This is a genomic window from Streptomyces sp. NA04227, assembly GCF_013364195.1.
Classification (GTDB): Bacteria; Actinomycetota; Actinomycetes; order Streptomycetales; family Streptomycetaceae; genus Streptomyces.
Genome location: NZ_CP054918.1, coordinates 3,104,919 through 4,027,664 on the forward strand (window position 1 = coordinate 3,104,919; position 922,746 = coordinate 4,027,664).

General features: G+C 70.5%; 767 protein-coding genes, 6 tRNA genes, 17 pseudogenes, 2 CRISPR repeat arrays and 1 riboswitch (1 of these 793 cut by a window edge). Of the genes and pseudogenes, 360 read left to right on the forward strand and 430 right to left on the reverse strand.

All coding sequences use genetic code 11. The annotated features are described in order from the left end of the window. Positions 1-41: 41 nt before the first annotated feature. Positions 42-1,484, forward strand: coding sequence for a streptophobe family protein (locus HUT18_RS13185; RefSeq protein ID WP_217710482.1), 1,443 nt, complete (start codon positions 42-44; stop codon positions 1,482-1,484). Here the strand turns inward: HUT18_RS13185 and HUT18_RS13190 are convergent. Then, positions 1,478-2,797, reverse strand: a complete 1,320-nt coding sequence (locus tag HUT18_RS13190; protein ID WP_176100675.1) for an MFS transporter — start codon at positions 2,795-2,797, stop codon at positions 1,478-1,480. The two genes, HUT18_RS13185 and HUT18_RS13190, sit on opposite strands and share 7 nt — an antisense overlap. Positions 2,798-2,896: 99 nt before the next feature. Here HUT18_RS13190 and HUT18_RS13195 point away from each other — a divergent pair, with 99 nt between their 5' ends. Further along, on the forward strand, positions 2,897-3,991 hold the full coding sequence (locus tag HUT18_RS13195) for a helix-turn-helix domain-containing protein (RefSeq protein WP_176100677.1): 1,095 nt from the start codon (positions 2,897-2,899) through the stop codon (positions 3,989-3,991). Positions 3,992-4,061: 70 nt separating this feature from the next. On the opposite strand, the gene HUT18_RS13200 is transcribed toward HUT18_RS13195, so the two are convergent. The 4 genes from HUT18_RS13200 to HUT18_RS13215 all read right to left on the reverse strand — a co-directional run bounded on the left by HUT18_RS13200 (position 4,062) and on the right by HUT18_RS13215 (position 9,350). Next, positions 4,062-5,090: a serine/threonine-protein kinase gene (locus HUT18_RS13200; protein ID WP_176104484.1), complete on the reverse strand. Its 1,029-nt coding sequence runs from the start codon at positions 5,088-5,090 to the stop codon at positions 4,062-4,064. Positions 5,091-5,101: 11 nt separating this feature from the next. Further along, the gene (locus HUT18_RS13205; protein WP_176100679.1) at positions 5,102-5,614 is read right to left on the reverse strand and encodes a hypothetical protein; all 513 of its coding nucleotides are present in this window, start codon (positions 5,612-5,614) and stop codon (positions 5,102-5,104) included. A gap of 104 nt (positions 5,615-5,718) precedes the next feature. Beyond that, complete coding sequence (locus tag HUT18_RS13210) at positions 5,719-8,076, reverse strand: FHA domain-containing protein (protein ID WP_176100681.1); 2,358 nt, start codon at positions 8,074-8,076, stop codon at positions 5,719-5,721. 89 nt (positions 8,077-8,165) lie between these two features. After that, positions 8,166-9,350: a WD40 repeat domain-containing protein gene (locus HUT18_RS13215; RefSeq protein WP_254878574.1), complete on the reverse strand. Its 1,185-nt coding sequence runs from the start codon at positions 9,348-9,350 to the stop codon at positions 8,166-8,168. Between the two features lie 108 nt (positions 9,351-9,458). Here HUT18_RS13215 and HUT18_RS13220 point away from each other — a divergent pair, with 108 nt between their 5' ends. Continuing rightward, positions 9,459-10,154, forward strand: a complete 696-nt coding sequence (locus HUT18_RS13220) for a GDSL-type esterase/lipase family protein (protein ID WP_176100683.1) — start codon at positions 9,459-9,461, stop codon at positions 10,152-10,154. Between the two features lie 77 nt (positions 10,155-10,231). On the opposite strand, the gene HUT18_RS13225 is transcribed toward HUT18_RS13220, so the two are convergent. Beyond that, entirely contained in the window at positions 10,232-10,777 is a 546-nt protein-coding gene (locus HUT18_RS13225) for a carboxymuconolactone decarboxylase family protein (protein WP_176100684.1), read from the reverse strand. Positions 10,778-10,828: 51 nt separating this feature from the next. On the opposite strand from HUT18_RS13225, the gene HUT18_RS13230 reads away from it, so the two are divergent. From HUT18_RS13230 to HUT18_RS13245, 4 genes are all read left to right on the forward strand, one after another. Then, complete coding sequence (locus tag HUT18_RS13230; protein ID WP_176100686.1) at positions 10,829-11,371, forward strand: MarR family winged helix-turn-helix transcriptional regulator; 543 nt, start codon at positions 10,829-10,831, stop codon at positions 11,369-11,371. 114 nt (positions 11,372-11,485) lie between these two features. Further along, positions 11,486-12,076 carry a Uma2 family endonuclease gene (locus tag HUT18_RS13235; protein ID WP_176100688.1) on the forward strand — a complete coding sequence of 197 codons (591 nt, stop codon included), beginning with the start codon at positions 11,486-11,488 and terminating at the stop codon, positions 12,074-12,076. A gap of 199 nt (positions 12,077-12,275) precedes the next feature. Further along, entirely contained in the window at positions 12,276-12,869 is a 594-nt protein-coding gene (locus HUT18_RS13240) for a Uma2 family endonuclease (protein ID WP_176100690.1), read from the forward strand. A gap of 51 nt (positions 12,870-12,920) precedes the next feature. Continuing rightward, the gene (locus HUT18_RS13245; protein WP_176100692.1) at positions 12,921-13,910 is read left to right on the forward strand and encodes an aldo/keto reductase; all 990 of its coding nucleotides are present in this window, start codon (positions 12,921-12,923) and stop codon (positions 13,908-13,910) included. Between the two features lie 230 nt (positions 13,911-14,140). Here the strand turns inward: HUT18_RS13245 and thpR are convergent, their stop codons facing one another. From thpR to HUT18_RS13260, 3 genes are all read right to left on the reverse strand, one after another. Further along, complete coding sequence (gene thpR, locus HUT18_RS13250) at positions 14,141-14,698, reverse strand: RNA 2',3'-cyclic phosphodiesterase (RefSeq protein ID WP_176100694.1); 558 nt, start codon at positions 14,696-14,698, stop codon at positions 14,141-14,143. Positions 14,699-14,831: 133 nt separating this feature from the next. Next, a complete protein-coding gene (locus HUT18_RS13255) occupies positions 14,832-16,430 on the reverse strand; it encodes an MFS transporter (protein ID WP_254878575.1) in 1,599 nt (532 codons plus the stop codon). A 57-nt stretch (positions 16,431-16,487) separates the two neighbouring features. Beyond that, positions 16,488-16,955: a MarR family winged helix-turn-helix transcriptional regulator gene (locus HUT18_RS13260; RefSeq protein ID WP_176100696.1), complete on the reverse strand. Its 468-nt coding sequence runs from the start codon at positions 16,953-16,955 to the stop codon at positions 16,488-16,490. Positions 16,956-17,096: 141 nt separating this feature from the next. Between HUT18_RS13260 and HUT18_RS13265 the strand changes: the two genes are divergently transcribed. Continuing rightward, positions 17,097-17,282 carry a ribbon-helix-helix protein, CopG family gene (locus tag HUT18_RS13265; protein WP_176100697.1) on the forward strand — a complete coding sequence of 62 codons (186 nt, stop codon included), beginning with the start codon at positions 17,097-17,099 and terminating at the stop codon, positions 17,280-17,282. Positions 17,283-17,468: 186 nt separating this feature from the next. On the opposite strand, the gene HUT18_RS13270 is transcribed toward HUT18_RS13265, so the two are convergent. Next, positions 17,469-18,917, reverse strand: a complete 1,449-nt coding sequence (locus HUT18_RS13270; protein WP_176100699.1) for an NCS2 family permease — start codon at positions 18,915-18,917, stop codon at positions 17,469-17,471. 419 nt (positions 18,918-19,336) lie between these two features. On the opposite strand from HUT18_RS13270, the gene HUT18_RS13275 reads away from it, so the two are divergent. From HUT18_RS13275 to HUT18_RS13285, 3 genes are all read left to right on the forward strand, one after another. Further along, positions 19,337-19,648, forward strand: a complete 312-nt coding sequence (locus tag HUT18_RS13275) for a DUF2530 domain-containing protein (RefSeq protein WP_176100701.1) — start codon at positions 19,337-19,339, stop codon at positions 19,646-19,648. 165 nt (positions 19,649-19,813) lie between these two features. After that, positions 19,814-22,447 carry a cation-translocating P-type ATPase gene (locus tag HUT18_RS13280; RefSeq protein ID WP_254878576.1) on the forward strand — a complete coding sequence of 878 codons (2,634 nt, stop codon included), beginning with the start codon at positions 19,814-19,816 and terminating at the stop codon, positions 22,445-22,447. A 227-nt stretch (positions 22,448-22,674) separates the two neighbouring features. Continuing rightward, positions 22,675-23,409: a 1,4-alpha-glucan branching protein gene (locus HUT18_RS13285; RefSeq protein WP_176100703.1), complete on the forward strand. Its 735-nt coding sequence runs from the start codon at positions 22,675-22,677 to the stop codon at positions 23,407-23,409. A 143-nt stretch (positions 23,410-23,552) separates the two neighbouring features. On the opposite strand, the gene HUT18_RS13290 is transcribed toward HUT18_RS13285, so the two are convergent. Continuing rightward, a complete protein-coding gene (locus HUT18_RS13290) occupies positions 23,553-24,062 on the reverse strand; it encodes a GNAT family N-acetyltransferase (protein WP_176100705.1) in 510 nt (169 codons plus the stop codon). Between the two features lie 428 nt (positions 24,063-24,490). On the opposite strand from HUT18_RS13290, the gene HUT18_RS13295 reads away from it, so the two are divergent. Both HUT18_RS13295 and HUT18_RS13300 read left to right on the forward strand, forming a co-directional pair. Next, entirely contained in the window at positions 24,491-24,769 is a 279-nt protein-coding gene (locus HUT18_RS13295) for a type II toxin-antitoxin system Phd/YefM family antitoxin (protein ID WP_176100707.1), read from the forward strand. Further along, positions 24,766-25,017: a type II toxin-antitoxin system RelE/ParE family toxin gene (locus HUT18_RS13300; RefSeq protein ID WP_176100709.1), complete on the forward strand. Its 252-nt coding sequence runs from the start codon at positions 24,766-24,768 to the stop codon at positions 25,015-25,017. The genes HUT18_RS13295 and HUT18_RS13300 overlap by 4 nt, the downstream gene beginning before the upstream one ends. 37 nt (positions 25,018-25,054) lie before the next feature. Here HUT18_RS13300 and HUT18_RS13305 read toward each other — a convergent pair whose 3' ends face one another. Together HUT18_RS13305 and HUT18_RS13310 are read right to left on the reverse strand one after the other, a co-directional pair. Then, positions 25,055-28,546: a sacsin N-terminal ATP-binding-like domain-containing protein gene (locus tag HUT18_RS13305; RefSeq protein ID WP_176100711.1), complete on the reverse strand. Its 3,492-nt coding sequence runs from the start codon at positions 28,544-28,546 to the stop codon at positions 25,055-25,057. A 242-nt stretch (positions 28,547-28,788) separates the two neighbouring features. Continuing rightward, entirely contained in the window at positions 28,789-29,823 is a 1,035-nt protein-coding gene (locus HUT18_RS13310; RefSeq protein WP_176100712.1) for a DUF3027 domain-containing protein, read from the reverse strand. A gap of 351 nt (positions 29,824-30,174) precedes the next feature. Between HUT18_RS13310 and HUT18_RS13315 the strand changes: the two genes are divergently transcribed. The 4 genes from HUT18_RS13315 to HUT18_RS13330 all read left to right on the forward strand — a co-directional run bounded on the left by HUT18_RS13315 (position 30,175) and on the right by HUT18_RS13330 (position 33,943). Beyond that, positions 30,175-31,569, forward strand: coding sequence for an MFS transporter (locus tag HUT18_RS13315; RefSeq protein WP_303246541.1), 1,395 nt, complete (start codon positions 30,175-30,177; stop codon positions 31,567-31,569). 83 nt (positions 31,570-31,652) lie between these two features. Next, positions 31,653-32,156 (forward strand): DUF2771 domain-containing protein, encoded by a 504-nt coding sequence (locus HUT18_RS13320; protein ID WP_176100714.1) that lies wholly within the window; start codon positions 31,653-31,655, stop codon positions 32,154-32,156. Continuing rightward, positions 32,126-32,959: a futalosine hydrolase gene (locus tag HUT18_RS13325; protein ID WP_254878577.1), complete on the forward strand. Its 834-nt coding sequence runs from the start codon at positions 32,126-32,128 to the stop codon at positions 32,957-32,959. Before HUT18_RS13320 ends, HUT18_RS13325 begins: the two co-directional genes overlap by 31 nt. Positions 32,960-33,109: 150 nt before the next feature. Further along, positions 33,110-33,943: a 1,4-dihydroxy-6-naphthoate synthase gene (locus HUT18_RS13330; protein WP_254878998.1), complete on the forward strand. Its 834-nt coding sequence runs from the start codon at positions 33,110-33,112 to the stop codon at positions 33,941-33,943. Between the two features lie 64 nt (positions 33,944-34,007). Here HUT18_RS13330 and HUT18_RS13335 read toward each other — a convergent pair whose 3' ends face one another. Continuing rightward, on the reverse strand, positions 34,008-34,937 hold the full coding sequence (locus HUT18_RS13335) for an aminoglycoside phosphotransferase family protein (protein ID WP_176100716.1): 930 nt from the start codon (positions 34,935-34,937) through the stop codon (positions 34,008-34,010). 226 nt (positions 34,938-35,163) lie between these two features. Continuing rightward, entirely contained in the window at positions 35,164-35,547 is a 384-nt protein-coding gene (locus HUT18_RS34185) for a cold-shock protein (protein ID WP_176100718.1), read from the reverse strand. Between the two features lie 270 nt (positions 35,548-35,817). Between HUT18_RS34185 and HUT18_RS13345 the strand changes: the two genes are divergently transcribed. Further along, positions 35,818-36,039, forward strand: coding sequence for a hypothetical protein (locus tag HUT18_RS13345; RefSeq protein ID WP_176104491.1), 222 nt, complete (start codon positions 35,818-35,820; stop codon positions 36,037-36,039). A gap of 128 nt (positions 36,040-36,167) precedes the next feature. Here the strand turns inward: HUT18_RS13345 and HUT18_RS13350 are convergent, their stop codons facing one another. From HUT18_RS13350 to HUT18_RS33740, 3 genes and pseudogenes are all read right to left on the reverse strand, one after another. Then, positions 36,168-36,806 (reverse strand): HAD family hydrolase, encoded by a 639-nt coding sequence (locus HUT18_RS13350; protein WP_176100720.1) that lies wholly within the window; start codon positions 36,804-36,806, stop codon positions 36,168-36,170. A 175-nt stretch (positions 36,807-36,981) separates the two neighbouring features. Further along, positions 36,982-38,037 (reverse strand): hypothetical protein, encoded by a 1,056-nt coding sequence (locus HUT18_RS13355; RefSeq protein WP_176100722.1) that lies wholly within the window; start codon positions 38,035-38,037, stop codon positions 36,982-36,984. 249 nt (positions 38,038-38,286) lie between these two features. After that, a pseudogene (locus HUT18_RS33740) lies at positions 38,287-38,511 on the reverse strand (hypothetical protein); the annotation flags it as partial. Positions 38,512-38,799: 288 nt separating this feature from the next. On the opposite strand from HUT18_RS33740, the gene HUT18_RS13360 reads away from it, so the two are divergent. From HUT18_RS13360 to HUT18_RS13375, 4 genes are all read left to right on the forward strand, one after another. Further along, positions 38,800-41,379: a helicase C-terminal domain-containing protein gene (locus HUT18_RS13360; RefSeq protein ID WP_254879000.1), complete on the forward strand. Its 2,580-nt coding sequence runs from the start codon at positions 38,800-38,802 to the stop codon at positions 41,377-41,379. A 374-nt stretch (positions 41,380-41,753) separates the two neighbouring features. Next, a complete protein-coding gene (locus HUT18_RS13365) occupies positions 41,754-42,788 on the forward strand; it encodes an ABC transporter ATP-binding protein (protein ID WP_176104492.1) in 1,035 nt (344 codons plus the stop codon). A 2-nt stretch (positions 42,789-42,790) separates the two neighbouring features. Then, positions 42,791-43,558: an ABC transporter permease gene (locus HUT18_RS13370; RefSeq protein WP_176100726.1), complete on the forward strand. Its 768-nt coding sequence runs from the start codon at positions 42,791-42,793 to the stop codon at positions 43,556-43,558. Positions 43,559-43,683: 125 nt separating this feature from the next. Further along, a complete protein-coding gene (locus HUT18_RS13375) occupies positions 43,684-45,648 on the forward strand; it encodes a DUF4328 domain-containing protein (RefSeq protein ID WP_176100727.1) in 1,965 nt (654 codons plus the stop codon). Here HUT18_RS13375 and HUT18_RS13380 read toward each other — a convergent pair. The 4 genes from HUT18_RS13380 to HUT18_RS13395 form a co-directional block, all read right to left on the reverse strand. Further along, positions 45,636-46,655 (reverse strand): DUF5954 family protein, encoded by a 1,020-nt coding sequence (locus tag HUT18_RS13380; protein ID WP_176100729.1) that lies wholly within the window; start codon positions 46,653-46,655, stop codon positions 45,636-45,638. The genes HUT18_RS13375 and HUT18_RS13380 overlap by 13 nt on opposite strands. 44 nt (positions 46,656-46,699) lie before the next feature. Then, positions 46,700-46,912, reverse strand: coding sequence for a DUF397 domain-containing protein (locus HUT18_RS13385; RefSeq protein ID WP_176100731.1), 213 nt, complete (start codon positions 46,910-46,912; stop codon positions 46,700-46,702). 68 nt (positions 46,913-46,980) lie between these two features. Continuing rightward, the gene (locus HUT18_RS13390; RefSeq protein WP_176100732.1) at positions 46,981-47,199 is read right to left on the reverse strand and encodes a DUF397 domain-containing protein; all 219 of its coding nucleotides are present in this window, start codon (positions 47,197-47,199) and stop codon (positions 46,981-46,983) included. Next, on the reverse strand, positions 47,175-48,023 hold the full coding sequence (locus HUT18_RS13395) for a helix-turn-helix transcriptional regulator (RefSeq protein WP_176100734.1): 849 nt from the start codon (positions 48,021-48,023) through the stop codon (positions 47,175-47,177). The genes HUT18_RS13390 and HUT18_RS13395 overlap by 25 nt, the downstream gene beginning before the upstream one ends. Positions 48,024-48,176: 153 nt before the next feature. Here HUT18_RS13395 and HUT18_RS13400 point away from each other — a divergent pair, with 153 nt between their 5' ends. Together HUT18_RS13400 and HUT18_RS13405 are read left to right on the forward strand one after the other, a co-directional pair. Continuing rightward, positions 48,177-48,404 carry a hypothetical protein gene (locus HUT18_RS13400; protein WP_176100736.1) on the forward strand — a complete coding sequence of 76 codons (228 nt, stop codon included), beginning with the start codon at positions 48,177-48,179 and terminating at the stop codon, positions 48,402-48,404. Next, the gene (locus HUT18_RS13405; protein WP_176100738.1) at positions 48,401-48,997 is read left to right on the forward strand and encodes an ATP-binding protein; all 597 of its coding nucleotides are present in this window, start codon (positions 48,401-48,403) and stop codon (positions 48,995-48,997) included. The genes HUT18_RS13400 and HUT18_RS13405 overlap by 4 nt, the downstream gene beginning before the upstream one ends. On the opposite strand, the gene HUT18_RS13410 is transcribed toward HUT18_RS13405, so the two are convergent. The 3 genes from HUT18_RS13410 to HUT18_RS13420 are packed head-to-tail and all read right to left on the reverse strand — an operon-like array spanning position 48,966 to position 53,180. Then, positions 48,966-50,108 carry a carbon-nitrogen hydrolase family protein gene (locus HUT18_RS13410; RefSeq protein ID WP_176100740.1) on the reverse strand — a complete coding sequence of 381 codons (1,143 nt, stop codon included), beginning with the start codon at positions 50,106-50,108 and terminating at the stop codon, positions 48,966-48,968. The genes HUT18_RS13405 and HUT18_RS13410 overlap by 32 nt on opposite strands. Position 50,109: 1 nt before the next feature. Further along, complete coding sequence (locus tag HUT18_RS13415; RefSeq protein WP_176100742.1) at positions 50,110-52,557, reverse strand: FAD-dependent monooxygenase; 2,448 nt, start codon at positions 52,555-52,557, stop codon at positions 50,110-50,112. Further along, complete coding sequence (locus tag HUT18_RS13420) at positions 52,557-53,180, reverse strand: thioesterase family protein (protein WP_176100744.1); 624 nt, start codon at positions 53,178-53,180, stop codon at positions 52,557-52,559. The genes HUT18_RS13415 and HUT18_RS13420 overlap by 1 nt, the downstream gene beginning before the upstream one ends. A gap of 153 nt (positions 53,181-53,333) precedes the next feature. On the opposite strand from HUT18_RS13420, the gene HUT18_RS13425 reads away from it, so the two are divergent. The 6 genes from HUT18_RS13425 (at position 53,334) to HUT18_RS13450 (ending at position 59,630) form a co-directional block, all read left to right on the forward strand. Further along, entirely contained in the window at positions 53,334-54,473 is a 1,140-nt protein-coding gene (locus HUT18_RS13425; RefSeq protein ID WP_176100746.1) for a cupin domain-containing protein, read from the forward strand. A gap of 79 nt (positions 54,474-54,552) precedes the next feature. Continuing rightward, complete coding sequence (locus HUT18_RS13430) at positions 54,553-55,464, forward strand: fumarylacetoacetate hydrolase family protein (RefSeq protein ID WP_176100748.1); 912 nt, start codon at positions 54,553-54,555, stop codon at positions 55,462-55,464. After that, entirely contained in the window at positions 55,461-56,249 is a 789-nt protein-coding gene (locus tag HUT18_RS13435; RefSeq protein WP_303246542.1) for an Asp/Glu racemase, read from the forward strand. The genes HUT18_RS13430 and HUT18_RS13435 overlap by 4 nt, the downstream gene beginning before the upstream one ends. A 71-nt stretch (positions 56,250-56,320) precedes the next feature. Then, the gene (locus HUT18_RS13440; RefSeq protein ID WP_176100750.1) at positions 56,321-57,952 is read left to right on the forward strand and encodes an AMP-binding protein; all 1,632 of its coding nucleotides are present in this window, start codon (positions 56,321-56,323) and stop codon (positions 57,950-57,952) included. Positions 57,953-57,990: 38 nt separating this feature from the next. Next, positions 57,991-58,923 (forward strand): PaaX family transcriptional regulator C-terminal domain-containing protein, encoded by a 933-nt coding sequence (locus tag HUT18_RS13445; protein WP_217710483.1) that lies wholly within the window; start codon positions 57,991-57,993, stop codon positions 58,921-58,923. A gap of 194 nt (positions 58,924-59,117) precedes the next feature. Then, positions 59,118-59,630 carry a GNAT family N-acetyltransferase gene (locus HUT18_RS13450; protein ID WP_176100752.1) on the forward strand — a complete coding sequence of 171 codons (513 nt, stop codon included), beginning with the start codon at positions 59,118-59,120 and terminating at the stop codon, positions 59,628-59,630. A 113-nt stretch (positions 59,631-59,743) separates the two neighbouring features. Here HUT18_RS13450 and HUT18_RS13455 read toward each other — a convergent pair whose 3' ends face one another. After that, positions 59,744-60,322, reverse strand: a complete 579-nt coding sequence (locus HUT18_RS13455) for a Uma2 family endonuclease (protein WP_254878578.1) — start codon at positions 60,320-60,322, stop codon at positions 59,744-59,746. A 246-nt stretch (positions 60,323-60,568) separates the two neighbouring features. Here HUT18_RS13455 and HUT18_RS13460 point away from each other — a divergent pair, with 246 nt between their 5' ends. After that, positions 60,569-62,209 (forward strand): DNA repair helicase XPB, encoded by a 1,641-nt coding sequence (locus HUT18_RS13460; RefSeq protein WP_176100754.1) that lies wholly within the window; start codon positions 60,569-60,571, stop codon positions 62,207-62,209. Between the two features lie 114 nt (positions 62,210-62,323). Here HUT18_RS13460 and HUT18_RS13465 read toward each other — a convergent pair whose 3' ends face one another. After that, complete coding sequence (locus HUT18_RS13465; protein ID WP_176100755.1) at positions 62,324-64,855, reverse strand: ATP-dependent Clp protease ATP-binding subunit; 2,532 nt, start codon at positions 64,853-64,855, stop codon at positions 62,324-62,326. Positions 64,856-65,306: 451 nt separating this feature from the next. Between HUT18_RS13465 and HUT18_RS13470 the strand changes: the two genes are divergently transcribed. After that, complete coding sequence (locus tag HUT18_RS13470) at positions 65,307-65,978, forward strand: SCO3374 family protein (RefSeq protein WP_254878579.1); 672 nt, start codon at positions 65,307-65,309, stop codon at positions 65,976-65,978. Here the strand turns inward: HUT18_RS13470 and HUT18_RS13475 are convergent. The 10 genes from HUT18_RS13475 to HUT18_RS13520 form a co-directional block, all read right to left on the reverse strand. Then, the gene (locus HUT18_RS13475; protein WP_176100759.1) at positions 65,957-66,298 is read right to left on the reverse strand and encodes an Lsr2 family protein; all 342 of its coding nucleotides are present in this window, start codon (positions 66,296-66,298) and stop codon (positions 65,957-65,959) included. The two genes, HUT18_RS13470 and HUT18_RS13475, sit on opposite strands and share 22 nt — an antisense overlap. 227 nt (positions 66,299-66,525) lie before the next feature. Beyond that, positions 66,526-67,065, reverse strand: a complete 540-nt coding sequence (locus HUT18_RS13480) for an amino-acid N-acetyltransferase (protein WP_176100761.1) — start codon at positions 67,063-67,065, stop codon at positions 66,526-66,528. Between the two features lie 9 nt (positions 67,066-67,074). Next, the gene (locus HUT18_RS13485) at positions 67,075-67,590 is read right to left on the reverse strand and encodes a BlaI/MecI/CopY family transcriptional regulator (protein WP_176100763.1); all 516 of its coding nucleotides are present in this window, start codon (positions 67,588-67,590) and stop codon (positions 67,075-67,077) included. A gap of 245 nt (positions 67,591-67,835) precedes the next feature. After that, the gene (locus HUT18_RS13490) at positions 67,836-68,015 is read right to left on the reverse strand and encodes a hypothetical protein (protein WP_176100765.1); all 180 of its coding nucleotides are present in this window, start codon (positions 68,013-68,015) and stop codon (positions 67,836-67,838) included. Positions 68,016-68,109: 94 nt separating this feature from the next. After that, positions 68,110-68,799, reverse strand: coding sequence for a hypothetical protein (locus HUT18_RS13495; RefSeq protein ID WP_254878580.1), 690 nt, complete (start codon positions 68,797-68,799; stop codon positions 68,110-68,112). A 245-nt stretch (positions 68,800-69,044) separates the two neighbouring features. Beyond that, positions 69,045-69,842: a type III pantothenate kinase gene (locus tag HUT18_RS13500; RefSeq protein ID WP_176100767.1), complete on the reverse strand. Its 798-nt coding sequence runs from the start codon at positions 69,840-69,842 to the stop codon at positions 69,045-69,047. 109 nt (positions 69,843-69,951) lie between these two features. Further along, positions 69,952-71,010: a carboxylating nicotinate-nucleotide diphosphorylase gene (nadC, locus tag HUT18_RS13505; RefSeq protein ID WP_176100768.1), complete on the reverse strand. Its 1,059-nt coding sequence runs from the start codon at positions 71,008-71,010 to the stop codon at positions 69,952-69,954. Positions 71,011-71,014: 4 nt separating this feature from the next. Beyond that, positions 71,015-72,853: an L-aspartate oxidase gene (locus HUT18_RS13510; RefSeq protein WP_176100770.1), complete on the reverse strand. Its 1,839-nt coding sequence runs from the start codon at positions 72,851-72,853 to the stop codon at positions 71,015-71,017. 109 nt (positions 72,854-72,962) lie between these two features. Next, positions 72,963-74,069 carry a pantoate--beta-alanine ligase gene (gene panC / locus HUT18_RS13515; protein WP_176100772.1) on the reverse strand — a complete coding sequence of 369 codons (1,107 nt, stop codon included), beginning with the start codon at positions 74,067-74,069 and terminating at the stop codon, positions 72,963-72,965. Beyond that, positions 74,066-75,109, reverse strand: coding sequence for a Rossmann-like and DUF2520 domain-containing protein (locus tag HUT18_RS13520; RefSeq protein WP_176100774.1), 1,044 nt, complete (start codon positions 75,107-75,109; stop codon positions 74,066-74,068). The genes panC and HUT18_RS13520 overlap by 4 nt, the downstream gene beginning before the upstream one ends. A gap of 397 nt (positions 75,110-75,506) precedes the next feature. Here HUT18_RS13520 and HUT18_RS13525 point away from each other — a divergent pair, with 397 nt between their 5' ends. Further along, positions 75,507-76,751, forward strand: a complete 1,245-nt coding sequence (locus HUT18_RS13525) for a low specificity L-threonine aldolase (protein WP_368661522.1) — start codon at positions 75,507-75,509, stop codon at positions 76,749-76,751. 916 nt (positions 76,752-77,667) lie between these two features. On the opposite strand, the gene HUT18_RS13530 is transcribed toward HUT18_RS13525, so the two are convergent. The 3 genes from HUT18_RS13530 to HUT18_RS13540 form a co-directional block, all read right to left on the reverse strand. Then, positions 77,668-78,300, reverse strand: a complete 633-nt coding sequence (locus tag HUT18_RS13530; RefSeq protein WP_176100775.1) for an ATP-binding protein — start codon at positions 78,298-78,300, stop codon at positions 77,668-77,670. A 122-nt stretch (positions 78,301-78,422) separates the two neighbouring features. Further along, positions 78,423-79,091, reverse strand: coding sequence for a response regulator transcription factor (locus HUT18_RS13535; RefSeq protein ID WP_176104498.1), 669 nt, complete (start codon positions 79,089-79,091; stop codon positions 78,423-78,425). 137 nt (positions 79,092-79,228) lie between these two features. Continuing rightward, positions 79,229-80,440, reverse strand: coding sequence for a sensor histidine kinase (locus HUT18_RS13540; RefSeq protein WP_176100777.1), 1,212 nt, complete (start codon positions 80,438-80,440; stop codon positions 79,229-79,231). Positions 80,441-80,860: 420 nt separating this feature from the next. Between HUT18_RS13540 and HUT18_RS13545 the strand changes: the two genes are divergently transcribed. Beyond that, a complete protein-coding gene (locus HUT18_RS13545) occupies positions 80,861-81,835 on the forward strand; it encodes an SAM-dependent methyltransferase (RefSeq protein WP_176104499.1) in 975 nt (324 codons plus the stop codon). Positions 81,836-81,972: 137 nt separating this feature from the next. On the opposite strand, the gene HUT18_RS13550 is transcribed toward HUT18_RS13545, so the two are convergent. Continuing rightward, on the reverse strand, positions 81,973-83,124 hold the full coding sequence (locus HUT18_RS13550; RefSeq protein ID WP_176100779.1) for an NADH-quinone oxidoreductase subunit D: 1,152 nt from the start codon (positions 83,122-83,124) through the stop codon (positions 81,973-81,975). A 343-nt stretch (positions 83,125-83,467) separates the two neighbouring features. On the opposite strand from HUT18_RS13550, the pseudogene HUT18_RS13555 reads away from it, so the two are divergent. Together HUT18_RS13555 and HUT18_RS13560 are read left to right on the forward strand one after the other, a co-directional pair. Further along, a pseudogene (locus tag HUT18_RS13555) lies at positions 83,468-83,956 on the forward strand (PH domain-containing protein); the annotation flags it as partial. 278 nt (positions 83,957-84,234) lie between these two features. Then, positions 84,235-85,521 (forward strand): PH domain-containing protein, encoded by a 1,287-nt coding sequence (locus HUT18_RS13560; protein ID WP_254879002.1) that lies wholly within the window; start codon positions 84,235-84,237, stop codon positions 85,519-85,521. Between the two features lie 323 nt (positions 85,522-85,844). On the opposite strand, the gene HUT18_RS13565 is transcribed toward HUT18_RS13560, so the two are convergent. From HUT18_RS13565 to HUT18_RS13580, 4 genes are all read right to left on the reverse strand, one after another. Then, on the reverse strand, positions 85,845-87,011 hold the full coding sequence (locus HUT18_RS13565; protein ID WP_254878581.1) for a hypothetical protein: 1,167 nt from the start codon (positions 87,009-87,011) through the stop codon (positions 85,845-85,847). A gap of 695 nt (positions 87,012-87,706) precedes the next feature. Further along, entirely contained in the window at positions 87,707-88,696 is a 990-nt protein-coding gene (locus HUT18_RS13570) for an ABC transporter substrate-binding protein (protein ID WP_176100782.1), read from the reverse strand. Positions 88,697-88,790: 94 nt separating this feature from the next. After that, complete coding sequence (locus HUT18_RS13575; RefSeq protein ID WP_176100784.1) at positions 88,791-89,468, reverse strand: ABC transporter permease; 678 nt, start codon at positions 89,466-89,468, stop codon at positions 88,791-88,793. Next, positions 89,465-90,274, reverse strand: a complete 810-nt coding sequence (locus tag HUT18_RS13580) for an ABC transporter permease (protein WP_176100786.1) — start codon at positions 90,272-90,274, stop codon at positions 89,465-89,467. The genes HUT18_RS13575 and HUT18_RS13580 overlap by 4 nt, the downstream gene beginning before the upstream one ends. 227 nt (positions 90,275-90,501) lie before the next feature. Between HUT18_RS13580 and HUT18_RS13585 the strand changes: the two genes are divergently transcribed. Further along, positions 90,502-91,656, forward strand: a complete 1,155-nt coding sequence (locus tag HUT18_RS13585) for an ABC transporter ATP-binding protein (RefSeq protein WP_176100788.1) — start codon at positions 90,502-90,504, stop codon at positions 91,654-91,656. A gap of 196 nt (positions 91,657-91,852) precedes the next feature. Next, positions 91,853-92,242 (forward strand): VOC family protein, encoded by a 390-nt coding sequence (locus tag HUT18_RS13590; RefSeq protein WP_176100790.1) that lies wholly within the window; start codon positions 91,853-91,855, stop codon positions 92,240-92,242. A 105-nt stretch (positions 92,243-92,347) separates the two neighbouring features. On the opposite strand, the gene HUT18_RS13595 is transcribed toward HUT18_RS13590, so the two are convergent. Beyond that, on the reverse strand, positions 92,348-93,475 hold the full coding sequence (locus HUT18_RS13595; protein WP_176100792.1) for an esterase family protein: 1,128 nt from the start codon (positions 93,473-93,475) through the stop codon (positions 92,348-92,350). Positions 93,476-94,010: 535 nt separating this feature from the next. Between HUT18_RS13595 and HUT18_RS13600 the strand changes: the two genes are divergently transcribed. The 11 genes from HUT18_RS13600 to HUT18_RS13650 all read left to right on the forward strand — a co-directional run bounded on the left by HUT18_RS13600 (position 94,011) and on the right by HUT18_RS13650 (position 103,197). Continuing rightward, the gene (locus HUT18_RS13600) at positions 94,011-95,900 is read left to right on the forward strand and encodes a phosphatidylglycerol lysyltransferase domain-containing protein (protein ID WP_176100794.1); all 1,890 of its coding nucleotides are present in this window, start codon (positions 94,011-94,013) and stop codon (positions 95,898-95,900) included. A 54-nt stretch (positions 95,901-95,954) separates the two neighbouring features. Beyond that, a complete protein-coding gene (locus tag HUT18_RS13605; RefSeq protein WP_176100796.1) occupies positions 95,955-96,317 on the forward strand; it encodes a hypothetical protein in 363 nt (120 codons plus the stop codon). Between the two features lie 77 nt (positions 96,318-96,394). Then, positions 96,395-97,144 carry an ATP-binding cassette domain-containing protein gene (locus HUT18_RS13610; RefSeq protein ID WP_176100805.1) on the forward strand — a complete coding sequence of 250 codons (750 nt, stop codon included), beginning with the start codon at positions 96,395-96,397 and terminating at the stop codon, positions 97,142-97,144. Positions 97,145-97,149: 5 nt separating this feature from the next. Next, positions 97,150-98,400, forward strand: a complete 1,251-nt coding sequence (locus HUT18_RS13615; protein WP_176100807.1) for a hypothetical protein — start codon at positions 97,150-97,152, stop codon at positions 98,398-98,400. Then, on the forward strand, positions 98,397-98,999 hold the full coding sequence (locus HUT18_RS13620; RefSeq protein ID WP_176100809.1) for a hypothetical protein: 603 nt from the start codon (positions 98,397-98,399) through the stop codon (positions 98,997-98,999). The genes HUT18_RS13615 and HUT18_RS13620 overlap by 4 nt, the downstream gene beginning before the upstream one ends. Before the next feature lie 65 nt (positions 99,000-99,064). Next, positions 99,065-100,093, forward strand: coding sequence for a dihydropteroate synthase (gene folP / locus HUT18_RS13625; protein WP_254878582.1), 1,029 nt, complete (start codon positions 99,065-99,067; stop codon positions 100,091-100,093). Then, positions 100,090-100,620 (forward strand): nuclear transport factor 2 family protein, encoded by a 531-nt coding sequence (locus HUT18_RS13630; RefSeq protein WP_176100811.1) that lies wholly within the window; start codon positions 100,090-100,092, stop codon positions 100,618-100,620. Before folP ends, HUT18_RS13630 begins: the two co-directional genes overlap by 4 nt. Before the next feature lie 182 nt (positions 100,621-100,802). Continuing rightward, positions 100,803-101,162, forward strand: a complete 360-nt coding sequence (gene folB, locus HUT18_RS13635) for a dihydroneopterin aldolase (protein ID WP_254878583.1) — start codon at positions 100,803-100,805, stop codon at positions 101,160-101,162. Next, a complete protein-coding gene (folK, locus tag HUT18_RS13640) occupies positions 101,159-101,788 on the forward strand; it encodes a 2-amino-4-hydroxy-6-hydroxymethyldihydropteridine diphosphokinase (RefSeq protein ID WP_176100814.1) in 630 nt (209 codons plus the stop codon). The genes folB and folK overlap by 4 nt, the downstream gene beginning before the upstream one ends. 130 nt (positions 101,789-101,918) lie before the next feature. Further along, positions 101,919-102,413, forward strand: a complete 495-nt coding sequence (locus HUT18_RS13645) for a DUF3180 domain-containing protein (protein ID WP_176100816.1) — start codon at positions 101,919-101,921, stop codon at positions 102,411-102,413. 436 nt (positions 102,414-102,849) lie between these two features. Continuing rightward, entirely contained in the window at positions 102,850-103,197 is a 348-nt protein-coding gene (locus HUT18_RS13650) for a hypothetical protein (RefSeq protein WP_176100818.1), read from the forward strand. A 67-nt stretch (positions 103,198-103,264) separates the two neighbouring features. Here the strand turns inward: HUT18_RS13650 and folE are convergent, their stop codons facing one another. The 6 genes from folE to dacB all read right to left on the reverse strand — a co-directional run bounded on the left by folE (position 103,265) and on the right by dacB (position 111,011). Beyond that, entirely contained in the window at positions 103,265-103,870 is a 606-nt protein-coding gene (gene folE / locus HUT18_RS13655) for a GTP cyclohydrolase I FolE (RefSeq protein WP_176100820.1), read from the reverse strand. A gap of 163 nt (positions 103,871-104,033) precedes the next feature. Beyond that, entirely contained in the window at positions 104,034-106,088 is a 2,055-nt protein-coding gene (gene ftsH, locus HUT18_RS13660; protein ID WP_176104503.1) for an ATP-dependent zinc metalloprotease FtsH, read from the reverse strand. A 255-nt stretch (positions 106,089-106,343) separates the two neighbouring features. After that, a complete protein-coding gene (gene hpt, locus HUT18_RS13665) occupies positions 106,344-106,904 on the reverse strand; it encodes a hypoxanthine phosphoribosyltransferase (protein ID WP_176100822.1) in 561 nt (186 codons plus the stop codon). 56 nt (positions 106,905-106,960) lie between these two features. Beyond that, positions 106,961-108,061: a tRNA lysidine(34) synthetase TilS gene (gene tilS, locus HUT18_RS13670; protein WP_176100831.1), complete on the reverse strand. Its 1,101-nt coding sequence runs from the start codon at positions 108,059-108,061 to the stop codon at positions 106,961-106,963. A 220-nt stretch (positions 108,062-108,281) separates the two neighbouring features. Continuing rightward, positions 108,282-109,412 carry a zinc-dependent metalloprotease gene (locus HUT18_RS13675; RefSeq protein ID WP_176100833.1) on the reverse strand — a complete coding sequence of 377 codons (1,131 nt, stop codon included), beginning with the start codon at positions 109,410-109,412 and terminating at the stop codon, positions 108,282-108,284. A gap of 150 nt (positions 109,413-109,562) precedes the next feature. Continuing rightward, complete coding sequence (dacB, locus tag HUT18_RS13680) at positions 109,563-111,011, reverse strand: D-alanyl-D-alanine carboxypeptidase/D-alanyl-D-alanine-endopeptidase (RefSeq protein ID WP_176100835.1); 1,449 nt, start codon at positions 111,009-111,011, stop codon at positions 109,563-109,565. Positions 111,012-111,150: 139 nt separating this feature from the next. On the opposite strand from dacB, the gene HUT18_RS13685 reads away from it, so the two are divergent. Further along, positions 111,151-111,642 (forward strand): inorganic diphosphatase, encoded by a 492-nt coding sequence (locus HUT18_RS13685; protein ID WP_176104504.1) that lies wholly within the window; start codon positions 111,151-111,153, stop codon positions 111,640-111,642. Positions 111,643-111,823: 181 nt separating this feature from the next. Continuing rightward, positions 111,824-113,461 carry a threonine/serine exporter ThrE family protein gene (locus HUT18_RS13690; protein WP_176100837.1) on the forward strand — a complete coding sequence of 546 codons (1,638 nt, stop codon included), beginning with the start codon at positions 111,824-111,826 and terminating at the stop codon, positions 113,459-113,461. A gap of 51 nt (positions 113,462-113,512) precedes the next feature. On the opposite strand, the gene HUT18_RS13695 is transcribed toward HUT18_RS13690, so the two are convergent. Beyond that, positions 113,513-114,292: a DedA family protein gene (locus HUT18_RS13695; RefSeq protein WP_176100839.1), complete on the reverse strand. Its 780-nt coding sequence runs from the start codon at positions 114,290-114,292 to the stop codon at positions 113,513-113,515. 258 nt (positions 114,293-114,550) lie between these two features. Next, a complete protein-coding gene (locus tag HUT18_RS13700; RefSeq protein ID WP_176100841.1) occupies positions 114,551-115,309 on the reverse strand; it encodes a MerR family transcriptional regulator in 759 nt (252 codons plus the stop codon). A gap of 125 nt (positions 115,310-115,434) precedes the next feature. Between HUT18_RS13700 and HUT18_RS13705 the strand changes: the two genes are divergently transcribed. Next, entirely contained in the window at positions 115,435-116,847 is a 1,413-nt protein-coding gene (locus HUT18_RS13705) for a glutamate decarboxylase (protein WP_176100843.1), read from the forward strand. Positions 116,848-116,963: 116 nt separating this feature from the next. Here HUT18_RS13705 and HUT18_RS13710 read toward each other — a convergent pair whose 3' ends face one another. From HUT18_RS13710 to HUT18_RS13720, 3 genes are all read right to left on the reverse strand, one after another. Beyond that, on the reverse strand, positions 116,964-117,746 hold the full coding sequence (locus tag HUT18_RS13710) for an ABC transporter permease (protein WP_176100845.1): 783 nt from the start codon (positions 117,744-117,746) through the stop codon (positions 116,964-116,966). Then, positions 117,743-118,711: an ATP-binding cassette domain-containing protein gene (locus HUT18_RS13715; protein ID WP_176100852.1), complete on the reverse strand. Its 969-nt coding sequence runs from the start codon at positions 118,709-118,711 to the stop codon at positions 117,743-117,745. The genes HUT18_RS13710 and HUT18_RS13715 overlap by 4 nt, the downstream gene beginning before the upstream one ends. Before the next feature lie 185 nt (positions 118,712-118,896). Beyond that, positions 118,897-119,538, reverse strand: coding sequence for a PadR family transcriptional regulator (locus HUT18_RS13720; RefSeq protein ID WP_176100854.1), 642 nt, complete (start codon positions 119,536-119,538; stop codon positions 118,897-118,899). Between the two features lie 200 nt (positions 119,539-119,738). Between HUT18_RS13720 and HUT18_RS13725 the strand changes: the two genes are divergently transcribed. Continuing rightward, on the forward strand, positions 119,739-121,196 hold the full coding sequence (locus HUT18_RS13725) for an adenosylmethionine--8-amino-7-oxononanoate transaminase (RefSeq protein ID WP_176100855.1): 1,458 nt from the start codon (positions 119,739-119,741) through the stop codon (positions 121,194-121,196). 106 nt (positions 121,197-121,302) lie between these two features. On the opposite strand, the gene HUT18_RS13730 is transcribed toward HUT18_RS13725, so the two are convergent. Together HUT18_RS13730 and HUT18_RS13735 are read right to left on the reverse strand one after the other, a co-directional pair. After that, positions 121,303-122,760, reverse strand: a complete 1,458-nt coding sequence (locus HUT18_RS13730) for an aldehyde dehydrogenase family protein (protein ID WP_176100857.1) — start codon at positions 122,758-122,760, stop codon at positions 121,303-121,305. Positions 122,761-122,893: 133 nt separating this feature from the next. Further along, positions 122,894-123,760 (reverse strand): helix-turn-helix transcriptional regulator, encoded by an 867-nt coding sequence (locus HUT18_RS13735; RefSeq protein WP_176104505.1) that lies wholly within the window; start codon positions 123,758-123,760, stop codon positions 122,894-122,896. A gap of 305 nt (positions 123,761-124,065) precedes the next feature. Between HUT18_RS13735 and HUT18_RS13740 the strand changes: the two genes are divergently transcribed. Next, positions 124,066-124,554, forward strand: a complete 489-nt coding sequence (locus tag HUT18_RS13740; protein ID WP_176100859.1) for an ATP-binding protein — start codon at positions 124,066-124,068, stop codon at positions 124,552-124,554. Between the two features lie 237 nt (positions 124,555-124,791). On the opposite strand, the gene HUT18_RS13745 is transcribed toward HUT18_RS13740, so the two are convergent. Beyond that, a complete protein-coding gene (locus tag HUT18_RS13745) occupies positions 124,792-125,034 on the reverse strand; it encodes a DUF397 domain-containing protein (protein ID WP_176100861.1) in 243 nt (80 codons plus the stop codon). A gap of 566 nt (positions 125,035-125,600) precedes the next feature. Here HUT18_RS13745 and HUT18_RS13750 point away from each other — a divergent pair. Next, positions 125,601-126,014: a hypothetical protein gene (locus HUT18_RS13750; RefSeq protein WP_176100863.1), complete on the forward strand. Its 414-nt coding sequence runs from the start codon at positions 125,601-125,603 to the stop codon at positions 126,012-126,014. 77 nt (positions 126,015-126,091) lie between these two features. Here HUT18_RS13750 and HUT18_RS13755 read toward each other — a convergent pair whose 3' ends face one another. From HUT18_RS13755 to rpmB, 3 genes are all read right to left on the reverse strand, one after another. Continuing rightward, positions 126,092-126,613, reverse strand: coding sequence for a hypothetical protein (locus HUT18_RS13755; RefSeq protein WP_176100865.1), 522 nt, complete (start codon positions 126,611-126,613; stop codon positions 126,092-126,094). 81 nt (positions 126,614-126,694) lie between these two features. Then, positions 126,695-127,000, reverse strand: a complete 306-nt coding sequence (rpsN, locus tag HUT18_RS13760; protein WP_176100876.1) for a 30S ribosomal protein S14 — start codon at positions 126,998-127,000, stop codon at positions 126,695-126,697. Further along, positions 127,000-127,236, reverse strand: a complete 237-nt coding sequence (gene rpmB, locus HUT18_RS13765) for a 50S ribosomal protein L28 (protein WP_176100878.1) — start codon at positions 127,234-127,236, stop codon at positions 127,000-127,002. The genes rpsN and rpmB overlap by 1 nt, the downstream gene beginning before the upstream one ends. A 113-nt stretch (positions 127,237-127,349) precedes the next feature. On the opposite strand from rpmB, the gene rpmG reads away from it, so the two are divergent. The 4 genes from rpmG to rpsR (HUT18_RS13785) all read left to right on the forward strand — a co-directional run bounded on the left by rpmG (position 127,350) and on the right by rpsR (HUT18_RS13785) (position 129,258). Continuing rightward, positions 127,350-127,514 carry a 50S ribosomal protein L33 gene (rpmG, locus tag HUT18_RS13770; protein WP_176100880.1) on the forward strand — a complete coding sequence of 55 codons (165 nt, stop codon included), beginning with the start codon at positions 127,350-127,352 and terminating at the stop codon, positions 127,512-127,514. A 64-nt stretch (positions 127,515-127,578) separates the two neighbouring features. Next, a complete protein-coding gene (locus HUT18_RS13775) occupies positions 127,579-127,839 on the forward strand; it encodes a type B 50S ribosomal protein L31 (protein ID WP_176100890.1) in 261 nt (86 codons plus the stop codon). Positions 127,840-127,846: 7 nt separating this feature from the next. After that, on the forward strand, positions 127,847-129,022 hold the full coding sequence (locus HUT18_RS13780; RefSeq protein ID WP_176100892.1) for a GTP-binding protein: 1,176 nt from the start codon (positions 127,847-127,849) through the stop codon (positions 129,020-129,022). Further along, positions 129,019-129,258, forward strand: coding sequence for a 30S ribosomal protein S18 (gene rpsR, locus HUT18_RS13785; protein ID WP_176104506.1), 240 nt, complete (start codon positions 129,019-129,021; stop codon positions 129,256-129,258). Before HUT18_RS13780 ends, rpsR (HUT18_RS13785) begins: the two co-directional genes overlap by 4 nt. Before the next feature lie 331 nt (positions 129,259-129,589). Here rpsR (HUT18_RS13785) and HUT18_RS13790 read toward each other — a convergent pair whose 3' ends face one another. The 3 genes from HUT18_RS13790 to HUT18_RS13800 all read right to left on the reverse strand — a co-directional run bounded on the left by HUT18_RS13790 (position 129,590) and on the right by HUT18_RS13800 (position 131,026). Next, positions 129,590-129,862, reverse strand: coding sequence for a DUF397 domain-containing protein (locus HUT18_RS13790; RefSeq protein ID WP_254878584.1), 273 nt, complete (start codon positions 129,860-129,862; stop codon positions 129,590-129,592). A gap of 116 nt (positions 129,863-129,978) precedes the next feature. Further along, positions 129,979-130,194, reverse strand: coding sequence for a DUF397 domain-containing protein (locus HUT18_RS13795; RefSeq protein WP_176100896.1), 216 nt, complete (start codon positions 130,192-130,194; stop codon positions 129,979-129,981). Further along, positions 130,175-131,026 (reverse strand): helix-turn-helix transcriptional regulator, encoded by an 852-nt coding sequence (locus tag HUT18_RS13800; protein WP_176100897.1) that lies wholly within the window; start codon positions 131,024-131,026, stop codon positions 130,175-130,177. Before HUT18_RS13800 ends, HUT18_RS13795 begins: the two co-directional genes overlap by 20 nt. A 111-nt stretch (positions 131,027-131,137) precedes the next feature. Between HUT18_RS13800 and HUT18_RS13805 the strand changes: the two genes are divergently transcribed. From HUT18_RS13805 to HUT18_RS13815, 3 genes are all read left to right on the forward strand, one after another. Beyond that, complete coding sequence (locus tag HUT18_RS13805) at positions 131,138-131,404, forward strand: hypothetical protein (RefSeq protein ID WP_254878585.1); 267 nt, start codon at positions 131,138-131,140, stop codon at positions 131,402-131,404. Continuing rightward, positions 131,404-131,901, forward strand: coding sequence for an ATP-binding protein (locus tag HUT18_RS13810; protein ID WP_176100899.1), 498 nt, complete (start codon positions 131,404-131,406; stop codon positions 131,899-131,901). Before HUT18_RS13805 ends, HUT18_RS13810 begins: the two co-directional genes overlap by 1 nt. A 325-nt stretch (positions 131,902-132,226) precedes the next feature. After that, entirely contained in the window at positions 132,227-133,201 is a 975-nt protein-coding gene (locus tag HUT18_RS13815; RefSeq protein ID WP_176100901.1) for an endo-beta-N-acetylglucosaminidase, read from the forward strand. Between the two features lie 121 nt (positions 133,202-133,322). Here the strand turns inward: HUT18_RS13815 and HUT18_RS13820 are convergent, their stop codons facing one another. Next, positions 133,323-134,699 (reverse strand): DUF2786 domain-containing protein, encoded by a 1,377-nt coding sequence (locus HUT18_RS13820; protein WP_254878586.1) that lies wholly within the window; start codon positions 134,697-134,699, stop codon positions 133,323-133,325. A 544-nt stretch (positions 134,700-135,243) separates the two neighbouring features. Between HUT18_RS13820 and HUT18_RS13825 the strand changes: the two genes are divergently transcribed. After that, the gene (locus HUT18_RS13825; protein WP_176100903.1) at positions 135,244-136,758 is read left to right on the forward strand and encodes an MFS transporter; all 1,515 of its coding nucleotides are present in this window, start codon (positions 135,244-135,246) and stop codon (positions 136,756-136,758) included. Positions 136,759-136,875: 117 nt separating this feature from the next. On the opposite strand, the gene HUT18_RS13830 is transcribed toward HUT18_RS13825, so the two are convergent. Both HUT18_RS13830 and HUT18_RS13835 read right to left on the reverse strand, forming a co-directional pair. Continuing rightward, the gene (locus HUT18_RS13830) at positions 136,876-137,550 is read right to left on the reverse strand and encodes a TetR/AcrR family transcriptional regulator (RefSeq protein WP_176100905.1); all 675 of its coding nucleotides are present in this window, start codon (positions 137,548-137,550) and stop codon (positions 136,876-136,878) included. Positions 137,551-137,745: 195 nt separating this feature from the next. Continuing rightward, positions 137,746-138,369, reverse strand: coding sequence for a GNAT family N-acetyltransferase (locus HUT18_RS13835; RefSeq protein ID WP_176100907.1), 624 nt, complete (start codon positions 138,367-138,369; stop codon positions 137,746-137,748). Positions 138,370-138,422: 53 nt separating this feature from the next. Between HUT18_RS13835 and HUT18_RS13840 the strand changes: the two genes are divergently transcribed. Further along, positions 138,423-139,097, forward strand: a complete 675-nt coding sequence (locus tag HUT18_RS13840; RefSeq protein ID WP_176100909.1) for a TetR/AcrR family transcriptional regulator — start codon at positions 138,423-138,425, stop codon at positions 139,095-139,097. Between the two features lie 48 nt (positions 139,098-139,145). Here HUT18_RS13840 and HUT18_RS13845 read toward each other — a convergent pair whose 3' ends face one another. Further along, a complete protein-coding gene (locus HUT18_RS13845; protein ID WP_176100911.1) occupies positions 139,146-141,173 on the reverse strand; it encodes a phosphocholine-specific phospholipase C in 2,028 nt (675 codons plus the stop codon). Positions 141,174-141,673: 500 nt separating this feature from the next. On the opposite strand from HUT18_RS13845, the gene HUT18_RS13850 reads away from it, so the two are divergent. The 5 genes from HUT18_RS13850 (at position 141,674) to HUT18_RS13870 (ending at position 145,140) form a co-directional block, all read left to right on the forward strand. Further along, positions 141,674-141,922 (forward strand): hypothetical protein, encoded by a 249-nt coding sequence (locus tag HUT18_RS13850; RefSeq protein ID WP_176100913.1) that lies wholly within the window; start codon positions 141,674-141,676, stop codon positions 141,920-141,922. A 158-nt stretch (positions 141,923-142,080) separates the two neighbouring features. After that, positions 142,081-142,719: a hypothetical protein gene (locus HUT18_RS13855; protein WP_176100915.1), complete on the forward strand. Its 639-nt coding sequence runs from the start codon at positions 142,081-142,083 to the stop codon at positions 142,717-142,719. Positions 142,720-142,763: 44 nt separating this feature from the next. Then, positions 142,764-143,426: a maleylpyruvate isomerase N-terminal domain-containing protein gene (locus HUT18_RS13860; RefSeq protein WP_176100916.1), complete on the forward strand. Its 663-nt coding sequence runs from the start codon at positions 142,764-142,766 to the stop codon at positions 143,424-143,426. A 122-nt stretch (positions 143,427-143,548) separates the two neighbouring features. Next, the gene (locus HUT18_RS13865) at positions 143,549-144,493 is read left to right on the forward strand and encodes an alpha/beta fold hydrolase (RefSeq protein ID WP_176100918.1); all 945 of its coding nucleotides are present in this window, start codon (positions 143,549-143,551) and stop codon (positions 144,491-144,493) included. A 176-nt stretch (positions 144,494-144,669) separates the two neighbouring features. Further along, positions 144,670-145,140: a cupin domain-containing protein gene (locus HUT18_RS13870; protein ID WP_176100920.1), complete on the forward strand. Its 471-nt coding sequence runs from the start codon at positions 144,670-144,672 to the stop codon at positions 145,138-145,140. A gap of 18 nt (positions 145,141-145,158) precedes the next feature. Here the strand turns inward: HUT18_RS13870 and HUT18_RS13875 are convergent, their stop codons facing one another. Continuing rightward, a complete protein-coding gene (locus tag HUT18_RS13875) occupies positions 145,159-146,094 on the reverse strand; it encodes an aminoglycoside phosphotransferase family protein (protein ID WP_176100921.1) in 936 nt (311 codons plus the stop codon). Between the two features lie 230 nt (positions 146,095-146,324). Here HUT18_RS13875 and HUT18_RS13880 point away from each other — a divergent pair, with 230 nt between their 5' ends. The 3 genes from HUT18_RS13880 to HUT18_RS13890 all read left to right on the forward strand — a co-directional run bounded on the left by HUT18_RS13880 (position 146,325) and on the right by HUT18_RS13890 (position 151,552). Then, positions 146,325-148,175 (forward strand): bifunctional 3'-5' exonuclease/DNA polymerase, encoded by a 1,851-nt coding sequence (locus tag HUT18_RS13880; RefSeq protein WP_254878587.1) that lies wholly within the window; start codon positions 146,325-146,327, stop codon positions 148,173-148,175. A 232-nt stretch (positions 148,176-148,407) separates the two neighbouring features. Next, a complete protein-coding gene (locus HUT18_RS13885; RefSeq protein ID WP_254878588.1) occupies positions 148,408-149,160 on the forward strand; it encodes a D-Ala-D-Ala carboxypeptidase family metallohydrolase in 753 nt (250 codons plus the stop codon). A 694-nt stretch (positions 149,161-149,854) separates the two neighbouring features. Further along, a complete protein-coding gene (locus tag HUT18_RS13890) occupies positions 149,855-151,552 on the forward strand; it encodes an FAD-dependent oxidoreductase (RefSeq protein WP_176100925.1) in 1,698 nt (565 codons plus the stop codon). Between the two features lie 112 nt (positions 151,553-151,664). On the opposite strand, the gene HUT18_RS13895 is transcribed toward HUT18_RS13890, so the two are convergent. The 10 genes and pseudogenes from HUT18_RS13895 to HUT18_RS33750 all read right to left on the reverse strand — a co-directional run. Continuing rightward, positions 151,665-152,258 carry a superoxide dismutase family protein gene (locus HUT18_RS13895; protein ID WP_176100926.1) on the reverse strand — a complete coding sequence of 198 codons (594 nt, stop codon included), beginning with the start codon at positions 152,256-152,258 and terminating at the stop codon, positions 151,665-151,667. Positions 152,259-152,533: 275 nt separating this feature from the next. Next, positions 152,534-152,992 carry an Rrf2 family transcriptional regulator gene (locus HUT18_RS13900; protein ID WP_176100928.1) on the reverse strand — a complete coding sequence of 153 codons (459 nt, stop codon included), beginning with the start codon at positions 152,990-152,992 and terminating at the stop codon, positions 152,534-152,536. A gap of 30 nt (positions 152,993-153,022) precedes the next feature. Next, positions 153,023-154,204, reverse strand: coding sequence for an acyl-CoA dehydrogenase family protein (locus HUT18_RS13905; protein ID WP_254879006.1), 1,182 nt, complete (start codon positions 154,202-154,204; stop codon positions 153,023-153,025). 361 nt (positions 154,205-154,565) lie between these two features. After that, positions 154,566-155,699: an LLM class flavin-dependent oxidoreductase gene (locus HUT18_RS13910; RefSeq protein ID WP_176100932.1), complete on the reverse strand. Its 1,134-nt coding sequence runs from the start codon at positions 155,697-155,699 to the stop codon at positions 154,566-154,568. A gap of 40 nt (positions 155,700-155,739) precedes the next feature. Beyond that, complete coding sequence (locus HUT18_RS13915; RefSeq protein ID WP_176100940.1) at positions 155,740-157,119, reverse strand: NtaA/DmoA family FMN-dependent monooxygenase; 1,380 nt, start codon at positions 157,117-157,119, stop codon at positions 155,740-155,742. A gap of 157 nt (positions 157,120-157,276) precedes the next feature. After that, positions 157,277-158,626 carry an LLM class flavin-dependent oxidoreductase gene (locus tag HUT18_RS13920; RefSeq protein ID WP_176100942.1) on the reverse strand — a complete coding sequence of 450 codons (1,350 nt, stop codon included), beginning with the start codon at positions 158,624-158,626 and terminating at the stop codon, positions 157,277-157,279. 70 nt (positions 158,627-158,696) lie between these two features. After that, positions 158,697-159,707 carry an ABC transporter substrate-binding protein gene (locus HUT18_RS13925; RefSeq protein WP_176104510.1) on the reverse strand — a complete coding sequence of 337 codons (1,011 nt, stop codon included), beginning with the start codon at positions 159,705-159,707 and terminating at the stop codon, positions 158,697-158,699. Positions 159,708-159,858: 151 nt separating this feature from the next. After that, a complete protein-coding gene (locus tag HUT18_RS13930; RefSeq protein WP_176104512.1) occupies positions 159,859-160,611 on the reverse strand; it encodes an amino acid ABC transporter ATP-binding protein in 753 nt (250 codons plus the stop codon). Positions 160,612-160,718: 107 nt separating this feature from the next. Beyond that, positions 160,719-161,702, reverse strand: a pseudogene (locus HUT18_RS33745) (amino acid ABC transporter permease); the annotation flags it as partial. Positions 161,703-161,867: 165 nt separating this feature from the next. Beyond that, positions 161,868-162,323, reverse strand: a pseudogene (locus tag HUT18_RS33750) (GNAT family N-acetyltransferase); the annotation flags it as partial. A 730-nt stretch (positions 162,324-163,053) separates the two neighbouring features. Between HUT18_RS33750 and HUT18_RS13945 the strand changes: the two are divergent. Continuing rightward, the gene (locus HUT18_RS13945) at positions 163,054-164,214 is read left to right on the forward strand and encodes an esterase-like activity of phytase family protein (RefSeq protein ID WP_176100944.1); all 1,161 of its coding nucleotides are present in this window, start codon (positions 163,054-163,056) and stop codon (positions 164,212-164,214) included. Positions 164,215-164,304: 90 nt separating this feature from the next. On the opposite strand, the gene HUT18_RS13950 is transcribed toward HUT18_RS13945, so the two are convergent. Continuing rightward, on the reverse strand, positions 164,305-165,516 hold the full coding sequence (locus HUT18_RS13950) for an MFS transporter (protein ID WP_176104513.1): 1,212 nt from the start codon (positions 165,514-165,516) through the stop codon (positions 164,305-164,307). A gap of 278 nt (positions 165,517-165,794) precedes the next feature. On the opposite strand from HUT18_RS13950, the gene HUT18_RS13955 reads away from it, so the two are divergent. Continuing rightward, on the forward strand, positions 165,795-166,235 hold the full coding sequence (locus tag HUT18_RS13955; RefSeq protein WP_176100946.1) for a MerR family transcriptional regulator: 441 nt from the start codon (positions 165,795-165,797) through the stop codon (positions 166,233-166,235). A 93-nt stretch (positions 166,236-166,328) separates the two neighbouring features. On the opposite strand, the gene HUT18_RS13960 is transcribed toward HUT18_RS13955, so the two are convergent. Further along, the gene (locus HUT18_RS13960) at positions 166,329-166,949 is read right to left on the reverse strand and encodes a dihydrofolate reductase family protein (protein ID WP_176100947.1); all 621 of its coding nucleotides are present in this window, start codon (positions 166,947-166,949) and stop codon (positions 166,329-166,331) included. 444 nt (positions 166,950-167,393) lie between these two features. Between HUT18_RS13960 and HUT18_RS13965 the strand changes: the two genes are divergently transcribed. Beyond that, positions 167,394-167,470 (forward strand) — tRNA-Thr (locus HUT18_RS13965). Positions 167,471-167,558: 88 nt separating this feature from the next. Here the strand turns inward: HUT18_RS13965 and HUT18_RS13970 are convergent. Next, positions 167,559-168,761, reverse strand: coding sequence for a site-specific integrase (locus tag HUT18_RS13970; protein WP_176100949.1), 1,203 nt, complete (start codon positions 168,759-168,761; stop codon positions 167,559-167,561). Beyond that, on the reverse strand, positions 168,754-169,305 hold the full coding sequence (locus HUT18_RS13975; RefSeq protein WP_176100951.1) for a helix-turn-helix domain-containing protein: 552 nt from the start codon (positions 169,303-169,305) through the stop codon (positions 168,754-168,756). The genes HUT18_RS13970 and HUT18_RS13975 overlap by 8 nt, the downstream gene beginning before the upstream one ends. 100 nt (positions 169,306-169,405) lie before the next feature. On the opposite strand from HUT18_RS13975, the gene HUT18_RS13980 reads away from it, so the two are divergent. The 5 genes from HUT18_RS13980 to HUT18_RS14000 are packed head-to-tail and all read left to right on the forward strand — an operon-like array spanning position 169,406 to position 173,657. Then, positions 169,406-169,651: a helix-turn-helix domain-containing protein gene (locus HUT18_RS13980; RefSeq protein ID WP_254878589.1), complete on the forward strand. Its 246-nt coding sequence runs from the start codon at positions 169,406-169,408 to the stop codon at positions 169,649-169,651. After that, positions 169,648-170,616, forward strand: a complete 969-nt coding sequence (locus HUT18_RS13985) for a bifunctional DNA primase/polymerase (protein WP_176100953.1) — start codon at positions 169,648-169,650, stop codon at positions 170,614-170,616. Before HUT18_RS13980 ends, HUT18_RS13985 begins: the two co-directional genes overlap by 4 nt. Further along, entirely contained in the window at positions 170,613-172,466 is a 1,854-nt protein-coding gene (locus tag HUT18_RS13990) for an ATP-binding protein (RefSeq protein WP_217710485.1), read from the forward strand. Before HUT18_RS13985 ends, HUT18_RS13990 begins: the two co-directional genes overlap by 4 nt. Positions 172,467-172,483: 17 nt before the next feature. Continuing rightward, a complete protein-coding gene (locus tag HUT18_RS13995) occupies positions 172,484-173,410 on the forward strand; it encodes a hypothetical protein (RefSeq protein ID WP_176100954.1) in 927 nt (308 codons plus the stop codon). Positions 173,411-173,423: 13 nt separating this feature from the next. Continuing rightward, positions 173,424-173,657 carry a hypothetical protein gene (locus HUT18_RS14000; RefSeq protein WP_176100956.1) on the forward strand — a complete coding sequence of 78 codons (234 nt, stop codon included), beginning with the start codon at positions 173,424-173,426 and terminating at the stop codon, positions 173,655-173,657. A 378-nt stretch (positions 173,658-174,035) separates the two neighbouring features. Here the strand turns inward: HUT18_RS14000 and HUT18_RS14005 are convergent, their stop codons facing one another. Both HUT18_RS14005 and HUT18_RS14010 read right to left on the reverse strand, forming a co-directional pair. Then, positions 174,036-174,248 carry a hypothetical protein gene (locus HUT18_RS14005; protein ID WP_254878590.1) on the reverse strand — a complete coding sequence of 71 codons (213 nt, stop codon included), beginning with the start codon at positions 174,246-174,248 and terminating at the stop codon, positions 174,036-174,038. Beyond that, positions 174,245-174,667 carry a hypothetical protein gene (locus HUT18_RS14010; protein ID WP_254878591.1) on the reverse strand — a complete coding sequence of 141 codons (423 nt, stop codon included), beginning with the start codon at positions 174,665-174,667 and terminating at the stop codon, positions 174,245-174,247. Before HUT18_RS14010 ends, HUT18_RS14005 begins: the two co-directional genes overlap by 4 nt. A gap of 59 nt (positions 174,668-174,726) precedes the next feature. Here HUT18_RS14010 and HUT18_RS14015 point away from each other — a divergent pair, with 59 nt between their 5' ends. After that, the gene (locus HUT18_RS14015) at positions 174,727-175,500 is read left to right on the forward strand and encodes a GntR family transcriptional regulator (RefSeq protein WP_176100958.1); all 774 of its coding nucleotides are present in this window, start codon (positions 174,727-174,729) and stop codon (positions 175,498-175,500) included. A gap of 42 nt (positions 175,501-175,542) precedes the next feature. Here the strand turns inward: HUT18_RS14015 and HUT18_RS14020 are convergent, their stop codons facing one another. From HUT18_RS14020 to bldG, 15 genes are all read right to left on the reverse strand, one after another. Then, positions 175,543-175,755, reverse strand: coding sequence for a hypothetical protein (locus HUT18_RS14020; protein WP_368661523.1), 213 nt, complete (start codon positions 175,753-175,755; stop codon positions 175,543-175,545). A gap of 161 nt (positions 175,756-175,916) precedes the next feature. Beyond that, positions 175,917-177,998, reverse strand: a complete 2,082-nt coding sequence (locus HUT18_RS14025) for an FtsK/SpoIIIE domain-containing protein (RefSeq protein WP_176100961.1) — start codon at positions 177,996-177,998, stop codon at positions 175,917-175,919. An 81-nt stretch (positions 177,999-178,079) separates the two neighbouring features. Continuing rightward, positions 178,080-178,391, reverse strand: coding sequence for a hypothetical protein (locus HUT18_RS14030; RefSeq protein ID WP_176100963.1), 312 nt, complete (start codon positions 178,389-178,391; stop codon positions 178,080-178,082). Further along, complete coding sequence (locus HUT18_RS14035; protein ID WP_176100965.1) at positions 178,388-178,561, reverse strand: hypothetical protein; 174 nt, start codon at positions 178,559-178,561, stop codon at positions 178,388-178,390. The genes HUT18_RS14030 and HUT18_RS14035 overlap by 4 nt, the downstream gene beginning before the upstream one ends. Next, positions 178,558-179,352, reverse strand: coding sequence for a hypothetical protein (locus tag HUT18_RS14040; protein WP_176100967.1), 795 nt, complete (start codon positions 179,350-179,352; stop codon positions 178,558-178,560). Before HUT18_RS14040 ends, HUT18_RS14035 begins: the two co-directional genes overlap by 4 nt. After that, positions 179,349-179,942, reverse strand: coding sequence for a hypothetical protein (locus HUT18_RS14045; protein ID WP_176100969.1), 594 nt, complete (start codon positions 179,940-179,942; stop codon positions 179,349-179,351). Before HUT18_RS14045 ends, HUT18_RS14040 begins: the two co-directional genes overlap by 4 nt. Before the next feature lie 466 nt (positions 179,943-180,408). Continuing rightward, positions 180,409-182,118 carry an alpha/beta hydrolase gene (locus HUT18_RS14050; protein WP_176100970.1) on the reverse strand — a complete coding sequence of 570 codons (1,710 nt, stop codon included), beginning with the start codon at positions 182,116-182,118 and terminating at the stop codon, positions 180,409-180,411. 309 nt (positions 182,119-182,427) lie between these two features. Continuing rightward, complete coding sequence (locus HUT18_RS14055) at positions 182,428-183,633, reverse strand: DNA polymerase III subunit delta' (RefSeq protein ID WP_176100972.1); 1,206 nt, start codon at positions 183,631-183,633, stop codon at positions 182,428-182,430. A gap of 593 nt (positions 183,634-184,226) precedes the next feature. Further along, positions 184,227-187,721, reverse strand: a complete 3,495-nt coding sequence (gene tmk / locus HUT18_RS14060) for a dTMP kinase (RefSeq protein WP_176100974.1) — start codon at positions 187,719-187,721, stop codon at positions 184,227-184,229. 348 nt (positions 187,722-188,069) lie between these two features. Further along, positions 188,070-190,934, reverse strand: a complete 2,865-nt coding sequence (topA, locus tag HUT18_RS14065; RefSeq protein ID WP_176100976.1) for a type I DNA topoisomerase — start codon at positions 190,932-190,934, stop codon at positions 188,070-188,072. A gap of 372 nt (positions 190,935-191,306) precedes the next feature. Further along, positions 191,307-192,848, reverse strand: coding sequence for a methyltransferase (locus HUT18_RS14070; protein WP_176100977.1), 1,542 nt, complete (start codon positions 192,846-192,848; stop codon positions 191,307-191,309). Between the two features lie 223 nt (positions 192,849-193,071). Further along, positions 193,072-193,656 (reverse strand): small secreted protein, encoded by a 585-nt coding sequence (locus tag HUT18_RS14075; protein ID WP_176100979.1) that lies wholly within the window; start codon positions 193,654-193,656, stop codon positions 193,072-193,074. 210 nt (positions 193,657-193,866) lie between these two features. Then, positions 193,867-196,290, reverse strand: coding sequence for a sodium-translocating pyrophosphatase (locus tag HUT18_RS14080; RefSeq protein WP_254878592.1), 2,424 nt, complete (start codon positions 196,288-196,290; stop codon positions 193,867-193,869). A 630-nt stretch (positions 196,291-196,920) separates the two neighbouring features. Then, the gene (locus tag HUT18_RS14085; protein WP_176100981.1) at positions 196,921-197,337 is read right to left on the reverse strand and encodes an ATP-binding protein; all 417 of its coding nucleotides are present in this window, start codon (positions 197,335-197,337) and stop codon (positions 196,921-196,923) included. A gap of 101 nt (positions 197,338-197,438) precedes the next feature. Continuing rightward, positions 197,439-197,780, reverse strand: a complete 342-nt coding sequence (bldG, locus tag HUT18_RS14090) for an anti-sigma factor antagonist BldG (RefSeq protein WP_003975386.1) — start codon at positions 197,778-197,780, stop codon at positions 197,439-197,441. Positions 197,781-197,941: 161 nt separating this feature from the next. Between bldG and HUT18_RS14095 the strand changes: the two genes are divergently transcribed. After that, the gene (locus HUT18_RS14095; RefSeq protein ID WP_176100983.1) at positions 197,942-200,311 is read left to right on the forward strand and encodes a DEAD/DEAH box helicase; all 2,370 of its coding nucleotides are present in this window, start codon (positions 197,942-197,944) and stop codon (positions 200,309-200,311) included. 131 nt (positions 200,312-200,442) lie between these two features. Here the strand turns inward: HUT18_RS14095 and HUT18_RS14100 are convergent, their stop codons facing one another. The 7 genes from HUT18_RS14100 to ssd form a co-directional block, all read right to left on the reverse strand. After that, on the reverse strand, positions 200,443-200,880 hold the full coding sequence (locus HUT18_RS14100; RefSeq protein WP_254878593.1) for an Rv3654c family TadE-like protein: 438 nt from the start codon (positions 200,878-200,880) through the stop codon (positions 200,443-200,445). Between the two features lie 164 nt (positions 200,881-201,044). Continuing rightward, positions 201,045-201,566, reverse strand: a complete 522-nt coding sequence (locus HUT18_RS34315) for a TadE family type IV pilus minor pilin (protein ID WP_368661524.1) — start codon at positions 201,564-201,566, stop codon at positions 201,045-201,047. 112 nt (positions 201,567-201,678) lie between these two features. Next, the gene (locus HUT18_RS14110; protein WP_254879007.1) at positions 201,679-201,840 is read right to left on the reverse strand and encodes a DUF4244 domain-containing protein; all 162 of its coding nucleotides are present in this window, start codon (positions 201,838-201,840) and stop codon (positions 201,679-201,681) included. Between the two features lie 287 nt (positions 201,841-202,127). Further along, entirely contained in the window at positions 202,128-202,640 is a 513-nt protein-coding gene (locus HUT18_RS34320) for a type II secretion system F family protein (RefSeq protein ID WP_368661525.1), read from the reverse strand. A 433-nt stretch (positions 202,641-203,073) separates the two neighbouring features. Continuing rightward, positions 203,074-203,826, reverse strand: coding sequence for a type II secretion system F family protein (locus HUT18_RS14120; protein ID WP_254879008.1), 753 nt, complete (start codon positions 203,824-203,826; stop codon positions 203,074-203,076). 128 nt (positions 203,827-203,954) lie between these two features. Then, positions 203,955-205,115, reverse strand: a complete 1,161-nt coding sequence (locus HUT18_RS14125) for a TadA family conjugal transfer-associated ATPase (protein ID WP_217710486.1) — start codon at positions 205,113-205,115, stop codon at positions 203,955-203,957. Then, positions 205,112-206,233, reverse strand: coding sequence for a septum site-determining protein Ssd (gene ssd, locus HUT18_RS14130; RefSeq protein ID WP_176100986.1), 1,122 nt, complete (start codon positions 206,231-206,233; stop codon positions 205,112-205,114). The genes HUT18_RS14125 and ssd overlap by 4 nt, the downstream gene beginning before the upstream one ends. A gap of 563 nt (positions 206,234-206,796) precedes the next feature. Between ssd and HUT18_RS14135 the strand changes: the two genes are divergently transcribed. Then, complete coding sequence (locus HUT18_RS14135; protein ID WP_176100988.1) at positions 206,797-207,630, forward strand: HAD family phosphatase; 834 nt, start codon at positions 206,797-206,799, stop codon at positions 207,628-207,630. Positions 207,631-208,016: 386 nt separating this feature from the next. On the opposite strand, the gene HUT18_RS14140 is transcribed toward HUT18_RS14135, so the two are convergent. Further along, positions 208,017-208,829 carry a Fic family protein gene (locus tag HUT18_RS14140; RefSeq protein ID WP_176100990.1) on the reverse strand — a complete coding sequence of 271 codons (813 nt, stop codon included), beginning with the start codon at positions 208,827-208,829 and terminating at the stop codon, positions 208,017-208,019. Positions 208,830-208,923: 94 nt separating this feature from the next. Here HUT18_RS14140 and HUT18_RS14145 point away from each other — a divergent pair, with 94 nt between their 5' ends. The 7 genes from HUT18_RS14145 (at position 208,924) to HUT18_RS33755 (ending at position 218,642) form a co-directional block, all read left to right on the forward strand. After that, entirely contained in the window at positions 208,924-209,919 is a 996-nt protein-coding gene (locus HUT18_RS14145) for an ATP-binding protein (protein WP_176100992.1), read from the forward strand. Between the two features lie 324 nt (positions 209,920-210,243). Continuing rightward, positions 210,244-212,643 carry a SulP family inorganic anion transporter gene (locus HUT18_RS14150; RefSeq protein ID WP_176100994.1) on the forward strand — a complete coding sequence of 800 codons (2,400 nt, stop codon included), beginning with the start codon at positions 210,244-210,246 and terminating at the stop codon, positions 212,641-212,643. A 225-nt stretch (positions 212,644-212,868) separates the two neighbouring features. After that, entirely contained in the window at positions 212,869-214,827 is a 1,959-nt protein-coding gene (gene acs / locus HUT18_RS14155; RefSeq protein WP_176100995.1) for an acetate--CoA ligase, read from the forward strand. Positions 214,828-215,248: 421 nt separating this feature from the next. Continuing rightward, positions 215,249-216,646 carry a Na+/H+ antiporter NhaA gene (gene nhaA, locus HUT18_RS14160; RefSeq protein ID WP_176100997.1) on the forward strand — a complete coding sequence of 466 codons (1,398 nt, stop codon included), beginning with the start codon at positions 215,249-215,251 and terminating at the stop codon, positions 216,644-216,646. A 136-nt stretch (positions 216,647-216,782) separates the two neighbouring features. Next, positions 216,783-217,280 carry a phage holin family protein gene (locus HUT18_RS14165; RefSeq protein ID WP_176100999.1) on the forward strand — a complete coding sequence of 166 codons (498 nt, stop codon included), beginning with the start codon at positions 216,783-216,785 and terminating at the stop codon, positions 217,278-217,280. Further along, positions 217,277-218,215 (forward strand): alpha/beta fold hydrolase, encoded by a 939-nt coding sequence (locus tag HUT18_RS14170; protein WP_176101000.1) that lies wholly within the window; start codon positions 217,277-217,279, stop codon positions 218,213-218,215. Before HUT18_RS14165 ends, HUT18_RS14170 begins: the two co-directional genes overlap by 4 nt. A 238-nt stretch (positions 218,216-218,453) precedes the next feature. Further along, entirely contained in the window at positions 218,454-218,642 is a 189-nt protein-coding gene (locus HUT18_RS33755; protein ID WP_254878594.1) for a hypothetical protein, read from the forward strand. A 111-nt stretch (positions 218,643-218,753) separates the two neighbouring features. Here HUT18_RS33755 and HUT18_RS14175 read toward each other — a convergent pair whose 3' ends face one another. The 3 genes from HUT18_RS14175 to nth all read right to left on the reverse strand — a co-directional run bounded on the left by HUT18_RS14175 (position 218,754) and on the right by nth (position 221,906). Continuing rightward, the gene (locus HUT18_RS14175) at positions 218,754-219,953 is read right to left on the reverse strand and encodes a MarP family serine protease (protein ID WP_176101010.1); all 1,200 of its coding nucleotides are present in this window, start codon (positions 219,951-219,953) and stop codon (positions 218,754-218,756) included. 123 nt (positions 219,954-220,076) lie between these two features. Then, the gene (locus tag HUT18_RS14180; protein WP_176101012.1) at positions 220,077-220,823 is read right to left on the reverse strand and encodes a CoA pyrophosphatase; all 747 of its coding nucleotides are present in this window, start codon (positions 220,821-220,823) and stop codon (positions 220,077-220,079) included. Between the two features lie 57 nt (positions 220,824-220,880). Further along, the gene (gene nth / locus HUT18_RS14185; protein WP_176101014.1) at positions 220,881-221,906 is read right to left on the reverse strand and encodes an endonuclease III; all 1,026 of its coding nucleotides are present in this window, start codon (positions 221,904-221,906) and stop codon (positions 220,881-220,883) included. Between the two features lie 408 nt (positions 221,907-222,314). On the opposite strand from nth, the gene HUT18_RS14190 reads away from it, so the two are divergent. Then, positions 222,315-222,989 (forward strand): Crp/Fnr family transcriptional regulator, encoded by a 675-nt coding sequence (locus tag HUT18_RS14190; RefSeq protein ID WP_040250176.1) that lies wholly within the window; start codon positions 222,315-222,317, stop codon positions 222,987-222,989. 128 nt (positions 222,990-223,117) lie between these two features. Here HUT18_RS14190 and HUT18_RS14195 read toward each other — a convergent pair whose 3' ends face one another. The 4 genes from HUT18_RS14195 to HUT18_RS14210 all read right to left on the reverse strand — a co-directional run bounded on the left by HUT18_RS14195 (position 223,118) and on the right by HUT18_RS14210 (position 225,754). Continuing rightward, positions 223,118-223,960 (reverse strand): MBL fold metallo-hydrolase, encoded by an 843-nt coding sequence (locus tag HUT18_RS14195; protein ID WP_176101016.1) that lies wholly within the window; start codon positions 223,958-223,960, stop codon positions 223,118-223,120. A 164-nt stretch (positions 223,961-224,124) separates the two neighbouring features. Then, on the reverse strand, positions 224,125-225,009 hold the full coding sequence (locus HUT18_RS14200; protein WP_176101018.1) for an NUDIX hydrolase: 885 nt from the start codon (positions 225,007-225,009) through the stop codon (positions 224,125-224,127). A gap of 119 nt (positions 225,010-225,128) precedes the next feature. After that, on the reverse strand, positions 225,129-225,599 hold the full coding sequence (locus HUT18_RS14205) for a RidA family protein (RefSeq protein WP_176101020.1): 471 nt from the start codon (positions 225,597-225,599) through the stop codon (positions 225,129-225,131). After that, the gene (locus HUT18_RS14210) at positions 225,599-225,754 is read right to left on the reverse strand and encodes a DUF4177 domain-containing protein (protein ID WP_176101022.1); all 156 of its coding nucleotides are present in this window, start codon (positions 225,752-225,754) and stop codon (positions 225,599-225,601) included. Before HUT18_RS14210 ends, HUT18_RS14205 begins: the two co-directional genes overlap by 1 nt. A gap of 381 nt (positions 225,755-226,135) precedes the next feature. Between HUT18_RS14210 and HUT18_RS14215 the strand changes: the two genes are divergently transcribed. Next, complete coding sequence (locus tag HUT18_RS14215; protein ID WP_176101024.1) at positions 226,136-227,125, forward strand: ArsA-related P-loop ATPase; 990 nt, start codon at positions 226,136-226,138, stop codon at positions 227,123-227,125. Between the two features lie 184 nt (positions 227,126-227,309). Further along, complete coding sequence (locus tag HUT18_RS14220) at positions 227,310-228,641, forward strand: ArsA family ATPase (RefSeq protein WP_254879009.1); 1,332 nt, start codon at positions 227,310-227,312, stop codon at positions 228,639-228,641. A 369-nt stretch (positions 228,642-229,010) separates the two neighbouring features. Here the strand turns inward: HUT18_RS14220 and HUT18_RS14225 are convergent, their stop codons facing one another. Beyond that, positions 229,011-229,349, reverse strand: coding sequence for a WhiB family transcriptional regulator (locus tag HUT18_RS14225; protein WP_176104521.1), 339 nt, complete (start codon positions 229,347-229,349; stop codon positions 229,011-229,013). Positions 229,350-229,731: 382 nt separating this feature from the next. On the opposite strand from HUT18_RS14225, the gene HUT18_RS14230 reads away from it, so the two are divergent. Continuing rightward, positions 229,732-232,023, forward strand: a complete 2,292-nt coding sequence (locus HUT18_RS14230) for a transglycosylase domain-containing protein (RefSeq protein ID WP_176101027.1) — start codon at positions 229,732-229,734, stop codon at positions 232,021-232,023. Positions 232,024-232,261: 238 nt separating this feature from the next. On the opposite strand, the gene HUT18_RS14235 is transcribed toward HUT18_RS14230, so the two are convergent. Further along, the gene (locus HUT18_RS14235) at positions 232,262-232,729 is read right to left on the reverse strand and encodes a GatB/YqeY domain-containing protein (RefSeq protein ID WP_176101029.1); all 468 of its coding nucleotides are present in this window, start codon (positions 232,727-232,729) and stop codon (positions 232,262-232,264) included. 465 nt (positions 232,730-233,194) lie between these two features. Between HUT18_RS14235 and mptB the strand changes: the two genes are divergently transcribed. The 4 genes from mptB to HUT18_RS14255 all read left to right on the forward strand — a co-directional run bounded on the left by mptB (position 233,195) and on the right by HUT18_RS14255 (position 237,865). Further along, a complete protein-coding gene (gene mptB / locus HUT18_RS14240; RefSeq protein ID WP_176101031.1) occupies positions 233,195-234,958 on the forward strand; it encodes a polyprenol phosphomannose-dependent alpha 1,6 mannosyltransferase MptB in 1,764 nt (587 codons plus the stop codon). A gap of 295 nt (positions 234,959-235,253) precedes the next feature. Further along, a complete protein-coding gene (locus tag HUT18_RS14245) occupies positions 235,254-236,537 on the forward strand; it encodes a glycosyltransferase 87 family protein (RefSeq protein WP_254879010.1) in 1,284 nt (427 codons plus the stop codon). A 118-nt stretch (positions 236,538-236,655) separates the two neighbouring features. Then, the gene (locus tag HUT18_RS14250) at positions 236,656-237,582 is read left to right on the forward strand and encodes a metallophosphoesterase (RefSeq protein ID WP_176101033.1); all 927 of its coding nucleotides are present in this window, start codon (positions 236,656-236,658) and stop codon (positions 237,580-237,582) included. Positions 237,583-237,791: 209 nt separating this feature from the next. Continuing rightward, positions 237,792-237,865, forward strand: a tRNA-Pro gene (locus HUT18_RS14255). A gap of 132 nt (positions 237,866-237,997) precedes the next feature. Here HUT18_RS14255 and HUT18_RS14260 read toward each other — a convergent pair. From HUT18_RS14260 to HUT18_RS14315, 12 genes are all read right to left on the reverse strand, one after another. Continuing rightward, positions 237,998-239,515, reverse strand: a complete 1,518-nt coding sequence (locus tag HUT18_RS14260) for a LacI family DNA-binding transcriptional regulator (RefSeq protein ID WP_176101035.1) — start codon at positions 239,513-239,515, stop codon at positions 237,998-238,000. Positions 239,516-239,533: 18 nt separating this feature from the next. Next, complete coding sequence (locus tag HUT18_RS14265) at positions 239,534-239,887, reverse strand: helix-turn-helix domain-containing protein (protein WP_176101036.1); 354 nt, start codon at positions 239,885-239,887, stop codon at positions 239,534-239,536. Then, positions 239,884-240,903 (reverse strand): AAA family ATPase, encoded by a 1,020-nt coding sequence (locus HUT18_RS14270; protein WP_176101038.1) that lies wholly within the window; start codon positions 240,901-240,903, stop codon positions 239,884-239,886. Before HUT18_RS14270 ends, HUT18_RS14265 begins: the two co-directional genes overlap by 4 nt. Next, entirely contained in the window at positions 240,900-241,799 is a 900-nt protein-coding gene (locus HUT18_RS14275) for a bifunctional DNA primase/polymerase (protein ID WP_176101040.1), read from the reverse strand. The genes HUT18_RS14270 and HUT18_RS14275 overlap by 4 nt, the downstream gene beginning before the upstream one ends. Before the next feature lie 91 nt (positions 241,800-241,890). Next, positions 241,891-242,190 (reverse strand): hypothetical protein, encoded by a 300-nt coding sequence (locus HUT18_RS14280; RefSeq protein ID WP_176101042.1) that lies wholly within the window; start codon positions 242,188-242,190, stop codon positions 241,891-241,893. 147 nt (positions 242,191-242,337) lie between these two features. Beyond that, the gene (locus tag HUT18_RS14285; RefSeq protein WP_176101043.1) at positions 242,338-242,589 is read right to left on the reverse strand and encodes a hypothetical protein; all 252 of its coding nucleotides are present in this window, start codon (positions 242,587-242,589) and stop codon (positions 242,338-242,340) included. Between the two features lie 15 nt (positions 242,590-242,604). After that, positions 242,605-242,799, reverse strand: coding sequence for a hypothetical protein (locus tag HUT18_RS14290; protein WP_176101045.1), 195 nt, complete (start codon positions 242,797-242,799; stop codon positions 242,605-242,607). Positions 242,800-242,823: 24 nt separating this feature from the next. Beyond that, entirely contained in the window at positions 242,824-243,078 is a 255-nt protein-coding gene (locus HUT18_RS14295; protein ID WP_368661526.1) for a hypothetical protein, read from the reverse strand. 151 nt (positions 243,079-243,229) lie between these two features. Further along, on the reverse strand, positions 243,230-245,377 hold the full coding sequence (locus tag HUT18_RS14300) for a cell division protein FtsK (RefSeq protein WP_176104524.1): 2,148 nt from the start codon (positions 245,375-245,377) through the stop codon (positions 243,230-243,232). A gap of 162 nt (positions 245,378-245,539) precedes the next feature. Next, entirely contained in the window at positions 245,540-246,820 is a 1,281-nt protein-coding gene (locus tag HUT18_RS33760; RefSeq protein WP_254878595.1) for a hypothetical protein, read from the reverse strand. Then, entirely contained in the window at positions 246,820-247,125 is a 306-nt protein-coding gene (locus HUT18_RS14310) for a hypothetical protein (protein WP_176101047.1), read from the reverse strand. Before HUT18_RS14310 ends, HUT18_RS33760 begins: the two co-directional genes overlap by 1 nt. A gap of 102 nt (positions 247,126-247,227) precedes the next feature. Further along, the gene (locus tag HUT18_RS14315; RefSeq protein WP_176101048.1) at positions 247,228-247,602 is read right to left on the reverse strand and encodes a hypothetical protein; all 375 of its coding nucleotides are present in this window, start codon (positions 247,600-247,602) and stop codon (positions 247,228-247,230) included. Positions 247,603-247,805: 203 nt separating this feature from the next. Here HUT18_RS14315 and HUT18_RS14320 point away from each other — a divergent pair, with 203 nt between their 5' ends. Next, the gene (locus HUT18_RS14320; protein WP_176101049.1) at positions 247,806-248,594 is read left to right on the forward strand and encodes a GntR family transcriptional regulator; all 789 of its coding nucleotides are present in this window, start codon (positions 247,806-247,808) and stop codon (positions 248,592-248,594) included. A gap of 5 nt (positions 248,595-248,599) precedes the next feature. Continuing rightward, entirely contained in the window at positions 248,600-249,373 is a 774-nt protein-coding gene (locus tag HUT18_RS14325; protein WP_176101050.1) for a glycosyltransferase family 2 protein, read from the forward strand. Here the strand turns inward: HUT18_RS14325 and HUT18_RS14330 are convergent. Further along, the gene (locus HUT18_RS14330; protein ID WP_176101051.1) at positions 249,363-250,118 is read right to left on the reverse strand and encodes a GntR family transcriptional regulator; all 756 of its coding nucleotides are present in this window, start codon (positions 250,116-250,118) and stop codon (positions 249,363-249,365) included. The genes HUT18_RS14325 and HUT18_RS14330 overlap by 11 nt on opposite strands. A 108-nt stretch (positions 250,119-250,226) precedes the next feature. On the opposite strand from HUT18_RS14330, the gene HUT18_RS14335 reads away from it, so the two are divergent. From HUT18_RS14335 to HUT18_RS14350, 4 genes are all read left to right on the forward strand, one after another. Further along, positions 250,227-250,481, forward strand: a complete 255-nt coding sequence (locus HUT18_RS14335) for a hypothetical protein (RefSeq protein ID WP_176101052.1) — start codon at positions 250,227-250,229, stop codon at positions 250,479-250,481. A 597-nt stretch (positions 250,482-251,078) separates the two neighbouring features. Continuing rightward, entirely contained in the window at positions 251,079-251,822 is a 744-nt protein-coding gene (locus HUT18_RS14340) for a GntR family transcriptional regulator (protein ID WP_176101053.1), read from the forward strand. Then, positions 251,819-252,160, forward strand: coding sequence for a hypothetical protein (locus HUT18_RS14345; RefSeq protein WP_176101054.1), 342 nt, complete (start codon positions 251,819-251,821; stop codon positions 252,158-252,160). The genes HUT18_RS14340 and HUT18_RS14345 overlap by 4 nt, the downstream gene beginning before the upstream one ends. 377 nt (positions 252,161-252,537) lie before the next feature. After that, positions 252,538-253,116 (forward strand): hypothetical protein, encoded by a 579-nt coding sequence (locus HUT18_RS14350; protein WP_176101055.1) that lies wholly within the window; start codon positions 252,538-252,540, stop codon positions 253,114-253,116. Positions 253,117-253,156: 40 nt separating this feature from the next. Here the strand turns inward: HUT18_RS14350 and HUT18_RS14355 are convergent, their stop codons facing one another. Next, complete coding sequence (locus HUT18_RS14355) at positions 253,157-254,080, reverse strand: FkbM family methyltransferase (protein WP_176104525.1); 924 nt, start codon at positions 254,078-254,080, stop codon at positions 253,157-253,159. A 231-nt stretch (positions 254,081-254,311) separates the two neighbouring features. On the opposite strand from HUT18_RS14355, the gene HUT18_RS14360 reads away from it, so the two are divergent. Then, positions 254,312-254,872 (forward strand): hypothetical protein, encoded by a 561-nt coding sequence (locus HUT18_RS14360; protein WP_176101056.1) that lies wholly within the window; start codon positions 254,312-254,314, stop codon positions 254,870-254,872. An 86-nt stretch (positions 254,873-254,958) separates the two neighbouring features. Here the strand turns inward: HUT18_RS14360 and HUT18_RS14365 are convergent, their stop codons facing one another. Both HUT18_RS14365 and HUT18_RS14370 read right to left on the reverse strand, forming a co-directional pair. Then, positions 254,959-255,774, reverse strand: coding sequence for a DUF4231 domain-containing protein (locus tag HUT18_RS14365; protein ID WP_217710488.1), 816 nt, complete (start codon positions 255,772-255,774; stop codon positions 254,959-254,961). 2,081 nt (positions 255,775-257,855) lie between these two features. Beyond that, positions 257,856-258,428 carry a hypothetical protein gene (locus tag HUT18_RS14370; protein ID WP_176101058.1) on the reverse strand — a complete coding sequence of 191 codons (573 nt, stop codon included), beginning with the start codon at positions 258,426-258,428 and terminating at the stop codon, positions 257,856-257,858. A gap of 552 nt (positions 258,429-258,980) precedes the next feature. On the opposite strand from HUT18_RS14370, the gene HUT18_RS14375 reads away from it, so the two are divergent. The 11 genes from HUT18_RS14375 (at position 258,981) to HUT18_RS14425 (ending at position 277,248) form a co-directional block, all read left to right on the forward strand. Further along, on the forward strand, positions 258,981-261,560 hold the full coding sequence (locus HUT18_RS14375) for a DUF262 domain-containing protein (RefSeq protein ID WP_176101059.1): 2,580 nt from the start codon (positions 258,981-258,983) through the stop codon (positions 261,558-261,560). A 785-nt stretch (positions 261,561-262,345) separates the two neighbouring features. Continuing rightward, entirely contained in the window at positions 262,346-262,909 is a 564-nt protein-coding gene (locus tag HUT18_RS14380; protein WP_254878596.1) for a hypothetical protein, read from the forward strand. A gap of 26 nt (positions 262,910-262,935) precedes the next feature. Then, the gene (locus tag HUT18_RS14385) at positions 262,936-263,826 is read left to right on the forward strand and encodes a hypothetical protein (RefSeq protein WP_176101060.1); all 891 of its coding nucleotides are present in this window, start codon (positions 262,936-262,938) and stop codon (positions 263,824-263,826) included. Between the two features lie 202 nt (positions 263,827-264,028). Further along, on the forward strand, positions 264,029-267,979 hold the full coding sequence (locus HUT18_RS14390; protein WP_176101061.1) for an SGNH/GDSL hydrolase family protein: 3,951 nt from the start codon (positions 264,029-264,031) through the stop codon (positions 267,977-267,979). Positions 267,980-267,985: 6 nt separating this feature from the next. Next, positions 267,986-268,498: a hypothetical protein gene (locus tag HUT18_RS14395; RefSeq protein WP_176101062.1), complete on the forward strand. Its 513-nt coding sequence runs from the start codon at positions 267,986-267,988 to the stop codon at positions 268,496-268,498. Between the two features lie 1,126 nt (positions 268,499-269,624). Next, entirely contained in the window at positions 269,625-270,587 is a 963-nt protein-coding gene (locus tag HUT18_RS14400) for a sugar ABC transporter permease (protein WP_254878597.1), read from the forward strand. A gap of 11 nt (positions 270,588-270,598) precedes the next feature. Next, the gene (locus tag HUT18_RS14405) at positions 270,599-271,510 is read left to right on the forward strand and encodes a carbohydrate ABC transporter permease (protein WP_254878598.1); all 912 of its coding nucleotides are present in this window, start codon (positions 270,599-270,601) and stop codon (positions 271,508-271,510) included. Between the two features lie 29 nt (positions 271,511-271,539). Then, entirely contained in the window at positions 271,540-273,192 is a 1,653-nt protein-coding gene (locus HUT18_RS14410; RefSeq protein ID WP_176101064.1) for a hypothetical protein, read from the forward strand. 29 nt (positions 273,193-273,221) lie between these two features. Then, a complete protein-coding gene (locus HUT18_RS14415; RefSeq protein ID WP_176101065.1) occupies positions 273,222-274,409 on the forward strand; it encodes a Gfo/Idh/MocA family protein in 1,188 nt (395 codons plus the stop codon). 590 nt (positions 274,410-274,999) lie between these two features. Continuing rightward, entirely contained in the window at positions 275,000-276,514 is a 1,515-nt protein-coding gene (locus HUT18_RS14420) for a molybdopterin-dependent oxidoreductase (RefSeq protein WP_254879011.1), read from the forward strand. Between the two features lie 77 nt (positions 276,515-276,591). Continuing rightward, the gene (locus HUT18_RS14425) at positions 276,592-277,248 is read left to right on the forward strand and encodes a fasciclin domain-containing protein (RefSeq protein ID WP_176101066.1); all 657 of its coding nucleotides are present in this window, start codon (positions 276,592-276,594) and stop codon (positions 277,246-277,248) included. Between the two features lie 125 nt (positions 277,249-277,373). Here the strand turns inward: HUT18_RS14425 and HUT18_RS14430 are convergent, their stop codons facing one another. Beyond that, on the reverse strand, positions 277,374-277,832 hold the full coding sequence (locus HUT18_RS14430; RefSeq protein ID WP_176101067.1) for a hypothetical protein: 459 nt from the start codon (positions 277,830-277,832) through the stop codon (positions 277,374-277,376). Between the two features lie 109 nt (positions 277,833-277,941). Between HUT18_RS14430 and HUT18_RS14435 the strand changes: the two genes are divergently transcribed. The 3 genes from HUT18_RS14435 (at position 277,942) to HUT18_RS14445 (ending at position 280,450) form a co-directional block, all read left to right on the forward strand. Continuing rightward, positions 277,942-278,427, forward strand: a complete 486-nt coding sequence (locus HUT18_RS14435) for a cation:proton antiporter regulatory subunit (protein ID WP_176101068.1) — start codon at positions 277,942-277,944, stop codon at positions 278,425-278,427. Between the two features lie 6 nt (positions 278,428-278,433). Next, the gene (locus tag HUT18_RS14440; RefSeq protein WP_176101069.1) at positions 278,434-279,741 is read left to right on the forward strand and encodes a cation:proton antiporter; all 1,308 of its coding nucleotides are present in this window, start codon (positions 278,434-278,436) and stop codon (positions 279,739-279,741) included. 274 nt (positions 279,742-280,015) lie between these two features. Continuing rightward, positions 280,016-280,450 (forward strand): DUF3592 domain-containing protein, encoded by a 435-nt coding sequence (locus HUT18_RS14445; RefSeq protein ID WP_176101070.1) that lies wholly within the window; start codon positions 280,016-280,018, stop codon positions 280,448-280,450. A 58-nt stretch (positions 280,451-280,508) separates the two neighbouring features. On the opposite strand, the gene HUT18_RS14450 is transcribed toward HUT18_RS14445, so the two are convergent. Both HUT18_RS14450 and HUT18_RS14455 read right to left on the reverse strand, forming a co-directional pair. Then, positions 280,509-281,147, reverse strand: coding sequence for an RNA polymerase sigma factor (locus HUT18_RS14450; protein WP_176101071.1), 639 nt, complete (start codon positions 281,145-281,147; stop codon positions 280,509-280,511). Continuing rightward, positions 281,144-281,875, reverse strand: a complete 732-nt coding sequence (locus HUT18_RS14455; RefSeq protein WP_176101072.1) for a hypothetical protein — start codon at positions 281,873-281,875, stop codon at positions 281,144-281,146. The genes HUT18_RS14450 and HUT18_RS14455 overlap by 4 nt, the downstream gene beginning before the upstream one ends. 78 nt (positions 281,876-281,953) lie before the next feature. On the opposite strand from HUT18_RS14455, the gene HUT18_RS14460 reads away from it, so the two are divergent. From HUT18_RS14460 to HUT18_RS14470, 3 genes are all read left to right on the forward strand, one after another. Beyond that, positions 281,954-283,141: a serine/threonine-protein kinase gene (locus HUT18_RS14460; protein WP_176101073.1), complete on the forward strand. Its 1,188-nt coding sequence runs from the start codon at positions 281,954-281,956 to the stop codon at positions 283,139-283,141. Between the two features lie 155 nt (positions 283,142-283,296). Next, complete coding sequence (locus HUT18_RS14465; RefSeq protein WP_176101074.1) at positions 283,297-283,908, forward strand: hypothetical protein; 612 nt, start codon at positions 283,297-283,299, stop codon at positions 283,906-283,908. A 381-nt stretch (positions 283,909-284,289) separates the two neighbouring features. Continuing rightward, positions 284,290-286,113 carry an RICIN domain-containing protein gene (locus HUT18_RS14470; RefSeq protein ID WP_254878599.1) on the forward strand — a complete coding sequence of 608 codons (1,824 nt, stop codon included), beginning with the start codon at positions 284,290-284,292 and terminating at the stop codon, positions 286,111-286,113. A 177-nt stretch (positions 286,114-286,290) separates the two neighbouring features. Here HUT18_RS14470 and HUT18_RS14475 read toward each other — a convergent pair whose 3' ends face one another. After that, complete coding sequence (locus HUT18_RS14475; protein WP_254878600.1) at positions 286,291-288,435, reverse strand: family 20 glycosylhydrolase; 2,145 nt, start codon at positions 288,433-288,435, stop codon at positions 286,291-286,293. A gap of 497 nt (positions 288,436-288,932) precedes the next feature. Here HUT18_RS14475 and HUT18_RS14480 point away from each other — a divergent pair, with 497 nt between their 5' ends. From HUT18_RS14480 to HUT18_RS14500, 5 genes are all read left to right on the forward strand, one after another. Then, positions 288,933-291,248: a right-handed parallel beta-helix repeat-containing protein gene (locus HUT18_RS14480; protein WP_254878601.1), complete on the forward strand. Its 2,316-nt coding sequence runs from the start codon at positions 288,933-288,935 to the stop codon at positions 291,246-291,248. 261 nt (positions 291,249-291,509) lie between these two features. Beyond that, positions 291,510-293,525 carry a protein-arginine deiminase domain-containing protein gene (locus HUT18_RS14485; protein WP_176101077.1) on the forward strand — a complete coding sequence of 672 codons (2,016 nt, stop codon included), beginning with the start codon at positions 291,510-291,512 and terminating at the stop codon, positions 293,523-293,525. Positions 293,526-293,859: 334 nt separating this feature from the next. Continuing rightward, positions 293,860-294,972 carry a phytanoyl-CoA dioxygenase family protein gene (locus HUT18_RS14490; protein ID WP_176101078.1) on the forward strand — a complete coding sequence of 371 codons (1,113 nt, stop codon included), beginning with the start codon at positions 293,860-293,862 and terminating at the stop codon, positions 294,970-294,972. A 187-nt stretch (positions 294,973-295,159) separates the two neighbouring features. Next, the gene (locus HUT18_RS14495) at positions 295,160-296,503 is read left to right on the forward strand and encodes an FAD-dependent monooxygenase (protein ID WP_176101079.1); all 1,344 of its coding nucleotides are present in this window, start codon (positions 295,160-295,162) and stop codon (positions 296,501-296,503) included. Between the two features lie 107 nt (positions 296,504-296,610). Next, positions 296,611-298,740, forward strand: a complete 2,130-nt coding sequence (locus HUT18_RS14500; RefSeq protein WP_176104530.1) for an ABC transporter ATP-binding protein — start codon at positions 296,611-296,613, stop codon at positions 298,738-298,740. Positions 298,741-298,856: 116 nt separating this feature from the next. Here HUT18_RS14500 and HUT18_RS14505 read toward each other — a convergent pair whose 3' ends face one another. After that, on the reverse strand, positions 298,857-299,903 hold the full coding sequence (locus tag HUT18_RS14505; RefSeq protein WP_217710489.1) for a LacI family DNA-binding transcriptional regulator: 1,047 nt from the start codon (positions 299,901-299,903) through the stop codon (positions 298,857-298,859). Positions 299,904-300,226: 323 nt separating this feature from the next. Between HUT18_RS14505 and HUT18_RS14510 the strand changes: the two genes are divergently transcribed. Both HUT18_RS14510 and HUT18_RS14515 read left to right on the forward strand, forming a co-directional pair. After that, complete coding sequence (locus HUT18_RS14510; protein ID WP_176101080.1) at positions 300,227-300,583, forward strand: hypothetical protein; 357 nt, start codon at positions 300,227-300,229, stop codon at positions 300,581-300,583. 232 nt (positions 300,584-300,815) lie between these two features. Beyond that, positions 300,816-301,088 carry a chaplin gene (locus HUT18_RS14515; RefSeq protein WP_176101081.1) on the forward strand — a complete coding sequence of 91 codons (273 nt, stop codon included), beginning with the start codon at positions 300,816-300,818 and terminating at the stop codon, positions 301,086-301,088. Between the two features lie 123 nt (positions 301,089-301,211). Here HUT18_RS14515 and HUT18_RS14520 read toward each other — a convergent pair whose 3' ends face one another. The 6 genes from HUT18_RS14520 to HUT18_RS14545 all read right to left on the reverse strand — a co-directional run bounded on the left by HUT18_RS14520 (position 301,212) and on the right by HUT18_RS14545 (position 305,518). Continuing rightward, positions 301,212-302,078, reverse strand: coding sequence for a tyrosinase family protein (locus HUT18_RS14520; protein ID WP_176101082.1), 867 nt, complete (start codon positions 302,076-302,078; stop codon positions 301,212-301,214). Between the two features lie 256 nt (positions 302,079-302,334). Further along, positions 302,335-302,871: a tyrosinase family oxidase copper chaperone gene (locus HUT18_RS14525; protein ID WP_176101083.1), complete on the reverse strand. Its 537-nt coding sequence runs from the start codon at positions 302,869-302,871 to the stop codon at positions 302,335-302,337. Between the two features lie 76 nt (positions 302,872-302,947). Beyond that, positions 302,948-303,613 carry a vitamin K epoxide reductase family protein gene (locus tag HUT18_RS14530; RefSeq protein ID WP_176101084.1) on the reverse strand — a complete coding sequence of 222 codons (666 nt, stop codon included), beginning with the start codon at positions 303,611-303,613 and terminating at the stop codon, positions 302,948-302,950. Positions 303,614-303,912: 299 nt separating this feature from the next. Continuing rightward, positions 303,913-304,200 carry a hypothetical protein gene (locus HUT18_RS14535; RefSeq protein ID WP_368661527.1) on the reverse strand — a complete coding sequence of 96 codons (288 nt, stop codon included), beginning with the start codon at positions 304,198-304,200 and terminating at the stop codon, positions 303,913-303,915. Between the two features lie 305 nt (positions 304,201-304,505). Next, positions 304,506-305,108 carry a hypothetical protein gene (locus HUT18_RS14540; RefSeq protein ID WP_176101085.1) on the reverse strand — a complete coding sequence of 201 codons (603 nt, stop codon included), beginning with the start codon at positions 305,106-305,108 and terminating at the stop codon, positions 304,506-304,508. A 170-nt stretch (positions 305,109-305,278) separates the two neighbouring features. Continuing rightward, complete coding sequence (locus HUT18_RS14545; RefSeq protein WP_176101086.1) at positions 305,279-305,518, reverse strand: chaplin; 240 nt, start codon at positions 305,516-305,518, stop codon at positions 305,279-305,281. Between the two features lie 670 nt (positions 305,519-306,188). On the opposite strand from HUT18_RS14545, the gene HUT18_RS14550 reads away from it, so the two are divergent. The 8 genes and pseudogenes from HUT18_RS14550 (at position 306,189) to HUT18_RS33770 (ending at position 318,110) form a co-directional block, all read left to right on the forward strand. Next, positions 306,189-307,415, forward strand: a complete 1,227-nt coding sequence (locus HUT18_RS14550; protein ID WP_176101087.1) for a glycosyltransferase family 4 protein — start codon at positions 306,189-306,191, stop codon at positions 307,413-307,415. Beyond that, positions 307,412-308,908: an exopolysaccharide biosynthesis polyprenyl glycosylphosphotransferase gene (locus tag HUT18_RS14555; protein ID WP_254878602.1), complete on the forward strand. Its 1,497-nt coding sequence runs from the start codon at positions 307,412-307,414 to the stop codon at positions 308,906-308,908. Before HUT18_RS14550 ends, HUT18_RS14555 begins: the two co-directional genes overlap by 4 nt. Before the next feature lie 257 nt (positions 308,909-309,165). After that, positions 309,166-310,500 carry an O-antigen ligase gene (locus HUT18_RS14560; RefSeq protein ID WP_176104534.1) on the forward strand — a complete coding sequence of 445 codons (1,335 nt, stop codon included), beginning with the start codon at positions 309,166-309,168 and terminating at the stop codon, positions 310,498-310,500. Next, positions 310,497-312,620: a lipid II flippase MurJ gene (locus HUT18_RS14565; protein ID WP_176101088.1), complete on the forward strand. Its 2,124-nt coding sequence runs from the start codon at positions 310,497-310,499 to the stop codon at positions 312,618-312,620. The genes HUT18_RS14560 and HUT18_RS14565 overlap by 4 nt, the downstream gene beginning before the upstream one ends. Positions 312,621-312,762: 142 nt before the next feature. Next, the gene (locus tag HUT18_RS14570) at positions 312,763-313,464 is read left to right on the forward strand and encodes a polysaccharide deacetylase family protein (protein ID WP_254879012.1); all 702 of its coding nucleotides are present in this window, start codon (positions 312,763-312,765) and stop codon (positions 313,462-313,464) included. Continuing rightward, a complete protein-coding gene (locus HUT18_RS14575; protein ID WP_176101090.1) occupies positions 313,461-314,867 on the forward strand; it encodes a glycosyltransferase in 1,407 nt (468 codons plus the stop codon). The genes HUT18_RS14570 and HUT18_RS14575 overlap by 4 nt, the downstream gene beginning before the upstream one ends. A gap of 643 nt (positions 314,868-315,510) precedes the next feature. Further along, positions 315,511-316,035 (forward strand): annotated as a pseudogene (locus HUT18_RS33765) (lipopolysaccharide biosynthesis protein); the annotation flags it as partial. A gap of 539 nt (positions 316,036-316,574) precedes the next feature. After that, the gene (locus tag HUT18_RS33770) at positions 316,575-318,110 is read left to right on the forward strand and encodes a GNAT family N-acetyltransferase (RefSeq protein WP_254878603.1); all 1,536 of its coding nucleotides are present in this window, start codon (positions 316,575-316,577) and stop codon (positions 318,108-318,110) included. Positions 318,111-318,190: 80 nt separating this feature from the next. Here HUT18_RS33770 and HUT18_RS14595 read toward each other — a convergent pair whose 3' ends face one another. Then, positions 318,191-319,303 carry a glycoside hydrolase family 26 protein gene (locus HUT18_RS14595; RefSeq protein ID WP_254879013.1) on the reverse strand — a complete coding sequence of 371 codons (1,113 nt, stop codon included), beginning with the start codon at positions 319,301-319,303 and terminating at the stop codon, positions 318,191-318,193. Positions 319,304-319,954: 651 nt separating this feature from the next. Between HUT18_RS14595 and HUT18_RS14600 the strand changes: the two genes are divergently transcribed. Then, complete coding sequence (locus tag HUT18_RS14600) at positions 319,955-321,442, forward strand: ATP-grasp domain-containing protein (protein WP_176101092.1); 1,488 nt, start codon at positions 319,955-319,957, stop codon at positions 321,440-321,442. Next, entirely contained in the window at positions 321,442-322,806 is a 1,365-nt protein-coding gene (locus HUT18_RS14605) for an NAD(P)-binding domain-containing protein (protein ID WP_176104536.1), read from the forward strand. Before HUT18_RS14600 ends, HUT18_RS14605 begins: the two co-directional genes overlap by 1 nt. A gap of 255 nt (positions 322,807-323,061) precedes the next feature. On the opposite strand, the gene HUT18_RS14610 is transcribed toward HUT18_RS14605, so the two are convergent. The 4 genes and pseudogenes from HUT18_RS14610 to HUT18_RS14625 all read right to left on the reverse strand — a co-directional run bounded on the left by HUT18_RS14610 (position 323,062) and on the right by HUT18_RS14625 (position 324,905). Then, complete coding sequence (locus HUT18_RS14610) at positions 323,062-323,514, reverse strand: chaplin (protein ID WP_254878604.1); 453 nt, start codon at positions 323,512-323,514, stop codon at positions 323,062-323,064. A gap of 202 nt (positions 323,515-323,716) precedes the next feature. After that, the gene (locus HUT18_RS14615) at positions 323,717-323,947 is read right to left on the reverse strand and encodes a chaplin (protein WP_176101094.1); all 231 of its coding nucleotides are present in this window, start codon (positions 323,945-323,947) and stop codon (positions 323,717-323,719) included. A gap of 618 nt (positions 323,948-324,565) precedes the next feature. Beyond that, positions 324,566-324,664, reverse strand: a pseudogene (locus HUT18_RS34325) (PT domain-containing protein); the annotation flags it as partial. A 46-nt stretch (positions 324,665-324,710) separates the two neighbouring features. Then, on the reverse strand, positions 324,711-324,905 hold the full coding sequence (locus tag HUT18_RS14625; RefSeq protein ID WP_176101095.1) for a hypothetical protein: 195 nt from the start codon (positions 324,903-324,905) through the stop codon (positions 324,711-324,713). A gap of 546 nt (positions 324,906-325,451) precedes the next feature. Here HUT18_RS14625 and HUT18_RS14630 point away from each other — a divergent pair. Together HUT18_RS14630 and HUT18_RS14635 are read left to right on the forward strand one after the other, a co-directional pair. Continuing rightward, complete coding sequence (locus HUT18_RS14630; RefSeq protein ID WP_254879014.1) at positions 325,452-327,266, forward strand: prolyl oligopeptidase family serine peptidase; 1,815 nt, start codon at positions 325,452-325,454, stop codon at positions 327,264-327,266. Positions 327,267-327,667: 401 nt separating this feature from the next. Beyond that, on the forward strand, positions 327,668-328,576 hold the full coding sequence (locus HUT18_RS14635; RefSeq protein ID WP_176101097.1) for an SURF1 family protein: 909 nt from the start codon (positions 327,668-327,670) through the stop codon (positions 328,574-328,576). Between the two features lie 260 nt (positions 328,577-328,836). Here the strand turns inward: HUT18_RS14635 and HUT18_RS14640 are convergent, their stop codons facing one another. From HUT18_RS14640 to HUT18_RS14660, 5 genes are all read right to left on the reverse strand, one after another. After that, positions 328,837-330,003 (reverse strand): hypothetical protein, encoded by a 1,167-nt coding sequence (locus HUT18_RS14640; protein WP_254878605.1) that lies wholly within the window; start codon positions 330,001-330,003, stop codon positions 328,837-328,839. Between the two features lie 296 nt (positions 330,004-330,299). Then, positions 330,300-330,953, reverse strand: a complete 654-nt coding sequence (locus tag HUT18_RS14645) for a SigE family RNA polymerase sigma factor (RefSeq protein ID WP_176101098.1) — start codon at positions 330,951-330,953, stop codon at positions 330,300-330,302. A gap of 509 nt (positions 330,954-331,462) precedes the next feature. Then, on the reverse strand, positions 331,463-332,521 hold the full coding sequence (locus HUT18_RS14650) for an aspartate-semialdehyde dehydrogenase (protein ID WP_176101099.1): 1,059 nt from the start codon (positions 332,519-332,521) through the stop codon (positions 331,463-331,465). A gap of 149 nt (positions 332,522-332,670) precedes the next feature. Beyond that, positions 332,671-333,951, reverse strand: coding sequence for an aspartate kinase (locus HUT18_RS14655; protein ID WP_176101100.1), 1,281 nt, complete (start codon positions 333,949-333,951; stop codon positions 332,671-332,673). A 466-nt stretch (positions 333,952-334,417) separates the two neighbouring features. Next, the gene (locus HUT18_RS14660; RefSeq protein WP_217710490.1) at positions 334,418-335,158 is read right to left on the reverse strand and encodes a class I SAM-dependent methyltransferase; all 741 of its coding nucleotides are present in this window, start codon (positions 335,156-335,158) and stop codon (positions 334,418-334,420) included. A gap of 437 nt (positions 335,159-335,595) precedes the next feature. On the opposite strand from HUT18_RS14660, the gene HUT18_RS14665 reads away from it, so the two are divergent. Beyond that, positions 335,596-336,471 carry a hypothetical protein gene (locus tag HUT18_RS14665; protein ID WP_176101102.1) on the forward strand — a complete coding sequence of 292 codons (876 nt, stop codon included), beginning with the start codon at positions 335,596-335,598 and terminating at the stop codon, positions 336,469-336,471. 63 nt (positions 336,472-336,534) lie between these two features. On the opposite strand, the gene HUT18_RS14670 is transcribed toward HUT18_RS14665, so the two are convergent. From HUT18_RS14670 to HUT18_RS14680, 3 genes are all read right to left on the reverse strand, one after another. Further along, positions 336,535-337,215, reverse strand: coding sequence for a DUF5063 domain-containing protein (locus tag HUT18_RS14670; protein ID WP_254878606.1), 681 nt, complete (start codon positions 337,213-337,215; stop codon positions 336,535-336,537). After that, a complete protein-coding gene (gene recR, locus HUT18_RS14675; RefSeq protein ID WP_176101103.1) occupies positions 337,208-337,807 on the reverse strand; it encodes a recombination mediator RecR in 600 nt (199 codons plus the stop codon). Before recR ends, HUT18_RS14670 begins: the two co-directional genes overlap by 8 nt. Before the next feature lie 120 nt (positions 337,808-337,927). After that, positions 337,928-338,266: a YbaB/EbfC family nucleoid-associated protein gene (locus HUT18_RS14680; protein ID WP_176104539.1), complete on the reverse strand. Its 339-nt coding sequence runs from the start codon at positions 338,264-338,266 to the stop codon at positions 337,928-337,930. A 537-nt stretch (positions 338,267-338,803) separates the two neighbouring features. Here HUT18_RS14680 and HUT18_RS14685 point away from each other — a divergent pair. Continuing rightward, on the forward strand, positions 338,804-339,577 hold the full coding sequence (locus HUT18_RS14685) for an SLATT domain-containing protein (RefSeq protein WP_176101104.1): 774 nt from the start codon (positions 338,804-338,806) through the stop codon (positions 339,575-339,577). Between the two features lie 37 nt (positions 339,578-339,614). Here the strand turns inward: HUT18_RS14685 and HUT18_RS14690 are convergent, their stop codons facing one another. The 3 genes from HUT18_RS14690 to HUT18_RS14700 form a co-directional block, all read right to left on the reverse strand. Continuing rightward, the gene (locus tag HUT18_RS14690; RefSeq protein WP_176101105.1) at positions 339,615-340,265 is read right to left on the reverse strand and encodes a hypothetical protein; all 651 of its coding nucleotides are present in this window, start codon (positions 340,263-340,265) and stop codon (positions 339,615-339,617) included. Between the two features lie 194 nt (positions 340,266-340,459). Beyond that, on the reverse strand, positions 340,460-341,419 hold the full coding sequence (locus tag HUT18_RS14695; protein ID WP_176101106.1) for a GntR family transcriptional regulator: 960 nt from the start codon (positions 341,417-341,419) through the stop codon (positions 340,460-340,462). Positions 341,420-341,767: 348 nt separating this feature from the next. After that, a complete protein-coding gene (locus HUT18_RS14700) occupies positions 341,768-343,138 on the reverse strand; it encodes an aspartate aminotransferase family protein (RefSeq protein ID WP_176101107.1) in 1,371 nt (456 codons plus the stop codon). Between the two features lie 204 nt (positions 343,139-343,342). On the opposite strand from HUT18_RS14700, the gene HUT18_RS14705 reads away from it, so the two are divergent. The 4 genes from HUT18_RS14705 to HUT18_RS14720 all read left to right on the forward strand — a co-directional run bounded on the left by HUT18_RS14705 (position 343,343) and on the right by HUT18_RS14720 (position 348,706). Continuing rightward, complete coding sequence (locus HUT18_RS14705) at positions 343,343-343,960, forward strand: type 1 glutamine amidotransferase family protein (protein WP_176101108.1); 618 nt, start codon at positions 343,343-343,345, stop codon at positions 343,958-343,960. Then, positions 343,957-344,487 carry a MarR family winged helix-turn-helix transcriptional regulator gene (locus tag HUT18_RS14710; protein ID WP_176101109.1) on the forward strand — a complete coding sequence of 177 codons (531 nt, stop codon included), beginning with the start codon at positions 343,957-343,959 and terminating at the stop codon, positions 344,485-344,487. Before HUT18_RS14705 ends, HUT18_RS14710 begins: the two co-directional genes overlap by 4 nt. 437 nt (positions 344,488-344,924) lie before the next feature. Then, positions 344,925-346,889 (forward strand): serine/threonine-protein kinase, encoded by a 1,965-nt coding sequence (locus HUT18_RS14715; RefSeq protein ID WP_176101110.1) that lies wholly within the window; start codon positions 344,925-344,927, stop codon positions 346,887-346,889. Between the two features lie 188 nt (positions 346,890-347,077). Beyond that, positions 347,078-348,706, forward strand: coding sequence for a PstS family phosphate ABC transporter substrate-binding protein (locus HUT18_RS14720; RefSeq protein WP_176101111.1), 1,629 nt, complete (start codon positions 347,078-347,080; stop codon positions 348,704-348,706). Between the two features lie 197 nt (positions 348,707-348,903). Here the strand turns inward: HUT18_RS14720 and HUT18_RS14725 are convergent, their stop codons facing one another. From HUT18_RS14725 to HUT18_RS14735, 3 genes are all read right to left on the reverse strand, one after another. Then, positions 348,904-351,543 carry an ABC transporter substrate-binding protein gene (locus HUT18_RS14725; RefSeq protein ID WP_217710491.1) on the reverse strand — a complete coding sequence of 880 codons (2,640 nt, stop codon included), beginning with the start codon at positions 351,541-351,543 and terminating at the stop codon, positions 348,904-348,906. 303 nt (positions 351,544-351,846) lie between these two features. Then, positions 351,847-352,431 carry a Uma2 family endonuclease gene (locus tag HUT18_RS14730; protein ID WP_176101113.1) on the reverse strand — a complete coding sequence of 195 codons (585 nt, stop codon included), beginning with the start codon at positions 352,429-352,431 and terminating at the stop codon, positions 351,847-351,849. A 150-nt stretch (positions 352,432-352,581) separates the two neighbouring features. Next, entirely contained in the window at positions 352,582-353,865 is a 1,284-nt protein-coding gene (locus HUT18_RS14735) for an adenylosuccinate synthase (RefSeq protein WP_176101114.1), read from the reverse strand. Positions 353,866-354,047: 182 nt separating this feature from the next. Between HUT18_RS14735 and HUT18_RS14740 the strand changes: the two genes are divergently transcribed. After that, entirely contained in the window at positions 354,048-354,920 is an 873-nt protein-coding gene (locus tag HUT18_RS14740; protein WP_176101115.1) for a diacylglycerol kinase family protein, read from the forward strand. 72 nt (positions 354,921-354,992) lie between these two features. Here the strand turns inward: HUT18_RS14740 and HUT18_RS14745 are convergent, their stop codons facing one another. Further along, complete coding sequence (locus HUT18_RS14745) at positions 354,993-355,526, reverse strand: GbsR/MarR family transcriptional regulator (protein WP_254879015.1); 534 nt, start codon at positions 355,524-355,526, stop codon at positions 354,993-354,995. Positions 355,527-355,766: 240 nt separating this feature from the next. On the opposite strand from HUT18_RS14745, the gene HUT18_RS14750 reads away from it, so the two are divergent. Together HUT18_RS14750 and HUT18_RS14755 are read left to right on the forward strand one after the other, a co-directional pair. Continuing rightward, positions 355,767-356,690, forward strand: coding sequence for an ABC transporter ATP-binding protein (locus HUT18_RS14750; protein WP_176101116.1), 924 nt, complete (start codon positions 355,767-355,769; stop codon positions 356,688-356,690). Beyond that, the gene (locus HUT18_RS14755; RefSeq protein WP_176101117.1) at positions 356,687-358,300 is read left to right on the forward strand and encodes an ABC transporter permease; all 1,614 of its coding nucleotides are present in this window, start codon (positions 356,687-356,689) and stop codon (positions 358,298-358,300) included. The genes HUT18_RS14750 and HUT18_RS14755 overlap by 4 nt, the downstream gene beginning before the upstream one ends. A 230-nt stretch (positions 358,301-358,530) precedes the next feature. On the opposite strand, the gene HUT18_RS14760 is transcribed toward HUT18_RS14755, so the two are convergent. The 12 genes and pseudogenes from HUT18_RS14760 to HUT18_RS14815 all read right to left on the reverse strand — a co-directional run bounded on the left by HUT18_RS14760 (position 358,531) and on the right by HUT18_RS14815 (position 371,986). Then, positions 358,531-359,406, reverse strand: coding sequence for a S9 family peptidase (locus tag HUT18_RS14760; RefSeq protein WP_176101118.1), 876 nt, complete (start codon positions 359,404-359,406; stop codon positions 358,531-358,533). 741 nt (positions 359,407-360,147) lie between these two features. Beyond that, the gene (gene kynU / locus HUT18_RS14765; protein ID WP_176101119.1) at positions 360,148-361,512 is read right to left on the reverse strand and encodes a kynureninase; all 1,365 of its coding nucleotides are present in this window, start codon (positions 361,510-361,512) and stop codon (positions 360,148-360,150) included. Between the two features lie 50 nt (positions 361,513-361,562). Continuing rightward, positions 361,563-362,444, reverse strand: coding sequence for a tryptophan 2,3-dioxygenase family protein (locus tag HUT18_RS14770; RefSeq protein WP_176101120.1), 882 nt, complete (start codon positions 362,442-362,444; stop codon positions 361,563-361,565). A gap of 318 nt (positions 362,445-362,762) precedes the next feature. Next, on the reverse strand, positions 362,763-363,176 hold the full coding sequence (locus tag HUT18_RS14775; protein ID WP_176101121.1) for a DUF3151 domain-containing protein: 414 nt from the start codon (positions 363,174-363,176) through the stop codon (positions 362,763-362,765). Positions 363,177-363,482: 306 nt separating this feature from the next. Then, a complete protein-coding gene (gene fbaA / locus HUT18_RS14780; protein WP_176101122.1) occupies positions 363,483-364,514 on the reverse strand; it encodes a class II fructose-bisphosphate aldolase in 1,032 nt (343 codons plus the stop codon). Positions 364,515-364,845: 331 nt separating this feature from the next. After that, a complete protein-coding gene (gene pyrE / locus HUT18_RS14785; RefSeq protein ID WP_176101123.1) occupies positions 364,846-365,394 on the reverse strand; it encodes an orotate phosphoribosyltransferase in 549 nt (182 codons plus the stop codon). A gap of 65 nt (positions 365,395-365,459) precedes the next feature. After that, positions 365,460-366,275 carry an aldose 1-epimerase gene (locus HUT18_RS14790; protein ID WP_176101124.1) on the reverse strand — a complete coding sequence of 272 codons (816 nt, stop codon included), beginning with the start codon at positions 366,273-366,275 and terminating at the stop codon, positions 365,460-365,462. A gap of 89 nt (positions 366,276-366,364) precedes the next feature. Beyond that, positions 366,365-367,615: a CoxG family protein gene (locus HUT18_RS14795; RefSeq protein WP_176101125.1), complete on the reverse strand. Its 1,251-nt coding sequence runs from the start codon at positions 367,613-367,615 to the stop codon at positions 366,365-366,367. Between the two features lie 683 nt (positions 367,616-368,298). Beyond that, a pseudogene (locus HUT18_RS14800) lies at positions 368,299-369,789 on the reverse strand (polyamine aminopropyltransferase); the annotation flags it as partial. A gap of 116 nt (positions 369,790-369,905) precedes the next feature. Further along, a complete protein-coding gene (locus HUT18_RS14805) occupies positions 369,906-370,424 on the reverse strand; it encodes a DUF2617 family protein (protein ID WP_176101127.1) in 519 nt (172 codons plus the stop codon). Between the two features lie 806 nt (positions 370,425-371,230). Beyond that, entirely contained in the window at positions 371,231-371,488 is a 258-nt protein-coding gene (locus tag HUT18_RS14810; protein WP_176101128.1) for a hypothetical protein, read from the reverse strand. A 222-nt stretch (positions 371,489-371,710) separates the two neighbouring features. Continuing rightward, positions 371,711-371,986 (reverse strand): hypothetical protein, encoded by a 276-nt coding sequence (locus HUT18_RS14815; protein WP_176101129.1) that lies wholly within the window; start codon positions 371,984-371,986, stop codon positions 371,711-371,713. 309 nt (positions 371,987-372,295) lie between these two features. Between HUT18_RS14815 and HUT18_RS14820 the strand changes: the two genes are divergently transcribed. Further along, positions 372,296-373,480: a pyridoxal phosphate-dependent aminotransferase gene (locus HUT18_RS14820; protein ID WP_176101130.1), complete on the forward strand. Its 1,185-nt coding sequence runs from the start codon at positions 372,296-372,298 to the stop codon at positions 373,478-373,480. Positions 373,481-373,513: 33 nt separating this feature from the next. On the opposite strand, the gene HUT18_RS14825 is transcribed toward HUT18_RS14820, so the two are convergent. Together HUT18_RS14825 and HUT18_RS14830 are read right to left on the reverse strand one after the other, a co-directional pair. Further along, positions 373,514-373,864, reverse strand: coding sequence for a hypothetical protein (locus HUT18_RS14825; protein WP_176101131.1), 351 nt, complete (start codon positions 373,862-373,864; stop codon positions 373,514-373,516). Next, on the reverse strand, positions 373,861-374,346 hold the full coding sequence (locus tag HUT18_RS14830; protein ID WP_176101132.1) for a prevent-host-death family protein: 486 nt from the start codon (positions 374,344-374,346) through the stop codon (positions 373,861-373,863). Before HUT18_RS14830 ends, HUT18_RS14825 begins: the two co-directional genes overlap by 4 nt. 389 nt (positions 374,347-374,735) lie before the next feature. On the opposite strand from HUT18_RS14830, the gene HUT18_RS14835 reads away from it, so the two are divergent. Next, positions 374,736-375,704 carry a triacylglycerol lipase gene (locus HUT18_RS14835; protein WP_176101133.1) on the forward strand — a complete coding sequence of 323 codons (969 nt, stop codon included), beginning with the start codon at positions 374,736-374,738 and terminating at the stop codon, positions 375,702-375,704. Positions 375,705-375,831: 127 nt separating this feature from the next. On the opposite strand, the gene HUT18_RS14840 is transcribed toward HUT18_RS14835, so the two are convergent. Beyond that, complete coding sequence (locus tag HUT18_RS14840) at positions 375,832-376,392, reverse strand: YbjN domain-containing protein (protein ID WP_176101134.1); 561 nt, start codon at positions 376,390-376,392, stop codon at positions 375,832-375,834. A gap of 509 nt (positions 376,393-376,901) precedes the next feature. On the opposite strand from HUT18_RS14840, the gene HUT18_RS14845 reads away from it, so the two are divergent. From HUT18_RS14845 to HUT18_RS14860, 4 genes are all read left to right on the forward strand, one after another. Next, positions 376,902-377,417, forward strand: a complete 516-nt coding sequence (locus HUT18_RS14845) for a toxin-antitoxin system HicB family antitoxin (RefSeq protein ID WP_176101135.1) — start codon at positions 376,902-376,904, stop codon at positions 377,415-377,417. A 140-nt stretch (positions 377,418-377,557) separates the two neighbouring features. After that, entirely contained in the window at positions 377,558-378,403 is an 846-nt protein-coding gene (locus HUT18_RS14850; protein ID WP_176101136.1) for a DUF4097 family beta strand repeat-containing protein, read from the forward strand. Between the two features lie 187 nt (positions 378,404-378,590). After that, positions 378,591-379,595 carry an ATP-binding cassette domain-containing protein gene (locus HUT18_RS14855; protein ID WP_254878607.1) on the forward strand — a complete coding sequence of 335 codons (1,005 nt, stop codon included), beginning with the start codon at positions 378,591-378,593 and terminating at the stop codon, positions 379,593-379,595. Continuing rightward, positions 379,592-380,383 (forward strand): ABC transporter permease, encoded by a 792-nt coding sequence (locus tag HUT18_RS14860; protein ID WP_176101137.1) that lies wholly within the window; start codon positions 379,592-379,594, stop codon positions 380,381-380,383. Before HUT18_RS14855 ends, HUT18_RS14860 begins: the two co-directional genes overlap by 4 nt. Before the next feature lie 221 nt (positions 380,384-380,604). Here HUT18_RS14860 and clpB read toward each other — a convergent pair. Then, positions 380,605-383,202: pseudogene (clpB, locus tag HUT18_RS14865) on the reverse strand (ATP-dependent chaperone ClpB); the annotation flags it as partial. 282 nt (positions 383,203-383,484) lie between these two features. Between clpB and HUT18_RS14870 the strand changes: the two are divergent. Next, positions 383,485-383,898, forward strand: coding sequence for a pyridoxamine 5'-phosphate oxidase family protein (locus HUT18_RS14870; RefSeq protein WP_176101138.1), 414 nt, complete (start codon positions 383,485-383,487; stop codon positions 383,896-383,898). A gap of 112 nt (positions 383,899-384,010) precedes the next feature. Here HUT18_RS14870 and HUT18_RS14875 read toward each other — a convergent pair whose 3' ends face one another. Continuing rightward, positions 384,011-384,349: a hypothetical protein gene (locus tag HUT18_RS14875; protein ID WP_176101139.1), complete on the reverse strand. Its 339-nt coding sequence runs from the start codon at positions 384,347-384,349 to the stop codon at positions 384,011-384,013. Positions 384,350-384,652: 303 nt separating this feature from the next. Here HUT18_RS14875 and HUT18_RS14880 point away from each other — a divergent pair, with 303 nt between their 5' ends. From HUT18_RS14880 to HUT18_RS14895, 4 genes are all read left to right on the forward strand, one after another. Next, positions 384,653-385,630, forward strand: coding sequence for a helix-turn-helix transcriptional regulator (locus HUT18_RS14880; protein ID WP_176101140.1), 978 nt, complete (start codon positions 384,653-384,655; stop codon positions 385,628-385,630). A 155-nt stretch (positions 385,631-385,785) separates the two neighbouring features. After that, positions 385,786-386,757: a helix-turn-helix transcriptional regulator gene (locus tag HUT18_RS14885; protein ID WP_176101141.1), complete on the forward strand. Its 972-nt coding sequence runs from the start codon at positions 385,786-385,788 to the stop codon at positions 386,755-386,757. A 240-nt stretch (positions 386,758-386,997) separates the two neighbouring features. Continuing rightward, the gene (locus tag HUT18_RS14890; protein WP_176101142.1) at positions 386,998-387,969 is read left to right on the forward strand and encodes a helix-turn-helix transcriptional regulator; all 972 of its coding nucleotides are present in this window, start codon (positions 386,998-387,000) and stop codon (positions 387,967-387,969) included. Positions 387,970-387,991: 22 nt separating this feature from the next. Beyond that, the gene (locus HUT18_RS14895; protein WP_176101143.1) at positions 387,992-388,975 is read left to right on the forward strand and encodes a LuxR C-terminal-related transcriptional regulator; all 984 of its coding nucleotides are present in this window, start codon (positions 387,992-387,994) and stop codon (positions 388,973-388,975) included. Positions 388,976-389,404: 429 nt separating this feature from the next. Here the strand turns inward: HUT18_RS14895 and HUT18_RS14900 are convergent, their stop codons facing one another. The 14 genes from HUT18_RS14900 to HUT18_RS14965 all read right to left on the reverse strand — a co-directional run bounded on the left by HUT18_RS14900 (position 389,405) and on the right by HUT18_RS14965 (position 408,274). Next, entirely contained in the window at positions 389,405-390,889 is a 1,485-nt protein-coding gene (locus tag HUT18_RS14900; RefSeq protein WP_176101144.1) for an MFS transporter, read from the reverse strand. Between the two features lie 869 nt (positions 390,890-391,758). Continuing rightward, positions 391,759-392,496, reverse strand: a complete 738-nt coding sequence (locus HUT18_RS14905) for a VOC family protein (RefSeq protein ID WP_254879016.1) — start codon at positions 392,494-392,496, stop codon at positions 391,759-391,761. Between the two features lie 74 nt (positions 392,497-392,570). Next, positions 392,571-393,908 carry a cytochrome P450 gene (locus HUT18_RS14910; protein WP_176101146.1) on the reverse strand — a complete coding sequence of 446 codons (1,338 nt, stop codon included), beginning with the start codon at positions 393,906-393,908 and terminating at the stop codon, positions 392,571-392,573. 394 nt (positions 393,909-394,302) lie between these two features. After that, positions 394,303-395,454 carry a flavodoxin-dependent (E)-4-hydroxy-3-methylbut-2-enyl-diphosphate synthase gene (gene ispG / locus HUT18_RS14915; protein ID WP_176101147.1) on the reverse strand — a complete coding sequence of 384 codons (1,152 nt, stop codon included), beginning with the start codon at positions 395,452-395,454 and terminating at the stop codon, positions 394,303-394,305. A gap of 131 nt (positions 395,455-395,585) precedes the next feature. Further along, complete coding sequence (gene dxs, locus HUT18_RS14920) at positions 395,586-397,514, reverse strand: 1-deoxy-D-xylulose-5-phosphate synthase (protein ID WP_176101148.1); 1,929 nt, start codon at positions 397,512-397,514, stop codon at positions 395,586-395,588. A gap of 202 nt (positions 397,515-397,716) precedes the next feature. Next, positions 397,717-398,841: a polyprenyl synthetase family protein gene (locus HUT18_RS14925; protein ID WP_176101149.1), complete on the reverse strand. Its 1,125-nt coding sequence runs from the start codon at positions 398,839-398,841 to the stop codon at positions 397,717-397,719. Positions 398,842-399,016: 175 nt separating this feature from the next. Continuing rightward, a complete protein-coding gene (locus tag HUT18_RS14930; RefSeq protein WP_176101150.1) occupies positions 399,017-399,778 on the reverse strand; it encodes a thioesterase II family protein in 762 nt (253 codons plus the stop codon). Then, on the reverse strand, positions 399,775-401,331 hold the full coding sequence (locus HUT18_RS14935) for an AMP-binding protein (RefSeq protein WP_176101151.1): 1,557 nt from the start codon (positions 401,329-401,331) through the stop codon (positions 399,775-399,777). Before HUT18_RS14935 ends, HUT18_RS14930 begins: the two co-directional genes overlap by 4 nt. Continuing rightward, a complete protein-coding gene (locus HUT18_RS14940; protein ID WP_176101152.1) occupies positions 401,328-402,614 on the reverse strand; it encodes a beta-ketoacyl synthase N-terminal-like domain-containing protein in 1,287 nt (428 codons plus the stop codon). The genes HUT18_RS14935 and HUT18_RS14940 overlap by 4 nt, the downstream gene beginning before the upstream one ends. 88 nt (positions 402,615-402,702) lie before the next feature. Next, the gene (locus tag HUT18_RS14945; protein WP_176101153.1) at positions 402,703-403,920 is read right to left on the reverse strand and encodes a beta-ketoacyl synthase; all 1,218 of its coding nucleotides are present in this window, start codon (positions 403,918-403,920) and stop codon (positions 402,703-402,705) included. Continuing rightward, positions 403,910-404,149 carry an acyl carrier protein gene (locus tag HUT18_RS14950; RefSeq protein WP_176101154.1) on the reverse strand — a complete coding sequence of 80 codons (240 nt, stop codon included), beginning with the start codon at positions 404,147-404,149 and terminating at the stop codon, positions 403,910-403,912. Before HUT18_RS14950 ends, HUT18_RS14945 begins: the two co-directional genes overlap by 11 nt. Positions 404,150-404,252: 103 nt before the next feature. Beyond that, positions 404,253-405,311 carry a UbiA family prenyltransferase gene (locus HUT18_RS14955; RefSeq protein ID WP_176101155.1) on the reverse strand — a complete coding sequence of 353 codons (1,059 nt, stop codon included), beginning with the start codon at positions 405,309-405,311 and terminating at the stop codon, positions 404,253-404,255. Continuing rightward, positions 405,311-406,597: a cytochrome P450 gene (locus HUT18_RS14960; protein WP_176101156.1), complete on the reverse strand. Its 1,287-nt coding sequence runs from the start codon at positions 406,595-406,597 to the stop codon at positions 405,311-405,313. The genes HUT18_RS14955 and HUT18_RS14960 overlap by 1 nt, the downstream gene beginning before the upstream one ends. Before the next feature lie 573 nt (positions 406,598-407,170). Continuing rightward, positions 407,171-408,274: a ParB/RepB/Spo0J family partition protein gene (locus HUT18_RS14965; protein ID WP_254878608.1), complete on the reverse strand. Its 1,104-nt coding sequence runs from the start codon at positions 408,272-408,274 to the stop codon at positions 407,171-407,173. 924 nt (positions 408,275-409,198) lie between these two features. On the opposite strand from HUT18_RS14965, the gene HUT18_RS14970 reads away from it, so the two are divergent. Then, the gene (locus HUT18_RS14970) at positions 409,199-409,636 is read left to right on the forward strand and encodes a hypothetical protein (protein ID WP_176101157.1); all 438 of its coding nucleotides are present in this window, start codon (positions 409,199-409,201) and stop codon (positions 409,634-409,636) included. A 240-nt stretch (positions 409,637-409,876) separates the two neighbouring features. Here the strand turns inward: HUT18_RS14970 and HUT18_RS14975 are convergent, their stop codons facing one another. The 5 genes from HUT18_RS14975 to dnaK form a co-directional block, all read right to left on the reverse strand. Further along, positions 409,877-410,824, reverse strand: a complete 948-nt coding sequence (locus tag HUT18_RS14975; RefSeq protein ID WP_176101158.1) for a hypothetical protein — start codon at positions 410,822-410,824, stop codon at positions 409,877-409,879. Between the two features lie 211 nt (positions 410,825-411,035). Next, the gene (locus tag HUT18_RS14980; protein WP_176101159.1) at positions 411,036-411,485 is read right to left on the reverse strand and encodes a heat shock protein transcriptional repressor HspR; all 450 of its coding nucleotides are present in this window, start codon (positions 411,483-411,485) and stop codon (positions 411,036-411,038) included. 2 nt (positions 411,486-411,487) lie between these two features. Then, entirely contained in the window at positions 411,488-412,672 is a 1,185-nt protein-coding gene (dnaJ, locus tag HUT18_RS14985; protein ID WP_176101160.1) for a molecular chaperone DnaJ, read from the reverse strand. Positions 412,673-412,732: 60 nt separating this feature from the next. Then, positions 412,733-413,464, reverse strand: coding sequence for a nucleotide exchange factor GrpE (gene grpE / locus HUT18_RS14990; RefSeq protein ID WP_176101161.1), 732 nt, complete (start codon positions 413,462-413,464; stop codon positions 412,733-412,735). Then, complete coding sequence (dnaK, locus tag HUT18_RS14995; protein ID WP_176101162.1) at positions 413,461-415,317, reverse strand: molecular chaperone DnaK; 1,857 nt, start codon at positions 415,315-415,317, stop codon at positions 413,461-413,463. Before dnaK ends, grpE begins: the two co-directional genes overlap by 4 nt. 360 nt (positions 415,318-415,677) lie before the next feature. Here dnaK and HUT18_RS15000 point away from each other — a divergent pair, with 360 nt between their 5' ends. Then, the gene (locus HUT18_RS15000) at positions 415,678-417,981 is read left to right on the forward strand and encodes a (Fe-S)-binding protein (protein ID WP_176101163.1); all 2,304 of its coding nucleotides are present in this window, start codon (positions 415,678-415,680) and stop codon (positions 417,979-417,981) included. 65 nt (positions 417,982-418,046) lie between these two features. Here HUT18_RS15000 and HUT18_RS15005 read toward each other — a convergent pair whose 3' ends face one another. Continuing rightward, the gene (locus HUT18_RS15005) at positions 418,047-418,697 is read right to left on the reverse strand and encodes a DUF4241 domain-containing protein (protein WP_176101164.1); all 651 of its coding nucleotides are present in this window, start codon (positions 418,695-418,697) and stop codon (positions 418,047-418,049) included. A 327-nt stretch (positions 418,698-419,024) separates the two neighbouring features. On the opposite strand from HUT18_RS15005, the gene HUT18_RS15010 reads away from it, so the two are divergent. The 3 genes from HUT18_RS15010 to HUT18_RS15020 all read left to right on the forward strand — a co-directional run bounded on the left by HUT18_RS15010 (position 419,025) and on the right by HUT18_RS15020 (position 422,844). After that, the gene (locus HUT18_RS15010) at positions 419,025-420,116 is read left to right on the forward strand and encodes an ABC transporter substrate-binding protein (RefSeq protein ID WP_176104543.1); all 1,092 of its coding nucleotides are present in this window, start codon (positions 419,025-419,027) and stop codon (positions 420,114-420,116) included. 355 nt (positions 420,117-420,471) lie between these two features. Beyond that, positions 420,472-420,630 (forward strand): hypothetical protein, encoded by a 159-nt coding sequence (locus HUT18_RS15015; protein ID WP_176101165.1) that lies wholly within the window; start codon positions 420,472-420,474, stop codon positions 420,628-420,630. A 30-nt stretch (positions 420,631-420,660) separates the two neighbouring features. Then, positions 420,661-422,844 (forward strand): NACHT domain-containing protein, encoded by a 2,184-nt coding sequence (locus HUT18_RS15020; protein ID WP_254878609.1) that lies wholly within the window; start codon positions 420,661-420,663, stop codon positions 422,842-422,844. 18 nt (positions 422,845-422,862) lie between these two features. Here HUT18_RS15020 and HUT18_RS15025 read toward each other — a convergent pair whose 3' ends face one another. Further along, on the reverse strand, positions 422,863-423,330 hold the full coding sequence (locus HUT18_RS15025) for an ATP-binding protein (RefSeq protein ID WP_176101166.1): 468 nt from the start codon (positions 423,328-423,330) through the stop codon (positions 422,863-422,865). A 167-nt stretch (positions 423,331-423,497) separates the two neighbouring features. Here HUT18_RS15025 and HUT18_RS15030 point away from each other — a divergent pair, with 167 nt between their 5' ends. Genes HUT18_RS15030 through HUT18_RS15040 form a run of 3 tightly spaced genes read left to right on the forward strand, consistent with a single transcriptional unit; the run spans position 423,498 to position 426,103 of the window. Then, the gene (locus HUT18_RS15030) at positions 423,498-424,382 is read left to right on the forward strand and encodes a helix-turn-helix transcriptional regulator (RefSeq protein ID WP_176101167.1); all 885 of its coding nucleotides are present in this window, start codon (positions 423,498-423,500) and stop codon (positions 424,380-424,382) included. Beyond that, complete coding sequence (locus tag HUT18_RS15035; RefSeq protein WP_176101168.1) at positions 424,379-424,630, forward strand: DUF397 domain-containing protein; 252 nt, start codon at positions 424,379-424,381, stop codon at positions 424,628-424,630. Before HUT18_RS15030 ends, HUT18_RS15035 begins: the two co-directional genes overlap by 4 nt. A gap of 39 nt (positions 424,631-424,669) precedes the next feature. Next, the gene (locus tag HUT18_RS15040) at positions 424,670-426,103 is read left to right on the forward strand and encodes a VCBS repeat-containing protein (RefSeq protein ID WP_254878610.1); all 1,434 of its coding nucleotides are present in this window, start codon (positions 424,670-424,672) and stop codon (positions 426,101-426,103) included. A 63-nt stretch (positions 426,104-426,166) separates the two neighbouring features. On the opposite strand, the gene HUT18_RS15045 is transcribed toward HUT18_RS15040, so the two are convergent. Together HUT18_RS15045 and HUT18_RS15050 are read right to left on the reverse strand one after the other, a co-directional pair. After that, positions 426,167-426,661 carry a hypothetical protein gene (locus HUT18_RS15045; RefSeq protein WP_176101169.1) on the reverse strand — a complete coding sequence of 165 codons (495 nt, stop codon included), beginning with the start codon at positions 426,659-426,661 and terminating at the stop codon, positions 426,167-426,169. 66 nt (positions 426,662-426,727) lie between these two features. Continuing rightward, positions 426,728-427,873 (reverse strand): questin oxidase family protein, encoded by a 1,146-nt coding sequence (locus HUT18_RS15050; RefSeq protein ID WP_176101170.1) that lies wholly within the window; start codon positions 427,871-427,873, stop codon positions 426,728-426,730. A gap of 441 nt (positions 427,874-428,314) precedes the next feature. On the opposite strand from HUT18_RS15050, the gene HUT18_RS15055 reads away from it, so the two are divergent. Further along, positions 428,315-429,160, forward strand: coding sequence for a Yip1 family protein (locus HUT18_RS15055; protein WP_368661528.1), 846 nt, complete (start codon positions 428,315-428,317; stop codon positions 429,158-429,160). A 284-nt stretch (positions 429,161-429,444) separates the two neighbouring features. Continuing rightward, complete coding sequence (locus tag HUT18_RS15060) at positions 429,445-430,788, forward strand: M14 family metallopeptidase (protein ID WP_176104546.1); 1,344 nt, start codon at positions 429,445-429,447, stop codon at positions 430,786-430,788. A 303-nt stretch (positions 430,789-431,091) separates the two neighbouring features. On the opposite strand, the gene HUT18_RS15065 is transcribed toward HUT18_RS15060, so the two are convergent. From HUT18_RS15065 to HUT18_RS33775, 5 genes are all read right to left on the reverse strand, one after another. Further along, positions 431,092-431,952, reverse strand: a complete 861-nt coding sequence (locus tag HUT18_RS15065) for a hypothetical protein (protein WP_254878611.1) — start codon at positions 431,950-431,952, stop codon at positions 431,092-431,094. A 126-nt stretch (positions 431,953-432,078) separates the two neighbouring features. Further along, a complete protein-coding gene (gene sph / locus HUT18_RS15070) occupies positions 432,079-433,059 on the reverse strand; it encodes a sphingomyelin phosphodiesterase (protein WP_176104548.1) in 981 nt (326 codons plus the stop codon). A gap of 444 nt (positions 433,060-433,503) precedes the next feature. Next, entirely contained in the window at positions 433,504-434,577 is a 1,074-nt protein-coding gene (locus HUT18_RS15075; RefSeq protein ID WP_176101172.1) for an SAM-dependent methyltransferase, read from the reverse strand. 295 nt (positions 434,578-434,872) lie between these two features. Next, positions 434,873-435,448, reverse strand: a complete 576-nt coding sequence (dcd, locus tag HUT18_RS15080) for a dCTP deaminase (protein WP_176101173.1) — start codon at positions 435,446-435,448, stop codon at positions 434,873-434,875. Between the two features lie 181 nt (positions 435,449-435,629). Next, positions 435,630-435,857, reverse strand: a complete 228-nt coding sequence (locus HUT18_RS33775; protein ID WP_254878612.1) for a hypothetical protein — start codon at positions 435,855-435,857, stop codon at positions 435,630-435,632. A gap of 533 nt (positions 435,858-436,390) precedes the next feature. Here HUT18_RS33775 and HUT18_RS15085 point away from each other — a divergent pair. After that, positions 436,391-436,464, forward strand: a tRNA-Gly gene (locus HUT18_RS15085). 485 nt (positions 436,465-436,949) lie between these two features. Here the strand turns inward: HUT18_RS15085 and HUT18_RS15090 are convergent. The 4 genes and pseudogenes from HUT18_RS15090 to HUT18_RS15105 all read right to left on the reverse strand — a co-directional run. Continuing rightward, positions 436,950-437,696 carry a hypothetical protein gene (locus tag HUT18_RS15090; protein ID WP_176101174.1) on the reverse strand — a complete coding sequence of 249 codons (747 nt, stop codon included), beginning with the start codon at positions 437,694-437,696 and terminating at the stop codon, positions 436,950-436,952. Positions 437,697-437,704: 8 nt separating this feature from the next. Then, a complete protein-coding gene (locus tag HUT18_RS15095) occupies positions 437,705-440,074 on the reverse strand; it encodes a hypothetical protein (RefSeq protein ID WP_176101175.1) in 2,370 nt (789 codons plus the stop codon). Between the two features lie 41 nt (positions 440,075-440,115). Next, complete coding sequence (locus tag HUT18_RS15100; RefSeq protein WP_176101176.1) at positions 440,116-440,661, reverse strand: hypothetical protein; 546 nt, start codon at positions 440,659-440,661, stop codon at positions 440,116-440,118. A 371-nt stretch (positions 440,662-441,032) separates the two neighbouring features. Continuing rightward, positions 441,033-441,302: pseudogene (locus HUT18_RS15105) on the reverse strand (site-specific integrase); the annotation flags it as partial. Positions 441,303-442,269: 967 nt separating this feature from the next. On the opposite strand from HUT18_RS15105, the gene HUT18_RS15115 reads away from it, so the two are divergent. The 4 genes from HUT18_RS15115 to HUT18_RS15130 all read left to right on the forward strand — a co-directional run bounded on the left by HUT18_RS15115 (position 442,270) and on the right by HUT18_RS15130 (position 446,827). Further along, positions 442,270-444,546, forward strand: a complete 2,277-nt coding sequence (locus tag HUT18_RS15115; protein WP_176101177.1) for a fibronectin type III domain-containing protein — start codon at positions 442,270-442,272, stop codon at positions 444,544-444,546. A gap of 147 nt (positions 444,547-444,693) precedes the next feature. Then, positions 444,694-445,119, forward strand: coding sequence for a hypothetical protein (locus tag HUT18_RS15120; protein ID WP_176101178.1), 426 nt, complete (start codon positions 444,694-444,696; stop codon positions 445,117-445,119). Positions 445,120-445,157: 38 nt separating this feature from the next. Beyond that, entirely contained in the window at positions 445,158-445,625 is a 468-nt protein-coding gene (locus HUT18_RS15125) for a DUF5990 family protein (RefSeq protein ID WP_176101179.1), read from the forward strand. A 374-nt stretch (positions 445,626-445,999) separates the two neighbouring features. Further along, on the forward strand, positions 446,000-446,827 hold the full coding sequence (locus tag HUT18_RS15130) for a hypothetical protein (RefSeq protein WP_254878613.1): 828 nt from the start codon (positions 446,000-446,002) through the stop codon (positions 446,825-446,827). Between the two features lie 187 nt (positions 446,828-447,014). Here the strand turns inward: HUT18_RS15130 and HUT18_RS15135 are convergent, their stop codons facing one another. The 7 genes from HUT18_RS15135 to HUT18_RS15165 form a co-directional block, all read right to left on the reverse strand. Then, positions 447,015-449,543 carry an RICIN domain-containing protein gene (locus HUT18_RS15135; RefSeq protein ID WP_176101181.1) on the reverse strand — a complete coding sequence of 843 codons (2,529 nt, stop codon included), beginning with the start codon at positions 449,541-449,543 and terminating at the stop codon, positions 447,015-447,017. A 532-nt stretch (positions 449,544-450,075) separates the two neighbouring features. Continuing rightward, positions 450,076-450,756, reverse strand: coding sequence for a DUF4232 domain-containing protein (locus HUT18_RS15140; RefSeq protein ID WP_176101182.1), 681 nt, complete (start codon positions 450,754-450,756; stop codon positions 450,076-450,078). A gap of 323 nt (positions 450,757-451,079) precedes the next feature. Continuing rightward, complete coding sequence (locus HUT18_RS15145; RefSeq protein WP_176101183.1) at positions 451,080-453,317, reverse strand: alpha-N-acetylglucosaminidase TIM-barrel domain-containing protein; 2,238 nt, start codon at positions 453,315-453,317, stop codon at positions 451,080-451,082. A 235-nt stretch (positions 453,318-453,552) separates the two neighbouring features. Continuing rightward, positions 453,553-454,803, reverse strand: coding sequence for a Gfo/Idh/MocA family protein (locus HUT18_RS15150; RefSeq protein ID WP_176101184.1), 1,251 nt, complete (start codon positions 454,801-454,803; stop codon positions 453,553-453,555). 11 nt (positions 454,804-454,814) lie between these two features. Continuing rightward, complete coding sequence (locus HUT18_RS15155) at positions 454,815-455,624, reverse strand: carbohydrate ABC transporter permease (RefSeq protein WP_176101185.1); 810 nt, start codon at positions 455,622-455,624, stop codon at positions 454,815-454,817. Next, positions 455,625-456,584 carry a carbohydrate ABC transporter permease gene (locus HUT18_RS15160; RefSeq protein ID WP_176101186.1) on the reverse strand — a complete coding sequence of 320 codons (960 nt, stop codon included), beginning with the start codon at positions 456,582-456,584 and terminating at the stop codon, positions 455,625-455,627. Next, a complete protein-coding gene (locus HUT18_RS15165; protein ID WP_176101187.1) occupies positions 456,577-457,878 on the reverse strand; it encodes an ABC transporter substrate-binding protein in 1,302 nt (433 codons plus the stop codon). The genes HUT18_RS15160 and HUT18_RS15165 overlap by 8 nt, the downstream gene beginning before the upstream one ends. A gap of 137 nt (positions 457,879-458,015) precedes the next feature. Here HUT18_RS15165 and HUT18_RS15170 point away from each other — a divergent pair, with 137 nt between their 5' ends. From HUT18_RS15170 to HUT18_RS15195, 6 genes are all read left to right on the forward strand, one after another. Continuing rightward, positions 458,016-459,167, forward strand: coding sequence for an ROK family transcriptional regulator (locus tag HUT18_RS15170; RefSeq protein ID WP_176101188.1), 1,152 nt, complete (start codon positions 458,016-458,018; stop codon positions 459,165-459,167). A gap of 330 nt (positions 459,168-459,497) precedes the next feature. Then, positions 459,498-460,769, forward strand: coding sequence for a glycoside hydrolase family 16 protein (locus HUT18_RS15175; protein ID WP_217710492.1), 1,272 nt, complete (start codon positions 459,498-459,500; stop codon positions 460,767-460,769). Between the two features lie 122 nt (positions 460,770-460,891). Then, positions 460,892-461,560 carry a hypothetical protein gene (locus HUT18_RS15180; RefSeq protein WP_176101189.1) on the forward strand — a complete coding sequence of 223 codons (669 nt, stop codon included), beginning with the start codon at positions 460,892-460,894 and terminating at the stop codon, positions 461,558-461,560. A 533-nt stretch (positions 461,561-462,093) separates the two neighbouring features. Next, entirely contained in the window at positions 462,094-462,297 is a 204-nt protein-coding gene (locus HUT18_RS15185) for a cold-shock protein (protein ID WP_176101190.1), read from the forward strand. 180 nt (positions 462,298-462,477) lie between these two features. Continuing rightward, positions 462,478-464,064 carry a DEAD/DEAH box helicase gene (locus HUT18_RS15190; RefSeq protein WP_176101191.1) on the forward strand — a complete coding sequence of 529 codons (1,587 nt, stop codon included), beginning with the start codon at positions 462,478-462,480 and terminating at the stop codon, positions 464,062-464,064. 273 nt (positions 464,065-464,337) lie between these two features. Further along, positions 464,338-464,712, forward strand: coding sequence for a helix-turn-helix domain-containing protein (locus HUT18_RS15195; RefSeq protein WP_176101192.1), 375 nt, complete (start codon positions 464,338-464,340; stop codon positions 464,710-464,712). Between the two features lie 78 nt (positions 464,713-464,790). Here HUT18_RS15195 and HUT18_RS15200 read toward each other — a convergent pair whose 3' ends face one another. Beyond that, positions 464,791-465,495, reverse strand: coding sequence for a hypothetical protein (locus tag HUT18_RS15200; protein WP_176101193.1), 705 nt, complete (start codon positions 465,493-465,495; stop codon positions 464,791-464,793). Positions 465,496-465,740: 245 nt separating this feature from the next. Here HUT18_RS15200 and HUT18_RS15205 point away from each other — a divergent pair. The 10 genes and pseudogenes from HUT18_RS15205 to HUT18_RS15250 all read left to right on the forward strand — a co-directional run. After that, positions 465,741-466,982, forward strand: a pseudogene (locus HUT18_RS15205) (adenosine deaminase); the annotation flags it as partial. A gap of 333 nt (positions 466,983-467,315) precedes the next feature. Continuing rightward, a complete protein-coding gene (locus HUT18_RS15210) occupies positions 467,316-469,688 on the forward strand; it encodes an alpha-L-fucosidase (RefSeq protein ID WP_176101194.1) in 2,373 nt (790 codons plus the stop codon). A 471-nt stretch (positions 469,689-470,159) separates the two neighbouring features. Continuing rightward, positions 470,160-472,706, forward strand: a complete 2,547-nt coding sequence (locus HUT18_RS33780; protein ID WP_254878614.1) for an RICIN domain-containing protein — start codon at positions 470,160-470,162, stop codon at positions 472,704-472,706. 336 nt (positions 472,707-473,042) lie between these two features. Then, on the forward strand, positions 473,043-473,909 hold the full coding sequence (gene modA / locus HUT18_RS15220; protein WP_176101195.1) for a molybdate ABC transporter substrate-binding protein: 867 nt from the start codon (positions 473,043-473,045) through the stop codon (positions 473,907-473,909). After that, the gene (gene modB / locus HUT18_RS15225) at positions 473,906-474,796 is read left to right on the forward strand and encodes a molybdate ABC transporter permease subunit (RefSeq protein ID WP_176101196.1); all 891 of its coding nucleotides are present in this window, start codon (positions 473,906-473,908) and stop codon (positions 474,794-474,796) included. Before modA ends, modB begins: the two co-directional genes overlap by 4 nt. 14 nt (positions 474,797-474,810) lie before the next feature. Continuing rightward, a complete protein-coding gene (locus HUT18_RS15230) occupies positions 474,811-475,917 on the forward strand; it encodes an ABC transporter ATP-binding protein (protein WP_254878615.1) in 1,107 nt (368 codons plus the stop codon). A gap of 153 nt (positions 475,918-476,070) precedes the next feature. Continuing rightward, the gene (locus tag HUT18_RS15235) at positions 476,071-476,490 is read left to right on the forward strand and encodes a molybdopterin-binding protein (RefSeq protein ID WP_176101198.1); all 420 of its coding nucleotides are present in this window, start codon (positions 476,071-476,073) and stop codon (positions 476,488-476,490) included. Between the two features lie 207 nt (positions 476,491-476,697). Continuing rightward, the gene (locus HUT18_RS15240; RefSeq protein WP_176101199.1) at positions 476,698-480,258 is read left to right on the forward strand and encodes an alpha-N-acetylglucosaminidase TIM-barrel domain-containing protein; all 3,561 of its coding nucleotides are present in this window, start codon (positions 476,698-476,700) and stop codon (positions 480,256-480,258) included. 127 nt (positions 480,259-480,385) lie between these two features. Then, a complete protein-coding gene (locus HUT18_RS15245; protein ID WP_176101200.1) occupies positions 480,386-481,603 on the forward strand; it encodes an ROK family protein in 1,218 nt (405 codons plus the stop codon). A gap of 111 nt (positions 481,604-481,714) precedes the next feature. Next, positions 481,715-482,041 carry a plasmid stabilization protein gene (locus HUT18_RS15250; protein ID WP_176101201.1) on the forward strand — a complete coding sequence of 109 codons (327 nt, stop codon included), beginning with the start codon at positions 481,715-481,717 and terminating at the stop codon, positions 482,039-482,041. Positions 482,042-482,089: 48 nt separating this feature from the next. Here the strand turns inward: HUT18_RS15250 and HUT18_RS15255 are convergent, their stop codons facing one another. From HUT18_RS15255 to HUT18_RS15265, 3 genes are all read right to left on the reverse strand, one after another. Then, positions 482,090-482,953 (reverse strand): alpha/beta fold hydrolase, encoded by an 864-nt coding sequence (locus tag HUT18_RS15255; RefSeq protein WP_176101202.1) that lies wholly within the window; start codon positions 482,951-482,953, stop codon positions 482,090-482,092. Between the two features lie 75 nt (positions 482,954-483,028). Next, entirely contained in the window at positions 483,029-483,841 is an 813-nt protein-coding gene (locus tag HUT18_RS15260) for an SDR family oxidoreductase (RefSeq protein ID WP_176101203.1), read from the reverse strand. A gap of 83 nt (positions 483,842-483,924) precedes the next feature. Continuing rightward, entirely contained in the window at positions 483,925-485,400 is a 1,476-nt protein-coding gene (locus HUT18_RS15265; RefSeq protein WP_176101204.1) for an NAD(P)/FAD-dependent oxidoreductase, read from the reverse strand. Positions 485,401-485,683: 283 nt separating this feature from the next. On the opposite strand from HUT18_RS15265, the gene HUT18_RS15270 reads away from it, so the two are divergent. Further along, positions 485,684-486,727, forward strand: coding sequence for an AraC family transcriptional regulator (locus HUT18_RS15270; RefSeq protein WP_176101205.1), 1,044 nt, complete (start codon positions 485,684-485,686; stop codon positions 486,725-486,727). A gap of 10 nt (positions 486,728-486,737) precedes the next feature. Here HUT18_RS15270 and helR read toward each other — a convergent pair whose 3' ends face one another. Both helR and HUT18_RS15280 read right to left on the reverse strand, forming a co-directional pair. Continuing rightward, entirely contained in the window at positions 486,738-488,999 is a 2,262-nt protein-coding gene (gene helR / locus HUT18_RS15275) for an RNA polymerase recycling motor ATPase HelR (protein WP_176101206.1), read from the reverse strand. Between the two features lie 360 nt (positions 489,000-489,359). Beyond that, complete coding sequence (locus HUT18_RS15280) at positions 489,360-492,059, reverse strand: alpha-N-acetylglucosaminidase TIM-barrel domain-containing protein (protein WP_176101207.1); 2,700 nt, start codon at positions 492,057-492,059, stop codon at positions 489,360-489,362. 270 nt (positions 492,060-492,329) lie between these two features. On the opposite strand from HUT18_RS15280, the gene HUT18_RS15285 reads away from it, so the two are divergent. Continuing rightward, positions 492,330-493,652, forward strand: a complete 1,323-nt coding sequence (locus tag HUT18_RS15285; RefSeq protein WP_176101208.1) for an ROK family transcriptional regulator — start codon at positions 492,330-492,332, stop codon at positions 493,650-493,652. A 334-nt stretch (positions 493,653-493,986) separates the two neighbouring features. Next, positions 493,987-494,937, forward strand: coding sequence for a hypothetical protein (locus tag HUT18_RS15290; RefSeq protein WP_176101209.1), 951 nt, complete (start codon positions 493,987-493,989; stop codon positions 494,935-494,937). A gap of 269 nt (positions 494,938-495,206) precedes the next feature. On the opposite strand, the gene HUT18_RS15295 is transcribed toward HUT18_RS15290, so the two are convergent. The 3 genes from HUT18_RS15295 to HUT18_RS15305 all read right to left on the reverse strand — a co-directional run bounded on the left by HUT18_RS15295 (position 495,207) and on the right by HUT18_RS15305 (position 496,688). After that, positions 495,207-495,431 carry a hypothetical protein gene (locus HUT18_RS15295; RefSeq protein ID WP_176101210.1) on the reverse strand — a complete coding sequence of 75 codons (225 nt, stop codon included), beginning with the start codon at positions 495,429-495,431 and terminating at the stop codon, positions 495,207-495,209. 163 nt (positions 495,432-495,594) lie between these two features. Further along, on the reverse strand, positions 495,595-495,927 hold the full coding sequence (locus HUT18_RS15300) for a hypothetical protein (protein ID WP_176101211.1): 333 nt from the start codon (positions 495,925-495,927) through the stop codon (positions 495,595-495,597). A gap of 170 nt (positions 495,928-496,097) precedes the next feature. Beyond that, entirely contained in the window at positions 496,098-496,688 is a 591-nt protein-coding gene (locus tag HUT18_RS15305; protein WP_254878616.1) for a hypothetical protein, read from the reverse strand. Positions 496,689-497,139: 451 nt separating this feature from the next. On the opposite strand from HUT18_RS15305, the gene HUT18_RS15310 reads away from it, so the two are divergent. Next, positions 497,140-497,712: a GNAT family N-acetyltransferase gene (locus HUT18_RS15310; protein ID WP_176101212.1), complete on the forward strand. Its 573-nt coding sequence runs from the start codon at positions 497,140-497,142 to the stop codon at positions 497,710-497,712. A 166-nt stretch (positions 497,713-497,878) separates the two neighbouring features. Here HUT18_RS15310 and HUT18_RS15315 read toward each other — a convergent pair whose 3' ends face one another. Then, positions 497,879-498,865 carry a triacylglycerol lipase gene (locus HUT18_RS15315; protein WP_217710493.1) on the reverse strand — a complete coding sequence of 329 codons (987 nt, stop codon included), beginning with the start codon at positions 498,863-498,865 and terminating at the stop codon, positions 497,879-497,881. 446 nt (positions 498,866-499,311) lie between these two features. On the opposite strand from HUT18_RS15315, the gene HUT18_RS33785 reads away from it, so the two are divergent. Beyond that, the gene (locus HUT18_RS33785; RefSeq protein ID WP_254878617.1) at positions 499,312-500,688 is read left to right on the forward strand and encodes a helix-turn-helix domain-containing protein; all 1,377 of its coding nucleotides are present in this window, start codon (positions 499,312-499,314) and stop codon (positions 500,686-500,688) included. 52 nt (positions 500,689-500,740) lie between these two features. Here the strand turns inward: HUT18_RS33785 and HUT18_RS15325 are convergent, their stop codons facing one another. Beyond that, positions 500,741-501,586, reverse strand: coding sequence for an NAD(P)H-binding protein (locus HUT18_RS15325; RefSeq protein WP_176101213.1), 846 nt, complete (start codon positions 501,584-501,586; stop codon positions 500,741-500,743). Between the two features lie 247 nt (positions 501,587-501,833). Between HUT18_RS15325 and HUT18_RS15330 the strand changes: the two genes are divergently transcribed. Beyond that, the gene (locus HUT18_RS15330; protein ID WP_176104555.1) at positions 501,834-502,373 is read left to right on the forward strand and encodes a TetR/AcrR family transcriptional regulator; all 540 of its coding nucleotides are present in this window, start codon (positions 501,834-501,836) and stop codon (positions 502,371-502,373) included. Between the two features lie 56 nt (positions 502,374-502,429). On the opposite strand, the gene HUT18_RS15335 is transcribed toward HUT18_RS15330, so the two are convergent. The 5 genes and pseudogenes from HUT18_RS15335 to HUT18_RS15355 all read right to left on the reverse strand — a co-directional run bounded on the left by HUT18_RS15335 (position 502,430) and on the right by HUT18_RS15355 (position 505,636). After that, positions 502,430-503,434, reverse strand: a complete 1,005-nt coding sequence (locus HUT18_RS15335) for a universal stress protein (protein ID WP_254878618.1) — start codon at positions 503,432-503,434, stop codon at positions 502,430-502,432. Positions 503,435-503,580: 146 nt separating this feature from the next. Next, a pseudogene (locus HUT18_RS15340) lies at positions 503,581-503,769 on the reverse strand (VapC toxin family PIN domain ribonuclease); the annotation flags it as partial. Continuing rightward, entirely contained in the window at positions 503,733-503,999 is a 267-nt protein-coding gene (locus HUT18_RS15345) for a CopG family transcriptional regulator (RefSeq protein ID WP_176101214.1), read from the reverse strand. The gene HUT18_RS15345 and the pseudogene HUT18_RS15340, both read right to left, overlap by 37 nt. An 88-nt stretch (positions 504,000-504,087) precedes the next feature. Further along, a complete protein-coding gene (locus tag HUT18_RS15350) occupies positions 504,088-504,951 on the reverse strand; it encodes a hypothetical protein (RefSeq protein WP_254878619.1) in 864 nt (287 codons plus the stop codon). 259 nt (positions 504,952-505,210) lie between these two features. Then, entirely contained in the window at positions 505,211-505,636 is a 426-nt protein-coding gene (locus tag HUT18_RS15355; protein WP_176101215.1) for a Fur family transcriptional regulator, read from the reverse strand. A 413-nt stretch (positions 505,637-506,049) separates the two neighbouring features. Between HUT18_RS15355 and katG the strand changes: the two genes are divergently transcribed. After that, positions 506,050-508,308 carry a catalase/peroxidase HPI gene (gene katG / locus HUT18_RS15360; protein ID WP_176101216.1) on the forward strand — a complete coding sequence of 753 codons (2,259 nt, stop codon included), beginning with the start codon at positions 506,050-506,052 and terminating at the stop codon, positions 508,306-508,308. A gap of 183 nt (positions 508,309-508,491) precedes the next feature. Here the strand turns inward: katG and HUT18_RS15365 are convergent, their stop codons facing one another. Next, the gene (locus HUT18_RS15365) at positions 508,492-509,022 is read right to left on the reverse strand and encodes a TerD family protein (RefSeq protein WP_176101217.1); all 531 of its coding nucleotides are present in this window, start codon (positions 509,020-509,022) and stop codon (positions 508,492-508,494) included. A gap of 912 nt (positions 509,023-509,934) precedes the next feature. Between HUT18_RS15365 and HUT18_RS15370 the strand changes: the two genes are divergently transcribed. Beyond that, entirely contained in the window at positions 509,935-513,309 is a 3,375-nt protein-coding gene (locus HUT18_RS15370) for a pyruvate carboxylase (RefSeq protein ID WP_176101218.1), read from the forward strand. A 232-nt stretch (positions 513,310-513,541) separates the two neighbouring features. On the opposite strand, the gene HUT18_RS15375 is transcribed toward HUT18_RS15370, so the two are convergent. Next, the gene (locus HUT18_RS15375; RefSeq protein ID WP_176096581.1) at positions 513,542-513,865 is read right to left on the reverse strand and encodes a DUF6480 family protein; all 324 of its coding nucleotides are present in this window, start codon (positions 513,863-513,865) and stop codon (positions 513,542-513,544) included. 218 nt (positions 513,866-514,083) lie between these two features. Here HUT18_RS15375 and HUT18_RS15380 point away from each other — a divergent pair, with 218 nt between their 5' ends. The 3 genes from HUT18_RS15380 (at position 514,084) to HUT18_RS15390 (ending at position 518,063) form a co-directional block, all read left to right on the forward strand. Further along, complete coding sequence (locus HUT18_RS15380; RefSeq protein ID WP_176101219.1) at positions 514,084-515,130, forward strand: aminoglycoside phosphotransferase family protein; 1,047 nt, start codon at positions 514,084-514,086, stop codon at positions 515,128-515,130. A 119-nt stretch (positions 515,131-515,249) separates the two neighbouring features. Next, the gene (locus tag HUT18_RS15385) at positions 515,250-516,224 is read left to right on the forward strand and encodes a DUF4331 family protein (RefSeq protein ID WP_176101220.1); all 975 of its coding nucleotides are present in this window, start codon (positions 515,250-515,252) and stop codon (positions 516,222-516,224) included. Between the two features lie 318 nt (positions 516,225-516,542). Continuing rightward, positions 516,543-518,063, forward strand: coding sequence for an FAD-binding oxidoreductase (locus HUT18_RS15390; RefSeq protein WP_217710494.1), 1,521 nt, complete (start codon positions 516,543-516,545; stop codon positions 518,061-518,063). An 88-nt stretch (positions 518,064-518,151) separates the two neighbouring features. On the opposite strand, the gene HUT18_RS15395 is transcribed toward HUT18_RS15390, so the two are convergent. After that, positions 518,152-518,475, reverse strand: coding sequence for an SCO4225 family membrane protein (locus HUT18_RS15395; protein ID WP_176101222.1), 324 nt, complete (start codon positions 518,473-518,475; stop codon positions 518,152-518,154). Between the two features lie 217 nt (positions 518,476-518,692). Beyond that, positions 518,693-519,559: a hypothetical protein gene (locus HUT18_RS15400; protein WP_176101223.1), complete on the reverse strand. Its 867-nt coding sequence runs from the start codon at positions 519,557-519,559 to the stop codon at positions 518,693-518,695. 490 nt (positions 519,560-520,049) lie between these two features. Between HUT18_RS15400 and HUT18_RS15405 the strand changes: the two genes are divergently transcribed. Both HUT18_RS15405 and HUT18_RS15410 read left to right on the forward strand, forming a co-directional pair. Continuing rightward, positions 520,050-521,273: a metalloprotease gene (locus HUT18_RS15405; protein WP_254878620.1), complete on the forward strand. Its 1,224-nt coding sequence runs from the start codon at positions 520,050-520,052 to the stop codon at positions 521,271-521,273. A gap of 256 nt (positions 521,274-521,529) precedes the next feature. Continuing rightward, entirely contained in the window at positions 521,530-523,506 is a 1,977-nt protein-coding gene (locus HUT18_RS15410) for a hypothetical protein (protein WP_176101224.1), read from the forward strand. 861 nt (positions 523,507-524,367) lie between these two features. Here the strand turns inward: HUT18_RS15410 and HUT18_RS15415 are convergent. Genes HUT18_RS15415 through HUT18_RS15425 form a run of 3 tightly spaced genes read right to left on the reverse strand, consistent with a single transcriptional unit; the run spans position 524,368 to position 525,702 of the window. Continuing rightward, the gene (locus tag HUT18_RS15415; RefSeq protein WP_176101225.1) at positions 524,368-524,643 is read right to left on the reverse strand and encodes a hypothetical protein; all 276 of its coding nucleotides are present in this window, start codon (positions 524,641-524,643) and stop codon (positions 524,368-524,370) included. Between the two features lie 19 nt (positions 524,644-524,662). Beyond that, the gene (locus HUT18_RS15420) at positions 524,663-525,334 is read right to left on the reverse strand and encodes a nucleotidyl transferase AbiEii/AbiGii toxin family protein (RefSeq protein ID WP_176101226.1); all 672 of its coding nucleotides are present in this window, start codon (positions 525,332-525,334) and stop codon (positions 524,663-524,665) included. Then, positions 525,331-525,702 (reverse strand): hypothetical protein, encoded by a 372-nt coding sequence (locus HUT18_RS15425; RefSeq protein WP_176101227.1) that lies wholly within the window; start codon positions 525,700-525,702, stop codon positions 525,331-525,333. Before HUT18_RS15425 ends, HUT18_RS15420 begins: the two co-directional genes overlap by 4 nt. Before the next feature lie 188 nt (positions 525,703-525,890). On the opposite strand from HUT18_RS15425, the gene HUT18_RS15430 reads away from it, so the two are divergent. Then, the gene (locus HUT18_RS15430) at positions 525,891-526,340 is read left to right on the forward strand and encodes a hypothetical protein (RefSeq protein WP_176101228.1); all 450 of its coding nucleotides are present in this window, start codon (positions 525,891-525,893) and stop codon (positions 526,338-526,340) included. 217 nt (positions 526,341-526,557) lie between these two features. On the opposite strand, the gene HUT18_RS15435 is transcribed toward HUT18_RS15430, so the two are convergent. Beyond that, positions 526,558-527,598, reverse strand: a complete 1,041-nt coding sequence (locus tag HUT18_RS15435; protein ID WP_176101229.1) for a methyltransferase — start codon at positions 527,596-527,598, stop codon at positions 526,558-526,560. A 909-nt stretch (positions 527,599-528,507) separates the two neighbouring features. Continuing rightward, on the reverse strand, positions 528,508-529,920 hold the full coding sequence (locus tag HUT18_RS15440; RefSeq protein ID WP_176101230.1) for a WD40 repeat domain-containing protein: 1,413 nt from the start codon (positions 529,918-529,920) through the stop codon (positions 528,508-528,510). A 326-nt stretch (positions 529,921-530,246) separates the two neighbouring features. Here HUT18_RS15440 and HUT18_RS15445 point away from each other — a divergent pair, with 326 nt between their 5' ends. After that, positions 530,247-530,906 carry a hypothetical protein gene (locus HUT18_RS15445; protein WP_176101231.1) on the forward strand — a complete coding sequence of 220 codons (660 nt, stop codon included), beginning with the start codon at positions 530,247-530,249 and terminating at the stop codon, positions 530,904-530,906. A gap of 386 nt (positions 530,907-531,292) precedes the next feature. Then, positions 531,293-532,057 carry a GNAT family N-acetyltransferase gene (locus HUT18_RS15450; protein ID WP_176104559.1) on the forward strand — a complete coding sequence of 255 codons (765 nt, stop codon included), beginning with the start codon at positions 531,293-531,295 and terminating at the stop codon, positions 532,055-532,057. A 45-nt stretch (positions 532,058-532,102) separates the two neighbouring features. Here HUT18_RS15450 and HUT18_RS15455 read toward each other — a convergent pair whose 3' ends face one another. Together HUT18_RS15455 and HUT18_RS15460 are read right to left on the reverse strand one after the other, a co-directional pair. Continuing rightward, complete coding sequence (locus HUT18_RS15455) at positions 532,103-532,492, reverse strand: cupin domain-containing protein (RefSeq protein WP_176101232.1); 390 nt, start codon at positions 532,490-532,492, stop codon at positions 532,103-532,105. A gap of 235 nt (positions 532,493-532,727) precedes the next feature. After that, positions 532,728-533,063, reverse strand: coding sequence for an antibiotic biosynthesis monooxygenase (locus tag HUT18_RS15460; RefSeq protein ID WP_176101233.1), 336 nt, complete (start codon positions 533,061-533,063; stop codon positions 532,728-532,730). Between the two features lie 153 nt (positions 533,064-533,216). Between HUT18_RS15460 and HUT18_RS15465 the strand changes: the two genes are divergently transcribed. Together HUT18_RS15465 and HUT18_RS15470 are read left to right on the forward strand one after the other, a co-directional pair. After that, positions 533,217-534,173, forward strand: coding sequence for a helix-turn-helix domain-containing protein (locus tag HUT18_RS15465; RefSeq protein WP_176101234.1), 957 nt, complete (start codon positions 533,217-533,219; stop codon positions 534,171-534,173). Positions 534,174-534,255: 82 nt separating this feature from the next. Next, positions 534,256-534,672, forward strand: coding sequence for a DUF4259 domain-containing protein (locus tag HUT18_RS15470; RefSeq protein WP_176101235.1), 417 nt, complete (start codon positions 534,256-534,258; stop codon positions 534,670-534,672). Between the two features lie 96 nt (positions 534,673-534,768). Here the strand turns inward: HUT18_RS15470 and HUT18_RS15475 are convergent, their stop codons facing one another. The 9 genes from HUT18_RS15475 to HUT18_RS15515 all read right to left on the reverse strand — a co-directional run bounded on the left by HUT18_RS15475 (position 534,769) and on the right by HUT18_RS15515 (position 540,049). Beyond that, entirely contained in the window at positions 534,769-535,296 is a 528-nt protein-coding gene (locus tag HUT18_RS15475) for a DUF6879 family protein (RefSeq protein ID WP_176101236.1), read from the reverse strand. A 152-nt stretch (positions 535,297-535,448) separates the two neighbouring features. Beyond that, a complete protein-coding gene (locus HUT18_RS15480) occupies positions 535,449-536,204 on the reverse strand; it encodes a hypothetical protein (RefSeq protein ID WP_176101237.1) in 756 nt (251 codons plus the stop codon). A 99-nt stretch (positions 536,205-536,303) separates the two neighbouring features. Beyond that, positions 536,304-536,441, reverse strand: coding sequence for a hypothetical protein (locus HUT18_RS15485; RefSeq protein WP_176101238.1), 138 nt, complete (start codon positions 536,439-536,441; stop codon positions 536,304-536,306). Positions 536,442-536,595: 154 nt separating this feature from the next. Then, positions 536,596-536,883, reverse strand: a complete 288-nt coding sequence (locus tag HUT18_RS15490) for a hypothetical protein (protein ID WP_176101239.1) — start codon at positions 536,881-536,883, stop codon at positions 536,596-536,598. Positions 536,884-537,175: 292 nt separating this feature from the next. After that, a complete protein-coding gene (locus tag HUT18_RS15495; protein ID WP_176101240.1) occupies positions 537,176-538,024 on the reverse strand; it encodes a helix-turn-helix transcriptional regulator in 849 nt (282 codons plus the stop codon). Between the two features lie 14 nt (positions 538,025-538,038). Beyond that, on the reverse strand, positions 538,039-538,551 hold the full coding sequence (locus HUT18_RS15500; protein WP_176101241.1) for a DUF6879 family protein: 513 nt from the start codon (positions 538,549-538,551) through the stop codon (positions 538,039-538,041). After that, entirely contained in the window at positions 538,548-538,799 is a 252-nt protein-coding gene (locus HUT18_RS15505) for a hypothetical protein (RefSeq protein WP_176104560.1), read from the reverse strand. Before HUT18_RS15505 ends, HUT18_RS15500 begins: the two co-directional genes overlap by 4 nt. Positions 538,800-538,976: 177 nt before the next feature. Continuing rightward, entirely contained in the window at positions 538,977-539,225 is a 249-nt protein-coding gene (locus HUT18_RS15510) for a DUF397 domain-containing protein (protein WP_176101242.1), read from the reverse strand. Continuing rightward, the gene (locus HUT18_RS15515) at positions 539,225-540,049 is read right to left on the reverse strand and encodes a helix-turn-helix transcriptional regulator (protein ID WP_176104561.1); all 825 of its coding nucleotides are present in this window, start codon (positions 540,047-540,049) and stop codon (positions 539,225-539,227) included. Before HUT18_RS15515 ends, HUT18_RS15510 begins: the two co-directional genes overlap by 1 nt. Before the next feature lie 193 nt (positions 540,050-540,242). On the opposite strand from HUT18_RS15515, the gene HUT18_RS15520 reads away from it, so the two are divergent. The 4 genes from HUT18_RS15520 (at position 540,243) to HUT18_RS15535 (ending at position 544,073) form a co-directional block, all read left to right on the forward strand. Next, positions 540,243-540,722, forward strand: a complete 480-nt coding sequence (locus HUT18_RS15520) for an ATP-binding protein (protein ID WP_176101243.1) — start codon at positions 540,243-540,245, stop codon at positions 540,720-540,722. A gap of 328 nt (positions 540,723-541,050) precedes the next feature. After that, entirely contained in the window at positions 541,051-541,416 is a 366-nt protein-coding gene (locus tag HUT18_RS15525) for a hypothetical protein (RefSeq protein WP_176101244.1), read from the forward strand. A gap of 570 nt (positions 541,417-541,986) precedes the next feature. After that, positions 541,987-542,571, forward strand: coding sequence for a carbonic anhydrase (locus tag HUT18_RS15530; RefSeq protein ID WP_176101245.1), 585 nt, complete (start codon positions 541,987-541,989; stop codon positions 542,569-542,571). Between the two features lie 14 nt (positions 542,572-542,585). Further along, on the forward strand, positions 542,586-544,073 hold the full coding sequence (locus HUT18_RS15535) for a SulP family inorganic anion transporter (RefSeq protein ID WP_254878623.1): 1,488 nt from the start codon (positions 542,586-542,588) through the stop codon (positions 544,071-544,073). Between the two features lie 210 nt (positions 544,074-544,283). Here HUT18_RS15535 and HUT18_RS15540 read toward each other — a convergent pair whose 3' ends face one another. Continuing rightward, positions 544,284-544,934, reverse strand: a complete 651-nt coding sequence (locus HUT18_RS15540) for an FMN-dependent NADH-azoreductase (protein WP_176101246.1) — start codon at positions 544,932-544,934, stop codon at positions 544,284-544,286. 270 nt (positions 544,935-545,204) lie between these two features. Here HUT18_RS15540 and HUT18_RS15545 point away from each other — a divergent pair, with 270 nt between their 5' ends. Continuing rightward, entirely contained in the window at positions 545,205-545,579 is a 375-nt protein-coding gene (locus HUT18_RS15545) for a helix-turn-helix domain-containing protein (protein ID WP_254878624.1), read from the forward strand. An 18-nt stretch (positions 545,580-545,597) separates the two neighbouring features. Here HUT18_RS15545 and HUT18_RS15550 read toward each other — a convergent pair whose 3' ends face one another. The 3 genes from HUT18_RS15550 to HUT18_RS15560 form a co-directional block, all read right to left on the reverse strand. After that, entirely contained in the window at positions 545,598-546,158 is a 561-nt protein-coding gene (locus HUT18_RS15550) for a hypothetical protein (protein ID WP_176101247.1), read from the reverse strand. Beyond that, a complete protein-coding gene (locus tag HUT18_RS15555) occupies positions 546,155-547,411 on the reverse strand; it encodes a hypothetical protein (protein WP_176101248.1) in 1,257 nt (418 codons plus the stop codon). The genes HUT18_RS15550 and HUT18_RS15555 overlap by 4 nt, the downstream gene beginning before the upstream one ends. A gap of 923 nt (positions 547,412-548,334) precedes the next feature. Beyond that, positions 548,335-551,670: a BTAD domain-containing putative transcriptional regulator gene (locus tag HUT18_RS15560; protein ID WP_176101249.1), complete on the reverse strand. Its 3,336-nt coding sequence runs from the start codon at positions 551,668-551,670 to the stop codon at positions 548,335-548,337. A gap of 361 nt (positions 551,671-552,031) precedes the next feature. On the opposite strand from HUT18_RS15560, the gene HUT18_RS15565 reads away from it, so the two are divergent. The 4 genes from HUT18_RS15565 to HUT18_RS15580 all read left to right on the forward strand — a co-directional run bounded on the left by HUT18_RS15565 (position 552,032) and on the right by HUT18_RS15580 (position 558,704). Then, the gene (locus tag HUT18_RS15565) at positions 552,032-554,734 is read left to right on the forward strand and encodes a tetratricopeptide repeat protein (protein WP_254878625.1); all 2,703 of its coding nucleotides are present in this window, start codon (positions 552,032-552,034) and stop codon (positions 554,732-554,734) included. Positions 554,735-555,058: 324 nt separating this feature from the next. Next, positions 555,059-555,763: a TetR/AcrR family transcriptional regulator gene (locus HUT18_RS15570; protein WP_176101250.1), complete on the forward strand. Its 705-nt coding sequence runs from the start codon at positions 555,059-555,061 to the stop codon at positions 555,761-555,763. After that, positions 555,760-556,803 (forward strand): DUF2993 domain-containing protein, encoded by a 1,044-nt coding sequence (locus HUT18_RS15575; protein WP_176101251.1) that lies wholly within the window; start codon positions 555,760-555,762, stop codon positions 556,801-556,803. Before HUT18_RS15570 ends, HUT18_RS15575 begins: the two co-directional genes overlap by 4 nt. Before the next feature lie 293 nt (positions 556,804-557,096). After that, positions 557,097-558,704, forward strand: a complete 1,608-nt coding sequence (locus HUT18_RS15580; RefSeq protein ID WP_176101252.1) for a PQQ-binding-like beta-propeller repeat protein — start codon at positions 557,097-557,099, stop codon at positions 558,702-558,704. A gap of 206 nt (positions 558,705-558,910) precedes the next feature. Here the strand turns inward: HUT18_RS15580 and HUT18_RS15585 are convergent, their stop codons facing one another. Then, on the reverse strand, positions 558,911-559,561 hold the full coding sequence (locus tag HUT18_RS15585; protein WP_254879017.1) for a TetR family transcriptional regulator: 651 nt from the start codon (positions 559,559-559,561) through the stop codon (positions 558,911-558,913). A gap of 357 nt (positions 559,562-559,918) precedes the next feature. On the opposite strand from HUT18_RS15585, the gene HUT18_RS15590 reads away from it, so the two are divergent. The 4 genes from HUT18_RS15590 (at position 559,919) to HUT18_RS15605 (ending at position 563,679) form a co-directional block, all read left to right on the forward strand. After that, complete coding sequence (locus HUT18_RS15590) at positions 559,919-561,094, forward strand: acyl-CoA dehydrogenase family protein (RefSeq protein ID WP_176101254.1); 1,176 nt, start codon at positions 559,919-559,921, stop codon at positions 561,092-561,094. Beyond that, entirely contained in the window at positions 561,091-561,972 is an 882-nt protein-coding gene (locus tag HUT18_RS15595) for a 3-hydroxybutyryl-CoA dehydrogenase (RefSeq protein ID WP_176101255.1), read from the forward strand. Before HUT18_RS15590 ends, HUT18_RS15595 begins: the two co-directional genes overlap by 4 nt. A gap of 240 nt (positions 561,973-562,212) precedes the next feature. After that, a complete protein-coding gene (rarD, locus tag HUT18_RS15600; RefSeq protein WP_176101256.1) occupies positions 562,213-563,238 on the forward strand; it encodes an EamA family transporter RarD in 1,026 nt (341 codons plus the stop codon). Between the two features lie 75 nt (positions 563,239-563,313). After that, positions 563,314-563,679, forward strand: coding sequence for a PH domain-containing protein (locus HUT18_RS15605; RefSeq protein WP_176101257.1), 366 nt, complete (start codon positions 563,314-563,316; stop codon positions 563,677-563,679). Positions 563,680-563,689: 10 nt separating this feature from the next. On the opposite strand, the gene HUT18_RS33795 is transcribed toward HUT18_RS15605, so the two are convergent. Together HUT18_RS33795 and HUT18_RS15615 are read right to left on the reverse strand one after the other, a co-directional pair. Continuing rightward, positions 563,690-564,037 (reverse strand): sterol desaturase family protein, encoded by a 348-nt coding sequence (locus HUT18_RS33795; protein WP_254878626.1) that lies wholly within the window; start codon positions 564,035-564,037, stop codon positions 563,690-563,692. Next, entirely contained in the window at positions 564,038-565,360 is a 1,323-nt protein-coding gene (locus tag HUT18_RS15615) for an RNA-guided endonuclease TnpB family protein (RefSeq protein ID WP_176101258.1), read from the reverse strand. 14 nt (positions 565,361-565,374) lie between these two features. On the opposite strand from HUT18_RS15615, the pseudogene HUT18_RS15620 reads away from it, so the two are divergent. Continuing rightward, positions 565,375-565,479: pseudogene (locus HUT18_RS15620) on the forward strand (transposase); the annotation flags it as partial. Positions 565,480-565,837: 358 nt separating this feature from the next. Here HUT18_RS15620 and HUT18_RS15625 read toward each other — a convergent pair. The 3 genes from HUT18_RS15625 to HUT18_RS15635 all read right to left on the reverse strand — a co-directional run bounded on the left by HUT18_RS15625 (position 565,838) and on the right by HUT18_RS15635 (position 568,327). Further along, a complete protein-coding gene (locus HUT18_RS15625; RefSeq protein ID WP_176101259.1) occupies positions 565,838-566,050 on the reverse strand; it encodes a DUF5988 family protein in 213 nt (70 codons plus the stop codon). Between the two features lie 77 nt (positions 566,051-566,127). After that, positions 566,128-566,724: a TetR/AcrR family transcriptional regulator gene (locus HUT18_RS15630; RefSeq protein ID WP_176101260.1), complete on the reverse strand. Its 597-nt coding sequence runs from the start codon at positions 566,722-566,724 to the stop codon at positions 566,128-566,130. Between the two features lie 265 nt (positions 566,725-566,989). Then, positions 566,990-568,327 carry an amino acid deaminase/aldolase gene (locus HUT18_RS15635; protein ID WP_176101261.1) on the reverse strand — a complete coding sequence of 446 codons (1,338 nt, stop codon included), beginning with the start codon at positions 568,325-568,327 and terminating at the stop codon, positions 566,990-566,992. A 201-nt stretch (positions 568,328-568,528) separates the two neighbouring features. Here HUT18_RS15635 and HUT18_RS15640 point away from each other — a divergent pair, with 201 nt between their 5' ends. Then, entirely contained in the window at positions 568,529-569,914 is a 1,386-nt protein-coding gene (locus tag HUT18_RS15640; RefSeq protein WP_254878627.1) for a D-arabinono-1,4-lactone oxidase, read from the forward strand. A 78-nt stretch (positions 569,915-569,992) separates the two neighbouring features. On the opposite strand, the pseudogene HUT18_RS15645 reads toward HUT18_RS15640, so the two are convergent. Further along, positions 569,993-571,609 (reverse strand): annotated as a pseudogene (locus HUT18_RS15645) (hypothetical protein); the annotation flags it as partial. Between the two features lie 782 nt (positions 571,610-572,391). On the opposite strand from HUT18_RS15645, the gene HUT18_RS15650 reads away from it, so the two are divergent. Further along, a complete protein-coding gene (locus tag HUT18_RS15650; protein WP_176101263.1) occupies positions 572,392-573,603 on the forward strand; it encodes a S8 family peptidase in 1,212 nt (403 codons plus the stop codon). Between the two features lie 337 nt (positions 573,604-573,940). Further along, positions 573,941-574,474, forward strand: coding sequence for a hypothetical protein (locus HUT18_RS15655; RefSeq protein ID WP_176101264.1), 534 nt, complete (start codon positions 573,941-573,943; stop codon positions 574,472-574,474). Between the two features lie 106 nt (positions 574,475-574,580). On the opposite strand, the gene HUT18_RS15660 is transcribed toward HUT18_RS15655, so the two are convergent. After that, the gene (locus HUT18_RS15660) at positions 574,581-575,177 is read right to left on the reverse strand and encodes a tetratricopeptide repeat protein (RefSeq protein ID WP_176101265.1); all 597 of its coding nucleotides are present in this window, start codon (positions 575,175-575,177) and stop codon (positions 574,581-574,583) included. 181 nt (positions 575,178-575,358) lie between these two features. Continuing rightward, complete coding sequence (locus HUT18_RS15665) at positions 575,359-575,910, reverse strand: hypothetical protein (RefSeq protein ID WP_176101266.1); 552 nt, start codon at positions 575,908-575,910, stop codon at positions 575,359-575,361. 404 nt (positions 575,911-576,314) lie between these two features. Here HUT18_RS15665 and HUT18_RS15670 point away from each other — a divergent pair, with 404 nt between their 5' ends. Further along, positions 576,315-577,790, forward strand: coding sequence for a hypothetical protein (locus tag HUT18_RS15670; RefSeq protein ID WP_176101267.1), 1,476 nt, complete (start codon positions 576,315-576,317; stop codon positions 577,788-577,790). 87 nt (positions 577,791-577,877) lie between these two features. Here HUT18_RS15670 and HUT18_RS15675 read toward each other — a convergent pair whose 3' ends face one another. Beyond that, positions 577,878-579,053, reverse strand: coding sequence for a hypothetical protein (locus tag HUT18_RS15675; RefSeq protein ID WP_176101268.1), 1,176 nt, complete (start codon positions 579,051-579,053; stop codon positions 577,878-577,880). A 221-nt stretch (positions 579,054-579,274) separates the two neighbouring features. On the opposite strand from HUT18_RS15675, the gene HUT18_RS15680 reads away from it, so the two are divergent. Then, a complete protein-coding gene (locus tag HUT18_RS15680; protein ID WP_176101269.1) occupies positions 579,275-579,637 on the forward strand; it encodes a hypothetical protein in 363 nt (120 codons plus the stop codon). A 125-nt stretch (positions 579,638-579,762) separates the two neighbouring features. Here HUT18_RS15680 and HUT18_RS15685 read toward each other — a convergent pair whose 3' ends face one another. After that, positions 579,763-581,367 (reverse strand): VWA domain-containing protein, encoded by a 1,605-nt coding sequence (locus HUT18_RS15685; RefSeq protein WP_176101270.1) that lies wholly within the window; start codon positions 581,365-581,367, stop codon positions 579,763-579,765. Beyond that, positions 581,364-582,284, reverse strand: a complete 921-nt coding sequence (locus HUT18_RS15690; protein WP_176101271.1) for a MoxR family ATPase — start codon at positions 582,282-582,284, stop codon at positions 581,364-581,366. Before HUT18_RS15690 ends, HUT18_RS15685 begins: the two co-directional genes overlap by 4 nt. A gap of 386 nt (positions 582,285-582,670) precedes the next feature. On the opposite strand from HUT18_RS15690, the gene HUT18_RS15695 reads away from it, so the two are divergent. Further along, positions 582,671-583,288 (forward strand): snapalysin family zinc-dependent metalloprotease, encoded by a 618-nt coding sequence (locus tag HUT18_RS15695; RefSeq protein WP_176101272.1) that lies wholly within the window; start codon positions 582,671-582,673, stop codon positions 583,286-583,288. A gap of 90 nt (positions 583,289-583,378) precedes the next feature. Here HUT18_RS15695 and HUT18_RS15700 read toward each other — a convergent pair whose 3' ends face one another. Together HUT18_RS15700 and HUT18_RS15705 are read right to left on the reverse strand one after the other, a co-directional pair. Further along, on the reverse strand, positions 583,379-586,525 hold the full coding sequence (locus HUT18_RS15700; RefSeq protein ID WP_176101273.1) for a LuxR family transcriptional regulator: 3,147 nt from the start codon (positions 586,523-586,525) through the stop codon (positions 583,379-583,381). Positions 586,526-586,751: 226 nt separating this feature from the next. Then, entirely contained in the window at positions 586,752-588,329 is a 1,578-nt protein-coding gene (locus HUT18_RS15705) for a S8 family peptidase (RefSeq protein ID WP_254878628.1), read from the reverse strand. Positions 588,330-588,685: 356 nt separating this feature from the next. Between HUT18_RS15705 and HUT18_RS15710 the strand changes: the two genes are divergently transcribed. Further along, complete coding sequence (locus HUT18_RS15710; protein WP_176101275.1) at positions 588,686-589,096, forward strand: RidA family protein; 411 nt, start codon at positions 588,686-588,688, stop codon at positions 589,094-589,096. A 253-nt stretch (positions 589,097-589,349) separates the two neighbouring features. Here the strand turns inward: HUT18_RS15710 and HUT18_RS15715 are convergent, their stop codons facing one another. Both HUT18_RS15715 and HUT18_RS15720 read right to left on the reverse strand, forming a co-directional pair. Then, complete coding sequence (locus HUT18_RS15715) at positions 589,350-589,898, reverse strand: ATP-binding protein (RefSeq protein ID WP_176101276.1); 549 nt, start codon at positions 589,896-589,898, stop codon at positions 589,350-589,352. Between the two features lie 220 nt (positions 589,899-590,118). Continuing rightward, a complete protein-coding gene (locus tag HUT18_RS15720) occupies positions 590,119-591,822 on the reverse strand; it encodes an alpha/beta hydrolase (protein WP_176101277.1) in 1,704 nt (567 codons plus the stop codon). Positions 591,823-592,202: 380 nt separating this feature from the next. Here HUT18_RS15720 and HUT18_RS15725 point away from each other — a divergent pair, with 380 nt between their 5' ends. Together HUT18_RS15725 and HUT18_RS15730 are read left to right on the forward strand one after the other, a co-directional pair. Next, on the forward strand, positions 592,203-595,019 hold the full coding sequence (locus tag HUT18_RS15725) for a helix-turn-helix transcriptional regulator (protein ID WP_176101278.1): 2,817 nt from the start codon (positions 592,203-592,205) through the stop codon (positions 595,017-595,019). Positions 595,020-595,268: 249 nt separating this feature from the next. Continuing rightward, complete coding sequence (locus HUT18_RS15730; protein WP_176101279.1) at positions 595,269-595,793, forward strand: hypothetical protein; 525 nt, start codon at positions 595,269-595,271, stop codon at positions 595,791-595,793. A gap of 103 nt (positions 595,794-595,896) precedes the next feature. Here HUT18_RS15730 and HUT18_RS15735 read toward each other — a convergent pair whose 3' ends face one another. From HUT18_RS15735 to HUT18_RS15745, 3 genes are read right to left on the reverse strand one after another with little or no spacing between them, the layout of a single operon-like run. Then, the gene (locus HUT18_RS15735; protein WP_217710495.1) at positions 595,897-596,763 is read right to left on the reverse strand and encodes a carbohydrate ABC transporter permease; all 867 of its coding nucleotides are present in this window, start codon (positions 596,761-596,763) and stop codon (positions 595,897-595,899) included. After that, entirely contained in the window at positions 596,763-597,758 is a 996-nt protein-coding gene (locus HUT18_RS15740; protein ID WP_176101280.1) for a carbohydrate ABC transporter permease, read from the reverse strand. The genes HUT18_RS15735 and HUT18_RS15740 overlap by 1 nt, the downstream gene beginning before the upstream one ends. Continuing rightward, positions 597,758-599,053, reverse strand: coding sequence for an ABC transporter substrate-binding protein (locus tag HUT18_RS15745; RefSeq protein WP_176101281.1), 1,296 nt, complete (start codon positions 599,051-599,053; stop codon positions 597,758-597,760). Before HUT18_RS15745 ends, HUT18_RS15740 begins: the two co-directional genes overlap by 1 nt. Positions 599,054-599,198: 145 nt before the next feature. Here HUT18_RS15745 and HUT18_RS15750 point away from each other — a divergent pair, with 145 nt between their 5' ends. From HUT18_RS15750 to HUT18_RS15760, 3 genes are all read left to right on the forward strand, one after another. After that, positions 599,199-600,290, forward strand: a complete 1,092-nt coding sequence (locus tag HUT18_RS15750) for a substrate-binding domain-containing protein (protein ID WP_176101282.1) — start codon at positions 599,199-599,201, stop codon at positions 600,288-600,290. 100 nt (positions 600,291-600,390) lie between these two features. Further along, entirely contained in the window at positions 600,391-601,458 is a 1,068-nt protein-coding gene (locus HUT18_RS15755) for a Gfo/Idh/MocA family protein (protein WP_176101283.1), read from the forward strand. A gap of 94 nt (positions 601,459-601,552) precedes the next feature. Then, entirely contained in the window at positions 601,553-605,383 is a 3,831-nt protein-coding gene (locus tag HUT18_RS15760; RefSeq protein WP_176101284.1) for an endo-alpha-N-acetylgalactosaminidase family protein, read from the forward strand. A gap of 78 nt (positions 605,384-605,461) precedes the next feature. Here the strand turns inward: HUT18_RS15760 and HUT18_RS15765 are convergent, their stop codons facing one another. The 3 genes from HUT18_RS15765 to HUT18_RS15775 all read right to left on the reverse strand — a co-directional run bounded on the left by HUT18_RS15765 (position 605,462) and on the right by HUT18_RS15775 (position 608,375). Continuing rightward, positions 605,462-607,522, reverse strand: coding sequence for a DUF2264 domain-containing protein (locus HUT18_RS15765; RefSeq protein WP_176101285.1), 2,061 nt, complete (start codon positions 607,520-607,522; stop codon positions 605,462-605,464). Between the two features lie 162 nt (positions 607,523-607,684). Then, positions 607,685-608,056: a hypothetical protein gene (locus HUT18_RS15770; RefSeq protein WP_176104566.1), complete on the reverse strand. Its 372-nt coding sequence runs from the start codon at positions 608,054-608,056 to the stop codon at positions 607,685-607,687. 64 nt (positions 608,057-608,120) lie between these two features. After that, positions 608,121-608,375 carry a hypothetical protein gene (locus tag HUT18_RS15775; RefSeq protein WP_176101286.1) on the reverse strand — a complete coding sequence of 85 codons (255 nt, stop codon included), beginning with the start codon at positions 608,373-608,375 and terminating at the stop codon, positions 608,121-608,123. A gap of 418 nt (positions 608,376-608,793) precedes the next feature. On the opposite strand from HUT18_RS15775, the gene HUT18_RS15780 reads away from it, so the two are divergent. After that, on the forward strand, positions 608,794-609,519 hold the full coding sequence (locus HUT18_RS15780; protein ID WP_176101287.1) for a DUF6879 family protein: 726 nt from the start codon (positions 608,794-608,796) through the stop codon (positions 609,517-609,519). An 18-nt stretch (positions 609,520-609,537) separates the two neighbouring features. Further along, positions 609,538-610,386 (forward strand): helix-turn-helix transcriptional regulator, encoded by an 849-nt coding sequence (locus tag HUT18_RS15785; RefSeq protein ID WP_176101288.1) that lies wholly within the window; start codon positions 609,538-609,540, stop codon positions 610,384-610,386. Between the two features lie 476 nt (positions 610,387-610,862). Here HUT18_RS15785 and HUT18_RS15790 read toward each other — a convergent pair whose 3' ends face one another. Continuing rightward, a complete protein-coding gene (locus HUT18_RS15790; protein WP_176101289.1) occupies positions 610,863-613,076 on the reverse strand; it encodes an MMPL family transporter in 2,214 nt (737 codons plus the stop codon). Positions 613,077-613,228: 152 nt separating this feature from the next. Here HUT18_RS15790 and HUT18_RS15795 point away from each other — a divergent pair, with 152 nt between their 5' ends. Continuing rightward, entirely contained in the window at positions 613,229-614,008 is a 780-nt protein-coding gene (locus HUT18_RS15795) for a TetR/AcrR family transcriptional regulator (protein ID WP_176101290.1), read from the forward strand. Positions 614,009-614,038: 30 nt separating this feature from the next. Here the strand turns inward: HUT18_RS15795 and HUT18_RS15800 are convergent, their stop codons facing one another. The 3 genes from HUT18_RS15800 to HUT18_RS15810 all read right to left on the reverse strand — a co-directional run bounded on the left by HUT18_RS15800 (position 614,039) and on the right by HUT18_RS15810 (position 617,698). After that, positions 614,039-614,935, reverse strand: a complete 897-nt coding sequence (locus HUT18_RS15800; protein WP_176101291.1) for a dienelactone hydrolase family protein — start codon at positions 614,933-614,935, stop codon at positions 614,039-614,041. 221 nt (positions 614,936-615,156) lie between these two features. Further along, entirely contained in the window at positions 615,157-616,221 is a 1,065-nt protein-coding gene (locus HUT18_RS15805) for an Lrp/AsnC family transcriptional regulator (protein ID WP_176101292.1), read from the reverse strand. Between the two features lie 508 nt (positions 616,222-616,729). Further along, positions 616,730-617,698, reverse strand: coding sequence for a trypsin-like serine protease (locus HUT18_RS15810; RefSeq protein ID WP_176101293.1), 969 nt, complete (start codon positions 617,696-617,698; stop codon positions 616,730-616,732). 707 nt (positions 617,699-618,405) lie between these two features. Between HUT18_RS15810 and HUT18_RS15815 the strand changes: the two are divergent. Together HUT18_RS15815 and HUT18_RS15820 are read left to right on the forward strand one after the other, a co-directional pair. Continuing rightward, positions 618,406-618,939, forward strand: a pseudogene (locus HUT18_RS15815) (RNA polymerase sigma factor); the annotation flags it as partial. Between the two features lie 182 nt (positions 618,940-619,121). Beyond that, positions 619,122-619,397 (forward strand): hypothetical protein, encoded by a 276-nt coding sequence (locus tag HUT18_RS15820; protein WP_254879019.1) that lies wholly within the window; start codon positions 619,122-619,124, stop codon positions 619,395-619,397. 117 nt (positions 619,398-619,514) lie between these two features. Here HUT18_RS15820 and HUT18_RS15825 read toward each other — a convergent pair whose 3' ends face one another. The 3 genes from HUT18_RS15825 to HUT18_RS15835 all read right to left on the reverse strand — a co-directional run bounded on the left by HUT18_RS15825 (position 619,515) and on the right by HUT18_RS15835 (position 622,556). Further along, on the reverse strand, positions 619,515-621,050 hold the full coding sequence (locus HUT18_RS15825) for an MFS transporter (protein ID WP_176101295.1): 1,536 nt from the start codon (positions 621,048-621,050) through the stop codon (positions 619,515-619,517). Positions 621,051-621,322: 272 nt separating this feature from the next. Then, entirely contained in the window at positions 621,323-621,925 is a 603-nt protein-coding gene (locus HUT18_RS15830; RefSeq protein WP_176101296.1) for a TetR/AcrR family transcriptional regulator, read from the reverse strand. Between the two features lie 160 nt (positions 621,926-622,085). Further along, entirely contained in the window at positions 622,086-622,556 is a 471-nt protein-coding gene (locus HUT18_RS15835) for a hypothetical protein (protein ID WP_176101297.1), read from the reverse strand. A gap of 352 nt (positions 622,557-622,908) precedes the next feature. Between HUT18_RS15835 and HUT18_RS15840 the strand changes: the two genes are divergently transcribed. Together HUT18_RS15840 and HUT18_RS15845 are read left to right on the forward strand one after the other, a co-directional pair. Then, positions 622,909-623,757, forward strand: coding sequence for a helix-turn-helix transcriptional regulator (locus tag HUT18_RS15840; RefSeq protein ID WP_176104568.1), 849 nt, complete (start codon positions 622,909-622,911; stop codon positions 623,755-623,757). Further along, positions 623,717-624,070 carry a DUF397 domain-containing protein gene (locus HUT18_RS15845; RefSeq protein WP_176101298.1) on the forward strand — a complete coding sequence of 118 codons (354 nt, stop codon included), beginning with the start codon at positions 623,717-623,719 and terminating at the stop codon, positions 624,068-624,070. Before HUT18_RS15840 ends, HUT18_RS15845 begins: the two co-directional genes overlap by 41 nt. A gap of 8 nt (positions 624,071-624,078) precedes the next feature. On the opposite strand, the gene HUT18_RS15850 is transcribed toward HUT18_RS15845, so the two are convergent. Continuing rightward, a complete protein-coding gene (locus HUT18_RS15850; RefSeq protein WP_176101299.1) occupies positions 624,079-625,071 on the reverse strand; it encodes a BtrH N-terminal domain-containing protein in 993 nt (330 codons plus the stop codon). A 163-nt stretch (positions 625,072-625,234) separates the two neighbouring features. Between HUT18_RS15850 and HUT18_RS15855 the strand changes: the two genes are divergently transcribed. Next, positions 625,235-626,179, forward strand: coding sequence for an arylamine N-acetyltransferase (locus tag HUT18_RS15855; RefSeq protein ID WP_254878629.1), 945 nt, complete (start codon positions 625,235-625,237; stop codon positions 626,177-626,179). Positions 626,180-626,268: 89 nt separating this feature from the next. Here HUT18_RS15855 and HUT18_RS15860 read toward each other — a convergent pair whose 3' ends face one another. Further along, complete coding sequence (locus tag HUT18_RS15860; RefSeq protein WP_254878630.1) at positions 626,269-627,234, reverse strand: AraC family transcriptional regulator; 966 nt, start codon at positions 627,232-627,234, stop codon at positions 626,269-626,271. A gap of 142 nt (positions 627,235-627,376) precedes the next feature. On the opposite strand from HUT18_RS15860, the gene HUT18_RS15865 reads away from it, so the two are divergent. Together HUT18_RS15865 and HUT18_RS15870 are read left to right on the forward strand one after the other, a co-directional pair. Beyond that, positions 627,377-628,954, forward strand: a complete 1,578-nt coding sequence (locus HUT18_RS15865; protein WP_176101301.1) for an NAD(P)/FAD-dependent oxidoreductase — start codon at positions 627,377-627,379, stop codon at positions 628,952-628,954. Between the two features lie 389 nt (positions 628,955-629,343). Then, positions 629,344-630,927 (forward strand): ABC transporter substrate-binding protein, encoded by a 1,584-nt coding sequence (locus tag HUT18_RS15870; RefSeq protein WP_176101302.1) that lies wholly within the window; start codon positions 629,344-629,346, stop codon positions 630,925-630,927. A gap of 139 nt (positions 630,928-631,066) precedes the next feature. Here HUT18_RS15870 and HUT18_RS15875 read toward each other — a convergent pair whose 3' ends face one another. Continuing rightward, entirely contained in the window at positions 631,067-631,972 is a 906-nt protein-coding gene (locus HUT18_RS15875) for an MOSC domain-containing protein (protein WP_176101303.1), read from the reverse strand. 193 nt (positions 631,973-632,165) lie between these two features. Next, a complete protein-coding gene (locus HUT18_RS15880) occupies positions 632,166-632,807 on the reverse strand; it encodes an HAD family acid phosphatase (protein ID WP_176101304.1) in 642 nt (213 codons plus the stop codon). A gap of 513 nt (positions 632,808-633,320) precedes the next feature. Between HUT18_RS15880 and HUT18_RS15885 the strand changes: the two genes are divergently transcribed. Both HUT18_RS15885 and HUT18_RS15890 read left to right on the forward strand, forming a co-directional pair. Further along, the gene (locus HUT18_RS15885; RefSeq protein WP_176101305.1) at positions 633,321-634,208 is read left to right on the forward strand and encodes an SGNH/GDSL hydrolase family protein; all 888 of its coding nucleotides are present in this window, start codon (positions 633,321-633,323) and stop codon (positions 634,206-634,208) included. A gap of 266 nt (positions 634,209-634,474) precedes the next feature. Then, entirely contained in the window at positions 634,475-635,302 is an 828-nt protein-coding gene (locus HUT18_RS15890) for an alpha/beta hydrolase (RefSeq protein WP_176101306.1), read from the forward strand. A gap of 15 nt (positions 635,303-635,317) precedes the next feature. On the opposite strand, the gene HUT18_RS15895 is transcribed toward HUT18_RS15890, so the two are convergent. Then, positions 635,318-637,099, reverse strand: coding sequence for an AMP-binding protein (locus HUT18_RS15895; protein WP_176101307.1), 1,782 nt, complete (start codon positions 637,097-637,099; stop codon positions 635,318-635,320). A 407-nt stretch (positions 637,100-637,506) separates the two neighbouring features. Between HUT18_RS15895 and HUT18_RS15900 the strand changes: the two genes are divergently transcribed. Beyond that, positions 637,507-638,301 carry an SDR family NAD(P)-dependent oxidoreductase gene (locus HUT18_RS15900; protein ID WP_176101308.1) on the forward strand — a complete coding sequence of 265 codons (795 nt, stop codon included), beginning with the start codon at positions 637,507-637,509 and terminating at the stop codon, positions 638,299-638,301. Positions 638,302-638,335: 34 nt separating this feature from the next. On the opposite strand, the gene HUT18_RS15905 is transcribed toward HUT18_RS15900, so the two are convergent. Further along, a complete protein-coding gene (locus tag HUT18_RS15905) occupies positions 638,336-638,974 on the reverse strand; it encodes a TetR/AcrR family transcriptional regulator (RefSeq protein WP_176101309.1) in 639 nt (212 codons plus the stop codon). A 374-nt stretch (positions 638,975-639,348) separates the two neighbouring features. Here HUT18_RS15905 and HUT18_RS15910 point away from each other — a divergent pair, with 374 nt between their 5' ends. Beyond that, the gene (locus tag HUT18_RS15910) at positions 639,349-640,425 is read left to right on the forward strand and encodes an aldo/keto reductase (RefSeq protein ID WP_176104570.1); all 1,077 of its coding nucleotides are present in this window, start codon (positions 639,349-639,351) and stop codon (positions 640,423-640,425) included. Positions 640,426-640,469: 44 nt separating this feature from the next. Here the strand turns inward: HUT18_RS15910 and HUT18_RS15915 are convergent, their stop codons facing one another. Together HUT18_RS15915 and HUT18_RS15920 are read right to left on the reverse strand one after the other, a co-directional pair. Beyond that, on the reverse strand, positions 640,470-641,615 hold the full coding sequence (locus HUT18_RS15915) for an RNA polymerase sigma factor (protein ID WP_176104571.1): 1,146 nt from the start codon (positions 641,613-641,615) through the stop codon (positions 640,470-640,472). An 8-nt stretch (positions 641,616-641,623) separates the two neighbouring features. Beyond that, positions 641,624-642,031: a YciI family protein gene (locus tag HUT18_RS15920; RefSeq protein ID WP_176101310.1), complete on the reverse strand. Its 408-nt coding sequence runs from the start codon at positions 642,029-642,031 to the stop codon at positions 641,624-641,626. Positions 642,032-642,304: 273 nt separating this feature from the next. Here HUT18_RS15920 and HUT18_RS15925 point away from each other — a divergent pair, with 273 nt between their 5' ends. Beyond that, positions 642,305-643,819 carry an O-antigen ligase gene (locus HUT18_RS15925; protein WP_176101311.1) on the forward strand — a complete coding sequence of 505 codons (1,515 nt, stop codon included), beginning with the start codon at positions 642,305-642,307 and terminating at the stop codon, positions 643,817-643,819. A gap of 178 nt (positions 643,820-643,997) precedes the next feature. After that, positions 643,998-644,582, forward strand: coding sequence for a hypothetical protein (locus HUT18_RS15930; RefSeq protein WP_176101312.1), 585 nt, complete (start codon positions 643,998-644,000; stop codon positions 644,580-644,582). 148 nt (positions 644,583-644,730) lie between these two features. On the opposite strand, the gene HUT18_RS15935 is transcribed toward HUT18_RS15930, so the two are convergent. The 6 genes from HUT18_RS15935 to HUT18_RS15960 form a co-directional block, all read right to left on the reverse strand. After that, a complete protein-coding gene (locus HUT18_RS15935) occupies positions 644,731-645,630 on the reverse strand; it encodes a serine protease (RefSeq protein WP_254879020.1) in 900 nt (299 codons plus the stop codon). A 396-nt stretch (positions 645,631-646,026) separates the two neighbouring features. Continuing rightward, positions 646,027-647,469 carry an MFS transporter gene (locus HUT18_RS15940; protein ID WP_254878631.1) on the reverse strand — a complete coding sequence of 481 codons (1,443 nt, stop codon included), beginning with the start codon at positions 647,467-647,469 and terminating at the stop codon, positions 646,027-646,029. Continuing rightward, complete coding sequence (gene crcB / locus HUT18_RS15945; RefSeq protein WP_176101314.1) at positions 647,466-647,840, reverse strand: fluoride efflux transporter CrcB; 375 nt, start codon at positions 647,838-647,840, stop codon at positions 647,466-647,468. The genes HUT18_RS15940 and crcB overlap by 4 nt, the downstream gene beginning before the upstream one ends. Beyond that, positions 647,837-648,280, reverse strand: a complete 444-nt coding sequence (locus HUT18_RS15950; protein ID WP_254879021.1) for a DUF190 domain-containing protein — start codon at positions 648,278-648,280, stop codon at positions 647,837-647,839. The genes crcB and HUT18_RS15950 overlap by 4 nt, the downstream gene beginning before the upstream one ends. A gap of 168 nt (positions 648,281-648,448) precedes the next feature. Next, positions 648,449-648,934: a CrcB family protein gene (locus tag HUT18_RS15955; RefSeq protein WP_176101316.1), complete on the reverse strand. Its 486-nt coding sequence runs from the start codon at positions 648,932-648,934 to the stop codon at positions 648,449-648,451. Positions 648,935-649,128: 194 nt separating this feature from the next. Continuing rightward, complete coding sequence (locus HUT18_RS15960) at positions 649,129-650,172, reverse strand: hypothetical protein (protein WP_176101317.1); 1,044 nt, start codon at positions 650,170-650,172, stop codon at positions 649,129-649,131. A gap of 125 nt (positions 650,173-650,297) precedes the next feature. Here HUT18_RS15960 and HUT18_RS15965 point away from each other — a divergent pair, with 125 nt between their 5' ends. After that, positions 650,298-650,753, forward strand: a complete 456-nt coding sequence (locus HUT18_RS15965; RefSeq protein WP_176101318.1) for a hypothetical protein — start codon at positions 650,298-650,300, stop codon at positions 650,751-650,753. 44 nt (positions 650,754-650,797) lie between these two features. Here HUT18_RS15965 and HUT18_RS15970 read toward each other — a convergent pair whose 3' ends face one another. Beyond that, complete coding sequence (locus tag HUT18_RS15970; protein WP_176101319.1) at positions 650,798-651,277, reverse strand: RidA family protein; 480 nt, start codon at positions 651,275-651,277, stop codon at positions 650,798-650,800. Between the two features lie 290 nt (positions 651,278-651,567). On the opposite strand from HUT18_RS15970, the gene HUT18_RS15975 reads away from it, so the two are divergent. Both HUT18_RS15975 and HUT18_RS15980 read left to right on the forward strand, forming a co-directional pair. Then, on the forward strand, positions 651,568-652,176 hold the full coding sequence (locus HUT18_RS15975; RefSeq protein WP_254878632.1) for a hypothetical protein: 609 nt from the start codon (positions 651,568-651,570) through the stop codon (positions 652,174-652,176). Positions 652,177-652,252: 76 nt separating this feature from the next. Next, complete coding sequence (locus tag HUT18_RS15980; RefSeq protein ID WP_176101320.1) at positions 652,253-652,822, forward strand: hypothetical protein; 570 nt, start codon at positions 652,253-652,255, stop codon at positions 652,820-652,822. Between the two features lie 143 nt (positions 652,823-652,965). On the opposite strand, the gene HUT18_RS15985 is transcribed toward HUT18_RS15980, so the two are convergent. From HUT18_RS15985 to HUT18_RS15995, 3 genes are all read right to left on the reverse strand, one after another. Continuing rightward, positions 652,966-654,243: a pyroglutamyl peptidase gene (locus tag HUT18_RS15985; RefSeq protein WP_176104574.1), complete on the reverse strand. Its 1,278-nt coding sequence runs from the start codon at positions 654,241-654,243 to the stop codon at positions 652,966-652,968. A 244-nt stretch (positions 654,244-654,487) separates the two neighbouring features. Further along, positions 654,488-655,054: a S1 RNA-binding domain-containing protein gene (locus HUT18_RS15990; protein ID WP_217710496.1), complete on the reverse strand. Its 567-nt coding sequence runs from the start codon at positions 655,052-655,054 to the stop codon at positions 654,488-654,490. Positions 655,055-655,103: 49 nt separating this feature from the next. Then, entirely contained in the window at positions 655,104-655,556 is a 453-nt protein-coding gene (locus tag HUT18_RS15995; protein ID WP_254878633.1) for an ATP-binding protein, read from the reverse strand. Between the two features lie 378 nt (positions 655,557-655,934). Here HUT18_RS15995 and HUT18_RS16000 point away from each other — a divergent pair, with 378 nt between their 5' ends. Continuing rightward, positions 655,935-656,774, forward strand: coding sequence for a helix-turn-helix domain-containing protein (locus HUT18_RS16000; RefSeq protein ID WP_368661529.1), 840 nt, complete (start codon positions 655,935-655,937; stop codon positions 656,772-656,774). Between the two features lie 20 nt (positions 656,775-656,794). After that, positions 656,795-656,968, forward strand: a complete 174-nt coding sequence (locus tag HUT18_RS16005) for a DUF397 domain-containing protein (RefSeq protein WP_303246543.1) — start codon at positions 656,795-656,797, stop codon at positions 656,966-656,968. Here the strand turns inward: HUT18_RS16005 and HUT18_RS16010 are convergent. Further along, positions 656,965-658,125 carry a Vms1/Ankzf1 family peptidyl-tRNA hydrolase gene (locus HUT18_RS16010; protein WP_176101325.1) on the reverse strand — a complete coding sequence of 387 codons (1,161 nt, stop codon included), beginning with the start codon at positions 658,123-658,125 and terminating at the stop codon, positions 656,965-656,967. The genes HUT18_RS16005 and HUT18_RS16010 overlap by 4 nt on opposite strands. A 561-nt stretch (positions 658,126-658,686) precedes the next feature. Here HUT18_RS16010 and HUT18_RS16015 point away from each other — a divergent pair. Continuing rightward, on the forward strand, positions 658,687-659,100 hold the full coding sequence (locus tag HUT18_RS16015; protein ID WP_176101326.1) for a hypothetical protein: 414 nt from the start codon (positions 658,687-658,689) through the stop codon (positions 659,098-659,100). 171 nt (positions 659,101-659,271) lie between these two features. Here HUT18_RS16015 and HUT18_RS16020 read toward each other — a convergent pair whose 3' ends face one another. After that, positions 659,272-660,402: a serine hydrolase gene (locus HUT18_RS16020; protein ID WP_176101327.1), complete on the reverse strand. Its 1,131-nt coding sequence runs from the start codon at positions 660,400-660,402 to the stop codon at positions 659,272-659,274. Positions 660,403-660,474: 72 nt separating this feature from the next. Next, complete coding sequence (locus HUT18_RS16025; RefSeq protein WP_176101328.1) at positions 660,475-661,149, reverse strand: DUF4097 family beta strand repeat-containing protein; 675 nt, start codon at positions 661,147-661,149, stop codon at positions 660,475-660,477. Positions 661,150-661,371: 222 nt separating this feature from the next. Here HUT18_RS16025 and HUT18_RS16030 point away from each other — a divergent pair, with 222 nt between their 5' ends. Next, entirely contained in the window at positions 661,372-662,109 is a 738-nt protein-coding gene (locus HUT18_RS16030) for a helix-turn-helix domain-containing protein (protein ID WP_176101329.1), read from the forward strand. Positions 662,110-662,215: 106 nt separating this feature from the next. On the opposite strand, the gene HUT18_RS33285 is transcribed toward HUT18_RS16030, so the two are convergent. Together HUT18_RS33285 and HUT18_RS16050 are read right to left on the reverse strand one after the other, a co-directional pair. Continuing rightward, on the reverse strand, positions 662,216-665,374 hold the full coding sequence (locus HUT18_RS33285) for an ABC transporter substrate-binding protein (RefSeq protein WP_217710497.1): 3,159 nt from the start codon (positions 665,372-665,374) through the stop codon (positions 662,216-662,218). 277 nt (positions 665,375-665,651) lie between these two features. Beyond that, positions 665,652-667,937, reverse strand: coding sequence for an alpha-N-acetylglucosaminidase (locus tag HUT18_RS16050; RefSeq protein WP_176101331.1), 2,286 nt, complete (start codon positions 667,935-667,937; stop codon positions 665,652-665,654). 857 nt (positions 667,938-668,794) lie between these two features. Between HUT18_RS16050 and HUT18_RS16055 the strand changes: the two genes are divergently transcribed. Then, positions 668,795-670,138 carry a hypothetical protein gene (locus HUT18_RS16055; protein WP_176101332.1) on the forward strand — a complete coding sequence of 448 codons (1,344 nt, stop codon included), beginning with the start codon at positions 668,795-668,797 and terminating at the stop codon, positions 670,136-670,138. Positions 670,139-671,275: 1,137 nt separating this feature from the next. Here HUT18_RS16055 and HUT18_RS16060 read toward each other — a convergent pair. After that, a complete protein-coding gene (locus HUT18_RS16060; protein ID WP_176101333.1) occupies positions 671,276-672,640 on the reverse strand; it encodes a PLP-dependent aminotransferase family protein in 1,365 nt (454 codons plus the stop codon). Between the two features lie 114 nt (positions 672,641-672,754). Here HUT18_RS16060 and HUT18_RS16065 point away from each other — a divergent pair, with 114 nt between their 5' ends. Continuing rightward, entirely contained in the window at positions 672,755-673,528 is a 774-nt protein-coding gene (locus HUT18_RS16065) for an alpha/beta fold hydrolase (RefSeq protein ID WP_176101334.1), read from the forward strand. Between the two features lie 111 nt (positions 673,529-673,639). Here HUT18_RS16065 and snpA read toward each other — a convergent pair whose 3' ends face one another. After that, positions 673,640-674,299, reverse strand: coding sequence for a snapalysin (gene snpA, locus HUT18_RS16070; protein WP_176101335.1), 660 nt, complete (start codon positions 674,297-674,299; stop codon positions 673,640-673,642). A gap of 524 nt (positions 674,300-674,823) precedes the next feature. Here snpA and HUT18_RS16075 point away from each other — a divergent pair. Further along, complete coding sequence (locus tag HUT18_RS16075; protein ID WP_176101336.1) at positions 674,824-675,849, forward strand: LysR family transcriptional regulator; 1,026 nt, start codon at positions 674,824-674,826, stop codon at positions 675,847-675,849. 215 nt (positions 675,850-676,064) lie between these two features. Here the strand turns inward: HUT18_RS16075 and HUT18_RS16080 are convergent, their stop codons facing one another. After that, a complete protein-coding gene (locus HUT18_RS16080) occupies positions 676,065-678,158 on the reverse strand; it encodes a PhoX family phosphatase (RefSeq protein ID WP_176101337.1) in 2,094 nt (697 codons plus the stop codon). A 341-nt stretch (positions 678,159-678,499) separates the two neighbouring features. Continuing rightward, complete coding sequence (locus HUT18_RS33800; protein ID WP_254878634.1) at positions 678,500-678,907, reverse strand: hypothetical protein; 408 nt, start codon at positions 678,905-678,907, stop codon at positions 678,500-678,502. A 46-nt stretch (positions 678,908-678,953) separates the two neighbouring features. On the opposite strand from HUT18_RS33800, the gene HUT18_RS16085 reads away from it, so the two are divergent. Continuing rightward, positions 678,954-680,267 (forward strand): VWA domain-containing protein, encoded by a 1,314-nt coding sequence (locus HUT18_RS16085; protein ID WP_254878635.1) that lies wholly within the window; start codon positions 678,954-678,956, stop codon positions 680,265-680,267. 196 nt (positions 680,268-680,463) lie between these two features. Further along, the gene (gene metG / locus HUT18_RS16090) at positions 680,464-682,191 is read left to right on the forward strand and encodes a methionine--tRNA ligase (protein ID WP_176101339.1); all 1,728 of its coding nucleotides are present in this window, start codon (positions 680,464-680,466) and stop codon (positions 682,189-682,191) included. Positions 682,192-682,244: 53 nt separating this feature from the next. Here metG and HUT18_RS16095 read toward each other — a convergent pair whose 3' ends face one another. The 3 genes from HUT18_RS16095 to aspS form a co-directional block, all read right to left on the reverse strand. Continuing rightward, positions 682,245-682,637 carry a type II toxin-antitoxin system VapC family toxin gene (locus HUT18_RS16095; RefSeq protein ID WP_176101340.1) on the reverse strand — a complete coding sequence of 131 codons (393 nt, stop codon included), beginning with the start codon at positions 682,635-682,637 and terminating at the stop codon, positions 682,245-682,247. Next, on the reverse strand, positions 682,634-682,861 hold the full coding sequence (locus tag HUT18_RS16100; RefSeq protein ID WP_176101341.1) for a hypothetical protein: 228 nt from the start codon (positions 682,859-682,861) through the stop codon (positions 682,634-682,636). The genes HUT18_RS16095 and HUT18_RS16100 overlap by 4 nt, the downstream gene beginning before the upstream one ends. 232 nt (positions 682,862-683,093) lie before the next feature. Next, positions 683,094-684,857: an aspartate--tRNA ligase gene (gene aspS / locus HUT18_RS16105; RefSeq protein WP_176101342.1), complete on the reverse strand. Its 1,764-nt coding sequence runs from the start codon at positions 684,855-684,857 to the stop codon at positions 683,094-683,096. A gap of 258 nt (positions 684,858-685,115) precedes the next feature. Here aspS and HUT18_RS16110 point away from each other — a divergent pair, with 258 nt between their 5' ends. Continuing rightward, the gene (locus HUT18_RS16110; protein ID WP_176101343.1) at positions 685,116-687,488 is read left to right on the forward strand and encodes a SpoIIE family protein phosphatase; all 2,373 of its coding nucleotides are present in this window, start codon (positions 685,116-685,118) and stop codon (positions 687,486-687,488) included. Here the strand turns inward: HUT18_RS16110 and HUT18_RS16115 are convergent. From HUT18_RS16115 to HUT18_RS16130, 4 genes are all read right to left on the reverse strand, one after another. After that, entirely contained in the window at positions 687,374-688,531 is a 1,158-nt protein-coding gene (locus tag HUT18_RS16115; RefSeq protein ID WP_176101344.1) for an AI-2E family transporter, read from the reverse strand. The genes HUT18_RS16110 and HUT18_RS16115 overlap by 115 nt on opposite strands. A gap of 168 nt (positions 688,532-688,699) precedes the next feature. Beyond that, positions 688,700-689,656, reverse strand: a complete 957-nt coding sequence (locus HUT18_RS16120) for a pirin family protein (protein ID WP_176101345.1) — start codon at positions 689,654-689,656, stop codon at positions 688,700-688,702. A gap of 147 nt (positions 689,657-689,803) precedes the next feature. Beyond that, entirely contained in the window at positions 689,804-690,337 is a 534-nt protein-coding gene (locus HUT18_RS16125) for a hypothetical protein (protein WP_176101346.1), read from the reverse strand. 289 nt (positions 690,338-690,626) lie between these two features. Then, the gene (locus HUT18_RS16130) at positions 690,627-691,112 is read right to left on the reverse strand and encodes an SseB family protein (protein WP_176101347.1); all 486 of its coding nucleotides are present in this window, start codon (positions 691,110-691,112) and stop codon (positions 690,627-690,629) included. Between the two features lie 392 nt (positions 691,113-691,504). Here HUT18_RS16130 and HUT18_RS16135 point away from each other — a divergent pair, with 392 nt between their 5' ends. From HUT18_RS16135 to HUT18_RS16160, 6 genes are all read left to right on the forward strand, one after another. Then, positions 691,505-693,331 (forward strand): acyl-CoA dehydrogenase, encoded by a 1,827-nt coding sequence (locus HUT18_RS16135; protein WP_176101348.1) that lies wholly within the window; start codon positions 691,505-691,507, stop codon positions 693,329-693,331. A 179-nt stretch (positions 693,332-693,510) separates the two neighbouring features. Beyond that, on the forward strand, positions 693,511-694,854 hold the full coding sequence (locus tag HUT18_RS16140; RefSeq protein WP_176101349.1) for a M18 family aminopeptidase: 1,344 nt from the start codon (positions 693,511-693,513) through the stop codon (positions 694,852-694,854). A gap of 386 nt (positions 694,855-695,240) precedes the next feature. After that, entirely contained in the window at positions 695,241-696,197 is a 957-nt protein-coding gene (locus HUT18_RS16145) for a hypothetical protein (RefSeq protein WP_176101350.1), read from the forward strand. Between the two features lie 244 nt (positions 696,198-696,441). Further along, entirely contained in the window at positions 696,442-697,407 is a 966-nt protein-coding gene (locus HUT18_RS16150; protein ID WP_176101351.1) for a helix-turn-helix transcriptional regulator, read from the forward strand. Positions 697,408-697,612: 205 nt separating this feature from the next. Next, entirely contained in the window at positions 697,613-697,834 is a 222-nt protein-coding gene (locus HUT18_RS16155; RefSeq protein ID WP_176104575.1) for a DUF6458 family protein, read from the forward strand. Positions 697,835-697,986: 152 nt separating this feature from the next. Further along, on the forward strand, positions 697,987-698,754 hold the full coding sequence (locus HUT18_RS16160; RefSeq protein WP_176101352.1) for an SDR family NAD(P)-dependent oxidoreductase: 768 nt from the start codon (positions 697,987-697,989) through the stop codon (positions 698,752-698,754). Between the two features lie 49 nt (positions 698,755-698,803). On the opposite strand, the gene HUT18_RS16165 is transcribed toward HUT18_RS16160, so the two are convergent. Both HUT18_RS16165 and HUT18_RS16170 read right to left on the reverse strand, forming a co-directional pair. Continuing rightward, positions 698,804-700,684 (reverse strand): NHL domain-containing thioredoxin family protein, encoded by a 1,881-nt coding sequence (locus tag HUT18_RS16165; RefSeq protein WP_176101353.1) that lies wholly within the window; start codon positions 700,682-700,684, stop codon positions 698,804-698,806. A 55-nt stretch (positions 700,685-700,739) separates the two neighbouring features. Continuing rightward, on the reverse strand, positions 700,740-701,303 hold the full coding sequence (locus HUT18_RS16170) for a GNAT family N-acetyltransferase (protein WP_176101354.1): 564 nt from the start codon (positions 701,301-701,303) through the stop codon (positions 700,740-700,742). 171 nt (positions 701,304-701,474) lie between these two features. Between HUT18_RS16170 and HUT18_RS16175 the strand changes: the two genes are divergently transcribed. Continuing rightward, positions 701,475-702,068, forward strand: a complete 594-nt coding sequence (locus HUT18_RS16175) for an LURP-one-related/scramblase family protein (protein ID WP_254878636.1) — start codon at positions 701,475-701,477, stop codon at positions 702,066-702,068. A gap of 31 nt (positions 702,069-702,099) precedes the next feature. Here the strand turns inward: HUT18_RS16175 and HUT18_RS16180 are convergent, their stop codons facing one another. From HUT18_RS16180 to HUT18_RS16190, 3 genes are all read right to left on the reverse strand, one after another. Beyond that, positions 702,100-702,852, reverse strand: a complete 753-nt coding sequence (locus tag HUT18_RS16180; protein ID WP_176101355.1) for a hypothetical protein — start codon at positions 702,850-702,852, stop codon at positions 702,100-702,102. A gap of 18 nt (positions 702,853-702,870) precedes the next feature. Then, positions 702,871-703,146 (reverse strand): hypothetical protein, encoded by a 276-nt coding sequence (locus tag HUT18_RS16185; RefSeq protein WP_176101356.1) that lies wholly within the window; start codon positions 703,144-703,146, stop codon positions 702,871-702,873. Positions 703,147-703,243: 97 nt separating this feature from the next. Further along, the gene (locus HUT18_RS16190; RefSeq protein ID WP_176101357.1) at positions 703,244-704,029 is read right to left on the reverse strand and encodes a carbon-nitrogen family hydrolase; all 786 of its coding nucleotides are present in this window, start codon (positions 704,027-704,029) and stop codon (positions 703,244-703,246) included. A 208-nt stretch (positions 704,030-704,237) separates the two neighbouring features. Between HUT18_RS16190 and HUT18_RS16195 the strand changes: the two genes are divergently transcribed. Next, entirely contained in the window at positions 704,238-705,062 is an 825-nt protein-coding gene (locus tag HUT18_RS16195) for a maleylpyruvate isomerase family mycothiol-dependent enzyme (RefSeq protein ID WP_176101358.1), read from the forward strand. 130 nt (positions 705,063-705,192) lie between these two features. Here HUT18_RS16195 and HUT18_RS16200 read toward each other — a convergent pair whose 3' ends face one another. Both HUT18_RS16200 and HUT18_RS16205 read right to left on the reverse strand, forming a co-directional pair. Next, positions 705,193-706,509, reverse strand: a complete 1,317-nt coding sequence (locus HUT18_RS16200; RefSeq protein ID WP_176101359.1) for a nitrate/nitrite transporter — start codon at positions 706,507-706,509, stop codon at positions 705,193-705,195. Beyond that, positions 706,506-707,210: a GntR family transcriptional regulator gene (locus HUT18_RS16205; RefSeq protein ID WP_176101360.1), complete on the reverse strand. Its 705-nt coding sequence runs from the start codon at positions 707,208-707,210 to the stop codon at positions 706,506-706,508. Before HUT18_RS16205 ends, HUT18_RS16200 begins: the two co-directional genes overlap by 4 nt. A 474-nt stretch (positions 707,211-707,684) precedes the next feature. Here HUT18_RS16205 and HUT18_RS16210 point away from each other — a divergent pair, with 474 nt between their 5' ends. Further along, positions 707,685-708,560 (forward strand): D-alanyl-D-alanine carboxypeptidase family protein, encoded by an 876-nt coding sequence (locus HUT18_RS16210; RefSeq protein ID WP_368661567.1) that lies wholly within the window; start codon positions 707,685-707,687, stop codon positions 708,558-708,560. A gap of 305 nt (positions 708,561-708,865) precedes the next feature. On the opposite strand, the gene HUT18_RS16215 is transcribed toward HUT18_RS16210, so the two are convergent. Beyond that, positions 708,866-711,031, reverse strand: coding sequence for a tetratricopeptide repeat protein (locus HUT18_RS16215; protein WP_254878637.1), 2,166 nt, complete (start codon positions 711,029-711,031; stop codon positions 708,866-708,868). A 373-nt stretch (positions 711,032-711,404) separates the two neighbouring features. Here HUT18_RS16215 and HUT18_RS16220 point away from each other — a divergent pair, with 373 nt between their 5' ends. The 3 genes from HUT18_RS16220 (at position 711,405) to HUT18_RS16230 (ending at position 713,192) form a co-directional block, all read left to right on the forward strand. Beyond that, positions 711,405-711,674, forward strand: a complete 270-nt coding sequence (locus HUT18_RS16220) for a hypothetical protein (protein ID WP_176101362.1) — start codon at positions 711,405-711,407, stop codon at positions 711,672-711,674. Continuing rightward, a complete protein-coding gene (locus HUT18_RS16225; RefSeq protein WP_176101363.1) occupies positions 711,667-712,308 on the forward strand; it encodes a DUF6879 family protein in 642 nt (213 codons plus the stop codon). The genes HUT18_RS16220 and HUT18_RS16225 overlap by 8 nt, the downstream gene beginning before the upstream one ends. 164 nt (positions 712,309-712,472) lie before the next feature. After that, entirely contained in the window at positions 712,473-713,192 is a 720-nt protein-coding gene (locus tag HUT18_RS16230; RefSeq protein WP_176101364.1) for a DUF6215 domain-containing protein, read from the forward strand. 23 nt (positions 713,193-713,215) lie between these two features. Here HUT18_RS16230 and HUT18_RS16235 read toward each other — a convergent pair whose 3' ends face one another. The 5 genes from HUT18_RS16235 to pdhA (HUT18_RS16255) form a co-directional block, all read right to left on the reverse strand. Next, positions 713,216-714,100 (reverse strand): IS5 family transposase, encoded by an 885-nt coding sequence (locus tag HUT18_RS16235; RefSeq protein ID WP_176101365.1) that lies wholly within the window; start codon positions 714,098-714,100, stop codon positions 713,216-713,218. Positions 714,101-714,248: 148 nt separating this feature from the next. Continuing rightward, the gene (locus HUT18_RS16240; protein WP_176101366.1) at positions 714,249-714,872 is read right to left on the reverse strand and encodes a hypothetical protein; all 624 of its coding nucleotides are present in this window, start codon (positions 714,870-714,872) and stop codon (positions 714,249-714,251) included. A gap of 185 nt (positions 714,873-715,057) precedes the next feature. Continuing rightward, on the reverse strand, positions 715,058-716,521 hold the full coding sequence (locus tag HUT18_RS16245) for a dihydrolipoamide acetyltransferase family protein (protein ID WP_176101367.1): 1,464 nt from the start codon (positions 716,519-716,521) through the stop codon (positions 715,058-715,060). An 8-nt stretch (positions 716,522-716,529) separates the two neighbouring features. Further along, positions 716,530-717,510, reverse strand: coding sequence for an alpha-ketoacid dehydrogenase subunit beta (locus HUT18_RS16250; protein WP_176104578.1), 981 nt, complete (start codon positions 717,508-717,510; stop codon positions 716,530-716,532). A 2-nt stretch (positions 717,511-717,512) separates the two neighbouring features. Further along, positions 717,513-718,724 (reverse strand): pyruvate dehydrogenase (acetyl-transferring) E1 component subunit alpha, encoded by a 1,212-nt coding sequence (pdhA, locus tag HUT18_RS16255; protein ID WP_176101368.1) that lies wholly within the window; start codon positions 718,722-718,724, stop codon positions 717,513-717,515. Positions 718,725-719,288: 564 nt separating this feature from the next. Between pdhA (HUT18_RS16255) and HUT18_RS16260 the strand changes: the two are divergent. Both HUT18_RS16260 and HUT18_RS16265 read left to right on the forward strand, forming a co-directional pair. After that, positions 719,289-719,924, forward strand: a pseudogene (locus tag HUT18_RS16260) (response regulator); the annotation flags it as partial. Positions 719,925-720,435: 511 nt separating this feature from the next. Beyond that, positions 720,436-720,924 (forward strand): pyridoxamine 5'-phosphate oxidase family protein, encoded by a 489-nt coding sequence (locus HUT18_RS16265; RefSeq protein ID WP_176101369.1) that lies wholly within the window; start codon positions 720,436-720,438, stop codon positions 720,922-720,924. A gap of 115 nt (positions 720,925-721,039) precedes the next feature. Here HUT18_RS16265 and HUT18_RS16270 read toward each other — a convergent pair whose 3' ends face one another. After that, positions 721,040-722,629, reverse strand: coding sequence for a protein kinase (locus tag HUT18_RS16270; protein ID WP_176101370.1), 1,590 nt, complete (start codon positions 722,627-722,629; stop codon positions 721,040-721,042). A gap of 392 nt (positions 722,630-723,021) precedes the next feature. Between HUT18_RS16270 and HUT18_RS16275 the strand changes: the two genes are divergently transcribed. Then, complete coding sequence (locus HUT18_RS16275; protein WP_176101371.1) at positions 723,022-724,644, forward strand: protein kinase; 1,623 nt, start codon at positions 723,022-723,024, stop codon at positions 724,642-724,644. A gap of 90 nt (positions 724,645-724,734) precedes the next feature. On the opposite strand, the gene HUT18_RS16280 is transcribed toward HUT18_RS16275, so the two are convergent. From HUT18_RS16280 to HUT18_RS16310, 7 genes are all read right to left on the reverse strand, one after another. Next, positions 724,735-725,253 (reverse strand): nuclear transport factor 2 family protein, encoded by a 519-nt coding sequence (locus tag HUT18_RS16280; RefSeq protein WP_176101372.1) that lies wholly within the window; start codon positions 725,251-725,253, stop codon positions 724,735-724,737. Between the two features lie 424 nt (positions 725,254-725,677). Next, positions 725,678-726,220, reverse strand: coding sequence for a bacterial proteasome activator family protein (locus HUT18_RS16285; protein WP_176101373.1), 543 nt, complete (start codon positions 726,218-726,220; stop codon positions 725,678-725,680). Positions 726,221-726,397: 177 nt separating this feature from the next. Continuing rightward, a complete protein-coding gene (locus tag HUT18_RS16290; protein ID WP_176101374.1) occupies positions 726,398-726,832 on the reverse strand; it encodes a hypothetical protein in 435 nt (144 codons plus the stop codon). An 859-nt stretch (positions 726,833-727,691) separates the two neighbouring features. After that, positions 727,692-728,669, reverse strand: a complete 978-nt coding sequence (locus HUT18_RS16295) for an NAD(P)H-quinone oxidoreductase (RefSeq protein WP_176101375.1) — start codon at positions 728,667-728,669, stop codon at positions 727,692-727,694. Positions 728,670-728,751: 82 nt separating this feature from the next. Then, positions 728,752-729,876 carry a TrkA family potassium uptake protein gene (locus tag HUT18_RS16300; protein ID WP_176101376.1) on the reverse strand — a complete coding sequence of 375 codons (1,125 nt, stop codon included), beginning with the start codon at positions 729,874-729,876 and terminating at the stop codon, positions 728,752-728,754. Next, complete coding sequence (locus tag HUT18_RS16305) at positions 729,864-731,564, reverse strand: molybdopterin-binding protein (protein ID WP_254878638.1); 1,701 nt, start codon at positions 731,562-731,564, stop codon at positions 729,864-729,866. Before HUT18_RS16305 ends, HUT18_RS16300 begins: the two co-directional genes overlap by 13 nt. Before the next feature lie 6 nt (positions 731,565-731,570). Then, positions 731,571-732,713 carry a DUF6457 domain-containing protein gene (locus HUT18_RS16310; RefSeq protein WP_176101377.1) on the reverse strand — a complete coding sequence of 381 codons (1,143 nt, stop codon included), beginning with the start codon at positions 732,711-732,713 and terminating at the stop codon, positions 731,571-731,573. 178 nt (positions 732,714-732,891) lie between these two features. Between HUT18_RS16310 and HUT18_RS16315 the strand changes: the two genes are divergently transcribed. Next, complete coding sequence (locus HUT18_RS16315) at positions 732,892-733,830, forward strand: GNAT family N-acetyltransferase (protein ID WP_176101378.1); 939 nt, start codon at positions 732,892-732,894, stop codon at positions 733,828-733,830. A gap of 320 nt (positions 733,831-734,150) precedes the next feature. Here the strand turns inward: HUT18_RS16315 and HUT18_RS16320 are convergent, their stop codons facing one another. From HUT18_RS16320 to pdhA (HUT18_RS16330), 3 genes are read right to left on the reverse strand one after another with little or no spacing between them, the layout of a single operon-like run. Continuing rightward, on the reverse strand, positions 734,151-735,779 hold the full coding sequence (locus HUT18_RS16320) for a dihydrolipoamide acetyltransferase family protein (protein ID WP_176101379.1): 1,629 nt from the start codon (positions 735,777-735,779) through the stop codon (positions 734,151-734,153). After that, entirely contained in the window at positions 735,779-736,783 is a 1,005-nt protein-coding gene (locus tag HUT18_RS16325; protein ID WP_176101380.1) for an alpha-ketoacid dehydrogenase subunit beta, read from the reverse strand. The genes HUT18_RS16320 and HUT18_RS16325 overlap by 1 nt, the downstream gene beginning before the upstream one ends. Next, on the reverse strand, positions 736,780-737,958 hold the full coding sequence (pdhA, locus tag HUT18_RS16330; protein ID WP_176101381.1) for a pyruvate dehydrogenase (acetyl-transferring) E1 component subunit alpha: 1,179 nt from the start codon (positions 737,956-737,958) through the stop codon (positions 736,780-736,782). The genes HUT18_RS16325 and pdhA (HUT18_RS16330) overlap by 4 nt, the downstream gene beginning before the upstream one ends. A gap of 182 nt (positions 737,959-738,140) precedes the next feature. Here pdhA (HUT18_RS16330) and HUT18_RS16335 point away from each other — a divergent pair, with 182 nt between their 5' ends. After that, complete coding sequence (locus HUT18_RS16335; RefSeq protein WP_176101382.1) at positions 738,141-738,671, forward strand: Lrp/AsnC family transcriptional regulator; 531 nt, start codon at positions 738,141-738,143, stop codon at positions 738,669-738,671. A 210-nt stretch (positions 738,672-738,881) separates the two neighbouring features. On the opposite strand, the gene HUT18_RS16340 is transcribed toward HUT18_RS16335, so the two are convergent. Continuing rightward, entirely contained in the window at positions 738,882-739,478 is a 597-nt protein-coding gene (locus HUT18_RS16340; RefSeq protein ID WP_176101383.1) for a TetR/AcrR family transcriptional regulator, read from the reverse strand. Then, complete coding sequence (locus HUT18_RS16345; RefSeq protein WP_176101384.1) at positions 739,475-741,001, reverse strand: 3-hydroxyacyl-CoA dehydrogenase; 1,527 nt, start codon at positions 740,999-741,001, stop codon at positions 739,475-739,477. Before HUT18_RS16345 ends, HUT18_RS16340 begins: the two co-directional genes overlap by 4 nt. A gap of 149 nt (positions 741,002-741,150) precedes the next feature. On the opposite strand from HUT18_RS16345, the gene paaN reads away from it, so the two are divergent. Further along, positions 741,151-742,845 (forward strand): phenylacetic acid degradation protein PaaN, encoded by a 1,695-nt coding sequence (gene paaN, locus HUT18_RS16350; protein WP_176101385.1) that lies wholly within the window; start codon positions 741,151-741,153, stop codon positions 742,843-742,845. 232 nt (positions 742,846-743,077) lie between these two features. Here the strand turns inward: paaN and HUT18_RS16355 are convergent, their stop codons facing one another. From HUT18_RS16355 to HUT18_RS16370, 4 genes are all read right to left on the reverse strand, one after another. Continuing rightward, entirely contained in the window at positions 743,078-744,415 is a 1,338-nt protein-coding gene (locus HUT18_RS16355) for a Bro-N domain-containing protein (RefSeq protein ID WP_176101386.1), read from the reverse strand. A 307-nt stretch (positions 744,416-744,722) separates the two neighbouring features. Further along, a complete protein-coding gene (locus HUT18_RS16360; RefSeq protein WP_368661530.1) occupies positions 744,723-745,670 on the reverse strand; it encodes a TrmH family RNA methyltransferase in 948 nt (315 codons plus the stop codon). A gap of 10 nt (positions 745,671-745,680) precedes the next feature. After that, a complete protein-coding gene (locus HUT18_RS16365; protein ID WP_254879026.1) occupies positions 745,681-746,868 on the reverse strand; it encodes an HTTM domain-containing protein in 1,188 nt (395 codons plus the stop codon). 371 nt (positions 746,869-747,239) lie between these two features. Next, positions 747,240-748,073, reverse strand: coding sequence for a DUF5819 family protein (locus HUT18_RS16370; protein WP_176101387.1), 834 nt, complete (start codon positions 748,071-748,073; stop codon positions 747,240-747,242). 434 nt (positions 748,074-748,507) lie between these two features. Here HUT18_RS16370 and paaA point away from each other — a divergent pair, with 434 nt between their 5' ends. The 5 genes from paaA to HUT18_RS16395 are packed head-to-tail and all read left to right on the forward strand — an operon-like array spanning position 748,508 to position 752,115. Continuing rightward, complete coding sequence (paaA, locus tag HUT18_RS16375; RefSeq protein ID WP_176101388.1) at positions 748,508-749,524, forward strand: 1,2-phenylacetyl-CoA epoxidase subunit PaaA; 1,017 nt, start codon at positions 748,508-748,510, stop codon at positions 749,522-749,524. Further along, a complete protein-coding gene (gene paaB, locus HUT18_RS16380; RefSeq protein WP_176101389.1) occupies positions 749,521-749,811 on the forward strand; it encodes a 1,2-phenylacetyl-CoA epoxidase subunit PaaB in 291 nt (96 codons plus the stop codon). Before paaA ends, paaB begins: the two co-directional genes overlap by 4 nt. Then, positions 749,808-750,524 carry a 1,2-phenylacetyl-CoA epoxidase subunit PaaC gene (gene paaC, locus HUT18_RS16385; RefSeq protein WP_176101390.1) on the forward strand — a complete coding sequence of 239 codons (717 nt, stop codon included), beginning with the start codon at positions 749,808-749,810 and terminating at the stop codon, positions 750,522-750,524. The genes paaB and paaC overlap by 4 nt, the downstream gene beginning before the upstream one ends. Continuing rightward, positions 750,518-751,057 (forward strand): 1,2-phenylacetyl-CoA epoxidase subunit PaaD, encoded by a 540-nt coding sequence (paaD, locus tag HUT18_RS16390; RefSeq protein ID WP_176101391.1) that lies wholly within the window; start codon positions 750,518-750,520, stop codon positions 751,055-751,057. Before paaC ends, paaD begins: the two co-directional genes overlap by 7 nt. Then, positions 751,057-752,115 carry a 2Fe-2S iron-sulfur cluster-binding protein gene (locus HUT18_RS16395; protein ID WP_176101392.1) on the forward strand — a complete coding sequence of 353 codons (1,059 nt, stop codon included), beginning with the start codon at positions 751,057-751,059 and terminating at the stop codon, positions 752,113-752,115. Before paaD ends, HUT18_RS16395 begins: the two co-directional genes overlap by 1 nt. Positions 752,116-752,259: 144 nt before the next feature. On the opposite strand, the gene HUT18_RS16400 is transcribed toward HUT18_RS16395, so the two are convergent. From HUT18_RS16400 to HUT18_RS16410, 3 genes are all read right to left on the reverse strand, one after another. Continuing rightward, a complete protein-coding gene (locus HUT18_RS16400) occupies positions 752,260-752,589 on the reverse strand; it encodes a rhodanese-like domain-containing protein (RefSeq protein WP_176104581.1) in 330 nt (109 codons plus the stop codon). Positions 752,590-752,779: 190 nt separating this feature from the next. Continuing rightward, positions 752,780-753,724: a J domain-containing protein gene (locus HUT18_RS16405; protein WP_176101393.1), complete on the reverse strand. Its 945-nt coding sequence runs from the start codon at positions 753,722-753,724 to the stop codon at positions 752,780-752,782. A 477-nt stretch (positions 753,725-754,201) separates the two neighbouring features. Beyond that, positions 754,202-755,572: a DUF2252 domain-containing protein gene (locus tag HUT18_RS16410; protein ID WP_254878639.1), complete on the reverse strand. Its 1,371-nt coding sequence runs from the start codon at positions 755,570-755,572 to the stop codon at positions 754,202-754,204. 576 nt (positions 755,573-756,148) lie between these two features. Here HUT18_RS16410 and HUT18_RS16415 point away from each other — a divergent pair. Then, positions 756,149-756,736, forward strand: coding sequence for a hypothetical protein (locus HUT18_RS16415; RefSeq protein ID WP_176101395.1), 588 nt, complete (start codon positions 756,149-756,151; stop codon positions 756,734-756,736). A 3-nt stretch (positions 756,737-756,739) separates the two neighbouring features. Here HUT18_RS16415 and HUT18_RS16420 read toward each other — a convergent pair whose 3' ends face one another. Then, positions 756,740-760,918 (reverse strand): WD40 repeat domain-containing protein, encoded by a 4,179-nt coding sequence (locus HUT18_RS16420; protein WP_176101396.1) that lies wholly within the window; start codon positions 760,916-760,918, stop codon positions 756,740-756,742. Between the two features lie 404 nt (positions 760,919-761,322). Between HUT18_RS16420 and HUT18_RS16425 the strand changes: the two genes are divergently transcribed. The 9 genes from HUT18_RS16425 to HUT18_RS16465 all read left to right on the forward strand — a co-directional run bounded on the left by HUT18_RS16425 (position 761,323) and on the right by HUT18_RS16465 (position 770,940). Next, positions 761,323-762,423, forward strand: a complete 1,101-nt coding sequence (locus HUT18_RS16425) for a glycoside hydrolase family 16 protein (RefSeq protein ID WP_176101397.1) — start codon at positions 761,323-761,325, stop codon at positions 762,421-762,423. Between the two features lie 211 nt (positions 762,424-762,634). Continuing rightward, complete coding sequence (locus HUT18_RS16430) at positions 762,635-764,116, forward strand: hypothetical protein (RefSeq protein WP_176101398.1); 1,482 nt, start codon at positions 762,635-762,637, stop codon at positions 764,114-764,116. 502 nt (positions 764,117-764,618) lie between these two features. After that, positions 764,619-764,933: a Dabb family protein gene (locus tag HUT18_RS16435; RefSeq protein WP_176101399.1), complete on the forward strand. Its 315-nt coding sequence runs from the start codon at positions 764,619-764,621 to the stop codon at positions 764,931-764,933. 29 nt (positions 764,934-764,962) lie between these two features. After that, on the forward strand, positions 764,963-766,048 hold the full coding sequence (locus tag HUT18_RS16440) for a DMT family transporter (RefSeq protein ID WP_176101400.1): 1,086 nt from the start codon (positions 764,963-764,965) through the stop codon (positions 766,046-766,048). Then, positions 766,045-766,467: a DUF2000 domain-containing protein gene (locus tag HUT18_RS16445; RefSeq protein ID WP_176101401.1), complete on the forward strand. Its 423-nt coding sequence runs from the start codon at positions 766,045-766,047 to the stop codon at positions 766,465-766,467. The genes HUT18_RS16440 and HUT18_RS16445 overlap by 4 nt, the downstream gene beginning before the upstream one ends. A gap of 193 nt (positions 766,468-766,660) precedes the next feature. Beyond that, a complete protein-coding gene (locus HUT18_RS16450; protein WP_176101402.1) occupies positions 766,661-768,082 on the forward strand; it encodes a phenylacetate--CoA ligase family protein in 1,422 nt (473 codons plus the stop codon). Then, positions 768,079-769,056, forward strand: coding sequence for a branched-chain amino acid transaminase (locus HUT18_RS16455; protein ID WP_176101403.1), 978 nt, complete (start codon positions 768,079-768,081; stop codon positions 769,054-769,056). Before HUT18_RS16450 ends, HUT18_RS16455 begins: the two co-directional genes overlap by 4 nt. Before the next feature lie 187 nt (positions 769,057-769,243). Further along, positions 769,244-769,924 (forward strand): prephenate dehydratase domain-containing protein, encoded by a 681-nt coding sequence (locus tag HUT18_RS16460; RefSeq protein WP_176101404.1) that lies wholly within the window; start codon positions 769,244-769,246, stop codon positions 769,922-769,924. Next, positions 769,918-770,940 (forward strand): ornithine cyclodeaminase family protein, encoded by a 1,023-nt coding sequence (locus tag HUT18_RS16465; protein WP_176101405.1) that lies wholly within the window; start codon positions 769,918-769,920, stop codon positions 770,938-770,940. The genes HUT18_RS16460 and HUT18_RS16465 overlap by 7 nt, the downstream gene beginning before the upstream one ends. 104 nt (positions 770,941-771,044) lie before the next feature. Here the strand turns inward: HUT18_RS16465 and HUT18_RS16470 are convergent, their stop codons facing one another. Together HUT18_RS16470 and HUT18_RS16475 are read right to left on the reverse strand one after the other, a co-directional pair. Continuing rightward, on the reverse strand, positions 771,045-772,277 hold the full coding sequence (locus tag HUT18_RS16470; RefSeq protein ID WP_176101406.1) for an FAD-binding oxidoreductase: 1,233 nt from the start codon (positions 772,275-772,277) through the stop codon (positions 771,045-771,047). 388 nt (positions 772,278-772,665) lie between these two features. After that, positions 772,666-772,752, reverse strand: a tRNA-Leu gene (locus tag HUT18_RS16475). A gap of 1,008 nt (positions 772,753-773,760) precedes the next feature. Here HUT18_RS16475 and HUT18_RS16480 point away from each other — a divergent pair. From HUT18_RS16480 to pknB, 6 genes are all read left to right on the forward strand, one after another. Beyond that, on the forward strand, positions 773,761-774,615 hold the full coding sequence (locus HUT18_RS16480) for a DUF3662 and FHA domain-containing protein (RefSeq protein ID WP_176101407.1): 855 nt from the start codon (positions 773,761-773,763) through the stop codon (positions 774,613-774,615). A 10-nt stretch (positions 774,616-774,625) separates the two neighbouring features. Next, a complete protein-coding gene (locus HUT18_RS16485; protein WP_176101408.1) occupies positions 774,626-775,144 on the forward strand; it encodes an FHA domain-containing protein in 519 nt (172 codons plus the stop codon). Positions 775,145-775,282: 138 nt separating this feature from the next. Then, on the forward strand, positions 775,283-776,800 hold the full coding sequence (locus HUT18_RS16490; protein ID WP_176104582.1) for a Stp1/IreP family PP2C-type Ser/Thr phosphatase: 1,518 nt from the start codon (positions 775,283-775,285) through the stop codon (positions 776,798-776,800). A 25-nt stretch (positions 776,801-776,825) separates the two neighbouring features. Further along, complete coding sequence (locus HUT18_RS16495) at positions 776,826-778,265, forward strand: FtsW/RodA/SpoVE family cell cycle protein (protein ID WP_176101409.1); 1,440 nt, start codon at positions 776,826-776,828, stop codon at positions 778,263-778,265. Continuing rightward, the gene (locus HUT18_RS16500; RefSeq protein WP_176101410.1) at positions 778,262-779,722 is read left to right on the forward strand and encodes a penicillin-binding protein 2; all 1,461 of its coding nucleotides are present in this window, start codon (positions 778,262-778,264) and stop codon (positions 779,720-779,722) included. Before HUT18_RS16495 ends, HUT18_RS16500 begins: the two co-directional genes overlap by 4 nt. A 171-nt stretch (positions 779,723-779,893) precedes the next feature. Further along, positions 779,894-781,879: a Stk1 family PASTA domain-containing Ser/Thr kinase gene (gene pknB / locus HUT18_RS16505; protein WP_176101411.1), complete on the forward strand. Its 1,986-nt coding sequence runs from the start codon at positions 779,894-779,896 to the stop codon at positions 781,877-781,879. A gap of 277 nt (positions 781,880-782,156) precedes the next feature. Here the strand turns inward: pknB and HUT18_RS16510 are convergent, their stop codons facing one another. From HUT18_RS16510 to HUT18_RS16530, 5 genes are all read right to left on the reverse strand, one after another. Next, positions 782,157-783,032 carry a class E sortase gene (locus tag HUT18_RS16510; RefSeq protein WP_176104583.1) on the reverse strand — a complete coding sequence of 292 codons (876 nt, stop codon included), beginning with the start codon at positions 783,030-783,032 and terminating at the stop codon, positions 782,157-782,159. Between the two features lie 249 nt (positions 783,033-783,281). After that, the gene (locus HUT18_RS16515) at positions 783,282-784,646 is read right to left on the reverse strand and encodes a class E sortase (RefSeq protein ID WP_254879027.1); all 1,365 of its coding nucleotides are present in this window, start codon (positions 784,644-784,646) and stop codon (positions 783,282-783,284) included. A 182-nt stretch (positions 784,647-784,828) separates the two neighbouring features. Further along, positions 784,829-785,584: an aminodeoxychorismate/anthranilate synthase component II gene (locus HUT18_RS16520; protein WP_254878640.1), complete on the reverse strand. Its 756-nt coding sequence runs from the start codon at positions 785,582-785,584 to the stop codon at positions 784,829-784,831. Then, positions 785,584-785,772 carry a hypothetical protein gene (locus HUT18_RS16525; RefSeq protein ID WP_176101413.1) on the reverse strand — a complete coding sequence of 63 codons (189 nt, stop codon included), beginning with the start codon at positions 785,770-785,772 and terminating at the stop codon, positions 785,584-785,586. Before HUT18_RS16525 ends, HUT18_RS16520 begins: the two co-directional genes overlap by 1 nt. A gap of 381 nt (positions 785,773-786,153) precedes the next feature. After that, the gene (locus HUT18_RS16530) at positions 786,154-786,981 is read right to left on the reverse strand and encodes a DUF881 domain-containing protein (RefSeq protein WP_176101414.1); all 828 of its coding nucleotides are present in this window, start codon (positions 786,979-786,981) and stop codon (positions 786,154-786,156) included. A 160-nt stretch (positions 786,982-787,141) separates the two neighbouring features. On the opposite strand from HUT18_RS16530, the gene crgA reads away from it, so the two are divergent. Next, positions 787,142-787,405 carry a cell division protein CrgA gene (gene crgA, locus HUT18_RS16535; protein ID WP_176101415.1) on the forward strand — a complete coding sequence of 88 codons (264 nt, stop codon included), beginning with the start codon at positions 787,142-787,144 and terminating at the stop codon, positions 787,403-787,405. A gap of 636 nt (positions 787,406-788,041) precedes the next feature. Here the strand turns inward: crgA and HUT18_RS16540 are convergent. Both HUT18_RS16540 and HUT18_RS16545 read right to left on the reverse strand, forming a co-directional pair. Then, positions 788,042-788,956 carry a rhomboid family intramembrane serine protease gene (locus HUT18_RS16540; RefSeq protein WP_176101416.1) on the reverse strand — a complete coding sequence of 305 codons (915 nt, stop codon included), beginning with the start codon at positions 788,954-788,956 and terminating at the stop codon, positions 788,042-788,044. A gap of 206 nt (positions 788,957-789,162) precedes the next feature. Beyond that, on the reverse strand, positions 789,163-789,690 hold the full coding sequence (locus HUT18_RS16545) for a peptidylprolyl isomerase (RefSeq protein ID WP_176101417.1): 528 nt from the start codon (positions 789,688-789,690) through the stop codon (positions 789,163-789,165). Positions 789,691-790,041: 351 nt separating this feature from the next. Between HUT18_RS16545 and HUT18_RS16550 the strand changes: the two genes are divergently transcribed. Continuing rightward, positions 790,042-790,782: a DUF5324 family protein gene (locus HUT18_RS16550; protein ID WP_176101418.1), complete on the forward strand. Its 741-nt coding sequence runs from the start codon at positions 790,042-790,044 to the stop codon at positions 790,780-790,782. Positions 790,783-791,018: 236 nt separating this feature from the next. Here HUT18_RS16550 and HUT18_RS16555 read toward each other — a convergent pair whose 3' ends face one another. Further along, positions 791,019-791,531: a hypothetical protein gene (locus tag HUT18_RS16555; protein ID WP_176101419.1), complete on the reverse strand. Its 513-nt coding sequence runs from the start codon at positions 791,529-791,531 to the stop codon at positions 791,019-791,021. Beyond that, complete coding sequence (locus HUT18_RS16560) at positions 791,528-792,004, reverse strand: RNA polymerase sigma factor (protein WP_368661531.1); 477 nt, start codon at positions 792,002-792,004, stop codon at positions 791,528-791,530. Before HUT18_RS16560 ends, HUT18_RS16555 begins: the two co-directional genes overlap by 4 nt. Positions 792,005-792,420: 416 nt before the next feature. Between HUT18_RS16560 and HUT18_RS16565 the strand changes: the two genes are divergently transcribed. Together HUT18_RS16565 and HUT18_RS16570 are read left to right on the forward strand one after the other, a co-directional pair. Beyond that, positions 792,421-793,956 carry a carboxylesterase/lipase family protein gene (locus HUT18_RS16565; RefSeq protein WP_176101421.1) on the forward strand — a complete coding sequence of 512 codons (1,536 nt, stop codon included), beginning with the start codon at positions 792,421-792,423 and terminating at the stop codon, positions 793,954-793,956. A gap of 284 nt (positions 793,957-794,240) precedes the next feature. Further along, on the forward strand, positions 794,241-794,774 hold the full coding sequence (locus tag HUT18_RS16570) for an RNA polymerase sigma factor (protein ID WP_254878641.1): 534 nt from the start codon (positions 794,241-794,243) through the stop codon (positions 794,772-794,774). Here the strand turns inward: HUT18_RS16570 and HUT18_RS16575 are convergent. Further along, complete coding sequence (locus HUT18_RS16575; protein WP_176101422.1) at positions 794,751-795,254, reverse strand: hypothetical protein; 504 nt, start codon at positions 795,252-795,254, stop codon at positions 794,751-794,753. The two genes, HUT18_RS16570 and HUT18_RS16575, sit on opposite strands and share 24 nt — an antisense overlap. 507 nt (positions 795,255-795,761) lie before the next feature. Between HUT18_RS16575 and HUT18_RS16580 the strand changes: the two genes are divergently transcribed. Together HUT18_RS16580 and HUT18_RS16585 are read left to right on the forward strand one after the other, a co-directional pair. Continuing rightward, on the forward strand, positions 795,762-796,358 hold the full coding sequence (locus HUT18_RS16580; RefSeq protein WP_176101423.1) for a 4'-phosphopantetheinyl transferase superfamily protein: 597 nt from the start codon (positions 795,762-795,764) through the stop codon (positions 796,356-796,358). A 244-nt stretch (positions 796,359-796,602) separates the two neighbouring features. Continuing rightward, entirely contained in the window at positions 796,603-797,868 is a 1,266-nt protein-coding gene (locus tag HUT18_RS16585) for a 3-deoxy-7-phosphoheptulonate synthase (RefSeq protein WP_254878642.1), read from the forward strand. A gap of 155 nt (positions 797,869-798,023) precedes the next feature. Here the strand turns inward: HUT18_RS16585 and HUT18_RS16590 are convergent, their stop codons facing one another. After that, positions 798,024-800,309, reverse strand: a complete 2,286-nt coding sequence (locus HUT18_RS16590) for an MMPL family transporter (RefSeq protein WP_176101424.1) — start codon at positions 800,307-800,309, stop codon at positions 798,024-798,026. A gap of 218 nt (positions 800,310-800,527) precedes the next feature. Between HUT18_RS16590 and HUT18_RS16595 the strand changes: the two genes are divergently transcribed. The 12 genes from HUT18_RS16595 (at position 800,528) to HUT18_RS16655 (ending at position 815,340) form a co-directional block, all read left to right on the forward strand. Continuing rightward, complete coding sequence (locus HUT18_RS16595; protein WP_176101425.1) at positions 800,528-801,421, forward strand: alpha/beta fold hydrolase; 894 nt, start codon at positions 800,528-800,530, stop codon at positions 801,419-801,421. 369 nt (positions 801,422-801,790) lie between these two features. Further along, positions 801,791-803,389 carry a class I adenylate-forming enzyme family protein gene (locus HUT18_RS16600; RefSeq protein WP_176101426.1) on the forward strand — a complete coding sequence of 533 codons (1,599 nt, stop codon included), beginning with the start codon at positions 801,791-801,793 and terminating at the stop codon, positions 803,387-803,389. Positions 803,390-803,393: 4 nt separating this feature from the next. Then, complete coding sequence (locus HUT18_RS16605; RefSeq protein WP_176101427.1) at positions 803,394-805,088, forward strand: AMP-binding protein; 1,695 nt, start codon at positions 803,394-803,396, stop codon at positions 805,086-805,088. After that, positions 805,085-805,342: an acyl carrier protein gene (locus HUT18_RS16610; protein ID WP_176101428.1), complete on the forward strand. Its 258-nt coding sequence runs from the start codon at positions 805,085-805,087 to the stop codon at positions 805,340-805,342. Before HUT18_RS16605 ends, HUT18_RS16610 begins: the two co-directional genes overlap by 4 nt. Next, entirely contained in the window at positions 805,339-806,358 is a 1,020-nt protein-coding gene (locus tag HUT18_RS16615) for a transglutaminase domain-containing protein (RefSeq protein ID WP_176101429.1), read from the forward strand. Before HUT18_RS16610 ends, HUT18_RS16615 begins: the two co-directional genes overlap by 4 nt. Continuing rightward, positions 806,355-806,603, forward strand: coding sequence for an acyl carrier protein (locus HUT18_RS16620; protein WP_176101430.1), 249 nt, complete (start codon positions 806,355-806,357; stop codon positions 806,601-806,603). Before HUT18_RS16615 ends, HUT18_RS16620 begins: the two co-directional genes overlap by 4 nt. A 1-nt stretch (position 806,604) precedes the next feature. Continuing rightward, positions 806,605-808,116 carry a class I adenylate-forming enzyme family protein gene (locus tag HUT18_RS16625; protein ID WP_176101431.1) on the forward strand — a complete coding sequence of 504 codons (1,512 nt, stop codon included), beginning with the start codon at positions 806,605-806,607 and terminating at the stop codon, positions 808,114-808,116. Positions 808,117-808,118: 2 nt separating this feature from the next. Continuing rightward, positions 808,119-809,255: a ferritin-like domain-containing protein gene (locus HUT18_RS16630; RefSeq protein WP_176101432.1), complete on the forward strand. Its 1,137-nt coding sequence runs from the start codon at positions 808,119-808,121 to the stop codon at positions 809,253-809,255. A 184-nt stretch (positions 809,256-809,439) separates the two neighbouring features. Continuing rightward, positions 809,440-809,979, forward strand: a complete 540-nt coding sequence (locus HUT18_RS16635; RefSeq protein WP_176101433.1) for a PaaI family thioesterase — start codon at positions 809,440-809,442, stop codon at positions 809,977-809,979. Beyond that, a complete protein-coding gene (locus tag HUT18_RS16640; RefSeq protein WP_176101434.1) occupies positions 809,972-811,114 on the forward strand; it encodes an acyl-CoA dehydrogenase family protein in 1,143 nt (380 codons plus the stop codon). Before HUT18_RS16635 ends, HUT18_RS16640 begins: the two co-directional genes overlap by 8 nt. A gap of 162 nt (positions 811,115-811,276) precedes the next feature. Then, positions 811,277-813,688 (forward strand): anthranilate synthase component I, encoded by a 2,412-nt coding sequence (locus HUT18_RS33290; RefSeq protein ID WP_217710498.1) that lies wholly within the window; start codon positions 811,277-811,279, stop codon positions 813,686-813,688. A gap of 98 nt (positions 813,689-813,786) precedes the next feature. Then, positions 813,787-815,340, forward strand: coding sequence for an AarF/ABC1/UbiB kinase family protein (locus HUT18_RS16655; RefSeq protein WP_176101435.1), 1,554 nt, complete (start codon positions 813,787-813,789; stop codon positions 815,338-815,340). A gap of 218 nt (positions 815,341-815,558) precedes the next feature. Here HUT18_RS16655 and HUT18_RS16660 read toward each other — a convergent pair. Continuing rightward, positions 815,559-815,631: transfer RNA gene (locus HUT18_RS16660), tRNA-Ala, on the reverse strand. Between the two features lie 181 nt (positions 815,632-815,812). On the opposite strand from HUT18_RS16660, the gene HUT18_RS16665 reads away from it, so the two are divergent. Both HUT18_RS16665 and HUT18_RS16670 read left to right on the forward strand, forming a co-directional pair. After that, complete coding sequence (locus tag HUT18_RS16665; protein WP_176101436.1) at positions 815,813-816,361, forward strand: DNA-binding protein; 549 nt, start codon at positions 815,813-815,815, stop codon at positions 816,359-816,361. 49 nt (positions 816,362-816,410) lie between these two features. Next, complete coding sequence (locus tag HUT18_RS16670; RefSeq protein ID WP_176101437.1) at positions 816,411-818,000, forward strand: serine/threonine-protein kinase; 1,590 nt, start codon at positions 816,411-816,413, stop codon at positions 817,998-818,000. Between the two features lie 1,073 nt (positions 818,001-819,073). Here HUT18_RS16670 and HUT18_RS16675 read toward each other — a convergent pair. After that, complete coding sequence (locus tag HUT18_RS16675; protein WP_176101438.1) at positions 819,074-819,811, reverse strand: DUF6344 domain-containing protein; 738 nt, start codon at positions 819,809-819,811, stop codon at positions 819,074-819,076. A gap of 366 nt (positions 819,812-820,177) precedes the next feature. Between HUT18_RS16675 and HUT18_RS33295 the strand changes: the two genes are divergently transcribed. Both HUT18_RS33295 and HUT18_RS16685 read left to right on the forward strand, forming a co-directional pair. Next, on the forward strand, positions 820,178-820,306 hold the full coding sequence (locus HUT18_RS33295) for a DLW-39 family protein (protein WP_217710499.1): 129 nt from the start codon (positions 820,178-820,180) through the stop codon (positions 820,304-820,306). Positions 820,307-820,639: 333 nt separating this feature from the next. Continuing rightward, positions 820,640-822,265, forward strand: coding sequence for a hypothetical protein (locus HUT18_RS16685; RefSeq protein ID WP_176101440.1), 1,626 nt, complete (start codon positions 820,640-820,642; stop codon positions 822,263-822,265). A 51-nt stretch (positions 822,266-822,316) separates the two neighbouring features. On the opposite strand, the gene HUT18_RS16690 is transcribed toward HUT18_RS16685, so the two are convergent. The 21 genes and pseudogenes from HUT18_RS16690 to dnaA all read right to left on the reverse strand — a co-directional run bounded on the left by HUT18_RS16690 (position 822,317) and on the right by dnaA (position 851,352). After that, the gene (locus tag HUT18_RS16690; RefSeq protein WP_176101441.1) at positions 822,317-823,060 is read right to left on the reverse strand and encodes a class I SAM-dependent methyltransferase; all 744 of its coding nucleotides are present in this window, start codon (positions 823,058-823,060) and stop codon (positions 822,317-822,319) included. 132 nt (positions 823,061-823,192) lie between these two features. Continuing rightward, positions 823,193-824,458 (reverse strand): serine hydrolase, encoded by a 1,266-nt coding sequence (locus HUT18_RS16695; protein ID WP_176101442.1) that lies wholly within the window; start codon positions 824,456-824,458, stop codon positions 823,193-823,195. 390 nt (positions 824,459-824,848) lie between these two features. Beyond that, positions 824,849-825,220, reverse strand: coding sequence for a hypothetical protein (locus tag HUT18_RS16700; protein ID WP_176101443.1), 372 nt, complete (start codon positions 825,218-825,220; stop codon positions 824,849-824,851). A 979-nt stretch (positions 825,221-826,199) separates the two neighbouring features. Beyond that, positions 826,200-826,457: pseudogene (locus HUT18_RS16705) on the reverse strand (YdcF family protein); the annotation flags it as partial. A 363-nt stretch (positions 826,458-826,820) separates the two neighbouring features. Beyond that, a CRISPR array of direct repeats spans positions 826,821-827,096; the repeat unit is 29 nt; unit sequence CGGTTCACCTCCGCTCGCGCGGAGACCAC. Positions 827,097-827,111: 15 nt separating this feature from the next. After that, complete coding sequence (gene cas2e, locus HUT18_RS16710) at positions 827,112-827,423, reverse strand: type I-E CRISPR-associated endoribonuclease Cas2e (protein ID WP_176101444.1); 312 nt, start codon at positions 827,421-827,423, stop codon at positions 827,112-827,114. A gap of 27 nt (positions 827,424-827,450) precedes the next feature. Next, positions 827,451-828,419, reverse strand: coding sequence for a type I-E CRISPR-associated endonuclease Cas1e (gene cas1e / locus HUT18_RS16715; protein WP_254878643.1), 969 nt, complete (start codon positions 828,417-828,419; stop codon positions 827,451-827,453). Beyond that, positions 828,416-829,084 carry a type I-E CRISPR-associated protein Cas6/Cse3/CasE gene (cas6e, locus tag HUT18_RS16720; protein ID WP_176101445.1) on the reverse strand — a complete coding sequence of 223 codons (669 nt, stop codon included), beginning with the start codon at positions 829,082-829,084 and terminating at the stop codon, positions 828,416-828,418. The genes cas1e and cas6e overlap by 4 nt, the downstream gene beginning before the upstream one ends. After that, positions 829,081-829,950: a type I-E CRISPR-associated protein Cas5/CasD gene (gene cas5e / locus HUT18_RS16725; protein ID WP_254878644.1), complete on the reverse strand. Its 870-nt coding sequence runs from the start codon at positions 829,948-829,950 to the stop codon at positions 829,081-829,083. Before cas5e ends, cas6e begins: the two co-directional genes overlap by 4 nt. Further along, complete coding sequence (gene cas7e, locus HUT18_RS16730) at positions 829,947-831,128, reverse strand: type I-E CRISPR-associated protein Cas7/Cse4/CasC (RefSeq protein WP_176101446.1); 1,182 nt, start codon at positions 831,126-831,128, stop codon at positions 829,947-829,949. Before cas7e ends, cas5e begins: the two co-directional genes overlap by 4 nt. 115 nt (positions 831,129-831,243) lie before the next feature. After that, positions 831,244-831,987, reverse strand: a complete 744-nt coding sequence (casB, locus tag HUT18_RS16735; RefSeq protein WP_368661532.1) for a type I-E CRISPR-associated protein Cse2/CasB — start codon at positions 831,985-831,987, stop codon at positions 831,244-831,246. After that, the gene (gene casA / locus HUT18_RS16740; protein WP_176101447.1) at positions 831,984-833,585 is read right to left on the reverse strand and encodes a type I-E CRISPR-associated protein Cse1/CasA; all 1,602 of its coding nucleotides are present in this window, start codon (positions 833,583-833,585) and stop codon (positions 831,984-831,986) included. The genes casB and casA overlap by 4 nt, the downstream gene beginning before the upstream one ends. A 196-nt stretch (positions 833,586-833,781) precedes the next feature. Further along, positions 833,782-836,622 (reverse strand): CRISPR-associated endonuclease Cas3'', encoded by a 2,841-nt coding sequence (locus tag HUT18_RS16745; RefSeq protein WP_176101448.1) that lies wholly within the window; start codon positions 836,620-836,622, stop codon positions 833,782-833,784. A gap of 170 nt (positions 836,623-836,792) precedes the next feature. Then, positions 836,793-837,370: direct repeats of the CRISPR family, unit length 29 nt; unit sequence GTGTTCTCCGCGCGAGCGGAGGTGAGCCG. Positions 837,371-837,784: 414 nt separating this feature from the next. Beyond that, positions 837,785-837,858 (reverse strand) — tRNA-Ile (locus HUT18_RS16750). 213 nt (positions 837,859-838,071) lie between these two features. Then, positions 838,072-838,611 carry a DUF3566 domain-containing protein gene (locus HUT18_RS16755; protein ID WP_176101449.1) on the reverse strand — a complete coding sequence of 180 codons (540 nt, stop codon included), beginning with the start codon at positions 838,609-838,611 and terminating at the stop codon, positions 838,072-838,074. 168 nt (positions 838,612-838,779) lie between these two features. Then, positions 838,780-841,401: a DNA gyrase subunit A gene (gyrA, locus tag HUT18_RS16760; protein ID WP_176101450.1), complete on the reverse strand. Its 2,622-nt coding sequence runs from the start codon at positions 841,399-841,401 to the stop codon at positions 838,780-838,782. A 56-nt stretch (positions 841,402-841,457) separates the two neighbouring features. After that, on the reverse strand, positions 841,458-843,548 hold the full coding sequence (gyrB, locus tag HUT18_RS16765) for a DNA topoisomerase (ATP-hydrolyzing) subunit B (RefSeq protein ID WP_176101451.1): 2,091 nt from the start codon (positions 843,546-843,548) through the stop codon (positions 841,458-841,460). A 301-nt stretch (positions 843,549-843,849) separates the two neighbouring features. After that, positions 843,850-844,359 carry a DUF721 domain-containing protein gene (locus tag HUT18_RS16770; RefSeq protein WP_254879031.1) on the reverse strand — a complete coding sequence of 170 codons (510 nt, stop codon included), beginning with the start codon at positions 844,357-844,359 and terminating at the stop codon, positions 843,850-843,852. 110 nt (positions 844,360-844,469) lie between these two features. Beyond that, positions 844,470-845,636: a DNA replication/repair protein RecF gene (gene recF / locus HUT18_RS16775; RefSeq protein WP_176101453.1), complete on the reverse strand. Its 1,167-nt coding sequence runs from the start codon at positions 845,634-845,636 to the stop codon at positions 844,470-844,472. Positions 845,637-845,756: 120 nt separating this feature from the next. After that, on the reverse strand, positions 845,757-846,647 hold the full coding sequence (gnd, locus tag HUT18_RS16780; RefSeq protein WP_176101454.1) for a phosphogluconate dehydrogenase (NAD(+)-dependent, decarboxylating): 891 nt from the start codon (positions 846,645-846,647) through the stop codon (positions 845,757-845,759). 138 nt (positions 846,648-846,785) lie between these two features. Further along, a complete protein-coding gene (gene dnaN / locus HUT18_RS16785; protein WP_176101455.1) occupies positions 846,786-847,916 on the reverse strand; it encodes a DNA polymerase III subunit beta in 1,131 nt (376 codons plus the stop codon). 1,105 nt (positions 847,917-849,021) lie between these two features. Further along, positions 849,022-851,352: a chromosomal replication initiator protein DnaA gene (gene dnaA, locus HUT18_RS16790; RefSeq protein ID WP_176101456.1), complete on the reverse strand. Its 2,331-nt coding sequence runs from the start codon at positions 851,350-851,352 to the stop codon at positions 849,022-849,024. 448 nt (positions 851,353-851,800) lie between these two features. On the opposite strand from dnaA, the gene rpmH reads away from it, so the two are divergent. From rpmH to HUT18_RS16835, 9 genes are all read left to right on the forward strand, one after another. Further along, positions 851,801-851,938, forward strand: coding sequence for a 50S ribosomal protein L34 (rpmH, locus tag HUT18_RS16795; protein ID WP_003949374.1), 138 nt, complete (start codon positions 851,801-851,803; stop codon positions 851,936-851,938). Positions 851,939-851,959: 21 nt separating this feature from the next. Then, complete coding sequence (gene rnpA, locus HUT18_RS16800) at positions 851,960-852,343, forward strand: ribonuclease P protein component (RefSeq protein WP_176101457.1); 384 nt, start codon at positions 851,960-851,962, stop codon at positions 852,341-852,343. Beyond that, positions 852,340-852,696: a membrane protein insertion efficiency factor YidD gene (gene yidD / locus HUT18_RS16805; protein ID WP_176101458.1), complete on the forward strand. Its 357-nt coding sequence runs from the start codon at positions 852,340-852,342 to the stop codon at positions 852,694-852,696. The genes rnpA and yidD overlap by 4 nt, the downstream gene beginning before the upstream one ends. A gap of 3 nt (positions 852,697-852,699) precedes the next feature. Continuing rightward, positions 852,700-854,016: a membrane protein insertase YidC gene (gene yidC, locus HUT18_RS16810; protein ID WP_176101459.1), complete on the forward strand. Its 1,317-nt coding sequence runs from the start codon at positions 852,700-852,702 to the stop codon at positions 854,014-854,016. 14 nt (positions 854,017-854,030) lie between these two features. Beyond that, positions 854,031-854,537 (forward strand): R3H domain-containing nucleic acid-binding protein, encoded by a 507-nt coding sequence (locus HUT18_RS16815; RefSeq protein WP_176101460.1) that lies wholly within the window; start codon positions 854,031-854,033, stop codon positions 854,535-854,537. A gap of 106 nt (positions 854,538-854,643) precedes the next feature. Continuing rightward, on the forward strand, positions 854,644-855,360 hold the full coding sequence (gene rsmG / locus HUT18_RS16820; protein ID WP_176101461.1) for a 16S rRNA (guanine(527)-N(7))-methyltransferase RsmG: 717 nt from the start codon (positions 854,644-854,646) through the stop codon (positions 855,358-855,360). A 329-nt stretch (positions 855,361-855,689) separates the two neighbouring features. Continuing rightward, the gene (locus tag HUT18_RS16825; protein ID WP_176104591.1) at positions 855,690-856,766 is read left to right on the forward strand and encodes a ParA family protein; all 1,077 of its coding nucleotides are present in this window, start codon (positions 855,690-855,692) and stop codon (positions 856,764-856,766) included. Beyond that, a complete protein-coding gene (locus HUT18_RS16830; RefSeq protein WP_176101462.1) occupies positions 856,763-857,893 on the forward strand; it encodes a ParB/RepB/Spo0J family partition protein in 1,131 nt (376 codons plus the stop codon). Before HUT18_RS16825 ends, HUT18_RS16830 begins: the two co-directional genes overlap by 4 nt. A 315-nt stretch (positions 857,894-858,208) precedes the next feature. After that, positions 858,209-858,826, forward strand: coding sequence for a GNAT family N-acetyltransferase (locus HUT18_RS16835; RefSeq protein ID WP_176101463.1), 618 nt, complete (start codon positions 858,209-858,211; stop codon positions 858,824-858,826). 103 nt (positions 858,827-858,929) lie between these two features. Here HUT18_RS16835 and trxA read toward each other — a convergent pair whose 3' ends face one another. The 7 genes from trxA to HUT18_RS16870 all read right to left on the reverse strand — a co-directional run bounded on the left by trxA (position 858,930) and on the right by HUT18_RS16870 (position 869,323). Next, positions 858,930-859,256: a thioredoxin gene (gene trxA, locus HUT18_RS16840; protein ID WP_176101464.1), complete on the reverse strand. Its 327-nt coding sequence runs from the start codon at positions 859,254-859,256 to the stop codon at positions 858,930-858,932. Between the two features lie 39 nt (positions 859,257-859,295). Continuing rightward, positions 859,296-860,255 (reverse strand): thioredoxin-disulfide reductase, encoded by a 960-nt coding sequence (gene trxB, locus HUT18_RS16845; RefSeq protein WP_176101465.1) that lies wholly within the window; start codon positions 860,253-860,255, stop codon positions 859,296-859,298. A 346-nt stretch (positions 860,256-860,601) separates the two neighbouring features. Then, the gene (locus HUT18_RS16850; RefSeq protein WP_176101466.1) at positions 860,602-861,576 is read right to left on the reverse strand and encodes an anti-sigma factor; all 975 of its coding nucleotides are present in this window, start codon (positions 861,574-861,576) and stop codon (positions 860,602-860,604) included. Continuing rightward, the gene (gene sigM, locus HUT18_RS16855) at positions 861,573-862,286 is read right to left on the reverse strand and encodes an RNA polymerase sigma factor SigM (RefSeq protein WP_176101467.1); all 714 of its coding nucleotides are present in this window, start codon (positions 862,284-862,286) and stop codon (positions 861,573-861,575) included. Before sigM ends, HUT18_RS16850 begins: the two co-directional genes overlap by 4 nt. 23 nt (positions 862,287-862,309) lie before the next feature. Further along, on the reverse strand, positions 862,310-864,034 hold the full coding sequence (locus HUT18_RS16860) for a protein kinase family protein (protein ID WP_176101468.1): 1,725 nt from the start codon (positions 864,032-864,034) through the stop codon (positions 862,310-862,312). A gap of 119 nt (positions 864,035-864,153) precedes the next feature. Beyond that, positions 864,154-866,874: a murein biosynthesis integral membrane protein MurJ gene (gene murJ / locus HUT18_RS16865; RefSeq protein ID WP_176101469.1), complete on the reverse strand. Its 2,721-nt coding sequence runs from the start codon at positions 866,872-866,874 to the stop codon at positions 864,154-864,156. Positions 866,875-866,917: 43 nt separating this feature from the next. Next, positions 866,918-869,323: a DUF6049 family protein gene (locus HUT18_RS16870; RefSeq protein WP_176101470.1), complete on the reverse strand. Its 2,406-nt coding sequence runs from the start codon at positions 869,321-869,323 to the stop codon at positions 866,918-866,920. Between the two features lie 178 nt (positions 869,324-869,501). Here HUT18_RS16870 and HUT18_RS16875 point away from each other — a divergent pair, with 178 nt between their 5' ends. Further along, entirely contained in the window at positions 869,502-870,974 is a 1,473-nt protein-coding gene (locus tag HUT18_RS16875; protein ID WP_176101471.1) for a CCA tRNA nucleotidyltransferase, read from the forward strand. Between the two features lie 165 nt (positions 870,975-871,139). Here HUT18_RS16875 and HUT18_RS16880 read toward each other — a convergent pair whose 3' ends face one another. The 4 genes from HUT18_RS16880 to HUT18_RS16895 form a co-directional block, all read right to left on the reverse strand. Further along, on the reverse strand, positions 871,140-871,643 hold the full coding sequence (locus tag HUT18_RS16880; RefSeq protein ID WP_176101472.1) for a hypothetical protein: 504 nt from the start codon (positions 871,641-871,643) through the stop codon (positions 871,140-871,142). Between the two features lie 137 nt (positions 871,644-871,780). After that, positions 871,781-873,073, reverse strand: coding sequence for an MFS transporter (locus tag HUT18_RS16885; protein ID WP_176101473.1), 1,293 nt, complete (start codon positions 873,071-873,073; stop codon positions 871,781-871,783). Positions 873,074-873,265: 192 nt separating this feature from the next. Next, positions 873,266-874,348 (reverse strand): inositol-3-phosphate synthase, encoded by a 1,083-nt coding sequence (locus tag HUT18_RS16890; RefSeq protein ID WP_176101474.1) that lies wholly within the window; start codon positions 874,346-874,348, stop codon positions 873,266-873,268. A 59-nt stretch (positions 874,349-874,407) separates the two neighbouring features. Continuing rightward, complete coding sequence (locus HUT18_RS16895; RefSeq protein WP_176101475.1) at positions 874,408-875,088, reverse strand: PadR family transcriptional regulator; 681 nt, start codon at positions 875,086-875,088, stop codon at positions 874,408-874,410. A gap of 387 nt (positions 875,089-875,475) precedes the next feature. On the opposite strand from HUT18_RS16895, the gene HUT18_RS16900 reads away from it, so the two are divergent. Continuing rightward, complete coding sequence (locus tag HUT18_RS16900; RefSeq protein ID WP_176101476.1) at positions 875,476-878,163, forward strand: transglycosylase domain-containing protein; 2,688 nt, start codon at positions 875,476-875,478, stop codon at positions 878,161-878,163. A gap of 127 nt (positions 878,164-878,290) precedes the next feature. Next, positions 878,291-879,793, forward strand: coding sequence for a glycosyltransferase family 87 protein (locus HUT18_RS16905; protein ID WP_176101477.1), 1,503 nt, complete (start codon positions 878,291-878,293; stop codon positions 879,791-879,793). A 114-nt stretch (positions 879,794-879,907) separates the two neighbouring features. On the opposite strand, the gene HUT18_RS16910 is transcribed toward HUT18_RS16905, so the two are convergent. The 3 genes from HUT18_RS16910 to HUT18_RS16920 all read right to left on the reverse strand — a co-directional run bounded on the left by HUT18_RS16910 (position 879,908) and on the right by HUT18_RS16920 (position 882,663). Then, positions 879,908-880,939 carry an alanine racemase gene (locus HUT18_RS16910; protein ID WP_176101478.1) on the reverse strand — a complete coding sequence of 344 codons (1,032 nt, stop codon included), beginning with the start codon at positions 880,937-880,939 and terminating at the stop codon, positions 879,908-879,910. A gap of 113 nt (positions 880,940-881,052) precedes the next feature. Continuing rightward, positions 881,053-882,174, reverse strand: coding sequence for a peptidoglycan bridge formation glycyltransferase FemA/FemB family protein (locus tag HUT18_RS16915; protein WP_176101479.1), 1,122 nt, complete (start codon positions 882,172-882,174; stop codon positions 881,053-881,055). A 174-nt stretch (positions 882,175-882,348) separates the two neighbouring features. After that, a complete protein-coding gene (locus tag HUT18_RS16920) occupies positions 882,349-882,663 on the reverse strand; it encodes a hypothetical protein (RefSeq protein ID WP_176101480.1) in 315 nt (104 codons plus the stop codon). Positions 882,664-882,959: 296 nt separating this feature from the next. Between HUT18_RS16920 and rpsF the strand changes: the two genes are divergently transcribed. From rpsF to rplI, 4 genes are all read left to right on the forward strand, one after another. Further along, a complete protein-coding gene (gene rpsF, locus HUT18_RS16925; RefSeq protein WP_073787253.1) occupies positions 882,960-883,250 on the forward strand; it encodes a 30S ribosomal protein S6 in 291 nt (96 codons plus the stop codon). Between the two features lie 73 nt (positions 883,251-883,323). Further along, positions 883,324-883,917 carry a single-stranded DNA-binding protein gene (locus HUT18_RS16930; protein ID WP_176101481.1) on the forward strand — a complete coding sequence of 198 codons (594 nt, stop codon included), beginning with the start codon at positions 883,324-883,326 and terminating at the stop codon, positions 883,915-883,917. A gap of 45 nt (positions 883,918-883,962) precedes the next feature. Continuing rightward, entirely contained in the window at positions 883,963-884,199 is a 237-nt protein-coding gene (gene rpsR / locus HUT18_RS16935) for a 30S ribosomal protein S18 (protein ID WP_003949403.1), read from the forward strand. 18 nt (positions 884,200-884,217) lie between these two features. Continuing rightward, positions 884,218-884,664 (forward strand): 50S ribosomal protein L9, encoded by a 447-nt coding sequence (gene rplI, locus HUT18_RS16940; RefSeq protein ID WP_176101482.1) that lies wholly within the window; start codon positions 884,218-884,220, stop codon positions 884,662-884,664. Positions 884,665-884,865: 201 nt separating this feature from the next. Here the strand turns inward: rplI and HUT18_RS16945 are convergent, their stop codons facing one another. Then, the gene (locus HUT18_RS16945) at positions 884,866-886,203 is read right to left on the reverse strand and encodes an MATE family efflux transporter (RefSeq protein WP_176101483.1); all 1,338 of its coding nucleotides are present in this window, start codon (positions 886,201-886,203) and stop codon (positions 884,866-884,868) included. Positions 886,204-886,664: 461 nt separating this feature from the next. Here HUT18_RS16945 and dnaB point away from each other — a divergent pair, with 461 nt between their 5' ends. Continuing rightward, a complete protein-coding gene (dnaB, locus tag HUT18_RS16950; protein WP_303246544.1) occupies positions 886,665-889,139 on the forward strand; it encodes a replicative DNA helicase in 2,475 nt (824 codons plus the stop codon). Positions 889,140-889,432: 293 nt separating this feature from the next. On the opposite strand, the gene HUT18_RS16955 is transcribed toward dnaB, so the two are convergent. Then, positions 889,433-889,807, reverse strand: coding sequence for a hypothetical protein (locus HUT18_RS16955; protein WP_176101484.1), 375 nt, complete (start codon positions 889,805-889,807; stop codon positions 889,433-889,435). Positions 889,808-889,895: 88 nt separating this feature from the next. Here HUT18_RS16955 and HUT18_RS16960 point away from each other — a divergent pair, with 88 nt between their 5' ends. From HUT18_RS16960 to HUT18_RS16970, 3 genes are all read left to right on the forward strand, one after another. Continuing rightward, positions 889,896-890,249, forward strand: coding sequence for a hypothetical protein (locus HUT18_RS16960; RefSeq protein ID WP_176101485.1), 354 nt, complete (start codon positions 889,896-889,898; stop codon positions 890,247-890,249). Next, positions 890,246-890,641 (forward strand): hypothetical protein, encoded by a 396-nt coding sequence (locus HUT18_RS16965; protein WP_176101486.1) that lies wholly within the window; start codon positions 890,246-890,248, stop codon positions 890,639-890,641. Before HUT18_RS16960 ends, HUT18_RS16965 begins: the two co-directional genes overlap by 4 nt. Positions 890,642-891,101: 460 nt before the next feature. Beyond that, positions 891,102-891,935, forward strand: coding sequence for a PIG-L family deacetylase (locus HUT18_RS16970; RefSeq protein ID WP_176101487.1), 834 nt, complete (start codon positions 891,102-891,104; stop codon positions 891,933-891,935). A 64-nt stretch (positions 891,936-891,999) separates the two neighbouring features. Here HUT18_RS16970 and HUT18_RS16975 read toward each other — a convergent pair whose 3' ends face one another. After that, positions 892,000-893,103: a trans-acting enoyl reductase family protein gene (locus HUT18_RS16975; protein WP_176101488.1), complete on the reverse strand. Its 1,104-nt coding sequence runs from the start codon at positions 893,101-893,103 to the stop codon at positions 892,000-892,002. 202 nt (positions 893,104-893,305) lie between these two features. On the opposite strand from HUT18_RS16975, the gene HUT18_RS16980 reads away from it, so the two are divergent. The 3 genes from HUT18_RS16980 (at position 893,306) to HUT18_RS16990 (ending at position 895,989) form a co-directional block, all read left to right on the forward strand. After that, complete coding sequence (locus HUT18_RS16980; protein WP_176101489.1) at positions 893,306-894,301, forward strand: helix-turn-helix domain-containing protein; 996 nt, start codon at positions 893,306-893,308, stop codon at positions 894,299-894,301. Positions 894,302-894,475: 174 nt separating this feature from the next. Beyond that, positions 894,476-895,066: a TetR/AcrR family transcriptional regulator gene (locus tag HUT18_RS16985; protein ID WP_176101490.1), complete on the forward strand. Its 591-nt coding sequence runs from the start codon at positions 894,476-894,478 to the stop codon at positions 895,064-895,066. Further along, a complete protein-coding gene (locus tag HUT18_RS16990; protein WP_176101491.1) occupies positions 895,063-895,989 on the forward strand; it encodes an alpha/beta fold hydrolase in 927 nt (308 codons plus the stop codon). The genes HUT18_RS16985 and HUT18_RS16990 overlap by 4 nt, the downstream gene beginning before the upstream one ends. On the opposite strand, the gene HUT18_RS16995 is transcribed toward HUT18_RS16990, so the two are convergent. After that, positions 895,971-897,236: a phosphatase PAP2 family protein gene (locus HUT18_RS16995; RefSeq protein WP_176101492.1), complete on the reverse strand. Its 1,266-nt coding sequence runs from the start codon at positions 897,234-897,236 to the stop codon at positions 895,971-895,973. The two genes, HUT18_RS16990 and HUT18_RS16995, sit on opposite strands and share 19 nt — an antisense overlap. Positions 897,237-897,589: 353 nt before the next feature. Beyond that, on the reverse strand, positions 897,590-897,961 hold the full coding sequence (locus HUT18_RS17000; protein ID WP_176101493.1) for a VOC family protein: 372 nt from the start codon (positions 897,959-897,961) through the stop codon (positions 897,590-897,592). 237 nt (positions 897,962-898,198) lie between these two features. Here HUT18_RS17000 and HUT18_RS17005 point away from each other — a divergent pair, with 237 nt between their 5' ends. After that, complete coding sequence (locus HUT18_RS17005) at positions 898,199-898,993, forward strand: class I SAM-dependent methyltransferase (protein ID WP_176101494.1); 795 nt, start codon at positions 898,199-898,201, stop codon at positions 898,991-898,993. A gap of 74 nt (positions 898,994-899,067) precedes the next feature. Here the strand turns inward: HUT18_RS17005 and HUT18_RS17010 are convergent, their stop codons facing one another. Continuing rightward, positions 899,068-900,366 (reverse strand): nuclear transport factor 2 family protein, encoded by a 1,299-nt coding sequence (locus tag HUT18_RS17010; protein WP_176104593.1) that lies wholly within the window; start codon positions 900,364-900,366, stop codon positions 899,068-899,070. A gap of 118 nt (positions 900,367-900,484) precedes the next feature. On the opposite strand from HUT18_RS17010, the pseudogene HUT18_RS17015 reads away from it, so the two are divergent. Beyond that, a pseudogene (locus HUT18_RS17015) lies at positions 900,485-901,366 on the forward strand (LysR family transcriptional regulator); the annotation flags it as partial. Here the strand turns inward: HUT18_RS17015 and HUT18_RS33805 are convergent. Next, positions 901,366-902,010, reverse strand: coding sequence for a hypothetical protein (locus HUT18_RS33805; protein ID WP_254878646.1), 645 nt, complete (start codon positions 902,008-902,010; stop codon positions 901,366-901,368). The pseudogene HUT18_RS17015 and the gene HUT18_RS33805 overlap by 1 nt on opposite strands. 152 nt (positions 902,011-902,162) lie before the next feature. On the opposite strand from HUT18_RS33805, the gene HUT18_RS17020 reads away from it, so the two are divergent. Further along, positions 902,163-902,528: a hypothetical protein gene (locus HUT18_RS17020; protein ID WP_176101496.1), complete on the forward strand. Its 366-nt coding sequence runs from the start codon at positions 902,163-902,165 to the stop codon at positions 902,526-902,528. A gap of 106 nt (positions 902,529-902,634) precedes the next feature. Here HUT18_RS17020 and HUT18_RS17025 read toward each other — a convergent pair whose 3' ends face one another. The 3 genes from HUT18_RS17025 to HUT18_RS17035 all read right to left on the reverse strand — a co-directional run bounded on the left by HUT18_RS17025 (position 902,635) and on the right by HUT18_RS17035 (position 905,221). Beyond that, positions 902,635-902,964, reverse strand: coding sequence for a YbjQ family protein (locus tag HUT18_RS17025; protein WP_176101497.1), 330 nt, complete (start codon positions 902,962-902,964; stop codon positions 902,635-902,637). A gap of 152 nt (positions 902,965-903,116) precedes the next feature. Beyond that, positions 903,117-904,421: an abortive phage infection protein gene (locus tag HUT18_RS17030; RefSeq protein WP_254878647.1), complete on the reverse strand. Its 1,305-nt coding sequence runs from the start codon at positions 904,419-904,421 to the stop codon at positions 903,117-903,119. 293 nt (positions 904,422-904,714) lie between these two features. Continuing rightward, positions 904,715-905,221, reverse strand: a complete 507-nt coding sequence (locus HUT18_RS17035; protein WP_176101498.1) for a DinB family protein — start codon at positions 905,219-905,221, stop codon at positions 904,715-904,717. A gap of 269 nt (positions 905,222-905,490) precedes the next feature. Between HUT18_RS17035 and HUT18_RS17040 the strand changes: the two genes are divergently transcribed. Further along, positions 905,491-906,879: a serine hydrolase gene (locus HUT18_RS17040; RefSeq protein ID WP_176101499.1), complete on the forward strand. Its 1,389-nt coding sequence runs from the start codon at positions 905,491-905,493 to the stop codon at positions 906,877-906,879. Between the two features lie 163 nt (positions 906,880-907,042). On the opposite strand, the gene HUT18_RS17045 is transcribed toward HUT18_RS17040, so the two are convergent. Both HUT18_RS17045 and HUT18_RS17050 read right to left on the reverse strand, forming a co-directional pair. Next, positions 907,043-907,492: a GNAT family N-acetyltransferase gene (locus tag HUT18_RS17045; RefSeq protein WP_176101500.1), complete on the reverse strand. Its 450-nt coding sequence runs from the start codon at positions 907,490-907,492 to the stop codon at positions 907,043-907,045. Between the two features lie 57 nt (positions 907,493-907,549). Continuing rightward, positions 907,550-908,029, reverse strand: a complete 480-nt coding sequence (locus HUT18_RS17050; protein ID WP_176101501.1) for a MarR family winged helix-turn-helix transcriptional regulator — start codon at positions 908,027-908,029, stop codon at positions 907,550-907,552. 161 nt (positions 908,030-908,190) lie between these two features. Between HUT18_RS17050 and HUT18_RS17055 the strand changes: the two genes are divergently transcribed. Further along, complete coding sequence (locus HUT18_RS17055) at positions 908,191-909,429, forward strand: MFS transporter (protein WP_176101502.1); 1,239 nt, start codon at positions 908,191-908,193, stop codon at positions 909,427-909,429. 40 nt (positions 909,430-909,469) lie between these two features. On the opposite strand, the gene HUT18_RS17060 is transcribed toward HUT18_RS17055, so the two are convergent. The 6 genes from HUT18_RS17060 to HUT18_RS17085 all read right to left on the reverse strand — a co-directional run bounded on the left by HUT18_RS17060 (position 909,470) and on the right by HUT18_RS17085 (position 913,617). Further along, positions 909,470-910,339, reverse strand: a complete 870-nt coding sequence (locus HUT18_RS17060) for a GNAT family N-acetyltransferase (RefSeq protein WP_176101503.1) — start codon at positions 910,337-910,339, stop codon at positions 909,470-909,472. A 5-nt stretch (positions 910,340-910,344) separates the two neighbouring features. Further along, a complete protein-coding gene (locus tag HUT18_RS17065) occupies positions 910,345-910,899 on the reverse strand; it encodes a DUF2269 domain-containing protein (protein WP_176101504.1) in 555 nt (184 codons plus the stop codon). Between the two features lie 109 nt (positions 910,900-911,008). After that, a complete protein-coding gene (locus tag HUT18_RS17070) occupies positions 911,009-911,491 on the reverse strand; it encodes an NUDIX domain-containing protein (RefSeq protein WP_176101505.1) in 483 nt (160 codons plus the stop codon). A 94-nt stretch (positions 911,492-911,585) separates the two neighbouring features. Then, positions 911,586-912,749, reverse strand: coding sequence for a cystathionine gamma-lyase (locus tag HUT18_RS17075; RefSeq protein WP_176101506.1), 1,164 nt, complete (start codon positions 912,747-912,749; stop codon positions 911,586-911,588). After that, a complete protein-coding gene (locus HUT18_RS17080) occupies positions 912,746-913,234 on the reverse strand; it encodes a low molecular weight protein-tyrosine-phosphatase (protein WP_176101507.1) in 489 nt (162 codons plus the stop codon). Before HUT18_RS17080 ends, HUT18_RS17075 begins: the two co-directional genes overlap by 4 nt. A 5-nt stretch (positions 913,235-913,239) precedes the next feature. Further along, the gene (locus HUT18_RS17085) at positions 913,240-913,617 is read right to left on the reverse strand and encodes a phage holin family protein (protein WP_176101508.1); all 378 of its coding nucleotides are present in this window, start codon (positions 913,615-913,617) and stop codon (positions 913,240-913,242) included. Between the two features lie 109 nt (positions 913,618-913,726). Here HUT18_RS17085 and HUT18_RS17090 point away from each other — a divergent pair, with 109 nt between their 5' ends. The 4 genes from HUT18_RS17090 to HUT18_RS17105 all read left to right on the forward strand — a co-directional run bounded on the left by HUT18_RS17090 (position 913,727) and on the right by HUT18_RS17105 (position 916,191). After that, entirely contained in the window at positions 913,727-914,044 is a 318-nt protein-coding gene (locus tag HUT18_RS17090; protein WP_176104595.1) for a cupin domain-containing protein, read from the forward strand. A 173-nt stretch (positions 914,045-914,217) separates the two neighbouring features. Beyond that, positions 914,218-914,436: a DUF5326 family protein gene (locus tag HUT18_RS17095; protein WP_176101509.1), complete on the forward strand. Its 219-nt coding sequence runs from the start codon at positions 914,218-914,220 to the stop codon at positions 914,434-914,436. A 464-nt stretch (positions 914,437-914,900) separates the two neighbouring features. Next, positions 914,901-915,614, forward strand: coding sequence for an IclR family transcriptional regulator (locus tag HUT18_RS17100; protein ID WP_176104596.1), 714 nt, complete (start codon positions 914,901-914,903; stop codon positions 915,612-915,614). Positions 915,615-915,753: 139 nt separating this feature from the next. Next, the gene (locus tag HUT18_RS17105) at positions 915,754-916,191 is read left to right on the forward strand and encodes an SsgA family sporulation/cell division regulator (protein ID WP_176101510.1); all 438 of its coding nucleotides are present in this window, start codon (positions 915,754-915,756) and stop codon (positions 916,189-916,191) included. 109 nt (positions 916,192-916,300) lie between these two features. On the opposite strand, the gene HUT18_RS17110 is transcribed toward HUT18_RS17105, so the two are convergent. After that, the gene (locus tag HUT18_RS17110; RefSeq protein WP_176101511.1) at positions 916,301-917,833 is read right to left on the reverse strand and encodes a YibE/F family protein; all 1,533 of its coding nucleotides are present in this window, start codon (positions 917,831-917,833) and stop codon (positions 916,301-916,303) included. Positions 917,834-917,905: 72 nt separating this feature from the next. Further along, positions 917,906-918,076, forward strand: a riboswitch (TPP riboswitch). Here HUT18_RS17110 and thiC point away from each other — a divergent pair. Beyond that, positions 918,070-919,842 (forward strand): phosphomethylpyrimidine synthase ThiC, encoded by a 1,773-nt coding sequence (gene thiC / locus HUT18_RS17115; protein ID WP_176101512.1) that lies wholly within the window; start codon positions 918,070-918,072, stop codon positions 919,840-919,842. It overlaps the preceding riboswitch by 7 nt. A 147-nt stretch (positions 919,843-919,989) precedes the next feature. Here the strand turns inward: thiC and HUT18_RS17120 are convergent, their stop codons facing one another. Together HUT18_RS17120 and HUT18_RS17125 are read right to left on the reverse strand one after the other, a co-directional pair. Then, complete coding sequence (locus tag HUT18_RS17120) at positions 919,990-920,736, reverse strand: hypothetical protein (RefSeq protein WP_176101513.1); 747 nt, start codon at positions 920,734-920,736, stop codon at positions 919,990-919,992. 144 nt (positions 920,737-920,880) lie between these two features. Beyond that, complete coding sequence (locus tag HUT18_RS17125; RefSeq protein ID WP_254878648.1) at positions 920,881-922,014, reverse strand: hypothetical protein; 1,134 nt, start codon at positions 922,012-922,014, stop codon at positions 920,881-920,883. Positions 922,015-922,279: 265 nt separating this feature from the next. On the opposite strand from HUT18_RS17125, the gene HUT18_RS17130 reads away from it, so the two are divergent. Then, positions 922,280-922,746, forward strand: the 5' portion of a protein-coding gene (locus HUT18_RS17130; RefSeq protein WP_176101514.1) for a hypothetical protein. The gene runs 85 nt beyond the window's last position; only the first 467 of its 552 coding nucleotides appear in the window; it begins with the start codon at positions 922,280-922,282; its stop codon lies off the right edge, out of view.

The following is a 922,746-nucleotide window of genomic DNA, read 5'->3' on the forward strand; positions in this document are numbered from 1 at the left end:
GCGACACAAACCGGGACAGGCGGCGGGAGGTACGGCGGGCGATGAGCCACGGTGGTGGTGCGGCGAAGCCGGGGGGCCCGGGCGGTCGCTCGGGTGGCGGCTCGGGCGGTGGCTCGGGCGGTGGCTCGCGCCTTGGCCCGGGCGGCGGAGTGCCGCTGTCCGCGCGGATCTGCGGTGAGACGCTGGCGGCCGCGACCGCCGGAGTGGTGGCCATGGTGGTGGTCGCCGCGCTCGGGCTGTGGGCCGCGGGTGCCGGGGAGTTGCCGGGCGGCGGGTTCCACCGGGTGACGGCCGCCGTGGTGGTCATGGCCGCCGGTGGAAAGGTCGAGGTCAGCGGGGACGCCGGGGTGTTCGCGAAGGCGGAGGCCGCCGTCGACGTGGTCCCGCTGTCGGTGACCCTCGCGGGCGCGCTCGCCCTCGCCTTCGTCTTCCTGTGGCCGCTGCGGCACCGTGCCGTCGCCGAACCGGCCGAACTGCTCGCCCGCATCGCCCTGACGGCCGCGTTCTGGCTGGTGTACCTGGGTGTACTCGTGGGCCTGGCACGGCACGAGTTCGAGATCACCGTCGGCAACGACATCGCCGACGAGATCGGCCGCGCACTCGGCGCCACCCCCCGGGTCGGCTTCCGCGCCGACCTGCCCGCGACCCTCGGCGTCGGCCTGCTCTGGGTGCTCGCCGTCCTCGCCCTGGCCTTCCTGGTGCCGCGCGGCACCCCGCTCTCCTCCCGGCTGCTGCGCTTCCAGCGGTGGGTACGCCCGCCCGCCTTCGCGATGCTCTACGTACTGCTCGCGTACGTGGGCCTCGGACTGGTCGCCGGACTGGTCACGCTGATCACCCAGGACCACCGGACCGAGACCTTCGCCGTCCTGTGCCTCGGGCTGCCCAACCTCGCCTGGATGGCGCTGGGTGTCGGCATCGGCGGCGCCTGGACCGGACACGTGGACGACAGCCTCGGACTGCCCATGCCGCATGCGCTGGACAAGATCCTGCACACCCGCGACGGCACCCGGACGGTGGACCTGGGCGCCATCGGCGACCACGACGACCGGGCCTGGGTCCTGGTGGCGGTCGCCGTCCTGATCCTGTTCACCGCGGCCCTCGCCGCCGCGGTACGCGCGCCCGCCCGGCTCCCCGCCTGGCGGCACGCCCTGCAACTCGCTCTGGCCCTCGCCGTGACCCTGTTCGTGGTCGGCCTGCTCACCCGGGTCTCCTCGCACCAGGGCCTCTCACTGGTCGGCGTGGGCGGACTCGAAGGCCTCGGCGGACTGGGCGGCGAGGTCCAACTCGATCCGCATGTCGGCCGGTTGGTCGGTGCGGGGGCGCTGTGGGGGCTGGTCATGGGCTTCTTCGGCAGCTTGCTCGCGCGACGGCTGCGGCATCCGGGGGAGGCCGGGGAGGGTGGGGAAGCCAGGGAGGGTGAGGGCGGCGGGGAGGGCGGGGACAGCGGGGGTGCGAAGGGTCGAGGGGCGGGGCCCCGTCAGTAGACGACGGCGGTGGCGGCGGCGAGTGTCGCCGCGGCGAGGCTGCCCCAGAGGGCGGTCGCGCCGTACGGGGCGAGGGTGGTGATGACCACCGGGGAGACGGCCAGGCCCAGGCCCGTGGAGAGTTCGAAGCGGGCGAGGACGCGTCCCAGGGCATGGGCCGGGGCGAGGGTGGTGACGAGCGCGGTGGCGGTGCCCGCGTAGACGATCTCACCGAGGGTGCAGACCACGGCCACCGCGGCGACGGCCGGTGCGCCCCAGCCGTCGCCCAGCGAGACGGCCGCGAGGAAGCCGAGGTAGGACACGGCCAGTACGACACCGGCGGCCGCGAGGACGTTCCGGCGAGGGAAGCGGGACAGCGCGACGGTGACCGGGACCTGGAGGGTGACCACGAGCACCGTGTTGGTCACGAAGATCGCGGCCGACCACACGGGGGACGCGTGCAGTTGGGTCACCAGGATGAGCGGGAGCGCGATCTCGGGGACGTTGAGGCAGAAGGCGTAGATGACGTTGGCGGTCAGCAGGGCGCGCATTCGGGGGGCGGGTTCGGCCCCGCCGCCGTCGCCGACCCCGCCCTTGCCGCCGTCGCCGCTCTTGCTGCCGTTGTCGCTGTGGTGGCCCTCGGCTTCGTTCCTGGTGAGGGTGGCGGGGTCCGCGTACAGGCGGACCGTCCAGGCCAGGACCGCCGCGACGAGATAGGCGAGTCCGGTGGCGACGGCGAGGGCTCGCAGGGCGGTGGCGCCGCCCGCGAGGCAGACGGTGGCGATGAGCGCGCCCGCGCCGAGGCCCGCGTTGCGCAGGGCACGGCCCGCCGCGAGGGCGGCGTCGCGTTCCCGGCCGTGGGCGACCGTGGCCACCACGGCGGCGTGGGCGGCGGGCCATGCCTGGTTGCCGATACCGAGGAAGAGCGCCGCCGTCGCGAACAGCCAGAGGTGTCCGGCCGGGGCGGCAAGGAGCAGTGCCACACCAAGGACCCGTACCAGCATCGACGCGGCCACGACCGTGCTGCGTGCGCCCCGGTCCAGCCACCGGCCCACCGCGGGCATACACACCAGCCCGGCGACGACCGCGACCGTCATCGCGGTGCCGGTCACCGGTGCGGACAGCCGCAGCACCATCACCCCGTAGAGGAGCAGGAAGGGCCGCAACAGGCCGGTGCCGAGCGCGTCCACGGCCAGGGCGACGGCGTATCGGGGGCCGCCGGAGGCGCGGATGAGGGCGGTGGGGCGGATCTTGGGCTTACGGGTGGCCGTGCTTGTACGGGTAGCCGTAGCCGTGCTGGTGGCCGAGCTGTCGGCCGAGGGCGGGGTTGCCATGGCGCCCACCGTGCCGACAAGTGGCGGGCGGCCCTGGTCGGTTGACGGAAGCCGTCAACCGACGGGCTCGCAGCTCGCCCGGCCGGTGATGATGGGGCGGTGACGTTGAGGATCGACATCGGCGGGCTGCCGTCCGGGGGGCTGCGGTTCGCCGCGTCTCCGCTGGCCGAGCTGACCGCGATGCTGCATGTGCTGGCCGAACCCGGGCACCACCCGCGGTTCGCCGCCCGGGCCGCGGGCATCTGGGCCGGGCTGGCGCCGGAGCTGGCCGAGCGGCTGCGGGAGGCGGAGTTCCTCTGGCGTTCCTCGCAGGCCGACTTCCTGATCCCGGCCCGACCCCGGCCGACCCTCGCTGAGGAACTGGACGACGTGGACCGGATCGACGACGAGAGGTACGTGACCGCCGCGCTCGTCACCACGTGCGGGGGCAACCCGGACCGCCTCGCCGCCCCGTCGTCGCCGCTCACCGACGCGGCCGCGCGCGTACGCGCGCTCGACCTGGCCCAGGCCCGCGGCGCGCGACAGGAGGCCTTCGCGGAACGGCTGTTGGCGGACCCGGCGGCCGTACGAGCACGGGTGCGCCGCACCCTCGAACTGTGTGCCGAGGCCTTCTTCGACGCCGCCTGGGCCGACGTCGCCGTACAGCTCGCCACCGACCTGCGCCTCAAGAACGACCTGTTGAAGCACCAGGGCCTCGGGGCGGCGCTCGCCTCGGTGTCCGGCGCGGTCGCGCTGGCACCGGAGGGGGACCGCATCGTCGTCGACAAACTCCAGGACAAGGCGACCACCGCCCGGGACACCGGGGTCACCTTCATCCCCAGCGTCTTCGGCAGCCCGCACCTGGTGGTGGTGCACGCGCCGGGGTGGCAGCCGGTGGTGCAGTACCCCGTCGCCGAGCCGAACCCGTCCCCGGCAGTGCCGGTACCGCTGGAGACGGTCACCCTCCGGCTTGAGGCACTCGCCCATCCGGTACGGCTACGGCTGTTGCGCACCCTGGCCCGCGGCCCGCACACCACCGGCGAGCTGGCCCACATCTGGGAACTCTCGCCCCCGGAGGTCTCCCGCCACCTCGCCGTCCTGCGCCGGGCGGACCTGCTCACCGCCCGGCGACACGGCCGCTACGTCCGCTACACCCTCAACCTGCCCGATCTGACCGCACTGGGCACGGACTTGCTGGCCGCCGTACTGCGGTGAGGCTCGCCACGGGCCGAACCACTCGCCAACCGGCCGCCTCTCGCCAACCGGCCTCTCACCAAACCGCCCCTCACCAAGCGGCGGGAAACACCGGCGCCGCCCACCGCGGCGGCTCGGGCGGGCGCCGGTCCACCGGTGCGGTACGTGCCTCGGCGGCACCTACCGCAGGACGTACCGCTCCCCTCCCCGCCCCCGTCCGCCCCGCAGCCCTCAACTCCCGTACGAACGCGCGGCAGCTGTCCTGTCGGTCGGCCGGTGACTTGGCGAGCGCGCGGGCGAACGGCTCGTCGACGGCGGGCGGCAGGTCGGGGCGCAGGGTGGTCGGCGGTGGGGCGGGGTCGAACTGGTGGGCCCAGAGCAGGGCCATGTCGTCGTCGCGACGGAACGGCGGGGCACCGGTCAGCATTTCGAAGGTGACGCAGGCGAGGCTGTAGACGTCGCAGCGGCCGTCCACCGGGCGGCCCGCGATCTGCTCGGGTGCGACGTAGTCGAGAGTGCCGACGAACTGGCCCACCCTGGTGAACCCGGTCAGCGAGAGCGAGCGTTTGGTGAGGCCGAAGTCGGTGAGGTAGGCGTACTCGCCGCCCTCGGAGGCTTCGTGGTCGGGGCCGTGGCCGGAGCCGGAGCCGCCCGGGGCGTCGGCGTGGTCGAGGTCGCCGGTGTCGTCCGGGTCGTCGGCGATGAGGACGTTGCCGGGCTTGACGTCGCGGTGGACCAGTTGGTGCGCGTGCGCGGCGTCCAGCGCGGAGGCCACCTGGAGGGCGATCCGGCAGGCCGTCTCCAGCGGGAGCCGGCCGGTGCGGTCGAGCAGGGCCCGCAGGTCGCTGCCCCGTACGTAGCGCATGGCGATGTACAGGACGCCGTCCGCCTCGCCCGCCTCGAAGACCGGCACGATGTGCGGATGGTCGATCGCGGCGGCCACCCGCGACTCCTGGACGAAACGGCCGCGGAAGGTGTCGTTGCGGGCCAGTTCGGGGGCGAGCAGTTTGACCGCGACGGTGCGGCCGAGGCGCAGGTCGCGGGCCCGGTAGACGACCGCCATCCCGCCGTGCCCGATCTCCTCCTCCAAGCGGTACCCGGCGATCCGGTGCCCGCTCATCCCGCCGCTGGTCACGAGGGCCCGTCCGTACCGGTCCGGCGCGGGCCGTGCTCCACCGCGAAGACGGACAGCGCGGCGCCGTCGCAGTAGCACCAGCGCTCGTGGCGTACGTCGTACACCCACAGCGCGTCGCCGTCGACCACGACTCCGACGCGCAGCCCCCGGGTCCGCTCGGCGAAGGTTCCGGAGTCCACGCGGCCCGCGGCGAGATCCTCCGCGAGGGTGCGGTAGCGGTCCAGGGACTCGGCCGCCTCGGCGAGCAGCGGGCGTGGGTCCGCGGTACGGGCCGGGGGCGCGCCTGGCGCCGGGGGTCCCTGCGGCAGCGGCAGCAGGAGGCGCCCGTCGACCCAGGCCGACCAGCCGTTGGAACACAGCGCGTGGGCCCAGTCACCCCGCCGGTCGACGACCACCACGGGCAGCAGCGGGTCCAGCGGCGGCAGCGGCTGGGCACCGTCGGGCGCCGCCCAGGTCGGCAGACCCTGCGGTGGTACGACATGGCTGGGCAGGAAGTCGGCTGTGGTCACGGGCGGCTCCTGGCCGGTGGCGGCCGTGCGCGCGAGGGCCGCGGGGCGGTCCTCGCCTGCTGCTTGCTGCTTGCTGCTTGCTGCTTGCTGCTTGCTGCTGCGGGCTACTTACGCATGATCTCCGGTTCGCGCCGTTTCAGCAGCTTGGTGACCAGGAAGCCGAGGACGAGGCTCAGTGCGACGAGCATGCCCATGTCGAGGAGCCAGATCTCCGCCGAGTGCTGGAGGAGCGGGTCGTCGGTGATGTCCTGCTTGACGATCCGGTTGAGGTCGATGGTGCCCGCCATGGCCCCGAGCGCCCAGCGGGAGGGCACCAGCCAGGCGAGCTGTTCCAGGCCCGGCACCCCGTCCAGTTTCAGCAGCGCACCACAGAAGACGACCTGCACGATCGCGACCAGGACCAGCAGCGGCATGGTCACCTCCTCCTTGCGCACCAGGGAGGAGACGAACAGGCCGAGCATCATCGCGGTGAACGCCAACAGGGCCACCGCCAGCGTGATTTCGAGCAGCGGCGGCAACAAAACCCCCTTGCCGCGCGGGGCGTTCAGGTCCACGCCGAACAGCGCCACCATGGTCAGGACCACCGCCTGCACCACCGTGATCGCGCCGAGCACGAGCACCTTGGACATCAGATACGCCGATCTGGACAGGCCGACGGCTCTCTCGCGCTGGTAGATCGTGCGTTCCTTGACCAGTTCGCGCACCGCGTTCGCGGCACCGGTGAGCACCGCGCCGACGCACAGGATGAGCAGGGCGTTCAGCGCGGAGTCCCGGGTCAGAGCGCTGCCCGCGAGCGCGTGCGCCATGGCGCCCATGACGAACGGCAGGGCGACCATGATCACCAGGAAGGTGCGGTCCGACATCAGCGCCGCCGCGTACCGGCGTACGAGCGTACGGAGCTGGGCGCCCCAGCGCTGGCCGCGCGGCGGGGCCACCGAGGTGTCCCGGGCTCGCGGCTCGCTTCTGGGCTGGAGCGATTCGCCGCTCACATAGCGGCGGTGCAGCGGCGAGGCGCGGAACTCGGCGGCCCAGTCGCGGCCGGTGTCGTTCTCGAACGCCTCGAAGGCCTCGGGCCACTCGGTGTAGCCGAAGTACGCGAGCGCCTGGCCGGGCGGCCCGTAGTAGGCGGTGCGCCCGCCCGGGGCGAGCACCAGGAGCCGGTCGCAGACGTCGAGGCTGAGCACGCTGTGGGTGACGACGATGACCGTGCGTCCGTCGTCGGCGAGCGCGCGCAGCATGTGCATCACGGAGCGGTCCATGCCCGGGTCGAGGCCGGAGGTCGGCTCGTCGAGGAAGAGCAGGGACGGCTTGGTGAGCAGTTCCAGGGCGACGCTGACGCGTTTGCGCTGGCCGCCGGAGAGGGAGTGGATGTGCTGGTCGGCCCGCTCCGTCAGGCCGAGTTCGGCCATCACCTCGTCGACCCTGGCCTGCCGTTCGGACTTCGCGGTGTCCTCGGGGAAACGCAGCCGGGCCGCGTAGCCGAGGGCGTGGCGCACGGTGAGCTGTGCGTGCAGGATGTCGTCCTGCGGAACGAGCCCGATGCGCTGGCGCAGCTCCGCGTAGTCGCGGTAGAGGTCGCGGCCGTCGTACAGGACGGTGCCCTCGTCGGCGGGCCGCAGCCCGGTCAGCGCGTTCAGGAGCGTGGACTTGCCCGCGCCGCTCGGCCCGACCACCGCGAGCAGCGAACGCTCGCCGACCGGGAAGGACATCCCGCCGAGCAGCGTCCTGCGCCCCTTGTCCACGTGCACCGCGAGGTCCTGTACGTCCAGCGAGACCTCGCCGGTGTCGATGTACTCCTGGAGTTCCTCGCCCACCAGGGCGAACGCCGAGTGCCCCACACCGACGATGTCGCCGGGCACCACCGGCGAACGGGTCACCGGCTGGCCGTTGAGGTACGTACCGTTCTGGCTGCCGAGGTCGACGATCTCGTAGCCCTGCGGCCCGGCCCGCAGTTCGGCGTGCCGGCGCGAGACCGCGAGGTCCTCCACCACCAGGTCGTTCTCGGGCGCCCTGCCGATCCGGGTGGTCCGCGCGGTGGGCAGCGGGCGTACCGAACTGGGCTGCCGGAAGGTGTGGGTGGCGGCCGGGTGGGCCACCGCGGAGGGCCGCTCGGGCGCGTGGGCGGATGGTCGCGGGGCGGGCGGCGGGGTCGGGGTCAGCACCGCGCGCGGCCCGTCGGCGGGGTTGCCGAAGCGCACGACGGTGCCCGGGCCGACCCGGGAGCGCGAGACCCGCTGCCCGTCGGCGTACGTCCCGTTGGTGCTGTGCTCGTCCTCGATCAGCCAGCCGCCGGAGGCGGAGCGCAGCAGGGCGTGGTGCCAGGAGACGCGGGAGTCCTCCAGGACCAGATCACTGTCCGGGTCGCGCCCCACGTGGTAGACGCGGGACGGACTGAGGACCCGGGAGCCGTCGTCGGCCTCGACGAGCAGCTCCGGCGCGGGGATTTCCGGCCTTTTGGCCATGTTCAGATTTTACGGCGGGGGTCGGGGCACCGCCTGTTGCCCGTCCGGGCGGCCCGCCCGGTCCGTGCGGCCCGCTCAGTCCTCCGTGCTCAGTCCTTGCGCCGTACGAAGATCCGCTTCAGCCCGAACAGGAGCAGCAGCGAGGCGACCAGCGCGCCGAGGCCCATCTTGTAGTCGCCCTCGAAACCGGGGGTGTCGCCGGAGTCCGGCCCGGCGGCGGTGCTGCCGTCCTGCGAAGGCGCGCCGTTCTTGCCGCCCCCACGGCCGCCGAGCTGCTGGGCCACCACGCTGCTGTGCGTGCCCTCGCTGCCGTACATCAGCGCGGAGCCGTCCGCCGTGTACGTGACCGATTCGCCCTGGCCCTGCATGGGCACGTCCAGCCTGCCCTTGCTCCTCGGGTGCCCGTCGTTCCACGCGTACGAGCGGCCGCCGAAGTAGCCGCGCAGCGCGAGCCACTTGCCGTCCGGGGAGAAGGCGCCGTCGGTGGCCCACAGATCGGTGGTAGCGATCGGCTTGAAAACGTTGGTGCCGGTGGCCGACAGCTTGGCCGGCCCCTCGTACAGCGAGCCGCCCGCCTCCTTCTTGTCGGCGATGTACACCCGGCCCGTCTTCGGGTGGACCATCAGCGCCTCGGCGTCGCGGGCCCCGTCGGAGTACTTCACGACGTACTGCGTGGCCCGCACCGTCTGGTCCCGCAACTGCTTCGGCTCGGGCAGCTTGTAGATCCACACGTACGACCAGCCGCCGTCGAGGTTGTCCCCGATGTCGCCGACGTAGAGGCTGCCGTCCGGCCCCGTCGAGATCGCCTCGACGTCACGGGGGCTGCCGACGCCCTTCATGGTGACGGTGGCGACGGTCTTGCCGGTACGGGAGTCGACGGCGTACAGGTACGGCCCGTCGTCGCTGTCGTTGTGCGTCCAGTAGACGCCCGGGTGGGCCCGGCTGGCGGCCAGCCCGCTGGACTCGGTGATCCGGCTGTCGGCGAGGGTGAAGCTCTTGGCTTCGTCGGCGTCCTTGCCAGCTGCTGCCTTGCCTTCGCCGTCACCGACCGCCTTGCCTTCGCCGTCACCGGCCGCCTCGCCGTCGCCGGGCGCCTGCGGCCGGGCCGCCGTGGCAGCGGGTGGCGCGGCACGGGTCGCCGCGACCGGGGTGGCTCGGGCCGACGCCGCGGGAGCGGCATGAGCCGGGGACGAGGTCAGGACAAGGCCCGGGACGAGGACCGAGGCGAGGGCCACAAAGGCACCGGCTGCCGACGGCAGCGAACGCGCACGCATGCCCACAGCCTGCCATCCCCGCCCGTGCGGCGGCGCGCGTGGCCAGCCTCACATCTCCGCGCACCCGGCGGCGTTCCCGTCCCGGCACCTCTCCGGGATGATGAACGGATGCTCAGGTTCATGTTCGTCGGCGACTCCATGACGATCGGCAGCGCCGGCGAGTACACCTGGCGCTACCGGATGTGGCAGCACCTGTGCGCCACGCACGGCGGCCCCTTCCAGATCGTCGGCCCGCGGGACACCCTGTTCGACAAGGCGGCGGGCGAACCGGTCTCGCAGGACTACGCGGACCCGGACTTCCCGGCCCGCCACCGGCGCCACCTCGCGGGCTGGGGCGAGGGCTGGCTGCACATGGCGCCGGTGATCGAGGACACGGTCCGCAAGCACCGGGCCGACGTCCTGCTGGTCTCGCTCGGCCTGATCGACCTCGGCTTCTACACCGACGCCGAGCAGACCGCCGAGAACGTGCACCGCTTCGTCGCCGGTGCCCGCGCGGGCAACCCGCGCATCCGCCTGGCCCTGCTGCCGGTCATCCCCAACGTCCGCGCCGAGAACGACCCGCCCTTCGCCGCCCAGGTCGCCCACTTCAACGTGCTGCTCGCCAAGGCGGCCGCCGACCTCGCCCAGCCGCGCTCCCCGATCCTGCTCGCCACCCCGCCCGAGGACTACCTCCTCGACACGGACACCTACGACGGCACCCACCCGAGCGCCCCCGGCGAGCACAAACTCGCCGCCGCCTTCGCCTCGGCGATGCACCAGGGGTGGGGGGTCGGCGAGGAGTACGCGGCCGTGGGCGTCGGGTAGCGGGGCGGACGGCTTCCCGCGTTACGGCATTGCCGCGATGCCGGGTTGCCGGGTTGCTGGGTTGCCGGGCTGCTGGGCTACGACGCGAGGAGTGGCGCGCGCACCAGGCGGTTGGCGAAGGTCGACATCGTGTACGTGCCGATGCCGAGGACGACCTCCAGCGCCTGCTCGCGGGTGAACCCGGCGTCCAGGAAGGCCCGCAGTTCACCGTCGGCGACCCCACCCGCCGAGGCGAGTACGGCAAGGGTGAACTGCCGTACCGCCTCCAGCCGTTGATCCTCCTGCGGGCCCATCTCCTGGGCGGCGGCGACGAGTTCGTTGGCGGCCCCGAGCTCCCGCAGCCGCGCGGTGTGCAGTTGGACACACAGACCGCAGCCGTTGCGCGCCGCGACGGTCATGATGACGATCTCCCGGGCCAGCGGTTCGAGCGTGCTCTGCTCGAAGGCGGCGCTGAGCCGGAGGAACCCGCCCAGCAGTGCGGGCGACTCGGCCAGCCGCCCCACCGCGACGGGCAGACTGCCACGCGCCCGCGCCACGGCCTCCATGGCGGGCCTCGCGGCAGCGGGCGCGGATTCGAGAGTGTGCGTCGTGAACGCGGAAGTGGTCGGCGCGGTGTTGGTCATGACTCCCCCTGGTTCCTGCTTCTGGGTCCCGTTGTCCCTAAAGTGGTCAACATGGTTGACGAAAAGAAAGTAAACCAGGTTGACGAATTCCGCAACGGCGGCGCCCCCGGCCCCGGTGCGGCGGGCCCTGACCCCACCCCCGGCTGGGAGCTCCCGATCCTCCTCTTCGCCGGGTTCCGCACCCTCATCGACCGCACCCACGCCACCCTCGCCGAACAGGGCCACCCGGACCTGCGCCCGGCGTACGGCTACGCCCTTCAGGCCGTGGGGATGCACGGGGCCACGTCCACCGAGATCGGCAAGCGGCTCGGCGTCTCCAAGCAGGCGGCGGGCAAGACCGTCGACCGCCTCGTCGCCCTCGGCTACGCCACCCGCTCCGCCGACCCCGCCGACGCCCGCCGCAAACTCGTCCGCCTCACACCGCACGGCCTCGACGCACTCGCCCGCTCCGCCGCCGTCTTCGAGCGCCTGCGCACCGAGTGGGCGGCCGACCTCGGCATCGAACGGGTACGGGACCTGGAGGCCGCGCTGCGCCGGGTGGCGGCGCCGGAGTCCTTCCGCCTGGACGCGGCGGGCTGGTTCGGCGGGGCATGAGAACTCCTGTACCCACCGGGGCAGTTCGTTCGGATTTACGCGTTACCGGGCGCCCCTACCTATCGTTGAACACGGCGGCTGCATGCACTCAGGCGGCAGCGGGGAGGAGCCACCATGACCGTCGTAGCGAACGACAGGATCGAGATGGCCGACAGCGGTGAAGAGCTCACCTTGGACCGGATGTTCGAGGTGCTCGAAACGATGCCCGTCCCCGAGGGAACCAAGGCCGAGATCGTCGGGGGAAACATCTTCATGTCGCCGCAGCGGGACACCCACTGGGAGATCATCGCGGACGTCTACGAGCAGTTGCGGGCCAAGTACCCCCGCAACCGCCTGAAGTCCGACGTACGCGTCGACTACCCGGGCTTCCTCAACGGCTTCGCCAGCGACATCACGGTCCTGGCCGAAGGAGCGACGAAAACCGCGCAGGGCCGCTGGCGGCACCAGGACGTGGTCTGCGTGGTCGAGGTGATCTCCAAGGGCACCGCCCACAACGACTACGACCCCAAGAAGACGGCATACGCACTGGCCGGAATCCCGGTCTACCTGATCGCCGACCCGTACCAGGGCAGGTGCCACGTCCACACCTCCCCCAAGGGCGACGACTACGCGACCGAGACCAGGGCGACGTTCGGCCAGGACCTCGACCTGCGGGACACGGAGATCGGCCTCGTCCTGCACACCGGTGACTTCCCCCGCGACTGACCGCCAACGCCCTTTGCCTGGAAGGCACTCGGCTACGCATCGGTATGACGCAGCGCTGCCCTGACAACTCCAGCGCATCGAGTGAGGAACTCCCGTTCGACTTGGGTTGGTCAGTTCGGAAAAGACCGTGACCCGGCGGCCGTACGTATCGTTGAACCCGGCGGCTGCATGCACTCACGCGGCAGCGGGGAGGAGCCACATGACCGTCGTAGCGAACGACAGGATCGAGATGGCCGACAGCGACGACGAACGGGACCTCGACGAGATGTTCGCGGCCCTCGAGCGGATGCCTGTGCCCCCGGGATACAAGGCGGAGATCGTCGAGGGGGCCATCCACATGACGCCGCAGCGCGACGTCCACTGGAACATCATCCGCAGGATCGTCCGAGCCGTGGAGGACACCTTCGGCATGGACGTTCTGGTGTTCTCGGACGTCCGGATCGACTTTCCGGGCGGCATGAACGGCTTCGCCCCGGACGTGGCGAAGCTTCGCTCGGGCGCCGTGAAGAGCGAACGGGGGCGCTGGCGGCACGAGGACGTCGAGTTCGTCGCGGAGGTGATCTCCCGGAACACGGCGTCCAGTGACTACGGCCCGAAGCTCGCGACGTACGCGGCGGCGGGTGTGCCGGTCTACCTGATCGCCGATCCGTATCTGGGCCGCTGCCACCTGTTCACCGAGCCGAAGGACGACGGGTACACGCAGGAGCTGCGGGTGCCCTTCGGTACGGATCTGGACCTGAGCCGTACGGCCCTCGGACTCGTCCTGCACACCGGTGACTTCCCCCGCGACTGACCGCCTCGCGCCCTTGCCTAGAGCGCACTCCACGCCGTTGGCTTGAGGACCATGAAGTACACGCAGCTTGGACGTACGGGACTCAAGGTCAGCCGGATCGTGCTCGGGACGATGAACTTCGGGCCGCAGACCGACGAGGCGAGCAGCCACTCGATCATGGACGCGGCGCTCGCCGCGGGGGTCAACTTCTTCGACACCGCCAATGTGTACGGCTGGGGCGAGAACAAGGGCCGCACCGAGGAGATCCTCGGCACCTGGTTCGCCAAGGGCGGCGGCCGCCGCGACAAGACGGTGCTCGCCACCAAGGTCTACGGGAACATGGGCGCCGACGGCGCCGCCTGGCCCAACCACGACAAACTCTCCGCCGCGAACATCCGGCGCGCGGTGGACGCCAGCCTCAAGCGGCTGCAGACCGACCACATCGATCTGTACCAGTTCCACCACGTGGACCGGCGCACCCCGTTCGAGGAGATCTGGCAGGCCATCGAGGTCCTGATCCAGCAGGGCAAGATCCTCTACGCGGGCTCCTCCAACTTCCCCGGCTACAAGATCGCCCAGGCCAACGAGACCGCCGCCCGCCACGGCCGCCTCGGCCTGGTCAGCGAACAGTGCCTCTACAACCTCGCCGAACGCCGCGCCGAGATGGAGGTGATCCCCGCCGCCGAGGAGTACGGACTCGGCGTCATCCCCTGGTCCCCCCTGCACGGCGGGCTGCTAGGCGGCGTCATCAAGAAGGAGAGCGAGGGCTCCCGGCGGGCCTCCGGCCGCAGCGCGGACGCGCTCGCCAACACCGCGGTGCGCGCCCAGGTCCAGGCGTACGAGGATCTGCTCGACAAGCACGGCCTGGAGCCCGGCGAGACGGCGCTCGCCTGGCTGCTCACCCGCCCCGGGGTGACCGGACCGATCGTCGGCCCGCGCACCGAGGAGCAGCTCACCTCCGCCCTGCGCGCGGTGGAGGTCGAACTGTCGCAGGAGGTCCTGGACGGTCTCGACGAGATCTTCCCGGGGCCGGGGGCATCGCCGGAGGCGTTCGCCTGGTAGGGCGTACGGGAGTGTTTCGCCTGGTGGTGGGGTTGCCGGAAACGCGCGGCGGCCCGTGCGGGCGGGACATCCTCCCGTGCACACGTGGTGGCGGGCGGCGGGGGGGGGCGGGCTGCGGGCTGCGGACCGGCTAGCGTCCGGCCGCCGCCGCCACGGCGACCACGACGAACATCAGCACGAGCACCGAGGCCATGATCCGGTTACGGGTCTTCGTCTTCACGTACCCGAGATTAACGTGCCGCTCCGAGGCGCCATCCGCCGACCTTCTCGTAACGCAGGCGGGCGCCGTCCGCGCCGCCCGGCAGATTGCTGCGGACCAGGGCCACCTCCTCGACCTGCCAGGTGGTGCCGCGGAAGTCGTCGAGCAGGGCGGCGTACGCCGCGAAGTCGGCGTGACCGCCGCTGCGGGCCAGGGTCAGGTGGGGGCGGTAGCCGCGGTGCTCGCGCCTGTCCTCGGGCAGCGCCTGCTGGGTGCGCCCGGCGAGCCGGGTCAGGGCGGCGGTGTCGCCGCTCGCCCCGGCCCACAGTGCCCGCCCGCCGAAGTGGCCGCCGCCGGCCACGGCGAGCGGGAACGGCTCGGACTCGGCCGCGGCCCCCGCGAGGAACCGGGACAGGCTCCGCACCTCCTTGTAGGGCACCTCGCCGTAGAACGCGAGCGTGAAGTGCCAGCCCTCCTCGGACATCCAGCGCAGCCGATCGGCCCCCGGCAGATCGCGCAACGGGGCTGCGGCGCGGGCGAGTTCGGCGACCACGTCGGGCGGCGGCAGGACCGCGGCGAAGAGTCTCATGCCGGTACTCTGCCGTGCCCCGCCGCTACCGTCCGCACCGGGTCCGTATCGGGTCCGCAGGGGCTACGTACTCGCGCCCAACCCGCTCAGGCCCGGGCCGCTGAGGACCCGGGCCGCGCGGAACCCGTCCCGCTCAAGCCGCCGTAGCCAACTCTCGGCGCGGCACCAGGCACACCTGCGGATGGTGGTGGTGCCAGCGCACGGTGACGCGCATGCCGCCCGCGCGGGCGAGGGCGAGGCCGACGCCCGCCGAGGCGAGGGCCGAGACCAGGCCCGCGACGGCGAAGCTGATCCGGGCGCCGTAGGTGTCGGTGACCCAGCCGAACAAGGGCGCCCCGAGCGGCGTACCGCCCACGAAGACCATCATGAACAGGCTCATCACGCGGCCCCGCATGGCCGGTTCCACGGCTGTCTGCACCAGCGAGTTGGCGGTGACGTTGACCGTCAGGCCGAGCATGCCGAGCGGCACGAGCAGCGCGGCGAACAGCCAGAAGGCCGGGGCGAAGGCCGCCAGGATCTCCAGCAGGCCGAAGGCCACCGCGGCCAGGACGAGCAGCCGCAGCCTGCTCGCGCCGCGCCGGGCGGCGAGCAGCGCACCGGCCAGCGAGCCCGCGGCCATCAGGGTGTTGAGCATGCCGTACGTACCGGCGCCCGCGTGGAAGACGTCGTCGGCGAAGGCCGAGAGCCAGATCGGAAAGTTGAAGCCGAGGGTGCCGATGAAGCCGACCAGGACGATCGGCCACAGCAGTTCGGGCCGCCCGGCCACATAGCTGAGGCCCTCCCGGAGCTGGCCCTTGGCGCGCGGGGCACGTTCGACCTTGTGCAGTTCGGCGGGCCGGATCAGGAGCAGGCCGATGATCGGGGCGATGAAGGACAGACCGTTGGCGAGGAAGGCGTAGCCGGAGCCGACGGCGGTGATCATGACACCGGCGACGGCCGGGCCGATGAGCCGGGCGGACTGGAAGTTCGCGGAGTTCAGGCTGACCGCGTTGGCGAGCTGCCCCGGTCCGACCATCTCGGAGACGAAGGTCTGCCGCGCCGGGTTGTCCACCACGGTGGCCATACCGAGCAGGAAGGCCGTCGTGTACACGTGCCACACCTCGACCCGTCCGCTCAGCGTGAGCGCGGCGAGCGCGAGTCCGGTCAGCCCCATCGCGGCCTGGGTGACAAGCAGCAGCCGCCGCTTGGGCAGCCGGTCGACGAGCAGGCCGCCGTACAGGCCGAACAACAGCATCGGCAGGAACTGCAGCGCCGTGGTGATACCGACGGCCGCGGAAGAGCCGGTGAGGCTGAGCACCAGCCAGTCCTGGGCGATGCGCTGCATCCAGGTGCCGGTGTTGGAGACAACCTGCCCGGTGAAGAAGAGCCGGTAGTTACGGACCTTCAGCGAGCTGAACATGCCCGTACGGGCGGACTTGTCGTCGCGGTGGCTCGCACGGACGGTCTTGTCGTCGCCGTGACTGGTACGCGCGGTCTTGTCGTCGCCGTGGCTCGCACGGACGGTCTTGTCGAGGCTCGTACGGGCGGTGTTGCCACGGCTCGTACGGCCGGTCTTGTCATGCGGGGTGGAGCTGGAGTCACGCGGGGTGGATACGGAGTCGTGCGAGGTGGATATGGCGTCGTGCGGGGTGGAGCTGGAGTCAGGCGGGGTGGATATGGAGTCATGGGGGGTGGACAGGGAGTCGTGGGCGGCTGATGCGGGGTCGGAGTCTGCTCCGGATCCCGTACTCAAGGTGGTGCCTCCTGGTATGTGCGTGGTGTGCGTGGTCCTCCGCGCCGCGGTCCGGCGTCAGAGGTGGGCGAGCTTCTCCAGTACGGGGGCGGCGGCACGGAGCTTGTCCCACTCGTCCTCGTCGAGGCCCTCCACCAGCGTGGCCAGCCAGGCGTTCCGCTTGCGGCGGCTCTGTTCGAGCATGGCCTCGGCCTGCTCGGTCTGGGTGACGACCTTCTGACGGCGGTCCTCGGGGTGCGGCTCGAGATGGACCAGTCCCTTGGCTTCGAGCAGGGCCACGATGCGGGTCATCGACGGCGGCTGTACGTGCTCCTTGCGCGCCAGCTCGCCGGGGGTGGCCGAGCCGCAGCGGGCCAGGGTGCCGAGCACCGACATCTCGGTCGGGCTCAGCGACTCGTCGACCCGCTGGTGCTTGAGCCGCCGCGACAGCCGCATGACGGCGGAGCGCAGGGCGTTGACAGCGGCTGGGTCCTCGGTGGCCCGCGGGGTACGGCCCGCGTCCTGGCCGTGGGAAAGGTCCGGCATGTTGTTAGGGTAGCTCATTAGCCTGCCTAAGGACCACTCGTTTCCCGCCGCTGTGGCACACCCATCACATCCTCACTCGTACGAGTGAGACGGTTGCGGAAAGTGAGTCCGCGCGCGCCGGGTGCCCGGGACGCTGGAGGCATGGCATCGACAGTGCTCAGCCTGCGACTGGACAGTGAGCTGCTCGACCGGCTCAAGGGACATGCGGCCAAGCGCGGCATGAGCGTGCAGGACTACGTGGTCCGCACGCTCGTACGCGACGACTTCGACGAGCGTTTCCACGCCGCCGTGGACGAGACGGAGAGGTTCTACCGCTCGGTTGGTTGACCGCGGTGGGTTGAACGCGGGTGATTGACCGCGGTGGTTGACCGCAGTGGTTGACGACCGCAGGTCGAAGGCGGCGGATTGACGGCGGCGGGTTGACCCCCGCCGCCCCCGCTGCCTCCGCCGCCTCCGCCGCCACCTCAGGCCCATCAGGTGTTCAGGCCCCTCAGGCCCCGCAGCCCCCTCGGCTCAGGTCAGATCCAGCGCGGGCATCAGGTAGTAGAAGGCGAACACCGCCGAGACGACGTACATGGCAATCGGCACCTCCCGGCCGCGACCGGCGACCAGCCGCAGCACCGTGAAGCTGATGAAGCCCATGCCGATGCCGTTCGTGATCGAGTACGTGAACGGCATCATCACCATCGTCAGGAACGCCGGGATCGCGATCGTCGCGTCGCTCCAGTCGATGTCGCCGATGGAGCCCGCCAGGATCAGGAAGCCCACCGCGACCAGTGCGGGGGTCGCCGCCTGGGACGGCACCATCGTCGCCAGCGGCGTGAGGAACAGTGCCACGGCGAACAGGCCGCCGGTGACGATGTTCGCGAAGCCCGTGCGCGCACCCTCCCCCACGCCTGCCGTCGACTCCACGAAGCAGGTGGTGGCCGAGGAGGAGGACGCGCCGCCCGCGGCGACCGCGATGCCGTCCACGAACAGCACCCGGTTCATGCCGGGCATGCCGCCGGTCTCGTCGGTCAGGCCCGCCTCGTCACCGACGCCCATGATCGTGCCCATGGCGTCGAAGAAGCAGGACAGCAGCACCGTGAACACGAACAGCAGGCCGGTGAGCAGTCCCACCTTGTCGAAGCCGCCGAACAGACTGACCTCGCCGACCAGACCGAAGTCCGGGGAGGAGACCGGGTTTCCGGGCCACTTCGGGGTGGTGAGCCCCCAGGAGGGCACGTCGGCGACGGCCTCGATGACGATCGCGAGCAGCGTCATCGCGACGATGCCGATCAGGATCGCGCCCGGCACCCGCCGCACGATGAGACCGAGCGTCAGCAGCACACCGAGCACGAAGACGAGCAGCGGCCAGCCGTTGAGGTGCCCGTCGCCGCCGAGCTGGAGCGGCACGGTCGTCCCGGCCGCGTCCGGGATGCGGCTGACGAACCCGGCGTCGACCAGGCCGATCAGCATGATGAACAGGCCGATGCCGATGGCGATGCCCTTGCGCAGCCCCACCGGGACGGCCGCCATCACCCGCTCCCGCAGCCCGGTGGCCACGAGCAGCATGACCACGAAGCCCGCAAGTACCACCATGCCCATCGCGTCCGGCCAGCTCATCCGCGGCGCGAGCTGGAGCGCGACCACGGTGTTCACACCGAGCCCGGCCGCCAGCGCGATGGGCACATTGCCGATGACGCCCATCAGGAGTGTGGTGAAGGCGGCGGTCAGCGCGGTCGCGGTGACGAGCTGGCCGTTGTCGAGCTGATGCCCGTGCATGTCCTTGGCGCCGGACAGGATGATCGGGTTCAGGACCAGGATGTAGGCCATCGCGAAGAAGGTCGCGAAGCCGCCGCGGATCTCCCGCCCGAACGTCGACCCCCGCGCGGAGACCCTGAAGAAGCGGTCCAGCGGACCGTGCGTCACGACGGACGCCCCGTGCGGGGCGTCCGACTTGTTGGTGGCCTGGCCGGTCATACGGGCAACCTCGGGCGGTGCGGCGGTCGTACGGGGGCGTACGCGCGGGCGGTCGTACAAGGGGACTCGACCGGGCCGCCCGGGCAAGCGGCGGATGACACGAGCCACTTCGCCCGAGTCACTTCGTCCGGTCCGCTTCGTGCACTCCAGCGTTCACACGCTTTCGTACGCTCCAGCGTTCACACGCTCCACTGTTCGTACGATCCGCTGAAGGAAACCGGCCAGGTCGAGATGGTTTCAGTATGAATGAATAAGTCTGACGAAATCCAATCCGCCCGGCAGTGGCGTTCCCGGCGGCGGGAAGGCGGGGGCAGGACCCCGCGCACGAGCCGGGAGATCGCCGGAGAGCGAGCCAGGAGAACGTCGGGAGAACGCCGGGAGGGAGGACCTCCCCGACCGCCCCCTCGTAAGCTGTGCGCATGACCCGTGAGACCGCTCGCCGCCCGCTGCGCGAGGCACCCGCACCGCTCGAGGGCCCGGTCGTCGGGACCGTCACGGGCGGCACGATCCTCTGGTTCCTGCTCTTCCTGGCGCAGTTGCCGTTCTACGGCTGGTTCGACGACCACGGGCACCTGTGGTGGGTGTGGACCCCGCTGGCCGGGGCCGGGCTCGGGCTGATCGGCATCTGGTACGTGCGGGGGCGCGAGGCGGCGCTCAAGCGCGCGGAGTCCGCCGCGGAGACGCCCGACGGAGAGACACCCACTGGAGAGACACCCGCCGACGAGGCCTGAAGCGCCCCGGGCCACCAGTGGCTGAATTCGCGTGTACCGGCGGCTGAACCCCTTTCTCGCCGCCTACACCCTGAGGATGTGACGCCCGGCGAGCCGGTCCTCCCCAGGTCGGAATTCGGCTCTCCCGAGCGGTGAAGCGGGCCCGGCGCCCGTACCGTCGAACACATGACGCAGCGGGCACGGACCGGCGCGGACGACTGCGGAGCACAGCACGCCCCCGTCGGCGGTGCCACGGACGCGGACACCGAAGCCACCGGCACAGCGACCACTACCGGCACGACGCCGAGCACGACGACGACCGGCGCAACGACGACCACGACCTCGACCGGCGCTCCCGGTCCGACGTACAAAGCGGCGGGACTCACCACCGCCGAAGTCGCCGAGCGGGTGGCGCGCGGCGAGGTCAACGACATCCCGGTGCGCAGCAGCCGCTCCACCGCCGACATCGTGCGCGGCAACATCTTCACCCGCTTCAACGCGATCATCGGCGTGCTCTGGGTGATCACCCTCTTCGTCGCCCCGGTACAGGACGCCCTGTTCGGCTTCGTGATCCTCGCCAACACCGGTATCGGCATCGTGCAGGAGCTGCGCGCGAAGAAGACCCTCGACTCGCTCGCCGTGATCGGCGAGGCCCGCCCGGTCGTCCGCAGGGACGGCGTCGCCGCCGAGGTGGCGACCTCCGCGATCGTGCTCGACGACCTGGTGGAGACGGGCCCCGGCGACAAGATCGTGGTGGACGGCGTGGTCGCCGAGGCGGCGGGCCTGGAGGTGGACGAGTCGCTGCTCACCGGCGAGGCCGACTCCGTGGTCAAACGCCCCGGCGACCCGGTGCTCTCCGGCAGTTTCGTGGTGGCGGGCGCCGGTGCCTACACCGCGACCCGCGTCGGCCGGGAGGCGTACGCCGCCCAACTGGCAGAGGAGGCCGCCCGGTTCACCCTCGTCCACTCCGAACTGCGCACCGGCATCTCCACGATCCTCAAGTACGTGACGTGGATGATGGTGCCGACCGCGCTCGGTCTGGTCGTCAGCCAGCTCTTCCTGGAACACGACAGCGTCAAGGACGCCACCGCGCGCACCATCGGCGGAATCGTGCCGATGATCCCCGAGGGCCTGGTGCTGCTCACCTCGGTGGCCTTCGCGATCGGCGTGATCCGCCTCGGCCGCCGCCAGTGCCTGGTACAGGAACTCCCCGCGATCGAGGGCCTGGCCCGGGTCGACGTGGTCTGCCTCGACAAGACGGGCACCCTCACCGAGGGGGGCATGGACCTCGCCGAGTTGCGGGTACTCGACGGCGCCGGGGGCACCGACGGCGGGGACGGTTCGGGGCGTACGGAGGGCACGGGACGTACGGAAGCGGCTGAAGGAACTGGAGGGGCTGAGGCGGCTGAAGGAGCTGTAGGGGCTGCACCGGCGGACCGCATCCGCGCCGTACTCGGCGCCCTCGCCGCCGCCGACCCCCGGCCCAACGCCAGTCTGCGGGCGGTGGCCGAGTCCTGTCCCCCGGTGGCCTCGGTGCGGTGTACGCGGGCGGTGCCGTTCTCCTCGGCGCGCAAATACAGCGGTGGCCGCATAGAGGAGGCGGGCGGGCGCTTCGGCGACTGGCTGCTCGGCGCGCCCGACGTCCTGCTCGCGCCCGGCGACCCGCTGCTCGACGAGATCGGCGGGCTCGACCGGCAGGGCCTGCGGGTGCTGCTGCTCGCCCGGGCCGGGCACGGACTCGACGGCCCCGACCCGACCCGGGACACCGCCCCGGCCGCCCTGGTCGTCCTCGAACAGCGGCTGCGCCCCGACGCCGCCGACACCCTGCGCTACTTCGCCGAGCAGGGCGTCGCGGTGAAGGTGATCTCCGGCGACAACGCGGTCTCCGTCGGCGCGGTCGCGGCCAAGCTCTCGCTGCCCGGCGCCGAACACACCGTCGACGCGCGCACGCTGCCCGAGGACCGGGACGAGATGGCCGAAGTCCTGGAGAAGAACACGGTGTTCGGGCGGGTGAGCCCGCAGCAGAAACGCACCATGGTGGCGGCGCTGCGCTCGCGCGGGCACACGGTGGCGATGACCGGGGACGGCGTCAACGACGTGCTCGCCCTCAAGGACGCCGACATCGGGGTGGCCATGGGCGCGGGCTCCGAGGCGACCCGGGCGGTGGCGCAGATCGTGCTGCTCAACAACAGCTTCGCCACCCTGCCCTCGGTGGTCGCCGAGGGCCGCCGGGTCATCGGCAACATCACCCGCGTCGCCACGCTCTTCCTGGTCAAGACGGTCTACTCGGTCCTGATGGCCCTGCTCGTGGTCTGCTCCCAGGTCGAATACCCGTTCCTGCCACGGCACTTGACCCTGCTCGCCACCCTCGTCATCGGCCTGCCCGCGTTCTTCCTGGCCCTCGCCCCCAACAAGGAACGCGCCCAGCCCGGCTTCGTACGCCGCGTCATGCGCTACGCGCTGCCCGCCGGACTCATCGCGGGCATCGCCACCTTCACCACCTACCTCCTCGCCCGCGCCCACTATCACGGCCCCGGCGAACTGGACGCGGAGACCAGCGCGGCGACGACCACCCTGTTCCTGATCTCGCTGTGGGTACTCGCCATCGTCGCCCGCCCCTACACCTGGTGGCGGATCCTGCTGGTGGCCACGATGGGCGCGGCCTTCGTGATCGTCCTCGTCGTGCCCTGGCTCCAGGACTTCTTCGCACTGCGCCTGGAAGGCACCGTCATGCCCTGGACAGCGGTGGGCATCGGCCTCGCGGCGGGCGCTCTGCTCGAACCGGTGTGGGTGTGGGCGGGGCGGCGCTTCCCGGCCTGAGCGGTGGCTCGCCGGCAAGAGGACCGGCGACAGGGACCCATGAGGCGGCCGGGCTGGCAGGCTGGCTGGCTGGCTGGCTGGCGGAACAATCCATCCCCCGGGGCGTGTTGAGCGGTCAGGCACCTGTTCTCGGGGACGTGCGCGGATACGTACGTGCGCGGCCCCGACCGGTCGCACACGTCCGACCGGTGCGTACGTCCACGGCAACCCGAAGGGACCCGACCTCGATGGCGGTCATCCACCACACCACCATGTCGCCCACCAAGCTGGAGCTGCTGACGTCCTGGCTGCCCACCCGGAGCTGGTACGCGGGCACCTCCCCCGAGCCGGTGAAGGCGGGCGGCTTCCGGCTGGACGACCCGACGGACGAGGTCGGCATCGAGTTCATGGTGGTCCGCGACGCCGCCGCCCCGGGCGCGCCCGCCCTCTTGGTCCCGTTCACCTACCGCAGCGCCCCACTGGAGGGCGCCGACACCGCGCTGATCGGCACCTCCGAGCACGGCGTCCTCGGCACCCGCTGGATCTACGACGGCGCCCACGACCCGGTCCTGCTCGGCCAGTTGCTGGCCTTCGCCCTCGGCCGCGTCCCCGCCCAGGCCCAGAGCGTGAGCGACACCCTCGACCCCACCGTCCACGCCCACTGGATGGGCCCCACCCTCACCACCGGCACCGACGACAAGCCGCCGCTGCCCACGGTGCTCTCGGTCACGGACTCCACCGACGGCACGGACGCGGTGATCCGCACGGTCCCCGACCCTGCTGAACCGGGCGAACCGGACGCCGAAGCAAGTGAGTTGACGCTGCACTTCGCCCGCGTCCTGCACGCCGGTACGGATGGGGCTCCGGCCACCGAGTCCGCGACTCCCGCGGCCGGTTCGGCACTGCTCGGAGTCGTCACCGCGGGCTGGGAGCTGGCGGACGGGGCGACGGTGCGGGGGCGGTACGCGGAGGTGCGGGGGTAGTCACTGACCGGTCGGCTGTACGGACAACAGTCGTACGGTCGTGGGGAGTTGATTCACCACGACCGTACGACCGCCACAGCCCTGAAGCCCAAGGCCTCAACCCGAAAGCCTCAAGGCCCTACAGCGCTACCGGTTCGCCCCGCTCAGACCCCGAACGGCGCCGCATACCGCACCGTCCCGCCCGGCAGCGGATACCGCTTGTCCAGGGCGAGGGCCATCAGCGCCTCGTCGGGGACGTCGATGGTCAGGCCGATGCCGTACCGCGAGGCGCGGGTGAAGCCGAACCGGGGGTAGTACGGCGGGTGACCGAGGACGACGACGTATCGCTCGCCCTGCTCGGTGGCCGCGGCGAGGGCGGCGCGGACGGCGGCCGAACCGGCGCCCGTGCGCTGGTACTCGGGGAGTACCGCGCAGGGGCCCAGGCACAGTGCCGGGGTGCTGCCGATGTGGCAGCGGGTGAGCAGGGCGTAGCCGACGGGTCGGCCGTTCTCGTCGGTGCTGACGAGGGAGAGTCCGTCGATCCAGGCGGGGTCGGTCCGCAGGGTGTCGACGAGGTCCGCCTCCAGCGGGGTCTCGAAGGCCCCGAGGTTGATCTCACGGACGGCGGGGATGTCGGCGCCGGTCTCGGCGCGGGTGTGCCACGTGATGGTCATCGCGACAGTGATCCGTTTCTGGTGTGCGTGATGGGTGCCGGACACCGCCGGCGAGCGGGCGCACGAGCGCGCCGCTCCAGCGGGCGGAATTCAGAACGGAGTCAGGCCACGGCCCGTTACGGGCGAACGCCTCCGGAGCCGAGAGGGGTCCGGGCGTCGCCTGCGGCAGCGGCCCTGCGCGCGGTCATCAACCCCACCTCCTCCATGGCTTCCACTCGGGTGTCCTCGGCAGGACACGAACAGGGGTCACGGTAGCGCGGACAGTCCTCCGGTGTCGCGCGGGAATGGCTCGGCGGCTTCCGGAGCCGACGCCTCACCGGTCCGAAAGCCGCACGGCGGTCAACCCGGAACCCGCCGGGACACCCCTGTGGGTGACCGCTTCACCGCAGCAACGATCAGGCAAAAGGGGCGCTGAATACACTTCTTTCATGACTGACATCTTGGGGATCGCCGAAGCCCGGGAAAGACTGGACAGCCTGTGCCGCAAAGCCGCTACCAGCCTGGAGCGCACGGCGATCACCGATGAGGGCACGGTGGTGGCCATCCTGATCAGTCCGCAGGAGCTGGCCGATCTCGAGGACGACTTGGCCATTGCCCAAAATCGCCTCAACGAGGCACTGGGACAACCGGAACCGGTACTCACCCAGGAGGAGTTCCTGAACGAGCTCGCCGCCCAGGATGTCGACGGTCAGCAGGGAGCGGCGTGAGCGCGGAGGTCGTATTCCAAGCCCCTGCCCGGCAGAAGTTGAGGGAGTACCGGAAGAACGACCGCGCCGGAGTTGATCAAGTACTGGACTCGATCAACCTGCTGCGCGGTGACCCCCGGCCTCCGGGGTCGGCCCCGTACGGAAGTGGGTACTTCCGCATCCACGTAGGCGTCTACCGCGTCCTCTACCAGGTCCGGAACGGCACGCCCGTGGTGATCTCGATCGAGCACGTGGGCAAGGTCCCCTGAGCGGCCACCCCGATTCGGCGCACGGCCCTCGCCTCTCTCAGTCGAACCACCGATCCCGCGCCAACTCCCCCGTACGCGACGGGTCCTCAAGCAGGGCCGCCACCTCGAAGCGGCGCGGCCACTGGCCGGCCGCCCAGGCCAGGCCCGCCGCGACGCCCTCCAGGGTGGCCGCGTGGACGGTGCCGTCGGGGGTGCGGCGCCAGTCCAACTCGGTGCCGTCGACGAGGAGTTCCTCGTACTCGGTGTACGTCTCGGGGGTCGCCGGGCCCAGCAGCGTACGGACCGACTCGGGCACCGGATGGACCACGCCGCCGTCCGGCACCGTGGTGGGGGCGGATTCGCCGAGGCGGGGGACCTGGAACAGCTCGGCGAGTTCGGCGGCGCGGTCGGGGCGGACCGGGAGCAGGGGGCGGCCGGTGGCGAAGGGCAGCAGGTCGGGGGCGTCGGCCACCTGGGCGTCGGCGGCGTCGACCACGATCACCTCGCCGTCGCGTACCGCGCGCAGTTCGTCGGGCAGCGTGACCTGCTCCGGGTCGAGCTCGGCCAACTCGCTGTAGAGCGCGTGCAGTTGGGAAGCGGTGACCGGGCGGTCGGGGTCGGCGAGGCGGTCCAGGAGTTCGGCGGCGCCGCCCGGTTCGGAGAGCAGGGCGGGCACCGAGGTGCGTACGCCGAGGGCGCGCAGGACCTGGGCGTCGTCGAAGCCGGTGGCGTCGGCGGGGTCGTACAGACCGGCGAGGAGCGGGTCGGAGCCCTCGGCGCGCAGCCCGGCGGGGCGGCGGCCGTCGAGCACCGGATGACCGCGCAGCCACCAGGCCGTGTACGGGCGCACCGTCTCGGTGGTGCCGTCCGGGAGCAGCACCGTGACCTGCTGGGTGAGCGCGTCGCGCAGCGGCGGGCGGGAGAGCAGGGCGAGGGCCTCGGGCCAGCGGTCGTCGTCGACCACGTCGAGGTCGCGTACCGCGATCAGTTCGGTGGCCACCGGGGGTACCGGCGTCTCGGGCAGTTGGTCGAGCACGTCCTCGCACCAGACGTCCACGACGTCGAGCAGTCCGGCGTCGTCGGATTCGGCGAAGTCGCCCTCGCGGGGCTCCAGTTCGTCCGGGTCGAGCACCACATCGGTGGCGCGTACCAGGACGAAGTCGGCCAGTACGCCGACACCGGCCAGCGGCTGCTCGCCCCAGCGCCCGGCCCATTCGGCGTCCACCAGGGCCAGTTCGCCCTCGCGCATCACGCGCGCGAACGGGCTGTCGGGCAGGACGAGTTCACCGGCGGGGGCCAGTTCGCCGTCCTCGTCGGGCAGGGCCAGCGCGCCCAGCCAGGGTTCGGCGCCCGGTTCCAGTTCGGCGTCCCGGACCAGGCCGAGGACGATCTCGGCGAGTTCCTCGGCGCCGAGGGCGGTGTCGTCGTCCCAGCCGATGCCGGCACCCACACCCACACCGTCGTCGTCGAGCGAGGCGGCGACGGCGGCCCGTACCTGCGGCGTCGTCAGGACCGCTCGCGGCGAGGCGGGCAGCGCGCCGAGCTTCTCCAGGAGCGGGTGCGCGGCGTCCGGGTGGGCGACCTTGAGACCGAGCCGCGACAGCGCCCCGGCGGTGACGGTGCCCACCGTGTCGGCGGGCAGCAGGATGTGGCGGGGCCCGATCGCGGTACGGCGACGGGCGGGCGGGCCGAAGTCCAACGGGGCGGCGGCGCCCGGGAGTTCGGCACCGGGAACGTCGGCTCCCGGCTCTCCGGCTCCCGGCTCGATGCGCTGCGCGCCCGGCTCGGCTCCCGCGCCCGGCTCGTACGCACCACGGCCGTCGTCGGCGAGCGGCACCGGAAGACCGGTGAGCCGGTCCGGGTCCACCCCGGCGAGGCTGTCGTACAGGCGCCACCACCACGACGGGTCGCGGTCCACACCGGTCAGCCGGTCGATGGCCTCGGTCAGCGGCACCCGGCTCACACCGAGCGCCCGCAGCTCGCCGCGCCGTTCGAGACCGGCGGGCAGCAGATTGGGCAGCACCTCGGCGAGCACCCGTACCGTCTCGGCGCCCGCGCCCTCCACCACCTCGGCGTCGCGCGGACGCAGCGCCTCGGGGGACGCCTGCGCGGAGGCGTCGGAGGTCTCGGAGAGAGCGGAGAGCACGGACATCGCGGAGGTGTCGGCGGCGGGCTCCGCCTCTCCGGCCGTCCGGGTCGTGAACTCCAGGGCGGGCGGCAGGAACGCGGTACGCGGGAGACGGTCGAGGATGCCCTGTCGCAGCGCGCCGTCGAGGGCGCTGCGGCCCAGCGGGCCGGGCACCAGGTCGATGAGGCCGGGGCCCACCGGGCGCCAGGCGGCGAGGAGTTCGGCGTAGGCGTCGGCGGCGCGCTCCACGAGGAAGTCGGTGAGCGGGCCGGGGGCGGCGTGGCGGCGGGTCGGGTCGAGCGGGAGCGAGGCGATCAACAGGGCGGGGACGCCGAGCGGTTCGTCGCTGGGCGTCGGCGCGTGCACCACCGGCGCCGTACGCGGCGGCAGCGGCGCGCCCTCCTCGTCCACCGGCACCGCCCAGGTCAACGACCAGTACGGGCGCAGCCGTTCCTCCACCGGCCGGTCCGCGAGCAGCGCGACGTCCAGCGCGCCGCCACGGCTGAGGTACCGCCAGCGGCTGGTGCCGTCACGGGTGTCCTCGACGGTGACCAGTGAGCCCGAGGCGTCGGTGGTGACCTGCGAGCCGGAGCCGTCGGCGGGCGCGGCGGCGGTCGCTTCGGCGGCCGGTTCGGTGGGCGCTTGGGTGGTCGCTGCGGCGGCCGTCGTACCGGCGGGCGGCACGCGCCGCAGTGTCCGTACGCCCTCGTCGGTCTCGACGACCACCTCGTCCAGGCCGGGCAGGGTGAGCAGCAGGGCCGCGTCCACGCCGTCGAGCAGTCGCTGGACGAGGTCCTCGGCTGCGGCGTCGCGCAGCGGCAGTACCACCACGGTCTCGTACGACTCCGGGGCGCTGCCCTCGGCCGCGAACGGCAGCCGCAGGAGCGGGAGATGGCCGTCGCGGCGGCGGAGTTCGTCGGCGAGGGCGGGGCTCGCGGTCGCGGCCTCGGCGGCGAGTTCGCGGGCCTCGGACAGGGACCAGCGCACACCGCCGTGACGGCCGAGGACGGCCGGTTCGTCGCTGACCGCGAGCACCGCGGCGAAGCCGACGCCGAAGCGGCCGACCGTACGGCCCGCGGCATCGTCCTCCTCGCGCTTGGCGGAGGCCCTCAGGGTGGACAGCGACTCGGCGCCCGCGGCGTCCAGGGGCGCCCCGGTGTTGGCGACGGCCAGCACCTTCTCGCGCAGGGTCAGGCGCAGCCGGCCGGGCACACCCGCGCGCGCGGCGGCGTCGGCGGCGTTCTGGGCGAGTTCGACGACGAGCCGGTCGCGGTAGCCGCCGAGGGCCAGGTCCTCCTCGGCGTTGGCGTCCTCACGCAGCCGGGCGGCGCTGGCCACCCACGCGTCGAGCACCCCGCGCCGCAACCGCGCGGTACCGAACGGGTCCGCCCCTTCGGGGGCCGGCCGCACGAACCTGTTCACGGGTCTCTCCATCCTTCGGCGCCACCGCCGCACACGACCGCTTGCCGCGCACAGGGCCGAAGGTACCGCGCGCCGCGGACATCCCCGTACGCGGCCGGGGTGAGCGGGGGGAAGGACGGCTGGCGTGGAGTTGAATCCTCGGGTGGTGAGGAGAAGTTGGGGGCCCTGGAGGGCCCGACCGCCCACTGCCTCAGGCGTGCCCGAACTCCTCGGGGTTTCAGGAGTGCCCGAACTTCGAGGGCTCAGGAGTGCCCGAACTCCTCCGTCGGCTCCTCCGTCAGCACCGAGCCCGAATCCGGGGCGGGGCGCAGCGGCAGGGGATCGACGCGGGTCTCGTCGATGACCGGCGGGGCGGGGCGCAGGGGTTTGGGCATGACGGCGGCCTCGGAGTGGCCGCCACAGCCGTAGGAAAGGGAGACCACACGGCCGTCGGCCGGGGAGAACTCGTTGGAGCAGACGCCGAAGGCCTGCCGCAGCGAACCGGCCACCGGTACCAGGAAGCCGCAGGAGATACAGGCCGCCGGTGCCGCCTGTGCCATCGCGGACGCGGGGCCGTAGGACTCCTCCCAGCGGTCGGCGGCGGTGTGCAGCCCGTACCGGGAGAGCACCCGGGCCCGGCCCATGCCGAGTTCCTGGGCGACCTCGCTGATGGCGCCGCGCGTGGTGCCGCCGGCGGCGCCGAGACCGGCCGCCGGCCCCGGGGTGACGTCGGCGTCCTCCGCCTCCGCGAGCTCCGCCATCTCCTCGGAGACAGCCGCTTCGGAGGCAGCGGCCTTGGAGGCAGCGGCTTCGGACACAGCCACTACGGTCTCGGGGGCCCGCGCCGCACCCGCCGCGCGGTCGACGGACTCCTCCGCCAGTACCGAGTTCGGCGGCGGGCTGTCCTCGTCGCTCCAGCCCGGCTCCAGGCGGAGGTCGTCGGCCTCGGTGGGGAGCAGGTCGCCGGGGCCGAGGTCGCCGGGGCGCAGGCGCTCGCTCCAGGGCACCCACTGCGGGGCGAGCAGGGCGTCCGGGCCCGGCAGCAGGACGGTTTCGTCGAGGGTGACCAGCTTGGCGCGGGAGGCGCGGGCGACGGTGACGGCCCAGCGCCAGCCGCGGTAGCCGAACTCGGTGCACTCGAAGAGGTGGGTGACCACCCGGTCGCCCTCGGACAAGGCCTCGACGTGCTCGCCGACCGTGCCCGGTGCCGCCGCCTCCTCGGCCGCCGCCCTGGCCATGTCGACGGCCTCGGCGCAGAGGCGGTCGGGGGTGCGGCTTCGCATTGTCGCTGCGCTCACAGGTATCGCTTCTCTCCTACGCCGTCTTTCGGGTGCGCCCGGCGGAGGCGGGATCGAACGGAGCGGACCGGTGGGCCGCGTCGACGTCCGGACCCAGGCCACGGGCGCGCCTACGTTCTCCATTCTGCGGGAGAGCGTCGGGGCGCGCGGCCGGAGGGAACCGCCACGAGCACATGAACGAGTGGGTCATGACGAGTGGGTCACGCGGGTCGGCGGACTCACTCATCAGGGCACGCTACCCTCTCGGCGGCTTGACGCGCACCAGCCCACCTCGGCGGCGCCCTCGCCAGGAGCGGTGAAAGCACGGCGCGGGCGGCTGTCGGCGGCTCGGGGACAGTGCACTATTGCCGAGTGGCAGCTGCCAGGACGACCGAGGCACTCGGCGGACCGGGACCCGTGCGACGGGCCCTCCGCGCGGTGGGCCGTGCCCTGCACCGGCCCTTCACCGGTACGGCGCGGCAGATCCGCCGGGCCACGCACGCGCACGGGGCCGGCGAGTCGGGGCTCGGCAAGCTGATCGAGCTGCACGCGGTGAACGGCGCCGGGGACGTCATGGTCACCGTGGCCCTCGCCTCGACCGTGTTCTTCTCGGTGCCCACCGACGAGGCGCGCGGCCGGGTCGCCCTCTATCTCGCGATCACCATGGCGCCGTTCACCCTGCTCGCCCCGGTGATCGGCCCGCTGCTCGACCGGCTCCCGCACGGTCGCCGGGCCGCGATGGCCGGTTCCATGCTGGCCCGCGCGCTGCTCGCGCTGTTGCTCTCCGGCGCGGTGGCGACCGGCGGCCTGGAGTTGTATCCGGCGGCGCTCGGCGTGCTGGTGTCCTCCAAGGCGTACGGGGTGGTGCGCAGTGCCGTCGTACCGCGTCTGCTGCCGCCGAACTTCTCGCTGGTCAAAGCCAATTCACGGGTGACGCTCGGCGGGCTGCTCGCGACCGCGGTGGCGGCTCCGGCCGCGGCGGGGCTGCACCAGATCGGGCCGCAGTGGCCGTTGTACGGGGCGTTCGTCCTGTTCGTCACGGGCATGTTCCTCTCGCTGTCGATGCCGCCGAAGGTCGACTCGGCCCGCGGAGAGGCCAAGGCCCTGCTCGCGGCCGACGAGGAGCATCTGCACCGGCCGAGGACGAAGAAGGAGCGCAAGGACCGCAAGCCGGGACTGCGTACCGTCGGACCGTCCGTCACCCACGCGCTCGGCGCGAACGCCTCGCTGCGCGGCCTGTCCGGATTCCTCATCTTCTTCCTGGCGTTCCTGCTGCGCGAGGAGCCGCTGGCGGGGCAGAGCGCCGCGGTCTCGCTGGGGATAGTGGGCGTCGCGGCGGGCACCGGCAACGCCCTGGGTACGGCGGTGGGTGCCTGGCTGAAGGCGCGCGGGCCGGAGATCATCATCGTGACCGTGGTCGGGGTCGTGTGCGGGATCGCCGTCTGCGCGGCGGTGTTCTTCGGCGCGGTCGGGGTGGCCGCCCTCGGCGCCTGCGCCGGTTTCGCGCAGGCGCTCGCCAAGCTGTCGCTGGACGCGCTGATCCAGCGGGACGTCCCCGAGCAGGTGCGCACCTCGGCCTTCGCACGTTCCGAGACCCTGCTCCAGGTGTCCTGGGTGCTCGGCGGCGCGATCGGTATCGCCCTGCCGCTGGTCGGTTCGCTGGGCATGTCGGTGGCCGCCTCGATCGTCGCCCTTGGCTGGCTGACGACCCTGCGCGGACTGCTCACCGCCGCACGGCACGGACCGAAACGCGCCCGCCTGGCCTGATTTGGGCCACGCCCGCGATACCGGAGGGCGGCACGCCGCACCCCACGTGGCTCCGGAGGTTGGCGCGAAGATAGCCTTCGCGCATGACCTCCCTGCCCGCGGCCGAGCCGCACGTCACCTCTGCCCCGGCCCACCGCCGTCGCGCGGTCGCCGTCCTCGGCGCTGTGAGCGCCGGGCTGCTCGCCCTGTCGGCGTGCGACAAGCCGACGCCGGTCGTCACCATCACGGTGGGGACCGACTCGGTCAACTCCGAGGCGTCCTGCTACGACGAGGACAAGCCCCTCAAGGCGACCGAGATCCAGGACTGCCTTCAGGACGACAAGGACATCGAGTCGATCAGCGTCGACCCCGACGAGACCGTGCGCTTCGGGGTGGACAAGAAGATCGCGGACGAGGGCTGGGTCATCCTGCTGAACGGTCAGCCCGCGACCAACCCCAGCAAGAAGACGTACATGACCCTTCCGGGCAGCGCGTTCTTCAACCCGCAGCTCGGCATCAAGGGCGACGACATCACCATCAGCATCGCCGAGGGCAGCGGCAAGGACGTCCACGGCCTGTGGTCCTTCAAGCTCAAGAAGGACTCCTGACCTCCGCCGCCCGGCGCGTACTGATCGCCACCGCCGTCCCGCAGGAGCGGGACGCGGTGGCGCGCGCGTTCCCGGCCACCGACCGCCCCCGGCAGGTACGTCTGCCCGGGGCGCAGTTGCATCGGATGGTTGTCGGCACGACGGATGTGCATCGGGTGGTGGCCGCTACGACGGATGCGGCGGCTCCCGCCGCCACCTGCTTCGATCTGCTCGCCGCCGGGGTCGGCCCGGCCCGGGCGGCCGCCGCCACGGCGACCGCGCTGACGGCCGCGACGCTGGCGGGTGAGCCGTACGACCTGGTGGTCAGTACGGGCATCGGCGGCGGCTTCGCGCCCGGGGCGCCGGTCGGTGCGCTGGTGGTCGCCGACCGGATCACCGTGGCCGACCTGGGTGCCGAGGCCCCCGGCAGCGCGGACGGTTTCCTGCCGGTCACCGCGCTCGGCTTCGGCACGGTGACCCACCACTGCCCCGAGTCCCTCGCGGGAGCCCTCGCCGCGGCCCTGGACTGTGTCACCGGCGAAGTGCTCACCGTCTCCACGGTGACCGGATCCGCCGCCCGCACCGCCGAGCTGCGGGCCCGGCACCCGCGGGCGGTGGCCGAGGCGATGGAGGGCTTCGGGGTGGCCGAGGCGGCCGCCGCGCACGGCTGTCCCGTACTGGAGGTCCGGGCCGTGTCCAACCCGGTCGGGCCGCGCGACCGGGAGGCCTGGCGGCTCGGGGAGGCGTTCGCGGCACTGACCGCCGGATTCCGGAAATTCCCGCAGGTGCTGGAGAGTTGGCAAGGAGAGGGCTCGGAGGCGTGAGCGGGCGGCGTGGGCTCGGGGACGATCAGGGCTCGGGGACTCGGGTCAGGGCTCGGGGAAACGGGACGACGGGAAGGCAAGGCCGTGAGTGAGGTGGCGCGGGTGGACGTGACGCAGCGCGGCGAGGCGGAGCGGCCGGGCGGTGAGCCCCTGCGGATCGCCTACTCGCCCTGTCCGAACGACACCTTCGTGTTCGACGCCTGGGCGCACGGCAGGCTGATCGGCGCGCCCGCGCTCGATGTCACCTTCGCGGACATCGACATCACCAACGGTATGGCCGAGCGCGGCGAACTCGACGTACTGAAGGTCTCGTACGCCGTCCTGCCGTACGTACTCGACACCTACGCGCTGCTGCCCTGCGGCGGCGCGCTCGGTCGCGGGTGCGGTCCGCTGGTGCTCACGAGCGAGCCGGGGGTGTCCCTGACGGGGCGGCGGATCGCGGTGCCGAGCGAGCGGTCGACGGCGTATCTGCTGTTCCGGCTGTGGGCCGCGGAGCAGGTGCCGGGCGGGGTCGGCGAGATCGTCGTGATGCCCTTCGACCGGATCATGCCCGCGGTGCGGAGCGGAGAGGTCGACGCCGGTCTGGTCATCCACGAGGCCCGCTTCACCTACCGGAACTACGGACTGCACCGGCTCGCCGACATGGGCGAGCACTGGGAGTCCACGACCCGGCTGCCCATCCCGCTCGGCGCCATCATCGCCAAGCGCTCCCTCGGCGCCGAACGCCTGCGGCTGCTCGCCGACGCGGCCCGCCGCTCGGTACGCGCCGCCTGGGACGACCCCGAGGCCTCCCGCCCGTATGTGCGCGCCCACGCCCAGGAGATGGACCCGGCCGTGGCGGACCAGCACATCGGCCTGTACGTCAACGAGTTCACCGCCGGGCTCGGCGAGGACGGGTACGCCGCCGTGCGCGGGCTGCTGACCCGCGCGGCGGCCGAGGGTCTGGTTCCGGCGCTGGCTCCGGGGGCACTGGACTTTCCCTGAGCTGGGCGGGCTTGCGGGCGCACGGGCGTGTAGGCAGGCGGGCCCGCGGCGGACCCGGCGCGGATCAGCCGTCGGCCGCCGCGAACCAGGTGTCGGCCAGGGCGGTCAGGGTCTGCCGCGGCGGTGCGGGCAGTTCGCGGAGGTACCAGGGCAGATTGCTGTACACGTGCAGCAGGGTGTACGCGAGAAGGTGCGCGGGCTCGAAGCCGCGGCCGTAGGCGCGGCAGAGGCGGGCGAGCAGGGCCGGGTCGCCGCGGGTGACGAAGAGGCCGACGGCGACGAAGTCGTAGGCCCGGTCGCCGATCATGGCGGGCTCGAAGTCGAAGAGGCCGGTCAGACGGCGGTCCGCCGGGTCGATCAGCAGATGCTGGCTCATGAACTCGGTGTGCAGCAGACAGGGCCGCGTCTCCACCGGCAGTTCGACGCCGTCCAGGAACGCGGGGATCTGCTCCACCCAGGACTCCGGCAGTTTCCGCTCCCGCTGCTGTGCGACGGCGCCCGCCCGCTGCCGCGCCACGAAACCGCCCCAGTCCCCCGGGCCGAGGAGGTCGGCGAGCGGGGCGGGATCCAGAGCGTGCAACGCGGCGAGGGTCTGACCGGCCTCGGTCACGACCCGCTCGCGTGCGGCGCGCCCGAGTCCGTCCCAGGCGGTGGCCAGGCCCTCGCCGCGCAGCCGGGACATCCATACGTAACGCCAGCCGTTCTCGTACGTACCCGCGCCCCGCAGTTCGGGTGTCGCGACGGGCAGCCTGCCCCCGAGGTGGCCGAGCATCGAGGCCTCGGCCACGCCGTCCTGCGCCGCCGCGGCCGGGAAGAGCTTCAGTACGTCGTCGTCGCCCACCGCGTAGACCGGCTGGGAGCCCTCCGGGAACCGCACCAGCGGTCGGCCGCCGAGCCCGAGCCGGGCACAGAGGTCCGCGACGCCGGGGCGCATCACGGCTTCGTCCGGGACGACGGTGTCCCGCTGTTCGTCGGTCTCCACCAGGGGCAGCATGCGCGCACGCTAGAGCGCCGCACGTCACAGCGGCAACGGAGATTCTCCGCACGGGCCGCCTCGTACGCGGGCATGTGGGCGCCCGTGTACGGGACTTGAGCCGCGACATCGCGACGAGAACGGTCAACAGGTCGTTCTCTGAACCCTGTTGACCGCTCTCGTACGCCGGAGCCGAAGTGAGCGGACGTCTGTAGCGCCTCGCGCCGTAGCGCCGGAAGTCCGTGGGTCAGACGTCCAGTTGGTCGGCGACCGCGCGCAGCAGACCGGCGATCTGTTTTCCGGCGGCCTTGTCCGGGTAGCGGCCCTTCTCGAGCGAGGGAGTGATGTTCTCGAGGAGGGTGGTCAAGTCCTGCACGATGGAGGCGAGTTCGTCGGGCTTACGGCGCTGGGCCGCGGCGACCGAGGGCGCCGGGTCGAGCAGCGTCACCGAAAGCGCCTGGTCCCCGCGCTGGCCCGCGACCACACCGAACTCGACGCGCTGGCCCGGCTTCAGGCTGTCTACGTCGTCGGGGAGTACGGAGGAGTGCACGAAGACGTCGCCGCCGTCGTCGCGGGAGAGAAAGCCGAAGCCCTTCTCGCTGTTGAACCATTTGACCTTGCCGGTGGGCATGAAGTCAGTCCTCGTCTTCGTACTCGATGTTCGTCTGTGCCGTTGTCGGCCGTGCAAAAGGTGCCCGGAGAGCAGGAGAGCGGGCCACGGGGCCCGCCGGGAACCGGAAAACAATGATCCCCGAGCCGACGGCGGGACGCCGCCGGTTTCTTCCTCCGGGCTGGGAACTACCCTGGTCCGGTGCGAGACAAAACCACGGACACATCCCCGGACAACTCCACGGGCGGCCCAGGCGACGCCACGGACGGCGACGTCGGCCCCGGCGAGAAGCTGGTACGCATCGGAGCGGCCGTCTTCGCCGTGGGCATGATCGCCACTGTCGTCACCGTGGTCCCCCTGCTCCTGGACACCACACCGTTCCCCACGTTCATGTTCCTGCTCAGCATGCTCATGGGCGTCGGCTTCCTGATCTCCGGCATCGGCCTGATCCAGTCGATCTCCGCCCAGCGCCGCGCGGCCCGCACCGCGCGGGAGGCGCGCGCCGGACGGTAGGGCGACGGACAGCAGGGCGGCGGGGACGGCTGGAAGTCGTGCAGTAGGCGGCTGACAGTAAGGACGCCGCCGGGCAGGCAGTCGTCGGGCGGCGGGCAGCAGCGGAACCAGCGCGGCGGCGGGGCGGCTCAGCCCGTGTACCCGGCGAACCACTGCGGGAAGCCGGTCAGGTCGTCGAGCAGTACGTCGGCGCCCTCGGCCCGCAGCTCCGCGGGGCTGCACGGCCCCGTCGGCACCGAGACGGCCAGCGCGCCCGCGGTGTGCGCGCCGCGTACGTCGGCGGTGTGATCGCCCACGTACACCGTGGCCCCGTGCTCGCGCAGCGCCACCGACTTCGCCTCCGCCCACAGCCAGCCGATCAGCGCGTCGGGCTCCAGGCCGAGGTGGGTCAGGTGCAGCTCGGCGAGCGGCTGGGACTTGGCGGTCACCACGATCGCGCGCCCGCCCCGCTCTCGTACGGCGGCCAACGCCTCCTGCGCGCCCGGCAGCGCCTTGCTGGTGGCGATCGCGGTCTCCGGGTAGATCGCGCGGTAGCGGTCGGCGGTCTCCTTGATGGCCTCGTCGGGGAACCAGTGCGCGAGTTCCTGTTCCAGCGGCGGGCCGAGGCGGCTGACCGCGAGGTCGGCGTCGATGTAGGTGCCGGTCTCCGCGGAGAGGGCACGGTAGGTCGCGTGGATGCCCGGCCGGGTGTCGACCAGGGTCATGTCGAGGTCGAAGCCGACAGTGGGGGCGACGGAAGAGGCAGCGGCGTAGCTGGGGGTAGCCATGGGGCCGATTCTGCCGAGCGGGGACGGGGGCGGATCGACCGGGGGGCCGCAGCCACCCGCCGGTACGGGACGCGTCTGCCGGGGTTCATCTTCCGCTTGCTTGCTGCTTGCGCTCGCTTGCGGGTTCCGGTGGGTCGTGAGTACCGGTGGCTCGCCCCACCCCCGCCCCTCCCGCTCACTTCCCGCGCTGCGACCGCCACACGACGAAGAGTGCGGAGGTGATCGCGGCGGCCCGCAGCACCCACGGCCAGGTCTCGGCGATCGCGTCGCTCATCTGGCCTTCCGCGATGGCCTCGCCCCAGCGGCCCCGGGACCGGCCCCACAGCCAGACGCAGCCGCCCGCGAGGCTGAGGCCGGGCAGGACGAGGACCGCGGCCTTCGCCTCGGCCCGGGTCAGCTTCCGCGAGAGCCAGACAAGGAGCCAGCCCACGCCGAGGGCGACGGGCTCACCGGCCACCGCGCCCGCGAACAGCGTGGCGGCGGCGAGCAGCAGCAGCGGGTTGCGCCAGCCGCCCACCGGCAGCCGCATCCGGCGCCGGGAGCCTGCCTCCTCACCGTCGTCCGCGTCGGCCTCGTCGTCCGCGGCCTCGTCCTCGACGGGCGCCGACCCGGCGGCCTTGCCCGCGTCGCCCTTGGACAGGTCGGCCTTCTGCGGCGGCGGCTTCAGTATCTCGGGGATCTCGATCCCGCCGACGAAGCCGGGCACCCGCTCCCCCGGCCCGAGGGGGTTGCCGTCGACCCGCCACCAGTCGGGCTCGGGCCCGCCGCGACCGATCTCGTCGAGGCCCGCCAGATGCGGCGGCGAGGGCACGTCCGAGAGTGGCTGGGCAATGTGGACACCGTCGTCGGAGCCGGTACGCGGACGGGGCGCACGACGGCGCAGTCCGCGCGGCAGCAACCCGTGCGGTTCCTGCGGTTCCTGTGCTCCGTGCGAGCCGTGCGGCCCCTGTGAGGAGTCCTCGTCCGGCCGCCCGTCGCCGCCCCGGTCCCTGCCCTTGCCTTTGCCCTTGCCGCCCGGCCCGGTCCCGTCCTCGTCGTTGCCCCGCACCCGGCCCAGCGCACCGAGTCCGCTCAGCCCGCCGAGCCCGTTCTTGCCGCCGAGCCCGGCCAGCCCGCTCAGCCCGTCGAGCAGCGAGCGCCGGGGGCTCGACGTCTCGGTGAATCCGCTGCGACCTCCGCCGCCTACGCCGCCTCCGCCTCCGCCCCCGTCACCCACGCGCTGCACGGGCACGGCGGCACCCGCCGACACACCACCGCGCCCACCCCGCCCAGAACCGGAACCGGAACCGGATCCAGAACCCGAACCGGAGCCAGTTCCGGAGCCCCTTCCGGAACCCGAGCCATCACCATCCTCGTAAGCACTACCAGCACCGCCCCCGGAATCCCGCCCAAAACCAGAACCGTAATCAGCCCCCGAACCGGAACCAGACCCGGAACCGAACCCGGAGTCGGAACCGGAACCGGAACCGGACCCGCCCCCACCCCCCGCCGCCGAAACCAGATCATCCGGATCACCAAGCCGGGCCAACAACCGGCGGACCGCCGCCGGGTTGTCCTCGGAGGTTCTCGCGCGGCTGCGTTCGATCTCGGTGCGCAGGCCGGAGACCAGCCGCATCCGGTCGGCCGACGGCAGTTGCCGCTGCTGGGCCAGGTCGCCGACCCGGCTCAGATAGTCGAAGACGAGCTGATCGCTCTCGATCCCCACGAAGTCCCTCCGATCCCCACGAAGTCCCTCCGGGCCCCTCGAAGTCCCCTTGGGGGCGCGTGCGTTGGCATTCCCCGCCGACCGACGGTACCGCGCCGGAGCCGGGCTCCGTGCGTACCGCGCCCGCACGTGGGGGCGCACACACCTGCCCGCGTGCGCCCCCACGTGTCACCGGCACCCGCTACGGTGGGCCGAGTGAGCAGTGACGTACCGGCGGCCGGGTCCGCCGTCCCCGAGGGGTACGAGGACGCGGCGGGCAGCGGCGCGCCCCGCTCGCTCGCCCAGTCCCTGCGCGCACACGACGACGCCGCCCTGGCCGCACTTCTGCGCGCCCGCCCCGATCTGCTCTCGCCCGTGCCGGGCGACATGAGCCAGCTCGCCGGACGGGCGGGCACCCGTGCCTCCGTGGTCCGCGCGGTGGAGCGCCTGGACCGGTTCGCCCTGCAGACCGCCGAGGCCCTGGCGGTCGCCCCCGACCCGGCCACGTACGAGGAACTGCTCGGTCTGATGGCGGGCAGCGAACCGGATCAGCGGGTGGCGAAGGCGCTGCCGCGTGCGCTCGGCACGCTGCGCGAGCAGGCACTGGTCTGGGGTGAGCCGGACCGGCTCCGCCTGGTCCGCACGGCGCGCGAACTGCTCGCGCCCAGCCCGCAGCACCCCTCCCCGACCGGGCTCGGGCCGACCGTCGCCGAGGCGGCCGCCGGGATGTCGCCGGGCCGGGTGCAGGAGATCGTGACCGCGGCCGGGCTCGCGCGTACGCACGACTCGGTGTCCGCCACGGCCGCGCTCACCGGACTGTTCACCGACCCCGGGCGGATGGCCGCCCTGCTCGCCGACGCCCCGGCGGCCGCGCACGAGGTACTGCAGCGGCTCACCTGGGGCCCGCCCTACGGCAAGGTCACCGCGGAACCGGCCGCCCATCTGCGCTGGCTGCTCGACCGCGGACTGCTGCTGCCCTCCCCCAGACTTCGTCCGGGGGGACCCCCATCACCGGGCACCGTGGTGCTGCCCCGCGAGGCCGCCCTGCATCTGCGCGCGGGCCGGGCGCACCGCGCCACCGACCCCGAGCCGCCCGAGCCCGCCGCGGTCGGTACGTACGGCGCGCGGGTGGTGGACGCGACGGCCGCCGGGCAGGCGCAGACGGCGCTGGCCACCGTCGAGGAACTGCTGCGCGACTGGGACGAGGGCGGCCCCTCGGTACTGCGCGCGGGCGGACTGAGCGTGCGCGACCTCAAGCGCACCGCCAACGCCCTGGACGTCACCGAGCAGTTGGCCGCCTTCTGGGTCGAACTCGCCTTCTGCGCGGGCCTGTTGGCCTCCGACGGCGAAGCCGACGAACGTTTCGCGGCCACCCCCGCCTACGACGAATGGCGTGAACTGCCCGACTCCGCCCGCTGGTCCGCCCTGGTCGCCGCCTGGCTGACGGCCACCCGTGCGCCGGGCCTGGTCGGCGGACGGGACGCCAAGGACCGCACCCTGTCGGCGCTCGGCCCGGGCCTGGACCGCTCGGCGGCGCCCGAAGTACGCCACCGCGTACTGGAGTTGCTGGCCGCCCTGCCCGAAGGCACCGCCCCCGCACCGGAGTCGGTGCTCGCCCGCCTCGCCTGGGAGCGCCCCCTGCGCGGCGCGGCCACCCCGGGCCGGGGCGCGGGCGAGGGCCGCACCGAACAGACGGGCCGTACGGACGCGGCGGACCGTACGGACACAGCGCTCCACGCGGACCCCGGCGCGCCGGACGAGTCACGCACCCGCCAGGACGATCTGCGCTCCCGGCTCGCCCGCTGGACCCTCCAGGAGGCCGAACTCCTCGGTGTGACCGGGCGGGGCGCCCTGTCCGCGCACGGCAGGGAACTGCTCGTGGGCGAGGGCAGGGGACCGGCCCGAAGCCGCGAAGAGGCGACGGGTTCGGGCGTCGTGAGCGCGGTCTCGGCGGCCGTGGCGGCGGACCGTGCGGCCCGGCTGCTCGCGCCGCTGCTGCCGGAGCCCGTCGACGAAGTACTGCTCCAGGCGGACCTGACCGCCGTCGCGCCCGGCCCGCTGCGGCGGCCGCTCGCCCACACGCTGAGCGTGCTGGCCGACGTCGAGTCCAAGGGCGGCGCCACCGTCTACCGCTTCACCCCGGGCTCGGTGCGCCGCGCCCTGGACGCCGGGCACGCCGCCGCCGAACTGCACGCCTTCCTCGCCGCGCACTCGCGCACCCCGGTGCCGCAGCCGCTGGCGTATCTGATCGACGACGTCGCCCGCCGCCACGGCCACCTGCGGATCGGCGCCGCCTCGGCGTACGTACGCTGCGACGACGAGTCCGTACTCGGCGAGATCATCGCCGACCGCCGCAGCCAGGCACTGCGGCTGCGGCGGCTCGCGCCGACCGTGCTCGTCGCGCAGACCGACCCGGCCACCCTGCTCGAAGGGCTGCGGTCGATGGGCTTCGCCCCGGCCGCCGAGTCCCCCGAGGGCGATGTCCTGGTCAGCCGCGCCGACTCGCACCGCACCGGCCCGCGCACCCCGCCGGAACCGGTGCCGGAGGGCCCGCCGCTGCCGGACGCCACCCTGCTGCGGGCCGCCGTACGCGCCATCCGCGCGGGCGACCTCGCCGCCACCGTCCCGCGCCGCGAGGTGCCCGAGCAGTCCGGCGAGCTCCCGCGCACCAGCTCGGCGGAGACCCTGGCCACCATGCAGGCGGCGGTGCTCACCAACGAAGCGCTGTGGATCGGGTACGTCAACGCCGAGGGCACCGCGAGCCAGCGGGTGATCGCCCCGATCCGCGTCGAGGGCGGCTTCGTCACGGCCTTCGACCACACCGCCGACGAGGTACGGACGTACCCGCTGCACCGCATCACCGGGGTCGCGGAGCTCGCCGGGGGCTGACCCCGCGGCTCGACCAGGCCGACCGGGGCGATCCCCGCGCCCGACGTCCACCTCGGGCTACGACCCTGCTCCACCGCAGGTCACCGGCGATTTCCCGGCCCCCGCCCACCTCTCCCGTGCGACTTTCGTCCGCGTCCTCCCACCTACGAGGGAGGAGATTCGCAGACCTCAGCGGGACGCCCGGGGCCCTCCCCGGCTGGGAGTGTCGAAGCAGTGAGGCACTCCCGAGCGATGAGGTACTTCCCGTGTCCATCCCCCACCCCCCGAGCAGCGGTACGGCCACCGCACAGCCGCAGTACGGACAGCCGCCGCAGGCAGCCCGGCCGCAGACCGCACCGCCGCAGACAGCAGCGCCCCAGACCGACGGCTCGACCATGGTCCTGACCGGCGGCAACCGGATCGAGGGCCGTTCGATCGAGATCGACGGTCTGACCAAGCGCTACGGCGAGAAGACCGTCGTCGACAATCTGAGCTTCACGGTGCGTCCCGGCATCGTCACCGGCTTCCTGGGCCCCAACGGCGCGGGCAAGTCCACCACGATGCGCATGATGCTCGGACTGGACCGTCCCACCGCGGGCGGCGTCCGGATCGACGGCAAGCCGTACCCGCTCCTGAAGGACCCGCTGAAGTACATCGGCGCGCTCCTGGACGCCAAGGCGATGCACGGCGGCCGCAGCGCGTACAACCACTTGCTGTGCCTGGCCCAGAGCAACGGCATCCCGCGGTCGCGGGTGGACGAGGTCATCGACACGGTCGGCCTGACGGCGGTGGCCAAGAAGAAGTCGAAGGGCTTCTCGCTGGGCATGGGCCAGCGGCTCGGGATCGCGGGCGCGCTGCTCGGCGATCCGCGGATCCTGATGTTCGACGAGCCGGTCAACGGACTGGACCCCGAGGGCATCCACTGGATCCGCAACCTGATGAAGTCCCTTGCCGCACAAGGCCGTACCGTCTTCGTCTCCTCCCACCTGATGAGCGAGATGGCACTGACCGCCGACCACCTCGTCGTCATCGGCCAGGGCCGCCTGCTCGCCGACACCTCCATGGCCGAGTTCATCCGCCAGAACTCCCGCTCCTACGTACGCCTGCGCTCGCCGCAGCAGGAGCAGCTGCGCGACGTCCTGCACCAGGCGGGCATCCACGCCCAGCCGGCCGGTGACGGCGCGCTGGAGGTCGACGGGGTCGCGGTCGAGCGGCTCGGGGAGATCGCCGCCGGACACCACGTCGTCCTGCACGAACTCAGCCCGCAGAAGGCCTCCTTGGAGGAAGCCTTCATGCAACTCACCGCGGAATCCGTGGAGTACCACGCCTCCTCGGCGCCGCGCCCCGGCTGGGCACAGGCGAACGGACCGCAGCAGCACGGCGGAGCAGCCCCGCAGGGCGCGCCGCAGCACACCGGAAGGAAGTTCTGATCATGGTGACCGCACAGGCGTGCCGGTCCGAGTGGACCAAGATCCGCACCATCTCCTCGACGATGTGGACGCTCTCCCTCGCGGCGATGGTGACCATCGCCCTGGGCGCGGTGATCAGTGGATTCGCCGCCAAGGGCTTCGACGACATGAGCCGGGCCGACCAGCTCGCCCTCGACCCGACGAACATCAGCTTCTCCGGGACGATGCTGGGCCAGCTCGCGCTGATCGTCTTCGGTGTCCTGGTGGTCGGCAACGAGTACAGCACCGGAATGATCCGCACCTCGCTCACGGCCGTACCCAACCGCGCGACCTTCCTGTTCAGCAAGATCACCGTGGCCGCGGCGCTGGCCTTCGCGGTCTCGCTGGTGACCAGCTTCGTGACGTTCTTCCTCGGCCAGGCACTGCTCGGCGACCACGCCGCGTCCCTCGGCGACAAGGGCGTCCTGCGCGCGGTGATCGGCGCGGCCCTTTACATGACCCTGATCGCGCTCTTCTCGATGGGCGTGGCCGCGATGCTGCGCAGCCCGATGCTCGCGCTCGGCATCCTGATGCCGTTCTTCTTCCTGGTCTCCAACATCCTCGGCGTCGTCCCGGCCACCGAGAAGTTCGGCGAGTACCTGCCCGACCAGGCCGGTTCGGCGATCATGAAGGTGGTCGAGACGGACGGCGGCGCCTCGTACGGCCCGGTGGGCGGACTGCTCATCATGTGCCTGTGGGTAGCCGCCGCACTGACCGGCGGTTACCTGACGCTGAAGCGCCGGGACGCCTGAGGCTGCGTCAGGGCGCGGCGCGGGGACCTCACAGCGACGGCGGCGGCAGTGGCCCGGTACATTACGGGCGCTGCCGCCGCCGTCGCCCGCCGCGGCGCGATGTGCGCGACGAGAGGGAGTCACTCATGCAGGACCTGACGTCCGAGGACCCCCAATGGATCGGTGGCTACCGTCTGTTGGGCAGGCTGGGCGCCGGTGGCATGGGACGCGTCTACCTGGCCAGGTCCGAGGGCGGCCGTACGGTCGCGGTCAAGCTGGTGCAGGGCGAACTGGCCGACCAGGCCGAGTTCCGGGAGCGGTTCAGGCACGAGGTGGCGGCGGCCCGCCGGGTCGGCGGCCGGTGGACGGCGCCCGTACTCGACGCGGACACCGAGGCGCCGCGCCCCTGGGTGGCCACCGGCTACATACCCGGCCCCTCCCTCCTGGAGGTCGTCAAGGACCTGCACGGACGGCTGCCCGAGCAGTCGGTACGCGTCCTCGCGAGCGGTCTCGTCCGGGCCCTGAACGACATCCACGGCGCGGGCATAGTCCACCGCGACCTCAAGCCCTCCAACATCCTGGTCACCCTGGACGGCCCCAGGGTCATCGACTTCGGTATCGCACGCGCCCTGGAGACCGTCGCGGGCGGACAGCTCACCAGTACCGGCGCGGTGATCGGCTCGCCCGGCTTCATGTCGCCGGAACAGGTGCGGGGCCACCGGGTGACCGCGGCCAGCGACGTGTTCTGCCTCGGCTCGGTACTCGCGTACGCGGCGACCGGACGGATGCCGTTCGGCTCGGCGGAGAGCGGGATGCACGCCCTGATGTTCCGGATCGTCTCCGAGGAGCCGGACCTCGACGGCCTCCCGCCGGGCCCGATGCGCGACCTGATAGCGGGCTGTCTGGCCAAGGACCCCGAGCAGCGCCCGGGCATGCCCGAACTCCTGGAACTCACCGGCTCGTTCACGGACGGCAGCCGCGCCTGGCTGCCCGCCGAACTCACCGCCTGGCTCGGCCAGCACGCCGCCCGCCTCCTCGACGCCGAACTCCCGCAGCCCCTTCCGGCACATCCGCCCGCACCCCATGAGCACGGCCACCCCGCAGCCCCGGACGGCCACCCCGCAGCCCCGGGCGGAACGATGCGGTTGCGGCCCACCACAGCGGCTCCCGGACCCGGGGCGGGCTTCGGGCCGGGACCCGGGCCGGGCTTCGGCCCCAACTCCGGCTCCGGGCCGTCGTCCTGGCCCGGCTGGGGCCCGAACTCCTCCGGCCCCTCGGGCTCTTCGGGCGCGGGCTCCCACTCCGGCCAGACCACCCGCCCCCGCCCCGTACCCAAGTCGCCCCGGGGACTGTCGACTTGGCTTGTCCTCACGCTCTGCCTGACCACGCTCGGCTCGATCGTCACCCTCCAGTACGACTTCGCGCTGTACGGCGAGCTCATGGACGTCACGAGCTCCGCCGTCCCCAGCGCCCAGCAACCGGCGGAATTCAAGGCGCTCAAGAAGGACGGCGGCGGGGCACCCGTGTGGGCGGATGTCCTGGTGTTCCTGTTCGCGTTGCCGACGGTCGTGCTGTGGCTGTGCTGGTTCCGGCGGGTGCGCCTGAACGCGGAGGCCTTCGCACCGCGCGGGCACCGGCTCGGCCGCGGCTGGGCGCTCGGCTCCTGGTTCGTACCGGTGGCGCATCTGTGGATCCCGATGCAGATCACCCACGACATCTGGAAGGCGAGCCTGCCCCCGGAGGAGGCCGAGACGCCGAGCTCCCACCGGGGCCAGGGCCGCAGGCGCCGCTCCACCGGCCCCTCGCGCAGGCTGCTGCACCTGTGGTGGGCGGCCTGGGCGGCCCAGCTCGCGATCATGTACTTCTCGAAGTCCTGGCTCACCTGGGACACCGCCGCCGACGCGAAGACCGCGCGGTCCGTCCTCGCGTTCACCCTCGCCGGGGAGGTCCTGGCGCTGATCGCGGCCGTGCTCGCGGTGATGGTGGTACAGCGTCTGTCGGCGATGCAGGACAGCCGCCTCGCCCCGCCGGAGACCCAACTTCCGTACGGGGCCGAGCCCTTTGGCGCAGCCCCGTCCCCCTACGGGAGCGGTGGAGTTCACTCGTCGTAGTGGATCGTGCCGTCCTCGTCCATGGTCGGGTGCATCTTCATGGGGCCGTAGGAATCCTGATCGGAGGGGCGGGGCGTCTCCGGCCCGTCGGGGCCGACGCGGACCAGCCGCTCGATGCGGCAGATCCGGAACAGGCTGCCGTCCACCCGCACTTCGTTGGCGCGCTCCGCGGCCTTGAACTCCTCCGCGGCCCGCGTGTAGGCCGCCCGCTGCGCATCGTCGAAGTCGTAGAACATGGGCCAGATCTCCGTCATACCGCTGTACAGCAGCCTGCGGGCGTCGTGCGGGGTGGCCATGAAGGCTCCACGTGGCGCCCACCCCTTCTCGCTCCGCTCGACCACACCGAAGGCGACGGGCAGCAGGACGATGCCGGGATGGGTCCGCACCGCGCGCTCGGAGTCCTCGCGTACGTCGGCGGGGAAGCGCGCGCCCGCGTACGCGAAGCCCCGCAGCCCCAGCCTCAGAGCGCCCGCCGCGAGTCCGCCCCCGCTGCCGTCCGGGTCCAGGAGGAAGTCCTCGTCGCACGCCGTGGTGCCACTGCGATGCTCCCATGACCGGTCGGCCGGTTCACGGTCCGTCGGCCGGGGCGGCTCCAGGCCGTCCTCGCCGATCCGCGACACCTGGTCCCCGCGCACCACTCGGTAACGCAGGCCCAGGGCCTCCACCTCGTCGACCGGCTCACTCTCCAACTTCGCCACTGCCGCCAGCAGTTCACGGCGTACGCCGGGGTCGTCGGTGTCGTCCTTGGCCCTGAACCACAACAAGGAGTTGAGCCCGTCCCGGGCCTCCTGCGGTGCGCCACCGGAGAGCGACTCCACCACCCGCCACGGCTCATCGGTCCGCGGATCCTGCACGGCGACCCCGAACACCGGCCCACGCACCGCGAGTTGCGGATACCGGACCGAGGCATCCATGGCATCCGCCTCGGCCACCATCTCGGCAGGGTCGTCACGGCTCACCAACCCCGCGTGGAGCTGGTCCAGTTCTCGCTTCCAGTCATCGACCATGCACACATTGTTGCGGGCCCGAGGGGGAAAGCGGAGCCGAATGTTCAGCTTGCGCCGAACTCCTCGCACCTGACGGCGGAAACGAACGACGACCAGACACCGGACTCGAAGACAACCGCAGGGCCGAAGGGGTTCTTCGAGTCACGCACCGGGACCATGCCGGGGAAGTTGTCGGCGACCTCTACGCAGTTGCCGCCGTCCGTGTTGCTGTACGAACTCTTACACCACGCTGCGGAGCTCAGATCGATGGATCTCACTGCGTTTCCTCCATGAACTGATGATCAACTCGCCTGACTCGCGCGAAGACAGCAGCGAAACCGCCGAGTCAGCCCGCGCCGAAACCCTCGCCCCTGACAGCGGAAACGAACGACGACCAGACACCCGACTCGAACACAACCACCGGGCCGAACGGGACCTTCGAATCACGCACCGGGACCACGCCGGGGAAGTCGTCGGCGACCTCTATGCAGTTGCCGCCGTCCTGGTTGCTGTAGCTGGACTTACGCCACCTCGCGGCGCTCACATCGATTCGACGGGCTCGCACAGGGCTTCCTCCATGAACTGAGTGATCAACTCGCCTGACTCGCGCGGAGACAGCGCGACATCGCGAAGGTGATCGTATGCCTTCCTTAGCCGGTCTACATCCCTTGTTTCTTCGACCAGATCACCGGAGTAACCGGTCTCTACATAGGCCACGGTGCGGCCGTCCGGCAGCCACAAGAACATGGTGTCCGTATTGGTCAGCCCGTGCAGGCCAGCTGAGGACGGGGCCACTTGGACGGCCACGTTCGGCCGCTCGTTGATCTGGCGCAGGTGTGCCAATTGCTCACGCCAGTCTGCGATATCCACCAAGGGACGACGCAAGACCGCCTCGTCAAGGATGGCCCGGAACTGCGGCTGGTCCTCACGACTGAGGAGGCTCTGTCGCCCCACCCGGGCCGTGACATCGTCCGCGAGAGCCTGCTCATCCATCGGCCCCGCCGCCTTGAGCAAGTCACGTGCGTACGCCGGAGTCTGGAGCAAACCCGGAACGATACTCGGGGCGTATTGCTGAAGCCCCATCGCCTCCGCCTCCAACGCCATGTACCGCCGGTACCGCTCCCGAAACTGGCTCGGGTCCCGAATCGCCAGTTCCCACAGCACCACCAAGTGGGTCGTCCCGTAGAACTTGTCCAATTCCTGGGCGAGTTCGGGGCCGCCGAGCGTCTTGCCGTGCTCCATGTGTCCGAGGTGGCTGTGGTCGCAGCACACGGCCTCACCCAGTGCACGGAGAGACACCTTGCGAGCTCTGCGCAGCGCGGACAACTCCTGCGCGTAGCGGGCCCTGGGGGACTGGCTGCGACCCGTCACCGGGCGTCGTGGCGGCATCGAGAACACCTCGCTTCGTGGGATTTGTTGGTCAAGCACTCCTGCACGTGGCTCAAGGTCCGGCAACCGGGGCGGGCGCCATTTCCTTGCCTCACGCTGGTAACCGTAAGGCCACGCAGGGTAATTGTCAGGCGAACGGAAGGAGCGGGCGCTATGGCGGCACAGCGGCCGAAAACGCAGGCGGCGCGGGAAGCGGAAGAGCTCTGCGACGAGTTGAGGACGGCGCTTCGGGCCGTGGGGGTGACACTGCCCTCGGTGCGCGTCGATCCGGTGCTGTGGGGTGACGAACAGTCCGTTCCCTCGCTCATCGACCTGGGGCGTTGCAACTTCGGCACCGCGCGTCGCCTCGTCGAAGTGGTCAGCAAGGAGCGGGAGTTGTGAAGCCAACCGTCGAATGGATCCCTCGGGTGGACCAGGTGACCACGTGCGGACTCGGCGGTACAACGGCCTTGGTGGTCAGTGCCCGGCTGCCCCGGAACTGGAGGGCGCCGCGACTGCGCTGCACCCTGGACGCCGAGCCCGTCGCCGCCCGGACCGCACGCCATCTCGTTCGCGCCTGCTTCGCGGGCAGGCTGAGCGCGAACGTCGTCGCCGACGCCTGCCTGGTCCTCACCGAACTGGTCACCAACGCCGTGACAGCCATAGGGAGTTGTGGCGCCGTGGAGTTCGGCGCCTGGGTGGCGGCCGACGGGGCGGTGGTGGTCCAGGTGATCGACCAGGCGGTGGGCGAGCCGAGGAAGCGGTACGAAGAGGTCCACGACGGACACGAAGACGTCCTCGGCGGACACGAAGAGACCTGCGACGGAGACGCCGAGAGCGGGCGAGGGCTGCTCCTGGTCGAGACGCTCACCCAGGACTGGGGCTGGCACCCGGTCCCGGGCGGGAAGGCGGTGTGGGGTCTCGTCCCTGCCGCCGGCAGTGGGCGGAGCGCGGTCCCGGAACTCAGCAACTCTCCCCTCTCCACGGTCCCGTGACGGGACTCGTCTCGAACTCCCCCATCCGCACGACGGGTTGGGTTCCGTTCAGATCGTGATGCAGCCGGAAGACGTCGAAGCGGTTGTAGTGCCCGACGATGTCGTGCATCTGCTTGGGCTGGATACAGCGGGCCAGGTCGATCTCCGCGTACGCGATGCCCTCCTCGTTGACGAGGGGCTCGCCCAGCGGGCGGCCGTCGGGGCCGAAGATGCCGGACAGGGCGCTACGGGGGCGGCGCATCGTCTCGGCGACGGCGGGATCGTGGGTCGCCGCGAGCGCGGCCATCTCCTCGGTGACGGTCGAACAGGCCACCAGCGAGAAGAGTTTGCCCTCGAAGCAGTGCGCGGCTGCGCGGATGGCGATCGCCTCGGACATGTCGTAGTCGGCGGGCGCCACCGGCAGGGCGATATAGCTCGCGACATGGACGAGCTCCCCTTGGGCGAGCAGCGCGAACCTGGCGAGCGTGTTGGTGTTCTCGCCGCAGGAGAGGACACCGAGTGGGCCCACCGGCGTGTGGTGCACCCGTACCGAACTCCCGTCACCGCCGGTCCAAGTGAGCTTCTCCGCCCAGGTGGGCACCAGTTTGCGGTGCACCCCGAGCAGGGCCCCGTCCGACCCGATGACCAGCATGCTGTTGTAGAGCACACCGAGGCTGTGCGCACCCCGCTCGTTGACCCCGATGACGACCGTGCTCCCGGTCGCGGCAGCGGCGGCCCGCAGCGCGTCCACCTCCGGGCCCGGCACATCGATGGCGGCCCGGTACAGCCGCTCGTACAGCGGTGACCCCTGCACCGGGTTCATGGTCCAGTTCCAGTACGGGTACCCGGGCACGAACACCTCGGGGAACGCGATGAGTTCGGCTCCGTGCCGTGCCGCCTCGTGGATCAGCGAGACGGCCTTGCGGACGGTGGCCCCGGTGTCCAGGTAGACCGGCGCGGCCTGGACGGCGGCCGCGGTGAACCGGGGGAACTCGGCCGAGCGGGAGAAGCGGTGGCCCGCCTCGGGGCCCGGGGCGGGCGGGGGCTGCGGGTGGGAGGGAGGACGCGGAGGGGAGGGATGCGAGTGAGAGGAGTGCGGGTGGGAGGGATGCGGGTGAGAGGAAGGCTGCATCTCAGTCGCTCCTTTCGCTTTCGGTGCGGGCCGCGCTCGGTTCGGCGGCTACGGAACCGCCCGGCCGCCAGCGGTGGTGGATCTCGGGGGCCGGGGCGGGCCGCAGGGTCAGGGCGGGGCGTTCGCGGCCGCCGGTGGGGGGCGGGGTGCGGCCGGGCAGCAGATGGCGGGGCCAGGCGGCGCCGGGTCCGTGGTGGCCGAGGTCCGCCGCAGCGTGCAAAGTCCAGGCGGGATCGTGCAGTTGGGCACGACCGAGCGCGACCAGGTCCGAACGGCCCGCGAGCAGCGTCGTGTTGACGTCGTCGTACGAGCCGTACCCGCCGACCGCGATCACCGGCACGCCCGCACCGGCGCGGACGCGGGCCGCCAGCGGGGTCTGGTAGGTGCGGCCGTAGGCCGGTCGTTCGTACGGTACGACCTCGCCGCTGGACACCTCGACGGCGTCGGCGCCCGCCTCGCGCAGTGCCGCCGCGATCCGTACCGCGTCCTCGACGGTGGTACCCCCCTCCGCCCAGTCGACCGCGGAGATCCGGACCAGCAGGGGCTTGTGCGCGGGCCAGGCGGCGCGTACGGCCCGCAGCACCCGCAGCGGGAAGCGCAGACGCCCCGCCAGGTCGCCGCCGTGGACGTCGCCGCGGTGATTGGTGAGCGGCGACAGGAACGAGGACAGCAGGAAGCCGTGCCCGGCCTGGACCTCCACCACGTCGAACCCGGCCGCGTCCGCCCGTACGGTCGCCGTCTTGAACTCCTCCTCTACGAGCGCGAGTTCGGCTTCGGTGAGCGCGTGCGGCACGGCATGTCCGGCTGCCCACGGCTCCGGTGACGGGCCGACCGTGCGCCAGCCGCCGCCCTCCGGAGCGAGCGGCGCGCCGAGCACACCCGCCTCGGGGATCGCCGTGGAACCCTTGCGGCCACTGTGGTTGAGCTGCACACCGAGCGCGGCGCCGCTGTGCTCGTGCACCAGCCTGGCGATCCGCCGCCAGGCGGTGACCTGGGCGTCGTCCCACAGCCCGGGGCAGCGGGGCGTGACCCGGCCCACCGGGCTCACCGCCGTCATACCGGTGAGCACGAGCCCGGCCCCGCCGAACGCGGCCTGCCCGAGATGCGCCAACTCGACGTCGCCGACCAGTCCTTGGGGACTCGCGGTGTAGGAGGCGACCGGGGCGGCGACGATGCGGTTGGGCAGGTGCAGGGCGCCGAGTCGGTAGGGCTGGAACATGGGGGGCGCGGGGGGTGCGGGAGGCACGGCATGCCTCTCCGTAAGCCCCTCGGCGGCCCGCTCGGCGAACCACTGCTCCAGACGGTCCGCGTACGCCGGGTCGCGGGTGCGCAGGCTGCCGTGGGTGACGCGGCGGCTGCGGGTGAGCAGGTTGAAGGCGAACTGCTCCGGTTCCTGGCCGACTTCGTGCCCGAGCTGCTCGAACCATTCGAGGCTGGCCTGCGCCGCGCGCTGGGTGGATTCGACCACGGGCCTGCGGGCGTCCTCGTAGCGGGCGAGCGCGGTGGGCAGGTCGACGGGCAGGTCGGGGGGCTCGGCGGTCAGGGCGGCGGCCAGCGCGAGCGCGTCCTCCACGGCGAGCTTGGTGCCGGAGCCGATGGAGAAGTGGGCGGTGTGCGCGGCGTCGCCGAGGAGCACCAGATTGCCGTGCCGCCAGATGCGGTTGCGCACCGTGGTGAACCGCAGCCAGCGCGAGTTGTTGGTGAGCAGCCGCCGCCCGCCGAGGTGTCCGGCGAGCAGCTCAGCACAACGTGCGACGCTCCCCTCGTCGCTCTCGCCGGGCCCCAACTCCTGTGCCGCGAGCGCCTCGAAGCCCGCAGCACGCCAGGTGGCGGAGGCCAACTCCACGATGAACGTGGACCGTTGGGCGCTGTATGGGTAGGCGTGCACCTGCACCGGCCCGTACCGCGTCTCGGCGACAAGGAAGGTGAACGCCTCCAGCGGGTGGTCGACGGCGAGCCACATGTACCGGCAGTCGCGAACGTCGAGCCGGGGCTGGAAGACATCGGCGTACTTGGCGCGGGTCGCCGAGTGGACCCCATCGGCGGCGACCACCAGGTCGTACTCGCGGGCGAGTTGGTCGGCGGGCGGCGCGGCGGTACGAAAGCGCAGGTCCACGCCGAGTTCCCGGCAGCGGTCCTGGAGGATCCCGAGCAGGCGACGTCGCGAGAGCGCGGCGAAGCCGTTGCCGCCGCAGGTGCGGACGGTACCGCGGTAGTGGATGTCGATATCGCTCCAGCGGGCGAACTCGGCCCGCAGCGCGGCGAATACGCGAGGGTCGGCGTCCGCGATCCCGCCGAGGGTCTCGTCGGAGAAGACCACACCGAAGCCGAAGGTGTCGGCCGGGTCGTTGCGCTCCCAGACCGTGATCCGCCGCGCGGGGTCCAACTCCTGTGCGAGCGCGGCGAAGTAGAGCCCGGCGGGTCCGCCGCCGATCACGGCGATACGCATCAGGTGGCCGCTTCCGCGTCCGCCGCGCCCACGCCCGCGCCCGCGCCCGCGCCCGCGCCCGCGCCCGCATCGGCAACGGTGCCGGTAGCCGCACCCGCACCCGCACCCGCATCGATGTCGGTATCGGTTTCCTCATCCGGACCCCCATCCGAATCCCCATCCGCGAACGCCTGGCGCACCTCCGGCGGCCAAGGCCCGGCCGCGGCGGCCTCGGGTTCGGCGTGCGCCACGACCAGTCGGCCCTCGGCTGCGAGACCGGCCGCCGAGCGGACCTGGAAGGCGTAGCCGAGGGAGGTGCGGCCGAGGCGTTCCACCCGCAGATGGGTGGTGATCTTCTCGCCGAACCAGAGGCGGGCGCGGTAGTCGACCTCGTACCGCACCCGCGGCGTACGGCCGAAGAGCCACTGGAGCCCGTGCGCCCGCAGCAGCTCGGCCTCGGCGACCTCCACCCAGCGCAGGATCGCCGAGTGGTGCTGGTGTCCCGCGGCATCGGTGTCGTGCCACTCGACGCGGCGTTCGAGGACGACGGACCGCCCGGGGGGAGCCGGGGCGGCGGAGGCGTCGGGGCGGGGCGCGGACCGGGAATCCGGTCGGGCGCCAGGTCGAGAATCCGGTGAATTCATCAGGTTCCTCCAGCCTCTTGACACTTTCGACGTTATAGCGTGACGATGACGACCGTCAACAAAGTGAAATGAAGATCGAGGACGGCCGGGGGTTACGGGGCACGTCCGGAAGCAACGGGGAGCGGCGGACCGAACGGACTGGAGGCGCGGGCGATGACGTACAGCGACGATGTGCCGGGCCGGGCACGGGTCGGCGACTCGGCGGACCTGGCGGCGTACTACGCACGGCTGGCCGGGCACGAGGCCGGTGCGCTGTGGACGGTGGCCAACGAGATCGAGCCCTGGTACCCGCAGCCGAAGTCGGTGCCGGTGCTCTGGTCGTACGAGAAACTGCGGCCGCTGGTGCTCGAATCGCTCTCCCTGGTCACCGGCGACGAGGCCGGGCGGCGCGTGGTGATGCTGGTCAACCCGGGCCGCAGGGATGTCTCGGCGGCGGTCGGCATGCTCTACACGGGACTTCAGGTGATGGGCCCCGGCGAGGCGATGACCGCCCACCGGCACCAGGCCTCGGCGCTGCGGTTCGTGGTCGAGGGCCAGGGCGCCTGGACCATCGTGGACGGCCAGAAGCTGCGGGTGGGCCCGCGCGACTTCGCGATCACCCCGAACTGGACCTGGCACGAACACGGCAACGAGAGCCCGGTGGCCGACGGCGGCCCCGTCATCTGGCAGGACGGCTTGGACATCCCGCTGGTCAACGCCCACGACGCGGGCTTCTACGAGGTCCACCCGGAGCTGTACCAGAAGCCGCGCCCGGTGGTGAACTCCTCACTGCTCACCCACGGCGCGGGCGAACTGCGCCCCTGGGGCTTCGAGGACGACTGGCACAGGCCCTACTCGCCGCTGTTCGCCTACCCCTGGGAACAGACGTACCCGGCCCTGCTCAACGCCGCCCGGGCAAGCGGGGGTTCGCCCTACGACGGCATCATCATGGAGTACAGCAACCCGCTGACCGGCGGCTCGGTGATGCCCACCATGGGCGCCCATCTGCAACTGCTGCGGCCGGGCGAGGCCACCGAGGCGCACCGGCACACCGGGTCGGTGGTCTACAACGTCGCCAAGGGCAGCGGGAGTTCGGTGATCGCCGGGCAGCGCTTCGACTGGCACGAGGGCGACATCTTCGCGGTGCCGTCCTGGGCCTGGCACGAGCACGCGAACGCCGGCGGCTCCGACGACGCGGTGCTCTTCTCCTTCAACGACTTCCCCGTGATGCGCTCCCTCGCGTTCTGGCGCGAGGAGGCGTACGCCGCCAGCCCCGAGAACCCGGGCAACGACGGCCACCAGCAGCTGAGTTGAACCCGACCGGCCCGGCCGGACCTCTTGTCCGGACCTCTTGTTCCGTACCGAGGAAGTACCCCGAGGAAGTGGAGTGCCCATGCTGCTCGTCAGCTTCGTCCACGACGGCGCGAGCCCCAGGCTGGGGGTGCGGCGGCAGGACACGGTGATCGACGTCGCGGCGCTCGCCGCCGAGTACGGGGTCGACCTGCCCGCGCCCGGCGACCTGGCCTGCGTCGGCGACGCCGTACGCGGTGGGGGTGAACTCCGCGTCGTACTGGACGAGTTGCTGGCACGCCCCCTGCCGCCCACAGCCTGCCTGCCGCTCGCCGAGGTGACCCTCAAGGCCCCACTGCGCCCCGGAAAGATCGTGGGCGTCGGCCTCAACTACACCGAACACGTGGCGGAGTCGGCGCGCGCCCTGGACACCGACAGTGAACTCCCGCAGCGGCCGGTCCTGTTCAGCAAGCCCACCACGGCGGTGGTCGGGCCCGAGGAGCCGATCCTGCACAACGGCGACCTCACCGCCCAGCTCGACTGGGAATGCGAACTCGCCGTCGTCATCGGGAAGACGGCCCGCCGGGTGAGTGCCGAGGACGCCCTCTCGTACGTCTTCGGCTACAGCGTCGTCAACGACATCAGCGCCCGCGACCAGCGGCGCGGCGGCCAGTGGTTCTTCTCCAAGGGCCAGGACTCCTACGCGCCGCTGGGCCCCGCCGTCCGCACCGCCGACGAACTGCCCGACCCGCACGTCCTGGGCCTCACCCTGCGCGTCAACGGCGAGGTGAAGCAGAAGGGCAGCACCCGCCACATGCTGTTCCGGGTGCCCGAACTCATCGCCGACATCAGCTCCGGTATGACACTGGAGCCCGGCGACGTCATCGCCACCGGCTCCCCCGCCGGGGTCGGCGCGAGCTTCACCCCGCAGCAGTTCCTGCGGCCCGGCGACGTGGTGGAGGCGAGCATCGAGTCGATCGGCACCCTGCGCAACCCGGTGGTCGACGCCCGATGAACGCGCCCGGACGCCAACTCCCCTACCGCATCGGGCAGATCGTGCCCAGTTCCAACGTCACCATGGAGACCGAGATCCCGGCTCTGTTCCGGGCCCGGGAGCGGGTGGCGCCGGAGCGGTTCACCTTCCACTCCAGCCGGATGCGGATGAAGCAGGTGCGCCCCGAGGAACTGGCCGCGATGGACGACGAGGCCGGGCGCTGCGCCGCCGAACTCTCCGACGCCCGGGTGGACGTCCTCGGCTACGCCTGTCTGGTCGCCGTGATGAGCCAGGGACACGGCCACCACCGCACCGCACAGCGGGAGTTGGCGGAGGTGACCCGGCACAACGGGGCACCGGCCCCCGTCGTCACCAGCGCGGGCGCCCTGGTCGGCGCCCTGCACACGCTCGGAGCGCGCCGGATCGCGCTGGTCGCGCCGTATGTCCGGCCGCTCACCGAGACCGTGGTCGACTATCTGCGCCAAGAGGGCATCGAGACAAGCGACTTCACCGCCCTGGAGATTCCGGACAACCTTCGGGTCGCGGCCCACGACCCGGCCCTGCTGCCGTCGATCGTGCGCGGCCTGGACCACCGGGGCGCCGACGCCGTCGTCCTGTCGGCCTGCGTCCAACTGCCCTCGCTCGCCTACGTCCAGGCGGTGGAGGACGAACTCGGCAAGCCCGTCCTGTCCGCCGCCGTCGCCACCGCCCACCACCTGATGCGCGCCCTGGACCTGCCCGCCGTCGCCCCCGGCGCGGGCCACCTGCTCTCCGGCGCCTACGCGGACGCGCCCGTGACCAACTGATCAGCACGGCTCGGAGAATCACAGCAGCGGCCACCGTCACGGGGAGCGGCGGCCCGAGAAGGGAGCCCGCGATGCGGCTGTCCGCTTCGGCGCACCACGACACCTTCTGCCGCGACCATCTGCCCCCGCCCCGGCAGTGGCCCGCGTTCCACTTCGACCTCCCCGAACTGCACTACCCCGAGCGCCTCAACTGCGCCCAGGTCCTCCTCGACGGCGCCCTCGGCCGCTTCGGCCCCGACCGGCCCTGCCTGCTCTCGCCCACCGAGACCTGGACGTACAGCGAACTCGCCGCCCGTACCAATCGCCTCGCCCGGCTGCTGACCGAGGACCACGGCCTGCGCCCCGGCAACCGGGTCCTGCTGCGCGGCCCCAACACGCCGCTGCTCGCTGCCTGTTGGCTGGCCGTGGTCAAGGCGGGCGGCGTCGCGGTCACCACGGTGCCACTGCTGCGCGCCCGCGAACTTGAGGCCCTGACCCGGCTCACCCGCCCCACGCTCGCCCTGTGCGACCACCGCTTCCTGTCCGAACTGCACGCAGCGGCACCGGAGTTGGAGACCCTCTCGTACGGAGACTCCATCTCGCCCGACGACCTGGCGCACCGCTCGGAGCGCAAGAGCAGCGACTTCACCGCCGTCGACACGGCCGCCGACGACGTCGTCCTGCTCGGCCCCACCTCCGGCACCACCGGCCGCCCGAAGGCGACCATGCACTTCCACCGGGACGTACTGGCCAACGCGGACACCTTCTCCCGGCACATCCTGCGCCCGACCCCCGAGGACGTGTTCACCGGCACCCCGCCGCTCGGCTTCACCTTCGGCCTCGGCGGACTCCTCGTCTTCCCGCTGCACTGCGGCGCCGCCACCCTGCTCCTGGAACGGGCCACGCCCACCGAACTCGCCGACCACTGCGCGGCCCACGGCGCGACGGTCCTGTTCACCGCCCCGACCGCGTACAAGGCAATGCTGGCGGCGGGCCGCGCCTCCGTCCTGGCCCGGCTGCGCCGCTGCGTCTCGGCGGGCGAGCACCTGGCCCGCGCCGTCTGGGAGGAGTTCCACCGGCACACCGGCCTGCGCATCATCGACGGCATCGGCGGCACCGAACTCCTGCACATCTTCATCTCCGCCGCCGACGACGACATCCGCCCCGGCGCCACCGGCCGCGCCGTCCCCGGCTACCGCGCCGCCGTCCTGGACGCCACCGGCGCACCGGTCCCCGACGGCACCCCCGGCCGCCTCGCCGTCCAGGGCCCCACCGGCTGCCGCTACCTCGACGACGACCGGCAACGCGCCTTCGTCGAGGACGGCTGGAACATCACCGGCGACACCTATGTCCGCGACGCCGAGGGCTACTTCTGGTTCCAGGCCCGCAGCGACGACATCATCGTCTCCTCCGGCTACAACATCGCCGCCCCCGAGGTCGAAGAGGCCCTGCTCCTCCACCCCGACGTCGCCGAGGCCGCCGTGGTGGGCGTCCCCGACGAGGAACGCGGCGCACGCGTCAAGGCGTACGTGGTCCTGCGCGACGGCACCGCCCCGGACACAGCGAAGGCCACCGAACTGAAGACCTTCGTCAAACACACCATCGCCCCGTACAAATACCCCCGCGAACTGGCCTTCCTCACCGAACTCCCCCGCACCCCGAACGGCAAGGTCCAGCGCTACCGCCTGCGCGAGGGCCCCCTCCCGGCAGGCGAGGCCGAGTGACGGGCCACCGCCCACCGGCCCGTTGATACCGTGATCACATGACCACCGCACGGGGCGCCGCGGCCGCAGCTCGGCGGGCCGAAGGCACTGCCGGGGAGGGCGAGGGCGACGGGCGACAGGCCGCCACTCGGGAGGAAGTCGCCAGTGCGGTGGCGGACCCCGCCGCCCCGCCCCGCTCGCTGATCGTCACCGTGTACGGCCTGTACGCGCGGCGGCACGGCGGCTGGCTCTCGGTGGCCTCGCTGATCGCCCTGCTCGCCGAACTCGGCGTCGACGAACAGGCCGTACGCTCGGCCATCCACCGGCTGAAGCGACGCGGCGTACTGGAGGCGGCCAAGCACGAGGGCGCGGCGGGCTACGAACTCTCCGAGGCGGGCCGCGACATCCTCCGCGAGGGCGACGCCCGCATCTTCCGCCGCAAGCGCGCCACCCTCGCCGACGGCTGGCTGCTCGCCGTCTTCTCGGTGCCCGAGTCGGAACGGAACAAGCGCCACCAGCTCCGCTCCCAGCTCACCCGGCTCGGCTTCGGCACCCTGACGGCCGGGGTCTGGATCGCCCCCGCCCACCTCTACGAGCCCACCGCGGCGGCCCTGCGCCGCCTCGGCCTCGACGCCTACGCCGACCTGCTGCGCGCCGACCACCTCGCCTTCGGCGATCTGTCGGACAAGGTCCGCAAGTGGTGGGACTTCGACGAACTCGACGCCCGCTACGGGGAGTTCCTCGCCACCCACACCCCCGTCCTGGACCGCCTGCGCCGCACCGACGGCCCCACCGCCGACGGCCCACGCGCCTTCGCCGCCTACATCCGCGCCCTCACCGACTGGCGCCGCCTCCCCTACCTGGACCCGGGCCTGCCCACCGAACTCCTCCCCGCCGACTGGACCGGCATCCGCGCCGCCGACCTGTTCTTCGCCCTGCACGAGGCGCTGGAGGAACCGGCGCGGCGGCATGTGGCGGGGATGTTGGCCTGAGCAGGCGGAGGGGGCGGGCGGCCTGATCCGAGAGGGCGGCGATTCTCCGTAGTGCGCGGTAGTGCGCGGTAGTACGCGGTAGTGCGCGGTAGTGCGCGGCCCCCGGCTCGGGCCGCGAGCCACGCATCACGGAGAACCGCACCCCCGGCCGAAATTCCGTTCCCCGCCCGCACGGCCGCTGTGATACTCGCCCCATGAGCACCGAAAACCCCGCCCTCAACACCGAAGACCCCGCCGCCGCTCCGAGTGAGACGGCGCCCTCCGCCCCGTACACCCTCACCACCGGCGAGCACGACAAGGCCCTCGAGAAGCAGCTCACGGACGGTCTGGAGGCCTTCAACGCCGCGGCCACCGGCTATCCCGACGAGGACAAGGCGCTGACGGTACGGGTCACCGACGACCAGGGCGAGCTGGTCGGCGGCCTCAGCGCCTGGATCTGGGGCCCGCTGTGCGGCATCGATCTGCTCTGGGTCCGCGAGGACAGCCGTTCCGACGGCTGGGGCAGCCGCCTGCTGCGCGCCGCCGAACAGGAGGCCCGCCGCCGCGGCTGCGACCGCGTCATCGTCTCCTCCTTCAGCTTCCAGGCCCCCGCCTTCTACACCCGCCACGGCTATGTGGAGACGGGGCGCTCCCTGGGCATCCCGGGCGGGCACGCGGATGTGCATCTGTTCAAGTCGCTGGAGTGGGAGACGGCCACGCCGGAGTAACCGGGGGGCGGGGGGACTTCGCGGGAGGCGAGGCTCCTGAGTCCGGGGGACGGGCTCAGGAGCCGGGCGCGGGAGTCCCGTTCAGAGGAAGTCCCGTTCACCGGCAGTGCTCTTCAGAGGAAGTCCGCCGTGTCGAGATCGAAGGCGAAGGGTTCGGGGAGGCCGAGCGGCTTGCCGAAGGGGACGGTGCACACCTGCCGGTAGTCCTGCCCTTCGGGCTCGCTGAACAGGGTCACGGAGGACATGGTCCGGTCCACGAGCAGGTACAGCGGAATCCCACCGTGCGCGTAACAGCGTCGCTTGGCCTCGCGGTCGCTGCGTGGTTTGGTCGAGGTGACTTCCAGGACCAGGGCGACGCCGTCGCAGGGCATCCACGACTCGGCGCCACGGAAAAGCCGCAGTGCACGGGGTGCGAACGTGCCGTCCGGGACGACATGGTTTTTCGGGCAAGCCCCGTCGTTGCGCAGCCTCAGACCCTTGTTCCCGGAAAACTGCATGTCCGCGCGTGAATGCCGGTACACCTGGTTCGCGATCAATTCGACACAGTCCTCATGATCCCCGTCCGGCGGCGGCGTCACGACGATCTCCCCCTCGATCAGTTCGGCCCGGAAACCCTCCGGGGTGTCCAGGGCGAGAAACCACTCCTGCAGGACCTCTTCCTGCGTGAGCGGCTCGTGTGCCATGGCAGTCATGTCACGCCCCTCCTTCGGTCGCTCGCCAGACTGGGACATCGGTGGATCACCTGTCCGAGAGATCGAGAAATGTTCCCTCGATCGTGGCACACGAGGCCCTGCGCCGCGGGCGTTCGACGCCGGGCGCCGCCCTGCCGCGCCGTCGAGACGAGGAACACCCCGTGACCACTCCCACACCCCCCTCCCATCGGGCACACTGGACGTTTGGCCGCGGCCGATCGGCCGCTGCGGAGGAGAGGTACGCACGTGAACGGTCCGCTCATCGTGCAGAGCGACAAGACCCTGCTGCTCGAGGTCGACCACGAGCAGGCCGACGCCTGTCGCCGGGCCGTCGCGCCCTTCGCCGAGCTGGAGCGGGCTCCCGAGCACATCCACACGTACCGGATCACCCCGCTCGGGCTGTGGAACGCGCGTGCCGCCGGGCACGACGCCGAGCAGGTCGTCGACGCGCTGGTGCAGTACTCGCGGTATCCGGTGCCGCACGCGCTGCTCGTCGACATCGCCGAGACGATGGACCGCTACGGGCGGCTGACCCTCAGCAAGCACCCCGCCCACGGTCTGGTCCTGACCAGCACCGACCGGCCAGTACTGGAGGAGGTGCTGCGCTCGAAGCGGATCGCGCCGCTGGTGGGCGCCCGGATCGACCCGGACACGGTCGCCGTGCACCCCTCCGAGCGCGGGCAGATCAAGCAGACGCTGCTGAAGCTCGGCTGGCCCGCCGAGGACCTCGCCGGGTATGTGGACGGCGAGGCGCATCCCATCGACCTCAAGGAGGACGGCTGGGCGCTGAGGCCGTACCAGAAGCAGGCGGTGGAGAACTTCTGGCACGGCGGCTCCGGTGTGATCGTGCTGCCGTGCGGCGCGGGCAAGACCCTGGTCGGCGCGGGGTCGATGGCCGAGGCCAAGTCGACGACGCTGATCCTGGTCACCAACACCGTCTCGGCCCGGCAGTGGAAGCACGAGCTGGTCAAGCGGACCTCGCTGACCGAGGACGAGGTCGGCGAGTACTCGGGCACCAAGAAGGAGATCCGCCCGGTCACCATCGCCACGTACCAAGTGCTCACGACGCGTCGCAAGGGCGTGTACCCGCACCTGGAACTGTTCGACTCACGCGACTGGGGCCTGGTCATCTACGACGAGGTGCATCTGCTGCCCGCCCCGGTCTTCAAGTTCACCGCCGATCTGCAGGCCCGGCGGCGCCTGGGTCTGACCGCGACGCTGGTACGTGAGGACGGCCGGGAGTCGGACGTGTTCTCGCTGATCGGCCCGAAGCGTTTCGACGCTCCGTGGAAGGAGATCGAGGCGCAGGGCTACATCGCCCCCGCGGACTGTGTGGAGGTGCGGGTCAACCTCACCGACAGCGAGCGGCTGGCCTATGCGACCGCGGAGGCCGAGGAGAAGTACCGCTTCTGTGCGACCACCGCCACCAAGCGGAAGGTCACCGAGGCGCTGGTGCGCAAGCACGCGGGCGAGCAGACGCTGGTCATCGGGCAGTACATCGACCAGCTCGACGAGCTCGGCGCCCATCTGGACGCGCCGGTGATCAAGGGCGAGACCACCAACGCCCAGCGCGAGAAGCTCTTCGAGGCGTTCCGGCAGGGCGAGATCTCGGTACTGGTCGTGTCCAAGGTGGCCAACTTCTCCATCGACCTGCCCGAGGCGACCGTCGCCATCCAGGTCTCCGGCACCTTCGGCTCCCGCCAGGAGGAGGCCCAGCGCCTGGGCCGGGTGCTGCGTCCGAAGGCGGACGGGCACGAGGCGCGCTTCTACTCGGTGGTCGCCCGCGACACCATCGACCAGGACTTCGCCGCCCACCGCCAGCGCTTCCTCGCCGAGCAGGGTTACGCGTACCGCATCGTGGACGCGGACGAGGTGCTGGAGAGCTAGGGCAACCTCGTTCAGCGCCGACCGCGGCGGGCACCGACCCGCGACAGACGCGCCAAAAGGGGCCGCCCGGAACCTTCTCGGTTCCGGGCGGCCCCTTTTGTGTGGCGGGAGCGGTCAGGCGTCCTTGCTCAGGTTCGGGCCTGCGCTGGAGCCGCCGGTGGCCTGCTCGATCGGCGGCACGTCGGGCAGCGAGGACTTCTCCTCACCGCGGAAGGTGAAGGCCTTGCTGTCACCCTCGCCCTCGGTGTCGACGACCACGATGTGGCCGGGGCGCAGCTCGCCGAAGAGGATCTTCTCGGAGAGGATGTCCTCGATCTCGCGCTGGATGGTCCGGCGCAGCGGCCGGGCTCCGAGCACGGGGTCGTAGCCCTTCTTCGCGAGGAGCGACTTGGCCGTGGAGCTGAGCTCGATGCCCATGTCACGGTCCTTCAGGCGCTCGTCCACCTTGGCGATCATGAGGTCGACGATCTGGATGATGTCTTCCTCGGTGAGCTGGTGGAAGACCACCGTGTCGTCGACACGGTTGAGGAACTCCGGGCGGAAGTGCTGCTTCAGCTCGTCGTTGACCTTGTTCTTCATCCGCTCGTAGCTGGACTTGGTGTCGCCGGCGGCGGCGAAGCCCAGGTTGAAGCCCTTGGAGATGTCCCGGGTGCCGAGGTTGGTCGTCATGATGATGACCGTGTTCTTGAAGTCCACGACCCGGCCCTGGGAGTCGGTCAGGCGACCGTCCTCCAGGATCTGCAGCAGCGAGTTGAAGATGTCCGGGTGGGCCTTCTCGACCTCGTCGAAGAGGACCACGGAGAACGGCTTGCGGCGCACCTTCTCGGTGAGCTGGCCGCCCTCCTCGTAGCCCACGTATCCGGGCGGGGAGCCGAACAGCCGCGAGACGGTGTGCTTCTCGCTGAACTCCGACATGTCGAGGGAGATCAGCGCGTCCTCGTCGCCGAAGAGGAACTCGGCGAGCGTCTTGGACAGCTCGGTCTTACCGACACCGGAGGGACCGGCGAAGATGAACGAACCGCCGGGACGCTTCGGGTCCTTCAGACCCGCACGGGTACGCCGGATGGCCTGCGAGAGCGCCTTGATGGCGTCCTTCTGGCCGATGACGCGCTTGTGCAGCTCGTCCTCCATGCGCAGCAGACGCGAGGACTCCTCCTCGGTCAGCTTGAAGACCGGGATGCCGGTGGCGGTCGCGAGGACCTCGGCGATCAGCTCGCCGTCGACCTCGGCCACGACGTCCATGTCGCCGGCCTTCCACTCCTTCTCCCGCTTGGCCTTCGCGGCGAGGAGCTGCTTCTCCTTGTCGCGCAGGGAGGCGGCCTTCTCGAAGTCCTGCGAGTCGATCGCGGACTCCTTGTCGCGGCGCACGCCCGCGATCTTCTCGTCGAACTCGCGCAGGTCCGGCGGAGCGGTCATCCGGCGGATGCGCATCCGCGAACCGGCCTCGTCGATGAGGTCGATCGCCTTGTCCGGCAGGAAGCGGTCCGAGATGTAGCGGTCGGCCAGGGTGGCCGCCTGGACCAGGGCCTCGTCGGTGATGGAGACGCGGTGGTGCGCCTCGTACCGGTCGCGCAGACCCTTGAGGATCTCGATGGTGTGCGGCAGCGAGGGCTCGGCGACCTGGATGGGCTGGAAGCGGCGCTCGAGGGCGGCGTCCTTCTCCAGGTGCTTGCGGTACTCGTCGAGCGTGGTGGCACCGATGGTCTGCAGTTCGCCACGGGCCAGCATCGGCTTGAGGATGCTGGCGGCGTCGATGGCGCCCTCGGCGGCGCCCGCGCCGACCAGGGTGTGCAGCTCGTCGATGAACAGGATGATGTCGCCGCGGGTGCGGATCTCCTTGAGCACCTTCTTCAGGCGCTCCTCGAAGTCACCGCGGTAGCGGGAGCCGGCCACCAGCGCGCCGAGGTCGAGGGTGTAGAGGTGCTTGTCCTTGAGGGTCTCGGGCACCTCACCCTTGACGATGGCCTGCGCGAGGCCTTCCACGACGGCGGTCTTGCCGACGCCGGGCTCACCGATGAGCACGGGGTTGTTCTTCGTACGGCGGGACAGCACCTGCATGACCCGCTCGATCTCCTTCTCGCGCCCGATGACCGGGTCGAGCTTGGATTCGCGGGCCGCCTGGGTGAGGTTGCGGCCGAACTGGTCGAGGACCAGGGACGTGGAGGGCGTGCCCTCGGCAGGGCCGCCGGCGGTGGCGGCCTCCTTGCCCTGGTAACCGGAGAGCAGCTGGATGACCTGCTGCCGCACCCGGTTGAGATCGGCGCCCAGCTTCACCAGGACCTGGGCGGCGACGCCCTCGCCCTCGCGGATCAGGCCGAGCAGGATGTGCTCGGTGCCGATGTAGTTGTGGCCGAGCTGAAGCGCCTCGCGGAGCGACAGCTCCAGGACCTTCTTGGCACGGGGCGTGAAGGGGATGTGCCCGGACGGGGCCTGCTGGCCCTGGCCGATGATCTCCTCCACCTGCTGGCGGACCGCCTCGAGCGAAATCCCGAGGCTCTCCAGCGCCTTAGCGGCGACACCTTCACCCTCGTGGATCAGGCCCAGGAGGATGTGCTCGGTGCCGATGTAGTTGTGGTTGAGCATCCGGGCTTCTTCCTGAGCCAGGACGACAACCCGCCGCGCACGGTCGGTGAACCTCTCGAACATCGTTAATCGCTCCTCAGAGCGGTCAGGCAACGTGGGGACGCTCCCCGCGCTGTCCTTCCGCAGCTTAGTCCCGCAAGCGGGGACCGCTCATTCCAACTGCCGACACCCGTACGTGGCCTGCGAGCCCGAATGCCGACAACTGCTCCAACTCGATGGTGCGAGACGATGTTCCCGCAGGCCAGGGAGTTACCCCCGCCATCACTACGCCGATGGCGAACGTGAGACCGCCCCTTTGCTGCGTGTCGCCCCTCTCACTAGGGATGTCTTACCCGTACGGACCGACAGTCCATGCAGGCGAGCCCGGTTCCCTCCGCTACGGGCGAACACCCTTGCGCCGCCTTTCCGTCTCTCATGCCCCACCCGCCACAGGATTCGTACACGCACCGCCACCCTTACAAACTCTGCGTAACCCCGGAAGGTTCCCACCGGTTGTCCCGGCATGACTTTTCCCGTGCCGCGCCCGAGGCGGGCGCCGGAGTCGACGGCGGGCGCTCCCGGCCACTGCCCGGCGCGGGCCCAACGCCTGCCCGGCCCGGGCCACCGGGATCCGCACAACTGGGATCCTGCGCGGCTGCGCGCCTGGTACGTGGACGGGCTCGGCTGGGGGGAGCTGTACACGGCGGGGCCGGTGGCCCGGCTGCGTACGGGGATCAGGTTCGACGTCCTGGAAATGCCCGCCGAGGCGGGACTCGCCCTGCTGCGGGAACTGGGGCCGGAGTGCGTGGCGGCGCTGGGCGGCGGAACGGTGCGGTTACTCGTGTCCGCGGGCGGGGCACAGGAGCTGCCGGGGCTGCTCGACTGGCTTCAGTGGGGCGCCCTGGTCCCGGAGCTGCGGGCGCTGGGCACGGGCGGACACATCGACGCCCCGCTGCCTCCCGGCCCGCCGGGCGTGCCCGTTCTTCCCGTCCCCGGGGCCGGTGCGGGCTCGCAGGGGGCCGCCGTATGGTTGCGGCCCCCCGAGCTCGGAGGCGAAGTCGAGACGGCGCTGCCGGGACCGGTGGCCGTCGGGGACGGGAGGGGCGCCCCTTCGCTCTCGCTGGTGCGACTCGTGGACGCGGCTGCTTCGTACTGTCTGCGCGTCCGGATGCGGCGCGTGGCCGCTCAGCCGTTGGCCTTCTCGTAGGCCTCACGGATGGAGGCGGGAACGCGGCCGCGGTCGTTGACCTCGTAGCCGTTCTCCTTCGCCCAGGCACGGATCTGGGCGGTGTCCTGCGCGCTGCCGCCGGCAGCGGCCGCACGTGCCTTGCCACGGCCGCCCGCGGCACGGCCACCGGTGCGACGGCCACCCTTGACGTAAGGGTCGAGGAGGTCGCGCAGCTTGTCGGCATTCGTCGTGGTGAGGTCGATCTCGTACGTCTTGCCGTCGAGCGCGAACGTTACGGTCTCGTCCGCCTCACCGCCGTCGATGTCATCGACAAGAAGGACCTGAACCTTCTGTGCCACGGTAATTCCTTTCATCGAAAACTTCGGGGTGCGGGGCCTGCGGGGGGCAGTCGTTTCACCGACCCCTGATATATCAAGTACTGCAGTACGCCGGAAAGCAAACCGCTTTTGCCGGAAAAACACAAACCCCCGGCAGAGCCCCCGGACCCGAGAAGCCCGGAAACGTACGCGTTTCGGACATAGGGAACTGGGCAGGGTCATCGCGGAATAGCTCGGCGGATCACCGGTCACAGTTGCAGAAGCATCCGGCTGTTGCCCAAGGTGTTGGGTTTCACTCGTTCGAGACCAAGGAACTCCGCGACGCCCTCGTCATAGGAACGCAGCAGCTCGCTGTAGACATCCGTGTCCACAGGAGTCTCACCGATCTCGACGAAGCCGTGGGCCGCGAAGAAGTCGACTTCGAACGTGAGGCAGAAAACTCTGCGAACACCGAGCCAACGAGCGGTCTGCAACAACTTCCCGAGAAGTCGGTGCCCCACTCCCGCCCCCTTGACCACGGGCTTCACCGCCAGTGTGCGGACTTCCGCGAGGTCCTCCCAGATCACGTGCAGCGCACCGCAGCCGACCAGCTCGGCGTTGTCGTCGCGTTCCGCGACCCAGAACTCCTGGATGTCCTCGTAAAGGGTCACGGTGGCTTTGTCGAGGAGGATGCGCTTCGCGACGTACGAGTCGAGGAGTCTTCGCACCTCGGGCACATCGCTGGTCCTGGCCCGGCGGATGGTGACGGCGCTTTCCGGTTTCACCGGAACTTCGGGCTCTGCAGGCATGCCGTGACGCTATCGCCCGGTCGACTCGTCCGGCGCGGCGGGGTTGCTCGCGTTCTCCTCGGAGGCCTCGGGGTTGTCCGCCTGCTTTGACGCAGTTGCGTTCCGCACTGATCCGGTCGCGTTCTGCTTCTCGGTCGCGGTGTTTGCCTCCGGGACCCGGATCTCGGGTACGTGTGCGATTCGCACGGCGTCGCGGAGTGCCTCTCGCTGTTCCTGCGACATCATGCCGAAGAAGGCCACCAGAGCGGCCGCCGGGTTGTCACTCTGCGACCAGGCCTCGTTCATCAGGGCGGCCGAGTACGCGGCCCTGGTCGAGACCGCCTCATATCGATAGGCGCGCCCCTCGGCCTCTCTGCGCACCCAGCCCTTCTGATGGAGATTGTCCAGCACCGTCATCACCGTCGTATAGGCGATGGACCGCTCTCGCTGGAGGTCCTCCAGGACTTCCCTCACGGTCACCGGGCGGTTCCACTCCCACACCCGCGTCATGACCGCGTCTTCGAGATCTCCGAGAGGCCTAGGCACACAAGCACCATAATGCGCATACCGGGATCAATCACCCTCGGGCGCGTGCGATCCGCCCGGAACTGACCGAATTCAAGAATGCGGGGACAGCGGGGACAGCGGAGTCGGTACGGATTCCGTCGCGACGGCAGCCGGTGAAGCCGACGACCGCTGACCGCATGCGGAAACCCGGCCCGGCTGTTCGAGCCGGACCGGGTCCCTTCGCGTACCGAATACCGCGTACCGAGGGCGGGTGGCGGGGCCGCTCAGGCCGAGTCGCCGCCGGACGATTGGCGGGTGTTCTCGGCGCGGGCGAGGGCGGCGTCGACGGCCGCGTCCTCCTTGGCCTTGTTCGGGCCGCCCTGCGACTTCACGATCGTGACGATCAGGGTGATGAAGAAGACGGCCATCACCACGGGCGGCACGAGTGCGGAGACGTAGTCCATGGGACCAGAGTAGCCAGGGCCCCTTGGGGCGAATCGGACGGGGGCCGGAGCGCGTGCGCTCCGGCCCCCGTCCGCCCTGGACCTGCCGTCGGGCCTAGCCGGCGGCTCGCTCCTGTGGCGGCTTGGCCGGTTCCTCCGGGGCGGGGCGGGCGGGGCGCCGTCGCGGCGGGAAGACCTCTGCCGGGGTGGGCACCGGTCGGCCCGGGGCCGGGGCGGGGCGCTCGGAGGGCTGTTTGGGTTCCCGTGCGGGCTCCGGCCGGGGTTTCTCCTCGGCGCAGCGGGCCGGTGCACCGCAGACGGCGCGGCCGCCGGGGAGCGCGAGCAGCCGGGCGCGGGTGGCGGGAGCAGGGATACGTGCGCCCGTACGGCGGCCTTCCCCGACGGTGCGGCCCGTGGTGCTGGACGGGCCGACGGGCGCGGGCACCGTACAGCGGGCGAGGAGCCTCGCGGCCCGCGGGTTGCCGCGCAGCGCGCCGAGGGCTGCGAGGTCGTCGGACTGTGGCCGGTAGCCGCTCGGCAGCAGGTCTTCGAGCAGGGCGAGGTAGCCGGTGAGGCTGCCCGGGAGCGCGGATCTGTAGCGCGCGAGGTCGGCCAGCAGGAAATCACCGAGCCGGGCCGATTCGCGAACGGCCTCGTCGACGGATTCGGCGAGGCGCAGGCAGTCCTGGACGTCCTGGGCACTGGCGGGACTGGGGTCGAGGGCAAGGGCGAGGGCGCGGCGGAGCACCCGCAGCTCGTGCGCACCGAAGGCCATGCCGCCGCAGGATCCGTATGGCGTGGGCATGGGGCGACGATACGCGCTAATCAGACAATTCCGGCGCAGGTTCGCGGTCGGATTCTGTGCGTCGTACGCGCCATGGTCGGCGCGGTGCGCCGTACGCGCGGTGGTCGGCGCGGTGCCTCGTACGCCCGGTGGTCGGCGCGGTGCGTGGTACGCGCGGTGGTCAACGCGCATCACAGCCCCCGGCAACCGCATGCCCGACCCCTGCCTGGCCCGGACCACGGCCCCCTACGGCTCTCTCCCGCCCGCTAGTTCCGCCCGGTGTTCCTCTCGTAGACGAGGCGCAGGCCGATCAGAGTGAGCCAGGGCTCGTGTTCGTCGATGACCTCGGCCTCGCCGAGGACCATGGGGGCCAGGCCGCCGGTCGCGATGACCTTGACGGCGGCCGGGTCGGGGGCGAGTTCGCGGGCCATGCGACGCACGATGCCGTCGACCTGGCCGGCGAAGCCGAAGACGATGCCCGCCTGCATGGCCTCGACGGTGTTCTTGCCGATGACGCTGCGCGGCCGGGCGAGTTCGATCTTGCGGAGCTGGGCACCGCGTACGCCCAGGGCCTCCACGGAGATCTCGATACCGGGGGCGATCACACCGCCCGCGTACTCGCCGCGCGGGGAGACCGCGTCGAAGGTGGTGGCGGTGCCGAAGTCGACGACGATCGCGGGGCCGCCGTAGAGCTCGACGGCGGCGACGGCGTTGACGATCCGGTCCGCGCCGACCTCCTTGGGGTTGTCCATCAGGACCGGGACGCCGGTCTTGACGCCCGGTTCGACGAGGACGGCGGGGACGTCGCCGTAGTAGCGCCGGGTCACCTCGCGCAGTTCGTGCAGTACGGAGGGGACGGTCGCGCAGATACAGATGCCGTCGATGCCGTCGCCGAGCCGGTTGCCGAGCAGCGGGTGCATCCGCATCAGGCCCTGCAGGAGGACGGCGAGTTCGTCGGCGGTGCGGCGCGGGTCGGTGGAGATGCGCCAGTGCTCGACGATGTCGGGACCGTCGAAGAGACCGAGGACGGTGTGGGTGTTGCCCACGTCGATGGTCAGCAGCACGGGGGCACCGCCTGCCCGGTGCGCTGCCCGAGGCGTACGGCTGCCGCATTGCCGCCGACGGGGGCGGGCCGGGCGGCGGACAGGCGCGCACCCCGGCGGACGGCGAGCATCAGCGCGCCCCCTCTGCGGTGTCCCCGGCGCCTTCGGTGCCCCGCGCGTCCTGGCCGGTGTCGGCGGGGCGGAGGTCGAGGCCGATGTCGAGGATGGGCGAGGAGTGGGTGAGGGCGCCGACGGCGAGGTAGTCGACGCCGGTCTCCGCGTAGGCGCGGGCGTTGTCCAGGGTGAGGCGGCCGGAGGACTCCAGAAGGGCGCGGCCCGCGACGAGGGCGACGGCCTCCTCGGTCTCCAGCGGGGTGAAGTTGTCCAGCAGGATCAGGTCGGCGCCCGCGTCGAGCACCTCGCGGAGCTGGTGCAGGGTGTCGACCTCGACCTCGATGGGCACGTCGGGGAAGGTCTCGCGGACCGCCGCGAAGGCCTGCGCGACGCCGCCCGCGGCCACCACGTGGTTGTCCTTGACCAGGGCCGCGTCGGACAGCGACATGCGGTGGTTGACGCCGCCGCCGCACCGTACGGCGAACTTCTCCAGGGAGCGCAGGCCCGCGGTGGTCTTGCGGGTGTCGCGGACCTTGGCCTTGGTGCCGTCGAGGGCGTCCGCCCAGGCGCGGGTGGCGGTCGCGATGCCGGACAGGCGGCACAGCAGGTTGAGGGCGCTGCGCTCGGCGGTGAGCAGGTCGCGGGTACGGGAGGTGACGCTCAGCAGCTTCTGACCGGCCTGGACGCGGTCGCCGTCGTCCACGTGGCGTTCGACCTCGAACTCGTCGGTGCACACGATGGACAGCACGGCCTCGGCGACGCGCAGGCCCGCGACGGTTCCGGCCTCGCGGGCGGTGAAGTCGCCGGTGGCGGTGGCGTCTTCGGGGATGGTCGCGACGGTGGTGACGTCGACGCCGCCCGCGAGGTCCTCGTCGATGGCGAGGTTCGCGATGTCCTCGACCTCGAGGGGGTCGAGTCCGGCGTCGGCGAGCAGTTCGGCGAGCGCCGGGTCCAGGCCGCTCTCCATGCCCTCGCCGTACTCGGCGAATTCTGCGTCGGTCCCGCACGCGCAGCCGTCGCCGCAGCCCTCGGATTCCCCGGTGAGCGGGAGGGAGGAAAGGTCGTGGGTACTCACGGGGTCACTGCTCCTGGGTGTGCGCTTCGATGGTCGGCGGGAAGTCGGCGGTGCTCGTGGTGTGCACGTTAAGGGTTGCGGGTGACACGCGCAGTGCCTCGTTCGGGGTCTTGCCGTCGGCGGCGACGGCGAGTTGCCCGGCTTCGACTGGTTCATCCTGCGCGGGTCGGATGCCCGGCCCTTCCGCACGTTCAGGGCGGTCGAGACGTACGACGATGTGGCGGCGCCAGGCGGCGTCGTCGCGTTCGGGGTGGTCCTCGCGCCAGTGGCAGCCGCGGGTCTCCTCGCGGCGCAGGGCGGCGGCGACCAGGACCCGGGCGACGGCGAGCAGGTTGGTGGTCTCCCAGGTGTCGACCCCGGGTTCGGCGGTCTTGCCGCGCTCGGCGAGTGCGGCGCGCGAGGCCTCGTCGAGTTCGCGCAGGGCGGCGGCGGCCTCGGTCAGGGAGGCCGCGCTGCGCAGCACTCCGGCGCCCTGGGTCATGATCCGCTGGATGGCGAAGCGCTCCTCGGCCTCCAGGAGCGGCCTGCCGGGCAGCGTGCTCAATACCGGCGTACGGGGCGTGAGCGGGCGGGCGACGAGGTCGGCGGCGATGCGTTCGGCGTAGACGAGGCCTTCGAGCAGGGAGTTGGAGGCGAGCCGGTTCGCGCCGTGCACGCCGGTGCACGCGACCTCTCCGCAGGCGTACAGGCCGGGCACGGTGGTGCGCCCGTCGCGGTCGGTGCGGACGCCGCCGGAGGCGTAGTGGGCGGCGGGCGCGACCGGGACCGGCTCGGTCACCGGGTCGATGCCGTTGGCGCGGCAGGCGGCCAGGATGGTCGGGAAGCGCTCGCGCCACATCTGTTCGCCGAAGTGCCGGGCGTCGAGGAACATGTGTGCGGCGCCCTGCTCCTGCATGCGGCGCGTGATGCCCTTGGCGACGATGTCCCGCGGTGCGAGTTCGGCGAGTTCGTGGCGGCCCCGCATGAAGCGCACGCCGTCCGCGTCGACGAGGTGGGCGCCCTCGCCGCGTACCGCCTCGGACACCAGCGGCTGCTGGCCCTCCGCGCCCGCGCCGAGGAACAGCACAGTGGGGTGGAACTGTACGAACTCCAGGTCGGAGATCTCCGCCCCGGCGCGCAGTGCGAGGGCGACGCCGTCGCCGGTGGAGACGGCCGGGTTGGTGGTCGCGGAGAAGATCTGGCCCATGCCGCCGGTGGCGAGCACCACCGCGGGGGCGTGCACGGCGCCCACGCCGTCGTGCTGGCCCTCGCCCATGACGTGCAGGGTCACGCCCGCGGTGCGGCCCTCCTCGTCCGTGAGCAGATCCAGGACGAGTGCGTTCTCGACCGTCGTTATGCCCGCCTCGCGGACGGCGGTGACCAGCGCGCGGGAGACCTCCGCGCCGGTCGCGTCCCCGCCCGCGTGCACGATACGGCTGCGGTGGTGGCCGCCCTCGCGGGTCAGCGCGATGGTCTCGCCGCCCGGCGCGGTGTCGAAGTGGGCGCCGCTGTCGATCAGCCGCCGCACCGCGTCCGGCCCCTCGGTGACCAGCAGCCGCACCGCTTCCTCGTCGCACAGTCCGACGCCCGCGACCAGGGTGTCGTCCAGGTGCTGCTCGGGGGTGTCGCCCTCGCCGAGCGCCGCCGCGATGCCGCCCTGCGCCCAGCGGGTGGAGCCGTCGTCGAGGCGCGCCTTGGTGACGACGACGGTACGCAGCCCGGCCGCGGCGCAGCGCAGCGCCGCCGTCAGGCCGGCGACCCCGGAGCCGACCACGACCACGTCGGCGGTGCGGGCCCAGCCGGGGACCGGGGCGTGCAGGCGTATGCCGGTGGTGTGCGAGCCGGTGCTCTGGGCGGCGGTCATGGGCGTTCTCCGACGGTTGTGCGGGGTGGTGCGGGGGTGGTGCGGGGCAGCGCGTGGGGGGCGCGGGGCGCGGTGCCCACGTCGTGGGGGCTGCGGGCTTCGGCGGCGGTCATGAGGCCGCTCCGAAGGTCAGCGGCAGGTTGTCGATCAGCCGGGTGGTGCCGACGCGGGCCGCGACGGCCAGTACCGCCTCGCCCCGGAAGCCCTCGCCGATCTCCGTGAAGTCGGAGGGGTCGACCAGGGCGAGGTAGTCGAGGGTGAGCGGCGGGGTGCGCCGGGCGGCCTCGTCGAGGACGGCGTGCGCGGCGGCGCGTACCGCCTCCGGGCCGCCGGGCGCCGCGCCCGCGAGCGCGTGCGCGTCGGCCGCGGCGCGCGCCTCCCCGAGCGCCGTGAGCGCCTCGGCGCGTTCGCGTGAGGCGGGCGCGGAGGCGGCGCGCGCACGCAGCGCCTCCTGCGCGGCATGCCGGTCGCGGCCCGCGAACAGCGCACGGGACAACACGAGCGCGGTACGCCGCTCGGCCACGGAGAGATAGCGGTTACGGCTGGACAGCGCGAGGCCGTCCTCCTCGCGCACGGTCTCCACACCCACGATGTCGACGTCGAAGTTGAGGTCGCGCACCATGCGCCGGATCAGCGCGAGCTGCTGGGCGTCCTTCTGCCCGTACAGGGCCAGGTGCGGGCGGGTCAGATGCAGCAGTTTGGCGACGACGGTGAGCATCCCGTCGAAGTGCCCGGGCCGCGAACCGCCCTCCAGGCGCTCCCCCATCGGCCCGGCGGAGATCCGCACCTCGGGCTCGCCGCCCGGGTAGACCACGTCCGCGGAGGGCGCGAAGACGACGTCGGCGCCCGCTTCCCCGGCCAGTTCGACGTCCGCGTCCAGGGTGCGCGGGTAACGGTCGAGGTCCTCGCCCGCCCCGAACTGCAGCGGATTCACGAAGACGGTGACCACCACCTCGCCGTCCGCACCGGCCAGTTCGCGCGCCGTACGGATCAGGGTGGCGTGCCCCTCGTGCAGCGCGCCCATGGTCATCACGACGGCCCGCCGGTCGCCGCGCTCGCGCAGGTCTTCGGCGGTGTGCAGGACCTTCGGGGAGCGGGGGGTGACCGGGGCGGCGGTCGGCACCGCGGCCACATGCGCGGATCCGGGCTGCGAGGGCCGGGCCGACGGGGTGCCGGGGTGGTGGGGCCGCGGGGGGTGCGCGGGGTGCGCGGTCATGGGGTGCCTCCCGGGCCGGGGTCGTCGCTGTCGGGGCTGCTGGGGTGATCGGGGCTGCCGGGGTGATCGGGGTTGTCAGGGCCGTCGGGGCCGGACGTGGGGGTGGGCTTGGTCCCGCTGCCGGGCTGCGGCTGTTCGGCCAGTACGACGAGGAGGTCCTCGGCGAGTTCGGGCTTGAGCAGGCCGTGGGCCAGGGCCCGATCGGCGGTGGCACGGGCCATGGCGAGATAGCTGGGCACGGACTGGGGCGAGTGCGCGCGCAGTTGGGCGATGTGGGCGGCGACCGTGCCCGCGTCGCCGCGTGCCACGGGACCGGTCAGGGCGGCGTCGCCGGAGCGCAGCGCGTTGTCGAGCGCGGCGCCGAGTAGGGGGCCGAGCATCCGGTCGGGGGCGCCCACACCCGCGGTACGCAGCAGGTCCATCGACTCGGCGACCAGGGTGACCAGGTGGTTCGCGCCGAGCGCGAGCGCCGCGTGGTACAGCGGACGGGCTTCTTCGGCGATCCACTCGGGCTCGCCGCCCATCTCGATCACAAGTGCTTCCGCGGCCAGCCGCAGTTCCTCCGGCGCCGTCACCCCGAACGAGCAGCCCGCGAGCCGCTGCACGTCAACCGGCGTCCCGGTGAACGTCATCGCCGGATGCAGCGCGAGCGGCAGCGCACCGGCGCGCAACGCGGGATCGAGGACCCGGGTGCCGTACCGGCCCGAGGTGTGCACGATCAGCTGCCCCGGCCGTACCGCACCGGTCTCGGCGAGACCGCCGACCAGTCCCGGCAGCGCGTCGTCGGGCACGGTGAGCAGGACGAGTTCGGCGCGCGCGAGGACTTCGGCGGGGGTCAGTACCGGCACGTCGGGCAGCATCTCGGCGGCCCTGCGACGGGAGGCGTCGGAGACCCCGGACACCGCGACGGGCCGGTGCCCGGCGAGCTGCAGGGAGGCGGCCAGGGCAGGCCCCACCCGGCCCGCGCCGACCACGCCGACCGTGAGCCTGGCGGGCTTGTCCTGCGGGTCGCCAGGACCCGTGCGATGAGGTGCGTTCACTCGCTGAGGCCTTCCCGTTCCAGTCCGCTCGGGGTACCGGACGATTTCTCGTCATGTTAACGCGATCCTCCGCACCCGAGTCCGGTTGTCCACAGGCTGTGGGGATGTCCACAACCACGTGGTCGCGCGGAGTTATCCACAGCCCCAGCGAAGACTGCTCACCTTCCGCCAAGATCTCCGCATGACAGACGACATGACCATCGACGCGAAGACGACCGGACACGCAGACAACGGACAGGCAGGTAACGGACAGAAGGAGGCGGAGGCGGAGATGGCGCGGGAGAAGGGGAGGGACGAGATGGATGAGAGGAATGAGAGGAATGAGAGCGACGAGCAGCGGGAGGGGAATGAGGAGAGGGAAGGGAATCAGGCGAGGAAGGGGACTCAGGCGGGGACCGTGAGCGGTGGGGCGGCGGGCGGTGAGGACCCCGCCGAGATCAGCGACTCGGATGCCGCGCGGGAGAGGCGGTTCCGCGCGGCTCGGGGTGCCGAGCGCGCGCTGTGGCGGCCTGCTGCGCAGCGCACGGTCCGGGAGCGGCTGGAGGAGTTGGCCGCCCTGGCTAACTGCAACGGTACGGAAGACACTGGCGCGCGGGACACCCCGGACACCCACGACGCCTACGGCCTGGACAGCCAGGTCGACATATACGGCGACGGGATCATCCACCGCCTGGAGAAGCGGGTGGCCACCCTGCTCGGTACGGAAGCCGCGGCCTTCTTTCCGACCGGCACCATGGCTCAACAGGTCGCGCTGCGCTGCTGGGCCTCGCGCACCGGCAGCAACACGGTGGCGCTGCACCCACTGGCCCACCCCGAGATACACGAACGGGACGCACTCAGCGCGCTCAGCGGACTGCGCACCATCCATCCGACCTCGGCACCCCGGCTGCCGAGTGCGGCGGAGATCGAGTCGCTGCAGGAGCCGTTCGGCACGCTGATGCTCGAACTCCCCCTCCGGGAGGCCGGGTTCGTGCTTCCGACCTGGGAGGAGCTGACGGCCACGGTCGAAGCGGCGCGCGAGCGTGACGCGGTGGTCCACCTCGACGGAGCACGACTGTGGGAGTGCACCACCCACTTCGGCCGCCCGCTGGACGAGATCGCCGCCCTGGCCGACACCGTCTACGTCTCCTTCTACAAATCCCTGGAAGGCCTCAGCGGCGCCGCACTCGCGGGCCCGCGCACACTGATCGACGAGGCGGTCACCTGGCGCCACCGGTACGGCGGCCAGCTCTTCCAGCAGTTCCCCGCCGCCGCGTCGGCACTCTCCGGCCTCGACACGGAACTGCCCCGGCTCCCCTCCTACGTGGAGCACGCACGGGTGGTCGCCGCCGCTATGGACACGGCGTTCGGGAACTCGGAGCTCGGCTGGCACCGGGTCCACCCGCGGATACCGCACACCCACCAGTTCCAGTTGTGGCTCCCGTACTCCCCCGAACTCCTCAACGAGGTCTCGGTGACCATGGCCGAGCAGACGGGCACGGCTCTCTTCCGCCACTGGGGGACGACACCGACGGCGCCGCCCGGGGTGGCGTGCACGGAAGTCACCGTCGCGCGAGCGGGGCTGGAGTGGACGGAGGCCGAAGTCGCGGAGGCGGTGGGCGAGTTCGTGCGGAGGGTGCGGGAGGTGGATGGGGAGGGGTAAGCCATGTCCCGCGAGTCTCTTGCTCGTGCAGTGAGGTGAGTACCCGCACTCAGGACACCCTCGGCGCACCGAACCTAGCCTCGGCCGGGTGACCGACGACGCAGCGCAATGGGAACGACTCCGTACACCGCCCATGGCTCCGCCCCTCGACGCCTCGCTGATTGACCGGAGGCCCGACAGCCACTGGTACGTCGTGCCCGGGCTGTTGCTTGTGGCGAGCTTGGGCTGCACCGTATGGGCCGCACTGACCTAGCTGGAGGCGCAGATCGCGGAAGCGACACCCGACAACTTTGCTCCAGGAGAAGGGAGTTCCGTTCCGACAGCGGATCACGGGAACGGCGATCCGCAAGGTGCGGTCGACATGCTGATCGAGGTGGCCGGGGTGCTGGCTGTTCTCGCGATTGCCGGTTTCCTCGCGGTTGCCGTGGTCCGCAGTCGCGTTCGGTAGGCGGGCGCAGGGGCTATCTGCAGGGCACGGCGCCCGGGGATGCGGCTCTTCCTGCCAACGTCGCGCATCGCCTACGGCAGGATTCCCGGTCTACGGGCTGTCCGGGCAGGCAGGGGCTTTCCGGGCAGGCGGCGGCGTTCCGGGCAGGTGGCGGCTTTCCGGGTAGGCGGCGGCTTTCCAGTAACCGGCTTTCCGGGCAATGGAATTGGAATGACCCAGTGGGCCGAAGCCGGAACTCAGCCCGCCCCGCACGCCCGCACCATCCTCGCCTCGTAGGCGAGGACGACGAGGGGGCGGGCCGGGCCAGGGGGGAGGCGAGGGGAGGAGGAGGGGAGGGAGGAGGGGGGAGGGGGAGGGGGAGGGGCGGGCCCCCTGAGCGTCGTAAAGCCAAGAGCACACAGCCGCCTCACAGTCCGCCGTCAGCCTCCCCTCCCCACCACCAACTCCACCACCAACTCCACCACCAGCTCAGTCGAACCTGATGTGCCGCAGCCCCACACCCACCCGCCGCAGCCTCCCTCGGAACGCCCCGTCGGTGCTGGGCGAAAGAGGCAGTCGGCAGGTGGTGGCGATCCGGTCCGCGACCTCGGGAACGGTGAGCGAGTCCGTCCACAGGTGGGTGGTGAACTCGGGTGTCCGGAGCCGTTCGAGGCATGTGTCGAGACGGCGGACCGCGAAACTCTCCCGGCGCAGCGGCGCGTTCTTTCCCGCGAGAACACCGAGCAGATGCCCGAGACCGCGCTCACGTAGTCGACGGAGCACGGTTTCACGGGTGGCGAGAAGGCTGAAGTGCCGTACGTCGTGGCCGAGTTCGCGAAGCCGTCCAACCGTTTCGGCGAAGTAGACCGGTTCCGTGACCGTCATCGGTACGAGCACGGTGCCGGGGTGGTTCCGAGCCGCGAGGTCGAGCATGTCGGAGACGCCCTGCCGCCACACGGGCAGATCCTGGAAGTCACCGCGCAACGCGGGTGGCAGCATGCGGTGCAGGCCGAAGCCCAAGTGCTCCGGATCGCATACGACACTGCCTGGCAGCCTGCGTCGTAATTCGTACGCGGTCTGTGTCTTGCCGCCGCCGAAGGGGCCGTTGATCCATACGATCATGCGGCGACACTAGACAAGCCCATGTAAACGGGGCATCACCACGCGCAGGGCATCCCTGGCAACGGAACTGAATGCCCCCGGGGAACCCGGGGAACCCGGAGAACCCGGAGAACCCGGAGAACTCAGCCCGCCCCGCCCGCCCGCACCAACCCCGTCTCGTACGCGAGGACGACGACCTGGACGCGGTCGCGTAGGCCGAGTTTGGTGAGGATGCGGCCTACGTGGGTCTTGACGGTGGCTTCGGAGAGGACGAGGCGGGCGGCGATCTCGCCGTTGGACAGGCCTTGGGCGATGAGGACCATGACCTCGCGTTCGCGTTCGGTGAGGCGGTTGAGCTCCGGGTGCTGCTGCTGGTTGGCGGTCGGCAGCATGGGGGCGAAGCGGTCGAGGAGGCGGCGGGTGGTGGACGGCGCGACGACGGCGTCGCCGCTGTGCACGGCACGGATGGCGGCGAGCAGTTCGCCCGGGGGGACGTCCTTGAGCATGAAGCCCGAGGCGCCCGCCTTGAGGCCGGAGAAGGCGTACTCGTCGAGGTCGAAGGTGGTGAGGATGAGGACCTTCGGGGGGTGGTCGGCGGCGCAGATGCGGCGGGTGGCCTCGACGCCGTCGAGCTTGGGCATGCGTACGTCCATCAGGACCACGTCGACCGCGGTGGCCCGGAGCACCTCCAGCGCCTCGATGCCGTCGCCCGCCTCCGCGACGACTTCCATGTCCGGCTGGGCGGCGAGCACCATCCGGAAACCGGTGCGCAGCAGTACCTGATCGTCGACGAGCATCACGCGGATCGGCATCGCCATCGGCATCGACATCGGCTTAACGGCCTTTCAACGGTTGGAAGGGAGAGGCGGGTGGGGCGGGGTGGGGGCGGGGGCGGCCCCCAGAGGAAGCAAGGGCCAAGGGCAAACGGGACGAGACCAGCAGCCCCGACTCAGTGCGCAGGCTTGAGCGGCAACAGCGCGCTGATACGGAAGCCACCCCCGGGCCGAGGCCCGGCGTCGAGTGTTCCGCCGACCATACCCACGCGTTCGCGCATGCCGATGAGGCCCTGTCCCTGGCCGTCGATACCGCCGTCGACAGGGAGTTCGCGGGCGGCGCCGCGGCCGTCGTCCTCGACGAGCAGGCCGAGTCCGTCGTCGAAGTAGACGAGCCGGACGCTGGCGCCGGTGTTGGGGCCGCCGTGCTTGCGGGTGTTGGTGAGTGCCTCCTGCACGATGCGGTAGGCGGTGAGTTCGACGCCGCTGGGCAGGGGGCGCGGGGTGCCCTCGACCTTGAAGTCGACGGGGAGTCCGGCACTGCGTACCTGCTCTATGAGTTCGTCGAGTTGTTCCACGTCGGGCTGTGGGACGTACTCGCCGCTCTCCTCCTGTTCGCCGGTGCGCAGCACGCCGAGCAGGCGGCGCATTTCGGCGAGGGCCTGGCGGCCGGTGCCGGAGATGGTCTCCAGCGCCTTCTTGGCCTGGTCGGGGGCGGTGTCGAGGACGTAGTTGGCGCCGTCGGCCTGGACGACCATGACGGAGACGTTGTGGGCGACGACGTCGTGCAGTTCGCGGGCGATGCGGGCCCGTTCGGCGGCGACGGCGACCTTGGCCTGGGCCTCGCGTTCGCGTTCCAGGCGTGCGGCGCGTTCCTCGAGCTGGGCGAGGTAGGCGCGGCGGGTACGGACGGAGTCGCCGAGGACCCAGGCGAGGGCGAAGGGCACGACAAGGAAGATGGTGAACAGGATTCTGCCGAGACCGCTGGTGGCCCCCTCCTCGGGCCAGCGCAGCTGGGCCAGCGGCGCGGCGCACAGGCCGCCGAAGAGGGCCAGCCGGGAGGCCCACTGCTTTCCGTCGGCGGCGACGGTGTAGATGATCACCAGCATGGCGAAGTCGGCGACCATGACATCGGCGTTGAAGATCAGCTGGGCCACGCCCATGACGGCCGCGAGGACGAGCATCTTCTCCGGCTCGCGGCGGCGGAGCGCGATGACGAGGCAGAGCACGGCGGCGATGGGGTACGCGGCGGCCGGCGGGGTGTAGGGATCGCCGGGTTCGGAGGTGCCGGCCACCAGTCCCACCAGGCAGATCCCGAAGAGGACGACGGCCCAGAAGCTGTCGACCCACGTCGGGTGTCTGCGGAGGAAGTCATAGAGGCGCTGCACGTAACCCAGCGTAGGCACGGGAAAGGGGCCCTCGGGTCAACCCGAGGTTCGATCCGGAACGACCCTCCGTACTCCGCAAGGTGGAGGCCCCGTAGACGCCGCGTGCAGATGATGAGCGGGGCTCCGCTTCGGCCCGCGGACCTGGCCTTCTAGCCTGACCTGGTGAGCAAGGCGAACGCGGGACATGGTGACGGCGGGGCGTACGGGGGTCTGCCGGGGGTCGACGGGCCCGCGAACCACGATCAACGGGGCCGGGACCAGCCCTACGGGGACGCCCCCACCGTGCCGGACATCACCCCGAACCCGGAGACGGTGAACCCCGAGCCGGTGAACCCCGAAGCACTGAACCCCGACGCGCTGAACCCCGAGACGGTGACCCCGGGAGCAACAAGCTCCGAAGCAGTGGGCTGGCGTGCCGCGATGCAGGAGGCTCTGTATGGGCCCGGCGGTTTCTATCGCCGTCCGGAGGGTCCGGCGGGGCACTTCCGTACGTCGGTGCACGCTTCGCCGCTGTTCGCGCGGGCCGTGGCGCGGCTGCTGTGCCGGGTGGACGCCGCGCTCGGGCGCCCGGAGGAGCTGGCGTTCGTCGACATGGCGGCGGGCAGGGGCGAACTGGTCACCGCCGTCCTCGCCGCCCTGCCCGAGGAGGTCGCCGCGCGGACGGTCCCGTACGCCGTCGAGCTCGCCGAACGCCCCGAGGGCCTCGATGCCCGCGTCTCGTGGTCGACGGAGCCGCCGCGCGGGGTGCGGGGGCTGCTGTTCGCCAACGAGTGGCTGGACAACGTCCCGCTGGACATCGCCGAGACCGATCCGGCGGGAGTGGTGCGGCGGGTGCTGGTGGCGGCCGACGGTACGGAGTCGCCGGGGCGGCCGGTGGCGGGCGACGAGGCGCGGTGGCTGGAGCGGTGGTGGCCGCTGCCGCCCGAGGAGCCGGGGCTGCGGGCGGAGATCGGGCTGCCGCGCGACCTCGCCTGGGCCGGGGCGGTGACGAGCCTGGACGCCGGGCTCGCGGTGGCCGCGGACTACGCGCACGGCCTGGGCGACCGGCCGCCCTTCGGCACGCTCACGGGTTTCCGCTCCGGCCGCGAGTGCACTCCGGTGCCGGACGGCTCCTGCGACCTGACCGCCCATGTGGCGCTCGACGCCTGCGCCCTGCCCGGCGCCCGTCTGCTCACCCAGCGCACCGCACTGCGCGCCCTGGGCATCGACGGCACGCGCCCCGCGCTCACGCTGGCCACCACGGACCCGGCCGGATACGTACGCGCCCTCGCCGAGGCCTCCGCCGCCGCCGAACTCCTCGCCCCGGCGGGCCTCGGCGACTTCGGCTGGCTCGTCCAGCCGGTCGGCGCGGGCATCGACAGCGAGGCACTGTTCGCCGCACCGGACCGGCCGTAACCAACCGCACCGCACTGGAGCGGACCGAACTGGAGCGGACCCGAACGGACCGGAGCCGAACGGACCGGACCGGAACTCCCGTAGTACCCGTGGCCCTACGAAGCCCCACGGACCGCCCGCGACCCGCCCCTCCCCCGCTACTTGTCGATGTCCCCCACAACGAAGAACAACGAGCCGAGGATCGCGACCATGTCCGCGACAAGGGTGCCGGGGAGCAGTTCGGTCAGGGCCTGGATGTTGTTGTACGAGGCGGAGCGCAGTTTCAGGCGGTACGGGGTCTTCTCGCCCTTGGAGACCAGGTAGTAGCCGTTGATGCCGAGGGGGTTCTCGGTCCAGGCGTAGGTGTGGCCCTCGGGTGCCTTGAGGACCTTGGGCAGGCGCTGGTTGACCGGGCCGGGGGGCAGGTCGTCGAGGCGGTCCAGGCAGGCGGCGGCGAGCTCCAGGGCGTTGTGCGTCTGGTCGAGGAGGCACTCGAAGCGGGCGAGGCAGTCGCCCTCCTGGCGGGTGACCACGCGCAGGGTGTCCTGGAGTTCGCCGTAGGCGAGGTACGGCTCGTCGCGGCGCAGGTCGAAGTCGACGCCGGAGGCGCGGGCGATGGGGCCGCTGACGCCGTAGGCGTGGACGGCCGATGCGGCGAGTACGCCGACGCCGCGGGTACGGCCGCGGAAGATCTCGTTGCCGAGGACCAGGTTGTCGTACACGTCCATGCGGGAGCGCAGATCGGCGACGGCCTGGCGGGCGCGGCCGAGCCAGCCCGCGGGGAGGTCCTCCTTGAGGCCGCCGACACGGTTGAACATGTAGTGCATGCGGCCGCCGGAGACCTCCTCCATCACGGCCTGGAGTTCCTCGCGCTCGTGGAACGCGTAGAAGATCGGCGTGATGCCGCCGAGTTCGAGCGGGTACGAGCCCAGGAACATGAGGTGGTTGAGCACCCGGTTCAGCTCTGCGAGCAGGGTGCGCAGCCAGACCGCGCGTTCGGGGACCTCCATGCCGAGCATGCGCTCGACGGCGAGCACGACGCCGAGTTCGTTGGAGAAGGCGGAGAGCCAGTCGTGCCGGTTGGCCAGCATGACGATCTGGCGGTAGTCGCGCGCCTCGAAGAGTTTCTCGGCGCCGCGGTGCATGTAGCCGACGACCGGCTCGGCCCGCTCGACGGTCTCGCCGTCCAGTACCAGACGCAGGCGCAGCACACCGTGCGTGGACGGGTGCTGGGGCCCGATGTTGAGCACCATGTCCGTGCTCTCGGCCGCACCGCCGACGCCGATCGTGGTCTCAGTCGTGGGGCTCATGTGCACAGTCTCCCCTACGTACCCTGGCGTCATGGAAACGGGGAGTGCGCGGGGCCCGCGGGGGGACGCGGCGGACGCCGTCGCGAACGGGAGCCGGACGCCGGGCGAGGCGGGCCGGGCGGACGAGCCGCATGTGACGGGCGAGGCGGGTGAGCCGCCACATGTGACGGGTGAGGCGGACGGGCCGGATGTGACGGGTGAGGCAGGTGGGACGGGCGGCCCGAGCGGCCCGAGCGGCAAGCCGGACGGATCCCCGCACGAACCGACCGAACCAACCGAGCCAACCGAACCGACCGAACCGACCGACGCGAACGAACCCGACGAACCCAACGAACCCACCAGCTGGACAAGCCTCCCCCGAGGCCTCCTCCGTATGCGCCGCCTGATGCTCGCGCTCTGGCTGGTCCCCGTGACGCTCGTCGCCGCCGTGCTCCCCGGCATCCTCACGGGCGGCCTCTGGCCACCGGGGTCGGCCGGTTCGTACTGGTCCCCGTGGTCGCTCTTCGCGCTGGTCCCGCTGGCGGCGCTGCTGTGGGGGCGGCGGATGCTGTACCGCAACTGGCTGTCCTGGCGGTACGCGGAACGGGCGGACGATCTTCTGATCAGCCGGGGAGTGCTGTTCCGGGAGGAGACGGTGGTGCCGTACGGCCGGATGCAGCTCGTCGAGGTGACCTCGGGCCCCGTCGAACGCCGCTTCGGCCTGGCCGGGGTGCAGCTGCACACCGCGGCGGCCGCGACCGACGCCCGCATCCCGGGGCTCGAACCGGCCGAGGCGGAACGCCTGCGCGACCGGCTCACCGCCCTCGGCGAAGCCCGATCGGCCGGACTGTGAACGAGCCCGCCGAAGCCACGGACAAGACCGTGGGCGAAGCCACGAACAAGACCCTGAGCGAAGCCACGAACAAGACCCTGAGCGAAACCGCGGACAAAAGCGTGGGCGAAACCGCGCACGAAGCCACGAACGAACCGGCGGCGGACCGCACGGCGGATGCGGATGGCGTCGCGGACCGCACGGCGGATGCGGATGGCGTCGCGGACCGCACGGCAGATGGCTCGGACCGCACGGCAGACGGTTCGCACCACGCATCCGACCGCACAACGGACCGCCGCCTGCACCCGACAACCCCGCTCCGCCGCGCCTGGGCGCCGTTCGCGGTGATCGTCGGGTGGGCGGTGCACGATCCCGACCACGCCTTCGAGCGTCTTGGGCAGCTCACCCCGCTCACGCTGCTCGCCGCCTTCGGGGTGCTGCTCCCGGCGGCCGCCCTCTACGGCTTCCTGAGCTGGTGGTACACGCACTACGCGGTGACGCCGAGCGAGCTGCGGATCCGTACCGGACTGCTGTTCCGGCGCACCGCGCACATCCGGCTCGACCGGTTGCAGGCCGTCGACGTCACACAGCCGCTGCTTGCGCGGGTGTTCGGGGTGGCCAAGCTGCGGCTCGACGTGGTGGGCGCGGCGAAGAAGGACGAGCTGGCCTTTCTGTCCGAGCGGGAGGCCCGTGCGCTGCGCGGGGAACTGCTCGCGCGGGCCGCCGGTCTCGCGCCGCACACCGCACACGAGGTGGCCGAGGCCCCGGCCGAGCATCTGCTGCGGGTGCCGCCGCGTTCGCTGGCCGTGGCGCTGCTGCTCACCGGCGGTACCTGGCTCGCGTTGCTCGGCGCCCTGGTCGTGCCCGGCGTGCTGTGGCTGACCACCCACAACCTGTGGACGGTGGTGGTCAGCGCCGTGCCGCTGCTCGGCGGCGCGGGCGCGCGCAGCGTCGGCCGTTTCGCGGCCGAGTACGACTGGACGCTCGCCGACAGCCCGGACGGCCTGCGGATCGACCGGGGGCTGCTCGACCGTTCCCACGAGACGGTGCCGCCGGGCCGGGTGCAGACGGTGGTCCTGGCCGAGCCCGTGCTGTGGCGGCGGCGCGGCTGGGTGCGGGTGGAGCTGAACGTGGCGGGCTCCGCCAACTCCGTACTGGTACCGGTCGCGCCGCGTCCGCTCGCCGAGGCGGTGGTGGCCCGGGTCCTGCCGGGCGTCTCGGTACCCGCCGACTTCGCCCGCCCGCCCGCGCGGGCCGGCTGGGCGCTGCCGCTGTGGTGGCGCGGGCAGGGACTGACGGTCACCGACGGGGTGTTCGCCACCCGCCGGGGTCTCTTCGAGCGGCGGGTCCACCTGGTCCCGCACGCCAAGGTGCAGAGCGTGCGCCGTACCCAGGGACCGTGGCAGCGCAGGCTCGGCCTCGCGGACGTCTCGGTGGACACCGGCGCCAACAAGACCGTCACGGCCCGGCTGCGCCCCGCCGCCGAGGCCTCCCGCCTCCTACGGGAACAGGCGGACCGCTCCCGCACGGGCCGCCGCGACGCCCGCCCCGACCGGTGGATGACGGACCGGACGACCGGTGGATGACGGACCGGACGACCGGTGGATGACGGACCGGGCGACGGTGCGTGACGGTCCGGGCGACCGGTGCCTGAGGAACCGCCGCACCGAAGATCGAAGGCTGACGAACAGCCCGACGTGTGGCCAAGGATGACGAACAGCCCAACCCCTGGCTGACGAAGCCGAGCACTCCCATGAGCGGCCGCAAGCACCCCATGAACGACCGACCGCCCGACCCGTCAACCAGCGACGGATCGGGCGGACGTGTTTCGGGCGGAGGCGGTTCGGGCGGAGAGGGTGACGAGCCGGGTCAGTACACCTGGGCCTGGCCCTGGCCCTGGGCCCCTCCCTCAAGAAGCCGCGGTGCGCAGTGCCTTGACGTCGATGGGCTCGGTGTCGTCGTGGGCGGTGAGGTCGATGACCTGGCCGACGGCGCGGCGGGCGGAGTCGGCGGGGCGGTAGCGGGACTCGGACTCGGCCTTGTGCACGGCCAGTGCCTCGTCGCCGACGACATCGGCGAGGTCGCTGTTCTGCGCGGCTTCGAGTACCGCGGGCGAAGGCGTCGCGCCGGGCGTCTTGGTCCCGAAGAAGTCGAAACCGCCCGTGAGTTCCTTGCGCGGGGCCGGGGCGGGCGGCGCGATCGCCGCGGCCGCGGGCACCGTGAAATGACGGGGAGCTGCGGCGGCCGTGCGCGGTTGCTCGCCGGCCGCCCCGGCGTTCCCCGCCGCCTCGCCCTCCTCCGGGACGCCGCCCTGGCCGGGCACCTTGGGCCGGGTCGTACGCAGCGAACGCTCGGCTCCGAACGCCGAGAAGCCACCGCCACCGGACGAGCCCGTACCCGTACCCGTACCAGCCTCCAGCGCCTTCGGCCCCGAACTCCCCGTACGCGCAGGCCGATTGCCACCGGCCGGTCCGTTCGCCGCGGGTCCATTCGCAGCCCGCCCGCTCGCGGCCGATCCATTCGCCGCCGAACTCGTCAGCGCGGGACGACCGCCTCCAGCGAGGAGGTCCAGGGCCGCGTTGGCCTCGCGGAACAGGGTCGAGCCCGCGGGCGGGGTGACCACGGGAGCCGCGGCGAGGGCCTTCGCGGGGCGGGCGGCCTCCAGGGCGAGCCGACGGCTGCCCTCCAGCGCGCTCGCCCGCTCGGTCTCGGCGTTGGCGTACCGCCGCAGCAGGGCCGCGTGTTCGCCGCGCAGCGCGGCGAGTTCGGCCCGCTTGGCGCGCAGCTTCTGCTCGATACGGGTCCGCACCTCACGCGATTCCTCGAGGTCGGACTCGAGTTCCGCGATCCGTTCCTCGTTGCGCCACTCCTCGCTCTTGAGCGAACGCTCCAGCTCGGCGACGCGCTTGCCCGCGACACGGTCCCAGCGGCGCATCAGCACGGCACCCACCACGGTGGGCACCGCGGCCGCGGCGACGAGGCCACGCAGCAGCATCGGTTCCGCGAAGAGCCAGGCACCACCGGCGCAGATTACGGAGACACCGGCGATCGTCGAGGGTGGCAGCAGCCTGTGCAAGGGGGCTGAATGACGGTGACGTCCACGTGGCATGGCCAGAAACTTACCGCGCGTAGGCGAATCGTGGAGGCCCGCCCGGTAAAAAGCCGGTACCTCACGACGCCGTTTTTCCCTCCCGCCACACCCGCCACGGAGTTCACGGCCGACCGGCCGGTTTCCCGTATCGCACCGGGCGTGCCTTCCCGCCGCGGCCCGCGGGCCGCCGCCCGGCGCGACATTTTCTCGAACTCCCCATGCGATAACCGGAGTTCAGGGCGATCGGAACGGACTGCGGTACGGGATTTCGCGTACGGGACCAGTGGCGGCGCGAGTTGGCACCCGAGCCGAACCTCCGGTCGACCTACCGTCGGGTAGCCCCGCCCGGCGTCCGCCCCCGCGTCCGCGCCCCCGGAAAATCCCACCCGAAAACCCCACACGGAACCCTCACCGGACCTTCTCCGGCTGGCGACGAATCATTGAGGCGGCGAGCAGCGAGACGGGGCGGGGCGGAAAGACAGCCGGGCGAGGGGCCGAGGGACGAGGAGCGGAGGGACGAGGGGCGGATCGGCGGACGGACAAGCGACCCGGGAAGCGCCGTATCAACACCCCACCAAAACCGCCGAGTTCACGCCCGCAGAACCCGCACAGGCACAGGCAACCGGCACCGGCACCGGCACCCACAGTCGCTGCCCGCCCTCCCCGACACCCCCTACGCCTTACTCCTTCACCAGCCCCTTCTCCTTCAGGTACTCCGCAGCCACGTCGGCCTCCTTCTGCCGTTCCGCGTCGACCTTGCGGTTGAGCTCGATGAGGTCCTCGGTGGTCAGGGTGCGGGTGAGGGCGCCGAGGATGTCCTCGATCTCCTTGCTGCCCGCGTCCTTGGCGTTGACCACGGGCAGGATGTTGTCCGCGTTCTGGAGCTTCTTGTCGTCCTGGAGCAGGACCAGGCCGAAGCTTTCCAGGGTGGCGTCCGTGGTGGTGGTCAGGGCCAGTTGGTCGGTGCCGTTCTTGACCGCCTGCTTGGACGCGGTGGTGCCGACGCCCTTCGGGTCGATTCCGTCCACCTCGATGCCGTAGGTCTTCTCCAGACCGGGCGCGCAGAAGGGCCGCTCCTCGCATTCGTCACCGGCGGCGATCTTGACCTTCTCGCCGGACTTCCCGAGATCCGAAAGGGTCTTGAGGTTGTGCTCCTTGGCGAATTCGGCGCTCACCGCGAAGGCGTTCTGGTCCACGGCGTTACCGGCGGGCAGCACCTTCAGACCGCGCGGCGTCGCAAGGCCCTTCAAAGCCTTCACGGTCGCGTCGAGATCGTTGGAGGCGACGGGCTTCGCGTCGGGGCCGTTCTTCTTCAGGTTGAAGAATTCGGCGAGGGTGGCCGCGTATTCGGGGACGACGTCGATCGCGCCCTTCTCCAGCTGCGGGCCGTACACCTCACGGTTCTGCACGGTCTTCACCGAGACCTCGTACCCGGCGTTCTCCAGAACCCCGGCATACAGCTCGGCGAGCACCTTGGCCTCGGTGAACCGGGCCGCGCCCACCACCAGCGAGCCCTTCTCGCCGCCGCCCGAGTCCGAGCCGCCGTCGCTGTCCTCCAGGCTGTCGCCACCGCAGGCGACGAGCCCCGGAGCGAGCGCGCCGAGGACGAGCGCGCCCACCGCGGCCCTGCGCATCCGGCTGCCGCCGCCGCGTACGGATCTGCTGTTCATCGCCATCCCGCCCATTCCTGCCATTCCTGTTCGGCTTTCGCCCCTGTGACACTTCGCTTCCGGCACTGCTGGCACTGCTGGCACTACTGGCACTTCACACCCCTCGGGACCGCCCACGCATCGGGTCGAACACGCGCCCCGCGAGGACCAGTACGGCCTCGACCAGGAGGGCCAGGGAGGCCACCAGGAAGGCGCCCGCGACGACCTGGGGGGTGTTCTGCAGGTTGAACCCGGCGGTGATGATGCGGCCGAGTCCGCCCTCGCCCGCCATCGCGGCGAGCGTGGCGGTGGCCACGACCTGGACGGCGGCGGAGCGGATGCCGGTCATGATCAGGCCGTAGGCCAGCGGGAGTTCGACGCGGGCGAACACCTGCAAACCGCTCATGCCCATGCCGCGCGCCGCCTCCACCACGGACCGGTCGACCTCGCGCATGCCGAGATAGGCGTTGGTCAGCAGCGGCGGTACGGCGAACAGCACCAGGGCGATCAGGGTCGGCAGGTCGGCGTGCTCGCCGAGCGGGGTGAGCGTGAGCAGTACGAGCACCGCGAGGGTGGGCACCGCACGGCCCACGTTGGAGATGTTCACGGCGATCGCGCCGCCCTTGCCGAGGTGGCCGAGGTACAGGGCCAGCGGCAGTGCGATCAGGCAGGCGACGGCGAGCGTCACGCCGCTGAAGTACAGGTGCTCGACGAGCCGGTGCCACACACCCTTCTCGCCTTGCCAGTTGGCGCCTGTGGTGAGCCAGTCCCAGGCCCCCGAAATGGCGTTCATGCCGAATCAGCCACCTTCGCTACCTTCGCTACATTCGCCGCTTCGTCCGCCGTCGCGGCGCCACCCGCTGCCGCGCCACCCGTCGCCGTGGGCCCGCTGCCCCTCGGTCGTGCGCCGAGAACCCGGCCCGCTCGTCCGGTCCGCGAGGCCCTGGTCCACGGAGTGAGCAGCCATTGCAGACCGAGCAGCATCAGGTCGGCGGCGAGGGCGAGCAGGACGCACAGGACGGAGGCGGTGAGTACCTGCGCCTTGAAGGTGGTGTCGAGGCCGTCGAGGATCAGGGTGCCCAGGCCGCCGTAGTCGACGATCGCGCCGACCGTGGTGAGGGCGACGGTGGAGACCGTGGCGATCCGTACGCCCGCCAGCAACGCCGGGAGCGCGAGCGGGAGTTCGACCTCCCACAGCATCCGCACCGGCCCGTAGCCCATGCCGCGCGCGGCCTCCTTGGCCTCCTCGGGGACGGCCTGGAGTCCGGCGAGGATGTTGCGGACCAGGATGGTCAGCGAGTAGAGGACCAGGCCGGTGACCACCAGCGAGGCGGACAGGCCGAACACCGGGAGCAGCAACGAGAACATGGCGAGGGAGGGGACCGTGTAGAGCACGGTCGTCAGGCCGAGGATGGGTCCCGCGAAGATCTTCTTGCGGGCCAGCAGGGCCAGCGGGAAGGCGACCAGGATCCCGATCGCGACGGAGGCGGCGGTGATGCCGATGTGCTGTACGGTCGCGTCGGTCAGTTCCTGGGACCGGGACCGCAGGTACTCGCCGCAGATCCAGTCGTTCGCCACAAGGCAGTTGCGCTCGCTCACCCGCCTCACCTCCCCCGATCAAGACCCCACCATGTTCGGGAGCCTGTGCCAACCCTGTCCGAAGGGCGTATGAAGGGTGCACGCCGCCTCGCCGACCGGCCAGTCGGGCCGTGGGAGCCGTCGGAGCCGATCGCTGGCCGACCCTAACCCCGAGCACCGACAATCGCCGAGAGCCGTCGTACGGGCGCAACACGGCCTTCACATTCCGAGAGCCACAATGGGGACCCATGATCCGGTTCGAGAACGTCACCAAGCGGTACGCGGACGGCACCGTCGCCGTCGACGACCTGTCCTTCGAGGTCGCCGACGGTGAACTGGTGACGCTCGTCGGGCCTTCGGGCTGCGGCAAGACCACCACCATGAAGATGGTGAACCGGCTGATCGAACCGAGCGCCGGGCGCATCCTCCTGGACGGCGAGGACATCGCGGAGACCGACCCGGTCGCGCTGCGCCGCCGTATCGGCTACGTGATCCAGCAGGTCGGCCTGTTCCCGCACAAGACGGTCCTGGACAACACCGCGACCGTCCCGCACCTGCTCGGCGTCTCCCGCGCCAAGGCCCGCGCCCGCGCGGCCGAACTCCTGGACCTGGTGGGCCTTGACCCGACGGTCTTCGGCGCCCGCTACCCCGAGCAGCTCTCCGGCGGTCAGCGCCAACGGGTGGGCGTGGCACGGGCGTTGGCGGCCGATCCGCCGGTGCTGCTGATGGACGAGCCGTTCGGCGCGGTCGACCCGGTGGTGCGCGAGCGCCTCCAGTCGGAGTTCCTGCGGCTCCAGCAGGAGGTCCGCAAGACGGTGCTGTTCGTCACGCACGACATCGAGGAGGCGGTCCGCCTCGGCGACCGCATCGCGGTGTACGGCAACGGCCGTATCGAACAGTTCGACACCCCCTCGACGGTCCTCGGCGCGCCCGCGACCGACTACGTGGCCGACTTCGTGGGCGCCGACCGCGGCCTCAAGCGGCTGTCGGTCACCCCGATCGAGGCGGGCGACCTGGAACAGCCGCCGGTGGTACGCCTGGACGACAAGCTGCCCCGCGAACTCGACGCGCCCTGGGCGGTCGTCCTGGACGCAAAGGACAATCTGCACGGCTGGATCTCCGCCGCCCACGCGGCCCAACGGTCCGGAACGGTACGGGAGTTCGCGCGCCGTATGGACGCCTGGCTGCCGCTCGGCGCCTCCCTCAAGCAGGCCTTCGCCACCATGCTCCAGCACGACGCGGGCTGGATCGCCGTCCTCGACGAACGCGCCGAGAGCCCCAACCGCTTCCTCGGCGTCCTCACCCCGGCCCGCCTGCACGAGGCCCTGCGACGCTCGACGGCCGCGGACGCCCGGGACGTGGGCCGCCACGAGGTCGAGGTCGAGACGGTGAGCGCGGGGTAGCGCGCCCCGCACCCGCGTCGCCCGCTGCCGGGCCGCCCGGCCGGTCGTTGTACGCGCCCGGCCGATCGTTAGCCGCGCTCGGCCGGGCGTTGAGCGCAACCGGCCGGTCGTCATGCGCCCCCGGCCGTTCGCCGTACGCCCCCGGTCGGCCGTAATTCGTGTGCGTCGGCGGCGGAGCCTCCCTACGCTTGCGCGCATGGCATGCCGTATCACCGAACTGATCCTGGACTGCGCCGACCCCGAACGGCTCGCCGCGTTCTGGAGCGAGGTCCTCGGCTACGTCGAACTGGCCCGTGAGGACGACGGAAGCATCGAGATCGGGCCGCCCGGCGTCGGCGCCTACGGCCCGCAGCCCACCCTCGTCCTCAGCCGCAGCAGCGACCCGCGGACCGGGAAGCTGCCGCTGCACATCGACGTCAACGCCACCGACCGCGACCAGGACGCCGAACTGGAGCGGCTGCTCGCCCTCGGCGCCCGGCACGTGGACGTCGGCCAGAGTGGCGAGGAGAGCTGGTACCCCCTGGCCGACCCGGAGGGCAACGAGTTCTGCCTGCTGCGGCGGCGGATCGAGCCGGTCCAGCCATAAGCCGTACACAGGCGCGTACGTACACGGCACGCACGCGGCACGTACGCCGCCCGCGTACGCGCCCATGCGCGCCCCGCACGTACCGCCCCGTACCGTCCCGCCGTCTCAGCGACGCCCCTCGACCTCGATCCGCTCGCTCAGCCACACCATCGCCGCCGGGATCTCCCGCCGCCAGGTGTTGAAGTTGTGGCCGCCCTTGGTGAGGATCACCGACGAAATACGCGTCGGCGGGCGGGACTTGACCAGGTCGATGAATTTCTTGGTGTCCTGGTAGTTGTCCTCGCCGTGCTTGCTGCTGCTGACCAGCAGTGAGGTCCTGGGCGGGGGCGTGTGGCGCAGGAACCAGAACAGGTCCGCGCGCTGTTCGAGCGCCTTGTCGCCCTGGAACAGGTCGCCGGTGGTGCTGTCGATGGGCGCCTTGTAGTGGGGCGAGAGGCCCGCGCCCGCCCGGTACACCTCGGGGTGGTGGGCGGCGAGCTTGAGGGCGCAGTAGCCGCCGGTGGAACTGCCGATGACACCCCAGCCCCGCTTGCCGGTGACCCGGTAGTGCCCGGCGACCGCCTCCGGCAGGTCCTTGGCCAGGAAGGTCTCGGTCTGCGGCCCGCGCGGCACGTCCACGCACTCGGTGTCCCGGGGCGGGGCGAGCGTCGGCCGCAGCATCACCAGGATCATCGGCCGCATCCGCTTCTCGCGGACCTGCTCGTGCGCGGTCTGCGGGTACTTCAGGCCGTTGATCAGGGCCTCGGTGGTGCCCGGGTAGCCGGTGAGGACGGTGACCGCGGGGAAGCGGCGCTCGCGGTGCGCGGACTGGAAGTACTCGGGCGGGAGGTACACGTACGCGGAGCTGGCGATGCGCGACTTGTGCCCGGTGACCTCGACCTTCTCCAGCCTGCCCGCGACCTCCGGGCGGCTGCTGCCCCCGGACACCTTGAGCTCCCGGGTGGAGGAGACCTTCAGACGGCTGACGGCGGTGTCGTGGTCGACGACGACGCCCTGGCCCTTCTCCTGGCCGAACAGGTCGGCCCAGGAGGCGTAGAAGCCAAAGCTCTGGTTGGCGGCGAGCCCGGTGGCGGAGAACAGCGTCAGCTGCGCGGCGAGCAGCAGCGCGATCCGCCCGGTGACCGCACGCCAGTGGCGGCGGGCCAGCCGCGGCCACAGCCACACGGTCGCGGCGAACAGGACGACGGCGAGCACCACCGCGAGCCACAGTACGAAGTTGCTGGTGAGTCCCATGGTGCGTCCGCCGGATGCCTTTCGTTCCCCGTTGCCCGTGCCCTCCGCTTCTGCCGATGGCCCGCTGTGTCCGCTGTGCCCGCTGCGTCCTGCCGTGTCCTGCCGTGTCCTGCCGTGTTCCGCCGGATCCCGCCGTATCCAGAGGGAGTGATCCTCCCCCTCCAACAGACCGTCCCAGAGAACGCAAAGTTGCCGGACCGCGGAGATCGTTTGCGTTGCCGTTCCGGCCCGGGGGCCGGGCGGGGCGGCCCGCGGACAACAAGAGAGGCCTCGCCGGTGAGGAAGCGGCCGGTCCGTGACGAAGGCCCCTCCGATGCGAACGGGCCCCTGCCCGAATGCGACGATGGCCGCTCGGCAGAAGGCGGCGCATATCACAGCGCTCAACCCCGGGCGCCTGTCCGCTGTCCTTCCCTACAACCGGAATTCGAGGTCCCGCCGCTCACGGGCCACCGGTTCCGGCGTTTCATCCAGCCCCGGCGACGCTCCCCGGCCTCGCCCCACGGGGCCGTCCCCCTCCCCCAAGTACGGAAACGCGATGTCGGTCACGGTGGATTCAGCATCAGCGAAGGACAGCAGGCCGCGCAGGTGGCTGCGCGGCCCCCGGCCGCAGGCGGTGCCGGTCCTCGTCGCGAGACTCGGCGTACTCGTCGGGCTGTTCGACGTCGCCGGCGGGATCTTCCCGCGCTTTCGGCACAGTGCCCTGCACTCGGCGATGCAGGTGCTCCCCGGCACCGTCGGCCCGTTCGCCGCCGCGCTCGCACTCGGCTCCGGCGTACTGCTGCTCCTGCTCGCGCACGGGCTGCGGCGCGGCAAACGGCGCGCCTGGCGGGCCGCGGTCGTCCTGTTGCCGATCGGCGCGGCGGCCCAGTTCGTCCACCGGCACTCGGTGCTCGGCGTCCTCATCCCGGTACTCCTGCTCGCCCTGCTGCTCCGGCACCGCGACCAGTTCCGGGCCCTGCCCGACCCGCGCGGCCGCTGGTGGGCCCTGGCCAACTTCCTTGTGCTCGCGCCGGTTTCGGTGGGCCTCGGCCTGGTCGTGGTCAGCGCCCACCCGGGACCGGCCGTCGGCGTTCCGTCACTGACGGAGCGTCTGCGGCACGTGCTGTACGGCCTGTTCGGCATGGAGGGCCCCGTCGACTACACGGGCTACACCTCCTGGACGGTGGGCTTCTCCCTCGGCGCGCTCGGCCTGATCACCGCGCTCACCACCGCGTACCTCGCCTTCCGCCCCGAACACCCGGTCGCCCGGCTCAGCGCGGACGACGAGGAGCGGCTGCGCGGGCTCCTGGCCCGGCACGGCAGCCGCGACTCGCTCGGCCGGTTCGCGCTGCGCCGCGACAAGGCGGTGGTCTTCTCGCCGAGCGGCAAGTCCGCCGTCTGCTACCGCGTGGTGTCCGGCGTGATGCTCGCCAGCGGCGACCCGATCGGCGACGTCGAGGCCTGGCCCGGCGCCATCGAACGGTTCATGGCCGAGGCCAAGGCCCACTCCTGGACGCCCGCCGTGATGGGCTGCTCGCGCACCGGCGGCGAGGTGTGGACCCGCGAGAGCGGCCTGGACGCCCTGGAACTCGGCGACGAGGCCCTGGTCGACGTCGCCGACTTCTCCCTTTCCGGCCGCGCCATGCGCAACGTACGCCAGATGGTCAAACGCATCGAACGCGCCGGCTACGAGACGAAGGTACGCCGCGTCCGCGACGTCGACGCCGACGAACTGGCCCGCATCCGCCGCGCCGCCGAGGACTGGCGCGGCACCGACACCGAACGCGGCTTCTCCATGGCGCTGGGCCGCATCGGCGACCCCGCCGACGCCGACTGCCTGATCGCCACCGCCCACCGCCCGGACGAAGTCCCGGGCCCTTACGGCGACTTGAAGGCGATCCTGCACTTCGTCCCGTGGGGCGAGGACGGCGTCTCCCTCGACCTGATGCGCCGCGACCGCGCCGCCGACCCCGGCATGAACGAACTCCTCATCGTCGCCGCCCTGCACGCCGCCACCGGCCTCGGCATCGCCCGCGTCTCCCTCAACTTCGCCATGTTCCGCTCCGCCCTGGCCCGCGGCGAACAACTCGGCGCGGGCCCCGTCTCCCGCGCCTGGCGCTCCCTGCTCGTCTTCCTCTCCCGCTGGTTCCAGATCGAGTCCCTCTACAAGTTCAACGCCAAGTTCCGCCCTCGCTGGGAACCCCGCTTCGTCATCTTCCGCTCGACCAACGACCTGCCACGGATCGGGCTCGCGGCCATGCGGGCGGAGGGGTTCGTGAACTTCGGGGTGCCGGGGATTGTGCGGAGGGTGGTGCGGGGGCCTCGGGATTGTGCGCATGGCGGGCAAGCGGTGGCATACGTCACATCGATGAAGGCCGGAAACTCTGTGTCAGCGGGCAACCACACCAAAACGGAGCCCCTCTTGGCAGTTGACCACCAACACTGACCAATAGGGGGAGCAATGCCCACCACACGGAACCGAGTTGTGCGAAGAACCGGGATGGTTGTCTGCGCTCTGCTCGCCGCGACGGTGGCCGGGACCGTTCCAGCCGTTGCGGAAGGCGGCTGGCACAGCTACATCAAGGACTGGGGCGCCGATGCGGAGTCCCGACGCTGGACGGACAAGCACAAGGACTCTTCTCACACCACTGTCGAGTTCTCCGGTTGCGACTTCCACGGGGGAGGTGGCGTGGACCTCGAACTCAACCGCGTCAAGAACTACCTCCCGGACGTCAGCTACGGATGGGAGCCGAACAGGTGCAACACGTCGGACTGGGGCGAGGTCAAGACCGACGGACAGTTCTACTTCGTCAAGGTCAACAGCGGCAGGCTCGACGTCAAGTCCGTGACGACTAAGTACTAGCAGCAGGTACCGGCCCTGTCCGGCAAGTCTGCGGGACAGGGCCGGCCTTCGCGTCCCCATCTCCCCCTGGAACCCCCGTGCCCATCAAGACACTTGGCTGCTCCTTCGCCTACCGCGCACAGATCCCGGTACTGAACGCCCTCTCACTGGCATTCGACTCGGGCACCACCGTGCTCCTCGGCCCCAACGGCGCTGGGAAATCGACCCTGTTGAGCCTGGCTGCTTCCGCTCTGCGGCCCGATTCCGGTTCAGTGGCCCTCGGGCCACTCGACACGACCCGCCGCGCCGACCTGAAGGAGTACCGCCGCCGCGTCGGCTGGCTCCCTCAGCAGGTACGTCCCGTGCCCAGCCTGCGTGTTCGCGAACAGGTCGCGCACGCGGGCTGGTTGAAGGGCATGTCACGTCGCGCGGCCTGGGACGCGTCGGCCGGTGCGCTGGAACGTGTCGCGCTCACCGAGCTTGCCCAGCGACGCAGTTCGGAACTTTCCGGAGGGCAACTCCGCCGCCTGGGCATCGCGCAGGCCCTCGTACACAGCGCGGACGTCCTGCTCATGGACGAGCCCACGGCGGGTCTCGACCCCCTCCAGCGACGGGTGTTCAAGGAGCTCGTGACGAGCATCGCCAGCACCTCGAACACGGACGTGATCGTCTCCACCCATCAGACCGAGGACCTGGCCAATACATACGACCATGTCGTGGTCCTGGACGCGGGCGAAGTGCGCCACCAGGGCTCCGTGGCGTCGTTCTTCGGTCTGGCCCCGGCGGGGACCGCACCGGAGCATCGGGCGGAGACCGCGTACGCGGGTCTGATCACGGCGGAGGTGTGAGCATCGTGTACCTGCGTACTGTGCTGCGCACCTCCGTTGCGACCCGCGCCATGTTTGTGCTGATCCCCTGGCTGGTGTCCTACAGCGGCGGGCTCGTCGAGTGGATCGACGGCGGGTACTGGCTGTCGGTCACTGCCCAGAGCAATGTCCTCATCGCGTTCATCGCCCCCGCTTGTGCGGCCTCCGCGGCCTGGGAGGGCACGCGAGTGCGACGGTCCCGGATTCTGGAGGGCACGCCGGTTCGCTCGCCGGTGCGCATCGCCCTGTCCGCCGTCCTGCCGGTCTACGTCCTCGGTGCCGCGTCCGTCGTCCTCGCTCTCCTGCTGCTCCTCCCCGGGACCCCTGGCGCTCCGGACGGGAACTCGGTGGCGATTCTCGCCGTAGAAGCAGTGGTGGTCGCCGCGCACGTGGCAGTGGGTTACGTGCTCGGTCTCAGGCTCCCCCCGTTCCTCGCCGCCCCAGTGGCGCTGGTGACCAGCTTTCTGTGGATGGCCTTCCCCGCAGCCTTGCCGACGCCATGGCTTCGGCAGTTGAACGGCGCCAACCTGTCCGAGTGCTGTGCCCTCGACCAGACCCTCGCCCCCCGCGCGCTGCTCGCCCCCTCGGTCGTCGCCCTCGGGACAGTCGTCGCGGTTCTGCTGTGGATCTGGGCACAAGGACGGTTCCAACAGCTCCTGCTGGCCCCCTTGGCTGTCGGCATCACCCTGGCCGTGGCGGTGCCCATTGCCACCCCGCTGGGCCGCTCGCCGGCCCAGGCTCGCCCGGCCTCGGAACTCCGCTGCGAGGGCCGGGCTCCCGCTGTCTGTCTCTGGCCCGAGCAGCAGGCCTCGGCGGACCGCATCGGTCGCTGGGCCGCCCACGCAGACGCACGCCTGCGCACCATGGGGGTGCCCACAGCCGCACGCATCACGCCCCACAGCAGCGACCCGGCACAGGACGAGGTCCTGGGATTCGTGGCCTCCAAGGCCCTTTCCCACCAAACCCCGACGTGCGCCTTCAGCGGTGAGTGGCCCGGTAGTGACGCACAGGGCGCACTGGAGGCCTGGCTCCGGCTGACAGCCGGGCTCGATCCCAACTCCGTACAGGTCTCCAACGGCCTCGATGACACCCACCTCGCCGAGCAGGTGCGCAAGCTCCCGCTCCCCGCTCAGAAGCGCTGGTACGCACGCAACGAGCCCACCCTTCACACCTGTTCGAAGCAACCCGACCTCGACCCCGCCCACTTCGCGTCGGCAGATCAACCGGGCGCCTCATGATCTGGTGGCTGCGCATCCGTCTCATCCCGGCAGTCGTCCTGGCCCTGCTCCTCACCATGACCATGGGCGCCGCGGCCCCCTCCGCCACGGTCCCCGTGCCCGTACTGACCGGATCGCTCACCTTCTCCCTGCCGCTGCCGTTCCTGCTGCCCCTGCTGCCGGTCTGCCTGGCCGTGCACGGGCAGGCGCGCGGGGAGAGCGCGGCCGAGCGGGTGGCCGTGCGTTCGATGCCCCGGCTGGACGTGCTCGTCCTCTCCCTCCTGGTGGCCGCCGCGGCCCTGACCGGCGCGGTGGAGTCGGGCCCCGGCGACTGGCCGATGGGTATCGCGATGGCCCGCGACTTCGCCGGATACCTCGGCACCGCTCTGCTGGTCCGCTGGGTGGCCGGACCCGGCGTCGCCACGGTGTCCGTCGCCCTGCTCCCGTTCTGCTGTACGACCTTCGGGGTCAGCTCCGCCGGAGAGCCCGAGATCTGGGCCTGGCCTCTGCACGACCCCGACTCGCTGCCCGCCGCCACGGCCGCCCTCGTCCTCGTACTCGCCGGTCTCCTGGCCACCCTCCGTACACCGCTGACGGTTTTCCACCGGGCCGAAGTGTGAGGCGAGGCCCCGGCTCCAGACCCCGCCCCAAAGCCACCCCCGCCCCCACGGCCTAGGCTGAAGGCATGAGTACGTTGCGTGAACCCCATGAGCCCCGTGAGTCCCGTGAACCGCGGGGCGCCGGCGGACGCGGCCGGGTGATCCCCGGGCTGCCGGAGTGGGACCGCTGTGCCGTGATGGGCGTGGTGAACGTCACGCCCGACTCGTTCTCGGACGGGGGGCGGTTCTTCGAGGCCACCGTCGCGGTCAAGCACGGACTCGATCTGGTCGCGCAGGGCGCCGACCTGGTCGACGTCGGCGGAGAGTCGACGCGGCCGGGTGCCGCGCGGGTGGACGAGGACGAGGAGTTGCGCCGGGTCGTCCCGGTGGTGCGCGAGCTGGCCCTGGAAGGGGTCGCCGTCTCCGTCGACACCATGCGCGCCTCGGTGGCCGAACAGGCCCTGGCCGCCGGGGCGGTGCTGGTCAACGACGTCAGTGGAGGTCTGGCCGACAAGGCGATGGTTCCGGTGGTGGCCGCCGCCGGGGCGCCGTTCGTCGTCATGCACTGGCGCGGGTTCCTGGAGGGCGCGACGGTGCACGGCTCGTACCGGGACGTGGTCGGCGAGGTGGTCGACGAGCTGCGGGCGCGGGTGGACGCGGCCGTCGCGGGCGGGATCGCGCCGGAGCGGATCGTGGTGGACCCCGGACTCGGCTTCTCCAAGGAGGCCGAGCACGACCTGACGCTGCTCGCCCACCTGGACCGGCTGCACGCACTGGGCCACCCCCTTCTGGTGGCCGCCTCCCGCAAACGCTTCCTCGGCCGGGTCCTGGCCGGTCCGGGCGGCGCCCCGCCCCCGGCCCGCGAACGCGACGCGGCCACCGCCGCCGTCTCCGCCCTGGCCGCCGACCGGGGCGCCTGGGCCGTACGCGTCCACGAGGTGCGGGCCAGCGCGGACGCGGTACGCGTGACCCAGGCCGTGCACCAGGCCCGCACCGCCACCGCCGCCGCCACCGCCGACGCCGCCACCTCCACGACCTCCTCCGCCACCACCTCGGCGAAGACCACCACCTCGGCGAGGGCCACCGCCGAAAGCCCGGACGGGGGCAGCCAGTGACCTCGCGCACGGACACCGAGGACGTACAGCTGGCGAACACCGCCTTCTACGAGGCGATGGAGCGCGGTGACTTCGAGACGCTCTCGGATCTGTGGCTGGACTCCCCGCAGCCCTCGCCGGAGGGTGCGGCGGCGGGCGGCGAGGCGGTCCAGGTGTCCTGTGTGCACCCGGGCTGGCCGTTGCTGACCGGCCGCGGCGAGGTGCTCCGCTCGTACGCGCTGATCATGGCGAACACCGAGTACATCCAGTTCTTCCTGACCGATGTGCAGGTCTCGGTGCTCGCCGACACCGCGGTGGTGACCTGCACCGAGAACATCCTCAGCGGCGGTCCCGCCCCGGCCGAGGGCAGTGACCCCGGGCCGCTGCTCGGACAGCTCGTCGTCGCCACGAACGTCTTCCGCCGCACCCCCGACGGCTGGAAGCTCTGGACCCACCACGCCTCCCCGGTCCTCGCCGAGACCGACGACGAGGGCCCGGAGGGCCCTGACGCGGGCGGGCCCGGCGAGGGCGGCGACTCGCTGCTGTAGCAAGGCCCGTAGTGGGTAGGGGGTAGGAGCAGGGGGCGGGGCACCCCGTGCTCCGGGGCTGTCACAGGCCACGGGTAGATTCGACGGCATACGCCCGTACGAGGCGGTCGGGGGTGACCCGGCCGTTCACAGCCGGGGGGCCGGTGCGGCCGCCCGCCCAGAAGACCGCAGGAGTGATCCGAGTGGATCGTGTCGCGCTGCGTGGCCTGAGGGCCCGCGGGCACCACGGTGTCTTTCCGGAGGAACGCGAGAAGGGCCAGACCTTCGTCGTGGACCTCGTTCTCGGCCTCGACACCCGGCCCGCGGCGGCCACCGACGACCTGACCAGAACCGTCCACTACGGAGTGGTGGCCGAGGAGGTCGTGGGGATCGTCGAGGGCGACCCGGTCGATCTGATCGAGACACTCGCCGAACGCATCGCACAGTCCTGCCTCGCCCACGAAGCGGTCGAGGAGGTGGAGGTCTGCGTCCACAAACCCGAGGCGCCGATCACCGTCCCCTTCGACGACGTGACCGTCACCATCACCCGGAGCCGAGCATGAGCGTCCTTCCCACGGATCCCGGCGAGCAGCCCGCGGTGCAGAGCGACCCGACCGTGCAGCCGGTGCCCGCCTCGGTGGTGGAGACGGTCGACGCCGCCGACACCACCCTCAGCAACCCGCGCAGCGCCGTGCTCTCGCTGGGCAGCAACCTCGGCAACCGCCTGGAGACCATCCAGGGCGCGGTCGACGCCCTGGAGGACACCCCGGGCGTACGCGTCAAGGCGGTCTCCGCCGTGTACGAGACCCAGCCCTGGGGCGTCGACCCGGACAGCCAGCCCAGCTACTTCAACGCCGTGATCGTGCTGCGCACCACCCTGCCGCCGAGTTCGCTCCTGGAGCGGGCCCAGGCCGTCGAGGAGGCCTTCGACCGGGTACGGCACGAACGCTGGGCGGCCCGCACCATCGACGTCGACATCGTCGCCTACGCGGACGTCGTCTCCGACGATCCCGTACTGACCCTGCCGCATCCGCGGGCCCACGAGCGCGCCTTCGTGCTCGTGCCCTGGCTCGATGTGGAGCCCGAGGCCGAGCTGCCCGGCCGGGGCCCGGTGGCCGCTCTCCTGGAGACCGTCACCCGCGAAGGCATCGTGGCGCGGCCGGATCTGGAACTCAGGCTGCCGGAATAGTCGTTAGGGTCGTGAGGCGGTCGCGGCACGGCGGAGTCGTGCGAGCGGCCGCGACACGGTGGGACGGTCGTGAGGCGGTCGCGACACCGCGGGCGCGACAGGCGCACGACGGGCGCTGCGAGAGGACGAAGTGGAACAGCTGCGCATCAGGCCACTGGTCGGGGTCTTCCTCGGGGCCGGACTGCTGTGCTGGGCCGGCGCCCGGCTCTGGAACTCCGTGGGCACCCTGCCGAGGGTCCCGCTGGCCGCCCCGATCGTGCTCGCCGCGATCGCCGCCATCCTGCTCGCCACCGCCCTGTCGCTGCGCGCCCGCCTCAAGGCCCAGCGCGAACGCCGCCCCGGCGCCAAGGGCGTGGACCCGATGATGGCCGCCCGCGCGGTGGTCTTCGGCCACGCGAGCGCCCTGGTCGCCGCCCTCGTCGCGGGCATGTACGGCGGCACGGGCGTCTTCCTCCTGGAGTACCTGGAGGTCCCCGCCCGCCGCGACCAGGCGTACTACGCCGGGGCCTCCGTCCTCGCGGGCATCGGTGTGATCGCCGCCGCGTTCTTCCTGGAGCGGGTCTGCAAGCTCCCGGAGGACGACGACAACGGCAGCGACGGCGCGGGGGCCGCACCCCTGGTGTGAGCCCGCGGCACCCCGTGGCACCCCGCGGTATGCGGAATCCCACCCCCGCCTCGGGCCCCGCGCGGGCACCGGATAGATTCCCTACGCACGGTGTGCTGTCATGCGCACACAGTTCGCTCCGGGGGGAAGTCGCCAGACCATGACCACGCCGCCACCGCAGTATCCGTACGGGCAGGCGCCGCAGCAGCCTTACGGCGGGCCGCCTCCATACGGACAGGTTCAGCAGCCGCCGTACGGGCAGGGGCCGATGGGGCCGGGCGGCACCCCGTATGCGCAACCGCCCGCTCCCCCGCACTACGGCCATCCGGCGCCCGGGCCGTACGGACAGCCGGGACCGCTGGTCCCCCCGCAGGGGCCCGGGAGGCGACCGCCCGGTTTCGGATGGGGCTGGCTGCCGCCCACTCCCGAGGAGAATCGCCGACGGAAGCGGAGGCTGATGATCGGGGGCGGCGTGATGGTGCTCGTGATCGGCGGGATGATCACCCTTGCCGTCCTGAGCGGCGAACCCACCAAGTACGCCGAGGACGCGAAGGTGGGCGACTGCATCGAGTACTTCGACGTCTACAACGAAAGGGCCGCGGTCAAGGTGGTCGACTGCGACGACCGAGAAGCCCGGTACAAGGTCACGGCCCGCATCGAGGAGAACTTCGTCACCGACAATGCCGCTCGGGCCGCATGCGACAGCGAGACAGGCCGCAATTGGGACAGGATGTGGCACCAGTACCAAAGTCGACGCGTGAGCGACAACTTCGCCCTGTGCATGAAGAACCTGCCGAACACCTGACCTGCCGCGCGCAGCTGCGGCACATCGCGTCCCGGGCTCGTCTCCCCACCGCGCCCCTACAAGGCCGTCACCGCGCCAGAATCAGACTCATCGCCTCGGCCCGAGTAGCCGCGTCCCGCAGCTGCCCCCGTACCGCCGACGTCGTCGTCTTGGCGCCGGGCTTGCGGACGCCGCGCATCGTCATGCACATGTGCTCGCACTCGACGACCACGATGACGCCGCGCGGCTCCAGGATCTCCATCAGGGAGTCCGCGATCTGGGTGGTCAGACGTTCCTGCACCTGAGGGCGGCGGGCGTAGACGTCGACCAGGCGGGCGAGCTTGGACAGGCCGGTGATCTTGCCGTCGGTGGACGGGATGTAGCCGACGTGGGCCACGCCGACGAACGGCACCAGGTGGTGCTCACAGCTGGACATCACCTCGATGTCCTTGACCAGGACCATCTCGTCGTGACCGAGGTCGAAGGTCGTGGTGAGGACGTCCTCGGGCCTTTGCCACAGGCCCGCGAAGATCTCCCGGTACGCCCGGGCCACCCGGGCCGGGGTCTCCCTGAGTCCCTCGCGGTCCGGGTCCTCGCCGACCGCGATGAGCAGTTCCCGCACGGCGTCCTGCGCCCGCTTCTCGTCGAAGGTGCCTATCGCGCCCTCGCCGTCCAGCGTCACCGGGTCGGTCATCTGTGCCTCGTTCCTCGAACTGATCAGGTGCGGACATACACGGATGCCGCGTCCACCAGGCTAGAACCTGGCGAACGCGGCATCCATTCCGGGCCTGTGCGAACCCTCACACAAGGTCGCCGTGAGCCGTGATTTCCCGGCCGGGCGGAGCCTTGGGGAGGTATCAGGACTCGGGGCGTTCCTCCGGCGCGGGGCTCGCCTCCGGCTTCGTCAGCGGCGAGGCGTCGGCCGGGGTCGTACCGGCGGGTCCCGGGCCCACCGCCGGGGTGCCGTTCGCACCGTTCGTCAGCGACAGCTCCTTGGGGGAGAGCACCGGCGGACGGGTCGAGGGCGTACGGCGGGAGGATCCGGTCCACGCCGGGCGGGCCGGGCGCTTGATGATGTGGGCGAAGACCTCGGCGATCTCCTCCTTGCCGAGGGTCTCCTTCTCGAGGAGCGCGAGCACGAGGTTGTCCAGGACGTCCCGGTTCTCGACCAGGATCTCCCACGCCTCGTTGTGCGCGTTCTCGATGAGCTGCTTGACCTCTTCGTCGACGAGCGCGGCGACCTCTTCCGAGTAGTCGCGCTGGTGCGCCATCTCCCGGCCCAGGAAGGGCTCGGTGTTGTCGCCGCCGAACTTGATCGCGCCGAGGCGCTCGGTCATGCCGTACTGCGTGACCATCGCGCGGGCCGTCGCCGTGGCCTTCTCGATGTCGTTGGCCGCACCCGTGGTCGGGTCGTGGAAGACGAGCTCCTCCGCCGCGCGCCCGCCCAGCATGTACGCGAGCTGGTCGAGCATCTCGTTGCGCGTGGTGGAGTACTTGTCCTCGTCGGGCAGCACCATCGTGTAGCCGAGGGCACGGCCGCGGGACAGGATGGTGATCTTGTGGACCGGGTCGGAGTTCGGTGAGGCCGCCGCGACCAGGGCGTGTCCGCCCTCGTGGTACGCGGTGATCTTCTTCTCCTTGTCCGACATGATCCGGGTCCGCTTCTGCGGTCCGGCCACCACACGGTCGATCGCCTCGTCGAGCATGTGGTTGTCGATCAGCTTGCGGTCGCTGCGCGCGGTGAGCAGGGCGGCCTCGTTGAGGACGTTGCTCAGGTCGGCACCGGTGAAGCCCGGCGTACGGCGCGCGACGGCCGACAGGTCGACGTCCGGGGCGACCGGCTTGCCCTTCTGGTGAACCTTGAGGATCTCCAGACGGCCCTGCATGTCGGGCCGGTCGACCGCGATCTGACGGTCGAAACGGCCGGGACGCAGCAGTGCGGGGTCGAGGATGTCGGGCCGGTTGGTGGCGGCGATCAGGATGACGCCGCCCTTCACGTCGAAGCCGTCCATCTCGACGAGCAGCTGGTTGAGCGTCTGCTCGCGCTCGTCGTGACCGCCGCCGAGTCCGGCACCGCGGTGGCGTCCCACGGCGTCGATCTCGTCGACGAAGACGATGGCCGGGGCGTTCGCCTTGGCCTGCTCGAACAGGTCGCGGACCCGGGAGGCACCGACACCGACGAACATCTCGACGAAGTCGGAACCGGAGATCGAGTAGAACGGCACGCCCGCCTCGCCCGCCACGGCACGGGCGAGCAGGGTCTTGCCGGTTCCGGGCGGACCGTAGAGAAGCACGCCCTTGGGAATCTTGGCGCCGACGGCCTGGAACTTCGCGGGCTCCTGGAGGAATTCCTTGATCTCGTGGAGTTCCTCGACAGCCTCGTCGGAGCCCGCCACATCGGCGAACGTCGTCTTCGGGGTGTCCTTGGTGATGAGCTTGGCCTTGGACTTCCCGAAGTTCATGACTCGGGAGCCGCCGCCCTGCATCTGGTTCATCAGGAACAGGAAGACGACCACGATGAGGACGAACGGAAGCAGCGAGAGCAGAATCCCGACGAACGGGTTCTGCTTCGACGGCGAGACCGTGTAGCCCTCGGGAATCTGGTCGCTCTGGTACTTGGCCTGAAGGTCCTTGGCGAGCGTGACGCCCTGGTCGCCGATGTAGCTCGCCTGGATCTTGGAGCTGCCCTCGACCTTCTCGCCCTTTTTGAGCTCGACCTTGATCGTCTGCTCGTCACCGGTGGTCAGCTTGGCCGACTTCACCTGGTTCTCGCTGATGGCCTTGACGACCTGGCCGGTGTCCACCGTCTTGTAGCCGCCGGAAGAACCGACGACCGTCATCAACACGACCACGGCGAGGACGGCCAGCACGATCCACATGACCGGCCCACGGAAGTATCGCTTCACGTCCATCCATACGGAGCGGTGCCGCCCCGTCCCTCCTGCCATAGTGAGTTTGATAAAGAAGTGTTCTTCGGACGGTACCCCAGCATTGTCACCCGTAGCTCCGGGGACGGTCGCCAATTCCGCCTTCCACCGTCCAACGGCCCGGGGGCGGCAAGGGTTCCCGGCTCCGGAAGCGGGGCCAAGCGGACGAACGATCCCGCCCGTCCGACGCCGTCGCCCGGAACGGCCGCCCTACGGCGAGACGTTCGGCCGCAGTGACGTTCAGCCGCCGTAGACGTGCGGGGCCAGCGTGCCGACGAAGGGCAGGTTGCGGTACTTCTCGGCGTAGTCGAGGCCGTAGCCGACGACGAACTCGTTGGGGATGTCGAAGCCGACCCACTCGACGTCGATGGCGACCTTCGCGGCGTCCGGCTTGCGCAGCAGCGTGCACACCTTCAGCGAGGCGGGCTCGCGCGAACCGAGGTTGGAGATCAGCCAGGACAGGGTGAGCCCGGAGTCGATGATGTCCTCGACGATCAGGACGTGCTTGCCCTTGATGTCGGTGTCGAGGTCCTTGAGGATGCGCACCACCCCGGAGGACTGGGTGCCCGCGCCGTACGAGGAGACGGCCATCCAGTCCATGGTCAGGGGGGTGGACAGGGCGCGGGCCAGGTCGGCCATGACCATCACGGCGCCCTTGAGGACACCGACGATGAGCAGGTCCTTCCCCGCGTACTCCTCGTCGATCGCCCCGGCCAGTTCGGCCAGTTTGGCGTCGATCTCTTCCTTGGTGATGAGCACCGACTTGAGGTCGGTGCCCATGTCTTTCGCGTCCACCCGCATCACTTTCGGTCGTCCCAGCGGCTCTGCGAGGCCACCCCGGTCACGGTGGCTCGTTGTCAGCCTTGCCGGATGACCAGTCTGCCACCCTGCCGCTGCGCCACGACTTTGCCCGGCAGGTTGATGGCGCCCTGGCCGCGCCAGCCGGTGATCAGCCGGTCGATCTCCTCGATGTGACGGGCGAACAGCGAGCCCGCAGGCGCGCCCGCGTCGATGGCCGCGCGGCGCAGCACCCGCCGCCGCACCGCGGGCGGCAGCGCGAAGAGCTTGGCGCACTCCAGGAGTCCGGTGTCGTCGCACACGGTCCGAGCGGCGCGGGCGGCCCACTCGTCGAGCGCGTCCGCGTCGTCGCGGGACAGCTGGGCCGTACGGGCGAGGGCCTCGACAACTCCCTTGCCGAGCGCCTTCTCCAGCGCGGGCAGTCCTTCGTGCCGCAGCCGGGAGCGGGTGTACGCGGGGTCGCTGTTGTGCGGGTCGTCCCAGACCTGGAGCGACTGCACCATGCAGGCCCGGCGGGCGGTCTGGCGGTCGAGCTGCAGGAACGGGCGGCGGTAGCGCGCGGGCGCGCCGGGGCCGCCGGACACCTCGGCCATGCCGGACAGCGAGCGGATGCCGGAGCCGCGGGCGAGGCCGAGCAGCACGGTCTCCGCCTGGTCGTCGCGGGTGTGGCCGAGCAGGACGGCGCACGCGCCGTGCCGGTCGGCGGCCGCGTCCAGGGCGGCGTAGCGCGCGTCACGGGCGGCGGCCTCGGGACCGCCGGTGGGGCGGGCCCGGCCGGGGGCGGGCAACGGGGCGCCGGGGGCGGGCGAGGGGTCGGCGCCGTGGGCGACGCGGTGGGGTGCGCCGACATCGACCGCGACGGACTCGACCGGGTCGAGCCCGAGTGTCCGCATGCGCTCGACGACCTCGGCGGCCCGGAGCACGGAGCCCTCCTGGAGGCCGTGGTCGACGGTGACGCCACCGGCGCGGACGCCGAGCTTGGGGGCCTCGAAGGCGAGGGCGGAGGCGAGCGCCATGGAGTCGGCGCCTCCGGAGCAGGCCACCAGGACGAGGGGGCCGGGCGGTGGGCCGGGAGGAGCGGCGGGGCGTGCGTTGAGGATGTCGTGCAGTGTGCGGCGGACCGCCAGGCGTATCGCCGCGACCGCGGGGTGGGGACCCATGTCCGGTTCCCTTCGTCAGGGTTCGGGGTTGTGCCTCGGGCGCTCGGCGGGCCGTCCGGAGGTCGGCCCTCGCGAGCACCTCCGGCGACCCATGTCACGCAGAGTGCCTAGATGGTGACAGAACCGGGACGCTCCCCGAGCATTGCACGCCATGCCGCCGGTCACGGTCCCTCGGAAGGGTGATTACGAGGGCGCCTTACTGCCTGGGGACGGGCTCCCGTCAGGAGTCTGCCTTACGGTGCACCCTCGCGATCCAGTCCGCCGGTTTGGCGATCTCGGACTTCGTGGGCAGCGTGTTCGGCGAGGTCCAGACCCGGTTGAAGCCGTCCATGCCCACCTCCTCCACCACGGCCCGTACGAAGCGTTCGCCGTCGCGGTACTGGCGCAGCTTCGCGTCGAGGCCGAGCAGCTTGCGCAGGGCCGCGTCCAGCCGGGAGGCGCCCTTGGCGCGGCGCTGCTGGAACTTCTCGCGGATCTCCGCGACGGACGGCACGACCTGCGGTCCCACCCCGTCCATGACGTAGTCCGCGTGCCCCTCCAGGAGGGACATGACGGCGGTGACCCGGGCGAGGATCTCCCGCTGGGCGGGGGTCTGCACGAGTTCGACCAGGGAGCGCGAGGTGTCGCCCTGCTCGCCCTCGGGGCGACCGCCCGCCAGGGACTGCGCGGCCTCCCTGATGCGTTCCAGGACGGTCATCGGGTCGACCTCGGTCTCGCCGAGAAACGACTGAATCTCGCCCTCCAGATGGTCCCTGAGCCAGGGCACCGCGGAGAACTGGGTGCGGTGGGTCTCCTCGTGCAGGCAGACCCAGAGCCTGAAGTCGTGCGGCTGGACGTCGAGTTCACGCTCGACGTGCACGATGTTGGGCGCGACGAGCAGCAGCCGCCCGCCGTTCGCACCGGCCGGGAGCTGCCGGGTCGGCGGCGCGAAGGTCTCGTACTGGCCGAGCACCCGGGAAGCCAGGAAGCTCAGCAGCATGCCGAGTTCGACGCCGGTGACCTTGCCGCCGACCGCGCCGAGCACGGCGCCGCCGGGGCCGGAGCCGCGACGGTCCTGCATCTTGTCGAGCAGCGGGCTGAGGATCTGCCTGAAGCCCGCGACGTTGGCGCGTACCCAGCCGGGCCGGTCGACCACCAGGACGGGGGTGTCGTGCACCTCGTCGCCGCCCATGCGGGTGTACGCGCGGACGTGCTCCTCGGCGGACTTGGCGTGCCGGCGCAGCTCGGCGACGACGGCCCTGGCCTCCTCGCGGCTCACCTCCGGACCCGGCCGCACCAGCCGCGTCGCGGTCGCCACCGCGAGATTCCAGTCGACCATCCCCGAAGCTGCGGCACCACCGATGCTCGTCATGCGTCAACCGTACGTGCTCGGGGCTCCGTACGGTGGGGGTTGGACGCCCGGGAGCGCGCGGGCGCACGGCCACCCGCCAGGCGCCGCCGGACGCGCCGTTCGCCACCGGGCGCGCCCCCCGGCGTGGCCACCGGGTTCACGCCGGTGCGGCTACCTGCAGCCGCACCGCGCCAGCGCCGAGGCCATCGCGTCCATCGTGGCCTGGGTTTCGCCCGGCGCCGTGGAACCGGCGGTCATGAAGGCGAAGACGAGCAGGCGCCCGTCCCGGTCGACCACGGTCCCGGCGAGTGTGTTCACGCCGGTCAGGGTGCCGGTCTTGGCGCGTACGACACCGGTGCCCGCGCGCTGGGCGGCGGCCCCGTAGCGGTTGGTCAGGGTCCCGCTGAACCCGGCGACCGGCAGCCCGGTGAGGACCGGCCTCAGTTCGGGGCGGGCCGGGTCGGCGGCGCGGGACAGCATCGCGGTGAGCAGCCCGGCACTCAGGCGGCCCTCGCGGTCGAGTCCGCTGCCGTCGGCGAACCGGGCGCCGCGCAGCGGCAGTTTCAGCGAGGCGAGCTCCTCGTGCAGGGCCTTGGCGGAGCCGGAGAAGCTGGCAGGGCGGTGCCGGGCGAGGGCGACCTGGCGGGCCAGGGCCTCGGCGATGTCGTTGTCGCTGTGCGTCAGCATCCGCTCGACGAGGTCGGACAGCGGCGGCGAGGACACCGAGGCGAGAGGCTTGGCCTTCGCCTCGCGCGGCGCGGTGGCGGCGTAGGGCTTGCCCTTGGCGGTGATGCCGTGATCCTTCAGCAGGGCGGCGAAGGTGCGGGCGGCGTCGGCGGCCGGGTCGGTGCCGCGTTCGGCGGTGCCGCCGGTGGAGTCGTCGAGCCGGGCCTGGTCGACCATCAGCGGGCCGACCGGGGCGAGGTTCTCGTTGCGCCCGATCGGGTGCCAGGGGGTGCCGCTGTACAGGGAGGTGTCGTAGGCAAGGCCGACCGTGCGCAGGCCCCGCTCGCGCAGTTCCTTCGCGGTGGCCGCGGCGAGGGTGCGCAGGCTGGCGTTGCCCTTGGCCTCGGTCCGGGCGGTGAGCGTGGGGTCGCCGCCGCCGACCAGGGTGAGCCGGGTGCCGGGGCCGAGCACGGTGCGGGTGGTGAGCCTGTGGTCGGGTCCGGCCGCGGAGAGGGCGGCGAGGCCGGTGGCGATCTTGGTGGTGGAGGCGGGCGTGAGGGCGGTGCCCGCGCCCTTTCCGTACAGGCTGCGGCCGGTGCCTGCGTCGACCACCGAGACGGCGCGCTGCGCGCCGAGCGAGCGCTGCGAGAGCAACGGCCTCAGTACGGTGGACAGTTGGCGTCCGGCAGGGCCGTTCGCGACATCGGGCCGGGAGCCGAGCGACTCCAGAACGGGGGGCGCGCTGGGCGCGGGCCGGGCCTCGCCGGGTGCGCCGGGGGCGCCGTGATCTGCACCACCCGTGCTCTTCTGGGCAACCGCGCGCTCGTTCTCGGCCTTACGCTGACCCGTGGCGTCCCAGGGCCCTGCCACCGCGACCAGCCCGGCCGACAGCACCAGGCCGGTGACGGCCGCACCCACCGTGAACCGGCGGGCGGTGAGGTCGTCCAGCCGCATTGCACACCGCTTCACCAGCGGCCAAGGCCGCAGCCGAGGCTTGAGCTCTGGCACGACGTCCAGCCCCTTTCGCGATCACACACCTGCGTGAGGGACACTTAATCACCCGAAGTATGTGTTGATCATGGAGGAGCCACCGGTGGAGTTCGACGTCACGATCGAGATCCCGAAGGGTTCGCGAAACAAGTACGAGGTGGACCACGAGACCGGTCGGATCCGCCTGGACCGTCGCCTCTTCACCTCGACCAGCTACCCGGCCGACTACGGCTTCGTCGAGAACACCCTCGGCGAGGACGGCGACCCGCTGGACGCACTGGTCATTCTGGAGGAGCCGACGTTCCCCGGCTGCCTCATCAAGTGCCGCGCGATCGGCATGTTCCGGATGACCGACGAGGCGGGCGGCGACGACAAGCTGCTCTGCGTCCCGGCCTCGGACCCGCGCGTGGAGCACCTGCGCGACATCCACCACGTCTCCGAGTTCGACCGCCTGGAGATCCAGCACTTCTTCGAGGTCTACAAGGACCTGGAGCCCGGCAAGTCCGTCGAGGGCGCCGACTGGGTCGGCCGTACCGAGGCCGAGGCCGAGATCGACCGCTCGTACAAGCGCGCCCAGGAGCAGGGCGGCCACTGACCGCCTCCCGCGTCCGCCGCGAAGGCTCCGTCCTCCCGGGAGGACGGAGCCTTTGACGTTCTGCCGCGCCGCGACGGGGTACGCATACTGGTCGTACGCGGCCGGGCCCGAAACGGAACCCCGGCCCGTACGCACGGAGGTGGCACGGAGCGGCGCGTGAACAGGAGTCGTCGGGCAGGTGATGGACCAGGAACCGGAAGACCGCAAACCGCAGTCGGACGAGGCGCACAGCGCCTTCTCCCAGCCCGCCGGGGTACTGCCGGTGGACACCGGACCCGAGGACGAGTCGCAGACGACCTCGGAGTTCGCCGTCCCCGCGGGCCTCGCGGCGCCGTCGGCGCATCCGGAACCCGAGGGCTCCGCCTTCACCGCCCCGCACGGGCAGCTCGCCCGCCCCGCTTTCACTCCGCCGGGCGGGATACCGGTCATCCGGGTTCCCAAGGAGGAGCCCTGGCAGGACCGGATGCGCACCATCCTGCGGATGCCGGTCGCCGAGCGCCCGGTGGTCGAGGCGCTCCAGAAGCACGACGAGGAGTCCGGCCCGGCCGTCCCGCGCGTGCTCGACCTCACCCTGCGTATCGGCGAACTCCTGCTCGCGGGCGGCGAGGGCGCCGAGGACGTGGAGGCCGCGATGTTCGCGGTCTGCCGCTCGTACGGCCTGGACCGCTGCGAGCCCAATGTCACCTTCACCCTGCTGTCGATCTCGTACCAGCCCTCGCTGGTGGACGACCCGGTCACCGCCTCGCGCACGGTGCGCCGCCGGGCCACCGACTACACCCGGCTCGCGGCCGTCTTCCACCTCGTACGCGATCTCAGCGACCGCGACGTGGAGGTCTCCCTGGAGGAGGCGTACCACCGTCTGTCGGAGATCCGCCGCAACCGGCACCCCTATCCCGGCTGGGCGCTGACCGTCGCCAGCGGACTGCTCGCGGCCTCGGCCTCGGTGCTCGTCGGCGGTGGTCTGCTCGTCTTCGTCTCGGCGTTCCTCGGCGCGATGCTCGGCGACCGTCTCGCGTGGCTGTGCGCGGGACGCGGACTGCCCGAGTTCTACCAGTTCGTGGTGGCCGCGATGCCGCCCGCGGCGATGGGCATCGCGCTCACGCTCTTCCACGCGGATGTGCGCGCCTCGGCCGTGATCACCGGTGGCCTGTTCGCGCTGCTGCCGGGAAGAGCCCTGGTCGCGGGCGTCCAGGACGGGCTCACCGGCTACTACATCACCGCCTCCGCCCGCCTGCTCGAAGTGCTGTACTTCTTCGTCGCCATCGTCATCGGGGTACTGACGGTGCTGTACTTCGGTGTCCGTACCGGAGCCAAGCTGAACCCGGACGCGGCCCTGCTCACCGTGGAGCGGCCGTACTGGCAGATCCTCGCCTCGATGTCGCTCTCGCTGGCCTTCGCGATCCTGCTCCAGCAGGAGCGCTCGACCGTCCTCATGGTGACCCTCAACGGCGGTGTGGCCTGGGTGGTCTACGGCGCCATGCATCTCGCCGGGGACATCTCACCGGTGGCCTCGACGGCGGTCGCGGCCGGTCTGGTCGGCCTGTTCGGACAGCTCTTCTCGCGCTACCGGTTCGCCTCGGCGCTGCCGTACGTCACAGCCGCGATCGGCCCGCTGCTGCCAGGTTCGGCGACCTACTTCGGTCTGCTCGGCGTCGCCCAGAGCGACCTCGACCAGGGCCTGACCTCGCTCAGCCAGGCGATCGCCACCGCGATGGCGATCGCGATCGGCGTGAACCTCGGTTCGGAGATCTCCCGGCTGTTCATCCGGGTGCCGGGGGCGGCCACCCGCCGGGCGGCGAAGCGGACGCGCGGTTTCTGAGACCCGCGCCCGCCCGCGAGCCCCCGAGCCCGTACGGCTCAGCGGTACGGCTCAGCGCTTGGCGTGCCGCCCGCGCCCGGTGCCGGGCCGGGGCGCCGTCGACTGGTTCGGCGCGGCCGACTGGTTCGGGTCGGCGTGGTGCTCGGCGGTGCTCCCCTGCGAACCCGTACCGGCGCCGGGTCCCTGCGCAGTGGGGGCGGGGCCCTCCTTCTTCGCCTTGGAGCGCGCCCGCAGGTACTCGACGACGATCGGGACGACCGAGATGAGCACGATGAGGATCAGGATCGGCTCGACGTTCTTCTCGACGAACTCGTGCTTGCCGAGCCAGGCGCCGAGCAGGGTGACGCCCGCGCCCCACAGCACGCCGCCGAGGATGTTGAAGGTGAGGAACGAGCGGTAGGCCATGTTGCTCACGCCCGCGATGATCGGCGTGAAGGTGCGCACGATCGGTACGAAGCGGGCCAGGACCAGCGACTTGGGGCCGTGCTTCTCGAAGAACTCGTGCGCCTTGGCGACGTTCTCCTGCTTGAACAGCCTGGAGTCGGGCCGGTTGAACAGGGCGGGCCCGACCTTCTTGCCGAACAGATAGCCCGCCTGGTCACCGAGGATCGCGGCCAGGCTGATCAGTACGCAGGCCGCCCACAGCGGCACGTCCAGCTTGCCGGTGGTGATCAGCAGACCGGTGGTGAACAGGAGCGAGTCGCCCGGCAGGAAGAAGCCGATGAGCAGGCCCGACTCGGCGAAGACGATGACGAGCAGACCGATCAGCCCGAACTGGTCGAGCAGATAGTCCGGGTCCAGCCAGCTGGGGCCGAGCGCGAGCGTCGTCACGGTTGAGTGCTCCTGGGAGTGTGTGGGCCGGCAGGCGTCCGGTCCGCCGCCCCAAAGCTATCAACGCCGGGTTACGGCGGCCGGTTCCCCACCTCCCCCCTCCCGGCCGCCCCCGCTCCCCTTACGTGCGCCGCTCACGTGCGCTTTACGTGCGCCGCTCACGTGCGCTGCTTACTCGCGAAGTAACTTGTGCCACTTACTCGCGAAGTAACCTGCGCCGCTTACTTGCTCAGTAACTCGCGTCGCTTACTCGCGCAGTTACTTGTGCCGCTCCGCGTTGGCGAGGATCGCCTCCCGCGTGTACGCGGCGAGCCCTTCACGGGCCTTGTCGATGTTCTGCGTGAACCGCTCGTCGGAGACATACATCTCACCGAGGCAGGTGTGCATCTCGTGCGAGCAGGTGTAGTGGTTGCGGTCGATCCACAGCCGGTGCTCCTCGGCCACGTCCATCGCCGCCCCGGACCGTGCGCTCTCGTCCGCGTCCATCAGCGCCACGAACCGCTCGTTGATCTCGCCCGCCTCGCGCTGGATCCGCTGCCAGTCCTCCTTGGTGTACGAGGCGCTGCGCCGCCGGGACTGGGCGTAGGCGTCGGTGTCGCCCCAGCGCTGCTCCACCTCCTCGGCGTAGTCGTCCGGGTCGAAGTCGCCGAAGACCTCGAACTTCTCCTCGGGGGTCAGATTGATGCCCATTCTCCGTGCCTCCATCGCGGTCTCGACCGCGGCGGCCATCCTCTGCAGCTTCTCGATCCGTCCGGTCAGCAGCCGGTGCTGACGGCGCAGCTGTTCGAGCGGATCGGCGGCAGGGTCGTCGAGCACCGCCGCGACCTCGTCGAGGGGGAAGCCGAGCTCCCGGTAGAACAGGATCCGCTGGAGCCGGTCGAGATCGACGTCCAGGTAGCGCCGGTGCCCCGCACCGCTGCGCGCTCCCGGGCTGAGCAGCCCGATCTCGTCGTAGTGGTGCAGCGTGCGCACCGTGACCCCGGCGAACGCGGCGACCTGTCCCACCGAGTAACTCATGGCCTCGCCCTTCCCTTCTCGGTACGTGCCCCAGGCTGCTTCCTCACGTCGCGTGAGGTGCAAGTCCCGCTTAGCGTGGCCGTATCCGTGATGTTGATCTGACTCTCCGTGACCGAGGAGCGATCGTGCCGCTGCACCGAGGAACCCCGGAGACCGGCGACCGCCCGCTCAGCGTGAACCCCTTCTTCGGCCGGGCCAACCCCGCGGCCGGACTGACCGCGGCCCCGCCCAAGCACCGGCTCCCCGACGAGGCCATGCCGCCCGAGACCGCGTTCCGCCTGGTCCACGACGAGCTGATGCTGGACGGCAACTCCCGCCTGAACCTGGCCACCTTCGTGACCACCTGGATGGAGCCGCAGGCAGGCGTGCTGATGTCGGAGTGCCGCGACAAGAACATGATCGACAAGGACGAGTACCCGCGTACGGCGGAGCTGGAGCGCCGCTGCGTGGCCATGCTCGCCGACCTGTGGCACGCGCCCGACCCGACCGCGACGGTGGGCTGCTCGACCACCGGCTCCAGCGAGGCGTGCATGCTCGCGGGCATGGCGCTCAAGCGCCGCTGGGCGAATCGCAACGCGGAGCGCTACCCCTCGCGCGAGGCGCGGCCGAACCTGGTGATGGGCGTCAACGTCCAGGTCTGCTGGGAGAAGTTCTGCGATTTCTGGGAGGTCGAGGCCCGCCTGGTCCCGATGGAGGGGGACCGCTTCCATCTGGACCCGGAGGCCGCCGTCGCGCTCTGCGACGAGAACACCATCGGCGTCGTCACCGTCCTCGGCTCCACCTACGACGGTTCCTACGAGCCGGTCGCCGAGACCTGCGCGGCACTCGACGCCCTCCAGGAGCGCACCGGCCTCGACATCCCGGTCCACGTCGACGGCGCCTCCGGCGCGATGGTCGCCCCGTTCCTCGACCCCGACCTGGTCTGGGACTTCCGCCTGCCGAGGGTGGCCTCGATCAACACCTCGGGCCACAAGTACGGCCTCGTCTACCCGGGCGTCGGCTGGGCGCTGTGGCGCTCGGCCGCCGAACTGCCCAAGGAACTCGTCTTCCGGGTCAACTACTTGGGCGGCGACATGCCCACCTTCGCGCTGAACTTCTCCCGCCCCGGGGCCCAAGTGGTCGCCCAGTACTACACGTTCATGCGACTGGGCATGGACGGCTACCGCGCCGTGCAACAAGCCTGCCGCGACATCGCCACCCGCCTCGCCGACCGCATCGGCGCCCTGGACGAGTTCCGCCTGCTGACCCGCGGCGACCAGCTCCCGGTCTTCGCGTTCACCACGGCCGACGGCATCCGCTCCTTCGACGTCTTCGACGTCTCCCGCCGCCTGCGCGAACACGGCTGGCTGGTCCCCGCGTACACCTTCCCGGCCCACCGCGAGGACCTCTCCGTCCTCCGCGTCGTCTGCCGCAACGGCTTCTCCGAGGACCTCGCGACCCTGTTCTACGAGGACCTGGAGCGGATGCTGCCCGAACTCCACGCCCAGCCACGGCCGTTGACGCGGGACCGGGGGGCGGCCACGGGGTTCCATCACTGAGAACCCCGCACCCGCACCCCGACCGAGCAAGCGAGCGACCGAGCGACCGCGTCAACAGCCCTTTCTCTACGGCTCTCTGCGGCTCTCTGCGGCTCTCTGCGGCTCTCTGCGGCCGGTTACTTGCTCAACGCCCCGAACCTCCGCACAGCCAACGGAAAGAACACCGCCACGAGCGCCAACGGCCAGCACACAGCCAGCAGTTGCGCATGCTCGGCCGCCCACGAGCCCGACTGCACACCGCCCTCGTTGCCGAAGAGGTCACGTACCGCCGCAGCCGTTGCCGACATCGGGTTCCACTCGACCACCGGGCCGAGCCAGTCGGGCATGGAGCCGGGGGTCGCGAAGGCGTTGGAGAGGAAGCCGACCGGCCAGACCAGGATCTGTACGGCCTGGACGAGTTCGGGCTTTCCGGCGACCATCGCCAGGTGGATGCCGGTCCACAGCATCGCGAAACGCAGCATGAGCAGCAGGCCGAAGGCGGCGAGTACCGCGCCCGGGGAGCCGTGCCAGCGCCAGCCGATGGCGAGGCCGACGCCGGCCATCACCAGGAGCGCGGCGGCCGACTGGAGCATGTCGGCGGCGGCCCGGCCGACCAGTACCGCGCCGTTGGTCATCGGCATCGAGCGGAACCGGTCGATCACGCCCTTGTTGAGGTCCTGGGTCACCGCGAGCATGGTCGCCTCCAGGCCGAAGGCCATGGTCAGCGCGAGCATGCCGGGCACCAGGTAGTCGACGTACTCGCCCGCCACGCCGCGCCCGCCGCCCATCAGGAAGCCGAACATCAGCAGCAGCATCACCGGGAACGCCAGGTTCACCACGACCTGCACGGGCTGCCGTGCCCAGTGGGCGAGTTCGCGGCGGGTCATGGTCCAGGAATCGGTCAGGGCCCAGGTGTTCATACGGCTGCCTCCTCGGCTGCGACTGCCTCGGTGTCGTGCGTGAGGTGCAGGAACACCTCGTCGAGGGTGGGCCTGCGCACCGCCAGGTCCTGGGCCTCGATTCCGGCCGTACCGAGGGCGCGTACGGCCTCGGTCAGGGCGGCCATCCGGTCGGTGACGGGCGCGCTGACCAGGCGCCGGTCCGCGTCCACGATCATGCCGCCGGGGAGCAGCGCGGCGGCCTCGAAGAGCCGGTCGCCGTCCTTGAGGACGACGTCGATACGGTCGCCGCCGGTGCGCGACTTCAGTTCGTCCGCGGTGCCGTCGGCGACCACCCGGCCGTCGTCCAACAGCGAGATGCGGTCGGCCAGTTGATCGGCCTCCTCCAGGTACTGGGTGGTCAGCAGGACCGTGGTGCCACCGCCGACCAGGGAACGCACCGCCGACCACACCTCGGTCCGGCCACGGGGGTCGAGGCCGGTCGTCGGCTCGTCCAGGAACAGCACCCGGGGCTCGGTGATCAGCGAGGCCGCGAGGTCGAGCCGCCTGCGCATGCCGCCGCTGTACTGCTTGACCGCCTTGCGGCCGGTTTCGGCCAGGCCGAAGCGGGCCAGCAGCTCGTCCGCCCGCGTGCGCGCCCGGCGCGCGCCCAGGTGGTACAGCCGTCCGAACATCTCCAGGTTCTGCCACCCGGACAAGCCCTCGTCCAGGGCGGCATGCTGGCCGAGCAGACCGATCCGGCGCCGCACCTCGTCCGGTGTCCGCCGGACGTTCACGCCCGCGACCTCCACCCGGCCCGCGTCCGGCCGCAGCAGCGTCGCCAGAATCCGGACCAGGGTCGTCTTGCCCGCGCCGTTGGGTCCGAGCAGCGCGTGCACGGTGCCGGAGTCCACCCGCAGGTCCAGCCCGTCCAGCGCCCGCTTCTCGCCGTACCGCTTCGTCACGCCCTCGACGACAACCGCCGCCGGGACCGCTGTTTCCTTCATCCACGCCCTCCCACCACAAAGGGGACCAGCCCTCACACCCGGGCTAGTCAAACTTGAAGAGTGCCCGAAGGTAGTACCCGGGAGGCGATTGGTCAAACTTGATTAATAGGCAAGGGCGTCGAAGCGGTCAGTGGTCCGGCCGTCGGCCGTCGGCCGTCGGTCGAGTCACCGCGCGCGACGGCACCTCAGCGATCGTCTTCCGGATGCCGAACCCCACTCGCGTACGGGTTCTCCTCGCCCTCCGCCAGTACGGCCCGGAACGGCTCACCCTCCCCCGCGAAGGTGTACGCGCCGTTCTCGATACGGGAGATGAGGCCACGGGTCCACTCGGCGCCCGCGTCGGCGGAGTGCACCCAGAAGTTCATGATCTCGCCGATGTGCCCGAGCTGGCCGGGGCCGTCCTCCGGTACGTAGTGCGCGGTGACCGCGTTCCGCCATTCCTGGATCCCGGCGACCCGTTGCCGCAGCAGCGCGATCGCCTCCTCGCGCGGCAGGTCGACCAGGAAGCCGATGCCCGCCGAGATCACGTCCATGCCCTGGTCGTGCGAGGTGAGCGCCTGCCGCACCAGCGCGAGGAACTCCTGCTCACCCTCCTCGGTGAGCTCGTACTCGGTGCGCGGTGGCCCGCCCGCGGTGGACGGCGCGATCTCGTGCGCGCGCAGCAGTCCCTGCTTCGCCATCTGCTTCAGGGCGTGGTAGATCGAGCCCGGCTTGGCGTTGGACCACTCGTGGGCGCCCCAGTACTCCAGGTCGTTGCGGACCTGGTAGCCGTGTGCGCGCCCGTGCTGGCGGACCGCGCCGAGGACGAGCAGACGGATCGCAGACATGGGCACAAGAGTAGGCGTTGCGCAAGTGGCCACGGGTGGCGGCCGAACGCCGACCGGACGCGGACCCGAGGCCGCCCCGACGCCGACCAGACTCCCGCCCGGAGGGAATTCGTCCCTGGTGGACGGATACACAACCAGAGCCCGCGTTTGGTACGAAGTCCACCTATGCCGCGACCCCGCCCCCGGCGAGGATAACGATCATGGAACCTCCCCACACCGGCCCACACTCAGCCACCCCGCACACGGACACCCCACACACAGACACCTCGCACCCGGCCCCCGCACACGCGGTCACCCCACCCCCGCCCCACCCAACTCCCCTCCCCACCACCGAACTTCTGGAGCTGGACCGCCGCCACGTATGGCACCCGTACGAGCCCATGCCCGGCCGCGTGGACCCGCTGCTCGTGACCTCCGCCTCCGGTGTCCGGCTCCGGCTGGCCGAACCCGTCATGGGCAGGCGGGAGTTGGTGGACGGGATGTCGTCCTGGTGGGCCGCCCTGCACGGCTACAACCACCCCGTGCTCAACGCGGCGGCCCAGGAACAACTGGGACGGATGAGCCATGTCATGTTCGGCGGCCTGACGCACGAGCCCGCCGTCCAACTCGCCGCGAAACTGGTGGAGATCACCCCGGACGGCCTGGAGCACGTCTTCCTCTCCGACTCCGGATCGGTGTCGGTGGAGGTCGCCGTGAAGATGTGCCTCCAGTACTGGCGCTCCAAGGGCCGCCCGGCCAAACAGCGGCTGATGACCTGGCGCAAGGGCTACCACGGCGACACCTGGCAGCCGATGTCCGTCTGCGACCCGGACGGCGGCATGCACCACCTGTGGTCCGGCGCCCTGGCCCGGCAGGTCTTCGCGGACGCCCCGCCCGCCGGGTTCGACGCCGAGCCCGACCCGGCGTACGTCTCCCACCTGCGCGACACCCTCGCCCGGCACGCCCACGAGGTGGCCGCGGTGATCGTGGAGCCGGTCGTGCAGAACGCGGGCGGTATGCGCTTCCACTCCCCCGCGTACCTGCGGGTGCTGCGCCAACTCTGCGACGAGTACGAGGTGTTGCTCATCTGCGACGAGATCGCCACCGGCTTCGGCCGTACCGGCTCCCTCTTCGCGGTCGACCACGCAGGGATCACCCCCGATGTGCTCTGCCTGGGCAAGGCGCTGACCGGCGGCTACCTGAGCATGGCGGCCACCCTGTGCACCGAGCGGGTCGCGGACGGCATCTCCCGGGGCGAGTTCCCGGTCCTCGCGCACGGTCCGACGTTCATGGGCAACCCGCTGGCCTCCGCCATCGCCTGCGCCTCCCTGGACGTCCTGCTCGGCCAGGACTGGCAGGGCAGGGTCAAGGGCATCGAGACCGCCCTGCGGGAGGGGCTGGCCCCGGCGGCGGAGCTCCCCGGCGTCAAGGACGTACGGGTGCTCGGCGCGATCGGCGTGGTCCAGCTGGAGCGCCCCGTCGACATGGCGGCGGCGACGCGGACCGCGGTGCGCGAGGGCGTCTGGCTGCGGCCGTTCCGGGACCTCGTGTACACGATGCCGCCGTACGTCGCCGACGCGGCGGACCTGGAACGCATCTGCGCGGCTATCCGCGCCATCGCGCGCGAGAGCGGGCAGCGTGAGAGCGGTCAGCGTGAGAGCGGTCAGCGCGCGGGTTGAACCACCCAACGGCCGGTCGGATCAACCGAGTTGGGGTCTGTCAAGAACGGTCGAGCCCGGCTCGGCCCGGCCCGGCCCGGGTCAGATCCGGTCTGGTCGCGTCGACTCAGAACGGAAACCGCGACCGCCCGTGCTGCACCGAGATCCACTTCTGGGTGGTGAACGCGTCCAGCATCGACTCGCCGTTCAGACGCCCGACGCCGGAGTGCTTCTCGCCGCCGAAGGGGACCACCGGCTCGTCGTGCACGGTGCTGTCGTTGATGTGGATCATTCCGGTGTGCACCCGGCGTGCGAGCCGCACGCCGCGCTCCACGTCACCGGTGTGCACGGCGCCGCTGAGTCCGTACGGGGTGTCGTTGGCGAGGGCGACCGCCTCGTCCTCGCCGTCGAAGGGCACGATCAGCGCGACGGGTCCGAGGATCTCCTGCTGGAGCACCGGCGAGTCGGCGGGCAGATCGGTGAGGACCGAGGGGGCCACCAGGTTGCCGTTCACGGCGCCGTGCAGCAGTGCCGTGGCGCCGCTGTCGATCGCCTGCTGGACGAGCGAGGAAACGGTGTCCGCCTGCGAGGAGTTGATGAGCGGGCCGATGTGGGTCTCGGGGTCCGCGGGGTCGCCGACGCGCAGGGTACGGACCTTGGCGACGAACTTCTCGGTGAACTCCCGCTCGACCGCGCGGTCCACGAGTATCCGGTTGGCCGCCATACAGACCTGGCCCTGGTGCACGTACCGGCTGAAGACCGCCGCGTCGACCGCGTAGTCCAGGTCGGCGTCGTCCAGGACGATCAGCGCGCTGTTGCCGCCGAGTTCGAGGATGTAGCGCTTGAAGTTGGCGGCGCAGACCTGGGCGACGTGCCGCCCGGTGCGGTCGGAGCCGGTGAAGGAGACGACCCGCGGCACCGGGTGCTCGATGAGGGCGTCGCCGATCTCGGCGATGTCGGTGACCACGACGTTCAGCAGACCGTCCGGCAGACCCGCGTCGGCGAGGACCTTGGCGACCAGGGTGCCGCCGCAGACCGGCGCGTTCTGGTGCGGCTTGAGGACCACCGCGTTGCCGAGCGCGAGGGCGGGGGCCACCGACTTCAGGGTGAGCAGGAAGGGGAAGTTGAAGGGCGAGATGACGGCGACGACGCCGACCGGCTCGCGGTAGACCCGGTTCTCCCGGCCCTCCTCGGGCGCGGGCAGGATCCGCCCCTCGGGCCGCAGCGCCAACTGCACTGCCTCGCGCAGGAATTCACCGGCGAGGTGGAGTTCGTAGGCCGCTTTCAGGCGGGTGCCGCCGAGTTCGGCGACGATCGCCTCGGTGATCTCCTCCTCGCGCTCCTCGATGATGCGCAACGCCCGTTCGAAGACCCGGCGACGGGTGTACGGGTTGGTCGCGCCCCAGGAACGCTGCGCGCGTTCGGCCGCCCGGTAGGCCTGGTCGACCTCGACGGCGGTGGCCACGGTGATGGACGCGAGCTTCTCCCCGTTGTACGGGTTGAAGTCGATGATGTCCCAGGAACCGCTGCCCGGCTTCCACTCACCGTCTATGTACTGGTGGGCGAGTTCGGTGAAGAAGGACATGTGATCCCCTACCCCAGAGGCATGAGCGCGCGACTGATGTCACGTCATCGTACTTGTGTCTCACAGCTGTTGGAGGAGTGAGCACGCTTCTTGTTCTACGGACTGTCAGCGCCCCGGGGGCCGTTGACGGGTCTCACAGCTCCCGGATGAGCGAGGACAGGAGCTCGCGGCTGCCGTCGTCGCCGGGCGAGTCCTCCTGGAGGCGCTCCATCACCCGTCGGTACTGGGCGACTTCCTCCGGCTTGTCGACATACAGGGCGCTGGTGAGCTGCTCCAGGTAGACGATGTCGGAGAGGTCGGTCTCGGGGAAGCTCAGCATGGTGAACGAACCGCTCTCGCCCGCGTGGCCGCCGAAGCTGAACGGCATGATCTGCAGCCGTACGTGCGGGCGTTCGGAGAGGTCGAGCAGGTGCTGCAACTGGCCGCGCATGACGGCGCGGTCGCCGTAGGGGCGGTGCAGGGCGGCCTCGTCGAGGACCACGTGCAACTGGGGAGCGCGCTCGGAGACGAGCAGCTTCTGGCGTTCCATGCGCAGGGCGACCCGGCGCTCGGTCTCGGCGGCGCTCGCGCCCTTCATTCCGCTCATACCGCGCTGCACGACGGCGTGCGCGTACGCCTCGGTCTGCAACAGGCCGTGGACGAACTGGACTTCGTAGACCCGGATCAGGGAGGCGGCGGCCTCCAGGCCCACGTAGGTCTGGAACCAGCCGGGCAGCACGTCCGAGTAACTGTGCCACCAGCCCGCGACGTTGGCCTCCTTGGCGAGGGAGAGCAGGGCGTCGCGTTCCGTGTCGTCGGTGACTCCGTACAAGGTCAGCAGGTCTTCGACGTCTCTGGCCTTGAAGCTCACACGTCCCAACTCCATGCGGCTGATCTTCGATTCGGAGGCGCGGATCGAGTACCCGGCGGCCTCACGTGTGATGCCGTGGGCCTCCCGCAGCCGTCTGAGTTGGGAGCCCAGCAGAATCCGCCGTACGACGGACCCTCCGCCTGAGCCCATGCTCGGGGGAAGGCCCCACGACTCCCCTGCGGTCACGTCGTCAACCCCTCACCAATGTCTTCAGCAGCCCGCAGTCTGCCATTAAAACGCTTCGGCCCGTACTCGGGCGGTTACAGAAACAGAGAGTTTGCTTAAGAGCCACACAAGACGACCCTCAGAATAAATAGGCGACAAGCGGAATACTGCTGCCATTTGGGGCGCGTGCACGTGCATCTGCCCTTGCATCTGCTCTTCCCATTGGGAAGCATGGTCCGCGCACACCGCAGCACGGCACAGCAGCGCTACGGAAACGGGGAGTGCCACGCATGGGGACGAAGGCATTGACCATGCTCGAACCCTTACGACAGGGACCACCACCGCTCGACTCGGCATTCGCGTCGGCGGCCGTGTCCTGCACCCTGCCCGCCCGCTACGAAGCGGTGCGCGAGGCACGGCAGTTCACGCGCGCCACCCTGAGCCGCTGGGCCCTGGACCACCGCATCGACGACATCGCCCTCGTCACCTCCGAACTCGTCACCAACGCCCTGCGGCACGCACTGCCCGGGGACGCACTCGGAAACTGCGAGTCCGCGGAGAATGCGGTGGGGCTGCACCTGGAGCGACACCGCTCCCGACTGGTGTGTGCGGTAAGGGACTTGAGCGCCAAGGGACCGGTCGCACGCGCCGTGGACGACTTCGCCGCCGAGTCCGGCCGGGGCTTGTTCCTCGTCGACTCGTTCAGTGAGAGCTGGGGCTGGCACCCCACCCCGGAGCCCGACCAGGGCAAGATCGTCTGGGCCCTGTTCGCCCTCTGAACCCGCCGGCCGCACGGACCGCACGAGCCTCTCGGACCATCCGGGTCTCCCAGGTCGCCGACCGCGACGCCCGCACCGCCGGGCACACCCCGGGTCCGCTTCCGGCTTCCGGGACGCATTTCCCAGGCCTCGTACCGCAGCCGCGGACGGGCCCACAGTCATGTCCGGATACGGGGCACCCGGTCGGCGGGGACCGGCAGTTGAGACGCCGGTCGCACAATTACCCGGAGAACCGTTTCAGTTACTGGCGGTGAGATGGTCGAATTCGCCATCCTTGACGCCCAGGAGCATGGCCTCTATTTCCGCCCGCGTATAAACGAGGGCGGGCCCGTCCGGAAACCGCGAGTTGCGGACGGCGACCCTGCCACCCGTCAGCTTCGCGAACTCCACGCAGGAACCCTGCGAGTTGCTGTGCCGGCTCTTCTGCCAGACCACATCGTGGAGCTCCGTGGCCGCCATGCCGTTGAACACGTCGTGCACTGGTCACTCCCGGTGGTGCAGTGGCCGATGTCGGCTTTTGGATGCAGCGGTCAACTGTCCGGATCATAGCTGTCATGCCGTGCATATGCATGGGCACATGCACGTGCACGCGGGGTGTTCCCGCGATTACAGCGACCCGGGCAGAGCAATCCGGAGCCCGCCTCACATGGGGCGGTCGCCCACCGCCCATGATCGCGCGACCCCGGGGCAGGTCCGTCGGCCCGGGTCGAATCCCGCATGTACAAGAAAGAGACGCAGAGCACGCCCTTCCTGTTCCAAAGTCCAAGTGATTGTCCAATTTGCGGAGTTGTCGGGGTCGGGATCGAGCCACTTGGAAACAGGGCGACCCCGGCGGCTCCTGCCCCGCACCGGGGCGGGCACTCCCCGCAGACGCCGATCATGGACAACTCCCCCGGCGGCGGGGCTGGTTCGCGGATACGGCAGCGGGTCGCGTACGTGAATACGGCGGGCTCGTACGCGCCTTTCCGCCTACTCACGACCACCTGTGTGCGGACTTGAGTACGCGCGCTCATGCCCCTTGCCCCACAAGGGAGTTGGCTGGACCCATGACCGAGACCGCCCCGCAGTCCGTTACGCAGACGGCCGTGCAGACCGACATGCAGATCGCCGTGCAGACCGATGTGAGCGAGCCCCGTCGCCGTAGCTGCATCGCCCCGATCCTGGCGACATTCCTCACGCTGCCGGGTCTGCTGGTGAGTTGGGCCCTCGTCGGCATCTCGCCGATGGCCTGCGACTCCTGCAACGAGGAGGAGGGCGACCAGTTCACGAACAGCTTCGACATCGCGGTCGAGGTCTGGACGGTCAGTGGCGCACTGACGCTCGCCCTGCTTGTCATGGCCTGGGTACCGCCCACCCCGGTCCGCAGGTCCAGCGTCCCGGAGATCCTCAGCCTGCTCGCCCCGCTCGCGGCTCTCCTGAGCTGGGGCATCTTCTACGCGATCGTGGACTGGCCCGCCTGAGGCCCACCCCACAACGACAACGGGCCGCCGAACCGGTCAAGGTCCGACGGCCCGCGGCCGTACAGGTGTGCGCGGACTCAGGAAGCCGGCGGCGCCGGGGTCGGCATGCCCGAGGGCAGGTCGGTGCCCTCGGTGCGCTGGAAGGTCTCGTCGCCGAAGCCCTCCCAGGAGACGGTCAGGGTCTTCGCGTCCACGGACTTGACGTGACCCTCGTTGCGGTCGGTGTTGCCGTCCGTGCACTTGAGCTCGACCATCTGCATGCCCGCCTTCTCACCGGCGGTGCCGCTGCACACGGAGCCGCCCGAGGAGAAGAGCCCGGCCTTGCCCTGGTTGACCACCAGGGCGACGGCGTTGCCACCCTTGGTGGAGAGCCAACTGCCTTCCAGGCCCTTGCCGTTGCCGGTGCCGGAGTCGCCGGAGTCCGGGGTCGCGGACTCGTCGTCGGCCGGGGCGGAGGACTCCGCCGACGGCTTGGCGTTGTCCTTGTCCTTGGAGTCGTCGCTGTCGCTGCTGCAGCCGGTCAGTACGAGTGCGGCGGCGACCGGCAGCACGGCGGCTGCCATCCGTACGCGCCTGAGGACAGAGGTCGCAGAGGTCATGGACTCCCCCATGGAACTTGGCAGGGCCCGCACCGTCCTCGGCGCGCGGCCCGTACCGGCTCGGATCAACAGTTTGGCAAGCTACCAGGAGGCCTTCCGGACGCCGGGAAGGTATCCGGCGTGCGCTTGCTCACGCAGCTTGACCCTGGACAGGCCGAAGGCGCCCACATACCCGCGCGGACGCCCGTCGACGCTGTCGCGGTTGCGGTAGCGGGTGGCGCTGGCATCCCTGGGCTGAGCACGCAACTCCCGCTGGGCGGCGAGGCGTTCGGCCTCCGGGGTGCCCGGCCTGCGGATGATCTCCTTCAACTCCGCGCGCCGGGCGGCGTACCGCGCGACGATCTCGCGACGCCGGTCGTTCTTCGCGACCTTGCTCTTCTTCGCCATCAGACCCTCACTCCCCGCGCACGAATCCTGGCCACGGCCGCCTCGACACCGATGGCGTCCACGGTCTTGATCGCCCTGGCGCTGAGCCGCAGCCGGACGTAGCGGCCCTCACTGGGCAGCCAGTACCGCTTGCGCTGGACATTGGGGTCGAAGCGGCGGCTGGTGCGCCGGTGCGAGTGCGAGATGCGATTGCCGAAGCCCGGCTGGGCGCCGGTCAGCATGCAGTGGGCGGACAAGGCGATTCCTTTCCAGTGGCGGAGGGGCCCGTGACGAAGGGGCCCGGGGAGCCCGTGACGGGGCTCTCCTTTCCTCCTATTGAAAACGACGTTCATTTTCGTACACTATCCCCATGGCACGCAACGAGCTCCGCCCGGTCATCAAGCTCCGCTCCACGGCGGGCACCGGCTTCACCTACGTCACCCGCAAGAACCGCCGCAACGACCCGGACCGCATGGTCCTGCGCAAGTTCGACCCGGTGGCCCGCCGCCACGTGGACTTCCGCGAAGAGCGCTGAGCCCGCCCCCGGGCACTTCGCCACCAGCACCAGCACGGCACCGCAAGAACAGGAGGGCTACGACATGAAGCCCGGCATCCACCCCGCGTACGGCCCCGTCGTCTTCCGCGACCGCGCCGCCGACCACGCCTTCCTCACCCGCTCGACGGCCGCCTCGCGCACCGAGAAGACGATCGAGTGGGAGGACGGCAACACCTACCCCGTCGTCGACGTCGAGATCTCCAGCGTGAGCCACCCCTTCTACACGGGCACGGCACGCGTCCTGGACACGGCGGGCCGCGTGGAGCGCTTCGAGCGGCGCTACGGGCGACGCGAGCAGGGCTGACGGGACGATGGAGAAAAACTCCGGCAGCTCCGCCAACTCCGGCCGCTCGGGCGGGCCGCCCGTCACCCTGATCGGCGGCCTGCACGCCGCCGCCCGCAAGGCGGCCGTCGAGCGTCTGCTCGCGGCCGTCCCGGGCAGCGTCGTCCTGCACCACGACCTGAGCGGCGCGGCCGAGCGCGGCACGGTGCTGCGTACGGTGCGCGACGCGGGCGGGCTCCTGTCCAGCGGCGAGACCCCGCTCGTCAACGACTGCGCCTGCTGTGCGCTGCGCGAGGACCTGGTCCCCGAACTGGACCGGCTCGGCGACGAGACGCGCCTGGCCATCGTCGAACTGTGGGACTCCGTCGAACCCAAGGCGATGGCCGAGGTGATCGCCGCCCACGGCCTGCCGATCACCTCAGTGATCACCGCCGTCGACCCCGCCCTCGTACTCCCCTGCCTCGGCAACGGCGACGACCTCGCAGAGGCGGGCCTCGCCGCGGCGGCCACCGACCAGCGCACGGTCGCCGACACCTTCGCCCGCCAGCTGGAGTACGCGCCCGTCCTCGCCCTGGCCGACTCCCCCGAGGCCGACGACGAGGACCGCGCGCTGCTCGCCCAGCTGCACCCGACCGCCCGCCAAGTGACGGTGAACAGCGGGGAGTTGGCAGCGGCGGCGTTCGGCGGAGGGCGCGGCTTCGACGTCGAGGCGGCGGCGGCCGCCCAGCATCCCGCCTGCGCGCTGCTGCCCGCCGAGGCCGACGAGGCCGGTGTCGGCACGCTGGTCTGGCGGCAGTACCGGCCCTTCCATCCACAGCGGCTGTACGCGGCCCTGGAGGACCTGACCTGCGCCGCCGCCCGCAGCCGCGGCCGGTTCTGGCTCGCCGACCGGCCGGACACGCTGCTGCACTGGGACGCGGCGGGCGGCGCGCTGTGCGTGGAGGGCGCGGGGCCTTGGCTGGCCTCACTGCCGGACGCCGCCTGGGAGTTGGTCCCGCCGGTGCGGCGCGCGGCGGCGGCCCTGGACTGGCACCCCGAACACGGCGACCGCTGCCAGCACCTCGTCTTCACCTCCCCCGGCCTCGACCGGGACGGCCTGGTCCAGGTGCTCGACTCCTGCCTGCTCACCGACGCCGAGTACGCCGCGGGCCCCGACTCCTGGCAGCGCCTCGGCTCCGCATTCGACACCCTCCTGGAGATCTGACCATGCCCCGCAAGACCGACCGGCGCCCGGCCAAGGCCCGCCCCAACCCGCTGGACGCGGCAGGCATCGAGTACATCGACTACAAGGACACCGACCTGCTGCGGAAGTTCATCTCCGACCGCGGAAAAATCCGCTCGCGCCGGGTGACTCGTATTACGTCGCAACAGCAGCGTCAGATGGCCCGAGCGATCAAGAACGCCCGCGAGATGGCGCTACTGCCCTACTCCTCACGGTAGTTCCCACCGGCCGCCTCCTCCGGCGGCCACCGATACGGCGCCCCCGTCCTCAACGGCAGCCAGGGACGGGGGCGCGCAGGGCCTGCGGGTTTCGTGCGTGCGGTCCACGGCAGTCGTCGCTCGGCGGCCACGTGGATGCACGAGCCCGTGGGGACGCGGCCTCTCCGGACCCGTGCTTACTGGCGACGTGGGGCGTCTCCGGGGGTTCGGGGAGGTCGTGGTTGAGCCGGGGCTTTGGGGGCTCCGGGCACGCGAACGGAGGGCCGTTGTCCCACACTTGGCTCGGTGTGGGGCAACGGCCCTTCTGCGCTTGAGTGTTGAGCCTCGCCGCTCAGGCTTCGAACTGGCCGCTCTTCAGGGCGGTTACGAAGGGGGACCAGGCGAGGGCGGTCACTACGAGGGCTGGGCCGCTGGGGTTCTTGGAGTCGCGGACGGGGACGAGGCCGGGGACCTTGTCGGCGACCTCCACGCAGTTGCCGCCGCTGCCGTTGCTGTAGCTGCTCTTCCGCCACTGCGCGGCACCCAAGAAACCCTCGGCGATCTCCACGCAGTTGCCGCCGTCACCGTTGCTGTAGGTGCTCTTTCGCCAGGTCGCGCCAGTCAAATCAATCTGAGTGCTTGTCGACTCTCGCACCCCGGCGATCCAGGCTTCGCGAAACAGTAGGGCTCCGGTCTCCGACATGCGGGGCCTCTCTTGGCTCTGGGCGGGCCTTTCGTCCGTCAGCCTGCGAACTGGCCTGCCTTCAGGGCGGTTACGAAGGGGGACCAGGCGAGGGCAGTCAGTACGAGGGCTGGGCCGCTGGGGTTCTTGGAGTCGCGGACGGGGACGAGGCCGGGGACCTTGTCGGCGACCTCCACGCAGTCGCCACCGTCGCCGTTGCTGTAGCTGCTCTTCCGCCAGGTCGCGCCAGTCAAATCAATCTGGGTGCTTGCCATTTCGATAGTCCTCTGCCGCAGACTCGATCATCGCCAGGGACGCCTCCGGTGACAGTGCAGCGGCCCTGAGCCGATCGTATGCCTTCTGATACTGGGCGACGAGGGCTGGATCGTCGATCGGAAGTCCGTGATAGGCGCCTTCCGTATAGACGACGTCCGGGGCGTCCGCGAACGTCATGAGCTTGAGCTGCAAGGTCATAAACGGGCGAGTAGCAGCGTTCCACTCCAGCAGTTGCGGAACGATCCGACGCCGCTGCGCAAGTGCGGCGATCCGCTCCAACTGCTCCGCCATCTCTGCCGGTGGCAGCAACGGCACGCTGAGCAGGGAAGCGTGCAGGATCACCCAGTACTCGGGGCGCCTCAGGTTATCGAAAAGCTTCGCCCGTTCGATGCGGGAACTGACCTTGGCCTCGACCTCTTCAGGCAGGTCGAGCGGATGCGTCACATGGATGACCGCCTGTGCGTACGCCTTCGTCTGCAACAGCCCAGGAATCAGAGACGGATTCCACTCCTCGATGGTCAAAGCCCGGGTTTCCAACTCGGCAATGGCCGCGAAGTACGCAGCATGCGCCCCCTTCTTCGCCTTGCGTACGTCCTCGCACCGCCGCTCGAAGAAGCCGTCCGTCTTCAGTACCCGGTCCACATGGCAGGCCAGGTCCTCCGGCATCCGGCGCTGACCAAGTTCGATCTCGCTCATGTAGCTGACGCCGTAATAGCTACCCGCCACCAGTTGTTTCAGCGTCAGCCCCGCAGCCTCCCGCTTGTACCGAAGCTCCTTGCCGTAGAACTCCGGGACGCTGGCGGACCCGTCAATGTCCTTGCGTACGGCCATGGTTGTGCCCGCCTTCCGCGATACGCGCTGTGGACCAGAAAGCCCTTCCAGACTACGCACCGTCACGGCACCGTGTAATCGGATCGTCACGGAAAGACAGGAAGGCTCCCCATGCAACTCCCCTGCCCCAACCCCCGCTGCACCTGCGGCCTGACACCCACCGGTCGCCCGGCTGCCGACGACGCCACCCTGATCGCCGAAGAGTTGCGGGAGGCACTGGCCGCGCACGGCATCGTGCTTCCCTCGCTCGGCGTCGACCTCGTCACCTTCGCGAGCACGAGTCCGGAACACCGCGCCGGGCTGGTCACCCTCGGGCGCTGCAACCTCGGTACGGCTCGCGCGCTCACCACCGTGCTGCGTAAGGCGGCCGAGGGGTGATGCGGACGCGGGAACCCGTACAGGAGACGGGCGTTGGGAACGAGGCAACCGAACGGACGCTTCTGGAGCGGGAGTTCGCTGCCGCTCCCGAGGCGGTCGGGGAGCTGCGGCAGGCGGTGCGGGCCGTGGTCGGTGCGGGCTGCGACGCCGAGCTGTGCGTCAGTGAGCTGGTGACCAATGTGATTACGCACGTCGGTGCCGGGACCGTCGTTTCGCTGTGTGTGACGGCTCGCCGCGGCGGGTGCATCCGGGTGGCTCTGACCGATCCGGACCCGCAGCGGTGGCCCGTCCTGCGACGAGCCACCGACGACGAGGAGTCCGGCCGCGGGCTCGCCCTGCTCGACGCGATCGCCCGGCGGTGGGGTGTGGAGCAGGGCGCACACAGCAAAACGGTGTGGTGCGAACTCCAGGGCGCGGGACTGGGCATGCGCACGGTCTCGGGCACAGGCACAAGCCCGTCGGTTATGGGACGGGGGTCGTCACGAAACCGCCCATGAGCACCTCGGCCCGCGGGGCGGGAAGGCGCGGACACGCCCAGCGCCCTCCCTCCACCGCGATCGGCTCCCCTCCCCCCTCTCCGCTCCCCCCACCTCAACTCCGAATTCCGCCAAAGGTCTTGACCTCAGTCGCTCCAGTCACCAGAGTCTGACGTCAGCTAAAGCCCTTGAGTTCCCTTTCAAGGATTTCTGTCCGATCCGATGCACTATGCGCGGCATTCCGTACCTTGCCGCGCAGTGCCGGAAGCGGCGCACGGACGGGCCAACCGCCCCTGCCGCACCGCGAGTTGAAACCACCGAAACGAGAACGAGTAGGAGAACACCGATGAAGCTGACCCCCCTCCGCCTGCTGGCGGCGGCTTCGGTGACCCTGGGATCACTGCTCCTGTCCCCCGCGCATGCCAGGGCGGACGAGACCGGCGGCGACCGGTCGGCGCCCGTCGCGGACAGGACCGAGAACACAGCCGAAGGCAAGGCCGACGCCGAGCCCGAGACCGTCTCGTACTTCCGGGTCTGGCGCGACAAGGCGTACAACGCCTCCAACACCACGTCCATGGCCGAACTCCCCAAGGATGTCGACGTGGCGATCGCCTTCGGCGCCTTCGACTCCGAGGGGTTCAAGTCCGCGCTGGGCAAGACGTACGTCCCCAAGCTTCACGAGCAGGGGACCAAGGTCATCTCCAGTGTCTTCGTGGACGAGTTGCTGAACGACGACTTCGCGAACGACGACGCGGGGCACAAGGCCCTTGCCGACAAGATCCTTGAGGAGAAGGTCACCCCGTTCGGACTGGACGGTATTGACATCGATGTCGAGAGGAATCTGGACGCCGACCAGCTGAAGCAGGCCACCGGCGTCTACAAGGCACTTCGCGAGAAGCTCGGCCCGGACAAGATCCTCTACTACGACACCAACATGGACGGCGAGCACCCGCTCTTCAAGAACGTCGCCTCACTCACGGACCGGGTGCTCCTCCAGGCCTACGGAAGGGACGTCTCCAGCCTCCAGGGCACCTGGGAGACCTTCGCTCCGCGCATCGACTCCGCCAAGTTCTTGATCGGCTTCAGCTTCTACGAGGAGAACTCCGACGCCGACGGGAACAGGTGGTACGACACCGAGACGCCCTTCGAGAAGAGCCGGGCGTACGCCTACGCGAAGTGGCAGCCCTCGGGGGCCCAGAAGGGCGGCCTGTTCTCCTACGCGGTCGACCGTGACGGTGTCGCCGAGGGCGACAACGACCTGCATCCGACCACCTACGAATGGACGAAGAACCTCGCGGCGGTGATGGCGGAGGCCAAGTAGTCCCAGCAGGGACGGGTATCGGGCGGGTATCGGGCGGGCGGCCCCCCGGTACCCGTCCAGCGCTCCTCCGGTACCCGCCCAACTGCCAAGCCGCCCAGCCGACTTCGCCGGACCCGCGGCCCTATCGACGCCGACACCCCCGCCCGGACTCCCCCAACTCCCCCTTCGCAGGCCGCAAAGCCGCCCGCTCCGCCGCCTCCGCGCCCTGCTCCCAGCCCGCCAGGTCACTCACGCCGCGCACCCTCGTCGTCACCGTCTCCGGGAACATCTCCTCGGTGCGGCCGCTGACGGCGAGGTCGCGGGTGGCCAGGACCGGCAGCAACTCGCCTTGCTCGCGGGTGACTTGGTCGGCCACCGCCGCCAGCCGGTCGCCGATGTGCTGGGCGTAGGCGGCGAGGAAGGACTGGCGGAAGGTCTTGGTGCGTTTGCGCCCCGCCTGGCGCTGGGCGGCCTCGGCCTTGGTCATCGCGGAGTGGGCCTGGACCAGGAGGGAGGTGTACAGGAGTTCCACCGCTTCCAGGTCCGGCTCGAAACCGACCACGGTGGAGAAGCCGAGCGCACTGTTCCAGACAGCGCGGCAGCGGTTGGCGGTGGCGACGGCGTCCAGGAGGACCGCCTTGGCCGTCTCGTAGGGGGCGTCGACCCCGATCCGGCAGGCGGCCGGCTGATCGGGGGCCGGGCGGCCGGCGGCCAGTACCGCCTCGTCGACACTGTGCCGCGCCATCAGCTCCTGCGCCTTCGCGCTGAGCGCCTCGGCCTCCTCCGGATAGGGCGTCGCCTCCGCCTTGGCGAGCAACGCCCTTATCCGCGCGAGCATTTTGGGCTCCCCGGGCACCGGCGCCGTCGACTTCTCGCCGGGCACCGGGCCGACCGGTCCGAGACGGGGCAGCCGGTTCAGCAACCGGTACAGCTCCAGGACGAGGGTCGCGCGGGAGAAGCGGTCGAGGGCGGGGCCGGGGCTCGCCTTCCTCTTCCCGGAGCCGTCCCGGCTCCCCTTCCCGGAGCCGTCCCGGCTCCCCTTTCCGGAGCCGTCCCGGCCGCGCCGCGACCGCTTCCGCGGACCCTCCGAGGGCCCGTACTCCCCCGGCAGTACGGGCTCCGCCTCCCCCTGAAGTACGGGGTCCACCTCCCCCGGAAGTACGGGGTCCGCTAGTTCGGCCAGAGATGCCATCTGCTCCGGCCAACGATGCGGGAGGGCGTGACCGTAGCGCCTCGTTTCGGTCAGGATCAGAGCTGCCACCTGGCGCACGTGGTCCTCCGACAGTCGGTTGCGAACCAGCCGTACGAGATCCGCGGGCTGCCAGCCGTGCTGCCAGGCGCGGCGTACGAATTCCTCGCCGCGGCCGGTGAGTTCGGTGTCGCAGGCGGGATCGGCGGCCAGCATCGAGGCTGCCGCGTCCAGGGCGGCGTCCACGGCGGCGTTCGTGCCGTGGACGGTGTCGGCGTCGGGGGCGAGGGCCGTCGCGAGAGCGCGGTCGACTGTCGAGTGCTGAGGCATGGTCCTGGGCGAGGCGGTCGAAGAGCGGTAACCGGTATGGACGGGGAGAGAGAAGGGCGAGAGCGGGGACTGGGACGGAGTCGGGAACAGACGCACTGGGCGACAGCCCGGAGCCTACGGCCAGGCGGGCGGTTCGTCCGTGGCGGGCCGTGTCGCGCGGGCGCGCGTCGCCCGGCGGGACGCGGTCACACCTCACACCGCTCCGCGTGACAAAGCTCACGCGGTGACGAAGGGGGCAGAGGAAACCTCTTGCCTCAACTCAGCCCATATCGGCGGTACTTCGACGCGTAAGCGGTGTGACTGGCGGGGAGTGCGTACTCGGCGGGAACCGGAACCTCCGCTAGGCCGCAGGAGCCAGGTGGCACGCGAGACCAAAACTCAACGCGTGTACACTTTTAGACCTCAGTACTTGCACATTCAGGCCTGCGGGCACCACGGCCCGTCCGGGTCCTCGGGATGTGGAACCGTGCTTCTCATGCGGAACCGCGCTCGTGGCGGCGCGGACCGGCCGGTCGGACACGCCGGTCACCATTGGAGGGTTCTCATGTCATCCGCCACCGGCACCGACAAAATCGGTGATCCGTCACCGGCGCCGCCCGAACCGGAGCAGTCCAAGCTGGGCCTCGCTCTTTTAGTGATCGCGGGAGCACAACTTCTGCTGGTCATGGACAACACGATCATGAACATCGCGTTGCCCAGCATCCAGAAGGACCTCGAGGTCACCGGCTCGAACCTGGCCTGGATCGTCAACGCCTACGCACTGGCCTTTGGTGGCCTGATGCTCCTCGGCGGCAAGGCGGGCGACCTCTTCGGCCGCAAGCGCGTGTTCCAGATCGGTCTGCTCATCTTCACCCTTGCCTCCCTCTTCGGCGGCATGGCGCAGAACGAATGGCAGCTCATCGCGGCCCGTGTCGTGCAGGGCGTCGGCGCGGCCATCGCCTCGCCGACGGCACTCTCGCTGATCGCCACCACCTTCCCCGAGGGCAAGAAGCGCAACAACGCCATGGGCGTGTACGCCGCCATGGCCGGTCTCGGCTCCACGATCGGTCTGATCCTCGGCGGCACGCTCACCGAGCACCTCTCCTGGCGCTGGGTGCTCTACGTCAACGCCCCGGTGGGCCTGATCGTGCTCCTGGGCACGCGTGTTCTGGCCGACACCGGCCGTGAGCGCGGCAAGCTCGACGTGCCGGGCGCCATCACCGCCACGGCGGGCATGGTCTCGCTGGTCCACGGCATCACGCGCGGCGGCGAGGAGGGCTGGACCGACCCCCTCACGCTCGCGTCCTTCGTGGCCGCGGCGGTCCTGCTGTCGCTGTTCCTGTTCCTGCAGACCAAGGTCGCGTACCCGATGCTTCCGCTGCGTCTGCTCAAGGACCGCAACAGGTCGGGCTCGTACGCCACCATGCTGCTCGGTGGCGCCGCCATGTTCGCCCTGTTCTACTTCCTCACCCTCTACATGCAGCAGATCCTCGACTACACCCCGTTCGAGACCGGTCTGGCCTACCTGCCGTTCATCGTCGGTCTGGGCATGTCCGCCAGCTGGCTGGCACCCAAGGCGCTTCCGCTCGTGCCGCCGCGGGTGATCGCGGGCAGCGGCGCGGCGATCGGCGCCCTGGGCATGTTCCTGTTGTCGATGCTGGATACCGACTCCGAGTACGTCTCGGGCATCCTGCCGGGCATGCTCATCACCGGCTTCGGTGTCGGTCTGGTCTTCGTGTCCGTCACGCTCAGCGCGGTCAGCGGCACCGACCGGAACGACGCGGGTATCGCCTCGGGTCTGCTCGACGCCTCCCAGCAGATCGGTGGCGCCCTCGGCCTCGCCGCCCTGTCCAGCGTGGCCACCGCCACCGCGGACGACAAGCTGCCGCACGCCAGCGACGAGTTCTTCCGCGGCCTTGCCACGAAGGACTTCAACCTGGTGGCCCGCGCCCAGGAGGCTCTCACCGAGGGCTACACCCAGGCGTTCACCGTGGGCACCGCCGTGTTCGTCGCGGCCACGCTCGTCGTGGTCATCGCGGTCAACCGTGGCAAGCAGGAGGAGAACGAGGAGCTGGGCTGAGGCCGACCAACGAAAGCACCCTCGTACTCGTACGGAGAACCCCCGGGACGCGTTCCGCGCCCGGGGGTTCTCCGTTGCCCTCTGTCACAGAGGAGACCTTCAACTGCCTTTCAAGGGTTACGAGTTGGCGTCCTCATCCGTCGTGTCGGGAGCGGTCGTCTCGGGAGCGGTCGCCTCCGGAGCAGTCGCCTCGGGGTCCAGGAGTTGGCGCAGTACGGGGGTGGCGATGCGCAGGACGTCCTCCAGGGGGGCCTCGGCGAGGTCCGGCATGCCGAGCAGGTACCGCTGGGTGGCGATGCCCATGGTGACCGCGCCGAACACGGCGGCCCGCAGCCGTGCGTCGGGGCCCTCGATCCGCTCGGCGACCGGGTCGACGGCCTGCTGGGTGACGTGCTCCCGCAGGAGTCCGGCCGCCTCCTCGCTGGTCATGCTCGCCCGCAGCAGTACGGAGACGGGGCTGTCCGGGTCGGCGGCCCAGGTGCCGAGCAGGGCGCCCAGGTAGTTCTCGGCGGCGTGGGCCGCGTCCGTCTCGGCGAGTTCGGCGGGCGGGGCGGGCCAGGTGACGGCCTCCCGGAACAGCTTCTGCTTGGAGCCGAAGTACTGGATCACCGAGGCCTTGTCGACCTCGGCGGCCTGGGCGATGCCGCGGATGGTGGCCCGCTCGAAGCCGTAGCGGCCGAACTGCCCGCGCGCGGCGTCCAGGATGCGCCGACGGGTGCGCTCGCCCTTGCTCTCCCGAGGCGGAGCCGACTCGCTGCTGACCTCGGCGGGGCGGGCATCGGCACTGCTCAAGGGGTCACTTCCTCGGTGCTGAGAGCGGGAACCCTACCAATTCTTCACCACCCGGTGAAGTCGAGGCGTCGCTTCGTTCAGCACGTCGTGATGGACCGATTCAGCAGCCCGGCTTGCCCGTTCGAGACCGGTGAGGCCCTCGCTCCGGATCCGTCGGGATCCGTCGGGATCCGTAGGAATTCAACTGACCTTCGGTCAGGGGCTCTCCGGCTTGTGTTCGGAGGCGAGGACCGCCCACAGCTGCTTGTCGAAACGGCGGCCATCGAAGGGCCAGGCCTCGCGGCGCACCCCTTCGAGCGTCATGCCGAGCCGCTCGGCCACCGCGATGCTGCGGCCGTTGTCGGCCCGGCAGTGCCATTCGACGCGGTGCAGCCCCCGGCCCGAGACAGCCCAGTCGAGAAGGACCCGGCAGGACTGGGTGACCAGCCCATGTCCTTCGCCCAACGGCTCTGTCCAGCAGCCGAGTTCGCACTGGCCGAGGGCCGCGTTGAAGTCCGTGAACATCACGCCGCCGACCAGCGTCCCGTCCAGCCAGATCCCGAACAGGCGGGCGCCGTCCCCGGCCTGCCGCTCGGCATAGCGATGCAGCAGGGCCCGCGCCGCCTCGACGCCGTCGGTCACGAAGCCCGCCCCGACCCAGGGCCGGATGTGGTCACGGGCCCGGTCCATGTGCGCGGCGAACTCCTCCGCATGGCAGACCTCCAGGGGAGCGAGCCGGGCGTTGTCGCGGAGGGGGAGGGAGAAGAGCGCGGGCGCGAGCTTCGTTCCCGAGCTCGTCGCGGGCGTGGTGACGGGCGCGGTCGCGGTGTTGGCGGGCATTTCACGGTCCCCCTGTTCACATAACAAGCGTTACGATTATGTACCGTAGCAGCATGCCACGCACCAAGGGGGACCACGAAGCCCGCCGCCGCGAGGTCTCCGAGGCCGTCTGGCGGGTCCTGGCCGAGCGCGGCTTCGGCGGCCTCACGCTGCGCGCCGTGGCCGCCGAACTCGACGCCACCACCGGCCTGTTGACGCACTACTTCCCCGCCAAGCGGGACCTTCTCGCGTATGCCCTGGACCTTCTGGAGGAGCGAACCGCCGCCCGCCGCAGGAGTGTGGGGGCCCAGGGCGGCGGAAGCACGGCGGGGCTCTCCGCGATCCGGGCCTCCCTGCTCGCCATACTGCCGCTCACCGCCGAGGCCGCCACCAGCAACCGGATCTGGGTCTCCTCCTGGGAACCGGCCCTCGCCGACCCGGAGTTGAGCGCCGACTACGCCCGCAAGTACGGCCACAGCCGCGACAGACTGCGCGAGCTGATCGCCGAGGCCCAGACGCGCGGCGACATCGGCCCGGGCGACCCGGCCCGCCTCGCCGAGGGCGCCCAGTCCTTCGTACTCGGGCTGATCGTGCAGTCGCTGTTCGACCCCGCGACGTTCTCTCCGGAGCGCCAAGTCGAGCTGCTGGACGACTACTTGGGCGCCTTGGGCGGGGCGGGGGACGCGGACACACGCGGGGACGCGGGCCCGGTGGTGTCGGGCGCTCTCGGAGAAGGGGAAGGTGCGTAGAACCACGGCCCGGGAGCCCGTACGCGCGGGCTCCCGGGGCCGGTCGGTTCAGCCCGCCGCCGGGTCGGTGGTGGACTCCTTGCCCGTCTCGGCGTGACCGGCGAAGCGGCGCAGGAAGCCGTCGTCCGTGTCGGCGGTCGCGGTGAGGTCGTACCAGTGCGCGGAGCCGCTGATGTCGAAGGACTTCTCGGCGCTCTCCCCGGCGGCCAGGGTGACCTCCCAAGGCCCTTCGTCCAGGTACACGTTGGCCTTGACGGTGACCTTGCACTCCGCCGTGCCGGAGTTCTTCGCCGTCAGGGTGAGGGTGCCGTTCTCACCGTCGGCCACGGCGGTCACCTCGGGGTTCGCGTTCCCCTCCTTCGTCGCGGTGAGACGGTTGCCGCGGAATCGGCGGTGGTAGCCGTTGGGGCCGTACAGGGACAGGTCGTACGCACCCTCGGGGCTGCCCGCGATGAAGTAGTCGGTCAGCGACTTGCCGGCCTCGACGGTGTGCCGCCACGGGCCGTCACCGCGGAAGTCGTTGGCGTACAGGTACACGCACTGGCCCCGCGCCCCGCTGTTGGTCATGTCGATACGGAAGGCGTCGGCGGCGACGCGGCCCTTGGCCTCGAAGGCGTACGGGATCGGCCGCGCCTTGCGGGTTCCCTCCTCCTGTACGGGCATGGACTGGGCGCCCGGGACCTGGGGCGCGGGCAGTTCCTCGCACTGCTTCTCGGCGTCCTCGACGTAGTCGCTGGTGTCGGGCAGGTCCGGCCAGTCGGTGGCGGCGCCGGTGAAGTCGAAGGCGGAGAGCAGGTCGCCGGTGACGGCCTTGCGCCAGGGGCTGATGTTGGGTTCGGCGACGCCGAAGACCTGCTCGCACAGCCGCAGTACCGAGGTGTGGTCGAAGACCTCGGAACAGACGTAACCGCCGCGCGTCCAGGGCGAGATGACCAGCATCGGTACGCGGAAGCCGAGGCCGATCGGCTTGCCGTCGGAGATCTCCCCCTCGGTGCTCACCGTCGACAGGCCCTCCTTCTCGGAGGCCGGCGGCACGGGCGGCGGCATGTGGTCGAAGAAGCCGCCGTTCTCGTCGTAGTTGATCAGGAACACGGTCTTGGCCCAGACCTCGGGGTTCTCCGCGAGCTTGGTCAGCAGCCGCGCGCTGAGGTCGGCGCCGACCGCCGGGCGGTGGTTGGCGTGCTCGGACTCCGCGGTGGGCGCCACGATCCAACTGACCTTCGGCAGACGGCCGTTCGCCACGTCGTCGCCGAAGGCGGTCTCCAGGTCGTCCACCGTGGCCATGCCCCGGTCGTACAGCGCGTCGCCCGCCTCGGCCTTCTTGAAGTTCGCGAACCAGGCGAACGCGTTGTCGTCGAAGTTGTCGGACTCCTGGTAGACCTTCCAGGAGATCCCGGCCTCTTCCAGGCGCTCCGCGTAGGTGGTCCAGGTCCAGCCCTCGTCGGGGTAGTCGTTGTTCATCACCGAGTCCTGGCCGACCGCGGAACCGTTGCAGCCGGTGAACAGGTGCAGCCGGTTGGGGTTGGTCTGGGTGAACGTCGACTGGAAGTAGTGGTCGCAGATCGTGAACGCGTCGGCGAGCGCGTAGTAGAACTCCAGGTCCGGGCGCTCGAAGTGGGACATGCCCAGGCCCGCGTCGCGTGCGGTGTTCCAGGCGTCGTAGCGTCCGCCGTTGTAGATGCCGAGGTCGGTCGGCCAGTCCATCGCCGGGGCGTTGGCGCACGTCGCGCTCGTCTTGGTGGTGTCCATCCGGAACGGCAGGATGTGGCCGTCGGCGTGGTCGTCGTCCGGCTGCTGCCACACCGAATCGCCGCCGGGCAGCTTGACGGCGTTGCGGTCGCCGAAGCCGCGCACCCCCCGCAGGGAACCGAAGTAGTGGTCGAAGGCCCGGTTCTCCTGGGTGAAGATCACGATGTGCTCGATGTCCTCGACCGAGCCCCCGGCGGGAGTCGGCGAGGCCAGCGCCTCGCGGAGCGCCTGGGGGAGCACACCGGCGGCGGCAGCGACACCGGCGACACCGGCCGTGGCACCCAGAAAGGCCCTACGGCTGACGCGTGCTCTCGGTGAACGGGGCATGGGGGATCTCCTGGTTGTGTAGCTGGGCGGGGCGCACGGCGTGGGGGGTGCACACCGGGAGGAGTGGGCGGCGGGTATTGCCGACATCAGAGGCACTGGAGACACCAGCGGCATCAGGGGTACCGGGGGCATCACTGGCGTCAAGAGCATCAAAGGTGTCGGAAGAGTTAATGGAAAGCATTACTCCGGGAAACTTCAATAGGCCTGGTCCAGTTATCTGAACGTTACCTACCGCCTTGGGGGCGACTGAGTACCCCCCTCCGCGCGGATGAGTATCCGCACCCTGACCGCGCGGCTGCCCTCGGCGGTGAACTTGTCGCATGACCCACTCGCAGGCACCACACCCGGGGTACGCCCCTTCGCCGCAAGGCCAACACCCTTGGTTCGCCGGGCAGTTGGCCGGTCCCGTGCACCCCGGACGGACCCCGGGCCAGGCGGACCCCTCCGCTCCCGATTCCGGATGGTGGCTGGCCCCCGCCTTCTTCACTGCGCTGACACTCGTGGCCGGGTACCTGGGTTACCGGGCGATCCCGCTGCCGCTCGCGTTCAGCCTCGGCTATCTGCTGCCCCTCGGGCTGCTGGCGGCCAGTTGGCTGCGCCCCCGTACGCGGCGGGAGCGCGGAACGCGGGTCGCGCTCGGCATCGTGTCCTGCGTGGCCGCCTACCTGTACAGCCAGGTGGCGCTGTACGTGCTCTACACCGTCGCGATCCTGGTATGGCTCAACAGCCTTGACTGGGCGTGGCGTTGAGGAGGAGTGGGTGAGCGGGCGGACGGCAGCCGGCGTCAGGACGGGTGTCAGGGGCGGTGTCAGACCGGGCAACTACCGTCCGCGGTATCCGGTCGCCTGGCGCGGCCCGGCTCACCCTGCCGACCCGGCGCATCGCCGTGCCCCTCCAGAGGAACCCGATGAGTGACGACGACGCCCGCCCCTACTCCCCCGTCTCCGAGCTGAATCTGCTCAGGGACTTCGAGACGAGTCTGGAGGGCCAATTCTTCGCTCCGGGCTTCGAGTTGTTCGAGTTCGGCGACGACCTGGACTGGTTCTGCGGCGACCTTCCGGACGCCGCCCTCGACCGGCTGATCCCCTTCGCCTACGCCACTTCCTCCGGCTCGTACTACGCCCTGTGGCGCTGCGACGACCGCGCCGACCTCGCCACCCTTCCCGTGATCTTCTTCGGTGACGAGGGGGACCTGGCGCTCGAAGCCGACGGCCTGCGCGAACTCTTCCGGCTGCTCGCCGCCGAGCCGGAAGACCCCGAGGACCGTGCGGACCTCGCCCCCGCAGGCGAGAAGTACCGTGCGTGGCTGCGCGAGAACTTCGGACTCACGCCCCTCGACACCCACACCGGCACCGGCAGCGACAGCGACAGCGACAGCGACAGCGACGAAGCCTCGAATCGGGCCGAGCTGACGCGCCAATTCGCCTGCTGGATAGCGGAGTTCGCCTCCGAGGAGCTCCTCGATCAGGTGCTCGGCCTGCTCGACCTGGACCGGGAGGCGCTCGGGGAGGGCAGCGAGGGCCGAGGGCTCGGGGCCGCTTCGTAGGGAATCCGTTTGTCCGGCCTCCGGCCCCGCACTACCGTGCCGATGTGGATCTCTTCTCACGCTCCTGGACGGCATTGCTCGCGGCGGTCGCCGCACTCGACGACGAGGACTTCGCGCAGCCGTCCGGCTGCCGGGGCTGGCTGGTGCGGGACCTCGTGTGCCACCTGGTCATCGACGCGCAGGACGTACTGATCACGCTCGTCACCCCCGCCGAGGGCGAGCCGACCGTGGACGCGGCGACGTACTGGAAGACCAACGACGTCCCGCCGACCGGCGAGGACCCGCTCGACGCGCTGATCGTCCGGCTGGCCGCCGCGTACGAGGAACCGCACCTGCTCAAGTTCCACCTCGACGACGTGGGTTCGGCTGCGGGACGTGCGGCTGTGCTGGCCGACCCGGACGTACGGGTGGGCACGCAGGACGAGGTCCTCACGGCGGGCGACTACCTCACGGCGTACGTACTGGAGTGGACGCTGCACCACCTGGACCTGGGCGCACACCTCCCGGCCACGGCCACGACGGAACCTCCCGCGGAGGGGCTGGCCGCCGCCCGCGCGCTCCTGGAACGGGTGGCGGGGGCGGCCTTCCCGGCCTCGTTCAGCGACCGGGACGCGCTGCTGATCGGCACTGGGCGCCGGGCCGCCACGGAGGCGGAGGCGGGTGAACTCGGCGCACTGGCAGGGAAGTTGCCGCTCCACCTCGGCTGACCCGCCTGTCGCCAGTCGCTCGTCGCTTGTCGACCGGGGCGTTGCCGGGGCCTGTTCGCCGCTCGGCTCGCCCCGCTTAATGTCGTTGCCGGGTGCGGCGGCGGGTGACAGGCTCCCTGGCCATGCCCACTTTTTCCGCGCCGGACGGAACCCGGCTCGCCTACCGCGTCGTCAGCGGGGGCGGCAACGGTGACCCGGCCCTCGGCCGGGCCACGGACCCGGCCCACGATCCGACCCTGGATCCGGCCAGCGACCCTGCCCTGGATCCGGTCATCTGCCTCCCCGGCGGCCCCACCGACTCCGGCTATCTCGGCGACCTCGGCGGTCTGTCCGCGCACCGTCCGCTCGTCCTCCTCGACCTTCGCGGGACGGGCGGCTCCGCCGTGCCCGAGGACACGTCCTCGTACCGCTGCGACCGGCTCGTCGACGACGTGGAGGCGCTGCGTGCGCATCTCGGGCTCGCGCGTGCGGATCTGCTCGCGCACTGTGCGGGGGCGAACATCGTGGCGCAGTACGTGGCCCGATACCCGCACCACGTCGGCAAGTTGGCGCTGATCACCCCGAGCACGCGGGCCGTCGACATCCCCATCAGCGCCGAGACCCGGCGCGAGACCGCGCTGCTGCGCAAGGACGAGCCGTGGTTCCCGGCCGCGTTCGCCGCGCTGGAGTCGCTCGCCGCCGGCAAGCCCGCGGAGGGGGCGGCGGAGGCCATCGCGCCCTTCTTCTGCGGCCGTTGGGACGCGGCGGCCCAGGAACTGCACGCCTTGGGCGCACCGAGCAACCAGGAGGCCGTCGCCGCCTTCGGCTCGGAGGGCGCCTTCGACCCGGCGGCCACGCGTGCGGCGCTCGCCGCCCACACGGGTCAAGTCCTGCTGCTCGCCGGTGAGTTCGACCTGAACAGTCCGCCGCAGTCGACGGCCGCGTTCGCCGGGCTGTTCGCGGCGACGGCGGCTGAGTTCGTCGTACAGGCTGGGGCAGGGCACTATCCGTGGCTCGACGACGCCGAGGGGTTCGTGGAAGTCGTGGGCGGGTTCCTCGGGCGAGGGCGCGCGGAGAGCACGAACTAGCGCAGGGGTGGCGGGAGTTGTCGCCCTCGACACCTTCCGTACGAGCGGGCCGTTGAGGAGATCCATGACGGACGGATACGCCGTTTGCCATACCGGCAACAGCAGTTGCCGGTGCGGCCACGACGGCGGAGCCTGGTTCGTGTCGGGAACGCCGAACCCTCAGGAGGCTCTGCACGATGACTGCCAACCACGACACCGGGACCGCGCCCGAGGCCGACGGGACCGCGCCGCCGCCGAACAACCGTGTCCACCATGTCCGGTCCGACGAACTGGACGGCTTCGCCGCCATCAGCGGCGGCACGGTCGGATCGAAGAAGCTGTGGATGGGCATGGTGGAGAACCCACCGCTGAGCGCGACGGACAACCACCACCACGGTGACTCCGAGGCCGGGATCTACGTGGTCAGCGGTCACCCCGTGTTCGTCTACCACGACGGCACGAAGGAAGTCCGACTCCCCGCCGAGCCAGGTGACTTCTTCCTGGTTCCGCCGTTCGTCCCGCACCGCGAGGAGAACCCCGACCCGCACGAGCCCGCCGTCGTGGTGATCGCCCGGACCACACAGGAGCCGATCAAGGTATCCGTGCCCGAGCTGTACCGGCTCGGGGAGGGGAAGAGCGAGAGCCGCGCACCCGAGCAACGGGGGTAGACCGAGGGCTGGGCCCGCTCAGCGGTGCGCCGTCGCGGTCAGGCGTCGCAGTGCGGCCTGGGCGGGTGGGCCCCAGGTGGGCTTGCCGCCGGGGCGGCCGTGGACCCCGGCGTCCCCGATGAGGAGGTAGGCGAGGGCTTTCAGTACGGCCAGGCCCCGGGCACGGCGCAGGGTCGCCGCGTCCGGGGCCGGCTCGTATGCGGCGTGGAAGCGGTTGACGGCGCCGTCCGGCAGCAGCAGCCAGGCGGCAGCGAGGTCCCAGGCCGGATCGCCCGCGCAGAGGTCGCCGAAGTCGATCACGCCGCAGAGAGTGCCGTCGGCGGTGAGGACGTTGGCCGGATGCAGGTCGGCGTGGAGCCACAGCGGCGGGCCGGACCAGTCGGGCGCCGCGACGGCGTCCTCCCATACGGCGCGGACGGCGTCCGGGTCGGGAACCAGCCCCGCCGCGGTGACCGCGGCGAGTTGCCGGGCGAACCCCCCGGCGTACCGGGCCGGCGGCCCGCCGCGGTCGCGGCCGAACGGAGCCCCGTCGGGGGCGGGTTGGTGAAGTGCGGTGAGGAAGGCGGCCAAGGCGTCGGCCGACTCGGCGGCACGCATGGCGGGAGAACGGTCCGCGGGCTCCCCCGGTACCCAGGTGGTGACGATCCAGGGCCGGGGAAACCGTTCGGAGGGCTGGCCGAGGCGCTGCGGTACGGGGACCGGCAGCGGGAGGCGCGGGGCAAGCCCAGGCAGCCAGGCGTGCTCCTTGAGCAGCAACTCGTCGGCGGTTTGCGTGGCCCAGGGCAGCCGCACGGCGAGGTCGTCACCGAGCCGCCACAGCTGGTTGTCCCACCCGCGCGCGCCCAGGCTCAACGGACGTTCGGCCAGGTCGGGGTGCTGGTCACGCAGCAGATCCCGGATCAGCTCCGCGGTGACCTCGGTCTCGCTGTGCGTCTGCGTCTGCGTCTGCGTCATGCGGAGCCACGCTAGTCGCACGCGAGGTCCGCCTCACCCACCGGGATTACGCGCGATTACACGCGATTCCGAGCGAGTACGGGCAAGTGCGGGCGAGTACGAGCGATTGAGTGCGCTACTGGGCAATCCCGAGGACGTCATGGTCGTCAACGGAGAGCTGGTGGCATGCATGCCTGAACAGCTCCCGTCGCTCCCCCGAAATGTCCGACCCCTCTGCCACAATCGAACTCGTGACCGAAAACCGCGAGACCGGCGACGTCGGTGAGCCCGGTGAGCCCGCTGCCGCCGACGCCGAGCCCGGCCTCACCCGCTGGGCCCTCGCCCTCGTCGAGGGCGGCGGCGTCGAGCTCGCGCCGCTCGGGCGGGACGGGCTGCCCGCCGGGCCGGTGCGGACCGAGCCGGACCTGGTCGCGGCGGTGCGCACCCGGCCCGAAGTCGGGCGGTGGGTGTGGCGGTCGACGGCGGCGGTGTATCCGCGACTCCTCGAAGCGGGCGTACGGGTCGAGCGGTGTTACGACATCGAGGCCGCGGAGGGGCTGCTGCTCGGGCACGAGGGGCGGTTGGGCGAGCCGCGTTCGGCGGCGGCCGCCCGGGCGCGGCTGCACCGGCTGCCCGTACCGCCCGATCCGCCGCAGCGTGCCGCCGAACCCGGTTCGCAGTCGGCCCTGTTCGAGCCGGGGCCCGTGCACGTACCGCTGGCCGAACTCCTCGAGGTCTACGCCGAGCAGCAGCGAAGGCACGAGCGGGCGGAGCATCCCGGGCGGATGCGGCTGCTGACCGCGGCGGAGTCCGCGGGGATGCTGGTCGCCGCCGAGATGAACCGGGCCGGGCTGCCGTGGAGCGCCGAGGTGCACCGGTCGGTGCTGCACGAACTGCTCGGCGAGCGGTACGCGGGCTGGGGCGCGCGGGGCGGTTCCTCGGTGGAGCCGCGGCGGCTCGCCGAACTCGCCGAGGAGGTGTCCGCCGCCTTCGGCCGCCGGGTGCGTCCCGAACTGCCCGCGGACGTGGTGAAGGCCTTCGCGCAGGCCGGGATCAAGGTCACCTCGACGCGGCGCTGGGAGATCCAGGACATCGACCACCCCGCCGTGCCACCGCTCCTTGAGTACAAGCGGCTGTACCGGATCTGGGTCGCGCACGGCTGGTCCTGGCTCCAGGACTGGGTGCGCGAGGGGCGGTTCCGGCCGGAGTACGTGCCCGGCGGCACCGTCACCGGGCGCTGGGTCACCAACGGCGGCGGCGCGTTGCAGATCCCCAAGGTCATCCGGCGGGCGGTGGTCGCCGATCCGGGCTGGCGCCTCGTGGTGGCCGACGCCGACCAGATGGAGCCGCGGGTACTCGCCGCGATCTCCCGCGACCCCGGCCTCATGGAGGTCGCCGGGCGGCCGGAGGACCTCTACCAGTCGGTCTCCGACCGCGCCTTCTCCGGCGACCGCGAGCAGGCCAAACTCGCCGTCCTCGGCGCCGTGTACGGGCAGACCTCCGGCGACGGGCTGAAGAACCTCGCCGCCCTGCGCCGCCGTTACCCGCGTGCGGTCGCCTATGTCGACGAGGCGGCGAAGGCGGGCGCGGAGGGGCGTCTGGTGCGCACCTGGCTGGGCCGCACCTGCCCGCCCGCCGCCGGTGCGGGCGAGCAGGAAGAGGCGGGGATTCCGCAGGAGCCGGAGGCGGACCCCTCCGGCGGGGCGGGGTACGGGAGCGGGGACCGCGACGGCGAACTCCCGGACAGCGGCGGGCAGTTCGGGGACAGTGGCCAGGCCCAAGCGTTCACGCCCGGATACGCCTCCACCGACTCCCGCGCCCGGGGCCGCTTCGCGCGCAACTTCGTCGTCCAGGGCAGCGCCGCCGAATGGGCCCTGCTGCTGCTCGCCGCCCTGCGCCGCGCCTGCGCCCCGCTCCGGGCCGAACTGGTCTTCTTCCAGCACGACGAGGTGATCGTGCACTGCCCGGCCGAGGAGGCGGAGACGGTGTGCCGCGCCATCGCGGAGTCGGCCGACCTCGCCGCTCGACTCACCTTCGGCGAGACCCCTGTGCGGTTTCCGTTCACCACCGCGGTGGTCGAGTGCTACGCGGACGCCAAGTGACCCTGGAACGAGGAATCCGGGCCGAGGCAGGGCTCAACTGGCGGCGGAAAGCAGGGGGTTGACGCGCGTCGACCGTCCCGCCACTCTCAGCGGTGGCGCGTTCCGGCGGGGGTCCAGACGTCCCAGGGCGCCCACCGCCCAACGCCCACCGCGCACCACCCTCGCCTGTCGTTCTCTTCCGTACCGCCCCGTTCTCTCCCGTTCTCTACCGTTCTCTTCACCCGGAGGTTCGATGCTCCAGCGCATGATCCGTCCGCTCAGACTTCTGCTCAGTGTTGTCATGCTCGCGGCAGGTCTGACGGTGGGTGCCGTCGCCACGGCAGGCACCGCGCACGCCGACGAGTGCTACACCTGGAACCGCACGCTCAGCCAGGGCGCCTCCGGCGGCGACGTCACCCAACTCCAGATCCGCGTCGGCGGATACCCGGGCTACGGCGGCGTCCTCGCGGTCGACGGTCAGTACGGCCCGGCCACCACCGCCGCCGTCAAGCGCTTCCAGTCCGCCTACGGCCTGGCCGCCGACGGCGTCGCCGGTCCCGCCACCTTCAGCAAGCTGTACGCCCTCCAGGACGCCGACTGCACCCCGGTGCACTTCACCTACGCCGAGCTGAACCGCTGCAACGGCGACTGGTCCGGCGGCAACGTCAGCGCGTCCACCGCCAAGGCCAACGCCCTGCGCACCATGTGGAAGCTGGAGGCCCTGCGGCACGCGCTCGGCGACCAGCCGGTCACCGTCACCAGCGGCTTCCGCTCGCAGGCCTGCAACAACGCGGTCGGCGGCGCCTCCAACAGCCGCCATCTGTACGGGGACGCGGCCGACCTCGGCTCCGGCCCGCACTCGCTGTGCACCCTCGCCAAGCAGGCCCGCAACCACGGCTTCCCGGGCATCCTCGGCCCCGGCTACCCGGGCCACAGCGACCACACCCACGTCGACTTCCGCTCCGGCCGCTTCTGGTCGGCGTCCAGCTGCGGGGTCTCTTCCTGAGTTCAGGCCTCCGACCCGCACCACCGGCGCGTCGCCCCTTCGGGCGGCGCGCCTTCCGTATACCCGAGGATGTTCAACTGCCCGCGTATACAAGGGACTTGGGCTCGACACCGAGCCGCCGCCTACGCACACGCAGGCACGCTTCACCCGCACACCCACGGACCCGCGTACGAACCCGCGCGGGCGCACAAAGAATTGACGATCCTCAGCGGAATTTGTCTCTGCTCTGACATTCGACGGCGATTTCCACCCGGCCAACCAAGGCGAGACCAAGACGGCACCAAGAATGCGGAACGGTTCCCGGAAGCAACGGAACTCCCCCTCCACGTACCCGCGTTCACCACCCGGCATTCCGCTTCCCGTCCACCCCACGGGTAAGCGACCTACGGGCCGCCACATTCCGCTTCCACTTTCCGCACGGCCCCGGAAGGCCCATCAGCGGCGTGCCGGATGACAGCCGGAACCCCGCTCCCACCTCGTACAACCGCACGTAGCGAGGCACATACCCGCCGCCCACCACACCGTCCAACCGCGGAAACCGGACGGTTGTCCTTCCGCAGTCGCCGTGCCGACAATCCAGGCCCCCACTCCCCCAGAAGTAATGCCGCGCATTCCGCGAAAGGAATGCGTGTTACCTCTTTCGGCGGGTCCGCGGGGCGCGTCGACTTCTGCATGGAATGAGGCGTGCCACGCAATGTCGCACATACACCGCAGGTCCTTGCTCAAGCGCGGCGCCCTGGTAGCGGGCGGGGCTGTCGTCGGGGGCGGCGCCACAGCCGCGGGCCTCGGCCTGGACGAGGCCTCGGCCGGGACGACGCCGGAGGCGGCCGGGGTGGCCGCCGGGGCCGAGGGCGCCAAGGTGCTGCCCGCCGACCCGCGTTACCCGGCACTGACCACCGGCAACAACCAGCGCTACGTCGCCGCGCCCGAGTACGTGAAGATGATCAAGTCGACGGGCGACGCGGTGAGCGCGCTGGACGCGGCCGTGAAGGCGGGCAAGCGGGTGTCGGTGCGCAGCGGCGGGCACTGTTTCGCCGACTTCGTCTGCCACAAGGACACCCAGGTCATCCTCGACTTCTCCGAGATGACCGGCATCGGCTACGACTCCGCGATGCGGGCCTTCTACGTGGAGCCCGGGGCCCGGCTGCTGAACGTCTACGAGGCGCTGTACAAGGGCTGGGGCGTGACCGTTCCGGGCGGCATCTGCTACTCGGTGGGTATCGGCGGGCATGTGGCGGGCGGCGGATTCGGGGTCATGTCCCGACCGCACGGCCTGATCGTCGACCATCTGTACGCCGTCGAGGTCGTCCATGTGGACGCGGGCGGCACGGTACGCACCGTCCGCGCGACCCGTGAGGCGTCCGACCCCAACCGCGAACTGTGGTGGGCGCACACCGGTGGTGGTGGCGGCAACTTCGGGCTGGTGACGCGGTATTGGTTCCGTTCACCGGGGGCCAGCGGCACCGAGCCGGGCGGCCAGCTCATCAAGCCGCCGTCGAAGGTGCTGCTCAGCGCCAACGCGATCCCGTGGTCGGGGCTCGACCAGGCCTCGTTCGTACGGCTGATGAAGAACATCGGCGCCTGGCACGAGGCCAACAGCGCGCCCGACTCCAAGTACAACCAACTGGGCAGCATCATCAACGTGTCCGCCCAAGCGGGCGGCGCCATAGGCCTGTTCACGCAGATCGACTCGGCAGTGCCGGGCGCGAGCCAGCTGATGGACGACTACCACGCCGCCATCACCGCGGGCGTCGGCACCACCCTGAAGGCGCTGACCCAGCCCACCGGTGAACTCGCCGCGATGCCGCAGCTCAACGGGGGCCGCGAGCTGCCCTGGCTGCAGGCCGTGCGGCTGCTCGGCATCGGCAACACCACCCTCAACGACCCGACCATCCGCGGCGCCCACAAGTCGGCCTACCTCAGCCGGAACTTCAGCGACGACCAACTCGTGGCCCTGCACGCGGCGTTGACCGACGCCACGTACCGCAACCCGCGGGCGATGCTGATCCTCAACTCCTTCGGCGGCAAGGTCAACGCCGTCGCCCCGGATGCCACCGCCGTCGCGCAGCGCGGCTCGGTACTGAAGGCGCTCTTCCAGACCTTCTGGAACAGCCCCGCCGACGACGCCGTGCACACGGCCTGGCTGCGCGAGATGTACGCCAAGTTCTTCGCCGCGACCGGCGGGGTGCCCGGACTCGACGGCACGAGCGACGGCTGTTACATCAACTACGCGGACTCCGACATGGCCGACCCCGCGATCAACACCTCGGGCATCGCCTGGAGCAGCCTCTACTACAAGGGCAACTACGCCAGGCTCCAGCAGGCCAAGAAGAAGTACGACCCGAAGAACGTCTTCCGCCACTCGCTCTCGGTCGCCCTGCCGGGCCGCTGAGCCCCGTCCCCCGGTCCCGTCCGGTGCGGCGGACGGGACCGGGGGACGGCACTTGCCTACGAACTCTCGTACGTCAGGAACTCCCTTACGCACAGGGGGTGTTCGGGAAGCTCTACGCGAAGGGCACGTTCAGGCAGGCCAGTCGGGCGCCCGCGGTACCGGCGTGACCGTCGTGGGTGGCGGTCGCCATCTCGTGGATCACCACCGCGCGGGCGCCGCCGTCGCGGAAGTGCCAGTTGTTCTTGGCCATGGTGTACGCGGCGCCGCGGCGGTCGGTCTTCAGGTCGAGCCACACCTCGTTGTGCGGGTTGGCGTAGCGCGAGTCGACCGAGGGCGTGACCGGGTCGACCTTGTCCTGGTAGTGCGGGCCCGCGTCGGCGGGGAGCTTGCCGCAGGGCTTGGTGTGCGCATGGGCGCCGTACGTACGGTTCGCCACCAGCCCCTTCACGAACAGGTGGATCCGGGTGGCACCGTCCGCACCGGCCCACTCCACGACCCCGGCCTGGGCGCCCTCGGGCGCCAGCTTGGTGTCGTAGGTGACCGCGGCGGCCTTGCCCGCCTCGCTCGCGGGCGCGAACTTCCCGTGGGCCAGGGCGAGTCGGGGCAGCTCCGGCTCGGTGGCACCGGCGGCGGTGGCCGCGCCGAGCACGGTGGCGAGTGCGGTGGCAGCGGCGGCGAACAGGGCTGTGCGCGGAACTCGACGCATGGAGCTCTCCAGTTCGAAAACGCGGGCGCGCGGCGCCCGCGGGTCACAGGGCGGTGGCAGCGAGGACCGCAGTCCGCTCCGGCCCGGTCCCCCCGGTGCTCCCGACTCGGCACGTCCCCGCCGAGCCGACCCTACCGAGGCGCACGTGACCACCGGACGAAATGCGCCGACGGATCTTGGGGAGAGTTGAGGGTCGCCAACTACCCAATAAAAGCGGGGAGTTGAGCGGAGTTGCGGATCGGAAGGCAACGGCGAGGCCATTGTGTCCGGGTCCGCTAGGGATTCGTCCACGCCTCGGGGTCGGTGGTCAGGCCGAGGACCTCGGCGGGCAGTTCGGCCGCGGCCACATCGGCGAGCGTCACCTCGCCGAGGATCTTGCGGACATTGGCGCGTACCGCGATCCACAGCGGCAGCAGCGACTCGGCCGGTCCGCTGTAGGAGAGCTCGGGCGGACGTACGCCGCGTACCGACACCAGCGGGCCGTCCGCGATCCGGATGACGTCGGCGATGGCGATCGAGTCCGCAGGGCGGGCGAGCCGGTAGCCGCCCTTGCCGCCGCGCTGGCTGACCACGAGCCCACCGCGCCGAAGATCGCCGAGGATGCCTTCGAGAAACTTGTGCGGAATGCCCTGCGCGGCCGCGATCGCTTCCGCCTTCAGCGAGACGTCCTCGCCCGCCGCGGCCAGCTCCAGGGCGGCCCGCACCGCATAGTCCGCCTTCGCCGAGATCCGCATACCGCGATTATCCGCCACCCTCGCGCCGCGTCAGGCGGGCAGGGCGAAAGCGGGGTGCGCCCCGTTGAGGAAGTAGTCCCCGACCTCCCGCAGCCGGTGGGCGACCGGTTCGCGCAGGGTGTGCGCACGGGCGTTGCGCCAGAAGCGGTCGAAGCCGTGCCGCAGCGGCGCCGCGCGCGGGCCGACGACCTCCAGGGCGCGGCTGGTGATCTCCTCCGCGGCCCGGGCGGCGGCGGCCTCGGCGACGCTGGCGAGCACGGCGATCTCGGCGCACTCGTCGTCGTCGAGGTCCTCGCCGCGGGCCAGGCCCCGGGTGAGCGCCCGCACCGCCTGGTCGGCCAGCGCGGAGGCGGAGCGGGCGGTGACGGTGAGCTCGCCGTACGCGCTCACCACGTACGGGTCCTGCGCGCGCCCGCCCGGCCAGGGCTGTGCGGCGGGCGGCGGCCAGGCGGAGCCCGCCGCCCTGCTGAACTCGCGGACCTCGGCGAGCAGACCTTCGGCGAGGCCGAGGCAGAGCTGGACGGAGACCAGCCGGGCGGCCGGTGCGGCGAGCCCGGCGAACGGGGACAGGACCCCCTCGTCCGCGGAGAGCGAGCCGAAGACGGCGTCGGCGGCGACCGGTACGGCGTCGAACTCCGCGCTGCCGCCGCCCGCCAGCCGCTGGCCGAAACCGCCGCCCTCGCCGTCGCCGTAGACGACCCCGGCCTGCGCCGGGTCGACGAGGACGGCCAGTGGCTCGCCGCCGCCGGAGCGTGCGGCCCGTACGACCAGCCGGTCCGCGACGAACGCGCCGGTCACCGAGGACTGGCGGCCGGTGAGCAGATGGCCCGCGGACGACGCGCCGCCGGTGGTGAGGGTCGGCGGGGTGTCGTCGGAGGCGATGCCGCCGCCGAAGAACCAGCGCCCGGCGACCGCCTCACGCTCGACGCGGGCGGCGAGTGCGGGCGTGGCGAAGAAGCGGGCGGTGAAGGACAGGAAGTAGTGACAGCCGAGGAGTTGGCCGATGGCGGCGTCGGCCGCGGCGATCGTGCGCACCACGGCGTAGGCGGTGCGCCAGCCCGCGCCCCGGCCGCCGTGTTCGGTCTTGGCCAGGAGCGTGAGCAGACCGGACTCGCGGAGCCTGGCGACCTCGTCGAGCGGCGGCCTTCCGGCCTGCTCGCGGTCGACCGCGTCGATGGCCAGGTCGTCCGCCACCTCACGGGCGATGTGCAGCCAGTGCGCGTGCCGGGCCTGCTCGGAACGTTTCGCCTCGTCCCGCGCTTCCCGTTCGTCGAGTTCGTCCCGTGGATCCCGCGCGCTTCCCGCCCCGGCCACCTCGGGCCGAAGGGCCTCCACCCGGAACTCCGGGTCCGGTGCCCCGGTCTCCCGTACGCCTGCCACGCGGGCTCCCTGCTGCGTCGCCCAGTCCACCACCGTCACGTCCGCTCCCCGCCTCATCGGCCTTCGATCGGCCCAGCATATCCCTAGTAAATCGATAGGAAAACTAGGGAAGTGGCCAAGGGGGCGCCGTGACCCGGCCGCGACGGCCCGGTATTCCGGGTCCGCGGCCGGGCGCACGAACGCCCGCGCCCGCTCACCGACGCCGCCACTCCTCCGCGAGCAGTGCGTACGAGCGGACCCGGTCGGCGTGGTCGTGGGTGATCGTGGTGATCAGCAACTCATCGGCGCCAGTGGCCTGTTGGAGCTGTTCCAGCCCGTCGGCGACCCGCTCGGGCGAGCCCACGAACTGGGTGCTGACGCGGTCCTCGACCAGCGCCCGGTCCTCGTCCGTCCAGTCCCGCACCAAGGCGCGCGCCTCGTCGGGCGTCGGGAACTCGATGGCGCCCTCGGCGGTACGGATGCTGCGCACCCAGGGGCCGTAGCCGGTGGCCAGCTCCCGCGCCGTGGCGTCGTCCTCGGCGACGACGACATCCGCGGAGACGGTCACATAGGGCTTGTCGAGGACCTCGGACGGCTCGAACGCCGCCCGGTACGCCTCGGCCGCCTCCAGTACGGAACCCGGGCTGACGTGGTAGTTCGCCGCGAACCGCAGCCCGTTGCGCGCCGCGACCTCGGCGCTCTGCCCACCGCTGCTGCCGAGGATCCACACCTGCACGTCCGCGCCCTCACCGGGGACGATGTGCGCCTCGATGCCGTCCGCCGTCCGGTACGTGCCGCGCAGCAGCGCCAGGATGTCGTCGATCTGCTCGCCGTAGTCCTGCGATTCGGCTCCGGGCAGCTGGAGGAGCCGGCGGTGGAGCGCGAACCGGGGCGAGCCGAGCAGGTGCTCGAAGGAGAACTTGGGCGGGATGAGGAGCCCGTTGGGGGCGCGGCCGTCGACGACAGGGGTGGCGGACGGCGCGGGCGGACGGCCCGGGGCGGTGGGGCGGCCGCCCGAGCGGCCGAGGCCGAGGTCCAGGCGGCCCGGGTGCAGGGCGTCGATGAGGCCGAATTCCTCGACGGTGGACAGGGCGGTGCGGTGGCCGAGTTGTACCGCGCCGGAGCCGATCCGGATCGTGGAGGTGGCCGAGGCGGTCAGCGCGAGCACGACGGCGGGCGAGGTCCCGGCGACGCCGGGGTTGAGGTGGTGCTCGGCGACCCAGTACCGCGTGTAGCCCAACTCCTCGGTCCTGCGGACCAGTTCGATGGTGTTGTGCAGGGCCTGGCTCGCCGTGGATCCGGACGACACCGGGACGAGGTCGAGGACGCCGAGAGGGATCTGGGACATCGTGGGGTTCTCCTCTGTGAGGGATGTGCCGGGGTTCCCGTCAGCGGTGGGCGTACGGGACGGCGGGCTCGGCCACGGCGGGGTGTGCCAGGCCGAGGTGGTCGCGCAGGGTGGTGCCCTCGTACTCGGTGCGGAAGACACCGCGTTCCTGGAGCAGCGGGACGACCTTGTCCGCGAAGACGTCCAGGCCGCCCGGTGTGACGTGCGGGACGAGGATGAACCCGTCCGAGGCGTCCGCCTGCACCAGCTCGTCGATGGCCTGCGCGACGGTGGCCGGAGCGCCGACGAAGGACTGGCGGTTGCCGGTGTTGATGACCAGGTCGCGGATGGACCAGTTGTTGGCCGCGGCCAGTTCACGCCACTCCCGGGCGGTGGCCAACGGGTCGCGGTAGCTGCGCACTTGGGCCCGCCCCTGCGCGACGGTGTGCTCCCCCGGGTCCGGGTCGATGTCGGGCAGCGGCCCCTCCGGGTCGTAGCCGGACAGGTCGCGGTTCCAGACGAACTCCAGGTGCCGCAGCGCGGTGGCGCCGCTGACCTGGCTGCGCCGCACCTCCCGCGCCAGCTCGTGTGCCTCCTCGTCGGTGTCGCCGAGCACGAAGGTCGCGGCGGGCAGGATCAGCAACTGGTCGGGGGTACGGCCGTACTTGGCGAGGCGGCCCTTGACGTCCGCGTAGAAGGCACGGCCCTCCTCCAGCGTGGCGTACCGGCTGAAGATCGCGTCGGCTCCCGAGGCGGCGAACTCGCGGCCCTCCTCGGAGTCCCCGGCCTGGAAGATCACCGGGCGGCCCTGCGGGGAGCGGGGCACGTTGAACTGCCCTTCGATGTCGAAGTGTTGGCCCCGGTGCGCGAAGGCACCGGCACGCGCGTCACGCAAGAAGGTGCCGCTCTCCGGATCGGCCGCGATCTCGTCGCCGTGCCAGGAGTCGAAGAGTTCGTGCGCGGTGGCGAGGAACTCCTTGGCCCTGGAGTACCGCTCCTCCTGCGGCAGAAAACCGCCGCGACGGAAGTTCTCGCCGGTGAACGCGTCCCAGGAGGTGACCACGTTCCAGGCGGCCCGCCCGCCGGAGAGGTGATCGAGACTGGCGAACTGGCGGGCCACCTCGTAGGGCTCGTTGAAGGTGGAGTTGATGGTGCCGGTCAGGCCCAGGCGGTCGGTGACGGCGGCGAGCGCGCTGAGCACGGTGAAGGTGTCCGGGCGCCCGACCACGTCCAAGTCGTAGATTTTCCCGCCGTGTTCGCGCAGCCGCAGCCCCTCGGCGAGGAACAGGAAGTCGAACTTGGCGCGTTCGGCGGTGCGCGCGAAGTGCGCGAACGACGAGAACTCGATGTGGCTGCCGGCCTCGGGATCGCTCCACACCGTCGTGTTGTTCACGCCCGGGAAGTGGGCGGCCAGATGGATCTGCTTCTGCGGCTTGCTCATGTCGTACGGTCCCTTCGGCTCATGTCCGATGCGCCTTTCGGCTCATGTGGTGCGGTCCCTTCGGCTCGTGGCGCGTGCTGCCTTCGGCGCGTGGCGTGTGCTGCCTTCGGCTCGCGCCGTGCGATGCCTTCGGCGCGTGGCCGAGGGGACCTTTGGATCAGGCGGTGGCGGAGGCGGGAGTGGGAGTGCCGGGCTCGGGGGCGGCCGCGCGGGGGCGGGCGGCGGCGTAGCGGCTGGCGGGGCGGGGCAGGCCGAGGAGTCCGCGCAGGGTGTCCGCCTGGTATCCGCGGCGGAAGGCGCCCCGGCGCTGGAGTTCGGGGACCAGGCCGCGGGTGATCGCGGGCAGGTCGTGGCCCAGTACGGCCGGACGCAGCCGGAACCCGGTCAGCCCGGCCGCATGCAACTCCTGGAGCAGATCGGCAAGTTGGGCGGGCGTCCCGGCGAAGATCCGCGCGTCGCTGGTGTACGGCTGCCCGGCGAGGGCGTCCAGCCGCTCCCTGCGCTCCCGCGCGGCGGACGGCACCTCGTCCAGGAACACCACCAAATCGCCGAAGACATGGACGAGTTCACCCTCCCGCCCGGCCGACGCCTGCTCGGCACGGATCTCCGCGACCACCTCGCGCGCCTGGTCCGCGTCGTGCGGGGTGACGTATCCGACGTCGGCCGCGCGCGCCACCAGCCGGTACGGGACCGTCTCATGGCCGAGCGCGCTGACCAGGGGCTGTCCCTGCGGCGGACGCGGAGTGATCGAGGGGCCCTTGACGCTGAAGTGCTCGCCCTCGAAGTCGATGTAGTGCAGCTTGTCCCGGTCGACGAACCGGCCGGTGGCGACCTCGCGGATCTCGGCGTCGTCCTCCCAGCTGTCCCACAGCCGCCGCACCACCTCGACGTAGTCGGCCGCCTCGTCGAAGAGCGGCGCCGCCGCCTTCCACGCGTCCGGCCCGGATGTCGGGTCGATACGGGGCACCTCGCGGCGGCCGAAGTGCGCGGCCTCGTTCGGACGCGCCGAGATCTGGACGCGCAGCCCGGCCCGGCCGCCGCTCACATAGTCGAGGGTGGCGATCGCCTTGGACAGGTGGAACGGCTCGGTGTGCGTGGCGATCACGGTCGGCACCAGACCGATGTGCCGGGTCAGCGGGGCGATACGCGCGGCCACGAGCACGGCGTCAAGTCGCCCCCGTACCTGGTCCGTTCGCCCGTCCGAGCCCTGAAAGTCCGTGGACTGGAGGCCGAGTCCGTCCTCGAAGGTGACGAAGTCGAGCAGCCCGCGCTCGGCCTCGGCGACCAGGTCGGCCCAGTAGCCGGCGGTGAACAACTCCCCTGGCCGGGCCACCGGTTCACGCCAGGCGGCGGGATGCCAGCCCGCGCCGTCGAGGGCTACGGCGAGGTGGAGGTGCGAGGACGGGGACGGGGACGGGGACGGGGATGGGGAGGGGGCCGGGGAGGAGGACGCGAGGGAAGGGGTGGACGCGGGAGAGGAGGGAGGTGTGGGAGAAGGGGAGGACATGGAAGGGGCCTTCCTGGTCGTCGCGGACGTCGCTTTCGTCGCTGGCGTCGCTACTTGGTCGCCGGCGTCGCTACTTGGCGGTCTTCGGGAGGCCGGGCGGGTTGATCTTCGACTCCGGTACGGCCTCGCCGGACAGGCCCCAGCGCTTGAGAACCTCTGCGTACGTCCCGTTGTCGATGATCTCGTTCACCGCGTCGGCGAGCGGCTCGACCAGGCCGTTGTTCTTCCTGGTGGTGGCCGCGATGAGGCCCTGGAGGGTGTCGCCCGCGCCGGACAGGGTGCCGACGATCTCGGTCTTTCCGGCGGAGGCGACGCGGTACGCGGCCGTCGGGTTCGGGCCCAGGAAGAGCTCGATCCGGCCCGAGCGCAGGGCGAGTTGGGTGTCCGTGGACGCCTTGTAGTACTTGATGTCCACCGGTTCGAGGCCCGCGCGCTCGGCCTGGTCGCTCCAGGCCAGCAGGACCTTCTCCTGGTTGGTCCCGCTGTCCACGGCGACCGTCCGGCCCGCCACGTCCCGGTAGTCCCGGACCTTCAGGCCGCTGCCCTTCCTCGCCTCGAAGGCCAGGTCGTCCTTGCGGTAGCTGGCGAAGTCGTACTTCTCCTTGCGTTCCTCGGTGTCGGTGATGTTGCTGAAGCCGACGTCGTACTTGCCGCTGTCCAGCCCGACGAAGATGTTCTCCCACGCCACCTGGGTGAACTCCGGCTTCAGACCGAGGACATTGGCCACCAGGTACGCGAGGTCGACCTCGGCGCCGATCCGCGTCTTGTCGTCGGTCGCGTAGAAGCCGAGCGGCGGCGAACTGTCGGCCGAGGCGACGATCCGCAGCCTGCCCGACTCCCGGATTCTCGCGGGCACCTCGGCGGCTATCGAGTCGACCTTCTTCGTGGTGACGCGGTTCTGGTCCGGACTGTTGTTGATCCGGATCGTGGACTTGCCCGAACTCCCCTTGTCCCCCGTGCCGTTGGCATCCGGCACCTCGGTCGTGGCACCGTCGTCCGGATTGGCGCAGGCGGCCAGGATGAGCACGGCGGCGGTGCCGCAGGCGATCGCGCCGGTGCGGCGGGAGGTCGTGGGGCGCAGGGGGCGCTCGGTGCGAGGCCGGCGGCGTATCCGGGAAAGGACGGTCACGGTCGTTCTCCTTGCGTGGGACGGGGCGGGATCCCAAGTGGCGAGGGATCAGGGGAAGTTGGCGGGAGGGCAGTGCTGGGGGCGGTTCTGGGGGCGGTGCCGCTCAGAGGACTTTGGAGAGGAAGGCGCGGGTGCGTTCGTGCCGCGGGTTGTCGAGTACCGCCGTGGGCGGGCCCTGCTCCACGACGACGCCGTCGTCCATGAACAGCACCGTGTCGGCCACCTCGCGCGCGAAGCCGATTTCGTGCGTGACGACGATCATGGTGGTGCCGCTGCGCGCCAAGTCCTTGATGACATCGAGGACTTCGCCGACCAGCTCCGGGTCGAGCGCGGAGGTGGGCTCGTCGAAGAGCAGCACCTTGGGCGCGAGGGCGAGCGCACGGGCGATGGCCACCCGCTGCTGCTGCCCACCGGACAACTGCCGTGGATAGGCGGCCGACTTGTCGGCCAGACCCACCCGCGCGAGCAGCCGCTCCGCCGTGGCGACGGCCTCGGCTCGTGGCCGCCGCAGCGCGGAGACCGGCGCCTCGACGAGATTCTCCAGGACCGTGAGGTGCGGGAAGAGGTGGAAGTTCTGGAAGACGAACCCGATGTGGGTGCGCTGCTTCAGCACCTCCTTCTCCTTGAGCTCGTACAGCTTTCGGCCCGAGCGGCGGTACCCGATCAGCTCGCCGTCGATGCCGATCCAGCCTCGGTCGACCTTCTCCAGGTGGTTGATCGTGCGCAGCAACGTCGACTTGCCCGACCCGGAAGGGCCCAGGATCACCGCCACCTCACCGGCCCGGACCTCCAGGTCCACGCCGCGCAGCACCTCCAGCGCGCCGAAGCTCTTGTGCACACCGCGGACGTCGACCATGACGGGGCGGGGGCCACCAGTTGTCGGCTCGGCCGCCGCGTCGGCCTTCTCGCCATCGGCTTTCTCGCCATCGGCCCTCTCGCTCACGGTGGGGCTCACGACCTCGCTCATGAAATCTCCCTGGCAGTACGGGACTTGGGGCTGGGCGGGTGCGGGGCGGCTGCGGTGGCGGTGACGGTGGCGGTGGCGGTGGGGGCCGTTGCCGAGGTCCGCAGGTTCCGTACGAGTCGCCGGGCGCGCTGAAGCGGCGTGGGCGGCGGCGTCCGGTCGGTGCCGCGCGCGTAACGGCGTTCCACGTAGTACTGGGCGAGGGAGAGCACCGAGGTCAGGAACACGTACCAGGCGGTGGCGACCATCAGCAGCGGGATCACCCGGCCGTTGCGGCCGTAGACGACCTGCACCTGGTAGAACAGCTCGCCGATCGCCATCACGTACACCACCGAGGTGCCCTTGAGCAGGCCGATGATCTCGTTGCCCGCGGTGGGCAGGATGGCGCGCATGGCCTGCGGCAGCACGATCCGCCGGATCTGCCGCAGCCGCGGGATACCCAGCGCGGCCGCGGCCTCCAACTGCCCGCCGTCCACGGCGAGTACACCGCCGCGCACGATCTCGGCGGCGTAGGCCGCCTGGTGCAGCGAGAGCCCGATCAGCGCCGCGCCGATGGTGCCGATCAGCGCGTTGCTGTCCACGGACCAGAGCACCGGCCCGAAGGGGATGCCCACGCCGAGTTCCTCGTACAGGGCGCCCAGATTGAACCAGAACACCAGCTGCACGATCATCGGAATGGACCGGAAGATCCATACGTACGTCCAGGCCACGGTCTTCAGGACCGGGCTGCGCGACAGCCGCATGAACGCCAGCACCGTACCGAGCAGAAACCCCAACACCGTCGCGTACGCGGTGAGTTGAAGGGTCACCCCGACCGCTTCGACGATCGTCTCGGACAGCACATAGGCCCGGAAGACGTCCCACTCCCACACCGGGTTGGTGGCAAGACCGTGCAGGAACTGGACGGCCAGGACCAGCACGGCGACGGCGGCGGCCCAGCGGAGATAGTGACGGGCGGGGACGACCTTGAGGGTGGAGAGGTCCTCGCGAGTGGAGACGTCTTCGCGCGTGGTGAGGTCTTCGGTAGCTGTTTCGGCGTGGGCATCGGCGGAAGGGCCCGGAAGGTGCTTCTCGAACGGCAGCGGGCCGATGGTTTCCGGGTCGGCGGCGGTGTCGAACAGCGGCGTGTAGTCGCTGGTGAGATACAGCCCGCGGGCCTCCGGCTGGCGCGGGCCCGTGGTGAGGTAGACACGCCGGTAGCCACGGGCGGCCGCCTCCCGCTCCAGTTCCGCGACGACCCGGCGGGCAAGGCCGCGCCGACGGTGACCCGAGTGCGTCCAGATCCTCTTCAACTCGGCCGTGTTCGCGTCGAATTGGCGGAACGCGCCGCCCGCCACGGCCCGGCCGTCCTCAAGCAGCAGGAGCAGTACGCCGCCGTGTGCCGCGGTGAACTCCTCGTCGGGATAGCGGGCGAGTTCGGCATGGGCGTCCTTGCCGTACCGGGCGGAGTACTCATCGCCGAGCTCGCGCAGGAGCGGTTCGACACGGGGGTCGGAGACGGGGACGTGGACCACCGTCAGGTCGCCTTGGGACGGGCGCGGGTCCGGGGACGCGTGAGCGCTGGTGGGCGCGTCCGGAGAGGTCGGGCGGGTGAGGTACGTCATGGGCGCACCGCCGGGGTGCCCGGGGCAGACGCGGAACCGTTGCCGGGTGCGGCGATGCCGCGGAGTTCCACGGGCATGGGGATCGGCCTCTCTTCAGGTCTTCGGGCTCAAGTGCCCCTGTACGACGCGGACTTGAGGCGTCGGACGAGGCATCGAGAACCGGCTCGAAGCGAGTCGGCCGGGCCGGGAGTGGGCCCGGCCCGAGGGTGGGTACGCGTGGCGTGGATGTCTGCGCGCGGGGGTGCCTGCGCGCGTGCGGCGCCCTGTGCGGTGCGGGTCGGTGCCCGCCCGCGTCAGGGACGCGACGACCGGGGAAGCGGCGACCGGGGAAACGACGGCTGATCAGGACCGCGAAAGGGTCACCGAGGCGCCGGGGAGAAGAGGGAGAGGGCCGGTCGGACGGCCCGCTGCCGAGTCAGTGGCAACACGCGGCGGACCACACTCGACCGAAGTCGATGTGGTCGCGCGAGACCAAACGCTGCTGGGCAGTCATGGGACCAATTGAGCAGTACATCGAGCGTGGCGTCAACCAGTGCTCGTATGACGGACCGTGTGCACGACCCGTACGGCGAGCCCCGCCGCACCTGCCCGTTCGCGCCTGTGCGACCGCAACTTCCGTGCCGTAGGACCGTGTCGGGGGCCGGGGGCGTCGACGCCGGGACCTGGCTCAAACATCGATCACACGCATGGGTGACTGTGCTCGGGCGGGCACCGGGCCAAGATCACAGTCATGAAAGCTTCCCTGATCCGCCGCGCCTGTGCCGCGGCTCTGGTCCTGGCGACGACGATGGCCCCCGCGGTCGCGGCCGAACCGGACGACACCGCCGAGCGGCCCGACCTCGGCGCCCAGGCACGGTTGCTCGGCGAGAAGATCGTTCCGCACAAACTCCCCTTCCGGGACACGACGGTTGGCGGCCTGTCCGGCATCGACCGCGACCCCTGCACGGGCGAGTACGTACTCATCAGCGACGACCGTTCGTACCTCCAGCCCGCCCGCTTCTACACCGCCCGGATCTCCGTGGACAACGCCGGAGTTCATGCCGTCGACTTCACCGGTACGCACCCGTTCCTGCAGCCGGACGGCTCGGTCTACCCGGGCGCGAGCGCGGGCGACGGCAAGGCGGTCGACCCGGAGGAACTGCGGGTCGACCCGCGCAGTTGCCGCTACTGGTGGGCGCAGGAGGGCGACCGGCCGAAGTCGGCGGACGCACCGGTGATCCAGCCGTCCATCCAGTTCGCGACCCGCACCGGCGCACACCGCGGCCAACTGCCGCTGCCCCCCAACTACGAGATCACCCTGGGCGACCGCGGTCTGCGGCGGAACAAGGCCGTGGAGGCGATCACCTTCGACGCCCGCGGCTCCGTGCTCACCAGCGCCGTCGAGGGCCCGCTGCTCCAGGACGGCCCGGAGCCCGACCTGGAACGCGGCGCCCTGGTCCGCGTCACCCAGCAGAACCGCAGGGGCGACGTGCTCGGGCAGTTCGCGTACCCCCTGGAGAAGATCTTCACCAAGCCGGACCCGACCAGCCCCTGGCCCCCGGACACCGGCGTCCCCGCGATCCTCGCCTTCCCCGACGACCCCGACCGCTACCTCGTCCTGGAGCGCACCTGGGTCGCGGGCGCCGGTTTCAAGATCCGGATCTACGACACCACCACGCGCGGCGCCACCGAGATCCGGCACCTGGACTCCCTCGCCGGACAGAACGTGACCCCGATGCGTAAGCAACTCGTCGCGGACTTCCACGACTTGGGCCTGTCCACGGTCGACAACACCGAGGGCATGACCTGGGGCCCGACCCTGCCGAACGGCGAACGCACCCTGCTGCTGGTCAGTGACGACAACTTCGCGGAGGACGAGGTGACGCAGATCGTGGCGTTGGGCGTGCGGTGAGTGGCTGAGTCCCGCCCCGTCTCGCCTCGCGTTGCGCGTTGCGCGTTGCGGGGCGGGGCTCAGTTCGGTCCGGACCGGTCCGGACCGGGCTCAGGCTGTCGCCGGTTCCCGTTTCCGCCCCGGGAAGGCGTGCCCGCGAGCCGCGAGGACGACGGCCAGCGTCGGCACCATCAGTACGAGGACGGCCCAGGGGAAGGACCGTGCGCCGAGGCTGTCGAGGAGGACGCCGCCGATGACGCCTCCGGCGGCCATGGCGGCGTTCCACAAGGTGACCAGCGCGGCCTGCGCGGCATCCGCCGATTCCCCTCCCGCCTGGGCAACCGCCGTCTGCAACAGGGTCGGTACGCCTCCCCAGCCGAGGCCCCACAGGAGTACGGCGACGTAGACCAGGGCGTGGTTGTCGGCCGGTATCGCGAGTGCTGCGGCGCCCGTACCGACCAGCAAGGTGCTGCCGACGGTGAGGACCCGCAGCCGCCGGTCGATGTGCGCTCCGACGCACCAGATGCCCAAGAGGGAAGCGCCGCCGAAGTCAAGGAGTACGAGGTCGGTCGACCCGCTCATCCCGACTCGGTCGAGGAAGGCCGCGACATAGGCGTACAGGATGGTGTGGGCGAGGACGAAGACGAGGGTGACGAACAGGACGGGGCGGATGCCTGGGGTGGTCAGCGCCCGGAACATCGAGGGCGAGGGTGCGGGCGGAGATTCGGGCGAGGGTGCGGGGGTGGGCGTGGGCGGATTGGCCGGGGGCCGGTCGTCCTGTGGCCGCCGCCCCGGGTAGTCGGGGAGTACGGCGGTGATCCAGGCGAGCAGTATCAGGGTGAGCCCGGTCATGAGCATGAACGCCGTACGCCAGCCAACTGCCTTGCCCACAAAGGTCCCTACGGGCACGCCCAACGACAACGCGACCGGTATCCCCGCCATGGCCACGGCAACCGCCTTGCCCTGCAAGTGAACCGGCACCATACGGCGGGCGTATCCGGCCAGCAGAGCCCAGGCCAGCCCCGCGGCCACACCGGCGACGAAGCGCGCCACCAGCGTGAGCGGATAGTTCGACGACAGCGCGGTCACCGTATTGGCGACACCGAACGCCCCCATGGCCACCAGAAGCAGCCGCTTGCGCCGCCACCCCGCCGTGGCCGCGGTGAGCGGAATCGCGGTGAGCGCGGTCCCCACCGCATAGATCGTCACGGTCTGCCCCGTCGCCGACTCCGTGACACCGAGCCCCTCGCTCATCTCGGGCAGCAGGCCCGCGGGCAGGGTCTCGGTCAGGCTGGTGAGGAAGACGGCGGTGGCCAGGGCCAGGAGTGCCGGGAGGGGAGGGTGCCGGCCGCTGTGGTCCTCGCCGCGGGGTCAACTTCCGTATCCGTACTGTGGGTTGTCATGCGCGTATGCTCAAACCCTCACATCGGTGTGAGGGTCAACTCCGGGTTGGTCAACTCCGGGTGACGGTCATTTCCGGGGCGTGGTCAACTCCGGGTGATGGTCAATTCCGGGCGGTGGTCAACTCCGGGTGAAGGTCAACTCCGGGCAGTGGTCAACTCCGGGTGAGGGTCAACTCCGGCGTCTGTGAGGTGAAACGGATGCGCATCGGCGAGTTCTCCGAGCGAACGGGCACGTCCCGCAGGCTGCTGCGCTACTACGAGGAGCAGGGCCTGATCGTCTCCGCCCGCTGCGCCAACGGCTACCGCGACTACGACGCCCGCCTCGTGGACCGCGTCCTGCAAATCCGAGGACTGCTCGACGCCGGGCTGCCGACCCGGATCATCAAACAAATCCTCCCCTGCCTCGACAAGCCCCGCGCCATCGTCTTCTCCGACGCGACCCCCGACATGCTCGCCACCCTGGAACGCGAACGCGACCGCATGACCCAGCGCATCGAATGCCTGACGCGGAACAGGAATGCGGTGGGCGCGTACTTGGAGGCGGTGCGGGAGAACAACCGTGAGGGTGGCGGTGGGGACGAAGGTGGGAGTGACGGGCGGGACGAAGCTGGGGGCGGCGCGGAGCCTGCGGCATCGTGAGGCGAGGAGGTGTCGGCCGCGCCCGTGTAGCAGCGGTGTAGGGCTCGCCCGTATGACAGCGGTGCAGGGCGCGCCCGTACGGCAGATCGGGGACTACGACGCGTCCGCCCCGTAGGTCCCGAACTCCGGAACTCCCGTCGACTCGAAGGTGTGCACCGAAAGCCCGCCCGGCGTCGTCCGGTGACCGGCGAGCCGCAGTCCGACCGGCGCGCCACCGTCCGGGAAGAGGCGTCGACCCTGCCCCACGACGACCGGAGCGATCACCAGCCGCAGGGTGTCGACGAGCCCGGCGGCCAGCAGCGACTGGGCCAACTCGGCACTGCCGTGAATCTGCAGCTCCCGGCCGGGGCGCCGCTTCAACTCGGCGACTTGAGCGGGCACATCACCGGACAGAACCGTGGTCGGATTCCACGTGGCCCCGGCCTCTGTCAGGCTGTGGGAGGCCACGTACTTCGGCAGCCCGTTGAGGATGGCGGCGGCGGGGTGATCGGTCATGTTCGGCCAGTCCCGCGCGAAGTTCTGGTACGTACGGCGCCCGAACAGAAACGCATCCGCCTCACCGAGCCACTCCCCCGCCAGCCGCTCGAAGTCCTCGTCCAGATGCGGCACGAACCACCCGCCCCGCGTGAACCCGCCACTGGTGTCCTCGTCGGGGGCACCCGGCCCCTGGGAAACACCGTCGAGGCTCAGGAACTCCTGCACTACCAGCTTCATCGCGCACCGCTCTCTGTTTGGCTCACTTCGAACTCCGATGACCGCCCGCCCGCGACGGGCGACGCTTTCGACCTCAACGGACGAGGCCCAATGGCCGATACGGCTCCTTCGCCCGAGAGACGTGACCGTCCCCCTCTTCAGACGTGGTGAGCCACAGAAACTCATCGCCTTGAGGTGACCTCACTGTCCGCCGAAAGGAACGGCACAGGACGACGGGATCTTTCGCGCCTCAGCCCGAGGGGCCGAATGGACATGGCCGCAACGGTCTCGGGCCGGGCGTGCCCCGGCTCGCCTCGCCGGTACCCCCAGCTCAGCCCCTTGCCCGCGCCCTGAGCACGGCCCCGACGGACCTACGGTGGCCCCTCTCGTCCGCGTACGGAGCACCCTCCGAAACTGTGTAGACTTGGCGAGGCCGCCAGCCGCACCATATGGATGCGCAGGCACGCCGCCTTAGCTCAGATGGCCAGAGCAACGCACTCGTAATGCGTAGGTCTCGGGTTCGAATCCCGAAGGCGGCTCCAGCTTTATCCGCTGGTCACAGGCCAGTTGATCACTGCCCGTTCGGAGATGCCCGAGCGGGCAGTACGCATTTTGTACACGTCACTTTGATCACGCAGCTTCCGCGAGTGACGCACGAATCTTGTCGAGTGCGGCGACCCGTCCGGCGTCGAGCGCGTCGGCGACCTCGTCGAGCCGATCCGGGAACAGGTGCCCGTACACGTCGAGCGTCATCGCCGCTGACTTGTGCCCGAGCATCGTCTGCACGACCTTCACGTCGGCGCCGGCCGCGATCGCGAGCGACGCCGCGGTGTGCCGCAGCTTGTGCGGCGTGATGCCGAGCCCGTCGAGCCCGGCCGCCTTCACCGCAGGGTCAAAGAACCGCTGCCGGAAGTTCGAGTACCGCAGCGGCCCGCCCTCGGGCGCCGTGAACACGAGTGCGTCGAGCTTCCGGCCGGCGGTGAGTTCGCGCAGTTCCTCGGCGAACGACCGAGGGAGCGGCACCGACCGCTTCTCGTGGTTCTTCACCGGTCCGAGTTCCAGCGCGCCGCGGACGTCGGTGTACCCCTGCACGATGCGGATACGGCGGGTGTCGACGTTCACTCGGCTCGCCTTGATGGCGCTCGCCTCGGCCCACCGGATACCGCAGTACCCCAGCACCAGGACGAGGCGCCGGTATTCGCCGGCCGCCTCGGCGAGCCGCTCAAGCTGCTCGTGCGTCAGATAGACGTGCTCGTCGTCCTCGTTGCGCCGCGGCAGCTCGTGCTCGGTCGCCGGGTTCGCCGCGATGCGGTTCGTCTGCACGGCCCGCTTCATGACCATGGAGAACACGCGGTAGATCTTCGTGATCCGGGCGGGTCCGAGCTTCCGGCCGGACTTGCCCGGCTTCTCGATCAGGTCGTCGATCCAGTCGGATACGTCCTCCCACCGGATCGCGCCGACTTGCCAGTCGCCCCACTGCGGGATCACGTAGTTGTCGAGCAACTCGCGATAGTCGTGCTTCGTGGTCCGCCCCTGTCGGCGCAGCGACTTGTACCACTCTTCGGCGATCACCTTCACGGCCGCCTTGGCGGACTGCGGGTCGCGGTACGAGCCCTTGTCGAGCCGTGCCGTGATCGCGTCCTTCTCCGCCTCGGCCTGCGGCAGCTTGGCGAACGTCTTCGCCTTCGGCTTGTTGTCCGGGCCGTACCACCGCACCCGCCACCGGCCCGGAGCCTGCCGCTTGCTGCCCTTACGCTTCGCCGCCTGCCACTTCTCCACAGCCTGTTGATAGTCGGCGTGGTTGGCGCGGTCCTCGATCCAGACCCTAGCCATCTGTACCCCCCGGTTCCTTCTCTTGCTGCCGGTCGTGCTCGGCGGTGACCAGTCGTGAATGGTCGTCGCGCACCTCGTCCTGCAGCTCGACGAGCCAGTGCGGCAGTCCGTGCACCTTGTAGTGCGCCGTCGCCGCGTACAGGGCACGGCCGGCCGCAGCGGTGCCGCGTTCCTTCGGCAGCTCGATGGGCCCGTCGCCGATGCCCCACTGCCACGCCGACAGGGCGCTGATCGGCGCTGTTCCGGTGACGTCGATCGTGTCGTTCGCTTCGGTGTCCACGGGCAGCAGCAGCGCGAGCGGCCCGACGCCGAGGGCGGCCGACAGCGCGACGAGGTCGTCGACGTCGACTCGCCGTACGGCACGGCCCTCCGGCTGCGAGCCGTTCTCGATCTTGTTGAGCGCGTCGGCACTGAGAGGGCGCCCGCGCTCCTTCAACTCTGCAGAGAGCGCTCGAAGAGTGAGCCCTCGCGCCTCCCGCAGGCGCTTCACGTTGGCGGCAACAGTCCGCCCGGTCGGTCCCAACTCGATACGTCCTGTCGTCATGATCCGGACGTTATCAGTCGAGCTTTTCTCGACAGAACCCCGGATCTTGCGGACCGGAATCATCCCGGCTACGCTCCACATCATCACGGACTATCCCGCGATGATGCAAGTACTCATCGAGAAAATCTCGACAGGAGTTCTCATGGAAAGCCAGCGACTTACGCCGGTAGAGGCGGGGAAGATCATGGGCGTCAGTCCGCAGACTCTGGCCAACTGGCGTTGGCAGGGCATCGGGCCGACGTACGTCAAGCTCACCCCGGGCAGAGGCGGGCGAATCCGGTACACCCGCGCATCCGTCGACGCATGGATGCGCGAGCGTGAAGTCGACACCGGGGTCGCCGCATGACCCTCGACAACGAGAGCGCCCCCGGCCTGCGGGAACAGGTCGCGGGGGCGAGTGACTACCTGGCGGGCGAGTCACCTGACATCGTGCCACACGGCGCGGCGTGGCGGCAGGCGCTTGTCGCCGCCACCGAGGCCACGCATCGCGGGCTGCACGTCTTCCCGATCGGGCGGGCGAAGCTGCCGGCGATCCGTTCACCGCATCGCAGCGACCCGCCCGGTACGCCGAAGTGCCGCGGCGAGTGCGGCCGCCCCGGTCACGGCGTGTACGACGCGACCGACGACGAGCACCGCGTCGCCGACCTGTTCGCCGCCGCACCACACGCCACCGGATACGGCATCGCCTGCGGCCGCGGAGAACACCCGCTGCTCGGCGTCGACCTCGACCGGAAGAACGGCGTCGACGGCGTCGAGGCGCTGCGTGCACTCGCCAACGAGCACGGGTTCGAGGTGCCCGAGACGATCGTCATCGCGACGCCTTCGGGCGGGCTGCATCTGTGGTTCACCGGGCCGGCCGGCGTCACGGTGCAGAACAGCGCGAGCAAACTCGGGCCGGGCATCGACGTCCGCGGATACGGCGGGTACCTGGTCGGCCCCGGCTCATGGACGCCGAGGGGCGTGTACCGGGTCGCCGCGATGCACCCCGTAGCGCGTGCACCGCTCGCCCTGGTCGACCTGATGACCCCCAAACCCGTACAGCGGCCGGCGCTCGCCGCTCGGCAGGTGCTGCCCGGCCGACAGCGGTCGGCGGTGCTCACCGGGCTCGTCAAGTTCGTGCTGCAGGCACCCGAGGGCGAGCTGAACAACCGCCTGTACTGGGCTGCCTGTCGCGCGTTCGAGACCGGCGTCGATCCCGACGCGGTGACCCGTGCCCTGGTCGACGCCGCGGTGTCCCTGGGGCATCCCGAACGCGCTGCCGAGCGCACGGTGACCAGCGCCCGCAACGCACCAACGAGGAAGCGTGCATGAGCAAGGACGACGACGACAACATCGACGAGAAGGCACGCGAGATCCTTCGCCGCGCCGGCCTCGCCGACGAGGGGAAAGGGCGCGGGCCGTCGCAGGCATCGCAGCTCGTCGCACTCGCCCGCGAACGGTACGAGCTGTTCATGTCCGAGGACGGACGACCGTACGGCGTGAAGCAGGACGGCCCGAACATTGCGCTGCCGCTGCGAGGTAAGGCCGGCCTGCGGTCGCAACTCGCCCGTATCTACACCGACGAGAACGACGGTTCGGTGCCGTCGCAGTCGGCGCTCGCCGACGCGATGACCGTGCTTGAGGGTGTCGCGGCCGCCGCCGACCCGCGAGTGCCCCACCTGCGAGTTGCTCGGCACAGCGACGAGATCGTCGTCGACCTGGCGACGTCGGACGGCCGCTGCGTCATCATCGGGCCGGACGGATGGCGCCGTGAGCCGCGCTCGCCGATCCTGTTTCGCCGGTCGGGTGCCATGAAACCGCTGCCCGAGCCGCTCGCCAACGGCGACGGTCTCACGAAGTTGCGCGAGCTGCTCAACACCAGTGACGAGGGGTTCCGGCTGCTCGTCGCATGGCTGGTCGCCTCGTTCATTCCCGATCTGCCGCACCCGATCCTGACGTTCCGCGGCGAGCAGGGCACCGGGAAGTCGAAGGGCGCGGCGATGGTGATCGGAATCATCGACCCGTCCGGCGCCCCGAAACGGACGGCGCCGCGCGACGTGAAGGCATGGGCGACGCAGGCGTTCAACTCATGGGCGCTCTGCCTCGACAACGTCTCGATCATCGCTGATTGGCTGTCCGACGCCCTGTGTCGGGCGGTGACCGGCGACGGCATCGTCGACCGCGCGCTCTACACCGACGACGACGTCGTCGTGCTGGAGTTCCGGCGCGTCCTGGCGATGACGACCATCGACGCCGGCGCGCTCGCGGGCGACCTCGCCGAGCGTCTGCTGACGATCGAGCTGAACCTGATTCCCGACCACAAGCGGCGCGAGGAAGCTGAGTTGGACGCGGTGTACGCCGAGGCTCACGCCTCGATCCTTGCGTCGCTGTTCGATCTGCTCGCGCAGGTGCTCAAGGTGCTGCCCGAGGTGCACCTCACGGAGCGCCCGCGCATGGCGGACTTCGCGCGGATCCTCGCCGCAGTCGACCAGGTGCAGGGGTGGGACACGCTTCACTCGTACAAGTCGAGCGCCCGTGACGCCGTCGCCGACGTCCTCGACGGCGAGCCGTTCGCACAGGCGGTCGTCGCCCTGGTCGACACGGCCGGGGCGGACGGCGTCACCTTGACGGCGCAGGAACTTCTCGACGCGGTGCAGACGCCCGAGCGGCTGCCGAAGAAGTGGCCGAAGGACTCGACGCGCGCGGCCGGCCAACTCAAGCGGCTCGCGCCCGCGTTGCGGACAATCGGCGTCGACGTCGACGACTCGCAGCGGCAGCCGAGGGGCAACCGCTCGCGCCTCTACCGGCTCACCTCGTCAGAGAGTAGGCGCAAGACAGCACCCGCAGCGCCCACAGCACCCGCAACGGGCTCTGAGCAGCAGGAACGCGCGGGTGCTACGGCAGACGCGAGCACCCGCGCCGGTTCTCGCAGCACCCGCAGCGGGCGCTCGCCGGGCGCTGCGGGCGCTCGCGCGGGTGCTCACCTCAGCGCAGCACCCGCAGCCGACACCCTGCCTGACGTGCCCGAACACGACTCTGCGGGCACTGCGGGCACTGCGGGCGCTAGTTCGCAGCCACTCTCTGTTTCCGCGACCGCTCTCTGTTCCGAGTGCGGGTTCCCGATGGCGCTGATCGAGCCCGGCCAGACCTCACACCCGAACTGCGGACCCGCCGCAGCATGACCATGAAAGGCACGACCATGACTGACGACAGCAGCAAGCGGCGCGACCCGGTCGACGCCGCCGTCGACACCATCCCCGGGTTCCGAGCCGTCGAGGCGGCCGACGCCAAGCTGCAGCAGCGCATCAAGCAGCTTCGCAACCCGGCCGCGCTGCCGCAGCCCGACTTCGTCGCCGAGGCACTCACCGCGCTCGACGCCGACGAGCCCCTGCCCGCCGACCTCGGCCGGCGCGCATGGGAGGCGCAGCAGGCAGCGAAGTTCTACGAGGCAGAGCTGCAGGTGCTGCTCGGCGTCGAGAACCGCCTCAAGCAGAAGCGAGAGATGGCGTTCAACGCCGGCGCCGACGGCGCGCTGCCCATGCTCCGCGCCGCCCTCGACGAGCTGCTCGCCGAGGCACGGCCAGCCGCCGAGTCGCTCCGCGGCGTGCACGACGCACAGAGCGCCATCGACCGCGGTCCCGAGGCGATCGCCGCATGGCAGGGGTTCGACGCCTACGTGACCCGGTACAAGCGGATCCGCGACGGACAGTACGCGCTCACCCTTGGCGCTGCGGGAGGCCGCGAGATCCACGTACGGGGCCGCGATGTCTCGTTCAGCGCCGTGTTCGGGCTGTGGTCCGAGGTCGCCAACGTCACTGAGGTGTGGCCCGAGTGGGTGCCCGGCGGTGAGGGCATCCGCCCGCCCTGGCCCGTGCCCAACCCGAACCGCCCGTTCGATGTACGGCACGACCGCGAGTGGCTTCTGTGGGTGCTGCGCACGCCCGGCGTCGAGCTGTGGCTGCCCCAGCTCGACGAGCTGCGGAAGGCGTGGGAGACGCAGCAGTCGGACGCCATCGAGCGGGGAGGCAAGGCAGTCGAGAAGACCGGTCAGAAGCTCAAGCGTCCCGTTCGCGTCCGGGCCGGCGACGGATCCGAGTGGAACGAGTACCGCGAGATCAGCGCCTAAGAGAGGAAGCACCATGTCCGACGCGAAGCGCACCAGGACGAACGGCATCGAGCGCGGCCGGAAGCTGTACCGCGACTTGATCGGCCCGCTCTCCAGCGACGGCCCGGCGCAAGAGTTCGCCCGGCTCAACGACACCGCGGTGAACCGAGCGAGTCTCGCTCACATCGCCCGACAGGGCGGTGAGCGCGGCCGCGCGGCCCGCACACGGCTTGACGAGTGGGAGGCCGGCGACTCGTCGGCCGCCTGACAGACCAGGCGTCAAAGTCACCCCGCTCGCTGTTCGGTCAGTTCCGGCGAGCGGGGAGCCATGGACACGAGCACTGCGCATGGTGCCCTGACTGTCCAGCGCCACCCCGAGCGCCCCGTCGCCATCCCGGCCGGCGGGGCGCTCTACTGTGCGCGAACGCTTTTAGGTCTCTGACCAGGCGCGATATGCAGCGGCGACACGCCGACGTGACAGGCGGACGCCTGCCGAGTTGGGGGTTCGAATCACCCCGGACGGCGGCGATCAAGGCCACAACGGGGCGTCACACGGCGAGAAAAGGGCGCCGAGCCGAATTCCCCAGACCCGTACAGACCGACAGCCGCAGCACCTCCCGGGCCGAAGATCGGGGGGCGGGGGGAGTCACCCCCCAGGGGTCGCCGAGCCCGGAGCGCAGTCGGGGCAGGCGTACACCTCGATGTCGAACGAGTGCGCGCCGACGCCGCCTCGGGCGCGGCCGACACTGACGCCGCCGACTTTGGTCCACAGCGACTTGCCACACAGGCAGCAGGCCCAACCCTGGTGTTGGGCGTAGGTGAGATCGTCGGCCGACGGCAGCTTGAGGCGCGCGGTCACCGGACTGTCCCTAACTGCGCCCACAGACCGCACTCGTCGGTCGTGAGCCCGACGCGGTCGGCGAGTCCTGAGACGAGCATCCAACCGGGTCCGTGACTGTTGATCAGCGGTAGCGGTTCGGGTCCCGACGCCGTGAGGCGGATCCGCTTACCGGCCGTCGACAGGGTCATCTCGATGACTTCCGCACCCGAGCCGAGGACGGCGACGAACAACTCGTCGGCGATCAGCGGGGCGTCGAGGTGCTTCACGCGGCCGCGAGTCCACAGACGCACGTGGGCTGCCTCGATCGGCTCGCCCTTGAAAGCCTTCTGCCACGTATGACCCGATTCGGGCATAGTTGACCCCCGGTGACGGCCGTTATCTGAGTACAGGTAGTGCTTATCTGTACTCAGATTGTCGCCGGGATTGGCGCTGGTCAAGCGGGACGGGAGAGTATGTGTACTCAGATTGACCTGATCACTCGGAATGGGGTGCAGCGGTGGCACAGCCTGAGTACCTGCGGATCGCCGCCGACCTGCGGCGCCGCATCGCTCCGGGCGGAGAGTTCGGGCCGGGTGATCAGATCCCGACCATTCCCGAGCTGTGCGCCGAGTACGGCGACGTGTCGCCAACGACGATCCGCAACGCGCTGCGGCTGCTCACGAACGAGGGACTGATCGAGGCTCGCGCTCGCGCCGGCACGCGAGTTCGGCCGCGGCCGCCGATCCATCGCATGGCAGCGGACCGGTACCGGTCGACGCCCGGCGCGAAGTCGACGCCGTACACGCGCGATCAGGGCATCGGATGGTCCGAGTACCGACTCGACAAGCGGTTCGAGAAGGTGCAGGCGGACCCCGAGTTGGCGGCGCTGTTCGAGTGCGAGGTCGGCGAGCGGCTGCTCGCGCGGCACTTCGTGTTCTACGACAACGACCAGCCGACGCAGATGAGCACGAGTTACGTCCGGTGGTCCGATGTGGCTGACACGCCGGTCGCCGACCCGATCAACGAGCCGTGGCCGGGCGGCACTCGCGCGCAGATGGCGAGCCTCGGCATTCGCGTCACGCAGGTGCGCGAGTCGTTCACGACCGCCATGCCGACCGATCTGGAGGCGGCGACGCTGCGGATCGGCTCGGGCGTGCCGGTCCTGCGGTACACGCGTCGGCACGTCTCCGATACCGGCCGCGTGGTCGAGGTCGCGCACCCGATCGTCCGTCGCGGCGACACGACCATCGTCGACTTCGTCATCGACCTCGACGAGCAGCCCGGAGCATGACGACGGCCCCCGCCCGAGGTTGGGCAGGGGCCGCGGTCGATCTCAGCGAGTGCCGTCGCGGTAGGTGCGCCGCCATGCGTTGTGGAGGCGCCGGCCGACGCGCAGCCGGTAGCGGTCGCCGTGGCAGCGGCTGCACGTCCTGGTCCCGAGCCATCCGTGCTTCTCGCCGTCGCCGCCGCACTTCCGGCACCGGGCGAACGGCTGCAGCATGCACAACGCCGCGTAGGCGAGCAGCCCGAGCGCGGCCGCGGTCATAGCAATGAGCATGGAGTGTCTGCCCCCTCCGAAGTGGGTGTTTCCCGTTTCCCGAGGGCGCCCTGCTAGCTACTAGATCACTGGTCAGGGCGCCTTTGTGCCGCTAGCGGGGCTGCTAGGTCTAGCAGGGCGGGGTGCTAGACCTAGCAGCCGTACGAGGGTCAGGCGGCCGCCCGGTCGGCATCACGGCGCGTGATGGCGGCGACGACGTCGGCCCGCTTGATGCCGCGGCGCGTGGTCTTCTCCTCGTCGTCGTTCGTGCCCCACACGTCCCGCACGGTGATGCCCCATGGCTTGAGCGCGGCCGTCACGTTGGCGCTTGTCCATCCGGTGTAGACGTCCGGGCGCAGCTCGCCGAGGCGGGCGGCGACACGCTCGTTCCACACCTGGTCTTCGGCGGCGTCGATGACCGTGACGACGTCGGCGAGCATGTCGACGCCTGCGGCCGCGGCCGGCCCCTCGCCGAGGGCGTGCCCGGTGATGTTGCCGTACTCCTCACGCATCCGGCGGGCGCGCGCGGCGACTTGCTCGGCGCCGACAGCGTCGACGAACGCCGAGGCGACGATGCGCGGGTCGTCGCCCTCGCCGGACATCCAGCAGATGCCGAGGTCGAGCCGGCTGAACATGGTCGAGCGGATACCGGACTTGTACGCGCCAGTCCCGAGCACCATGTCGTTGGCCTGGTGGTTCATCACCTTCAGGCAGAACCGCAGCACGGCGTTCGCCGAGATGCCCGGCGGCAGCGACTTCGCGTCGGGGCGCTGCGTGGCGAACAGTCCGACGATGCCGAGCGCCGGCCCGCGCTTCGTGATGTCGGTGCAGATCGATTCGATCTCGGCGCCGTACTTCTCGTCCTCGAACGGCACTTGGCACTCGTCGAGCCCGACGACGATCGGGTGCAGCCCGTACCGCTTGTCGCTCGCGAGCGCCGGCGTCACCTTCGACTCGGGGCAGATCGAGCGAGGCAGCGACTTGATCACCTTCGCCCGGCGCCGCAGCTCCTCGCGCAGCTCGCGCAGGGCGTGCAGCACGTACTCGATGTCCTCGGGCTCGTCGCCGGCCCGGTAGCGGTGGCAGACCGGTTCGAGGGCGCCGAGGTCGCCGGTCCCCTTGAAGTCGAACGCGTACAGCGCGGCCCGCGGGTCAAGCGCGGCGATCAGCAGGAACAGCCGCAACAGGAACGTCTTGCCCATGCGCGGGATCGAGCCGATCACGATCGCCGCGAACATCAGCGTCACGGACATGTCCCGCATGCGCTGGTCGTTGCCGAACACGACGGGCCGGAACAGGTCGACCTGACCGGACTTGAGCAGCGGCCACGCCGGTTTCTTCGTCTCGTTCATCGGCCGGTCGCCGACGTACAACACGAGGCGCCCCTGATGCTCGTCGGGATCGCCCGCCGGCCACACGCAGCCGAGCTTGCGCCGCAGGCCCGAGGCGAGCGCCTCGCGCTTCTCCATGACGTCCTCGGGCACGACGCCGTACGGCAGATCGAGGTCGGCACGGTAGCCCGGACCGTCGCGGGTGATCTCGGCCGTAAAGCGCATGCCGTCCATGTCGCCGCCCTTCTTGATCGCGGCGCTGATCTTCTGGTTGCCGATCGAGTCGAGCCCGCGCAGGACGATCGAGCTGGTCAGCTTCTGCACCTCGGTACGCAGCACGGCCGGCCCGATGACGGGCGCGTCCTGGTGCTGCCCGAGGAACCCGAGGGTGAGCACGCCGCCGGCGGCGAACACGTACAGGAAGTCGGGCGCCATGACGTACAGCCACAGGGCGAACCCGAGGCCGAACACCGCGGCGACGACCGTGACGAACAGGCGCAGGCGGACCCGGCCGGCGCGCAGCCGCGCCAACTTCAGGTACTCGTCGACGTCCTCGGTCCGCACGGCCCAGTCGCGCAGCGGCGCCGCCTCACGGTCCCACACCCAACGGTCCGTGGCCGTGACGAACCGGCAGGCGCCCCGCGGCGCCATCATCGTCAACTGCGTCGCGTACCAGGGCGCCCGCAGCCCGTGATACAGCGAGGCGTACCCGGCGCGGCTGCTCGCCTGCCGGGCGGTGGCGAGGAAATCGCGCCGACTGGTCAGCCATGAGGCGATGATCGGGCGGCGCCGCTCGGTGTGCACGCCGGGCGCAGGCAACTTCGGGTTGTCGACGAGTACGGGCGTACTCGGCTGCTCGGGCTCGACGGGTACGGGTGTACTCGATCGGGTGTCTGCCGGGGGCACGGCGGTGTCGGTCATGATGGTGCTCCGGTTGCTCAGATGGTGATCGGAAGCACGGGGCGGTCGTGTCCGCGCGAGGTCCGGCCGCCCCGTGGCGTATCAGCGGTCGTTCTGGAAGTCGCGCAGCAGCGAGCGCAGGACGACGAGACAAGCGGTCGCGCATACGCCGCCGATGGCGACCGCGACCGAGGCGACGGCGAGCGCGAGCGCACAGACGGACACGACGCCGCCGATCGTCAGCCACTTGAACGCGTTGAACTGCTGCCGCGGCGCCTGGTGCTGGCACTGGTGCGGCTGTACCGCCTGCATGAGCTGCTGCGCCTGCAGCACGGCGGCGATGAGCTTGAGCTGCTCGGAGTTGTCGGCCGCCTCGACAGCCTCGCGCGCAGCCTTGTCGAGGTCGTCGTTCACCGCGCCCACCTGCGCAGACCATGCAGCCACGGACGGGCGACGAGCCCGAGCGCGAACGCGACGACGACGGGCTGCGAGGCGACGGCGGCGACCAGGGCGACGACGAGCGCGAGCAGCGACGGGAAGGCGATGAGCAGCCCGAGCAGCGCGCCAAGGATGAGCCACTTCACGGCCGCACCTCCTGCCGCGCGCGGGCGTCGACGAACGCGCGGAACGCGTTCTGCAGCGCCTCGGCGCGAGGCTGCCCGCACCGCACCCGGTCCTTGATAACCCGGATCGAGGGCACCTCGCCGGCGAGCAGCTCGTCGCGGAACTGCTGTGCGGTGTCGCCGAGCCCGAACGCTGCGAGCGGGTCGACCTCGTCGACGGGTACGTCGGGCGCGGGCGCCTCGGGCACGTACTCGGCGCGTACCTCGGCGCGGGCGCGGGACGCCTCGGCGGCGACCGCCGGCCGCGACGCGACCGCCTTGGGACGGGCCATGATCGGCAGCAGCCGCGCCCCGGCGGGTACGACCTCGGGTACGGGCTGCGGAAGCGTCGGCCGCTCCGGGTACGCCTCGGGCACCCGCTCGACCTCGACGGGCACGGCGTACTCGACGGCGGGCTCGGCGGCTGCCTGGTGCTCGTCGCGCGCCAGTGCGTGAGTACGCCACAGCGCCACCGGAACGAGCAGCGAGACGACCGTGACGAGTTCGAGCGTCACGTGCACTACGCCCGCTTCGAGGGCGTGAGCGGCGACCTGCGCGGCGCACATCAGCACGAGCGACAGGGCGACGTCGAGCGGCCGGAACCACTTGAGCGCGGCGATCACATAGCAGTCGATGCTCATCGGCAGCATGACGGCGATCGGCGGCCGCGCGCCGAGCCGACGCGCGAGCTCGTACTCGGCGATCGCGGTGTACGCGAGCCCGGCCGCGGTCGACGCCCGCCGGATCCATGTACGGGTCGGGTCGGTGCTCACGCGCGTGCACCGCCCTCGATGTCGACGGCCCGCAGCAGAATGCGCAGAGCCTCGGTCACGGCGCCGTACGCCTGGTTCAGGGCGAACACGTCGCTGTAGTCCACGCGGGCGTAGTCGAGCAGCAGCCGGCGCGCGACGCGGGCGGCGACGTCGGTGTTGCTCGGCTCGCGCAGCCGGTCGCGCACTCTGTCGGCGTCGGCGCCGTGCAGGGGCTCTCGAACGTCGGCCGCCGGCCGGGCGCTCGCGGCGAGCTGCCTGCGCAGGGCACGCAGCTTCGGCAGGAACACCTCGGTGTCGTCGATCAGCTTGTCGAGGCCGGCGAGGTCGAGTTCGGCGCCGTGGTTGTCCTCGCTGAAGACGGCGACGACGGGCTCGTCTTCCTCGGTGCGGAACAGGTACGCGTGGAAGTTGGCGCCGCCGTTCACGGTGGTGAGTTCGGCGCGCTCGCTCACGCAGTAGTCGGCACGGTGGCCGGGGTCCTTGCACCAGGACGGGCAGGCGTTCGGCACGCCGTCGAGCGCGAGCGGCGCCACGGTGTACGGAATGGGCTGGTCGACGGGCCAGTCGATGGCAGATACGGTGTGGCTCATGGTTCGGACTCCTGCTGAGTAGGGGTCCGGCCGTAGGCGCCGCCGATCATGTCTCCGCATGTGGCGGCGCCGCCCTGTTTCTCGTACGCACCGCGTACACGTGAGAACGGGATTGGCCGGGATAACTGGGGATATGGCGAGATGCCGTTTCCGCAGGTCAACCGGCCTGTGAGTGGTCTACAGCAGGTCAAGCGAGGGGCCTAAATGACCTCGTAATGCGTAGGTCTCGGGTTCGAATCCCGAAGGCGGCTCCACTGGAACCCCAGTTCAGATCTCCCTGAACTGGGGTTTTCCGTTTCAGTGGAGGCGACGACTACGCCGTGTGCGGGCGGCACGATCGCCAACGTGGCGCCCCCACGTGGTGCCCGAGCCGAGACGCGGAGGAGCTATCGGCCCCGCCGCGATCTTGCGGCAGGGCGGGGCCGTGGCAGTGAGGCGCGGGCACGCCGTGGTGGTGCGGCGGTTGTTATGAGCAGTGGGTGTTCTCGCGCGGGGCCCTGCCAGTGGTCAGGTAGGTGTTCACCGCTGCGTCGACGCAGGCGCTGCCTCGGTTGTAGGCGGTGTGGCCGTCGCCTTCGTAGGTGAGGAGGGTGGCCGAGTCGAGTTGGGTGGCGAGGGAGCGGGCCCAGCCGTAGGGGGTGGCGGGGTCGCGGGTGGTGCCGACGACCAGGATGGGGGCCGCGCCGCGGGCCTCGATGCGGCGGGGTTTGCCGGTGGGCTTGGTCGGCCAGTAGGAGCAGTTCAGGGCGGACCAGGCCAGGCCGCGGCCGAAGACCGGGGAGGCCTTCTCGAAGGTGGGCAGTGCTGCGGTGACCTCGTCGGGGGAGCCGAAGGCGGGTGGCAGGTCCAGGCAGTTGACGGCGGCGTTGGCGTACATCAGGTTCGTGTACTTGCCGTCCGTCTCGCGCTGGTAGTAGCTGTCCGAGAGGGCGAGCAGGCTGGTGCCGTCCTTCTTCTTCATGGCCGCGTTCAGGGCCGCGCGCAGTTGTGACCAGGCGGCCTCGTCGTACATCGCCGCGATCACCCCCGTCGTCGCCAGTGCCTCGGTGAGGGGGCGCTGCTTCGAGGAGGTGCGCAGGGGCTTGGCGTCGGCGCGTTCGAAGAAGGCGGCCAGGTTCGCGGTCGCCTTGGGCAGTGCGGTGCCCTTGGGGCCCAGCGGGCAGTCGGGACGGCGTACGCAGTCCTTGGCGAAGGACTGGAAGGCCGTCTCGAACCCGGCCGTCTGGTCCTGGTTCATCCGGCGGGCCGAGAGCGCGGGGTCCATCGCGCCGTCGAGCACCAGGCGGCCGACCCGGTCCGGGAACAGGCCTGCGTACGTCGCGCCGAGGAACGTGCCGTACGACGCTCCCACGTAGTTCAGCCGCCGGTCCCCCAGCAGTGCGCGCAGCATGTCCATGTCGCGGGCGGCCTCCACCGTCGACATGTGCGGCAGCAACTCCGCCGAGCGGCGCTCGCAGCCCTGCGCGAACTTCTTGTACGCCGCCACGAGGGCGTCCTGCTCGGCCTTGCTGTCGGGGGTTACGTCGGTACGGACGTACGCGTCCATCCCCTTGGCGTCCAGACAGGTGACCGGTTCGCTGCGGCCCACGCCGCGCGGGTCGAGGGCGACCATGTCGTAGGTGCCACGGACCTTCGCGGGGTAGCCGAGGGCCGCGTACGACTGGAGGTAGCCGATGGCCGAGGCGCCGGGACCGCCCGGGTTGACCAGGAGCGAGCCCTGGCGGCGGCCGTTCGCGGTCGCCTTCTTGCGCGAGACGGCCAGTTCCACGTGGCCGCGCGAGGGCTGCTCGTAGTCCAGCGGCGCCTTCATCGTCGCGCACTGGAAACCTTCGCCGCCGCAGCTGCGCCACGACAACTTCTGCTCGTAGTACTTGCTCAGGGACGGCGGGGTCTTCTCGGGCAGCGCGGCCATCGAGGCGTCGGTGTGCGAGCCGGTCGAGGTGCATGCGGCGGTGGAGGTGGCGAGCAGGGTGAGGGCGGAGAGGGTGCCGAGGAGGTGGGTGGTGCGGGGGGAGGTGGGGAGGGGGCGGCTGCGGCTGAGGTCGGAGCCAGGGGCGTTCGCGGTGCGGGGGGCGCGGGTGGGGCGGGGGCCGAGAAGGGTGGGGAGGCCGCGCAGCGGGCCTGCCGTGCGGGAGGGGGTGGGACGGCGACGGCGGCCGCTGGGGCTGGAGTTCATTCGGCGAGGGTAACTGTGCGCGTTGTGATGGTCACTTGAGGTGGAGGGGGTGGGGGTGGCGCGTATGGGTGATGGTTGGTGGGGGATGTGGGTGGGGGGCTGCTGTGGGGTTCGGTCACCCTCGCGCCTTGGGGGGCCTCCCCCTCCCCCCTCCCCTCCCTCCCCATCTCCCCCACGCCGCCCCCACTCCGCCCAACACAAGTCACCTCAGGTGCTCAGCCCACCCTGAACGACCCACAGAGCAGCCCAACTCCCGCCCCGCCACCACCCTCCCCTCTCTCACAACTCGTCCCGCCTCACTCCGCCGCCTCACCCCGCCCGCAGCGCCAACGTCATCGCCTCCACCGCGAGCAGCGGTGCGACGTTGCTGCTCAAAGCCTCCCGGCAGGCGCCGATCGCTTCTATCCGGCGCAGGGTCGACTCGGGTGTGGTCGTGCCTGCCAGCCGAGTCAGGGATTCCTCGGCGTCGGTGTTGGCCAGGGCGGAGTGGGCACCGAATTGGAGGGCGAGGACGTCGCGGTAGAAGCCGGTCAGGTCGGTGAGGGCGAGGTCGAGGCTGTCGCGCTGGGTGCGGGTGCGGCGGCGCTTCTGTTTGTCCTCCAGTTCCTTCATGACGCCTGCCGTGCCGCGGGGCATGCGGCCGCCGCTCTGCGCGCCCAGCGCCGCCTTCAACTCCTCGGTCTCCTTCGCGTCGGTCTCCTCGGCGAGTTGTGCCGCCTCTTCCGCCGCCGCGTCGACCAGTTCCTGTGCGGCTCGTAGGGCCCCGCCAACGTCCGCCACTCGGAGCGGGAGCTTCAGGACCGCGGCGCGGCGGGACCGGGCCCGTTCGTCGGTCGCCAGGCGGCGTGCCCTGTCGATGTGTCCCTGGGTGGCCCGGGCCGCTGTCGCCGCCCGGTCCGGATCGATGCCGTCACTGCGTACGAGCACATCGGCCACCGCGTCCACGGGCGGCGTGCGCAAGGTGAGGAGACGGCAGCGGGAGCGGATCGTGGGCAGCACGTCCTCGATGGAGGGGGCGCACAGCAGCCAGACGGTGCGCGGAGCCGGTTCCTCCACGGCTTTGAGGAGGACGTTGCCCGCGCCTTCGGTGAGCCGGTCCGCGTCTTCCAGGACGATGACCTGCCAGCGTCCTCCGGCCGGGGAGAGCTGCGCCCGGCGGACCAGGTCGCGGGTCTCCTTCACACCGATGGACAGGAGATCGGTACGGATTACCTCCACGTCCGCGTGCGTACCGCCCAGCGAGGTGTGACAGCCGTCGCAGAACCCACAGCCCGGCGAGCCGCCGAGCGCCCGGTCGGGGCTCACACATTGCAGCGCCGCCGCGAAGGCGCGCGCCGCCGTGGCCCGGCCCGCGCCGGGCGGACCCGTGAACAGCCAGGCGTGCGTCATCTTCGACGCCTCAGGGGGCGCCTCTCCCCTGTCGACGGCTGTGACGAGCGCGTCGGCGTCCCGTGCCGCGGCATCCAGCTGCTCCGCGACATACTCCTGGCCCACCAGGTCGTCCCACACCGTCATGGGTACGTCACCCCCTCCTGTCCTCTCCTCGTACTTCGCTCCGTACGGCCGCTGAGCAGGGCCGCCCGCTTCGGTGGGACGCATGCCGCCGCGGATCTGCCGACCATCTGACCTGCGGACAACGCACCGATGGCCGGCCGTTGCCGACCGTCGGCTTTCGCGTCCGAGGCCCATTCTGGTGCACAGCTCCGACAACCGGGCGGCCTGTGGATAACTCCCGCGCACCTGGGCGGAGATGCCCCTCGGCCAGGTGCGGCGTCCTCATCCACAGGCCCTCGACAGCTCCCAGCACCCGCCCACGCCCCGCCGCCCCAAGCCCGCAGTCGCAGTCGCAGCCACAGCCACAGCCACAGCCACAGCCACAGCCACAGCCACAGCCACCCAACCCGACCAAGCCCAGCCGCACACAACCCCAGCCACACAAAAAAGGACCCGGGCCCGCCCATCACGGCACCCGGGTCCTCTCACAACATTCGCCACACGGCCGGTACGGAGAGAGTTCCAGCCCCTCGTACCGGGCCGGAGCCACCTCCACCCCCACAGAGCCAACTCACCTCACCGGCAAGCCGACTCCGCAGAAGCCGCCGACTCGATCAGCGCCACCGCCCCTTGCGCGGCTTCCCGTCCTCCGCCTGCCCCTCGTGGCGCACCCGGTCGTTTTGCCCCGTCTGACCCGTCTGGTCCGTGGGTTCCGACTGCCCCGCGTGGTCCTCGTGCGGGCCGAGCAGCTCGTCCGCCAGGGTCGGCAGGTCGTCGAGCGGGGTTTCCTCCGCCCAGTCGGAGCGACGGCGAGGGCGGCCCGACTCCGGGTCGATCTGCGGGAGTTCGTAGGTGCGGTCGTCGCCGCCGGGCGGCGGGGCCTGCTGGTCGTCGCGGAAGTAGTGCGGCGGTACGCGGTCGAGCGGGTCGCCCCGGTCCTCGCGTACCGGCGGCAGCACGGCCGTCTCGTCCGGCTCGGCCGGGGACGAGGCCCCGTGGCCCGGGCCCTCGGCGCCGGGCATCGGCAGAACCGCGGTCTCCTCCGCGTCCGAACCCGAACCCGGACCCGCACCCGCACCCGCACCCGAGTCCACCGGCCGCAGCACCGTCGTCTCGTCGTGGTCCGAAGAGCCCGAAGGCTCAGAAGAGAGGTCAGAAGAGGAAGAAGACCCGGGCGCGCCCACAACCGGCGTAGGCACCGTGATCTCATGGTCCGGGTACTGCGGCGCGGTCTCGGCCGACCTCGGCACCGGGTTCTCCACGGTCGTCTCGTTGTCCGGATCGCCGACACGAGCCGTGCCCGGTCCTGCCGGACTGCCCGATCCCTCCGAGCTACCCGACCCCTCCGAACTCCCCGAGCCCCCAGGCCCCTTCGAGCCCTCGGACTCCTTGGCCGCCTCCGGCCTCGGCGCCCCACCGGCCGCCGACTCCCGCAACTCCGTAGCCGTGCGCTCCGCCCGGGCAGCCGCCTCGGCGGCAGCCGCGGCCGCCGCGCGGCGGGCCTCTTCGGCCCTGAGCAGCGCTTCCTCCGCCTTGCGCTGCTTCTCCACGCGACGGGCCTCGGCCTCGGCGTGGATGCGGGCCTCTTCCTCGGCGCGGCGGCGGGCCTCCTCCTCGGCCTTGCGGCGGCGCTCCTCCTCGGCGGCGCGGGCCTGCTCCTCGGCGAGCAGGCGGGCCTGCTCCTCCTCGGCGCGGCGGCGGGCCTCCTCGGCGCGCAGGCGTGCGGCCTCGGCCTGGCGTTCGGCCTCGCGGGCCCGGGCCTCCTCCAGCTCGCGGCGCTTGCGTTCCTCTTCCTCGGCGCGGATGCGCTCCAGCTCGGCCTGGCGTTCGCGCTCCAGGCGCTCTTCCTCGGCCTTGCGCCGTGCCTCTTCCTCCGCGCGCCGGCGTGCGGCCTCCTCGGCCGCCCTGCGCGCTTCCTCGCGCGCCGTGACCTCGGCCTCCGAGAGCGGAAGTACCAGGTCGAGGCGGTGCCGGATCACGGTGGTGACGGCCTCGGGCTCCTGCCCGCCGTCCACCACCAGGTAGCGGCCGGGGTCGCCCGCGGCCAGCGTGAGGAAGCCGGAGCGCACGCGGGCGTGGAACTCGGCGGGCTCCGACTCCAGCCGATCGGGTGCCTCGGTGAAGCGTTCGCGGGCCGTCTCCGGAGCGACGTCGAGCAGTACGGTCAGGTTCGGCACCAGGCCGCCGGTCGCCCACCGCGAGATGCGTGCGACCTCGGTCGGCGACAGGTCGCGTCCGGCGCCCTGGTAGGCGACGGAGGAGTCGATGTAGCGGTCGGTGATGACGACGGCGCCGCGTTCCAGGGCGGGCCGAACCACCGTGTCGACGTGTTCGGCACGGTCGGCCGCGTACAGGAGGGCCTCGGCGCGGTGCGAGAGGCCCGCGCTGGAGACGTCGAGCAGGATCGAGCGCAGCCGCTTGCCGACCGGGGTCGCGCCGGGCTCGCGGGTGAGGACGACCTCGTGGCCCTTGGACCTGATCCACTCGGCGAGTGCCTCGGCCTGGGTGGACTTGCCCGAACCGTCGCCGCCCTCCAAGGCGATGAAGAAGCCCTCGGCGGGCAGCGCCTCGGCCGCGTCGGCGCCGCGCAGTGCCTCGAGCAGGTCCTGGCGCAGCGGGACGCCGGAGCGGTCGTCGGTCTTCGCGAGGACCAGCGCGGCGACCGGCAGCAGCAGTGCGCCGACGAGCATCAGCGTGAACGCGGCGCCGCCGTGCGCGAAGACGAAGTCGCCGTTCTCCAGGCGGTGCGGGCCGATCGCCGCCGCGAGCAGCGGTGCGGCGAGCAGTCCGGCGGCCACGAAGACCCGTACCACCGCGTGCAGATGGGCCGTCATGCGTACCCGGCGCGGCTCTTCGGTCTCCTGGTCGATCAGGGTGTGCCCGGTGTGTGCCGCGATGCCCGCGGCACTCGCGCCGAGCGCCAGGATCACCACGACGCTCGCGAGGTCGGACACCAGCCCGGCGCCCAGCAGCGCGATCCCGGTGGCCGCGAGCGACAGGGCGAGCAGGCGGCGCCTGGACAGGGCGGGCAGTACGGAGGGCGCGGTGCGGATTCCGGCGACGGTGCCGCCGGTGAGTACGAGGACGAGCAGCCCGTAGGTGACCGGGCCGCCGTCGAGGTCCTTGCCGTGCAGGACGGCCACCGCCACCGCGGCGGAGATCGCGCCCGCGACGGCTGCGCAGGCGAGGACGAGCAGCGGGATCGCGCCGGTGCGGCCCTTGTCCCGGTCGCCGCCCGCCTTGGGGCGGCGCAGGCCTTCGAGCGGCGAGCGCGGGCGCGGGGTGGCGGTGTCGGGGAGTTCGAGGAAGACGATCACCGAGAGGGAGGCGGCGAACAGGCCCGCGGCGACGTAGGAGCCGAGTGCGGCCTGGTGTGCGCCGAACCAGTCGATGCCGGTGCCGAGCGCCTTCGTCAGGAGCGAGGCCACGACGAGCGCGGCGGCGGCGATCGGCACGGCCACGAAGGCGGTGCGCAGCGAGAGGCGGCGCAGCGCCTCCTGGTGGTCGGGCAGGGGGCGCACGCTGGCGCCCTCCGGCGGCGGCGGGGGCAGCAGGGCCGGGGCCGCGCTCTCCCGGCAGACGGTCCACAGGCGTTCGGCGACCGAGACGACGAAGGCGGTGACCAGGAGCAGGGCCAGGGCGTTGGCGGGCGACCAGTCGATCCACAGCGGCGCGATGATCAGCAGCAGCGCGCGCACGCCGTCGGCGCCGACCATCGTCCAGCGACGGTCGAGCAGCCCGCCCTCGCGCTTGTCGCCCTTCTTCTCCGGCTTCTTGCCGGGTGCGGTCAGGGCGCTGAGCGGGCCGAGCAGCACCGCGCCGAAGAGCAGCGTGCCGAGGATGCGCGCGCCGAACACCGCGGCCACCGCGAACGCGACACCCCGGTATCCGCCGCCGAACGCGCTCTCCTGGATCGCGGTCTGCAGTACGAGCAGCACCAGGACGAGCAGTGCCAGGACATCGCCCACCCCACTGACCAGCTGTGCGCTCCACAGCCGCTTCAGCTGGGGCGCACGCAGCAGCGCGCGTACGGCGCGCTCCCGTGAATCAGCGGCGAGATCGTCGTCGGGGACCGCCTGCAAGGCCGCCCGCTGCTCGGTTCGCGTCATCCTGACAGCCTATCGGCAGGCCCCCTTGCGCTGTCGGGCCGCCCGAGGATGGGACCGCATCGACACCTAATGGCCGGGGCGAAACGGCCTGCTGTTCACGAACCGGGCACCGGTGGGCGCGAGCGGGCGTACGAAGGACGGTCGTACGGGCCCCGCGCACGGGTCGGCTTGCGCGCCCGCGTGCACACCCGCCGGGCACACGCCCCGCCCGCAGGCCCACGCCCCACCCGTACAGCGATCCGCCCCGGCGCTCAACAGCACCGGGGCGGATCCATGCGTTCGTGCGCGCCCTCTTGAGAAGGCATCGCGCCCTCTTGAAACGGCATGAAGAGGGCGGACCGGGACCGCTCAGCCCTCGGAACCACTCTCCGCCGACGCAGCAGTCGACGTGGCCGTCGACTTCGCCGCGGCCTTCTTCGCCGCCGTCGTCGTCTTCTTCGCCGCGGTCTTCTTGGCCGTCGTGGTCTTCTTGGCGGCCGTCTTCTTCGCGGTGGTGGTCTTCTTGGCGGCGGTCTTCTTGGCCGGGGCCTTCTTCGCCGCCTTCTTGGCCGTCTTCTTGGCGGGGCCCTTCGCGCGCTTCTCGGCGAGCAGTTCGTAGCCGCGCTCGGGCGTGATCTCCTCGACGCTGTCGGCGGACCTCAGCGTCGCGTTGGTCTCGCCGTCGGTCACGTACGGGCCGAAGCGGCCGTCCTTGACCACGACCGGCTTTCCGCTGACCGGGTCCTCGCCGAGTTCCTTCAGCGGCGGCTTCGCGGCGGCGCGGCCGCGCTGCTTGGGCTGGGCGTAGATGGCGAGCGCCTCGTCCAGGGTGATGCCGAAGAGCTGGTCCTCGGTCTCCAGGGAGCGCGAGTCCGTGCCCTTCTTCAGGTACGGGCCGTAGCGGCCGTTCTGCGCGGTGATCTCCACGCCCTCCGCGTCCTTGCCGACGACGCGCGGCAGCGACATGAGCCCCAGCGCGTCCTCCAAAGTCACGGTGTCCAGGCTCATCGACTTGAACAGCGAGGCGGTACGCGGCTTCACCGCGTTCTTGCCGGTCTTCGGGGTGCCCTCGGGCAGCACCTCGGTGACATAGGGGCCGTAGCGGCCGTCCTTGGCGACGATCTCGTGGCCGGTCGCCGGGTCGGTGCCGAGCGGGAAGTCGCCGCTGGGCTTGGCGAGGAGTTCCTCGGAGAGCTCGACGGTCAGCTCGTCGGGAGCCAGGTCCCCGGGGATGTCGGCGCGCTGGTGGCCCTCGGTGTCGCGTTCGCCGCGCTCGATGTAGGGGCCGTAGCGGCCCACTCGCAGCACGATGCCGCTGCCGACCGGGAAGGACGACACCTCACGGGCGTCGATCGCGCCGAGGTCGGTGACCAGTTCCTTCAGGCCGCCGAGGTGGTCGCCGTCGCCGTTGCCCGCCTCCGCGGCGGCGCCGGAACCCTCGCCCTCACCGAAGTAGAAGCGCTTGAGCCACGGCACGGACTGGGCCTCGCCGCGGGCGATCCGGTCGAGGTCGTCCTCCATGCGCGCGGTGAAGTCGTAGTCGACGAGCCGCCCGAAGTGCTTCTCCAGGAGGTTGACCACGGCGAAGGACAGGAAGGAGGGCACCAGCGCGGTGCCCTTCTTGAAGACATAGCCGCGGTCGAGGATGGTGCCGATGATCGAGGCGTACGTGGAGGGGCGGCCGATCTCCCGCTCCTCCAGCTCCTTGACCAGGCTGGCCTCGGTGTAGCGGGCGGGCGCCTTGGTGGCGTGCCCGTCGGCGGTGATCTCCTCGGCGGACAGCGCGTCGCCCTCGCCGACCTGCGGCAGACGGCGCTCGCGGTCGTCGAGTTCGGCGTTGGGGTCGTCGGCGCCCTCCACGTAGGCCTTGAGGAAGCCGTGGAAGGTGATCGTCTTGCCGGAGGCGGTGAACTCGGCGTCCCGGCCGTCGGAGGCGGTGCCCGCGATGCGGACGGTGACGCTGTTGCCGGTCGCATCCTTCATCTGCGAGGCGACGGTGCGCTTCCAGATCAGCTCGTACAGCTTGAACTGGTCGCCGGTCAGACCGGTCTCGGCCGGGGTGCGGAAACGATCACCCGAGGGGCGGATCGCCTCGTGCGCCTCCTGCGCGTTCTTCACCTTGCCCGCGTACGTACGCGGCTGCTGCGGCAGGTAGTCGGCGCCGTAGAGCTGGGTGACCTGCGCGCGGGCGGCGGCCACCGCGGTCTCCGAGAGCGTCGTGGAGTCCGTACGCATGTAGGTGATGAAGCCGTTCTCGTACAGCTTCTGCGCGACCTGCATGGTGGCCTTCGCACCGAAGCCGAGCTTGCGGCTGGCCTCCTGCTGGAGGGTGGTGGTGCGGAACGGCGCGTACGGGGAGCGGCGGTAGGGCTTGGACTCGACGGAGCGGACCGCGAAGTCGGTCTGCTCCAGGGCGGCGGCCAGGGCGCGGGCACCGGCCTCGTCCAGGTGCAGGGTGTCGCTCTTGAGCTTGCCGAGCGAGTCGAAGTCGCGGCCCTGCGCGACACGCTTGCCGTCGACCGAGGCCAGGCGGGCCACCAGGGTCGCGGGGTCGGACTTGTCGCCGGTGCGGCCGGTCGCGAAGGTGCCGGTGAGGTCCCAGTACTCGGCAGAGCGGAAGGCGATGCGCTCGCGTTCCCGCTCGACGACGAGCCGGGTCGCCACCGACTGCACGCGGCCCGCCGACAGCCGCGGCATGACCTTCTTCCACAGCACCGGCGAGACCTCGTAACCGTAGAGACGGTCGAGGATGCGGCGGGTCTCCTGGGCGTCGACCAGCTTCTGGTTCAGTTCGCGCGGGTTGGCGACGGCCGCCCGGATCGCGTCCTTGGTGATCTCGTGGAAGACCATCCGGTGTACGGGGATCTTCGGCTTGAGGACTTCCCGCAGGTGCCAGGCGATGGCCTCGCCCTCACGGTCCTCATCGGTGGCCAGGAAGAGTTCGTCGGAGTCGCGCAGCAGGTCCTTGAGTTTCTTGACCTGTGCCTTCTTGTCCGAGTTCACGACGTAGATCGGCTGGAAATCGTGCTCCACGTCCACGCCCAGGCGGCGCACCTCGCCGGTGTACTTCTCCGGCACCTCGGCGGCGCCGTTGGGAAGGTCGCGGATGTGCCCGACGCTCGCCTCGACGACGTAGCCGGGGCCGAGATAGCCCTTGATCGTCTTCGCCTTGGCGGGCGACTCGACAATGACGAGTCGGCGGCCGCCCTGCGCGGCCTCGCTGGTCGGGGACAACTTCGCTCTTCTCTCCGTCGGCGCTGTGGCGCCCCGCTCGACCCTTGGGCCCGGGGCGGAATTGGTGCGACGCTGCGGAGTGTGACGGTACAGCCCGCCCCCGTGTCAAACGGGAAAAGCCCGCAACGGCCACTCGAACGGTAACCCGACTACCGTCGTTCCTGCCGCACGGACCGGCCACCTGCCCCCGCCCCGCCCCCTCGATCCCCCGTCCCACCTGCTGCCGCGCCCCGCGCGTGTGCAGCTGCGGATCACGGCGGGGGCGCGGGAAGCGGTACGGGTCACAGGGGCGGAAGGCGAGGGGCGGCGCCGGGCCGGATGCGACCGGGTTCACATCCGGGGCCGCTCCCGGGCCGCGCGCCGGCCGCCTCCTCAGCCCGAGGCGGGCTCCAGGAAGCCCTGCTCGACCAACAGCCGGATCTGCGCGGGCGTGCGGTCGCGCAGCAACACCGGGTCCTCGCCCATGAGTTGGGCGATCGCGTCCAGGATGCGCCCGGCGCTGAGCGTGCCGTCGCAGACCCCGGCGAAACCGGCGCCGACGGTGTCCACCTTGGTGGCCCTGCGCATCCCGCGGTGCTGGCGCAGCACCACGTGCTCCGGGTCCTCGGCCCCCGGCAGCCCCACCTGCTCCTGCACCACTTCGGCCGCCAGCTCGAAGTGGGCCTCCAGGAGCGCCGCGTCGTCATGTGCGCGCAGATAGTCCTGGCGCATGAAGTGGGCGTGCACGGTGTCGCCGAGCGGCTGCTCCACCGGGTGCGGCCAGTCCTCGACGGTCACCGAGGGCTCGGCCGTGCCGTTGCGGCGCAGCGTGATCCAGCCGAATCCGACCGCCTTGGTGCGGCGCGCCTCGAACTCCTCCAGCCAGGCGTCGTACCGCTGGGCGTACGCCGCCGGGTCCGCGAGGTGGTCACCCGCGTCGCGCAGCCACAGCTCCACGTACTGCGTGATGTCCTGCACCTCGCGCTGCACGATCCACGCGTCGCACCCGGCCGGTACCCAGGAGCGGACCCGCTCCGTCCAGTCCTCGCCCTCGACGTGCTGCCAGTTGGCCAGAAACTGTGCATACCCCCTCTCGTTCAGCCGTGCCCCCGCCTGCTGAACGAGCGTGCGGCACAGATCGTCCCCGCTCATCCCGCCGTCCCGGTAGGTGAGCCGGGCGCCGGGCGAGATCACGAACGGCGGATTCGACACGATGAGGTCGTACGTACGGTTCGCGACCGGCTCGAACAGCGAGCCCTCGAGGAGTTCCGCCTCGGGCGCCCCGGACAGCGCGAGCGTCAGCCGGGTGATCTCCAGGGCCCGCGGGTTGAGGTCGGTCGCGGTGAGGCGGGTCGCGTGCTGCGCGGCGTGCAGGGCCTGGATGCCGGAGCCGGTACCGAGGTCCAGGGCCGAGTCGAGGGGGGTGCGCACGGTGATCCCGGCGAGCGTGGTCGAGGCGCCGCCGACGCCGAGGACCACGCCTTCCGCGCCACTGCCGATGCCGCCCGCGCCGCCCACCGCGCAGCCCAGGTCGGAGACGATGTACCAGTCCTCGCCGCCCGGACCGCCGTACGGACGCACGTCCACCGCGGCCGCGACCTCGCCGGAGCCGGTGGCCACCAGCCAGCCGCCCTCCAGGCAGGCGTCCAGGGGCAGCACCTCGGCCACCCGCCCGCGCGGGGCGGGCTGCTGGAGCAGGAACAGCCGGACCAGGGTCTCCAGGGCCGAGTCGCCGCGGGTGACCCGCAGCGCGGGAACCGTCTCGCTGCGGGCGAGCGCCGCGTAGGCCGGGGCACCGAGCAGGTCGAGCAGACCGTCGGCGGTGAATTCGGCGGCGAGCAGCGCCTCACGGAGCCGGACCGCGATGTCGCCGCGGTCGCCGTTGGGCAGGTTCAGGGACAGGGATGCCGAGCGGGAGGTACTCACACGCCCCATTACATCGCAGCATCCGCACACCGCGGCATCTTGAGCCGACGCCGGACCGCCGCCCCGGGCGCCGCGTTGTCGCGCGGTGTCCGGGGCGGCGGCTGACGGCCGTTCACTTCGAGAAGGCGCGTCCTGACGGGCTGCGGGAGGACGCGGGGTCCGGCTGCCCGTGAGCAACCGGAGCCACGCGTGTCGGCCCGGCGTATCAGCCCTGGGCGGGGCGCCCGGCCCCTCAGCCCTCGGCGGGCGGCGGGGCGGAGGCGTTCTTGCAGCTCTCCTGCTTGGCCATGGCCTCGCCGACCTCGCCCTCCTCCAGCTTCTGCAGGGCGTTGCTGCCGCTCTTGCTGAGCCGGTCGAGCTCGGTGGCGATGTCCTTCAGACCGTCGGCGAACTTGGACTGGTTCCCGGTGTCGAGCTTGTCCACGCGCTGCTTGAGGCCCGCGTAGGAGGCGGAGATGTCGTTGAGTTCCTTCACGGCGTTCGTGCGCTTGGTCTCGCCGTCGTCCACCGGGGGCGCGCCAGCCTTGTCGACGGCGGTACCGATCGCCTTGTACGCGTCGGACATGTCCTGGAAGGCCTTGGAGTCGGCCTTCTGCACGTCCTTCGGGTCGCTGGTGTCCGAAGTCTCCTTCTGGATCGCGGCGTTGGCGCTCTGGATCTTCTTCGCCTGCGGCTGTACGTCGTCACAGACGGACTTGGCCCAGGAGTTCAGCTTCTCGTTGTCGTCGTCGCCGCAGCCCGACAGCGCCAGTACGAGTACCGCACCGCCGGACAGTGCGGCAGCCAGCTTCTTGTTCACCGGTTTGGTCCCTTCCATGGCTCTCGGCCCCGGAACTTACACGCAGGGCGGGCCACATCGGCGCGGCGCGAGACCCGTATGGGTGTTATTGAAGCCATTTGCACCAAGAGAGAGAAGGCTCACGGGTCCCCCGGAAACCGGCGCGGACGGACAGCGCGTCAATTCACGCTGCCCGTCCGCACGTTGACTCCCGCTCCGTTCCGGGCGGCCCTGGCCGCCCCGCGAGCGCTACGTCACCGGTGCCGTACCCGCCGACTCCACGGGGCTGTCGGGCTCGTCCCCCTTCCCGCCCTCGCCGCCGTCGCCCATCGCGATGCCGCGGCGCTTGGACACGTACACCGCGCCCACGATGACGCCGAGCGACACCACCGCGATCAGCGCCCTGACCCAGGGGCTGGCGTCCTCGCCATAGCTGAACTTGACCACCGCGGGCGCGATCAGCAGCGCCACCAGGTTCATCACCTTCAGCAGAGGGTTGATCGCCGGGCCCGCGGTGTCCTTGAAGGGGTCGCCCACGGTGTCGCCGATGACCGTCGCCTCGTGCGCCTCGCTGCCCTTGCCGCCGTAATGCCCGTCCTCGACGAGCTTCTTGGCGTTGTCCCAGGCGCCACCGGAGTTGGCGAGGAAGACCGCCATCAGGGTGCCGGTGCCGATCGCCCCGGCGAGATACGCGCCGAGCGCGCCCACGCCCAGCGTGAAGCCGATCGCGATCGGCGCCATCACGGCGAGCAGCCCCGGTGTGGCCAGTTCGCGGAGCGCGTCCTTCGTGCAGATGTCGACGACTTTCCCGTACTCCGGGGTCTCGGTGTGGTTCATGATCCCCGGCTTCTCACGGAACTGCCGCCGCACCTCGTAGACCACCGCGCCCGCCGACCGCGAGACCGCGTTGATCGCGAGCCCCGAGAACAGGAACACCACCGCCGCCCCGGCGATCAGGCCCACCAGGTTGTTCGGCTGCGAGATGTCCATCAGCAGGTTCAGTGGCGCGTCCCTGCCGCTCACGCTCTCCCCGACGTCGTCGGCCGCGGTCACGATCGCGTCGCGGTACGAGCCGAACAGCGCCGAGGCGGCGAGCACCGCGGTGGCGATCGCGATGCCCTTGGTGATCGCCTTGGTCGTGTTGCCCACGGCGTCCAGGTCGGTGAGCACCTGCGCGCCCGCGCCCTGGACGTCACCGGACATCTCCGCGATGCCCTGCGCGTTGTCGGAGACCGGCCCGAAGGTGTCCATCGCCACGATCACACCGACCGTGGTGAGCAGCCCCGTACCGGCCAGGGCGACCGCGAACAGCGCCAGCATGATCGACGTTCCGCCGAGCAGGAACGCCCCGTAGACGCCGAGACCGATCAACACCGCGGTGTAGACGGCCGATTCGAGACCGATCGAGATACCGGCCAGGACGACGGTCGCGGGCCCGGTCAGCGAGGACTTGCCGATGTCGCGCACCGGCCGCCTGGTCGTCTCGGTGAAGTAGCCCGTCAACTGCTGGATGAGCGCGGCCATCACGATGCCGATCGCCACCGCGACCAGCGCCAGAATCCGCGGATCCCCGTCCTTGCCGCTGATGGCCGCGTCGGTGACCCCGTCCAAGTCGGCGTACGAGGACGGCAGATACGCGTAGACCGCGGCGGCCACCAGCACCAGGGAGATCACCGCGGAGATGAAGAAGCCGCGGTTGATGGCCGACATCCCGCTGCGGTCCGAGGCCCGGGGCGCCACGGCGAAGATGCCGATCATCGCCGTCAGGACCCCGATCGCGGGCACGATCAGCGGGAACGCCAGCCCCGCGTCGCCGAACGCGGCCTTGCCGAGGATGAGCGCGGCGACCAGCGTCACCGCGTACGACTCGAAGAGGTCGGCCGCCATCCCCGCGCAGTCGCCCACGTTGTCGCCGACGTTGTCCGCGATGGTGGCCGCGTTGCGCGGGTCGTCCTCGGGGATGCCCTGCTCGACCTTGCCGACCAGGTCCGCGCCGACGTCCGCGGCCTTGGTGAAGATGCCGCCGCCCACCCGCATGAACATGGCGATCAGCGCGGCGCCCAGGCCGAAACCCTCCAGCACCTTGGGCGCGTCGGACGCGTAGACGAGTACGACGCACGAGGCGCCGAACAGTCCGAGCCCGACGGTGAACATGCCGACCACACCGCCCGTACGAAAGGCGATCTTCATTGCCTTGTGCGAAACGGCGGTGAGATCTTTCGGCACCTCACCGGGACCGGGTGTCGCTTCTCTGGCCGCTGCCGCCACACGCACATTACTGCGCACCGCGAGCCACATGCCGATATAGCCGGTGGCGGCCGAGAACGCCGCCCCGATCAGGAAGAACAACGACCGCCCGGCACGCTCTTTCAAGTCGTCCGCGGGCAGCAGCAGGAGCAGGAAGAAGACCACCACCGCGAATACCGCGAGAGTTCTCAACTGCCTGGCCAGATAGGCATTCGCGCCTTCCTGGATCGCGGTCGCGATCTTCTTCATGCCGTCGGTACCCTCGCCTGCCGCAAGGACCTGGCGGACCAGCACCGCGGCGACCACCAGGGCCGCGAGCGCGACGGCAGCGATGAGCATCACGATGAGCCGGTTGTCGTCGGTCAGTTCCGCGGCTGCGAGGGTGGGGGAATGGTCGATCCGCTGAGGGAGGGAAAGCCCCGCCATTCGTCCTCCTTGACGCTTGGGCTGAGCTCACGATGTGGACGGAGATTCTAGGGATCCAGCCCTGATCAATACAGAGCACGGCAAAAGGAATTACTGCCCGCCGACGCCACGGAAATTGATCACCACATCCGGATCAGCCCGAAAGTGCTAATGCCCTTGAAGCATTGACCCACAAGCCCCGACCGCCACTCCCACCGGCATTCCACAATTACGAGCGGGCCGCCCGGGGAGAATTTCGCTGTTCGGGGGCGGTACGTGGGCGGGCACCGCGGGAGCCACAAGGCACCGGCCCTCGGCGCACGTCCGCCGAACAGTCCAGTCCCGCGACCGCGGTGCTGAGGGTTCTGGCTCGGACCGGCCCGTGGGAGTGGCCCCACGACACGGGCCAAGGGTGTGGCGCAGTGGCGGCGAGGCGGGACCGGGTGGCGAGGCGGGACCGGGTGGCGAGAAAACGCCGGGGAAGGAGCCGCTGAACAGCGAGCCCAGGGAGGACTCGGCAGGTCTGGGAGAGACTCGGCGGGGCCGGGAGAGGCTCAGAGCGGTCCGGGAGGGACTCAGCGAGCCCAAGAAGAGCTTCAAGGCGGGCTCGGCGAACCCGAAGCTGAAGCCGAATGAGCGAGTTCGCGCGCCCTAGCCCTGTACGGGCTGCGGCGTGGTCGGCCAGGTCATGCGGATGAGCCCGCCGGTCTCCGAGGCGGAGACCTCGACATCGTCGACGAGTCCGCTGATCACCGCGAGGCCCATCTCGTCCTCGCTCTCGGCGTCGTCCTCGGCCCCGGCGGCGGAGCCGACGCTGCCGGGCGACTCGTCGCCGACCTGGATGGAGAACTGCTTCTCGTCCTCGATGAGCTGCACCTGCACGGGTGCGGAGATGCTGCCCGCCTGGTGCAGACCGACGGCCCGGCTGCACGCCTCACCGACGGCGAGCCGTACTTCGTCGAGGACGGCCTCGTCCACCCCCGCACGGCGCGCCACCGCGGCCGCCACCAACCGGGCGGTCCGGACGTGCTCGGGCTGCGCGCTGAAGCGGAGCTCAACGGTGGCCATGCATCCCCCTCGGATGTACGGACGAACTGTCAGGGGGCCGGGCCCAAAGGCCCGGTCCCCCACCTGAATCGCTCCGGGCCGGGGCCCGGACCTCCAGGATCTCAGTCGGTTGCGGCGACCGCTTCCTCGACCGAGGTGTGAATCGGGAAGACCTTCGTCAGACCGGTGATCCGGAAGATCTTCAAAATGCGCTCCTGGTTGCACACCAGTCGCAGCGAGCCTTCGTGTGCACGCACACGCTTCAGTCCGCCCACAAGCACGCCGAGACCGGTGGAGTCGAGGAAGTCCACGCCCTCCATGTCGACGACGAGATGAAAACTCCCGTCGTTGACCAGCTCGACCAGCTGCTCACGCAGCTTGGGCGCGGTGTAAACATCGATCTCGCCACCAACCTCGACGACCGTGCGATCGCCGACGGTACGGGTCGACAGGGACAGGTCCACGAATCCTCCAGCACCTTGCTCTCGAGCGGTCGCCCTAGGGACACCTCGGCATGACCCCCCAAGACGGATCGCCAGCCGCGATGGCATTCAATCACTTACCGGCGGGCGTGCACGACGCCTTCTGACCATTGTCCGGCACGTCGGTGACACACTCGGTCCCGATGGCCGAGAATCATCGCGCCCGGACAGGCCGGGCCGACACTCCGAAACGGCTCGCCCCGAAGGCAGTACTGGACAGCCTTGCCCCGGGCCCGAGCCGGGCTTCGCGCATCACCCATACGGAGCACCTGCCCCCGCGTGCGGGTCGCCATGCCATCTGGCCGGACCGGATCCGGCCAGAGATCGTGGCGGCGGTCCAGAAGGCCGGTATCGAACATCCGTGGGCCCATCAGGCCGAGGCGGCGGAGCACGCGCTGGACGGCGCCTCGGTGGTCGTGGCCACCGGCACCGCCTCCGGCAAGTCGCTCGCCTACCTCGTACCGGTGCTCAGTACGCTCCTCGACGGCTCCGAAGCGCCCAACGGCCGTGGCACCACCGCCCTGTACCTGGCGCCCACCAAGGCCCTGGCAGCCGACCAGTGCCGGGCCGTGAAGGAACTCGCCGGGCCGCTGGGCCGCTCGGTGCGCCCCGCCGTGTACGACGGCGACACCCCCATCGAGGAACGCGAGTGGGTGCGCCAGTACGCGAACTACGTCCTCACCAACCCGGACATGCTCCACCGCGGGATCCTGCCCTCGCACCCCCGCTGGTCCTCCTTCCTGCGCGCGCTGCGCTATGTCGTCATCGACGAATGTCACACCTACCGCGGCGTGTTCGGCTCCCACGTCGCCCAAGTCCTGCGCCGCCTGCGCCGATTGTGCGCCCGCTACGGCTCCGAACCCGTCTTCCTGCTCGCCTCCGCCACCGCCGCCGAGCCCGCCACGGCCGCGGGCCGCCTCACCGGTGTTCCGGTGCGCGAGGTCGCCGACGACGCCTCGCCGCGCGGCGAACTCGTCTTCGCCCTGTGGGAACCCCCGCTCACCGAACTGCGCGGCGAGAAGGGCGCACCCGTGCGCCGCACCGCCACCGCCGAGACCGCGGACCTGCTCACCGACCTCACCGTGCAGGGCGTCCGTACGGTCGCCTTCGTACGGTCCCGGCGCGGCGCCGAGTTGATCTCGGTCATCGCCCAGGAACGCCTCGCCGAGGTGGACCGCACGCTGCCCCGGCGCGTGGCGGCCTACCGCGGCGGCTACCTCCCCGAGGAACGGCGCGCCCTCGAAAAGGCCCTGCACTCGGGCGAGTTGCTCGGTCTCGCCGCCACCACCGCCCTCGAACTCGGCGTCGATGTCAGCGGACTCGACGCCGTCCTCATCGCCGGATATCCGGGCACCCGCGCCTCGCTCTGGCAGCAGGCCGGACGCGCCGGGCGCTCGGGACAGGGCGCCCTCGCCGTTCTGGTGGCCCGCGACGACCCGCTGGACACCTATCTCGTGCACCACCCCGAAGCCCTGTTCCAGCGGCCCGTGGAGTCCACGGTGCTCGACCCGGACAACCCCTACGTCCTCGCCCCCCACCTGTGCGCCGCGGCCGCCGAACTCCCGCTGACCGAGGAGGACTTGGAACTCTTCGGCCCGACGGCCCCCGGTCTGCTGCCCCAGCTGGAGTCCGCCCAACTGCTGCGACGCCGCACCAAGTCCTGGCACTGGACCCGCCGCGAACGCGCCGCCGACCTCACCGACATACGTGGCGAGGGCGGCAGGCCCGTCCAGGTGGTCGAGGAGGGCACCGGCCGCCTGCTCGGCACCGTGGACGCCTCGGCCGCCCACGGCACGGTGCACGAGGGCGCCGTCCATCTGCACCAGGGCCGTACCTACCTGGTGCGGAACCTGGATCTGGAGGACTCGGTCGCCCTCGTCGAGGAGGCCAGCCCGCCGTACTCCACGGTCGCCCGCGACACGACGTCCATCGCCGTACTGGAGACCGAGACCGAGGTTCCCTGGGGCGAGGCCCGGCTGTGCTTCGGCTCGGTCGAGGTGACCAACCAGGTCGTCTCCTTCCTACGTCGCCGCCTGCTCACCGGCGAGGTGCTCGGCGAGACCAAACTCGATCTGCCACCCCGCACCCTGCGTACCCGCGCCGTCTGGTGGACCGTCACCGAGGACCAGGTCGACGCGGCCCGGGTCCCTCCCGAGCTCCTCGGCGGCGCCCTGCACGCCGCCGAACACGCCTCGATCGGCATGCTCCCGATCTTCGCCACCTGCGACCGCTGGGACATCGGCGGCGTCTCGGTACCCCTGCACCCCGACACCCTGCTCCCCACGGTCTTCGTGTACGACGGCCACCCCGGCGGCGCCGGCTTCGCCGAGCGCGCCTTCCACACCGCCCAGGAGTGGCTCACCGCGACCCGGGAGGCCATCACCTCCTGCGAATGCGAAGCGGGCTGCCCGTCGTGCATCCAGTCGCCCAAGTGCGGCAACGGCAACGAACCACTGCACAAGGCGGGTGCGGTGCGGCTCCTGCGTGTGCTGCTCGCGGGGGCGGGGGGCTGAGGGCTGTTCCTCAGGGGCGGCTGAGGCGGTTCCTCAGGGGGCGTAAGGGATCTTCGTCTCTTCGTCAGGTCTCCTTCCGGTAGGTCTCCTTCCGGTGGGTGCCCTCCCGGTGGGTGCCTTCGGCAGGTGCCCTACCGGGAGATGTGTATTCCTGTATGTGTCCTTTCGCCAGGGCGGTCTGGAGTTGATGGCGGGGAGTCGTGACCGGGCGCCGGGGAGAGGTCCGGCCCACCCGCAGGGCCCGCGCGGGCCCGGACCTCGGCGACGAACGGTCGCATCCCCGCCGCGACACTCACGTCCGAAACTTCCCCCGCGATCGCGCACCGGACGAGGCGTGCGCCTTGGGCTCCGGCCACCCTCGCCGCCCGCTCGCAGGCGGCCTTCCGCCCCTCCCCCGCGTGGTCGGCCGCGGCCAGCGCCGCCAAGTCGGCGGCCCCGGCGGCCCGGTGGCGGGACAGAACGGCCTGCCCCATCCACAGGAACGCACCGCACACGACACACAAGGAGGCGAGGGCAGCCACCACCCACACCGTCGCGGAGCCCAGGTCTCTGCACGGCCCTCGCGCCAACTGCTGCGCGTGGCAACGTCTTTCAGGCCCTGTGCCACACCCCGTTTCACGGCCTGCCTTGGCTCGGGGCCGAGCTCGTGAGCGGCACGAGCTCGAGCTCGGCGCCTGCGGCCGGTCGCGGTCTCTTTCCCCGGGCGATCGGTCATCGGTTGCCGGTGTGCGCGTCATGCGGCACCTCCTCTGCTGTTTGGGTGGCTTGAGCCGCTTGAGCCACCCGAGCCAGTTGAGCCGCCCGAGCCTCTTGAGCCCTTTGAACTGTCGACACTGCTTCCCTCGCTTCCTGTGCCGTCGCCCTCGGCCTCTTTGGCCCTGCCCTCCGTGCCGTCCTCTGTCCCGTCCGCTGTCCTGTCCTCAGCCCCTTCCTCAGCCCCTCCTGCGGGCTCCCGGCCCACGGTCTCCTCCGCCAGGGCCGCTGCCTCGTGCTCCAGGCCGACCGAGAGCGGCCCGGGGCCCGGCGAGTCGGCGACGACCCTGACCTTCACCAGACCTCCCTCCCGGCGGACTTCGACCCGGGCCCCTCCCGGCGCCGCCTTCTTCACTGCCGCGACCACGGCGTCCGGTGGCTCCTGACGGGCGGCTGCGCGGGCGCCCACCCGGGCCGCGTCCACGCACTGGATCTGTGCCGCCGCGGTGAGGAGCGCCCACATCAGGCCCATCGCGAACACCGCGAGGACCGGCAGCGCCACAGCGGCCTCCGCCGTAACGAAGCCCCGGTCCCTACGCCTGCCGCCTGCGCCGCCCCTGTCCCTGCCCGCGCCGTCGGCAACCGGCCCGGCGGAGCTGCCGCTGCCGCGGCTCTCACCCGCCACTGAGCGCCTTCTCGACGATGCCTTGAAGTGCCTCGCGCGTCTGGCCGCTGGTGATCACCTTGAACAGCAATCCGGCGAATCCGACCGCGGCGACGATCCCCATCGCGTACTCGGACGTGACCATCCCCGCGTCCCTGCCGAATGTGCGCATCCGCACGATGAGCGCCCGTGCCCGCGTCACCTGAACTGCCCGCACCATCTGAACTGCCTGAACCGCCTGAACTGCCTGTGTCATTCGAACCTCCTGGTCCTCGAAGAAGAACTCGCCGTAGAAACTCACTCGTTGTTCGATTGCCGCGTCGCGGCTCGGGTGCCGTGCCGTGATGCCGTCCCTCGGCCATCCCGGTGGCGGTCTCCGCCCCGCGCGCCGTCATATGCCCACGCCCGCTGTGCTGTTGCACCCGCTACAGCCGCCGGCTCATACGCCTCCCCCTCTCATCAGCCACCTCCTCTCATCAGCCCTCCCGCCAGACCGATCACGACGGGCAGTACGCCGATCGCGAGGAAGGCGGGGAGGAAACAGAGCCCCACGGGTGCGGTCACGAGGACGGCCGCGCGGCGGGCGCGCGCGGTCGCGGCTCTGCCCCACTCAGCCCGGGCTTCCCTCGCCAGACAGGCGACAGGTTCCGCAGCAGGCGCACCCGACTCCGACGCGCGCTCCAGCAGGCGGGCCAGCGGGGCCGCGCCGGGCAGGGCGGCCAGCCGCTGCCACGCCCGGTCCTGTCGGCCGCCCAGGCGCAACTCCGCCGCGCCGGAGACGAGTCGGGCGCCCACCGGGCCGTCCAAGGACATCCCGACCGCCCGCGCCGCCTCGACCGGGTCGGCTCCGGCGGCGATACAGGCCGCCAACAGGTCGGCGGCCAGGGGCAGTTCGCGCGCTGCCCGGGCGGTGTCGAAGTCCGGTACCGGCCGGGGTCTGCGCACCCATTTCCAGCACGCGTAGCCAGCCACCGGGGCCGCGAGCACCCCCCACGGGGCGCCGAGTACCGCACAGCAGGCACACACCGCGCCGCACACCGGAATCCAACGGCGTACGCGGTCCCGGATCCTGCTGTTCCGGGGCTCCTCCCGCTGCCGGTGACCCGGCACGGGGCCGACGCCCACCAGCCTTGTCAGGCGTCGAATTCCGCGCTTCCGGCTCCGTGCCGTCCGCGCTGTCTCCACCATCCACCACACTGCCGTCATTGCGCACAGGACCACTCCCAAGCTGTGGATAACTTGTCTGTTCAGTTCGTTCGGGTCGTTCAGTTCGTGCATCTCGTCGTTCACGTCGTTCGGTTGCCGCGGTTCGTTCGGTCGCTTCAGTTCGTTCGGGTCGCTTCAGTTCGTTCGGTTCGTCTCGGGTGGGCCACGTCGATCGGCTAGTTCGGTTCGGCCGGTGTGTTCACTGCTCTTCCGCCGCTCGTACGATCCGCAGCGCCCACCACAGGCCCGCGCACTCCAGGGCAAGGCCCACCGCGAGGCAGCCCAAGCCCGCGGGGGTGTGCAGGAGAATCCGCAGCGGGTGCCCGCCCAGTGCCGTACCGAGGGCGAGCCCCATCACCGGCAGCCCGGCGAGCAGTGCTGCCGTGGACCGCGCACCCGCCAACTGGGCCCGTAGATCGGCGTGTTGACCGCGTTCGGCGCGCAAGGCCTCCTCCAGCCGATGCACACCGGCGGCCAAACCGGCGCCCCGGTCCACGGCGACGTTCCAGCAAGCGGCGAGTCCCATCAGCCCTCCCGCGCCAGGTTCACGCGCCGCCGCGCGCAGGGCACCGGGCACGTCCCCACCGAACCGCGCCGCCGCGCACACCGCCGCCCGTGCCTCGCCGAGGCCGCCGGACTCGCGTGCCGCCACGAGCAGCGCCCCGGGGGGCTGCCGTCCGGCCCGCACCTCACCGGCGAAGAGCCCGCACAGGGCGATGACGGCATCCGCCCGCCGGTCACGCTCCCCGCGCGCGGCGGCCGCCCGGATCGCCCTGCGGACCACGGGCACGGCCAGTCCGCCGAGGGCCAGCGGCAGCAAAGACCGGCCGAGCAGCGCGACTCCCGCTGCGGCGGCGAGGCACCACCACTCGGGCCCCGCGCGTATCCGGACCCGCTTGGCCGCCAGACCGAGCGCGCGCCGCGCCGACCGTTCACCGTCGCCGCCGAGCAACTGCCGCAAACGGCGCACACCTTGGGCCGGATCGGTGACCAGCCAGGCCGCACCCCCCGTACAGAGAGCGCCGAGACAGACGGCGCCGCACGCTCTCCACACCGCGCCCCACGCCTCCCACACCGTGCTCACCGCCCCTTCGCGAGGAGCGCTTCGAGGTGGGGCCAGCCCCGCTCGAACACGAAGGCTTCGGCGCCCCAGCGCAGCGCCGGAACGGTTTCGACGAGTCCGGCCACATCACGCCGCAGCACATGCACCTCGGCCAGGCGGCGCCGTCCGGAGCGGTCTCGTACGAGATGGATCACGACCGAGAGGGCCGCGGCGAGTTGGCTGTGGACGGCTGCACGGTCGAGTCCCGCGGCCGTGCCGAGGGCCTCTAGGCGGGCGGGGACGTCCGCCGCGGCGTTCGCGTGCACGGTGCCGCACCCGCCCTCGTGGCCGGTGTTGAGCGCCGCGAGCAGGTGCACCACCTCGGGCCCGCGAACCTCGCCGACCACCAGCCGGTCCGGTCGCATGCGCAGTGCCTGCCGCACCAGGTCCTCGAGCGTCACGAGCCCGGCGCCCTCCTGGTTGGCCGGGCGGGCCTCCAGCCGCACCACATGGGGGTGGTCCGGTTTGAGTTCCGCCGAGTCCTCGGCGAGGACGATGCGTTCGCCGGGTCCGACCAGTCCGAGCAGGGCGGCGAGGAGGGTGGTTTTGCCGGAGCCGGTGCCGCCGCTGATGACGTAGGACAGCCGCGCCTCGATGAGGGCCCGCAGGATCCGCTCGCCGCCGGGCGGGACGGTGCCCGCCGCGGTGAGCTCGGCGAGCGTGAAGGCCCGTGGCCGCACCACCCTCAGGGCCAGGCAGGTGCAGCCCACGGCGACCGGCGGCAGGACCGCGTGCAGCCGCGTGCCGTCGGGCAGTCGTGCGTCCACCCAGGGCCGGGCGTCGTCCAGTCGTCGTCCGGCGACGGCTGCGAGGCGCTGCGCGAGTCGGCGCACGCTCGCGGCGTCGGGGAAGGCGACCCGGGTGAGTTCGAGGCCCGTGCCGCGGTCGACCCAGACCCGGTCCGGGGCGGAGACGAGCACGTCGGTCACCGCGGGGTCGGCGAGCAGCGGATCCAGCGGGCCGCTGCCGACCAGTTCGGAACGTAACCGGTCGGTGGTTCCGAGGACTTCGGTGTCACCGAGGATCCGGCCCTGGGCGCGCAGGGCCTCGGCGACGCGGGCTGGCGTGGGCTCGGAGCCGTTCTCGGCCAGCCATTGGCGTACGCCGTCGAGCATCCGGGCCCCGACGACGGCGCTCATGTGGCACCTCCCGCGACCGGCACCTGTGCCCAGAAGCGGGCGCAGAACCGGGCAAGTGGTCCGCGCGCGTTGCCGCCCGGCGGGATGCCGTCCTCCTGCGCCGCCAACAGCCCCGACTCGACCGGGAGTTCACCCGCGAGAGGCAGACCAAGAAGTCGTGCGACCTCTTCGGCCGCGAGCCCGCCCACGCCCGTACCGGACCGGCCCGGCGGCGCGATCACGACCCGCAGGTCGCGCAGCAGCAGTCCGGCGGCACCGGCGAGGCGCTGGGCGGCGGCCACCGCGCGCAGTTCGGCGGGGACGACGACGAGGCCGAGGTCGAGTTGGGCGAGGACCTCGCCCGCGCTCTCGTCCACCCGGCGCGGCAGATCGGCGACGACCACACCGCCGCGCCTGCGTGCCGCGGCGAGCACGGCCCGTACCGCCTCGGGCGAGACGCTGACGGTCTCGCCGCGGTCCCAGCTCAGCACCCGCAGGGAGTGCAGCTTCGGCAGGGACTCCTCCAGGGCGCTGCCGCCCACCCGGCCGCGGGACTCGGCGAAGGCGGGCCAGCGCAGCCCCGACGCCCGTTCGCCGCCGAGGAGTACGTCGAGTCCGCCACCCAGTGGGTCGGCGTCGACGAGCAGAGTGCGGTTGCCCGCGCGTGCCGAGGTGAGCGCGAGAGCGCAGGCCAGGGTGGAGGCCCCGGCACCACCTCGGCCGCCGATGACGCCGACGGTGAAGGCCGGTGGCCCGGCGCCCTCGGCGGCGTCCGCGATCCGGTCCACCAGCCACTGCTCGTCGCCCGGCAGCACCAGTACATGGTCCGCGCCGATCTCGACGCCGCGCCGCCACACTCCGGCGTCGTCCTGGTCCCGGCCGACGAGGAGCACGCCCGCTCTGCGGCCGGCCGTGCGGACCCGTCCCGCCGCGTCGTCTCCGACGAGTACGAGGGGCGCCGCTTCCCAGGTGCCGCGGGCCCTGGGCACACCGTGGTGGACCTGTGGCCGCCTCGCGCCGGCCGCCGCGCACAGGCGCAGCAGGTCGTCGAGGAGTGCCGTGTCCTCGGTGACGATCAGTGGTCCGTCCGGCCCTCGTTCCGCCGTCGGCCCAGGTGCGCGCGTGATGGTTCCCGTCATGTCTGTCCGCCCTTTCGCCGCGCCTGCGCGGGCTCCCCGTCGAGCCCGCGGCTCCTGGGCCGCGAAGCGGGAGCGGGCGGTTTCCAGCTCGTGCCGAATCAGGTCGGACGCACGTGCTTCCACAAACCGAACCGCTCATGAACTTCACGAGCAGGAGGCGCGGGAATCACGGTGCAGGCATCCGGGAAATCTTGTGGATCTTGGTAAAAACCTGTGGATAACTCGACGGGAGCGAATATCGCTTTCACCCGTCCCGGCGACGCGCGCGACCGTTTCCCTGGGCCGACGGCCGGTTACGGACGGTCACGGATCTTGGCGGGGGCGCGAACGGCGCTCGACCGGCGCACTGAAGTCCCCGAGCGCACTCCGCTACGGGATGATCCGGAAGAAACCCCTCCGGACATGCGACGACCCCCGCCGGGGGGGAGAGCGGGGGTCGTCTCCACGGCCGGCTCGGGGGGGGAGGAGCCGGACCGGGTTAGCACGGTCGCGAACGATCCGTGACTTTCATGGTGTACCCGAGGCCCTTCTCAGGCAAACCCACGCGCCCCACGGTACGCCGAATGGCGGGCGCATATGCTCGGCATGTGGAAAACCACTCCTTGCCCCGGACAGCGGCCTTCTTTGACCTGGACAAGACGGTCATTGCGAAGTCGAGCACGCTCACGTTCAGCAAGTCCTTCTACCAGGGAGGGCTGATCAATCGCAGAGCGGCACTGCGTACCGCGTACACCCAGTTCGTGTTCCTCGTCGGCGGCGCGGACCACGACCAGATGGAGCGCATGCGCGAGTACCTCTCGGGCCTGTGCCGCGGCTGGAACGTGCAGCAGGTGAAGGAGATCGTCGCCGAGACCCTGCACGACCTCATCGACCCGATCATCTACGAAGAGGCCGCCTCCCTCATCGAGGAGCACCACACGGCGGGCCGGGACGTCGTGATCGTCTCCACCTCGGGGGCCGAAGTCGTGGAACCCATCGGTGAGTTGCTGGGCGCGGACCGCGTGGTCGCGACCCGCATGGTGGTGGGCGAGGACGGGTGCTTCACGGGTGAGGTCGAGTACTACGCCTACGGACCGACCAAGGCGGAGGCGGTCCGCGAACTCGCCGAATCCGAGGGTTACGACCTCGACCGCAGCTACGCCTACAGCGACTCGGCGACGGACCTGCCGCTGCTCGAGGCGGTGGGCCACCCGCACGCGGTCAATCCCGATCGCGCACTGCGCCGCGAGGCCCTGGCCAGGGAGTGGCCGATCCTCGACTTCCACCGGCCGGTTCGCCTCAAGCAGCGGATTCCGGTGCCGCCCCGGCCTGCTCTGGTGGCGGCCGCGGCGGTCGGCGCGGCGGCCGCGACCGCGGGCATCGTCTGGTTCGCGAACCGGCGGCGCCCCACGGCCTGACAGGTGCCGGACAGGTGACCGCTTCACCCTTCTTTGAACCCAAAAGTAAAGAAGTGCGGCCCCGGCTTCCGCTTGCTCCGCAGCCGGAGTACAAAGGAGTCAACGGCCCGCGAGACCAGGGACATCCGAGAGGATCACCTCAACACGCAACCGAGGCCCCACGGACCGCGCATGAAATCCGGGCACCCACGCGACGTCGACCCGTCGATTACGGGCCAGCCGCACCAGGTGAGGGCAAAGCAACCCGGCCTGATGGGCACTACTTCGAGGACGCTTGGTAACCCGGCCAACATGCCAGCGGCGGTACGAACTCTCGTACCGCCGCAGCATTTTGCACGCCGGACGCGCTCCGGGCGCGGGCATCCGCGCCGTGCGCGCCCCTCGGTTCAGGCCGCGCCGCGCTGCAGTGCCTCACACACCGCGGTGGACTCCCGCGCACCGAGGCCCACGGCCTGTCCGCAGTGCGCGATCCAGGCACCCATACCCTCGCCCGTACCGGAGACATAACCTTCGAGCGCCTTGTTGTAGGCATCGACGCCGAGTTCCGCGTGGCCCACCTCGGCGGGCGCGACGGACTTGGGATCGAGTCCGCTGCCGACGAGCACGATGCGCTCCGCGGCCCGTGCCACAAGGCCGTTGTGCGAGGTGAAGGGGCGCAGCGCCATCAGTTCGCCGTGCACCACGGCGGCGGTGACCAGGGCAGGCGCCTCGCTGCCGTCGATGATCAGTTCGGCCAGGCCGTCCAGGCGTCCCGACACCTCGTCGGCATCGGGCAGCGGCAGGTCGACCAGCGGTTCGTCGACGGGCTCACCGTGCCGCCGGGGACGGCCCACCGCGTCGGACTGCTCCGCGGCCGCGACCAGGTGCAGCCGGGCGAGCACCCGCAGCGGGGACTGCCGCCAGATCGACAGCAACTGCCCGGCCTCGGCGGTCAGTCGGAGCGCGGCACCCAGCGTGCGCGCCTCGGCGTCCGCGCTGAAGTCGGTGCGCCTGCGCACTTCTTCCAGTGCCCAGTCGGCCCCCGAGAGCGCGGCCGAACCGCGGGCGCCGCGCAGTGCCGCCTCCGAGGTGATCTCATTGCTGCGGCGCCGCATGATCCGGTGGCCGTACACCCGGTCGACCGCCGTGCGCACGGCGGCCACGGAATCGGCGACTCCCGGCAGCGAGCCGAGCGGGGCGAGCGGGTCTGTGGTCCTCATGAGGACGACATTACGCAACGCGCCGCTCAGCCCCGCGTTGGAGTGGTCTTGTTCACGCCCGTGCGCGGGACAGGCCTCGCACCCCACTATGTTGATGAACATGAAGATCGCTTTCGTGGGGAAGGGCGGCAGCGGAAAGACCACGCTGTCCTCGCTCTTCATCCGTCATCTCGCCGCCTCCGGCGCACCCGTTCTCGCCGTCGACGCCGACATCAACCAGCACCTCGGCGCCGCCCTCGGACTCGACGAGGGCGAGGCCGCGGCACTGCCCGCGATGGGCGCGCGGCTGCCGATGATCAAGGAATATCTGCGGGGCTCCAACCCGCGCATCGCCTCCACCGAGACGATGATCAAGACGACACCTCCGGGCGAGGGCTCGCGTCTGCTGCGGGTCACCGGGGACAACCCGGTGTACGAGTCGTGTACGCGCGGCGTGGAACTCGACGGCGGGGCCGTGCGTTTGATGGTCACGGGGCCGTTCACCGAGTCCGACCTCGGCGTCGCCTGCTACCACTCCAAGACCGGCGCCGTGGAGCTCTTCCTCAACCACCTCGTGGACGGCCGCGGGGAGTACGTGGTCGTCGACATGACGGCGGGTTCGGACTCCTTCGCCTCGGGCATGTTCACGCGATTCGACATGACCTTCCTGGTCGCCGAACCCACCCGCAAGGGTGTTTCCGTGTACCGCCAGTACAAGGAGTACGCCCGGGACTTCGGCGTCACCCTCAAGGTCGTCGGCAACAAGGTGCAGGGGCAGGACGACATCGACTTCCTGCGCGCGGAGGTCGGGGACGACCTGCTGGTGACGGCGGGTCAGTCGGACTGGGTGCGCGCCATGGAGAAGGGCCGCCCGCCGCGATTCTCTCTCCTGGAGGAGCACAACCAGCGCGCCCTGGAGACACTCCACGGCGCCGTGGACGAGACGTACGAGGCCCGTGACTGGGCGCGTTACACGCAGCAGATGGTGCACTTCCATCTGAAGAACGCACAGAGCTGGGCCAACGAGCGCACCGGGACCGACCTGGCCGCACAGGTCGACCCAGGCTTCGTTCTGTGCGAGCAGCCCGAGGCCGTACCACTGCCGGGCTGAGTCGGCACCGCACGCGCGGGGCCTGCATGCACACAGGCCCCGCGCCTCGCACGGGACGGGCACGTCCCGGGCGACCGCCCGTCAGGTGAGGGCGCGCGCTTCGCGGAGTGCGCCTCAATCACGCTTCCGGGTGAAGAAGCACCCCGAATGCCGCGAATGTTCGAGCTTTTCATTACTCTGCATTACGATCCATTTACTGATTGTTGAGTAATCCCGCCACTGCACGCCGGCCTCACGGCCGCGCAGCCCCCGCCGCCAAGGCGAATTCACGGGGCCTTTGAGGAATCACGCGACCGCGCCGAGCCCAAAGAAGAGACGGGACACATGAACTCCGACATCCGGCCCCTGCCCGAAACCCCTCCACCCGGTTACGCCGCTGCGCGCGGCCGCGAGACGCACAGCCCGCCGCCCCGGCGGGGCCGGTTCCGGATCCAGGGCGCCGATGTGTCCGCTTCGGTGGCCGTCTTCCTGATCGCCCTGCCGCTGTCGCTCGGTATCGCCCTGGCCACCGGTGCGCCGTTGCAGGCGGGACTGGTCGCGGCGGCCGTCGGCGGGATCGTCGCCGGGCGCATGGGCGGATCGCCGCTCCAGGTCAGTGGCCCCGCGGCGGGGCTGACAGTGGTGACCGCCGAGCTCATCCAGCACTACGGATGGCGGGCCACCTGCGCCATCACCGTCCTGGCCGGGGCCGCGCAGATCGCGCTCGGCTTCCTGCGGGTGGCCCGGTCCGCCCTCGCGGTCAGCCCGGCGATCGTGCACGGAATGCTGGCGGGCATCGGCATCACCATCGCCGTGGCCCAGCTCCACATCGTGCTCGGCGGGACCCCGGAGAGCTCGGTGGTCGACAACCTCGCCGCGCTGGGCGGGCAGTTGGCCGCGCCGCACCCGGCCGCCCTCTCGGTGAGTGTGCTCACCCTGGCGGTGCTGGTGGCCTGGCCCCGGCTGCCCGGCCGGTGGGGGCGCGCCGCGCGGCGGATGATTCCGGCCCCGCTCGCCGCGGTTGCGGTGGCCACCACCGTCGCCGCGCTCAGCGGGCTCCGGCTGTCACGCGTCGACCTGCCCTCCTGGTCGAGTCACGCACTGCCGGGGCTGCCCGAGGGCCCGGTGCTCGGTGTACTCGCGGCGGTGCTCACCATCACGCTGGTCGCCAGCGTGGAGTCCCTGCTCTCCGCCGTCGCCGTGGACAAATTGGCCGCCGCCCGCCAGGAACCCCGCGTCCATGTGCCGCGAGCCGACCTGGACCGCGAGCTGCGCGGACAAGGCATGGCCAATGTCGTCTCGGGGGCACTGGGCGGGCTGCCGGTGACCGGTGTCGCGGTACGCAGTTCGGCCAATGTGCGGGCGGGCGCCGTGAGTCGCGACTCCACGATGCTGCACGGCATCTGGATCGTCCTCGCCGCGCTGGTACTGGTGCCCGTACTCGACCTCATTCCGCTGGCCGCGCTCGCCGCGCTGGTCATGGCGGTCGGCGTGCAGATGGTGAGCATCAACCACATCCGTACGGTCACCCGGCACCGCGAGGCCGCGGTGTACGCGGTGACGGCGGCCGGGGTGATCCTGCTCGGGGTACTGGAGGGCGTCGGGCTGGGGGTCGCCACGTCGGTCGCGGTGGCGCTGCACCGGGTCGGGCGCACCCGCATTACCCACGAGGAGGACACGGCCGGTGTCCATCATGTGCGCGCCCGGGGGCAGTTGACCTTTCTGGCGGTGCCGAGACTGAGCCGTACGTTGCACCTCGTTCCGCGCGGGGCGCGCGCCGTGGTCGAGCTCGACGGTTCGTTCATGGACCACGCCGCGTACGAGGCCCTGCAGGACTGGCAGAACGCGCACCGGACGCAGGGCGGCGCCGTCGAGATCACGGCTCGGGCGGGCGGGCGCATCGCCGAACCCGCGGGCGCGGCCCAGGCGTGCTGCCGCCCGTGGACTCCGTGGCGCAACCACCACTGCGACCGTACGGGCACGGGCGCGGGGTCCCACGAGACGGCAGGAGCAGCTCCGGCCACGGGCTCCGGGCTGAGCTTCGGATCCGGATCCGGACCCCGCTCCCGCTCCGGCTCCGGTCACCAACTGGCCGACGGGATCAGCACCTTCCGCAGGGATGGAGCGCCGCAGGTGAAGGCCGAGCCGGCGCGGCTCGCACGCGAGGGGCAGCGTCCGACGCAGCTCTTCCTGACCTGCGCGGACTCCCGACTGGCGACCTCGAAGATCACGTCGAGCGGGCCGGGCGACCTGTTCGTGGTCCGCAACGTCGGCAATCTCGTGCCGCCGCCGGGCGCAGAGGAACAGGACACCTCGGTGGCCGCCGCGATCGACTACGCCATGGACGTCCTGGACGTGCGGTCGGTGACGGTCTGCGGCCACTCCGGTTGCGGGGCCATGAAGGCACTGCTCAACTCGCCGCCCCTGACGCCGGGTTCACCCCTGGCGCGGTGGCTGCGGCACGGGCGGCCCAGTCTCTCGCGGCTGGAGGGGGACGGGCCGCGGCCCCGGCTGGCGGGCAGCGAGCCGCCGGACCGGGCGGAACTGCTCAGCCTCAGCAACGTGGTGCAGCAGTTGGAGCACCTCCGTCGGCATGAATCGGTGGCACGGCGCGTTGCCGCGGGCACCCTCGAACTGCGCGGCATGTACTTCCACGTGGGCGAGGCCCGGGCGTATCTGCTGGGGCCCGGCGATCCCCTCTTCGACCCCGTGGCACCTGGCGACTTGAAGGAGGTGAACGTCTGAGGGCGGCGACGCACCCGCCCGGGACACCCGGCCGGTTCCCGAACACGCGCCGGAACCCGCCGCGGGGACACACCCGGCCCGGTCCCTGCGACCCCTGTACCCACCTCCGTGGAAGTGCCAGGATCGAAGGGGTTGACCAAGGTCGTGCAAGCGCAGAAGAATCCACACGATGCCGATATTGGTCTACACCATCCGGCACGGTGTCAGCATGTGGGGAGCCAAGGAATGAACGAGCGTCCGTCGATCGCCAACATGCTCAAGGAGGAGCGCCGCTTCGCGCCCCCCGCCGAGCTTGCCGCGAACGCGAACGTCAAGGCCGAGGCGTACGAGCGGGCCGATGCCGACCGGCTCGGCTTCTGGGCGGAGCAGGCCCGGCGGCTCACGTGGGCCGAGGAGCCCACCGAGACACTGGACTGGTCGAACCCGCCCTTCGCGAAGTGGTTCGCGGACGGCAAGCTCAACGTCGCGTACAACTGCGTGGACCGGCACGTGGAGGCCGGGCACGGCGACCGGGTCGCCATCCACTTCGAGGGCGAGCCCGGGGACAGCCGCGCCGTCACCTACGCGGAGCTCAAGGACGAGGTCAGCCGGGCCGCCAACGCGCTCACCGAACTCGGTGTCACCAAGGGCGACCGGGTCGCGATCTATCTGCCGATGATCCCCGAGGCGGTCGTGGCGATGCTGGCCTGTGCCCGTATCGGCGCCGCGCACTCGGTGGTGTTCGGCGGTTTCTCGGCGGACGCGATCGCGGCCCGTATCGAGGACGCTGACGCGAGGCTCGTCATCACCGCGGACGGCGGCTACCGCCGGGGCAAGCCCTCCGCGCTCAAGCCGGCCGTGGACGACGCGCTTTCGCGGACCGACCGGGTCGGCAAGGTGCTCGTCGTCCGGCGCACCGGCCAGGACGTGGCGTGGACCGAGGGCCGCGACATCTGGTGGCACGAGATCACCGGCCGTCAGTCCGCCGAGCACACGCCGGAGGCCTTCGGGGCCGAGCAGCCGCTGTTCATCCTCTACACCTCGGGCACCACCGGGAAGCCGAAGGGCATCCTGCACACCTCCGGCGGCTACCTGACGCAGACCTCGTACACGCACCACGCGGTCTTCGACCTGAAGCCGGAGACGGACGTCTACTGGTGCACCGCCGACATCGGCTGGGTCACCGGACACTCGTACATCACCTACGGGCCGCTCTCCAACGGCGCCACCCAGGTCATCTACGAGGGCACGCCGGACACCCCGCACCAGGGGCGGTTCTGGGAGATCGTGCAGAAGTACGGGGTCACGATCCTGTACACGGCGCCGACGGCGATCCGTACGTTCATGAAGTGGGGCGACGACATCCCCGCGAAGTTCGACCTGTCCTCGCTGCGGGTGCTCGGTTCGGTGGGCGAGCCGATCAACCCCGAGGCCTGGATGTGGTACCGCAAGCACATCGGCGGCGACAAGTGCCCGATCGTGGACACCTGGTGGCAGACCGAGACGGGCGCGATGATGATCTCGCCGCTGCCCGGCGTGACGGAGACCAAGCCCGGTTCCGCACAGCGTCCGCTGCCGGGGATCGCGGCGACCGTCGTCGACGACGAGGCGAACGAAGTGCCCAACGGCGGGGGCGGTTACCTGGTCCTGACCGAGCCGTGGCCGTCCATGCTGCGCACCATCTGGGGCGACGACCAGCGCTTCCTGGACACGTACTGGTCCCGCTTCGAGAACCGCTACTTCGCGGGCGACGGCGCCAAGAAGGACGACGACGGCGACATCTGGCTGCTCGGCCGGGTGGACGACGTCATGCTGGTGTCCGGCCACAACATCTCCACCACGGAGGTCGAGTCGGCGCTGGTCTCGCACCCGGCGGTGGCGGAGGCCGCGGTCGTCGGCGCCACGGACGAGACGACCGGGCAGGCGATCGTCGCCTTCGTGATCCTGCGCGGCACGGCGAGCGAGGACGAGGCCCTGGTCGCCGAACTGCGCAACCACGTGGGCGCGACCCTCGGCCCGATCGCCAAGCCGAAGCGGGTCCTGCCGGTGGCCGAACTGCCGAAGACCCGCTCGGGCAAGATCATGCGACGGCTGCTGCGCGATATCGCCGAGAACCGCGCACTCGGGGACGTGACCACGCTGACGGACTCCTCCGTCATGGACCTGATCCAGTCCAAGCTGCCGTCCGCGCCCAGCGAGGACTGACGCGGGCACGGCATCAGCACGCGGCGCGGAGAAGGCGCGAACTCGCCGCTCGCCGAGGACGCGCGCGCGGCACCCGCACGCGATGTGCGGGCGCCGCGCGCACGGGAGTTGAGGCGCGGGGGCCGCCGAGGTGATCTCGGCGGCCCCCGCGTTTTCGTGGGCGGTTGTCCGGTGGAGCGTCCGCGGGCCACCCGGTAGGGTGAAGGCAGCGTCAGGATCTCGCCAAGAAAAGGGCGAGTGGCGGACGCGGAGTTCACTCGGTGTGCCGGGAAGTCTGGTCGGCAGCGCTTTCAGCGTTCCCAAGCCGCAACGACGGATGGCCGGATCAGGACCGGCCGAGCACCGCGCACCCGCGACCCGCACGGTCCGGCCCGGTACTCGGCGGACAACGCCCCGGCCTCCACTTGGAGGTCCTCCCGCCATGGCCGCCGCGCCCCGCGCCCGCCGCACCGTTTTCGCCCGGCTCTCCCTGCCCGAGCGGAATTTCGTCGTCGACGCCCTGCGGACGGAGACCGTCGGCGGCGTACTCCTGCTGCTCGCCGCGGTCGCCGCGCTGATCTGGGCGAACACCCCGCTCCAGGACAGCTACGAGTCCGTACGCCACTGGCATGTGGGGCCGGACTCGCTCGGTCTACACCTGTCCGTACAGCACTGGGCGGCGGACGGGCTGCTCGCGGTCTTCTTCTTCGTCGCCGGGGTCGAGCTCAAGCGCGAGCTGGTCGCCGGAGACCTTCGCGACCCGAAGGCGGCGATGCTGCCGGTGGCCGCCGCGCTGTGTGGAATGGCCGCACCGGCGCTGGTGTACCTGCTGGTCAACACGCTCGGCGACGGATCGAAGGCGGGCTGGGCGGTGCCCACCGCCACCGACATCGCCTTCGCCCTCGCCGTGCTCGCGGTCATCGGCACCTCGCTGCCCTCCGCGCTGCGGGCCTTTCTGCTCACGCTAGCCGTGGTCGACGACCTGTTCGCGATCCTGATCATCGCGGTCTTCTTCACCAGCGACCTGAACTTCGCCGCGCTCGGCGGCGCGGTCCTCGGCCTGGTGGTGTTCTGGGTCCTGCTGCGGCGCGAGGTGCGCGGCTGGTACGTCTACCTGCCGCTGGCCCTGGTGATCTGGGGCCTGATGTACAACAGCGGCGTGCACGCCACGATCGCCGGTGTCGCCATGGGCCTGATGCTGCGCTGCTCGCGGCGCGAGGGCGAGGAGAAGTCCCCCGGCGAGCACATCGAGCATCGCGTGCGGCCGCTCTCCGCAGGGCTCGCCGTACCGCTGTTCGCCCTGTTCAGCGCCGGGGTCGCGGTCTCCGGCGGAGTGTTGGCGGATGTGTTCACGCAGCCGGAGACGCTCGGGGTCGTGCTCGGTCTGGTGGTCGGCAAGACGCTCGGCATCTTCGGCGGGACCTGGCTCACGGCCCGCTTCACCAGGGCCGAACTCGGAAACGAGCTGGCCTGGCCGGACGTCTTCGCGGTCGCCACCCTGGCGGGCATCGGCTTCACCGTCTCGCTGCTCATCGGTGAACTGGCCTTCACCGAGGACCCCGCGCTCACCGAGGAGGTCAAGGCCGCCGTACTCGTCGGCTCGCTGGCCGCCGCCGTACTGGCCTCCGTACTCCTGAAACTCCGCGACGCCCGCTACCGCCGGATGTACGAAGAGGAGGAGCGCGACGAGGACCTCGACGGGATCCCGGACATCTACGAGGTCGGCGATCCGGCATATCACCTGCGGATGGCCGAACTGCTCGAGAAGAAGGCCGCCGAGCACCGCAGGCTTGCCCAAGTGGCGGGCGGGGGAAGCGCCGAGGACGGGCGTCCGGCATGATCTGTGACCAGAAACGTCCTACGGCAAGTCAGTTCCCGTGACGAACGGGCCCGTCCGCGGGCGCGGCGCGCCTCCGGCCGGAGGCGCGTGACCGACGGGACCCCCAACGGAACGCCCAAGGGAAAGAGAGAACGCGATGAGCAACACCGACGGCCCCGTCGGCGCAGAACGCAGTCTCGGCCAGCTGGTCGCGAACGCGACGAGTGAGCTGTCCGCCCTGGTGCACGACGAGATCGCGCTCGCCAAGGCTCAGCTGCGCCAGGATGTGAAGCGTGCGGGCGTGGGTTCGGCGGCCTTCGTCGTCGCGGCCGCGCTGCTGATCTTCTCGCTGCCGATGCTGAGCTTCGCCCTCGCCTACGGCATCCACGCCTGGAGCGACTGGCACCTTTCGGTCTGTTTCCTGCTGTCGTTCGCCACCAGCGTGCTGATCGCCGTACTGACCGCCCTGGTCGGCGTGATGTTCCTGAAGAAGGCGAAGAAGGGCAAGGGCCCGCAGAAGGCGGTGGCCTCCGCCAAGGAGACGGCCGCGGTTCTGCAGCACGCGAAGCCGCACCCGCGTGCGATCCCTGCCTCCAACGGGGCGGCCCTGCCGAGCGCCGGTGCGCACAAGGATGTGGCACGCTCGACCTCATGACGGACCCCGCCACCCCATCGGCGCAGCCTGCCTCGGTTGTACGAGTCGACGGCCCCTGGACCCACCGCGATGTCGCCGCCAACGGCGCGCGTTTCCACATCGCGGAACTGGGTGAGGGGCCGCTCGTCATGCTGCTGCACGGCTTCCCGCAGTTCTGGTGGACCTGGCGCCACCAGATGACCGCACTCGCGGACGCGGGCTTTAGGGCGGTGGCGATGGACCTGCGCGGAGTGGGCGGCAGCGACCGCACCCCGCGGGGCTACGACCCCGCGAATCTCGCCCTCGACATCACCGGCGTGGTCCGCTCCCTCGGCGAACCGGACGCCGCCCTCGTCGGCCACGACCTGGGCGGCTATCTGGCGTGGACGGCCGCGGTGATGCGCCCCAAGCTGGTGCGCCGTCTCGCGGTGGCCTCGATGCCGCACCCGCGCCGCTGGCGCAGCGCGATGCTCGGCGACGTCCGGCAGAGCGCCGCGAACTCCTGCATCTGGGGCTTCCAGCGCCCGTGGATCCCCGAGCGGCAGCTCGTCGGGGACGACGGAGCACTGGTCGGCCGCCTGGTGCGGGACTGGTCGGGGCCGGTGCCGCCGGACGAGGAGGCGCTGGCGATGTACCGCCGCGCGATCTGCATCCCCTCGGCGGCGCACTGCGCGGTCGAGCCCTACCGGTGGATGGTGCGCTCACTGGTACGGCCGGACGGTTTCCAGTTCAACCGCCGGATGAAGCGGCCGGTGCGGGTGCCGACCCTGCATCTGCACGGCTCCCTCGACCCCGTGATGCGGGTGCGCAGCGCGGCCGGGTCGGGCGAGTACGTCGAAGCCCCGTACCGCTGGCGGCTGTTCGACGGTCTCGGGCACTTTCCGCACGAGGAGGACCCGGTGGCCTTCTCCTCGGAACTGGTGAACTGGCTGAAGGACCCCGAGCCGGACCGCTGAGCAGCACGCCGCCACCGATCCCCGCAGCCGCCCAACGGCACCCGTCTCGCACCCGCACACCCCGGCGCACCTCCGTGCGCCCGCGCGCCGCCCCGGCCCGTACGCCGTCGCATTTCCCCTGCACCGAGGGCAGTTGAGCCGCCCGGTGGCCGAACACCCGTCCCTCGAACCGAGTGCGGGTGCCATTGGGGGCGCGGGCCGCGGTTACCGACCATGAGGCAGGGGCAGACGTCGGGGTATGGGCCGGACGCACGACCACAGTGACGCAGCACGCCGCCGCTCGGGCACTCCGCTGAACTCCCGTCAGCAGACCGGGCCGCCTCATCGGGACCAGGGGGCCGGGACCTCGGCGATCGGAATTCCACGCATCCTGCGCCGACGTGCCCGCTGGGTCTCCGCCCGGCTGCGGCACACCGGCAGAGGCTGAGGGCGCTCCCGAACACCTCGCCACCCCGGAGTACGGGACACCTCGCCGCCCGGGAGTGCCGGGCGGCGCGACCACCTCGTACAGCCGCTCGCGCCGCCGCCATCGCCGTCGCTACATCGCGCAGCTCTGGCTGTCGACCTCCTGGTTGGCCGCCCGTCCGCGTTCGATGTCCTGACGGACCTCGTCGGCGGTGAGGGCGTATCCGGTGTCCGGATCGTCCAGCGACTTGGCGAACACCACCCCGTAGACCTTGCCCTCGGGGGTGAGCAGGGGGCCGCCCGAGTTGCCCTGGCGGACCTTCGCGTAGAGCGAGTACACGTCACGGCGGACGGTGTCGCGCTGGTAGATGTCGGGGCCGTTGGCGGTGATGCGGCTGCGGACCCGGGCCGGGCGGACGTCGTACGAGCCGTTCTCCGGGAACCCGGCGACGATGGCGCTCTGTCCGGTGTCGGCGTCCGCGCTGGTGAATTTCAGGGCGGGTGCGCGCAGTTCGGGGACGTCGAGCACGGCGATGTCGCGCCGCCAGTCGTAGAGCACCACCTTGGCGTCGTAGAGCTTGCCCTCACCGCCTATCTGCACGGTGGGTTCGTCGACGCCGCCCACAACGTGGGCGTTGGTCATCACACGGCGCTCGTCGAAGACGAAGCCGGTTCCCTCCAGGACCTTGCCGCAGTCCTCGGCGGTGCCGACCACCTTGACGATGGACTTCTTGGCCTGCGCCGCGACCGGGCTGCCGGACAGGGCCGGGTCGGGCCGCGGCACGTCGGTGATCGGCTCCTCCGCGAAGGGCTGGAAGACCTGCGGGAAACCGTTCTGCGCGAGCGCCGAGGAGAAGTCGTCGAACCAGGTGTCGGCCTCCCTGGGCAGCGCCCAGTGCACACCGTCCATGACCCGGGACTCGCGGACCTCCCTGCCGAGCGTGGGCAGTGTGGTCCTGGCCAGCGCGGAACCGATCAGCCAGGCGACGAGCAGCAGGGCCAGGACGTTCACCAGGGCGCCGCCGGTCGCGTCGAGCACGCGCGCCGGTGACCAGGTGATGTGGCGCCGCAGCCGGGCGCCGAGATGTGTGGTGGCCGCCTGGCCGACCGAGGCGCAGACGATGACGATGACCACGGCGACTATCGCCGTCGTGGTGCCGACCTCGGTCTCGTCGGTCATCGCGTCCCAGAGCACCGGCAGCACGGTGACCGCGACCAAGCCGCCGCCGAGGAAGCCGATGACGGACAGGATGCCGACGACGAAGCCCTGTCGGTAACCGATCACCGCGAACCAGACGGCCGCGAGCACCAGCAGGATGTCCAGCACGTTCACCGATTCAAGCCTCGCCTCGCCTCACGATCCCCGGGTCCGCCGTGGGCGGGCCGCGGTCCGGACGGATCGTTCCGGGACAGCGTCGGCACGGCCTGGGACACACTCATGACGAGGGCCACCATGTCATGAGTGCCAGTCGAGCGGGACCGTCCGATCCCGGTCCCAGGGGCGTTCCCAGCCGGAGTAGTGCAGCAGCCGGTCGATCACACCGGCGGTGAAACCCCAGACCAGAGCGGATGCCACCTGGAAGGCCGGGCCGCGGAAGCCGCTCGGGTGCACGCAGGTCACACGGTTGTCGGGATCCGTGAGATCGGCCACGGGGACCGAGAAGACCCGGGCCGTCTCCCCCGGATCGACCACACCGACCGCCGACGGCTCGCGCCACCAGCCGAGCACCGGGGTCACCACGAACTCGCTCACCGGGATGTAGAGCTTCGGCAGCAGCCCGAACAGTTGCACCCCCGCCGGGTCGAGCCCGGTCTCCTCCTCCGCCTCGCGCAGCGCGGCGCGCAGCGGCCCGTCGCCGTGCGGGTCGCCGTCCTCGGGGTCCAGGGCGCCTCCCGGGAAGGAGGGCTGTCCGGCGTGCGAGCGCAGCGAACCCGCGCGCTCCATCAGGAGCAGCTCGGGGCCGCGCTCGCCCTCGCCGAAGAGGATCAGTACCGCGGACTGGCGGCCCGCGCCGTCGGCGGGCGGCAGGAAGCGGCTGAGCTGGCGTGGTTCCACGGTCTCGACGGCGCTCACCACCGGATCGAGCCAGCGGGGCAGGCCCTCCTTGCTCAGCCCCACCGGCGTGGGCTGCGGCGCCCACTGCCCGCCGCCGCGCACGGCGTCCTCGTGAGCGGTACGCCCGCCCTTGCTCGCGTAGGTCATGAGCACCCCCACTCCGTCAGACCTCAACGCACTGCCGTGCACGAATCGTTCCAGGCGTCATACGACGCCCAGGGGCGGGGCGGGCCTGCCCGGATAGTCGGGCGGCGGCTTCAGGCGCTGGCCCGGCAGTCCGCCCTTCTCGTACTTGAGCAGCTTCTTCGCCTTCTCGGGGTCCGTTTCGCCCTCGCCGTACGCGGGGCAGAGCGGGGCGATCGGGCAGGCGCCGCAGGCCGGTTTGCGGGCGTGGCAGATCCGGCGGCCGTGGAAGATCACGCGGTGCGAGAGATTCGTCCACTCGCTCTTGGGAAACAGCGCGCCGATCGCCTTCTCGACCTTGTCGGGGTCGGTCTCCTCGGTCCACTTCCAACGCCGCACCAGGCGCCCGAAGTGCGTGTCCACGGTGATGCCCGGCAGCCCGAAGGCGTTGCCGAGCACCACGAAGGCGGTCTTGCGGCCCACGCCCGGCAGCTTCACCAGCTCGTCGAGGGTGCCGGGGACCTCCGAGTCGTACTCGTCGCGCAGGGCCCGCGCGATCCCCATGATCGACTTGGTCTTGGCGCGGAAGAACCCGGTCGGCCGGATGAGCTCCTCGATCTCCTCGGGGTTCGCGGCGGCGAGATCCTCGGGAGCCGGGAAACGGGCGAAGAGCGCGGGCGTCGTCTGGTTCACCCGCAGGTCGGTGGTCTGCGCGGACAGCACGGTGGCAAGCAGCAGTTGGTACGGGTTCTCGAAGTCCAGCTCGGGATGCGCGTACGGGAAGACCTCGGCGAGCTCGCGGTTGATCCGCCGCGCCCGCCGGACGAGACCGGTGTGGGTCTCGGGAGCGCGGGCGGGCTTCTTGGCGGGGGGCTTCTGCGCCGCTGCCGCTGCCCCTGCCTTGGCGGCCTTCGTCTTCTTGGCCGGTGCCTTCGTTGCCGCAGTCTTCTTGGCAGTCGTCTTCTTGGGCGCCGTCTTCTTGGCCGGGGCAGCCTTGGCCGCCTCGGCCGTGTCGGTGCTCTTCGTGCGCGCTTGCGCGGATTTTCCGGTCGCGGCCTTCTTCACCGCGGGCCGGGCCCCCGCCCCGGGCTCGGAACTCTTCGCCATGCGTGCAGCCTACGGGCCGCCGGTGACACCGGACCGGTGTTCGCCGAGCCCGGTCAGGCGGCGGGGCCGCGCGCCCCGTCCGCCCCTCACGTCTCACGGGCACACCCGGTGAGCCCATTTTCTCCCCCGGCGACAGCGTGTTCACTGAGAGCAGAATCGGTCGCGCCGATGCCGCTCCGCACACCCCGGCCCTGGTCCTTACCGGGGTTTTGTACGGTTCACCGGTACTCATCCGGAGCAGTGAGCCCCATCTGTGCAGGCCCTGTGGCGGCGGGATCGACCCCCAATTGGCCCCCTCCTGCACGGCAACGGACGCCCGTGCGGCAGACTTGTGACTGATCGCACTGTGCGGACCCTCCGGCAAAACGGGGAGCAAGGTCCCCTGACAGGCCGACAAGGAGAGAACTCGTGGACGACGTTCTGCGGCGCGCCCCGCTCTTCGCAGCGCTCGATGACGAGCAGGCGGCGGAGCTGCGCGCCTCCATGAGTGAGGCCACTCTGGCGCGTGGTGACGCCCTCTTCCACGAGGGCGACCCCGGCGACCGCCTGTATGTGGTCACCGAAGGCAAGGTGAAGCTCCACCGGACCTCACCGGACGGGCGCGAGAACATGCTCGCGGTGCTCGGCCCCGGCGAGCTGATCGGTGAGCTGTCGCTGTTCGACCCGGGCCCGCGTACGGCCACGGCGACGGCGCTGACCGAGGTCAAGCTGCTCGGCCTCGGCCACGGCGACCTCCAGCCCTGGCTGAACGCCCGCCCCGAGGTGGCCGCAGCCCTGCTGCGCGCGGTGGCCCGGCGCCTGCGCAAGACCAACGACCAGATGTCGGACCTGGTGTTCTCCGACGTCCCCGGCCGGGTGGCCAGGGCGCTCCTGGACCTGTCGCGCCGCTTCGGCGTGCAGTCCGAGGAGGGCATCCACGTGGTGCACGACCTCACCCAGGAGGAACTGGCCCAGCTGGTCGGCGCCTCCCGCGAGACGGTCAACAAGGCACTCGCCGACTTCGCCGGACGCGGCTGGCTCCGCCTGGAGGCCCGCGCCGTCATCCTGCTCGACGTGGAACGCCTGGCCAAGCGCTCGCGCTGAGCCCGGCAGATCAACCACGGACTGCGGCCCGCTCCTGATCACAGGAATCGGGCCGCTTTTCCGTTGCGCACATGAGCGCACGAGCACCTGGGCGTCGGCCGCTCGCCCGTCGGCGGCAGCCGTTGCGGCTACCCGCCCTGCCCGATGATCCCGTGCTCCCGCAGGTACTCCAGCTGCGCGCGCACCGACAGTTCGGCGGCGGGCCACAGTGAACGGTCCACGTCCGCGTAGACGTAGGCCACGACCTCCGCCGCCGTCGTCAGGCCGTCCTCGACGGCGGTCTCCACCTGGGCCAGCCGGTGCGCGCGGTGGGCGAGGTAGAACTCCACCGCGCCCTGGGCGTCGTCGAGGACCGGACCGTGCCCGGGCAGGACCGTGTGGACACCGTCGTCCACGGTCAGCGAGCGCAGCCGCCGCAGGGTGTCGAGGTAGTCGCCGAGGCGGCCGTCGGGGTGGGCCACGACGGTCGTACCGCGGCCGAGGATCGTGTCGCCGGTCAGCACCGCGCGGTCGGCGGGCAGATGGAAGCTCAGCGAGTCCGCGGTGTGGCCCGGAGTGGGGACGACCCGCAGTTCCAGGCCGTCGAGTGTGACGACGTCGCCCTCGGCCAGGCCCTCGTCGCCGAGCCGCAGGGCCGGGTCCAGCGCCCGGACCCGGCTGCCCGTCAGCTCGGCGAAGCGGCCCGCGCCTTCGGCGTGGTCGGGGTGCCCGTGGGTGAGCAGGGTCAGCCCGACCCGCTTGCCCGCCTGTTCGGCCACCTCGATCACGCCGCGCAGGTGCCCGTCGTCCAGCGGTCCCGGGTCGATCACCACGGCCAGCTCGGAGTCCGGCTCGGAGACGATCCAGGTGTTGGTGCCGTCGAGCGTCATGGCCGAGGGGTTGGGGGCGAGGACGTTGATCGCCCGCGCGGTCGCCGGGCCGGAGAGCGCGCCTCCGCGCGGCTGGCCGGGCAGGGCTGCGGCGTTCGTCATGAGGAGGATCCCCCGGTCGGGCTGTGGGACTCGGACATGGCTTCGATGGTCACAGTGTCACGCGCCCCTCGTCATCCACGCGCGCGCTTCGTTCATGAGCTCTTCGTCTTCGGCGGCGGGCCTGGCGCAGGCGTACGCCGTGCCGGGGCGGCGGGGCCCGGCGGTCACGAGAGGTGGGTGGTGAACTCGTCGTGCCCGGGCCAGGTCAGGACGACCGTGCCGTTCTCGACGCGGGCCTCGACGAGCACCGGGGTGAGGTCGCGGTGCGCGGCGGCCGACAGGGCCTTTGCCGCGGTGGCGTGGTCGCACAGGGTCCGCAGTGTGGCGACGGTCGGCGGGAGCATCGCCATCTCGCCCTTGTCGTATCCGGCCGCCGCGTCCTCGGGGCGTATCCAGACGGAGAGGTCGGCCTCGGTGCGTTCGCCGGCGTCGCCGTGGACCAGGGTGCGCTGGCCCGCCGGGAGGGCGGCGACGAAGAAGAAGGTGTCGTAGCGGCGCGGTTCGAACTCGGGGGTGATCCAGCGGGTCCACGCGCCGAGCAGGTCGGAGCGCAGGACCAGGCCGCGCCGGTCGAGGAACTCGGCGAAGGAGAGCTCGTGGGCGACCAGGGCGGCGCGGTCGGCCTCCCAGTCCGCGCCCGTGGTGTCGGCGACGACCGTGTCCGGCTCCGGACCGGCGAGCAGCACCCCGGCCTCTTCGTAGGTCTCGCGAACGGCCGCGCAGACGACGGCCTGTGCGGTGCTCTCGTCCACGCCGAGCCGCTCGGCCCACTCGGCCCGGCCCGGACCGGCCCAGCGGACATGGATCTCGTCGTCGCGCGGGTCGACGCCGCCGCCCGGGTACGCGTAGGCGCCGGAGGCGAAGGCCATCGAGGCGCGCCTGCGGAGCATGTGCACCTCGGGGCCGGAGCCGTCCCGCGCGTCGCGAAGGAGCATCACCGTGGCGGCCCGTTTCGCGGGCACCGGGGTGAGCTCCCCGGCGGCGAGCGCACGGATGCGCTCGGGCCACTCGGGCGGGTACGACCGGCCGTTGGACTCAGCATTCGCCATGGCCGGAGGCTATCCGGTGGGTGGGCGACGATCGAGGGCGCGTCCCTGGTCCAGCCGTACGAGAGGTCCCGGGTCCCGCCGCACGGCCGGACCCGGGAACCGCCTCGATCAGGCCTCGGTCAGGCCTCGGTGAGCTCGACCTGGATCTCGACCTCGACCGGTGCGTCCAGCGGCAGCACGGCCACGCCGACGGCGCTACGGGCGTGGACGCCCTTGTCCCCGAGGACGGCGCCGAGGAGTTCGCTGGCGCCGTTGATCACTCCGGGCTGGCCGGTGAAGTCGGCGGCGGAGGCGACGAAGCCGACCACCTTGACGACACGGGCGATCCGGTCGAGGTCGCCCGCGACGGACTTGACCGCTGCCAGCGCGTTGAGGGCGCAGACGGCGGCGAGTTCCTTGGCCTCCTCGGCCGTCACCTCGGCGCCGACCTTGCCGGTGACGTTCAGCTTGCCCTCGACCATGGGCACCTGGCCCGAGGTGTAGACGTACACACCGCTCTGCACGGCCGGCTGGTACGCGGCCAGCGGCGGTACCACCTCGGGCAGGCGGAGGCCGAGTTCGGCGAGCTTCGCCTCGACTGCGCCGCTCATCAGGACTTCTCCCGCTTCAGATAGGCCACGAGCTGCTCGGGGTTGGGCCCGGGCACGACCTGGACCAGCTCCCAGCCGTCCTCGCCCCAGGTGTCCAGAATCTGCTTGGTCGCGTGCACCAGAAGCGGCACGGTCGCGTATTCCCACTTGGTCATGGGGCCGACCCTATCGGCTGGGCCGCTCCCGCCGTCGACTGTCCACAGGCAGGCGGCCGCCGGACCGGATCCGTGCCGTCGGCCGGCCCCCGGAGCGGAAGTTGTCCACAGGCATGCGGCCGTCCGCGGCCGAGGTTATCCACAGGCTCCCCACGAGGCCGCCGGTCCTGCGTACGGTGCCGTCATGATCAATCACTCGACACCCCGCCGCTGCCCGCACTCCGTACCGCACCACGATCCGCGAGCCTCACCACGACCGAACCCGCGCCCGCGAGGGAGCTCCTCGCACCGCCGCCGTCCGCACTGTGATCCTCGCCGTAGTGGGCCCGCGATCGGACGCCTCCTGCGTACTCCGGCGCGGCACTGGTTAGGCTCGAAGGCGTGAGCAGGTTCCAGGTAGTGAGCGGCAAGGGCGGTACCGGCAAGACCACGGTCGCCGCCGCACTGGCTCTCGCCCTCGCCTCGGAGGGCAAGCGCGCACTTCTCGTCGAAGTGGAGGGCAGGCAGGGCATCTCCCAGCTCTTCGAGACAGAGCCGCTGCCGTACGAGGAGCGGAAGATCGCGGTCGCGCCGGGCGGCGGCGAGGTCTTCGCGCTGGCCATCGACCCGGAGTTGGCCCTGCTGGACTACTTGCAGATGTTCTACAAGCTCGGCAGCGCGGGCCGGGCCCTGAAGAAGCTCGGCGCCATCGACTTCGCGACGACCATCGCCCCCGGCCTGCGCGATGTCCTGCTGACCGGCAAGACCTGTGAGGCGGTGCGCCGCAAGGACAAGTCCGGCCGCCACACCTACGACTACGTGGTGATGGACGCCCCGCCCACCGGCCGGATCACCCGGTTCCTCAACGTCAACGACGAGGTGGCGGGCCTGGCCAAGATGGGCCCGATACACAACCAGGCGCAGGCCGTGATGCGCACCCTCAAGTCCCGGGACACGCAGGTGCACTTGGTCTCTCTCCTGGAGGAGATGCCCGTCCAGGAGACGGTGGACGGCATCGCGGAACTGCGCGGGGCGGGGCTGCCGGTGGGCAGGGTCATGGTGAACATGGTCCGCCCCGCGGTGCTCGACGGCCTCGCCCTGGAGCGGGTACGCGCCTCGACTCCGCGCAGCGCCATCGCCAAGTCCCTCTCGGCGGCCGGACTCGGCGGGGCCCGCCGCGGCGGCGGCGCCGAGCGGCTGGTGACACCGCTTCTGGAACAGGCCGACGAGTACGCGGAGCGGTTCGCGCTGGAGAGCGCACAGCGCGCGGTGCTCGACGGGCTCGACCTGCCGCTGCACGAACTCCCGCTCCTCGCGGGCGGATTGGACCTGGCGGGCCTGTACCGGCTCGCGAAACTCCTGCGGGCACAGGGCGTGGGTACGGAGCGATGACAGGTACAGGGCCGGGCGCCTGGGATGACATGGCGGCCACCGGACGAAGACGGCACGCGGACGGGCCGACGACCGCCGCACGGGAAGCACGGCAACGACTCGGGTACGGACGACGGACGACCACTGCGACGGCAGGGCGGGAAGGAGTGGCATGACCGGGGTGCCCCCAGGCGACGCGGCCCTGATGCCTCTGGACGACGCGCGGCGCGGACTGGACATGGACGCGCTGCTCGACGACCCGGACACCCGCATCGTCGTGTGCTGCGGCAGCGGCGGTGTCGGCAAGACGACTACGGCCGCCGCACTCGGCCTGCGCGCCGCGGAGCGCGGCCGCAAGGTGGTCGTGCTCACCATCGACCCGGCGCGCAGGCTCGCCCAGTCGATGGGCATCGACGAGCTGGACAACACCCCGCGGCAGGTCCCCGACATCAAGGGCGACGGCGAACTGCACGCCATGATGCTGGACATGAAGCGCACCTTCGACGAGATCGTCGAGGCGCACGCGGACGCCGACCGTGCGACGGCGATTCTGGGCAACCCCTTCTACCAGTCGCTGTCCGCCGGGTTCGCCGGTACGCAGGAGTACATGGCGATGGAGAAGCTGGGCCAGCTCCGGGCACGGGAGGAGTGGGACCTGATCGTCGTGGACACCCCGCCCTCGCGTTCGGCGCTGGACTTCCTCGACGCGCCCAAGCGGCTCGGTTCCTTCCTCGACGGAAAGCTGATCCGGCTGCTGATGGCCCCGGCGAAGATGGGCGGCCGGGCCGGGATGAAGTTCCTGAACGTCGGAATGTCCATGATGACGGGGGCGCTCGGCAAGCTGCTCGGCGGTCAACTGCTGCGTGACGTGCAGACGTTCGTGGCCGCCATGGACACGATGTTCGGCGGCTTCCGTACCCGTGCCGACGCCACCTACCGGCTGTTGCAGGCGCCGGGCACCGCCTTTCTGGTGGTGGCGGCTCCCGAGCGGGACGCGCTGCGCGAGGCGGCGTACTTCGTGGAGCGGCTCGCGGAGGAACGTATGCCGCTGGCCGGCCTTGTGCTGAACCGGGTGCACAGCAGCGGTGCCGCGCACCTGTCGGCGGAGCGTGCGCTGGCGGCGGCGGAAAATCTTGCCGAGGCGGGCATTGTGGATCTTGGTGACGGGAAAGCTGACGGGCGTACCCCCGAAGCCGGCGACAACTCCCTTGTGGAGGAACCCGGTTCGCCTGCCTCCGCCCCGGCCTTCGGCGCCGGTGCGGCCACCGAGGACGAGGGCTCCCCCGCCGACGGACCGACCGTGGACAAGGTAACCGCCGGACTGCTGCGCCTGCATGCCGAACGTATGCAGTTGCTCGCACGGGAACAGCGCACCCGCGACCGCTTCGCCGCCCTGCACCCCGAGGTGGCGGTGACCGAAGTGGCCGCACTCCCCGGAGACGTACACGACCTGGACGGCCTCAGGGACATCGGCGAGCGACTCGCCACCACGCCCAACGGATCCGCCGGGCTCGGCACTTCACCGGACGCGGACTGAGCGGACGGCCGCCGCATTCGGTATCGGCATCGACATCGGCGCACCCGGGACCATGCCCGTACGGCATCAAGCTCTTGGCGGCACGGCACCGCACAACCGAACGCACGACACCGCACAACAGAACACCGATGGACGCATCACGGGCAGCTGGACGCGTCACGGCAGCGCGCACCGCCGCACAATGCAACACGACAGAACGACGCAGCACGGCAGAACTCAGCGCACCACCGCAGCGCACCGCACGACACGGCGTGCGGCCGTGCGGCACCACGTCGGCCTGCCGACGCCGACGTACCGGGCAGCGTGGGCCCTGGCACCGAACTCTCCGGCGCCGCACGTGCGATGTGGGTGCCGGTACCGACGGTCGGTTCAGCCGACCGCCGCGTAACTCTCGAAGACCTCGTCGTCCTCCAGGGACAACAGGCCCGTACCGCGCTCGTACTCGGAGCGTGCGGTTTCGAGAAGTCTGCGCCACGACGTGACCGTGGGCCGGCGTCGCAGCAGCGCACGGCGCTCCCGCTCGGTCATCCCGCCCCACACGCCGAATTCGACGCGATTGTCGAGCGCATCGGCCAGACATTCAGTGCGCACCGGACATCCGGTGCAGACCGCCTTGGCCCTGTTCTGCGCTGCTCCTTGAACGAACAGTTCATCCGGATCGGTAGTGCGGCAGGCCGCCTGCGCACTCCAGTCGGTTACCCAGCCCATACCGGCGCCGTCCTCTCCCGAATCGAGGCTCCCCCACGGCGGCAGCGGCATATGCACCGCTACCAGTTGAGGACGTTACGGAACGTGGGCAGAGCGCAACACCCCCTGCGGGCCCAAAGTTGCATGGCCCGAACGGACTATGGGTACGCGGCAGATCACCCAACGGAGTGAGCCGAGGGCATACGCGACAAGCCCGACAAAGCGGGGCAGTTCGGGATGCTCAAAAAGGACGCGGGGGGACGCTTGGGTGAGATTCGGGCGGGAGCCACCGGATTCGGGGACGGTGGGGGGCGCCACAAGGCTTCATTGCCGTGACAGTTGAGAGCAGCTTAGGCCAAGGGATATACGCCTGTCCGGCGTTTGGGAACGTAGGCTGGCCCCCATGGGAAAGAAGCGCCCGGGCTCCGGCCTGTCCCCCGCCCAACAGGTCGCCAAGTTCCTCGGGGTCAGCGTGCTCGCGGGAGCACTGCTGGCCGGTATCGCGCTGCCCGCGGCAGGCGCGCTCGGACTCGCGGCCAAGGGCAGCGTCGAGGGCTTCGACGACATCCCCGCGAACATGAAGCGCCCGCCGCTCAGTCAGCGCACCACGATCCTGGACAACCGCGGCGAGCGGATCGCCACGGTCTACGAGCGCGACCGCTCGGTGGTGAACCTCAAGTCGATCTCGCCGTACATGCAAAAGGCGATCGTCGCGATCGAGGACGCCCGCTTCTACGAGCACGGCGCGGTCGACATGAAGGGCATCCTGCGCGCGCTGAACGAGAACGCGCAGAACGGCGGCGTGGCCCAGGGCGCCTCGACGCTGACCCAGCAGTACGTGAAGAACGTCTTCGTCGAGGAGGCGGGCAACGACGCCGACAAGGTCGCCGAGGCGACCCAGCAGACCCTCGGCCGCAAGATCCGCGAACTGAAGTACGCGATCCAGGTCGAGAAGGAACTCGGCAAGAAGCGCATCCTCGAGAACTACCTGAACATCGCCTTCTTCGGGCAGCAGGCCTACGGCGTGGAGGCCGCCGCCGAGCGGTACTTCTCCACCTCCGCCAAGAACCTGACCCTGGAGCAGTCCGCACTCCTCGCCGGGCTCGTCCAGTCGCCGAGCACCTACGACCCGGTGACCGCGCCGAACACGGCCATGAAGCGCCGCAACACGGTGCTCCAGCGGATGGCCGACCTGCACGACATCTCGCAGGCCGAGGCCGACGCCGCGAAGACCAAGTCGCTCGGGCTGCGGGTCAGCAAGCCGGAGAACGGCTGCATCACGGCGGTCCGCGGCGCGGGCTTCTTCTGCGACTACGTCCGCGAGACCTTCCTCAACGACCCGGTCTTCGGCAAGACCCGCAAGGACCGGGTGAAGGTCTGGAACCAGGGCGGCCTGACCATCCGCACCACGCTGGACCCGCAGTCCCAGCAGTCCGTGCAGGACTCGGTGCAGGCCCACGTCAACCAGTCCGACGAGGTCGCCACGGCGGTCTCGCTGGTCGAGCCGGGCACCGGCAAGATCCTCGGCATGGGCCAGTCCCGTCCGTACGGCTTCAAGCCGGACGAGACGACGATCAACCTCTCGGTCGACCACTCGATGGGCGGCGGCGCGGGCTACCAGCCCGGCTCGACGTTCAAGCCGATCGTGGCCGCCGCGGCGCTGGAGCAGGGCAAGCCCGCCAACCAGCGCTACTCCTCGCCGTTCGAGATGCCGTATCCGAGCCCGGTCGCCCAGTGCGACGGCAAGCAGTGGAAGAACCTCGCGTCGGAGAAGCTCACCAACGAGAACAAGTCCGAGCGCGGCCCGTACAACATGAAGGACGCGACGGCGAAGTCGGTCAACACCTATTTCGTGCAGCTCATCTCGGACATCGGGATCTGCCCGGTCACCGAGATGGCCAAGGGGATGGGGGTGGCGCCCGCCAACGGACAGCCGCTTCCGCAGGCGCCGTCGATAGCTCTCGGCAGCGCGGAGATGTCGCCGCTGACGATGGCGAGCGCGTACGCGACCTTCGCGTCCCGTGGCACCTACTGCACCCCGGTCGCCATCGAGTCGGTCACCGGACCGGACAACGAGTCGATGGAGGTGCCGAAGTCGCGGTGCAGCCGGGCCATGTCGCAGAAGACCGCGGACACCATCAGCACGCTGCTCAAGGGCGTGGTGGAGGACGGCACCGGTAAGCAGGCGGGGCTCGGCGCGGCGCGGCCGAGCGCGGGCAAGACCGGTACGACGGACAACAGGTACGCGGCCTGGTTCGTGGGCTACACGCCGAACCTGTCCGGCGCGGTGTGGGTCGGCGACCCGAAGCACGAGCGCCGGATGGTCAACATCGACATCGGCGGCGTGCCGTACGACAAGGTCTTCGGTGGCGAGGTTCCCGGCCCGATCTGGAAGGACGCCATGCTCGGCGCCCTCGCGGGCAAGCCCGCCCCCGGCCTGAACCTGGTCCGCATTCCCGGCGACCGGGGCCACGACCGCCCGAAGCCCCCGCACGACCGGCCCGGCGACGACGGCAAGCCGGGCGACCACGACCCGACCAACCCGTGGCCCGAGATCTCCTTCCCGCCGGACTTCATCGGCGGCGGGGACAACGGCGGTGGCGGTAACGGCAACGGCGGCATCGGCGGCGGAAACGGCAACGGTGGCGGCGGCTCGGACATCGGCGGCGGAAACGGCGGCTGGCCGCTGCGCTGAGCGGCGGCCGCGGTCGCCGAGTTGAGCGGCGCGTCGAGCCCGGCCGGGCACACCTGAGAAGGGGCGCTCCCGATCCGAGAGGACCGGGGGCGCCCCTTCTGGTGCGACGGGAGCGGCCGTACACCTGCGACGCGTGCGGCGGCGGGCACGGCGGCCGGGCCGCCGCAGCGCCTCGGCCCCAGCCACGGCTTCAGCCCTGGGCTCAGCCCTGGCTTCAACCTTGGCTCCAGCCCTGGCTTCAGCCGTTCGCGAGCTGCTGCTTCACCTCGGCGGCGACGCGGCCGCCCTCGGCGAGACCGGCCACCTTCGGGTTGACGATCTTCATGACCTGACCCATGGCGCGCGGCCCTTCGGCGCCCGCGGCCTTGGCCTCCTGGACGGCCTGCACCACGATGTCGCGCAGCTCCTCGTCGCTGAGCTGCTTGGGCAGGTACTCGTCGAGGATGACGCCCTCGGCCCGCTCGCGCTCGGCCTGCTCGCCACGGCCGCCCTCGGCGAACGCCTCGGCCGCCTCCCGGCGCTTCTTGGCCTCGCGCGCGATCACCTTCTGCACCTCGTCGTCGGAGAGTTCGCGTGCGCTCTTGCCCGCGACCTCCTCCTTGGTGACGGCGGTCAGGGTGAGCCGGAGCGTCGCGGAGCGCAGCTCGTCGCGCGCCTTGATCGCGGCCGTGAGGTCATCCTTCAACTTCGCCTTGAGCGTGGTCATGCGCCCCAGTGTCGCAGGTCCGGGACGTACGGCGCGCCCGCAATTCCGGGGCGGAGCGGGACGGAGCGGGGCGGGGCGCGTCGGAGCGGGACGGAGGGCGGAGAGGGCGACGCCGAGCCGTACGGCCCACCACGGACGCCGGTGACCTTACGGAGCAGACGCGCCCCGCGGCCAACTCGGGCACCCCTCTCCGCCATCCGCCATTTCACAGTTGGCCGGAATTACCTCCACATCAGCGGTGACCGAACCCGCCGAAAAACCGGTCAACCGGACTGTGCACCTCCACCCTGACCAGGAAACAAGCGCCCAACTCGCCCACAAATACGGGTAGATGCACACCACAACAGCCACCGGCGGGCCCGACGTACGACCTCCGCCGGACGTAAACAAGCCGACACCCCGCAGATGCCCAGCCGTGGCATCGAGGCCCGGTTTCGGCCATCGGGTCTTGCCACTGTCTCGGCCATGTCGGCTCTGCGCGTCCCCCTCGAACCGCGCCACTGCCAACTCCTCGGGCTGGTGGGGTCGCTGGTCCTCGCGTCGGGCGGGGCGAGCGCAGGCGCTCTGCCGATCCGTGAGGCGCTGGCGCTGCGGGCGGACCGGGCGGCGACGGGTCTGGTCGGCGTGTACTTCGGTCTGGTGCTGCTCATAGCGGCCTGGATGCTGCTCGGCCGTACGGTCCGCGGCGCCGAACCGCCCAGCCGCCGCACGCTGTTGGCCACCTTCGGGCTCTGGGCCGCCCCACTGCTCGTGGCGCCGCCGCTGTTCAGCAGGGACGTGTACAGCTACCTGGCGCAGGGCGCCATGGTCGACGCGCACATGGACGTGTACGTACACGGCCCCGCGCACCTCGGCGGTCCGCTGCCCGACGAGATCCCCGCGGTGTGGCAGCACACCCCGACCCCGTACGGCCCGGTCTTCCTCGCCTTCGCCTCGGCAGTCACCGACCCCTCCCGCCCGGACGGCGCCTTCGGGATCGCGGGCCTGCGCCTGGTCGCCCTGCTCGGCGTCGGCCTCATGGTCCTGTGCCTGCCCCGCCTCGCCCGCCACTGCGGCGCCGACGAACGCGCCGCCCTGTGGCTCGGCGTCCTCAACCCCTTGGTCCTGCTCCACCTGGTCGCCGGCGCGCACAACGACGCGGTGATGCTCGGGTTGCTCGGGGCGGGGCTGGTGGTGGCGGTGGGGGTCAGCGGTGGGGCGCGCGGGGTTGGGGACGGTGGTGTGGCTCGGGGTGGCGAGTGGGGCGGCGTGGCTCGCGGGCTCGGGGGGAGCGGCGTGGCTCGCGTGGTTGGGGGCGTTGCTCGCGTGCTTGGAAGTGTTGCTCGCGGGCTTGGGGGCGTTGCTCGCACGTTCGGGAGCAGTGCTCGTGTGCTCGGAGTCAACGGCGAGGCACGCAAGGGGGGTTCGCGGGTCCCGGGGACTACGACCGAGCGGGCCACCCCGACGTACGCGTTGCTCGGCACCGCCACGTACCCCCTGGTCGGCGCGGTGCTCATCACCCTCGCCGCCCTGGTGAAAGCCCCGGCGGCGCTCGGGCTGGTGGCGGTCGCGGTGCTGTGGTGCCGACGCCTCGACGGCCGCGGGCAGCGGGTCCTGGCCACCGCGCTCACCGCCGCGACCGCGGGCGCCACGACGGTCGTCACCACCGCGCTCACGGGCACCGGCTACGGCTGGATCGCCGCCCTGCGCACCCCCGCCTCCCCTGAGAACTGGTCCTTGACCAACCTCCTCGGCCGCCTCACCGGCCATCTGCTGTCGGGCACCGGCCTCGCCGGATATGCGCTCCCGCTCTGGCACACCCTCGGCATGCTCGGCACCGGCACGGTCGTCCTTCTGGTCTGGCGCCGCCGTCACACCCTCGGCACCGTCCACTCCCTGGGTCTGTGCCTCCTGGCCGTGGCCGTCCTGGGACCGGCGATCCGTCCCTGGTACGTGCTGTGGGGACTGTTCCTCATCGCGGCCGCCGCGCCGCAGGGCCGGGGCCGCGGGGTGCTGACGATCGCGAGCGGCGTCCTCGCCCTCGCCACCCTGCCCAGCGGATTCGCCGCGGACGCCCGTCAGTTGGCGCTCGCCACCCTGGGCGGCGTACTCGCCGTGGCCGTCCTCACCTGCACCCACCTCGCCGCCCGCTCATGGCGCTCACCGTCCGGGCCGGACGACGACCGCGGCAATGGCAACGGCAACGGCCGTAACCGCACCCGCAACCCCTTCGCGGGACGCACCGCGTGAGCCTGCGCGAACGCCCCGGCCTCTCCTGCTTCTCCGGCTTCCCTCGCTTCTCCGGCTTCTCTCGCCTCTCCCGCTTCTGTTACGTCCCCCGCCTCTCTTACGTCCCCTGCCTTCCGTACGTCCTCGACGTTCCGTATGGCCGCAGCCGCCCCCTCCCTCCCCAACTCCCCGTACCGACCGCGAACGAGGTGTCCCCGTGACCGTCCCCACGCCCCCGGAGAACACCCGGCCGCCGTCCCCGCAGCCCAAGTCGGCCCCGGTCTCGGGCCCGAACCCGGACCCGGACCCGGGGCTGCTGGCCTCCCCCGGCTTCCGTATCCCGCTGGTCCTGGTGCTCGCGGCGGCCAGCGCGGTCTTCCTGGTCACGGTTCCGCTCTTCCGCGACTGGTTCGACCTGCGCGTCTACTACGGCACGGTGGAGTACTGGACCGAGGACGGCGGACGTATCTACGACTACCTCGTCCCCGGCACCCACTACGGCTTCACCTATCCGCCCTTCGCCGCGGTCTGCATGCTGCCGATGGCGCTGCTCGACTGGCCGAGCGCGGTGGTGCTCTGCCTCCTGATGAACCTCGCGGCCTCCTGCGCGATCCTGGCCTGGTCGCTCGGCGGGACGGTACGGCGCCAAGGCTGGAGTCGCTGGTTCGCCTTCGCGGTCGCGCTGTGTCTGTTCGCCCTGCTCGAACCGGTCCGGGACACGGTGAGCTTCGGCCAGGTCAACCTGCTCCTGCTGGCCCTCGTACTGGGTGATGCGTGGCTGCTGTCCACCGGCCGCGGCAAGTGGGCGGGCATCGCCATCGGCCTGGCGGCGGCCGTGAAACTGACCCCGGCGATCTTCATCGGCTATCTGCTGATCACCGGCAGGCGCCGCGCCGCCGCGGTGGCGACCTCCGTCGCGGTGGCCGCCACCGGCCTCGCCGCCTGGATCACCCCCTCCGCCTCGAAGACCTACTGGACGGAGGCGATGTGGAACACCGACCGCGTCGGCTCCCTCGGCTACGTCTCGAACCAGTCCTGGCAGGGCGTACTGGCCCGGGTCTGCGAACCCGCCGAGCCGAGCCGGGCACTGTGGGCCTTCGGCGTGGTGCTGATCCTCGCCGTGTGGGCACATCGGGTCCGCCGGGCGGCGGCGGTCGGCGACGTACGCGCGGGCTTCGCTCTCACCGGCCTGGCCGCGTGCCTGGTCAGCCCCGTGACCTGGGTCCACCACCTGGTCTGGCTGATCCCCGCCCTCGCCGTACTCCTCGAAACGGCCCTCCGCTCCCGCCCCGCCCCCCGCCGCCGCCTTCTGCTCCTCACCGGCGCGCTGTACGTGACGTTGTGCAGCAGCCTCGTCTGGGCCTGGCGCTTCGACTCCGACGGCGCGAGCGGCCTCCTAGGCTCCAACGCCTACGTCTGGATCACCCTCGGCCTCCTCCTCGCCCTGCCGCTGCGGGACGAGGGTCCGGCAGGGGCGGGGACGGGGGCAGGGTCAGAGGCAGGGGCGGGGGCAGGAATGGGGACGGGCACGGGAGCGGGGACGGCGGATGAGGATGGGCCGGACACGATGACGAACTCGGCTGGCGCACAGGCGAGTTGACGGCCGAGCTCGCGACCGGGAACAGGGCCCGCCACTTCTCCTCCAGGCCCCCGCCGGGGTTTTCCACAGGCCCCCGCCCGCACTGCGGGGCTGCGGCGATGTCTGCAACGATGGGGTTATGCGCGCGCGATACGGACTACCTCTGGGAATCACCGCTCTCGGCGCGGCGGGGCTCGCCTACGCCGCCGGTTTCGAGGCCCGGTCGTTCCGGCTCAGGAGAGTGACGGTCCCGGTGCTGCCGCCCGGTATGCGCCCGCTGCGGATGCTCCAGGTGTCCGACGTGCACATGGTCAGCGGCCAGCGCAAGAAGCAGCGCTGGCTGCACTCGCTGGCCGGTCTGCGCCCGGACTTCGTGATCAACACGGGCGACAACCTCTCCGACACGGAGGCGGTGCCCGACGTCCTGGACGCACTCGGCCCGCTGATGGACTTCCCGGGCGCCTACGTCTTCGGCTCCAACGACTACTACGGCCCCAAACCCCGCAACCCCGCCCGCTACCTGTTCGAAAAGGCCGCGGGCAAGCACGGCCTCAACGGCAACCCGCCCGCGGTCGGCGTGGTCCACAACCCGTGGGAGGACCTGCGCGAGGGCTTCGACGAGGCGGGCTGGCTGAACCTCACCAACACCCGCGGCACCCTCAAGATCGAGGGCATCGAGATCGGCCTGACCGGCCTGGACGACCCCCACATCAAGCGCGACCGCTACGCCCGGGTGACCGGCGGCCCCGACTCCTCCGCCGACTTCTCGATGGGCATCGTGCACGCCCCCTACCTGCGCACCCTGGACGCCTTCACCGAGGACCGCTACCCCCTGATCCTGGCCGGCCACACCCACGGCGGCCAGCTCTGCATCCCCTTCTACGGCGCCCTGGTCACCAACTGCGACCTCGACACCGACCGCGTCAAGGGCCTCTCCACCCACACCGTCGGCGACCACACCTCCTACCTCCACGTCTCAGCGGGCTGCGGCACCAACCGCTACACCCCCGTACGCTTCGCCTGCCCCCCGGAGGCCACGCTCCTCACCTTGGTCGAGCGCACCTGACGAGCGCGACTGACCCGGGTCGAGCGCACCTGACCCGGGAACGCCTCTCTACGGGACGTACGCCCCGGCCCGCGCCGAACCACACCGCGACTCTCGACTCTCCAGGTCGGGGCCCCTCCGAGCCCCCCGGAAACCGGATTTCGTCTCCGGGCGAGGGTCCGCTAGAGTTATCGATGTCGCCGCGACGTGCTCAGCACAAACAGCGACATCGGGGTGTAGCGCAGCTTGGCAGCGCGCTTCGTTCGGGACGAAGAGGTCGTGGGTTCAAATCCCGCCACCCCGACAGCTAAAAACGCAGATCAGGCCCGGTCTCCTTCCAAGGAGACCGGGCCTGACTCGTGTGCGGGTGCCCTCCGGGGAGTGGCTGGGGAGTGGATCATGGAATTTCACTCCCCAGCCACTCCCCGCCCTCGGCTCAGTGCAGCGAACGGCGCTCCCGCAGGAGAGCGTCCAGCACTGCGACGGCCGAGCGCGAAGCCATCGCAAGCCGTGCGTCGAGTGACGCCTCCCACAGGTCCGTGAGCCCTTCCATGAGCCTTGCTCGCATGCCGGGAGTGATGTGCGAATAGCGGGCCTGGACCGAACCGTCCTCGTGCCCCAGGCGCTCGTCCTTGAGCTTTGGCGGGGTACCGAGATCGTCCATCGCCGTCTTGTGCGAGTGACGCAGCCCGTGGGGGGTCAGCCCATTCGCGATGGGCACCCAGCAGGCCTCGGCTCTTCCGGAGGCGTTTCGCCCCCGGACCGGGACCCCAGGCCACGAGTCGGCCAGGACAGGAACAGGATGCGCCTCTTGCGGAGCTTTCTTCGGGTACCAGCCCGTTGCCGCAGGCCGGAACAGCCACGTGGCGAATCCCGTTCTGCGCCAGTGCGCCGCTGTCTCCGTAGGCAGACCACCACGCACGAACCCAAGTTCCGCAATTGCAGCCTGCACCCGAAGCCGGGTCGACTCCCTCACCATTTCCGGCCTGTTGAGGACGTTGGAAACCGTTCCGGTGGAGACTTCCGCCCGCCGAGCCACGTCAGTCAGCTTGACGCCCTGGTTGCGCGCGGAGTTGTTGACCGCACCAAGTCCGCGAAAGACATAGGTAAGACCGTGGCAGACACACGGTTGTGGGTTGGTCCGCCGAACGTGCTCAGTGATCAGTCGCGACAAAAAGCCCGGAGTATCGACTGTGCGATATGAATCGTCCTTCGGCGGGCAGCGGTGCAGCTCTCCAGTGTCCAGCTCGTAGAGCTGCCACTCGACCCGGATTGCCGCCGGTCGTAAGAACTCGGTTTCCAGGCCCACGAGTTCGCCCCAGCGCACGCCGGTATAGCCCTTGGTCACCACACCAACGAACTCGTCGTCGCGGCCGGACAGCAGCGCCGCGCGCTCAGCGATGAGCAGGATCCCAAGCGCGTCCGTCACCACTTTCTCAGGACCTCGGTTCCGTGACCGGCCTGCACGCTTACCCCTACCGCGCCGCCTGGCCGCTGGGTTGGCGTCCCGAAGCCCTTCGTCCACGGCGTCGGCGAGGATCAAGTGAAGCGTGCCGTGCCACGTCTTCACGCTCGACGCGGCGTAGTTCTTCCTCTCCTCCTTCTCCCACGCCTGTACGTCCGTCGGCTGGATGTCGGCAATTGCCTTGTCCTCGAACTCAGGCAGCAGGTGCTCCTCGATGTGCCGCTTGTAGTTCTGCATGGTGGAAGCAGCGAGGTCCTGCGCCGCGTACCACTTATTGACGTACTCCCCGAAGGTGATGCGACCCGCGGTGGGGTCACGCCAAGTGCCAGCACGGACCTTGGCCTCCATGTCGTTCGCCGCCTTCGCGGCGTCACGCTTCGAGGTGAACCGCACCGTCTCGCCGTTGGCGTCAACAACCGTGCGAAGCACACCAGGTGCGATCCAGTACCGGCCCCGGTAGTAGTTCCGACGCTTCTCGCCGTAGCCCACAGTCCTTCTCCGATCCGCTCACGCAGCCAGTGCGGATTGTGTGCGAACAACCCGCCGGGGCTTCTTGGCTCGCAGCGACGCAGACGCCGAATTCGTCGGCATCGTGTGGGTCACCCGTACACGCGAACGCGTCTGGTCAGTGGGGGTCCGCTGATCTCGCAGCGGGAGCTCCTCGAAGACGAGAACGATCTCGGCGTAGTGCTCGGCGGTGAAGCGATACGCGCCACCGGCCCTCGTGAAGGGGATCCGGCGCTGGCGCGCCTGTTCCTTCACCCACCACTCCGAGCAGCCGAGTGCCTCGGCGACTTCGGCAGGCCTGAAGAGTTGGGGCAGAGTTGCGGCGGTGACACTGTGACTGCTGTGACTGCTCATGCCTGTCCCCCGTTCTCTCCGGGGACGACGTAGCCCCCGTCTTTCCTGATGAGTTGTGCGTCGTTGGCCATGCGCGCGCAGGTCTGGCGGACCAGGTCCGGCTGGAGACCGGTTCCTGCCGTGATCTGCTTCGGTTTGGCGCCCGGGTTCTCCCGTACGAAGCGGAGGATCGTTGCCCGGGTGTCCCCGATGGTGTGCTCGGCCGCCGGGCCTTCGAGGAGCTGCCAGGCCCCCGCCTCCGCGTAGAACCGGAGCGCGTATTCGGCTTCGTCCACATCGCGCCCGGTGACATGGAGAACCCCGTCCGCCTGGCCCCGTGCCCGCTTCAGTACGAGCGTCGCGTCGGCGGCTCCGGCGAGGCCGTTGGTGCCGGAGACCTCGGCAAGGAAGTCGTCCGACGCCGCCTTGCGGACGTGATGCACGAGCACCATGGCGATGCCGTAGTGGTCCGCGATGCGCTTCGCGTGGCCCACGGCCGCGTAGTCGGCGTCGTACGCGGAGGCTCCGGGGGCCGAGTTGCCGCGCATCTTGGCGAACACGTCGATCACGACCATCCGCGCTTCCGGGTTCCGCTCGATCCACTGGGCGATCGCCTCGTTCCCGCCCTGGGGAAGCGGCGGGCACGAGGTGGCCAGCGTCAGCGAAGCCGGGGCGCGACCGCCCGTGCCCAGGATCTTGCGCATACGGGTCTGAAGGCGGCGCGGGGTGTCCTCCAGGGCGAGGTACAGGACCGGTCCCGCGTCCACGGGCACGCTATCCATGGCCTGCCCTCCCGCCGCGACCGAGAGGGCGAGTCCGAGGGACAGCCAGGACTTGCCGACCTTCGGAGGGCCGGCGAGGAGGTTGACTCCCTCCGAAATGATCCCGGGCACGGCCCACTTCGGGTCGGGGAACTCAGCCGCCAGGAGCTCGTCCGCGGTCCAGGCCGTGCGGATGCGTTGTTGTGCGGGCTGCAGGGGCTGAGGTTCGGCAGCCGGAGTGGAATGCAGGTGGGGCAGGTTGTGCGGGTCGTTCACGCGGCCCTCCGCCCGGCGATGGTGCGGGGGCGCTTGGCTCCGGCCCAGAGGCCCGAGACGATCGTCCGGCGGATGTCCGGCTCCGCCAGGCCCACGCCGAGGGCGGGCGCCAGGAGCTGCTCGGTCACCTCGGCCTCGGTGAGCTCACCGCCCGCGACGAGTTGGCCGAGCGCGACGGACGCCTGGTACAAGGCATCGTTACGTCCGCCCTCCGCGCTTCGGGCGACGCGGTCCCGCTCACCGTTCAGAGCGGCGAGCAGGTATGAGCTGTGCCTTCCGTCGGCTGTCAGCGGTACGGCGACGGGGCGCTGAGGTGGAAGGGCGGCGGGGGCGAGAAGCCGAGCCAGCCAGTTCGGAAGCGGTACGGGCGCCGTGTCGTGCACGACGGTGTACCTCTTGGCATCCACTCGGCTGCCAGCCCCAACGACATAGCCGCCGCACGCCCGGGTGTCGACCTTCCAGCCGAGGGCGCCCGCGCTGTTGCGGAGCTCCACGTCGGCGGGGGCCGTGAAGTAGAGATGGGTTCCGCCGCTCGCCGTACGGACGGTGAACGTCTCGATGGCGGAGCGCTGCCCGTGCTTCTCAGCCAGGTCGGCAAACACATCCGCGCCGTCGGTCACGGCCCGGTCGACGTTCGCCGGGGGAACGTCCCGGTCGTGCTTGGGGACGTCCAGGTCGACGACCACGAGACCCGAAGGGCCGCAGGCCACGCCGTAGTTGTACGTCGCGGTCGACCAGCAACGGGTGATCCGGCTGGTGTCGATGGTGGCGCGCGACTCCCAGGAACGAATCGCGGGCCGCTTGACGCCGGGTACGAGAGGGAAAACGCGCCAACCGCGTTCGGCGGCGGACAGAGCGCTCCGAAGCAGGAGCGAGCGGGGTGAGATCTGGTGCATCCTGATGGCACCTCCTGTGTCCTGGATGGGATGGGGAGGCCCGGGGACAGTGGGCTTCGTTGACCCGTCGGCCGCTGTCCCCGGGGCGACTTCAGATCTGCTGAGCGCGCCTCCAGGCGCGGTATGCCTGGCGGACGTACTCGCGCCAGTCCGCTCCGGTGCTCAGCTCCTCGCCACGACGGCTCAGGCCGAAGTGGGCGACGTCGTACTCGACGAACTTGCGGGCCGCTTCCTCGGCAACAGCGACGGCCTTCGCCGCCACCTGCGCCGAGTAGGTCGCCTCTTCCTCCAGCGCGACGCGGTCCAAGAGGGCGGCCTTCCTGAGCCAGAACTCACGGTTCGGCTCGGTGCCCGGCTGACGCCCACGTGCCTGATCGAGCACCCATCCCATCTCCGGGACGATGCGAGGAGCGCCAATGTAAGCGGGGTGTTCCGGCGATGACGCGGACATCCACATTCCTTTCGGTCGAGACCGTTCACGTGCTGACGGTCCTCTGCACGCCGCCAGCCCCGGGGAGTCGGCGACGACAGGGGGCCGTCAGCCCAGCGGCGGTTCGGCGGCGGCTTCGGGCTCGCGGACGGCGGCCGTCAGAAGCTGCCGGAGATCGGCGCCGATGACGGCGACGAGACGCTTCTCGATCACCTGCCAGGACTCGGGGTCGATCGCGAGGAGTGCCGCTACCGCAGTCGCGGCCTTGCCCTCCTCGATCGCGGTGAGCGCGTCGCGGAGCTCTGCGGCCGCCATGAGCGAGATGCCGGGCAGCGGGATCGGGATGTTGGTGTCGGACATGGGCGAACCCCTTCCTTACGCGTTGATGTCGCGGACGGTCTCGGCGAGCGAGGCCATGACGCGGTCGATGGAGTCGGCGGCGTCGGTCCGGGCGAGGTAGAAGCCGAAGAGCAGGACGACCACGGCGGCACCGGCTCCGACCGCTTTGAAGCGGATGAGCAGGGCGACGAAGATGCCGAAGAGGACGACTGCGGAGATGGAGAGAGTCAAGGCGGAACCTCCTGGGGGTGAGCGTCAGCGGGTGCCGTCGCGGCGGAGTTCGCAGGCGAGGTTGTAGAGCCGTCGGCCGAAGCGGATGCGCTGGCCGTAGCCCTGGCAGCGGCGGCAGATGCGGCCTCGGCGGACGTGGCCCGTGTAGCGGCCGACGCGGATCTTGGAGCCCCAGCCCTTGCACTTGAGGCAGGTGCCGAACGGGCTGACCGCGCAGAGCGCGACGTAGCAGAGCGTGATGAATATGAGGCCGGGGGCGTAGGAGAGCAGGGACAGCACAGGTACCCCTCTCAGGGCAGGATTCGGCTGGATGAAGGGGATGCGGGGAAGCGGGCGCTAGACGCTAGTTGCCAGCTCAGAGCCACTTTGTGGCGCTAGCGGGGGTGCTAGACCTAGCGGGGGTGGCCACTAGGCCTAGCGGCGAATGTCGCTATGCGGCGTCGGCCCGACCGTCACGTTCCGCGAGTGCTTTGAGGATGTCGGCGCGCTTGATGCCACGCCGGTTGGCGCCCTTGCCGTCGTCGGTGCTGCCCCACACCTGGCCCGTGCGGATGCCGAACGGTTTGACGGCTGCGGCGAGTTGCTCAAGGGTCCAGTCGCCGTAGATGTCCGGCCGGAGCTCCGCCAGCCGGGACACGACGGTTTCTGACCAGACCTTCGGCTCCTCGGCGGGAATCACCGCCAGCAGGTCGGCCAACAGGTCATGTGCGGAGGCGGTTTCGGTCTCGGGCTGCTCGCCGAGTGCGTGCCCGGCGAGCGTTCCGGCCCGCTCGCGCAGGGCTCGGGCTCGGAGGGCAATGCGGTCCGCTGCCACCGCGTCGATGAACGCGGAGCGGACGATCCGCGCGTCGGCGCCCTCGCCGAGGAAGTAGCAGATGCCCTTGTCGCCCCAGGCGAACATGTTCGCCCGCACACCACGCTTGTAGGCACCGGTGCCGAGGACCATGTCGTTCTCGATCTGCCCCATGACCTTCAGGCACCAGCGGGCCGAGGCGTTGGCGCTGATCGCGGTCGGAAGGCTGTCCCGGTCCGGCCGCTGAGTCGCGAGCAAGAGCACGATCCCCGTCGCCGGGCCGCGCTTGACGAGGTCGGTGCAGATCTCTTTGAACTCCCCTCCGTGCTTGGGGTGTTCGAACCAGACCTGGCACTCGTCCACGCCGACCACGATGGGATGCAGACCGAGGGAGCGCTTCGACGCCAGCTCGGTGGTCACCTTCGACTCCGGGCAGATGTCGCGCGGCAGCGACCGGATGACCTTCGCGCGCCTGCGCAGCTCCCCCTGGAGCTCCCGCATGTCCGCGAGGGCGTACTCGATGTCCGCATCTTCCTCGCCCGCGCGGTGCCGGTACCCGACCCGGTCGCCGACCGAGTCGAGGTCACCGGTTCCCTTGAGGTCGTACGTGTGCAGCTCGGCGCGCGGGTCGAGGGCGGCGATCAGCAGGAGCAGCCGCAGGAGGAAGGTCTTGCCCATGCGCGGGATGGCGCCGATGACGCCAGCGATGAACATGAGCGTCACGCCGACCCACCGGCCGCGCTGATCCGTTCCCCAGGCGACCGGCTTGAACAGGTCGACCGTGCCGGACTCGGCAAGCGGCCACTTCGCGTTGGGAACCTGGGACATGTCCTGGTCCCCGACCCAGAGGCGCAGGCGGCCGGTGTGCTCGTCAGGCACTGCCTCGGGCCACACGCATCCCAGCGGGCGGCGCAGGCCGGAGGCCAGCTTCTCGCGGCGCTCGATGACGTCGGTCACCGTGACGCCGTACGGGAGGTCGCCTTCGGCCAGCCATCCGGGACCGTCCCGGGTGATCGGTGCCGTGAAGTTGAAGCCGGGTCCGCCCTTGGACTGCGCCTGGTTGATCGCCGGGATGCCGAGCGAGCCCAGCGCACGGAGCACGATGTCGCTGGTGAGCTTCGTGGCCTTCGGAACGTCCACAGCCCTGTGGACCACCGGGTCGTCGGCCGGTTGCCCCAGCCAGCCCAGCGCCATGACGACCACGGAACCGGCCAGGGCAAGCAGCCAGCCCGGGGCCAGGACGTACAGGGCCAAGGCAGTGGTGAGGCCCACGATCGAGGCCATCACCGCGACCACGGACCGCCAGCGCACCCGGCGGTCCCGCTGCCGCGAGAGCTTCAGGTACTCGCCAATGTCCTCATGGGCGGCGGCGGCTCGCCGGAATGGCTCTCCCTCGGCATCGAAGACCCAGCGAACGGAGCCTCCGACGAAGTGAGCCGCCCCGACGGGTGCCCGGGCCGCGAGCCGCGCCCCGTACCAGGGAGTGCGTACGGCGTGGAAGGCTGCAACGTGCCCCGCGTACGCGGCGACTCCCTTCCCGGCGGCCTTGAACTCTTGGGTCGACCTGGCCCAAGTAGGTACAACCGGACGGCGCTTGGACCGAAGGATGCGGTCCATCAGACCGGGGCTGGCCGGACCGCCCGGCTGGTCGACGAATGTGGGCTCGTCGGGGTTGGTCAGGTCGTCCTCGTCCTCGTTTCCTGCGACTGGGGCATCGTCGAGCTCCGGTCGGTCCGCACGGCGCTTGTCCAAGTCGAACACCGCGCCCTCGGAATCGGGACTCATCTCCTTCTCAAGACGGGCGAACAGCTCGCGCTCGTCGTCGTTGTTGTCCCCGTGCTTCACTGGCACTTCCTTCCTGACGGGAGGTACGCCGGGGCCTGGCCCTACCGGCCAAAGCAGCGGCCGGGCCCCGGTGGAACGGGAGAGTGGTCGGTGGCCGACTCGTCACGAGTCGGCGGTCTGGAGGGCTTCCTCCGCCGGGCTGCCTGCGGTCTCGCTGTTCACCAGTGCGAGCTGACCGGGGCCCGGGCGGACGCCCTGTTCCTTGTCGAGCTTCACGAAGACGCTGTGCACGTAACTGGGGGCGCGCGTCGCCCGCTTCGCGGTCTCACGGACGGTCAGGCCCTGTCCCCAGCACTCGTGAATCACGGCTTGGGCGGTGGCGGTCGGCAGCTTGTCCGCCTGGTCGGCCTGGTCGGCGCGAGTCTCCTCGTCGGCTGCCTCGCCACCCGGGGCACGTTCAGGTGAACGCTCCACGGTGTTCACCCGCTGACCTGCACCGACATCGGCGAAGAGCAGAGCGGGATGCCCGTTGCGGCGGATCTCGTCCGTCGCGTGCCGCATCTGGTTCCGGACCTGAGCCGCCAGTGCCGATGCCGCCGGGTCGGTGCCGAACTCCTCCCACGGGGAGGGCAGCTCGATGGTGGCCAGCCCGACGGCGTGCCGACGCGCGGCCAACTGGTCGAGCAGTGAACGGCGTTGGCGTGCATCGTCGCCCACGGCGGCCTTGGCCACGGCGACGGAAAGGCGACGAGCCGTCCGTCGACCGCGCCACGAACCCTGTTGCTCCGGCGTCTGCTCAGCCAGACGAGAAGCCAGCGCGACCGCACGCGCCGTGGCCCGGTCCCGGGTGATCTGGGCGGCGTCCCGGTCGCGTTCGGCGACTCCGAGACGAGAGAGAAGGCGCTCGCGCAGCTCACGTCCGATCACGGCAGTGAGGCCGTTGGACTCCGTGCCGGGCTTGCTGTGCCGCAGCTCGATCCCCATGGCCTGGTGCCACAGCATTGCCGCCATGACAGGGCCGATGAAGGCGCGGACGGTGCCACCGACGAGCCCGGACTCGGCGTACGCGGGGATGATCTGCACCCCCGTGATCACCCAGACCAGCACGCCCGGGGCTCCCGGAGCTCCCTTCGGACCGTGGAGGTTCTGCCGAGCGAGAAGGGCCGTCGCGAACAGGGCCACCTCTGCGGCGCTGAACATCGCGACCCTCTCGGCCACGCTCCCCATGTCGAGGAAATCCGCGGCGAACCGCCAGCTCGTGTCCGCGCTGTACGCGGTGCAGCAGACGGCGGCGAACGCCGCGACGCGCACGGCCGGAGTACCGAGCCGTGTGCTGCGCGACAGCTTGCGCAGGCACCAGTACAGGAGGACGAGGCCCAAGAGCGCCGTTACAGCCGCGTAGAGGGTCTCGTCGCCGCTCAACGGAATCTGCGTCGACATCATCAGGCGGTCCTCATCCAGGGTCCGGCGCTGACATCGGCGCCGTTCTTGACCGGCGCCAGGCCGCTCAGCGCGAGTGCGTAGTCGGCGTTCGCCGTGTCGACGGCGTGCCGCCCCCGCCGCGCTTCGAGCAGCTCGGCGAGAACCTCGCGCGCCACCTGCGAGCGGACCGCCCGCTCCTCGTCCGACTCGTGCGCCGGTCCGGCGAACAACTCACGGAAGTCGTCCGGGACTTCGTGCACTCCGAAGGCGAGTTCATCGAACTCGAAGTCGCTTCGGACCTCCTGGTTTCCGATGTAGATACGCATGGGTCTCCTCAGACCGAGATGGCACAGACCGGGATGGGATGGGAGAGCCAGCGCGGTGGGCTACCTGACCCGTCGGCCACCGCCGCTGACGTAAACCGCTGTTCAGACGTGGAACCGGCGGGGGCCGACGAGGCGGAGAGAGAGCTGGTAGGCCAGCGACACGGCAGAGAACGAGCCGAGTCCGGTCACGAACATCAGCGGCCAGTCAGCACCGAGGTCCTGGGCGGCGATGACACCGCAAGCACCGGCGAACGAGGCGAACACCAGGAACACCACGGCCATCAGGCTCCGCAGCAACGTCACCGGCGTGCTCCGGCGGGCCACAAGGTCGATGTCGCCGGGGAATGCGACGCGTACGCCACCACCCGACGCGACGAGCGCCACGCAGACACCGTTGGCGTTGGCGGTCACCCCGGCCACCGTGCAGAGCATGCGGTCGCTGCGGTCTCGGACGACATCGCCGATCGCGAGCTTCATCAGGGTCCCCCTCGGGAGGTCGAGCCGGGCGCCACGGGGTGGCGCCCGGGCAGTAGTCCAGGCAGGAGATTCCTAAAGAGGACTTGTCCTCAAGTCCTCTTTAGGAGTTGCTAGGACTATGACGTACCCCTCCTCGGGTCGTCAAGACCTCTTTAGGAGTCGTATGGTGAGCTTGCCTTTGGGTGACAGGAGAGTGAGCAAATATGGCGACTGCCTACGAGAAGATCGCGGGAGGGCTCCGCGCGCGCATTCGCGCAGGTGAGCTGGCCCCCGGGGACAAGCTCCCCTCGGAGGCAACCCTCGTCAAAGAGTCCGGGAAGAGCGGGCCGACCGTGCAGCGAGCTCTCTCGGTCCTCCAGGAAGAGGGGCTGATCGAGAAGCGGCACGGCATCGGCAACTTCGTCCGCAAGCCGCGCACGAAGGCCCTGCGGGACAACTGCCGCCACCAGTGGGAGAAGGACCGGGCCCGCGAGTCGGTCGAGCTCCGGAAGCAGACCGGCGCCACCGAGCACGACACGGGCCTCGAAATCGATGACCTCGTCTTCTACGCCTCATACCGCAAGACAAAGGCGACCGCGGAACTCGCCGAGGTCTTCGGGCTCCCTGAGGGCACGCCGCTCCTGAAGCGCACCTACCGGACCCGCTACGCGGCTGAAACAGCCCCGTTCAACCTGGTCACGTCGCACCTGGTCCACAGCATGGTCGAGGGCAACGCCGATCTCCTGGACGACGCCAACGAACCGTGGCCCGGCGGCACGCAGAACCAGCTCCACACCGTCGGCATCGAACTCGATCGCATCGAGGAACGGGTGACCGCCCGCCCGCCGACCCCCGAGGAGACCGAGGAGCTCGAACTCCTCCCGGGAACTTCGGTGATCGTGCTGCGCAAGATCTCGTACGACATCAAGGACCGCGTCGTGGACGTCTCGGACATCACGCTGCCCGGCGACCGCACGGAACTGCTCTTCACCACTCGCCTGGAAAGGTGGTAACCCCCGTGCCTGGACGCATCGTCGTCATCACGGCCGTCCACCCGCCGTCCGCGCACTTCCTGCCGGACGCGTTCAAGTCGCTGTGCGAACAGGAACTCCCCGACGGCTGGGACTGGCACTGGCTAATCCAGGAGGATGGCAAGAGCGACCAGGTCGCGCCGCACGTCCCGGACGACCCGAGGGTGACCTTTCACCAGGGCCGGGCCGGCGGCCCCGGCACCGCGCGCACGATGGCCCTGGCGCACGCGGACGGCGCGTACGTGAAGGTCCTGGACGCCGACGACCAACTCCCGCCGGGCGCCCTGGCCCGCGACCTCGCGGCGCTGGAGAACGCCCCGACCGTCGGATGGGCGACCTCACGCGTCCTGGACCTGCTCCCCGACGGCTCGACCGCAGGTTTCCCGGGCGACCCGGACCACGGCCCCGTCGAGCGCGGCGCTGTGCTCGACTTCTGGACGGCGAACAACTACCGCGCCCAGGTCCACCCGGCCACCCTGTTCGTCCGCCGCGAGCTGCTCCTCGCTCTGGGCGGCTGGATGGCCCTTCCGGCCTCCGAGGACACCGGCCTTCTGCTCGCCCTGAACGCCGTGAGCCGCGGCTGGTTCTCCAGCGAGGTGGGGCTCCTCTACCGCAAGTGGGAGGGCCAGGTGACTGGCCAGGCCGCGCACGTCGACCCGGCCGAGCGCGACGCCCGCATGGCGGTCGTGGAGGCGCGGGCGCGCACGCTCGGCCTCTACGGCTGGCGCCACCCGGCGGAGGAGAACCCGGTCACGGGTTGACCGGCACCTCGTAAACGATCTCGCAGAGGGCAGCCGGGACGACGATGTCCGCCGTCTCCACCGGCTGCCCTTTGTCGCTGTAGTACGTCCGCTGAATACGCGTCACCAACGCGCCGCGCGGCACGCCGAGCAGGGTGGCTTCGTCGGCGTCGGCCTCGCCGGGCTCCGGCCGCTCCACGGCATGCGTGACCGCGACGCCGATCTCCGCCATACGCTCCACGACGCCCTTCCCGGCGTACGGACCGCCTTCAGGCATGACGATGAGCGTGCCCGCCGTCAGGTCGTACGGCTCCCAACTGATCGAGAGCTGGACGGGCCTGCCGTCGGCGAGAAACTCGTACGAGGTCCGGACGCACAGGTCCCCCTCGGAGAGCCCGAGTCGACCCGCGATCTCCGGCGGGGCAGGGACCTTGGCCTCCGTCCGGCTCTCCCAGGCCCCACGCCTGCCCAACGCCGCCATGTCCGCGCGATACGGAGAACCGCCGCGCTGCTCGCGGTGCTGCGAGCGGACCATGCGCAGCCGCTCACGCGGCTCCGCGACGTAGGTCCCTGAACCGGCCCGCCCCTCCAACACCCCTTGCGAGATGAGGAGTTCCTGGGCCCGGCGAATCACGTTGTCGCCGACGCCCAACTCCTCCGCGAGCTGCGCCCGCGAGGGAAGCCGGTCACCGGATGTCCATTCCTGCTCCGCCACGCGCCGCCGGAGAACGTCGGCGGTCCGGAGGTAGGGAGGTTGCTCGCCCATATGGAAAATCTAGTCCACTAGCTCTAATCTAGTTAACTAGCTTTACTCACTGTGATTCCACTGCGACGGGGAGAGCTAGTGCCGACTGCCAAAGCTCGGGCCGAACACATGGCCGAGTTCCTCTCCACGGTCGGCTTCACGCCGCAACTGACGGACCACGGTGACCACCTGTCCGTCGAGGCGGAGGTGCTGCACCCGGTCTCCTCCGAGGACTGGCAAGAGCTCGTCACCGCGCTGGACAAGGCCGACTGGTTCGGCCTCGTCGACAGCAGCGAGAAGGGCCGCAGGTTATGGGCGGCCTTCACGAAAGAAGCCTCCGTGACGGCAAGCACCGCCGTCCGGAGGCAGGACCATCAGCTTTAGGGAGCTGACAGCGTGTTCGAAACTATCCGCCGACTCGTGCGCAGGGCCAGGCCCCAGCGCCTTCAGTTACCCCTCGATGCCACGCTCGGTTCGCTATCTCCGCGAGCTCGACCGGCCTCGGTACCGGCTACGTGCAGCAAGGCCTCCACGCTCCAGCGACGTCGTCGGCACGAAGAGCCGCTGGTCGTCGAAGACCAGATGCTCGTCCGGCCCTATGTGCGCACCGCCGTCGAGCGCGCTCAGCGATGGGGACGGTCGCACCCCTGTGTGCTGATCGACTGCTCACGATTCGCTGCCCCGGGGGTCGGCCAATGACTGCTCGCCAGCCGAGGCCGTACTACTCCACCGATTGCCTGATCGGTACACACAGCGTGTGCCGCGAGGCCGAGTTGAGGACTCCGGCGGCAGACCCGCCGCTGAGTCACGAGACCTGCGTGTGCAGTTGCCACCTGTCCGCCGTGCCGGTCGGCAGCAGCAGACAAGGGGTCCAGTTGATGCAGCCCCACACCAAGACCGCACGCCAGGACCGAAGTACGGGTCCGGAACCAACAACACAAGCCGGTCGCAACGCGGCCGAACAGGGGGTGTGAGTCGACCATGGCAATGAGCCGACACAAGAGCATCGAAGACGCACTCCGGTCGGGAATCGGAACGGGCGTCTACGCACCGGGCGATCAGCTGCCTGCCGAGTCGGAACTCGCCAAGCAGCACGGCACCAGCGTTCCCACGGTGCGGATCGCCCTCGATCTGCTCCGGGACGAGGGCCTGGTCGAGAAGTACCAGGGTCGCGGCAACTTCGTACGGCGCCCCTTTGAACGCCTCACCTACGCGAACGACCACTTCACCCCGGACCGCAGGGCGTCCCTGTACACCGCGCTGAGCGTGACTGTCACCAGCAGCGAACTGCGGGCAGACGATGCTCTCGCCACCATCCTCCAAGTACCGCGCGGAGAGCCGGTCATGGAGTACGTCTTCCTGAGCCGCCAAGGCACCTCACCGCACAGCCTGGCCCGGATCTACGTACCGCTTGCCGTGGCATCCATCAGCCTGCCGGAGAACGCCCGCTCTCCCCTGGGCGACGACATCCGAGTAGGCCTGGCGGCGGTCGGCATCAAGGCGACCACGTTCGCCGAACACCTTGAGGCCCGTCTCCCCACCGAGCACGAAGCCGCGACGCTTCGCCTCGGCCCCGGATCACCCGTCCTGAGCGTCGAACGAATCGCCATGGACGACTCCGACCGAATCGTCGAAGCCGCGCTCCTGGCGCTCCCCGGCTTCCGTTCGGGAGCCGTCTTCACCACCCACGCCCACGCCGAACAGTTGGAAGAAGCTTCCCGATGATCAACGACCTGCGCCTCCTGCCCTGGACCTCGCCGGACGGCAAGGCTTGCTTCCTCAGCACGGCTGGCCCCGACAGCAAGCTCTCCCAGATCGCGGACGAGGTCGAAGAGGCCATCACAGACGAGGCCTTGGAGGTCTTCGAAGGCGTCCAGGCCCTACTCGGCGACACCGGCACCGACGCCCATCACTTGCGCGTCGCGCTTGTGCAGGCCGCGGGTTCGCTGGACGCCATGATTCGCATCGCCGAAGTCCGTAGGGATCAGCTCGTGCGATACACGCGCAAGGACAACGACGGAGTCGGCGATGAGCCGCAGCTCCAGGCCGATGCGTTCGGCTGAGAAAGCGCTCGGGGGCAGAGGTACCGCAGACCGCCCAACCAGTTACTGCGGCTGCTGCACAGGCCACCGCGTGATCTGGTGCCCTGTCTGCGGCGGGCTCGACGGCTGCGGAATCTGCGGCCGGACTCGGGTCGTTCCGTGTCCTCGGTGTGCTGGGGGTGATCTGGAACCGGTCCGCTGGTGACCTGGCTATACAGCCGTGGCCTGGCTCTTCCCGAGCCAGGCCACGGCTGTGTCTGAAGGCAACCTCTTCACAAGTTCGGGTATTCAACGGCCTCTTGCCGGTCGAATCGGGCATCGTCGTCTCACAGCAGGGCTGCAGCGGCCAGCGTAAACGCGCCCCGGCCGCAGCCCCGATCAGGGGAGACGTAGAAGCCATGGAATGGAAGACCGAACAGTTCGGATCGTCCCACGAGGGACGACCGGGCGCAGTCCTGACCGACGGCGAAGAGCCGAAACCCGTGTACTTCGACGTAGGCAGCGGAGCCAACTTCCACAAGTCCACCGACTGGTGGGTGTACGACGGCACCTTCCGAGCACCCCGGGCAACCAACATGCGCGGCTCGTGCTCGTGCGGCTGGCGCGGCGAATCGCTGTACCCCATCGACTGGTCCGAGGTCGACAAACGAGTTCCAGGCGCGTACGACACTTCCGGCCCCTACGAGGACTGGGAAGGGCACATCGCCAGTGTCGAGGCGCAATCCGTTCCTCTCCCCGCCGAAGTCGAGGACTTGGTGCAACAACTGGACGACAAGCTCGCCGACTTGAGCTATCAGGCACCGCTCGCTGCCCTGAAGGCCGTGGCAGCCCTGGAGCGCATCGCCGTACGAGTCGGCCGCGATGCCGCGTACGAAGTGCAGGCCGACGAGCTGTCACCTGAAACAGTCGCCAAAGCGCTCGGCCTGGCGGAAGAGAAGGTACGGTCCCGCCTTCTCCACTACAGCTTGAAGCGCTGACCGGCCCCGCTCACGGGTACCTACAGCGCCCGGCTTGGCCCTACGGAAGTTGCTCGGCGTCGACTCTGGAGAAGATCAGATCGCTCTCAGCCTCGATCGGCCCCCGCCACCGCGTGGGTACGGCCGGAGGCCCGCTTAGGGCTCTTGGGTAGCTCTCCGCGGCGTATTCGTTCACCAGTCGGTACACATGGAATCCATGGGATGTCATGGCATCCAGCAACTCGTCTGCAGAGTCGCCGAGTTGGGCCATGCGCTCGGGAGTTACCTCCACGGTGATCTCTACGTCGTCACGCAGGTCCGGCAGCAGCGGCAGCAGCCCACGCACCACCGCACCTTCGGCCCCCTCCACATCGATCTTGATTACGCGCGCGGCAGCGATCTCAGAGCTCTCCAGCAGAGACGGCAAGGGGTGCGCGTCGACCTCAAAGACAGACTCAGCCGCACCGTCGTACGGAACAATGCTGTTGGCGCCCATGTTCGCCGAGCTGGCGAGGGTGAACTTCAGGGTCTCCTCGCGGTCGGACACCGCTGCGTTCACCGCCCGAAGGTTGCGGCAGTCGTTCAGCCGGACGTTCTGAAGCAGCCTGCGGTGAAAGTCAGCCGATGCCTCGACGGCGACTACCCGGCCGCTCTCGCCCACCAGGCGCGATGCCAGGACGCTGTAGTACCCGATGTTTGCCCCGACGTCGACGAACCCGTCGCCAGGCCGCAGACGCCGCCGCAGCCAGGCAGTCATGTGCGGCTCCCACACCCCGAACAAGTACAGGTACCGCTGGATCAAGTCCCTTGTGTCCACGGCGAATCGGGCGTCGAGCACGGCGTCCACGACTCGCTGCCGAGGCTCATCCCGCAGACGCTCGTTCAGGAACGACCGCACCAGGTCGCCCTTGAGAACGGCTCCGGGGGTACGCCGCACGTAGCCGCGCAGGAGCGTCACGACGACGTCCGGCACTTGGCCACTCATCTCGATCGCCCTTCTTCGCCGTGCACGCAAAGCCTGGCTGAAACACTTGGGTGTCACAGCCGTCACAGAGTCACACCTACCCTCTGACCAGGTCGAACTACCCGGCAGCAACCGTGACACCCCCTGTTTCAGCCTCCCATGCCCCACCAACGACGAACACTCGTAAGATCATCCAGTCATCTTTATGAGTGGGCGTTAGGGGCGAGGGCGTTGGGGACCAGCGAGCAGTTGGTGACCGTCGCCGCGGTGTTGCTCGGCGCGTTGACCACGCACGTGACCAACTTCCTCATGGAGCGAAGCAGGAACCGCTACCAGCTTCTCACTCGGTGGGATGACAAGAAGGTCGAGACCTACGGCGACTACGTGGAAGCCACGAAGACGAAGATCGCAGCAGCCAAGCGCCTCTACGAACAGCGCGAGGGTCTGCAGACCCTGGAACGGCACGAAGGGGACCTCCGCCACGAACTCGCCGACGCCAGCCTGGCCTGGGGCCGAGCCTTCGAACGCGTGATGCTGCTCGGCGGTGACGACGCCATCGAGGCCGGGCATGACCTCAATGCCGCTCTTGCCGAGATCGACTGGCAGGCCACCGGCGAAACCCAGGGCACGCTGGATGAATGGCGCGAGCGCAACCGCGCCGTGTTCCGGTGTATCAACGACTTCCACGAAGCTGCCCGCGAGGACCTGGGAATTCAGGGAAAAGTGAAGGGCGAGAACCACCCCGAGAGGGACCTGCTCCTTCCACCAGCACGATCACCAGACGATGACGCCACGGCTGCCGGGGCAGACTGAGTTATTAATAGAGCATCTCTACGTGTTCAAGGCCCGCGCACGGCCTGGGCTCGCGCCGCTCGAAACAGATTATCAACATCAGACCGCTAAATAACCTCTCTCTGACCCTGCTGAGGCTGGTCTAGCTGCTGTTCTCGCATGCGCTGTTCCGCCCGCAGCCTTTCAACGGTGGTAGCGAATGACTCCATATTCGCTTCGTCATCGACATAGTTGTACGGAGCGATACCCAACTCAAGAGCCGTAATGTGCTGCTCCATGCTATCTGCCGTCTGTTGGAGGTTAAAAGCCCTCTCGCGGGGCTTAAAGTAGCCAGAAGCGGCTGTTACCACAGTGACGATAGATCCCAGAACGATCAGAATACCCTTTGCAGGCTGGGGCGGATCGTACCACGCCGTGACACCGGACACAGCCGCGGAGCCAACAAAGAGCAACCACTGCATGAAGAGATGCAGGCGACGGTAGTGAGCGGACTCAACCCGAAGTCGGGCAATCTCTCCAGGCAAGCGCTCCCTGTATGAGGATTGCCTCTCGATGGCAGGAGGAGTCAGCCTCCGGGCTTCGAGGATACGACGCTCTTCGGCTAACTCAAGATCGAGCCTCAGACTCTTAAGCGACGTCTTAGCATCTTCCCATGGCGTGTCTACGCTGAATTCGGCAAAGAATTGCACTACGGTGGCGAGTACGCAAAACGCCAGAAATCCACCGAAGATATTAGTGATTGCAGAGGGCACGTCGCTGTGCAGCCAGAAATAGACCTTCCCAATGACTCCCACAGAAACCGAGGAAACCAGGAGGATTGGAGTCCCATAAAGGCCGATTACCTGCAATCGACGGTTCTTTATTCGCTGCTTAAGATCAGCAATGTCTCGACGATATTGAATTAAGGCGTCGGTGGTGCTCACCTCATTAGAGGGAACCCCGATAGTCATTGAGTATCCTTCCTATGCCTGCCGTGAACACGTCAGTGATGATATGCAGTCATCAGTCTCGACGCGGTGGGTTTCTTCAGGTTGGCTCTCGCGGGGCAGGGAAGGGCTGCCCAGGGTCCGCGACAGAGCGCACGGTCTCGCCAAGAGGTGAACCCAACGCGATACGTACCGCTGCTCTGCGACCCGGAGTCCGTAGGCGCGAGGCGAGCTGATGCTTCGCCCGAGGTCCTGCGTGCCTAACTGCGTGACAACGCCGATCTGCAGCGGCGAACAAGCGCGGACACCCACGGACCATCTCAGCAAGTGACGAGCATGTAGCAGCAAGGTGGAGCCCCTACCTGAATTGCTTCGGCACGAAGAGGCCGTGGGTTCAAATCCCGCCACCCCGACAGAGAAACAGCAGGTCGGGCCTTTTGCCTAAGCTGGCAGCCTCTGGGCAGCGAGGAGTGGATCATGGAAGTGATCCACCCGGGGAGTGAGCCGACCGCCTTGCAGCGCCAGCGCATACTTCCTCAGCAACGCAAGAAGGGCCGCTGCAGCGCGGCCCTTCAGCACAGCTGAGGTTGGCCAGCGTTCGGCCCCCTGGCCACTCCCGACCCCAAACCGGGCAAGGACACCGGCCGAACTCGCTCCGCCGGCTCGGTCAGTTGCAGGCGGAGAGCACACGCTCAATCATGGACATGAGGCCTCGGATAGGGGAGGCATACTATGCGCCTACACACCTGTCGGCGGAGGTGTTCGTCTTCTAGTCCCGAGTCGAGACCTCAACCGCCGATGCGCTGGCATGAGCCTGCGCCCTTCGGACTAACGCCTGCCCGCCAGTCGATGTTCAGCGGGGCCGCTGCGCTTCTGGCAGGTTTTTCGGCGGCGATCGTCGGTGTCATCGCTCAGGCCCCCAAGGAGATCCGATACCCAGGCTGGTCTCTATTTCTTCTAACTCTCGCCGCAATGTCCCTTGTTACCTGCGTGCAGTGCGGATTCAATGCGCGCGCTCTGATGTACTCGCACGCTGAGATAACGGAATGGCGGCCGCTTCCGTGGACGCAGGAAGACAGTGAGCGCCTCCATCAGGACCAGAAGGCGGAAGCCAAAAGGGGGCGAAAATGGGAACACTCGGCCGAGTGGACTTACCACATCGGGATTGTCCTACTGGCAGTTGGAATAGGGCTTGTACTTGTCCCCAGAGGGGAATCAAGCGAAAACCTACCTCGCTGGATTGCGAGTTACATAGTCGCAGCCGGAGGTGCGATGCAATTTATATTGCATCTCTGGGCCTGGCGTTTTGGGACGGGAAGAGGGAACGAATCATGACCGACCGCGAGTCGCAAAAAAGAAGGGAAAGGTCAACCGGAACCCGGCGAGGGAAATCCGAGGCGCGCACAGCGGCAAAAAAAACACGGAGAACTCCGCCTTTGAAAATTAAGGGCATAGGTAAAGCGATTCGTGAGGGGAGGCGTTGTAAGCTTCACGGATCGACACAATGCAAGGAGTGTAAGAAGTCCAAGCGGCAACGACGCTCAAAACGATCGGCCATGGCTGTCGCCTGAAGGCGCGGCCCCCGTGTGAGAAGGTTGCTCCGACTGCACGCCTGGGTGACGGGTGAGCACTGTAAGCGAGCTAAGGCTTCGGCGCCATCACCATCCGTCGCGGGTTTCGCTGTTCGACGCCCAGCCAGCATGGCTGAGGCCAGCATCGGTACAGCACACGTGCGCCTGATCGTTCGACACGCCCGCCGTCGTGGCTGACTGTCGTCGGCCGAAATACAGACGAGATCTACTCAGAAGCCATAACCGGGCCAGCAGCAGGGGACGGCATCGGCTATACAGCGCCGAGGCACAGAAACTCCAGCAACGGCCAGCGACTGGCACCTGCCCTCACGACCTCCCGGTGGCGCATATGACCTCCAATGACCGATCTCTGTAGAACTACGGATCAGAAGGTTGCACCTCTAAAGGCGACTCGGCGCAGGATGGGCCGCCTAGAATTCATTCCTATTCAATGCCACGTAGAGCCATCGGCCGCCTGACAAGCAAGGGCACCCATCCAGATCCAGTTCAGCTCACCGAACGAACCCATGCCCCAGAAAGTATCCGGGACGCCGCGAACACAAAATCACTTTGCTTGCGAATTGCTATTTCTCGACGCCGCTCAGATTCGACCATAAGGCTATCGAAAGATTCTCCATCGAGGAGGACGTGCCGGAAACGGACGACGGCCAGTCGGTATTGCGAAAGAGATTTGTGTGCTTCCGCGGCCGCTAGGGATATCTCGACAGGCCCCTCAATGCTGACCAATGCCATATGAGGCGGCAGTGCCTGATAGAGCATTTCTGCTTCCGCAGACTCAGCGTCTACCTCGTCCCTTAATTCTTGTCGACGCGTTTCTGGAGTAACCTTATATGTGCGGATACTGAATTCACACTGCTGCATTGCCTTCATTGACCTGCTGAGAGCCTCCGCCAGCTTCGCATAGGCGATGCGTCGCGCATCACGAAGAATCCGGTCATGCTCTGCTTGTACCTGAAGACGAGTTTGCGATCGGCCCATGAGGGCGCTGATGGCGGCCGCCCCACCGGTGCCAACGGCACCGACAGTGGCACCGAGTACGGCTGCGAGTCCTGCGTCCATAGTTGGAGTCTTGCCGATCTAAGCGGTAAGCATCAGGCGTTTAGGGCCACGACATCGGGGAGTGAGCGGGGAGTGGATCATGAAAGCCCCGCCGAACGACGCCGCGTCAGACCAACGCAGACCAACAGCCTGACCTGCGGGGAGCGTAACCACCCAGGTGACAGCCGTCCCCGCACCTAGTTCGGGACGAAGAGGTCGTGGGTTCAAATCCCGCCACCCCGACAGAGAAACACCAGGTAAAGGGCCTGATCCGCATAGCGGGTCAGGCCCTTCCTGCGTCTCCGGTGATCGTTTGGGAGAAATCTGGGAGAAGATCTTGGTCGGGGTCTCCCAGCAGGTGGTCGTCAAGCAGAACCAACATGTCTCGGTTGCGGTGACCCGCACCTGCACGTTCGCGAACGACCTGTCGCCAGCGCTACCGCAGAGGCACCCCAGGACGCGGCATGGAGCGAGTGAGCGTGATCGGCAAACGCGACGTGCTTTTCAGCGCTGAGCCATATCGTCGTTTCCCAGAGCTCGAACGGGCCGAGACGATGGAGGACGAAAACCGACATGCGGGCCGAGGAATCGCACTTCGCCGACCTGGTGCAGGGACGAGCCCAGCAGTTCCAGGTGCCGCTCTACCAGCGGACGTACTCCTGGACGGAGAAGCAGCTGGCACAGTTATGGGGCGACATCCTGGACCAGGCAGAACTGGTGGGTGCGGATTCAACGGTGAGCACGCACTTTCTCGGTTCTGTCGTGCTTGCCCCCTCGCCGCAGAACGAGGCGACGTTCCCGCGCTGGCTCGTCGTCGACGGTCAGCAGCGGCTGACCACTCTCTCCCTCGCGCTCACCGCTATCCGCGACCACGTGGCCAAAGCAGAGCCGGACGAGGCAGAGCGCATCGACGAGGAATACCTCATCAACAAGCGCAAGAAGGGCGGCGATCGCCTCCGCCTGCTGCCCACCCAGGCAGACCGGCCACAGTATGCCGCGCACGTTCATGGTGGGCGGCGGGAGCAGACTTCGGGAGACAGGGTCGCTGCGGCCTATAGCTTCTTCCAGCGCAAGCTGCTGGAGCTCATGGAGACGGACGGCACTTCAGCGCCCAAGGATGTGCTGCGAATCGAGCAGGCAATCACGTCCAGACTCACGCTGGTCACCGTGACGGCGGAGCGCCGCGACAACGTGCACCGCATCTTCGAGTCGCTCAACAACACCGGGCTGAAGCTCAGTCAGGCCGACCTGCTGCGCAACTACTTGTTCATGCGCCTGCGGGCCCGCGGCGAGCAGGTGTACGAGACCCACTGGCTACCGCTGCAGAACAGCCTGAGCAACGACGAGCTCGAACAACTGATGTGGCTGCAGCTGGTCCTTGACGGAGACGACCGGGTCCGCCGCCAGGACCTGTACACCGCTCAACAGCAGCGCTTCGAAGGCGGGGCTTCAGATGGGACGCAGACAGAGGCGGACATCGAGGCGTACATCATGGAGTTGCACCGCCGCAGCGTCCACTTCCGGAAGGTGATCCGCCCCGAAGAGGAGGCGCATCCTCTGATCCGCGGGTATCTGAAGCGGTTGCACGACTGGCAGGCCGTCGTGACCTATCCAGCGCTGATGTTGATACTCGACTGGCGGGAGCGGGGAGAAGTCGACGACGACGAAGCCGCCGAGGCCCTGTCGTACATCGAGAGTTTTCTGGTGCGACGGACGATCTGCCGTGTGCCGACGAACAACCTCAACAGGATCTTCCAGTCCGTGCCAGCGCAGCTCCCGCGGGATGTGGGCGTGGCCACCGGACTGCACCAACTCCTCTCTGCCGAGAACCGGTTCTGGCCGGATGACGAGGAACTGCGCCAGAAGATCCGTACCGCGCCCTTCTACCAGTACGGGCGGCCGAACCAGCGAAGGCTGGTGCTCCAGCGGATGGAGGAGAGTTACGACCATCCCGAACCGGTCGACTTCGCATCGGCGCAGCTGACGATCGAGCATGTGATGCCGCAGTCGCCCGGCGACGAGTGGATGCGCATGCTGAACGACGACGCCACACAGGGCGAGACGGCGGAAGAGCTGCATTCCCGGCTGCAGCACACACTCGGCAATCTGACGCTGACCGGCGTGAACTCGGAGCTGTCGAACCACCCCTTCGAGCGCAAGCAGGGGCTGCTTAACGGCAGCCACCTGGAGATGAACCGGCGCATCGCCGCCACCGACCGCTGGGGCGCCAAGGAGATCCTGGCGCGGGCCGACGATCTCGCCGACCGGGCGATCCGTATGTGGCCAGCCCCTCTGAGCGGTGTCGGACGCGCTGAGCGCAGCCGGGACTGGCGCCTCGCCCATCAGGTACTCGCCGCGCTTCCGCACGGCACCTGGACGTCCTACGGAGATCTGGCTGCGTTCATCGGCTCAGGCGCCCAAGCCGTGGGCGCTCACCTCGCCAACAGCGAAGGCGTGGTCAACGCCTATCGAGTGCTGAATGCCGACGGCAAGATCGCTGAAGGTTTCCGATGGACCGGGCAGGACGGCGGGGACGTGCGTGCTCGGCTGAGCGCCGACGGCATCCACTTCACGATCGCGGGTGCGGCGGACCCGGCACAGCGCCTCACCGTTGATGATCTCGCCCTGCTCCTTGAGAGTGCCGAGGGGCAGCCCGCAGAGGCGGCTGCGCCGACTGGTCCGGCGGGGCAGGGAGACGAGACCCGAGCCGCACGGTTCCTGCGCCAACTCACGGCGGACGACGCCCCAGCGACCGTCTCCGCCGTCCACGAGCTGCTCACACACTGGAAGAGCCTCGGGGGATGGATCGGGTACGGAGCCGGCGAGGTCACCACGAGCGCGTTCCTCATGCTGGGCCAGGCTGGTGCCCCGGGCCAGGGCATCTGGCCGCTGACGCTCTACCCCGGAAGCGGGCGCGGCGGAACAGGGGAGATCGTGTTCGCCCACATGGCGAACCGTGAGCCGTTCACAGACCGGGCCTTGCGCGTCGAATTGCTGGACCGGGTGAACGAAATGGAGGACGTCTCGATCTCGGAAGGCAAGCTGGAGCTGCGGCCCAGCTTCCGCCTCTCCGTTCTGGAGGAAGACCTCAACAGGGAGAGCCTGTTCGCGACCCTGACTTGGTTCCGGGACTGCTGGGAGCGGAGGAACTGAACTGGCGCGCCCAACTGCATTTGCGCGACGAGCTGTTGGGCCTGGTTGAACTGCGGACCTTGGTGAACGTACAGGCGACTCGGTTCGATCTGTGACGTCAGGCAGGCACGGCGGAGTCCCCGGCTCGGGTTCAGTACCAGTGGCTCTGTTCACAAGAACGGGTTCTGGCTCGGTTGTGTGATCCGTGCACCAACTGCGGTCACTGGCCATCGAATTGCGGGATCCGCGCTGCACGGTACGGACCATCGCCGAGTACCTGCGGACCTGGAAGCCGTAGCCGCACGCGGCATACAGCGAAGTTCGCCTCGGCCCCTTCGCAGCCGAAACCTGTAGAGAAGGACCGTCGGGCCTTCCGTCCGGAAGGTCTCTATGTGCCTCGCCCGCGGAGCGAGACGCCCCCGGGCCCCCCTCACATTGAGGACGGCGGGGGAACATCACGCCCGCCGCAGCAACATCTCGCGTCCGGGGCAGGGGCCCGTTACGGCTCGAGCGAAGACTCAGACCGAACCCACCGGTACGCACCCCAAGGAACGGTGGGAACCCGGACTCAGTGCGATGGATTGTCTTGAGTGTGTATCAGTCAACCTTGATGAACAGATGTGCACGAGATCCACCAGAATTTGAGCGGGAACACACAGCTCAGGCACACTTCCCCTCGATTGGTGACGTGCAGTGTCGGTGCGGCGACAATGAGACATGGCGTCATCGATTGCGTGATCGCGTCAAGATGCCCGCTTAGGGTCGGTCGCTGGAGGGATACCGCCTGCGCGACGCACGAATGGCGCGTGGCAGGCAGGCTGCGCCTCTTCTTGTATGCCGGAGCCCTGGGGGGGCTCGGTCCTTGTGTGATCGGGAAGGAATGGAGAGTCGTGCGAAGATCGACTGCACTCATAGCAGGAACGCTTTTGCTGCTCGGGTTAGGCATGACACCGGCAGCACAGGCATCGTCATACGACGACGCGAACCTCTACAGCATGGAAACCTGCGAGTACCCTTCGGTCTCCCAGTTCAAGTTTCATCTCTACTACAACTCCGGCCAAGGCGGGTCGTACCGGAACATCGGCTACTCGGTGTACGACTTCGACCATGTTTATCCCGGTGGTAGCGACCCCAGTAGCCATCCGATCAAGTTCTGCATCATCCCAGGTGCTAGCGGCTATTGGCCCGGATCGGGGCAGCACGTCAAGAACAACGCAGCCTCCGGAGAAAACGAGCACTACAAGTACTGGGCTCGTGTCTACTACAACAGCGGCTACAAGGGCGCTCAGGACGTCATGGCCCCGTACCAGCACATCGACCGGTTCGTGAACGTCTACAACGAGAACGCCTCGTTCAGGTGGACCAGCTGATGACGAGGGTGCGGAGGGGAAACAAGATGAAGCGGTCGATGAAAGCCCTGGCTCCGGTGGCTGCAGTTGCCCTTGCCGGCGGCGCATTCACAGTGATCCACCTCGCTGGTGACGACGGCGGTGACTCCGCCCGCCGTGCGGCCGCCCCCGCGAACGCCCCCGCCCCAGCGGAGCAAGTAGCAGAAGCGTCCGTGGGCGACCCGAACGATCCCAGCACGTGGCGTTTGCCGATCGAGGCATATGTGGCCACCAGCCAGGAAAGCCGATTGGTCGCAGTAGCGCGCGACGAACTGATCGACCAGTGCATGGAGAAGGCTGGCTACGCTCAATGGCAGCCCGCGCCCGAGCTGCCCGAGATTGGCGGGAAGACCCTGACCGACTGGCGCTACGGCATTCACGACGCAGAACTTGCGTCAACGCGTGGGTACCACCCGGCAGTGGATGAGCAGGAGGCGTACGACCAAGCGATGGAAGAGGGGGCCGTCGACGAGTCCGGGGCGCCTGCCGAGGCTGTGAAATCTTGCGCTTCCGAGGCGGACCAGGGTGTGCCGTCCGCTCAGCCGGCGGCCGCGGTCCAGGAGGTGAGCAGTGATGCCTTCGTCGACTCGCAGACTTCCCCGTTGGTCATCGATGTGTTCGCGGCATGGTCGAACTGCATGAAAGACAAAGGCTATGCCTACAAGAAGCCGATGGACGCCAGCGATGACCCGCGGTTCAGTGATCCCGCCCAGGTGACCCCCCTGGAGATCGCTACCGCGAAGGCGGACATCGCCTGTCGTGACAAACACAGCGTAGCCAAGACGTGGTTCGACGCGGAAAGCAAAAGCCAGCGGGAAAAGATCGCCAAGCGCCTCCCCGAGTTCAACGAGGCAGCCGAGGCCGTACGCGCGGCCGTAGCTAAGGCCAAGGCTGCCTGACGCCTGGCCATGTGTGGCCGCCGCAACCCACGGTTCGTCCGTGTGGTGCGGCGGCCTCGCACGTATGCAGTCCTCCCCTCCATGTACAGGACGCCGCCGGACCAAGAGTTCCGCGCCTGGCGCAAAGGTGTGCAGTCCCGCATGGCGGAGCACCCGATGGAAAGGACGAGTGTTGAGACCCCACAGACGACTCCGGGCCTCTTTGGCCGTCACGCTGACCGGCGGGATATTAGCTAGCTTCCTGCACGCCAACGCCTGGGCCGATAACACCACCTCGAAGGCGGACCCGGCCCCGCCGCCGACGAGAACCTCACCCGCCTCGTTGCCCCCGGGCGACCGTGCCGAAATGCTGGGCCCGGAGTACCGCAACTCGCAAGACATCGCCTGGACCACCACGGGTGACGCACAAGGTTTCCATCTGCTGGCCGCGACGGAGAAGAGCGGCTACGCATGGAAGACCCTGGCTTCCCTCGCCGAACCCGGATTCGACGCAGACCAGTGGATCGGCAACGTGTGCCTAACCGGGTCTGGAAAACGAGCCGTCGTCGTCTATGCCCCGCGGACCTTCACCAACGACCCGGTACTGATGGCCCGAGGAGGGTTCACCGCAGTCGTCGACCTGGCCAGCGGACGCGTACAGAAACTCCCGGTCAACGCCTCGCTCTCCTACTACAACCCCGGCTGCGGCACGGGCGATGAGGCCATCCTCACCCAGTCCCCAGGAGAGAACAAAAAACAGACCCGCCTCATCCGAGTCAACGCAGTAACGGGCAAGTTGAGCAGGCCGATTGTCGCGCACGGCCAGATCACCTCCGCTTCCCCAGCCGACGGAGGAAAGGTCGCTGCCGCGTCGGGCCGCACACTGGTGGAAATCGACACCGCCGGACACAAGAAAACCCTCACAACGACCAAAACAGTGCCATATCGCATCAGCAAGGACAGCGACGGCGGTTACGTGTTCCTCGAACGCGTGCAGCGCAACCGCCTCCAGCAGGCGGAGACGGCGACCGTCCGCCGATGGGCAAACGGAAAATTGTCCGAGCTGGGGACGGGCCCTCTCAGCGATACCGGCCTCACGCGGCGAGGGGGAGACGTCTACCTAACCGGTGCCGTCAAGGCCGCGAAGCGCCTCCCTCAGACCGTCAGGCGCCTCAAAGGGACGAGCAGTAACGCGACCCTCTCTTCCGCAGGCACGACGGTCATTCAGAACACTGTATGGGCGGATGGCAAGGGCTCCCCGAAGTACCTGCATCCGGAACAAGCTACGGACGCCCGCTCGGTCAACATCTCTCTCACGATCCGCCGGACCGGAAAGCACACGGACTTCACCGTGACCCCGCTCCAGACCATGGCCCCGCGGTGGGAGACCTCCCGGGCCCCCTCCCCCCTTCTGAAGAGGACCCAGGGCACCAGCAATACCGGGGGAAGCGAGCGAAACGGTATCCACCTGGCGCGTGCGTATGACACCAGCGGAAGCCGTACGGAAATCGTCGAGTCCGAGCGCACGTGCTCCGTTCCACGCAACGACCCGCGTAACCAGGCTATGCAGCCCAAGCCGCGGCAAGTGGAGTGGGCCGTCGACAAAGCGATCACCGGAAAGCTGAACATCGGCGCCTCGAGGCCAGCAAATTGGAAGAACCTCGGGATGCCCGCCTACTCACCGCAGACCCTCTTCCCCAACCCCGCACTGGAGGGCGGCGGCAGGGTGCCGGCCCAGGTGATGCTCGGCATCACTGCGCAGGAGTCGAACATGTGGCAGGCGGCCCGCTCTGCCGTGCCGGGCGTGACAGGAAACCCGTTGATCGGGAACTACTACGGAATCGACTACTACGACGGGGACAGCAGCAACGACTGGGACATTGACTGGTCCGACGCCGACTGTGGTTACGGCATCACCCAGGTAACCGACCACATGCGTATGGCAGGGCGTGAGCACGGCAAGGGCGGCACCGCCTGGGACTACCAGAAGCAGCGCGCCGTCGCCCTCGACTACGCTGCCAATGTCGCCGCCGGGCTGCAGATCCTCGTGTCGAAGTGGAACCAGACTCGCAAAGCGGGCTTGGCCGTACACGACGGTGACCCGACCAAGCTGGAGAACTGGTTCTTCGCCTTGTGGGCATACAACTCCGGCTTCTACGAGAACGTCAACGGTAACGAACCCTGGGGCGTGGGCTGGGCGAACAACCCGGCCAACCCTGAATGGGACGCTGGCCGCACCCCGTTCATGGAGGATCGCCTCGGAAACGAGGATGCCGCCGACGCCGCCCGCCCGCAGAACTGGCCATATCCGGAGAAGGTTCTAGGGTTCGCCGCACACCCCCCGTCGTTCCTCGAATCCCCGGGCACACTCGTGCCAGCTTTCCGTGCAGCCTGGTGGAACGGCACCAGCGAGGACGCCACGATCAAAGGCTCCGCCAAGTACAACCGTGCCCGTGTGAAGCCGCCGGAGGACCTGTTCTGCGGCCCCTACAACTGGTGCGAACCATCGAAAATCGGCGACGACGCTCAAAACGAACCCGGTCAAGGCCCCTGCACGCGCACAGACTTCAAATGCTGGTTCAACCAATCAGTGCAATGGAAGAGCAACTGCAGCTACGAATGCGGCAACGAATTCTTTCGCTTCACCTCCCCGGATTACGATGCCGAGCAGGCGGACGGCACTGCCTATGCTCCGAACTGCACGCACAACGGCCTCCCTTCCGGGTCGCTGATCGTAGACGACTTGCCGGAGGGATCTCCGTCTGTCAGGCCGAACTGCGCAAACAGTGACTGGACGAACCAAGGCTCCTTCACCTTCGACTTCGGGGCCGGAGAAGGAGGCAAGGCCCATGACGGCACTGCGGCCACCGTATGGCCGGCCAAGGTCGACCTGCACCAACTCGGCGCCGGCTTCGGAGGTCACTTCTACTTCGGCCACAGTCGCACCGACGACGCCAAGGGCAGTCGCCTGAACATGACCGGCACGTGGAAACTCGACCAGTCACGAAGCGACTGGATGCGCGTCCTCGTGCACTTGCCAGATCATGGGGCACATTCACAGCAGGCCAAATACGAGATTGACACCGGAACCGGTAGCTTCACCGAATACCGCCACCTCAACCAAAAGCGCCTCGCCAACGGTTGGGTATCCCTGGGTTCGTACAAGATGAGCGGAACTCCCCGCGTCCGCCTCAGCACTCAGACGCGCGATGGAACCGGTGACGACGATGTGGCCTTCGATGCCGTCGCCTTCCAGCCACTCCCTGGAAAACCTCAACACATCGCAATACTCGGAGACTCCTACACCTCAGGCGAGGGGGCGGGCAACTACTCCAAGGAGTCCGACGGCGACTACGGCACGTCCCGTTGGAACGCCTGTCGACGCAGCATCAACTCATGGGCCCGTAAGACTGCCCTTCCCGGCCAAAGCGCCACACTTGGAACGCTAGCCGACATTTTCTCAACCTCAGTCGAATTCCAGAACGTCTCCTGCTCGGGCGCCAAAACATGGCAGGTTCTCTCGGGCACCCCGATTGACGGCGACGGGAACGAGAAGTGGGGATTCGACGGAAACTTCCACGAGACGTTCCAGATCGACTCCGGGGTCCTCAACGCCGACACCAATCTCGTTGCCCTCACTATCGGGGGAAACGACGCGGGATTCCCGAAGGTGATGGAGGGGTGCGCGACCCTCGGATGCCCCTCGGATGACGACGTCAAGCAGGGCATTGACAGCGCCCTCCCAGGGATCGAACAAGTACTGCGTCAGATCCATGCCGAGGCCGTAAACGCAAAAATCGTCCTGCTCGGCTATCCCAGACTGTTCAACGAAAACGCAGGGTTCTGCCTAAGTGGTGTCGGCGGAAATGAGGACGTGAGCTGGCTGAACACGATGGGCGAGTACATGGAGAATAAGCAACAGCAACTCGTGGACTCACTCAAGCAGCAGGGCCTGCCGGTCAGTTTCGAATCCCCCGACTCCGACTTCGAGGGCAAGCGGGCCTGTGACGACAACGAAGGAATCAACAAGATCGTGACAGCCCCGGAAGGCGACGGGGACTTCCGCTGCGAGTTCGGCGGTTCCTGGTGCGTCAGTCGCGAGAGCTATCATCCGAACGGCGTAGGCACCTCCGCCTATGCGGCGGCCTTCAGCCGCGCGGTCGGCAAACTCTAGGCAGGCATGACGACTGAACAACGAGGTAGGGCCGCGCCTTGGGCGAAGATCCTGGGCGCGGTCCTTCTCGCCCTCACCGCGGCACTCATGGTCTCGTTCGTCGTAGCGAACTCCCGCGCCTCCGCCAGAGAACGGGATGCCTTCGACAGCACGCGGGCCGACGCACGGCGCTTCGCAGACAGCCTCCTTGCCAAGGCCGCCGCCGACGGCCGCCCCTCCCGAGAGCAAGTGCTGGAAGCCCTCACGTCGGCAACCGGCAACATGCGAGGCAACGGCGCGCTTCACACCATGAGTTTCACAGACAACGGAACCCGGATCGTGGCTCAGTTCTCTCGTGTGTACGAGCGTCCGCTCACTCTGTTCGGTCAGACGGAAACCATGGCACACCGCTGTTTCACCTTCGATTTCCCTCCAGGCGCGACAGAGCCGTCGCAGGTCCGGATCGAGGCGCACGGCGCCGACGAGTCCTGCTCGGAGCTCACCGCAACGGGACAACGGCACGGCGCACAATCTCAATGAAGGAGGCCCGGCAGGGCTTGCCGCGGGCGCCGGGTTGGGTGGTGCTGATGGCCCCTGATCGGCGCGGATCATCGGCGCTGGATCTGCCGTGCCGACAACCACGTTCGGAACTCAGCTCCGAAAGCGTACGGCTGACTGCACATGAGCTGCGCTCCAGGATCTGGCTTCGTTCACCTTCAGATCGTGAACAAAACCAGTACCAGGAACTCCGCCGCGTTTCCTGTGCCTTTAGAGGTCTTAACAAAGGCGTTGGACGTGGCGGTGGGTGATCAGGCATGTGGCGAGGCCGAGGAAGGCTTCGTGGATGTCGTCGCGTCGTTGCCGATCCGGCCTGTTAACGATCACGCCCAACTCTCATTCGGGACGAAGAGGTCCTGGGTTCAAATCCCGCCACCCCGACAGTGAAGTACCAGTTCAGGGGCCTGATCCGCATTGCGGGTCAGACCCCTGAGTGGTTTCTGGAGTTGCCTGGGAGAAAGCGGGAGGAGATCCGGCAATCCGCCGACGCCCCCGACGATCTTCATCACCCGGGCGGACGGTAGACGCACACCTCGAACACCCCCTGCAGACGCGGCACTTCGCGTTCACCGCACGGCGGCCCGGAGTACACGCCCAGGAGAAGCCCACCGACCCCGGCGGGCTTCTCGCTAACTCCCGACGAGCACCCGGCCACGCAAGTCTTCCTCGCCGCCCGTTACTTCGGGCGACGCCGAAAGATACACCAACGCACGACCGCGCACGCACCCGGAGGCGAGCCGACAGCGCTGCCCCGGCACCGTAACCCCTGCTAGGGCCATGCGCCAGTCCCGTCCCAAGGAGGGGGCGGCACCTGTCCACCCTCCGGGCGAGACCCGAGTGATGCGTAAAGATGCTCGAAAATAATAGTTACCGAACAACTCTTGTCATTCGGTGAAAGTGGATCCAGGATTTGGGAACTCCTGCGGCCCCCGCTTCCGGTTCCGGTTCCGGGTCGCGGAGTGGCAGCTCACCGTGTGCCCGCCGGGCCTGGGGCTGCCGTCCATGTGTTCCGTTTTCGACGCAGGAGGTGCATGTGTCGGCCGATACGTCCTACTCGCCCCGCCCGGACACGCCTGCCGGTTCCGGTTCTCCGGATGTCCGGCAGGGTGTGGCCCGGCAGAGGGGCAGCAGGCGCAGGCCCGGCGAGGGGCGGAAGTCCGCCCGTCGGCAACCGCTGCGGGCGCGGCTCCGTCGCGACCGGATGCTCCTCCTGCTGTGTCTGCCGGGGATGCTCTACTTCGCGGTGTTCTTCTACGTGCCGCTGGCAGGCAACAGCATCGCCTTCCAGGAGTACCAGCCGTACCTCGGTTTCCAGGACAGCCCCTTCGTCGGCTGGACCAACTTCACGGTGCTGCTCGAACAGCCCGCGTTCTGGACGGCGGTGTGGAACACCCTGGAGATCAGCGCCGTACAGCTACTGCTCTACTTCCCGGCGCCCATCGCCCTCGCGCTGTTCCTGAACTCGCTGATCAGCACGAAGACCCGGCGGCTGCTGCAGACGGTGGTCTACCTGCCGCACTTCCTGTCCTGGGTCGTGGTGGTCGGTATGTTCCAGCAGGTCTTCGGCGGCGCGGGCACGGTCACGAGTGCGCTGAACGACAACGGGATCCACGTCGGCAACATCATGAACAACCCCGACACCTTCATTCTGCTGATCACCTCTCAGGCCGTGTGGAAGGACGCGGGCTGGGGAGCGATCATCTTCCTCGCCGCGATGGCGTCCATCGACAACACGCTGTACGAGTCGGCGGCCATGGACGGCGCGGGCTGGCTGCGCCGCATGTGGCACATCACCCTGCCCGGCATCAGGCCTGTCATGATCATGCTCTTGATCCTGCGGCTCGGCGACATCCTCTCGGTCGGCTTCGAGCAGATCCTGCTCCAGCGCGACGCGGTGGGCGCGGACGCCGCCGAGGTGCTCGACACCTACGTCTACTTCCACGGTGTCGTCGACGGCGACTGGGGCATCTCCACCGCCGCCGGACTGATGAAGGGCGTCATCGGCTTCATTCTGATCGTCCTCGCGAACAAGCTCGCCCACCGTCTCGGTGAGCAGGGGGTCTACCGATGAGCTCACCTTCGATGCCCGCACTTCTGCGACGCCGCAACAGCACCGAGCGCCCGGCCTGGATGGAACGGCCGAGCCTGGCGACCCAGGGACTGAAGTTCCTGGTCGGGGTGGCGATGATCGTCGTGGTCGGCTACCCCTTCCTGCTCGCCATCGGCACCAGCCTCGCCACCAAGGCCGAACTCGCGGCCAACGGCGGCTATGTGCTCATCCCCGAGCACCCCACCCTGGAGGCCTACCGGGTGGTCCTCTCCGGCGGCGTCATCACCCGCGCCGCGACGGTCAGCATCGGGGTCACCGTCATCGGAACGGCCCTGAGCCTGCTGTGCACCGTCGCCCTGGCCTACGGGCTGTCCCGGCCCGGCACGCTCGGGGGCAAGCCGCTGCTCCTGATCGTCGTCGGTACCTTCCTCTTCACCCCCGGCATCATCCCGAGCTACCTGGTCGTCCAGGAACTCGGTCTGCTCGACAGCTACGGCGCCATGGTCGCCCCGACCATGCTCAACGCCTTCAACGTCATCGTGGTCCGGGCCTTCTTCCAGAGCGTCCCCAGCGAGCTGTACGAGGCGGCCCGGCTCGACGGCGCCGGTGAACTCACCATCCTCTGCCGGATCGTGCTGCCGCTGTCCAAGGCGGTGATCGCCGTGGTCGGCATGTTCTACGCGGTCGGGTACTGGAACAGCTTCTTCAACGCGATGCTCTACATCAACGACCCGGACAAGCTGCCCCTCCAGGTGGTACTGCGCTCCTACGTGCTCCAGGGCGACACCTTCAACGCGAAGGCGCTCGGCGTCAGTGTGCTGCCGGCCACCACCTCGCTGTCCATGGCGGTGCTCATCCTCGCGGTGCTCCCGATCATCGCCGTCTACCCCTTCCTCCAGAAGTACTTCGTCAAGGGCGTACTCACCGGCGCCATCAAGGCCTGACCCCGCACGCCCGCACCCGAAGGAGAACCATGTCCAGCACCCACCTCAACCGCCGCGGTCTGCTCGGTGCCGCGGGCGTCGTCGGCCTGACCCTCGCCGGCGGTGCCTCGCTCACCGGTTGCAAGACCGGCTCCGCCGCCTCGGGAGGCGGAGCCGCGGCCTCGGCCAAGGTCAAACTGCCCACGTTCGTACCGGCCAAGGTCCCCGCCCCGGACCTGGCGGGCAACGCCAAAGGCCTGGACCCGGCGTACCTGCGCTACCCCAGGAACCTGACTCGCGGCGTCGCCGGGAAGCCGGGCGACGGGGAGCCGGTGACCTGTCTGACCGAGACCTTCACCACCGCGGCCCCGGCGATGAACAGGAACACGTACTGGAAGGAGCTGAACAAGCGTCTCGGCTCCGAGCTGCGGATGACGATCGTCAACGGTCTCGGCTCGGACGATGTCTACCGCGCGAAGTTCAACGCCACCATCGCGGGCGGCGACCTCCCCGATCTCATGTGGTTCCCGCCGAACCAGGGCCTGAAGAACGTCCCCGCCCTCCTCGAGGCGAAGTTCCACGACCTCACCTCGTACCTCTCGGGCGACGCCGTCAAGAAGTACCCGAACCTGGCGAACATCCCCGACTTCGCCTGGCGCACCGCCGTCCTCAACGGCAAGATCTGGGGACTGGCCGTCCCCTACGGCCGTCACGGACAGGTCTACGTCGCCAACGAGGACTTCTGGAAGCCGGTCGGCGGCGTGGACTTCGCCGACGCGCAGGACTTCTTCGACAAGGCGAAGGAACTCCTCGACACCAAGCGGAAGAAATACGTACTGGAGCCGGCGTACGTCAACCACATCGCCCAGTTCGCGATGTGGCACGGGGCACCCAACAAGTGGCGCACGGACGGCGGGAAGCTCACCCACCTCTTCGAGACCGAGGAGTACTTCGCCGCGATCGAGTTCGCCCTCAAGTGCCAGCAGGCCCAGCTCTTCTGGCCGGACCCGAACCTGCCCACCACGCTGGAGAAGATGGAGGGCGGCTTCCTCGGACTGCACGTCCAGTCCTTCCCCGGCTTCCTGAACGACAGCAACATGTACGACTGGCCCGCGAAGGTCGTCGTCCCCTTCGCCGCCGAAAAGGGGATGTCGCCCAGCTACAGCTACGGCTACGGCTCGGTGGGGTTCACCGCCATCAGCAAGCAGGTGAGCAAGGACCGCATCCCCACACTCCTGAAGGTCATGGACTACCTGAGCGCCCCCTTCGGCACCGAGGAGCGGCTCTTCCTGGACAACGGCCTCGAAGGCACCCACCACACCCGTTCCAAGGACGGCGACGTACTCCTGAACCGCAAGGGCAATGCCGAGGTGCTCACCACCCGGCAGGCGATCAACTTCTTCGGCAACGCGCCGCAGACGCTCTACCTGCCGGGCAAGTCCGAGGTCACCCGCTCCATCCACGCCACCGAGGTGGAGCTGATGAAGATCGGGCGCACCGACCCGACCACCGGCTACTTCTCCGACACCTTCGCGAACAAGGGCGCCTCGTCCTCGGACGCCCTCTACACCGCGGTCAAGGACATCGTGGCCGGCCGCAAGTCGCTGTCCTCGTACAAGAAGGAGGTCCTGCCCACGTGGCGGCGGACCGCGGGCGACGCGATGCGCCGGGAGTACGAGAAGACCATCGCGGGCAGCAAGTGACGACCGTTACCGAAGGACAGGATCCGCACGTGGAAGACCTGCGTATCGGAGTCATAGGACTCGGACTGCGGAAGAACCTGGCAACCGCCGCCCACCGTCCCGGCAGGGGTTCGGTCGTGGCGGCGGTCGCCGACACCGATCCGGCCGTGCGCGCCACGGTACCCGGCGTGTACGAGGGAGCGGTGTCCGTCGAGGACCACCGGAGGCTGCTCGACGACCCGGGTGTCGACGCGGTGATCGTCGCCACCCCCGACGACACCCACGAAGCCCTGGCCTGCGCGGCCCTCGAGGCGGGCAAGACCGTCTACGTCGAGAAGCCGCTCGGTATCAGCGTCGAGCAGTGCGACACCATCCTGAGAACCGCCCACCGGACGGGCACCCGGCTCTACGTCGGCCACAACATGCGGCACATGGGCGTCGTCCGGCTGATGCGGGACCTCGTCGCCCGCGGTGACATCGGCGAGCCGAAGACGGTCTGGGTGCGCCACTTCGTCTCGTACGGCGGCGACTACTACTTCAAGGACTGGCACGCCGACCGGCGCCGTACCACCGGACTGCTGCTGCAGAAGGCCGCGCACGACATCGACGTGATCCACTGGCTGGCCGGCGGCTACACCCGGCGGGTCAACGCCATGGGCGACCTGATGGTCTACGGCGACCTGCCGCGCCGCGCACCGGACACCCCCCGTCCGGACGGCTGGCTGCGCGAGTTCGACTGGCCACCGGCCAAGCGCCGGGACCTGCACCACATCGTGGACGTGGAGGACGTCTCGGTGATGAACATGCGGCTGGACAACGGCGTGATCGCCGCGTACCAGCAGTGCCACTTCAGCCCGGACTACTTCCGCAACTACACGGTCATCGGCACCGAGGGCCGCCTGGAGAACTTCGGCGACCGGCCCGGCGACGAGGTACGGGTCTGGAACACCGGCCCCTCCTCCTACCGCGCGGACGCCGACTTCGTGTACCGGGTGCCCGAGGCGGAGGGCTCGCACGGCGGGGCCGACGAACGCATCATCGAGGAGTTCTGCCGCTTCGCCCGCGAGGGCGGGCACACGGACACCTCGCCCGTCGCGGCCCGGATGAGCGTCGCCGCCGGGGCGATGGCGACCCGCTCCCTGCGAGAGGGCGGAACTCCGTACGAAGTGCCCGCTCTGGAAGCCGAGTTGGTGGACTACTTCGCTGCGGGGCAGCGCAAGGAGGTACCGGGGCGGTAGCGGAGACCGGCAGGCCCCGCGGCCATCTCCGTGCCGACACCCGCGTGGTGTACGCGCCGCTGACGGGCACCGGAGCCTGATCATCGAGGGTGGGCCGTCGGCTCCGCAGGCGACGGCCCACCCTTACGGCAGCGGCCGGTCGCCAACCCTCGTACGTCACCGGCCTGTTGACTCTCCGGAACCCGAGGCCCCCAGCACAACAGCAGAGCAGCACGACACTGCACTGCACAGCAGAACCGCAGTAAAGACCGAACCAGTCATTCGTACCCCAACCCCCCACGGCTTGGTCCCCTCCGCAGAAGTCCCCCCAAGGGATGAGTTCGCCGCCAACGACCAAGCCGTACGGCCCGCCGGACCGAATGACGGCCGTGAGCGAGCAGACACCGGGCCCCCGCCCGGACGACCGAGAGCAGCCGGAGCCCGCCGAGCCCCCGACCCCTGAACCGGCACAGGAACCGACCCCGGAACCGGCACCGACCCCTCCCCCGACCCCGGCCAAGAACCAAGCCCCCAGCTCCCCCACCCGGCAGCACCAGCCACCCCCCGCTCACCACCCCCGGCTCCGCTACCCCCTCGCCGCCCTGTGCGGACTGCTCGCCGCCTTCGCCTCCCTCTGTCTGGCCGAGCTGCTTGCGGGGGCGTTGCGGCCGGAAGCCTCGCCGGTGACGGCAGTTGGGGGTGCGGTGATCGACCGGACGCCGGCCCCGGTGAAGGACTGGGCGATCCGCAACTTCGGGAGCAACGACAAGGTCGTGCTTCAGCTCGGCATCCTTGTGCTCCTGGCCCTGTTCGCGCTCGTGCTCGGTCTGGTCTGTCTGCGGGCGCGTCCTCTGGGCGCTGCGGGAGTGCTGCTGTTCGGGGTGCTCGGTGCTGTTGCCGCGGCGGGCCGTCCCGCCGCCCGTGGCTCCGATGTCTGGCCCTCGGTGGCCGGGGCCTTGGTCGGGGCGCTGGTCCTCTGGCTGCTCTCCGGGATGCTGCCCGGCGGCTCCGGGCGCCTGGGGCCCGGGCCGTCGGGCTTCGGTCGCCGTCGTTTGCTGCTCGCGGCCGGAGCCACCGCACTGGTCTCGGCGGGATCGGGGCTGGCCGGACGGCAGTTGACCGCCTCCCGGAGGGCGGATGCCGCCGCCTCCCGCGAGGCGATCAGGCTGCCGCGGCCCGCCTCGCCCGCCCGTCCGCGCCCCTCCGGCTCCGACTTGCGCGTACGCGGCCTGAGCTCGTTCGTCACCCCCAACCGGGACTTCTACCGGGTGGACACGGCGCTGGTCGTCCCCCGCCTGAACGCCGACACCTGGCGTCTGCGCCTGCACGGCAAGGGCGTTGCCCGCGAGCTCCGCTTCGGCTACGCCGATCTCCTCGAACGCGAGCTGATCGAACGGGACATCACCCTGACCTGTGTCTCCAACCAGGTCGGCGGCAAGTACGCGGGCACCGCCCGCTGGCTCGGGGTGTCGCTGGCCGGTCTGCTGCGCGAGGCGGGTGTCCGTCCGCCCGCGGAAGGCGGACCGGCGGACCAGTTGGTCGCCCGCTCGGTGGACGGCATGACCCTGGGCACCCCCGTCGACACCGTCATGGACGGGCGCGACGCGATGCTGGCCGTCGGCATGAACGGCGAAGTGCTGCCGTTCACGCACGGGTTCCCGGTGCGGATGCTCGTCCCCGGCCTGTACGGATACGTATCGGCCTGCAAGTGGCTCACGGAGCTGGAGCTCACCACTTTCGACGACTTCGACGCCTACTGGGTACGCCGCGACTGGGCACGCGAGGCTCCGATCAGGACCCAGTCCCGTATCGACACCCCGCGGCCGTTCTCCTCCCCGCGCGCGGGCGCCGTCGCGGTGGCGGGTGTCGCCTGGGCCCAGCACCGGGGCATCGCGCGGGTCGAGGTGCGCGTGGACGGCGGCGACTGGCAACCGGCCAGGCTCTCCGCCGAGGTCGGCAAGGACACCTGGCGCCAGTGGGTGTGGGAATGGCAGGCCGACTCCGGCGACCACACCCTCGAGGTCCGCGCTACGGACGGCACCGGCGCCACCCAGACCTCCGAGCGCCGGGGCACGGTCCCGGACGGCGCGACCGGCTGGCATTCGGTGGTGGTCAACGTGCCCTGACCCCCGCCCGCTCCTCCCTTCCCCCCTCGTTCCCGCCCCCTCCCTCCTCCCCCTATCGACCACTGAAGGAGATCACCATGCGTACCCACACGATGCGCCGTACCGTCCTGGCCGTCACGGCCGCCGCCGTTCTTCCGCTGGCCCTCACCGCCTGCTCGGACGACGGTGACGACAAGAGCGGCGAGGGCGGCAAGAAGCCGGGCTCCTCCTCGGCGGCGCCCTCGCAGGACTCGCCTTCCGAGGGCACCTCGGCGATGTCCGAACCCTTCGGGCCCGCCTGTCCCTCGGTGCCCAAGGAAGGTGCGGGGTCCTTCGACGGAATGGCGCAGGCCCCGGTCGCCACCGCGGCGTCCAACAACCCGGCGCTGTCCACCCTGGTCACCGCGGTGAAGAAGGCCGGACTCGTCGACACCCTGAACAACGCCGAGAACATCACCGTCTTCGCCCCCACCAATGACGCCTTCGCCAAGGTTCCGAAGGCCGACCTGGACAAGCTGCTCGGCGACAAGGCCGCGCTGACGAAGGTGCTCACCTACCACGTGGTGGGACAGCCGCTGAAGCCGCAGCAGTTGGAGAACGGCTCCTACGACACCCTCGCGAAGGCGAAGCTGACCACGGCGGGTTCCGGCGAGTCCTTCACCGTCAACGACTCCTCCAAGGTGGTCTGCGGCAACGTCAAGACGGCCAACGCCACCGTCTACATCGTCGACACGGTCCTCATGCCCAAGAGCTGACCCCACGGCGTACGGACACGCCACGGCGTACGGACACCCCGCGGCGTACGACCCACGGACCCTGGGCTGGAATCACCGGCCCAGGGTCCGCCCTCGTATTGCTGTGCCGGGGTAGTACGCGCTCACTACCCGCGCGGTTCCCGCTCCCCCGCTCCCCCACCCGCCCCGAGCCCGCCGGACCCCCCGCCCCCCGGCGTGACGCGGCGATAAGCGGCGTGGGCCTGTCGCAGTCGGGCCAGGGTGGTACCCAGGAGGGCTGCGGCGAGCAGGCAGGTGAGCCAGAAGGTGTCGCGGTGTCCAGCCCAGGTGAGGGTGCCCGCGGGTGGGATGGCGAAGCCGTTGAGGAAGAGCCAGCACAGTACGGCGGTGCCGGGGGCCGCGGCGAAGTGGGCGCGCAGGCCCAGGACGGCCGCGAGCAGGGACAGGGCGATCAGGGCGAGTGAGGCACGGCCCGGGCCCACGAGGGCGTTGAGGGAACCCACCAGCACCAGTGCGCAGCCGGACGCCGCCGCCCACACCAACGAGGTGGCCATGGGCTCGGGAACCGGCCGGGCCCCGGTTCTGCGCGACACCCACTCGATCATGCTCACGTTCCTTCCCGTGCTGCCCGCCCGGAGGCCGGGCTGCGGGCGCTCGTTAGGGTGTCATTAAAATTTCTCCAAAGAAATAGCGGAATCGGACAGGGAGTGAGAGATGGGCGCTGCGCGTATGGGCCGTACGCCCTTGCCGGGGATCGGGGTCCGTTACGACCTGACCACGCGGGAGCAGCGTCGCCTGTCCGTGGTCGCGCACCGGGACGGATCACGGACGTTGAGCGCGTACCGCGAGGACGATCCGGACGCCTGTGCGCTGTCCGTGCGGCTGGCCTCGGCGGAGGCGGAGGCACTGATCGACGCGCTGATGCCCGCGCACCACAGCCCGAGTCTGCTGTCCACGACCGAGCTGGGACTGGTGGCCGAGCGGGTCGAACTGTCCGCCACCTCGCACTGGAACGGGCGGCTGCTCGGCGAGACCCGGATGCGCAGCGAGACCGGTGTCTCGATCGTGGCCGTACTGCGTCGCGCCGACGCGATCCCCTCCCCGGAGCCGGACTTCCGGCTGGCGGGCGGCGACACCCTGATCGTGATCGGGACCCGCGAGGGCGTGGAGGCTGCCGCCGCGATACTCGGGCGGGAGTGAGCGGACATGCACTCCTCCGCCATTTTCCTGATCGAGTTCGGCGCGATCATCCTCGGTCTGGGGCTGCTCGGCCGGTTCGCCGGACGTTTTCGGTTCTCGCCGATTCCGCTGTACCTGCTGGCCGGGCTCGCCTTCGGCGAAGGCGGGTTGCTGCCGCTGGGCGCCAGTGAGGAGTTCGTGGCGATCGGCGCCGAGATCGGCGTGATCCTGCTGCTGCTCATGCTCGGCCTGGAGTACACGGCCAGCGATCTGGTCTCCAACCTCAAGACCCAGTATCCGGCCGGTCTCGTCGACGCCGCGCTCAACGCCCTGCCCGGAGCGGCCATGGCGCTGCTGCTCGGCTGGGGCCCGGTGGCGGCGGTCGTTCTCGCCGGTGTCACCTGGATCTCCTCCTCCGGCGTGATCGCGAAGGTGCTCGGCGACCTCGGGCGGCTCGGCAACCGGGAGACCCCGGTGATCCTGAGCATCCTGGTCCTCGAAGACCTCTCCATGGCGGTCTACCTGCCGATCGTCACTGCGCTGCTCGCCGGAAGCGGTCTGGCGGCGGGGGGTATGACCCTGGGCATCGCCCTCGGCGTGGCCGGTCTCGTCCTGCTGCTCGCGGTGCGCTACGGCCGCCACATCTCCCGTTTCGTCTCCAGCGACGACCCGGAGAAACTGCTGCTCGTGGTGCTCGGCCTGACCCTGCTCGTGGCCGGTCTCGCCCAGCAGCTCCAGGTGTCGGCCGCGGTGGGCGCCTTCCTGGTCGGTATCGCCCTGTCCGGCGAGGTCGCCGAGGGCGCGCACAACCTGCTCGCGCCGCTGCGGGACCTGTTCGCCGCCGTGTTCTTCGTCTTCTTCGGCCTGCACACGGACCCCTCCAGCATTCCCCCGGTACTGGCGCCCGCCCTCGCCCTCGCCATGATCACCGCGCTCACGAAGATCGCCTCCGGCTACTGGGCCGCGAAACGTGCCGGTGTCTCCGCCAAGGGCCGCTGGCGAGCCGGTGGCACCCTGGTCGCCCGCGGCGAGTTCTCCATCGTCATCGCGGGGCTGGCGGTCACGGCGGGCATCGAGCCCTCCCTCGGCCCGCTGGCCACGGCGTACGTACTGATCCTGGTGATCGTCGGCCCGCTCACCGCCCGCTTCACCGAGCCCGTCGCGATGGGCCTGGCCGCCCGGCTGGGCAGGTCCGCCGCCCCTTCCAAAACACCGGCCAAGACATCGGCTGAGGCACCCGCCGAGGCACCGGCGGACGCACTTGCCGAGTCCGGGGAGTCGCTCCCGCGGCCGCAGGACGTGGCGGAGGATCAGGACACGGTCGGCCGGTCCTGACCGCTGGGCCGTACCGCAAAGCCGCTCGCAGTCGGCGCCGACGCCCCCGCCTTCATCCTCAAGTCCGTCGCCGACCGCGACCTTTTGTGCCCACGCCGCGTCCTCTACGTAGGGGCCCACCGCCACCGGCAGTCCGGTGACCGGTTCGATCCCCCAGGGCGGCGGCGTTCGAGGGGCACTTCGACGTCATGCGAAGAAGTTCGCAGGCCGCTCGGTACGATCACATTTCCGGCTCCAGTGGAGGAGCCCGGTGAACGGGGGCAGGTGAACAAAGGTGTCGGTGTTGCTGGCGCTGGGCGTGACAGTGCTCGGACTCGTCGGGTTCGGTGCCTCCTGGGACGCGTACGACACGAGCCGCAAGCTGCGCAAGCGCGGCGTGCGCACCCACGCGACGTGCGTCGAGACGTCGCGGCGGCATGACAAAACGATGCTGCTCCTTGAGTACGTGGTCGCCGAGGACGGCTCCACGCGTACCCACAGCTTCGGACCGTTCTCCGATCCGCCGCTCCAGGTGGGCGACCGGACCACGCTCGTCTACGACGCCAAGTCCCCGGACCTGGTCGCGCCGGTCGCGCCGTCCGAGAACGTCCTGTCGCCCAAGGGCCTGGGCTCGGCGATGGCCGCCTCCGCGTTGGCGTTCCTGTGCGCGGCGAGCTGGCTGACCTGGTTCTTCGTCACGTCCTGGCCGAACGGGGCGCACAAGGGCTGAAGATCCGCAGATCCGCGGCGGGCTCCGGGCGGCCGCCCCGCCCGCGCCGCGTGCGCGGTCAGCCCTCGCGCAGCGACAACCGCGGTCGCAGGAACTGCCGCCCCCGGTGGATTCTGGCCTTCGCCGTGCCCAGGGGTACTCCGGTCCGCTCGGCCACCTCGGCGTAGGTGAGGGCGGCGAGGTCGCGCAGGACGACGGCCTCGGCCAGTTCCGGGTGGGCGGTCTCCAGGTCGTCGAGGGCTTCGAGCAGGTCGAGGCGTGATCCGGCGATGACGCTGGTGGTCCGGGGGTCCGCCGCCTCCGGTGGCACGGAGGCGACCGTCTCGGCCCTGCGCTTGAGCTGCCGGTAGGTGGCACGGGCGGAGTTGGAGGTGATGACCATCACCCAGCCTCGGAACGAACCCGAGCCGTTGAAGGAACGCAGATGGGTGGCGACCGACAGGAGCGCCTCCTGGCAGGCCTCCTCGGCGTCGTCGACGCAGGGCAGCAGGCGGGCGCAGCGGCGCAGCATCAGCGGGCGGAGCTCGGCGAGCAGCGCGTCCAGCGCCCGCCGGTCGCCCGCGGTCGCGGCGGCGCGGAGGTCCTCCAGGGGGTCGGCGAGGTGGTCCGCGGTCGTTCCGGTCGTGCCAGTCGTTGCGGTCGTGCCGGTCGTTGCGGTCGTGCCAGTCGTTCCGATGGTTCCGGTCGTGCCGGTCATGCCAGTCTCCGGGCTGCTTGGCCGAGCAGGGGCTCCCACTGGACGGTCGTCGCGGGGTCACTGCTCGTCGAGGTGAGGGACAGGGCGACGAGCCGGTCGCCCACTCGTGCCAGACCGATCACGCCACGTTCGTCAGGACGCGCGCCGGGCGCCGTCCGGTTCGCGTCGGTGTCCCACCAGATGGCCCGGTCGACTCCGGACAGACGGGGTTCGTGCCGGGTGCCGGGGCGGGCCGCCAGCGCTCCGCCGCCGGGCTCGCACGCCGAGACCCGCCGGGACAGGCGCTCCAGGGCCCGTTCGGCGGCGGCGGAGTCCGGGTAACGGGCCACGACCTCGGCGGCCTCGGTCTGCAGACCCCGGTACGTGCCCGCGTACTCCTCCGCCGCGCCCTCGGCGGCCGCGGCTCCCGACAGGCAGAGCAGTCCCAGGTCCTTGCCGGCCTTGTCGTAGACCGCGGTCTGCTTCGCCGTACCCCATCCGAACCGTACGAACTCGGCGGGCAGCAGCAGCGCGTTCCGGGTGAAGGGCGGGCCGGAGGCCTCGGGGGAGGCCGGGGACGTGGGCGGCGGCGAGGAGGCCGGGGGCTTGGAGGACGTGGGGGCGGGCCCGGTCGGTGCGGCGGCGTCGCTGCCGGATTCGAAGGGGATCGCCAGGAAACCGGCCACGCCCAGGCAGACTCCGACCGCGGCGGCCGCCCACAGGGTGCCGATGGTGGTGCTCCGCTTCATGCACTCGCTTTCCGTCGAGGCCCGGCCGCCCTCACTCGCTTTCCGGCGCCGTCCGAGGGGCTGCCATCATGGTGCCCCATGGAAGTCATCGGACGTTATCGCGTACGGCGACGGATCGGTGCGGGCGCCTTCAGCACGGTCTGGCTGGGCAACGACGACGAGTTGGACGTCCCCGTCGCCGTCAAAGTCATCGCGGAGAACTGGCTGGATCACGCCGATGTGTGCGGGCGCTTCCTGGACGAGGCCCGCCTGCTGCGGCGGATCACCGACCCGCGCGTCATCGGCGTGTACGACATCGGCCGGCTGCCCGACGGCCGCGCCTTCTTCGTCATGGACTACGCCGACCGCGGCACCGTCCAGGACCTCTGCACCCACCCCGTCCCCGCCGCCGAGGCGCTGCTGCGGGGAGCCGAGATCGCCGACGCCGTCGAGGTACTGCACCGGCACGGCGTGATCCACCGCGACCTCAAACCGGCGAACCTGCTGCTCTCCTCCGGCCCCCACGGCGACGGGGACGGGGACACGGACGGCGCCGGGGACGCGGACGGCGGCGTCGCGGACGCCCGGGTCGTCATCGCCGACCTCGGCATGGCCAAGCGGCTCGCGGAGGCCTCCGGGCTGACGATGGCGGTCGGTACGCCGGGGTTCATGGCCCCGGAACAGGCGCACGGACAGCTCCCGTTGGACCGGCGCGCCGATGTCTACAGCACCGCGGCCGTGGTCTACGCCCTGCTGACCGGCCGCCGCCCGTTCGCCGACGAGAGCGGCATAGGCGATGTCGCGACGCGCCCGCTCCACCGCACGGCTCCGCCCGTGGCCGGTGAACTGGGCCTGCCCCCGGCGGTGGACACGATCCTACGGGCCGCCCTGGCCGGCGACCCCGAGGAACGCCCGGCTACGGCCGCGACGCTTGCCGCCCAACTGCGGGAACTGCACGCGGAGTTGGCGAAGGCGAGCAACAGCGTCACCACCGCCGCTCCCGCACGGGGCAGCGGGACCCTGCTGCTCCCGGAACCGGGCCGCGACGAACCGACCCCGCCCGCGAACACGGTGAACCCGCCTGCGAACACCCTGAACCCGCCTGCGAACCCGCTTCCGTCCCCGTCGCAGTCTCCCTCCCTGCCCCAGTCCCAGAACCAGCCTCAGTCTCAGTCCCAGCCCCAGTCCCGAATGTCCGGCGGCAAGCTGGCCGCCGCTGCGGTCGGCCTGATGGCCGTCCTGGCAGTGACCACCTGGCTGGGACTCTCACTGCTCTTCCACGGCTGAGGCAGCCCTCGAACGAACCGCGCACGGGGACCTCGCACGGCCCCCGCCCCAAGGAAGAAATCCCGAACCCCGGCGATTCCCGGCAACAAACCCCCACGTTCGCGACTCTCTCCGGGTTGAAGCGGTCACCCGGACCGCCCCACCCGAGGAGCATCATGCAGTTCCGTCACCGCACGTCCCGTACCCGCCGGGTGCGTACCGCCGTCGTCGCCGTGGGCGCCGTACTGGGCACCGCCGCGCTCACGCTGTCCGCTGCCGCCGCCGTCGGGCAGTCCAGTGCCAGTGCTGCCAAGGTGTTCCCGCACGGGACCGTGCACGCCGACGGCGGCCTGACCGCGCGGCAGGCGCCGAGCACGCACGCCCCGGCGACCTACGCCTACGACGACGGTGCCGAGATCACCGTCAACTGCAAGACCAAGGGCACCCAGGTCTCCGGCAACCGCGACTGGTACCTGGTCAGCGCCGAGGGCGACGCCAAGTGGGTCTCCGGCCGCTATGTGAAGCTCGACGGCGAGGCGGCGCACTGCGGCCCCGACGTCACCGTTTCGGCGAAGGCGACCCGGACGACGGACAAGTACGAAGGCCCGAGCACCTCCGACCGGAAGCTCGGCCGCCTCGACAAGGGCCGGGGCACGGAGGTGCTCTGCTACACCTACTCCGGCCCCGCTTCGAACGAGAACCGCTGGCTGGTCACCCTGGACGCCGAGTGGATCCCGGCCGAAGCGCTGAAGCCCGCCGAGGAAGTCCCGTTCTGCGAACAGGCGTGACGCACACCGCCGCCACGAACCGGCCGCACACCTGACACACACCCGACGCGCACCTGACGCACGAGGCCCGCCCCGGGGAGTGCACACGACGTGCGTTCCCTGGGCTCGGAGGCAGTCACAGATTGAAGACCCGGCGGGCGAACGCCCCACATGTCCCCTTCATCTCCCGTACGGACAAAGTCCAAGTCCGGCGCCACTTGCGTCCATGTGCACAGCCTTCGGGAGGATGCACGCTGGCTCATGCCGGTCCCGCAGCGGTGTGCACGGCCCCGTGACCAGGTCTGTCGATCTGGAGTGAGCCATGGAGAGGAGCTGCCGCAGTCCGGCTCAGCCCCCCACGACGAAGGAGTACCTGTGTCAGCTCCGCGAAAGAGGAAAGCCGTGGCGCTTGTCGCCGCGGCGCTCACCATTGCCGGTGGTGGCGCGCTGGCGAACGCCGCCGAGCCGTCGTCCGCCGCGAAACCGGCCGCCGCGAAACCGGCCGCCGCGGCCGCTGCCGAGTACACGGTGAACGTCGGGGAGAAGGGTTCCTGGACGCACCCGGACGACACCCCGGCCGGGACGTACATCGACAAGGACGGGACCTTCTACTTCCAGCAGGCGCACGCGCTCTACGGGGCGTCCGACAAGCGCCAGTGGGACTTCTTCACCGGCAAGGACTTCGACTCGGCCAAGCGGTCCGCCGAGATCAGTGACGCGGTGAACCCGGCCAACGACAAGGACCGGAACAACGACACCACTTGGCGCTGCAACAACAGCGTCACCGGCAAGGAGTCCACGGATCCGCCCGCGGGATCCAGCTATGCGCACCGCAACTACTGCGACCTGGCGGGCGTGTGGGTCGACCCGGACTCCGGTGACTGGTACGGCCTGGTGCACAACGAGTTCACTCCGCAGCCCTTCGGCGACGGACTGCACTACGACGCGATCGACTACGCGGTCTCCAAGGACAAGGGCAAGACCTGGGACATCAAGGACCACGTCCTGACCTCGCCGTACAGCACCAAGCGCGACGACTCGGCCGCCTTCCCGGAGAAGACGTACCACTACGGCGACGGCGACCCGCGCCTGTACGTGGACACCGCCTCCGGCTACTTCTACGTGTATTACGGCTCGCGCATCGTGGACAAGGGGAAGGGGGGCAGCTGGAAGGCGTTCCACGCGCACGTGGCCCGCGCCCCGATCTCCGAGAAGATGGCGCCCGACTCCTGGCAGAAGTGGTACGACGGCAAGTGGTCCGAGCCGGGCAAGGGCGGCAAGGAGAGCAACATGGTGCCGGTCGGCGCCGACAGCTCCACCGGCTACACCCCCGTCGACAAGGAGTACGACCCGGCCAACACCGGCACCGTGACCGAGCAGGTCGAGGCAGGCAAGACACCGCCGACCTCGCCGCTGTTCGTCATGGACATCACCTACAACGCCCACCTGGGCCTGTACATCGGTGAGCCCCAGGCCGTCGACCAGAGCGGCAAGGCCCCGCAGCAGTTCTACGCCACCGACGATCTGTCGAAGCAGCAGTGGAAGCTGATCGGCGACACCGGCTCGTACACCAACGCCTCCTGGTACCGCTGGTTCCTCGACAGCAAGAACAAGACCAGCTCCGCCATCGTCGGCAAGGACTTCCGTTCCTACTGCTCCTTCGGCTGCTCGGGCGACTCCGCCAGCGAGTACATCAACCTCAGCATCGACACCAACTCGCCCGCCGCCCCGATCACTTCGGGCAAGACCTACCGCGTCGCCAACGGTGACGGGCGCGTCCTCGCCCAGGCCAACGGCGGTTCCGGCACCACCTCCGTGGACAGTGCCGCCGCGTCCGGCCGCGCCGCGTGGACCTTCACCTCCAACGGCGACGGCTCCTACCGGGTCGCCAACTCCGCCACCGGCAAGCTGCTCGGCGTCGATTCCGCCTCGACGGGCAGCCGCGCCTGGGGGACCAAGCCCACGGTCGCCGCGGCCGGGAAGAAGGGCCCGTCCGTCGGCCAGCAGTGGTTCGTGGTGCCCGGCACCTCGGACGGCAAGCCCAACGGCACCTTCCGGCTGGTCAACCGGTACAGCGGCCTGGTGGTCGGCCTGTCCGACGACTCCGGCCGCGCCGCCGAGACGACGCCCGGTCGTACCTGGGACGCCGCCGCCGGCAACAGCGTCGGCGGTGGCCGCACGGCCGCCGAGCAGACCCTGACGCTGACCCCGGAGGACGGTTCCTGAACGGGTTCGGCCCAGTCGGGGGCTGAGACCCGGCCCTTGGGTCCGACCAAGAGGGATCCGACACAGAGGGATCCGCCGAAGACGGGTCCGCCGAAGAGATGACGAGATCCCGCCCGGTCACGGTGACCGAGCGGGATCTCGTCGTTCCTGCGTCTTCGGGCGCCTTCAGGTGACGGCCTACGGCACCACGTCCTCCTTGTACACCTCCACCCCGTACAGCGAATAGCCGTACGACGTCCCCCGCCCGGCGAGCAGGAGACGGACGTAACGCCCCTTGCCCGCAAGGCCGTTGAGGGATTCGGTGCCGCCCCGCCCGTCGGTGACGGTGCGCAGGGTGGTCCAGTCGGTGCCGTTGTCGGAGACCTGTACCTGGTAGGCCTTCGCGTACGCCGACTCCCAGGTGAGGCGGACACTGCCGACGCGGTGGGCGGTGCCGAGGTCGATACGGAGCCACTGGGGGTCGGTGCGCAGGCTGGACCAGCGGGTGCCGGGTTCGCCGTCGACCGCGTTGAGTCCGCTGAACTGCTCGACGCCGCTGATGGTGCCGTCGGAGGAGAGCACCGGTTCGACGCTGGAGACCGCGACGGGGCGGTGCGCCGCGAGATCGCCGCGCGGCGCGGTCACCGGCCAGCCGGGGGCGTGGCCCACCGCACCGATGACCTGCTGGTATTCCGCATACGTACGGACAGGCCGGGGGGAGCCCCAGAGCTGCTGGGCGAGTACCCGCAGGGGTTTCACGAGCCCGCCCGCGACCTGCTGTTCGCTGTCCACGGCCGGGTTGTCGCACCACACGTGCAGGGCCGAACCGCGGTTGCGCGCCGGGTCGGTGAGCGTGCCGCCGTTGTCGAAGAGGTCCGGGTGCCAGTCCTCGTAGAGGCGGGTGGTCGGGGGCTTGTAGCGGCCGAGTACGTAGTAGGTCCAGGAGCGGGACTCGTTGGTGAGGGTGTGCCCGCGGTCGGCCAGGGCCTGCGGGGTGATCCCGGCACGCGACCAGTTCTCGACGTGGATGCGTGCCCGCGGGGCGAGCGTGCCGTCGTCGGCGTGAATGCCGTCGTTCCACATCCGGGTCGTCTTGCCGTGCGAACGGACAATGCCGTCGGCCCAGTTGACGAAGCCGTAGTAGGTGTCGGCGGCTCTGGCGCGGGGCCCGTAGTGCTCCTTCGCGTAGGCGGCGAGCTGCGGGAAGGCGGCGTAGTCGGTGACGTACTCGTCGGCGCCGATGTGGAACCAGGGCGAGTCGGGAAACAGCGCCGCGTACTCGTCGATCAGGTCCTTCAGGAGCGCGTACGCGGCGGGTTGGGTGAGGTCGATGAAGCCCTTGGGCGCCTTGCCGTCCTTGTCGCGCAGTTGGAGCTCGGGGTGCGCCGCGAGCACCGGCGCCAGGTGGCCGGGCATGTCGATCTCGGGCATCACGGTGATGTGGCGGCGGGCGGCGTACGCGACGAGGTCGGTGATCTCCGCCTTGGTGTAGTGCTGCGCGGAGACGATCTCGGGGTGCCGTTCGCTCTCGACGCGGAAGCCGAGGTCGTCGGAGAGGTGCAGATGCAGATGGTTGAGCTTGAGGTAGGCCATCTCGTCGATCTGCTGCCGCAGCCAGCCGGGCGAGAAGTACTTGCGGCCGACGTCCAGCATCAGCCCGCGCTCCGGCTTGCGCGGCCGGTCCACGGCGGAGCCCGCGGGCACGGCGGCGCCGTCCGCGAGCAGTTGCAGCACGGTACGGGTGGCGTGGAAGACGCCGTGCGCGGTGGGCGCGGCGAGGTCCAGGGTGCGTCCCGCCGTGAGGGTGTAACCCTCCTTGCCCAGGCGGGAGTTGGGGGCGGCGAGCGTCAGCGTGAGGTCGCCGGTGCGGGCGGCGGAGGGCACGGCCGTGACCACCGGTACGCGGATCCCGCTGCGTTCGGCGAGTTCGTCCACGAAGAGCCGCGCCTCGTCGTGGAGTCGCTCCGCCGCGCCGGGTGCGAGCAGCAGCCTGCTCTCCGGACGGAGGGTGTACGAGCCGGGGTTCGAACCGGAGGCGGCGGAGCGCCACTCCTGAAGTGCCGGGATCGTGACGGGCGCGGTGTCGCCAACTCGCCCTTCCGGTACGCCTGTTGGGGTCGCCGCCGAAGGGAGTGCGCGGGCGGCCGCCGGGGTGGCCGTGACGGTGAGGGCGGCGGCACCCAGGGCGGCGCCGAGTTGGACGACGGTGCGACGCCGGACGGGGGAGCCCGTGGACGCCGGGGCGGCGGGGGAAGCCGGGGAAGTCGAAGTGACCGATGACGTCGAAGTGACCGGTGAGACCTCGGAGTTCGGGAGTGCGGGCCGGGGTTCGGGTGGGTTCACGGGCTGTCCTCGTGTCCTCGGGTCCTCATGGGTTCGTGGGTTCGCTTCGGCGGCGGCTCGGACGGGGCGGGCGGTGCAAGTGACGGCGGCGGCGCGGGTGTAGGCGCTGCGGCGACGGTGGCGCGAGTCGGCGGGCGAAGGCTTCGGAGACAGCCCACCGAGGTACCGACCTCGCCAGAATTTCTGCGTGATGCTGATCAATTAAGGCCGTTTCAACGCATGTTCACTCAGCCACTCGCCCATGCTGGGCCGCCCACTCGCACCCGTCAAGCACCCTGCACCAACAAGACATCCGACCAATCTTCCCCGTGATCGAGGACTCACGGGAACTTCTGCCGCATACCTTGCGAGCAACTCCCCGACGGCTCTAGCGTCCTGGGGCATTCATCCGATGTCTATCGAGTGCCTGCCCGATGCCTGCCCTATGGCTGATCGATGCCTTCTCGATGGCTGTTCAACGCCTGCCCGAAGCCCGTCTCCCTTCCTGGAGGCTCCTCGTGCCCCGCCCAGCAAGACCAGTCAGCGTCCTCCTGACAGTCGCCGCGACCACCCTGGCCGCCTGGCTTCCGACCTCGCCCGCCGCCTCGGCCGATGACCGGCAGCCGCCGACCGTGTATGCCGCCCCGGACGGCAGCGGAACCATCTGCTCCGCCCAGGCGCCCTGTTCCCTGGAAGGCGCGCGCGCCAAGGTGCGCGGCCTGCTGCCCACCGCCACCACGGACCTCAACGTGCTTGTCTCCGGCGGAAGTTACCCCCGTACCGAAGCCTTCGTGCTCGGCCCCGAGGACTCCGGGCGGGACGGCCGCACCGTGACCTGGAAGGCGCGGCCCGGCACCGGACGGCCGGTGCTCGACGCCGGGCGTCCGGTGACCGGCTGGACCCGGTCGGACGACGGGCGCGGCATCTGGAGCGCGCCGCTGCCGGACGGACATGTGCCGCGCCAGCTGTACGCGGACGGCGAGCGTCGCCCGCGCGCCGCCGGATCCGGATGCACCGCCGCCGCCTGTCCGGTGAGCGAGAAGGGCGTCGCGGGAGTGTCCGAGGCCACCGGGGTGCCGCGGTTCGCGCACCCCGAGGACCTGGAGATCTCAGTCAAGATCCGCTGGCGCAACTACCGTTGTGGCGCCACCGGCCTGAACGGCGCCACCCTGGAACTGGAACAGCCCTGCTGGACCAACGCCCGTTCCGGCACCGGCCGGGTCGGCCCGTACTGGGACAGCACCGCGGTCGACTCGGCCAAGTACAAGGGGGTGGCGTTCTTCGAGAACGCCTACGAGCTCCTCGACCGGCCCGGCGAGTGGTTCGCCGACCCGCGCACCCGCACCGTGCACTACATGCCGGCCACCGACGGCGCCGACCCGAACCGGGAGCGGATCACCGTGCCCGGAACCGAGACCCTGCTCAAGCTGCGCGGCACCGCCGCCGATCCGGTGCACGACCTGCGCGTGAGCGGCCTCGGTTTCCGGCACACCTCGTGGCACCAGCCCTCGACCGCCGAGGGGTACGCCGGCGCCCAGGCCGGGCTCACCCTCACCGGCGCCACCGGCCCCGAGGACCAGTCGGGCCGCTACTACACCAAGCCCGCCGCCGCGGTCACGGTGACCGCCGGACGCCAAGTCACCGTGTCGGACGGCGAGTTCACGCATCTCGGCGGGGCGGGCATCCGGCTGGAGGGCGGCACCAGCGCCTCCTCGGTCGTCCGCAACCGCTTCGGTGATCTCTCCAGCGGCGCGGTCTACGTCGGCGACACGGACCCGGACCCGGAGCCCGGGCTGACGGCGGCGGACGACACGGTCGCGTACAACGTCGTCCGGGACACCGGGGTCGAGTTCACCGACAGCGTGGGCATCTGGGCGGGCTATCCGCTGCGGCTGCGGGTGGACCACAACACCCTGGACCGGCTTCCGTACAGCGGTATCAGTGTCGGCTGGGGCTGGAACCAGCCCGAGGCACAGGAGTCGGTGATGCGCGACAACAACATCACCGGCAACCGTCTGACCAACGTCATGATGCCCTCCTCCCGCCAGCACGACGGCGGCGGCATCTACACCCAGGGCGCGCAGCCCGGTTCGGTGATCTCCGGCAACTACGTCAACCGCAGCGAGTACGGCGGCACGGAACGCGACGGCAACGGGATCTACCTCGACGAGCAGAGCTCCCACTTCCGGGTACGCGGCAACGTACTCACCCGCGTAGGGGGCAAGTGGGTCTCCAACTGGGCGAGTTACGGGATCGACAACCGGGCCGAGGGGAACTGGTCGGACGTCCACGCCCCGGCCCTGTCCGGGCAGGGCAGCGCCATGACCGGCAACCGCACGGGCCTGACCGCGCTGCCCGAGGAGGCCCTCGATGTCGCGCGCGCGGCGGGTGCGGGCGATGTCCGCGAGGTGGAGCGGATCGGCCGGGACCGGGTGCGCGGCACGGGTGTCTCCCTGACCCAGTCGTCGACCGCGAACGGCGCCGCCGCCGGCCGCGCCGCCGACGCGGACCCGTTCAGCAACAGCCTGACCACCGCACAGCGGGACCCGTACTGGCAGGCCGACCTCGGCAGCACCGGACGGGTCGGCACCGTCGAGGTGGTCAACCAGGGCGCGGGCCCGCTGGCCGACTACTACCTGCTGCTCTCGGACCGCCCGCTGACCGAGCCCGGCCTCGACGCGGCACGCGGGCAGTCCGGCGTCCGCACCATCCACGTGACCGGGAACACCGCGTACCGCGATGTCGTGGAGGTGGACGGACCGGCGCGGTACGTACGCGTCCAGCTGGCCGGGGAGCAGGCGCTCGGGCTGACGGAGGTGGCGGTCCGCCCGTGAACCGGGCCTGCCGCCCGTGAACCGGGCCTGCCGGACGGCCAGTTGAGAGGAGGGAGACGGGGAGAGGCCCGGGCACGGGCACGGTCCTCTCCCCGTCCCCCCTGCGCGCGCGTGGGCGCGTACCCGCGTGATCCACGTCTCCCGGAGCCGCGGATTCCGTCCGCCGGGCAACCCTCGCACCCCGTTTTGCCTCTTTCCAGCTGAACTTCCCCACATCCCCCGACACAGTCATGGGTCCGCGAGGACCGGGAAAGGGACCAGATGGCGCGCGTGAGACTTCCGGGGCGGACCGCTGTGGCGATCGCCCTCGTGGGAGCGGTCGTGGCGACCGCACCCGCCTTCGCCGCACAGGCGGGAGCCAAGGAACCCGCCGCGGCGGGCGGGCAGGCCGACCTGCGTGCCGACGTGAACCGCGACGGCAAGGTCGACGTCACCGGCGGCAGCGACACCGACGGCGAGGACGGCTGGACCGTCGGGCGCGGTGCGGTGTTCCTGGCGAACGTCGACGACGACGCGAAGCGCTGCCGGACGACCGGCGCGAACGGCAAGCCGCTCGGTGACGCCGAGCTGGCGAAGTGCCACGACGGCGCGGACAGGAAGGTCAACGGCTCGGCCGACGCCGCCGACCTGGCCCGGGTGCGCAGCGTCCCGGCGAAGGAACTGCGCGACGGCGCCACCGGCAAGCTCGCGCTGACCGGCCAGGGGGCGGGGCACGCGCGGCTGTTCCTCAAGCGCGCGGGCGCCTGGCAGCCGGTGACCGCCACCACCAAGCTGACCGCCGCCGAGCTGCGCTCCGGCGTCGAACTCGGCATCGAGGCCACCGATGTCGTGCGCGACAAGGCCGTCTGGGACGGCACCGCCGTGGTCGCGCTCACCGTGAACCCGGGCGGCGGCGCCAAGCCGACCACCGACCGCGTCACACTGCGCACCGCCCCGCTGCTCACCCACCACCACCTCCAGCGGGCCCAGCAGGTCCTGGTCACCGAGATCAAGGGCGACGACCCGTACGCGCGCGAGCAGCGCAAGTTCGTCAAGTCCCTCGCGGAGGAGGTGAAGAAGGCCGGTATCACCGCCCCGCTGGTGAAGTTCACCCAGTACGGCGACCCGTGGGCGCAGGACTTCGTGGAGCCCGCGTACGCCACCATGGCCGGGCCCGGCGGCAAGCCGCAGGGCATGCGCGTCATGCTGCGTTCGGCCCAGCCCACCCGCGAGGCGGGCAAGGAGCTGTTCGGCAAGCTGCGCGGACCGGGCGTCGGCGTCGTCCAGGTCACCGGGGTGAAGGACTCCGAGGAGGAGACCCTCAACTCGATGGGCAACCTGGAGACGATCCCGCCGTACACGCTGGGCGGCCGCTCGTACCCGGCCGGGCGGATCATCATGGGCGAGCGCAAGGACACCGGCTCCAAGCCCGCGAAGGTGATGCGCACCCTGCTCTCCTCGCAGGGCATGCAGGACCCGCTGCTGCTCGACACCTCCTGGCTGCACGTCGGCCACGTGGACGAGTTCGTGCAGTTCCTGCCCGCGGACACGCCGCGCGGCTGGCGGCTCGGCATCGCCGACCCCGAGGCGGGCATGCGACTCCTGCGCGAGGCGAAGGAGTCGGGACACGGCGGGACCCGGGTGTTCTCCAAGCAGGGCACCAAGGACGCTCCCGTGCCGAAGGAGACCATCGACCAGGCCCTCGCCTCCAAGTCGCTGCGCGCCGACAACGAGCTCGCCGCCAAGCGCATCGCCGCCAACCTGGAGATCCTCAAGCGCGAGACGGGCGTCACCGACGCCGAGGTCGTCCGCGTGCCCGCCCTGTACACCCGCGGCTCCGAGTCCCGCGAGGGCGGCGCCCGCATGCCGCGCCTGACCCGGCTCGGCGCGGGCCAGGCGGTGCCGGACGCGGCGGACGAGTACGGGCAGCTGCGTGACTCCTGGACCGAGCACCGCGCCCCGGGCCGCGCCGAGGCCTCCGGCGCGCGCTCGGCCGCTCCCGGTCAACAGGCGGGCGCCGAGGAGCCGTTGATGACGAGCGCCTATATACCCGGCGCCGTGAACGGCGTGGTGTTCGGCCCGGGCCGCTATCTCGCGCCCCGCCAGTGGGGCCCGGTGATCGACGGCAAGGACATCTTCACCGAGGCCGTCACCGCCGCCTACCGCACGGCGGGCATGGAGGTGTCGTACATCGACGACTACGCCACCTACCACCTCGGCATGGGCGAGGTGCACTGCGGCACCAACACCCTGCGCGACATCTCGGCACCGTGGTGGAAGGGGCGCGCCCGCTCCTGAGCACACGGCGCGGGTCGGCTCTTGCCCGCGCGGAAGTCGGTGCCCGACGGCCCGGCGGCACCTTGCGCCGCCGGGCCGTCGGCTTGATGTTCGCCCCCGCAACCATTGGGCGTGCGAAAGCCGTTGCGCAGAAAGAGCGCGCATTGTCACCGTGAGACTTCGCACAGCTCACAGGCGGTAGATGGACATGCCATCGAGGTAGGGATGGTGCGGTCGCACATTCGCGGACACGCAGGTGCGGAGGGGGACGCAGTGCAGGCGGCGCCGCTCCCCGTCAGCGGCTCCGCGAGGGGCCGTCCCGTACCCCGACGCCTGCCCGAAGAGGGATGACACCGTGTCCGTACCCACCTCCGCCTCCACGTCAACTCCCCTGCTCCCGCCCGCTGTTGAGCCCCGCGACACCGGGGCCGCGTCCGCCGTCCCGTCGTGGCACGGGGACGACCAGGAGTGGTGGGACTGGTACATGACGCTCGCCGACAACACGACGGACAGCCGTACGGACGAGGGGGCCACGGCGCCTTCCGAGGCGGCGATCTCGGCCGAAGTCGCCGCGCTGAACGCGGAGTTGGCCGCCCCGGACTTCGTCCCTACCGACGCCCACGCCACGGCCGGGCGGAACTCCGCCGCCGAGGTGGCCACCGAGGAAGAGGTCCTGCGGCATCTCAACTCCCCTTATCCGCTGAAGAGTCGGCACCTCGCCGCCTACCGGCGCCAGGGGTTCGTACGGCTGCCGGGGGTTCTCGCGCCCTCCGTGGTCGCGGCGTTGGCGCGGCGGGCGGACGAGTTGCTCGACCGGGCGCACGGAGGTCCGCGTCCGGGACGCTTCCTCGCGCTCGAACAGCTGTGGCTGACCGACGAGTTGATGCGCGCCGTCGCCCTGTCGCCCCGGCTCGGCGCTCTGGCGGCCCGGCTCACGGGCGCGGACCGGGTGCGGCTGTACCACGACAACCTCCTTTCCAAGGAGAGCGGTTGCGGCCGTACGCCGTGGCACCGGGACGCCGACCACTACCCGCTCGACACCACCGCGCTGTGCACCTCCTGGGTCGCCCTGCACGACATCCCCGCCGAGATGGGCCCGCTCGCCTGCCTGCCGAACGGCCCGACCGCCGTCGAGATGCGCGCCGTGCCCTTCACCCTCCTCGGCACGGACTACGACCGGCGGCTCCGGTCCGTCCTCGACCGCACGGGCGGTGCCCCGGACGCCACTCCGTTCCGCGCCGGTGACGTGTCCTTCCACTCCGCCGCCTGCTTCCACACGGCGGGCCCCAACCGCACCGGCACCCCGCGCCGTGTGCTCTCGTCGACGTACTACGCCGACGGCACCCGCGTCAGCGCCGAACCCACGCTCCTGAGCGGCGCCTGGACCGACTTCCTGCCGGGCGTGGCCCCCGGCGAGAGTGCCGTGTCCCCGCTGAACCCGGTGGTCGGCACCCAGCCACAGCCGTAGCCCGGACCACCCGCGCGTCCCCGGGCCCCGGCCTCCGGACCCGCGGCGACCGGCCGTCCCCGTGGCCGGGAACGAGCCGACGCGGGACATCCCACCGCCCGCGCACCCCCGCTGCTAGCCTGCCTCTCCGATTCCTCACCTTTGACAGGTATTGCGGCGAATTTCCCCTGTACCACTGGGAGTGCGCGTGAAGATCTCCTGCGTCGGCGGCGGCCCCGCCGGGCTCTATTTCTCGATCCTGATGAAGCGGCAGGACCCCTCGCACGACCTCACCGTGTACGAGCGCGACCCGGCGGGTTCGACGTACGGCTGGGGCGTGACGTACTGGTCCGGGCTGCTCGACGCCCTGCACCGCGGCGATCCGGAGACCGCGCGCGCCATCCGCGACGCCTCCGTACGGTGGAGCGACGGGCTCGCCCACGTCCACGGGCGCACCACCCGTCACCACGGCGACGAGGGCTTCGGCATCGGCCGCCGCCGCCTCCTGGGCATCCTCGCGGAGCGGGCCGAATCCCTGGGCGTACGGCTGGAGTTCGGCCGCGAGGTCGGCGCGGACGAGGTCGACGGGGGCGATGCCGACACAGGCGCGGACGGTCCCGCGGCGGCCGGGTCCGTCACGGCCGGGGCGGATCTGGTGGTCGCGGCCGACGGGGTCAACAGCGTGCTGCGCGGGCGGTACGCGCGGGAGTTCGGCAGCGAGGTCGCACGCGGCCGCAACACCTACGTCTGGCTCGGCACGACCAAGGTCTTCGACGCCTTCACCTTCGCCTTCGTCCCGACCGAGCACGGCTGGATCTGGTGCTACGGCTACCGGTTCGACGAGGAGCACAGCACCTTCGTCGTCGAGTGCGCGCCCACCACCTGGTCGGGCCTCGGTCTCGACCGGGCCGACGAGGCCGAGGGACTCACCCTCCTGGAGAAACTCTTCGCCGAACCGCTGGACGGGCACCCGCTGATCGGCCGGGCACAGCCGGACGGCGCCGCCCAGTGGCTGAACTTCCGCACCCTGACCAACCGCCGCTGGCACCACGGCAATCTGGTCCTCCTCGGCGACGCGGCCCACACCACGCACTACTCGATCGGCGCGGGCACCACCCTCGCCCTGGAGGACGCCATCGCCCTCGCGGACGCACTCGGCGACCTCCCGCCGGGAGCGCGGGCGACCGCCGCGCGCGGGTCGGTCGCGCCTGGCGCGCCGGGGTCGACAGGCCACCTCCTCCCGGGACTCGATGCGGCACTCGCCCGCTACGAACGGGAACGGAAAGCGGCCATCCTCTCCGTACAGAGCGCCGCCCGCTACAGCGCGCGCTGGTACGAGAACCTGCCGCGCTATCTGCGCCTGGAGCCGGAGGAGATGTTCGCGCTGCTCGGCCAGCGTCACTCCCCGCTGCTGCCGTACGTACCGCCGCGGCTCTACTACCGCGTCGACCGCGCCGTCGAACGGTCCGAGGCACTGCGCACCCTCAAGCGCCGCCTCGGCCCGCGGATCGCCCGCGTCCTGCACGGGCGCGCGGACACGAAGCGGACCTGACGGGACGCACCCCACTCCCCCGACATATCACTCACAGTCGCACTGTCAGTGCCGTCGGTTACGTTCGCAGTCATGCATCACGAGCGCCCTGGAGGCCGCACTTGACCATGACCGACGGCAACGGCCGCCAGACGACCAAGGACCCCGAGGGCCAACTCGCCCCCGGCCGCGAACGAGGCCGTGACCGCGAGGATCACGACCATGACCACGGCCATGACCGGGGCCGCGACTGCGGTCCCGCCCATGCCCGCGACCCCGCCGAGGGCCACGACGACGCCGGAGGGCGGGCCCACGACCAGGACCACGACGAGGGTGACCGACCACCCTTGTCGCCGTCTCCCGCTGCCGCCGCTCCCCCACCCGCCGAGATCACCTTCGAGGGGAAGTTCGGCAAGAACCCACTGGCGGAGGCGGGTTCGTTCCGGGCGTTGTGCGCGCGGCTGCCGTCCGTGCTGCGCGAGACGGCGACGATGGCCTGGCGCACGGACCGCAGAGCGGTGGTCCTGCTCCTGGTCTGCCAGGTCCTGACCGGTGTCGCCGCGGCCGTACTGCTGGCCTTCACCGCCGAGGCGATGCGGCCGATCCTGGGCGCGGGCCCGGTCTCCGACCGGCTGCACGAGGCGCTGCCCGCCCTGCTCGTCGTGGTGGCGGCGGCCGGGACGGGACGGCTCGCGACCTTATTCGCCACGTACGCGGACGGGCGCATCACCCCGCCGCTGACCACGGCAGCCGATCTCGCCCTGGTGGAGGCCGTGTGCCGGGTGGAGGTCTCGGCGTACGCGGAGGACGGTTTCGCGGACCGTCAGGAAGCCGCCGAGATGGGCGTGGTCCGTACCCACCTCATGGTCAAGGACGCCCAGCGGTTCCTGGCCTCACTGATCAGGATGGTCGCGGCGGGCGGCGTCCTGGCCGTGCTGCATCCGCTGATGCTGCCGCTGCTCGCCCTCGCGGTACTGCCCGCGGGCGTCAGCGCCGCCCTGTCGGCCCGGGTGGACTACGAGACCCACTACGCCAACCTCGGCGACCGCAACGTGCGCTCGATGATGCGCTGGTGGACGACCACGGCCCGGTACGCCGACGAGGTACGAGCCAACGGCATGACCGACTACCTGGTGTTCTGGTACCGCTCCCTGTCCGCGCGGATCGACCGGCGCACCCTCACGGTGCCGCGCCGCACCCTGCGGATCGCACTCGCCGGTTCCCTGGTGAGCGGCCTTTTCCTGATCGGCACCTGGGCCACCCTGCTGTGGCTCGCGGTGTCCGGACGGGTGGAACTCGCCGTCGCGGCGACCGCCGTGGTGGCCGTGCAGACCACCCTCGCCGCACTGGGGCAACTGGTGATGCAGGGCGCCGCGATGTTCCACACCAGCCTCTACCTCGCGGACATGCGCGGCTTCCTCGACTTCGCGGCCGAACGCTCCACCCGGCGCGGCGAGTTGGCGGTGCCCTCGCGGCCCGAGGAGATCCGCCTCGACAAGGTGGTGTACCGCTACCCGAACAAGGAGGCCCCCGCCCTCGACGGGGTCAGCCTCGGTCTGCGCCGGGGCGAGATCGTCGCCGTGGTCGGCGAGAACGGCTCGGGCAAGTCCACCCTGACCAGGCTGGTGACCGGACTCACCGTGCCCTCCCAGGGCCGGGTGAGCTGGGACGGCGTCGACCTGGCGGCGGCGGACCCGCACTCGGTGTGGGCGGGCACCGGTCTGGTGCCACAGGACTTCGCCCGCTGGCCGCTGCGCGTCTCGGAGAACGTCCATCTCGGGCAGCCGCGGCACGGGAGCAGCGGTGACGGCGAGGGTGGCGGAGGCGGCCCCGCGGACGACGACCCGGTGTGGGACGCCCTGGACAAGGTGGGCATGCGGACCGTAGTCGAGGAGCTCCCGCACGGCCTGGACACCCTGCTCGCACGGGAGTTGTGGGGCGGCGTGGAGTTGTCGGGCGGCCAGTGGCAGCGGCTCGCCTGCTCGCGCCTGTTCCACCGGCGGCCCGGGGTCCTCGTCCTGGACGAGCCCACCTCGGAGATGGACGCACGCGGGGAGCACGCGATCTTCAACGCCCTGAAGACCCTGGCCGCCGACCGCATCACCCTGGTCGTCACCCACCGCATCGAGAACACCAGGATGGCCGACCGCATCCTGGTGATGGACGGCGGCCGGATCGTGGAGCAGGGCACCTACGAGCAACTCGTGGCGGGAGGTGGCCTGTTCGCGGAGCTGCACACCTTGTCGCTGGACCGCTGAGTCACCGGCCGCCGGGGCATCGACCGCCACGTCATGGTCGCCAAGTCATGAGTCGTCAGGTCATGGGCCGGGCCGCCGAGTCAAGGGCCGCGGACGCCGAGGCGAGAACCGCCGAGTCAGCGCGCCCCGGCCACCGCGGACGGTGCCGTGTCGCGGACCGGGGCGGTGGACCCCCGTACCGTCAGGGACACCGGGAGCAGTACGGACTCGGGGGGCGCCTCGGGGTCGCGGAGCCGGTCGAGGAGCAGCCGGGCGGCCTCGGTACCGCAGGTGTACTGCGGGAGGCCGACCGTCGTGAGCGGCGGGCTGACCCGGTCCAGGAGGGGCAGTCCGTCGAAGCCGACGACGCTGACGTCCTCGGGGCAGCGCAGTCCGCGTGCGGTGAGGGTCTCGCAGCAGCCGAGGGCGAGCAGGTCGTGGGCGGCGAGTACGGCGGTGATCCGGCCGTCGCCGTCGAGCAGGCGGGCGGCGGCACGGGCGCCCTCCTCTATACGGTCGGCCGCGGCCTCGGTCACCGGACACTGCTCGGCGGACAGCCCGTACGCAGCGGCCACTTCGCGGAAGGCCCGCAGCCGGGCGGCACCGGCCGGAGTGTCGGCGGGACCGGCGAGATGGGCGATACGGCGGTGGCCGAGTCCGTGGAGGTGGGCGAGGGCCTGCCGGACTCCGGACACCTCGTCGCCCGCCACGGAGGCCAGCCGCTTCTCCGCGTCCACGCGGTTGACCAGGACCAAGGGGACGGCCGCGGCCTCCAGTTCGGCGACGAACGGGTCGACGGATCCGGCCGGGGCGAGGATCAGCCCGTCGACCTGGCGCGCCCGCAGCCCGGCCGCCTGGCGTCGGGTCCGCTCCGGGTCGCCGTCGGTGTTGGCGACGACGACGGTGTAACCGGCCTGCGAGGCCGTGTCCTCTATCCCGCGCAGTATGGGCGGGAAGAGCGGGTCGGCGATGTCGGGGACGAGTACGCCCAGGGAGTGGGTACGGCTCGTCTTCAGGCTCCGTGCGAGGGAGTTGGGAATGTAGCCGAGCCGCTCGGCGGCCTCCTGGACCCGCTGGGCCGTGGCCGCGTTCACCAGATGGGCCATGTCCGGATTCATCGCGCGCGAGGCGGTGCCGGGGTGAACACCGGCCATCCGGGCGACGTCCCGCAGGGTCGCGGTCACGGCAGCACTCCTAGAACGTGTCGGCCCGGCACGGCGGCTCGGGCGGGGCGGACGGTCGACGCGCACGCCCGGCGGGCGCGCTCCGCCGACCGGCGTGCGGCACATGTCCAAGGAGTTGATCTCCTCCGCATGCCGGACAAGCATGGCCGCTCAGCGCGACACCGAGGCACTCAGGGCCCGTAGGTGGCCGGTTGCGATTCCTCCGTGGCCGGTTGCCATTGGTCCAACCCGGTTCGTGACCCTTTCCGCGGCCCTGACCACGGCAGGAAGCCCTCTCCCTCCACGACCGGAGGCTTCCCTTCCACCCTCGGCATACTTGGCATATGACCAGCCACGAACCCCCCACGCCCGACGAGCAGCCCATAACACCCGCTCCGAACCGGGCCTCCGACCAAGCCCCCGACCAAGCCCCCAACCACCTCGCCCTCGGACTGTCCCTGGGGCTCATGCTCGGCGCGGCGCTCGGACTCAGCCTCGGCATGCTGCTCTTCGACGACACCGCCCTCGGCCTGGCCATGGGTCTGCCGCTCGGCCTGCTGGTCGGCGTCGCGTACGGCTACATGGCACCGGGCGGCACGAACGACCCGAACGGCACTAACGGCCCAGCGGCTACGGGGAGTTCAGGGCCCACAGCCTCCGAGCCGCAGCACGGCTCACCCTCAGACACCGACCGGGACTGACCCACCCGGGGCCGGGTGCGAGGCGCGCGGGCGTGCACGCGGCGGCCGGGACAGCACGGTGCCTGATCATCCTCGGCCACCGGGCCCGGCCCGCCGTGCACTCCATTCGCATTACTTATCGTGTCGTCCCCCGATTGCACCGTGACCGTCGGTGACAGCGCGCGTTACACGGGAGTACGCCCGCGCAGTGCGGCGTACTCGTCAGGGTCAATCAAGATCAAAGGAGTACGAGATGTCCCGCTTCGCGAAGGCAGCCGCAGTCGCTCTCGGCACCGGTGCGGTCGTGGTCTCGGGCGCCGGTCTGGCAGTGGCCGACGCGGGTGCCGCGGCCAGCGCCAAGAACTCGCCCGGCGTCATTTCGGGCAACGTCGTCCAGGTTCCGATCAACATCCCGGTCAACGTCTGCGGCAACTCGGTCAGCATCATCGGTGCGCTGAACCCGGCCGTCGGCAACGTCTGCGTGAACAAGGGCGCCGAGAAGAAGCACAAGGGCTACGGCCACTGAGCTTCCCGTCCGGCCGTCCAGGCCGAGCCGCCCCTTCGGCACGAAGCCCCCGGCAGCGCGTCCAGCGCCCGGGGGCTTCGCCGTGTTCACGGGCGGCCCGCCACCGGCGACCCGCCGCGACCCTCACTCGTAGCGGTAGATCCTGCTGTGGCTCTCCATGTCCGCGGGCGTGATGTCCCACGGCGGCATCTTCTCGTGGGCGGACAGCACGTTCCCGGCCTGGAGATCGGCGGGGCCGAGCCGACGGGCGGGCCGGTACGCGGACTTGGGGTGCGCCTGTTGCCAGCGCGACCAGAGCAGGTCGATGAAGCTGTGGTGCAGCCAGAAGGCCGGGTCGTTGACGGAGGCGCCGCCGAGCATGTGCCCGCCGACCCAACGGTGCACCCGGTTGTGGTTGCGCAGCGCCGAGCTGCCGAACCCTTCCGTCCAGCCCTCCAGCTTGTTGCGGAACCCCCCGGGCGAGGTGGAGTCCCATGGCGGCAGGTCGTACGTGCCGTCCCGCATCGCCTCGTCCACATCGGAGCGCGTCGGCAGGTCGACCGCGTCCCGAGGATTGCCGAAGTCCCGCGTCAGGAACTGCCCGTCGGTGACCCCGTGCCGGATCCGCCACTGACCGCTCGTGTACGCGAACGCGCCGGTGGTCACCTGCCGGTCCGAGCGCCGCCCGTTGCCGCCGAGCAGGTCCTCGCCCCAGATGACGGCGCCGGGGCCGCGGTCGGCGGTCCAGTCCCAGTACGGCACGCTCACGCCCGGGTCGTGCCGCTGGAGTGCCTGCTCGAAGTCGAGCAGGAAGCGGCGGTGCCAGGGGAAGAAGGTCGGCGTCATGTGCGCGAGACGCAGCCCCTCGTCCCCGTCCGCGTGGTACTGCGCGATGTGGATGCGCACGAACTCGTCGTAGCGGCCACTGCGTTTGACCTTGAGCACCGCGTCGACGAAGCGGCGCTTCTCCGCACGGCTGAGAGCGCGCAGATTCCTGCGGACGTAGACCATCGGGATCCCTTCGGGGCAGGGCCGGACCCGGGCACGGCGCGAAGCGCGCACCAACTGGGCTCGGGAGAGGAGCCGGGCGAGAGGAGCGAAAGCGGGGAGCGGGGAGCAGGGAGCGGGAGCGCGGGTTGAGGGAAGGCGAGTTGAGGAAACGCGGGGAGCGGGAACGCGGAAAGAGCCGAAGCCGGAGGGAAGACGGGGGGCACCTAAGCGGCAGGAACGGCGGGGAGCGCCGAGGCAGGGCGGGAAGGCGCGGCGCTCAGGCCAGCCGGGAGGAGCCCATCTCGCGGACCGCGGCCACCGCCGCCTCGCGGGGCGTCCGGTAGGACTCGTAGTGGTCGACCATGCTGAGCCAGCCGCCGTCGGAGCGGCGCATCAGATGCAGGGGGCGGCCGTCGACCGTGACCACGGCCCGGCCGTCGGGCAGTTCGGTACCGCGGACATGACGCCCCGACACGTACTCGTCGAAGAGCGTCTTCCCGCCGGAGGGCTGTTCGGCGGACCGGCCGACGGGCCGTCCGTACGCGCTGCCCGGCGCGCGCAGTTCACCTCCGCGGGTGCCGTCCCGACGGGCGAGGAAGAGCGGAGTGAGCGCGGTGGCGACACCGACCGCGGGCCCCGCGACGAACAGACCGCGCAACACCGCACGCCGGGTGCGGGTACGCGCGGTCGTGTTCGTACCGGAACGGGAACCGGGGGTGGGGCCGGAATTGGGAGTCGGGCCGGAACCGGGAGTGGGGCTGGGGGTGGAGCCGGGGTTGGGGCTCGGTGGGGAATGCGTGCCGCTGTCGGTCATCGCTGCTGGTCCTCGCTTCGCTCGTGGTGCGGGCGGGCCCAGGGGGCCCACCCGGTTCCCGGCGAGCGACGCGGGATCAGCCGGTCCAGAAGTCCCACCAGCGGGTCAGGACCAGCATCCCGATCACGCCGATGTGCAGCACCGGAGCCACCCACGTGAACTCACCGAAGAAGGTCTTCAGCCACCCCGGCGCGGGCAGCAGCCCGGCGCGCACGGTGAACGACGTCACGTACCAAAACATGATAATCGTGGCAACCCAGGCCAAAGAGCACCACAGACACAGCGCATTGATCCGGTAGAGGGACTGGAACTGCAGCCAGGAGCAGAAGGCGACGCCGAAGACGGTGCCCGCGTTGAGGCCGAGCCAGTACCAGCGCGGGAAGGTGGTGCCGCCGACGACCGCGGCGCCGATGCCCATGACGATGCCGTAGGCGATCAGGCCGAGCATCGGATTCGGGAAGCCGAAGACGCTCGCCTGCTCGCTCTTCATGATGTTGCCGCAGGAGATCACCGGGTTGACGCTGCAACCGGGCACGAAGTTCGGGTCCTCGAGGAGCTTGAACTTGTCGAGCGTGATCACCCAGGCGGCGAGCAGTCCGGCCGCACCGGTGACCAGAAGCAGAACGCCGAGCGCGCGCGAGGCCCCGGCGGTGACGTGCGCCTGCCCCGGCAGCGGCAGCCCCCGCGGGAACCCGTGCCGCTGCCCGTCGTGCGTCTCGTTCGTCCTGAGCGTGGTGTCCATCGTGTCGTCGTCTCTTTCGTCTCTCTCGTACGGGTCCCTGCCGGAAGTGGCGGCGCCGCCCACCGTGACGGGGGCGGCGACGTGCTTCGGCGCAACTGCTGTGTCTGTCGGGTCAGTTGGAGAGGCAGGAGCTCGTGCGCCGATCACGGAGAGCGCGGATGCACCCACAACGGACCTGTTGCCAGAGGCGTCAAAAGCCCCTGTTCCACGGAGAGTTGGCGGTGCGTACGCGTCGGGGCCGGTGCCCACGGGCAGCAGCCCGTGGGCACCGGCCCCGCTTCCTGGCTTCCTCGCCCGGATCAGCCGCCGACGGGCAGGCCGCCGATCATCGGGGAGTTGCCGCCGCCCGACTTCATGCCGTCGGTGGCACCGTCGACGGCGCCGACGACGGAACCGGCGCTCTTCGGGTCGAGGGCGTTCGTCGAGACCGGGGCATCGGCGAGGAGCTGCTGGCTGCCGAGGGTGTCGGTCGCGGTCTGGGTCACTTCGGTGGGAACGAGCCCCTCCGAGGCGAACGCCGGGGCACCAGCGCCCACGACCGCGAGAGAACCGGCGACGACAGCGGCAGCCTTCAGGGACTTCATCATGATCCTTTCATCGGCGACGGAAGTCGCCGGGCAGACGGACAGCACCGGGCCGAGATCACCCGGCGGTGTACTTCGCCGTGGTTAACGAGCCCTGTGCGGGACGGAAACTCCGCAGCCGTGAATTTCCTCGACGCCCACCCGATTGAAGGGACACGTCCCATTCTCCTATGAGCCTTCCGGCGCCCCGCCAGCGTGCACCGCGACCGTCACGACCTCGCCCGTTGCCGGTCGGCAGCGCCGTCCGGTACCCGACCGCCGCGTCAACTCGCCTACTTGGCAAGGCCGTTCGGCATAGTCCCGGGTCATCACAGGAGCGGGGGAACCGGCTCCAGACCGTGCCCGCGCCGCTCGTCGTTGTAGAACTCGTGGTGCAACTCCTCGGGTTCGCGGGCGAGTTCGGGTGTCCCGAGCTCGTCGGCGCTGCGGGCGGTGACCGTGATGCCGATGTCGCCGAACCGCTCGACGAGTTCGGCGAAGTCCTCCGCGCTGTCGTAGCCGAACTCGGCCGCACAGCCCTCGGCGAAACCGCTGCCGCTCAACAGCAGGTACGAGCCCTCGGTGTCGACGCGGACGACGGCGGGCGGCCGTCCGGCGGGCTCGTCCGGGTGCAGCCAGTAGCCGTAGAAGTCCCCGTCCTCGCCGCGCGCGAAGGTCTTCAGGTACGCCGTCATACGCACGAAGGCGGCGCAGTTGGCGGCGATGTCCGGATCGGCGCGGTCCTGTTCGGTCAGGTAGTCGTGGTCGACGAGCGGATCCCTCTCGCCGGGCTCCAGGAACGTGATGCCGTACGCCGCCACGACGTCCTCGCGGCCCTCCCAGCCCGCGGTGAGCATCAGCCTCAGGTCCTCGGGGACGGGCCGCCCGCCCAGCCGCTCCCGGGAGAACCGGGCCAACCGCTCGTCGAACATGGGGACTTCCTCTCGGGCAACGGTTCCCTCGTCTTCCGCCGGAGGCTAACTCCCGCCGGTGACAGTCCCGTTCGCGAGGTGGACCGTGGCCGCTCGCCCCGGCCCGGAACGCGCGAAGGCCGCGCACCCCCCGAGGGGTGCGCGGCCTTCGGCAGAGCCGCAGGGGCAGCTCAGTGGTTGACGCAGGTGTTGCCCGCGGCCGGGTTCAGCAGGCCGATGATGTTGATGGTGTTGCCGCAGACGTTGATCGGAACGTGGACGGGAACCTGGACCACGTTGCCCGAGATGACGCCGGGGGAGTGCTCGGCCTTGGCGGCCGCACCGGAGGAGGCGCTGGCAACGCCGGCGGAACCGGCGACTGCGGCAGCAGCAACGGTGGAGAGGACGAGGGCCTTCGCAGTACGCGACATGGAGTGTTGCTCCTTGTGTTGATCCAATACACCGGGGCGGGATGCCCGGCTCATGGACCAACGCCGAATCGGTACCGGGGTTCTGCGTCCAAAGGGGTGATCCTTTTCCGCAACGCCTGGACGAAAGGTGGTAAGCGGCCCCCGAGCGCGCACTCTGCACTGAGCGAGCACAACTTCTTTACACATCCGAAAGGGCCGCTCAGGTCATGCGACGTCGCCCCGGTCCGCCATCCCCGTACTCCACGTCGTCCGCCCCGACCCGAGCCGCTGCCTCAACTTCCCTGCTCAGCCCCGTAGTTACGGGGCTGGGACCCCTCGTCGGACGGTCGCACGGCGGCCCCCTCCCGCGCTACCACAGCGCGCGGTACGGCGCCCTCGTACATACGTCCCTCGACTCCATGCACGCCCGCCGGGACACGGGGCCCGCAGCGGGCGCCTACTGGGTGGCGCGCGCGGCGCAGGAACCCGCGCGGGACGACACCGTCGCGCCCCCGCGCACCTCGCGCGCGGCGCACTGACCCCGCGCGCCGCTCGCCCCGCCCCGCCTGCGCCCAGCGCTGTCGCCCGCCACGTCGGCCCCACCAACACCCCGCCCCCTCCCCCACTCCCGCTTCTCAGCACCCGTCACCGCACGCCACCGCATGTCACCGCACCCGAAGGGAGGCCCCGCATGAACTCGTCCACGACGACACCGCACGCCGGGCGCGAAGCTCCGCTGACGGTGCTTCATGTCGCGCAGCCCGTGGAGGGCGGGGTCGCGCGGGTGGTGAGCGATCTGGTGCGGGCGCAGGTCGCGGCGGGGATCACCGTCGCGGCGGCCTGTCCGGCGCGGGGCACGCTCGCCTCGTCGCTGCGCGGGCTCGGCGGCCGGGTGCGCGCGTGGGAGGCGGAGCGTGATCCGGGGCTCGCGGTCGCGGCCGAGGCGCGGCGGCTGGCCAGGCTGGTCGGCGAGGTGCGCCCGGACGTGGTGCACGCGCACAGCGCGAAGGCGGGGCTCGCGGCACGACTCGCGGTACGCGGCCGGGTACCGACCGTTTTCCAGCCGCACGCCTGGTCGTTCGAGGCGGTGACCGGTTCGACGGCGACGCTCGCGCGGCGCTGGGAGCAGTACGCGGCGCGGTGGAGCGCGCGGGTGGTGTGCGTGAGCGAGGCGGAGCGCCGTACCGGGCTGCGGGCGGGGGTCCGTGCGCGCTGGTCGGTGATCCCCAACGGGGTGGACACCGATCTGTTCAGTCCGGGTCCGGCCGCGCTCCCCGCGCCGGGCCCCCTCGCCGCGGGCGGGCCTGCCGCGGCACGGCGGCCGGTGGACGCACCGGGTCCGCTGGTGGTGTGCGTCGGGCGGCTGTGTCGGCAAAAGGGCCAGGATGTCCTGCTCGCCGCCTGGCCGCGGGTGCTGCGTGAGCTGCCCGGCGCACGCCTGGTCCTGGTCGGCGAGGGACCCGAGCCGGAGGAACGGCGGCTGCGGGACGCGGCGGCCTCTCTCGCCTCGGTGTCGTTCCAGGGCGCGGTGTCCGATCCCGCCCCCTGGTACCGGGCCGCCGACCTGGTCGTACTTCCCTCGCGGTGGGAGGGCATGGCGCTGGCGCCGATGGAGGCGATGGCCTGTGCGCGGGCCGTCGTGGTCACCGACGTCGGCGGCAGCAGGGAGTCGCTGCCGCCCGGACATGTGCCGTACTGCCTGGTGCCGCCGGAGGATCCGGGCGCGCTGGCCCGCGCCGTCGTCGGGGTGCTCGCCGACGCGCGGCTGCGGGACGCGCTCGCGCTCGCGGGGCGCCGTCACGTTCTGAGGTCCCACGATGTGCGGCGCACTGCCGAGCAGTTCGCCGAGCTGTACCGCGAGTTGCTCGGCGCGCGGCCCGACGATCCCCGTCAGAACAGGGAGAACAGCGCTCTGTGACTGCCGAAAGCACGGTCCCCTCCCCCGGCGGCCCCGTCGGCCCCGAAAGCCGCTCCACCGCCGAGGCGGTGGGCGCCCCGAACCGGCGCACCGGCGTGGTCCTCGCGCCCCGGCCCGCGTCCGGCACCGGGCCGCCCCCGCCGGACCGCCCGCCGCGCCGCGGGCTCCGGCCACCGCTGCTGCTCGCCGACGTGGCGGCCGCGCTCGTCTCCTCGCTGCTGATCGGCGGTCCGTGGCACCGCCCGTTGCTTACGGCGCTGCTCGTGGCGGGGGCCGCTCTCTCGCACGTCCGCACGCCCCGGCGCACCGGCCCGTGGCCCGGCGCGCTGGAGGAACTGCCCGCCGTCGCGGGCCGCGCCGCGGTCGCCTGGTGCACCGCCGCCGCGCTGCTCGCGGCGCTCGCTCCGGCGCGCGCGATGTCGCTGACGACGCTCGCCGCGGCCTGCGCCACCCACACCGCCGTCGCCTTCGCCGCCCGCGCCGTACTCGGCCGGCTGCGGCTGCGCGCGGCGCTCGCCCGCCCGCTGGCGGCGCTGGTGATCGGCGACCGCGCGGAAGCACAGCAGGTCGCCGCGGCCGTACTGCGGCATCCGCGCTGTGGTCTGCGCCCGGTCGGCGTCGTCGCGGCCGCCCCGGACAGCCAGGACCATCCGGCCCCCGACAACGGCCCCGAACCGCGCCTGCCGGTGCTCGTCTCCCCGCAGGATGTCCGCCGCGCGCTGGTGCAGAACTCGGTACGGGCCGCGCTCGTGGTCGGCGCGCACACCTGCGCGGAACAGCATCAACTCCTGGGCCTGCTCGACGAGTCGGGCTGCGAACTGTGGCGCATCGACACCCGTACCGCCTTCGTGCCCGCCACCACGCACCGGCTCGCCGCCTTCCCCTGCGAGCTGCTCGCGCCGGTCGGGGCGGCCCGGCTGAGTGTGGCCAAACGGTCCCTGGACATCGTGGTGTCGGCGGCCGCGCTGCTCGCGCTCAGTCCGCTGCTCGGGCTGTGCGCGGGCGTACTGCGCCTGACCGGCGGGCCCGGGGTGGTCTTCCGTCAGGAGCGCATCGGCCGGCACGGCCGCCCGTTCACGCTGCTGAAGTTCCGTACGTACCGCCCGGCGAACGCCGAGGAGTCCGCGACCCGCTGGAGCGTCGCCGACGAGGAGCGGATCGGCCTGTTCTGCCGCTTCCTGCGCAGTACCTCGCTGGACGAGCTGCCGCAGCTGTGGAACGTCCTGCGCGGCGACATGAGCCTGGTCGGCCCGCGCCCCGAACGCCCTTATTTCGTCCAGGAGTTCAGCAGCGCGCACCCCGGTTACGCGGACCGTCACCGGCTGCCCGTGGGCATCACCGGACTCGCCCAGATCAACGGCCTGCGCGGCGACACCTCCATCGAGGACCGCGCCCGGTTCGACAACGCGTACATCGAGACCTGGTCGCTGTGGCACGACGTCTGCATCCTGCTGCGCACGGCCTCGGCCCTGCTGCGGCGGACGGGGAGCTGAGCACGGTGGCACCGGGGCGGACGGCGGAGCGGAGCGGGGCGATCGCCTCGCCGACCTCCTCCGCCGTCGGCGCCCGGCAGCCGTCGTCACCGCTTTCCCTCGCCGTCGGCGCCCGGCGGCCGCCGTCACCGTCGCCTTCGTCGTCACCGCCCCGCGTCCCCGAAGGTGTCTCGCCACTCGCCGTGTGGTCGGCCGCCGTTCGGCGCCGGGCGGTGTCCTTCGCGCCCGTGCTGCCGGTGGTGCTGCTCGTCGCGCTGATGGGTCTGCCCGGCGGTGCGGCGGCGGGAGGCGGGGACGGGTCCGGGGGCACGCTCGCGGACGCGGTGTCCGGGCTGGTGGTGCTCGGTTGTGCGGTACGGGTCGTGCGCGGGGCGCGCAAGCCGCTGACCCGGCTCGCGGCGCTGGTACTCGGACTTCCGGTGGCCGGTGTCGCACTGGCCGCCGCGGGCTCGGTCGGCGCCACCGGCCTGACCGGTATGGCCCGCTATCTCCAGGTGTTCGTCCTGGTCCCGGCGGCGGTGGTGCTTCTGGTCCGCGACGAGCGTGATCTGCGCCTGGTGGCCTGGTCGTTCGTCGCCCTCGCGCTCTGGCAGGGCGGCGTGGGCGTACGGCAGTACCTGACCGGCACCGGCGCCTCGTACCAGGGCGCGGACGTGCGCGCCGTCGGCACCTTCGGCCCGAACGACATCATGGGCATGGCGACGGTGGTGAGCTTCGGCCTGGTGTGCGCGGTGGGACTCGCGCTGGGCAGCGGTACGCGCCCCGGCGCGGGTAACTCCCGTGCGGGGCAGGCGAAGACGGCTTCGCACGGCGTCCGGAACCAGCGGACCGTTGCCGCGCTCTGCGCCCTGCTGCTCGTCGCGCCGCTCGCGCTGTCTTTCAGCCGGGGGGCGTGGATCGCGACGGTGGTGGCGCTCTCGACGCAGCTGGTGATGGCCGGACTGCGGCGCGCGGTACGGGTGTTCGCCGCAGTCGCCGCGGCCGCGGTGGTCCTGGTCGCCGGGATGGGCGTCGGCTCGCAGATGCTGAGCGAGCGCCTCGGCAGCATCACCCAGGTCACCGACGCGCCGGACCAGTCGGTCACCGACCGGTACACGATGTGGGCGGCCGCGGTCGACATGTGGCGGGCCGAGCCGCTGGCCGGGGTGGGTCTGAAGCGGTTCCCCGAGGAGCGGGACGGTCACGCCTCGCTCGCCCTGTCCTCCGGCAGCGATGTCGCGGGCGCGGGCACGGACTTCCACCGTCAGCCGCTGCTCTCGCCGCACAACATGTATCTGCTGATCCTCAGCGAACAGGGCCTGATCGGGCTGACCGCACTCGCGGGCAGCTGGGCCGCACTCCTGGTGTGCGGCCTGCGCCGGGCCACCGCCCGGACCCTCGGCGCCACCGCCAACGGCCGCCCGGGCTCGGCCCGTTCGGCACATCCCGCGAAGGACTGCGCCTCGATCGCCTGCGGCCTCCTGGTCTGGCAGCTCACCGACTTCGTCTACGCGGACATCGGCGGCCCTTCGACCGTACTGACCGCCGTCGTCCTCGGCATGGCCGCCTGGTGGGCACTCGCCGACCGTACGACCAGCGAGGCGGCCCGATGACCACCGCCGAGACCCCGACCGTGCCCGCCACCGACGCCCTTCCCCGCACCGGACCGACGTCCTCCCAGGCCCCGAAACCGGCACCCGCACCCCAACTCCCGCCCAATAACAGGTACTTGGCGAAGGCGGCGCTGCTCACGGCGGCGCTGTCGGCCGCCGGTGCGCTGCTCGGTCTGGTGCGGGACCAGACGCTTGCGCGGCTGTTCGGGGCGGGGCGCGGAACGGACGCGTTCCTGGTGGCGTGGACGGTGCCGGAGCTGGCCTCCACCTTGCTGATCGAGGAGGGGCTGGCCTTCGCGCTGGTGCCCGCGTTCAGCGTGGCGCTGGCACGCCGGGCCCGGGGCGACGGGACGGTCAACGGCATTGCTGCTACGGCGAGTTCGGCGCAAGGGGAGGTCAGTCGCGGCAAGGGGGCGAGCGTCGATCCCGTGCGCGCGCTCGTCGCCTCGTCGCTGCCGCGCCTCGCGCTGTGGCTGTCGGTCGCCGCGGGTCTGACGGTGCTCGGCGCGCCGCTGCTCGTCGAGGTACTGGCACCGGGGCTCGACGATCCGCAACTCGCGGTCAACTGCACCCGCCTGACGGCGACTTCGGTACTGACCTTCGGCCTCGCGGGCTACTGCAGCGCGGCCCTGCGCGCCCATCGCAGCTTCCTCGCGCCCGCCACCATCTACGTCGCGTACAACATCGGCATCATCGGCGCGCTGTTCCTGCTCGGCGGGGTACTCGACGTACAGGCGGCGGCGGTGGGCGTGGCCGTCGGCGGGTTGTTGATGGTGCTGGCTCAAGTGCCGTCGCTGTGGCGGGAGTTGCGGGGAGGGCCCGGGCGCCGCAAGCCGGCTGTCGTACCGGTAGAGGTGTTGCCGCCGAAGCGGCCCGCGCCGGTGGCCGTCCTCGAAGGCGAACCCGAATCCGTACGTACAGGCGAGCCCGAATCCGTACGTGGAGCCGGGCCGGAGGCTCCGCCGCAAGCTCTGACGCAGGCCCGACCAGTGGCCCTGTCGGAAGCCGAAGCCCCGCCCGAAGTCGAACCCGAGCCCGGCCGGGCCGCCGAGCCCACCCCCGCGCCGACCGCCGCCCCCGCTCCCCCCGCTCCCCCGCTGGTCGACCCTGCCCTGATCGTCACCGTGCTGCTGTTCGCGCTCACCCGGCAGTCGCAGGTGTTCATCGAGCGCTTCTGGGCTTCGGGACTTTCCGCGGGAGCCATTTCGCATCTCAACTACGCCCAGAAGATCTGCCAGTTGCCGATGGTGCTGTCGCTGATGCTGTGCACGGTGACCTTCCCGGTGGTGGCGCGGGCGGTGGCCGACGGTGACACCGAGGCGGCCCGGCACCGGATCGAGCGCGATCTGCTGCTCGCCGCCTCGGTGGTCCTGCTCGGCGCGGCGGCGGTGCTCGCGACCGCCCCGCAGTTGGTCCAACTCCTCTTCCAGCGCGGTGCGTTCACCTCCGCCGACACGGCGGCGACGGCCGGGGTGATGCGGGTGTACGCGGCCGGTCTGCTCGGCCACACCATGGTCGGCGCCCTGGTGCGCGCGTACTTCTCGGGCGGGCGGCGCGCCTGGTACCCGCTGGTGGCGATGGGCGCGGGGGCGCTTGTGACGGCGGTGCTCGGCGCGTTCGCGGTCGGCCCGTGGGGCGTACGGGGCATCGCCGCGGCGAACGCCGTCGGGATCACGCTCAGCGCGGTACTGCTGCTGTACGGGGCGCGGCGCGCGGTCGCGTTGCGCCTCGGCGCGGTGTCCGCGACGCTGCTCGGCCCGCTCCTCGGTGCGGCGGTGGCGGCGGTGGCGGGACTGGCCTGCGCCCGGCTGGTGGGCCCGGCCTCCCCGCTGCTGACGCTCGGCCTCTGCCTGCCCCTTGTGACGGGGGTGTTCCTCCTGGTCACCGGGTCGTTTCTGGGCTCGTCGGGAGCCACCGAGCTCCGGCTCCCGCGCTTGTCGCAGATCCTGCCGCTGCACCAACTCACGTCGCTGGGCGGGCTGTTCGGGCGCGAGAAGCGCCGGAGCGCGCTGCCCGCAGGGGCCCGTCCCCGCCCGAGTCGCCCCTGCCGCCTCCGACGGCGGCTGCGCAGGCTCCGCCCCTCCCGCCCGTCCCAGAGGAAGGACACCCATGTCCGTTGAGACGTCCGCGACCACGCACGCGACAGCGACGGCGGCCGCGACACACGAGACGACCGCTCCGGGCCGCCCGCAGGGTGCGGGGGAACCGGCCAAGGCCCTCGTCCCGCCCCGGCGCGCACCGTTCGGGCCGCCGTGGATCGCCATGTACCACTCGGTGGGCAGTTGCGCGGACGACCCGTACCGCATCACCGTCACACCGGACCGGCTCGCCCAGCAGCTGCGGTGGATGGAGCGCAACCGGCTGCGCGGCGTCGGCGTCGCGGAGTTGCTCGCCGCGCGGGCGGCGGGCCGGGGCCGGGGTCTGGTGGGGCTGACCTTCGACGACGGGTACACCGACTTCCTCACGCACGCGCTGCCGCTGCTGTGCCGCGCCCAATTCCGGGCCACGGTGTTCGTCCTGCCGGGCAGGCTCGGCGGCGAGAACGAGTGGGATCCGCTCGGGCCGCGCAAGCCGCTGCTCACCGCCGAGGGCATCCGCGAGGCGCACGCCGCCGGAATGGAGATCGCCTCGCACGGCCTGACCCACGTCCAACTCACCGGTTGCGACGAGCAGTTGCTGCGCGCGGAGACCATGGGCAGCCGCACCCTCCTCTCGGAGCTGATCCGCGACGACGTCCACGGCTTCTGCTATCCGTACGGCTCGGTCGACGAGCGGGTGGCCACCGCCGTGCGCCGGGCCGGTTACCGCTACGCCTGCGCGATCGACCCGGGCCGTCTCAGCGGCCCGTACGCGCTGCCCCGCCTGCACATCGGCCAGCAGGACACCCCGCTCCGGATGGCGCTCAAGCGCAGGCTGCACCCGCTGCGCCGACGCGCCCCGCGTGACGAGGCGGCCCGGGTGTGAAGGTCCTGCACGTCATCACCGGTCTCGGCGTCGGCGGCGCCGAGCAGCAACTGCGGTTGCTGCTACGGCACTTGGACGCCGACTGCGAGGTGGTGACCCTCACCAACCCGGGCGTCGTCGCCGAGGGGCTGCTCGCCGACGGCGTACGGGTACGCCATCTCGGCATGGCGGGCAACCGGGACCTGAGCGCCCTGCCCCGCCTCACCGCACTGATCCGCGCCGGGCACTACGACCTGGTGCACACCCACCTGTACCGGGCCTGCCTGTACGGGCGGATCGCGGCACGGATGGCGGGCGTGCAGGCCGTGGTGGCGACCGAACACTCCCTGGGAGAAAGGCAGTTGGAGGGCAGGCGGCTCACCCGCTCGGTCCGCGCCCTGTATCTGGCGGGCGAGCGCCTGGGCCGTGCGACCGTCGCGGTCTCCCCGACGGTCGCCGACCGGCTGCACCGCTGGGGCGTCCCCCGGCAGCGCATCCACCTGGTGCCGAACGGCATCGACGCCGCAGCCTTCCGCTACGACCCCGCCGCGCGCTGTGCCGTACGGCGTGAACTCGGCCTGCCCGAGGACGCGTTCGTGATCGGCGGCGTGGGAAGGCTCGCCCCCGGCAAACGCTTCGACGTACTGGTACGCGCCCTTGCCGCACTGCCAGAGGACTGCCGTCTGCTGCTCGTCGGCGGCGGCCCAGAGGAGGCGGCGCTCCGGCAGGCGGCACGGCGTGAACGGGTGGTCTCCCGTGTGGTGTTCGCGGGCGAGCGGGCGATGCTGGCGTCGCCCGGCGGCCCCCTTGCCACTGACGTGACCGCAACCGCAACCGCAACACCCACTGCCGCTGCCGCTGCCGCTGCGGGTACGACGGCCGACATCGGCGGTGCCTGGGGCCCGGCGGCGACGCGGGGTGCGGGGCGAGCGGCCCTGCCGGCGTTGCTCTCGGCGATGGACGTACTCGCCTCCCCGTCCCCCGAGGAGGCCTTCGGCCTCGCCGCGGTGGAGGCCCTCGCGGCCGGTCTCCCGGTCCGCTACGTCGCCTGCCCCGCCCTGGAGGACCTGCCCCGGCAGGCCACCACCGGCGCCGAACGCCTCGACTGCACCCCTGAGGCCTTCGCCCTCTCGCTGTCCGCGCTGTTCACACGGTGCGCCGCGTCGGCCGCGGCTGGTGCTCCGGTCGCGGGCGGGGGGCCGGGTGGGTCCGGTACGTCCGGTGGGTCCGTCGGGGTCGCCTTCGCCGCGTCCACATCGTCGGCGCCGGCGGCACCGGGACCGATGGGCCCCCTGCGCTCCCGTCTCGAAGTGCCCGAAGCCGTCCGCCACTACAGCATCACCCGCAGCGCCCGGCAGCTCACCGAGGTGTACGAGCAGGCCGTCCTCACCCCGCCCCTCTCCCCGCCCCGACCCCGGGAGTGATCCCCTCATGACCACCCGTGACCCCGCCACTGCGGCCACCGGGACCGGCACGTCCACCGGGACCGGCACCTCCACCGGCACCGATACAGCCGATGGGACCGGTACCGGTGTTCCGTCCGCCGGTGCCGCCTCCGGCGCCAACTCCGCTGCTCTTGCCGGGACTTGTTCGTCCGGTGCTCACAAGGGTGCGGCTACGTCCAAGCGGTCCGTACGCAATGGCGGGCCTGGCAAGAGAGGGGGGTCCGGCAAAAGGAGGGGCCGCTCCTCGGACGGTGGTGCTGTGTCAGGCAGTACAGGTGACACAGGCGGCACAGGTGGTGCAGGCGGTCGTGTTGCGGATCATGATGCCGATCCGCGCAGTGACGCCGCTTCGGACATGGGCAGCGACCGCGACAGCCACAGCCACAGCGACTCGAACTGTGCTGCTGATGTGGAGAGTTGCTGTGACTCGGCGGGTGTCTCCCACGCAGCCGACGGACCTGCCTCTGTCGACGGTCCCGTACCGGCCAACGCCCCCGCCCCCGCCGCAGCCGTAGCCAGTGGCCCTGCGGGCCCGGGCGCGAGCGCGAGCGGGGAAGCTTCGCAATCTCCGGCGCGTACCCCTTCGGTACGCGCTCGGGTTCGCGCCTCCTGCGCCGGGCTGATGCGCCTGTCGGCAGGGTGGCTGCTGCTGGCGTGCGCGCTGCTCGGGGCGGTGCTCGGGGGCGCGTACGGGGTGCTGCGCACCACCCAGTACACGGCGACGAGTTACGTCATCGCGGTCGCGGAGGACAAGGCCGATCCAACGACCGCGCTCGGCTTCGCGCAGGCGTACGGCCGGGTCGCCACCCAGCTCGCCGTGCTGGGCGACGCCCAGGTCAGGGCGGGCGTACCGGTCGACACGCTGCGCGCGAGCGTGCGTACCGCGACCTCGCCGGACGCGCCGATGGTGGCGGTCTCGGCATCCGCGGCGAACCCTGCGCAGGCCGCCGACATGGCGAACGCGGTCTCGCAGGCCCTGACCAAGAACGCCAACCGGACGCGCACCAAGACCGGCGTCCAGCTCATGCTCTTCTCCCGCGCCGCCGTACCCACTTCGCCCGCCACCTCCTCCCCCGTGGTCACGGCCCTCGTCGGCACCTGCGCGGGCGGCCTGCTCGCGGGCCTCGGCCTGCTGGCCAGGCCCAGGCCGCGGCACGCGGGACCCGGGTCGGGGTCCTACGCCGGTGCCGGTACGGGTCCGGACGCGGACATGCGTACGGGCACGGGTGCGGATGCGGGTGCGGGACCGAACTCGGACGCCGGGGCCGGGACCGGGACCGGGACCGGGCCGAGGACCGCTTCCGTGCCCTCCCCCAGCGCCCCCGCCGGGGAGTCGGATTCCGGTACGAGCTCCGGCCGGGAGCACGGGGATTCGAACCGTTACGGGAACCGGGGCGAGGCCCGGGCGGCGGACGAGCCGGTGTCCGGCGGCGACGTACGGGCGGGGGCGTGAGCGGCGGGCAGGGCCGGTACGTGACCGGCGAAAGCGCTGCCCCCGCGGCGGGTTCCGGTGCCCCCGTCGCCGGTGGTCCCGGTCTTCCCGGGGCCGGAGGAGCACCGGGCGGCCGGGCAACCGGAGAGCGGGCCGGGCACGTTCCGGCCGTCCGGGCGGACCGGCCCCGCGCGGGCGGTGGACTGCGTGTGGGCGGCGCCCGGCCCGGCAGTGCGCGGCCGGACGGGGCTCGGGTGCCGGGTCCCGGGCGGGCGTGGGCGCCGGGGCGTGCGCGGGCGCGAGGAAGCGCCTGGGCAGGTGGTGCGCGCGGTGGGGACAAGGGCGGGCTACGGCTCACTTGGTGTTGCGGGGAGAGGGAGTTCGCGGCGCTCGCCGAGGAGTGGGAGCGGCTGTACGCGCGGTGTGCGACGGCGACACCGTTCCAGAGCCACGCCTGGCTGCACTCCTGGTGGCTCTCGTACGGCCGGACCGGTCGGCTGCGGGTCGCCCTGGTGTGGGAGGGCACGCGGCTGCGGGCGGCGGCGGCACTGATGGCGGTGCCGTTCCCGGTGCCCTCGCTGGTGCTCCTGGGCGGCGGGGTGAGCGATTTCAAGGACGTCCTGGTCGATGACGTGTGCCGGGAGCCCGCGGCCCGGCTGCTCGCGGACGGCCTCGCGAAGGCGGCCCGTACCCGCCTGGTGGACCTGGGCGAGGTACGCCCCGGCGCGGCGGCCGAACTCCTGCACGCCGTATGGCGCGGCCCGCACCGCGCACTTGAGGACTCCCGGTGCCTGCATCTCCCGGCGCTCCCCATGGACGCCCTGCTCGCACGTCTCGCACGCCCGCGCGCCCAGCGCTTCCGCGCCAAGCTGCGCCGGATCGAGACGCTCGGGGTGCGGCGGCGGACGGTTTCACCGGCGCGGGCGGGTGAGGCGGTACGTACCTTGCTGCGGCTGCACCGGCTGCAGTGGCAGGGGCGCGGGGTGACACCGGAGCATCTGGAGCCACGGTTCGCCGCGCACCTGGAACGCGCGGCCGAGGCGATGGTCCGTACCGGGCAGGCGCGGCTGACCGAGTTCCGGCTGGGCGAGGAGGTCCTGGCCGTCGACCTGACCCTGCTGGCCCCGCGGCTGAGGGGCGGTTATCTGTACGGCGCCCATCCGCGCCTGCGCGACCAGAAGGTGGACGTGGCGGCGATGCTGCTGAGCGCGGCCGTCTCGGACCTGGAGGAGGTGGCGGGCGGCGGCGAGCGCGGGGCCGGGGCCGGGAAGCGTGGCGGGTCGGGGGCGGGCCGTCGTGGCTCCGGCGGCGCGGAAGCCGATGACCGTACGCCGAACGCCGCTGAGCGCACCGGGGCGGCGGGCGCCCCGGGCCCGGACTCCACCGACCGCGCCGCGGCTTCCGACGACCGGACCACGCGCGCCGGCGACCGGACCTCCCACGCCGACGACCGCGGCGCGGACGGTACGAAGGGCTCCACGCTCCCGAACGAGCCGGGCATCCTGAGTCTGCTGCGCGGCAACGAGCCGTACAAGCATCACTGGCGTCCCGAGGCCACCACCAACCGCCGTCTGCTGCTTGCCTCCCGGACCACCGCTCCCCTGCTGGGCGCCGTGGTCCTCGACCTCGCGGCACGGCAGCGGGCGAAGGCGGTCCGTAAGTGGTGGCGGCAGCGGGCGGGGGCCGATCCCACGGCGGTCGCCAAGCCCGCCACCACGGACGCCTCCGCCCCCGCTTCCACCCCCGCGCCCGCCCCCGCCTCCGGCGACCAGCGGCAGGGCCCCGCATGAGCCGGTCGGCGGCGCCGCCGAGCACCGGTGTTCGCGTGCCCGGGGCCCGCCCCGCACCGGCAGCGGGGACCCGTCCCGCGCTAACAGACGGCGTCTCCGACCCAGTCCGGAAGCCATCCGGGGCCGCACTCGTCGTCCGGTTCCCGTGGTTCCTCGGGGAGTTCGGGGTCCGGGATCTCGGGGTCCGGGATGCCGGGTTCCTCGGGCCAGCCGGGTTCGGCGGGGGCGCTGCCGCCGGAGAGGTAGGCGCGGTAGAGGGCGGCCGAGCGCGGGTTCTGGTGGCACTGCCAGACGCCGTGCGGGCAGTAGTCGGTGATCGTCTGGTAGAGCGGCTTGTGGGTGTCGATCCAGTCGAGCATGCCCTGCATGTAGGTGACGTTGTCGGTGTCGCCGCGGTTGCCGCCGCCGCGGAACAGACCCCACTCGGGGAACGAGATCGGCTTGCGGTGCGCGGCGGCGAAAGCGACGTGGTCGCGCAGTCCGTAGGGTTCGGCGACCTGCTCCTCGAAGGACAGGCCGGAGGGCTGGTCGTAGGCGTCCATGCCGATGATGTCGACGACGTCGTCACCGGGGTAGCACTCGGTCCACGGGATCGCGTCGCGGCCGCGGCTCGGTGCGAAGTCGAAGCGGAACTTCTGTCCGGGGACCAGCCGCATGACGGTGACGAGGCGGGTCCAGTACTGCTTCCAAGCGGTGGGGTCGGGGCCGCAGCGGTGCGTGTACGTGGTGCCGTTCATCTCCCAGCCGGGCACGAGCACGGTGTCGGGGACGCCGAGCCGTACCAGCCGTTCGGCGAGCCGGTAGAAGTGCTGGTCGAACTCGCCCGCGGCGCCGCGGCGCAGCAGCCCGCGGACCTCCGCGTCGCCAAGGCCCTCCTCGTTGCGCTCCAGCATGGGCACGTTGAGGACGAACATCCGGTCGGCCTTCGCGCGGCGCCACTCGGCCCACGGGTCGAGGAACCCGTGGCCGCCCTCGATGTTCTCCCAGCGGTCCCCCGGCAGGTAGGTGTGGCCCACCCGCACCTCGGCGCCGCCGAGCCAGCGGCTGTACGCGGCGATGCTCCGTACGCCGTCCTCGCCGTAGTCGAGATACGCGCCGAACGCGGGCTGCCTGCCACTGCCCGGCGGCACGTTCGGCACACCCGACGCATCCGGCGCAGGGGAACCGGGCGGCGGGGTGGCGACGCCGGGCAGGGCCGCCTCGGGCCCGGCCACGGCACGGGAGCGCGTGGCCTCGGCCCCCGCTCCCAGTTGCTTCTCACCGCCTCCCCGCACGAACTCGCCGACCGGTGTGAGCAGCGCGGCCACGGCGGCGGCCGCTGCCGCCAACGCCAGCCCGGCGACGGCGGCCGTCGCGGGGACCGGCCCTACGCGCTTCCCGGCGTTCGCCCGGGACGGCGTTCCGGGCTTCCCTTCGGGCTTCGCTTCGGACTTCGTTTCGGGCTCGGCGATATCCGTGCCGTGGTCCGCAGTCCCGGTCCCGGTTCCAGCCCCGGCTCCGGCCCCGGTTCCGGCTCCGGTTCCGGCTCCGGTCGCCATCCCCGTACTGGTCCCGGTCTCGGACTCCGCGCTTGTTCTGAGTCGGCTGCGGCGGCGGTGACGCATTCTCATGGCGGCTCCTCGCGATGTTCTTTCCGTGCCCCCGCGACCGGCTCCTCCGGTGGCTGCTCCTTCACCCCGCCCTACCGACAACCAGTCATAAATATTTCTAATACGCCGATTGAGTAACCGGCACTCCCACTGCCCGCGCTTTCCCTCTCCCGAGTGAGCAAATGCCGCCGGAGAAACTTCCGGGCCGAGGACAGCCGGGCACACGAGCCGATGGCGATTTGGAGGAACTCCGACGTGTCGCAGTTCGACACCCGCGTACCCGTGGTCCTCGTCCGGACCGACCCCAATCCCTTTCACCACGGGACGCTGGGGGCGGTGCGCTCACTGGGCCGGGCCGGAATCGACGTGCGTGTGGTGGCGCGGACCGAGGGAAGTCCGGTGCGGCATTCGCGGTATGTGCGCGGCGCGCGGACGCCGGTGCCGTCGCCGGACGGCGGGGACGGGGACAGGGACGAGGCGATCTTCGCGGCGCTCGGCCGGGTGGCGGCCGGGCTCGCGCATCCGGCGGTGCTCGTAGCGCTGGACGACGCCTCGGCGATCGCCGTCGCCCGCGCGTACGACCGGCTCGCGGACCGGTTCCTGCTGCCCGCCCAGCCCACGGCACTGCCGGAGCAGGTCGCCGACAAGCAGCGCCTGGCCGCGCTGTGCGTCCGGCTCGGGGTCGCCCACCCCGAGACCGTCGCCCCCGGCGACGAGCGGGAGGCCGCAACCGCCGCCCGCCGCCTGGGACTTCCGGTGGTGGCGAAGTGGAGCCGCCCCTGGCTGCTGCCGCCCGGCACGGGACTGCGCAGTACGTGCCTGCTGCGTACGTCCGCCGAGGCGGCGGCACTGTTCCGACGCTCGGGCCAGGCAGGGAGCGAATTGCTTCTGCAAGAGTTCCTGCCCGGCGGGCACGGCCTCGACTGGTTCTTCCACGGCTACGCGTCCCGCCGCGGCACCCTGCACGGCGGCGGCACCGGCCGCAAGGAACAGTCCTGGCCACGCGCCGCCGGGCTCACCGCCCTCGGCCGCTGGATCCCGCAGCCCGCCGTGGAGGAGACCGCCGCGGCACTGGTGGAGGCGCTCGGCTACCGCGGCATCCTCGATCTCGACTTCCGCCTGGACCCGGCCTCCGGGCGCTACCACCTGCTCGACTTCAACCCGCGCCCGGGCGCGCAGTTCCGATTGTTCGCGGACGGAAACGACATGGACGTGGTCCGCGCCCAGCACCTCGACCTCACGCACCGCCCGCTGCCCGTGCCCCGGCCCCGGCCCGGCCGGGTCTTCGTCGCCGAGCAGTACGCCCCGCTGCACGCCCTGCTCCCGGCCCCCGCCCGCCGCCGCGAGCGCGCCTGGCTGGCGGCCGACGACCCGGCACCGGCCCTCGCCACGGCCCTCCTCTTCGGCCGTCACGCCCTACGCCACCTGGCCACCCAGGCCCGCCGGACCCTCCTGCCCCTACGCACCGGCGGCACCACCGCCCTCGACGGCACCGGCAAGGCCCTGCTCCCGGCCCAGAGCCGCGGCACGCGCGACAGCGCACAGGACCACGCGACGTCGCACGGTTCGGCGTCGGACGGTTCGGCCTCGTGCGGTTCGACGCCGGACGGTTCGACGGCGTGCGGTTCGACGCCGGACCGCACGAGGCCGGACCAGGCGACGTCCGACGGCACGACGTCGAACCCCACCGTCCCGGCAGTGAAGTACGAAGTGAAGTACGAGAAGAAGGCGAGCAGTTGCTGATGCACGACCTGTTGGTGGTGGGCGCGGGCCCGTACGGGCTCTCCGTGGCCGCCCATGCCGCCGCGGCGGGCCTGGACCTGCGGGTCTTCGGCCGTCCGATGGCCTCGTGGCGGGATCACATGCCCGCCGGAATGTTCCTCAAGTCGGAGCCGTGGGCCTCCCACCTCTCCGACCCGGTCGGCCGTTACGGCCTGGACGCCTTCCTCGCCGAACGCGGCACGGGTCCGGGGCAGCAGGGCACCGTCGACGCCCAACAGCCGCTGCCGGTACGGGACTTCGCCTCGTACGGCATCTGGTTCGCGGAACGGGCGGTGCCCCCTGTGGACGAGCGCCGTGTCGAGTCCGTCGCACCGTGTCCCGACGGCGGGTTCGAGGCGGTGATCAGGGGCGGCGAGCGGGTGCACGCGCGTACGGTCGTCCTCGCTGTCGGCACCGCCCCGTTCGTCGAGATCCCGCCCGCGCTGCGGCTGCTCGGCGACGACGGCAGCCGGGTCTCGCACAGCAGCCACCACAGCGATCTCGGCCGCTTCCGGCACCAGGACGTGACGGTCGTCGGCGCGGGCCAGTCCGCCCTGGAAACGGCGGCGCTGCTGGCCGAACAGGGCACCCGCGTACGCCTGCTCGCACGCACCGCGCACCTCGACTGGAACGCGCTGCCGCCCGCGCCCGACCGCCCCTGGTGGCGCCGGGCCCGCGCCCCGCTCAGCGGTCTCGGCACCGGCTGGCGGACTTGGGCGTACGCCGAACTCCCGGCCCTCTTCCGGCGGTTGCCCGAGGACAGCCGTATCCGGATCGGCAGGGAGGCACTGGGTCCCGCGGGCGCGTGGTGGCTGCGCGAGCGGGTGGAGACAGCGGTCGAGGTCCGGCCGGGGCAGGAGATCGTACGTGTCCGCCACGAGCCGGGCGGCGCGGTGGGTCTGGACATCTGCGGACCGGCGGGCAGGCTCACCGCCCTGCGCACCGACCACGTCATCGCCGCCACCGGCTACGAGGTCACCGCGTCCCGCCTGTCCCCGCTGGACCCAGCCGCCCGCTCGTCCCTGACCTGCTTCTGCGACGGCTCCCCCGCCGTCGGCCCCGACTTCGAGTCCTCGCTGCCCGGCCTCTTCCTCGCGGGCCTCGTCACCACCTCGGCCTTCGGCCCGGCGATGCGCTTCGTCCACGGCACCTCGTACACGGCCCGCCGCCTGCTCCAGGGCGTACAGCGCAGACTCCACCACCAGGACGCGGCCCCGGAGTTCGCGCCGGGTCCGATGACTACGGCTGCGCCCACGGCCACGTCCACGTCCACGTCCACGTCCACAGCGGTCGTACGGAGGTCCGCTTCGGGAGGGCCCGTTCACGTACGGGAGGCGAGTGGGTGAGGGTGAAGGTGAGGGTGCATCGGAGCGTGGCCATGTCCCCCGCCCTACAAGGGAGTTGAAGCCACGCACGACAAAGCCGGGGGACGCCGTGATGGCGTCCCCCGGCCCATGTGCCGGAACCTTTGTTCTCGTCCCGCTCTGCGTTCCGGAATCTTGGTTCTCGGTGGTTCGCTTTGGTTCTCTTGGTTCTCTTGGTTCTCTTGGTTCTCTGTTGGCTGTGCCTGGATCCTTGATCCTGCGTGGTGGTCCTCGTACCTACGCGGCGGGCCGGGAGGCGGCCGAACCGCGGCGGTAGAGGATCCCGCCGCCGATGAGCAGCGCGGCACCCGCCGCTGCCGCGGTGGTGGTGAGCGCGCTGTCACCACCCGTCTGGGCAAGGACCGGAGGGGCCTTGGGCTCGGGAGCCGGCGGCGGCGCCTCGTGGTGAACGGGAGGAGCCGGCTTGGGCTTCGGCTTCTCGGGAGCCGGCTTCGAGTCGTTCACGCAAGTGTTGCCGACTGCCGGGTTGGCGATGCCGACGACGTCAACGGTGTTGCCGCAGACGTTCACCGGCACCTCGACCGGAACCTGGATGGTGTTGCCCGAAAGAACCCCGGGGGAGTCCTTGGCCACACCGTCCGCGCCCGAATCTGCGAACGCAGCGGCGGCGGGCAGAGACAGCACACCCGTCGCGGCCGCGAGAAGTCCTACACGGAAAGCCTGTCGCACTCTGGTTGTCTTCCTGCTTGAAAGATGGAGAAGCCGGCCTGGAACCACAAGTGGGGGGACCTGCACAGTGACCGGTGCCGACACGGAGCCCGATCGACGGGAGCCGACGCGAGCTCGTTCATGGGAGGGTCCGCATCCGGCCTTGATCATGAATCCCAGGCCGAGGGTGACTCGGCCCAACGGCCGACCGTGAATCAGCGATTCACTTGTTCAGGCACGTGTTGCCGACAGCGGGGTTGAGCAGGCCCACGATGTTGATCGTGTTGCCGCAGACGTTCACCGGCACGTGCACGGGAACCTGGACGACGTTGCCCGAGACCACGCCCGGGGAGTTCTTGGCCTCGCCGCTGGCACCGGAGCTGGCCATCGCGGGAGCGGCAACGCCCAGCGCCACGACCACACCGGCGACGATCGTCGAGCTCTTCTTGAGCATCACGGTATTTCCCTTCTTCCTCTCACGGGCATGTCTGGTGACGGCGTTACCGGGCGAGCGCAGCATGAACGGCTCGCACCATGACCCGCGTATCTGGGAAACGACAGTCAGGATGAGAGGAAACCGTGGAGATGTTTTTCCATTCCCGCATTCACTCGTTTGCCGTCGAACCGAGGACTCAGGTCGACGCCGGATTACGAAACGGACACGGAACGCGTGCTCAAGTGCGAGGCGGGAGCGACCACTTCCGAACCACTCCTTCAACCGGCCCCGAACTCCCGCAACCTTGGGCCGTCTTACCGCCGACCTACCCAACTCCCCACCCGTTGAACTTTCCTGACCGCCGAACCACCCGATCCACCGACCCGTCGAACTCCCGGGCCTACCGAACTATTTAGCTACGGGACTATTGATCGACCGGAGTTTCGGGGTGGGGGCGGCGGTGTGCGGTACGGCGGATTCGGGACTTCGCTTGAATTGCTAACTGTCCTTATTTTTAGGGGAGTTGAGGGCTGGTCAGCCAACCGTGACCGACTGGGCGACCGGGCGGGCGGGGTGGCGCACCGATCGGGCACGCGCGGTGGCGCGGGCACTGGTGACGCTGCGGCTGTCGGATCGTCACCTTGTCGGCTCGCCCACCATCGGTTGGTTGGTCGGCTGGCCGGTGGGCCGGTTGGTCGGCTGTCCGGTTGACCCGTTGGTCGGCTGGCTGGTTGACCGGCTGGTCGGCTACTGGTTGGTCGACTGGCCGGTTCGCCGCCTGTCAGCCCTTCGGCCAGAAGTCGCGGGAGGCGATCGCGTTCCATTCGGGGTCCGGCCTGCCCGGCACGGTTCTCCCCTGCCGGTACCAGGACTCCAGCAAGGAGGAGTAGATCGGCTCGGGAGCCTGTCGCTCGGGGGGTCTTCGGCTCTCCGGGATGTAGCGCTGCTGTTTCCAGCCGCCCGTGTATTCGGTCATACGTCCTCGTCAGGTGGGGCCGACGACTTACGGCCGTGACACCGCGCCGCCGACGGCCGCCCGGTTCCCGGCGGACCGCAGCCGACGCGCGCCCAGCCGCAACAGGTCCAACGGTTCGTTCCGCCGCTGGACATGCGAAACCGTTCGAACGAGCTACCGGCCCCGGCTGACGCCCTGCTGGCGCGCCCCGCCCGACCGCATTCAGCCCAAGCCGACTTCGGCCGGGGCCGATATGGGCCCGAGCCGTCTCAAGCCCGGGCCGGACGTGGTCAAGCCGACGGACGCGGTCAAGCCGACGGACGGGGCCCGGGGTGAGGGGCAAGGGTGCGGGCGGCCGGCGGGGCGGGCAGAGGTCGGGCGCCAGGTGGTGAAGCCCGGCCCGCGAGGCCGAGGGAGCCTGCGACCAGGCAACGAAGAAAGTTATCCACAGGCTGGGGACCCTCTCGGCACGATCCCCCGCTCCCCATGCACTATGGGGCCATGACTCAGAGCAACGGATCCAGGCACCCCGGCCCCACGGCCGCCGACCCGGCGGAAGCGGAGACCATGCCCGACTGGGAGAAGCGCTTCCGCGCGCCCCGCGTCTCACTGCCCGAATGGGCCGAGGACGCACCCCAGCGTGCCCTCTTCGTCTCCAACGCCACCGGCACCTACGAGCTCTACGCCTGGGACCGTGTCACCGGCAGCCAGCGCCAGGTCACCGACCGGCCCAACGGCACCGGTGACGGCGTGCTCACACCCGACGGCGAGTACGTCTGGTGGTTCGACGACACCGACGGCGACGAGTTCGGCATCTGGCGCCGCCAGCCCTTCAACGGCCCCGCCCCGGAGCGGCAGGACCCGACGGCCGGCGCGGCGAAGCACACGGACGAGGAGGCGGTGCCTGGCCTCGCCCCCTCCTATCCGGCGGGGCTCGCACTCGGGCGGGACGGGCGGACGGCGGTGGTGGGCCGGTCCACCGACGAGGACGGCTCCACCATCCATGTGGTGCGTGCCGGTGGGGCACCGGAAGAGGTCTACCGGCACCGTGAGTCCGCCGGTGTGGGCGACCTGTCGTACGACTGCTCGCTGATCGCCGTCGAGCACACCGAGCACGGCGATGCCATGCACTCCGCACTGCGGGTCATACGGCTCGACGGTTCCCCGGTGGCGGAACTCGACGACACCCGGGGCGGCACCGAGGAACTCGGCCTCACGGTTCTCGGCTTCGCGCCGGTCGCCGGAGACACTCGGCTGCTCATCGGTCACCAGCGACGAGGCCGCTGGGAACCCCTGATCTGGGACGTGGCGACGGGCTCGCAGACGGAGTTGCTGCTCGACCTGCCGGGCGACGTCTCGGCGGAGTGGTACCCGGACGGTTCCGCGCTCCTGGTCGCGCACAGCTTCGAGGCGCGCAGCGAACTGTGGCGGTACGACATCGCGGCGGGTTCCCTGACCCGGGTCGAGACCCCGGCGGGCTCGGTTTCCGGGGCCACGGCCCGTCCCGATCACAGCATCGAGTACCTGTGGTCCTCGGCGGCCGAGCCGCCCGTGGTGCGGTCGACCGACGGCGGTGTCGTGCTCGACCCGCCCGGCATGAAGCCCCCGGCCTCCGTTCCCGTCGAGGACGTGTGGGTGGAGGGCCCGGGCGGCCGTATCCACGCGCTGGTGCAGAAGCCCGCCGGGGCCGACGGCCCGCTACCCACCGTCTTCGACATCCACGGCGGCCCGACCTGGCACGACAGCGACGCCTTCACCGCAGGTCCCGCCGCCTGGATCGACCACGGCTACGCCGTCGTACGCGTCAACTACCGCGGCTCCACCGGCTACGGCCGCGAGTGGACGGACGCGCTCAAGCACCGGGTCGGCCTGATCGAGCTGGAGGACATCGCGGCGGTACGGGAGTGGGCGGTCACCTCCGGCCTGGCGGACCCCGAGCGCCTGATCCTCACCGGTGGTTCCTGGGGCGGCTACCTCACCCTGCTCGGCCTCGGCACCCAGCCCGACGCTTGGACGCTCGGTATCGCCGCGGTTCCGGTCGCCGACTACGTGACCGCGTACCACGACGAGATGGAGGCGCTGAAGGCCATGGACCGGACGCTGCTCGGCGGCACCCCGGAGGAAGTCCCGGACCGGTTCCACGCCTCGTCCCCGCTGACCTACGTGGACGCCGTCAAGGCCCCGGTGTACATCTCGGCGGGCGTCAACGACCCACGCTGCCCGATCCGCCAGATCGACAACTACGTCGACCGTCTCGCCGCCCGCAGCGCCGTCCACGAGGTCTACCGGTACGACGCGGGCCACGGCTCCCTGGTCGTGGACGAACGCATCAAGCAGGTCCGCCTCGAGCTGGACTTTGCTGAGCGGCACTTGGGGAGGTGAGGGAGAGGGTGAGGGTGAGCTGACGGGGGGAGTGCGGGGAGGGGCCAGCGGACGCTCCCCCAGCGGGTGAGAGATTCGGGCCGAGGCTGGTCAGGCGTCGCGCGGGATGAGCGGTAGTCCGGGTTCAGCGCGGCGGCAGGCGGCAGGCGGCAGGCGGCAGGCGGCAGGCGGCAGGCGGCAGGCGGCAGGCGGCAGGCGGCAGGCGGCAGGCGGCAGGCGGCAGGCGGCAGGCGGCAGGCGGCAGGCGGCAGGCGGCCAAGCATGCCGGGGGCGGGCGCGTCGTGTGGTGGGGCGCACCGGGGTGGCTGTGTTGTGCCGTGGGGCGGGGTGGGGGTGGGAGGGGTGGGGCGGGGGGGAGCCCCCCGAGGAAGGTTGGTGGGCGCGCCCCGTACCGTGGTGCTGTGTACCGGTTCCTGCTGACTCCCCGCTGGTGGGGAATCAACGTCTTCCTCGTGCTGTCGATCCCGTTCTGCGTGTTCATGGGGTCGTGGCAGCTCGGCCGTTTCGAGGACCGTGTCGACGATCACCGGTCGGCCACCGAACAGTCGGAGGCCAACGCCAAGGAGGCGGCGCGTCCGCTCGACTCTCTGCTGCCGGTGGACAAGGAGACGTCGGGAAGGCTTGCGCGCGCCGAGGGGCGGTACGGGAAGCAACTGCTCGTACCGGATCGCAAGCTCGACGGCCGGACCGGCTTCTACGTACTGACGATGCTGCGTACCGATGGCGGCAAGGCACTGCCGGTGGTGCGCGGCTGGCTGCCCGGTGACGCCGATGGGGCGAAGGCACCCGCGGCTCCCCGTGGGCGGGTCGAGGTCACTGGCGCGTTGCAGGCGTCCGAGCACGCGAGTTCGGACGGGGTGACCAAGGCGGGTGGCCTGCCGTCCGGGCAGCTCGGCATGATCAGCGCGGCGTCGCTGGTGAACCTGGTGCCCTACGACGTGCACGACGCCTGGGTCACGCTCGAGCGGGCGGACTCGGGGATGCGGCCGGTACCGGCGGCCGAGCCGGAGGGTACGGGGCTCGATCTGAAGGCGTTCCAGAACCTCGGGTACACCGGCGAGTGGTTCATCTTCGCGGGGTTCGTCGTCTTCATGTGGTTCCGGCTGTTCCGGCGCGAGACCGAGTTCGCGCGTGACGCGGAGCTGGGCCTGCTTCCCGAAGGCGCCTCCGAAACGGAGACGGAGAACGGCGCGGCCGACGCGAAGAGCCCCAAGGGCGAAGCGGGGACCGAAGCCGAAGGCGCAGCCGAGAGGATCACGGACCCGGCAGAAAGCGTCACGGCCCCGGCCGAGCACGCGCCGCGCGGTTAGCCGCTCGGACAACCGGCTAACCGCTCGTCGGACAACCGACTAGCCGCTCGGACAACCGACTCCCCGGCAACCAGCCTCTCGGGCACCCCACTTCCCCACGCTGCCGGCCACTCGGACAGCTGGCGCCCCCGCGCAACGAACCGCTTCACCGGGTCACAACACACAACTCACGACACACAACACACGACTCGCCACTCGCCACTCGCCACTCGCCACTCGCCACGATCCGGGACCGGGCCCCCGCGGGCCCCCACCCCCGATCAAGACCCCGCCAGAATCCCCGTCCGATAGACGGTGCCCGCGCACGCGTTCTCGATGGTGGTGCCGGTGGACGGTGCTCCCGGGTCGGCGACGTGGGAGACGGTGACGCTGCCGGAGGCGGCGGGGTCGCCGTCTTCGGTGACGAGTTGCGGGCTGACACCGGTCTGGTCCGTGGTGGCCGGGGTCTCGGTCGGCGTCGGTTCGGCCGACGGCTCGCCGCCGCCCGGTGTGGTGCAGCCCTCGGAGGGCACCCAGGCGAACTTGACCTCGTACGCCATGCCCGGCTGGAGGACGAGCTGTGCGACTTCGAGGGAGGGGTCCGGGAGGCCGGTGGCGGCGTCGCCGGCGGTGTGGTCGACGACGCCGATCCTGGCCGGGTCGGCCGCGCCCTGTGCGGCGGCGGTGACGCCGCCGACTCCGTCGACGGTGCAGTTGCCGCCGGAGACGTTGACGACGCGGAAGGTGCCGTAGACCGCGCCGGAGGCGTCGGGGGCGCCGAGTGCCGTGGTGGCGTTGCCGAGTTCGGCGATGCCACAGCTGGGCGCGCTGGCCGCCATGGTGCCGTCGGGCTCGGGCGACGAGCTCTCCTCACCTGGGCCCTCGGTGTCGCCCTCCTCCTTCTTGCCGTCGTCCTTGCCGCCCGGCGGCTTGCTCTCGGAGGGGGTCGGGGTCGGGTCGGTACCGCCGCCGTCCGGGTTCTGGCCCTGGCTGGTGCCGCCGTGGGCGTCCTCGCCGTGGCCCGCGATGGAGGTGTGCTCGTTGGAGCTGCCGGGCGCCCGCGATACGTGGACGAGTGCGGGGACGGCGGTGCCGATCAGTACGGCTGCCGCGACCGCGCCCACGAGCGCCTGCCGACGGCGGGCCGCACGTGCGGGTACGGCGCGGCGCAGGTGCTGGAGCGCACCCTCACGGGGCTCGATGTCCCCCACCGCGGACTGCAGCAGCTGCCGCAGCGCCTCTTCGTCCCCGCCCGAACCGCCAAGTCCGAGAGGGCCGTCCGCGCCTCCGAACCCGCCGAACCCGCCGAATCCGTCCAGGCCACCGGCTGCGCCAAGACCATCGGACCCGGACTCCCCGGAACCCGAGTCCTCACCACGGCGCTCACGCTCACGCTCGCGCTCCGGCTCGTGCCCCACCCCGTCGCGACCGCCTTCGTCCTTGCTCATACCGTCTTCGCGACTCATACCGTCTGCGCGGCCTTTGCTGTCTCCGCGACTCGTACTCGTACCGTCTTCACGACTCGTACCGTCACCGCGACTCATCCCGACATCACGACGGGCACCGCTGTCTTCACGATCGTGTTCCCGACCGTCTTCACGACTCATACCGACCTCACGGCCGTCCCTGTCCGAGGCCGTCGAGGCCGTCCCCTCCGCGCGCCCATCCGGCCGTTCGGCTGCGCCATCGGTGCCGGGCCGGGGGTCGGGGCGCTCCCCGGGGTCCTGTTCACGTTTCCTGCGAGTCATGCTGGTGCCTCCATCGCGACGCGGAGTGCCGCGATGCCACGCGAACCATAGGCCTTCACGGAGCCGAGCGAAATGCCCAAGGTCTCGGCGACCTGGGCTTCTGTCATGTCGGCGAAGTAGCGCAGTACGAGGACTTCGCGCTGGCGGCGCTGGAGTCCGCGCATGGCTTTGATGAGGGCGTCGCGTTCGAGTTGGTCGTACGCGCCCTCTTCCGCGCTGGCCATGTCGGGCATCGGCTTGGAGAGGAGCTTCAGGCCGAGGATGCGGCGGCGCAGGGCGGACCGGGAGAGGTTGACCACGGTCTGGCGCAGGTAGGCCAGGGTCTTCTCGGGCTCGCGGACCCGTTTGCGGGCGGAGTGGACGCGGATGAACGCCTCTTGGACGACGTCCTCGCAGGAGGCGGTGTCGTCGAGGAGGAGTGCGGCCAGTCCGAGCAGGGACCGGTAGTGGGCGCGGTAGGTCTCGGTGAGGTGGTCGACCGTGGTGCCGGTGGCCGCGCCCTCGGCGGCGCCTTCGCGCTGGCCCGGTACGTGGGCGGGTCGTGTCGTCTGAGGCATGGGTGCGATCACCGGCATGCCGCCGGCCACGCGGGGCCGACGGGGTCGGAGGGCCGCGCTGCTCGCCGCTGTGAAATCAAGTACCTCTGCCACGACTGTTTGACTCGCGCACCGCCCCAACGGTTGTACGGGTTGTCTGCGTCGCCGGTCACATTCGCGCGCATCGCCTCGTGTGCGGTGGGTGCCGTGTGCCGCCGCGGTGCGTGGACTGCTGTCATCGGTACCAGCTCTTCCCCTGTGCCCCGTCGTCCGCCGATGTGTTGTGCGCCCCTGGTGCCAGTGGGGGGTGACCGCAAAGACGCTCCCCGTGGTGCGTGCGGTTGCACGTGCGGGGAGCGAATTCTCGGGCGCCTCGGACCGATGACGTACGGCACGACGCGGGTACGCGGGTGAGCGGCGCCACTGAGCGCGGCTCACGTTTCGCACACAGATCCTACAAACAATTCCGGTCGCCGCCAGAGGCATTCCGGCGCCATCGTCCGGCCACGGGCGTTCCGACGGCGCGGGGCACGCATTCGCCGTACGACCGCTGCCGCACCCGGCTTCCCGCACTCGGCTTCCCGCACTCGGCTTCCCGCACCCGGTACCCAGCGCCCGCCGCCTCACCTCCCGATGAGGTCTTCCGCCACCAGTTCCGCGATCTGGGCGGCGTTGAGTGCGGCGCCCTTGCGGAGGTTGTCGCCGCAGACGAAGAGTTCGAGGGCGGTGGGGTCGTCGAGGGAGCGGCGTACGCGGCCGACCCAGGTGGGGTCGGTGCCCACGACGTCGGCGGGGGTGGGGAATTCGCCCGCCTCGGGGTTGTCGAAGAGGACGACTCCGGGGGCGGTGGCGAGGATTTCGCGGGCGCGGTCGACGGTGACGGTGTTCTCGAACCGGGCGTGGACGGTGAGCGAGTGGGTGGTGAGGACGGGGACCCGTACGCAGGTGGCGGTGACGGGAAGGGTGGGCAGGGAGAGGACTTTGCGGGACTCCTCGCGGATCCGCATCTCCTGCGAGGTCCAGCCGTCCTCGCTGAGGGTGCCCGCCCAGGGCACGACGTTGAGGGCGACGGGTTCGGGGAAGGGGCCGGTGTGTTCGCCGACGGCGCGGCGTACGTCGCCGGGGGTGGTGCCCAGTTCGCTGCCCGCGACGAGTTCGAGCTGGGCGCGCAGGGTGTCGATGCCGGAGCGTCCGGCGTCGGAGACGGCCTGGTAGGTGGAGACGAGCAGTTCGCGCAGCCCGAATTCGGCGTGCAGGGCGCCGACGGCGACGATCATCGACAGGGTGGTGCAGTCGGGGCCCGCGAGGATGCCACGCGGGCGTACGCGCGCGGCGTGCGGGTTGATCTCGGGTACCACGAGCGGTACTTCGGGGTCGGCGCGGAAGGCGCCGGAGTTGTCCACGACGACGGCGCCCTTGCCGGCGGCGAGGGGTGCCCAGTGGGCGGCGACCTCGTCGGGTACGTCGAAGACGGCGATGTCGACGTCGTCGAAGACGTCTTCGGTGAGGGCGAGGACTTCGCTCTGCTCGCCGCGTACGGTCAGTTTGCGGCCTGCCGTACGCGGCGAGGAGACGAGTCGGATCTCGCCCCAGATGTCCGCGTGCTGGGACAGGATCTGGAGCAGCACGGTGCCGACGGCCCCGGTCGCTCCCACCACCGCGAGCGTGGGACGGTCCGTCATCAGCGCAGTGCCTCCGCCGTGGGGTGGGTGGCCGTGGGCCCGAGGGGGCCGGGCCGGATCAGGGACTCAGCCTGGCACAGGGGCGCGGCGGGCGCACCCGTCGTTCCGCGCGCCCTGTGCCATGGGCTTTGCGCCCCGTGCCGTACGGCTCAGCGCCCGGTGCCGCCGTAGACCACGGCCTCGTCGCTGTCGGAGTCGAGGCCGAAGGCGGTGTGGACCGCGCGTACGGCTTCGTTGACGTCCTCGGCGCGGGTGACGACCGAGATGCGGATCTCCGAGGTGGAGATCAGCTCGATGTTCACGCCGGCGTCGCTGAGCGCCTCGAAGAAGGTGGCCGTGACCCCGGGGTTGGTCTTCATTCCGGCGCCGACCAGGGAGATCTTGGCGATCTGGTCGTCGTAGCGCAGGGACTCGTAGCCGATGGCGCCACGGGCCTTCTCCAGGGCGTCGACGGCCTTGCGGCCCTCGGTCTTGGGGAGCGTGAAGGAGATGTCGGTCAGCCCGGTGGTGGCGGCGGACACGTTCTGGACGACCATGTCGATGTTGACCTGGGCGTTGGCGATGGCGCGGAAGATCGCGGCGGCCTCGCCGGGCTTGTCCGGGACGCCGACGACCGTGATCTTCGCCTCGGAGGTGTCGTGGGCGACACCGGAGATGATGGCCTGCTCCACCTTCGCGTCCTTTGTGTTGTGGCGTGGTTCGTTGCTGACCCAGGTGCCCTGGAGTCCCGAGAACGAGGACCGCACGTGGATCGGGATGTTGTAGCGGCGCGCGTATTCCACGCAGCGGTGCAGGAGCACCTTGGAGCCGGAGCTGGCAAGCTCCAGCATGTCCTCGAACGAGATCCAGTCAATCTTGCGCGCCTTCTTCACGACGCGCGGGTCGGCGGTGAACACACCGTCGACGTCGGTGTAGATCTCGCAGACATCGGCGTGCAGGGCCGCGGCAAGGGCGACGGCCGTGGTGTCCGAGCCGCCGCGTCCCAGGGTGGTGATGTCCTTCTTGTCCTGGGAGACGCCCTGAAATCCGGCGACGATGGCGATGTTTCCCTCGTCGACGGAGGTCTTGATCCGGCCCGGCGTGACGTCGATGATCCGGGCTTTGTTGTGGACCGAGTCGGTGATGACGCCTGCCTGGCTGCCGGTGAACGACTGGGCTTCGTGGCCCAGGTTTTTGATCGCCATCGCCAGCAGGGCCATGGAGATCCGCTCTCCGGCGGTCAGCAGCATGTCGAACTCCCGTCCGGCAGGCATCGGCGACACCTGTCCGGCGAGATCGATCAGCTCGTCCGTCGTGTCGCCCATCGCCGAAACCACGACGACCACCTGGTGGCCGCTCTGCTTGGCTTCGACGATCCGCTTGGCGACCCGCTTGATGCCCTCGGCATCGGCTACGGAGGAGCCTCCGTACTTCTGCACGACAAGGCTCACGTGCGCTCCTCGCTCAATCCATTGTGCGGTCGGCTCAGTTTATCGAGCGGCCGGAATCCGCCACCGTGATCTCATATCGCGAGATGTCCCGCTCACGAGTTGATCACTGCGGTGGTACGCACTTCCCACAGCCTGTACCGTCCGGCCGCTCAGCTCCCATCTGCCCCCAACCGGAACGAACACTCCGGAAAGTGGGGCGGCTCACAGCCAAAGCGGGCGCAGGGACGGGGCAGGGGGCGCATCACGGGGGCGCGGGACGGGCCGGGCGCGGGGCGCCGCAAGGGCATACGTACGCCGTGAGGCCACGCGCGGCGACGCGAGGCGACGCGGGACGGCACGCACGCACGGCCCCAACCCGCGCGCCGCGACACGCTGGGGCCGGGGCCGTATGTCAGCCAATCGGTCGGCCGGTCGTCCGGCCGGTCACTCCGGCGGCCGGTCGGTCATTCCGGCGACCGGCACGCGCTCAGCGGCGGACGGCGTGCAGGCACCAGACGGCGCCGGTGATCCGGCCACGCTCGTCGAACTCGGTGTGGTCGAGGTCGACGGCGATGCCCAGTTCCACGAACACGGCCGGATCGATCCGCTCGACGGCTTCCTTTGTCAGTGCCACGGTGTAGCGGCCGGGGCGGATGTCCTGGATGTCCCAGTGGGTGCCCAGGTGGGTGCGCAGGTTCTCCTGGCTGGTCCGCAGGCCGGGGAGCATGAAGCCCTTGGCGGTGTCCGCGTGACAGAACAGGTGCAGTTCGGCGCCCGGCTTCGTCACCCGGTGCAGGGTCGCGGCGTAGGCCTGCTTCTGCTCGTCGGTCAGGCAGTGGAAGAGCGCGCTGTCGAGGACGGTGGTGAAGCGTCCGTCGGCGACGTCCGTGAGGGTGGTCGCGTCCTGTACGGCGAACTCGGCCCCGACGCCGCGCTCGGCGGCCAGCTGCCGGGCCCGGTCGATGGCCGTGGCGGCGAAGTCGATGCCGGTGACGCGGTATCCCTCCTTGGCGAGGAACAGCGAGTTCTCGCCCGTTCCGCACCCGGCGTCGAGCACCTCGTCGCGCACCCGCCCCGCACGCGCGAGCTCGACCGCGAACGGCTGCGGCTCACCGAGGTCCCAGGAGGCGGCGCCGAGAGTGCCGCTCGCCCCCTTGATCTGCGGCTTGCCCTGGTAAGCGGCCTCGTAGTCGACGTCCTCTAAGGCGAAAGTCGGATTCTCCGGCACGTCGTTTTCCTCCCCGCGTGGGAATGGCGAACTGATCAACAACCGCAGCGTACGGGGCAGTTGGGTCCGGAGGGACGTACCCCCCAATACACCACAAGCGGAAACAGGCCACAGGACCCGGGAAAGATCGCTTACGCGCCACCGGGCACCCCACGACCCCCTGCCACGTGCGACAACACTCGGCCGGGATGCCCCTTACCCGCGGCGGGCGGGCTGTGGGACCCTCCGGCCCTGTGCGGCACGCGGCGGCGAGCACCCACCACGGCGGCAAGGGGGACGGCGACATGCCCGAGGAACAGTCACCAGCGCCCTGGACACCACCGACACCACCCGCACCATCGAGGCCACCCACGCCGCCGACACCACCAGCCGCACAAGCACCTCCGGCCCCGCAGCCTTCAGCCGACCAACCCCGCCGCGCCCGCACAGAAGTACTCGTGGGCGTCGTGGTCGGTGCGGTGGGGCTGGCCATCGGGGTGCCGTTCGGACTCCTCAGCGCGGTGCTTCAGGACAAGATCACGGCGAAGGACCCGGCGGAGCCGGTGGTCACCGCGCGCTACGACGGTCGCGACGCCGGGGACCGGTCCGTGCTGTTCCGCGGCGCTCGTGAACTGCCGGACGGAGTGGGCGAGAAGACCGGCTGCGGGGGTCGCGCGGTGGCGCGCGGGGCCGTGGACTTCCAGGCGACCCCGGTTCGTGTCGAGGTCACCGGCGTGGAGGGCCGCACAGTCGTGATCAAGGACATCCGCGCCAAGGTCCTCCGCTCGGCGACACCACACGCCGGGGTCGTGCTCACCTGCCCGACCCAGGGCTCCGGCAATGCCACGGCAGCGGCGATGGAACTGGACGAAGCGGAGTCCCCCGCACTGGAGGTCGCCTGGGACGACGTGCAGCCCTTCATCTCCACGAAGCGGTACTTCGACGGGAAGTTCCACTACGTGGAGAGCCAGAAGCCCGAGGTCTTCGATGTGACCTCGTACACCCGTACACAGGACTACGACTGGGTCCTCGAAGTCGTCGGCAGCGTCGACGGCAGGGACCGCGTCTGGACACTGGACAACGACGGTCGCCCGTTCCACACGGCAGGCGCGCTCCCCGCCCCGCCGCGCCCGCCGGGCGACGGCGACAGCCCGGTCCGCAACGACACCGGCCGGGATTGGGGCGTGGACGAGGACGGAGTGCGGTACCGGTTCTTCCAGGTGGCCACGGACTACTTCACCGAGCTCCGGGACATGCCCAACTGGTACCGGCCCTCCACTCCTCCGGACAGATGCAGCCCGCCCGACTGCCCGGTCGAGAAGGACGACGGCTGACCACCCGCCCGGAACCCGCGAACACGCCGCCCCAAGGTCGGGCCAACTCGCCGCCCCAGTGGCCTACTTCACCGGCCGCAGCCCCAACGGCCCCGCGATCTCCTCCGCCATGACCTGCCCGGCCTCCTCCGCGAGGGTGTCCTCACCGAGGTCCTGGTCGGTGTCCAGGCCGTCCAGCTCGTCCAGGGGCTGGCCGAGGCGGATGTGGGTGAGCAGGGACTGCAGGGCGCGCAGTACCGCGGAGACGGTGGAGCCCCAGTTGGAGAAGTAGGAGAACTGCCACCACCACAGGGCCTCGGTGGTGCGGCCCGCGTGGTAGTGGACCAGGCCGTGGCGCAGGTCGGCGACCGCGTCGGCGAGGTCGTCGGAGATCCGGGCGGCGACGCGGGCCTTGCGGGGCTCGTACGGGTCGAAGACCTCGGAGTAGACGTCGACCTGTTCGAGGAGCCTGGCCAGGCCCTCGCGCAGGGTCTCCACGTCCGGGTCGGGTCCCGGGTCGGTCTCGAAGCGCTCGTCGGGAACGATGTCCTGGTGGAAGCCGAGACGGCCGCCCGCGAACATCAGCTGCGAGACCTCGAGCAGCAGGAAGGGCAGCGCCGAGCCGGGGTCGTCGCCCTTGGCGATCTCGGTGACCGCGACCACGAAGCTCTCGATCTGGTCGGAGATCTGTACCGCGAAGTCGTCGGGGTCCTGGTCGGCGGCGTGCAGCATGCCGTGGTTCGCTCCGGTTTGCGTCTCAGACATCGAGCAACCTTCTCCCCTCGAAGGCACGTCCCAGCGTGACCTCGTCTGCGTACTCCAGATCGCCTCCCACCGGGAGGCCGCTGGCCAGGCGGGTGACCTTGAGGCCCATCGGTTTGATCATGCGGGCGAGGTAGGTGGCGGTCGCCTCGCCCTCCAGATTGGGATCGGTGGCGAGGATGAGTTCGGTGACGGTGCCGTCGGCGAGCCGGGCGAGCAGCTCACGGATCCTGAGGTCGTCGGGACCGACGCCCTCGATGGGGCTGATGGCACCGCCCAGTACGTGGTAGCGGCCCCGGAACTCGCGGGTCCGCTCGATGGCGACCACGTCCTTGGGCTCCTCCACCACACAGATGACGGCGGGATCGCGCCGGGCGTCACGGCAGATGCCGCAGTGCTCCTCCTGCGCGACGTTGCCGCACACCGCGCAGAAGCGGACCTTGGCCTTGACCTCCATCAGCGCGTTCGCGAGGCGCCGCACATCGGTGGGCTCGGCCTGAAGGATGTGAAAGGCGATCCGCTGCGCGCTCTTGGGACCCACGCCGGGCAGCCTGCCCAGTTCGTCGATCAGGTCCTGGACCACGCCTTCGTACAACGGACTGCCTTTCTGTTGTCTCCTGCTGCGTACGGTAGTTGGCCGCCGGGGCGGTGAGAAGGGCGGACGCCCGTGCCCACCGAGCCCGGCCCGCGGACGGCTCCCCGGTACTCCCCGGTACTAGAACGGCAGGCCGGGGATGCCGCCGCCCATGCCCTGGGCGAGCGGGCCGAGCTTCTCCTGCTGGAGCTGCTGGGCGTTGGCGTTGGCCGCCTGCACGGCCGCGACGACCAGGTCGGCGAGGGTCTCGGTGTCCTCGGGGTCGACCGCCTTCGGGTCGATCGCCAGGGCACGCAGTTCGCCGGAGCCGGTCACGGTCGCCTCGACCAGGCCGCCGCCCGCCTGACCCTTGACCTCGGTGTCCGCGAGTTCCTCCTGCGCGCGGGCGAGATCCTGCTGCATCCGCTGGGCCTGCTGGAGCAACTGCTGCATGTCGGGCTGTCCACCACCGGGGAACACGGGCGTCACTTCCTGGTTGTCTGGGCACCGGCTCCCGGCCGGTGCGGCGAGTCTGACCGGACGGCCACCCACCGCGGTGACCGCGCTCTCCGCGCGCGCGGATACGGCAGGCGGGGAATGTCCGCTTGGCACGAGCCTACGTGCTCCCCGGGCCGATCGCCCCGGCACTCTTTCGAGTGAGCCGTACCGGGCTCCTATACCTGATCAGAGCCCCCGGGCGGGCGGAAAACCCCCGAAGGGCGGCACACGGCCACCCATTGGGCGGTAGTAAGGGGGCTGCGCGCGAGCCGCCAGGTCACGGCGTCGCACAGGTGTACCCCTGGATACCCGTGTGCCCGCACCTCCTGTCTCGCTCCGCCATGCCACCGTGCCGCCGCGCAACGTCATCTCGAGGACCACAGCATCTCGAAGATCACAGCATCTCGAAGACCACAGCGAAGTCCGCTCGGTGATCACAGCGATCACAGCGAAGTCCGCGAGCAAGTCCGCCAGGAAACGCGCATACGTCCGCCAGGGGAAGCGCAGAGGGAGTGCCGGGTGAGCCAGCCGGAGAAACAGCCCGAGGGGCCGCCCCAGCGGGAGCGGGACGAGGGCGGGGGCGGGGGCCCGGCCGGAACGTACGAACCGAGGAACGAAGCGACGAACGATCTACGGGGACGGCGCTTCCCGCACGGCGACTGGGAGGAACCGGCGGCCCGGCTCGACGAGCTGTACCGCTGGGTCGAGCAGGGCGCCCTGCAGACCGCCGACTGGTATCTCACCGACCGGATCTGGAAGCGGCGCGGCGCCCGGCTGCTGCGCGGGGGCGCCGCGCTGGCCGCCGTGACCGCGGCGGCGCTGCCCCTGCTCGCGGTCACCGACACCGCGAGCGGGGCGGCGCCCTGGGCGTTCGTGGCGCTGCTGATCGCGGTGGCCTGTGTGGTCTGCGACCGCTACTTCGGTCTCAGCTCCGGCTGGATAAGGGACGTGGCCACCGCCCAGGCGGTCCAACGGCGGCTCCAGGCACTCCAGTTCGACTGGGCCTCGGAGTGCGTACGCGAGGTCCTCGGTCCCGCCGAGGGCACCGCCAGCGAGGCGACCGAGCGCTGTCTGACCGTGCTGCGCCGTTTCTCGGAGGACATCACCGAACTCGTACGGGCCGAAACGGCGGGCTGGATGGTCGAGTTCCGCTCCGGGCCCGCACCGCTGTCGCTCCAGGCCTCGCTGCCGGGCACCCCGCGCGGTGAGGGCGCCGCCCCGGCGGGCAGGTTCCCCCTCCCGCCCGGCGCCCGCCCCAACATGCCCCGGCAACGACCGCCCGAACCGCTGTAGTGAACGGGAGCCGGAACGATCAACCGAACCGGAACGATCAACTGAAGATGATCATCGACCCCTGGGCCAGGCTGCGGGTCGCCGCCGCGTGCAGACCGAGCCACACATGCCGTTCACGGGCGAACGGCCCCTCCTCGGTGGGCAGTACGGGCGCGCGTTCCTCCAGCTCGGTCGGCGCACTCGGCGGGGCGGGGGTGGCGGGCGGATTGGCCGGGTCGATACCGATCGACGCGGCCACGTATTCGAGTTCGCGCAACAGCGCGTGCGAGGAGCCGAGCGGGCCGCTGCCCGCCAGGAGTTCGTCGTTGGACAGCGGGACGGCGAAGTCGAGCGGTACGTAGGACCCGGCGTGGTCGTAGTGCCAGACCAGGTGCGACTGCTGCGCGGTGGCCTCGAACATCTCCAGCAACTGCTCGTAGTCACCGCCGAGTTCGTCGACCGGTGTCACCTCGAGCCCGCACATCTGGAGGAGGTAGGCGCGGCGCAGGAAGTGCAGCGCGTCGTAGTCGAATCCGGCGACCGGCGCGACGTCACCGGAGAGGCCGGGCATGTACGTGTAGACGGGCACGGGCGGCAGTCCGGCCTCACCCAGCGACCTGTCGTAGAGGGCCAGTTCATCGGCGAAGGGGTTTTCGGGGCTGTGGCACAGCACGTCCACGAGCGGGACCAGCCACAGGTCACAGGCCAAAATCGAACTCCTCGCTTCACGCGGGCAGTGGTCCAGGCAGCGTAATGCGCGAACGGTGACTCGGCGCCCCCGCTGCACGCACTCGCGTTCTGCTTCCGTACCCGCAGTCTTCTCCACGAGAAGCCGGGGTATGCCGCGACAACCCCGGACGTCCGTGCGGTGTCCGCCGGGGGTGAGGTGTCCCGGTCGCGGACCTACGTCTCCCGCGCACTCTCCCGGCTCGCGAGATCCTCGACCAGAGCCAGCGCGTGGGAGTTGTACTCGGTGATGATCGCGTGGGCGGCATGGGCGTCGTGGCGGGCGAGGGCATCGGCGAGTTCGGTGTGGCCGGACCACAGACGGCCCCGCAGATCGCCCGCGCGCCGCAGCAGCGGCATCACACACACCCAGGACTGCAGACGCAGCCGCCCCAGGAAGTCGGCAAGGTACGGATTGCCGTACAGAGAGCTGACCTCGCGCCAGAACCGCAGGTCGTAGCCGATCAGTACGTTGAGGTCACCGGCCGCCGCCGCCCGCTGCGCCTCCTCCCCCCGCCTGCGCACCGCCGCCAGCAACTCCACCCGGATCACACCGCCGGGCTCCTGTCCCGGGCCCGGCCGCGCCGGTCGGGCGGAGGGGTCCGGGGCGGGTTCATCGGATCCCGGAGCGCGTCCGCCGCCTTCCGGAGCACGTCCATCGGCGTCCGGAGCGGGTTCATCGGCGTCCCGGGCGGGTTCATCGGTTGAGGTCGAGTGCGGGGTCGAACCCGGGGACGCGGGCGAAACCGGGGCCGAGGCCGGGGTTGCGCCCGAGGCCGGGACTGCGCCCGAGGCCTGGGTCGCACCCGGGGTTGAGCCCGCGGCGCCGCGGGCCGCGACGCCCGCGAAGATGGCGTCGGCGATCAGGCTGCGCGCCTCGATCATGCCCCGGTAGTCGGCGAGCGAGAACTCGTGCACGCAGAAGCCGCGGTGCTGTACGGAGTCGAGCAGCCCCTGGGCGGCCAGGTCGACCAGTGCCTCGCGGACCGGTGTCGCGGAAACGCCGTACTGGTCGGCGATCTCCTTGACGGTGAACTCCTGCCCCGGTTCCAGCCGCCCCGAGAGCACCTCGTCGCGCAGGGCGTCGGCGATCTGCTGGCGCAGAGTACTGCGGGTGACGGCACTGGAGCCGGGCATCGCGGGCGTCCTCCCGGTCGACTCGCTGCGTGCGGATGGTGGGCGGGGTGGAGCGGGGCAGGCGGGCACGGGATCGGCGGCCTGCCGCCGCGCGCGGGGTGTCCGCCGCTCGGCCACACGTCCCTTGCGTCCGTGGGTCCGCGTGTGCGTGTTCGTGTGTCCGAGTGTCGGGTCCGCGCGTACCGGGTCTCCGCACGTCGACGAAGGCCCTGGTGAACACGTAACCCTACGCCCACCAAGCGCTTGCTTCGCGCCATCCGCGGCCCGGACCACCACCGCCCGGGCCGCCCATGAGCAAGATCACGTACCGCCCCGCCGCCCCTTCTCTGCTACTCCTCTTCTACGGCGTCACCCCGTTCCCGTCCCCGTCACAAAGCCGTCCGCGACCTTGAGTGCCTCGTCGAGCGCGGCGAGTCCTTCGGCGGCCTCGGACTCGCTGAGCGTGCACGGCGGTACGACATGGGTGCGGTTCATGTTCACGAAGGGCCACAGGCCCTGCTTCTTCGCGGCGGCGGTGAAGGCGGCCATCGGGGCGTTGGCCTCGCCGGAGGCGTTGTAGGGGACGAGCGGCTCGCGGGTGGCCCGGTCCCGGACCAGCTCCACACACCAGAACGCGCCCACCCCGCGCACCTCGCCCACGCTCGGGTGACTCTCGGCGAGCGCCCGCAGGCCCGGGCCGAGGACGTTCTCGCCCAGGTGCGCGGCGTTCTCGACGATCTTCTCCTCCGCCATCACATTGATCGTCGCGACGGCGGCGGCACAGGCCAGCGGATGCCCGGAGTACGTCAGCCCGCCGGGGAACGGCCGGGTCGCGAAGGTGGCGGCGATCTCCGCACTGATGGCGACGCCGCCCAGCGGTACGTATCCGGAGTTGACACCCTTGGCGAAGGTCAGCAGGTCGGGGCGGGCGTCGTACAGATCGGCGGCGAACCACGTACCCGTACGCCCGAAGCCCGCCATGACCTCGTCCAGGATGAAGACGATGCCGTGCCGGTCGCAGATCTCGCGCACACCCGCGAGGTAGCCGGGCGGCGGCGGCATGATGCCGGAGCCGCCGGGGATGGTCTCCAGGATGATCGCCGCGATGGTGGCCGGACCCTCGTAACGGACCGTGTCCTCAAGGTGCTTGAGTGCGCGCTCGCACTCCTGCTCCTCGCTGGTGGCATAGAAGGGCGAGCGGTACGGGAACGGGCCCCAGAAGTGGACAACACCCGCCGCGCCCGTGTCGTTGGCCCAGCGGCGCGGGTCGCCGGTCAGATGGATCGCCGCGTTGGTCGAGCCGTGGTACGAGCGGTAGGCGCTGAGCACCTTGGGCCTGCCGGTGTGCACACGCGCGAGACGTACCGCGTTCTCCACGGCCTCGGCGCCACCGTTGGTGAAGAAGATCTTGTCCAGGTCACCGGGCGTGCGCTCGGCGATAAGCCGGGCGGCCTCCGAGCGCGGCTCCACGGCGAAGGCGGGCGCGAAGGTGACCAGCTTCGCGGCCTGCTCCTGGATCGCGGTGACCACCTTCGGATGCTGATAGCCGATGTTGGTGAACACGAGGCCGCTGGTGAAGTCCAGATAGCGGTTGCCCTCGTAGTCCCAGAAGTACGAGCCCTCCGCCCCGGCCACCGCGAGCGGGTCGATGACCTCCTGCGCGGACCAGGAGTGGAAGACATGTGCCCGGTCGGCCGCCTTCACCGCAGCCCCGGCCTGTGGATTCACCTGTTGCGTCATGCCGCGAGCGTAGACGGCATACGGCCGCCCGGTCAGGGCCTGTGGAAAACCCTTCGGCCCTTGCCAAAAGGCCCTGTGGACAACGGGATGTGAACAAAGTGGATCTAGGCCCGTCCCTCGATCGGCCGCCCACACTCTTGACAACATGCTGTCATTTTGACAGTCTACTTACATAGGGCTGGAGAAACCAGGAGGAGAAGCACCATGAAGAGCACCGAGACGACTCCCGTCCACCTCGCCGTCTACGACACCTGGGCCGACTGGGAGACCGGCTACGCGACCGCCCAGCTGGCGCGCGGCGGCTTCACGATCCGTACGGTCGGCCCGAGCCGCGAACCGGTGACCTCGATCGGCGGACTGCGCGTACAGCCCGACCTCGCACTGTCCGAACTGCGCCCCGAGGACAGCTCATTGCTGATCCTGCCGGGCGCCGACCTGTGGGACACCGGCAACGACCTGGCCCCGTTCGCCCGCACCGCTCGCGCCTTCCGGGAAGCGGGCGTGCCGGTAGCCGCGATCTGCGGGGCGACGGCCGGCCTGGCCAGAGAGGGCCTGCTCGACGACCACCGCCACACCAGCGCGGTGTCCTTCTATCTGGCGGCCACCGGTTACGCGGGCGCCGCACACTACGAGGACACCGACGCGGTCACCGACGGCGGGCTGATCACCGCAGGCCCGACCGAGCCCGTGGCCTTCGCCCGCGAGATCCTCGGCCTGCTCGGCGCCTTCGACGCGAACGCGAAGCTGCTCGACGCCTGGTACCGGCTGTACCACGACTCGGATCCGGCGGCGTACGCGGAGCTGGAGGCGGCGGGGGCATGAGCGGCGCGGCACGGAACGCAGATGCCACTGACGGCGCGGACGACCACCAGGACCGCGCCCGCGATCAGCAGGACAACCTCTCGGCTACAGCGCTGACCATCTTCCGCCTCAACGGCCAATTCCTGTCCGTAGCAGATGAGTTGGCGCGCCCGGCCGGACTGACGGCCGCCTGGTGGCAGGTACTCGGCGCGGTACTCGCGCAGCCACTTCCGGTTTCCGGGGTGGCCAGGGCGATGGGCATCACCCGGCAGAGCGTGCAACGCATCGCGGACCTGTTGGTCAAGCAGGGCCTCGCGGAGTACGTGCCCAACCCGGCCCACCGCCGCGCAAAGCTGCTCCGGCCCACTGAGGAGGGGCGCGCTGCGGTGGCCCGGATCAACCCGGGGCATGCGGTACTGGCTCGACGGCTCGCGGAGGCGTTGGGGGAGCGGGAGTTCGGTGAGACGGTACGGGTGTTGCGGCAACTGTCCTTGGTGATGGACGAGTTGGCGGGTAGCACTGCGGAAGAGTCGCCGACTACCGATTGACACTCGATACGGTATGCATGGAATCGCCGGGATCGGCGAAACTAGTTCAGAACTGCCTGCGCTCCAGGGAAAGTTGCAGGTCGCGGAGTGGGGTCCCCGCGCGTGCGGGGCTGGCCCCAAGATCGTGAAGCCGCTCATTGACAAGATCGGGTGGTCCCCGCGCGTGCGGGGGTGGTCCCACGATGCTGGTGACGTGCGCCGGGATCTTGTCGTGGTCCCCGCACATGCGGGGTTGCTCCCGTCGGCTACTCGGTCAGCTCCGGGATGCGCGGCTGGTCCCCGCAAGTGCGGGGTTGGCCCCCACAAGGGCTCTTGGGGTCCGGTCAACGGCGTGTGGTCCCCGCGCATGCGGGGCTGTCCCCTCCCCACACCGAACCCCCCACCCCCCACCCCCGTCTATCCTCTCCCTGTCACACCCGGGGGAGGACAACGCAGCCATGGACAAGCTCGGAGCGGGAGAGCCGCTCGGCAGGATCGGGGCCTACCGGCTGCTCGGTCGGCTGGGCGCAGGCGGCATGGGTGAGGTCCTCCTCGCCCGCTCGGATCGAGGACGTACCGTCGCGGTCAAGCTCGTCCGCAGGGAACTGGCCGAACAGGACGAGTTCCGGAGCCGGTTCCGGCAGGAAGTGGAAGCCGCCCGGCGCGTGGGCGGGCAGTGGACGGCGCCCGTGCTCGACGCGGACACCGAGGCCGAGGTGCCGTGGGTGGCCACCGGTTATGTGGCCGGGCCCTCGCTCCAGCAGGTCGTCGGGCAGGACCACGGGCCGCTGCCGGAGCGTTCCGTACGGATCCTCGCCGCCGGTCTGGCGCATGCCCTCGGTGACATCCACCGGGCCGGGCTGGTGCACCGGGACCTCAAGCCCTCCAACGTTCTCGTCACCATAGACGGGCCGCGCGTCATCGACTTCGGTATCGCGCGCGCCCTGGAGACCGTCACCGACGGCGGGCTCACCCGTACCGGGGCGCTGGTCGGCTCGCCCGGATTCATGGCCCCGGAGCAGGTGCGCGGCGACACCATCACGCCCGCCTGCGACGTCTTCTGCCTGGGCTCCATCCTCGCGTACGCGGCGACCGGCGCCCTGCCCTTCGGCACCGCGAACAGCGGTGTGCACGCCCTGATGTTCCGTATCGCGCAGGAGGCGCCGGACCTGTCCGAGGTCCCCGAGTCGCTCGCGGAGCTGGTCCGCGACTGCCTCCAGAAGAACCCGGCCGCCCGGCCCGGCCTCGACGAGATCCTGGAGCGCACCGGAGCCGAGGACACGGTCGCCGACGGCCGCGCCCGCGACCCCTGGCTCCCCGGCGCCCTGGTCGCCCAACTCGGCCGCCACGCCGTCCAGTTGCTGGACCGCGAGCACGCCGCAGAGCCGACGGACTCCGCCGCACCGGCCGAACCCGCCGCACCCGCCGCACCCGGCGAGCAGGCAGGACCCGGCAAGCAGGCAGGGTCCGTCGCCCCCGCCACACCCACCGGCCCCCCATCCACTCCCCCTCCGGCCCCACCCGCCGCTCTCAACCACGTGCCGACCCAGGTCTCCGCCACCACCCCGAGCCCGCACCCCGGCGCGGCAACGCACACCCCGCCGCCCGCACCACCCACGCCCGCCGCACCCCCGGCGCACAGCTACGGCTACCCCCACCCCTACGGCGCCCACCCCGCGCCCGCCGCCACACCCGTCCCCCCGCCGCACGGCCCGACTCCCCCGTACACCCCCGCTCCCCCCTACGGCTCGACTCCGCCGTACGCGTCAACTCCCCCGTACGAGCCGGGAGTTGCCACCACCCTCGACCACCAGACACCCCAGCCCACCCGCCGCCGTTCCGGCGCCCTTCTCGCCGCCGTCGCCCTGGTGGTGGCACTCGGCGCGGGCGGAGCCGTCTTCCTGCTGATGAAGGACGACGGCGAGACGACGGCCTCGGACGGGAAGAAGCCGACCGGGCCGGTCACGCCGGGGCCCACGAGCGACCCCACCGATCAGGGCGGGGGAACCACGGGGTCGAGCGGTGAGCCGGACCCCACCGACACCGCGCCGTCCCCGTCCGGCCCGGGCGAGGTGCCCGCCGCCTTCCTCGGCAAGTGGAGCGGCAGTATCGACAACGACGCGGGGCACAGCACCCGGGACCTGGTCATCCAGCAAGGCAGCACGGGCGACACCGTGCTCTCGCTGACCGCCGACGGGCCCGCCGAGGGTGGCGGCAGCTATCACTGCGTGTTCCAGGCCGAGTTGACGGAGAAGGTCGACGACAGCACCCTCACGCTCGGCCCGTCCACCGTGATCGTCGGCGAACCCGCGACCTCCTGCACCCCCGGCGCGGCCTCCACGGTCACCCTGCTCCCGGACGGAAGCCTGGAGCGCGTGAACAACGACAACGGCGACAAGTTGACGTACACAAAGGCGGGTTGAGACCCGGAGGACAGGGCTCGGCGTACCCCCTTCGCACCGCCCCCGACCCGCATCTGACGCGCCCTCACCAACTCCCGTTGAACCCTGGACGAACATCCGGCGAGACCATCTGCATGCCATCGCCACTGGTGCGAGCGGCCGCTTAAGGTGTCCGAACTATTTGGTTCGTTCACGTGTACGGGGGAAACGTGGACTGGTTGTCGCCCGAAAATGTCATTGCCCTTGCCACGGCGCTCATTGGTGTGGTCGCCACCTTCGCCGCACTGATCTACGAGCGTTCGCCACGGCGCCGGCACATCGGCTACCGCGTGCAGATGGACACGTACTTCCAGGATTTCCAGCTGCCCAGCGGGCGGCTGGGGAGCACCGGCGCGGACGATGACGGTGACGACGAGAACGGTGGCGAGGACGAACAGGCCGTCGTACGTTCGGTGTTCAACCCGGCGCTCGACCTGACCGACCCGACGCTGGTCCTGCTGCGGATCGAGAACGACGGCGCGCACGACATCGAGGTGGACGACTACAACACCTCCGCGCTGCGCGGACTGACCGTCCGGTTCACCGGCCGCCATGTGCACGGCTGCGCGGTCCTGGTCGGCGACGGTCCGAACGCCGAGGACATCCGGGACCATCTCACCGACCAGCAGCACCGGTTGCTGCCCGAGGGCGACAAGCTCCACATCCCGCGCGTGGCCCTCGACAAGGGCGACCACTTCAAGCTGGTGGTACTGCTCTCGGGCGGCAACGCGGGCGGCGAGGTCAAGGTCACCGGCCGGCTGCGGCGCGGAAAGATCGGCGAGAACAAGTCCTCCAGTTCGACGCTGGACAGCAAGCCCCAGCAGTTCACCCGACCCGCGCGCGTCCTCATCGGACTGCTCACGGTCTGTGTGGTGACCCTCGCCTCGCTGGTCCTGGCCACCGGCGAGGAGAAGCAGGACAAAGCCCAATCCCTGTGCGCCGAGGGCGACTTGAGGCTCATCGGCTCCAGCGCCTTCACCAGGACGGCGGAGGCGCTGAAGAAGGCGTACGAGGAGGAGTGCCCGGGGGCCAGGATCGAGGTCGCGACGGAGAGCACCGACCGGGGCGCCCGGGAGCTGGACAGCATCGGCAAGATCGCCCTCGACGGCTCGCCTCCGGTGATCTCCTTCTCCGACGGGCCGCTGTCCCGCAGCGATTTCCCCCGGCTGCAGGGCCGTTCGACGTCGGTGGCGGTGTTCACGCTGATCGTCCACGACGACGTCAAGCTGAAGAACCTCACCCTGGCGCAGGTACGGGACCTGTACGCGGGCCGCATCACCAACTGGAACCAGATCCCGGGCGGCCCCGACCTGCCCGTCGTCCTCGCCAGCCGGGGCGACGACTCCGGCACCGGCGACGTACTGCGCCGCCAACTCCTCGACGGACACGAGGAGAAGCCCGGCTCGGACCCCGAACCGGTCTGCAACGGCAAGGTCGAACGCGGCCCCGCGCCCGAACGCTGCGCCCTGGACAGCACCCGCCAGGTCCTGGAGGCCGTCGGCAGCACCCGCGGCGCCATCGGCTACGCCGAACTGCGCTCCTCCGTCGGCGCCAAGGGCATGCACACCGTCAGCATCGACGGCCGCCCCGCCTCCGTCGCCGACATCGCGACCAGCGGCTACCCGTACCGGTCCGTCGAGTACGCCTACACCTACGGCACCCCCAAGGCCGACTCGCTCACCGCCCGCTTCCTCAACTTCATGACCGTGAGCGGCGGTTCGGCCGAGGAAGCCATGCGCAGGCATCTCCAACTGCCGTGCGCGGAACCGGAGGCACTCCAGATCTGCGCGCCCTCGTAGGGGCAAGGGCAAAGCCCAAGGCAGGTCAACTCCGCCCAGGCCAGCGCAACTCGGGTCCGGTCAGCGCATTGGCCACCTCAACAGGTCCGCCAGAGCGGCCGGTTCGGATCCGAAGTGCGGTGAACCGCCGAGCCCACGCCGCCGAGGTCGACCCGGTGGGCGCGGCGGAGGACCGACCATGAGCGAGAGCGGACCGTTCACCGCGAGCAGGGCGGCCCTTGCGCGGACGACGTCTCGCCGTTCCGGTACGCGCCGCATGCCGCCACCACCTTCGGCCCCTTGGCGGACTGGCGCAGCAGGACGAGCGTCTTGTCCGGCGGCGGGGCGTTGCTGCCCTGGCCGTAACTCACGTAGCCGGTGGCGCCGTCGAAGGTGATGCCGCCGCTGAGGGCGGTGAGCATGGAGCGCGGGTCGGCGTTCTTGTCGCGGTAGGTGATGTCGACGGCCCGGGACAGTACGTGGAAGGCGTCGTAGGCGACGGCGGAGTGGCCGTCCTGGCGCCAGGGGTCCGTGTCGCCGCCGCTGGTGGTGGTGACGAAGCGGTCGTAGTCCTCGACGAACTGCCGGGTCTTCTCGCTGGCGCGTGCGTCGTCGACCGGCATGCGGTGCGCCGAGTAGTACAGGCGCAGCCAGTCCTTGTCGTCGAAGGCGCCGGTCTGGGCGACGTTGGTGAGCTCGTTGCCGCCGAGCACGGTGATGTCGTGCCGGATGCAAGTGCCCTGCGTATCAAGGGCGTTGACGAAGGCGGTGAAGTCGCGGGCGCGCGCGGACCAGTAGACCACCGACTCGCTCTCGTCCTTGAGGGCCTTGCAGACGGTCTCGGCGAGGTCGTGCGCGCTGGACAGCTTCGGCGTACCGGCGGGCGCGTCCTCGAAGCGGCCGTCCTGCGAGAAGTTGACGACCTTGCTCGTGCCCGGGAAGGCGGCAACGAACTTGCTGGTCAGGCTGTTGCTGTAGAGGTCGGCGGAGTTCTGTATGACCACGGCCTGCCGGGCCGGGCTGCAACCGTCGCCCTCCCTGCGCACGATGATGTCCTGATCCTGGGCGAAGTCGGCGGCGATACGCGCCTCGGTGCTGTTGGCCGGGGTGAACGGCCAGTAGCTCTGGTAGGTGTTGCTGTCCAGCATCTCGTCGGCGGTGGCGGTGGTGCCGACCGCGGGAATGCCGGCCTCGCCGAGCACCTTGAGCGCGGCTCGGGTCTCCTTCTTCGACTGGGCGTAGCCGAGCACCCCGACGACCTGCTTGGGCCCTTTGTACTTACCGCTGTTGATGTCCTGGACCAGCTTGCGCGCCTCGCGCTCCGCGAACTTGGCACCGGCCCCGGTGGGCACCACCTCGACCCGCAGCGGGACACGGGAGTTGTCGGAGATCGCGTCGTCGTTGAGCTTGCGCTGCCACATGGCGACGCCGCGCAGCTCGGCGACGGTTCCGTCGAAGAGGATCGTCTCGTCGTTCGCGGCCGGCGCGGTGGAGCCGAAGTGGAAGACGGTACGGACGGTGCGGTGGTCGCGTTTCGCGAACTCCTCCGCGCGCAGGTTCTCGTTCTTGATGACTTCGAGCGCCTGGTTGTACCACTTCCCGGCGCGCAGCGGCGGCGGACCGGCCGCGGCGGAGGCGTCCACGGTGTCGTCGCCTCCGACGCAGCGGTGCTCCGACCCGCCGAGGGCCACCCCCGCGGCCAGGCCCGCGCCCGCCACGGCCAGCGCGGTGGCCCCCGCCACCAGCGAGGTCATGGTCCGCCAGCTCGTACGGAACAGCCGCGGCTGGACCTGCCGGATGGGCAGCCCGAACCGGGTGAAGGGTTCCTCGCGCAGCCGCACCAGGACCGGCTCGCCCTCGCGCTGGTTGAGCTGGAGTCCGGCCTGCGCCAGGTTCACCTCGCCCGGATCGCCGAGGTGGCGCAGGAGTTGCGCGGAGGGGCGGCCGACCGCGATGACCAGCGGCCCCGGCGGCAGCGCGGTCGCCCGGCCCTGGTGGAAGGCGTACAGGAACCGCTCGACGGGGCGCGCGAGTTCGCTCTCCTGCGGCAGCTCGACCAGGATCACCGGACGCGCGGTCCGGCGACGGCGGCGCGGCAGGAACCTCCGGGCGGGCGGCACCCGCAGGTCTTCGAGCAGGGCGCGGACGAGCAGTTCCTCCAAGCCCTGGAGGGCCTCCTCGCGCTGCGGATGCCCGGCGTGCAGGGCGAGCCTGGGCACCTGCCGCTGCGCCATCTCGTCCATGACGCGGAAGAAGTTCTCCTTGCCGCGTTCGGCGTTCAGCTCCGCACCGAGCCACCGGCGCCTGCGGAACGGCGAGAGCCGCGCCGGCCGGATGAGCTGCCGAGTCTTGCGGCGCGCCCACAGCAGCCGCGGCAGCGAGTGCGTCAGCGGCTGCCAGATCACCGAGAGCAGCCAGGAGTACAGACCGCCCTGCTGCGGGCTCTCGCTGCCGCCGAGCGACCAGAGCAGTCCGGGCAGCCCGCCCTGCTCGACCCGCTTGAGGTACGCGGTGTCGCGCAGCACCCGCGCCCCCGCACCGGCGCCGCCCGCGCTCTGCCGCTGCAGTACCTCGGTGACCACGTCACGCAGCAGCGAGAATTGCGGGAGCCGGTCCGGCGTCATGAACCGCGGAATACCGAACTCCAGCCGCCTGCCCACCTCCGCGCCCGCCAGTTCGTAGCCCGCCCCCGCCTCGAGGACGGCGTACGGCGCGAGCTTCCCGTTGTCGTCGAGCGCCTCGCGCAGCGCCTCCACGACCCGCCGCACCCGCCGCTCGTACGCCGTCCCCGATCCGGGCACGTCGAAGAGGAACAGCGGCGGGCTGGTCGCCAGGTACTCCCGGTCGGCCGGTGCCACGGCCGTCGGAAACTCACGGGCGAAAATATCCGCCCCGGTATCGTCCGGAAACTGTCGTGGTGCCTGGACCATCGCACTCCCCCGTCACATGGCCCTTGGGTGAAAGATGTCGCAACTGCCCCTGATGTGAGGGACGTTGAAGGTAGCGTGCGCCCCTTGTTCCCACAACGGGGAATCTCGCCAGATGGTGATGCCCCGTCAGGAGGGGGGTGACACCGGGTGGGCGGGAGTGGGCCGACAGTCGCCGGCCGGGGGAGTCCGAGGGCGGGGGCGACGGGGCGTCAGCGGGGCGTCAACGGGACATCAGCGGACGTAGTTCTTCAGAATCTCGGTGTCGAGTGCGATGCCGACCGGGTCGGGCAGCAGGAGCTGCTCGCCGAAGGGGGCGGTGTGGACGTCGGCGTAGCGGCCGTGTTCGGTGTCGGGGGTGGTGTGCACGATGACCGCTCCGGCGTCGCGGTCGACGAGGAGATAGACGGGGATGCCCGCCGATGCGTAGGCCGCAGGCTTCTCGAAGCGGTCCCTGCGGTCCGTGTCGGAGTCGTAAGAGGTGATCTCGGCGACCAGGAGCACACCCTTGGGGTCGGACCAGTCGCCGTGCCCCACGAAGTGGGCAACCGGGGCGAGCGTGCCGTCGGGGCGGGCCCGGCCCTTGCGGTACGCCCCGACCTCAAGACCCTTGTTCGGATAGAGGTCGAGTTCCGGACGAGCTGTCATGCACTGCCTGAGCAGCCACATGAAGATCGTCTCGTGGTCCCCGTCCGGCACGCGCTTCTCCTCGATCCGTCCGTCGATGAACTCCAACGTGACGGTCTCGGGAGCTGCGGAGGCGATCTGCTCGAAGTCCTCCACCAGCATGTGAGACGTGCGCTCGGCCATAACCGTCATGTTGCACCCCCTTCCAGGCGAAAGCCAGTGTCGCCGGGGACGGACGGAGCCGCGGGACAGTTGCCCGAACGGCCACTCGTACGAGTGAGCGGTGCCGGTCAGCGGCGTCTTCGCCACTGTCCGGCACCGCTCGTCGCAGTGTCCCGTCGCCTACAGGAACGAGTTGATCTGAATCGTCTCGTCCCGGCCGGGCCCGACGCCGATCGCCGAGATCGGTGCGCCGGACATCTCCTCCAGCGCCTTCACGTACGCCTGGGCGTTCTTCGGGAGGTCGGCGAAGGTCTTGGCCTTGGTGATGTCCTCGGACCAGCCGGGGAGCATCTCGTAGACGGGCTTCGCGTGGTGGAAGTCGGTCTGGGAGTAGGGGAGTTCCTCGACGCGGCGGCCGTCGATCTCGTACGCCACGCAGACCGGGATCTGCTCCCAGCCGGTGAGGACGTCGAGCTTGGTGAGGAAGAAGTCGGTCAGGCCGTTGACGCGGGTGGCGTACCGGGCGATGACCGCGTCGAACCAGCCGCAGCGACGGTCGCGGCCGGTGGTCACGCCGCGCTCGTGGCCGATGCGGCGCAGGGCCTCGCCGTCCTCGTCGAAGAGTTCGGTCGGGAACGGGCCCGAGCCGACGCGGGTGGTGTAGGCCTTGAGGATGCCGATGACCCGGCTGATCTTGGTCGGGCCGACACCCGCACCGGTGCAGGCGCCGCCCGCGGTCGGGTTCGAGGAGGTGACGAAGGGGTACGTGCCGTGGTCGATGTCGAGCAGGGTGCCCTGGCCGCCCTCGAACAGGACGACCTTGTCCTGCTCCAGAGCCTGGTTGAGGACGAGCACCGTGTCGGCGACGTAGGGGGCGAGCTTGTCCGCGTAGCCGAGGAGTTCTTCGACGACCTGCTCGACGGCGATGGCCCGGCGGTTGTAGACCTTGGCGAGGAGCTGGTTCTTGAAGTCGAGAGCGGCCTCGACCTTCTGGGTCAGGATGGACTCGTCGTAGAGGTCCTGGACCCGGATGCCGACGCGGTTGATCTTGTCGGCGTAGGTCGGGCCGATACCGCGCCCGGTGGTGCCGATCTTGCGCTTGCCCAGGAACCGCTCCGCCACCTTGTCCATGGTGACGTTGTAGGGCGTGATGATGTGAGCGTTTCCGCTGAGGAGCAGCTTCGACGTGTCGACGCCGCGCTCGTTCAGACCGCTCAGCTCGGAGAGCAGGACCGACGGGTCGACGACGACGCCGTTGCCGATGACGGGCGTGCAGTCGGGGGAGAGGATTCCGGAGGGCAGCAGATGCAGTGCGTAGGTCTGGTCGCCGACGACGACCGTGTGGCCAGCGTTGTTGCCGCCCTGATAACGCACTACGTAGTCAACCGAGCCACCGAGCAGGTCGGTGGCCTTTCCCTTGCCTTCGTCACCCCACTGAGCACCGAGCAGCACAAGTGCGGGCACAGGCGTACACCCCTTCCGGGCGGGGCATGTCCAGGGTCGGGGGCGTACGCGCGCGTACGCCGGCGACCCTCGTTGGTCGCAACCCGTCGGACCGGTGCCCCGGAATAGACGAAGCCCCTGGCGCAATAGCGCAAGGGGCTCTTGCACAAAGATGCTACCCGAGGAAGTGAGGCAGGACCGAGGTGGCGGTTTCTGACCAGCTGCTCGTGGTCGTCGACCCGGCCGCCCGGCGCGGCGACGGCGAGTCGGTACGGATCGCGAAAGACGTGCTCAGCGCGGGTGCGGACATCAAGCTGAGCCTGCCCGACGGGCCCGAGGAATTCGCGCGGGCGCTGTCCCGGCGGGGTGCCCGGCGGCCTGTGGTGGTGGGCGACGACCGGGCCCTGCTGCGCGCCGTCTCGGTGCTGCACCGGGAGCGCGAGCTCGGCTCCTGCGCGCTGGCCCTGGTGCCGGTGGGCGCGGTCGTCTCGCTGGCCGGGCTGCTCGGTGTGCCCACCGGTGCGGTGGCCGCGGCACGGGCGGTGCTCGACGGCGGCGAACAGCGGCTCGACCTGCTGGTGGACGACAGCGACGGCGTCGTCCTTGGCGATCTGCACATCCCGCCGCGCACCGGCGCGACCCGCGAGGGCCCGGCCGGTACGGCGTCCCAGGCCTCGGCCCAGGGGTCGCCCGGCCACCCGCTTCTGCGTACCTGCCAGACGCTGGTACGCACCCTCGCGCGCCCCGTCCGCGCGCCTGCGCCGGTGCGTGCGCCCGCGCGGTTGCGTGTGGAGGCGGACGGCGAGCTGCTCGTGGACCTGGACCAGCCGGTACGCGCCATGTCGCTCAGCCCGGACCCGGACGGGGGCGACGGCCTGGCCCGGATCGAGGTCCACCCGGCGGCGGAGGGCGGCACGCCCCTGTCGGCGCGGGCTCGTACCGTCACGGTCTCCGGCCCCGACTTCCGCTACCTCGCGGACACGCTCACGGCCGGTCCGGTACGTACGCGGACGTGGACGGCGCGGCCGGGGGCGTGGTCGCTCACATTGCCTCGGGGGGAGGGGGCGTCGGCCTGAGAGGGAGGCCCGAGGCCGGATGCCCGGGAGGGAAGAGACCGGGCGGCGAGGCGCCGGGCGGGCGACTTGCGACTACTGCGCCCCGAACATCTTCTCCCGATGCTCCCGCCACCGTTCCATCATCCCGGTCAGCTCCCGCTGCATGAAGTCGAAGAACTCCAGCGTCTCGGCGATGCGGCGGCCCGGCTTGCTGTCGGGGCCCACACTGACGACGCCCTCGCGCAGGGTGCCCTCCCAGCGGCGCAGTACGGAGTCGCGGTTGGTGAGGGCCTCGTACCACTGGTTGCTGTGGACCCGGTAGCGGTCGCGACGGGAGCCCGGTTCGCGTTCGCGGCTGACCATGTTGACCTGGGTGAGGTAGCGGATCGCGCCGGAGACGGCGGCGGGGCTGATGCGGATGCTGTCGCCGAGTTCGGCGGAGGTCATCACGCCCTCCGGGGAGGCGAGCAGGGCCGCGAAGACGCGTGAGGGCATCCGCGGCATGCCCGCCTCGACGAGTTCCGAGGCGAAGCGCTCCACGAACCGCGAGACGGCCTCCTCGTCCCGCCGCGAGAGGTCCACCTCCGCGGAACCCTCGTCCGCGGAACCCTCGTCCGCGGAACCCACGGACCCCGCAGAACCCACGGAACCCGCGGGCACGTCAACGGCAGGCGCCTCGACACCCTCGGCGCCCTCGTGGCTCGCGGCGCCCTCACGGGCGTTCGCCCGTTCGTGGCCGCTCGCCCGGGTACTGGTGCCGGTCGGCTCGGTCATACCGGATCCCTCTCCCCTGCCTCACTGTTTCCCTACGAGTTTATACGCTTCCTTAACTTCACAAATTTGTGAAACTAGCGTACGTTCAGAACCATGACGAAGGCAATCACCGTTTCCGACCTGCGCAAGTCGTTCGGCCGGACACACGCACTTGACGGTCTCGACCTGGAGGTCGAGACGGGTGAGGTCCACGGCTTCCTCGGCCCCAACGGCGCGGGGAAGTCCACGACCATCCGCGTCCTGCTCGGCCTGCTGCGCGCCAGCTCCGGCGCCGCCCAGCTGCTCGGCCAGGACCCGTGGAACGACGCGGTCGAGCTGCACCGCCGCCTGGCCTACGTGCCCGGCGACGTCACCCTGTGGCGCAACCTGTCCGGCGGCGAGGTCATCGACCTCTACGGACGGCTGCGCGGCGGCCTCGACAAGGGGCGGCGCGAGGAGCTGATCCAGCGCTTCGAGCTCGACCCCACCAAGAAGGGGCGCACCTACTCCAAGGGCAACCGGCAGAAGGTCGCCCTGGTCGCCGCCTTCGCCTCCAACGTCGACCTGCTCATCCTGGACGAGCCCACCTCCGGCCTGGACCCGCTGATGGAGGAGGTCTTCCAGAGCTGTGTCGCCGAGGAGCGCGACCGCGGCCGCACCGTGCTGCTCTCCTCGCACATCCTCAGCGAGGTCGAGTCGCTCTGCGACCGGGTCAGCATCATCCGCAAGGGCCGTACCGTCGAGACCGGTTCGCTCAGCGACCTGCGCCACCTGACCCGTACCAGCCTGACCGCCGAACTGGTCGGCGCGGCGAACGGGCTCGGTGACCTGCCGGGCGTGCACGACCTCGAAGTCCAGGGCCAGAAGGTCAAGTTGCAGGCCGACACCGACAAGCTGGACGCCGTACTGCGCGCCCTCACCGACGCCGGTGTCCGCTCGCTGACCTCCACTCCGCCCACCCTCGAAGAGCTCTTCCTGCGCCACTACCAGAGCGACGAGGCCGAGGTCCCCGCCCAGCAGAAGGCGGCCGTCCGATGACCGCGGTGGCCGTACCGGCGAAGGTCGAACGCGGCGGCGGATCCCGCCCGTTCGCGGGCACCGGCACCCTGTTCCGCCTCGCGATGCGGCGCGACCGCATCATGCTGCCCGTCTGGGTGCTCGTCGTGGGCGGTGTCGTCGGCGGCGGCGCGGGCGGTATCGAGAAGGTCTACGACACCGCCGCCAAGCGGGCCACGCTCGCCGAGGACATGACGGGCAACAGCTCACTGCGCGCCCTGTACGGACCGGTCTTCGACGACTCGATCGGCGGCCTGGTCGCCTGGCGGTACGGCGCCTTCGCGACCGTCATCGCCGCGGTGATGAGCCTGATCCTGGTCGTACGGCACACCCGCGAGGAGGAGGAGACGGGCCGTCAGGAGATGCTCTCCTCCACGATGGTGGGCCGCCGGGCACCACTGACCGCGGCCCTGACCGTCGCCTTCATCGCCAACGCGGGCATCACCCTGCTCGTCGCGGGCGGCCTTTCCTCGCAGGACAAGAACGGCGCGCTCGCCTTCGGCCTGGCCATCGGCGCGGTCGGCATGCTGTTCGCGGGCATCGCCGCGATCATCGCCCAGCTCACCGAGACGGCCCGGCTGGCCAAGGGCCTGACCGCCGCGGTACTCGGCGTGATGTTCCTGCTGCGCGCCGCGGGCGACTCCGCCACCGACGACGCCTCCTCCCCGCTCAACTGGATCTCCCCGCTGGGCTGGGCGGAGAACATGCGCCCCTTCGCCGAGGAACGCTGGGGCCTGCTCGGCCTGTTCACCGTCGCGATCCTCCTGACGGTCTCCGCCGCCTACGCTCTCGCCGCACGCCGTGACCTCGGCATGAGCTTCCTGCCCACCCGGCCGGGGCCCGCCCAGGGCACCCTCGCCACCGCGGGCGGTCTCGCCTGGCGCCTCCAGCGCGGCAGCCTGCTCGGCTGGTCGCTCGGCTTCCTGCTCGGCGGCATCGTCTTCGGCGGCATGACCGACGGCGCCGCCGACCTGGTCGGCGACAACGAGTCGACCCGCGACCTGTTCGAGCGCATGGGCGGCCAGTCCGGCATCACCGAGGCGTTCCTGTCCTCCATGGTCGGCCTGTTCGGCATGGTGGCGGCGCTGTTCGCGGTGGCCTCCGTACTGCGCCTGTACGGCGAGGAGACCTCGCAGCGCGCCGAACCGCTGCTGTCCAACGCGGTCAGCCGGGTCAGCTGGGCGGCCGGCCACCTGGTCATCGCCTTCGGCGGCGCCGCCCTGATCATGATGGTCAGCGGCGTGGGCCTGTCCCTCGGCTACGGCAAGGAGTTCCCCGAGATCATGGGCGCCTGCCTGGTCCAGGTTCCGGCAATCTGGACGCTGGCCGGTATCACCCTGGTCCTGTACGCCCTGGTGCCCAAACTGGCCACCGCGGGCTGGGCGGTCGCGGGTGCCTGCCTGGCACTGGGCTGGATCGGCCCGGCGGCCGACCTGCCGCAGTCCGTCATGAACATCTCGCCCTACGGCCACCTCCCGAAGCTGCCCGGACCCGAGATGGAGTGGACCCCGGTCCTGGTACTCCTCCTGCTCTCGGTCGCCTTGGTGGCCATCGGCCTCAGCGGACTGCGGCGCCGGGACCAGATCTCCTGACGGCGAACAGTCTCAACTCCCTCCCAACCCAAACGAACTCAGCTCCGCCCCGAACCAAGGGAGTTCAGCGGACCCTCCGACGAACTCCCGCCACCCACAAGACCATTGCCCTCCCCCGGGCGGTGCCCCCGGTCCTGACCAGGCCGGGGGCACCGTCATGTCCGGGGTGCCCCAGCGGCGGGCGGGGGTTACTCCAAGGGGAGCCGAAGCACCCACCCGAAGTCCCGTCCTCACCAGGCCAGTTGAGCGATCTCCTCGGCCGCCACCGCGCAGGCGTCGGCGGCCGGGTCGATGAGGGCGAAGTGGCCCACACCGTCGAGCAGGGTCAGGCCCACCGGTTCGCCCGCAAGGGCTGTCGCCTCCGCGTAGGACTCGGCGATGGCGGCGGGCACCACGGTGTCCTCACGCCCCTGCACCAGGGTGGTCGCGATACCGGTGGGATGCAGCGCGTACGGGTCGGCCTGAGCACGGCGATCGGCCAACTGTCCCGCGCCGCCGAGGAGTTGACCCACCGCGCCGCCGCAGACGCCGAGCTTCCCGGCGAGCTCGAAGTCGGCGATGGGCGCGAGGGCGACCACTCCGCGCAGGGCGGGATCGGTGGCCCGACGCCACGGCGAGGACTCGGGCAGTACGTGCCGGGCGGCGCCCCAGAGGGCGAGCTGGCCACCCGCGGAGTGACCGGTCAGGACGGTACGCCGTGGGTCGGCCTGCGGAAGTGCCGTACGGACCAGGCCGGGCAGGGCCTCCAGCGCGGCGGCCACGTCGTCGAAGGTGTCCGGCCACCGCCCCGCGACCGGCCCCTCGACGCCGGGCACCGGATCTCCGCCGCGCCGGTACTCCACACTCGCGACGGCAAGACCGCGTCCGGCCAGGAACGCCGCGAACGGACTGAAGTGCTTTCTGTCGTACGGGGCCCGCCAAGCGCCGCCGTGGAAGGCGGCCACCAGCGGGACTCGCTCCGCCCCTGCCCGAGTACCGCGCGGGGCATAGAAGTCGACGATCTGATCCGGGTGCTCGCCGTAGGCCGCCGTGGCATCGGGGGCGACGGGCGGGTGCGAGAACGCGGAACGCTCCTCGGCGGCGTCGAGGGCGGCGGCGTCCGGCATACGGGACCTCTCACAGACCGGAGCAAAGGGAGGTGAACAACCCTTTGCTTGACGTATGTTCAACAGTCCCCGGACGTTAGCAGCCCGCCCCGCACGGTAAGGGGAGCACCCCGGATCCTGACCGCGGACATAGGTGAGCATGACGGATTCCTCTCAGAGATCGTTCGTCTTCGTCGACTCGCCCTCGGCACCCGGGCCGGCCACGCGGAGGGGCGGTCTCCGCGCCTGCGGTTCCGGGAAGGGCAGGGACGAGCAGGGAAGAGCAGGGGTCATCTGGCACCACCGCGTCCGTCCCTCGAAGGGCCGCCGCGGTGGCAATAACAAGACTCACCGGCCGGAGTGCGATGTGGGAGAGGACTGCCGATCCAAGGATCGGCAGTCCCTGGATCGGCGATCCGTGGATCGAAGGTCCAGGGATCGGCGGTCCGGGGATCAGGGGGCCGGGGATCAGGGGCCGGGGATCAGGGGTCCGTGGATCGGCGGGCCCTGGATAACCCCTGATCAGCGGGTGATGCTGAACTCATGAATCGACACGACCGATCCCCAGGGCGGCCCTCACCGGGCACGCTGCCCGTCCACCGCCGTACACCCCGCACGTCCTACACACGCGGGGCGTACGGCAGCACATGGCCGCGACCTCCGAGTCGGCCGGACCTCGACACCGGGCCAGGAAAACCGAGTGCCTGCGCAGACGTCGGCGCCTGCGCAGGCATCGATGGGAAAGGCCTCGGGCCCGGCGTCTCAGCCCAGTTCCTCCGCGAGGACCCGGGCCGCGTGTTCCACCTCGGCGAAGCCGACGTAGAGCGGAGTGAAGCCGAACCGCAGAACGTCCGGGTGGCGGAAGTCGCCGACCACACCGCGGGCGATCAGCCGTCGCATGACCTCACCCGCGTCCGGGCAACGCAAGGCGACCTGGCTGCCGCGCTCGGCGTGCTCCCGCGGGGTCACCGTCTCCACCCGGCCCTCGGGCACATAGGCGGCGACGCACTCCAGGAACAGGTCGGTCAGGGCCAGCGACTTGGCGCGTACGGACGCGACATCCACGCCGTCCCAGACGTCGAGCGACGCCTCCAGAGCCAGCATCGACAGGATGTCCGGGGTGCCGACCCGCCCGCGTACCGCCCCGCTCGCGGGTGCGTAGTCCGGGTGCATGCCGAAGGGCTCGGCGTGCGAGTTCCAGCCCGGCAGCGGCGAGTCGAAGTGCGGCTGGTGCTCGGCCCGCACGTACAGGTACGCGGGCGAACCAGGGCCGCCGTTCAGGTACTTGTACGTACAGCCGACGGCCAGGTCGACCCCGTGCACGTCCAGGCCGACCGGCAGCGCACCCGCGGTGTGGCAGAGGTCCCACACGGCGAGCGCACCCGCCGCGTGCACGGCAGCGGTCAGCCCGGGCAGGTCGTACAGACGCCCGGAGCGGTAGTCGACATGGTTCAGGAGCACCGCCGCCGTACGAGGACCAAGAGCCGCGGGCACCTCGTGCGGGGCGACGGGGCGCAGGCGACAGCCGGTCATCCGCGCGGCCGACTCGGCGAGGTAACCGTCCGTGGGGAAGGTCGTCGCGTCGACCAGGATCTCGTCCCGGAACGGGGCTTCCTCCCCCGGCTGACCGGCGCCACCGGGCTGCGAGGCGTCAACGGCCCGGGGGCCGTCCACGGGTTGCCCGTCCCTGGCCCGTACCAGCCGTACCGCGCCGACCAGCGCCTTGAAGACGTTGACGCTCGTCGAGTCGCCGACCACGATCTGCCCAGGGGCGGCGCCGACCAGTGGGGCGATGCGGTCACCGATCCGTTCGGGAGCGCTCCACCAGCCGCTCTCCTCCCAGGACCGGATCAGCAGCTCGCCCCACTGGCGCCGTACGACGTCCTCGACCCGGCCCGGCACCGCGGCCGGGAGCGCGCCGAGCGAATTGCCGTCCAGATAGACGCCGTTGCCGCCGGATGTCCCGTCGGGCCCGGTGCCGAGCAGGAACCGCTCGCGCACGTGGGCCAGTTGGTCCGCGGCGTCCAGTTCCGCCGCCTTCTCCGCGAGCTTGCGCGCGAGGGGATTCTGGTCCCAGTCCGCACGGAAGACGTCACTCACACCGCTCTCCTCGCTCTTCGCGCCCATCGCTGCCACAACTCCCGTGCTCCGCCGGTGAGTTCACCGTCACCTTCGCCTCAGACACGGCTGCGCGCCGTCCACAGCTCGGGGAACACGTTCTTCGTGGCGCGCTTCTCGAGCCAGGCGACGCCCGCCGAACCGCCGGTGCCGACCTTGGAGCCCATGGCCCTGCGGGTGGCGACCAGGTGGTCGTTGCGCCAGCGCCAGACCAGTTCGGCGACGTCGGTCAGTGCCTCGCCGAGCCGGGCCTCCGGGGCGCTCTCGTCGCCGGAGTAGACGCGGACCCAGATCGACTCGACCTCGGGCGAGGGCTCGTACTTCTGGGTCAGGTCGCGGTTCAGGACGGCGGCCGGGATCGCATGGCCGTGGCGCGCGAGGTAGCTCAGCACCTCGTCGTACAGGCTGGGTTCGGCGAGCGCCTTCTCCAGCTCGGCGTAGACGCGCGGGGCTCCGCGGTGCGGGACCAGCATCGACGCGGACTTCTCGCCGAGCAGGAACTCCATCCTGCGGTACATGGCCGACTGGAAGCCGGAGCCCTCGCCGAGGGCGCTGCGGTAGGAGTTGAACTGTGCGGGCGTCAACTGGCCCAGCGGAGTCCAGGAGGCGTTCAGCGCCTCCAGTTCGCGCACACTGCGCTTGAGGGCGGCGATCGCGGCGGGGACCTCGTCGCTGCGCAGGTAGCGCGCGGCGGTCTCCCACTCGTGGACGATCACCGTGAACCACAGCTCCATGACCTGGGTGGTGACCAGGAAGACCATCTCTCCGGGGTCGTCGGAGAGCGGGTGCTGGAGGTGGGTCAGTACGTCCGCCTGGACGTAGTCCTCGTAGGGCGTCGTGCCGGCGAAGTCGAGATGCGGCGCCTCGGTCCCCTCGGTCGCCCCAGCGGTGCCGGGGTCGCCGTCACGCGGGGTGTCGAGATGCGGTGTCTCGTGGGACATTCGCTGTCTCCTCGGTACTGCTCCGGGTAGCGGTCCGCCCCTGCCGATGCCGACACGGGGGCCCCGGTCCCCAAAACGCATCCTCCGCAATGCTCCCCGAAAAATGCAAGGCCCGCCCCTTGACACGAAGTGACGCAAAGGGGCGGACCACTCACACAGGGTCCCGTCGCCCTGTGAACACCGCGGTGAGCTGGGGCGATGGGTCGGTACGGCGTGGCCGTACCACTGATCAACCGGGAAGCCGGGCAACTGGGCACGGCCGCCCGGCAGGACTCGGCTCCGGGTCCGGACTCGGACTCGGCCCGGGGGCCGGGCGGCTCAGCCCAGGGTCTGTGCCGCCGTCGGCGAGGAGTCCTTCAGGAACTGGCTGCAGCGCTCGTACTCCTCGTTCTCGCCGATCGCCTGGGCGGCGCGGGCGAGGCCGTGCAGGGCGCGCAGGAAGCCGCGGTTGGGCTCGTGCTCCCACGGCACGGGGCCGTGTCCCTTCCAGCCGCTGCGGCGCAGGGCGTCCAGGCCGCGGTGGTAACCGGTGCGCGCGTAGGCGTACGACTCCACGACCCGGCCCCCTTCGAACGCCTCGTCGGCGAGCTGGGCCCAGGCCAGCGAGGAGGTCGGATACTTCGCCGCGACATCCGCGGGCGCCGTACCGCCCGCGAGCAGCTCACGCGGCTGCGGGTCGTCGGGCAGCTCGGTCGGGGGCGGACCCCCGAGCAGGTTCTCGTGAATTCCCATGGGTTCCAGTCTGCTGCATCGGAGCAGGTACCGGGCGCCCGTCTCGCAGCGCAGCTCTCTCGACGAGTCTGAGGTGTTCTTCGTCGGTCTTCTTCGTCGACGATCACCGTGGCCTTGTTCAGAGCCATAGGGCTTGGCATCCGCGCCACAACTTCCACGGCAATGACTGGTGGGCCCGCCCCCGCCCAGGGCGGAGACGGGCCCACCTCTCCTGAAGATCACAAGTCCGGACCACCGGCCCGGCAGTACCCGCACGGACTGCCGCGACCAGCACAGACCGGAACGGACTGCCGCGACCGCCGCGGACTACTTCAGCCGCGTCCCCGCCGAGCGCAGGTGGCCGCAGGCCTCGAGGACGCGCTTGGCCATGCCCGCCTCGGCGGACTTGCCCCAGCTGCGGGGGTCGTAGACCTTCTTGTTGCCGACCTCGCCGTCGACCTTCAGGACGCCGTCGTAGTTCGAGAACATGTGGTCCACGACGGGGCGGGTGAAGGCGTACTGGGTGTCGGTGTCGATGTTCATCTTGACGACGCCGTTCTCCAGGGCGGTGCGGATCTCCTGCTCGGTGGAGCCGGAGCCGCCGTGGAAGACGAAGTCGAAGGGCTGCGAGCCGGCCGGCTGTCCGTGCTTGTCGGCGACGCCCGCCTGGAGGTCGGCGAGGAGCTCGGGGCGCAGGACGACGTTGCCCGGCTTGTAGACGCCGTGGACGTTGCCGAAGGAGGCGGCCAGCAGGTAGCGGCCCTTCTCGCCGAGGCCGAGGGCTTCGGCGGTGCGCAGCGCGTCGTCGACCGTCGTGTACAGCTCGTCGTTGATCTCGTGGGTGACGCCGTCCTCCTCGCCACCGGTCGGGGTGATCTCGACCTCCAGGACGATACGGGCGGCGCGGGCCTCGGCGAGCAGCTCCTGGCCGAGGGCCAGGTTGTCGGCGAGGGTCTCGGCCGAGCCGTCCCACATGTGCGACTGGAACAGCGGGTTGGCGCCGCCCCGTACCCGCTCCGCGGAGATCGCGAGCAGCGGACGTACGTAGCCGTCGAGCTTGTCCTTGGGGCAGTGGTCGGTGTGCAGGGCGACGTTGATGTCGTACTTGGCCGCGACGATGTGCGCGAACTCGGCGAGCGCGACCGCGCCCGTGACCATGTCCTTCTTGTGCTGGCCGCCCAGGAACTCCGCGCCACCGGTGGAGATCTGGATGATGCCGTCGCTCTCCGCCTCGGCGAAGCCGCGCAGGGCGGCGTGCAGGGTCTGCGAGGAGGTGACGTTGATGGCCGGGTAGGCGAACTTGCCTGCCTTGGCCCGGTCGAGCATCTCGGTGTAGACCTCGGGGGTTGCGATGGGCATCTGTCCGCTCCTTGATGATGTGCGGGATGTGGTTGGTGATACCGACCCTGGTCCAAGGGTGGCGCCGGCCACGCTGCCAGTCCCGCTCATCTTTGCAGACGGATCGCCCACAGTCCCGGGCGGTGTGGTAGCTGATGCTCCGTTACCGGACCGTACGTCCGGTCTTGTCCGGGGACCATGAATCCCACCCCGCCCCCGGCCGTCCCCGAACCGCCCTCCCGCTGCCCGGCATGTCCGGTCCCGCCCGTCCTGTCTGCGTCCTGCCCCGTCCTGTCTCCGCCCTGCCTCCGTCCCGTCCGGGGCGGGCCGACGCCCGCCCCGTCCCCGCGGATCAGTCCAGGCCGAGCTCGTCCTTGGCGAAGGCGAACAGGTACGGGACCCCGGCGCCGCCGGAGATCTTCTCGCCCGCGCCGGTGGCGCGGTCCACGATCGTCGCGACCGCGACGACCTCGGCGCCCGCCTCGCGCACCGCCTCGACGGCGGTCAGCGGGGAGCCGCCGGTGGTGGAGGTGTCCTCGACGACGAGCACCCGCCGCCCCTTGATGTCCGGTCCCTCGACCCGGCGCTGCATGCCGTGCGTCTTGGCGGCCTTGCGGACCACGAAGGCGTCCAGGCGACGGCCGCGTGCGGCGGCGGCGTGCAGCATCGCTGCGGCCACCGGGTCCGCGCCCATGGTCAGTCCGCCCACGGCGTCGTACTCGAGGCCGTCCGTGAGGTCGAGCATCACCTGTCCGACGAGCGGAGCGGCCTCGCCGTCCAGGGTCACGCGGCGCAGATCCACGTAGTAGTCGGCCTCGATCCCCGAGGAGAGGGTCACCTTGCCGTGCACCACGGCCTTGTCCTTGATCTGCTGCAACAGCGCGCCACGTACGTCACTCATGGGCGTCAGCTTACGGGGCCGCACGGAGGGGGCGGTTCCACGGACGGGACGTCTCCACGGCGGGGCTACGACAGCAGTCGCCACGACCAGGTCGCGGAGGTCTCCAGAGGGTCGATGGGGGTGACCAGGCGCGGTTCGGTGTTGATGCCGTCCGGCGGGCCGGTCTGCGGTTCGACACAGACGGCGGCCTCCTGTTCGTCGAAGACGACGACCCACTGCTCGCGGCTGGTTACCTTCAACTCCAGTTCGCCCGGCCAGGTCAGGGTGACGTCGACGCCCTCGGGCATACCGAAGCAGTCGTCCCAGGGGCCCGGCTGCGGATCGAGGCGCTTGCCGGTCGGCAGCTTGTCCTCGCCGCGCTGCTCCTGCCACTTGGGCGCGAAGTCGATCCGTACGTCCTCGCCGCCCGCGCCCAGGTTGCGCAGGAACCACGGGTGCCAGCCCGCCTGCGCCGGGAACGAGTCGTCGTAGGTCTCGATCCCCATGCTGAAGCTCAACGAGCCGCCGTCCTCGGCGAGTTGGATCACCTGGGTGACCGTGCCCGGGTAGGGCCAGGGGGCGTGCGGGTCGGCGAGTTCGTACGTGAAGGTGGCGGTGGTGTCGTTGTGGCGGGCGGTGCGCCAGGGGAGGTTGCGGCCGGTGCCGTGGATGGCGTGCGGCGCGGAGTTGATCGGCATCTGGTGCTGGAGCCCGCCGTTGCGGAACTGCCCGTCCCGCATGCGCCCGCACCACGGCACCATCGGGAAGCAGCCGTAGCGCTCGCCCTGCCGCAGCACCTCCGTACCGGCGAGGCGCAGACTCTGGACCCGGCAGCCGTTGTCCGGCCGTACGGCCACCTCCGCGTCGCCCGCGGTCAGTGTGATGGCATCCCTACTACTCACGCTGCCGACCCTATGGGGTCGCGGGGCGGCAGGCACGTGGGTGGGGGCGGTTGGGAGCAGTTGCCTTCGGTCGCGAGAGCCGCGGGTGGTCAGTGGCGGCGGCGGAGTGCGCGGCCCACGACGATGGCGGAGGCGACGACCAGGGCGGCGGCCGGTGCTGCCCAGCGCAGGGTGGCGGTGCCCGAGAAGGCGTCCGGCGGCGGCACGGGGGCGTACCGGCCGCGCGGTGGCGCGTGGTCGACCTCCTCGGCGCTGCGGCCGATCATGGTGCGCCGCGCGTGCGCGGCCTCGGCCGGAGGTTCGGCGCTGCCAGGAGGCATCGTTTCTCCCTCGTGAGCGGCGGCTTCGCCGGGTGCGGCGCCTTCGGCCGGTGCCGGTCCTTCGCCGGGTACGGCCTCATCGCCCGGTACGGCGGCCGCGGCGTCGGCCGCGTCCTGCGCCTGGTCCTCGTCGGCGTACGGGTCGAGGGAGGAGGGCGGTACGTCGGTGCCGAAGACGGAGGAGCCAGGGGGGAGGGGGGCTTCGTCGTCGGGGGCGGCGGGCTCTGCCGGGTCGGAGGGCTCGGCCGTCTCGGCCGCGTCAGCCGAGGCCGCGAAGCCCTCGGCGGCGGCGGTGTCGCCCGCCGGGGCGGCGGGGGCAGCGGGGGTGGTCGGACCGGTGTCAGTCGGCTCGTCCGAACCGGTGGGGTCGGCCGAGTGGGGTGCCTCGGTCCGGTCGGTGGAGTCGGAGTCCACCCTGGTGCCGGAATCCGTACGGTCGGCCCGGTCGGCCCGGTCGGCCGTACGGCCGTCCGTACCGCTGCCCTTCACGCTGCTCGTACCGCCGTCCTCCGTACTGCTGCCCTTCTCGCCGCTCGTAGCCTCACCCTCCGTGCCGCCGTCCTCCGTACCGCCCTCCCCCGCCCCGCGCGCGAGGTTCTCCGCGAATCGGGTGAGGGTGCGGTGCAGGGCCGACTCGACCGTGGTGGACGGGAGTTCGGCGGTGCGGCCGTCCGCGGAGCCGGTGCCGGTGAAGGTGAGGCGGGTGCCGCCGTCCTCGGCGGGGGTGAGGCGGAGGGTCAGGGTGAACTTCACGGTGCCGGAGCCACGGGCCTCGGCGGCCTCGCCCGTCACGACGTGGCTCTCGCCCTCGGTGAAGCCCTCGGCGGCGGAGTCGGTGACCCGCAGAGCGCCGCGATAGGTGACCGTCGTACTGCCGATACGCAGCTTCAGACGCCCGGCGAGCGGCTCGGTACCGGCGTCGTGCTGCAGTCCGGGAACGGCGCGGGCGATGCGCTTCGGATCCGCGAGGGCCTGCCGGACTCCCGCGACGGACAGCGGAACGAACACCTCATGCTCCATGGCAGCCGAGCCTACCCACGGCAGCCGCCCTCATGCCCTCCCGGAACGGAATCGGGCACGCCTCACAGCGGGTGTACGGGCGGTGTACGGGCCCCCGGCCGAGGCACACAGGCACGCGAACGGCGCACCTCGCCACCGCACCTCACCACTGCCTCCCGGCGGCTGCCGCACTCACCCTGCCCGCAGCCCGCGGGCAGGCCTCTCACTCCCCGGCCCCTCCCCCGCGCCCCGCGGCCACAAGTCCACTCGCGCACCGCTCGCCGCCGCGACGTTCACCGCCCGTACCGCGGCCGTACGAGCGTCGACGGCTCCACCCCGGTCACGCGGTGCCTGGCGGCCTCCCGCCACCCGGCCAACAGCGCCTGCGTCGTCAGCGACCGCAGCCGCACCTGCATGCCGCCCCCGCTGCGGGCACCGCCGGACCCGCCCGCGTCCCGGGCGCCGCGGCTGCCGCGCTCGTCGCCGTGCACACCACCCGGCCGGTCGGCGGCACCGTCCCGCGCGCCGTCCCGCCCACCGGAAGTCCCACGCCCTTCGGAATCGCCGGAGTCACCGGGGTCGCCGGAATCGCCGGAATCGCGCGCACCGTCGGAGCCACCGGAGTCCTCGTACCCGCCGGAATCCCCGTGCCCCCCACGTCCGCCGGAGCCGCCCGGCCTCCCCCGTCCGCCGTCGCCCACTCCCGGCCCCAGCCCCAGCGAGGGCCGGGTGCTGCCCGCGAGGACGAAGCCCCAGTCGCGGGGGGCCGAGGAGGCCTTGGTGCGGCGTTCGGGGCCGGTGGGTACGGCGGGGGCGCGGGCGGTGACGCGGTAGGGGACGGTGCGCAGTCCGGCGGCGCGCAGGGTGGCCTCGACGGTCCAGTAGGCGTGGGGGCGCGCGGAGAAGGGGCCCGCGTGGACCAGAAGGCGGCCGCGGTCGCCGAGCGCGCGGGCGGCGAGTCCGTAGAACTCCTGCGAGTAGAGGCGGGCGCTGTCGGTGGTGGCGGGGTCGGGGAGGTCGGAGACGATCACGTCGTAGCGGCGGCCGGAGCCGCGCAGCCAGCCGAAGGCGTCGGCGTCGCGCACCCGCACGCGCGGGTCGCGGAAGGCGTGGCCGTTGAGCGCGCCGAGGGCCGGGTCGCCGCGGCCGAGCCGAACCAGGTCCGGATCGGCCTCGACGAGGTCGACGCGGCGCACGCCGGGGCTGCGCAGTACCTCGCGCAGCGCCAGACCGTCGCCGCCACCGAGGACGAGCACCCGGGCGCGCGGCCCGTTCATCGCCGGGTGCACCAGGGCCTCGTGGAAGCGCCGCTGGTCCCGGCCGCTGACCCGCAGCCGCCCGTCGACGTACAGGTCGAGCGGTCCGTCCACGCCTCCGGTGAGGACGACTTCCTGCTGCCCGGTGCGGACGGCGACCCGTACGCCGTCCCCGTAGACGGCGACCCGCGCGGCGCGTTCGAAGTCGTCGACGAGTACGGCGCCGGAGCCGAGCAGGACCAGGACGGCGAGGTTGGCGGCGGTCAGGGCGCGGCGGGTGCGGGGGTTCACGTCGTGCCGGAACAGGCCGAGGACGAGTGCGGCCCCGGCCACGGCGTTGACCGCGCCGGTGACCAGTGCCCCGGTGAGCTGGCCGAGCAGCGGCAACAGCAGGAAGGGGAAGGCGAGTCCGCCGACCAGGGCGCCGACGTAGTCGGCCGCGAACAGATCGGCGACCGCGCCGCCCGCGTCCTGCTGGCGCACCCGCTGGATGAGCACCATGAGCAGCGGGACCTCGGCGCCGATGAGCAGTCCGATGGCCAGCGAGAAGGCGACCAGCGGCCAGGGGGTGCCCTCCGACCAGGCCCCGGCCCACTCGCCGCCCCAGGCGAACACCGCGTACAGGGCCATCGCGCTGAACCCGCCGACCAGCGCGAGCAGTGCCTCCAGGACTCCGAAGGAGGCGGCGGCGCGTGGGCGCAGCCGTTTGGCGAGCAGGGATCCGATGCCCATCGCGAAGACCATCACGGACAGCACGACGGAAGTCTGGGTGACCGAGTCGCCGGTCAAGTACGAGGCGAGCGCGACGAGTTCGAGTTCGTACACCAGCCCGCAGGCCGCGCAGACGAAGGCACCGACGAGGACGAGCAGCCGTCCGGTGGCCTCCCGCACGGGAAGGTTCGCCTCCGCCCGCCTGTCAGGAGTGTCCGACTCAATCACCCGGGGAACGCTACGTCACCGCTCGGGGCCGCTCGCTCACCCGCGTGTGCGGTTCCGGCCAATGTCACCGGCCCGGGCAACCGGTCGAAGTCAAGGCGGCGCGCCCGTCGCACGGTTCACAGGGGGGCGGTCACCGGGGCGCCCACCCGGGTGCGGGTGGCGACGAGTTGACCGTCCTGCGGGTACGCGTGCCAGGTGCGCCAGTGCACTTGGCCCTCGTGTCGCTGGGCGAGCAGCGCGGTGAAGGCGTACGGGCTGCCGGGGAAGACCCCGGCGAGGCCGTTGGGGTGGTCGGAGACCAGGGCGATGAGTTCCTGGGCGCGGCCGGCGAACTGCCCCTGGGAGAGGGTCTCCACGCGCGCGGCGAACTCGTACTCCCAGTCGCCGACGCGCTTGGCGACACCGAGCGGCAGCGGCGTACGGCTGCCCGGGATGCAGGCCACTGTCTCCGAGCAGGTACCGTCCTCCCGTTCGAGGAGGACCTGGTGCGAGGCACCGAGCAGCCGCAACTGCAGTTTGGCATCGCCGAGTTGAAGATCGAGCGAGGCGAGTGCGGGCAGCGGTTCCCGGCCCAGGGCCCAGGCGAGGTCGTCCGCGCGTGTGTCCGAGTAGGCGGTCTTGAGGGTCGTGAGCATGGGTCGGCTCCGCTAAGCACGCAGGGGAATTGGGGCCGGCGCGTCCCGGACGGGAACCGCGGATCGGCGGAATGAAAACCGGGGATCGGTAGTCCGGCTCCTGCCCACGAGATGTCGAGGGCTGCGCTGACGTTTAAGAGGGAATCATGAACTGCCCTGCCGCCACAGCGATTTTACCCAACTTCGTAGGGTTTCCATCCGCCAGAGGGCAGCACAGTTCAGGTGTTCTCCCGTGATCTGGTGTTCTCCCCCGCCATGACGAAGCGTCCGCCGGGAACGGTTCCCGGCGGACGCTCCTTTTTGGCCGGTATCGCTTCCCCCCTCGATACCGCCCCGGAAACCGGGCGTTGCCCCGTGCCGACGCCCGGCCGAGTGGTCCGGTGTTCCGGTTGTTGCAGTTGTTGTTCCGGTTATTCCTGTTGCTGTTCTGCTAGTTGCGATAGTGGCGATACTTGCGATAGTTCCGGGCGTTTCCAGCGATCACCGCACCCGTCGCCATCCGGGACTTCGGAAGAGCCCGCCGTTCCGGATCGTGAGATTTCCCGGCGGTTCGGATCTCCGCACGGATCTCCGCCCGGATCTCCGCATCGAGCGGTGCGCGGCACTCCGGCCAAACTGATCGCTCCGTACGCGCTGTTCACTCCGCCGTGCGGTTCACGGCGGCCAAATGATCATTGGTGGACGGCGTTTCGCGGTGCCGTTCGGTAAATGACCCTTGGCGCGGGGCGAGTTCGGGGCGGCTCGGAACGGTTCGGTGCGGGCGGGTTGGGTGCACGCGGCCCAACGGGCCTGCCACCCACGGAGGTTCAGCAGCCTCCGCCGCCTCCACCACCACCGCAGCCGCCACCACCGCCGCCGCCCCCGCAAGTGGAGCCGCCCCCGCTCCCCCCGCCGCAGGACGAACCGCCGCCGTAGAAACCGGCCGTACTGCCATGACCGGTGTGGCCACGACCGTCGCCGTCGACCCACCAACTGCGGCTGTCGCCGTCCGCCGAGTTCGAAACGGCAACGGCCACGACGACGACCACGAACAGGGCTACACAGGCGATCCAGAACCACGCCATGTCAACCACCTCTTCCTTTCCCCCGAGCAGCGCCCCGGCCGTCCCGCCGAAGCCTGCCACTGTGAACTCTCGCGTCACGCACGTTTGCTGCGTTGCGCGACGCCTGTTTGCTGTTGTCGGGCCCGACCGTCTGGTACGGGCCACTTCCTGACCGCTCTCACCTACGAGTACGGCCACGTCGGTACGCACCGACGTGGCCCAACTCCCCTGTACCGAGAGCCACTAGCTGCCCCCGCCACCCCCGCAGCCTCCGCCGCCGCCACCGCCCCCGCAGGACGAACCGCCGCCGCAGGAGGACCCGCCGCACGACGAGCCTCCTGAGCCGCCGGAGCCTCCGCTGTAGCAGGACGAGCCGCCGCCACTGCCGGGCCCGTCGGCCCACCAGCTCCGCCTGCCGCGGCCCCGACCCCGGCTCCTGCGGGTGGAACCCGAGGCCAGCTTGGCGATGATGACCAGTACGAAGACGACCGGTATCCAGAACGGCATGTACTCGAACATCGACTGTTCCCTTCCCCCGAGCCGCCCCCTCCCCGGTCCGTTGTCGGACTCTCCCTCGAGCCCTCGTCGGGCCGGGACCGGTGGGGCCGGCACCTCTCGCGCGAAGCCCGCGCTTCTCGCGTGAAAGGCAGATGCCCGGGCCCGGGTGACGCCAAATCAGAGTTGAGCAAGTCCAGAGGTTCGCGCCCGGGAATTGAGGAATCTCAGAGCTTCGGGGCCGTACGAGCCCCCAGGAGAGCCCGTCGTAAGTGCCGTGCCACCGACTCGACCCCTACCTGCTCCGGGCATGTGGATGACAGGATGGCGCCCATGACCCTCCAGGCACGCTCCGGGCGCCCGCTGCTCAACCGACGGCTCGCCGAGTTCGGTACGACGATCTTCGCCGAGATGTCGGCACTGGCCGTGCGCACCGGCGCGATCAACCTCGGCCAGGGCTTCCCCGACACCGACGGGCCCGAGGAGATCCGCGAGGCGGCGGTACGCGCGCTGCGGGACGGCCACGGCAACCAGTACCCGCCCGGCCCGGGCATCCCCGAGCTGCGGCAGGCCATCGCCGCACACCAGGAACGCCGCTACGGCCTCGTCCACGACCCCGACACCGAGGTCCTGGTGACCGCGGGCGCGACCGAGGCGATCGCCGCCTCGCTGCTCGGACTCGTCGAGCCGGGCGACGAGGTGATCGCCCTGGAGCCGTACTACGACTCGTACGCCGCGAGCATCGCGATGGCGGGCGGCACCCGCGTCCCGGTGACCCTGCGCCCGCACGACGGCGCCTTCCGCCTCGATCTGGACGAGCTGCGCGCCGCGGTCACCGACCGCACCCGGCTGCTGCTCCTCAACACCCCGCACAACCCGACCGGTACGGTCCTCAGCCGCGCCGAACTGACCGCGATCGCCGAACTCGTCGTGGAACGCGACCTGTTGGTGGTCACCGACGAGGTCTACGAGCACCTGGTCTTCGACGACGCCGAACACCTCCCGCTCGCCTCGCTGCCGGGCATGCGCGAGCGCACCGTGACCATCTCCAGCAGCGGGAAGACGTTCTCGTTCACCGGCTGGAAGGTCGGCTGGGTGACCGCCACCCCGGAACTGGTCACGGCGGTGCGCTCGGCCAAGCAGTACCTGACCTATGTCTCGGCGGGCCCCTTCCAGTACGCGGTCGCCGCGGCGCTCGCCCTGCCGGACACGTACTTCGCCGAACTGCGCGCCGACCTGCTCGCCAAGCGCGACATCCTCGCCAAGGGACTGACCGCCGCGGGCTTCGAGGTCTTCCGCCCCCGCGGCACCTACTTCATCACCACCGACATCCGCCCCCTCGGCGAACAGGACGGCTTCGCCTTCTGCCGCTCCCTGCCCGAACGCGCGGGCGTGGTCGCGGTCCCCAACGCCGTCTTCTACGACCACCGCGACTCCGGCGCCCCGTTCGTACGCTTCGCGTTCTGCAAGCGGCGGGAGGTGCTGGAGGAGGCGGTGGAGCGGCTCAGGGGGGTGTGAGGGAGGGCTCGGGCGGGCCCGGATCGCCGGGGGCTACTCGGTGTCTCTCGGGTGCCGGGGCGACGCGTAGACCAGGATGACCGTCGAGGTCTCCGGGCTCACCAGATACCGGACCCTGCCACCGCTGGTGATCTCGTACTCCCACTGGTCCAGCGCGGTTCCCTTCCACTCCTTGGTCGCGAGCCGACCCCGTAGCTGGTGCTGACGGTTCCAGTTGTCCCGTGACAAGGGGTCGGTGCGCAGAGCCTCCAGGCAACGGTGGGCGTTCGGCAGGGCGGCCCGGCACAGCTCCTCCCAGCCCGTCACCGCCTCCGTGGTTCCGAAGACCACGTTCCACCCGCTCAACGGCGGGACGCTGACGCGATCCCCCTTCTTCGGGCTCACCCGGGCACCTCGACGGATCCCAGGTCGTCGCCGTCGAGCGGGCGCAGGGCTTGCGCGAGCTGCTTCGGGTCGGCGTTGATACGGGCCGTCGCGCGCCAGGACACGAGCGTGCGGTGCACCGCCTCCCGAGCTCCCAACTCGGCGGCGTCGGACAGCGATTCGAGCAGCTCCACCGTGAAGGCGCGTACCTCCTCCTCGTCCAAGTGCCGGACCCAGGGGAAGACTTCTGGCAGCGCGAGCAACAGTGATCTGGCCCCGTCGTCCTGCTTCATCAGCGCCAGGAAGAGCCGCGAGGCCGTGGTGAGGTTCTCCTCCGTGCACTCTGCAAGTGCCGAGGTCGTCAGCACCATGTCCGGTGCGTCACGGTGGGTCACACGCAGCGACCCCAGTGCGGCGGCCCTGGCCGCGACAGCCTTCGGGTTCCGCGAGAGATCGGTGAAGGTGACGGATTCCGACTCTGCTCCCGGGTGCGTGATACTCATACTCAGACTGTACTCAGAATGTGTTCTGATTTCCATCGCCGATGCGGGCGGGTGCGGATGCTCCCAGGGCCCCGTGGGCCACCGTCCGCTCCGGCCCGGCCCCGCCCGCGGCGCGATCCTCCGCCCGCCCTCCTCCACGGCCTCTCCTTCCGTAACCCCACCCCTCCCCTCCACCACCAAGCCGGACCCCCGGCATCCGGATGCGGAGAGGTCAAGAGACATCGATGTCGATTGACCGGAAATCAGGGAACGGCGGCCCCATTTCGCTTGGGCGGGGGCCGCGGGGTTTCTAGCGTGCCTCTTGGACAGGGCCGCATCGGCACGACGCACGCGTGTGCGGGGTGTGCCGCACATGCGAGCCGTGACAGGACAGGAAGGCACCGGCACCCATGCAGATACGCAGATTCTCCTTACTCCTGGCGGCCGTTCTGGGCTTCGCCACCCTCGGCCCCGTGGCGCAGGCCTCGGCCGCCGCCGACCCGGGTCCGGCGCTGGAGACGCCGGTCGCGACGCTGGCCGCGAACCTGGAGTGTTCCGCGGACCTGGCCGACTCCGCGAAAACGCCGGTCCTGCTCACCCCGGGCACCACCGAGAGCGCCGACCAGGCCTACAGCTGGGGCTACCGGAAGGTGTTGCGCGAGCAGGGGCACGCGGTCTGCGTGATCAAGGACCTGCCCGCCTCCGGCACCACCGACATGCAGGTCACCGCCGAGTACGTGGTCTACGCGATCCGGCACATGTCCGAGGTCAGCGGGGGCAAGGTCTCCGTCGTCGGGCACAGCCAGGGCGGACTCCTGAACGCCTGGGCACTGCGGTTCTGGCCCGACCTCGCGGGCAAGGTGGACGACATCGTCGGCCTCGCGACCCCGCACAGCGGCGGCCTGTTCGGCGACATCGCCTGCGTCGTGCGGCTCTGCCCGGACTCGGCCTGGCAGTTCCGGCCGTCCTCCCGGTTCATCCAGGCGCTGATCCGCCAACCACTCGCCGAGGGCCCGGACTTCACCTCCATCGGCTCGGACACCGACGAGGTCATCTTCCCGGCCCCCGGCGCCACCCGCTTCCCGGGCGCCACCAACGTCCAGGTCCAGGACCTGTGCCCGGGCCGCCTCACCGGCCACATGGGCCAGCTCTACGACGCCGGGGTGCACTCCCTGGTCATGGACGCCCTGAACCACGACGGCCCCGCCGACCTGCGACGTGCCTCCAAGGACGGCTGCTCACGCTGGTGGTTCGAGGGCGTGGACGAGGCGAAGATGGCGGCGGGCGTCCTCATCGTCGCGGACGTACTGAAGTCCTTCCTCGACGTGAAGTGGGTCGGGCAGGAGCCTGCGTTGAAGGGGTATGCGGTCGACGGGTGAGTGGGAGGTGGCAAGTTGCCCCCTTTCCCGCCGCACAGAACGAGCGGAGCCCGGTTCGGGTACTGGACTCAATGGCCAGTGCCGGAACCGGGCTCCCGTACTCGGCTGACGCGGCAGCCGCGCGAACTCACTCGTCCCCGGAACCACCCTCGCCCGAGCCGTCGCCCTCGGCCGGGCCGTCCTCGCCGTCGACCGACTTCTCCAGGCCGAGCTGTTCGACCAGCCAGCGGTCGAACTCGATGGCCGCGCGGACCCAGCTCACCGTGGAGGACACGAAGTGCTCCAGGGAGACGCCGGTGCCGATGAGCATCTGGGCCTCGCCGATCAGGCGGACGGTGCCGTCGTCGTGCGTGTGGCTGTAGACCTTCGGCCACAGGGTGCGGCGGTTCCAGTCGTCCGCTGCCTCCAGGAGCTGGGGCTTCTCCTCGATCTTGTGGGGGCGGTCGTAGAACGTCCGCACCGAGAAGACCTGCTGCTCCGCCTCGCCGCGGAACATGAAGTACGTGCGGAAGTCCTCCCACGGCGCCGCGAGGTCGCCCTCGTCGTCGACGACGTACTTCAGCTCCATTTGCTCGAGGAGCTGCTTGACGAGGTCCTGGTCCGGGACGACGGGCCCCGCCGGCCCTCCGGACTGCGGCTCTGGCTGTTGGCCCCCGAAGTTCGGAATCGAGGAGGGGTCGATGGTCACCGTGAATTTCCCTTCGTACGGATTACGTCATCCTCTCCCATCCCGGGCGGGTGCTGTAAAGCCCCGCCCCGCGGCTCGCCGGGCCGGTGGGCGGGATTCAGCTCAGAGCGTTGCCCGGGGGGACTGGAACCCCTTCATGGGCGGAGAAGCACGGGGAAGCCGGGGAGTGGAGACGGAGGGAGGCGGGGGGAAGTGAAACGGGGGAAGTGAAGGGGAAGTACGGCGGAGGCGCACGGGAGCGGTACGGAGGGGTCGCGCCCCTTGGTGCCACATGGCACCACCTCGCGCCATCCGGTGCCACTTGGCGCCAAGTGATGCCAGTTGACGCCATGCGACGTCAGATGGCGCCACTTTCCGCCCCGCACGGCACCGCAGGAGGCGGGGCAGCGCGACAGCCCAGCCCAATCCGTCCGTGTTTTCGCAGCTCAGAGCATCACCGATCAGACTGGCCCCACCTTCGGCGCCATCCGGGCTTGCATGTGGCACCACAGTGGTGCCATGATGACGTCATGGACCTCACCCCGTATGTCGACTCCCTCCGCCGCGAACTCGCGGTTGCCGCCGAAGCAGGCGGGGACGATGCGCGCGAGCTGGCCGAGCGGCTCACCGCTCCGCTGGAGTCGGCGACTCGTCTGACCATGCTCAATGTGCTCTCCGCCGCGATGGACGAGATCACCCGCGAGCTGGCGCCCGGCTCGGTGGACGTGCGGCTGCGCGGGCTCGACCCCGACTTCGTGGTGACGCCGCCGCTCGCCGACGGCTCGCTGCACACGGCAGCCGCGCCCGCCGAACCCGTCAGGGCACAGGCGCCCGCCGAAGGCGACGAGGGTGGCACCGCCCGCGTCAATCTGCGGCTGCCCGCCCACCTCAAGGCGCGCGCCGAGGAGGCCGCGAGCCGCGAGGGCCTTTCGGTCAACGCCTGGCTGGTACGGGCCGTCTCGGCCGCGGTCGACGGCGGCACGCGGCCGCGGCCGACGGAGAAGACCCGTCACGTCGGACAGAACTTCACGGGCTGGGTGCGCTGACCGCGCCCGCGGCCCCAGCACACCGGCACCGCGCCACCGAACGACGCCGCACCACAACACCACAGCGGCACCGCACCACTTCACCCACACCGCGTCCCACCAGCGGGGACGCCCCACGGACTCACGAGGACGGAACAGCCATGCCTTCTTTCGACACCCCCGAACCGATCGCGGTCAACGCCCACATCGAGGCCGGATCCCTTCAGCTGACCGCGGGCGAGCGCCACGACACGGTCGTCGAGGTACGGCCCCGCGACCCGAAGCGGGACCTGGACGTGCGGGCGGCCGAGCGGGCCGAGGTCACTTACACGAACGGTGTACTGACGATCAGGACGCACAAGCCGCGCACGCTCATCGGGCGCACCGGCACCGTCGACGTGACGGTCGAACTGCCCGCGGACTCGCGCATCGACATGACCGGCGCCTGGGCCCAGGTGCTCGGCGAGGGCCGGCTCGGCGAGGTCCGGGTGAAGACCTCGGCCGGTGACGTCCGCCTCGACAGCACTGGGCCGCTCCAACTGACCGCCTCCCACGGCTCGATCACCGTCGAGAGGGTCGAGGGCAGGGCCGAGATCACCACCAGCTCCGGCAGTCTGCGCGTCGGCATGGTCGACGGGTCCGCGGTCCTGAAGAACTCGCACGGCACCACGACCGTCGGCGCCGCGACGGGCGACCTGCGGGTGAGCGGGGCCAACGGTGACATCGACATCGCCCGCGCCGAGGGCTCGGTCAACGCCACCACCGCCCACGGCACCGTGCGGGTCGCCGAAGTCGCCCGTGGCACCGTCCAGTTGGAGACCTCCTACGGCGCCATCGAGATCGGCATCCGCGAGGGCACCGCCGCCTGGCTGGACGTCAGCTCCGGCGCCGGGCAGGTACGCAATGCCCTGCCCAGCTCCGAGAGCCCGGAGAAGACCGAGGACACCGTCGAGGTCCGCGCCCGGACCCGCTTCGGCAACATCGACGTGGTCCGCGCCCGGGTCTGAGCACCGGCCAGTCGCTCGGGACGCGGGCTCCGGCCCGCTCCGGGCCGGGCCGGAGCACCGGCCCCGAGCACCGCACCCTCCACCACCCTGCCTATCCCTGCCTGTCCCTGCCCGGCCCTGCCCCGCCTCTGCCCCACCCTGCTGCGCCCCTCACCCCTCACCCCCAGCCCCCGAACGGGAGAGCCCCATGGCTTCATCTGTCATGTCCACGCCCAAGCAACGCGACGGCGGTCCGCAGTCGCCCGTAGCCGTCTCCGCCGTCGGACTGCGTAAGTCGTACGGCGACAAGAAGGTGCTCGACGGCATCGATCTGCGTATTCCGGCCGGGTCCGTGTTCGCCCTGCTCGGGCCGAACGGCGCGGGCAAGACCACCGTCGTGAAGATCCTCTCCACGCTCATCTCCGCAGATGGCGGAGAGGCTCAGGTCGCGGGGCACGACATCGCCGCGGCACCGAACGGGGTGCGCGCCGCGATCGGCGTCACCGGGCAGTTCTCCGCCGTCGACAACCTGATCACCGGCGAGGAGAACATGCTCCTCATGGCGGACCTGCACCATCTCTCCCGCGCCGAGGGCCGCCGCATCACCGCCGAACTCCTTGAGCGCTTCGACCTGGTGGAGGCCGCGAAGAAACCGGCCTCGACCTACTCGGGCGGTATGCGGCGTCGCCTCGACATCGCGATGACGCTCGTCGGCGCTCCGCGGATCATCTTCCTCGACGAGCCGACCACCGGTCTCGACCCGCGCTCCCGCCGCAATATGTGGGCCATCATCCGCGAGCTGGTCACCGGCGGCGTCACCGTCTTCCTCACCACCCAGTACCTGGAGGAGGCGGACGAACTCGCGGACCGTATCGCGGTCCTCAACGACGGCCGGATCGCCGCCGAGGGCAGCGCCGAGCAGCTCAAGCGGCTCGTCCCCGGCGGGCACGTCAGCCTGCGTTTCGCCGACCCCGCCGAGTACCGGTCCGCCGTCTCGGCCCTGCGTGAGGCCACCCACGACGACGAGTCCCTCACCGTCCGGATCCCCAGCGACGGCAGCCAGCGGGAGCTGCGCTCGATCCTCGACTGGCTGGACTCGGTCGGCATCGAAGCGGACGAACTCACCGTGCACACCCCCGACCTCGACGACGTGTTCTTCGCCCTGACCGGCGGCACCGGCGTCACCGACCAGTCCAAGGAGACCCTCCGATGAGTTCCCTCGCCCTCGCCGTGCGCGACTCGTCCACGATGCTGCGGCGCAACCTCCTGCACGCGCGGCGCTATCCGTCCCTGACCCTGAACCTGCTGCTCACGCCGGTCATGATGCTGCTGCTCTTCGTCTACGTCTTCGGCGACGTGATGAGCGCGGGCATCGGTGGCGGCGGTGCGGACCGCGACGAGTACATCGCGTATGTCGTCCCGGGCATCCTGCTCATGACCATCGGCAGCACCGTGGTCGGGACGGCGGTGTCCGTCTCCAACGACATGACCGAGGGCATCATCGCCCGCTTCCGCACGATGGCGATCCACCGCGGTTCGGTGCTCGTCGGGCACGTCGTCGGCAGTCTGCTGCAGGCGATCATGAGTGTGGTGCTCGTCGGCGCCGTCGCCGTGGCCATCGGCTTCCGCTCCACCGATGCCAGTGTCCTGGAATGGCTGGCGGCGTTCGGGCTGCTGGTGCTCTTCGCCCTCGCGCTCACCTGGATCGCCGTCGGCATGGGCCTGATCAGCCCGAACGCCGAGGCCGCCAGCAACAACGCACTGCCGATGATCCTGCTGCCGCTGCTGTCCAGCGCCTTCGTCCCGGTCGACGCGATGCCGGGCTGGTTCCGGCCGGTCGCCGAGTACCAGCCGTTCACGCCCGCCATCGAGACCCTGCGCGGACTGCTGCTCGGCAGCGAGATCGGCAACAACGCGTGGCTCGCGGTCGCCTGGTGCCTGGGTCTGACCGTGCTCGGCTACTTCTGGTCGACGTCGAAGTTCGGCCAAGACCCGAAGTGAGCCGCGGGATGCCTGCCATGGCCGTCAGGCGCCCGACGCGGGCCGCCTCCCACGGCCGCCCGTACCGCCAAGGCGGCGTACCCCGACGAGGTGTCGGGGCACGCCGCCCGGTCGGCTACGTCGGACTCCGACGCTCACAGAGTCTTCGCGCCGGACCCTCCGGCCTCGGAGAGAGTCTCGGACCCGGCCTCGGACCCGGCCTCCCCCGACCCCGCGGCGACAGGCCCCACCAACAGCCCGTGCCCGTCCCGGCCGTCCTCGCCGAAGGTGTCCACCCGTACCGTGTCGCCGTCCGTGACCTCGCCGGAGAGGATCTCGCGGGCGAGCCGGTCGCCGATCGCGGTCTGCACCAGGCGGCGCAGCGGACGGGCGCCGTACGCCGGGTCGTTGCCCTCCTCGGCGAGCCAGGCGAGCGCGGAGTCGGTGACCTCCAGGGTGAGGCGGCGGTCGGCCAGGCGGCGGGCGAGGCGGGCGACCTGGAGCCGGGCGATGCGGACCAGTTCGTCCTTGGTCAGCGCGGCGAAGACGACCAGGTCGTCCAGGCGGTTGAGGAACTCCGGCTTGAACGAGGCCCGGACGACCTCCAGGACCTGCTGGCGCTTCTGCTCCTCGGTGGTCATCGGGTCCACCAGGTACTGGCTGCCGAGGTTCGAGGTGAGCACCAGGATGGTGTTGCGGAAGTCGACCGTACGGCCCTGCCCGTCGGTGAGCCGCCCGTCGTCCAGGACCTGGAGCAGTACGTCGAAGACCTCGGGGTGCGCCTTCTCCACCTCGTCGAGCAGCACCACCGAGTACGGGCGCCTGCGTACCGCCTCGGTGAGCTGGCCGCCCTCCTCGTAACCGACGTAGCCGGGCGGGGCGCCGACCAGGCGGGCCACGCTGTGCTTCTCGCCGTACTCGCTCATGTCGATACGGACCATGGCCCGCTCGTCGTCGAAGAGGAAGTCGGCCAGGGCCTTGGCCAGTTCGGTCTTGCCGACGCCGGTCGGGCCGAGGAACAGGAACGAGCCGGTGGGCCGGTCGGGGTCGGCGATCCCGGCCCGGGTGCGCCGGACCGCGTCGGAGACGGCGCGTACCGCCTCGCTCTGCCCGATCAGACGGCGGCCCAACTCCTCCTCCATACGCAGGAGTTTCTGTGTCTCGCCCTCCATGAGGCGGCCCGCGGGGATGCCGGTCCAGGCGCCGACCACATCCGCGATGTCGTCCGGGCCGACCTCCTCCTTGACCATGGTGTCCTGGGCCGCGGCCTCCTCCTCGGCCTCGGAGGCGGCCTCCAAGTCGCGCTCGAGGGCGGGGATTTCGCCGTAGAGGAGCTTGGAGGCGGTGTCGAAGTCGCCGTCGCGCTGGGCGCGTTCGGCCTGGCCGCGCAGTCCGTCGAGGCGTTCCTTGAGCTCGCCGACGCGGTTGAGGGACTGCTTCTCCTTCTCCCAGCGGGCGGTCAGGCCCCGCAACTCCTCCTCCTTGTCGGCGAGATCGCGGCGCAGCCGCTCCAGGCGTTCGAGGCTCGCCTTGTCGGTCTCCTTGCCGAGCGCCAGCTCCTCCATCCTGAGCCGGTCGACGGCGCGCTGGAGTTCGTCGATCTCGACCGGCGAGGAGTCGATCTCCATACGCAGCCGGGAGGCGGCCTCGTCGACCAGGTCGATGGCCTTGTCCGGCAGGAAGCGGGAGGTGATGTAGCGGTCGGAGAGGGTGGCCGCGGCGACCAGGGCGCTGTCGGCGATCTGCACCTTGTGGTGGGCCTCGTAGCGGCCCTTGAGCCCGCGCAGGATGGCGATGGTGTCCGGCACGCTCGGCTCGGCGACGAGCACCTGCTGGAAGCGGCGTTCCAGGGCCGGGTCCTTCTCGATGCGCTCGCGGTACTCGTCGAGCGTGGTCGCGCCGACCATGCGCAGCTCGCCGCGGGCCAGCATCGGCTTGAGCATGTTGCCCGCGTCCATCGCGGAGTCGCCGCCCGCGCCCGCGCCGACGACGGTGTGCAGCTCGTCGATGAAGGTGATGATCCGCCCGTCGCTGTCCTTGATCTCCGCCAGGACGGTCTTCAGGCGCTCCTCGAACTCGCCGCGGTACTTCGCCCCGGCGACCATCGCCCCGAGGTCCAGGGCGACCAGCCGCTTGTCGCGCAGCGACTCCGGTACGTCGCCCTTCACGATCCGCTGGGCGAGCCCCTCGACCACGGCGGTCTTGCCGACGCCCGGCTCACCGATCAGCACCGGGTTGTTCTTCGTACGGCGCGAAAGCACCTGCACCACCCGCCGGATCTCCTGGTCCCGGCCGATGACCGGATCCAGCTTGCCCTCGCGGGCGGCGGCGGTGAAGTCGGTGCCGAACTTCTCCAGGGCCTTGTAGCTGCCCTCGGGATCGGGCGTGGTCACCCGGCGTCCTCCCCTGCTCTCCTCGAAGGCCGCGAGCAGCTTCTTCGCGCTCGCGCCCTGCCCGGAGAGTACGTCCCCGGCCCGGCCGCCCTTCTCGGCGATCCCGATCAGGAGGTGCTCGGTGGACAGGTACTCGTCGCCGAGCTTGCCCGCCCGCGCGTCCGCGTCCGCGAGCACGGCGAGCAGTTCCCGGCCCGGCTGCGGCGGGGCGACGGTGGAGCCGGTGACGCTGGGCAGCGCCGCGAGCACCCGGTCGGCACCCTCGCGTACGGCGGCCAGGTCGGCGCCGACCGCGGCCAGAAGGTCGGTGATGTTCTCGTTCGCCTGCCCTTCGAGCAGCGCGAGCAGCAGATGTGCCGGGGTCAGATCGGCGTGCCCCGCCGCCACGGCGCGGCTGGTGGCCGTGTTCAGCGCCTCTCGGCTCTTGTTGGTCAGCTCGGCGTCCACTGTCGTGCTTCCTCCTCCGTGCTTCTGCGGGGACGGTCGGTGAGGGGCCGGCCGGTGAGCGCCGGTTCGGTGGGCCGACGGCCGGACCGCCGCCGTCCTGCCCACCATCTTTCCTCACTGACTCGTCCAAGGTACACAAAGTTGAGTCTATTCCGCTCAAGGTTTCTCAGGTGGCCGCGTGCACGGAGGGCGGCCAGGCGCGGGGCGGGGCGGGCGACGGGTGGGTACAGACGTTCGGGGCCGCTACCGCCCGGCCTCGGGGCCTGCGGATAAGTTCGGCACATGTCGATCGACCCTCGCCGCCCGCACGCCTCGTACCTCGACTTCTGGCGTGAACGACACGTGTGCACCCTGACCACCCTGCGCCCCGACGGCACACCCCACTCGGTGCCGGTGGGCGTGACGTACGACCCCGAGGCCGGTCTCGCCCGCGTGATCACCGGCAAGTCGACCAGCAAGGCCCGCAACGTACTCGCGGCGGGGGCGGAGGGCGGCGGCGCCCGGGTGTCCGTGTGCCAGTACGCGCCGGGCGGCCGCTGGGCGACGCTGGAGGGGCTCGCCACGGTGGTCGCGGACCCGGAGGCGGTGGCGGACGCCGAGCGCCGTTACACGGAGCGCTACGGCCGCACCCCGCGCGAGAACCCGAACCGGATCGTGATCGAGATCCGGCTGACCCGGGCGATGGGGCGGGCCTGAGGCGAACGCCCGCCCGCACCCCCAAAACACCAGCGGCGCCACCGTGTTCAGGTCACGGTGGCGCCGCTGTGGGGGGAGTGCCTGCGCGATCTACGACGACGGGGGAATCGCGTCAGGCACTGCGGGGGGTGGCCGGGATGGCTTGGTTCGCGTGAGGGGTGTGCGGCTCGGCGAGCTGGTGGTCACGCCGGTCCAGGTTCACAAAGATCATTCCGTACCGCACCGCGCACCGGACGGGCTGCGGGGCGCCGCGCGGCCTGCGCTGCAGCCGGTACGCGCGTACTTCCTCGGTCTCGTCACGGGTGACGACGACCGGTTCGCCGAAGACGGTCACGGTGATCGAGTCACCGTCGTGGGGGACCGCCGTGGCGAGGTCGATGAAATGCCAGCCGGAGCGGTAGGCGGTGGCCATCTCGCGACGGAAGGAGCGGTCGTCGGGTGGGGTGGTCATGCGGACACACCCTTCGGAGCGCTGTCCCAGCCCACATCACCCTGCCCGGCGTACGTAACGGTTCGCGCTACCGACCCCTGCTCCGACGACTCGCCAAAACTACCCACCAGGCCCGCCGCGGCCATGACCGCGGCCGCTACGGCCGTCATCAAGCGAAGCAGTTCCTTGCGCATAGCCGCGTTCGTCCTCACTAGATGCTCTCCCGCTCCCCGCGTGACAAGACGATGACTCATTCAGGCACGTCACTGCCACAGGAGGGATGCATCATGTTCCTGTACGTTCAGGACCCTGGGGGGTGAAGAATTGCCCATAAGTAAGCCCAAACGGGCACATCAACACTCGGCCACAGAGCTCTGCGACGAGGGGGCAAAGCTCTACGCAGCGGCGCTACGGGCCGGACACATATCCCGTGCCGAGGTCGAATCCGCTCCGTGCCTGCTGGAATTCGCCCTTCTGCACCCGGACCCGGACGACCTCGGCGCCATGCGCCCGGTTCCTCCAACGGCCGCGCTCGCGCAGCGATTGCACCCCCTCGAACGGGAAATCGCCGACCGCCGCCGACTCTCGGCGGACCTGACGGACATGTTCGAGCCGTTCATGTCCATCACGGCGCAGAGCCCCGCCGCCACACATGCCATCACCGTCCTGGAAGGGTTCGGCAGAATCAACGCGGCGCTCGATGTCGCGATCGCCGAAAGCCAGCACGAGGTCCTCACCATCCAGCCCGGCGGCGGGCGCAGCGAGAACGTACTGCGGGAAGCCCTGGAGCGCAGCAAGCCACTGATCGAACGAGGGATCCGGGTACGGACCCTGTACCAGCACACGGTCCGGCACAGCCAGGGTACGTTCGCATACGTCGAGCTCATGGCGGGCGCGAAGACCGAAATTCGCACCCTCGAAGAGCTCATCGACCGCCTGATCATCTGCGACCGCACCGTGGCCTTCGTCCCGGCCCGGGACGACCGCCAAGTCGCCCTGGAACTGCGCCACCCCGGGCTCGTCCAGTATTTGATCAAGGTGTTCGACCACCTGTGGGATCGCGGCGTACCGCTCCAGGAAGAAGTCCCCTACGAGGCCACGCCCGAAGGCATCAGTGGCGTCCAGCGCTCCATCGCCACCCTCCTCGTGGAGGGTCATGTGGACGAGGCGATCGCCCGACGGCTCGGGATGAACGTACGCACCTGCCGCGCCCACATCGCCAAACTCGCGGCCGCACTGGGCAGTGGCAGCCGCGCCCAACTCGGGTACCTCATCGCCAAGTCGGGCATTCTGGACCAATGACCGGCAGGGGCCGACGGCGGGAACGGAGGGCCGCCGGACAAGATCGGTGAACTTCGCACTACGCATTCGCGGAAAGCCTGCGCGTGACGGCAACACCAGGCAGCATGTCCGGCCGAAAACCCTTCCCCCCATGTGAAAGACAGGACGACCGCGGCATGCACCACAGGCGGCACGACAGCGACGAGTTGTGCGAGCCCGGCGCCTCGCTCTACGCGCAGACCCTGCGCGCCGGACGCGTACGCCACGAGCAGGCAGCGGAGTTGCCCTGCCTGGTCGATTCCGGCCTCCTCCAGCCCGACGTCAACGACACCGACTGGCTCCTTCCCGTCTCCCCCGCGATAGCCCTGCCGCGACTGCTGCACGCCATCGAGGAGAACGTCGCCACGCACCGCCGCAAGGAGTCCGAACTGGCCGCCGTCTTCGGCCCGTTGATGGACCTGGACGCACGGCGCAGAGCCCCGGCCGGGGAGTCCTCCGGCCTCGTCCTCAAGGGCGTGGAGAGCATCACGAGCGCGATCCTGGGCGTTGCCGCCGAGTCGAGCGAGGTGTTCCTCATCCGGCGCGGCAAGCGCTTCGCGGAGGCCTTGGACGACGGCCTGCGCGCGGACCTGGTGGTACTCGGCCGCGGCGGCCGGGTGCGCACCCTCTACCAGCACACGATGCGCCACTCCTCCGTGGTCGCCTCGCACTTCGAGCGGTACGCCCCCTACGACTTCGAGGCGCGCAGCCTGGACCACCTGCCGGACCGGCTCTTCCTCTTCGACCGCAAGGTGGCCTACGTCCCCGTCGACGACGACCCGGACTCCTACCTGGCCCTTGAGCTGCGGCACCCGACGATGGTGCGGTATCTGGTCACGATGTTCCAGGAGTTGTGGCAACTGGCCGTGCCGCTGTACCCGCACACGGAGCCACTGCCCGCGAGCGACGGCATCACCGCGCGGCAGCGCGCGATTGCCGAACTCCTCGTGGAGGGCGAGACGGACGCCCGTATCGCCGAACGCCTGGGCATGAACGTCCGCACCTGCCGCGCCCACATCGCCAAGCTCGCCACCACCCTCGGCAGCGAGAACAGGGCTCAACTCGGGTATCTCATCGGGAAGTCGGGGCTGCTGGACCGGGAGGGTTAGATCCCGTCCGACGGGTTGCATCCCGCAGGGTGGCGCTGTCGGAGGGCCCACCTCAGCCGCCCGAGTAGTGCCTCGGCATTGGTTGCGTGCAGCCGAGAACAGTGAGGCGGTACGCGCAGACCACCGGCCAGACTCGCGGACGGCATCTCGTCGCGTTCAGTATCCGGAAAAGTTCAGCGCGTGACGCTTATACGGTGCACAGTGAGGGGAACACGCTTTCCCCCGCGAGAAAGGCGCGGCGTGCACCACGAGCCCCACCCCCACGGCACCGACCAACTGTGCCCCTCAGGCGCCGAGTTGTACTCCCGCGCCCTGCGAGCCGGACGGGTCCCGCACGAGGAAGCCGCGGACGTCCCCTGTGTCGTCGATGCCACGCTCCTGCAGCCCGACGTCAACGACGCGCGCTGGCTGCTGCCCACCCCGCCCGCCGTGGCACTGCCGCGTCTGCTGCGGTCCATCGAGGAACGCATCGCGCGGGAACGAGGGCGCGAGGCCCGGCTGATCGAGGCGTTCGCCCCGCTCCTGGAACTGGAGGCCCAACAGGCCTCGCCGCCGCAGACCTCCGGGCTGACGGTGCTCGAAGGTCCCGAGCGCATCAACCCGGCGCTGAGCAGCGCGCTGAACGAGAGCACCGAGGAGGTACTCACCGTCCAGCCCGGCCCCCGCTCCCCGGGCGCCCTCGCCGACTCCCGGCCCCGCGAGGCCGAACTCCTTTCCAGGGGCGGCCGGTTGCGCACCCTGTACCAGCACACGGTCCGGCACGACCCCAAAGTGCTCGCCCACTTCGCCGACGTCGAAGGGGACGTCCAGGTACGCACACTCGACGAAGTGACCGAACGGCTGCTGGTGTTCGACCGGACCGTGGCCTTCATCCCGGCCAGTAAGGACCGCACCCTCGCCCTCGAAGTACGCAACCCCGCACTCATCGACTACTTCGTCACCACCTTCGAACGGCTCTGGCGCCTGGCCACCCCCATGCACCCCATCGCCGCCCGCCTCCCCACCACCGAGGGCATCACGGCACGCCAACGCGCGATAGCCGAACTCCTCGTGGAGGGCGAGACGGACGCCCGTATCGCCGGGCGCCTGGGCATGAACGTCCGTACCTGTCGCACCCACATCGCCAACCTCGCCGCCACCCTCGGCAGCCAGAGCCGCGCCCAACTCGGCTACCTCATCGGACAGTCGGGGATCCTCGACCGCGAGCAGTGAACAGGAAGGGGGACCGCCCGCGATGACAGCGAAGGAGCACCGGTACCCCCGTGGTGAACCGTGCCAGGGCGCACTCGCCGCCTACGGCCGCGCCCTGCGCACGGGCTATCTGCCCGCGGCGGAAGCCGCGTTCCCGCCCTGCCTGCCGGAATCCGGACTGTTCGAGCCGGACGAGGCCGAGGCCCACGGGCTGCTGCCGGTGCCTCCGGCGGTCGCCCTGCCCCGCCTGCTTCGCAAGTTCACCGAACAGGCCCTGACACAGCGCAGGAACGCGGACCGTCTTGCCGAGACGTTCTTGCCGCTCCTGGCCCTCCAGTCCTCCCGCGAGGCACGGCGCACGGTGTCCGCCGAGGACATCAAGCTCCTCGACGGCTTCCCCCGTATCAACGTCGCCATCGAGGAGGCGTGCGAGCGCGCGTCGCGGGAACTGCTGACCATCCAGCCCGGCGGCGGCACGCGGGCCCCGGAGACCCTGGCCCAGGCACTCGTCCGTGACCGGGCCCTCCTGGCCCGCGGCGCCCGGATGCGCACCCTGTACCAGCACACGGCACGGCACCATCTCAGCGTGCACGCCTACTACGAGGAGCTGAAGGGTGACGCGGAGGTCAGAACGTTGGACGAAGTGAGCGAGCGGCTGGTCATGTTCGACCGCGAGGTGGCCTTCGTCCCCGCGAACAAGGACCGCACCCTCGCGCTCGAAGTACGGCACCCCATCCTCATCGACTACTTCGTCACCACCTTCCAACGCCTCTGGCGCCTAGCCACCCCCATGCACCCCATCGCCGCCCCCCTCCCCACCACCGAGGGCATCACCGCACGCCAACGCGCCATCGCCGAACTCCTCGTCGAAGGCGAGACCGACACCCGTATCGCCCAGCGCCTCGGCATGAACGTCCGCACCTGCCGCACCCACATCGCCAACCTCGCCACCACCCTCGGCAGCCACAGCCGCGCCCAACTCGGCTACCTCATCGGACGATCCGGAATCCTCGATCGAGACGTGTGACCGAAGCGGCCGGGTGCAACGCGATCAGCCCCGTCCACTCGTGGTGGCGGGGCGACGGGGAGATCTGTCGTGTTGTGCGGAGGCTGTCCCGTGGGTCCGGGCCGGGGGCCCGGAGCGGGGCAGGGGTCAGCGCTGGCCCTGGAAGAGCTTGTAGACCACGAGTCCCGTGAAGGAGACGACGCCCAGAAAGGCGAGGCTGAGCAGGATGTCGAAGGTGAGGACCAGCACGAGGGGATCTCCTGGGGACTTGCCGGACCGGGGGACGGACGCCTGCCCGGCGGCCGACCGGTCCGTAGAGGACGTCGGTGGATCTTTTGAGGAAACCTCGCGTCGAATTTAGCGTTCTGGTGTCGCACTTGGTGACGCGGGGCCCGTGTGCCGTCCCCCACATCGGGGACGGCACCCGGGCCGGGGGGGGTACGGACCGGGTCAGGAAGCCGCGGGCAGATCCGATTTGTCGCCCGTCGCGGACCCGGCACCGGACCCCGTGCCCGAAGCAGGGGGCTGCGGGGTGTGGCGGAAGGTGACGAGGATCAGCAGGGCGGCGGCGAGGGCGATGATGCCGCCCCAGAGGAAGACGTCGTCCAGGGCGTCGGTGAAGGTGTTGATGCTCATCGCCGCGTCCTGTACCGCGCCCTCGGGGACGCCGGTCGCCTCCGCGTCGGCGACCACCTGGTTGTGGAAGAGGGAGCCGAGCACGGCGATGCCGAAGGCGACGCCGACCTCCTGGAAGGTGCTGCCGACACCCGAGGCCTCGCCGGAGCGGGACGGCGGGACGAGCGAGACGGTGGCCTCGGAGCGGACCACGTTGAAGACGCCGGCGCCGAAGCCGCAGACGATGAAGCCCGCGAGGAGCTGTGTCCAGGACTTGTCGGCTTCCAGGCCGGTAAGGAGCAGCAGTCCGCCGCCGGTCAGGGCGAGGCCGACGGTCATGAGCAGCCGGGGCGAGATCTTCGCGGCCAGCGGGGCCGCGAGCGCCGAGGCGATGAACATCGCGATGGTCAGCGGGAGCATCCGGACGCCGGTGTCGAACGCCGAGTAGCTCTGGACACGTTGGAGGAACAGGGTCGAGAAGAACAGGGCCGGGAAGAGGGCGGCGTAGGCGAGCAGGGTGGCCACCGCGAGGCCGCTGAAGCTGGGGTTCGCGAAGAGCCGCAGGTCCATCAGCGGGGCGGTGGTCCGGCTCTGCCACAGGACGAAGGCGCCGAGGATCGCGACCGAGAGCAGCAGGCAGCCGAGGATACGGCCGGAGGTCCAGCCGTCCGCCTCGCCGCGCATCAGCCCGTAGGTGACCAGGAACAGTCCGGCGCAGAGCAGTACGGCGCCGATCCAGTCCACCGGCTGGGCCGCCGCGTCGCGCTCGTCCCGCAGCTTGGTGAGCACCACGTACAGGCACAGCAGGCCGACGGGGAGGTTGATCAGGAAGATCCAGCGCCAGTCGATGCTGGTGAGCGCGCCGCCGACCAGCGGGCCCGCCGCGATGGCCAGACCGGCCGAGCCACCGAAGGCCGCGAACGCCTTGTTGCGCTCGGCGCCGAGCGCGAACTCCTGGGCGAGCAGGGACGGTCCGGCCGCGAGCAGCACCGCTCCGCCGACGCCCTGGAGGCCGCGGAAGACCAGCAGCGCTTCGGGCGACCAGGCCAGGCCGCAGCCCAGCGAGCTGAGCGTGAACACGATCAGGCCGATCAGGAACACCTTGCGGCGGCCCATCCGGTCGGCGAGGGTGCCCGCGGTCAGCAGGAAGGCCGCGAGGGTCAGCGCGTAGGCGTCGACGACCCACTGGAGGTCGTCGAAGGAGGCCTCGAGCGACTCCTGGATGTCCGTGAGCGCGACGGTGACGATGGTCAGGTCCAGCAGCAGCATGAACGCTGCGATGGACACGGCCAGCAGAGTCCAGCGCTGGCGTTGGTTCATGGGGGCGTTGTCCCTTCAGGGGCCGGTTTGGGGACCGGTGCTTCGCGGTTCGGTGCGATGCGATGCCGAGCGGTGGCATGCGAGGCGATGCGATGCCGAGCGGTGCCATGCGGTACGGCGCAGTGCGTTGCCGTGCGGTGCAATGCGGTGCAGTGCCGTGCGAGCAGTGCGGCGCGATGAGGTGCGAGGGGGGCGCGTCGCAATGCGGTTGAGATGCCGTACGAAGTCGCCTCGGGGCGGCATCGGCCGGGGGAGGCACCGTAGAGGGCGCTCCCGTTGCCGTCCGGTCGGCCGGTATCTGCGGTGCCCTCCCCACTCGGTCCTCCGCACTCGACACCCGACACCCGGCACTCGGCACTCGGCACTCGGGGACGTGGTGGCAGCGAGAGTTGGGAGGGGGCAGGCCCCTACATTGCCGCGCACGAGGGGGCCAGGGCGACATTCTTCGCTGCGGCACATCCGCAAAAATGTTCCCGCACTTTCGGCACGGACCCCGGAAACGGTTCCGACAGCGAGGAAGGATCCAGCCCACCAACAGCCCTCACCACAGGGCCTATTGAGCGGACAGCAGGACAACTTGAACGAGTAGGCGACGCCCCGTTTCCACCGCACTGTCGACCTCGACCCGATAGCCCCGGCAGGTTCGAGCAACTCGGAATCCGACCGCCCGATTTGCTCATGCTAGCGACGCCCGACGTGAGCCTGCAATGCATTGTGCAACTGGGGATATCGCCCTGAATGGGGTGGTACGGGATCGTCGGCCGTCTACTTCGACTCACTCCGCCAGCGGTTCCATGACACGGCAACTGCTCTCTTACGGCAAGGCGTTGCACCGAAATCGGCTGGAGAGCGCCGGGGCCGGCCGCAGGTCAGCCGAAGGTGAGTATTCCCCGGGGTGTGGTGAGGGTGCACTCCAGTCGGTTCTCCCTGGGCCCCTCCTCCCCCGCCACCGCGAAGACCTCCACCAGCACCGGCCCCGTGGTGGCTACCCCCGTGGCAGCCACCCCCGTGGTGGCCCCGGCGGCCGACTCCTCAGGCACCGTCAGAGCGCCCAGCGCGGAGAGACGCCCCAGCGTCAACCCCGGTGCCATCGCGTGAAGTTGGAGCCCCTCAAGAGTCAGGCGCGGCAGCCCGGGCGCCGACGTGGGATGAGGGCTGGTCCCCCAGTCGATGAGGAACGGGACAAGGCCGGGCGGCTCCTGGCCGGTGAGTCCGGCGAGCCGCCAGTTCAGGGTGGCGCCCTCGGCCGTGGTGCGCGACATCGGGACGACGGGGCCCGGGTCGTACCCGGCGGACCGCGCCCCGCCGACCGTGGCGTCCAGGTCCACGGGGCACAGTGCCCAGGTCACCAGGCGGGGCCCGGTCAACTCGTCGATGCCGAAGGGGCGGGGGCGTCGCGGCTCCGGGGCCTCGGGGTCGGGGCCGATGATCTCCAGGTAGCGGCCCTCGCCCAGGTCGACCAGGTGGTTACGGGTGCCGAGCCCCGGGTGGACGCCGCCGGGGGCGGGACGTACCCCCGTACGCTCGGCGAACTCCTCGACAGTGGCCGCGAGTTCGGGCGTCGCGTAGACGAGGTGGTCCAGTACGCGGGTCTGCCCGCTGTGCACAGGCGGGGAGACGGCGGACCCGGCGGTCGGAGGCGATGCGGACCCGGCCGCCCCGCGCGGTGCGGACTCGCCCGTCATGCGCGCCCTCCCCGCGTCACGGTGACCGGCAGCGCGCTCGGGCCGCGCAGTACGAAGCCCTCCTTTATGGGCGGGGGATCGACGGCCAGCGTCAGGGTCTCGAAGCGGGCGGCGAGGCCCTGGAGGACGCGGGCGGCGGCGAGTTCGGCCAGGGGGGCGCCGAGGCAGCGGTGGATGTGGGAGCCGAAGGCGAGGTGGCCGGGGTCGTCGCGGTCGATCACGAAGCGGTCGCCGTCGGGGAAGCGCCGCTCGTCGCGGTTGGCGGAGCCGAGGACGAGCAGCAGTGCCTCGCCCTTCTTGAACTCGTGGCCCTCGTAGGTGAAGTCCTCCAGGGCGATACGGCCCATCTCCGGTGCGGGCGGCTCGAAGCGGAGGACCTCGGTGACGGCGCTCGGGGCGAGTGAGGGGTCGGCGACAAGGCGCGCGTACGCCTCGGGGTGGCGGGCGAGTACCCAGACGCAGGAGGCGATCAGGGTGGCCGTGGTGTCCAGGCCCGCGGCCATCATCAGCAGGCTGGTGGTGGCGACTTCGAGGTCGGTGAGCCGGTCCCGGCCGTCGCCCGCGAGGGTCAGCGCGGAGATCAGGTCCTCGCCCGGGTTCGCGCGGCGGGCCGCGGTCAGGGACTCGAACGAGGCCATGCACGCGCGGATCGCGCCGCGCCGTGCCTCGGCGGCCTCCTCGGACAGCGTGACGTCGAGTTCGAGGACCCCGGAGATGCCCGCGCCGAGTGCGGCGAAGGTCTCCCGGTCCGCCTCGGGTATGCCGAGCAGGTCCGCCATGATGCGTACGGGCAGGGGCTCGGCGATGCTGCGTACCGCATCGAACTCCCCGTCGAACTCCCCGTCGAACTCCGCGTCGAACTCCGCGCCCGTCCCCGTACCGAACTTCGCGCCGAACTCGGCACTGACAGCGTCGAGTTGGGCGTCGACGGCGGCCTGGACCGCGGCGGGCATCCGCTGGGTCAGGGACTCGGTGAAGGCTCCGGCGACCAGGCCGCGCAGGCGGGTGTGCTCGGGCGGGTCGACCAGCATGAAGGGCTTGCTGCCGCCCTCGATGCCGAAGCCGAGGAACGGCGGCGGGTTGCCGTCCGTCTGCGCCAACACCGCTTCGTAGAGGGAGGACTTGGCGAAGTCCTTGCCCAGGCGGGTGTCGTGCAGCAGCCGTTCGCAGTCCTGGAAGCGGACGAACGCGGGCGAATCGAGGAAGCCGCGGGCGAGTGGACCCGCCGCGCGCAGCCGCCGGTAGGTCGGATAGGGATCCGCACGGAAGACCGGGTCGCTCGGGTCGTAGCCGGGCCAGGTGTCCGGCGCGGGCGCGTTCAGGCTGTCTGTCACGTGTGATCCCCGTTTGTCTCTGTACCGCATACGGCAGTTGGCGGCACACGCCGAACGGGAGGACCCGGGCGACGCCTGCCAAGGCGGCCTGGGCCGTCGGCCGCCCGGCGCACGCGTACGGGCATCAGAAACCCGCGTGCCGCGTGGTCGGTCGGCCAGGGCGGCCCGGGTGGCAACGAAGGCATGCGCGACGGCCGCCAGGGGCGCCTGCCCGGTCACAGTGGAACGGGAGTCGAGGATACGGATTACCCGCCCATGACTGAAGACCGTGCAGAAATCCCTTTCGCGGTAAGGGAGTTCGTACGTACGGGTAACTCGCCGGGTAACCCGCTGCGGACGGTGGGCGCGGTGGACGGTGGGCGACCCGGCCACGGTGGGAGACCCGCCCGCCCCCTCAGCCGGAAACCGGCACCACCTCCGGCTCCCCCGGCTCCAGCCCGTTCTCCTCCGCGATGCGCAGGGCCTCCTCGATCAGGGTCTCCACGATCTTCGACTCGGGGACGGTCTTGATGACCTCGCCCTTGACGAAGATCTGGCCCTTGCCGTTTCCGGAGGCGACGCCGAGGTCGGCCTCGCGGGCCTCGCCGGGACCGTTGACCACACAGCCCATCACCGCGACGCGCAGCGGGACTTCGAGGCCTTCGAGTCCGGCGGTGACCTCGTCGGCCAGTTTGTAGACGTCGACCTGGGCGCGGCCGCAGGCGGGGCAGGAGACGATGTCCAGCTTGCGGGGGCGCAGGTTGAGGCTCTGCAGGATCTGCAGGCCGACCTTGACCTCTTCGACCGGCGGCGCGGACAGCGAGACGCGGATGGTGTCGCCGATGCCCTGGCGCAGCAGCGCGCCGAAGGCGACGGCGGACTTGATGGTGCCCTGGAAGGCGGGACCGGCCTCGGTGACGCCGAGGTGCAGGGGGTAGTCGCAGGACTCGGCGAGCAGTTCGTAGGCGCGGACCATGACCACCGGGTCGTTGTGCTTGACCGAGATCTTGATGTCGTGGAAGTCGTGCTCGGCGAACAGGCCCGCCTCCCACAGCGCCGATTCGACCAGGGCCTCCGGGGTGGCCTTGCCGTGCTTCTGGAGCAGCCGCTTGTCGAGGGAGCCCGCGTTGACGCCGATCCGGATCGGGGTGCCGGTCTCCCGGGCCGCCTGCGAGATCTCCTTGACCTGGTCGTCGAACTTCTTGATGTTGCCCGGGTTGACGCGTACGGCCGCGCAGCCCGCCTCGATGGCGGCGAACACGTAGCGGGGCTGGAAGTGGATGTCGGCGATGACGGGGATCTGGGCCTTGCGCGCGATCTGGGGCAGGGCGTCCGCGTCGTCCTGGGAGGGGCAGGCCACCCGGACGATGTCGCAACCGGCGGCGGTGAGCTGGGCGATCTCCTGCAAGGTGGCGTTGACGTCCGAGGTGGTGGTGACCGTCATGGACTGCACGGCCACCGGCGACTCACTGCCCACGCCGACGCCGCCGACGTCGAGTTGGCGGGTCCTGCGCCGCGGGGCGAGTACGGGCGCGGGCAGCTGGGGTATCCCGAGCGGGACCGACATGGCTGTTCCTCCGGAGGGTCGGGGCGGCCCGGATGGACCGCTGCGGGTGCCGGGGCGGAGCCGGTACGGCGACGGGCAGAGCCGGTACGGCGACGGCCGGGCGCCGCCGTACCGGTCTCAAACCGCCCGGCCTACCCCGCGAGCTGCTTGGCCGCCAGGACCGCGCGCTGCTGGGCGATGGTGGCCGCGCCGCTCAGGGCGGTGAGCTGTGCCTGGAGCGCGGCCGTCAACTGCGCGGCGTCCAGGCCGCTTTCGGCGAGGATCTGCGGGCGCTTGCCGTGGTCCAGGAACTCCTGGCTGATGCCGAACACGCGCACCGGGGTGTGCACACCGTGGTCGCCGAGGGTCTGCGCCAGGGCCGAACCGACGCCGCCCACACGGCCGTTGTCCTCGACGGTGGCCACCAGGCGGTACTCGGCGGCGAGTTCGACAAGGCGCCGCGGTACGGGCTTGACCCAGCGCGGGTCGACGACGGTGACGCCGTGGCCCTCGGCGGCGAGCCGCTCGGCCGTCTCCAGGCAGGTTCCGGCGAGGGCGCCGACCGAGACGAGCAGGACGTCCTGGCGTGCGTCGCGGCGCAGTACGTCGATGCCGTCCTCGTGTGCCACGGCCTCGATGTCGGGGCCGGTGGTGCCCTTGGGGAAGCGGAGCACGGTGGGGCCGTCGTCGACGGCGACCGCCTCGCCGAGCAGTTCGCGCAGCCGGGCGCCGTCGCGCGGGGCGGCGAGCCTGAGGCCCGGTACGACCTGGAGCAGCGACATGTCCCACATGCCGTTGTGGGAGGGGCCGTCGTCGCCGGTGACCCCGGCCCGGTCCAGGACGAAGGTGACCGGAGCCTTGTGCAGGGCGACGTCCATCAGGAGCTGGTCGAAGGCGCGGTTGAGGAAGGTGGCGTAGACGGCGACGACCGGGTGCAGTCCGCCGAGGGCCAGGCCCGCCGCCGAGGTCGCCGCGTGCTGCTCGGCGATGCCGACGTCGAAGATGCGCGCGGGGTGGCGGCGGGCGAACTCGACGAGCCCGACCGGGCCGAGCATGGCGGCGGTGATGGCCACCAAGTCCTCGCGGTCTTCGGCGAGTTCGATCATCTCCTCGCCGAAGACGGAGGTCCAGGAGGGGTACGCGGGCTTCGGCGCGGGCTTGCCCTTCGGCTGGGCGCGCACCACGTGGAAGCGCTCCGCCTCGTCCTGTTCGGCCGCCCCGTAGCCGCGGCCCTTCTGGGTGATGGCGTGGACGAGCACCGGGCCGTCGAATCCGGCGGCCACCCGCAGCACGTCCTCCAGTGCCTCCTGGTCGTGGCCGTCGACCGGGCCCAGGTACTTCAGGCCCAGGTCCTCGAACATGCCCTGCGGGGCGACCAGGTCCTTCAGGCCCTTCTTCGCGCCGTGCAGCGCCCCGTACAGCGGCCTGCCGACGACCGGCACCCCGGGCACCCGCTCCTTGACCCCGGCCAGGAACTTCTCGTAGCCGGGGCGGGTGCGCAGCCGGGCCAGGTGGTCGGCGAGGCCGCCGATGGTGGGCGAGTAGGAGCGCTCGTTGTCGTTGACGACGACGACAAGGGGGCGGTCCTTGGCGGCGGCGATGTTGTTCAGCGCCTCCCAGGCCATACCGCCGGTGAGGGCGCCGTCGCCGATGACCGCGACCACGGCGCGGTCGGTGACGCCCCGGAGCTGATGCGCCTTCGCGAGGCCGTCGGCGTAGGAGAGGACCGTGGAGGCGTGGCTGTTCTCGATGACGTCGTGCTCGGACTCGGCGCGGCTCGGGTAGCCGGACAGGCCGCCGGGCTGGCGCAGTTGGTCGAAGCCGTCGGCGCGGCCGGTGACGATCTTGTGGACGTAGGTCTGGTGGCCGGTGTCCCACAGGAGGGTGTCGCGGGGCGAGTCGAAGACCCGGTGCAGGGCGAGCGTCAGCTCGACCACGCCGAGGTTGGGGCCCAGGTGTCCGCCGGTGCGGCTGACCTTGTCGATGAGGAACTCGCGTATGTCCTGGGCGAGTTCGGCCGTCTCGGCGAGGGAGAGGGCCTTGAGGTCCGCGGGGCCCTTGATCGCTTGCAGTGACTGCATCGCGCCTTCTTCCGTCTCGTTGCGACTCGTTACGGCTCGTTCCGGCTTACGGGCTCGTCTCGTTGCGGCGGCTCGTTCTCGTTGCGGCTCGTACGGCTCGCTGCGGCTTGGTACGACTGGGTACGGCTCGGTACGACTTGGTCCGGCTCGGGGAAACGCTCCGGCCGCGGCCCTCGCGGGCGCGCGGCCGGAGCGGGGTGGCTCAGGAGTCGCGGTAGGCGACGCGGTGGGCCATCACGGTCAGTTCGCTGCGCCAGGCCTCGGACACGTCGGCGGTGTCGAGCGCGGCCACGGCGGTCAGCACCAACTCGTCGATGTGCTTCTCCACTTGGTCGCGGATCCCGGCGTCGACGATCAGCCGGCGCAGTTCGGCGACGTCCGAGCGGTCCACGCCGCCCTCGCCGCGCCGGACCAGTTCGCGCACCCGCTCGTCGCTCTGCATGGCGAGCCCGAGCAGCAGGGTCATCTTGTGCTGGGCGAAGTCGAGTCCGGCCGTCTTGCCGGTGACGGAGTCCTCGCCGAAGGCGTCGATCAGGTCGTCGCGCAACTGGAAGGCCTCGCCGAGCGCGCGCCCGTACACCTCGAAGGGCTCGGCCAGGTCCTCGCGTCCGGCGAACAACGCCCCGATGTTCAGGGGCCGGTGGATGGAGTAACGGCCCGACTTGTACAGGGCGACGCGACGGGACAGCTCCGGGTCCGGGTTGTACTCGGCGGCGATGGACAGGTCCATGAACTGGCCGACCATCATCTCCGAGCGCAGCAGCGACCACTCGTCGAGCACGGGGCCGCGGGCGTCGCGCAGCGCCTGGTCGGCGTAGACCGCGGCGAGGTCACCGGCGAGGATCGCCACGCTCTCGCCGAACCGCTGGGAGCTGCCGCGCCAGCCCGCCGCGCGGTGCCGCTCGGCCTGCACCAGATGCGAGGTCGGGCGGCCCCGGCGCAGATCGGCCTCGTCGAAGATGTCGTCGTGCAACAGGGCCGAGACATGCATGAGTTCGAGGGCGGCGGCCAGGCCCGGCAGGACGGGTTCGGCCGGGTCGCCGCCCGCCGCGAGGAAACCGGAGACGCAGAACGCGGGCCGCAGCCGCTTGCCGCCCGCGGTGACCAGGTCGCGAATCCCGTCGAAAAGGGCGAGGCTCTGCGGCGCTTCGGCGCGCCAGCGCTCCGTCTCGCGGTCCAGGAGCCCGCCGATGGCGCGCTCGGCGTCGTCGAGGAGCCGCTCGCGCAGTTCCCGCGGGGTGGCCCCGGCGGTGGTGTCGGTGGCCACGGCGCCCTGGGCGGCCGTGGTGGCGGTGTTCTCGGTGACGGACCTGCCGGCGGTGCTCATGGTGACTCCTGCTCGTTCCGACTGACGGCCCCGGACGGTTCGCGTCCGGGGCCCTGAAGCTGCGGCCGCCCGAGGGCGGCCGGCAAGTGTGTGCACGGGCACGCGGAGGGGCTGTGCAACTGGGCGTAGTTCCCACTCGCCCGGCCCGTCCGCGCGCCCGCCGCGCGTGTGGCGTTTACGCGTCCGCGCGTCGGCCCGCCTGTGCGGCGACGGGGGTCTTCCCGACGCTCGCACCGATGGCGAGCAGGGCCTCGGCGGTCTCCGCGGGCTGCTCGAGGACGTACATGTGACCGGCCTGAAGCAGTCGCAGGGACACCGCCTGAAGTATCTCGCGGTACTGCTCGAGGACGGCCGGAGGACTGGGCAGGTCCCGCTCGCCGCCCATCAGGTGGACGGGCGCCTTCAGCGGGGTCGCCGTCCAGCCGCGCTTGGCGAGGACCGCGAGGTCCGCGCGCAGGTCCGGCAGCATGAGCCGCTTGACCATGTCCTCGGAGACGCCGAGCGCGGGCAGGATGCCCTGCTCGGTGGCCACCTCGAACAGCATCTGGTCGTCGAGCCCGTACAGGCCCGCCGAGGTGAACTCCGGCGCGGGCGGCGCCGAGAGGACCACGTGCAGGTCCTTCGGCCAGTGCGAGGACCAGAGCTGGGCCATGCGGTGCACGACCGCCGCGCCCAGGCTGTGCCCGAAGAGCAGACCCGGGCCCCTCAGGTCCTCGGCGAGCAGGCCGAGATAGAAGTGCGCGAGCGCGTCCAGGTCACGCTCGCCGTCGCCGTGGGAACGCGGTGGCTGTACGGCCACCACGCTCCAGTCCTCTCCGACCATGGTGGCGAGCCGCGCGAACGACCTCGCCGAACCACCCGCAAACGGCACACAGATCAGCCGCAGCCCCTCGGGGCTGCCCTTCTTCAGTACGACACGTTCCGCGCCGGCCCTCACGATTGCTTCTCCATTTCTCGCCGCCTGATCAGGTGGCGGGCAGTTTTTCCGGTGGAGGTCACGGGCAGTTCCTCGACCACCCGTACCGTCTGAGGTCTTTTGAACACGGGCAGTTGCTCGCGGGCCGCGTCGATGACAGTGCGGCGCAGCCCGGCGTCGTCCGGGTCCCGGGGCACGACATGGGCGACGATGCGGGTGATCTCGTTCTCGTCCCGCACGCCGACGACAGCGCAACCGGCAACCCCCTCAAGGGCGTTGATGACGTCCTCGATCTCGCTCGGCAGGATCTTGAGCCCCCCGACGTTCAGGATGCTGTCGGACCTGCCCAGGTACATCCAGCCGCCTTCCGGGTCGTCGACGAGTGTGTCGCCGGTGTACACCCAGCCGTCACGGAAGGTCTGCGCGCTGAGCTCGGAAAGCCCCAGGTAGCGGGCGCCGGTGCTCGGCCCGCGCACCCGCAGATGGCCCATCTCGCCCGCCGGGAGCACCCGGTCCTCCTCGTCGCAGACCTGCACCTCGAAGCCCGGTACGGGCACGCCGGTCACGCCGTGCGGCGAGACGCCCGCGACCGTGGCCAGGAAGATGTGCAGGCACTCGGTGGAGCCGAGGCCGTTGACCAGGGTCAGGCCGTACGCCTCCTCGAAGCGTTCGCCGAGCAGGGCGCCGAGGTGCTCACCGGCGGAGACCGCCAGGCGCACCCCGGACAGGTCGGGCCGCCGTCCGGTACCAGCCAGGGTGAGCATCGCCGCGTACAGGGTGGGCACCGCGAACAGCACCGTGGGCCGGTGCCGTTGCACCAGGTCGGCGACCAGGTGCGGTTCGGCGCGGCCGCGGAAGAGGATCGCCGAGGCGCCGACCGCGAAGGGCAGCAGCAGCGAGTTGCCGAAGCCGTAGCCGAAGGGCAGCTTCGCGGTGGACAGGACCCGGTCCGCGCGGCCGATGCCCAGGTGCGCGCCGATGCCCTGCGGGAAGGCGAGCAGCCCGCGGTGCAGATGCACGACTCCCTTCGGGCGCCCGGTGGATCCGGAGGTGTACTGAATCACCGCCATGTCCTCCCCGTCGCGCGCGACCGCCTCCCACAACGGGCTTGCGGCATCGACGAGTTCGGGCAGCGGGCGCTCACCGCCGGGGCGGGCGGTGAGCAGTACGGCACGCGGGAAGCGCTCGGCGAAGTCGGCGGCGACCTCGCCCGCCGGATCGTCGTGGACGACCACAACCGCCCCGGAGTCCTCGACGATGTAGCGCTGTTCCTCGGCCGTGAGCAGCGGAGAGACCGGCACCGGCACCGCGCCGAGCCGCATCGCGGCAAGCACGAGGGCGACCGGCAGCACGCCGTCCGGCAGCACGGTGACCATGCGGTCGCCGGGCCCGAGACCACTGTCGGCGAGCACGCGGGCGGCCTTGCACACACGCTCGTGCAGCTGCCGGTAGGTGAGTTCGCCCTCCTCGGTGATCAGCGCGACGGCGTCGGCGGTGTCCAGGCCGAGGTGGCGGTCCAGGTACCAGAGGGCGGCGTTGCCCTGCCCGGTGGTGGGTGCGGCAGTCTCGCTCACGCCGCACCCGCCAGGTCCGCGCCAGTGCTCTCGGCTCCTACGGCCCCCGCGCTCTCCACGAGTACGGCGGTGACGCTGCCACCCCGGTCCAGGCACAGGCACAGCGCCAGCGGGCCGTCGATCCGCGCGCCACCGGGTGACGGGACCACTCCACGCCGCAGCGCCTCCACGGCGACGACGACGGCGAGCGAGCCGTCCGCGCCGCCGGTGCGGCCGGTCGTCGCGGTGGGGTTGCAGGTGGGTACGTCCGCGCCCAACTCGGCGGATACGGCGGCCTGTTCGGCGCGTACGACGGCCCGGTCCCCGCTGGAGGCGAGCACCACGAGGCCGATCGCGGAGGCCGTGCGCCCGGCCTGCTCCAGGGCTTCGCGGAGTGCGGCGCGTGCGGCCTCGGTCAACTCCTGGGCGTCGGCGGCCTCGGTGGGGTCGACGGACTCGAAGTCCTCGGTGACGCGCGAGGGTTGCGCGCCGTCGAGGTCCGCTCCGGCCCCGGCCGTCCCGGTCCGCGAAGCACCGCTCGTCAGCGCGGTGGTCTGCCCCGCCCCGCGTACGTAGGCGAGCGCGTCCTCGACCGGAGCGGGACGCAGCACCAGTACGGCGGCCGCCTCGCCCGCGGGTACGGCGCCCTTCGCCGGGGTGGCCGTCGAGTCGACGGCGGCCGAGAGGGTGTCCATTCCGGCGGCGACGACCGCCTCGCACCTCCCGTCGGCGATGTACTCGGCGCCGGTCACCACCGCGTCGAGCCCCGAGGTCGCGCCCGAGGAGAGGGTGAGGTTGGGCCCGTACGCCTTGAGGTGGATGGAGAGTTGGGCCGCCGCCGCGTTGTAGCCGGACTGCGGTCCCCAGACCGGGTTGACGGGGCGGTGGGTGGTGCCGGAGGCGCGGTGGATGGCCAGGTACTCGTTGCGGCCCGCGCCGAGGGTGCCGAGGACGACGGCGGTGGTGTCGGGGGCGGGGGCCGCGGAGATGCCCGTGGCGTCCATGGCGCGCATGAGCAGGCGGCTGTCGCGGCTCAGGGCGCGGGCGGCGCGGGCGCCGACCGCCTCCGTCAGGTCGAGCGGGTCGGTGACATGGGCGGCGGTCACCGGGCGGCTGCCGTCGTCCTGGCCCGCGGGGACCGGCAGCGGGTTGGCGACGAGGGGGATCACGGTCTCGGTGCGGTGGGCGCGCGCGGCGAGCATGTCGTCGAAGAGCGCGGCCACCGTGGTCCCGGCGGCGGTCACCGCGCCGACGGCGGTGACGGCGACGCCGGTCGTCGGTGGCGTCGGGCTTGATGCAGTCACTTCGGTTCCCTGTGGTGTGTGGCGGCCCCGGCCGCCGCGCGGAGCGACAGTGGTGTCGGCGCGCGGCGGCCCGGGCCGGGTGCGGAGGTCAGGACTCGTACCGGCCGAAGACGACCGTCGAGGTGTTGCCTCCGAAGCCGAAGGCGTTGCTCAGCGCGACGTTCACCGGCATGTCGCGGTGGGTGCCGCGCACGATGTCCAACTCGGCGCACTTCTCGTCGGGTTCACGCAGGGTCGGATTGCCGGGCACCCGGCCGTCGCGGATGGCGCGGACGCAGGCGATGGCCTCCACCGCGCTCGCCCCGCCCTGCGCGTGACCGAGCATCCCCTTCACCGAGGACACGGCCGGACGGGCACCCGAAGGGCCGAAGTACGCCTGGGTGACGGCCGCTTCGAGCGCGTCGTTGGCCGGGGTGCCGGTGCCGTGCGCGCTGACGTAGTCGACGTCTCCGGGCGTGAGCCCGGCCATGGCGAGGCTGTCCCGCATACAGGCGAGCATGCCGCGGCCCTCGGGGTGCGGGGCGGTCATGTGGTGGGCGTCGGCGCCCACCGCGTAACCGCTGAGCTCGGCGAGGATGGTGGCCCCGCGGCGCAGGGCGTGGTCCTCGGACTCCAGGACGAGGATGCCCGCGCCCTCGCCCGGCAGCATGCCCTGCCGCTCCCGGTCGAAGGGCCGCACCTGGTCCGGTGCCAGCGCCCGCAAGGTGGTGAACAGCCGGAAGACGGCCTCGGAGAGTTCGTCCGCGCCACCCGCGAGCATGACGTCGGCGCGGCCCGAGCGGATCCGGTCTGCGGCCATGGACAACGCGGTGTTCCCGGCCGCGCAGCCCGCCGCCACGACCTCGCGCGGTCCGCGGAGCCCGAAGGCACGCGCGGGCGCGAGGGCGAGCAGTCCCGGATTGTCCCAGTCCTCGCCGGAGCCGAACTCCCGTCCACGGCGCCGTACTTCCTCGACGTGCGGGCGGGTGCCCATCACGGTGCCGAGCAGTACGCCGGTGCGGCGGGTGTCGCTCTGGTCGAGCAGTTTCGCGTCGCGCAGCGCGGCCTCGGCCGCGTGGTTGACGTAGCGGACACAGCGCGGCACGTCGTGGCCGTGCTCGTCCAGCGGACCGGCCAGCCGGGGGTCCTTGATCTCGGCGGCCAGCCGCGTGGGGTAGCCGCTGGTGTCGAAGCGGGTGACCTCTTCGGTCGCGACCGCTCCGGAGGTCAACTTCGCCCAGAACTCGTCGATTTCCGTGCCGAGCGGGGTGACACAGCCCATCCCGGTCACCACGACTCGGGGGGACGCGCCCGCGTCAGGATGCATGGCCGACCACGCTCCGTACCAGGTCGCCGACGGTCTCCCCGGCGGCTTCCTCATTGGTCAACTGGACGTTGAACTTGGCCTCGATGAACGCGATCGCCTCCAGTTTCTGCAGCGAGTCGCCCGCGAGTTCGTCGTAGAAGTGCGCGGTGGGCGACACCTCGTCGACGCTCAGGCTCAGTACCTGGGCGATGACCTCCCGCACGCCGTACGTGATCTCCGACTCGTCCATGCTCTTCTCCGTTGGGGTTGGGGCCCGAGGGCCGGGGGTGCTGTGCGGATGGCCGGGCGGCGGCTCGGGCCGGGTGGCCCCCTCCGCCGTACGGCCGGGCCGGCTACCGGACGGCCGGTTGCCGGGTAGTGCTGAACAGGCCCCACCAGAGCCTGAGATGACGCAGCGTCAGTCCGCCCGACCAGTGCAGCAGCCGGGACGCGAACAGCCAGTAGCCGATACCGATGACGGCGACCAGGGCGGTGGCCGTGCCGGGCACGGCGGCCGCGAGGAACAGCACCAGGAAGTAGAAGGTGTACTGGTGCATCACCTCGCGCGCGGCGCCGCGGTCCTCGGGCTCGTCGGCCTTCGCCGCGGCCACCACGACCAGCGTCGAGACGGCCACCAGCGGGAAGACCAGCAGTGCCTGCCACGGGAGCTGGCCGAAGGACGTGAACGCGGTGAGGACGACGAAGGGGGCGCCGACCAGGGCGTACACCCGTGCACCGCTCCTGCTGCCCATCAGCGCGATCCACAGGCTGGAGTAGTCGAGCTTCTCGTCCCCCTCGACATCGGTGATGTCCTTGATGCCGGACAGGCCGACGCTGAACGCGGCGAGTACGGCCGCGGCGGGCAGCGTGGGCGAGAGCAGCGAGTCCAGGTCGCCGTGGACCGCCCAGCCGGTGACCATCGGCATGATCAGCGGAGTGATCAGGGCGATCACGGACAGCACCCGGCGCCGCTTGAAGGCCGGACCGATCGAGTAGCAGATGGCGATGAAGACATCGAGCACGAGCACGGCGGCCAGCACGGGGCTCGGCTCCTGCCAGAGCATCACCGCGCCCCCGGCGGCGAACACCAGCCAGGCGATCACACAGGCCGCCTTCATCCGTCCCCAGCCGAACTCCTGCACCAGATGAGTGCGTTCGGGCCGGTTGACGAGGTCGGCCTCGCGGTCGGCGATCCGGTTCACCGACTCGGTACCGATGCAGTACGCGAGCCACAGCGGGATCGCCCCGAGCGCCCAGCCGAGACTGAGCGAGTCGTTGATCGCGAACCCGACCATGAAGCCGCACCAGTAGTACGCGGCGAAGCGCACACTGCAACTGCGGGCCAGGAACAGCGCGGACCTGCCGAGGCCCGGCCGCCGCCGCGCCGCGTCCACCTGTGCCCCCGCGGTCATCAGGACCCCCGCCTCTCCACCCGGACCGGCAGCTTCGCGGGTCCGCGCAGGCCGAGGCCCGGCTTGAAGTCGATGGTCTCCTGCGTGAGTTGGACCGAGGTGATGCGCCGGGTGAGGCCGGTCAGCGCCTCCCGTGCCATCAGGTTGGCCAGCGGGGCGCCCAGGCAGTAGTGGATACCGCGGCCGAAGGAGAGGTTCGGGCGGCCGTCGCGGTCGGCGCGGAAGGTGTCCGGCTCGGGGAAGGCGCGCTCGTCGCGGTTGGCGGCGGCCACCAGGAGGATCACGGCGTCACCGGGCTCGAAGACCTCGCCGTGCAGGTCGAACTTCTCCAGGGCTATCCGGCCGACCTGGTGGGCGGGCGGCTCCAGGCGCATGATCTCGTTGATCACGCCGTCGATGCTGTCCGGGTCGGCGGCGAGGCCCGTGAACGCCTCCGGGTGACGCGCGAAGACCATGCCGGAGTTGCCGATCAGGTTGGAGAAGGTCTCCTGCGCGGCGACCACCAGCAGCACACAGGTCGCGGCGATCTCCTGGGTGCTGAGCGCGCTGCCCTCGTCGCGGGCGCGCACCAGGTGCGAGATCAGGTCCTCGCCCTGTCCGCCCTCGGCGGCGCGCCGCTCGGCCAGTTCGAGGAAGTACGTGGTGCAGGCACCGGTCGCCGCACGACGGGTCGCGGCCACCTCGGGCGGCAGCTCCACGTCCAGGTCGAGCATGCCCGCGATCTGCACCGACCAGCTGGTGAACTGCTCCTGGTCGGCCTCGGGGATGCCGAGCATCGAGCCGAGCACGCGTATCGGCATCGGCGTGGCGAGACGCTCCATCAGGTCGAACTCCGCCGGGAGTTCACCGAGCAGCTCGTCCACGATCGATGCGATCCGCGGCCGCATCGCGTTGATGATGGCGGGCGTGAAGGCCTGCGAGACCAGGCCGCGCAGCTTGGTGTGCTCCGGCGGGTCGGTGAGCAGGAACATCTTGGCGTCGAAGTCGTCGAGCCCGAAGCCGAGGAACGGCGGCAGCTCCTCGGAGGAGCCCATGATCTGCTCGAAGAACTTGGAGTTGGCGAAGTCCTTGCCCATCCGCCGGTCCCGCAGCAGCGCTTCGCAGTCCTCGTAGCGGCTGACCATCCACACCCCGAGCGGGCCGCGCATCACCGGCAGGTTCTCGCGTAGGAACGCGTACGCGGGGTACGGATTCTGCTGGAGCCCCGGGTCCGTCGGGTCGAAGGAGACGCCGCCGGGGGCGGGGCCGTCGGCTGGAACCTCGGGTGCGCTGTGGGTCTGGCTCATTGCGGAACTCTCTTTCCGGCGAAGGGCCCTGGGGCCTTGCCGAGGATCCGGGGCTGTGTGGAACCCGCGGAGTCGGGCGGATGTCGTGCTGCTTGCCATTGCCGGTGCGGGTACGGCGGTGCCGTTACGGGCTGCCGCTGCTTCGGCGATGTGGTCCGGTACCGGGTCGGGTGGTGCGCTCGGACGTGGGCTCGGGCGGGTGCCTGAGGTGCGTCACGCGGTCGACTGCTACGACGTACCTCATCCCTCATCCGTAACCGATCGGCGGTGCCTGCTCTTCGCTGTCTGACGCGGCGACTGGGCCGCGAGTTGTGCGGTGGACTGCTATGCGTTGTGTGACGCTCAAAGGTGCGTGCGCGGTTCAGTCCGCGGTTATCGAATATGGCCGTATCGGCTTGTGTTTGTCAGTTCAGTTTTCGGGTTCGGATTCCGGTGCCGCAATTGCTCCGATTCCGACGTCTCGGGGCTTTCGGCAGGGGTGCGGACCGCTTCCACGGGCCCCGGCCCGCCGTATGCGCCCGGCTTCCCGGGTACGGGCCGTGGCCGCGGAAGTCCGCCGGGCCGGCGGGCGGTTCAGCCCGCGGCGCTCAACCGCTCCGGTGTCTTGGCGGAGGCCGACGCCCGCGCGGCGAGGGCCTGCCACTGCCGCGCGCACTCCGCCGCCATCTCGGCGATCGCCGCGGCCCGGTGCGCGGGCACCGCCTCGGCGACCCGGTCCCAGCGCTGGGTCTGGGTCACGTGCATCTCCAGCATCCGCAGCAGCAGACGGCCGCTGTTCGTCTGCCGCAGCGAGGGGTCACGGCACAGACTGCGGAACGTCGACTCCCGCTCGCGCGCGCCCGTATCGGCCGCCGCTGCCCGCCGGACGCCCCGGGTCTCCGGGCCCTCCGGCCCCGGCGGCAGCGCCTGCGACTCCTCGGAAACAGCCTGTTCAGAGGCCTTCCGGCTGCCGCCGCCGCGACGCTGCGGTACGGGGTCCTCGCCACGGCCGAGACGGGCGCGTACGTCGCGTACGGTGCCCGCGGAGATCCCGGCCCGCGCCGCGATGTCGCGCAGCGAGGCCTGCGGATGCGCGGCGATCAGCCGACTCGCCAGGCGGCGGCCCTCCGCGCTGCTGACCGGACGCTCCTTGCCGTCGCAGCCGATCCGCGACAGCGGCTGCACCGCCTCGCCGCCGATCTTGCGCCGCTGTACCGCGACGGTCTTGTGCGAGATCCCGGTGACCTGGGCGATCGCCCGGTCCGACCACTGCGGGTGGGACACGATGATCCGTGCCGCCGCGGCCGTGCGCTCGGCGAGCGAGAGCGGCAGCCCGTGCCCGATGTTGGTCTGCACTGCGAGGACGAAGGCGTCCTCCTCGGGCCCGTCGAAGAACCGCGCCTCGATCTCACCGCGCCCGCGCAGCCGCGCGACCCGCAGCCGGTGCGTACCGTCGATGACCCTCATGGTCGGCCGGTGCACCACGATGGGCGGCAGTTCCGCCGCCGACTCGGCGAGCGTCAGCGCGTGTTCCAGGTTCTCGGCCTCCTGCCGCGGCGAATCCGCGGAAAGCACGGCGGCCACCGGAACGAGCTGCACATCGGAGAGCGGAAAGGCCCGTGGTGCGGGACGGCCGCCCGCCCAACGCAACGGGACACGCACATCCTCGACGACATCCATGACGTCCATGACATCCATTAGTTGACTCCCCCGAATCAATGGACTTCACCCAGCCGGAATACCGAATTCCGTACTCTCCCCCACACCTCGGAAACTGTACGCAATGACACCCCGGCTCCGCACGGGCGCGTGCCCGAGCCTGTAGCCGACCACTAAAGCACCACTAAAACCGCAGGTCAGGGCGCTGGACACGGAAGGGTTCGCACGTTCGAGCCTGCCGTCCACAACCGACACCGAGGCGACGGCGAAGCGACGGCGGCACGACGGCAAAACCGCGGCGGGGCTGCGGCGGGGCCAACAGCGGCGAGACAGCGGGCCGGCCGGAGAACGGCCCGCCGTTGACCGGCGGACCGTCGGCGAGCGAGAACCGGCAGTGGACGAGAACCAGCCACGGGCGACCAGGGGTAACCCGGGCCAACCCGGGGGCAATTCCGAGATTCGAGCGTCATCGAATCCCTCCCCCTCAACATTCCGGGCACCGATATGCCTTCACCCCGCAAAGCACATAAGCACGACAGGGGACACGGAAGACACATCCGGCACAACGGAATTCCCACTCCCCAAAATCGCGCACAAAGACACATACCGAACCACCGCCGCCACCCCCAACGCCCCCACCCGGAAGCCCGGTTGAACCACTCTCCGTGGCGACCTCGGCACTTTTCTGCAACTCGCGTAGACCCTATGTCGCATTTACCCTCCTATGACGCCCCTCCTCTCCCTGCGTTGAAAAAAGATGAGCGTGGCGTGACAGAGGGGTGCACTGCATGGTGGAAGGGACGACGAACGCGCCACGGGCGATTGCCGACGTCCCACCGAGCGCGGCGCGCGGCCGGACCGTATTCAGGAACGGATCCGCCCCCAAAGGCGCCCTCGATTGCGCGGCAACACACCCTCGGCGCGCGGTAACACCTGAGGACATATGGGGAGTTGATACCGGCGATGGGAAGACCAGAAGCACACATCGACCCGTCCGAGGGACCGCTGCAGCGCTTCGCGCACGACCTGCGAGCCGTACGGCACAAGGCAGGCAGCCCCTCGTACGAGTCACTGGCGAGCCGCGCGAACTACTCGGGCACCACACTGGCCGCCGCCGCCCGCGGCATCCAGCTCCCGAGCCTGGAGGTCACCCTCGCCTACGTGAGCGCCTGCGACGCCAACCCGCAGCCATGGGTGGCCTATTGGAACCGCACCCGCGCGGCCCTGGCCCAGCACGCACAGGACCGCACCCGCCAACGGCCGCCGCAGCGCAGGGTGTCGACGGCCGGTACGACGACGTCACGCCCCGTCAGGCGAGTGGGCGGCGGCGACCGCCCGGACCGCTCCGAACGGTCCGACCATGCCGGACGCGAGCGGAGGGATCAGTTCGCGGGGGCGTGAGGCGGGGGAGGTAACTCCCCGTGTCACGCGGGGAGTTGTGTTGCGTTGTGCGTGAGCGTACGGGAGGGCCCGCACCGCCTTTTGGGTGGTGCGAGCCCTCTCCGGTCAGCCGGTCAGCCGGTCAGCCGGTCAGCCGGTCAGCCGGTCAGCCGGTCAGCCGGTCAGCCGGTCAGCCGGTCAGCCGGTCAGCCGGTCAGCCGGTCAGCCGGTCAGCCGTAACGGCTCATCCCTACAGGCGAGTTACGACCCGAGGCTGTCGAAACTGACGGAACCGCCCTGGTTCTCGTCGTCGGTGCCCCAGACGGCCTGTCCGTCGGGCAGCACCGTGACCGCCTCGATCTTGCGGTTGTCCTGGAGGGTGAAGGTCCGCAGCGGCACGAGGTCCGCCTGCTCCCGCAGGTTCAGCACGACCCGGTCCTGCCCTCGCACGACCAACTGCCCGGCGTCGTACACCGCGGAACTGAACGGCCCGTCGTCCACATTGGGGTCGGACGCCGAGGACACCAGGAGCCTGCCGTCGGCCAGCACCTTGAGGTCGCTGATGTGCCGCACCTCGTCCCGGTCCGGGACCGGCACGGCGAACTCCCGGACGCTCGGCGCCCCCATTCCGGCTCCGAGGCCGCCGTCCCGCACCTCGGCGGCCCGCACCATGGCATGCTCGCTGCCCGCGCCCCTGGTGGCCCACACCGCGAAGACCCGGCCCGAGGCGCCCTCGGACCACAGCGCGAAGCTCTCGTAGTTGTCCCCCGGCCGCCGGTCCGGCAGCGCGACGGGATCGCCCTGCACGGTCGCCGTCCCACCCGCGACGACGATCTCGTACGCCATGCCCGCACTGGTCACCGCGACGTAGCGGCCCGGCTGCCCCGGCACCGCGTCGAGCGCCTCCAGATCCGCGGGCAGCGGACCACTCCAGTCCAACTCCCTGGTCACCGGCACCTCGCCGGGCCGCAGCCGCACCGTGGCGACCCGGCTCTCGCCCGCCTTCTTGTTGTCCCGCACCACGACCAGATCGGCCGAACCCTCGCCACCCGCCCCGCCCTCCTGCACGGCCATGCCGCTCACACCACCGGTGATGCCGGTGCCGACGCGCTGCCACTGGGGAGCGAGGAGGGCCGCTTGGGCGGCGGGGGTCGCGGCGGCGATAGCGCCGCAGAGGAGAAGGCAAACAGCTGTTCTCTTTTTGATCATGGTCTCGACGCTAGGCGCGGTGCCTGCCCGACAGCCCTCAGCCCGCCGCCGCACGCCGACTCAATCCCTCGGACGGCTCCGCTCGCGGCCTTGTGCGCCCCGCTGTTCGGTGGATTTGGCAGCAGCCTGGACGCCTGAACTCGCGCAAACGAAAGAGCCGGAACGACCGTCACCAACCCAGTCGTCCCGGCCCTGTCATCGGATGGACTCGCTACTGCCCCTGCTGCCGCTTGGGCCGCCAAACCACCAACGCGCTCGACTGCTGCACCTGCTGATACGGCACGAGATCGCGCCGGTACGAAGCGTGCACCGCGTCCTCGCGCTGCTGCATCGCCGCCGCCGCGCCCTCGACCGCTGCCGAGAGTTCGGCGACGCGGGACTGGAGTGCGGCGACCTGGTTCTCCAGCTCGATGATGCGTTTGATGCCGGCCAGGTTGATGCCCTCGTCCTGGGAGAGGGCCTGCACCTGGCGGAGCAGGTCGATGTCGCGGGCCGAGTAGCGGCGGCCCCGGCCGGCGGTGCGGTCCGGGGAGACCAGGCCCAGGCGGTCGTACTGGCGGAGGGTCTGCGGGTGCAGGCCGGACAGTTGGGCCGCCACCGAGATCACGTACACCGGGGTCTCGTCGGTCAGCTCGTACGGGTTACGGCGTCGCCCATCCATCCTCATGCTCCCTTCGCGGCCTGGAAGAGTTCTGCCCGCGGATCGTCGTCCGCAGTCGCCTCGCGGTAGGCCTCCAGGGCGTCTTTCGCCTTGCCCGAGAGGTCCTTGGGTACGACGACCTCCACGGTGATCAGCAGATCGCCGCGGGTTCCGTCGGCCCGGCTCGCGCCCTTGCCGCGGGCCCGCATGGTGCGGCCGCCGGGGGTGCCCGCCGGAAGCTTCAGCGTGACCGGGGGCCCGCCGAGGGTGGGCACCTTGATCTCGCCGCCGAGTGCCGCCTCGGTGAAGCTGACCGGCACGGTGACGGTGAGGTTGTCGCCCTTGCGGCCGAAGACCGGATGGGCGTCGACGTGCACCACCACGTACAGGTCACCGGCCGGTCCGCCGCGTTCGCCGGGGGCGCCCTTGCCGCGCAGCCGGATGCGCTGCCCGTCGCTGACGCCCGCCGGGATACGGACCTGCATGGTGCGCGAGGACTTGGCCCGGCCGCTGCCCTTGCAGACCTCGCAGGGGTCCTCGGCGATCAGGCCGCGGCCCTTGCAGTCGGGGCACGGATCGGTCAGCGAGAAGCCGCCGCCCGAGCCGCGCGCCACCTGCCCGGTACCGACGCAGGTCGGGCACACCCGGGGCGTGCCGTTCTTGTCGCCGGTGCCCGAACAGGCCTTGCAGGGCTGCTGGCTGGACATCCTGAGCGGAACCGTGGCGCCGTCGACGGCCTCGTTGAAGCTGAGCGTCACCTCGGACTCGATGTCCTGGCCCCGGCGCGGCTGGGTGCGGCCGCCCGCGGGCGCGCCGCCCCGGTTGAACAGGCCGCCGAACACGTCGCCGAGCCCGCCGCCGAAACCTCCGGCGCCCTGGCCCTGGCCCTGCGCTCCGCCGCCGAACAGGTCACCGAGGTCGAAGTTGAACGAGCCGCCGCCCGCGCCCGGCCCCGGACGGAATCCGCCGTTGCCGAACAGGGCGCGCGCCTCGTCGTACTCCTTGCGCTTCTTCGGGTCGCCGAGGATGTCGTTCGCCTCGGAGATCTCCTTGAAGCGCTCCTCCGCCGTGGCGTTGCCCTTGTTGGCGTCGGGGTGGTTCTCCCGCGCCAGCTTGCGGTACGCCTTCTTGATCTCGGCGTCGGTGGCGTCCTTGGGGACGCCGAGAACCTTGTAGTAGTCCTTCTCGATGAAGTCCTTGGTACTCATCCCCGGCGTCCCTCCTCTCGGCCGTCTGGGCCCTGTGGACCACGTGTGCTGCGAAAGGCGTCAGCCCTCGTCCGGGCCACCGCTCTCCGTTCCCTTGGCGTTCTTGTCCCCGCCGTCGGCGTCCTGACCGTCCTTGCCCTTGGCCTTGTCGCCGCCGGCCTTCGGCTCGGACGCGGAGTCCTTGCCCCCGTCCGGCTGCGCGCCCGGCTGCGGCTCGGCCACCGCCACCCGCGCGGGGCGGATGGTGCGCTCCCCGAACCGGTACCCCGGCTGCAGGATCGCGACGCAGGTCGTCTCCGTGACGTCCGGCGCGTAGCTGTGCATCAGGGCCTCGTGGATCGTCGGGTCGAAGGGCTCGCCCTCCTTGCCGAAGTTCTGCAGACCCATCTTGGCGGTGATGGCCTCCAGCGATTCGGCCACCGACTTGAAGCCGCCGACCAGTTCGCCGTGCTCCCGCGCCCGGCCGATGTCGTCGAGCACCGGCAGCAGTTCGCCGAGCAGGTTCGCCACGGCGACCTCCTTGACGGTGACCCGGTCACGATCGACCCGGCGCCGGTAGTTCTGGTACTCGGCCTGGAGCCGCTGGAGGTCCGCGGTGCGCTCGCCGAGCGCGGTGCGTACCTGGTCCAGCTGCGCGAGGAGACCTGCGTCCCCGGCCGGGGCCGACGCGCCCTCCTGAGAGGGAGCGTCGGCCTTACCGGCCGCTGCGGCCTTGGCGTCGTCCTCGCCGGACGCGCCTTCGGAGACGTCAGGCTCGTTGTTCTCGTCGAAGCCCGGGGTCTCCTTGGTCACGCGGCACCGTCCTTGCCCGGCTTCTCGTCGTCGACGATCTCGGCGTCCACGACGTCGTCCGCGTCAGCGGGACCGGCCTGCGCGCCACCCGGGGCGGCACCGTCGGGGCCACCGGCGGCCTGGGCGTCCGCGTAGAGAGCCTGGCCGAGCTTCTGCGAGACCGCGGCGACCTTCTCGGTGGCGGTACGGATCTCGGCGGTCTCCTCGCCCTTGAGCTTCTCCTTGAGCTCGACGACCGCGGCCTCGACCTCGGTCTTCACGTCACCCGGGACCTTGTCCTCGTTGTCCTTGAGGAACTTCTCGGTCTGGTAGACGAGCTGCTCGCCCTGGTTGCGCGTCTCGGCGGCCTCGCGGCGGGCGTGGTCCTCCTCCGCGTACTTGTCGGCCTCCTGGCGCATCCGGTCGACCTCGTCCTTCGGCAGCGAGGAGCCGCCGGTGACGGTCATCTTCTGCTCCTTGCCCGTACCGAGGTCCTTCGCGGTGACGTGCATGATGCCGTTGGCGTCGATGTCGAAGGAGACCTCGATCTGCGGGACACCGCGCGGGGCCGGCGGCAGACCGGTCAGCTCGAACATCCCGAGCTTCTTGTTGTACGCCGCGATCTCGCGTTCGCCCTGGTAGACCTGGATCTGCACGGACGGCTGGTTGTCCTCGGCCGTAGTGAAGATCTCCGACCGCTTGGTCGGGATGGTCGTGTTCCGCTCGATGAGCTTGGTCATGATGCCGCCCTTGGTCTCGATACCGAGGGACAGCGGGGTCACGTCGAGGAGCAGGACGTCCTTGACCTCACCCTTGAGGACACCGGCCTGGAGCGAGGCGCCGATGGCGACGACCTCGTCCGGGTTCACACCCTTGTTGGCCTCCTTGCCGCCGGTCAGCTCCTTGACGAGCTCGGCGACGGCGGGCATCCGGGTGGAACCGCCGACCAGGACCACGTGGTCGATCTCGGACAGCTGGATACCCGCGTCCTTGATGACGTTGTGGAACGGCGTCTTGCAGCGGTCCAGAAGGTCGCTCGTCAGCTGCTGGAACTGGGCTCGGGTGAGCTTCTCGTCCAGGTGGAGCGGGCCCTCGGCGGACGCCGTGATGTAGGGCAGGTTGATGTTGGTCTCGGTGGAGGAGGACAGCTCGATCTTGGCCTTCTCGGCCGCCTCGCGCAGACGCTGGAGCGCCATCTTGTCCTTGCCGAGGTCCACGCCGTGACCGTTGGCGAACTGCTTCACCAGGTAGTCGACGACGCGCTGGTCCCAGTCGTCACCACCGAGGTGGTTGTCACCGTTGGTGGCCTTCACCTCGACGACGCCGTCGCCGATCTCCAGCAGCGAGACGTCGAAGGTGCCGCCACCGAGGTCGAAGACCAGGATGGTCTGGTCGTCCTTGTCGAGACCGTAGGCCAGAGCGGCCGCGGTGGGCTCGTTGACGATGCGCAGGACGTTGAGGCCCGCGATCTCACCGGCCTCCTTGGTGGCCTGACGCTCGGAGTCGTTGAAGTACGCCGGGACGGTGATGACCGCGTCCGCGACCTTCTCGCCGAGGTAGGACTCCGCGTCGCGCTTCAGCTTCTGCAGGATGAAGGCGCTGATCTGCTGCGGGTTGAAGCCCTTGTCGTCGATGTCGACGCGCCAGTCGGTGCCCATGTGACGCTTGACGGACCGGATGGTCCGGTCGACGTTGGTGACCGCCTGCCGCTTCGCCACCTCGCCGACGAGCACCTCACCGTTCTTGGCGAAGGCGACGACGGACGGCGTGGTCCTGGCGCCCTCTGCGTTGGTGATGACGGTGGGCTCACCGCCCTCCAGAACGCTGACGACGGAGTTAGTCGTGCCCAGGTCGATGCCGACCGCACGTGCCATTTTCGATTCCTCCAGTGACTTGAGTGGAACAGGCTCAAGAGTGCACGACGAAACCACATGCGTCAACAGAGGTGAGTCGAGGCCACTCAACTTTTATCCCGCGCTTACGGGCAGGGCTGTGCGCCGGGAACAGGAGAACGCGGGAGTGCGGCGCCCGAAGCGCGGGCTCCCGCCCGGCAAGGCAGGGTTACCTGAGCGACACAGATCACCATCCGGCTGACTACAGTGCGGCGCAGTAAGTGGGTACACCCTGAGCGACGAGCTGAGCGGCCGCTCAGGAACAGCAGCCCGCAGCAGAACCCCGGCAGGCCCGGCTTCCGCTCGTCGCCCGCCGCCCTCATCTGGTACGAGGAGCCCTACATGCAACTCGCCGCGATCATCGTGTCGACGGTCCTCAGCGTGATCGGCGTCGCCCTCCTCGGCCGCGCCACCGTGAAGTTCGTACGTTTCTTCCGGCTCGGCGCACCGCTGCCGGAGAACGCGAACCGCCTGGACAACCCCTGGCAGCGCAGCGTGACGCTGGTCAAGGAGTTCCTGGCGCACTCACGGATGAACCGCTGGGCCCTCATCGGTTTCGCCCACCTGTTCGTCGCCATCGGCTTCTACACCCTGGTCGGCACGCTGGTGAACGCGTACGGCCAGCTCTACCAGGCCGACTGGATGCTGCCGATCATCGGCGACTGGCTCCCGTACGAGATGTTCGTCGAGTTCATCGCCTCGGCGACCACGCTCGGCATCCTCACCCTGATCGTGGTCCGGCTCCTGAGCCTGCCGAACAAGGCGGGCCGCAAGTCCCGCTTCTCCGGCTCGACCCCGTGGCAGGCGTACTTCGTCGAGTACGTGATCCTGATCATCGGCCTCGCGATCTACTCCCTGCGCGGCCTCGAAGGCGCACTGCACCACGTGGACCACTACGAGGCCGCCTACTTCGCCTCGTACCCGCTGACCACCCTGGTCGACGGCCTGTCCACCGGCACCCTTCAGCACCTGGTGTACCTGGTCGCCACCATCAAGATCGGCACGACCATGATCTGGATGATCACGGTCTCCACGAACCTCGACATGAGCGTGGCCTGGCACCGCTTCCTGGCCTTCCCGAACATCTGGTTCAAGCGCGAGTCCTCGGGCCGTACCGCCCTGGGTGCGCTGCAGCCGATGTCCTCGGGTGGTAAGCCGATCAACTTCGAGGACCCGGGTGAGGACGAGGTCTACGGCGTTTCGCAGGTGGAGCAGTTCTCCTGGAAGGGTCTGCTGGACTTTTCCACGTGTACGGAGTGCGGGCGTTGTCAGTCGCAGTGCCCGGCGTGGAACACGGGCAAGCCGCTGTCGCCGAAGCTGCTGATCATGTCGCTGCGCGACAACTCGCACGCCAAGGCGCCGTATCTGCTGGCCGGTGGCGGCAAGACCGTCGAGGGCGAGGAGAAGGGCAGCGAGGAGCAGCTCGCCGGTGTCCCGGCGGCCGCGCTGGCTGAGGCGGAGCGGCCGTTGATCGGTACCGCCGAGGAGAACGGCGTGATCGACCCGGACGTGCTGTGGTCCTGCACGACGTGTGGTGCGTGTGTGGAGCAGTGCCCGGTCGACATTGAGCATGTTGACCACATCGTCGATATGCGGCGTTACCAGGTGATGATCGAGTCGTCGTTCCCGTCGGAGGCGGGGACGATGCTGAAGAACCTGGAGAAGAAGGGCAACCCGTGGGGGTTGGCGAAGAAGCAGCGTCTGGAGTGGACCAAGGAGGTCGACTTCGAGGTCCCGGTCGTCGGTAAGGACATCGAGGACCTGTCCGAGGTCGACTACCTGTACTGGGTGGGCTGCGCGGGCGCTCTGGAGGACCGGGCGAAGAAGACCACCAAGGCCTTCGCCGAGCTCCTGCACATCGCCGGGGTGAAGTTCGCCATCATGGGCGGGGATGAGAAGTGCACGGGTGACTCCCCGCGCCGTCTCGGCAACGAGCCCTTGTTCCAGGAGCTGGCGATGGAGAACGTCGCCGCGCTGAACATGGCCTTCGGCGAGGACGACGAGGACGAGGCCACCAAGAAGCCGCGCTCGGCGAAGAAGATCGTCGCGACGTGCCCGCACTGCCTCAACACCCTGGGCAACGAGTACCCGCAGCTCGGGGGTGACTACGAGGTCATCCACCACACCCAGCTGCTGCAACACCTCGTGGACGAGGGCAAGTTGATCCCGGTGACGCCGGTCGAGGGCATCATCACCTACCACGACCCGTGCTACCTGGGCCGTCACAACAAGATCTACACCCCGCCGCGCGAGATCATCGCCAAGGTTCCGGGCCTCAGGAACGAGGAGATGCACCGCCACAAGGAACGCGGCTTCTGCTGTGGTGCGGGTGGTGCGCGGATGTGGATGGAAGAGCGGATCGGCAAGCGCATCAACAACGAGCGCGTGGACGAGGCCCTGTCCCTCAACCCGGACATCGTCTCCACCGCCTGCCCGTTCTGCCTCGTCATGCTCACCGACTCCGTCAACGGCAAGAAGGCCCAGTCCGACAGCGGCTCCGCCGCGGGCGGCGTCGCCAAGGAGAGCATCACCGTCGTCGACGTCGCCCAACTCCTCCTCGACTCCGTGAAGACGGCCCCTGACGGTCCGCCTCCGGCGGGCGAAGCGGGCAGCGAGGACGCGCCGGAGCCCCAGCCGGTGAAGTAGCGGAGCACCGACGGCACGGGCCAGGGTTCACCTCCGGGTGACCCTGGCCCTTCGTCGTACCGGCGTCAGGAACGGAACCGGCTCGCCGTCAGCCCCGCGTTGTTGAAGTCGACGTGTACGGCGAGGAGTTGGCCCTTCGCCGAGAAGCTTCCGTACACCGGGTAGCCGCCGTCGCCGTAGCCGGAGGAGTCGGTGATCACGTTCTCCGGGCGCCCGAGGAGCGGCACGTCGAGGGGGCGGGAGAGTGCCGACAGCTCGTCCAGGAAGTACGTCTCCAGCGCCTCCTCGTCCCGCTCCCAGAGGTCGTGGAAGGCGGTCCAGTCGAGTACCGCCACCTCGCCGCCGTCCACCCCGACGACATCGCAGCCGTCGGGGTCGGCGCCGGGGACGCTGGTGGGCAAGGGCCCACGACGGGCCTCGGGCGGCATGCCGTTGCCGTGACCCGCGATGATCACGCTCAGGGCCGCATTGCAGGTCCAGGGCGTCCCGTCGTCGCGCGTGCGGACGAAGCGGGTGACCAGGACCGGGTGTTCGCCGGGCGGGACGGGCACCTGGAGCAGCGCGTCGGGGTCTGCGTAGCCGGGGTCGCCCATGCCGAGGGTTCCGCTCGGGACGGACACCTTGCCGAGCTCGGACACCGTCAACTGGACCGTCCGGCCTGCCGCATGGCCCTCTCCGGTGTGCAGAGCCGGGCTCGCCGTGAAGTATTCGCTCACACGGCCGAGCGTACGAGCCGGGTACGACAACGCGGCGGTCACCGGAGGGCGACGCAGTACCGCGCCTCCCCATCAGGGCACAGAGGCCCCCGGCTCGATCCCCAACCAAAAGACTGGACGCCGGAACGGCACGGCCGAGCTCCTCGATGATCACCGGTTCACCACAGTGGCGGCCCAGAGGAGGCCACAAGTACCGTTTTGCGGCACCGTGACGAGAAGACGAGCAAGCTCGGGATGCGCCACCCTCCCCTTCATGTGGACCTTCCGGAGGGCTTCGTGAACAAGCCTCGCCAGGTGCGCGCGGTCGCCTTGGTCTGCCTTGGTCTCATGGCATTCGGTCTCGGCGCGTGCGGGGAGGACGAGGCGGCGCCCCGGCGGGTGGCCCCTGCTGTGGCCGGCTCCGCCGAGGAAGCGGGCGGTATGGACGCGCTGATCAGGGCGGCGAAGAAGGAGGGCCATCTCAACGCCATCGCGTTGCTGCCCCACTGGGCCAACTACGACGCCCTGTTCTCCGGGTTCGAGAAGAAGTACGGCATCGAGGTCACGGTCGCCCGGCCGTATGCCCACAGCCAGAACGAGATCGAGGACGTGAAGAAGTACCGGGGACGCGACCACGCCCCCGACGTACTCCAGCTCGGTGACAGCTTCGCCCGGTCCGCGGCCGAGCAGGGCCTGCTTGACCCGTACCGGGTCCAGGACTGGGACAAGATCCCGCGGAACCAGAAGGACCCGCAGGCTCACTGGTACAACAACTACGGCGGCTACATCTCCATCGGCTGCGACGTCGGCCGCGTCAAGAGGTGCCCCGTCTCCTTCGCCGATCTGCTCAAGCCGGAGTACGAGGGCAAGGTCGCTCTCAACGGCAAGCCCACCGTCGCCGGCCAGGCCCTGGCGAGCGTGTTCGCCGCCGCCCTCACCAACGGCGGATCGACGGACGACATCCAGCCGGGTGTCGACTTCTTCGCCGAGCTGGCGAGGGCGGGCAACTACAACCGCGGCAACCCCAACCCCGCCTCGATCGCCCGGGGCAGGACACCGATCGCCATCGGGTGGGACTACCTCAATCTCTCCTACGCCCGGCAGCTCCGCCGCATGGGAGTGAAGTGGGAGGTGTCCATCCCCTTCGATGCCAGTTTCACCCAGTACTACGCACAGGCGATCAACAAGCACGCCCCCCACCCGGCCGCAGCACGCCTGTGGGAGGAGTACCTCTTCAGCCCGGAGGGCCAGAACCTCCGGCTCGTGGACTATGCCCGCCCGGTACTGATGGATGCCATGGCCGAGGACGGCACCCTCGACAAGTTCCTGGCCGCGAGGCTGCCCACGGTCGAGGGTGCGACGGCCTTCCCGACGCCGGAGCAACTGGACAAGGCCCTGCGGTTGGTGCGGAAGACCTGGGGCAATGCCGTTGGAGACTGACCTCGATCGGGTGCCCCGGCCTTTGTCGTGACTCCGCTGTCGCGGCTCCGCCCCGCTTCGGCGCGCCGCACACCGGCGCACCGTCGCACAGAGGGGGCGCCCATCGGCCGCGTGACCGCCCCGGTCTGCTACCGGCCACTTGGGAGGTTTCCGTGGAGCCTTCCACGGGCGTACCGCACCTTGCTCCACACTCGTCTCTGCTCGAACCGGCCGTCACATCCAACCACCGCAGCCGAACACCACGGCCGACCACGGGGGCCGACCACCGGGGCCAGCTGCCGCCCCAACGGCTCCACTTGGACTCGAACCAGGGATGTTCGACAACCACATTCGGCAACCACACAGGGGGAAACAGATGAGGCTTCGGTCCCGGCCAATCCCGCGCCGACGTGCCGCCCGTGCGGGCCTGCTCGCCGCCGCCACGATCACCGTGCTCGGCACGCTCGCCACCCTGAGCCCGCCCGCGGACGCCCTGCCGTCGGCGGACCTGAACGAGCGGTGGTCGCGCCAATGAGCGACCGGGTCCGGCCGTGAAGGCGCCGTCGTGAGGCTGCGGGCTCTGCGCCTGTGCAGGCCCCGCGGCAAGCGGCCCCAGGTCACGGTTTCCGAGCACACCTCCAACACGGTGGCCGACGCCACGGTGCACGGATCGGTGCTCCTGGCACAGAACATCACGGGGAACACGTTCAACTCCCTTGCGCCGCAACCGAGTTTCGCCGACCTGCTGAACGAAGCAGCGGGCCTGCTGGTCCGTTCCCTGCGCACGCAGTGGGCCGAGGAGGAAGGGCGGCGGAAGGTCCACGATCCGTTTCCGCTGCCGGTGCGCTGGCGGGAGGCGCACACGGAGGTAGCGGACCACGAACCCAACGTAGGACGCGCCCGGGCACAGGCCGCGCCGCCGCCGTCCGCCCTGTCCGGTGAACTCGCGGACATCGCGGCCGTTTACCAGGGGGTCCGCTCGCAGCGGATGGTGGTGCTCGGGCGGGCGGGCACGGGCAAGACCGTACTGGCCGTACGTCTGCTGCTGGACCTCCTCGGGCCGCCCGGGCACCTGCCGTCCCGCGTTCCGGTGTTCTTCAGCATCTCCTCGTGGAACCCCACGACCACGCCCCTGCGCCGCTGGATGACGCAGCAACTGGAGCGTGACCACCCGGGTTTGGCCGAGCCGCTCGCCAACGCCCCAAGCCTGGCAGCCGCGTTGGTCGACAACGAGCTGATCCTGCCCGTCCTGGACGGCTTCGACGAGATCGCCGACGGGCTGCACCGTCCTGCGCTGAGGGCACTCAACACCGAAACGCGGATGCCTCTCTTCCTGACCAGCCGCACCGACGAGTACGCGGCCGCCGTCCGCGGTACGGCGGTCCTGTCCGCCGCCGCCGTCGTCGAGCTGGCCGGGCTCGAACTGTCGGACACCGCCGACTACTTGAGGCGCAGCTCCCGCCGGGCACGTGACGGCACGACCGCCTGGGACCCGGTCCTGGAACGGCTGCGCGAAGACCCGCGGCATCCGGCGAGCAGCCACCTGAGCACGGTCCTGCGCACGCCCCTCATGGTCGCTCTCGCCCGCGACGTCTACAGCAACGCGCGGGACCGGACGCCGGCCGATCTCCTGGACGTCGACCGGTTCGGCAGCCCGGAGGCACTGGAGGACCATCTTCTCGACATGTTCGTCCCCGCGCGGTACGCGGACGAGCCCGCACACCGCCGCGAACTCGTCCCGCAGTGGCTGGGGTTCCTTGCCGGGCACCTGCGTCGCTCGCGTACCACGGACCTCGCCTGGTGGCGAATGGGGACCGATGTGAACCGCCGCACCCGCACATGGCTGGTGGGGCTGCTCGGCGGTCTGGGCTTCGGGCTCGTGGACGCCCTGATCGCACTGCCCGTGAACTGGCTCATCTACGGCTACGCCCTCCCGGAGGCGATCGGGCTGTCCTTCCTGGAGGCGCTGTCGTTCGGTGCCGCCTGCGGATCGGGGGTCGCACTCGCCCATCTGTTCTGGGGTGCCGACGCGGCCGCCATGCCTACGCGCGTACGCGTACGGGTGCCGGTGTCGTTCTCCGGCGGCGGGTGGAGCCGACACCGGGCAGCCACCGGGGTCAGGGGCAGGTTCAGGCAATCGGTGTCACGCCTCGGAGCCGGGGTCCTGTACGGCTACGTCTTCTCCTGCCTGGGCTTTGCCGTGTACATCGTCCTCAGCACGCTGGCCCTGGGGGCCTTCGACATGGGTGACTGGGCCGAGACCATGCGGTTCCATTTCAGCACCAGCGCCGTCTACTTGGGCCTCGCCTGCGGGCTCACCCTGGCACTCGTCGCCGCCCTCGAAGTCCCCATCGACATCGACAGCGCGGTCAGCCCTTCCGCGCTCTTGCGCACGAACCGCGAGAGCGTGCTGGCCCGGACACTCGTGTTCGTCCTGGTTCTGGCAGTCCTCGGCGCCGTCTTCTTCGCCGTGTCCATCGACGTATCGGCCCTGGGCCTTCTGGTGTTCGTGGTCATCGGCGGTGCGGGCGGCGGACTGCTGCTCATAGTCGGCATGACCGCCTGGGGACAGTGGATCTGTGTGGTCCGCGTCTGGCTGCCGCTGACCGGTCGCCTGCCGTGGAACGTCAACGCCTTCCTGGAAGACGCCCAACGGCGTGGCGTACTACGGCAGTCGGGCGCCGTGTACCAGTTCCGCCATGCGCGGCTCCAGGACCGGCTGGCCGAGGGATACCGCCCGCATCGCTGACCGACGAGCCCGCGTCGGCTACCGCCGCAGGTCCAGCTCGGCCCGTACCGTTTTGCCGACCGCGTTCCGCTTCAGCACACACCACCGGTCGGCCAGCGTCTCCACCAGGAAGAGGCCACGCCCGCTTTCGGCCAGCGGATCGGGTACGGGTACGTCGCCCGGCGCGGGCGGCCGACGCTCGCTGCGGGTGTCCGAAACCTCTATCCACAGGCTGTGGACAGAGATTCCCAACCGCAGCTCGAAGGACCGCGACGGTACGCGACCGTGCGTGACGGCGTTCGCCGCCAGCTCGGCGACGATCACGGCGGCGGTGTCACACATCTCGCTGCCGAACGGCACGCCCCAGTCGTGCAGTTGGCGCACAGCGGCGCAGCGTGCCGTGCGCGCACCGCGCGGGGTGGAGGGGAAGCGGCGGATGAACTCACGTAGGGCGACAGGTCGTTGGTCTGCGACCGCGCCGGTGGGGGTAGTGCGGTTGGCGCTCATGCGCCCAATCTGACCTGCGGCGATGCAAGTTGGCCAGCAGATCGGCGCGTACGCACGGTTAGCGTACGCACACGAGCGGTGGACAGTAGTGCTAACTGCCGGTGACCATGGCTGCGTCCACAGATTCGTGCGAGTGGCACGAGACGAGCGTGCAGGAGGTGGCCTGGATGGCCAAGGGAACGTGCGGGGACGGCGGCAAGGGTGGGGCGGACGGCCAGGAGGTGAGCAGGGAAAGCAAAGCCGGAGAGCCCGAACCCTCGGAGAGCCTTCGCACCTTCGGCGCCTTCGTACAGGCTCTGCGCGAACACGCCGGTCTGAGTCGCGAGGCATTCGCCGAACTGGTGGGATTTTCGAAACATACAGTGGCGTCGATCGAGCAAGGGCGGCGGATGCCCGACATCGACTTCATTGAGCGGGGAGACGAAGTCCTGGGCGGCACAGGGGCGTTGAAGAAGGCCGCGCCCTTCCTCACCAGGCGGCCCGGGCTGGCCAGTTGGTTCCAGAAGTGGGCACGGTACGAGCTGACGGCCATCAGCCTCTGCACCTACGAGTGCCGACTGATTCCGGGCATGTTGCAGACGCAGGCCTACACGCGGGTGCTATTCGAGAATCGGCTTCCACCATTGAACGATGCCGAGATCGAAGCGCAGTTGGAAGCCCGTCTGGACCGGGCACGACTGCTCACAGACCTGCCCCACACGACCTTCAGTTTCATCCTTGACGAGCATCTGTTCCTGCGGCGCACGGGCGGTGTGGAGGTCACGCGAGGTCTGATTGACCACGTCCTGGAGATGTCGGCCCGGCGCAACATCGAGATTCAGATTTTGCCTCTGGCGTGCGATGTCCACGCTGGACTCAACGGCCCTATCCGGCTTCTGGAAACGCCGAAGCACCAGTGGTTGGGGTACTCCGAAGGACAGGAAAGCGGCCACTTGTTCTCCGACCGGAAGACGATCAGTGTGCTCCAGACCCGGTATGCGAAACTGCGCTCACAAGCACTCACCCCCGAGGACTCCAGGGCCCTGCTGGAGCGACTACGAGGAGCGCTATGAGTACATCCACGTTGATGTGGTTCAAGAGCAGCTACAGCGGTGACTCCGGCGACGACTGCATAGAAGTAGCCCTCTCCTGGCACAAGTCGAGCTACAGCGGAAGCTCCGGCGACGACTGCGTAGAAGTAGCCGAATGCCCCCAAACAATCCACATCCGGGACTCAAAGAACAAGCGCGGCCCGCAGCTTGCGCTTTCGCCCGGCGCGTGGACCAATTTCCTCTCGTACGCCTCCGCGCAGACGGTCTGACGTACGTCCCGTATTGGGTGCTGGTGAGGGAGCTGAGCAGTGGCGGGCGGGGATTCTCGAAGACGGGGTATCGGTAGCGGCCGGGCGGGAGTACGGGTCCGGCGGTTCGGTACCGCCGTCTGCTGCGCCGCCCTCCTGCTCACCGCCTGCGGCCCCTTCGGCGACGACGGCAAGGACGAGAGCGCTCCCGAGAAGCGGGCCGTTCAGGACGCACCGGTCGACCCAGTACCGCTCGGCGACGGCAGCACGGCACAGGACGACTTCAACGGCGACGGCGCCCGCGACCTGATCCTCAACGACCTGGTGAAGGACGACTCGCACGGCGACGACCTCGGTATCGGTGTCGTCTACGGCGTGCCCGTCAAGGGCGAGCCCGGGGGCAAGCGAAGCGCCGGACTCCGGCCGCGTACAAGGCAGTTGCTCAACCCGACGCGCCAAGCCGCCGAGGTGAAGGGGCAGTTGCCCGCCACGTTCGTCGCCGAGGCCGCGTGCGACCTGGACAAGGACGGCTTCACGGACCTGGTGGTGTCCACGGACCCGCCCTACGACGGACAGGGCCAGCCGCCGGTACCACTCCAACTGCTCTTCGGCTCGCCAAAGGGCCTGCCCGGCAAGGCGGTTGTGCTGCGCATCCCGGCGGGTGCCCGCTTCGGCAACGACTGGCCGGACCAGCCGGTGTGCGGCGACTTCGACGGGGACGGCGACCAGGACCTCGTCGTACACGCCACCGAGGGCCGACTCAGCTTCCTCCAGGGGCCGTTCACCCGTGGCGGCGCACCGCGCGAGGCGGGCAAGGCCCTGCGCTCCCCCGGCGCCTTCCCCACCGGACCCGCCCACGACGTCGACGGGGACGGCGACGACGACCTGCTCGTCCGCTCGGGCGGCCGTAACGCCAAGTCGGCCGTGGTGTTCGGCTCGACGACCGGACCGGACGAGACGGGCGTACTGCTCCCGGCCGGAACCGCCGCCGTACTCGGGGAGTTCGGGCGCGCGAAGGGCACCGACGCGGCGATCCTCACGAAGACCGGCGTCGCCCTCCGCTACCAGATCCCGGGCACTTTGCGCGGCACCCTCGACCTGTCCGGCAGCGCCGACGGCGACGCGGGCACCCTCAACTCCCTCGAAGCCGCCGACTTCAACGGCGACGGGTACACCGACCTCGTCCTCGGCAGCGACAGCGACAGCGGGAAGCTGCGGCTGATCCCCGGAACCGCGAACGGCCCGTCCACAAAGGGCATCGTGACCGTGGACGCACAGGGGGACGGCAAGAACTTCGCCGGTACACGCCCTCAGGTGCTGAAGGCCGCCGACTTCGACGGGGACGGGCGGGCGGACCTCGTCGTCCGGCTGGTGAAGGGCAAGGACGACCAGGTGGCCGTATATCCCGGAAGCGAGAAGGGACTTGTGGCCACCGAGCACCCCCTGACGTTCACCACGACGCTGTTCGCGGGAATGGGGCCGGACTCGGAATAGGCGTCGGTACGTACCGGTAAGGGTCACTACGTATCCGTACGACCTGTCCCGTCCCGGCCCCGTTCAGTCGTCCCCGTCGTCCACCCACCGCTCGCGGCAACGGCGGCAGACTCCGCCCCACTGGGGGCGGTCCCAGTCGTGTTCGGTCACGTGGTGGAAGTCCATGAGGTCGCAGCGGCGGCAGAACCGCGCGTAGTCGCACGGCGTCGGCTTCTCGTGCGGGGACGTGTAGCGGGGCCGCTTGTCCGCGGGCAGGTCGGCCACCGGTACGTAGCGATAGAACTCGTGCCGTACGGTCTCGTCCTCGACCCCGCAACGGGTACAGGCCCGCACGGTGCGGCACGGGTGGTCCGTCGGCCTGGCGTCGCCGTAGTCGTGGATCAGGCCGGTCCGCCGGACCCAGCCGCAGTACGGACAGCGCCGCTCGTGGCGGCAGGGGTGGAAGACCTCGGTACCGAGAGGGCGGCCGAAGTCCTGGGCCGTGTACAACTCGGTCTCGTGCAGGGCGAGTCGGCAGCGCAGCCGACGGCGCGCGGTCCCGCCTTTCGCGATGTCCACGTCCAACGCCCCCCACGTTCAACGCTCCTCAAGGATCCCCAAGGTTCCTCAAGGCCCCTCAGATCCTCAACCCCCCAACGGCTCGATCAGTTCCACCGCCCGCAGCACCGCACCCCGCGCCTCCGCGTCCCCGGGATGGCGCCGAAGGGTGTCCACCACCGTGTCGGCCAGCTTGATCGCGTGTTCGTCGCCGTGGGCGGCGGCGCGGGCGAAGAGTTCCTCCGGGGTGGCGGTGCCCACGTCCGGGACCTCGGCCGGGCCCGCCGGACGGTAGGCGGCCGTGACCGCGGCCGAGGCCGACCAGGCCGCCGCCAGACTCGGCACCCACAGGGAGCGCGGCAGTTCGGGCAGTACGCGGGCGACGGCGTTCGGCGCGGTGGCGGCGTGGACGAGCATCACCGGGCTGCCGTGCGCGTGGGTGGCGTAGTACCGGGTGGCCGAGTCCACCAACGCGTCGAGATGAGCGGGCACTTGGTCCAGGGCCGCGTCCGTCCGACTCAACTCACCTGTCCAGTCCGGTAGTTCGGCGAGCTGATCGAGGCGGTGCCGCATGCCCCGGCTCTGGTCCGGGACCGGTGCCACAGCGAGCAGCGCCTGTGCCGCATCGCGCGGGGCGGGCCGCGTGAACAGGTCCGACGGCAGCGGTGCGTAACGGGCCGCCCAGTAACCGAGGCCGTGGGCCAGCTCCCGCAGCAGGGTCTCCTCCGCCGCCACCGTACCGGGCCCGCCTCCGCCCGGCTCCCCGCCCTCCCGCAGGACCCGTACGACATGGCCGACGCGGATGACCGGGTGCGTCGAGCCGCCCGCGATACCGGGCAGCAGCCGGGGCCACCACTCGGCGAGCTCCGCACGCCAGGGCCGCCGGGGATCGCCGACAAGGAGCCGCTCGAAGTACGCGAGCCAGTCGCCGAGCCGCCGCGGGTCGCCCATCGCCTCCCGCCAGGAGTCCTCCGTGATGCGGTCACCCGCGGCGGGCGCGGTCTCCAGCCGGCCCGCGTACCGGTCCAGCCACCGATGGACCTCACCGCCCGCCCCGTATCTGACCATGGCCTCCACGGCCATCGGCCCGTGGTTGGTCAGCCAGTCGTCGAACTCCGGCCCGGTGGCGTGCAGCCTCCCCAGAGCCTCGTCCAGAACTCCCGAAGCATCCCGGTCCGTAGCTCCCGAAACATCCCGGTCCGTAGATATTTCTGCGCTGTTGTTCGCATCCATGGCCGTGACTCTAGGTACCGGACTCGCGACGCGGCAGGGTCGTTCGACGGAGATTCGACGGGGTTCGGCTCCGCCGCTGGTGCTGGGCCGTGCGACGGACCCGGGCGGCCGGGCGTACGACGCACCGTACGAAAGTCGCCCGCCGAGAGCCGTAGGTCCGCCCCGGCCCCCCGTCCCCTCCGGAAACCCCCCGCCGCACCCCCCGGCAGACCCCACCGGGCCCCCTTAGGGGATGTCACAGCTCGGCCGCAAAGGCCTCCGCTTTCCGGCCGTCAGGTCCGGGTGCCGCTCGCATTGGGTACGTTCATTGACGTGGCCGTATTCAGGACCGGGCGGGGCCGGGGGAACCGAAACCCGCAAGCGCGAGGGCAAGAACACCAGCAGCAGCCGTATGGACAGCAGGCACCGCAGCCCGGTGCCGCGCCGTACGGCGGGCAGCCCGTGACGCCGCAGTACGGGGCGCCGCAGCCGCCTTACGGGCAGCGACCGCCGCAGTACGGAGCGCCGCAGGGCGGTGGCTACGGGCAGCAGTGGCCGGACGCGGCCGGGCAGCACGGCGAGCCGGAGTACTTCGGCCCGGACCATCCGCAGGCGCACGACCCGTACGCCGCGAACCACCCGGGCCACACACAGGCCTTCAGCATCGGCGAGGAGCCGTACCGGGACGGGTATCAGAACGGATACCAGGACGGGTCCTACGAGCAGGGCGGCACCTACCGGGCCGGGCAGGCGGCGGCGCCGCTCGGGCCCCGGCTGCACTGGAAGGAGCTCCTCTCGGGCATCGTGCTGCGCCCGTCGAGCACCTTCCTGGCGATGCGCGACTACACGATGTGGATCCCGGCGCTCACCGTCACCTTCCTGTACGGGCTGCTCGCGCTGTTCGGCTTCGACGGCGCGCGTGACGAGGTGCTCAACTCGACGATCTCCTCGGCGGTACCGGCGGTGATCGCCACCGGTGTCGCCTTCGTGATCGGCCTCACGATGCTCGGCGTCGTCACGCACACCCTCGCCCGGCAGTTCGGGGGCGACGGCGCCTGGCAGCCGACGGTGGCCCTGTCGATGCTGATCAGCGCGCTCACCGACGCGCCCCGGCTGCTCGTGGCCATGTTCCTCGGCGGCGACGCCAGCTTCGTACAGCTCCTCGGCTGGGCGACCTGGCTCGGGGCGGGCGCGCTGCTGACCCTGATGGTGAGCAAGTCGCACGACCTGCCCTGGCCGAAGGCGCTGGGCGCCTCCGCGATCCAGCTCATCGCCCTGCTCTCGCTGATCAAGCTCGGGACTTTCTGAGCGAGCGGGTACAGGCGACGGCGCCAACTCCCGTAAGCCACAAGCCAAGAGCCAATAGCCAATAGCCAAGGCCCAGAGCCGAGAGCTGAGAGCCGAGAGCCACAACGAGGTTCCCGAGTCCCACCGGACTCGGGAACCTCGTTCGTTTTCCGGTGGTTTGTCCCGCCGTATCGTCAACGCACCCTTGACCGGGGCCGGTTGTGCGCGAACCATGAGCGCCAGCGTCCGGCCCGCACAGCGGACGCCAACCCCCCACCTGTCGCACTTCAATCCAGGAGATGAGCATGCGACTGAAGCAACTGCGCGGCCGACGGACCACCGCCGTAGCCGCGCTCCTCACCATGGCCCTGGCGGTGCCGATCGCCGCCCAGGCCGATGAGGACTCCCCCCACAACGGCGAGGCCAAGGCGAGTGCCGAGGTGCCGCGCCAGTACGAGGTCAAGGGCGCGGACACGGCGGCCGAGCGGACGAAGCTCGCCCGTACCGGTGTCTCCGTCGACGCCGCACGCAAGGGCTCCGTGGTCATCACCGCGGACTCTGCGCAGCTCAAGAAGGTCCACGCGCTCGGCTACGCGACCAAGGACCTCGGCGGCCCGCCGCTCCGCAACAGCAAGGGCGTCAAGGTGAAGCCCGGCGTCGCCGACTTCCCCTCGGACGACTCCGGCTACCACAACTACGACGAGATGACTAAGGCGATCGACGACGCCGTCGCCAAGCACTCGGACATCATCAGCAAGCAGGTCATCGGCAAGTCCCACGAGGGCAAGGACATCGTCGCGGTCAAGATCAGCGACAACGTCAAGGACGACGAGGCCGAGCCGGAGGTGCTGTTCACGCACCACCAGCACGCGCGCGAGCACCTCACCGTCGAGATGGCGCTGTACCTGATCAAGGAGTTCGGCGACAAGTACGGCAGCGACGACGCGATCAAGAAGGCCGTCGACGGCCGCGAGATATGGATCGTGCCGGACATCAACCCGGACGGCGGCGAGTACGACCTCACCGACGGTGAGTACCAGATGTGGCGCAAGAACCGGCAGCCCAACGAGGGTTCGCAGGAGATCGGCACCGACCCCAACCGCAACTGGGACTTCAAGTGGGGCTGCTGCGACGGCTCCAGCACCGACCCGGGCGCCGAGGACTACCGGGGCACCGCCCCCTCCTCCGCCCCCGAGGTGAAGGTCGTCACGGACTTCGTCAACAGCCGTGTCGTGGACGGCAAGCAGCAGATCAAGGCCGCCATCGACTTCCACACCTACGGCGAACTGGTCATGTGGCCCTGGGGCTGGACCTCGGACGAGGTCACCGACGGGATGACCCAGGACGACATCGACACCTTCAAGGCCGTGGGCAAGGACATGGCCGGCAGCAACAACTACACCCCGCAGCAGTCGAGCGCCCTCTACGTCACGGACGGCGCGATCGACGACTACCTGTGGGGCGCCCAGAAGGTCTTCGCGTACACCTTCGAGATGTACCCGGGTGACAGCGGCTCGGACGGCTTCTACCCGCCCGACGAGGTCATCGAGAAGGAGACCTCCCGCAACCGCGAGGCCGTCCTGAAGCTCATCGACAACGCCGACTGCATGTACAAGGCGATCGGCAAGGAAGAGCAGTACTGCAAGTAGCAAGTAGGGCTGCGGCGCTGCGAGTAGAGCACCGCGGTCCCTGCGAGCAGAGCGCGGTCCATTACGAACGGGACCGCGCGGACTGTACTGATCTGAACTGAACTGAACTGAACTGTGCGGAGACGAAAGCGCCCCGGCGAGGTGGTGATCACCTTGCCGGGGCGTTCGGTCTGCGTACATGGCATTCATGTCTGCGTACATACGGTCAACCTGGTCAATCCCGTCAATCCGAGTCCATGCGGTGAACTCACGATCCATATGGATGCATACGGATCAACCCATGGCCGATGGAGACAGCGAAGGTCAGTCGAATACGGGAGTGCCGTCCGCCTCGTACGGCAGCGTGGAGATCGCCTCGGCGTAACCCCGCTCAAGTGCCTGCCGTTGACGTGCCGTCTCCGGGCTCGCGGGGCGTGCGGCCAGTCGTGCCATGTGTTCTTCGTGCGCTTCGGTGACTTCGTCGGCGGTCGCCTGCCAGCGGTCGTCGTCCGGCAGGCGGGCGAGCTCCACGCAGCTCGGCTGCATGCCCTCGGCCAGGGCTGCCGCAGCACGGTCGTGGCCGTCGAGAAGCAGCCACCCGTCCAAAAATGACACCCACCACAGCAGGACGGGGGCGAGGCTGCCCTCGCGTGCCTGCTTTCGGTAGGCCTTCACACGTGGAGCGTCGGGCGCGGGAAACGGACGCAGCGGCAGAACCCCCTGCCAGCCGCCGCCACAGAGCAGTTCGAGGGAGGCGTCCGGCCAGTCCCGGACGAGGTCGTCACTCCAGATGTACGGAGCGAAGGCGGCGGGTGAACGCAGCCGCCAGCGCCCGCGGTACAGCGGCCCGTGCCCCGTCTCGTCCAACCGCAGCGCGTAGTGGTGCGGCCAGTCGGTTCCGGCCCGGGACGCCGCGGAGAACAGCGGCGGCAGCGGGGAGCAAGCGCCGGACAGGCGGCGCAGCCGGAGATCGTGGCAGCAGCCCTCCCCCTCCAACCGCGCCTGAATCAGGGGTAGTTCCCCTTGAAGCAGCACCCACTGCCGGTCCGTGACCCGCTTGAAGTGCAGTGGGGGAGGTCCCGGTCGACCGTCCGGTACGACCAGGACGACACCGCCTCCGGGCAGAGGCTCCCTTGTCGCCCTGCCCCTGGGCAGGGGGTCGTGCAGGGGGTGGCGCTCACTCATGAGAGCCACCCTTCCCTACCGCCGCCCGAACCGTACGGGGAGGGCCCGCCCCCAGGGGAAGGGGAGGGGCGGGCCGTGGCACCTGCGGCGGACAGCCGACGGGTTCCCGTCGCGAAGTAACAGCTGTTACTTCGAGCTGCCGGTCACCGGGTAGTGGTCGGACAGGTTGCTGTAGCTGTACTTCGTGCCCCAGCTGGAGACCTCCCAAGGAGCGGACTGCTCCTTGATCACGTCGTTGTTCCAGCCCGAGGGCTTGGCGTTGCCCTTGCGGAACAGCAGGTAGTCCAGGTCCTCGCGCGGGTCGTCCGGGTAGCGCTCCTTGGCGATCGAGTTGTCCTGGGTGTCGAAGGAGTACGGGTGCCCGGTGCGCGAGTCCGGCGCGGCGACGTCCAGGTCGGACAGCATCGAGGCGTACTCGTCGGTGCGCGAGTCGACGTTCATGTCGCCCGCCAGCAGGACCTGCTCACCGGCCGGGATCTGCTTGGCGTCCAGGAAGGCGTCGATCTCCTTGAACTGGCTGCTGCGCATCTTGGCCGCCTCGCCCGCGCCGCAGCCCGGGTCGGTGGACTGCGCGTGGGTGCCGAGGACGTGCACCTTGCTGCCGTTCACATCGAGGACGACGTACGCGAAGCCCTTGTTGGAGAACCAGTCCGCGCCGCAGGCGTCCTTGAAGACGTACTGCTCCTTACGCACGATCGGCCACTTGCTCAGCACGGTGACGCCACCGTCCTCGGGCGTCATCGCGTTGTACGCGCCGCCGGTCGCGTCCCAGCCGTCCTTGCTGCGCCCGATCACCGGGGTCTGGTGCGGGTAACGGTCGGCGGAGTTCTTCTTCAGCGCGTCCGAGGAGGAGTTGTCGAAGGCCTCCTGGATCACGACCACGTCGTGACCGGAGTAGAACGGCGTCTTGGGGATCTCGGCTGCCCGGTGGTCCTGGCCCCAGTTCGGGTACAGGTTCTTGCTGAACAGAAAGACGTTGTACGTCAGGGCACTGATCCGCGGCGCCCCGGCGGAGGCGGCGGGCGCGGCCGGGGCCGGGGCGGCGGTGGCACTGCCACCGGCGGCGAGCGCGGTCACGCCGACTGCGGCGCCGGAGGCGAGCGTCAGGGCGAGAGCGGTGGCCCGGAGCTTGCGACTCTGGGGACGGGGACGCGGCACTGGTTCTCCCAGGTACGTGGGGGTTAAGAGCAGCGCACATGAAAGCAAAGGCGAACCTTGTTCAGGTAGTCACTGAGCTACAAAAATGTGGCCGGATTCCGAACCGGAAGCGCCGGAGGTCGGGCACCTCGACCTCGGACGGGGGCGAGGCCGGAGGATTTCGAGGGTAGTTGCGGCTACACGAGCGGGTTTGTGCGCATATGGGGGAACTGAGCTGCGCGGAGGGGGAATCCGCGGATTGACCGGAAGAGAGGCGTGGGGGGTTGGACGTGCGCCTCGGAGCGGTCAGGAATACGGGCGGGGACGTGCGCGGCGGGTTACTGGCGGAGGCGGAACTGATGCCGGAAGTACCAGGACTAGCAGAACTAGCAGGGCTAGCAGGGCTAGCAGGGACTACCGCACCGCGACGCTGTCGTTCAGCGGTGCTCGGCCCGTGGCCTGGTCAGCGGCTCGGCGTTCCGCCTCGACGAAGAAGGCGCGGCGGGCACCCTCGGCCGAGCGCGGCTGGACGGGACCGCTCCACCGGCCGTACGAGGCGGTCGGGTCCCCGGGCTGGACGACCCGCGCGGTGAACCCGTACGACGCCAGGAACTCCTCGGGACGGTCCGTGCCGAACAGCCACGGGCAGCCCCAGCGGTTGAAGACGTCGAGTTGTCCGGACAGGGCGTCGACGCTGGCGAGGTCGAGCCCCACCGTACTGCCCGGGGTGGTGAAGTCCCTTACCTGAGCGAGCACTTGACGTACCGCGGACTCGGGAAGGTAGTAGAGCAGCCCCTCCATCAGCCAGGCCGAGGGCAGCTCCGGGTCGTATCCGGCCGCGAGCAGCCGCTTGCCCCAGTCCGGGTCCGCGAGGTCGGCCCGGACCGTACGGTGATCGGCGCGCGGCGGCACATCGGCGAGACGGTCCTCCTTGTACGCGATGACAGGCGCCCGGTCGAGTTCGAAGTAGCGCAGCCCTTCGGGCCAGTCGAGCCGGTAGGCACGGCAGTCCATGCCGGAGGCGAGCGAGACCACCTGGGGCACCTCGCGCGCGGCCGCCTGCAGCCAGTCGTCGAAGTACCGGGTACGGATGGCGATGACATCGCCGACACTCAGCAACCTGAGCTGCTGCTCCGTGACCTGCACTCCGTCGAGCATCTCCGCGAGAAGCCCCACCCCCGCCTCACCGCTGAGCGACTCCGCGTACGGATCCGTGTGAATCCGGTCCGCACGCCGGTGCTCGACGGCCCGAATCGCCGCTGTGAGCAACGAAGTTCGCCCCACTGCGTCGATGTCGGTTTCCCGATGGACGTCCCGACCGGTGTCCCGGCTGACTCCCCGGTTGGCATCTCGGCCGGCGTCGCGCTCGGCATCCCCTTCTGTTTCTGTGTCCGGGCGGGGGTGCGCTCCCGGCTCCCGCTCCGTCCCCGGCGCGGCCTCCGGCCGGGTCACCTCATCCGTCACGATCGACTCACGTCGCTGGCTCATCTCGCCCAACTCCCCATAGGTCACGGGCTCGCGCCTCGATGGCAGAAGGGCATGAAGATAGCGACTGAAACGGAATGGCGGGTGTCCGGAAAGACATGCCGCGCCGCAGTTGCACTCGGCCGGGTCGGAGGGCGCGGCCGGTGAACCGCGGGGCTGCGCGGGGCTACTTCGCGTCGTCGGCGACCGGGTCCGGGCGCGCCATTCGGGAGCGAATACGGAACCAGATCTCGGTGTTCGGTGTCCTGACGTACGCCCCGGCAGGGGAAGTTGGAGCGCGTCCTACTGATCCCGGGTGCTAGACCTGAGTCCGGTGGAAGTTGAGGAACGAGCGGGAGGCGGTCGGGCCGCGCTGACCCTGGTAGCGGGAGCCGTAACGCTCGGATCCGTAGGGGTGCTCGGCGGGCGAGCTCAGCCGGAACATGCACAGCTGCCCGATCTTCATGCCCGGCCACAGCTTGATCGGCAGCGTGGCGAGGTTGGACAGCTCAAGCGTGACGTGCCCGGAGAACCCCGGGTCGATGAACCCGGCGGTGGAGTGCGTCACCAGACCGAGCCGCCCGAGCGAACTCTTGCCCTCCAGCCGCGAGGCGAGGTCGTCCGGCAGCGTGATGACCTCGTACGTCGAAGCCAGCACGAACTCACCGGGATGCAGGATGAACGGCTCGTCGCCCTCCGGCTCCACGAGCCGCGTCAGGTCGGCCTGCTCGATGGCGGGGTCGATGTGCGGGTAGCGGTGATTCTCGAACACCCGGAAGTAGCGGTCGAGCCGCACGTCGATGCTCGACGGCTGCACCATCACATCGTCGTACGGATCGATACGCACCCGTCCCGCGTCGATCTCGGCCCGGATGTCCTTGTCTGAGAGAAGCACGCCCCGAGGATACGCAGAGCCCGGCGCCCACTCACAACGCGGCACCGGTGAGGTGCGGGCGCGGTCCAGGTGAGGTCCGTGTGAGGGGCGCCGGGCGGATCGGGCGGATCGCGCCCGAGGTCAGCGTGCGACAAGGCCCGAGGTCAGCGTGCGACAAGGGCGGACAGGCCCTATGGGCGCGTCAGCGCCGGCGGCCACCCACCGGCACGGCCTGCCGCAGCCGCGCACACTGAGGGCACCGAATGAGCCGACCAGGCCCGAGCCGCCCCGCCTGCTGCATCGGAAACGAAGTGGTGCTGAACACGTGCCCCTCGGCACAACGGACGACGGTGCGCTCGGTCAAGTCCCTGGTTTCCCTTCCCCACGAACGTTGATCAACCTGAACATCACGAATCAACGCGAACGACATCGAGTCAACATGAACATCATCGATGCCGCGAATGCCTTGAACGCCACAACCAGCACGGCCAGTTCAGGTTCTTTCGGACTTCCGGACTGCTCTTCCTGATCGCTCGATCCCTACCGAGCGAGCGGCACGGGCAACCAGGGCAAGGCGGACAAACCACCCGAACGTACCGAAGAACCGCATAGATACGCCGAGTTCACCCGGCCGACCCCGACCCGAACCAACTTCAGGAAAGCCACATTACGAGATGAACGGGACACCACTCCAGGCGGCTCACCGCCCCTACGGGGGTCACCCCCGGACACCCATCCGAACCTCTGCACACCGCCCGCCGGGCACCCACCCCCGACACCGTACGCCCCAACTCCCGCTCCCTGCAGCCGCCTCCACCCGGACCGCCCGGAACAAGCGAAGGGCCCCGCGGCGCGAACGCCGGGGGCCCGAGATGGGGTACAGTGGGCGACGGCTCTTCACTCGATCTTCGAGCACCGTTCGCACCATTCAACGGGGCGGAAATCGAGTAACGAGGCTGCTATGCGGGTGTAGTTTAATGGTAGAACATCAGCTTCCCAAGCTGAGAGCGCGAGTTCGATTCTCGTCACCCGCTCCATGTTGAAGCTCCAGGTCAGCGACCTGGGGCTTGTTTGTTATCGAGGCCAATTTGAGGGTGGCGCCCCCCACGTGCCCTATGTGGCGCACAGGTAGCAGCCTCGAGCGCGTCCGGGCGCCACTCCACTCCCTCCGGCATCGAATCGTCTCGAATATTGAGACGCAATCCATGTGAGCCGGTCACCATTGGCAGCGCAGCAGGTGAAGTCGCCATCGCAAAGGGGCTGTTACTCCCCGGCCGTAGCTATGCAGTATCAGGGCGATCGCTGCTCGGTTCACGCTCCGGCGCCAAGCCCGGTGCCTTATCTCCGTGACCATGCCGGAGATAAAGAGCCTCGTCAGGGTGCCGCAGCAACCTCGCGCGCCGCCAGGCCACGTCGAAGCTCACGCCCTCTCGGCTATTCCGCATGATCCACAGCGCGCGCCAGCTGGTCAGCGGGGACAACAAGCAGCGGAGGAGGGTGAGCCCGGCTTCGTTTCCACGCTTCACGCCGACCTCCCCGGTGAGGCTTCGCAAAGCGTGGCAGGGAGCTGCTCTGCCAGCTCCTTCTCCCCGTACTCCTCAAACATCCCACGGACCGTGTGCAGGAGATCACTTCGGTCCTCCGCAGTGAGGTTGGCGAGGAAGGCGTGCACGAGTTGGGCGACCACCACCCATTGCGCCTGCGGATGCCACTGCTGGACGTCTCGCACGATCTCGTCGACGTCGATGCCCGGCGGCAGAGCGCCATGCTGCGCGTTCTGCTCCAGCATCAGATAGAGCCGGGCCGTCGCCGGCGTGCGCAGGACCTCGTCCTGCATGAATCTAATCCGGGCCGCGGTCTGCTGCCGTGCGAGGTCTTCGAGAGCGGCTTCGCGACGCAGCTGAGCCATGCGCTCAGCGCTGGAGAGAGTGTGGTCGTCGACGTGAAGCGAGACCTGAGCCCATAGGATCTCGATGCCCTCTGTCTGCCATCGCGTTCGGCGTCGCAGCTCGTAGTTGATGTCCTGCTCCGTGGCCTCCGCCCGCAGAACGCTGCGTTGTTTGGCTATGTCCTGGGCCAGCAGTCTTACCTGCCGTCCGGCATCGCCGCAGTCAGTCGTGGTGCTCGGCCTGTCGGCAGGTCGGCACCATTCGACTCGCATGGTGGCGGTGAAGGTCAGCTCGTCGTCGCTGCTGTCCAGGGAGTCCCGGTACTCGCTGACCCATGTCGGCCGTTCGGCTCTCCGGCCGTTGGCGTCGCCTCGGCGCATGAGGGGGCTCACACTCCGTCCGACCGACTGGCTGCTCGCGGGTGGTATCTGGCGACGGAGCGACTTCGGTCGTGGTCCAGAAGATCCAGCAGTTCGTGCCTCAGCCGTACCCGGTCCGCATCGACGTTCGGGGCAGGCGCAGGTTCCCAGGCATATAAGAGATCACGCAGCTGATAGCGCAGCCGGCGCCCCAGTGCTGAGTCTGCCGCGCTGACGGCTCCACGGAGCACTCCGAAGATCAGGGGCCGAAGGCTGGGGTTGCCGTGAGCCGCGTCCATCCAGAGGTTTACGGCCTCTGTGGGTTCCTCCTCATCAGCTTCAATCGTCAGAAGCGCGCCCCAACAGACGGACAGGTCGTCAAGCGAAGGCTGGAAACCGCCCTCCTCGTTGTCGCTCAGGAGCAATGAGGGCACCTTGTCGTCGGGCTCATAGCCCTGCGAGACCAGCGTTGCGAGGGCAGCGAACGAGCGGCGGCCGGACGCTCTGCGATCGGAGTCGGGCGCGCACCACTTGGTGATCGAGGTGAACAGGCTCTTGCGGGCCGAGGGTTCGGACCAGATCGTGCGTACGGCTGCGCCGACCGACTCCTGCACTCCGAAGTCCGTGGACCCCGCGGCGTATCCCAGGCGCAGCAGCGCCTTGGCTGTGTTTCGGCGTCCGAACTCGCGTGCGCACACATCTACGGTCAGCTTCTGCAGTTCTGGGGTGCTGCCTGCCTTGGACCAGCGCAGAAGGAGCTCGTGAACGAAGCGCCCCATTGTTGGGTGAAGGGCGGCGGCAGAGACCAGGTCAGTAGCCGCCGACCAGAGGTTCTTGTCCTTCTGCCAGGCCGAGATGATCTGTTCGAGGGGATCCGCCTTCCGGTGGTGAGTGGCCCACCGCACGGCGAAGGCCCCCACTCGGTTCGCCAGCAGCAACCGCTCCTCGGGAGTGAACGTTTCCAGGAAGTCCGTTGTTTTGGTCGTGGGCGCGTCGGCCATCCAGGACAGGAAGGTCTTGCGCGCCGGGGGACGGTCGATCCAGAAGTAGCTGAGGACAGCGTCGTCCCATCCGGGGCGGGCAAAGTCGATGGTGTCGTTTGTCGGATCAAGCTCAGCTTCGATCTCTGACACCATCTCGACAACGCCGGGCTCTTCCTGCCCCCGCAACGAAACGGGCTTCCCGAAGAGGCGGCACAAGGCTGCGGTCTGTGCGTACACGTGGGCAACGGTCGCGTTGCGGAGCAGTGCGGCGACGAGCAGGAAGTTCCGCTGGAAGCTGGTCCGCCCCTTTCTGCTATGCCACTCCAGTAGCTCCGTCCGCCACGCGGTGCGTGCTTGGACGACGCTCAGGACCTTCGCATGGAAACCGTCGGGGTCGGAATCCGAGACGGCGACCAGCGACTTGGAGCCTTCGGCCTTGAGAATATGGCCGACTGTCTCCAGTACGTCGGACGGTGACTGCCCTTCCAGCAACTTCACGATGCGCTCATCAGCAAGCCACCGTGATGCGTCAAGGTCTGGCGGTGCCTCGGCCCTGAGCCACGTCTCGGCGACCGCACGGCCGTCCGGTCGCTTCAACGGCGGTACCACGCCGGCGGGCGCGTCACCGCCGATCCGCTGCCATTGCTCCGGTGTCGTCAGCACGATCAGCCGCGACGACCGGCTAAGAAGGGTCCTTTGGACTTCGAACAGAGACGCGCCGAAGTCGCCGCCGACCTCGAAGGTGTCCTCATCCGAGGGCAGCTCCAGCAAGTAGCCGGCGTTCTCGTCCCTCGGCAAGCGGTGCAAAGGGAATCGTTCAGAGCTGCCAAAGCTCAGAGGCCCTACCTTGGCCCCGGTACGGAGCTGCAGGTCAGCCAGGAGAGCGTGAGCCGTGAACGTCCTCCCTGTTCCGGGCTCGCGTAGGAGGACAAGCACCGCACCAGGGTTTTCGAGCGCCTTAGACGCTTCCTCGTAGCCATCAGGAGGGGCAAACACTGCGCGGACCGTTTCGAGGTACCGCTTGGGCAGTTCCGAGTGTTCGAGTAGCTGCCCCAAGATCGCGGTCAGTTTGACAGCATTCATCTCGCCGAAGTTAAAGAGCGCTTCCTGGCGCAGTTCGGCGACGGCTGCACGCAGGACGCCGCGCATGCGCTGGATGGCAGGGTCGTCTTCTGCAACCTTCGCCTCCCGCGAAGGAACAACATCGCTGCCAGAGTCGCCATGTGCGGTCTGCGCATCGACGGTGCTCTCGCGCCCATCATGGGCCCCCGGCAGTTCCCTTTCCGGTTGATCAGCAGGGTCGCGCCCTTCCCTCCCTCTTTCGACCACGTCGCCCTGCGGAGGCCAGCCTTCATCGTGACGCGGCTGGTCCGGCCAGTCAGAGCTGGAGTGATCGCCAGGCATGACGGAATCCATGTTCGTCCCCCTTGCGAGTCGCGGACCTTCAACTACGACGGCTAAAGGAGGTCGTCAATCACGGCCCCGGTCGCCTCTCCACCCGGGTGCACGACTTGGACGTCGTGCTCGACCTCGACACTCGCGCGGTGAGACACACGACCACCCCTGAAACCAGTGGACTTGCCGTGCACATCTCCAGCGCGCGCCACCACTCGGACACCACTGGTCGGCCGGTCCTCACCGACGAAGGTGATGCGTCGCCCGTAGACGTCTTCGAGAACGGCACGCAGCCTGCCGAGGTTGCGACGCAACCGATCGTCCTGACCGTCGATGAGCTGCTCGTTCTCGGCATAGAGCCCCAGCAGCTCCACTAGCGAGTCCAGGCGCTCAGCACGCTCAGCAGTCAGACGCTCCAGTTCGAAGTCCAGCGGGTTCCCTGGGTCCCCGACGACCACGGCAGGCACCACCTCCGGTGGGCGCTCTTCATCGGCGTTCCGCCGCGCTGCCCGCCGGTCGAGAACCACCTCGGCACGTCGGTACAGGAAGCCGATGGCCTGGGTGAGAGCGGAGGTGGCTAACACTGGGAACGCGAACGCATCGCTCAACGTCAATCCCCCCTCGTGATCCACTCCGCACCCTTCAGTAACGGTACGGAGGCGCATGTATTCATAATGCGACGATCGCTGCTCACGAAATGAGCGAGTTGCTAGAGATGACCTAAACATGACGTCGATGTGAAAAGCGGAATGTGCTCTGCGAAGTGAGCCGTGCCTGCTGGAGATCCAGTCACAGCCTGCGCATTCATCCGCTCCCAGACCTTGCTAGGCGGTGCCTATGGGCAGCAAGAACGTTCCTGGAGCTATGCCCCTCTTCCATGTGGTTCGACCGAAAGCCGACTGTTGACAGCGATTGCACCCACAAGATGGCATGCGCTGCAAAGCCGACAGAGTCCAGGGTGAGTTGTTCAGTCATGGCCCTACCGCGCTCGGGCCTTCACTTCGGGATCCCCCCCCTGGGCCAGCCTCCGCTGATGCTTCACCGTCGAGTGCTGATAGATCAGCTGCGCCCTCTCCGAGGACTGGCCGGCGCGGGCCATGGGATCCTTGAGTTTGGCGCCGGTGTCAGCGGCGAGGGTGTTGCCGGTGAGGCGGAGATCGTAGAAGCGGAAGTTGCTCGGCATGCCGACCGTGGTCCGGGCCTTCCGCCACTTGCGGCCGAAGGTCGAGCGGCGGAATGGGGCACCCCTTAAGTCATACGAGACGACTGCAACCGCCCGCCACGGCAAGCCTGCCCACCGAAAGGCCGAGGGCCCAGAAAAGGAGCTCGAAAGCTACCCGAACGACGGCAGTAGCCGGAGCAGGCCCGGATCGAACTCCTGAAACGGTGCTCCAAGAGCGGCGACGACTCCACCCGCTGCGGCCGCTACGCTCGGACTTGCGAGCGAAGCCGCCCGACTCATGACGAACCACCGAGCCCACGTCGTACCCGTTGCGCTGGCCCTGGCCAATCCACCATGACAGCGAGAGGTTTGACTCGACCCGTCGGCGTTCGAAGACCTGGACCATGTCTTCCACACACTCGTTGACGACTTCTGCGACGCAGACGAGCCAGAGCGGTACCTCGGCGTCAGCCTCCGAAGCGACGAAGAGGTCGTCCTGATGAGAGAGCGCCGGTGACGCGCTCAACGCCGCGGCGGCCGAGGCGCCCAACGACACCGACGCGGAGTACCTCCAGGCATCTGCTGGCCAGAGGTCATTGCCATCGCCGGACGCCTCGCTCAGGTCATGCTTGCGAACGACCTAAGGGAACTTGCCGTGCTGCTCGACGACGCGCGCCGCGCCAGACCCGACAGGGACGCCGAACCGGCAGACGCGACCGGGGCCACCGGGTAGAGGCCCGAACGCTGACCGGGGACAGCCGCCTAGAGGGCTGCACACCCCAGCCACACGGAGATCGCGGGCGCCCACAGCGAGGCTGCCCTGCCGGTGAGTTCGGACCGGCTCACCGCCCCCGTCGCAGGCACCTGGCACCTGGCACCTGGCACCTGGCACCTGGCACCTGGCACACCATCAGCCACCCAACTCCCCTGCCCAGACAAGTGGTTGATGTGATTCCGCACGAACCCGCTACCGCGAGCGATCACGCGAATGGCACGATCAGCGCGGCTTACTCATCTTGTGCCCATCTCCCGAAGAAAGTGTGAACTTCAGCAGATGCGAAGATCCCTCGGCGCGGCGCGCCGAACCGCCGGTGCGGCCGTGCTTTCCGTGGCCACCGCTCTCACCGGATTCGCCTTCCCCACCACCGCGCAGGCCGCCGTGACCTGCGCGGCCGGCGTGTGGAAGGCCCAGTACTACGCCAACACCGCCTTCTCCGGAACCCCGAAGTCCACCGTCTGCGACACCTCCATCGCCGAGAACTACGGCACCGGTGACCCCGCGGGCGTCACCCTGCCGCGGGACAACTTCGGTGTTCGCTGGAGCACGACGCGCGACTTCGGCTCCGGCGGCCCCTTCGACCTCACCGTCTCCGCTCAGGACGGGGCGCGCGTCTACCTCGACGGGGTCCGCAAGATCGACCTGTGGCGCAACGTCACCTGGGACCAGAAGAAGACGGTCCGCCTCACCGTCCCGCGCGGGAACCACACCCTGCGCGTGGACTTCGCCGCCTACACCGGCACCGCCAACATCGCCTTCGGCTACAAGCCCGTCATCGGCGCCACCCACGACAAGACGGCACCGCTGACCCCGGCCGGTCTGAAGGCCACTTACGCGGCCTCCACCCTGAAGACGAGCCTGTCCTGGTCCCGCAACCACGAGATGGACCTGGCCGGTTACCGCCTCTACCGCCGCACCGGCAGCAACGGCGCCTGGAGCCTGCGCAACACCACGCCGCTCACCGGCAACACGTACACCGACGCGCCCCCGGCCACCGGCGCCACCTACGAGTACGCCCTGCGTGCCGTCGACCGCTCCGGCAACCTCTCCCCACTGACTTCCGTGGCGCGCGTCGTCAGCACCGACAAGACGGCCCCTGCCACCCCCACCGGACTCACCGCCGCGTACGACGAGTCCGCCGGTGCCCGGCTCTCCTGGTCGCCGGTGAGCGGGGCCGGTTCCTACGAGGTGCAGCGATCCCTCGCACCCGAGGGGCCGTTCTCCTCCCTCGGCGTCCCCACGCAGAGCGCCGCCCTGACCGACGTCAGCGCCACCGCGGGCTCCACCTACCACTACCGGGTGCGAGCCCTGGACGGCGCGGGCAACAGCTCGCCGTACTCCGCGCCCTTCCGGCTCGACGTGCCCGAGGCACCCGAGGCCAAGCCCCTGCCGCCGGCGAATGTCTCCGCCAACGGCTGGGTCGACCGCAACACCGTCGGCTGGCGGTACGACGGTGACGCGGCCCACCGCTTCCACGTCTACGCCGCCGAGTCGGCCGCCGGCCCGTGGACCCGGCTGACCGAATCCCCGGTCACCGGCCCCGCCTACGACGACTTCGCGGCGCCCGTCGGGCAGGTCCGTCACTACCAGGTCAGGACGGTCACCGCGCTGGGCACGGAGTCGGACCCGTCGGCGACGGCCTCGGCCACCCGCACCGGCGACGTCACTGCGCCGCACATGCCGTACGGCCTGGACGCGTGGAACGGCACCGATGGCGTGCACCTCTCCTGGACGGCCAACACCGACGACACGGATCACTACCTCGTGATGCGCAAGCCGATGTTCGGCGCGTGGGAGCAGATCGCCGTGGTGCGGGACGCCAAGTACCTGGACGCCGCCATCCCGGCCGACGTGCAGTACGGCTACACCGTCCGCGCCGTCGACGCGGCCGGCAACGTCTCCCCCATGCCCGAGCCCGGCTACGGCACCGTCTACGGCAAGCGCCTGCCGGTCCACGAGAAGCCCGCCGCGCCCGCCTCGCTGACCGCGACACCCGAGAACGGCAACGTCAAGGTGGAGTGGACCGCGAGCACGTCGACCGATGTGGCCGGCTACTACGTCTACCGCACCACCTCGTCGGACCCCACGTCGGCCTACGCGGTCTCCCCGCTCATCACCGGCACGACGTTCACCAACGAGAACGTGCCCGCGGGCAAGACCTGGCACTACGTGGTGCGCGCCGTCAGCACGCGCAGCCTGTGGTCCGACTTCTCGCCGATGGCTCAGGTCACCATTCCCTGTCCGCCCATGACCGCACCGGCCACCCCCCGGATCACCGGAGGCGGCAGGGGCGCGGACTACGTCCGGCTCAACTGGGAGGTCGGCGCGTGCGATCAGGGTGCCACCGTCTCGTACAACGTCTACCGCTCCACGTCCGCCGCGGACGTCTTCACCCCTGAGCGCCGCATCGCTTCGGGCGTGACGGCTCTGACGTACACGGACCCGGCCCTGCCACGGGCGTACTACTACTACGTCGTCACGGCCGTGGCCGCCGACGGCACCGAATCGGCCCCGCAGGCCAAGCCGTTCGAGATCTCACTGATGGCACCCTGACGCCCGGTTCGGTCTCGTGGGCCCGGTTCGGTCTCATGGGCCCGCGTCGTCCGGACGCCCTCGTGCGTCCGGGCGGCGCGGGCCTTCGTCCGTCCGGGCGGCGGGGGCCTTGACCTCGACCTTGCTTTAGGTACAACACTCGGGCACATGAAGACCGCAAACAGCACCGCAAACAGCAGCACCATTCTCTTTCGCAACACCATGCGCATCACCGACGGCCACCTCGACGGCTTCCGGCATGCCATCGCGCAGGCCGTGACATTCGCTCAAGAGCACGGTCCCCAGCTCATGGTGGAGGTGTTCATCGACGAGGAGAGGATGCTGGCGCACAGCTTCCAGCTCTACCGCGACTCCGACGCCATCCGCACCCACTGGCGGCTGTCGGACCCGTACATCCGCGAGGTGATGGAGCACTGCACCGTGCAGCACTTCGAGATCTTCGGCGCACCGGACCACGACATCGTGGCGGCCCTCAAGACCCCCGACGGCGAATCCTTCCCCTTCACCGTCTCGCCCCGCCTCGCCGGCTTCAACCGTCTTGAGACGCCTGGTTGGGAGGGGTCGCCCTCCTAGACGACCGTCCGCCCCCACGACAGCGGGATGATGGCCACATGCGCATCCGCATCGACGCAGTCGACCTGCCCGGCCTCACCTGCCCCGCCCCCGCCGACAGCAAAGTGCCCGTCTACGACAACATCCACGTCGCCGTGCAACGCCGCGACCGTCCGGCCGAACTCCTCGAGCCACAGCCCGGCAACGCGCCGTCCGCGACATGGACCCTGGAGTGCACCGCTAGCCCCTCGCCGACCGGCACCGACATCAAAGGCCCGTACGTACAGAACCGCCTGGGCCGCCGGTTCATCTACCTGTCGTGGGGCACGGTCGACGAGTCGGGCACCTTCTCGATGTTCCGCCGTGCCAAGCTCATGCTCGATGTCATCCCCGCCGACCTCCTCGCCACCGCCGCACGCGAGGGCCTCCTGGTCGGACGCCTCGGCCTGACCGACGCCCAGGGCGGGCCCCTGTGCGCACGGGTCGAGCCACCACACATCACTTGGACCGCCGTGCGCGCCGACTAGGGAGGCACGTGGCACGCACCCCGACACGGCGGGTCAGCAGTACGTGGCCGAGCGCATGGCAGGCGTCCTTCGTGAGTAACTCGCGGGGATTTACGGGGAGTTCGGAGTGAGGTCGCCGGTGAGGTCGCGGGCGGGCAAACCTGAAATCACGGAATCTGCGCAAGAGCATCACACGGGATACGCACAGGCTTGCGGAAGCGTCGTTACCGTTGCTGGCTGCTCGATCAAGCGTGCGTACCTGACCAGGCCGGGGCCCCAACGGGCCGACGGTACAAAGCGATTCAGGAAGACCGTAGATGGACTACTGCTCCGCGTGTCGTCGGCATCTCAACGGAGCCCTGGTGTGTCCCGGGTGCGGCGCCTACGCCCCCGACGTGGCTCCGCCCGCAGCCGACGGTCACACCGCGCCGGTCTGGGGCACGCTCGCGGCGACGGCGTCCGAGCCCGGCAGTCCTCTGCTGCCCGACAGCTCTCTCCACGACGGTCCTCTGCCCGACGGTTCTCTCCCCGGCAGCCCTGCGCCCGACGACGCGTCCGCGGACGTCGATGCGAGCGCGCCCGCCGAGATCGAGCAGGTACGGCCCGTGGGGACCGGAAGGGCGGCGCGGCGGCGTCAAATGGCGCGGTGGAAGAAGAACAAGCGACGGGCCGCTGTGGCGACCGCCGTGGCCATCGTCGGTGGCGGGCTGACCGTCGCCGCGCTGGACCGGCAGTCCGCCGACCGGGCCCAGGCTGCCAGCGCACCGGACAACCGGAGCATGGATCTGGTGGACGAGCGAGCGCCCGAACGTGCCGTACCGGCACCCGAATCGCACGCCGACGACCGGACGTCGCGTCGTGCCGGTGCCAACGGGGAAGGGGAATCGCGGGACGCGGCCCCGGTGCGGCAGCAGCAGCGGCACTACGCCTCCGCCGAGCCCCACGCCGCACGGACTGCTCCCGCCACGGCGCCGACAGCCCGTAAGACCGCCACCGACTCCGACTCCTCTCGCTCCACCGAGGCATCACACCCTGCGCCGCGGACCACCGCTCAGGCTCAGCCTCCCGCCGCCGCTCCCGCCGACAGCGGCGGTACGGCGACACCGGCGCCCACCGCCCCGGCTCCCACCGGCAACACGGGCGCGAACGCGCCGCAGGACGAGACCGCGACGCCTCCGACCTCCCCGTTGCAGATCTGCCTGCTCGGGCTCTGCATCGGCTGACCGGGGCTCGACCACCGGCCCGCGGTACCTCTCGACGACCGCGACCACGACGGGCGCGGCGTGGCCGTCTCGACCGCGACCGGCCCCGGGTGGAAGCATCTCCACCCGGGGCCGGTCGCCGTCAGGAATCTCTCAGCTCGCCGTCAGGTCTCTCTCAGCTCACCGTCGGGTACCTCTCAGCTCACCGTCAGCTCACGCCACGCAGCTTCCACTGCTGGTTGGCCTCTCCGCCGCAGGTCCACTGGACGAGCGGGGCCCCGTCGCCGCTTGAATTCCCTGAGACATCAAGGCACTTGCCGCTGCTCCGGGAGATCACCTGCCGATAGCCGTCACCCGTCTCCGTCAGCTTCCACTGCTGGTTCGTCTGGTTGCCGCAGGCCCACTGGACGACCGCGGCACCGTCGGCGTCCGAGGCGTCCGCGACGTCCAGGCACCTGCCGCTGTTGAGGTTGATCAGCTTGACGTACCCGTTGCCCTGGTCGGCCACGGTGAACCGCTGGTTGAGCTGAGGGCCGCAGGTCCACTGCACGGCCGCCGCGCCGTCGGTGACCGAACCCCCGGGGATGTCCAGGCACTTGTCGCTGCTCTTGGAGACCAGTGTGCTGAGGTCGCGGCCGCCGTCCTCGCAGCCGGTGAAGTCGCAGCCGGGGACCCAGGGCGTCTGGCCGGACTCGTAGGCGCCCAAGTCCGGGGCGGCGCCCACGTATCCGTCCGTCAGGCCGTCGACCGGTGTACCGGCGTCGACGGCGGGCGAGGTCGACCGGATGCTGTAGTCGCCCTTGTCGGCGGCGGTGTACTGCGGGTCGGGCTCCTTGCCGTTCAGGCTGCGCGTGGTGACCAGGCTGTGGCTCTCGTCCGGAGTGCCGCCCGGGAGGTAGTCGTACGTCCGGCCGTCCGGGTGGGCGCCGTCGAGGATGTTGTTGCGCAGCACGGTGTTGGCCACGTGCGAGGCGTCGGCGTAGTAGTTGAAGATGGTCGAACCGGAGCCGGTGACAAAGGTGTTGTTGACGATGCTGCCGGTCAGGTAGGGCAGGTCCTTGCCCGACTGGGTGAACCCGCCGTGCGAGATGCCGGTGCCGCCCCTCAGGTTCCAGGCGACGTTGTGGTCGACGTTCACGTCGTAGCTGCCGTTGTCGAAGTGGAAGCCGTTGGCTATCTGGGCCGAGTCGTGGATCCAGTTGTGGTCCATGCGGGTGCCGGTGTATGCGGTGTTGCAGCAGGTGTAGACGGCGCCCAGATCAAAGTTGATCTTGGCGAAGTCGTACATGTCGTTGTAGGCGATGCGCAGGTTCTTGTAACCGGCGTTGGGATAGGCGTTGGTGTTCATGTTGACGACGTCCCGGCCGGTGGAGCGCATCGTGTTGTGCGTGATCTCCACCCCGTTCGCACCCACCTCCAGCGCCACCGCCGCGGTGTACGTGCCGCCGTACGCCACGTCGCTGATGAGGTTGTTGTCGATGACGTGGCCGGAGCCCTTGACCGAGATGCCGTTGCCCATCGAGTACCGCAGGGTGCTGTTGCGCACCGTGTTGTCGGCTCCGTGCAGCAGGATTCCGCTGTCGAAGTGGTGGTTGGCGTCGTAGACCCCCGCGTACGGCAGGCCGGTGTCGTACTGGGAGGTCTGCCAGGTCGACAGGTACTCGGCCTTGATGCCGTCCAGGACGTTGTGGGTGCTGTTGTCGTCGGTGGTGAGCGACGTGGCGAACAGCTTGATCCCGCGGACCGTGATGTGGCTGCGGTCATTGAGGTTGAAGCCGTAGTTGCGCTTCTTGGCGGTGATGTCGGTGGGCGCCTTCCCGTCCGGGGCCCACATGAACAGTTCCTTCGCGCCCGCGTCGTAGTACCAGGCGTTGGGGCCCCTCAGCAGTGACTTCTTGCCGACCAGACGGAACTTGGTCGAGTTGCCGCCCGGCGAGACATGGCCGTCGCTGCCCGGGAAACTGAGATCGAGCACCTTGTTGCCGCCGCTGAGATCGCCCTTGGTGACACTCGCCGAGTTGGCCACCCAGGAACCGGCCATGTACACGGTGGCCCCGGTCATGTCCCCCAGGTCGGGGAAGTCGTCGTAGGTCAGGGTGCCGCTCAGGACCGCGGTGCACGGCGGGGTGGCGCAGGTCTCGCCGGAGCCCGAGCGGGTGGACGACCACCCGCCCGTGATGAACGACTGGTCCCACGGATCGCTGGAGGCCGCGGGGAAAGCGGCCTCCGGCACGAGGGCGCCGGAGGTGAAGACCTGGTTGGCCCACAGGTCTTCGTTGGACGGGTACTGCGTGGAGCTGTACGGAGCGTCGGCGGTGCCGGCCAGGGTCACCTTCGCCTTGTAGATGCTGCCGCTGTCGAGGCTCCAGCCCGTCACGGTGTCGGTGCCGTCGACGGTGACGTCCGCTCCGGGTTCCGAGGCGAAGGTGACGGGGGCGTCGGCGCTGCCCGACACCCGCGGGGTCACCGTCTCCCGGTAGGTGCCGCTGCGGATGAGGCAGGTGTCGCCCCCGACGGCGACATCGGCGCACTTCTGGATCGTCTTGAAGGGGTTGGCCGACGAACCCGGGCCGGTGTCCTCGCCGTCGGGCGAAACGTAGTACGTCGTCCCGGCGGTGGCCCCGGCGGCCCCAGCGGCCGCCGGTGTCGGCGCCGCGGCGAGGACGACCGCGCCCACGGTGAGAGCGACTGCCGAGATCAAGGTTCTTCGGTCGGGCGGAGCAGTGGGGGAAGGCATGGCGACTCCTTCAAGAAGCTCAGGGAAGCTCAGAAAGGTTCAGGGAAGTTCAGGGAAGCTCGGGACAAGAAGGCAGGCAGGTACGGGGAGAGGCAAGGAACGAGGCAGGGCGCGGGACAGGGGGCACAGCAAAGGGGGCAGCACCGAGGCAACCGGTGAGCGGCGTGCAAGCGGAAGTGCCGACAGAAGTGCGAGCAGAGACGGTGTCCCGAGCCGTCTCGACGTCACACTTCATGTTTACGTAAACATGTTTGCGTAAACATTCCACCGCAGACTGGTTGCCGAAGGTCGGGCCAGTGCAGCACCTGCCGAAACCGGCTGTCAAGACCCGTGCAATGCGCCCGATCGCGTGCGGAGTTGACGCCCTTCGCCTCTCGTCGCCCGCTCAACGACCACGGCCCGGGTCGGGGACATGGTCCCCGACCCGGGCCTTCGCACTGTCAGGCCGACCGGCTCCCGCGTGCCGGAGCCGCGCGCTGAACCGCCCTCGCCTGAACCGCCTTCGCCTGAACTCCCTGTATCTGACCTGCCGTTACTCGGTCGTGTGCGTGGGGTAGACCTCGACGTCGGTGTACGCGCCCTTGATGTCCCCTGCGCCCGCGGGCCACTCCAGGGTCACGCTGTGGGTCTCGTTCGGGGGCGTCACCAGGATGTTGGTCGGGTCCGCGAGGCTGTCGCCGGAGCTGTCGATGTCGTAGGCGAGGTTGAAAACGGCGGCGTCGCCGGGCTTCAGGGTGGTGATGCGCGGCTGGGCGTTGCCGCGCCCGATGGGGTTCGAGGTGTTGTCGGCGTCCTTGATGTCCACGCCCGCGAAGCCCGTCGCCGAGCAGGTGGTCGAACCCCGGTTGATCATGGTGATGTCAATCCTGCCGGACTCCTCGTCGGGCGAGGCGTCCCTGGCATCGATGGCCAGGTCCTCCGTCTTGCAGAACTTGACCTTGCCACCGGTCTCCGTCGCGCCGTCCGCGGAGTCGGCGCCGTCGCCGGAGCCCGGCTGCTCATTGCCACCGGCCTGCGAGCCGTCGGAGCTGGAGCCGCCCTCCGGCTGCACGTCACCGTCCGACTTCGCGTCACTGTTCGAGGACGAGGAAGACGAGGACGAGGACCCCTTGGAGGACGAGTCCTTCCCGGAGTCGTCGCCACAGGCAGTGAGCGAGAGGGCGGCGGCGACGCCGAGGGCGGCGAGAGCGGAGAGGCGGGTGTACTTCTTCACGGTGTTCCCCCCAGAAGTAACGCGGTGCGTGTGGTCTGCAATGTTTGTATCTCGCACCGAGTTACAGGATGTCCCCTACGCCGTCTTCGTTCTGTCACAGGCGTATTGACCGCACGAGGCGGGCCGGAGGACGGGTGAGCCCCCTCATGGCGTGACGCGTCCCGCTCGCGATGCAGGGCAGGCGTGAGCACGCGGAGTGGGGGGGCTCACCCTTGCACCGAGTCAGCCCGTCGGCAGCTGCGATCCGCGTTCGTCGTGGTCGAGTTCTGTGCTGTATCGACTGTCGATCGGACTCCGGACGTGGAGCGCCCGTCTCCTGATCCTCAGAAGTCGCGCGACGCCGCTCGGGCCCTCGCCGCCAGCGCGTACGGATCCCCGACCGGGGTGACGGCGTAACGGCGGTCCGAGGCGATCCAGTCGGATTCGTGTGCGTACCAGTCGATCTTCTCCGGCTGGGTTCCCGTGGTGAGTGCCCGGTCCAGTGTGGCGAAGTAGCGCTTCCAGCGGCCGTGGTAGAAGTCGCCGAGCAGGCCCTGCCAGCCGCGGTTGCAGTAGTCGTGCAGGTCCGCCTCGGAGAGCGCCTTGTTGCCCCAGGTGGTGAGGACCTGCTTGGCGTCCGCGACGAATGCGCGTTGTTCGTCGGCGTCGGCGCCCGCGGCACGGGCGCTTTCGATCCACGGGCCGAGGAGGTAGGCGGGGACCGTGCCCACGAGTTCGTCCGTCAGGAGGATCAGGTCGAGCCAACGGGACGTCAGCTTGCGGAATTCCGGCAGGTCCTTCGCGTCGTAGGCCGCCTTGATCCTCGGGAGGAGGGTGCGGCTGCCGTTGTCGAGAACCTGACGGGCGACGGAGACGAGGTCGTACCGGTACGCGGTCGAGGAGCGCAGCGGGCCCGGCACGGCGAGGAGGTCGTCCAGGGCGGTGGCGAACCTGGCCGCGTCGTAGACGATTTTCGTGGGTGACCACGCGGCGGCGGTGGTGACCGTCAACGACGGCCGGGCGTGGAAGAGGCTGTCGTGTGCCTCGTCGAAGCCGGTGGCCGGGAGGGCGTACGCGGTGGCGCCCATGGTCCGCCAGGCGCGTTCGGCCGAGATGTTCGGGGCTCCCACCCGGCGCCGTGCGTAGTCCGAGAACCAGCTCGGGAGGTCAACGGGCCCGTCCCGCCAGGCCAGTTCGCCGAAGAACTCGAGCGGAAGCGCGTCGCCGTGGCCCGCTTCGGGTGACAGGGCGGTGCCGCGCACCCCGCTGCCTTCCTTGCCCAGCCACTCGAAGTAGCGCGTGTTCCACACGCCGAGGTTGCCGCCCATGGTGGTGTGCCCGCCGAAGTTCCACACCCCGCCGAAGGAGTACGGGGTGCGGCCCCAGAGCTCTTCGCGCGAGGAGTCGGGGAAGCGGTCGGACTGGAAATCGACGATGAGAGAGGTGTCGGGGTCGAGCTTGCCGAGCAGTTCTCCGCGCGGGTTGTCCTGCCAGGCGTGCATCTCCCAGACGGCACCCGGGCGGGCCGCCTGCAGGGCCTTCTCGATTCCGGCGGCCGCCTCGTCCAGCGGGATGGTGACCTTGCCGCCCTCCGTGAACGGATTCATCGCGTACATGTCCGCGGTGCCGAACAGGTCTTCCTGGATGGCGTAGAAGCGGGCCGCCACACGCTGGTAGAGGTCCGTGCGCGGGTCCAGCCAGGAACACATCTTCTGCGAGTACCAGGAGCCCCGGTCGAGGACGTTGGCGCCGGGGTTGCGCTCGGCGAAGTCGTCCGGGACGAAGCCGACGAAACCCGGGATGAGGGGTCTCATTCCGAGCTCCCGCATGCGGGCCAGAATCCGCCTGCCCAGGGCGACGTACCGGCGCTGGGAGGCCTCGGAGATGCCGCCGTCCTCCAGCGTCCAACCGCCCTGCCACATACCGGCCGCCAGGTGGGCCGGCGGTGGGGTCCAGCGCAGGACCTCGGCCCGGCCGTACCCGAACTCCTGCAAAGTGCGGTGCGCGACGTCTTCCATGCCGATGGGCATGAAGACCTGGTTGAAGCCGTGCGCGGCGAGGACGTCGAGCTCGCGCTCCCACTCGCGCCAAGTCCAGTGCGGTCCGGTGTAGTCCGTCCAGATGTCGTTGCCGAAAAGGCGGTTGGCGACGTTGGCGCTCCTGGTGAGGGGCGCGCGCGGCCGCGGCAGCCGTGCCGGAAGGGCGAGTTGGTCCCCGTCCCAGCCGATCGAGCAGTGGGCCACGTACTTGAGGTACCAGTTGAAGCCGGTGAGCAGCACGGCGACGCTGGTGCCCTCGATGACGATGCCGCCCGAACAACCCTTGATACGGAAATGCTCGCGCCCCGGATCGGCGGAATCCGCGCCCGGCGCCGAACGGGCGGACACGGCACGGAAGTTGATCTGGTCCGCCACGCGCGAGCCGGCCAGCCGGGCGACCGCGGCCGAAGCGGGCGCGGTGTCGAACGCGCCGTCGGCCGACAACTCCCGCGGCGGCGCGTCCACGGCATGGGCCTGCGGAATTCCGAACACCCCGACCGCCGTTGCGGCGGATCCGGCTTTGATCAGATCACGACGTTTCATGCGTGCTCCTGTTCGGAGTTGGTCGGAGAGGTGGTTCTCGCGGCCCGGCCAGGAAGGTCGGGGGTCGCGAAATGTCAGAGACGCACGAGGTATTCACGTGTACGCCCCGAACATCCCCAAACATTCCGGTGTGGCCCCCTACCTGCCATGGACGGATCTCAACTGCCCTTGGACAAATGGCCACTTGTGCATGTCGTCGAACCGTCCGGCGCCGGACCGGCGGAGGCCTCGGCCGTCACTCGCCGACGCTGACCACGCTCTTCTCCCGCCGTGCGCGTTCGGCGGCCCAGACCACCAGATGCGAGGCCAGGGTTTCCTCCGGGCCCGAGCTGATGAGGGAGCGGTCACCGGTGCGCAGGGCGGCGGTGAACGCGCGGATGAGTGCGTTGTCGGCGCCCCCGTGGCCGTCGGCGGCCGACGCGCCGCCGTCCGGGTCCAGGTCGAAGGTCTGCACGGTGTCGGTGAGGAAGTCGTGCAGCGTGATCGTGCGGCCGTCGCCCTCCAGGGACCCGTGGGTACCGAAGACGCGGGTCTTGCGGAAGTCCAGGGCGGTGAAGGCGGTCATGGTGAAGGAGGCCGTCGCGCCGCCTTCGTAGAGCAGGTTGACGACTTGGTGGTCGACGACGTCGTTGCGGCCGGAGTAGACGCAGACGCCGTAGGGGCCCTCGGCGAGCGCCCTGCGCAGGCCCTCGGGTGAGACGTCTTCGGTGAGTACGCCCAGGGGCCACTTCTCGTGGACGGGGTCGCCGAGGAAGCGTTCGTAGATACGGACGGCCGAGTAGGCACAGGTCCGCTCGACGGGGCAGGTCACACAGCGGTCGCCCGCGCCGTCCGGCCGGTTCTCGGGCCGGAAGTGCTGGAGCCCGCCGAAGGAGGAGACCTGGGCGACGGGCTTGCCGAGCAGGTGCCCCAGCCAGTCGATGTCGTGGCAGGACTTGGCCAGCAGCATCGAGGAGGACTCCGCCTCCACCGCCCACTGCCCGCGTACGTAGGAGTGCGCCTGGTGCCACCAGCCGACGGGCTCCAGGTGCTCGACGCTGACGATCTCCCCGATCCGGCCCTGGGATATGAGTCTCTTGAGTTCGAGGGAGTACGGGGTGTAGCGCAGGACATGGCAGACGGCGAGCAGGACGTCGTTGCGGACCGCGGCCTCGACGATGCGGCGGGCCTCGGCCTCCGTGGGTGCCATCGGCTTTTCCAGGAGCAGGTGGTAGCCGAGGTCCGCGCAGGCGAGGGCGGGTTCGGTGTGCAGGCGGTCCGGTGTGGCGATGACGACGGCGTCCGCGAGCCGGGGCCGGTCGGTGAGCTCGCGCCAGTCGGTGAAGAGCCGGTCCTCGGCGATGCCGAACTCCCGGGCGAGTGCGGCACGGCGGGCCGGGTCCGGGTCGGCCACGGCGACCACGGCGGCGAGACCTTCCTCATGGGCGATGCGCGCATAGGAGGCGCCGCGTGCTCCGGCGCCGATGATGGCCAGAGTGACGGTCATGTGTGTGATCCCTATTTCACGGCACCCTGGAGGATGCCCTTGATGAAGTGACGCTGGAAGAAGAGGTAGAGCAGCACGATCGGCGCGATGACGATGAGCGTCCCGGCGGACAGCAACGGGATGTTCTTGCCGAACTGCTGGACGAACTTGCCCAGTCCGGCCGGTGCGGTACGCATCGACGGATCCTGGATGAGCACCAGGGCGAGCAGGAACTGGTTCCACGCCCACATGAAGTAGAGGAGCCCGAGGGTCGTCAGCGCGGGTCCGGCGGTGGGCAGCAGGACCCGGGTCAGGGTGCGCCAACTGCTCGCGCCGTCCATGGCGGCGGCCTCCGTGAGTTCCTTGGGCAGCGAGTCGAAGTGGCTGCGCATCCAGAAGACGCCGAAGGGCATGAACAGGCCGATGAGTGGCAGGATGACCGCCCAGTACGTGTTGAGCAGGCCGAGGTCGCGCAGGTCGTAGTAGAGCGGGATGACGATGGCCTCGTAGGGCAGGGCCATGCCGAGCATCAGAAGGGCGAAGAGCGGGCCCTTGACGCGCAGTTGCATGATGGACAGGCCGTAGCCGGCCAAGGTCGCCAGGACCAGCGCCACCGGGACCACGCCGAGCGCGATGACGGCGCCGGATTGGAGCAGCGCGCCGAAGCCCGCCGTGCTCCAGGCGGTGGCGAAGTTCTCCCAGTGCGGATCGGAGGGCCATTCCAGGCCGGGCGAGAGGTTCGTCTCGGGCTGGAGGGCCGCGGACACCAGGGCGAGGAACGGCAGCAGCACGGAGGCGGCGGCCAGCAGGAGGGCGAGCCGGGGCAGTTGTCTGGTCAGCATTCAGCGCTCCCTGGTGAGCCTGTTGAGGACGAACATGGCCAGGCAGGTCAGCAGTGAGAGAACCGTCGCGAGGGCGCAGGCGGTGCCCACCCGGCCTGCGGTGAAGACGAGTTGGTAGACCTGAACGCCCGGCACCATGGTCGAGTAGCCGGGACCGCCGCCCGTCATCACGTACACGACGTCGAAGCTGGCCAGAGCGGCGATGACGGTGACGGTGCTGGCCACGCCGATCTCACGGCGCAGGCCGGGCACGGTGATGTGCAGGAACTGGCGCAGGCGGCCCGCGCCGTCGAGGGACGCGGCCTCGTACAGGGACGGGTCGATCTTCCCGATACCGGACAGCAGCAGCAGGAAGCACAGGCCCGTGGAGACCCAGGTCCCGATCAGGCCCACGGAGGGCAACGCCCAGGTGAAGTCGCCGAGCCAGGCGCGGGCGAGGCCGCCGAGGCCGACGGCCCGCAGGAGTTGGTTGAGCGGGCCGTCCTCGCCGTAGATCCATTTCCAGACGACGCCGACGGCGACCAGGGGAAGGATCTGCGGCAGGAAGATCACGGTGCGGATCACCGGCATGGCCCGCCAGGGCACGGTGGAGACGAGGGCGGCGAGCACCAGACCCAGGCTCAGCGGGATCACCGTGTAGAAGAGGACGAACACGAAGGCGTGCACCAGAGCGGAGCGCAGGGCGGGCTCGGTGAAGACGTCGACGTAGTTGTCGGCTCCCGCCCAGGTGGCCACCCCGATGCCGTTCCAGTGCCAGAACGAGATCCATACGCTGTGCACCCAGGGCGCGATCACGAAGCCGAGGTAGAAGACCAGCGCGGGCAGGACGTACAGGAGCGGGACCAGGCGCTGACATCGCGCCCCGAGGCGGCGGGGCGCCACCACGGGGCGGGGCGCGGACCCGCTTCGGCCCGTGGTGGCGGAGGCGGCCCGGTCGTTGCGGACCAGGACATCAGCCATGGCTCCGGGCCCATTCGTCCTGGATCGCCTTGACGAAGCCGTCGGTGTCGGTCCTGCCCGCCAGCAGTTCCTGGGTGGTGGCGGTGAGCTTGTCGTTCATGGTGGCGGTGGCGTTGTTGTTGAAGCCGACCAGGCCGTTGTCCTTGTCGACGTGCGTCCACGCGCCGACCACATCCGCCATGAGCGTGCCCTTGGCGGGCCGGGCGACGGAGATGTCCGCGGGCATGAAGCCCGCCTTGAACTGTTCCTTCGAGGCCTCCGGCGAGTGGAGGAAGTCGAGGAAGGCGGCCGCGGCGTCCGGGTGTTCGGTATTGGAGGAGATCGCGTAGGCCACCGAGGTACCGATCGCGGTGGCCCTGGCGCCCGGGAAGGCGAAGAAGCCCGCGTTCTTGCCCAGCTTCTGACCGATCTTCGCGGCGTCCCAGTTGCCGTCCACGAAGAACACGCCCTGGCCCTTGGTGAACTTGTCGACGGCGCCCTGCAGATCGGTGCCGTTGGCGCCCTTGGGCAGGTAGCCCTTCTTCGACCAGGCGGCGACCTTGTCGACGGCCGTCCGGTTGCCCCGGGTGTCGAAGGTCGAGCCCTTCCTGCCGAACGTCCACTTCGCCGCGGGGGCGGCGCCGTCCAGGGACTGCCCGATGAGCTGGACGGGGAAGGAGGCGTGGCCCTGCGCGTTGCCGAGCTGGAGCGGGAGCTCTCCGGCCTTCTTGGCCTTGGCGAGCGCGGACTCGAACTCGGCGAGGGTGGACGGCGGCTCGGTGATGCCGAGTTCGGCGGCCTTGGCCTTGTTGTAGTAGACGCCGACCAGCGAGAAACCGGCGGGCGCCGCGTACAGGCCGCCCTCGCCGAGGGTGGTGCCGTCGTCGGCGACCCGCCACTGGTCGAGCTGGCTGCTGGGGTAGGTCCTGTCCCAGCCGTAGGCCTTGGCGTACGGGGTGAGGTCGCGCACCAGCTTGTCCTTGACGGTGGTTCCCACCGCGTTGAGCAGGGCGACGTCGGGTGCCATGTCGGAGGCGAGCGACAGGTTGAGGCTCTTGTTGTAGTCGTCGTAGTTGGTGTCCTGGTACTGGATGTCCACCTGCGGGTGCGCGGCCTCGAACTTCTCGATGATCGCCTTGAGCGCGGCCCCCGACTCCGGAGTGGAGACGAGCTTCAGCGTGACGTTCTCGTCCGGGAGCTCGGTACTCACCGGGCCCGTGGGTTCGGACCCGGCGTCGCTGCCTGAGCCCGGGGAACACGCGGCGGCCGCGAAGGCGACCAGGGCCACACCGGCCAGGGTCTTCGTGATCTTCATGAGCAGGTCTTCCTTGAGAAAGGCGAGAGCGCCATGTGCGAGGATGGCGCACCGGTTATTGCCAAGCGGACGCCAGCTTTAGAAGGAAACTTTCGTAAGACAATGCGTCACGACGCAACTCACGTCAAGAGGGGACGATGAAGACCTCCAAGGTGCTGCCCGGCGGTGACCAGAGCGCGCTGCGACACCTCAACACCAGTCGTGTGCTCCAACTCCTCTACGAGGACGGGCCGCTCACGATCAACGCGATCTCCCGGGTCACCGGGCTCTCGCGGCCGACCGTGCGCGGGATAGTCACCGCACTCCAGGACGCGCGGCTGCTGCGCACCGACGGTCAGGACTCGGTCGCCACCGGCGGCAGGCCCGCCCAGCGGTACGCGTTCGACCGGGCCGCGGGATGCCTGGCGGGGCTGCACATCGACGCGGACGGCATGTGGCTGCGCCTCACCGACCTCGGCGGCGGCCCGCTGGCCGCCGCGCACCGTGCCCTGCCGGAGAAGGCCGGTCGCGAGGAACGTCTGCGCGCCGCCGCCGACCTGGTGCGCGAACACCTGGCGGAGCAGAAGGCCCCGCTGTGGGCGGTGGGCGCCGGGACGCCCGGCATCGTCGACGCGCAGGGCACCGTTCGCCTCAGCGTGCCCGTACCGGACTGGAGCGGGGTCCGTCTCGCCGAGGAACTGGCAACCCGGCTGGAGTGCCCGGTCACCGCGATGAAGGACACCAACCTGGCCGCCCTGGCCGAGCACCGCACGGGCGCGGCGCAGGGCGTGCAGGATCTGCTGTACGTCCAGATGAGCCGCCGCCTCGGTGTCGGGATCCTGGTCGACGGAAAGCCGTTCACGGGCAGGTCGGGCGGCGCGGGGGAGATCGGCCGCCATCCCGGACTGGGCTGGGAGCACACGCCGGAGAGGCTGTTCGCGGCGTCGGGCTCCGCCCACGACGACCCGCAGGAGGCCGGTGCGCTCACCTTCGCCCGGGCCCGGCACGGCGACGCGCAGGCCGAGCGGGCGGTGGCAGAGTACGCGGGCTCCCTGGCCGACGGCATCGGGGCCATGCTGCTGGCCGTCGACCCCACGGCCGTGGTCCTCGGCGGCAGTCTCGCCGCTCCGGGCGGCGCCCTGGTGCTGGAACCCATCAGGCAGCGCCTCGCGGAGATCGCCTACGAGGTGCCGCCCGTGACGCTGAGCGCCCTCGGCGAGGACGCGGTGGCCGTCGGCGCCGTGGAAGCGGCGCGCGACCTGGTGCGCGGCCGGATGCTGACCATGACGGAGCAGCTCCTGGAGAGCTGAGCGGCACCCCCGCGGCGCTCGCCCCGCCCGGCTCGGCGCGGCGGGCCGCGGGGAACCGTCCCCGCCCGGCCCTCATCGGCGGCCACGGACGCGGGTGGCGAACCAAATGCGACCGGAAGGGTTGACATTCAGCCTTGGCGAGGGGAGATTCACCGGGACATTCGAAGGTTTCTTTCCTTCGTTAGTCGGGAGAGGGCGCGGAGGGTTTCCGCCCGAAGCTCCGCGTCCTGGTGCCCGCCCCCACCTCGTCCCTGTTCCCGATCGCGCCCGGTCGGCCCCGCTGCCGCGGTCGCACGCCGTGCTCCTCGCACGGCGGAAAGGAGTGCCACGGTGAGACAACGCCGCACGCTGACCACTCTCACCCTTGCCGGACTCTGTCTGTCCGTCCTCGCCACGACGGGCACCGGCGCCTCGGCCGCGGACTTCCCGCCCAACCCGACCGGCAAGAGCGGCTACACACTCGACTTCCAGGAGGAGTTCGACGGCACCTCGCTCGACACCTCCAAGTGGCTGCCCTACTACCTGCCGCACTGGGCCCAGAACCGTGAGGACGCCAAGGCGCGTTACACGCTCCAGGACGGCAAGCTCGTCGAACGCGTGGACCCGGACACCCCGGCCTGGAACCCGAAGTACGACTCCACCGTCAAGGTCTCCAGCATCCAGACCTACAACCAGGACTGGTGGCACCGGTTCAACTACTCGATGCCCAACGACCACCACGAGCCGGACTTCAACGGCTACAGCACGCAGTACGGCTACGTCGAGACCCGCGCCAAACTGTCCGACACCGGCGGCGGCGGGCATCAGGCCCTGTGGCTGGTCGGCACGAAGGACAGGTCCAGCGCCTCGAAGAACCCCGAGATCGACATGCTGGAGACCTTCTTCAGCAAGCCCGACACCTGGCGCATCAAGGCGTACGGCTGGGGCGACCCCGACTTCGTCAGCTCCTGGACCGGCCCCGAGGACCCCGTTCCCAGCGGCGAGCCGACGAAGGAGTACCACGTCTACGGCATGGAGTGGACTCCCACCCAGCTCAACTTCTACTACGACAACAAGCTCTACAAGACGATCAACGACTCCCCCAACCAGGCCATGGGCCTGATCCTCGGCATCTACACCGACGCCGGTTCGGGGCAGCACAACGACGTCTGGCCCAAGAACTGGAGCGTGGACTACCTGCGCGTGTGGAAGAAGAACGGCGGCTACGGCGAGGGCTACCAGCGCTTCAAGAACCGTCAGAGCGGCCAGTACATGAACATCGAGAACAAGACCGGCAAGGTGGAGTACGGCAACCCGCCCGCCACCGCGTGGAGTTCGCAGTGGCGCCGCGAGAACACCGACGGCCACCTGCGCTACCGCAACAGATGGACCGGCGAGTACCTGCACACCGAGAACGGCGGCGGCACCGCCCGCTACGGCGACGTCCCCGCGACGTACTGGAGCGGCCAGTGGCAGGAAGAGGTCGCCGACGGCCGCATCCGGTTCAGGAACCGGCAGACCGGCCAGTACCTGCACAGCGAGGACGCCACCGGGTTCGTCCAGTACGGCAACGTGCCCGCCACCCACTGGAGCAGCCAGTGGTCCGCGGAGCCCGGCGCCTGATCCGGTCCGCCCGCACCCGGGCGTGCCCCTCGTCGACGCGGCGAGGGGCACGCCCGCCCGGTCCCCGGCCGACATGCCGCAGTGCCGTCGGCCCGCGAGCAATCACGCCAACGAGGTTCCCCATGTGCTCTCTTCGCCCCACGGCCGCCCTCGCCGTCCTCCCCGCCCTGATGGCCTCCGCCCTGCTCACCACCGGCTGCGGCGACAACTCGCCGGACCCGCGGTCCGCCACCACCGCGTCCCGCTCCCGGCCGGGCGGCCCGCCCACCGGCGACCGGGCGGCCTCCCTCTGGTCACTGATCGGCGAGGGCGGCAAGGACCTCGGCGGCCTGCCCGACGACGACAAGGACGTGGCAGCCGTACGCAAGACGGTCGCGCTGCACTCCGGTGCCGTGGACAACCGCGGCCCCGGCGAGCTGCCAGAGAGCCTGAAGACCGAATACGCGTACTACACGGCGGAGTTCCGGGCCGCCCTGCGCACCCAGGACCACGACGCACAGCTGACGCGCCTGTTCCGTACGAACAAGCTCACCACCCGTCAGACCAAGATCGCCTGGTACCGCTCCACCCTGCACACCGACCGCACCACCGCCAAGGTGGAGATGGACAGCGTCATCGAGTTCACCGCCGCGACGCGGGACTACCTCGAGCGGGGCGGCTTCGAGCTGCGCACGCCGTACACCCAGCACCGCACCCTGAGCCTGGTCAAACGCGACGGCACCTGGCTGATCGACCGCATCGACAAGACGCCCCTCACCCGGCCCTCGGCCCGGCCGGTCCCGACGGGGTGACCGGAACCCGGAGGCACAAAGCGCCCCGGAGGACCCGGCGAACCGTCCCGGCCGAGCACCGACGCGTACGTGCGCGCGCCCACCGGCCGTCGCGCTCCTCGCCGGACTCCTCATCACACTCCCCGTCGCACCCTCGTCGCCCCCCTCGCGCAAGATGTGACCTTCATCGCGGTGGCGGAGTCCCGGCTCCTGGGCCCTCACTCCCGCCCGCCGACGACGGTGGCACCGCCAAATTACCCGTCGTCCGAGGTCACAGGGCTGTGGGCGGCGAGGGCGCGGCGGGAAGGCCGCGCACACGGAGAGCGATATCTGTGCCCGTGGAATGAGAATTGGACGTGAGGCACGGTCAGTATTCCTCGATCGGTGGCCGGAGCGGAATTATCGATTACGTAGGGCCGATCACCCCGTGCTACCGTCGACGTCAGTTGCAGGTGTGGTTGCCAGAAGGTTTCTTTCCGACGGGTTAATCAGCACGGCGACAAGGAATTCACAAAAGGTGAATTCCCGAAACCGCCCCCCGAAGGAGAAATAACATGGCTACTGGAACCGTGAAGTGGTTCAACGCGGAAAAGGGATTCGGCTTCATCGAGCAGGACGGCGGCGGCGCCGACGTCTTCGCGCACTACTCGAACATCGCCACCCAGGGCTTCCGCGAGCTGCAGGAAGGCCAGAAGGTGACCTTCGACATCGCACAGGGTCAGAAGGGCCCGACGGCCGAGAACATCGTTCCCGCCTGACAACGGCACCGACGCGCACACTTCGCAGCTGGGGCCCGCACCTGGGGGTGCGGGCCCCAGCTCGTCGCATTCCCGGCGCGTCCCTCATCATCACTGGCTCGTTCTCGCGATTCCCTGCGCTGCTCGTCTGCTGCGGGAATTCCTTGATACGCGCCGCGCACGCATCAAGGAAGGTTCCGTATGAATCGCACACGCACCACCCGAACTCGTGGCCGCTCCGGTGGCGGCGGCGCCGCCGGCCGCGACGTACCGCGTCGTTCCAAGAACAACAGAAATCGACCGGCCGCACCGGGCGAGTTCGCGGCCCCGAAGACGATCACGCCCGCGCTGCCCTCCGTCGACTCGTTCGCCGATCTCGACATGCCCGCACGGCTGTTGGCCACACTGGGCCGGGAAGGCGTGACCGTACCGTTCCCGATCCAGGCGGCGACCCTGCCGAACACACTGGCCGGACGGGACGTACTGGGCCGTGGCCGCACCGGCTCTGGCAAGACGCTCGCCTTCGGCCTCGCCACCCTGGCCCGTACGGCGGGGCTGCGCGCCGAACCGCGACAGCCGCTCGCCCTCGTCCTCGTCCCCACCCGCGAGCTCGCCCAGCAGGTCACCGACGCGCTCACGCCCTACGCCCGCTCGGTGAGTCTGCGACTGGCGACCGTCGTCGGCGGGATGTCCATCGGCAGGCAGGCCAGTGCGCTGCGCGGCGGTGCCGAGGTGGTCGTCGCGACTCCCGGACGGCTCAAGGACCTCATCGACCGGGGCGACTGCCGCCTCGACGAGGTCGGCATCACGGTCCTCGACGAGGCCGACCAGATGGCCGACATGGGCTTCATGCCGCAGGTCACCGCCCTGCTCGACCAGGTGCGTCCCGGCGGGCAGCGGATGCTCTTCTCGGCCACCCTGGACCGCAACGTCGACCGGCTGGTGCGCACCTACCTGCACGACCCCGTCGTCCACTCGGTCGACCCCTCCGCCGGAGCGGTCACCACCATGGAGCACCACGTACTCCACGTACACGACGCGGACAAGCACCGGACGACCACCGAGATCGCGGCACGCGACGGCCGAGTGATCATGTTCCTCGACACCAAGCACGCGGTGGACCGCCTCACCAAGCACCTGCTGAGCAACGGCGTCCGCGCCGCGGCCCTGCACGGTGGCAAGTCCCAGCCCCAGCGCACGCGGACCCTGGCCCATTTCAAGACCGGGCATGTGACAGTACTGGTGGCGACCAACGTCGCCGCGCGCGGAATCCACGTCGACAGCCTCGACCTGGTCGTCAACGTGGATCCGCCCACCGACCACAAGGACTACCTGCACCGCGGCGGCCGTACGGCCCGCGCCGGCGAGTCCGGCAGCGTCGTCACCCTGGTGACCCGTGACCAGCGTCGCGAGGTGAGCCGACTGATGGCCGCAGCGGGCATCACCCCCCGGATCTCCCAAGTACGGTCGGGAGAGGCCGAGTTGAGCCGCATCACCGGCGCCAAGGCCCCTTCGGGCGTCCCGGTCGTCATCACCGCACCGGAGGCGGAACGTCCCCGCAGCGCCTCTTCCTCGTCCCCGTCGCAGGGCCGTCGGGGGCGTCGCGGGCGCCGGGGCCAAGGCGGTCAGGGAGGCCAGAGCGGTCAGGCAGGCCGGGGAGGCCAGAGCAGTCAGGGCGGCCGCGGAGGCCAGGGCAGTCAGGGAGGCCGGGGAGGCCAGGGCCGGCCCGTCGGCGAAGGAGCGCGCCGCAGGACGGAGCGCCGGACGGGCTTCGGCTCGGCTGCCTGACGGACGGGCTTCGGCTCGGCTGCCCAGAGGCGCCGTGTTCCGGCGGAACACGGCCAGCAGCACTGGCACCAGCACTGCCACCAACACCGCCACCACAGGCCAGGTGAGGGCCCTGCCGACGCGCGTCGGCAGGGCCCCTCGCCGTCGTACCGCCGCCGCTCCGGCTCCTCGTCCGTGCGAAGGCCCATGGCCGCGAGATGGTGTTGAATTCCCTGCGGGGTCCTGGTGTCGTACGGCACCGGGGCCCCTCGACGCGTTGCACAACGAGGTGACATGGCAGCAGACAATCCACTCGGCGATCGTCTGGACGACGACGACTACCCCGCGTACACCATGGGCAGGGCTGCCGAAATGCTCGGCACCACCCCCGGTTTCCTCCGCGCCATCGGTGAGGCACGGCTGATCACGCCGCTGCGCTCGGAGGGCGGACATCGCCGGTACTCCCGCTACCAGCTGCGGATCGCCGCGCGCGCCCGCGAGCTCGTCGACCGGGGAACCCCGATCGAGGCCGCCTGCCGCATCGTCATCCTCGAGGACCAGCTCGAGGAAGCTCAGCGCATCAACGCCGAGTACCGCCGCGCCGCGAACCCGGCGTCCGACAGTTCGGGGACCGGATCCGGTCCCGCGTCCGGTCCCGATTCAAGCTGACCACACGGGCGCGATCGGGCCCGGCGCTCAAGCCCTCCGGTAGCCCTCAAGCCCTCCGGCAGCGCTCAGGCCCTCCGGTCAGGACATCCGAGCCGCCACGGTACGAGCCACCTGCGACAGCACCTTGTCCGTCCAGACCTGCTCGCGCTTCGCCGCCGCCGCCAGGTTCTCGGAGGGCTTCGCGTCCGGGCCGGGGTTCGGGGCCAGGCCCTCGGCGTGGCTGGAGCCGTCGAGTTCGAAGACGTAGGGGCCCTGACGGCAGGTGATCTCGGCGCCGATCGGGCCCTCGAACAGGTAGCAACTCTCGGCGCCCCAGCTGGAGTTGAGGTCCTTGAAGCCCTTCTCCGAGCTGTCGTCCTGCTTGTCCTCGTCGTACTTCTGGGCCGTCAGTGAGGCATCCGCGAGGGCGGTGACCGTGACGGTGGCGCTGCTGGCGCCGCCGCTGTTGCCGGGCAGGTCGAAGGTGAACTTGCAGCCGCCACTCGGGACATCGCCGGTGGTGCCGGGCGCGGCCTCGCTCAGCGGGTCGAAGTTGAGGATGGTGACCTTGACCGGTTCGCGCTCGACGTTCTCCGCCTGCGGCAGGATCGCCGTCACCTCCGCGTCGGTCAGCAGCTTGCAGCCGTCGGGCCACTGGGCCAGCGGCAGCGACGCGCCCGCCGGTGGCGTCAGCCCGAGCCTGTCCCCAGCGGGCTTCGCCGCGCCGAACTCGACCGGGGGCGGCGGCGAATCCTCGCTACACCCCACCAGGAGCGCCAGCCCCGCCCCAGCCAGAGCGGTCACAACAATCGGGCGCAGCGGCCCGGTTCGGCGCGTCGCTCGCTGTGTCGTTCGGTGCGTCATTCGCTGCGTCATTCGGTACTTCGTCCGGTGCGTCGTTCGGTACGTCATGTTTCCCCCGTGCGTCGAGTCGGCCCCGCGGACCGCCGCCCTCGTAGACCGCCGCCCTCGTACACCGCCCCTCACCTGAGCACGGGACGCCCTCCGGCGGACACCGGAACCTTCCGGGTGGACACCGGGACGCCCGCCGCGTGGCCGCGGACGCCCGCACCGACCGCGCCTTCCACGACGCGCTGGTGCGTGCCTGGTCCATGCAGGACTTCCCGGCCGGACAGAACGGGCACGACCACTTCTTCGACACCTTCGGCAAGTTCGGCGAGGTCACCTGGCGGCACCGGGGCAAGATGCTCGCCGAGGCCGCCGCCGCCGTGGCCGGACAGAACCAGTTCTATCTGGAGACCATGGTCACCCCGGCCTCCGAAGGATCGAAGAAGCTCGCCACCGAGGTCGGCTGGGACGAGGACCTGGCCCGGCTGCACGGCAAGCTGACCGCCGACGGGAAACTCGACAAGCTGGTCACCGAGGCGCGCAAGGAAGCCGACGACGCGGACGCCGAGTTCCGCACCGCCGCCCGCTGCGGGACCAGCCGTCCACGGGCGGGCTGCGAGCTTCCGGTGCGCTGGATCTCCCAGGTGTCGCGCAGCAGTTCACGCGAGCGGGTCTTCACACAGATGGCCCTCGGCATGCGACTGGCCGAGCACGACGGGCGGTTCGTCGCCGTCAACCTGGTCCAGCCGGAGGACTGGGACAGCTCGCTGGAGAACTACCGCTTGCAGATGCGGATGGTGAAGTACCTGCGCACGGTCTACCCGCGCGCTCAAGCCACCCTGCACGCTGGTGAGTTGTGGCCCGGACTGGTCAAGCCCGAGCACTTGAAGTTCCACATCAAGGAGGCCGTCACGGTGGCAGAGGCCGACCGGATCGGTCACGGTGTCGACCTGGTCCACGAGGACGACTGGCAGGGCACGGTACGCACCATGGCCGCCCGTGAGACCGCCGTCGAGGTGCCGTTCACCAGCAACGCCCAGATCCTCGGCGTCAAGGGCGCCGACCACCCCTTCTCCACGTACAGGGCCCACGGCGTGCCCGTCGTGCTGGCCACCGACGATCCCGGCATCTCGCGCATCGACATCAGCCACGAGTACCGGTACGCGGCCACCACGTACGGCCTGACCTACCGGGAACTGAAGGACCTAGCCCGCGCCTCCCTGGAGTACGCCTTCCTGCCCGGCGCGAGCCTGTGGCGCGGCAACCCCACCACCGAGGGGTACCGGCCCGAGGCGGCCTGCGAAGGTCAACTGCCCGGCAGCGGGCGTCGGTTGAGCCAGGACTGCCGTCAACTGGTGTCCGCCAGCCCCAAGGCGAAGGCGCAGTGGCTTCAGGAGAAGGCCTTCGCCAAGTTCGAGAACCGCTTCCGCTCAGAGAGCTGACCGAGGGCCGGGCCGGCCGAGCACGCGCGCCGGTCACCCCGTCCACCCATCCCCCCGTCCACGTACCCGACCGCGTCCCGGTTGCCCTTGCGGCGACCGGGACGCGGTGCGCTTGGCCTGCGCTTCAGGGGCTCGGGAGCCCAGAGGACGGCAGCGACACATCCGATGTATACCCGGAAACCGCTACCAATTCCCGCCCAACTACTTGCCTTTACGGGGAATCCCCTCCACCTTATTGCACAGTCATCCCACCTATAACGCACCTCTGCACCGCACCTCCGCGCCGCACCTCCTTCCCCGCCCCGGCCCCCCGCGCCCAATCCCGGAGTACCCATGCGTCCACGTCTCCTCGCCGCCCTCGCAGGCGTCCCCCTGCTGTGCGGCGCCCTGATACCCGCGGCCGTCAGCGCCGCCGAACCGGCCACCGCGCCCACCGCACCCGCCGCCGCCTCGGCGGGCGGCCAGGTCGTCCCCGTCTCCCCCGACGACACCAAGGACGAACTGCTCGCCAAAGCCGCCTCGGTGACGCCGAGCAAGCGGCAACTCGACTGGCAGCGCGAGGAGTTGACGGGCTTTGTGCACTTCGGGCCCAACACCTACTCGGGCCGGGACACGGGCCACGGAGACGAGGACCCGAACCTCATCCAGCCGAAGGAACTCGACACCGACCAGTGGGTGTCGACGTTCAAGAAGGCCGGGTTCAAGAAGGTCATCCTGACCGCCAAGCACCACGACGGCATGCTGATGTTCCAGTCGGACTACTCCAAGTACGGGGTGGCGTCGAGCAGTTGGCAGGGCGGCAAGGGCGACATCGTCAAGGAGTTCACCGACTCGGCCCGTGAGCAGGGCCTCAAGGTCGGCCTGTATCTCTCGCCCTCGGACATGCACGAGAACCTGCCGGGCGGCACCTTCGGCAACGGCAGCCCGAAGAAGACCAGCCGTATCCCCACCAAGGGAGAAGGCAAGAGCTTCACCTTCGAGGTGGACGACTACAACCGCTACTACCTGAACACCCTCTACGAGCTGCTGACCGGCTACGGCACCGTGGACGAGGTCTGGTTCGACGGCTACGACCCGACCGGCGGCAAGCAGAAGTACAGCTTCGACGACTGGTTCCGTATGGTGCGCGGCCTGCAGCCGAGTGCCTCCGTCTTCGGCGGGCCCGACCTGCGCTGGGTGGGCAACGAGGACGGGTACGCGCGTACTTCGGAGTGGAGCGTGGTGCCCGCCAAGGGCGGCACCGGACCGGACGAGCAGCGCGACCCGACCTTCGGCTACACCGAGGACGACATCGCCGGGGACGACCGGCTCACCACGGCGTCGAACCATCTGGCCTGGTTCCCCGCCGAGTGCGACGCGCGCCTCCAGCCGACCTGGTTCTGGCACCCGAACCAGCAGCCCAAATCGCTGGCGGCGCTGGAGGACATGTACTTCGGCTCGGTCGGCCGCAACTGCCAACTGCTCCTGAACGTGGGCCCGAACCAGTTGGGCAGGTTCGGGCAGACCGAGGTGGACCGGCTGACCGAGTTCGGCGACCGGATCCGCTCGCTCTTCAGGACGAACGTCGCCGAGGGCGCGAGCGCCGCCAACGACTCCGGCACCACCAGCACCGAGGGCAACGGCCCGGCCAACGTCCTGGACGGCGACGACACCACCGCCTGGCAGCCCTCGGCCCGCACCGGCTCTCTGACCGTGGACCTCGGCGGCGCCGAGCGCTTCGACACGGTGCTGCTCCAGGAGCGGATCAAGACCGGGCAGCGCGTCACCTCCTTCGCCGTGGACACCTGGGACGGCGGCCAGTGGCACGAGGCCACCAAGGCGACCACGATCGGCTACAAGCGCCTGCTGCGCCTCGGCGAGCCGGTCACCAGCGCGAAGGTGCGCCTGCGGGTCCTCGGCTCCCGCGCCACCAGCCCGGACATCGCCACGCTCGCGTTGTACGACGGGGGCAGCGCGCTGAACCTCGCCAAGGGCCGCCCGGCCACCCAGTCCTCCTCGACCCAGGCGAACGGCGAGGCGGCGCACGCGACGGACGGCAACACGGACGGCGACTTCTTCAACGGCTCGGTCAGCCACACCGGTTCGGACACCAACGCCTGGTGGCAGACCGACCTGGGCGGCTCGGCGTCCATCGGCAGCATCGCGCTGTGGAACCGCACCGACTGCTGCGCGGACCGGCTCTCCGACTACTGGGTACTGGTCTCCGACAAGCCCTTCGACAACACGCTCACCCCCGAACAGCAGGCCGCCGAACCCGGCGTCTGGTCGAGTCACCGAACGGCGCAGGCGGGCAGCCCGACCACCCTCACCGTCGGCGAGAGCGGCCGCTACGTGAAGGTCCAGCGCGTCGGAACAGGACCGCTGTCCCTCGCGGAGGTGCAGGTCTTCGGCCCGAAGGACGACTTCACCCTCACCGCGGAGCAGCCCATGTCCTCGGTGCCGCCCGGGGGTTCGACCACTTCCGCCATCACCACCTCGGTGGCCAAGGGCTCACCCGGCACGATCGAGCTGAGCGTGACCGGCCTGCCCGCGGGCACCACCGGAACCTTCGAACCCACCACCGTCCAGGCCGGTGGCAGCGCGAAGCTCACCCTGCGCACCTCGGCCGACACCCCGCCGGGCGACTACACCCTGCACGTGATCGGGAAGACCGCGGAGGCGACCCACAGCGGGCAGATCACCTTCAATGTGAAGTCGACGGGGTGACAAGGGAGTTGGAGCTGTGACGGGGCCGTGGCCGTGGCCCCGTCACCACCGTCACCGAGCCCTCGCGGGCCGTGGCACGTACCGCCCATCATCGCGGCCACGGTGGCCCGCGGCCGCGCACAGGGCGCGCACCCGCATCTGGTGGGACCCGAGCACACGGCGCGGACCCGCGCCCGCCTCGGCACCGGGGCCGGGTCCGGGTCCGGGTCCGCGTCCGCGAACACCTCGACGCCGGTGCCAGCAGCGTGGTGATCCAGGAGTGGCTTTCGCCGCGCTCGTACGCGGCCTGACCAAGTGGCCCTGTTCACCGCTCCCGGACGGCCTGAGCACGCCCTATAGGCGCTCGCTATATCGGTCATAACTTTTCACCCGGGAGAAGAGGTCTAGACATCTAACGAGCGCGGCTCGTAGCTTCCTGAGCATTCCGCCCGCTCCCCCGCCCCCACTCCTTCCGACTCCCCGGAGGCACAAATGCGTCGTGTCCCCCGCAATCTCTGCGCGGCGGCGGCCGTGCTGGCCGCCCTGGCGGCCGGCTCCCCCGCAGCCCTCGCCGAACAGGGCGACACCGGAGGGCAGTCGGTGGGCCAGGCCGCCGCACCCGCCGACGACTACGCCGACGTGATCGACCGTACGGGCACGCCCACGGCGGCGGAGAACGGCTTCGCCACCAAGCTGAGCCCGCTCGCCGACCTCGGCTCGTACCACGGCTACGGGCTCCCGGCCGCCGGGGACACCGACTCCTTCGGCGGCTTCACCGGACCCTGGTACATGGCCCAGGAGTTCCCCTGGTTCATGAGCAAGGCGTTCAGCCGTCTGCAGCTCAAGGACGCCGACACGGGCAAGGCGCTCACCCTGCCCGCTCCCACCGCGCACTCCTACCCGGGCCGCCTGACCCAGCGCTACCAGGTGGACGGGGTGACGCTCGACCTCACCCTGCGCTTCACCTCCCAGCACACCGCGCAGGTGACCGCGGAGGTCACCAGCACCACCGAGCGCCGCCTCACGGTTTCCTGGTCCGGCGGGCTGCTGCGCCCCAAGGACGAGCCGCAGCGCTCGGCCCTCAGCCTGCGCGGCGCCGACACCGGCGTGGAGGTCCGGTTCGCGAAGACCAAGAACGGCTCCTTCTACGCGGACGGCACCGAACGACTCGCGATACGTCACGCCGAACCGGTCAACACCCAAGTGGACGGCGACAGTTACGTCACCACCCGGCGCGAGCCGCTGACCGTCTCCGCCGAACCCTCCCGCATGGTGTGGACCGAGTCGTACACCTTCGACGACAAGGAACGCACGGCCGAGGCCAAGGCCATCGAGACCGCACTCCGCTCCCCGGAGAAGGCCGCCGCGGCCACCGACAGGCGCTGGCAGGGGTACGTCGACCGGGCCACCAAGAACATCGCCCCCGAGCACCGCCGCCTCGCGGTCAAGGCCGTCGAGACCCTGGTCGGCAACTGGCGCGGGCCCGGCGGGCGGCTCAGCCACGGCGGCATCGTCCCCTCGATGAGCCACAAGTACTACGCGGGCGGCTACTGGCCCTGGGACTCCTTCAAGGAGGCCGTCGGCACCAGCTTCTTCTCGCCCGACCTCGCCAAGTCCGTGGTACGCAACCAGTTCGAGCACCAAGTGGCCTCCGGCATCGAGGCCGGCATGCTCCCGGACGTCGTCGGCTTCCGTAATCCGGCCGACGGCACCGGTCACCACAACCTGCGCAACACCAAGCCCCCGCTTGCCGGTTGGGCGGTCTGGGAGATCTACAAGAGCGACGGGGACAAGAGGTTCCTCGAAGAGATGTACGCCAAGCTGGTCGCCGAGCACGCCTGGTGGCTGCGCAATCGCGACCACGACCGCAACGGCGTCCTGGAGTACGGCGCCACCACCGACCCGGCCAACAAGGACAAGGACGCCGCCCGGCTCGCCGCCGCCTGGGAGAGCGGCATGGACGACGAGCCCCGCTTCGACTTCGGTTCGGGCCTCGACGTACTGAACAACACCGACAAGGACGGCAGGCACATCGGCTACTCCCTCAACCAGGAGTCCGTCGACCTCAACTCCTTCATGGCGCGCAACGACCGCTCCCTGGCCTCGATCGCCGAGGCACTCGGCAGGACCGAGGAGGCGACGTCCTTCCGCGAGCAGGCGGACCACCTGGACGAGCGGATCCGCGCCACCATGTGGGACCCGGCCACCGGCTACTTCTACGACACCCGCCTGGGCTCCGGTAAGCCGCTGACCGGCATCGGCAAGGGCATCGAGGGCATGGTCCCGCTCTTCTCCCGCTCGGCCACCCCCGCCCAGGCCGACGGCGTACGCAAGGCGCTGCTCGACCCCGAGCAGTTCAACACCCACGTCCCGCTCCCGCCGCTGCCCAAGAACCACCCCGCCTACGACCCGGACTCCTACACCCGTGGCAGCGCCTGGCCCGACCAGGTCTCCTTCGCCGCGACCGGACTCGACGCGTACGGCTTCGGCGCGGACGCCGACAAGCTCCGCTCCAAGCTCTTCGCCAACGCCGACGGCCTGCTCGACGGCGACGAACCGATCTGGGAGAAGTACGACTCGGACACCGGCAAGGGCAACAACACCGGCAACTTCAGCTGGTCGGCGGCGGGCATCCTCAAGCTCGTGCACAAGGAGTCCGGCGCCCTCACCGCGGCGGCCTCCGACAAGTGCCTGGACGTCGCGGGCGGCAACCCGGCCGACGGGACCCCGGTCCAGCTGTACGGGTGCAACGGCACCGCCGCCCAGACCTGGAGCCTGCCCGGTGACGGCACCGTGCGCGCCCTCGGCAAGTGCCTCGACGTGAAGAACGGCTCGACCGCGCCGAATACTCCCGTCCAGTTGTACGGCTGCAACGGCACCGGCGCCCAGGACTGGAAGCCCGGCACCGGCCAGACCCTGGTCAACGGCAAGTCCGGCCTCTGCCTGGACGTCGAGAACGGCGGCACCGCCGACGGCACCCGCGTCCTCATCCACAAGTGCCACAACGGCACCAACCAGAACTGGAACCTGCCGGGCTGACCCCACGCCACCCGGCCCGCGGGGAACGGCGCTTCGCACCGAGGGGGTGCGGGGCGCCGTTCCTGTGTGTGCGGGGCGGGGCTGTGCGGTGCGGGGCGGGACTCGGGGAGGCAGTGGCGGGAGCGGTGTGGATTCGCACATACCACCCACATCCGCGAATTGTGGCGCTCTCGCCAGGTGATACGAGGGTTTCCCCTCGCATCTGCGGCAGTAGGATGCGGCCTGAAGCCGTGCCCGAAACCGTGCCCGACGTCGTGCGCGTACTCGTCTCCGGTGCTCGTATCCGGTACTCGCATCCGGTGCTCGTTTCCGTGAGGAACAGAAGGAGTGGCCGTCATGACCCGTTCCGCGCGCTCGACCCGCTCGACCCGCTCGACCCGCTCGACCCGCTCGACCCGCCGCAGTCTCCAGGTGGCCGGTGCCGTGACCGCCGCCCTGCTGGCGCTCGGCGCATGCTCGTCGTCCGACGGCTCCTCGTCCGACTCCGGCTCCAGCGCCAACTCCTCGTCGGACAAGTCGAAGAAGCTGTCCGGCACGGTCACCGTGTTCGCCGCCGCCTCGCTCAAGGAGAGCTTCACCGCGCTCGGCAAGGACTTCGAGAAGGCGCATCCCGGTACGAAGGTCACCTTCAACTTCGGCGGCAGCGACACCCTCGCGGCGGGTATCACGGGCGGCGCCCCGGCGGACGTCTTCGCCGCCGCGAGCCCCAAGACGATGAAGATCGTCACGGACGCGGGGAGCGCGGAGGGCACGCCCGCCACCTTCGTCCGCAACCGCCTGGAGATCGCCACCCTGCCCGGCAACCCGGACAGCATCTCCTCGCTCAAGGACCTCACCAAGTCCGGCCTGAAGGTGGTCCTCTGCGACAAGGAGGTGCCGTGCGGCGCCGCCGCGCAGAAGGCCCTGGCCGCCGGTGACATCGACCTGACGCCGGTCTCGTACGAACAGGACGTCAAGGGCGCCCTGACCAAGGTCGAGCTGAAGGAAGCCGATGCCGCGCTCGTCTACCAGACGGACGTACACGCAGCCGGTAAGAAGGTGACCGGCGTGGAGTTCCCCGAGGCCGACAAGGCCGTGAACGACTACCCGATCACCCTCCTCAAGGACGCGCCCAACTCCGAGGCGGCACAAGCCTTCATCGACCTCGTGCGGTCCGCCGAGGGCCAGAGGGTGCTGACCGGGGCCGGGTTCCTCAAGCCGTGAGGTACGGAGGGAAGTCGGGTGGGGCGGCAACCGGCCCGGGCGGCGGCTCCGGGCGCGCGGGCCGTGCACGCCGCCCCCGGCGAGCGGGCGCCGGCGGTTCCGGCCTCGGCCGGGCCGCCCCCCTCCCCCTGCTCGTCCCCGCCCTGCTCGGCCTCGCCTTCCTCGTCGTCCCGCTGATCGCCTTGCTGGTACGCACACCCTGGCGCAGCCTGCCCGGGCAGTTGACCAGTCCCGAGGTCTGGGAGGCGCTGCAACTCTCCTTGGTCTGCGCCACGTTGGCGACGGCCGTGAGTCTGGTGGTCGGGGTGCCGCTGGCCTGGCTCCTCGCCCGTACCGAGTTCCCCGGGCGCGGTCTGGTGCGGGCGCTGGTCACGCTGCCGTTGGTGTTGCCGCCGGTGGTCGGGGGCGTGGCCCTGCTGATGGCGCTCGGGCGGAACGGGGTCGTGGGCAAGTGGCTGGACTCCTGGTTCGGCATCACGCTGCCGTTCACCACCACCGGGGTCGTCCTCGCGGAGGCGTTCGTCGCGATGCCGTTCCTGGTCATCAGCGTCGAGGGCACGCTGCGCGCGGCCGACCCCCGCTACGAGGAGGCGGCGGCCACCCTCGGCGCCTCCCGCTTCACCGCGTTCCGCCGGGTCACCCTGCCACTGATCGCGCCGGGCATCGCGGCGGGCGCCGTACTGGCCTGGGCGCGCGCACTGGGCGAGTTCGGGGCCACGATCACCTTCGCGGGCAACTTCCCGGGCCGCACCCAGACCATGCCGCTCGCCGTCTACCTCGCCCTCCAGAGCGACCCGGAGGCCGCCATCGCCCTCAGCCTGGTCCTGCTCACGGTGTCCATCGCGGTACTCGCGGGACTGCGCGACCGATGGATGACGACGTCGTGAGGGGCGACCGCGTCGTGAGAGACGAAGACCAGGGCCCGACGGAAGGTCTGGACGCCACGGGAGGTCTGGACGTCGTCTCGGAAGGCCTCGACGCCCACCTCGTGGTCGACCGGGGCGGCACCTTCCGCCTCGACGTCGCGCTGCGCGCCGCCCCCGGGGACGTCGTCGCGCTGCTTGGCCCCAACGGCGCGGGCAAGACCACCGCGCTGCGCGCGCTCGCGGGGCTCGTTCCGCTCACCGACGGGCACTTCAGGCTCGACGACACGGCCCTGGACCGTACGCCTCCCGAGTCGCGCCCGGTCGGCGTCGTCTTCCAGGACTATCTGCTCTTCCCGCACCTGAGCGCCCTGGACAACGTGGCCTTCGGCCCGCGCTGCCGGGGTGCCGGGAAGGCGGAGGCCCGTGCCGTGGCCGCCGAGTGGCTGGCGCGGATGGGTCTTACCGAGCACGCCGGTGCCAAGCCCCGCCGTCTCTCCGGCGGCCAGGCCCAGCGCGTCGCGCTCGCCCGCGCCCTGGCCACCGGCCCGCGCCTGCTGCTGCTCGACGAGCCGCTCGCCGCGCTCGACGCCCGTACGCGCCTGGACGTACGTGCCCAACTCCGGCGCCACCTCGCCGAGTTCGAGGCGGTCGCGGTACTGGTCACACACGACCCGCTGGACGCCATGGTGCTCGCCGACCACCTCGTCGTCATCGAGGACGGCCGGGTGGTCCAGGCGGGCAGCCCGGCCGACATCGCCCGCCATCCCCGTACGGACTACATCGCGCAACTGGTCGGACTCAACCTCTACAAGGGGGTGGCGGAAGGGCACACGGTCCGGCTCGACGCCGGTCCCGCGCTCCACACGGCCGAGTCCCTGACCGGTCCCGCCTTCGTGGCGTTCGCGCCGCGCGCGGTCACCCTGTACCGGGAGCGCCCCGCGGGCTCCAGCGCCCGTAACCTCTGGCGCTGCGAGGTCGCGGGCCTGGAGACCCACGGCGACCAGATCCGCGCCGAGCTCACCGGCGAACTCTCCCTGGCCGCCGACCTCACCACCGCCGCCGCGGCCGAACTCGGCCTGCACACGGGCGCCCGGGTCTGGGTCACGGTCAAGGCGGCACAGGCGCACGCGTATCCGGCCTGAGCGAGGTCCCGCCGACGCGACCGCGCGCGGCCTAGGGTGACGGCGGAACAAGCAGCACCAAGCAACATCAAGCTGGCAAATCACCCGCCCGACTCCTCACCCCTCCTCCCTCCTCCCTCCTCCCTCCTCCCTCCTCCCCCGAGAGGCACCCCCATGCCCCTGAGCATCCGCAATCAGATCCCCGGCACCGTCCTGTCCATCACGGCGGGCGAGGTGATGGCCACGGTCAAAGTGCGCCTGGACGGGGGCCAGGAACTCACCGCCGTCGTCACCTTGGACGCCGTCCGCGAACTCGGCCTGGTCGAGGGGTCCGCCGTCCGCGCCCTGACCAAGTCCACGGAAGTCGCCCTGGCCACCGGCGCACTGCCGGGCCTGTCGATCCGCAACCAGCTGCCGGGCACCGTTTCCGGGGTCACCGTCGGCGGCGCGCTGGCCTCGGTGGGGGTCACCATCGACGGCGGTGAGCTGACCGCCGTGATCACGAAGGAGGCGGCGACGGAACTGCGGCTGTCCGACGGCTCGCCCGTGATGGCGCTGATGAAGGCGACGGAGGTCTCGCTGGCGACCGGGTGAGGCGCGACCGACACAGAGCCCCGCCTCAACTCGCCCTCCACAGCCCTCGAACCGAACCGCCGAACCCACGAACCCCCGAACCCCGAACCGTCCAGAGACCAGGCCGCCCCGCCCCAACTGCGGTTCCTGTCAGAAGCCTTGACCCGACTCTCCTCCGGTGCTGCACTGTGGCGAATTTAGAAGCCTCATTTCTTTATAGGAGGGCCGATGAGCCTCAGACGGCCGACGGTGGCGGCGTTGCTCGCCACCGTCGTCTTCGCGACGTGCTCCGGGACGGGCACGACACTCCTCGCATCCGGTACGGCGCACGCAGCCGAGACCGGCATCGCGGGCGGGAACGAACCGATGACGAAGGCGGACGCGGACGCGGGAGCCGAGGAGCCGGGCACCGCGCCCGCGCGCCGGGCCCTGGTCCGGCTGCTGGGTGAAGAACGCGCGGCCCAGGTCGAGTTGGCCGCACTGCCCGAGGAGGGCGGCGCGCGCTACACGGTCGGCGTCGAGGACGGCAGGCTGCGCGTCGCCGGTACCGACCCGGCGACGATCCTGGCGGGCTTCGGCACCTATCTGCGCGAGGTCGCGCACGCCGACGCCTCCGTCAACGGCGACAACCTCGACCTGCCCCGCACCCTGCCGCTGCCGCTGCCGACGAAGCCGATCTCGCGCGACGCCGACGTGAAGCACCGCTTCGCCCTCAACGACACCAACGAGGGCTACGCGGGGGCCTACACGACCTGGAAGGAGTGGCAGCACCAGATCGACGTACTGGCCCTTGACGGCTACAACGAGGTCCTCGTGTACGAGGGGCAGGAGGCGGTCTACCAGCAGACCATGCGCGAGTTCGGGTACACCGACGCCGAGATGCGCGGCTGGATACCCTTCCCCGGGCACCAGCCGTGGTGGCTGATGCAGAACATGTCCAACTCCACGAAGAAGCCGCTGAGCCAGAAGCTCATCGACTCCCGGGTCCGGCTCGGGTCACAGATCACCGGACGGCTGCGGGAACTCGGGATGACGCCTGTCCTGCCCGGGTACTACGGCACCGTCCCCGACCACTTCTCCGACCGCAACCCCGGCGCGCACACCGTCCCGCAGGGAACCTGGAGTTCGGCCCAGAAGCGTCCCGACTGGCTCGACCCGACGGGCACCCACTTCGCCGAGGTCGCGCGCACCTTCTACGAGGTGCAGGAGCGGCTGTTCGGCAAGAGCACGATGTTCAAGATGGATCTGCTGCACGAGGGCGGCAAACCGGGGGACGTCAACGTCGGCGATGCGGCACGCGGTGTGCAGCGCGCCCTGGAGAAGGCACATCCGGGTGCCACCTGGGCGATCCTCGGCTGGTGGGGCAACCCCCGGGCCGATGTACTCGCCGCCATCGACCGCTCCCGGGCCCTGATCCTCGACGGCAACTCGGACCAGCCCGACGTGACCGACCGCGAGAAGGACTTCCAGGGCACCCCGTACACCTTCGGCACCATCTGGAACTTCGGCGGCCACACCGGACTCGGCGTCGCCGTGAAGGAGTGGAACCGCAAGTTCCACCAGATGCGCGACAAGGAGGGCAGCAAGCTCGACGGCATCGCCCTGATGCCCGAGGCGGTCGACAACAACCCGGCCGCGGTCGAGTTCTTCGCCGACCTCGCCTGGGAGGACAAGCCGGTCGACTTCACCGGCTGGTTCCGCGACTACGCCACCGCACGCTACGGCGGGACCGACGCACACGCGCAGAAGGCGTGGGAACTCCTCGCGGCCTCGGTGTACTCCTGGCCGCCGGACAACGACACCAAGTACGCCGTGGGTCTGGTGGAGCGGCAGCCGGGCCTCTCGACCTCCATGAGCATCCCCTACGACCCGGCCGCCTTGGAGAAGGCCCTCGGTGAACTGCTCGCCGTGAGCCCGGAGCGGCGTCGCAGCACGGCCTACCGCCACGACCTCGTCGACCTCGCCCGGCAGGTTCTCGCCAACCGGGGCCAGCAGCTGCTGCCCCGGATCCGCGCCGCCTACCAGGGCAAGGACCTGGACACCTTCCGCAAGCACACCGCGGAGTGGACCAGGCAGCTCTCGCTCATGGACGAACTGCTCGGCACCGACCGCAACTTCCTCTTCGGCGCCTGGCAGCAGGACGCGTCGACGTGGGCGTCCGACGCGTCGGAGAACCGCACCCTCCAGGACGACATCCGCCAGCTCGTGACGATCTGGGACCGCACCAGTCCCATCCAGGACTATGCCTCGCGCGAGTGGAACGGCCTCGTGGGCGACTACTACCTGCCGCGCTGGCAGCGCTACTTCGCCACCCTGGAGGAGTCGCTGCACACCGGTCGGGAGCCGGCGGCCGTCGACTGGAAGAAGGTCGCCGCCGACTGGTCGCTCAAGACCACGCGCTACCGCTCCACTCCCGCCGGTGACGCCCACGCGCTGGCCGCCGAGGTCGCGCAGGCCCCCGCCGGGAAGCTCGAACTGAGCCCCCTCGCCGGGGGAGTCGCCCCCGGCAAGACCCTGCGGGTGACCGCCACCTTCACCAACGACAACGCCGTACGCGCCACCGCGCACACCTCGGTCGAGCTGACGGCGCCCGAGGGCTGGACGGTCTCCCCCGCCGGGCCCGGGCTCCCCGGCTCCGTACCGGCCGGTGGCAGCGCTTCGGCTCGGTTCGATGTCACCGCGCCCGCATCGGCGAAGGCGGCCTCCACTCCCGGGCTGAAGGCGGACGTCCGCTGGCGCTCCGGCGACCGCGCGGCCACCGAGTCCGCCGCGGCGACCGCGCTCGTCACCGGCCCGCTCTCCGAAGGCCTCAAGGCGGCGAAGACCACCGAGGTCGGATTCGCCCAGGACGGCGAGAAGTTCGCCATGGCCGGGGGCGGATCGGACACCTGGACCGACGTGGACGAGTTCGGCGCCGTCTACCGCGAGAACGCCGTCACGGACGGGAACGCGGTGACGACGAAGGTGACCTCCCAGGTCAACAACGCCCCGTACGCCCGCGCCGGACTCGTCCTGCGCTCCGACCTGTCCACGCCCGGCAGTGCGGGCTACGCCACCCTGGCCCTGACCCCGGAACACGGCTGTCTGCTCAGCTACGACTCCGACGGCGACGGCCACCTCGACACCAACGTCGAGTCCGGTGGCTTCACCAACGGCACACACCTGCGCCTGGGCCGTGTCGGGGACCGCGTGGTCGCCTCGTGCAGCAGTGACGGCAAGAACTGGGTCCAGGTCGGCGCGCCCCAGGTCCCGGGCCTGACGGCCGAGCTGGACGCGGGCCTGTTCTACTCGGCGGTCAACCACCGGACCAAGCGCGACGGACTGGCCACCTTCCAGGGCCTGGGCACCACCGAGGCCGAGCTTCCGGCGCCGGGCGAGGGCGAGAACGTCAGCACCGGGCGCCCGGCGACCGCCCTGTCCTCCGAGGACGGCAGCCCGCCCTCGGCCGCCGTCGACGGCGACCGGACCAACGGGCGCTACTGGGCCTCGCGGATCGCCACCCTCGGCACCTGGTGGCAGGTGGACCTCGGTTCGGTGAAGGACCTGACCTCGGTCAACGTCCGCAACTACGTGGACGGGAAGCGGGCCTACACCTACCGCCTGGAGGGCAGCACCGACGGCGAGCACTGGTTCGCCCTCGGCGGCCGGTCACAGGGCCGTGCGGCCACCGACGCCGGTGACACCTTCACGGTCGGCGCGTCGGCACGCCATGTCCGGGTGACCGGGCTGGCCAACACGGCCAACCCCTCCTTCCACCTGAGCGAGGTCACCGTACTCGCCCGTGACTGAGCCCCGTCCCGGGCCCCGCATCCGACGGACCGCGACCATCCCACGGACCGCGACCACCCCAGGGACCGCGACCACCCCAGGGACCGCGACCTAGGATGTGGGGCCCACGACGGACGGGAAGGACCCGGTGAGGCAGGAACCGAGAGCGGCGGGCGGTACGCCCGTGCTGCGCGAGCTCACCACGCTCGACGTGCTCGGAGCGGTGCGGTCCGCGCCGACCGACACCGTGCGCGTCACCGATCTCGCGGAGGCCACCGGTCTCACCCGCCCCACGGTCCGCCAGGCGGTCGGCGACCTGATGGCCCGCGACTGGCTGGTCCCCGCTGCTCCCGATGCCACCGCGCGCAACGTCGGCCGCCCCGCTGCCCGTTACACGTTCCACAGCCGCCGTCGGCCGGTGCTCGGCCTGGACATCGGCCCGCACCGGGTCACGGCTTCGGTGGCCGATCTGCGCGGTACCGTCCTGGCCTCGGCTCGGCAGCGGGTGGAGCGCGCCGAGGCGAGCGACGTCCTCGCCGCGGTCGACCGCGTCCTGGACGAAGCGACCCGAAGCGCCGCGCTGACCCCTTCGGACCTCGTCCAGGTCACGGCGGGTTCCCCCGGACTGATCGACCCGGACACCGGCACGATCCGCCTCGCGCCGAGCGTCGAGGGCTGGACCGCCGTCCGTATCACCGACCATCTCCGCGCCTCGGCCAACTGCCCCGTGCACGTGGAGAACGACGCCAACCTCGCGGCTCTGGCGGTCGCCCGCTCGCTCGGGGACCCCACCGCAACCGTGCTGGCCGTCCAGTGGGGCGAGCGGGTCGGCGCGGGGCTGATCATCTCCGGCAGGCTCCACCGGGGCGCTTCCTGCGCGGCGGGCGAGATCGGCTTCGTCACGGGCGAGACGGACGAACGCACACTGGAAGCCCGTATCGGGGCCGCGGCCCTGGCCGCCGCGGCCGGATCGGCCGCCGACGCCGACCCCGGCTCGCCCCTCGCCCGCCGCCTCCTGGCGGGCGACGACCCGGTCGCCGCCCTCTTCGCCTCCGCCGCCGCACACGAAGAGCCCGCCTACGGGATCACCGACGAGGCCGCCCGGATCCTCGCCCGCGCGATCGGCCCCCTGGTACTCGCCCTCGATCCCACGACCGTCGTGATCGGTGGCGGCGTCTCCCGCGCGGGAGAGGTCCTGCTCGACGCGGTACGACGGCAGCTCCGGCCCCTGCTCCTCACCAAACCCGCCTTCGCGCTCTCCCCACTCGGGGGCGACGCGGTGGTCACCGGCGCGGTGCAACTGGCCGTCGACCAGGTGTGGGAACGGGAACTGGCGGCGAGGGCCCCGCGGTCGGCGGGAACCTGACGGGCCGGTACGCGTCGGTACGAGTCGCGAGCAGCTGAGCCGTATGCATGGATGGGAAGGGCGACGCACGGCGTGATGACGTGACGGATGACGTGACGAAGGAGGCACGACATGCCCGCAGGATCGAGCGACAAGCGCGAGCGGCAGTACGAGCACATCAAGGAGAGCGCCGAACAGCGAGGCGAGTCCGAGCAGCGCGCCAAGGAGATCGCGGCCCGCACCGTCAACAAGGAACGCGCCCGCTCCGGCGAGTCGAGAACCGGCAGCAGGGCCTCCCTGAAGGACCCCAAGTCCGCCTCGCAGCGCGGCGGCGAACGCTCCCACAGCGGGGCGCAGGGGCCTACCAAGGACCAGCTCTACGAGGAGGCCAGGAAGAAGAACGTCGAGGGCCGCTCGTCGATGAACAAGCAGGAGTTGCGGCGGGCGCTGGGGCGGTGAAGGCACCCGGCTGAGAGACACCCGCCCCGGCCCCTCGTACGGCATCCCTCACCGCCCACGCCCCGCCCCCTCGAGCAACACCCTCGCGACCAGCTCCGGGTCGTCGTTCATCGGCACATGCCCGCAGCCCCCGAGCCGTATGAACTCCGCCCCGGGTACGGCGAGTTGGGCGCGGGTGCCCTGGCGCGGCAGGAGGAGGCGGTCGCGGTCGCCCCAGGCGATCGTCACCGGTGGGCCGGTGACCGGGTCCGCGAAGCGGGTCGTCAGGCAGCCGGTGCGGGCGCGTGCGAAGTCGGTGCAGCCGCGCAGGGACAGCACCTCGGCGACCGTCGCCGCCGGGTCACGGCGGCCGGGGCGGGCGTAGATGGTGCTGGTGAGTGCCCAGCGGCCCGCGGCCGAGCGGGCCAGGGAGCGGATCGCGCGCTCCGGCAGCAGGCGCGAGGTGGCGTGCAGGGCGCCCAACACCGCGAACAGATAGGTCTGTTCCCAGCCGGGGCTGAACCCGGCGGGCGAGAGCGCCGTCACCGAGCGCACCGCGTTCTCGTGCCCGAGCCGCAGGGCGAGCAGGCCCCCGAGCGAGTTGCCCGCGACGTGCGGACGCTCCAGACCGAGTTCCTCGGCGAAGGCGCCCAACACCCGGGCCACGGTGGGGATGTCGTAGCGCAGGGCCCCGGGCAGCGACGGGGAGTCGCCGAACCCCGGCAGGTCCACCGCGATCACCTCGTGCCGGGCGCGCAGTGCGGGCAGGACGGGGTCCCAGGCGGCGCCGTGGTGGCCGATGCCGTGCACGAGGAGCAGGGGTTCGCCGCTTCCGGTACGGGTGTGGGCGAGGGTTACGGGGTGGAGGTCCGCGCCCGCGTCCACGGGCCCTCCGTCCCGCCCCACGGTGAAGGTCAGCGTCTCGACGGGCATGTCACTCCTTGCTGGAGGCCGGGCGGGAAAAGGGGTCGAGGTCGGGGTCAGGGTCGGCAGGCGTGCGCGGCTGGTTCACGGCGCGTGCCGCCGCCGCTGCATACCCCGTCCGAACCGTTCGAACGCGGGCATCAGCCGACGGGCCGCCGTGCCCGGGATCAGTCCCCCGACGCGGACCAGGGCCGCTCGCCAGCCCGGGACGCTGCGTACCAGGCGGTCGGTGCCGACGAGTTGGACCGCGGCCCTCGCCACCTCGTGGGCGTCGAGCAGGCCGCCACCGGTGAAGAGCAGCGAGGCCGACGGGTCGGTGGCCACGGCGTGGACCATGCCCGTCGCCACCGTGTCGGGGCACAGGGCGTGCACCCGGACCCGGCTGCCCGCCGCCCGCAGATCACCGGCCAGCGAGGTGGTGAAGCCGAGGGCGCCCGCCTTGCTCGCCGCGTACACCCCGAGTCCGGGTACGGGGCCGTGCGCCGACACCGAGACAACGTTGACGACGTCGCCGCGTCCCGTGCCCGCGTGCATGGCGTCCACCGCGGCCCGGGATCCATGCAGAGTGCCGAGCAGGTTGACCTCGATGGTGCGGGTCACCTCGGCGTCGGAGTGCCGCCAGGCCGGGGCCGCGTACAGGACGCCCGCGTTGTTGACCCAGACCCGCAGTTCACCGGCGGCTTGTGCGGCCCGCGCGGCCTCCCGGTGCGAGTCGGGGTCCCGTACGTCCTGGACCAGGGCGATGCCGCCGATCTCCCCGGCCACCCGGCGCGCGGCCTCCTCGTCGATGTCGGTGACCACGACCGTAAGACCGCGCGCCGCGAGCAGCCGCGCGATCTGCTCACCGATCCCGCGCCCCGCACCGGTCACCACCGCACTGCCGCCGCCGCCCGGCACACCGCTCGTGCGCGAACCTCCTCCGGCTCCCCCTCCGACTCCCTCTCCGACTCCCTCTCCCCCGCCATTCACACCGACGCCGCTCACATCGGCCTCCCCGTGCGCGCGGGCTCCCGATGGAAGTCGTCGAGTTCCAGACGCCGCGTACGACGGCGGTAGGCGAAGGTGAATCCGGGCCAGTTGACGGTGTTCTTCCCGGCGGCGTTCTTGTACCAGCTCGTGCAGCCCCGGTCCCAGACGGTGGCGCGGATGCGGCGCTGCACCTCGTCGTTGAAGCGGCCGAGCACCTCGGGCCGTACGTCGAGCCAGCGGGTGCGGCCGCGGGAGAGTTCACGTACCGCCTGGAGTACGTACGCGGTCTGGCTCTCCAGCATGAAGATGATCGAGCTGTGGCCGAGGTTGGTGTTGGGCCCGTACAGCATGAACAGGTTGGGGAAGCCGCTGACGGTCATGCCGAGATAGGCCTCGGCGCCGTCGCGCCAGGCCTGGTTCAGCTCGCGCCCGTCGCGGCCGGTGATCTCCATCGGGGCGAGGAAGTCGGTGGCGCGGAAGCCGGTGCCGTAGATCAATACGTCGAACTCGCGCGTGCGGCCGTCCTCGGTGACCAGCCCCTCCGGCCGTACCTCGGTCACCCGCTCGGTGACGACGTCCACATGCGGGCGGTCCAGGGCGCCGTACCAGTTGTTGGAGAGCAGGACGCGGGTGCAGCCGAGCGGGCTGGTCGGCGCGATACGGCGGCGCAGGCTCTCGTCGGTGACCTTCCGTTTCAGGTGGCGGGTCACCCGGCGGGCGAAGGGGGCGGCCAGCCACGGCCAGCGGGTGAACGCGAGCGCCCTGGACTCCAGTTGCCAGTAGGTGAGCCAGCGGCTGAGGCGCTGCACGGCCGGTACCCGGGAGAAGACGGCGGTGGCGGCCCTCGGGTACGGGTAGTCGGACTTGGGCAGGACGTGCGGCGGGTCGAGCTGGAACACGGTGACCGCTTCGGCGGCCTCGGCCACCTCGGGGACGAACTGGATCGCGCTGGCGCCGGTGCCGAGCACGGCGACCCGCTTGCCCGCCGGGTCGACGTCGTGCCGCCAGGTCGCGGAGTGGAACTGCGGTCCGGCGAAGGACTCCCGGCCCGGGATCGGCGGGATGGACGGCCGCGAGAGCTGGCCGGTCGCGGTGATCAGGACCTCGGCCTCGTGCACCTCGCCCGTGGTGGTGGTCAGATGCCACACCCCGTCCTCCTCCGCGAAGCGGGCCGAGGCGATCTCGGTGTCCGTCCGCAGATGCGCGTACAGGCCATGGCGGCGGGCCACCTCCCGCTGGTACGCGTGGATCTCCCGCTGCCCGGCGAACCGGCGCGACCAGCGCGGGTTCGGCGCGAAGGAGAACTCGTACAGGTGCGAGGGCACGTCGCAGGCGGCGCCGGGATAGGTGTTCGCACGCCAGACCCCGCCGACGTCGGAGCCCTTCTCGAAGAGCGTGAACGAGGTGATGCCCGCCTGCCGCAGCCGCACGGCGGCGCACAGGCCGCCGAAGCCCGCGCCGATGATCGCGATACGGGGAGTCGTCATGGCCAACAATCTGCGGCCCGGGAGTTGTCCGGGGCCATGCGCGCAACGGACAATCCATTGATAGTTCCGGCCAGCGGGGGCGGGCGGCGGCCGCAAACGGCGGCGGTACGGGCATGGTCGGGGGCACGGTCGGCGGCGCGGGCATGTCGGCGTGGGTGTGTCGGTGTGGGCGTGTCGCCGTGGGCATGGCTTGTCGGCGCGGGCATGTCGGCGCGGCAAGGGTCCGGAGCACGCGGCGCGAACGGGCGGCAGGCGCACACGGCAGCGGCGTGCGGGGAGGTAAGTGGCAGTGGTACGTACCCAGTTGGAGCGCCGGGCGCTCGGCGTCGCGCTGCTCGCCGAGGTCGCGGCGGAGCGTGGCGTGCCGCAGCGGCGGCTCTTCGCCGGGAGCGGGCTCAGCGCGGCGGCGGTGAACGAGACGGGCGCCTATGTGACCGCCGAGCAGGAACTCACGGTCGTCGGCAATCTGGTCGACGCCTGCCCGGAGCCGGCGCTCGGCCTGGTCGCCGGGAGCCGCTACCACCTGTCCGCGTACGGACCGTGGGGTCTCGCCCTGCTCTCCAGCCCCACCGTGGGCAGCGCCATCGACCTCGGTCTGCGCTATCTCGGCCTGACCTACGCCCTGTGCGACATCTCCTTCGAGCAGGGCGCCGAGTCCGTCGCGCTGGTCCTCGGCACCGGGCATCTGCCGCCGCCCACCCGCCGGTTCCTCGCCGAACGTGAGGCCGCCGCGATCCGGATGATGCAGCGCGAGATCGTCGGCACCGCGGCCCACTTCGACTACGCCTTCGCCTTCCCCGCGCCCGCCGACCCCGCGCCCTACCGGGAGTGCTTCGGCTCGCTGCCCGCCTTCGACGCGCCGCGCACCACCCTCAGCGGCCACCCCGACCTCCTCGCCGCCCCGCTGCCGCAGGCCGATCCCCGTATCGCCGCGCTCTCCACGGCGGAGTGCCACCGGCTCCTTTCCGTACGCGCCCCGCACGGCGGCCTCGCCCGGCAGGTACTCGACCTGCTGCTGCGCTCCCCCGCCCGGATGCCCGCCGTGGAAGAGGCCGCCGCCGAACTGCACCTGTCCGCCCGTACGCTGCGCCGCCGCCTCGCCGAGGAACAGACCGGCTACCGCAGGCTGGTCGCCGAGGCCCGGGCCGGTCTCGCCGAGGAGTTCCTGGTCGCCGGACTCTCCACCCAGGAAACGGCCCGCCGCCTCGGCTACTCCGAACCCGCCGGCTTCATCCACGCCTTCCACGGCTGGCGGGGGATGACGCCGAGCAGGTTCGTACGCCAGGAGGCGGAGCGGGCCGGTTCACGTGCTCCTCAGCACCACTGACTCCTCAACATCACTGACTCCTCAGCACCACCAGCCGCTGCGTGGCCCGCGTCATCGCCACATAGCGGTCCACCGCGCCCTCGATGCCCTTCCCGTCCTTCCCGTTGTCCCCGTCCTCCCCAAACCGCTCCGGGTCGATCAGGACGACGAGGTCGAATTCGAGGCCCTTGGACAGCGAGGGGGTGAGGGAGCGGACGCGGGGCGTCGGCGGGTGGAAGGCGGGGTCGCCGATGACGCAGGCGACGCCGTCGGGGTTGTCGTCGAGCCAGGTGGTGAGGACCGAGTCGAGGTCGGCGACGGAGCCGTGGACGACGGGGATGCCGTTGCCGCGGATCGAGGTCGGCACGTTGGCGTCCGGCAGGGCGGCCCTGATCACCGGCTCGGCCTCGGCCATCACCTCTTGCGGGGTGCGGTAGTTGATGCCCAGCGAGGCCATGGTGACCCGGTCGAGGCCGATGCGCTCCAGGCGGTCCTGCCACGACTCGGTGAAGCCGTGCCTGGCCTGCGCGCGGTCCCCGACGATGGTGAAGCTGCGCGAGGGACAGCGCAGCAGCAGCATCTGCCACTCGGCGTCGGTCAGTTCCTGCGCCTCGTCCACGACGATGTGCGCGAACGGGCCCGCGAGCAGGTCGGGGTCGCCGCCGGGCAGTACGGACTCGTCGACCAGGCTGTCCTGGAGGTCCCGCCCGAGCAGCATCGTCACCGCGCCCTCGCCGTCGTGGTCGGCGGCGACGACGTTCTCGATGACGTCCGCCATACGGGCACGCTCGGCGGCCAGCGCGGCCTCCTGGCGGCGCTTGCGACGGGCCGCCTCCGGGTCGCCGAGCCGCTGCCGGGCCGCGTCCAGGAGCGGCAGATCGGACACCGTCCAGTCGTGCGGCCGGTCCTTGCGCCGCAGCCTGCGCACCTCGTCGGGGCCGAGCCAGGGCGCGCACATCCGCAGGTAGGCGGGCACCGACCACAGATCGCCCACCAGGTCGGCGGCGTCGAGCAGCGGCCAGGCGCGGTGCAGGGTGCTGACCAGCTCCTCGTCCTGGAGCACCGAGCGGCGGAAGACGTGCGGCGGCACCTCGCCACCGCCGAAGTCCCCGCCGGACATCCCGCCGCTCTCCCCGTCGAACTTGTCCATCAGGATCGTGAGCAGCTCGTCCAGGACCAGCTCGCGCGCCTCGTTGTGCGGGGTGCCAGGACCCGGGGCGGCGAAGGCCTCGGCCCAGTCCTCGGCGCTCAGCCACAGGTCGGCCCAGTCGGTGGTGACCGTCATCCCCTCGGCGGGCGGCTCCTCGTAGAACCTGACGGCCGTCTCGATCGCCCGCACCATGTCCGCGGACGACTTCAGCCGGGCCACCTCCGGATCGGTCTCGGCCGCCGCTCCCGCGCCCTCGGCGACCAGGTCACGCAGGACGCAGGTCTGTACGCCCTCCTCGCCGAGACTCGGCAGTACGTCGGAGACGTAGGCGAGGTAGGGCCGGTGCGGACCGACGAACAGCACGCCGCCGCCCCGGCGTTGGTGCGAGATACGCGGGTCGGAGTAGAGCAGATACGCGGAGCGGTGCAGCGCGACGACGGTCTTGCCGGTGCCGGGGCCGCCGTCCACCACGAGGGCGCCGCGCGAGCCCGCCCGGACGATGGCGTCCTGGTCGGCCTGGAGGGTGGCGAGCACATCGCGCATCCGGGAGGAGCGGTTGGTGCCCAGGCTGGCGATGAACGCCGACTGGTCGTCGAGGGCGGCGTGCTCTTCGAGCCCCTCAGTGGTGAAGACCTCGTCCCAGTAGTCGCTGATCCGGCCGTCGGTCCAGCGGTATCTGCGGCGGCTCGCCAGGCCCATCGGGTTCCCGTGGGTCGCCGCGAAGAACGGTTCGGCCGCGGGGGAACGCCAGTCGAGCAGCAGCCGGTGCCCCTCGCTGTCGGTGAGGCCGAGCCGTCCCACGTACACGGGCTCACCGTCGTCCGCGCCGACGATGCGCCCGAGGCACAGGTCCAGGCCGAAGCGGCGCAGGGAGCGCAGGCGTGCGCTCAGCCGGTGGATCTCCGCGTCCCGGTCCATCGCCTGCCGCCCCGCACCGCCGGGTGCCCTGCGCGCGGCGTCGAGCTGCCCGGAGAGTTCGGCGATCGCCTCTTCGAGGCTCCGCGCGATCGCGGCGAAGTGCTGTTCGTCGCGGGCGATCAGGGCGGGGGCGGACTTGGCGGACAGCCGCTCGGGCAGGGCGAAGGCGCCGGCGGTGGCGGAAGCCGTGGTGAGGGTGGTGGTCAGGGTGGAGGAGGGGTGCATGGTCAGCGGCTCCGATCGGCGGTCAGGTCCGGGGTCGCGCGACAAAAGTGAAGACAATTCGCGTAGCTCTCATTTCTGCAGGTTCCCGCTTGGGCGAGCGATTCTGCGGCACGAAGGGGGCCTTGCCGCAAGGCCCCCCATGCGCTATAAGTTGAGAGTGGCAAGAGGTGGAAACCCCTCTTGCCTTTGTTTTTTCCGGCACTTGTTGCGGCGCTTGATACGGCTCTTGCTGCGGCCCCTCTTGCCTGCCCCGCCTTCTTCCGCCCCCTTGTGGCGTGACGAAACCGCTCGCCGGACCAGCGGTCCGGCGAGCGGTTTCGGTGAGCGGTTCGGGCGAGCGGTGCCGGTCGGTCCGGCGCCTCAGGCGGTCGGCAGCCGCCACTGCTGGGCGGGCGAGGACGGGTCGCAGGTGGCAAGGACGATGCGCCTGTTGGTCCCGTCGGTACCGTCCGCCCCGTCCGTACCGCCTTCGGACGCGAGGCACAGCTTCGACTTGAGGTTCTGGATCGTGCGGTCGGACCGCGCCGTCCAGTCCTGCGCCGCGGTGCCGTTGCAGCCGTATATCTGCACGACGGTGCCGGGAGCGGTGCCTCCGTCGCGGGCGTCCATGCACGCACCGAGGGCGCGCAGGGTGCCGTCGCCGGGCTGCGCCCAGGTCTGGGCGGGGGTGCCGTTGCAGACGTACAGCTGGAGCGCGGTGCCATTGGCCCCGTTGCCGTCCGTCACGTCCAGGCAGGCCCCGTCGGTGCTGCGGACCGGACCGGCGGGCAGGGGCGCGGGCAGGGTCGCCCGGACCTCGCGGGCGAGCGTGTAGGGGTCGCCGGACGGCCGCACGGGGTAGCTCTCGCGGCCCTTGTTCCAGGTGTTCTCCAGCTCGAACCAGTCGATGGCGGCCGGGGGTTGGCCACTGGTGAGGGCGGTGTCCAGGGTGTCCAGGTACGTCGTCCAGCGCTTGGCGTAGAAGTCCGAGACCAGGCCGGAGAGTTCACGGTTGGCGTAGTCGTGCAGGCCGCCGTTCTCGCTGCCCGAGCGGTGGCCCCAGGTGGTGAGCAGCGACCGGGCGTCGAACTCGTAACGCGCCTTCTCCTGCGGGGAGTTGCCCCACTCGCGCGCGTCTGCCAGCCAGGGGCCGAGCAGGAACCGGCGGTCGGTGGCGAGCAGTCGGTCCAACAGCCGCAGATCGTCGCGCCATTCGCCGGAGCGCTGCCGGAAGGTGTCCAGATCCTTTGCGTCGTACGCGGACTTGATCTGCGGGAGCAGGACGCGGCTGTGGTTGGCGAGGGCCTGGCGGGCGAGGTCGACCAGGTCGAAGCGGTAGGCGTCGGACTCCCTTACGGCGGGGGCCACTTGGAGGAGTTCGTCCAGGGCGAGGCGGACCTTGCCCGCGTCGTAGCGCATCGCGGTCGGGCTCCAGCTCGCCGCCGACTTCACGGTCAGCGAGGGGCGCGCCGTGAACAGGCCGTCCTGCGGCTCGCTCCAGTTGTCGGCCGGCATGTCGTACGGGCCGGTGCGCAGCAGTTCCCAGGCCCGGGCGGCGTGCGGGTCGGCCGCACCGTAACGGCGTTCGGCGTACTGGGCGAACCACTCCTTGTGGTCAACAGGCGCCTCGCGCCAGGCCAGTTCACTGAACAGCTCGAAGGCGACCGGGCTCTGGCCGGTGCCCTCGGGCAGGTAGGCGATGCCCTGGAGCGCGCTGCCCGGCTTCTTCCGCCACTCCTCGAACCGGCGTACCCAGACACCCGTGTTGGCGCCCATCGTGGTGTGCCCGCCGAAGTTGGGGATGGTGCCGAACGCGTAGGGCGTACCGTGCCAGCTCTTCTCCCGGTCGAGGTCGGCGTAGCGGTCGGAGAGGCCGTCCACGATGAACAGCTTGGTCTTGTCGACGGCGTCGACGATGGCCGCCGGGGGGTTGTTCTGCCAGCCGAGCAGCGTCCAGGTCGCGCCGGGGTGGGCGTCCTGGAGCGCGTCCATCACCCGCCGCGCGGCCTCGCCGACCGGCACGTCACCGGGCTTGCCGCCCTCGTGCAGCAGGTCCATCTTGTACATCGAGGAGTCGCCGAACAGCTCGCTCTGATGCCGGTAGTAGGCCTTGGCCACCTTCGGGAAGAGCTCGGTGCGCGGGTCCAGCCAGTCGGGCCGCCGGAAGCCGACCCAGTCGCCCTGCGGCACGGTCCGGCCGCCGGGGTTCTTCGCCTCGAAGTCCGGCGGTACGGTGCCGAAGTAGCCCGGGAGCACGGGCGTCATACCGAGTTCGCGGAGCCGGTCGGCGATCCGGCGCCCGAGCGCGGCACGCTCGTCGAGCAGCCGCTCGCTCACCGGGCCGCCGAAGCCGGACATGTTCTGCAACAGCCACCACGGCTGGTGGGCCGGTCCGGGTATCCACGCCCTCAACTCGGCGCCGGAGTAACCGAATTCCTTGAACGTCTCGTACTGGACGGCGTCGGCGCCCATCTGTACGAAGACCTCGTTGGCGCCGTTCAGCGCGAGCAGGTCGATCTGCCGCTCGAAGGCGGCCCAGTCGCGGTACGCGCCCGAGTAGCCGTCGTCGGTGTCGTTCAGCGCGAAGCGATGCTTGACGGTCGCCGCCTGCCGTACCGGTTCGGCGGGCGCGGGCAGCACCTTCGGCAGCTTCCCGGTGCTGTCGCCGGGCCAGCCGATATCGACCTTCGCGGTGTACTTCAGATACCAGTTGACGCCGCTGAGCAGCACCGCCGGACTCGTCCCGCCGATCTCCACCCGGCCCGCGCGCCCACCGATCGTGAACTGGTCGCCGGAGGACGTACGGGGGAGGGCCTTCAGGGCGAACTGGTCCGCGTGGCGCGGGAGCAGGCGCTTGAGGGCGGCGGTGGCGGGGGCGGTGGAGAAGGCCGCGGGGGTGGGGTTCGCGGAGGTGGGCGCGTTCGTGGAGGTGGGCGCGTTCGCGGGGGCGGACGCGGCGGCCGTGAGCGGTGCCCGTTGGGCCGGGGCGTCGGCGAGGGCCGGGGCAGGGGCGGAGAGGGTGGCGGCGAGCAGCGCGAGGGCGGCGGCGCCGGTCGCGGCCCAGGAGGGGAGGCGTCTCATGGGGTCCCTTGATTGGCGGGAGTGCAGTGGGTGGAGGAGGACGGGGCGGGGCGGGAAAGAGGGGGGAGGCCAAGGGGTGGCGGCCGTCCTGATTAGTAACGAAGTGTTCGTTAATATGAGTTGGGGGCCGTGTGCACGTCAAGACCCGTGCACACGACGGGACGCCGACGCGAAGCCGACACGACCTCGGCGACCAGGCGGGCCGCGAGGCCGGGACCACGGGTGACCGGGCAGGTGGGCCGTGCGGAGGCGGCGGGTAGGGTGCCCGGCATGGCGGAAGGGAACGCGGCCACCGGACCTCGCGTAATGCGGCGGATGAACGTCGCCGCGGTCCTCGCTCAGCTACGGGATCGTGCGCCCGCCGCCGCCCGGGTCTCCACGCTCGCCGCCGCCACCGGACTCTCCCGCCCCGCGGTCACCCGCGCCCTCGCCGACCTCCGCGAACGCGGCCTCGTCGAACCCGCCCAACCGGCCGCCGCACAGCCCGCGGTGGGACGGCCCGCACAGGCACTGCGCTTTCGCGCGGACGCCGGTCATGTCGCCGGGGTCGAGATCGGCCCGCACACGGTGCAGGTGTTCGTCGCCGACCTCACCGGCCGGACCCTCGCCGAGCGCCGCGAGACGGTCGGGCCCGGCATCACCGGCGAGGCACTCCACCAGCGCGTCGAATCGGCCCTGCTCGGTGCCCTTGCCGAGGCGCGGATACCGCTGTCCCGACTGTGGGCCGTCACGCTCGGCACCCCCGGAATCGTCGACCGGGAACGGAGCAGGGTCCTGCTCGCACCGAGCATCCCCGGCTGGTCCGAGACACCCACCGTGACCCGGCTGCGCAAGCGCTTCGGCTGCCCCGTACACATCGAGAACGACGTCAACCTCGCGGTCCTCGCCGAACTCTGGCGCGGCGCCGCCCGCGAGGCCGACAGCCTGGTCTACGTGCAGTGGGGCCAGCGCATCGGCACCAGCATCGTCCTGAACGGCAGGCCCTACCGGGGCACCTCCTCCGCGGCGGGCGAACTGGGATTCGTCGACGTCGCGACGCATCCGGACGGGGAGGTGGCACTCCACTCCGAGACAGAGACCGAGACCGGTTCCGGGACCGGCACTGACACCGGGTCCGGGTCCGGGTCCGATCATGCGCCGACGGCCCGTTCCGCGGGCAACCGCGCCGCGCGGACCGGCGGTCTCGGCCCCTTCGAGGAACTCGCCGGGGCCGGTGCCCTCCACCGGCTGGCCCGCGAGGCCGGGGCGCCGACCGGCCCGGAGGGCGATCTGGCACCGCTGTTCGCCGCCGCCGAGGCGGGCGACCGGGCCGCACTCGCCGTGGTCGACAAGGCCGCCGCCCGCTTCGCCCGCGGCCTGGCCACCGTCCTGTTCGTCCTGGACCCCGGCCTCGTCGTGATCGGCGGCGGCCTGTCCCGCGCCGGCGAGACCCTCATCGGCCCCGTCCGGCGGCACCTGGAACGCCAGGCGCTCGCCCCCGTCGAACTACGGATCTCCGAACTCGGCGACCGGGCAGTGGCCTTGGGCGGCGTACGGCAGAGCCTGGCCGCCGTGGAGCAACGGCTGCTGGTGGAGGCGGGCGCGACCGGCTGAGGGGCAGCGCGCAGGTGGTCGGGCCCTGAGGTGGTCGGGTCCTGGGCTGGTGGGGTCCTGAGCCCGGTTAGGTCGGAGCGGGTCAGGTCCGGAGCCGGTCAGCCGCGAGCATCCAAGGCCCCGAGGCCCCGAGCCCCTGAGACCTCTCCGACCGTCTGACGCCCTGAGGCCCCGAGCCCCTCTGCCACCCTGAGGCCAATGGAGCGGATGACGGCGGCACTCGTGCGTGCCCTGCGCGCCGGAGCCGTCGGCGGGCGCCGGGACGGCTGCATGCTGGGCACCCGGCGTTTTCGCGCTGCGGGTGACGCCTCCCCCGACGCCTCCGGAGACCCCCATGACACAGAGCCCGGCCCAGCCCAAACCCCCGGCCACCACGACCACGACCACGACCGCCACGAACTGTGCGACGCAGCCCGACGGCACCCCCGTCGCCCGGCCCGGACAGCAGCTGGCGCTGCGTCTGCACGTACCGGCCTGGGGCGGCTACGCCTGGTCCATCCCGGGCATGAACGGCGGCACGATCACCGAGGGCTACCCGCACGGATGGCGGGCCAGCGGCGAATCGCACCCGCACTGCTGCCTGGACTGGTCGGTGCTGAGGCGGATCACCCCCGCCCCGGCCGCGACGTACACCATCGACTGGACCGTCCCCGCCGACACCCCGGCCGGGCTGATCTCCTTCCCGGTGAACGGCGGGCGCCTGATCGGCGGGCGCGGCGTCATGGAGACGATCGGGCATCTGCACATCGAGGTGGCCGCCGCCGAGCCCGAGCCGTCCACCCCGACCACCGGCCTGGTCAACCGCGGCCCGGAGGACCACCCGCGGCACCGCACCATCGGCGTGGACGAGTCCTTCGACCTCGCGGCCCTGGTCGGCAACGACGGCTCCGAGGAGATCCCGGCCGGGGGCGTCAATCTGACCTTCGAGATCGTCGACGAGTCCCGGGTGGGAATCGCGAGCCTGGCCACCTTCACCGTGCTGCTCGTCACGAACCAGGGCCGCTACGAGTTCACCGCCCAGGAAGAGTCCCGCACCCGCGTCCGCTGCGAGAAGTTCAACCGCACGCCCCTGGCCCCCGGCGACACCCACCACGCCTGCCTCGACGCGGCACGCGCGCTGACGGGCGCCCGTCCCGGGGACACCTTCACGATTCGTACGACGGTGGACACCGGCGAAGACATGGATGCCGAGGCGGCCGGTGACGGGAAAGACGACCCCAACTCGGCGCGTACGGGGGCCACTTCACCGTCGACCGTCCAGGAGTGGCACTACACCGTGAAGTGAGTACGCCCGCCCCGGAACCGGGGACGCCACCCAACAAAAAATGAGGCTGCGCAGGAAGCGAACCTCTCCCCCGTGGCGGTAGTCCGCCGAGGGCCCGCTCCCTGCGCCAACCTCTGAGGAAATACTCCCCCGGCCGCACCCTCCGTGTCGTTGGCGTACAGCGCACAGAAACCTTGACGCTGAGCGCACACGGCACAGGAAGTCACGACACGAAACCGAACAGACCGGACCTCAGGCGCCCCCGACGAAGCCCCCGGCCCAAACCGGAATCAGCAGGAGCCCCGCACCACCGCGACCCACGGCATCCCGCACGGGTCCAGCGTCGGGCCCTGCGCCTTCACAAAGCCGTAGTTCACGTGGTTCTCGCAGGTCTCGATCTGCGAGAGGTCCAGGCACGCGTCGTTGTTGAACTCGATGGCCCCGGCCGAACCGGAGGCCAGGAACACACCGACACCGGCGAGAGCGGTGGCGAAACAGAGGCTGATCTTTCTCATGGCATCCCCGTACGAAGAGTGAAGTGGTCTGATTTTGGTCGATGAGCGGCTCAAACCGCTCGGAGGGCAACTTACCCGATCAGTGCGAACAGAACATGACTGCACCAGCCATCAACTTTCGCCCATTACGAGCAAGTTCGGGCAAGCCGCGCCGGAGTCCCGCTCACGCCGTGGACGGGTAGCGGTCGATACGCCAGCCGACCGCACCGGAGGCGTCCCCCTCGGCCGACGTGTCGAGCCGCACCGTCCCAGCAGAGGTGAGGCGCTGCCGTACGGGCACACCGTCACACCGCAGGACGCGAGAACCACCACCATCCTTGGCGGCCACGGTCAGGCGGAGGCTCCCCCGGCCCGCACAGGCGACAGCGAGGGTGAATTGGTGTCCCTTGGCGAGCGGGGTCCGTACGTGCAGGCCGTCGTCAATCTGCTCCAAGCCGGATTCGACGAAGTCCGGTTCCCCCTGGGGCAACTCTTCGATGCTCAGAGCGCTGCGCACCTGTGCCGCCGCTCGACTGTCGGAGGTCCTGGTTTTGGACGGCGTCGCCGGGTGACTGGCTGGGCCGGATTCCTTGCTCGGCTCACCGCCGTCCGAGCATCCGGTCATCAGGAGCAGAACAGCGACCGAACTCGCAACCAGGGCAGGGCTGTCGCGTCGCATTGAGCTACTCATGTGTTCGTGGTCCAAAAACGCCATCCGACTTCCTTGGTGGGGAGCTTGGCGGTGCCGGAGCCGCGCTTGACCTTGCCACAGCCGTCCCCACTGGTGGCGTACTTGGTCCAGTTGACCTTGTACCCCCAGGTGCCGTACTGCAAGTGACCGTACTTCTTTTCCGGGATATCACGTGAGTATTCATGACCCACAGTGATACCGACTTCTGCGGTCACCTTGAGGCCAAAGGTGGCTTTGGCCTTGGCGATGATCGCATTGGTGCTGGCCTCGACACTGCCACTCACCTCGACAGCGATCTTTCCGCTCTTCTCCACCTTCACCTTCATGGTTCCGCCCGGGCCGTCCTTGTAACTCGTCCCGTTCCACCACGAGGGAATGTGGTAGTTCGTCTTGCCGCTCACGACGTACCACTCGCGGTAGGGGTTGTCACAACGGGGCGGGGCGGCACGGCTATCACGCTTGTCACCGTCGGCAACCTCCGGCAGCGCTTCAAGGCGCGCTTCCTCCTCGGCCTCCTGCGCAGTCAAGGACGGGCCTTCGACCACACCGTCGTGCGCCTCTTCCCGCGTAGCGATCTGCTCCGACATCACTTCCTCCGGTGGCGCCCCACCGGGTTCCTCCGCAGCAGCCCCGGACGTCCCTGCCAGCAGAACCGGCAACACCACAAGTGGCACAAGTGCAGCTGTAACGGTAGATCTTCGCATGTTTCCCCTATAGATCATCAAGCAACAACTTCATGAGCCTAAAATCAACAAAGCCAAACACCAAGGAACTTGAGGGAGATCTGAGACTTGCAATCCATCTCCCGCCAGTCACATGAGCACCGGCACCAACCCGCGCGCAGCCTTTGCCGCTCTCGGCGCACTCATTCGCCACAGCAGCCCTGACCGACACGGACATCCCGTTGGCGCAGGCCCTCCTCAACGGGGTGGCGGGATACAGCAGTTCAGGGGTCGCGCAGATGCCGCCAGCCCCACAGCCCCTCGCAGGTCCGCGCAAGACCAGTACCGCGCGCCCCACGACATGATCGAATAAGGAATGGCATCCTTCTGGACCGGCAACCGGATACGTCTGCGCGGTATCGAGCCCGACGACTGGGTGGCGTTCAGTCAATTCGCCGTGGACGAAGAGCGGTTGGGCGATCTGCTGCATCCGCCGCGATCCGCCGCGAGCTTCCGGGACTGGGCGAAGGAACAGTCGACCGCCAAGCCCGACGGCGACCGGTTCGTGCTGGCGGTCGAAGCCCTCGGTACGGGGGAGTTGGTCGGTGCCGTCGGCTCATATCAGGCCGATTCGCACGCGGGCTGGTTCCAGTACGGCGTCACGATCGGATCCGACCACCGGCGCCGCGGCTACGCCGCCGAAGCCGTCGTGATGCTTCTGCGTTTCATGTTCGCGGAGTGGCGCTATCACAAGTGCGAAGCGCAGATCTTCGCCCACAACGAGGCGTCCCTTGAGCTGCATCGGCGGCTCGGGTTCAGGGAGGAAGGCCGACTTCGCGACCGGGTCCACTTCGGCGGTCGGCATCACGATCTCGTGGTGATGGGTCTACTGGCCGAGGAGTTCGCCCGACGGCACCCGCGAGCACCCCGTGACCGGACCCGAAGGTGACGGCCCCGCCGCGCACCCGCCCCCACGCGCATGCCCCCACACACACGCCCATCGCCCGCCCCCTTCTGACGAAGGGACGGGCGACGGATCCGGGCAGCAACAGCCTTGACCAGGCGGAGAGTTGGACCGCGACCCAGCCAAGAGTCAAGGCCAGCCACAGCCACTATCAGCAGGCAGGCTGTCTCGTCTGCCCCGGGTTCAGCGCGTTGAGTACGAGGCGGGTCGCCGACGGGCTGTAGCCCATGTCGTTGTGGCCGGTGTCCTCGGAGCCGCAGTAGTCCTGGAGGCGCTGGTTGATCACGTTCGTGGCGGGGCGCAGGAAGGTCGAGATGTAGGGGGTGACGACCTTGTCCTTGGTCGTGGAGATCACGGTGTACGCGATGTCCGGCTTGGTCTCGCCGCCGCCGTTGAGGGCCTTGAGGAACTCCGAACCGGCCATCTGCTCGAAGCAGGACGGGCAGGCGGTGCGGGTCAGCAGGTCGGAGATCGGGTTGGCCAGGTAGGTCATGCCGCCCATCGTGGTGCCGTGGTTGGGCGGGGAGAGGGCGATGAGCTTGTCGACCTTGTCGGCGCCTCCGTACGCCTTGATGTAGTGGCGGGACATCAGGCCGCCCTGTGAGTGGCCGACCAGGTCGACCTTTGCCGCGCCGGTCTCGGAGCGCACCTTGTCGACGAAGTCGGCGAGTTGCTGGGCGGACTTGTGCATGCTGGCCATGCCCTGCACGGCGCCGCCCTCCTTGCCTCCGTAGTTGAGCGCGTAGACGCAGTAGCCCGCGTCCTTGAGCTTGGGCGCCAGGGCGGACCAGGCGGCGTACCGGTTCTCGACGGTGCCGTGCACCAGGACGACCGGCTCGGGGTGGGCCTCTGTCGGCTCGCAGGACCAGTCGTTGGTCCCGGCCGGGATCGCGGTCGGGTGGGTGAGGCTGTAGCGCAGGGCGGCGCCGAAGTTCTCCTGTCGCGGGCCCTCGGGTTCGGCGGCCGAGGCGTTGTCCCGCATCATCCCGGTGATGCCGAGGCTCACCGCGACGGACAGCGCCGCGACCGAGGCGACGAGCCAGGTGCGCCAGGTGCGGGCCCGGTGGCGGGGGCCGCTTCGGCGCGCGCCTTTCGTACTGCCGGGTGCCGTGGGGCCACCCAAAGCGTTCTTCCGCAAGGTTTTCTCACCTTCTCTTCACGACGGGGGTGGCCTCAAACTCGCGGCGCGGACATACGAAACTCCAGCCGGGCCCCGTAAGCGGGAAGAAAGCTGTCACGGGATTTACAGATCACCGGGGTCGCCGCTCACCGAAGTGAGCGTTCCGCGCACCGCGGCGGGTGGGCGTGAAGAGCGGAGGAGAACTCGATCGAGGAGCTTTGCCGTCCCCGTCCGGCCGGGACGAACCACGAGCGTGGCGCCGCCATCAAGCCGCGCGGCATGCCGCCCCATACCGAAATGACCGGAAAGGAGAGGCAATTGTGGCGATACGGCGGACCTGCGGGTCTCCCGGCGAGGGGCATCTCACAAGAACCCCGTCCGGCTGGCGCCCTCCGCGGCACGGAATTACTCTCCGACAACCGTCCGCGCCATGCGAGTTCCGCTCTATTGAACAAGGGATTGTGATGCAGTCGACACATGCGTACTCCCGGCTTCCTTGGCGTGAGCTGCCCGCGGAATTCGCCGACGTATTGCGCCCTCGAATTGACGAGATCACCGCACTGGTCGCGGAAGCGATTCGCCAGGAAGTGCCCGCCTATCGCCATACGCCCCACTCGTCCGTGAGCCGCGATCTGATCACCGCCGTACAGAGCGCGCTGCACCAGTTCGCGGAACTCACCGAGAATCCGGACAGCGTTCAGCAGCAGTACGAGAGCTTCTTCCGGCGCCTCGGCCGCAGGGAGTTCCTCGGCGGGCGGACCACGGACGGGCTCCAGGCCGCGTACCGGGTGGGCGCGCGGGTGGCCTGCCGCCGGTATGTGGAGCTGGCGCGGGAGGCCGGGTTTCCCGCCGAGGTGGCGTTGTCCCTGAACGAGGCCGTACTCACCCACATCAACGCCATGTCCGACCAGGTGGTGCAGGGTTTCGCCGGAGCGCAGGCCCGCTCGGCCGGACAGGTGCAGCGCCTGCGCAGGGCCCTGGCCGCACGGCTTCTCGAACAGACGCCGGTGCCGCGCGGTGAACCGGTGAGCGCGCTCGCCGAACGCGCCGGGTGGCCGCTGCCCGCCACGGTCGCGGCACTGATCATCCGCCCCACCGCCGAGGGCAACCGGCCACTGTCCGCGCTCGACGACGACGTCCTGGTACTCCCCCAGGACGGCAGCCTGCACCTGATCGTGCCCGAGCCGGACAGCGACGGCCGGATGGAGCGACTGCGGGCCGCCGCCCGTGGACTGCCCGGCGCGCTCGGCCCGGTGGTCCCGCTGGAGGAGGCCTGGCTGTCCCTGCACTGCGCCCGGCTCGCCTTCGGCCACCACCTGCGCCGGACCGCGTCGGCCGCCGGGGCCGCCGCGACCCCGACAGCCGCCACCACCTCCCCCGCATCCCCCGCCTCACTCGCAGCCCCCGCCTCCCCCTCGGCACCGGCGGCCGCCGCGCCCTCACCCCCGCCATCCGTCACGCCGTCCCCCGCGACGGCCCCCACCCCCGCCGACGAACTCATCGTCGCCGCCGACCGGTTGCTCGACGTCCACCTGCTCAACAGTCGGCACATCGGCCGTCTCCTGGCCGACCGCGCCTTGGCACCGCTGCACGAGCTGCCGCCCGGCAAAGCGGCCCGCCTCGCCGAGACCCTCGACGCCCTGCTGCTGTCCTGGGGCCGTACGGCGCCCGAGGTCGCGGACGCGCTGCACATCCACCCGCAGACCGCCCGCAACCGCCTGCGCCAACTGGACGAGCTCTTCGGCCCCCGCCTGACCGACCCCACCGCCCCGGACTTGCGCATCGGGGCTCTGCTCGCCCTGCGCACGCGAGCGCTTCGGGAAGCCCGGGCGGAGGAGTGAGCCCTGCGAGCCAACTCGCCCTCGGAACCCGGCGGTTGAAACCGGTCTCACCTCACCGGAACGCCTCCGCGTTCCGGCGCGCCCAAGCCGCGTAGGACCGGGCCGGGCGGCCGAGGACGCGTTCCACGTCGGGGCTGACGCGCTGTTCGGCGGGGGTGGGCTCGCCGAGGATGTCGAGGGTGGTGTCGGCCACCGGCTCGGGCAGGAAGTGCAGCATCCGCTCGCGCGCCCCCGCCCGGGTGAGCTCGACGAACCGTACGGGTTCGCCGAGGGCCGCGCCGATCGCCTCGGCCTGCTGCCGGGGCGTGACCGGGGCCGGGCCGGTCAGCTCGTAGGTCTGTCCGGCGTGGCCGCTCTCGCGCAGGGCCGCCGCGGCGACCTCCGCGATGTCGTCCGGGTCCACGACCGGCAGGCCGACGTCGCCGAAGGGCGCGGCGACGGTGCGCTCGGTGCGCACCAACTCGGCCCAGGCGTACGTATTGGAGGCGAAGCCGCCGGGCCGCAGCACCGTGCACTCAAGCCCCGACTCCCGTACCGCGTCCTCGATGCCGCGTCCGAGCTGTCCGTGCGAGGCCGACTCCGGCCGGGTCGCCACGCCCTGGGAGGACAGCAGCACCACCCGCCGGACGCCGCCCGCCTCGGCGGCGTCGAGGATCTTGCGCGGGTCGATCAGATGCGCGCTCGCCCCGCCGTTCTGCAGGAACAGCGCCTCGGCGCCGTCGAGTACGGGCCGCAGGCTCGCCGCGTCGGCCAGATCCGCGGGCAGCCGCTCGACCCCCCGCGGTACGTCCGCCGCCGCGATCCCCCGGGACGTCGCCCGCACCCGTACGCCGCTCTCCGCGAGCACCCGCACCAGCGAACGCCCCACGTTTCCGGTCGCTCCGGTCACCACGATCATGCCGATCCCCCTACGGTCAACGTCCGCCCCCGGACGTCCGGTTGATGAGTTCCCAGTGAGCCAGCCAGTGAGCCGGCCAGTGACTTGGCCAGTGGCTCGGCAGAGTTAGTTAGCTGACTGACTAACTTCTGGACCGGACAGTAGCACGACCCCTGCGACCCGCGTCTACAGTTGCCGAGTGGCTGATTCGAGCAAGGCGCGCGGCGATGCGCGGAAGGTGCGCGGCGCGGACAAACGGCAGCGGCTGATGACCGCGGCGGCCGAGGTCCTGCACCGGCAGGGCGTGGAGCGCACCACCATCGCCGACATCGCGGCCGCCGCCGACGTCCCCGTCGGGAACGTCTACTACTACTTCAAGACCAAGGACGACCTGGTACGGGCCGCGCTCGCCGCCCACACCCACCGGCTCGCCGAGCTCACGGACAGCCTCGCCGAACTGCCCGATCCGCGTGAGCGCCTCAAGGCGCTCGTGGACGCCTGGGTCGGCCGACGCGACCTCGCGGCCCGGTACGGCTGCCCGACCGGGACCCTGGCCGCCGAGCTCGACAAGCGGCACGAGGACGGTCTGGACCGGGAGGCGGGCGACGTCCTGCGGCTCCTGGTGGACTGGTCCGCCCGGCAGTTCCGCGAGCTCGGCCTGCCCGACGCCGAGGACCTCGCGCTCACCTTCGTCGGCGCGTACCAGGGCATGTCCCTGCTGGCGAACGCCCTCCGCGAGCCGGAGATCATGACCGGCCAGGGCGCCCGCCTGACCGCGTGGCTCGATTCGCTCCAGGCCGCCAACTAGCCCTCCGCGTCGGCCGGTTGTGCGGCTTCGTCAGTCGTGCGGGACGACTGGCTTCGTCAGTCGTGCGGGACGACGGCCACCGGGCACGCGGCGTGGTGCGCGAGGGCCTGGACCACGTGACCGAGCCGGGGCCTGAGCGGCGGGTGTTTCCGGCGGCGGCCGACCACGAGCAGTCCGGACGGTCCGGCCGCGTACCCGTCACGGATCAGCACCCGGGCCGGCGCGTCCGCCTCGATCTCCTCGGTCACCCGCACACCGGGGTACGTACGGCGCCACGGTGCGACCAGGTCGGCCAGCTCACGCCGGGCCTGCTCGACGGCCTCCTCCGGTACGGCGTGTTCGGCCCATGGATCGCCGCGCAGATACCTGTGCCCGGACAGTTCGAGGGTGTGGACGACCCGCAGGCCGGCGCCGCCGTGCAGCGCCGCGCCGAAGGCGAAGTCGAGGAGTTCGTCCGAGGGTTCGTGCAGGGAGAGCCCGAGGACCACCGAGCCAGGGCCTGCCGCACTCGCGTCTCCCGCGTCTCCCGCGGCCCCTTCGGCTCCCGCTTCTCCCCCGTCTGCGTCGCCGCCCTCGTCCCCCGCCCCGGCCCGGACGAGAACCGTGGGCGCCGCCGAGCGTCCGACCACCCGCAGCGCCACCGCGCCCGGCAGATAGCTCGCGAACCGTCCCAGCCCCTGCGAGCCGAGTACGAGCAACGCGGACTCCTCCGCGGCGGTGAGCAGGGCCGACTCGGGCTCGGCGGCGACGAGGTCCTCGACGAGCAGGAGGTCCGGGTGGCGGGCGCGGAGGTCGGCGGCGGCCTCGGCGACGATCCGTTTCGACCAGGCGTTACGTTGCTGGTCGGCGTCGGCAGCAGTTCCCTGGTGCTCCGGTGCGAGCAGGACCCAGGCATGCAGCAGACGCAGGGTCGCACCCCGTGCCCCGGCTTCCCGCGCCGCCCACCGGGCCGCCGCGACGGACTCCGGCGTACCGTCCAGGCCTACGGTGACCATGGCGCTCCCGGCCTGTGCCCGCTCTCCGGCACTCCCGGCTCCCGCGCCCCGCTCTCCGGCGTTCATCGCTGCACCCGCTCTCCTCCGACGGCCCTCCCTCGTCACTTCCAGCATGCGCGTGAAGACAGGAGCATGGCCAGGCCAACCACGCCATGGCGTTGACGCCGAGCAGGCGGTGCCGGTGCAGTACGGGCAGTACGGTCGGGTGACTCTCAGAGAGGAAGATCGTCGGGCAGCACCCGGAATGCCTTGTGGCGGCCCAGTGGACGTACGGCACGGAAGTCACGTCGGTCGAGGGTGAGAATCGCGTCGGTGTCGTAGTCGGCGGCGAGAGCCACGTTCACCGCGTCGGCGAAGACGCCGATCACACGGCGGTTCCGGGCCCGGAGAGACTCTCGCGACGAACCGCGTCGGCGACTATGTCACGCACCTCGGACTTGGGGGGCGTACTGCCCGCCCCGTCGAAGGTTCGCGAGAACAGGGGCTCGTCCCAGACGCGGTTGGCCATGGCCGCGAGATGGATCCCTTGACGGATGATCTCCGCCTCGCTCATCCCTCGACGCTTGGCGGCCTCCTTGATGATCGCCAGGTCTTCCGGGTCGGCGTAGACGTTCGTGCGCTTCATGGCCATGCGCCAATTTCACCCCATGTACCGATCTGATTTCTGCGCCTTCGGCCTCAGCCTGCAGCAGGTGCTCCGAGACGCCCCGAGCCGCCCCCTACCGCCCCCGCCGCGACTCGTACAACGTCGTATGGAACCGCCCCGCCTCCTCGCGGCCGGCCGGGTCGCCGCCCAGGGCCCGCACCGCTTCGATCGCGTACCGCTGTTCCTCGTCGTCGGTGAACAGGCGCTGCGGGTAGGTGCCGGTGGGGTCGGCGGTGGTGGGCAGGCCGTGTTCGGCGAGGACGCGGGCGATGGGGTCGTAGGAGACGGTGCGCAGGACGAAGGCGCTGACCCACAGGGGGCGGCGGATGGCGCCGAGGAGGGCGGTGAAGGTGCGTTCGGTGAGGTAACTGCCGCCGCCGGTAAGGGTGATGAGGCCGACGCGGTCCAGGGCGCGGCGCAACTCGGTGCCGGGCAGGCCCTGTTCGAGGTTCTCGGTGAAGGCGCCGTCCAGGAGTCCGGCGCGCTGGGCGTAGTCCACCGCGCGGCCCGCGATGTCGAGTCCGTACACCGGGAAGGTCTGCGGGCGGCGCCGCTCGGCGTAGAACTCCTTGTCGTGGCGGGCGAGTTCGTCGGTGGTGAGGCCGAGGGCTTCGTCGCTGGTGTAGTGCGCGTACAGCTCGGCCAGGGTGACCTCGTGGTTGAGCAGCGCCGCGTTGATGCCGTACGAGCAGCACAGGTCCAGTACGGCGGGAGGCTCGGTACGGCCGTCGTACAGTGCCGCGCGGGCGGCGGCGGTCCGGCGGAAGATCTCCTGGGCGTGGTGCGGGATCTCGTACTCCAGGGGGGCCAGCCGCTCGAAGTAGGACCGTGGGTCGGGGCGGTCGTAGATGCTGTCGAACCGCGCCTTGCCCAGGGACCGGGACTGCGATCGCGCCTGCGACCGGGAGACCGGACCCCGCGCTCCGGGGACGACCATGCTGACTCCTTACGGTGGTGCTGCACGGTTGCGGCTGTACTGCCATCGTGCGGCCACCGTCCCGCGAGCGCGCCCGCGCACCAGTGGCGCACAGATGCAGCAACCGGCCCTTCGTGCACCGGTTCGCTCCTCAAGTCCCTTGTGCTACGGGAAGGTTGGGAGCGTACGGCGGTGTCCGGCGTCGGGCGGCACCGGACGGCATCGGACGGCATCGGACGGCATCGGAGGGGCCGCGTTCAGCCACGGTCGCGGGCGCGGGTCAGCCCTTGTCGCGGGCGGCGCAGGACGGGCACAGCCCCCGGTAGGTGATCTCGGCTTCGGCGAGCGTGAAACCGTACCGCTCGCCGGGCGGGAGGTCCGCCAGCGGGTCACCGGCCGGATGGACGTCGCGGATGGTGCCGCAGCCGGAGCAGACCAGGTGGTGGTGCGGACGGTGGGCGTTGGGGTCGTAGCGCTTGGCGCGACCGTCCACGGCGACCTCCAGGATCTCGCCGAGCAGGACCAGCTCGCCGAGGGTGTTGTAGACGGTGGCCCGGGAGATCTCGGGCAGCCTTCCGGCCGCGCGGGCGTGCACCTCGTCGGCGGTGAGGTGCACATGGTCACCGTCGAGCACCTCCGCGACTACGCGGCGCTGGGCGGTCAGGCGCCAGCCGCGCTCACGCAGACGCTCCAACAGATCGCTCATGGTGGTTCCCCCATCCGTTTCCCGTGGAATGCATGACGTGTCGCGGCCGTACGTGAAGGCTCCAAGTGCTTTGGCGCGCAAGGGAGTTGAGGACGCCCGGCGAGGCTCGACGGACGACCGGGGGACGACCGGAGGACGACTGGAAAGCCGCCCGACCAGGGGGCGACCGCTTCCGACCGACCCCGACCTCTTCTGATCGACTCCGACTTTGTCTTACTTCTTGACTTGGACTCTGTCCATTGTAGGATCCACTCCAGTACAAGCCAAGAGGCAGGGAGCCACTGTCACGAGCCCGACCCGGGCTCACGGGGCTCGGCAGGCCTCAGCCCCAGTTCGACTGCTACGGCCACCGCCCGTCTCTGATGAGCAGCCATTGATGAGCAGCGTGATCCGCCTGGTCCGGAAGGATTTCGATGTCTGACAAGCACGACGCACACGAGGCACTCGCCGCGGACGGCACGGACGCGACCACGGTCGCGCCGACGGACGACACCGTCGGGCGCTGCCCCGTCGCGCACGGGAACCGCGCCCCGCACCCGACCCAGGGCGGCGGCAACCGGCAGTGGTGGCCGGACCGGCTCAATGTGAAGATCCTGGCCAAGAACCCGGCCGTGGCGAACCCGCTCGGCGAGGAGTTCGACTACGCCGCCGCCTTCCAGGGCCTGGACCTCGCGGCCGTGAAGCGGGACCTCGCCGAGGTCCTCACCACCTCGCAGGACTGGTGGCCCGCCGACTTCGGCCACTACGGCCCGTTCATGATCCGGATGGCCTGGCACAGCGCTGGCACGTACCGGATCAGTGACGGACGCGGCGGCGCCGGTGCCGGCCAGCAGCGTTTCGCGCCGCTGAACAGCTGGCCGGACAACGCCAACCTGGACAAGGCCCGCCGTCTGCTGTGGCCGGTGAAGAAGAAGTACGGCCAGTCCCTGTCCTGGGCCGACCTGATGATCCTGGCCGGAAACGTCGCCCTGGAGTCGATGGGCCTTGAGACCTTCGGTTTCGCGGGCGGCCGCGAGGACGTGTGGGAGCCGGAGGAGGACGTCTACTGGGGTCCGGAGACCACCTGGCTGGACGACGAGCGCTACACCGGCGACCGCGAGCTGGAGAACCCGCTCGGCGCGGTCCAGATGGGCCTGATCTACGTCAACCCCGAGGGCCCCAACGGCAATCCGGACCCGCTGGCCGCGGCCCGCGACATCCGTGAGACCTTCCGCCGGATGGCGATGAACGACGAGGAGACCGTCGCCCTCATCGCCGGTGGCCACACCTTCGGCAAGACGCACGGCGCCGCCCCCGACGACGCCGTCGGCCCGGACCCCGAGGCCGCGCCGCTCGAGGCGCAGGGCCTGGGCTGGAAGAGCTCGCACGGCAGCGGCGTGGGCGCCGACGCCATCACCTCCGGCCTGGAGGTCACCTGGACCACCACCCCGACCCAGTGGGGCAACGGCTTCTTCGACAACCTCTTCGGCTACGAGTGGGAGCTGACCCACAGCCCCGCGGGCGCCCAGCAGTGGCGGCCCAAGGACGGCGCGGGCGAGGGCACCGTCCCGCACGCCCACGACGCCACGAAGAAGATCGCCCCGTCGATGCTCACCACCGACCTGGCGCTGCGCTTCGACCCGGTCTACGAGCCCATCTCGCGCCGCTTCCACGAGCACCCCGACCAGTTCGCGGACGCCTTCGCCCGCGCCTGGTACAAGCTGACCCACCGCGACATGGGCCCGAGGTCGCTGCACCTCGGCCCGGAGGTCCCGGCGGAGGTACTGCTGTGGCAGGACCCGCTGCCCGAGGCCGAGGGCGAGACCATCGGCGCCGCCGACGCCGCCGCGCTCAAGGCGAAGATCCTCGAATCGGGCCTGAGCGTCCAGGACCTGGTGTTCACCGCCTGGTCCTCGGCGTCCACCTTCCGCGGCAGCGACAAGCGCGGCGGTGCCAACGGCGCCCGGATCCGCCTCGAACCGCAGCGCAACTGGGAGGTCAACGACCCGGAGCGGCTCGCCCCCGTCCTGCGTACCCTCGAAGGCATCCAGCGCGAGTTCAACTCCGGCTCCGCGAAGGTGTCCCTGGCCGACCTGATCGTGCTGGCGGGCGGCGCGGCCGTCGAGAAGGCCGCGAAGGACGCGGGCCACGCCGTCGAGGTGCCCTTCACCCCGGGCCGCGTGGACGCCACGGACGCGCACACCGACGCGGAGTCCTTCGCCGCCCTGGAACCGGCCGCCGACGGCTTCCGCAACCACCTCGGCAAGGGCAACCGCCTTCCGGCCGAGTACCTGCTGCTCGACCGGGCCAACCTGCTGACCCTGAGCGCCCCCGAACTGACCGTCCTGATCGGCGGCTTGCGCGTCCTGGGTGCCAACACCAAGCAGTCCGCCCTCGGCGTTCTCACCGCCACCCCCGGCGTGCTGACGAACGACTTCTTCGTCAACCTCCTGGACCTGGGCACCACTTGGCGCTCCACGTCCGAGGACGCCACCACCTTCGAGGGCCTGGACACCGCCACCGGCGAGGTCAAGTGGACCGGCAGCCGTGCCGACCTGGTCTTCGGCTCCAACTCCGAACTGCGCGCGCTCGCCGAGGTCTACGCGAGCGACGACGCGAAGGCGAAGTTCGTGACGGACTTCGTCGCCGCGTGGAGCAAGGTCATGGATCTGGACCGGTTCGACGTGGCTTGACCGACGCGGCCTGATCCACCCGACCCGGTCACGCCGCCGGGTCACCCCGCCCGACCACGACGTCCGGGCCGGCGCTCGCCGCCGGTCCGGGCGTCTTTGGTTTCCGTGGTCCGGGCGTCTTCGGTTTCGGTACCGGCGCCGGTTCTCCCCGCTCGTCTGCCGGATTCCCGGCAGGGTCGGGCCTCAGCCGCGTGCGTCACCCATGGCGGAGACGAAATCGACCTCGTCGCCGTCGAAGCCGTGCAGCCCGTCCTGGATGCGCCACTGGCCGTGCTCGTCACGGCTGAACCTGGCGAGTGTGGCCGCCGTGCTCGTGCCGACGTCGGTGAACTCGCCCTCGGCCAGGACGGTGTAGCCCTCGCGGATGCGGTAACCGGCGCGGGCGACCTCGCCGAAGGTGACGCGGCCCTCGCCCTGCTGGATGGCCACGCCGACCACCACAGCGGTGAACCGCTCGGCGAGCCGGTCGAGTTCGAGGACCATCACCTCGTCGAAGCCGAGCCCCTGGCCGGTCCTGCTGTCACGGTTGAGGTTGATCGTGCCGTCGGGCGAACGGCTGCCGTGGTGCACCACGTACTCCGGCGTCCCGGACCCGCCGGATCCCGTGTACGTGGCGGCGATGACGTCGAGATCGTGGGTCACGGCACCGGCCGCGCTCGGGTCCCACCGCACCGCCACTTCCACCTTGTCGAGCCCCTTGCTGACACTGCTCATCGCGACACCCCCTGTCTGGCGCCGGGCGCACCGGACCGCTGCGGCAGCCGGACCGCCCGTCGTGAAAAACCGAACTCCTTTTCCCCGAAAGCGGGTTACCCATCCTGACATGTGTGCCGTGGAGAGCCAGCGGGCGCACCAGGCCGCACCTCTCCACCAGGGGCTCGCACGCCCGCGCACGGCTCCACAGGGCCAACGCCCCCGCGCCCTCCCGCCCCCGTCCGGCGCCGCGCCGCCCCGCAAGCCGTGCCCGAGCCCTGCCGACGCCACTCAACGACCGGAATACGAACAAAACATTCCGCATCCTGAGACAGTTCGGGGACTGTGAGAGGGAACACCCGAGCGAGCCCCGAAACATCACCAACGAGCCAAACCGGGCAAGACGCGCGCCCTCGCTCGGACGCCCCCGCACCGCCCGGGGACGGACACGCGCGTGCCGGCCGAAGACCGCCCGCCACTCGCCCGGCGCCCCCCAACAGGGCCAATCACGGAGCAGTTCCAGCATGGCAAGCGGCTGAGCAGGGTACATGTGTCCCGCCCGTACAACTTCCCGGGGACGACGCCCCGGGGCGGAACACGGGCCGCACGGGAGCCCGACGCCGGCAGCGCAGCCGGTTCCACATCGTGGGATCCCGGGAGCGAGTCATCAAGTGGGCACCAATCGACCTGTTCGAACCCACTTACCTCGCAGTAGCGTCCGCCGTTGACGCGTGCTCACACCGGGCAGCGGCAGCACGGAGAACACAGGCAACACGACAGCAACACGACAGCAACACCACGCGACAGAGCAGAGCTGCTCCGTACGAGCTTTACCGAAAGAGCTGTACCAAGCAGGCCGGACCAGGCAGGCGAGACCAGGCAAGGTCGAACCGGGCAGGTTGAACCGGGCAGGTTGAAGGGATCGATCGGAACATGTTCCGCAAGGTGCTAGTCGCCAACCGCGGCGAGATCGCCATTCGCGCGTTCCGCGCCGGCTACGAGCTGGGCGCGCGGACCGTCGCCGTGTTCCCGCACGAGGACCGCAACTCGTTGCACCGCCTCAAGGCCGACGAGGCCTACGAGATCGGCGCTCCGGGTCATCCCGTGCGGGCGTACCTCTCCGTGGAGGAGGTGGTCGGGGCGGCGCGCAGGGCGGGTGCGGACGCGGTGTACCCGGGGTACGGCTTCCTGTCCGAGAACCCGGATCTGGCCCGGGCCTGCGAGGAGGCCGGGATCACCTTCGTGGGTCCGAGCGCCGACATCCTCGAACTGACCGGCAACAAGGCGCGCGCGGTGGCCGCCGCCCGCGCCGCCGGTGTCCCCGTCCTCGGCTCCTCCGCGCCGTCCACCGATGTGGACGAACTCGTGGCGGCCGCCGAGGAGCTGGGCTTCCCGGTGTTCGTCAAGGCGGTCGCGGGCGGCGGCGGGCGCGGTATGCGCCGGGTCGAGGACCCGGCGGTGCTGCGCGAGTCGATCGAGGCGGCGTCCCGTGAGGCCGAGTCGGCCTTCGGCGACCCGACCGTCTTCCTGGAGAAGGCCGTCGTCGAGCCGCGCCACATCGAGGTGCAGATCCTCGCCGACGGCGAGGGCAACGTCATCCACCTCTTCGAGCGCGACTGTTCGCTCCAGCGCCGCCACCAGAAGGTGATCGAGCTGGCGCCCGCGCCCAACCTCGACCCGGAGCTGCGCGCGCGCATCTGCGACGACGCGGTGCGCTTCGCCCGCGAGATCGGCTACCGCAACGCGGGCACCGTCGAGTTCCTGCTCGACCGCGACGGCAACCACGTCTTCATCGAGATGAACCCGCGCATCCAGGTCGAGCACACGGTGACCGAGGAGGTCACCGACGTCGACCTGGTGCAGGCCCAGCTGCGTATCGCCAGCGGCCAGACCCTGGCCGACCTCGGTCTGTCCCAGGACACGGTCTACCTGCGCGGCGCCGCCCTGCAGTGCCGTATCACCACCGAGGACCCGGCCAACGGCTTCCGGCCGGACACCGGCATGGTCAGCGCGTACCGCTCGCCGGGTGGTTCGGGTATCCGGCTCGACGGCGGGACCGCCCATGCCGGTACCGAGATCAGCGCCCACTTCGACTCGATGCTGGTCAAACTGACCTGCCGGGGACGGGACTTCAGGACCGCGGTCGGCCGAGCCCGGCGCGCGGTGGCCGAGTTCCGTATCCGTGGCGTGTCCACGAACATCCCCTTCCTCCAGGCGGTGCTCGACGACCCGGACTTCCAGGCCGGTGACATCACCACCTCCTTCATCGAGCAGCGCCCGCACCTGCTGACCTCGCGTCACTCCGCGGACCGCGGCACCAAGCTGCTCACGTACCTCGCCGACGTCACCGTCAACAAGCCGAACGGCGAGCGCCCCCAGTCGATCGACCCGACGACCAAGCTGCCGGTGCTGCCGGACATCGCGCCGCCCGCCGGTTCCAAGCAGCGCCTGGTCGAGCTCGGCCCGGAGGGCTTCGCCCGCCACCTGCGCGAGTCGCCGCTGCTCGGGGTCACCGACACCACGTTCCGCGACGCGCACCAGTCGCTGCTCGCCACCCGGGTCCGTACCAAGGACCTGCTCGCCGTCGCCCCCGCGGTGGCGCGGACCACGCCCGAACTCCTCTCCCTGGAGTGCTGGGGCGGCGCCACGTACGACGTCGCGCTGCGCTTCCTCGCCGAGGACCCGTGGGAGCGGCTGGCCCAGCTGCGCGAGGCGGTGCCCAACATCTGTCTGCAGATGCTGCTGCGCGGCCGCAACACCGTCGGCTACACGCCCTACCCGACCGAGGTGACCAACGCCTTCGTCGAGGAGGCCACGGCCACCGGTATCGACATCTTCCGCATCTTCGACGCGCTCAACGACGTCGGCCAGATGCGCCCGGCCATCGAGGCGGTACGCGAGACCGGCACCGCGGTGGCCGAGGTAGCGCTCTGCTACACCGGCAACCTGCTCGACCCGGCCGAGAAGCTCTACACGCTCGACTACTACCTGAAGCTTGCCGAGCAGATCGTCGAGGCGGGCGCGCACGTCCTGGCGATCAAGGACATGGCGGGCCTGCTGCGCGCGCCCGCCGCCGCAAAGCTGGTGACCGCGCTGCGCAGCGAGTTCGACCTGCCGGTGCACCTGCACACCCACGACACCGCGGGCGGCCAGCTGGCCACCTACCTCGCCGCCGTACAGGCGGGCGCGGACGCGGTGGACGGCGCGGTGGCCTCCATGGCGGGCACCACCTCGCAGCCCTCGCTCTCGGCGCTGGTCGCGGCCACCGACCACTCGGACCGCCCGACCGGCCTGGACCTGGCGGCGATCGGCGAGCTGGAACCGTACTGGGAGAGCGTGCGCAAGATCTACGCGCCCTTCGAGGCGGGCCTGGCCTCCCCGACCGGACGCGTCTACCACCACGAGATCCCCGGCGGCCAGCTCTCCAACCTGCGCACCCAGGCCGTCGCGCTCGGCCTCGGCGACCGCTTCGAGGACATCGAGGCGATGTACGCGGCGGCCGACCGGATCCTGGGCCGTCTGGTCAAGGTGACCCCGTCCTCCAAGGTGGTCGGCGACCTCGCCCTGCACCTGGTCGGCGCGGGCGTCTCCCCCGCCGACTTCGAGGCGGAGCCGCACACCTTCGACATTCCCGACTCGGTCATCGGCTTCCTGCGCGGCGAACTCGGCGTCCCGCCGGGCGGCTGGCCCGAGCCGTTCCGTACCAAGGCACTGGAGGGCCGCGCGGCGGCCAAGCCCGCCCAGGACCTGTCCGCCGAGGACCGCGACGGCCTGGAGAAGAACCGCCGCGCCACCCTCAACCGGCTGCTCTTCCCCGGCCCGACGAAGGACTTCGACACCCACCGCCAGGCCTTCGGCGACACCAGCGTCCTGGACAGCAAGGACTTCTTCTACGGTCTGCGCCCCCGGCACGAGTACACCGTCGACCTGGAGCCCGGCGTCCGCCTGCTCATCGAACTGGAGGCGGTCGGCGAGGCCGACGAACGCGGCTACCGCACGGTCATGTCCACCCTGAACGGCCAGCTCCGCCCCATCCAGGTGCGCGACCGCTCGGTGGCCTCGGACCTGCCCGCCGCCGAGAAGGCCGACAAGTCCAACCCCGGCCATGTCGCCGCCCCGTTCGCGGGCGTGGTGACCCTGGCCGTCACCGAGGGCACCGAGGTCGAGGCGGGCGCCACCATCGCGACCATCGAGGCGATGAAGATGGAGGCCTCCATCACCGCCCCGAAGACCGGCCGGGTCTCCCGCCTCGCGATCAACAGCATCCAGCAGGTGGAGGGCGGTGACCTGCTGGTCGAGCTGGCGTGATCGGCTGCGTCGACGGATCGGCGCCGGCCGCTCGCCGGTCGCGCGGTCGCTTGTCGCGTACGCATACGCATACGCGCGGTCGCTCGTCGCATACGTACGGCCCGTGGCCGGGATCTTCCGCAGGGGAGGTCCCGGCCACGGGCTTTTCGCGGCCACGGGCCTTTGCACTCGCCCCGCTCCGCTCCGCGCCGCCCCGCCCCGCTCCGAGTGGCCCGACCCCGGATCGCGGCGCTCAGTCGAGCAGCGCCACGACCATCCCGGCGAAGCCGACGACCATCAGCAGGACCAGGATGGCCATGACGCTCAGCGGGCCCTTGGCCCAGCCGGTGGTCGGGTTGTAGGTCTCCTCGGGTCCGGCCCCGGCGGTGCTGTCCTCACCCTGCGGGGTCTCGCCGGGCGGCACCAATCCGGGCCGCGCGGCGGCCGGTTCCCCGCCTCGGGGCGCTCCTCGGCCGGTGTCCCGGTCGGCGTGCTGGTCAGCCTCCCGGTCCGCGTCCCAGTCCGCGCCTCGGTCCGTGCCCAAATCCGGGTCCGGGTCCGTGTTCCTGAGGTCCATGAGGTGGCTCCCCTCGGTGAACAGTGCCCCATTCGACGCTACTCCTGATCACGCGGGGGCTCCTGCCCGTACGGCGGCAGGCGCGTGTGCGTACGGCGGCCCCTACCGACGTACGCACGTACCGGCGGCGTACCGACGTACCCGAAATCCGGTGGCGACGGCCCGAACCCGCCGCATACGCTCCCCTCCCCTCGCCGCCCTTCCTCGTCTGGAGCCGTATGTCCCGCCCGCCCCGTATGCATCCCGACGAGCTCGACATGGACGCCGAGCTCGTGGAACGGCTGATCGCCGGCCAGTTCCCGCAGTGGGCAGGGCTGCCGGTCGTACGCGTCGCCTCGGCGGGGACGGACCACGCGATGTTCCGGCTCGGGGACGACATGGCGGTACGGCTGCCCCGGCTGGCGTCCGAGGCGCGGCAGGTCGACAAGGAGCAGCGCTGGCTGCCGCACCTGGCCCCGCACCTCCCGCTGGCCGTCCCGGTCCCGCTCGGCAAGGGCGCGCCCGGCGCGGACTTCCCGCTGCCCTGGTCGGTGTACCGCTGGCTGGACGGCGACAACGCCCACGACCGCCCCCTCACCGAACTCGCCCACGCCGCCCGCGAGTTGGGCCGCTTCGGTGCGGCGCTGCGCCGGGTCGACGCCACCGACGGCCCGCCGTCCTTCCGGGGCGGCCCGGTGGGAAAGCAGGACGCGGGGGTCCGTACGGCGATACGTGACCTCGGCGCCGACGGCACCTTCGACGCGGCCCTGGCCACGGCGGCGTGGGAGGCCACGCTCCGGCTGCCGCAGTGGGAGGCCGCCCCGGTCTGGGCGCACAGCGATCTGCTGCCGGGCAACCTGCTTGCCCGGGACGGCCGCCTGACCGCCGTCATCGACTTCGGCTGCCTCGGCACCGGCGATCCGGCCTGCGATCTGATGGCCGCCTGGACGGTGTTCCCGCCGCAGGTCAGGGAGCTGTACCGGGAGGCCTCCGAGGTCGACGACGCGACGTGGGACCGCGGCCGGGGCTGGGCCCTGGGCTGGGGAGTGCAGACCGTTCACCACTACCGGAGCAGGAACCCGGTCCTCGCGGGCATCGCCCACCACGCGGTGTCGGAGGCGCTCGCGGAGTTCGCGGGAGAGGCCGGGGACGGGAGCAGGGGCGGGGACGGGAACGGGACCGGGGACGGGACCGGGACCGGGGACGGGACCGGGACCGAGACCGGGGACGGGACCGAGACCCGAAACGGAAGCAGGAGCAGGAGCGAACTCGGCGAACCGGCTTAGCCCGCACCGGCTTGGCCCGCACCGGCTCAGCCCACCACCCGGCTCCGTTGGAGTGGTGCGCCCCACCTCACCGGCACGGTTGCCCGCGCCACTCCGGGGGCGCACCGAACCCTGGGCCCATGTCTCATCACCTCAGTGGCCCGAACCTCCGTCCACCGCTGGGCGACTCCCGGCTGGACATGACCGACCTCTTCACGTTCACGGCGCCGGGCGACCGCACCGTACTGATCATGAACAGCAACCCGGTCGCCCCGACCGGGGGCGACGCCTTCCACCCCGACGCCGTCTACCGGATCAACGTCGACACCGACGGCGACCACCAGGCGGACCTCGCCTTCAGCTTCGTCTTCTCGCAGCCGCAGAACGGCGCGCAGACGGTGACCGTGTACCGGTCGACGGGCGCCGAGGCGCGCTCGCACGAGCCCGCGGGCGAGAAGATCTTCACCGACGAGCCGGTCGCCCTGAAGCCCGGCACCGCCCCCCAGGTGCACAGCTCCGGCCCGTACCGGCTCTACGTAGGCCTGCGCAGCGACCCGTTCTTCGCGGACCTGGAGGGCATCGGCAACGACTTCACCTGGACCGGCAAGGACTGGGGCATCGACAAGAACATCTTCGGCATCGTGCTCGACATGCCGCACACCGAGATCGGCCCGGAGCCCGGGTTCGGTGTCTGGGGCCGGGTGAGCCTGCGCCAGAACGGCCGCCTGACGTCGGTGGACCGCGGCGCGCACCCCTCGGTGACCGCGTACTTCAACCAGGAGGACGCCAAGGAGGCGTACAACGAGGGCGAGCCCGCGCAGGACTGGGACACCTACCTCCAGCCGTGGACCGCCGTCCTCGCCCACACCGGCGGCTACGACGCCCAGGCCGCCGAGTCGACCCTGCGGACGATCCTGCCGGACGTCCTGCGCTTCGACCGCTCCCGTCCCGCCGCCTACCCCAACGGCCGCGCCCTCACCGACGACGTCACCTCGGCCCGGCTCAGCATGGTCTCCGGCGGCAAGATCACCTCGGACAACATCCCCCCGCACACGGACCTGCTCCCCGACTTCCCGTATCTGGGACACCCGCACCCGGCGCCCAGCGGGAGCTGAACTCCGGTTCGCGGCAGAGCAGTTGATCTGCCCTGCACCAGCCCGCTGCCTCGGTACGCGCCCCGTTCATGGCGTACGTACCGGGGCAGCGGCATGTGAAGAGCGGCTCGCAGGCACCGGAAGCCGGGAGACCGGAAAACCGGGATCCCCGAAGTGACCAACTACCCCTGATCTGCTTTGAGTTCGCCAACTCCCCCGATGTCCCTCATAAGTTGGGTGCGCCGCCCGATGCGGACCGACACCGGGCGGAGCGAAGCAAAGCACAAGGCGCAAGGGACAAGGCGCAAAGCGCAAAGCACGAACCACCAGGGGGAGCACATGGGCGGCTTGCTGTCCGTCGGGCCGGACGATCCGCGGTACGAGGACCTGCGGCGGGGTGAGAACCCCCGGTTCGCGGGGCGGCCGGAGCGGATCGTGCTCGTCTCCTCGGCCGCCGAGATCGAGCAGGTGCTCAACGAGGCGGTACGGGACGGGAGTCGGGTCGCCGTACGCAGTGGCGGGCACTGCCTGGAGGACTTCGTGAGCGACCCCGAGGTCCGGGTCGTGCTCGACATGACGCGGATGTCCGGGGTCGGCTTCGACGAGGAACGCCGCGCCTTCGTCGTCGAGTCGGGCGCCACCCTGGGCACCGTGTACCGGACCCTGTACCGGCTGTGGGGCGTGACGATCCCCGGCGGCACCTGCCCCGAGGTCGGCGCGGGCGGCCACATCCTCGGCGGCGGCTACGGCCCCCTCTCGCGCCTGCATGGCTCGGTCGTCGACTACCTGTACGCGGCCGAGGTCGTTGTCGTCGACGCCAACGGCACCGCCCGTACGGTAGTCGCCACCCGCGAACCCGACGACCCCCACCACGACTTGTGGTGGGCACACACCGGAGGCGGCGGCGGGAACTTCGGCGTCGTGGTGCGGTACTGGCTCAAGTCACCCGATACGGAAGGGGAGTTGAGGCAGGGAGAGGCGGCGGCACCCGAACGGCTGCTGCCCCGGCCGCCGTCCGAGGTCCTGCTCGACACCACCGTCTGGCCCTGGGACGGGCTGAGCCGCGAGGACTTCGTCCGGCTGGTCCGCAACCACGGCGCCTGGTTCGAGCGGCACAGCGGACCGGACTCCCCCTGGTGCGGCCTGTACAGCGTGCTCGCACTGACCCGTCGGCAGTCCGGCGCCCTCGCGATGACCACCCAGCTCGACGCGGGCCTGCCGCAAGCGGCGGACATGCTGCGGTCGTACGTGGACGCCGTCTCGGACGGACTCCCGGTACGGCCGCACAGCCGGACCCTGCGCATGCCCTGGCTGCACGGCACCCGCTGGCCCGGCACCGCGGGCGACGGCGACCCCACCGCCCGTACCAAGATCAAGGTCGCGTACGCGCGCAGGCGCCTGACCGACCGCCGTATCGGGACGGTCCACGACCACCTCACCGACCCGGCCCACGACATCGGCGGCGGCGTGGTCGCGCTGATCTCCTATGGCGGCCGCGTGAACGCCGTCCCGCCCGGCCGTACGGCGGTACCGCAGCGCGACTCGATCCTGAAGGTGGTGTACGGCTCCACCTGGCAGGACGCGGCCCAGGACGCCGAACAGCTCGGCTGGGTAAGGGAGTTGTACCGGGACGTGTACGCGGACACCGGGGGCGTACCGGTGCCCGACGAGGACAGCGACGGCGCGTACATCAACTACCCGGACGTCGATCTGGCCGACCCCGCCTGGAACACCTCGGGCGTGCAGTGGCCCGAGCTGTACTACGGGGAGGCGCTGGCGCGGCTGCGGCGGATCAAGGCGGAGTGGGATCCGGGGAACGTCTTCCGGCACGCACTGTCGATTCCGGCGGCAGGGGCCTGAACGCCCTGCGTCCTCAACTTGGCTGCGGGCGAGGCGAGTTCGGCCCCGTTCGCCGCCCCCGCCACCAGCGCTACCGCCACCGCGCCGTTCAGGAGTTCCAGTTCAGCCTCGGCTGCGGCGCGCGGTCGCGGAACCGGCGGGTGAGGAGGCCGAGGCCGGTGGCGATGACGTATCCACAGGCTGTGAAGAACACTTCCGGCGGCGGGAGGACGCTCTCGGGGACGACCGTCAGGGCCGGGAGCGAGACCGGCACGGTCGTGAAGATGGGCCAGACCCAGGCGAGCGAGGCGTCCTCGTGCTCGACGAGATGAGTGTCGTAGCTGGCGAAGGCCACGGAGGCGCCGACCACCAGCAAGTAGCCGCGTGCGAGCCAGCTGTCCCAGGCGGCGGTGAGTATCCGGGGTTTCCTCATGTGTTCTCTCCGTCGAGTCGCTTGCGGTCAGGCGGCCATCCACCATCGGGGGGATCCACCATCCGGCGATCTACCTTCCAGTGATTCGCCCTTCCGGTGATCAACCTCCTTCACCCTGCGCCACCCGTCGGCTGCCCGACCTGAGTACGCCTACTCAGATCATCGCGACCTCGGACTCATCCGGACAATTTCAACGGGGTCGGCGGGGTCGGCGAGATCACCGCGCCCACCGCACCCCGTGGAAGCCCGGCACGACGTCGGAGTCGGCGAGGTGGACCAGGCTGCCCCCGGGGACGTCGAGCAGCGGCAGCAGGCGGAGCCGTTCGAGGTCCTTGTGGGTGCTGTGGGCGTCCAGGCGCCAGATGCGGTGGGCCTCGCGGGCGGCTGCCTCGGGGGCGAAGCGCAGGGTCAGTTCGAGGCGGGCGCCCGCGGCGGGGAACCAGCGCCCGTAGTACGGCTCGGGGAGCCGGGCCCGTACCTCGTACTCCAGGGGGAAGGTCTCGCCCGGGCAGAGGGCGGGGAAGAGGAGCTCGGTGCCGGTCAGGGCGGACTCGGGGTCGGTGGCGCCGCGGCCGAGGACGCAGTCGCGGCCGGGGCGGATGTCCGGCAGCGCGCCGCTGTGGGTGTGCAGCAGGACGGCGTACCGGTCCACGCCGGGGCGCCGGGCGCGCAGCACGATCCGGGCCCGCACCACCCAGCCCGCGCCGGTCACGGTCACGTCGTCCTGGAAGGCGAGCAGATCGACGCCGGGGTCCTCGGGAGCCCCGAGTGCCGCCCGGAGTCTGCGCGCGGCTGGCCGTGGCGTACCCGGCGAGAAGCCTCCGCCCCGGCCGCGCGGCGCGGGCTCCCGCAGCAGCCGCACCAGGGTGCCCTCCGGCAGGGCGAGCAGCGATTCGAGCGCGGCCACGGCGCGCAGGCTCTCCGGACGGCGGGGGCGGCCCACCCCGCGCTGCCAGTTGCTCAACGTGGACACACTGACCGCGTGCCCCCGCGCGGCGAGCCGGTCCCGCAGCCGCTCCAGACTCAGCCCGCGCGCGGCGATCGCGGCGCGGAGCGCGGTGTGGAAGGGGCCGGTACGGAACACGTCGGGCGCGGACGGAGACGGAGACGCGGACGGAGACGGGGACGGAGACGGGGACGGGGGCGCGTCCGGCTCGGGTGCGGGTGCGTCCGGCTCGGGTGCGGGCGTGTCAGGGAGGTCCGACAGGTCGCCCCCGGCTGCGGGCGCGTCGGGCTCCGGCGGGGTCGCGCCGGGGAGGTCGGGCAGGCCACTTCCGGCGCGCAGCTCCCCGCCGTTCACCACTCGCCGCCCCTCGTCCGCCACCGCTCACCCCGCCACATACCGTCAGCGCGCCATCACGACACGTAACTGACCGTCATTACCGGCCAGTTCTGGATTTCTAGGACGCACTGTCATTCTCGCAGGCAGCGGGCCTGTACGCCGCTCCGCGCAGCCGTCTCCCGGACCCGTTCGAGGAACCCCCCAACCCTGAACCCCCTCACTATGGCCAGAAGGCACCACCCCCACCGCTCTCACCCCACCACCACCAGACCCCGCCCCGGAGGACCAACGCATGGAGCAGGGCCCGCCCCCGCCCCCACCCGCCGAGCCGGCCATCGGCCACCGGACGAGCAGAAGCGCCCGCGCCACCCGCGCCCGCCGCGCCCTGCCCGCCACGGGCGCCGCTGCCGCCCTGCTCCTCCTGGGCTCACTGACCGCCTCGTGCTCGGACGGCGACGGCGGCGGCAACACCGCGCGTGAGCGGCGGGTCTGCCTCACGGGCAAGCTGACCTACACACACCGCGACGCCGAGGCGGGCCCCGAGCTGCCGAAGGCCACCTCCGTCGCCCGCAACGCCAACTGGGAGCTGTGGGGACGTCCGCAAGGCGAGCGGCGCGTACGGGAGTTGAACGCCGGGCTCACCGACGCAGGTAACGGCGGCTTCCGGGCCTGCGCGAAGCAGCCGGACCAAGTCACCGACGTCTACGTGAAGTTCAGGTCCAGCAGCACCGATCTGTGGCGGGTGATCAACCCGAAGTCCCGGGCGCAGTACACCTTCGACACCCGGCACACGGCGCGGGCGGACTCCACCGTCGCCCTCGGCACCGTCCGCGTACCCGCCGACCGGGCCTCCGCGTGGAAGATCGTGGACAGCCTCAACGAGCTGTACTGGAAGGCCTCCGAGGCCAACACCTCCGGCTCCGCCTGCTGGACCCGGCGCCAGAAGAACGGCCACTGCGACGAACTCACCGTGACCTGGGGGCCGAAGGCCACCGACGGCGGGTACTTCGACCAGGGCGGCACCAACCACATCGTCCTCACCGCCGAGGACGCGGACTCCCGGCACACCGTCCTGCACGAGGCGGGCCACTGGCTCCAGTGGCAGCTCTACGGCCGCTCACTCCCGGACTCCCCGCACTGCGAGGAGCACACCTTCGAACTGGCCAGCTCGCCGGGCTGCGCGTGGACCGAGGCGTTCGCCGACGCGGCCGCCGCGTACGCGCTCGGCGACCGGCGCTACGTGTACGGCAACGGTGAATCCGTCGAACTGCGCGCCGACTCGGCGACCGACTGGGACCAGGGCGACGACGTCCAGGGCCGGGTCGGCGGAGCGCTGCTCGACCTGTGGGCGGCGGACGGCCCCGACGGCGGCGACTGGAACCGCACCATCGACCTGATGTCCCGCGAGGTCAGCGAGGACTTCTACGACTACTTCACCGAGGACCGCCCACGGGCCGGACTGGACACCACCGGCCCCGCCCTCGACATCGTCCACGACCACACCATCGACTACTGATGTCCGAGCCGTCCCCACTCCATCCCCTGCCCGCCATCTCACGGCCACCTGACGAGCCAAGAGAAGGACCGCGGGGACCACTAACTTTCCGACCAGCGGCGGACACGTACCGAAGCAGCACCAACTGACTTCCTGACAAAGGGAGTTGGAAAAACGTCAAGACCGGAACAGAGCCGCGAAGAGTCGGGAAGGCTGACCACGCAGGGACACAGGGAACGCAGGGACGCAGGGAACGCCGAGAAGGGGGTGACCGGACGTGACCAGGACGCCGGGCGCACTTGGCGCTACGGGCATGCCGAGTGCGGCGGACATCGCGAGTACGGATACCGCAGGTACGGCGGGTACGGCGGATACCGCAGGTACAGCGGACGCGGCTGGTACGGCGGATACGGCCGGTACGGCGTGCTCGCGGACCGGCAGCGACGGGTCGGCCAAGCGCACCGGGCGCACGGGACGGACCGGACGCACCGAGCGCACCGGCCGGACCGCCGCGCAGGTCTGCAACGGTGAACTGCTCGACTTCCTGCGCGCGCGGCTCGACGCCGCCGGGCTCGCCGTCCTCGCCGGGCACGAACCGCGCTGCTTCCCGCTCGGGCACGTACCGCCGGAGCGGCCCGGCGAGACGCGTGTGACGCTCGTGGACGCCTGCGAACTCTGCTCGGAGGACCCGTTCCGCCACAGCGAGGGCGGTCGGACCTCCTACGCGTACGACGAGGGTCTGCTCACCCACTGGCCGTGCCCCGAAGTGCGGGCGCTGGCACTGCCGTTCGCGGACGATCCGGGGTACCGCGCGCACTGGCGTCCGTGGCGCATCGACCCGCCGTCGCCGCTGTCGGCCGCGCGGCGCGAGGAGTTGTGGCGGGCCGGGTTCCAGGTCCTGTCGCAGCGTCCGCAGACCGGCATCCTGCCGCTGTCGGTGCTCTGGCAGCGGGTCGTCCACCACGGCGCGGCGGTGCCGACGGCGACGGTGGGCGAGGACCGCGCGGACCACGACGAGGCGGTCACGGCGGCCTGGTGGAAACTGGCCACCGAGCTCGAACTCCCGGACACCCTCGGTGAGTTCGCGCTGGCGACCGAGCTGGGCTGGACCCGGGTACGACGTGTGGTCGGGACGCCCGGCACCGGCTTCGGCGCCCCGGGCCTCGGCACCGTGCACGGTGCGGGATCGGCGCCGGCGCACCGTGCGGCCACCGGCATCCCGGGCGCGCTCGGCCGCGAGGGGCAGCTGAATCTGCTCGCCGTCTCACTCGACGGGCAGAAACTTCTCGCCGCTACCACCGAGGAGGGCGGCACCTGGCTGATCACCCACCACGAACTCGGCGACTGGCACGAGCGCTGGGCCGAGCGCCTCGGCACCCTCCCGCCCGAGGAAGCCGCCGCCTCCTGGGCCTCCTGGGGCCGTATGAAGGCCCCGGCCTTCGAGCCCCTGCGCACCGCCTGGCGCGAGGGCCTCGCCGCGAACCCGGCGGCCACCCCGTCGGTACTGGCCCGCCTGGACCGGCTCGAACGGCTCGAACGGCACGACCGCGTGGACGGGCTCGGCTGTATGGACAGACACGACCGTCTGGACGGGCTCGGCCGCACGGACAGGCACGACCGCGTGGAGGCAGCCGACCGCGTGGACGGACTCGACCGCGTGAAGATTTCCGACGGCTCGGGGCCCGCCCTCAACCCCAGCCCCGCCCCCGACCCGGGCCCCTGTCTCCCCTACCAGGTCCTGGAGCACCTCACCGAGACCGAGATCGAACGCCTCAGCCGTACCGGCCGCCCCGAACTGCGCGCCCGCGCCCTCTACGACCCGCGCCTCTCGGCCGCCTCCGTGACCCGCCTGACCGAGGACCCGCACCCCCAGCTGCGCCAGCAGGCGGCCAGCGACTTCCGTGTCCCGGCACCGCAGTTGGCCCGCCTCCTGCGCAACCGCGAGACCGCACGCGCCGCCGCCCAAAACCCCTCCCTCCCGGAACGGGAGATGCACGGCCTCCTGGACCGCACGGAGGACCCGCGCACAACGGCGCCCGCACACCGTCCCGCCACCCCGCGCCCTGCACGCCCGCCACGCGTCCCGCACCAGTCGCACACCGCGCACGCCGGGTACCCCGTGCTCCCCACACATGCGCAGCACCCGGCGCGCCCTCAACGGCCGCAGCGCGCCGCCCACTTGGACCCCGACCGGAACCGGGAAGGCTTTTTCGGCCACCCCTCCCCGCCCAACTCCCCTGAACAAACGGGGTAATTGATCACAAGAGCGCGGACCCGCCGTGCGATCCTCGCCACTCGCACTGTCGGGCTACCCCCACGTCAAGTGAACCCCAGAGATTCACCGAGTGTCATGTGCGGTGCCCACGGCCCCGAATTCACCAAGCCCGGCCGATAAAACCGTTTGACCACGGCCACCGAACCCCGAAACACACCCCGCACGCACTCCACACACACCCCCTGACGAAAAATTTTCTCGCAGTCCGGACGCGTCCGTGATTACCTTCCTTTCCGGCGGAGAAACACCTTCGGCGGCCCGGTAAATCCGTACGGCAATGGGGAGTTGAGCGGTACGGCAGCACCGCACACTCCCTTTCGGCACGCGTTCCGTACGCACTCCCGGGAGGTCACCCGCCCGACGGAGCCGTACGGAACCGGAAGGCCCTACACGCACAAGAAGTAGTCAACCTGCCTGCTCAGGGAGTCATCGAGGGTTCCATCCGCACAAGCGGAGACCCCTTGGACGTCGCGGGACGTCGGCCCGGCCGCCACCACGTTCGCTTCGCACCACGCACCAACACCCCACCGACCAGCGCCCATTCCGCACGCCCGAATCCGAGGAAATAACGCAGCGACGAACCCCGCACCACCGGCACCTCCGCACCGCGCAAGCACCATCCGCTCACCCTGCGAACCATTCCCAGAGGACACCATGCGAATTTCCCGCACACCCAAGAAGGCAATTCCTTCCACACTTCCCCACACGCCCACCCGTCGCGCCGCTTTGACATTCTCCGGGGAAACCGCCATCGCCGCTTCCACCGCCGGACACGACACGGCCGGACACGACACGGCCGGATACGACATCTCCTGGCGCGACGACTGAGGGACCGAGCCGTCAGTCAAGGGCCTGGTACGCGGCCGACTGGTCCGTCAGCTCGGGGCGCTCCACCCAGTACGCGTGACCGTGAATCCGCAACATCGCCCAGTGCCACGCCTCGTCATGGAACACGAGCCCGCGAAACGGAGCGTCCGCCGACTCGTACGGGTATTCCTCCAGCGCCGCCGCCTCGGCCGCTTCCGGCCCCATCCCGCCGTACTCCCGCATCACCCAGGCGTACCGACGCCGCTCCCCCGCCAGGTACTCGACGTACTCCGCTTCGGTCCAGTCCATGGGCAGACCTCTTGAGAGTTCAGTTGTCGTCCGGCGCTTCATCGGCGTGGAGCCGAGTATCGAGGTCGCCCACCCAGGACAGCGCCCAAGTCCGCAGAGTGGCTACCTGGTCCGACGTCAGGCCGTAGGCGGTGAAGTCTTGGTCGTCCCACCATTCGGCGCCCGCAAGCCGGTCGCGCAGATCGTGGAGGCTGAACTCGAAGCGGGAGTGGCGGCGGCCGAGCGTCTCAAGGTCTGCGGTGGTGCGGTGCTGGGAAGCCGCATGGACGTCGATGAGGTCGCGGACGGCTCCGCGGTCGGCGAGTGCGCGGACTTTGGTGCCGATCACGTCATCGAGAGCAAGGACCGGCCCGTGCTTGGTCGTCGCGGGCGGGGACCAGAAAGCTTCCTTGAGGATGTCGATTTCACACTGCTCGCCAGTGCAGGGATCGGTGGCGATGAGTCGACCGGACAGCGGGCTGGTCTCGACCTCCTGAACGGACCAGCCTCGCTGGATGAGGCCCTCGGCGACGGTGCGAGCGATCTCGGCCATGGGCGCGGGGTTCTCGGTGGCCACGTCGAGGTCCTGGCTGAGACGGTCGACCAGGCCGTGGGCCTGAACGGCGTAGCCGCCGGTGATGACCAAGGGATAGGGCGACCCGATGGTGAGTACATCGGCCAGGAGTCGGCGGTGCAGGTCGCTCAGGTTCACGCGGCCTTGGAGTTCTCAGTGATAGCGAGCTCGGGGAAGGCGTTCTCCCAGACGTGGCGAATCGGTCGGCTGATCAGGGTCCGCAGTACGGGCCACTGGCTGATCAGCAGGTCCCGGTTCAGGAAGTCGACGAGGTCTTGGCGCTGCCCTTCTGCCAGGACAGTGCGGTACAAGCCCATACGCGAGCGGGGCTGCTCGAGCGTGTAGGAGCGGCGGCCGGACCAAACGACGTGCAGCGGCAGGTCGACAGTGCCATGGCCGGGACCTGTCAGGTCCTCCAGGCACTCGGGCAGGCGCTCGGCGTACTGCCTGCACAGCACCTCAAACGCGTTGGGCACCGGAAAACGGGCGGGGGTCGGCACGGCCATGCATTCAGTATCACCTGTCGGGCCGGGTGTCACCAGGAGCATGGCGTTCCAGGGGGTACGGCGGCCGGAGACTTCGGGTGTCACTGGCGGCACGGGCCTGCGTCTTGCATCAGGGGATCTGACAGTGACCGCCATCAACTGCGGCATCCTGTCCGAACCAGAGGCAGCCGGAGCGCAGGAGGACCCCCATGCCACCGCAAGCCGCTCACGGACCCGCTGGACGCGCGAACGGTGGCGGCGGGGACGGCGGCGCGTACTTCATCCGAGGCCGGATCTACGTACCCGTGCGGCTGTCCAAGACCTACTCCCGTGACCACTGGGCCCCGTTGGTCAAGGAAGTGGAGATCTGGGGAAGTCGTTCCTACGCGACGCGGGCGGAGGCGGACCGTGCCCTCCGAACGTTCCTGAAGACGCCGCACTGCTTCGGCGGCGTGGTGCACGCGCGTACGGGGAGCCAGCGCGCCGAGTTTCGGGCGGCGTCCCAAACTGCCCTGAACGACATGAAGTTGGACGTGCTCGCGGAGATCGGCGAGATCCGCCGACGAGCCGACGACTTCACCTACGCGCGCCGGTGGGAGCTTCCGTGGCTGTTCCTCCGGTGGTTCCGCAGGCCGCGCACGCACACGCGGCACCTGTGACGCGTACGCACACGCGGTACTTGTGACAGGCACGAAAGCGGAAACGGTCCGCCCCGCACTCAACCCAGGCGGGTCGAGTGCGAGGCGGACCGCTGCGATCCGGGCCGATCCGGAAAGTGAACCGATGCGATCCGGGGGCCGGTCCGGCGCGACGGGGGTACGGGCCGGGCCGGGTCCTCTGGTGGATCCGGTTCTTCGGGTGGACGGTGGTGGGCGGTTAGACCGGCTCGGCCTCGATCAGGGAGGCGAAGACCGGGGCCTCGATGATGCGGGTGACCTTGAAGTCGGCGCGCTTGAAGAGCTCGGTGAACTCCTCGGCCGAGCGCTCCCAGCCGGAGAGGCCGGCGAGCATCAGGACGTCCATGGTCTTGCTGGGGTGCGGGTCGTTGCCCGGGACCAGCACGGTGTCCACGGCGACCAGGCGGCCACCGGCCGGGATGGCCTTGCGGATGGACTTCAGGATGGCCAGGCACTCGTCGTCGTCCCAGTCGTGCAGGACGTGCTTGAGCAGGTAGAGGTCGGCACCCTCGGGGACGGCCTTGAAGAAGTCGCCACCCTCCACGCGCCAGCGGCCCTTGGTCTCTTCCTCGTCGAGGAGGTGACGGGCCACCGTCTGCTCCTGGTCCAGGAGGACACCGGTCAGCTGAGGCGCGCGACGCAGCACGGCGCGCAGCAGGCCGCCGCGGCCGCCGCCGACGTCCACGACGGTGCCGGTCTCCGGCAACGGGCAGGCCTGGGCGACGAGTTCGTCGATCGGACCCGACACGGCCGACATGCCGCGGTCGAAGATCTGCCACGCCTCGGGCGCGGACTTCAGGTACTCGAAGAGCGGCGCGCCGTACGCGGTGTCGAAGGCCGGGTTGCCCGAGGGCAGCACTTCCTCCAGCGTCGCGACCGGCTTGACCACCAGGTCGTCCGAACACATCAGGACCAGGTCGCGCTGCGAGCCGGGGCGGCCCTCGACGAGGAGTTCGGCCATGGGCGTGAGCTCAAAGGCACCATTGTCGTTCTGGCGGAAGACCCCGCGGGTGGCGAGGAGGCGCAGGATCCGCAGCAGGAACGGCGCGTGGGTGCCGGAGCGCTTGGCGAGTTCCTCGACGCTCAGCGGACCGCCCGACTCGGCGAGATGGTCGGCGATGCGGTGGACGGCGACGGTCCGCAGAATCGACGAGTAGATGTGGCCGTTGGCGACATCGTGAAGCTTGATAGCGGCTGCAGCAGCTTCAGTAGTGCTCGTGTTACTGGGCGTACTGGTCAACTTACGGCTCCCGTCGGTGAGTTGATCGTGTTCCCCAGAGTGGACTCAGGCATCTCCGGTGTCACGGGGTATTCGAATGACACCGTCGAAGTCACGCCAATGATGCGGTACACGGTTTTGAGAGCCAAGACTTGTGCCATTGCTTGGTTATCAATCGCGGCACGCCGAATATGGAATGAATGGCTCCGCCACCCACCAGCGGAGTATCGATTTCCGGCCACGTCCGCTGCGCCAGTGGTGGCAAGCTTCACCGTGTCCGAATCTCGGGGAGGTGTACGTCATTCCACTTTCCCCTGTCATGGCCGGAACATCGCTGTCGTGAACGCCCGGCCAGCGCGGTCGCGCGCGGAATCAAGGAGTCACAGGGCCGAGAATACGTCGCCTTTCACCTGGAATCGCCCGCTATACACGCGTCCTGTAGTTGTCGTGATCACTCACACCGGAACCACAAGGACAGAGGAAGTACACGACAAGGACAGAGGAAGTACAGGAGAGAAGCCGGGAAGAAGGCGGAAAGGCGGGCGAAGGGGCGGACAGAGGGCGCAAGTTCGGCCTAATCAGCCAACGTCCCACGTCCCCCCTCCGGCGGGATCCGTACCCCGCCGGGCACCCGCACACTCAAGCCACCGTCACACCCACCCCAACGCCCGCCGCAACGCGCGTAAACACCCGCATTCACCGCTGTACATGTCGGGCTGTATCGCCAACTCGCCCTCATAGGCGATACCGCTATCCCGGTTTATCGAATCCCTGAATCCGGTTGTGAATAAGACGGGAACGGGCAACCGGGCCGCGTTGCGAATCTCACCGGCAATGACATTCCCGTCACGCTCGGCCAACCGCGGGACCTGACAATCCGGTTGTGAAATCCTCGCGGCGGCCGAGCATTGCGAAACGGTTCGGTGGCACTCAGTAACCGAGGGCGGGGCCCATCCCGAATACGGCGATCTCCGTATTGCCGCTGTGGAACTCGCCCTCCCTGATGGGTTCCAGGCCGACCGCGAGCCAGCGGCCGTCGGTCGGGGACCAGGCGAGGGCGTCGATGTAGGTGCGGAACTGGTGGCCGAGGACGATCCGTTTGTCCTCCATCCGCCAGACGCACAGCTCGTGCGGACGCCGCTCCCCGAACTCCAGGTAGCCCAGCTTGCGGCTGAAGCTGCCGATCGCCAGATAGCTCCCGTCCGGGTTGGCCGCCATCTCGAACAGCCGCTCCGAGGCGTCCATGACCTTGTCGACCACCTCGCCCTTCACCGTGTCGACCACGTAGAGGTTCTCCTGCGCGCCGAGGAAGAGCCGCGAGGAGTCGCCGGAGAAGGTCTTGCACTGGATCGGGTCCCAGGCGCCGTCCGAGTGGGACACCCGCCGGGACGGCTCGCGCTCCTCGCCGTGCAGGTCGTAGCCGCCCTCGCCGCCGTTGTTCGGGCTGAGCCGGTGCACGCCGTCAGTCGAGCGCAACCGCCCACGCTGGAAGGGGACTTGGACCTCCTCGCCGAGGTCGACGTCGTACGCCCACTGCACCTCCTCTTCCGGCTCGTCCGCCGAGAAGTAGCCCTTGACCACGACGACGTGCGTGCCGGGCACCCACATCATCAGCGGCACCAGCCACTCGTCGCCCGCGTTCACGTGCGCCTTCTCGCTCCAGTCGGAGGTGTCGTACACCCACACCCGCCCCTGGTCGCTGCAGACCGCCAGATACGCGCCGTCGTCCGAGAAGTGGAGATGCTCGACGTGGTCGTACTCGGTGCTGCCCGTGGTCGTCGCGAACGGCCGCAGAATGTACGCCGGTTCGGAGAGATCGGGCAGGTGCGGGGCGTCCTCGGCGGTCCAGCTGTCGCCGTGCAGCGGGAAGGACGCGGAGCCCCACGCCAGGCCCTTGGTCAGGTGATCCAGCCACCTGCGGTCGGTCACCCGTATCTCGTACTCGGCCTGGACCAGCAGGTCCTCGTCCTTCCAGGCTCCGCCGCGCTCGTAGTAGAAGTCGTACAGGTTCCCCCAATCCTCTTCGGTGGGCGGGTCGTTGAGCGTGGCTGTGCGCCGGACCCAGGAGATGTAGCGGCGCGCGTTGGTGTCGACCCACTCGTAGTTGAGGATGTCGTCGGTGGTGAGCAGTTGGCCCAGGGTGCCCGGGTCCCCGTCCGCGCGGGCCGAGTGCCACCGCGAGCTCTCCCAGAGGAAGTGCAGGAAGGTGCCGGGCTCCTCGTCGGGGAGCGGGATGTGCGTACGCGATCCCGTGTCGTAGTACACGACGAGTACCTGGAGTCTGACCCGCAGCCGCTCCGGATCGACATTCAGAACCCGTACGCCGTACATGTCGGTCGACATCGTCGTCCCCTCAGGAAGTAACTCGCAGAGGCAGCGCCAGTAGGGTCAACACCCCTGCCGCACAGGGGAGTTGATGGAGCGCCTCCTTCAGACGCGAGCGATGTTCGCAGAAGGGACTGACAGAGGCTCAGGTTCCGGCCCCGCGCCCCAACCCCTCAGCACCCTCAACACGCCCAACACGCCCAACACTCCTACGAGTTGGCGCCGTCGCCAGGTGACCGACCAGTACGGCTTGACGACGCCATATGGATAGTGACACTCTCCAATCGCGACGGATAGCAGAGCTATCCAACCTGGTTCAGAGGCCACCATTTCGGGGGAGATTCATGGCCGTCATCGACCAACGGGCGTCGTCGTACGCTCAGTTGGACCAGAAGTACCGCGTCTCGAAGTTCGTGTTCATGGGCGGTTTCCTGCCCACCGCCTTCGGCCTGTTCGGGCTGCTCGGCTCCAGCCCCACCGGCACCGACTTCCTCCTGCTGCTGATCGGCGCCGGACTCATCGGCGGCGGTATCAGCTGGGGCCGCAGCATTCTCGGGCAGATGCGGTACGTCATCACGTATCCCGCGGACCCGATGGCGCACCTCATCGCCTGGGGCGGCAGCATCGCCGTCGTGGTCGTCTGCGCGCTGATCGGCAAGGCGCTGGAGACCGGCATGACCGCGGTCGTCAGCGCCGGACTGCTCGCCGTCCCGCCGTGGTTCCGCAAGCGGCGTACGGCCTTCATGCTCGACTACGCCGGAATCACCGCCGCCGGTACGGCAGTCGCGTGGGACCAGGTCTCGATCCTGGTCATCACCGACACCGCCCCGGACCACGTGAGCCTGGGCCTGCGACTGCGCTCCGGCGGCTGGTCCGACGGCGTCAACGTCGAACGGCACAAGTTCGACCTCAACCGGATCGTCGAGGGCGCGCGGACGCTCGCGCCGGGGCATGTGTCCATCGTCGTCACGGACCGCGAAGGGGAGCGGCCGGTCTACCCGTAGAACCGCGCACGAACCTGTTGGCGCGACAGCCGCCGTCGGCCGTGGTCAAGGCCATGGCCGACGGCGGCCTTCGCGCCGCGTTCCTCCCGGAACGCGGACTGGGATGCCTAGCGGCAGCCTGGCTGGCCGGACGTACGCCCGGGGTCTCACCGGTGCCGGTGGCGGCGGGGGAGCTGCCTGCTCTCGGGCCCTGGCCGCCCCACCCTCCACAGCGCCCGGACCGCCTGTGACCTCGTCGCCCGGGCAGGGCGAGGGGGCGCCGATCTCGGCCCGGAACAAGCACGTGCGGGTGCCCGGCCGCCATGCTGGAATGGATCAGCCTGGAACGGATCAGCATGGAACCAATGGATCTCCCGTCGATCAATGAATCCGACCTCGCGCTCGCGATGGAGCGGAATCTCGCCGAGCATGCCTGCCACCTGCACCGGAACCTGAGAAGCGCGTCCGTCACCGAGACCGGCGACCTGCTGATCGCCGACAGCGGTCTCGCCGATGACACCTTCAACATCGTCGCGGTGGCCCGCTTCACCCCGGACACTGCCCCGACCCGCGCCGCGGAGACGGCCCGGACCCTGGCCGCCACCGGCCGCCCCTTCTCCTGGTGGGTGGGCCCCGCCTCCACACCGGTCACTCTCGCCGAGCACCTCGAGGCCGTCGGCCTGGAGGCGTCGGAGACCGAGACGGGCATGTGGAAGGAGCTGCGCGGCCCTCTCCCCGAGGCGCACGTCGACGGCCTGGAGATCCGCCTGGTAACCACTCCGGAGCAGCTCGCCGACTACGCCACCGTCCTCGCCGCGAACTGGAACCCGCCCGCCGCCACGGTGCGCCAATTCTTCGCCGACGCCGCCGACTTGGCGCTCACCGCCGACTGCCCCGCCCGCTACCTGGTCGGCTACGTCGACGGCCGTCCCGTCTGCTCGGCCGAGGTCTTCCTGCACGCGGGTGTCGCCGGGATCTACAACATCGCCACGCTCGCCACCGACCGCCGCCGTGGTTATGGCGGCGCCATCACCCTGGCCACCCTGCACACCGCACGCGACGCGGGCTACGAGACCGCGGTGCTCCAGGCATCCGCCGACGGAGAGCCCGTCTACCGCCGCCTGGGATTCACCGCCTGCGGCCACTTCACCGAGTACGCCATCACGCCCTGACCCGTCACAGCAACCGCACCGCTCCTCATCAACGCCTGGTAGCCCTCAGGCGTCGGTGCGCTTCTCCAGGCGGCTGCCGCGCGGCAGCGTGAGGGACATGATGTCGCTGGGGCCGTCCAGTGCGATGCGGTGCCAGCGCCCGCGCGGGACGATGACCGCCGTTCCGGCCGACAGGCTGACCTCCTCCTCCTTCTCTCCCGGCTGCTCCGGGCGGAAGTAGAGACGCACGCCGCCGGTGAGGCAGGACACGAGTTCGTCCGCCGCGTTGTGGACTTCCCAGTGGTCGCCGTGCACGTCGGCGTCGGTCTCCACATGGAAGGTCATCAACTGCCAGCCGTCCCGCTCGGAGTTGAACACCGGCTGCTCTGCGCGTATTTGACCCTCGTGGTCGAGGTGGATGAAGGAGGAGAAGAGGTCGATCGGTTCAGCGGTCATGGCGGGACGTCCATTCGTTCTGCGGAGTTCTTCTGGTGGTGTGTGGTTGGTGCGGGTGCGGGGAGCGGGTCGTCTCAAGGCGGGAACGGTTCGAGTTCGGGTTCCATGACGACGATCCTGGCCGCCTGCGCGCCGAGGTTCATCCGCCAACTGTTGTGTGTCGGGGCCGAGTTACGCGCCGAACGACGCATCGCGTAGCGCCCGCCCCCGCGACCGAGGACCGAAGTCGGCTCGCTCAGTCGGGCAATGAGCCGGAGAACGAGTCGGAGAACGAGTCGGACAGTGAGGTGGCGGTGAAGTGCCGGACCCGCAGCGGTGCGGTGAGGTACTCGTCCTCCCCCGGCAGGACCACGGGCTGGTCACGCCAGTCCTCGCCCGCGTAGTCGGCCAGGTCCTTCTCGCCGCGCCAGCGACTGACGTACAGCAGGGACGCGGGCGGCGAAAGCAGTACCTCGTGGGACAGCAACCCCGGGTAACGGGCCGGGAATTCGCGGACCGCCGAGACGATGTAGTCGCGGAACGCCTCGAAGCGTTCAGGGCGTACGCGCGCCTCGCTCACTCTGGTGATCACGGCCGGGCCGTCCTCGTCAACGCGCGAGAACGGGAGGCCGTATCAACGCGCATGCACGGGACGCCGTTTGATGAGTGCGTCATGCTCCGATCCTCGCCCCGGGCAGGCACCTCGCCCAGTGACCGGATCGACATGGAGAGGTACTTTCCTGCCATGAGCGTTCATCGGGTTACGGCGCTGGTCCTGCCCCGGCAGTCCACCTTCGAGCTGGCGTCCGCCGCCGAGGTCTTCGGCCTGCGCCGCCCGGGACTGCGCAGTGGCTACGAGTTCGCCGTATGCACCGAACGTCCAGGTCCCGTACCGACCCTGGCGGGGTACGACATGCTCGTTGAGGCCGACCTCGCGGCACTCGACGCGGCGGACACCGTGCTCGTCCCCGGCTGGCACGACCGTACGGAGCCCGCCCCACCCGCCGTACTCGACGCGCTGCGGCGCGCGCACGGCCGAGGCGCACGTGTCGTCTCGATCTGCTCGGGCACTTTCCTGCTCGCCGAGGCGGGACTGCTTGCGCACCGCAGGGCGACCACGCACTGGCGACTCGCCGCTGAACTGGCTTCCTCTTACCCGGAGTTGGAGGTAGAGCCCGACACGCTCTACATCGACCTGGGCGACGTCGCCACCAGTGCGGGCACGGCGGCGGGCATCGACCTGTGCCTCCATCTGGCCCGCTCCGACCACGGCGCCGCCTACGCCGCACACATCGCCCGGCACATGGTGATGCCGCCGCACCGTGAGGGCGGCCAACTCCAGTACCGCACCGCCGACTTCACCGACCGCCACGAACAATCGCTGGCCCCACTCCTCGACTGGGCCACCGAACGACTGCACCAGCCCCTCACCCTCGACGACCTCGCCGCGCGGGCCAACGTCTCGACCCGCACCCTCGCCCGCAGATTCGGCGACCAACTCGGCGTCAGCCCCGGCCGCTGGCTACTCCAGCAGCGCGTCACGGCGGCCCGCGCCCTCCTCGAGGAGACCAACCTCCCCATCGAAGTGATCGCGGACCGCGTCGGCCTGTCGTCGGCCACCAACCTCCGCAGGCGCTTCCACGCCTTGGTGCATACGACGCCTGCTGCGTATCGACGGTCCTTCGGGCGCAACGAACGCTGAAGGGCCGGCCCCGCCCCATGACCGAAGTCAGTGGCTCCTGGAATCCTGCCTTCATCCGAGACAGCCACACCAGGAGCCATGCATGGGAACGTGGGGGACCGGCCCGTTCGACAGCGACCTCGCCGCAGACTTCGTCGACGCACTTGAGGGACTCACCCACCAGCAGGTCATCGACGTGCTCGAGCGGGCATTCCAGAGAGTCACGAGCTCGGGAACACGCGTCGGCGGCGGAGACGGCGCCGAAGCCGTCGCAGCCGGCGCTCTCCTCGCCAGCACCATCCCGAACAGCCCCATCCTGATCAACCCCGATGACGGTCCGAGGGAACCGCTGTCCGAACTACCGGCATCGCTCCGCGCGTCGGCCAGGCTCGCACTGGACCGGATACTCCAGGACGGCTCAGAAATGGCGACGGGCTGGGTGGACAGTGCCGACGCCGTCCAGTGGCGCCGGGAAGTACAACAGATTCTCCAGGCGCTCGAAGCACCCGCTGATCACTAATCGTGACCGCGTCACGGAAAGGGAGCCAGAACCGTTCTCGTGAACAACCCACTCGGTGACGGTGAAAGAAGAGGACGACAAGCTTCGGAGCCCTGATCACCCTCGTACAGGCTGGTAGTCCGCATGAGGCACCGCCAGCTTCCAGACAGCGGTGAAGGCGTCGCGGCACAATCTCGCCACCTCAGGGGCGGCGGTGACCTCTTCGTCATCGGGCGCCAGTTCACCGTCCCCGGCGAAGTGGTGGAAGACGACCACCTTGTCGTCCAGGAGCCAGAAGTCGTTCCCCGGGAGCGCCAGAGCCGAAGCCAACCGGCGCGGCAGCCAACGGACTTGCTCTCCGGCTTCCACCGTGGGGAGTGTCAGGTGGTGCTCGAACTGGATGTAGTCGCTCAGCGGCTCGGACACAATCCGTGCTCGCTGGATCTCCACTCCTCTGCCCACCAGTTCACGCACAAGGGAGAGCCAAGGGCGGAGCTGCGGGTCGCTGGCATCCGGAGCATCACGGACTCCGTTCTGCCACGCCTCGAAACGCGGATCGGAACGCATGTAGCCGTCCCTCATCTCCAGGTGCCACGCAGAGCGCTCGCAACTCCGCAGTCGATCAAGGAGCGTCGGCTGCGTCACCCTTCACCTCCGGAAAGAACTGCATCATTCGGCGGGGGAACTCGATCACGGTCTCGTGCCCCGGGGCGTGCATGTGAGGCATCCGATCTTGGTCCAGCACTCTCCAGCCTTGCAGCAGGTAGTTGCCCGGTCTCGTCGTCCAGGAAAGAGGATCAGCCGTCCGCAACAGCGCGTGCACGGCGGTACAAGTCCCGTTTGAGGTCGGCCATCCGGAGCGGGTCGGGGCGCGGGTGCACCCACTTGTTCTGTGGGTGCACAGCGCGCGGGATGGGGGCGGCCTCCAGGAAGGCGGAGAAGTCGGCGTCGCACCATGGCGGGACCCAGGCGCCCGAGCGGCAGACGAAGACGAGGTCGAAGGCAGGCCCCGGATTGGTGCCGTCGTCGATCCTCATGGTGACCGGCACGAGCGGATGCTCGGTGGGGTGCTCAAGGCTCTGCCGCCAGGGCGGGAACCGTACGTGCAGCTCGGCGCCGCCCCAGTGGTGGGCGAGCATCCAGTTCTCGCAGCGGATGCCGTCGCCGGACTGCTTCCACGCCTCGAACGACTCGTGGTTGACGCGGTATCCGGCATCGTGATGGGCGTCGTACAGGTGTACCGACTGCCAGGCACCGTCACCGCCCAGGATGCTGGGCCAGAGCTGGCCCGCCCATGCGTTGCTGTCGGCAAACACAAGGACGGACCGGTCGGTGAAGGTGAACCGGTCCCAGAAACCCTCGGTGCCCTGGACGCCGGGGAGTTCGGCCGCCGCCTCGGTGAAGCCTGTGGCCCGCTTCTCCCAGATCACCTCGGTGTGGAACTCGTCCTCCCCGGCGACCGGCCACCCGTACAGCTCCGGATGGTCTCCTGGCGGGCCACCGGCGTCGGGAGTCGGGAAGAAATAGTCCCAGTCCACCACCAGAAGATGCACGGCCGTTGCCTCCGATGTACCGTTCTGCGGCACGGCGCCCCCGCCATCATCGGGGGCGCCGTGCGTTGTGCGGATCAGGCAGTCACGGAACGGCGCGGCTCAGCCGCCGTGGCCGGGCGAGCCGGAGCCACCCTTGCCGTCTCCGTCTTCGATGTCCGTGTCGTCGCCGTCGCCGCCTCGGCGGCCGGGGCCGTTGCCGAACGCCGCCGGGACTCGGAGGGCTTCTTGAAGAGTCACGTACTGGTCTCCCTTCTTCGACGGACCGGAGGAGTTCCGATCCTTGGGTGGCCCGAGGTCCCGGCATGCCCGATGGAATGGAGATGTCAGGGCCTCGGACCTGGCCCCGCCACTGCCTGACCGAGGCGCGGGCATGAGCGGCGGGGAGTCGGTGTCAGCCGAAGCTCTCAGCGGGAACAACGGGGCTCGCGGGCGACCCGGCGACCGCATGAGCCTTTTCAGGGGACGACAGGCCGGCGATCAACTGCATCGTCGAACCGATGCGGAACTCACCGATGCGCACGTAGGGCGTTCCCGAGGCGCTGACGAGTCCCCTGATCTGGCAGATCTCGTTCGGGGCCACGCCCAACTCCCCCATGATTTCGCGCAACTTGTGCGCCATCGAGTCGGCAAGCTGCTGGGCGGCCGTGTAGTCCTCGACGGGCGCCGCCGGTCTATCCACGCCGTGACCTCCCTCGGTGCCCCGCGTGATTGCGGAGTTCGATGTTGAGGTCTGTCACCTTCGATCCGTTACCGGCACTACGGGCCTCTGCCCGCTCTTCGACGAGGGCGCTGCACACCTCGCACCCCGGAACGGGGTCCGGGTCCGCCCTCGGCATGGGTAGCTCAACCGGATTTTCGGGATAGGTCAGAGGGTTCGTCATGGGGCCGTCCCTTGCGACATCGGGGATGACGTCCAAGCTAGGGAAGGCTTGTGCTCAACTCCCAGCCGATTGCACGTGATTGCAGAACGATCACCCGAGGGCGTTCATCGCGTCCGCGATGAGGGCCCTGGCCTTCGCGCCGTATGCCGCGTTCTCGGCCAGGTCGGCGAACGCGTCTGCGTACATCTTGATTTCGCTGGGCTGCGTGATCGTCAGATAGCCGGAAACCAGCTCCACGTTGACCCGCGCAGAGTCGTAGATCCAGAAGCCTTCCACTGGCATCCGGGTACGCCCGAGCCTCATCGGCAGCACGCCCAAACTGACGTTGGGCAGTGAACTCACTCTGAGCAAGTGCTCAAGCTGCTCAAGCTGGGTGTCCGTGTCACCAAGTCCGTTTTGCAGAACTGATTCCTCAACCAGGAACGCGAAGCGGCGGTTTCCTTCGTACATCACACGCTGGCGCTCCATCCGTACGGCTACGGCGTCGGCTACGTCGTCAATCTCAACTCGTCGCCGCTGAACCGTGCGAAGCACATTCTCCGTGTAGCCGTAAGTTTGGATCAGCCCCGGGATGAGCCACGAGGAGTACGAGCGGAACCGTTGAGTGCGCTCGAAGAGCGGCAGGACAGACTCTTGAGCGCGTCGCAATCCGGTGCGCTCCATGCGGCGCCACTGAATCCACATACCTTCGACGGCCTTGAGCGACGCGATGAGATCGTCCGCTTGGTCTTCCACGCCGCACGCCGAGCACCAGGCTCGGACGTCCTGGGGGGATGGCGAGGTCTTGGCAGTGGAGATCCGGGACACCTTCGAGGGGTGCCAGCCGCAGGCCTGAGCCAGTTGCTTTCCGTCCAGCCCGGCTTCCTCGCAGATCTCCCGAAGGCGATCGGCGAGGACTTGCCTGGCAGCGCGGACGCTCGATGATTCCGAAGTTGCCATGGCACGGAGGCCGATCAGACCGGCTTGTACTCCTCGTGCGATGTGGCCCGTTCCCAGACCGCTGCAAACGCTGATCCGACCAGAGCCACGACAGCCGGTTCGGTGCGCCATTCGTGCTCAATCACGGCTCCGTCACCGGAGAAGTACGTGAACAGCACCGTGGAATCGTCAAACATCCACAGGTCGGTGCCTGGTAGCGCAATGTCCGCTGCCTTACGGCGGGGCAGCCAGCGCACAAGCTCGCCGGCTCTGATGTTCGCGAACGTCAGGTCGTACTCGTACCGGATGTAGTCGGTCACCGGCTCCGAAACGATCCGGGCGCGACGCATGCTCACGCCGCGACCAACCGTCTCGCTGACTACGTCGTGCCACGACGTCCACCAGTCGGGCAGGCTGTCCGGCGTGTACCGGCGTCCGTCCTTCCAGGCGGCGAATTCCGGATCGTCCGGGGTGTAGATGTCGCGCATTTCCAAGTGGACGGCGGAGCTACGAGCCTTGGCGAGACCCTCACGTACGGGGCTCTTCACTGCTGGTGGCCTCCTTCCGGTCGAGGGACGTACTGGAGCATCACTTTGGGGAGCCTGATGATCGTTTCGTGATCAGGGACGTTGGTGGAATGACCGGGGATGGAACCGATCTCCTGACAAGCCTTCACCTCTTGCTCTGTCGCCCTGTACGACTGGATCAACAGGTCCCCGGTCTCCTCGTCCAGCCAAATGGTCGGGGAGTTGTCGGCCGGGGTGTTGGGGATGATGCCGAGGAACTTCAGGTTCATGATCGCCTCCGCCATCGGGTGGATTGCACCGGCGTGCACGACTCTCACCCACCCACTCCGCAGCGTCAAGGGTCAATTACAGTCGGCGATTGCGCGGGCGGCATCAACGCTGAAGGGCCAGGTCGTGCCGATCGCACGGGCACCTGGCCCTTCAACTCCACGTAGCGAGGCGGTCGTTCAGCCCTGGGTCGCGTACTCCACGAACTCCGACCAGGCGGCGGGGTGCACCGCGAGCCGCGGGCCCTGCTTGCGCTTGGAGTCGCGGATGTGGATGAGGGTGGGGCAGGTGGCTACTTCTACGCAGTCGTCGCCGTCGCCGCTGCTGTAGGTGGACTTGCGCCAGGAGAGGGCTACCTCGACGCAGTCACCGCTGCCGCTGCTGCTGTAACTGCTCTTGAACCACACCAGTTCGCTGCTGCTGCTCATCATGCTCCTCGCATCTGCCGCAACAGGCTCAGGGAGTCATCGAACGAGAGAGCCTGTGAACGCATCCTGGCATACCGCATCTGGAGCACGCTGACCACTTTGGGGTCCGAGATGAACTGGCCGCTCTCCTGCCCCTCGGCATACGCGAACCACCTGTTGTCCTCGGTCTCAAGCAACTGCACGGGCCCATGCAGCCCCGCATGATGCTCCCGCACCACCGGCATGATCTGAAGCTCGATGTTGCGTCGCCCGGCGAGTTCGATGAGGTGGCCGACGAGTTCTCGGGTGACCTCCTCGCCTCCAGTACGGCGGAGCAGCACGTGCTCCTCCAGGATGAAGCTGTACGCCGTGTTCGGCCGCTCGTACAGGAGTTGTTGCCGTTCCTCCCGTGCCGCCAGCCGCGCATCGATCTCCTCGTCCTTCAGCGGCGGCAGTTGGTCGGCGAACAGCGCCCTCGCGTACGCCTCCGTCTGCAACAGCCCTGGGATGAGCCGGGATTCGTACGTGTAGAGCGTGATTGCCTCCCGCTCGTGATCCGCCCACACCCGGAACCAAGACGCCAACCCCTTCCGCCGAGTCAGCGGCTTGGCCGCCGCCTTTAAGGTGCCGAAGGCGTCCAGCTCGGTCTCGCAGTTGTCCACGAGGCGGCGGGGCGGGAAGCGTCGGCCCTGTTCGACCGACCCGACAAAATGAGCCGAGTAGCCGATCTTGGGGGCGAGGGCCTCCTGGGTCAGACCGGCCCGTTTTCGGAAGCTCTTGAGGACTTCGCCGAAACTCTTGAGTCCTTCCGAGGGTTCCGGTTCGCTGGTCGTGGACTGAGTCATGGACTGGGCCGGGGACTGGGCTGCTGCGTCCGAGGACGTCACGGGTCTCTCCCGTCGCTCGTGCATCTGTTGCGCCAACGCGGCCATGCTTACGCTGAGTTATGCGTACTGTCCACCCTTCGCACCCGTACAAACACGCAGCGTACGAGTTCTGCCCGTGGTGCCGTGCGAAGTCGCAGGCCACCGTGGCCGCATGCCAGTCGATGCCCAAACCCCCACGTTCGCACGCGAGTTCACGCAGCGTTTCCGTTCCACGGCGCGTGGCGCCCGGCTCGCGCGGCGGCTGACCGTACAACGTCTCGACGCCTGGGGCGTTCCCGAGACCTCCGAGCTGTCCCAGGCCGCCGCCCTCGTCGTCGCCGAGCTGGCGGCGAACGCCGCGACCCACGGGCGCGTGCCGGGGCGGGACTTCGCGCTGCGAGTCGCCCTGGACAGGGCCGAGTTGCGCGTCGAGGTCAGCGACACGCGCGGCGAGCGCACCGTCCCGACGGACACCGCCGCCCCACCGCCACCAGACCTCGCCACCTCCCCGCCGCCGGACGCCACCCCCGCTCCGTCCGCCGTACTCCAGGAGTCCGGGCGGGGACTGCTGCTCGTCGCGGCGCTCGCCCGGGAATGGGGTGTGACATCCCGCACGATCGGCAAAACCGTGTGGGCGGTATTGGCGACATAGGGGGCGCACGCGGGAGGCGCATACGTCACACACAGGGCGCGCGCGGGGCCACGTGTGGTGAAAAAGATAAAGAGGTTGTCAGGTTTTCACTGTCCTGGCGGAGCGTTTCCGGCCGAATTCATCCGAACACGCACGCTTTCCCGCCACCCCGTGTGACCTGGGCTTATTTCCTTCTTGTTACCTGCACGGGCTCTACTAGAGTGCAACTGGGCGTTAACACAACCGACGATGACGCGGGTTACCTTCGCAGTACAGCGATACGTGGACCACTGCCTTTCCGGCAGTGCTGTTCCCGTACCCCAAACCGTCGACGAGAAGGAGGCAGTCCGTGGCGCGCAATCCGCACACCCGCGTCCTTCTCGTCGTGGCCGCCGTGCTGGCTTTCGTCCTGCAGACGTTCGGCGCGGGCTCCACGGCCTTCGGTGCGCACCTCGGCCACGAGACACACAAGCGGTCGACCACCTCGTCGAGCGGGCCCAGTACACCGGAGAAGGAATCGGAGAAGCTTCCCGGCGCGCGTATCGCCGCGCTGGGTGCGGTCGCGAGCTCGCGCAGCGACGACCCCGGCGCGGTTCCGCGCACCGGCGGTCCCGGGTTCCGGTACGTGTCCACGCAGAACGCCGAAGCGGCCCGCCCGGCCGCACGGCACCCCGAACGCCCCTGCATCACCGCCCTTCAAGTGTTCCGCTGTTAGAGCGGCCGTGCGCGCGGCCCTGGCCGGATCCGAGTGGTCCGGGCGGCGGACACGGAGCGGCAGGCACGGCCCGTACGGACGCGGCAGTACGCGCGCGGCGGGACCGAGGTGGCGGAGCGGACGCGGTGACAGCGGCCGCGCGGTAGCGCACAGCGCACACGGCCGGTAGCACACACGGCCGGTGCCGATGGGTCATCAGTACCGCGGGCCAGTACCCGTGGTGATGCTTTGACCACCGCCCTCCGTGACCCGTAACCCGTAACCCGTAATCGCTCACCCGACCGGCACCGTCGCCGTCGCGCACCTCTCGAACACCGGGCCGCGCGCCCGGTTCACAACGGCCGGGCTCTCGCGCCCGAACCGTCCCAACACCCAGGCAGGAGCGCCTGGTTACGCATCCCGGCAGTCGCCGGGGCTTGGGCGGCAGGACTCAACGACACCGTGGTCGGTCCGGCGTACACACACACCCGCGTACCCCAGTGGGCCATCCCGCTGGTCGCCCGCTTTGCCAGTGACACCCCCTGTTCAATCCGACGCGCCTGCCACTGGCGCGCCCAGGAGGAAGCTGACATGCAGCCTTTCATCGACAACGCGCGGGCCTTCGGCGCCCGCAACGCCGCGGGGGCCGGACTCGCCCGGCTCGCCGAAGGCCAGTCCCCGCAGGTCCTGTTCATCACATGCTCGGACTCGCGGGTCATCCCGTCCCTGATCACCGGCGCCGGCCCCGGCGAGCTCTTCGAGCTGCGCACCGCGGGCAACATCGTTCCCCCGCACGACGCGGGCCCCACCTCGGAGGCGGCGACCATCGAGTACGCCGTGTCCGTGCTCGGCGTCACGGACATCGTGGTCTGCGGCCACTCGCACTGCGGTGCCGTCGGCGCGCTCGTACGCGGTGACGACCTGACCGCCGTGCCCGCCGTACGCGACTGGCTCCAGCACGCCGCCGACACGCCCGACGGGAAACAGGACGACCCGGCCGTCGCCGACGCCGTGCAGCACCATGTGCTCGCCCAGCTGCTGCGGCTGCGCTCGTACCCCTGTGTCCAGACCGCGCTGGAGGAGGGGCGGATCAGCCTGCACGCCTGGTTCTACGAGGTGCACACGGGCGGCGTGCTCACGCACCGGTCCGAGACCGACTCCTTCGCAGCGCTCTGAAGGGGCGAGTACCCGTGAACTTCCGTGATCTGACCCCCAGTTCTCTCAGTTTCCGTCATATCAAGGAGGACTTCGCGTCCTCCGTCGTCGTCTTCCTCGTCGCGCTGCCGCTGTGCGTGGGCGTCGCGGTGGCCTCCGGGGTGCCCGCCGAACTGGGCATCGTCACCGGCATCGTCGGCGGCCTGGTCACCGGCATGCTGCCCGGCAGCAGCCTCCAGGTGTCCGGGCCCGCCGCCGGTCTGACCGTGCTCTGCTACGAAGCGGTCCAGGAACACGGGCTGCCCGCGCTCGGCGTCATCGTGCTGGCCACCGGGCTGCTCCAGCTCGGCATGGGGGCGCTGCGCTGGGGCCGTTGGTTCCGCGCGATCTCCGTCGCCGTGGTCGAGGGCATGCTCGCCGGTATCGGGCTCGTCCTGATCGCCGGACAGCTCTACTCGATGGCGAAGACCAAGGCGCCGGAGTCCGGCATCGACAAGATCACCGGGCTGCCCGAGATGTTCGTCGACGCCGCGGGCTCCTCCTCCGCCCGCGCCTCGCTGCTCCTGGGCATCGGCACCATCGCCGTACTCGTGCTGTGGAAGAAGCTCCCGAAGAAGGTCACCACGGTGCCGGGCGCACTGGCGGCGGTGGCACTGGCCACCATCGTGGCGCTCGCCTTCGACCTGCCGGTCGCCAAGGTCACCGTCGAGGGGCTGTTCTCCACGATCCAGCCGCCCCCGATGGACGAGTTCGGCGGGCTCGCCGAGGTCGGCATGCTCAGCACGATCGTCGCGTTCACGCTGATCGCCTCCGCGGAGAGCCTGTTCAGCGCGGCGGCCGTGGACCGTCTGCACGACGGTCAACGCACCGACTACGACAAGGAGTTGATGGCCCAGGGCGCGGGCAACACCGTCTGCGGTGTGCTCGGCGCGCTGCCGATGACCGCGGTCATCGTGCGCAGTGCCACCAACGTGCAGGCGGGCGCGAAGACCAAGGCGTCGCGGGTGATGCACGGCGGATGGCTGCTGCTGTTCGCCGCGCTGCTGCCCGCCGCGCTCGGCATCATCCCGATCGCCGCGCTCGCGGGCATCCTGATCCACGCCGGGTTCAAGCTCATTCCGCTCAAGGCGCTTGTGGAGCTGTGGCGTTCGCACCGGGGCGAGGCGGTCGTCCTGGTCGCCACCGCGGTCTCGATCGTCACGATCAGCATGTTCGAGGGCGTCCTCATCGGCCTGGCCCTCGCGGTGATCAAGACGGCCTGGGAGGCCTCGCACATCCGTCTGGAGATCGTCGACAAGGGCGCCGGACCGGTACAGGCGCACCTCTCCGGCAACGCCACCTTCCTCCGACTCCCCAAGATCCTGGACCAGTTGGAGGCTCTGCCGCAGGACCGTCCGGTGGAACTCCACCTGGATCAGGTGCACCACCTGGACCACGCGTGCCGGACAGCTCTGGAGAACTGGGCCGAGCGGCACAGCGACCAGGGGACCGAGCCGGTGAAGGTGAATATGGCCGGGGTCTGAGGAGCCTGAGGGTCCTGCCGACCTGAAGAGTCTGAAGGGCCAGTTCAAGCAGAGGGCCTCGCCGTGCGTGCCAAGTGGCCAGCTACGGCGGGGCCTTCGGCGTTGCGCGAAAGCAACGGCCGCTTTGGGCAGACGAGTTGGGTAACTCGCTTCAGCGGTTCGGCGGAAGGGCGGGCCTGGCGCCGCCCGCCCCTCCACGCCGCCCGGAGGTCACGCCGCGAGACGGCCCGCGAGCGCCTTGCCCTTGGTGGCCGCGGCCTCGTGAGCGGCGCTCAGCGAGGTCTCGTGCAGCGGGATCAGGCTGGCCATGGCGGGGTTGACCGGGGCCATCGTCAGTTCCGGCACGATGAACTCGAGGTCCAGGCCCAGGCTTCCGCCCAGGATCCACTCGAGGTACGGCTGCAGGTAGTCGCGGCCCTCGTTCGGGCTGCCCGGCCCGTAGCCACCGCCACGGCTGGTGACGACGACGGCGGGCTTGCCCTTGAGCGTGGGCGCCTCGGTGCCGACCGTGCGGCCGAAGGCGATGACGTGGTCGATCCAGGACTTGAGACTCGACGGGATCGAGTAGTTGTACAGAGGGGCACCGATGAGCAGCGCGTCCGCGCCCTCCGCCTCCTCGATCAGCTCACGGCGCAGCGCGAAGGCCGCCTCCTCCTCGGGCGAGTGCCCGGCCGGGTCGCTGAGGCCCGCGTAGTACTCGGCGGCGCGCAGGTGGGGCAGCGGGTTCGCGTCCAGGTCGCGGTAGACGACCTGCCCGTCCGGGTGCTCGGCCTCCCAGGCCTGGCGGAACTGGGCGGCGACCTGACGGGAGAAGGACCTGTCGCCGTTCAGCGAGGTGTCGATGTGCAGCAGCGTGGCCATGGCCGAGCCTCTTTTCGTCGTGCGGTGATCATCCGTATCGGGTGTACGTGAAACGCGTACGTAGCTATATATAACAGAGTCACTTACTTTTTTGCACCCCCTGACGAAGAGGTGGGTACCCTGGACATGTCGTACGGCGGCAGTCGTACGGGAGGATGGGCGGGACAGCAGCGTCGGCGACAGGTACGGCTACCCACACGGCCACAGACGCACGCGCGGGCACAGACACAGAGACAGCCACACCAGGGCACGGGACGGAGGAGGACGACGGTGACAGTGAGCGACGAGCCTCAGCACAATGCGTGTACGGCGCCCGAGGCCGGGATCACACGCGTCTTCCAGCTCCTCGGCAAGCGCTGGACGGGACTGATCATCGCCGCGCTGATCAACGGCCCCGGCCACTTCGCGGAACTCCGCCGCGCCATCCCCGGCATCAGCGAACGCATGCTCTCCGACCGCCTCTCCGAACTCGCGGCCGCCCACCTGGTCAGCCGCGAGGTCGACGAGGGCCCCCCGCTCCGCGTCAGCTACCGCCTCACCGAGGCGGGCCAGGCCCTCAAGCCCGCCCTCACGGAACTGACGCATTGGGCGGACGCGCATCTGCCGGAGTCGGGGGCGGAGTGTCCCAAGGAGTTTCGGGGGTGAGGGGACGCACTCACCCCACTACGCCGACAACGTCACCGCAGGCGTGAGCCCCGTCACCCCACTCCCCGCCACCAGCCACCCGTGCACGCACGACAGCAGCAACGGATGGGGACGCTCACGCCACGCCGCCGAGGGGTCGGCCTCGGCCAAGGAGTACGGCAGCAGCCGCTCGACGGTCCTCCGCGACCCGTCCGCGCGCCGTCGCTCGCGTACGACCACAGCCCAGCCGTTCTCGCCGGGCGCCGCCGCGACCAGGCATCCCTGATATCGGTAGCTCAACTCCCTTGCTGTGAGGGTCGCTTGAGCCGCTGGGCGTACCTCGCTGACGTACACCACATCGGCGCAGGCGAGCAACGACCGCCGACCGCGCTCGGCGTCGACGGCCAGGTGGACGTCCGAGGCGCCCTGCCCACCGTCGCCCACCGAAGCCACGACCGCGACACCACCCAGCCGCGCCCCCACGGCGTTCCTCCCGCGATCAGCCCCGAACTCGCTGAACTCCGCGACCGCCGCGCGAAGCCGCTCCCCGCTCACCCCTCGCCCGAGCAGCCGCACCGTCACGAACTCCGCCCCGCTCATGCCGACATCAGTCCCCACGCCCCCGGGCCGTCCAGGCCGGGAGGGCCGGGGAGGCGGGGCGGGAGCGGTAAGGGGACGGTCTCGGGTTCGTAGGCGGGGCGGCCGAGGCCGAGCTGGGCGTACAGGACGTCGCGCATGCGGCGGTTGAACTCGCCCGGGTGGGAGGTGATCCGGGAGGCGATGGCGGCGTACTCCTCGCGCCGGTACTCCCGTGCGGCGAACCCCAGTTGCTCCTCCAGCGGATGTCCGGGGGAGAGGGTCGGTGCCGTCAGTGCCAGAGTCGCCGCAGGGGACGCCGGGTTGATCTCCTGCTGAGGCGAACTCGCCAGCAGGATGGGCGCGTTGGTCAGGGTCGCGTACGTGGTGACCGATCCGTGGTCGCCCAGTACGTAGTCGGCCGCGATGAGGACGCTGCGCCAGTCCGCCTCCGGGGGAACCACGGCGGTACCCCGTCGGGCGCTGAGGGAAAGCCAGCCCGCTACCTGCCAACGGCCGTGCCCTGCATAGACGTTGGGGTGGAGGAGCACGGCCGTACGGAAGCGGGTGGGGTCCAGTTCGGCGGCCAGCCGCGGCAGCAGGTTCTCGATGCGGCCGAACGACGAGTTCGGGCCCCAGGTGGACACGAACACCAGCAACTCCTGGTCCTCGTCCAGGCCGAGGGCCTCACGGTGGGCGGCGCGCCTGGGCAGTGCCGCCGCGATCCGGTCGTAGACGGGGTCGCCCACCACTCGTGCCACCGGCAGCGCCTCGGGGCAGCTCTGCGCGAGTTCGTGCAGGTCGGCCGCATGGGACACGACGAGCGCGGCGGGCAGGGTCCTCCCGTCCGGCATGATGTCCCGCCGCCGCAGCCCCGCGATGCCGTCCTCGTGGGGGCCGTACCCGGTCAGCCGCTTCACGTACGCGGCGCCGTGCGGGAGTGCGACCAGCGGCGCCTGTACCTCGTGTACGCCCCGGGGGCCCGCGGCGAGGGCCAGGTCGAACGGTCGGCGGGTGGCTTCGGCCCAGGGCAGTACCTCGATGCCCAACTCGGCCAGGAAGGCGGGTACTTGGCCGCCGAAGACATGCGGCGGGACGGTGAAGTGGGTCTGGATGCGGAAGTCGGTCTCGACGAGCTTGAGGACTTCAAGGAGGCGTTTCGCGTAGGTGACGGTGTGGGCGACGGCGAGGAGATGTTTCTGCCCGGAGAGGGTGTGCCAGGTGCGGTTCTTCCTCGCTCCCTCACCGGTCGGGGAACCAGACGCTGACGATGACATGGCCACGGTGTCCCTTCCGTTGGTGCAGCAGTCCAGCCGGTCGCGTCCTGGCGACGGCTGCCGTTGCGTTGCGCTTCGATGCGATTGCTGTACGCCGAAACTGTCTCCAGGCCCGTGCGCGAAGAGCCTGCGGGCACCTGTCAGCGGCTTGCACGGACCTTGCACAACGCTGCGACGGGCCGCCCACGCGCCCCCGGAGCCAGACGATCACGGGGTCGTTTCGGCGCGGTGACCTTCAGGCGTTCCGCTGCGAGTGGACGGCGACCTGCGGTACGCCGAGCTGCGACGACCCGTACGGCGTGGCCGCGTACGAGAGGTGATGGCGGCCCTGTCCGCGCATCGTGCAAGGCGCTTGCGGTGGGCGAATGCGCGCCGACCGGGCGCACGGGGGCGATCGGGCGCACTCAGGCGCGCGGGAGGGGGCGGAGAGGGGGCAGCCGGCGTGTGCGCGGATGTGTCCGGCCACGGCGACGAACGGACCGAAGCGCGCACGCGTCGCGGACCTCGCAGGGAGGGACGAGGAGCGAGGCGCCCGGGACAGGCGCCTCGCTTGGGCGTGGTCGCAGCGCGGCGACCACGGCGGAAAAGTCTCTCTGCGACGTTCCTACACGGTGAGCACGAGGTCGCCCTTTTCCAGCACCCCATTCGATCCCGGATACGTTTGCAGCGTTTCGCCCGATATTATCGTTCGCGTAGGCGGAAGCCCCGCAACCGTCGGCATGCAGAGAGATACGACAATCCAGGCCCCTGCCAGGCAGCTGGAAAGAACCGTGGCGACACACAGGGTGCGCATCACCGGGGCGCGCTTGTTCACTCAGTACTCCACTGGTCACGTCGTTGTGGCCATCGACGATATACCGCCGCTCACCTCTAGTGCATCTCAGGCCTTCGAGCGAGAATTCCCGGACGCAGGGCGACCAAGATCAGGAGCATTCTGAAGCCTTCGTACCCAGCGCCGCAAGCAGGGTTGCGATCCGCCCACGTTCTGTGCTCGATTCATCACCGATCAAGCCCAGAGCCTCCCTGAGGGTGGAATATGCCTCCGGCATATTTCCCATCGATTGATAGGTGCTGGCCAGCAACTCCCGCGCCCGGACACCTTCATCTCGATCCTGCGCCCGGTCCGCAAGCAAGATCGCCCGGTGCAGCTGGGAGCAGGCCGTCTCACCGTCCCCCAGGGCGAGCGCCGCCCGCCCGAGCCCGATGCGGGCGACCGTCTCTTCGTGAGCGGCGCCGATTTCAGCAGCCAGCTCCGCCGCGTCGCCGAATTGGTTCAACGCTTCACCGTGGCGCCCCAATGCGAGAAGAGCGGCACCGAGCCCGTTCACACAACTCGCCTGACTTTTCTGATCCCGGAGGCCACGGAAAACCGAGATGCTTTCACGAAAGACCGGCAGAGATCTGGCAGCCTCTCCAAAGTGCACAAGAACGTCGGCCAAGTTGGCATTCGCCGTCGCCACTTCCTGAGGGTTACCCGTTTCCTTCAGCAAAGGAATAGCTTCTTCAAGACAACGGCGCGCATCTTCCTTATTCTGCACATCGATGTACACAGCAGCCTGGTTACTCAGCACTCGACCCAGAAGCTTCACCTCACCGGCCACACGAAGCCTTCCGATCGCGGTGCCGACATAGTGGATGGCCTCATTGAAGTGGCCCAGATACTTATGGGTGATCCCGATGTTGTTATACATACGAGCAATGTCGACGCTGTCGTTCGTCGTCAGTTTTATGCGCAGTGCTGCTCTGTAGAGATCCAAGGCACTCTCATATGCCGCTTCATGCCACCGCACCACCCCAAGAACTCGCAGCGCCTCCCCCTCCGCCACCACGTCCCCCGCACCACGAGCGAGCCCCAGCCCCTCCTCCGCCGCCGACCAGGCCGCCCCGTACTGGCTGACCTGACTGAACGCGGCGGCGAGGCTGAGCAGGGAACGGCACAAGGAGGCGCTGTCCCGCACGGCACGCCAGTGAGTGACGGCCTGTGTGGCGAGGGTGCGTGCGTCACTGCCGTAGCCCTCGGCGTCGAGGAAACCGGCGAGGAAGCCGGCGAGTTGGGCGGCTGCCTCGGGGCGGCCGTGGTGACGCGCGTAGTCCACCATGTCGAGCAGCACGGACCGGGTGCTCTGGAACCAGGCGCGGGCGGCATCCGCTGTGGGACGAAAAGGCAGGTGGGCCGGCGGTTCCGGCGGCGCCGTGGCAGGAGCGAGGACGCGCGGATAGGCCAACCGATCGGCTCGGGCGGCGGCGCCCAGGAAGAACAGCAGGAGCCGGTCCATGGCCGCCTCGCGGTCCGCGTCACTGTCCTGCTGCTGAGCAAGCGAGCGCGCGAACTCCCCCAGCAGATCATGGTACTTGTAGTGATCTGCGGTGGTTTCGTGCAGAAGGTGGACGACCTGGAGGCCCTCCAGCAACGGTTCCGCGTCGGCCGGCGGCAGGCCCAGCAGTTCGGCCGCCGCCTCCAGAGCGAACTGTGGACCGGGATGCCAGGTCAGGCGACGGAAGGCTGCCTGTTCGGCGGGCGGCAACGTCACGTAGGACATCGCGAAGACACGCGAGACGTCCCGCTCCGCGTCGTGCAGCTCGCGCAGTCGGCCTGGAACGCGTTCCAGGCGCTCGCCGAGTGTCTCCAGGTTCCAGGCGGGGCGGGCGTGAAGCCGGTGCGCGGCCACCTCGATCGCGAGTGGCAAAAGGCCACACAGTCGGACGATTCTGGCAACTGCCGCCAGGTCCTGGGCCCGTTCGGTGCCGACGATGGAGCGGAACATGGTGATGCCGTCCTGCAAGCTGAGGGCCTTCAGCTGCACGGTCAGTGCCTGCGGGACCCCGCCGAGCATGCGGCGGCTGGTCACGATCACCGTCGAACCGGGGCTGCCGGGCAGCAGCGGGGCTATCTGCTCGTGGTCACGGGCATCGTCCAGTACCACCAGACAGCGGCGTTCGGCGAGCAATGTCCGCCACAGAGAGGCGAGTTCGGCCTGCGACTGCGGCACCGGATCGTCGGCGCCGCGCAGCATCCGGACCAGGCTGCCGAGCGCCTCGATGGGCGTCAGCGGAGACTGACTGCCCATGTGTGCCTGGAGGTTGAGGTAGAGGCTGCCGTCCGGGTGACCCGCGGCCAGGGCCCGCGCGGCATGTACGGCGAATGCGGATTTCCCCACCCCGGGGAGTCCGGAGATCAGCACGATGGGAAGAGCGTCCTCGCCCGCCGCCTCGGGCATCCGCGAGGTCACCCGCTCCAACTCCGCCTCGCGTCCGATCACACGGGCGTACGGCGGCAATGCCGAGGGAGCCGTCCCGCCCGTACGCACGGAGGCAGTGCGTGTCGGGGTACGAGCGCCCTCAACTGTCCCAACTTCATGGCCAGTTGCATGGTCCGCACGGGGACCCGGTGCTCGTCGGTCCATCGCGATAGTCGCACCCGGAACCCGACCCGCCTCGCTCAAGGGCGCCGCTCCCGCACCGGCACCCCGCCCGTGCCCTCGCACCACCTCCCCCACCAGCCCGCCGATCCGGTCCCCCCGAAGAATCTGCTGATGCAGCCGGGACAGCTCCGCCCCCGGGGACGCCCCGTGCCCCTTGTGCAGGGCCGCACGTACGCGCTGGAAGGCACGCATGGCCTCGGGGAAGCGGCCCGCGCCGTAGCAGGCCAGCATCAGGTGGGCGGCGATCTGCTCGTCGCAGGGGTCGCGGTGGCTCAGATCCGTCAGATCCGGGATCGGGTCGGTGAAGCGGCCGAGGCGCAGGTAGGCCGCGGACTGTGCCGTGACGGCGTCGACGTAGCGGGCGGTGAGGCGGCCGCGGACCTCGTCGGGCCAGGTGCCGTCGAGTCCGGCAAGGGGTTCATCACGCCATAACCGCCTTGCGCGGGAGAGGAGTTCGATCGCCTGTTCCTCGTCACCACCGGCGGTGGCCGTACGGGCGCGCGTGACGAGGTCCTTGAAGTCGTCGTGGTCGACCGAGAGCTTTCCTTTGTCCAGAACATAGGAATGCTGTCGGCTCGAGATGATTTCCGTGTCGTCGTCGCGCCGGTCGCCGTCCCGCAATTTGCCGCGTAAGCGTGAGACGTGGGAGAACAGCGCCTGCCGTGCCTGCTTGGGCGGATCTTCCGGCCAGAGCCGGCCAATCAAGGTCCCCACCGAAACCGGACGCCCGGATTCCAGCGCCAGGCTCGCCGCGAGTGTTTGTTCCTTGCCCGCACTAAGTTTCCGTGAGCCTCCGCCGACCTGTAGTTCGACGGACCCCAGCACCAGAAATCTCACTCGGCTTCCTCCCAGGCGATCCACTGTCAACTGATCAGGACGAACTGGGGAGTTGCACGTACAAGTACGCCGTACGGGTCGAGTCCGGCATCAATGAGCATGTCATGCGGTACATGCGGCCCACCAGATGGCGCCGACCCGCCCGTACATGCGCCGGGTACGTACGCAGTACCTACGCCGCCACTTATGCGGAATGCCGGACCAAATGCGTAGAGAGTTGGGCCGGAAACCCTCAATGGCCAGTAACGGATCTTCGGGACCGGCTGTTGAGGGAAGGAAACAACGAGCGAACACAGGCTCCGGTGTCGCACTGGCTCACGTCACTGCCCTCCGCCCGGAGCAGGCCGACCACGGGGGACGCATGGACGCGGTCACGCACTCACAGGTACGGGCCCTCGTGGCCCGGGCGGCTGGAGCGGTCCCGGACGGAGCCGGTCAACAGTCCCGTCAACAGACCGAGTTGTGGCGCCACACCGCGCACGGCGTACTGTCCGCCTTCCTCGGCACCGACACCCGCCCCGACCCCGGTGAGACCGGCGACCGCCCCCTCGCCGATGTCTGGCACCACGCCCTCGGCCACCCCGACGACCACGACGCCCAGAACGCCTGCGCCGCCGCGCTCCTCGCTCAGGCCCGCCGACGCCCCGAACTCATGGCCGCCCTGGTCTTCTTGACCTCCCCGGACGCGAGTCCCGTGGCCGGTGACGCCGCACCCGCTCCCTCCGTCACTCGACGAGGCCCGGCCGCCACTCCCCCGGCCTCCACCTCGTCTACCTCGTCCACCTCGTCCACCAACACGATCGACGGTGACTCCACCTTCTCCGGTCCGGTCGTCCAGGCGGGCCAAGTGCACGGACTGCACATCCACTCGGTCACCGTCAACGCTCCGGCGGCCGGTGGGAGTGGCGCACCTGAAGCCGCCACGTACGTCCCACCTCGCCAACTGCCCTCCGTGCCCCCGCACTTCACCGGCCGGGACGAGGACTTGGAGACGCTCTCCGAACTGCTGGCCGAACGCCGCCCGGGAGCACACCTGTTGGCCGTGATCAGCGGATCCGCCGGGATCGGGAAGACCACGCTCGCCTCCGCGTGGCTGCACTCGCTGCAGGAATCGGCGTTCCCCGACGGCCAGTTGTACGTCGACTTGCGCGGCCACTCGCCGGAGGAAGCCGCGACCCCCGCCGAAGCCCTGAGTCTGCTGCTGCGGGGCCTCGGTACCCGGTCCGTGCCCTCGGATCCGGAGGAACAGCTGGCCCTGTGGCGGTCGTTGACCAGCGGGCGCCGTCTCGCCATGCAGCTGGACAACGCGCTCACCGCGGCCCAGGTGCGGCCCCTGATACCGGCCGGGACGGACGGTCTGGTGGTCGTCACCAGCCGGCATCGGCTGACCGGTCTCGGCGTGGACGGGTTCCGGGTCCATGTGCTCGAACCGCTCGGGCCGCAGGCCGGGTACGCGCTGCTCGCGCGCATCATCGGGCCGCGGCGTGCCGAGCGGGAACACGAGGCGGCGCGTGAAGTGGTGGGACGGTGTGGGGGGTTACCGCTCGCGGTCTGTCTGGCCTCGGCGCGGCTCGCCGCCCGGCCACGGCAGCCGGTACGGGCGCTGGCCGAGGCTCTCGCCCACGACACCGGCCCCCTCGACGCCCTCCACGCAGAAGGAGTCCCCGCTGTGCGCAACGCGCTCAACGCCTCGTACGCCGCGCTCGGTTGGGAGACCGCGCTGCTCTACCGGCGCCTCGGGGTGCTCCCGACGCAGAGCTTCGGCGTGGGTCTCGCGGCGGCCGCCTGCGACATGCCGTACGGGGTGGCCGAGCAGCGGCTCGACGAGTTGGTCGAGGCCAGTCTGCTGGACGAGACCGGGCCCGATACGTACCGCTTCCACGATCTCGTACGGGCGCACGCCGCCGAGACCGCGCGCGGGAGCGAGCCGGAGGAGGTGCACACGACGGCGGTGCGGCGGGCCGCGGACTGGTATCTGGCCGCCGCCTCCGCCGCACAGCGCGTCCTCACTCCGGAACAGGCCGTACTGCCGCGCACATACCGGTACGAGCCCGCGGCCCCGCCGTCCTTCACCGGCCGCGCCGACGCGATGTCGTGGCTGGACGTCCACCGCCTCAACCTGATGGCCTGCGTACGGGACTCCGCCACCCGGTCCTGGCATGCAACGGCCTGGCAACTCGTCGATGCCATCTGGCCGTTGGTCCTCCACCTGCGCAACTACAGCCTGTGGATCGAGGCGCACGAGATCGGCCTGGCCGCGGCCCGCGCCGACGGTCTGCCCGCCGCCGTACGGCAGATGCTCGCCTCCGGGGCCATCGGCCTCAGCGCCGCCGGGCGCACCGAGGACGCCACCGTCTGGTACGGGGAGATGCTCACCGCGGCCCGCGCGGCGGGAGACGTACGCGATGCGGGGCAGGCCCTGCTCGGCCTCGGCGCCTGCTGCCACGAACGGGGCGAACGCACCGCCGCCGAGGCGCACTTGCGAGGGGCCATGGCGGACTGGCGTGCGTGCGGGTACGAGCGCGGCGTCGGCCTCGTACAGACGCTTCAGGGAGAGATCGCGCTGGCGAGCGGGGAGCCGGAGGCGGCCGTGGAGCTCCTCGGCCGGGCGGCGGCCTGTCTGGAGTCGGTGGCCGATCCGCACAACGTGGCCCGCGCACGGGCGCTGCGGGGGCGGGCGCTGGTCGTGGCGGGTGAGCACGAGCGCGGGTTCACCGAACTGCACGCGGCCCACGAGGTGTTCGCCGCCACGGGGGCCCTTCACTGGCGGGCGCGGACGCTGGAGATGCTCGGCGAGAGCAGCATCGAGCGCGGCCAACTCACGTCAGGACACGGGTACTTCACGCAGGCGGCCGCGCTGTATGCCACCACCAATCCGGCGGATGCGGAGAGGCTGCGGGGGCGTCTGTCGGATGCCGGGGACCCGAACGCTGGACACTCCGGCAACGGGAACCCGGACGCCGAGAACCAGGACCCCGAGGACCCGGACGCGGAGGACCCGGACGCGGAGGACCCGGACGCCGAGAACGGCGTGGGAGGGGCTACGGCGCCCGCCGGGGCGTGAAGGGGGAGCGCGCACGCTGCTCATCGCGTTCCGCCGCCTCGCTCAGTCGCTGCTGATGAAGAAGTCAGAAACGGGCTCGCGGAGTCCCGAAGGGCCCGCGCGGCTGGTGGAGGCAGGGGTGGCGGGGGCCCGGGGCAGGGGGCGCGGACCGGGCGGGAGACACTACGGTCGGTACGGCCGGTCCCTGTTCGCGCCGGATTTTACGGAGCGTGACCGACTTGTATCGCCCCGCGACAGGCTTGCAACGGGCGCGGCATACCGGGGACTGTGGACCACGCAGTCCATGAGGGACCATGTGGTCCGCCTCGCTCACAGGGAGTGTGCATGCCCCGACCGACGTCGGCGGAGCTCGACGCCGAGATCGTCGAGACCGCCGCCCGGCTCTTCACCGAGCGCGGATACCACGGCACGTCGGTGCAGGAGATCGCCAACCGCGTCGGCTACTCGAAGACAGGGCTCCTGCACCGCTTCCCCTCCAAGGAGCATCTGCTGCTCGCCTCGCTGCGCGAGCCGCTTGCCGAGCTCGCCGCCCTGCGCGCGCTGTGGACCGGACGGCCCGCGGGCCCCCGGCGCGCCGCACAGGCCGCCGTCGACCTCGTCGACCTGGCGCTGCGCTACCGCTCCCGGCTGAGCCTGCTCTTCGACGCCGGACTCCCGCTGCTGCCCGACCAGTTGGCCGCCCTCGGCATCGAGGGCCTGGGAGAGCACCGCGACGAGACCCTGGCCGCCCTCCGTCACGGCCGCCACGGCCTGGAGTCCGAACTGCGGGCGCAGATGGCCATTTCGGGACTCATGCACACCCTCGCGGGACGGCACCGGGACACCCCGGCCGACACCCTGCGGGAGCCGCTGCTCGCGGCCTTCATGGACGTGTGCCGGATCGACGCGCGGTATCGACAGAATGACGTCCGCAACGGCAGGCGGACCGAGAACCACAACGAGAACCAGAACGCGATCCACAGCGTGAACCACAGCGAGAACCACAGCGACATCGCGAACGACATCGAAGCGGGGAGCAGGACGTCGTGACGAACACGGGAGGCGCTGAGCGCACGGAGCGCGCAGAGCACACGGAGCGGGCTGAGCAGATAGAACCGACGGAGCACGCAGATCCGGCGGAGCACGCAGATCCGGCGGACGGCACCGACAGCACCGACAGCACCGACAGCACCGACAGCACCGACAGCAGCAAGGACGGTGTGGTCGGTGGGGAATCCACCGACCGTGCGGAGGGCGAGGAGCAGCCGGAGGGTGACAAGCCCGCGGGCCGCGTCGACAGTGAGAAGCGTGCAGGACGTACGGGGCGTTCGGGGGCGGGGCGTCTGCGGGCGGCGGTGTCGCGTACGTCGTGGCCGGTGCGGATCGCCGTCGGGGTCACGGCACTTGTGGTGGTCGCGGCGGGGGCGGACGCCTTCGTCGCGTACCGGGTCGAGAACTCGATCGCCGAGGCCTTCCAGGAGTCCCAGTCGCTGCCCTCGGCCCCCTCGGTGACCGTGCACGGCACCCCGGTACTCACCCAGGTCGCCTCGGGCACTCTGGACCGGGTCGACATCACGGCCCACGACATCCCGTCCGGGAAGGGCGGGCCGCGGGTGCCGATCACCACGCTGCGGATCGAACTGGACGAGCTGCGACGCGGGGGCGACGCGGACGAGGCGCATGCCCGCAGCGCCAAGGCCGAGGCGTTCCTCGACTACGAGGACCTGTCCGAGGCGCTCGGCTTCCGGGTCGGCCCGGCCAAGGCGGGCGCCAACGGCCACCCCCGGATCCTGGCGAGCACCGACATGCCCTTGCTGGGCGCGGTCTCCGTGAGCGCGGAGGTGACGAAGTCCTCGGCGCACTCGATCGCCTTCCGCTCGCCGAAGGTCGAGTCCGGCGAACTCCCGCCTTCCGCCCAGGGTTTGGTGACCGCCGCACTCACCCGGGAGATCCAACTCCACGGCGTGCCCGACGACATGCATCTCGACCGCGTCCGTACGACGGGCGAGGGCGTCAGCGCGGACTTCTCCGGCAAGGACGTGACCTTCCGGGCCGAGAAGAAGGCCGGGGCCGAGGGGACCCGCGGCTGAGGGAACCCGGGGCTGAGGGAACCCGAGGTAGGGGCGCCGTACCAGCCGGTGAGACGCCCGTAGGGCCGCTGCGGGTGGCCCGATAGCCTTTCGGCGCACCTGTCCACCGCACGCAACGTCCAACACAGCGTTTGCCACAGGCAGTTCACTGCTGACCGTTGACCACCGGCAGTCCACCTCCACCACCACATTCACCTTCACATCGCGGCATCACGGGGGATTCGGCGATGACACACCCTTCCGAGCAGAATCGGCCTTCGGGTACGGAACCTTGGTACGACACTCCGCCACCGGTGTCGCCTTCCGCCAACCTCAACCCCTATGCACAGGCGTCCGGTTCGCCGCAGCCGCCGCCAACTCAGGTGGTTCCCATTGGGGTTGCCGGTGGGGGCGGCAACGGCAACGGCAACGGCAACGGCAGGCAGGGTGCACCCCGGGGCAGGCTGATCACCTTGCTGGCAGGGGCGGTTGCCGTACTGGTGCTGCTGGGCGTCGGCGGATACGTACTGTCCGGGGGCGACGACGACAAGGAGCCCGGGCGACCGTCGGCGGGGGACAGTGCGCCCGGGCCGAGCTCGTCCGAGGGCGGCGACGGGGCGAAGGACAAGAACAGGGATGACGAGGACGGCAAGGGCGAGGAACGGAAGAAGCCCGACCTGAACGCGGGCAGCCGTCCCGGCGACGCCACCGCCTGGGCCGCGTGGAACCCGGACAACTCCCTTCCCGGCGAGAGCACTTTGCTGAACGACCTGTGGGTGGTGGGCGACACCTACGTACAGGCCGTGCACAAGGAGGTCGTGGCGTACCGGGCGTCCGACGGCAGGAAGGTGTGGAGTGTGCCGCTGCCCGGGCCGGTGTGCGACACCCCGGTGAATCCGACGCCGGACGGCAAGGTCGTCGTCGCGTACACCAACGGGAAGCAGCGGCCCGCGACGCGGTGCAACCAGCTCCGTCTGATCGATCTGAAGACCGGAACCGCGGGCTGGCGCAAGCCACTTGGCGAGGCCGACGACCTGATCATCACCCATCTCGCGATCAGCGGCGGGACGGTCGCGGTGAGCGCGGGCTCGTCGTCGACGGCGTACCGGGTCGAGGACGGCGAGCGGTTGTTCACCACGGGCCGGGACACTTCGGGCAAGGCCACGGGCGGCAAGGGCACTCTGACCTGTGTCCCGGACGACGTGGCAGGCGGCGCCCGGCTTCTCCAGGTAGACGTGTGTTCCGGGCAGGGAAGCCCGGTGCGCGGGGGCCTGCGGGAGCTGGACCCGCGGTCCGGCGAGGTCAGGTGGCGGTACCGGTCCGAGGGGGCCTGGAAGATCGACAAGGTGGTCTCGGTCGAGCCGCTTGTACTGATCGAGACCGAGGCGAAGAACGTCCTGCGCTGGCGGGTGATCGCACTCGACGCGAAGGGTGAGCGGCGTTCGGTGCCCGACCTGGCCCGTATCGCCAAGCACGACTTCAGGGCGTGCGGGGGCAGTGGTGACGCGGGCGAGGGGGTGCAGAACTGCCCGGGCACGGCCGTGGACGCGAACACCCTGGCCCTCGCCCAGGACAACAAGCTCGCCGTCTTCGACCTCGACTCGGGGAAGATGCGCTGGGGCACCCAGTGGAACGACGGCAACGCCATGGTCCCGCTGCTCCTCACCGGCGGCAGGGTCACCGTCTACCAGGCCGCGACCCTCTCGAAGCCGGGCCGGACGGTCGAGTTCGGGCCGAAGGGCGGGGAGCCGAAGGTGCTGCTGCGGCATCCCTCGGGCGCCGCGGAGACGGAGTACGCCACGCTGGCGGGACGCGTGCTGTACGAGCGGGGGCGGCTGGTGCTCGCCCCCACGACGCTGGACGGGAGCGACCGGGAGCTCAAGGCCCGGCTGATCTCCTTCGCAGGGGCGCCCGCCGCCTGAGGTCAGCGGGCGGGGTTCGGGCGCCTGTCCTGTGGGGCGCCTCGGTCGCCCGTTTCCCCTTCGGCAAGGGGTATCAGCACGCCCTGGTGCTCCAGTCGGACAGTGCGATCTTGCGGGGAACCGGCTGAGGGACGAGGAAGGTGGCACGGAGTCCCCTCTTACCTGACACTCAGTGCCACCACTCAGCCGAGTAGGGCATGCGAGACCTACACCCGCCCCTCATCCCGCCACTCCTCCTCCAGCCGCTGCACCACCTGCCACATCGGCGTATTGCGGCGGGCGACGAGGACGACCGTCTCGCCGGTGTCGGACCAGGTGCGGTGGGCCAGGTCGAGTGCCGGGTCGACGCTGGCGGCCGCGTCCCCGCGTGCGCCGGAGCGGAGCCAGGCGCGCAGCCCGTAGTTGTGCGCCGCGACGACCGAGGCGGCGATGGTGTACGCGCGGGCGCCGCCGTCCGGGAGGTTGGCGAAGCGACGCTGGAGGTAGGCGGTGAGGGCGCGTTCGTAGCGCCAGACCACGGAGATCTCGTAGGCCTTGAGGGCGGGCACCTTGCGGGTCAGTGCGTAGCGCTTCACCGAGAAGTCGGCGTTCTCCGCGTACATCCGCATCACCAGACGGGCGGCCCCGCAGGCCCGGCCGACGGGGTCCGGGTCCCGGTCGCCCTCGTCCAGGTACGCGACCATGTCGGCCAGCGCCCGCTCGTGATCGGGGAAGACGACCTCCTCCTTGGCCGGGAAGTACCGGAAGAAGGAGCGGCGGCCGACACCGGCTCGGCGCACGATGTCGTCGATCGTGGTGCCGTCGTAGCCGCGCTCGGCGAAGAGTTCGAAGGCGGCGGCGATCAAGAGCTCCCGGATCGGCACCTTCTCCTGCTCGTTCTCGTCCTTGCGGTCGTCGGCTCCCCGCTCCCCGGCCTTGCCCTGATCGCCCGCGCGCTGCTCACTCATGCGACGAACGTACCCCGGCGGCCGGGGCCGCCCGCCGCCACGGCCCGCTGCCGTCCGGCCACCGCCCCGGAGCACCCCGTTCCCGGGAGCGTCATGCATCGGCCCTACTCAGTAGTGGCACTCAACGTGCATAATCGAGGGAACTGAGTGCCATCGAGTGTCAGGGGTTCCCGTCCGCAGACCGGGTGCCATGGGCTCGACCAGGCCGCACACGTCCTGCGAAGCGCCCTGAGGGACGCCCCACAGACGCCCACGGAGAGGTGGACCATGTCAGGCAACCCGGCTTTTGATCTGTACCGGCCGTCGGAGGAGCACGAGATGCTTCGGGAGACGGTGCGTGCGCTGGCCGAGGCGAAGATCGCGCCGTTCGCGACCGAGGTCGACGAGGAGGGCCGTTTCCCGCAGGAGGCCCTGGACGCGTTGCTGGGTGCGGATCTGCACGCGGTGCATGTTCCGGAGTCGTACGGCGGTGCGGGTGCGGACGCGCTCGCGACGGTGATCGTGATCGAGGAGGTCGCGCGGGTGTGCGGCTCTTCGTCGTTGATCCCGGCGGTGAACAAGCTGGGTTCGATGCCGGTGGTGCTCTCCGGTGGTGAGGAGATCAAGCAGAAGTACCTCGGTGCGCTGGCGCGTGGTGAGGGCATGTTCTCGTACTGCCTGTCCGAGCCCGAGGCCGGATCGGATGCCGCGGGGATGAAGACCAAGGCCGTCCGTGACGGGGACACCTGGGTGCTCAATGGTGTGAAGCGGTGGATCACCAATGCCGGGGTGAGTGATTTCTACACGGTGATGGCGGTCACCGATCCGGAGAAGCGCTCGAAGGGGATCTCCGCGTTCGTGGTGGAGAAGGGCGATGAGGGTGTGTCCTTCGGTGCGCCGGAGAAGAAGCTGGGCATCAAGGGCTCGCCCACGCGTGAGGTGTACTTCGACAATGTGCGGATTCCGGCGGACCGGATCATCGGTGCGGAGGGCACGGGTTTCGCGACCGCGATGCGCACGCTGGACCACACCCGGGTGACGATCGCGGCGCAGGCGGTGGGTATCGCGCAGGGCGCGCTGGACTACGCCAAGGAGTATGTCCGCGAGCGGAAGCAGTTCGGCAAGCCGATCGGGGACTTCCAGGGCGTGCAGTTCATGCTCGCCGACATGGCGATGAAGCTGGAAGCGGCCCGTCAGCTGACCTACGCGGCGGCGGCGAAGTCCGAGCGTGAGGACAGTGACCTGACCTTCCACGGGGCGGCGGCGAAGTGCTTCGCCTCCGATATCGCGATGGAGGTGACCATCGACGCGATCCAGTTGCTGGGTGGTTACGGCTACACGCGGGAGTACCCGGTCGAGCGGATGATGCGTGACGCGAAGATCACGCAGATCTACGAGGGCACCAACCAGGTCCAGCGCATCGTCATGGCCCGCAACCTGCCCGGCATGGACGGCCGTCGATGAGCGCGCCGGATGCCACGGGCATCGACCGCGTGGGCGTCGTGGGCTGTGGGCTCATGGGCTCGGGCATCGCCGAGGTCAGCGCCCGCGCCGGTCTCGACACCCTGGTCTACGAGGTGAGCGACCAGGCCCTGGACGCCGGCCGCGGCCGCATCCAGGACTCCCTGGACCGTGCCGTCAAACGCGGCAAGATCGACGAGGCCGAGCGGGACGCCGCACTGGCCGCGCTCCGCTTCACCACCGATCTGGACGAGTTCGCCGACCGCGACCTCGCCATCGAGGCGGCCCCGGAGGACGAGGCGCTCAAGGTGCGCGTCTTCGGCACCCTGGACCGCGTCATGACCAGCCCGGACGCGCTGCTCACCTCCAACACCTCGGCCATCCCGATCGCCAAGCTGGGCGCGGCCACCACCCGCCCCGCCCAGGTGATGGGCCTGCACTTCTTCAACCCGGTGCCGGTGCTCGACCTGGTCGAGCTGGTCCCGTCCCTGGTGACCTCCACCAGGGCACAGGAGCGGGTACGCGCCTTCGCCGAGGGTCCGCTGGCCCGCAAGGTGATCGTGTCCCAGGACCGCGCAGGCTTCGTGGTGAACGCCCTGCTCATCCCGTACATCCTGGCCGCGGTCCGGATGCACGAGTCCGGGTTCGCCGCCCCCGAGGACATCGACGACGGCATGGTGCGCGGCTGCGCGCACCCGATGGGTCCGCTCGCGCTCGCCGACCACATCGGCCTCGACACCACGCTCGCCGTGGCCGAGTCCCTGTACGCGGAGTTCAAGGAGCCGCTCTACGCCCCGCCGCCGCTGCTCTCCCGCATGGTCCAGGCGGGCCTGCTCGGCCGCAAGACGGGCCGGGGCTTCTACGAGCACCAGGGGCGCTGACCCGCCCCACGGGCACCCGCCCCACGGCCACCGCACACGACGCCCGTACGACTGTCCGTACGGGCGTCGTCGCGTTTGCCCGCACCACCGTCGTTAGCCCGTACCACCCACGTCGCCCGTACCACCGTCATGACCGTATGCCGATACGCCCATGACAGAAGCCCCTCCTCCGGTTACCTTCGATCCGGTGTGCGTGTGCCGATCCGGCGTGCGTGCGCGCACCGGATCCGAGGAGGGGCTGTGCGGGCGAGGAACGAGCAGCGCGTGGGTCTCGTCAACGGCTTTGCGGCGTACGGGCTCTGGGGGCTCGTGCCGCTGTTCTGGCCGCTGCTCGAACCGGCCGGATCGGTCGAGATCCTCGCGCACCGGATGGTCTGGTCGCTGGTCGTGGTGGGCGGCGCCCTGCTGGTCCTGCGGCGCTGGGCCTGGGCGGGGCAACTGCTGCGGCAGCCGCGCCGGCTGGCGCTGATGTCGCTCGCCGGGACCGTCATCAGCGTCAACTGGGGCCTGTACATCTGGTCCGTGAACAGCGGGCACGTGGTGGAGGCCTCGCTCGGCTACTTCATCAACCCGCTGGTGACCATCGCGCTGGGCGTCCTGGTGCTCGGCGAGCGGCTGCGCCGCGCTCAGTGGGCGGCGGTCGGCGTCGCCCTGGCCGCCGTCCTCGTACTGACCGTCGGCTACGGCCGTCCGCCCTGGATCTCGCTCACCCTGGCCTGCTCCTTCGCCGGGTACGGGCTGATCAAGAAGAAGGTGGGCCTCGGCGGTCTGGAGTCGCTCGCCGCCGAGACCGCGGTGCAGTTCCTGCCCGCCCTGGTCTTTCTGCTCTGGCTCGGCTCCCGGGGCGAGTCCACCTTCGCCACCGAGGGCGTCGGCCACGCCGCGCTGCTCGCCTCGGCGGGTGTGGTCACCGCGATACCCCTGGTCTGCTTCGGCGCCGCCGCGATCCGGGTCCCGCTGTCCACGCTGGGCCTGCTGCAGTATCTGGCGCCGGTCTTCCAGTTCCTGCTCGGCGTCTTCTACTTCCACGAGGCCATGCCCGCCGAACGCTGGGCGGGCTTCGCCCTGGTCTGGCTGGCCCTGATGCTCCTGACCTGGGACGCCCTGCGCAACGCCCACCGCACCCGGGCCGCGGCGGAAATCCTGGCCGTCGAACTCGCCCACCGCGCTTCCGCCACCGCCTCCGGCACGCCTGAAGCCGCGTCCGCGTGCCCGCCCCAGGCAACCGACCCGCCCGCGACCGCGTCCTCCGTCACAGGAACCTGACCTGGCCGGACCGCGAACGGACCGGCCCCGAAGGTTCCCACCGCACCACCTCTTCGCACCTTGGGGGCTTCAGGAATGGGACTGTTCGGCAACGCGCACACGGTGGACCCGTCGAAGGCCGCGCAGGAGTACGGCCGGCTGCTCGGCCAGGGCGAGCAGATCTACGGCGCGTACCAACTGATCCGCGACATCATGCTGTTCACCGACCGCCGCCTGATCCTCGTCGACAAGCAGGGCCTCACCGGCAAGAAGGTCGAGTACCACTCGGTGCCGTACCGGTCGATCGTCCACTTCTCGGTGGAGACCGCGGGCCACTTCGACCTCGACGCGGAGCTGAAGATCTGGCTCTCCGGCACCCCCGCCCCGATCGAGAAGACCTTCACCAAGGGCGTGAACATCTACGAGGTGCAGGCGATCCTCAGTCAGTTCGTGGCGCGGTAGGCCGGAGCGCTCACGCCGCCTGCTTCCGCGGGGCCGGACGGGACGGCTCGCGGCACTGCTCGGGGCATCGCTCCGCGGGCTGCCAGCCGGGCGGTGCGAAGACGTAGCCGAGCTTGTCCCGGAAGCGGTCGGCGCCGCGGACGTCGCGCACCATGTTCCCGTACTCGTGGTACTGGAGCCTGACCAGGTTGTAGGTGCCCACCGGTGTGGTGAGCCCGTACTTCGGCGTGTGCGACTCCTCCTGGAAGGTGCCGAACACGCGGTCCCAGACGATGAGGATGCCGCCGTAGTTCTTGTGTGCGTGAAGAACTGTTGAAGTGCTCTCCGCCCTTCGCACGCTCAGGAAGGAGATTCCCACCTACCTTGCGGTGGCGGGCTTGACGCGTCGTGCGCGCCTGGCGACTGCTCTTCCAGCAGCCGGGACGACCACCACGTGGCCGATCCGGTACAGGTGCAAGATGTTCCGGGCCCCGTTCCAGTCGGCGTTGCCCGACCATCCGCAGTCCGGATTCTTGCAGACGAATCTGGCCTGCGTCTCGCGGCTGCCGGGCGTGATGAAGCCGCACGCATGGCAGCGGCGCGAGGTGTTCGCAGCGGGGACCTTGACCAACTCGCCTCCGTACCGAGCGAGCTTGTACGTCAGCATCGTGACCGTGCGGCCCCACGCCTCCTGAGTGATGGAGCGGTTCAGACCAGCCTTGGCCTTGACGTTGGTACCCGGCTCTTCGACAGTGCCCCGAGCGGATTTGACCATGCTCGTGATGTTGAGCTGTTCCACCACGATCACGCCGTAGGTGCGGGCGAGGTAGGTCGTGGTCTGGTGCTGCCAGTCGAGTGCTCGTCGCGTGGCTGTTGCTCGGAGCCGCTTGATCTGGTCGTAGGTGTGCTGCAAGCGCCGGGAGGACTTCTCTCTCGGCTTGCGGAAACTCTTGCGGTGCGCGGCATCCCGCTCCAGGCGTAGGAGCTTGGCCTTCTCCTTCGGCGTCAGCCACTTGTCCCGGTCGGACGTGCCGTCCGGGAGCCGGGGCGGGCGGCTGTGGTCCTGGTGATCCCCGTTGGACAGGGCGAGCGGGATGTTCACCCCGGCGTCGATGCCGACTTGCGGCCCCTGGTGGGGCTCGGGCGCGGCTTCGAGGGTCTGGACGCGGAAGGAGATGTGCCAGCCCAGCGCGTCCTTGACGAGCCGGGCACCGGTGATCCGGTTCTCCTTGTTCGCCCGCTTGCCGACGGGGAGATCCTTGGTCCAGCGGAAGCGGACGCGGCCCAGCTTGGGAATGTTGACCATGCCCCACCGGCGGTGCACGCGGATGATGTTCAGGTCCCGGCCCTGCGGCACATCGATGGACATGGCCGTGCGGAAGCGGGCCTTGAAGTTGGGGTCGCCGGCACGGCCGTCCCAGCAGTTCTTCCAGGATTGGAAGTAGGTCTTCAAGACGGCCTGCGCGGCTTGCGCGGGGAGTACGGCCAGCCAGTCGATGTCCTTGCGTGCCTGCCGTATCGCGGCGTCCGCAGCGGCCAGGGACCGCTTGTCCTTCGGCAGCATCGTCCACCAGTGGTGGAGGAGGTTCCACATCGTGCGGGCCGCGTGCGCCTGAGCGTCAAGCGTCAGCACCTCGGCAGGCGAAAGCGCGAGCCGGGCGCGATGCCCGAACTGCCGCTTGACCGTGGCGGGGTGACTCACGATCGAGAGCGTAACGCGGACACTTCTGGTCCGGTTCCTACTTCGCCGGAAGCTGCGGTGGGGCACCACTCACCGCGGTCCAGCAGTACATCGAGCGGCAGCAGCGCCCTGCAAGCTGAGGTGACCACTGCAGACTCGTACCCATGGCGCGAGTCAGAGCAGTCTTGAGATGCGCTTCACCTCCGCTCTGAAGGGCGGAGCACCGCGCAAGATCAGAGGTAGATCAGGTTGAAGGCGAAAGCAACGTAGAGAGTCGGTGGCTGCGCCACCCCGACCAGGACGCCGCGGCGATGAGCGCGCGCAGCGGCCGCCTGATCGTGGCCCTGCTCACCGCGGCCCACGGACACGACACGAGGGCCGCACACGGACACGGCGTGATTTGAGGGCGCCGAGGTCACGCCGCGGAACCCTTCACCCTTCTCGTGGAGCGCACCCTCGCGTACGCGCGCCCGCGTCGCCCCCCGTCCCGGTGCCTGCTCAGCCGGGCATCTCCGTACGCTCCCACCACTCGTAGACCGGCAACGGCCCCTCGGTGGTGTCCTCGGTGCGCTTTGTCGCGCGGAAGTGTTCGTAGCCGCCGAGGCGCTGGATCTTCAGCTCGTCGCTGTCCGGTGCCTCGACGCTGACGACCTTCGCGTCCAGGTCCTCGGGGCCGCCCTTGAGTACGGCCTTGTCCGCTGTGTCCGCCATGCTCCCCAGTGTCACCGGGCCGCCGGGGGCTCGCACGTCGGGCGGGGCCGCTCCGGGAGAAGCTCGCGGCGGCGCGGCTACGGGGTCCGGGTCAGCGCGACGATCTGGTCCGCGACCGTGTCGAGTACCCCGGCCGCGCCCGCCTCGTCGCCGAGGACGAGGTAGTGGAGGGTGAGCCCGTCGGCCATCACTGCCAGATAGCGGGAGAGGGTCTCGGCGGGCACCAGGAGTTCCAGGCCGAAGGCCTCCCGCAGCTGTCCGACCAGGGCCATACCCGCCGCCGTGTACCGCTCGTACTGCGGCCGCGCCAGATGCTCGAAGCCGGGCTCGCGCAGGGCGTACTGCGTCAGCTCGTACGTCAGCATGTGCTCGCCGGGGTGGGCCAGGACGTGGTCCCAGTAGGCCTGGAGGACCGCGCGGACCGTCTCGCGCACGGTCGCGCGCGGCTGGATCGCGGCCATGGCGGTCGACAGGGAGTGGCCGGTGATGGTCTCGATGACCGCTTCGAGCAGGGCCTGCTTGGAGTCGAAGCAGTAGTGGAAGACGCTGAGCGAGACGCCCGCCTCGGCACAGATCGAACGGGTCGTCGTCTTCGCGACGCCGTCCCGGGTCATCGCCCGGATCGCCGCCTCCACCAGCTGCACGCGCCGCTCGGCCGACGGCATCCGCGCCATGCACTCCTCCTCGCCCCGCCCGGGTCGCGGCCCGGTCCCAGCCCGGGATTCCCGCCCTCGGATACCCGGTCCGCCACCCTAACCGCCGGACGGTACCCGGGCTGCTCCGGGCGGTACGGAGGCTGCCCGCGGGCGGTACGGAGGCGCTCCGGCCGTACGGAGGTCGCCCCGGCCGTACGGAGGAGCGCGCTCCCGGAGCCGGTCCCGCAGCGGGTCCGCGGGGCTCCCCTCAGAGGAAGGCCAGGGGAAGCCTCGGCGGAACGCCTCAGAGGAACGCCTTCCCCTCCCCGCGATACGTCGCCGCCGTGCCCACCAGCCGCCCGTCGTCGATCAGGTGCAGCTCGTCCACGTGCTCGCACAGTTCGCCCGCCTTGGCGTGCCGGAACCAGACCCGGTCGCCCACCCGCAGCCGGGCCGCGGCGGGGCCGGTGAGCGGGGTCTGCACCTCGCCCGCGCCCTCGACGGAGAGCAGCGAGAGGCCGCGCGGCCAGACCGGTTGGGGGAGGCGGTCGGCGCCCGCCGGGCCGGAGGCGATCCAGCCGCCGCCGAGCACGGTGGCGTGGCGCGGGGAGGGGCGGCGTACCACCGAAAGCACGAAGTACGCGGCCGACTTGGGCCGGAAGCGGGTGTAGTGGTCGAACAGGGTGGGCGCCAACAACCCTGATCCGGCGGCGACTTCGGTGACGGCGTCCTCGGTCGCGGTGAGTTCGAGGCTGCCGGTGCCGCCGCCGTTGACGAACTCCAGCGGGGCGATGGCGCGGACGGCGGCCACCGTCTCGGCGCGGCGCTCGCGCAGTTCGGCCGCCGAGGCGCGCTGCATGGCCTGGACGCCGAACCGGGTCAGCGGGAAGCCCGGCCGGTTGTCGCCGATACCGGCGATCTGGCCCTCGTACGCCATGAGTCCCACCAGCCTGAAGCGCGGGTCGTTCTGGACCGCGCGGGCGAGCCGGACCGCCTGGTCGGGGCTGTGCACGGGCGAGCGGCGCGCGCCCACGTGCAGGCGCCCGGACGCGAGGCGCAGCGAGGCGTCGAGCTCCAGGCAGACGCGGAGCGGAAATCCACCGCCTACCGAGGTCCCTCCGTCCGAAGTCCCGCCTCTCGAAGTCCCGCCTCTCGAAGCCCCGCCCGAACTTCCTTCCCCCGTACGGCCGTTGCCCGTGCTCTCGTGCGCACCGTCGCCGCCGCCACCCCCGATCGCGTCCGCCGTGAACCGCAGCTGCTCCACGCTGTCGATCATCAACGTGACGCGGGAGGCGAGGAGTTCGTCGGCGGCGAGGGTGCGCAGGGCGGTCCGGTCGACGGTCGGGTAGCCGACCACGACGTCCTCGAACTCCTCCGCGAGCCACAGCGCCTCGGGCAGCGTGTACGCGAGGACGCCCGCCGTTCCCCTCAGTTCCAGGGCGGCGCGGATCAGCTCCCGGCTGCGTACCGACTTGCTGGCGATCCGGATCGGCTTGCCCGCGGCGCGACGGACCAGGTCGGCGGCGTTGGCCCGCAGTGCGCCGAGGTCCACCACGGCGCACGGCGTCTCCAGTGCGGCTGTGGCCTTCTCCAGGGCGGCGAAGGGGGTACGGCTCCGCCGGGACAGCGAGAGATCGGTCATGTCGTTGAGCATGTCAAGGAAAAACTTGCAGTTCAAGCGTCCGGGACAGTTGACCTGATGACTTCTCGCCCCCCATGCTGCTGGAAACCCGGGCACAGTGCACCGACCGCACCACGCCCAAGGCGAACGGCAATCACCGAACAGCGATCACCGAAGAGCAATCGGCAATCGCGAGCGGCGACAGCGGGAGGCGGGGCGGCGGTGGCGGATCGACGGCACGGGCGGGCCGGTACGGAGACGGCGCGTACGGCTGCGGCCGGGCAGTGGCGGAACTGGGCGGGCACCGAGCGCATCACCCCGGCGCGGGTGGTGAGCCCCGGCTCCACCGAAGAGGTCGCGCGGGCGGTGCGCGAGGCCGCCCGGGACGGGCTCGGGGTGAAGGCCGTCGGCTCGGGCCATTCGTTCAGCGGGGCCGCCGTGGCTCCCGGGGTGCAGCTGCGGCCCGAGGGCATGGACCGGCTGGTGTCGGTGGACACCGCGACCGGCCTGGTCACCGTCGAGGCGGGCATGCCGCTGCACCGGCTGAGCAGCCGTCTCGCCGAGCGCGGTCTCGCGATGGAGATCCTCGGCGACATCGACCGGCAGACGGTGGCCGGTGCGGTGTCGACCGGTACGCACGGCAGCGGCGCCCGCTTCCGCAGCATCTCCAACCAGATCCACGCCCTCGAACTGGTCCTGGCCGACGGCTCGGTGGCGACCTGCTCGGCCACCGAGCGGCCCGACCTGTTCGCCGCCGCCCGGCTCGGCCTCGGCGCGCTCGGCGTACTGACCCGGGTCACCCTCCAGTGCGTCCCGCTGTACGCGCTGCGCGCCGTGGACGCCAAGCGCGGCTTCGAGGAGACCCTCGACAACCTCGGCCAACTCGTCGAGGAAAACGACCACTTCGAGTTCTTCTGGTTCCCGCACACCGGGACCGCGCTGACCCGCAGCTTCACCCGGCTGCCCGCGGACACCGAACTGCGGCCGCTGAGCGCGCTGAGCCGCACCGTGGACGACCGCCTGGTCACCAACATCGGCTTCGAGGCCCTGCTGCGGGCCGGCACCCGCTGGCCCCGCCTGGTGCCGGGCATCACGCGGCTGGTCACCCGCGCGGTCGGCGCCCGCGAGTTCACCGACCTCGCGCCGAACGTCTTCGCCTCCGACCGCGACGTACGGTTCCGGGAAGGCGAGTACGCCATCCCGCGCGCCGAACTCCCCTCTGTCCTCAGGGAGTTGAAGCGCTGGGTGGACGGCAACGACGAAAAGGTGTCGTTCCCCTTCGAGGTGCGGTTCGTGCGCGCCGACGAGCTCTGGCTCTCCCCCGCACATGAGCGGGACGTCGCCTACGTCGCCTTCCACCAGTACCACCGCATGCCCCATGAACGCTGGTTCGGCGTCTGCGAGGACATCCTCGGCAGCGTCGGCGGCCGCCCGCACTGGGGCAAGATGCACCGCCTGGACGCCGCCGAACTCGCCGCCCGCTACCCGAGGTTCGGCGACTTCACCGCCCTGCGCGACACGCTGGACCCGGACGGACTGTTCGCCAACCCGTACCTGGACCGTGTCCTCGGCCCCGCGCGCAACAGGGCCGAGAACACGGCTGGTTGAGCTGCGGGCCGTACGAACGACCCGCAGCCCAACCGGAGTTACACCCCTGCCGCCCAGGCGGAGTTACGCGCCGCCGCCGTGCCGCTCGGTGGCCCGCCAGGTACCGAGGTAGGACTCGGCACCGGCCATCAGGTCGTCCACGACCTCCTGACCGCCGACCTTGCGCAGGTCCTCGATCCAGTCCGGTACGAGCCCGTAGTGGGCCACGCCGTCCCGGTTGACGTCCCAGGTGCGCTCGCCGGTGACCTGCCGCTCCAGGACCGAACCGCCGTCCGCGCTGCGGAAGGGGTAGGTAACCGCGTTGCCGGTGTCCTCGCCGCGCGGGGGCGCGGTGCCGCCGACGCCGTTCATGTCGGTGCCGTAGCCGTAGCCCACCTGGTACTTCTCCCGGAGCGCGTCGGTACGCCGCCACTCCTCGACGAAGCCCTCGCTGCCGTGGCCGTACTGGGCGATGAACCCGCCCAGCCGGTAGAGGCGTTCGGTCCAGCCGAGGTCCATCCAGCTGTGGCTGGAGAGCACACCCGGGTAGTCGGCCTCCTCCAGGATCGTGAAGGCGCGGTCGGCCGCCTTCACGCTCATGTGGTCCATCTCCAGCATCATGTGACGGTCCATCATGCCGCGCACCGCGTACTCACCGAGCCCGGTCAGGCCCCGGGTGTTGCAGCGCGCACCCTCCGCGTACGAGGGCATGGTCACGCCCGCCGGAAGCTTGGCCTTCAGCTCCGGGGCCAGGGCGCCGCCGATGGGGTTGTCGTGCTGCGGTCCGGTGCACTCCTCGGTCTGCCAGAAGGTGCCGGTGGACAGGAACTGCCCGGCGTTCACGGCCGTTCCGGTACTGCCCGAGTCGAAGCGGACACCACACAGCGCGTTGTCGAACTTGTGGCACAGGAACATGCTGCGCACCCCGAGCCCGTACAACTCGTCCAGACCCCGGTCGATGTCGGCCTTGCTGCACTGCGGGATGCCCAACACCTGCTTGCAGCCGAAGGGTTCGGACGTCTCGACGCCCAGCACGACCGCCAGCTTGCCCTGCTCGATCACCTCGCGCGCCTGCCCAGCGTCGGTGACGACACGGAACCAGCCCTTGCCCGGACCGCCGTACATCCGGTCGACGTAGTCCTGGAGTTCGTACGTCTTCTTCGCCTGGAGCCGGATCGAGTCCATCTCGTCGCAGCCACGGTCCTTGAACGGGTGCACCGAGCACAACAGGCCGTTGGTGACGAGGTCGTTGACCATGATGCGCTGGCCACCGCGCCAGGCACGCTCCACCCAGGCGTAGTAATTCTGCTGGTGGCTCAGGGAGTTGTAGGCGGGCCAGTGTCCGAACTTCGGCCAGCCGACCGGGTCGTGGTGGCCGTCGGCCCCGCCGGTCAGGTTCTCGAAGAGCGCGAGCGAGCCGTCCGGGTAGTGCTCGGGACAGTCCTTCAGCGCCTCCGCGACGCCCTCCTCGGCGAAGGTCCGGCCACAGATCACCCGGCCGCCGAAGCCCTCGTTGGACATCAGGTGGTTGTGCGCGTCCACGAAGCCGCGCACCTTGCCCGCGCCGTCGGTACCGGTGAACGGCTCCCCGGCGACATTGATCTGCGAGTCCGGCGCGGGCCGCGCCACCGGATCCCACCAGTTGCCGCCCGCCGCCCGTTCCCGCTCACCCGGCCCGGGCGCGGCCGAGGAACCGGGACCGGCGCCCAGCGTCAGCGAGCCGAGGGCGAGCAGAGTGGCGAGGACGGCGAGCAGACGGCGGCCCGTGCGGACGCGGCCGGATGCCGGCCGCGTACGTGGGCGGGTGCCCGTTCGAGTACGAGTGCGGGTGCGAGTGCGTCTCATGGTCGGCATGCCTTCGGTCGGGGGGGGGGTGTACGGGGGGCATGGAACCGTGACCGGGCCGGGGTCCCGGAGGGGCGGGCACACAGGGCCGGACGCTGTCGAGGATCCCGAGGGCGCCTCAACGAGTCAAGAGTCCGGGACAGTTGACCTGTTCGGCCCGCGCGGCCTGTGGGGCTCGTGCGGCCTGCTGGGCCTCCGGGGCGAGCGCGGCCAGTACATAGGAGGCCGTGGCCCTCGGCAGCGCGATCAACGGGATCCAGCCCCCAGCCGCCGTACGACCGCGGCCAACCCACAGACCCGGCAGAGAAGTTCGAGACCCCTTCACGATCTCCCGACGAGTCCCCATAAATGCCTTAAAATCGCCGAGCGCTCAACTGCCGCCCCAGGCACCGGAACCGTCGCACTGTCCCACCCGCAAACAATTCAACAAAGGCGAACATCTCACCCTGCGCCACAAGTTGGACACACAGCGAATTCGCCCATGTCCGACACTAACCCTATTTCTCTGTGACCTGCGTCACTCAAAGGGTCAATGCTTGCGCCCTTCCAGGGGATCAGCCAGAGTTTCGACTCAACCTGAGGATCAACGATTCGGTCGTCAGGGGCAGTTACGCCAGTTCTTCACCCCCACACCCCACAGAAGGACTTTGCACATGGCAACGCACAAGCGTGTCGGCAAGCGCAAGATAGCCATCGCGGTCGCAGCCGCGGGTGCCCTGACCGCGGGCGTCTTCGTCGCTCTCCCGGCCGGCGCCTCCGCTCCCGCCGAGGGCACCGTCTACGGCGCCGAGGCCAAGGGCGCGATCGACGGCAACTACATCGTCATGCTGAAGGGCGGCCAGAGCATCAAGGCCACCTCCTCGGGCAAGGACCTCGCCAAGGAGTACGGCGGCACCTTCAAGCGTGGCTTCGACTCGGCCATCAACGGCTTCTCGGCCACCGGCCTGAGCGAGACCGAGGCCAAGCGCCTCGCGGCCGACGACGCGGTCGCCAAGGTCGTCCAGAGCCACCGCTTCACCATCAGCGCCACCCAGGACAACCCGCCGTCCTGGGGCATCGACCGCATCGACCAGGCCGACGGCCCGGCCGACAGCAAGTACAACTACCCCGACGCCGCCGGTGAGGGCGTCACCGCGTACGTCATCGACACCGGCGTCCGTGTGAGCCACAAGGACTTCGAGGGCCGCGCCAAGTCCGGCTTCGACGCCATCGACAACGACGACAACGCCGACGACGGCAACGGTCACGGCACCCACGTCGCGGGCACCATCGCCGGTGCCGCGCACGGTGTCGCCAAGAAGGCCAACATCGTCGCCGTCCGCGTCCTCGACGACAACGGCTCGGGCACCACCGAGCAGGTCGTCGCGGGCATCGACTGGGTCACCGAGAACCACGAGGGCCCGTCCGTCGCCAACATGAGCCTCGGCGGCGGCGCCGACGAGGCCCTGGACGCTGCGGTCAAGCGCTCCATCGAGTCGGGCGTGACCTACGGTGTCGCGGCCGGCAACGAGTCCTCCCCGACCGAGGGTTCGCCCGCCCGCGTCGAGGAGGCCATCACGGTCGCCTCCTCGACGAAGGACGACGAGCAGTCGGACTTCTCCAACTTCGGTGAGGCCGTGGACATCTACGCTCCGGGCACGGACATCACGTCCGCCTGGAACGAGGGTGACGACGCCACCAACACCATCTCGGGTACCTCGATGGCCACCCCGCACGTGGTCGGCGCGGCCGCCCTCTACCTGGGCGCCCACCAGGACGCCGCCCCGGCGGACGTCGCCAAGGCGCTCGTCGACGGTGCCACCCCGGACAAGATCACCAACCCGGGCGAGGGCACCCCGAACAAGCTCCTCAAGATCGTCGAGTAATTCGGTTACGTCGAGTACATCGGGTACTTCGGGTGCGTCGGGTACGTCGGGTCCACCAGGTACTTCGTATCGCCGAGTAGCCGGGTAGCAGAGTACATCGAGTGGCCGGACAGTCTTCGGACGGTCTGTCGACTCACCGGTCCGACCGGTCAGGGGCAGCGCAACTGCCCTGGAACCGGGGGGACTTGAGGCGAAAACGGTTCCGCTGCCCCTCTGTCGCGAGACAGGGGGGCAGCGGGTTTTCCGCATCCTTCGTGCCCTTGCCGCGCTGCTACTGTGACGAAGCTGTCAACTCCGGCCGCTCCAAGTCCTTTTCGTCCGCAGCGGGGGCCTCGAAGTGAAGCTTCGCCATGCACGATCCATAGCCGTCTTCGTCGTCGTCCTGGTCGCCCTGACCGGCGCACGTCGCTCCGGAGGTGGCGGCTGCGACGACGGCGATAGTTCCGGGTCGGGATCCAGTTCGTCGGGCGGTGGCGACGCGACAGCCGACGGCAACGAGGACTACGACGGTGGCGACTCCAGCACGGCAGCGCCCTCGCCGAGCAGCACCACGACGTTCGGCGAAGACGACGTCACGATCGACGCGTGCGAGCTCACTCCGGACAACGACGTCGTCGGCGTCGTCCGCTACAAGTATCGCGTCACCAATGGCAACACGACGGCCGAGTCCTCGAAGTACGAGGTCACCCTGTCGATCGTGCGGGCCTCGGACAAGCAGGCTCTCGGCGGTGCCGACTTCTCCGTCGACAACCTGGCGCCAGGCACAACCGCGACCGCGACACTCACCGCGAACGTAGCGACCCACGACGACGACATGCGCTCCCTGGACGTCGAGTGCGTCGTCCACAACGTCGTCAAAACGGGCATCTGACCGAGCCCAAGCGCGTCGGCAGCGATCTGCCGCAACTCGCGGTCGGACGCGCCGGGCCGCCGTTGAGCAGCCGGGCCGCACCCTGGAGAGGCAGCGCCGAGAAGGCTCAGTTACGGGAGAGCGGGGCCAACGGACCTTCACAGTCAGGGCAGTTGAGGACCATCGGTCCGAACCGGTCGCGGCGGGCGCACGGACCGCACAGCACGGTGCGGCAACTCTCGCAGCTCATACCGATGTTGGGGCCCATGACGAGAATGCTCGCGCTGGTGTCGCCCTTGGCGTAGTGGGCCGGGCGGGTGCACGCACGGCAGTAGTCGGCGCCGAGTTGGGGCAGCATCTCCAGTGCCTTCGGCTCCCCGAGCGAGGCGGCCTTCGAGATGTGTGCGAGGCCGGTGTCCAGTTCCCCGGTCCGGCCGAGGGCCATGCCGAGCGCGAAGAGCCCCTCGGCATGCTCGGGCCGAAGGGTCAGGCACCGGCGCAGCGGACCGATGGCGGCCTTCGACTTCCCTACATTGAACAGGGCGGCGCCCAGCAGGAATTGAGCCTCCGGCGAGTTGGGGGCGAGCTTCACCGCGTCACCGAGGTGGGTGGCCGCCTCGGCATAGCGCCCCGCGCGGAACTCCCGCGTTCCCCGTTCGAAGGCCAGCTCGGCGTCGGCATCCCGGTTCGCGTCCGTACGACGATCCCGTCGGAAGATTCCCATCCCGCTCCTCCAGCAGTCAGACGGCTGGCGGCAGGCTAAGGGGGTGAGGGCGGGAGGGGTCCCGGGGCGGGCAGAGCCCCGGGACGGGACGGCACGAGACGCCTACGGTCACGACCTCGACCACGACCACGCCGAGGACCAGTGACCAGGACCAGTGACCAGCTCCGGGACCAGGACTGGCTCACGAACCCGGCAGGAGAGGATCAGCCGCCTTCCCCGAGGGACGCAGCGCTTCACCCGTGACCGCGTCCACCACCTGCCGGTCGCCCAACTCCGCGCGCAGCCGCACCTCCACGGGCCTGGTGAGCGCGTTGCTGGTGCAGGCCCCGGACTTCGACACCCACCACCCGCCCACCACGACGAGCCGCTCGGTCTCGTGCACGTGCGTCCCGAGATCCTTGACGCACGCGCCGGTGGTGAGGGTCACGGTGACGCTACGAGCCCACGCGGGCCACGGAGTCGACTCCCGAACCCGCCCGTACCCCTCCGTTGGCACCGGTGACCGCGGCGGCTCCCCGAACTCCCGCATCGTGCCGACATCCGTGAGCCCGCTGTCGACCTCCCTGGACCGCCGCACCTCCGGCCAGTCCCGCGCGATCTCCGCCGCGCGCTCCTCGAACCGTTTCCGGTCCGGCCCGTCCGCCGGAGATTTCCCGCCCTCCGGCCAGTTCACCACGGCCCCCAGTGTCACCACGGCGAGCGCAAGTCCGTACCCCACTACTTTCCGGCGCATGCAGACCTCCTCAAGTCAGCACTATGACGGCAGAGTTGGGTGAAGGGTTCGCGCCTGCGCGAAGGTCCGGACAACGGCGGCGTGCACCGACCCCGACGGCGATCCGTGGAGGGCGACGGCGGAACCTTTTCCCTTCGTCCTGAACAGCGCGTGAGCCCGGCACGGTTCAGCAGCTCCGTGATCACCAGGCCTTACGAGACGCCGGTTCGCCGGGACCACTCCGCTACCGCCCCTCAGCCGCCCGGTAGAGACCGAAACGTACCGGCCAAATCAGGGGACGCAAGGGTCTGGCCATCAGCTTCGTATATCGAATACTGTTCGCGTCAACTTCGGATGACCGCACGTTCCGACCTGCGCCGACACCGTTCGAAGCCGAGCCGCGACCCGATGCAGAGGAAGAGCCCATGTCCCCACAGCACGCCCGCCGCCCCTCCCGCAGGGCGATTCTCGGCGGTATCGCCGCAGCCGGAGCAGCGACCGCGGCGAGCCCGTTCGCCGGGCTGTTCAGCGCCCAGGCCGCCACCGCCGGCAACTACGTCATCCGCTTCGACAAGTCCCGCCAGCAGACGATCCTGGGCCTCGGGTTCGAGATCCAGTCGGACTCGATCGGCTCCGGCAACAACGGCCTGCCCGACACCGTGAGCGGCGTGCCGTACGACCTGACCGACTCCGAGCGGACCCGCTTCTACAACGAGATGCTCAAGGCGGGACGTTCCGACCGGGGCTTCCGCTACTGCCGCCTCGCGATGGGCCTGTACTACCGCGGCCTCGACTCCTCCCAGAAGTTCATGCGCGGCCGCTACCCCGGCCAGACCGCCCTGCTCGCCGACATGTGCGACAAGGCGGGCATCGAGGGCATGGCCGTGGAGTACTGGTCCCCGGCACCCGCCTGGAAGGACAACAACGCCTACATCGGCGGCAAGCTCAAGTCCTTCGAGCCCGCCTTCCTCGACGAGTTCGGTGACGCACTGGTGGCAGACCTGGACTACCTGGTCGCCGGGGGCTGCCGCATCTCCGAGTGGGGACTGCAGAACGAGGCCGTGCTCAGCCCCCGCACCTACTCCTCGGCGACCTACACGGCCGACGAGTACTACAAGACCTTCAAGGCCGTCGCGCCCAAGATCCGCGCCAAGTACCCGGACGTGCGGATCCACGCGGAGAGCTACGACGGCTGGAAGGGCTCGCTCGGCAAGGCCATCGCGGCGGACCCCGAGGTCATGAAGTACGTGGACGCCTGGTCGTTCCACCGCATCGGCGCCGACAGCAACCAGCAGATGGACGCCGACTTCACCTCCGGCGCGCAGGGCAAGCTCGTCTACAACAACGAGTTCGAGTACCTGGACAACAAGACCTCGGACTGGCGCTGCATCAACACCGCCCAGTCGATCATGAACTGGATGGTCTTCCAGGACTCCCCGACCTGGTACTGGCTGCACGCGCTCAAGCCCATCGCCAACGCGGAAGCGGCCGGTTACTCGCTCGGCTTCTGGCGCCCCCCGCACGACACGGACTACTCCCGTTTCCCCGACCTCAAGCCCGGGCACTGGACGTGGAACCCGAAGAACTGGAACGGCGTCGCCGGCTTCGTCAAGTACCTGCCCTGGGACTCCGTGCGCTACATGGTCGACGAGTCCACCCGGCTCAAGGACCAGCGGATCATGGCCTGGAAGACCCCGTCCGGCAAGCCGGTCTTCGCCGTCACCAACCGCTCGGCCACCGAGTCGTTCACCTTCGGCGTCGACACCCAGACCAGCGGCTCCTTCGAGGGCCGTCGCTACGGCCCGGCCACCAACAACAAGGCCCTGGGTCTGAAGTCCGGTCCCCAGCTCTCCCTCACCGTTCCCCCGCTGTCCATCGAGTTCTGGATCGGCAACTCCTGACCTCCACGAGCCCCGACCTCTCGGTCACCGCCGGGCGTGGCCCCTCGCCAGGGGCCACGCCCTCCTTCCTTCATGCCGAGGTCTGCCTCACGCATCCACCAACTCCCCCGATACGGCCACGTTGTACGCCCGCCCCCGCACCGCGAGGTCCTGCGTACCGTCGTCGTCGGCCCAGGTCATGAAGACGGACTCCGATCCGGCCCCGAAGGCCGCGGCCGCACCGAGCTGGAAGCGGTTGCCGCCGGACCTCGTACTGACCCGCACCTTGTCGGTGAGGGAGAGTTGGGAGTCGGAGCACATCTTCGCCATCACGATCGGGTAGGTGTCGAAGGTGGTCGCGCTCTTCTCCACCCAGGCGAGCAGGAAGCGGCCGCCCGGCAGCGGGGTGAGGGCCGGGCTGGAACGGTTGAAGTCGCGTGGCTGGCCCGCGGTCACGCTGGTGATCTCGTCGCCGTCGCCGGTCGGCTCGTAGATGCTCGCCTCCACGGTGGTCTGCGGGACGCCGAGGTCGCTGGGGCCGATGCCGTCGACGTGCGCGACGACGAAGCGTCCGGTGTCGAGCAGCGTGATCGCGTTGTCGCCCCGGAATCCGGACGCGTTGGGCTGGATTTCGCCGCCCTGCGGACTTCCTTCGAAGTCGAAGACGCGGAAGGTGAGCCGACCGCCGCCGATCGACGAGGGGTCGCTCGTCCAGGCGATGACATAATTGCCGTCCGCCAGAATTGTCACGGCCGGGTTCTCGTGGAACCCCTCGGTCGTGTTGACCGTGAACTCCGGGCCCGCCTTGGCCCCTTCGGAAGTGAAACGCTGGGCGCGAATCCGCATGTCTGCACGGGACCCCGCCCAGGTGACCAGGCAGCCGCCGTCGATCATGTTCGTGAGGGAGGGGCGCGTGGTCGGGTCGATATCGGTGCTGTTGACCTGGATTTCGGAACCCGACGGCTGTCCGTCCACGAATCGGCGCAGCTTCAACTGCGGTACGGGCGGCGGATTGAACGCCTCTTCCCGCCATGCCGCGAAGGAGGAGAATCCGGCTGATTCGATGGTCGGCCACTGCCGGTTCGTGTTGCTCCCGGGCGGCGTCGACGTACTGACCTGGAATTCGTCACCGAGCAGCGCCCCGGTGCTTCCCAGGCTCTGGGCCTTGATGCCCGCATCGCTGCCGTCCGCCCACGTGGCCACGTACTGCGAACCGTGGACCGAGTCGACGGACGGTTGGAACTGGGCCCCACTGGTGGTCGTACTGACCAGAATCTCGCCCATGGCCGTACTCCGTTTCGTCGCTTTCACTTACGGTGACGAGTGGCGGGCGCAGGTACCGGTACGGGCGCTAATGTCAGCGTGACACGTTCCCCACGCACTTGCATCCGCACGGCAGGGGGTGTAGGCGCGCTTTCCTGCCCTCACCCCCGAAGGCGTTTCCTCGCGATCACCGGGTAGGTTCGGGACGTCGAACATCTCCGTGGAAGTGAAGGTATTCAGTAATGCCGAACGTGGCCATTGGCGAGATTCGGGTAACTTCCCAGCCGCAGCCCGGACAGAGCAAGCGGTCGAGTGCCAATTTCTCGTTGAAGGACAGGGAACTGCAGTTCCCGGCGGTCGTCTGGCAGGTGGAACCGGAGAACGAGCACCTCCGGTTCGATGTGTTCGAGGACAAGACCGCCGATGTCGACCCGGTCGTTTTCGAGGGTGTGCAGCCCGGGCACCAGACCCATCTGACGCGCTATCACGCGCTTGAGGACCTGTACATCGGCAAGGTGTCCGGCGCGACGACGGACGCCTTCACGGTGACGATTTACGGTGTGCCCGCCACCGGAAGCGGGTCCTCGACCGCGGAATCCCGCTGACCGGCTGACGAGGCGCCCAGCCTCACCGGGAACAGAAGGAACGGAAGGAACGGAAGGAACAGCAGGAACAGCAGGCCCTGGCACCAGGGCGCGGCACCTGTGCGGCGGCGCCCGTGCGGCGGCACCTACACAGGCACCAACCGCCCGACCAGTTCACCGAGTTGGCGCACGCTGCGGCACGGGTGCATGTCGACCAGGGCCGCGTAGTGCAGGGCGGCCGAGTCGCCCGTGCCCCACAGGGAAACGGGTTCGGGGTTGAGCCACTGGACGGTGCGGGCGCGTTCGCCGATCTCGCGCAGGGCGGGCAGGTTGGGGTCCCAGTTGTTGGTACGGGCGTCGCCGAGGATGAGGACCGTGGTGCGCGGGCCCACCGCCGACAGATGGCGCTCGGCGAACTCGCCCAGCGCCGTGCCGTAGTCACTGCTCCCGTGCCAGCCGGAGACCGTCGCCTCGGTGAGGATGCGCTCGCCCAGCCGCTCCGGGTCGCCGCTGCCCGCCGCCTTCACGAAGTCGGTCACCTCGTCCGTACGGTTGACGAAGGCGTACACCCGCAACTTGCTGAACTGGTCCCGCATCGCCTGGACGAGCAGCATCGTGAAGTGCGCGAACCCGGCCACCGAGCCGGACACGTCGCAGAGCAGCACGATCTCCGGACGGGCGGGCCTGCGACGCCGGTACGCCAGACTCAGCGGCACCCCACCGGTCGACAGCGAACGGCGCAGACTGCGGCGCAGGTCGACGGTGCCGCGCGCCGCCCGGCGCCGCCGCGCCGCGAGCCGGGTGGCCAGCTTGCGCGCCAACGGCTGTACGGTGCGCCGGAGTTCGGCCCGCTTACGGGCGTCGGTGAGACGGAAGTCCGTCTCGTCGGCGCTCAGTGAGCGGGCCCGCGCGGCGACCTTCTCCCGCCCCTGCCGCTCGGCCACCCGCCGCCGCGCCTCGGCCCGTACCTCCTGCCGGAAGGCCTCGATACGGCGCCGGATCTCGTCCGGCTCGAAGCGGTCCACGTACTGATCGGCCTGCCCGGCCCGTCCGCCCTGCCCAGCCTGTCCGCCCTGCCCGCCCTGTCCGCCCTGCCCGGACGCGCCTTCACCGCCTCCACCGGCCCCACCGCTCCCACCGCTCCCACCACGATTCGCCCGCAGCGCCGCGAGCACCCGGGCGAGGAGGATCTGCGGCTGGACCCGGCTCAACGTCTGGTGCGCCGACCAGCCGTCCGTACCGGAGCCGGACCCGTACCGCCCGAACGCGCCCACCGCCTCCCGCGCGAGCCGGGCCCGCGCCCCGCTGTCGTTCTCGGCGAGCGCGGCGGCGATGCGGTCCCGCAGGTCTTCGAGGAGGGCGCGTTCGTCCAACTGGGATGGTGGGGAAGGCAGTTCGGGCGCATCGGCGACGTCGGCGGCGGCGTCCGGGGACACGTCCCCCTCCGGCCGACCGTCACCGAGCAGGTCGTTCACGCCCAACGGGAAGTACACGTCGAACACCGCGTCGAAGACGGTGCGTTGGCGTTCGGCGCTGAGCAACACAGCGGCCAGTCCGGCCCGTACGCGCTCGCGGTCGCGCAGTCCGAGCAGTGCGAGCACCTCGGCTGCCTGGGCGCTCTCGCCCGGTCCCACGCGCATGTCGTGGCCGCGCAGCGCCTGGACGAAGTCGGTCAGCCGCTCGGTGAGGCCGTCGACGGGGGCCGCCTCCACGACACCCGCGCTCTCGGCTCCGTCGCCGCCCGCGCTCATGCCGTGGCGCTTGTCGCCGTGGTCAGCTTCTGCGCGGCCTTGGTGATGTCGTCCTGGTGCTTGAGGATCACGCCGAGGCTGTCGCGTACGACGTCCTCGTCCAGGGCGTCCGCGCCGAGCGCGAGCAGGGTCTGCGCCCAGTCGATGGTCTCGGCCACGGAGGGTGCCTTGCGCAGGTCCATGGCGCGCAGTGCGGCGATGGTACGCACGACCGAGTCGGCGAGCACGTCGCCGAGGCCGGGCACCTTCAACTGGACGATGCGCTGCTCCAGTTCGGGCTCGGGGTAGTCCAGGTGCAGGAAGAGGCAGCGCCTGCGCAGGGCCTCGGACAGTTCGCGGCTGGCGTTGGAGGTGAGCAGGACGAAGGGCCGGTGCGCCGCCGTGATGGTGCCAAGTTCCGGCACGGTGATCTGGAAGTCGCTGAGCACCTCCAGGAGCAGGGCCTCCACCTCGATGTCGGCCTTGTCCATCTCGTCGATCAGGAGCACCGAGGGCTCCGTACCGCGGATCGCCGTGAGCAGCGGCCGGGCGAGCAGGTACTCCTCGCTGAAGATGTCGCTACGGGTCTCGTCCCAGGCCTCGTCACGCCCGGCCGTGATCCGCAGCAGCTGCTTGGCGTGGTTCCACTCGTACAGGGCGCGCGACTCGTCGATGCCCTCGTAGCACTGGAGCCGGGTCAACGGCGCGGCGCCGACCCGGGCCACCGCCTTGGCCAGTTCGGTCTTGCCGACCCCGGCCGGTCCTTCGACCAGCAACGGCTTGCCGAGCCGGTCGGCCAGGAACACGGTCGTCGCCACGGACGGCGAGGCCAGATACCCCACCTCGGCGAGGCGGTCGGCGACATCGTCCACGGACGCGAAGAACCCGGCGGCGTGCCCACCCGGCGCACCCTTCGCGCTTGCTCCGCCTTCGCTCATGCCCGGTCACTCCTCTTGGCGCACAGCTCGGCGCACAGGCCGTTGACGTGGACCGATCCTCGCACTCGGGGGGCGGGGGGCACAGGGGGCGGGGTGAGGCTTTGGACACATTGGGTGTGGGGGGCACGGACAGGGGTGGGGGGCACGGGCAAGGGCGGGGTGGGGGCGGTCACCGGCCGGGCGGGAGTCCGTCGTGCACGGCGAACAGCAGCCGGTCGCGCGGTGGTTCCGTGGGATCCCAGCTCTTTTTCTGCGTATGCGTAGGACCCGACCCCCTGATTGTCGTGCTCATGCGGCGGCGCCCAAAGTGCTCGCCATCGGACAGGAGTCACGGCCGGAAACCGGTCCGTGCGTCGTGTCCCAAGACGAACAGGAGAGCACCCCCCATGAGTTCTCACCGACGAGGCCTGCGCATCGCCCTGGGCCTGGCGGCAGTGGCCACGGCCGCGGTCCTTCCCGGCACCGCGCAAGCGCAGAGCACGGGCACCCCCACGACCGTCCGCACCCCGGCGGTCGCCTTCGACCACGGCGACGGTCCCGCCTCGGGCAAGGCGTTCCTCGAAACCGTCCTGCGCGTGGCCGAGGTCAAGCAGGACGCCGAGCCCGGCCTGCAGACCGTGACGATCACCTACAACGACGATCGAGCCCCGAGCTACCAGGACGCCATCGACGCCAGTACCGAGATCTGGAACGGCGCCGTCGAGAACGTACGACTGGAAGAGACCGGCGGCGAGGGCGACTTCAGCTACCGCGAGGGCGAGGGCGACGGTTCGTACGCGACCCGCGATCTGGTCTTCCTCGACAACAACCAGATCCAGGGCGAGGGCTTCGACGCCACCCGCGTCGTCGCCCACGAGACGGGACACATCCTCGGTCTGGACGACAACTACGAGGGTCCGTGCAGCGAGTTGATGTCCGGCGGCGGTGCGGGTACGGAGTGCACCAACGCCCGGCCGAACGAGGACGAGCGCGCACGTGTGGACGAGATCTGGGCGGACCGGTAGCAGACCGGTAACCGCGAGAGCCCGGACACCGTGCCGGTGGGCCTGAACTCCCGGCCCCGGCACACGAGTTCACGAGTTCACGAGTTGACCTCACCACCGTGTGCCGGGGTCGTCGTACGCGGGGCCGTCCTGCGCGGGGCTGTCGTACGCGGGGCCACCCTGCCCCGGGTCGTCCTGCGGCGGGACGCCCTGCGCCGGGTACGACGACAGTGGCCGACTCCCCGTCCAAGAGCCCGGGAGTGGCTCGGTGAGCCCGGTCCGGGTCTGTACACCGGTTTTGCGCATGGCACGCGCGATGTGCTGCTCGACGGTGCGCGGGGACAGGTGCAGGGTCACCGCGATCTCCTTGTTGGTCAGGCCTGACGCGGCGAACCGGGCGACCTCCTCCTCGCGCGGCGACAGCATGCAGCCGTAGCTCGGCCGACCGCGCGGGCGCCGTTCCTCCTGCGGCTGGTGCGCCCGTAGCGTCGCGCGGACCCGGGCGGCGTCCCAGAGCGCACCGAGGGCACTCAACTCGCTTACGGCATCGCGCAGTTCGCCGAACGCCTCGTCCTGGTCGGGCTTGCGTCCCGCGTCGTTCTGGCCGGGCATCCGTCCTGGTTCATCCTGGTCGAGCTTCCGTCCCGGCTCGTCGTGATCGGGCTTCCGTCCCGGCTCGTCCGGGTGGGACTTCCGTCCCTCCTCGTCCACGGCGAGGGCGACATGTCCGGCCCGCTCCGCCGCCAGGGCGGCCATATAGGGGCGGGGCAGTTCGGCGTACGCGCCGCGCGCGCTGTGGAAGTGCGCCAGCGCCTCCGCCCGCTCGCCCCGCGCCTCGGCCAGGGCCGCGCGGCACCAGTCGAGCGCCGCCGCCGCGACAGGGGCGTCGCGGTCCCGGATTCCCGCGGCGTACTCGGCCACCATTGCCTCCGCCTCCTCCGCGCGCCCCGCGCCCAGGACGGCTTGGAGAGCCCACGGCGCCACCTCGGCGGCCCAGACCCACACCCCTTTCTCGCGCAGTCGCCGCCACGTACGGGCCGCCTCCCGGGTCGCCTCCTCGGACTGCTCGCGGGCGAGCGCGAGGCGAATGCGCAGTCCGGACGCCAGCGCCAGCAAGGTGTGCGGGGCACTGGATTCGCGGGGTGCGGCCGGTCCGTACAGGAGGGACTTCACCTCGGTCCATTCGCCGCGCGCCAGCGCGAGCGCGGCGTGCGACAGGGTCGGCAGGCCGGTGATCATCGACATGCGCTCGGTCTCGTCGGCCAGCGCCCGGGCGCGTTCGGGCAGACCTCGCCAGTCGCCGGTCATCCAGTCGCAGAGCAGCCGGGCGCCGCGTCCGCTCGCGACGCTGTAGGGGGTACCGGTGCGCTCGGACAGGCCGATGCCCTCGCTCAGGAGTTCCCTGGCCGTGCGGTAGTAGCCGGTGATCACGGCGTCCTCGCCCGCGTTGACCAGGCCGCGTGCCGCATGCTGACGGCAGGCGAGGATCTCGCTCTCGCGCGGGAGGCGTTCCAGCAGCGGCCATCCTCCGGCGTCACCGGTGGACAGCATCACACTGATCCGGTTCGCCAGGGTCGCGGCCTTGGCCACCTCGTCGCCGGACCGCTCGGCCGCCGCCTCGGCCCTCGTCAGCCACTTGATGTTCTCGGCGAGAGACAGGCCGGGCCAGTCCGGCATCGCCAGGTGCGACATCGCCCGGCTGGCCAGGGCGGGACGCTCGGCCAACTCCTCGACAGCGCGCACGAGTTCGGCCTTGCCCCGCAACGGGTCCCCCGCCTGGTTGCTCAACAGCATCCCGAGGTCGAGGCGGGCCTCGCCGCGCACGCCCGGCGCGAGGTCCGGGTCGTCGACGATCTGGCGCAGTACCTCCAAGGCACGGTCCGAGCGGGGACCTTCGAGCGCGTTGTGCGCCAGTACGATCGCCAGCCGGTCACGGAACTCCCGTGGCACGGCGCTCACGGCCAGCGTCCGCTCCAGCAGCCGGATCGCCGCCAGGTGGTCGCCCCGCGCCTCGTACTGCCGGGCCGCGCGCTCCACGGCCCGCAGCCACTGCCGGACCTGGCGGCCCCCTCTGCGGTGATGTGCGACGCGCTCCCACGGCACCGGATGCGCACGCACCAGGAAGTCGGCGGCGGCCCGGTGCAGCCGCTCCCGGGTCGGCCCCGGCAGAGACTCCCGTACGGCCTTCGCCGCCAGCGGCACCGCGAAGCCGTAACCCGCCTCACCCGCCGCACCGCACTCCTGGAGCACACCGGCCGCCAACGCCGCGATCAGCGGCTCCCGTTCACCGGGCCCACCAGGCCCATCGGGCCCATCGGGCCCATCGAGCCCCGCCACCACGGCCAGCTCCCGGCCGCCGACCGGCTCGTCGAGCACCGCCGCCGCCCATACGACGGGTCGGTACCGCTCGGGCAGGCCGGCCAGTCGGCCGAGCGTCAGCTCCGACAGGCGGGCCGGCACCCCGGCCTCGTCCACATCCTCGGACGTACGGCGCCGGGTGTCGCCCGCGACGGGCGCGCACAACCGCAGCAGATCCACGGCGACTTGGGCATTTCCGCCCGCACGCTGATACAGCCGGGCGGCGAAACCCGGGCCGCACAGCTCCCCGCCCAGCGCCGTGTGCGCCATGCCGGTGACCTGGGCAGCCGTCAGCGCCCCGACACGCTGCCGCACCACGGTCAGTTCCGCCGGGTAGTCGACCGCCCACCCCCACGGCAGCCCCGGAACGGGCAGTTCCTCGGGGCGGTAGGTGAGGATCAGGGTGAACGCCGCCGCCTCCGCCCCTGCCTCCGGACCCGTACCCGCACCCGCTCGCCGCAGGCAGCGCCACAGCATCCGTCGGGTCTCGGCGTCGGCCAAGTGCATGTTCTCGACCAGCAGTACGCACGGTTCGGCGGCTGCGAGCACGGGGGCGAGCACCGAGGCGAGATCCTCAACAAAGGCGTCCGGAAAGGCTTTTGGCGGTTCCGACGCGTGCGGCGGCTTCGGGGCGTCCGAGGACGTTGTCCGCACGCCCTCGGCGGTGCACACGGCCACGGTCCGCGGCAGACCCGCGAACACGTCGACCTCCAGCGCGCGCCGTACCAGCCTGCTCTTGCCCGAGCCCGCGGCGCCCTCGACGAGGAACAGCACCGGTCCGGGCACCGAGGCACGTATGTGTGTCAGCCGCGACCACGGCTGCCGGGGGGCCTGCCCGTCACCGTGTCCGCCGCCGACACCCGCCGCGCCGTCGTCCGGCCTGTTCGCGTACGTATGCATCAGCATCAGCCTGTCCAGATCGATGTGCCTTGCCTAGCCGACGAAGCCGGACCTGAAGAAGTGCTCCCTCCCCGTCGGCAGCCCTGGATCGGTGGGCGCTGCCGTACCGCGGAGGGAGCACAGATGGAGCGCGGAGGTTTCTGCCGGTGACCGGAAGGCCACCGGCAGAAACCCCCACTGTGAGGTCAGAGCGCCCTGAGGTCAGGAGCGTTCCGGAGTCAGAGCGTCAGGCTCCAGGAGTCGAGGCGTTGTCGCCGCCCGTCCACGGCCAGGGCCACGGCTCCGGCCACGGGAACGGCCACGGCTCCGGCTCGGGCTCGGGGTCCGGCGTGGGCTCCGGGTCCGGCTGCGGGTCGCCGCTCTTGCCGGTGACGGTGGCCGTCGCGTCGGCCAGGCCCGCGCCGCAGCCGCCGTTGCACGTGCCGGGCAGGGCACGGGCGCTCTTCTTGATGGCGGCCTCGACGTCGGCGGGGCTGATGCCGGACTTGGTCTGGTACAGCAGGGCCGCGAGGCCGGCGATGTGCGGGGCGGCCATGCTGGTGCCCTGGTAGGCCTTGTACGTTTCGCCGCCGGGCTCACGGGCTCCGTCGTTCACGGTCGACAGGATGCCGTCCTCCGGGCTGACGTGCGTCTCGCCGCCGGGAGCGGCGATGTCGACGACATCGCCGTAGTTGGAGTAGCGGGCCAGGCTGCCGTCCCGGTTGGTGGCGGCGACGGAGATGACCTTGTCGCAGCTGGAGGGGGTGAAGCCCGCCGCGTCGGCGTTGCTGTTGCCCGCGGCGACCACGACGGTGGTGCCCCGGCCCGCGGCGCCGTCGATGGCGCTCTGGGTGCCCTGGTCGCAGGCTCCGTTGCCGCCCAGGCTCATGTTGATGACGTGGGCGGGCTTCGGGTTGTCCGGCACGCCCTGGACGGCGCCGCCGGAGGCCCAGGTGATCGCGTCGATGATGTCCGAGGTGCTGCCGCCGCACTTGCCCAGGACGCGCACGGGCTGGACGGTCGCGTCGTACGCGATTCCGGCGACGCCCTTGCCGTTGTTGGTGGCGGCGGCGACGGTACCGGCGACGTGCGTGCCGTGCCAGGAGCTGCTGGTGTCGTTGGCGGGTACGGGGTTGCCGTGCGCGTCGGTGCCGCATTCGCCGGCGGTGAGCCAGTCACCCGGGTCCGCGGCGTCGCTGTCGCGGCCGTCGCCGTCGTTGGCCACACGCGTGTCGGAGATGAAGTCGTAGCCGTCGATGACGTTCGCGGCCACGTCCGAGTGCGCGACGTGGCCGGTGTCGATGACCGCGACCCTGACGCCCTTGCCGGTGGCCTTGTCCCACGCGCCCGGCACGTTCATACCGGCGGTGGACTCGAAGAGGTCCCACTGCTGTTTGTACAGGGAGTCGTTCGGCTCGGCGGCCATGGCGTACACGCGGCGGTCGGGGACGACGTAGGCGACGTCCGGGTTCGCCTCGAAGGCGGCCAGAACCTCGTCGAGGTCCTTCTGGCCGAGCTTGTCGCCGAGGTCGATCAGCGCGGCACCCGTACCCAGGCGGCGCTCGAAGTCGGCACTGTGGCCCGCCTTCTTGAGAGTGGCCCTGGTGTTCTTCTCCGCCTCGGCGTTGGACTTCGCCGCAGCGGATTTCGACTTGTAGCCGACGATGAGGCGCTCGACCGCCACGGAGGGCGCGGCGTCGGAATCGGCGGCGGGCGGGGCGGCCGAAGCGGTGGGCGTGACGAGGGAGGGCACTATCGCCCCGCCTAGGAGGGTGGCCGCTGCCGCGGCCACCAGGGATATGCGCAGGGGTCTGAAACCGGTCACGGTTCCTGCCTTTCGCGGATGGACCCCGGTAGGAGTCCTGCTCTGTAGGGGGTGGAGTGCGGACGAGGGCCACGTCGGACGCGAGCCCCCAGGGGTGCGGTGCGCTCGCGTCCGACCAGCGGCCCCACGCCGCGCCGCCCGGCCGCGCATGCGGACACGTCGCGTCTCCCAAGAACGTGCCGCCGACCGGGCGTTGGCTGGAAACCTAGGAGCGCGGCAGGGATTCACATATCCGGCGGCAGGGGGATACGGATACGCAAACTAAGCTCGTTCCTCCACCTCGCGACGCGTCGGAGGGTCGTGCGGTGGGGGCAAATTCCGGTGCGTGCCGGGGGCGGATTGGTCAGACTCGCGGCATGACAGCGAAGATCCGCCGCATCAACCCCGATCAGTTGCACGAGACGCCGGGCTACCACCACATCACCGTGGTGGAGACCGGCCGCACGGCTTATCTGGCGGGGCAGTGCCCGCTCGACCAGGGCGGCTCCCTCGTCGGCCCGGGCTCCCTGGAGGCGCAAGTCGACCAGGTCGTCGTGAACGCACTTGCCGCCCTTGCGGCGGTGAACGCTCAGCCGCAGCACGTGGTGCGGTCGGTGATCTACGTGCGCAGCGACGACAGGGCGGACCTGGGCCTCGCCTGGCAGCGACTCACCGCTTCCGCCCTCGGGCCGGCCTTCACGTCCGCCAGCACGCTCTTGGGGGTTGCCCAACTGGGCTTCACAGGGCAGCTGGTCGAGGTGGACCTCACCGTCGCACTGCCCGACTGAGCGGCTGCGGTGCACTCGGCTCGCCCGCCCGCCCACTGACCAGGGCGCAGCCAAGTACGGGCGTATTCAAAGGCGTTGGCGTGTGGGCGTACCCAGTAACTTCGGCCCGGCCGTCGGCGCGGGGGACGTCTATGGCCGGGCCGGGTTCCGCCGTGGGGGGCGGGTCTGGGGTGGTGCAGGTGGTGCGGGGTGGTGTGGGGTCTCGGGCCGGACTCGGAGCGGCTGCTCCTGCCAACCCGCTTGCTCGCTTGCTCTACAGGGGCGTTGAAGGTGCGGCGGGCAGTGGGACGGCGAGCCGTTGATCGCGGGACTCGTGGGACTGCGGGGCGGCGACGGCGAAGGTGGCCGTGACCGAGGTGCCCCGGCCCGAACGGTGGATCTCGCAGTGCGTGGTGTGGGCGCGGACCAGGTTCAGGCCCCGGCCACCGCACGCGACCGTGCTCGGTGTCTTCCGTCCCCGGGCGGGGACAGGGGACGGCAGCCACTGTCCGGAGTCGACGACCTGCACCGTCAGGGTGCCGGGACGGCCGGTCAGCGCGAGGGTCAGGTCGGGGCTGCCGCTGTGCGTGACCACATTGGTGGCGAGTTCGGTGACGACCAGGCACAGGGCGTACTCGACGTCGTCGGACAGGTCCCAGGCCCGCGCCGCATGCCGAACGAAGCGACGCAGCCGCGGGACGGACTCCGGGGTTGCCTCCAGGGTGCACAGGGCCGACCCGAGGACCGCGGACGGTTCCCCGTCTACGGCGGGGCGGGTCCGGGACGTGGGAACCGCCGCCGCTCGGGGCTGGGTGGTGATCACTGGGATGCTCCTCCCCGTGTTCCGGAGCCTGGTGTTCCGGGAGCCTCGGGATCGTTGTGCCGAAGCTTTCTGTGCTTCCAGGTTTGCCGCGTCCGTACCGGCATCTCAATCAGGGCGGAATGAAGTACCGATACGTAAATAAATAAATAAATGGGTTGTATCGGACACCCGGAACCACCGGAACTACCGGATACCGCAACCAGGGGTGCGGGCGGGACCGTCAGCACGTCGTGCCGGGGCGCACCTTCTCGAGGGTGAGGAGGTAGTCGTCGACGGCCTTGTCCACGCAGGCGTCCCCACGTCCGTACGCGAGGTGTCCGACGCCCTCGTACGTGAGGAGCATGCCGCCCGGCAGTTGCCCGGCCAAGCTCTCCGCCTCGTGGTACGGGGTCGCCGGGTCACCCGTGGTGCCGACGACCAGCGTGGGCGGCAGGCCGGGAGCCTTGACGCGGTGCGGCTTGGTGGCACCCTTGATCCACTTACGGCAGCTCATCTCGTCCAGCACGCTCGAAGTGCCGGAGAGACCCGTCTCTTCGTGCGCCTCCTGCAACAGGTCCCAGTACGCCTCGGGGCTGCGCGGGTGGGGTATGTCGAGGCAGTTGACCGCCATCAGGGCCTCTTCACTGTTGTCCGGGGCCTCTTCACTGTTGTCGGCGGGCTCGGTGCTGTCGTCGGCGGCGTTCCGCGCGGTCCGGGTCTGGGCCGTCTCGTCGAGTTCTTCGTCTTCTTCCTCGCCGTCGCCTTCCTCGCCGTTGGGCTCCTCGCCGTCGAGTTCCTCGCCGTCGGAGAGCTTGAGCAGTAGGGAGCCGTCACCCTCGTCGTACGCCTGCCACAGGGCGTCGGACAGGTCGGTCCACGAGTCCTCCGGTGCGTACATCGACTCGCTGACCACGGAGTGCAGCGTCGCGATGTCCACCGTCTCGTCGGAGTCGGACACCTGCAGCGGCTCTTCGGTCACCGAGTCGTAGAGCGAGTCCACGACGTCGCGGATCTCCTCCGGTGTGGTGCCCGGGCAGCTTTCGCCGGCGTAGTCGGCACACAGCTCGGCGTAGTCGTCCAGGGACTGCTCGAATCCGGCGCCCATGCTCAGCGCGCGCTCACGCCAGGTGAGGCTCGGGTCCACGGCGCCGTCGAGGACCATGGCGCGGACCCGGTGCGGGAACTGCTCCGCGTACCGGCTTCCAAGGTACGTGCCGTACGACCAGCCGAGGTAGGTGATCCTCCGGTCGCCGAGGGCCGCGCGGAGTACGTCGACGTCGCGCGCGACGTCGGGGGTGCCGACATGCCGTAGCAGCGATCCGCTGCCCGCCGCGCACCCGTCCGCGTCCTCGTCGGCGTAGGCGAGGGCGCTGTCGCGCTCGGCGTCGTCCTGCGGATAGAGAGTCAGTCCGGCGTCGGCCGCGGCGCCCGCCCCTACCTCGCCCTCGCCCGCACCCTCACCGTCGCCTTCGCCCTCACTGCCCCCGGACTCGTCGTAGTCGCAGGTCACCGCGGGCTTGCTGCCGCCGACGCCACGCGGGTCGAAGGAGACGATGTCGAAGCGCTCCCGTATGCGCTCGCCGAGGTCGTCGGCCGTGCCGCCCTTGAGGTCCTCCACGCCGGAGGCCCCGGGCCCGCCCGGGTTGTAGACCAGGGACCCCAGACGCCGCTCACGGTTGGTGGCCGGGTGGCGGACCAGCGGCAGGGTGAACGTCTTCCCGCGCGGTCGGGCGTAGTCCATGGGCACCGTGAGCGAGGCGCACTGCAGCCCTTCCCCGCAGTCCTTCCAGTGCGGCTTCTGCCCGTAGAACCGGCGCAGCTCCGGTGCGTGCGCGGGGTCGCGGTCCTGCGCACTCGACGGGAGGAGCCCGCAGGAAGTGAGCAGCAGCAGGCCCGCCGTCGCACACCCCGTACGAAAAGTGCGCGTGCGGTTGCTGAACGTCATGAACTCTCCGTGGTGCGTCAGGTCGTACGGCTGCTGTGCCGAAGGAGCGGTAGCCGCCGGGGAAGGGGAAGAGCAAGGCCGGTGGGCGCTCGGCCTGCCCATGGAGGCTAGGCAAGGTGAGAGGCGGTGCGCGTTCCGGATCCGGACGATCACTGATACGCAAAAAAAGACAGGTCGTACGGCAGGTCGTAGGCCGGGGCGTAAGGCAGGTGGTCCGTCCGTGGGTTCCCGGACCGGCCGGCCGTTTGCGACGGCACCCCGCCTTGCCATGATGGATTCACGGGTTCGACTCGCAGGCGGCGCCCGGCGCCCGGCGCCACGCAAGGGGCCCGCGGGGTCCGTCGGCCACCGGCGGACCGCCGAACGCGCGGGAGAGGCCCATGGCCACGGTGAGTGACTTCTTCTGGGAGCGGCGGCTGCGGCGGACGCTCGCCGGAGAGGAATCGCAGCGGCTGCTGGTTCTGGTCGAGGGGGCGGAGGGGTCCGGCAAGAGTCGGCTGGTGCGGCGGCTGGCCCGCTTGCAGGAGGCGACCCGGGTACCGCGCGTGCTGTGGCAGTGCGGCCGAGGGGACGCGTCCGAGATGCCGGAGGTGCCCTCCGACGGTCCGCTGCTTCTCCTGGTGGAGGACGTCCACCGCGCCGGTGCCGACGAACTGGCTTACCTGCGCGGCCTGTTGGAGCATCCCGCGCCGGGCCTTGCGGCGGCGGTGACGTACCGGCCGGAGTCCCTGGCCGAACCCGGGTCGCCGCTGGGATCGCCCCGCCCGCGCTATCCGGCCGAACTGGTGGTGCTGCGGCACCGCGTCGAGCCCTGGAGCCGCGAGCAGGTGCGGCAGGCCGCCGTCGCGGCGCTCGGTGAGCGGTGCGCGGACGAGGCCGTGGCGCGGTTGCACGAGCGCTCGGGCGGCTCGGCGCAGGTCGTGGCGGACCTGCTCGCGGTACTGCGGGACAGCGCGCCGAAGCGGTGCACCGCCGATGCCGTGGACGCCGTCGGTGCCCCGGTGCGGCTGGCCGGAATGATGCGCGACCGCCTCGCCGCCGTCCCGGCCCGGCACCGGGTGGTGGTGTGGGCGGCGGCGGTCCTCGACGAGCCCGCCACCCGCCGCGAACTGCTCACCGTGGCGGGTCTGGGGCCCGAGCACGGCCGGGCGGCACTCGTCGCGGCAACGGCTCGGTCCGCGCTGGTCACCGACGCCGAGGGCAGGTACGTGCTCCCCGTTCCGTTGGGCTCCGTCGCCGTACGGGAGGGGCTGCCGTGGCCGGTGCTCCAGGACCTGCACGGCCGGGCGGCGGACGTCCTGCTCGGCAGGCAGCCGGTGCCGTGGGCGGTCGTCGCCCGGCACCGCGGAGTCGCGGGGCATGTGCGCGGCTGGCTGCGTGCGGTGGAGCAGGCCGCCCGGGAGTCCGCCGAGGAGGAGCGACACCAGGAGGCCGTCACGCTCCTGGAACGGACCCTCACCTCGCCGCTGGTTCCCCGGTCGGCCCGGGCCCGGCTCTCCCCGATGCTGGCGCGCAGTGCCACGGTGGGTCTGCACGTGGAGCAGAGCGTGGAGCTGCTGTCCCAGATCGTGGAGGACGAGACGCTGCCGGAGTCCGTCCGCGGCGAGGTACGCCTCAACCTCGGCCTTGTGCTCACCAACCAGGTGGGCGGGGGTCAGCTGGGGTGGCCCGAGCTGGAGCAGGCCGCGGAGGAACTGCGCGAGCACCGGCCGGACCTCGCCGCCCGCGCCATGATCGCGCTCGCCGCCACCAGCTGGCCCGGCCAGTCCCTCGACGTCCACCTGGCCTGGATGGCACGGGCCGAGGAAGCGGCGAACGCCTCCGAGGACGAGGCGATCCGGGTGAACACCGCCCTGACCCGGGCCTGGGTCGAGTGCAGTTACGGCAACCCACGGGGCTGGGACCTCCTGAGGTCGCTCCCGGCGGACAGCCCCGACCCCGAGCTCCGCAGGGAGGTGGCGCGCTGCCTGTGCAACATCGCCGACTCGGCGGTGTGGCTGGGCTGGTACGACCGTGCGGAGAAACTGCTCGCCGACGGCGTGGCACTGGCCTCCGGGTCGCCCTACACCGAGTACGGGGCGCGGGGCACCAGACTCGTACTGGACTGGAGCACAGGGCACTGGACGGGACTGGCCGAACGGTGCGAGAGCTACCTGGCCGAGGGCGACAGCGCGGAGGGACTCTCCGGGGACGGCCACTACGTACTGGGGCTGCTGGGCCTGGCGCACGGCGAGTGGTCACGTACGACGTCCTGGCTGTCGGGCGTGGCGGACTCCTCGAACGACCTCGCGGCCGGGGCGTCCGCCGCGCTGGTCCGGTTGTCGCTGGCACGCGAGGACACCTCCGCCGCGGTGTCCGAGGCCAGGGCCGCCTGGCAGCGGGTGGCGGAGAAGGCCATGTGGGTGGGCACCTCCGACCTCCCGCCACGTGCGGTGGAGGCCGTCGCCCTGGCGGACGGAGCAGCAGCCGCCCAGCAGATGGTGGACGCCTTCGCGGCGGGCATCGACGGCCGCGAAGCGCCCGCGGCACAGGCCGCGCTGATCTGGGCTCGCGCGGTCCTGGCAGAGGTGACCGGGGCGCCGACCGAAGCCGTACCGCTGTACCGGGCGGCGGCCGAGGCTTACGCGGCCCTGCACCACCCCTACGCCGAGGCTTTGACCGGGGAGGGCGCCGCTCGGTGCGTATTGGGGGCGGAGGCTGGGGCTGGGGTGGGCTCGTCCGGGGACGGCTCGTCCGGGGTGGGCTCCTCCGGGGACGGCTCGTCCGGGGTGGGCTCCTCCGGGGACGGCTCGTCCGGGGTGGGCTCCTCCGACGACGGCCGGGCAGGCGCCACCGCCACGGCGGGCACCTCCGACGAGGACCGGGCACGCGCCATCGACGAACTGAGCGCCGCCGTGGAACGGTTCACGTACCTGGGCGCGAACTGGGACGCCGCGCGTGCCCGCGCCCTGCTGAGAGCACACCGTCCCGAGAAGCGTCCCCGTGGGCGGCCCTCCTACCACGGAGACCTCTCGCCACGTGAGCGCGAGGTGGCGGAGCTGGCGGCCACCGGGCTGACCAACCGCGAGATCGCGAGCACCCTCCACCTGTCGCACCGCACGGTGGAGCAGCACATCGCCCACGCCATGCGGAAGGTCGGCACGGACTCCCGGCGGGGGCTGGTGCCGCGTGCTGGGGCCGAGGGCTCGGGGGGTTGAGGGCTCAAGGCTCGGAGGGTGAGGCCTCGGGGGGCCTCACGGTTGAGGTCTGGCGCCCGGGTCGGCCCCGGGACCCGGGCTCCGGGCTCCGGGCTCCGGGCTCTGGGCCCGCCCTTTTTTACGTGTGCGTGTTTCGGCCTCTACTGATACGAGTTCGGCCGTGGCCGGTCCTACGTTTCCGCCCACTACCGCCGGTTGTCCCTTGGGCGTTCCCGCCCAGCCGGGCGGCAGCACGCGAAGGGATACGCCATGTTCCGACTTACCGCCAGATGCGTGCTCGCGTTGCTATCAACGCTGTTCCTGCTGCTGGTGCCCGGCACGGCGAGTGCCACTGGGCTCAGCGGCAGCTCCGTCCACGTGAGCGCCCCTGCCGAGCAGGTGGCCGCCGAGGAAGCAGACGAGGAAGAGGGAGAGGCAGAGGAAGAGGCCTTCGAGTGGAGCTATCACATCGGCTCCTCCTGTGAAGGTCTCGAGGCCGACATCCGGGAAGGCGCCGACTTCTGGGAAGGCGCACAGGAGACGGAGGGCAGCGGGACCCGTGTCAACTGCACGGAGGACATGATCCAAGGCTGCGGTGACGACGACTCCGAGGAGGGGGAGTCGGAGTACATCGGCTGCAACTGGGGCGACGGAACCATCTCCGTGTCCACCCAGGCCGACGACTTCCCACTGATCGTCGCGCACGAGTTCGGCCACAACTGGTACGAGCACTCGGACGTGAGGTGCATGGGCTGGGCATCCGAAGACGCGGTCATGGCACCGACCATGTGCTGACCCGCACTGCTCGCTCTCGGTCCACAGGGTGGGGAAGTGGCACGGGGCGCACGGTGAATCCAACTCACCGTGCGCCCCGTACCTCACTCGGCCCTCGTCAGCATCACTTCCCGCTGCCCAGCGTCATGCCCTCGATGATCCGGCGCCCGAGCCACACGTACACGATCAGCAGGGGCAGCACGACGATGCCGATCGCCGCGAACAGTCCTCCCCAGTCCGCGCCGCTGTACTGGACGCGTGTCATGAAGCCCAGCAGCGCCAGCGACAGGGTGTGCTGCGACGGGTCCTGGAGGAAGATCAGGGCCAGCATGCCCTCGCTCCAGTGACCGATCACGTTCAGGATCACCAGTGTGACGATCCCGCTGCGTGCCAGCGGCAGCATGATCTGCCAGAACGTGCGCCAGGCGCCGGCGCCGTCGAGTGCCGCCGCTTCCTCCAGCTCGCCGGACAGGCTTCGGAAGAAGGCGGTCAGGAAGAACACCGCGAAGGGCACCGACGTCGCGATGTAGACGACGATCAGGCCGCCCAGGGAGTTCACCAGACCGATTCGGGAGAGCGCCACGAACAGCGGCAGCATGATCGCCTGGATCGGGATACCGAGACCCATCGCGACGAAGGAGGTGAGCGCACCGGCCGACCGGTTGCCGAATCGGCTGAGCGCGTATGCGGCGGGCGCCGCGATCGCGACGGTGCCCACCGCCGTCGCGGCGACGACCAGGACGGTGCGGAGGATGGCGGGCCCGAACGCGCCCACCTCCCACGCGCGCTCCCAGTTCTCGAACTGCCAGTCGGACGGCAGTCCGAAGGGCGAGGCGAAGATCTCGCGCGCGTTCTTGAGCGAGGACAGCACCATCCAGAGCAGGACGAGGATGTCGAAGGCGATCATCAGCCAGACCAGTGCGTGGGCGATCGTCGCCGGGCGCAGGGCGGGCAGGCGACGCGCGGGCCGCGCCGGTGCGGGGGAAACCATCAGAACTCCAGGGTTTCGCGGCGGGTGAGCCGACGGGTCAGCACTGTCAGCACGACGATCAGCACCAGGGTGACCACCGTGGCCGCGGCCGACGCGCCGAACCTGGCGACGCCGGAGGGCTGGAACGCTTCGGCGAAGGAGTACAGGGAGAGCGTCCAGGCACTCGGGCTCGGGGTCGCTCCGGCGGCTCCGGCGAACACGTAGATGAACTCGAAGATCTTGATGGCGCTGATGGCCCACAACGTCGCGCTGACCGCGACCGCGTCCCACATCATCGGCAGGGTGACGTGCCGGAACTTCTGCCAGGCGCCCGCACCTTCGAGGTCGGCCGCCTCGTAGAGCGTCACCGGAATACGGTCGACGGCGGCCATCAGGATGGTGGTGTAGAAGCCGGTGTTGATCCACACCAGGCCGATGCAGATGACGTAGAAGAGGTTGTCGTCCGCCAGCCAGCGCGGCGGGGCGTCCACCCCCGCATAGGACAGCAGGGTGTTGATGAGGCCGTCCGCCTGGAAGAGGAACCCCCACAGGATGGAGATGGCGAGCGCGGACACGGCGTTCGGGAAGAAGATCACCGCGCGGACGAACTTGCGGCCGGCCATCTCGCGCAGGACCGTCGTCAGACCGAAGCTGAGCGCGAAGGTGACGATGCCGACGCCGAAGAGCAGCAGCAGGGTGTTGATGAACGACGTGTGGAACGTCTTGTCGTACCAGAGCCGTTCGTAGTTGGCGAAGCCCACCCACTCGACCGGGCCGGAGCCGGCCCACTTGGTGAAGCTCAGGACGACGGTGACGCCGGTGGGAAGAACCATCGCCAGCAGGTACACCAGGAGCGCCGGGCCCACGAAGGGGAGGAAGAGCTTCTTGCGGGCCCGCTCCAGCGGACTCCCCGAGGCCCCGGCGCGCCGGTCCGGGCGGATCTTTTGAGGGACGGGTGGCCGGGGCGGGGCCCCGGAGGAAACTTCCGGGGCCGTGGCCTGTTCGGTCGGGGGCATCAACCGTTGACCTTCCACCAGTTGACCGTGTCGCTCTTCAGGCCGGAGACGTACTCCCGAGCGCTGATGTCACCGGAAAGCAGCTTCTTGGCGAGCGGCTGGGACACCTTGATCTCCCAGTCCGACATGCCCTGGGCACCGTCGTTCTGGAGGTGCACGGACGGCGAGTCCTTCAGCACCTCGTAGGCGTCTGCCAGAGCCGGTGGGGCTGCCACGTCCTCGCGGACGGTGATCGCACCCTCCTCGGCGGCTATCCGGTCCATCCACTTCTTGCCGAGGATGAAGGCGATGAACTTCTCGGCGGCGGCGCCGTTACGGGCCTTGGAGGGTATGCCGTACCCGTAGAGGCTCACCTCGTCGGACCTGTTGGCCTCGGCTCCGGCCGGGAACGGGAAGGAGCCGTACGCGAAGTCCTCGCCCGCCACCTCGCCGGTCTCGCTCGGCGCCCATGTGCCCATGAAGAGCAGGTCTGCCTTGCCCTGCGCCCACTTCTGCTGGATGGCGGGGAACTTGCTGGCGTCCCAGCCGTCGGTGAAGTAGCCGCCCTTGGCGATCCTCTCGGCGTTCTTCGCCGCCCGGAGCACCTCGGGCCGGTCGAAGCCCGCGCCGGACTTGTCCTCGAGGACCTTCTTCCAGTTCCCCGGTCCGAGCGCCCCGACCATCAGGTTGCTCGTCCACTTCTCGACGTAGGGAAGGATGTCGCCGTCGAGGGCCAAGGGCTTCCTGCCGTCGGCCTTGCGCGCGTCGAGCAGTTTCACCAGTTCGTCGGGGGTGCGCGGCGGGTTCTTCGCCAGGTCGGGCAGCGCCTTCTTGTTGTAGAAGACCTGCCAGGTCTGCACGGTCGTGGGGACCACGTACGCACTGTCGTCCTGGCGGGACAGCTTCTCGTACGCGTCCGGGACGACGTCCGCCACGGTCTTGTCCTCGCCGGGGACCTTCGCCTTGTAGACACCGGCGAGATCACGGGCGTTGCCCGTCTGCCCGAGGGTGTCGCGGAGCTTGACGAGGCTCTGGTCGACGAGATCGGCCGCCGCGTTGCCTCCCACGAGGGTCGGCTGAAGCTTGTTGAGGACCTCACGGCCCTGGAACACGACGTCGACCTTGATCCCGGTCTCGGCGGTGAAAGCCGCCGCGGCGTCCTTGATCACCTTGGCGCGCGGCTCGTCCTCCTTGTACATCGACCAGTACGTGAACCGGTCGGAATCGCCCGCACCGGAGTCGCCGCCACATGCCGTGAGGGTCAGCGACAGCGCAGCGACGACGAGCCCAGCCGTGATCTTGCTTCCGGATCTCATGGGACACCACCGTGATCGGGCGCGTGATCGCGCCATTCGGAGAAAATGCCTGCGGGGATTCTGTGGCGGTGGTTCGACTACAGTCAACCCATAGATACCAATGAATTTGCCGTTATGGATTCGAAACATTCCTTCAGGGGGAGCAGTGACCGCAGCGAGGCAACCGGCATCGAAGGCGGCGCGGGGCGAGAAGTTCCGGCGCCTGGCCGAGGAGCTCCGGCGTGACATCGCCGCGCTGCGCTGGCCCGACGGCCGGCTCCCCACCGAGCAGCAGATCGCGACCGACCACGGCGTCAGCCTCAACACCGTGCGACGGGCGGTGGACATGCTGGTGGCCGACGGGCTCGTCTACCGGCGCCAGGGCTCCGGCACGTACATAACGGACGAGGAGGACAGGACCGCGGCCGCCGTGATCGGCGTCTGCGTGCCGTCGATGACCTACTACTACCCCCGGGTCATCGGCGGTATCGAGGCCGAACTCACCCGGCAGGGCGGCCAGATGATGCTGCGGACCAGCGGATACGACGCGGAGCAGGAGCGACTGGCGGTCGAGGGCATGCTGTCCGCGGGGGCGACCGGCCTGCTGCTGGTGCCCGAGCCGCGCCCCGGCGAGGACCCGGTCGTGCAGCTCACACGGTTCCAGGACCTCGGGGTACCCGTGGTGACCGTCGAGCGCCGCTTCGCCACCGCCGCCGACCACCACGAGTTCGTCTGCTCCAACCACGCCTCCGGCGCATACGCGGCGACCCGCCACCTCGTCGGGCACGGCCACCGGCGTATCGCCTATCTGGAGCGGCACAGCCCGTTCAGCGCGGAAGGGGTCAGGGCCGGGTACCGCACCGCGCTGCAGGACGCCGGGATCGACGCGGACGCCATGCTGCGCGCGGGGCGCGACCGGTGGGACGCCCCGGACGCGGAGTCGTTCCTGGACGAGGTGCTGGCCGAGCAGGCGACCGCCGTGCTCTGCTTCGCCGACCGCGAGGCGGCGTTGCTGGTCGCCGCGGCCCGGCGGCGTGGCCTGCGGGTACCCGGAGACCTCTCGGTCGTGGGCTACGACGACGAGGTCGCCGACCTCTCCGAAGTTCCCCTCACCGCCGTGTCGCCGGCGAAGGCCGAAGTGGGGCGCCTGGCCGCGCAGATGGTGCTGCGCCGTATCGCCGAACCCGACGCGCCGCTCGTGCAGCAGCTCGTGGTGCCGCGCCTGGTCGTTCGGGAGTCATCTGGGCCGGTCCAATAATTCATCTCGTTTCAAGGGGTTGAATTCCGGGTTGAATCGCGTCAGGCTGCTCCCGGCCGACCGGCCCGCTCGTGATCCCCCGACAGTGAGGTGCCCGCCCATGCCTTCATCCGGAGCCGTACGTCTCGGACTCGTCGGTGCCGGCGGAGTCGCGCTCCTGCACGCGCGAGCAGCCCTGGCCCTGCCTGGCGAGGCCGTGGTCACGGCCGTCCACGACATCGACCCGCGGCGGGCGGCGGAACTGTCGGACCTCACCGGCGCCACCGTCCACCCCGGGTACGAGGAGATGTTCGCCGACGAGGCCGTCGACGCGCTCGTCGTCTGCACGCCGCACACCCTGCACACCCGGCCCGCTCTCGCGGCGGCCCGCGCCGGCGTTCACGTCCTGCTCGAGAAGCCGATGGCCACCACGCTGGCCGAGTGCGACGCCATCACCCAGGAGTGCGCGCGAAACGACGTGGTGCTCGCCCTGGGCCACATCCAGCACTACCTCCCCCTCACCGCTGGGGCCCGCACCGCCGTGGCCGACGGGCTGATAGGCCGGCCCGTTGCGGCCGTCGACCGCCGCGCGACGGACTACCGCCCAGGACACCGGCCCGCCTGGTTCTTCGACCCGGCCCTGGCCGGGGGCGGAGCGGTGATGAACATCGGCGCCCATTGCATCGACCGCCTCACCTGGGCGACCGGGCGCAGACCTGTGCGCGTCGCCGCCCGGTTCGTACACCGCGGCACGCCGGTCGAGACCGAAGGGCTCCTGCAACTCGAACTCGACGGTGGCCTGACCGCGACCGTCTCGGTCACCTCGAGCTCCCTGTCCGGCATCGACGAGTTCGAGATCCTCGGCGAGGACGCCACCCTGCGCGCCTCCCGCGACTCCGGTCTCCTGCTCGCCGGACCCCGCGGCGTGGAAGTGCTGCGCCCGCCCTCCGACATCGGGGCCGACGTCGCCGTTGCCTTCCAGGCCCAGTTGCGCGACTTCGCCGCGGCCGTACGCGGCGAGGCGCCCCCGGCGGTGGGCGCCCGCACCGGCCGCGACGTCGTGGCCGCGGTCCTCGCCGCGTCCGCCTCGGCCGCCGCCGACGGCACCCCGCACACCGTGGACCTACTGCCCGGCCCCGTACGAACCGCACCCGGCACCAGCCCGCTGCCCGTTCTCGACGGGGCCTGAGGCCGCCGCACACGCGCGCCCGTTCCGGCTCACAGCGGCACACGGCACTCCTCGCCGATCGCTCCCTTTCACACTCCCCTCGGAAAGGACACCCATGCAACGACTGTCAAGACTGGCCGCGGCAGCGGTCTGCGCGGCACTGGCCGTGCCGCTGCACACGGCGGCCTCGGCGCAGACCACCCCCAGGCCCGCGGCAACCGAGGGCTCCGTGGCCCTGTCGGCGGCGCACATGACGGTCCAGGTGGACCCGAACTTCCCGGCCGTCGACCGCTACACGTGGAAGGCCGACGGCTCGGTCCTGCACGGCCGCACCGGGCCGACCGGCACCCTCGTCGTCAACGGCAAGACCTACACCCCCGAGTCCACCGGTGTACCGGGCGCGAACCGCGTCGACTACACCCTGCGGGTCGCCGAACTCGATCTCGTGATCAAGGCCCGGCTCGCGGTGAGCGACAACGTGCTCACCTTCCAGGTCACCGGCATCGAGGAGAACGGAGAGCACAAGCTCCGCACCCTCGCGATCCCGGACCAGGGCCTGGTCTCCGCCCGCTCCGACCAGCCGGGGGCCCAACTGGCGGACGCGCGGCTGTCGTTCACGACCACGTACGACCACGAGGACCCGATCGACCGGCACACGAAGCTGGCCGATGCCGCCGTCGACGCGGAACCCCGCGGCAGCACCTACGCGATCCTCAGCACCGACGGGCTCGCCGCGGCGGTGGAGACGAACTCGCTGGAGGACCAGTCGCGCGTCCTCATACGCACCAGCCGGACCGGTGATGCCAAGAGCACCGCCCTGTCGAGCGGCACCTGGACCTACCGGCCGGAGCCCGTCGGCGGCCACGACGCACGGCCCACCGAACTGCCGTACGCCAAGGTGGCCCTCACCGGCGACCGCAACGACGACGGCAACGTCGACTGGCAGGACGGCGCGATCGCCTACCGGGAGGTCATGTACCGGCCGATGGGCGCCGAGAAGACCAAGAACTTCGTCGCCTCGAACATCGAGTACAACACCAACAGCTTCGCCAGCCATCCCTTCACCCGTGTCCTCGACGACATCAAGAAGGGCAACCGGCTCACCGACGGCCTCGGCCAACTCGTGCAGCTGAAGGGCTACCAGGCCGAGGGGCACGACAACGCCCACCCCGACTACGGCGGCCACATCAACGAGGGCGCCGGCGGCAGGAAGGACCTCAACTTCCTCGTCCGGGAGGCCAAGAAGTACGGCGCCTCGATGGGTGTGCACATCAACTCCACCGAGGCCTACCCCGACGCCGACACCTTCCGCTGGGACATGGTCCAGGGCGAGGACAAGCCGGGCTGGACCTACCGGGACCGCTCGTACCTCATCAACCGCGAGAAGGACATCCAGTCCGGCAACTTCGCCAAGCGTCTCGACACCCTCAAGAAGGACGTGCCGGGCCTGGAGTTCATCTACAACGACGTCTACTACGGCCGCGGCTACAACGCCTACGAGCTGGCGCGCACCCAGCACGAGCGCGGCTGGATGGTGCACACCGAGTTCGAGGACTTCGTCGACCGCGACACGCTCTGGTACCACCGCTCGGCGCAGCGCGCCGAGAACGGTATCCGCTCGCAGATCATCCGGTTCATCCAGAACACCGATCGCGACGTCTGGTACCGCAAGGACGCCAAGCTGCTCAAGGGCAACGGCGACATCGGCTACGGAGGCTTCGAGTCGCACACGGACCTCGTCGGCTGGCAGCGGACGATCTTCACCAACAACCTGCCGACCAAGTTCATGCAGCACTTCCCGATCACCAAGTGGACCGACCACCGGGTCGACTTCACCGACGGGGTGTACTCCACCGACGAGACCGGCACCTGGCAGCTCTTCCAGGGCGACACCAAGCTCGCCGAGGGCAACAAGGTCTTCCTGCCCTGGGACCCGAAGAAGCAGAGCAAGATCTACCACTGGAACGACGAGGGCGGCACCACGACCTGGAAGCTGCCCGAGAAGTGGCGCGACCTCGGCACGGTGAAGCTGTACCGCCTGAGCGACACCGGCCGCCAGGACGAGAAGACCCTCAAGGTCACCAACGGCAAGGTCACCATCGACGCCAAGGCTCGCACCGGGTACGTCCTGTACCGCGGCAAGGCCGCGCAGCAGACGACCGTGTGGGGCGAGGGCGCCCTCGTCGAGGACGGCTCGTTCAACAGCCACACCTTCGACGCCTGGTCCCGTGACGGCGCGGCCCGCATCGAGACCAACGACGAGGGCTGGCAGTTCGTCCGCTTCGACGGTTCCGGCCAGGCGCGCCTCTCGCAGCAGCTGAAGGGCCTGAAGCCGGGCACCTACGCCGCCTCCGCCTACGTGCGCGTCGCCGGGGGCCGTAAAGCCACCCTCTCCGTGAGCGACTACGGCGGCGAGAAGGTGAGCAGGTCCACGGATGTCTCCCCGGCGGTCAACAAGGACCCGGTGAACGTCTGGAGCGGCACCAAGTTCCAGAAGATGAACGTGCTCTTCACCGTCCCGAAGGGACACAGCACGGCCACCCTGACCCTGTCGGGCGCGGCAGGGGCCTCCGGCGCGGCCGCGGACTTCGCCGACGTACGGGTCAGTCCCTCGAAGGCGCCCGCCGGGGCGGACAAGCACTACTTCACGGAGGACTTCGAGGCCGCCGACCGTGCCTGGGGACCGTTCGTGAACGTGGAGGGTTCCGGTGAGCACAACCCGCACGGCCACCGGGCCGAGCGCCACGAGAACTACACCCGCGACACCATCAGCGGTGACTACTCCCTGAAGTCCTTCCAGGTCGAGCAGGGAGACGCGTGGCGCTCCATTCCGCAGAACCTCGAGTTCAAGCCGGGGCGCACCTACCGGGTGGGTCTGAAGTACCAGTCGGACAACAACACCCAGTACCGCCTGCAGGTTCGTTCGGGCGGCGCGGGCGACAAGGACCGCACCCTCGTCGACGACCCGCTCATCGCGACGACCGACCGTCCGCTCGACAGCTGGCCCAAGGCGAGCGACCCGCGGCCCGACGGCTGGAACGACGCCGCGCCGCCGCAGGGCAGCGCGCCCAGCAAGGAGTACGCGACGGTGTTCAGCACCGGCGACGCGGACTGCGGCGACCCGTACCTCGCACTGACCTCGGCGGGCGGCCTCGGGGCCATCACCGTGGACGACCTCGTGGTCGACGACCTCGGTCCGGCCCCGGACTCCGGCGGTGACTGTCCCGCCACCGGGGGGACCGACCTCGCGATCGGCGAAGTCACCGCGAACCCGGGCGAGACGACGCCCCTCACGGCCACGTTCACCAACCGGGCCGACGTGCCCGTGACGGATGTCCGGGTCGAGCTGAACGCCCCGGCGGGGGTCACGCTGAAGCCGGTCTCCGCCACCCGTGCCGAGAGCATCGCACCCGGCGACACCCTGAAGGTCGACTACGAGCTGACCCTCGCGGACGACCTGAAGCTCGGCTCGTACGCGATCACCGGAGAGGTCTCGTCCCACTACCGCGACCAGCGGATCACCGCGACCGCCGAGCGGCGGGTCACGGTGAACTGTAAGCCGGACCTGCGTTGCGAGGCCGAAGACGTGACGCTCGGGGGCGGCACGGCCGTGGAGACGCTGGCACGTGGCCAGAGCGGCAAGGGTTATGTCAACTTCCCTGGTGGCAAGGGTGGTTACGTCGAGTGGAAGGTGGACGTCGCCGATGCCGGTGACTACGCCCTGGCCTTCCGCTACGCCCTGACGACCGGGGACCGGCCGCTGACCCTCTCCGTCAACGGCAAGGAGATCAGCACGGACAGCTATCCGGTCACCGGTGCGTGGGACAAGTGGTCGGAGGCGAAGGCCAAGGCGGCTCTGAAGGCCGGGTCCAACACCATCCGCCTCACGGCGGCCAAGGAGGACGGGCCGAATGTCGACTACCTGACGGTCGTTTCGGCCTCCTGAGAAAGCCACCCCCCACACACGGCAGGGCCCGCCGCGATCACGGAATCGCGGCGGGCCCTGCTCCATGTTCCGGACGGCCTACGCCGTAACCACGGCCGGCGGTTCACCGGGCGAGACCCGCGCGTGGCGGACCCGGCCCCGCAACACCGTGCCGGCGAGCTCCGGATCGTGCGCCGGCTCCTCCCCGAGCGCGATCAGCACCCAGGTGCCGTCGGGGAAGCGCGCGGTGACCGTCGTGCCGTCGACCGCGCATGCCACCTCGCCCGGCTCCTCAATGCCTGCTCCATGGCCTGCTCCGGCGAGGCCGACGAGCGCCACATGGACCGTCCGCGCCTGGCCGCGCTCCGACGTGGCGTACGGAACAGCGGCGAACGGTCCGAACGCGCTGGTGTTCTCGCTCGACGCCACGGCCACCACGTCATGTCCGCTCAACGACAGGAAGGTGCTGGTGAGTCCGGAGTCGGCGACGGCCCGCGCGCGCAGGCTGTCGCTGTCGGCGTGCGGTGGCCGGGCGTCGGCCACCTGCCAGCCGCTGTCGTACAGCCGCAGACCGGCCGGCGCGTCGACGAGATGCGCCCGCAGCTCCCACGCCCCTCGTACGACGCTCGCCGTCTCGATGCGTGCGTCGTACTCCCCGGCACCGTCCGTGGAGCCATCCCCGGCACCGTCCGTGGAGCCCTCGGTGGCACCGTCCGTGGAGCCCGGCCAGAAGGGCCGGTGCCAGGAGGCCGCGTAGTGGTCGGCGATGCGGAGCCGGTGGATACGCGTACGGGACGACAGCCCGCGAACGGGATCCCACAGCCCGGCGTGGTTGTCGTCGCTCCCGGGCCCGGACGCTGCGAACGCCGGTGCGGTGGCGGTCGAGTAGGCGAACCGCGCGTAGTGCGGGTCGGAGGGCGCCGCGCCGGGGATCTGGTTGTCGCTGCCGTGGTTCACCAGCCGCGCGAGCCCGTCGGCCCGTGTCGTCGCGACCAGGAAGCCAGGTGCCGCCAAGGCACGCACCTCGTCCCGCTGTTCGACCGGGAGCGGCTCCTCCGTCGCGGTCCAGCACGGGTGGTCGGCAGGAAGCAGCAGCCCGAGGAACCCCTTGGAGAGCCAGTACGGGGAGCCGGGCCCCGAGTACGTCTGCACCATCGGAGGGAAGGGCCCGTACCAGCCGAGGGTGGGGATGCCCCGCGCGTCGCGGAAGCCCCGGTCGACGAAGTGTTTCAGGGCACCGCTGGCGATCCGCCTGGTCAGCCCGGGCGTGAGGGGCGTGGCGTCGGCGAGCGCCCCGACCCAGGGGGCGGTCGCGGCGGCGAACCGGTAGGTCAGGGAGCGTCCTTGGTGGACGGGCGCTCCGTCCGCACCGAAGAAGAGGGCGAAGTCCTCCAGGAACCTGTGCAGCCGTTCCCGGAACACCGGCAGCCGCGCCGCTCCGCGCTCCCCGGCCATCCGCGCCCACAGCACCGGGTAGTGGTGCATGGCCCAGCCGCAGTAGTGGTCGAAACAGTCCGCGACGCGGGGGTCACCGCCGTCCCGGTACCAGCCGTCCCCCACGTAGAACTCCTCGATCCGCGCGAGGTCGGCGTCCATCTCGTCCCGGTCGTGCGCGGCGCCCGCGAGTGCCAGGAACTCACCGACGATCACCCGGAACATGTGCCAGTTGTTGTCCGGGATCACCAGTCCCCAGACTCCCTGCAGCCAGGTCACCACCTGTTCCTGAACGCGCGACGCGAGCCGGTCCCACAGCCAGGGCCTGGTCAGGTGAAGTCCGAGGGCCAGGGAGCACGCCTCGACCAGGGTCTGGCGGCATGTCGCGTCGATCGCCGGCCATGCGTCCGGGTGCCCCGGATCCGTCCCGGCCGCGATGCCGTCGGCGTAGGCCTGGAGCAGTCCCGCCGGCGCGTCCCCGCCGGAACCCGCGACACGGTAGGCGAGCAGGAGGAACGTCCGCGCGAAGCCCTCCAGTTCGTCCGAGTTCCGGCCCGAGAACGACGGCCGGCCGGGCAGCACGACGCGCGCACCCGAGGGCGACGCGAACCTGTGGGCATCGGTCAGCATCTGGTCCGCGACGGCCAGCCAGTGGGACCGGTCGTACCCGGTGAAAGGAGACAGGGACCGGTCTTCCATCGGGAGGGCTGGTCTGGACATCGCCATGAGGGGCTCCTGTTTACCGCACGAGACATGCGCAAACATGCGCGAACAGAGTCTAGAAACAGCAAGTGCGATCAATCCAGTAGCGCGCGGACGACTTCTCTCCAAGGCTTCGCCCTGCGACTTTCTGGAGGCGATGGGCCGCTACATGCCTGCCCGTGCGCCTCAGTGGACCGTCATCCGCCCCGTCCGTAGGGCCTCATGGTTTGCGAAGAGGGCGTCCAGGTGCACGGTGCGGGTCAGTTCGGCCGTCCATTTGGTGTGGGGCAGGTCCAGGTGCTGGGCGGAGCGGCACATGCGGGCGCGGGAGCACTGGGTGAGGATCCAGCGGGCCAGGGTGTTGCTGGTGGGGGTGTTGGCGTACATGGTCGCGGCGAGTTGCCACAGCCGGTCGCCCGGCACTGTGCTGGGCTCGGCGACGCACACGATGGCGATGTCACCGAGGCCGCGTGAGTCGCTGGACCGGGTCGTGAAGGCGACCGTCAGTTCTTCCAGGGGGAACAGGGTGAGGCGGCTGATGGCTGAGACCGTTTCCATGGTGGCCACGGGGTCTCCGAATTCTGGAGAAGTAAGGGGGTGCGGGCCCGCCGGGGCGAGGGGGCTACTTGCCGCCGCCACGGCGGCTGCTTTCGCCACCATTGGTGAGCGCGGCGAGGAGCCGCATCGCGGACCCGATACGAAAGGCACCGAAGTCGACGTACGGAGTACCCGAAGAGCTCACGCGTCCCCGAATCTGGGCGCTCTCGCTCTCAGACAGGCCCACTGCCCTGGCCGCGCCCCGGAGCTGTTGAGCCATCGTGTCGGCGAGTACCTGTGCAGCCTCGTACTCGACTTCACAGGTCCGGGGCCTAGCCACGGGGCGGCCTCATCTCGTGCGGGTGCGCCCGCAGTTCAACGTTGAGGTCCGTGACCTTCGACATGTCCCCCTCAGCGCGCGCCCTGCCGCGTTCACTGTCGAGGGCTGTACACACCCCGCAGCCCGGAGCGGGCTTCGGGTCGGATTCCATGCTCAGTGGCAGGTCGAGGGGTGGTCCCGGATACGTGTTCGACTTCTTCATGGGGCCGGTACCGCCAACCAGATCTCAATGTCCTTGTGCATGAACAGCACCGTATGGACGGTGCATTGGCCGAGCCCCCTGAAGTTTCTCGCTGTTTCTTGCGTGACCGCTGAAGGTGCGCAACATTTCTCACGTGGACAACTGGACCCCTCGCGCAGCGCGTTGGGCACCGGCAAAACTTGAGGTGTTCAGTCCACGACCGAAAGGCATGGATCGATGACGCGACGACTTCGCTTCAACGGCACAGGAAGTGGCGACACCGGATGCCCCGCTGTGCACGAGGACATGGACACCCACGAGGTGATCGTGCACGGTCCGCCCCTCACCGACCCCGAGGACATCGCTCAGCTTCAGCATCTGAGCCCTGGTGAGGTACCGATCGTGGTGCCACGCGAACTCCTGGTGGACTGGGGGCCGAAGGACATGACACGTAAGGCGGAGGTCGTCGGCCTGGACGCGTTCAACAAGCTCTTCGAGACTTTCCGGCACAGTGCCTGGAGGCTGGAGACCCGGCGCCGGTACGCGAGCGACGAAGCAACCGAGACCTACGCCCAGTTCATGGCGTCCGGCGAGGTCAGCTGGGACATGGAGTCGTGGTACTGCGTCACGATCCGTCGACAGACGGACGACGGCAAGACCGTCGGTCGGGTGCGTGTAGTCGACGACCCGCCTACGCCTGGCCAGCGATACCTCATGCTCAACGCACGGCGGAACGCCCTTCTCGGAGAGGACATCCGGAATCTCTCGCGTGCGGACGCGGAGCAACTGCGGCTCGGAGACCAGGACTTCTGGATCTTCGACTCGCGGCTTGTCGCCGTGCTCAACTTCGATGACGCCGACAATCTGGTAAGCGTCGAACTGATCACGGAACCCGCCGAGGTGGTGCGGTACTCCATGTTGCGGGACGCTGCGATGCACCACGCCTTCATCACCGAGCGATAGCGGCGGAATCCGGTACCGGTGAGCACGGACCATCAACGAGCACGGGAGGCGCTCGGAGCGCGGCTCCGGGAGCTTCGGCTCTCCGCTCCGGGCGGGCGGCTCACCGGTACTCGGCTCGCCGAACACTCCGGCTGGGGCAAGTCGAAGGTCAGCAAGCTGGAGAACGGCAAGCAGACTCCAACGCCGGACGACCTGCTGCGATGGGTACAAGCCGTGGGTCAACCCGATGCGTACGACGAACTGCTCGGCCGCCTACGGGGGTTCGAGTCCCATGTCCGCTCCTGGCGACGACAGCTGGCCGCCGGGCACACGCCTGTCCAGCAGAAGATCGCGGCCGAGTACGCGCAGTCCGCAGTCGTCCACGGATTCGAGAGCGCCACTATCCCGGGCATTCTGCAAACCGCCGACTACGCGAGGTCGGTGTTCTCACGCTACGCCGAGCTTCATCGCTCGAAGCGCGACACCGAAGAGGCCGTGCGTGCTCGGCTCCGTCGTCAGGAGCTGCTGTACGACGGCCGCAAGAGGTTCCTCATTCTCGTCGGCGAGACCGCCCTCCGGTCCCTGATCTGCCCGCCTTCGGCGCTGGCAGGCCAACTCGACCGCCTGGCAGGGCTCATTGGGCTCGACACAGTGCGCTTGGGCATCATCCCGGTTGGCGCGTCGATGAAGATCCCGCCCACAGGGGGCTTCTGGATCCATGACGAACGCCTCGTGGTGATCGAGACCTGGCATGCGGAACTGTGGGTCGACGACGCGGACTCCATCGCCCTCTACCTGCGCACGTGGCACGCGCTCCAGGAATCCGCCGTCTTCGGGGCGGACGCTCAGGCCTTGATCGGGCGAGCGCGTCGGGCGCTTGGCGGGTGACGCTTCGGGCTTGAGCAGTGCTTGATGCCATTCGCGCGGGGGCGCGCCGCGCGGACGAGGGGCGACAGAAGCAGCGCATGAAATGTCGGAAACTCGGGAAGTCAAGGGAAGCCTCCGGTCAGCCGCATAACCTCGCAGGTCGCGGAGGGTGGTCCCCGCGCGTGCGGGGTTGGTCCCTCCGCCTGCCTGCGCGGGTCGAAGGCGATGTGGTGGTCCCCGCGCGTGCGGGGTTGGTCCCCAGGTCCTGGCCCACCTATTGGCAGACGGCTCGTGGTCCCCGCGCATGCAGGGTTGGTCCAGTCTCGATGGACTCCTCGGGATGCACGGAGTCGTGGTCCCCGCACATGCGGGGCTCCACACCCCCCCACCCCCAACTCCCCCAGCAGTACGACCCCCCACCCCCCACCCACCGCAAAGCCGTACCACCACCACCCACCACCCCCGTCAATTCACCCGGCGAACCGCCCCCCTCCCCCTCACACCCGACTCACCCTCCGCCCCTCAGCGCCAACCTCCTCCCCCACCGACTCACTGACCCCCACCCGCTCATGCAGCCTCCGCAGCACCCCGGGCGCGTACCAGGCCCCCCGCCCCAACACCCGCATAGCCGCCGGAACCAGAATCGCCCGTACCGCCACCGCATCGATCACGATGGCCAGCCCCGTCCCGAGGCCGAACATCTGGAGGAAGGTCACCTCGCTCGTTCCGAAGGCGAAGAAGCTGACGGCGAGGAGGCCGGCGGCCATGGTGACCATGCGGCCGGTGCGGGTCAGGCCCGCCGTGACCGTCGTCCTTGCGTCCTCGCCCGCGTCGTGGAGTTCCTTCATGCGGCTCGTCACGAAGACCTCGTAGTCCATGGAGAGGCCGAAGGCGACGCAGAAGAGGAGGACCGTCATGGAGGTGTCCAGGGGCATGGGGGTGAAGCCGAGCCAGGAGGACAGGTGGCCGTCCTGGAAGATCCAGACCATGGCGCCTACCGAGGCGGTCAGGCTGACGGCGTTCAGCAGGAGTGCCCGCAGTGGCTGGATGACGCTGCCGGTGAAGAGGTAGAGCAGGACGAAGGTCGTGATGGTGATCAGGCCGAGGGCCAGGGGCAGGCGGTCGGCGATCGAGTCCTTGCTGTCGACCAGGCGGGCGTCGTCGCCGCCGACCAGGGGCTCGGTGCCCTGTGGTGCGGGGACGGCGCGGATGTCCTTGATCAGGTTCTGGGCGGCGTCCGACATGGGTTCGGTCGAGGTCAGGACGACCAGGCGGTCGGCGCCGGGGCGGGACAGGGCGGCGTTCTGCGGGCCGGGCGGCGTGGCGGTGCCGCGCTGGTAGGTGCCGGGTGAGGCGTCGACCCGTTCGACTCCGGGCAGGCGGGACAACTCCGTTGCGTACGAGGTGAGTTCGGCGCGGCCCGCGGAGTGGTCGGTGACGATCTGGACGGAGCCGGTGTCGTCGCCGGGGAAGTCCTGCTGTACGGCTTCGGCGACCTTGCGGCTGGAGGCGGACTCGGGGAGTACGCGTTCGTCGGGGGTGCCGAAGCTTGCGCCGAGGAGGGGGCTGGCCACGAAGAGGAGTACCGCGAGGACGGGCAGCGCGGTGAGTGCGGGCCTGCGCATGACGGCTCCGGCGATACGGCCCCAGAGCGGCCCGTCGGCGCCGCGCACGGTGTGGGCCCAGGGCAGTTTGCCCTTGTTGACGCGGTGGCCGAGCAGGGCGAGCAGCGGCGGGACCACGAAGAGGGCGGCCAGTACGGCGACGACGACCACGCCGATTCCCGCATACGCGAAGGAGCGCAGGAAGTACATCGGGAAGACGAGCAGTGCGGAGAGCGCGGCCGCGACGGTCGCCGCCGAGAAGACGATGGTGCGGCCCGCGGTGCGGACGGTGTGGACGACAGCGTCGGGTACCTCGTCCCCGGCGGCGAGTTGTTCGCGGAAGCGGCTGACCAGGAGCAGGGCGTAGTCGATGCCGAGGCCGAGTCCCAGTGCGGTGGTGAGGTTGATCGAGAAGACGGAGACGTCGGTGAGGGAGCCGAGTACGGAGAGTTCGGCGAAGGTGCCGAGGACCGCGATCAGGCCGACCGCGAGCGGCAGTAGTGCCGCGACGACGCTGCCGAAGGCGAGCACGAGGAGGAGCAGGGTGAGCGGGACCGCGATGAGTTCGGCGAGGGCGAGGTCCTTGCCGACCTGGTCGGTGATGTCGTTGCCCGCGGCGGCCTGACCGCCGGCCAGTACCTCCACGCCGTCCTCGTCGCCCGCGTATGTGTCGGCCAACTCCTTTGCGCGGTCGCCGCGTTGCTCGTCGTCGCCCTTGATGTGCGCGGCGATCAGCGCCGAGTCGGCGTCGCGGGAGGCGAGGCCGGGGCTCTTGGCGTCCCAGTAGGAGACGACGTCGGTCACGGTCGGGTCGTGGCGCAGGCCGTCGGCGATGGCCTGGCCGCGTTCGGCCACGGCCGGTGACGTCAGGGACACCCCGGATTCCTGCGGCGAGACCAGGAAGACGAGGTCGCGCTCGCCGCCGAAGCGGTCCTCGATCAGGCGCTCGGCCCGGGTCGAGGGGGAGTCGGGGTCGTCGAAACCTCCGCCGAGCAGCTTGCCGAAGGCGCCGGTTCCGACCACCGCCATGACGGCCACCAGGGCCGCGGCGAGGGCCAGGACCAGTCGCGCCCGGCGAACGGTCAGCGCGGCGATTGCGGTGAGCATGGGCCGTTCCTCTTTCGTTTTCTGCCGCGGCGGAGCACCGGTGAGGGGTCACCGGTGGCCATGCCGCACTACCTATGTTTACGGCGTTAACTCTTCTTCTCGCCATCGTGGCAGGAGAAGTTAACGACGTCAACATGAGGCAGGATGGAGGCATGGCCACTACCAAGGGATCGGGTTCGGGATCTGGACGGGGATCTGCATCGGGATCGGCGTCGGATGCCGGGGCGGGCGCTGCCAAGACCCGCTACCACCACGGCGACCTGCGCAACGCGCTCATCGCCGCCGCCGTGACCCTCGCCTCCGAGGGCGGGCCCGAGCAGGTCGTACTGCGGGAGGCCGCGCGCCGCGTCGGTGTCTCCCCGACCGCCGCGTACCGGCACTTCGCGGGTCAGCAGGAACTGCTGCACGAGGTGAAGGTGCGCGGGCAGCTCAGTCTGGCCGAGTCCATGCGGCGCGCCATCGCCGCGGCGCCCGCACCCGCCGACCCGGGCGAGGCCGCCGAGCAGCGCCTCATCGCGGTCGGACGCGGTTACGTGGACTTCGCCCTCGCCCAGCCCGGCCTGTACCGCGCCGCCTTCTGCAGCCCCCGGCTCACCGGCGACGAAAGCGGCTGGACCGGCGTCGACCGGGCAGGGCCGGAACCGGAGTACCGGGCCTTCGCCATGCTCAGCGAGACACTCGACGCCCTGGTCCGCACCGGCCGGATGCCCGCGGCCAACCGGCCCGGCGCCGAGATCACCGCCTGGTCACTCACCCACGGTCTGTCCATGCTGATCCTGGACGGCCCGATGTCCGCACTCGGCCCCGCCGAACGGGACGCCGTGATCGACCGCAGCATCGCGACGATCGCTGCCGGGCTCACGACGGATCGGGCGGTCGGCGGAGCCGGAGGCGGGGACGGAGGCGGGGACGGAGGCGGGGACGGAACCTAAGGGCCGGGCCTCGTCCCCCGCGCCGCCTCCCTACTTGCCGCTCTCCCCATCCCCGCCTTCGCCATCGCCCCCGCCATCACCCTCACCCTCGCCCTCGCCCTCGCCCTCGCCCTCCAGCAGCCGGGACCGGAACAAATCCAGCACCTGGTCCAGCGCGGCGCGAGTCGGCTGGCCCGGCTCGTCGATGAGGTGTTCGGTCAGTACCGCGTGCGGCGGGAGTACGGCGTCGGGGTTGGCCGTGCTGTCGTCGAGTTCGACGGCGATGAAGGCCTCGCCGAGTTCGCGGCGCAGGAAGTCGAAGCGGTTGCCGGGTGCGAGGCGGTCGCCGCGGAAGCGGAGTCCGAGGACGTTCAGGCCGCCGTTCGCGCAGCGGTCCTTGACCACGGCGAGTTCGGCCGGGGAGATGTCGATGGCGCGGGAGCGGCTGCCGAGCCCGGGCACCGGCAGCGAGGGCTGGGAGAGCACGGGCGCGAGCAGACGTTCGTCGGTGGCCATGGCCAGCGCGAAGCCGCCGGTCAGGCACATGCCCACGGCGCCGACGCCGGGGCCGCCGCACCGCTCGTGCTCGTCCGCCGCGAGCGCCCGCAGCCAGGTCACCACCGGGGAGCTGCGCCCGGTCGCGAACAGCGTGAACTCCCGGCTCACACACACCCGCAGCACCGTGGAGGCGGTGTAGAGCCCGGACTTGAGCGCGCCGTGCGCGGACGGGTGCGGGTCGTAACCCGGCTTTCCGAACAGCACCGGCAGTACGGCGGTGCAGCCGATGTCCGCCACCCGCTCGGCGAACTCGAGGACCTTCGGCGTGATGCCGGGGATCTCGGCGATCACGATCACGGCAGGACCGCTCCCGCGCCGCAGAACCTCGTGCGTACGGCCCCCGTGGGAGAACCCGCTCCGCTCAAAGCCCGCAAGGTCGTGATCGGCCATGGTCCTTCCCCCTCCGCTCGGCTACGGCGCCCACGCCCCTGGACGTCGACGCAGCAGTGTTCCGAAGTCCGGCGGTACGTGGGGCAGTTGGGCGGCGTCTGCGAGAAGAACCACAAGGGGTTGACTCCCGGTCAACCGGCTCGGGCCGCTGTTCGGTATCCGGGCCGCTCACCCGTTGGCGTCCGCCACCCGACCATCGCCCGGCTCCCTACCGCCGCCCTTCACACCCCCGGCTCCGCCCAGATGTCCAGCGGTACGGAGCCGACGCTTCTGCCGTACGGGTCGAGGTGGTGGGCGTGGAGTTTTTCGTGGCGCAGGACGACCGCGCGTTCGGTGAGTTCCAAGGCCGGGTGCGCCAGGGCGAGTTGGGATTCAAAGCGGGGTACGTCGCGCAGTGAGTGCAGGCTCGCCTCCACGACCAGGTTGCACCGGCCGCTGACCGCCGCGCAGGTACGGATCTCCTTGCGCTTGACCAACGCCTGCCCCACGTCGTCCAGTTCGGCGGCCGGGACCTTGGCCCACAGCGTCACGGCGACGGCGTATCCGGCGAGCGGGCGCGCGAAGTCGCAGCGGAAGGTGAGCAGTCGGCGCCGGATGAGCTGGTCCATGCGGCGCTTTACGGTCGAGGCGCTGGTGTTCGTCTCACGGGCGAGCATCTGGTACGAGGCGCGCCCGTCCCGCAGCAGGGGGACGAGCAGCGACCTGTCGGCCTCCGCGATGGCGGCCGGGCCGGGGTCGGCCTGCTCCAACTCCGGGACACTGCCGAGGAGTTGGGCACGCTGGGACGGATCGAGGGAGGACAGGCGCCACTGGCCGCCCTGCGCGTACAGGCGGGTGACGATCCTGGCGCGGACGTCCCTCACTCGCGGCAGCGCGGGCAGGCGGTCAAGGGCGTAGCGGGACATCGCGGGGAGGTCGGCGGTCGCCACCGTGGCCAGGATGTCGGGGCCGTCCGCGCAGCGTTCGAGGGTGACCATGTGCGGGTGCCCGGCGAGCGTACGGGCGACCTCGGCGGCCCGGCCCGGTGCGCAGTCGATGGTCACGAAGCCCAGACAGATCTGTTCGAGGAGCCGCCGCCCCGCCGCGGGCTGCACCCACGCCTCGCCCCGCTCACGCAGCCGCGCCCATCGCCTGGCCACGGTGACCGGGTCGGCGCCGAGCACTTCGCCCAGGACGTTCCAGGGTGCCCGGGGCCGTAGTTGCAGGGCGTGGATGAGTGCGAGGTCGTCCTCGCTCAGCAGCCGGGCCTCGTCCCGCACACCGCCCCCGTGTCCCGTATCCGGCATCGCTCGGCATCTGTTCGACATCTGTTTGGCCATCCGTACCCGCTCCGGAGTATCCGGGCCGCTCCGCACCGTAGTCGAAGCAGCGGCCGATTCCCTTCCAGCTGGCCGGAATTGGGCGCCGGGGTGGCGCATGCCTGATCACGGGAGCCTGGCTGGAAGTGGAGCCGGGGGCGGGACGAAGAGTGCGCCGACGGTTCCCGAAACAGGGAATGCGGGGCTCGAAGGTGTTCGGACATCAGGAGCAGCAAGCAGAAACGAGCAAGTACAGGAAAGGAAACAGGACCGGGAACGGGAACAGGAACGGGAACGGCCCCGCACGCCAAGTAATTGCGTGCGGGGCCGAATTGAGGATCGAGGATCGAGGATCGATGCGCCCGAAGGTCAGCCGGATTTCAAGGTCACACCAGGCTTGAGCGCGTCAGTGCCGCTCGATGGGACCGATGCCGCTCGACCGGATCTACTGGAAGATCGACTGGATCGACCCGATCGGCAATAACCAGCTGGACGATCAGTGCGACAGGCCGCCGAGGATCTTCTTCATCTTCTTCCCGGACGGCGTCTCGTAGAGGGTGTCGAAGAGCTTCTTCGAGCTGGTGGAGGTGTAGACGCCCGGGGCGCCCTGGCCGCCGCAGCCGTCGCCGTAGGAGACGACGCCGATCTGGTAGCGGATGCCGCGGCCCGCGGTGCGGAACAGCGGGCCGCCGCTGTCGCCCTGGCAGGAGTCCTTGCCCTCGATACCGGCGCAGACGTTCACCTTGCGGTTGTACTCGGGGTAGCTCAGCTTGCACTCGTCGTGCGACACGATCGGCACGTTGACCTGACGCATCCGGTCGGGGAACTGCTCCATGTCGACGTCGGTGTTGCCCCAGCCCGTGACGGTGGCCTTGGCGCCGGGACGTATCAGGGCGTCGGTGCCCGGGGTGGGCAGCTTGATGGGGGCGATGCCCTTGACCGGCTTCTCGAGGACGACGAGGGCGAAGTCGTACGCGGAGTCCTTCACGTAGCGCGGGTGGATCAGGATGCCGCCCGGGTCGCCCTTGCCCTGCTTGGGCATGACGTTGCGGATCTGGCCCTGGTCGCTGTCCGACAGGACGGTGCGGCCCACCGCGATCTGCATCTTCTTCGAGTCGACGGGCTTGCCGTTCTCGCCGATGACGCAGTGCGCGGCGGTCAGGATCGTCTGCCGGTCGATCAGGCTGCCGCCGCAGAACTGGCGGTCCTTGAGGCTTCCCTGGCCCCTGGAGGCGAGCGCGGCCATGAAGGGGTACGTGTCGTTGGCGACGTCGCCACCACCGATGATCGGCTTGCCGACGCTCTGCGCGGGGCTGCCCGGCGCGGCGGGCTTCGGCTCGCCGGCGACCGCGCCCGCGGGGGCGGCGGTCGCGATCAGGGCGAAGGCGGCACCGGCGGCGGCCGTGGCGGCGGCACCACGGGCGAACACGCGGCCGGAACCGGATCGGGCGGAGAAGAGTCTCATGGGGGGTGCTTCCTTTTGGGAAAGAGGGTCTGCGCGCGGTGGCTTTATTCCTTCCTGACAAGGAAGGGAATTGGGCACAACGGCGAAGTGGACGCGCGAAGGCGGATCGCGCCGTCTGCGCGTCACGCTAGTCAGCGGTTTTACCGCCGGTCAATCGCGCTTTCCCATCAACTGCGTTACAGCGCCGTTCAGTTGAATCCGGCATGTAATCGTCCCGCATCTGTCTGACGAGAAAAATCGGCCGCGGGTTCAGTCATCGGTCGATTTTTTTCTCACTCTTTCTCACTTCTCCGTCCCAGAGGTAAGCCGGATGCAGGCGGTGGGCTGGGTGACCGTCGTTGAGCGGCTGTCCTTCAGCAGCTGTCGTTGAGCGGCTGTCGTTGGGCGACTGTCCTTGGGCGACTGTCCTTGGGCGGCCGGCGGTCGGCCCGACTCGTAGGCGACCAGCTCCGGTTGGAGCGGGGTGAATCCTTTTCGGGCCTCCGCGCCTCTTGTCTGCGTACCGGCCGAACGGGCCGACCGAACCAGGAGGAAACACGGATGATGGTCACCAGCCTCGTAGTGATCGGAGCCCTGCTCGTGTGCGTGTGCGCGTGGCACCTGACGCGGCGCTACCGGAGCCGGAGCCGGGGCTGACCGGCGCCCGCCCGTCGGCCCGCCTGCCCGTGCACGGAGCGCCTGTTGAGGAATCTGAGGATGAGGAGCGAATGAACCCACGCTTCCCCTGGCCGGACGAGCAGTTGATCAAGGCCGCTCAGGACGGCGACACCGCCTCACTCACCACCGTCGTCCTCGCGTCACAGCCTCATGTACGCAGGTTCGCCAGGTCGTTGTGCGCCTCGCCGCAGGACGCGGAGGACGCGGCGCAGGAGGCACTGATCATCCTCTACCGGAAGATCGGCACCCTGCGGGCCACCGGCGCGCTTGCCTCATGGATGTTCCGGATCGTGCGCAACGAATGCCTGCGGCAGGTACGACTCCTCGTCTCGCGGCGCGACGACGCGGCAGCCGAACCGGAGGCGGCCGTGGAACCGTCCGCCGAGGACGCGGTGCTGCACCGGCTGGAGGTGGAGCGGATCACTGCCGCGCTCTGTGCTCTTCCCCCTGACCAGCGACAGGTCCTGATCATGCGGGACGTACAGGGCCTGCCCGGCAAGACCGTGGCCCGTGCGCTCGGTTTGAGCAGCGCCGCGATGAAGTCGCGGCTGCACAGAGCACGTGCGGCACTGCGCCACTCGCTGACAGCGACCGATCAAACCGTCGATCAACCCGTCCATCAACCTGTTGATCAACCTGTCGACCAAGTCGTCCGTCAACCCGTCCGTCAACCCGTCCGTCAACCCGTCGAGAAGCCCGTCGAGCAGCCCCTCGGAGGAGACTCGTGACCGTGAACACCGCGCAGGGGGCGAAGGCACAGGCCCAAGTGCAGCCCGTGCCGTCGCCCGGGGCGAGATTCGCCAGCAAGTCGGTCCCGCGCCATCTGGCGCGCGGGGCCATCGGCTTCGGGCTGATCGCGGGCTCGATCGCCCTGGTGCCCGTCGTCGGTCTCGCCGCCCTGCTGGCGGTCCCGTTGGCCCTGATCGCCTTCCGCGGCTGCCCCACCTGCTGGCTGGTCGGCCTGGCGGAGACAGTTTCCCGTGGCCGTCTGGAGCGCCGGTGCGCGGACGACGTCTGCACCCTCACCAAGACGCACCCGTGAGTCGTTCCCTGGCCCGTCCCTCAGCCGTCCCAACAGCCGTGTCTCAGCCGTCCCTCAGCGGTTCTCGTCCGTCCCCTCCGTCCTCAGTGGTTCTCGTCCGTCCCCTCGGTTCAGTCCTCAGTGGTTCTCGTCCGTCGGCCGTACGTCGCGGGGGACCCAGTACCAGGACATCACGGCCGCGGCGAGGGAGAGGAGGGCGCCGAGGCCGAAGGCCGGGGTCATGCCGAGGGTGAAGGCGTGCGCGGCCTCGTCCAGCAGGGTCGATCCTGCCGCGCCGCCGAGTTGGTCGGCGGCGTGGGCGGCCTCGCCGATGGAGTCGTGCGTCGACTCCGGTGCGCCGGACGGGAGATGGTGCCGGTAGAGGGCGGCGGCGAGGGAGCCGAGCGAGGCCACGCCCAAGGCGGCGCCAAGTTCGTAGCAGGTCTCGTCGATCGCGGCGGCGCCGCCGACGTCCTCTACAGGTGTCACGGCCATCAAGGTCACCGAGGCGGCGGTGGTCGCGACCCCGGCGCCGAAGCCGAGCAGCGCCAGGCAGAACGCCATCGTCGGGTAGCCGAGGTCGTGGTCGACGCTCTGCACCGCCCACGGCAGCGCGAGTCCGGCCGCGGTCACCACCAGGCCGCCGCCCATGACATGGCGTACGGCGACGGTGTGCAGCAGGCGCGGGGTGACCACCGAACTTACGATCAGCGCGAGCGGGGCGGGCAGCAGGCGCAGGCCCGCCTGGAGCGGTGAGTGGTCCTGCGCGTACTGGAACCACTGCGTGAGCAGGAACAGCACGGCGCCGAGTCCGGTCATGGCGAGCAGGATCGACAGCGCGGAGACGGTGAACGCGCGCCGCGTGAACAGCCGTACCTCCAACAGGGGCCGCTCGATGCGCAGTTGGCGCCGTACGAACACGGTCAGGAAGACGGCGGCGACGGCGAGCAGTACCCAGGGCAGCGGGTCGGCGGGGCCGAGCTTGCCCATTTCCTTGATGCCGCCCGCGAGCGCCAGCATGCCGGTGATCGACTGGCCCACGCCCGGCCAGTCCCAGCGGCCGGTGCGCGGCGAGCGGGACTCCGGCAGCAGCCAGCCGCCGAGCACGATGGCCGCGGCCGCCACCGGCACGTTGAGCAGGAACGCCGCCTGCCAGCCGAAGTCCTCCACCAGGAGGCCGCCGACCAGCGGCCCGAGGGCCATGCCGCCACCGATGACGGCGGTCCACACCGCGTAGGCGAAGGCACGTTCCTTCGGGTCGGTGAAGACCGCCCGCAGGATCGACAGCGTGGCGGGCATGATCGCGGCGCCGCCGACACCGAGCAGCCCACGGGCGACGATGACCTGCCAGGGCGCCTGGGCGAACACCGCACCCAGCGAGGCGAGCGCGAACACCGCGAACCCGGCCAGGAGCAGCCGCTTGCGCCCCCAGCGGTCGCCCAACGCGCCCGCCGTGACGAGCAGTCCGGCGATCGCGAGCGAGTACGCGTCGATGATCCAGAGCTGTTCGACGGAGTTCGGCCGCAGATCCTCCACCAGGGTCGGGAAGGCGATGTTGAGGATCGTGGTGTCCATCCCGATCAGCAACAGACTGCCCGAGAGGATCGCCAGGATCACCCAACGTCGCGTGTGGACGGGGTCCTTGACGGGGGCGGTGTCCGGGGCGGTGGGCATGGGGGTCCTTGCGGGTGGAGGGGGTTGGGAGGCGCGGGGGCCGGGGGGTCGCGGGGCGGAAGGGCCGGTACGGGGGTGTGGCGGGGTGTGGCGGGGTGTGGCGGGTCGCGGACGGCGGGAGAGGGCCCGAACGGAGTCGGGGCGGAGGGTCGTTCCCCGCGCGGTTCGCGTGGCCTTACGGAGGTCCTACGAGGCCGTACGAGACTCTGCGAGGCCCTGCGAGGCCCTGCGAGCACCCAACTCCCCGTATCAGCAAGGGAATTCGGGCGGACTCAGACGGGGAACCGCCCGGCGTCCGCGCCCTCCCCCGTGCCGTTTCCGGAGCGGTACGTGAGCGCTATCAGGCGCCGTACCTCGCGGTGGCCGAAGCGGCCGTCGTCGACTCCGTAGGACGCGGCTTCGAGGAGTCCCCACAGGCTGTACCAGAGCCAGGAGGGCGGGACGTCGGAGCGCAGCCGTCCGAGGTGCTGGCCGTGCGCGAGGAAGCGGAAGGCCCGTTCGTCCTGGGCCTCGGTGGCGGCGCGCAGGTCCGGGTCCCCGAGGACTCCGGGGTCGTGGGCCGCGAAACCGTAGAGGTGGATGGCGGGGGCGAGGCCGTCGATCAGGGTGTCCAGGGCGGCGTCGAAGGCGGCGGCGTCGAAGCGGCCCTCGGCGAGGTCGGCCGCGCCCGGCTCGGCGGCGGCCAGGAGCGCGTCGACGGCCTCGATGGCACGTACGCCGATGGCCCGCATCAGCTCCTCGCGGCTCGCGTACCGGCGATGCAGCGTGGCGCGGCTGATCCCGGCGCCCTTGGCGATCTGCGCGAGGGCAGCACTGCGGTTGCCGGCCAGGACGCGCGCGGCGGCGTCCAGGAGTGCGTCGTCGGACTTGGGCATGTGCATCACCTCTCTCGCAGATGAGACAGAAATGTATCAGGAGAGAGGTTGATGTGTCACGGGCGGGAAGGGGTCACGAGCGGGAAGGGGGAGGGACCGCGCGGCGGGGCGCCGAGCCCCCACAGCTCGACGCCCCGCCCCGTTCACTTGCTCCGGCGCCTCAGTAGGCGATCCAGCCCTTGCTCTGGTACACGTCCCGGAACTGGACGTAGAAGCCCGAACCGTCCGCCACACCGGTGGCGGCCTCCACCCACCGCCCCGCCGGGGCGTACTTCCACTTGTTGCACTTCTTGGTGGCCTTGAAGCAGACGCGGACGTCGGTGCCCGCGCTGACGTTCACGTTGATGTCGGCGCAGTTGGCCGTGGTGTAGGCCCACCGGTTCTGCCCCGGCCAGAAGGAGGGCCGGTCGCCGTTGCGCGGCGTCGCGGTGTACCACTTCTTGTTGCCGTTGCCGAGACAGTCGGCCTTGAGCTTCGTGTTCACGTCCGACTTGGCGGCCGTAACCGCGGTGGACGTCGCGGACGTCGAGGTTTCCCCGCCACCGGACGACGCGGCCACCGCGGTCGCCGCCCCACCGCCGAGCAGCACACCGGCGAGCGCCAGCGGCACAACACGCCTACGGATTGCCATGGTTGATCCCCCTCTGTCGTGCGCTCCGGGTGAGCGAATCCGCCACCTTGGAGCGGTACGTTCACGAATTTCTTCTTTGCTGTGACTCATGCCGGTATGTGAACCGGTCGAGTCGTCAGCAGAGACAGCCCCGGGACACCTGAGGTTGCGGCTGCGCGGCGACTTCATACGTGGGGTTGAGACGGTTCAATCCCAGAGGGCAGAAGGGCACCAGGGGGCGCACGCCCCCCGGCGTGCGGATGCAACTGGCCCTGGGGTCACATCCGTTGTCGTGATTCTCCAGCCAAAGCTCACCCCGCTGGCTACGTTGAGCTACTGACGGAAGCGATCAGTGACGGCCACTGGAGACGCCATGCCCCACATCCGGACACTCGACCCCGACGCCTCGCCCCTCGACCACTTCGGCGCCGAACTCCGCTACCACCGCGAACGCGCGGGGCTCAACCAACACCAACTCGGCGCAAAACTCTTCTGCACAGGCTCACTTGTGGGCCAGATCGAAACCGCCCACAAGGTTCCTACGCGCGACTTCGCCAACCGCGTCGACACGGTTCTGGAGACGGGAGGCTCGCTCGGGCGCCTGGTCGGGCTCGTTCTGCGGAGCCAACTCCCGTCCTGGTTCCAGAAGTACGCGGGGATGGAGGCCAAAGCGACGTACATCTGCTCGTATCAGTCGCAGGTGATCTACGGACTGCTCCAGACCAAGGCGTACGCGCGTGCTGTGCTGGGTTCTTTCAACCCGGACGGTATTGACGAGAAGGTCGCTGCTCGAATGGACCGCCAGCGCGTGCTGGACCGGGAGAATCCGCCCGTGGTGTGGGTCGTCATGAGCGAGTCGGTACTTCTGCAACCGACGGGCGGCCGCGAGGTCATGTGGAACCAACTCGCCCATCTCCTGAGCTTCAGGGACCGGAAGGACGTGAACATCCAGGTACTGCCGCTCTCTATCGGCCAACACCCCGGCCAAATGGGCTCGTTCAACCTTCTGCGCTTCGCAGACGACCCGGACATCGTCTACACCGAGGACTTCGTCCAGGGGCATGCGACCGCCAATCCCGACGCAGTCAGGGACGGTTACCTCCGCTACGCTCAGCTTCAGGCCTCAGCCCTCTCCGTGGAGGACTCGGCAGCCCTGATCAGCCGCCTGATGGAGGAGCTTTATGGAGACCGTGCCCAACCTCACGAACGCGACGTGGCGTAAGTCGAGTTACAGCGGCCCCAATGGGGGCGAATGCATCGAGTGCGCACCGCTCGGCAACGCGACCTGGCGTAAGTCGAGTTACAGCGGCGACACGGGCGGCGACTGCGTCGAGTGCGCCCCCCTCGGCAACGCCACCTGGCAGAAGTCCTCGTACAGCGGTGACACAGGCGGCCAGTGCATCGAGGTAGCCCCCCAGCCCTGCCGCATAGCCATCCGCGACTCCAAGACCCCCGAAGGCCCCGCCTTCCTGGTAACCCCGACCGCCTTCGCGGCCTTCACGACGGCGGCGGCGCAGGGGACGTTCGGGGCGTAGCCCCATCCTCAGACCAGCCTGAGCGCCTCCATCCCCTCCCGTTCGACGCGCGACAGCTCACGGAGGAGCGAGCCCGCCTCCGTGAGGTGCTGGACATCGCCGGATTCGCCTGCTGTCGCGATGAGTTGGGCCACCCTCGTCCAGAGGGTGGCCGCCTCGACGTAGTGACGATGGCCGGTGCGTAGCGGGTCGCTGTCGATCAACTGGGCGCACTCGGCGAGGAAGTCCCGGTAGAGGTTGCGGAACAGGGCGCCGCCGGTACCGGCTCGCTCCATGAGCAGGGCGGTCCGTGGCAGGTCCTCGCCTGGATTTCCGCTGCGTTGGAGCCACTTGGGGACCAGCTTGGCCGCCTTCTCGATGCCCCGGTAGCCCAGGTTCGCGATGGGCGGGTTCAGGAAGGTGTCGGCGCACGCCCTGATCGCGGGGACGATCCGGTCCTGCGGGGGCGGCGAAGTGTCCGGCACCGTGAGCGTGAAGGAGCGGTGCCTGGCCGTCATGGGGCCGCGTTCGGCCCGTGCCCTGGCCAGGGCGGCGAGGCTGGAGGCCACGGCTCCGCCCTGCTGGTCGGTGTCCACGAGGTAGGCGTTCTGTTCGTCGTAGCCGTACATGGCGACGACGTGTCCGCCGAAGTGGACCTTGGTGGCGAAGTAGTCCAGGTGGTAGCTGTCGAGCTGGAGGCCGACGGGCCGTCCGGCGTCCAGGTGGCCCGTCACGTTCCGCCAGGCCTTGCGCGCGGAGGTGGTCTCCTCGACCAGGAGGTGAAGGCCGAGTGTGGCGGCCAGGTTCCTGGTGAGCTCGAACGGCTTCACCCGGCCGCCCAGGAACGGGAACCCCATGCTCTTGCTGTCCCAGTAGACGAAGGACAGTCCGGAGCCGAGCCCGAACAGCATCGGCTCGGACAGGTCGAGCCCCTCGTGCCGCAGCAGCACGCCCAGCGCCGACGTCTCGCAGTGCCGCATACCGCCGACCTCGCGGATATCGATGTCCTTCACCATGGTCATGCCGCTCATCCTCCTCCCTCCGCCCCCCGGTACTCCTCCACCCGACCTAAGTCGAAGGGACTGCCCGGCCCGGGAAGCACCGCCCGCCGGTGATCGTTGGAACGGACAGGAGTACGAAACGAGTACCGCGTACCACGTACGGAAAGAACGAGGCACGAAGCACGTGAGCGTTTTCGAGAAGACCCGTTGGGAAGGCGAACTGCTCGACGCCGAGGCGTACTTCGGGCACATCGGCTACGAAGGGGAGCGGGCGCCGACGCTCGGCGTGCTGCGGGCCCTGCACCGGGCGCATGTCACCGCGCTGCCCTGGGAGAACTTCAACGCCGTACTGGGCAAGCCGATCGGGACCGATCTGGCGACCGTGCAGGAGAAGTTTCTGCGGGAGGGGCGCGGCGGGTACTGCTACGAGCACAACGTGCTGTTCGCCGCCGTCCTGGAGCGGCTCGGCTACCGCTTCACCGCCCTGCACGGACGGATAACCCTCGGCGCCGACAAGGTGCTGCCCGCCACCCACGCACTGCTCGCCGTCCGCACCGCCGACGACGAGCGCACCTGGCTGTGCGACGTCGGATTCGGCTCCGGCCCCCTCGAACCCCTTGAGCTGCGCGACGGCACCGAGGCGGAGTTCGACGGCTGGCGCTACCGGCTCGTACGGAACGAGAGCACGGCCACCGTGGCCACTCTCGGCCACGGCGACGAGAAGGCCGACGTCTCCGGTCTCGGCGACTGGTGGCTGCACCAGTACGGCCCGGACGGCTGGATCGACCGGAGCACCTTCACGCTCAACCCGCAGTATCCGATCGACTACGTGGTGGGCAACCACTTCGTGGCCACACACCCGCGCTCGCCGTTCACGCGGCGCCTGTTCGCCCAGCGGTTCACCGCGGCCCGTGCGGAGCAGCTCGACAACGCCGTGTGGAGTACGACCCTGCCGGACGGCACGAAGACCGAGCGCACCATCGAGCCCGCCGAGCTCCGGAAGATCCTCCGCGAGGTCTTCGACATCGAGCTCGCCCCGGAGGACGCGGCCGCGCTGGAGCAGAGCGTGGTCCGGAACCTGAGCGAGGCCCGGGACCCGAGCGAGGCCGGGGAGCGGGACGGGGAGTAGGCCGCCCTCGCGTCGAGACCGGGACCGGTCTGCGGCGACGACGCCCGGACGCGGCCGCGCGGGACGCTACTCCCCCGGCACCTCGCTCCTCACTCCCCCGGCACCCCGCCCCTCCGCACGGCCAACGGCGGCACCCCCCACCACCGGCGACAGCACCGCGTGAGGGCGGACTGTTCGGAGAGGCCGAGCAGGGCGGCGACGCGGCCGAGGGGGAGGTCGGTGGTGAGCAGGTAGCGGCGGGCTGCGCGGCGGCGTTCGTCGTCGACGATCCGGGCGAAGGTGGTGTCCTGCTCGCGCAGGCGGCGCTGGAGCGTGCGGGGGTGCAGGGCGAGCAGTCGCGCGGTGGCGCCGATCTCCAGCGGGGCGGTGCCGAGCGACTGCCGTACCACCGCCCGTACGCCGGTGGCCACGTCCCGTTCCTCGCCCGCGGTCTGCTCCGCGAGGAAGGCGAGCGCGAAGCGGCGCAGCTGGGCGTCGCCGCTGGTGAGGGGGCGTTCGGTGAGGCTGAGCGGGGCGCGCAGCAGGGCCTTGGGGCGGTCGGTGCGTACGGGGGCGCCGAAGAACTCCTCGTAGGTGGCCAGGGGGGCCAGTGGCGGGTGCGGGAGTTCGACCGAGCGCAGGCCGTACGGGCCGCTCAGGAAGAGTGCGGCGCGGTGGACGAAGCCGAGGGTGAGGTCGGTGGCCTGCGGCGGGGCCTCCATGCCCTCCCGTACGTCGAAGCGCAGGGCGGCGACGCCGGGGGTGCGGTACGGGTCGGGGGCGAGGGCGATCCGCATCGAGGGGGCGTGGACGAAGAGGTAGCGGGTGGTGCAGTCGAGGGCGTCGCCGAGGGTCTCGGAGTTCTGGATGGCGAGCGCGAGTGGGCCGAGCATGCCGAGGTCCTGGCGGGTGGCGATGCGTAGTCCCAGGTCGGGGCAGTCGAGGTCGTCGGCGGCGATCTCCAGGAGCAGCGCCAGGGCCTCGTCGGAGACGAGCAGGTCGTCCGCGTCCAGGGCGGCGACGGGGAAATCCGCCCTCCTGGCATACTCCTCGGCGTCCCCGCCCAATTCGGCCACGGTGGCCCGAAATCCTCGGGCCCCCGCCGACCTGATCACCGAACCGGAAGCCTGCGATCCGAAGGGTTGCATGACGCCCAGGGTCAAATAACTGTCGCCCCGGGTCAATTCCCCGACGCTGTGCTTCCGGACACTGAGAACCATGACGCGTACCGCACACCCCAGCAGCCCCGGCCCCGAGTCCCGTGAGACCGCGCACACCGGCGCCGAGCACCTCGATGTCGTGATCGTGGGCGCCGGTCTGTCCGGTGTCGGCGCCGCGTACCGGCTCCAGAGCGAGTGCCCGGAGCGCTCGTACACGATCCTGGAGGCCCGGCAGTCGATGGGCGGCACCTGGGATCTGTTCCGCTACCCGGGCGTCCGCTCCGACTCGGACATGTTCACCCTCGGCTACCCGTTCAAGCCGTGGCGCGACTCGCGGGTGCTCGCCGACGGCCCGTCGATCCTGGAGTACATCAAGGAGACCGCGGCCGAGTTCGGCATCGACCGGCACATCCGCTACGGGACCAAGGTCACCGGCGCCGACTTCAGCACGGCGACGGCCCGCTGGACGCTCACGCTGGAGGAGACCGGCGCCGACGGCGAGACCCAACTGCGCACGCTCACCTGCGACTTCCTGTACCTGTGCTCGGGTTACTACGACTACGACCAGGGGCACTCGCCGCGGTTCGAGGGCGCCGAGGACTTCACCGGCACCGTGGTCCACCCGCAGTTCTGGCCCGAGGACCTGGACTACGCCGGCAAGCGCGTCGTGATCATCGGCTCCGGCGCGACCGCGGTGACCCTGGTGCCCGCGATGGCCAAGGACGCCGCGAAGGTGACCATGCTCCAGCGCAGTCCCACCTGGATCAGTTCGCTGCCCAGCCGGGACAAGGTCGCCGACGTGGTGCGCAGGGCGCTGCCCGAGGGCGCGGCCCACCGGGTGGTGCGGACCAAGAACATCCTGTTCGCGATCGGCTTCTACCAGTTCTGCCAGCGGGCGCCGAAGTCCGCGCGCAAGGTGCTCACGGGCCTCAACCGGCGCGTACTGAAGGACGACCAGGTCGTCAGGGAGCATCTGACGCCCACCTACGACCCGTGGGACCAGCGGCTGTGCGCGGTGCCGGACGCCGACCTGTTCCGGTCGCTGCGGCGCGGTGACGCGGAGATCGTCACCGACCACATCGACCGCTTCGTGCCCGAGGGCATCCGGCTCAAGTCGGGGCGGGTCGTCGAGGCCGATGTCATCGTGACCGCGACCGGTCTGCAGCTGCTCGCCTTCGGCGGGATCACCCCGCACGTCGACGGCACGGCCGTCGAGCCGAGCAAGCAGTTCGTGTGGCAGCACACGATGATGACCGGAGTGCCCAACTTCGCGCTCTGCGTGGGCTATACGAACGCCTCCTGGACGCTGCGTGCCGACCTCACCTCGCGCCTCGTCTGCAAGGTGCTCAACCACATGCGCGTGAACGGCTACGCGGCCGTGGAGCCGAAGCCCGACGGCCCGCTCGCCGAACGCCCGCTGCTCGACCTCTCCTCCGGCTACATCCAGCGCTCCATCGACGCCTTCCCGCGCCAGGGCGACCGCAGCCCGTGGCGGGTCCGCCAGAACTACGTCCTCGACTCCACGACGACGCTGCGCAGGCGGCTGGGCCGGACGCTGTCGGGCACTCCGCTGAGCACGGTCCTCGCGGCGCGGGCACAGGAGGCCGACCGGGGCAGGAAGGTGTCGAAGGGCTAGAAACCGGAAGCCCGGCCGAGGGCGAGAACCCGGAAGACCCACCCGGGGAGGGCGGGTCTCCCGGGCCTCGGCAATTCGGTACGTAGGGCCCAGAATTCGGGAAGCGGTACCCCCCACGCATCTACGCGAGTAACATCCGGCGGAGGTCCGGCACGCTCGCCCGCTCCCCACCGTCTCGCCCAACTTGCCCCCGCATCAGCGCAGTTGAGGCCGTATCAGCGAGTTTCCACGTGCCACTCGAATTTAATACGTATCCGTAGTCGGCCCCCCCTTATAGGAACGCGACAACATTGAACGTAAGTTCCATGCACCGGTCCGTCCAGGGTGGCGCCGGCGTCACCTCGCCGTCATACCGCCGGACAGCCTCGCACGGAAAGATCGACGGATACATGCGCGTGTTCAGCCCGGTTCGTATGCGGCAGATAGCTGTGTTGGCCACTCTGTCCCTGACCGCGGTCGCCGGGTGCTCCGTGCTCTCCTCGGGCGAGGGGGACGAGACCATCACCGTCGGCACCACCAGCGCGCCGACCACCCTCGATCCCGCGGCCTCCTGGGACAACTCCTGGGAGCTGTTCCGCAACATCTACCAGACCCTGCTCAGCTACCCCTCCGGCGCGACGGCCCCGCAGCCCGACGCCGCCGAGGGCTGCGACTTCACCGACAGCACCAACCGTGTGTACCGGTGCGAGCTGCGCGAGGGCCTGAAGTTCTCCAACGGGCACGAGCTGGACGCGAAGGCGGTCAAGTACTCCATCGACCGCATCGGGCGGATCAAGGCCGACGGCGGTCCGCAGGGTCTGCTCGGCAGCCTGGAGCGGGTCGAGGCCGAGGACGAGCGCACCGTCACCTTCCACCTCAACAAGCCGGACGCCACCTTCCCGTTCGTGCTCGCCACCCCGGCCATGTCGATCGTCGACCCGAAGGAGTACCCGGCGGGCAAGGTCCGCAAGGGCAAGACGATCCAGGGCTCGGGCCCGTACACCCTCGAGACCTACGAGGAGGGCAAGCGGGCGGTCCTGGCGAGGAACGGTTCGTACAAGGGCTACGCGGACCGCAAGAACGACGGCGTGACCATCCGCTACTACACGGACTCCGCCGCGATGATCGGCGCCCTGCGCAAGAAGCAGATCGACGTGACCTACCGCGGTCTGGCCGCCGAGGACATCGTCGCGCTGCAGACCAACAGCGGCGACGAGAGCCTCCAACTCGTCGAGGGCTCGGGCACCGAGGTGCGCTACCTCGCCTTCAACCCGGAGCACCCGTGGGCGAGCAAGCCCGCCGTGCGCAAGGCCATCGCGCAGATCCTGGACCGCGGCGGCATCGCGCACAAGATCTACAAGGACACCGTCGAGTCGCTCTACTCGATGGTGCCGCGCGGCCTCGTCGGGCACGCCACCACCTACTTCGACGTGTACGGCAACCCGGACCCCGCGAAGGCGAAGAAGATCCTGAGGGACGCCGGGATCAACAAGCCGGTGCCGCTGACGTTCTGGCACACCACCGACCGCTACGGCTCGCAGACCAAGATCGAGTTCGAGGAGATCAAGCGGCAGCTCAACGAGACCGGCCTGTTCGAGGTGAAGGTCGAGAGCCGCCCGTGGAAGGAGTACTCGGAGGGGCTGCACAAGGGCAAGTACCCGGCGGTGGGCAACAGTTGGTTCCCCGACTTCCCCGACGCGGAGAACTTCATCGCCCCGTTCGTCGGCGAGGAGAACGCGCTCGGCATCCCGTACAAGGCTCCCGAGATCACCGACAAGATCCTGCCCAAGTCCCGCCGTGAGACCGACCGTACGGCCCTGGCGGACCAGTTCAAGAAGGCCCAGAAGATCCTGGTCGACGACGCCCGGATGATGCCGCTGTGGCAGGGCAAGCAGTACATCGCCGCGAGCGAGGACATCTCCGGCGGGGAGCGGGCCCTGGACCCGTCGACGATCATGATCATGTGGGAGCTGGGGCGTAAGACGAGCTGGTAGCAGGGCAGTTGGGCGTCCTGTCAGGGATGCACGGGCTCAACTGAAGGGCCTGCACGTCGAGTTCGTCCGCCGCGCGATCAGCCGTGGAGTCAGCCGTACGTTCAGCCGTACGGCCAACTCAACGTTATGCCGCGCGAGTTCAGACCGCTCCCGGTCCCCACTCCTCCACCACGAGCGAATCGCCGACCTTCAGGCGGCCGCCGCGCAGTACGGCGAACTTGGCACCGAACGCGACCCCGCCGCTCTCCGCCCTGCGGTAGTCGGCGAGGGTGCGCAGTGGTTCGACGCCCGCCTTGACCCCGGCCGCCTGGTCGACGGTGGTGACCGCGCACCGGATGCACGGCTTGGACCAGCCCCACAGGGTGTCGCCCGCCCGGACGCGGCGGACGCGGTCCTCGGTGTGCGGCTCGTCCCAGCCGTCCACCACGATGTTGGGGCGGAAGCGGTTCATCGGCAGCGGCGCCTCGTCCCTCTTGGCCAGCCACTCCTGGAGCAGGTCCAGCGAGGAGCGCGAGACCATCATCAGCGCGGTGCTGTCGGCGTAGCCGGAGGTGCCGGGGGTGGCGCCATCGGTCACCCGGTCGTGCTCCGGCGGTACCCGCACGAGCCTGCTCGCCCCGCCGAGCACCTCGCTCAGCCAGGCCGCGGCCTCGTCGCCCTGGTCGATGCCCTGGAACGGGTTCTTGAACAGGGTGACGTCGCGGCGGGCACCCTCGGTGTCCACGTCGATCGTCAGCGGCTCGATGCCGGGGGCTTCGAGGGTGAGGCGGTCGGGGGCGGGAGCCGACGCGAGGTCAACCGATCCGTCCGGTACGGGAGTTGAGGCGTCGGGCGACGGCACGGCCAAGGTCGTGGCGCTGGTGACCGTCGGCCGGACGACGGCAAGGCGCGGGTCGCGGCGCTGACTGCGGAAGACACCCGCCTCGTCGGTCACCATGAACGACCGGTCGTGCCGCAGCCCGGCGGCGGTCAGCTCGGCCGCGCGCAGCGACGTACCGGCACAGCCCTTGATCGGATAGCTCACAAGCTCGACTATTTCGGCCACGTGGCCAGGCTACTCGGCGCGGGAGCGCGGGCGCCGGGGCGGGTGCGCGGGCGCCGGGGCGGGTGCGCGGGCGCCGGGGCGGGTGACCGCGAGCGGCCCCGCCGGGACAGGGTGCGTGTCCCGGCGGGAGCGGCGGCGAGGCGCTCGCGAAGCTGCGGCGAAACGCCGCGAAGCTGCCGCGAAACTGCCGGGTTTACGACAACTTGCCGTCGTAGTCCGGGAGTTTGAAGGTGCGCTCGGCGTGGCCGCCGACCAGGTCGGTGGCGCGGTTGCCGACGTTGGCGATGATCGTGTAGCCGCGGGCCTCGATCTTCTCGCGCTCCTCGGTCTTGTACGCGCTGACCTCGTCGAAGATGAGGTCGCCGAGGTCGCGTACGGACAGGCCGTCGACGGGGTAGCCCACGCTCTTCAGGTTGTGCTCGGTCAGGCTCTTGATGATGCCGGGCCGGGCGGTCACGAAGAAGACGTCCACGCCGCGGGAGTCCGCGTAGCGGGCGAGGTCGAGGGAGCCCTGGACCGCGGGGGTCGGGAACTCGTACCAGTGGTGGAACTCGGTTTCCAGCGTGGTGTTGTCGATGTCGAAGACGATGGCGCGCTTCTCGCCCGAGGTCCGGGCGGTGCGCTGCTCCAGGTAGGTGCGCGCCTGGTCGGTGACGGTCGCGACGTCACGCTTCCAGGTGTCGTAGTCGACGTCGCCGGTCGTGGCGGCGGCGGTCACGGCCTGCGGGGCCGGAGCGGCCGCGGCCGGGGCGGCGGCCTGGGCGGTCAGCCCGAGCCCGAGTGCCGCCACCGCGCAGGCGGCTCCCGCCGAACGGCGCACACCGAATCTCGCCATGGTCTTCCTCTTTCCCGTCTCACTCACGCGTGGTGCCGGTCCCCGGGGGTCGTGGACCTCGTACGACGGGATGGGTTACCCGTCGGTACAGGACCTTCACAAGTCCCGGGGCCCGCCCAGCGACGCACCGGCGACCGGAAGGCAAACACCGGATAACGGGATGAGGGAGGCGGGCGGGCGGCGGCGAGGGCCGACGCGGGGCGTGGCGTGCCGGGCGCGTACAGACCGGAAGGGACATTCCGCACGCGGTTGTACTCGGCGCCAAGAATCCCGCCCGCCTTGTGACTCCCGCACATGGTGACCGCACCCGGGCTCGCCTAGATTCGCGGCCGACCAGGCGTTCGGTGCGGCGATCCGGACCGCTTCCGTGCGCCGAATCGCCGTGCCTTCAAGGGGAGTTGGTCCGGCACAGGCCCACCCCGCCTTTCTCAGCACTTGTTGTTCACCCTCCCCACTCACACGTGTCACACGTGCCACTGCCCGCACCCCGTGCACGTTCAAAGGAGAACGCAGATGCCGAAACGCGCCAAGCGCCGCGTGGCCGCCCTCGCCGCCGCCACCGGCCTCGCCGTCCTGGGCCTCCAGGCGCCCGCCTCCGCGCAGGCCGCAGAGCCGGCCACCGAGCCGCTCGACTACGTGGCCCTCGGCGACAGCTACAGCGCCGGTTCCGGAGTGCTGCCGCTCGACCCCGAGGCGCCGTTGCTGTGTGCCCGTACGTCGAAGAACTACCCGCACCTGCTGGCCGCCGCGACCGGTGCGAACCTCAAGGACGTCACCTGCGGCGGCGCGCAGACCTCGCACTTCACCGAGGCCCAATACCCGGGCGTGGCACCGCAGTTCGACGCGCTGACCAAGGACACCGACCTGGTCACGCTGACCATCGGTGGCAACGACAACAGCACCTTCATCAACGCGATCCTGTCCTGCGGCACCGAAGGCGCGCTCCATCTCGGACTGGGCAGCCCCTGCAAGGACAAGTACGGGGACTCGTTCAAGAACGACGTCGTGAACAAGACGCTCCCGGCCATCCGGGAGTCGCTGAAGACCATCAAGGAGAAGTCGCCGGACGCCAAGGTCGCCATCCTCGGCTACCCGTGGATCATGCCCGAGCAGAGCCGGTTCGGCTGCTTCGTGAAGATGCCGGTCGCCACCGGCGACGTGCCCTACGTGCACGAGCTCCAGGCCACGCTGAACGACGCGGTGAAGACCGCCGCCGAGGACACCGGCGCCGTCTACGTCGACATGAACGAGGTCTCCGAGGGCCACGACGCCTGCGCCCCGATCTGGGAGCGCTGGGTCGAACCCGCCCTGTTCGGCACCAACTTCGTCCCGGTGCACCCGAACGCGGCGGGCGAGGCCGCGATGGCCGAGCAGACCAAGCGCGTCCTCGGCCTGGGCTGATCCCCGCCCCGGAACCCTTACGTACAACTGCCGTGCCCGGCCCCGGAGTTCACGTCTCGTGCGTGGGCGCCGGGGCCGGTCTCGTACGCGAAAAATCCGTTGGCGGGCCACGGCGGGGCACTGCTAGCTTTCCCAAGGCCGTGCGAGAGAACGAGGAGGTGGTACCCGTGAACGCAGTATCGACATGGGTGCTCCCCTCCGGGGTCACGGTCGGGCGATAGGTCGTCCGGGAGCGCCGTTCACGCGCATTCCCGAAAGGCACGACCATGCACTTCACTTCCGAACAGCGCCTCGACGACGGCGTCCTGGAGCGCGAGTTCACCCTCGGCGAGATCCCCGGCATCCTGTGGACGCCCGGATCGGGATCGGCGTCCGGCTCCGCGTCCGCAGCCGCGTACGGGTCCACCACCGCATCCGCATCCACCTCCGCATCTGCGCCCGTGTCCGTGTCCGTGTCCGCAGAGGCACCCGCGCCGCTGGTCCTGCTCGGCCACCCCGGCGGACTGCGCGGGATGTACCCCCGGCTCGTGGCCCGGGCGCGGCAGTGTGCGGCGGAGGGCTTCGCCGCGGCCACCATCGAGCTTCCCGGCAGCGGGGACCGGCCGCGTTCCGCCGTCGCCGATCAGGCCCGCGCCGACCTGCGCCGGGCGCTGGCGGCGGGCGAGCCGGTCGGCGAGGAGATCGTGGACCGGCTCGTCCTCCCGCTGGTCGACAAGGCGGTCCCGGAATGGCGGGCGGCTCTGGACGCTCTCCTCGCGCTGCCCGGGATCGGCGGCCCGGTCGGGTTCTCGGGCGGAGTGATCTCCATCGGGGTCCGGCTGGCGGTGGTCGAGCCACGTATCGCCGCCGCCGTTCTGTTCGCCGGGAGTTACGTGCCCCGCGCCATGTTCGAGGAGGCCCGGCAGGTCACCGTTCCGCTGCACGTCCTGCTGCAGTGGGACGACGAGGGGAACGACCGGCAGGCCGCCCTGGACCTGTTCGACGCCTTCGGCTCCCGGGAGAAGACGCTGCACGCGAATCTGGGCGGGCACACCGGGGTCCCGCGGTACGCGGGGGACGCCGCCAACCAGTTCTTCGTCCGGCATCTGCGTTAGCGGCCACCCTCGCCGTCAGCGGGCACCCCCGCCGTCGGGCTCCTGTTCCTGTCCCTCTCCCTGTCCCTGTCCCTGCTCCTCGCCGGGAGCCGCCCGCGACTCGCGCAACGCGACCTCGCGGGCGGCGCCGCGCAGCAGCTTGCCGGTGGGGTTGCGGGGGAGTTCGTCGACGAACAGGACCTGGGCCGGGACCTTGTGGCGGGCGAGGTGGGAGCGTACGTGCTCGCGTACGTCCTCCTCGGTCAGCTCGGCGCCGGGGGCGAGGACGACGAAGGCGGCGAGGCGGGTGCCGAACTCCGGGTGGTCGACGCCGATCACGGCGGCCTCGGTGATGTCCTCGTGGGTCCAGAGCAGGTTCTCGACCTCGCCGGGGAAGACGTTCTCGCCGCCGCAGAGCACCATGTCGTCGTCGCGGCCGTCCAGGAAGAGCAGCCCCGAGGTGTCGAAGTGGCCCATGTCGCCGGTGCTCATGAGCCCGTCGATCTCCTGCTTGGTGCGGCCGTCGGTGTAGCCGCCGAACTTCATGCCGTTGCCGACGAAGACCCGCCCGCGCCGGTCGGCGCCGGTCAGCCGGTGCCCCTCCTCGTCGTAGAGGCCCACATCGCAGCCGACGAGCGGACGGCCCGCGGTGGTCGGACTGGCGCGCAGTTCGTGCGGCTGGGCGACGGTGGCCAGGGCGACCTCGGTCGAGCCGTACAGGTTGTAGAGGACGTCACCGAAGGCATCCAGGGCCCCGTGCACCAGGGCGGGGGCCAGCGGCGCGCCCGCGCTCAGCATGATCCGCACCCGCGAAAGGTCGTACTCCGCAAGGGTTTTGGGGCCGAGCGCGACCATCCGGTGCAGCATCGTCGGCACCAGCACCATCCCCGTACAGCGATGCTCCGCCAGCGTACGGACCGCCCCCAGCGCGTCGAAGCGGCGCTGGACCACGATCGCGGAACCGAGGCTCACGGCCAGGCCCGCGTGCGCGAGACCGGTCGCGTGGAACAGCGGCGAGGAGATCAGGGTGCGCTCGCCGGGCTGCCAGGGCACCCGGTCGAGCAACTGCACCACGAACTTGGGGCCCTTGACCTGCCGCGGCGCGCCCTTGGGCACCCCCGTCGTCCCGCTGGTCAGCAGCACCAGGGTGCCGACCTCCGAGGGCTGAGGCAGCCGCCCCGGCGCGGTGTCGGTGATCAGCTCCTCGATACGCGGGTACGGAGCCGCCGCCGCTTCGTCCTCGGTCCAGGCGAGGAACCGTACGACGTCGTCCGGAAGTTGAGTGACGACGTCCTCGAACTCCTCGTCGTACACGACGACTTGGACACCCTCACGCTTGACCACATCCGCCAACTGGGGCCCCGCGAAACCCGTGTTGAGCAGCAACAGGCGCGCGCCCGACTTGGCCGCCGCGAACAGCACGTCGAACAGGCCGCGATGGTCCCGGCACAGCAGCCCGATCACGGCGCGGTCCGCGATACCGTCCGCCCGCCAGGCGGTGGCGAGCGCGTCGGAGCGTGCGTCGAGTTCGGCGTACGTGAGCTCACCGCGCTCGTCGATCAGGCCGACGGCGTCCGGGTGGCGGTCCACGGCGCCGCGCAGCGAGGCGGTCATCGGGCCCAGCCGGCGCGAGTCGAGTCCGAAGCGCAGCGAGCGGTCCGGCCGCAGCGGGTCGAACAGCCGCGCCTGGTGGAGAAGGCTCAGCCCACGCCTCGCCTCGGCGGCGCGGTCGATCACGGCGGCGAACAACGAGGAAAGCGGCGAGCCGTTCCCCGAAGGGGATTCCGTACCAGATGCCGTACGCGTTTCCGAGCCCATGGTCCTCCGCTTCCTCCGCTTCATCACTCGCGGGACGCGTCAGGACGGGCACGCGGGGATCGCCCACAGGTGCGCGCCAAGGGCCCGGAGCCGCTGTCAGTGGTGGTCGTCGAAGCCGGTCTCGCGACCGTACTCGGGGTAACCAGGGCCTTCAATAGGCGTGTGCGCACTTCGCTTCAACGGGCGGACGGCGGGCGGAGCGCGCGGGTGGGACGGGGCTCAGGGGTGGGGTGGGACGGGACTCACAGGTGCGGTGGGGCGGGCGCGGCACGCCAGGGCCGCGGATCCCGGGTGTGGGCGGCGGCGCGGCCGATGATCGGAAACCGTTCTTCGGGCAGCCGGGCCGGGCGGAGGGCCCGTGACGGATGCCCCGGGCCGCGGGCCCGCCTACCACCTACGGAGCGCTCATGAGGATCGATCTGTCCGGCCGCACCGCCCTGGTCACCGGGTCCACGCAGGGCATCGGCGCCGCCATCGCCCGCGGCCTCGGGGGCTCCGGGGCGCGGGTCGGCGTCAACGGCCGCAGCGAGGACCGGGTACTGCGCGCGATCGAGAAGCTCGGCCGGGAGGTTCCGGGCGGCGACTTCGTCCCGGTGGTCGCCGACGCCACCACCGAGGAGGGCGCCGCACACGCCGCCGAGCGGCTCCCCGAGCTCGACATCCTCGTCAACAACCTGGGGATCTTCGGCTCACAGCCCGCCCTGGAGATCAGCGACACGGAATGGCGGCGCTACTTCGACGTCAACGTCCTCTCCGCGGTGCGCCTGACCCGTACCTTCCTGCCCGGCATGACCCGGCGGGGCCGGGGCCGCGTCCAGTACATCGCCAGCGACTCGGCCGTCGTGGTCCCCGCCGAGATGATCCACTACGGCATGTCCAAGACGGCGCTGCTCGCGGTCAGCCGCGGCTTCGCCAAGGAGGCCGCCGGTACGGGGGTCACCGTCAACTGTGTGATGGCGGGCCCCACGCACACCGGCGGAGTGGAGGACTTCGTGTACTCCCTGGTCGACCGGGAGCTGCCCTGGCCCGAGGCCCAGCGTGCCTTCATGCGCGAGTACCGGCCGCAGTCCCTGCTCCAGCGCCTGATCGAGCCGGAGGAGATCGCCCACATGTGCGTCTACCTCGCCTCCGACTTCGCCTCGGCGACCACGGGGGGTGCGGTGCGCGTGGACGGCGGGTACGTGGACTCGATCCTGCCGTGAGGGGCGGCCCCGGCAACCCCTCCGGCGGCCCGGCTCAGCGTACGAACACTCCGGCGCGGGCCGCGGCCGCCGCCGCCTCGGCGGCCCGGTCGGCGGCGGGTTCGTCGGGGGCGGTGCCGGAGGTGAGCAGTACGTAGTACAGCGGGGCGGAGACCGCGCGGATCACCTCGGCGGGGTCGGTGCCCTTCGGCAACTCACCGCGTTCCACGGCCTGTTGGACGCAGGGGGCCCACTCGGCCACGCGTACCTCGTAGAAGTCGGCCAGCGCCCGCGCCGTACGCGTGTCCCAAGTGGCCGCCGCCACCACGGACTTGAACAGCGGGCCCTGGCGGGCGTCGGCGAGGGTGCGCTGCACGAGGCGGGCGTTGGCCCGCAGGTCGCCGAGGAGTTCGCCGGTGTCGGTGCGCGGCAGGGACTGTTCGGCCATGTCGGCGAGGAGGTCGGCGACGAGCGCGGCGGGCGTGCCCCAGCGGCGGTAGACGGTGGTCCTGCCGACCTCGGCGCGGCGGGCCACATCCGCCAAGTCGAGCCCACCGAAGCCGAGTTCGGCCAGCGCGTCCCCGGCCGCCCGCAGGACGGCGGCCCGCACCCGGGCGGTACGGCCACCGGGACGCACGGCACCAGGGGCACCGTCGGCGGCGGACCGCGGCGCGGCGGCACGTGGCTCAGTCATGTCGACGCTCACTCACTACGTGGCTCGGGCGTATCGGAAGGGCACTACGGGTCGGAACGGTGCTACCGGCCGGACCGGCACTACGGGCCGGAACGGCATTACCGGTCGGACCGGCACTACGAGGTTCGAGCGTAACGGGACTCCCGTTCCCTTAACGCTCGGACCCTGCTATCTTCGCATCAGAACTTAACGGGACTGAGATCCCATTAGGGGAACCCTTCGGGGTGCCCCGCTGGCGTGAGACGCGAAGGAGCGCACAGCACATGACCTCGCACCTGGCCCCGAAGACGGAAACAGAAACCGGCACCGGCACCGGCACCAACTCGGCCGACACACAAGGCAGTTCAGCCGGCGCCCCGGCAGTGAACGGCGGCATGGAGTACCGGCAACTGGGCGCCTCCGGCCTCAAGGTGCCGGTGCTGAGTTTCGGTGCGGCGACGTTCGGCGGGCGGGGGCCGCTGTTCGAGGCCTGGGGGTCGACCGACGCCCGGGAGGCGCGGCGGCTCGTGGACATCTGCCTCGACGCGGGGGTGACCCTGTTCGACACGGCGGACGTGTACTCCGACGGCGCCTCGGAGGAGGTGCTCGGCGCGGCGGTGCGGGGCCGCCGGGACCGCGTACTGATCTCCACCAAGACCGGACTGCCCACCGGCGAGGGCCCGCAGGACGCCGGAACCTCCCGTTCGCGGCTGATCGGCGCGGTGGAGGGCGCGCTGCGCAGGCTCGGCACCGACCACATCGACCTGCTGCAACTGCACGCCTTCGACGCCGCCACCCCCGTGGAGGAGGTCCTGTCCACGCTCGACACCCTGGTGCGCGCGGGCAAGGTCCGCTACACCGGCGTCTCCAACTTCTCCGGCTGGCAGACGATGAAGTCCCTCGCCGCCGCCGACCGCCTCGGCCATCCCCGGTACGTGGCCCAGCAGGTCTACTACTCGCTGCTCGGCCGCGACTACGAGTGGGAGCTGATGCCGCTGGCCCGCGACCAGGGCCTGGGCGCCCTGGTCTGGAGCCCGCTCGGCTGGGGGCGGCTGACCGGGAAGGTGGGCCGCGGCCGCCCGTTGCCCGAGGGCAGCAGGCTGCACACCACCGCACAGTTCGGCCCGCCGGTTCCGGACGAGCGCCTCTACCGGGTCACCGACGCCCTGGAGAAGATCGCCGCCGAGACCGGCCGCGCGGTCCCGCAGATCGCCCTGAACTGGCTGCTCGGGCGGCCCACCGTCGCCTCGGTGCTCATCGGCGCCCGGAACGAGAAGCAGCTCCGGCAGAACCTCGGCGCCCTCGGCTGGTCGCTCGACGAGGACCACCTGCGTCTCCTCGACGAGGCGAGCCGGGTGCCCGCCCCGTACCCGTACTTCCCGTACGAGATCCAGGAGGCGTTCGCCCGGCTGAACCCTCCGATGACCGGGCCGATGAGCGGGCCGACGACCGGGCCGACGACCGGCAGTTGAGGGGAACGGCGATGTCGGGTGGCGGGGGGCGGCGGACCCCTGAGTCAGTCCGTCCGCCCCGCGTTGATCCGGGCGGCGCGGCGGGTCAGGTAGTCGCGTTCGGCGAGGTTGGGGGCGGTGCGGGCGGCCTCGGTGTAGAGGCGGGCCGCCGTGGTGAGGTCGCCGTCGCGTTCGTGGAGGTAGGCGGCCACGGCGGTGTGGCGGGGCAGGCCGTCGTCCAGGCCGGCGAGTGCCGCGAGTCCGGCACGCGGGCCGTCGGCCTCACCGACGGCGACCGCGCGGTTGAGACGGACGACCGGGCTGTCGGTGAGCAGCGCCAACTCGTCGTACCACTCCACGATTTGGACCCAGTCGGTCTCCTCGGCGGTGGGCGCGTCGGCGTGCAGGGCCGCGATGGCGGCCTGGGCCTGGAACTCGCCGAGCCGGTCGCGGGCGAGCGCCGCCTGAAGGATCTCCACGCCCTCGGCGATCGACCGGGTGTCCCACCGCCCGCGGTCCTGCTCGGCGAGCGGCACCAGGCTGCCGTCGGCCGCGGTCCTGCTCGCCCGCCGCGCGTGGTGCAGCAGCATGAGCGCGAGCAGCCCCGCCACCTCCGGGTGGTCGATGGTGGCCGCGAGCTGCCGGGTGAGCCGGATGGCCTCGGCGGCGAGGTCGACGTCGCCGGAGTAGCCCTCGTTGAAGACCAGGTAGAGGACGCGCAGCACGGTGGCGACGTCGCCGGGCCGGTCCAGGCGCACCTTGGAGACGGTGCGTTTGGCGCGGCTGATGCGCTGCGCCATCGTCGCCTCCGGCACCAGATACGCCGCGGCGATCTGGCGGGTGGTGAGCCCGCCGACGGCGCGCAGGGTGAGCGCGACCGCCGACGACGGCGTCAACGACGGGTGGGCGCACAGGAAGTAGAGCTGGAGCGTGTCGTCCGCCGAGGGCGCGGGCCCGGCCGCCGGCTCCTCCTCGACGAGGTCCTCGCGGCGGCGCCGGGCGGCGTCCGCCCGGGTCGCGTCGAGGAACCGCCGCCAGGCCACCGTGATCAGCCAGCCCTTCGGGTCCCTCGGCGGGTCCTCGGGCCAGACGCGGACCGCCTCGACCAGTGCGTCCTGTACGGCGTCCTCGGCCGCCGCGAAGTCGGCTCCGCGGCGGACGAGGATGCCGAGCACACTCGGCGTGAGGCTCCGGAGCAGGGCCTCGTTCATCGCGGTGGTCACTCCGTGATGGTGGGCGGCGCGGCCAGGAACGGGCGCAGCTCCAGCCACTCGTGGATCGGCTTCCCGCCCGCCCCGGGCGCGGCCGACAGTTCCCCGGCCAGCTCGACGGCGCGCTCGTAGCTGTCGACGTCGATCACCATCCAGCCCGCGATGAGGTCCTTGGTCTCGGCGAACGGTCCGTCCGTGACCGGCGGGCGCCCCTCACCGTCGTACCGGACCCAGGCCCCCTCCGGGGCCAGCGCCTGCCCGTCGACGAACTCGCCCGTCTTCTCCAGACGGTCCGCGAAATCCTGCATGTACCGCACGTGTGCCGAGATCTCCTCGGGCGTCCACTTGTCCATGGGCACGTTGTTGACCGCGTCCGGAGCGCCCTTGTAGTGCTTCAGCAGCAGGTACTTGGCCATCGTCGTTCTCCTCAGGTGCCGATGCGACCCATCCTGGCCGCATTCAACACGGGGACGGAGCCGGTCACGGGTTCTCGACATCGGCGGGCAGATTTTTTCGCGGAGTTCAGAAGAGTTCCGGCGGGGGGTGCGCGGACGGGGTTCCGGGGCGGGCCGAGGGAGCCCGGGCGGGCGTACGCACCGAGCGGTTCGGAGCCGTCGGTGGCCCAGTCACCTCCCGGAGTTTGCGTGCAGCACACCCGGTGGTCGGCGAGGGCCGCAAGGCTCGGTCCCATGCCAACCGACCGGACGTCCCCGGGCCGTGGGCTCGCGCAGACCGTCCTCCAGACCGTTCCGTTGACGGCGGCGGCCGTGGTGCTCCTCGACACGGCGACCGACTTCTTCCCGGACGAGCCACTGACCGGGGTCCTCACCCCCGTACGTCTGACGCTGCTGCTCGGTCTGGTGGCGCTGCTCGCGGCGCCCGGCGAGCTGTTCGCGGACAAGCCGTTCGCACGGCGGCTCGGCCTGCTGCGGACCCGGCTCGACCTGCCGGTCGCGCTGCTGGTCCTCGCGGCCGCCGCGACCACGTACCACGGCGGTCACTCCACGGCGCCGCTGCGCTCCCTGCTGACCTCGCTCGCCTGCTTCTACCTGGTGGTCGGGGTGCGGCGGTCGCGGCCCGAGTCGTGGCGGGCGGTCGGCACGCTGGCGCTGGTGGCCACGGGGGCCGCGGGGGCGGCGGCCTTCTCGCAGTTCACCAACGACACCCCGACGGGCTTCTGCCGTACCGGTCTCTTCACCGACGTCTCCTGCGAGTCTGGCGCCGCCGGAACCCTGATCCGGGCCACCGGCACCTTCGCCAACCCCAACCTGCTCGCGGCGTACCTGGTCCTGCTCCTCCCGTTCGTCCTGCTCGCCGCCGTCGCCACGGACGAGGCCACGGCCCGCACCGTCGTGATCGCCCTCGGCCTGCTCGGTTACGGCGCGGTGCTCACGACCTTCTCCCGGGCCGGATACGTCGCCGCGGCCGCCGGTCTGCTCGTACTGGGCGCCGCGTACTGGCGGACGCCGAAGTCCCAGAGCAGCGGACCTCCGCGCCGTGGACTCGCCCTCGGGCTCGGCGTCTTCGCCGTCCTCGCGGTGGCCGGGGCCCTCGCCGTGCTCTCGCGTGCGGGCAGTTCCCTGGGCGTGCGGGGCGAGGCGTGGGAGGCCGCCGTACGACTGGGTACCGAGAACCCGCTCGGCGTCGGCCTGGGACGCGCGGGCACCACCGTCTCGGCGGCCGTCCCCAGCCCGCGCACCTTCGTCCACTCGCACAATCTGTGGCTCAACTGGCTTGCGGAGGCCGGGCTGTTGGGGCTGCTCGCGATCCTCTCGGTGACCGGGGTCGCCCTTTACTCGGCTCTGCGAGCGGCCCGCGCGAAATCGGCCATCGGCATCGTCGGCCTCGCCGGTCTCACCGGGTTCCTGCTGATGTGCATGCTGGACCACCCGGCCAACCTGGAACGCGTGGACCTGCTGTTCTGGCTCGCCCTCGGCTTCGTGATGGCCGAGGCGCCCGCGTCCTGGCGGAGGTCCGCGACCGAACCGCCGCGCATCGCCCCTCCCCGGCACGGCCCTCGCCACGGCCGCACGGCACGTACTCCCGGCGGCATCCCCGGCAGTGCCCCCGGCAGCACTCCCAGCAGCACTCCCAGCAGCTCGGCAGCCCCCCTCCCGGGACCGGTGGGTGCGGCGCCCATGTCCGCGGCACCCGTGAGCGCCGCACCCGGCGACCGGCCGCCCGCCCCGTACTCGGGGTCATAACTCCTTCACTACATGTGACACTTCCTTCACTCCATGCGATAGTTCCTTCACCCCGTGTAGAGGTCTTGCCGGAACGGGGTCTTCGGGGCTTTGGTGGAATCAGTGGTACCGGTTGTGCCGGGCTCCGCACCCGCGACCGGTGGCACTGCCTCATCGGGAGGCAGGAGGTGCGTGAACCATGGCGGTCACCGGTCCCACACGACAACGGTTCTGGCACTGGCGGCACAACGATCTACGGCGTGCCAGCGACCGGTTCGAGGCGTGGATGCTGCTCTCCGCCTGGACCCTGGCCGTGGTCGGCGGCTCGGCCGCGGGTGCGACCGCCGCGGGCATGGTGGTCGCCGCCGCCGAGCAGCAGCAGGCCGACCGCCAGGAGATAACCGCGACCGTCGCCGACACTGCCCCCGCACAGACGCCCTCGGAGGCGGGCATCGGCGACGGACGGGTGAGCGCCCCCGTCCGCTGGACCGACGACCTGGGCCGCGTCCACCACACCCACGCCAAGGTGCCGCCGCAGACCCACGAGGGCGCCAAGATCGCCATCTGGGTCGGCCCCGACGGCCTCCCCATCTCCCAACCCCCCAGCACCGGCGAACAGTTGGGCGGCGCGGTGGCCACCGGCAGCCTGACCGCCCTCGGCGTCGGCGGCACCGTCCTGCTCACCGAACGCGGCTGCCGCTACGTACTCGACCGCCGCCGCCTGCGGCAGTGGGAACGGGAGTGGGAGGTCGTGGGGCCGACGTGGCGGCGGAAGGCGATGTGAAGGTCGGGAGAGAGCCGGGAGACGGTCGGGAGAGGGATCGGGAGAGGGCCGGGACAAGGCCGGGAATGGGTGCGGCCCGCCTCCCCGGGGGTGGAAAGCGGGCCGCGGTCGGTGGGGCACGGTGCCCGTACGGGGCCGTGCCGGTTCGCTACGAGGTCTGCGCCTGCTCGTAGAGGTTCTTGGCGTCGTCCCCGAAGTACGGGCCGAACATCGCGCCGGGCAGGAAGGTGTACTTGAAGCTGTTCACCGAGGACTGCAGACCGGTACCGGTCGACTCGTCGAACCGCGTGAACCACGGGCCGCCGCTGGAGCCTCCGGTCATGTCGCAGTTCAGTCCGTGGTCGCCGGTGAGCAGGAAGTCCCGGAAGGCCGTGCCGCTGCAGTAGATGAACTTCTCACCGTCGTACGGGTCCGCGGCCGGGAAGCCGAAGGCGTACATGGCCTGGTTGTAGCCCGAGTTGAAGGCGAGTCCCTGGCCGCCGACCACCTCGGTCAGCCGCTTGCCGTCCAGCGGGGCGACCACGGCGGCGCCCACGTCGTAGTTCATGTCCTCGCTCGCCGTCCACTGGGGTGTGGACAGGGTCTTGGCGGCGGTCCACTTGCCGTGCGGCGCCTGGCCGTCGTGATAGCCGGGCACGAAGGTCCAGTCGGTGTGCCACTTGCCCTCCAGCTTCACGCAGTGCCCGGCGGTGATCACCGTGCTGGCGTTCGTACTGGTGACGGCGTTGCCCGAGCAGGAGGCGGTGCGCCCGTCGTAGGTGAAGAACACCCGGCCCGCCGTACTGACCACCTTGCCGCCGCCCGTCCACGGCCCGCCGCCCTCGGGGAAGGCCGCGGGGCCGACCGGCGCCACCGTGCTTGCCCTGCCCGGGAGTTGAGCGCCCGGCGTCCGGTCACCGCGGTCCGCCCCCGAGCTCGACCCGGCAGGACGGATGTCGGCAGGGTTCGCGTCGAGCAGGTCGAGCGGCAGCGCCTGCCGCATCCGCTCGGGGGTCCAGAAGTCGCTGACCCGCTCGTGCTGTGCGACGGTGGCGGCGGCCGTGTGCACGACCGGCGCCGCACCCGAGGCGGCGGGGCCGGGATCACCAACGGCCGCCCCGGCCGGGAGAGTTGTCGCGAGCAGAGCGCCCGAGGCGAACAGCACGCCCAGGACGGAACGGGGGACGGTGCGCACGAGGCGTCTCACGCGGTCTCCTTCTGCGACGGCCGCGCGACCCTCCGCGCGGATGTGGAGCCGGGGCCACGGGGGCGGCAACACCGGCGTGCAGGCGGTGCGTTGTGACTGCGGAAGGGCAGAGTGTCACCTGGAGCGGGAAATGGTCAGGGGCACGTCAATGATTGGGTGAAGTTGGCTCGAATTCACCCATGGGTTAGTTAGTCGGTTGTCCGGCCGGGGGGGGTGGGCCGGTGGCCGTACACGGGTTCGGGGCGGTGGCAGGTGCGGTCAGCCCTCCCGGACACGCTCCCGCTCGCGTGCGCGCTCACGCGCCAACAGGCCCCGGCTCGCGAGGAGAAGAACGAGAGCGAAGGCCTGGATGAGGAGGACGACGGTGACCAGGACCGGTACCGACCGCTCGTACAGCGCGCCTGTCAGCAACCCGCCGAGGAACGCCGCCCCGCCGACCACGGCCGCGAACAAGCCGTAGGCGGTGGCCCGGCGTCCGACCGGGACCAGGTCCGCGACGGTCGCCCGCAGCGTCGACTCCTGCACCCCGGTCGCCGCGCCCCACATCACGGCCCCGGCCAGTACGGCCCAGAGCGTGTCGCCGAAGGCGAGCAGGGCGGTGAGGCCGGAGAGCACGGGCAGCACGACGAGTACGCGCGGGCCGGTGCGGTCGTAGGCCCAGCCGGTGGCCAGCGCCGCCACCGCGTCCGCCGCCATCGCCACGACGTAGACGAGGGGGACCGCCGCGGCCCCCACCAGGTCGCTCTCGACCAGGTGGAAGGAGAGCACACCGAAGGTGGCGAAGCCGGTGAGGGTGACGGCGGTGAAGCAGGCGTAGACCCAGAAGGCGCGCGGGAGTTGGGCGGGTTCGGCGACCGCCGCTCGGGACTTGGCACGCCCCTTCGGCGCCGCGCTCTCCTCGTATGCCTGCGGCACCTCGTACGTCTGCGGGTTCGGGACGCGGGCGCGGAGCCAGAGCAGCACGAGGAGGACGAAGAGGCCGGGGAGGGCGAGTACGGCGAGGGTGGGCGCGTAGTCGTCGCCGGTCAGGGCGAGCATGCCCGCCACGGTCAACGGGCCGAGCAGGGCGCCGATTTGGTCCATCGCCTCGTGCACGGCGAAGCCGCGGCCCCGGCCGGTGGCCGCCGTCGCGTGCGAGAGCAGGGTGTCCTTCGCGGGACTGCGGACCGCCTTGCCGACCCGCTCGGCGATCACCAGGGCGCAGGCGACCCAGAGCACCCCGCTCACACCGAGCAGCGGCACGCTCGCCACGGTCAGCGCGTAACCGCCGATCGTCCAGCTCCAGAAGCGTCCGGTCCGGTCGGCCAGCGGCCCCGAGCCCAGCCGCAGCAACAGCGCCGCCGCCTCCCCCGCACCGGTCACCGCACCGACCACCATCGCGGACGCCCCGAACGAGGCGAGCAGCGGGCCGGTCACCGAACGGGCCCCCTCGTAGACGAAGTCCGCGAGCAGACTGACGACTCCGAAGGCGACGACGAAGCGCCAGGGGCTCAGGCCGGGGGTGTTGGGGCCAGCGGTGTTCCGGCTGGGGACGATCTCGGCGGGATGGTGCGTGTCGGGACGGTTCTCGTCGGCAGGGTTCTCGTCGGGATCGGTCCGGCCGTGTCCCTTTCGGCCGGGTGGGCCGACGCGCTCCGGCTCCGGTTCGCGCTCCCGCTCCGGTTCGTCGTCCGTGGCTGCCTGGTCCTGTCCCGGGTTCACGCCCAGAGGGCTTCCCCGAGGGCGACGCCCGCGAACACCGCGAGCAGCCCGGCCACCAGGGTGGCCGCCACATTGGCCAGCGCGAACAGCCTCGCGCCGCTCTCGCTCAGGCGCAGGGTCTCGTACGAGAAGGTCGAGTACGTGGTCAGGGCTCCGCACAGACCGGTGCCGAGCAGCAGCGCGAGGTCCGAGTCGGCGGCGCCCGCGGTGACCGCGCCGGTGAGGGTGCCCAGTACCAGGCTGCCGATCACATTGACGGTGAAGGTGCCCCACGGGAACACGCTGTCGTGCCGGGACTGGACGGCCCGGTCGGTGAGATACCGCAACGGCGCCCCGACCACGGCTCCGGCGAGGACGAGCAGCCAGTTCACGCCTCGGTGCCGGGGTCCAGGTCGGGGTCGGCGCCGGGGCGGGGGCCGAGTCCGGAGCCGGGGCCGGGGCTGTCGTGCGGGTCTGCCCCCTCCCCCCGTTCCTCGCTCAGGCGCACGATCTCGCAGGGGTCGAGGACGGCGGTGCCGTCGGGCAGTACGTCCCGCAACTGCGGCAGGAACTCCCGCACCTTCTCCGCCCGGTCGACGATGACGACGAGTACGGGCAGGTCCTCGCTGAGCGAGAGCAGCCGCTGCGTGTGCACGACCGAGGAGGCCCCGAAGCCCTCGATGCCCCGGAACACGCTGGCCCCGGCCAGCCCCGCGCGATGCGCCCGGTGCACGATCTCCGCGTACAGCGGCCGGTGCCGGTACTGATCGCTCTCCCCCACCAGGACGGTCAGTCGCAGCCCGGAGAGCTGGGCCGGGGCGTCGTCCGGCAACCGCGGCTGGGGCTGTTCCGGCTCGGGCTTTCCCTGCTCGGGCTGTCCCGGCTCCGGCGAGGGTGTCGTCATGAGGGGTCTGTCCGTTCTTGTGCGCGGGATCGGGATCGGGATCGCAGTTGGGGACGGGGGTTCGGGTCGGAGTCGGGGTCGAGGTCGGGGTCGGATTCAGGTTCCTTCCCGTGCCCTGGACGCTGCCACCAGGACGCGCCGGGTCAGCGCCGATGCGGCCGCTACGGCGAGGAGGGCGGCGAGCGGAGTGAGGGCGAGGTAGGCGAAGGCGACGGGGAGACGGTGATGATCCGTCAGGCGCTGGATGTCGGCGGCGTACGTGGAGAAGGTGGTGAAGCCGCCGAGTACCCCCGTACCGAGGAAGGGCCGGACCAGCGGATGCGTCGTACGGGCCTCGGTGATCACCACCATGAGCACGCCCATCAGCGCGCAGCCGACGACGTTCACGAGCAGGGTCGTCCAGGGGAACCCCGAGGCGCCGTTCGGCCACAGCAACCCGGCCCCGTACCGCCCCGCCGCCCCCACCGCCCCACCGAGCGCGACCGCCACGAGCACCCGGCCCTGGCCCCGTAGTAGCGCGGGCCGTGGGCCCCGCCCGGCCGTGGCGCGGGCGGGGCCCACGGCGGCACGGCGGGGTCCCATGGCGCCAGGCTAACGACGCCGCCCGGATCACCGCCTCTGTCTCCGCCTCCGCCTCCGCGTCCACGTCGGCGTCGGCGTCGGCGTCGGCGTCGGCGTCGGCGTCGGCGTCGGCACGGACCATCGCGTACGACCGCCGCGACACCGCGCACCGTCCACGCTCCGTCCCGGCCCCGTCCGCGCGCTCCGTCCTCTGCCTACCTGGCCACGTCCGCCTGCGCCGCCCGTATCGCGGCGGCCGCGTCCTGCGCGGGGGCCAGCGCGAACCGCTCGTTCAGCCAGGCGAGGTACTGCGCGTGCCCGGGACTCGGCTCGCACGCGCGCAGGCGCGGGCCTGGGAGGTTGTGGTCGTCGCTGTCGTCGCTCTCGTCGCCGTCACCGCCGCCCCCGACGTATACCTCCAGGCCGCAGAGCGCTCCGAGGAACTGGAGAAAGTCGAGTACGTTCCGTGCGACGACGTGGAAGTCGCCCTCGTCCCCGACCACCACGACGGGCAGGGTGGCGAGATCGGCACGGTCGTCGCGCCGCCACAGCGCGAAGGCGTCACCGTCGTCGTTGGCGGAGGCGAAGACCAGCAGATCCGCGGTGCCGTCCGCGCCGCCCGCCTCGTCCTCGGGGGCGTGCAGGGTGGTCCCGCCCGCATAGCGTTCCGTGACGCCGTCCTCGAACCGTTTGAGGAGGTTGAGTTCGGCGACGGACGAGAAGACGGCGTCCGGCAGGAGCGGGTGGATCCACCGGGTCCACTCCTTCTCCAGCTCGTCCTGGGCCTCCAGGATGATGTCCCACGCCTCCTCGGGCGGGGCGAGCCCGAAGTTCCGCTCCAGCCAGGCGAGATAGTCCGCCTGCCCGGGCAGCTCCTCCTCGTCCCGCTCGTAGACGTTCTCCCAGTCGCAGGCGAGACCGGCCTCGAGCGCGCCCAACAGCCGTAAGAATTCCCGGAGATCACGGGCGACGACATGCAGCCCGCCCTCGTCGCCGAGCAGCACGACCGGCAGCGTGGCGAGATCAGCACGGTCATCGCGCCGCCACAGCGCGTAGAGCGAGCCGCTGCCGTTGGCCGACGCGAACCGCAGCAGCCCGTCCCGCAGTTCGGGGTCCTCGCCCAGGAACGACATCTCCCCGAAGTCGTCCAGCCACCCCCACTGCGCGTAGGGCTCCTCGCAGTTGTCCTCGAATTCCTTGAGCAGGTTCAGCTCCGGGACGGGCGAGTACGTAGGCGATGTGGGTGACGTGTGCACCATGGATGGTTCCGCTCCGTGATCAAGTGAGTACGAAGGGAACGGTAGTGGGGCCCACTGACAACGACCGTGCACACTGACAACAGCCGGGCGCACGGGCGCCGGAGGGGGAGCACGGAGGCCGACACATGATCCTGGTGGTGATCCTCGCCGTCCTGACCGGCGCGGCGGTGGCGGCGGTCTACGGGATGAGCACGCTGGCCCAGCACGGCATCCGGGACTCCGCCCCCGGAGTCCGGCTGCGCGCGGGCGCCGCGCTCGCCGCCGCCACCACCTGCGCGATGTACCTCTGGGGCGCCGCCCAACTCGTACTCGACGAGACGATGACCGACATGGCCTGCAAGAAGGCGGCACCGGAGGGGCAGGCTGTCTACGTCTCCGGCACCGACATCTCGTACCTGCCGCTGCGCCTCAACTGCCATGTCCCGTACGGCGATTCGTACGGGGCCGCCGTCCCGGACTACGTCAACCCCGCCCTGCTCGTACTGGCTCTGCTCACGGTCCTCCTCGGGGTGTGCGCGGCCGTGGAGTCCGAGCTACGGGCCAGGGCCGAGTCCTCATCCGGCGACAGCAACCCCGCCTGAGACGTGTGGAGTTGGGACGTACCGAGTTACCGGTGACCTCCCGACTACCGGACGACGAGCCCGATCGCCTCGATCTCGATCATCCACTCGGGGTCGGCGAGCGAGGACACCTCCACGAACGACTCCGCGAGGTGCGGCTTGTTCGGGAAGTGCTCCGCACGCAGCTTGGCGAACACCCCCTGCTGAGCAGCGATATCGGTGACGAACACGGTGGCCTTCACAACCTCGGCCAGGCTGGAACCCGCATTCGTCAGCACGGTCGACAGGTTCGCCAGCGCCTGACGGGCCTGCGCCTCGAAGTCCCCGACGCCGACAGTGCTCCCGTCGGCGCCGATCGGCCCCTGCCCCGAAGTGAAGACCAGATTCCCGACCCGGACTCCGAGCGAGATACCCGCCGACTCGTACCAGTCGGGTTCGGCGGAGACGCGGACCCGTTCGACGGCGGGCTGTGCGGTGGATTCAGTGGACGCGGTGGATGCGGTGGATGCGGTGGATGCGGCGGACGTGGTGGATGCGGTGGACATGGTTCGGCACTCCCTCAAAGCAACACGCAGACATGATCCGCTCACGACAGCTACGGCGGACGGTGATCCATTCCCCTAGACGTGCACCTCTCACGCCCCGCTGGGTAGTTGGTTCGGGCTCCTGGCGTGCCGGCCACTCACGGCATTCGACGGGTAACCCCAGTACCTGCCATGGACCGGAGGCAGGCGACCGCCATAAACTCTGCCTACGTCGGGGCAAGTCTTACATGTGCACTGAAAAGGACACTTCGAGCATCGTGTTCTCATTACGCTCCCACGTTCTGGCACCCATGGCCGCACTGGCCATCGGTACGGTTTTCGGGGCGCTCGCCCCCCTCCTCGAAGCATCCGACGGCATGGGCCACGTGGCACATGTCGTCTTGGCTGCTGGATGGACGTGGGCCGCACTCGCCTTTTGTGTAGGCCTCGCGAGAAAATCAAGAGTTGAATCTGCCGCCCTGGCTGCCGTTTCCCTTACCAGTGCGGTGATCGCCTACTATGCGACAAAATTCAAGCAAGGGGAATTTCAGGTGGCGAACCTGGCTGACCCTTCTGGTGCGGCACAGGTTTCTTGGGACAGTTTCCTGTCGAAAACGATCGCCTGGTGCGTAGTCGCCCTGTTCCTCGGACCTCTTTTGGGGCTCGCAGGAAATCTGGCCCGTGCCGATGGACTGCGCGGCCTGCCGTTTCGCGTGCTGGTGCCTGTGGTGACACTCGTCGAAACGACGCAGCGCTTGCGGTTTGAGGCGTCCCTGCAAGGGACTGTCGCCCGCGCAACGTGGACCGTCGTTCTCGTTGCGGCGGGGGTCCTGCTTATCGGCTTGGTAGGACACGCGGTGCTCGCCCGACGGCCACGTGCTTCTGCCGAGCGGGCACCCTCTCTTGAGGGGCGTCGGTAAAAACGACCCCGCTGCCACCATCAGCCCCAGGGCTCCGCCCGCAGACAGCGCCCCGTATGCACGGAAGGTTCTGCAGATGGCCGCACCATGGCACAAGGTCCATGTCCCGGAGGGCTTGTTCGGACTCCTGGACGACCACGAGGTCCCCCACTACGGAGCCGACTGGTCCAACGGCCTGATCGCCCCGATGCGGGCAGGCGGAGCCTTCATCAACTCCGGCATCCACACCGGCAACGTGCACGCCCGCACCAAGTACCTCACCACCCGGCCCGAGGACCTGGACACGTCCCTGGACTGGGACGAGATCGTCGAAGCCAGCGTCCACGCACCCCGCGACGGACTCCGCCTCGAATCCCTCGACCAGGGACCCGCCGACGACGGCAGCCCGCTCGCCGGGCATGGCGCGACCGACTACCGCGTCCGCGTCCACGCACACGGCCGCGAAATCGCCTGGGACAAGACCGCCAGCACCCCGACCGAGACCTACCTGCTGCTCGTATGGCCCGCCGAGCCCGCACCGGCGCAGACGCTGCGCTTCAGCGGCCGTCTCGGCCAGACCCAGGAGGCCCACGACCCACACCGCCTCGCGCCACTGGACGAGCCGCCGACAACTCCCGCGGACGTCCCGATCCCCCGCCCGAACTGACAAGCCAACCAAGCCGAACGGGCGTGGGCGGGCGCCGGCCCCGGCCCACGGTAAAGCGGCCAACTACGCGCTTCAACAGGCCCGGGAGACCGTTCTCCAGGAACTGGAGGAACCGCTCTACGACTTGGCCAACCCACAAGCCCCTAACGCCGCGTCTGGGCCTCCACCGCCACCCGCAGGATCTCCCCTACCTGCGCCACGATGTCGGCCCGGTTGCGGAGGAAGTCCGGGTCGGTGACGGTGCCGGTCGCCGGGTCGGTGTTGCCGGGGCCGAACTCCAGTACAGGGGTGTGCACATGACCGCCGGGGAGGGTGTCGAGGCCGAGGCGGTCGCGTAGGAGGGTGGCACGGTAGGCGATTTCGTTGGAGAGGTAGTCGCCGCCGCCTCCGGCACGGGCGGTGGAGTCCTCGGTCGGACCGTCCGGACGGACCACGGGCTCGGTGCCGCCCGCCGGAATCTCGGTGACCTGCCTGTTGTCGTAGACCGGGTAGCGCCCGGTGTCCGCCTCGGTGATCTCCTTGTACGGGAGGGTGGTTGACGTCCACTGGGGCTGCGTGGCCGGGTCGCTCACCGGCACGGTCTCGGTGCGCGAGAGGTTGTCGTTGTCGCCGAAGCCGCCGCGCCAGGCGCCGTTGGTGCGCTCGATGTCGAACTTGCCCTTGCGGCCCTGGCTCACGGTCGTGAACAGGTCGACGTCCGGCAGGTGCGGGGCGAGCGCGCGTTCCACGGCCTGCTCGCCGAAGTCGGCCCAGCGGACGGGGAAGACGACCGTCTCGACGCGGGCCGGACCGTCGGCGGTCTCGATCACGGTGCCGTCGAGCGCGAGGGCGGCGGCGCCGGACGGGTTGCTGATCCGGATGTCCCGGTCGAGGGTGAAGGGGTCGAAGCCGGTGAGGAGGATGCGCTTGATGCCGTGAGCGGCGTCGCGCCGCCGGTCGTTGGCTGCGCCATCTGCGCCGTCTGCGCCATCGCCGCCGCCGGGGTAGCGGACGTCGTCCTGGCCGCGTGAGGTGGTTTCCAACGTGCGGAAGAGAGCGGCGCGTTGGGTGTCTGTGAGCTCGAACTGCGGTGTCCAGCCCCGCAGTTCGCGGGTCATGGTGAGCCGGGCCCAGTACAGCGGGCGGTCGTCGTCTCGACTCAGGTCGCCCGAGGCCGCCTTCCGCCCCTGCACCCGCTCGACGGCACGCTGCCACAGGGCCGAACCCCGCCCGGCCACGACCCGCTCGGCATCCTCGTACGACTCCGCACCTGCCAACGCCTTCGCGAACCGGGGACCGAGCACGTCGAAGCCGCTGCGGCGCAGGAGTTCCTGAGGGACGGGGCGGTCGAGTCGTTGTTCCTCGATGGTCGGGGCGGATGCGGCACCGGCCGGAACCTCGGCCGACACGGCGGGAGTTGGGGTGACGACTGGTACGGCCAAGGACGCGGCCAGTGCCACGCCGAGCGGACCGAGGCGCGGGCAGACGGAGCGCTTCCGGCGTGCGGGGCTCCGGTCAGGTAGCGGCTGCGAGGAACTCACTGGGCACAGGTCCTTTCCCAGGGGAGGTGGGGGCCGCAAGTATTGCCTCGGGCTCGGCCTCTCGTCACGGGTTGGGGCAGTGCACAGGAACTCACGCGGTTTCGCCTACGTGAACGCGCATCCCGGATCATTCCGTGCGGGGGTCTCAGCCGCCGGGCGCGCAAAGCCTCCGGGAGAGGGCGACCCTGCGGCGCTCCCTGTCGACTTCGGTGACGACGACCCGTACCTCGTCACCGACCTGTACGACATCGGCCGGGTCCGCCACCGGCACCGTGCTCAGCTCCTCAAGACGCACCAGCCCCTGAATCCCGTCGGCCACCTCGACGAAGGCGCCGAACGGGACCAACTTGCGCACGGTCCCGGGGACTTCCTGCCCGACTGCCACCTCGTCGGCGTACGCCTGGAAGAAGTCCGGCTGCAACGCACGCAGGGACAGCCTGGCCTCCATGTTCCGTGTGTCGAACTGGAGGAACTCGCCCCTGACGCGCTGTCCGACCCGAACGACGTCGGTCACCGCGTCCAGCCACCGCCAGGACAGTTCAGGGAAGGTGACGAAGCCGACGCCGGGAAAGACCGGGTGCGGCGGACCGTCGTCCAGCGCCACGAACACCCCGAAGGGTTCGATGGCCGCCACGGTGCCCGCGAGGATGTCGCCTCGGCGCAAGGCTCCCAGGAATTCATGGAGTTCAGGATTCTCGAAGCGATCGTCCATGGGGCCCAGCATCCCACGGGCGCTTCGCGCGCGGCCTCGCTGCCGGACCTCACACGGGCCGGTTGGCGGGAACTTCTCTCGTCGTCCCCGGAGCAGCCTCGGGAAGAGCGGTCGACCGGGCAGCGCACTGCTGCGGCGACGTCATGTCCAGCTCCGCGAACACCGTCTTGCCCACCGTGCGCGGCGTCGTGCCCCAACGGGCCGCCAGACTCCGGACGATGAGCAACCCGCGCCCGGTGCTCTCCTCCTGTTCCGCGTCCCTGGGCTGCGGCATCCGTTCGCCGCGTGGATCACTGACCTCGATACGCAGCAGCTCTGCGGTCATGGTCAGCCGAACCTGGAACAACCGGTCGCGCAGGCAGCCGTGAAGTAAGGCATTCGTCGCCAGTTCGCTGACCAACAGCGCGGCGTCGTCGGCGAGTTCGGGGCACCCCCACTCGCCTACCAGCCTCTTGGTCCGCCGCCGCGCCAATCCGACGCTGCCTGCTTGGGGGCTGTACATGAGGCAGTCCTCGTGGAGAACGGGAGTTGGGGGCGAGGCCGCCTCCGGTTCGGTGATGGTCTTTCGTCCGGGTGGGGGGCACGGCTTTCGGGCAGCGGGCATCGGCGGGCATCTCCTTGTCCGGGAGGCAGTAGAGAACGGGGGAGCGCGCGTCCGCGCATGGTGCAGCACGGGCAGAGATATCAACTGACGTCGCTGCGCATGCGAATGCGTACTCAAAGTAGCGACCGCAGCACTATGCAGCAAGCTGTTCGTGCAGAAAATTCTCTGCCCCGAAGTTGTGTTCGGCAGTGTCGGGCTCACAGACTTGGGGCGAGTAGACCGGAGGGACCACGCATGGCTGGCAGCAACCCAGATCGTGGACGCACAGTCTCAACTGTGCTGGGACGCAAGCTCGGCGGAGAGTTGCTCCGCATGCGCGAGACGCGCGGCCTCAAACAAACCGACGCCGCAGAGGCCCTCACAGCGTCGGTAGCGAAGGTGGCCAAGATCGAACGCGGGCAAGTACCGCTCCGGGACCCGGACGTGCGCGCCCTCTTCCACTTGTACGGGCAGGATGATCCCGAGGCCATAGAGCGGCTGTTGGCCTTGGCGAAGGCCGATCGAGAGCGCCGCAAGATGAAGGGCTGGTGGCTCAACACCCCGTCCGCCGAAGAGCTTTCCGAGTACATCTCGGCCGAGCATGTCGCACGCCGGATCCGCACCTGGCAGATGTCGTTTGTTCCCGGACTCTGCCAGACGGCGGATTACACCCGGTCACTGGTAGCCCGCGCCGGGTCATGGCACGAACGGGAGGAGGCCGAGGGAATCGTCGACATCAGGCGAAAGCGGCAGGAACGGCTCACTGGCCCCAACCCTGTTCAACTCCACTGCGTGATCTGGGAAGCGGCGCTGCGTCAAGAGGTCGGTGGGCCCAAAGTCATGCGTGCTCAGCTGGGGCGACTCCTGGATCTGATGGACCTGCCCAACGTGCGCGTGCAAGTGCTGCCCTTCCAGACCGGCGCACATCCGTGCATGGCAGGCCCCTTCGGCCTCATGTCGTTTTCCGAGACCGATGCCATGGATGTTGTCTATCGCGATGTGTATGGCGGCACAGTATGGGTGGAGAACGAAATCGAGAGCAGTCAATTCGCCAAGCACTTTGACGAATCTGCGCGGCACGGTCTCTCGCCAGAAGAATCAGCCGCTCTCATCATCCGCATACAGAAAGGTTTCTGACCGTGGATAGTTTCGTTTTCGTGAAATCCACATGCAGCGCCAACGGCATGGATTGCGTCGAGGTCGCCCGCAACATCCCCCACGTCGTAGCCATCCGTGACTCCAAGCGCACCGACAGCCCCGTCATACAGGTCTCGCCCCAGTCCTGGACGGCCTTCGCCCACAACCTCCGTACCGAAACGCCGCTGAACTAGCCGAACCCCGGCTCATGCGGCGGCTGTTCCCCCTGGTTCGGCCACCGCAGCAGTGCGCCCAGGCCGCCCAGCGGAGCCGGTGTGCCGGGCTCCGGGTGGACCAGTACCGCGTCGGCGCCCGCCATGGCCGCCGAGCGGAGCAGCGCGTCGTCGGCGCGGGCCGGGAAGGGGTCGGTGGCGCCGAGGTACTGGACCTGGGTGCGGCGGACCGCGATCTGGTCGGGATCCGGGCCCGCCCAGACCTGGCGGCGGGTCTCGGCGCCCTCGGGGCTCAGGAACAGTTCGGCGATGCGGTGTTCGCGCGCCGCGTCGACCAGTGCGGGCACGCCCTCCGTCGCGTCGATGTGGCCCGAGGTCGGGGTGCGGGCGGCGAGGAACCGGCTCAGTTCCTCCTGGACGTGGCGTTCGGTGAAGGCGTGGCGGGCGGCGTCCACGTGCTCGTCGAGCAGCCGGGAGGCGGAGCCCTGGGCGCGGCCGCCGTGCTCGGTCTCGATGACCTGGGCGCGCAGGTGCTGCGGCAACTTCTCGTGTACGGAGCGCCGTTCACGCTCGTCGCCCGCGAGGATCACCAGGCCCGCGCCCGTCTGTTCCACACAGTCCTGGAGTGCCTGGGCGACGGTCAGCGCGTTCTCCTCCCAGGTGTTCTCCACGCTGAGCTGGAAGTGGCGCTCCGACCAGTCCGCGTTCGACGTACGGTGCACCGGCCAGTCCCAGCCGTCGACCCCGCCCGCCGGACTGCGCCGGGTCGCGGTGCGCACCTCGAAGTCGGCGCCGATGCGGTCGATGTAGGCGACCAGGCACAGCGGTTCGTCGGGTGCGTAGTCGAGCAGCGGGGCCATGTGCGGCAGCGAGGCCCAGGTGCTCGACACGCCCTGGGGCGGGCGCAGGGACAGCGGCGGATCCAGTACCACCTCGCCGTGCGCCGCGAAGACGGCCATGCCCGGATGGCCCGACCCGTAGGCCGCCTCGCCGAGGGCTTCCTGTACGGCGTGGCAGGTCGCGTCGTCAGCACCCTGTTCGGCGAGTTCGCGGGCGGCCTGGCGGGCCTGTAGGGGGCGGCGGTCTACGGTGCGCTCGTCGGCGAACCCGGTATCGGCGTAGACGCTTGCCCAGGGGCCGGGTCGTTCGAAGAGCGGGGCGAGGGGTGCGAGGTTCATGGGGTGGTCCTCCTTCGGCCTGTCCGGCCCGCCCTGTGGGCTACCGGTCCGGGCTTGGGTGGTCCGTGGTTGGTCCGTATTTCGTGTCCTGAGCTGCGCCTGCATCTGTGCCCGGACTGTCCGTCTCTTGTCCCCCCTCCTCTATCCCCTCCTCTATCCCCTTCTCTGCCCCCTCCTCTATGTCCCCCTCTTGCGCCTCTTCTGCTCCTGCGCCCCTTCTGCCTCTCGCGCTTGTGTCTCGCTTCTCTGTCCTGCGCGTTGTGTCTCGTTTTCTCGCGCGCCCTCAGGGGCCCTCGGTGCCTTCCAGTGTGCGCGCCCGGCACGAATGGTGCGAAGTGGTCGCCTGGTGCGTAGTGGCCGCCGGGCGTCGGGCCTGCCGGACCGTCCCGTCGACTTGCCGTGTCACGCGACCGGGTGTGCCCTGGATGAGGAGAACGTTCGCGTACGCGGGAGCGCCAGGGCGCCGGTGCGACCGGAGCCGAGCGGCCCGTAAGCCCCGGGAACGGAACGGGAACGTACGTACGGACGTATATGTACGCGCACGCCGGAGAGGAGCGGGCGATGGCTCATGCGACGCACCATGCGACCCAGGTGCCCGGCAGCCACGCGGGAGCCGGGCAACAGCGTCTGGTGTCCCCGGCCTGGGCGGTGATCCTGCCCGTGATCGGCGGGCTCGTCTACGGAGTGTGGGCCGCGGGGAACCGTAGGGACGCGGGTCCCATCACCACCGGCAACGTGCTGTTCGGCGTGGTCTGCGGCGCGGCCTTCGCGCTGGTCTGCCTGCTGCTGCACTCGGCGAAGAACAGGATGATGCGCGAGGTGCGCGCCCTGAGCTGGACGGCCTTCGCGGGCATCGCCTTCGGCTTCCTGTACAGCCAGTCCGGAGGCACCGTGCTGCGGTCGACGATCATGGCGTGCGGCGTGGCCTTCTCCGTGTTCGTGGTGCTCTTCTACCGGTACTACACGACGGAGTAGCGACGACGGAGTAGCGCCGCCCGCGGCAGAGCGGCCCCCTCGCGACCCCCTCTTTCCCGCACGCCGGTCCGGAGCGCTCTCGACGGACCGGCCCCGAAGCCGACCGCCCGGTCCCGCGAACGAGCCGGGCGGTCGGCTGCTACTCCCACCGGTCCACGCCGCCGGCCCTGCCTACCGAGCCGCCTCGGCCGCGTCGGCCGCTCCGGCCTGCCCGCCGCCGAACACCTCCTTGACGAGCCTTTGCGTCGCCTTCTGGAACGCCTCTCCCATGGACAGTGCGGCGTCGTCGACATAGTTCAGCGCGGCGGTCAGGGTCCTGCTGCCGTCGGGCGTGCTGTACATCAGCGCCGCGTGGCCCGCCATGCCGCCGTTGTGGGTGATGACGGTGCCGCCGTTTTCGCCCGCGTCCTGCACGAACACCCCTAGTCCGTAGCCGACCTTGGGATGCGGCTCGCACATCTCGGCCAGCAGCGGGGCCGGCAGGAGCTTGCCGCCCATCAGCGCGGAGATGAACGTGTGGAGGTCCCGGGTCGTGGAGATCATGTCTCCGCCGGTGGAGATCCAGGAGGGGTTCTGGCGGGTGACGTCGACGGTCTTCTCCCGGCCGGTGTCCTCGTACCGGTAGTAGGCGTGGGCGTGCGGCTCGGAGATCTCCGGGTCGGTCTCCGGCGCGACGGTGTCCGACAGCCCGAGCGGCCCCAGGATCAGCCGCCGCATCTCCTCGGCGAGCGAGTGGCCGGTAACCTTCTCGATCAGCAGCCTGGCCAGCACGTAGTTGGTGTTGGAGTAGCTCCAGTCCGTCCCCGGCTCAAACCGCGCCGGCTTGGACAACGCCAGCCGTACCAGCTCTTCGGGCCGGTAGGTCCTGAACCGGTTGTCCACCCACTCCTGGCCCGCGGTCGTGGCGGGGATCCCCGGCGCGAAGGTCCCGTCGTCGTAGTACTCGCCGGTGAAGTTGAACACCCCGCTGGTGTGCTGCAGCAGCATCCGCACCGTGATCCTCGGGTCCAGCCCGAATCCCGGCAGGTGGTCGGCCACCGGGTCGTCCAGCGCGATCGGGCCCTCGGCCACCAGTCGCAGCACCACGGTCGCGGTGAAGGTCTTGGTGTTGCTGCCTATCCGGACGTGTCCGTTGCTCGGCGGCTTCGCGGTCTCGCCCAGCTTGCGCACCCCGGCGCTGCCGACCCACTCGCCTCGCTCGTCGTGCACGCGCATCGTCACCCCGGTGAAACCGGATTCGACCATCTCCTCGATGGCCTTCCGCAGCTCCGGGCGGTCCTGGTCGGTAAGAGTGAGGGACATGGTGGTGGGCTCCTCGAGAACTGTCACGGAAGGGATTTCAGCTGAGCGGAAGGGCGTCGCGGGGTGCCCCGCTCACAGGCTGCGGGCGCTGATGTCGCCGTAGGCGGTGGTCGCGTGGATGGTCAGGGCGGCGTCGGCGCCGTCGGTGTTCTTGAGCGCGTTGTGGATCCGGCCGTAGGAGGTGCCGGCGTCCAGGGAGGCGGAGACTCCGCGGGCGACGCCGACCGAGATCTCGCCGGACTCGGTGCGCAGCGTGACCGTGCCGCGCACGGCCTCGGCGATGCGGAGGTCGCCCTTCTGGGTGCTGATCTGCGCGGGGCCGCCCAGGCGGCCGACCGAGATGTCGCCGGACTGGAGGGCCAGGCGGACACTCGCGGCCTCGTCGAGCTTGACCGAGCCCTGCGCGCCCTCGAAGGAGACGTCGCCGAGCCGTCCGACGCCCCGGAACTCGCCGAGGGACGCCTTCGCTTCAACGTGGGAGCCAGCGGGGAGCTGGACGGTCACCTCGATGGATCCGGAAGGGCCGAGGATCTGGTTCTTCGCCTCCGGGGCCTTGATCCGCAGGACGCCGTCGTCGCCGTATGCGACCTCGGTCTGCTCCGCCGCCTTCACGTCGCGGCTCTTGGAGGCGTTCGCGGGGAGTACCTCGACCGCGATGTCGGCCCGGTCGGCGGCGATGAACTGGATGCGGCCGGCGGGGACGTCGAGGACTGCGGTCACCGGGGTGTGGGTGTCGAACTTCTGCATCGGACTTTTCCTTCGCTCGTTGTTTCCGATGAGGGAAAAGCTACGTTGCGTTTCTAAGTACGGCAACTAGGTCGTTGCGCACCATTGCCATCACAGCAGGTAGAGGCAGCAAATTCGTTGCAATGATTTGAGATCTAATGCAACAGTCGCCACTCGCTTCGTTGCAATGAATCAAGAGTGAACGCTATCCTGGAGACACCACGGACCACGAAGGAGACCGCGATGCCGGGAGGCAGACTCACCCAGCAGGAACGCCAGCAGATCGCGCTGGGACTGGCGGACGGCCTCGCCTACGCGGAGATCGCCAGACGTCTCGACCGCCCGACCTCGACGGTCACGCGTGAGGTGATGCGCAACGGCGGCCCCACCGCCTACCGCGCCGACCTCGCCCACCGCGCCACCGAACACCGCGCCCACCGCCGCAGAAAGGCCGTGCCCCCGGATCCCCACACGCCCCCGCAGGCCCACGGGCGCGATGCCGACGCCGTACGCGAGTACGAGGAGACGTTCACCACCGTCTTCATGCAATCGGGCCTGCCCAAGATGACGGCCCGGGTGCTGGTCGGCCTGTACACCACCGACGCCGGCAGCCTCACCGCCTCCGAACTCGCCGGGCGACTTCAGATCAGCCCGGCTTCCGTCTCCAAAGCGGTCACGTTCCTCGAAAGCCAGGGCCTCATCCGCCGGGAGCGCGACGACCGCCGCCGCGAGCGCTACGTCGTCGACGACGACGTCATGTACCAATCCACGATGGCCAGCGCCCGCGCCACCGCCCACCTCGGCGAGGTCGCCCGGCAGGGCGTCGGCATCCTCGGCACGGGCACCCCGGCCGCCGCCCGCCTGGAGAACATCGCGCGCTTCGTCGACTTCGTCTCCGAGAGCATCGCCCGCGCCGCGGACCAGGCCCGCGAGATCCTCCACACGAAACCCGAGAAAACGGCCTCGGACGGCCCTGACTGAGCCGCCTTCGGATCGCGGTCAGGCAGCGGGTCCGACCACGCCGGTACTCACGAACGAGAGCCCCGCGCAAGCCAGTTCGTACGGCTACGCCCCGCTCCCGCCCCCGTCACCGCGCCCGGTAAACATTGAGCGGGGACAGGCCGTTCGGGCCCGCCTGGACTCCGCCCACGGTCGGGCTGACCGGGTAGACCGGGCGCGGCACGTACATCGGGACCGCCGCCGAGGCGGCGAGGACCCGGTCGTTCACCTCGGCCCACCGGTCCCCGGCCTCGGCGAGGTCTTCCGTGGCGTAGGCCTCGTCGATGCTCCGGTCCACGGCGGGGTCCTTCAGCCGCGCGTAGTTGGCGGTGTTCGGGGCGGTGAGGCGGCCGTCGAAGAGGACGGGGAGCAGGGCGGAGGCGACGGGGGCGTCCGGGAGGTAGCCGACCTGGAAGAAGTGGAAGTCGCCCGCGGCTGCCCTGCGGTAGTACTCGCCCGCCTCGACGTCCTCGACGGTGACCTCGAAGCCCGCCTTGCGCAGCGCGGCGGAGACCACCTCGGTGGTGGCGGTCGAGTCGGGCGTACGCATGCGGGGCAGGGTGATGCGGTAGCCGTCCTCGCCCGCCGATTCGAGCAGCTGCCGGGCGGCCTCCGTGTCCCCGCTGCCGGGGCCGTCCGGGTCCGCCTGGTCGGACGGCTGCCCGCCGCGCAGGCCCGGCGGGATCAGGCTGTGGTGGCGCTTGCCCGTGTCGCCGGTCGCGCGCATGACGTCGTCGGCGGGGAGCGCGGTGAGCAGGGCCTGCCGTACCCGCTCGTCCTTCACCTTCTGCGTGTTGACCATGTAGTACTTCACGTACGACGCCTCGGCGGCGAGGCGGCCGTTCTTGTCGGCGCCGGTGTTCGAGGCCGAGCTCTTGGAGAGCATCCCGGTGAAGGTCATCAGGGGGTCGGTGCCGGTGCCGGTGGCGGCACGGATCCGGTACTCGATCTGCGGGGCGGGCTGCATCAGGCTGATCTCGTAACGGTCCGGGTAGGCCGTGCGCAGGGGATCGGTCTTCGCGTCCCACCGGGAGTTGCGTACGAGGACGGCCTTCTGCCCGGGAGTGATGCTCTCGGTCCGGTAAGGCCCGCTGCTGGGCGGGTTCTTGGCGCCGCCCGGCTTCTGGGTGAAGGAGACCGGTACCGGGGCCGTCGAGAAGTCGGTCAGCACGGCGTTGAAGTCGTGGTGCGGCTGGGCGAGGCGGAAGACGATCGTACGGTCGTCCGGGGTACGCATCACGGTCTCGGCGCTGACCTCGGTGGAGCCGAAGCCACCCGTGTTGGAGGCGCCGAGCAGGAACAGCCGCAGGGTGCTGCTGCCGGTGCCGTCCGGGCCGAGGGTGCGCTCGATCCCGTGCCGGATGTCCGCCGACCGGATCGGCGTACCGTCCGCGTACTTCAGCCCCGGCTTCAGCCGGAAGGTCCACGTCCGGCCGCCGTCGGAGGACTTGCCCGCGTCCTCGGCGAGGTCGCCGACCACCTTGACCGTGCCGTCCGGCGCCGTCTTCAGGCCCGTCAGGGAGCGGTGGGTGAGGCCCATGACGGCCCGCTCGGTGTTGTCGATGACCGCGGCGGGGTCCAGCGTGGCGAGGTCACCGGGTTCCAGGACGCCGATCGTGCCGCCGGGCTCGGCCGCGCGTACGGCGGGCGCGGGGCCCCGGGAGTCCTCGGCGGTGCCGACGCTCAGGGTCTCGGTCCTGGCCGCCTTCGCCACCTCTCCCGGGGTGCCCTTCCCGTCGTCATCGGGATTGGCGCCCTTGTCACCCTTGTCACCCTTGTCGCCCTGGGAGTTGTCGTCCGAGCCGCCGTCGCCGGAGAAGAGGGAAAGTCCGTCGAAGGGCTGCACGACGGCGACGGTTCCGACTCCCGCCACCAGGGCGGCGGTTACTCCGAGGGCGGCCCAGCGTCGCCGGTTGCGCGCGGCGCCTCGGGGTCGGGTGCCGGGGCCCGGGGGGAGGGTGGGGCCGCCCAGGGTGGCTGGGCCCGGGGTGGCCGTAACCGGGGTGTGCGTAACCGGGGTGGATGCGCTCAGGGCGGCCGCGCCGGGAGTGGAGGGCGGGGCAGGTGGGAGCGGGGGCGGTGCCGTTCCTGCGGAGGGGGCTGTGGGAACGGCGGCGTTCGCGGGCTGGGGTGGGGGCGGGCCGTACCCGGCCGGAGTCGGAGTCGGGGCCGGGGCCGCGGTGGGGGCTGGGGTCGGGGCCGGTCCGTTGCCGGGCAGGGGTGGAGCGAGCAGGAAGGCGCCGGTATCGGTGTTGCTGTTGGTGGTGTTGGTGTCGCTGTGGTTGTCCGCGGCCTTGGGAGTCGGGGACTTGGGAGTCGGGGGTGCGTGCGCGGGCGCGGGTGGGGCCGGGGGCTTGTCCGTGACGCCGGGGGTGGCGGGGGCCGCCGGGCCCGGTTCCCGCTGGGCGTCGGTGGCCAGGGCCTCGAGGGCGGCCTGTGCGTGGCGGGCGTCGGGGCGCTGGTCGATGTCCTTGGCGAGCATCCCGCGTACGAGGTTGTCCCAGGCGGGCGCGAGGCCGGGGCGCCGCGCGGAGGGCGGGCCCGGGGTCTCGTAGACGTGGGCGTGCATCAGGGCCACCGCCGAGCCGCTGTCGAAGGGCGGGGCGCCGGTGAGCATTTGGTGGACCATGCAGCCGAGGGCGTAGACGTCGGTACCGCCGTCGTCGCCCTGGCCGGTGAACCGCTCCGGGGCCATGTAGTGCAGGGTGCCGACGGGCGCGTCCCCGGAGGAGGTCAGATAGCCGGGGGCGGTCGTCGCGTCCACGAACTTCGCCACTCCGAAGTCGAGGATCTTGACCGTGTCCTCCCCGGTCACCATCACGTTCGCCGGCTTGATGTCCCGGTGCACGATCCCGGCCGCGTGCGCCGTCGCGAGCGCACGGCAGACCTGGGCACCGATGGTCGCCACCTGCCGCAGCGGCAACGGCCCCGAGGCGGCCAGCAGATCCCCCACCGTGCTGCCCGCGATCAGCGGCATCACCAGATAGGGCACGTCCTCGTGCATACCGTGGTCAAAGACCGGCACGATGTACGAGCTGTCCAGCGCCGCCGCGGCCCGCGCCTCGCGGACGAACATGGCGAGCAGCCGTTCCCGCGTCTCACCCCCGGTGCCCTGCGGCACGCTGAGCAGTTTGACGGCGACCCGCCGCCCGAGCCGGGTGTCCTCGGCCCGCCACACCTGCCCCATGCCGCCCGCACCGATCCGGTCCAGGAGCTCATAGCGCCCGTCCAGCACCGCGCCCTGCATCTGTTCCTCCCCCGAGCGAGCGGCGATTCGCCGCTCCCGCGGACAACCTACCCAGTACGGGGCGGCCACGGACGGCCGACGCCCGCCGCACGCACGGCAGTTGACGCCCGGCAGCCGTATCCGGGAATGATCTTCGCGGCCTTCCTTCAAGCCACGAGGGTCACCAGGCCCAGGCCGGTACTGGAGGATCACCAGGCCGGTTCCAGGAACCACGTCCGCTCGGAAACCGATCCCCCTCCGGGCCTCATCCCCTTCCGGGCCTCATCCCCTCGGAGCCTCAGTCCCTCGGAACCCCCGGGATCTCCCGCGCCAGCTCGTCCCGTACCTGCCTCGCCACCTTGTACGTGTCCCCCTCGGCACGCTCGGCCAGTCGGCCCGGGTTGTCGAGCCAGCCCCGTTCGACGGTGTACCAGTCGACAGGCGTGGGCTCGGTGCCGTCCTCAAGGGACTGGGCGAGGGTGTCGAAGTAGGTCTTCCAGCGCAGGCGGTACAGGCCGCGAGTGAGGCCCGCCCACTCGCGGTTGGCGTAGTCGTGGAGCTTGCCGGTGCCGGAGTGGGCACGGGCTCCCCAGGTGGTGAGCAGGGTGAGGGCGTCCTCCTGGAGGCGGTCGCGTTCGGCGTCGTCGGCGCCCCAGGCGCGGGCCTCGGCGACCCAGCGGCCGAGGAGGTGGTCCCGGTCAGTGGCCGCGAGCAGGTCGAGCAGGTCGATACGGTCCAGCCAGATGCCGGTGAGCCGGTCGAAGGCGGCGCGGTCGGCGTCGTCGTAGGCCTTCTTGATCCAGGGGAGCAGGAGGCGGCTGTCGTTGGCGAGGCACTGGCGGGCGACGTCGAACAGGTCGCGGCGGTAGGCGGTGGAGCCGCGCAGTGCGAGTGCCACGTCGAGCAGGGCGTCCAAGGCCCGGGCCAACTCCACGCCGTCGTACCGCAGTTGCTTCGGTGACCAGCTCGCCGCGCGGGTGACCGTCAGGCTCGGGCGGGCGGCGAAGAGGGAGTCGGCGGGCTCGCTCCAGCGGTCGGCGCGGGTGGTGCCGTAGGCCGAGCGGCGCAGCAGGTCCCAGGCTTCGGCGGCCTTGCGGTCGGCGGCACCGTAGCGGGAGAGCGCGTACTGCGAGAACCAGTCGGTGAGGTCGGGGCTCTGCTCGGTCCACGGCAGCTCGGAGAAGAGCTGGAGGGCGACCGGGTTGTTGTCGGCGGCCTCCGGCATCAGCGCGATGCCGGACATCGTGCTGCCCTCGCGGCCGAGCCAGGAGTGGTAAAGGGCCGCCCAGTCGGGGGTGTTGGCGCCGAGCGCGGTGTGGCCGCCGAAGTTGAAGATCGAGCCGAAGGCGTACGGCGTGCCCAGCCAGTCCCCCTCCCGGTCCGTCACCTCGGGGAAACGGTCCGAAAGGCCGTCCAGGACAAGGACCTTGGCCCGGTCGGCCGCACCGAGGAGCTCCTTCGTCGGGTTCTTCTGCCAGCCGAGAATCGCCCAAAGGGCTTCCGGGTGCGCGGAGTTGAGCGCACCCTGCACCCCGTGTACCGCGTCCGCCACCGGTACGTCACCCGGGTCGCCGCCCTCGTGCAGCAGGTCCATCTTGTACAGCGTGGAGGCGCCGAAGAGTTCCGCGTGAATGCGGTAGTAGGCGGCGGCGACGCGGCGGAAGTGGTCGCCCCGCGGGTCGAGCCAGTCCGGGCGCGGGAATTCGGCCCAGGTGCCCTGCGGGACGAGATGGGCGCCCGGATTGCGGTCGGCGAAGCCGGGCGGGACGGTGCCGAAGTAGCCCGGGAAGACCGGGGTCATACCGAGCTCGCGCAGCCGGTCGCAGATACGGCGGCCGAGCGCGGCCCGCCGGTCGAGAAGCTGCCGCGAGACCGGACCCCCGAACGCCGACATGTTCTGCAGCAGCCACCACGGCTGGTGGGCCGGGCCCGGGATCCAGGCGAGGAGTTCGCCGTCGCTGTAGCCGAACTCCTGGAAGAGGCGGTGGTAGACGGCGTCGGCACCGGCGTAGACGAGCACCTCGTTGTAGCCGTGCAGCGCGAGGGTGTCGATCTCGCGCTCCCAGTAGTCCCAGTCACGGTACGGGCCGGTGTAGCCGTCGTTGGTGTCGTTCAGGACGAACCGGTGCGGGACGTTCGCGGAGCGCGCGAGCGGGGTGGGCACGGCGGGCAACCGGTCCGGCAGGGCGTCCAGCTGGTCACCGGCCCAGGTCAGGCTCGCGCGTGCGGTGTGCGCGAGGTACCAGTACATCCCGCGCAGCCGCACCGCCGCCGTCGTCCCCTCCACCAGAATCGCGCCCTCGCCCCCCGACACCCGGAACGCGTCCCGTCCGGTACGGGCGGACGGCAGCGCACGGAAGGTGAACTGGTCCCAGTGCCGGGGCAGCAGACGGCGGGCGGCACGTACGTCGGCGTCCGTCGCCGACGACGGCAGCGGGCGCGGCTTGGCGTCACCTGCCGCCGGGTCCGGTCCGCCGCCGCTCCCGTCCTCCCTGGCGAGAGTGAAGGCGCCGAGCGCCGCGGCGGAGGCAGCCGTCGCGACGGTGGCGGCGGCGCAGACGAAGGCGCGGCGCTTCATGGGCATGGGGGCCTCCTGACGTGTATTGGCGGGTGGGGATGGATGCTGCTCTGTACTGACTTGACGTTGGGTGCATATGTTGACGCGGATATGTACTGCTTGATGCAGGTAGTCAATGATGGACAGCAATGATCGTTAGTTGACTGATTAATACACGTTGATACAGTTCGATGCGGGTAGATGCAGATAGATGCGTATTGATACAGACTGATGCAGCTTGAGGCGGAGCGGATCAACGCGGGCGACCGTGAGAGCCCTGCCGACGCCGCCCCTTGCTGATCCACGCCTATCCGTATGGCACCTATCCGTATGGACTTATACGGATCCATGTAGATCGACGTTGATCCACGTGCATCCACGTAGATCAACTCGGGTCGACGTGCATCAATCCGAGCCCAATGGATCAATGTGGATTGATATGGGTGGATGTGGATGAGCATGGATAGACATCGGATGCATTGATCGATACGTGCGACACGAATCCATGTGGATCAATGCGAATCAATGGAGATACATCAGGACGGGCTGTACGGGAGCCGATCAAGGCTGTTCGGACTGGACTGGCCGAGGCTGGCCGAGGCTGGTCGGAATGGCGGGGCTGGCCGGGACGGGTCGAGGGCCGACGGGAACCGCAACCGGCGGCGGCTGCGACCGGTTACGTCCGCAAAGCGGAGCCGTCAGATTAAGGCGGGAAAGTGGCGCACAGGGGGATGCCGGGCACACATTCGCCGACATGGGGCGCAATCACATCGTCTGCGCGACGCTCGCCGGAGGGGGGCGTACGCCCTCCTGACAGGTGGTCCTGACCTCCGTATGCAGTGTGCCCGCTGGCCGGATGCCCGGCGGCGTCGTTGGCTGGAATCGTGCCCCCGATTCTGCGCGGTGTGGTGGCGACGGTATTGATCACCGTCGCCTGTGTATTGCTGCCCTTCGGGGCGGTCTCGCTCTGGGGCCAGTTCCAGCTCGCCGACCAGGAACGTTATGTGGCGACCATGGCGCCGCTCGCCGAGGACGGCGCGGTACGGGACGCGGTCTCGGACGCGGTGGCCACCGAGGTCGGCCAGGAGGTCGACGCCGGGTCGCTCCAGGACGCGGTGGACAGCTTCGTGCACCAGGCCGTGCTGTCGTTCTCCACCACGCAGGCCTACCGCAACGCCTGGGACGCGGCGAACCGAGCCGCCCACCGCGCGGTACTGGACGCCCTTCGCAGTGGCGACGGCGGCGAGGTCACTGTCGAACTGGCGCCGCTGGTACAGCAGTTGAAGGACCAGCTGGAGGCGGACGGGGTGCCCTTCGCCGACAACATCCCGGTCCGCGCCAACCGGGTCACCGTGTTGCGCGCGGAGGACACCTCCCGCGCGCGCGAGCTCATCGGCACCCTGGAGGCCGTCGGCGTCTGGCTGCCGACCGCCTGCCTCGCCTTCGGCGGCGCCGCGATCCTGCTCGCCCCGCGCCGCAGGCTGGCCGTCGCCGCCACCGGCCTGGGCATCGCGGCGAGCGCGGTCGGCCTCCAGATCGTGACCGCCGCGTGCCGCAGTATGACCCTGGCCGAGCTGCCGCCGCATGTCTCCCGCGCCGCCGTCGGCCAGGTCTACGACGCCCTCACCTCTTCCCTGCGCCTCACCGCCTGGTGGCTGCTCGCCCTCGGCCTGCTGCTCGCCTTCGGCGCGGCGCTGTGGCCACGGCTCAGGGAGGCGGGGGCGAGGGTGGTCCGGCGGCGCCGTACGAGCGGGCGGCGACGGCATCGGCGAGGCCGGAGCAGGTGGGGCCGACGGGGTCGTTGGGTCCGTGGGAGCAAAGGCGCGGGCAAGGCCGCGGGGGCGGGCAGAGCCCCGGCCCCTCGGGAGCAGACGCGGGCAGTGGCGGGAACGGCATCGGGAACGGGAACAGCGGCAGCGGCGACAGCGACAGCGACGGGAACGGCAACAGGCAGGACGGTGGGAGCCGGAGTGCGTACGGGCTCGGCCGTGGGTACGCAGGCGGGGACAGGAGCCGGGGCGGGAGACAGGACGAGTACGGGGCCCGAGAGGGAGACCGAAACCGAGACGGACACGGGGACGGAGACGGGAACGGGGACTGGGACTGGGACAGGAACGGGGACGGGGACGGGGATCGAGCCGGAGACCGCAACGGAGAACGGCACTGTGGAGACCGAGGTCGAGGCAGAGATCGCGGCGGAGATCGAGGCAGAGGCGCGGGTCGGGTAGTAGCGGCGCTCTCGGGCAAGCGCCGCCCGTTGGACGGACGAGCACGGCTCTCGGACAATCGGGCCCCTGGGCACGTGCGGCCCTTGGGCGAGCACGGCTCTCGGACAATCGGGCCCCTCGGGCACATGCGGCCCTTGGACGAGCACAGCTCTCGGACAAGCGCTGTCCTCCGGCACGTGCGGCCCTCAGCCGCACGCCCCCTCAACAGCCTCGCCCCACCCGCGCCGCCGTCGCGGCACCCGGCCCCCGCCGCACCACCGGCACCGCCCCCACCCGCACCACCATCACGGCCCCCGACCCCCACCGCACCACCATCACAGCACCCCGCCCCACCCACCCCACTGCGCGCAAAGTCAACGATCCGTACCAACCACGCCAACGACACGAGGCGGTCCGTACGCACAACATGGAGGTGTCCCGGGGAGGCCGTGGGACCCGAGGCGGCGGTTGTCGTGGCGGGCGGGCGGCCGGGGCGGCGGGCGCTGTGGCGGGCGCGGTCCCGGGATGCGTCAGGACGAACGGCGTGGCTGTGTACGGCAGTTCGGTGGTCCTGGAACCAGGGCACCGGACTGCGGCGCGGCCGCACGGCAAGGAGCGTCATGCACCAGGATTCCCTGTTCCCGGAGTGCCACGGGGGGCACTCCGGTACCGCGGCATCCGGCGACCGTATGCCCTGCCCGGGGCGCGGGAGCACTCCGCGCCCACGCCGAAGGGGGGCCCGGTCTCGCACCCGGCACTCGCTCGTACCTGACGCGCTGGCCGCCGCCCTGCTGACCGTCACGGCCCGGCCGCGGTGCGGGGGCACCGCGGCCGGGCAGCGCACCGCACCCGCACCCGCACCCGCACCGACGCCCTCGACGTCCTCAACTCCCAGCAGAACCCGAGTAGTTGAGCAGCCCAGCGCTCAAGGCCGCCCACCACTCCCTTCCCTACCGATCCACCGGCGGCGGCCCTCCCCAGAGCCCCCTCCACCAGTACCAGCCGGTGGCGGCCCATTCCGGAGGCCGCCACCGGCTCCTCATGCGCGCGGGTCGATGCGGCACCGAAAGAGCCCAGGAGCGCGCCCCTCAAGCAAGCAACCGCCGCCCCTCACCGCCCCCGCACTTCCACTCCCCCCTCGCTCTCCCTCACTCCCCCTCACCGCCCCGTCCGAGCCACCTCCGCCAATGCCGAAAGCGCCGCCTTGAGGGCGGGCGGCGGGGTGCTGGCGAGGCCGAGGCGTACGGCGTCGGGGGCGGACTGGGGGCCGACGGCGAAGGCCTGGCCGGGGGTGACCGCGATGCCGCGGGCCGCCGCCGCGCCGACGAAGCGGTCCGCGCGCCAGGGTTCGGGCAGCTCCCACCAGGCGTAGTAGGCGTGCGGGTCGGTGCGGACCGTGAAGTCGCGCAGTTCCCGGGCGACCAGGGCCTGCCGCCGGGCCGCGTCCGTGCGCTTCGCCTCGACGAGCCGGTCCACGGTGCCGTCCGCGAGCCAGCGCACCGTCGCCTCCAGGGCGAACCGGGACGCGGTCCAGCCGCCGGAGCGCAGGACCGAGGCGACCTCCTCGACGGGCGGTACGCAGGGGTCGGGGGAGGCGGGGGTCACCAGGAGGCCCGCGGTCAGGCCGGGGGCGATGCGCTTGGAGAGGCCGTCGACGACGAAGGTGCGCTCGGGGGCGTAGGCGGCGAGTGGCGGCTGTTCGTCCTCGTGCAGGAAGGCCCAGATCCGGTCCTCGACCACCGGCAGGTCCAAGTTCCGTACCACGGCGGCCAGTTCGCGGCGGCGTCCGGCGGAGGCGGTCACCGAGGTGGGGTTGTGCAGGGTCGGCTGGACGTACAGGCCGCTGAGCGGGGCGCTGCGGTGCGCGGTGGCGAGCGCGTCGGGGCGCAGGCCTTCGCCGTCCATGGCGACCGGTACCAGCACGATGCCGAGGCGTTCCGCGATCTCCTTGACCAGCGGGTACGTGAGCTGTTCGACGCCGATCCTGGCACCGGCGCCGGAGCCGGGGCGGCCGTGCGCGCCGAGGGCGGACAGGGCGCCCGCGATCGCCTGGCGGGCGTTGCCCGCGAACAGCAACTGCCGTGGTTCGGGCTGCCATTCGCCGTCGGCGAGCAGCCCGGCCACCGCCTCGCGGGCCTGTGCGGTACCGGCCGCGGGCGCGGTACGGGTGGCCAGGTCCAGTACGTCGGGCCGCAGCAGCGGGGCGAGCCCGGCGGCGAGCAGCTCCGACTGACCTGGTGCGACTGGGTAGTTGAGCTCCAGGTTGACCGGTGCGAGCCCGGTCGGTTCGGTCAGCTGGCGGCCCGAGGGCACCGGCGAGGCGCGGACGAAGGTGCCGCGGCCCACCTCGCCCACGACCAGTCCTCTGCGCACGAGTTCGCCGTAGACCCGGCCCGCGGTCGAGACCGCGATCCGGCTGCGGCGCGCGAACGCGCGTTGTGGCGGCAGGCGGTCACCCGGCCGCAGCACTCCCGCCGCTATCTCCTCGGCCACTCGGTCGGCAATTCGCCGATAGTCGTCCATGACGTACACACTCCCCGATTCCCCCGGGTACGCCCGGGTTTGCCCCTGGTGGCATTGCACCGAGGGCAAAGATTTCGTTGCACCGAGTCAGGGAGCGTGCCTAGGGTCGTGCACATGGCTCCCCTCCTCTCTTTCGAGGACAAAGGCGCAGGTCAGGCGCTTGTCCTCATTCACGGCCACCCTTTCGACCGGACGATGTGGTCACCGCAGGTGGCCGCTTTCGCCGACACCCACCGTGTCATCACTCCGGATCTGCGGGGCTACGGGGCCTCACCGGTCACGTCAGGCCTCGTACCGCTGTCCACATTCGCCGAGGACATCATCCGCCTTCTCGACGAACTCGGCGTCGAGCGGTTCGTCCTCGCCGGGCTCTCCATGGGCGGGCAGATCGCCATGGAGTGCTATCGCCTCTTCGGCGACCGGATCGACGGCCTCGTACTCGCCGACACCTTCCCGGCCGCCGAGACCGACGAGGGCCGCGAGCAGCGCGACCGGACGGCCGACCGGCTGCTCGGCGAGGGCATGCGCGGTTACGCCGACGAGGTCCTGCACAGGATGGTCGCCCCGTACGCGGACCCTGCCGTCGCGGCGCATGTGCACCGGATGATGTGTGCCACCGATCCCGAGGGCGCGGCCGCCGCACTGCGCGGACGTGCCAGGCGTCCCGACTACCGCGAGCTGCTGACGCGTGTCAGTGTTCCGGCGCTGGTGGTCGTCGGCCGTGACGACACCTATACGCCGGTCGCCGACGCCGAGGCCATGCACGCGGCCCTGCCCGATGCCACGCTCGTGGTCGTCGAGCGTGCGGCGCATCTGCCGAACCTGGAACAGCCGGAGTCGTTCAACTCGGCGCTCGCCGCCTACCTTCGGCGAGTGCGACGGCCCTGAGGCGGCGGACGGGAGCCGGGAAAACGACAGCGCGGACCGCCCTGTAGAGGGCGGCCCGCACCTGTGGGGGGTGGCTCGACTTACTTCGATCCTGGCTCGACTCGCTTGTGACTAGCGGGCGTTGGCCTTGTGCAGGGCCTTGTCGAAGCCGTTGGCCCAGAGCTGCTCGACCTTGGCGCTCTCCTGGGCATCGGGCTGCGCGTTGGTGCAGGACGTGCCGGGGCCGCCGCCGGACATCAGCTGGCTGCACGGACCGTCGTAGGTGTCCGGCAGGCCGAGCACGTGGCCGGTCTCGTGGGCGGTGACGCGGGTCGAGTCGTACTCCTCGTTCTGCGCGTAGTCGAGGAAGATGTAACCCTTGCCGTGGCCGTCGGTGGAGGCGTAGGAGCCGCGCGGGTCGTTGCCCTCGCGGTACTCGAAGTCGCCGCCGGAGCCCTCCTGGAGCTGGACGTTGGCGACGGAGGAGTTCCAGATCTGGGTGGACTTGGCGATCTGCGCGGCGAAGGTGGGGGCGCCGGAGGCGTCGTAGGTGACGGTGACGGACTCGGCACCCGGGTTCTTCTTGCGCTTCTCGGCGACCGCGTCCATCACGGCCGCGAAGAACGCGTCGTTCGCCTTCTTCTCGGCGGACGAACCGTTGTACTGGGCGTACGACGGGGCGGCGGGGGCCTCGGCGGCACCCGCGGGGGCGGCGACACCAAGGGTGGTGAACCCTCCGACGGCCAGGGACAGGCCGGCGGCGGTCGCGAAGAAGCGCTGGGAAAGCTTCATGGTGGGGGGACTCCCTACTCGTTCTTAGTGGGGGCGAGAACGGTTGCTAGGGAGTTTCGGGGAACAGCGCCGCGCCGGGATGATGGCAACAATCGATAGCTCAGGGCTATCGCGGCTCAACTCGCGCCCCACCGGCACCGATTGCGGCACGCGGTTGCCGCGGCCCCGGAACCACGCCCGGGTTTCCGGACGATGGGCCGGTTTGTCAGGGCCCTACGGGGCGGCTCTCGGCTGTCCGTACGGCTCGCCGTCGCCGTGGGGTGTCACCTGCGCCGAGCGGGAGCCGAGCAAGAGCGGAGCGGGACGGAGGCCGCCGACGACGCCCGTCGCCCGGAGGCCGACCGTAAGGATGATGTCACGGATTGTGCGCGCACGGTCGCAGTTGAGGTCACGCGGGGATCACGGCGGACCGGCTGATGATGGCAAGGAGCGATAGCACACACCTATCACTGTCCAAGTAGCCCGCATACAGGGCGATTCATCCCCCTGGTGCAACGGTGAGCACCGTTCTAGTCTCAACTGCCATGGAGCTAGAGGTGAGGCACCTGCGGGTGCTGACCGCCATCGCCGATCACGGCAGCCTGCACAAGGCCGCGCGTGAGCTCGGCATGGCGCAACCCTCGATGAGCACCCAGCTGCGGCGCATAGAGCAGACCCTGGGCGGCCAGCTCTTCACCCGCGAACGCACCGGCTGCCGCCCCACCCCGCTCGGCCGCGTCGTCCTCAGCCGCGCCCGCCCGCTGGTCGCCGACATGCACGCCCTGATCACCGAGAGCAGGGCCGCCGCCGCACGTGCGGGCGGCCCCCGGCTGCGCATCGGCTCCACCGCGAGCGTCGCACTGCCGGACTGGCTGCGCCGCCTGCGCACCGGAGGCCTCACCGGCGAACCCAGCCTGCAGATGGACGTGTCGGGCAACGCCCTGCTGCGGATGGTGGCCGCCGGACAGATCGACATCGCCTTCGTCCACGAGGTCGCGGGGACCGCCGCACTGACCCTTCCCACGGGCCTCGCGGTACGCGAACTCATCGCCCACGAACCGCAGTTCGTCTCGCTGGCCGCCGACCACCCCGCCACCGAGAAGTCCGTCGTGAAGCTGACCGACCTCGCCGAGGACCGGTGGATGGTCGACCCCACCGTCGACGGCGAGTGGGACGGCCTCAGCCGCGCCCTGCGCGAGGCCCATCTCGATCCGCCCGTCCTGCACGGCGACTACATGACCGCCGCCCAGCTCGTCGCCATCGGCGAGGTCGTCACGGTCATCCAGCCCACCGCCCAGGCCCGCCCCGGCACCGCGATCCGCCGTATCGCGGGCGACCCGCTCGCCGTACGGCTGCTGCTCGCCGCCCGCACCGAGGACGAACTCGACGCGGTCTACGGGGACTTGGAGGAGGCGTACTGGGAGGCTGCCTGGCGGGCGCCGGAGTACCGCGCCTTCCTGGAGACGGAGGGCGCGGAGGGCGCCGCCGGCCCGGCAGGCGCCGCGGCCGCGGCCCGGGCGGCGGCACGGGTGCCGGGGCCGCGCGAGGAGCGGGACACGGCGGTTTCCTGAGGGGACGGGTTTCCTGAGGGGACGGGTTTCCTGAGGGCCGGCGGGTCTCGTACGGGTCCCTCGTACGGTCTGTCGCACGGCATCCCTCGTACGCGAGCCCGCCGCCCCCAACGCCATCGGGGCGCCCCCCTACAGGACGCCCCGATGGATCACCGAGCCGTGTGGCCGAGTGAACCGCCTTGCCGAACTGCCGTGTCAGCAGCCGAAGTTGGCGCTCAGCAGCCGATGTCGCCGCCGTCCTTGCGCCAGACCGAGACGACCGAGGGCCGGACGAGCTTGCCCGGTCCGTCGGGCCACTGGCTGGCGGGCTTCTCGACGGTGGCGCCGTCGATCTCGCCCGGGTGCTGCACGGAGACGAGTACGTGCCGGTCCTGGATCAGCGGACCACAGGTCTCGGCGCCCTTCGGCATGGTGAGGAACTGCTTCAGCTCACCGCGGCACTCGCCCCGGGTGGCCACGCCGAACAGGCCGTCGTGGTTGCCGAGCGCGTTGCCGTCGGTGGAGATCCACAGGTTGCCGTGCGAGTCGAAGGCCACGTTGTCCGGGCAGGAGATCGGGCTGACCCTGTCCTTCGGGAAGCCCGCGAAGTAGGTCGCCGGGTCCTTCGGGTCGCCCGCGACCAGGAACAGCGACCAGGCGAACTTCTTCGCCTCGGGCCGGTTGCGGTGCTCGGTGAGCTCCAGAATCTGGCCGTGCTTGTTGCTGTTGCGGGGGTTGGCCTCGTCCGCCTTGGCCTTGCCCTCCTTGCCGCGGTCCGAGTTGTTGGTGAGCGCGACGTAGACCTTGCCGGTCTTCGGCGACGGCTCGATGTCCTCGGGGCGGTCCATCTTGGTGGCACCGGCCTTGTCCGCCGCGAGACGGGTGAAGACGAAGACCTCTTCGCCGCTCATGCCCTCGATGTGCGAGACGGCGCCGTCGGGGCCCGCGCTCGCCAGCGGGATCCACACGCCGCTGCCGTCGAACTCGCCGTCGGCCGGGAGCTTGCCGGTGCCGTCGATCTCGGTGGCCGGGGAGTCGCCGGAGAGCTTGGCGACGTAGAGGGTGCCCTCGTCGAGCAGGGTCAGGTTGTGGGCGCGGGCGGCACGGCTGGTGCCGCGCTTCATGCGCTTGGAGGAGACGAACTTGTAGAAGTAGTCGAACTTCTCGTCGTCGCCGAGGTAGACCACCGGACGGCCGTCGTCGGTCAGGCGCGGCTGGGCACCCTCGTGCTTGAAGCGGCCGAGCGCGGTGCGCTTGCGCGGGGTCGACTCGGGGTCGTACGGGTCGAGTTCGACGACGTAGCCGAAGCGGTTGATCTCGTTCGGCTCCTTGGCCAGGTCGAAGCGGTCGTCGAAGTCCTCCCAGCGGCGCTCGGAGGCGCCGGGCACCACGCCGTAGCGCTTGAGCTGCTTGGCCACTTCCGGGTCGGTGACCTTGTCGGCGTTGCCGAAGTACTGGTTGAAGTTCTCCTCGCCGTGCAGGGTCGTACCCCACGGCGTCGTACCGCCCGAGCAGTTGTTGAGCGTGCCGAGGACCGTGATGCCCTTCGGGTCGGCCGTGGTACGCACGTACTCGCTGCCCGCGACCGGGCCGCTCAGCCGGAACTCGCTGGAGGTGGTGAGGCGGCGGTTGAGGTGGTGGCGGCGCACGGCGCGCAGACCGCCACCGCTGCGACCGGCCTTCTCCTCCTCCACGACGACGACCGACAGACCGTGCGCGGCCCAGGCGATCTCCACCTGCTCGCGGGTCGGCTTCTCCTCGTCGTAGCCCTTGAACATGAGGATCTCGTCCGTGTACTCGTGGTTGGCCACGAGCACCTGACGGCAGTCCTCGCCCCTGAGCGGCAGCAGCGAGAGGAAGTCGTTGTTGTAACCGAACTGGCCCGCCTGCGCCTTGGCCGACTGCTTGTCCGGGTCGAAGTCCGGGGCACCGCGGAGGATCGGCTCGCCCCACTTGATGACGACGTTCTGCTCGTAGCCCTCGGGCACCGTCACGACGTCGTTGGTGTTCGGCGCGACGGGCGCGAAGCGCAGTCCGCGCGCCCCACCCACGCCGTGGCCGCCCGCCAGGCCGCCCTCGGGCGTGGCCACCGCGCTGTCCGACCCGGCGGTGAGCGCGTAGCCACCGCCCGCCGCGCCGACGACGGTGACGACGGCCGCGGCCCGCATCATCGAACGGCGGCTGACCGCGCCCGCGATGATGTCGCCCGCGTACTCGTTGTCGCTGCTGTTCGGCACCTCGTGGAAGCAGGCGTTGCCACACCGGAACCGGCAGGTCATCGCCGAACGGCCACCCTCGTGCGAGGAGATGAGCGGAAGCTGTTTGCGCACGTTGTCCTCCGTTTTTGCGCACATAAACCGACGCGGTCCGCGCCGATTCGCAACCGGAGTGACTGACCTTCGAGAGACTTTTGCCGACTCTTGTGAAGTCTGATCGACTCTTGCCGACTAATGCCCGGTCGCGGCCGATATCCGGCTGTTTTCGGCCAGACGCTAGGGGGGCTTTTGGGCGCCGTACGGTCCATCACATGAACACGGGGTGAACGCCTCGGCCGCGAACAGGAGTTGACGCCACCCTCGGAGCCCGGTACACACGGGCCCGGACCCCGGCCAAGATCGCCTTCGGCGGCGGCTAACCTTACGTGTCCGCCCTGGCCAGGGATTACGGGAACCTACGGGAACCAAAGCACGCAAAGGGTCGCGCACATGGGCATTCTCAGCCGCCTGCGGAACACCTTCACACGCTCCCGCAAGGGCCGCACCACAGAACCAGCCCCGGACACCGGCAACAATCCGGCAACGGACGCGGATTCGGGTACGGCGACGGATTCGGGTGCGGGTTCGGCAACGGATTCGGTAACGGACTCGGGTGCGGGTTCGGTAACGGACGCGGATTCGGCAACGGCAGCCGGTTCGGCCGCGCATTCGGCCGAGGTGCGGATTCCGGCGGCGCGGCGGGGGGACGAGGAGGCGGGTTCGTCTTCGGCTTCTTCGTCGGCTTCTTCGACGTCGGCTTCTGCGTCGTCTGCTTCTACGTCGCCGTCGGCCGCGGATGATCTGGTGGCCGCCGCCTTCGACAACGTGACTGTGCCCAGGCCGAGTTCGGAGCCTGCGGTGCGTGAGGACGTGGCAGCAGAGGCAGAAGCAGAAGCAGAAGAGCGGCAGGAAGAGGCGGTCGAGAAGGAGCCGGTGGCCGAGGCCGAGCCGGTGGCCCAGGCGGTGGTGGAGACCGAGCAGGTTTCCGAGCCGGTGGTGGAGACCGAGCAGGTTTCCGCGGCCGAGCCCGTGAGCGAGGCAGAGCCGGTGGCTGTGGTCGAGCCCGCAGCGGAGGAAGAGCCCGCGGCCGATGTCGAGCCCGTGGCCGAAACCGTTCCCGTAGCCGAGGCCGAGGCCGAGGCCGAGGCCGAGAGTGCGACCGAGGCCGAGGCGGAGGGCGACGCGGAGGCGGAGCCCGAAGCAGAGACCGAGACCGAGACCGAAGCCGAGACGGTGCCCACCGCTGACGCCGAGCCCGCCCCGGAGTCGGACCCTGAGCCCGTGGACGTGGCTCCCGAGCCGGTGGACGTGGCTCCCGAGCCGGAGCCCGAGCCACAGCCGGAAGCAGAGCCCGAGGCGGAACCCGCGCCGGCGCCCGAGCTTGAGGTCACGCCCGAGCCTGCGCCGGAGCCCGAGCTTGAGGTCACTCCGGAGCCCGAGCCGGAGGTCACCCCCGAGGTCGCCCCCGAGCCCACGCCGGAGCCCGCCCCCCAGCCGGAAGCCCCCACCACCTCCGTACCCCCGGCGCCCCCGACACCTTCCGCACCCCCCGCCGACTCCCTCACCGGAGCCCACGCCGCCGCCGGTGCCGCGCTCGCCGCGCGGGGGCTGGCCGGGGTGCGGGCGAAGGTCTACCTCGTACTGGACCGGTCCGGTTCGATGCGGCCGTACTACAAGGACGGGTCGGCGCAGAGCCTCGGTGAGCAGGTACTCGCGCTCGCGGAGCACACCGACCCGGAGGAGACGGCCGTACCCGTGGTCTTCTTCTCGACCGAGATCGACGGCACGGGCGAGCTGACCCCCCAGTCGTTCGAGGGCCGGATCGACGAGCTGCACGCGGCCTGTGGCCGGATGGGGCGTACGAGCTACCACGTGGCCGTCGAGGAGGTCGTCGCGCACTACGAGAAGTCGGGCGCGAAGGGCCCGGCGCTCGTGGTCTTCCAGACGGACGGGCCGCCGGACACCAAGGGCCCGGCGACCGCGGCCCTGAAGGAGGCGGAGCGGCTGCCGCTGTTCTTCCAGTTCGTGGCGTTCGGCGAGCACGACGCCAAGGGCTTTGACTACCTGCGCAAGCTCAAGGCGCCGAACGCGTCCTTCTTCCACGCGGGCCCCGCGCCGCGCGAGCTGACGGACGCCGAGCTGTACGAGGGCCTGCTGTCGACTTGGAGCCCGCAGCAGGGCTGAGCCGACGCGAGAGTCACGGCTCACGAGAGTCACGGCTCGCGCGCACCGTACGTGACACCGGCACCCCGGGGGCCGTCCGCACCGCAAAACGAGAGGCGGGCGGCCCCACCCGGTCGGCTACGATTTGAAGGTTCGTACGACGAGATTCCGGTACCGCCGCTCGTCACGCCACGTAGCGACCTGGGAGCAGCCCCCGATGGCTCGACACCTCATCACCAGCGCCCTTCCGTACATCAACGGGATCAAGCACCTGGGCAACATGGTGGGGTCGATGCTGCCGGCCGACGTGTACTCCCGCTACCTGCGCCAGCGCGGCCACGACGTGCTTTACATCTGCGCCACCGACGAGCACGGCACCCCCGCCGAGCTCGCCGCGAAGGAGCGGGGCGTACCGGTCGACGAGTTCTGCGCGCAGGCGCACGACGCGCAGAAGGCGGTCTACGACGGCTTCGCGCTCGCCTTCGACTACTTCGGCCGCAGCTCCAGCACGCAGAACGTCGAGATCACCCAGCACTTCGCGCGCCGTCTGCACGAGAACGGCTTCATCGAGGAACGCTCCATCCGCCAGGTGTACTCGCCCGCGGACGGCCGCTTCCTGCCGGACCGCTACGTCGAAGGCGTCTGCCCGCACTGCGGCTACGACAAGGCGCGCGGCGACCAGTGCGAGAACTGCACCCGCGTCCTGGACCCCACCGACCTGATCGCGCCCCGCTCGGCGATCAGCGGCTCCACGGACCTGGAGGTCCGCGAGACCAAGCACCTCTTCCTGCTGCAGTCGAAGCTGCAGAAGGAGGTCGAGCAGTGGGTGGACCGCACCGCGGAGGCCTTCCCGCAGTGGCCGCAGCTCTCCTCGTCCATCGCCCGCAAGTGGCTGACCGAGGGCCTGCACGACCGCGCGATCACCCGCGACCTGGACTGGGGCGTCCCGGTCCCGGCCGACACCTGGCCGGAACTGGCCGCCGAGGGCAAGGTCTTCTACGTCTGGTTCGACGCGCCCATCGAGTACATCGGTGCCACCAAGGAGTGGTCGGACGCGGCGGGCGAGAGCCCGGAGCACGACTGGAAGTCCTGGTGGTACGAGGCCGAGGACGTCCGCTACACCCAGTTCATGGCCAAGGACAACGTCCCGTTCCACACGGTGATGTTCCCGGCCACCGAACTCGGCGTACGCGAGCCCTGGAAGATGGTCGACTACGTCAAGGGCTTCAACTGGCTGACCTACTACGGCGGTAAGTTCTCCACCTCGCAGCGCCGCGGCGTCTTCACCGACCAGGCCCTGGAGATCCTCCCGGCGGACTACTGGCGGTACTTCCTGATCGCCAACGCCCCCGAGTCGGACGACTCCTCGTTCACCTGGGAGCACTTCACGGCCACGGTCAACAAGGACCTTGCCGACACCCTCGGCAACTTCGTCAACCGGGTCCTGTCCTTCTCGCGCAAGCGCTTCGGCGACGAGGTCCCGGCGGGCCGCGAGGCCGGCGAGGCCGAGGCGCGGCTCGGCGAGGAGATCGCCCGGCTGCTCGCCGAGTACGAGGAGCAGATGGAGGCGCTGCAGTTCCGCAAGGCGGCCTCGGCGCTGCGGGCACTGTGGTCGGCGGGCAACTCCTACCTGGAGGAGAAGGCCCCCTGGCTGGAGATCAAGACCGACCAGGACGGCGCCGCCCTCACCCTGCGCACCGCGATGAACCTCATCCACCTCTACGCGGTCGTCTCCGAGCCCTTCATCCCGACCAGCGCCGCCGCCATGCGCGCAGCCTTCACCCTGACCGACGACACGGCCACCTGGGTCACCCCCGACGAGGCCAAGTCCCTCGACTCGGTCCCGGCGGGCACCGCGTTCACCGTCCCGCCGGTCCTCTTCGCCAAGATCGCGGACGAGGACCTGGCGTCGTACAAGGAGCGGTTCGGGGGCGAGGGGGCGTAAAGGTCAGTGGGGCGGGAAGCCCGGCCCCGTCCCACGACAGGCACGCCGCCGAGTCAACGGATCACTTCGACCACGCACTTCTTGCCGGTCGCCCGCTGCAGCCTCTCGTCACCGGTGACGAGGACGGCGTCGAGTTGCTCCGCGAGCGCCACGTAGGTGGCGTCGTAGGGGCTGAAGTTGTGGCGCAGTTCCCAGATCCTGGGCACCAGGCCTTCGTGCGGGACTCGCTTCATCGGGAAGAAGGGCAGCCCACGGACGACCTCGTCCGCGAGGTCCTCGCTGATCTTGCCGCCCCTCAAGAGACCCTTCACGGCATTGAGTGCCTCGACATCGACGAGGGCCGGGGCAAAGAGCTGCTGCCTGTCGAGCCGGTCCGCGCAGGCTTGGCCGAGCGGCCCTTTGTCCGTGAACAGCGAGACCAGCACGGAGTTGTCGACGACGATCACTCGCCGCGCTCCTGGCGTTGCAGTTCGACGATGTCAGCCATCGGCACATCGCCCTCCACTCGCGCGCGCACCCGGGCAATGGCCTCGGAGACGGTCGGCCGTGCGGCCTGTTCCTCCAACTGAACGCGCAGGTATTCCTGCAACGACCGCCCGGAAGCGGCCGCGCGCCGGCGCAGTATGTCGTATGCGGCGTCATCGAGATTTCTGATCTGCACCGTAGCCATGCATGCAGAGTAGCGCTGAATCAGCGCTACAGCACCCGGTTCCCTCACTTCACCGACGGGACCTGGATCCCGCAATGCTGTGAACAGCCGTGAAAGGAAGTGAACGGCGGTGAACGACGGTGGATGCCCGTGAACGGCGGCCCTGCGCACAAACGCATGGAGCCCCGGACGGATCCGAGGCCCCACACACTGCGTACTAACGAGCGGGCGGCGAACCACCCCGCCCCGTCGCCTACTTGGGCTGCGGCTTGCGCAGCGAGATGTTCAGCTCCCGCAGGCGGGACTCCTCCAGCTCGGTCGGGGCGCCCATCATCAGGTCCTGGGCGTTGCCGTTGAGGGGGAAGGAGATGGTCTCGCGGATGTTGGGCTCGTCGGCGAGGAGCATCACGATGCGGTCGACGCCGGGGGCGATGCCGCCGTGCGGCGGGGCGCCGAAGCGCAGGGCGCGGAGCATGCCCGCGAACTCGCGCTCCACGGTGTCGCGGTCGTAGCCCGCGATCTCGAAGGCCTTGATCATGATGTCGGGCTCGTGGTTCCGGATGGCGCCGGAGGAGAGCTCGACGCCGTTGCAGACGATGTCGTACTGCCAGGCCAGGATGTCCAGCGGGTCCTTCTCCTGAAGGTCGTTCATGCCGCCCTGGGGCATCGAGAAGGGGTTGTGGGAGAAGTCGATCTTGCCGGTTTCCTCGTCCTTCTCGTACATCGGGAAGTCGACGATCCAGCAGAAGCGGAAGACGTTCTCCTCGAAGTGGCCGGAGCGCCGGGCCGCCTCGACGCGGACCGCGCCCATGATCTTGGAGACCTCGTCGTACTCGCCCGCGCCGAAGAAGATCGCGTGGCCGGCGGCCAGGCCGAGGCGCTCGGTGAGGACCTTGATGTTCTCCTCGGTGAGGAACTTGGCGATCGGGCCGGACAGCGATCCGTCCTCCGCCACGCGCACCCAGGCGAGGCCCTTGGCGCCCTGCTCGACGGCGTAGTCGCCGAGCTGGTCGAAGAACTTGCGCGGCTGGTCCTGCACGGCGGGCACCGGCAGGGCGCGGACGTGCTTGCCCGCGAAGGCCTTGAACTCGGAGTTCTCGAAGACGTCGGTGATGTCGACGAGTTCGAGCTGTGCGCGCAGGTCGGGCTTGTCGGAGCCGTACTTCTCCATCGCCTCGCGGAACGGGATCCGCGGGAACGGCGAGGTGACGTGGCGGCCGCCGCCGAACTCCTCGAAGAGCTCGGTCATCAGCTTCTCGATCGGCTGGAAGACGTCCTCCTGCTCGACGAAGCTCATCTCGACGTCGAGCTGGTAGAACTCGCCGGGCGAGCGGTCGGCGCGGGCGTCCTCGTCGCGGAAGCAGGGCGCGATCTGGAAGTACCGGTCGAAGCCGGAGATCATGAACAGCTGCTTGAACTGCTGCGGAGCCTGCGGCAGGGCGTAGAACTTGCCGGGGTTCAGGCGGGAGGGGACCACGAAGTCACGGGCGCCCTCGGGGGAGGTCGCGGTGAGGATCGGGGTCGCCATCTCGTTGAAGCCGAGGGTGGTCATCTTGGCGCGGATCGCGGCGATGACGGCGGAGCGCAGCATGATGTTGCGGTGCATGCGCTCGCGGCGCAGGTCGAGGAAGCGGTACTCAAGGCGGCGCTCCTCGTTGACGCCGTCCTCGGTGTTGATGGTGAACGGCAGCGGCCCGGCGGCGCCGAGCACCTCGACCTCGGCGCTCTCGATCTCGATCTCGCCGGTGGGCAGTTCGGGGTTGATGTTGTCCGCGCCGCGCGAGACGACCTTGCCGTCGACGCGGACGACGGTCTCCTTGGAGAGCTTGTCGAGCGCCTCCGCGGCGGCGGTGCCGGGACGGGCCACGAGCTGGGTGATGCCGTAGTGGTCCCGCAGATCGATGAAGAGGATGCCGCCCAGGTCTCGGCGATTGTGCAGCCAGCCGCTCAGCCGGACGTCGGAGCCGACGTCAGAGGCGCGGAGCTCGCCGCAGGTGTGTGACCTGTACCGGTGCATCGTCGTTCATCCAGTCTTCGCGTCAGTGGGGTGTGCTTTGCCGGGCTTCTGGTGCCTGAGCGGTGCTCGCCGTCCACGGCCGGGGGGTGCCCGGGCCTCGCTCGCGACGGATGAGCCCCGTCAAGGTTACCGTCCGCGCCAAGATCACCTGCCGGAGTGTGGACAACCCCGGTGAACCCGCTCCGATCCCCGCCCGCACCGCTCCGAGCGGCCTCACTGGAGTCGCGGCGCCTTGTCCCCTCTTCTTAGAGTGAGGAAATGAGCACCCATGACCCCCTCCAGCCGGTGGGGGACGTGCTGGTGACCCTGGCCACGGGGCTGTGGCACTGGGACACCGAGGCGGGCGCGGTACGGCTGGACGCCGAGGCGGCCCGGCTGATGGGGCTGCCCGCGCGGCCGGTGACGCTCACCGAGGCCGGAGCGCGTGCCCGGTTCCACCCGGTGGACTGGAACGAGATCGAGGGCGTGGTGCGGCTCGCGGTCGCCGAGAACACGCTGACCGAGGTACGGCTGCGGGTGATGGACGAGGAGGGCCGCGTACTGCGGTCGGTACGCAGCCGCTCCAAGCCCCGCAAGGACCCCGAGACCGGCCACTACCTGCTGATCGGCACCCTCCAGGAGATCAGCGACGCGGTGCCCGGCGGGACCGACCGGGCACCGGTGATCGGGGACTGGCGCCGCGCCCGCGAGGCGTTCCTGCTCGACGCGGGGCGCGCGCTGGCCGAGGCCCGCTCCACGGAGGAGGTGCTGCGGGTCGCGGCCAATCTGTCGATGCCCGGCTTCACCCCCGACGGGCTCGCGGTCTTCGGAGCCGAGGCCGACCGGCTGACGATCATCGGGCACCACGGGCACTCGGAGGGCGACGAGAACCCGTTCACGGCGATGCCGGTGGACACCGACTACCCGGCCGCCGACGTGGTGCGCACCGGCCGGGCCGTGTATCTCGCCTCGCCCGCGGAGTACCGGCGCCGCTACCCGGTGACCTGGCCGCTCGCCGAGCCCTTCGGCCGCGAGTCCTGGGCCTTCCTGCCACTGATCGTGGCCGGGCGCACTATCGGCGCGTGGATGGCGGCGTTCTCCTACCGGGTGTCGTTCACGCCCGACGAGCGGTCCGTGCTGACCACCGTGGCCCGGATGCTCGCGGGCGCGCTGACCCGCGCGAACACCGCCGAGACCGAGCGGGAACTGACCGAGGGACTGCAACGGGCGATGCTGCCGCGGCTCGGCCCGCAGGTACCCGAACTCCAGGTCGCCGCGCGGTACGTGCCCACCGGCGGCGGCCTCCAGGTGGGCGGCGACTGGTTCGACATGATCGCGCTGCCGACCGGCCGGATCGCCCTGGTCGTCGGCGATGTGCAGGGGCACGACGTACGGGCGGCCGGTCTGATGGGCCAGCTCAGGATCGCCCTGCGCGCGTACGCCTCCGAGGGCCACCGCCCCGACGCCGTACTGGCCAGGGCGAGCCGTTTCCTCTACGGGATCACCAACTCGGTGGCACACGGGCGCGGACCGCAACAGGAGTCCGACCCGGAACCGCGCTTCGCGACCTGCCTGTACGTGGAGGCCGAGCCGGGGACCGGGGTCCTGGAGATCGCCCGGGCCGGGCATCCGGACCCGGCGATCCGGATGGACGACGGGACGGTGGTGCTGCGGCCGACGGCGGGCGGGCTGCCGCTGGGCATCGACCCGGACGCGGACTATCCGACCACCCAGCTCGCCCTGGAGCCCGGCGAGACGATGCTGCTGTGCACCGACGGACTCATCGAGACCGGCGGCCACGACCTGGACTCGGGCTGGGCCCGGATCCGCACGATCATGGAGGAGCACAGCGGCGAACGGCTCGAAGGCCTGGCCGAGGCCCTGGTCCAGGCGGTGCACGGGCCGCCCTCGCATTACACGACGGGCCCGCTCGCCGACCGCCGCGAGGACGACATCGCCATGCTCCTCGTACGCCGCAACAAGCGCCCGCAACAGCTCACCCCCGACCGCAGGTTCGCGCTCACCCTCGCGCAGGCGGAGCCGGAACGGGTGGCCGCGGCCCGGCAGCAGGTGCGCGAGGTGCTGCACGACTGGTCCGATCCGGAGCAGGTGGACTCGGCCGTACTGCTCGTCTCCGAGATGCTCACCAACGTCCTGGTGCACACCGACGGGGACGCGCTGCTCGTCGTGGTGGTGAGCGGGGAGCGGGGCCGGCGGCGGCTGCGGGTCTCGGCCGGCGACGGCAGCGACGACCTGCCGCATCTGCGCCGCCCCGGCGAACTGGCCTCCTCGGGACGGGGTCTGGTCCTGATGGACGTACTGGCCGATGCCTGGGGGGTGGACCCGCAGGGGGACGGGAAGTCGATCTGGTTCGAGTTGAACGAGGCGGGGCGGGCGGGGCATCACGGCGGCGCCGAAGCCGACGGAGGGCCGGTGGCCTTTCGGGGGCCGGTTCGGGACTCGGTGCAGGACTCGGTTCAGGACGCTGCTCGGGACGCTGTTCGGGACCCGGTTCAGGACGCTGTTCGCGACCCGGTTCAGGACCCGTCGGACGGGGGCGGGCTCGCCGAGGCGCCGGAGGGTCCGTCCGCCCCGTCCGCCCCGCCCTCTCCGGCCTCGCGGGCGCGGGACGCGGCGACGGCCTCGGAGTAGCGGCTGCGCAGTTCGGCGTAGACACCGAACCCGGCGGCGGTCATCGGTACGGCGAGCAGCATGCCGAGGATTCCGGCGACCGAGGCTCCGGCGGCGATGGTCAGCATGACGGTCGCGGGGTGCATCTGGACGGTGCGGGACTGGATCATCGGCTGGAGCAGATGCCCCTCGATCACCTGGACCGCGAGGACGACGCCGAGCACCCACAGGGCGATGACCACGCCCCGGTCTGCGAGCGCGACCAGGATGGCGACGGCGCCCGAGAGGAAGGCGCCGAGGTAGGGGATGTAGGCGCCGACGAAGACCAGAGCGCCGAGTCCGACGGCGCCCGGGACCTGGCAGATCAGCAGCCCGACGGTGATGAAGAGGGCGTCGATCAGGGCGATGAGGGTGGTGCCGTGCATGAAGCCCTCGACCGCGCGGAAGGCGCGGCGGGCCATCGCCTCGAGGAGGTGCCCGGAGTCGGCGGGCGCCAGTGCGTGCAGCGCGCTCATCGCCCGGTCGGAGTCCCGCAGGAAGAAGAAGATCAGCAGCAGGGCCAGTACGGCCGCCGTGATCATCTCGCCGACCAGGCTGATCCCGCTGAGCACTCCGGAGGCGGCGGTGGCCCCGAACTTCCCGCCCAGTTCACGGGCGTTGGAGGCGAGATCGTCCACCGAGGTCCCGGCCGCGCCGAAGTGCTTGCTCACCGAGTCGGCCGCGTCCCGGAGCGAATCGACGATCTGGTCCCCGCTGTCGATCAGCGCGGCCACCACGATGTACACCGCCCCGCCGACCACGGCCACCACGGCCAGGCAGGTCAGCCCCGCCGCCAGTGAGGCGTTGATCCCCCGCCGCAGCAGCCACCGGTAAAGGGGCCCGAGCAACGCCGCCCCGAGCAACGCGAGCAGTACCGGCACCACGGCCGCCCTGAAGTACACGGCCAGCCTGACGACCACCACCACGACACCGGTCACCAGCAGGAACAGCACACACCAGGCGCCGATCCGCCGTGCGGGCTCGGGAAGCAGTGAAGACGACGCCGACGCCGGTACCTGTGCCATTGGGTCAGCTCAGCACGGCGGAGGGGGGTGCGAGGGCAGGCGGGGCCGGGGGTGGGGCGGATGGGGGATGGGGGGCGCGGGACGGGTAACGCGCCGCCGCCCCGAACCCACGACGGCCGCCGACCCGCGACGGCCGTCGCGGTCGCCGACCGTGCCGTACGTCCGGCCTTACATCCCGTGCACCGCCGGAACGGTCCCCAGCCGTCCCTTCTGGAAGTCCTCGAAGGCCTCCTGGAGTTCGGCGCGGGTGTTCATCACGAACGGGCCGTAGTGGGCCATGGGTTCGCGGATCGGCCGGCCGCCGAGGAGGATGACCTCCAGGTCGGGGGTGTGGCCGTCCTGCTTCTCGTCGGCGCGAATGGTGAGCGAGGAGCCGGGGCCGAAGACCGCGGTCTGGCCCATGTGGACGGGGCGGTGTTCGCTGCCCGCGGTGCCGCGCCCGGCCAGGACGTACCCGAGGCCGTTGAAGTCCTCGCGCCAGGGCAGGGTCACCTCGGCGCCGGGACGTACCGTCGCGTGGACCATGGTGATCGGCGTGTGCGTGATGCCGGGGCCCTCGTGTCCGTCGAGTTCGCCCGCGATGACGCGCATCAGCGCACCGCCGTCGGGCGAGCTGAGCAGCTGGACCTGGCCGCCGCGGATGTCCTGGTAGCGCGGGTTCATCATCTTGTCCTTGGCGGGCAGGTTGACCCACAGCTGGAGACCGTGGAACAGGCCGCCCGAGGCCACCAGTTCCTCCGGCGGCGCCTCGATGTGCAGCAGGCCGGAGCCCGCGGTCATCCACTGGGTGTCGCCGTTGTGGAGCGTGCCACCGCCTCCGTTGGAGTCCTGGTGCACGAAGGTGCCGTCGATGAGGTACGTGACGGTCTCGAAGCCGCGGTGCGGGTGCCAGGGGGTGCCCTTGGGCTCGCCGGGCGCGTACTCCACCTCGCCCATCTGGTCCATCATGATGAACGGATCGAGGTGCTTGTAGGCGATGCCCGCGAAGGCACGGCGCACCGGGAAACCCTCGCCCTCGAATCCGCTCGGCGCGGTGCTCACGGCCAGCACCTTGCGCGCGGTCGCGTCCGCTGGCGCGGCGACACGGGGCAGGGTCAACGGGTTCTCCACGGTCACGGCGGGCATGTCCGTACCTCCTTGTGTGCGTCCGGGTCGACTTTAGTTGAACGATGAACTTCTTCAGTCCGAACGCGAGAAGCCCGGAGGGAATTCCCTCCGGGCTCGTCACGGGTGCGGGGGTGCGGTGGGGCGCCTCCCCCGGGCTCCCCCGGGTCAGCACATGGTGGGCGCCATGACCTCGTCGGGGCTGTTCCAGCTCATGCACTGGTAGCCGGAGTGGCCGTACCAGTTGTGGCCGAACTCGTGGGCGGCAAGGAGTTCGAAGTCGCTGGCGAGGGTGGACAGGGTGATCTTCTGGCCGGCGCCCCAGTTGCAGCCGATGACGCCGCCCGCCTGGTAGACCGGCTCGGAACCCTTGGCGCCACAGCCCTCGACGTAGCCGCTCACGCAGTCGACCGGGGTGCCCGAGCCCTCGGTGGCGCCGCCCCAGTAGTTGGCGCCGCCGCGGATCTGGCCCTCTCGGCCGCCGCACGAACCGTCGATGACGTAACCCCAGGCGGCGGCCTTGTCGACGGACGAGGCGGCGGGCGTCATGGCGGCCGCGCTCCGCGTGGTCGCCGTCGCGGCCACGCCGTCCTCGGCCGAGGCGGCGGAGGCGGGGACCGCCAGCGCCAGGGCGGCGACGACCGAGGCGCCGGTGACACCGGCGACGGCGAGAATCCGCGCGGGCATGACAAATCTGGGCATGGCAGACCTCCTCTGCGGTGGGGGGAAGGCGCGCGGCGCCGGACGGCCCTGAAGGCCGCACACGCACGCACCCGGCCGGAACGAGGCGACCGGCCGACCGCCGGACCACACCTCAGGCCCAGCCGGTGGCAGAAAGCTAGGAGCCCGCGACCGCGCTGCCCAGAGACAGGCGCGTTTTTACGTATACGTATTCAATGGGCGCCGCACAGAAGGCAGTTGACGGCAACCGCGCGGCGGGAAACGGCGGGAAACGGGAACCACGCACGGCTCCCGGGCGGGGGCGCGGGCCTCAGCCGTACATCCGCCGCATCGCGAAGTCGACCATCTGCTCGACCGCCTTGGCGTCAAAGACCATCCGGTGCTCGCCCTCCAGGTCGAGGACGAAGCCGTAGCCGGTCGGCAGGAGGTCGATCACCTCGGCGCCGGTGATCACGAAGTACTTGGAGTCCTTGCCCGCGTAACTGCGCAGCTCCTTGAGGGAGGTGAACATCGGGATGACCGGCTGCTGGGTGTTGTGCAGGGCCAGGAAGCCGGGGTTGTCCCCGCGCGGGCAGTAGACCTTGGCGGTGGCGAAGATCTGCTGGAAGTCCTCGGCGGCCATGGACCCGGTGGTGAAGGCGCGCACCGCGTCGGCCAGCGAGGGCGGCGACGGCTCCGGGTAGAGCGGGGCCTGCTGCTGGGCGTACCCGCCGGGGGCATGCTGGGGCGGCGGCTGGGGCGGTGCGTACTGCTGCCCCTGGGCCGTGCCCCCCGCGTGCTGGTCGTAGCCGTACATGCCGCACAGCGTACCGAGCGGCGCGCGCCCGCAGGGCGGGGATGCCCCACGAGGCAGCGGTTGTGAGCCACGGCCGCGGTGTGCGGCGCGCCACTCCATCGGCCCCCGGCGCCCCGACTCCGCTTCCACTTCCGGAACCCGTCCGTCCAGGCGTCACCCCCGTGTTTGTAGGGCACTCTGGAGGCTCGGGCGCCCACCGGGGGTGGCGGGCGGGGAGACGGGCGGGCGTAGACCCTGCTCACACTTGGGCGAGGAGGCTTGCGCCTTATTACCGGCGGGTAGCATCATCTAGCTACCAGCTGGTAGAGACAGCAGGAATCCGCCTACCGCGGCCAGGCACCCGGACCCCCGGGCGCTGAGCGCCACTGCAATTGAATTCGGAGCTTTACGCCATGGGGCACTACAAGTCGAATCTCCGTGACATCGAGTTCAACCTCTTCGAGGTGCTCGGCCGCGACAAGGTGTACGGCAGCGGCCCGTACGCCGAGATGGACACGGAAACGGTCAAGGACATCCTGGGCGAGATCAAGCGCCTGGCCGAGAACGACCTCGCCGAGTCCTTCGCCGACGCGGACCGCAACCCGCCGGTCTTCGACCCGGAGACCAACACCGCGCCGATCCCCGAGTCCTTCAAGAAGAGCTACAAGGCCTACATGGACGCCGAGTACTGGCGTCTGGGCCTGCCCGAGGAGATCGGCGGCACCACCACGCCGCCGTCGGTGATCTGGGCGCTCGCGGAGTTCCTGCTCGGCTCGAACCCGGCCCTGTGGATGTACTCCTCCGGCCCCGGCTTCGCGCGCATCCTCTTCGAGGAGGGCAACGAGGTCCAGAAGAAGATCGCCGCCATCGCGGTCGAGAAGACCTGGGGCTCCACCATGGTCCTGACCGAGCCGGACGCCGGTTCGGACGTCGGCGCCGGCCGCACCAAGGCGATCCAGCAGGAGGACGGCTCCTGGCACATCACCGGTGTGAAGCGCTTCATCACCTCCGGTGAGCACGACATGGAGGAGAACATCCTCCACTACGTCCTCGCCCGCCCCGAGGGCGCCGGCCCCGGCACCAAGGGCCTGTCCCTCTTCCTGGTGCCGAAGTACGAGTTCGACTTCGAGACCGGTGAGCTCGGTGCCCGCAACGGCGCCTACGCCACCAACGTCGAGCACAAGATGGGCCTGAAGGTCTCCAACACCTGTGAGATGACCTTCGGCGACAAGCACCCCGCCAAGGGCTGGCTCATCGGCGACAAGCACGACGGCATCCGCCAGATGTTCCGCATCATCGAGTTCGCCCGCATGATGGTCGGCACGAAGGCGATCTCCACCCTCTCCACCGGCTACCTCAACGCCCTGGAGTACGCCAAGGAGCGTGTGCAGGGTCCCGACCTCGCGCAGTTCATGGACAAGACCGCGCCGAAGGTCACCATCGCCCACCACCCCGACGTGCGCCGCTCGCTGATGACGCAGAAGGCCTACGCCGAGGGCATGCGCTCGCTGGTGCTCTACACCTCCACCGTCCAGGACACCATCGCCATCGGTGAGGCCAACGGCGACGACGTCTCCGAGGCGGAGGCGCTGAACGACCTGCTCCTGCCGATCGTCAAGGGCTACGGCTCCGAGAAGGGCTACGAGCAGCTCGCCCAGTCGCTGCAGACCTTCGGCGGCTCCGGCTTCCTGCAGGAGTACCCGATCGAGCAGTACATCCGCGACGCCAAGATCGACACCCTCTACGAGGGCACCACCGCGATCCAGGGCATGGACTACTTCTTCCGGAAGATCGTCCGCAACCAGGGCGCCGCGCTGAACTCGCTCGCCGAGGACATCAAGAAGTTCCTCGCCGAGGGTGCGGGCGGCGAGGCCCTCGCGGGCTCCCGCGAGAAGCTCGCCAAGGCCGCGGCCGACCTGGAGGCCGTCGTCGGCACCATGCTGACCGACCTCGCGGGCACCGAGAAGGACGTCAAGTCCATCTACAAGGTGGGCCTCAACTCCACCCGCCTGCTGCTCGCCTCCGGTGACGTCGTGATCGGCTACCTGCTGCTTCGCGGCGCGGCCGTCGCCCTGGAGAAGCTGCCCACCGCCTCCGCCAAGGACAAGGCCTTCTACGAGGGCAAGGTGGCCGCGGCCAAGTTCTTCGCCGCCAACGTGCTGCCCGGCGTGGCCCTGGCCCGCCAGCTCTCCGAGGCCGTCGACCTGGACGTCATGGAGCTGGACGAAGCCGCCTTCTGATCCACCCGGCGCCGCCGCACGCGGCCGCCAACTCCCTTCGTACGAGGGCCCGTTCCCGCTTGCCCGGGGACGGGCCCTCGTCCGTGTACGGCTGCCTCCGGGTCCGTGTACGGCCACCTCCGGCCACCTCGCACGACTTCCCCTCTACCAGGACGTCGCACGTAGCTAAGGTGAACACCATGAGCGCACCCTCCCACCCGTCGCCCCGCACCTCCCCGGAAACAGGCACGGATTCCCCCACCGCTCCCTTCGGCCGGGAGCACACCGACGACCTGATGTCCTTCCTGGCGGCGAGCCCCACGCCGTACCACGCCGTGGCGAACGCCGCGGAGCGGCTGGAGAAGGCCGGATTCCGGCAGGTCGCCGAGACCGACGCCTGGGACGGCTCGACCGGTGGCAAGTACGTACTGCGCGGCGGCGCGATCGTCGCCTGGTACGTGCCGGAGGGCGCCGCGGCGCACACCCCGTTCCGGATCGTCGGCGCGCACACCGACTCGCCCAACCTGCGGGTCAAGCCGCTGCCGGACAGCTCCGCGCACGGCTGGCGCCAGGTGGCCGTCGAGGTCTACGGAGGCCCGCTGCTCAACTCCTGGCTGGACCGCGACCTCGGGCTCGCGGGGCGGCTCTCGCTGCGGGACGGTGCCACCCGCCTGGTCAGCATCGACCGGCCGCTGCTGCGGGTGCCGCAGCTCGCCATCCACCTCGACCGCAGCGTCTCCACCGACGGCCTCAAGCTCGACAAGCAGCGCCACGTCCAGCCCGTCTGGGGACTCGGCGAGGGGCACGACGGTGACCTGATCGCCTTCCTGGAGGACGAGTACGGGCTCGCGCGGGGCGAGGTCACCGGCTGGGACCTGATGGTGCACTCCGTCGAGGCGCCCGCCTACCTCGGCCGCGACAAGGAGCTCGTCGCGGGCCCGCGGATGGACAACCTCCTTTCCGTGCACGCCGGTACCGCCGCCCTGATCGCCGCCTCGGCCGCCGGGAACCTCCCGCACATCCCGGTCCTCGCCGCCTTCGACCACGAGGAGAACGGCTCCCAGTCCGACACCGGCGCCGACGGCCCGCTGCTCGGCTCGGTACTCGAACGCGGTGTCTTCGCCCGCGGCGGCAGCTTCGAGGACCGCTCCCGCGCCTTCGCCGGGACCGTCTGCCTCTCCTCGGACACCGGCCACGCCGTACACCCCAACTACGCGGAGCGGCACGACCCCACGCACCACCCGCGCGCGGGCGGCGGACCGATCCTCAAGGTCAACGTCAACAACCGGTACGCCACCGACGGCAGCGGCCGGGCCGTCTTCGCCGCCGCCTGCGAGCGCGCCGGAGTGCCCTTCCAGTCCTTCGTCTCCAACAACTCGATGCCCTGCGGCACCACCATCGGACCGATCACCGCGGCCAGGCACGGCATCAAGACGGTCGACATCGGCGTGGCCATCCTCTCCATGCACAGCGCCCGCGAACTGTGCGCGGCGAAGGACCCGTACCTGCTCGCCAACGCGCTGGTCGCCTTCCTCGACTCGTAACGCGTTACGGGCTACGGGCTACGGGCTACGGGCTACGGGCTACGGGCTACGGGCTACGGGCTATTGGCTACTGGCTACGCGTAACGCCCAACCCGTAGCCGTGACGCGGCAGTTGCCCCCGTCCGGGACCGCGGGACCGCACCCCGCCGTCCCGACATGTCCCGCACGGACCCCCATCACGTCCCGTCCACGGCGTCCCACAGCCATGTCCCAGCAGGTCACAGCGGTGCGGCCGGACGGGACGTCCCAACAGTGGCGGACCGGCCGGAGAACGGCACCCCACCGCCACAGGATGAATCCCGTCAACACGGGGCCGCCCCACCGGTACAGCGCAGCACCGCGCTGTACCGGTCGGGCAACCGCCCCGTCAACGAGGGGAGTTCGTCATGAGGACCAACGGGGGCGCGTTCCGCAGGAGCGTTCTGGCACGCAAGGTGCTGCCGGTCGCCGTCGCGACCGGTATCGGAATCGCGGGTCTGACCGCCTGCTCGGGCGACGACGGCGGGGACAAGGCCGGGAAGGCAGGGAAGGCGGGTTCGGACAAGGTCGCGAGCTCCGACGACGCCAAGTCCCGTAACACCAAAGCGGATGCGAAGCCCGCGGGCGACATCGTCAAGACCGCGGCCGGGGCGGAGTTCCCGACCTGGGGCACCCGCTGGGTCGTCCACGCCACTCCGGACATCAACTCGGCGTCCGTCGGCATGATCAACAAGGGTGCGCCCGGCCAGGACCGCATCATCGCCGACCACCAGGTCAACACCGGCCGCAAGGTCTGTGAGGGCAACGCCTGCTCGACCTACATGGCCCACATCACCGGCCCGGTCAGCGGCTACCTCAGCGTCGTCGCCGTCGACATCCCGCAGGACTCGCTGCCCGGCGTCCCGGTCCAGGGCGACGGCGGCCCGCCGCCCGGACAGCCCGGCGGCAGCCGCGAGGAGGCCCTGAAGCGTGCGGCGGGCTGGCTCACCGCCAACGGCGGCGCCCAAGTCCCGTACAGCCAGGGCAAGGTGTGGAAGGACGGCTACCGCCAGGACTGCTCCGGCTATGTCTCGATGGCCCTCGGCCTCGGCGCACCCGGCACCAACACGGTCGGCCTCACCAGCCCCGCGATCACCAAGCCCATCCCGGTGAACGACCTGCGCCCCGGCGACCTGCTCATCGACGCCGACGGCAACAGCAACACCCGTCACGTCGTGATGTTCGAGAAGTGGGACAACCCCGCCCACACCTCCTACACCGCCTTCGAGCAGCGCGGCGGCCACGGCACCGACCACCGCTCGCTGACCTACGGCCTCAACAACAACGTCTACAAGGCGTACCGGCCGCTGAAGTTCAACGACTGAGCCCCGGCCCACTCGTGGGGCGCACGAGGCCAATGAGGCACGACAGACGAAAAAGTACGAGTGACCGGTAAGTTCCACTTGCGAATCCGGTCGGGTCTTCACCACCCGTCCCGAAGTCCCCGACCGGATTCCGTCACGAAATTCACCGGCCCATCCGGACGATTTCCGGATCGTGTCACGAGCGGCACCTCCGCCACAGGGGAGCGGAGGTGCCGCCTCGCATGTACGGCCCGGCTGTGCTCAAATGCCCTCCGTGCATGGGAATCAGAACCGCCCCAACAACCCGCGCCGCAAACCACTGGCGCCATTGCCCGAGCAACTCACCGGTCCGGTACGCGACTTCGCGTCCGCTCTGCGCCATATGCACGGCGAGCTCGGGCTGAGCCTGACGGACCTGGAGAGCAGGCTGCCCGCCAGCCGCTCCTCCCTCTCCCGCTACCTGCGCGGCCAATCCCTGCCCGACGAACGCCTGTTGGTGCAGTGGGGCAAGCTCTCCTTCACGGCCGAGGACCGGCTGCCGGAGCTCGTACGGCTGCTGCATCTCGCCAACGAGGCTGGCGGGACGGGTGAGTTCGGAGACGGTGGGGACGCCGGGGATGGCGGAGACGCCGAGGGTGCGGACGGTGCCGAGGTGTCTCCCGTTGCCCACTCCGCCGCCAACTCCCCTGCGGGGGCCGGGGATTCACCGCACAGCGGCCCCGATGTGACCCCACGGGAGCCGCACAGCAGCGGACCTCCCCGTTCCCGTGCCCGTCGCCGTGGCGTCGTGCTCGCGGTCGTCTGTGTCCTCGCCGTCATCGGCGGCGCCACCGCCCTGGCTCTGAGCCTCGGCGACGACGACTCGTCCGTCTCCGCGGACTCCTCCGACCCGGGCAAGGGCGTCAAGACGGAGCAGGTCACCGTCAACAACGTCGACACGACATGCACCAAGCCGCGTACCCGCCTGTGCCGCATGGGCCTGGCCGAGGACCCGTACCAGCCCTACCGGCCCTCCAACATCGGCGGCTACGTCTGGCACGGCGACCGGCTCACCGCCGACTGCCGGATCGCCAACGGGGTCACGGTCACCGACGAGAAGGGCGGCCACAGCAGCATCTGGTACCGGGTCGACAAGGACGGCAAGAACCTCTGGCTGCCCGGCATCCGCCTGGAGCACGGCCGCCTCCAGTACTCGTCTCTGCGCAACTGCCCTGATACGGCGGCGGGTTGACAGCGGAAGACGTCGAATCGACGGCAGCGGACGCCGAATTGACGACCACGTATGCCGAATTGATGGCCGTCGGCGTCGGGTTCACGGTCACGCCCGCAGGGTGACGGCTCATGTACGGGTCGGGGCCGAACCCGAATGGAAGGCTTGCTTCCGGGTAGCCGCCCAGGAACCGGAACAACAGTCCATCACTTGAGGAGTGAGTTCCATGGGCCTGGGCGGAAGCATCCTGCTGATCGCCGTGGGGGCCATTCTCGCGTTCGCAACGAGCTGGGACCTCGACGGCGCCAACGTCAATCTGATCGGCGTCATCCTGATGGCGGTCGGCCTGCTGGGCACCACCGCGTTCACCAGCATCTACAAGCGCCGCAGGGCAATCGTGCCCCCGACCACGGTGGTCGAGGACCGACACCCGGACCGGCTGCACTGACCGACTGCTCTGACCGGCCCGCCCGGCCGGTCCCCTGAGCGGGCACGGGCCCGCAGGGACGCGATCATGGGAGCAGCGCCCGGCCGTCGCCGGCGCCACCGCAGACCGAGCCCGGCGGCGCCGGGCGCACGACCACGAGGTGACTCCCGCCCATGTCCCTGCCCCGCACCGGCCGCCGGGTCCTCGTCAGCGGGGCCTCCCGCGGACTCGGACGTGCTCTCGCCCATGCCTTCGCCACGAACGGGGACAAGGTCGCCGTCCACTACGGCAGCCGCGCCGAGGAGGCCACGGCCACACTGGCCGCCCTCCCCGGCGACGGCCACACCCTGGTGGGCGGCGACCTCTCCACCCCCGACGGCGCCGCCATCGTCGCGTCTCAGGCGGCCGAACGGCTCGGCGGAATCGACGTCCTGGTCAACAACGCCGCCGTGAACACCCCGCACCCGCCCGCCACCACGGCCTACGAGGAGTGGGTCGCCGCCTGGCGGCAGCACGTGGACGTCAACCTGCTCGCCACGGCGCACCTCAGCCACCTCGCCGCGCACCGCATGATCGAGCAGGGCACCGGCGGCCGCATCGTCAACATCGGCTCCCGGGGCGCCTTCCGCGGCGAGCCCGACCACCCCGCCTACGGCGCCACCAAGGCCGCCGTACACGCACTCGGCCAGTCCCTCGCGGTGGCCCTCGCCCCGCACGGGATCGGCGTGGCCTCCCTCGCGCCCGGCTTCTTCACGACCGAGCGCGTCGCCCACCGCCTCTCCGGCGCCGAGGGCGAAGCCATCCGTACCCAGTCCCCGTACGGGAGGGTGGCCTCCGCCGAGGAGGTAGCGGCAGCCGTACTGTGGCTGGCCTCCCCCGAGTCCGAGTGGTCCGCGGGCACGGTGCTGGACTTCAACGGGGCGTCCTACCTGCGCACTTGAGGCCGGACGGACGCCCGCCCAACCTCACCCCGCCTCACCTCACCTCACCTCAGTCCGTACTCTGCGCGTCCATCCCCGCGAGCACCAACGGCAGCCGGGTGGCGCCCCCTTCGGCCACGACGACCGGAACTCCCCAGTCCTGCTGGTGCACATGGCAGGCCGGGTACTCGTTCTCCGGATCGTCGTCGCAGGAGGCGGCCATCGCCGAGACGTGCAACACCCCTTCCTCCGTCTGGGGGTTGAGGTCCAGCGTCCGGCTGAGCGCGGTGCCCGCACCCTCGCCGTCGATGAGCAGCTCCGGCGGAGTGGCGGAGACGAGCAGCCGGGTGGACGGCCCGTACCGCGTGTCGAGCTTCTGACCGGCCGGGGCCTGGAAGATCACGTCGAGTGCGAGCTTGCCGGGCGCCACCTCGGTCGCCGCGCGCTGGGTGCGGTGCGCGACCGACTCGACGCGTACGGCCTCCTCCGGCAGCCGCAGCCGGGTCAGCCGGTGCCGCGCCGACTCGACCACCACGATGTCGACACTGGGGGCACCTCCCGGTCGAAGACTGGGGGACAGGACGGCATCGGAGGGTTCCCTCAAGTCCGTTGCCAGCGTGGTCACTTCACCGCTCGCCGGATCGAACCGGCGCAGCGCGTGGTTGTACGTGTCGCAGACCGCCACCGAGCCGTCGGGCAGCGCGGTCACCCCGAGCGGATGCTGGAGCAGCGCCTGGCCGGCCGCGCCGTCGCGGTGACCGAAGTCGAACAGACCGGTGCCGACCGCCGTGTGCACCTCGCCCTCCGTGTCCACCCAGCGCAGCGCCGAGGTCTCGGAATCGGCCAGCCACAGCCGGTCACCCGCCTCGGCGAGCCCCGAGGGCTGCGCGAACCACGCCTGGTCGCCGGGGCCGTCCACCAGCCCCTCGTTCGTGGTGCCCGCGGCCACCTCGACCCGGTCCGTGACGGGGTCGTACGTCCACAGCTGGTGCACGCCCGCCATCGCGACCCACATCTTGCCGCCGAACAGCGCCACGTCCCACGGCGAGGACAGGTCGACCTCCCGCGCCGGGCCCTCGGTCGGCGAGCCCTGCCACCACTGCTTTCCGGTGCCCGCGAGGGTGCCCACCCGCCCGGTCGCCAGGTCGAGGGTGCGCAGCGCGTGGTTCACGGTGTCCGCGACGACCACGGTCGAGGAGTCGAGCAGCGCGAGCCCCTGCGGCTCACTGAAGGTGGCGTCCAGCTCGTCCCCGTCGTGGAACCCGCGCACACCGGACCCGATCCGCCGTACGACGCTCTCCCCGTCCGCCGCCAGCTCCACCAGCTGGTGCCGAGTGGTGTCGGAGACCAGCAGATTCCCCGACGGCAGCAGCAACGCCTTGCCCGGGAAGCGAAGGGTCGTCGGCTCCGGCTCCGGCGGTACGAAAGGGCCCTCGCCGCGGCGCAGGGTGCCCTTCGCCTCGTGCTCGGCCTCCAGCTCCGCGACCAGCGCGGCGATCGCGTGCGCATGTCCCTCGCCCGCGTGCTGGGCGACGATGTACCCCTCCGGATCGATCACCACCAGCGTCGGCCAGGCCCGCACCGCGTACTGCTTCCAGGTCGCCAGCTCCGGATCGTCGAGCACCGGATGCTCCACCCCGTACCGCTCGACCGCGTCCACCACCGCCTGGTGCTCCGCCTCGTGCACGAACTTCGGCGAGTGCACCCCGACGATCACCAGCGTGTCCCGGTGCCGCTCCTCCAGCTCGCGCAACTCGTCCAGGACGTGCAGGCAGTTGATGCAACAGAAGGTCCAGAAGTCGAGCACCACGATCCGCCCCCGCAGCCCGGCCAGGCTCAGCTCCTCACCTCCGGTGTTGAGCCAGCCGCCCTTGCCGATCAGCTCGGGGGCGCGGACACGGGCACGGCGGGGGGCGGGCGCGGGAGTGGGCGCCGGGGCGGCATCGTTCATGCTTCAAGCTTGCCATCCGGGTGCGAACGGCGGGTCAAGCGCGGCGGCCCGACCCTTACGCGGGCCTCAGGCAGCTCAGCAGCCGTGTGACCTGACCGTCCTCCTCGGCCACGTCCCGGACATGGCGGTAGCCGACGCGGGTGAGCAGGGCGAGGGAGGCGGAGTTCGGTGCGGCGACCGTGGCGTGGACCTCGGCCAGGCCGAGGGCGTCGAAGCCGTAGGCGGTCAGCGCCGAGGCCAGTTCGGTACCGAGGCCCTGACCCCAGGCCGACGGGGCCAGGGCGTAGACGATCTCGTACCCCTGCTCGACGACCTCGGAGGGCTTGATCTCCGCGTGCCCGACGTAGACCCCGCCCCGCCGCACGGCCCAGACGTCGAACAGTCCTCCCGCGTACACCTTGCTGAAGATCCGGCCGAAGATCGCCCTGATCTCCTCGTCGGCGTACTGCCCGTCGCCCATCCACCGCACCACCTCGGCCCGCCCGAACAGCGCGCGGAAGTCGTCCTCGTCGGCCGGTTCGTAGGGCTCCAGGAGCAGGCGGCCGGTGCGAAGTTCCGGCGAGGCCTGGTGCGTCGGGGTGTCAGTGACGTCAGCGGTGCCAAGGGGGTCAGAGGCCATGGGCGGGGAACGTAAGCGGGTGGCCGCGGAATGACAACGTATTTATGGATCAGCGGTGCCAAAGAGGGACCCTGCCGGACGGCGTCACGACGGAGTCGGGCTCGGCGCCGGACTCCGCCCCTCGGCCTACCCCCCGAGTTTCCCGCCCCCTGACGGGGAAGCAGTCACATCATGATGAACTCCCCCGAAGGCCGCACTTCGCACCCCGGACACCCCGCCCCCTCCGCACGCTCCGGCACCTACCTGGTCCGCGACCGCCTCCTCGGCATCGGCGAGGACTATTGGATCGAGGACGCGCACGGCACCAAGGTGTTCCTCGTCGACGGGAAGGCCATGCGGCTGCGGGACACCTTCGAGCTGAAGGACACCCGGGGGCGGGTCCTCGTCGACATCCACAAGAAGATGTTCGCCCTGCGCGACACGATGGTGATCGAACGCGAAGGCTCCGACCTCGCCACCATCAAACGCAAACGCCTCTCGCTGCTGCGCAACCACTACCGCGTACGGCTCGTCGACGGCACCGAACTCGACGTCAGCGGGCGGATCTTCGACCGCGAGTTCGTCGTCGAGTACGACGGCGAACTGCTCGCCGTCGTCTCGCGGCGCTGGCTGCGCGTACGGGAGACGTACGGGGTGGAGATCCTCCGGGAGGATGCCGATCCGGCCCTGCTCATCGCGATCGCGGTGTGCGTGATCCATCTCGCGGATCTGGAGCGGGACAAGCGGGAGAGGGAGCGGCGCGGGGAGGGCGACGGAGGCGAATAGGCCACGCCGTCGCCCTTGGGCTTCCGTCCGGTCAGGCGTCCAGCACTCGGGCTGCCGCGCGGGGATCCATCAGGTTGGACCAGGCCTGCTCGGCCGGGAGGAGATCCCGCTCGGGGAGGGCGTACTCCGGGTACCAGCCCTCCGCTTCGCACCCGGGGACATTGCTCAGTACCAGGGTCGACAGGTTGGCAGGTACCGAGCCGGTGATCCGTACGGCCACATAGGTCTCGTGCCCGTCGTCCGCGCGTACCTGTAGGCCGAGGGTGAACGTGTCGAAGTCGACCGCGTGCTCCTGACCGTCGCGGAGCGTCGCGTACGTGAGGTCCCACAGCGTCGCGCGCAGCTCCTTGACGAAGCGGACACCGGCCTCGGCTCGGTATCTGACGTGGTCGTCGCGGCCGGGAAGGAGGTGTGCGGTGTGCGTGGCCGTTCTCAGGCCTTGGGCGTGCCCTGCGTTGTAGCGCGCACGAGCGGCTTTGGCCTCGGTCTCGAGTGAGGCGTAGAAGTCGTCCGCCGAGCCGTTCTCACGATGGCCGGCCGCCACCACCCACGGCAGGTCCGCGTCGACCCACACCGCGCCGCGCCACCGTTGCACCTTGACCTTCAGCAGCACCCGGTCGTCGACCGCGCGGATACGTTCGTGCTTCGCCTCGTCGTGGGCGAACTGTTCTGCCGCCTTCGCCAGTAACGGGTGGTCGATCTCGTCCAGGGGAACGGTGACGGGCGGCAGCGCGAGGGCGAGGTCCTCCCGCAGACAGCGCAACGTCGGTCGTACTGGTCGCATGAATCAGTGCCTTTGGGCCTACTCGTCGATTCCGCCGACGGAGTCCAGCTCCTCGGCGGTGAGCCCCGTGAGCAGCATGACGTCCGCCTTCAGTGAACCGTCCAGCACACTCAGCGCCTCCACCATGCCGGAGCGCAGATCGTCCCGGCGCTGCTCCAGGTACAGATGTACCGCTTCGGCGACGAGATCCTTCTTGGTCAGCCCGAGGAAGTGCGCACCCTGGGTGATCATCTTGTCCGTGTCCGGATCGACTTTCAGCGGCGCTTGTCTGGTCGGTTTCGCGGCCGTGCTCATCGCTTTGCCTCCTTCACCCGTCGCTGTGATCCATGGTACCCAAATACCTCAGGTATCTGTGAGGACGAGGACGAATCGGGTCCGGGACGGGCTCCGCTCAGCCTTCCCGCCCCAACACCCGATCCTTCAACGCCGGAAAGTCCTCCCGAACCGTGGCCACGCGGCTCACGTCGATGTCGACCGTCAGGACCTCCTCGCCGGGCCCCGCCTCCCCGAGGACTTCCCCCCACGGGTCGACGACCAGGCTGTGCCCCGCCTGAAGTACCCCCGCGTGCGTGCCCGCCGAGCCGCAGGCGAGGACGTAGGACTGGTTCTCGACGGCGCGGGCGCGGGCGAGGAGGGACCAGTGGGCGGCGCGGCGTTCGGGCCAGCCCGCGCAGATGACGAGGACTTCGGCGCCGAGGTCGACCAGGCCGCGGAAGAGTTCGGGGAAGCGGAGGTCGTAGCAGGTGGCGAGGCCGAGGGTGGTGCCGGGGACGGGGACCGTGACGAGGTCCTTGCCCGCGCCCATCAGGACCGCCTCGCCGCGGTCGAAGCCGAAGCGGTGGATCTTCCGGTAGGTGGCGGCGAGTTCGCCCTCGGGGGTGAAGACGAGGGAGGTGTTGTAGAGGGTGCCGTCGGTGTCGCGCTCGGGGATCGAGCCCGCGTGCAGCCAGACGCCGGTGTCGCGGGCGGCCTTGGCCATGGCCTCGTACGTGGGCCCTTCGAGGGGTTCGGCCTCGTCCGCGAAACGCTGGAAGGCGAAGGCTCCGGTCTTCCACAGCTCGGGCAGGACGACCAGATCGGCGCCCGCCTGTTCCCTGACCAGTGAACTGGCCCGCTCACGGCGGGAGTCGATAGGTTCGTTGTCGTCCGGACCGATCTGGATCAGAGAGGCGCGCACACTACCACCGTCCTGGTGTGGATAACGTCATTCACCGTCAACTCAGCCTACGATCGTCACCCGAAAGCACTGCCGAGGTGCCTTCCGGCAGCGTACTGTCTGTAGCGGGGGAGCCCCCGGTCTTCCACGCCCGAAACAGCCGTCCGCTGCTGCCGCAGACCGGCGAAAACCGCTGTCCGTCGTACGTTCGCCACGCCCGAGGGGTCTTGTGAGTCTCCATCCCAGCCTTCAGACCTATGCCGATGCCTGGACCCACTCCGTGGAAGCGATATCCCAGCTCGTGCAGCCGCTTCCGGAGGGGGAGTGGAACCGGGCGACTCCGTGCCCGGGCTGGTCGGTGCGGGACATCGTCTCCCATGTGATCGGCCTGGACTGCGAGGCGTTGGGCGACCCGCGTCCGATCCACAGCCTGCCGCGCGACCTCTTCCACGTACGGACCGACGCCCAGCGCTACATGGAGATCCAGGTCGACGCGCGGCGCCACCACACCGCGCCGGAGATGACCGCGGAGCTGGAGTACACGATCATCCGGCGGTCGCGGCAGCTGCGCAACGAGTCCCGTGAGCCGGACGCCGTGATCCGCGGTCTCGGCGGCAAGGAGCAGTCGCTCCAGGTCTCGCTGATGAACCGCGCCTTCGACGTCTGGGTGCACGAACAGGACCTGCGGGCGGCGCTGGGCACGCCGGGCAACCTCGACTCCCCCGGTGCCCAGGTGGTCCGGGACATGCTGCTCACCTCGCTGCCCAAGGTGATCGCCAAGGACGCGGGCGCGCCGCCGAAGTCGGCGATCGTCTTCGACGTGAGCGGGCCGCTGGAGTTCCTGCGCACCGTCCGGGTCAGCGCGGACGGCCGCGGCTCCATCGACGGTTCGCCCTCGCTCGGCCCCACGCTCACGCTGGCCCTCGGCTGGGAGACCTTCTACAAGCTGGCCTGCGGCCGGGTGACGCCCGAGGCCGCCGCCGGTGACATCAAGGCGGACGGCGACCAGGCCCTCGCGGAGGCGATCCTGCGGGAGTTCGTCGTCACGCCGTGAGTGACGTGTAGTACGGCGTACCGGCGCCCGTACGCGAGGTCCATCGTGGTCCTCGGGTACGGGCGTCCGCGCGTGCACGACCTCCGTACGCCGGTACGTGCCTCACTTGCGCACGCCAGCAAGCGCACCGCTACGCCGGTACGTGCACCGTCTCCACCCTGCTCGCCACCAGCCGTTCGCGTTCCCTGCGGATCACCTTCGGGCGCAGGCGCAGGATCTGGACGAGACCGACGGCCTGGAGGACGAAGAGGGCGCAGAAGGCCAGGCGGTAGTTGTCGTCGGTGAGGTCCAGGAGGACGCCGACCGCGAGGAGTGTCGTCATCGAGGCGGTAAAACCACCCATGTTGACGATTCCGGAGGCGGTGCCCTGACGTTCCGGCGGGTTCGCGGGGCGGGAGAAGTCGAAGCCGATCATCGAGGCGGGGCCGCAGCCGCCGAGCACGATGCACAGCACCACGAGCAGCCACATCGGTGCGTGGGCGCCCGGCCAGGCGAGCGTGAGGGCCCACGCGCAGGCGCTGGCGGCGACGGAGCCGAGCGCGATCGGCGCGCGTGCCTCCTGATGCCGGGCGATGACGTGCCCGAAGACCGGGCCGACGACCATGCTGGAGAGCACCACCACGGTGAGCAGCAGTCCGGCCGTAGCGTGCGACAGGCCCTGCGCCTCGACGAGGAACGGCAGTCCCCACAGCAGCAGGAAGAACATCGCCGAGAACTGGGTGGTGAAGTGCACCCACAGGCCGAGCCGGGTGCCGGGCTCCTGCCAGGAGGCGGCGATCTGGCGGCGTACGAAGGCGGCGCCGTGGTGCGCGGCGGGCTGCGGCTCCTGGCCCTCCGGGTGGTCGCGCAGGAACAGCAGCACCAGGACCAGGACGACGACACCGCACAGGGCGCTGCCCGCGAAGGCGGCCGTCCAGCCGAGGTCGTGCAGCAGCCGGGCGAGGACCAGGGTGGAGATCAGGTTGCCCGCCATGCCGACCAGACCGGCGAGTTGGGCGATCATCGGTCCGCGCCGGGCGGGGAACCAGCGGGTGCCGAGCCGCAGCACGCTGATGAAGGTCATCGCGTCGCCGCAGCCGAGCAGGGCGCGCGAGACGAGCGCCAGGGTGAACGAGGTGGAGAGCGCGAAGCCGAGCTGTCCGACGGTGAACAGCAGCGCGCCCGTGGCCAGGACCCGCTTGGTGCCGAGCCGGTCGATGAGCAGTCCGACGGGTATCTGCATGCCCGCGTAGACCAGGAGCTGGAGGATCGAGAAGGTGGACAGGGCCGAGGCGTTGACGTCGAAGCGGTCGGCGGCGTCCAGGCCCGCGACGCCGAGCGAGGTGCGGAAGGTGACCGCGACGAAGTAGACGGCGACGCCTATGGACCAGACGGCTATCGCGCGACGGCCCCCGGGCGGATCGCCCGGCAGCGCGGCGACAGGCTTCGCGGCCCCTGACGCGCTCATCGGGTCTCGCCCCGGGCCAGGTGCGAGAACCAGCTCACATGGCCGTGGACGAGGGCGACCGCGTCCTCGACATCGCCGTCGCGCAGCGCCTGGAGGATCTCGGCGTGCTCGGCGATGTTCTTGGCGATCCGGTCGGGATGCGAGTGCATGACGGCCACGCCCATCCTCAACTGCCGGTCGCGCAACTGGTCGTAGAGGCGGGAGAGGATCGCGTTGCCACCGTGCCTGACGATCTCGGCGTGGAAGCAGCGGTCGGTGACGGCGGTGGCCGCCAGGTCCCCGGCCGCGGCCTGCGCCTTCTGCCGCTCCAGGAGTTCCTCCAGGCGCGCGAGGAGCGCGGGCGGCGCGGGCACCGCCTTGCGTACGGCGTGCGTCTCCACCAGCTGCCGTGTCTCGACGACGTCGGCGATCTCCTGCGCGGAGACCGGCAGCACCATCGCGCCCTTCTTCGGATAGAGCTTGAGCAGCCCCTCGACCTCCAGCTTGAGCAGCGCCTCGCGTACGGGGGTGCGCGAGACCCCGACCGCCTCGGCCAGCTCGCCCTCGGTGAGCAGGGTGCCGCCCTCGTAACGGCGTTCCAGTACGGCCTGTTTGACGTGCTGGTATACGCGTTCGGCGGCGGGCGGCTGCTTGTTGGCGGCGGGAGTGGCGGGCGTGCCGGGGGCGGCGTCGGCGGTGAGCGACGCGGGGGCGGAAGGCATGCGCACAGCTTAGATGCAACACGTACGCATGAGGCGGGACGTTCCGGCATGCGGACATCCCGGCCAAGTACCGCATGCCGGGAACCAAGGAGCCCGGCGAACGCGTATTCTCCTGAGGACCCCGCTCCCCACGCCTCGCGCGGTTTTCCACGCGCGCAATACACGGGGTTCTCCTGAGAGTTGATCCACCGCCCACCACCCCACGACCATCACCGGCACCTCCGCCACGGGACAAACACACCTTTGACGGCGAACAACGCTTTGACGGCAAAAACCGTGAATGCCACCGATCCGCGCATGCCACGCAGCGCGCGACGCGGGCGGCGGGTGCTCAGTGGGCGACGACGCACGACGACGTATACGGACACCGCGCACAGCGGACAGCGAACCATGGGGGTACGTGCAGTGAGCGCACGTCTTCGCACCAACGGGGCCCGGCGCGCGAGCGCGGCCGTCGCCCTCGGCACCGGGCTCGTGCTGGCCGGAGGTGCCCTCGCGGCGCCGGCCCACGCCGCCGCGGCACCGACGGTCGGCGCCAAGGGCGCCTACCTGCTCGACAACGCCAACGGCAAGAGCCTGTACAGCAAGGCCGCCGACACCCGGCGCCCGATGGCCAGCACCACCAAGATCATGACGGCGGCGGTCGTCCTCGACACCAAGAACGTCGACCTCAACCGCAAGATCACCATCAAGAAGGAGTACCGCGACTACGTCACCAAGGTCGGCGCCAGCACCGCCGACCTGCGCGCGGGTGACAAGCTCACGGTGCGCCAGCTCCTCTACGCGACGATGCTGCCCTCCGGCTGCGACGCCGCCATGGCCCTCGCGGACAGCTTCGGTTCGGGCTCGACCTCCGCCGCCCGGACGAAGTCCTTCATCTCCAAGATGAACGCCAAGGCCAAGGAACTCGGCCTGAAGAACACCTCGTTCGACTCCTTCGACGGCAACTCGCCCGGCAAGAAGACCTATACGAGCCCGCGCGACCTGGCCAACCTGACCCGTCACGTGATGCGCAAGAACGACTTCCGTACCGTCGTGAAGTCCACGAAGACGGTCCAGAAGGCGCCCGCGAGCAACGGCGGCACCCGTACCTACACCTGGTACAACACCAACAAGCTGCTCGGCTCCTACAAGGGCACCATCGGCGTCAAGACCGGCACCAACACCCCCGCCGGGCCCTGCCTGGTCTTCGCCGGTACACGCGGCTCGAAGACCGTGGTCGGCGTCCTGCTCAACGACACCGGCGACCGCTTCAAGGACGCCGCCAAGCTCATGGACCACGCCTTCGGGACCAAGACGGCGAAGGACATGACGGTGCGGAAGTTGCCCAAGGGGGCGCAGCGGGACTGAGCGGGCCGCGGTCGTCCGGGCTCGGGTGAACCGAGCGCGACCGCGACCACGACCACGACGGACAGCGGGAAAGGGAGCTGCCGCCCCGGAGGGGGTGGGGCTCTCTTTTCCGTTTCCGGGATACTTCTGACAGTCCGGGCAAGGCAACCGAACAGGTGCGGGACACCTCTTCTGTCGCGGGACCGTTCCTGACGACTCGTGGCCCATGAGCCATGGCCCATGAGCTGAGGGCCGAGGGCTGAGGACCAGGCGCCCCCGAACCCGTAATCAGGGAACAGGACTTGAGGCGTGTGTGAGTACCGGCCTCACTCCCCCGCCTCGAACCGTGCCAGCAGTTCCCTGCTCGCCTCGGTGAACGGATGGGCGGGACCCAGCCCTTGTGCGCGCCGTGCGACGACGTCGGCCAGCAAGGCGGTGGCCGCGTCCGGTCGGCCGAGCGCGTAGCGCGTGCGGGCGTGGAGTTGCTGGGCCGCGAGGGTCAGGGGGAAGTCCGGGCCGAAGCGGCGTACGTAGCTGCCGTGGACCTCGCGGATCGCCGTGTCCGCCTCCTCGTGACGGCCGAGGAGGAAGAGCGCCCAGGCGTGGTTGTGCCGGGCCCCGAGCGTGACCGTGTGCTCCGGGCCGAGAGCCTGCGCGCAGTCGGCGGGGAGGGAGAAGAGGCCAGAGTCGTCGCTCGTGGCCTGTTCACCGGCACCTTGCTCGACGGCGCTCTGCTCAATGGCGAGTTCGTCCGCCGTCAGCCGGGTCAGCAGGCTGGAGCGGGAACGCAGGGTCAGTGCGTGCCGAGGGCCGAAGAGCGCCCGCCTTCCGGCCACCACGGACCGCAGGAGAATCAGCGACTCCTCTCGCCTGCCGAGGTTGGCCAGTACCAACTGGAGCCCGTGCGCGGTGTCCAGGGCGTCCTCGTCCCCGGATCCGAACAGTTCCTGCTGCGTGGTGTGGACCCGGCTCAGCTGCTGCTCCGCCTCCTCGTACCTGCCCAGCCGGAAGAGTGACCGGCCCACGCGTGAGTGCGCGGCGAGGACGGCACGGTGCTCGTCGCCGAGGAGGGGCTCCGCGTACGCCGCCGCCGTACGGACGGTCTCCCAGCCGGACAGGTAGTCGCCCTGCCGGTGCAGGGCGACCGACAGCCGGGTGGCGACCCGCAGCGCGTCCGCCGCGGTCTCGGGGTCGGTGGTGCGCCGGATCAGGGCGAGCGCGTGCGGCGCGATCAGCCGCAGCATCGGCTCCTCCGGGCCCAGGTCCGGCACTTGGGGGATCGCGGCGTCGAGCAGGAGTACCGCGGTCTCGTTCAGTACGCGCAGGTCCTCGGGGCCGATGGCGGCCGCAACGCTGTCGAGCAGGATCCCGTGGGTCTGCGCACACCGCACCCCGAGGTCGACCAGCTCGGTCAGGGACTGGTCGAGCAGGGCACGCAGCGCCGTTTCGCAGCGTTCCCGGGGCAGCGCGGCGCTGATCCGTTCACTGTTCAGCAGGGGCAACGGCAGCGGCTCGGGGGCGAAGCGGGACAGCAGACGCAGCAGGGAGGCAGCCTCCGGCAGGCCGTGCGCGGCAAATGCGTCGAGCGTCAACTGCCAGGTTCTGCCGACGAGTTGGCGCGGCTCCTGGGGCGCGAGGGTTTCGGCGCCCCGGTCGAGCAGGCGCACGCCGTGCTCGGTGTCGAGGTGCCGTCCGTAGAGTTCCATGGTCCACGGGTCGAGCACCTGGTGGGACAGGAAACCACCCGCGAGGACGAGCGCCAGCGGCAGTCGGCCGAGCCGGTCCGCGATCTCTCCCGCCTCCGCCATGCTGCCGCTGTGCGGGGCGAGGTCGCACAGCACCCGGGCCGCGTCCTCGCGGGGCAGCACCCCGATGTGCTGCAACTGGGCACCGGGCCACCAGCGCGGCGCCGCCCGGCGGCTGGTGACCAGGACCGTGCCACGGGGGCTGGTACGCAACCAGCCCCCGTCCCGGAGGATTTCGGGATCGTCGGCGTTGTCCAGGACGAGAAGCCACGGTTCGGCCGACCGTTCGAGGTAGCCCCACACCAGATCGGCCGCGGGACGCAGGCCGTTGCGGGCGGCCAGCAGTTCGCCGTCACCTGCGCCCCGGTCCGCGGCCACCGCGAGCATCCCGGCACGCAGGGACGCCCGGTCGGCGGCGTTCACCCACAGGCCGATCCGCTCGTCGTCCCGGACGACGGACTGAAAGAAGGCATGTGCCACGGCGGTCTTGCCGCTGCCGCCCATGCCGTGCAGGACGTAGAGCCGCCCCTCGCTCTCGGCGACACCCTCGCGCAGTCGCTCCAGCACCTCCGTACGGTCACGCAGCACCACGGGGCCCCGGCCCACGGCGGGACGGCGCACCGAGTCGGGTCCGCCCGGCCCTGGGGGCGTGTCCCCGTGGTGGTGGTACTCGGTGATGTGCTGATCCCCTGTCGTCTGGTAGATGCGGCCGGACTCGTGCGCGCGGCCGTCCATTCCTCCGCCCATCGTGCGGCTCAACCTCCGGTGGTGTGCTGCTCGCGACCCGACTCGTAAGCCCGCGTTTCCTGTACCGCTTCCCCGTACTGATTCCCGGCGGCTTTGCACTACTACCGCACATTGGATGGTTACAGTATTTACTCAATGGGGCAACTGAGGCCTGCTGTTACCCCGCCATCTCTTTGGGCTTGCGAGAGAACGATTCTCCAGGCGCATCCTGTCGCACACATTCAGCCAATCATTCTCACTGCACTACGAACTACTGCCACCCTTTGCTACGGTCCACTCACGCGCATGCCCGTATGCGTGCATAGCCGTACGTAACGCACACCTGTAGCGATCGAATCCTTTTCATCTCATCGCATGGCCGACAGGAGGACCCATGGCCCGCCCTTGGGAGGCAGACCCGACGTCGAAATTCAAACGGCGCCTCGGTAAATCACCTCAAGAGTTAGGCAATACCACCGACAGCCCGGACTGCCCGGACATCTGGGAACTGGAAAATGGTGATGTCGCCGTCATCGGGCGGGACTTGACCGAGGCGATGCGTGCTGGACTCCCGCACGGGGTGAGCATCGGAGCGGACGAAAGGCTCGTAGTGATCCCGCGGAACATGATGGTTGCGGCGAAACCGGATATCCCAAATGTTTGACTCATTCCCTGGAGCACACTCCGAACGCCTGCTACGGCCCGAGTACCACCAGGACTTCTGGGCATTCTTCGAAAGCGGAATCCATTCCCTGAACAAGCTGGAGCGAGGCCAGCATTTCAAGGAGCGCGGGTTCGCGAGCTGGGAAGCCTTCTCCGTCGGCGATTGGCCCACGGCACTCTCACTCGTCGAGGAAAGACGGGAAGCCTACGAGGAACAATCCCGCAAAGCAAAGCAGTTGGACATTCCGCATCGGCGTCTGCGCGTGGTCGAATTCCCCGTCACGCCCTACGTGCAGTGGGAAATGCACGTGTTGCGAGTGCGGCTGGAGGTGGGCGAGGACATCCGGATCATGGATGCCCGCGAAATCTCCCACCTCGAGCGAACTCACAAGGTTCCCGAAGTCGTACTCCTCGGGGACCGCGTGATGTACGAAGTCGTCTACGACGAGGACGGAAACGCCGACGGGGCACGCAAGTTCACGGATCCGGCGCTCATCCGGGAGACCTCGGACGGGTTCGCCGCTCTCTACGAACAGGCGGAAGAGTTCGGGCAGTTCTTCGCTCGCGAGATCGAGCCGTTGCCCGCCCCGGAGGTCGACACACGGGCCGCAACGGCGTCGCACGCCCCCCGCTAGGGCACGTACGTCGCACTGGGGCACGTACGTCATGCGTCCGGCCCCCGACATTGGCGGTACAGATCATTCCGCTTGTGCAGGAACTACGCCTTTCTTGTGCATGAGTTGACCACCGTATAGCGTCCCGACCTGCACGAATCAGGGAATCACAGCAGGTGGGGGACATGGCGGAGGAAAGTGGCGGACTCACGGCGGCCGGGGCGTGGGGGCAGGCGGTCGCGGCTGTTGCGGTGGTGTCCGCGCTCGGTGTCGGGCTGTGGACGGCCGGGGAGCAGGACTCGTCGTCCACCACCGCCTCCTCCTCGCCGGCCACCTGCTCGGAAGGCGAGTCCCGCACCGCGACCCCGACGCCCGGGAAGGCGGGCCGGACGCCGGTCCTCGGACAGCAGCTGTGCGAGGTGCTGAACCGTTCCGATCTGGCCGAACTGCTCGGCACCCCGGGGGAGTTGGTGAAGTCGGCGAACGGCAGTGACAGTTCGGTGCGCACCGGCAGCGGCAAGGAGATCGCCACGCCCTCGGCCAAGGTCGAGCTGCCGACCTACACCGTGAATCTGGAGGCGACCTACGACCGGCTTCCGGTCGCCGGGTCCGCCTCGCTGCTCGGGAGCGATGCCCGCCCGCGCACCTTCCTCGACCGGCCCGCGGTGCTCTACTCCAGCCGTACGCTCAGCATTCGCTTCCGCCTCGACGGGAGCGATGCCGAGAGCGGCCCGGGTGTACCGGCACGTGTGCTCTCCGTTGCCCAGGACGCCGGGGACAGCGGCGGCTCGTACGAGCTGAGCATCTGGCGCGAGGACGGTGGCGTGCCCGACGACGCGACGCTGCTGCACGTCGCCGAGACCGTGTTGCCGACCCTCCCCGGGTGGACCGGCGACGGCGCCTGAGAAAGTGTTGGGTAACTGAGTAGTTACTCGTTCTTGAGGTCGTCGGCGAGGCGGCGTGCGGCTTCGGTCTCGATGGGGCCGTGGGGTGTGACTGTCTCGCCGGCGAGGCGGGCGGCCATGAGCCGGATCATGGCCACTTTGATCATCGCTTCGGCGTGGGCCGTCTTGCGTTCATAGTCCCGGGCCAACCGTCGACACCGCCCCAGCCAGGAGAAAGTCCGTTCCACCACCCATCTGCGGGGCAGTACCTGGAACCCTTTCACATCCGCGTTGCGCGGGACGGCGACGATCTCGATGTTCTCCGTCCGCTTGGCCCAGCCCACGAGAGCACGGTCGACCTGGTTGACGTAGCCGCCATCCACCCATACCAACCCGACCTGCGGGAACAGCGTGTGCAGCCCGCTCAGCACGATTCTGGCTCCGGACCGGTCCTGCACCGAGGCCGAGTGGACCACCGTCCGCAACAGCAGACCGCAGGTGTCGACGAGGATGTGCCGCTTGCGGCCCCGCACCCGCTTGCCCGCGTCGTATCCGATCGCCTCACCACCCTGGTGACTGCGCACCGACTGCGAGTCCAGCACCCCGGCAGACGGCTGCGGATCCCGACCGTCCGCGACACGCACCCGATCCCGCAAAGCGTCGTGGAGCCGATCCCACGTCCCGTCCGCACTCCACAGACGAAACCATCGGTAAGCGGCATCCCAGGGCGCAAGGTCACGCGGAACCAGCCGCCAGGCACACCCACTGCCCAGCACATACAGGACCGTATCGATGATCAACCGGCGCCCGAACTTCAACGGGCGCCCACCACGAGACACATCCCGCACCGGCAACAACGGCTCGATCACCGCCCACTGAGCATCCGTCAACGACGTGTCATAGACCGGCTTGCACACACAGACACACACGCGAAGTGATCTTCGTGGACACCACCCACGAAGATCACCACCCGAAGTTGATCAATTACCCAACACTTTCTGAGCCGTACCGCCCGGCTCACCCCGTCTCAGCCCGGCTCAGCCCGGCTCACCCCGTCTCACCCCGTCTCAGCCCGGCTCACCCCGACACGAGCCGGATCACCGCCGCGCCCTGCGTGTCCCAGCCCGCCAACTGAAGCTTGAACACGCCCGGTTCGGGATCAGGGCGCTTGGGAGCGGCGTCCGCGTCGGTGCAGCCGAGCATGCCGCCGCCACCGCCGTCGAAGAAGGTGAAGATGGGGCCGCAGGTGCCCTTCAGGGTGCCGTTGCCGCCGCTGCCACTGGCGAGGGTCAGATCGAAGTCGACGCTCTGCTTCTTCTTCAGTTTCTGCACCGCGAAACTGCCGCCGCCCACCGCGAAGCTCGTCGGCCCGTCGATGGCCACCTCGCACGTGCCGTCCGCGCAGGCCCCGTAGCGGGATCCGTCGGAGGCCTTCACGGCGGGCGCGGGGGCCGGGCTCGTACGGGTGGGGCTCGGACTGGGCACCGCGCTACTCGCCGAGGCGCTGGGGCGGGCGGAGGGTTCGGCGGGCGCGGAACTGGCTCCTGTCTTGCCCTTCGCGTCGCCCCCGGCCCCCACGTCGTCACTGTCGCCGTCGCCGTCGGAGGAGCCGCAGGCGGACAGGAGCAGGGCGAGGAGTGCTGCTCCGGCGATCGGCCCGAACGTGCGCGGACGTACCGATGAGACGGCGAGGGGGCTCATACCAACTCCCGTGGTGGGGCGCCGAGATGCGGACAGCGCCTGTCTACCGGCGGGGCATGGGGACCCCTCCCGCTGAGATATGCCCGTACCTCCTCCGGCCCCCAACCCCCGCGGGCCCGACAGGAGTTACCTCCCATCGGGCCCGCGAGTCACAACCACCGGGGTCAACAACCCCCCGGATCAGCTCAGTTCCACGTAATGAGCCGCTTCGGCTGCTCCAGGATCGACGCGATGTCGGCCAGGAACTTGGAGCCGAGTTCGCCGTCGATCAGGCGGTGGTCGAAGGACAGCGCCAGGGTGGTGACCTGGCGGGGCTTGACCTTGCCCTTGTGGACCCAGGGCTGGAGCTTGATCGCGCCGAGGGCGAGGATGGCGGATTCGCCCGGGTTCAGGATGGGCGTACCGGTGTCGACGCCGAAGACGCCGACGTTGGTGATGGTGATCGTGCCGCCCTGCATGTCGCCCGGGGAGGTCTTGCCCTCGCGGGCGGTGGAGACCAACTCGGCCAGGGAGGCAGAGAGTTCGGGCAGGGTCTTGTCGTGCGCGTCCTTGATGTTCGGCACGATCAGACCGCGCGGGGTGGCCGCGGCGATGCCCAGGTTCACGTAGTGCTTGAGGACGATCTCCTGGTTGGCCTCGTCCCAGGCGGCGTTGACGTCCGGGTTGCGGCGGATCGCCACCAGCACGGCCTTGGCGATGAGCAGCAGCGGGTTGACCCGCATGCCCGCCGGGAGGCCGTACTCGTCGGGGTTGGCCTTGAGTTCCTCGACCAGGCGCATGGTGCGGGTCACGTCGACCGTCACGAACTCGGTGACGTGCGGCGCGGTGAAGGCCGAGCCGACCATGGCCTGCGCGGTCATCTTGCGTACGCCCTTGACCGGGATCCGGGTCTCGCGGGCACCGGGAGCCGGAGCCGCGACCGGGGCGGCCGGAGCCTGTGCGGGCGCGGGGACCGGAGCCGGGGCGGCGGGGGCCGCGGGAGCCTGCGGGGCCGCGGCCGGGGCCGCCGCCGCGTGGACGTCCTCGCGGGTGATGATCCCGTCCGGGCCGGTCGGGGTGACCGTAGCCAGGTCGACCCCGAGGTCCTTGGCGAGCTTGCGCACCGGCGGCTTGGCCAGCGGGCGGGCACCGGCGGGAGCCGCCGGGGCCGGGACCACGGGGGCCGGGGCGGCCGGAGCCGCGGGCGCGGCGCTGCCGTTGAGTTCCGCCTGTACCGCCGCCGCGGCCGGTTCCGGCCGGCTCGCCGGGGCCTTGCGCGGGCGGCGCTTGGTGGAGGACTCGGCGACGCCGTAGCCGACCAGGACCGGCTGGCGGCCCTTGGGGGCTTCCTCGCCGGACTCGGCGGCGGGCTGCGCGGCGGGGGCCTCGGGGGCCGGGGCCTCGCCGGAGCCGCCGACCTCGACCGCGATGATCACCTGGCCGACGTCGACCGTGGTGCCCTCGGCGTAGCGCAGTTCACGGACCACACCGGTGAACGGGATGGGCAGTTCGACCGCGGCCTTGGCGGTCTCCACCTCGCACACCGCCTGGCCGTCGGTGACCTCGTCACCGGGCTGGACGTACCACTTGAGGATTTCCGCCTCGGTGAGTCCCTCGCCGACGTCGGGCATCTTGAACTCGCGCAACTGGGACTGCGTCATGCTGGTCACGCCTCTCCTCAGTACGCCAGCGAGCGGTCGACGGCGTCGAGCACTCGGTCAAGGCCTGGCAGGTATTCCTCTTCGAGGCGGGCCGGCGGGTAGGGGGCGTGGTAGCCGCCGACCCTCAGCACCGGGGCCTCCAGGTGGTAGAAGCACCGCTCGGTGATCCGGGCGGCGATCTCCGCGCCGGAGCCGAGGAAGACCGGGGCCTCGTGGACCACGATCAGGCGGCCGGTCTTCTCCACCGACTTCTGCACGGTGTCGAAGTCGATCGGCGAGAGCGAACGCAGGTCCACGACCTCCAGGGAGCGGCCCTCCTCCTGGGCGGCCTGAGCGGCCTCCAGGCAGACCTTCACCATCGGGCCGTAGCCGACCAGCGTGGCGTGGGTGCCCTCGCGGACCACCTGGGCGCCGTGCAGCGGGGCGGGGATCGCCTCGGTGTCGACCTCGGTGCGGTCCCAGTAGCGCCGCTTGGGCTCGAAGAAGATCACCGGGTCGTCGGACTGGATGGCCTGCTGCATCATCCAGTACGCGTCCGAGGCGTTCGAGGGCGAGACCACCTTGAGGCCCGCGACGTGCGCGAACAGGGCCTCGGGCGACTCGGAGTGGTGCTCGACCGCGCCGATGCCGCCGCCGTAGGGGATACGGATGACGACGGGCAGCTTGACCTTGCCGAGCGCGCGGGCGTGCATCTTGGCGAGCTGCGTGACGATCTGGTCGTACGCGGGGAAGACGAAGCCGTCGAACTGGATCTCCACGACCGGGCGGTAGCCGCGCAGGGCCAGGCCGATCGCGGTGCCGACGATGCCGGACTCGGCGAGCGGGGTGTCGATGACCCGGTCCTCGCCGAAGTCCTTCTGCAGACCGTCGGTCACCCGGAAGACGCCGCCGAGCTTGCCGACGTCCTCGCCCATGACGAGGACCTTCGGGTCGGCCTCCATCGCGGCGCGCAGGGATTCGTTGATCGCTTTGGCGAGTGCCAACTTCTCGACTGCCATGGTCACTTGCCCTCACCCTCGGCCGGGGCGTCCGCGAACGACGCCTGGTAGGCGGCGAACTGGGCGCGCTCCTCGTCGACGAGCGCGTGCCCGTCGGCGTAAACGTTCTCGAAGATGGCGAGGTTGTCCGGGTCCGGCATGGCCCGTACCACCTCACGTACTCGCTTGCCCAACGCCTCGCTCTCCGCGTCGAGTTCCGTGAAGAAGGCCTCGTCGGCGAACTTCTCGGACTCCAGGTACGCGCGCAGCCGCAGGATCGGGTCCTTGGCCTCCCAGGCCTGCCGCTCCTCGTCGTGCCGGTAGCGGGTGGGGTCGTCGGAGGTGGTGTGCGCGCCCATGCGGTACGTGAACGCCTCGACCAGGGTGGGTCCTTCGCCGCGACGGGCACGCTCCAGCGCCCACCGGGTCACGGCGAGGCAGGCCAGTACGTCGTTGCCGTCCACGCGGACGCCGGGGAAGCCGAAGCCCTGGGCGCGCTGGTAGAGCGGCACCCGGGTCTGGCGCTCGGTCGGCTCCGAGATCGCCCACTGGTTGTTCTGGCAGAAGAAGACCACCGGGGCGTTGTAGACCGCGGAGAAGGTGAACGCCTCGGCGACGTCGCCCTGGCTGGAGGCACCGTCACCGAAGTACGCGATCACCGCGCCGTCGGAGCCGTCCTTGGCGACGCCCATCGCGTAGCCCGTGGCGTGCAGCGCCTGCGAGCCGATCACGATCGTGTACAGGTGGAAGTTGTTGCTGTTCGGGTCCCAGCCGCCGTTGTTCACGCCGCGGAACATGCCGAGCAGATTGGTCGGGTCGACCCCGCGGCACCAGGCGACGCCGTGCTCGCGGTAGGTCGGGAAGACGTAGTCGTCCTCGCGGGTGGCGCGGCCGGAGCCGATCTGGGCGGCCTCCTGGCCGAGCAGCGAGGCCCACAGGCCCAGCTCGCCCTGGCGCTGCAGCGAGGTGGCCTCCGCGTCGAAGCGGCGCGTGAGGACCATGTCGCGGTACAGGCCGCGCAGCTCCTCGGGGGTGATGGCGTCGACGTACGAGGCGAAGTCGGCGTCCGCGGCGTTCTTCGTCGGCTCGACACGCTTGCCCTCGGGGGTCAGAAGCTGGATCAGCTCCGGCTCCGTCCCCGTCGTCTCCTGGGCGGACGCTGCTTTCTTGGCGCTCGCGCGCTTGGTGCCGCCGCTGCGGCGTGGTTTCCGCTCGGCAGTGCTCTCCACGGTCACGTGTGCTCCTCCGTCGGTCCGGTCCCCGGGATCTGCCGGGAACCGGTGTCTTTCCCGGCCTTGAGAAGCCGGGAAAGGGCGGCTCGCCTGCAGTCCGTCCCGCGCACGGGGTGGGTACGACTCGGCCGGACAACAGGTTTGGGCGTTGTCCCGGCGAGCCCTGCAAGAGGCACGTTACCCAGTGCTCCAAGCATCCGCGAAACCCCTCTGACCTGCGCTTTTACTTGGATTTCCAAGTAAACTCGCGGGGAGGGGATCGCCGCTGGTCACAGCTCCACAGTGAGCCGGAACACGCGAACGTTAACCCGGGCACCCCGGGCTCGGGAAGAGTCGACCTTTCTCTCAGGGGTGCACCCCCGTACACCCGCCACTGTCCGTCCGCCGCAGTTCACGGGGTGTCCCACAACAGTTCCGCGGACCGACCACCCGGCCCGGCGGGCGCCGCCGACCGGCCGGGAAGCTGGGCGCGGACCACTGTGTGACACTTACAGCGTGCCTGAGAACGGACATAACGGATACAGCGGACCCGGCGGAAGCGGCGGAGCCGATGGCACCGGCGGCACGATCAGGGTCTTCCTCGTCGATGATCACGAGGTCGTCCGGCGGGGCGTGCACGAGCTCCTCGCGGGCGAGGACGACATCGAGGTGATCGGCGAGGCCGGTACCGCCGCCGACGCCCGGGCCCGTATCCCGGCCGCCCGGCCCGACGTCGCGGTACTCGACGTACGCCTCCCGGACGGCAGCGGTGTCGAGGTCTGCCGCGAGATCCGCTCCGCCGACGAGAACATCAAGTGCCTGATGCTCACCTCGTACTCCGACGACGAGGCACTGTTCGACGCGATCATGGCCGGCGCCTCCGGCTATGTGCTCAAGGCGATCCGCGGCGAGGAACTGCTCTCGGCGGTACGGGACGTCGCCGCCGGAAAGTCGCTGCTCGACCCGGTGGCCACCTCCCGGGTACTGGAGCGCCTGCGCGAGGGCAAGACCGGCGGCACCGAGGACCAGCTCGCCGATCTGACCGACCAGGAGCGCCGGATCCTCGCCCTGATCGGCGAGGGCATGACCAACCGCGCCATCGGCGAGCAGCTCCACCTGGCCGAGAAGACCATCAAGAACTACGTCTCCAGCCTGCTGTCCAAGCTCGGCATGCAGCGCCGCTCCCAGGCCGCGGCCTTCGTGGCCCGGATGGAGGCGGAGAAGGGCGGCGGCTCCGGCGGCTCGGGCGGAAGCGGAGGGTCCGGTGGGGGCGGGAGTTTCGGCGGGGGTGGCTCGGTCGGCCCTGGTGGGGGTGGCGGGACCGGTGGTGCGGGGGGCGGCGGGGAGTCGGGGCTGGGATAGCGGTACGGCGGGGGCTTCGGCGGACGAGCTGGGGCTTTCACGGGCATGCGGCGGGTGCGTACGAGCGGAATGCGGGCGAGGGAGCCTCACGTACGGGCGGGAGGGTCTCACGTACAGGCGGGGCAGCCTCACGTACACGGGGCTTGGGCGGGGCAGTGCCACGTAGAAGCGGAATGTCGGCAAGGGCGACGGGACGGCGCCGGGCAGGGGCGGCGGGACAGCTGGGCCCCGGCCGGGCGGGTGAGGTCGCGAGGACCGGTCCGACCTGGGATTTCCGGCTTGGCCGGGTTGGGGGGTTTCGGGACTTACGGCCCCGTGAAGCAGAGGCCGGGGCCTCTTCAGCCGGGCGGCGCGAGCGGGGACATTGGTGTGCATGCCCAGCCACGAACAGCGCGCCATCCAGCTGCTCAGCCGCACCGCCCACGGTCGACTGGCCGCGAGCAGGAGGGCCATGCCCTTTGTGGCCGCTGCCCGGCACATCGTGGCGGACGGCCATCTCATGCTCCGGATGCACAAGGGCCACGGCTACCACGAGGCCTGTATCGGCTCCGTGGTCGCCTACGGCACCGACAACGCCGCCACCAGCGCCCCCGACGCCGGTCAGTGGACCGTCCAGGTCATCGGCACCGGTGAGTGGGCGGACCCCTCGCCCGAGCAGATCGGCCTCTTCGGTCCGGAGCCGGGCACCGTCGACGGCGACCCCTTCGAGCCGGTGTACATCCGGCTGACCCCGCAGTTCGTGACCACGCACTCCACCGACAACGGCCTGGAGCGCGATTTCGCCCGCCTGGAACGCCGCGGACCGCACCTGCCGGGGCCCCGTCCCTCGCCGGAGAACGGACCGGCGGACGGAGTGGCCTGACGGGCGGGCGCTGGTCGGCGCCTGTCCGGTGAGCTACTCGCCGGGCTCCTCCCGGCCTTCCTGCTCAGCCGCTCCCGGCCGCTCGGCTCAGCCCCTCGCGGGGCAGGCCCGAGCTTCAGACCCCGTCGGGGTCGTCCGGCGTCTCGCCCGTCGGGATGCCCGGGCCGCCGCCCTCCGTGCCGCCGTCGGTCTCGGTGGGCTCCTCGGTGGGAGTCTCGTCCGTCGGTTCCTCGGTCGGGGTCTCGTCCGTGGGCTCCTCGGTGGGAGTCTCCTCGGTCGGTTCCTCGGTCGGGGTCTCGTCCGTGGGCTCCTCGGTGGGAGTCTCCTCGGTGGGCTCCTCGCCGGTGCCGCCGTCGGTGTTGCCGCCGGGGTCCGTCGTCTCTTCCGTGGTCTCGCCGGTCGGTTCCTCGGTGGGCTCCGAGGTCTCCTCCGCGGGGGTGCTGCTGGAGGTTCCGGGGTCGGGCGAGTTTCCGCCGCCGTCGTTGCTCAGCGCCAGGCCGAGGCCGACGCCCAGACCGATCAGGGCGAGCAGGATCAGGAACCAGATCCAGCCACGTCCGCGCCGCCGACCGCCGCCGTTGTCGCGGTAGCTGCCGCCGCCGTCGAACCCGCCGTCGTCGTCCCCGCCGACCGGCCGCACCATCGGCTGCTGCACGGGCCGGGTGCTCCCGTACTCCGGGTGGCCCATCGCCGCGGTGCCGCCGACGCCCATGGCCGGGGTGTTGCGGCCGTCGTGCACATCGACCGGGCCGGTGTTCCAGGTGCCGTTGTGGCTGCCCTTGTCGTAGAGCATCTGCAGCCCGTACTGGACCGTGCCGCGCATCTCCTCCGCCGTCTGGAACCGGTCGTCCGGGTCCTTGGCGAGCGAGCGCATGACCAGGCCGTCCAGCTCCGGCGGGCAGTCCTCGTCGTAGCCGGAGGGCGGCACCGGCATGTCCTGAACGTGCTGGTAGACCACCGAGAGCGGGGTCTCGCCGACGAACGGCGGGCGCAGCGCGAGGAGTTCGTAGAGCAGACAGCCGGTGGCGTACAGGTCGCTGCGGTGGTCGACGGCCTTGCCGAGCGCCTGCTCCGGGGAGAGGTACTGCGGGGTGCCCATGACCATGCCGGTCTGGGTCATCGTCGACTGCGCGCCGTGCAGCGCGCGGGCGATGCCGAAGTCCATGACCTTGACCGCGCCGGTGTTCGTGATGATCACGTTGGCCGGTTTGATGTCACGGTGCACGATGCCGTGCTGGTGCGAGTAGGCGAGCGCCTCCAGGACCCCGGAGACGATGATCAGGGCCTGCTCGGCGCCGGGCGCCTCGGCGTTGATCAGCAGGTCGCGGATGGTGCGGCCCTCGACCAGCTCCATCACGATGTACGGCACGGTGTTGCCCGCGACGACGTCCTCGCCGGAGTCGTACACGGCGACCACCGCGTGGTGGTTCAGTCCGGCCACCGACTGTGCCTCGCGGGTGAACCGGGCCTTGGAGACGGGGTCCTCGGCGAGGTCGGCGCGGAGCAGTTTGACGGCGACGGTGCGGCCGAGGCGTACGTCCTCGGCGGCGAAGACCTCCGCCATGCCGCCGCGGCCGAGTCTGCGGGTCAGCCGGTACCGGCCGTCACCAACCAGTCCGCCATTTCCCCACAGTTCAGGCGAATCGGACATGCCGCCAGTCGCCTCGGGGTCGGGCGAGCCCTGAGAGCGCTGCGTCTGTGCCATCAGTCCTCGCCGTCGTCATCATCCGCGGTCCGCGCGGTCGTTGTGTCGGGATCCAAGCCACGCCCACGCTACAGCCTCCGCACGACAGGCCGTTCCGCGTTGAACTTCCCGCCCTCCCGCCACGGCCGCCCGAGCCGTCCGGCCCGCCCCTTTCCTGTCGCCTCCCGCTCACCTCCCGTTCGCCCGCCGCCGGTTCCCCGAGGTGTCCCGCCCCCGCCACGGCTGTAACGCTTGCGCGACTCTTCTTGCCCGTACGGTCACGGAACGGGCACCGAGCTTGACGTGGCAGGGGCCTGGGGCAGACTTGGCCGGGATCAGAGGTACCGACGCGGTATCGGGACACCAACCGCGGGGCAGGAGCCACCGCCTCGCGCCGATGGGGGACGCACGACATGAGTGACGGCGCACACGGCCGCTACGCGGGCAGTTCGGTCGCCGGTGGCCGTTACCAGCTGCGTGATCTGCTCGGCGAAGGCGGCATGGCCTCGGTCCACCTCGCCTACGACTCCGTGCTCGACCGCCACGTCGCGATCAAGACGCTGCACACGGAGCTGGGCCGCGAACCCGCGTTCCGCGAGCGTTTCCGGCGCGAGGCGCAGTCCGTGGCGCGGCTCACACACGCCAACATCGTCTCGGTGTTCGACACCGGCGAGGACACCCTCGACGGTGCCACCACGCCGTACATCGTCATGGAGTACATCGAGGGCCGCCCGCTCGGTTCGGTGCTCGACTCGGACATCCAGCAGTACGGCGCGATGCCCGCCGACCGCGCCCTGAAGATCACCGCGGATGTGCTCGCGGCGCTCGAAATCAGCCACGAGATGGGCCTTGTCCACCGCGACATCAAGCCCGGCAACGTGATGATGACCAAGCGCAACGTCGTCAAGGTCATGGACTTCGGCATCGCGCGCGCCATGCAGTCCGGCGTGACCTCCATGACCCAGACCGGCATGGTCGTCGGCACCCCGCAGTACCTCTCCCCCGAGCAGGCCCTCGGCCGCGGCGTCGACGCGCGCAGCGACCTGTACTCGGTCGGCATCATGCTGTTCCAACTGGTCACCGGCCGCCTGCCGTTCGAGGCGGACTCGCCGCTGGCCATCGCGTACGCGCACGTCCAGGAGGAGCCGGTCGCCCCGTCCTCCATCAACCGCGCGCTGCCCCCGGCCGTGGACGCGATCGTCGCCCGCGCCCTGCGCAAGAACCCCAACGAGCGCTTCCCGAGCGCCGAGGCGATGCGCGACGAGTGCCTGCGCATCGCACAGTCCCTCCAGCCCGCCGCGCCGAGCATCGTGCCGGGCGCGCACACGGGCAGCGGCTCGGGCGTCGGCTCCGCCGTCTTCCCGCCGCTGGACGGCAACACCGCCAACCCGAGCGGCCAGGTCCAGCAGCCGTACCAGTCGGGCGGCTACACCCCGGCGCCGACCCCGGGCTACGGCTACCCGCAGCAGGGCGGCTACCAGACCCCGGCCCCCTCCGCGTACAACCCGAACACCCCCGCGCCGGGCCCGTACAACCCGAGCACCCCGGCGCCGTACAACGTCGCCCCGGCGACCACGACCGGCGCCTCCGCCGGCAAGAAGAAGAACATGCCGGTGATCGTCGGCTCGATCGTGGTCGCGCTGATCGCGATCGGCGGCCTGATCACCGTGATCGCCACGAAGGACGACGGCGGCGACCCGAAGGCCGGTGGCGACGCCTCGGCGACTCCGTCCGGCTTCAAGGGCCCCGACCTGGCACTGCGGATCAACGAGACCCAGTGCACCGAGGCCACGCCCGGGGTCAACGACGAGGACAAGATCCAGCTCCCCGACTTCCGCAACAAGACGTGGACCTCGGTGCAGAAGTGCATCAGCGCCGCGGGCTGGGGTTACGACAACAAGAACCGCACCGACGAGAACACCTGGGGCAAGGACACGGTCATCTTCCAGCACCCCGCCCCCGACACCGAGATCGATCCCGACGACGAGACCTTCAAGATCAGTTTCACTCTGTCGACGGGTAAGCCTGCGGCGTAGGGCGGGAGTTGGGGGGCCTGAGGGGCCTGTCCCTGAAGTCCGTTGCGGCGGGCGGGGGTTGGGCCTCGGCCCGCCCGTCGACTCCTTGGTTCAGCTCGCCGTGTGCCCGCCACCGGTGTCGAAGGCCTGAGCGACGGCCAGGCTGTCCTCGTAGATGTGGTAGCGCGTGAAGCGGCCGTTCTCGACCGTGAGGTGCAGGGCGAACCGTGCCCGATAGGCGCGGCCGGTGGGGCGGGCGGTCTGCCGGAGTTCGCCGAGGACCACCGCGTCGGCGCCGTCCACGAGGATGCGCTCGATCTGTGTGTCCGTCTCCTCGGGCACGTGGTGCCGACCCAACTCCTCGAAGAGGCCCGCCGCTTCGGCACCCGTGGTCCGGTGGATGATCCACGGCGTGTCCGCCGCCCGGCCGTGCTCGGCCTCCGGCCAGTTGATCTTCCAGTCCACCTTCTCCGCGAACAAGGCGGCGGCACCCTTGGTGTCACCCGTACCGAACCGCCCGAGGAATTCCTGGACGAGGGCACGGGTCGCCGCGGAGTCGGGGGCCGGGGCGGACGCGGGCGCGGGCGTGGGCGCGGCCGTCGCTGCGGGGGTGGTCTCGGATGCGGACATGGCTGACTCCCTGGGTGGGCGCGTGCCTCGGATCGGTCGGATCCGGTACGGCGGTAAGTGAATTGATGGGTACGGGCGACGCTCCTGCTCGGCGCGACGGTGCCCAGTCTCACTGACGCACTGGGTGGGGGCGATTACCTGACAGGTAAGCGGGAGGCAGCGGCTCAGAAGGCTTTGTGGGGCGCCCAGTTGGTGGCAGGGCAGGGGTTCGCCGGATGGCAGCAGGGTTGGGTGCCGGTGCCGGGTGCCGGTGCCGGTGCCGGGTGCAGGGTTCCGGTGCGGCGGGGGAGCCGGATGCGGCGACGGGGCGGGGAGCCGTTGGTGGCTCCCCGCCCCGTCGTCTTCGTCTACTGCGTGTACGTACGTCTACGTGGGCCGGGCGGATCCGGCAGGCCCGGGATCTCGGGCTCCGCGGGCGGGGGTTCTACAGGTACGGGCCCCCGGTGCGACCCGCCGTCGGGCCGTGCGGGTCCTCCTCGTGGTCGCCGCCCATGCCGGGCGGCAGCGCGCGGCGCATCTGCTCCAACTGGGCGCGTGCGGCCATCTGCTGGGCGAAGAGGGTGGTCTGGATCCCGTGGAACAGGCCTTCCAGCCAGCCCACCAACTGGGCCTGGGCGATGCGCAGTTCGGCATCGCTCGGCGTCCCCTCGTCGGTGAAGGGCAGCGAGAGCCGCTCCAGTTCCTCGACGAGTTCCGGCGCGAGTCCGTCCTCGAGTTCCTTGACCGAGCTGGCGTGGATCTCCTTGAGGCGCTGCCTGCTCGCCTCGTCCAGAGGTGCCGCCCGTACCTCTTCGAGCAGCTGCTTGATCATGCTGCCGATGCGCATGACCTTCGCGGGCTGCTCCACCATCTCCGTCACCGGGGCCTCACGACCCTCGTCCCCGGTGCCGCCGAGCGCCATACCGTCCTGTCCGACCACAAGGACCTGGGGGCTCTCCTGCGACCGTTCGTTCCTCGGCATCTCCATGCGGCCATTGTCGCGCACGACCTCCACTCGGCATCCCGCCGCCCCGGAACGCACCCCGGCCCATGCGCGCGCAACCGGTCCTCCGCCCCGTACCGGCCGCGCGATCCTCCCCTCTTCGCGCCGTAATCCCTCACCGTTCCCTCACCCTCGGCCCCTCCTTCGGCCCCTCCCCGGCCCTCAGCCCCGGCGCAGTCGCACTCCGAGGAAGCCGAGCCCCAGGCCGATGAGGACCATGCCGACGCCGAGGGGCAGTACGTCGATGAGCGGTTCCACGGTGTTCGTGGCGGGCTGGGCCCGGCCCCGGGCAGCCCTGTCGGGGGAGGCAGATTCGGGGTGCGCGGACCATCCGGCGGTCGGCTCGTGACCTGGGGCGGACCGGTGCGGCGCCCAGGGGCGGCCCGCCTCGGGGTGCCGTTCGCCCTGCCGGGTACGGCTCCCGGTCGGCGAGGCGGAGGGCGCCCGGGAGGGCGCGGACGAGGCCGACGCCGAGGTGGAGGGCGAGGGCGCGGCCGGTCGCCCGGGGCGTTCGCGCCCCTCGCCGGGACGGCTGCCCGCCCGCGATTCGCCGGAACGCGAGCGCCCGGGGCGCGGCTCCTCGGCCGTCTGACCCATCAGGGCGCCTACGGAGAACGGTCCCGAGGTGAACGGATTGGAGGCGAATGGACCGGAGGAGAAAGGACCGGAGGAGAACGGTCCCGAGGCGAGCGGGCCCTCCGCTCGTGGGTCCTCCCACGCGGACGGATCCGTACGTGGGGGAGCGTGCGGTACGGCCGACCGTGCGCCGGGCCCTTCGGCCGGACCGGGTCCGGGTTCGCCGCGGGTTCCCGCTTCACGCCGGGACCCCGGTTCCCGCCGGGCCCCCGATTCACGCCAGGACCCTGGTTCACCCCGGGTGTCCGGCCGCGCACCGCGGGCACCTGACCCGCTCCACGGCTCGGCCTCTCCCCAGGGGAATTCGCGGCCCCAGGACATGGCGCCCTCCCAGCCCGCGAACGGATTCCACCGGCTGTCGGCGTCCCAGGGGGAGGCATCGCCCTCGTCGCCGCCCGGGCGGTCGGCACGGTCCGGGGCTCGGAGGGAGCCAGGGGCGGCGGCTCGTTCAGTGGCCGTGAGGGGCGCCGTCCCTTCCGTCGCCGCCTGCGCGGGGGCAGGCAGCAGGAGCAGCGTGGCCAGGGTGAGAGGGGCTCCCGCGGAGCGGAGCACGGTGTGCCGTTGAGTCACGACGACGGCCCCCTAGGGCTCGTACGAAATCGCCAAGATCAGCACGGCAAGCCTCACACGCACCCCGGCCCCGGGCACCCGCTGTGGGCCGTGCGGAGCACACACTCCGCTCGTCCTGCTCCACACGGGCCACACGGCGGCTGGGCTGATGGGCACTTCCAGGCACTTCCGTACGCGAACGCCTCACCCACGCGCCCCGGCCCGTCCCCGACGCCCGGCCCCCGGCACCCAGCGCCCGAGTCGCCTCACCTCACCGAGTGAGCAGCACCTTCCCGACGTGGCTGCTCTCCTCCAGGACCCGGTGACCCTCGCCCGCGCGGCTGAGCGGGATGCTGCGGTCGATGACGGGGCGGATCTGGCCGGCGGAGACGAGCGGCCAGACGTGTTCGTGTACGGCGGCGACGATCGACGCCTTCTCCGTGACGGGGCGCGAGCGCAGCGAGGTGGCCGTGACCGCGCCGCGCTTGGCGAGGAGGGCGCCCAGGTTGAGTTCGCCCTTGACTCCGCCCTGCAGGCCGATGATCGCCAGTCGGCCGCCGAGTGCGAGCGCCTTGACGTTACGGTCCAGGTACTTGGCGCCCATGATGTCGAGGATGACGTCCGCCCCAGCGCCGTCGGTGGCGGCCTTGAGCTCGTCGACGAAGTCCTGCTCGCGGTAGCTGATGAGGATGTCGGCGCCCAGTTCGGCGCACTGGTCGAGCTTCTCCTTGCTGCCCGCCGTGACCGCCACCTTGGCGCCCACGGCCTTGCCGAGCTGGATCGCCATGGTGCCGATGCCGCTCGCGCCGCCGTGTACGAGCAGCGTCTCGCCGGGGCGCAGATGGGCCACCATGAACACGTTCGACCAGACGGTGCACACCACTTCGGGGAGCGCGGCGGCTTGGACGAGGTCCACTCCGTCCGGGACCGGAAGCACCTGGCTCGCGGGCACCACGACCTGCTCCGCATAGCCGCCGCCGGCGAGCAGTGCGCACACCTCGTCGCCGACCGACCAGCCGGAGACCCCGGTGCCGAGCGCGGCGATACGGCCCGAGCACTCCAGGCCGGGGTAGGGGGAGGCGCCGGGCGGCGGGTCGTAGAAGCCCTGCCGTTGCAGGAGATCGGCGCGGTTGACGGCGGCGGCGGCCACCTCGATCAGTACCTCGCCCTCGCCGGGTACGGGATCGGGCACCTCGGCCCAGACGAGTGCCTCGGGTCCACCAGGTTCCGGGATCGTGATCGCATGCATGGGCGCGAGGCTACTCGTGCCGCTCCCGCGCGGGCGGGAGCGGGGAGCACTTCCTCGCCTCGCGTGGACCGGGCCTCAGGCCTCAGTCCACGTCGCCCATGGACCTGGGGGCTTCCTGGTGATGGGGCAGCGGCGCGCGCACGATCGTGATGAGCCGGTCGGTCAACTGGAGGGTGCCGATGGCCGGATCGTCGTAGCCGAGCAGGCGGTGACCGCGTACGACACTGACCACCAGGTCGTCCGTCTCGCGCGGGCCCAGCCCCACCTCGGCCTTGACCACCGGGCGTTCGAGCAGATCGAGCCCACTGCCCTGCTGGATCAGGTCCTCCATCACCCGGCCCGCGCTCGGGCTGAGCACCGAGAGCCCGAGCAGACGTCCGGCGGCGCTCGCGCTGGTGATGACGGAGTCGGCGCCCGACTGCCGCAGCAGCGGGGCGTTCTCCTCCTCGCGCACCGCGGCCACGATCTTCGCGCCGCGGTTCAACTGGCGTGCCGTGAGCGAGGCGAGGACCGCGGTGTCGTCGCGCTGGGTGGCGATGATGATCTGCCGCGCCTTGTGCGCCTCGGCCCGGCGCAGTACGTCGCTACGTGTGCCGTCGCCCAGCACACCCACGTACCCCTCGGCGTTGGCCGCCTCGATCACCTTGCTGCTGGGGTCGACGACCACGATCTGGTCCTTCTTCGTACCCGTCGTACACACCGTGGTGATCGCCGAGCGCCCCTTGGTGCCGAAGCCGATGACGACAGTGTGATCACGCACCGTGGACCTCCAGCGATTCAACCGCCATTCCTCCCGGGTCCGTTCGGTGAGGACCTCGAGAGTCGTGCCGACAAGGATGATCAGAAAGACCACACGCAGTGGCGTGACCACGAGAATATTGGTCAGGCGCGCGGCATCGCTGACCGGGGCGACATCGCCGTAGCCGGTCGTGGAGAGCGTGACGGTCGCGTAGTAGAAGGCGTCGAGCAGATCGACGTGGCGATCGGAGTTGTCGCTGTAGCCGTCCCGGTCCACCCAGACGAGCAGCGCGGTGCCCACGAGCACCGTCAACGCCATCATCAGCCGCTTGCTGACCTGGCGCAACGGCCGCTCAACTGCCCGGCGCGGCAAGCGAATTCGCCGGGAGTCCGCACCTGTTTCGAGGGCGGGGCCGTCCTCCGCCGATCTCGCTATGGCATCCGTGCGGGGGAGTTTCACGTGAAACATGCTCCGTCCGTGAGGACCGGCCAAGGCAGGTCGAGGGTCTGGACTTCCTCACCGGCGCGGCCGCCCCCCGGCAGCACAACCGCCATGGCATCCGCTCCCGCGATGCCTCTCAGCATGGCGGGTCCGCTGAAGTGCAGCGGCACCGCCTCCCCCGCCCGCAGCGCGACCGGGATCAGCCGGGTGTCGTGCGGGTGGCCCTGCGCCGCCTCGCGCAGCGGAGCGGTGTACGGCTCCGGCTCCAGACGGCCCGAGAGCGTACGCAGCAACGGCTCGGCCAGGGTCAGCAGCCCCGACACCGCCGCCAGCGGATTGCCGGGCAGGCCCACCAGATGTCGCCGCTCCCCGAGCCGTGCCAGGAGCATCGGGTGCCCGGGCCGCACCTCCACGCCGTCCACGAGGAGTTGGGCATCGAGGGCACGCAGGGTGGGGTGGACATGGTCGACGGGGCCGGAGGCGGTACCGCCCGTCGTCACGAGCACCTCCGCCGTGGACTGCTCCATCGCCGCCCGCAGCGCCTCCGCATCGTCCCCGAGCCTGCGCACCGAGACCACCTCCGCCCCCAGCGACCGCAGCCACGAAGGCAGCATGGGGCCGAGCGCATCGCGGATCAGCCCGTCCCGCGGCAGCCCGGAGGCCAGCAACTCATCGCCCAGTACGAGGACTTCGGCGCGCGGACGCGGCACCACGGTCAGCTCGTCGTACCCGGCCGCGGCGGCGAGCCCCAGCACCGCCGGTGTCACCACGGTCGCCCGCGGCAGCAGTTGATCCCCGGACCGGCACTCCTGCCCGCGCGGCCTGATGTCCTGGCCCTGTCCGTTGTTCCGCGTCGCGTGCAGCCGTCCGCCGCCCGCCTCCGTACGTCCGTGCTCCCTGCGCAGCACCGAGGTCGCCCCGTGCGGGACCCGGGCACCGGTCGCGATCCGCACCGCCTCACCGTCCGCCAGCGCCTCCGGCTCCGCCCGCCCCGCGAGCGCGTCCTCGCCCCGCACCTCCCAGGGCCCCGGCCCGGCCACCGCCCAGCCGTCCATCGCCGAGGTGTCGAACGGCGGCAGATCCGTGAGCGCCGCCAACGGCGCCGCCAGCACCAACCCCAACGCCCGATCGTCCAACGGCACCCGCACCGGCGGCAGCCCGTCCGGCGAGGAGGCACGGACGGCGGCTTGTACGGCGATACGGCGGGCTTTGGGCCAAGGGGTCGGGGAGGTGGGGCGGTTGGTGGGGCGAGGGTGTGCGCTGGGGTGGGGGTGGGTGTGTTCGGTGGGGTGGGGCTGGGGCGGTTCCACGGGCAGGTCTTTGTCCTCTGGCGCGTGGCCGGTGGTTGGTACGGGGGTGTCGTCCTTCGCCTCGTTGTCCTTGGCCTCGTCGCCCCTCACCTCGTCGTCCCTGGCCTCGTCGTCGCTGAAGGGGTCTTGCCCGAACGGGTCGTAGGGACCGTATGAGGTGCGGGTGGAACGCGCTTTGGGGGGTGGGGTGTTGGTGGCGTGGGCGGCGTTGGCGGTGTTGGTGGCCTCGGCGGCGTTGGTGGCGCCCGGGATGCCGGGGCCGTCCGGCGCGTCGGTGGCCGGGGGCGTGTCATGCCTGACGAGGGAGAGGGCCTCGTCCGCGCCGATGTCCTCGTCGTGGGTGCTGTGCGACGGGGGCGGAGGCGGGGTGTTCCGTTCGGACCCGGAGGAGGAGGCGCCGTTCACGGGGAGTCAGGCTTCGTCGGCCGGGTCGGCGGAGGTGGGGCCGGTGGCGGAGTCCGCGGCCGAATCGGTGGCGGAGTCCGAGGAGGCGGGCCCGGCGCTCCGCGCGGAGTCGGCGGAAGCCGTGGGCGGCTCTTCCTCGTTCCAGCGGAGGGCGAGTTCGGCGGCCTTGCGCGCGGCTTCGGCCACGGCCTGCGGGCCGCCCTTGGCCTGGCCCACCGCGTAGCCGACGAGGAAGGTGGTCAACGGCGCCGCCGGGCGCGCCACGGAATGCGCGGCGTCACGGGCCAGGTCGAGCAGGACGCCGGTGTCGACGTCGAGTTCCACACCGAGTTCGTCCTTGACCGCGGAGATCCATTCGTCCAGCACCTGACCATGCTCCCTGATACGTGCGCGTGCGGCGGCGAGATCCGCCCAGGTGTCGCAGTCGAAGGAGGCCGCGGCTTCCGGTCGGTCCGCGATCCGGCCCAGTCGGAGGCCCTCGGTCAGCCTTCGCAACGGCAAGCCCTCAAGACCGCCGTACTCGTCCCTGAGCACGGCGAGCCTACGGCGCAGTGCCGCACCCCGGTAGACGGCGACCAAGGGCTGGTCACGCCCGTCGGCGTCCACGAACATCACACCGTCGGAGGGGTCTGCGGCGGGTGCCGGAACTGTCCCCTCTCCGGGCGGAGTTGATGCCCGATCCGGTACCTGCGCCGGTGCCTTCGTCGCTGCATGTGCCTGTGCCTGTGCCGCCATGGGCTGCCGTGTCGGTGCCTGTGCCGGTGCCTGTTCTGTGAGCAGTGCGCTCAGCAGCCGCTCCACCGATTCCCCGTCCAGGAACGGCAAGTCGGCGGAGAGGACGAGTACGTACGGGGCCGACGGCTGGGCGGCCAGCGCCCGCACCCCGGCCTCCAACGCGGCGACGGGTCCGCCGCCCGCCGGTTCCTCCCGGGCCCAGCGCACCGGTCGGGAGGTGGCACGCGGTTCCGCGACGACCACGGTTTCGCGTGCGGCAGCCGAGGCCGAAAGCACCCGGTCGAGCAGGCGCCGCCCGCCCACCCGGAGCCCCGGCTTGTCCGCACCCCCGAGCCGCCGGGCCCGGCCCCCGGCCAGCACGACGGCATCGAAGACCACGGGCCCGGCCCCTGAGTCCGGCTCGGAATCGCTCATGCCCCGAGTATGAGCGCTGGCGGTACGGGTCCGGGTGGCGGTGGGCGCGGAGGCAGGCGAGACAAGCGGCGCGAGGCAAGGCGGGCGGGCGACCGGCCGACGGGCAAGCGGTCGAGCGGCGGGCAGGCAGGCAATAAATGCCTCGCTCCAGAACACATCAGCCCTGATCATGAGCCAAATGCGATTCATTTCCGCCACCGCGGACCCCACAGTTCTGGACCGTGCCGCCGCCTACCCGGCCGACGGTCCGCTAGCCGCCCTCACCCCCGAGCGGATCCGCGAGGAGCTCGACGCCAACCGGTTCCGCCCGGAGTGGATCTGGATCGCGGAGGACGAGGACGGACAGACCCTGGCCCGCGCACTGTGGTGGGGCCGTGCCGACAGTGAGCGGCCCATCGCTCTCGACTGCCTCCAGGTACGGTCCACGGTCGCCGATCCGGCCGCCCTCGCCACCGGACTCCTCGACGCCGGGCATACCGCCTTCGGCACGCTCCCGCTGTACAACCTCTCCCTCCCCGCCGACCGGCACACCCGGCCGGACATGGTCGAGGCGGTCGCCTGGCGCCGCGAAGCCGCCTCGCGTACGGGACTGAGCCGGGAGATCCGGCGCCTGCGCTACGAGTGGACTCCGGCGGCGGGACTGCCCGGGACCGGCAACCGGCTGACCTTCCGCGAGGCCGGTGACGAGGAGTTCCGGGAGGCCTTCGCCCGGGTGTCGGAGGGCAGCCTCGACGAGAACACCCGTGACGAGCTGCGCACCAAGGACACCCGTCAACTGGCCGAGGAGGACATGCAGTTCTACCTCGACTGCCCGGGCGAGCGTTCCTGGTGGCGGCTCGCGTACCTCCCCGACGGCACCCTCGCCGGTCTGGCCATACCCTCGGCGACCCCGTACCACCGCAACGTCGGCTACCTCGGTGTGGTGCCCGAGCAGCGCGGCAAGGGACTGATCGACGAGATCCTCGCCGAGATCACCCGCTTCCACGCCGCCGAGGGCGCCGAGCGCATCACCGCGACGACCGACACCACGAACGTCCCGATGGCCGCGGCCTTCGACCGCGGCGGCTACGAGGTGACCGAGATCCGCGTCGTACTGGAGCCCCCGGCAGCACCGTGACCCGCCGCACGCGCCTCACCCGGTCCCGGGCGGGCGCGAGTTGACGGGCTGGCGGGTCGATGGGTTGGCGAGTTGACGCACTGGAGAGTTGACGCACTGGTGAGTTGACCGGTCGGCGGGCGGCGCAGTACCGCCCGCCGCCCGGTCAACCGTCGACTGCCTACGGCTCGTGGCCTTACGCCGCCTGCCTCACAGCTCAGACCTCACGCCGCCTGCTCACACCGCCTGCTCACCTCGTGGGCTCACGGTGTGAGCAGCGCAGGGCACGTGCACGTATCTCACGGCTCGCGCCTCACGCCCGGCGTCCCGCGTCCCGCGTCTCACACCGTCCGCAGCAACACCGCGGGCTGTTCCACGCAGTCGGCCACGTACCGCAGGAAGCCGCCCGCCGTTCCGCCGTCGCAGACCCGGTGGTCGAAGGTGAGCGAGAGTTGTACGACCTGCCGTACCGCCAGTTCGCCCTCGTGCACCCAGGGCTTGGGGACGATCCGGCCGACGCCGAGCATCGCGGCCTCGGGGTGGTTGATGATCGGCGTGGAACCGTCGACCCCGAACACCCCGTAGTTGTTCAGGGTGAAGGTGCCGCCGGTGAGATCGGCGGGCGTGAGACTTCCGGCCCGCGCCGACTCGGTGAGCCGGGCGAACTCGGCGGTCAGCGATTCCGCGTCGCGCTCCTGGGCGTCCCGTACCACCGGCACCACCAGGCCACGCTCGGTCTGGGCGGCGAATCCCAGGTGCACCCGATCGAGCCGTACGACCTCCCGGGCCTCGGTGTCGACGGTCGAGTTGAGCTCCGGGAAGCGGGCCAGCGCCGCCGTGCAGATCCGGGCCAGCAGGGCGATCACGGAGATCTTCGGGCCACCCGCCGCGTTCATGTCGGCACGTGCCCGCATGAGCAGCGTGGCATCGGCATCGACCCAGCAGGTCGCGTCCGGGATCTCCCGGCGGCTGCGCGAGAGCTTGTCCGCGACCGCGCCGCGCACTCCTCTCAGCGGAACCCGGCTGCTCGCCCCGGCCGCCGCCGACGACGTGCCCGTCCGGACCGGTGCCGTGGCCGGGCGTGCCGTTGCGGTGGCCGGGCGTGCCGGTGCCGTCCCGGCCGCGACGGGCTCCGGCTGCCGCGAGCCCCCGGCGAGGGTTTCGCGCAGGCCCGCGGCCGTGATCGCGTTCTCGACATCGCCCCGCAGGATGAGCCCGTCCGGTCCTGAGCCGGGCAACTCCCGCAGATCGATGCCGTGTTCACGGGCCAGCCGTCGCACCAGCGGCGAGATCACCGGAATCGGGCCCTCGCCGTGCGGCGACGGGGACCCGTCCACTGCCTGCCCCACGGTCCGCGAAGTCCGGGCAGCTGCCGGAGCCGGTGCAGGGGCCGGTGCGGGGGTCGGTGCAGGGGCCGGTACGGGGGTCGGTGCCGGGGCCGCGGCGGGTGCGGCGGCCGAAGCCGCAGCAGGTGCCGATGTCGCGGCCGGTGTCTGGCGTACCCGGCGGCGGCGGGCGGGCGCGGCGCCCGTGCCGTAGCCGACGAGGACGTTGCCGGACGACTCCGCGGCACCGGACCCGGCCGACCCCGAAGACCCCGCGGCCCCCGAGGAGCCGGACGTCGCGCCGGAGCCCGTGCCGGTGTCGTCGGCGCCACGGGCGGCACTCGCGGCGGGGGATCCGCCATCCGTGCCGGAGTGGCCGTTCACCTGTCCGGCCTCGGTCGCGCCGACGGCGACGGTCAACAGCGGGGCACCGACGGGGAGTTCGGTGCCCTCCTCGCCGAAGCGCGCGGTGACCACGCCGCCGTAGGGGCAGGGCACCTCGACCATGGCCTTGGCCGTTTCGACCTCGACGACGGGCTGGTCGATGGCGACCACGTCGCCGACCTGCACCAGCCAGCGGACGATCTCCGCCTCGGTCAGTCCCTCGCCGAGGTCGGGCAGGGCGAATTCGAGAACCTGGGCCATCAGCTCTCCGCCTCCCACTGCAGCCGTGCCACGGCGTCGAGGATGCGGTCCACGCCGGGCAGATGGTGCCGCTCCAGCATCGGCGGCGGGTACGGGATGTCGAAGCCGGTGACCCGCAGCACGGGTGCCTCCAGGTGGTGGAAGCAGCGCTCGGTGACCCGGGCGGCGATCTCGCCGCCGGGGCCGCCGAAGCCGGTCGCCTCGTGCACCACCAGCGCGCGGCCGGTGCGGCGCACCGAGGCGCAGACGGTCTCGTCGTCGAAGGGCACCAGCGAACGCAGGTCGACGACTTCGAGGTCCCAGCCCTCGGCCGTGGCCGCCTCGGCGGCCTCCAGACAGACCGGCAGGGAGGGGCCGTAGGTGAGCAGGGTGGCGCTGCGGCCGGGGCGGCGGACCACCGCGCGGCCGAGGGGCTCCACGGCCGTCGGCGTCTGCGGGTTCCACTGGGACTTGGACCAGTACAGCCGCTTCGGCTCCATGAAGACGACCGGGTCGTCGGAGGCGATGGACGCCCGCAGCAGGCCGTAGGCGTCGTCGACCGTCGCGGGGGTGACCACGTGCAGGCCGGGGGTGGCGATGTAGTACGCCTCGGAGGAGTCGCTGTGGTGCTCGACGCCGCCGATTCCGCCGCCGTAGGGGACGCGGATGGTGATCGGCAGCGGCATGGCGCCGCGGGTGCGGTTGCGCCAGCGCGACACATGCGAGACGAGTTGCTCGAAGGCCGGGTAGGCGAAGGCGTCGAACTGCATCTCCACGACCGGCCGCAGCCCGTACATGGCCATGCCGACGGCGGCGCCGAGGATGCCCGCCTCGGCGAGCGGGGTGTCGGTGCAGCGGTCCTCGCCGAACTCCTTGGCGAGGCCGTCGGTGATACGGAAGACGCCGCCGAGTGTGCCGACGTCCTCACCCATCACATGGACGGTGGGGTCCTCTGCCAGGGCGTCCCTGAGCGCGCGCCCGAGGGCCTGCGCCATGGTCGCCGGTTTGACGGCAGCGGTGGTCATCGCCCGGTCCCTCCCGGCTCGTTGTGCGTGTCGTTCTCCGCCTCCGCGTCCAGCTCGGCCCGCAACTGGGCCGCCTGTTCCCGCAGTTGGGAGGTCTGTTCGGCGAAGACATGGCTGAACAGGTCCATCGGGTCGAGCACCGGGTCGGCGTTCATCCGGGCCCGCAGGTCGGCCGCCATCGTCTCGGCCTCGTCCTTGGCCGCCTGTTTGCCGTCGTCGTCCAGCAGTCCGCGTTCGGTCAACTCCCGCTCCAGCAGGGCGATGGGGTCGTGTCCGCGCCAGACCTCGACTTCCTTGTCCTCGCGATAGCGGGTGGCGTCGTCGGCGTTGGTGTGCGCGTCGATGCGGTAGGTGATGGCCTCGACCAGGGTGGGTCCGCCGCCGGTGCGTGCCCGCTGGATGGCCTCGGTGAGCACCTCGTGCACGGCCACCACGTCGTTGCCGTCGACCAGGCGGCCCGGCATTCCGTACCCGACGGCCTTGTGGGCCAGGGACGGGGCGGCGGTCTGCTTGTCGAGCGGCACGGAGATCGCGAAGCCGTTGTTCTGCACCAGGAAGACGACCGGTGCCTGCCAGACGGCGGCGAAGTTCAGCGCCTCGTGGAAGTCGCCCTCGCTGGTGCCGCCGTCGCCGACCAGGGCGAGCGCGACGACGTCGTCGCCGCGCAGCCGGGCCGCGTGGGCGAGGCCGACCGCGTGCGGCAGTTGGGTGGCGAGCGGGGTGCACAGCGGGGCGATGCGGTGTTCGCGCGGGTCGTAGCCGGTGTGCCAGTCGCCGCGGAGCAGGGTCAGCGCCTGGACCGGGTCGAGGCCGCGGGCGACCGCCGCGAGGGTGTCGCGGTAGCTGGGGAACAGCCAGTCCTGCTCCCGCAGGACGTCGGCCGCGGCTATCTCACAGGCCTCCTGGCCGGTGGTCGACGGGTACACGGCAAGCCTGCCCTGCTTGGTGAGGGCGGTGGCCTGCGCGTTGTAGCGGCGGCCGCGTACCAGCTGGGCGTACAGGCGCCGCAGCAGCGCCGGGTCCGCCTTCAGGGCACCCTCGGTGCCGAGGACCCGGTACGGCTCGGGGTCGGGAAGAAGCGGGCCGGGATCCGTGCGCGGTTTCCAGGCGGGCGGCGGGGTGGGCCGGTAAGCGCCCCGCTGCTCGTCCAGAACCGTCGGGCTGTTCCTCTTCACCGCGTGCACCTCCTCGTGGGCGGTTCGTGGGGAGTGGCTCGGAGCGCACGTGTGATGCGCCTCACCAACCGATTGTTCGGTCAGCGGCACATTTTGGCTACAGGCACCTTCAGTCTGTGGACAATCGGTTCTCCACAGCGTCGTATGGAAGCAGTACGTCCATGGTATGGAGGCGGGGGCGCATGGCATCTGAACGAATGGCCGAGGGTGACGCCGAGCGCGAGGAGCTGTCACTGCCTCCGCCCCAGGGCATTCCCTGGACGCCGCCGCGCCCGCTCGACTCCGTGGACCGCGCGATCCTCGACATCCTCCGCGCCGACGGCCGGGCCTCGATACGTTCCGTGGCCGAACAGGTCCACGTCTCGCGCGCGAACGCCTACGCCCGTATCAACCGCATGGTCGCCGACGGCGTGATACGCGGTTTCGCGGCGCGCGTGGACCACGAACGCGCAGGTCAGGGCACCTCGGCGTACATCACCCTGAAGATCGTGCAGAACACCTGGCGCACCGTGAGCGAGCAACTGCGCGAACTGCCCGGCGCCTCACACATCGCCCTGGTCAGCGGCGACTTCGACGTGCTGCTGATGGTGCACGCCCCGGACAACCGCACGCTGCGCGAACTCGTCCTGACCCGCCTCCAGGCCATCCCGGAGATTCTGAGCACCCGCACGCTGCTCGTCTTCGAGGAGGAGGACCTGGAGCCCGGCAGCTGAGCCCAGCAGCTGCGCCCGGGAGCCCGGCAGCTGAGCCCAGCAGCTGCGCCCGGGAGCCGAGCCCTGAGCCCGGCAGCCGAGCCCGGACGCCGGGCCCTGAGCGCAGGCCGCGGGTCGGCGGCGGCCTAACCGGAACGGGCCGGACCCCTGCGGTCGCCCGCGGAGTCCGGCCCGTACCGTCGCGTCAACGGGTCCCGGCAGGGCGCCCGTTCAGCTCTCGTCCTCGGCACGCAGTCCGGCGAACGTCAGCCGCGCCACCGCGTCGGCGATGTCCCGGGGGATGATGCTGCCGCCGTCCGGCCGGTACCACTCGACGATCGAGTTGATCATTCCGAACACCAGCCGGGTGGCGAGCCGTACGTCGATGTCCCTGCGGACCTCGCCCTCCTGGGCCGCCGCCCGCAGCAGGTCGGCCACCCGGTGGTCGAACTCGCGGCGCCGCTCCAGCGCCCAGCGTTCGGTGTCGGTGTTGCCGCGCACCCGCAGCAGCAGGGTCACATAGGGCAGTTCGGCGGTCAGGACCTCGACCATGCGCCGGGTGACGTACTCCAGGCGGCGGGCCGAGGGGCCGCTGCGCGCGGGTTCCTCGTCGAGGATCGCGAACAGGCCGTCCAGGGCCCGGCTCACGGCCCGGCGCAGCAGCTCTTCCTTGCCCGAGACGTGGTGATAGATGGACGACTTGGAGATGCCCGCCGCCTTGGACAGGTGCTCCATCGACGTGCCGTCGTAGCCGCGCTCGTTGAAGACGGTGACCGCGACGGCGAGCAGCGACTCCGGGGTGTAGGTGTCGCGCCGAGGCGTGGTCATGGTGCGGACTCCCGGTTCTCGGAGGCGTACGCGTGCCGGTACAGCGCGAGGGAGGGAGCGTAGCGGCCGCCGGGGTCGCGCAGATGCAGGTCGTCCAGGAGCGAGTGGGCCCAGGTCCGGCCGAGCCTGCGGCTCCATTCGAAGGGGCCCAGCGGGTAGTTGACGCCCATCCGCATGGCCGTGTCGATGTCCTCCTCGGTGGCGACGCCCTTGGCCACCGCGTCGTGCGAGAGGTCGATCAGCCGGGCGACGGTACGCGCGACGATCATGCCCGGCACGTCGCCGATGACGCTGACCTTCTTGCCGAGCGCCTGGAACAGGCCGATGGCCTCCCTGAGGGTGCGCTGGCCGGTGTCCTGGGAGGCGGACAGGGCGATCCGGGTGGCCGCGCGGTAGTCGAGGGCGAGGTCGAAGTAGACGACGTCGCGATACTCCACGGAGGTCTGGCCGTCCGCGAGCGCGAGCTGGCCACCGCCCGGCAGGACCAGGCGGGTGCCGTGGTCCTCGTCCTCCTCGCGGACCGGGATGCCCGCCTCACGGATCAGCGTGAGCAGCTCCGCGGCCGGACCGAGTTCGCCCTCGGCGACCACAAAGGCGGGCGGTTCGGCCGCTTCCGCGGTGTGCGGCTCGGGCTGTTCTCCCTGGTCGTCGCCGTATCCGTACCAGCCGTGCCCCGACTTGCGCCCGAGACGTCCCGACTCGACGAGACGGCGCTGGGCGAGGGACGGCGTGAACTTCACATCGTTGAAGAAGGACTCCCAGACCGAGCGCGTCACCGATTCGTTGACGTCCTGCCCGATCAGGTCGGTGAGTTCGAACGCGCCCATCTTGAAGCCGCCGCACTCACGGAGCACGGCGTCGATGGTGGCCGGGTCCGCGCCCTGGCCCTCGAAGACCGCGAAGGCCTCCGCGTAGAAGGGGCGCGCGATGCGGTTGACGATGAAGCCGGGGGTGTCCGCGCAGGCCACGGGCCGCTTGCCCCAGGCGCGCGCCATCTCGTACGCACGGGTCGCCGAGGTGACGTCGGTGGCGAAGCCCGAAACCACCTCGACCAGCGGCAACAGGGGCGCCGGATTGAAGAAGTGCAGCCCGACGAACCGGCCGGGACGGCGCAGCGGGCCACCGATGGCGGTGACCGAGAGGGAGGAGGTGTTGGTGGCGAGCAGACAGTCCGCGGAGACGATCTCCTCGAGAGCGGTGAACAGCCGCTGTTTGACGTCAAGGTCCTCCAGGACCGCTTCCACGACCAGGATCGCGTCGGCGAACTCGGACAGTTCCTCGGCGGGCGACAGACGGCCGAGCGCTGTGTCCCGGTCCTCGGGGCTCATCCGCCCCTTGTCCACGAGCCGCGCGAGCCGCGCCGTGATCGCCTCCGCCGCGGCCTTCGCCCTGCCCGGCGCGGCGTCGTAGAGACGTACGGGATGTCCGGCCACTAGCGCGACCTGGGCTATGCCCTGGCCCATGGTTCCGGTGCCGACCACGCCTACGGCACCGGCGGGCCTGCTGGGGTCGAGTGCTGTCATGCTCGCGATCCTCCCGCACCGGGTTTTCCACAGGTTCGGCGGACCCTCTTGTCCCGACCGATCGTTCGGTTACTCTAACTCTGTCCGCCCGTTCCTGCCCAGCCCGCCGGGTTCGCCATGAAGCCGGTCGAAGGAGGAGTTGGTCCCGCATGACCGCCGCCGCACAGTCCGTGCACGAGCTGATCGAGAAGCACCGGCCCGTTCTCGACCAGGCCCTGGAAACGATCCGCAGCCGCGCCTACTGGTCCCCGTATCCGGAACACCCCAAGGCGTACGGCGAGAACGGCAGCCTCTCCCTGCCCGAGGGCAAGGCGGCCTTCGACGCGCTCCTCGGCGGCCGCGTGGAGCTCGACCAGCCCGGGACCGACGACTGGGTGGGCGGCGAGGTCTCCCCCTACGGCCCCAAGTTGAACGTCACCTACCCGCACGCCGACCCGGATGTCCTGCTGCCCGCGATGCGGGCGGGCATGGGCGCCTGGCGGGACGCGGGCGCCGAGGCCCGGGCGGCGGTCTGCCTGGAGATCCTGGCCCGTATCAACGCGCGCACGCACGAGTTCGCGCACGCCGTCATGCACACCAGCGGACAGGCCTACATGATGGCCTTCCAGGCCGGCGGCCCGCACGCCCAGGACCGCGGTCTGGAAGCGGTCGCCTACGCCTACGCCGAGCAGGTGCGCACCCCGGACGAGGCCGGCTGGTCCAAGCCGCAGGGCAAGCGCGACCCGCTGGAGCTGCACAAGGCCTTCGTCCCGGTCGGCCGCGGCGTCTCCCTGCTCATCGGCTGCAACACCTTCCCCACCTGGAACGGCTACCCGGGCCTGTTCGCCTCCCTGGCCACCGCCAACCCGGTCCTCGTCAAGCCGCACCCGCGCGCGGTGCTGCCGCTCGCGCTGACCGTGCAGATCTGCCGCGAGGTCCTCGCCGAATCCGGCTTCGACCCGAACCTGGTCGCGCTCGCCGCCGAGGGCGCCGGTGAGGGCATCGCCAAGACCCTCGCGCTGCGCCCCGAGGTCCGCCTCATCGACTACACCGGCTCCACCGAGTTCGGCGACTGGCTGGAGGCCAACGCCCGCCAGGCGCAGGTCTACACGGAGAAGGCGGGCGTCAACACCGTCGTCGTCGACTCCACCGACAACTACAAGGGCATGCTCGCCAACCTGGCCTTCTCGCTGTCCCTGTACAGCGGCCAGATGTGCACCACCCCGCAGAACCTGCTCATCCCGCGCGCGGGAATCGACACCGACGCGGGCCCCAAGTCCTACGACGAGGTCGTGACCGACCTCGCGGCGGCGGTCGACGGACTCCTCGGCGACGACGCCCGCGCCAACGCCCTGCTCGGCGCGCTGGTGAACCCGGGCGTCAAGCAGCGCCTGGACGCCGCGCCCGGTCTCGGCGAAGTCGCCCTGGCCTCACGGGAGATCAGCAACCCGGAGTTCCCCGACGCTGTCGTGCGTACGCCGGTCATGGTGAAGCTGGACGGCACCAAGCCGGACGCCGAGGCCGCCTACTTCAGCGAGTGCTTCGGCCCGGTCTCCTTCGCGGTGGCGGTCGACTCCACCGAGGCCGCCCTGGACCTGCTGCGTCGTACGGTGCGCGAGAAGGGCGCCATGACGGTCGGCGCCTACACCACCTCCGCCGAGGTCACCACCTCCGTACAGGACGTCTGCCTGGAGGAGTGCGCCCAGCTCTCGCTGAACCTGACCGGCGGGGTGTACGTCAACCAGACCGCCGCCTTCTCCGACTTCCACGGCTCCGGCGGCAACCCGGCGGCCAACGCGGCCCTGTGCGACGGCGCCTTCGTGTCGAACCGGTTCCGCGTGGTGGAGATCCGCCGGGAGGGCTGAGTTCGCAGCCGGGAGGCTGGATAACTGGATAACTGGACAAAGCGGGGAAGCGGTTGGGGATCCACAGAGAGTCCCGGCCGAGGCCCCCGTGGAGAGTTTCGCCCCAGCGCCGCCTTCCACAGTGCGTCTCCCCTGTCCTCATCCGTGTGGAGGGGGCGGGGGAGACGACTGAGGGGAGCGGCAGCCGGGTGGGCCCGGTTCGTTCATCCGGACCTGCGCACCCGGCCCTTGCTCAGCAGGGCAAGGAGAGAAGCCCCAAGTGCCGCAGCACCGCGGCGATTTCGGGGGCGCGGCCTCGTACTCGGGCCGGACCGATGCTCAGCACGAGCCCGGCTTCGGCTTCGGCTTCGGCTTCGGCTTCGGCTTCGGCAGGAGAGTCTGTGGGCTCGGTCCGCGTGGGGGGTTGGGGGGCGGGTTCCTCCGGTGCGGTGGTTCGGGTGGCGCCCGGGGTGGGGCGCGGTCGCTGGACGCCGCTTCGCGTGACATGGCGTACGACGTCGACGAACTTGACCGCGGCGCAGGTTCGCAGCACCCGGCTTCCGTTGATCCCCACGTTCTCCAGGGCGGGACAGCGGTAGTAAGGGCCGAAGGGCGGTCCGCTGTTCTCGCTTCCGTCGGGAACCCTGATCTCCATCTCGCCGTGCGGGCAGTGCACGGTGCCGTCGGACATGACCGTCAGCTCCGTGTCCAGCGTGCCGCTGATGTCGGCGACAGGGTGCAGGCCGCCGGTGCCGACCGCTTCGACGAGCGTCTCGGCCATCCGTTCCCGGTGCCATCCGAGGTCGGCGTCGCCACGGCGTACGGAGGGGAGGAGTTCGGCGGTGACCCACTCCTGGAAGGCCTTGGCGGCGGGTTTGTCGGAGCGCATGAGCAGGATGTAGAGACCGGCTTCGCTGACGAGGTTCAGGGTCCGTGGGTTCCGAACATGACTTTCCTGACCTGCGGATACGTCACCCCCCTCATTCGGAATGAGGGCCACCCTCCTCAGATCAACAGTCCTCGTGTTCACGCGACCCACTAGGCGACTCGCCATGGTGGGGTTCCCTCGGCCGAGAATCCTGCAAAGGTCCACGGTGGCGAACCAAGGCTCACCGTTGATGAGGACGAACCGGATCGGCTCACCGGTCTGCGGGAACTTCCTGTGCACGAGTACCGAACTCGCTTCCCCTGGCGGCGCCTCGGACACCGAGTCCAACAGCGCACGCCGAACCACCTCGCCGACCGGACTGTGCCGCACGATCATGGCGAGCACCAGTGCCGTACGCCGTGTGAACACCGAGATGGTGCGGGCGCCTTGACGGCGTTCGGGCATGTTCCGGGCGAGGAACTCGGCGAGTTGGCGCCCTTGGAGTTGCCGGTAGCCGTGTTTCCTCAGCTCGTCCGCGTACTTGCGGACGACCCGGCGCAGTACGACGGCGTCGATTTCGAGGTAGTCGGCGAGCGTCGCCGCCGTGAGGTGGGTGCCGTCGGCGAGCAACGGCAGGGTCTTGATGTCGTCCAGGACGTGGGTCCGGTCGGCGAGTGTGGCCCGGAGCCGGGCCGAGTCCAGCAAGGACTCCTCTGTGTACATCGCGGTGAGTCTCCTTGGAGACCGCCGCCCCCGGAAGGACGAGGGCAGGAAGGGACAACCCCCTATGGACGCCCGGGGGCAGAAAAGGCGGACCTTTTCCCGGCCCTAGGAGCGGAGATCGGCTCACCATTTCCCACGTACTGCACGACCGGCCGCGCTCACGCGTACCGGCAACCACCACTCAAACCCTCGACGCCCGTTGCTCCAGTTGTCTCCGCGCACCCGGCACAACGAGACAGACGTACGAAGGTCACACATATGGCCGTAGTTTTTTCGGCGCTCGTTCGGCGCTCGTTCGGCGCTGTGATCACCCGGTGGCGGGCGGAGCGGAGGCGGAACCGGTGGACCAGTGGAAGAGGGTCATGGCCACGCTCGTGGCGAGGTTGTAGCTGGAGACCTGGGGGCGCATCGGCAGGGAGACGAGGTGGGTGGCGCGCTCGCGCACCTCGGCGGAGAGGCCGCTGCGTTCGGAGCCGAAGGCCAGTACGGCGTCGTCCGGCAGGTGCATGCGCCGGATGTCGCGGCCCTCGGGGTCGAGGGCGAAGAGGGGACCGGGCGGCAGGGCGGCCACGTCGACGCGTTCGACGGCGGTGGCGAAGTGGAGCCCGGCACCGCCCCGTACGACCGTAGGGTGCCAGGGGTCGACGGTGCCGGTGGTGACGACCCCGGTGACGCCGAAGCCCGCCGCGAGACGGATCACGGCCCCCGCGTTGCCGAGGTTTCTCGGGTCGTCGAGCAGGACGACGGGCGCCCGGCGCGGCAGCCGCGCGAGCGCCGCGAGGTTCTCCGTACGGCGGGGCCGCACCGCGAGCGCGGCGACGGCCGTGGGATGCAGCCTCGGGACCAAGCCGCGCAGTGCGTCCTCCGGCACCTCCACGAGCAGCGCGTTGAGCGGGCCGAGGACGTCGGGCGCGAGCTCGGCCGCGAGCGCGAGCGCGGACTCCCGGTCGGCGGTGAGCGCCACCGGCACGTGCGCCCCGAACCGCACGGCGTGCTTCAGTGCGTGAAAGCCGTCCAGGAGCACGAGTTGGGCGGGCGGCGCTCCTGCCGCCGCCTCAACTTCCGCACCTTCCGCTGCTCCGGCGGCAGTCGATCGCGAGGCCGAGGCCGTCAGTTCCCGCCACGTGCCCAGGGCGTCTTCCGGGCCGGTGGACCGTCGTGGCCCGGCCATCGGTGCGGGCCGGGGCTCCCGCGGGTCCGGGGCGGCGGGGCCGGATCCGCTCCCGCTCGTGGTGTCGGCGGCCGAGTCGTTCATGGTCCGAAGCCTACGAGGGGGTGTTCGCCGGGGAGGGCGTGTGCGGGACGCCGTCGAGGACGGCCCGGTAGGGCGCACCGGCGACGGACCGGCCGGGCAGGAGCCGGTCGCGGACCCGTCCGGCCGCACGGCCGAGGCGGCGCAGGAAGGAGGTCGGCAGGAAGACCGCGTCGGCCGCGATCATCGCGAGGGAGAAGAACGGCAGTCCGAGCACGACGGCGATCACGGCGTGCTCGACGATCATCACGCCGAGCAGGACGTTCTTGACCCGCCGGTTGATCAGGGTGAACGGGAACGCCACCTGCACCATGACCGTGCCGTACGTCATCAGCATGACCGGCAGGCCGTAGGAAGTCATCAGGTCGGAGAGGGCGGGCCAGGGCGAGAAGTAGTCGAGGTGCAGCGGGTAGTAGACGGCGGTGCCGTCCTGCCAGCGGCTGCCCTGGACCTTGTACCAGCCCGCGGTCGCGTAGATGAGGCAGGCCTCGGCCATGATCACGAACAGGGCCGCGTTGTGGACGAGGTTCGCCACCACGTCGCACAGCGCGCGCGGCTCGCCGTGGGGCGCGCGGCGACCGAGAACCCACCAGATGCCCTGGACCAGCCAGAGCCCGTAGAAGAGCAGCAGCCAGCCCGTACTGAGCTTGCCGAGCAGCGAGAGCGTGAGCAGGGCCGCCCCCAGCAGCCACCACAGGACGATCCCGGACCGGTCCCCCGCGACGCCACGTTCCCGGGCCCTGCGTGCGCGCCGCTCGTCCAGGGACCAGACCTGGCCGCAGCGGGTGAAGACGAGGTAGATCGCCATCAGGTGCAGGACGTTGTCCCCGCCGTCGCCGATGAACACGCTGCGGTTCTGCAGGGACAGCACACCGATCATGAACAGCACGGACATCGTCCGCGTGCGCCAGCCGAGCAGCAGCAGCACGCTCGACAGCATGCCGAGCCCGTAGACGCTCTCGAACCACAGTCCGCTGTCGGACCACATCAGCGCCGTGAATGCGTCATTGCGCTCGATGAGCCGCTGTGCGAGGTCCCAGCTCCACGGCCCGTCCGGCCCGTACAGCTCGTGGCGGTGCGGGAATTCGCGCAGCAGGTACAGCAGCCAGGTGAGCGCGAAGCCGATCCGGATGATCGCGGTCTGGTACGGGCCGAGCGCGAAGCCGGTGATCCGGGTGACGCCTCGGGAAAGGGCGTGCAGAACGCCTGCGGGGGCTTTGGGCGGTGCGGGAGATACGGGAGGTACGTGGGATCGGGGCGGGGGCGGGGGTGTCGGCGGGAGTGCCAGTGTGGGAGGGAGTGCCGGTCCCTGGATCGGGGATCCTTGGACCGGCTGGCCAGGGAACGGGACCGTTGGTCCGGGGATCAGGGATCGGCGGATCGAGGATCCTTCGACCGCCGATCCTTCGACCGGCAGTTCGTCGGTGGGCGATCCGTCGGTGGACACCTCGCCGGTGTGCAGTTCATCGGTGGGCAGTTCGTCGATGGGCGATCCGTCCACCGACGGTCCCTGTATCTCCGCCGCGCCGCCGTCCACGGCACGCTCGTCGGGGTTCTCGGCAGGTACCTGGCTCACCGTTGCTCCGCCTCCAGGGCCGGGGCGGGGTCGCAGCGGCCCGGCTTCGCGTCGTCGGCGCCGCCGAGCGGCACGTCCTGCGGGCTCACCGACCACCAGGGCAGTTCTCGTACGAGCGGCTTGGCGACCGCCTTCTCGTCGCTCCAGTCCGGCGGGCGGACCTGCGTGGTACGCGAGCGCAGCTGCAGCCGATGCACCGCGCAGCCGGGGCCGCCCGCCTGCTCACGGTCCAGGCGCAGCAGCGCGATACGGCGGATGTACTGCTCGGAGAGTTCGCCCCGGGTTCCCGTGGGCTGGTTCCGGTTGTCGTGCGAGGCGACGTAGAAGTCCCAGGCGCGACGCAGTTCGTTCTGCTCGGTATGGCTCGGCAGAAGGTTGCCGTCGATCGCGGCGCCGTCCATGGCGGACAGGTCGTACCAGCGTGTGGTGGCGATTCCGCCGTCGTCCCGGCGGACCTGGGCGCGGGCCTGCACCGAGATGTTCTGCTGCAGCGGGTTGGGCGCGAAGAGCTTCCAGTTCTGTTCGAACTCCGGGTACACCCACTCGTCCACCGCCTGACCGTGTTCCTTGGTCATGGTGTTCGGAGGGGACACGTGCAGGAACACCATCAGGACGTGCACGCCTGCGACGACCACCACGGCGGCCAGGGCCAGTGCGGCCACGATCTGGTAGCGCATCGAGAGGCCCGCGATGCCCGGCGGACGGGGCGGGGACATGGCCGAGGAGGGCGCATCGGCGTACGCGCTGTCGTGCGCCCCGCGCACGCGCCATTCGTCCGGGCCCGGGCGCCCTGGGGCGGGGCCGCCGATGTTCCGGTCGTCCGCGTCCATCGTTCCCCCGATCTCCCACTCGTGTCCCGCGCCGCACTCTCTGCGGCGTTCAACTGCGCCCTGCCGCGAGACCTCCGCAGCGGACCTGTTCTGCTCGCCCGAAGCATGGACACCGCTCGGCCCGATCGGGTTCCCTCACCCCACCGCGCCGGACCGTCCCCGGCCGGGTTTCCCCGGTTCCTGCGGGCCGGCCGCGTCGTTCCGCGTGCTCGCGGCCCCGCGAACATCCGGGGCTGAAGCAGCGGCCGAGCCGCTCTCTCACCGCCGCGTCCCTGCCGATCCACCCGCAGGCGAACCGTAAACAGTGGACACCCACCCGGACCAATCCGCCCGAGGTTATCCACAGGGTTGACACCTTACGCAGCCGGTCCCACCATGGAGATCGACACAACCGAACGATCGGTCGGCTGTGTACGGAGTCGAAGGGGACCGGCATGGCGACAGCAGCGGCGCATCCTGCGCCCGGCAGCGCGGACGGGGGCATGTCCGCAGAGGCATACGAGGCGGCGTTCGAGGCCGCGGTGGCAGCGGACGAGCGCATCGAGCCACGCGACTGGATGCCCGACGCCTACCGCGCGTCACTCGTGCGCCAGATCGCGCAGCACGCGCACTCCGAGATCATCGGCATGCAGCCGGAAGCCAACTGGATCACGCGCGCGCCCTCGCTCCGGCGCAAGGCCATCCTGATGGCCAAGGTCCAGGACGAGGCGGGACACGGCCTCTACCTCTACGGCGCCGCCGAAACCCTCGGCACCAGCCGTGACGAGCTGCTCGACAAGCTCCACTCCGGCCGCCAGAAGTACTCGTCGATCTTCAACTACCCCACGCTCACCTGGGCCGACGTCGGCGCCATCGGCTGGCTCGTGGACGGCGCCGCCATCACCAACCAGGTCCCCCTGTGCCGGTGCTCCTACGGCCCCTATGCACGCGCCATGGTCCGCGTCTGCAAGGAGGAGTCCTTCCACCAGCGCCAGGGCTACGAGCTGCTGCTGGCCCTCAGCCGCGGCACCGCGGCCCAGCACGAGATGGCGCAGGACGCCGTCAACCGCTGGTGGTGGCCCTCGCTGATGATGTTCGGCCCGCCGGACAACGAGTCCGCGCACTCCGCCCAGTCCATGGCATGGAAGATCAAGCGGTTCTCCAACGACGAACTGCGCCAGCGCTTCGTGGACATCTGTGTGCCCCAGGCCGAATCCCTCGGCCTCACCCTGCCGGACCCCGACCTGCGCTGGAACGAGGAGAGCGGGCACTGGGACTTCGGGGTCATCGACTGGACCGAGTTCCAGGAAGTCCTCAAGGGCAACGGCCCGTGCAACGCACAGCGCATCACCCAGCGACGCACCGCCCACGAGAACGGCAGCTGGGTACGCGAGGCCGCCGAGGCCTACGCCCGCAAGCACCACAGCACGCCCACCGCAGCGGGCGCCGAAACACGAAAGGCAACGGTATGAGCACCCCTGCCAGCTGGCCCCTGTGGGAGGTCTTCGTCCGCTCACGCCGCGGCCTCTCCCACACCCACGCCGGGAGCGTGCACGCACCCGACGCCGAACTCGCCCTGCGCAACGCCCGTGACCTGTACACCCGTCGTGGCGAAGGCGTGTCGATCTGGGTCGTCCCCTCCGGCGAGATCACCGCCTCCTCCCCCGACGAACGCGACCCCTTCTTCGAACCCACCGCCGACAAGCCCTACCGGCACCCGACGTTCTACGAAATCCCGGACGGAGTGAAGCACCTGTGACCACGCCCAACCGCACCGCGGCCCTCGCCCTCGGCGACGACGCCCTGGTGCTCTCGCACCGACTGGGGGAGTGGGCCGGTCACGCCCCGGTGCTCGAAGAAGAAGTCGCCCTCGCCAACATCGCCCTGGACCTGCTGGGCCAGGCCCGGGTCCTGCTCTCCCTGGCCGGGGACGAGGACGAACTCGCCTACCTCCGCGAGGAACGCGACTTCCGCAACCTCCAGCTCGTCGAACAGCCCAACGGCGACTTCGCCCACACCCTCGCCCGCCAGCTCTACTTCTCGACGTACCAGAAACTCCTCTACGGCCAACTCGCCTCCACGGACAACGAGTTCGCGCCGCTCGCCGCCAAGGCCGTACACGAGGTCACGTACCACCAGGACCACGCCGAGCAGTGGACCCGGCGCCTGGGCGACGGCACCGAGGAGAGCCACCGGCGGATGCAGGCCGCGGCCGACGAACTGTGGCAGTACACCGGCGAGATGTTCCAGCCCGTGGACGGCGTACCCGTCGACTGGCAGCAGATGGAACGCGACTGGCTGGAGTCCGTCACCACCGTGCTCACCACCGCCACCCTGACGCCGCCCGAAGGCACCCGCTCCCGCGCCTTGGCCGCCGGGGCCGGACGTCAGGGCCTGCACACCGAGCCCTTCGGCCGGATGATCGCCGAGATGCAGCACCTGCATCGCAGCCACCCGGGGGCAACATGGTGACCGACACCCGTCTCGAAGCCGAACTGCGCCAACTCGCGGGCGCCGTACCCGACCCCGAGCTGCCCGCACTGACCCTGGCCGAACTCGGCGTCCTGCGCGAAGTGCACCTCACCGGCCCCGGCAGCGTGGAAGTGGAACTCACCCCCACCTACACCGGCTGCCCCGCCATCGACACCATGTCGGCCGACATCGAACGGGTCCTGCACGCACACGGCATACCGGACGTCACCGTGCGATCCGTCCTCGCGCCGCCATGGAGCACGGACGACATCTCCGAAGAGGGCCGGCGCAAACTCCGGGAATACGGCATCGCCCCGCCGCGCACGACACGGAACGCGGGCCCGGTCAGCGTCGCCCTCGGCCCCACCCGCGGTACGGCACCGCAAGCGGTCACCGAAGAGGAACCCGTGCGCTGCCCGCACTGCGACTCGTCGCGCACCGAACTGCTCAGCCGGTTCTCCTCCACCGCGTGCAAGGCACTGCGCCGCTGCCTGGACTGCCGCGAACCCTTCGACCACTTCAAGGAGTTGTGATGGCCCGCTTCCACCCCCTCAGGGTTGCGGCGGTCGACCGTCTCACCGACGACTCCGTGGCGATCACCTTCGACGTACCGCCCCAGCTGCGCGAGGAGTACCGGCACGCGCCCGGACAGCACCTCGCACTGCGGCGCATCGTCGACGGCGAGGAGATCCGCCGCACCTACTCGATCTGCTCCCCCGCACCCCACTCCGCCGGACCGGACCGGCTGCGCGTCGGTGTGCGGTTCATCGAGGGCGGCAACTTCTCCACGTACGCACTCAAAGAGCTCGCCCCCGGCGACGACGTCGAGGTCATGACACCTGCCGGACGCTTCATCCTGGAACCGGCCCCGGGACTGTACGCGGCGGTCGTCGGCGGCAGCGGAATCACCCCCGTGCTCTCCATCGCCGCGACGCTCCTGGCGCAGGAACCCACCGCGCGGTTCTGCCTGCTGCGCACCGACCGGACAGCGGCGTCCACGATGTTCCTCGACGAAGTGGCCGATCTGAAGGACCGCTACCCCGACCGGTTCCAGCTGGCCACCGCCCTCTCCCGGGAGGAGCAGCAGGCCGGACTCCCCTCCGGACGGCTGGACCAGGAACGCCTCGGCACCCTCCTGCCCGCACTGCTCCCGGTGCAGGAGGTCGAGGGCTGGTTCCTGTGCGGCCCGTACGGACTCGTGCAGTCCGCGGAGAACGCGCTGCGGGAGCTCGGTGTGGAACGCACCCGTGTCCACCAGGAGATCTTCCACGTCGACCCGGCGCCCCCGCGCCCGGCGGACACCGTGGGCCCGGAGCACAGCACTGTCACAGCCCAGCTCGACGGCCGTTCCGGCAGCTGGTCCGTGCAGGACGGCGAAACAGTCCTGGAGACGGTGCTGCGCAACCGCTCCGACGCGCCCTACGCGTGCAAGGGCGGCGTCTGCGGAACCTGCCGCGCCTTCCTCGTCTCCGGCGACGTACGGATGGACCGCAACTTCGCCCTGGAACCGGAGGAGACGGAGGCCGGATACATCCTCGCCTGCCAGTCCCACCCGGCCACGGAGAAGGTGGAGGTGGACTTCGACAGGTGAGGACAGAGTCCCGGAGCCCCAGGGGCCTGGGGCTCCGGCGGTCCGGGGCTGCTCCGAGCTTGGGCACGCGGCCGACGTCAGTGAGGTTGGGCCGTCACTGCGGGGTCTCTCTCACCGCGAGGCCCCTGCCGCTGCGGGCCGTCGTCAGACGACGGCGCCCGGCTGGCCCTGGTTGTCGACGACCGGGCGGCCGAGGGCCTCCCAGGCCTGCATGCCGCCGTCGACGTTCACCGCGTCGATGCCCTGCTGGACCAGGTACATCGTCACCTGGGCCGAACGTCCGCCGGAGCGGCAGATCACCTTGACGCGGCCGTCCTCGGGGGCGGCCTCGGTCAGCTCGCCGAAGCGTGCGACGAACTCGCTCATCGGGATGTGCAGGGCGCCGTGGGCATGCCCTGCCTCCCATTCATTGTGCTCCCGGACGTCCAGCAGGAAGTCGCTGTCGGTCACGTCGTCGACCAGGACCGTGGGCACACCAGTTCCGAACTGCATACCCGCGACGCTACCGGACAGCCGAGGCTTTCCGGGCAGCACCTCCTGAGTGGAGGGGCGGGGCCGGGGGCACAGCGCAAGGTGCGTGCGGTAGCGGCCTCCTCCGGGGTCAGGCCGGGCCCGCCGGGGTCAGGCCGGGCGACCGCTCATCTGCCGCAGCGGGGTTCGCGCGTCAGGCGAGGAGCAGCGCCAACTCTTCCTCGCGCTCGGCCACTTGGGCCAAGAGCTGCTCGGCCACCTCTTCGAGGAGACGGTCGGGGTCGTCGGGTGCCATACGCAGCATGGATCCGATCGCCCCCTCCTCCAGGTCCTTGGCGACGACGGAGAGGAGTTCCTTGCGCTGCGCCAGCCACTCCAGACGCGCGTACAGCTCCTCGCTCTCGCTCAGACGCTGTTCTTTCGGCGCCGGGCCCGCGTCCCACTCGTCGGACAGTTCACGCAGCATGGGCTCGTCGCCGCGTGCGTAGGCGGCGTTGACGCGGGTGATGAATTCGTCACGACGGCGCCGTTCCGGCTCGTCCTGGGCGAGATCCGGGTGGGACTTGCGCGCCAGTTCCCGGTACAGGCGCCGGGCCTCGTCACTGGGGCGTACCCGCTGCGGGGGACGCACCGGCTGTTCGGTCAGCATCGCGCTGGCCTCGGGGTACAGCCCGTCGCTGTCCATCCAGCCGTGGAAGAGCTCCTCGACGGAGGGCATCGGCAGTACGCGCGCCCGGGCCTCCTGCGCCTTGCGCAGGTCCTCCGGGTCACCGGTCCTGGCGGCCTTGGCCTCGGCGATCTGGGCGTCGAGCTCGTCGAGACGGGTGTACATCGGGCCGAGGCGCTGGTGGTGCAGGCGCGAGAAGTTCTCGACCTCGATCCGGAAGCTCTCGACGGCGATCTCGTACTCGATGAGCGCCTGCTCGGCAGCCCGGACCGCACGCTCGAGCCGCTCCTCCGGCCGTTCCTCCGGCCGTTCCTCTGGCCGTTCCTCGGGCGATACCTCTCCGATGGCCGGTGCCTCTCCGGTGGCCGACGTGTCTCCCGCGGTGGGCCCTGGCTCGGCCGAGGCGGCCGTCCGGGGAGCAGCCTCGTCAGGGCGTTTGGACTGGGGGCGCTCGGCTTCCGGGGTGGTCACCCGACCAGCCTAGGGCACGGGGTGGGGGGTGGGGGTGGCTCGGGATCGTGGGTTCGGTGTGCCTCTGGGGCCCCCTCCCTCCCCCCTCCCCCTCCCGCCCCACCCCGCCCTCTGCCCCGCCCCCACTCCTCTCCGCCTCGCCCGTGTCTCGCCCGGACCGAGTCTTGGTCGGCCGCCGACCACCTTCGGGTCGGTCCTCGGACCACTCACCGCAGCCCCTGGCCGAGAGCAACTCAGCGCCAGGCCGGACGCCCGCCCACCCCCACCCGCCCTACGGCAGTTCACGCCAGGACCAGAAGTCCCTCGGGGATCCCCTCCCGAACCTCAGTCCCGCTCGCCACGTCGAACTCTCAGCGCGGCCCCAATGGCTTCGACAACTCGGACGACTCCCGCACCTCCGACAACGCTGACGGCTCCGACGGCCCCGCCAAGCTCACGACATCTCGTCTCCACGCGTCGGGCGCCCTCTGTCCGCTCTCACACCCCCATCTCCGCCGCCACCTTGCCCGTGCGTACGGCGGTGAGGAGGGCGGTGTGGTCTGCCTCGGTTTGGTCGGCGTAGGTGACGGCGAAGGTGGCCATCGCTTCGTCGAGTTCTTCGTTCTTGCCGCAGTAGCCCGCGATCAGGCGGGGGTCGGCGCTGTGGGCGTGGGCTCGGGCGAGGAGGGCGCCGGTCATGCGGCCGTAGTCGTCGAGCTGGTCGGTGGCCAGGGCTGCCGGGTCCACGCTGCCCTTGCGGTTGCGGAACTGCCTTACCTGGTAAGGGAGTCCGCCCACCGTCGTCCAGCCGAGCAGGATGTCGCTGACGACCTGCATCCGCTTCTGGCCGAGGACCACGCGCCGTCCCTCGTGTGCGACGGGCTCGGGAGTGAAACCGGCCGTACGCAGATGGGGGACCAGCGCGGAGGGTCTTGCCTCCTTGACCTGGAGGACGAGGGGCTCGCCCCGGTGGTCCAGGAGCAGGACCACGTAGGAGCGGGTGCCCACGCTGCCGGTGCCGACGACGCGGAAGGCGACGTCGTGGAGGGCGTAGCGGGCCAGCAGCGGGAGTCTGTCCTCCGAGACCGTGTCCAGGTAGGCGCCGAGCGATGTGGCCACGGCCGCGGCCTCGACGTCGGGAACGCGGCGCAGCACGGGCGGCGCGTCCACGAAGCGGCGGCCGCCGTCCTCGGTGTGCTCGGTCGACCTGGCCGCGAATCTGCCGCTGGTGTTGTTGCGCGCCTTCTCCGAGACGCGTTCCAGGGTGCCGAGGAGGTCGTGGGCGTCGGTGTGGGAGACGAGCTCCTCGTCCGCGATCGCGTTCCAGGCTTCCAGGGCCGGCATGCGTGCCAGCAGACGCATCGTGCGGCGGTACGCGCCGACGGCGTCGTGGGCGGCCCGGCGGCATGTGTCCTCCGTGGCCCCGCACTCGCGGCCTGCCAGGACCAGGGAGGTGGCGAGGCGTTTGACGTCCCACTCCCACGGGCCGTGCGCCGTCTCGTCGAAGTCGTTGAGATCGATGACGAGGCCGCCGCGCGCGTCTCCGTAGAGGCCGAAGTTGGCCGCGTGGGCGTCGCCGCAGATCTGTGTGCCGATGCCGCTGTGGGGTGTGCGGGCCAGGTCGTGGGCCATCAGTCCGGCCGAGCCCCGGAGGAAGGCGAACGGGGTGGCCGCCATCCTGCCCACCCGTATCGGTGTGAGCTCGGGCAGGCGGCCCGCGTTGGATTCCTCCACCGCGCGCACCGCGTCCGGCCGTGACGGGTCCACGGTGAAGTCCGCGTGGGCGGATCGCGGGACACGTTCCCGTAGTGTCTTGCCCTCGGCCTTCGGGGACGAGTCCGTGGGCCACTTGGCGAAGCCGGGCACCACCGGCCGACGCGGCGACGCGCTCCCGGACGTTCCGGACGACGCGGATGACGGCTCGGATGCCGCTCTCGCCGATGCAGCTTCTTCTGGCTGTGCCGCTTCTGCCTGTGTCGCGTGTGCTTCCGGCGACACTGCGCCCTCTGCCGGTGCAGGGTTTTCTGCCATGCCGGACTCCTCCCCCGTCTTCGTACAGGGCTGCCCTGAAGGGTGGTCGCCGGTGGACCGGGCAGCGAAGTTCTGGTGAATCGGGCATGACGCTACCCGGGGTTCGGGGAAGTCGTTCGGGCCTGTGGACAACTCCATAGCTGTGGACAACTGCATGGCTGTGGATAACCGCCACACACAGAGAAGTCGGCAGGGAACCGCCTCGCCTCCGTCACCGCCGTAACCGCATCGGGTTGTTCGGTCCCCGGAACGGGTCGCTGAACAACCCCGTACGGGATGGACTGACTTCAGCACGGTGAGAGACCGCAGCACACCAACACCACACCCGCGCCACCACACCCGCACGCCCCACAGCGCACGCCGCACACCGCATGCCACACATCAGCCCCACCCCGAAAGTGAAGGGACCGCCGGATGCCCACAAGGGAGACGGAGAGCCTCGGTGCCCGAGCACCTCGTACTGCCACCGGGAACGTACGTACCGCCAAGTCCGCGCTACGTGCCGGGATCGTGGCCGCCGCCCTGCTGCTGACCGTCGGCGCCTGCGGATCCGGGGGCTCGGAGGACGACAACTCCGCCGCAGCGGACAAGACGAACGGCGCGGCGGCAAGCAAGGCACCCTCGTCCGGCGACCACGCACCGGGCGGGGAACCGACAGGCCCGGCCTCGGACTCGGACTCGCCCTCGGCCGCCGCCTCGCCCACTCCGTCCCGTACCGAGTCGGCCCCGCCCAAAGCCGCCGACGGGACGAACAAGAGCGCCTGTGCGGACGGGAGTTGTGAGCTTCTGATCGCTGCGCCCACCGATGTGACGATCGACGGGATCGACATTCACGTGACCGTGCACAAGGGCGGGGTCACCATGCTGTGGTCGGGCGGTCAGGCCAGCCTCGGTGGCGGGGGTGGGCAGGCCACCTTCGGGCTCGCCGACGGCCGAGGCGCCCAGGTCACGATGGTCGGCCGGAGCGGTGACGGCGCCGTACTGAACTTCAAAGCGGTGTGAGCCCTAGCACCCCTCCCGAACCCCCAACTGCGGTAGCTGCTCTCGCCATTCGGCCTTCGTGAGAACGCCGGACGTGTGGGCGCAGACGTAGTCCACCGCGCGGTCCGTGTCGAGGTCCCAGATGCGAGCGGTGAGGTCGTAGCTGGTGGAGGCGAGGGTGGTGCCGTCGGGGTGGAAGGAGACCGAGGTGACGGTGCCGAGGTGGCCAGTGAGTTCGCCGCCGTAGGGCGTGGCGTGGGACGGGTCGGTCAGGTCCCAGAGGCGTACCGTGCCGTCCTCGCCGCCGCTGGCCAGCATCCGGTCGTCCCCGCCGAACGCGACCGAGGTGACCTCGCCGCGGTGTCCGGTCAGGGTGTCGAGAGGGTGGGTGCGCGCGGGGTCGCGTACGTCCCACAGGCGGACCGTGCGGTCCTGCCCGGCGGTGGCGAGGGTACGGCCGTCCGTGCTGAAGGCCACTGACGCCACCGGCCCGTCGTGCGCGGTGAGTTCGGCCAACGCGACCCCGTCCCCCGCCTCCCCTTCCGCACCCTCCACATCGGCACCCGCACCCGCGTCCGCACCCGAGCCCGCGTCCTTACCCGCACCCCCGCCCGCGTCCCTATCCCCACCCGAGCCCACCCACGCGCCCACATCCCACAACCGCACGACCCCGTCCTCCCCCGCACTGGCCAAGGTCTGCCCATCCGGCGCGTACACCACCGACCGCACCCAATCACCGTGCCCCACAAGGGCGTTACCCACGGGCCGCATCCACCTCTCGGCCCTACTCCCGCCCCCGCTCTTCTCTCGTACTCCCCGCACATCCCAAAGCCGCACCCTCCGATCCACCCCCGCACTCGCGAGCGTGCGGCCGTCCGGGGAGAACGCGACCGTCAGCGCACCGCCCCGATGAGCGGACACCGGTCCGCCCCCAACCACCTTGGGCCGAGCAGGAGTTGATACGTCCCAGAGGCGTACCGTGCCGTCCTCGGCAGCGGTGGCCACCAGGTGGCCGTCCGGGGAGAAGGCGACTGCGCGGACGGCGGATTCGTTGCCCGTGAGGGAGCGAGGGAGGCGGCGCGGATGGTCGGGGCGGCGGAGGTCCCACAGGCGGACGAGGGCGTCGTCGGTACTGGCCACGGCGAGCAGGCGGCCGTCGGGGCGGTGGGCGACGGAGGTCAGTGGGTTGGTGAAGTCGTCGAGGACCGTGGGCGGGCGGTGCCAGAGCCGGACGGTGCGGTCGGAGCCGGTGCTGGCGAGGGTGCGGCCGTCGGGGGCGAAGGTCACCTCCCAGACCTCCGCGGTGTGGCCGGTGAGGGGCTCGCCGATCTGGTGCGGGTAGGCGGGGTTGCGCACGTTCCACAGGACCACGGTGTCGTCGCGTCCGGCGGTGGCCAGCGTACGGCCGTCCGGGCTGAAGGCCACCGACAGCACGGGGGCGTCGTGGGTGGTGAGCGGGTCGCCAAGTGGCTTGAGGCGGCCGGGACTTGAGGCGTCCCACAGGCGTACGGTCTCGTCGAATCCGGCGGTGGCGAGAGTAGTGCCGTCCGGGGAGAAGGCGAGTGACCAGGCGGGGTCCGCGTGGGCGCGCAGCGGCTCGCCGAGCGGGGTGGCCCCGTCGTGGGTGACCTTCCAGGTGCGTACGGTGCCGTCGTATCCGGCGGTGGCGAGGGTACGGCCGTCGGGGGCGAAGGCGACCGCGCGGGCGCTGCGGCCTCCGGCCCGGAGGGGATCGCCAACGGGGCGTGGCGTCGCGGGAGTTGAGAGGTCCCAGAGCTGGGCGGTGCCGTCGTCGCCCGCGGTGGCCAGCAGGTCGCCGTGCGGGGCGAAGGCGGCGGCGACGATGTTCTCGCCGTGGTGGCCGTGCAGGGGGCGGCCGAGGCGGCGCGGGTGCGTGCGGTCGCGCACGTCCCATACATGGACGGCGCCCCGCTCCCCGGTACTCACCAGGCTGCGGCCGTCGGGCGCGAAGGCGAGGGCGCCGACCTCGCCGGTGCCGCCGCGCAGCGGCTTGCCGAGCGGGCCCGGATCGCGGCCCCGGGTCGCGGTGTCCCAGAGGCGTACGGTGCCGTCGTGGGCGCCGCTGGCCAGGGTGCGGCCGTCCGGCGCGTAGGCGACGGAGGTGCCGATGCCGCGGTGTCCGGACAGGCGCGCGGACAGCACCCGGCCCGCGTCGCCGGCCAGGCGGGTGCGCAGGTCGGGGGTGTGGCGCAGGCGCTCGGCGGCGACGTCGAGGCGGGCGGCCAGCGATGCCCTGGTGTCGCGCAGCCGGTCCGCCTCGGCGGTGATCCGGCCGTGCACCGCCGCGTCCCGCTCCGCCTGGGCGTCGGTGCGGGCGTGCAGGGCGAGTACGGCGGTGCCCGAGGTCAGCAGCGCGAGCACGGCGAGCAGCGCGACCACCGTACGGCGCCGCAGCACCGCACGCCGCCGCCGGTTGAGCGAGGCGGCGAGGAACTCGCCCTCCAGTGGGGTGAGTTCGTCCCAGCGTGCGGTGCGCTGGTCACCGCGCTCCCGCTCACCGCGCTCTGGCCGCCGGAGAGCGGTGCGCCGCTCACCACGCTCCCGCCCACCACGCTCCCGCCGCCGGAGTGGAAGATCCCGCCCCCGCCGCACCTGAATCCCGAATGACTTCCGCTGAACCCCGAACGCCTCCCGGTGAACCCCGAACGCCTCCCGGTGAACCCCGAACGTCTCCCGCTGAATCCCGAACGCCTCCCACGCCGCCGACAGCCGGGACCCCGCGTACAGAGCGGCGTTCTCGCGGCCCAGTTCGCGCCAGGTGCGGGCCGCTTCGGAGAGGGAGCGGTGCAGGCGCAGACGGTCGCGTTCGGTGTCGATCCACTCGCGCAGCCGGGGCCAGGCGCTGATGAGGGCCTCGTGGGCGAGGTTGACGGTGTCGTCGTCGAAGGTGAGCAGGCGGGCGCGGACCAGGCGGTCCCGTACGAGACGGCTGTCCTCGGGGTCGCCGAAGTCGAGTTCGGTGTGTTCGGCGGGGCGCCGGGTGTCGGGGGTGCCGTCGCCGGGCGCGACCAGGCGCAGGAAGATACGGCGCGCCAACTCGGCTTGGGATGAGGTGAGTTCGCCGTAGACCTGCTCGGCGGTGCGGACCACGGCGCCGCGCAGGCCGCCCGCCGCCTCGTAGGCGGACTCGGTGAGGGAGCGGCCGCATCGGTGGCGCCAGGTTTCCAGGAGGGCGTGCGAGAGGAGGGGCAGCGCGCCGGGGGCGCCCGCCACCTCTTCGAGGAGCCGTGCGGTCAGTGAACGTTCCACGGTCAGCCCGGACTTGGCGGCCGGGCGGACGATGACCTCCCGCAGTTCCTCGGGGCTCATCGGCGCGGCGAGCAGGGTGGCGTCCTGGAGGGCGACGGCCAGGCCGTGGTGTTCGGCGCAGCGGCCGAGGAAGTCGGCGCGTACCGCGACGACGACGCGCAACCGGCTGTCCTCCTCGGTCGCCGCCACGAGACGGTCGATGAAGGCGTCCCGCTCGGCCGGGTCGACGCCGAGGCTGTACAACTCCTCGAACTGGTCGACGAGCAGCCAGGTGTCGGCATGCCTGTCGGCCTGCCTGTCTGCATGTTTATCGGCACGCTTGTCGGCACCCTTGCCCGCTTCGGTGTCCGGTACCGGAGTCAGGCGCGGCCCGTGGGTGGTGAGCGGGGCGGGTCCCGGCGTGAGGATGCGGACGGCCGCCGGGGCGGGGGTGCCGGGCGGGGGCGTGCGCAGCCAGGGGACCAGACCGGCGCGCAGCAGCGAGGACTTGCCGCTGCCGGACGGTCCGAAGACGGCGGTGAACCGGTGTGCGGCGGCCAGCCGCGTGAGCTTCTCCACCAGACGTTCACGCCCGAAGAACAGGTCGGCGTCGTCCGGTTCGAACCTGGTCAGGCCGCGATACGGGGACTCGCCCTCGTCGGCGGCAGCACGAGTGACCCGCGCTGCTGCCTCGTGCCAGCGCCGCTCCCACTCCTGTGCGTCGCCGTCGCAGGCCCTCACATACGCCAGGGTCACCGCGAGGGAGGGCATCCGGTCCCCGGCGGCCGCCTGCGACAGAGCGGTCACGCCGAAGGGGACGTCCTGCGCCATCGTCCGGTACGTCGGCCGTCCCGCCGACTCGCGCAGGGCCCGCAACTGGGCGGCGAACCGCTGCACCGGCCCGGCCCCGGGGTCGAGTTCCTTCTCCTTGCGTCCCGTGCCCTGCCCCGCCACCCCGGCCGCCCCGCCTTCCCGCCCACCGCACCGTCCGCACCGTCTCCGCGCGGGCACCCGCCCCCACACTTCCGGCAGGGCCTGCCACCGAAGATCCCGCCCAACCACCCTGTCCCGCAGCGCAGTTCACGGGAACTTCACGGCGTCCGCGCGATGTTCGGCCCCTCCGCTCCCGCGCAACCCCATGCCCCCACGCACCTCCGTACGCGCAGGCGGCACGCAGGCGGTCTCCACTCGCGAGGGGCGGACAGCGTCCACTCGCGAAGTGCGGACGGCCTCCACGCGCGATGTTCAGTCCCCGCCACCGGGCTGCTGAACAAGCCGCCCAGGGGCTCCCATTGGACCGCGGGCCGCAGGAGGGGGGCGGCCCGCGCACAGCCGGACGTTCGTATCCAAGGAGAGTCATGCACCGACGACCCCGATCCGGGCGGCCCCCGCGACCCCGCCAGCTCCGCGCGCTCCGGCGCCTCCGCAGGCTCCAGCGGCTCGGCTTCGCCGCCACGGCCGCGGTGCTCACGGCCGCACTGCTGGGTGCCGAGGCGCCACAAGACGCCCGGCACACTCACGGCAAGCAGGACGCGCGGAACACCAAGGGCACGCAGGACGCGCGGCGCACCCAAGGCGAACCGGGCGCCCCGCAGGCCGGCACCGCCGCCCAAGTCCACGGCTGGGGGCAGCCGTTGCCCGCCTGGTCGGACGAGTTCGCCTACGGTTCCGAGGCCGAGCCCGCCGTACCGGACCGCGACAAGTGGCGGCTGGCGGGCGGCGAGCCAGGAGCGTGCTGGCCCGGGCACGCGGGCAACGGGCGCCGCTGCGACGCCAACACCCGGGTGGTCGGCGGCAAGTTGCGGATGACGGGTGAGGCGGACGGCGACACGGGCTGGCTGGCCTCGCCGTACGGGCAACGGTACGGGCGGTGGGAGGCGCGGGTGCGTTCCCGGGCGACCGGCGAGGACAACGCGAAGCAGTACCACCCGCTGCTCATCCTCTGGCCTGACTCCGATGCCTGGCCCGAGGACGGCGAGTACGACTACCTGGAGAACGGCGCGCCCGGCGAACAGTGCGCCGAGGCGTTCCTGCACTACCCGCACCCCGAAGACGTGCCCGTACAACAGGAGTTCGCGCGCAAGTGCGGCGTCGACCTGCGCGAGTGGCACAACATCGCCGTCGAGTGGACCCCTGATCACGTACGCGGATTCGTCGACGGTGTCGAGTGGTTCCGGTTCTCCGGCGGCGCCAACGACAGCCGCGACTGCATCCAGTGCGCCCCCGCGCTGCACCAGACCATCCAGCTCGACAACTTCCACGGCAGCGGACTGCAGAGCGCGGTCTACGAGGTGGACTGGGCACGCGTGTACGCCCCGGACGAGGCCGATGGAACAGACGGAGCAGAGGGAGCAGCGGAGGTAGCAGAGGGATCGGCTGAAACCGATGGAGCCCATGGAGCAGAGGGAGCCGAGGGAGCCGATGGACTCGGGGCAGCACCCGCCAGAGGCCGCCCGTAATCCGTATTCCATCTCCTTTCCATGGGCGCGGCCACCCCGCGAGCGGTACTGCTGTACCTGTCCGTCACCAAACCGCCCCCACCCCCACCGCAACAGGCCCTCGCCGAAGACCTGTTCATCCCGCACACCCCGCACACCCCGCACACCCCGTGCACCCCGCTCATCCGTTCGCCCCGATCGAACCGTTCGTTCACGAAGGAGGACACCGGACATGGACACCCCGACGTACGAGGGGGGCTCCCCGGAGCCCGCACCGCCCGAGCGCCCGCCGGAGCGCCAACCCGCCGCGGCGCAGGATCCGTTGGCGGTGGCGCTCGGCAACGCCTCGCTGCTGGGGCTGGGTTACCTCTTCCTCGGGCGGAGGAAGTTCGCACTCGCCGCGGTGGTGGTCGGCGTCGTGCTGGTCAATCTGTACCGGTCGCAGGCGGAGCGGTGGTGCGAGGTCGTGCTGCTGCTGTGGTGGGTGGCCGTCGTCGCGCACGGCTGGTATCTGGCGCGCGGCGCGGCCGGGCAGGGCGGCAACCGGACCCGGCAGCGGGTGGCGGCGGCCTCGGTCACGGCGGTGGTGGCGCTGACCGCCGGGCTGCTGCGGCTCGACGCGCACGCCATCGAGTCGGACGTCAGCGCGGCCCGCGAGGACGGCGACTGCGCGAAGGCTCTTGAGGCGCAGGACCGGGTGGGGCTGCGGCACCGGCTCACCGGGGCCACCGTGGTGGCCGAGGGGGATGCGACGGCCGACGCCTGCGAACTGCTCTACGAGGCACGGTCCGCGCTGCGTCGCACCGGCGACACCCGCAGCCTGGCCCGGGGCTTCACCCTGCTCGACGAGGTGCTCGCCGACTCCGGGAACACCGCCACGGCCAGGACCGTACTGAACGAGTTCCTGGGCAGGCTGGACGGCTCCGGCACCTGCGAGACCGTCACGGCCACCGACTGGATCCGCGAGGACAGGAAGCCCACCCGCAACCTGCTCGACTCCTCCGCGGACGCCGCCGAGAACGCCGCGCCCGCCGCGCTGCTCGGCTGCGCCGACTCCCTGATGGACACCTCGTCCTGGGACCGCGCCAAGGGCCGCTACCAGCGGCTCGTCGAGGAGTTCCCCCAGGACTCGCGCGTCGACCGGGCCCGCAAGGGGCTGCGCAAGGCGATCGTGTCCGGGGAACTGGAGAAGGTCGACGAACTCGTCGACCAGGCCACCGACAACACCTCCGGCTACTGCGCCCACCCCACCAAGTACAGCGACGCGCCCTCCCGCAAGGGCGGCCGCACGCTGTTCCTCGGCGACGACGCGTACACGAAGCAACTGCCGGGCGACTGGCGCACCGACGACCCGACGAAGGCCGCGATGGTGGCCTGCGCGGGCGAGGCGGACTACGGCGACACCGTCGACACGTGCAGCTACGAGTACGAGGGCTCCGGCATCGTGAAGCCGATCCCGGTCTATCCGGAGACCAGCTCGCCCGCCAACCTCCAGGAGGTCTCCTTCCACAAGGTCAAGATCCCGGTGAAGGTCTACGAGCTGCGCACCGGCAAGCTCGTCAGCAAGCGTGACGTCCAGATCAGCGGCGGCAGTTGCCCACGCACGCTGGACTACGAGTACTACATGTACGACACCGGGCCCGACGAGCAGCAGTACGTCAGCACCGCCAAGTCGGACGTACGCGCGGCGTTCTCGTCGGCCCTCGGACGGTGAGACGCCGAACGACCCCGTACTGAACTAACCCGTACTGAAAGGGCGTTGAGGCACCCGCCGACCGGCCGAACAGACCGGCTGACCAGACCGGCTGACCAGACCGCCTGACCAGACCGGCCGAACCGGGCGGCCCCGTGACCACCTCACGGGGCCGCCCTTCGCGTGCGACCTCCCGTACCTGTGCCCGTACCCGTTCCCGTGCCCGTACCCGCCCGCTTCCGGGCCGCCCCACAAACGAAACAATTTCCTCCGCTTGCACACCTGTGCAGCACACCGAAAACAAGCCCCCTTTCAGCCAATTCGGAATTTGACCACAGATCTCGAATAGTGGACCGGAGTTGATTACGGCGCGGCGATGCTGCTTGGATCATTGATAGTTGAATCCACGCGACATTTCGCTGAGTACGATTTCACTGAGCACGATTCCATTGAGCCTTGAGTCTTGAGCTTTAAGCCCTGCGTCTTGAACCTTGAGTCTTGAGCGTTGAACACGGGGGAGCACGTGGGGATTCGTCATGTCGTGCTGTTCAAGTTCAAAGACGGTGTCACCTGGGCGGATCCGCGGGCAAAGGCGGCGGAGGCCGCGACCCGGGAACACCCGCGCCACATTCCCGAGATCGGCCACTGGCAGTGCGGCAGGAACGTGGCACAGCGCGCCATCGCCCATGACTTCGCACTGACCGGCGACTTCGCCGACCGGGATGCCGTGGCCCGCTATCTCGTCCACCCCGACCACGTACGCGGGGTGGAGCTGTGGCGGGCGATCGCCGACTGGTCGGTGGTGGACTTCGAGGTCGACCCGAATCCCGCCGAGTAACCGAAATCACGGCATCGACGGGAGAATTCATGAAGAACGACGCCGAGTCGTCGCCCCGGTTAAGCTCGGGTTCACCTTTGGCGGCGCTCCTTGCCATCGTCGCCGCGGCGTTGATCTGGAGCACCTCTTTCGCCGTCACCAAGGTGCTCCTGAAAAATATTCCGCCGATGACCATCGGCGCGATCAGATTCTCCGCGGCAGCCCTCATTCTCGCGGTACTCGTACGGTTCCAGAAAGGCTGGCGGCCGGTCGAGCGCAGGTCGGCGCTGGCAATGGGCGGGGCCGGACTGCTCGGCATCACCGCCTATTTCGGCCTGGAGAACGTCGGTGTCGACCTGGCGACCGCGGCCGACGCGGCCATCATCGTCGCGGCGTTCCCCATCATCACCGTGGTCCTCGAAGTCGCCCTGCACCGTGAGAAGCCCTCGCTGTCCCGGGTGCTCGGCATGGCCCTGGCAGTCGCCGGGGTGTGGCTGATCGTCCGGCAGAGCGCGAGTGCGGGCGGCAGCGACCGGCTGATCGGCGACGTCATCCTGCTCATCGCGGGTGTCGCCTGGGCCGCGTACAACGTCGTCGCCCGCCGCACCAGCCCCGGCCACTCCCCGCTGACCAGCACCTACTACCAGACCGTGGCGGGCGCGCTCGGCTTCGTCGTGCTCACCCCGCTGGAGTTCGGCGACTGGCAGCGGCCAACCGCCGCGGACCTCGGCCTGCTCGCCTTCCTGGCCGGCATGTGCTCCATCGCCGCGTTCGTCCTCTACAACTACGGCCTGCGCGACGTCACTTCGAGCACCGCCGTCAACGTACTCAACCTCGTCCCGGTCTTCGGCCTGGTCTCCGCCGTCGTCGTCACCGGCGAGGAGGTCGGCGCGACCGAGGGCATCGGCTGTCTGGTCGTCATCACCGGAGTGGTGCTCGGCGCGGGAGCGGGCAACCGCCCGGCGAAGGCCGCACCCGCCGCGGACGCCGACGCCGACCCGGACGCCGACGCCGACCCGGACGCCGACTCCGACCGCGCCCCCTCCCCGGCCCCGGCCCCGGCCCCGGCCCCGGCCCCGGCCCACGAATCCACCGAACAGCCCCTGAAGAACCACGAGTTGGAAACGAAAAAATGAGCCTCGACGTCAAGAACAGCAAGTGCGTGATCGTCGTCAACGACGACCTGCCGGTGGGCCTCACCGTGAACGCGGCCTCCGTGGTCTCGCTGACCCTCGGCCGCAGCGTCCCCGAACTCATCGGCCAGGACGTGAAGGACGCCGACGGCGCCGTGCACCTGGGCATCACCCTCATCCCCGTACCGATCCTCAAGGCGCCCGCCGAGAAGGTCGCCGAGATCCACGCCGCCGCCACCGAGGACCCCGAGGTGGTCGTGGTCGGCTTCAGCGATCTGGCGCAGTCGTGCCGTACCTACGACGAGTACATCGAGCGCCTGGGCGCGAGCGAGTCGGCGGCCCTCGCCTACTCCTCCGTCGGCCTGTTCGGACCGCGCAAGCAGCTCAACAAATGGACCGGCAGCCTGGCCCTGCTGCGCTGACGGCCCCGTATCACCGGAACCACGAACAACCGCCAACGAACAGCCAGTTACGCACCACGCCTACGGCGCGACCCGTCACTCCGCACCACGTCACACCGCACCACGTCGCGCCGTAAAAAGCGGGCGCCCGCGGCTCCTACCCCGCGGGCACCCAAGCCCCGTAGCCCTCAAAGCCAACGCACAGGCTGGGACGATGTTCACTGTATTCGACGACCGACTCGACGCCTTCGCGCGTCGTACCCTCTCCGATCACCGGCGCTTCGACGCGGGCGGGTGGCAGCCGGAGGAGCTCGCGGCGCACCAGCTCGGCGCGCTGCGCGAGACCCTCCGCTATGTCGTGAAGCGCTCGCCCTTCTACGCCGAACTCCTGGGCTCTCTAGACGAATCGGCCCTGGCGGAGCTCGACTTCGACTCCTTCGCCGAGCTGCCCTTCACCACCAAGGACGATCTGCGCGGGCGGCTGCTGGACGTGCTGTCCAAGCCCGTGCACGAGGGCTGGGTCTTCTACGAGACCACCGGCACCACCGGCCGGGCCACGCCCTGCCCTCGCGACAACATCGACTCGCTGGTCAACAACATGGCCCTGTCGGTCTGTTACGACCATGTCTTCCGCACACACGGCGAGAACCACGTCATCGGCGTGATGGGCCCGAACGAACTGCACTCCACCGGCGACACGTTCGGCGACGTATGCCGCAACCTGGGCCACGCACACGCCAAGATGTGGCCGCACTCGCCGGTCGTCGGCTTCGAGCGGGCACTCGAAGTCGTCCGCGAGATCGGGATCACCGGCGTCTTCTGCACCCCCAACGTGGCCATGTCGATGGCCAAGGAAGCGGTGCACGCGGGCCTGGAGCCGAAGGACCTCGGCATCCGCTTCTTCATGTTCACCGGCGAACTGGCCACCCCCGGCCTGCTGCGGAACATCGGCGAGGTATGGGGCGCCACCGCCTACAACTGCCTGTACGCCTCGCAGGAGGCGTCCATCCTCGGCGCGGTGCACGGCGACGGCCGGCTGCGCACCGTCCCGCTCAACGTCCACTACGAGCTGATCGACCCGGCCACCGGCCGCCCGGTGCCGCGCCAGGCGAACGGCGACCGGCAGGGCGAACTCGTCGTCACCCACCTCTACCAGGGCAGCAAGCCGCTGGTCCGCTACCGCACCGGCGACCTGGTACGGCTGTCGCCCGCGGTCGGCGGGGGCGACTATCCGTCCGAGGTGCTGCTGCCGCTCGGCCGTGTCCGGGACGTCATCGACCTCAACGGGCGCCAAGTCACCGCGTACGAACTGGAGTCGGTGATCCTGTCCCGGCTCGGCGGGGCGCTGGACTACCAGCTCGTCATCGACCGCATCGAGGACACCGACGTCCTCACCGTGGAGGCCGAGACCCGCGGCAACGCACCGCTGTCCGCGCGGAACGTCGAGGAGCTGAAGCGCGCCGCACTCGACTCCTGGGGCTGCCCGCTGGAGATCACCTACGGCCAGCTCGGCGGGGTCACCACCACCGGCGCGATGGTGAGCTGGAAGGCCGCCCGGGTGCACGACCGGCGCACCGCCCCCGACGCCGAACGGCAAACGGCGCTGGCCATGGCCGGACGGAGGCGCGGCCGGTGAGCCCCGCGCCGCAGGACCGCTGGGTCTTCCACCGGGGCGAGTTCGTCCGGGCCTCGCGGGCCGGACTCGGACCGGGCACCCAGGCACTGCACTACGGCACCGGCGTCTTCGAGGGAATCCGCGCCTACGCCGCCCACGACGGCGGCGACTCGCTCCTGTTCAAGGCGCGCGAGCACTACACGCGCCTGCACGCCTCCTGCCGCCTGCTCCGCCTGAACCTGCCGCACACGGTCGACGAACTGATCGACATCACCCGGGAGTTGATCCGCCGCAACGACCTGACCGGGGACACCTACATCCGTCCCCTGGTCTACAAACTCGCCCTCGAACCGGGCACCCCCTTCGGCGTCCGGCTCAGCGGAGTGTCGACCGCGGTGACCGTCCTGGCCCTGCCGATGGGCGACTACAGCAGGGCCGAGGGCATCCGCTGCGGCATCAGCTCCTGGCGCCGCGTCCCCGACTCCGCGCTGCCCGCCCGGGCGAAGATCACCGGCGCGTACGCCAACAACGCCCTGGCCGTGGACGAGGCGACGGCCGCCGGATACGACGAGGCGATCCTGCTCGACCAGCGGGGCGCCGTCGCCGAGGCGAGCACCGCCAACGTGTTCGTCGTGCACGCCGGAAAGGTCGCGACCCCCGGCCCGGACGCGGACATCCTGCCCGGCCTCACCCGCGCCGCGGTAATCCGTATCCTCGCCGACGAGGCCGCTCTCACCGTCGCCGAACGCACCGTCCAGCGCTCCGAACTGCTCACCGCCGACGAGGTGTTCCTGACCGGCACCGGCTGTCAGATCGTGCCCGTGGTGGAGATCGACGGCCGCCCCGTCGGCGACGGCACACCCGGCCCGCTCACCACCCTGGTACGCGAGGTGTACCAGCGAGCGGTACGCGGCGCCGACCCGCGCTACCGGCACTGGAACACCCCCGTCGGCCTCACCGACCCGACCACCGACCGGAGTTCGGCACCCGCCTGAGCGGCCCGCCGTTCCCACTCGGGCCCGACCGCGCCCGCGAACTGCAACTTCCGTACTCCAACTCTGCAGTGTGGCGCCGGAATTCGTACTCCCGTGCCGCAACTCCCGCGTTCCTGGCCCTTCGTGCAGTCATTCACGCACCGGCGCGCTGTCGCGTCCGTGCACTCGTGCCACCTCTGGGGGAACCGTGATCAGCCAGTACCGTCCTGGTGCGCCCGACGACCAGGAGATGACCGACGTCGCTCTCTTCCGCCTCCCGGTGACCGCGTCCCTGCGGATCTCCTCGCTCGGCCCCACCGGAACCAGCAGCGAACAGGCCTGCCGCACCCTGCGCGGGCACCTGCTGCGGCGCGGCCAGGAAGGCGCCGAGATCGACCTGTGCGACGAGTACGAGGAGGCCGGGGAGAAATTACTCTCCGGCGCCAGTGACCTCGTGGTGGTCGCCAACGCCTACTCCGGCGTCGAACGTTTCTACATGGACCCGGCGCTGTGCCTGGCCGCCGTCTTCGTCAAGGACACCCCGCACTACGGCATCGCCGGGCTCCCCGGCAGCGACCCGGGCCGCAAGGCCGCCGTCGTCACCCACCCCGCGCCCCGCGCGCTGGTCGAGGAACTGCTGCCCGAGCGATTCGACCTCACCGAGATCGTGTTCGCCTCCTCGACGAGCGCGGCGGCCGAGACCGTGGTCAGGGGCGAGGTGCCGCTGGCGCTGACCACCGCCCCGGCCGCCCGTCTGCACGGCCTCGAATTCCTCTCCCGCACCCGCCCCATCCGCATGGTGTGGTCGGTGTTCACCCGCCCCGGCCTCCTCGGCGAGGACCGCCCCGCGCCCCGCCGCGCCCACACCGCCAGGAGCCTGACATGGTGAGCCCCGCCCCCGTCTTCGTCGACAGCGCCGAGGTCCGCGAACTCTTCCCCGCAGCCCGCGCCGTCCCCGCCATGCGGGAGGTCATGCGCGCCTTCTCGGCGGGCGAGGTGACCCAGCCGGTCCGCACCGTACTGCGCCCGCCCGCGCGCGGGGGCCTGGAACCGGGCCTGTTCGGCTCGATGCCCGCGCACGTGCCCTTCGAGGGCCGGCACTGGTTCGGCATCAAGTCCGTCGTCGTACGCGAGGACAACGCGGCCCGCGGCCTGCCCTCCCACGTCGGCACCGTCACCGTCTTCGCCCCGGACACCGGACTGCCGGTGGCGGTGCTCCCCGCCGACACGGTCACCGAGCTGCGCACCGCCGCCGTCTCCGCGGTCGCCGCCGACGCGCTCGCCCTGCCCGGCCCCACCACCCTCGCGATCGCCGGAGCGGGCGCCCAGGCGCGGGCCCACATCACGGCCATGGCGGCGGTACGGCCCCTGCGCGGCGTGCGCCTGTGGAGCCGCAACCCGGGCAGCGCGCACAAACTCGCCGACTGGGTCCGCTCCGCACACGGCCTCGACACCGAGGTGTACGACACCCTCGCCGAGGCCACCCGCGAAGCCGGACTGATCTGTACGACCACCGCCGCCCGCGAACCCCTGCTGCACGACGCGGACGTGGCCCCCGGCGCCCTGGTCTGCGCCGTGGGCGCCTGCCAGCCCGGCGCCCGCGAACTGTCCTCGCGCCTGGTGGCCCGCTCCACGGTGATCCTGGACAGCGCCGAAGCGGCGGCCAAGGAGGCCTCCGAACTCCTCGTCCCGGTCCAGGAAGGCCTGATCGGACCCGACCACGCGCGCGGCGAACTCGGCGCCGTCCTGGACGGCCGCGTCCCCGGCCGCGACAACGACCGGGAACGCCTCGTCTACCTCTCCCTCGGCCTCGCCGCCCAGGACGTCGCCGCCGCCGTCCTGATCGCCCGCCTCCGCGCCGAACGGGCCGCCCCGGACGCGGGCGCGACGTGGTGGCTGGCCTGAGCGGACACCGAACCCGCATCTGAGCCGAGCACCTCCGGAGCCGGACACCACCGGGAGGGACAGCTGCTCCGGTCCCTCCCGCCGCTTCGGGCCGCTTCCTCCGCTCAGTGCGCCTCGTAAATGCCCTGGTAGTGGGCGAGCGCGGCCTCGTGGATCCGGTTCTCGCTCCAGGACGTGAACCGTCCGGGTGCCAACCGGTCCGGATCCACGAGGAGTTCGCCGACCTGGAGCAGCATCGCGGCGAGCTGACGGCCGACGCCGCCGGCGTGGGTGACCCAGGAGGCCTCCGCGCACCACAGCCCGGCCACCCCGGGCGCGGGGCCGACCAGCGGCAGTTCGTCGGGGGTCATGGCGAACACCCCGCTCAGCCGACGGCCGAGCGGGGCCGCGCGGAAGGCCGGGACGAGGGCGGTGGCCTCGGCCAGGGCCGTACCGAAGTCGGCTTCGTGGAAGGGGACTTCGGCCGAGGTCAGGGAGGACGTCGGGGTCAGCGGCAGCGGCGTGTGGGCGTAACTCCCCAGGCCGTAGCGGCGTCCGTGACGGCGGGTGTAGACGCAGTGCTCGGGGTAGCGGACGATCGGCCCGTCGCCCAACGCGTCGGCCGGCTCCGGCAGTTCACGGGTGTACAGGTACGGATGCCGCACCGCCGTCATCGGCAGCCGGACCCCCACCTGCGCCGCGAGCACCGGCCCCCAGATCCCGGCGGCCAGCACGACCCGCTCGGCCGCGACCACCTCCCCGTCCGCGCCGACCCGCACCCCCGTGACCCGGTCCCCCGCGTGCTCCAGCGCCACCACGGGAGTCTTGAAACGGAACCGGACCCCGTCCCGCTCGGCGGCGTCCACCAGCAGACGCGTCAGCAGTACGGGATCGACGGCACCGTCGCCCGGCACGTACAGCGCACCGCACGCCCGCTGCGGATCCACCAGCGCGGGCGCCAGCGCCACCGCCTCCTCGGGCCCGACCACCCGCGCCGCCACCCCGAGGCCCCGCCCGTGCTCGACATCCCGGTGCGCCCGCTCCAACCGGCCCTCGCTGGTGGCGACTTCGAGACAACCGACCTCCCGGAAAGGCGAGTCGCCGCCACCGTCCGGGACCAGGGAGCCGTATGTGGCCACGCTGTCCACCGCCAGCGCGGTGAGTTCCGGCGTCGCACTGAGCCGCCCCACGAACCCCGGCGCCAGACCGGTCGACCCGGGCATTTCCGTACGCCCCCGTGAATCGACCACCAGCACCTCGTCGTGCCCGAGCCGCGCCAGGTGATACGCGACCGAGGCCCCCACCACCCCGGCCCCCACGACCACGGTCCGCCCGGGCACCCACCGCCCACGCTCCATCGCGCACACCTTCCCCGCCCGGCCACTCGCACCGGGCCACCTCGCACCGACGGGGCGCCACGACCGCTCCCCGGCCCGGCGCCGGACGGCGCCGCGGCACAGTGCCAACTACGGGGGCGTGGCCCGGGTCACTGTCGGGAGGCAGGGGGAAGCAGGGGCGCGGAGAGGGTTCGTCACGGATCCGGGAAGGGATACGGATCACCAACTCGCCGACTGAGAGGCACTTCACACCGGGAGCGGGCGCGCGGGGCGGGAACGGGCAGCCCCGGAAGCCGGGAAGTCCTGGAGCCGGAAGTCTCTGAAGGCTGACCGCCTGGAGCGGAAGCCCTGCGGCCTGAAAACAGCCGGAAAAGCAGAAGAACCCCAGACGAACTGGGGTTCTTTCTGATGGTGCGCGAGGGGGGAGTTGAACCCCCACGCCCTTGCGGGCACTGGAACCTGAATCCAGCGCGTCTGCCTATTCCGCCACCCGCGCATAGGTGTTGTCGTTGGTGTCTCTCACTGTGGGTGCGAGCGCCTGCCGACATCCAGAAGATTAGCACGCAGTCGAGGGTGGATTCACCTCCGTATTCGCGGGGCAGCCGCTCCCTGCGGCCGTGCACCGGCCGGGGCAAACCCGCTCGTCGGACCCCCCGCGCCACCCGCCGCGCCACCACCCCGCCGCCCGCGAGGCACGGCGCACGACGGGGCCTGCGACGGATTCGGGCGGCGGATGGTTGAGCGGGCCGCGTAACAAGCCACGCAACAACCTCGCACCAGTCCGGCGCTCGCCACCCGGAGTTGTCCCGCCGCCGGGGCCCGGTACGGGACACTGGGAACGGGTCGTTCCTGTCGCGCGGCAACGGCCGGGAGCGGACAGCGGAGCCGAACGTACGTACGGTTCACGCGTGCGTTCTCTCCGCCCGCGGGCACTTTCCGTGCCGAAACCGGGTACGGAAAGTAAGGAAGCGGACGAATGCGGAGAACGGTGAGAGGGACAGCGGAGAAACGGACAAGGGGCACAGGGACAAACGGACATGAGGGCGGGGAACGGACGCCTGGGGAACCTGACCGCCGGCTCGGGCGGACAGGACGGAACCGGGCGGCTGAGCAGGGACTCTGACGGGGCGGGGGCCACAAGCGCCACCCGTACCGCGTGCGTTCCGGACCGGGACCACGCCGGGACCGGGCGGATCCGGAATCGGATGCGCCGGGAGTGGATCACCGGCACGGGAAGCGGGCAGGACCTGTGAGGGTCGACACTCCTTGCCGGGGGTCACAAGGGGAACCACCTGTTTTCCCGGCGCGTGGATACGATCAGTAAGCAGGATCAGTGAGCAGGACGAGCCATCGCGACCGGCGCGGGCGGGCAGCCCGGCGGGAAGCGAGGCACGAGCGGTACCGCGAGGACCGGCAGCGGCCGGGCACACTGGCGGTACGGCACGAGAACAGGTACGGCACGACAGCAGGCGCGGCCAGGGCGGATCGAAGGAGGAGGTGCCCCGTGGGAGTCCTGAAGAAATTCGAGCAGCGGCTCGAGGGTCTGGTCAACGGCACCTTCGCCAAGGTGTTCAAGTCCGAGGTCCAGCCGGTGGAGATCGCCGGAGCGCTGCAGCGGGAGTGCGACAACAACGCGACGATCTGGAACCGGGACCGGACCGTCGTCCCCAATGACTTCATCGTCGAGCTGAGCGCGCCCGACTTCGACCGGCTCAGCCCGTACGCCGGGCAACTCGGCGACGAGCTCGCGGGCATGGTGCGCGACTACGCCAAGCAGCAGCGGTACACCTTCATGGGGCCGATCAAGGTCCACCTGGAGAAGGCCGAGGACCTGGACACCGGGCTGTACCGAGTGCGCAGCCGTACGCTCGCGGCCAGCACCTCGCAGGCACCGGGCGGTGCCGCGCCGGCCTCCGCGCCCGCGCCCGCCCATCCGCCGCAGGGCCGCCCCGGGTACGGCTACCCGCCGCAGGCCCCGGCCGGTGCGCCGCCGATGCCCCCGGCCCCGCCGCCGGGCGGACGGCCCGCGGCCGCGCCGATGCGTCCGGGCGCAGGTGCCGGCGGTGGGCAGGGCGGACCCGTACGACGATGGATCGAGATCAACGGCAGCCGCCACCAGATCGTCCGACCCACGCTCGTCCTCGGGCGCAGCACCGAGGCCGACGTGCGGATCGACGACCCCGGCGTATCGCGTCGGCACTGTGAGATCCGGACCGGAACGCCCCCCACTGTCCAGGATCTCGGTTCCACGAACGGCATCGTGGTGGACGGACAGCACACCACCCGCGCTACGCTCCGCGACGGCTCCCGGATCGTCGTGGGGAGCACCACCATCATTTACCGGCAAGCCGAAGGGTGAAGCGGGGGCAATGTCAGAGCTGACCCTGACGGTCATGCGGCTGGGTTTCCTGGCCGTACTGTGGCTGTTCGTGATCGTGGCCGTACAGGTCATCCGCAGCGACCTGTTCGGCACGCGCGTCACCCAGCGCGGGTCCGCCCGCCGGGAGGCGCGGCCGCAGCAGGCCCCGCGCCAGCCGATGCCCGCGCAACAGCAGCAGCCGCGCCAGCAGAGCGGCGGCCGCCAGCGGCGCGGGGCGCCGACCAAGCTGGTCGTCTCGGAGGGATCGCTGACGGGCACCACGGTCGCGCTCCAGGGGCAGACGATCACTCTGGGCCGGGCCCACGATTCGACGATCGTGCTGGACGACGACTACGCGTCCAGCAGGCATGCCAGGATCTACCCGGACCAGAGCGGGCAGTGGATCGTGGAGGACCTCGGTTCGACGAACGGCACCTATCTGGACCGGTCGCGGCTGACGACGCCGACACCGGTCCCGCTGGGGGCGCCGATCCGCATCGGCAAGACCGTCATCGAGCTGCGGAAGTAATACGCCAATGAACGAGCGGAGCGAGCGAAGGGACGCGGGCCGGGCCGGAACATGGCGGGGCGGCGTACTTTCGACCGGAGGGTGGGCAGTGTGGCTCGAGGAGAACCGCTGCAGTCCGAGCCGACGGGCGAGGTGGACATGAGTCTGTCACTGCGCTTCGCCGCCGGATCGCACAAGGGAATGATCCGCGAGGGCAACGAGGACTCCGGCTACGCCGGGCCGCGGCTGCTCGCGATCGCCGACGGCATGGGCGGCCAGGCCGCGGGCGAGGTGGCCTCTTCCGAGGTGATCTCGACGCTGGTCACGCTGGACGACGACGTGCCGGGCTCGGACATCCTGACCTCGCTGGGCACCGCGGTGCAGCGGGCCAACGACCAGTTGCGCCTGATGGTCGACGAGGACCCGCAGCTGGAGGGCATGGGCACCACGCTCACCGCGCTGCTGTGGACGGGCCAGCGGCTCGGCCTGGTGCACGTCGGCGACTCCCGGGCGTATCTGCTGCGCGACGGTGTGCTGACCCAGATCACCCAGGACCACACCTGGGTGCAGCGGCTCGTCGACGAGGGCCGGATCACCGAGGAGGAGGCCACCACGCACCCGCAGCGCTCGCTGCTGATGCGTGCGCTCGGCAGCGGCGACCACGTGGAGCCGGACCTGTCGATCCGCGAGGTGCGCGCCGGTGACCGGTACCTGATCTGTTCCGACGGTCTGTCGGGTGTGGTCAGCCATCAGACGATGGAGGACACCCTCGCCAGCTACCAGGGCCCGCAGGAGACCGTGCAGGAGCTGATCCAGCTCGCGCTGCGCGGCGGCGGCCCCGACAACATCACCGTGATCGTCGCCGACGTCCTCGACATCGACAGCGGCGACACCCTGGCCGCGCAGCTCAGCGACACCCCCGTGGTGGTCGGCGCGGTCGCCGAGAACCAGCACCAGGCGCACGACAACGGCGCCATGCAGACCCCCGCGGGCCGCGCCTCCGGCCTCGGCCGGGCACCCGAACCCCCGCCCGCGGGCGGCGAGTTCGGACCGCCGGGCAGCGGCGAAGGGGGACCGGGGTACGCACCAGAGGGGGGCTTCGGCGCGCTCGCGGCCGACTCTCCCGACAAGGGCCGCGCCCGCAGACGCTGGCTCAAGCCCTCGCTGTACACGGGTCTCGCGCTCGCCGTCGTGGCGGGCGCTCTGTACGGCGGCTACCACTGGACGCAGACGCAGTACTACGTCGGCGCCAAGGACGGGCACGTCGCCCTGTACCAGGGCATCAGCCAGGATCTGGCCTGGGTGAGCCTGTCGGAGGTCCAGAAGGACCACCCCGAGATCGAACTCAAGTACCTCCCGCCGTACCAGCAGAAGCTGGTCGAGGAGACGATCACGGAGGACGGCCTCGACCAGGCCAACGACAAGATCGACGAGCTGGCGAGGCAGGCCACGGCCTGCCGCAAGGACGAGGAGCGGCGCGCCGCCGAGCGGGAGCAGCAGGAGCAGAAGCCCCCGAACAGCGAGGAGGGCAACCCCACCGCGCCGCCGAAGTCGACCACGAAGCCGGGCGACAAGCCGACGGACAAGCCCACCGATTCGCCCTCGCCCACGCCCAAGCCGGGGCCCACTCTCTCCGAGGAAGAGAAGTCCCTGGTAGAGCGGTGCGGCAAGAAGTGAGCAGCTGAGGGGCCCTGGGCACACCATGAGCAGTTCGACCTCCAACTCGAGCACCACCAACACGTCGACGATCGGCGCGATCGGTACGCCGAGCCGCCGTAACACCGAGCTCGCGCTCCTGGTGTTCGCCGTCGTCATCCCGGTGTTCGCGTTCATCAACACCGGCCTCGCCGTGAACGACAAGGTGCCGCCGGGTCTGGTCGCCTACGGGTTCGGCTTCGCCGCGCTCGCGGGCGTCGCGCACCTGGTCGTGCGCCGCTTCGCGCCGTATGCCGATCCGCTGCTGCTGCCGCTGGCGACCCTGCTGAACGGGCTGGGTCTGGTGGCCATCTGGCGCCTGGACCAGTCCGAGCTGCTGCAGGACATCAAGCAGGCGGGCACCGCCACGCCCCGGCAGCTGATGTACACGGCGATGGGTATCGCGCTGTTCATCGCGGTGCTGCTGTTCCTCAAGGACCACCGCGTTCTGCAGCGCTACACGTACATCTCGATGCTGGCCGCGCTGTTCCTGCTGCTGCTGCCGCTGGTGCCGGGTCTCGGGCAGAACATCTACGGCGCCAAGATCTGGATCTCGGTGGCCGGGTTCTCCATCCAGCCCGGTGAGTTCGCGAAGATCGCGCTCGCGGTGTTCTTCGCGGGCTATCTGATGGTCAAGCGGGACGCGCTCGCGCTGGCCAGCCGCCGTCTGATGGGCCTCTACCTGCCGCGCGGCCGCGACCTCGGACCGATCCTGGTGGTCTGGGGCATGTCGATCCTCATCCTGATCTTCGAGACCGACCTCGGTACCTCGCTGCTGTTCTTCGGCATGTTCGTGATCATGCTGTACGTCGCCACCGAGCGGACCAGCTGGATCGTGTTCGGTCTGCTGATGTCCGCGGTCGGCGCCGTCGGTGTGGCCTCCTTCGAGCCGCACATCCAGCAGCGCGTGGACGCCTGGCTCGACCCGATGCGCGAGTACACGCTGAGCCAGGAAGGCGTCCCCGGTCACTCCGAGCAGGCCATGCAGGCGCTGTGGGCCTTCGGCAGCGGCGGCACCCTCGGCTCCGGCTGGGGCCAGGGCCACTCCGAGCTGATCCGGTTCGCCGCGAACTCCGACTTCATCCTGGCCACCTTCGGCGAGGAACTCGGGCTCGCCGGAGTGATGGCGATCCTGCTGCTCTACGCGCTGATCGTGGAACGCGGCATCCGTACCGCGCTCGCCGCCCGCGACCCGTTCGGCAAGCTGCTCGCCGTCGGCCTGTCCGGCGCCTTCGCCCTCCAGGTCTTCGTCGTCGCGGGCGGCGTCATGGGCCTGATCCCGCTGACCGGTATGACCATGCCGTTCCTCGCGTACGGAGGTTCCTCGGTCATCGCCAACTGGGCCCTGATCGGGATCCTGATCCGGATCAGCGACACGGCACGGCGCCCGGCGCCGTCGCCCGCCCCCAACCCCGACGCCGAGATGACCCAGGTGGTGCGACCGTGAACAAGCCTCTGCGCCGGATCGCGATCTTCTGCGGTCTGCTCATCCTCGCCCTGCTGGTCAGGGACAACTGGCTGCAGTACGTCTCCGCCGAGGAGCTGCGTACGCACGAGAAGAACCGCCGGGTCGCGATCGAGCGGTATGCCGCGCCGCGCGGCAACATCGTGGTCGACGGCAAGGCGATCACCGGTTCCGCCAAGACCTCCGCGGGCGACCTCGACTACAAGCGCACCTACCAGGACGGCGCGATGTGGGCGCCGGTCACCGGCTACGCCTCGCAGGCCTACGGCGCAACCCAGCTGGAGAGCATCGAGGACGGCATCCTCACCGGAAACGACGACCGGCTCTTCTTCCGCCGCACGCTCGACATGATCACCGGCAAGAAGAAGGAAGGCGGCAACGTCGTCACCACCCTCAACGCGGAGGCCCAGAAGAAGGCCTTCGAGGGGCTCGGCGACAAGAAGGGCGCGGTCGCCGCGATCGACCCGGAGACCGGCGCGATCCTGGCGCTCGCCTCCACGCCCTCCTACGACCCGTCCGACTTCGCCGGGGGCTCCAAGGACGACGCCGACGCCTGGAAGCGGCTCACCAAGGACCCGAACAAGCCGATGCTGAACCGGGCCCTGCGCGAGACCTACCCGCCCGGCTCGACCTTCAAGGTGGTCACCGCCGCCGCGGCCCTCGAACACGGTCTGTACACCGACCCGGACGAGAAGACGAAGACGCCGCTGCCGTGGATCATGCCCGGCACCACGCGCCCGCTGAAGAACGAGGGCAACCTGCCCTGCAAGGACGCGACGCTGATGAAGGCGCTCGAAGTGTCCTGCAACACCGTCTTCGGCAAGGTCGGCTACAACCTCGGCAACGACAAGATGCTGGAGACCTCGGAGAAGTTCGGCTTCAACGAGGAGCAGTTCGTCCCGGTGCGGTCCAATGCCTCGCACTTCTCGGACGGCATGAACGACTCGCAGGTAGCGCTGTCGTCGATCGGCCAGTTCAACACGGCGGCGACCCCGCTGCAGATGGCGATGGTGGCCTCCGCGGTCGCCAACGACGGCAAGCTGATGAAGCCGTACATGGTCAGTGATCTGCAGGCGCCCAACCTCGATGTGGTCGAGAAGACCGACACCGAGGTGCTGAGCCAGCCGCTGTCCGAGCCCAACGCCCAGAAGCTGCAGTCGATGATGGAGAACGTCGTCGAGAACGGCACCGGCCGGGCGGCGCAGATCGACGGCGTCACCGTCGGCGGCAAGACGGGTACCGCACAGCACGGCCTCAACAACAAGGAAAAGCCGTACGCCTGGTTCATCTCGTACGCCAAGACGGACAACGGCTCCCCGGTCGCCGTCGCCGTGGTGGTCGAGGACTCCAACGCGGAGCGCGAGGACACCTGTGGTGGCTGTCTGGCGGCGCCCATCGCCAAGGACGTCATGCAGGCGGTGCTCGACAGCAAGGAGTGAGAGTCGTCACGGCCTCGCGCGCCGGGACGGCAACTCCTGTACCGGTCCGGTATCAGGTCTCGGCAACCGGTCGGGGCAGGTAGCGCACGCCGGGTACGGTATGCGCGGGCAGCACACCGCCGGGCCGCGCAGAGCGTGCGGCCGGGACCGACGGAGAGGGCTGGATTAGCTATGGAAGAGCCGCGTCGCCTCGGCGGCCGGTACGAGCTGGGCCAGGTGCTCGGCCGTGGTGGCATGGCCGAGGTCCACCTCGCCCACGACACCCGGCTCGGCCGCACCGTGGCGGTGAAGACGCTGCGTGCGGACCTCGCCCGCGACCCGTCGTTCCAGGCCCGGTTCCGCCGGGAGGCCCAGTCGGCCGCCTCGCTCAACCACCCCGCGATCGTGGCGGTGTACGACACGGGCGAGGACTACATCGACCAGGTCTCCATCCCGTACATCGTGATGGAGTACGTCGACGGCTCCACGCTGCGTGAGCTTCTTCACTCGGGCCGCAAGCTGCTGCCCGAGCGCGCCATGGAGATGACGATCGGCATCCTCCAGGCCCTGGAGTACTCGCACCGCAACGGCATCGTGCACCGCGACATCAAACCGGCCAACGTCATGCTGACGCGCACCGGCCAGGTCAAGGTCATGGACTTCGGTATCGCCCGCGCCATGGGCGACGCCGGGATGACGATGACCCAGACCGCCGCGGTGATCGGCACCGCCCAGTACCTCTCCCCGGAGCAGGCCAAGGGCGAGACCGTCGACGCGCGCAGCGACCTGTACTCCACCGGCTGCCTGCTCTACGAGCTGCTGACCGTCCGGCCGCCGTTCGTCGGCGACTCCCCGGTCGCGGTCGCCTATCAGCACGTACGCGAAGAGGCGCAGCCGCCGAGCGTGTACGACCCCGAGATCACGCCCGAGATGGACGCCATCGTCCTCAAGGCCCTGGTCAAGGACCCCGACTACCGCTACCAGTCGGCCGACGACATGCGCATCGACATCGAGGCGTGCCTGGACGGCCAGCCGGTGGCGGCCGCCGCGGGCCTCGGCGCCGCCGGATACGCGGGCGGTCACCCCGACGACCAGCAGACCCAGATGCTGCGCCCGCAGAACGGCGGCCCGCAGACCTCGATGCTGCCCCCGATAAACCCGGACGACGGCGGCTACGGCTACGACGACCGCCACGACCGCCGCCGCCAGCGCCGCGGCAGCACCTCCACTGTGCTGCTCGTGGTCGCGGGGCTGCTCGTCCTGGTCGGCGCGATCCTGATCGGCAAGTGGGCGTTCAGCGACGCGAACAACACGGGGGGCTCGTTCGAGGTGCCGGTGTTCGTGGATGAGTCGTACGAGGACGCCCAGAAGCTCGCCAAGAACCGCGAGCTGACTCTGGACCCCGTCAGGAAGCCTTGCAAGGAGCAGCCCAAGGGCTTCGTCTGCGCACAGGACCCCGGGGTCGGCAGCAAGGTCAACAAGGGCGACCGGATCTCGGTCACGGTGTCTACGGGGGCGCCGAAGGTGGCTGTGCCCAACGTCATAGGCGATGACATCGAGGATGCCTCGACAAAGCTCGAAGGCAAGAAGTTCCGCGTCAGCGTCGAGAAGAAGGAATCGAGCCAGACTCCGGGCGAGGTGCTGGACCAGGACCCCACTCCCGGCACCGAGAAGGAAGCGGGCAGCACCATCACGCTGACCGTCGCCGAGGAGAAGAAGCAGAGCACCGTCCCGGACGTGAGCAGCACCCAGAGCCTGGACTGCGCGCAGGCCACCAAGCAGTTGGAGGCCAACGACCTGGTGGCGGAGTGCGTCGAGGAGGAGAACGCGGCCGTCGCCGTGGGCAAGGTCTTCGCCCAGAGCCTGCCGGCCAACAGCCCGGCCGACCCCGGCTCCGTGATCACCCTCAAGGTCGCCAAGGCGGCCGCGCAGATCGCCGTCCCGGCCGACCTCGCGGGCAAGAGCGTCAAGGACGCCTCGAAGCAGCTCACCGACCTGGGCCTGGTCCCGGCCTTCCAGGGCCCGGACAACCCCAACGCTGTGGTCATGGCCAGCAACCCGCCCGGCGGGACGCAGCTGAACAAGGGCGACACGGTCACCCTGATCACGGTCGGCGGAGGCGGCGGCGACGGCGGTGGTGACGGCGGCTTCATCGGCGGAGGCGACGGCGACTTCTAGCCGCGACTCCGAGTCCGCGCCGCGACCGCGCCGCTGAGTGGAGAGCGCCGAGACGAGAACGGGGAAGTCCCCGGTGCCCTGAGAGGGCGCCGGGGACTTCTGTTTGGGGAGGTACGGGGGCCTGTGCTTGGTGAGGCTTTCCGGTAGCGGGACGGGTTGGGGCTTTGCCCGGGGGAGGCTTTCGGGCAGCGAGAAGCCTTCGGAATTTCGGGTGGGAAGCGCTCGGGGGGCGGGCGGAAGGCCCTGGGAGGCTGTGCGGGAAGTCCCTCGCGGGCCCTCAGCGGAGCTCCTTCGGCTCCGTCCGCTCCGCGTCCACCTTTTCCGTACGGACCAGTTCGCCCCAGACCACGTACCGGTACTGGGAGGTGAAGACCGGTGTGCAGGTGGTCAGGGTGATGTAGCGGCCGGGCTTCTTCTTGCCGGATTCCTTGGGGACGGGGTCGAGTACCTGGACGTTGAACTTCGAGGTCTCCGGGAGGACGGCGTAGACCTTGTAGATGTACCAGAGGTCCCTGGACTCGAAGACGATCGGGTCGCCCTTGTCGATCTTGTCGATCTTGTGGAACTTGGCGCCGTGGCCGTCGCGGTGGGCGGCGAGGGAGAAGTTGCCCTTGGCGTCCTGGGGGAGGGCCGACTTCACGGGGTCCGTGTAGTAGCCCGCGACGCCGTCGTTGAGCATCTTGTTGGAGGTGCCCTTCTTCACCAGGATCTCGCTGCCACTCATCGCCGGGACGTGCAGGAAGCCGATGCCGCCCTCCGTGTCCAGGCTGCCGGGGCCGGTGTCCTTCTGTTCGGCCCATTGGTCGCGCACCTTGTCGCTCTGGCGCGCGGCCTCCTTGTTGGCGATGACGTTCGTCCACCACAGCGAGTAGACGACGAACAGGCCGAGCACCACACCCGCGGTGATGAGGAGTTCGCCGAAGACGCCGACGGCTGTGGCGAAGGCGCCACGGCGGGGGCTCGAACCGGTCCTGGAGCGGGGGCGGTTGCGGCGATCACGGCGGTCACGGCGGTCACGGCGGTCACGGCGGTTGGGAGCGTGACGGCCGGGTTCCTGACGGGCGGGTTCCTGACGGGCGGACTCGTGACGGGCGGGTTCGTGAGGGCCGTCCGCCGCCGTTTCGCCGTCTGCCGCCGTTTCGCCGTCCGCTATTTCGGCGTCGGCCGCTTCGCCGTCGGCTGCCTCGACAGGCCGTTCCGCGTCGCCCTGCCCGGGGTCCTGCTCCTGCCGGCCGGCTTGCTCACGGTCTTGCCCGGAGTTCCGCTCGTGCTCCTGGTCCGGCCGGGGCCGCTCCTCGTCACCACTGCTGGCTGCCACTGATCTGCCTCTGCCCGTCGTCTCAACTGCCTCGGCCGTGCACGTCCGTTGGGGCCACCCCGTGGGGCCCCGGTACCCCGGTCGTCAGCCGACGAGCGCGTCGGGCTTGCCCTTGCTGCGCGGCCGCTCCTCGACCATCTTCCCCCAGACGATCATCCGATACGTACTGGTGAATTCCGGAGTACAGGTCGTCAGTGTGATGTACCGGCCGGGCTTGGTGAAACCCGACCCGTTCGGGACAGGTGCGATCACCGAGGTGTTGCTCGGCGGGGTCTGCCGCAGGATGCTCGCCATCTTGTAGACGAAGTACTTGTCCTGGGTCTCGACGACGATCGGGTCGCCCGGTTCGAGGCGGTTGATGTAGCGGAACGGTTCGCCGTGCGTATTGCGGTGACCGGCCACCGAGAAGTTGCCCTTGGCGTCCTCGGGCATGGCCGTCTGGATGGTGCCCTCGCCGCCGTAGTGGCCGACCATGCCCCGGTCGAGCACCTTCTTCTTGCTGATGCCCTCGGCGATGGGCACCTCGACGTCGAGCTTCGGGATGTACATGATCGCGAAGCCCTGGCCGGGCTCGAAGGTGTCCGGGCGCCGCTTGCCCTCGGCCCAGCCCTCCTTGAGGTCCTCGCGCTCGCCCCGCGCCTGTGCCTGGGCCCTTATGTTCGTCCACCAGAGCTGGTACGTGACGAAGAGCAGCATCACCACGCCCAGCGTGATGAAGAACTCGCCGATCGCCCGGCTCGCGACCACCGAGGGGCTGGGCTTACGCGCCTTCGCCGCGCGCCGGGCGGCCACCCTGCTGAGCGGCGCCCCGCCGTTCTCCGACTCCTCTGCCGTGCCGGTGCCTTCGTCCTCCGCCGCGGAGCCCCCGCCGCGCTGCTTGGCCGCCTTGCGCCGTGCGGCCCGGCCGCCCACCGCGTCGGAGATCGCCGAGACGCGTCGCCGGACCTCGCCGGTCCGCAGCGCCATGGTCTCGTCGTGCCGTGGCTGCGGTACGGCGGGCGGTGCGGCGCGCCCGGCCCCGGTCACCGCCGGGCCGTCGGGGTCGTCGGGGTCCTCGTTCAGGAAGATGCCGTGCGGGGCGACGCGCAGGCCCACCGTCTCGTCGTCCCGTGCGGGCGCTCTACGGCGTCCTGTGGGGCGCACATCGTCCGACGGCACCGGGACATCCGTCGCCCCCGTCCCGGGCGCCTGGGGCGGCTTCCTGCGCCGTCCCCTGCCGCTGGTCGTACGGCCGTCCGGCGGGACGGCTCCTCCGGTAGCACCCGCACCCGGGCCTTGCGCGGGGCCCGCGGCCGGACCTTGAGCGGCGCCCGCACCTTCGCCCGCGCCCGCTTGCGCACCCCCGGACCCGCCCGCGCCCGCCTGCCCGCCCGCCGAGCTGCGGAACCACGGCGAGGGGTGACTGCCGCCCGGCAGCGGGTCGTTGAGGGGGTCGTCGAGTCGCTCCACGGCGGCCGCGAAGGAGCCGGTGTCCTGGAAGGCGCCGGGGTCCCGGAGGGCTCCCGGGTCCTCGTGCGCACCGGCGCCCTCGTACGTACCGGCACCCTCGTACGGCTGCCCGTACGAGGCCCGTTCGTCGCGGGGCGAGCCGGGGCCCGAGCCCTCCTCGTCACGCCCGGGACGCGGCGCGGTCACGCCGAGGCCCTGCCCACCACGGGCGCGAGCCCGGCCGAGCGTGCCACCGCCCGCCCGTCGCCGCACTCGTTCAGCCAGTTGGCGAGCATCCGGTGGCCGTGTTCGGTGAGTACCGACTCGGGGTGGAACTGCACGCCCTCGACGGCCAGTTCACGGTGCCGCAGGCCCATGATGATCCCGTCCTCGGTACGCGCGGTGACCTCCAGCTCGGCGGGGAGGGTGTCCGGCTCGGCGGCCAGCGAGTGATAGCGGGTGGCCGTGAAGGGCGAGGGCAGTCCGGCGAAGACGCCGCGCCCTTCGTGCCGTACCGGCGAGGTCTTGCCGTGCAGCAGCTCCGGCGCGCGGTCCACGACACCGCCGTAGGCGACCATCATCGACTGCATGCCGAGGCAGACGCCGAAGACGGGGAGGGCGGTCGCGGCGCAGTGCCGGACCATGTCGATACAGACGCCGGCGTGCTCGGGGGTGCCCGGGCCCGGCGACAGCAGTACGCCGTCGAAGCCCGCCTCGCTCCCGGCCCCGCCCGACGCGCGCGCTACCGCGTGTGCCGTGGTCACCTCGTCGTTGCGCACCACTTCGCACTCGGCGCCCAACTGGTACAGGTACTGCACGAGGTTGAAGACGAAGCTGTCGTAGTTGTCCACGACGAGAATGCGGGCGGGCCGGTTCTCGATCCTCCGGCCGGACCCGGCGCCGTCCGCGCCGCCTGTTCCGCCGGCGCCTTCGCTCCGTACGTTCCCGATCTCCGCCATCACAGGGCCGCCCTTCCGGTGGGAACCATCCCCTCGTCGACAGTGACGTCGTTGAAGGGCAGCAGCGGTTCCGCCCACGGGAAGATGTGCTGGAACAGCAGGTAAATGACGAGGAATACCAGGAGCAGCGACAACAGGGCCTTCACCCACGCGTTGCCCGGCAGATGCCGCCAGATCCAGCCGTACATGCCGTCCCCACTTGTCCTGTCCGAGCCCGGCGCCACAGGACCCCCCGGGCCCTCGACCGTCCGCTCTGCGTCCGCTGTGTGCTCGCTCTTCGTCGTGCGCGCTGCGCTCCGTCAGTCCCACCCCGAGCGCCAAGTCGTTCAGGACCAGACTACGGGGACGCGACAGCACTAGGTTGCCGCCTGGACAAACCCCATCTCCATGCCTCTCGTCACACCAGTCCCTCGTTCGAGGGGCGCACGGGGCGCACTGAAGGCCGTTCACGCGAGGGCTTGTTCGGGGCTGGAGACTTGTTCGGGCACATGTTCCACGTGAAACGTCCGTCGGGACGGCCCGAGGGGGCGGCCGGGTGGCCGAACCGTCCCTGCCCCCGTCGCCTCGCGTCAGTCGGTGGGCTCGGCGTGGTGGAGGTCGACCGTTCCCGCGTAGCCGGGCAGTTTCACGGTGCCGTCGTCCTGGACGTCCCAGCCGAGGCCGTAGGCGTTGACGTAGAGCATGTAGTTCTGGATCTCGGGGGAGTCGGAGAGCGCCTGCTTCAGTTTGTCCGGGTCGCCGACGGCGGTGACCTTGTACGGCGGCGAGTAGACGCGGCCCTGGAGGATCAGGGTGTTGCCGACGCAGCGGACGGCGCTGGTCGAGATCAGCCGCTGGTCCATGACCTTGATGCCGCGGGCGCCGCCCTGCCAGAGGGCGTTCACCACGGCCTGGAGGTCCTGCTGGTGGATCACGAGGTCGTTGGGCTGCGGGTCCGGGTAGCCGGGGAGCTTCGCGGTGGCGTCCGGCGGGGCGTCGTCGAGGGTCACGGTGACGGCCCTGCCGCGCAGTGCGCTGGTGCCGGCGGCCTTCTCCAGACCGGCCAGTTTCCGTTCCTCGGCGTCGGTGCTGCCGTCGTCGCGGTCCGCGAGCGAGTCCACGTCCTCGCGCAGCCCCGCGTTGCTCTCGTCGAGCTGGCCGTTCTTGCGGCTGCGCTCCTGGATCAGGTCGGACAGCTTCAGGAGCGAGGCGTCGGTACGGATGTTGGTGCCCTTGGCCGTGTTGAAGCTGGTGAAGAAGAGCAGCCCGGCGAGGGCGAAGACGGCGGCGGTGAGCAGGCGCACAGGGTGTCCGCCCAGCCACTTTCGGCGGCCCGGCCCTCGCTGTGCGTGTGCGTTCTCGTTCCCGCTGTGGCCGGGGCTGGTGCCCGGGCCGGTGGAGTCGGCAGAATGGCTCAACGGACCCTTACTCCTAACGGCGCCGAGGAAGCACTACGCTAACGGACGCTCGGGGGAGCACTCAGTGTCCCCTCAGTGTCCGCTTGTACGCTGCCTCTTCAGCCCCGGCCACGGTCCCGTGCACGGGCATCACGGCAGCGCATCGACAGGAGAGACCCTCGTGCCGAAGTCACGCATCCGCAAGAAGGACGATTACACGCCGCCCCCGGCGAAGCAGGCGAAGCAGCCGACGAGCATCAAGCTGACCAACCGCAGTTGGGTGGCGCCGGTGATGCTTGCCCTCTTCCTCATCGGCCTGGCCTGGATCGTCGTCTTCTACGTGACCGACACCAAGCTCCCGATCGAGTCGCTGGGCAACTTCAACATCCTCGTAGGCTTCGCGTTCATCGCCGCGGGGTTCGGCGTCTCCACTCAGTGGAAGTAGCGCCGGACTCCGGCGCATCGAGAGGCGTACCCGGAACCGGGTGCGCCTCTCAGCCGTGCCCCGCCACCAGTGCGGCCCCCACGGCTTCCGCGGCTCCCTGACCGCTCTGTCCTCCCCGGACCGGCCCCGACCGCCCCGACCGCAGTACCCGTGCGCCGATGCACCGATTCGTTCGATTCGGTCCGTCCCGCTCCGCGGAGCGGGTAAGGTTGTACCTCCCTCAAGTGAGCGCGTCCCCGACGACGCGGGGCTCATCCGGACGCGTGTATCCCGTCCGGCCCTCGTGTGGACGCCGTTTCTCCCCCAGGTTGCCGAGAAGTTATCCACAAGGCTGTCCACATGGGGAAAAGGTCTGAAGATCTGTGGATAACCACTGAGCGGTTGACGCCGGTGTGACAGACCTACCGGCATCCGGATCCCTGTTCGACCCTTGCCTCTCCTGGGAAAACGCAGGTCAGAGCCGGGTCCGCGACAGCGCCCCCACCACATGCACAAGCACGGCCACACGCTGTGGACAACTTGCGAAGACCTGGGCAGACCAGTGGATCGAACACCTGCTCGATTCTCTGCGCGAGCGGCTCTTCGCCCGGCCCTCGTCGAGCCAAGCGGAACGCCCGCGGAAGAGACGGACCGGGCTCAGACGAGCGCGGCCGTACGCAGCACCACGACCAGCACACTGACGGCCAGTACCGCGGCGCAGGTCGCCGACTGCACCAGCGTCCGCCGCCCGGCCGGGGCGTGCACCATCCCGTACGCGAGGGCCGCGCCCGCGACCAGTCCGCCGACGTGGGCCTGCCAGGCGATGTTGGGGACGGCGAAGGTGAAGACCAGGTTGATCGCGAGCAGGATGAGGACCGGCCGCATGTCGTAGCGCAGCCGCCGCATCAGTACCGCCGTCGCCCCCAGCAGCCCGAACACCGCGCCCGAGGCGCCGAGCGAGACGTCCTGCGGGGCCATGAGCAGGTAGGAGAGCGCGCTGCCCGCGAGGCCCGAGAGCAGGTAGAGGCTCAGGTAGCGGATCCGGCCGAGGGCTTCCTCCAGGGGGCCGCCGAGCCACCACAAGCTGAGCATGTTGAAGGCGAGGTGCCAGGGCGCCTCGTGCACGAAGTTCGCCGTGAACAGGCGGTACCACTCGCCCGCGGCCACGCCCTCGATGGGGTCGTAGGCGCCGGAGGGGAACTGATCGGTCCCGGGCCAGCCGCCGACCAGGACGGTGTGCTCGTAGACGGAACCGCCCGCGTGCACGGCCAGGAACATCGCGAGGTTGACCGCGATCAGCAGCTTGGTGAGCAGGCGCGGATCGGCGGTGAGGACGCCGCCCGCCAGATTGCGCGGCCGGACCGCGCTCGCCGAACGGCCGCTGCTGCCCTGCCGCACACAGTCCGGGCACTGGAACCCGACCGAGGCGTCGATCATGCACTCCGGACAGATGGGCCGCTCGCAGCGCACACAGCGGATCCCGGTCTCGCGGTCCGGGTGGCGGTAGCAGCCGGGCACCGACTGCCCCTCGTCCGGCCACTGGCCCTGCCCCCGGCCCGGCGTCTGATCCATCTCGGCAGCCTCGATCCCTACTACGTGCTCACGGCGCGGCCCCGGAAAAAGAAACCGCCCCGCCCTTCCTGACGGACGGGCGGGGCACAAGGTTCCCGGGTGCCCTCCTGGGCCCCGGAAAGCCACGAGCCTCGGCGGCCCCGACACGTCGGGAACCGCGGTGCTCCGGCCGCCGGCGATCCGGGCGGCCCGTGTCGGCGTCCGGCTCAGCGGCTCTCGATGACGACCGACTCGATGACGACGTCCTTGACCGGACGGTCGGTGCGCGGGTTGGTCTGCACGGCCGCGATCTCGTCCACGACCTTGCGGCCCGCGTCGCCGGTGACCTTGCCGAAGATGGTGTGCTTGCGGTTCAGCCAGGTGGTGGCGCTGACCGTGACGAAGAACTGCGAGCCGTTGGTGCCCGGGCCCGCGTTGGCCATCGCCAGCAGGTACGGCTCGGAGAAGGACAGGTCCGGGTGGAACTCGTCCTCGAACTCGTAGCCGGGGCCGCCGGTGCCGTTGCCCAGCGGGTCGCCGCCCTGGATCATGAAGCCGCTGATCACACGGTGGAAGACCGTCCCGTCGTACAGCTTCTCGGTGGTCTTGGCACCGGTCTCCGGGTTGGTCCACTCACGCTGACCCTGGGCCAGCTCGACGAAGTTCTTGACCGTCTTCGGCGCGTGGTTCGCGTACAGCTCGACTTCGATGTCGCCGTGATTGGTCTTCAGGGTGGCGTAAAGCTTCTCGGCCACGATCTGCCTTCCGTTGTCCTTTGTGACCCCCTGATCCTCGCACGGACCGCGCACCGGGATGCCTGGCCACCACCTCGCGGCCGCCCGCATGGCCCGCGGCCGCGAGGAATACGCCCGCCTGCCGAGCCGGAACACCCCGTCCGGGAGGCGATTTAGTGGCATCGTCGGAACCGGAACCGGGACACTCACCCCCATTCGCCCCTTACTGCCTTGGCGCCTTCCGCCCCGCCTGCCGTACCGGTTCCGCCGTGACCCGGATGCCCGTGCGCGCATGCCGCCCCGGCGCCGGACAGGCATGATCCCCAAGGGGATGGAAAGGCGAAAAGGTACGCCACCGAGGAGGAGGTTCTCGTGAACCGCATGGACAGCGTGCGCGCCGCTACCGGTTCGGCGAAGGGCAGCGTGCTGCACGCCGCGGAAGTGGTGGCGCCCTACGCCGACACGGCCAAGGACCGGGCAGCCCACTACGCCCAGGAAGCACGCGTACGGCTCGCCCCCAGGGTCGCGCTCGCCGCGGACCAGGCCCGTGTCCAGTACGACGCCCACGTCGCTCCGCGTCTGGAGCAGGCCAAACAGCATGTACCGCCGAAGGTCGACGCCGCGGCCCACGAAGCCGCGGCTCGTACCCGCAAGGCGGCCCGGGAGGCGGCGATCGCCTCCCGTCCGCACATCGAGCACGCGCGGGCCGCGGCCCAGCCCGTGCGCGAGGAGGCCGCCGCCCGTAGCGTGGCCGCGGTCGCCGCACTGCGCGGACAGGTCTCGGCCAAGGACATCGAGCGGCTGGCGCGCAGGAAGCGCCGCCGGGGCCGGATGTCCGGAGCCCTCAAGGGCTTCACGATGGTCGGGCTGCTCGCGGGCGGCGCCTTCGCCGCCTGGAAGTGGTGGGACAAGCAGGCCAACCCCGACTGGCTGGTCGAGCCGCCCGCCGCCACCGAGGTCCGTGACCCGGGCGCTCCGCTCACCGCGGTCGACGGCAGCCGGGGCTCGGGCCTGGACCCCGAGGTCCAGGCCAAGCAGGCCGAACAAGACGCCGAGGACCAGGCCGGTCACACCGACCGCTCCGGGTCGTCCCGTCGCGAGAAGCCGGAGTAGGGCAGGGCGCACCGGCCGGGCGGCCACGGAAGGGGCCGACGGCGGCCGCATTCATCGCCGTCGGACTCGTCCGGGCCCGCGGTCTCGCGAACTCGCCTCCACGTAGGGGGTCGTGAACTCGCCTCCACACAGAGGGTCGTGAACGCGAAGACCGTGAACGCCCGGCACCGGCACAGCAGTTGTGCAGGACGTAGCACCGAACAGCGCGGGAGGCCACACCGGCCCCCCGCGCTGTTTCACGTGGAACCATCGGCCCCGGCGCCCGACCGCTCGGTTCTCCGGCGGATCAGCGCGCGCCGGGCCGTACGGTCGATCATCCTGAGGCCACGGGACCGGCCGAGCGGGCGCAGCGCCTGCTGGGCCGAGGCCGCCCAGGGCTGGCGGAGGGCGCCGAGTACCGCGAAGCGGGTGCCGGAGCCCTCGGGGACCGCCGCCATACCGCCGACCACGTAGCGGCTCTGCATCAGGCACCAGCCCGGCTGGAGCAGGACGTCGAAGCGGGCGGAGTGCCCGAACGGGCCGTAGGCCATGCCCAGTTGGCGGCCGGTGACGCTCGGGTGGCAGTGGAAGGCGCGCAAGGTCGGGATCAGGTGCGGGAGTTCGCCCTCCAGGTCGCCGGCGATGGCCCAGACCTCGGATACCGGCAGGTCCAGATGGGCTTCCGCGTACATACCCGCATGCAGTCCCGCTGCCATGACGCGCAGACGCCGGACCGCATCGAGTCCGGCCGACGGCCAGTTGGTGTTCATCGCGGCCATGCCTTTCGGAAGCTGTGGCGGGCCCGGTGCAGCCGGGACTTCATCGTGCCCGAGGTGATGTTGAGGACGGTGCTCGCCGATCGCTCGTCCAGACCCTCCAGCTCGCGCAGGACCAGGACCGCGCGGTGCTCGCTGGACATGCGCCGCAGGACGTCGTGCACATCCACGGCCAGTTCGGGACTGCGCGGCCAGGCGATGTCGTCGAACTCGCACACCGGAGTCTCGCGTTCGGTCCGGCGGGCTACCCGTACGGCCTCCCGTACGGTGATCGTCCGCACCCAGGCGTACAGGGCCTGGGGGTCCCGGAGCCGGGGCAGGCCCTGGAACACGGCGATCAGTGCCTCCTGTACGGCATCCGCGCTGTGGTCGAGCGCGATCGGCCTGCACAGGCGGCTCACGTAGGGGGTGAGCAGGCCGAGGAGGTCGTTGAGCGCGATCGCGTCTCCGGACTGGGCGGCCTTCACCAGGGGTGCCGCCGCGGCCCACGGGGAATCCTCCGCCGCGGCCTGCTGGGCCGGGGCTGGGTCCCGTCGCGGGACGGCTGGGACCGGTCGGGGGGTGTCTGGGACCGGGGTAGCTGGGGCCTGTCGGGGGGCGGCGACCTGTCGCAGGGCGCCCGCTTGGGCGGTTTTCATCTGCCGTTGTCCTCCCTTGCTCGTCGACGCTCCGGCGGCACCAAGGCGGCGTCGGTGTGGGAGCTTCGGTGGAAAGAGGGCCCCCAGCGGCCCGGTACTCCCAGCAGTTCGCGAACTGGCCTGAAGTGATGTGGAAGAGCCGGGAGTGCACCGGCCGGAATCCGCCTCTACATGGACGTCGCAGGTGACCGCCGCGTGGTCCGGCCCCGGAACGCGTGGCACCGCCCGCAAAGGAGGCCAGGGACGTGGCGGAAAATTTGAACGTTGAAGTGCGCACCGATCGGGGACGGGTGTCCGGCCGGATCGAGTCCGTCGGCGATCGGCTGGTGGCCGTCTTCCGCGGGATCCCCTACGCCGAGCCGCCCTTCGGTGCCCTGCGGTTCGCCGCGCCGGAACCGGCCGGGGCCTGGGACGGCGTCCGCCCGGCCGTGGACTTCGGGCCGCCGGTGCCGAGTTGCGACCGGATGAACCCGGCGAACTCACCGGCGGGTACGGCGGATCCGGCGCCGGACTGCCTGACCGTCAATGTGTGGTCGCCGGAAGTCGGCGCGACGGGGCTGCCGGTGATGGTGTGGTTCCACGGCGGCTCCTATGTCTTCGGGCACGCGGGCGACCCGGTGTACGACGGGGGTCCGATGGCCGCGGAGGGCGTGGTCATGGTGACGTTCAACTACCGCGTCGGCATGGAGGGGTTCGGGTATCTCGCCGGAGCGCCCGCCAACCGGGGCCTGCTCGACCAGGTCGCGGCGCTGCGCTGGGTCCGGCGGAACATCGCGAAGTTCGGCGGCGATCCGGAGCGGGTGACCGTGTTCGGCGAGTCCGCGGGGGCCGGATCGATCGCGGCGCTCCTTGCCTCGGAGCAGGTGGCGGGACTGCTGCGCCGTGCGGTGCTGCAGAGCGTGCCGGGGCTGTACTTCACGCCCGCGCTCGGGGCCGATGTGGCCGCCGTGGTGGCGGCGCGGCTGGGGCTGCCCGCGACGGCGGAAGCACTGCGGGCAGCGGATCCGGCGGAGTTGGTACGGGCCGGGGAGGAGGCCTTCGCGAAGCGGGCCGAACAGGCGGACCGCTGGGGTGTGCTGGCCCACGCGGAGACCGTGCTCGCGCCGGTCGTGGACGGTTCGCTGCCCGCCCGCACCCCGTGGGAGGCTCTCGCGCGCGGCGCCGCCTCGGGGGTCGACGTGATGCTCGGCTGGAACCGCGAGGAGTACCGGCTGTTCATGGCCAAGCGGGGCGAGTTCGGCACAGTGGACGCGGCCCTGGCGACGCGGGCGCTGAGCGTCTTCGGCCGGTCGGCGGGCGGCGAACGCGCCTACCGGGAGGCCTATCCCGGGCTCGGCGCGGAGGAACTGTACGAGCGGGTGTGCTCGGACTGGATGTGCCGCGTCCCCACGCTCGACCTGCTGGAGGCCCGCGCACAGGCGGACGGACGGACCTTCGGCTACGAACTGCGCTGGCCCGCGCCGGTGGCGGGCGGTGCGCTCGGCGCCTGCCATGGACTCGACGTCCCGCTGGTCCTCGGCACCCTGGACTCCCCCGTCGCACGGCAGCTGCTCGGCCCCGAACCCGGCCCGGAGACAAGGGAGTTGTCCCGCCGGATGCGCGGCGCCTGGGTACGGTTCGCCGACACCGGGGATCCGGGCTGGCCCGCGTACGGAGTGCGGGATCGACGGACGAAGGTCTTCGACCGGAGCGACGGGCTGGCCGTGGATCCGCTTCGGGCGTCCCGCGAAATGTGGAAAGGATCAGTCTTCGGAGTTCTGGATCTGGCACCCGGGGTGTAGGAATCCATGGGCGCCCGCGGGGAGTTCGGTGCGGTCGCACGAAACCGGCACCGAGGAAGGCGCAGGTTGTTGACCTTTTCCTTACCCGCGGGTTTTAGGGAATCGGTGCCTCCGTTCTCAGACCTCCCGGATTTCTGAGACCGGTGCTAGGCTCGCCGACGGTGTGCGTGTGCTTTTTGAATTCGCCATCGACGGGGGCTGTTCGTGATTTTGCGTTCTTCCAGAAACGTCCGAAGTTGTGGGCCGCATCTGAAATCGCGTCATTGCGGCAAGGAATCTGACCGGTGACGGGGGCCGGCAGTACATGTACCTGGGTCGATCCGGATCTGCTGGCCCGCCTGGTGCACGGGGCACAGCGCGGTGACGCCCTGGCGATGGACGAGTTGCTGGGGCTGCTGACCCCGTACGTGGGGCGGATCTGCGGGCCGGTGGCGCTCCAGGACGGGGCGGACGCGGCACAGGAGGCGCTCATCGCGGTCTTCCGCAGCATTCGCCAACTCAAGGAGCCCACCGCCTTGTTCGGCTGGGTGCGGGCGATCGCGCTGCGCGAGGCACTGAAGTTCGCCGGGCAGCGCCGCAACCGGCCCACGGTGCCCATGGAGTGGGAGGAGGCGCCCGTCTCCGGGGACCTCCAGCTTGCCTCCGACATCGCCGACGCCCTGCACCGCCTGGCGCCCGAGCACCGGGCCGTCCTGATGCTCCGCCATGTCGAGGGGCTCAGCGAACAGGAGGTCTCCGCCTTGCTCGACATCCCGGTGGGCACGGTCAGATCGCGGCTGTTCCGTGCCCGGCAGTCATTCCGTTCGGCCTGGGGCTGACCGGGCCGCGGCCAGGTCGCCGAGGCGGTCGAGCATCCGCTCGGCCCGCCGCGCGGACAACGGGGCACGCATCCGGTCGAGCAGCTCGCCGCCGGGCACGCGCAGGCTGGTGTAGAAGGCGAACCGGCAGCCGTCGCCGTCCGCCGTGGCGGCCATGCCGCTGGTCAGCCGATCGCTCTGCATCAGACACCAGCCGGGGCGCAGCACGACGTCGAAGTGCTCCCGGTAGCCGAGGGGGCCCGCCGCCCGGCCCGACAGCCGCTCGCCGGAGGAGGACGTCACCGCGAAGGAGCGCAACCCGCCGACGATGCGCGGGAGTTCGTTCTCCAGGTCCGAGGCGACGGCCCACAGCTGCTCGAAGGGCACCTCGAAGCGGCGCTCGGCGTACGCGGCGTGTTTGGCGACGGACGCCATGACCTTCAGTCTGCGCACCGAGTCGAGTTTGGCCGTCGGCCAACTGTCCTGCACCGAACCGGTCATGGCGGCAACTCCCTCTACGTCCTACTGGAATGGAGCGTCGCACCGTCCACCGGGATGGTCAAGGCCCGGCAAAGGGCAGGGTGTCGGGGGCCCGGGTGACGGACGGAACGCCCGCGCCGGGCCCCGCCCACGGCCGCGTACGCGGTGCGGGCCGGGGGCGAGATTCGCCTCGCGGGGAGTACATCGCCGCCGCGCCGCCTCTTGGTATCCGAGGGGCGGGGATTGCCACTGCCCCCCGCCCCGCCGGACATGTTCGGCGAGGCATATGCGCGCTTGCCGCCGCACCCTCGTACGATCCGGCGGAATCCGGCGAACCGGGCAGGGCATTCTCCGGGTACCGGCCGGTAATTCGAGCGCCGTTCCTTTTCCATATCACCAGCGACGGACGGGAAAAAGAGCATCGTGCATTCCAGTGACACGCTTCCCGAGACGCTTCTCGAACCACTTCCCGGGATACTCCCCATTCTTCCCCGCGCCTTTTCGAGGCAGGGTCCGCGTATTCCGGGAATGGGATTCGCGGTGGCCTCGGTCCACGAGGGCCCGCCGGTCACCGTCACCGACGAGGAGCGGCGCCTGGCCCGGACGATGCCGCAGCCGCGCAGGGGCGACTTCCTGATCGGACGCAGCGCGCTGCACCGTGCCGTGCGGGCGGCCGGGCTCACCGCGGGCGCCGTACTGCGCGACGGGCCCCGGCCCCGGCTGCCCGAGGGGCTCGCGGCGTCGATCAGCCACTCCCGGGGGGTCGCCGTCGCCCTCGCCGGGGCGGCCGACAGGTTCCCGGCCCTCGGTGTCGACCTGGAGCTCACGGACCTGCCCGTACGCGCCGCCCACCTGGTACTGCGCGAGCCCGAGCACGCGCTGCTCGGCCCGGCCCGCACCGCGCCCAAGCGGCTGCTCGCCCTCTACTCCGCCAAGGAGGCCGCCTTCAAGGCGCTCAGCCCGCTCCTGGGACCCGAGTTGCGCGGACTGCGCGACCTACGGCTGACACCGGACGGGGACGGATTCCTGGCGCGGGCCCTCGTGTGCCCGGGGCCCCGGGTGCGGGTGACCGTGCGGCACCTGGCCGGGGGCGGGGTCCTGTGCTGGGCGCTGCCGGAGGACTGAAGCGGCTTTTTGTCCTGCGTTTTGTCCCGCGTTCCCGAACGTTCGCCGTCGAACGTTCCCCGTCGGACGTTTTCTGCCGAACGATCTCGGCCGGAAGTCCTCCTTCTCGGTTTCCCTTCCGCCTCTCTGTATTTCTCCCCACCCCATCCCCGCCCCTTCCCCTCCCTTCCTTCACCCCTTCCCCTCGTTCCCCTCGTTCCCCTCGTTGCTCTCCTTCCCCTCGATCGACGGAGGTCGATTCACCATGGCCATGTCCCCCGCGCTCGTCTCCCCGCCGTCCTCGCGGTGGAGTCCGTCCGACTGGCGTGACCACCCGGCCGCCCAGCAGCCCGACTGGCCCGACCCGGGGCTGCTGCGGCGGATCCGCGCGCAGTTGGCCGGTGCGATGCCGCTGGTGCGCCCGCACGAGATCCTCGCGCTGCGCCGCTCGCTCGCGGCGGCCGCGCGCGGGGAGGCCTTCGTGGTCCAACTGGGCGACTGCGCCGAGACGTTCGACGAGCCCGCCTTCGCCGACGTCGCCGCCCGGGCCGGCCTGCTGCACGACCTCGCCAAGACCATCGGCTCCGCCCTGGACCGGCCGGTGATCCCCATCGGGCGGCTGGCGGGCCAGTACGCCAAGCCCCGCTCCTCGCCGACCGAGCGGGTCGGCGAGCTGCTGCTGCCCTCGTACCGGGGACACCTGGTGAACGACCCGGCACCGGACCTCGCCGCCCGGGTCCCGGACGCGATGCGGCTGTTGCGGGGCCACACGCACGCGCGGGCGGTGCTCGGCCTGCTGCGGGAGGTGGCCGCGTCCGGCATGGCGATGCCCGGCGCCCCGGCGGACGGCGCGCCCGCGGTGTGGACGAGCCACGAGGCGCTCGTACTCGACTACGAGGAGCCGCAGGTACGCCGCGACCCGGGCACCGGCCTGCTGTTCCTGACCTCCACCCACCTGCCCTGGATCGGTGCGCGCACCTGCGATCCCGACGGGGCGCACGTGCGGTTCCTGTCCGGGGTCGCGGGCCCGGTCGGCGTGAAGATCGGCCCCGCCACCGACCTGGGGACCCTCGCCGCGCTCTGCGGCCGCCTGGACCCGGACCGCGAGCCCGGCCGTCTCGTACTGATCTCGCGGATGGGGGCCGAGCGGGTACGCGAGACGCTGCCGCCGCTGGTGACCGAGGCCGCGCGGCTCGGCCACCCGGTGGTGTGGCTGTGCGATCCGGTGCACGGCAACACGTACACCGGCGCGACCGGGCACAAGACGCGGAACGTCGCCACCGTGGGCGCCGAGATCCGCGGCTTCTTCGAGGCCGTCCGCTCGGTCGGCGGCACCCCCGGCGGTCTCCACCTGGAGGCCACCCCGGCGGCGGTCACCGAGTGCGTCGGCGGCGCTGCCGGCCTCACCGAGCAGGATCTCCCGCGCCGCTACGAGACCGCCTGCGACCCGCGCCTCAACGGCTCCCAGACCACCGAAATCGGCGCGCTGACGGCCGAGTTGTGCGCGGGGACGGCAGGCCGGGGGTACTGAGCGCGGGCACATACGGCCGAGACGTACGGACCGATACGTACGGGCCGAGACGTACGGCTCCGGACCCCCCCCCACACAGACACAGACACCCACCCGCACATACCGATGCCGCCGGACCCGGAGTCCGGCGGCATCGGTATGTGTGAACCGTACGGTCAGGACCCCGTCGGCACCGAGTCCCGGTCCGCGTCCCGGTCTGAGTCCCGGTCCGGACGCGCGCCCCCCGCACCCGCCGGAGCGTCGGCGGCGGACGGCTCGGCGAGACCGGCGGGCAGCCACTCCAGCCACTTGGGCAGGTACCAGTTGGCCTCGCCCAACAGCCGCATGGTGGCGGGCAGCAGCACGATCCGGATCAGGGTCGCGTCGATCAGGACCGCGGTGGCCATGCCGACGCCGGACTCCTTCATGGACAGTTGCGGCAGCATGCCGAAGACGCCCGCGACGGCCACCATCACCACGGCGGCGCCGGTGACCGCCGAGGCCGAGCCGCGGATGCCCTGCTCGATGGCCTGGGTGGTGGGCAGCCCGCGGTCGTGGCCCTCACGGATCCGGCTGACGACGAAGACGTGGTAGTCCATCGACAGGCCGAAGAGGAACACGAACAGGAAGAGCGGCACCCACGAGGCGATGCCTCCGGTGCTGGTGAAGTCGAGCAGGCCCTCGCCCCAGCCGTGCTGGAAGACCAGCACCACGATGCCGTAGGCGGCGCCCACCGAAAGGAGGTTGAGGACCAGGGTGAAGCCCGCGATCACCACGGACCGGAACGAGACCAGCATGACCGCGAAGGTGAAGAACAGCACGAAGCCCGCCACCCACGGGGCCCGGTCCGAGAGGTTGGCGTTGGTGTCAACGGAGGCCGCGGTGGTGCCGCCGACCGCGACGTCGGCGCCGGGCATCGCGCCGAAGGTCTGCGGTACGACCTTGTCGCGCAGGGTCTCAAGAGCGCGTACGGACTTCTCGTTCGTACCGCTGCCCGCCAGGCCCACGGTCGCGACGGCGACCCGGCCGTCGTCCGAGAGGCGGTAGGTCACCGGGCCGCTCAGTCCCGGCGTGGAGTCGGCGGCCTTGGTGAAGCGGCTGCGCGCCTCCTCGCCCGCCGCGCCCTTCAGGCCGTCCGCCTTCACCACGACCTTGGCCGGGGTCGAGGAGCCGGGGAACGCCTTCTGGATCCGCTCGTAGGTCTGCAGGACCGGCATGCTCTCGGTGGGCAGGTCGCTGACGCCCGGGTCCGAGGTGTGCAGCGAGAAGGCCGGAACGACCAGGGCGGCAAGCGCGCCGCCGCACAGGACGAGGGAGACGGCCGGACGGCGCAGCACCGCGCCGAGCACCGATCCCCACATCCCGCGCCGGCCGGGTGCGCCCTCGGTGTTCTCTGCGCGCGTCCGCGGCAGCAGCGGCACCCGGCCCTTGTCGATCCGGTGGGCGAGCAGCGAGAGCATGGCGGGCAGCACGGTCACCGAGCCGAGCACGGCGACCGCCACCACGATGATCGTCGCCGTCGCCATCCCGTAGAAGATGCCGTTGTTGGAGAGGAAGAGACCGGCCAGGGAGACGATGACGGTCAGGCCCGAGACGATGACGGAGCGGCCGGAGGTGGCGGCGGCCGCGTTCACTGCGGCCTGTGTGCTGTTTCCGCGCGCCCGTTCCTCGCGCACCCTGCGGATGTAGAAGAGCGAGTAGTCGACGCCGACCGCGATGCCGATCAGGGACATCACGGAGCTGCCGTTCTGGTCGACGTGCACCAAGTGGCTGCTCAGGGTGAGCAGTCCGCCGGCCGCGACCACCGCGGTGAGGGCGAGGACGACCGGCAGCAGCGCGGCGACCAGGGCGCCGAAGGCCACCAGCAGGATGCCCAGGGTCACCGGGAAGGAGATCAGCTCGGCGTTGGTGTAGTCGGTGTGCAGCTTGTCGTCGTACTTGTGGGCGAAGGACGCCTCACCGAACTGCTCGGCGCGGATGCCGGGTTGGGCCTTGTCGGCCTTCGCCACCGCGTCCAGGACCGGCTGCACCTTCTTCTTGGCGTCGACGCTGTCGCCCGCCATGTCGAACTGCACCAGCGCACCGTGCCGGTCGGCCGAGATCGCCCCGGCACCGGCCGCATCGAGCGGCGACACCACGTCGCGCACCCGGCCGGTCGCCTCGATCCGCCGCACCACTTCGCCGACGACCGAGCGGAACGCCGCGGAGTCGGCCGTCTCGCGGTCGCTGTGGACGTACACGACCTCGTGCGCGGGAAGCGTCAGACCGGCGTCGTCCAGGATCTTCTCGGCGTGCCGGGCCTCCCCGTTGGTGAGCTCGGCGGGGGTCGGCTCCTGCTGGCCGACCGAGCCGCCGAGCACGGTGGCCACGACGACGAACGCCAGCCAGAGCAGTACGGCCGCCCATCGGTGCTCGGCGCTCCAGCGCCCGGCGGCCTGAGCGAGGCCTCGCCTTCTTGTCACGGTGTTCTCCTCCGTTGAGGGCCAGTCGGCTCCGAGTCGAGCCGCGCTGGGTCAGGAGGAGGCGGGTCCCGCGAACGTTCCGTGCGACTTCAACTGGGCCCGGCAGGGGACAAGTTCGGGAGACAAGTTCGAGCGAGTTGGCACCTCGGCGGAACCTTTGGCGCACACGGCGCCTCCTGACAGTCCGACCACTACACCGAACACCGCCTGGAGCCCCCGTGGAGACCGTGGAACACATCCCGCCCCTGCCCGAACTGGACGGCGTCCGCCACCACTACGTGGACGTGCGGGGCATCCGCCTGCACGTCGCGGAGGTGGGCCAAGGAGAGCCGGTGGTACTGCTGCACGGCTTCCCGCAGCACTGGTACGCCTGGCGGAAGCTGGTGCCGCTGCTCTCCGGGCACTACCGGCTGATCTGCGTCGACCAGCGCGGCTTCGGCTGGTCCGACGCGCCGCGCACGGGCTACGACACCGACACCAGGGTGGCCGACGTGCTCGGTCTGCTCGACGCGCTCGGCCTGGACCGGGTCCGGCTCATCGGGCACGACTGGGGCGCGTGGACCGGGTTCCACCTGTGCCTGAAGGCACCGGAGCGGGTCCGGCAGTACCTGGCGCTGAACATGATGCATCCCTGGCCGCTGCACCACCGGCTGATGCCGCAGTCCTGGCGGTTCTGGTACACGGCACTGCTCGAACAGCCGCTGCTGGGGCGCTGGATGCTGCGCAGCCGGCCCGGCTTCACTCGGTATCTGATGCGCAAGGGTGTCGTCGACCAGGCGGTGTGGACGCCGGAGGCGATGGACGGGTTCGTGAGCTCCAGTCAGGAGCCCGAGCGGGCCAGGGCGGGCGAAGCGCTGCACCGCGCCTTCGCGCTGCGCGACATCGCCAAGCTGGTCCTCGGCCGGTACAAGAAGCTGCGGCTCACCACCCCGACCGTCGTCCTCGCCGGTGAGCGGGACTTCATGCTGCCGCCGAGCGTGATCACCGAGGCGGGCAAGCACGCCGACGCACTGCGCGTCCAGGTCGTACCCGGCTGCGGCCACTACCTCCACGAGGAGCGCCCCGACGTCGTGGCCGAAGCGGCGACGGCCCTCTTCGCCGACCCGCGCTGACCCGGCGCCGGGCAACCGGCACCGGCATCCGGCGGCTCAACTCCCGGCCCGCGTACGCCCCTTGGGGAACGTACGCGGGCCGTGGTGTCTCGGCGGTGGTGTCCTGGCGCGGCCGTACGGGCGAAGGCGCGGGAAGCATCGCGGGCGACGACGCGCACGGCGGCGCGCGGAGGACGACCCTCCGGAAGTTTGTCAAATTCGTGGGGAGTGCATCGCCCCATCGCCCCCTCTTGTCTCATGCCGGACGCTCCCGGACCACGGCGAGCGACCCCGGCCCTTCCCCCCGCATTCGCACAGCCTCACCAAGGCGCGCTTTGCGCTGCCCGCACATCACCGCCAGGCCAGGCAAGCCGAGCAAAGGGAACAGGAATGCCCGACATATCAGCACTGAAGCTCGACGACATCCCCCAGCCGACCGCCGCGCTCGGGATCCTTCCGACCATCGCGGCGGAGAAGCACCCCGATACGCCGTTCCTCTCCGACACTCCCTGGCGTACGTACGACCGGCCGGTCCGCAACTTCGCCGAGTTCGCCGTGGCCATCGACGACTACGCCGACCGGCTGTGGGCCGGGGGGATCCGCCACGGGGACGTCGTCGCCGTCGTCCAGCGCAACCACATCGAGGTCGAGGCCGTGATGTGCGCCCTCGGCAAGATCGGCGCGCTGCCCGCCCTGCTGTCCTCCGCGATGGAGACCGGCGAGCTCCTGGAGTGCTTCGCCCGGCTCGACAACCCCTACCTCCTGGTGGACTCCTTCGGTCTGTCCCGGCTGACCGAGCACCAGCACGCGCTGCGGCGCCTGACCCGCAACGTGCTGTGCCTGGAGGAGAGCGCCGAGAACTGGGTCGTACCGCTCCAGGACCGGCTCGCGCACCGCGCCGACCCGCGCGACGAGGACGAGTGGTTCGTCATCACGCACTCCTCGGGCACCACCGGCGCGCCCAAGATGGCGGCGCACTCCACGCGTTCGCTGTTCGGCATGGTCGCCCCGATGATCATGATCTTCCGCGACCAGTACTCGCCGCAGGACCTGAACGCCAAGCACCTGTCCTTCGTGCACGCCCGCACCTGCGCCGGGACACTCGCCTCGCTGGAGACCGGCATGCCCGGCCTCGCGATCGCCGACCCGGACCCGGCCAACGTCAAGCGCCTGATGCTTCAGCACCGCCCGACGTCCATCGAGACCCACCCGAACGTCTACATCCAGTGGGAGTCCCTGGCCCACGACCCGGACCGCCCCTTCCAGCACATCGAGCGGTTCATCTCCACCTTCGACGCGATGCACCCGCGGACCGTACGCACCCTCCTGAACGCCTCCGAACACCCGCGCGCGCACTACTTCCAGGCGTACGGCCAGACCGAGTCCGGCCCCATCTGCCTGCGCATCGTCACCCGCGAGGAGTCGGCCGACTACTCGCCGCGCAACGTCGGCCACGTCGGCGGCGGCATGGAGATGCGCATCGTCGACGGCGACGGGGTCCCGCAGCCGCCGAACACGCCGGGCCTCATCGAGACCCGCTCGCCGGGCCGGATGCGCGGGTACGTCGGCGGCGACGCCATGCCGCCGGAGGACTCCTGGTGGCCCATGGGCGACATCGGCCGTCTCCTCGACGACGGTTCGCTGGAGCTCCTGGACCGCACCGTCGAGCATGTCGACGGCGTCGGCAGCCTCCTGGAAAAAGAGGACCACCTGCTCGAAGCCATGCCGGAACTCGTCGAACTGGTCCTGGTCAAGGACGAGGACGACAGCTCCGTGTTCGCCGTGGCCTGTCCGCGCGCGGGCACCACACCCGACCCGGAGCGGCTGCGCGCCGCGGCCGCCGAGGCCGGGCTGCCCGGCCTTGAGGTCCGCTTCTGGGAGTGGGAGGCCATGCCGCTGACCGGCTCGTACAAGGTCCGCCGGTCCGTGCTGCGCCGCATGCTCTCGCGCCGTATCCAGCGCAAGGCCACCGCACGGAAGGACGCCTGATCCCATGACGACGCACCTCTGGCACGAACTCGCCCGCGGTCTGCGTGAGGACACCCTGCTGCACACGCCCTCCCGGTCGGCCGAACCGGTCACCGGCGCCGCCCTGTTCGACCGCGCCGAGCGCACCGCGGGCGCCGTGCTCACGGCCTGCGACGGCCGCGCCCCGCGCCGGGTCGGCCTGCTGATGGCCAACGGCGAACCGTGGGTGCGCGGGCTGCTCGCCGCGCTCCGCCTGGACGCCGCGACCGTGCCGCTCGCACTGCCGGTCGCCTTCGGCGGCGCCGACGCCTACGCCGCGCACGTACGGCGCATCGCCGAGGACGCCTCGCTGGACGCGATGCTCGTCGACGGCAGCCTCGGCAGCCGCGTCGTCGCCCGGGTCGCCGAGGCCCTGCCGGGCCTGCCGTTCGTCGACATCGCCGAACCGCCCGCCACCCGCGCGGCGCTGCCCGCACCGTCCGGCGGCGGCGACGCCCTCGCGGTCATCCAGTACACCTCCGGCAGCACGTCGGCGCCCAAGGGCGTCATGGCCAGCCACCACAACATCTCGGCCGGGCTCGACGCGATCGAGGCCGGTACCCGCTGGAAGCCCGAGGACCGGCTCGGCCAATGGCTGCCGCTCTTCCACGACATGGGCCTGTTCACGATGCTCGCCGCGCTGCGGATGGGCTCGACGATCACCCTGTGGCAGCCCGGCGACTTCGTGCGCCGCCCCATGCAGTGGCTGTCCGAGTTCGCCGCGTCCCGCTCCTCGATCCAGCCCGCCCCGAACTTCTTCTACGACTACCTCGTCGCGGCCGCCGCCAAGGGCATCCCCGAGGGCCTGGACCTGTCCGCCTGGCGCTACGGCGGCAACGGCTCCGAACCGGTGCGCCGCCCCAGCCTGGAGGCGTTCCAGAAGACCTTCGCCCCGTACGGCCTGCGTCCCCAGGTCGTGCAGCCCAACTACGGCCTCGCCGAAGCCACGTTGATCGTCAGCACCGGCGTGCCCGAGTCCGAGTACCGCAGCCTGGAGGTCGAGCGCGCCAGCCTGTCGCTGGGCGAACGCGTCACCGAGGCCGCCGGGGCCGGGCCCACCACGCGCACCGTCGTCTCCTGCGGCGCCCCCGTCACGGGCGTCGAGGTGCGCATCCGCGACGCCGACGGCACCCCGCTGGAGCAGGGCGTCGTCGGCGAGGTGCTGATCGGCGGCAAGCCGGTGACCTCCGGGTACCTCGGACTGCCCGCCGCACAGCAGCCGCTCACGGCTGACGGGATGCTGCGCACCGGCGACATCGGCTTCCTGTACGACGGCGAGCTGTACGTCATGGGCCGTCTGAAGGCGATGGCCGTGGTGCGCGGCCAGAACTACTACGCCGAGGACGTCGAGGAGATCGTCAAGTCCACCCCGGGAGTCGACCGCAGGCACTGCGCCGCGTTCGCCTGGGAGGGCGACGGTGAGGAGCGCATGGTCGTGATCTGGGAGACGAAGCTCGACGCCGACACCGCACGGGCCGTCGGCGAGGCCATCCGCACCCGCCTGTCCGAACAACTCGGCCTGGCCGCCGTGGAGACCCTTCCGGTCTCCCCGCAGTCCCTCCCCTTCACCAGCTCCGGCAAGGTCAAGCGCTCCGGCGCGGCCGACCTCTACCGGCAGCACACGTCCGCCTCGGCTTCGGCCTCTTCTTCGACCACCACTTTGGAAGGACAGCACTCGTGAGCGTCAACGCGACCCTGGACATCGTTGTAGGGGCCCTGGCCACGCAGGCATCGGTCGCCACCTCGTCCATCGACCCCGACAAGCCGCTGTCGGCCGTACCGGGCATCGAGTCCGTGAAGGCCCTGCGCGCCATCACCGAGATCGAGGACGAGTGCGACGTCGTCATCCCGGACGACTTCCTCTTCGAGAGCGCCACCGTGCGCGAACTCGCCGACTTCGTGGCGAAGTTGATCCGGGAGGGCAGCACCATATGACCGCGGACACCGCAGCGCCCCACGCGCTGGTCGGCGCGCTCGACCGGTTCAAGGTCGCGCCGCCGGACGTGGCCCGCTACGACACCGACACCGCGACGGCCGCGCGCGCCCTGCGCGCCGAACCCGAGCAGGTCGCCCGGCTCGCCGCCGAAGGCCTGCCGCACCTGGTCGACAGCGCGCGCGGGCCGCTGTTCGACTACGACGACCTGATGAACATCGGCATGTTCTGCGGAACCGGCCAGACCGTGCCCGAACTCGGCCTGCGCTTTCTGATGCGGTTCGCCGCCTCACCGCGCGCGAGCTGGTTCGCGCCCCGCGACTGGGAGGTCGGCGTGCACCCCTCCCGCACACCCGGCGGCGAGGGAGCGGAGGCCCCCGCCGCCGAGGATGAGCGGCTGGACGTGACCGTCCGGGTTCCCGATCTCGCCGCGCCCGGTGTGGAGTTGCTGGAGGGCGGACCGTTCGACGAGCCGCTGGCCACCAACGGCTACCGGGCCGCCGTCCGGCTCACCGGCGCCGAGCACACGGTGCGCGATCCGCGGATCCACCTTGTCTGGGACGAGGTCGTCGCCGAACTCGCCTCGCACCGCGTCATCTACCAGACGGTCCCCGAGCCGCTGCGCACCGACCACCACCGCGCGTGGGAACTCGGCGTCGCCGACTGCGTGGTCGCCGCCCGGCTGCTCGCCGACCGGCTGCGCGCGGTGGGCTTGGAGGCGAGGGCGCGGCGCGGCTATCTGCTCGGCCTGTTCGGCAGCGACCACGCCTGGTGCGACGTCGTCGAGGACGGCGTGCACAAGTCGCTCGACCCGGTGTTCGCCTTCGTCGCCACCGTCGGCGACGAGCGCGGCGTCGCCAAGTCCCCCGAGTTCGCCGCCGCCTGCTTCGGCAGCCGCTTCAACCGGCTGCTGCCGTGCCGTACGGACAGCGCCGAGCCTCTCGTGTACTTCGACGCCGAGCCCGCCCCGTACTGGGCGATGGTCGGCGTCGGCGCCCGGCCGAGGAGGACCGTATGACCACCGCCCATGCCCCGAGGGACGTACGCGCCCTGATCAAGCAGGGGCTGGAGCACCCGTCCCTGCTCGACCGCATCGGTGACGACGACGACTTCGCCGAGGCGGGCATCGGCTCGGGCGAGGTGATCAGGATCGCGCTGAGCCTGGAGGAGGAGCTCGCCCGGCCGCTCGGCGACGAGGAGCTGCTCGGTCTCTCCTCGGTGAACGCCGTCGCCGCACTGCTCGCCGCGAAGGAGGCCGTCTGAGATGTGGCTCGACAATGTGATCCGCCGCGGCCTGGACCGCGACCCCGCCGCGCTCGCCCTGCGCGACACCCGGCGTGACGTCGACTGGCGCACCCTGCACCGCGAGATGCGGGCGCTGGCCTGCCGGCTGCGGCACGAGACGCTGCCCGGCAGCCGGGTCCTGGTGCTCAGCGGCAACCGCGTCGAGGTCCTGGAGACCTATCTCGCCTGCGCCGCCGCGGGCCTGGTCGCCGTGCCCGTCAACCCGGCGCTGACCGACCCCGAGATCGCCGCGATCATGGAGTCCGTCGAGCCGTCGGCGGCGATCGCCGAGGAGACGTACGCGGCGCGGCTCGGCGACCTGTACCCCGGCCTGCCCGTCACCGACATCGCGACCCTGGCCGACCTGCCCGACGAGGACGAGGAGTGCGCGGGCAAGACGGGCAGCGGCCTCGGCGACCCGGTGCTGATCCTGCACACCTCGGCAACGACCGGGCGGGCCAAGGGAGTTGTGGTCGACCAGCGCTCGCTGGCGACCAACGCCCTGTCCTGGCTCGCCGATGTCCGCCCGGAGCCGGACACCGCGTTCCTCAACGCCGGGCCGCTCTTCCACGGCAGCGTCGTGATCGCCCTGGACCATCTGGCGGCGGGCGGCACGGTCTGTGTACTGGACCGCTTCACCCCGCAGGGCTGCCTGGCCGCCCTGGAGCGCTGGGAGGTGGCGCACGCCTTCCTCGTACCGTCCATGGTCCGGCTGCTGCTCCGGACCAGGGGCCTGGCCGACACCGATCTGTCCAAGCTGCGGCTGCTGCTGCACGGCGCCGCCCCGATGCCCGCCGAACTCGCCGCGGAGGCGAGCGAGCGCCTCGGCGTCGAACTCCAGACCATCTTCGGGATCACCGAGGGCGGCGGCCCCGTCCTCACGCTCCGCCCCGGCACCGAGACCGGTGAACCCCCGGTACCCGGAGCCGTCTGCGTCGGTGTGCCGATGCTCGGCGCCGGGCTGCGCGTCACCGACTCCGAGGGGCGGGAGGTGCCCACCGGCGTCATCGGGGAGATCCAGGTCAGCGGCGACGGCCTGATGCAGACCTACTGGAAGAACGCCGAGGCCACCGGTGGGGTCCTGCGCGAGGGCTGGCTCAACACCCACGACCTCGGCTGCGTCGACGCGAACCGCCTGGTCTGGGTCGTCGACCGGCGCAACGACCTGATCCTGCGGGGCGGGCAGAACGTCTACCCCGCCGAGATCGAGCACGTGCTGCGGCAGTCCCCGAACGTCGCCGACGTCGTGGTGGTCCCGCTCGCCTCGGACCTGTGGGGCCAGACGCCGGTGGCCTTCGTCCAGCCCACGCCCGAGGGCGAGTTCGACTCCGACGAGCTGCTCCAGCTCTGTATCGACGGCCTCGCGCCGTACAAGCGCCCCACCCACTTCCTGCCCGTGGAGCGCATCCCGCGCAACCCGGCGGGCAAGGCGCTGCGCACCAGCCTGCGCGAGAGGGCCCACCAGACGCTCGTCGCCGACAGGGAGCAGTGAGCATGACCACCACCGACTACACCCGCCCCGAGGTCCTCACCGACCTCGCCGGCCAGTGGGCCGTCCCGATGCGGGGCAACGCCGTCATCCAGTGGGACTACGACCAGCGCAACGACAAGCTCGTCCGGCTGTACAAGCAGGGCAAGCAGCGCCAGTGGGACATGGACGAGCGGCTCGACTGGGACCACGAGACCGACCCCGAGGACCCGCTCGGCCTGCCCGACGAGTTCATCTCCATCGCCGGATCCACGCTGTGGGACCGGCTGCCGGAGAGCGAGCGCAGCGTCGTGCGCCGCCACAGCAGCGGCTGGCTGTACTCGCAGTTCCTGCACTCCGAGCAGGCCGCGCTGATCGCCGTCGGCAAGATCCTGCTCACCGTCGAGGACCTCGACTCCAAGATGTACGCGGCCACCCAGCTCATGGACGAGGCCCGGCACGTGGAGGGCTTCAACCGCTTCCTGCACACCAAGATCGGCCTCAGGTACGGGCTCTCCCCGTCGATCGCCGCCATGTTCGAGCAGGCGATGCGCGAACCGCGCTGGGACTTCGGCGTGCTGGCCGCGCACATCCTCGTCGAGAACATGGGCCTGGCCACCTTCGGCGTGCACCGCGACCGGCTGAAGGACCCGCTGGCACGGGCGTTCAGCGCGTACGTGGCCCGCGACGAGGCCCGGCACGTGGCCTTCGGACGGCTGCTGCTGCGCGCGTACTACCCGCAGCTGTCCGCGGCGGAGCTCAAGGACCGCGAGGACTTCGTGGTCGAGGGCTGCTGGGCGCTGCGCGACCGGTACGTCGACGACGAGATCTGGAACACCCTGGGCTACGGCGAGGAGGCCATCAAGGCGTCCCGGCGCTCGCCCGCCAAGCGGGAGTTCCGGCGTCTGGTCTTCATGCGGATCGTGCCCGGCCTGAAGGAGATCGGGATGTTCGGGCCGCGGGTGCAGGAGGCGCTGGCCAAGATGGGCGTCCTTGGCTTCCAGGAGGTCGACGAGGAGGCGCTGCGCGCGCTGGACGACAAGGCGGCCGTGGACGCCCTGACCCAGCACGAGATGGAGCTGCGCCGCCGCGACATCGGACAGGTCGTCGACCTCGGCCGCGCCGCCGCCGAGTCCGGCGACGCGACGCCCACCACCCCCTGAACCGGGCCGCCGCCGCGGGGGCGGCATCCCCCGGCTCCCGCCGCGGCGGCGGCCCCTGTGCGCCGGTCCGCACGAGGGTGCGGACCGGCCCTCGTACCGCGCGGGCCGTGCGCACCTGCTGCCGCATTCCTGCCGCATCTTGGCCGCACTTCTGCCGCATTTCCGCCCATGGGGAGAGACACGCATGCTTGAAACCACCCAGCCACCTGCTCGTGCGACCAGGCTGCGCGGGATCGCACCGGCCGGAGCCGACACCAGTGGCCGCCGGGTGCTGGCCGGTCTGGCCGACGGCACGATCCCCGGGCCGCCCGCGGCCCGCACCCTCACCCTGCCGCCCGCGACCTCGTGGCTGCCGGGCCTTATCACCTGCGAGACCACGTTCGAACAGGAGCTGACGCTCACTCCCGGAGTCGTCTTCGGCGGCTGGCTCGCCTGCCTGGTCGACCACTTCGCGGGCCTGGTGATGCTCTCCGCGATCCCGGACCCCTCCGGCTTCCTGACCGCCGGGCTCTCGGTCGAGTACCACGCCCCACTGGTGCCCGGACCCGTCACCATCGAGACGGAGCTGACCAGTTGCACCACCCGGCGTGCCGTGGCCGAGGTCCGCTTCGTCCAGTACGGGACCCACGCCTGCACCGGAACCGTGGAGCAGATCATCCACCGCAGGACACCTGGCGCCGAGCGTGCGCAGGCCCTCCTGGGGGCGGGTGAGCCGCGTGCGTGACAGCGAACTCGACCAGGAACACCGGGACTTCCAGGCCATGGTGCGCGATTTCGTCGCGCGCGAGATCGTGCCGCGCCACCCCGCCTGGGAGCGCGCCGGACTGGTCGACCGCGATGTGTGGCGCACCGCGGGCAAGCTCGGCCTGCTCGGCATCGACGTACCCGAGGAGTACGGCGGCGCGGGCGTGCGCGACTTTCGCTACCAGGTCCTGATCAGCGAGGAGATCATGCGCGTCGGGGCGACGGGCATCGGCTTCGCGCTGCACAACGACGTGGTCGCGCCCTACCTCCTCGACCTCGCCACCGAGGAGCAGAAGCGGCGCTGGCTGCCGGGGTTCTGCTCCGGCGAGCTGATCACCGCCATCGCGATGACCGAGCCGGAGGCGGGCAGCGACCTCCAGGCCATCCGTACCACCGCGTTCCGCGACGGCGACGACTACGTACTCAAGGGCGCCAAGACGTTCATCACCAACGGCGTCCACGCCGACCTGGTCCTGGTGGTGGCCAGGACCCAGCCGGGGCAGGGCGCGCGCGGTCTGAGCCTGCTCGTGGTCGAGCGCGGGATGCCCGGCTTCACCCGGGGCCGCAAGCTGGAGAAGATCGGCATGGCCGCGCAGGACACCGCCGAGCTGTTCTTCGACGACGTCCGGGTCCCGGCCGCCAATCTGCTCGGCAGGCCGGGTCGCGCCTTCCTGCACCTCGCGGCCAACCTCCCGCAGGAACGCCTGGGCATCGCCGCCTACGCGGTGGCCGCCGCCGAGACCGCCTTCGCCCAGACCCTGGACTACTGCAAAACCCGCACCGCCTTCGGCCGGAAGATCGGCGCGTTCCAGCACGTCCGCTTCGAACTGGCCGAGATGGCAACGGAGTTGGACGTGGCCCGCACCTACGTCGACCGGGCCGTCGCCGAGCACAACGCGGGGCGCCTGGACGCCGTCGCCGCCGCCAAGGCCAAGTGGTGGGCCACCGACGTACAGCGCAGGGTGCTCGACCGCTGCGTCCAACTGCACGGCGGCTACGGCTTCATGCGCGAGACCCCGGTGGCCAAGGCCTTCGTCGACAACCGCGTGCACCCCATCTACGGCGGTACGAACGAGATCATGAAGGAGATCATCGGTCGCGACCTCGGCGTCTGACCGCCCGGCGCCCTGCCCGGCGCCGCCTCATGGTGCCCCGCCGTCCGCTCCCCGTCGGACCCCGGCCGCCCCGCACCTCCTCACATCCGGCACGTCCTCACCTTCGGCGCCCGGCTCTCCCCGCGAGCTACGCGCCCCCCTTCTCAGCGAAACGGATACCCAGTGAGCGAAAGGCAGCCCGAAGTCAGCGTCATCGGCGTCCTCAGTACCGGCGACCCGACGCAGGAGGACCCCATCACGACGGCAACCACACACCGGTGGACGACCCCGGTCGGCCTGCGGGTGGCGCGCCACACCGAGCCGCTGACGATGCGGCGCGCCGAGGCCGAACTGGCCCTGGTGGAAGACACCTTGGACAAGCGGCGGGGGCTGCTCCTCTCGGGCCGCTGCGACCAGCCCGGCCGCTACCGGCCGCACGACCTCGGTCACACGGACCCGCCCGTCGAACTGACCGCCGACGCGCACGGCGTACGCGTGCGCGCGCTGAACGAGCGCGGCCGCGTCCTGCTGCCCGCGCTCGCCGCCGCCCTGGTCCCGGGCGGGGCGGTGTGGGACGAGGCCGCGGGCATCGTCACGGTCGGCCTCGGCGCCGCGCACCCCGGCGAGCGGCCGGTCAGCGAGGAGAAGCGCACCCGCCGGCCCTCCGTCTTCTCCCTGCTGCGCACCCTCGTCGGCGCCCTGGCCGGACCGCGCGGCGATCTCTGGGGCCTGTACGGGGCGTTCGGCTACGACCTCGCCTTCGGCTTCGACCCCGTACCGCTGCACCAGGACCGCGATCCGCACGACCGCACCCTCGTACTGCACCTGCCGGACCGCATCCTGCACCTCGACCGGCAGCGCGGCACCGCCGCCCTGCACAGCTACGAGTTCTCCTACGCCGGACACCTCACCGCGGGCCTGCCGCGCAGGACCCCTCCGGCGCCGTGCGCGCCCCCGGCCGAACCGAAGTCCCGCCGCGACCACCCGCCGGGCGCGTACGCCGAACTCGTCCGCCGCGCCAAGGAGCGCTTCCGCACCGGCGACCTGTTCGAGGTGGTGCCCGGCCAGAGCTTCCGCCGCCCCGTCGGCGCCCCGCCGTCGGAGATCTTCCGCAGGCTGCGCACCCGCAACCCGGCGCCGTACGGCCTGCTGATGAACCTCGCCGAGGGCGAGCACCTGGTGGGGGCCTCGCCGGAGATGTTCGTCCGCGTCGATCCGAAGGCGCGCACGGTCGAGTCCTGCCCGATCAGCGGCACCATCGCCCGCGGCCGCGACCCGCTGGAGGACGCCGAGCAGATCCGCACCCTGCTCGGCTCCGCCAAGGAGGAGTCCGAACTGACGATGTGCACGGACGTGGACCGCAACGACAAGGCCCGGGTGTGCGTGCCCGGCTCGGTCGAGGTCCTGGCCCGCCGTCAGATAGAGCCGTACTCGCGCCTCATCCACACCGTCGACCACGTACGCGGCCGCCTGCGCCCCGACCGGGACGCCCTCGACGCGTTCCTCACCCACATGTGGGCGGTCACCGTCACCGGCGCTCCCAAACGGGCCGCCATCGCCTTCGTCGAGGAGCACGAGCGCAGCCCGCGCCGCTGGTACGGCGGCGCGGTCGGCCGGATCGGCTTCGACGGCGCCCTGGAGACCGCGCTCACCCTGCGCACCGTCCAGATCCGCGACGGCGTCGCCACGGTACGGGCGGGCGCGACGCTGCTGTTCGACTCCGACCCGCGGGCGGAGGAGGCCGAGACCGAACTGAAGGCGTCCGCCTTGCTCGACGCGGTGGAGAACGCCGGGGGCGGAGGTGTCGGCGGTGGCGATGGTGACGGTGGTGTCGGCGGTGACGGGGGTGACTCCGCCGGGGCCGGGCGCGAGGGCCCGGCGCGGGGCGCGCGAGGTGGTGCGGGGCGCCGTGCGGGACACGGTGGCGGGCTCCGCGCGGGCGACGGCGCCGCGGAGTCCGGCCGTCCCCCACGGGTACTGCTCGTGGACCACCAGGACTCCTTCGTCCACATGCTCGCCGACTATCTGCGCCAGGCGGGCGCCGAGGTGGTCACCTACCGCGCGGGCTTCCCGCCCGCGCTCCTCGACGACGAGAACCCCGATCTGCTCGTCCTCTCACCGGGGCCCGGCCGCCCGTCCGACTTCGGCCTGTCCGGCGTCCTGGACACGGCACTGCTGCACGGGCTGCCGGTGTTCGGCGTCTGCCTCGGACTCCAGGGCATCGTGGAGTACTTCGGCGGCACCCTCGGCACCCTCCCGCTCCCCGTGCACGGCAAACCCTCACCCGTCGAGGTGGTCGACGGCGGCGGCACGGTCTTCCGCGGCCTGCCCGCCCGCTTCCGCGCCGGGCGCTACCACTCCCTGTACGCCGACCCGCGGACCCTGCCCGCCGACCTGAAGGTGACGGCCCGCACCGCCGACGGCACGGTCATGGGCATCGAACACCGCACCCTGCCGGTCGCGGCCGTCCAGTTCCACCCCGAGTCGATCATGACGGCGGCGGACGGCGCGGGCCACCGCCTGATCGCCAACGCCGTCGCGGGCCTCGGGCGGCCCGTACCGGCCGGGGTCGCGACTGCGGGCGGGACCCGGTGAGCGGGAGGGACGCGGAGGCAGTGGCGGACGCGGGGCCCAACTTCCTTGCGGAGGGCGGGAGATACGAGAAACGCAGGCAGTACGAGGAAGAGGGGGCCATGGTGACGCCGGAGGAGCGGGACGAGAAGGCGGCGCAGGAGAAGCCGGCGCAGGAGAAGCCGGACGAGAAAGCACGGCCCACGCGACCGGAACCCGGCGACGAATGGGGGCACCCCGACCCCGAGGACCGAACCGCCCGCGCCATCCCCCGCTCGCCCTTCGTGCGCAACGCACGCCTGGCCTCCCTCCCGCTCGGCTTCGTCGGCCGCAGCGCGCTGCACCTCGGGCGCCGCCTGTTCGGCGAGCCCGCCGACCTGCTCGCGGGCGAACTCCAGCGCCGTACCAGCCAGCACCTGTTCCGGGTGCTCGGCGAACTCAAGGGCGGCGCGATGAAGTTCGGGCAGATGCTGTCCGTCTTCGAGGCCGCGCTGCCGCCGGAGGTCATCGGCCCCTACCGGGCGGCCCTGACCCTGCTCCAGGAGGCAGCCCCCGCCCTTCCGGCGGAACAGGTGCACGCCGTACTGGAGGAGGAGCTGGGTCCGCGGTGGCGCGAACGGTTCAGCACGTTCGACGACACCCCGGCCGCGGCCGCCTCCATCGGCCAGGTCCACCGGGCTGTATGGGAGGACGGCCGCCCGGTGGCGGTGAAGATCCAGTACCCCGGCGCCGGGGAGGCCCTGCTCGGCGACTACGCCCAACTCGGGCGCCTGATAAGGCTGTTCTCGGTGGTCACCCCGGGCCTGGACGTGGAACCCATGCTGCGGGAACTGCGCGAGCGGGTCGCCGACGAGCTCGACTACCGCCTCGAGGCCGCGGCCCAGCAGGCCTTCGCGGACGCCTACCGGGGCGACAAGGAGATCCTGGTCCCGGACGTACTGGCCTTCACGGAACGCGTGCTCGTCAGCGAGTGGATGGAGGGCACGCCGCTCGCCGCCGTCATCCGGGAGGGCTCGCAGGCCGAGCGCGACGACGCCGGTCTCAAGTACGCCCGCTTCCTGTTCTCCGGCCCCGAGCGGGCGGGAAGGCTGCACGCCGACCCGCACCCCGGCAACTTCCGGCTGCTCGACGACGGCCGCCTGGGCGTCATCGACTTCGGCGCCGTCAAGCGTCTGCCGGACGGCTTCCCCCCAGCGCTCGGCACGCTGATCCGGCTGGCCCAGGACGGCGCCTGGCGGCCCGCCCAGGAACTCCTCGTCGCGGAGGGCATCATCACGCCGGGGGCACCCCTGGACCACGCGGCGCTCGGCTCGTTCCTGCTGCCCTTCGCCACACCCTCGGCCGAGGAGACGTACCGCTTCACCCGCGAATGGCTCCGCGAAGAGGTCGTGCAGGCCATCGACCTGCGCGAGGGCGGACTGCTGCGCCGCTTCAACCTGCCGCCGTCGTACGTCCTGGTCAACCGTGTGGTCGGCGCGGCCACCGCGGTGCTCTGCCAGCTCGAATGCGAGATCCCGTTCCGGGCGGAGGCGGCACGCTGGCTGCCGGGGTTCGCGACGGAGCCGGAGGAACGACAGGAATCCCAAGAACCGCAGGAACCGCAAGAACCGCAGGAACCGCAGGAACCACAGGAATCAGAGGAACCAGAGCAATCCTTCCCGGATGCCACGGAGTAACCCTCCGTGGCTGAGCGCTAACCCAAGATTCTCCGGCCCGCCGCGCACCGGCCCCGGAAAGGATCCACCACGGGAACAAGAACCGCCGCACACCCCGTGAACGGCAGGTCACGAGCCCTTTTTGTCAGGGCCGCCGGGCCGGCGGAGGGCCGGAGGGAAAAGAGACGGCAAAACACCCCCCTGACGAGCTTTGCGCACGTCAGGGGGGTGTCGAAGTGTGGAGCCTAGGAGAGTCGAACTCCTGACATCTGCCATGCAAAGACAGCGCTCTACCAACTGAGCTAAGGCCCCTCGTGAAGCGCGCCCCGGCCGGGAATCCCGCCTCCGGGGAGCACCTGGACCAGAGTAGCGGGTCTTCCCCCGGATCTCACAAAAGGATTAGGGCTCCCGGTGCACGACCACGCTCCGTAAGATGCACGACGGGGTTCACTTCAGCGAACCGCGGTACTTGGGGAAGCGATGGGGAGACGCAATGGATGCCGCACAGCAGGATGCCACGGCAAGAGCACGCGAACTGCAGCGCAACTGGTACGGGGAGCCACTGGGGACGCTCTTCCGCAAGCTCATAGATGATCTGGGTCTCAACCAGGCTCGGCTGGCCGGAGTCCTCGGACTCTCGGCGCCGATGCTGTCCCAGCTCATGAGCGGGCAGCGGGCGAAGATCGGCAACCCGGCGGTGGTGCAGCGGGTGCAGCTGCTGCAGTCACTGGCGAGCCAGGTCGCGGACGGCAGCGTGAGCGCCGCCGAGGCGACCGAGCGGATGGACGAGATCAAGAAATCGCAGGGCGGCTCGGTGCTCAGCAACGCCGGTCAGGCCACGGCCAGTTCGGGAGCGCCCACGGTCAAGCGGGTGGTACGCGAGATCCAGTCGCTGCTGCGGTCGGTCGCCGCGGCCGGGGACATCATCGATGCGGCGGACTCCCTCGCCCTCGCCCACCCGGAACTGGCAGAGTTCCTGAGGGTGTACGGCGCCGGACGCACGGCCGACGCGGTGACCCACTACCAGGCACACCAGAGCTGAGCCGGGGCACCGGCTCGCCCGGGCACACCGAAGGGGAGCGCGCCAGACCATGGGTGAGGTCTTCGCCGGCCGGTACGAACTGGCCGACCCGATCGGGCGTGGGGGAGTCGGTGCCGTATGGCGCGCCTGGGATCACCGGCGGCGCAGATACGTCGCCGCGAAGGTGCTCCAGCAGAGCGACGCGCACACGCTGCTGCGCTTCGTACGGGAGCAGGCCATGCGGATCGATCATCCGCATGTGCTCGCTCCCGCCAGCTGGGCCGCCGACGACGACAAGGTCCTGTTCACCATGGACCTCGTCGGCGGCGGCTCGCTCGCCCATCTCATCGGGGACTACGGGCCCCTGCCGCCCCGCTTCGTCTGCGTCCTGCTCGACCAGTTGCTCGCGGGCCTGGCCGCCGTGCACGACGAGGGCGTGGTGCACCGCGACATCAAACCGGCCAACATCCTTCTGGAGGCGACCGGTTCGGGCCGCCCGCACCTGCGCCTGTCCGACTTCGGCATCGCGATGCGCAAGGGCGAGCCGCGCCTGACCGAGACGGACTACGTCGTCGGCACCCCCGGCTACTTCGCCCCCGAGCAGATGCTCGGCTCCGAACCCGACTTCCCCGCCGACCTGTTCGCGGTCGGCCTGGTCGCGCTCTACCTCCTGGAGGGCGCCAAACCCGACGCCAAGGCGCTCATCGAGCACTTCGCCGCGCACGGCACCCCGCGCGCACCGCGCGGCGTCCCGGAGCCGCTGTGGCAGGTCGTCGCGAACCTGCTGCAGCCCGACCCCGACGCCCGCTTCCGCAGCGCGATCGGCGCCCGCAAGGCGCTCGCCCCGGTCACCGAACTCCTGCCGGAACCCTCCATCGACGAGGACGAGGTCGTCGAGGTCTTCGACCAACTCGGCCCGCTCCCCGAGGGGTTCGGCCCCGACGGCCCACTCCGCCGCCGCCCCACCCCGAAGAAGCCTTCCGCCCCGCCGCCCTCGCTCCCTTCGGCGGCCTCGCCCCCCTCGCCCCCCTCGCTCCCTTCGGCGGCCTCGCCCCCCTCGCTCCCTTCGGCGTCCTCGCCCCGCCCTCCAGCGCACCCGCCCGCGACCCCTCCGTCCACCGGAGGCTTCGCCGCGTCTTCCCCTTCCCCTTCCTCTTCCTCTTCGGCCGCTGGCTCTTCCTCGACGCCTTCGTCGCCCTCGTCGCCCTCGTCGGTTACGGACACCGGCAGCTTCCATTTGCCGCCGCCCGCTCAGCCCACCCCGAGCGCCGGACACCGGGACATGGTCCCGAGCCCGCCCGCACATCCCCCCACCACGAACACCCCGACGCCCACGCCCACCCCTCAGCCGCACACCAACACGGCCCCCCTCACACCCCGGACCGGCCCGACCCGCCAGTACACCGCCCCGCACCAGTTCCCCACCCCACAGGCCCACCCGGCCACCCAGGGCGTTCACGCACAACAGCCCCCGCACACACAGCAGTCGGCACCCCTCCCGGCACACCAGTCCCCGGACACCGTGACCGGGATCCGCCGCACCCCGCCCTCCCGCCGCAAGCGCAAGCCGGGTCCGCCCGCGAAGGTGGCGGTCCCGATGCTCACCATGGCGGCACTCTCCTTCGCCGTGGGCATCTGGGGCCTGCTTCAGCTCCTCTGAGGCCACCTCCGTACGCGGACATGCCGATGCGCGGCCCGGCGATACGCCGTCCGCGTGGAGGAGGGTGAAGGAGGTGGAGGACCCGGAAGAGGCAGCGGGGACAGGGGAGTTGGGCGTGCGCACACGGGGGCTGGACCGTACGCGGACGTAGCGGGGCCCTTGAGGAGTCGTCACGGGACTTCGACGCTGAGGAAACCGGAAGCCGGAGGGCTCGGAAGCCAGGCGCTCAGAAGTCGGTACTGAGAGAGGTCAGCGCTGAGAGAAGCCAGTGCTCAGAAGTCGGGTACTGAAGTCAGGTGCTGAAGCCGGGAGTTGATCGCCCGGGTCGGCAACCCCATGCGGGTTCGCCGGTTCGGCGAGGTCTTCGGTTCAGCAGGGTTCAGCAGGGTTCAGCAGGGTTCATCGGTACCAGAGCTCCACCGGTTCACAAGTGCCCGGCATCACTCGGCATCCACGTACTTCGTACTCCGTACTCGCGTGCCCACAAGCCATGTACTGACGCGTTGCTGTGCTCACGCGTTGCTGTGGTCACGTACGCGCGCGGTCGCCGCCGCCCGGACCACCGATCACAGCGCTCCAGTGCCGCCGCCACCCGCGTACCGCCCGATGTACCGCCCGGTGCACGGCCCGCTGGACGACCCGTTCGACAAGCCGCGTGCCCAGTGCGCACTCGCGCGCGGTGCGGCTCACTCTGCCCGCAGGGCACGCCGTACGAGGATCCGGCTGCGCGTGACGAACCGAAGGACGTACCGAAGGACGTACCGAAGGACGTACCGAAGGCGCGTGAACCGTCCGGCCCACGGAGCATCCGGGACCCGTACGGCCTCGGTGTCCCGCCGCCCGGCCGCGATGCACCGCTCCGCGGGGCGTCTCGCCTCGGGGACGGCAAGTGCAGTTCTCTGTACGTGCGTTGGCGTGTGCACCCGTGTCGAGGTGGGTGCGCGTGCCGGCGCGTGAGCAGGTGCCCGGTGCTGTGGCCGAGTCCGCTGTCGCATGCGGTGCCGCGTGCGTGCGCGCGGGCGTGGACATGCGTCGATGTGCGTGCGTGTGTGCCGACATGGCTGTCCGGGCCGTCAGGAGAGGATCTGGCCGGAGGAACCGGCGAGAAGGGCGGCCGTGGGGTCTTCGTAGACGTTGGGCCGGGCCTGGTGGACGACGGTCGGCGAGAGCGTGCCGGAGGCGTTGTTCGCGGCGGAGGCCGGACGGGGTTCGCCGGTGCCCTGGCGCTGCGAAGGGAAGGGTCCGGCGGCGTTGTCGGGTGCGACGGTGTCCGGAACGGCGTCGGCGTCCGAGACCGGGTCGACGCCCGCGAGTTCGGTGGCGGGGCTGCCTGCCGGAGTGACGGCGGGCGGTGCGTGCTCGGGAACAGGTGCGGGTGCGGGTGCGGGAGCCGGAGCGGGTGCGGCCTGGGCGCTCGGCCGTGGCTCTTCGCGGACCGGATCGGGCAGGGGCATCGCCTGTTCACGCAGTACGCGTCCCGGGGCTGCCTCCTGCTGTGGCACCTCGGACGTACGGTGTGCCTGCGGCGCGGTTCTGCTCGCCGCGCGCCGGCAACTCGGTGAGGAGCCGTGCGCCTCCGCCGCGATGCGCTGCTTCATCGTCGGCGGCAGCGATCTCGCGTGCCGCGGGACGAAGCGCGCCGGAGTCATCTCCATGACGTCCATCGCGGTTTCGAGGTCGTTGCACTGCTCCTCGCTCTTCTGGGCGGGAACGGCGGCCGAGGCGGTGCTGGAGAGTCCGAGTGCGGCGAAGGCTGCGAGGACGGCGGCGATAAGCGCTGTCCACAGCTTCATGACCTTGGTGACGGCCATGGCTCCTCACTTTCAGGTTGGGCGATTTGCGTACTTTCCCAATGATGTGTATGTGAGGAATCGAGTGGTGGACCGACACCGGCGAGCGGCTATCTTCCGATCAACACCACTCGTATGGACCCACGTACTGAGAAAATGAAGGAGTACGGGAGGAAGAGGGCCAAGAGGCCGAAATGCTGATCGAGAGTGGTGAACGTCATCACTCCGGGCACCCGCTCCGGAGGCCCGCGCTCCCCTTGCCCGTACGCCCGACTCGGCTGAACGGGAAGGGAGTTGAGGGCACAAGGAGGTCACCGATCGATATCGGCCGGTGTGTATAGTCGGGCGCCAGAGGTCCCCAACGTCAAGGAAAGACGAGGTCGCGCGGTGAAGAAGCTTCTCCTGATCGCTCTGGCTGCCATCGGCGGTCTCCTCGTGTACCGCCAGATCCAGGCGGATCGCGCCGAGCAGGATCTGTGGACGGAGGCGACCGACTCCGTGCCCACGGGTTCGTGAGCAGCCACAGCTGACAACACCTGGCCCCGGCCGCCCTCGCGGCCGGGGCTTCGTGCTGAGCGGACCCGACCGCGCCCGTCCCACGCCCGTCCCGTGCCCTGCCCCGAGCGGTGGCAGCGGCCGCCGTTCTCCACAAGCGGACTGATGGGGTTGCACAGGGGCCGGGGGCGGGGTAAAGAGTCCGGGCGGGCCGCGCACGGGACACCCGAGCACTCGTGAGACCCGAGCGGCGGCCCGATACTCATGCGGTGCACGCGGCGACGTACGGTCGGGCGGGTCAGGGGAGGGATGCACGTGGGCGGGCGGCTCGCGAGAAGGCGTGCGGTACGGGCCGTGCCCGCGCTCGCCGCGGCGTTGTTCCTGGTCGCCGCGCTGCCCGGGGCGGTCGCGACGGCCGCCGAACCGAACCCGTACGTCTTCGCCCAGGGCGCACCCACCGTGCCCGGCGCGGACGGCCCCGACGGCGCCCGGCCGCTCGAAGCGGGCGGCACCTACCGCAGCTCGCTGGGCCCCGGCGCGAAGGCCTACTACCGCGTCGAGCTGGACGCCTCCTCCAGCACCTACATATCCGCGACGGCCCTGCCCCCGCTCGGCACCGAGCTCGACTACGCCGACGGCATCCGGGTCTCCCTCCAGACCGACAAGGGCTTCGACTGCTCGTACGAGAGGTCCCGGTTCGGCTCGCTGTCCAGCCCCCGCCCGCTGGCCGCCACCGCCTCCCGCCTGATCGGCCCGAACGAGGGCACCTGCCAGCGCGCGGGCACGTACTACGTCATGGTCGAGCGCACCGGCGCCTCGGCGGAGGCCTGGGACCTGGAGCTCCAGTACGCCTCCGAGCCCGCACTGCGTGGCAAGGCCCCGAGCCCCCCGGCCACCTCGGCCCCCGCGAGCCCCGAGGCCTCCGCGAGTCCCAGCGCCGCCACCGGAACACCCCGCCCCCGCAAGGGCGGCACCGGCTTCAACGACGCCCGCGCCCTGGAAAGCGGCGCCTGGAGCGACCGCATCACCCCCGGGGCCACGCTCTTCTACCGCGTCCCCGTCGAATGGGGCCAGCGCCTCGGCGCGGGCGCCTCGCTCGCGCCGTCGGACGAGGAGCCCGGCTCGGGGACGGGGTCGGCGACGGGGTCCGGGACGGGTGCGAGTTCCGGGGCGGGCTCGGGCAGCCCTTCGGGGAGTGGTGCCGGAGGTGCGGGAGGGACCGGCGACTACGTCAGCAGCGCGCTCGAACTGGCGCTGTACAACCCGGTACGCGGCACCGTCGACCGCACCGACACCTCGTACAACGGCACCCCGAAGGAAGCGAGCCTGGCCCCGCTGCCGCCGGTGGCCTACGGGAACCGTTTCGCGGCCGCGAACGAGGAGATGACCGGCGCGCGCTTCGCGGGCTGGTACTACCTCGCCGTACACCTCAACTCCGAGGTCGCCGGGCTCACCGGCGGCAAGCCCCTCGACCTGACGCTCCGTCTCTCGGTCACCGGCCAGCCGCAGGAGGGCCCCGAGTACGCCGGTGTGCCCCGGCCCGCAGGCACCTTCGGCGTCACCGCGGAGGACCAGGAGGAGGCCGCGAACGGCAGCTCCGCCGACTCCGGCGCCGACGGCAGGACCACCGATGACGGCAAGACACTCAGCACCACCGCGGCCACGGCGGTGGCGGCGGGCGGCCTCGGCACCGGCACCCTCCTGGTCGCCGTCCTCGCGCTGTGGACCCTCGTCGCCCGCAGGGCGGCGGCACGTGCGGAGCGGAGAGAGCAGGCGGCGGCCGGTCCGCCGTCGCACGGGTACGGGAACGGATACGGGTACGGGTACGGCTATCCGGGGCCGGGGGCTGGACCGGGATCTGGGCCGGGGGCTGGGTCTGCACAAGGGCCAGGGACAGGAACAGAAACAGAAACAGGAACAGGGACAGGGCAGGGCTCCGGTCCGGGGAGCGGGCCGATGCCGGGGCCGGGCTCCTGGTAATCGCCCCGGTGCCCGTCCCCGGTCCCCGCCGTGGACCTGTGAACCTGGACCCTAGAACCCGTCCCGCACGGCGGTGAACCCCGCCGGGAACGGATTGGTGAGGGCCGTGTCCCAGTACCCGGCCTCGCGCTGGGCCAGTTCGTCGGCGGGGACGGTCGGCAGGGCCCACTCGGGGTCGCCGAGGCCCACCTGTGCGAGGGCGTCGGCGTACACGGAGGCGTCCCAGCGGGACATGGACAGGGGAATCTCCGCCCCGGGCGCGAGCAGGGCGATACGGAGCCGGTGTCTGCGGGTGTCCGGGTCCGCGGCGTGGACCGTCAGGCCGTACCGGGTCCAGTCCGGCCCCCGTACGTCGTACCGGGGATTGACCGTGACCGCCACCAGCCGCCCACCCGGCCGCAGCGCTCTGCGCGCACCGGCCAGCATCGCCGCCAACTCCTCGGGCGACTCGGCATAGTTGAACAGCCAGACCGCCGTGACCGTGTCGAAGGTGCCGAGGTCGGGCAGGTCCCGGGCGTCCGCCGTCCGGTAGACGATCGCGGGCGACTCGGTGGCGGCCTCCGCGTGCCCCACCATCTCCGGCGAGACGTCCACACCGACGACCTCGGAGGCCCCGAGCCCGTGCGCGTACCGCGCGTACGCGCCGTACCCGGTGGCGAGGTCGAGCACCCGCTGACCTCGGATGTCACCGACCAGGTCGAGAAACAGCCGCAGCTCCGGGATGGGGGCGGTGGCGGTGGTCTTGTACTGGCGGTACAGATCGCCCACCGCGTCGTACTGAGGTTCATCAGCCACGAAGCGACCATAACCAGGCACCGTGGCCTCCGGCACCTCGACGGAAGCGGAGGGCTGGATTCCGTCGGTCCGGGCCGCTCCGCCCGGCCGGGGGCGGCCGCCCGGTCGGCGTCAGCCGATGTTGGCCCTGCCTCAGCCGATGATGGCCTGCGTCTCTTGCTGGATGATCTCCTGGAACGGCACCTCGTCGTGGTTGCCGAGGACGACGCCGACCCAGCCGGTGTCCGGGTAGATGTTCCAGCTGGCGACGCTGCCGGGGTTGACGCCTGCGCGCCCGTTCACCCACTGGCCGCTGACGAGGCTGACCGGCAATGTGTAGGCCGCGAACGCCGCGTCGGCAGGAGCATCGGCGGGAGCGGACCGGTCGGCGGCCAGACCGCCTCCCTGCGGGGGGAGGGGGATCTTGGGCCCGGTGAAGAGCTCGGCGTAGGGCCGGTCCAGCAGTGTGCCGTCGCCCAGGGCCTGCGCGAACCGGATCAGGTCCGGCGCGGTGGCGAAGCCGCCGTCCCCGGGCGGATCGATGAAGTTGCGGCCCGGGTTCTTGCCCAGCTGGTACGGGTCCGGGCTGCCCTTGTCCAGGTTGCGGACGGCGTCCACCCGGCTGCCGTCGGCCTGCCGCATGTACGAGTGGGCGATGTGCTCGTCGGTGAGCCACTGCGGCCGGGTGTAGAACGCCGTGCCGGTCATGCCGCACCGCCCGAAGACGTTCTCCTCGACGTAGTCCCAGTACGTCATGCCGGTCACCGCCTCGACGATCAGCGCGGGGATGGCGACCTCGGCACCGGCGTGGTCGGTGGGAGTCCCGGGGGCGGCCACCGGCTCCGCCTGCCGGGCCCACCGCTCGTAGAACTCGTGCACTTCATCCCGGCTCTGGAAGACACGTTCCAGATCCTCCTTCGGGCTGTTCAGTCCGGAGGTGCCGGAGAGCAGGTGGTGGAGGGTCACCTTGTCGGCGATCTCCTTGGCGAAGCCCGTCAGATGGGTGCCCACCGTGTCCGAAAGCCTCAACCTGCCCCGCTGCGCCAGCTGCAGAATGGCCACCGCACCGAACGGCTTGCCCGCCGAGGAGAGGTTGAACGCGGTGCCCTCGTGATTACGGATCCCCCTCTCCTTGTCGGCCATCCCATAGCTGCGCGACAACACCGTCCGCCCCCGGTGCGACAGCATCACCACCCCGGAGAACCTGTCCTCCTCGGCCAGCTTCGCCACGTACCGGTCGTACGCTCCCCCGGGCAGCGCGTCCGGCGGAACCTCACCGGAACGGTCCGGCGTCGCAGCGGCGCTGCCACGCCGAGCGTTCACCAACTGCACACCGCCCGCGGCCACACCGACCGCCGCCAGCCCGCTCCACCCGAGCAGGCGCCGCCGGTCAACGCCACGTACGGATTCCGAGTCCATGATCACGTCCCCAATTCCGGTCGATGTTCCAGCCGAACCGACCGTCGCTGCGCGGCGGCCCGTGGCTCCAATGAACACGGGGGACTGTTGCCGGGGTGTATGCGTTTTTCGATACGCCCGCGATACAGCGCGGGCGGTGCGGCGGGCTGGCACCGGGCAACGCCCAGACTCGGGCCCAGGCTCACGGCACAACAAGAAGAGGGCGCTCCCACCAGGGGGAACGCCCTCTTCTACTGCACTTCTGCTGTGGGGCCAACAGGATTGAACCTGTGGCCTCATCCTTATCAGGTCGATCTAGAGGGGACCGGGACCTCGTCCAACCCACTTGCTGCCCTGACTGACCTGCCGCTGTTGTTCGGCCTTGGTCGGCGACATCCGCGCTTGTTGGTGTCAGTCGCTGATGTCAGAAGACTGCTTGCCGAGCTTGCTGTAGTAGTCGCGGCAGAACGTCACAAGGTCCTCCGCATGTAGCGCACCGTACTCCTCGGGTGTTGTCTGATCGACAGCCTGAATGACGTGGTGAGCTGACGTCGAGCGATAGCCCATCGCGCTGTCCTTCTCAGATATCTCCACAGCCCAGTACTTCACCAACGTCGGCGACTCCTGGAAGCTGCTGTACGTGATCGTGTCGCGAAGATCCCAGTCCTTGATCACGACATTCAGCCCCTCAGCGAGTGCCTCGCGGGCGTAGTCGATGGCAGCGTCGAGGCTCAAGCTGTAGAAGGTCAGAGGGCGGCCATTGGGCTCGCGCGGGATAGCCATCCCTGCACCCTATGGGCTCTCCGAGGTCGACGAAGCGGCTTTGGATTGGAGCTGCTTTGGGGCAAGTGATCGCAGAAGACAGCTTCCGTCCCGTGTCACACACCGTGGAACAGGCGTGGTTCAGGGCGTCCAGGTGGAGCGCGCCACTGTACGAGCCCTGGGCCGCGTCTGTTCGGCTCTGCCTGGGTCTCAGGTACACGGGAGGACGCTGTCTCCACCTCAACCACTCCACGACCGGCACCCGGCAACGGAGCCACGTCCATCCCGGCGTCCCGGCCCCCGCCGGAGGCATCAGCTTGTGCCCGCGGATGCTTCGATCTGCTCGTCGGGTTCACCCGAGACTTTCCAGGCCCAGTTTCGCGAGGCGTGACCGGATAGCGCTGGGCTTGCGGCCGAACTGCTTCCCAAGGGCTTCTACATCCCGGTGTCCTTGTTGGTAGAGGGCGAGGAGTTGAGCGTCATCGTTGCCGGTCCAGGACTGGCCCATCTTGGGGTACCGAGCACGGAGTTCTTCCGGCGATTCACGCTTCTTGCTGGGGTCGGCCTCAGGGTGTACAGACTCGATGATGTCGAGCGGGAAGTGCCCGACTTCGGTACCTGTGAGCCAGAGCGTGAGGTGATCGTCAGCGAAGGTGAGCCGGTCAGCGTAGATGGTCACTGCTCGGCGGAGTATATCGCTGTCGTTTGGGTCCTGGTGGTAGTCGCTGAACGTGAGGCGGAAGGCTGTGCGCGTTGCGGAGGTCCCCATAGGAAAAGCCTGCCCGTGGCTTCGACTGAGTGGAAGATCGTTTCTTGCCTGCCCGCTGCGCGTAGCGCGCCGCCGGGCGGGGCCGCTGCTGGCGAAGACACAGCGGCGGCCCCGCCGACGGCGGCGCGCACCCGTGCCGTGCGCGGGCCTTGATGAGGTTGAGAGACCTGTAACAGCTCGGTCGGCCACAGGGCTTGGCCTGGTCTGCCTGATGAACGTCGTCAGGGATGGCTGGCTGATCATGAACCCCTGGTCCGGATAGATCATGAGCCGTGCAGTTGCGCCGACGAGCATGTCGATCACAAGGCGGGCGCCTTGGAGGGAGTCGACGTACTTCGCGAAGGTCATCGGTGTGGATGCACTGACCACCTCCCCTTCCGGCCACAGCTTCCGCGCCGTCGCGTACGCTCTCCGCTCCTTGCTCACCAGTAGGACGGAGGAGACCTCGACCCTCGCCCCTTCCAACACACCCTTCGAGAAGCGGATGTCCGGTACAGCCAGATCAGCATGACGATAGACGTCTACACGCACGTGGTAGGCGACAACGAGCGGGAAGCAGTCGGCATGCTCGCCGAGCTTTTGGAAGATCCACTCATCGGTTGATGTCAGCCGTAGATGTCAAAGACCCCCAGGGAAGATCACCTGGGGGTCTTTTGGCTGGTGGGGCTAACAGGATTTGAACCTGTGGCCTCATCCTTATCAGAGATGGTGGCTTGCTCACTTGTGAGCACAAAGCCCAGCTCAGGCTGACGAATGGACTCTCTGAAAGATCGTTTGGGAGAATCTCGGGAGAACTACTGGGCTTCTGGGGGCCTGAGACCGCCGGGCGGGTTCCTATACCGTGACGCCCCACGGCTCACCTCCACTCGCGCAGAGACCACGCGCCGGAGTTCCAGTGGCGGAAGCTCGTGCGGGGTTCACCTCCGCTCGCGCGGAGACCACCTCGGCCCCGGCAGCACGTTCACCGCCACCGGCGGTTCACCTCCGCTCGCGCGGAGACCACACTACTGCGGTGGCGAGCGCGGTGATCAGCAGCGGTTCACCTCCGCTCGCGCGGAGACCACGACCCGCCCGCTGTCGCGGTCGACGATCTGGCCGGTTCACCTCCGCTCGCGCGGAGACCACACTTCCTGACCTGCACCGTTAGAGCGGCATTGCCAGTTCTTGACTCTGTCTGCTGAAGGCGATCAAGGTAAGGCCGTCGAAGTCGACAGGGGTCCGACGTTGTGGGCCCGCCGTGCGGATCTCGAAGCCCTGTTCATTGTCGGCCGGATAGGCGAGGACGGCGGCGCCCTGGTCCGCGCAGTTCGTGAGCGACTGCCAGAGTTCGTCGCGCACTCGGGCCGAGACGGTACCGACGTAGAGCTCGGGGGTGACTTCGAGGAGCCAGCGGGTGAGGGCGCCTCGAAGGTGATCCGGGACGGCGGTTGCCGAGATGACGATCATGGAGGCCATGGGGCGGGTCCTTCTCGGGGTGGGTGTTCAGCCGTCCGTTGAGTGGTTCGTGCCGCCGGGGACGGCTCCGGTGACCGGGTCCCAGAGGTCGACGAGTTCCTCTTCCGGGTCGGGGGCCTCACGTTCGCTGCCAGGGTCCAGGAGGTCCTGAATGTCGTGGACGATCCGCGGGAGGAGCCGGAAGAGACGCAGACCGTCGCGGAAGGACCGGCGAGCCTGAGCTTCGGGGTTGGGGGAGTCGTGGAGGGAAAAGGCGAGCGGGATGGTGAGTTCGGCCTTGTAGAGGTCGGCCACGTCGTAGAGGAGGGCTTGTTGATTGCCCTGGTGGACGAAGCCGAGGGCAGGGGACATGCCCAGCGAGTGGATGGCGGCGTGGACGATGCCGTAGAGGCAGGTGTTGGCGGAGGACAGCGCCAGGTTGACGGGGTCCTGGGTGTCCCACTGCGCGGGGTTGTAGGCGCGCCGGAAGCGGCCGATCTTGTACTGCTGCGCGAGTAGCTTGTACAGCGCTTTGAGACGCTGGCCTTCCATGCCTCGCAATTGCTGGAGTGTGGTGCCGGGCGGGACGGTTCCGGCGCCGAAGCGCTTCTCGTACATGGCCGTGGCGATGCGCAGGCGATGTGTGTCGTCCGCCCAAGCTCGGGCCTGGCGTTCGAGCCAGGTCGTACTCAAGGACGCGGGCTGAGTGGCGGCGTAGCAGCGCACTCCCCCGGAGCCGGTGACCAGCACCGTGGTGCCGTGGCGGGCCAGCGTGGTGAGCGCTGGGGCGGTGATGGAGGTACCGGGTCCGAGGAGTACGCAGGAGAGGGCGGCGGTGGGCAGGTAGACGGTCTGGCGGCCGTGGAGTTCGCTGCCGACCTCGGCCAGCACACCTGTGTCGTCCTGGAGCACGCGGACGATGTCGAGGTAGACGAAGGACAGGGAGTCGGCGACGCGCGGCAGCATGGCGACGGTCGGTGCGGCGAGTTTGCGGCGCGCCTGCGCGGGTGTGGTCATGCGTCCGCCGCGGTGCGTTGGGGGGCGAGGGTGAGCAGGCCGCAGCCGTAGGCCTTGCCACGCCCGATTCCCGCGGTGAGCTTGGTACGCAGTTGGTCGGGGTCGACGATCACGGCGACGCCGTCGAAGCGGGTACGGGCGTGCCTGATGCGTTGCCGGTCTTCCTGCCCGCCTCTGGTGCCGGTTGCGGCGTCGAGCGGCTGGGAGTGCAGCGAGAGCACCTTCAACCCGGCTGCGTCCGCCTGGCGTTGCCACCACTCGTCGGCGTCGGCACCGTGCAGGGCGACGACCTCGGGCAGTTTGTACAGGGCGCGCGTAGTGGCACCGGGCTTGCGTACCGGACTGGCCGTGCAGCGGTAGCGGATCTCCAGGCCACTACGCAGCAGGCCCAGCAGCGGGTCGAGGGGCCGGGTGGCGGTCTGGCCGTACCCCTCGGGAAGCTTGGCCAGTTCGGGCTGGTGGGCAGACTGCAACAGGATCACGGGCCCGGAGCGGGCGTCGTCGATGCGGTGCAGAAGGCCGAGGGACTGGCGGGGGCCGGGCCCGAGGTGGTCGGGGAAAAGGCTCATGATGCGGCGGTGCAGACCTACGGCGTCGCCGAGGTCACGGCGCGCTTCGCGGGATCGCGGATCAGGCACGATGCGGGTCAACCACAGAGACGTCATCGGCGGGCTCCGTCGGGGGCGGTCAGGGCGCGGTATGCCGCGAGGCGGTGGAGGTGGTCGATTCCGTGCCCCGCCCACTGATGACGCGGTGGCGTGTACGTACGACGGAAGACGGGGCGCGAGTGGTGGCTCCTGCTCCGAGGGTGGAAGGAGGCGGGCTCGTCGTTGAGTTGCCCGGTCGCTTGTGCGGCCTCCGCAGGGTCGGACGGGTTCAACTCGGCCGGGAGAGGCAGTCGGTCGAGCGGCCGGTCGCCGATGAGTTCCACCTGGGGTGCCGGGGCCCCTTCGCGTGGTGGAGGCGCGGCGAGCGGCAGGTGGATCAGGTGGTGCAGGGGTTCGTCGAAGACATCGATCAGGACGGGTCCGGCGGGCGGGCAGGACCGGCGGCCCAGGTAGAGCGGCCAGCGCGGGGACGCGAGGGCGGCGGCGCAGGTGGCGAGGAGACCGGGCGGGGTGTCCGGCCCGGGGGTGACGGCGGCGGTGAAGGCGGCGTCGGCGAGGTAGTAGCGGTGGGAGAGGAGGGTGCCGGTGTCGCCGGGACGCTTCCTGCCCTGGGCAGTGGTGACCGTCTTCGCCGCTGGGAGCCCGCCTCCCACGGTGTGCAGGTCACGTAGGAGTACGCCTCCTCGGTCCGTGCGAACGGTCAGGCTCAAGGTGACGAGGTCGGTGACCGGCTCCTGACGTGCGCGGCCGAGGGCGGCGGCCAGCAGGCCGACGATGCCGGAGCGGGTGGGGTGCGGAGCTGTGTCGCGTTGGTTGAAGTGGCTGTGCCTGCCCCAGGACTGCAGCGGGCCCGCCAAGTGAAGCAGCAGGCCCGAAGCGGGAGCCGTGGCGTCGGCGCCCGCATCGATGTAGGAGGGGGTCACGCCGCGGCCTCCTTCTCGAAGGCGCGGTTCGCCGCAGCGGTGACCAGCTTGTCGACGGAGGTGTGCCGCTCGCCGAGTCCGGCGTGGTCCTTGGCGTCGAGGCCCGCCCAACCCGCCAGGAGAATGCCGTCCTTGCCCATGAACTCGTTGACGGCCTCGGCGTACTCGGCGAGGGCATCACGGGAAGCGGCGGCGAACCCGCCGTCAGCGGCCATGCGTACGGGCTTCTCGAAGGCCGCCGCCAGGGAGAGGGGGCGGTCGGCGCGGACAGTGACGTGGACCAGGTCCGGCGGAGTGTTCGGGGCGGTGGAGTTCTTCTTCGCCTGCGGCAGGGAGCGTACGAACGACTGTACGAACGCCTCGGCCAACTCCCGGACCGCTGCCATGTCGCCACCGAGATTGGCGGCGAGTTCGGCCAGGTCGAGGGTGGCGTAGCGGTAGAACGTGCCGGCGCTGAACTCGGCGTGGCCCATGTGGCCGCTGCCGGTGGCGTCCTTCCACTGGTCGGTGACGTCGTCGACGGCGGAGAAGTAGTCGATCTCGATGTCGGTGGGGTGGGTGGTCATGGCGTGAGCGACCTGGACCGCGCCGTCGACACCGGCATCGTCCACCTCGGCGAGCATGCGACCGAAGGTGTTGATCACACCGTTGCGGGAGCGCAGGACAGCCTTCACACGATCGCTGTGATCCTTGAGGGCACTCTTGTCCGTGGACTTGGTGATGTCCTTGGCCTTCTCGATCTCCGTGCGGAACTCCTCAGCGATGTCGGCGAGTTCGGATGCAGCGGTCTCTGGCACGTAGACCAAGGCGTTCTGCAGGACGACGTTCGGAAGGGCCTTCTTGTCCTTCTCCTCCAGCTCGAACTTGATCCCGGCAGCGGCCGCCAGGTGCGCCCCCGCCCTGGCAGCGAGATCGGCGTCCCAGCCTCGCTCCTCGGTCAGCAGTCGGGCCACCCGCTCGGCGATACGACGGGTGCGCAGCGCGCTCTGCCCGGTGCGCAGCTCGAAGTCCTGGCGCACGGCGCGCTTCCAGCACTGGCTGGAGACCCGGGTGCGCAGAACGCCACCGAACTGGACGGTTTTCACCGAGTTCGTGTCATCGCGGTTGAGGTTCGCGAACGGGACGGTCTGCAGCAAGTGGACGCAGATGAAGCGGGCGGGGAGGGCGGTGGTCGGCATGTCTGCTCCAAGATCGGTTGTTTGTGGGAAGGCGTCGCCTCACGGGAGGCCCGATGCGCTCCTGCGGCTCGTGGTGGACAGCGGGGTCGCCGAGCCGTGGTCTTGCTCTGTCCTGTCAGACGGCGTTCTGCGACACGTCCGCGCTGTCCGCGGTGGCCTTGGCGTCCGCGCCGTCGGCACGGCGGCGGTCCTCTTCCTGCAGAGCCCGGTAGAAGTCCTGGAGCCAGCGTCGAGTGATCCGGCCGGAGTCACGAGGCCAGTCGACGAGGTCCTGCAGCAGCCGTGCGAAGTCGATGGGGACGTTCAAGGACCGCAGGTAGCGCACTGATGCGGGGAGGTGGCGATGCAGGCCGGTGATCTGCTGCTTGCACAGAATGTTCAACCGGCTCTCCGCGGTACCTCGGCGCATCTGGCGCTCTCTGCCCGGGCCTGCGACGACGGCGGCCGCGAACGCGGCGCCGAGGCTGGTGCCGTAGTCGGGTCGCACTGCCCCGGCAGCGCTCTCCTCGGTTCCAGGCTCCGCGGTCGGGTCGTCGGCGGCGGTGCTCCCGGTGTCCTCGACCTGGGGCGCCTGCTGCCTGCGCGCTTGCTCGGCGATCACGGCCGCGACCGCGTAATAGGCACGCTGCGAGCTGTCGTTGGCGGCAGTCGGCACGAGGTGGGCGATGACCTGGTGCATGCGCGGCACGGAGTCCAAGTCCTTGCCGACACCTGAGCGCAGCGCACTGCGGGCTCCCGGGTCGGTCTGGCAACGGCGGCTCACTGCCTCGACGAACCGGTCGTAGCTCGTGAGCCGGCCTGTACGTGGGCTCCGAGGAGCGGACACTGCCGCCTGCGTGACGGTGCTTTCGAGGGTCACGGTGTGGGCTCCTTCGTCTTGGATGCACGCGCGGCGGACGCAGCACGACGGTCACCGAACAGGTCGATACGGGCTTCCTCCACCGCCTTTGCGCCGCGCTGCGTGCCCGCGACCTGACTGGTGACCTCGTCGAAAGAGGTCAGCGCGAGGCGCAGAAAGGCGGCGCGCGCGGCCGGGACGTCCAAGCCGCCGTCCGGGGCGGTGCCCGTGCGGTCCAGCCGGGCGAAGCGAAGCCAGAACTCCCGCTCGGCTCCGGGCCAGTAGCGGGCTGCGCCGCTCTCCGGCCAGGCGTCCGCGGAGTCCTTGGGATCGTTCACATAGGTACGCCAGGCGCGGCGCAGGGCGCGGTCCAAGCGCTGACCGAAGCGTTCACCGAGGACGCGGAGCTGACCGACCGCGGGGCGGCTCGTGGCCGCGCGCCGTTCCAGGTGTCCCAGGAGGGGCGGGGTGGCGGCATCGACGAACTGGATGTCCTTGGCTTGACTGTCCTGCTCGAACCCGAGGGCTCTGACACGAAGGTCTTCAGAGATCTCCTGAGCCCAGTCGAAGACGGCGGGACGGCGGGGCCGGGCCTGGCCGGGCGGATCGGCGAGCAGCAATGCGTCGAGGTCCCGCCAGAGCGCGCGGGAGGAGACTGCGTGCCGGGGGTAGGGGTTGCCGGCCTGGCTGATCTGCCAGATCAGGTAGTCGTCGTCGGGGCGGGCGGTACGGCCTGTGCGGTAGCCCCAGGTGATGTAGGCGTCCGCGACGCGGGAGGCATCGTCCGGATCGGGTACAAGGAGCAGGGCGTGCACGCCCTGCCCAGTCAGCTTCGAGCACGGGCCCGTGGCGGCGGGGGGCGGCCCTTCAGGATCCGACAGCGCTTCCTGCTCCCACGGGCACAGGTCCTGGTCACGGCGTACGTGCTGCTGCGGAGGAACGAGTCCCGCGAGAAGCGTCTCGAAGAGCGTGGCACCTTCGGGGTGGTAGGAGAGGGTTCCGCGCAGCGGCCCTCCCGTCGCATTGGACGTCTTGGTGCCATTGACGGTGCGCGCGCTGCATTTTCCGGACGGACCGTAGAAGAGCCAGGTGAGCAGACTGAGCACGGCATCCGATGCGCTCGGCAGATCCGGGCGCGCGTCGACCGCGTGCGTGAACCAGGAGTGGTTGTTGCCGGCCGGACGGGTCACGATCAGCTTGTTGACCCCGGCGGTGCCTGCGGCGTCGCACTCCTCGGTCAGTCGGGGGTCCTGCATCCACGGTCGGCCACCGGGGTCGAACAAGAAGAATCTGTCGTGGTGGCGAGTGCAGTAGGTGTCGATCCCCTCCGACGGCAGACGTCCCGCTTCAAGGATGCGGTCGCGGCGCAGGAGCCATTCATCAGGGCCGTCGGGAGCTTCGTCCAGGCCGGTCGCCCGAGCCGTAAGGGCGTAGAGGATCCGCAGGAGCGCAGAGTGGGCGGGCGGGACGGCCACGGTCAGAGTCTCGATCTCGTGCGCGTGCCGTAACAGCAGTCTCAGGCCCACCTCGCCGTCCGGGCCAGTGCCCAAGGGTGGAGCACTGCCCGGCTTCCACCGCACCGGGAAGAGCGGCTCGTCGAGCAAGTTCGTCAGAGGCATGACTCTCCCAGGGCAGGGGGAAGTGACGATTTCGTAGGAGCGGAGCGAGACAGTGCCGCGCGGTCTTCGCGCTCTGCTTGTGTGCCGCTACCGCTGCGTCGCGCACCACAGAACGGGCTGCAACTCCCGTACCTGTCAGCGGAGTTGAAAGGTAGCGAAGACGCCAGAAGATTGTGAGGATTCTCGGGATATCGAGTCAAAGTTCCTCGACTCCCACCTCGGAGAGGGCGATGGTGCGCTCACCGAGCCGGCAACGCCAACCACCATCGGCAGGAGTCAGCACCAGCAAACCCACTTCCCGCAGCAGAGGCTGCTTGCGCCAGTCGGCGGGGTACTCGACGCCGCCGTCACGCAGCCACCTTCCGGGCACCGGCACCAGATGGGCCATCACCTCGGCGGTGTCCTGACGAGAGGGCCGGGGCCCTTCCGGCAGGGCTACGGTGCCGGACTCGTCCAGCGTCCAGGCACCGTCCGGCTGCGCGTACACGCACACCACCCGGCCGGTGTCCGCACCTAGGCGTGTGGTGAGCAGTTCTTCGCTCACTCCCTCGACCTGTCGACTGATGAGGTGCAGGTTGCCCTGAATGTTTCCCGGGCCGTCGATGGCCACTGTCTGCGCCAGGCTCGTCTTGGCCATCTGGGACGCAAGTCGTTCCCCGTCCAGATCCCGCAACTCGCGTCCGACCGCAGCCTCCAAGTCGTCGACAAAGTCCGGCGCATAGACAGCGTCCACGAGCTCCTGCACTCCGCCGGGGACCGCGATGCCCCCACCCGCACGCTCCTTCAACAGCAGGGATGTACGCAGCAGCAGGCTGGTGTCGTACACCGACCCCCACGACCTCGGGCGCATCCGGCCCTCAGGAGCGACGAACGGATCCAGCACAACTACTCGCGGAGCGTCCTCGACCGCGGCCCATGCCGGTCTGCCTGCGCTGCCTCGATGGTGACGCCGGCAGCGCCCTGCCCGCTGCAGCAGTTGGGCCAGCGGAGCCAGGTCGCTGATGACCATGTCGAAGTCGAGGTCGAGGGACTGCTCCACCACCTGCGTGGCCACCAGCACCGAGGCCTCACGCACTGGATGCTCGCCTCCCGGCTCCGGCTTGCCGTAGGCGCGCTCGCACTCGGCGGCGGTCTCCTGACGTACGCGGGCGGGGAAGCGGGAGTGCAGCAGCCGCACCCCGCCCGAGCGTCGGGCGAGTTCAGGGAAGGCTGCGCGGATGTCACGAAAAGTCGCCTGAGCCTCGGCGACGGTCGTGCAGCACACCAGCGCCGTCCCCCCGCCCTCGACAACCTGCCGGAGTTCCTCGCGCACGGCAGCGCGGCGCCCATCTGTCGCGGCAGAGCCGCCCGGTTCACCGTCGCGCACGTCCCAGGCCACCGGTCGCACGACGACACCGAGGGTGCGGGGCCTTCCTGTCGCGGTACTCCTGGGCGCCGAGACCTCACCGGTCACCGCTCCCGCGTACAGCCACCCCGGGTACGCCGGCTCGACCGGCACCGCCTCGGTGAACCCCGCACCGCGCCGGTACGCGTTCACCAACGAGGCCGCCACCTGGCCCGTCAACGTCGCCGAAAGGAGAACCACGGGCGCCCGCATCGCGCCCAACCACTCCAGCAGTACCAACAGCAGCTTGTGCATCCACGGGCCGTAGGCGTGGGCCTCGTCGACCACGAACACCTTCTCGTGCAGCCCGAACAGGCGCAGCATGTTGTAGCGCAGCGGCAGCACACCGGCCAGGACCTGGTCGACGGTGCCCACCGACAACGGCGCCAATAAGCCGCGGTACCTCCCGCGAACCCAGTCCCCGGCAGCTACCGAGGTGGCCGCGTCCAGGGAGAGCTGCACGGCTTGATCGTCGGGCGGCGGGGTGTAGTCCGGGTTCAGCCAGGCCATCGAGTGCAGCAGCGTCAACGCCCGCTGCCCGGACAACGCCGACTCGGCGAACGAGCGCACCCTCGCATACATGGCGTCAGCCGTCGCCATCGTCGGCAGCGCCACGTACATCCCCCGTGCCCCTGCCGCCCGCCCCAGCACCGACGAGGCGAACAGCGCCGCCTCGGTCTTCCCGTCCCCTGTCGGCGCCGTCACCAGCAGCACGCCCGGGCCGTGCGTCTGCACCAACTCGGGAAGGTGCTCGACGAGGTCAGCCTGGAGCGGGTTCGGCACAAACGGGAACATCCCGCTGAAGCTGCTTTCGGTGAACTCGGCTCGCCCCAGTCGTGCCGCGCCGACCAGTGAGGGAGCCGCCGCTACCGCACGCGCGAAATGGGCGTCCACCTCCCCCGGAGTGCCTCGCCAGCCGTTCGCGCCCCGTACCGAGTCGATCGCGGCGGTGTCGCTGGCCAGCCAGTCCGCACACACCACAAGTCCGGTCAGCACAACGGCCAGGTCAGCCGACAAGGCGCCCGCGGGCACTGCTGCCGCGCCAGTGACCCGCCGCAACTCCTCCAGGTGACGGCGCCGCTGAACCGCCCACCCTCCCGCACCCAGACCAGGTTCGTACGAGGCGGGCGCCCGCATCTCGCCCGTCGTCATCTTCCGTCCGAACAGCCCATGATGCCCGCCGAGCAACTGCCCGACCCACTGCGCCAACGCGGCCCCGCTGCCACCCCGCTGCGCAGCGACGCGCCGGTTCGGATAACCCACCTCTTCGAGCAGCGAGCCCAACGACCAGTGCGTCGCCATCTCGTGACGCATACCGGCGCCCGGCACGTGCGCGTACTCCGGCAGGCTGCACACCGCCGCGAAAAGTGCGGGCACCTGCACCTGGAAGGCGGGCGACACCTTCCCCAGATCGTGCAGCCCCGCCCAGAACGACAGGACCGCCCGACACTGCACTTCCGAAAGCCCCAACTGCTCGGCGAACCGCTCCCGAGCCCGGGTTTCCAGCAGCTCGTCCCACAGCACGCCGAACGTCGCAGCCACGTCCAGCAGATGGCACATCACGGGGTATGGCTCAGCCAGCCCGTGCTCCTTGCCCCATAGTCGTCCATCCGGCAACACAACTGAATGTAAGGATTCTTGACGCTCAGTCATGTCACAGGTCCTATCAGCCCGCACTGACAGCGCGAGCCGATCAGGCCATTCCCACGCTCCGGGGGATCACGGCGCCTACAGTGCACATCATGCGTACTGCCCACCGGCTGCCCAGTGCCGCTCCTGGCAATGAAATGGCAAAGCCCGTCTGACGTCGCAGGTCAGGAAGTGTGTTCTCCGCGCGAGCGGAGGTGAGCCGGTGGCCTTCAGTTGTCCGGCAGCGTCGGCGATGTGTTCTCCGCGCGAGCGGAGGTGAGCCGGATCTCTGGCGCGTCTGGCAGATGAACGGCCTGTGTTCTCCGCGCGAGCGGAGGTGAGCCGTTCCACGGGGAGCGGTACAAGGACTTCGCGGAGTGTTCTCCGCGCGAGCGGAGGTGAGCCGACGTCCTCGCCTCGCATGACCACAGCGATCGCGTGTTCTCCGCGCGAGCGGAGGTGAGCCGGAGGCTGGGGAGGATCTCGGACCAGTCGGCCGGTGTTCTCCGCGCGAGCGGAGGTGAGCCGTGGGCCTGGATCGCCCATCCCTTCCGCTCCCGGTGTTCTCCGCGCGAGCGGAGGTGAGCCGACGGCCATCAGCAGCCAGCCGAACGGCGCCATGTGTTCTCCGTGCGAGCGGAGGTGAGCCGAACTGCGCTCTTTGCGTAGTGGCGAGCACTCAGTGTTCTCCGCGCGAGCGGAGGTGAGCCGTTGCGCTTCGTTTCGCCCATAAAGGAGGCGATGTGTTCTCCGCGCGAGCGGAGGTGAGTTGCTGGGGGTTCTGTCCATGCCAAGCGGGCCACGGCTGAGGCATCTACCGAACCCTGCGGGCCGTAGAACCCACTGGGGCCATCCTCCCCCGCCTATCGAGCGGGGGCTTGATAAGTGCGGCGTTCGGGGGGAAAGGCGAGCAGCACCCCGAACAGGACCTCCTCCTGCCCTCTGCTCGCCAGGACAACGACCGCACGGGCACCTGAGTCCGTCCGCCCCAGAGAACCCCTCGGCGGGGCGCTACGGGGGCTTCCCCGCGCTGGGAGAGATTGGGAGAAATCTTGGAGACGATCATGCTCCCCAACCCTCCCCGTACCTCGCCAGACCAACGCAGACCAACACCCGGATCCCACGGCACAACAAAAAGAGGGCGCTCCCACCAGGGGAAACGCCCTCTTCTGCTGCACTGCTTCTGTGGGGCTAACAGGATTTGAACCTGTGGCCTCATCCTTATCAGGGATGCGCTCTAACCAACTGAGCTATAGCCCCGCCGCGCTCTGCGCGCTGACTCGAGAAGATTAGCGCACGACCTGCGCAGTCCCAAAATCGATAGTCGGGGCGGTGAACCCGAGGCCTTCCGTGGCTCTGTCCTGCGCTTCTGCCGTTCGCCGGGACGTTGTCCGAGACGCTCCCGCAGGCGTTGTCCGGGCCGCTCCCGCAAGCGCCGTCCCGACCACTCCCGCGACCACTTCGCTCCTGCCCCTACTCATCCTCCGCCAACGTCAGCTCAACGCCGCCCACGAAGCCCGCGGAGAGGTTGTAGATGAAGGCGCCGAGGGTGGCGAGGGCGGTGGCGAGGACGACGTCGATGGCTGCGATGACCGAGGTGAAGACGAGGACGCGCGGCAGGGAGAGGAAGGACTGGAGGTCGAAGCCGTTGGACTCGTTGGAGCCGGTGGCCTCGGAGATGGTGCCGCCGACGGTGGAGAAGACGCCCATGGCGTCCATGACCATCCACAGGACGGCGGAGGCGACGATGGTGCAGATGCCGAGGGCGATGGAGAGCAGGAAGCTCACCTTCATCACCGACCAGGGGTCGGCCTTCGCCACCCGCAGCCGGGCCTTGCGGGTGCGGGGAGTGGTGCGGGTCCCGGCCGGAGTGCGGGGCTTGCGGACGGCGCCGTCCTGCTGGGACTGGTAGGCCTGCGGCGGGTGGTACGGGCCCGCGGGGGCCTGCGGCGGACGTTCGCCGGGCAGCGCGCCCGAGTACTGCTGGCCCTCGGCGCCTCGGGTTTCGGTCACGGCCTGCTCCTGGGGCTCATGGGAGTCGTGGGTGACGGGTCCAGCGGCCGTCGTGTGGCCACGGGCGCGGGCGGTACCCGCGGATCCAGACGGTAGTGCCGAATCCGTTTCGGCGCCCGTGGCCTTGCTCACGACGGTGCTCTCCTCGTACTGCTCGGGCACTTGGGCCTACTCGGACGAGACCTCGGTGCCCTCGTCCGCGACGGCGGCCGGTGCGTCCTCGGCGGCCGCTTCGGGGGCCTCCCCGTCAGGGGCGTCCCCGTCGACCTCCTCGGCCTCGCGGCCCGCCTCGGCGTTGCGCGCGATGCCGACGACGGCGTCGCGCTTGCCCAGGTTGATCAGCTGGACGCCCATGGTGTCACGCCCGGTCTCACGCACCTCATCGACGCGCGTGCGGATGACACCGCCCCCCAGCGTGATGGCCAGGATCTCGTCGGTGCTCTCGACCACCAGCGCGCCGACCAGCGAACCCCGGTCCTCGACGATCTTGGCGGCCTTGATGCCGAGGCCGCCGCGGCCCTGGACGCGGTACTCGTCGACCGGGGTGCGCTTGGCGTAGCCGCCGTCGGTGGCGGTGAAGACGAACGTACCCGGACGGACGACGTTCATCGACAGGAGTTCGTCGCCCTCGCGGAAACTCATGCCCTTGACGCCGGAGGTGGCGCGGCCCATCGGGCGCAGCGCCTCGTCGGTCGCCGTGAAGCGGATCGACTGGGCCTTCTTGGAGATGAGCAGCAGGTCGTCCTCGCCCGAGACCAGCTCGGCGCCGATCAGCTCGTCGTCGCGGCCGTCCTCCATCTCACGGAGGTTGATCGCGATGACGCCGCCCGAGCGCGGGGAGTCGTAGTCCTTCAGCGAGGTCTTCTTGACCAGGCCCGCCTTGGTGGCGAGGACCAGGTACGGGGCGACCTCGTAGTTGCGGATGGCGAGGATCTCCGCGATGGCCTCGTCCGGCTGGAAGGCAAGGAGGTTGGCCACGTGCTGGCCGCGGGCGTCGCGTCCGGCGTCGGGGAGCTCGTAGGCCTTGGCGCGGTAGACGCGGCCCTTGTTGGTGAAGAACAGCAGCCAGTGGTGCGTGGTGGAGACGAAGAAGTGGTCGACGATGTCGTCTTCCTTGAGCTTCGTGCCCCGTACGCCCTTGCCGCCGCGCTTCTGCGAGCGGTAGTCGTCGGTCTTGGTGCGCTTGACGTAGCCACCGCGGGTGATCGTCACCACGATGTCCTCTTCGGCGATCAGGTCCTCGATGGACATGTCACCGTCGAAGGGCACCAGCTTGGTGCGCCGGTCGTCGCCGAACTTCTCGACGATCGCGGTCAGTTCCTCGCTGATGATGCCGCGCTGGCGGACCGGCGAGGCGAGGATCGCCTTGTACTCGGTGATCTTCGCCTGGAGCTCGTCGTGCTCCTGGATGATCTTCTGGCGCTCCAGGGCCGCGAGGCGGCGGAGCTGCATCTCCAGGATCGCGTTGGCCTGGATCTCGTCGATCTCCAGGAGGCCCATCAGGCCCTCGCGGGCGATCTCGACGGTGTCGCTGCGCCGGATCAGCGCGATGACCTCGTCGATGGCGTCGAGCGCCTTGAGCAGACCGCGCAGGATGTGCGCGCGCTCCTCGGCCTTGCGCAGCCGGAACTTCGTACGCCGGACGACGACCTCGATCTGGTGCGCCACCCAGTGCCGGATGAACGCGTCCAGGGAGAGGGTGCGCGGCACGCCGTCGACCAGGGCCAGCATGTTGGCGCCGAAGTTGGTCTGCAGGTCGGTGTGCTTGTAGAGGTTGTTCAGGACGACCTTGGCGACCGCGTCCCGCTTGAGGACGATGACCAGGCGCTGGCCGGTACGCGAGGAGGTCTCGTCGCGTACGTCGGCGATGCCGCCGATCCGGCCGTCCTTGACGAGGTCGGCGATCTTCTGCGCAAGGTTGTCCGGGTTGACCTGGTACGGGAGTTCGGTGACCACCAGGCACTGGCGGTTCTGGATCTCCTCGACCTCGACCACGGCGCGCATGGTGATCGAGCCGCGCCCGGTGCGGTACGCCTCCTCGATGCCCTTGCGGCCGACGACCAGGGCGCCGGTCGGGAAGTCGGGGCCCTTGATGCGCTCGATCAGCGCGTCCAGCAGCTCCTCGTGGGAGGCGTCCGGGTTCTCCAGGTACCACTGGGCACCGGCCGCGACCTCGCGCAGGTTGTGCGGCGGGATGTTGGTGGCCATACCGACCGCGATGCCGGCCGAGCCGTTGATCAGCAGGTTCGGGAAGCGCGCGGGCAGGACGGTCGGCTCCTGGGAGCGGCCGTCGTAGTTGTCCGTGAAGTCGACGGTCTCCTCGTCGATGTCGCGGACCATCTCCATCGACAGCGGCGCCATCTTGCACTCGGTGTACCGCATGGCCGCCGCCGGGTCGTTGCCCGGGGAGCCGAAGTTGCCGTTGGAGTCCACCAGCGGCATCCGCATCGACCAGTGCTGCGCGAGGCGGACCAGCGCGTCGTAGATCGAGGAGTCGCCGTGCGGGTGGTAGTTGCCCATGACGTCGCCGACGACGCGGGCGCACTTGTAGAAGCCCTTCTCGGGCCGGTAGCCGCCGTCGTACATCGCGTACAGGACGCGGCGGTGCACCGGCTTGAGGCCGTCCCGGACGTCGGGCAGCGCACGCGAGACGATGACGGACATCGCGTAGTCGAGATACGAGCGCTGCATCTCGGTCTCGAGCCCGACGGGCTCGACGCGCATCGCCTCGACCGCCGTGCCCTCGCCGTCCGTGCCGGTTTCTTCAGTGGGGGTGTTCTCGTCGGCCATGGCCGTACTGGATCCTTTCGGACTGTGCTGAAGCGGGTACCCGTCCGGTGACCGGCTCAGATGTCGAGGAAGCGGACATCCTTGGCGTTGCGCTGGATGAACTGGCGGCGGGCCTCGACGTCCTCGCCCATCAGGACCGAGAACAGGTCGTCGGCCTGGGCGGCGTCGTCGAGGGTGACCTGGCCGAGGACGCGGTGGTCCTGGTCCATGGTCGTGATCCGCAGTTCCTCGGCGTTCATCTCGCCGAGACCCTTGAAGCGCTGGACCGAGTCCTCCTTGATGCGCTTGCCGTTCTGGCGGCCGAGCTCGATCAGGGCGTCGCGCTCACGGTCCGAGTACGCGTACTGGAAGTCGTCCCGGGTCCACTTGATCTTGTACAGCGGCGGCCGGGAGAGGAAGACGTGGCCCGCCTCGACCAGCGGCCGCATGAAGCGGAACAGGAAGGTCAGCAGCAGGGTGTTGATGTGCTGGCCGTCGACGTCGGCGTCCGCCATCAGGATGATCTTGTGATAGCGGAGCTTCTCGATGTCGAAGTCCTCGTGGACTCCGGTGCCGAAGGCCGAGATCAGCGCCTGGATCTCCTGGTTCTGCAGGATCTTGTCGATCCGGGCCTTCTCGACGTTCAGGATCTTGCCGCGGATCGGCAGGATGGCCTGGTACTCGGGGTTGCGGCCGGACTTGGCGGAGCCACCGGCGGAGTCACCCTCGACGATGAAGATCTCGCACTTGGTGGGGTCGTTGGACTGGCAGTCGCTGAGCTTGCCCGGCAGCGAGGCGGTCTCGAGCAGGCCCTTGCGGCGGGTCAGGTCGCGCGCCTTGCGGGCGGCGACGCGGGCCGTGGCGGCCTGGATGGACTTGCGGATGATGTCCGCGGCCTCGTTGGGGTTGCGGTCCAGCCAGTCGGTGAGGTGCTCGTGGACCACCTTCTGAACGAAGGTCTTGGCCTCGGTGTTGCCGAGCTTGGTCTTGGTCTGGCCCTCGAACTGCGGCTCGCCCAGCTTGACCGAGATGATCGCGGTCAGACCCTCGCGGATGTCGTCACCGGTGAGGTTGTCGTCCTTCTCGCGCAGCAGCTTCTTGTCGCGCGCGTACCGGTTGATCAGCGAGGTCAGCGCGGCGCGGAAGCCCTCCTCGTGGGTACCGCCCTCATGGGTGTGGATGGTGTTGGCGAAGGAGTACACACCCTCGCTGTAGCCGCTGTTCCACTGCATCGCGACCTCGACCGAGAGCATCCGCTCCTTGTCCTCGGCGTCGATGTCGATGACGGTCGGGTGGATCACGTCTCCCTTGCGGGAGTTGAGGTACTTCACGAAGTCGACGATGCCGCCCTCGTAGTGGTACGAGACGGTGCGCACCTGCTCCGCGACGTCCTCGGGGGCGTCCGCGCCCGCCGTGTCCGCACCGGCCGTCGCCTTCGCCGACTCGCGCTCGTCGGTCAGGTTGATGGTCAGTCCCTTGTTGAGGAACGCCATCTCCTGGAAGCGCCGTGAGAGCGTCTCGAAGGAGTACTCGGTGGTGTCGAAGATGTCGCCGTCGGCCCAGAAGGTGACCGACGTTCCGGTCTTCTCGATGGCCTCGTGCTGGGCCAGGGGCGCGGTGGGGACACCGAGCTTGTAGTCCTGCGTCCAGCGGTGGCCGTCCGTCCTGACCTCGACGGCGACCCGCGTCGACAGCGCGTTGACCACGGAGACGCCCACGCCGTGCAGACCACCGGAGACCGCGTAACCGCCACCGCCGAACTTGCCGCCCGCGTGCAGCACGGTGAGTACGACCTCGACGGCCGGCTTGCCCTCGGAGGGGACGATGCCCACCGGGATGCCACGGCCGTTGTCGACGACGCGCACGCCGCCGTCGGCGAGGATCGTCACGTCGATGGTGTCCGCGTGCCCGGCCAGGGCCTCGTCGACCGAGTTGTCGACGACCTCGTAGACGAGGTGGTGCAGGCCACGCTCACCGGTGGAGCCGATGTACATGCCGGGGCGCTTGCGGACCGCGTCCAGCCCTTCGAGGACCGTGATGGCACTCGCGTCGTACGCCGACTCCGCCGCCGCCTCCGCGAGGTCGTCGGCGAGGTCCGCGGGGAGGGACGGATTGTTCTCGTTGGGGTTGCCGGAATCGGCCACGAAGCGCCCTTTCTGGCACAGCACAAGCCTCGTACCGGCGTCGGCCGGAGCGGCTGCGGCGTGTTGCGGTAATTAGCCTGTTTTTGAACCTGATCAAGCCTGGGACAGCGTTACTCGACGGGACCCACTGGCGTGGCGACGAGGATTTGGCTGTCAGTCTACCGGTACCGCCGACACTGATGGGGCTTTGCCGGTACCTGAGGACGCATGTGCCGCCCTGAACCGGCCTCATCCGACTCCCCATATACGGAGCGGGGGCCCAAGAGGCTCACAGCGGCACTCAGCGCTTCGAGGTGTCAACCCCCAGCTACGGAGCTTTCCGACCTCATCCGTAGGTGTCGCCCGGGCCCTTGCTGCCGGGCGCGCGAAGGCTTCCGTAGCGCCGCGGACCACCGCCGGGACCGCGTACCGAGATCAGTCGTACGGTGCCGTGGCCCAGGTCCTCGTTGAGGCGCGCGACCAGTTGCGGGGCCAGCAGGCGCAGTTGGGTCGCCCAGGCGGTGGAGTCGCACTGGACGGTCAGGACGCGGTCCTTGTCGGGTGTGCTCGCGTCCCCAGGACCCTCGGAGTAGCTCACCGGGACGCAGTGCCGGGCCAGATCGGGGCCGACGATCTGCGGCCAGCGGCCCATCACCCCGCCGACCGCGGCCGGGGTCTCCCAGCCGCGCTCGGAGATCAGCCTGTTGATGGCGGCGCCGAGCGGCAGCGGGTCGCGTCCGTCGGCGCGCGCGCCGGAGCGCAGACCGCCCCCGCGCCGGGCCTGCTTCTTCTGCTTCGCCGCGTCCCCGCGGGCGCGCGCCTGTTCCTTGGCGGCGCGCAGCGCGACCCGGGCCAGATCGACCCCGCTCGGCTCGGCGGGCGCGCCCGTGGGATCGGCGGGTGCGCCGGGGCGCCCGCTCTTGTCCGCGCCCCCGTTGTGCTCCTGTGCGCGCTCCTGCCGTTCGCTCACGCCCGGCTCACCTCGCCGTCGCCGACCCGGAACCGCGCCCCGCGCAGCACCCCGGGCACGTCCTCGTCCACCGCCGCCGTCACCAGGACCTGCTCGCCGGGGGCGACCAGTTCCGCGAGCCGGTCGCGGCGGCGCGCGTCGAGTTCCGCGAAGACGTCGTCCAGGATCAGCACCGGCTCGCCCTCCCGGCGCCCGCCCTCGGCCACCGGCTCCTCGCTCGCGTACGGGCTCTCCGCGCGCAACAGGTCGTACGAGGCCAGCCGGAGCGCCAGCGCGTACGACCAGGACTCGCCGTGGCTCGCGTAGCCCTTGGCGGGCAGTTGGCCCAGCTTGAGGAGCAGGTCGTCGCGGTGCGGTCCGGCGAGGGTGACCCCGCGTTCGACCTCCTGGGTGCGCACCTCGGCGAGCGCGGCGAGCAGTTGCTCGTACAGCTCCTCGCGGCTGTGTCCCTCGCCGGGCGCGGAGGGCTTGTACTCCAGGCCCAACGGGCCGCCGCCGGGCGCCAGTTGCTCGTAGGCCTTGTCCGCGAGCGGTTGCAGTGCCGCGATCAGCGAGAGCCGCTGGGCGAGGAGTTCGGCGCCCGCGCGGGCGAGGTGCTGGTCCCAGACCTCCAGGGTGGACATGTCCATCTTGCGTCCGGCGTGCCGGCGGGCCAGGGCCGCGGACTTCAGCAGGGTGTTGCGCTGCTTGAGCACCCGGTCGTAGTCGGAGCGGACCCCGGCCATCCGCGGTGAGCGCATGGTGACCAGCTCGTCCAGGAACCGGCGCCGCTCGCCCGGGTCGCCCTTGACCAGTGCCAGGTCCTCCGGCGCGAACAGCACGGTGCGCAGGATGCCGAGTACGTCACGCGGTCTGACCTGCGAGGACCGGTTGATCCTGGCGCGGTTGGCGCGGCCCGGGTTCAGCTCAAGCTCGATGAGCTGCTGCCGCTCGCCCTGGCGCACCGCGCCCCGGATCACGGCCCGTTCGGCACCGGCGCGCACCAGCGGGGCGTCCGAGGAGACCCGGTGGCTGGAGAGGTTGGCGAGATAGCCGACCGCCTCCACGAGGTTGGTCTTGCCCTGCCCGTTGGGACCCACGAACGCGGTGACGCCCGGGTCGAGCGCCACCTCGGCCCGGGCGTACGAGCGGAAGTCGGCGAGCGACAGATGAGTGACATGCACGGCCGTGCACCGACCTCCCCCAAGGTGTGGACAGTCCCCGGCGGGGGCTGTGCGTAACGCGTGATCCCTGTGGACAACTTCTTGCGAACGCCGACGACGAACGCCGGCTCACGCGACGGCTCAGGCGCCGCCGGGCTTGTTCTTCTCCACCGCGTGCCCGCCGAACTGGTTGCGCAGCGCGGCGATCATCTTCATCTGCGGGGAGTCCTCCTGGCGGGAGGCGAAGCGCGCGAAGAGCGAGGCGGTGATGGCGGGCAGCGGCACCGCGTTGTCGATGGCCGCTTCCACGGTCCACCGGCCCTCGCCGGAGTCCTGTGCGTAACCGCGCAGCTGGTCCAGGTGCTCGTCGTCGTCGAGGGCGTTCACGGCGAGGTCGAGCAGCCAGGAACGGATGACCGTGCCCTCCTGCCAGGAGCGGAAGACCTCGCGCACGTCGGTCACCGAGTCGACCTTCTCCAGCAGCTCCCAGCCCTCGGCATAGGCCTGCATCATGGCGTACTCGATGCCGTTGTGGACCATCTTCGCGAAGTGGCCGGCGCCCACCTTTCCGGCGTGCACCGAGCCGAAGTCGCCCGCCGGCTTGAGGGCGTCGAAGACGGGCTGCACCTTGGCCACGTTCTCCGGGTCGCCGCCGTACATCAGGGCGTAGCCGTTCTCCAGGCCCCAGACGCCGCCGGAGACGCCGCAGTCGACGAACCCGATGCCGCGGGCGGCCAGTTCCTCGGCGTGCTTCTCGTCGTCGGTCCAGCGGGAGTTGCCGCCGTCCACCACCACGTCGCCGGGTTCGAGCAGCTCGGCGAGCGCGTCGACGGTGGACTGGGTGGCCTCACCGGCCGGGACCATCACCCACACCACACGCGGGCCGCTCAGCCGCTGGACCAGTTCCTCCAGGCTGCCGACGTCCGCCACATCCGGGTTGCGGTCGTATCCGATGACGGTGTGGCCTGCGCGGCGGATGCGCTCGCGCATGTTGCCGCCCATCTTGCCGAGACCGACGAGACCGAGCTCCATCAATGATCCTTAGGTTGCGGTGAGGCCTTCCCAGGGCACAGGAGTGCCCCGCCTCCGAGCCTAATCCCCAGGTCCGACGCACACTTGTGGGCTGAGCCGCTCAGGCGTACGGACCTGGGGACGCGCTGTCCTTCGGGCTCAGCCCGACAGACGCACCGGCATGATCAGGTACTTGTAGGCCTCGTCCGCCTCCGCGTCCACGGCGGGCTTGCCGCTCAGCAACGCGGGCTTGGTGGAGGTGGTGAACGACAGCTGGGCGACCGGGGAGTCGATGGCGCTCAGGCCGTCGAGCAGGAAGGTCGGGTTGAAGGCGATCGAGATGTCGTCGCCCTCCAGTTGGGCGTCGACCCTTTCCACAGCCTGTGCGTCGTCGCTGGAACCGGCCTCCAGGATCAGCACGCCCTGCTCGAAGCTCAGCCGCACCGGGGTGTTCCGCTCGGCGACCAGGGCCACACGCTTGACCGCCTCGACGAACGGGGGGGTCTCGATGACGGCCACCGAGTTGAACTCGGTCGGGAACAGGGTGCGGTACTTGGGCAGGTCGCCCTCGAGCAGCCGGGTGGTGGTACGGCGGCCCGCGCCCTCGAAGCCGATCAGGCCCTCGCCCGCGCCGGAGCCGGACAGTGCGATGGTCACGCTGTCGCCGCTGGTCAGCGCCTTGGCGGTGTCGAGCAGCGTCTTCGCGGGCACCAGCGCGACCGCGGAGGAGTCCGGCACCTCGGGCTTCCACAGGAACTCGCGGACGGCGAAGCGGTAGCGGTCGGTGGAGGCGAGCGTGACGGTGTCGCCCTCGATCTCGATCCGCACACCGGTGAGCACCGGCAGGGTGTCGTCGCGTCCGGCGGCGATGGCGACCTGGGCGGCGGCCGAGGCGAAGACCTCGCCGGGGACGGTGCCGGTGGCGGTGGGCATCTGCGGCAGGGCCGGGTACTCCTCCACAGGCAGTGTGTGGAGCGTGAAGCGGGACGAGCCGCAGACCACCGTGGCCCGTACACCGTCGGTGGAAATCTCCACCGGGCGGTTGGGCAGGGCACGGCAGATGTCTGCGAGCAGGCGGCCGGAGACGAGGACCGTGCCCTCTTCCTCGATCTCGGCGTCCACCGAGACCCGTGCCGAGACCTCGTAGTCGAAGCCGGACAGGCTCAGGGCCCCGTCCTCCGCCTTCAGCAGCAGGCCCGCCAGGACCGGCGCCGGCGGCCGGGCCGGGAGACTGCGCGCCGCCCAGGCCACCGCCTCCGCGAGTACGTCGCGTTCCACCCGGATCTTCACCGTAAGCCGCCTCCTGCTGTTCGCCTGGCTGCTCTCGCCCTGCTGTCTGTCTGGTCTCGTCGTCCGACGCCGTGTCCCCGGCTTCCGGGAGGGAACACCCGGAACAGCGAGGAGCAACGGGGACCAGTCTGACGCACCTCGCTGACAGTCGTTGCCCGTCGGGGTCAAGTCGGGCCGGGCGGCAGCTTGGCCGCGAACCGCGAGTTGTGCACAGCCCCGTCTTCGAAACGAATCCCCCGAGGTAACTAGGTGGGGGTAGTAGTAGGGGCTGTGGAAACCGTGGATAACCGCGTTTGCGCAGGTCACCATCGGTTTTCTGTCCACCGAGCCTGTGGGCGGCAGCCGTGGACAACCCTCCGAATCTGTGGACGGGGGAAAGTTCTGCACACCCGATGCACAGGCAAGGGGTGGTTCTCCCCAACGCCGTCCCCAGCTTTACCCACGTTCCCCACAGCTCAACCGATCACCTTTGTGTGACGCCTTTCACTCGGACCGGTGAGAGGGCGTGCCGCGTTGCCGAACAGTGGACAGCGGTGTGGAGAAGCGGGCGCAAGCTGGGGACAAGAGCGGCCCGCTTGTGGGCGGGCGGTGGACAACCGATTCCACAGCCTGTGTACAGAGCAATCGTCCACAAGCTGTGGAGAGTGATCGTCCACGAATCCACAGGCAGCTGAGCTGGGGAGATCGTCCCATCCCCGGGCCCCTTGTGGACGCGGTATGGACAACTCTTCCCTCCCCAGGGTGTGGACGCGAAGAAGTCCCCGAATCTGTGGAGAAGGGGCCGTGGGGACCCCGTATTCGAACAGGCGCCTCCCGAACCGGCGAGCGGCGAGAGGTTTCGGAAGCCGGGAAACCGGTCCGGGAACGGGCTTCGGGGGTGGGAAACGGCCCTCGGAGGGCCTGAATCCCGCCTCCCGGGAGCGGAGTCGTACGGGGGCGTCCCGTCCGTACGGCCTCTCAACGCACGGAAGCGCCGCGGGACTTGATGCCCTTGGCGCTTCTGCGGAGGTTCGGGAGCGGGTGGCGGACCTTGACGCGGGGCCGGCCGCGTGGGTGTGGCGTGTCTGCGGTGCGGCCCGCGCAGCGGTCCGCGGTGCGGCGGCCCTCAGCCGTTCTTGATGCGGTTCGTCAGCTCGGTGACCTGGTTGTAGATGGAGCGGCGCTCCGCCATCAGCGCGCGGATCTTGCGGTCCGCGTGCATCACGGTGGTGTGGTCGCGGCCGCCGAACTGCGCGCCGATCTTGGGCAGCGAGAGATCGGTCAGCTCACGGCACAGATACATGGCGATCTGCCGCGCCGTCACCAGGACCCGGCTGCGCGAGGATCCGCACAGGTCGTCCACCGTCAGCCCGAAGTAGTCGGCGGTCGCCGCCATGATGGCCGGGGCGGTGATCTCGGGCGCGGCGTCCTCGCCACCGGGGATGAGGTCCTTGAGGACGATCTCCGTCAGACCGAGGTCCACCGGCTGCCGGTTGAGCGAGGCGAAGGCGGTCACCCGGATCAGCGCGCCCTCCAGCTCACGGATGTTGCGCGAGATCCGGGAGGCGATGAACTCCAGTACCTCCGGCGGGGCGTTGAGCTGCTCCTGTACCGCCTTCTTGCGCAGGATCGCGATCCGGGTCTCCAGCTCGGGCGGCTGGACGTCGGTGATCAGACCCCACTCGAAGCGGTTGCGCAGCCGGTCCTCCAGCGTGACGAGCTGCTTGGGCGGCCGGTCCGAGGACAGCACGATCTGCTTGTTGGCGTTGTGCAGCGTATTGAAGGTGTGGAAGAACTCCTCCTGCGTCGACTCCTTGTCCGCGAGGAACTGGATGTCGTCGACGAGCAGGATGTCCATCTCGCGGTAGCGCTTGCGGAAGCTGTCGCCCTTGCCGTCGCGGATCGAGTTGATGAACTCGTTGGTGAACTCCTCCGAGCTCACGTACCGCACCCGGGTGCCGGGATACAGACTGCGCGCGTAGTGCCCGATCGCGTGCAGCAGATGGGTCTTCCCGAGGCCCGACTCCCCATAGATGAACAGGGGGTTGTACGCCTTCGCGGGCGCCTCGGCGACGGCGACCGCGGCCGCGTGCGCGAAACGGTTCGAGGCACCGATGACGAAGGTGTCGAACAGGTACTTCGGGTTCAGCCGGGCGGTGGGCTCCCCCGGCCCGGTGGCCGGTGCGGGCTTCGCCGCCAGTGGCCCGGGCGCTCCGCTGGACGCGGGGAGCGCGGATCCCACCGGACCGCCCGCGTGCACATGCCCACGCGCGGAGGGCACCCCCGGCACACCGTGCCCACCCGGCCCCGAGGGTCCGCCCGGTCCGGCGGGCCCACCCGAACCACCGGGCTCGGGCCGCTCGCGCCGGTCCCCGCGGTCGTAGTCGCCGCGCGGCTTGTCGTACTCGCCGCGTTCCCCGCGTTCCCCGCGCTCGCCCCGGTCGAACTCGGCGCGCTGCTCGTACGGAAGCCGGTCGCCCGGGTAGCCGGACCGCTCTGCGTCGAAGCCCGCGCGCTCCCGCTCGTACGGAGAACGGTCGCCCGCCTCGTACGGCGCGCGCTCACCGGCCCCTTCGTAACCGCGGTCGCCCTCGTAGGAACGGTCGCCTTCGTAGGGACGGTCCTTCTCGTACGAGGTGGCCGTGCGCTCGGTGTCGTAGCCGCCGTGCTCGCCCTCGCGGGGGGCGCGTTCGCTGGTGTAGGGGCGCGACTGGTCGTAGGGCGCGCGCTCCTGCTCGTACGCCGGGCGCTCGGAGTCGTATGCGGGGCGCTCGGATTCGTAGCCGTTGCGGTCGGGCTCGTAGGAGTTGCGGTCGGTGCCGCGGTAGTCCTGGCCGCGCTGCTGGCCGGGGCCCTGGTACGGGTCGCGGTCCGGGAAGCCGAGCCGCGGCTGCTGCCAGCTGTACTCCTCCTGTCCCGGCCGGGGCCAGGCACCGGGCTCGGGGCGCTGGTACTCGGCGGGGTAGGCGGGCCGGGCGGTGGGCAGCGCCTCGCCACGGGGCGCGGGAAAGCCGTCCCCGCGCTCCTCGCGCCGTCCGCCCTGGTCGTCGTGCTCCTCACGCCGGCCGTAGCCCTCGTACTCGCGGCCGTTCCCGCCCAGGGACAGCAACTCGGGCTCGGCCGCGCGGCCCTGGGCACTCCGCTGTTCCTGTGCGGGAACCAGCGGGGCCTCGCCCGCGCTCTCGTCGACAACGATCGCCATACGGATCCGACGGTTGTACTCGCGGCTCAGCGCCTGGCCGACGACCGGGGCCAGGCGGCCCTCCAGTACGCCCTTGGCGAATTCGTTCGGAACGGCGAGCAGCGCGGTGTCCGCGACCAGTCCCAGGGCGAGGCAACGCCGCAGCCAGAGCTGGTCCTTCGCCTCGATCCCGTGACCGCCGCCGTCCTGCGCTCCGAGGAGTTGGTCGAGAACTCGTGGCCACACTGCGGCAAGATCGGCAGGTACGTCAGCCACAGGGCACGCTCTCTCGCAGGTCCCACGAAGGTGTGGTGATGGGACGGGGTCGGAAGATCACTCGGGCCGGACGCCTTTGAGCAAGGGGTGAACCGAGGGGAAGGGAACGAATCGGAGTCCAGCCACGGTAGTCAGGGCGACGGGTACGGTTCAAGTTGTTGTCCACAGCCTGTGCACAGTGTCCCCCGTCGGCCCCTCGCGGCGTGCCACCGGCCGTCGTCCCCAGGCTGGTTTGACCGGACGGCGCGGCCCCGCGTACCGTAACCAGGTCGAGTTGTCGATGGCTGCTGCCGCCTGCCTCCGATGGGCAAAAGGCCGAGTTCCCTGGTCAGTCCCGGGATCCCTTGGTCGGGAAGCGGTGCACTCGGGCGTAAGCGAGCTTCTCGTGGGCGCACGGTGACAGCCAGCGATCTCCCGCGATCCTTCGATTCATTACTGGAGCCCCCGAGTGAGCAAGCGCACCTTCCAGCCGAACAACCGTCGTCGCGCGAAGACCCACGGCTTCCGGCTGCGGATGCGCACCCGTGCCGGCCGCGCGATTCTCGCGTCCCGCCGTGGCAAGGGTCGCGCCCGTCTGTCCGCCTGATCGCAGCCAGGTCATGACGTCGTGCTGCCTACCGAGCATCGGCTGAGGCGGCGCGAAGACTTCGCGACCGCGGTACGCCGAGGACGCCGGGCCGGACGGCCCCTGTTGGTCGTCCACATCGCCCAGCACCGCAGCGGTGTCACAACGGACCCGCACGCACCGGGGGAGGATGCCTCCCCCACGCGTGCGGGTTTCGTCGTGAGCAAGGCCGTGGGCGGAGCGGTCGTACGCACCAAGGTGAAGCGTCGGCTTCGCCACCTGATGCGGGACCGAGTCGAACGTCTGCCCCCCGGTAGCCTGGTAGTCGTACGAGCGCTTCCCGGTGCGGGTGACGCCGATCACGCACAACTGGCCCGAGACCTGGACGCCGCTCTGGAGCGGCTACTGGGAAGGGGCACGCGATGAAGTACCCACTGCTGGCACTGATCAAGATCTATCAGTGGACCATCAGCCCGCTCCTCGGGCCGGTGTGCAAGTACTACCCGTCGTGTTCTCACTACGGCTACCAGGCCATCGACCGGCATGGTGCGATCAAGGGCACGGCGCTCACCGGCTGGCGCATTCTGCGGTGCAATCCGTGGTCGGCCGGCGGTGTCGATCACGTACCGCCGCGCAAGCGACCGCGGTGGCACGAAACGCTGCGTAATGCCTGGCGCGAACGCAAGGGCGGGCCATCCGCCGCCGGCGCGCCTTCCGGGAGCCGTCAGGAGCTCTCGAGTCCCGCCGCCGAGACCCCGTCCCATGCTCAAGGAGCCTGATTAGTGGACACGATTGCCAGTCTCTTCAGCTTCATCACCACACCTGTCTCCTGGATCATCGTCCAGTTCCACAGCGTGTTCGGTGCGATCTTCGGCGAGGACTCGGGCTGGGCCTGGGGCCTGTCCATCGTCTCCCTGGTGATCCTGATCCGTATCTGCCTGATCCCGCTCTTCGTGAAGCAGATCAAGGCGACGCGGGCCATGCAGACCCTGCAGCCCGAGATGAAGAAGATCCAGGAGCGCTACAAGAACGACAAGCAGCGCCAGTCCGAGGAAATGATGAAGCTGTACAAGGAGACGGGTACCAACCCGCTCTCCTCGTGCCTTCCGATCCTCGCGCAGTCGCCGTTCTTCTTCGCCCTGTACCACGTGCTCAGCAAGATCGCCTCGGGTGACGAGGTCGGCGTTCTCACCCAGTCGCAGGTCGACAGTGCGCGGACGGCACACATCTTCGGCGCCCCGATCGCGGCGAAGTTCATGGATAGCGCCGACAAGGTCGAGGCGCTCGGTTCCTCGCTGACGGACGTCCGCGTCGTCACCGCGATCATGATCGTCCTGATGTCGCTGTCGCAGTTCTACACGCAGCGTCAGCTGATGACGAAGAACGTCGACACCACGGTGAAGACGCCGTTCATGCAGCAGCAGAAGATGCTGATGTACGTCTTCCCCGTCATCTTCGCCATCTTCGGTATCAACTTCCCCGTCGGTGTGCTCGTCTACTGGCTGACCACCAACGTCTGGACCATGGGTCAGCAGATGTTCGTCATCCGCCAGAACCCGACCCCGGGCAGCAAGGCCCAGGCCGCCTACCTGGAGCGGAAGCTCAAGCACATCACGCACTCCGGCAAGGTCAGCGGCCGCGGCAACCGCAACGCCATCAAGGCCATCGTCGCCAAGGGCCGCGACCGCAACGAGTTCGAGCGCAAGTTCATCAACGGTCTGAGCAAGGCCGGGTTCGCGGCTCAGACCGACGGCTCGGTGGCGCGGAGCGAGACCGCCGCGGTCGCCACGGAGACGGCGGAGGGCGGCTCCGGCGCCGGTGCCCCGAAGCGCCAGCAGCCCAAGCGGCAGTCCAAGGCCCAGCGTCATGCCGGTGGTGCGCAGAGCACCGCGAAGGCCGCTGGGGAGAAGACCTCGCTGTCCAAGAATGACGAGAACGCCGAGGACACCGCTGGGTCGCAGGACGAGCCTCCCGCCAAGGGGTCCACGGCACAGCCCAAGCCCGCAGGCGGCAAGTCCGCTTCCGGCACTGCCCGAGCCAAAGCCAAATCCGGACAGCGCAAGGGACCGCAGCGGCCCAAGCACCCGTCCAAGAAGTAAGAAGGAGTCCATCCGTGTCGGAAGGAACCATCTCTCCCGCCGAGGGCGACACCCTGACCCGCCTGGAGCAGGAGGGTGAGATCGCGGCGGACTACCTCGAGGGTCTGCTGGACATCGCCGACCTCGACGGCGACATCGACATGGACGTCGAGGCGGATCGCGCCGCCGTGTCCATCATCAGCGATGCGAGCGGCCGCGACCTGCAGAAGCTGGTCGGCCGCGACGGCGAGGTACTCGAAGCCCTGCAGGAGCTGACCCGGCTCGCCGTGCACCGCGAGACCGGTGACCGTAGCCGTCTGATGCTCGACATCGCGGGTTTCCGGGCCAAGAAGCGCAGCGAGCTCTCCGAGCTGGGCGCCAAGGCCGCCGCCGACGTGAAGAGCTCCGGCGAGCCCGTGAAGCTCAACCCGATGACCCCGTTCGAGCGGAAGGTCGTGCACGACGCGGTCAAGGCCGCCGGACTGCGCAGCGAGTCCGAGGGTGAGGAACCGCAGCGCTTCGTTGTCGTGCTGCCCGCCTGAGCAGCCTCGTCAACCGGCCCCGTCTGTTCAGCAGGCGGGGCCGCTCTTTGTCAGCCTGATAGCCAGCACGCCAGAGCGCGGTGGCTTGGTACGGAAGGACGGTCCCGTGACGGAGGAAGCGGAGCTTCCCCCGGCGCCTCAGGAGGCCCGGGAGGTTTTCGGTGAGCGGTATCAGGACGCTGTCCGCTATGCGGAACTGCTGGCGGAGGCGGGTGTACAGCGAGGTCTGATCGGCCCGCGCGAGGTCCCCCGCCTGTGGGAGCGGCACCTGCTGAACTGCGCCGTTCTCTCGGAGGTCGTACCGGAAGGTGTGACGGTGTGCGATGTGGGCTCTGGCGCCGGTCTGCCGGGCATCCCGCTCGCCCTCGTCCGGCCCGACCTCAAGATCACGCTCCTTGAGCCCCTGCTGCGGCGGACCAACTTCCTCTCCGAGGTCGTGGAACTGCTCGGCCTGGACCATGTGAGCGTGGTGCGCGGCCGCGCCGAGGAGGTCCTCGGCAATCTCACCCCCGTCCATGTGGTCACCGCCCGCGCGGTGGCGCCCCTGGACCGGCTGGCCGCCTGGGGTGTTCCGCTGCTCCGCCCGTACGGCGAGATGCTGGCGCTCAAGGGCGATACGGCCGAGGAAGAGGTCAAGGCCGCCGGTGCCGCGCTCAGCAAGCTCGGGGCGAAGGAAGTCTCGATCGTCCAGGTCGGCCATGGCATCGTCGATCCGTTGTCCACGGTCGTGCGGGTCGAGGTGGGCGAGAGCCCGGGTGGCGTCCGCTTCGCAGCCAAGCGTGCGAAGGCGGCCCGTACGGGGCGTGCTCGCCGTCGGCGGTGACGATCTGAGGATCCTGGGCTGTTCGTACGTTAGGCATACGCATAGGTCGCGGACTGGTCTGTACTGACGATCCCCCTACTCCAGAGAGGCTTTGAGTCCCGGGAACCCGGGTGTCGCTGGGGTAGGGGCCGTGGGTGCTCGGCACTCTGTTTCACGTGAAACGTCGTTCGCTCTTGCATGGCATCATCAGTCGCGGTCGTACTGCGGCTGATCCACGTGACCGCAAGCCCCTGGGAGCCCTCAGATCCCCCGAAAGGGGTGCGGAGTTTTCCACAACGGTGGAGTTCTCCACAGAAGACAGGGGCTCGCTGGTTCCCGACCCCGAAGACATGGGAGGCTCTGTTCATTGCGAGCCTGTAGCCGAGGAGAGTGAATCCTTGCGGTCCGACGCCAACTTCGCGGGACCGATGACCGATCCGGTCCCCGGCCCCCGTACCGAGACGACGGGGGAGGATGTTTCACGTGAAACACCGAGCCCGATGGACGACAGCCCCATCGGTCGTGCTGCCCAGGTTGCTGTGGAGGCCTTGGGGCGGGCGGGCGAAGGACTCCCTCGCCCGGAAGAGACCCGGGTCATGGTGGTCGCCAACCAGAAGGGCGGCGTCGGGAAGACCACGACAACGGTCAATCTGGCAGCCTCACTTGCGCTGCACGGTGGCCGGGTGCTGGTGATCGACCTCGACCCGCAGGGCAACGCCTCGACGGCGCTGGGGATCGACCACCACGCTGAAGTGCCCTCCATTTACGACGTCCTGGTGGAGAGCAAGCCGCTGTCCGAAGTGGTGCAGCCGGTACCGGATGTTGAGGGTCTCTTCTGTGCCCCCGCCACGATCGATCTCGCCGGTGCGGAGATCGAGCTGGTGTCGCTGGTGGCCCGCGAGAGTCGTCTTGAGAAGGCGATCGCCGCCTATGAGCAGCCGTTGGACTATGTGCTCATCGACTGCCCGCCTTCCCTCGGACTGCTGACCGTCAACGCCTTGGTTGCGGGGGCCGAGGTCCTCATCCCGATTCAGTGCGAGTACTACGCACTTGAGGGACTGGGTCAGCTTCTGCGGAACGTCGAGTTGGTCCGCGGACACCTCAACCCCACGCTGCATGTCTCCACGATCCTGCTCACGATGTACGACGGCCGGACCCGGCTCGCCTCGCAGGTGGCCGAGGAAGTGCGCAGCCACTTCGGTGAAGAGGTCCTGCGGACGAGCATTCCGCGCTCGGTCCGTATCTCCGAGGCGCCCAGCTACGGGCAGACGGTCCTGACATACGATCCGGGCTCCAGTGGCGCGCTCTCCTATCTGGAGGCAGCCCGCGAGATCGCTCTGCGCGGTGTAGGCATCCGGTACGACGAGCATCAGGGCTATGTGGGCCCGCAGAATGAGCAGCAGAACACGGCGGAGGGGATCCAATGAGCGAGCGTAGGAGAGGGCTGGGTCGTGGCCTGGGCGCGCTGATTCCCGCGGCCCCGACTCCGGAGAGGTCCGTACCGGCAACGCAGGAGGAGAGCGTCTCGGCGTCGTCCGGGGGTGTTCCCCTGCTCACCGCCGAACGCGGAGTGGCGGCAGCCAAGGTGGCCACGCTCCCCCAGAGCACGGTCTCCCCGGAGAACGACGAGCCGCCGGTGACCGAGGCCGACGAGGTGAGCTCCCCGGCGGGTGCCCACTTCGCGGAGATCCCGCTCGACGCGATCACGCCGAACCCGCGCCAGCCGCGTGAGGTCTTCGACGAGGACGCGCTCGCCGAGCTCGTCACCTCCATCCAGGAAGTGGGCCTTCTCCAGCCCGTTGTCGTACGGCAGTTGGGCCCGGGGCGCTATGAGCTCATCATGGGTGAGCGCCGCTGGCGGGCCTGCCGCGAAGCGGGGCTGGACAACATCCCCGCCATCGTGCGGGCGACGGACGACGAGAAGCTGCTTCTCGACGCCCTGCTGGAGAACCTGCACCGAGCGCAGCTCAACCCGCTGGAAGAGGCCGCGGCCTACGACCAGCTCCTGAAGGACTTCAGCTGTACACACGACCAGTTGGCCGACCGCATCGGGCGCTCCCGCCCGCAGGTCTCCAACACCCTGCGTCTGCTGAAGCTCTCGCCCGCCGTGCAGCGGCGTGTGGCCGCAGGGGTGCTCTCGGCAGGTCATGCGCGTGCGCTGCTCTCCGTCGAGGACTCGGAGGAGCAGGACCGCCTCGCCCACCGGATCGTGGCGGAGGGTCTCTCCGTACGGGCGGTGGAGGAGATCGTGACGCTGATGGGCTCGCGCCCGCAGAGCGCTCCTCGGGCCAAGGGGCCGCGTGCGGGTGCCCGAGTCTCCCCGGCGCTCAGCAATCTCGCCTCTCGACTGTCCGACCGCTTCGAGACCCGGGTGAAGGTCGACCTCGGTCAGAAGAAGGGCAAGATCGTCGTCGAGTTCGCCTCGATAGAGGATCTGGAGCGCATTCTCGGCACCCTGGCTCCCGGCGAGGGGCCGGTCATGCAGTCGGGGGAGCCGCAGGAGGAAGCCGAAGGCGAAGTCGTAGCCGAAGCTGAGGACGAGAACGAGAGCTGATCCCCGGGACCAGGTCCCGAGGTGACGAGACGGGAAGCGGGTCGTGTCCGGTGTGTACCGGAACACGACCCGCTCTTTGCTTTCACACGGTTTCGAGGCAATCCGTTCGTCGATACGATGCCGACAGGTATGGCACAACCGATCGTCGGCATCTCCCGAGGAGTGGGCCATGCGCACCGTCAGCCGTGCTGGACTGGTGACCGCGGGCCTGGGCCTGGGGGTGGTCGGAGGCTTCGTCGGCAGCCTGCTCAGGGAGCGTGGCGCCCTGAGTGCTGTACGGAGCGCGGTCGGTGAAGGAAGCGAGGAACAGCCTTCATGGGGCGTCGGCTCGTACCGCTCACACTGGACAACCTCTCGGACCTGCCCAGCCGATGCCGCGCCTGCGTCTTCTGGGAGCTCGACGCCGTCAGTGGACGGGACGCCGTAAAGGCCGGAACTCCCGAGCTGGAGAAGGAAGCCTGGATCTCCGCCGTCCTCCTGGACTGGGGCTCCTGCGGCCGGGTCGTCTACGTCGACGACTGTCCCGTGGGGTTCGTGCTCTACGCCCCACCTGCCTATGTGCCGCGAGCGACGGCCTTCCCCACAAGCCCCGTCTCCCCCGACACCGTACAGCTGATGACTGCCTGGATCACGCCTGAGTTCCAAGGGCAGGGGCTGGGACGGGTCATGGTGCAGACCGTTGCCAAGGATCTGCTGCGCCGGGGCTTCAAGGCCATCGAGGCGTTCGGCGACGCTCGCTGGAAAGAGCCCGCCTGTCTCCTCCCGGCGGATCATCTGCTGGCCGTCGGCTTCAAGACCGTCCGCCCCCACCCCGCCTACCCGCGGCTGCGGCTGGAGTTGCGCTCCACGCTGTCGTGGAAGGAGGACGTGGAGTTGGCGATCGACCGCCTCCTGGGAGCCGTACAGAAGGATCCGGTGCTACGGCCGTTGTGAGATAAGGGCGTTGGCACGCCAGGGCAGCACAGAGAGAACATGCGGCGGGCCGGCCCCGAAGGGCCGGCCCGCCGCATGTTTCACGTGAAACAGTGCCCCGTTGTCACTCGGCGATGAAGTCGGCGAGGTCGCGTTCCAGGGCCACCTTCGGCTTCGCGCCGACGATGGTCTTCGCGACCTCTCCGCCCTTGTAGACGTTCAGGGTCGGGATCGACATGACGCCGTACTTGGCGGCGGTCTCCGGGTTCTCGTCAATGTTCAGCTTGACGATCTCGATCTTCTCCGAGTGCTCGGCGGCGATGGCTTCGAGGGACGGAGCGATCTGGCGGCACGGGCCGCACCACTCGGCCCAGAAGTCCACGAGCACGGGCTTGTCGCTCTGGAGCACGTCCTTGTCGAAGGTAGCGTCGGTCACTTTCTTGAGGGCCACGGCGGGCTCCTTACTGATCTCGGGGGAGGGAGGGGGTGGTCAGACGGCTGCTGCCGCGGCTTCGCCGTCGGCGAGGGCGGCGAGGAAACGCTCCGAGTCCAGGGCGGCGGAACAACCGGTGCCGGCGGCGGTGATGGCCTGACGGTAGGTGTGGTCCACCACGTCACCGGCACCGAAGACACCGGCGATGTTGGTGCGCGTCGACGGGGACTGGACCATCAGGTAGCCCTCGTCGTCGAGGTCGAGCTGGCCCTTGAAGAGCTCGGTGCGCGGGTCGTGGCCGATCGCGATGAAGAGGCCGGTCACGGGAAGCTCGGAGGTCTCACCGTTCTTGACGTTGCGGAGGGTCAGGCCCGAGAGCTTCTGGTCTCCGTGGATCTCCGCCACTTCGCTGTCCCAGACGAAGGAGATCTTCGGGTCCGCGAAGGCGCGCTCCTGCATGGCCTTGGAGGCGCGGAGCGAGTCGCGGCGGTGTACGACGGTCACCGACTTCGCGAAGCGCGAGAGGAACGTCGCTTCCTCCATGGCCGTGTCGCCGCCGCCGATCACAGCGATGTCCTGGTCGCGGAAGAAGAAGCCGTCACAGGTCGCGCACCAGGAGACGCCACGTCCGGAGAGGGCGTCCTCCTTCGGCAGCCCGAGCTTGCGGTGCTGGCTTCCGGTCGTCACGATCACGGACTTCGCCTTGTGGACGGTGCCCACCGTGTCGGTGACGGTCTTGATCTCGCCGGAGAGATCGACCGAGACGATGTCGTCCGGGACCAGCTCGGCACCGAAGCGCTCGGCCTGGGCACGCATGCCTTCCATGAGCTCGGGGCCCATGATCCCGTCCTGGAAACCAGGGAAGTTCTCCACCTCGGTGGTGTTCATGAGTGCGCCACCGGCGGTGACGGCGCCCTCGAACACCAGCGGCTTGAGCGACGCGCGCGCGGTGTAGAGCGCTGCCGTGTAGCCGGCAGGCCCGGAGCCGATGATGATCACGTTACGGACGTCGGTCACGGCTTGATTCCTTGTCTTCGGCGACTGCGTTCTCCCGGGGGGACCCTGAGCGCTCCCACCCCACCCAACGGATCCTAAGGGGCGTGCATTCCCGAGGGGACCGCGTGTCCCCGCTCTACTTCCGTGCCTCGACAGCTGTGCCGAGCGCCACGCATACGTACGCACGCCGTTACCGCGGCAGCCCGTACCGGTGAGGCATCACGTGCCTAGGGAAGAGAGACGCCGAGCGGGATCCGAACGCGGACGGGACGGACCTCGGAGAGGAGTAGAGGGGACGCACGGACCGAGCACAGAGGCGGAGCCTCTTACGGCCGGGAGCGTGTGCCCGCCGGTGCTGTGCCCGGTCTCAGCGGCGCGCGTACGAGTGCGTCGAGAGGAGCTTGCCCGCGTCGGAGCCGCGCTGCTCCGCACAGGAAGCGTCGACCACGTACGCCGAGACCTGCTTCGCGTCCGTGGCATGCGGCAGCACGACGAGGAAGGCGCTCTTGCCGTTGAAAGTGCCCTTCTCCGCGGCCAGCGGCAGATTCTTCCGGCCGGTCCCCTCCTGAATACAGGACGGGATCTTCACGGACGGGACGTCCTCCTTGCGCAGAGGCGCCTGGGAGTCCGAGCCGTCGGGGCTCGACCTCACGTCGAAGGAGGGCTTGTCCGTACGTGACTCGGTGGAGGGCTGACCCTTGCGCTGGGCCATGAGCTCACCGACGCGCGATTCGAGGTTCTTCTCCGAGAGACTGACCCCGCCACCGCCGGCGGTCGTCGAGCCGTTGCCGGTCGTGCCTCCGTCGCCGGTCACCTGGACGATGATCCCGCCCAGGCCGAGCGCGGCGAGGGTGAAGACGGCGCCGAGACCGACCATGCGACGGCGGCCTCGTGTCCGCTGTCCCCGGCCGGGACCGGAGGCGCTGCGCCGAGCATGTCCCGCCGGGCGGTCCGTCCGGGGAGCCGTCGACGTTTCACGTGAAACATGCGCACCGCCGTGCGGAGCGTCGTCCTCGGCTGAGTCCTCGGCCGAAGCTTCGGTGAGGGAAGCCGAAGAGCTGGAGGCCGACGCGGTGGACGAACATTCCGGCGCCGTCGCGGCCAGAAGTGCCTCCGCGGCGAGGGCCGCGTCGATCCGCTCGGCCACATCGACCGGCATCGGGGTGGACGGGGGAAGCGTGCCCAAGAGCCCGCGGATCTCCTCCAGGGACTCGTACACCTCCCGGCAGTCGACGCAGAGCTCCAGATGCCGCCGGATCTCCTCGCTGCGGGCGGGTGTCAGCAGAGTCTCGGTGAGATCGGAGATCTCGTCGACATCGGGATGCTCGGCCGCCTCGGTCACGCTCGTCCACCTCCACCCTTCACTTCCGCGGGGCCACCCGGGCCACCGTTCTCAGACTTGTCTGCGGATGGGACGGACGAACCGGCCACCTGGTTCCGTTCCCCCGAGGAAGACTTCTTCCCCGTGGCGGAAGCCACCTCACTTCGGAGGTGGGAGAGCAGAGGAAGGAGTCGTGCCCTGCCCCGGGCGCACCGGCTCTTCACCGTGCCGACCGGCACTCCGAGCGTCCCCGCCGCCTCGGCGACGGGGTAGCCCTGCATATCAACGAGTACGAGAGCAGCGCGCTGGTCGGCGGGCAGCGTGCTCAGTGCCTCGACGAGTTGGCGCTGCAGGTCGTTGCGCTCGGCGGGGGCGGCGGCGGACTCGTGCGGTTCGAGGAGTTGCTCCAGGCGCGCGTCGTCGTCGATGGGGGACGTCTTGCGGGAGGAGGCCTTGCGTACCCGGTCGAGGCAGGCGTTCACCGTGATGCGGTGCAGCCAGGTGGTCACCGCGGACTGGCCACGGAAGGTGTGAGCGGCGCGGTAGGCGGAGACCAGGGCGTCCTGGACGGCGTCGGCGGCTTCCTCGCGGTCCCCGAGGGTGCGCAGGGCCACCGCCCAGAGCCGGTCGCGGTGGCGCCGTACGAGCTCACCGAAGGCCTCACTGTCCCCAGCGACATGGCGGGACAGGAGTTCTTGATCGGTGACGCCGGGGTCCAGGCCCTCGTCCACCCTCCCCCTCCCCTCCGTACGTCTCAGCCGGTGAACGTCACTTCGGTGACGCCCTGCTTGTACCCGGCCTTGCTGAACTCGTCTCCTTCGGAGTACGGCGCGGCGGTCATCCACACCAGTACGTACCGCGTCTTGACGGGCTCGGCTGCGGAAACCTTGAGTTCCTTGCCGTCCGTCGTGCCGTCGGCGATCTTCCGGAGAGAGTCGAGCGGGGTCGAGGACGAGAGCGATTGGGCCGCGTACAGGGACACGTCGGTGCGTGGTCCGAGGTAGTGCAGTCCGATTGAGGCACCCGTCACTTCCCGCTCGCCGCCGAGATCGTAGACGATCCCGACGCCCTTCTTGTAGGGGGCGAGGGTGGGACCGTCGGTATAGGAGTACGTGCGCCAGTACGTACCGGGGTCGTCGTCGTGCGTGAGGGCGACGTCGCTCGGGTGCTGGGGCTTGCCGTCGGGGTAGTACTCGGCGGCGTCCTGCACCGTGAGCGGGAGCACCGGGCGCTTCCCGCCGTCCTTCTTGTCGCCGTCCTCGCTCCGCGAATTGCCGGAGTCGTCGCCCCGGCGGTCCATGAGGGCGTCCGCGAGCTGCCAGCTGCCGAGGCCGAGCGCGGCGATGAGGAGTGCGGCGACGCCCCACTTCAGTGCCCTGCCCGTTCGGCTCTCCAGCGGGGCGGGCGGCGGCGCGACGGGACGGCCGACACCGGGCCGCGGGGCGGGGCGTCCGTAGGCGCCCTGCTGGTAGGTGGTGCGCTGGTACTCCGGGGGCGGTGTGAAGGTGGGTTCCGGCTTGCGGATGCGCGGCAGCTCCGCGACCGCCTTCACCAGGTCGTCCGGGGTCGTGCACGGCTGTTCCTGACGGGAGGCCGTGGCACCGTCGTTGACGAGCGCGCGCATGGCCAGCTCGGACAATCCGCGGTGCACGCCCGCCCGTACCTGGTCGGGCGCGATGAGGCCGACGCCCTTGGGCAGGCCGGAGAGGCCGAAGGCGTCGTCCTCGTAGGGCCAGCGCTGGGTGAGCGCGGCGTAGAGCAGAGCGCCGATGGCTTCCGTGTCGGTGCGCTGGGGGGTGTCCGAACTGACGCCGCGCAGCGCTGCGTTGACGGCGAGCCCGCGGATGCGCCACTGGCCCGAGGAGGTGCGCAGCACGGAGTTGGGCGTCAGGCGCAGGTGCGCGAGTCCCTCACGGTGCGCGGCGGCCATCGCCCAGGAGACATGGCTGACCATCTGGTAGGCGTCGTGCGGCTCCAGCGGGCCCGACGCGAGCAGCGAGGTGAGGTCCGTGGCGTCCGGCAGCCATTCGTGGACCACGTAGACGACGTCGTTCTCTTCCACCGCGTCGAGGACCTGGACGAAGCGCGGGTCACCGAGCAGGGCGGAGGAACGGGCCGCGGCGAGCACCGAACGGGCGCGGGAATGGTCGGCGGGAAGCACATGGACACCGACCGCGCGGCGCAGCTTCTCGTCCATGGCACGCCAACTGCTGAAACCGTCCAGACGGGTGACGCACTCCTCGAGCCGATAGCGTCTGGCGAGCTTGTGACCGCTGTGCAGTTCGGGTGGGACCCGTTTCGTGGCCTCTTCCGCCGAGTCCTTTTCCGACTCGTTCAGGGGCGCTTCCGCGTCCGTGGATGTGTCCTTGTCCCGGGTGCTGGCCACCCCGTCGGCCGTGGTTTCCTCCGCCTTGGCGGCCAGCGGCTCGTCACCGCTGTTGTCTGCCACGTCGACGGCAGCTGTGCTCCGTTCCGCCACCGTCGTTCCTGCCTCCCCATCCGTTGCGCTCTGGTCGGACGCCAAAGCCAATTGTGCCCACACTCTGCCTCTATGCACGACACGCGGAGGTCGATGATGGTTGTGCGGCTACCCGGCTCTCAGCGGCCCAAGCGTCCGCGCACCATGGCAACCATCGAGTTCAGCTCCTGGATACGCATTTTCCGGGCCGCCACGTAGAACACCGCCAGCAGAGCGACCCCGCCGACCACCAGTGCGGCGATCGAACCGAGGACGCTCTGGCCCATGGTCTTGAGGACGAAGTAGCCGAGCGCACCGGAGACGAGGGCCGCGGGCACCGAGGCCATGCACAGCCTGGCGTACGTCCGCAGCACCTGTGGGCCGTCGAGGTCCCCGCCGAGCCGCACCTTGAGCCGCTTCCAGGCGACGCCGACACCGACCGCGTACGCGAGGCCGTAGGAGGCGGCCATGCCGATCACGGCGTAGTCCGGGGGCAGGGCGAGGTAGCAGAGCGCCGAGGCGGCGGCGTTGACCGCGGCGACGATGACCGTGTTGTAGAAGGGCGTGCGGGTGTCCTCGTAGGCGTAGAAGCCGCGGAGCACGACGTACTGCACGGAGTACGGGATGAGGCCGACGCCGAAGGCCATGAGGATGTAGCCCATGGAGCGCGCGTCGTCCAGCCCGGTGGAAGAGTAGAGCAGCGTGCAGATGGGGATGCCGAGGGCGATGAAGGAGAACGACACCGGGACGATGGCCACGGCGGAGCTCCGCAGCCCCTGGGAGATGTCGTCGCGAACCGCGCCCGGGTCGTTGTCGGCGGCCGCCCGCGAGATGCGGGGCAGGATCGCCGCCATCACGGAGACGGTGATGATCGCCTGCGGCATGGCCCAGATGAGCTGGGCGTTGGTGTAGGCGAGGAAGCCCTTGCCGCCCTCGGGGAACGCGTCCTTGCCCGCGGCGGTGGCCAACTGGGTGACGACGATGAGACCGGCCTGGTTGGCGAGGACGAAGAGGACGGTCCACTTGGCGAGCTTTATCGTCTTGCCGAGCCCGTGGCCGCGCCAGTCGAACCGGGGCCGGAACCGGAAACCCGCCTCACGCAGATACGGGATCATCGCCAGCGCCTGGACGACGAGGCCCAGGAGCGTGCCGATGCCGAGCAGGCGGACACCCTCCGGCGGGATGGTCTCGGGCCGCATACCGGTGGTGTCCGCGGTCCCGTACACGTAGATGAACAGGCCGAAGGTGAAGATCATGACGATGTTGTTGAGGACCGGAGTCCACATCATCGCGCCGAACCTGCCCCGGGCATTGAGGATCTGACCCATCACCACGTGGACGCCCATGAAGAAGATCGTGGGCAGGCAGTACCGGGCGAAGGTCACGGCGACATTGTTCGCTGCCGCGTCGTTGGCCACCGGAATGGACTGGAGCCGGATCAGCAGCGGAGCGGCGAAGACCACGATCACCGTGATCACACCGAGCACCACCATGACCATCGTCAGCAGCCGGTTCGCGAATGCCTCTCCGCCATCCTCGTCCTCCTTCATCGACCGCACGAGCTGCGGAACGAAGACCGAGTTGAGGCCACCGCCGACGGTCAGGATGTAGATCATCGTCGGGAGGGTGTACGCGATGGTGTACGCGTCGCCGAGCAGCATCGCGCCCAGCGCCGCGGTGATGACCACGGTCCGTACGAAGCCGGTGAGCCGCGAGACCATCGTGCCCGCGGCCATGATGGCGCTCGACTTGAGGATGCTCGAGGCGCGCCCGCCGCCGGAGGCCCGCGCGGCGGCCGGCGGTGGCGGTACGGGCTCCGGGGAGGGCGGCGGCACCGCACCGGGATCCAGTGGCCGCTGGGGTCCGTCGTGCTGCTGGTCCCGGAAGAGGTGGGCGAAGGCGTCGTGGTCGGGGCTGCCCGCACCCGCCCGGCTCACCAGGTCGTCCACGCCGACGTACTGACTCGCCTGCTCCGCCTGCTCCTGCCCGCCGTACGGAGGGTGCCCGCCCTGGCCCTCGGCGGGCGGGGCGGCCTGTGCCCAGGCGCGGGGGTCCTGCTGCTGCGTCCGGGGATCCTGGCCGTACGCGGCGGGGGGCTGCTGCTGCGCGTACTGCGGATGCTGCGGCTGGGCCGGGCCGGGAGCCTGGTGCTGGGCGTACGCCCCGTGCTGCGGTTCGTACGCGCCGACGGGCGCCGCGGGCTGCTGGTCGGCGGGTCCCGGCTGCGGATACGGGCCGTGCTCGTAGTTCCCGTGCCCGCCCTGTGGCGACTGCGGGGAGTGGGCGTTCTGCGGGTGCGCGCCGTACGCACCGGCGGCGTACGGGTCCGGGCCGTACTGTTCTGAGCCGTACTGGTCCGCGCCGTACTGGTCCTGGCGGTACTGATCCTGGGCGTAGTGACCCTGCTGGTACGGGTCCTGGCTGTACTGGTTCTGCGCGTAGGCGTCCTGGGCCTGCGGCTGGGCGTACTGGTCCGGCGGGTACTGGCCTTGCGCGTTCTGCGGCTGGGCGTGCGGGTGCTGAGGTTGAGGCCGGCCGTACTGGTCCTGCGGGTACTGCTGCTGCGGGTACTGGCCCTGGTGGCCCTGGCCGGGAGCGGGCGCGTAGGGATCGTGCGGCTGGCCGCCCTGGCCGCCCTGGGCGTAGCCGTCGGCCGGGTACGGGTTCTGGACGTATCCGTTGTTCTGGTCGTAGCCCTGCTGCGGGTAGCCGTTCTGGTCGTAGCCGTTGCCCGGGACGTGGCCCTGGGCGTACGCGTCGGGGTTCTGCTGGGGCGGCACCTGACCGGGCTCCGGTGGGCCCGAGGGGGACGCGGGCGGGCGCGCGTCCTGCCCGCGGTCACCGTCGTACGGCGCGTTCATGGTTACCCCACCTCAGTCCCCGGCCGGACGGCCACGACATCGTTCAACGGTCCACTCTCTCACCCGGGGCGGAGGCGTCCACGTTTTCCGCTGCGGTGTCCGGATCCGGGTCACTCGGGTGCTCCGGGGTGTCTCCGGTGGGGTCGGAGCCCGGCGGGGAGGCCGGATTCCCGTCCGATTCGTCCTGGGGGCCGTTACCGGAGGACCTCGCGGCGCGCTTGCGCTGCGTGTACATCCGGAATCCGGCAAGGACCAGAAGCAGCACGCCGCCCGCGATGACGAGCATCACGGTGGGCGTGATCTCGGTGACGTTCACGTTGAACCGCACCTCGGGGCCGTAGGGCTGGCCGTCGAGGGTGTAGAGCTGTGCGATCACCTCGACCGGGCCGTTGGCCTCGGCGGTGGTGGTGAACTTCACCGACTGGGCGTGGCCCTCGGAGATGCGGATCGGCTTCTCCATGTAGGGGCCGCCGCCCACCTTGAGGCGGGTCGGCTTCGTCGAGGTCAGGCGAAGGACGAGATGGTCCACGTCCTGGAAGAGGTTGTTCTGCACCGTCACCGGGATCGTGGCGCTGCGCCCGGAGAGCTTGGCCTCGGACTTCTGGATCAGCGAGACGCTGTGGGTGAGCCGGTTCAGATAGCCGGAGACGCCGCCGCGGAAGCGCTCCGCCTCCTTGGTACGGCCCCGCCAGGAGCTCGACATCTCACGGTCTATGGCCCGCCCGAAGGGGGTGACCACGCGGGAGGCGTCCGAGAGGATCACCTGGAAGCCGTTCAGCCGCCCCTGGGTGCTCCGGATCGCCTCGAACGCGGACAGCGGGAGTTCCTGGCGGCGCAGCGAGGAGGGGTAGGCCCGGCTCGACGGCACCGCGGTGACGGCATCGGGGTCGGGCGTGGCCTTGGCCGCCTCGGTGAGGTCCTGGGACTCGGACCAGTTGCCGTCCTGGGTCAGGCGGATCACCTGGGCCATGGCCTGGGCCTGTCCCACCGTGGGCATCCGCTGCGGGGCGACGACCACCGAGCGCTGCTTGTCCGGGGCCTGGAGCATGAGCATCAGGCTCTGGGCCAGGTACTCCTGCACCGCGAGGGTGGAGGCGTCCGCGTTCATGAGGTCGCCGCGGAACGCGGTGGAGAGCCGGGCGTCCGAGACCACCGCGGTGACGCCGCCGCCGATGGGGCGCGGGGCGCTCGGGGTGTAGAGGAGGCCGCTGGTGTCCTTGAGGCTGTCCGCGCGGGTGATGACGTTCCGGGCGCCCGCCGAGGTGGCCACGTCGACGATGGACGGGTCGATGGCGCCCTCGACCGGCCAGGCGAAGTCCGTGCTCGGTTTCACGTGGAGGATCGTCTGCACGGTGCTGGACGCCACATCCGTCGCGTCCTTGAGGTGGCTCAGCGAGCCGGAGACGCGCTTGCCGGTGTGTGCCAGGGACGCCAGATCGGGGTCGGCGAAGGGCAGCGCCACGATCTTCTCGCCCTTGACCGCGGTCTCCAGATCGTTGAGCCACTGCTTGGCCACCGCCTGGTTCTTCCCCGGGACGGTGGTGTTGTCCTCGCCGCGCACGTTGTAGCGCTTGGTCATCGCGTCGACGGAGGCGAGCAGATCGGGGTCGATCACCCAGGTCACGTCGAGCTCACTGCCCAGCGCGAGCATCTGCTGGAGACGGCCGCCGGGACCGATTTCCTTGGCCAGTGCGTCACTCTCGAAGACCGGGGTCTGCTGCTCGTCCGCCTTCGTCTCGGCCGTCAGATGGGAGTCGGAGATGAGCGGCCACATGAAGGCCGTACGCGTGCGGGTCTCCGCCTTCTCCGGCTGCCAGGGCAGGAAGCTGTGCTGGATCCCGAACACCTGGGGATAGGGCGCGACATCGGTCTGCCCGGTGAACGCGACCCCCAGCTGGTAGACGCCGTCCGGGCCGAGGTCGAGGGCGTCGACCGGCACCGAGAGACGGAACTGCCCGCGGTCCCCGGGCGCCAGGGTCGGGATCTCGTCGGTGTACTTGTCGTCGATCGCCGCGCCTTCGAGGCCGGGTACGTAGCCCTTGCGCTGCGCGATGTTGTCGATCGCCGAGCGGCCGCCGAGCGGGGAGCCGATCCGCAGGCCGACGCCACCGCTCTTCATCGTCCGCTTGCTGCGGTTGGTGACACTGCCGGTCACGGTGAGGGTGTCGCCGTCCTTGGGCACGGCGGGTGTGAGCGAGTCCACCGAGACTGCCACGCTGCGGGAGCCGGTACCCGGCCCCTTCGACGGGGCGGCCGGTGCGCCGGAGGTGGTGGCGCTCTCCGTGACGGTCGCCGCCTTCTTCGGCGCGGCCGCTTCGGCGCCGTGGGCGGCCGGCGCCTGGAGCGCTCCGACGAGAAGCGGCACGGCGGCCAGAAAAGCGCCTGAACGCTGGAGCCATCGGCGGGCAGGTGAGGGAGTCGTCCCCTGGATGTCTGCCGCCTCGGCCACGCGCTCGCCCGTCCCTCGTTCGTCGTCAGTGGTCGTCGGAATGTGCGTCCAGGCATCGTAACGAGGAGTGGAGGGCCGACGTGCCCGGGACCGGGCTTGCGACCGGCGCCGACGGGGCTTTCCCGGGTCCGTTTACCGGGGAGACCCGGGCGGTGACCGCCACGTACCCTTTCCTGTTGTGCCGAATGCCTACGAAGACACCCCCAGCGCCCTCAGCCAGGTACAGCATCGTGCTGTCAGCGAGCTTCTGAGGGTGTCCCCTGTCGCCGACGATCTTGCCCGACGATTCCAGCAGGCGGGCTTCACGCTCGCGCTGGTCGGCGGATCGGTACGGGACGCTCTGCTGGGGCGGCTCGGCAACGACCTGGACTTCACCACCGACGCTCGCCCCGAGGACGTACTGAAGATCGTCCGGCCCTGGGCGGACGCCGTCTGGGAGGTCGGGATCGCCTTCGGCACCGTCGGCGCGCAGAAGGAGGCCACGGTCGGGGACGCGCGGCAGCGCTTCGAGATCGAGATCACCACCTACCGCTCGGAGTCCTACGACCGCACCTCTCGCAAGCCCGAGGTCTCCTACGGCGACTCGATCGAGGAAGATCTGGTCCGCCGTGACTTCACCGTCAACGCCATGGCGGTGGCACTCCCCGAGAAGGAGTTCATCGACCCGCATGGTGGTCTGCGCGACCTGGCGGAGCGCGTACTGCGGACCCCGGCCGCGCCCGAGGACTCCTTCTCCGACGATCCGCTGCGCATGATGCGCGCGGCCCGCTTCGCGGCTCAGCTCGACTTCGATGTCGCCCCGGACGTGGTGGCGGCGATGTCGGCCATGTCCGGCCGTATCGAGATCGTCTCGGCGGAGCGCGTCCGGGACGAACTCAACAAGCTGATCCTCTCCGCGCACCCCCGCAAGGGCCTCGGCCTCCTCGTCGAGAGCGGGCTCGCCGCGCACGTCCTGCCCGAGCTGCCCGCGCTCAGCCTGGAGCGTGACGAGCACCACCGTCACAAGGACGTCTACGAGCACTCGTTGATCGTCCTGGAGCAGGCGATCGACCTGGAGACGGACGGCCCCGATCTGACGCTGCGCCTCGCCGCCCTGCTCCACGACATCGGCAAGCCGCGTACCCGTCGCTTCGAGAAGGACGGCCGGGTCTCCTTCCACCACCACGAGGTGGTCGGCGCGAAGATGACGAAGAAGCGCATGACCCAGCTCAAGTACTCCAACGAGCTGGTGAAGGAGGTCTCCCGGCTCGTCGAACTCCACCTGCGCTTCCACGGCTACGGCGAGGGCGAGTGGACGGACTCGGCGGTGCGCCGCTACGTACGCGATGCCGGGCCCCTGCTCGACCGTCTGCACAAGCTGACCCGCTCGGACTGCACCACGCGCAACAAGCGCAAGGCCAACGCCCTCGCGCGCACCTATGACGGCCTCGAAGAGCGCATCGCCCGTCTCCAGGAACAGGAGGAGCTGGATGCGATCCGCCCCGACCTGGACGGCAACCAGATCATGGAGACGCTCGGTGTGGGTCCGGGTCCGGCCATCGGCAAGGCGTACAAGTTTCTGCTGGAACTGCGGCTGGAGAACGGGCCGATGGAGCAGGACGCCGCTGTGAAGGCGCTCAAGGAGTGGTGGGCGGAGCAGCCTCAGGACTGAGGCCGGCAGGTGACGGAGAGACGAAGCGGCGCCATGTTTCACGTGAAACATGGCGCCGCTTCGGGTTGCACTGGTGGGTGTTTCACGTGAAACACCCACCAGTTACCCAGTACACCCGGAAGCTCAGCGCGGAGAACCCGAGGTTGGACGAGTTGTCGTTGGTGCTCAGAGCTTCTTCAGGCAGAGGAGGAAGTCCTCGCCGTCGCCGCGCTCGCTGTAGAAGTTCTCGAAGTCCTTGGTCTCCTTGGCGCACGCCTCGCTCGCCGCAATCGACGTGAGGTAGGTGCCCTTGACGCGGGCGGTCACCTTGTACTGTGCCTCGCTGCCCTCGCAGTCCACGACCTCGAGGTCCGGGTCGGTGTCGCTCTGGTTTCCACGGTGCATGCAGTCGCCGACCTTCGCGGTCTTCGCGTCATCCTTGCCGGCCACGTACCCGACGATCATCATGCCGCCCACCACGACAACGCCGACGATGCCGAGGATCATCTTGATCTTCTTCTTGTTGTTCGCCGGCGGCGGCACCGGAGCCCCCGGGAACGGGCTGCCCGGCTGCTGCGGGTAGGGAGCGGCGCCCATCGGAGCCGTCTGCCCGTAGGGGTTGCCGCCCTGCGGCTGGCCCGGGGGCGGGGTCTGGGCGAACGGGTTCTGGCCCTGGGGCGGAGTAGTCACGGGGGTCCCCCTCGAACGAGTGGCGCGATGGCGCGGAAGAACTCGCTTAGTGCTGCGCGGATAAGACTCGCGTAAAGCTAGCGGCCGCCTGTGCGAGGGTTCCAACCGAGGGGTGGTCTGTGGCACCGATGTGACAGTTACCTGGAGGCAAAGCGGGCCATAGTCGCCGCAATGGACAGGTAGAGCAGTGCCACCACGAGGACGAGCGGTACGGAGCGTCCGTCCGGCGGGAGTATCAGGGCGGCGACTCCGGCGGCGGCGACGAAGCCGACGTTGAAGAGGACGTCGTAGACGGAGAAGACGCGGCCGCGGAACGTGTCGTCCACGACGGACTGCACCACGGTGTCCGAGGCGATCTTGGAGCCCTGGGTGACCAGCCCGAGGACGAAGGCGGCGACGAGCAGCGGCAGGGGGGCGAAGGTCAGGCCGAGCGCGGGTTCGAGGAGGGCGGCCGCCGCGGCACAGGCCACGATCCAGCCGAGGGGCCCCAGCCTCCGTACGCCGCTGGGTGTCACGAGGGCCGCCGCGAAGAAGCCCGCGCCCGACACGGCCACCGCGAGGCCCAGCATCGCGAGCCCCCGGTCGGCACCGTTCTCGTCGGCGCCGACCGGCGGATCGGTCCAGGCGTACCGGCATAACATGAGCACCATGACGGTCAGCGCGCCGTAGCAGAACCGCATGACCGTCATCGCACCGAGGACCTGGGCGGCGACGCGTCGTTCGCGCAGATGGCGTACTCCGGCGAGCAGCCCGCGCGCCGTGTCCGCCAGCGCGGGCGCGAGCCCGGTGGGCCCCAACTCCCGTTCCGGACCGAGGAGTCCGCGTGCCATGCGCAACGAGGCGAGCGCGGCGCAGAGGTAGAGGGCCGCCCCGATGAGGACGAGGACGGAGTCGGAGTCGGAGAGGGTCAGCCGGACGAGGAAGGCCAGCGCGCCGCCGAGGATGGCCGCGAGCGTTCCGGCCGTGGGCGAGAGGGAGTTGGCGAGGACGAGGTGTTCCCGGTCGACGACGCGCGGCAGGGCGGCCGAGAGGCCGGCGAGGACGAAGCGGTTGACGCCGGTGACGGTCAGGGCCGAGGCGTAGAACAGCCAGTCCGGGGCCCGGTGCAGCATCAGTGCCGCCGTGGCACAGGCCAGTGCCGCCCGGAGCAGATTGCCGTACAGGAAGACCTGACGGCGCTGCCACCGGTCCAGGAGGACTCCGGCGAAGGGCCCGACGAGGGAGTACGGAAGGAGCAGGACCGCCATGGCGGAGGCGATGGCGCCCGGCGAGGCCTGTTCCTCGGGGGAGAAGACGACATAGGTGGCGAGTGCCACCTGGTAGACGCCGTCCGCGCCCTGGGAGAGCAGGCGTACGGCGAGCAGACGCCGGAAGTTCCGCAGACGGAGCAGGGTGCGCAGATCGCCCACGACGGATCCCACAGCGGCCATGGGGCTCAGCCTCACATATGGGGCCGTCCAAAGTGCCGAAGGCGGTCGCACACTTCCCAGTTGGAGGTTCCCAGTTGAACGATTTCGGCGGCAGGACGGCCCGGGAACGCACGAGGTCCCCGGGCGTCGTGCGTTCCCGGGGACCTCGGTGTGCTCAGGAGCGGCGGAACCGGTGGTCCGCCCGAGCTTTGGTCAGCGCTCGACCTCGCCCTTGATGAACTTCTCGACGTTCTCGTAGGCCTCGTCGTCGAAGTACTGCACCGGCGGGGACTTCATGAAGTACGAGGACGCGGAGAGGATCGGGCCGCCGATGCCGCGGTCCTTGGCGATCTTCGCGGCGCGCAGGGCGTCGATGATGACACCGGCCGAGTTCGGGGAGTCCCAGACCTCGAGCTTGTACTCAAGGTTCAGCGGGACGTCACCGAAGGCGCGGCCCTCGAGGCGGACGTAGGCCCACTTGCGGTCGTCGAGCCAGGCCACGTAGTCCGAGGGACCGATGTGGACGTTCTTCTCGCCCAGGTCGCGGTCGGGGATCTGCGAGGTGACGGCCTGCGTCTTCGAGATCTTCTTGGACTCCAGGCGCTCGCGCTCGAGCATGTTCTTGAAGTCCATGTTGCCGCCGACGTTCAGCTGCATGGTGCGCTCGAGGCGGACACCGCGGTCCTCGAACAGCTTCGCCATGACGCGGTGCGTGATGGTGGCGCCGACCTGCGACTTGATGTCGTCACCGACGATCGGGACACCGGCCTCGGTGAACTTGTCGGCCCACTCCTTGGTGCCGGCGATGAAGACCGGGAGGGCGTTGACGAAGGCGACCTTGGCGTCGATGGCGGCCTGGGCGTAGAACTTCGCCGCGTCCTCGGAGCCGACGGGCAGGTAGCAGACGAGGACGTCGACCTGCCTGTCCTTGAGGACCTGGACGACGTCGACCGGGGTCTCGGCGGACTCCTCGATGGTCTGCTGGTAGTACTTGCCCAGACCGTCGAGGGTGTGGCCACGCTGCACGGTCACACCGGTGCTCGGCACGTCGCAGATCTTGATGGTGTTGTTCTCGCTGGCACCGATCGCGTCGGCCAGGTCGAGTCCGACCTTCTTGGCGTCCACGTCGAAGGCGGCGACGAAGTCCACGTCCTTGACGTGGTACTCACCGAACTGCACGTGCATGAGGCCCGGGACCTTGCTGTCCGGGTCGGCGTCCTTGTAGTACTCGACGCCCTGCACCAGCGAGGCGGCGCAGTTGCCCACGCCGACGATGGCTACACGAACCGATCCCATTCCGGTTGCTCCCTGTGTTCTAGGTGTTCCTGGTTTGAGGCTCTGCGGGACGCAGACCCTCAAGTGGCGGTGCCGTCGGACGGATCCGGCCGGGAGCTGTCGCCCCGGTGCCCGGGCCGACCGCCCGTTGCCTGTGTGTCGTCCTGCCGGTCCGGGGCTGCCCCCGTACGGCGCTGGTCGCGTCCCGCCCGCTCGCTCTCGATCAGCTCGTTGAGCCAGCGCACTTCACGCTCCACGGACTCCATGCCATGGCGCTGGAGTTCCAGCGTGTAGTCGTCGAGCCGCTCCCGGGTGCGGGCCAGCGAGGTCCGCATCTTCTCCAGCCGCTCCTCGAGCCGGCTGCGCCTGCCCTCCAGTACGCGCATCCGCACGTCCCGCGAGGTCTGACCGAAGAACGCGAAGCGTGCGGCGAAGGTCTCGTCCTCGTACGCGTCCGGTCCGGTCTGCGCGAGCAGTTCCTCGAAGTGCTCTTTGCCACTCGCGGTGAGCCGGTAGACGATCTTGGCGCGCCGCCCGGCGAGCGGTGCGGCGAGAGCGTCTTCCGTGGAGTTCCCGGGTTCCTCTGTCAACCAGCCGTTGGCCACCAGAGTCTTCAGACACGGATACAGCGAACCGTAGCTGAACGCGCGGAAGACTCCGAGCGAGGTGTTGAGCCGTTTACGCAGCTCATAGCCGTGCATGGGGGACTCTCGCAGCAGGCCGAGCACCGCGAACTCGAGGATGCCGGACCGCCTGCTCACTGGGCCTCCCCTCCGCGTTGCACCGCACTTCACCGACTCGTCGCCCATCGCGCTGCTACTTATCTCGCGCTGATGTATCGACTCGATACATCACGACGATAGAACGGACCGAGGCATGCGACAAGAGGGGGGTTGGTGAACGGCGTCACATCTGGATTCGTCCCAAGCAACTTGCCTGGTTTGGTGCGAAGTTCAACGTTAGGGGGGTTTTGGCGGTGCGTAGTCTGGGCGCCATGCAGACCACTGGGAACCGTGTGACGCCAGACGGCGTCCTCGTCCTGGGTGCTGTGCGGGACGTGACCACCGAGGCAGCACCCGCACTTCGGGGGAAGCCGCACATCCGCAGCCGTTCCAGGCGTACGCGCCTGCCCGAGGAGTAATCGTTCGATGAGCGAGCACCGTCGCAAACCGCCGCAGCCGCACGGCGGCGGACGTGCCGCGGCCAGGCGTGGCACCTCCGGCACACCGTCAGGACATCGCGCGGAACCGCGCGGACCCGAGCCCTCGGGTACCGCCGGAGCTGCGGCGACGCCGTACGGATCCGGAGCGCAAGGCAGCCCGCAGGAGCCCTACCAGGGGCGAGCCGCGGCACGCAAAGCAGCCAAGAACGCCGGGCGTGGCAAGAGGCGTGGGGCCGAGGCCGGTGGCGGAGCTGCCGGCGGCGCCGCGGGCGGCGCGGGACGTGGTGGCCCGGGAGGTCCGTCCGGACCTGGTGGGCCCGGACGCGGCAGGGGCCGTGGCGGCCCCCCGCCCAAGAAGCGCTTCATCGACTACCCGCGAGCGGGCAAGCAGGGCTACAAGCGCTGGGTGCCCTCGTGGAAGCTGGTCACCGGTACCTTCCTCGGCTTCATGGCCGGGCTGATGACGGCCGCGGGCATCGCGTACTCGATGGTGGAGATCCCGAAGGCCAAGGACGCGGCGCAGGCCGAGAACAACGTCTTCTACTGGGACGACAACACGCAGATGGCCGCGACCGGCGGTGAGACGAACCGCCAGATCGTCGGGTTCGAGGAGATCCCGGAGTCCATGCGGAACGCCGTGATCGCGGCCGAGAACGCCTCGTTCTACAGCGACAAGGGCGTCGACCCGATGGGTGTGGCGCGCGCCGTCGTCAACATGGCGAAGGGCGGGGAGACGCAGGGTGGTTCGACCATCACCCAGCAGTACGTGAAGAACACGTACCTGGACCAGAGCCAGACCCTCTCCCGCAAGACCAAGGAACTCTTCATCTCCATCAAGGTCGGCGCCAAGATGGACAAGGACGAGATCCTCGCCGGCTACCTCAACAGCGCCTACTACGGGCGCAACGCCTATGGGATCCAGGCCGCCGCGCAGGCGTACTTCAAGGTTGACGCCAAGGACCTCTCCGAGGAGCAGAGCGTCTTCCTGGCCTGCATGCTGAAGGGTCCGAACCTCTACAACCCGGACGGCGGGGTCGGCAATGCGGCCAATCCGGACGACAACAGGAAGCGGGCCGAGGCGCGCTGGAAGTGGATCCTCGACCGCGAGGTCGAGGTCGGCCGGATGAAGCCGCAGGAGCGGGCGAAGATCGTCAAGTTCCCCAAGCTGGAGAAGCAGGGCTCCACGCTGTCCGGCCAGACCGGCTATCTGATCGATGTCGCCAAGGACTACGTCATCAAGACGAGCGACATCACCGCCGAGCAGCTCGAACGCGGCGGCTATCGCATCTACACCACCTTCAACAAGAAGAGGGTGGCGCAGATGGAGAAGGCGGTCCAGGCCACGAAGAAGGACTTCCTCGATCCCAAGAAGCGGCCGAAGACCGACGATCTGGTGCAGTTCGGCGGCGCCTCCGTCGACCCCAAGACCGGAGCGATCGTCTCGCTCTACGGTGGCGACGGTTACGACAAGGGCCACTACATCAACAACGCCAACACCAAGGGCGTGCCGGTCGGGTCGACCTGGAAGCCGCTGGTCCTGGCCGCGGCCATGGAGCACGGCACGGTCCAGAGCGGCGAGGAGGGCATCTCGCCGAAGAGCCGGTACAACGGCAATGACCTGATCGTGATCAAGGACCGTAACGGCGATCCGATCAAGGGACCGGACGGCGAGCCCTTCCGGCAGAAGAACGAGAGCGCGGAGCCCTTCGGCAACGTCACCTTGACGAAGGCGATGGAGAAATCCATCAACACTCCCTTCGTCCAGCTCGGCATCGACGTCGGCCTGGACAAAACACGGGACCTCGCGAAGAAGACGGGCATCCTCGAGGAGAGCTTCGACAAGGGCAACCTCAACAACGCCTCGTTCTCGCTGGGTACGTCGACGCCGAGCGCGATCCGGATGGCCGACTCGTACGCGACCTTCGCCAATTCGGGTGTGCACTACGAGCCCTACTCGGTCACCAAGGTCATCAAGGACAGCAAGCCGCTGCCGGAGTTCGACAAGCCGAAGTCGGAACTCGCGATGGACCCGAACACCGCGGACACCGTGACCGAGGTACTGGAGAACGTGGTCCAGAACGGCACCGGTAAGAAGGTCAAGGACATCGGCTTCCCGGTGGCGGGCAAGACCGGTACGACGGACAAGAACAAGTCCGCGTGGTTCGTCGGATACACCCGGGAACTGTCCACGGCCGTCACGCTGTTCCGTACCGACCCCAAGGAGGGCAAGCTCCTCTCCATGAACGGCACCGGTGGTGTCCCCTCCATCCATGGTGGTGACATTCCGGCGGTGATCTGGAAGGAGTTCATGGCCCAGGCCATGAAGGACGTGGACGTCCCGGAGGAATTCCCGGAAGCCACGGACACGGGTGAGGTCGTGGGCCCGGTGCCCTCACCGACACCCACTCCCACGCCGAGTGACACCGCGACCGAGTCGCCAAGTCCCACCGAGGAAGAACCGAGCCCCTCGGAGACACCCGATCCCACGCCGACGGAGACCTGTGATCCGTTCGACTGGAACTGCGGTGAGGACGGCGGAACCGATACCGGCGGCGGTGGTGATCCCGGCGGTGCCGATGGCGGAGTGACGCCGACGCCCTCGGACACCGAGACAGATCCAGGCAACGGCAATGGGAACGGCAACGGTGGCCTCTTCGGAGGCAACGGCGGCTGATCCTCACGGGGCAGGTCGCCACGGGCCGCCGCCTCACCGGTCGTGTTTCACGTGAAACGAGGGCTGTCACACCAGGTGTGTGACGGCCCTCGTGGCATGCCGGGGGCCGTACGGCAGGATGGGCGCCATGTCCCGTGCAGAGATGACTCCTTCCAGCGGCACCGAGGCCCCGAGCGAGCCCGTGCGGCCGACCCGCGAGGACGGGATCGCGGCGGCGGGCAGCGAGGTGATCGGCGGACCGCTGGGACTGCGCGCGCTGACCGGCACGTCCTGGTGGCAGCCGGTGCGGGTGATCGCCCTGGTGATGATCGGGATGTTCGCCCTGGGCATGGTGCAGAAGGCGCCCTGCTACGACGGTGGCTGGTTCTTCGGCGCGGGGACGCAGTACACCAAGGCCTGCTACTCCGACATTCCGCACCTCTACCAGGCCCGTGGCTTCGACGACGGCAAGGTGCCGTACTTCGACAAGTTCGAGGGCGACATGGAGTACCTCGAATACCCGGTGCTCACCGGTGTGTTCATGGAGGTGGCCTCCTGGCTGACCCCGGACGACGGCAGCATTCAGTACCAGGAACGCTGGTACTGGATGGTCAACGCCGGGATGCTGATGGCCTGCGCGGTGATCCTGGTGGTCTGCGTGAGCCGGATCCACCGACGCCGCCCCTGGGATGCGCTACTCGTGGCTCTGGCCCCGGCGCTCGCGCTCACCGCCACCATCAACTGGGACCTGCTGGCCGTCGCTCTGACGGCCGCGGCGATGCTGATGTGGTCCCGCGGCCGGGCGCTGGCCTTCGGGGTCTTGCTCGGCCTCGCCACGGCGGCGAAGCTGTACCCCGTCTTCCTTCTCGGGCCCCTGGCCGTGCTGTGTCTGCGGGCGGGAATGCGCAGACAGTACGTGACCGCCCTGCTCGGGACCGCCGGGTCCTGGCTCGTCGTCAACCTGCCGGTGATGCTGCTCGCCCCGGAAGGGTGGTCGAAGTTCTACACCTTCAGCCAGGAACGCGGCGTCGACTTCGGCTCGTTCTGGCTGATCCTCTCGCACAACATGGACAAGCCGTTCAGTACGGAGACCGTAAACAACCTGGCGATGGCCCTCAATCTGCTCGGGGCACTCGGTATCGCGGCACTGACGCTGATGGCACCGCGCCGACCGCGCTTCGCGCAGCTGGCCTTCCTGATCGTCGCGGTCTTCATCCTCACCAACAAGGTCTACTCCCCGCAGTACGTGCTCTGGCTCATCCCGCTCGCCGTACTGGCCCGCCCCCGCTGGCGCGACTTCCTGGTCTGGCAGGCCTGTGAGGTCGCGTACTTCCTCGGGATCTGGATGTACCTCGCCTACACGACCAGCGGCGACAAGCAGCGGGGACTCCCGACCGACGGCTACCACTTCGTCATCGTGGTCCACCTGCTCGGCACGCTCTACCTGTGCGCCCTCGTCGTACGGGACATCCTGTGGCCGGAGCGGGACCCGGTACGGCGCGCGGGCGACGACGACCCCTCTGGCGGCGTCCTGGACGGCGCCGAGGACGTCGTCGTACTCGGCCCTGCCGCACGCGCCCGCAAGGCCGCACACGGTCAGGAGACGCCGTACGGACAGGTGAGTTGGGGCTCCGACGCGTCCTGGCGCTGACCTTCGGCGCTGCCCCGTGGCACCCCACCGCATGCGAAGGGCCTGCCGCACGGTTCCGTGCGGCAGGCCCGATGCCTTTGTGCGGCCGCCCGGTGGGAGCGGCACGCGGCCCGTCTAGCGGTCGACCACCCGGTCGACCGTGGTGGTGGTGTGCCGCAGATGGGCCACCAGTTCGTCGCCCACGGTGGGCTCCGAGGCGTCGGAGGGCACGAACAGGATGGACACCTGCATGTGCGGGGGCTCGGCGAACCAGCGCTGCTTCGCGCTCCACACGAACGGCGAGAGGTTGCGGTTGACGGTCGCGAGTCCGGCGCGGGCCACGCCCTTGGCGCGCGGCATCACACCGCCCAGCGCCTTCGGCGCCTCCAGACCCACGCCGTGCGAAGTGCCGCCTGCCACGACCACCAGGTAGCCGTCCGCGGGCACCTTCTGCTGGCGGTAGCCGAAGCGGTCACCCTTGGCGACCCGGGTCACGTCGAGGACCGCACCGCGGTACTCGGTGGCGTCGTGGTCGCCCAGCCACAGCTGGGTGCCGATGCGCGCACGGAACCGGGTCTGCGGGAACTGCTGCTGGAGCCGGGCGAGTTCGGGCGACTTGAGGTGGCTCACGAACATGGTGTGCAGCGGCAGCCGGGCGGCGCGCAGCCGGTCCATCCAGCCGATGACCTCCTCCACCCCGTCCGAACCGTCGGTGCGGTCTAGCGGCAGATGGATGGCGAAGCCCTCCAGGCGCACGTCCTCGATGGCGGCGTGCAGATGCGGCAGCTCCTGCTCGCTCACCCCGTGCCGCTTCATCGAGGACATCACCTCGATGACCACACGGGCCCCCACCAGGCCGTGCACCCCGTCCACCGACGAGACTGAGCGGATCACCCGGTCCGGCAGCGGAACGGGCTCCTCGCCGCGCCTGAACGGCGTCAGCACCATCAGGTCGCCGCTGAAGTAATCCTTTATCCGGGCGGCCTCGTAGGTGGTGCCCACCGCCAGCACATCCGCGCCGAAACGGGTGGCCTCCTCGGCCAGCCGTTCGTGCCCGAAGCCATAGCCGTTGCCCTTGCAGACCGGAACAATGCCCGGGAACTGCTCCAGCACGTGCTTGTGGTGTGCCCGCCAGCGCGCGGTGTCGACATACAGCGTGAGCGCCATGGCCGGTCCCGGAACCTTTCTGGTCTGCGTGCAGTACGAGGTCTCAGCTAGTACGAGGTCTCAGCGAGACATTGTGCCCCCGACGTGTGAACACGCCGTAGGCAGCGACGGGTTCAGCGACGGGACATGTAGATGTCGAGCGCCTTGTGGAGCAACTTGTTGAGCGGGAAGTCCCACTCACCGAGATACTCGGCCGCCTCACCACCCGTACCCACCTTGAACTGGATCAGGCCGAAGAGATGGTCCTGTTCGTCCAGGGAGTCCGAGATGCCGCGCAGGTCGTACACGGAGGCGCCCAGCGCGTAGGCGTCGCGCAGCATCCGCCACTGCATCGCGTTCGACGGACGCACCTCACGGCCGATGTTGTCGGAGGCCCCGTAGGAGTACCAGACATGGCCGCCGACCACGAGCATCGTCGCCGCGGACAGGTTCACGCCGTTGTGCCGCGCGAAGTACAGCCGCATCCGGTTGGGGTCCTCGGTGTTCAGGGTGCGCCACATCTGCTGGAAGTAACCCAGCGGGCGCGGCCGGAACTTGTCCCGGATCGCGGTGATCTCGTAGAGGCGCTGCCACTCCTCCAGGTCCTGGTAGCCGCCCTGGACCACCTCGACACCGGCCTTCTCGGCCTTCTTGATGTTGCGGCGCCAGAGCTGGTTGAAGCCCTTCTGGACGTCCTCGAGCGAGCGGTCGGCCAGCGGCACCTGGAACACGTAACGCGGCTGGACGTCGCCGAAACCGGCGCCGCCGTCCTCGCCCTGCTGCCAGCCCATGCGCCGCAGCCGGTCCGCGACCTCGAAGGCGCGCGGCTCGATCAGGTCGGCCTCGATGTCGCGCAGCCGCTTGACGTCCGGGTCCTGGATGCCCTTCTTGATCGTCGGCGCCTGCCAGCGCCGGATGACCACCGGCGGGCCCATCTTCACGGAGAACGCGCCCTGCTTCTTGAGGTGCGCGAGCATCGGGCGCAGCCACTCGTCCAGGTTGGGCGCGTACCAGTTGATCACCGGGCCCTCGGGCAGATACGCGAGGTACCGCTTGACCTTCGGCAGCTGCCGGTACAGCACCAGACCCACACCGACGAGCTGGCCGGTGCGCTCGTCGAACCACCCGAGGTTCTCCGCACGCCATTCGCTCTTGACGTCCGCCCACGCCGGAACCTGGCAGTGGCTTGCCGACGGCAGGCTCTGGATGTAGGCCAGATGCTGCTCTCGGCTGATGGTCCGCAGGGTCAGGCTCATTCGGGGTGCTCCTCGGCTGGTGTGTCCCCCGGGCAGGGGCTCCGGCTCTCGCGCGAAGCCTACTGCGCCGCCCCACAGCTCGGTCCGGCCGCACGGGACTTGCCCCGGTCCCCACGCGCAAGTCGCGGGGAACCGGGGCGGGCCGGGAACGCCGCAGGGCGCCCCGGGACGTGCTCAGCCGAGTACGCCGCCGAAGAGTCCGCCGTGTGCCATGCCGATGTAGAACCCCACCGCCGAGGCGACGAGCCCGACGATGAGCCCGAACCGCTCCCTGGTGGTCACCGAGACGAACTGGCCGTACGCGGCCGTCAGGATCCCGATCAGACCGGTCCACGAGCTGAGCAGGTGGAGGCTGTCGAAGATCGACGAGATGATCGCGATCGCGCCGAGGACCAGAGTCGCCGCGAGGAGCGTGTCCTGGAGTGGATGCGGACGATGATCGGTGTTCAGGAGCGAGGCTGAGGGGTTGCGTCGCACTGCGTGTGCCATGGCACCTCCCGACGGAAGCGGCGCATCGTAGCGCCGGTCACATCCGATGCGTACAGACTGCGGCCGGATGCGGCCGGATTTCAACCGGAACCGTGGCTGCGGGTAGTCTTTACCGTCTGCACCGGTGTCTGCCGGGAGCCCGCGCACGGGAAACCTCCGCGGGAACCCCTCCCCGTGCTGCTCACAGCGTCCTTTCGGGCCGTTTGTCAGTGGCGGCCGATACCGTTGCGAACGCATCACGACCCTCCTGCCACGGAACGACCGTGGCCGCTGAGTCCAAAGGAGGTGGGTTCCACATGCGTCACTACGAAGTGATGGTCATCCTCGACCCCGATCTCGAGGAGCGCGCTGTCTCCCCGCTGATCGAGAACTTCCTCTCCGTCGTCCGTGAGGGCAACGGAAAGGTCGAGAAGGTCGACACCTGGGGCCGTCGTCGTCTCTCGTACGAGATCAAGAAGAAGCCCGAGGGCATCTACTCGGTCATCGACCTGCAGGCCGAGCCCGCGATCGTCAAGGAGCTCGACCGTCAGATGAACCTGAACGAGTCGGTCCTCCGGACCAAGGTCCTCCGTCCCGAGACCCACTGAGCTCCGGCTCAGTCGCTCGGGAACCGAGTAGCAGCACAAGCAGCCAGCAGCAACCCCGCCGAGAGGTTCCCCCATGGCAGGCGAGACCGTCATCACGGTCGTCGGCAATCTTGTCGACGACCCCGAGCTGCGCTTCACCCCTTCCGGTGCGGCGGTCGCGAAGTTCCGTGTCGCGTCCACTCCTCGCACCTTCGACCGCCAGACCAATGAGTGGAAGGACGGCGAAAGCCTGTTCCTGACCTGCTCGGTGTGGCGGCAGGCGGCGGAGAACGTCGCCGAGTCGCTCCAGCGCGGCATGCGCGTCATCGTGCAGGGCCGTCTGAAGCAGCGGTCGTACGAGGACCGCGAGGGAGTCAAGCGCACGGTCTACGAGCTCGACGTCGAGGAAGTCGGCGCCAGCTTGAAGAACGCCACGGCCAAGGTCACCAAGACCACGGGCCGCGGTGGCCAGGGCCAGGGCGGATACGGCGGCGGTGGCGGCCAGCAGGGCGGCGGCTGGGGCAACGGCCCCGGTGGCGGTCAGCAGCAGGGCGGCGGCGCTCCCGCCGACGACCCCTGGGCGACCAGCGCGCCGGCCGGTGGCGGTCAGCAGCAGCAGGGCGGCGGCGGTGGCTGGGGCGGCGGCTCCGGCTCCGGTGGCGGCTACTCGGACGAGCCCCCCTTCTAAGGGCGGGCACGTACCCACACTTCTTGATCACACAGGAGAAACACCATGGCGAAGCCGCCTGTGCGCAAGCCTAAGAAGAAGGTCTGCGCATTCTGCAAGGACAAGGTCACGTACGTGGACTACAAGGACACGAACATGCTGCGGAAGTTCATTTCCGACCGCGGCAAGATCCGTGCCCGCCGCGTGACCGGCAACTGCACGCAGCACCAGCGTGACGTCGCCACGGCCGTCAAGAACAGCCGTGAGATGGCGCTGCTGCCCTACACCTCCACCGCGCGATAAGGGAAGGGTGACCGACTCATGAAGATCATCCTCACCCACGAGGTCTCCGGCCTCGGTGCCGCCGGCGAAGTTGTCGACGTCAAGGACGGGTACGCCCGTAACTACCTGATCCCGCGGAACTTCGCGATCCGCTGGACCAAGGGTGGCGAGAAGGACGTCGAGCAGATCCGTCGCGCTCGTAAGATCCACGAGATCGCGACGATCGAGCAGGCCAACGAGATCAAGGCACAGCTCGAGGGCGTCAAGGTCCGTCTGGCCGTGCGCTCCGGCGACGCCGGTCGTCTCTTCGGTTCCGTCACCCCGGCCGATATCGCCTCGGCGATCAAGGCTTCCGGTGGCCCCGACGTCGACAAGCGCCGCATCGAGCTGGGCTCGCCCGTCAAGACCCTGGGCACCCACGCCACGTCCGTGCGTCTGCACCCCGAGGTGGCCGCCAAGGTCAACATCGAGGTCGTGGCTGCCTGATCCGGCTGCTGAGCCTTGTGCTCGGCGCAGGTGAAACGCACACAGAGGCCGCATCCCCACTGGGGGTGCGGCCTCTGTGCTTGTCGTGGCGGGTGCTGAGCGGCGGTGGCGGGCGCCCGAGCCGCGTGCGGCGATGCCGTTTCACGTGAAACATCGCCCGTCTTCGCCCGTCTTCGCTCGCCCTCGCCTTCGCCCGAGCGGTCAGCGGGTGGCGCCGGTGACGATCCACCGGCCGGAGCGACTGCGGAGCCAGAGGGTCAGCATCCGTATCACCATCGTCAGGATCAGTGCGGCCCACAGGGCGGTGAGTCCGCCGCCGAATCCCGGTATCAGCAGGGCGAGCGGGGTGAAGAGCGCCAGCGTCGGGACCATGGCCCAGGCCAGATAGCGGCCGTCGCCCGCACCCATCAGCACACCGTCGAGTACGTAGACCACACCGCAGACCGGCTGGGCGAAGGCGACCAGCAGCAGCGCGGGCAAGGCGGTGTCCTCGACCGCGGAGTCACCGGTGAACAGCGGGATGTAGAGGGGCCGGGCGAGCAGTACGAGCACACCCAGTACCGCTCCCGAGGCGATGCCCCACTGGATCATGCGGCGGCAGGCCTCGCGCGCGCCCTTGGCGTCGCCCGCGCCGAGATAACGGCCGATGATGGCCTGCCCGGCTATCGCGATGGCATCGAGGGCGAAGGCCAGCAGGCTCCACAGGGCGAGGACGATCTGGTGGGCGGCGACATCCGCGTCGCCGAGGCGGGCCGCCACCGTGGTCGTGATGATCAGGATGCCGCGCAGGGAGAGCGTACGGATCAGCAGTGGCGTGCCCGCCTGGGCGCAGGCGCGGATTCCGGCGGCGTCCGGGCGCAGCGAGGCACCGTGCCGCCGGGCGCCGCGCACCACAACGGCGAGGTAGACCGCCGCCATCCCCCACTGCGCGAGAACGGTTCCCCAGGCCGAGCCCGCGATACCGAGATCGGCGCCGTAGACCAGGACGACATTGAGTACCCCGTTGGCCACGAAACCGGCGACGGCGACGTACAGCGGCGTCCTGGTGTCCTGGAGTCCGCGCAGTACACCGGTCGCGGCGAGGACGACGAGCATCGCGGGGATGCCGAGAGCCGAGATGCGCAGATAGGTGGTCGCATGCGGGGCGGCGGTGGACGAGGCGCCGAAGAGGTCCACCAGTGCCGAGGCCGTGCACAGCAGGAACAGCAGGACCGCCGCGCCGAGCAGCAGGGCGAGCCAGATGCCGTCCATGCCCTGGCGGATGGCCGCCCGCAGATCTCCGGCGCCGACCCGGCGGGCGACGGCGGCGGTGGTGGCGTAGGCGAGGAAGACGAAGATGCTGACGCCGGTGGTGAGCAGGCTCGCGGCGATGCCGAGTCCGGCGAGTTGGGCGGTGCCCAGATGGCCGACGATCGCGCTGTCGACCATCACGAAGAGGGGCTCGGCGACCAGCGCTCCGAAGGCCGGGACGGCCAGCGCGATGATCTCTCGGTCGTGCCGTTTCGGGCCGGCCTCGGCCGCCGCGGGAGCCTGTGTCATGGGCATCAATGTAATCTTCCACAGGTAAGAGACGCAATGCCGCAGTGGTCATTACCACTGTGCGGTGCGCGCGGCCGCTCGGGTGGCCACCAAAACGATCTCGCCCAGCGCGGAAAACTTTCTTCTCTGCACAGCCGGTGGATGGTGAATGAGCAGGTCAGAGGCCGTTCTCTGGATGACCTTGAACATTGTTCACAAGGCTGTCCACCGGCTCGTGCACAGGTTTCGCGGGGTTCTCCACAGAGTAAGGCCGTTCATCCACACCACCTGTGGATAACCAGATTGGCTGACGGTGCCGAGGGGCCTACCGTGGAGCGGCACCCGTTCCCCGGAGCCGCTCGGAAAGCGCACAAAACCGACGCGGTCCGCTGTGGAGTCGGGTGCCCTGTGTGTCAGTGCCGTGCCGTAAGAAAGATGGGGCACGGAGGTCCAGCCGGCGGCCGAGAGAAAGGGGGCGGGCGGTGAGCATTTCCGAACCCCCCGTCCAGGGCCCCTGGGCCGACAGCGACGGCGAACGGCTGCCCGGCTCCCGGCGCCGCGACACCGACCAACGCGGCCGCGACAACGGCCGGCGCGGGCGCGACAACGGGCAGCGCGGGCGCGAGGACCAACACGACCGGGGTCAGGACGACTCCGGCTGGGACAGCGGCGGCCCGGCCGCCTTCGAACGCGTTCCCCCGCAGGACCTGGACGCCGAGCAGTCCGTCCTCGGCGGCATGCTCCTGTCCAAGGACGCCATCGCCGACGTCGTCGAGGTCATCAAGGGCCACGACTTCTACCGGCCCGCGCACGAGACGATCTTCCAGGCCGTCCTCGACCTGTACGCGAAGGGCGAGCCCGCCGACCCGATCACGGTCGCCGCCGAACTCACCAAACGCGGCGAGATCACCCGCGTCGGCGGCGCCTCCTACCTGCACACCCTGGTGCAGACCGTCCCCACAGCCGCCAACGCCGAGTACTACGCCGAGATCGTCCACGAACGCGCCGTACTGCGCCGCCTCGTGGAGGCCGGCACCCGTATCACGCAGATGGGATACGCGGCCGACGGCGACGTCGACGAGATCGTCAACAGCGCCCAGGCCGAGATCTACGCCGTCACCGAGCAGCGCACCAGCGAGGACTACCTGCCGCTCGGCGACATCATGGAGGGCGCCCTCGACGAGATCGAGGCGATCGGCTCCCGCAGCGGCGAGATGACCGGAGTCCCCACCGGCTTCACGGACTTCGACTCCCTGACCAACGGCCTGCACCCCGGGCAGATGATCGTGATCGCGGCGCGGCCGGCCATGGGCAAGGCCCTCGCCCTCGACACCCCGCTGCCGACACCGACCGGGTGGACGACCATGGGTGAGGTCACGGTGGGAGACCACCTGATCGACGCCCAGGGCAGGCCCACCCGCGTCGTCGCGGCCACCGACATCATGGTCGGGCGACCCTGCTACCGCCTCACCTTCGACGACGGCACCACTGTGATCGCCGACGCGGAGCACCAGTGGCTCACGGACACCCGGGCGTCCCGCCGGGCCGCGTCGGAGAGTGGTCCCGGCCGACGTGCGTACCCCTCGGTGAAAACCACGAAGGAGATCGCCGAGACCGTCCGTCACCTCACCGACGGCCGGATCAACCACTCGGTCCGCAACGCGGCACCCGTGGACCTGCCCGAGCGCGAACTGCCTGTGGCGCCTTACACGCTGGGTGCATGGCTGGGCGACGGTCACAGCGCGGCCGCCCGGATCACTTCCGCGGATGCCGAGGTCCTGGAGCGGGTGGCGCGGGATGGCATGGGCGTGCTGGGCGACAAGCACATCCCGCAGGACTATCTGCGTGCCTCCCGCGCCCAGCGGCGTGCGCTGCTCGCCGGTCTGCTCGACACGGACGGGACCGTCACGAACGCCGGCTCCGTCCAGTTCACCTCCACCAGCCGGGCCCTCGCCGAAGGGGTCCGTGAGCTCATCGTCAGCCTCGGCTATCGCTGCGGCATGGCCACCAGGCAGGTCAAGGGGCGCTCCGCGGAGTCCTCCACCGCCTACAACCTCAACTTCACGCCTTCCGACTCTGACGTCGTCTTCGGTCTGGAACGCAAGCAGCGCGTACACGAGGAGCGTCGGCGGAAGGCCACACCGCGGCTGACGCAGCGGTACATCGAGCAGGTGGAGCTGATCGAGAGCGTTCCGGTCCGCTGCGTCCAGGTCGACAACGACGACCACATGTACCTGGCCACGCGCTCGATGGTGCCCACGCACAACTCGACGCTCGCCCTGGACTTCGCCCGCGCCGCGTCCATCAAGAACAACCTGCCGAGCGTGATCTTCTCGCTGGAAATGGGCCGCAACGAGATCGCGATGCGGCTGTTGTCCGCCGAGGCGCGGGTCGCGTTGCACCACATGCGCTCGGGCACGATGACCGACGAGGACTGGACACGTCTGGCCCGACGGATGCCGGACGTCTCCGCCGCGCCGCTCTACATCGACGACTCCCCGAACCTGTCGATGATGGAGATCCGGGCCAAGTGCCGCCGCCTCAAGCAGCGCAACGAACTCAAGCTCGTCGTGATCGACTATCTCCAGCTGATGCAGTCCGGCGGCTCCAAGCGGGCCGAGAGCCGTCAGCAGGAAGTCTCCGACATGTCCCGTAACCTCAAGCTCCTCGCCAAGGAGCTGGAGCTCCCGGTCATCGCCCTGTCGCAGCTGAACCGTGGCCCGGAACAGCGCACCGACAAGAAGCCGATGGTCTCCGACCTCCGTGAGAGTGGCTCCATCGAGCAGGACGCCGACATGGTCATCCTGCTCCACCGCGAGGACGCCTACGAGAAGGAGTCCCCGCGCGCGGGCGAGGCGGACCTGATCGTGGCCAAGCACCGTAACGGCCCGACAGCGACGATCACGGTGGCGTTCCAGGGGCACTACTCGCGGTTTGTGGATATGGCGCAGACGTAGGGCTTGTCCGGTGTAAGGTCTCAAATTTCGTGTCGGAATCTCACGGCCGATGTCGGATCGAAGTCGGATCCGACACTGAGTTGAGATTCGCGTTGCTGGTGTGCTCCCGTCAGCGTGTTGGACGGGAGCATCGTGCTGCCGAGGGCAACTCCAACTCGGGAGTGGGGATGGAAGCGACGGTCAGCTTTCGTGGGCACGGTGGTGGGGTTGAAAGGTGTTCCTGCGTCTGTAACACCGGCGTCGCTGCAGCCGTGCCATGACGCTGACCCCCTTAGGACGGAGGGTGCTCAGAGCTATTCGTCGGAAAGGCGATGAAAGGCTCCGTCGAACTCTCCCGACGCAAGCAGCTTGGCGATCACGCCCACCATGCCTTGGATGCCAGGTTCGCGAACGATCAGCCCGTCCGAGCACCAGAAGCACCGGCCCCCTGCCGCTTCTCCGGTCCCCTCCCACCTCATCATCAGCCGGTCCACCTCGGCGAGGGTGAAGATCGTCGCACTCCAGCGGGAGTCATCGGGGAGGTGAACCTCGACATCCACATTGCAGACCTCATCGAGCACCTCGTCGGGACTCGGGAGGAACAGTGCCTCGAATCCTTCGGCGAGGACACGGTAATAGGGGCCGTCCCATCCGGCGTCGGTCCGCAGTTTGCTCGTCGTGGTGGTCACAGCAGGAGCATCCCAGTAGTCCAGATGACCATCCACAGGAATTGGGCACCACAGCGGCTGGCGCGCAGACCGCCGCCATCATGGGCGCGTGAAGACATGGATGCGCTGCTACTGGGACGAGGAAGATGTCTGGTTCTACTTTGAGGTCGACGCCGAAGGCTGGGTGATCCGGCAGGTCGAACTCCAAGGGCCTGAGCTGACCCCGATCGCAGCTACCTCCGTCGTCGAGTGGCAGCGGGCCCGCGACGCAGGCCACCTCGATGAGTACGACAGCAGGTTCGGGATCACAGCCGAGCTGCCCGTCTCGGAATGGGAAGGCCACCACCCCGAACAACTCACCTCCGAGGAGTTCGAGGAAGTCTGGGGTCCTGCCCGTCAGCAGCATCCCGGCTCATCTGACGTCTCGGCGCCGCACAGGCTTCTTGGCATCATCGCGACATGACCCCGACACTTCCGCGCACCATCCGAGCCGTGGACACCGCTCAGCTCCTTGATCTGGCCCAGGAGGCCGCCATGCACGGCTTCAGTCAGCGCCTTCCGGTCGACTGGCTCCAAGAGCACCTCGCCCCAATGGCGACGCACTACCTGTTCCCGACGCTCGTGCAGCGGCTCACGCACCGTCCCGAAATGCCGCTGCAGTGGAGGTGCCAGCAACTGCTGACTGTCAGCACCGGCGAACAGATCTGGGGTCTCCTCGACGTTCTTCCCGACACCTTCGACAAGATCCCGGAGACCTTGGACACGGCGTCCAAGAAGGACATCGTCAGCCGCATCGAGCGAGCAGTGAAGGTGCGTGGGTGGATGGAACGGATGGCTGCCGATGCAGGTTCGTGACGCCCTGGACAGTGGTGGAGGCGGCTGGACAGCCTGAGGAAATGACACCGCTCTGAGACAGCCGCCTGCCGACATGTCGTGAGACTGAGGGGGAACGTCCAGGTCACAGCGTCGGCGCATGACACCGAAAGCGAGAACCTACATCCGGGGCGCGAGTGCCGTAGTGCCTCAGAGTTCCGTGTTCCGTATTGGCGTTGCAAGGCCGACGTCCGGAAGACCGGGCGGCCGCACCGGGAACAGCCGGTCCGGTCGGCACAGTTGCACCGACCGGGGGACCTGCGCCGCACGGGCGGGTAACACGGGCAGCTGGCACGGAGACCACAAGGTCGCACGGAGACCACGAGGTCGTCCGTCCCGGAGGGATCCGGGCCCCAGGACGGACCCCAGGACGCGGTACGCCCGCCGCGCACTCGGACCGAGACGTATTTCCGCTATCCGCTTTCCGCAGGAGGACTGTTTCATGACTGACCGGCCTTTGACGCTCATGGCAGTGCACGCCCACCCCGACGACGAGGCCAGCGGAACCGGAGGGGTCCTCGCGCGGTACGCGGCGGAGGGGATCCGCACGGTTCTCGTGACGTGTACGGACGGCGGTTGCGGTGACGGACCGGGGGGTGTCAAGCCGGACGATCCCGGTCACGATCCGGCGGCGGTCGCCTTGATGCGCCGTCGGGAACTCGAGGCGAGCTGTGAGGTCCTGAAGGTCAGTGATCTGGAGATGCTGGGCTATGCCGACTCCGGGATGATGGGCTGGCCGAGCAACGACGCCCCCGGATCCTTCTGGCGGACCCCCGTGGCGGAAGGCGCGGCCCGGCTCGCGGAACTCATGCGGCACTACCGGCCCGATGTGGTCGTCACGTACGACGAGAACGGCTTCTACGGCCACCCCGACCACATCCAGGCCCACCGCATCACGATGGCGGCGCTGGAGATGACCGAGCTGACGCCGAAGGTGTACTGGACCACGGCGCCCCACTCGATGGTGCGGCGGTTCGGCGAGCTCATGAGCGAGTTTCACGAGGACATGCCGGAGCCGGATCCGGCCGAGGCCGCCGCGCTGGCCGAGATTGGCCTCCCCGACGACGAGATCAGCACGTGGGTGGACACCACCGCGTTCAGCGGTCAGAAGTTCGACGCGTTGGCCGCGCACGCCAGTCAGGGCGAGAACATCTTCTTCCTCAGGATGGGCAAGGAGAAGTTCGGCGAGCTGATGGGCATGGAGACCTTCGTACGTGTCCAGGACGCCACCGGCGCGGCCGTACCGGAGAACGATCTCTTCGCCGGACTGCGCTGATCCGCCCGCCTGCCCGCCTGCCCGACCGACCGACCGTAGGGAGCGGGTCCGCCACGCCCGCTCCCTACGGGTGCAGTTCCACCGTGATGTGCGGCGACAGCGCGCGGAGGAAGTCGGGTGCGTCGAAGAGTGCGCCCGCCGAGGTGACGCCGAGCCCTGTGGCCCGCCCGGCGGCCTGACCGGCGGCCTCCCCGGTCGTCCGTACGGCGGCCTCTCCGGTCGTCCGCACGGCGGTCCGCCCGGTCAGGATGCGGTGGACCGCTTCCACGGCGAGGGGCGCGGTGACGGCGTAGATGTCCTGGCCGTGGGCGACGGCGCGGCGTTCGGTGTCGCCGGAGCGTACGACGACCTCGACGAGGAAGGTCTGTGCGGAGCGCCCGTGGGCGTCGACGGCGGTGGGGGTCGGTGAGTCCGCGGCCACCACGCCGTCGGCCGCCTCGGTCGTCATGTAGGTGCGCACCTCGGGGATGGGCAGGTGGCTGGGGATGGTGACGACGTCGGCCATCGTGAACTCGCCGATGACCGGCCGGGGGCCCACCGGGTCGGGGAAGTGCCACTGAAGGGTGGGCAGGTCGTCGGTGTGGTACTCCAACTGCCCCTTGGTGAAGCGGACTCGGCGGCCGCCGCGCCGTTCGACGGAGACCTTGCCCGCGAGGCGCGTCCCCTCCGTGGGGTGCCAGCCGTTCAGCCCGTAGGCGATGTGGGCTTCGTCGGCCTTGGTCCAGTCGCCCATCGCGGCGGTGGCGAGCAGGTCGCCGAGGCCGCCGTAGAAGGCCATCGCGGGGACGATCACCGCGCCCCGCTCGCGGGCGCGGTCCGTGAAGTGCGCGAAGGTGTCGGCGTTGGCCTCGATCTCGGCCGCCACGTCGACGTAGGGGATGGTGGCGCGCAGTGCGGCTTCGATCAGGGGTGCGGCCGTGGTGGCGAAGGGGCCCGCGCAGTTGATGACGGCCGCCGAGCCGGTCAGCGCGTGGTCCAGTGCCGCCGGGTCGTCGACGGATGCGGGGCGGACGTCGAGTCCGGGGTGCCGGTCCGCGAGTGTGCGGAGCTTGTGGGCGTCGCGCCCGGCCAGGACCGGGACGAATCCACGCTCGCGCAGGTGTGCCACCACGAAGCGGCCGGTGTGCCCGTAGGCGCCGTAGACCGTGACTGTCTGTCCTGCTGCCATGACGTCGTCTCCTTGAGTGCTGTGCTTCAACCGACAGGTGATTGCCGGTTGTTGACCGCCGACCGACCACCTCCGACCGGCAATCGCCGCTTGCCGATTGCCGATTGCCGATGGCTGATGGCTGATCAACTGGAACCATCCTGATCTGGTTGAACAGGCAACAGTGAGTGTCCGGAACGACATGCCTCGTACAATTACGGACATGAGATCTGTCGCGCTGGCCGTCACCGACGGGATGCTGCACTTCGAGTTGTCGGTGGCCTACGAGGTCTTCGGCTCCGCGCCGGACGCGGTCACCGTCCCCTGGTACGACCTCATGGTCTGCGGGCCGGACACCGTGTCCTTCGGCCCTTTTCAACTGGCGCCCGACCACGGCCTCGACCGCCTCCCGAGCGCCGACACGGTGATCGTCCCCGGCTGGGCCGACGTCGACGTGGCCCCGCCCGCCGATCTGGTCGACGCGCTGCGCGCGGCCCGGGAACGCGGTGCGCGCGTGGTCTCCCTCTGCACGGGCGCGTTCGTACTGGCCGCGGCCGGTGTCCTGGACGGCGGGCGTGCCACCACGCACTGGGCGCACACCGACGTCCTGGCCGCCCGCCATCCCGAGGTGGAGGTCGACCCGGACGTGCTCTACGTGGACAACGGCAGCGTGCTCACCTCGGCGGGCAAGGCCGCGGCCCTGGACCTGTGCCTGCACCTCGTCCGGCTCGACTACGGCTCGGCGATCGCCAACACCGTCGCCCGCCGCCTGGTCGTGCCACCGCACCGGTCCGGCGGCCAGGCCCAGTTCGTCACCGCCCCCGTGCCCGACGAGGACGGCCACCCCCTGACCTCCCTGTTCCCCTGGATCATCGAACGCCTCGACCAGCCGCTGACCGTGGAGGACCTAGCCCGCCGGGCCGGTATGAGCTCACGCCACCTGGGCCGCCACTTCCGCGCGGCCACCGGCACCACGCCGCTGCAATGGCTCCTCGCGCAGCGCATCCGGCACGCCCAGGAACTCCTGGAGAAGACCGACGACAGCGTCGACACCATCGCCACGGCCACAGGTATGGGCACCGCCACCACCCTGCGCCGCCACTTCAACCGCACCCTCGGCGTCCCGCCGGACACTTACCGCCGGACCTTCCGCACGGGAGCGGGCCGCACGGCGGAGCCGGAGGCGGCCCGCGTGGCGCCGGGGGCGAAGACCCGGTGAGCGGACTGAGCGGACTGAACGGACGGAGTGGGCTGAGTGGGCTGAGTGGGCTGAGCGGACCCGGCGAAGGCACCCGCGATTGGCTCTTCCTAATACCCCTAGGATATATCTAGAGCTATTAGGAACTAGTAGGGACTAGTGGGGACGCCAGAAGGGCGGGAGGGCAGGGGACACATGGTGCGAGCGGGGCTGACAGCGGAGCGGGTAACGGCCATGGGTGCCGAGCTGGCCGACGAGGTCGGGCTCGACAAGGTGACCATGTCGCAGGTGGCGCGGCGGCTGGGCGTGAAGGACGCGAGTCTCTACGCGCACGTCCGCGGTCTGGAAGACCTGCGCGGCCGGATCGCGCTGCAGGCGGCGGACGAGAAGACCGTCCGGATCGCGATGGCGATGGCCGGGCGCTCGGGCAAGGACGCGCTGGTCGCCTACGCGAACGCCTGGCGGGAGTACGCGCAGCAGCACCCGGGGCGCTACACGGCCACCCAGACTCCGATCGAGATCGACCCGGAGCTGGTCGCGCGAGCGCCCGGACCGCGCCGCGCGGTCGAGCTGACGTACGGCATGCTGCGCGGCTACGGGCTGGCCGAGCCCGATCTGACCGACGCGGTCCGGCTGTTGCGCAGTACGTTCCACGGGTTCGTTGCCCTGGAAGCGGCCGGCGGCTTCGCGCACGAGCGTGCCCCGCGGGAGTCGTGGGTCCGGGCCCTGGACGCTCTGCACGCCCTCCTGGAGAACTGGCCCGCCGCCGAAGGGGATCGCACATGACCGAGCCGACCACCGGGAGCCTGCGCGTCAGCGGCGCGCTCCTGCACTACGAAGTACGCGGCCGGGGCCCGCTCCTGCTGCTGATCCCCGGCGGAACGGGCGGGGCGGCCGCCTTCGACGGCGTCGCCGACGCCTTGGCCGCCGAACACACCGTCGCGACCTACGACCCGCGCGGCATGTCCCGCAGCGCACTGGACGACCCCGAGGCCGAGCAGTCCGTGTCCGCGCACGCCGAGGACGCGCTGTGCGTGCTGGAACGGCTGTCGCCCGGTGAGCCCGCCCGGGTGTTCGGCGCCAGTTCGGGCGGGATCGCCGCTCTGCATCTGCTCACCACCCATCCCGAACGCGTCGCACGCGTGGTGGTGCACGAGCCGCCGGTGGTGGAGGTTCTGCCGGACGCCGCCGCGCATCGCGCCCTCCTCGCCCGCGTGCGGGAGACGTTCCACAGCCAGGGACTCGGCCCGGCGATGACCGTGTTCGCCGCGGGGCTGAGGAGGGACGGCGACAGCGGCGACAAAGGGGATAACAAGGATAAAGGTGACAGCGTTGAGCAGAGGGCCGAGAGCAGGCTTCCGCCACAAGCGGCGGGGCGGGCCGAGCGGACGCTGGCCGATCTGCCGTACTTCGTCGGCCGTATCGTTCCCGCCTTCATGGCCTACCGCCCGGACATCCGGCGGCTGGAGGCCCTGTCGGACCGGCTGGTCCTCGCCTGCGGCCGGGACTCGCGCGGCGAACTCCCCTACCGTGCGGCCGCGTTCCTGGCCGAGCGTCTCGGCAACGAGCTGCGGCACTTCCCCGGCGGGCACATCGGCCTGACCACGCACCCCGCCGCATTCGGAGAACACCTGAGGGAGGCGTTCGGCGTCCGGGGCCGACAGCCGGGCCGCGAAGCCGCGGGCGTCCCTCACACCAGCTCGGGCTGAGGCTCCCGCCGCGGTACGGGTGCGGCCTTCGGTTCCCATGCCTTCGTCGTCCGTACGTAGCCGTAGATCACCGAGCCCATCGCCAGCAGGAGCAGCGGGCCGGACGTCCAGGGGTGGGCGGCCATCTCGGTCGGCAGGTAGCGGTACGAGAGCAGAAGGGCGGCGAAGACGACGGTGCCGTAGGCGACGAGGCGGAGGGCGGTGTGGTCCCAGCCGCGGGCCTGGGCGCGCAGGGCCGCCTCGATGGTGAGGGCGAACACCACGCCGGCGATGAGGTCCACGCCGTAGTGGTAGCCGAAGCCGAGGGTGGCGCCGAGGGTGGCGACCAGCCAGAACGTGCCGGCGTAGCGCAGGAGCCGGGGGCCGGTGCGGGAGTGGACGAAGAGCACGGTGGCCCATGCCGTGTGCAGGCTGGGCATGCAGTTGCGGGGGGTTATCCCGTCGTACGTGAACGGCTGCGGGTCGGTGAGCGGTGGTGGTGTGTCCGGCCAGATGTTGGCCAGGGCCCAGTGCTCACCGCCGGTGCCGAAGGCGCCGGTGCCGTAGGTGAAGATCGGTCCGACCACCGGGAAGATCATGTAGATGCTCGGCCCGACGAGGCCTATCACCAGGAAGGTGCGTACCAGGTGATGGCGCGGGAAGCGGCGATCGGCGGCGACATGGCGCAGCTGGTACAGCGCGACGACGACCGCGGCGACCGCGAGCTGTATGTAGACCCAGTCGAGAAGGTGGGTGCCGACCGGGCCGCTGGCCCGGACGATCCGGCCCACCAGCCAGGACGGGTTGCCCAGGGCGTTGTCGGCGACCGCGACGTACTGGTCGAGCACCATCGGGCGGGTCTTGGAGGTGATGAGCAGCCAGGTGTCACCGGTCTTGCGGCCGGTGACGAGCAGCAGGCCGAGTCCGACGCCCTTCAGCAGCAGGACGCGTTCCGGGCCGGTGCGGCGTGTGACGGCGATCACCGCGTAGCCCAGGATCACCCACAACGCACCGTTGCCGAACATCATCTCGGCGTCGAGCGCCCATCGCACCAGGGCGAAGACGATGTCGATACCGATCGCCACCCCGGCCGCGACCAGGCGCTCCCGCCAGGTGAGCACCACCATCATCAGCGCCATGCTCGCGTAGAGCAGCGGGCCCGATTTGGGGGCGAATATCACCTCTTGTGCCTGCGTTGTCATCGGCCCCGGCAGGCCGTAGCCGCGTGCGGCGATCTCCAGCGCGACGAGAAATCCGAGGGCTATCACACCGGCCGTGGCCCAAAGCGCCGCCCGTGGCTGGCGCCGCGCAACCAGGGCTATTTTGTCGCTTATTCGAGAAATGGTGCGTGATGGTGTGGATATCAATTGTCTGGCCGATTTGGTAGGTATGGGGTAACTCGGTTACTCGCGGTGCTTGTTGACACGGTTTTCCGTGAAAGGCAGGCGATGCGGGCGATCGTCGTGAGTTCGAACATGTTAACGGAGGGGTGCAAGCGGATTTCGTGGTACGGCGGATGCGGCGCCGATTGGTCGCTCCCGCGTTGCCTGTCGGTCGGCGCTTCGGAGCGGGGTGCGGGGGGCGGGGAGACGGCCAGGTCCTCATGACCCGCCCCCTGGGTTCAGCCTCTGATCACGACGCAGAAGGGATGTCCGGCCGGATCGGTGAGGACTCGCCATTTGTCCTCGTGCGGTTGCGCGGCCGGTTTGCCCGCGCCCAGTTCGCGCAAGCGGGCCTCGGCCTCGTCCAAGTCCTCGACCGCGAAACAGAGATGGAGCTGCTGGGGAACTTCCTGGTCGGGCCAGGTGGGAGCCCGGTGGTCGTCGACCCGCTGAAATCCGATGGCGAGTCCGTGCTCGCCATTCAGCGCGGCGAATTCTGCATCGGATTTCGGGTGGGGTGCCAGGCCCGTGGCCTGCCGGTAGAAGTCCGCGAGTGCCAGCGGGTCGGCGCAGTCGAGCGTTATCGCATCGAGCTTCATCAGCGGGGGCATGGCAACTCCGTACTTGTGTACTTCCGTACTGGGGGCGGACTTCGCGGACTTGGGCGGAACCGGCGCGAAGTCACCAGCCTAGGGCGGTGCGAGGTGGGGAAATTCGGTGCGGTGGCCGAAAAGGCGCGCCGGGCTGCCTCTCGGCTCGCTCCGGGCCGCTCATCGGCGCGTTCTGCTGACAGCGAGGGTGCGCGTTCGAGGCTGTCCCGGTCCGCGGGCGCTCGGCATAGTGCCCGTATGACCGTGGGGTTCAGTGGAGATGTGGCCGAGTACTACGCGAAGTTCCGGCGGGGCTATCCCGAGGAGGTTCTCGACTTTCTCCAGGACTACTTCGCCCTGACCCGCGACGATGACGTGCTCGACCTCGGATGCGGCACCGGACAACTCGCGCTCCCGCTCGCTCTCCGCGTCGGCAACGTGATCGGTATGGATCCGGAACCCGACATGCTCCGGCTCGCCCGCCGGGCGGCCGGTGAGCGAGGGATCCGCAACACCACCTGGGTGCTCGGTGCGGACACCGACGTGCCTGCCCTCGGCGCCCTCCTCGGGCGCGGGTCGCCCCTCGCGATGACGGTCATCGGGCAGGCCCTGCACTGGATGCGGCACGAGGAGTTGTTCCGGGACCTGCTGCCCTTGTTCCGTGCGGGCGGCGGCGTCGCCGTGATCGCGAACGGTACGCCGCTCTGGCTCCAGGAAACGGCCTGGTCACGAGTGCTGCGTGACTGCCTGGAGCGCTACTTCGACACGGAACTCGCGGCGTCCTGCGGAACCGCCGACGAGGACCGGCTCCGGTACGCGCGGGCCCTCGACGGGACCGGTTTCTCGGACGTACGCAGCGAAGTGATCTCGTACGCCGATGAGTTGACGCTGTCTCGGCTCCTCGGGGGTCTCTACTCGGCCATCCCGGAGGAGGAACTGCCGACGCCCGCTGAACGGCCGCGGTTCGAGGCGGAGATACGGCGGGCACTGCCGCACGACGGGCCGTTCGCCGAACGGGTCGACGTCTGCGTTGTCGTGGGCCGGAGCGTGTGAGCGGGGCACCCCGGGCGGCGCGGCGTCCGTGGCGGGCGTCAACTCCCCGCCAACCCCCCTGCCGACGCTACGCCTCAACTCCCCTGCCGGTGGTACGCCTTGTTGGCGATCCGCCACCCGCTGTCGACCCGTACCAGCAGAAAGACATCCGTGAAGGTGTCCGCGCCGTGCCGGAGCGTCATGGTCGCGGTCGCGACGGTGCCGTGCACCTCCACGGAGTCGACGCGGCGGGAGCGGGTGGGCTCGTCGGAGGCCGGGTGGCCGGGGAAGAGGCGGCAGTACTCGTCCAGGGGCCAGGAGACGAAGGCGCCGTCCCGGATTCCCTCGATGTGGGCGGTGGGCAGGAAGGCCTCGCGGAAGGGGGCGGGGTCGCCGGTGGCATGGCCGCGGAGGTAGGCGTGGAGGGGTGCCAGAACGGCCGTGAGTACGGAGGCGTCCACGGCGGGGACCGCGGCCGCGAGGGCGATGTCGGTGTCGGGGGTGACACGGCTGCCGCCGTCGACGTGCGTGGGGGCGGACGCGGCATTGGCGGCGGTGAGTTCGGCCGCGCTGCGCAGGGGGATGTTCGATGCGGCGGCCAGCAGTGTCATGTCTTTGGCCAGTGCTCCGATGGTGAACTCGGCTGTGGGTGTCGCTGTCGCTGTCGTTGCGGTTGCGGTTGCGGTTGCCGGGGCGGCCGGTTGGCCACCTCGGTCGTCTCCGCCGCCCCGGCCGTCGAGGAAGCCCCGCTTGCGGGCCACGAGGCCGCCGAGCTGGCCGAGTTCGAGGACGTCGAGTACCTGGTCGCGGGGCAGGCCGAGGGCGTCGGCCTGCTGGAGACAGTCGCGCAGGGCGAGGACGGCTCCGGCGAGGCTGCTGTTGGCGACCAGCTTGAGCGCGGCGGCGGTGGCGGCGTCGTCGGCCCGGTGCACGGTGCCCAGTGCTTCGAGAACCGGCCGGACGCGAGCGAGTACGTCCTGGTCGGCGGCGGCGAGGATCTTCAGGGCGCCCGCGGCGGCGGTCGGTACGGAGCCGAGGACGGGCGCGTGGACGTAGCGCGGGCCGAGCTGCCCGGCGAGCGCGGCGGCCTCGGCGGGGGCGACGGTGCTCGTGTTCACGACGACCGTGTCGGTGCGCAGCGCGTCGCGTACCCGGTCGACGACTTCGCGGCAGGCCGGGCCGTCGAACAGGGCGAGGAGTACGACATCGGCCCGCGCCACGGCGTCGTTCGGGTCGGCGACCGTCTCGAACGCGCCCGCCGTGCGCCCGGAACGAGTCCAGCCGACAACGCGCCGGCCCTGTGCCGCCAGCCGGGCCGCCAACGCGGTGCCCATGCGGCCGAGACCCAGAACGGCGATCGTGATCGTGTGCGGTGTGGTCGTGGCTGTGGGCATCGCTGTGGCCGCGGCTGTCGTCATGGCTCCCAGCGTGCGCGGGCGCCAGGCCTGCGACAAGCGCAAATCTCGCAGGTCCGCATTGCGTGCCGCGCATACCTGCTGGTCAACTGGAGCAATGGAGCTGACGGTGTGGCGGACGTTCGTGACGGTGTGCCGACTCGGGTCGCTGTCGGCGGCGGCCGCCGAACTCGACCACACACAGTCGGCCGTCTCGCGGCAGATCGCCGGTCTGGAGCGCCAACTCGGCGTACCGCTGCTGCGGCGCCACGCGCGCGGGGTGCGCCCCACGGCGGCAGGTGAGGTGTTCCGTCGGCACGCGGTGGCGGCGCTCAACGAGGCCGACCGCGCTGTTAGGGCCGTACGCGACGTCCGTGACGGAACGGGCGGCCGCCCGCTGGCCGTTGGTGCGACGCCGTCACTGGCCGCCGGGATCGTGCCCGCCGCGATCCGAGACCTGCTGGAGACGGCCGGGCCGCTGCGGTGGAGCCTGCTGCCCGGGCTGAGCGCGCGACTGCACGAGCGCGTCGTCGCCGGTGAGCTCGACCTCGCGGTGGTCACCGACGCGCCGCCCGGCCTGCCCGACGACTCCCGCATCCAGCGGCGGTTCCTGGGCCTGGACGAGATGGTCGTCGTCGTGCCGGTCGGTCATCGGGTGGCGGGGCGCGGCAGGGTGCCCGTGAGCGAACTGGCCGACGAGACCTGGGCCGAGGACAACGACGGCTCGGCCGCACTGCTGCGTCGGCACGCCGCCCGCGCAGGAGTCACCGCCCGTATCGACCTCGCCGCGGCCGACCTGCTCGGCAAGACGGCCCTGGTCGCCACCGGCCACGCCGTCGCCCTGATCCCGGGCGCACTGACGCCCGCGCTGCGCGCCGACGTCACCACAGTCCCCCTCGTCGACCCGCCGACCCGCGGCATCCACGCGCTCACCCCGCGCCGCGACCCCCATCCGTCCGCGGCACCCCTGCTCGACCACATCGCGGCGGCCTTCGGCTCTCAGCCCGAGGAACCGGGCGAGGGCCCATCCGAAGCCCCGTCCGAGGACCCCTCCGAAGCCCCGTCGGAGTCGCCGTATGAATCCCCGTGCCAGTCCTCGCCGTCCCAGTCCTCCCAGTCCTCGTCGGCCCCGTCGTCCCCGTCCTCCTCGTCCCCCGCCCGCAGCGGGTCCTCGCCGAGGCGTACGGGCGCGGCGAGGGCGGATTCGTAGGCGGTGCGGTCGAAGACATAGGGGCCCAGGGCCAGTTCTCCCCATTCCGCGCGGAAGGGCTGCCGGAACGACGACCAGGTGACGGTGTGCGGGGTGGCGGTGATGACGGCGACGAGGGGCCAGCAGCCCCAGACGCCGCAGGAGCAGCCGAGTACGGGTGTCCTGCCGGTGGCGGCGTCCGCGAACTCGGGGCCGGGATCGCCGAGGAAGTGGCGTACGGGATCGCCGAGTTCGGAGGTGATCAGGCCGTTGTGCTGGCCGAGGAGGAACCGCTCCTGTTCGGCCGGGGTGTCCTCCTCGTGTTCCTGCCGCCAGAGTTCGCGGGTGGCCTCGGCGACGCTCGTGCGCAGGTCGGTGCCGTCGATACGGACGCCCCAGAGGGGATCGGAGACGTAGGCGCCGGTGCCGTAGTTCAGAAACTCGATGCGCTGCATGCCTGCCATCCTGCGGCGGGGCAGGGGCCCGGCGCGACCGCATTGCCGTACGGCTGCCCTCGGCCCAGCGGGCGAATCCCCTGGTCAGCACGGATTGTCAGTGGCACCTGGCACGGTGGGCCCATGACCTTGTGGACCCCGATGGATCCGTCATGAACGACCTCCCCCGCACCCTGCACACCTGGTTCACGGAGAACCGGGAACGGCTGCTGGCCCACGGCATCACCGGCGACATCCGACGCTCGCCCAACGGGCGTGACAAGTCCAGCAGTTGGCTGACCCTGGAGGCGGGCGACCGGATCGCCATGCTCATCGTCTGGAGCACCGGCGAGGCGGAGCTGGAGCTCGGCGACGCGACGACGGGAGAGGTGCGTCCGGAGCACCGCGATCTGCGCTCGATAGAGGAACTCCTCGAGGCCGTCGCGGTCGTACGGGACTGGACGCTGCCGGCCGGGACGGGGACCGGGAGCGGAACGGAAGGCGCGACGGCGGGGGCAGGGGTGGGGGTGGCCGAGTAGGGCTAGTGCCCCGGCCTGTTCGGGTACTGGGCCTTGTCGTCAGGGCCCAGCCCAGCCCAGCCCCTGCCCGGCTCCTGTCCCCACGGCCCGGTCCGCCGACCGTCCCTCAGGCCCCCGCGAGCTTACGCACCTTGACCGCCGTTCCGTAGGCGCAGATCTCCTGGTAGCCCTCGCCGAGCTCGTTGGCGTCGAAGCGCATGGCGAGGATGGCGTCCGCGCCCTTGGCCCCGGCCGCCTCGACGAGGCGGGTCTGGGCCTCGACGCGGCTTTCCTGGAGCATCTTGGTCATGCCCTTCAGCTCGCCGCCCACCAGGGACTTGAAGGCGGCGCCGATCTGGGAGCCGATGTGACGGCTGCGCACGGTGATGCCGAAGGTCTCGCCGAGGACTTCGGTCACCTCGTAGCCGGGCAGGTCGTTCATGGTCGAGAGCAACATGTCGCTGTCCTCCGGGGGTTGGGGGGAGTCGGGGTGGTGGGGAGTCGAGGTGGTGGGGCGGGACTGTCGGTGCGACCCGGCCGCCCGCCGTGCAGGATGCACCGGGCAGGGGCCGGGGAGGCGTTGCCACGCCCGGCCGGGGGCTGTCTGCCTCAGGGCCGTGCCCGCGCGTAGTGCCGGGCCACGGCGCCGAAGGCCTGCTTGGGTTCCCAGTGCCAGTCGCGGCCCGGTTCGGTGAGTTCGCGCCAGCGCGGCTTGACCAGGGCGTACGAGGCGAGGTCGAGGTCGTAGCGGGGCTCGGGCCAGTGCGGCGCGTCGGGGGACACGAAGTTGTAGACCAGGGCCGCGTACAGGTCCATCGACTCGAAGACGTCCAGCAGACCCGCCAGATGCCTCGCCTGGGTGCGTTCGCTGCGGACGAGGTTGCCCTTGATCTGCTGCGGCACCTTCTCGTAGTCCACGACGTCCCAGCCCATGCCGCCCTGCTCCGGGGCGCCCCGGTACGTACAGGTGCCGAACTCCGAGACCACGACCGGCTTTCCCCAGCGCCGGTACGTACGCAGCCTGCGGACGTGGTCCGCGCGGCGCGGGAACGAGGAGTAGTAGTTGACGCTGACGAGGTCGAAGAGCCGCCAGTCGACCGGGTCCTCCTCCGCGGCGCCGTAGGTCAGTTTCCCGTGGAACACGGACCGGCCGGTGCGCGCCGCCTTGGCGATGAACTCGTTCAGGCGGCGCATCATCCGCTCTGGGTCGTAGTTGCCCTTGGACAGGTTCTCGATGCGTTCGAGGACGTTGTCGCCGGGCACGATCCCCGGCACGAAGAGCAGGAACTCGCAGCCCACGCTGAGGTGAACGGCCGCGCCCTGCCTGCGCAGGCGCTCGGCCTGCCGCCCGGTCTCCGCGAGGTGGTCGAGGATCTCCCGCTGCGGCCGGTCCGAGAGGCGGGGCTGCAGCCAGACGTGCAGGCCGCGTTCCGCCGCCTCGTTGGCCGTGTCCCGCAGGCGTTCGACACCGTCGCCGAAGACGGACACCGAACTCGCGTGCAGGTCCTTGTCGATCGCGCGGAGGTCCGCCCGCATACGCGCCGCGGACCAGCCGGTGTGCGGCGTCTCCCCGCCGATGACCTCGTAGCAGACACCGCGGTACGTGAGCCCGCCGCGCCGCTTCGCCGCGGTACGTGCGGCGGCGTTGCCCTCCGCCTCCGCGGCCGCCTTGTCTGCGGTCCCGGTCCCGGTCCCGCTGCGGGTTCCGGTGCCGGTGGCCTCTGTGGCCTCGGCGCTGCCCGGGCCGTTGCCCGTCAGCAGCAGGCCGCCCGTCGTGCCCGCGACACCGGCCGCTGCCGCCGCCGTGAGGAACCGCGCCCGGCTGATCCTCCTGCCGCTGCTTCGGCTCCCGCCCCGGCCCCCGCTTCGGCTCCCGCTCCCGCTTCCGTCGCCGTCGTCGCTTCCGTCGCGCATGTGCCGCCTCCCGCCGTCGCGCCTGTCGGCCGTCGTCCCGTCGGCCGTCCTCGTCGCCCGCCGGGGCCGCGTCCACGCTGGTGAGGCTCGGCCCCGGCGGTACGCCACCAGCATGGGAGGGCCGTCCGGTCGCGGGCGTCGGCCGATGGTCTACGGGCCCGCGACCTTGGTAGGACCCGGCGAGGGGGTTGAGGTCCACAGGGTGGTGATCCAACGGAAAAGCGGGCGGAAGGCCGCCGGGGCCAGGGGAGTTGAACGTCCGACGGCACACCCCCCACCCGCTGCGGGACCCCTCAAGCCCCCACGCTGCCGTCGATCCCCTCGCGCAGGAAGTCCGCGTGACCGTTGTGGCGTGCGTACTCGTGGATCAGGTGCAGCATGACCAGGCGCAGCGAGACGTCCGCGCCCCAGCGGGGTTGATGGCCGACGACGTCGAGGGACTCGGCGGCCTCCTCGATGCGCCGGGCGTGCGCGACCTCGCGTTCCCAGGCCGCGAACGCCTCGGTGGCCGAGGCCTCGCGGGCGTCGTAGGCGACCTGGTAGTCGCCGTCCTCGGACCAGACCAGGGGCACGTCCTCGCCGTTGATGACCCGGCGGAACCAGGTGCGTTCGACCTCCGCCATGTGCCGCACCAGGCCGAGCAGGGACAGGGTGGACGGCGGCATCGACCGCTGCCGCAGGTCCTCCTCGCTCAGGCCCTCGCACTTCATGGCAAGGGTGGCGCGGTGGAAGTCGAGATAGGCGCGCAGCGTCGCGCGTTCCCCCTCGCGCAGCGGTGGGTTGGTGCGTTCGACGGCCATGGTGCTCCGGTCCTCCCGTTCGGTCCCCGGCATCGGTACACGGGGGATTGCCAGCCGCGTCGCGCGTCGCGGAAGAGCGCCGCTCGCAGCAGAGTCCTCCGAACTCGTCCGAACCCCTCCGGACTCCTTCGAGCTCCTACGAAGTGGCCCGGGTCGCACCCCTCCGAACTCCCGCGTACGGCTGAGCCGTTGACGCTACCCCGGGACCCGCGGCCCGGTACGGCGAAATGGGCTCGACCTCGGCCCCCGCGGCGGGGTGCACTGACCTCATGACATCTCCCGTGGAAGAACTGCTTCCCGCCACCCGCCGTGCCCTGCTGCACCGCATCGCCGTCGCCCAGACGGAAGGCCGTACGCCGTCTCTCGTCGCCGCCGTGGTCCGGGGCGGGAAACCGGTCTGGAGTGAGGCCCGGACTTGCGTGGACGGGCACGCCCCGGACCTCGACGTCCAGTACCGCATCGGTTCGATCACCAAGACCTTCACGGCGGTCCTGGTGATGCGGCTGCGGGACGAGGGACTGCTCGACCTCGGCGATCCGCTGGACAAGCACCTCCCCGGCACCGGGGCCGGAGAGGCCACCATCGCCGAACTGCTCGCCCACACCGGGGGACTCGCCGCCGAATCGCCCGGCCCCTGGTGGGAACGCACCCCCGGCAGCCTGCGCCCCGAACTCGCCGATGTGCTGGGCGAGCAGCCACTACGGCATCCGGTCGGCCGCCGCCACCACTACTCCAACCCCGGGTACACCCTGCTCGGCGCCCTGGTGGAACGCCTGCGCGGTGCACCCTGGGAAGAAGTGCTGCGGGCCGAGATCCTGGAGCCGCTGGATCTGCGCCGTACGAGCGGGGCGCCGCAGTCCCCGCACGCGGGCGGCTGGGCCGTCCACCCTTGGGCGGACGTGATGATGCCGGAGCCGCTGGAGGACCTGGGCCGGATGGCCGCGGCCGGTCAACTCTGGTCCACAGCGGGCGACCTGGCCCGCTTCGCGGCCTTCCTGACGCACGGCGACGAGCGGGTGCTCGGCTCCGAGTCGCTCCTGGAGATGCGGACGCCCGCCGCCCCCGCCGAGACCTCTGAGCTCGCCTCCGGCACGGGGTACGGCCTGGGTCTGCAACTCCAGCTCCGGGACGGGCGGGTGCTCGCCGGTCACTCCGGCTCGCTGCCGGGCTTCCTGGCGAACCTCGTCTTCAGCCCGGAGGAGGACCTCGGTGCCGTGGTCCTCACCAACTGCACCTCCGGCCCCGCCGTCTCCCTGGTGGCCGCGGACCTGCTCCGGATCGTCGCCGAGGCCGAGCCGCGCATCCCGGAGCCCTGGCGGCCGCTGACCGAACTCGACGACTCCCTGCTCGAGTTGGCCGGGCCCTGGTACTGGGGGACCGCGACCGTGGCGCTCCGTCCGTCGAGCGAGGGTGGTCTCTCCCTCGGACCGCTGGAAGGCGCCGGGCGGCGTTCCCGTTTCCGGGCCAACGGCGATGGGACGTGGACCGGCCTCGACGGCTACTACGCGGGCGAGTTGCTGCGTGCGGTCCGGCGCCCGGACGGCACGGTGAGCCATCTCGACCTGGGCTCGTTCGTCTTCACCCGGGAGCCCTACGAGAAGGGGGCACCGGTCCCCGGCGGCGTAGACCCCGAGGGCTGGCGCCCGCTGCCCCGGTAACTCTCGTAACCCGACGAGGGCCATCACCGGACGGCCGCCCGCCCGGCGCCGGTCGGTGATCCAGTAGGTGAGTCACCAACTGCTGTGTCCCGGGCGGGTGTTTCACGTGAAACAACGTGCAGCGCCCGCCCGCGACGACGCCTCACTGCCGCTCACTGCCGCGTCAGAGGGCCAGCTTGAAGCCCACGTGGGAGCCGGTGAACCCGAGGCGCTCGTAGAACCGGTGCGCATCGGTGCGGGTGGCGTCGGAGGTGAGCTGGACCAACTGGCAGTCCTGACGGCGGGATTCCTCGATGGCCCACTCGATGAGCTGTCCCCCGAGGCCGCTGCCGCGCGCATCGGCGTGGATCCGTACCGCCTCGATGAGCGAACGCGTCGCGCCCTTGCGGGACAGGCCCGGGATGATCGTGAGCTGAAGGGTGCCGATGACCTTGCCGTCCCGTACGGCGACGACCAGATGCTGGTTCGGGTCCTCGGCGAGGCGGGTGAAGGCGTCACGGTACGGGGTGAGATCGTCCGGCGACTCGCGCTGGGCGCCCAGTGGGTCGTCGGCGAGCATGTCCACGATCGCCTGAAGGTCACCCGGCGTCGCGGGCCTGATCTCGATGTCCATGAATCCGCAGCCTAAGCGGTGGCCGGGCAGTAGCTCCCGGCGGGCCGGGCGGCGGGGTCAGGAGCCCGTGGGTGCCGAGGCGAGCGGGACTCCTGCTGTCTCCACGGCCCTTACCAGCGGCGCGAGTTGGGGGTCGCGCGCCGCCTCGTCGAGCGCTTCGCGCAGTGCGGCGTCGTTGGTGGGGCGGGCCTCGTCGAGCAGCTTGTGGCCCTCTTCGCTGACATCGGTGTAGATGCCGCGGCGGTCGGTGGGGCAGAGGTAGCGGCGCAGCAGGCCGCGGTCCTCCAGGCGTGTGACCAGGCGGGTCGTCGCGCTCTGGCTCAGTACGACGGCGTCGGCGACCTGCTTCATCTGCAGATGGCCGCCCTCGCCGTTGTGCTGGCGGCTCAGGGTGTTCAGGAGCGAGTACTCGCGGACGCTGAGCCCGTGTCCGGACTGGAGCGCCTTCTCGATGTGCGCCTCGATCCGCCCGTGCAGCAGCGAGAGCGCGCACCACCTCTGGGCCAGCGCGGTGAGTGCGGGATCCGTGGCAGCCATGGTCCGGAGCCTCCTCGCCGTTCGTCCCTCGCAGGTCGTCCTCTTCCGGACCGAGGATACGCCACCCGGGGCGATAGCCCGCGCTTGCAAATAAAGCGCGTCTGCAATTATTGTCGACGCGTTATATAGGCACGTGCAAGAAAAGTCTGGGAAGGTGGCACATGCCCCTCGCGCTCCTCGCCCTGGCGGTCGGGGCCTTCGGTATCGGCACCACGGAATTCGTGATCATGGGCCTGCTGCCCGAGGTCGCCGACGACTACGGGGTCTCCATCCCCACCGCCGGTCTCCTGGTCACCGGCTATGCGCTCGGCGTCATGATCGGGGCGCCGATCATGACCGCGCTCGGCACCAAGGTCACCCGTAAACGGATGCTGATGGTCCTGATGGGGCTCTTCATCGCCGGGAACCTGCTCTCCGCGGTCGCCCCGAGCTTCGAGGTGATGCTCTCGGGCCGGATCCTCGCCTCCCTCGCCCACGGCGCCTTCTTCGGCATCGGCTCGGTCGTCGCCGCGGACCTGGTGGCCGCCGAGCGGAAGGCCGCGGCCATCGCGATGATGTTCACCGGTCTGACGGTCGCCAATGTGGTGGGAGTGCCGCTCGGCACGCTGATCGGCCAGCACGCGGGCTGGCGGGTGACCTTCGCCCTGGTCGCGGGACTCGGTGTGCTCGGCCTGCTCGGGGTCGCCGCCCTGGTACCGGACACGGCCCGGCCCGAGGGCGTGCGCCTGCGCCACGAGGTCGCCGTCTTCCGCAACGTCCAGGTCCTGCTCGCCATGGCGATGACGGTGCTCGGCTTCGGCGGGGTCTTCGCGGCGATCACCTACATCGCCCCGATGATGCGCGAGGAGGCGGGCTACGCCGACTCCTCCGTGACCTGGCTGCTCATCCTCTTCGGCCTCGGCATGGTCGGCGGCAACCTGGTCGGCGGGCGCTTCGCGGACCGCGCCCTGATGCCGATGCTCCACGTCTCGCTGAGCGGGCTGACCGTGGTCCTCGCCCTGTTCACGGTCACCGCACAGAACAAGATCACCGCCGCCGTGACGCTCTTCCTGATCGGCGCCATGGGCTTCGCCTCGGTGCCCTCGCTCCAAAAGCGCGTACTCGACCAGGCCGCGGGCGCTCCGACGCTGGCCTCGGCGATGAACATCGGCGCCTTCAACCTGGGCAACGCCCTCTCCGCCTGGCTCGGCGGCCTGGTGATCTCGGCCGGCCTCGGCTACACCGCGCCGAACTGGGTCGGCGCCCTGCTCGCCGGTTCCGCGCTGCTGCTCGCCGTACTGTCCGCCGCGCTGGAGCGCCGTGCGAAGTCGGCGCCCAGCAGGATCGTGGCCGGCGCGGGACCGGCCCGGGAGCGCGCATCCGAGTCGCTGCGCCTCGGCGGGGACGGACCACGCGCCTGACAGGGCTCGCGTACAGCCGACCGGTGGGACGCGAAGCGGTTCAGGCGGCGGCGACCGTGAGCGGAGCGAAACGGCGCCGCCAGTCGCCCGGCAGTACCGGCGCACCCGCGAGCATGACCGTGGTGAACTCGCCGCCGCGCAGGCCCTGTTCCCCGGCCCAGCCGAGCAACTCCTCGTGGCGTACGTCGATATCGGTACGCAGCTCGCGCGCGGTCCCGGCCGCGAGCGCGGCGAACAGGGCCCGGGCCGTGGCGGTGTCCTCGGCGATCAAGGGCCCGATCACATCGTGGTGCGTGTTCGGCCAGGAGGCCGCGAACCCGGTGAGGCGGCCCCGCGCCTCGGCCACCCGGAACTGGTGGGCGAAGGCCGGGAGGCGGGTGATCAGGTGCGTGCGGTCCAGGCCGAAGATCTCCGCGTCCAGGCGCAGGATCGCGGGGAGGTCCTCGGCCGAGGCCGGACGCGTCGCGATGCCAAGCACGGGACCGGTGTCCGCGAGGCGGCCCACGAGCGTCTCCGCCCGCGTCACCTCGCGGAAGCCGAGACGCTCGTAGAGCGGACGCCCGGTGGAGGTGGCGTGCAGGGTCAGCGCACCGGCTCCGGACTCGGCGAGTACGTGCCGCATCAGCCGTAGCCCGAGCCCCCTGCGCTGGTGGTGCTCGGCGACCAACACCATGCCGATCGCGCCGAGTTCGGGCTTCTCGTACGTTCCGAACCGGGTGAGGGTGCAGACACAGGCCAGCCCCTCGCCCGACGGATCGTCGACCCCGAATCCGGCGCCCGCCGTGAGTAGGAACCCCCATTTGTGCTCCTCGCTCGACCACCCCCGCGACTGCGCCAGATCGGCACAGGCGAGCAGATCGCGTCGGCTGAGGCGGCGGATGGGGAGTTCCAAGAGGTCAGGTGTCGACACGCAGGTCAGGCTGTCGGACGAAGACCTCCGGCGTCCACCGTTTTGCGGGCGGCAGGGTTCTCGCGGGCCTGGGACCGCTGCTTTCGGCCACGCCGGGTGAGCCCCCAGGGCTTGAGCAGGGAGACGGCCGTCAGGAAGACATAGGTGGCGAGTGCGACGGACGGGGCCACGACGAGATTGACCGTATCCGTGACGGGTTCTCCCGCCATGGCCTCGGCCGCGGCGGTGTTGATCCCCGGCCTGAGCGAGAAGACGGTCAGCCCCGTGGCGATCAACGACACCCAGAACTTGACCGAGACCCAACGGTGTTGGAGGAGCCCCCACTGCGTACCGAGCGACAGCACCAGACCCGTCGCCAGCGTGGTGAAGGCCATCGGCAGCAGCAGCCAGTCGGCGAACATCTTCATCGAGCGGTACGAGGCCTCGGCGGCCTCCGGCGAGCCGGTGGCCGCCGCCGTGATCGCGAGCGCGAGCAACCCGAGCGAGAGCCCCAGCCAGCCGACCGAGGCACAGACATGGAGTACGAGAAAGGCCCTGCGTGAGGGGCGGCGAAGTTTCACGTGAAACACCGTGCCGCCGCGAGCGGGTGTGCCGCGTCTGACGGCGGGAGTAACCGGGGCTACTGGCCTGGGCGTAGGCGGGCGCCCGGACCGGGCCGAACGACCCGCCTTATCCCAGGTCGGCGGCGTGCATCGCGCGTACGCCTTCCACGTTGCCGTCGAGGTAGTGGCGCAGGGACAGCGGCACCAGATGCACGGAGGCGATGCCGACCCGGGTGAAGGGCACCCGCACGATCTCGTACTCGCCGCGTGGCTCGTCGACCTCGGGGCCGTGCCGCTGGCCGAGGTCCATCGATTCGAGGCGGCACACGAAGAAGTGCTGGACCTTCACCCCGGTCGCGCCGCCGTCCGCGCCGATGTGCTCGACGGTGTCCACGAAACAGGGCACGACATGGGAGATCTTGGCGCCGAGTTCCTCGTGGACCTCACGGTGGAGCGCGTCGACGACGGTGGCGTCCTCGGGCTCCACGCCGCCGCCGGGGGTGACCCAGTACGGATCGACTCCGGGCTTGGTCCGCTTGATCAGGATGAACTCGTCGCCGTCGAGAAGGACGGCACGTGCGGTGCGCTTGACCACGGGTCGGACGGTCATGGAAGAAATGTGGCCCCGGGCATTGGCCGTGAAACCTCTTGTGGCGCGGGTCGTTCGCACCGCCCCGGACCGCCGGACCCGTGGCTTGTAGTGCTCAGCCCCGCTGGTCGAGCGCCGTATCCAGGGCGCGCAGCACGTCCGCGACCAGGTCCTCGGTGTTCTCGGCGCCCGCCGAGAACCGGACGAAGCCCTCGGCGACGGCGTCCCCGCCCCAGCGGCCGCGCCGCTCGGCGGTGGACCGTACCCCGCCGAAACTCGTGGCGTCGTCGACCAGGTGCAGGGCGTCGAGGAAGCGCTCGGCGTGGGCGCGCGAGGGCAGCGTGAAGGAGACAACGCAGCCGAAGCGGTGCATCTGCCGCGCGGCCACCGCGTGCGAGGGGTCCTCGGGCAGACCGGGGTAGCGCAGCCCGGACACCTCGGTGCGGGAGCGCAACGCCTGCGCGAGGGCGAGCGCGTTGGCGTTCTGGCGCTCGGCACGCAGCTCCAGGGTGGCCAGCGAGCGGTGGGCGAGCCACGCCTCCATCGGCCCCTGGATCGCGCCGACGACCTTGCGCCAGTTGCGTACGGACGCGGCCAGCGCGGCGTCCCGGCAGACCACGTACCCGAGCAGGACGTCCCCGTGGCCGGTGAGCTGCTTGGTGCCACTGGCCACCGCGAAGTCCGCGCCGAGTTCCAGCGGGCGCTGCCCGAGCGGGGTGGCCAGGGTGTTGTCGACGGCGACCAGGGCGCCGCCCGCGTGCGCGCGGTCGGCGAGGCGCCGTACGTCGCAGACGTCCAGGCCGGGGTTGGACGGGGTCTCGATCCACAGCAGCCGTGCGCCGTCGAGCACTTCGAGCTGGGCGTCCCCACCGGTGGGAGCCGTACGGACCTCGATACCGAACGCGGTGAGCTGCTCCCGTACGAGCGGCAGTGCCTGGTAGCCGTCGTCGGGCAGGACGACCGCCTCCCCGGCGCGCAACTGGGAGAAGAGCACCGCCGAGATGGCGGCCATGCCGGAGGCGAAGACGAGCGTCTCGGTCCCGTCGACGCCGGGCGCCTCCAGTTCGCCGATGGCGCGTTCCAGCTGGGTCCAGGTCGGATTGCCGTCCCGGCCGTAGGTGTACGCCCCGGTGGGCTCGCCCGGCAGGTGGTAGTGCGCGGCGAAGACGGGACCCGGCATGCTCGGCTCGTGCTTCACCGGTGCCGGAAGTCCGGCGCGCACCGCCCGGGTGCCCTCGCCCGTCGTGCCCGCCCCGGGCTCCGGCGTGTTCGCCGTCATGACCGCTCCTTCACTTCCTCACGCACCGCCCCGAGGAGCCCGTCCACCGCCGACTCGACCTCGGCCAGGCAGGTCTCGAATCCCTCGAGGTCACCGTAGTAAGGGTCCGCCACCTCCGCTTCGGTGCCCGCGGCGGGGTCGTAGGAGCGCAGCAGGCGCACCTTGGCGGCGTCCTCGGGGCCGGGGGCCAGGCGCCGCAGCTCCCGCAGGTGTTCGCGGTCGAGAGCGATCACCAGGTCGAGGCGGGAGAACCACTCGGCACGGAACTGCCGGGCGACGTGGTGGCCCGGATATCCGGCCGCCTCAAGCACGGACACGGTCCGCGGATCGGCTCCGTCGCCCTCGTGCCAGCCGCCCGTTCCGGCGCTGTCGGTCTCCACGAGCGCGTCCAGGCCCGCCTCCTGAAGCCGTGCGCGGAAGACGATCTCGGCCATCGGCGAGCGGCAAATGTTGCCCGTGCAGACGAAGCAGACGCGGTAGGCCAAGGTGCTCAGTCCTCGTCCGGCAGGGCCAGGTGCAGCGCCCAGGAGACGATCGAGATGATCAGGCCGCCGAGTACCGCCGTCCAGAAGCCCTCGACGTGGAAGCTCACGTCCAGCTTGTCCGCCAGCCACGAGGTCAGCAGCAGCATGAGCGCGTTGACCACCAGTGTGATCAGGCCCAGCGTCAGGATGAACAGCGGGAAGGTCAGCACCTTGACCACCGGCTTCACCAGGAAGTTCACCAGACCGAAGAGCAGCGCCACGACGATCAGGGTGAGCGCCTTGTTCGCGGTGCTGTCCCCGGTCAGCGTGATCTTGTCGAGCACCCAGACCGCGACCAGGAGCGCTCCCGCATTGGCCAGCGTCTTGACTACGAAATTCTTCATGGGTCTGATCGTGGCAGACACGGCGGATCAATGGACCTGCCCGTCCGGAAGAAGGACGGACCGCACCGCCGCGGCACGGCAGGCGCACGGCGAGGAGCACAGCACCGCGATGAAGGCTTTCCGGCTGGAAGAACTCGAAGTGGAGCGCGCCGCGAACGACGGCGCGTATCTGCAGTTCCTGCGGGAGCGGAACATGTCGGTCGGCCTGTACGCGCTCGACGCCGGACAGACCGACCCTCAGCAGCCGCACCGCCAGGACGAGGTCTACTTCGTCGTCAGCGGCCGGGCGGCCATCACCGTCGGCGAGGAGACCACACCGGTGGCGCGCGGCAGCGTCGTCTACGTGCCCGCCGGTGTCCCGCACAAGTTCCACCACATCAGCGAGGACCTGCGTGTGATGGTCGTCTTCTCGCCGCCCGAGAGCTGAACCCGGCGGGCGCGTGTCCCCGGGTCGTACGCGGACCCGGGATTCCCTAGGGGGAGGTTCAGGGATCGGCGAGGGGTGCGAGGGCTCCTTTCGTGCGGCGCGCCGCCTAGCATCGACAGCGAGGACGACAAGGTGCCGAGGTGCCCCGAGCGGCTGGACGAGAGGCAAGGACGATGGCTGGGCGAGGATTCTTCGCGGGTTTGCCCGGGTGGGTGAAGTGGGTCGCGGTGCCCCTGCTGGCCCTGGTCGTCTTCGGCGGTGTGCTGGGCGGCATCCTCTCCTTCCTGTTCGGACTGCTGTTCAAGGTGCTGCTCCTGGTGGCCCTGGTGGCGGGCCTGATCTACGTCGTACGGAAGGTCACCCGCTCCGGGGCGGGGCGCGGGGACTTGTAGGCGCGCTACGGCGCGCGAGGCGCAGGGCGGGGCGGTGCGGGGCGGGGGCCCGTGCCGCCCCGCGGCCTTGGTGGGTAGTGCGGGTCAACGGGGCGTACGGGCAAGGGCGTTGCGAGGCCGGGCCGGGCGGTGTCCGGTGCTGTCGGTCCGGCCGGGGGCGGGAGAGCGTGTTCGGGCGCCTGTAGCAGGCGTTCCCTCGCCAGGGGGAAGTTTTTCCACAGGCGGCCGGTGGTCAACGGTCAGCCGTTAAAGTCCAGAACTCCCAGCACAGGGCGAGGCCACGGGCCGAGCCCCTCCCGTTTTCCTCTCCGACCCCCTCCGGAGCCCCACCTTCGGGAGTCACCTTGGCCAGGACCGACGCAGGCCCCGCGAAGTCCCCGCCCGCCCAGCCGACCGCCGCCCGCCGCCCGTCCGCCGGACCTCCGCCCGGCGCCCCGACCCTCATCTCCTCGGTGCAGCGCGCGATGCGTCTGCTCGAAAGCGCGGCCCTGCACCGGGACGGCGCCCCCGCCAAACAGCTCGCGCGGGAGGCCGGGCTCGCCCTGCCCACCGCGTACCACCTGCTGCGGACCCTGGTGCACGAGGGATATCTCCGGCGCGAGCAGGGGGTGTTCGTCCTCGGCTCGGCCGCCGAGCGACTGAGCAGTGGCGCGGCGGCGCACAACCGTCGCGCCAAGATCGACGAGACCCTGCACACCTGTAGTGAACTCCTCGGTGTTCCGCTCTACTTCGCGGTCTACCAGGAGGGCGAGATCGAGGTGGTCACGGTCGCGGACCGGGCCGCCTACCCGGCCGTGGAGGAGTGGGCGGACTTCCGGGCCACGGCGCACGCCCACGCGATCGGCCAGTGTCTGCTCTCCCAGCTCGACCCGCAGGCCCGCCGCGAACACCTGACGCGTCACCCCGTACGCCCGCTGACGCCCTACACGGTGCGTGACGGGCGGGAGTTGTTGGCGCGACTCGAAAGAGTGCCGCGCATGCAACCGGTGACGGAGCGTCAAGAATACGCACTCGGAACGGTTTGCGCCGCGGTCCCCATCACAGCGGGCACCACGGCCGCCGCCGTGGCCCTCTCCCTCCCCGCTCACCAGGCACGACGCCTGTTGCCCGTGGCGCACAGACTCCAGGCCGAGATCAGTCGAGTGGTGGGTTCACTGGCGTTCTCTATCAGCATCTGAAAACTCACTCCTTGTGATCTCTCGTATACGTAGAGCAAGATTCTCTTCAGTCGGACAGAGTGCGGATCACGGCGTGAGCCAGGACCGCGTTCTGGCTCCGGCGTCCGGACACGACGGCACACGACGCGACGGGGTAGGCATGCGCGAGTCGGTACAAGCAGAGGTCATGATGAGCTTCCTCGTGTCGGAGGAGCTCTCGTTCCGCATTCCGGTGGAACTGCGGTACGAGACCGCCGACCCCTATGCGGTACGGCTGACCTTTCACTTGCCCGGGGACGCACCCGTCACCTGGGCCTTCGGCAGGGAACTGCTGATCGACGGAGTGGGCGGACCGTGCGGCGACGGAGACGTACGCATCGCACCCGCCGACTCCGAACAGCTCCACGAGGTGCTGATCAAACTCCAAGTGGGCAGCGACCAGGCGGTGTTCAGGGCCTCCGTGGCCCCGCTGGTCGCCTTCCTGGACCGCACCGACAAGCTGGTCCCGCTCGGCCAGGAGCGCGCCCTCGCGGACTTCGACGCCCACCTCGACGAGGCGCTGGACCGCATCCTCACCGAGGAACAGAGCGCGGGCTGACACGGTCGCCGAGCGTTGCCGTAACGCTTCAGCTCTGCGCAAAGGAAGCGTCCCGTGCCGCCGAAGCCGTACCGGAGGGCGAACACCGCCCTCCGGCTCGGCGGCCGGTTCAGCGTTTGCGGCGCCGCCCGCGCCCGCCGCGCAGGGCCGCCCGGCCCGGACCGGCGCTCGCGCCCGTGCCGCTCGCGCCACCGCCGCCCGTACCGTCGCCGGTCGGGCCGCCCGCCGTGGCGCCGGCCGCGACGGGCGCCTCGCCGGGCTTGTCGGCCGAGACGACCAGCGCCGCGAGCGCCGTGGTCATCGGTACGGAGGCGACGAGCCCGATCGAGCCGATCAGGGTCCGCACGATCTCCTCCGCGACCAGCTCACTGTTGGCCACCGTGCCCACGCTGGACTGGGCGATGGAGAACAGCAGCAGCAAGGGCAACGCGGCGCCCGCGTAGGCAAGGACGAGGGTGTTGACCACCGAGGCGATGTGGTCGCGGCCGATGCGGATCGCCGCCCGGTACAGGCCGCGCCGCCCCATGCCCGGGTCGGCCTGGTGCAGTTCCCAGACCGCCGAGGTCTGGGTGACCGTCACATCGTCGAGCACACCCAGCGAACCGATGATGACCCCGGCGAGCAGCAGGCCGCTCATGTCCAGGTCGGGGTACAGGCCGTGGATCAGGCCCGTGTTGTCGTCGGTGTTGCCGGTCAGCGCCGCCCAGTCGATGAACAGCGAGCCGAGCAGACCGATGAGCAGCAGCGAGGCGAGCGTGCCGAGCACCGCGACCGAGGTTCTGGCCGTGAACCCGTGGCACAGATACAGCGCCACCAGCATGATCGCGCTGGCCCCGACCACCGCCACCACCAGCGGATTCGAGCCCTGCAGAATCGCCGGGAGGATGAACACGGTGAGCACCAGGAAGCTCACGGCCAGCGCGACCAGCGCCATCACCCCGCGCATCCGCCCCACGACCACCACCACGAGCGCGAACAGACCCGCGAGCACCACCAGCGGCAGCTTGCGGTTCACATCGGTGACGGAGTACTGGAGTTCGCGCGGCGCGTCCGGCGCGTAGGCGACGACCACCTTCTGGCCCTCGTGCAACTGCCGTGGCGAGTCCGGCTGGACGATCTCGGTGAAGGTGCGGCCCTTGTCCTTGCCGCTGGTCACCTTGACGGTCGCCTTGCTACAGGTGCCCTTGGCCCGCTGCTCGGCCGAGTTGCCCTCGGCGGTCGAGGTGTCGCCGTTGGGGGGTGTGGCCGAGGGGTTCACCGAGGAGCACGGGAGCTTGTCGAGCCGGGTCACCTCCGCCGACTGCGTCTGCCGGTCGAAGCCGACCCCGGTGCGCTTGTGGTCGGGGGTGTCACCGGGCCACAGCACGGCCAGGCCCACAACGACCGCCGCCGCGAAGGGAATCACCACCGCGGCGATGATCCGGCGCAGATGCCGGGAGACCGGCGCCGCCGGACCGTGGCTGTGCGTATGACCGTGCCCGTCGCCCCCGTGCCCGGCCGGACCACCGCCGTGACCACCGCCGCCACCGCCACCGCCCGCGCCGCCCCCGCCGTGTCCGCTGCCCGGCCCGTCGTGGCCGCCGTGACCGTGGCCGGGCGGCGGTCCGGAAGGCGGATTCGGGGGCTGCTGCATCGTCGTCACCGGCCGATCATCGCAAGAACGCCATGGGCCCACTGTTCAGCACGCCCGCCATGACGCTAGCGTGGAGGCACCTTTGCACAACGCGGGAGCTCGGAGCACCGGGCTGAGAGGGCGCTGAATCTCCGTACGGAGCAGGCATTTCGGACAGATTCCGAGGATGCCGGCCGACGGCGGGAGTGGCTGCGTCGACCGCCGAACCTGTTACCGGGTAATGCCGGCGTAGGGAGATAGGTCTCATGACCATTCACGACGCACGCACGCCTGCCTCCACACCGGAGGCCGGCACGGACGGCACACCTGCGGGCTGGCACAAGGCGTACATCGAGGGCTCCCGCCCCGATCTGCGGGTGCCGGTACGCCAGGTGCACCTCACCAACGGATCCGCCGTCACGCTCTACGACACCTCGGGCCCGTACACCGACCCGGCCGCCGAGCCCGACGTACGCGCCGGGCTCCCGGCGCTGCGCAACGCCTGGATCGCCGAGCGCGGCGACACCGAGGAGTACGAGGGCCGCCCGATGCGCCCCGAGGACGACGGCCTCAAGCCCAACTCCGCCGGGCTGCGCAACCTCGACGCCCTCTTCCCGGGCGGCGAGCGCAAGCCGCGCCGCAGCGCCACGGGCAGGCCGGTGACCCAGCTCGCGTACGCGCGCCGCGGTGAGATCACGCCCGAGATGGAGTACGTGGCCCTCCGGGAGAACGTCGACCCCGAGGTCGTCCGGGAGGAACTCGCCGCGGGCCGCGCGGTGCTCCCGGCCAACGTCAACCACCCGGAGATCGAGCCGATGATCATCGGCAAGCGGTTCCTGGTGAAGGTCAACGCCAACATCGGCAACTCCGCGGTGACCTCCTCCATCGAGGAGGAGGTGGAGAAGATGACCTGGGCCACCCGCTGGGGCGCCGACACGGTCATGGACCTGTCCACCGGCCGCAACATCCACACCACCCGCGAGTGGGTACTGCGCAACTCCCCCGTCCCCATCGGCACCGTCCCCCTCTACCAGGCCCTGGAGAAGGTCGACGGCCGCGCCGAGGAACTGACCTGGGAGATCTACAAGGACACGGTCCTCGAACAGGCCGAGCAGGGCGTGGACTACATGACCGTGCACGCGGGCGTACGCCTCGCGCACGTCCCGCTCACCGCGAACCGCAAGACGGGCATCGTCTCGCGCGGCGGCTCGATCATGGCCGCCTGGTGCCTCGCGCACCACAAGGAGAGCTTCCTCTACGAGCACTTCGAGGAGCTCTGCGAGATCCTCGCCGCCTACGACGTCACGTACTCGCTCGGCGACGGCCTGCGCCCCGGCTCCATCGCGGACGCCAACGACGAGGCGCAGTTCGCCGAACTGCACACCCTCGGCGAACTCAACCGCATCGCGCGCCGCCACGAGGTGCAGACGATGATCGAGGGCCCGGGCCACGTCCCGATGCACAAGATCAAGGAGAACATCGACCTCCAGCAGGAGATCTGCGAAGAGGCGCCGTTCTACACCCTCGGCCCGCTGACCACGGACGTCGCCCCGGCCTACGACCACATCACCTCCGGCATCGGCGCCGCGATGATCGGCTGGTGGGGCACGGCCATGCTCTGCTACGTCACGCCCAAGGAGCACCTGGGCCTGCCCAACCGCGACGACGTCAAGACCGGCGTGATCACGTACAAGATCGCCGCCCACGCCGCCGACCTAGCCAAGGGCCATCCGGGCGCCCAGGAATGGGACGACGCCCTGTCCGACGCGCGCTTCGAGTTCCGCTGGGAGGACCAGTTCAACCTGGCCCTCGACCCGGACACGGCACGGGAGTTCCACGACGAGACCCTCCCGGCCGAGCCCGCGAAGACCGCCCACTTCTGCTCGATGTGCGGTCCGAAGTTCTGCTCGATGAAGATCTCCCAGGACATCCGCCGCGAACACGGCAGTACGAAGTCCGAGATCGAGGCGGGGATGGAGCAGAAGTCGAAGGAGTTCGCGGACGCGGGGAACCGGGTGTATCTGCCGATCGCGGACTGAGTGAGCTGATCGGTCTGATCGGTCTGATCGGTCTGAGCGGACTGATCGGACCGAGGTCCAGGAAGGCGTCGTCCCAGAGGCTTTGGCCTGCTGGGACGACGCCTTTGCCCGTACTCGGTGAACTCCCGGACGGGCAGGGGCCCGTCGTCAGTGGTTCACGGTGACCGTGCGGGTCAGAGCGCGGTCGTCGTGCTTCGGGAGGACGACGCCCTCGGCGGTCACGCGGTCGCCCTTCTCGATCTTCGGGGCGTCGGTGCGCGGGCCGACGATCCACTTCAGGTCGGGTCCGGCGAGGGTGAACACAGTGACCTCGTGGCCGCGGATCTTCTCCGTACGGACGTCGGTGACCTTGCCCTTCGCCTTCACGTGCTTGAGGTTGCCCGGGTGCTTCGGGGGCTTGCAGTGCGCCGGAAGCGCGGGGCGCGCGTGCTCACCTTCCGCGCCGGCGGGGAGCGCGGGCTTGGTCCGCTCAGCCCTCTTCGCGTCCGTCCCCGTCTCGTCCGTCCCCACCTTCAACTCCGGCTTGGTGAGGCCTTTCCCAAGGTTCGCCCCGAGGCCCTTCCCGAGGCCCTTCCCGAGGCCCTTCCCGAGGTCCGTCCCGAGGATCTCCCCGAGGTCCTTCTCGGCGTCCTTCACGACGTCCTTGGGGTGGACGCGCTTGACGATCTTGCACCCGCCGGGGTGCTTGCCCTGCGGTTCGGCCGGAGTGGCCGCCGAACCGGGAGCCGTGGAGTCCGTGCCCGTGCCCGTGCCCGCGTCCGAGGCCTGTGCCGCGCCGCCGAGTGCGAGCAGACAGGCCACGGTCACGCCGGTCAGGGCGGTCGCCCGGCGGAGGTTGCTGATACGGCTGATGCCGCTGGTACGGCTGAAGCTGCTGGTACGGCTGGTACGCATGAGATTCCTTCTCGTCGATCCCTCTCGTCGAGCCACGAGGGGGAAGCCGTCGGTCGCGCCGCCGCGTCGCGGGGTGCGCGCTACCGGAAACGTAGGAACCGACGATGAGGAGGAACTGTGAGCCGGATCAGAATTCCTTAATCCTTACGGGGAGTTGGCGTCCCCGAGGGCGCCTCGGCGGCCGGGCGCTGTGCCGTCCCGACCGGCACCCGCGCCGGAGTCGGCGGCCGTACCGGACCCCGCCGCACCGGATCCGCTCGTACCGGACGCCGCTCGAGAGCCGCCGAAGTCGGGGCTGCTGTAGTGCGGGCTGGAGTACCGGGGCCGGTTCGGGCCGCGGTCACCGTCGTTGGGGCTGCTGAAGCCCGGCCGGTGGTAGCCGAGTTGAGGCATCCGCTGGCCCGGCTCGGAGGGGTGCGGGACGGGGGTTCCCGCGGTGGCGGGGCGGGCCAGGGCCTCGGCCAGAAAGGGACGGATACCGCGTTCGGTGAGGGCGTCCAGCCAGTCCTGACGGGCACGTTCGACCTCGGCCAGCTTGGCGCGTTCCGCACGGGCGGCGGGCATCGAGGCGGCGGAGTTGCGCAGTGCGGTGAGCAGCAGCCCGGTGGCGGCGATCAGGATCGCGAGGGCGGTCAGCACGGCGAAGGCCCAGCCGGTGGCGACCATCGTCGTGGCGAAGGCCGTCCCCGGACTCACCGCCCTGAGCAGATAGCCGACCAGCAGGAATATCACCGCCGCGGCCCCGGCGAGCATGGGCGCGAGGACGGCGATCACCGCGAACACGCCCGCACTCGCCCCCTCCACCACCTCGACGGCACCGGCCGCCAGGTTTCCGGTGGCGTCGATGCCCTGCACCGACTCCGGCGCAGAGCCGTCCCGCGAACCGTTTCCTCTACTGCCGCCGCTCGCGCTTCCGGCGCTTTCGCCGCTCAAACCGGTCGTCGTGCCGCTACCGGAATCGGCTTCCTCGCCAAGGCCGTTGGCGGCGCCGGAGGGTCCGGTCCCGACCGTGGCGGACGCGGCAGAGCCGAGCGGCGCGGGGTTCCGCAGTTCCGCACGGGTCCGTACGTATCTCTCGTACTCCGTGGCCGCGGCAGCGGTGATCAGCGCGGTGGCACTCAGCGCCATGGTGCGCAACTGCTCCGAGTTCAGGCGCCGTTCGGTGGCGGCGGTCGCACCCGGCTCGTTCGAAGCGGAGTGCAGCGCCTCGTCGAGGGCCCGCTCGTAGGCGAGCCGGTCCTCGTTCATCAGGTGCTGCGGAACACTGTTCATGTGCATCCCCCGATGCTCCGTAGGGCGTGTGGCCCGCACGGATTGCGGGCCGAGGGCAGAAACGGAGGGGAGCCTGCTACGGATACGCCGATGGTAGAGGGGTCACCGCTCAAGGTGACAGAGGATTACGCGAATTCGGTTGGACCGGTCCCGGGTGTGGTAGCACTGCGTACCCGGTATGGGCAGTGATTCGGGCCGGGTGCGTCCAGGTGTTCGGGCGCCTCGCGCCGCGCCTGACGGGTTGTCAGTGGGCGTCATTACGCTCGGCGGCATGACCTACATCTTCGACGTGTTCACCGAGCCCCGCGACGGATCCAGGCTGTCCGGGAACGTGGAGTACCGGGATCGCGACAACTACGGCTTCTCGCAAGGCCCCGTGTTCGGCCTGCAACTGCTCATGGACGCCTGGCGGGAGGGCGGCGACTTCGGCGCCGGGGCCGTGTCCGAGGCGACGAAGGCCGAGTTCACCGAGCTCTTCGAGATCTTCCTGGGCCGCCAGATACGCGTCGACGAGGAGGGCTACCTGCTGAAGGAGGGCTCCACCGAGGTACGCATACCCCGCGTCAAGGCCGAGGACTTCCACAAGGGCGAACTCGGCAGGAGCAGGGGCTACTCCGACGGCGTCCATTACGTCACGCTCGTGCCCCGACCCGAGGAGTTCGCCCGCCGGACCGCGGAGATCATCGTGTCCTGGGAGATCGAGGAGGACGACAGCGGGTCCGCCGATTTCACCTTGGA

Bases quoted from the DNA above. Each gene is read 5' to 3' on its own strand.
- HUT18_RS13185 (WP_217710482.1), top strand. From the start codon at position 42: ATGAGCCACGGTGGTGGTGCGGCGAAGCCGGGGGGCCCGGGCGGTCGC.
- HUT18_RS13190 (WP_176100675.1), bottom strand. From the start codon at position 2,797: ATGGCAACCCCGCCCTCGGCCGACAGCTCGGCCACCAGCACGGCTACG.
- HUT18_RS13200 (WP_176104484.1), bottom strand. From the start codon at position 5,090: ATGAGCGGGCACCGGATCGCCGGGTACCGCTTGGAGGAGGAGATCGGG.
- HUT18_RS13210 (WP_176100681.1), bottom strand. From the start codon at position 8,076: ATGGCCAAAAGGCCGGAAATCCCCGCGCCGGAGCTGCTCGTCGAGGCC.
- HUT18_RS13215 (WP_254878574.1), bottom strand. From the start codon at position 9,350: ATGCGTGCGCGTTCGCTGCCGTCGGCAGCCGGTGCCTTTGTGGCCCTC.
- HUT18_RS13220 (WP_176100683.1), top strand. From the start codon at position 9,459: ATGCTCAGGTTCATGTTCGTCGGCGACTCCATGACGATCGGCAGCGCC.
- HUT18_RS13225 (WP_176100684.1), bottom strand. From the start codon at position 10,777: ATGACCAACACCGCGCCGACCACTTCCGCGTTCACGACGCACACTCTC.
- HUT18_RS13230 (WP_176100686.1), top strand. From the start codon at position 10,829: ATGGTTGACGAAAAGAAAGTAAACCAGGTTGACGAATTCCGCAACGGC.
- HUT18_RS13235 (WP_176100688.1), top strand. From the start codon at position 11,486: ATGACCGTCGTAGCGAACGACAGGATCGAGATGGCCGACAGCGGTGAA.
- HUT18_RS13240 (WP_176100690.1), top strand. From the start codon at position 12,276: ATGACCGTCGTAGCGAACGACAGGATCGAGATGGCCGACAGCGACGAC.
- HUT18_RS13245 (WP_176100692.1), top strand. From the start codon at position 12,921: ATGAAGTACACGCAGCTTGGACGTACGGGACTCAAGGTCAGCCGGATC.
- thpR (WP_176100694.1), bottom strand. From the start codon at position 14,698: ATGAGACTCTTCGCCGCGGTCCTGCCGCCGCCCGACGTGGTCGCCGAA.
- HUT18_RS13260 (WP_176100696.1), bottom strand. From the start codon at position 16,955: ATGCCGGACCTTTCCCACGGCCAGGACGCGGGCCGTACCCCGCGGGCC.
- HUT18_RS13265 (WP_176100697.1), top strand. From the start codon at position 17,097: ATGGCATCGACAGTGCTCAGCCTGCGACTGGACAGTGAGCTGCTCGAC.
- HUT18_RS13270 (WP_176100699.1), bottom strand. From the start codon at position 18,917: ATGACCGGCCAGGCCACCAACAAGTCGGACGCCCCGCACGGGGCGTCC.
- HUT18_RS13275 (WP_176100701.1), top strand. From the start codon at position 19,337: ATGACCCGTGAGACCGCTCGCCGCCCGCTGCGCGAGGCACCCGCACCG.
- HUT18_RS13280 (WP_254878576.1), top strand. From the start codon at position 19,814: ATGACGCAGCGGGCACGGACCGGCGCGGACGACTGCGGAGCACAGCAC.
- HUT18_RS13285 (WP_176100703.1), top strand. From the start codon at position 22,675: ATGGCGGTCATCCACCACACCACCATGTCGCCCACCAAGCTGGAGCTG.
- HUT18_RS13290 (WP_176100705.1), bottom strand. From the start codon at position 24,062: ATGACCATCACGTGGCACACCCGCGCCGAGACCGGCGCCGACATCCCC.
- HUT18_RS13295 (WP_176100707.1), top strand. From the start codon at position 24,491: ATGACTGACATCTTGGGGATCGCCGAAGCCCGGGAAAGACTGGACAGC.
- HUT18_RS13320 (WP_176100714.1), top strand. From the start codon at position 31,653: ATGACCTCCCTGCCCGCGGCCGAGCCGCACGTCACCTCTGCCCCGGCC.
- HUT18_RS13335 (WP_176100716.1), bottom strand. From the start codon at position 34,937: ATGCTGCCCCTGGTGGAGACCGACGAACAGCGGGACACCGTCGTCCCG.
- HUT18_RS34185 (WP_176100718.1), bottom strand. From the start codon at position 35,547: ATGCCCACCGGCAAGGTCAAATGGTTCAACAGCGAGAAGGGCTTCGGC.
- HUT18_RS13350 (WP_176100720.1), bottom strand. From the start codon at position 36,806: ATGGCTACCCCCAGCTACGCCGCTGCCTCTTCCGTCGCCCCCACTGTC.
- HUT18_RS13365 (WP_176104492.1), top strand. From the start codon at position 41,754: ATGGTCCTGACCGGCGGCAACCGGATCGAGGGCCGTTCGATCGAGATC.
- HUT18_RS13370 (WP_176100726.1), top strand. From the start codon at position 42,791: ATGGTGACCGCACAGGCGTGCCGGTCCGAGTGGACCAAGATCCGCACC.
- HUT18_RS13375 (WP_176100727.1), top strand. From the start codon at position 43,684: ATGCAGGACCTGACGTCCGAGGACCCCCAATGGATCGGTGGCTACCGT.
- HUT18_RS13380 (WP_176100729.1), bottom strand. From the start codon at position 46,655: ATGGTCGATGACTGGAAGCGAGAACTGGACCAGCTCCACGCGGGGTTG.
- HUT18_RS13395 (WP_176100734.1), bottom strand. From the start codon at position 48,023: ATGCCGCCACGACGCCCGGTGACGGGTCGCAGCCAGTCCCCCAGGGCC.
- HUT18_RS13400 (WP_176100736.1), top strand. From the start codon at position 48,177: ATGGCGGCACAGCGGCCGAAAACGCAGGCGGCGCGGGAAGCGGAAGAG.
- HUT18_RS13410 (WP_176100740.1), bottom strand. From the start codon at position 50,108: ATGCAGCCTTCCTCTCACCCGCATCCCTCCCACCCGCACTCCTCTCAC.
- HUT18_RS13415 (WP_176100742.1), bottom strand. From the start codon at position 52,557: ATGCGTATCGCCGTGATCGGCGGCGGACCCGCCGGGCTCTACTTCGCC.
- HUT18_RS13420 (WP_176100744.1), bottom strand. From the start codon at position 53,180: ATGAATTCACCGGATTCTCGACCTGGCGCCCGACCGGATTCCCGGTCC.
- HUT18_RS13425 (WP_176100746.1), top strand. From the start codon at position 53,334: ATGACGTACAGCGACGATGTGCCGGGCCGGGCACGGGTCGGCGACTCG.
- HUT18_RS13430 (WP_176100748.1), top strand. From the start codon at position 54,553: ATGCTGCTCGTCAGCTTCGTCCACGACGGCGCGAGCCCCAGGCTGGGG.
- HUT18_RS13435 (WP_303246542.1), top strand. From the start codon at position 55,461: ATGAACGCGCCCGGACGCCAACTCCCCTACCGCATCGGGCAGATCGTG.
- HUT18_RS13440 (WP_176100750.1), top strand. From the start codon at position 56,321: ATGCGGCTGTCCGCTTCGGCGCACCACGACACCTTCTGCCGCGACCAT.
- HUT18_RS13445 (WP_217710483.1), top strand. From the start codon at position 57,991: ATGACCACCGCACGGGGCGCCGCGGCCGCAGCTCGGCGGGCCGAAGGC.
- HUT18_RS13450 (WP_176100752.1), top strand. From the start codon at position 59,118: ATGAGCACCGAAAACCCCGCCCTCAACACCGAAGACCCCGCCGCCGCT.
- HUT18_RS13455 (WP_254878578.1), bottom strand. From the start codon at position 60,322: ATGACTGCCATGGCACACGAGCCGCTCACGCAGGAAGAGGTCCTGCAG.
- HUT18_RS13465 (WP_176100755.1), bottom strand. From the start codon at position 64,855: ATGTTCGAGAGGTTCACCGACCGTGCGCGGCGGGTTGTCGTCCTGGCT.
- HUT18_RS13480 (WP_176100761.1), bottom strand. From the start codon at position 67,065: ATGCCTGCAGAGCCCGAAGTTCCGGTGAAACCGGAAAGCGCCGTCACC.
- HUT18_RS13490 (WP_176100765.1), bottom strand. From the start codon at position 68,015: ATGGACTACGTCTCCGCACTCGTGCCGCCCGTGGTGATGGCCGTCTTC.
- HUT18_RS13495 (WP_254878580.1), bottom strand. From the start codon at position 68,799: ATGCCCACGCCATACGGATCCTGCGGCGGCATGGCCTTCGGTGCGCAC.
- HUT18_RS13510 (WP_176100770.1), bottom strand. From the start codon at position 72,853: ATGACCGCCGCCCAGAGCACCGGCTCGCACACCACCGGCATACGCCTG.
- panC (WP_176100772.1), bottom strand. From the start codon at position 74,069: ATGACCGCGCACCCCGCGCACCCCCCGCGGCCCCACCACCCCGGCACC.
- HUT18_RS13530 (WP_176100775.1), bottom strand. From the start codon at position 78,300: ATGATCGTATGGATCAACGGCCCCTTCGGCGGCGGCAAGACACAGACC.
- HUT18_RS13535 (WP_176104498.1), bottom strand. From the start codon at position 79,091: ATGCCGATCCGCGTGATGCTCGTCGACGATCAGGTACTGCTGCGCACC.
- HUT18_RS13545 (WP_176104499.1), top strand. From the start codon at position 80,861: ATGCAGGAGGCTCTGTATGGGCCCGGCGGTTTCTATCGCCGTCCGGAG.
- HUT18_RS13550 (WP_176100779.1), bottom strand. From the start codon at position 83,124: ATGAGCCCCACGACTGAGACCACGATCGGCGTCGGCGGTGCGGCCGAG.
- HUT18_RS13570 (WP_176100782.1), bottom strand. From the start codon at position 88,696: ATGAACAGCAGATCCGTACGCGGCGGCGGCAGCCGGATGCGCAGGGCC.
- HUT18_RS13575 (WP_176100784.1), bottom strand. From the start codon at position 89,468: ATGAACGCCATTTCGGGGGCCTGGGACTGGCTCACCACAGGCGCCAAC.
- HUT18_RS13585 (WP_176100788.1), top strand. From the start codon at position 90,502: ATGATCCGGTTCGAGAACGTCACCAAGCGGTACGCGGACGGCACCGTC.
- HUT18_RS13590 (WP_176100790.1), top strand. From the start codon at position 91,853: ATGGCATGCCGTATCACCGAACTGATCCTGGACTGCGCCGACCCCGAA.
- HUT18_RS13595 (WP_176100792.1), bottom strand. From the start codon at position 93,475: ATGGGACTCACCAGCAACTTCGTACTGTGGCTCGCGGTGGTGCTCGCC.
- HUT18_RS13600 (WP_176100794.1), top strand. From the start codon at position 94,011: ATGTCGGTCACGGTGGATTCAGCATCAGCGAAGGACAGCAGGCCGCGC.
- HUT18_RS13605 (WP_176100796.1), top strand. From the start codon at position 95,955: ATGGTTGTCTGCGCTCTGCTCGCCGCGACGGTGGCCGGGACCGTTCCA.
- HUT18_RS13620 (WP_176100809.1), top strand. From the start codon at position 98,397: ATGATCTGGTGGCTGCGCATCCGTCTCATCCCGGCAGTCGTCCTGGCC.
- folP (WP_254878582.1), top strand. From the start codon at position 99,065: ATGAGTACGTTGCGTGAACCCCATGAGCCCCGTGAGTCCCGTGAACCG.
- folK (WP_176100814.1), top strand. From the start codon at position 101,159: ATGAGCGTCCTTCCCACGGATCCCGGCGAGCAGCCCGCGGTGCAGAGC.
- HUT18_RS13650 (WP_176100818.1), top strand. From the start codon at position 102,850: ATGATCGGGGGCGGCGTGATGGTGCTCGTGATCGGCGGGATGATCACC.
- folE (WP_176100820.1), bottom strand. From the start codon at position 103,870: ATGACCGACCCGGTGACGCTGGACGGCGAGGGCGCGATAGGCACCTTC.
- ftsH (WP_176104503.1), bottom strand. From the start codon at position 106,088: ATGGACGTGAAGCGATACTTCCGTGGGCCGGTCATGTGGATCGTGCTG.
- hpt (WP_176100822.1), bottom strand. From the start codon at position 106,904: ATGCGGGTGGACGCGAAAGACATGGGCACCGACCTCAAGTCGGTGCTC.
- tilS (WP_176100831.1), bottom strand. From the start codon at position 108,061: ATGGGTCCCCACCCCGCGGTCGCGGCGATACGCCTGGCGGTCCGCCGC.
- HUT18_RS13675 (WP_176100833.1), bottom strand. From the start codon at position 109,412: ATGACGAGCATCGGTGGTGCCGCAGCTTCGGGGATGGTCGACTGGAAT.
- dacB (WP_176100835.1), bottom strand. From the start codon at position 111,011: ATGCGGCTGGACGACCTCACCGCCCGCCGGTTCACGGTGGGTGCGGCC.
- HUT18_RS13690 (WP_176100837.1), top strand. From the start codon at position 111,824: ATGGACCAGGAACCGGAAGACCGCAAACCGCAGTCGGACGAGGCGCAC.
- HUT18_RS13700 (WP_176100841.1), bottom strand. From the start codon at position 115,309: ATGAGTTACTCGGTGGGACAGGTCGCCGCGTTCGCCGGGGTCACGGTG.
- HUT18_RS13710 (WP_176100845.1), bottom strand. From the start codon at position 117,746: ATGAACACCTGGGCCCTGACCGATTCCTGGACCATGACCCGCCGCGAA.
- HUT18_RS13715 (WP_176100852.1), bottom strand. From the start codon at position 118,711: ATGAAGGAAACAGCGGTCCCGGCGGCGGTTGTCGTCGAGGGCGTGACG.
- HUT18_RS13720 (WP_176100854.1), bottom strand. From the start codon at position 119,538: ATGTCTGCGATCCGTCTGCTCGTCCTCGGCGCGGTCCGCCAGCACGGG.
- HUT18_RS13725 (WP_176100855.1), top strand. From the start codon at position 119,739: ATGGAACCTCCCCACACCGGCCCACACTCAGCCACCCCGCACACGGAC.
- HUT18_RS13730 (WP_176100857.1), bottom strand. From the start codon at position 122,760: ATGTCCTTCTTCACCGAACTCGCCCACCAGTACATAGACGGTGAGTGG.
- HUT18_RS13735 (WP_176104505.1), bottom strand. From the start codon at position 123,760: ATGGGCTCAGGCGGAGGGTCCGTCGTACGGCGGATTCTGCTGGGCTCC.
- HUT18_RS13740 (WP_176100859.1), top strand. From the start codon at position 124,066: ATGGGGACGAAGGCATTGACCATGCTCGAACCCTTACGACAGGGACCA.
- HUT18_RS13750 (WP_176100863.1), top strand. From the start codon at position 125,601: ATGACCGAGACCGCCCCGCAGTCCGTTACGCAGACGGCCGTGCAGACC.
- HUT18_RS13755 (WP_176100865.1), bottom strand. From the start codon at position 126,613: ATGACCTCTGCGACCTCTGTCCTCAGGCGCGTACGGATGGCAGCCGCC.
- rpsN (WP_176100876.1), bottom strand. From the start codon at position 127,000: ATGGCGAAGAAGAGCAAGGTCGCGAAGAACGACCGGCGTCGCGAGATC.
- rpmG (WP_176100880.1), top strand. From the start codon at position 127,350: ATGGCACGCAACGAGCTCCGCCCGGTCATCAAGCTCCGCTCCACGGCG.
- HUT18_RS13775 (WP_176100890.1), top strand. From the start codon at position 127,579: ATGAAGCCCGGCATCCACCCCGCGTACGGCCCCGTCGTCTTCCGCGAC.
- HUT18_RS13780 (WP_176100892.1), top strand. From the start codon at position 127,847: ATGGAGAAAAACTCCGGCAGCTCCGCCAACTCCGGCCGCTCGGGCGGG.
- HUT18_RS13795 (WP_176100896.1), bottom strand. From the start codon at position 130,194: ATGGCAAGCACCCAGATTGATTTGACTGGCGCGACCTGGCGGAAGAGC.
- HUT18_RS13800 (WP_176100897.1), bottom strand. From the start codon at position 131,026: ATGGCCGTACGCAAGGACATTGACGGGTCCGCCAGCGTCCCGGAGTTC.
- HUT18_RS13805 (WP_254878585.1), top strand. From the start codon at position 131,138: ATGCAACTCCCCTGCCCCAACCCCCGCTGCACCTGCGGCCTGACACCC.
- HUT18_RS13810 (WP_176100899.1), top strand. From the start codon at position 131,404: ATGCGGACGCGGGAACCCGTACAGGAGACGGGCGTTGGGAACGAGGCA.
- HUT18_RS13815 (WP_176100901.1), top strand. From the start codon at position 132,227: ATGAAGCTGACCCCCCTCCGCCTGCTGGCGGCGGCTTCGGTGACCCTG.
- HUT18_RS13820 (WP_254878586.1), bottom strand. From the start codon at position 134,699: ATGCCTCAGCACTCGACAGTCGACCGCGCTCTCGCGACGGCCCTCGCC.
- HUT18_RS13825 (WP_176100903.1), top strand. From the start codon at position 135,244: ATGTCATCCGCCACCGGCACCGACAAAATCGGTGATCCGTCACCGGCG.
- HUT18_RS13835 (WP_176100907.1), bottom strand. From the start codon at position 138,369: ATGCCCGCCAACACCGCGACCGCGCCCGTCACCACGCCCGCGACGAGC.
- HUT18_RS13840 (WP_176100909.1), top strand. From the start codon at position 138,423: ATGCCACGCACCAAGGGGGACCACGAAGCCCGCCGCCGCGAGGTCTCC.
- HUT18_RS13845 (WP_176100911.1), bottom strand. From the start codon at position 141,173: ATGCCCCGTTCACCGAGAGCACGCGTCAGCCGTAGGGCCTTTCTGGGT.
- HUT18_RS13855 (WP_176100915.1), top strand. From the start codon at position 142,081: ATGAGTGACGACGACGCCCGCCCCTACTCCCCCGTCTCCGAGCTGAAT.
- HUT18_RS13865 (WP_176100918.1), top strand. From the start codon at position 143,549: ATGCCCACTTTTTCCGCGCCGGACGGAACCCGGCTCGCCTACCGCGTC.
- HUT18_RS13870 (WP_176100920.1), top strand. From the start codon at position 144,670: ATGACTGCCAACCACGACACCGGGACCGCGCCCGAGGCCGACGGGACC.
- HUT18_RS13875 (WP_176100921.1), bottom strand. From the start codon at position 146,094: ATGACGCAGACGCAGACGCAGACGCACAGCGAGACCGAGGTCACCGCG.
- HUT18_RS13885 (WP_254878588.1), top strand. From the start codon at position 148,408: ATGCTCCAGCGCATGATCCGTCCGCTCAGACTTCTGCTCAGTGTTGTC.
- HUT18_RS13890 (WP_176100925.1), top strand. From the start codon at position 149,855: ATGTCGCACATACACCGCAGGTCCTTGCTCAAGCGCGGCGCCCTGGTA.
- HUT18_RS13895 (WP_176100926.1), bottom strand. From the start codon at position 152,258: ATGCGTCGAGTTCCGCGCACAGCCCTGTTCGCCGCCGCTGCCACCGCA.
- HUT18_RS13900 (WP_176100928.1), bottom strand. From the start codon at position 152,992: ATGCGGATCTCGGCGAAGGCGGACTATGCGGTGCGGGCCGCCCTGGAG.
- HUT18_RS13910 (WP_176100932.1), bottom strand. From the start codon at position 155,699: ATGTCCCAGATCCCTCTCGGCGTCCTCGACCTCGTCCCGGTGTCGTCC.
- HUT18_RS13915 (WP_176100940.1), bottom strand. From the start codon at position 157,119: ATGAGCAAGCCGCAGAAGCAGATCCATCTGGCCGCCCACTTCCCGGGC.
- HUT18_RS13920 (WP_176100942.1), bottom strand. From the start codon at position 158,626: ATGTCCTCCCCTTCTCCCACACCTCCCTCCTCTCCCGCGTCCACCCCT.
- HUT18_RS13930 (WP_176104512.1), bottom strand. From the start codon at position 160,611: ATGGTCGACGTCCGCGGTGTGCACAAGAGCTTCGGCGCGCTGGAGGTG.
- HUT18_RS13945 (WP_176100944.1), top strand. From the start codon at position 163,054: ATGAAAGCTTCCCTGATCCGCCGCGCCTGTGCCGCGGCTCTGGTCCTG.
- HUT18_RS13955 (WP_176100946.1), top strand. From the start codon at position 165,795: ATGCGCATCGGCGAGTTCTCCGAGCGAACGGGCACGTCCCGCAGGCTG.
- HUT18_RS13960 (WP_176100947.1), bottom strand. From the start codon at position 166,949: ATGAAGCTGGTAGTGCAGGAGTTCCTGAGCCTCGACGGTGTTTCCCAG.
- HUT18_RS13970 (WP_176100949.1), bottom strand. From the start codon at position 168,761: ATGGCTAGGGTCTGGATCGAGGACCGCGCCAACCACGCCGACTATCAA.
- HUT18_RS13975 (WP_176100951.1), bottom strand. From the start codon at position 169,305: ATGACGACAGGACGTATCGAGTTGGGACCGACCGGGCGGACTGTTGCC.
- HUT18_RS13980 (WP_254878589.1), top strand. From the start codon at position 169,406: ATGATGCAAGTACTCATCGAGAAAATCTCGACAGGAGTTCTCATGGAA.
- HUT18_RS13985 (WP_176100953.1), top strand. From the start codon at position 169,648: ATGACCCTCGACAACGAGAGCGCCCCCGGCCTGCGGGAACAGGTCGCG.
- HUT18_RS13990 (WP_217710485.1), top strand. From the start codon at position 170,613: ATGAGCAAGGACGACGACGACAACATCGACGAGAAGGCACGCGAGATC.
- HUT18_RS13995 (WP_176100954.1), top strand. From the start codon at position 172,484: ATGACTGACGACAGCAGCAAGCGGCGCGACCCGGTCGACGCCGCCGTC.
- HUT18_RS14000 (WP_176100956.1), top strand. From the start codon at position 173,424: ATGTCCGACGCGAAGCGCACCAGGACGAACGGCATCGAGCGCGGCCGG.
- HUT18_RS14020 (WP_368661523.1), bottom strand. From the start codon at position 175,755: ATGACCGCGGCCGCGCTCGGGCTGCTCGCCTACGCGGCGTTGTGCATG.
- HUT18_RS14025 (WP_176100961.1), bottom strand. From the start codon at position 177,998: ATGACCGACACCGCCGTGCCCCCGGCAGACACCCGATCGAGTACACCC.
- HUT18_RS14045 (WP_176100969.1), bottom strand. From the start codon at position 179,942: ATGAGCCACACCGTATCTGCCATCGACTGGCCCGTCGACCAGCCCATT.
- HUT18_RS14050 (WP_176100970.1), bottom strand. From the start codon at position 182,118: ATGAACTCCAGCCCCAGCGGCCGCCGTCGCCGTCCCACCCCCTCCCGC.
- HUT18_RS14055 (WP_176100972.1), bottom strand. From the start codon at position 183,633: ATGACGGTGTGGGACGACCTGGTGGGCCAGGAGTATGTCGCGGAGCAG.
- tmk (WP_176100974.1), bottom strand. From the start codon at position 187,721: ATGACGCGAACCGAGCAGCGGGCGGCCTTGCAGGCGGTCCCCGACGAC.
- HUT18_RS14070 (WP_176100977.1), bottom strand. From the start codon at position 192,848: ATGGGGCGTGTGAGTACCTCCCGCTCGGCATCCCTGTCCCTGAACCTG.
- HUT18_RS14075 (WP_176100979.1), bottom strand. From the start codon at position 193,656: ATGGAAGGGACCAAACCGGTGAACAAGAAGCTGGCTGCCGCACTGTCC.
- HUT18_RS14080 (WP_254878592.1), bottom strand. From the start codon at position 196,290: ATGGCGGGGCTTTCCCTCCCTCAGCGGATCGACCATTCCCCCACCCTC.
- HUT18_RS14085 (WP_176100981.1), bottom strand. From the start codon at position 197,337: ATGGCCACCGTTGAGCTCCGCTTCAGCGCGCAGCCCGAGCACGTCCGG.
- HUT18_RS14095 (WP_176100983.1), top strand. From the start codon at position 197,942: ATGGCCGAGAATCATCGCGCCCGGACAGGCCGGGCCGACACTCCGAAA.
- HUT18_RS14110 (WP_254879007.1), bottom strand. From the start codon at position 201,840: ATGCGCACATTCGGCAGGGACGCGGGGATGGTCACGTCCGAGTACGCG.
- HUT18_RS14125 (WP_217710486.1), bottom strand. From the start codon at position 205,115: ATGAGCGCCGTCGTCGGGGCCCGGATGCTCGACGGCGTACGCCAATGG.
- ssd (WP_176100986.1), bottom strand. From the start codon at position 206,233: ATGACGGGAACCATCACGCGCGCACCTGGGCCGACGGCGGAACGAGGG.
- HUT18_RS14135 (WP_176100988.1), top strand. From the start codon at position 206,797: ATGGCGGGCGCATATGCTCGGCATGTGGAAAACCACTCCTTGCCCCGG.
- HUT18_RS14140 (WP_176100990.1), bottom strand. From the start codon at position 208,829: ATGAGGACCACAGACCCGCTCGCCCCGCTCGGCTCGCTGCCGGGAGTC.
- HUT18_RS14145 (WP_176100992.1), top strand. From the start codon at position 208,924: ATGAACATGAAGATCGCTTTCGTGGGGAAGGGCGGCAGCGGAAAGACC.
- HUT18_RS14150 (WP_176100994.1), top strand. From the start codon at position 210,244: ATGAACTCCGACATCCGGCCCCTGCCCGAAACCCCTCCACCCGGTTAC.
- acs (WP_176100995.1), top strand. From the start codon at position 212,869: ATGAACGAGCGTCCGTCGATCGCCAACATGCTCAAGGAGGAGCGCCGC.
- nhaA (WP_176100997.1), top strand. From the start codon at position 215,249: ATGGCCGCCGCGCCCCGCGCCCGCCGCACCGTTTTCGCCCGGCTCTCC.
- HUT18_RS14165 (WP_176100999.1), top strand. From the start codon at position 216,783: ATGAGCAACACCGACGGCCCCGTCGGCGCAGAACGCAGTCTCGGCCAG.
- HUT18_RS14170 (WP_176101000.1), top strand. From the start codon at position 217,277: ATGACGGACCCCGCCACCCCATCGGCGCAGCCTGCCTCGGTTGTACGA.
- HUT18_RS33755 (WP_254878594.1), top strand. From the start codon at position 218,454: ATGGGCCGGACGCACGACCACAGTGACGCAGCACGCCGCCGCTCGGGC.
- HUT18_RS14180 (WP_176101012.1), bottom strand. From the start codon at position 220,823: ATGACCTACGCGAGCAAGGGCGGGCGTACCGCTCACGAGGACGCCGTG.
- nth (WP_176101014.1), bottom strand. From the start codon at position 221,906: ATGGCGAAGAGTTCCGAGCCCGGGGCGGGGGCCCGGCCCGCGGTGAAG.
- HUT18_RS14195 (WP_176101016.1), bottom strand. From the start codon at position 223,960: ATGACGAACGCCGCAGCCCTGCCCGGCCAGCCGCGCGGAGGCGCGCTC.
- HUT18_RS14200 (WP_176101018.1), bottom strand. From the start codon at position 225,009: ATGGCGAATGCTGAGTCCAACGGCCGGTCGTACCCGCCCGAGTGGCCC.
- HUT18_RS14205 (WP_176101020.1), bottom strand. From the start codon at position 225,599: ATGAGCGGCGCAGTCGAGGCGAAGCTCGCCGAACTCGGCCTCCGCCTG.
- HUT18_RS14210 (WP_176101022.1), bottom strand. From the start codon at position 225,754: ATGACCAAGTGGGAATACGCGACCGTGCCGCTTCTGGTGCACGCGACC.
- HUT18_RS14220 (WP_254879009.1), top strand. From the start codon at position 227,310: ATGCCTCTGGACGACGCGCGGCGCGGACTGGACATGGACGCGCTGCTC.
- HUT18_RS14225 (WP_176104521.1), bottom strand. From the start codon at position 229,349: ATGGGCTGGGTAACCGACTGGAGTGCGCAGGCGGCCTGCCGCACTACC.
- HUT18_RS14230 (WP_176101027.1), top strand. From the start codon at position 229,732: ATGGGAAAGAAGCGCCCGGGCTCCGGCCTGTCCCCCGCCCAACAGGTC.
- HUT18_RS14235 (WP_176101029.1), bottom strand. From the start codon at position 232,729: ATGACCACGCTCAAGGCGAAGTTGAAGGATGACCTCACGGCCGCGATC.
- mptB (WP_176101031.1), top strand. From the start codon at position 233,195: ATGTCGGCTCTGCGCGTCCCCCTCGAACCGCGCCACTGCCAACTCCTC.
- HUT18_RS14250 (WP_176101033.1), top strand. From the start codon at position 236,656: ATGCGCGCGCGATACGGACTACCTCTGGGAATCACCGCTCTCGGCGCG.
- HUT18_RS14265 (WP_176101036.1), bottom strand. From the start codon at position 239,887: ATGAGCAGTCACAGCAGTCACAGTGTCACCGCCGCAACTCTGCCCCAA.
- HUT18_RS14275 (WP_176101040.1), bottom strand. From the start codon at position 241,799: ATGCACCAGATCTCACCCCGCTCGCTCCTGCTTCGGAGCGCTCTGTCC.
- HUT18_RS14280 (WP_176101042.1), bottom strand. From the start codon at position 242,190: ATGGGATGGGTGCTCGATCAGGCACGTGGGCGTCAGCCGGGCACCGAG.
- HUT18_RS14285 (WP_176101043.1), bottom strand. From the start codon at position 242,589: ATGTCCGACACCAACATCCCGATCCCGCTGCCCGGCATCTCGCTCATG.
- HUT18_RS14300 (WP_176104524.1), bottom strand. From the start codon at position 245,377: ATGAGTCCCGATTCCGAGGGCGCGGTGTTCGACTTGGACAAGCGCCGT.
- HUT18_RS33760 (WP_254878595.1), bottom strand. From the start codon at position 246,820: ATGATGTCGACGCAGATTCCGTTGAGCGGCGACGAGACCCTCTACGCG.
- HUT18_RS14310 (WP_176101047.1), bottom strand. From the start codon at position 247,125: ATGCGTATCTACATCGGAAACCAGGAGGTCCGAAGCGACTTCGAGTTC.
- HUT18_RS14315 (WP_176101048.1), bottom strand. From the start codon at position 247,602: ATGAAGCTCGCGATCGGCGATGTCGTCCGAGACCGCAGCGACCGCATG.
- HUT18_RS14320 (WP_176101049.1), top strand. From the start codon at position 247,806: ATGGCGACTGCCTACGAGAAGATCGCGGGAGGGCTCCGCGCGCGCATT.
- HUT18_RS14330 (WP_176101051.1), bottom strand. From the start codon at position 250,118: ATGGGCGAGCAACCTCCCTACCTCCGGACCGCCGACGTTCTCCGGCGG.
- HUT18_RS14335 (WP_176101052.1), top strand. From the start codon at position 250,227: ATGGCCGAGTTCCTCTCCACGGTCGGCTTCACGCCGCAACTGACGGAC.
- HUT18_RS14340 (WP_176101053.1), top strand. From the start codon at position 251,079: ATGGCAATGAGCCGACACAAGAGCATCGAAGACGCACTCCGGTCGGGA.
- HUT18_RS14345 (WP_176101054.1), top strand. From the start codon at position 251,819: ATGATCAACGACCTGCGCCTCCTGCCCTGGACCTCGCCGGACGGCAAG.
- HUT18_RS14350 (WP_176101055.1), top strand. From the start codon at position 252,538: ATGGAATGGAAGACCGAACAGTTCGGATCGTCCCACGAGGGACGACCG.
- HUT18_RS14355 (WP_176104525.1), bottom strand. From the start codon at position 254,080: ATGAGTGGCCAAGTGCCGGACGTCGTCGTGACGCTCCTGCGCGGCTAC.
- HUT18_RS14370 (WP_176101058.1), bottom strand. From the start codon at position 258,428: ATGGACGCAGGACTCGCAGCCGTACTCGGTGCCACTGTCGGTGCCGTT.
- HUT18_RS14375 (WP_176101059.1), top strand. From the start codon at position 258,981: ATGCGGGCCGAGGAATCGCACTTCGCCGACCTGGTGCAGGGACGAGCC.
- HUT18_RS14385 (WP_176101060.1), top strand. From the start codon at position 262,936: ATGAAGCGGTCGATGAAAGCCCTGGCTCCGGTGGCTGCAGTTGCCCTT.
- HUT18_RS14395 (WP_176101062.1), top strand. From the start codon at position 267,986: ATGACGACTGAACAACGAGGTAGGGCCGCGCCTTGGGCGAAGATCCTG.
- HUT18_RS14405 (WP_254878598.1), top strand. From the start codon at position 270,599: ATGCCCGCACTTCTGCGACGCCGCAACAGCACCGAGCGCCCGGCCTGG.
- HUT18_RS14410 (WP_176101064.1), top strand. From the start codon at position 271,540: ATGTCCAGCACCCACCTCAACCGCCGCGGTCTGCTCGGTGCCGCGGGC.
- HUT18_RS14425 (WP_176101066.1), top strand. From the start codon at position 276,592: ATGCGTACCCACACGATGCGCCGTACCGTCCTGGCCGTCACGGCCGCC.
- HUT18_RS14430 (WP_176101067.1), bottom strand. From the start codon at position 277,832: ATGATCGAGTGGGTGTCGCGCAGAACCGGGGCCCGGCCGGTTCCCGAG.
- HUT18_RS14435 (WP_176101068.1), top strand. From the start codon at position 277,942: ATGGGCGCTGCGCGTATGGGCCGTACGCCCTTGCCGGGGATCGGGGTC.
- HUT18_RS14440 (WP_176101069.1), top strand. From the start codon at position 278,434: ATGCACTCCTCCGCCATTTTCCTGATCGAGTTCGGCGCGATCATCCTC.
- HUT18_RS14450 (WP_176101071.1), bottom strand. From the start codon at position 281,147: ATGACCGGCACGACCGGAACCATCGGAACGACTGGCACGACCGCAACG.
- HUT18_RS14455 (WP_176101072.1), bottom strand. From the start codon at position 281,875: ATGAAGCGGAGCACCACCATCGGCACCCTGTGGGCGGCCGCCGCGGTC.
- HUT18_RS14460 (WP_176101073.1), top strand. From the start codon at position 281,954: ATGGAAGTCATCGGACGTTATCGCGTACGGCGACGGATCGGTGCGGGC.
- HUT18_RS14465 (WP_176101074.1), top strand. From the start codon at position 283,297: ATGCAGTTCCGTCACCGCACGTCCCGTACCCGCCGGGTGCGTACCGCC.
- HUT18_RS14485 (WP_176101077.1), top strand. From the start codon at position 291,510: ATGGCGCGCGTGAGACTTCCGGGGCGGACCGCTGTGGCGATCGCCCTC.
- HUT18_RS14500 (WP_176104530.1), top strand. From the start codon at position 296,611: ATGACCGACGGCAACGGCCGCCAGACGACCAAGGACCCCGAGGGCCAA.
- HUT18_RS14510 (WP_176101080.1), top strand. From the start codon at position 300,227: ATGACCAGCCACGAACCCCCCACGCCCGACGAGCAGCCCATAACACCC.
- HUT18_RS14515 (WP_176101081.1), top strand. From the start codon at position 300,816: ATGTCCCGCTTCGCGAAGGCAGCCGCAGTCGCTCTCGGCACCGGTGCG.
- HUT18_RS14520 (WP_176101082.1), bottom strand. From the start codon at position 302,078: ATGGTCTACGTCCGCAGGAATCTGCGCGCTCTCAGCCGTGCGGAGAAG.
- HUT18_RS14525 (WP_176101083.1), bottom strand. From the start codon at position 302,871: ATGACCGACAGCGGCACGCATTCCCCACCGAGCCCCAACCCCGGCTCC.
- HUT18_RS14530 (WP_176101084.1), bottom strand. From the start codon at position 303,613: ATGGACACCACGCTCAGGACGAACGAGACGCACGACGGGCAGCGGCAC.
- HUT18_RS14535 (WP_368661527.1), bottom strand. From the start codon at position 304,200: ATGATGAAGTCCCTGAAGGCTGCCGCTGTCGTCGCCGGTTCTCTCGCG.
- HUT18_RS14540 (WP_176101085.1), bottom strand. From the start codon at position 305,108: ATGTTCGACGAGCGGTTGGCCCGGTTCTCCCGGGAGCGGCTGGGCGGG.
- HUT18_RS14545 (WP_176101086.1), bottom strand. From the start codon at position 305,518: ATGTCGCGTACTGCGAAGGCCCTCGTCCTCTCCACCGTTGCTGCTGCC.
- HUT18_RS14550 (WP_176101087.1), top strand. From the start codon at position 306,189: ATGAACTCGTCCACGACGACACCGCACGCCGGGCGCGAAGCTCCGCTG.
- HUT18_RS14560 (WP_176104534.1), top strand. From the start codon at position 309,166: ATGGGTCTGCCCGGCGGTGCGGCGGCGGGAGGCGGGGACGGGTCCGGG.
- HUT18_RS14565 (WP_176101088.1), top strand. From the start codon at position 310,497: ATGACCACCGCCGAGACCCCGACCGTGCCCGCCACCGACGCCCTTCCC.
- HUT18_RS14570 (WP_254879012.1), top strand. From the start codon at position 312,763: ATGTACCACTCGGTGGGCAGTTGCGCGGACGACCCGTACCGCATCACC.
- HUT18_RS14605 (WP_176104536.1), top strand. From the start codon at position 321,442: ATGCACGACCTGTTGGTGGTGGGCGCGGGCCCGTACGGGCTCTCCGTG.
- HUT18_RS14615 (WP_176101094.1), bottom strand. From the start codon at position 323,947: ATGCTCAAGAAGAGCTCGACGATCGTCGCCGGTGTGGTCGTGGCGCTG.
- HUT18_RS14625 (WP_176101095.1), bottom strand. From the start codon at position 324,905: ATGACCGAATACACGGGCGGCTGGAAACAGCAGCGCTACATCCCGGAG.
- HUT18_RS14630 (WP_254879014.1), top strand. From the start codon at position 325,452: ATGCCCGACTGGGAGAAGCGCTTCCGCGCGCCCCGCGTCTCACTGCCC.
- HUT18_RS14640 (WP_254878605.1), bottom strand. From the start codon at position 330,003: ATGAGCAAGGACGAAGGCGGTCGCGACGGGGTGGGGCACGAGCCGGAG.
- HUT18_RS14650 (WP_176101099.1), bottom strand. From the start codon at position 332,521: ATGACGGACCGTCCCACGCTCGCGGTGGTGGGAGCGACCGGGGCCGTC.
- HUT18_RS14670 (WP_254878606.1), bottom strand. From the start codon at position 337,215: ATGTCTGAGACGCAAACCGGAGCGAACCACGGCATGCTGCACGCCGCC.
- HUT18_RS14695 (WP_176101106.1), bottom strand. From the start codon at position 341,419: ATGCCCGGCTCCAGTGCCGTCACCCGCAGTACTCTGCGCCAGCAGATC.
- HUT18_RS14700 (WP_176101107.1), bottom strand. From the start codon at position 343,138: ATGACGCAACAGGTGAATCCACAGGCCGGGGCTGCGGTGAAGGCGGCC.
- HUT18_RS14705 (WP_176101108.1), top strand. From the start codon at position 343,343: ATGAAGAGCACCGAGACGACTCCCGTCCACCTCGCCGTCTACGACACC.
- HUT18_RS14710 (WP_176101109.1), top strand. From the start codon at position 343,957: ATGAGCGGCGCGGCACGGAACGCAGATGCCACTGACGGCGCGGACGAC.
- HUT18_RS14715 (WP_176101110.1), top strand. From the start codon at position 344,925: ATGGACAAGCTCGGAGCGGGAGAGCCGCTCGGCAGGATCGGGGCCTAC.
- HUT18_RS14730 (WP_176101113.1), bottom strand. From the start codon at position 352,431: ATGACGGTTATGGCCGAGCGCACGTCTCACATGCTGGTGGAGGACTTC.
- HUT18_RS14750 (WP_176101116.1), top strand. From the start codon at position 355,767: ATGACGAAGGCAATCACCGTTTCCGACCTGCGCAAGTCGTTCGGCCGG.
- HUT18_RS14755 (WP_176101117.1), top strand. From the start codon at position 356,687: ATGACCGCGGTGGCCGTACCGGCGAAGGTCGAACGCGGCGGCGGATCC.
- HUT18_RS14760 (WP_176101118.1), bottom strand. From the start codon at position 359,406: ATGCCGGACGCCGCCGCCCTCGACGCCGCCGAGGAGCGTTCCGCGTTC.
- kynU (WP_176101119.1), bottom strand. From the start codon at position 361,512: ATGGGCGCGAAGAGCGAGGAGAGCGGTGTGAGTGACGTCTTCCGTGCG.
- HUT18_RS14770 (WP_176101120.1), bottom strand. From the start codon at position 362,444: ATGTCCCACGAGACACCGCATCTCGACACCCCGCGTGACGGCGACCCC.
- HUT18_RS14775 (WP_176101121.1), bottom strand. From the start codon at position 363,176: ATGGGAATTCACGAGAACCTGCTCGGGGGTCCGCCCCCGACCGAGCTG.
- fbaA (WP_176101122.1), bottom strand. From the start codon at position 364,514: ATGCCCATCGCAACCCCCGAGGTCTACACCGAGATGCTCGACCGGGCC.
- pyrE (WP_176101123.1), bottom strand. From the start codon at position 365,394: ATGAGTGACGTACGTGGCGCGCTGTTGCAGCAGATCAAGGACAAGGCC.
- HUT18_RS14795 (WP_176101125.1), bottom strand. From the start codon at position 367,615: ATGGAGCATGAGGTGTTCGTTCCGCTGTCCGTCGCGGGAGTCCGGCAG.
- HUT18_RS14805 (WP_176101127.1), bottom strand. From the start codon at position 370,424: ATGCTCACGACCCTCAAGACCGCCTACTCGGACACACGCGCGGACGAC.
- HUT18_RS14810 (WP_176101128.1), bottom strand. From the start codon at position 371,488: ATGGCGTGGTTCTGGATCGCCTGTGTAGCCCTGTTCGTGGTCGTCGTC.
- HUT18_RS14815 (WP_176101129.1), bottom strand. From the start codon at position 371,986: ATGTTCGAGTACATGCCGTTCTGGATACCGGTCGTCTTCGTACTGGTC.
- HUT18_RS14820 (WP_176101130.1), top strand. From the start codon at position 372,296: ATGACCCTCCAGGCACGCTCCGGGCGCCCGCTGCTCAACCGACGGCTC.
- HUT18_RS14830 (WP_176101132.1), bottom strand. From the start codon at position 374,346: ATGAGTATCACGCACCCGGGAGCAGAGTCGGAATCCGTCACCTTCACC.
- HUT18_RS14835 (WP_176101133.1), top strand. From the start codon at position 374,736: ATGCAGATACGCAGATTCTCCTTACTCCTGGCGGCCGTTCTGGGCTTC.
- HUT18_RS14845 (WP_176101135.1), top strand. From the start codon at position 376,902: ATGGACCTCACCCCGTATGTCGACTCCCTCCGCCGCGAACTCGCGGTT.
- HUT18_RS14850 (WP_176101136.1), top strand. From the start codon at position 377,558: ATGCCTTCTTTCGACACCCCCGAACCGATCGCGGTCAACGCCCACATC.
- HUT18_RS14855 (WP_254878607.1), top strand. From the start codon at position 378,591: ATGGCTTCATCTGTCATGTCCACGCCCAAGCAACGCGACGGCGGTCCG.
- HUT18_RS14860 (WP_176101137.1), top strand. From the start codon at position 379,592: ATGAGTTCCCTCGCCCTCGCCGTGCGCGACTCGTCCACGATGCTGCGG.
- HUT18_RS14870 (WP_176101138.1), top strand. From the start codon at position 383,485: ATGTCGATCGACCCTCGCCGCCCGCACGCCTCGTACCTCGACTTCTGG.
- HUT18_RS14875 (WP_176101139.1), bottom strand. From the start codon at position 384,349: ATGACCACCCCACCCGACGACCGCTCCTTCCGTCGCGAGATGGCCACC.
- HUT18_RS14885 (WP_176101141.1), top strand. From the start codon at position 385,786: ATGCACCACAGGCGGCACGACAGCGACGAGTTGTGCGAGCCCGGCGCC.
- HUT18_RS14895 (WP_176101143.1), top strand. From the start codon at position 387,992: ATGACAGCGAAGGAGCACCGGTACCCCCGTGGTGAACCGTGCCAGGGC.
- HUT18_RS14900 (WP_176101144.1), bottom strand. From the start codon at position 390,889: ATGAACCAACGCCAGCGCTGGACTCTGCTGGCCGTGTCCATCGCAGCG.
- ispG (WP_176101147.1), bottom strand. From the start codon at position 395,454: ATGTCGGTCCCGCTCGGGATACCCCAGCTGCCCGCGCCCGTACTCGCC.
- dxs (WP_176101148.1), bottom strand. From the start codon at position 397,514: ATGCAGTCACTGCAAGCGATCAAGGGCCCCGCGGACCTCAAGGCCCTC.
- HUT18_RS14925 (WP_176101149.1), bottom strand. From the start codon at position 398,841: ATGAGCACCGCCGGCAGGTCCGTCACCGAGAACACCGCCACCACGGCC.
- HUT18_RS14945 (WP_176101153.1), bottom strand. From the start codon at position 403,920: ATGCATCCTGACGCGGGCGCGTCCCCCCGAGTCGTGGTGACCGGGATG.
- HUT18_RS14950 (WP_176101154.1), bottom strand. From the start codon at position 404,149: ATGGACGAGTCGGAGATCACGTACGGCGTGCGGGAGGTCATCGCCCAG.
- HUT18_RS14955 (WP_176101155.1), bottom strand. From the start codon at position 405,311: ATGACCGCGGGGGCACAGGTGGACGCGGCGCGGCGGCGGCCGGGCCTC.
- HUT18_RS14960 (WP_176101156.1), bottom strand. From the start codon at position 406,597: ATGAGCCAGACCCACAGCGCACCCGAGGTTCCAGCCGACGGCCCCGCC.
- HUT18_RS14965 (WP_254878608.1), bottom strand. From the start codon at position 408,274: ATGGATGTCATGGACGTCATGGATGTCGTCGAGGATGTGCGTGTCCCG.
- HUT18_RS14970 (WP_176101157.1), top strand. From the start codon at position 409,199: ATGGGAAGACCAGAAGCACACATCGACCCGTCCGAGGGACCGCTGCAG.
- HUT18_RS14975 (WP_176101158.1), bottom strand. From the start codon at position 410,824: ATGATCAAAAAGAGAACAGCTGTTTGCCTTCTCCTCTGCGGCGCTATC.
- HUT18_RS14980 (WP_176101159.1), bottom strand. From the start codon at position 411,485: ATGGATGGGCGACGCCGTAACCCGTACGAGCTGACCGACGAGACCCCG.
- dnaJ (WP_176101160.1), bottom strand. From the start codon at position 412,672: ATGAGTACCAAGGACTTCATCGAGAAGGACTACTACAAGGTTCTCGGC.
- dnaK (WP_176101162.1), bottom strand. From the start codon at position 415,317: ATGGCACGTGCGGTCGGCATCGACCTGGGCACGACTAACTCCGTCGTC.
- HUT18_RS15000 (WP_176101163.1), top strand. From the start codon at position 415,678: ATGCAACTCGCCGCGATCATCGTGTCGACGGTCCTCAGCGTGATCGGC.
- HUT18_RS15010 (WP_176104543.1), top strand. From the start codon at position 419,025: ATGGCATTCGGTCTCGGCGCGTGCGGGGAGGACGAGGCGGCGCCCCGG.
- HUT18_RS15015 (WP_176101165.1), top strand. From the start codon at position 420,472: ATGAGGCTTCGGTCCCGGCCAATCCCGCGCCGACGTGCCGCCCGTGCG.
- HUT18_RS15025 (WP_176101166.1), bottom strand. From the start codon at position 423,330: ATGAGCGCCAACCGCACTACCCCCACCGGCGCGGTCGCAGACCAACGA.
- HUT18_RS15030 (WP_176101167.1), top strand. From the start codon at position 423,498: ATGGCCAAGGGAACGTGCGGGGACGGCGGCAAGGGTGGGGCGGACGGC.
- HUT18_RS15035 (WP_176101168.1), top strand. From the start codon at position 424,379: ATGAGTACATCCACGTTGATGTGGTTCAAGAGCAGCTACAGCGGTGAC.
- HUT18_RS15050 (WP_176101170.1), bottom strand. From the start codon at position 427,873: ATGGATGCGAACAACAGCGCAGAAATATCTACGGACCGGGATGTTTCG.
- HUT18_RS15060 (WP_176104546.1), top strand. From the start codon at position 429,445: ATGCGACTGAAGCAACTGCGCGGCCGACGGACCACCGCCGTAGCCGCG.
- HUT18_RS15065 (WP_254878611.1), bottom strand. From the start codon at position 431,952: ATGAGTGAGCGCCACCCCCTGCACGACCCCCTGCCCAGGGGCAGGGCG.
- HUT18_RS15075 (WP_176101172.1), bottom strand. From the start codon at position 434,577: ATGAGCCAGCGACGTGAGTCGATCGTGACGGATGAGGTGACCCGGCCG.
- HUT18_RS33775 (WP_254878612.1), bottom strand. From the start codon at position 435,857: ATGTCGTTCGCGTTGATTCGTGATGTTCAGGTTGATCAACGTTCGTGG.
- HUT18_RS15090 (WP_176101174.1), bottom strand. From the start codon at position 437,696: ATGCGCCGAGGCGACGCCAACGGCCGGAGAGCCGAACGGCCGACATGG.
- HUT18_RS15095 (WP_176101175.1), bottom strand. From the start codon at position 440,074: ATGGATTCCGTCATGCCTGGCGATCACTCCAGCTCTGACTGGCCGGAC.
- HUT18_RS15115 (WP_176101177.1), top strand. From the start codon at position 442,270: ATGCGAAGATCCCTCGGCGCGGCGCGCCGAACCGCCGGTGCGGCCGTG.
- HUT18_RS15120 (WP_176101178.1), top strand. From the start codon at position 444,694: ATGAAGACCGCAAACAGCACCGCAAACAGCAGCACCATTCTCTTTCGC.
- HUT18_RS15125 (WP_176101179.1), top strand. From the start codon at position 445,158: ATGCGCATCCGCATCGACGCAGTCGACCTGCCCGGCCTCACCTGCCCC.
- HUT18_RS15135 (WP_176101181.1), bottom strand. From the start codon at position 449,543: ATGCCTTCCCCCACTGCTCCGCCCGACCGAAGAACCTTGATCTCGGCA.
- HUT18_RS15145 (WP_176101183.1), bottom strand. From the start codon at position 453,317: ATGAAACGTCGTGATCTGATCAAAGCCGGATCCGCCGCAACGGCGGTC.
- HUT18_RS15150 (WP_176101184.1), bottom strand. From the start codon at position 454,803: ATGACCGTCACTCTGGCCATCATCGGCGCCGGAGCACGCGGCGCCTCC.
- HUT18_RS15155 (WP_176101185.1), bottom strand. From the start codon at position 455,624: ATGCTGACCAGACAACTGCCCCGGCTCGCCCTCCTGCTGGCCGCCGCC.
- HUT18_RS15160 (WP_176101186.1), bottom strand. From the start codon at position 456,584: ATGGCTGATGTCCTGGTCCGCAACGACCGGGCCGCCTCCGCCACCACG.
- HUT18_RS15165 (WP_176101187.1), bottom strand. From the start codon at position 457,878: ATGAAGATCACGAAGACCCTGGCCGGTGTGGCCCTGGTCGCCTTCGCG.
- HUT18_RS15170 (WP_176101188.1), top strand. From the start codon at position 458,016: ATGAAGACCTCCAAGGTGCTGCCCGGCGGTGACCAGAGCGCGCTGCGA.
- HUT18_RS15180 (WP_176101189.1), top strand. From the start codon at position 460,892: ATGTGCTCTCTTCGCCCCACGGCCGCCCTCGCCGTCCTCCCCGCCCTG.
- HUT18_RS15185 (WP_176101190.1), top strand. From the start codon at position 462,094: ATGGCTACTGGAACCGTGAAGTGGTTCAACGCGGAAAAGGGATTCGGC.
- HUT18_RS15190 (WP_176101191.1), top strand. From the start codon at position 462,478: ATGAATCGCACACGCACCACCCGAACTCGTGGCCGCTCCGGTGGCGGC.
- HUT18_RS15195 (WP_176101192.1), top strand. From the start codon at position 464,338: ATGGCAGCAGACAATCCACTCGGCGATCGTCTGGACGACGACGACTAC.
- HUT18_RS15210 (WP_176101194.1), top strand. From the start codon at position 467,316: ATGCGTCCACGTCTCCTCGCCGCCCTCGCAGGCGTCCCCCTGCTGTGC.
- HUT18_RS33780 (WP_254878614.1), top strand. From the start codon at position 470,160: ATGCGTCGTGTCCCCCGCAATCTCTGCGCGGCGGCGGCCGTGCTGGCC.
- modA (WP_176101195.1), top strand. From the start codon at position 473,043: ATGACCCGTTCCGCGCGCTCGACCCGCTCGACCCGCTCGACCCGCTCG.
- HUT18_RS15235 (WP_176101198.1), top strand. From the start codon at position 476,071: ATGCCCCTGAGCATCCGCAATCAGATCCCCGGCACCGTCCTGTCCATC.
- HUT18_RS15240 (WP_176101199.1), top strand. From the start codon at position 476,698: ATGAGCCTCAGACGGCCGACGGTGGCGGCGTTGCTCGCCACCGTCGTC.
- HUT18_RS15250 (WP_176101201.1), top strand. From the start codon at position 481,715: ATGCCCGCAGGATCGAGCGACAAGCGCGAGCGGCAGTACGAGCACATC.
- HUT18_RS15255 (WP_176101202.1), bottom strand. From the start codon at position 482,953: ATGCCCGTCGAGACGCTGACCTTCACCGTGGGGCGGGACGGAGGGCCC.
- HUT18_RS15265 (WP_176101204.1), bottom strand. From the start codon at position 485,400: ATGACGACTCCCCGTATCGCGATCATCGGCGCGGGCTTCGGCGGCCTG.
- helR (WP_176101206.1), bottom strand. From the start codon at position 488,999: ATGCACCCCTCCTCCACCCTGACCACCACCCTCACCACGGCTTCCGCC.
- HUT18_RS15280 (WP_176101207.1), bottom strand. From the start codon at position 492,059: ATGAGACGCCTCCCCTCCTGGGCCGCGACCGGCGCCGCCGCCCTCGCG.
- HUT18_RS15285 (WP_176101208.1), top strand. From the start codon at position 492,330: ATGGCGGAAGGGAACGCGGCCACCGGACCTCGCGTAATGCGGCGGATG.
- HUT18_RS15290 (WP_176101209.1), top strand. From the start codon at position 493,987: ATGACACAGAGCCCGGCCCAGCCCAAACCCCCGGCCACCACGACCACG.
- HUT18_RS15295 (WP_176101210.1), bottom strand. From the start codon at position 495,431: ATGAGAAAGATCAGCCTCTGTTTCGCCACCGCTCTCGCCGGTGTCGGT.
- HUT18_RS15305 (WP_254878616.1), bottom strand. From the start codon at position 496,688: ATGTCGGAGCAGATCGCTACGCGGGAAGAGGCGCACGACGGTGTGGTC.
- HUT18_RS15310 (WP_176101212.1), top strand. From the start codon at position 497,140: ATGGCATCCTTCTGGACCGGCAACCGGATACGTCTGCGCGGTATCGAG.
- HUT18_RS33785 (WP_254878617.1), top strand. From the start codon at position 499,312: ATGCAGTCGACACATGCGTACTCCCGGCTTCCTTGGCGTGAGCTGCCC.
- HUT18_RS15325 (WP_176101213.1), bottom strand. From the start codon at position 501,586: ATGATCGTGGTGACCGGAGCGACCGGAAACGTGGGGCGTTCGCTGGTG.
- HUT18_RS15330 (WP_176104555.1), top strand. From the start codon at position 501,834: ATGACCGCGGCGGCCGAGGTCCTGCACCGGCAGGGCGTGGAGCGCACC.
- HUT18_RS15335 (WP_254878618.1), bottom strand. From the start codon at position 503,434: ATGAACGCCGGAGAGCGGGGCGCGGGAGCCGGGAGTGCCGGAGAGCGG.
- HUT18_RS15345 (WP_176101214.1), bottom strand. From the start codon at position 503,999: ATGGCCATGAAGCGCACGAACGTCTACGCCGACCCGGAAGACCTGGCG.
- HUT18_RS15350 (WP_254878619.1), bottom strand. From the start codon at position 504,951: ATGGTCGTCCCCGGAGCGCGGGGTCCGGTCTCCCGGTCGCAGGCGCGA.
- HUT18_RS15355 (WP_176101215.1), bottom strand. From the start codon at position 505,636: ATGAGCGATCTGTTGGAGCGTCTGCGTGAGCGCGGCTGGCGCCTGACC.
- katG (WP_176101216.1), top strand. From the start codon at position 506,050: ATGTCTGACAAGCACGACGCACACGAGGCACTCGCCGCGGACGGCACG.
- HUT18_RS15365 (WP_176101217.1), bottom strand. From the start codon at position 509,022: ATGAGCAGTGTCAGCAAGGGGCTCGACAAGGTGGAAGTGGCGGTGCGG.
- HUT18_RS15370 (WP_176101218.1), top strand. From the start codon at position 509,935: ATGTTCCGCAAGGTGCTAGTCGCCAACCGCGGCGAGATCGCCATTCGC.
- HUT18_RS15375 (WP_176096581.1), bottom strand. From the start codon at position 513,865: ATGGACCTCAGGAACACGGACCCGGACCCGGATTTGGGCACGGACCGA.
- HUT18_RS15380 (WP_176101219.1), top strand. From the start codon at position 514,084: ATGTCCCGCCCGCCCCGTATGCATCCCGACGAGCTCGACATGGACGCC.
- HUT18_RS15385 (WP_176101220.1), top strand. From the start codon at position 515,250: ATGTCTCATCACCTCAGTGGCCCGAACCTCCGTCCACCGCTGGGCGAC.
- HUT18_RS15390 (WP_217710494.1), top strand. From the start codon at position 516,543: ATGGGCGGCTTGCTGTCCGTCGGGCCGGACGATCCGCGGTACGAGGAC.
- HUT18_RS15395 (WP_176101222.1), bottom strand. From the start codon at position 518,475: ATGAGGAAACCCCGGATACTCACCGCCGCCTGGGACAGCTGGCTCGCA.
- HUT18_RS15405 (WP_254878620.1), top strand. From the start codon at position 520,050: ATGGAGCAGGGCCCGCCCCCGCCCCCACCCGCCGAGCCGGCCATCGGC.
- HUT18_RS15415 (WP_176101225.1), bottom strand. From the start codon at position 524,643: ATGGACTGGACCGAAGCGGAGTACGTCGAGTACCTGGCGGGGGAGCGG.
- HUT18_RS15425 (WP_176101227.1), bottom strand. From the start codon at position 525,702: ATGGCCGTGCCGACCCCCGCCCGTTTTCCGGTGCCCAACGCGTTTGAG.
- HUT18_RS15430 (WP_176101228.1), top strand. From the start codon at position 525,891: ATGCCACCGCAAGCCGCTCACGGACCCGCTGGACGCGCGAACGGTGGC.
- HUT18_RS15440 (WP_176101230.1), bottom strand. From the start codon at position 529,920: ATGTCGACCGACATGTACGGCGTACGGGTTCTGAATGTCGATCCGGAG.
- HUT18_RS15445 (WP_176101231.1), top strand. From the start codon at position 530,247: ATGGCCGTCATCGACCAACGGGCGTCGTCGTACGCTCAGTTGGACCAG.
- HUT18_RS15450 (WP_176104559.1), top strand. From the start codon at position 531,293: ATGGAGCGGAATCTCGCCGAGCATGCCTGCCACCTGCACCGGAACCTG.
- HUT18_RS15455 (WP_176101232.1), bottom strand. From the start codon at position 532,492: ATGACCGCTGAACCGATCGACCTCTTCTCCTCCTTCATCCACCTCGAC.
- HUT18_RS15465 (WP_176101234.1), top strand. From the start codon at position 533,217: ATGAGCGTTCATCGGGTTACGGCGCTGGTCCTGCCCCGGCAGTCCACC.
- HUT18_RS15470 (WP_176101235.1), top strand. From the start codon at position 534,256: ATGGGAACGTGGGGGACCGGCCCGTTCGACAGCGACCTCGCCGCAGAC.
- HUT18_RS15495 (WP_176101240.1), bottom strand. From the start codon at position 538,024: ATGGCAACTTCGGAATCATCGAGCGTCCGCGCTGCCAGGCAAGTCCTC.
- HUT18_RS15505 (WP_176104560.1), bottom strand. From the start codon at position 538,799: ATGAACCTGAAGTTCCTCGGCATCATCCCCAACACCCCGGCCGACAAC.
- HUT18_RS15510 (WP_176101242.1), bottom strand. From the start codon at position 539,225: ATGAGCAGCAGCAGCGAACTGGTGTGGTTCAAGAGCAGTTACAGCAGC.
- HUT18_RS15515 (WP_176104561.1), bottom strand. From the start codon at position 540,049: ATGACTCAGTCCACGACCAGCGAACCGGAACCCTCGGAAGGACTCAAG.
- HUT18_RS15520 (WP_176101243.1), top strand. From the start codon at position 540,243: ATGCCAGTCGATGCCCAAACCCCCACGTTCGCACGCGAGTTCACGCAG.
- HUT18_RS15530 (WP_176101245.1), top strand. From the start codon at position 541,987: ATGCAGCCTTTCATCGACAACGCGCGGGCCTTCGGCGCCCGCAACGCC.
- HUT18_RS15540 (WP_176101246.1), bottom strand. From the start codon at position 544,934: ATGGCCACGCTGCTGCACATCGACACCTCGCTGAACGGCGACAGGTCC.
- HUT18_RS15550 (WP_176101247.1), bottom strand. From the start codon at position 546,158: ATGAGCGGGGCGGAGTTCGTGACGGTGCGGCTGCTCGGGCGAGGGGTG.
- HUT18_RS15555 (WP_176101248.1), bottom strand. From the start codon at position 547,411: ATGTCATCGTCAGCGTCTGGTTCCCCGACCGGTGAGGGAGCGAGGAAG.
- HUT18_RS15565 (WP_254878625.1), top strand. From the start codon at position 552,032: ATGGACGCGGTCACGCACTCACAGGTACGGGCCCTCGTGGCCCGGGCG.
- HUT18_RS15570 (WP_176101250.1), top strand. From the start codon at position 555,059: ATGCCCCGACCGACGTCGGCGGAGCTCGACGCCGAGATCGTCGAGACC.
- HUT18_RS15590 (WP_176101254.1), top strand. From the start codon at position 559,919: ATGTCAGGCAACCCGGCTTTTGATCTGTACCGGCCGTCGGAGGAGCAC.
- HUT18_RS15595 (WP_176101255.1), top strand. From the start codon at position 561,091: ATGAGCGCGCCGGATGCCACGGGCATCGACCGCGTGGGCGTCGTGGGC.
- HUT18_RS15605 (WP_176101257.1), top strand. From the start codon at position 563,314: ATGGGACTGTTCGGCAACGCGCACACGGTGGACCCGTCGAAGGCCGCG.
- HUT18_RS15625 (WP_176101259.1), bottom strand. From the start codon at position 566,050: ATGGCGGACACAGCGGACAAGGCCGTACTCAAGGGCGGCCCCGAGGAC.
- HUT18_RS15630 (WP_176101260.1), bottom strand. From the start codon at position 566,724: ATGGCGCGGATGCCGTCGGCCGAGCGGCGCGTGCAGCTGGTGGAGGCG.
- HUT18_RS15635 (WP_176101261.1), bottom strand. From the start codon at position 568,327: ATGACCGATCTCTCGCTGTCCCGGCGGAGCCGTACCCCCTTCGCCGCC.
- HUT18_RS15650 (WP_176101263.1), top strand. From the start codon at position 572,392: ATGGCAACGCACAAGCGTGTCGGCAAGCGCAAGATAGCCATCGCGGTC.
- HUT18_RS15660 (WP_176101265.1), bottom strand. From the start codon at position 575,177: ATGGGAATCTTCCGACGGGATCGTCGTACGGACGCGAACCGGGATGCC.
- HUT18_RS15665 (WP_176101266.1), bottom strand. From the start codon at position 575,910: ATGCGCCGGAAAGTAGTGGGGTACGGACTTGCGCTCGCCGTGGTGACA.
- HUT18_RS15670 (WP_176101267.1), top strand. From the start codon at position 576,315: ATGTCCCCACAGCACGCCCGCCGCCCCTCCCGCAGGGCGATTCTCGGC.
- HUT18_RS15675 (WP_176101268.1), bottom strand. From the start codon at position 579,053: ATGGGCGAGATTCTGGTCAGTACGACCACCAGTGGGGCCCAGTTCCAA.
- HUT18_RS15680 (WP_176101269.1), top strand. From the start codon at position 579,275: ATGCCGAACGTGGCCATTGGCGAGATTCGGGTAACTTCCCAGCCGCAG.
- HUT18_RS15685 (WP_176101270.1), bottom strand. From the start codon at position 581,367: ATGAGCGCGGGCGGCGACGGAGCCGAGAGCGCGGGTGTCGTGGAGGCG.
- HUT18_RS15690 (WP_176101271.1), bottom strand. From the start codon at position 582,284: ATGAGCGAAGGCGGAGCAAGCGCGAAGGGTGCGCCGGGTGGGCACGCC.
- HUT18_RS15695 (WP_176101272.1), top strand. From the start codon at position 582,671: ATGAGTTCTCACCGACGAGGCCTGCGCATCGCCCTGGGCCTGGCGGCA.
- HUT18_RS15700 (WP_176101273.1), bottom strand. From the start codon at position 586,525: ATGCATACGTACGCGAACAGGCCGGACGACGGCGCGGCGGGTGTCGGC.
- HUT18_RS15710 (WP_176101275.1), top strand. From the start codon at position 588,686: ATGACAGCGAAGATCCGCCGCATCAACCCCGATCAGTTGCACGAGACG.
- HUT18_RS15720 (WP_176101277.1), bottom strand. From the start codon at position 591,822: ATGACGTTCAGCAACCGCACGCGCACTTTTCGTACGGGGTGTGCGACG.
- HUT18_RS15725 (WP_176101278.1), top strand. From the start codon at position 592,203: ATGGCCACGGTGAGTGACTTCTTCTGGGAGCGGCGGCTGCGGCGGACG.
- HUT18_RS15730 (WP_176101279.1), top strand. From the start codon at position 595,269: ATGTTCCGACTTACCGCCAGATGCGTGCTCGCGTTGCTATCAACGCTG.
- HUT18_RS15735 (WP_217710495.1), bottom strand. From the start codon at position 596,763: ATGGTTTCCCCCGCACCGGCGCGGCCCGCGCGTCGCCTGCCCGCCCTG.
- HUT18_RS15740 (WP_176101280.1), bottom strand. From the start codon at position 597,758: ATGCCCCCGACCGAACAGGCCACGGCCCCGGAAGTTTCCTCCGGGGCC.
- HUT18_RS15745 (WP_176101281.1), bottom strand. From the start codon at position 599,053: ATGAGATCCGGAAGCAAGATCACGGCTGGGCTCGTCGTCGCTGCGCTG.
- HUT18_RS15755 (WP_176101283.1), top strand. From the start codon at position 600,391: ATGCCTTCATCCGGAGCCGTACGTCTCGGACTCGTCGGTGCCGGCGGA.
- HUT18_RS15760 (WP_176101284.1), top strand. From the start codon at position 601,553: ATGCAACGACTGTCAAGACTGGCCGCGGCAGCGGTCTGCGCGGCACTG.
- HUT18_RS15765 (WP_176101285.1), bottom strand. From the start codon at position 607,522: ATGGCGATGTCCAGACCAGCCCTCCCGATGGAAGACCGGTCCCTGTCT.
- HUT18_RS15770 (WP_176104566.1), bottom strand. From the start codon at position 608,056: ATGGAAACGGTCTCAGCCATCAGCCGCCTCACCCTGTTCCCCCTGGAA.
- HUT18_RS15780 (WP_176101287.1), top strand. From the start codon at position 608,794: ATGACGCGACGACTTCGCTTCAACGGCACAGGAAGTGGCGACACCGGA.
- HUT18_RS15790 (WP_176101289.1), bottom strand. From the start codon at position 613,076: ATGCTCACCGCAATCGCCGCGCTGACCGTTCGCCGGGCGCGACTGGTC.
- HUT18_RS15795 (WP_176101290.1), top strand. From the start codon at position 613,229: ATGGCCACTACCAAGGGATCGGGTTCGGGATCTGGACGGGGATCTGCA.
- HUT18_RS15800 (WP_176101291.1), bottom strand. From the start codon at position 614,935: ATGGCCGATCACGACCTTGCGGGCTTTGAGCGGAGCGGGTTCTCCCAC.
- HUT18_RS15805 (WP_176101292.1), bottom strand. From the start codon at position 616,221: ATGCCGGATACGGGACACGGGGGCGGTGTGCGGGACGAGGCCCGGCTG.
- HUT18_RS15810 (WP_176101293.1), bottom strand. From the start codon at position 617,698: ATGAGACTCTTCTCCGCCCGATCCGGTTCCGGCCGCGTGTTCGCCCGT.
- HUT18_RS15825 (WP_176101295.1), bottom strand. From the start codon at position 621,050: ATGCCCACCGCCCCGGACACCGCCCCCGTCAAGGACCCCGTCCACACG.
- HUT18_RS15830 (WP_176101296.1), bottom strand. From the start codon at position 621,925: ATGCCCAAGTCCGACGACGCACTCCTGGACGCCGCCGCGCGCGTCCTG.
- HUT18_RS15835 (WP_176101297.1), bottom strand. From the start codon at position 622,556: ATGGCAATCCGTAGGCGTGTTGTGCCGCTGGCGCTCGCCGGTGTGCTG.
- HUT18_RS15840 (WP_176104568.1), top strand. From the start codon at position 622,909: ATGCCCCACATCCGGACACTCGACCCCGACGCCTCGCCCCTCGACCAC.
- HUT18_RS15845 (WP_176101298.1), top strand. From the start codon at position 623,717: ATGGAGACCGTGCCCAACCTCACGAACGCGACGTGGCGTAAGTCGAGT.
- HUT18_RS15850 (WP_176101299.1), bottom strand. From the start codon at position 625,071: ATGACCATGGTGAAGGACATCGATATCCGCGAGGTCGGCGGTATGCGG.
- HUT18_RS15865 (WP_176101301.1), top strand. From the start codon at position 627,377: ATGACGCGTACCGCACACCCCAGCAGCCCCGGCCCCGAGTCCCGTGAG.
- HUT18_RS15870 (WP_176101302.1), top strand. From the start codon at position 629,344: ATGCGCGTGTTCAGCCCGGTTCGTATGCGGCAGATAGCTGTGTTGGCC.
- HUT18_RS15880 (WP_176101304.1), bottom strand. From the start codon at position 632,807: ATGGCGAGATTCGGTGTGCGCCGTTCGGCGGGAGCCGCCTGCGCGGTG.
- HUT18_RS15885 (WP_176101305.1), top strand. From the start codon at position 633,321: ATGCCGAAACGCGCCAAGCGCCGCGTGGCCGCCCTCGCCGCCGCCACC.
- HUT18_RS15890 (WP_176101306.1), top strand. From the start codon at position 634,475: ATGCACTTCACTTCCGAACAGCGCCTCGACGACGGCGTCCTGGAGCGC.
- HUT18_RS15895 (WP_176101307.1), bottom strand. From the start codon at position 637,099: ATGGGCTCGGAAACGCGTACGGCATCTGGTACGGAATCCCCTTCGGGG.
- HUT18_RS15900 (WP_176101308.1), top strand. From the start codon at position 637,507: ATGAGGATCGATCTGTCCGGCCGCACCGCCCTGGTCACCGGGTCCACG.
- HUT18_RS15905 (WP_176101309.1), bottom strand. From the start codon at position 638,974: ATGACTGAGCCACGTGCCGCCGCGCCGCGGTCCGCCGCCGACGGTGCC.
- HUT18_RS15910 (WP_176104570.1), top strand. From the start codon at position 639,349: ATGGAGTACCGGCAACTGGGCGCCTCCGGCCTCAAGGTGCCGGTGCTG.
- HUT18_RS15915 (WP_176104571.1), bottom strand. From the start codon at position 641,615: ATGAACGAGGCCCTGCTCCGGAGCCTCACGCCGAGTGTGCTCGGCATC.
- HUT18_RS15920 (WP_176101310.1), bottom strand. From the start codon at position 642,031: ATGGCCAAGTACCTGCTGCTGAAGCACTACAAGGGCGCTCCGGACGCG.
- HUT18_RS15925 (WP_176101311.1), top strand. From the start codon at position 642,305: ATGCCAACCGACCGGACGTCCCCGGGCCGTGGGCTCGCGCAGACCGTC.
- HUT18_RS15930 (WP_176101312.1), top strand. From the start codon at position 643,998: ATGGCGGTCACCGGTCCCACACGACAACGGTTCTGGCACTGGCGGCAC.
- HUT18_RS15955 (WP_176101316.1), bottom strand. From the start codon at position 648,934: ATGGGACCCCGCCGTGCCGCCGTGGGCCCCGCCCGCGCCACGGCCGGG.
- HUT18_RS15960 (WP_176101317.1), bottom strand. From the start codon at position 650,172: ATGGTGCACACGTCACCCACATCGCCTACGTACTCGCCCGTCCCGGAG.
- HUT18_RS15965 (WP_176101318.1), top strand. From the start codon at position 650,298: ATGATCCTGGTGGTGATCCTCGCCGTCCTGACCGGCGCGGCGGTGGCG.
- HUT18_RS15970 (WP_176101319.1), bottom strand. From the start codon at position 651,277: ATGTCCACCGCATCCACCACGTCCGCCGCATCCACCGCATCCACCGCA.
- HUT18_RS15975 (WP_254878632.1), top strand. From the start codon at position 651,568: ATGGCCGCACTGGCCATCGGTACGGTTTTCGGGGCGCTCGCCCCCCTC.
- HUT18_RS15980 (WP_176101320.1), top strand. From the start codon at position 652,253: ATGGCCGCACCATGGCACAAGGTCCATGTCCCGGAGGGCTTGTTCGGA.
- HUT18_RS15990 (WP_217710496.1), bottom strand. From the start codon at position 655,054: ATGGACGATCGCTTCGAGAATCCTGAACTCCATGAATTCCTGGGAGCC.
- HUT18_RS15995 (WP_254878633.1), bottom strand. From the start codon at position 655,556: ATGTACAGCCCCCAAGCAGGCAGCGTCGGATTGGCGCGGCGGCGGACC.
- HUT18_RS16010 (WP_176101325.1), bottom strand. From the start codon at position 658,125: ATGAACCTCGCACCCCTCGCCCCGCTCTTCGAACGACCCGGCCCCTGG.
- HUT18_RS16015 (WP_176101326.1), top strand. From the start codon at position 658,687: ATGGCTCATGCGACGCACCATGCGACCCAGGTGCCCGGCAGCCACGCG.
- HUT18_RS16020 (WP_176101327.1), bottom strand. From the start codon at position 660,402: ATGTCCCTCACTCTTACCGACCAGGACCGCCCGGAGCTGCGGAAGGCC.
- HUT18_RS16025 (WP_176101328.1), bottom strand. From the start codon at position 661,149: ATGCAGAAGTTCGACACCCACACCCCGGTGACCGCAGTCCTCGACGTC.
- HUT18_RS16030 (WP_176101329.1), top strand. From the start codon at position 661,372: ATGCCGGGAGGCAGACTCACCCAGCAGGAACGCCAGCAGATCGCGCTG.
- HUT18_RS33285 (WP_217710497.1), bottom strand. From the start codon at position 665,374: ATGCAGGGCGCGGTGCTGGACGGGCGCTATGAGCTCCTGGACCGGATC.
- HUT18_RS16050 (WP_176101331.1), bottom strand. From the start codon at position 667,937: ATGCCCATGAAGCGCCGCGCCTTCGTCTGCGCCGCCGCCACCGTCGCG.
- HUT18_RS16060 (WP_176101333.1), bottom strand. From the start codon at position 672,640: ATGGACGACTATCGGCGAATTGCCGACCGAGTGGCCGAGGAGATAGCG.
- HUT18_RS16065 (WP_176101334.1), top strand. From the start codon at position 672,755: ATGGCTCCCCTCCTCTCTTTCGAGGACAAAGGCGCAGGTCAGGCGCTT.
- snpA (WP_176101335.1), bottom strand. From the start codon at position 674,299: ATGAAGCTTTCCCAGCGCTTCTTCGCGACCGCCGCCGGCCTGTCCCTG.
- HUT18_RS16075 (WP_176101336.1), top strand. From the start codon at position 674,824: ATGGAGCTAGAGGTGAGGCACCTGCGGGTGCTGACCGCCATCGCCGAT.
- metG (WP_176101339.1), top strand. From the start codon at position 680,464: ATGGCTCGACACCTCATCACCAGCGCCCTTCCGTACATCAACGGGATC.
- HUT18_RS16100 (WP_176101341.1), bottom strand. From the start codon at position 682,861: ATGGCTACGGTGCAGATCAGAAATCTCGATGACGCCGCATACGACATA.
- aspS (WP_176101342.1), bottom strand. From the start codon at position 684,857: ATGCACCGGTACAGGTCACACACCTGCGGCGAGCTCCGCGCCTCTGAC.
- HUT18_RS16110 (WP_176101343.1), top strand. From the start codon at position 685,116: ATGAGCACCCATGACCCCCTCCAGCCGGTGGGGGACGTGCTGGTGACC.
- HUT18_RS16115 (WP_176101344.1), bottom strand. From the start codon at position 688,531: ATGGCACAGGTACCGGCGTCGGCGTCGTCTTCACTGCTTCCCGAGCCC.
- HUT18_RS16120 (WP_176101345.1), bottom strand. From the start codon at position 689,656: ATGCCCGCCGTGACCGTGGAGAACCCGTTGACCCTGCCCCGTGTCGCC.
- HUT18_RS16125 (WP_176101346.1), bottom strand. From the start codon at position 690,337: ATGCCCAGATTTGTCATGCCCGCGCGGATTCTCGCCGTCGCCGGTGTC.
- HUT18_RS16130 (WP_176101347.1), bottom strand. From the start codon at position 691,112: ATGTACGGCTACGACCAGCACGCGGGGGGCACGGCCCAGGGGCAGCAG.
- HUT18_RS16135 (WP_176101348.1), top strand. From the start codon at position 691,505: ATGGGGCACTACAAGTCGAATCTCCGTGACATCGAGTTCAACCTCTTC.
- HUT18_RS16140 (WP_176101349.1), top strand. From the start codon at position 693,511: ATGAGCGCACCCTCCCACCCGTCGCCCCGCACCTCCCCGGAAACAGGC.
- HUT18_RS16145 (WP_176101350.1), top strand. From the start codon at position 695,241: ATGAGGACCAACGGGGGCGCGTTCCGCAGGAGCGTTCTGGCACGCAAG.
- HUT18_RS16150 (WP_176101351.1), top strand. From the start codon at position 696,442: ATGCCCTCCGTGCATGGGAATCAGAACCGCCCCAACAACCCGCGCCGC.
- HUT18_RS16155 (WP_176104575.1), top strand. From the start codon at position 697,613: ATGGGCCTGGGCGGAAGCATCCTGCTGATCGCCGTGGGGGCCATTCTC.
- HUT18_RS16160 (WP_176101352.1), top strand. From the start codon at position 697,987: ATGTCCCTGCCCCGCACCGGCCGCCGGGTCCTCGTCAGCGGGGCCTCC.
- HUT18_RS16165 (WP_176101353.1), bottom strand. From the start codon at position 700,684: ATGAACGATGCCGCCCCGGCGCCCACTCCCGCGCCCGCCCCCCGCCGT.
- HUT18_RS16170 (WP_176101354.1), bottom strand. From the start codon at position 701,303: ATGGCCTCTGACCCCCTTGGCACCGCTGACGTCACTGACACCCCGACG.
- HUT18_RS16175 (WP_254878636.1), top strand. From the start codon at position 701,475: ATGATGAACTCCCCCGAAGGCCGCACTTCGCACCCCGGACACCCCGCC.
- HUT18_RS16180 (WP_176101355.1), bottom strand. From the start codon at position 702,852: ATGCGACCAGTACGACCGACGTTGCGCTGTCTGCGGGAGGACCTCGCC.
- HUT18_RS16185 (WP_176101356.1), bottom strand. From the start codon at position 703,146: ATGAGCACGGCCGCGAAACCGACCAGACAAGCGCCGCTGAAAGTCGAT.
- HUT18_RS16200 (WP_176101359.1), bottom strand. From the start codon at position 706,509: ATGAGCGCGTCAGGGGCCGCGAAGCCTGTCGCCGCGCTGCCGGGCGAT.
- HUT18_RS16205 (WP_176101360.1), bottom strand. From the start codon at position 707,210: ATGCCTTCCGCCCCCGCGTCGCTCACCGCCGACGCCGCCCCCGGCACG.
- HUT18_RS16215 (WP_254878637.1), bottom strand. From the start codon at position 711,031: ATGGGCGGAGGAATGGACGGCCGCGCGCACGAGTCCGGCCGCATCTAC.
- HUT18_RS16220 (WP_176101362.1), top strand. From the start codon at position 711,405: ATGGCCCGCCCTTGGGAGGCAGACCCGACGTCGAAATTCAAACGGCGC.
- HUT18_RS16225 (WP_176101363.1), top strand. From the start codon at position 711,667: ATGTTTGACTCATTCCCTGGAGCACACTCCGAACGCCTGCTACGGCCC.
- HUT18_RS16230 (WP_176101364.1), top strand. From the start codon at position 712,473: ATGGCGGAGGAAAGTGGCGGACTCACGGCGGCCGGGGCGTGGGGGCAG.
- HUT18_RS16240 (WP_176101366.1), bottom strand. From the start codon at position 714,872: ATGAGCCCCCTCGCCGTCTCATCGGTACGTCCGCGCACGTTCGGGCCG.
- HUT18_RS16250 (WP_176104578.1), bottom strand. From the start codon at position 717,510: ATGGCAGTCGAGAAGTTGGCACTCGCCAAAGCGATCAACGAATCCCTG.
- HUT18_RS16265 (WP_176101369.1), top strand. From the start codon at position 720,436: ATGCCCAGCCACGAACAGCGCGCCATCCAGCTGCTCAGCCGCACCGCC.
- HUT18_RS16270 (WP_176101370.1), bottom strand. From the start codon at position 722,629: ATGGCACAGACGCAGCGCTCTCAGGGCTCGCCCGACCCCGAGGCGACT.
- HUT18_RS16275 (WP_176101371.1), top strand. From the start codon at position 723,022: ATGAGTGACGGCGCACACGGCCGCTACGCGGGCAGTTCGGTCGCCGGT.
- HUT18_RS16280 (WP_176101372.1), bottom strand. From the start codon at position 725,253: ATGTCCGCATCCGAGACCACCCCCGCAGCGACGGCCGCGCCCACGCCC.
- HUT18_RS16285 (WP_176101373.1), bottom strand. From the start codon at position 726,220: ATGGAGATGCCGAGGAACGAACGGTCGCAGGAGAGCCCCCAGGTCCTT.
- HUT18_RS16290 (WP_176101374.1), bottom strand. From the start codon at position 726,832: ATGGGTCAGACGGCCGAGGAGCCGCGCCCCGGGCGCTCGCGTTCCGGC.
- HUT18_RS16295 (WP_176101375.1), bottom strand. From the start codon at position 728,669: ATGCATGCGATCACGATCCCGGAACCTGGTGGACCCGAGGCACTCGTC.
- HUT18_RS16300 (WP_176101376.1), bottom strand. From the start codon at position 729,876: ATGTTTCACGTGAAACTCCCCCGCACGGATGCCATAGCGAGATCGGCG.
- HUT18_RS16310 (WP_176101377.1), bottom strand. From the start codon at position 732,713: ATGAGCGATTCCGAGCCGGACTCAGGGGCCGGGCCCGTGGTCTTCGAT.
- HUT18_RS16315 (WP_176101378.1), top strand. From the start codon at position 732,892: ATGCGATTCATTTCCGCCACCGCGGACCCCACAGTTCTGGACCGTGCC.
- HUT18_RS16320 (WP_176101379.1), bottom strand. From the start codon at position 735,779: ATGGCCCAGGTTCTCGAATTCGCCCTGCCCGACCTCGGCGAGGGACTG.
- HUT18_RS16325 (WP_176101380.1), bottom strand. From the start codon at position 736,783: ATGACCACCGCTGCCGTCAAACCGGCGACCATGGCGCAGGCCCTCGGG.
- HUT18_RS16335 (WP_176101382.1), top strand. From the start codon at position 738,141: ATGGCATCTGAACGAATGGCCGAGGGTGACGCCGAGCGCGAGGAGCTG.
- HUT18_RS16340 (WP_176101383.1), bottom strand. From the start codon at position 739,478: ATGACCACGCCTCGGCGCGACACCTACACCCCGGAGTCGCTGCTCGCC.
- HUT18_RS16345 (WP_176101384.1), bottom strand. From the start codon at position 741,001: ATGACAGCACTCGACCCCAGCAGGCCCGCCGGTGCCGTAGGCGTGGTC.
- paaN (WP_176101385.1), top strand. From the start codon at position 741,151: ATGACCGCCGCCGCACAGTCCGTGCACGAGCTGATCGAGAAGCACCGG.
- HUT18_RS16355 (WP_176101386.1), bottom strand. From the start codon at position 744,415: ATGTACACAGAGGAGTCCTTGCTGGACTCGGCCCGGCTCCGGGCCACA.
- HUT18_RS16360 (WP_368661530.1), bottom strand. From the start codon at position 745,670: ATGAACGACTCGGCCGCCGACACCACGAGCGGGAGCGGATCCGGCCCC.
- HUT18_RS16370 (WP_176101387.1), bottom strand. From the start codon at position 748,073: ATGGACGCGGACGACCGGAACATCGGCGGCCCCGCCCCAGGGCGCCCG.
- paaA (WP_176101388.1), top strand. From the start codon at position 748,508: ATGGCGACAGCAGCGGCGCATCCTGCGCCCGGCAGCGCGGACGGGGGC.
- paaB (WP_176101389.1), top strand. From the start codon at position 749,521: ATGAGCACCCCTGCCAGCTGGCCCCTGTGGGAGGTCTTCGTCCGCTCA.
- paaD (WP_176101391.1), top strand. From the start codon at position 750,518: ATGGTGACCGACACCCGTCTCGAAGCCGAACTGCGCCAACTCGCGGGC.
- HUT18_RS16395 (WP_176101392.1), top strand. From the start codon at position 751,057: ATGGCCCGCTTCCACCCCCTCAGGGTTGCGGCGGTCGACCGTCTCACC.
- HUT18_RS16415 (WP_176101395.1), top strand. From the start codon at position 756,149: ATGCCCACAAGGGAGACGGAGAGCCTCGGTGCCCGAGCACCTCGTACT.
- HUT18_RS16425 (WP_176101397.1), top strand. From the start codon at position 761,323: ATGCACCGACGACCCCGATCCGGGCGGCCCCCGCGACCCCGCCAGCTC.
- HUT18_RS16430 (WP_176101398.1), top strand. From the start codon at position 762,635: ATGGACACCCCGACGTACGAGGGGGGCTCCCCGGAGCCCGCACCGCCC.
- HUT18_RS16440 (WP_176101400.1), top strand. From the start codon at position 764,963: ATGAAGAACGACGCCGAGTCGTCGCCCCGGTTAAGCTCGGGTTCACCT.
- HUT18_RS16445 (WP_176101401.1), top strand. From the start codon at position 766,045: ATGAGCCTCGACGTCAAGAACAGCAAGTGCGTGATCGTCGTCAACGAC.
- HUT18_RS16450 (WP_176101402.1), top strand. From the start codon at position 766,661: ATGTTCACTGTATTCGACGACCGACTCGACGCCTTCGCGCGTCGTACC.
- HUT18_RS16465 (WP_176101405.1), top strand. From the start codon at position 769,918: ATGGTGAGCCCCGCCCCCGTCTTCGTCGACAGCGCCGAGGTCCGCGAA.
- HUT18_RS16470 (WP_176101406.1), bottom strand. From the start codon at position 772,277: ATGGAGCGTGGGCGGTGGGTGCCCGGGCGGACCGTGGTCGTGGGGGCC.
- HUT18_RS16485 (WP_176101408.1), top strand. From the start codon at position 774,626: ATGTCAGAGCTGACCCTGACGGTCATGCGGCTGGGTTTCCTGGCCGTA.
- HUT18_RS16490 (WP_176104582.1), top strand. From the start codon at position 775,283: ATGAGTCTGTCACTGCGCTTCGCCGCCGGATCGCACAAGGGAATGATC.
- HUT18_RS16495 (WP_176101409.1), top strand. From the start codon at position 776,826: ATGAGCAGTTCGACCTCCAACTCGAGCACCACCAACACGTCGACGATC.
- pknB (WP_176101411.1), top strand. From the start codon at position 779,894: ATGGAAGAGCCGCGTCGCCTCGGCGGCCGGTACGAGCTGGGCCAGGTG.
- HUT18_RS16520 (WP_254878640.1), bottom strand. From the start codon at position 785,584: ATGGCGGAGATCGGGAACGTACGGAGCGAAGGCGCCGGCGGAACAGGC.
- HUT18_RS16525 (WP_176101413.1), bottom strand. From the start codon at position 785,772: ATGTACGGCTGGATCTGGCGGCATCTGCCGGGCAACGCGTGGGTGAAG.
- HUT18_RS16540 (WP_176101416.1), bottom strand. From the start codon at position 788,956: ATGGATCAGACGCCGGGCCGGGGGCAGGGCCAGTGGCCGGACGAGGGG.
- HUT18_RS16555 (WP_176101419.1), bottom strand. From the start codon at position 791,531: ATGAACACCAACTGGCCGTCGGCCGGACTCGATGCGGTCCGGCGTCTG.
- HUT18_RS16575 (WP_176101422.1), bottom strand. From the start codon at position 795,254: ATGACCGGTTCGGTGCAGGACAGTTGGCCGACGGCCAAACTCGACTCG.
- HUT18_RS16580 (WP_176101423.1), top strand. From the start codon at position 795,762: ATGGGATTCGCGGTGGCCTCGGTCCACGAGGGCCCGCCGGTCACCGTC.
- HUT18_RS16585 (WP_254878642.1), top strand. From the start codon at position 796,603: ATGGCCATGTCCCCCGCGCTCGTCTCCCCGCCGTCCTCGCGGTGGAGT.
- HUT18_RS16600 (WP_176101426.1), top strand. From the start codon at position 801,791: ATGCCCGACATATCAGCACTGAAGCTCGACGACATCCCCCAGCCGACC.
- HUT18_RS16605 (WP_176101427.1), top strand. From the start codon at position 803,394: ATGACGACGCACCTCTGGCACGAACTCGCCCGCGGTCTGCGTGAGGAC.
- HUT18_RS16615 (WP_176101429.1), top strand. From the start codon at position 805,339: ATGACCGCGGACACCGCAGCGCCCCACGCGCTGGTCGGCGCGCTCGAC.
- HUT18_RS16620 (WP_176101430.1), top strand. From the start codon at position 806,355: ATGACCACCGCCCATGCCCCGAGGGACGTACGCGCCCTGATCAAGCAG.
- HUT18_RS16625 (WP_176101431.1), top strand. From the start codon at position 806,605: ATGTGGCTCGACAATGTGATCCGCCGCGGCCTGGACCGCGACCCCGCC.
- HUT18_RS16630 (WP_176101432.1), top strand. From the start codon at position 808,119: ATGACCACCACCGACTACACCCGCCCCGAGGTCCTCACCGACCTCGCC.
- HUT18_RS16635 (WP_176101433.1), top strand. From the start codon at position 809,440: ATGCTTGAAACCACCCAGCCACCTGCTCGTGCGACCAGGCTGCGCGGG.
- HUT18_RS16655 (WP_176101435.1), top strand. From the start codon at position 813,787: ATGGTGACGCCGGAGGAGCGGGACGAGAAGGCGGCGCAGGAGAAGCCG.
- HUT18_RS16665 (WP_176101436.1), top strand. From the start codon at position 815,813: ATGGATGCCGCACAGCAGGATGCCACGGCAAGAGCACGCGAACTGCAG.
- HUT18_RS16670 (WP_176101437.1), top strand. From the start codon at position 816,411: ATGGGTGAGGTCTTCGCCGGCCGGTACGAACTGGCCGACCCGATCGGG.
- HUT18_RS16675 (WP_176101438.1), bottom strand. From the start codon at position 819,811: ATGGCCGTCACCAAGGTCATGAAGCTGTGGACAGCGCTTATCGCCGCC.
- HUT18_RS16695 (WP_176101442.1), bottom strand. From the start codon at position 824,458: ATGGACTCGGAATCCGTACGTGGCGTTGACCGGCGGCGCCTGCTCGGG.
- HUT18_RS16700 (WP_176101443.1), bottom strand. From the start codon at position 825,220: ATGGCTATCCCGCGCGAGCCCAATGGCCGCCCTCTGACCTTCTACAGC.
- cas2e (WP_176101444.1), bottom strand. From the start codon at position 827,423: ATGGCCTCCATGATCGTCATCTCGGCAACCGCCGTCCCGGATCACCTT.
- cas1e (WP_254878643.1), bottom strand. From the start codon at position 828,419: ATGACCACACCCGCGCAGGCGCGCCGCAAACTCGCCGCACCGACCGTC.
- cas6e (WP_176101445.1), bottom strand. From the start codon at position 829,084: ATGACGTCTCTGTGGTTGACCCGCATCGTGCCTGATCCGCGATCCCGC.
- cas7e (WP_176101446.1), bottom strand. From the start codon at position 831,128: ATGCCGACCACCGCCCTCCCCGCCCGCTTCATCTGCGTCCACTTGCTG.
- casA (WP_176101447.1), bottom strand. From the start codon at position 833,585: ATGCCTCTGACGAACTTGCTCGACGAGCCGCTCTTCCCGGTGCGGTGG.
- HUT18_RS16745 (WP_176101448.1), bottom strand. From the start codon at position 836,622: ATGACTGAGCGTCAAGAATCCTTACATTCAGTTGTGTTGCCGGATGGA.
- gyrA (WP_176101450.1), bottom strand. From the start codon at position 841,401: ATGGCCGACGAGAACACCCCCACTGAAGAAACCGGCACGGACGGCGAG.
- gnd (WP_176101454.1), bottom strand. From the start codon at position 846,647: ATGGAGCTCGGTCTCGTCGGTCTCGGCAAGATGGGCGGCAACATGCGC.
- yidD (WP_176101458.1), top strand. From the start codon at position 852,340: ATGAAGTACCCACTGCTGGCACTGATCAAGATCTATCAGTGGACCATC.
- HUT18_RS16825 (WP_176104591.1), top strand. From the start codon at position 855,690: ATGGGAGGCTCTGTTCATTGCGAGCCTGTAGCCGAGGAGAGTGAATCC.
- HUT18_RS16830 (WP_176101462.1), top strand. From the start codon at position 856,763: ATGAGCGAGCGTAGGAGAGGGCTGGGTCGTGGCCTGGGCGCGCTGATT.
- HUT18_RS16835 (WP_176101463.1), top strand. From the start codon at position 858,209: ATGGGGCGTCGGCTCGTACCGCTCACACTGGACAACCTCTCGGACCTG.
- murJ (WP_176101469.1), bottom strand. From the start codon at position 866,874: ATGAACGCGCCGTACGACGGTGACCGCGGGCAGGACGCGCGCCCGCCC.
- HUT18_RS16885 (WP_176101473.1), bottom strand. From the start codon at position 873,073: ATGGCCGCTGTGGGATCCGTCGTGGGCGATCTGCGCACCCTGCTCCGT.
- HUT18_RS16890 (WP_176101474.1), bottom strand. From the start codon at position 874,348: ATGGGATCGGTTCGTGTAGCCATCGTCGGCGTGGGCAACTGCGCCGCC.
- HUT18_RS16900 (WP_176101476.1), top strand. From the start codon at position 875,476: ATGAGCGAGCACCGTCGCAAACCGCCGCAGCCGCACGGCGGCGGACGT.
- HUT18_RS16905 (WP_176101477.1), top strand. From the start codon at position 878,291: ATGTCCCGTGCAGAGATGACTCCTTCCAGCGGCACCGAGGCCCCGAGC.
- HUT18_RS16910 (WP_176101478.1), bottom strand. From the start codon at position 880,939: ATGGCGCTCACGCTGTATGTCGACACCGCGCGCTGGCGGGCACACCAC.
- HUT18_RS16915 (WP_176101479.1), bottom strand. From the start codon at position 882,174: ATGAGCCTGACCCTGCGGACCATCAGCCGAGAGCAGCATCTGGCCTAC.
- HUT18_RS16920 (WP_176101480.1), bottom strand. From the start codon at position 882,663: ATGGCACACGCAGTGCGACGCAACCCCTCAGCCTCGCTCCTGAACACC.
- rpsF (WP_073787253.1), top strand. From the start codon at position 882,960: ATGCGTCACTACGAAGTGATGGTCATCCTCGACCCCGATCTCGAGGAG.
- HUT18_RS16930 (WP_176101481.1), top strand. From the start codon at position 883,324: ATGGCAGGCGAGACCGTCATCACGGTCGTCGGCAATCTTGTCGACGAC.
- rpsR (WP_003949403.1), top strand. From the start codon at position 883,963: ATGGCGAAGCCGCCTGTGCGCAAGCCTAAGAAGAAGGTCTGCGCATTC.
- rplI (WP_176101482.1), top strand. From the start codon at position 884,218: ATGAAGATCATCCTCACCCACGAGGTCTCCGGCCTCGGTGCCGCCGGC.
- HUT18_RS16945 (WP_176101483.1), bottom strand. From the start codon at position 886,203: ATGACACAGGCTCCCGCGGCGGCCGAGGCCGGCCCGAAACGGCACGAC.
- HUT18_RS16965 (WP_176101486.1), top strand. From the start codon at position 890,246: ATGACCCCGACACTTCCGCGCACCATCCGAGCCGTGGACACCGCTCAG.
- HUT18_RS16970 (WP_176101487.1), top strand. From the start codon at position 891,102: ATGACTGACCGGCCTTTGACGCTCATGGCAGTGCACGCCCACCCCGAC.
- HUT18_RS16975 (WP_176101488.1), bottom strand. From the start codon at position 893,103: ATGGCAGCAGGACAGACAGTCACGGTCTACGGCGCCTACGGGCACACC.
- HUT18_RS16980 (WP_176101489.1), top strand. From the start codon at position 893,306: ATGAGATCTGTCGCGCTGGCCGTCACCGACGGGATGCTGCACTTCGAG.
- HUT18_RS16985 (WP_176101490.1), top strand. From the start codon at position 894,476: ATGGTGCGAGCGGGGCTGACAGCGGAGCGGGTAACGGCCATGGGTGCC.
- HUT18_RS16990 (WP_176101491.1), top strand. From the start codon at position 895,063: ATGACCGAGCCGACCACCGGGAGCCTGCGCGTCAGCGGCGCGCTCCTG.
- HUT18_RS17000 (WP_176101493.1), bottom strand. From the start codon at position 897,961: ATGCCCCCGCTGATGAAGCTCGATGCGATAACGCTCGACTGCGCCGAC.
- HUT18_RS17005 (WP_176101494.1), top strand. From the start codon at position 898,199: ATGACCGTGGGGTTCAGTGGAGATGTGGCCGAGTACTACGCGAAGTTC.
- HUT18_RS17010 (WP_176104593.1), bottom strand. From the start codon at position 900,366: ATGCCCACAGCCACGACCACACCGCACACGATCACGATCGCCGTTCTG.
- HUT18_RS33805 (WP_254878646.1), bottom strand. From the start codon at position 902,010: ATGCAGCGCATCGAGTTTCTGAACTACGGCACCGGCGCCTACGTCTCC.
- HUT18_RS17020 (WP_176101496.1), top strand. From the start codon at position 902,163: ATGAACGACCTCCCCCGCACCCTGCACACCTGGTTCACGGAGAACCGG.
- HUT18_RS17025 (WP_176101497.1), bottom strand. From the start codon at position 902,964: ATGTTGCTCTCGACCATGAACGACCTGCCCGGCTACGAGGTGACCGAA.
- HUT18_RS17030 (WP_254878647.1), bottom strand. From the start codon at position 904,421: ATGCGCGACGGAAGCGACGACGGCGACGGAAGCGGGAGCGGGAGCCGA.
- HUT18_RS17035 (WP_176101498.1), bottom strand. From the start codon at position 905,221: ATGGCCGTCGAACGCACCAACCCACCGCTGCGCGAGGGGGAACGCGCG.
- HUT18_RS17040 (WP_176101499.1), top strand. From the start codon at position 905,491: ATGACATCTCCCGTGGAAGAACTGCTTCCCGCCACCCGCCGTGCCCTG.
- HUT18_RS17045 (WP_176101500.1), bottom strand. From the start codon at position 907,492: ATGGACATCGAGATCAGGCCCGCGACGCCGGGTGACCTTCAGGCGATC.
- HUT18_RS17050 (WP_176101501.1), bottom strand. From the start codon at position 908,029: ATGGCTGCCACGGATCCCGCACTCACCGCGCTGGCCCAGAGGTGGTGC.
- HUT18_RS17055 (WP_176101502.1), top strand. From the start codon at position 908,191: ATGCCCCTCGCGCTCCTCGCCCTGGCGGTCGGGGCCTTCGGTATCGGC.
- HUT18_RS17070 (WP_176101505.1), bottom strand. From the start codon at position 911,491: ATGACCGTCCGACCCGTGGTCAAGCGCACCGCACGTGCCGTCCTTCTC.
- HUT18_RS17075 (WP_176101506.1), bottom strand. From the start codon at position 912,749: ATGACGGCGAACACGCCGGAGCCCGGGGCGGGCACGACGGGCGAGGGC.
- HUT18_RS17085 (WP_176101508.1), bottom strand. From the start codon at position 913,617: ATGAAGAATTTCGTAGTCAAGACGCTGGCCAATGCGGGAGCGCTCCTG.
- HUT18_RS17090 (WP_176104595.1), top strand. From the start codon at position 913,727: ATGAAGGCTTTCCGGCTGGAAGAACTCGAAGTGGAGCGCGCCGCGAAC.
- HUT18_RS17095 (WP_176101509.1), top strand. From the start codon at position 914,218: ATGGCTGGGCGAGGATTCTTCGCGGGTTTGCCCGGGTGGGTGAAGTGG.
- HUT18_RS17100 (WP_176104596.1), top strand. From the start codon at position 914,901: ATGCGTCTGCTCGAAAGCGCGGCCCTGCACCGGGACGGCGCCCCCGCC.
- HUT18_RS17105 (WP_176101510.1), top strand. From the start codon at position 915,754: ATGCGCGAGTCGGTACAAGCAGAGGTCATGATGAGCTTCCTCGTGTCG.
- thiC (WP_176101512.1), top strand. From the start codon at position 918,070: ATGACCATTCACGACGCACGCACGCCTGCCTCCACACCGGAGGCCGGC.
- HUT18_RS17120 (WP_176101513.1), bottom strand. From the start codon at position 920,736: ATGCGTACCAGCCGTACCAGCAGCTTCAGCCGTACCAGCGGCATCAGC.
- HUT18_RS17125 (WP_254878648.1), bottom strand. From the start codon at position 922,014: ATGCACATGAACAGTGTTCCGCAGCACCTGATGAACGAGGACCGGCTC.